The organism is Pseudomonas promysalinigenes (assembly GCF_014269025.2).
In the GTDB taxonomy this organism is placed as follows: Bacteria; Pseudomonadota; Gammaproteobacteria; order Pseudomonadales; family Pseudomonadaceae; genus Aquipseudomonas; species Aquipseudomonas promysalinigenes.
This window is the reverse complement of sequence record NZ_CP077094.1, coordinates 910,154-1,832,899: the sequence shown is the minus strand read 5'-3', so window position 1 is coordinate 1,832,899 and position 922,746 is coordinate 910,154. Positions and strand designations below refer to the sequence as shown.

Genomic DNA, 922,746 nt, shown 5'->3' with positions numbered 1-922,746 from the left:
GGGCTTGACCTGGTGGCCTGGCAGATCCGCGTGGCCTGTGGCGAACCGCTGCCAATCACCCAGGAGCAGGTGGCGCTGAACGGCCATGCCATAGAAGTGCGCTTATATGCCGAAGACCCGGCCAATGAGTTTCTACCAGCCACCGGTAGGCTGACGCTGTACCGCGAATCGGCACCCGGAGACGGCCGTCGGGTCGATAGCGGGGTCAGCGAAGGGGATGAGGTATCACCGTTCTACGACCCCATGCTCGGCAAGCTGATTGCCTGGGGCCAAGACCGAGAGCAGGCACGCCTGCGGCTGCTAGCGATGCTCGACGAATTCGCTATTGGCGGCGTAAAAACCAACATAGCCTTCCTGCGGCGGATTCTCGCGCACCCGGCCTTCGCCGCCGCCGAGCTTGATACTGGGTTTATTCCTCGCCATCAGCAGGTGTTGCTTCCCGCTGCGCAGGCGTTGCCTGCGGCATTCTGGGAGGCAGCGGCACAGGCATGGTTACAAGGCCACGCGCCACACCAGCGAGCGGACGATAGCGGCTCGCCCTGGGCACGGCGCAACGGGCTGCGGCTCGGTTTGCCTGCGAGCAGCAGCCTGCATTTGGTGAGTGGGGGCGATGACCAAGCGGTTGCGCTTGAGCACAGTGCCGCTCCTACATGGCAACTGGACGGCGAACAGCTTTGTCATGACGACAACGGGGTGCGCCGTCGCTACCTGGCGATCCGCCGCGAGGGTACGTTGTTCCTGCGGTGGGATGGCGAAATGCATGCCGTGCAGTCGTTCGACCCGATCGCCGCAGCAGAGGCCAGCCACAGCAACCAAGGCGGCTTGGCTGCGCCCATGAACGGCAGCATCGTGCGAGTATTGGTGGCACTAGGCCAAGCGGTAGAGGCTGGATGCCCATTGGTGGTGCTCGAAGCGATGAAGATGGAACACAGCGTCCGAGCGCCCCATGCCGGGACAGTCAAAACGTTGTTTTGCCAGGAAGGTGAGATGGTCAGCGAAGGCACCGTGCTGGTCGAACTGGCCGAGTGAGATAACCAAAGGGCCGCTGCGCGGCCTTTTGAGTCTAGAATGCCCCGTGTGCCCGCACGACAACGCCGAGGAATTCACAGCCCTCTTCACACACGTGCGTCGGATAGCTGGGGTTGAGCGCTTTCAGATACTGCTGCCCGCCCTCCTCGGCCAGTTCACGTAAAAATGCCTTTCTGCCGGGCTGGCGGGCAATCACCAGCCGACCGGTCTCCGCCTCCAGCCCAGGATCGACCAGAATCCGCATACCCTGGGGCACGCTGCGGCCAGTGGCCGAACTCATGGCATCGTTTTCCACGGTCAGCCAGAAGGCTTTGCCCTGGGCCAGGTAGTCGGTCTGCTCGAACACGCAAGGGGCGGCACCCTCGGCAGCACCCAGCTCATCCCAGGCCACAACGGGGTAGCGGAAGCACACGATGTATTGCATGAGATCGAGATCAGTATCACTATCGTCAACATCGTATAGGCCACGCTCCTCGCCAACCGCGCCGTGGATACGCAGTTGCAGGCTGACGCTGTAGTGGGGCATACCGATCTCGACGAAGGTGCGGTTCATCGACTCGATCTTTGGCTGTCGCCGCTTGTTCACCCAATGCCCTACGCTGCCTTGAGACACGCCAACGCGCTCGGCAAGCTGCTCTTGAGTGAGCCCTAGCTCCTCCATCCGGTGACGGACGAGGGCAATCCATTTATCCATATTCATCGCTGGCACGATACGGACTGCCTCCAAGCGCTCAATACACATTCAGTATTATTTGCGGAAGCCCGTGAAAATACTGTAGGTATTATCATCGACCTGAACCCTTTCCCCATTGGCGCTAGCAGGTATCAGGATGAAACCACCGAAAGACGACGTAACAGATTTGGACAGCGAAGCGGCACGCCGCGCCCTGGATTACTACCTCAACCCGAACCCCACGCGTCCGAGTGCGCAGAACCGCATATGGACCTTGCACGAGGGCGTCACTGCCGAGCAGGCGCAGGACCACGCCATAGAGCTGCTGCGCTGCGCTGCGGCCACTGCCCATGAAACCGCCACCCACCAGGATGGCAGCACCCGCGAACTCACTTTCGCGCTGATGCACATGATTGATATGGCCAGGGCCCTGCTGGAACATCAGCGCGCCCTGCAGAATGGGCTCTAGCAAGGCAACAAGGTGTGAGTGTGATGGCCGCGGCCCGGCGAAAGGCCCCATTCGCCAGGCCAAGGAAGGGCACCGGAAAAATTTTCACCGGATAAACGAAAATTCATTTGACTGGCAAATGATAACGATTATTATTGCACTCAGCTGATCGCGAGATCTGCTGGATAACCCGGAGCTTAGGTCGCTCCAGATTATCTCCTCATCAGGCTAATCACGGTTTTTGACCCGGCTTTTTGCCGGGTCTTTTTTTTGGCTCTTCAGGCTAATGAAGATCTTTGATGCCGGGGATGATAGCAAAAGTGTTTCAGGGCGTGAACGTCCATTACAAATCTTTGCGAAATAAGCACTTGAGAATCAATATCATCTAGCCTACGCTATTTCCGCATCACGGAGGATGCACCCGCCCGCCTGCACGGAGCTGCCCATGAATCGTTTGCCATTACCGATCGAGCCCCAGGCCTGCGCCCATGACCAGGCTGGCGAATATCAGCGGCTTTACGCCCTCAAACGTCTGCCCAGGCGCGTGCAGCAAGTGTTTCTGCTCAACCGACTTGATCAGTTGGATTACGCCACGATCGCCAAGCGCCTTGACCTGCCTGTGCTCAGTATCGAACGCAACATGCACCTAGCCCTGCAGGCCGTGCAGCCAGGCGCAGATGCCAACGCCCGGGTAGCCGGGCAATGGTACGTGCGGCTGCAGAGCCCTGATGTGACTGCCTGCGAGCGCATCGATTTTCGCCGCTGGCTGGATGCGGCACCCGAGCACCTGCAAGCCTTTCATGAAACCGAATTGCGCTGGCGCAGCCTGCTGGCACCGGCGCGAGCGTTGGGGCTCGATGGCTGGTATCGCCATGGGCGGACGGCGATTTCTTTAGGTGGGTGTTCGTTGGCGATGGGCATCGGTGTGGCGGCGCTGATGCTATTAGGGTTTTGGGCCTGAGCCAGTGTGTCGCCCCGCACAAGCTCTATTCCTCGCGTTCCACAGCCAATAGTGATCACAGTCAACCCCGCAGCACACACCTCGGACCTTCAGGCGGTGTACAGTACCCTCACAACAAGTCTTGAGGAGCCGCACATGACCGTGACGCTGTCCCCCCTGCAAATCGACTGCGATTTCGATTCCGGCAACATCCAGGTAATTGATGCCAGCAATCCGGCCCAAGTACACCTGGCCATCCGCCCTGACACCAACAGCGGGCATTTCCAATGGTTCCACTTCAAGGTCAGCGGCCTGACGCCGGGGCAGGCCCATCGCTTCAGCCTGGACAACGCCGGCCAGTCGTCCTACCAGAACGCCTGGAGCGGCTACAACGCTGTGGCCTCCTACGACCAGCAGCGCTGGTTCCGGGTGCCAAGCCAGTTCGATGGCAAGGCGCTGGCGTTCGAGATCAAGGCTGAGCAGGAGCAGATCTGGTTCGCGTATTTCGAGCCCTACCCCCGCGCCCGCCACAACCAGTTGATCGAACGTGCCCAGCAGATTGCAGGCGTGGAGCTGCTTGCCCATGGGCGCAGCGTGCAAGGCAGGGATATTCCCCTGTTGCGCGCCGGCGATGGCGCACCTGGCAAACGCAAGCTCTGGCTGATCGCTCAACAACATCCGGGCGAACATATGGCCGAGTGGTTCATGGAAGGCGTTATCGACCAGTTGCAGGCCAATGACTCGACGGTTCAGAAGCTACTGGAAAAGGCCGACTTGTACCTGATCCCGAACATGAACCCCGATGGCGCTTTCCTCGGCCACCTGCGCACGAACTTCAAGGGCAAGGACTTGAACCGGGCTTGGCAGGATGCCAGTGTCGAGCTCAGCCCAGAGGTATTCTTCGCTCAGGCGCAAATGAAGCAGTATGGAGTGGATGCGTTCATCGATGTGCATGGCGACGAGGAAATCCCCCATGTGTTCGTGGCGGCATGCGAAGGCAACCCGGGCTACTCGCCGCGACTGGCCAAGCTCGAAGAGCAGTTCCGCACGACATTGTGCAGCGTGACCCAGGACTTCCAGACCGCACATGGCTACAGCCGTGACGAGCCCGGCCAGGCGAATACCTCGCTGGCATGCAATGCCGTAGGCATGGCCCATGACTGTCTGTCACTGACCCTGGAGATGCCTTTCAAGGATCACGATGACGCACCGGACCCGGTGGCCGGTTGGTCGGGAGCAAGGTCCAAGCGATTGGCGGGTGCGGTGCTTGAGACATTGGCGAGCATGGTGGACGGACTACGCTGATACGCTCAGAGCCACGCTCAGGTTACGAGGACACCGGGCGTGGCGTAATCGAGAATGCTCACCGCAACTGTAGGATCCGCTGCATGGGTACTTGCAACTCACGCCCTCAAAGGTTGTAGCTGATTTCTTTTTTTAAGCCGCGAGCAAATTCGCCCCTGTTTCAGAAGCAGGTTTTCCCCTATCGGTAAGCAAACCTTCTTTTCGAATAGGAATGTTTGCATGCCGCCTAAGTTGAAATTTCATCAGCCCGCACTTCAATCCCTCAGCGAGCAGGATCGACAACTGTTCGAGCAATATGGCAGCGGCGTTGTAGCCGAAATCCCTTACCAGAACGTTCATCACGGCTTCGCCGACATGGCCAGGTCACAGCCCCACATTTGTGCCGCCCGGCATGGCGGGCAAATGATCACCTACGGAGAGCTCGACGCCAAAGCGAATGCGTTTGCCAGCCACCTGATTGGCCTTGGGGTCCAGCAAGGGGATGCGGTAGGCCTGTTTCTGAGGCGGTCGATCGACATGCTGGTGGGGCTGCTCGGCATCCTCAAATGCGGCGCGGCCTACGTGCCAGTGGACATAGGCACCACGCCGCCGCGGCTTGTCGAACAGGTGATCGAGGCAGCCCAGGTTCGCCTTGTTCTGACCCAGGCTTGCCACCTCGCGCTGATACCCGAGAGGGTTGAGTGTCAAGTCATCGAGACGGCGTGCCAAACCTCAGCTCCAGCGATACGCGCGCCAATGGTGTCGGGCCAGGCAACCTGCTTCATCCTATTCACCTCCGGCACCACAGGCATCCCAAATGGTGTCAAAGTCAGCCACGCGAATGTCTGCAACTTGCTATTCAGCGCCCCAGGAAACCTCGGGATAGCACCCGGCGACCGCGTTGGCCAGATCCTGCATATCGGCTTTGATATGGCGGCTTGGGAAATCCTCGGCTGCCTCTGTCACGGTGGCACGTTGCTGATTCGCGAAGCGGACATTGCTGCGACGGCGCAGCACTGCAGCATCCTGATCGCCACCCCCTCCATTCTGGCGCGTCTGGATCCGGCCCGTTGCCCCCATATCAAGACCGTCGCCGTAGCGGGCGAGCCTTGCCCGCCTTCACTGGCGGAGCGCTGGGCGGCCTACTGCAGCTTCCACAACAGCTGCGGCCCCACCGAAACCACGATCGTCAACACCATGGTCCGCTACCGCGCTGCAAGCATGTTGACTATTGGCAAGCCAACGCCGAACAACTCGGTCTACATTCTGGACGAGCACGGGGTTCCTTGTGCGATCGGCGACGTCGGCGAGATGTGGGCAGGCGGAGCTGGCGTCAGCCAGGGATACGTCAACAATGCCCTGCTGACGGAACAACGCTATCGTCCTGACCCTTTTTTGGGCGGCACCATGTTCCGCACCCGCGATCTGGGACGCTGGACTGCCACGGGTGAACTCGAACACTTGGGCCGCTGCGATGACCAAGTCAAAGTGCGCGGGTTTCGCGTTGAGCTAGATGCCGTTGCTGCGGCGCTCGAGAGCCTGCCTGGCTGCAATCGCGCAGCGGCCTTGAAACTCGATGACCGTCAACTGGTGGCGTTCGCTAGCCCCATGTCTTTGGACATTGAGCAAGCATTGCTGCGTTGCCGCGAGCGCCTGCCCTACTACGCCGTGCCCACGCGCCTGACCTTGCTCGAAGAGCTTCCGCTCACGGGTCGCGGCAAGATCGACCGCGCCGTACTGCGTGAGCTGCTGGCTGCGGCGCAGGTGACACCATGAATGCGCCCGTATCGAACGATTCATTCTCCAGAGCACCGAGCCGCTGGCGCCAACTGGTTAGTCACCCCGATCTTGCTCACTACCAACGCTTGTTCGCACTGGTGCTTGCCTGCAACTTCGCCGTGTTTTGCGCGCTGCACTGGGCTTGGCCGGTGCCCTCGGCAACGTTGCAGCATCTGCTGGACCTGAGCTTGGCGAATCTGGCGTTGGCGATCGTGATTCGTCAACAGCGGGTCATCAACCTGCTTTTTGGGTTGGTGCTGCGTGCACCATTGCATTGGCCGTTGTGGCTGCGCCGCAACCTGGCAAAGGTCTACCATTTTGGCGGTTTGCATAGCGCTGCGGCAGTGGCAGCCACAGCCTGGTTCACCCTTTATGCCTGGGGGCTGAGCAGCCAAGCCTGGTATGGCGAGCCAGTGTCTCTGGTACTGCTGAGCAGCAGCGCTGCCCTGGTGGTGCTGACCGCGTCATTATGCGTCATGGCCCTGCCGCAAATTCGCAGCCGCTGGCATGATCGCTTCGAACAGGTTCACCGGCTTGGTGGTTGGAGCGCATTGCTTCTGCTGTGGGTTCAAAGCCTGGTCAGTTACCGACAAGGGGTGCCCGACGCGCATTGGAGCCTGTGGCTGCAAACACCGACAGCTTGGTTACTCTGCCTGCTGACTGCTTGCATCATCGCGCCCTGGTTGCAATTGCGCAAAGTACCGGTGAGGTTCGACAAACCGAGTAGCCACGCGCTCGTGGCTCATTTCGATCATGGTGTAACGCCGTTTGCCGGATCCTCTACCAGCATCAGCCATCACCCACTCGGGCAGTGGCATGCCTTCGCCAATATACCCACGCCCGGACGCAGTGGCTTTCGCCTGGTCATTTCACGCGCGGGCGACTGGACAGGGCGGTTGATCGACAGCCCTCCCTCGCACGTGTGGGTAAAAGGGGTGCCCACAGCTGGAGTCGCGCGAGTCGAAAGGCTGTTCAGCTCGGTGCTATATGTGGCAACGGGTAGCGGTATTGGGCCGGTCTTGCCACATTTGCTCGCAGGCCAAGTACCCTGCCGCCTGCTGTGGGTCACGCGCAACCCTGTGGCCACGTATGGACAGGAGCTGGTCGATGAAGTGCTCTGGGCACAACCCCATGCGCAGATCTGGGACAGCGACCAGCACGGCAAACCCGACTTACTGGCCCTGACCCTCGCAACCTTGCGCAACCACCCTGCGCAAGCCGTGATATGCATTGCCAACCAGGCCATAACCCGCAATCTGGTACAGCAGTTGGAGCTCAAGGGTATACCTGCCTACGGCGCCATCTGGGACTCATGAGCCTAGAACGCAACGTCCAGGATCACGTTGTCCAGGTAGCTGCCCGCAGGCGGTGTGGCCTGGTCGGTGTAGACCCTGGCGTTGTAGTTGAAAACCTGGCTGCCCGTGCCGGTACCGTTTCCAGGGTTGACATCGGCATCGCTGCTTGAACGCCGGGCGGTGCCCAGCGAGCCCCAGCGCACCGCCCCGGCACTTTTGAAGATGTCGTAGGCCAGGAAGTTGCCCGCCGCGGACTTCATCCGCCGTCGCCCGCCCGAGGCATTTTCACCATCGTTCAAACCGACCGTGTAAGCACTGCCCTTGGTGCAGGACAGGCTCAGGCTCTGGCTTACGTTTGCGAACCCGGCGACCACTGGGGCACTGGCGAAGTTGATGGCAGGGGTAGTGATCTGGCAGTCATTGGTAACGGTCAGACTGATGGTCATCGTTTGGGTACCATTGCCGATATCGCGGCCTAGGCAAGCCCCCAAGGCACCGATGCCGGAGCAGTAGTTCCAGCTCCAAGCGACGGTCAGGGTTTCCTGATAGACCCCGGCCGCTACGTTACTGCCGATCTGTGTCTTCATGTACAGCGGCACCGCCTTGGGGGTGGTCCCGCTCAACAACCCCAGCGCGTCGAGGATGCCGTTACGGGCGAAGTCGAACGCCACCCCGCGGGTGATCGGGTAGCTGGTGCTGTTGTCAGCGTACAGCGTGTAGGGAATGACATCGCCGGTCGGGCCGACCAGCCCATTGGTGGCCGAGGTGATGGTGGCATAGAAGTGGTCCCCGGAACTGAGCAAGGTGAGCAAGGAGCCGGTGCACTGCAACCCGGAGTTTGTACTCGAGGCATTCTGTACCGTAGTGCGTACCAGGGTCGAGTTGACGGAGCCGAACGCCGCAGGCGTGGCGGCCACCGAGGCACACAGCGCCCACGCCGAACCCATGGGAAGCAGCACGAGCAAACTGCACAACAGGCGCTTCATCTGCACACCAGCGGACCAATCAGCGGTATCGACCCGGCCGATTCCGGTAGGTCGAATTCCACCTGGCACGGCCCGCCGCCCTGCACTGTCACCTGCAGGCGGTTATGTGGCGACAAGTTTTCCAGGTACACCAGGCCATCCCAGCCGACTACCGCCTGACTGCCACTTTCCTGATGGCTGACCTTGCTGCCCAGTTTGAGCGGTTGCTGATTGCCGTCGACCAGTTCGATGCTCGCTGCAAGCACTTGCCTGAGCGGGAACTCAAGCAGGTAGCCGCTGCCCCGGCGCACCGCTACCCGCTGCTCGACCTCTGGGGCAAGTACATCGGGAGGCAAGCCCATCGGGTCGATTTCATATTTGCCGCGGTAGTAGCCACTGCTGTAAGGCACCAGTAGATGACCGTTGCGATCCGTGCGGCCTATATCCTGATTTTCGTACCTCACTGGCACATCGGCGTAACCGTTGGTGCTGACCACCACGAAGGCGTCATCGATTCGATTGGCTGCGAAAACCCCAGCGTCCATCCACACCAGCGAGCCGCTGGCATCGGCCCAGCGGGTCATCTCCCCGCTGCTGCCATACACCCCGGCCTGCAGCTGCACCGACTGCAGGCGCCAAGTAACATCGGCCTGGCGATAGGCATCGCGATCACCGCCTGCATAGCCAAGGTTGTAGCCAACGCCCCCACCGACGGGTACTGCGCGGCTATAGTTGACCCTTTGCGTGCGCTGCCCTTGCTTGCTGCGCTCCATGCTAACGGCCAGTGTGCTGCCAAAGTCGAACGGGATCACCAGTTGCGCCTGCACCGCCCACTGGCTGTCAGTCACTTCGCGGTTGGCCGACAGGTAAAGGCTGCTGTTGCCCCACAGTGGCTTGCTCCAACTCAGGTTGATGAGCCGGGTGCGAGTGCCGTCACCGGCACGCACGTCGAAATACCCGGCACCGACGCTGCCAAAGCGATCCAGGTTCACACTCAGGGTTGCTTGCTCGCTGCTCTGGCTCAGCAGCATATAGGGCGTGTCTACCCGGGTCAGGTCGGCATAGTCGCCATGGCGTTGCAAACGCTGGTAGTTGAAGCCCAAGCGCTGGCTGTTGTATTGGTATCCAACGGCGACCTGATGGCCTTTCTCGCCTTCGAACTGGCTTTGCGCCAAAGCCCCGTTAAGCACGCCGAACGTGCCCAGGCGCATGTTGCCGCCCACGCCCCCAAGCACCAGCGAATCGGCGGCCTCTGTATGGGTTTCCAAGGTGAACGTGTCGCTCAGGCCATGGCGCAGGCTGGCCGAAGCCACCCCGCCGCCATAGCCGAAATCCTTCACGCCATAGTCACGCCGCAAGCTACCGGCAGCCAGCGAAAAATCAGAAAGCCCCTTTTGCAGGAGGCTGCTGGTGACGTAAAAAGGCAAGGTGGTGGACACCTGCCGACCCAGGGCATCGGTGGTCACCACCACCGCCTCGCCTGCGCCGTTGATGAATGGCACGTTGGTCAGGGTATAAGGGCCAGGCTGCAATTCGGTGGTGCTGGACTTGTAGCCGTTGATGAACAGATCCAGCGAAGTCGGCACTGCCGCTTCACCGGCAAATGCCGGTAATGGGTAGGTAACCAGGTCGGGACGCGCGCCAAAGTCTCGAGACACTTGCAGGCCACCGACCCGCACCGAGCTGCTCCACGGCAATGCCCCGGTGACCAAGTCGCCCGCGTCCACGGTGAGCAGGCGCTGCTCGTCGGTGAAGCGCCAGGTGGTGTCGTAACGCAGGTAGCCTTGGCGGCTGTTGGCCCGCTGCGCGCCATCGAACGACTGGCGCCATCGGCCGGTAGTCGACAAAGTGCCCCAGCTATCGAAAAGGCGAAGCTCATTCCACGCCGCCAGGTCGGTGCCACCGTCGTCGGTGTCGTTCAGGTACAGGTCATAGTTGAACAAAGCCCCAAAGCTGCTGCGCGCTTCGCTGGCTGGATACAGCCCGCGCTCGCCCACTTGCTGGTCAGGAAGCCAGGCGGGCGGCACCTGTAAAAGCAGCCGTTGGTTCTGGCTATCGTAATCGGTATGCAGCCCCGGCACAGCGTCAAGCGCCACCTCGCCCTGGGGATCACCCGGCAGCGCGACGCCTGCGCTGCGCAGCACTTCGCTTTGCAGGTAAAGGCGCCCGGCACGTTGCTCCACCGCAACCAGCTCAGCCCTGGGCATCTGGTTCACCAACAGGTCCAGGTACAGCGTCGCATCGCTGACCACCGCCGTTTCGCTGGGCGGGGGCGGCAGGTCCTCGGCCGCCGCCAGCCAGGGGCCGAACAAGGCCAACCCCATGCACCAACGGCGCGAAGCCCGCAACAGGCTGCTCACACATGGACTCCGCCCATTGCCAGGTCCTCCATGGCCCTTGCCTTTCATACAGCAGTCGACTCATTGCCCTTGCCGAATCGCTTCGGCCGCTGCCTGGCCGTTCACCCTCCCCTTGATCGCGCCGCCAGGCGTCGCCGCCAACGGCGCAGGCCAACGCATACTGGCGCCTGGCAACACATAGCCGAGCAGGCCTTCGGCTATGGGCTTGGCTTGGCTGCCTTGCTGCAACACCACATCGGTCAAACGCGCATGCACGGGGCCGGTGTTGCGCAATTCAACGTAAGGCTTGCCTTGAACCGTGACCGGGCGCCAGCTCAGCTGTGGCTTGCCGACGCCGTCAGCGTTGCGCTTGCCGTCTGGGTCGGCCTTGCCCCATAGCCCTTCGCCGTATACGAACAGCGGCACTGAGTACCGCATCTGCAGGCGAATAGCTGCCGTGGTACCTTGGCCGGTAGTGTCAGCCGGCAAGGGCGTGGGGATTTCGTCAATGATGATGCGATAGGACTGCTCTTGGCCCACCGGGGACGTACCCGTGCGGGTTAGGCGAATCAGTTGCTTCTGCCCTGGCGCAATGGTGGCCACTGGTGGGCTGCCGATAATCTCGCGCTGGGCCTGATACTGATCCTGATACTCACCCTGGCGCCAGGCGAACACCCGCACCTGCAAGCTGGCAGGCGCCGAACCACGGTTTTCCAGCCACAATGCCCCGGCTTTCTGGTCAGCTTCCAGCACCGGGTCGATCGGCCAGATCAACACCGATGTAGCGGCCCTGATCGGCAGGCTCGCCAAGAGTGTCAGGCCCAACACACCTTGCGCCCACTTTGCCCACACCCCCATACAGCTCTCCTTGGCTTGTTGTTCCAGGCCCCTGCAGCTTCACCAGGTGACCGTGACTTGCACGACATCGGTGTAGGTCCCAGCCGGTAAATTGCCCGGCAACTGGGTGCGGCCATACACCGGCAACTTGATGGCAGCCGCGTCGGCGTAATTCACCGTCACGCTCTGGCCGATACCCAAAGCCTGGCTGTAGGCCGCGTCCCGATACAACTGATAGGCAAGCACCTGTGTGCCGCCGCTGCGCTTTAGGTTGCGCGTGCCGCTGGCAGTGTTCAGGCCGCCATCGAGGCTCATGCTCATAGCCACCCCCGGCGTGCATTGGAACGTTACGGTGGTCCCGCCCATCGAGGTACTGAGGATGCCGGTGGACAACGCCGATTGCGTGCCATAGTCGAGCACCCCGTAGCTGGTCACTGCGCCCACCACCAAGCAGCCAGCCACGATTTGCGCACTCACCTGAAAGCTGCTGGTAGTAGCTGCATCCAGCGGCGCGGCCGACAACAGGCCAGCGCCGATCAGGCACCCGCCGAGCCACCTGCCCATGGTTCAGAACGACAACTCGACAGCAACTGTGTCGGTATAGGTACCGGCCGGCAAACCGGCTTTGCCCCGGGCCTGGCCGTACAGGTTGACGGTTTGCGCAACGCCGGTACTGGTTGGCAGGGCAATGGTGCCGTCAATGGCCAACAGCGTGGTGCGCCCAGCGTCGGTATAGAAGTCATAAGGCACGTAGTTGCCGGCACCGTCGGCCAACGCACGGGTGCCCCCAGTGGACTGACCATCATGTGCTCCGGCGCGGACTTTGATCACCGGCACTGTGCCAGCTGAGCAGAGAATGCTCATCGCTGCGCCGCCGCCACCCAATACCTGGCCGTTGACCGTCGAAAACAGGGCATCGGCAGTGCCGAAATTCAGGGTGCCGAAGTTCAACCCCGTGGTGCCTGTACTGCCGTTGACCTGGCACGCCGCGGTCAGCGTCAGCGTGGAACTGATGGTGCCAGTCACGGTGGCGGCTTGGGCGTGAACTGTCGCAACCAGGCCGAAGCAGGCGAGCATGCAGCGGGTGAAAGTCGTTCGCATCGGAGTCTCCTTGCGTCGTCTACCAGTCCAGGGTCACTCTCAGGGTGTCGCGGTACAGCCCGGCCGGGAGTGCGCGGGGTTGTGCCACCACTACGCCGAAAATCGGTATGGGAATCTGCTCGGTACTGCTGATGGTGAAGGCGCGGGCCTCGCCGATGCCGTAGCGACTATTGCCACCTGGGTCTGTGGCCAGCTGATAGGGAATGGTTTCGCGACCGTTGCTGAGCCGGCGCACGCCATCGTCGCCATTGAGGCCGCCATTGATCCGCACGTTGAATGCCCGCACCTCGGGCGTGCAGCTGATCTGCAGGCTGCCTTCGGCACCCGCTTCGTCAACCCGGCTGCGCAGTGGCGTATCCCAATTCGGGCCGCGTTCACCAAAATCCATCAGGCCAGGGTTGCTCAATGTGGCTGGCGGCTGATCGCCGCTATTGACCTGGCAGGCGGCGCTGATCACCAAGCGCGCTTGGATGAACCCAGTGGCGGTGCCATGCGCCACACCGCTAGGTAGCAACAGCGGGCCAAGACCCAAAAGCAGAAGCGAAGTGCGGTTCATGACATGACATCCCTGTACATGTTGGCCTCGCTACCAAGTGACGGTAACTTTGAGTAGGTCGGTGTACTGCCCGGCGCGGGGTACCCATGCCAGGTTGTCGATCCGCGCGTATAGCGGCAACTCGACGGTACCCGTATCTGGCACCCGTGCTGCATTGGGCTCATCGACGCTCACAGGCTCACGCCAGGCGGCATCGCGAAACAACCGGTAAGGGATCGGCTTGGCCTGCGCGTCTTCGCTGGCGAGAAAGCGCAACTCACCAGCACCACCATGCTGGCCACCGTCGACACGCACCTGATAGAGCGTGTCGGGGTTGCACTCCAGCCGTGGCGGGCGCTGGGTAAGCAATGCACCGCTGAGCGGGGCGTTCTTGCCGTCCAGGCGCGATGCGACCCCCAAGTCGATCAACCCCAGGGCCTGAGCGCCCGCATCGCGCTGCTGGGCAACCAGCATGCAGCCACGCTGCACCAGTACCCGCACCTCTACTTGGAAATCCGCCGCCATGGCACTACTGCTCAACAGCAGGCCAAACAGCGCGGCTATCAAGCGTTCCGTCACTGGATTGTTCCTGTTTCCATATCGTGTAATTGAGCGTAGCAGCAGGAGACTAAACAGTGGTGGCTAGACGCCACTCTTTGCGACTAAGCCCAAAGCGCTATCCCGCCACCAAGAAATTTTGTGCCCCGCCGAACCCCTGATCTTTCAGTCCATCCAATAAGCATGAAGCGGTAAAGCGCCGCATATTCTGTTACCGTGCTCTGTGGCCAATACTTGGCTGATACCGCATGCGTCATGCATGGAAGAAACATCACAGGAGCGTCCATTGATGACTGCAGACACTGCCCTCGCCGCTGCTGTCGAGCGCTGCGCACAAGAACCGATCCAGGTGCCCGGCAGCATCCAGCCCCACGGCTTTCTTCTGGTGCTGGACGAGCAAGACCTGCGAGTGCTCCAAGCCAGCGAGAACGCCGAACAATGGCTAGGCGTTCCGGCGCAGGAGTTGATCGGTCATCGCTTCGCCGACGTCATCAGTGACAGTTTCGATCTACGCTCCCATCTTCAGCGCTTATCCATAGATGAGCCCTTTCCGTTTCATATCGGTGATGTGTCCCTGCGCCATGGGGCTCCTTGCAACGAAGCGCTACGCCTGCTCGCCCACCGCCATGACCAAGTACTGATCGCCGAGTTCGAACCTTTTCGCCAGCCTGCCGGCCTGGCCGACCAGAGCGACTACTACCCTCTGGTCCGTGGATTCGTCAGCAGCCTGCACAATGCAGACAGCCTCGAGCAATTGCTGCATGAGTGTGTCGTACAGGTCAAACGCATAACCGGCTTTGGTCGGGTCAAAGCCTACCGTTTCGACACCGAGGGCAATGGCCAGGTACTGGCGGAACTGGCTGACGAGGGTTATCCGCAGTACCTGGGCCTGCACTTCCCTGCTGCCGACATCCCCCGCCAGGCCCGGGAGCTGTATCGGGTAAGCCGCATCCGCGTGATCGAGGATGCCAATTACCAAGCTTCAGCACTGCTACCAGCCCTCAACCCGCGCACTGGCAAGGCCCTGGACATGAGCTTTGCCGCGCTGCGTAGCGTTTCGCCCGTGCACCTGCAGTACATGCGCAACATGGGCACGCTTGCATCAATGTCGCTTTCGATCGTGGTGGATGGCCAGCTCTGGGGACTCATTTCCTGCCATCACGCGCAGCCACGGGCAGTGGAATTTCGCACTCGCACCGCCTGCGAACTGTTGGCCAGCGTGTTATCGCTGCAGATCGAAACACGCGAATCTCACGCCAATACCAGCCGGTTACTGGAGCTGCGTCAGCACATCGTAAGCATGATCTCATCGATGGCCGATCACGACAGTGTCAGTGATGGCTTGCGTGAACTACCCGAGGTACTGCTGGAGTTCGCCGGAGCCAACGGCGCCGCAGTTATCAGTGCTGAACGTTGCGACCTGATCGGCCAAACGCCGCCGGCAGCGCAAGTCAACGCCCTGGTGCACTGGCTGGGCCAACGCGCCGGCCTGACCGTTTTTCATACCAACAACGTGCGCCGCGACATCGATGAGCTCCCCGAGCTTGCAGCCCACGCCGGGGGCGTACTGGCGGTGGCCATCTCGCAGATCCATTCGCATTACCTTGTCTGGTTCCGCCCCGAGCAGGTGCGCACAGTCCAATGGGCCGGGCGTCCGGACAAGCAAATTGGCCCACAGGGCGCACTGAATCCGCGGCATAGTTTTGAGCGCTGGCAGGAGCAGATCAGTGGTTATTCCCAGCCGTGGTCCCCACAGATACTGGAAGGCGTGCTCGAACTGCGCACCTCGGTTCTGGGCATTGTTTTGCGCAAAGCCGAGGAGATGGCGCAAATGGCCAATGAGCTACGCCGCTCGAACAAGGAACTTGAAGCCTTTTCCTACAGCGTGTCCCACGACCTACGCGCGCCATTACGGCATATCGCCGGCTATACCGAATTGCTTGGCGAAATCGAAGGCCAGCATTTGAGTGAACGTGGCACCCGTTTTCTCAAGCACATCGAAGAGGCTGCGCATTTTGCTGGCAGCCTGGTCGACAACCTGCTCAACTTTTCCCAGATGGGTCGCTCGGCCCTGCGCCTGGCGGATGTCGACCTCAATGCCCTGGTCGACACCATTCGCCAGGAGCTTGCGCCTGATTACGAAGGCCGCGAGATCATCTGGGACATTGCACCGCTGCCCAAGGTGATCGCCGACCCGGCCTTCATCAACCTGGCGTTGCATAACCTGATCGCCAACGCGATCAAATATACCCGCGGCCGTGAGCCTGCACACATCGAGATGCGTGCCTACCAGCACGCTAGCGAAACCGAGATCAGCATCCGAGACAATGGTGTAGGATTCGATATGGCCTACGCCAACAAACTGTTCGGGGTGTTCCAACGTTTGCACCGTATGGAAGACTTCGAAGGCACCGGAATCGGCCTGGCCAGTGTGCGGCGGATCATCGAGCGTCATGATGGGCGAGTCTGGGCCGTAGGCCAGGTCGACCAGGGCGCTAGCTTCCACTTCACACTGCCCCGTCACCCGGCAACTACCTGAGGCACTTTATTAACATGCTCAAGCCCATCCTGCTGGTCGAAGACAACCCCCGGGACCTGGAGCTGACGCTCCTGGCCCTGGAGCGCAGCCAGTTGGCCAACGAGGTCATCGTCCTGCGTGACGGTGCCGATGCCCTCGATTACCTGTTACGCCGCAATGCCTACGTCGATCGCGACGACGGCAACCCCGCAGTGCTGCTGCTGGACCTGAAACTGCCGAAAATCGATGGCCTGGAAGTACTCAAAGCCGTACGCAACACGCCTGAACTTCGCAGTATTCCGACGGTAATGCTGACTTCTTCGAGAGAAGAGCCGGACCTGCTGCGTGCCTACGAGCTCGGCGTCAACGCCTACGTGGTCAAACCAGTAGAGTTCAAAGAGTTCGTCGCGGCGATTTCCGACCTGGGCATATTCTGGGCGGTGCTCAATGAGCCGCCACCCGGCTCGCTGCGCCTTAACCGCCGTGGCAGCCACTGAGGCGCGCTTACAGATGTTGTCCAAACCGCTGAAATTGTTGATGGTCGAAGACAGCTCGATGGATGCCGAGCTGACCCTGATGCGCCTGGAACGCAGCGGGCTGCAGGTGCAGTCACAACTGGTGTTCGACCACATTGGCGTCGAGCAAGCCCTGCATCAGGCCAGCTTCGACCTGATCCTGTGCGACTGCGTGCTGCCCGGCTCCTCCGGCACCGATGTGTTGGCCATCGCCCAACGCTTGGCCCCTGACACCCCGTTCATCTTTCTTTCGGGCATCTACGGGGAAGAACATGCGGTGGAGATGATCCGCCTGGGCGCTACCGATTATGTCTTGAAGAAAAACTTGCCGCTGCTGCCAAAGGCCGTGCGTCGGGCCCTCACCGAAGTGCATGAACGCCAGCGCCGGCGTTACGCCGAAGAAGCCTTGGCCGATGTCGAAGCTCGGGCGCGCATCGCCATCGATGCTGCTGGCATGGGCACGTGGGATTTGCGCCCACAGCAAGGGCTGCTGGTCTGGGATAATCGCTGCAAGGCTCTGTTCGGTTTGCCGCCCGAAACGGAAATGGACCTGGATGTCTTCTATGCCGGTATTTACCACGAGGACCTGGCTAAAGTGCGCGAAGCCGTGGAGCAGGCCATGCGCCCGGACAGCGACGGGATATACCGGGTCGAGTTCCGTACCGCCGAACCCAACGGTATGGAGCCGCGCTGGCTGCTCAGCAGCGGCCAGGCCCAGTTTTACGACGGGCAGTGCACGCGGTTTTCTGGGGTGCTGCAGGACATTCACACTCAGCGCCAGGCAACCCAGGCGCTCAAGCAGCTCAACGAAATGCTGGGCGAACGCGTCGAGCGCCGTACCCGAGAACGGGACCGCGCCTGGGAGTTGTCCCAGGACCTGCTTGCCGTGCTCAACAAAGACCTGACGCCTGTAGCGCTCAACCCAGCCTGGGAAGCCAGCCTGGGCTTTTCTCGCGAGCGCCTGAGCCAGGCCTCGCTGCTGCACCTGCTGCCAGACGCAGACCAGCAAGCATTGCTCAGCGAGCTGGGTGCTCTTGCGCACGGGCGCACCAGTGCGCGGTTCGTTGGTCGCATTCAGCACGCCGGAGGCCAGTTGCGTTGGCTGTCCTGGGTGGTGGTGCCGGAAGACACCTTGCTCTACGTGGTGGCTCGCGATATTACCAGCGAGCGAGAAAGCGCTTTGGGCCTTGCGCAAGCCAACACACGCCTGCGCGAGCAGATCACCGAGCGTGAACGCATCGAGGCGGCGCTGCAGCAGATGCAACGGCTTGAGGCTGTCGGTCAGCTGACCGCAGGTGTGGCCCACGACTTCAACAATCTGCTCACGGTCATTCTCACTGGAGCCAGCTTCCTTGAACGCGATCTGGCCAAGGCGGATGTCGACAAGGCTCGCAGCCGCCTGACGCATATCCGCGAAGCCGGCGAGCGCGGCGCCAAGCTGACGTCGCAACTGCTCGCCTTTTCCCGTCGCCAGCGCCTGGAACCGGTGCCGTTGAACCTCAATCGTACTTTGACCGGCCTGGAAGAACTGTTGAGCCGCACCTTGGGTGGCAACATCCTAGTACGCCTGGACCTTGATCACAGCCTATGGCACGCGCTGACCGACCCCACCCAGACCGAGATGATCATTCTCAACCTGGCGATCAACGCACGTGACGCCATGCCCGAAGGTGGCCAGTTGACCCTGTCGACTCGCAACACGCGAGTCAAGGCTCGTCCTCACCGTCCCGAAGACCCGGAACCGGGCGAGTATGTGATGCTGAGCATTCGCGATACAGGCTGTGGCATGAGCGAGGAGGTGTTGGCCAAGGTGTTCGAGCCGTTCTTCACCACCAAGGATATCGGCAAAGGCTCTGGGCTTGGGTTAGCTCAGGTATTTGGCTTTGCCAAGCAATCCGGGGGCGGAGTGCGCATTGATACCGAGCCAGGCCATGGTACCCAAGTTGCTGTTTATCTACCGGCAGTGAAGCACGAAGTCGATGCAGACCCTGCCCCGCAAGCCATCAGCCAACCGATCGATGACAGCGGACGGGACCGCACGGTGTTGCTGGTAGACGACGATCACTTGGTGCGCGACATGCTCGGTGACGTGTTACGCCAGTATGGCTACGAGGTCCGCCAGGCGCACAGTGGGGAACAGGCGTTGGCCCTGTTGGACGACGATATCGACCTGCTGCTGACCGACTTTGCCATGCCCGAATTCAACGGCGGACAATTGGCTCTGGCGGCGCGCCAACGACACCCGCAGTTGCCCGTGGTATTTCTGACTGGGTATGCAGAGCTCGAAGGACTTGAGCTGCCTGGCAGTCTGGTGCTGCAGAAGCCGGTGCAGGCGGATGAGCTTGCCAGGGTACTCAGCGACGTGCTGCGCCTGAACCCGTAGCGTTGCGATAAAAACTGGCTGGCTTGCTGGGGGGCGACTGCGCCCCAGCTGCCAACGGTGCCGAACAGCGCAAACGCAGAAACTCAGCGCCGATAGTCACCTGCACTGAATTGAATAGGATACTGGATTAGAGAAAATGGCAGGGGCGGCTGGATTCGAACCAACGCATGGCAGGATCAAAACCTGCTGCCTTACCGCTTGGCGACGCCCCTGTATCGGATGCAGCTGATGCTGCTCTGACCATTCCAACTTAATGACAACTGGCTTGTTGCCGTGGAATGCGCGCACTTTAACAACAAAGCGCATGCCTGTGAAGCCCCCGGTTGAAAAAAAATGCTTTAAAACAGCAAGTTAGTGCTTTTACCGATTCCAATGCACATTCAGGCTACCATCCGTCGCTTTTTTTAATGCCCTGCTTCAACACATTCGTTTTGCCTCCTTCCAATCCATTAAGCGAACTGCATTGACCAAGGAGGCCCTCATGCCTGTTTCACACGATCTCTATCAAGACCTGCACTACCCACGAGAAATCGTCCAGCAAAGGCGCCAGGCCGACAAAGACCTGGACCGCTTGCTCGACGAGTATGTGGACATCGATAACCAAGTATTGGCAGCCGAAGCGATCTCCGCTGGCAATTTCGTCGATGAAGATCTACGTCGGTTGAAGGAGCGCCGCCTGGCCTTGAAATACATGATCGAGCGCCAGCTAGAGCGCAAGGCCTGAGCGACTTCTGCGGTAGCGCCAGCGCCGGCCCACGGCGCTGGCCTGTGTTTGCTGCGCCGATTGATCTCCCCCGTCGATCACTGCACGCCATTTTATCTATTGGTCAAAAATGCTGCCCTGGGGCAAGCTGCACGCTGCCCGGTCTTTGCCCAAGGAGCTTCGCTTTTGTCTGCCTGGATCCCTTCCCCGCTGCGCCAGCTCGGCCAGCGTTTGCGCGGTGCGTCGTCCAACCCCGGTGAACTGCTCAGCTGGTTCGAGCAGAAGGCGCGCAGCCGTGGCTACCAGCTCAGTGACGGTCAGCGCATGGTCATCGACAGCATGGCCAGGCAGCTTGCGCAGCTGCAAAACGGCAAGCCGCGCAGCCTTTATCTGTACGGCGCGGTGGGCCGCGGCAAGAGCTGGCTGCTCGATGGTTTTTTCGAGGCAGTGCCGGTGACAAACAAGCGTCGTCTGCATTTCCACGACTTCTTCGCTCGCCTGCACCAAGGCATGCACCAGCACCGCCAACTGGGCGATGCGCTGGGCGCAACCTTGGACCAATTGCTGGGCGACTGCCAGGTGCTGTGCTTCGACGAATTCCATGTGCATGACATCGGCGATGCAATGCTGCTGACCCGGCTGTTCAACGCGCTGTTCGCCCGCGGCATTTTCGTCTTGTTAACGTCCAACTACGCCCCTGAAGGTCTGCTACCCAATCCGCTGTACCACGAGCGGTTCCTGCCGGTGATCCGCCTGATCAACAGTTCGATGCAAGTGCTTGAGGTCGGTGGCGACATCGATTTGCGCAGCCTGCCGGCCAACCGCGAACAGCAACGTTTCACCCAAGGGCATTTTGTGTGGCCGGGCGATGGGATGCAGCGCAAAGCGTTGAACCTACCAGAGGCTCAACCATTGCTGCTGGAAGTGAATAAGCGCCCTTTGCGCGCTCTGGCCGTCGAGGGCCGCAGGGTGATGCTGGCTTTTGATGATGTATGCGAAAAAGCCACGGCGGTCATCGATTATCTGGTAATGGCCGCGCAGTACGATGAGTGGATCATCGATGGGCTGGATGACCTGGCGCAATGCTCACTGGCGGCGCAGCAGCGCTTCGTCAACCTGGTGGATGTGCTGTATGACCAAGATCGGCAGCTTACGGTCATTGGTAAGCGGCCCCTGACGCAGAGCCTGGAGGGTCCATTAGCCGATCTCATGCGCACGCGCAGCCGGTTGGGGCAGTTGAAACAGCTGGGCCCTGCGTGATTGTCGGCGACCCTAGCGGATAACTGGGTAACTGTCTGTTCTACCAGCAGACACCACTACTGCTCCCTTCCATCAGAAGACGCGCAGCGTAAGCCGACCATGGTGTTGACGAAACTCACCGCTGATGGTCATGTGGTCATTTGAATGGTAGACCTGATCAGAGCTTCAATGACGCAAATGCCGTGGTTTTCCACCGAGGCGCGCTCGATCGACCACTCGGTTTAGCTGAATTTGCTCATGGTGGTGTTAGTGGCTTTCGTTCAAGCCTTTTTCTTAACGGGTGAAGTGCCTGTAGCCATTTTGCGGCTCTAGCACAATGGCCAGGTCGATACTGACTTTGGCGACCGAGAGTGGCTGCTGACACCGAGTTACCCGCGCAGTCAGAGCATGCTGGTCACCGAACATGCATATCAGCAGGTTATCGAGATCAGGGGCTCGACATTCATCGCTCGCTATCCGCTCTAGGGCCAGCCCTGGATACTCGGCCCGCTCACCGAGCGAGCCGAGTATCCAGGGACGACGAGGCCCAGGCTTCATCCGGCCCTGGGCAGGTCTGCCAGCACGGTCTCGATCTCCATCAACACGGCCGGGTCATCGAGTGTGGAAGGAGGCACATACGCCTGCCCATCGGCGATCTTGCGCAACACCGCCCGCAGGATCTTGCCCGAGCGCGTCTTGGGCAAGCGTTTGACCAGCCGTACTCGATTGAAGCACGCCAGCGCGCCAATCTGCTCTCGTACACTGCCCACCAACTCGGCCAACAGCTGCGCCTGGGTGATGCGCTCACCATCCTTGAGCACCACCAGCGCAAGCGGCACTTGGCCCTTGATCTCATCATGCACCCCGATGACCGCGCACTCGGCCACTGCCGGGTGGCGAGCGACCAAGTCCTCCATCTCCCCCGTTGACAGCCGGTGGCCAGACACGTTGATCACGTCATCGGTGCGCCCCATGATGTAGACAAAGCCGTCCTCGTCCAGGTAACCGCCGTCACCGGTATGGTAATAACCTGGGTAGGTCTGCAGATAAGCCTGCAGGTAACGCTCGTGGTCGCCCCACAGTGTTTGGCTGCAACCAGGCGGCAGTGGCAGGGTTATGACGATGGCCCCGTGTTGATCAGCGCCAAGTGTATGCCCTTCGTCATCCAGCACCCGCACATGGTAGCCAGGCACCGCTCGATTGCTCGAACCTGGCCGCGCTGCACTGCCCTCGAGCCCCACGCAAGGTGCAGTCACCGGCCAGCCGGTTTCAGTCTGCCACCAATGATCATGCACCGCCTTGCCGGTGACCTGCTCCAGCCACTGGTGGGTGCTGGAGTCGAGCTTCTCACCCGCCAGGAACAGCTGGCGCAGCGAGCCCAGATCATGCTTGCGGATCAGTTCGCCCTCCGGGTCTTCTTTGCGGATTGCCCGCATGGCGGTCGGTGCGCAGAACAAGGCATTGACCTTGTACTGTTCAACCACCCGCCAGTACGCCGAAGCATCCGGCGTGCGAATCGGCTTGCCCTCGTAGAACACCGTGGTACAGCCGCTCATCAACGGCCCATAGACGATCAACGAATGCCCGACCACCCAGCCGACATCGGAAATGCCCCACCACACATCACCCGCTTGCATGCCGTAGATATGACGCATCGCGTAGCAGAGCGCCACTGCGTTGCCACCGTTTTCCCGGACGATACCCTTGGGTTTGCCAGTGGTGCCTGAGGTATACATGATGTAGAGCGGATCGCCGGCATCCAGAGCTACCGGGGCTACGGGTTCGGCAGTGGCCAATGCCTGTTGCCAGTCCAGATCACGTTCCGATTGCAGTTGCGCCAAAGCCTGTGGCCTCTGCAGCACCAGCACCTTGCGAGGTTGATGGCGTGCCAACTGCAACGCGCGGTCCACCAGCGGTTTGTATTCCACCACCCGATCGAACTCCAGCCCGCAGGAGGCAGTGAGCAACAGCGCTGGGCGCGCATCGTCGATGCGCAGGGCCAGTTCATTGGCGGCAAAGCCGCCGAATACCACCGAATGTACCGCGCCGATCCGCGCGCAGGCCAGCATGGCCATGGCCGCTTGGGGCACCATCGGCATGTAGATGATCACGCCATCGCCCTTGCCAACGCCCAACTGCTGTAACAGCCCAGCCAGGCGCGCCACTTCATCGCGCAGGTGGTTATAGGTATAGGTCTGCTGTACGCCCGTGACGGGCGAATCGTAGATCAGCGCCAGTTGCTCGCCGCGGCCCAGTTCAATTTGCCGGTCCAGGGCCAGGTAGCAGCTGTTCAAGCGGCCGTCGGCAAACCAGCGATGGGTGCCATCTGGGTTGCCTTGCAAAATCAGCGAGGGGGCGCGGTACCAGGCCAATGATTGGGCCTGTTCGGCCCAGAAGGCGGCTGGGTCGTTAATGGACTGGGCATAGCTGTGCTGGTAGGTCATCGTGGTGGAACCCGGTACTTGTTGTTATTGAGGGGCGAACAACGAGTATGGCCCGCTACACCAAGGCTGCCATGGGACTAAAGTCACAACCGACCTGCAAATTTGCAGACAGGCCTAAATTGCCCTGAATCAGTGCAAAGCTTCTAGAATAGCCCCCCCACCAACGCAGAGCCGATCATGGACATCGACCAGGCCCGTACGTTTCTTGAAGTGGTGCGTTGCGGCAGCCTGGTCGCCGCCGCCGAACGCCTGTGCGTATCACAGACCGCTATCACCGCCCGCGTGCAACGCCTGGAGCAGCAACTGGGCTGTCAGCTGTTCGTGCGCAGTCGAAATGGCGCTAGCTTGACCCACGATGGTGAAGCCTTCGTCAGCTACGCCAACCAGCTGGTACAGACCTGGGAAGCGGCGCGGCGCGACCTACCGCTGCCTGAAGGCCGCCAGCAAGTACTGCATATTGGCGCGCAGGTGAGCCTGGGCAACCCGATGCTGCTCGACTGGGTCGGCGCCCTGTTCCGCGAAATGCCAAGCCATGCCATCCGCAGCGAAATCAGTGACGAGGACGCTTTGCTACGCAAGGTCGACATGGGCCTGCTGGACGCAGCCCTGGTGTACCAGCCGATCTACGGTCCAGGGCTGCAGGTTGAGCAGTTGATGGAAGAAAAGCTGATTCGCGTGCGCAGGGTCCAGCGACCTGAGCCATACATCTACATCGACTGGGGTGAAGCCTTCCGCCGCCAGCACGATGCCGCATTGCCGGACTGCGCGCGCCCGGCGCTGAGCTTCAACCTCGGGCCTCTGGCTTTGCAGTTCATCCTCGACCACGGGGGTAGCGGGTATTTCCGTACGCGTGTAGTACAGGCCTATTTGGATAAAGGCGTATTCGAGCGTGTGCCGCAAGCGCCGGAATTCACTTACCCAACCTACCTGGTCTACCCGCGCAAGCGCGACAGCGAAGCGCTGCAACAGGCCATCGCGGTGCTGCGCGGGCTGATAGCGGCTGACTCCAGCGACTGGTCACAACGCTGGGACCCGCTGGTGTGAACCGCTGCCAGCGGCGCTTAGCAACTGGCGGGCAAGGCCGGCGACCAGATCGGTCTGGGTGACGACCCCTACCAACCGGCCATCATCGAGCACCGGCAGGCAGTGCAGGCCTTGCTCGCACAACAGCGGTAGCAGGCGCTCCAGCGGGTGCTGGGGGCTGACACTGACCACATGCCGACTCATCACCTGCTCCAGGCGCACCGCTTTGCGGCCGAACAGGCCGCGCCAACTGAGCTGGCCGCGCTGCATGGCTGGGCCGATAAGGTCGCTGAGGCTGACGATACCCACCAGCTTGCCCTGGTCGAGTACCGGCAGAGTGTTCAGATGGTGGCTACACAGCAGCTTCCAGGCCTGTTCCAGAGTGGTCTGCGGCGAAGCGAACTGCACATCGCGCGACATTACGGCACTGGCAGTGATACCGCCGAGAGTGCGCTGCAGCGCGCTGTGCTCGGTGGCGATGATGATGCGCTGTAGCTCATCACGAGTGACGTCGACGAACTCCCCTAGCTCCATCAGCGCCTGATCCAGGTCAGCGCTGCTGACGCCAACGCGCTCGCGCGGCAGGGGGTCGTGGGTATGGTGCAGATCGATGCGCGGCAGTGCTGCTTTGGGGTAGCGCACCCCGGTCAGGCGGTTGTAGATCACCGCGACGCACACCAGCATCAGTGCATTGAGCAAGACCGGCTCTAGCAGATGGTCACCCATGGCCGTCAAGCCCGGATCAGCCAGCACCGCGCTTACCGCCACCGCACCACCCGGCGGGTGCAGGCAGCGCAATAAGCACATCACGAGCATCGAAATGCCCAGCGCCGTGGCGGCCACCCACAGCTCCCCGCCCCAGCCCTGACGCATGGCAAGGCCGACAGCCCCAGCCAGGGCATAACTGCCAAGCACCGGCCAGGGTTGGGCCAGCGGCCCGGAATGCACGGCAAACACCAGCACCGCAGAGGCCGCCAACGGGCCCAGTAGGTGCAGGGCAGTGCCTGGCCCGTAGGCCAGGCTGGTCAACCCGCCAGCAACGAACAAGCCAAGCAATGCGCCGACACCGGCGCGCAAGGCTTGCTTAGGTGAGATGTTCAGGGGCGCAGGCAGCAGCCGCTGCAGAAGACTGTCGTATCGCATGGCAGGCATTCGAAGGCTCAAAATCTTTGAGTGTCGTAGTGAAAAGAAAGCCCAGTCGAGGGCAACTGGGCTGGCAGCGCCTAGGCAGCTGCGTAAGGGCTCCGTCCTTGGAGAGATGGAAACCGCAGGTTTCGTCAGGTGATTGTGCCGCGCGGCACACCGTTGAGCTAATTCAAAAAAATGCGGGGTAACTGCAATTTTTCTGAATCTTCACTGCAGACACTTCAATAATTACGCGGCAGTTCGATCTGTATGCGCAGCCCACCCAATGGGCTTTGCAACAGCTCCAGCCGGCCATTCCAGGCCTCGACAATGTCGCGCACGATGCCCAGCCCCAAGCCATGCCCATCGACCTGCTCATCCAACCGCGATCCCCGCTCCAATACCTGCAGGCGTTGGCCCTCAGGGATGCCAGGGCCATCATCATCGACCCACAGTTGATACCCAACAGGCGTTGCAGCAATTGCCAGACGCACTTCGCTGTCGGCCCACTTGCAGGCGTTGTCGAGTAAGTTGCCCAGCAGCTCGAGAACGTCTTCGCGGTCCCATGGCAATTGCAGAGCTGGGGGAACCTCGCGGTGTAACTGCAAGACCTCGCCATGAATCATGCACAAGGTCGCGAACAGGCCGGGTAACTCGGCATCGCAGTCAAACTGAGACCCTGGTAATGCATCCCCTGCCAAGCGCGCACGGTTGAGCTCGCGGGCCAGCCGCTGCTGGATCTGCTGCAACTGTTCACGCAATTGCGCTTGCACCTGCGGCAGGTCCTTCAGGCGTTCGCTGGAGGCGAGGCTGAGCAGCACTGCCAAGGGGGTCTTCAGGGCATGCCCCAGGTTGCCCAAAGCATTGCGCGAGCGGCGTAGGCTGTTTTCGGTGTGACTGAGCAAGTGGTTGATCTGGCCGACCAGGGGCGCCAGTTCGCTGGGCACCTGAGCGTCGAGCTGAGACCGCTGGCCCTGCTGCAACTGGGCAATCTGCTGGCGCGCTCGCTCCAGTGGGCGCAGCGAACGGGTCACGGTGATGCGCTGCAACACCAGTACGATGAGCAACGCGATCAGGCCCATGCCCAGGCCGATTTGCTGCAAACGGCGAAAGCCTTGGCGCACGGGTGAATAGTCTTGCGCGACGCTGATCGAAATATCCTGGCCCAGGCGCCGGTAATCCGCGCGCAGGGCCAGCAATTGCTGGCCTTCCGGCCCTAGCTCGTGGGTATCGGAAAGCCCCGGCTCAGCGGGTTTGGGCATATCCAGGTCCCATAAAGAACGCGAGCGCCAAGTGCCCTTGTCAAAATCGATACGGAAGTAGTAGCCGGAAAAAGGCCGTTGATAGGCCGCTGAGATACGCCGCTCATCCAACTGCAGGCCCGTGGGCCCACGCACCAGCGCCACCAGCAGGTTTTCGCTTTCCTTGCGCAGGCCGTTTTCCAGGTAACGCTGCAAACCTGCCTCGAACAACCAAAGCGTCAGTTGCGCGAGCACCAGGCCAACAATCACCAGTACGGCAATAAGCCCCAGGCTAAGACGTGCCTGGATGGACTTCACTCGCCGCTCCCGGCATAGATATAACCCTGGCCGCGCCGAGTCTCGATTACGCTTCGCCCCAGCTTGCGCCGCAGGTGATTGACATGCACCTCCAGCACATTGGAATCGCGCTCCGTCTCGCCATCATAAAGATGCTCGGCAAGATGGCTTTTGGACAGGATTTGCTGCGGGTGCAGCATGAAGTAGCGCAATAAGCGAAACTCGGCAGCCGTGAGCTGAATATCGACCCCGTCGCGGCTCACGCACTGGCGGCCCTCATCCAGATGCAGACCTGCCGCTTCCAGGGTTGGCCGGTTGGCCAGGCCGCGGGCGCGACGCAGCAGCGCCTGAATGCGCAGTTGCAGCTCTTCGGGATGAAAGGGCTTGCTCAGATAGTCATCGGCCCCAGCCTTGAGGCCTTCGATCCGTTCAGCCCACGATCCGCGCGCCGTGAGAATCAGCACCGGTGTTGCCAACCCGCCGGCACGCCATTGTTCCAGTACGTCCAGACCCGGCAAACCAGGCAAGCCCAGATCCAGAATGATCAAGTCATAGGGTTCGCTCTGGCCTTGATACACCGCATCCCGCCCATCGGCCAACCAGTCCACGGCATAGCCTTGGCGCTGCAAGCTGGTAGTCAGCTCGTCGGCCAGGGGTACATTGTCTTCGACAAGCAGCAGGCGCATGTCAGTCGTCTTCCTCGTCTTTGAGCAGAGCACCAGTGCTGGCGTCCAGCTTGATTTCGCGCACCACGCCTTCCTGGGTGAGCAATTCGACCTCATATTCGTAGCGGCCGTGCTCCTCTTCCAGTTCGGCCTCCAGCAGACGCGCCCCGGGGTAACGCCCCAGGGCGGTCGTAAGCAATTGCTCAAGTGGCAGAATGACGCCCTTCTGACGCAGTTTCAGGGCCTGGTCCTGGTCCAGATCGTGGGCAACGGCCAGCGAGCAAACGGCCAGCAACGAAAACAGCACGTATCGCGCCGGCCGAGTGATGCAGGGCATTAGCTGTCTCGCTGATCCTTCAGCACCTCACCGGTTTTGGCGTCCAGGTCAACGTCCCACTCCACGTTCTGCGCATCGCGCAGTTCGACCTTGTAGATGTAGCGGCCATATTCGTTTTCCAGCTCCGAATCGGTGACGGTGGCACCTGGATGCTTGGCCACGGCAGCAGCCTTGAGTTCGTCCAGCGACTTGATGGTCTTGGCGTTGACCAGTTTCACCACTTCGTCAGGCTGCACGTCCTGAGCAAAAGCGGCGTTGGCACCCAGTGCAAGGGCGGCGGCAGTGAACAAGGCAGTCAAAGTTTTCATGATGGCTCTCCTGAGCGAGGTTCAAGTTGTCTACGGGGTTAAGATTAACCAGCGGTCCTTAATTCAACCTGAAAACAGCTGGCGCCATGATAGCGCAGCTACGGCTGCATCAAGGCCCTATAATGACCGGCTCGCTAGCTGTGGAGTTCGACATGAGCGCCATTCACATCAAATACCCAGCCCTGACTTTCAAGGCTGGCCAGCGCGCCTTGCGGCAGATTCGCGAGCGCGGTTTGCAGCCTGGCGATGTCGGGGTATTGCCTGGCGCGGCGGGTGGCCCCAAGCCGTTAGGCATTCAGGGGCTGGACCTGGCCCTGTTCGGCGAGTGGCTACCTTCGGCGCCGCGCCAACGCGCTCTGATCGGCGCCTCGATCGGCTCCTGGCGCTTCGCCAGCGCCTGCCTCGACGACCCCGTGGCCGGCATCCGCCGTTTGGGCGAGCTGTACACCGAACAGGACTTTGCCAAAGGCGTGACCCCGGCGCAGATCAGCCGCAGTTGCCAGCGCATGCTCGATGACTTGCTGCAAGGCCGCGACGGGCAGATCCTCGCCAACCCGCTGTACCGCTTGAACATCCTGGTGGTCAAGAGCCATGGCCAACTCGCCCACGACCACCGCGCCCGCCTAGGCATGGGCCTGGGCTCGGTAATTGCCAGCAACCTACTGGGCCGTGCGCGGCTGGCCCGACACTTCGAACGCGTGATCCTGCACGATGCTCGCAGCGCCCCGCCGCTCGAGGCCCTCACCGATTTTCCCTCGCGCTGTCTGCCACTGGACCTAGCCAATCTGCGCCACGCACTACTGGCCTCAGGTTCCATCCCGATGGTGATGGAAGGTGTGCGCGATATCCCCGGTGCAGGGGCAGGCACATACCGTGACGGTGGCTTGCTCGATTATCACCTCGACTTGCCCTACCGCGGTGACGATCTGGTGCTGTATCCGCACTTCACCGACAAAGTGGTGCCTGGCTGGTTCGACAAGGCGCTGCCTTGGCGCAAGGGCGACGCCACACGTTTGCAGAACGTACTGTTGCTGACCCCATCGCCGCAGTATTTGGCTGCCTTGCCTTTCGGCAAGCTGCCCGACCGTAATGACTTCAAGCGCTTCATGGGCGATGCGCCGAGCCGCAAGCGCTACTGGTACAAGGCCATCGCCGAAAGCCAGCGGCTGGGCGACGAATTGCTGGAATTGATCGCCACCGGGCGGTTGCCCGAACGCCTGCAAGCCTTGTAGCGGCCATGCTGGTAGACTGCGCGCATTATTGATTCACACAGAGTTATGACAGCGTGGAAATCTTCAAGGAATTTACGTTCGAATCGGCCCACCGCCTGCCCCACGTTCCAGCAGGGCACAAGTGCGGCCGCCTGCACGGCCACTCGTTCAAGGTCGGCCTGCACCTGACCGGCCCGCTCGACCCGCATACCGGGTGGATCCGTGACTTTGCCGAGGTGAAGGCGATCTTCAAGCCGATCTACGACCAGCTTGACCATAACTACCTGAACGATATTCCGGGCCTTGAGAACCCCACCAGCGAAGTGATCGCCAAGTGGATCTGGGACCAGGTCAAACCCCTGATGCCAGAGCTCTCCAAGGTGCGCATCCACGAAACCTGCACCAGTGGCTGCGAGTACACCGGCGACTGATACGCTGCTGCGGGCAGGGGCTCAGCCCTGCCCGTCGCCCACCCCGTCGCGCAGGAACCTCGGCGCAATGTAGCGCTGGTAATGGGCCTCGGAGAGCAGGAAGAATTCGCGGTCGATGGCATCGCGCAGTTGTGGCAGCTCCCAGTCGCGGAACTCCGGCAGCAGCGCCATGCCGTAAGCCTCCAGGTCGCGAATCATCCGTGCCCCGCGCGCGATCAACTGATACGCCCAGCAGTACTCCGACTGCTGCTCGACGAAGCGGATCGAACGCTGCTGCAATTGCTGGCGCAGCAGGCCCTTGTCGAACACCTCCAGCTTGGCCATCATCACCTGCACCAGCAGTTGCTCCAGGCGCAGCCAGACAGCGCGCTTTTGCGTGTCGTCGTAGCCGTTCCAGTGGATCACTTCATGGTGAAACCGCTTGCAGCCACGGCATACCGTGTCCCCGTACACGGTGGAACAGAGGCCGACGCAAGGGGTCTTGATGGACTGGTTGGACATTTGAAACAACGGCTTGGCGGTGGAACACCGAGGCATGTTAGCCCTTTGTCTAACCACGGTCACCCGTTAAAGTCACGTTCGCCGCCTTACCTTCTGCGACAATTTGCCGTAGAATCACCCCGCCTTTTCAAGGCAACAATGTCCGTTGGAAGCTGTTTTCAAAGCGTCACGAGCACAGTCCATCCGGTAGAACGGCGTTGGCCCGGGCCATGCATCCCTCGCATGCCCGCGCCAGCCCTCATCAGCTCCCGTTCTGCAGGCGTAAAACTTTGAAAGCAGCTTCTGTAAGGATTCTTTGCGACCCTGGTTGGGCGGCCCAAAAGGCCGTGGCAGCGCATGGGTGCATCGAATGCTGGATGAGCGTCCCGGACTCCCTTTAGGGACCACTGATGAGGGTAATAACTGTGCTTGAAGCCTACCGCAAACACATCGAAGAGCGTGCCGCCCTGGGTATCGTGCCCCAGCCGCTGAACGCCGAACAAACTGCAGGCCTGGTCGAGCTGCTGAAGAACCCGCCGGCCGGCGAAGAAGCCTTCCTCGTAGACCTGATCACCAACCGCGTTCCACCAGGGGTGGACGAAGCTGCCTACGTCAAGGCTGCATTCCTCTCTGCCGTCGCCAAGGGTGAAGCCAAGTCGCCGCTGATCGACCGCAAGCACGCCACTGAACTGCTGGGTACCATGCAGGGCGGCTACAACATCGAAACGCTGGTCGCGCTGCTGGACGACGCCGAACTGGGCGCCGTCGCGGCCGAACAGCTCAAGCACACCCTGCTGATGTTCGACGCCTTCCACGATGTGGCCGAAAAGGCCAAGGCCGGCAACACTCACGCCAAGGCCGTGCTGGAATCCTGGGCTGCCGGCGAGTGGTTCACCTCGCGCCCGGCCATCGCCGACAAATACACCCTGACCGTGTTCAAGGTACCTGGCGAAACCAATACCGACGACCTGTCCCCTGCCCCGGACGCCTGGTCGCGCCCTGACATCCCACTGCACGCTCTGGCCATGCTGAAAATGGCCCGTGACGGCATCGAGCCTTCCCAGCCAGGCTCCGTGGGCCCGCTGGCCCAGATCGAAGCCGTGAAAGCCAAAGGCTTCCCGGTTGCCTATGTGGGTGACGTGGTCGGTACCGGCTCTTCGCGTAAGTCCGCCACCAACTCGGTGCTGTGGTTCTTCGGCGACGACATCCCGTACGTGCCGAACAAGCGCGCCGGTGGCTTCTGCTTCGGCACCAAGATCGCCCCGATCTTCTACAACACCATGGAAGACGCAGGCGCCCTGCCGATCGAGTTCGACTGCACCAACCTGGCCATGGGCGACGTCATCGACGTTTACCCTTACAAAGGCGAAGTGCGCCGCCACGGCAGCGATGAGCTGGTCACCGAGTTCACGCTCAAAACCGAAGTGCTGCTGGATGAAGTCCGCGCTGGTGGCCGTATTCCGCTGATCGTCGGCCGTGGCCTCACCGAGAAAGCCCGTGCAGAACTGGGCCAAGGCCCGTCGGACCTGTTCAAGAAGCCAGAACAGCCTGCCGACACCGGCAAGGGCTTCACCCTGGCACAGAAGATGGTCGGTCGTGCCTGCGGCCTGCCAGAAGGCCAGGGCGTGCGCCCAGGTGCCTATTGCGAACCGAAGATGACCACTGTCGGCTCCCAGGACACCACTGGCCCGATGACCCGCGACGAGCTCAAAGACCTGGCGTGCCTGGGCTTCTCCGCTGACCTGGTGATGCAGTCGTTCTGCCACACCGCGGCGTATCCGAAGCCGATCGACGTCACCACCCACCACACCCTGCCAGACTTCATCCGCACCCGTGGCGGCGTGTCGCTGCGCCCAGGTGACGGCATCATTCACAGCTGGCTGAACCGCATGCTGATGCCTGACACCGTGGGTACCGGTGGCGACTCGCACACCCGCTTCCCGATCGGCATCTCGTTCCCGGCAGGTTCCGGCCTGGTGGCGTTCGCCGCCGCCACCGGGGTCATGCCACTGGACATGCCAGAGTCGATCCTGGTGCGCTTCAAGGGCAAACTGCAGCCAGGCATCACCCTGCGTGACCTGGTTCACGCCATCCCTTACTACGCCATCCAGCAGGGCCTGCTGACCGTCGAGAAGAAAGGCAAGAAAAACGCCTTCTCCGGCCGCATCCTGGAAATCGAAGGCCTGGACGAACTGACCGTCGAACAAGCCTTCGAGCTGTCCGACGCTTCGGCTGAGCGCTCCGCTGCCGGCTGCACCATCAAACTGCCAGAGAAGGCCATCGCCGAGTACCTGCAGTCGAACATCACCCTGCTGCGCTGGATGATCGGCGAAGGCTACGGCGATGCCCGCACCCTTGAGCGTCGCGCTCAGGCCATGGAAGCCTGGCTGGCCAAGCCAGAGCTGCTGTCGGCAGATGCCGATGCCGAATACGCCGAGATCATCGAAATCGACCTGGCCGACGTCAAGGAGCCTGTGCTCTGCGCGCCGAACGACCCGGACGATGCCCGTCTGCTGTCTTCGGTACAGGGCGAGAAGATCGACGAAGTGTTCATCGGCTCGTGCATGACCAACATCGGCCACTTCCGCGCTGCCGGCAAGCTGCTGGAGAAGGTCAAGGGCGGTATCCCCACTCGTCTGTGGCTGGCCCCGCCAACCAAGATGGACGCTCACCAGCTGACCGAAGAAGGCTACTACGGTATCTACGGCAAGGCCGGTGCGCGCATGGAAATGCCAGGCTGCTCGCTGTGCATGGGTAACCAGGCACGTGTGCAGACCGGTTCGACCGTGGTATCCACCTCGACCCGTAACTTCCCGAACCGTCTGGGTGACGCTACCAACGTGTACCTGGCCTCGGCCGAGCTGGCGGCGGTCGCCTCGATCATCGGCAAACTGCCTACCGTCGAAGAGTACATGCAGTACGCCAAAGACATCGACAGCATGGCTGCCGACGTGTACCGCTACCTGAGCTTCGACCAGATCGCCGAGTTCCGCGAAGCAGCAGCCAACGCCAAGATCCCGGTGGTCCAGGCATAAGCTGAGCAATACGCTGTAAAAGAAAACCCCGGCGCAATGCCGGGGTTTTTTCGTTTAGCCTGCCCGTTTCGCGGGTCACCCGCGTAAGCACCAGCATTGCTGACGCTTGGCAAGGGCAGGTCGCGGCTTACCCGCGATCCCTTAGAAGCTATCGCCAGGCACGCGAACCCAGCCCTCCATCAACACCCGAGCACTGCGGCTCATGATCGCCTTGGTCACCGTCCACTGGCCATCTACCTGGCGCGCTTGGGCCCCCACCCGCAAGGTGCCGGACGGGTGGCCGAAACGCACGGCGCTGCGCTCGCCGCCGCCTGCAGCGAGGTTGACCAGCGTACCTGGAATGGCGGCGGCAGTACCGATGGCAACCGCTGCGGTGCCCATCATCGCGTGGTGCAGCTTACCCATGGACAACGCCCGCACTAGCAAGTCGATGTCACCGGCCTCAACCGCCTTGCCACTGGAGGCTATGTAGGCGGCAGGGGGCGCGACGAAGGCCACCTTCGGGGTGTGCTGCCGCCCCGCTGCCTGGTCAATGTGCTCGATCAGGCCCATGCGCACTGCGCCATAAGCGCGGATGGTCTCGAAACGCTGCAGCGCTTGAGGGTCGCCGTTGATCGCATCCTGCAATTCCGTACCGGTGTAACCGATGTCGGCGGCATTGACGAACACGGTTGGGATACCGGCATTGATCAGGGTTGCCTTGAAGGTACCGACGCCGGGCACCTCCAGATCGTCCACAAGGTTGCCGGTAGGAAACATCGCACCAGCGTCACCCTCCTCGTCGGCGGCCGGGTCAAGAAACTCGAGCTGCACTTCGGCCGCCGGAAAGGTCACCCCGTCGAGCTCGAAATCACCGGTTTCCTGCACTTGGCCTTCGGTGATCGGCACATGGGCGATGATGGTCTTGCCGATGTTAGCCTGCCAGATACGCACAGTGGCCAGACCATTGCGCGGAACACACGCAGGGTCGACCAGCCCATTGCTGATGGCGAACGAGCCCACCGCCGCCGAGAGGTTGCCACAGTTGCCGCTCCAGTCGACGAAGGCCTTGTCGATAGCGACCTGGCCGAACAGATAGTCGACGTCATGGCCAGGCTTGATGCTCTTGGACAGGATCACCGTCTTGCTGGTACTGGAGGTGGCGCCGCCCATGCCATCGATCTGCTTGGCATAAGGGTCGGGGCTGCCGATCACCCGCAACAGCAGCGCGTCGCGGGCCGGGCCTGGGACCTGAGCCACCTCAGGAAGGTCTTGCAGACGGAAGAATACGCCCTTGCTGGTACCGCCACGAATGTAAGTAGCAGGAATCTTCACTTGCGCTGGATGTGCCATATTCATGTCCTGTTCAAGCGGTCGCTTCGAGGAAGTCCTGGGCAAAGCGCTGAAGCACCCCGCCGGCTTCGTAGATCGACACTTCCTCAGCGGTGTCCAGGCGGCAGGTCACCGGCACCTCGACCCGCTCACCATCACGCCGCGTCACCACCAGGGTCAGCGTCGCCCGCGGCGTGCGCTGGCCGAGCACGTCGTAGGTTTCACTACCATCTAATCCAAGGGTCTTACGGTCGGTGCCCGGTTGGAATTCCAGCGGCAATACGCCCATGCCCACCAGGTTGGTACGGTGAATGCGTTCGAAGCCCTCGGCGACGATGGCTTCGACACCGGCCAGGCGCACGCCCTTGGCCGCCCAGTCACGGGACGAACCTTGGCCATAATCGCCGCCGGCGACGATGATCAACGGCTGCTTGCGCTGCATGTAGGTTTCGATGGCCTCCCACATACGCGTCACCTTGCCTTCCGGCTCGATGCGCGCCAGTGAACCTTGCCTGACGCTGCCGTCGTCGTTGCGCACCATCTCATTGAACAGCTTGGGGTTGGCGAAGGTTGCCCGCTGGGCGGTCAGATGGTCGCCACGATGCGTGGCGTAGGAGTTGAAGTCTTCCTCTGGCAAGCCCATCTTCGCCAGGTATTCACCCGCGGCGCTGTCGAGCAGAATGGCGTTGGATGGCGACAGGTGATCGGTGGTGATGTTGTCCGGCAGTACCGCCAGGGGGCGCATGCCGCGCAGGGTGCGCTCACCGGCCAGCGCACCTTCCCAATAGGGCGGGCGACGGATGTAGGTGCTCATAGGGCGCCACTGGTAAAGCGGGGCCACTTTCGGCCCGCGGTCCTCCTCGATGGCGAACATCGGAATGTAGACCTTGCGAAATTGCTCAGGCTTGACCGCCGCGCGCACAACGGCGTCGATTTCTTCGTCGCTGGGCCATATATCCTTGAGGCGGATTGGCTTGCCGTCGACCACCCCCAACACATCCTTTTCGATGTCGAAGCGAATGGTGCCGGCAATCGCGTAGGCCACTACCAGAGGGGGCGAAGCCAGGAACGCCTGCTTGGCATACGGGTGGATACGCCCATCGAAGTTGCGGTTACCCGACAGCACAGCAGTGGCGTACAGGTCGCGGTCGATGATCTCCTGCTGGATCAGCGGGTCCAGCGCCCCGGACATCCCGTTGCACGTGGTGCAGGCAAAGGCGACGATCCCAAACCCTAGCTGCTCCAGTTCGCGCTCCAACCCCGCCTCCTCCAGATACAGCTGCACGGCCTTGGAGCCCGGGGCCAGGGACGATTTGACCCAAGGCTTGCGAGTGAGCCCGAGCCTGTTGGCGTTTCGCGCCAGCAGGCCTGCGGCGATCACGTTGCGCGGGTTGCTGGTGTTGGTGCAACTGGTAATGGCGGCGATGATCACTGCGCCGTCTGGCATTTGCCCAGGCACTTGCTCCCAGGCACCCGCGATGCCCTTGGCCGCCAGGTCACTGGTAGCAACACGAGCATGGGGGTTGGACGGGCCGGCCATGTTGCGGACCACGCTCGACAGGTCGAAGCTCAGCGTGCGTTCGTACTGCGCGCAGGTCAGGCTGTCAGCCCATAGGCCGGCGACCTTGGCGTAGGTTTCCACCAACTGTACCTGCTGGTCATCGCGACCGGTCAGCTTGAGGTAGTCGATGGTTTGCTGATCGATGGCGAACATCGCGGCCGTAGCGCCGTACTCAGGTGCCATGTTGGAGATGGTGGCGCGGTCGCCCAAGGTCAGGGCTCGCGCACCCTCGCCATGGAATTCTAGGTAAGCACCGACGACTTTCTGTTTACGCAGGAATTCGGTCAAAGCCAGCACCAGGTCAGTGGCCGTGATGCTAGGCGCCAGCCTGCCGGTCAGCTCGACGCCAACGATTTCCGGCAGGCGCATCCACGAGGCACGGCCGAGCATGACGTTTTCCGCTTCCAGGCCGCCCACACCGATGGCGATTACCCCCAAGGCATCGACATGCGGAGTGTGGCTGTCGGTGCCGACACAGGTATCGGGGTAGGCAACGCCCCCTTCACTGTGGATCACCGGCGACATATTCTCCAGGTTGATCTGGTGCATGATGCCGTTACCGGGCTGGATCACGTCGACGTTCTTGAAGGCTTTCTTGGTCCAGTTGATGAAATGGAAGCGGTCTTCGTTGCGCCGGTCTTCAATGGCGCGGTTCTTTTCGAACGCTTCTGGAACATACCCGCCGCACTCGACCGCCAAGGAGTGGTCGACGATCAATTGCACCGGTACCACCGGGTTGACCTTGGCCGGGTCACCGCCTCTATCGGCGATGGCATCGCGCAGGCCCGCGAGGTCGACCAAGGCAGTCTGGCCAAGGATGTCATGGCACACCACCCGGGCTGGGAACCAAGGGAAGTCCAGATCGCGCTTGCGCTCGATCAGTTGGCCCAAGGAGGCATCGAGGGTGGCCGGGTCGCAGCGACGCACCAGGTTTTCGGCAAGTACGCGGGAGGTGTAGGGCAGGCTGTCGTAAGCACCGGGCTTGATGGCCTCGACGGCAGCGCGGGCATCGAAGTAGTCCAGGGCTGTGCCTGGCAGGTTCTTGCGGTATGCAGTGTTCATCATTCGGGCTCGGTCACAGGGTTCGCAAGGCTCGCCCGCCTCCACTGGGGAAACGGGTCGGCTCTCTTTGTCTATTTCAGCGCTGTTCGATCGGCACGAACTGGCGCTGCTCGACGCCGACGTACTCGGCGCTTGGGCGAATGATGCGGTTGTTGGCGCGCTGCTCGAACACATGAGCGGCCCAACCCGTCAAACGCGAGCAGACGAAGATCGGGGTGAACAGCTTCGTTGGAATGCCCATGAAGTGGTACGCCGAAGCATGGTAGAAGTCGGCATTGGGGAACAGGCGCTTCTGCTCCCACATGGTCTTGTCGATGGCCTCGGATACCGGGTAGAGCACCTTGTCACCCACTTCGTCGGCCAGCTGTTTCGCCCAGCCCTTGATCACCTCATTACGCGGGTCGGATTCTTTGTAGATCGCATGACCGAAGCCCATGATCTTGTCCTTGCGCTCCAGCATGCGCAGCAGTTCAGCCGTTGCCTCTTGCGGGCTCTGGAAGCGCTCGATCAGCTCCATTGCCGCTTCGTTGGCGCCCCCGTGCAGCGGGCCGCGCAAAGCGCCGATGGCGGCGGTGATGCAGGAGTAGAGATCGGACAAGGTCGAGGCACATACACGGGCGGTGAAGGTGGAGGCGTTGAACTCGTGCTCGGCGTACAGAATCAGCGAAACGTTCATGACCTTGACGTGCAGCTCGCTCGGTTGCTTGCCGTGCAGCAGGTGCAGGAAATGGCCACCCAGCGTGTCTTCATCGCTGTTGCAATCGATACGCACGCCGTGATGGCTGAAGCGATACCAGTAGCACATCACCGCAGGGAACACAGCCAGCAGGCGGTCGGTCTTCTCGCGCTGAGCTTCGAAGGTCAGTTCGGGCTCCAAGGTGCCCAGCATCGAGCAACCGGTGCGCATCACATCCATCGGGTGTGCATCACGCGGGATGCGCTCCAGCACTTCCTTGAGCGCTTGCGGCAGGTCACGCAGGCCCTTGAGCTTGTGCTTGTAGTCGGCAAGTTCCGCCTGGCTCGGCAGTTCGCCGTACAGCAGCAGGTAGGCGACTTCCTCGAACTCGGCAGTGGCGGCCAGGTCACGCACGTCATAGCCACGGTAGGTCAGGCCGGCACCGGCCTGACCCACGGTCGACAAGGCGGTCTGACCGGCCACCTGACCACGCAGGCCAGCACCACTGAGTACTTTTGCTTCGGCCATGGTGTTTCTCCTTTCTTGAATTTGTTATGGAAATCTTGGCTGATTGGGCAGGTGCTGCTCAGCCCTTTTTCTGGGCGAACAACGCATCGAGGCTCTGTTCGAAGGCGTGATAACCGATGGCATCGTAGAGCTCCATGCGGGTTTGCATGGTGTCGATCACGTTCTTCTGGGTGCCATCGCGGCGCAGCGCGGTGTAAACGTTTTCGGCGGCCTTGTTCATGGCGCGGAATGCCGACAGCGGGTAGAGCACCAGCGATACATCGACCGAAGCCAGTTCCTCGGTGGTGTAAAGCGGTGTAGCGCCAAATTCGGTGATGTTGGCCAGAATCGGCGCCTTCACTCGGTCGGCGAACGTCTTGTACATCGAAAGCTCAGTGATGGCCTCTGGGAAGATCATATCGGCCCCGGCTTCGACGCAAGCAGCGGCGCGGTCCAACGCAGCGTTCAGGCCTTCCACTGCCAAGGCATCGGTTCGCGCCATGATCACAAAGCTGTCGTCGCTTCGCGCATCCACCGCCGCCTTGATACGGTCGACCATCTCCTGCTGTGAGACGATTTCCTTGTTCGGCCGGTGACCGCAACGCTTGGCGCCAACCTGGTCTTCGATATGAATGGCCGCCGCGCCGAACTTGCACATCGACCGAACGGTGCGGGCAACGTTGAAGGCCGAAGCGCCGAAACCGGTGTCGACATCCACCAGCAAGGGCAGATCGCACACGTCGGTGATACGGCGTACATCGGTCAGCACGTCATCCAGCCCACTGATACCCAAGTCTGGTAGGCCGAGCGAGCCTGCGGCAACCCCGCCTCCGGACAGATAGATGGCCTTGAAACCGGCACGTTTGGCCAGCAACGCATGGTTGGCATTGATTGCACCGACCACCTGCAAGGGGTGCTCGGCGGCAACGGCGTCGCGAAAACGCTGACCGGGGGTGCTCTTCACAGTCATTTCTCACCTCGTGGGCTATTGTCGTTGGCGTCCAGGTAGTGACGCTCGATATTGCGCTTGGACGCACCGATGTGGCGGCGCATCAGGAGTTCGGCCAGCTCGCCGTCGCGGCCTTCGATGGCATCGAGGATGCGGTGATGTTCGGCAAAAGCCTGGTGGGGGCGGTTGGGCGTGGCGGAAAACTGGATGCGGTACATGCGCACCAGTTGGTACAACTCACCGCAGAGCATCTTTACCAACGTCTGGTTGCCACTGCCGTGAATGATCCGGTAGTGGAAGTCGTAGTCGCCTTCTTGCTGGTAATAGCCTAGCCCAGCCTGAAAGGCAGCATCGCGCTCGTGGGTATCGAGCACCCGGCGTAGCTCGTCGATGTCAGCCTGGCTCATGCGCTCGGCCGCCAGGCGGCAAGCCATGCCCTCGAGGGACTCGCGGATTTCGTACAGCTCGATCAGCTCGACGTGGCTCAGCGACACTACCCGCGCGCCCACATGGGGTACACGCACCAGCAGGCGCTGGCCCTCCAGACGGTGTATCGCTTCACGCAGCGGGCCGCGGCTGATGCCATAGGTACGGGCCAGCTCAGGTTCGGAAATTTTACTGCCAGGGGCGATGTCGCCTTTGACGATAGCCGCCTGGATGCGCCGAAAGACGTTCTCCGACAAGGTTTCCGTTTCGTCCGAGTCAGCCGGAATCGGGGTGGATAGGTCCAGCATATTGTCGACACCTTTCGAATAGCCTGAGCAGAAACTAGCGAATTAGTGGCGAAGAGTCAAAGCACAAAAGAATATTGTCGACAATCGTCTAATGCAGAACTTACCCATCCATAGCGTTGTCAGATCGCGGCACGCTGGCGTCAAGACGCCGGCATGGTAGAATGCCGCGCCTTCAATGGAGCATGGATAGTGCGCTTGTCATCAATTCATGTTGTTGACAGATGAACGAGGAAGCTTGCGCAGCCGTCGCCAGTCCCCTCTGCCCCGAACTCTGCACAGCTCAACACCGCGCCAGGATTATGAGACTCACACCCGTATTATTGTTGTTATGCCTCACCTTGCTGCCGGCCTATGGCCAGGCCGCGGGCAAGACCGTTTATGGTTTGAACGAATATGCACGGCTCGGCGATCTGGACTTGGAAGTAGCCGCCAAGCTCGACACCGGAGCCAAGACCGCGTCGCTCAGCGCCCGCGACATCAAGCGCTTCAAGCGCAATGGTGAGAGCTGGGTACGCTTCTATCTGGCCATCGATGCCGCCCACTCGCATCCCATCGAGCGCCCCTTGGCGCGTGTCAGCAAGATCAAACGCCGCGCCGGCGACTATGATGCAGAATCCGGCAAGGCGTACACGGCTCGCCCAGTGATCGAACTTGAAATTTGCATGGGCCAGGCCCGGCGCACCATCGAAGTCAACCTCACCGACCGTAGCGCTTTCCAGTTCCCGCTGCTGATCGGCTCCGAGGCGCTCAAGCACTTCGACGCCCTGGTCGACCCTAGCCTTAAATACGCGGCCGGCAAACCTGCCTGTGCCAAAGACGCTCCCAAAGCAGAGTAATTCCGATGCGCTCTCTTACCCTCCATCTGAAAGTCCTGATCACCGTACTGGTGTTGCTCGGCGTTGCGGTCACGGCCTATCAGATATTCGTGCTCGGCATTCCAGTGACCGAAGACGAAACTGACGACTTGTGGAACATCGACGCCAAGGTTGAGTTCGTCGCCAGCGCCAAAGACCCGGTCAAGATCCAGATGTTCGTACCGCCTTTGAACCGTGACTACGTCAGCCTCAATGAGAGCTTCATCTCCAACAACTACGGCGTGAGCATCAATCGCGTCGACGGCAACCGCAAGGTGACTTGGTCGGCGCGGCGCGTCAGTGGCAATCAGACGCTGTACTACCGCTTGGTGCTGACCAAGCGCTACAGCAGCGAAAAAGCCACGATCAAAGGGCCTACTTTCCGCGACAGCCTGGCCATCGATGGCCCGGAAAAGATCGCCGCCGAAGCCTTGATGGCCCCGATCCGCCAGCATTCGGCCGACGTCGAAACCTTCGTCAGCGAAACCATCAAGCGTGTCAACAACCTCAACGACGACAACGTCAAGCTGCTACTTGGCGGCGACACCTCGCCAATGAAAAAGGCCCAGGTCATCGACTTGCTGCTGTCGATCGCCCATGTGCCGATGGAAAAAGTCCACACCATCCGCCTGATCGCCGATACACCGCAAACGCCTGAGCTGTGGCTGCGCAGCTTCAATGGTAACGACTGGCTGTACTTCAACCCGGATACCGGCGAGCAGGGCCTGCCGTCCGACCGCCTGCTGTGGTGGACCGGTGACGACAACCTGATCACCGTCGATGGCGGCAAGAAAGCCAACGTCACCTTCACCATGAACAACAGCGAGATGAATGCCATCCGCCTGGCCAAGCTGACCGACGAGAACACCGACGCGGACTTCCTGGAATACTCTCTGTACGGCCTACCGCTGCAAACTCAGCAAACCTTCATGATCATGGTGATGATCCCGATTGGCGTACTGGTCATTCTGATCTTGCGCAACCTGATCGGCATCCAGACCCTGGGAACCTTCACGCCGGTGCTGATCGCGCTGGCCTTCCGCGAAACCCAGCTGGGCTTCGGCATCGTGCTGTTCACGGTCATCACGGCGCTGGGCTTGTCGCTGCGCTCTTACCTGGAACACCTGAAGCTGCAGATGCTACCGCGCCTTTCGGTGGTACTGACGTTCGTGGTGGTACTGATCGCTGCCATCAGCCTGTTCAGCCATAAGCTGGGCCTTGAGCGCGGCCTGTCGGTGGCGCTGTTCCCGATGGTGATTTTGACCATGACCATCGAACGCCTGTCGATCACCTGGGAAGAACGCGGCGCTGGCCATGCCATGAAAGTGGCGATCGGCACGCTGTTTGCAGCGTCCCTGGCACACCTGCTGATGATGGTGCCGGAGCTGGTGTACTTCGTCTTCACCTTCCCCGCTGTGCTGCTGATTCTGGTGGGCTTCATGCTGGCGATGGGTCGCTACCGCGGCTACCGCCTGACCGAGCTCGTGCGTTTCAAGGCATTCCTGAACAAGGCTGACCACTGATGTTTGGCTTGATCAAGACATGGAAAGCCCTGGAGGCCCGGGGCATCATGGGTATCAACCGGCGTAACGCGGACTATGTACTGAAGTACAACAAGCGCAGCCTCTACCCGATTGTCGACGACAAGATCATCACCAAGGAGCGGGCCCTGGCTGCCGGCATCCACGTGCCGGAAATGTACGGCATCATCGAAACCGAGAAGCAGATCGACAAGCTTCACGAGATCATTGGTGGGCGCAGCGATTTCGTCATCAAGCCGGCGCAAGGTGCTGGCGGCGACGGCATTCTGGTGATTGCCGACCGCTTCGAGGACCGCTACCGCACCGTCTCGGGCAGGATCATCAGCCATGAAGAAATCGAACACCAGGTATCGAGCATCCTCACCGGCCTTTACTCGCTGGGCGGCCATCGTGACCGCGCGCTGATCGAGTACCGGGTAACGCCCGACCAGATCTTCAAGAGCATCAGCTACGAAGGCGTGCCGGACATCCGCATTATCGTGCTGATGGGTTACCCGGTCATGGCCATGCTGCGGCTACCCACGCGCCAGTCCGGCGGTAAGGCCAACCTGCATCAGGGCGCCATCGGCGTCGGCGTGGACCTGGCCACTGGCGTGACCCTGCGAGGCACCTGGCTGAACAACATCATCAGCAAGCACCCGGACACCACCAACGCGGTGGACGGCGTACAACTGCCGAACTGGGATGGGTTCATGAAACTGGCCGCTGGCTGCTATGAACTGTGCGGGTTGGGCTATATCGGTGTGGACATGGTTTTGGACCAAGACAAAGGGCCGCTGATTCTCGAGCTCAACGCACGCCCTGGCCTGAACATACAAATCGCCAACGACACTGGCCTGACTCAACGCACCCATGCGATCGAAGCGCACATCGAAGCACTGGCCAAAGACGGTATCGTCGAGACGCCCGATGAGCGGGTGCGGGTGGCGCAGAACCTGTTCGGGCACGTGCATCCGCGGTAAGTCGGGGCCGCAAAGCGGCCCTTGCTCAAACAGGCTGTTTTATGTCGCCCCAAAGCTAGGCGCGTTCCCTACACAGGTCTACAATCGCCGCCTCGCTTTTGTCATCGCCGCCCACACTGATGCCGACCTGTACGCTTCACCCCCTACCCTACCAGCCCGACCCGGCCGCCTACTTCGCCCCCTTGCGCGAGGCCCCCGGCGCGGTACTGCTTGACAGTGCGCGCCCCGGTGCCGAGCGTGGCCGTTTCGACCTGCTAAGCGCCTGGCCCGTACAGCAGCTGCAAGCTCAACCCAGCGAGCATGGCCGCGAGTTTCTCGAGCGTTTGCGCAACAGCCTTGCCCAGCTAGGCGATGCCACGTTGCCCGAAGGCCTCCAGCTACCCTTCGCAGGCGGCTTGATCGGCTACCTGAGCTACGACTTCGGTCGCCGGCTGGAGCACCTGCCCAGCCTCGCGGCCGACGACCTTGAGCTGCCCGACGCGCAACTGGGCCTGTACGCCTGGGCCATGGTCAGCGATCACCAGATGGGCACCAGTCAACTGGTGTTCCACCCAAGCCTGGCCAAAGCTGAACGGGAACGGCTGATCTGCCTGTTCGAAGCTGCAGCTCCGGCGCCTGGCGGTGACTTCCGCTTGCTCGCCGCCATGCAAGGCGACCTGCAACCTGCCCAATACAAAGCGGCCTTCGACCAGGTGCAACGCTACATACAGGCCGGCGACTGTTACCAGATCAACCTCACCCAACGTTTTCGCGCCCCCTGCCAAGGCGACCCCTGGCGCGCTTATCAGGCGCTGCGCAAGGCTTGCCCGACACCATTTTCCGGCTATCAGCAACTGGCTGACGGCAGCGCCCTGCTGAGTTTTTCACCCGAGCGTTTCATCCGCGTCAGCCAACGCCAGGTGGAAACCCGCCCCATCAAGGGCACACGGCCCCGCTCGGCCGACCCCGCCGAGGACGCACGCAATGCCCAGGAGCTGCGCCAAAGCCCAAAAGACCGCTCAGAGAACCTGATGATCGTCGACCTGTTGCGCAACGATTTGGGGCGTACCTGCGAGATCGGCTCAGTAAAGGTGCCAGAGCTGTTCAGCCTGGAAAGCTACCCCAACGTGCACCACTTGGTCAGCAGCATCACTGGCCAGCTGGCCTGCGACAAAGACGCCCTGGACCTGATTGGCGACAGCTTCCCCGGCGGCTCGATAACCGGCGCACCGAAGATCCGCGCCATGCAGATCATCGACGAGCTGGAGCCCACCCGCCGTGCGCTGTACTGTGGCTCGTTGCTGTATGTAGACGTACGGGGTGAGATGGACAGCTCCATCGCCATCCGTAGCCTGCTGATCAAGGATGGCCAGGCCAGTTGCTGGGGCGGCGGCGCGGTGGTGGCCGATTCCGACTGGCAGGCCGAATACGAAGAGTCTATCGCTAAGGTGCGGGTACTGATGCAGACGCTACAAAGCCTCTGAGGCCAAGGGCCAGGCGTCTGGCACGTCATTTTTTGTTACCATCACCCCACTACGAGCGCACAGCGCCACAGCCAAGATGGAAACCGCCTGATGAGCCAACCTTTCGACGTCGCCGCCCTGGCCGCGACCTATGCCAACAAGTCCCCGCAAGACATCCTCAAGCTCGCTTTCGAGCACTTTGGTGATGACCTGTGGATTTCCTTCAGCGGCGCCGAGGACGTGGTGCTGGTCGACATGGCCTGGAAGCTGAACAAACAAGTCAAGGTCTTCAGCCTGGACACGGGCCGCCTGCACCCTGAAACCTACCGCTTCATCGACCAAGTGCGCGAGCATTACAACCTACCGATCGAAATCCTGAGCCCGGATCGCGCCAAGCTCGATCCGTTCGTGAAAGAAAAAGGTCTGTTCAGCTTCTACAAGGACGGCCACGGCGAGTGCTGTGGTATCCGCAAGATCGAACCCTTGCGGCGCAAGCTCGCGACCGTCAGCGCCTGGGCCACCGGCCAGCGCCGCGATCAGAGCCCAGGCACCCGTAGCCAGGTGGCTGCTCTGGAAGTCGACAGCGCCTTCTCCACGCCCGAGCGCACCCTGTACAAATTCAACCCTCTGGCGCAGATGACCAGTGAAGAGGTATGGGGCTACATCCGCATGCTGGAGCTGCCCTACAACAGCCTGCACGAACGTGGGTTCATCAGCATCGGCTGCGAGCCTTGCACGCGTCCGGTTCTGCCAAACCAGCACGAACGCGAAGGCCGCTGGTGGTGGGAAGAGTCAACTCAAAAAGAGTGCGGGCTGCACGCAGGCAATTTGATCAGCAAGGCATAGACGGCAAAGGCCAGCGGGCTCGTCTGAAGCCTGAGAAGCCACCGCGGGAGCAACTGCCTCATGGCCTTGCGCTGGCTTCTTCGCGCCTAAAACCGCCCACACGCAATCAAGATCAGCTGCGCTGAGAGCCTCCAATCAGTGCACGGGCAACTCGACGCCATCGAATAGCTCTTCGAGCTCCTGCTTGTTGTGGCACTGAATGGCCTTGGCCATCACTTCGCGGGTCAGGTGCGGAGCGAACTTCTCGATGAAGTCGCACATGAAGCCGCGCAGGAAGGTGCCACGACGGAAGCCGATCTTAGTGATGCTGGCCTCGAACAGCTCGCTGGCGTCCAGCGCAACCAGATCGTTGTCCAGCTTGGTATCCACTGCCATTTTCGCAACGATGCCCACACCCAGCCCCAAGCGCACATAGGTCTTGATCACGTCGGCGTCGGCGGCGGTGAACACCACTTTGGGCGTCAGGCCGCGATGATTGAAGGCTTCATCGAGCTTCGAGCGGCCGGTAAAGCCGAACACGTAAGTCACGATCGGGTACTCTGCGACCGCTTCCAGCGTCAACTTGGGCAGCTTGGTGAGCGGATGGCCCTGGGGTACCACCACGCAACGGTTCCACTTGTAACATGGCATCATGATCAAGTCGCCGAACAGCTCCAGCGCTTCGGTCGCGATGGCGAAATCGACAGTGCCGTCAGCTGCCATTTCCGCAATTTGCATGGGGGAGCCCTGATGCATGTGCAGGGCCACCTCCGGGTACTGCTTGATGAAGTTGCTAATGACAGGCGGCAGCGCGTAGCGGGCCTGAGTATGGGTGGTAGCGATGGACAGCGTGCCCTTCTTCTCGTTGGAGAATTCCTGGGCGATTTGCTTGATGCTCTCGACCTTGCGCAGGATCTCGCCAGCGGTATTGATGATGCGCTCACCAGCCGGAGTAACGCGGGTCAGGTGCTTGCCGCTGCGCGCGAAGACTTCTACGCCCAGCTCATCCTCGAGTAGGCGAATTTGCTTGCTGATGCCCGGCTGCGAAGTGTAGAGGCTTTGCGCCGTCGCGGAGACGTTGAGGTCGTGATGCGCCACTTCCCAGATGTAGCGCAGTTGTTGAAGCTTCATAGGTTTCCCTCGAATCGGCGGTAGGTCAGCAGCAGCGAGCAGTGACGAGATATAACTATATTAGTGGTTATCGAAATAAAACTAGAACTATTTTGTTACACGCGCCACGGAATCATCCGACCGTTTGCTTCACAATTTCCTACGCCCAAGGTGTTGGGATAACGGCACCATGTAGGCCGGTACTGGTGATAACTGGAGCAGGCGCACCGCCGTGCGACCGATCGGCACATCCACACCGGCCCCGGCACTGTGGCTGCCGAAGATCAGCAAATCGACGCTCAGTCGCTGCGCCTGCTCAAGAATGACCTGCGCCGGGTCACCCTGACGCACGCGCACTGCCTTGATCAACGCCAAATCTGCGTCCTCGCCCAATTCGTCACGAAAGTTTTCAAGGACCCGCTGTTCGATGTTAGCCATCACCGTGTTGACACCCTCGCTGTGCAATGCATCGAGCGTCTGTTCATCAAGGTAGCTTTGCAGCAAGGATTCGGCGAACTGGCCCATGGGCTCCACCGCGTGAATCACATAAAGCTCTGCACCGAAGGCGCGAGCCAAGGTCAGGGCGTGCTGCATGACAAAAGGGGCGTAGACACCGAGGTCAGTGGCGTACAGCATGGAGCGGATCATTCGACCTCCTCGACTGCCGTTGCGGCAGAGCAAGATTCAGCTTAGCAGCGCCCCGGCCCTGCGCTCTGCCATCCTGCGTGGTGGCGCTGCGGCCTGCTGCGCATCAGCACGAACGATTGGCCCGATCGATGAAGGTCAGGGCCCGGTGAAGCATCTGAATGCGCGCAAGGCTGCACCCAGCCGCCTGCGCGCGAGCCAAAGGCTCGGCATAGATTGCATCCAGCTCCAGCGGGCGGCGCTGAACATGATCGTGGTACATGCTCGGCCAGTAATCGGGCATCCGCTCGGTCATCAGCAGCAATTGCTCGGCATAACCTTCTGGAAGCTCATACCCGCACGCCGCCGCCCCCTGCACCACTTCAGCCATCAATGACTTGATCAACTCGCGACTGTCGGCATCGGCCATCAGCTGCTGAGTGCTGGCGCCGAGCAACACCGAAAGGCCGTTATAGGGCACGTTCCATACCAGCTTTTGCCAACGTGCTTGGCCCAGGTCAGCCATGGCCTGAGAATCGATGCCCGCCGCCCGGAACAGCCCGGCGCCGGCTTCGACTATCGCCGCGCCGCCATCATTGGCCGGCCCGCTGTGATAACCAAGGTTGACAGCACCCAACGCCTGGTGACGAATAATCCCCGGGGCTTGGCGATTGACGCAGATGAAACATAGGCCACCCAATAAGTGCAAATTGCCAGGCAGGCTGGCCCTCAATAGGTCTTCAACACCCAAGCCATTCTGCAGCACCACCACCCTGGCATCGGCAGCGGCTGCCTGTTCGATCAGCGCCGCGAGCCCGGCACCACTGGTAGCCTTGGCACCGACCAACAGCCAATCACAGGGTGGCATGTCGGCAGCGCGAGCATAGGCCTTGACTGGCATGTGCAAGCTGCCAAGCTCGGCGTGTTCGAGCTTGAGGCCCTGCTCGCGCACCACCTCATATTCGCTGCGCAACAAGAAATGCACATCGAACCCGGCGCGGGCAAGCATCAGACCATAGAAGCCACCAATGGCACCGCTGCCAATGATACCGATACGAAGGTTGCGAGCAGCCATGTGATTCTCCAGGACGGGTTGATGCGCTTTTTTACACCTTCTCAGGTCGCCTGGCACACACAAGCACGGCTTGCCCTGCCAAATCCCATTGTCGCGCCCTCTGTAACGCGCTAAGGTTCGGCTCCCCGCTGCGAACATTATTGCTGCTGGGCCGCACGGGGATTGCTGGCGGCCGGCACCCGTGACCTGACGAGTAACACGATGGCTGATTTACCGATCGACGACCTTAACGTTGCCTCCAACGAGACCTTGATCACCCCCGATCAGCTCAAGAAGGAAATCCCCCTCAGCGCCAAGGCTTTGCAGACCGTGACTGCGGGCCGCGAAGTGGTGCGCAACATACTCGACGGCAAGGACCATCGCCTGTTCGTGGTGGTCGGCCCCTGCTCCATCCATGACATCAAGGCCGCCCATGAATACGCCGAGCGCCTGAAGGTGTTGGCCGAGGAGCTGTCCGATACGCTGTACCTGGTCATGCGGGTGTATTTTGAAAAGCCGCGCACCACTGTGGGCTGGAAGGGCCTGATCAACGACCCTTACCTGGATGACTCGTTCAAGATCCAGGACGGGTTGCATATCGGCCGCCAGCTGCTGCTGGACCTAGCCGAAATGGGCCTGCCGACCGCAACGGAAGCGCTCGACCCCATCTCCCCGCAGTATCTGCAGGACCTAATCAGCTGGTCGGCTATCGGCGCTCGCACCACAGAATCGCAGACTCACCGCGAAATGGCCTCCGGGCTGTCCTCGGCCGTCGGTTTCAAAAACGGTACCGATGGTGGCCTGACAGTCGCCATCAACGCCCTGCAGTCGGTGTCCAAGCCGCACCGTTTCCTTGGCATCAACCAGGAAGGTGGCGTCTCTATCGTCACCACCAAGGGCAATCCGTATGGCCATGTGGTACTGCGCGGCGGTAATGGCAAACCAAACTACGACTCGGTCAGCGTCGCCCTCTGCGAACAGGATTTGGCCAAGGCCAAGATCAAGGCCAACATCATGGTCGACTGCAGCCACGCCAACTCCAACAAGGACCCGGCTCTGCAGCCGCTGGTGATGGAAAACGTCGCCAATCAGATTCTCGAAGGCAACCAGTCGATCATCGGCCTGATGGTCGAGAGCCATCTGAACTGGGGCTGCCAGTCGATCCCGAAAAACCTCGACGAACTGCAGTACGGTGTGTCGGTAACCGATGCGTGCATCGATTGGGCAGCCACTGAAAAGACCCTGCGCAGCATGCGCGCCAAGCTCAAGGATGTGCTTCCTCAGCGCAACCGCGGCTAAAAAAAGCGGGGCCAGACATGGCCCCGCTTTTTCGTTGTGTCATGCCTTGCTCGAATGGCGCTGCTGACGTTCCATGTAACGCTCAACGTATGAGCAGGAAGGGATCACCGTGTAACCCATCTGGTCGGCGTACTCGAGAGCCTTCTCGGTCAGCGCAGCTGCAATACCCCGACCGCGCAAGGCATTGGGCACGAATGTGCGGTAGATATCCAGCGTCTGCTTGCCTAGGTCCATGTACGTCAGGTAGGCACGATGACCGTCCACATTGGTTTCGAACTGATGACCGGCCTGGTCATGGTGGATGGTCAACGTTTCACTCATCACTACTCCTCGCAGGCCTTTCTGGCAGACCTTAACCTTAACCGCGTTGGCTTGTCCGGCGGAGGAACCTCAGCGCCACCCTCTAGGGCCTTTGACCCGACGCATTTACTAATGGTTCGTCCGAGCTGGCCACTCCAAATAGTAGGCACCATAAGCGCAAATGCTCAAGGTGGTTCGCTTTAAAAGTAGCAGAGGTTTGCTCTGAACCTCCGCGTAACAGAACCCGCAATAGCTGCCGGATGATGTTCTGCTTAAGACGCCTGGTGACACTGTAAGTCACCACTAGTTCAACAAAAAAGTTGCATCTCTACAGCCGGTTGCAGCCCCGATAGGTTTTTTTCACAATCAGCTCGAAAACCTTGACGGCGTCACCCTAGGCAACATTTTTTTTGCTGTTCTTGCGTTCGGTCAGTTTACTTACTACAAGTAATGGGTACTATGTACGCCGGCCAGTTTCTCTTTTCCGAGAGATGGCTATTTAATAGAAAGTCCTTGAAGGGGAACACGATGAACAACGTTCTGAAATTCTCTGCTCTGGCTCTGGCCGCAGTTCTGGCTACCGGTTGCAGCAGCGTATCCAAAGAAACCGAAGCTCGTCTGACTGCGACTGAAGACGCAGCAGCTCGCGCCCAAGCCCGTGCTGACGAAGCCTACCGTAAGGCTGACGACGCTATGGCTGCCGCTCAGAAGGCTCAGCAGACCGCTGACGAAGCCAACGAGCGCGCTCTGCGTATGCTGGACAAAGCCAGCCGCAAGTAATAATCCTTACGGATTGTTCAGAAGCCGACCCACTTGTGGGTCGGCTTTTTTGTTGCCTGATCGCCAGCAAGAAACCTAAAGACCCGACCAGGCCTTACACCTGAACGGGTCGCGAACGTAGAGCGTATCACTGCAACTCAGGAGGGATGCTCGAGACCATAGGCGCCCCACCCTGATTGTTGACCGGAACGGCAATTTCCACTGGCATGCCATCTTCTGCGGCAACCACGTCACGCACCATGTCCCAATTCATACGCAGGTTGTTGGCCAAGTCTTCACGCTTGAGCAAGGCATTGATAACGGCCGTGTGCTTGTCGACCACAGATGGGTTGCCCTTATCATCCAATGGCGTGTGCGCTTCGAGATAAACCTTGCCGGCACTGATGCCGAACTTGTAGGGCTCGTTGATAATGCGCACTGGCGTACCCACCGGCACCATTTTCGACAGTTCCAGTACGTTATTGTTGAACATGCGGAAGCAGCCATGGCTGGTACGCATGCCGATACCAAACTTCTTGTTCGAACCATGGATCAGGTAGCCCGGTACACCTAGGGTGAACTTGAAGGGCCCTAGCGGGTTGTCAGGGCCGGCAGGCACCACGGTGGGCAGAATGTCGCCATCAGCGGCATGCTCGGCACGAATCGAGGCCGGTGGCGTCCAGGTCGGGTTCGGAGTCTTGGCGATGATCTTGGTCAACGCGATTGGCGAGCCCCAGCCTTCGCGACCGATACCCAGCGGATAGGTATGCACCACGTTCTGCCCTTTCGGGAAGTAGTACATACGATACTCGGCCAGATTGATGACGATGCCTTCACGCGGCCCAGGCGGCAGGATGAAGCGGGTAGGCAGAATGATCTCGGTGCCTGCGCCAGGCAGCCATGGGTCGACACCCGGATTGGCGGCGATCATCTCGAGGTAGCCAAGGTCGTTGGCGGTCCCGATGTCCGCAAATGTATCCTCGTACTTGGCCTTGATGGTCTGGACTTGGCCAACGACGTCTTCACCCGGTGGTGGCAGTGGCAGTTCCAGCGCAACAGCGGGGCCCGCTACCAGCAGGGCGGCCAGGGACAGGCAACGGGTGACGGCGGGAAAGCGCGGCAACATCCGGTAAATCCTTCGAAAGGTAATCAAGAGGCACGATTGTACACCCGCCTCGCTGCAAGCGGGAGGCGCTGGAGCCTTGCAAGCGTTTCGAATGATGAAAGGTGTGGCCAGTGACGCCTAGCCGTTCAACTCACAACTCTGGCCACACCGGCCGCATGCCACGGCGCTGGGCATCGAGGATGGCCCGGCAAAGATCGCAAAGACGCCCGTCACGGTAAATGCTGCGAGGCACCCCAGACCACCGTGGTTGGGCAGGAAGCAAGCCACCGCACAAGGTGCGGTCGACCGGCACTCCAAGCTCGAGCTGACGAGCCACGAGGTGAACACGAACTTCCTGGCAAGCGAACAGGTCAAGCTGCTCATCTGGCTCGATCAGTTGATAGGCGAACAGGGACCAGGCAGGACGCGGCATCGGGGGCTCTCGAAACAGGGGGCGCAACATTAGCCGAAAGCCGCCCCCGTTTAAAGCGTCACAGCAAGGGTTTTATCACCGGCCAGGCATTTTCCAGCAAGCGCTGCTGGGCCACTTGCGCCGGATGGATGCCGTCTGCCTGCATCATGCCCGGCACACCGCCCACCCCTTCGAGGAAGAATGGCACCAGGGCCACCTGCTCTTGCGTTGCCAGTTGCTGATACACGTTGGCAAACGCGGTGTTGTAACGCACGCCGTAGTTTGGGGGCAGGCGCATACCCAGCAACACCACCTTGGCACCCGCCTGACGGGCACTTTCGATCATTGAGGCAAGATTTTGTTGCAATTGCTCTGGAGGCTGCCCACGCAAGCCATCGTTGCCACCCAGCTCTAGCACCACGAGGTTAGGCTTGTGGGCTGCAAGCAGCGCCGGCAGCCGCGCCTGACCACCTGCGCTGGTGTCGCCACTGATCGAGGCATTGATCACCTGATCGTCGAAACCTTCAGCCTTGAGCCGGGTCTGCAACAAAGAGACCCAACCCTGGCGGATATCCAGGCCAGCGCCGGCGCTTATACTGTCGCCGACGACCAGCAATGTTCCCGCCGCCGCGCTTTGGCCCAGGCAATACAGAGCCAAGCCGGCACTCAACCACCACATTCGCATTGGATTCTCCATGGGCCCCAGTATTCTCGTTGCTCAGAACCTTAGCAAAGTGGTACCCAGCGCGGAAGGTGATCTGACCATTCTGCATGCCTTGTCCCTGAACCTTGCCAAGGGTGACAGCCTGGCCATTGTCGGCGCCTCGGGTTCGGGCAAATCGACTTTGCTCGGCCTGCTGGCCGGCCTGGACCGGCCCAGTGCCGGGCAGGTGATCCTGGCTGGGCAAGACCTCGGCCCCCTGGACGAGGACCAGCGCGCCAGGGTGCGGGCCGAGCATGTAGGCTTCGTTTTCCAGTCGTTCCAATTGCTAGACAGCCTCAACGCTTTGGAGAATGTGATGCTGCCCTTGGAGCTTGACGGCCGGCGCGATGCCCGCGACCACGCGCGCACCTTGCTGGAGCGGGTGGGCCTTGGTCAGCGCCTGACCCACACTCCACGGCAACTTTCCGGCGGCGAACAGCAACGGGTCGCCATCGCCCGTGCGTTTGCAGCACAACCGGCCGTGCTGTTCGCCGACGAGCCCACGGGCAACCTCGACAGCCATACGGGAGAGCGCATCAGCGATCTATTGTTCGAATTGAACAAGGAACGCGGCACCACACTGGTACTGGTCACCCATGACGAGCGCTTGGCCAGGCGTTGCCGACGCAAGATACGCCTGGAGGCGGGCCACTTGGTAACGCCGGTGGAGGCCTGATGAAGCATATGCCCTTACCCCGTCTGTGTGGCCTGGCCTTTCGCCAGCTGTTGCGCGACGTCCGCGCCAGCGAGGTCCGGGTGCTGTTTTTCGCCCTGGTGGTAGCAGTCGCCGCCAGTACCGCCATCGGCTATTTCGGCGCTCGCCTCAATGGCGCGATGCAATTGCGCGCCAGCGAGTTTCTTGGCGCCGACCTGGTACTGCAAGGCAGTGCTCCTGCCAATGACGAGCAGCTCAGCGCTGGGCAGGCATTGGGCTTGCGCCACGCCCAGGTCGTGGAATTCACCAGTGTGGTAGGTGGCGATGCCGGTATTCAGCTTTCGAGTATCAAGGCAGCCGACGGCGCCTATCCACTGCGCGGCCAGCTGCGCAGCGCTGGCGCCCCATACGCCGAGGAGTCAGCGGGCGGCGGCCCAGCACCCGGTGAAGCCTGGGTCGAGCCACGTCTGCTGGCGGCGCTGGGGCTCAAGATCGGCGACAGCATTGACGTCGGTATGAAAACTTTAAGCATCAGCCGGGTCCTGACCTACGAACCGGATCGTGCCAACAACTTCTACAGCCTCACGCCGCGGCTGATGATGAACCTGGCAGACTTGCAGGCCACTGGGGTTATTCAGCCTGGCAGCCGGGTTACCTATCGCGAACTCTGGCGCGGTGATGCACAAGCGCTTGCGCAATACCGCCAGGCGGTAGAGCCAAACCTGGCGGCCAGCCAGCGCTTGCTCGACACACGCGACGGCAACCGGCAAATCGGCGGAGCTTTGGGCAAGGCCGAGCGGTACCTGAACATGGCCAGCCTGGTTGCCGTGCTGCTGGCGGGCGTTGCAGTGGCGCTTTCAGCCAGCCGATATGCAGCGCGCCGCCTGGACGCCAGCGCCTTGTTGCGCTGCTTGGGGCTGTCGCGGCATCAGGCACTGGGGCTGTATTGCCTGCAGTTGGCGATTCTTGGCCTGATAGCCGCATTAGCCGGTGCTGTCCTGGGCTGGCTTGCGCAACTGGGCTTATTCCGCCTGTTGCACGGCCTGCTGCCCAGCGTAGTGCCAGCAGGGGGCGCACTTCCGGCCGTGGCGGGCATCGCCACCGGCCTTGTAGCCCTGGCCGGTTTTGCCTTACCGCCACTGGCGGCGCTCGGGCAGGTGCCACCTCTGCGGGTACTGCGCCGTGACCTGCTCCCGGTCCCACCCAGCAGTTGGTTAGTGTATGGTGCAGCGCTGCTCGCCTTGGGGTTGATCATGTGGCGTCTTAGCCTTGATCTGCTGCTAACCTTCGCCCTGCTAGGGGGCGGTCTGATCGCGGCGTTGCTGCTTGGGGGCCTGCTCTTGCTTGGCTTGCGAAGCCTGCGCAGGGCGCTTGGCGGAGCACCGCTGACCTGGCGTCTGGGATTAGGCCAGTTGCTACGCCACCCCACCGCAGCCGCCGGGCAAGCTCTGGCCTTTGGCCTGATCCTGCTGGCCATGGCGCTCGTTGCGCTGCTGCGGGCAGAACTGCTCGACACCTGGCAGGCGCAGTTACCCAAAGACGCGCCCAATTACTTTGCCCTGAATATCCTGCCCGCCGACCGTGAACCCTTCGCCCAACACCTGCGTGGGGTCAACGCCAGTTCGGCGCCGCTGTATCCGGTGACGCCAGGCAGGCTCATTCTGATCAACGATCAACCCGTGCAACAGATCGTCAGCAAGGAGTCCGCGGGCGAGCGGGCGGTACAACGCGATCTCAGCCTGACTTGGGCGGCCGACCTGCCCGCAGGCAATAGCTTGAGCGCGGGCAACTGGTGGGGAGCACTGCCGGTGGGCGATGAAATCCCTGGGGTATCGGTCGAGGCCGAGCTGGCCAACAGCCTCAAGCTGAAACTGGACGACCTGCTGACCTTCGATATAGGCGGCGAACAACGCCTGGCACGGGTCACTAGCCTTCGTAGCGTCCATTGGGACAGCTTTCAGCCAAACTTCTACATGATTTTCCAGCCTGGCACCCTGCAGGGCCTGCCCACTACTTACCTGACCAGCTTCTACCTGGCCGCCGGCCATGATCTGGACGTTGTCGCACTGTCCCGGGCCTTCCCGGCCGTGACCATACTGCAAGTCGACGCCCTTCTGGAGCAGCTGCGCAGCATCCTGGCCCAGGTGACCCTGGCCGTCGAATATGTATTGCTGTTCGTGCTCGCAGCAGGGCTTGCAGTCCTGTTCGCCGGTTTGCAGGCAACCCTGGATGAGCGGATTCGCCAGGGCGCCCTCCTCCGCGCCTTGGGGGCTTCGCGGCCGTTACTGGTCAGGGCTCGGCGCATTGAGTTCGGTGTGCTGGGTGCCGCCAGTGGCACGTTAGCGGCGCTCGGCTGCGAACTGATCACGCTGGTGCTGTACCGTTATGCGTTCGACCTGCAATGGAGCCCGCACCTGTGGCTGCTGGCGCTGCCATTGCTTGGGGCGATATTGGTGGGCGGAGCAGGCACGCTTGGAACACGCAGGGCGCTCAATGCCAGCCCCCTGGCAGTGCTGCGTGAAACTTGAAAACTCTAGACTGCTGCAAACCTGAGGCGCACGCCCTGGCCTCAGGCGCGCTCATGAGGACTGAACTCATTGCCCATAGCGGATGTTATTGACATACCACGTGGCTGGGCCGGTCGGCGTATTGACTACCACCTCATCGCCCTCCTCCTTCTTGAGCAACGCGCGGGCCATGGGCGAGTCGATCGAAATATAGTCGTTGCGACCATAGATCTCGTCGTACCCCACGATACGAAAACTCATGGCCTCGCCATCATCATTCTCGATCTCGACCCAGGCGCCGAAAAATACCTTGCCCTCCTGCTCAGGCGAGTAAGCGACAACCTTGACATCTTCCAGCCGCTTGCGCAGATAACGGACCCGACGATCGATCTCGCGCAGCAGCTTCTTGTTGTACTGGTATTATCACCCCACCCCACGACCTACTATTTCTAGCAACCCGCCCCTCAGCCACCCCAAGCCTCGGCACCACAACGGCTACACTGGGCCGAGCACCTTCGACTGGATCAATCGCCGGCGCGGTAAGCGCCCACCCAAAGCCCTCCCCCAAATAGCAGCAGCGGACTCATCGGGGAAACCTTAGAGAGGCGCACGCCCTTGAAGATGTGCTGAGACCCGGACGCGATTGACACCAGTTTGGTGCAGCCCAAATCAAACTCAATGCTCAGCCAACCCCGAAAAGCCGACTGAGTCGAAGGTGCGGGTAATGACCAGCCGGGTTGTCAAACACATACGTGCGACTGAGCTCCCCCTCGGAAACAAGCCCCTGCTCCTGACCTTCAAGCACTGCCGCTTCCCCTGCCCGCCTCCAACCATCATCCGCAGCCTCAACTCGCTCCAAGATCGGCGCACTGACATACACGACTGAAGCAAGGTGCGGGCTCTCACGGAGCAGCTTGGCGGCCCTTTGCGCCAATTCATCAGACTCTTGGCGTGACACCTCTTCGAGCGAAGCCCCGGAGTGACGCTCAACCCCGACAACCAAACAGCCCGGGCGCGCACCAGTCATCTGCTTGCGAACAGCCCGCTTTGCAACATTGCCGAGCCCGGCCTCGAAATTGCTTGGGAGCGCGGCCTGAAAATCAATCGAAAGGTAGCACTCATCTCCAAATCCCTTGATGACGCGAAAACCGTTCCCCGCTCCGATCAGATGGTCGGCGAGCGCGTAAGCCTCCTCCCTCGCAAGCCCCTCACCCTTGACTACCACCTCCCTGAGATCAGAGAGAACTACTCGCACCAGGCAAACGCCTGGCACCTCAAATGCCTCCTCTCCGGATCTCGCTCTGCCAACTGCACTCGCTACCGCCTCGACGACCGACCCTTGCGCCGCCCCTTTGGGCAGCTTGCCTGTAAAGACAACCGAGATGCCAAAAAAATGGCGCTCGACTTGGAGCAAACGCGGCTCAATGAGCTGAAGGATGGGGCCGACCAGAAGGTTGAATTCTTCCTCTGTCAGCGGCTCTCCCCGATCAGCGGAAATACTCTTGCACTCGACCTCCACCCAAACATCACCCGGCTCCTCCGAAGCACCACCAGGAAGCTTGGCGAGCAAGTCGAAGGTACCAACCCCCACGTCTTCTTCCATCCACTGAATTTCGCAACCCTGCCGACTCAGGTGCGTTGCCACCATGAGCTCCAAGCGAAGCCCACGCATACCATCTGGATCCTTGATGGCATGCCGCACTCGCCCCAAAAGCTTTCCCCGACTTTCCTCGTCACCACCAGATGAGTGTTGTCGACAGAGCAACAAGACCTGCGACGCAAAAATCAGCGCACTCTTGATGGCACCCCACGACTCTGAGGTTGGCGGCTGCAGCCCGTGACAATCAAACTCCCTCAGCCCGTAGGCAATGATGTTCCGGCTCCAGAGAAAAGAACGCATCAGGGGCGCCTCGCCAACCTGATGCTCCAAGCTCAACACCCTTTTGACCCACGGCCTATCGGGGAGCAAGGCAACCAGGGACTCGTAGATCGCTGGGAAATCATCATCCTTCAACTCAGAAATCACTCGCACCACACTCCTTGCGATCACCATCCCGACCACACGGTCGCCAAACCTTGAGTCTGCGTCCTTCTATATAAAGGCGCCAGGGGCGGAATCCGTGCGCCCCCTCACAACGGATACCGACACCCGGCCGCCCCCCCCAGATCTGCTAGCCAAGCAGCGACAGATGGAAAAGCTCAAGGAGTCGATCAAGCAGAGAGACAGAGAGACAGAGGGACAGAGGGACAGAGGGACAGAGGCAGGCAGGCAGGCAGGCAGGCAGGCACAAAATAGTAGGAGAAACGCAAAAGCGCTTCCTAAAGAAAAAGCAACAGTGATAACATGGATTTATAGATATCAACAATATATACCGAGTATACCTAACGCGTCAAGCCCTCACTTCCAAAATCTAGGATCTATTTTGCATGCGCCTCGACAATCAGACCTCCACCCACATCGGCACCGTCGCCCCGCCTTCGAATGAGCCCCACATCAACAAGCGCTCTCAGCTCCTTCGTCACCACCTCATCCGAGATCGCGATCGATGAGCGCCGTCATCAAGGTCAAGGTCGACTACCGGGGGCCGACCAATGTCAAGACGACTCGCTTGCCGGCTGTGCTGACCGACAAGGGCATCCTGACCTCCCTGCTGCAGTATCAGAGTGAGCAGCATCGCAGCCAATCATGGCACCAGAAAGTGAACCTGGTCGTCCGACTGTTGCTGACCTTCGTCGACCACGGCGGGATCCCTTTCACCTCCCCCACAGATCTACTCAAAGGTTTTCGGCATGCGCTCTATTACGGAACAGTCGACGAGCGCCTGGAAGACCCGACAGGCCTGTACTGGGCGCCCCGCACGACGGAGACTGCCGACGACCTGATCAACCTATTGACGGGATACACCGACTGGCTCACTCGTCAACCAGGCCACAGTGGAGTTGTCATGAATCCGATCAGGGACGCCACTGGCTACGAGGAACGACTGAATTGGTGCGCCTACCATCATCACCAAGACAACAAGCTCTTGAATCACTTGACGAGCAACGCGCAAGCGGAGGCGAACTTCTTTACCCGCGAGGTGGGACGGCAACAATCAAGCGTGATTGTCGATGAAGTAAAGCGCTTTCCTGAAAAGCACTTCCATACGCTTCTTGATGAAGGTTTCGTGATTGCAGGCAAGCAAGACGAGGAAAAAAACCTGCGTACCGATTGGAAAAGTCAGTGCATAACAATCCTGATGAACAGTGGCGGCATTCGTAAAAGCGAGGCATTTCATATTTACCTTGACGACATAGATATTGATGAAGATCTAATGGAAGCAGTCGTGACCATCCACCACCCAGCGGAGGGGAAAGTAAAGGACGACAATTATGCAAACCGCAGAGAGTATCTACTTAAGAAATTTCGCTTAAAGCCACGCACGGAATATTTGAAATCCGAATCACAGCATGCGGGCTGGAAGGCGCCCGCCATTAACAATCAACGTTACTTTGAAGTCCAGTTCTTCCCGCCATCGAAAGCTCAAGAGTTTCTCTTGGCTTTCCGTAATTACGTACTTTATCAGCGCGTCGAACCGAAAGGCCTAGGGCACCCGTATGCATTTACCAACAGCCAAGGCCAGCCTGAAACCATCAAGAACTTCCAGCGCCTGCATCGTGCAGCCGTAGAGAGAATTGATCTGAGATCTTCCAAGTACCATGGCACTACCGAGCATGGACATCGACATGCCTATGGCTATCGACTTGCAGAGGCTGGATTCAGTGCTGTCGAGATCAAAAAAGCCATGCACCATAAATGCGTGACTTCTTGCCAAGTGTATATCCAACCGACCAACTCGGATCTTCGCAATAAAATGCGCCAAGTTGAGGCCGCGCATATAGCCAGGCTCCCAAATTCGGACGCAGGGCAATCACCATAGATTTATCTAGGCCCATAAGGACTCGCACGCTTATCAGCTAAGTGCAATCGGCCTACTGAGGACGCCTCTAAACCTACGACTCTAAAGTCTCGATGGGCGAATGCCTTCGTCCTATAAAGCGCAATCTAGACACTCGCCAGTCAACTTAGTTATTAGGAAGCAGGAAGTAGAAAATGAATAGCAACCAAGCACTATACAAGCACCCCACCGATATCCGGGATCATTGTATCGGACACAGCCTGAACATCTTCCTGGCCGGCCTGTACAACATCAGCAAAAAACCACCAAGGAAGCCAATGAGACATCTGTCAGACGCTTACTCCGCCTAACATTCAGAGAAAGAAGATTTCAACTTGAAAAATTTAAATAGGAAAGCAGAAACTTGGTGAATGAATTCAACTTACAAAGCACTACCTGATTAAAAACTGACTGTATAGCAATTTACCGGAGCACCTCAAATGGCCAAGAAAAAGAATTTTTACCCAACATTCGAAGAAGCACGCGAAGCCTGCATTCGCTTGAAAATCACAACTGTTGCAGACTATAAAAAGCGCCGCACGGAGGATCCTCGCCTGCCGAGCGCCCCTCATGAATACTATCCAGAAGAATGGCGTGGCCATTTGCATTTCATCGGGCAAGCCGAACCCGAAACCCACACCTTTGAAGATGCCAAGTGCGCAGTCTTGAAACTTGGTATTACCTCGTCTGCTGAATATTCAAAACTTTACAAAAGAGACTTCAAACTCCCTTCTCGACCAGACCAAACATACATTTCTGACTGGAAGGGCTGGATTGATTTTCTCGACAAAGAGCAAAAATATTCAGATTATTATGAGGCACGCGCAATCGCACGCTCTTACCATTTCCGTACTGCGTCGGACTATCGAGACACCTGCATCGATATTGACCCACGCTTCTATGCTGCTCCTCAGCTTGCCTATAAGGAATGGAATGGATGGAACGACTACCTGGGACTGGGCAAGGAAGCTCTCCTCAAATACGAAGATGCGCGAGACCTGGTACGAAACGCAGGCATAACAACTCGGGCGGCCTACATTAAATTGAGAGCAGAGAATCCTCGGCTCCCTGCGGGCCCTGAGTCTACCTACAAGAAAATGTGGCACGGGTGGTTGCATTTTCTGGGGCTGGCTCGAAAACCCTACGAACACTATCATGAAGCCCAGGCTGCCGTGCGGGCGCTCGGTATTGCCACTAAAGGCGAATATCATGCATGTTTCTCTGAAGATACTCGCCTCCCCCCATCGCCAGATAGAACGTATTCCAACTGGAAAGACTGGGAAGACTTCCTGGCCGGGCAACCAAAGTATCCCACTATCGAAGAAGCCACTGCTGCCGTTCGCAAGCTCGGGATCGATGTCAAAAATGATTATCTGACCCGCTTCAGCGAAGACCCCATGCTCCCCAAAAGGCCAGACATCTTTTATCAGCGAGCATGGCCTAAGACCGGCTGGCGCGCTTTCCTTTTTGGCGCATTCTACCCAACGATGCGCGCGGCAGCGGCCGCCGCACGTGGCCTGGGCGTTGTTTTAATTACCGATTATGCGCGGCTTCGGCACGGAGACCCAAAACTTCCCGGCGCTCCACATGACGTGTATAAGGATTACACCACTTGGGCCGATTTTATCTTGCCCGAGAAATGCTCCACCCTTGAGGAAACCAAATTTGCTGTAAAGTATCTTGGCATCAAAGACAGCAAAGAGTATCGAGAAAAACAACCGAAACACCCGTGCCTTCCTGCGAACCCGGATCGGAGTTTCCCTCACGACTGGATAGACTGGTTTGATCTATGCGACATGATCAAGCCATACTCTTACGAGGAAGTCGTTGTAAAACTTCAGCCGCTCGGCCTTAACTCTGCACTAGAGTACAAGGCCCACATTATTGAAACTGGCGACAATCGTTTTCCACTCGCACCTGACAAGGTATATGATGATGCGTGGATCAACTGGACTTCTTTCCTTGGAAAAACAGAGCCTTATACTATTTCGACCTTGCGTGCGCCTTATGAGCAGTGGCAACCGGCAATCGTAAAGTTCTTACGCAGTGTCAGGGGCGCTTCGACCAAAGAGAACTACATTGTCCGCTACGTTCGCGACTTTCTCGCCCCCAGGAAAATCGGTCGCCATCCAACGGACATTTTCACATCAGACCGCTTCAACACCGATGAATTTAAATTCTATATCACCACCCTAAAGGAAACGCTGCAGCGCAAGGTGGTTAACGCGCTCAAGGAATTTTCTGAACACTATATTAGTAGCAATTTGAGCATTGAGTGCGAAGATACCCGCGAACGTATCATGATTGAGGGAGCCCGGGATCCATTCATGGTAATCAACCCGGCAATCGCACCTAGTTTCCAGCCAAGTGAAACCGTCAAACCTTGCCTGGCGTTCCACCACGTAGCAGGGTTGCGAGACTGGATTATTCCCCCTACTGCTCAGAGTTTCTCAGACCTCACCCACCTGCATGAGTTTGAGGCTGACTGGTATGAAATCGAGGAGAACCTGATTGATCCTGACGACCCTAACTGCGTCTACAAGTTCGTCAACGGAAAGTGCCGTATCTGGTTCCCGGGCGCCTGGATGCATACTTACGCCCTTGCCTCAGTCCCGTTGCGCGGTTTTCAGATTGCCTACGTTGACTCCGGGGAGGGTGACCAAGAAATCCCTGTCATTCGTGATGGTAAAATTGAATGGATTAACAACACCAACCGGATCAAGGGTAAGCCCAAGCCACAGGGATTCATCAAGAGATATGAAGACGATGAAATTGGCATGTATATCACAACTAACAAAACTTCACGCAAGCGCCCAACCTATAACGTCCCCTGGATGCCAGCAGCACTCGGCTTGTGGTGTATCCGGTTAAGGGAATGGCAAACAAAGTACAATCCAATACACAGGGCTATGCCTTGGATTGAGTGCCGTCATACAAACTACTCAGAAAATGATCTTCTAGCCAAGGGGAGCAATTGCTTCCTATTCCGGGAGCTTGGAGCAGAAGAATGCAGCGGGAGCTTCTCCCCTAGGCTTCACAATCGTATCGCCATCGCTCTTTATAACTCACAGCCTCAAAGTGTCGAACTGGCAACACTAAACGGCAACCCGAACGGAGTCACTTCCTACACATCTATTTATACTCCTCACACCATGAGGGTCAGCCTGATTACCGCCTATGTTATGGACGAGCGTATTCCTATGGAAATGATCGTTAAGATCGTAGGCCACAGCTCTGTTGTCATGACTATGTACTACGTGAAAATCAATGAAAAAATGATGCGGCTGAAATTTACGGAGGCAGAGAAGCGGGCTCTGTCCTCCCAAGCTAAAGAGGACTGGCAGAAAATCCAACAGGGTCGCACCGAGCAGGTGCGCCATGCATTGATCACAAACAATTCTGAAGCCATTACTCGATTTGTAGGAAGTTTAGCGCCAGGCAGTACATTGTTCAGAGATTACGGACTATGTCCCTATGCTGCTGATCGTTGCCATGACGGCTTCTTGGCAGAAGTCGGAAAGTGGACATACGTGCCTGCGGGCTACCTTGGAAGTGAGAACTGCATTCGCTGTAGACATTTCATTACTGGGCCAGTTTTCTTGGGCGGCCTGCTATCTCTGAGCAATGAGATCTCGCTTGCGGCAAAGTTCCAGTTTGACCACATCCATGATATGGAAGAGCTCAACTACGATTTGGAGCAGCGCGCCAAAAAATGCAGGGAAGAGCAGAGTGACATTGAAAATGCGGGTGGGACTTACGATACCACAGAGCTAGATGAACTTGAATCTCAGATCAATGGCAACTATGGACAAATTTCCACTGCTTCCCGGACGGCGGACATGTATCTGTCGGACATGAATGGAATCAAGCGACTAGTGGAACAGTGCCAAGCCGCCCTCAACGAACAGGTTGACAACGACCATGCTTCGAACGCCACTCAACTTATCATTCAAGAAGAACATGAGGTAATTTTTGCCTTTGAGGAAACATCCTTTTTCCAACAGTTGAGCGAGGTCTGCGAAAATGCTCAGATCTACGTCTCAGCCAAAGCCGACCTGGCGCTCACGACACGCTCTCAGCACTTGGATCGACTTCTGCAACTGAACGAGCTTCAGCCGACATTCTTCCGGCTGGACAAGCGGCAGCAATTGGTCATCGGCAATCAGGCTACCCAGTTCCTGCTTTCACGCCTGGGATCATGGGACAACCTGGACGCAGTTGTAGATGGACGATTGCTGATGCGCGATCTTCCAGAAAACCAAAGGCTCACCACGCAATCCTTCGAAATGCTACTGAAGGGGGAGAAAGCCAGCGCGGTGCTCACCTACGCTCTCGAAAATGATAGCGCTCAACGAGCACGCAATACCCAAGACGCGGGTGTGATCGAATATACGTTCGAGCAGGTGGACAAATCGGTAGTTCTGCAATCGCATGAGGAGTATGCCTGATGACTCCCGAAGAGCTCTTGGCAGAGCTTAAAGCCACCAGCAAACCCCGCACGCACAAAACGCTCGATGCTGTTTACATGGCATGCAAGGAGCAACGCGAGCGCGGCAGCACCGATTTCAGCTACGCGATGATTTCTCGCGTTGGCAAGGCATACGGCGTCCCGGCAACACAGAGCTTGCATAATGCCAGCGGAGCCAACTACCGCGCATTGATCGACTCGTTTGCACCCAAAGTAGGGCCTAAAGAGCCCAAAGCTACCGGCCCGTACGGCTGGATTGAAGCGCTACCAGCGGGGGAAACGAAGCTCTTGGCCAAGATGCTGCTGGCGGAGCTCAAGGCAGCACAACGGATAATCAAAGAGGTGCTGCCAAGTGATCGTGTGTTTGAAATCGACCTAAGGCAACAGCCGGCAGCACAGTTCAAGCTACTACCTGGAGAGCGACGAGCGTTGGAATACATCAGTTCTGAAGCCTTTTTCACCAAGCGCTCACTCACGCGGGGGCCACGAGGCGAGGTCTGCGGGCCAAACAACGAGGAGCTCTTCCGACCAGGTACGATGAATGCGATTGATAAGGCCTTGAAGCATCTCTAGCCTTCCGCCCCGCCGCGCTTGCGAGTTTCCCAGCTTGCCCCCCAAGACTGCGCCATTGACTGTGGTGCAGTTGACCTCCCCCCTCGCCACCGAGTTAGAGATCGATCATGAGCACTGCGTGAAGAGCCACCTTTGCTCATCGCACTCTGTCCTCTTCAGCATGATAGGCTCGTACGGAGGATAAATGGTGGCTCAATGCTCTCAGCTGAATGAGTACAGAGGTCACCATCATCATGCAGTTGTCGAGCGTCCGATAGAGGAGCGCTCGGCGCCCCGATTAACCATAGGAGCCGAGATTGGCCACCAACATCATCACCCGCGCAGGCCATAACGCCCTGAAGGCAGAGCTTGACCATCTCTGGCACACCTATCGCCCCGAGATCACTCAAAAGGTGACTTGGGCCGCCTCTCTTGGCGATCGGAGCGAGAACGCTGATTATCAGTACAATAAAAAATTGCTGCGCGAAATTGATCGACGCATTCGCTATCTGAGAAAGCGGCTTGAGGATATTCGCGTCGTTGACTACTCCCCGGAGCAAGAAGGAAAAGTATTTTTTGGCGCCTGGGTCGAAATCGAAAATGAGGGCGGTGAGAGCAAACGATTCAGGGTTGTCGGCTACGATGAGATCTATGGGCGAAATGACTACATCTCAATTGACTCCCCCATGGCTCGTGCGCTTTTGAAAAAAGAAGAAGGCGATGAGGTGGTGGTGCAGACGCCTACAGGCGAAGCAACCTGGTATATCGCAAGCATATCGTATGAACAGCGCACGTCCTAACAACCGTAACGACCATTACTCATCCGCTCTCCTGACTTCACTCAGCCAGGTAATCGGGAATGCATCGACTTGAGTTGCAACGAACCTAGGCGCCACTGGAAGCTTGAGTGAGTCCAGGCCTCTCGTGCCTGGACAGCCTTCCAACAGGAGTTGCTATGACCCGTCTCCGCTTTATCCCCACTGAACTGACACGCTTCCCATGCACGAACGAAGCTCTATTCGCCATTGCCCTCTGGCCCGTGCTGTTCGCGCTCGGCTGCTGGCGAACACCACAGATCGCGCAGTTTCTGAACGCCCAAGGCGTTGGAATTAGCATGTTGCAGGTCTTTCTGGCAGGCCTTGGCGCTTACCTGTTCCTTCTCGGGAAACACCGTATGCTCAACAACCGCTTCTTCGAGCGCCATACGATCGATATTGGCTGGTACCGCCGGCTTCAACAGGTTAACCAGGATATGGTTGCGGCAGGCCTGGCTGGCACCGATGCGCAAACGGTCGTGGCGATGGAGATGGCCCAGCTGCGTAAGAAACTGGGTTTCTTGGTCGATGCGGATAGTTTCTATCGCAGGCTTACCGTTTTGATTCGAGTACTGGGCTGGATACGCGGCAAGTTCAAGTAACTCAGTCAATTTACCCCTGAAAGCACAGTTCGGGCTCGCAGCACGGAGCCCGACATCTTCGATACACCAATAGGATGTTGGAGTACACGCCATGACCGTCGAGTTACCCACCCTCCCCCAGACTCTTTACATCATCGGGAACGGCTTCGATTTGAACCACCGCATGCCTACCGGATACAGGCATTTCAAAGCCTATGTGAAGTCACATGACCGTGACGTCTACGACTGGATGGAGGACTACGTGCCAGCGGGGGGAGCATTGGGCCGACCTGGAGGCGGCCCTGGCTGACCTAGACACCGACCACATCATCAACAGCCTCGAACATTTCATGGGATCGTACGCTGACGAGAACTGGAGCGACGCGGGTAATCACGACTTTCAATACGAAGTCGACCGAGTGGCCCAGGGATTGTCGGGAACGCTCCAAACACTCTTCGCCCAATGGGTCAGGACTATCGAGATTCCAGATGCACTCAGTGCGCAGAATCGCCTAGCAGAGCTGGACATCCATGCAACCTACCTGACCTTCAATTACACAGGTACATTGAGTAGCGTCTATCGCGTGCCTGGCTCCAACATTTTACACATCCATGGCGAATCGGCAGATGATGACTCTGACCTCATCCTGGGTCATGGCTGGGGCCCAGACGATCGGACTTCTCTATTCAAGGCAGTTGATCATGAAGACTCAGATCACCGCATTATTGAAGCCATGCAGTCCTTGGACGACTATTTTTCTGCGACCTTTAAGCCTTCGAGAGAAATCATCGAACGCAATGCCAATTTTTTCGCAAGCTTGAGCGATATCCAGCAGGTCGTGGTACTCGGCCATTCTCTTGATCCTGTGGATGGCCCTTACTTTGCTGCCGTGGTGGGTGCGCTGAAAGGCAGGTCAGTACCCTGGACAATTGCAGTGTTGCCTGATGATGACATAGAGGAAAAAATAGCCCGCCTTGAGGTGTTTGGCGTGTCCTCTGCGCAGATCCGCTATCGTTTCTGGAGCGATCTTCATGCTACTGCATGACGGGCAAGACTAGCGTCAGGCAGGTCTGGAGCAAGGTTGCCAACAGTGAGAATTGCGCTTTACAGTGACCGCTTCGCTCACCAAGGCTTGGATCATGGAACAGCCAAAACGGACTTTACACGAGCTCAAGATTGCACTTGCCATCCTTCGAATAAACGCAATTGCTGGGTCTTCCCGCTATCGGGTGATCAGCTCAAGTGCGCTGTTTCTCTGCTGGAGGAACAGCCCATCTGACACCCTGGTTGAGGTGCTCCGGGCCCGTATCACTGGACGATACGCACAGAACACCTTTGAAGGCCTCCTGAAAAGGGTTGATGACATCAGCATTGGACGAAGTGCCGCTGATGTAGAGGCATTTCTGAGCGCCCGGCTGCCCAGCGCAGCCAGTATTTCGTCAGCAGTCAGAAATACTGAGTACAAGAGGGCTCTGGAGGAAGCTGTCAATATTCCACAGGAGCTTCACCCGCCCCAGGAACGTGGGATGACCTCCAGAGGGGTAAAAGACGACTCGTTGTACGACTACAGCGCCTCAATTTCCTACCGCCGGGAACCTGCGCAACAGATTTACACGACCTATCCAATCTATTACGGGACGGATCGTCTGCAGGAGCCTGGCCGTACCGTGAAATTTGGTGGCTTCAGAGGCGATGGCACAATCGCCTACGGCGTCGCTGAGGTCTCTGTCCCTCATATCCACCGTGAGGGCAAGCTTGAACGACCATGGTTGTGGCCTACCCAGACCAAGGGCAATCCCAACAAACACATCGTCATCCACAGCAATGAGCTCCTGGCGTTGGACGCATGGTTCACAAGCGCCAAGGATTACCTGAGCCAACAGGGTATAGGTCAAGATCCCTCCAAGAAAGAAGGCCTCCTTTTCATCCACGGGTATAACGTCGGCTTCGATGCCGCGCTCTGGCGTGCGGCGCAACTCTGTCACGACCTAAAATTCCCAGGCCTGATGCTGTGCTTCTCGTGGGCATCACTGGGAACGCCGGGCGGCTACCCCACTGATGAAGCGACGGTAGATTGGTCAGCAGGCAATCTCAGGCAGTATTTGACGCATGTGACAGAGCAGCTTGGGTTGTCAGCTCTGCATATCGTCGCACACAGCATGGGTAACCGAGCGCTCCTGTCGGTTCTAGAAAGCTGGAAGCACGAGCCTGGCACTACACCCATCCACCAGGTCATTCTAGCGGCGCCAGACGTGGATACCAGCCGGTTCAAACAATTTGGACAGGCCTTTGAGACCTTTGAGCAAGTAACGCTCTACGCCTCCCGGCATGATAGAGCGATTGCGGCATCTAGATTCGTTCACAGCTACTCCCGGGCTGGGGACGCCCGCCCCCCACTGGTCATGAATTCCTTGGCCACTGTAGACGTGTCTGCTGCGGGCAGGGACATGTTTGGCTTAGGCCACAGCTACATCGCCACGGTATCAAAGGTGTTCCGAGACTTGTTCTACGTCGTCAGGCACCGGCACAAGCCTGATCAGCGGGCGGGCATCATTAAGCGAGACGAAGGTTACTGGGAGCTCACATAGCCCGAACACCGTGGCCCGATGGCCATCACCCTGGATCAGCAATAAATGATCCAGGGATACCGAGCTCCTTCTGATTCCCACAGTTCAAAGCGCCCTGCAGAGCTGATCGAGTGTCGGAATGGGGTGAATCGCTGGCATTGCTTGCAAAGCTTCTATTCCGGGCCTTTCGTCCACTTCTTTGCTCAAAAAAACGTTGATTCGGTTTGCCGAGCCATCATAATGACACCCTCAAAGCCGATCCTGGCAGCTGAGCTTGCCTGCTGCTCAGTACTGAGTCCTTGCCATGCTCTATACGAAAAGCCTTGAGACTCGGTGATGCTGCGCTGAAAGCAGCCTCGGAATGCTCATTTCAATCCGTGAAGTCGAGCGCCACTCCGACCGTGCCTCGGCTGTTTGTGCCTTGCCTGATCTTCGCCTCAAGATTTTTGAGTCAGACCCTAGGGCGAGTGAACATTTGAAGGATAACCTCATGAGTCAAGATGACGATCTCTCCCACTCGTTAAGAATGCTGTTCGGGCTTCCACCTGCGGAGCCTACTCCGTCGCAGCTGGCCAGCATAAAACTTGCGATTGCGCGCATCCAAGAAAGTGGCCGCAACCCAACCAAAGAGGACTGGGAGCGAGCGGTGCAGGCTAATTGCCGGCACGTTGGTGAAGCCAGCTACTCAGGTATAGACAATTCATCCCTAAGGACACTGCTCGCTATGGCGATAGCGAACGCAAAGGAAAATAGAAAATGACTACAGACCCGCTAACTTCCCTCAAAGGATACATCCAGAGCACCCTCATGCCGATTGGCTGGAATCCTACTCAAGCTCAACTGGAGGATCTGGCAAGGGAGCTCGCCGCTCACGACGACTTGAGCGCGCCAGATGTGTCCGAGATCTTTTCCCGCCATTTTCCAGGCCTCTCGTTTGTCGGCCTAGAAGGCCTTGACAACTCCAACTACCGGATGCTGCTGAGCCTTGCCCTGGCCAATGCAAAGCCTAAAGCTAAATGAATGCGGAGCAAGAGGTAGTCAAAATACGCGGTGAGCTAATGGAGCTCTACAACACCGCGCAGATGGCGCTCAAGGACTACACTTTGACCCCTCCAGCCGAGCCAACAGCCAAGTTGGCGGCCTTGGTCAACTACCAAAGTAAAGCGACAAATTGCTTCAACAGTGCTGAAAATTTTGTGGGAAACAGCGAGCTGCTTGGCGCAAGAAAAAGCCCCCATTGGGCGCAAGGATACGCTGAAGATTGCTATGCGCTGTTAGAGGCAATGCCCGAGCATTTTGAGTTGCTAAGAGAAGAATTCAAAAATCTTGAGTTGCCCCCCACGGCAAGCTGCGAACCTGGCTCGACAGCATTTGCCAATATGCAAAGAATTGTCGGCCTCTACCTTCCCGACAAGAAAGACCAGCTCTACACGATCTTCAAAGATAACAAGCTTCCGGTGTACGGATTTGAGAATGAGGCAAAGGATTTCATGAATTCAGATAAATTATGGGCGTTCATATTTGGCGTTATCTTTGTCAGCATCATGTTGCTGATCGCCCTCTTTGTTAGCAATCCCACTGCTTTCCAGTACAAGGTTTTTCAGACTGTTCTGGCCTTGGCGGGCGCCGGTGTTGGCGCAAGGTTGCCGGGTTTCATTGAGGTCAAGGCAAAAGGATTCTTGCGTGCTGGTGGCGCTCTCGCTGTTTTTGCACTGGTCTATTTCTGGAACCCAGCAGCATTGGTGGTGTAAAGATAAACTAGGCGCCTGCCCCCCGCGTTGCCGCAATCACAGCTCTCGCCTGGAGCGGCAACAACGCAACGAGATCTTCATATTCTGGAAGCAGAATTTGAGAAAGCATCTGATAGTACTCGCGACGCGCTGAGAAAAAATGCACGAGCAGATCGTGCTGAGCAATCCCAGTAGCATCGAAAAGTATATCCATCTGCACCTTCTCATCAGTCCGAACTGTAACCCTCCACAAAAACCGAGGCAGATCCACGAAGAAGCATGCCGAGTACTCTGTTGCCGAACCGAAGTATTCATCTCGGACAGAGGTTTTGTAATCTCCGGCGGTGGTGAGAAAAATATCCCATTCCGCTTCGCCACATTCGACTTTGGAGTCTGATATCTCACGCATAAACTCAAGCACGCTGCTTAGCGCAGCCATCGAGTCATGGATGAGAGAAAAGGGAATTCGTATCTTTTCATACAGTGGAAACAGTATGAAATCCGGAGTCGCAAACGCGCGTTCTGACCAGCTACTCGTCAACCCCTTAAGGGCGAACTCTCCCCCCATTTGTGAAGGAGTAGGAAGAGTTGCCCAGCCCATCCGGGAGAATGGGCCTGTTTGATCATCATGGACGTACAGCTTGTCGATTCGGCTGGATCGCAGATTGAAATCGATTGGACTTTCAATCCTGGCATCGGCTGCACTCAATGAAAAGCCAGTGACCGCAACCGCATGATTACCGATGATGCGATCTTCATGATCCTCATAGCTAGTCATCTTAAACGCGAGGATAGAGGGTATTTTCCCCTTCAGGTACGCGTACACAATACTATTTAAATGATACGGGGTACCTGCGCTGACGACAAAAGGCTCCAATCCAACGCCTTTAATGGCATGCGCCATTTGTCTTGCTGTCAGCCCGCTGTTAGGGAATGCCCGAGCCCCGGCGGATAACAAGTTCTCAGGAAGCTGATCACCTGCCCAGCGAGTGATTTCTACCGGTGCAGGTATGTGATGCTGAAAAAGTTTACCTGTGCCCTGTAAGCATGTCCATAACGCACTTGTAGCGCACGCAGCAACAACGGTGTCCTGCTCTTGATAGGCAAGACTTACAACCTCAAGCTGAATGCCAAACAGGTTAACAGCGTAGGCGCGCAGACTGGGGAATGAGCGCCGCCCATTATCACTGTCGTAGGTCTTCAGGCATGTCCTACCAATAATAGTGACCGGTAAAGGCTTTACTACTATAAATCCGAGGTAGCTTTCTTGCAGGTCAATTTCCGATTCATCACCTGGGCGCGAGAGTATCTTCGCTTTTAAATCACACGCGCCAAATGTCGATTTAAAAAAATGCAGACGTGTGGTGCGCCGGGCATAATTATGGAAGCATCTGTCGTAGTAAGCTGCATAGTCCTGCAGGTAGTCCCGGTCTACGTAGTCTTTTTCCACGATGATGGTTTGCGCACCCAGCGTGTCAAAATACCCTCTGAAGTACTGGACATGCCTTTTGGCGGCGACATCCTCAGCAGATGCCAACCCACCCCCACCAACAAGGCACTTGAGTAGGTTGTCAGCAGAATAAGGAAGAAGAGTAAATCCCAAAGGGTTGACGCCGACTGAATCAGATGGTGCTCAAAGGTTTATCGAGCGATTCGCGGGAGACCATGCGGCTCTTATCCATTTCAGCTAGCTTTCGGAGCGTGCTCTGAAGCGCTTCCCGCATACCAGATTTAGCCTCGGGCGTACTCACCCACGCGATCATCGAAGCAGGGAGCTCGCAGGAACTCGGAGCAGCGCTGATCACGACACTTGGCTTGTAGGTGCTAGGCATAATTAATGCTCACAGAAGGTGCAGTCCTTCGGTAATGCTAACGGAGATGACGAATGTACGTCAACGTAGATCATCCCGAAGCGCGCCTTCCAGGCCCTCTCATCGCAGGCCCCTTCCCCAGACAAGCGCTCCTCGGCCTCCTGCACTTCACCATTCCGTCTCCAAAACCTTCGCTTTAGGCCGATCATCCTCCAGCTCCAAGTCGCTTGTGCCATAGCAAACCTTCTCAATGCGGTGATGCATGAGGCTACCTTCGACGTACTCGATGCGCGGTGCGTTGGATGACCTAGGCCCCAGGATCCCCATGGTGCCCTTCAGCTTCCAAATCGTCGGGCCTGGCGAGCATGCCGCATGCGAAAACAGGACAATATTGCTGCCACCCTTGTCCTGCACCGACTTGAAGATCACGCCATCCAGTTGCGGTTTGCAGTAAGTCGCGAGGTACTCGGCGATGACTTGGGGGATGAGGTAATTGCGCTCCATACCTGGCAATACAGGAACCGTCATCTCATCATGGAGATACCTCAGAAATTCCTGCCGCCCGCTCTTCTGGAAGTATTTTGGATCGAAGAAGCTGGGTACCGGCCCGAGATCGGCGGTCTCAAAACGCCCAAAGTCCAACACCCTGACAGACTGATTCAACCGGAACTCCCCACTCACCACCGCTCCGCCAACCGGAGGCCGCAACTCGGCCACGCAGGTTTTGCGAGCGAACGCTCCATAGAACGCAGGGACGCCCGCTGGATTCATCCTGCCCTCACCTGCTTTGTCCTTGGGAGGCGCAGCGAGTTTGCTCGCCGGGTCTGCGGTGACTTCAGCAACACTCTCGGGCGTCATGCAGGTGCGTGCGCGATAAATGGGCGGGACGTTTTCGGGACTGAGAACCCGAACTACCGCATGCTCCTCTGACGACGCTGAATAGCTGCCGAGGTCTTTGAAAATCCAGTCAAGGAAGGCCTTCGCGCTGTCATTGAAGAAGCGCTTACCATGCTTGAGACCGTCTTGAAACGCGCCCCACTCATGCCCGAAATGGTCTGGTCGGAACGGTGACCGCTCATACTTGATGTCATCGTGGAAGTCTTTGAGATTGGTGCAGACGGCTTGGACTATCCGCTCAATGTTGTCACACCCAAAAAGCTCACTAACCCAGTACTCGACGTAATCTCCCCCTTGAGAGTCAACAACGCCGTCCGGGCCCCAGCGACGGACAAATTCGCCTTCATGGATGTAGCGTTTGAGAATGGACTCGACGCGATCAACAATCTGCGCAAGCGGTACGCATCTACGCTTTGACTGGCAGAGGCTGCATTGTGTGGAGGTGCCGTTGCGTCTGATCTGCCCACCGAGAAACGGGTCAATCACGCACTTATAACAAACCGTCAAATCACCCATGGTGCCCCTATCGTCCTCTCGCACAGTGATGGCAAAGTACATCCTCCAAGGGCCCGCATGATCGCTGATGTTTCCCGCCCATCCAACTACTGCTTCTTCGCGGGCCGGAACGCCCCGAGCCCACAGGGGGTATAGGACAACGAATGAGCTCCACTAAAGAATACGCATTCGAGGTTGAACAGGAACGATGCCTGGCCTGGATCAAGCGTCAACACGGCATGGACATCGATCCCTCCGAGGATCCTGAGACCTGGGAGCGCTTGAGCGCTGAATACTCGTCAGCGATGGAGGCTGACGCTGAAGAGGCTGAGTACCGATGGCTCGGGCGACACTCGCATAACGAACTCTTCAGCGAATTCTCCAGGGAGCTGGCTACCGCGAGTGATCTCCTCGAACTCAATCAGGACGCCCCTAAAGCACAGACCGTTTACAAACTCGTCTACGCCCATGCGGTGACGCTACTCGAATCGCTGATTAGCTCGGTCGTTCGCAGGCTGATCGTGCACTATGAACCGCTCATGATAAATGTGGCGACACGCTACGAAGAGCTGAGCAAGAAGAAATTCACGCTCAAGGAGATTGTGCTACAGCCTAAAGGGGTGGAAAGCATCGTGCTGAAGACGCTGACAGAGCTTTCCTTCCACAATCCAGCAACCATCAAAACCGTGATGGACGCAATGTTTGGCAAGCACATGTCTGGGCTAAAGCTGGATGACATCAGCCCTATCTGCATCAAGCGCCACGACATCGTGCACCGCAACGGTCGAACAGTAGACGATGAGCCGATTGTAATTGGTGCTGCCGAAGTGCGCCACGCCATCGTGGCTATCCGGGACTTTTCGACGGATTTGAAGCGGCGAATCTACAGTGCAGTTCATGAACTGGAGCAGCAGGATTCACCTTTTTAGTAGCTTACTCAAGCAACCTCCGCGCTTAGGGGCGGCAACCCCAAAGTACCTGCTTAGCCTACTGAGAAGCAGCCGTTTCCGTTGATGCCGCCCTCAAAGGCCTCCCGAGTGATGCCCAAAATAAACTTCCTACTCCGTATGTATTCGTCATGCTCACCGCCTCATCAAAATTCAATACAGAAATCCGGTAAGAACCCCGTACGCTCACCCGGGTATCCACGTGGGTTCGAAACCAATCGGCATCCAGATACGACGGTATCGACTGCATGATGCGTGTGGCCAAATACCCAAGCGTCAGCCTGAGCCACCAGGTCATGCCATTGGTTAAAGTAAGCCGCACCAAGGTGCCCCTCATGATCGGTGCCTGCCACTTCCTGGATGGGGCAGTGATGAGTCACTACCAACGTCTTGCCGTCGAACTCCTTCGCTAACTCATTCGCCAAGAATTCACGAGTGGTGATATTCCGTGCAATTAGATCAACAGGGCGAAGCTTGCTGTAGCTCTCACCGATGCGAATGCGCTTGAAGTCGTTCATCCACTCCGCACACACCCTCATCGCAGCCCTGTAGTCCCCAGTCGCGGTGAAATCTGTCCAAGCAGTTGCTACCAAAAATCTGGTGTCGCCGATGATCAACGTTTGGTTGTCCAGGATGTGCACATGTTCTGCAGCCGCATCGCGCATCTTGGCCAACGTTCGATCAATGTGGCCTTTGTAGAACTCATGGTTGCCACTGACGTAGATCACTGGGCACTTGAACGCCTCATTCGCCCAAGCGACTCCGCGACTACGTACCGAGATGTCGCCTGCCAGCACCACCAGATCGCATTGCGTCATAGGAGGCTGGAAGTCCGCGAACTCCAGGTGCAGATCTGAGTAAATCAAAATTTTCATCGGGTCAGCAGGTTCCTGTTCGACGCTGATCGCCTCTCCGCTGCACCCCAATAGCGAACATTCTCAATGCGGTGATGCATGCTGGTCAGCAGCAGTAGCCGTGAGCAATCCGCTCCAGGGTCTGCATGACCAGACGATAGCCAGCCTCCTCACGCGCAAGCTCCAGCGCCGAGCGGCCATCAAATGCTGCCCGGGGTAGCGACAACCAAACGGCAGCTTTGGCTCTGTCACCAAACACCTGCTCAGCCCGCAGCCAGAGGCGCTCAATCCAATCCATAGGTGATCTCCCAGCCCAGGGGGTGTCGGTCGTTCAGGATCGCCTAACACGAGTTAGCGAAGCGTGCCATGCGATGCCTGGCTGAAGTGAAATTCCTCATTTCCCGCTCACCCTGAAGCTCACTCTTTTAAGTTCCAGCTCCGGCGGGAAGCCTCAATGAACAAAGCCTAGATTTTCCTTCCCATTGCTTGCCGCCCAGTCGCATATGACGTAACAGCTATTCATGGTATGGACGACCAAGTAACCCCGCCGCTCTTCAGTCTTCATAATTATTGATGTGCAAACTGTCGACCCATCAGCAAACCGCTTACGGTCGTCGCCAAAAATCACGCCGATCATGTACGCCTCCCCCTCCCCGTACTGCACAGAAGATAGGTATGCCGTTACGGTCACGTCGAACTGCGTGTCCATGGCTTTCGCGACACTGCTCGGTATCGCGGCGCAGTCACTCCAAGCCGGCTTATTAGTAAACGGCGGAACTCTAACCTTACTCACCCTGAAAATTTCCTTTAATAGTTACTGCCCCGACGCCAAAAACCGGTCTCCCGACTGAGCACTGATTCTCAGCGCAGAGAAACGACTATTGGAGCTAGCTGCCCCGTTGAATGACCAGGGAGGAAAACGTCACCTGCAGGTGTTACAGATCGTGCACCAGCAATCCTGCGGCACTTCGAATGTCGGGATTTTTCAACGCGGCCACCGCGGGCTGACTCACATATTTGCGTCCTCCAGGGCCGGCAAGCACCACCAAGACATCCCCGGTTTCAAACAGGCAGCCGTAGAATTCCCGCTCGTAATCGGTCACCAGACCGTCCCCCGCGGGAATGCATTCTCGGTTATCAAAGACCACGTTGTGGGCGTAGAGAATGGTGGGCTGACGCCCCTCTCCTTCGATCTCAGCGCGCATGCCCTCGGCCAGCAAAACATCCAGCAACAACCACTGCCTCACCACACAAACTGCACGGTCGGAAAAGTCCTCTTGAACGATCCTAATGAGGTCGCCATCGCTGAGGCTCGACCCATTAAGATTCCGTGCCTCCCCGTACAGGATGTCTGCAATTAGAACTGATTCCACCGCCTTCCTCGCTTACTCCAACGCACAGCCAAACCGCCTCGACATGATGATTCGGACAAGAAATGATCAATTTTCATCGTTGATGGATAGCTAACAGGCCAGGCAGAGAGCGGGCCGAAGCTTGCTACTCCATGACGCTACTCATTTACGATTTAGAGATATATTGGAGAGCCCCCTCCGGGTAGGGCCTGCGGTCAGGGGGCTACCCCCAAATACACCCGAGGCCGACAGAGCCACCTGCCTCCCACAATAATGAATATATACATTTGAGTGAGCGCACGCAAACGCGGCATACCCTCCGCTTTTATCAGGGCGGATGAAATGAGTCTTCGAGATGCCTTTGCGGCCGTGCTCCAGCTTCTGCGAGAGCAGCAGCAGCTTTCGCAATACGATGTCGCTGGGGGTGTGACCCAGTCACACATCAGTCGACTGGAAGGCTTGAAATCTAATGCCACTCTGGAAACCAGCCAAGAGCTCGCCAAAGCGCTGAACTTGCATCCGATCGCTTTCCTGGCGCTCGTGCACGCTGCTGATGAGCAGAAAACAGCGAGGCAAATGCTGGAGCAAGCGCTCGACCAGTTGGAGCGCATGGAGCTGATCGATGCGCCACTCCCCGCCGAGCCAATCAAGCAAGCACATCCTCGCACCAGGAGCGCTGAGGCGGTTTTGTTGAAGGTTCAGGCACTGAAGGCTGAGGGCAAGACTCAATCGGAGGCCATGGCGTTGCTGGACTTACCTAGATCCACTCTGAGCCGTTACTGGAGAAAATGCTAACCCTCTCACGGCCTGCCCGCTTCACGCACGACCTGCCAAACGTAGTAGCGGTATCGATGCCACTCTGAGGTGTGAGCCTGCGATCCTCAAAGCTTTGATGCCGAAAAGAGCCAGACTCCGCCTGCCGGCGAGCTCCTCTGCAGCAGCAGATGCCAAAGATCAGGCCCGTGCCTCTGCGGCCAGCACACCCCGCAACCTGGCTAAATTTGGCATCCCTACCCCAAAGCAGTTGAGCAGGTAGGGGCGCTGATAGAGCGCTTGCACCCAAATTCGAAGCCTTGCTATGCTGCCGATCAGGGCCAAGTGCCCAGGTTGCCGTATACCGCCCCGCTGCGTTGGGAGAGTACGGTGTTGTACGTGCTTACCACATTACTCCCCGTGGCCAGCCCGGCTAGCAGCAAGCTCAGCAAAGCGCGTCTGATCTGCAAAGATCTCGTCTAACGAGTGCTTTTTCGGCCATGACACCGGAGTCAATGTCATGCGTTTCAACGCCGAAACCATCCTGGAAACCTTTAAAACCACCAAGGTTGCGGATGCCCCAAAGCTCAAACACACCCAGTACCTTCGTTACCTGGCTCAGCGCCTGGGCTACCAAGATTATGAGCACTTCAAGCGCTGCCTGAAGACGGCGCCGTCCGACCGCCTCGGTGACTTTTACACAACCCTCATGAAGAAAATCTGCGCCTTACGTGTGCCCGAAGAGGGTATCGCACATGTGCGGCTCAGTCATTTTGACGGCAAGTCGATCGGCTACGACTCCTACTTCATTGGATGGGATAGGAACGGGAAGGAGGTTCGTATGCCCAATCCTGGTTACGAGCAGCTGGCGATCATGGACTTCCGCGCGTTTTATGAAGAGCCGCTCTATGTGATCGAGACCGACGCTGAGCTGTCAGCCTGGCAGTGGAACTGGGGGTCGTTTGCAGCCGTCCCAGTGGCGCTAGCAAAAGCCAATTTCCCCTCACTGTTCCTGAAGGAGCACTTGGTCGTCACCGATCCTCCCCTTCAAAAAATCAAACGCAGAATTCGTCGCGCGCAGAAGAAGAGCGGCCTGATTTAACCCTCCAGCGGGCGATCAGTCGGTCGCCCGCCTCTATCCTTTCGCAGCCCATACCTTATCCATCCGGACAGCATCATAACCCTGCCGCGGGCTCTCATTTCGCTCCTGACAAACAGGGCCACTTCATTCCCAGCTTCTGACCAGCCGCGATCAGACAACTCCTTCCAGGCCTGCGGAACAGCAAGATCCGCCAGGCTCAGTGCCGATTGCTGAGTTTCGCGTAACCATGCTCAGAGGTAGGTCGTAGCGATCAAAATGCACTTCTCCCCGATCAGGGTTACGATGGCACCAACGACCCATTTGCGGCAGACATGAGGGATGCATGAGCGATATTGGATCAGCGGGCGAACATTTCTTCATGGGGTTCTGCTTCGCCGATGGGGTAAACGCTAACAAATGCGGTGCAGACAAGAATGGTTGGGACGTCATCGTGGAGGTTGACCAGGATCCGCGCCAACTCAGCCAGCATACGCTGCATGAGCCGATCATCACTGCGAAGGTTCAGGTCAAGTCCACTCGCAAGAAGTCACTGAAGGTCGACGTCACCCTGTCCAACCTGCGGAAGATGGCCACGAGCCCCTTACCAACATTCTACGTGCTTCTGGACTTTTCTGAGGGCGCCCCTCCTCGACGAGCGTTTCTGCGCCACATGGATGAAGCGTTGATCAAAGAGACCCTTGAGAGAATCAATGCGCTGCTCGTAGAGGGGAACGCGCACAAGCTGCATAAGAGCACCATGCGCGTCGATTTCGAGCAGGGTCGGGAAATTGCACTTAATGATTCCGACACCTTTAAGCGCGCAGTGCTTGCCGCTGTTGGTAGGTCTGCATCTGGATATGCTGATCGGAAATCGGCTTTCTTGAGGGACGTTGGTAACAGCGACGGCTCTCACCTGCTGCGCTTCGAAATCCAAGGCATAAAAAGTCTAACGGCCCTGGTCAACGCGACATTAGGCATGGGGGGACGATCCCTCTGCACAGCATGCAAATGTCCACAAAGCGCTTTGGTATGGAGGATCCTGGCAGTCGCAGCATGAATGAAGGAGGGCTGATGGAACTCGGCCCAATAGCACCTACCGCCCAGGGAACACTGACCTTTCGTGACCCGGCTACCGGGGCAAGTACGCAGGTGGCGGCTTCGGCATACATGAGTCCATTACATCATGCGCTGCCTAAACACCTCAGAAAGATCCGCTTTGACTGTGGAATGTTTGACTGGCTAATCAACGAGGATGGATCCGACGCGCGATTTCAAACGACGCTCGATCCAAATCGACCTGTCCTGCTCGATGATCTCTGTAATTTCCTCCAAGTCATGAGCCTGATCCACGAGCCAGAGAACCTCATCGTGGAGCTCGACATTCCGGGCTTCCATCATTCAGCCACCATCAGAAATGGCACAGGGGTGATGAACTTCTCTTCCCTGCTTGAGGCAGCTGACCTTCTGGCGAAGACCAAGGGCTTTTTCCAGGATCGAGGAGCACTTGAGGTATCGGTAACCGAACTAATGCAACTGCACACCGAGGTGCGAGGGTTGACAGCGTATCTGCATAAAGAGGCGACCCTCGACCTTAAATTTCTGATTGATGAACAGCCCGACCTGAACGAAGCCACGTGCCTGGTTCCACTCTCCCTGAAGGTAGGTACTCGCTATTACATCGCAGTGGTTGCTGTATCGGGCGAATTGGGCCGTGCAGAAGATGGCCGATATCACGTGTTTTCGAGCCACTATGAAATTCTTTACAAAACCGTGCTGCGTGCGCAGGAACTGAGCAGGGAAAAGGTCTTGCAGCAAATAGGGGTGATCACTGAACGCTACGCGGCTCCGCTACCCGTCGTGAATCTCATTCCTGCGATGCTTAATCTCGACCTACCTGCATAGCGGCCTCCTCCACCTGCAACCTCCGCTCAGGTGCAGGGGGCGCGTGAGCGCCGCTACCCAGCAGGCTTGCTGAGCACAGAAGAAATCCTGGCGCTCATTGAGCCCTTCACGAACATGAAAACAGGAAGGAGTACACATGTACTCCACCCCGTGTCAGCTTCCCTCGCCCGTCAATTCAGAGCTCACTGATCCGCCGTTCTCCCGCCGCGATCATCTTGGTGATGAAGTCCGGATCGTCAGATGTCTTGGGCACGTGTGATGAGCTGTTGATACGCATCAAGTGAGCCTTGATCTCATGAGCAATACGCGCCGCGTCTTTTGCTGACCACCACTGAGTGAGCTGCTCAGCAATTTGATCGGCCCCATAGCCAACCTTGGCGATCTCCAGCAAAAGCCTCGTCGTCAGCCTGAGGTGGCTGTCAAAGCTTGCGAACAAATACTGCGACTGCAACTGATCAGGATCCTGGTTGACCAGCCGAATGAATTCACTCAGGTGGGTGATGTCCCAGGCCGCATTCCTGACGCCTGCAATTGCAGCCGCACGATCCTTTGAGTTCTTGTCTTTGAACACATTCTTGCGTGAGGGTGAATGCGTCCCCAGATAGACGCAGGCCAGCATGACCGCAGGCCCCGCGAAGACAAAGTCATCACGCATCCAATCCAGAAGGTGAAGCATCTTGTCCAATGCTTTGCCCTTGGCATAATCGAGTTCCAGGATCTTCAGCGCAGCGATGTAATTCCTGTTCCACCGCTTTATCGGCCTGGCCATGTCAGGCAGGTGCACCGGGTGAGGCGCGTAGGTGCGCGATACCCCATCGCACCGTCCTAGCGCTACATTCAGCATGTCTTGGGGCGGCGCATTATCAGCGGCCCTGAACCAACCCAGCTCCTGCTCCGCCTCCTCATTACCGGCACGATGGGCCAGTTCGTGGAACGCAATGCCTGGCTCGAACTGGATTTCCAAGAGGTGAGCGAATGACAGCAATGCAGCACAGTGTCGAAGCTGCTTGTCGTTTACTGTTTTTCTACCCTGGGCCAACTGGGCCATACGAGAGGCGATGTTGCGATCCGGCAGGATGAACGTGTTCACGCCCTCCTGTTGGGCGTAAACATAGCCGACGGGGTGGTACAAGCCGACCTCAGGTGGAATGAAACTGGGCAACAGGAAATCAGCATCCCGCAGCAGTGGAATCACCCGCTCCAAGTCATCGATCGGATAATCGTGCGGTACCACCCATTGGAAGGGCTGCTGCTGACGCGACTTCATAGACTCACTACCAACTTTCAACTCCCCATATAACCTTAAGGCGACTGATAACGAATTATCGCCCATGCGCTCACTCTTTTGGATACTCGTAGGCTTCAAACGCCTGTGGCCGCATTGAGTGCCCCTGGAGAATACCAAGCTCGTCGCACTGCTCACGAAGGAAATCCAGCTCTTCCTGGGTCGCAGGCTCCGGGAACGCCATGTAGAGCAAATCCTGTGAGGAAGCACGGGAGGAGAAAGGTTCAGACGTAAGCCCTACCACTTCAACGATGTCGGGATACCTCAGCCGTAGACCGTGACAATAGGTGGCGAGAAAATCGGCACGATCCTCCCTGAAAACCTGATAGTCCACTGCTTGGTCACGAGGCACGATCGTGAACACGTAGAACCGCCCTTTCACCGTTGGACTTGGCATGATCCGAGTCGACTGACTTCCCAGGGGCACAGGTTGCCGGAGCAGATCATGAAGCGCGTCACCCAAGACCCGACGTGCAAAGCGATTCTCCATCGCAAGCGCCCTGACGAGCTGTTCCTTCTCATCATTTGTGTAGTTTTCACCGTCCACTGCAACGGCTTCATCAGAGCGGATGTATTTGGATTGAACCTCGATGATCTCGTCCCAGAAGTAACTGAGACGGTTGGCTTCATTTCGGGCTAGCCGCTCGGCGCTTGAATTGAAAGTTTCCCAATCGCCCTCGGCGAGCACAATCATGCTTGAGGCGGGAAAATCACGAGGTAGTGTGTGCTTCCCCTCGTGCATGCTGGTTTGGTAGAGCGTGATGAGCTCTTCTTCGCCCGCAACGCTCATGCACTGTGTGAATCGCCCCGGGTTCCCTAGACACTCTCCAAGCTCAGAAAATAGCGTTTCTCATACTCTACTGGCGACAGCTGCATAGCACTGCTGTGTCGACGCTTGGGGTTATAGAACATCTCGATGTAATCGAAAATATCACTTCGGGCTTCGTCACGCGTTGCGTAGATCTTTCGTCGGATTCGCTCCCGCTTCAAAAGCTGGAAAAAGCTCTCGGCTACGGCATTGTCGTGGCAGTTTCCCCTTCGGCTCATGCTACTGATCACATTGTTGGCTTTCAGGAAGCTTTGCCAATCTGAGCTACTGAACTGACTGCCTTGGTCTGAGTGAATCATCACTTGCTGCTGTGGCTTGCGTCGCCACACGGCCATCAGCATGGCGTCGATGGCTAGGTCGCTGCTCATCCTGGGCTTCATTGACCAACCAATGACTTGGCGAGAGAACAGATCCAGCACTACCGCCAGATACAGCCACCCTTCGTAGGTGCGGATGTAGGTGATATCGGTCACCCAGACCTTATTCGGCTCACTGACCTTGAACTGCCTGGCCAGATGGTTGGGCGATGCCGCTTTTGGTTTTCCGCCATAAAACCCAGTACGACGGCGATAGCCCGTTTGAGAACGCAGCCCCTCTGCCTGCATCAAGCGACCGACTCGATTTCGCCCACAGATCTCTCCTAGCTCTCGCAGGTCATCGTGAATCTTGCGATAGCCATACACGCCGCCGCTTTCTAACCAGGCCTGCTTGATCAAACCAAGCAGGCGCTGATCTTCTTTGGCTCGGGCAGATTGAGGCTCGGCCAGCCAAGCGTAGTAGCCGCTGGGATGCACCTTGAGGGTTTGGCAAAGGCGACGCACTGGGTAATCCGTCGAGTGCTTGTTGATGAAGGCGTACTTCAGCCGCACTCCTTGGCAAAGTACGCGGCGGCCTTCTTTAATATGTCTCGCTCTTCTGTCACCCGCTTGAGTTCAGCGCGCGGCTTGCGCAGTTCAGCCTGCTGATCATTGTCTTGCTGACGCTGCTCTTGGGGCTTGCTGTAGACCTTGATCCAGGCGTAAAGGCTGTGCACGGACATGCCCAGGCGCTGGGCGACCTCGGCGACAGGTTTGCCTTTTTCGGTCACTTGCTTGACCGCTTCGATCTTGAATTCTTCGGGGTAACGCTGACGACTCATGGCACCTCCTATTTGGGCCTCATTATGAGGCTTGGGGGTGTCTACGAAACCAGGGGCGATTCAGTTTTCCAGCCCGGCCCTTTCATAAATGCCGGGACGTCCAGCTTCACCTTCACCAACACAAGCAGTACAAAAGCCACCCCGAATGCGACCAGCAATGCCTTGTCCCGATATTTGTCCCACCAATCCAGCATTGCCGTTTCTTCCTTCACCCAAAGAAAAGGGCCCCGCAGGGTAAGCGTCCGAGTAAGTCACCGTAAGCTCCTGACATCATCCGGTTCTAGCGTCCGGCGTGAGATCCCTACCGGCCCGGCCACCATCTGTCAGGTATGCTTCCACCATTCCCTTCCGTAATTTTTTTTGACACCCCCAAAGCCTCTCAGTATCGTCCTTCCTCCCTCCTTTCCGGCTACCTCTGCCGTGAACCGCCCAGGCGTTAACTCGCGAAGCGGTCATACACGTTGCCGACACTTATACGGTCGCTATCTACTAGCGCGCCTCATTTCCGATATCAAGTGTAAAGGATGATTCTATGATCATTCGTCAGGCTACTAACGCCGACCATCCGCAACTGCTCAACATTTGGCTGCGCTCCGTTCGCGCCACACATCACTTCCTGCAAGAATCCGATATCGAGGCATTGCTTCCTCAGCTCCGCGATATTTACCTACCCGCTGTTGAATTATGGGTTTCGGTAGATGCCGAGGACTGCCCGCTAGGGTTCATCGGGCTCAATGAAAACCACGTAGAGATGCTCTTCATCGAACCAGATCTGCGAGGGAAAGGGATTGGCCGCGCACTGCTGGATCATGCCCGCAGTTCGCGCAGTCAGATGAGTGTTGATGTGAATGAACAGAACCCTGAAGCGGTAGGGTTCTATTTACATTACGGGTTTGTTCAAACAGGTCGTTCTCCGCTAGATGGCGAGGGCCGCCCCTTCCCCTTGTTGCACCTGAGTCTGCCCGGCTAGGGCTGTAATCGTGAATCGCTCCTAAGCTTCTGCTTCGGGGCGATTCATTATTCATCAGGCCGGCATCCATTGATTGGGTAGCAATTGCCCGATATCACTGGCTCGCTGCGTCGGCAGCCGGGTCAGCACATCTCTGAGATAGGCATACGGATCATGCCCATTCATACGCGCCGATTGGATCAGGCTCATGATTGCAGCCGCCCGTTTACCACTGCGCAGCGACCCGGCAAACAGCCAGTTCGAGCGCCCGAGTGCCCATGGCCGTATCTGGTTCTCGACCTGATTGTTGTCGATGGGTACAGCTCCATCGTCCAGGTAGCGCGTCAGCGCTACCCAGCGTTTCAGGCTGTAATCGAGGGCTTTGGCCGTGGCTGATCCGTTGGGCACCATGTCGCGCTGGGCCAGCATCCAGTCATGCAGTTTTTTGCTGATCGGTACCGCCAACTTCTGACGTGTTCGCCACCGATCTTCATCACTCATGTCCCGCGCCTGGCGTTCGACCTCGTACAAGCCGCTGATCGAGTGCAGCGCTTGTTCGGCCAACTGGCTTTTGTTCGCGACATGCAGATCGAAAAACTTGCGCCGGGCGTGGGCCATGCAGCCGATTTCAGTGATGCCTTGCTCAAAACCAGCTTTGTAGCCTGCGAAGTCGTCGCAGACCAACTTGCCGCTCCAGTCGCCCATGAAGTTACGCGCATGTTCGCCGGCACGACTGGGGCTGAAGTCATACACAACGGCTTTCAGTGCTGAAAACGGGGTGGTGCTGTACGCCCAGACGTAGGCCCGGTGGGTTTTCTTCTCGCCTGGCGCAAGCATTTGCACCGGTGTTTCGTCGGCGTGAATCACACCTTGGTTCAGCACCGCTTCACGCAGTGCATCGACCAGCGGCTGGAGCCGCACGCCGGTTTGTCCGACCCACTGGGCCAAGGTCGAGCGAGCGATTGCCAACCCGGCGCGGCCAAAGATTTTCTCCTGCCGGTACAGCGGCAAGTGATCGGCGAACTTGGCTACCATGACGTGGGCCAGCAAGCCTGCGGTCGGGATGCCTTTGTCGATTACTTGGGCCGGTACCGGCGCCTGGATCAGTATTTCGCACTGACGGCAGGCCCATTTGCCACGCACATGTTGCTCGACCGTGAACACGCCGGGCGTGTAATCCAGCTTTTCGCTGACATCTTCGCCGATGCGCTGAAGTAAGCAGCCACAGGCGCACTGGGTGTTTTCGGGGTCGTGACGAATCACGGTACGCGGAAACTGCGGCGGCAATGGCGCACGTTTCGGCGATTGTCGTTGCTCGGCCTGTGATGAGGCTGGGAGGAGTTGTTTCAGCTCGGCCTCGATAGCTTCAAGGTCTGTATCGAGCAGGTCATCCAACAAGCTGCCTTGCGCCGGGCTGATTTGCTCGCTGCGCTTGGCAAACTTGTGGCGTTTGAGCAGGGCGATTTCGTAAGTGAGCTGCTCGATGATGGTTTCATCGTTCTGGATCTTTCTGCTCATCGCCTCGACTTGGGACTGCAACTGCAACGCCTGTGCCGCCAAAGCACGAAGCTGTTCCGGGGTCATTTGGTCGAGGTTGTGCGAGAAACTCATGCCGCCGATTGTGCCAGAGCAAGCTTGATACGACGACAAGCAGACCGGCCAAATGGCCGGCGGTTACAGCATGCTGATCACGCCGCCTGAGCCGACCCGCTGCCACGGCAGGCCCAGCACCAACGCCTGGAGTTGCTCGCTGTCGAGTTCGACCTCACAGCCATGGCGAATGCCGGGCCAGTGAAACTTGCCTTGATTCAGTCGTCGCGCGGCAAGCCAGACACCCACGCCATCGTGTACCAGCACTTTCATCCGGTTAGCCCGGCGATTGGCGAACAGATAAGCGCAGTGCGGCTTCGCCGCACCGAACACCGCGATCACCCGGGCCAATGCCGTTTCGGTACCGGCGCGCATGTCCATCGGCTCGGTGGCCAGCCAGATTGCATCAATGCGGATCATTGAGCGACAGCCCGGATAAATTGCGCGCAGCCCTCGGGATCTGAGGTTGGCCATTTCACTGTGATCACTTGGTCGGCCATGGGCAACTCGATGATCACTGACGCTTCGGCTGGCCGTTTAGGTGCGGCTTTTACCGGGACGAACTCCGGTAGTGAAGTCGCTGCGGGCTGATCTCGGTAGAGCGGCAGCCATTTGCGGATGACGTTGGCATTGATACCGTGGCTGATGGCGACTCTGGAAATGGATGCGCCAGGTTGCAGGCATTCCTGAACGACCTGGGCTTTGAATGGTTTCGGATAAGAGCTTCGTTGGCGCATGGAAATCCTGGCGATAAGGGTGATCGCGTCCGCTTAAAAATACGCGGACACCATCGCCCTTAAAGCTGGCGTTCGGAAGGTGAGTTCACCGGACGCTTACCCCGCAGGGCCCATTTGCACTCAAACTGACATGATACTGCCAGCCCAACCGGATCAGCCAGCTCGCAGGATCTCACCTACCAGCACGCCCAGTGCTGGCACCTATGACCAGGTTCGGCAATCGCTGGAGGACTACCTCGCGCCGTTCAAAGGTGAAGCCCTAATGTGGTGCTCCTGGGGTGATTACGATGCCAAGCAATTAGCCATGGATGCCGACCGGAACAGCTGCGAACCCATGCTTGCCGGCCTGGCACACACGAACGCCAAAAAGTGGCACTGGAAAGTGCCGAACTGCCGTGCAATGGCCCTCCGGCCTGCAGTTGAAGACTGGGGCATCGAGTGGTCAGGCCAGTATCACAGAGGTACCGATGCCGCTCGAAACCTGCCCGGATGTTGGGGTTGAGGCATAGACCTTGAGAAGCGCTTGTAGGAATTGAAAGCCCCGGATCTGTCTCAGGCGGAATTTTCAGGCAGCTAGCCGTTTCACGGCAACGATCAACCAATACCTGCGTAGGTTGGGATGGCGCTGCGCGGTTTTCCGATCGTTTCCCATGATCAGTTAGAATGAGTAATCCAAGGGATAACGTACTCTAGGAATTCAGCTTGGGCTGTGCGGGATACCTTCCAGTGGTTGACCTGCCCGAGATTGTCCCGATGCCCCGCCGTTGTCACCACGAGTCTTCGCTCTGCACGTGATACGCCAACAAAAAATGTGCATCGGCTCTCATGGAGGTCACCGAAGTAGGCCTGACTTTCTACGCCAAGCAATACGACTGTGTCGAACTCCAAGCCCTTGCTCTTGTGCACGGTGAGTATACGTATCGACTGGTCATTTGAGAGCTGGGCCAGCGCTTGAAGAAGGTCGGGTTCTCTGACCATGGCTTCGTCAATGTAGGTTTTGACGCTCTCGATGAGCTCGCGTAGATGCTCTCGGGACTGGTAATCATGAGACAGGCCGGCCAGTAACGTCTGCCCCACCATGCTCAGAAACTCTTCCAGGAGCTCCCACCGCTGAGCATACGTCTTGCCAACCATATCAGCCGCGGCCGACTTGCGCGCCTCTTTGACATAACGACTCCAATTGCTCTTGAGCTTACCGTCGGCGTCGTCCTCCGAAGGAATGATCCGGCGAGTTAGACGCGTCCAAGCCTTGGGCTCTCGCAGGCCATAGATACAAAGCAGGTAATCCACGATGACCTGGGCAATAGGCTCAGTGGAGATGTCCTGTGCCTTGTTTTCGTTCCGATAGCTGATACCCCAGCTCTCCAGCTCGGAAGTCAAACGCACGCAGTAGGCCTCGGGCTGAGCACGCGTGAGTATCGCGATCTTTGCGGGTGCGATTCCCTCAACGTTGACCCAATGCGAAATTCGCTCGGCGAGGTCACGGGCCTCATCTTCGCAATCGGCATAGCGCAGCAAATGAATCTCACCCCCTTGGCCACTGAGCAAATTCCCAGGCATTTCCGATGCAGGATCGAGCACTTTGATGATGTCGTTCTGAAGCCTAAGCAGGTGAGGCAGTGACCGAAAGTTGCGGTAGATATTGAGGTGTCGCGCATCGAAGTCTTCGACGAACCTAGCGAACACACCATCCAAGGCACCCGCCCATCCCATGATCTTCTGCTTCACATCCCCTACCGCAGTCACGCGGCGACCAGCCCCTACGAAGAGCCTAGTCACGAGCTTGTATTGTTCATCCGTGCAGTCCTGGAATTCGTCCAGGAAGACATCGCTGTACGTTTGGCGTATCGCGTTGATCGCCGGCGGATAGGCGTCAAGAATCTTGATGGCGAGTGGGATGAGTTCTTTGAACTCGGTCTGCACGGGATGAGCCTTGCCCTTGGCAACAACCTTGAAGTTCGGGTTCAGCGCATCGGTGCCTGTCAACACGGGTCGGAACCGCTCGACAATTCTCTTGGCCAAACCATGGAAGGTATAGCTGTCGAAGCGACCCGCATAAGCGGCGCCGCACCGACGCCAAACACGTTCCTTCAGGTTATTGCTGGCATCAACTTTGAAGGCGATTGCCAAGATACGCTTTGGATAACGGCATACACCGGTTGTGAGCAGGAAGTCGGCCCGCTGAGCGAGAAGTTCGGACTTCCCTGAGCCTGGGCCTGCCGTCAACGCTACACAGCGTATCTGCTCCCTTGCTGCGGTATCTGCATTAGGCTCAAGCACGATTCCGTCCGATGGCGTCCACTCCTCGACCCTGATCATTCGTGGAGCTCCCCAGCCATTTTGATCACATGCTTGACGAGCCGTTTGAGAGATGACGGCATGCCTTGCCGCAGGTCTTCATCCGTGAGCCTTGAGAGCGCCTCAATGTGCGATTTAGGCTTGCTATCTACCTTGAAGAGCTTGTGGTAGGCAGCGAAGTACTCTCGCTCAGAAACGCTGTACTGCTTCTCATCGTAGAAGCTTTCGCCTAATACAGACCTGAGTTGACCGACCTTCGGTGTCACAAGGTGCTTGGCCTCGATACCGAACGCTTCTGGAAAAGCGCAGAGCATGGCGAAATCCAAGTCCATAGGACTGGAGAAGAACACGTTAAAAGGTTCCAGCCCTGCGATGTATGACCTGTAGTCACGGCTCTTCTCAACCTTGAGAATCTTGTAGTCCTTGCTGTTCCACGCGGGAATTTTATCCAGCTTTTCCGCCGGGATGTAGCTCTGGTTGGGCTGATGGAGATTGAGCTGTGTTGCCACATATTTGATCCTCCCCCACCCTCCGCCATGCCGCGCCACGTCGAGATCCAGCAATGTCACGTAAGGAATTTTCAGCTCGCTCAGGAGACGCCAGAAGTGGTTCACGTGGCGGCCACCTAGCGGTGCAATGCACACCGCGGCCTCATCCACCATAAGTCCCTCTGCAGCGAGTAAACGAGGCAATACAATCTCCTCGCTATCACCCTCTCCTAGCACCACTAACCTTGAGAAATAAATTTCGGGAAATGCCTGAACGGCTTCTCTGACGAATTTGTAGGCTTCGCCATGCTTGTCTGGTGGCATCTTGATCTTGGTCACGACCGTGCAGCGTGACTCATCAAGTCTGAGGTAACGGATCTGCTCAGGCTCGACGCGTCGCAGCATGGATGGAGCGTGCGTAGCGATCATTGCCTGAGCGTCTGAATTTCCTCTACCGAGCACCAGTTCCTTCAGTGAAGATACGATCCGGCCCAGATAATGTGGGGACAGGCTGTTCTCGGGCTCTTCCAGAGCGATGAGGGTGAACACGGCAGGCTTAAGCTTATCCATGTCGAATGAGTCATCATCGCCTTTAAGCACTGCCCTTCCGATGGCCTGGGAGGTGAGCACCAAGGTCAGATAGAGCATCGATTTTTGCCCATCGCTCAGACGAGAGAAGTCGACTTGCTGCTCGCCGTGACCGGGGGTAAAGGATACGGAGAGATGCCTAAGCAATGCCTCGATTTCATGAGTGACGAACGTCAGGCTTGGGTCTTTAAAAAACTTACCTTTGTGTAGCCTGCCCCAGGCATTGGCGATCCCATCACCGAGGTTGATCACTGATGGGTTGGTGCTGAGGCTCTCGGAAATATCGGCAGACAGCTGGCTGATCTTTTCGCGCTGCTCCGCCCAGTTCACAGCCCGGAGTAAGCGACCAAGAAGCGCATTTGTCCCGTAGGTGATGTGTTCAGCCGGATCACGTCGCGCGGGCAGGTAGTGCACCTGGATCTGATTACGTTCATCGCGCGGTACCGGGGAAGTAGCTACTGGATTGCCGTCTTCGTCGACTTCCGACACGTAGCGCAGGCTCTGCTCGATCTCATCGTCGAGCCCGAGCGAGGCATCCAGGCGGTAACGCACACGGGGCACACCGTTGATGTTATCCAACCGCATGTGCCCAAAGTTGCACGGGATGGTCGGGTGTTCCTGGGTCTCATCGGCGATCTCTGGGAAGTAGAAATCCGCCTCGATCCACAGCGTGCGCTCATCCGGCCTATGTTCTTCGTCATGCGCAACGAAGAAGTCAGACTTGCGCAGGCGTCGCTGATTAGGATCAATCGAGAACAGTCGGCAGAGCGCCTGCAGCGTTGCTGTTTTACCGGAACCGTTGGGGCCAATCAGGAACGTCAGTTTTCTGAAATCGACAGTGACCGGTTTCGCACCAAACGATTGAAAACCACACACGCGCATCTGCTTGAGTATCAACGCTCGAATCCCTTCTGGCTAACCATGACCGGCGGCCCACGCACTCAGGCACGCTCTGATTGAATAACGCTGCAGCTGGCCAATCCTAGCCCAGCCCATCGTTACGTGGTAGCCAAATAGTGGCTCAGAAAATTTCAGCCATCACACTCACCAATCGTTGGCAGCCGGGGCAGTTCAGCGAACAAAATCAGATCGCCAACTTACCCCACCGATAGGTGTGGAGACCGACCATGCCGATCGCAGCAGGGCCGTCCCCATCAAACCTACTAAACACCAAAAAAAGCCTGCGCTCTGCCACCTGGCAAGCCCAGTCGGCGTCAAGCGCTTTCTCTCCAACAATGACTCTCGGTCATGGGCCAGTGCTTCCCGTGACCGTAGTATGGATTTAGCGGCAGACATGAACCTTAGGCCCGATAATTTTTCCTGCTGTAACGCTTGCCATAGTAACGAGTTTTTTTGACAGGCTTCTTCGCAGGCGGCTTGTAGTCGCACTCTGGGAAGTTATTGCACTTTACGAATTTACCATTCGTACCGTCTTTCACCACCAGGTCACCGATGGTACAGCTCGGACACGGATTCAGCCTGACCGTCGTGCCATGGATGTCCTCCACTTGCAGTGCACCATCCTGCACCAGCTCCTTGAGAAACACCGACACCTGCTTCTGAACGGTGTACATCAACACGGTGCGCCGCGCTCGGGTGAGCGCCACGTAGAACAGCCTGCGCTCTTCTGCGAATTCATACGCATCGCCTTTTGGCATGACCAAGCTCAGCACGGGATCATCAGTCATGGTACTTGGGAAGCTACGCCCTCGTTTCTTGCTGACCATCGCAGGCAAGATCACATAGTCAGCTTCCGTTCCTTTCGAGCGGTGGACGCTCAAGAACGACACTTGAATGTACCTCCCAAACCTCGCCCGCCAACCCGTTGGCACAAAGCTTTCTTCGTCGTTGTAACGCCCAAGGATGCAGACTTTGATTAAACGATCCTTGGCTTTTGGGATCGAGCCATCTATCAAACCTGCTACGAGGCTTTCCAGGAACTTCACGATTGCAGGCCCAACACTGTCCATACGCGGCAGCATCACTGCTTGCGCAGCCGGCCCAACCGCGGGCGTTTTCGAGTACACCGTTTTGGACAGCTGCACCGGATTCTTGCTCACAAATCGACTGGATACATCACAGAGGGCTTGAGGGCATCTGAATGTCTGCTCCAATTTCAGCAACTGCCCGGAGCCGAAGAATGTTGTGAAATCCGTCATCACCGAGACGTCGGCCCCGGCAAACCTGTTGATCGACTGCCAGTCATCGCCTACCGCAAAGAAGTGACGCCCTGGTGCGCTCACCAGCGCTCTGCACAGGCGCGCCCTGGCCCTGGAAGCATCCTGGAATTCATCCGCCATGACCAAGCGGAATTTAGGCAAGCATCGGCCTTGTTCCACATGCTCAGCGGCTTGAACGAGCATGTCTTCAAAATCGAGACCACCCACGCGCTTAAGTTCTGCATCCCAGGCCTTCATCACAGGCCAGAGGATGTCGAGAAACATCCGGTAGCGATGCTTGAACACGCTCGCAGGTAACTCATCAACGCGGGCCAGCAGGTCTTGTTCCGTCAGGCAGTTGCTCTTCACATGAGCGATGAAGGTGCGGATTAGTCCAATGAGCTTCATCGCCGACAAAGGCGGTTGACGACCCGGTGGCACTGGACGATCAGGATTGGGATCCAGCTTGATCCCTCGACTGGTCAGCTCACGCGTAAGGTGCTCAACCCAGGTGTTTTCACGGATTTGATGCGAGGTCGTTTCGATCAACCGGGTACCGTGCTCGCGATGGAGCGCGCGCTTCCAAAGCGTTTCCTTCAGATACCCTTCGAAGTGCTCAGGTGGCTGCCCATGCTCGTTCAGCGCGAAGTGCTCGTGATACAGACCAATTGCGGGGTAGTAGAAATCAGGATGGTACTGACTGTGAGTCTCGGTGGCGGTGTCATGCTCGTAGGGTCGCTCGTAGACGTACTCCACTCCATTGTAGTGAAGCCAGTTGGCGATCATGCACTCTTCCAGGCTTTTGACCGGATCGCCCTGAATCGGAATGAGGCGACCTGCTTTGGAGTTTTGCTTGGGGGGCACCTTCATCGATTTGAACGCGGGCAGATCGCGACCAAAGACAAGGCGGAACAGATCCCAGCGACTGCGAAAGCCGACCTCGTTCGACTTCAGCTGATCGATCAATTCCTCCAACTTCTCGAAGGCCAGTTTCTCCTTGACTACCCAGTCCGGTACCCTGGGCTTCTTCTTGGTGGCATAGCCGATGATGGCAAGGCCAAGCCGGTGAAATGTCTTCGCCCTAACCTTGACGTTGCCCATCTTCAGTCGCGCAAAAGACTGCTCTGCTCGCTGCGCGAGTTCCTCAGCAGCGTCCTTGTTGAACGCGAGCATCACGATTTCTTTGGGCTGGAAGAACCCACGGTCGATCGCGTAAGCAGCCTTGGCTACCATGGTGGAGGTCTTGCCAGAACCTGCTGAAGCTGCGACTTGCACGCGGTTGTCGAAACAGATAACCGCCCTCGCCTGCTCGTCATTCAGCGGCAACTTTTCCACATTAGAGAGCAGCCATTTCGAGGCCACCAGCTCGCTTTCAGTGTGCTCTTTGTTGATCTTTTTCCAGAGCGCGATCCAATCGCCACGCCAGATGGCCAGCGCACGTTGCACGTCGATGAGGGAAACACCCAGAGCATCCCTAAGCGCTTCGTCTTGCAGCAAGACATCCAGCTCATTATCAGCAATCGGCAAGCTCGGCCTAGCTGCTTGCAACGCGACCTGTTGCTCGTGTGTGACCCATCGGCGCTGGCTTCTTGAATCATTCAAAAGCCGGTTAGCGTCGGACAACCACGAACGTAGAAGAGCGTGCGATGTTCTAAAGCGCGCAATTCGCTCGTCTTTCTGACTCTGGGCCTGCAGGAGATTTTCTGCCTCCTGTCGCTCCTGTGCCTTGATAACGTCTGCAATGACGTCATTGACCCCAGCTACAGATGAGTTTGGCAGCCCGCCGAGGATACCTCCCGCGTATCTCAGGCTACCCCACAGCATACCTCTCGTCGCTACTATCCGATCACGACCACTCAAGCTGATCGCTACGCTTTCATAACCTACAGTCAGGTGAAAACACCCATTCGTGAGTCGCAGCAACCAAGGTGAAGACCCGGTCAGAACCCTGCCAAAGAAAGACGGGCCCCAAACGTATTCCTTACTCAAAAACTACCTCCATCACGGTGGTCATACGCGAGCGGGAAACTGCTCGTGATCTGTGAGGTAGGCATAGATACCGCAAAATGAGATCAAATCCCAATGGCTCATAAAGCGCTGCGACCTAAAAGAGCCTTACAGCCAATAAAAAACATCCATTTGGATAGAAAATTGGCACAAACATATTCAAGCACATGTGTAGATGCCGGCTATTGACTTTATTAACCGTCAAGCTTCCGCCAAATAAAATAAATTAAAGATCTGCCTTGAACTACCAACTTCCGCCCCGATATATGTAACATGCCCTCACCCACGCTGGAGCCGCCATGACAGACGTTTACTACATCAACGGGATCAAACTCGACGAAGATGACGAGCATATCGAATACGTGCGTGTTCGAAAGTCGACTTCAAAAGTGCAGTTCATTATCCCAAGGCAGTTTGTGGTACAACTTATCCAATCCGGCGTGGCCTTCAAGTCCCGTTACCATGACGGCAAGGAGTGGCAGACCGGAGCGGATGTGGATGTATTTGAAAATATTTACCTCCGGGCAAACCCGAACCATAACGCTAAGGACAATCTTAGAAACCTACGAAAGTTCTAGGTTTTCCGTTCAGGAGGCTTGAGGGAAATACGCTGTACTCTCGCCTCCTGCAGTGCGAAGGCTGCCTAGACGGCGCTAGCCCCGCCAGCGCGGCCAAATCATGAGACTTACTGCAGGTAGATTCATGGATCATCAGGTAGCGCTGAAGCTGATCGCCGAAAAGGCTTACGACATTGGTTACACCGCCAAGCTTCATTTCTCCACCTACGACATTGTGGAGAAAGCCCCAGGATGGATCGGCCTGATCTCATTGGTGATTGGCGTGCTAGCACTCTACATCGATTTCTTGGCTGCTAAACACGTCTCGGCGCTCATCACGGTGATCGGTATCTGCAGCCTTTACATCACCTATTACGCCGACTCCAAAGAACGGTACTTTCAGTCTGGTGAAAAACTGACGGGTTTGCTTAATCAACTGAAGGACATGTCGGCACGCTGCAAATCCGACCAGCAATTCACTCCCGCAGATCAAGCTGAACTGGATCGGATCACCGCGGACTTCGGGCCAGCCTGCCAGAGAAAGCACATTCTGTTCTCGGGCTGGCTTGCCCACAAAAAATTCTTCTGGGATCACCAGATCGGCTGGATCGCTGAGCATCGTGAGTTCTCGTTCTTTAGAGACAAGATCCCCTTTTCTGTCTACGCCCTGCTGGTAGTGATCCTGATCGCTGTAGCCGGCGGTTCATGGCTTGCCACGCACCCCGAACTTCTACTCTCCCTGAAGGAAGTCTGCACTCATGAGTAAAGAGCTATTTGAGCAGTTTCGCAGGAACCTGGCGGTCAAGAATGCCGACGAGATTTCCAAGAGCTACCGGCAGATCACCGAAAAGCTGAACGAAAAGTACTACGACAGTACCTCTGACACCTTGCACTGCCGGCAAGTCGGCTCATACGGGCGCCACACTGCCGTAGATGGCGTGAGCGATCTGGACATGGCGTTCGTGTTACCGTGGTCGGTGTACGATCGCTTTCAGCGCTACGAAAACAACAAGCAATCGTCTCTGCTGGGGGAGATCCGGCTGGCTCTCAAAGAACGGTTTCCTACCCACGACGTCAAAGCGCAGCAGCAGGTTGTATCGATATATTTCTCGGACTACGTGGTAGAAGTGCTCCCGGTTTTCGAGCACGACGACGGCAGCTACACCTACCCGGATGCCAATGACGGAGGCAGCTGGAAAAAGTGCAATCCCGTCGCCGAGATTGATGAGATCAACAGCCTGAACCAGGACAAGAACCATAACCTCAAGCGCTTGTGCAAAATGGTTCGCGCCTGGAAAAACGACCATGGCGTGCCGATGAAAGGCATGCTGATCGATACGCTGTGCTATCAGTTTCTCAACAGCACTGCGGACTATGACACCAAGTCCTATGCCGCCTACGGCGAAATGACCCGCGACTTCTTCGCCTACCTGGTCGATATCGACGAGGACAAGGAACAATGGCGGGCGCCTGGCAGTGGCTCCATCGTCACCAAATCAGGCAACTTCCACCCCAAGGCCAAGAAAGCTTTGAGACGCTTGCAAGAGGCCCTTGACGACGCTGAGGTGGCCCATGAGCGGTGGAGCACAGTCTTTGGCGAGCACTTCCCCGAGTACGTCGAGCAGGAGAAGAAGCAGGCGATCGCAGAAAATCGGGTCAAGAACGACGAGCAGTTCATCGGTCAGAAATTCAGACTCGACATCCAGTACAACCTGCGGATCGATTGCTCGGTCAAAAACGAGGGCGACCGGCTACGCAACCTGATGTCACGCGTCATCGCGTATCGTATTCCCAGACAGCGCGAACTGACGTTCTGGGTCTCCGAGATCGATGTTCCACCCCCATACAAAATTTACTGGAAGGTGAAGAACGTCGGGCCTCAGGCTATTGAGCGCGACATGATCCGCGGTCAGATTCGCATCGACAGCGGTTACCGACAGATCACTGAACACTCAACCTTCCAGGGCGACCACTACGTCGAGTGCTACGCGGTCAAAGAGAACATATGTGTTGCTCGTAGCCGGATCGTCGTCCCGATCTGACTGGATCCAGGAGGTGTGCCAGGTGCAGGCAACATGTAGATCGCGCCTGGTAAACCTCCCGCCCCCCCTACAGATGCGCGCTGCTATTCACGATACGAAGCGAAAATGCCCCGCAGGGATCATGGTTGATTCACCGGGGTCGTAAATCAGATCGTGCCGTCGTCACAGGCCATCGCTTGATCTATTGGACGAAGGGGGTGAAGCTCCAAAACCTGAACTGGCCCACATTCGTTGCCACCGTCACAAGGACAAATGCATGCCTGCTGTAAAAAGGATCCTGCTGCCTGACACCAACCAGAGCCCTGAACATATTCTCAAGGGGGTCGGTGTTGCTGATCATCTCAGCGCCTCGTTGAATGTCCCAGACGTCATATTTCTGGTACCAGTCAAAGCCTCCCTTACCTCCGGCTCCCTGCAAAATGCGCTCGGTGACGCAGTCCACGGCGCCCTCGTTAAAGGGAAACCCATCAAGCTTCCTAGTGGTGCCGAGATGCGGTGCGAGACGATGCAGACTCTGCAATGGCTATCGCGGCCGTCCATAGTGATCGCTGTATATGCCAGCCAGAAGATGATGGACAAGGTCGATGCACTGCAGAATGTGACAGCGGTCGTCGCGATCCCTTGGACGGCGGGGGAGATCGATGATTGGGTGCAGACATGGTCACCACAAGTGTTGGGCCAGTCGAGCAAGCCAGCCAAACCAGCTGCCAAACTCATAGCAGACCCAGTCGTTGAGCAAGCGATGTTGTCGCTGACCAAGGTGATCAACAAAGCACACAACATCCTCCATCCGTCTGATGAGGAACACGCAAAGCGAATCCTCCGTATCCTTCGCTCGCGCGACCATCATGAACCTGCGGAAAACATTCGCCGCTGGGCAATCAAGCACGGCTGGCTGCCCAAGGCGGCTGAGCGGCTGGAGACATTGGCTGAGAAAGCGTTCGCCTTGCGTGCAAAGCCGAAGCTCGATAATCCAGAGCATGCTGAACAGAGCTATCAGCGTTGGGCTGCCGCGACTACGCCATGACTACCTGACGCCAATGACGCGAGATGAGTTGGTCTAGGTTGTACCGCCACACGCCGCGCCCAACAGCCAGGGCAACTATCCCCTAACGAAGCCCCTGATACGGGGCTTACTGGTGGTGTGAGCGCAAAAATTGCCGTACCGGTGAGGCCCGACATACAGCAGAAAAACGTAGTTGCCGCTGGACTGTGCAAGTCGCTGTCAGGTGATCTGCACGACCTACAAAATCGTTTGCATCAACCTTGAGGAGACTGCACAGGTGCAGGCGAAGGTGCTGGATTTGGAGCTACATGTGGCTGACTGAGTTGGTGGGAAGCTTCCCTGGCCATGCCCTCAAGCCCACCGCTCTCCTGGAATTTGCTGTACAGCGAGAAACTGCCGAAGATCAGCAGCGCCACGATCACTGACGCCAAGCCGCTGAGCATGTGATTGCCAAAGGCAGGCCAAAAACCCCACTTCAGGCTTTCTACGCCTGTTGAAACGGCCGTCTTGATCGATCCCATTTCTGAATGGACGCGCTTATCCATGTCGCTGATAAGCGCCAAGACCCCCTCTTCCTCGATCGACTTGCGCATACCTGCTTCGAGTTGATCGAGCGAAACGTCGATGAAGCTCTTGGCCATCTGCTCCGCTTGATAGCGGTACATTCCCAGCTGTTGGGGGGTACAAGCGACTTTCTTGAAAGCCTTGTGGTCGTCCTCAGGGTGGTTTTCAATCCACTCAATCTTATGACGCTTGTAGAGTGAATAGGCGAGAAGCCCTAGAAAATCATCCGCCTCGGGCACCAGCTTACGAAAAACGTCGAACTGGATCTCAGAATGCGAAGACGCCGGATTCGAATCAGGCGCCTGGCTGGGCGCTCCTTCGAATCCGGCGATTGCGACGCTAGGCTGATCAGTGATGTCACCTACACCATTGTCTTCGTATGAACTCAAGAGGCGACAAATCCTTGGTCAGCGTGCAAGACGATCAAACGCCTTCTTCATGAGGTTGTTGATGTTGTCCGAAGACAGCTTCGAGGAGCGAGCAGCCACGGCTTTCTTTGCAGTCGAGGAAAGCATTTTGTTGCTCTCCTTGATCAGTGCAATCGACACGTTAGACATTCATACCCCCTGGTTCAGCGTTGAAGCTCACATCTGCTACGAATAGAGCTATAGCAATTCTCTAGACATTTTTCATCAAGCGGCGAATTTTTGTCAAGGATCGCTTAGGCGGTCAGGCCTTAGAGCGGCTCGCCGTTAGTACGAAATCGTAGCTGGTCGAACGGGTGCTGCGCCTGCTGGGGTCACCGGATTTTCCGTGCCACTGCGGACGTTGATTCGTGGCTACACGGGATCGAAGGCTACTGCGCATCGCGCAACGCGGTGGCGGATTTCGGCTTCTCTATTCGAGCGAACCGACCACAAAAAGCGCGGCGTCAGCAATCGCTTTCTTGGCCATGCAAGCAGTGGACGGCAGAGTGAGGTCAATTGCGCACGCGCCCCCGGCGTCACTGCCCACCTAGCCGTTCGTAAACAGGTATCGCGCTGCTTATGGGCCCGCCTCTCTATTCCAGCCTGAAAAGGTATCCCCACATCTCAGCAGAATGAAGTGCTACTGCCTTGGTCAGCAGGTGTTCCCGAGCAAAGCAGTCGGCTACCCTTGCCGCCCTTTTTAACCCCTACAAGATGACTCTTATGTCTTCATCTCGGAAACAGCCTAGCCGCGTCGTATTCCCTCGAAAAACGGTTCGCAAAGACGACCCCATCGCGCCCGACCTATCGTCCTGCCTGACCTACGCGCTTCTTGTCCTCTACATCCTGGCCAGCGTGTCGTCGACCAAGGATGTGATGCTACTGGTGCCCAGCAAGGGCATCCAGTTGCCACTTGTGAGCGTCACTGTCTCGGTTGTCGGCTTTTACACCCTAAGCCCTCTGCTAGTCCTGATCGGTCACCTGGTGACCTTGCGGCGACTGCCGAAAATGTTCGCCGGACTCAAGGCCGACCGTGCATCGACACCTCATGAGGCTCTCAACCATCATACTGACCGGTTCATGCTGGCTTGCCTGCTATGCGCCGGGCCGGCAACCCTGCTTTTCATTCTCACCAAATTCAGCGCGTATCAAAGCCCTTATCTGTTCGCGATCCAGGTAGCGTCACTCTACTGGGCTTGCTCCGCCGCTTTGGTACGCGCCCGGGAGCTTCTGGCTGCGGGCTCAAGCAAAGTGGCACTAACCATCGTGGGATGGGGGCGCAGAGCAGGAGTGACGGTACTGATTGCATGGCTCGCCATCTGCGTTGAGGTGATCTATGTGCCCAGCCACCTGTCCCCTCTGCTCTGGATTAAGTCACACACGAAACTGCTCAATAACACAGATGGCGGTACGGTCTCGTGGATACCCCACATCGAGATCGATCGTGAAGAACACCTCTGGGCTGGCCCGGCAATGACCAATGTCCAGCTGGCCACGCTAGCTGGCCATCCAGACCTCAAGGACTACTTCATGGCACGCGAGGTCGGAATGGATCTTCGCTCACGCAACCTGCGCTACCTTGATGTCAGCCAGCAGATTCTCCCTCGCATCTGGGCTCACCAGGCTGACTTGGCGGGAGCCAACTTTGCGATCGCTCGCCTGTACGGTTCAGTCTTCGAAGGCACAATTCTGGATGGAGCCCGCTTCGACTTGGCCTCCTTGGACGGTGCGACGTTCATGAACGTCAATCTGAATTCCATGACCTTCGTGCAGACCAGCTTGAAGGGGACATTTTGGGATAACGTGACAGTCGAAAATTCGCTGTTCTACGAGGTAAATCTTTCGCTCGCGTCGTTCTTCGGCGTCACCCTGAACCATGTCGACTTCGAGAAAACCTCGTTTCAGGCGACCACGTTCTTCGCAACGACGGGCAATGTCCTCTCCTTCTCCACCCCCTCTCCCTTCAAAATTCTGAGGGCTGACGATTCGGGCGAATGGCTGAAACCCGGCGTCACTGCTTTTGAAACAGATCCTAAAGCCGCGCTCGCGAGCCTCCAAAACCAACTGTGTACGCCAACGCTCAACCCTGGCTGGGCCTACGCGTGGAACATGTTCATCCAGCTCAGATCCTTGCTCAGCGAACGAGAGCCCGAGGTCTTCTCCGCACTGCAGGAGCTCTTGGCGAACAAGGAATGCAAAGAGCTGCAGGATCGCGGGGTATTGGAATCTGACCCAGCAATGTCACTCATGGTGGATCTATCAAATAGGCTGCCAAATGCAACGGCATCGTCCACTCACGCTACTGACGACGTGCCCACGTCTGCACAGCCTGAGCCTGAGCCGGGAACGGAACTGGAATCGGGGGCAGGAGGATTGATCGGAACGCCCACGACCTCGCCAACTGAATAAACGGGAAAAGACTCCAGAGGATACCCGGGAGAAACCAGCCACCAATTCGAAAAACTCTAATGCGGGGTAGCCGGGCTCGGTGCTTTTTCGCGGGACAGCTCACGACTTTTCCTGAAGCGAATTGCGTGGGTTTGGTTAGCGGGGAGATTTGGCCGATGGACTCCTGACTGTACCTAGGCCCCTCACGCAGAGGATTTTCCTAAAATAGCGATGGGTCTGTTCAACGAAAAAAGCCCGCGCCGCTGTAAAGCGACGCTGCTTCGGGGCCGAATACCTACTCGAAAAAGTAGGTCTCAACTAGTAGCACTACTATCTGTGCAGGCCAGGTGCGTTAAGGGCTGCAGTGGAAATAGTAGTGTCGCTGGGGTGATTGAGCGAGGTCGGCGTTCTCGCTGCGATCCCCCAACGATGCAGCCCATGCGACCTTCTGGGTGATTTCAGGCCGATACACCCGCCACAGATGATCCAGCTCCTGCTTCAGGGCCGCGTGGCCTTCTGTAGTGATGATATTGGTGCTCAACGGCGCGCTCCTCAGCGTCGGGTGATCAATCCTTGGCGGGCAATGCGAGTCAGTTGGCCAATAATAGAGGCGGCCTCTTCGCGGGCGGGCGCTTGGATTACAGCGAGATCGAAGCGGTCACTGCCGAACTGCTCGAGCCGGCACGCATCATCGGTGAACTGAATCAGAAACGCCCGGGCTTGCCCTTTACGACGAGACAAGCCTTCCAGATGGCGCAGCAGGGTGGGCTGATGCTGGCCACCGAGCAGAATGCGCGGTGTACGAGTAGCCTGATGGGCAGGCAACGGGCTCAGACAGACACTGGTACGTGGGCAACTCATGGAGATTCTCTCCGCCTCGCAAATCCCGCTGGGCAGCGGTGGGAGGCGTCACCGAACCAGCGCTTTAGCGGTATTTCGGATGAGCCGGGGGCCGATCCTGCGCCCCGCAAGTAGCTGTTTAAATCGGCGCAGGCGGTATGCTAGAGCGACTAGCCGCCGGCTGCAAGCCCCATGGTGAAACAGAACAGACCTGTCAGCGGCTGACCACGCGCTCAAGCGCTCTACGTTCGCGGTTAAACGCCAGGAAATACTTGTTGACACTATTGACGAAGTTGACCGGTCCCATGCCCACCTGCTCCATGGCGATGCGCTCGGTCTGGAAAAACCACTGGTTGCCATTGAGGCCGCGTTTGCGAGCTTCGGCACGCATGGCCTGAACCCGCTCCGGGCCAAGATTGTAGGCTGCCAGTACGAACGCCATGCGCTCGCGTTCGTTGATGTGCGGGCTGGAGAAGAACTTTCTGCGGATCAACGCCAGGTAGCGCGCACTGGCCTGGACATTGCCATCCACCGTGCCTGTGTTGCTGACTCCCACCCGTTGCGCCGCCGACGGGGTAATCTGCATCAACCCATGCGCCCCACCGCTGCCACGCGCTGCTGGGTTGAGCGTGGATTCCTTGAAGGCGAGCGCGGCCAAGTTCAGCCAGTCGATTTGCTGGGCCTGGCCGTGCTTCTGCAGCACCGGACGCAGTGCACTGAGCCGTTGACGGTCTTTGTGCGCCAAGGGGTTATGAACGCGGTATTGGCGCCGGTAGATCCGCTCGAAGGCGGCATCCTGGTTTTCCGGAGCACGATAGCCCTGAAGAAAACGGTCCACTGTAGCCAGCAGCATCGTCGCATCACGCCGCACATACCAGCGCATGGCTTGCGCCTGGCCCAACTGCACCCGGTTATCCAGGCGCAGCTTTGGCATGACTCTGGCCCACCGCCGGGCGATCGGGCCCTCCACTACGGTCAGGGGATAGATACCGGCCTGGACCATTTCCAGAACATCTTCCACCGCCAATGTGGAATCGACCCACTCAATCCTGATCGGCGCCCGTTTCCGCAGCGCCAGTTGTTGATTGAGCTGCTGAATCACCGCACCTGCAGCGCTGGCACTGGTCAACGCCACAGTACGCCCGGACAACTGCTCGGCGCGAGTGTAGCTGCGCTGGCCCTTGCGCCCGACCAGCAGCAGCGGCACTTGATCGACCACGGGCGCACTGCGGTTCACCCCGCCTGTCACTGCAGGGTCGAGCAATTCGCCAGGTGCAGCCAGGTCGCCCTCGCCGCGCTGCAGGGCTCCTAGCAGTTGTTCCTTGGCTCGCGGGATGATTTTCAAGCGGATCTGCTGGCCATCACCGGCCCGAGCATTGAGAAAATGCTCCAACCCGCGTAGACGGTAATACTCGATACCCACCGGCTCGCCCTTGACCTCCCCAGAACTGTTGCGGCTCTGGTTGACGAGCACCCGCAACACCTTAGTGGCACGAATCTGCTGCAGGTCACGGGCCGGGTTAACCGGCACGCTCTGCTGCGGCCCTGGGAGCCGCGCGTAGACCGGGCCTGCAGTGGTCAACCCAAGCCCTAGCATCAGCAGCAGGATCAGCAGCGAGCGCAACATGCAGATCTTGTCCGAGGTCGATGGGCGATAGCCATGGTGGGATACGTAATCATAAGAAATGACCGTAAAAGACCCTCGCAAATGCCTGAAGTTCTGAGTTTTTTACCGAATATCATGCTTTTTGCTATGCTGGCCGCCCCGCGGCACGAGGTAGCACCATGCAATTGATCGATATCGGCGTCAACCTGACCAACAGTAGTTTCCACGACCAGCAGGCGGCCGTCGTCGAGCGCGCCATCGAAGCCGGCGTGATGCAGATGGTGCTCACTGGCACCAGCCTGCAGGTCAGCGAGCAGGCGCTGCAGCTTTGCCAGGAGCTTGACGGCGACGCCCAGCACTTGTTCGTCACCGCCGGGGTACATCCGCACGACGCCCAGTCCTGGGACGGCAACAGCGAGCGCCGATTACGCCAGCTTTTAGGGGAGGCACGCGTTCGTGCCGTCGGCGAATGCGGGCTGGATTTCAATCGTGATTTCTCTCCCCGCCCTCTGCAGGAAAAGGCTCTAGAAGCCCAGTTGGCGCTAGCGGCCGAACTGCGCTTGCCAGTATTTCTGCACGAGCGTGATGCCAGCGACCGCCTGCTGGCCATTCTCAAGGATTATCGGGACCATCTGCCCGCTGCAGTGGTGCACTGCTTTACTGGCGAACGTGAGGCGTTGTTCGCTTACTTGGACATGGACCTGCACATCGGCATCACCGGTTGGATCTGTGACGAGCGCCGCGGCACTCACCTGCATGCATTGGTGGGCAACATTGCCCAAGGGCGCCTGATGCTGGAAAGCGATGCACCTTACCTGCTGCCACGCAGCCTGCGGCCTAAACCGAAAAACGGTCGCAACGAGCCGGCGTTCCTGCCAGAGGTGTTACGAGAGGTGGCGTTGCATCGCAACGAGAGCCTGGAACACTGCGCCAGCCACACCAGCGCGACGGCCAAAGCTTTCTTCAAGCTTCCTTGATGCAGGTCATGACCTGATCCGATGTTGACGGGCACAATACTGGCACCTTGCCAATATTGTTCCCGCTCAACTCAGAGAAGACCTACCCATGGGTGCCTGGCTTAGCAATATTTCCCTGAAATACAAATTCTGGGCCGTCAACGCAGTGGCCTTCGTTACCACCTTGTTGCTGGTACTGTATGCCGTGCACCTGGAGCAGCGCTCACGCGCCGACGCTGCCCAGGCTCAGGCGCAAGCGCAAGCGCAATTGCTGGCCGCCTGGCCTGCCGGTCAATCCCTGCCCCCCCTGGCCAACCTGATCTCCTGGCAACCAGGCCAAACGCCTACCTATGGCGGCGAACCCCTCCAACCACTGGCCAATGGTCAAGGCTGGGTAACATTGCCGGCAGCTTGGGTGCTCGGCGACAACCCAGTGCGCGGCGCTCAGGTGCTGCGCCGTGGCGACCAGCAACTGGCCGTGCTGGCCGCAGCACCCAGCCTGCGCCAAGTGTTTCTCGAGCGTTTCAGCAACTACGCGATCTGCGTGCTCATTTTGATGCTGGCGATGCTTGCCGCCTCGCAGTTGTTGATCCGTTTCCTGCTCAGTCAGCTCAACACGCTCAAGGACGTGATGCTACACGTTGAAAAAACCGGAGATCTGTTAGCCCGTGTGCCACTGGCCAGCGGCGATGAGGTGGGCCAGATGGCAGGCGCGTTCAACGCCATGCAATGCACTTACCACCGCGTGGTCAGCACCGTCGCCCACACCGCCGCCCAGTTGGACTCCGGCGCTGCTCGCCTGGCCGCGAGCATGAGTGAGGTGCGCCACGGCATGCTGGGCCAGCAGAGCGAAACCGACCAGGCCGCCACGGCGATCAACGAAATGTCGGCCACCGTACACCATATTGCCCAGCATGCAGGCGCTACGCGCGATTTGTCGCAGACAGCCGACACCCTAGCCGGTGGCGGCAAGGAAGTGGTGAGCCGGGTACAGGATTCGATCTCCGGGCTCTCCAGCGGAGTCCAGCAAACCGCCGAAATGATCCGCCAGCTTGCCGACGACAGCCAGAAGATCAACAGCGTGGTCGGCGTCATTCACAGTATCGCCGAACAGACCAACCTACTGGCCCTCAATGCTGCTATCGAAGCCGCCCGGGCAGGTGACCTGGGCCGGGGCTTTGCCGTGGTTGCCGACGAGGTGCGCAACCTGGCCAAGCGTGTGCAAACGTCCACGGATGAAATCACCCTTATGGTCACCGACCTTCAAGCTGGCACCCGCGACGCGGTGGAGTTCATGCAGGAGAGCTCATACAAGGCCGACGACTGTGTTCGCCAGGCGCAGGAGGCCGGTGCTGCGCTGGCCGAGATCACCAGCGCGGTGGCACAGATGCGCGAAAGCAACACGCAGATTGCCGTCGCCGCCGAGCAGCAAAGCCAAGTGGCCGAGGAAATGAACCGCGCGGTGGTGAGCATCCGTGACGTGACCGAAGACACCGTGCAGCAGACGGTGGACTCGGCAACCACCAGCACCGAGTTGGCGACCCTGGCCAGTGAACTGAACAGGGCCATCGGCCAGCTGAAGCTATAGTCGCCATAGCCAGCTTCGATTGGCCCCGCTTGCTGGGCCGCACTAAGCTTTGGGCATGACCGTGAGGAACTGCCCATGAGCAAACGACTCCCCAATCTGCACGCCTGGCAATGGCGTGGCTACCATCACAATCACCGGCACCCGGCCAACCTGGTCTTGCACTTGATTGCCGTGCCGCTGTTCATACTGGGTGCGCTGCTGGTGCTGTCCGGCCTGTTCGCTCTCGACCTGGGGCAAATCGCCGTCGGCGTCATCGCTCTCATCGCGGGCTTGGGGCTGCAGCGCCACGGGCACCGCCTGGAGACGGAACAACCCGAGCCGTTCGCCAACCGTAAAGATGCGGTGCAGCGATTACTCACCGAGCAGTTCATTACATTCCCACGTTTCGTGCTTAGCGGCGCTTGGTGGAAGGCTTGGCGTGAGCGCCACAAGCACAGGCGTTGAAGGTCAGGCAAACACTGTTACTGTCTGGCGGCTCAAGGCCAGCAATTGGCCTTGGGCTGTCCACAGGGACGCCGCAGCATGCCCATAGCCATCGCGCGCATGCTCGGTTTCGACGTGGTAACGACACCAGTCAAGTGTGGAAAGCTCAGGTGTCGGTTGGATGAACTCTATGGTCCACGTCAAAGTGCTGCCCGCAGCCGGTTGCTTCAACAGTGGCAAAACACTCGGTGGCCAAGCATCGACCAAAGCCAGCAAATGCGCCTCGTTGATCTGTTCTGGGGGCACATCGCGCAAGCGTACCCAACCGCCCATTTGCCGTGAGGCGTTGCCACTGAACGGCAAGCCGCCAATCGCCCAGCGCAAGGCTAGATGGCGCATGAATTCTGGGGTTACACCCTTGATATAAGGCAGCTCTGGAGCCGACTCTTCCAGTGGCTTCATTGCAATGGCAGGTGCAGCAGGTACGTCGACTACCGAAGCCCGGCCAGCACCGAAATTGCCCTGCACCAGCGTCACAACCTGGCCGTTCTGCACGGCACGGCCCAGCAGCGTACTAACCGCCTTACCCTCGCGCAGCACCTCGACCTCGAAACGAATGGGCACGTCGGGGGCCGCTGGGCCGACGAAACTGATGGCCAACGAGCGCACTGGGCGCCCATCGGTGATCATCACGCGCATGCGCTCGTACACCAACGCTGCCATCAGACCACCGAACACGGCACGCCCCTGGGCCCATTCAGGCGCAATACTGAGCGCATCGGAGGTGTCCCGCACCGCATCGAGCAGTTGATTGAAGTTCATCGGCCGGCTCCTGGCTATTGCGTATGGTCCGCCAATACTAGCCAGCAAACTTCGACCAATCAGCCCGTATATCGGTCATTTGCCGGGCTTAAAGCGCTTGAGCGCCGATTGCAGGGCGCCCAGCGTCACATCGGCCCTGCGCTCAGCCTCGTGCAACTCTTGCTCCCAGTCACTGGCGCACGGCGCCAAATCAGCGTGCTCATTGGCCTGCAACAGCCATTGCAAGCGGTCATGCCAGTCGCCAAGGTCGCCCTGGGCCTTCTTCAACAGGCGCCGAAGTGGCTTACCGGCGTGATTGAGCTGCGGATAAGCCTCATCGCCATAGCGCGCGCGCTTGATCAGCAGCCGTACCCGATGGCGATCGTGCTCTGGGTCGCGCAGCGCCTTGAGCAGCTTGCGCCATTGCCTGACCAAGCGCTTGTCGATACGTTTCTCCAGCGACTTGGCCAACCCTTCGCGATCTGCCGCACGCAGAAACAACGGAAACGCATCGATGATCGCCAGCACCCGAGTCAACTGCGCGCTGGCAGCCACGTTGGCAAACGTTACAGAGCGGCCTTCCAGGCGACGTTGCCCTGCCCGGGCAAAGCCGCGCTGGCCAAGCTCGGCAGCCAACACTTCGCGATCGCGCAGCGGTGTGGTCAATTCACCCAGCGATTTGGCCGCCGCCTCCAGCTGCTCTACGCCTGGCAGCCCCCGCAGGGGCCGCAACAGACTGCGCAGGCGTCGCAGCGTGGTGCGCAGGTCATGCAGCGCCTCGCTGTCGGTATCGGCAGCCAGACGCTCACGACAGGCCAGCAAACGCACCTGCAAGGCCAGCACCTGAGCAATGACATGATCGAGCATGGCGGACATAGAGCGCTCCCTGATCAGCGCCCGGCGCGCGACTCACGAATATAGAACCGCGCCTTTTCGGCTTTGTTGGTGCAGTTTTCATAGCCCTCGAATTGTTGCTGGGTCTTGGCCCCAGTCAGCAATGACAGCGCCTTGGAATAGCTCACCGCACCGGCAAAGCCCTCTGCCTTGGCCAGGTCCAGTTCCTTCCATGCGGCATCGAGTTGGGTCGCGCAGCTGTCACGGTAGGCCGTCTTACCTGCGCAGCCCGCCAGGGCCAGGGCGATCAGAGGAAGGCAGATCCAGGCTTTCATCGGTATTACCTCGAAGATCAAAAGAGTGGCTTTTCGACGCCTGTGCAACTGAAAAGTGCCCGGCTCGCTATGCTCTGTGTAGCGTAGTTCAGCGCACAGTGGATTGATGCATAGACGGCGATCAGTGCATTGTAGGACCATGCTTGCACAAGCTGGGGAAAGCTCATGAGCAAACGCGTGGCGTTGGTACTGGGATCGGGGGGCGCTCGTGGTTATGCCCACATTGGCGTTATCGAAGAAATCGAACGGCGTGGCTACGACATCGCCTGCATCGCCGGCTGCTCGATGGGCGCAGTCATTGGTGGGATCTACGCCGCTGGCAAACTCGACGAATACCGTAACTGGATCGAAAGCCTGGACTACCTGGACGTGCTGCGCCTTGTCGATGTCAGCTTCCGCCTTGGGGCCATCCGCGGGGACAAGGTATTCGGGCAAATCCGCAAAATCGTCGGCGACATCAACATCGAGCAGCTGCGCATTCCCTACACGGCCGTAGCAGCCGACCTGACCAACCAACAGGAAATCTGGTTCCAGGAAGGTTGCCTGCATCAGGCCATGCGGGCTTCGGCGGCGATTCCCAGCCTGTTTACCCCAGTGATGCAGGGTAACCGCATGCTGGTCGACGGCGGCATCCTCAACCCCCTGCCAATCGTGCCGGTGGTCTCCAGCCACTGCGACCTGATCATTGCGGTCAACCTCAACGCCACTAACCAGAAGCAGTACCAATTGCCGGTGATCGAGCGGCCGCCAGCGTTCAAGATGCGCTTCGATGCGCTGCTCAGTTCATTAGGGTCACGCCTGCCGTTTCGCCGCAAACCTGCCGAAGAACTGATCCGCATCGAGAAGGAAATCGTCGCCGAAGGGCTGGCACCGCCCAACCCGTGGCTTGCCGATAGCGGCGCCCCGCAAGCACAGCAGCCTGCTGCGGCGCCGGAGCGCGAAGGTGCACCCAAGTCGGCGACCGGATCGTTCATCATCGACAACGTCGGGCCTGCGTCGTTGCTTGACCTGATCAACCAGAGTTTCGAAGTGATGCAGACGTCACTGGCGCAGTACAAGATCGCCGGTTACCCGCCAGACGTGCTGATCAACGTGCCGAAACGGGTATGCCGTTTCTTCGAGTTCTACAAAGCGCCGGAATTGATCGCTCTGGGGCGGGAGATCGCGCGGGACACGCTGGATAACTACGAAGGCCAGAAACGCTAGCGGCTAGGCGGCGTTGGTCTATGCGTGACTGAACCTCTTCTTGCACCAATGAAACAGGCCGCTCGATGCGGCCTGTTTCATGATGCAAACACCACTCAGTAGCGGGTGATGTCGGCAGCGCCTTCGAGCTGCTTGCGGTAGGCCGCGAAGTCCTGCTGGCCAGCACGCGATGCCAGGTAACGGCGGATCTGCTGCTTCTCGTCATCGCTGGCGGCAGCGCCCTCGTTCACGCCTTTGAGCTGCAGCACCACCAGGCTACCGTCGCCCAGGACTACACTGCCGTACACCGGCTTATCCTTGGCCTGCGGCTTGGCCAGGCGGAACAGTGCCTGCAGTTCGGCCGGATCGATACCGTCCTGGCTGCGGGTGACTGCCTCGTAGGCTTTCCACTGCTCGCCATCGTGGGCACCGGCGGCGGTGATCGAACCGTCGCGCAGACCTGCAATCAGCTTGTCGGCCTTGGCCTTGAGTTCGGCAGTTGCCTTCTCCTTGGCCAGATGCTCGCGAATGTTCTTGGCCACAGCTTCCAGCGGTAGCTGCTCTGGCTTGCGGTGCTCTTTGACTCGCAGCACCACGGTGGTTTCCGGGTCGAGCTCAATGGCGGTGCTGTTGGCACCTTCATCCATGACCTCCTCGGAGAACGCTGCCTGGATCACGCCACGGTTGGCAGTGATGCCTTCGCCGCCTTCACGACCGAACGGGGCCGAGGTGTGTACCTTCAGATTGAGGTCCTGGGCAGGCTGGGCCAGGTCGGACGCCTCGTACGCAGCATCCTGCAGCTGCTTGCTGGCATCGACGTAGCGCTGCTCGACCAGCGGTGTCTTCAGGTCGCGAGTCAGTTTGTCCTTGAGGCTGGCGAAGCTCGGCACCTCTGGCGCCTGCTTGCCAAGGAGCTTGATCAGGTGATACCCGAACTCGGTTCGCACCGGAGCCGATACCTGGCCGTCTTTGAGCTTGTACAGCGCGTCCTCGAACGCCGGGTCGTACACCCCTGGGCCGGCAAAGCCCAGGTCGCCACCATTGCTGGCGGAGCCAGGGTCCTGAGAGAACTCCTTGGCCAGCTTGGCGAAGTCTTCGCCCTTGGCCAGGCGTTGCTCGATTTCATCGGCGCGGGCTTTGGCCTGGGCATCGCTGACCTTGTCGTTGACCTCGATGAGGATATGCGCGGCACGGCGCTGCTCCGCGAGGTTGGCGATTTCCTTCTCGTACTGCGCCTTGAGCTCTTCGTCGGTGACTTTGACCTGGTCGAAGAACGCCGACTTCTTCAGCTCGACGTAGTCGATCACGACCTGATCTGGCGTCATGAACTCTTTGGCGTGCTGGTCGTAGTGCGCCTTGACTTCTTCGTCGCTGACCTTGACCGCGGCCGGGTTGGCCTTGAAGGTCAGTGAGGCGAAGTCACGGGTCTGGTTCTCCAGGCGGGCGAAGGCATCGACCTGCTGATCAGTGACGAAGCTGCTACCGGCAATACCGGTGCGCAGCTGGCCGATCAACATCTCTTCACCGAGCATTTCGCGGAACTGCATACGGCCATAGCCCATCTGGCGGATGACCTGGTCGAAGCGATCGGCACTGAACTTGCCATCAACTTGGAATTCCGGTGTCTGCAGGATGACTTGATCAAGCGCGGCATCCGAGAAGGCGAACTTGGCGTCTTCGGCACCCTGCAGCAGCAGTTTGCGATCGATGAGGCCCTTGAGGGCCGAGTCGCGCAGCAGCTTATCGTCCAGCAGTGCTGGGTCAAAGTCTTTGCCCAGCTGTTGCATCAGCTGGCGGCGCTGCATGTCGGTGGCCTGGCTCAGCTCGTTCTGGCTGATGGTTGAGCCGTTCACCTTGGCCGCATCCTGGCTGTGGGTGGCGGCTTTGAAAATGGCTTCGAAGCCGGTCAACGCCATCAATACGACGATCAGGCCGATGATGGTTTTGGCAATCCAACCTTGTGAATTGTCCCTGATATTTTGCAGCATGCGTCCCCCAGAAACGGCTGTACCACTGCGACGACAACCGCGGAGCGTGGGTAGAATCCTGATAAAAGAAAGGCGCATCCGAGGATGCGCCTTTTCTTAGCAAACGTGTCAGGCGGGAACGTTTGCGACCCGCCATCAGCGTGATCGGACCTGGCCAAGCCGGGCCCGGCTGAAAGAGACGACTTAGTTGACGGCGTCTTTCAGGCCCTTGCCTGCCTTGAAGCCTGGAACCTTGGCAGCGGCGATCTCGATAGCCTTACCGGTTTGCGGGTTACGGCCGGTGCGCGCAGCACGCTCTTTGACCGAGAAGGTACCGAAGCCAACCAGAACGACGTCGTCGCCGTCTTTCAGGGCGCCAGTCACGGAGTCGATCACAGCGTCCAGCGCTTTGCCGGCGGCGGCTTTGGAAATGTCTGCCGATGCAGCGATAGCGTCAATCAGTTCCGACTTGTTCACTCGAAGTCCCCTTATGTCTCTATTGAGTATGTTTCTAAGTATGTATTGAAAAGCTTATGAAACGTGCGCTGGGTGGCCTGTTGACAATAGCGTGCCGCTTTATAGCAAGGCCCCGAAAATACTGTCAAGGAAAGCCCCCCCGTTAAAAACTACTAATGCGTGCTGATTCTTTCCTTCGCATCGCCGTCGCGCTTGTCATCTTTGGCGACAATCTCCGGAGCCACATCTGGCAAGGGCTCCGGGGCGTATTGCAGCGCAATTTGCAGGACTTCGTCAATCCATTTGACCGGTTTGATCTGAAGATCCTGTTTGATATTTTCCGGAATTTCCTTCAGATCGCGAACGTTCTCCTCGGGAATGATCACCGTCTTGATCCCGCCGCGGTGAGCAGCCAGCAGTTTTTCCTTCAACCCGCCAATGGCCAGTACCTGACCACGCAGGGTGATCTCACCGGTCATGGCCACGTCGGCACGCACAGGAATTTGCGTCAGTGCAGAAACCAGAGCGGTGCACATCCCGATGCCTGCGCTCGGGCCATCCTTGGGCGTAGCACCTTCAGGCATGTGAATGTGCACGTCATGCTTCTCGTGAAAGTCCGCAGCAATCCCCAGGCTGCGGGCACGGCTACGCACGACGGTCTGCGCGGCGGTGATCGATTCGACCATCACATCGCCCAGTGAGCCAGTTTTGATCAACTGGCCCTTGCCTGGAATCACTACCGACTCGATGGTCAGCAGTTCGCCACCCACCTGCGTCCAGGCAAGGCCGGTAACCTGGCCAATCTGGTCCTGCTGCTCAGCCAGGCCATAGCGGAACTTGCGCACGCCGAGCAAGTGCTCGAGCTGATCGCTGGTCACCTTGACCTTGACCTGCTTCTGCCCGGTATGTTCCTTGACCACTTTGCGGCAGACCTTGGCGATCTGACGTTCAAGGCCCCGCACACCGGCTTCGCGGGTGTAGTAACGGATGATGTCGCGAATTGCCGAGACGTCGATGCTCAGCTCTTCGGCCTTCAGACCATTGGCCTTGACTTGCTTGGGCGTCAGGTACTTGACCGCGATGTTGATCTTCTCATCCTCCGTGTAGCCCGGCAGGCGGATGATTTCCATACGGTCGAGCAGCGCCGGCGGGATGTTCATCGAGTTGGAGGTGCACAGGAACATCACGTCCGAGAGGTCGTAATCGACTTCCAGATAGTGGTCGTTGAAGTTGTGGTTCTGCTCGGGGTCAAGCACTTCCAGCAGCGCCGATGCCGGGTCGCCACGCATGTCGCTGCCCATTTTGTCGATCTCGTCGAGCAGGAACAGCGGGTTGCGTACGCCCACTTTGGTCATCTTCTGAATCAGACGGCCAGGCATGGAGCCGATGTAAGTTCGCCGGTGGCCACGAATTTCGGCCTCGTCCCGCACGCCACCCAAGGCCATGCGCACGAACTTGCGATTGGTTGCGGCAGCGATCGACTCGGCCAGCGATGTCTTACCGACACCGGGCGGGCCGACCAGGCACAACACAGGACCGCGAATCTTCTTCACTCGCTTTTGCACGGCGAGGTATTCGAGGATACGTTCCTTGACCTCTTCCAGGCCGTAGTGGTCGGCGTCGAGGATCTCTTCGGCCTTGCTCAAGTCAAGGCGCACCTTGCTTTGGGCCTTCCAAGGCACCTGAACGAGCCAGTCCAGGTACGACCGGACGACGGTCGCCTCGGCCGACATCGGCGACATCTGCTTGAGCTTGTTGAGCTCGGCCTGAGCCTTGGCCAAGGCATCCTTGGGCAAGCCTGCGGATTCGATGCGCTTTTTCAGCTCTTCGACTTCGTTGTGGCCTTCATCGCCATCGCCAAGCTCCTTCTGAATGGCCTTCATCTGCTCATTCAGATAGTACTCGCGCTGGCTGCGCTCCATTTGTTTCTTGACCCGGCCACGAATGCGTTTTTCGACCTGCAACAGATCAATTTCGGCATCCAGCAGAGCCAACACATGCTCGACACGGGTCGGCAGGTCGACAATCTCGAGAATTTCCTGCTTCTGCTCGATCTTGAGCGCCATGTGCGCAGCCATGGTGTCGACCAGACGACCAGGCTCTTCGATGCTATTGAGCGACGACAGTACTTCTGCTGGGACTTTCTTGCCCAGTTGCACGTATTGCTCGAACTGCGACAGCAACGTGCGCACGAAGACTTCCGACTCGCGCTCGGCGGCATCGGCTTCATCGATCAGGGAAACTTCGGCACGAATGTGCCCTTCTACCTCGTTGAACCGCTCAACTGTACCGCGCTGCTCGCCTTCGACCAGCACCTTGACGGTACCATCGGGCAGTTTGAGCAGTTGCAATACGGTCGCGACGGTACCGACTCGATACAGAGCGTCTTCGCCTGGATCGTCATCAGCCGGGTTCTTCTGGGCCAACAGCAGTATCTGTTTTTCGCCCGTCATCGCGGCTTCGAGGGCTTCGATAGACTTCTCACGCCCCACGAACAGTGGGATAACCATGTGCGGATAGACGACAACATCGCGCAATGGCAAAAGAGGCAAGTCGAGGGTGGTCTTCATGATTTCGCCTCTACAGCGGCCTTATGGCCGGAAACCGGTGGAAATGATGCTTGGACCTAATGTGGGGGCAGGCTTGGGAAATTACAAGCGCTAGGGCAGGAAAAGCAGAAAGGGGCCCGTAGGCCCCTTTCACGTTTGCTGCCAGCACACGGCGTTGACCTGGACTCAGGCGTCCGGTGCGGCCTTGGCTTGCGGCTCGCTGCTCTCGTAGATCATCAGCGGTTGGGAGGTGCCTTCGATGACGCTCTCGTCGATCACTACCTTGCTGACATCCTTCTGCGAAGGAATTTCGTACATGGTGTCGAGCAACACGCCTTCGAGGATCGAACGCAGGCCACGAGCGCCAGTTTTACGCTCCAGAGCCCTGCGCGCGACGGCCTTAAGCGCGTCGGTGCGGAACTCGAGGTCCACGCTCTCCATCTCGAACAGCTTGGCATACTGCTTGGTCAGTGCGTTCTTCGGCTCGGTCAGGATCTGCATCAGTGCCGCCTCATCCAACTCGTCGAGGGTCGCCAGCACCGGCAGGCGGCCGACGAACTCGGGGATAAGGCCAAACTTGACTAGGTCGTCCGGCTCGACTTCGCGCAGCGATTCACCGACTTTCTTGCCCTCTTCCTTGCTGCGTACTTCGGCGCCAAAACCGATACCACCTTTGGTGGAGCGATTCTGAATAACCTTTTCCAGGCCAGAGAAGGCGCCACCGCAGATGAACAGGATGTTGCGAGTATCAACTTGCAAAAATTCCTGTTGCGGATGCTTGCGGCCGCCCTGAGGCGGAACCGAAGCGACAGTGCCTTCGATCAGCTTCAGCAGCGCCTGCTGCACGCCCTCACCCGAGACGTCACGGGTGATGGACGGGTTGTCCGACTTGCGCGAGATCTTGTCGATCTCGTCGATGTAGACGATGCCCATTTGGGCTTTTTCCACGTCGTAATCGCACTTTTGCAGCAGTTTCTGAATAATGTTCTCAACGTCCTCACCCACATAACCGGCTTCGGTCAGGGTGGTGGCGTCGGCAATGGTGAACGGTACGTTCAACAGGCGTGCAAGGGTTTCGGCGAGCAGGGTCTTGCCCGAGCCGGTAGGCCCGATCAGCAGGATGTTGCTCTTGCCAAGTTCGACTTCGTCGCCCTTTTTGTCACGCTGGTTCAGGCGCTTGTAGTGGTTGTACACCGCTACCGACAGCACCTTCTTAGCGCGTTCCTGACCAATCACATACTGGTCGAGGATACCGCTGATTTCTTTCGGCGAAGGCAATTTGTGCGCGCTGCTCTCGGCCTGGGCTTCCTGCACCTCCTCACGGATGATGTCGTTGCACAGGTCGACGCACTCGTCGCAGATAAATACCGAGGGCCCGGCAATCAGTTTGCGCACTTCGTGCTGGCTTTTGCCGCAGAAGGAGCAATAAAGCAATTTGCCGCTGTCCTCGCCGTTACGGGTGTCAGTCATTCGATCGATCCAATCCGGTAGGCTTGCAACACAAGATGAAGGCAATTGCGGGCTTTTTCAAGTCCGCAGGTGGGCGCTCTATGCACCCACCTGCTCTGGCGCCTGGGATCAGGACGCCAGCTGCCGCTTGTCGTAAACCGAGTCGATCAAGCCGTACTCGGCCGCGCGCGAGGCGCTCATGAAATTGTCACGCTCGGTATCACGCTTGATGGTCTCCAGATCCTGGCCAGTGTGATAGGCCAGCAGCTCGTTCAGGCGTGCCTTGATATTGAGGATTTCCTGGGCGTGAATCTCGATATCGGTGGCCTGGCCCTGGAACCCGCCCAGCGGCTGGTGAATCATCACGCGCGAGTTGGGCAGGCAGTGACGCTTGCCTTTGGCACCTGCGGCCAAGAGGAATGCACCCATGCTGCAGGCCTGGCCGATGCAGATGGTCGAGACGTCTGGCTTGATGAATTGCATGGTGTCGTAGATTGACATGCCTGCAGTCACCGAACCACCCGGCGAGTTGATGTAAAGATGGATATCCTTGTCAGGGTTTTCCGCTTCGAGGAACAGCATCTGCGCCACCACCAGGTTGGCCATGTAATCCTCTACCGGGCCAACCAGGAAGATCACTCGCTCCTTCAACAGGCGCGAGTAGATGTCATAGGCACGTTCGCCACGGGCGGACTGCTCGATAACCATCGGGACCAGGCCGCCTGCGGCCTGGATGTCAGAGCTCTGCTGAATATAAGAATTGCGGGACATGTCCTGCGCTCACTCCCAAATAGTCATGGCTTGATAACGCACAAGCCAGCTCGAAGGCTGGCTTGTGGGGGTTTCCTACGAGAGAAGCCTGTTACTCAGCGGCGGCAGGAGCCTGTGCTGGCTTAACGGCATCTTCGTACGAGACCGACTTGTCGGTCACAGTCGCTTTCTGCAGAACAGTATCTACAACTTGTTCTTCCAGCACAACCGAACGAACTTCGTTCATTTGCTGGTCGTTCTTGTAGTACCAGGAGATGACCTGCTCAGGCTCTTGGTAAGCCGAAGCCATTTCTTCGATCATTTCGCGAACCTTGCCTTCGTCAGGCTTGAGCTCGAACTGCTTGACCACTTCAGCGACGATCAGGCCCAGCACCACACGGCGCTTGGCTTGCTCTTCGAACAGTTCGGCTGGCAGTTGCTCAGGTTTGATGTTGCCACCAAACTGCTGAACAGCCTGCACGCGCAGACGGTTGACTTCGTTTTCCAGCAGCGCCTTCGGCACTTCGATCGGGTTGGCGGCCAGCAGACCGTCCATGACCTGGTTCTTGACCTTGGTCTTGATGGCCTGGCGCAGTTCACGCTCCATGTTCTTGCGAACTTCGGTGCGGAAGCCTTCCAGGGTCGACTCTTTGATACCGAACTGGGCGAAGAATTCTTCGTTCAGCTCTGGCAGCACAGGGGCCGACACGCTGTTCACGGTGATGGTGAACTCGGCAGCCTTACCTGCCAGATCAAGGTTCTGGTAGTCCTCAGGGAAGGTCACGTTGACAACGCGCTCTTCGCCCGCCTTGGCGCCTACCAGACCATCTTCGAAGCCAGGGATCATGCGGCCGGAACCCAGCACCAGCTGAGTACCCTTGGCCGAACCACCGGCGAACTCTTCACCGTCGATCTTGCCAACGAAGTCGATGTTGACCTGGTCGTCATTTTGCGCAGCGCGCTCAACGGCCTCGAAGCGGGTATTCTGCTTGCGCAGCACTTCCAGCATGTTGTCGAGGTCGGCATCGGCCACTTCAGCGCTCAAGCGCTCGACGTTGATCGAGTCGAAGCCGGCAACGGTGAACTCTGGGAACACTTCGAAGATGGCAACGAATTCCAGATCCTTGCCCTTCTCGAACGATTTAGGCTCAACAGCTGGAGCGCCAGCCGGGTTCAGCTTTTGTTCAACGATGGCCTCGTAGAAGGAAGCCTGGACCAGGTCACCGAAAGCCTCTTGACGGGCATCGGCTTCAAAACGCTGACGGATCACGCTCATCGGCACCTTGCCAGGGCGGAAGCCCGCGACTTTGGCGCGCTTGGCAGTCTGTTGCAGACGCTTGTTGACTTCGTTCTCGACGCGCTCGGCCGGAACGGCGATGGTCATGCGGCGCTCGAGAGCGGAAGTGTTTTCAACAGAAACTTGCATGGATATTCCTCGTTGCACAGACGTTAGCCGGCGATAGCCCGACTCCAGAATCAAGGGCAAACATTCTAGTGAGTCACGCACCAGAAGTCACCCCACCCGGGACGACGGGAAACCTCGCCGGTCGATTGACTTACATGGCCCACACAATGAAGTGCCAAGCCTCTTTATATAGAGGGCGGCGCAACGCCCGCTGGCGTCACGCAGCCGAAATATCTTGTGATACAACAGCCGGTATATTAACGACGACGCCCTATTCGGGGTCGATCTCGTTGAACTGACAATACGCTTCCCATTCCATGCCCAAGGCTTCAGCCACCTCCCGATGAGTCTCCAGGCGCATGGCCTGCAACTGCTCGGGGCTTTCGGCGATCAACTGCAACGCCAGCTCCCAAGGCTGAACCCCTTGCTCATCAGCGGCATCCTCGAATGCCCACTCAATCTGCTGGGCCTGCTCACGTGCATCCAGCTCGCGAATTTCCTCGAGCAGTTGCGGATTAGCCTCAGCGAAGCGCTGCAGTGCCAGGGCCTGGCGGGCTTCTTTTGCAATCATTGGTCATTCCTCTGCCAGCCAAATCCGGGCCGGTGTTTCAACCGGCTGAAATCTAACAGCTTTTATTGGGGTGCCACCAGAGGATTGCAAGGGGCAGTTCTTCATGATGGCCGCGCAGCTCACCATTGAAGCCTTGGCGTCAGCGGGAACCAGCACCGCACGGCATCCGCTCGACCTTGCAGGCACTACCTTGCTCGATGCATGTACACGACAGAAACAACAAAGGCGCCCGATCTCACGATCAAGGCGCCTTCGAAAAAATATGGGGTGGACGATGGGAATCGAACCCACGACAACTGGAATCACAATCCAGCGCTCTACCAACTGAGCTACGCCCACCATGTTGCGGTGCTGCAATGTTGCGGTGCTGCGGTGCTGCTTTAAAGAAGCATGGTGCGGACGAAGAGACTCGAACTCTTACAGCTTGCGCCGCTGGAACCTAAATCCAGTGTGTCTACCAATTTCACCACGTCCGCGTAACGCTTAAAACAAAGGCGCCAGATCGTTCAATCAAAGCGCCCTCGTCGAATATGGGGTGGACGATGGGAATCGAACCCACGACAACTGGAATCACAATCCAGCGCTCTACCAACTGAGCTACGCCCACCATATTGCCTTACTTGCTTGCCTAAGCTGCCTAAATGGCGCACCCGGCAGGACTCGAACCTGCGACCATCCGCTTAGAAGGCGGATGCTCTATCCAGCTGAGCTACGGGCGCTTAAGCTTAAAGCCTAACCGAACGAGGCCTTAACAGGTAACTGCTAAATCGCTCATTCTGCCCGACTTCGCCAACCAGTGCTAGGCTGTGCCCGACAAGTGCGGCGAATCTTATAGGCGAGCCTCAGGGCCGTCAACACCTTTATCGAAAAAATTTAAATTATTTAAGGGCTTAGGGCATTTGGCCGACCACTCGCCTTTGCCCTTTAGCGATGACGTGCGAGAATGCGCCCTCTTTATTGTTCCTTTCTCGATGGTTAATCACGCGTCTATGACTGCACACCTAATCGATGGCAAGGCGATCGCCGCCAACCTGCGCAAGCAGATCGCTCAACGTGTCGAGGAGCGTCGCCAGCAAGGCCTTCGCACGCCGGGCCTGGCTGTGATCCTGGTCGGCACCGACCCCGCCTCCCAAGTCTATGTCTCGCACAAACGCAAGGACTGCGAAGAGGTCGGTTTCATCTCCCAGGCATTCGACCTGCCCAGCGAGACCACGCAGCAAGCGCTGACCGAGCTGATCGACCGCCTCAACGACGACCCGGCCGTCGATGGTATCCTGCTGCAACTGCCGCTGCCGGCGCATCTGGATGCTTCGCTGCTGCTCGAGCGCATCCGCCCCGACAAAGACGTCGACGGCTTCCACCCCTACAACATCGGTCGCCTGGCTCAGCGCATTCCGCTGCTGCGCCCCTGCACGCCCAAAGGCATCATGACCCTGCTCGAAAGCACCGGGCAAGACTTGTACGGCATGAACGCGGTCATCGTCGGTGCTTCCAACATCGTGGGCCGTCCGATGGCCATGGAGCTTTTGCTCGGTGGCTGCACCGTAACCGTCTGCCACCGTTTCACCAAGGACCTGGCCGGCCACGTTGGCCGTGCCGACCTGGTGGTGGTGGCTGCAGGCAAACCTGGCCTGGTGAAGGGTGAGTGGATCAAGGAAGGCGCCATCGTCATCGACGTCGGCATCAACCGCCAGGAAGATGGCAAGCTGGTCGGCGACGTGGTCTACGAAACAGCGCTGCCACGCGCTGGCTGGATCACACCGGTTCCAGGTGGCGTTGGCCCCATGACCCGCGCGTGCCTGCTGGAAAACACGCTGTACGCAGCCGAAGTGCTGCACAAGTAACACCGCGCAAAATGATAACGGCACCTCAGGCAGGTGCCGTTTTTTTGCTTGTGATTCAGCGCATGGCGCTACAAAGGTGTGGTAGCCCTGCACCCCATGCCCATCGTTGCCTTCAATAGGCTCGCCGTTTTCCCGAACTGGAGAACGGCGCCATGTCCCAAGCCCCCTCGCCCCACTTGGCATTCATCCAGCGACGCATGCCTGGATGGCTGCAGTCGTGCACCGCGCAGCAGCGCCAGCAGCTCGAGCGACGCCTGCGCGACAGCCATCGCGCCAGCCACCGCCTGCGCAAGCAGCTAGCCCGCCTGCAGGCACCCGAGACGTTCTGTAGAGCGCAGCTTGATCAGGCATTGGCTCACTGGTTTGCCGACCGCGAACTCCCTGACGTCGATCAGGGTTGGCTGTGGCATGTGGCACAACGGCGCGGTATGTCATGGCTGGAAGCGGCCATGCTGAACTTCGATGAGGCCGATCAGATTCGCTTGTACCTGCGCAAAGGAACAACTGCCGCTACCGCTATCGATACCGACCGTTTCGTGAAAACCGTACGCAATCTCGACCTCGGCGGCCGTTATCAGGCGCATGTGGCCGAACTCCTTGATTCACGCCTGACCCACCAACTGCAACAAGACCAAGATCGCGCAGCCTTCGCTGCAGAGCTGACCCTTGCCCTGCTGCGCGGGCGTATCGACAGCCGTGGCGCGACCTTGGGTGAGGCGGCCCTGGCATGGGCCGAGCAGATCACCCTCCCCGATGGCAGCCAGCGCCGATTGCAATGCTGTTACCTGGCGCTGTTCGACTGCGCGCTGAATGGCCCTTTGCTCATCAGCCTGCAAGCACACGATGAAACCCAGCCATGCCTGCTTTACCTGCCTGGGCACCCAAGCGAACCGATGCGCCAGTATCCCTCGCTTGCAGCAATGGGCCAGGCGCTCACGCACATGCTTTGGGACGACCACGAACGGCAGTTTTTCGTGCGCTACGTAAGCCACGGGCAGCAATTGCAGTTCGCGTTGCGGCTACGTGAAACCCTATTTCCGCGCTACCCCTACCCCACATTGCACTCCGGCACACCGGTGCTCGAGAAAGGCCAACAGGTCAGCTTGATAACCCGGCTGTTCCCCAACCCTCGCCACATTTGGCAAGAGACGCTGGACAAGAATGCACGGCTGGCCTGGAGCGCTTCACCCTGGCAGCAGGACTGCTTCGCTGCACGCACCCGTGCCCAGCTCGAACGCAAGCTGCAAGACGCAGCCGACATCGTGGTGCCCACCGCAAAACGTGATGCGCAAGCCCTCTGGGAGCGTATCGAAGGCTGGCTGCAAACGGGCCTGAATGTGCTGAATATTGCCAGCTTGTTCATCCCCGGCCTGGCGCAGGTCATGCTGGTGGTCGGCGGCGCGCAGTTGGTCGATGAATTCCTTGAGGGGGTGCATGCCGCCAACGAAGAGCAGGCCGACGCTGCATTGGTGCATCTGTTCGCCGTGTTCGAAAACCTCGCGCAATTCACGGCACTGGGTGCTGCCGGGCGGTTTGCCGAACCCATTGGGCCGTTGCACGAATGGCAGCGTATTGGCAGCGGCGATAGCGAGCGGCTGTGGCATGGCGACCTGTCAGCGTTCGCTCAGGCCCGGCCATGGCCTGCGCAAACTGTGCCAAACGCCGAGGGTCTGCATACCTGGCAAGGCCAGCAGTGGTGGCTGCACGATGGCCAAGCGTACCCCCTGCAGCGCGAAGCGAAAGGCGGCTGGCGCCTGGCGCTCGGCAAAGGCCACCGCCATCAACCAAGGCTGCTTGGCAATGGCCATGGCAGCTGGCTGCTGGAGCATGAGCAGCCCCTGGCCTGGCGCAGCCCGGCGCTGGAGCGGCGGCTTGGCCCGGCGTGTGAAGGCCTGGAAGATACCGCAATGGCAAATGCCTTGCGCAGCAGTGGCTACGGTGACGACGCTTTACGCCGCCTGCTGCTCGATCACCGCCCATTGCCCGCTTTGTTGCTCGACACCCTTCAAGCCTTCGGCGCCACTCCCCTGCCGGTGATCGAGGCCGCCGACAGCACCCTGCTGGCCAGGGATTTCCCCTCGCTCAGCCCTCGTGCATGTCATGAAATCCTGGCAACAGCATCAGCGGCCGAGCTTGCGCAGATGAAGCGAACAGGCCGCTTGCCGTTGCCCATGGCCGAACAGGCCCGCCTGTACCTGCGTGAAGCCAGGCTCAACCGGGCACTGGCGCATCTGCGCCAAGCCACGGCCAGGAGCAGCGACCGCGACACCTTGGTGTTTGCCAATCTGCCAAGGCTACCAGGCTGGTCCGGTACGGTGCGCGTGGAGCTGGTCGAGCATGGCAGCCTGATCGCGGCGGCCGGTGAGCAAGGCGCTATAGTCAAACGCGTACAGCGCAGCGCCCAAAGCTATCAACCGCTCGATGCGGCCGGGCAAACCCTGGGGGGACAGGACGAGTTGCTCAACGCCATCTTGCGCGCCCTGCCTGACAGCGAGCGCGATGCGCTGGGGCTGGCCATTCACGATGCGCCCGCCCTGCGAGACGCGCTATTCGACCGGGCCTGCGCTAACCGTGAAGCGAGTGCTCGTGATCTGGGCATGGTGCCGGTGCGCCCGCTGTTCAATCCACCCAGTCGAATCCCCGGCAGCCAGCGCCTTGGCTATCGACTCAGTGGCCATGGCAACCCTGCGCAGACTGCCGACAGCCTGTTCGATCAGCTCTACCCAGCAGGCGACCGGCAGGAGCGCCAGTTGCTGCGTCAACGCCTGCAGCATGAAGCAGGCCCTGGGCCAGGTGCTTTTCTACGCCTGCTCGAGCGCCTGCGCGGTGAATATCGACGCCTGGACGACGAACTGCAGAATTGGGTCGAACAGGGCTCGGGATCACAACGCACCGCACGCGATCGCCAAGCCCAGCGCATACGCCACGCATGGCGCCGGCAAAACCCCGAAGACTTTGGCGCAGGGCACGATTCCGTCACCCTGGACATAGACGGCGCGCAACTGGAGACATTGCCCGTCTTACCCGTGCCCCTTTCTCACGTGCACCAGCTTCGCATCATAGGGCTCGCTGATCATTCCAACACCGGGCTGAACGGGTTTATCAGGGCCTTCCCCGAACTGCGCCACCTGGACCTTGAAGATAATGCTCTGCGCAGCCTCCCACCAGCATTGGCCGACCTCAGCGAGCTCGAGTCTCTGGACCTTTCGCACAATGTACTCGACCTCTCCCAGGAAGCCGACCTCTCGACACTGACAGGCTTGCGCAACCTAGAGCGCCTGAACCTTTCACAGTGCCTGCAGACACTTTCCGCCAGCACCCTACAACGGCTTGCCGACCTCCCAGCGCTGGCCTATCTGCAGGCAGACTTCAATACCCTACAGTTTGAGGCTGCACATTTTCAGGCGCTGCAACGCTGGCCGAGCCTGACCCACCTAGAACTGGGCCACAACCAAATCGTGCTTACCCAAGCAAGCCTTACGGCTTTGAACGGCCTAAACCGACTGCGCTTGTTATCGCTGCGTTACAACCCTCTGGTACTGGCACCAGACTTCAGCGGCTGGACTGCGCTGGAGCAGCTGGACCTGGAGCGTACAGGCATCTTCGAGTGGCCAGCCGGGTTGACCACGTTGATGAACCAGCAGCCGCTAAACCTTCGTGAGATTGACCTGAGCCTCAATGAACTGAGCGATGCCCCCGCCCTGCGCGATACCCTATTCGCGCAGGGGTTGCGCCAAGGTGACCAGCAACTCCATTACGCATTCGACGACAATCCATTCAATGACCTGGCGCTGCAACGCCTGGAAGAAGCTGGGATGCCCGTCATTCAGGACGATGCTGACGCCCAGGAGTGGTCTGCCGGCTGGCCTGCCAGCTTGCGCGAGCATTTGGCCGAATTCTGGGCCGACCCTAACTGGCAGCCGTTGTTCGACCTTTACCAACGCCTGCCCGATACCCAAGCCTATCGCGCCAGCCCGGCTGCCATGGATGCCCGCATGCGCCAAGTGCTGCAGACGCTGGTGGACGCCACCAGGCACGATGAGGCCGGCCCGGGTATCGCCCAACTGCAGCAACAGGTCCGTGAGTTCTTGGTCGATGCCGGCCAAGCCTGTGTCGATCAGGCCAGCCTGCTGTTTCAACAGGTCGAAACCGACGTTACGCTCTGGCAATCGGTGGCCAACGCAGCGCCCGGTGACGGCCACGAGCAAGTTGCCATCGACAGCGCAGCTAGCCTGATGCGCCAAAGGTTGCTCGACGAGCAGATCGGCCAGATGTTCAATGCCCGGCGCGCACGGCGCCGGGCATTGGGTGAAGCCGGCAATGAAGCTGAGCGGCAAGCCGCGCCAGGGCTGTCCAACCTCGACGACCTCAGCGATGAGCAACTGACCGGGGCGAATTTCCTGCTCGATGAACTGGAAATGGCGCTTTACGCACGCATTCGCCTGCAGCAGCGGCTGCGGCTGCCGCCACAACCGGACGGCATGCGCTTCGAGTATCTGGCGCGCCTGAGCGACATCACTTTGCAGCGCCTTGAGCAGACTGTGTGGTCGCAAGCCACTGCCGATCGCCTCAAGGCCTGGGCGGGCGACCAGCCCTTCTGGCAACGCTGGTTGCAGCGTCTACGCCCCCAGGCGTTTCAACTGTTCGACCTACAGTGGGAAGGTGCCTCGCAATACTTCGACTCGCTCAATGACAGTGCAGCGCCTAGCGGCGCTTACACCGGCCCTGAGGTGCCACAGGTGTACATCGACAATTTGGAACAGCACATTGATCAGATTGCCTGGCGCCACGCAGGTGCGTTGCAACATGTCGATCTGACCGGCGACAGCGCTCTCTACCTGAGGGCCTCGCAGCTGTTACTGCAAAGCCGCGAACAGGCGCGCGAGGCTCTGCTGCGTACATTGACTGTGGCCTTGAGCGAGGCCAACCCGCACGCCTTCTCCCCCGGCGTGTGACCGCTCACCCCGTGTCAAAAGTCGGCACGGGGTGCCCCCATCCTGAAAACTTGGCAAGGCCATTGCTAAAACCCGGGCAGGCCTTGGTCAAGCTGTCGGCGGCAGGCGCCCGCGAATGTCTGCGTGCACCGAAGTAGAGCTGCTGCCTGACGAATGCCCCACAACTGGTCAGACCGGTAAGGCCAAAATGTCTTGCAATGTCGGATTTTTCGCGGTTTTATGATCTGGCGCTGAACAAACCGGTAAGACCACAATAATTAAGTCCTGCGCTCTTTCGCCCCGTGCGGCACCGAAGCAAGGACACCGATCTGAGATCCCTCCCATGCTCAAATGGTGCTCGCGTTCGATCTTCCTGCAAGTTGTGCTCGGCCTTGTCCTCGGCATCGCCTGCGGCCTCAGCTTCCCCGAAATGTCCCTACAGCTAAAACCACTCGGCGACGGCTTCATCAAGCTGATCAAGATGCTCATCGGCTTGATTGTGTTCTGCGTGGTGGTCAGCGGTATATCCGGTGCTGGTGACTTGAAGAAGGTCGGGCGCATCGGCCTGAAATCAGTGATCTATTTCGAAGTGCTGACGACCATCGCCCTGGTCATTGGCCTGGTGTTCGCCTTCAGCAGCGGCATCGGCAGCGGGGCCAACATCCATCTCGACCAGCTTTCCAGTGCCGATGCCAGCAGCCTGGCCGAGCGCGGGCAGCACATACACGGCGCGACTGCGTTCTTCATGGACCTGATTCCGACCTCGGTGGTCGGTGCCTTCGCCGACAACAACATTCTCCAGGTACTGCTGTTCTCGGTGCTGTTCGGCAGCGCCCTGAACCTGGTCGGCGAAGCGGCGGCCGGTATCTCACGGCTGATCAACGAACTTAGCCATGTGATCTTCCGCATCATGGGCATGATCGTGCGCCTGGCGCCGATTGGGGTGTTTGGCGCCATCGCCTTCACTACCAGCAAATACGGCCTGGAATCGCTGCAACACCTTGGTGGCCTGGTGGCGCTGTTCTACCTGACCTGCGCCGGCTTTGTACTGATCGTGCTGGGCACCGTGATGCGTGTGTCGGGCCTGAAACTGCTGCCGCTGATCAAGTACCTGCGTGAAGAGCTGACCATCGTTCTGGGTACCGCCTCGTCCGACGCGGTGCTGCCGCAGATCATGCGCAAACTGGAGCACCTGGGTATCGGTAGTTCCACTGTTGGCCTGGTGATCCCCACCGGCTATTCGTTCAACCTCGACGGCTTCTCCATCTACCTGACCCTGGCGATCGTGTTCATCGCCAACGCCACCGGCACTCCACTGGAAATGACCGACCTGCTGACCATCCTGCTGGTGTCATTGGTGACCTCCAAGGGCGCGCATGGCATCCCAGGCTCGGCACTGGTGATCCTCGCCGCGACCCTGACCGCTGTGCCGGCCATTCCGGTAGTGGGCCTGGTGTTGGTGCTTGCGGTGGACTGGTTCATGGGCATCGGCCGTGCACTGACCAACCTGATTGGCAACTGCGTGGCAACCGTGGCCATTGCCCGCTGGGAGAAAGACATCGACCTTGAGCGTGCGCAGAATGTGCTCGATGGCAAACCTGGTTTCGCCGTGCCGCGCAAGCATAACCCCCATCAACAGGAATTCTGAGCCCATGTGGCCGGCGCTGGCGCCGGCCCTTCAAGGAGCGAACCGTGATCAGTTCATCGACCGTCGTCAACTCTGTGGTTGAGAAGCTACGCACTGCCCTGGCCCGCGGCCAGTGGCGCCGCGGCGAAATGCTGCCCGGCCAGCGCGAACTGGCCGAACAACTGGGCATCAGCCGCCCTAGTCTGCGCGAAGCCGTGACTGTGCTGGAAACACTGGGTCTGGTGCGCTCGCTGCCCGGCAAAGGTGTGTTGGTGCTCGATGCCGAAACAGCCGTACCCGACCTGCCTGTCGAAAGCGCGGCGCAGGCCAGCCTGGCCGATGTATTGGAGCTGCGCTACACCCTTGAGCCGTTCATCGTCGGCTTGGTCGCGCAGTCGGCCAATAACCAGGAGATAGGCCAACTGCGCCTGACCCTGATGGACATGCGCGAGGCACTGGATGCCGAGGACAGCGAGGCAGGGGCCAAGGCCTACATCGCGCTTCACGAAGCGTTGTTCGCCCTGACCACCAACCCGATCTTCCAAAGCGTGGTGCAGCAAACGGGTGATGCCCTCAAGCAAAGCGCAAGCATGCTGCGCAACTCGCCTGAACACTTGGCCGCCCGGCTCAAGGAAAACGAAGCCGTGGTGCGGGCCATTCGCGAGCGCAACAGCGCCCTGGCCAGCGCCCAGATGCGCCAACACATCCTCGCCGAGGGCCAGCGCATGGGCATAGAACTCAATATCCCGGACGACCAGCCCGGCCAATGACCCCAGGAGAGCGACCATGACCGCCTGTGCCCAAGCCGCCCCCCAACTGCCTGCCCTGCTCGCCGTCGGCGAAACGCGCCTTTCGGCCGAGCAGATCTACCCGCGCCTGTTCGATGCCATCCTTGAACAGCGCCTGCCGCCGGGTAGCCTGCTTCCAGAGCAGGCACTGGGTAATGCTTTCGGGGTCAGCCGCACCGTAATCCGCCGGGTGCTAGGGCGCCTTTGCGATCAGCAGGTGGTGGTGCAGCGCCCAAGCCACACTGCACACCTGGCCGCCCCCGACCCCGAGCAGGCCCGCCAGGTGCTCAGCGCCCGGCGCCTGGCCGAAACCACCCTGATCAGCCTGGCGGCGCAGCGCGCCAAGCCCACGCAGATCCGCCAGTTGCGTCAACTGGTGGAGCGCGAGCGCCAGCACCATGAACATGGTGAGCGCTGCGCCGCCATCCGCCTGGGTGGCGAGTTTCACCTCAAACTGGCCCAGGTTGCAGCCAACGCACCGTTGGCACGTTTTCTCAACGGTTTGGTGCCGATGACCTCATTGATCATCGCCCGCTATGAATCGCCGTGTTGCGAGCACTGTGCCTGGGAGGAACACGCGGCGATCATCGATGCCGTGGAGGCCGGTGACGCCGAGGCCGCCCTTGCCTTGATGCATGAACACCTCGACCGCCTGGAACACAAGCTGGACTTCGACTGACCAATCCCAGGGGCTGCAATGCAGCCCCTCCCGCGCCCCTAGCCCCCGACTTTCCCGAGACCCGCCCGAACACCGTCTGTCGACCTGCACGGAATAAAATAGGTAGTTGTTTCAACCTTTTACCGGCCACGCCGATAGTTCTGAGGTAAGGTTTTGCCATCGCGCCACAAGCGCGCGGCGCTCATCCCTCCCTGGCTCAAGGTCTCGAAACATGAACCTGAAATTTCGCCACAAAATTCTGCTCAGCGCCTGCGGTGTCGTGGTGCTGGCCTTTGCGTTGTTCACCCTCTACAACGACTACCTGCAACGCAATAGCCTGCGCCAGAACATCGAGTCTTCCGTGCAACAGGCCGGTGCCTTGACCGCCAGCAGCGTTCAGAACTGGATGAGCGGGCGCATTCTGGTGCTGGAAAACCTGGCTCAGGACATTGCCGAACAAGGGGCAGGCGCTACCCTGGGTGGGTTGATCGAGCAGCCCTCCTACACGCGGAACTTCCTTTTCACCTATTTGGGCCAGGCCAACGGCGTTTTCACCCAGCGCCCTGACACCCAGATGCCAGCCGGTTACGACCCACGCCAGCGGCCGTGGTACACCAGCGCGGCCAGCGCCGGTCAAACGCTGCTTACCCCGCCCTACCAGGGCGCAGTCGGTGGCCTGATGGTGACCATCGCAGTGCCAGTGAAAAGCAGGCAGAACGGCGATTTGATCGGCGTGGTCGGCGGCGACCTGACCCTCGACACCCTGGTACAGATCATCAACTCGGTCGACTTCGGGGGCATTGGTCATGCCTTCTTGGCCGACAGCAGTGGCCAGGTCATCGTCAGCCCAGACAAAGACCAGGTGATGAAGAACCTCAAGGACATATACCCCGGCAGCGGCTTGCGCGTAGCGCCGGGCATGCAGGACGTCACCCTCAACGGTGAGCAGCGGCTGATTTCGTTCGCCCCGGTCGCCGGCCTGCCCTCTGCACAGTGGTACATCGGCCTGTCGATCGACAAGGACAAGGCCTATGCGGCACTGACCCAGTTCCGCACCTCGGCGATCATCGCCATGCTCATCGCCGTGGTGGCGATCGCCGTGCTGCTGGGCCTGCTGATTCCAGTGCTGATGCGCCCACTGACTACCATGGGCCGCGCCATGCGAGACATCGCCGAAGGTGAAGGCGACCTGACCCGCCGCCTGGACGTACAGCACCAGGACGAATTCGGTGAACTGGCCAGCTCGTTCAACCGCTTCGTCGAACGCATTCACGCGTCGATCAGCGAGGTGTCGTCAGCCACTAGGCTGGTCCACGACCTGTCGGAAAAAGTGGTCAATGCCTCCAATGCCTCGATCATCGGTTCCGAAGAGCAAAGCATGCGCACCAACAGCGTGGCCGCGGCAATCAATCAATTGGGGGCCGCCACTCAGGAGATCGCGCGCAATGCGGCCGATGCCTCGCAACACGCCAGCGGTGCCAGCGAGCAGGCCCACGGTGGCCGCGAAGTGGTCGAGCAGGCGATCGGCGCCATGACTGCGCTGTCGCAACGTATCAGCGAGTCGTGTGAACAAATAGAAACCCTCAACGCCAGCACCGACGAGATTGGCAAGATTCTCGACGTGATCAAGGGCATCTCCCAACAGACCAACCTGCTGGCGCTCAACGCGGCCATCGAGGCGGCTCGTGCAGGTGAAGCGGGGCGTGGTTTTGCCGTGGTCGCGGATGAGGTGCGCAACCTGGCACACCGCACCCAGGAGTCAGCCGAAGAGATCCACCGCATGATCACCAGCCTGCAAGTGGGCTCGCGCGAAGCGGTGCATACCATGAACACTAGCCAGGTCTCCAGCGAGCAAACCGTGCAGGTGGCCAACCAAGCCGGCGAGCGCCTGGCCAGCGTCACCCAGCGTATCGGCGAAATCGACGGCATGAACCAGTCGGTCGCAACCGCTACCGAGGAGCAGACAGCAGTGGTCGAGAGCCTCAACCTGGACATCACACAAATCAACGCGCTGAATCAACAGGGGGTGGAAAACCTCAACCAGACCCTGCAGCATTGCGACGCGCTGGCTCAGCAGGCCGGGCGCTTGAAGCATTTGGTGGGCAGCTTCCGCATCTGAGGCCTGCAAACGGTCATTCAAAGAACCCTATCGAGCGCTATGGTTGCGGCGCTCGGTAGAAGGTGCACGCATGGCCGTTAAACCTGCAACCAACCTTTCGAATACCGCCCATGGTTATAACCTAATAACGAACAAGTCTATTTGGCTATAAAAAACTCCCTATATGCTGGCACCCATCCGATAACGGGCAAAGCTGGGCAGTCGAGTAGCGTATGGATGTAGGATCTTTTGGTTTCACCATTGCCGGACTGGTTGTGGGTTTCATCGTAGGCATGACTGGGGTTGGCGGCGGATCGTTGATGACCCCGATCCTGCTGTGGTTCGGCATCAACCCGGCCACTGCCGTAGGCACCGACCTGCTATACGCCGCCATCACCAAGGGTGGTGGTATCTGGGTTCACGCCCGTAACAAGAACATCGACTGGAAGATCACCGGCCTGCTCAGCTTGGGCAGCGTACCGGCAGCGGCCCTGACGCTGTGGTTTCTCAGCACCCTGCATACCGATACCACGGCGCTGAATGCGATCATCAAGCAGGGCCTGGCGATTGTGTTGATCCTCACCGCCCTGGCCATCCTGTTCAAGTCGCGCCTGCAGGCTTTCGCCAGCCGGCACGCCGGCGATCACTATCACCTCAGCGACCGCAGCCTGAACACCCTTACCGTAATCACCGGTGTGGTGCTGGGCATCATGGTCACACTCACCTCGATCGGCGCTGGCGCTTTGGGCACCGTGGCGCTGTTCCTGCTGTACCCGTTTCTTGCCACGCGTCGGCTGGTAGGCACCGAAATCGCCCACGCCGTGCCCCTGACCCTGGTTGCCGGTATTGGCCACGCCGGCATGGGCAACATGGACTGGTCGCTACTGGGTTACCTGCTGCTGGGCTCGCTGCCGGGCATCTACCTGGGTAGCCACCTCACCGGGCGTATTTCTGACCGTGTGCTGCGCCCTTGCCTGGCGACCATGTTGCTGCTGATTGGCTACAAATTGGCCTTCTGACCCGCAGCCGGCGCTTGCTTAGCCCAGCCGCAAGCGCCATCGCCCAGCGCGGCTGAGCGCAAGCTGCGACAGAGGCATTACATCGATATGCTGCGCGCTGACCATGGGGCACTCTAGTACGCTGACCAATGCTGCGCGAATAACCCAAGGGTGAGTCACCGCCCACCAATCACCGGGCCTGTCGAAGGCGCTCAACCAGGCCCCCACTCGTTCGCACACCTGGACGAACGGCTCCCCGTGAGGGGGAGCACATAATGGGTCCGCAAGCCACTGCGCCAGTGCCTCCGGCTGCTCGGCCTGCACTTGCTTGAGCGGCAAACCCTGCCAGTGGCCCAGTGCACCATCAGCCAACGCGGGCTCGATGTGCACGCTTTCACCCAGCCAGGTCGCGGTCTGCACCGTGCGCCGCTCCGGTGCGGCAAGCAGTTGTGTACCCTGTGGCAACGCCAGCGGATCGCCCGACACAGGCACAATGCAGTCGTTGGGCTGCGCCAAGTACCCCTGCTTCTGGGCCTGGGTCAGGGCATGGCAAACCAAGGTCAAACGTACGGCTCTCACCAGGGCATTCTTCTTTGTAAGTCGGGCCGACTGATTTAACACGCCGGGGACATTTTTACCGCTACAACGTCGCGCCCACGCGGAACATCAGGTTAGCATCGTCACTCCTATTTCGGCTGAATGCCACCAGAGCGAGATCGATGCCCGCCAATCCCCCAAGCCCCATGCTCCTCGCTTTGCGCGAAAGCACCCGCGATTGTCACAAGGCGCTGGAGGCGCGCCTACCGTTTTTCAGCCCCCGGTTCGATGAGGCCGCCTACCGTCGCCTACTGCAGGCCTACTACGGTTTTCATGCCCCACTGGAACATCTACTGGGTGTTTATCAGGAGCCGGAACGGCGCAAAGCACACATCCTGGCTCGCGATTTGAGGGCATTGGGCCTGAGCGACGCCGATATCGACGCCCTGCCCCTGTGCCAAGCCCTGCCCTCAGCCGCGGACGAGGCCTGCGTGCTGGGTGTGATGTACGTGGTGGAAGGCTCGACCCTGGGCGGGCAAGTGCTCAAGCGAGCGATGGCCGAGCGCCTGGGCATCGGCCAAGAGGGGGGCGGGGCCTTTCTCGACGTGTACGGCGAGCTCACCGGTAGCTATTGGCGAAGCTTCCTCGACCGGCTTGGCAAGGCATCAGGTGCTCAAGCCACCACCGTACAGGCCGCTATCGACACGTTCAGCTGTTTCCAGGCCTGGCTGGAACAGCGCAACGTTCTCAATGAATGCTCGGGCGGCCAGCCTGAGGGCCAAGCTTAAATGAACACGCTCGCGTAGGTTAAAGAGGCCTGCGCAGAGTCAGGCCAAAACCTCTTGCTGGCGCAACGACCAACCGTCCTGCCCGTCCACTTCCAGCCGGTGGGTATGGAAATCGGCCAGCGTGCTGCGATGTCCGACACTCACCAGCAAGGTTTCGGGCATCTGCTGGCGCAACAGCGTATACATCGCATGTTCCAGCCCCTCATCCATCGCCGAAGTGGATTCGTCGAGGAACACCACCTGCGGCCGGTTGAACAACACTCGTGCAAATGCCAGACGCTGCTGCTCACCGACCGACAGAATGTTCGACCAGTCCGCACTCACCGCCAGGCGCTCGGCAAGGTGTGCCAAATTGACCTTGTGCAAGGCCTCCTGCATCCGCACCTCATCACCGGGCTGAATGTCGGCCGGGTAAGCGATTGCGGCACGCAGGTCGCCCAAGGGCAGATAAGGCCGCTGCGACAGGAACAGCGCTTGAGTGCCCAACGGGCGCCGCACTTGGCCTTCGGCATAGGGCCAAAGGCCTGCCAAAGCGCGCAGCAAGGTAGTCTTGCCGCTGCCCGACGGCCCTTTGATCAGCAGCGCCTGACCACTGTGCAGGCGCAGGTTGAGGTCGGCGATCAGCGCATGGCCGTCCGGACGCATTACTTGCAGGCCAGTGATGTCCAGCGCCCGCGCCTGGTCTTGGGTCGTCACGCTTGGCAGCGCGGCAGCCTGGTCGTTGGCATCAAGGAAACCGGTCAAACGATCAAGGGTGGCACGGTATTGGGCGAATGTGTCGTATGACTCACGGAAGAACGATAACGCATCCTGCACTTCGCCAAATGCCTTGGAGGTTTGCATCACATCGCCCAGCTTGATCGCCCCACTGAAGAAACGCGGCGCTTGCAGGATGAAGGGGAACACCACCGCCATCTGGCTGACCCCAAGGTTGAAGCCGCTGAACTTCAGGTTCCGGAATACCAGCGCCCAGACGTTGGCGATCAATGCACCAAAGCGGCCCAGCAACGTCGCCCGCTCAACCGACGCGCCTTGGTAAAAAGCGATGTTCTCGGCATTCTCGCGCAAGCGCATCAACGCGTAGCGAAAGTTGGCGGTGAGCTTTTCGTTGAGGAAATTCAGGCGAATCAGCGGCTTGCCGAGGCGAAAGGCAATCCACGTGGCGATCAGCACGTACACATAGACGGCAAACACCATCGCCCGAGGGATCTCGTACCCAGCAATCGTCAACGGCGCCGACAGCCCCCAAAGAATGCCGGTGAAAGCCACCAGCGACACCAATGCACTGACAGCCCCCAAAGCCAGGGATACCGAATTGCCGACGAACGCGTTGACGTCCAGTTCGATACGCTGGTCAGGGTTGTCCACCGGCTCAGGCAGGAAGCGGCCCCGGTAGTAGGCATCGCCTTTCATCCAGTCACCGGTCAAGCGCTCTGTCAGCCAGATTCGCCACTGAATACTGAAGGCCTGGGTGACGTAGAACGTGAACAGCGAGCGCAGCACGTGGATGGTGGCCAATACCGCAAACACCCCCAGCAGGTACCAGAATGCCTTCTTGTCCAGTGCCTGCAAGGCGCTGTAGAAGCCGTTGTACCAGAACGAGAACAGCACGTTCAGGCGAACCGAGAACAGCGTCAACACCAGCAGCAGGCCGAACACCAGCAGCGGGCGCCAACTGCGCCGGAACGTGAAATATGGCCCTGACAACTGCCAGAACTGGCTGCCCCAGCGCGTGTAGCGCACCGCCAGGGTGGCGGCGGCAAGAAAACCGATGAGGGTGATGAACGAGGCGATTGCAAGCCAGCTCAGGCTCGCTTGCAGGGCCTGGTGCCAGTTCATGTCCATAGCCATTATCCATGACGAGTGATGCCGCGAGGTTAGCATCGCGGCGGGTTTCGCCCTGCATACATGACGGACATTTCATGTTGCTACATCGGCGCCCTCGCGGGTGAACCCGCGCCAACCAGGGCGTGCCCCCGCCGGAGCGGCTTCACCCGTGAAAGCCATCAATCAGGCAGGTGCTAGCCCAACGCCTCCACCACCTTGGCATCCAAACCGTCATGGCCGTGGTCAGTGATCCATTGGGTGAGCTGCCGGCGCATCGCTGGTGTCCAGAAGTTCTGGATATGCTGCCTCACACCTTGCACCGCCAGAGCCCGGTTCGGCTCGCTGTCGAAGTAGTGGGCGATCTGGTTGGCCATCTTGACCAGGTTTTCACTGCTCATCGGCGTACCTCGGCTTTTTCCGCACTACGGCGTTCCTTGAGCAGGCGCCGCTGCTCGTCGCTGAAGTCCTGGTACCGCTTCTGCCACTCTGAGGGGTGGAACACTTTGCTCACTTGCACCGCCGTGACCTTGTATTCCGGGCAGTTGGTGGCCCAGTCGGAATTGTCGGTGGTGATCACATTGGCGCCAGACTCAGGGAAGTGGAAGGTGGTGTACACCACCCCAGGTGCCACTCTTGCGCTGACCCTGGCACGCAGTACGGTCTGCCCCGCACGGCTGCCGATACCGACCCAGTCGCCCTCCTGGATACCCCGGCTTTCGGCGTCGCTGGGGTGTATTTCCAGCCGGTCGGCGTCATGCCAGGCGGTGTTAGCGGTACGTCTCGTCTGCGCGCCGACATTGTATTGGCTGAGGATCCGCCCGGTTGTCAGCAACAGCGGGAAGCGGTTGTTGACCTTCTCGTCGGTGGGCACATAACCGGTCAACATGAAGCGCCCCTTGCCGCGCACGAACTGGTCGATGTGCATGGTCGGAGTACCATCGGGGGCGGTTTCGTTGCACGGCCATTGCAGGCTGCCGTGTCGATCGAGCTCGGCATAGCTCACGCGGTGGAAGCTTGGAGTCAGGCGGGCGATCTCGTCCATGATCTCGGCCGGGTGGCGGTAGTTCATCGGGTAGCCCAAGGCATTGGCCAGCGCCACCGTGGCCTGCCAGTCAGCCTTGCCTGCCAGCGGCTCCATCACCTTGCGTACGCGCGAGATGCGGCGCTCGGCGTTAGTGAACGTACCGTCCTTCTCCAGAAATGAGCTGCCCGGCAGGAACACGTGGGCGAACTTGGCCGTCTCGTTGAGGAAGATGTCCTGCACCACTACGCATTCCATCGCCATCAAGGCAGCGGTCACATGTTGGGTGTTGGGGTCGCTTTGGGCGATGTCTTCGCCTTGGCAGTACAACGCCTTGAAACTGCCGTCCAGCGCCGCTTCGAACATATTGGGGATACGCAAGCCCGGGTCAGGTTGCAGGGTCACGCCCCAAGCCTGCTCGAACTGGGCGCGCACACCTTCGTTGGAGATATGCCGATAACCGGGCAGCTCGTGGGGGAATGACCCCATGTCGCAGGAGCCCTGCACGTTGTTCTGCCCGCGCAGAGGGTTTACACCTACGCCTTCCCGGCCAATGTTGCCGGTGGCCATGGCCAGGTTGGCGATGCCCATCACCGCCGTACTGCCTTGGCTGTGCTCGGTCACACCCAAACCGTAGTAGATCGCGGCATTGCCGCCAGTGGCATACAACCGTGCAGCGGTGCGGATCTGCTCGGCAGGCACGCCGCACACAGCCGCAAGGGCCTCTGGAGCATTTTCTGGGAGGCTGACGAAATCGCGCCAGCGGGCGAAGTCCTCGGTCTCACAGCGCGAATCGATGAACTGCTGCGCCAACAAGCCCTCGGTGACTATCACATGAGCCAGGGCGTTGAGCATGGCCACGTTAGTGCCCGGGCGCAGTTGCAGGTGCAGCTCGGCACGGGCGTGGGGCGAGTCGACCAGGTCGATACGCCGCGGGTCGATGACGATCAGCCGCGCCCCCTGGCGCAGGCGACGCTTGAGCTGCGACCCGAATACCGGGTGGGCATCGGTGGGGTTTGCGCCAATCACCAGGATGACGTCGGCTTTCATCACCGAGTCGAAGCTTTGGGTACCCGCCGACTCGCCTAGGGTCTGCTTCAGGCCGTAGCCGGTTGGCGAATGGCAAACCCGGGCGCAGGTGTCGACGTTGTTGTTGCCGAAGGCGGTACGTACCAGCTTCTGCACTAGGTAGGCTTCTTCATTGGTGCAGCGGCTGGAGGTGATGCCACCGATGGAATCGCGCCCATACTTGAGCTGGATGCGGCGCAACTCGCTGGCGGCGTATGCCACCGCTTCTTCCCAGCTCACCTCCTGCCACGGGTCTTGCAAGCGCTTGCGGATCATCGGTTTGGTGATGCGGTCTGGGTGGGTAGCGTAGCCCCAGGCGAAACGGCCCTTGACACAAGCGTGGCCATGGTTGGCGCCGCCGTTCTTGTCTGGGACCATGCGCACCAGTTGGTCGCCCTTCATTTCGGCTCGCAACGAGCAGCCAACGCCGCAATACGCGCAGGTAGTGACCACTGCACGCTCCGGCTGGCCAAGCTGCACCAAGGTCTTCTCAGTAAGCGTTGCCGTTGGGCAGGCCTGCACGCAGGCTCCGCACGATACGCATTCAGAGTTCAGGAAGTTGTCGCCACCGGCTGCCGCCACGCGCGATTGGAAACCACGCCCAGTGATGGTCAGGGCGAAGGTACCCTGGATGTCTTCGCAGGCACGCACGCAGCGGCTGCAGACGATGCACTTGCTCGGCTCGTAGTCGAAATACGGGTTGGAAGTGTCTTTTTTGTCCGCCAGGTGGTTTTCACCGTCATAGCCATAGCGCACCTCGCGCAGGCCAACCTGCCCGGCGACGCTCTGCAGTTCACAGTTGCCGTTGGCTGAGCAGGTCAGGCAGTCCAACGGGTGGTCGGAGATGTACAGTTCCATCACGTTGCGCCGCAGGTCGGCCAGGCGTGAAGTTTGCGTGCGCACCACCATGCCTTCGGTAACCGGAGTGGTGCACGAGGCCGGGTAGCCACGCATGCCTTCGATTTCCACCATGCACATACGGCACGAGCCGAAGGCCTCGAGGCTGTCGGTGGCGCACAGTTTGGGAATGCTGGTGCCAAGCATGGCGGCGGCGCGCATCACTGAGGTGCCGGCCGGTACGCAGATGTTGCGCCCGTCGATGTTCAGGCTTACCTGCACGTCGCTGTCGCGAGCCGGGGTACCCAGATCGGTTTGCGGGTCGAAATGATTGATCATTGCGCGGCCTCCGTGGTGGTCAGCCCGAAATCGGCGGGGAAATACTTCAGCGCGCTGGCCACTGGGTAGGCGGTCATGCCGCCCATGGCGCACAGCGAGCCGTACTGCAGGGTGTCGCACAAGTCCCGCAGCAGCAGGGCATGGTCATGGCGCTCGGTCAGATCGTCGCTGGCGATCAGCCGGTCGACGACTTCCATGCCCCGGGTGGAGCCGATTCGGCATGGCGTGCACTTGCCACATGATTCCTCGGCGCAGAACTGCAAAGCAAAGCGTGCCATGCTGGCCATGTTCAGGGTGTCGTCGGCCACCACTACGCCGCCGTGGCCAAGCATCGCCCCCATGGCGGCAAACGCCTCGTAATCGAGCGGAGTATCGAAATGCCCAGGCGGCACCCAAGCGCCAAGCGGCCCGCCGACCTGGGCGGCCTTGAGCGGCCGACCGCTGGCGGTACCGCCACCATAGCCTTCGACCAACTCGCGCAGGGTCAGGCCAAAGGCCCGTTCCACCAGCCCACCGTGACGGATATTGCCGGCCAACTGGAAGGGCATGGTCCCCAGGGAGCGGCCCATGCCGAAATCTCGGTAGAATGCTGCGCCCTCGGCCAGGATGGTCGGCACCGAGGCCAGGGTAAGCACGTTGTGGACCAGGGTCGGCAAGCCAAACAACCCTTCCAGAGCAGGCAGCGGCGGTTTGGCACGCACGATGCCACGCTTGCCTTCGATCGATTCGAGCAGCGCCGTTTCTTCGCCGCAGATATAGGCACCAGCACCGACCCGTACCTGCAGGTCGAAGGCCTGGCCGCTGCCAGCCACATCGCTGCCCAGGTAACCGGCGTCACGGGCAATGGCCAGGGCCTGATTGAGCACCCGGATGGCGTCTGGGTATTCCGAGCGCACATAGATGTAGCCTTGGTCGGCCCCAACAGCGAGGCCTGCGATGATCATGCCTTCGATGAGTAGGAAGGGGTCCCCCTCCATCAGCATCCGGTCGGCAAAGGTGCCAGAATCGCCTTCATCGGCGTTGCACACCACGTACTTCTGCCCTGCCCTAGCGTCGCGCACGGTGCGCCATTTGATGCCAGCCGGGAACGCCGCCCCCCCGCGCCCGCGCAGCCCAGAATCGAGCACAGCTGCCACCACGGCGGCGCCATCGAGCGCCACCGCGTTTTCCAGGCCTTTGAAACCACCATGGGCACGGTAGTCGTCCAGCGACAGCGGGCGGGTGATGCCCGCACGCGCGAACAACAAGCGCTGTTGGGTTTTCAGGTAAGCGATGTCTTCGACCAGGCCCAGCGCTAACGGGTGGCCCTCAGCCTCCCCGACCAGCGCTTCGAGCAACGACGGCACGTCGGCCAGGCTGACCGGGCCGAAGCCTAGGCGCCCTTGTGGGCTTTCACACTCTACCAGCGGCTCCAGCCAGTACAGGCCGCGTGAACTGGTGCGCAGGATCTGGACCGGCAACTGGCGGCGCGCGGCTTCTGCCTCGATGGCCGCAGCAACCTGATCGGCACCGACCGCGCGCGCCACCGAATCACAGGGGATACACAACTTCAGCATGTTTCGCCCTCCAGGCAACCATCGACCAGCGCCCGCAGGCGATCGGGAGTGAGCCGCGCATGCACCTGGCCGTCGAGCTCCAGTGCCGGCGAACAAGCGCAGGCACCCAGGCAATACACCGGGCGCAGGCTTATCGCCCCATCGGCACTGGTACCATGGTCATCCAGCCCCAACTGATCTCGCAGTTGCGCAGCCAGCGCTTCGCTACCACGGCTTTGGCATGACTCGGCGCGGCATAGGCGCAAGGTGTGACGTGCAGGCGGCGTGGTGCGAAAGTCGTGATAGAACGAGATCACCCCGCGCACCTCGGCCAGGCTCAGGTTCAGGGCATGGGCAATTTCATCGATGGCGGCCTCTGGGATGAACCCCAAGGCTTGTTGGATGGCGTGCAGGATCGGCAACAGTGCACCGGGGGTGTCCTTGTCGCGGTCGAGGATGTTCTGGATTACCGGCAGGGGAAGCAATTGATCAGGCATACAGCGGACCTCGGCATCACGGACCCCGCCTGAATTGTTGTGGAGGGCAGGTGTCCAGCGTGTTCTGCTGCGGCACACCGGCCACGACACGGTGGCGTGGGCACGGGAGCCTCCTTGCCGATGGCCGTGCGTCTGCGCGCACTGGGCTCATGGGCATCCCTAAGCATGGCACTTATGGCGCCAGGGGTTTGCGCACGAACGACCAAGCGTATTCTGAAACCGACCTAGCCCTTGCTGGCCGGTAAAGGGCTGGGGCAATCAACGCGGCAAGGCTGATAAATCGGTTTTTTAGCGACCGCAGCCGCTTGGCCAAACCTAGCGCAATGATTTGTTAAGATTTTTTCGATTATTCGTTAACGCAATTTTCACGGCCCGCCCTCTAGCGTCTCAGCCTTCCCGGCAGCCCCTCTCAAGCTGCCGCCATGGTTCTACGAGGCACACGTGGCAAACACCGCATCTCCATCCGCGTCCAAACGCGTGGACTGGGCCGGCCTGGGCTGGCTCCTGCTGTTCTTCTGGTACTTCTCCGGCGTCACACAGGCACTGTTGCTCTTCAGTGGCACGACCGGTTTCGCCGGTTTCCGCGATGCCTTGTTCCTCAGCACCTTATGGTTTGTGCCTGTGCTGTTGTTGCCGCGCCTGACCCGAACCCTCGCCGCGATCATCGGCATAGTGCTGTGGGCGGCTTCGCTGGTGGGCTTGAGCTATTTCGGCATCTACCACCAGGAGTTTTCGCAGAGCGTGATCTTCGTGATGTTCGAATCGAACACCGCCGAAGCGGGCGAGTACTTCAGTCAGTATTTCAGCATTGCGCTGATGTTAGGCCTGCTGGCCTACACCGCAGGGGCCGTGCTGCTGTGGACACGCATACGCCCTGTCACCTTACCCCTGCACAGCCGTGTTCCAGCGGTGGTACTGGTGCTGGTGGTCAACCTGGTGCTGCCGTTCTACAAGCAACTGGTGACCCAGCAGCGCACCTTCGCCGACGCGGCCGAGAAGGTCCAGCAACGCATGGAGCCTGCCGTGCCCTGGCAATTGGTGGTGGGCTACCGCCAATACCTGCAGCAACTGAACAACATGCAAAACCTGCTGGCCCAGAACGCCGCCCTGCCCCCGCTGCAAAACCTCAAAGACGCCAGCGGCGACGCCCCACGCACATTGGTACTGGTGCTGGGTGAGTCGACCACCCGCGAGCACATGCACCTGTACGGCTACAACCGCGACACCACCCCCAACCTGGACGCCCTGGCTGCCTCCGACAAGAGCCTGACGGTGTTCCAGAACGTAGTTACCCCGCGGCCCTATACCATCGAAGTTATGCAGCAGATTCTCACCTTCGGCGACGAACAGCATCCTGACCGCTTCCTTACCGAGCCGTCGCTGATGAACCTGATGAAACAGGCAGGCTATAAAACCTTCTGGATCACCAACCAGCAGACCATGACCAAGCGCAACACCATGCTCACGACCTTCTCACAGCAAACGGACGAGCAGGCGTACTTGAACAATCAGCGCAACCAGAACGCCAGTCAGTATGACGAAGTAGTGTTGCCGCCCTTCGAAAAGGCCCTGCAGGACCCTGCCCCGAAGAAGTTCATCATCGTGCACCTACTGGGCACCCACATGGACTACCGCTATCGCTACCCGGACGCCTACAAGCACTTCACCGACCGCAAGGGCGCCCCGGCAGCGCTGACGGATGATCAGGTGCAAACCTACAACTTCTACGACAATGCAGTGCGCTACAACGACTTCGTGGTATCGAGCCTGATCAAGCAGTACTCGGCCAGCACACCTAATGGTTTCTTGATGTACCTGTCCGACCATGGTGAGGAGGTATACAGTTCCGGGGACCACGACCGCCTTGGGCGTAACGAAGGCGCGCCGACCCGGCCGATGTACACGGTGCCATTCCTGCTGTGGACTTCACCCAGTTGGCAAGCCGCGCACCCAAGAGATTTGAAGGCGATGGCCAATCGGTCGTACAGCAGCGCGCACTTGATCCATACCTTGTCGGACTTGGCGGGGCTGAGCTATGACAACTACGAGCCGGCCAAGAGCCTGGTCAATGCACAGTTTGCCGTGGCAACTCGCTGGATTGGCGACCCGTACCGCAAGGGCGGGCTGCATGAGTTCGACCTGTTGCCTCTGGACAAGCCAGACCATGCCCAGGAGACTGCCGCCACCACGCAGCAGTAGCGCTGCCCCCAGGGCGACGACAAGGCCGATGGCGAGATCACCTACCCCGCCATCGGCCTTTTTCATGCCAGTCACCATCGCGCGCGGATGACACAATCTTCATCCCTGGGTGATCACTCGAACCAAGCCAGCCGCTTTACTTGAAGCAATCAGCGCTTGCACCAACAGCCGGGAAATAAATCATGGGCGAACTCGAAACTCTCAATCGCAGCCTTTTCATGCTGATAAACGCTGGCGGCGACACGCCGCACTGGCTGATTCAGTGTGCCATTGGCATAGCCGCTGGCCTGATCTACCTACTTCCGTTGTTGCTGGTGGGTTTCTGGTTATGGGGCAATCCAGCAGAACGCAGGCTGATGCTCAAAGCAGCGCTGGTGACCGTAATCGCATTGCTCGCCAACCAGCTGATCTGGGCAGTCTGGCCCCATCCCAGGCCGTTCGTGATTGGGCTGGGGCACACTTGGATGATGCATGCCCCGGACTCATCGTTCCCAAGCGACCATATGACCGTGTTCGCCTGCATCGGATTGACCCTGCTGCTCGATGGCCTATCAGGCTGGGGGGTGATCATCCTGTTGACTGGGCTGAGCGTAGCCTGGGCACGGGTGTTCCTGGGCGTGCACTTTCCGCTCGACATGCTGGGCGCGATGCTGGTTTCGCTTCTGGCCTATGCTGGGCTTTCGCCAGTTTGGCGACGGGTCGGCTTGCTCACTACTGACTGGGTAGTGCGGCTTTATCGCGGCTTGTTGGCCAAGCCGATACGTGCGGGCTGGCTGCGCAATTGAAGCTGAACATCAGCGCTCATTCGAACAGGTTGACGCTCTGGGCAATGGCCACCCTTACGTCGGCAGTTCTAAGAGCATTACAAACCGCAAAGGCGGTGACGTAACGCGTCTGAACGAAAAACCTGATCCTTGAAGGCAAAAGGATCAGGTTAACGATGACTTACAGGCCAAGCTCCGTCAGGCCTGGGTGATCATCCGGACGGCGACCCAGTGGCCAGTGGAATTTACGCTCGCTTTCTTTGATCGGCATGTCATTGATGCAGGCGAAGCGACGATGCATCAGACCGTCCGCTTCAAATTCCCAGTTCTCGTTACCGTAAGAACGGAACCAGTTACCGGAATCATCATGCCACTCGTACGCGTAACGGACTGCAATCCGATTGTCTGTAAAAGCCCAGAGCTCTTTGATCAAGCGATAATCCAGCTCTTTTTTCCACTTACGGGTGAGGAAACTTTTGGCCTCTTCACGGTTGGTAGCGAACTCAGCGCGGTTACGCCACTGGGTATTCAGCGTGTAGGCGAGCGAGACTTTTTCCGCGTCGCGGCTGTTCCAGCCATCTTCAGCAAGTCGAACTTTTTCAATCGCTTTTTCGCGAGTGAAAGGAGGAAGTGGCGGGCGAGTTTGGGCATTGGACATCGTGGCGACTCCAGTCTAGTTGGATGAATTAATGTGGGTAGTGCCTCTGAAGCTCAAGCTTTAGGAACAAGCTCTTTCAGCAACATCTGTGCAACTTCCTTTGCATTATCAGCCGCGTGATAATCACCCATGACGCGCGCCGTGGTGATTGCGCCTTCCATCAAGATAAACAACTGCCTGGCCAACACGAGTGGTTGAGCGGCGTTCAATTGCTCAGTAAGTTCAAGGGTATAGTCCAAGAGCTTCTGCTTGTGCAGCTTTGCGATCTGCCGAATGGGGCTATCGGGGTCGCCTACTTCACCTGCCGTATTAATGAACGCACAGCCGCGAAAACCCTCCGTCTCGAACCAACCCTTCAAGACAGTGAACATGCTCAGGATGCGATCGTACGGCGTTGCTGCTTTGTCGCATTCAGTCCGGAACCAGCTCATCCAGCGTACGTCGCGGGCGTTAAGAGCCGCTGCTGCGACATCATCTTTGGTCGCGAAGTGGTTATAGATACCCTTCCTGGATACGCCTGAAGTCTTCACCAGGAGGTCCATGCCCGTGGCATGAATCCCATTTTCGTAAATGAGTTTCTCGGCGGTGGCTAGGATCTGGGCTCTGTGATCTATCGTTGGTCTGCTCATGGATTCAATGTAGAACGATCGTTCTCTCACGTCAATGGCCATAGGGGAATTATTCAATTCAAGGTGGGCGCCTTTCGATAGACAGCGTTGGGGCAGTCGCCACGACAGCGCTGCTGGCTAGGGCGAGGCCGGCAATAAGGATGGCCATTTCATTCTCTTGTCGCTTGGCCAACGCTGGCGCTAGCTGCTTGCGGGCGAACACCTGCCTTGAGTACCGGCGCGGAGCCCGAACGCTTGTATAGCTCATGAGAGGTATTCACTGCGATCGACACATCGACTTACGCCCCATCCCCCCGCATGCCCTAGGGCAATCACAACCAATGCTCCAATGCCCGCCAAGCAACTGGCTTCATCATCATGCGAGGGCGTAAGCCATCGACACTGCACTAATGAAGAAGCGCAATACAACGGACTCGACCAGGTGTACAACGACTACCTCACCCACCTTCCCCGTGACATGTTTCAGCGCAAGGATCAACCCGAAGCGGCATTTGGCGAGCGCAGCTAACGACTCATTGCGGATATTCACCAGAGGCTACAATACAGTGCCAACCCACCAGCTACTGCCTGCCCTAAGCAAACGCAGGCTCGTGAAAAGGAAGGCAAGCAAATGGATGTACTTTGCACCTCTCTGGACGAAGTCCGTCAAGAGATCGATGAAATCGACCGCAACCTCGTTTCGCTTCTCGCCAAACGGGGTCGGCTTGTGACACAAGCGGCTGCTTTCAAGAAAACTACCGATGATGTGCGTGCGCCTGCTCGAGTCGAGCAAGTGATAAGGAAGGTTCGAGAAATGGCTGACGAAACTGGTGCCTCGGCTGAGGTCGTGGAGCATGTCTACCGTGCAATGATTTCGGCCTTCATCACTGAAGAACTCGCCACCCATGGGAAACTGGTTGGCAGAGCGTCAGCATCTTGATGACAACGCGGGGCTCATCCGAAGCCCCCTGTGAATCACCCTATGCACACTGACCGATCCGCGAGCTGGATCGACGGATTGGGGAATGAATGCCAACACGAACGAGCCTGGTTTCAGGTTGAGCGCAGCCGAAAGCAGACCCGTTAGAAAAATGCTGGGAAACGATTGCCGGAACGGCGGCTGAAGACTGATCAAACCGCGCCCAAGTAGCTGTTCTTGATGGCATTCAGCGTTTGCCGCTTCGTCTCACCCTGCGGCCGGGCTTTCTCGGCTTCGCCCAAGTGGCGCTCGATCATTTCCTTGAGCGTGTGCCCCTTGCGACTGGCCCGCTCGATCCCGCCAGGAACAGCCAGCTCGGTCTCTCGTCGCTTCGCCCAGGCCCGAGCGGCCTGCTTGCGGGCGAATGTCTGAGCTTCTTGGTAAACTATGACACCCTTTTTCTTGAGGCGGATCTGGACGGTGTAACTGAGCGTCCCATCGGCCTTTTTCCTTGCTCTAATCGTTGCCATGATTCGGTGGTACAAGCGTGGCTGGCGGTGATACATCCCCCAATGCCAGGCCAAAACGCTCAAAACCACCAATAACGGCACTATAATGCGTAGACCAGAATGTCCCTAGAATCAGCTTCAACGCCACAAACCATGCCGCCTGAACCGTCACGCCGCTTCAGCGTTGCACCCATGATGGACTGGACCGACCGCCACTGTCGTTTCTTTCTGCGCCTACTTTCCAAGCACACCCTGCTGTACACCGAAATGGTCACCACCGGCGCCCTGTTGCACAACGACGCCGAGCGCTTTCTGCGTCACGACGCTTCCGAACACCCCTTGGCGCTACAACTAGGTGGGAGCGTGCCGGCCGACCTGGCCGCCTGCGCCAAACTGGCGGAGCAAGCTGGCTATGACGAGGTTAACCTCAATGTCGGCTGCCCAAGCGACCGGGTACAGAACAACATGATCGGCGCCTGCCTGATGGCACACCCGGCGCTGGTGGCCGACTGCGTGAAGGCCATGCGGGACGCTGTTACCACGCCCGTGACAGTCAAACATCGTATCGGTATCAACGGCCGTGACAGCTACGCCGAGTTGTGCGACTTCGTTGGCCAGGTACGTGAGGCGGGTTGCAGAAGTTTTACCGTGCATGCGCGAATCGCGATTCTGGAGGGGCTGTCGCCGAAGGAAAACCGCGAGATTCCACCCCTGCGCTATGACGTGGCGGCGCAGTTGAAAACAGACTTCCCCGACCTTGAGATCGTGCTCAATGGCGGTATCAAAACCCTGGCAGAGTGCCAAGCGCACCTTGAGACCTTCGATGGCGTGATGCTGGGGCGTGAGGCGTACCACAACCCATACCTGTTGGCCGACGTCGACCAGCAACTGTTTGGTAGCCAGGCGGCGGTAGTGACGCGCAGTGAGGCCCTCGAGCAGCTGCGGCCTTACATCGTGGCGCACATGGAAAGCGGCGGCGCGATGCATCACATTACCCGGCATATTCTGGGGCTCGGCCAGGGGTTCCCAGGAGCCCGGCGGTTCCGGCAGTTGTTGTCGGCGGACATTCACAAGGCGGCGCAGCCGCTGGAGGTGTACGATCAAGCAGCGCAGTTGATGCAAGGGCGGTAAGAGGCAAGGTTAGCGTCGGCGGATTAGGGGCCTCGGCCCGCGGTCTTCAGCGTAGTTGCTATCGAACGTCGCCGGCGCGGCACATCGCGAGCCGCGCTCGCCTACGCGTTAATTTAGGGCCGCCAGCCCTGGGGTTTTGGAGCACAGCCTGTGCAAGATCAAGCCCCAGGGAACCTCACGCCAGCGCCCGACTCGAATCATCACCGTCGCCAATCACGCCCTACCCCGCTGGCCCCTTGAGCGCCCGTCGGGGCTCGGGTAATGTCGAGTAAATGCACAGGACAGAGCACGCCAATGACCTCCAAGCTGGAACAACTCAAGCAGTTCACCACCGTGGTTGCCGATACCGGGGACCTGGATGCCATCAGCCGCCTCAAGCCGGTCGACGCCACCACCAACCCGTCGCTGTTGCTTAAAGCCGCTGCCATCCCAGGCTATGCCGAGCTGCTCAAGCAGGTGAAAGCCGATGCCAAGGGCAATGTCGACCTGGCCTGCGATAAATTCGCCGTGGCGGTGGGCTCTGGCATTCTCAAGGTCATCCCGGGCCGTATTTCCACCGAGGTGGACGCACGTCTATCGTTCGATGAGCCTGCCTTGCTGAACAAAGCGCGGCAACTGATCGACCTATACCAGGCTGCTGGCGTTTCGAAAGACCGCGTGCTGATCAAGCTGGCCTCCACCTGGGAAGGCATCCGCGCCGCCGAAAAGCTGGAAAAGGAAGGCATCCAGACCAATCTGACCCTGCTGTTCTCCTTCGCCCAGGCCCAGGCCTGCGCCGATGCCGGCGTGTTTCTGATTTCACCGTTCGTAGGTCGCATCTACGACTGGTACAAGAAAAGCACCGGCGAGGAGTACGTTGGTGCCGATGATCCTGGCGTGCAGTCGGTCACTCGCATCTACAACTACTACAAGGCCAATGGTTATAACACCGTGGTCATGGGCGCCAGCTTCCGCAATATCGGCCAGATCGAACAGCTGGCTGGCTGCGACCGCCTGACCATCAGCCCGGAGCTGCTGGACAAGCTCAGCAGCGATGAGGGTGAGCTGCCGCAAATGCTCAAGCCGGGCAATGCCGGCGAGCCCAAGCAGGTGCTGACGGAAAGCCAATTCCGCTGGGCGATGAACGAAGACGCCATGGCCACCGAGAAGCTGGCCGAAGGCATCCGGCAGTTTGCGCGGGATCAGGAAAAACTCGAGAAGTTGATGGCCGAATAAGCCTCAAACTTCTCTAGCTTTCTGGCCGGGCGGGAAATGCTGAGCATTCCCGCCCGTTTTATTTGCGCCCTAGGGCTGGGGACTTGTGCAGGCCTCGACGGCGTTATCGCGGGTAGACCCACTGTTGGTGGCTGGTAGTGGCCCGTGGTAGCGGTTCGCACAGATGCCTTGTGGCAGTGGCGTAGCCGCGAACAGGGCCTGGCAGGCCCTATCTCAAGTGCGCTCGAGGGCGTTCACCAAATCATGAAAAGCTTCGCGATTGGAGTCGTTGAGCCCCATCAGAATCTTGTGCGCCTCAAGGACTTTGGAACGCACCACGTCTTCGTTCTGATCCTGTGATGGCAGATCGGTCAGGCACTCAGGGCGGGGCATGGGGCGGTCGACGATATTGAACACTTGATCGAAGCCCATAGACTGCAGCAGGCGTGAAATATCCGGGTTGGTGGTAACCACCGTCGGCAACAGGCCAACCTTCTGCCGCGACAGGATCGACAACTTGGCCAGCAGGCCCAAAGTGGTGCTGTCGATACTTTCGGTTTCAGTCAGGTCGATGACAATGGTCGAGAAATTCAGTGCAGTGAAAATTTTCTCGATCGTTGCATCCAGCGCCGAACACAGGGTCAGGCGCACTTCTCCGACGAATTTCAGTACAAAGGTACCGCTCTGCTCGGCGAACTGGATTCTACCGGTACTCATTGAAGGTTCCTGCTCAACACCAATAGGGCGATATCATCCGGCATCTCCCCAAGCGTAGCCAATCCAAATCGTTGTCGCAGCCCATCCAGGCTACCACCCGCTGCCTTGACGATCTCCGGCAAGGCCGCCTCTTTATCTTTGAGCGTATGCCCTGGCAAAAGGTCCAGGATGCCATCGGACGTAAGGCTCAGGCTGAACTGCGACGGCAGTTCGATCACCTGGTCCTGGTAGCTCGCTTCATCGAATAACCCCACCGGCAACCCGCGGCCTTCCAGATAGCGCGCTTGGCCTGGGGTATACAACACCGGCAACGGCAGGTGGCCTCCCACGGCGTAGGTCAGTAGGCCGGTTTCTTCATCGATCACGCCACCGACCATGGTTACGTGCTTGCCCAGCTTGCTGTTGATCAGGCCACGGTTGATGTGGCTGAGCACCTCGGACGGCTTGAACTCACGCAGCTTGCTGCTGCGTTTGAATTCGAACAACAGCCGAGTGGTCATGAACTTCAGCAGCACCGTCACGAACGCCGACGATGCTCCGTGCCCGGATACATCGGCCAAATAGAAGACGATCCGCCGCTCGTCCACCCGAAAATAGTCGACGAAGTCACCAGACAGGTACAACGATGGGATGATCTGGTGCTCGAAGGTGAACTCACCGAGCTTCCAGGGGCTCTCCGGGAGCATGTTCATCTGCACCTGGCGACCAGCGGTCTGGTCTTCCTGCAGCAGGTGCAGGCTGGCCTCCAGTTCGCGATTGGCCGCCTCGAGCTTGTCACGGTAACGCTGGTTCTCCAGCACCAACCGCGAACGGTCAAGTGCACGGCGTACCGAGTGCTCGAGCACTGCCAGGTCTTCAAGCGGTTTGATCAGGTAATCGGCAGCGCCAAGGCGCAAGGCCTCGACCGCGTCACTCATCACGCCGGCACCGGACACCACGATCACCGGCAATTGCGGGGCGCGCTCGCTGATCTGGCGGATCAGTTCGAGCCCGCCCATCTGCGGCATGCGCAGATCGCAGATCACGAGGTCGGGCTGGTGTTCTTCGAAGACCTGGAGCCCCTGCTGGCCATTCCCGGCCTGGAGGACGCTGAAGCCGCTGTCTTCCAGATAGGCGGCGAGGCTTGCACGGACCACGTCGTCATCATCGATGATCAGCAGCGTTGCACTGATTTTCTGCATGTGGGCGAACGGCGCCGATTGGGGTTGGTGCAGCGGTGTCGGCAAAGCGGACACCCAACTGCTGGAATACTCTGTGGTAACGCTCTACTTGAGTTGTAGGCCAATAACCGGGCCCAGGCAACCAATCGAGATACCGTGTCAGGCGCAGACGGTACTCCCATCCGTCAGGCGTTTCAAGCGTACGTCGGTCGAGTTGGCCGCTCTTTACAGGGCAAATCACCGAGAGTTATAAGAAAGCTCATTCGTACAACCTGTTGGGAAGGATGCAGCATGCCCCAGACGCCCTCCAGCCATAGCGAGAAACGCGATTTCATCCGCATGCGGATCGATACCGAGGTGAGCCTTCTGCACGAAGGACAGGTCATTGCCGCACTGTGCCTGGACCTTTCCAGCAGCGGCATGCAGGTGCAGGCGGCGCAGCACTTCAGGGTTGGCGACCAACTGGAGGTGCGTATCGACTCCGAGCACGCGGCACTCAAGGGCCTGCACGCCAGCACCGAAGTGGTCTGGATCGCCGATCAGGCCGATGGTCAACAAAAACTGGGCCTGCGCATCCTGGCGATGCATTGAACTGTTACAAAAACGGCGACCCGCAGGCCGCCGTTTATCATCGCTCACCAATCAGAAGTCATCTTCGACTTCACCGTCCTTGACCTTGAACTCGCGGTTCTGCAGGTAGGCATTGCGAATGAAGATGTACTTGTCACCCTGCATCAGCTTCTCGGCCGACAGCAGGCTGGCACGGGTGTCGACCACATTGAGGGCGAAGACCGAATTGCGCACCGGCACATCGTTGATGTAACGGTAGGGCTCGGTATAGCTGTCTGGGTACTTGGCCAGCCCGTCACGCACGGTGCTCGGCCCCAGTAACGGGATCACCACGTACGGGCCGCTGGGCACACCCCAGCGCCCCAGGGTCTGGCCGAAGTCTTCGTCGTTGCGCTGCAGGCCCATCTTGGTGCCCACATCGAAGAAGCCGCCAATGCCAAATACGGTATTGACGATCAACCGCGCCGTGTCCACGCCCGCTGCATGGGGCTTGAACTGCAGCACATCGTTGGCCAGGTTGCTGACGTCGCCTACGTTGTTGAACATATTGTGGATGCCATCCTGCAGAAACTGCGGGGTGACCCACTGATAACCCTTGGCCAATGGCTTGAGGCCATAGGTGTCGATGGTATCGTTGAAACGGAAGATGGGGCGGTTCACCGCTTCCCAAGGGTCTTCCTCGGTAGCAGCGTGAGTGGCTGCAACGGGCGCCAGCAGCAAGCTGGCGCAGACACAGGCCTGGGTGACACGCTCGATCACACCGGCACCGATCCTACGCATAGATGTTCTCCATCGATTTTCTCGGCCGCATGCGCAACGGGTGCGCTGCTGTAAGGCGGCAGTATAGAGCCTTGCTCGCTGATAAACAGCTTTACACATTTTTGCTCAATATTTTGTGAACATCTGTTGCCGTCACGGCCCGGTAACAATAGCGCAATAGCCTGCAGGTTATTTCAGGAGCGTTACCATGCTCGCTGCACCTGCCATCACCGCTGTACTATTCGGCCTGCGCGGCTGCCTGGTTCAGGCCAGCGCCAGCGGCCCCCTGCCCGCCCCTGGCGCCCTGCAGATGCTGGCTGGCCTGCGTGATGCGCAGGTGCCATGCATCTGGCTAGACGACCTGAGCAGCCTGCAGAGCGAGCGGTTGGCCAGTGTGTTGCCGCGTTGGCTGACGGGCCACGCTGCCAACGCGGCGCCATGGCCTGCACCGAACGCTTGCTGGCAGGCACTGATGAGCATCAACAGCGAACGCCTCGAAGGCTGCGTGCTGGTCAGCGGTGAGCCAAAACTGCTGCAGTCAGGCTTGAACGCAGGCCTGTGGACAGTGGGGCTTGCGGGCTGCAGCCCTGCGTGCAGCGTTGGCGCTGTGCAGTGGCAAGCTATGACTCAGCACGAGCAGGATCTGGCGCGTGGCAGAGCCACCTTGGCGCTGTATAGCCTGGGGGTGCACTCAGTGATCGACCACCTGGAAGAACTGGACACCTGCCTTGCGGACATCGCCATGCGCTGCAGCAAAGGCGAAAAACCCTGATACAGCACCCTTGATGCGGATCATGCAAAGCGTCAGCGAGTGGATTACGCTAGGAAACAGGCGAGAACCTTTGCCGCTTCGCCGAGGTCCATGCCTTGCCAAGCCATTGATGGAGAAAAGCCAATGCCTGCCCGCGAATTGCAAGAGCGCCTGAACAGCCTGCGCGAGCAACTGGATCGCAACATACCGCTTTCTGAAGAAGAACTGGCTGCCCTGCACGAAGAAGCCAGGCAGATAGAAGCGCAGCTGAAACTCGAAGAGGCTACACCGGACAACAACGTGGTCGATGGGGTGAACCTGGCCATCGAACGCTTCGAGGCCGAGCACCCTGACCTGACCGCCACGCTGCGCAGCATCGCCAACTCGTTGCACAGCATGGGCATCTGAAATGATCGGGGGCTGCCTGGCAGCCCCCTCTGTGTCACTGCCTTACCAACCGTACATTCGCCGGGCTGATCGGGCGTGTGCTGCGGTAGGGGTTGATGTCCAGCCCGCCCCTGCGCACATAACGCGCGTAAACGGTCAGATGCTCGGGCTGCAGCAGGTTTTTAAGGTCAAGGTAGATACGCTCTACGCATTGTTCATGAAAATCGGCATGCTGGCGGAAGCTGATGAGGTAGGTCAGCAGGCTGGCATGGTCCAAAGCGCTGCCCTTGTACTCCACCACCACGCTCCCCCAATCCGGCTGGCCGGTCACCGGGCAGTTTGATTTGAGCAGATGGCTGTGCACCGTCTGCTCGACGATGAGCTGTGGGTCACAACGCAGCAGCTGTGGTTGTGGATGCTCGTAATTGTCGATAGTCACATCCAGCTCATCGATGCACTGCCCAGGCAGTGCAACCACACCCTGAGCCTGCACCTCATCCAAGGTCCGCACCTGCACCGCCACCGGCTTGCCAGCTGCGCCCGACAGGTCTTTTACCAGGCACGCCTGCAGCTCGGCCAGCGAAGCGAACACGGTCTGGTTCAAGGAGTTGAGGTAAAGCTTGAACGATTTGGACTCGATGATATTCGGCGAATCGGCAGGAATGGCAAACTCACCGATAGCCACTACAGGCTTGCCAGAAGGCAGCAGCCAGGACAACTCGAAGCAGTTCCAATAGTCCACGCCGTGCCACGGCAGGGTCTGGGCGGTAACACCCAGCTCTGCCCACTTGGCTGTGCGCGGGATCGGGAACAGCAACGAAGGCGTGTAGGTGGCGATGTATTCGCTGGATTTACCCAGCGGAGAATGTTCGGCAGCGGGATGCATGGAAACTGACCTGAAGGTTCGAAATTGCCCTAGTCTACCGGTTTTACCCGCTACCTTGCAGGCCGGCTTACTCGATGTTCAGCACACCGACCATCCCCGCCTGATAATGCCCCGGCACGTTGCAGGCGAACTCGATGGGTGCAGCCTTGCGGAAGGTCCAAGTCAGTTCTGCACGCTGCCCTGGCGCTACCAGCACGGTGTTGCCGCCTGCGTGACCATGGGCGCCGTGGTCCATAGCCGTGCCAGCGCCGTGCGCCATCTGCGAATGGTCCCTACCCTGCTGCACGCCGCCATTGAACAGCTGGCCCTGCATCGCGAGCATTTCTTTCTGGTGCGCGGCGTGCATTGCCTTATCTCCCAGATTGAACTCGTGGGGCAGCCTGCCTTCGTTGATCAGTACAAAACGCACGGTTTCGCCCGCCTTCACATCCAGGCTTTTTGGCTCGAAGGCGATGTCCTTGAGCACCACTTCGACGGTGCGCGTTGCACTGGCAGCTGGTGCCGGCTCGCCGAAGGCGAACGTAGTGGTCTCCCCCGCAAGGCTCGGCAGGCTGACCGAAGCCAGGGCAGCGGCGATGAACAGCTGTTTCATGATGACTCCAATGATCACGACAAGATGCGGCCACTCTAGAGTGGTGCAACTGGCGCTCGGCTGACGGGAAGATTACAACTTTGTCAGTTTGGGCGAAGCTCGAGTGAGTAACGTATCATTCCACCCACCCCATCATCGTGCGCAGGTTTATCCGCTTACGCTGTCATAAGCGCACCGAAGCATCCGCGGGCAAGCCGCTCCAAAGGGGCTCGGCGTCAACTTCCTGATTGTGGATTGAGCATGAAACTGCTGATCGTCGAAGACCAGGCCCGCACCGGCCAGTATCTGAGCCAGGGCCTGAACGAAGCCGGCTTTGCCACCGAGCTTGCCACCGACGGCGAAACTGGCCAATACCTGGCGCTGACCGGCGACCACGACCTGCTGATTCTGGACGTGATGCTGCCTGGGCGTAATGGCTGGCAGATTCTACAAGCCGTGCGCACAGCCGGGCTGGCTACCCCGGTACTGTTTTTGACCGCCCGCGATGCAGTCGAGGACCGGGTGCACGGCCTTGAACTAGGGGCCGATGATTACTTGGTCAAGCCATTCGCCTTCTCCGAGTTGCTGGCTCGGGTGCGCAGCCTGCTGCGCCGTGGCAACAGCCCAAGCCTGGACACCACCCTAACCCTGGCCGACCTGCGCCTGGACCTCATCCGCCGCCGCGCCGACCGAGCCGGCATGCGCATCGACCTGACCGCCAAGGAGTTCGCCCTACTTGAACTGCTGCTGCGCCGCCAAGGCGAGGTGCTCCCCAAATCACTGATTGCCTCGCAGGTATGGGACATGAACTTCGACAGCGATACCAACGTCATCGAAGTGGCAATGCGTCGCCTGCGCTTGAAGATCGACGACCCGCATCAGAACAAGTTGATCCACACCGTAAGGGGCATGGGCTACGTGCTCGAAGAGCGTCCTGAATAATGCGTAGGCTTGCCCTGAGCACGCGCACGGCACTGTTATTTGCCGCCTGCACCGCTTGCGTTTCACTGGGGGCGGGCCTGCTGTTCAGCCATGCCAGTGCCCAGCATTTCGTTGAGCTGGATAAACAACTGCTCGAGTCGCGTTTGTCTTTATTCCGTAGCCAGCTCACCGGGGTCAGCAGCGCTGCACAACTGCAAAACCGTTTGCCCGCCCTGCGCAACGAACTCAGCCATCAGGCTGATCTGGCACTACGCATCGACGGCGCCGATGGTAGCAACTGGTTCAGCAGCCGCAGCGGCTTACCAGCCACGACGGCCGTGCCCGCACTGTCGACCCTGCATGCTGACGGCGTGTCTTACCGACGCCTGGCCGTGCCGGCCGACCAGCAAGTGCCAGCGCAGCTGACCCTGTTTCTTGATATCACCCACCACCAGCACTTCCTGCAAGGTATGCAACGCCTGATCTGGCTCACCGTTGGGCTGTCCGCGCTGCTCACGGCGCTGCTCGGCGCCTGGGCTGCGCGCAGCGGCCTGCGCCCCTTGCGCCAGATGGGCCAGGTGGCTGCCGGTGTATCAGCGCGCTCGCTCACCACGCGCCTGCCGGTGGCGCAGATGCCTGAGGAACTGGCAGAACTGGCCACGACGGTGAACGCCATGCTGCAACGCCTGGACGACGCGTTCCAGCGCCTGTCGGCGTTCTCTGCCGACATCGCCCATGAGCTGCGCACGCCGCTGTCCAATCTGCTGACCCACACCCAGGTCACACTCACCCGTCCGCGCACCCTTGAGCAATACCGCGAGGCGCTGCATGGCAACCTGGAGGAACTGCAGTGGATGGCGCAGATGATCAACGACATGTTGTTTCTTGCCAAAGCCGATCACGGCCTGCTGATGCCTGGGCGGATGGCGCTGGCCTTGCATCAGGAGGTGGATGCTTTGCTGGAGTACTACGCACCGCTGGCTGAAGACCACGCCGTGCAACTACTTAGGGAGGGCGAAGCGATGTTGCAGGGCGACCGCTACATGCTGCGTCGCGCCCTCTCCAACTTGCTGGACAATGCATTGCGCTTCACCCCACCGGGTGGCCAGATACGGGTGACCTTGGCAGCGGGGGTGCAAATATGCGTGGCCAATACCGGTGGCGCCATTGCCCCTGCCGAACTACCGCGCCTTTTTGATCGGTTCTACAGGGCAGACCCGGCGCGACGCGAAGGCAACAGCGAACATGCAGGGCTAGGCTTGGCAATTACTCGGTCCATCGTGCAGGCACACGGAGGCAGCATTCGTGCGCACTGCGAGGATGGCTGGACGCGCTTTGATATCGAACTGCCCGAAGCCTTTTGAATCAGGGGCTGCAGCACAGCCCCTGGGCGAGCATCAAACCGCCAGGCCAATCGCCGGCTGAACCTGCGACGCCCGATACGCCGGGTAGATTGTCGCCAGGAAGCTCATCACCAGCCCCGCAGCGCAGATCATCAGAACATCGCCACCTTGCAGTTCGGACGGCAGGCTACTGATGAAATACACATCCGAGGTGAAAATGTGCTGCCCACTCACCCGTTCCAGCCAGCCAACGATCTGGCTGACATTAAGCGCGGCGATCACACCTAGCACGCCACCGATCAAGGTGCCGACGATCCCGATCAGGCTGCCCTGGACCATGAACGTGCCCATGATCTGCGCCGGTGTGGCGCCAAGGGTACGCAGGATAGCGATATCCGGCCCCTTGTCGTTCACCACCATTACCAAAGTGGCGATGATGTTGAACGCCGCCACCGCGATGATCATCAGCAGCAACAGACCAATCATGGTTTTTTCCATCTTCATGGCGCTGAACAGGCTGCCTTGGGTATGCGACCAGTCGTCGGCGCGGTAGCCATCGCCCAAACCGGCAGCGATGGCCTTGGACACCTGGGGCGCGGCGTACAGGTCATGCAGTTTCAGGCGCACACCCTGGACCTGGCCAGGCGCCCAGCGCTGCATTTGGCCAGCATCGGCCACGTGCATGTAGGCCTGTGAGCCGTCCAGCTCGGCACCGACCTTGAAGATCCCTACCACCGTCAGGCGCTGCATACGCGGCGTGATACCACCCGGTTCATTGCTGATTTCCGGAACGATCAGGGTGAGCTTATCACCCGTGTTCAGGCGAAAGCGCCGGGCGGTCAGTTCGCCGATCACCACGCCGTACTCACCCGGCTGCAGATCCTGCAGGCGGCCCTGAACGATGTGCTGGCCGACGATGGAGACCTTGCCCTCCTCGGCCGGGTCGATGCCGCTGACCTGGATCGGCTGCATCGCACCTTTGTACGAGAGCATGCCCTCCATCTCGGTGATTGGCGCTGCGGCCATCACTGCAGGGTTACGCAACGCAGCGTCGGCCACCGTGCGCCAGTCATCCAGCGGCTTGACGCCAAGGATCGCCGCGTGGGGCACAAGGCCGAGAATGCGCGAGCTCATTTCACGCTGGAAGCCGTTCATCACCGACAGCACCACGATCATGGCCAGCACGCCCAGCGACAGGCCGATCATCGAGGTCATGGAAATGAACGAGATGAAATGATTGCGGCGCTTGGCCCGTGTGTAGCGCGCGCCGATGAAGATGGGCAAGGGTCTGAACATGTAGGAAACACCCAATCAAAACGGGGAAACGGGGCAGCCAAGCCACCCCGAGCACTGCATCAGATCGCCACCAGGTGGCCGTCGGCCAGTTTCAATACGCGATCCATCTGGCGCGCCAGATTGAGGTCGTGGGTAACCACCAGGAACGCGGTACGCGACGCACTGGACAACTCCTGCATCAACTCCTGAATACCCTGGGCCGTGTGATGGTCGAGGTTGCCGGTCGGCTCGTCGAGCATCACCAGGCCCGGACGATTGACCAGCGCCCGAGCAATCGCAACGCGCTGGCGCTCGCCACCGGACAGCTCGGCCGGCTTGTGATGAAGGCGATGGCCCAAACCGACTCGTTTGAGCAGCGCCTCGGCACGTTCGCGTGCCTCTGGGATAGCGGTACGGCCAATCAGCAGCGGCATGCACACGTTCTCCATGGCGGTGAACTCCGGCAGCAGGTGATGGAACTGGTAAACGAAGCCCAGTTCGCGGTTACGCAGCAGACCGCGGGCACGTTCGCCGAGCGCCGACAACTCCTCACCCGCCAACCAGACACTGCCCTGGGTCGGCCGGTCAAGGCCGCCGAGCAGGTTGAGCAAGGTACTCTTGCCGGAGCCAGAACTACCGACGATGGCCACGCGCTCACCGGCATGCAGCTCAAGATTGAGCCCAGCCAGCACCTGCACCGACTCCGGCCCCTCGTCGTAAGACTTGCCCAGGTTGCGGCAACTCAGAACGGCTTTATCACTCATGCGCGACTCACTCATAACGTAGCGCCTCTGCAGGCTGGGTGCGGGCCGCACGCCAGGCCGGGTACAGTGTGGCGAAGAAACTCAGGACCAGCGCCGCACCACAGACCATGTACACGTCCTGGGCCTGGATCTGCGACGGCAGGTAATCGATGAAATACACATCGGCGTTGAGGAACTTGTGCCCGATCAGCTTCTCGATGCCAGCGATCGCCGCACTCACGTTCAACGCCGCGACAATCCCGACCACCGCGCCGATCAGCGTACCGATCACCCCGATCACCGTGCCCTGGACCATGAAGATCAGCATGATCTGCCCAGGCGTGGCGCCCAGCGTACGGAGGATGGCGATATCACCGCGCTTATCGTTGACCACCATCACCAGGGTGGAAATGATGTTGAACGCAGCCACCGCGACGATCAGCAGCAACAGCAGGCCGATCATGGCCTTTTCCATGCGGATGGCCTGATACAGATTGCCGTGGGTACGCGTCCAGTCGCGGCTGTAGTATTGCTCTTCGCCCAGCTGCTGGGCGATGCTCCAGGCCACACGCGGCGCCTGGAACAGGTCGTCGAACTTCAGGCGCAGGCCCTGGACCTGGTCAGGCTTCCAGCGGTGCAGCCGTGACAGGTCGGTGATGTTGGTCAGGCCCAAATAACCGTCGATTTCGCCGGCACCCACATGAAAGGTACCCACCACGGTAAACCGCTTCATGCGGGGGAACATGCCGGCTGGGGTCACGCTGACCTCGGGGGCGACGAAGGTGAGCTTGTCACCGATGGCCACGCCCAGTTTGGCCGCGGCCTTGTCACCGATCATGATGCCCCATTCCCCCGGTGCCAGCTTGTCGAGGCCACCTTGCAGAACGAAGTTGTCGATGATCGACACCTGGCGCTCGCGCGCCGGGTCGATGCCGTTGAGTAATACCTTCTGGACCTTGCCGGCATGGGTCAGCAGGCCCTGCATCTGCGTATACGGCGCAACCGCCAGCACCTGCGGATTCTGCTTTACTTGTTGAGCAAGAGCGGGCCAGTCGTTGATCGGCTGGCCACTCTCTAGCGTCGCATGGGGAATCATGCCCAGCACGCGGGTACGCATCTCGTGGTCGAAGCCATTCATGACCGAGAGCACCACGATCATCACCACCACGCCCAGGGCGAGGCCGATCATCGAGGTCAGGGATATGAACGAGACGAAATGGTTACGGCGCTTGGCACGGGTATAACGCGTACCGATGAATGCGAAAAGAGGTCTGAACATGTCGGGGCTTGTTCGGATGAAAGGGAACGTCCTTGTGGCGAGGCGCCTACGGCGGCTTTACACTCGGACCACCGCCGCAACCATGGGTTCGCCATGACGACATTAGACGAAGAAGATCGCCGCGAATACTACCGCATCGAAGATCGGATCGCACTGGAAATCAGCCCCCTGAGCGCGGCCGAAGCCCTTGAGGCAGAACTGTTGCAGGATGATTCGCCACTGTTCAACCTGCTCAGCGAATTGCACCTGTCCGACTTCGAGTCCCAGCACCTGTTGCGCCAGCTGAGCGACAAGGACCGCACCCTGGCTGCTTTCCTGCGGGCTCAGAACAAGCGCTTGGACCTGCTAAGCGCAGTAGTAGCGCAAACCCTGCTCGGCGAAATCGGCCAGCCACAGAAAGTGATTATTTCCGAGGGCGGCATCGAGTTCGCGCAAGCTAGGCAGATCGCCCCCGGCACCCGCGTGAAGGTGAAGATGGTACTGATGCCGCGCGCCCACGGCTTGCTGCTGCGCGGCAAAGTCACCCACTGCGACCTGCGCCCTGACGGCAATTTTGAAGTCGGCACCGAATTCATCGACATGACCGATGCCCAACGGCAACTGCTGGCACGCTACATCCTGCAGCGCCAACAGCAGCAACGGCGCCAGCAACTGGAACAAGATGGCCCCGCCTCCTGAGCCCTATTTACCCCTGATTTGAAGGAACGAACGTGACCCTGATCTACGGCCATCGCGGCGCCAAGGGCGAAGCCCCTGAAAATACCCTCAAAAGCTTTCAGCAGTGCCTGTCCCACGGCGTGAACCGCTGCGAACTGGATTTGCACCTGTCGGCCGACAACGAGCTGATGGTCATCCACGACCCTACCCTGAAACGTACCACGGGGCGGCGCGGCAAAGTGGTCGAGCACCCGGCCGCCGAACTGATCAAGATAGATGCGCGCAAGGGCGGGCCCGGGCACGTTCAGCCCTGCCCTATCCCGACACTCGAAGAGCTGTTCCACAAGTGCCCATTCGAGCACTGGCAACTGGAGGTCAAGAGTGCCTCGCGTACTCGCGCCGCCACCACCGTGCTGGCGATTCGCGAGCTGGCGGTCAAGCATGGTCTGCTGGACAAAGTGACCATCACTTCGAGTTCGAGGGAAGTGCTGGGCGCGGCCCAGGAACTGGTACCGGATGTGAAGCGCGGGCTGGTAGCCGAATATGCCTGGCTAGACCCGCTGAAGGTTGCGCAGAACTACGGCTGTGAGCTGCTGGCGCTGAACTGGACGCTGTGCACCCCTGAGCGGCTGCTCAAGGCCCAGAACCAGGGCTTGCATGTATCGGTGTGGACGGTCAACGAACCGGCACTGATGCGCCGGCTCGCTGATTTTGGCGTGGACAGCCTGATTACAGACTTTCCCGGTTTGGCCAAGACCACCCTCGGGTAGGGCTGAAATCGGTCTCCCCGACCGGCTCAGGCCACCGGCCGGAGCCGCTCAAAAAAGCCGGTTCAGGCCGTCGTAGGCAGCTACCCGATAGGCTTCGGCCATGGTCGGGTAGTTGAACGTGGTGTTGACGAAGTACTTCAGGTTGTTCTGCTCGCCCGGCTGGCTCATGACCGCCTGGCCGATGTGAACGATTTCCGAAGCCTGGTAACCGAAGCAGTGCACGCCGAGGATCTCCAGGGTTTCGCGGTGGAACAGGATCTTCAGCATGCCCTGTGGCTCACCGGCAATCTGCGCGCGCGCCATGCTCTTGAAGAAGGCCTTGCCCACTTCGTACGGCACCTTGGCCTGGGTCAGCTCCTGCTCGTTCTTGCCGATCGAGCTGATCTCCGGGATGGTGTAGATCCCGGTTGGCACGTCATTGACGAAGCGCCAGCTGCCGTTGTCGACGATACTGCCGGCAGCCGAGCGGCCCTGGTCATGGGCGGCACTGGCCAGGCTCGGCCAGCCGATCACGTCACCGGCGCCGTAAACGTTCGGCACGCTGGTGCGGTAAGCCTCGTCAACCTCGATCTGGCCACGACTGTTGACCTTGATACCGATGTTTTCCAGGCCCAGCTTGTCGGTGTTGCCGGTGCGGCCGTTGCACCACAGCAAGGCGTCGGCCTTGATCTTCTTGCCCGACTTCAGGTGCAGGATCACACCGTTGTCCAAGCCTTCGACTCGCTCGTAGTCCTCGTTGTGGCGCACCGTGATGTTGTTGTTGCTGAAGTGGTAACTCAGCGCCTGGGAGATTTCCGAGTCCAGGAAGCTCAGCAACTGCCCACGGTTGTCGACAAGCTCCACCAGCACGCCCAGGCCACTGAAGATCGAGGCATATTCGCACCCGATCACACCGGCGCCGTATACGATCAGCTTGCGCGGGGTGTGGCTGAGGCTGAGGATGGTATCGCTGTCATAGACACGCGGGTGGTGGAAATCGATGTCGGCCGGGCGATAGGGCCGCGAGCCGGTGGCGATGATGATGTGCTTGGCGTTGAGCTTCTCGACCACGCCATTGGGGCAGACCACTTCCACGGTCTGCTCGTCAGCGAAGCTGCCGGTGCCTACGAACACATCGACGCGGTTTCGGGCGTAATAGCCGGTGCGCGAGGCGACCTGCTTGGCGATGACCTTTTCGGCACTTTTAAGCACGTCAGGGAAGGAGAACCAGCGCGGCTCGCCGATGGCACGGAACATCGGGTTGGTGTTGAACTGCATGATCTGCCGCACCGAGTGACGCAGTGCTTTGGACGGGATGGTGCCCAGGTGGGTGCAGTTGCCGCCGACCTGACGGCGGCTATCGACCATTGCCACCTTGCGCCCCGCTTTGGCGGCGTTCATTGCCGCGCCTTCACCGGCCGGGCCGGAACCCAGCACCACTACGTCGTAGTTGTAGACAGCCATGCGTACTCCTTCAGAACTGGCCCGGGGCTATGGTTACCCGCGGGACTCGATCATGCCGCCGGGGCGTCATGAGAAAATTCGGGTGCAGTCTAATCAAGCGTGAACGCCGCGCACATTAACCCTTGGTCGCGTCGTAGGCCAATTTTGCCTGCACTACATGTCATTCACCGATCCGTGGCGCCGATCATCCCTGCCAACGCTTTCAATCGCCTTTCACCGCCCGCTCGAATGCAGGCGTCGCACGGGAGACGAAACCACCCTCGGCCCGAGTCACCAAAACCGCAGCCAGATCCTGGGCCAAGGCAAAACGCCAACCACGCTCGGGCCCCAGGACCAACAGCAAGGTCGAATAACCATCGGCCACGAGCGCCGAGGCAGCGAGCACCGTGACCGACGCAAGGTCATGCTCGACCGGGCGCCCCAGCCTGGCGTCGAAGGTATGCGAATAGCGCCGGCCATTCTGCTGGAAATAGTGGCGATAGTCACCCGAGGTCGAGACTCCCAGGCCATCGACCGATATGATCTGGCGGTCTTCGCCGGGCGGTTCCAGTACGACGCGCCAGCGCTTACCGTCGGGCTTGCGACCTACCGCTTTCAGCTCGCCGGTGACCTGGGCGACGAAACTGTTTATCCCCATTGCCCCCAGGCGTTCGGCGATCAGATCAACCGCTAGGCCTGCGGCAATAGCGTTGAAGTCCAGCTGCACAGGGGCGTCCTTGCACAATGCCCGGCCTTCTTCGCGCAGGTGGCGGTAGCCAATGCGCTGCTGGACCTGGGCGCTGGCTTGTGGGTCAGGCACCTGCTCATGGTGAGCGCGAGGGCCGAACCCCCATAGCTCGAGCAGTGGCGCGACAGTGAGGTCGAACGCTCCGTCACTGATTTTGGCCAAGTGCTGGCCGAAGCCGACCAGTTCGAGCATGTCGGCCGGCAAGGCCATGCATTGGCGGCCAGGCAACTGGTTGAAACGGCTGACCGTGGAGTCGCTGCGATAGGTCGAATAGTGCTGATCGACCTGCTCAAGAAGGGTTTCGACGGCACTCTGAACCTGGATCGACGCCGGGCCACCAGGCTCACGCACGTACTGGATGCTATAGCTACTGCCCATGGTCGGGCCGCTCAGGCGCTCCACGGTCGGCCCCTGATTGCAGGCGGTCAGAAGCATCAAGATCAACAGTGAAAGGGTGCGCAACATTCGGGCTCTCTATTGCCTGTACTGGCCTAACCGTGGGCAAGCCTGCTTGCACACACCTCACTGACAGCCCTGGCTTGATGGAGATCCTGGGGAACCGGCCGGAACAGGGAATAAAATGCCGAGCAAAAAAAAACGGGAACCCAAAGGTTCCCGTTTTTTCACGCCCTTACAAGCGGATCAGCGTGGAAACGCTGGCGGGTTCACACCCGACATGTCTTCCATCACACGCACGACCTGGCAGCTGTAACCAAACTCGTTGTCGTACCACACGTACAGAACAACGCGATTGTCATTGGCAATGGTCGCCTCGGCATCGACGACGCCCGCGTGGCGGGAACCGACGAAGTCGGTCGAAACCACTTCCTGGGAGCTGACGTAGTCGATCTGCTTGTGCAGCTCAGAGTGCATGGCGGTCTGGCGCAGGTACTCGTTGATCTCGTCGCGGGTGGTCGGCTTCTCAAGGTTCAGGTTGAGAATGGCCATCGAAACGTTCGGCGTCGGCACACGAATGGCGTTGCCGGTCAGCTTGCCCTTGAGCACAGGCAGCGCCTTGGCGGCGGCAGTGGCGGCGCCGGTTTCGGTGATGACCATGTTCAGCGGCGCGGCGCGGCCACGACGGCTACCTTTGTGGAAGTTGTCGATCAGGTTCTGGTCGTTGGTGAACGAGTGAACGGTTTCGACATGGCCGTTGACGATGCCGTACTGATCGTTGATGGCCTTGAGCACCGGAACGATGGCGTTCGTGGTGCAGGACGCAGCCGAGATGATCTTGTCATCGGCCGTGATATCGCCATGGTTGATGCCGTGCACGATGTTCTTCAGCGCGCCCTTGCCAGGTGCGGTGAGGATCACGCGGGCAGCACCCGGGCAGGCCAAGTGTTGGCCGAGGCCGTCTGCATCACGCCACACGCCGGTGTTGTCGACGATCAGCGCGTTTTCGATGCCGTACTGGGTGTAGTCGACTTCGCTCGGGCTCTTGGCGTAGATGATCTGGATCAGGTTGCCGTTGGCAGTGATGGTGTTGTTGGCTTCGTCGATGGTGATGGTGCCATCGAACGGGCCATGTACCGAGTCACGGCGCAGCAGGCTGGCCCGCTTGACCAGGTCGTTCTCGGCGCCTTTGCGCACCACGATTGCGCGCAGACGCAGACCGTCGCCACCACCGGTCTTCTCGATCAGGATGCGCGCCAGCAGGCGGCCGATGCGGCCAAAACCGTACAGCACGACGTCGGTACCTTTGCGGGCCGAAGCGTTCTGCTGGCCCACCACCTCGGCCAGTTCTTCACGGACGAACTGCTCGGCAGTGCGGCCGTTGCCTTCCTGCTTGAACTTGTTGGCCAGCTTGCCCAGGTCGACCGAAGCGGCGCCCAGTTTCAGCTCGCTCATGGCCTTGAGCAGGGGGAATGTCTCGTGTACGGACAGTTCGGTCTCGTCGGTTTGACGGTGACGCGCAAAGCGGTGGGCTTTGAGGATCGAGATAACCGAACGGTTGATCAGGCTGCGGCCATAGATCGAGCTCACCACGTTGTTGTTGCGGTAGAGCTGACCGATAAGCGGGATCATCGCTTCAGCGAGCGCTTCACGATCGATCCACTCACCAAGACACTGGTCGGGCTTCTGAGTCACGGGAACCTTCCACATGTAGGGACAGAAAAAAGGGGCTACATTATGACGCCCCAGCGCGTAACCGGCAATGAGCGCCTGTCGCCGATGGCAAAGCCTGCTGTTGATGGCCTACGGAGCCTGACAGCCGCCACCGCCACCGGTACAATCGACCTCTTTGCCGCAACGCTTGGAGTGCGATCTCCCGTGTCAGTTCTGCGCCTACCGCAAATGTCGGCCACGGCCGGCAAACAAACCTGGGGCAACCTGCCCGGGGCCGCCCTTAGCCTGGCCATCGCCGAAGCCGCCAGCAGCGCTGGCCGTTTCACCCTGCTACTGACCGCCGACAGCCAGGCGGCCGACAGGCTGGAGCAGGAGCTACGCTTCTTCGCCCCGGACCTGCCGGTTTTGCCGTTCCCCGACTGGGAAACCCTGCCTTACGACCTTTTCTCGCCGCACCAGGACATCATTTCCCAGCGCATCGCCAGCCTGTACCGGCTGCCGGAACTGAGCCACGGCATCCTGGTAGTGCCGATCACCACTGCCCTGCACCGCTTGGCGCCGACCCGCTTCCTGCTGGGCAGCAGCCTGGTGCTGGATGTTGGCCAGACCATCGACGTCGAGCAGATGCGCACGCGGCTGGAGGCCACAGGCTACCGCTGCGTGGATACGGTCTACGAGCACGGTGAGTTCGCCGTGCGCGGGGCGCTGATCGATCTGTTCCCGATGGGCAGCAAGCTGCCTTATCGCATCGACCTGTTCGATGACGAGATCGAAACCCTGCGCACCTTCGATCCGGAGACCCAACGTTCGATCGACAAGGTCGACTCGATCCGCCTGCTGCCGGCGCGCGAGTTCCCGATGCAGAAAGAAGAGGTCACCCGCTTCAAGGCGCGTTTTCGCGAGCGCTTCGATGTGGACTTTCGCCGCAGCGCGATTTTCCAGGACCTGGCCAGCGGCATCATCCCGGCCGGCATCGAGTACTACCTTCCGCTGTTCTTCGAAGAAACCTCGACCCTTTTCGACTATCTGCCCACCGACACTCAAGTGTTCTCGCTGCCGGGTGTGGAACAGGCCGCCGAGCACTTCTGGAACGATGTGCGCGGGCGCTATGAAGAGCGTCGAGGTGACCTGACTCGCCCATTGCTGCCACCGGCCGAGCTGTTCCTGCCCGTGGAAGACTGTTTCGCCCAACTCAAGCAGTGGCCGCGGGTGGTGGTCAGTGGCGACGACATCGAACCGGGTGCCGGGCGCGAACGCTTCCCGGCGCGGGCCTTGCCCAACCTGGCCATTGAGGCCAAGGCCAACCAGCCGCTGGCGGCGCTGGCAGCGTTTCTCGACCAGTTCAGCGGCCGCGTGCTGTTTACCGCTGAGTCGGCAGGCCGGCGCGAAGTGCTGCTGGAACTGCTCGAACGCCTCAAGGTGCGCCCGCAGTCGGTCGACAGCTGGACCGACTTCATCACCGGCAGCGAGCGCCTGGCGATCACCATTGCGCCACTGGACGATGGGCTGGTGCTGGACGACCCGGCCATTGCCCTGGTAGCCGAAAGCCCACTGTTCGGCCAACGCGTCATGCAGCGCCGGCGCCGTGAAAAACGCGGCGAGGCGGCCAACGACGCGGTCATCAAGAACCTCACAGAACTGCGTGAAGGCGCGCCGGTGGTGCACATCGACCACGGTGTGGGCCGCTACCTGGGCCTGGCTACGCTGGAAATCGACGGCCAGGCCGCCGAGTTCCTCACTCTGGAGTATGCCGAGGGCGCCAAGCTGTATGTGCCAGTGGCCAACTTGCATCTTATCGCCCGCTACACCGGCAGCGATGATGCCCTGGCGCCGCTGCACCGATTGGGTTCCGAGGCCTGGCAGAAAGCCAAGCGCAAGGCCGCCGAACAGGTGCGCGACGTGGCCGCCGAGTTGCTCGACATCTACGCCCGCCGCGCCGCGCGCAAGGGTTACGCCTTTGCCGACCCAGCCGCCGACTACGCCACCTTCAGCGCAGGTTTCCCGTTTGAGGAGACCCCCGACCAGCAAGCGGCCATCGAGGCGGTGCGGGCCGATATGCTGGCGCCCAAGCCGATGGATCGGCTGGTGTGCGGCGACGTCGGTTTCGGCAAGACCGAAGTGGCCATGCGCGCTGCTTTCATCGCAGTACACAGTGATCGCCAAGTGGCGGTACTGGTGCCAACCACCCTGCTCGCCCAACAGCACTACAACAGCTTCCGTGACCGCTTCGCCGAATGGCCGGTTAAGGTCGAAGTGATGAGCCGCTTCAAGTCGGCCAAAGAAGTGGCTGCAGCCGCCGCGGACCTTGCCGAAGGCAAGATCGACATCCTGATCGGCACCCACAAGCTGCTGCAGGATGATGTGCGCTTCAAGGACCTGGGCCTTGCGATCATCGATGAGGAACACCGCTTTGGTGTGCGCCAGAAAGAACAGCTCAAGGCCCTGCGCAGCGAAGTGGACATTCTTACCCTGACCGCCACGCCCATTCCGCGCACGCTGAACATGGCAGTGGCGGGCATGCGCGACCTGTCGATCATCGCCACGCCACCAGCACGGCGCCTGTCGGTGCGCACCTTCGTCATGGAACAGAACAAGAGCACGGTCAAGGAAGCCCTGCTGCGTGAGTTGCTGCGCGGTGGCCAGGTGTATTACCTGCACAACGATGTGAAAACCATCGAAAAATGCGCCGCCGACCTGGCCGAACTGGTGCCAGAGGCGCGAATCGGCGTCGGCCACGGGCAGATGCGCGAGCGCGAACTGGAACAGGTGATGAGCGATTTCTACCACAAGCGCTTCAACGTGCTGATCGCCTCGACCATCATCGAAACCGGCATCGACGTGCCCAGCGCCAACACGATCGTCATTGAGCGCGCCGACAAGTTCGGCCTGGCCCAGTTGCACCAGTTGCGCGGCCGGGTCGGTCGCAGCCACCACCAGGCCTACGCCTACCTGCTCACCCCACAGCGGCAGAAGATCAGCGCCGACGCCGAAAAGCGCCTGGAGGCCATCGCCAACACCCAGGACCTGGGCGCAGGCTTCGTGCTGGCGACCAACGACCTGGAGATTCGTGGTGCTGGCGAGCTGCTCGGCGAAGGTCAGAGTGGGCAGATCCAGGCCGTCGGTTTCACCCTCTACATGGAAATGCTCGAGCGCGCGGTCAAGGCCATCCGCAAGGGCACCCAGCCCAACCTCGAACAACCCCTGGGCGGTGGGCCGGAGATCAATCTGCGCCTGCCGGCGCTGATTCCCGAAGACTACCTGCCTGATGTGCACGCGCGGCTGATCCTCTACAAGCGCATCGCTTCGGCGGCCGACGAAGAAGGCCTGAAGGATCTGCAGGTAGAAATGATCGACCGCTTCGGCCTGCTGCCTGAGCCGACCAAGAACCTGATGCGCCTGACTCAGCTGAAGCTGCAGGCAGAAGCGCTGGGCATCAAGAAGGTCGACGCAGGCCCCAACGGCGGCAAGATCGAGTTCGAGGCCGAGACCCCGGTCGACCCACTGACCCTGATCAAGCTGATCCAGAGCCAGCCCAAACGTTACAAATTCGAAGGCGCCACGCAGTTCCGCTTCCTGGTCCCGATGGAACGCCCAGACGAACGCTTCAACACCCTGGAGGCGCTGTTCGAGCGCCTGACTCCACAGCCTGCATAAGGAAGATCCATGCGTGCCATCCGTTGCCTGACCCTGCTGCTGGCGCTGTTCGCGCCAGGGGCCTTCGCCGAAGGGATGTATCAGGTAGAAATGATGCTGGTGCGGCAGAACAACGTGCCTGCCTTCACCAGCCCCTTCGCCCCGGAGGATTGGAGCGCAGGCGCCCCACGCCTGGCCAAGGACGCCGAACGCCCACCTGCGCTCAAGGACGAAGCCACTCGCCTGCAAGCCACTGCCGACTATACCGTGCTGCTGCACAAGGCTTGGCAGCAAGCAGTGGGCAGCGAACCAAGCCGCGTTGCCTTGGGCGACGGTGCAGAGCAGTTCGGGCACTTCCCCATCGAAGGCAACCTGACCATCACCCAAGGGCGCTTCATTGCCGTGGCTGCTAACCTCTGGGTCAACCAGCTCGACAGTAACGGCAATGTGCTGCAGAGCGAGCAATTCAAGCAGAGCAACAGCACCATCAAAGGCGGTCAGCTGACCTTCCTTGATGGCGGCCACCTGGCGCTGCTGCTGAAAATCACGCCGCCGGGTACGCCGAAAATGCCCGCGATGGATCCGGAGATGATGGAGCAGTGACCTCATGAGCCGCGCCGCTCTGCAATTGCTGCACGAGTATCCGAATTGGGTCCAGTCGTTCTCCGAAGCGGTACTGCAACGCGGCGCGCGCTACGCCCAAGAGGGCCGTGTCAAAATCGAACAATGCAGTGGCCCGCTCATCGAGGCCAGTTGCAGCGGCAGCGGGAATAGCCAGTACCGCCAGAAAATCACCCTCACCGCTATTGCTGGGCGTTGTCATGTACGTGGCCAATGCAGCTGCCCGGTGGGGCAAAACTGCAAGCATTGCGCGGCGGCCCTGTTGGTTCTAGGCGAGTCTGACGCCATAGCCCGGCATGACGATAACGCACTGCCTGCCAATTTGCAGCACTGGCTCAACAGCCTCGAGCCCCCCAACCAGGCGTCTGGCGATGCACCCGACAAGCGCGGGCGCATGGTCTGCTACCAGATTGTCTTGAGCGATGAGCCGGGTTGCGCCGTGCGGGTGCGTAAAGGCATACGCGAAGAACAAGGCCTGCGCTTTAGCCGTGTGCAGTCACTTTACGAATTGCTTTACAACCCTCCAAGTTTCGTGAAGGGAGAAGACCTGCGCATTCTGCGCTTGCTTTCGGCGCTCAACCAGAATGGCAACCAAGAGCGGGGTTACTCGCTCAAGGGCCAGGAAGGCGGCGAGCTGTTCCAGCGCATGCTGGATACCGAACGGCTGCTCTGCCTCGATAACATGCCGCTGCTGCGCGAAGGCACCACGCTGACGGCGGAATTTCGCTGGGTGCGCTTGGAAAATGGCTACTATCGAGGGGTCTGGTATCACGGCCAAACCCCGCTCAACTGCGTGATTGCGCTTGTGCCGCTGTACTACCTGGACATCATCAACGGCGAAGTTGGCAAGCTCGAACACAATCTCGATCCGCACATCGCTCTGCAACTGACCATCGCTCCTGATATCCCGGAACACCTCGTCGTGCCACTCAGCCACAAGCTCAATGCCTTGAACCACCAACTGCCCACCCCGACCACACTGAGCGAACAATGGGTCGACGACCTGCAACCCCGGCCCCACCTGACGCTGGGCAGCCTGGAATTCAGCGCCTACATGCCCAAGACCGGCCGCATGCAACGGCAGATGCAACACCGCGCCGCGCTGGCATTCGACTACGATGGGTTGCGCGCCACGGGCAACGATGACAAGCCACTGACTCGACTGGTCGCGGCCACCAGCCAGCGCATCCGCCGCCAGCCCCAGGCCGAGCAGGCCATACGCAAGGTGCTGCGTGACCTGGGCTTCAAACCTGCCACCCGCCAGAGCAAGGCCTTACCCGACAGCGCGGGTGAAATGTTGCAACTGCCCGACGACGAAGCCTGGCTGCGCTTCGCCCGCGACGGTTTGCCACGCCTACGCGAGGCGGGCTGGGAGATCGATATACACCGCGACTTCGCCTTCAACCTGCAGGAGGTGGACGACTGGTACGCCAGTATCGACGAAGCGCCTGGCCACGAATGGTTCGACCTGGAGCTGGGGATCGTGGTCGAAGGCCAGCGCCACAGCCTATTGCCGATCGTGCTGCAGTTGCTGCGAAACAATCCTGAGCTGTTGCGCCCTAGCGAGCTGGCGCGGCGCAGCGACGACGAACACCTGCTGATCGACCTCAATCGCGGGCGCCTGGACAGCCCAGCGTTACGCGTCGCGCTGCCCTACGGCCGCATCAAGGCTGTCATGGGCACCTTGGGTGAGCTTTATCTACACGAGGACGCGGTCGGCCCAACCCTACGCCTGGACCGCGCCGATGCCGCACGCCTGAACGACATCGATCACCTGCCCCTGCACTGGGAGGGCGGCGCCCACGTACGCGATCTCGGTCGGCGCCTTCGTGATGCCCGCGACCTGCAGGTCGAAGTGCCGAGCGGGCTCAAGGCCAGCCTGCGCCCTTACCAGCAGCAAGGTCTGAACTGGCTTCAGGCGCTACGTGAAATGGGCACCGGCGGCATCCTTGGCGATGACATGGGGCTCGGCAAGACGCTGCAGACTCTGGCCCACCTGCTGCTGGAAAAACAGTCAGGGCGCTTGAACGCCCCGGCACTGGCGGTGATGCCTACCAGCCTGGTGCCTAACTGGCTGGACGAAGCCAAGCGCTTTGCTCCAAACCTTCGCGTGCTAGCCCTGCACGGCCCCGGCCGCAGTAAGCATTTCGCCAAGCTGCATGAGTACGACCTGATATTGACGACCTACGCCTTGGTTCCTCGGGACCTTGAGCAACTGCGCGCGCAAGCCTGGCATGTGCTGGTGCTGGACGAGGCGCAGAACATCAAGAGCAGTACCAGCAAGGCCGCCCAGGCCGTGTGTGAACTGCAGGCCAACCAGCGCTTGTGCCTGACTGGCACACCAATGGAAAACAACCTGGGCGAACTGTGGTCGATCTTCAACTTCCTGATGCCTGGTTGGCTGGGCGACGTGAAGCGCTTCAACCAGGATTACCGTAACCCAATCGAACGCCACGCCGACACCGAACGCCTGGCGCACTTGGCCAACCGAGTGCGGCCTTTCCTGCTGCGCCGTACCAAGGAGCAAGTGGCCACCGAGCTGCCAGCCAAGACCGAGATGGTGCACTGGGTCGATCTCAGTGATGCCCAGCGCGACACTTACGAAGCGGTGCGCGTTGCCATGGACAAAAAAGTCCGCGACGAAATCGCGCGCAATGGCGCATCGCGCAGCCAGATCGTGATCCTCGATGCTCTGCTCAAACTGCGCCAGGTATGCTGCGACCTGCGGCTGGTCAAAGGTGTCGAGACAAAGGGCAACCAAGCCGACAAAGGTAAACTTGGTGCGTTACTGGAGATGCTTGATGAGCTTCTGAGTGAGGGCCGTCGGGTGCTGCTGTTCTCACAGTTCACCTCCATGCTGGCGCTTATCGAGCAAGAACTCGATAAGCGCAAAATCCGCTATAGCTTGCTTACCGGCGAAACCCGCGACCGGCGTACTCCAGTGCAGCAATTCCAGCAAGGTGAAAGCGAGGTGTTCCTGATCAGCCTCAAGGCCGGTGGAGTGGGGCTGAACCTTACCAGGGCCGACACCGTGATCCACTTCGACCCGTGGTGGAACCCAGCCAGCGAGAACCAGGCGACTGACCGCGCCTACCGTATCGGTCAGGACAAGCCGGTGTTCGTCTTCAAGCTGATTACCCGAGGCACGGTGGAAGAAAAGATCCAGGCGCTGCAGCAAGAAAAGGCCTCACTGGCGGCGAGCCTGCTCGATGGTGGCCAGGCGGGGCATTGGCGTCTGGGCGATGAAGAAATCGAGGCACTGTTTGCCCCGCTGCCCGGCAAGCGGGGCCGCTAGGCCCGCTACAACGCCTGCCGACCTAGGCAGATGACCCCGCTAGGGCAGGCCCGCTTTGAGCATCGATCAATCAACCAGCTGCGCATCTCTCAAGACACCCAACGCCTCAAGCCAACGCGGCTGCTGGCGATAATCGGTGCGGGCAAAACCACGCCCGCGCATCTGCGCGATGCGCGGCGACGGCTTGACCTTCAAACGCTGCGCCGCGGTCAGTGCCAACTCGGCCGCCGCCCGATCATTGCACACCAGGCCCATGTCGCAACCGGCGCTCAGAGCCGCCTCGATACGGCTGGCAGCATCACCCACCACGTGCGCGCCAGCCATGGACAGATCGTCACTGAAAATGACCCCCTCAAAGCCCAGCTCGCCGCGCAGGATGCCCTGCAGCCAGCGCCGCGAGAACCCTGCCGGCTGGTTGTCTACCTGCGGATAGATGACATGCGCAGGCATCACAGCAGCCAACTGTCCGCTTAGCCGAGAGAATGGCACCAGATCGGCTTGGCGCAACTGATCCAGGCTGCGCTCGTCGACCGGGATCGCCACGTGCGAATCGGCCTCAGCCCAACCATGCCCAGGGAAATGCTTGCCACAGGCTGCCATGCCCGCAGCGTTCATGCCGCGGATGAATGCGCCAGCCAACTGCGTAGCACGCAGCGGATCGCCCTCGAATGCACGGCTGCCAACCACCGCGCTGCGCTGATGATCCAGGTCCAGCACTGGGGCGAAGCTTAAATCCAGACCAACAGCCAACACCTCGGTCGCCATCAACCAACCGCACTGCTCGGCCAAATACTCGGCATTGGCATTATCAGCAATGGCGCGCATCGCAGGCAGGCGCACGAAGCCCTGGCGCAGACGCTGTACACGCCCGCCCTCCTGATCGACCGCAAGTATCAGGTCAGGGCGGATGGCGCGGATCGAAGCGCAAAGCTCGCGCACTTGGCGAGGGCTGTCGATGTTGCGGGCGAAGATGATCAGGCCGGCCACTTGCGGCTGGCGCAGGAGCATGCGGTCCTCGGCAGTCAGCCACTTACCGGCGATATCTACCATTAGAGAGCCTTGCAGGCTGGCAGTCATGGGCAATCCTTAATTACGAGAACAAAGACACTGGACGCGCCTTGCAAAGGATGCAAGGCCGGACCAGTCAGGCGCACGCATACAGCCCTTGGGCAAAGCCGCAAAAGCACTGTCAGACGATGGGGTACGTGCAGCGAAGGGGTCAGGCATGGGCGCTAGCTTAGCTCAAGCGCCCTGCCTCGCGCACCCTTAGGCCTTGACCGTCGAGCTACCGGTTTTGCTACGGGGGCGCAGTTGAGCGCTGGCCATGGCGCTATCGGTGACTCCGCTGTCGGCGCGCATGCCAGCAGCCAGGAACGGCACCATGAGGCGCATGACCTGCTCTATGGAGGTGTTGATACCGAAATCGGTCTCGGCAATGGCGCGCAGTGCCTTGATCCCGGACATGCTGAAGGCCGCGGCGCCCAGCATGAAGTGCACACGCCAGAACAACTCGAGCGGAGGAATGCGCGGCGCGGCTTCGTTGACCAACAGCATGTAGCGGCGGAACACCTTGCCGTACATATCTTCAAGATAGCGGCGCAAGTGGCCTTGGCTCTGACTGAAAGCCAGGCCCAGCAAACGCATGAAAATCGACAGATCGTTGTTGCTGCGAGGCTGCACGACCAGCGCCTGCTCCACGAGCATTTCAAGTAGTTCTTCAAGGCTGGGCTTTTGTTCAGGCTTTGCCTGACGGCGTTCCAGTTCACGCTCCAGGCTTGCGCAGAACGGCCCGAGAAAACGCGAGAAGACCGCCTGGATCAGCGCCTTCTTCGAGCCGAAGTGGTAGTTCACCGCTGCCAGATTGACCCCCGCCTTGCTGGTGATCAGCCGCAATGAGGTTTCCGCAAAGCCTCTTTCCGCGAACAACTGCTCGGCAGCATCGAGAATGCGTTCCACGGTTTCAGATTGGGCCATCACAACTCCGCCAGACAGAGACAAACAGGTGTTTGAAACATACGTTTCAGCCCTCCTCCTGTCAAGGCTCGGTGACTGGGCGGTCGCCATTTAAAAGCGCTTGACCAAGAGCTGCAAGCGCATTGCTGCACCATTTAGGGTTCATTGTGCTTGCAGCGCATCCAGTACTGTATATAATCCCAGTCACTGTATAAAAAGACAGAGCGCCCGCCATGTTGAAACTGACGCCACGCCAAGCCGAGATCCTGGCCTTCATCAAACGCTGCCTCGAAGAAAACGGCTTTCCCCCCACCCGCGCGGAAATCGCTCAGGAGCTGGGTTTCAAATCGCCCAATGCCGCCGAGGAGCATCTTAAAGCTCTCGCCCGTAAAGGCGCTATCGAGATGACCCCAGGGGCTTCCCGCGGCATCCGGATCCCGGGCGTCGAGGCTAAAGCCGAAGAGAACGGCTTGCCGATCATTGGCCGGGTGGCTGCCGGCGCACCGATCCTTGCCGAGCAGCATATCGAGCAATCCTGCAACATCAACCCGGCCTTCTTCCACCCCCGAGCCGACTATTTATTGCGTGTGCACGGCATGAGCATGAAGGACGTCGGCATTTTCGACGGCGACCTGCTGGCAGTACACACATGTCGCGAGGCCCGCAACGGCCAGATCGTCGTTGCTCGTATCGGCGATGAGGTGACCGTCAAGCGCTTCAAGCGTGAAGGCAGCAAGGTCTGGCTGATCGCTGAAAACCCCGAGTTCGCCCCCATCGAAGTCGACCTGAAAGAACAGGAACTGGTGATCGAGGGTTTGAGTGTCGGTGTCATTCGTCGCTGATCTAGGAGGCGTCATGCAGCAGTCCATTCAAGCACATCAGCAAGTCCAGCTTCCGCTGTTCGAAGCGTTCCTGGCCCAGCCAGTCCTCCCAGGGCTAAAGGCGAGTCAGCAGGTACGCAAGCACAGCCATCCTGAGCTTTTCAGTGAACTGACCCTGCGTGGCGCGCCCGAACATTGCCAGAACCTGCTGGCACCGGTGTTACGCGAACTGAGCGAAGAGGCCGAAGCCCGCTGGTTGACGCTAATCGCTCCTCCCGCCAGTCTCACCCAGGCCTGGCTACGGGATGCCGGGTTGAACCGCGAACGCATTCTGCTGCTGCAACCGAACGGCAATCAAAGCGCGCTTCAATTGGCCTGCCAAGCCCTGCGTCTGGGCCATAGCCACACGGTGGTCAGCTGGCTTGGCTGCGTCAATGCGACTGCTCGCCAACAACTGCTGCGTGCCGCCAGCATTGGAAACGCAAAAAGCCTGAACGTCCGCCTCGGCTGACATTCAGGCTTTTGTCTGTAGCGCTGTACGAGTAGAGGCGTCAGTGCAGTACACGCGGCCCTTCGTCGCGTTCCAGCTCGCCATCCACTAGCCGACCTGCCATCTGTACCCCAACGCTCAACATGGCTTTGGCGACTTCGACGTGTTGGCCCTGCAAAAACGCCTTGGCGTCTTCCGAAAAATCCAGGGTTACCAGGGAGCCTTCATCCTCGGCGCGACGCAGCTCGATACGGCCATCAGGCAACTCGACAATTTCCAGAAACGACGTAGACATATAGGGCAGTTCTCCACGAAAGGCTGCTAGTGTAACAGCCACTGAGGTGATCAGCACTCACTCAACGCGTCGCGAAAACGCCTCACCAAGCCTTTAAGATCGTTGCGCCAGCTTTCCAGCACCTTCCTGGAAAGCACCGCAGGCTCAGCCTTGTCGAGATTCACGGCCTGTATCAGCGGCTGGGTGACATCGGTTTTCGGTGCTTTGATGGCGACCGGTGGTCGGAACAAATCACTATAAGCACTCAACAATTGCGCCAACCAGGTTTCTCGCTGGCGAACCAGCTCCAGCATCTCGGCCACTTCCGGGATGGCGATAGAGTTCAATGCGTCGTCATCCAGCGCCTGCTCGACCGACGCCACCACCGGCAGGCGATAGAACCCACCGATTTCATGACACAGGCCCAGCAGTGCGCCATAAAGATGGAACAAAGCTGACTCTCGTTCGGCCTGAACCATGCCTTGAGCGTTCATGGCCTGGCTTTGTTCAGCCTTGGCCATTGATTCAAGGGCGAGCCCTGCGAAGAACAGTTTCTGATTGGTACGGGTGTAGAGTTCCTGGGCCATTTCGAATGACCTCCCTAAGGCTAAAAGGCCGGTCAATGCATCATAAATGATCAGGGCCGCAAAGCGGCCCTGATTCACGCACTGAAATTTCAGCGCTTGTCTTCAACCTTCCAAGCTCCACCGTCGTAGAACGCTTTCCAGCCTGTCGGCTTGCCATCGACTTCGGATTGCACGTATTGCTCTTTCGTCTTGCGGCTGTAGCGAATCACCGCAGGACGGCCATCTGGGTCCTTCTGTGGCGCGTCGCACAGGAAGTGGTACTTAGGATCGATCTCGTGCTTGTGCGGCACGATCTCCATCACCAGCGGCGCACGGGTTTCACGGTTTTTCGGAAACTGGCTAGCGGCCAGGAACAGCCCTGAAGCACCATCACGCAGCACGTAGGTATCGTCGACCTTCTCGCACTTGAGCTCTGGCATGTCCACCTTGTCCATCTTCGGCGGCGCAGCCTCACCGTTCTTCAGAAGTTTGCGGGTGTTCTTGCAGGCAGGGTTGGTGCACCCGAAGAACTTGCCAAAGCGGCCAGTTTTCAATTGCATTTCGCTGCCGCACTTGTCGCATTCCAGGCTCGGCCCCTCGTAGCCCTTGATGCGGTAGCTGCCCTCTTCGATCTCGTAGCCTGGGCAATCTGGGTTATTACCGCAGATGTGCAGCTTGTGCTTCTCATCCAGCAGGTAGGCATCCATGGCCGTGGAGCAGATCGGGCAACGGTGCTTGCCCAATAGCACGCGCGATTCCGACTCGCCCTCATCGTCCGCGGCAATTTCATCACCGGGCACCAGGTTAACGGTGGCTTTGCAGCGCTCCTTGGGCGGCAGGCTATAACCAGAACAGCCAAGGAAAACGCCGGTAGAGGCGGTGCGTATCATCATCGGCCGACCGCATTCCTTGCACGGAATGTTGGTCATGGTCGGCTGATTGGCACGCATACCATGCTCAGCAGACTCGGCATTGAGCAGCTTCTTACTGAAGTCACCGTAGAACTCATCCAGTACGTTCTTCCAGTCGCGCTCGCCCTGGGCCACATCGTCGAGGTTCTCTTCCATGTCGGCCGTGAAGCCGTAGTCCATCAGGTTGGAGAAGCTTTCCGACAGGCGCTCGGTCACGATGTCGCCCATCTTCTCGGAATAGAAGCGCCGATTGTGCAGAGTGACGTAACCACGGTCCTGAATAGTGGAGATGATCGCGGCATAGGTAGACGGGCGGCCAATCCCACGTTTTTCCATTTCCTTGACCAGGCTAGCTTCGGTGAAGCGCGCTGGCGGCTTGGTGAAGTGCTGGCTCGGATCGAGTTGCAAGAGTTTGAGCACTTCGCCCTGGGCCATCTCTGGGAGCACATCGTCCTCGCCAGGCTTGCTTTGCTGTGGCAGCACACGGGTATAACCGTCGAACTTGAGGATACGGCCTTTGGCGCGCAGCTCGAAGTCGCCTGCAGCCACTGTGACGCTGGTGGACAGGTACTGCGCAGGCGGCATCTGGCAGGCAAGGAACTGGCGCCAGATCAACTCATACAGCCGCTCGGCGTCCCGCTCCATGCCGCTGAGCTTGGACGGGTGAGTATTCACGTCGGAAGGGCGAATCGCCTCGTGCGCTTCCTGAGCGCCTTCTTTGCTGCCATACACCAGGGGTGCGTCTGGCAGATACTGCTTGCCGAACTCGCGCTCGATGTAACTGCGCGCCATGTCCAAGGCATCGGAGGACAGGTTTGTCGAGTCGGTACGCATGTAAGTGATGTAGCCCGCTTCGTAAAGACGCTGGGCCATCATCATGGTCTTCTTCACCCCAAAGCCCAGGCGGTTGCTCGCGGCCTGCTGCAAGGTGGAGGTGATGAACGGAGCCGACGGCTTACTGCTGGTGGGGCGGTCTTCACGCTTGACCACGCTGTAGCTGGAAGCCTTGAGTTTTTCCAGCGCGGCCATCGCTTGCGCTTCGTTCAGCGGCTTGAAGGCCTCGCCATTCTCACGGGCCACTTCGAAACGCACCTTGGCGCTCTTGGCGGTACCCAGATCAGCATGCACTTCCCAGTACTCTTCGGGGACGAACGCGCGAATCTCGCGCTCACGCTCCACCACCAGTTTCACCGCCACCGATTGCACACGGCCGGCTGACAGGCCGCGGGCAATCTTCGCCCACAGCAGGGGCGAAACCATGTAGCCCACCACGCGGTCGAGGAAGCGCCGCGCCTGCTGGGCGTTGACACGATCGATGTCCAGCTCGCCAGGCTGCGAGAACGCATCCTGAATCGCCTTCTTGGTAATTTCGTTGAACACCACGCGCTTGTAACGGGTGTCGTCACCACCGATGGCTTCGCGCAGGTGCCAGGCAATGGCTTCCCCTTCGCGGTCCAAGTCGGTTGCGAGATAGATGGTGTCGGCATCCTTGGCCAAGCGGCGGAGCTCTTCGATCACCTTCTCCTTGCCGGGAAGGATCTCGTATTTGGCCTTCCAGCCGTGATCAGGGTCGACACCCATGCGCGCTACCAACTGGCGACGCGCCTTTTCTTTCGGCGACAGCGCCGGAGCCTCACCCGCAGCAGCCTTGCCACGCTTGGCGGCCGGCTCTTTGCTTGCGCTGGCCGAACCGCTGGTGGGGAGGTCTCGGATATGGCCGATACTCGACTTCACCACGTACTGGTTGCCCAAGTACTTGTTGATGGTCTTGGCCTTGGCCGGGGATTCCACAATGACCAGCGATTTGCCCATGGATCGGAGTATTCCTGAATCTGAAGATGAAAAACGCGTCAGGTGCCGGACGCGGCACCGCTATATATAGTGGCAACAGGGAGAGGTCAAGCGCGGTCGTTCACGCTTGCGACTTGCCAGACAGCTCTGGCAGCCCGACTTCGGCCTTGACCAAAGCAAAGCGCGGCACCTGCTCGCCGTCAACCTCGACGGACTCCTGAAACATCGCAAGCGGCCTTACCCAGAAGCTGTAATCACCATACAGGCATTGGTAGAAGACCATCCACTCTTCGTTTTCGGAGTGCCGTGCAACACTGAAGACACGGTACTCAGGCCCTTTGTAATGCCGGTATACGCCTGGCTGGATCTGCATGCCGCCCTTCCTCTTGAAACCAATTCTGTGAAAAACAAAAAACCGGGGCACAAGGCCCCGGCTGCTGTCCAGCTACGCGATCAGACGCGTTCGAAGACAGTGGTGATACCTTGGCCAAGGCCTACGCACATGGTGGCGACCCCCAGTGTGCCGCCGTTCTGCTTCATCACATTGAGCAGGGTGCCGGAAATACGTGCACCGGAGCAACCGAACGGGTGGCCCAAAGCGATGGCGCCGCCGTGCAGGTTAACCTTCTCATCCATCTTGTCGAGCACTTTCAAGTCTTTGAGTACTGGCAAGGCCTGTGCTGCAAAGGCTTCGTTGAGCTCGATGAAGTCGATATCGGCCATGGTCAGGCCAGCGCGCTTGAGCGCTTTTTGGGTTGAAGGAACCGGGCCGTAGCCCATGATTGCCGGGTCAACGCCGGCGACCGCCATCGAGCGGATCACCGCCAATGGCTGAATCCCCAGATCCATGGCGCGCTGGCCAGACATGACGATCATGCACGAAGCGCCGTCGGTAATCTGCGACGAAGTACCGGCAGTCACGGTGCCGCCTTTGGGGTTGAACGCCGGTTTCAACGACGCCAAGCCTTCTAGAGTGGTTTCCGGGCGAATGGTTTCATCGTAATCGAAAACCTTCAGGAAGCCGTTCTCATCGTAGCCCTGCATCGGGATGATTTCGTCCTTGAACTTGCCCTCGACCGTGGCCTTGTGGGCCAGTTGGTGCGAACGCAAGCCGAACAGGTCCTGCTGCTCACGGCTGATGCCGTGCATCTTGCCCAGCATCTCGGCGGTCAGGCCCATCATCCCGGAGGCCTTGGCAGCATACAGGGACAGGTGTGGATTAGGGTCAACGCCATGCATCATGCTGACGTGCCCCATGTGCTCGACGCCGCCGACGACGAAAACGTCGCCATTGCCGGTCATGATCGCCTGGGCAGCGGTGTGCAGCGCACTCATCGACGAGCCGCACAGGCGGCTGACGGTCTGGGCGGCGGAGGTGTGGGGAATCTGGGTCATCAGCGACGCCATGCGGGCGATGTTCCAGCCTTGCTCCAGGGTCTGGTTGACACAGCCCCAGATCACATCTTCGACCTCTTTCGGGTCGACCTTGTCGTTGCGTTCCAGCAGCTTGCTGATCAGATGCGCTGACATGTCTTCGGCGCGGGTGTTGCGGTGCATGCCACCCTTGGAGCGGCCCATAGGGGTGCGACCGAAGTCGACAATCACCACGTCTCTTGGATTCAGGCTCATTTCAAATCTCTCGCTCTAGCTCGTTAACCACTCAGTTGAAGAAGCGCTGGCCGGTCTTGGCCATTTCACGCAGCTTCGCGGTCGGGTGGTACAGCGGCCCCAGGTCGGCGTACTGGTCGGCCAGGGCAACGAATTCAGCCACACCGATCGAGTCGATGTAGCGCAGCGCACCACCCCGGAACGGAGGGAAGCCAATCCCGTAGACCAAGCCCATGTCGGCTTCGGCTGCGGTTTCGACAATACCGTCTTCCAGGCAGCGCACGGTTTCCAGGCACAGCGGCACCATCATCCAGTTGATGATGTCTTCGTCGCTCACTTCACGCTGTTCGAAGACGATTGGTGCGAGTACCTCCTGCACGCTGGCATCGACGACTTTTTTAGGCTTGCCACGCTTGTCAGTTTCGTAGGCGTAGAAGCCTTTGCCGTTCTTCTGGCCAAGACGGTTGGCTTCGTAGAGGGCATCGACAGCCGAGCGGCGCTCGTCCTTCATGCGGTCTGGGAAACCTTCGGCCATGACGTCACGGCCGTGGTGGCCGGTGTCGATACCGACTACGTCCATCAGATAGGCCGGGCCCATCGGCCAGCCGAACTTTTCCATGACCTTATCGATGCGCACGAAGTCGACGCCCGCGCTGACCAGTTTGGCGAAGCCGCCGAAGTACGGGAACAGCACTCGGTTGACCAAAAAGCCCGGGCAGTCGTTGACCACGATCGGGTTCTTGCCCATCTTCTTGGCATAGGCCACAGTGGTGGCAACCGCCACTTCACTGGACTTCTCGCCACGAATCACTTCGACCAGCGGCATCATGTGCACGGGGTTGAAGAAGTGCATGCCAACGAAGTTTTCTGGACGTTTGAGCGCCTTGGCCAGCAGGTTGATGGAAATGGTCGAAGTATTGGAGGCGAGGATCGCATCTTCCTTGACCTGGCCTTCCACTTCGGCCAGCACGGCCTGTTTGACTTTAGGGTTCTCGACCACGGCCTCGACGACGATGTCGACGTTGGCGAAATCACCGTACGACAGGGTCGGGCGAATGGCATTGAGCGCCTCGGCCATCTTGGCCGGCGTCAGGCGGCCTTTCTCGACGCGATTGCCGAGCAGCTTGGATGCCTCGTTAAGGCCCAGCTGGATGGCCTCCTCGCGGATGTCCTTCATCAAGATCGGCGTGCCTTTGACCGCCGACTGGTAGGCGATGCCACCGCCCATGATGCCAGCGCCCAGTACCGCCGCCTGCTTCACATCACGGGCGATTTCGTCGTGGGCTTTAGCCTTGCGCTTGAGCTCTTGATCGTTGAGGAACAGACCGATGAGGCTTTCGGCGACCGAAGTCTTGGCCAGCTTGGCGAAGCCCGCGGCTTCGACTTCCAGCGCCTTGTCGCGGCCGTAGTTGGCAGCTTTTTGAATGCTCTTGATCGCCTCGACCGGTGCCGGGTAGTTCGGGCCTGCCTGGCCGGCGACGAAGCCCTTGGCGGTTTCGAAGGCCATCATCTGCTCGATGGCGTTGAGCTTGAGTTTTTCCAGCTTGGGTTGGCGCTTGGCTTTGTAGTCCAGCTCGCCACTGATGGCGCGCTTGATCAGGTCCAGGGCGCCGGCCTGCAACAGTTCAGGTGCGACGACTGCATCTACCGCGCCAACTTTCAGGGCGTCTTCGGCACGGTTTTCCTTACCAGCGGCGATCCACTCGATGGCATTGTCGGAACCGATCAGGCGCGGCAGGCGCACGGTGCCGCCAAAGCCTGGGTAAATGCCCAACTTGACTTCAGGCAGGCCAATCTTGGCAGTGGTGGACATCACTCGGTAGTCGGCCGCCAGGCACATCTCCAGGCCGCCGCCCAGGGCGATACCGTTGATGGCCGCCACAGTGGGCACCTCGAGGTCTTCGAAGGCGTTGAAGATGCGATTGGCTTCCAGGTTGCCGGCAACCAGTTCGGCCTCGGGCAGCTTGAAGTTGTCGACGAATTCGGTGATATCGGCGCCGACGATGAACACGTCCTTACCGCTGCTGACGATCACACCTGTCACCGAGGCGTCGGCCTTGATGGCATCGACAGCCTGGCGCAATTCGTCCAGGGTCAGGCGATTGAACTTGTTGACGGACTCACCCTTGAGGTCGAATTTCAATTCGACGATGCCGCTTTCAAGAGCCTTAACCGTGATGGCTTTACCTTCGTAAATCATCAACTGATCTCCACGATATGGAAGCTGAACTGTACACACCGATCGCTGAGAGAAGCCGGCGTTGCCGCCCTCGCCCAGGCACACACCCGTCGGCGCGATAGTCGGGATTCGTATGAGCGGCGTGACATACAAACGCTCATTTCATACGCCCGTTTGATTTGGGTGCGCCTACATTCTCCGAAATGTCGAGCGTTGTCAAATGCTCACGAAAAGCCGATCAACCCGACTTTCCAGCCATTGTGCAGCGCCAGGGCATAAGCATGATGACAGTGATCGCAGACCATTCATGGCGACGATTGACCCAAACGCGGTGCCGAGTGCTGCAACTTTCCCGTGCACGCCGGCAGGAAATGACTACACTGCCTATGCATCGTTGAAATTCCCGGCCTGCCTGGCCTTTTCTGCACTGCAGAAACGACAAAGCGGCAACCTGGTAGCTACCGGGTTGCCGCTTTGTCGTTATGGGTGTCAGGCCAGGGCGTCGAAGGCGTGGGCAATATCCTGCAATACAGATTCATCACCACGCTCGCTCCAGTACAGGGCGATCATGCGTTTATCGGCCTCCACTTTGTAGACCGTTGCCGGCAAGCGCGCGAAAACCGCGGCCAGCCGTGGGTCTTCACAGACTTCTTTCCATTGATTCCACCAGATACCGGGGCTGACCTGCCAGTAACTCCAGCAGTCTTCGTGCCCCCTACGGCGGGCACGGTGGTACTGCGGACAAGGGCTGGGGGGCTCTTTCTCAAGCCAATGGGGCCACTGTGTCGGTGCCAGCTGCATGGCCAGGCCCATGCGCCGCGCGGCCAGGCGCAGGGTCATCTGCTGCCCTTGTTTGCGCGACAACCGCAACCAGGAAAGCGGACTCAGAATCAGCGCAAGGATTGACACCACCAGCCATACCGTCATATCAGTAGTTTCCATAAAGCGTTGCAAATGAGCGGGTTACTCAGTTTCACGGATGACCTGCAGGAAAGCGACCATACTTCCTACTATCGCGATTGTCAGGAGTGCAGCTCATGTCCTACGAACATCTTCTGGTCGCCGTCGACCTTACCGAAGAGTGCGACCCGGTGATCAAACGTGCCATGGCGTTGGCGGCACCCTCCAATGCCAAGGTCTCGCTGGTACATATCGTCGAACCGATGGCCATGGCTTTTGGTGGTGATGTGCCCATGGACCTGTCGCAACTGCAGCAGCAGCAATTCGACCAGGCCAAGGAGCGTATGGACCGCTTGTTCAACAAATACCCCGATATCCACCGCGGCGACTCTCACTTGACGTATGGCCAGCCGCGCCAAGAGATCCATCAATTGGCCAAGGAGCAGAATTGCGACCTGATCGTGGTGGGCAGCCATGGGCGGCATGGTTTGGCACTGCTGCTGGGCTCCACAGCCAATGACGTGCTCCACGGCGCACCGTGCGATGTGCTGGCGGTGCGTTTGCTGAAAAAAGAATGATGTAGCGCGCATCGACCTCTTCGCGGGTAAACCCGCCCCTACAGTAGCTGCACCAGTCCCAGGACCTGCGCAGCTACTGTAGAAGCGGATCTACCTACCAACGGCTATACCAGTCTCAGCCTTCCAGCTCGGCCCACCGCTCCACCAGCGTATCCAGCTCAGCTTGCAGCTCCTCGATCTTGGCCAGCACCGCCGATGTCTCGGCAATCGGCCGCTGATAGAAGCCTGGGGCATTCACTTCTGCCTGGGCCTGGGCCATGCGCTGCTCGACTTCATCGATCTGCCCCGGCAGCATTTCCAGCTCCCGTTGCAGCTTGTAGCTGAGCTTCTTCTTCGAGGCATCCGCCACTGGCGCTGCAGGTGCAGGCGTCGCGGCTGCCGCGGGCTTCTCCACCACCGCACTGTTGAGCTCTGACTTGCCACCCTTGCTCTCGGTCACGCCGAGTAGCTTCGCCGAGCCACCCTGACGGATCCAGTCCTCATAGCCACCGACGTACTCGCGTACCTTGCCCTCACCTTCGAATACCAAAGTGCTGGTGACCACGTTATCGAGGAAGGCCCGGTCGTGGCTGACCATCAGCACGGTGCCCTTGTAATTGCACAGCACCTCTTCGAGCAACTCGAGGGTTTCCACATCAAGGTCGTTGGTCGGTTCGTCGAGCACCAGCAGGTTGGCCGGTTTGCTGAACAGCTTTGCCAGCAGCAACCGCGCACGTTCGCCGCCAGACAGCGCCTTGACCGGCGTGCGCGCACGCTGCGGGCTGAACAGGAAATCGCCCAGGTAGCTCAGCACATGGCGGTTCTGACCATCGATCTCGATGAAGTCGCGGCCTTCGGCGAGGTTGTCGATCACGGTCTTTTCCAGATCGAGCTGGTGACGCATCTGATCGAAGTACGCGACCTCAAGCTTGGTACCACGCTCGACTTTGCCCGCCGTTGGCTCCAGGTCGCCGAGCATCATCTTCAGCAACGTGGTCTTGCCCGTACCGTTGGCGCCCAGCAAGCCGATGCGGTCCTGACGCTGCAAGACCATGGAGAAGTCCTTGACCAGCAGCGGTCCCTCGGGGTGATGGAAGCTGACATTCTCCAGCACCATGACCTGCTTGCCGGATTTGTCCGCCGCCTCTATCTGGATATTCGCCCGGCCTTGACGCTCGCGGCGCTCACTACGCTCCACGCGCAGTGCCTTGAGTGCACGCACACGGCCCTCGTTACGGGTGCGGCGGGCCTTGATGCCCTGGCGAATCCATACCTCTTCCTGGGCCAGGCGCTTGTCGAACAGCGCGTTGGCAGTCTCCTCGGCGGCCAGGGCAGCTTCCTTGTGCACCAGGAAGCTGGCGTAGTCGCCGTTCCAGTCGATCAGCCCGCCACGGTCCAGTTCGAGGATGCGAGTGGCCAGGTTCTGCAGGAAGGAGCGGTCGTGGGTGATGAACAGCACAGCTCCGTTGAAGCCGCGCAGAGCCTCTTCAAGCCAAGCAATGGCACCGATGTCCAGGTGGTTGGTGGGCTCGTCGAGCAGCAGCAGGTCAGGTTCGGAGACCAAAGCCTGGGCCAGCAGCACACGGCGACGCCAGCCACCTGAGAGTTCGGCCAAAGTCTTGTCGGCAGGCAGCTGAAGACGGCTGAGGGTGCTTTCCACCACTTGCTGAAGGCGCCAGCCATCGCGGGCCTCGAGCTCGTGCTGGACGTGCATGAGTTTTTCCAGATCCTCATCGCCCTGGATGTTCTGGCTCAGATGATGGAACTGCGCGAGCAACTCGCCAACGCCATCCAGGCCAGCGGCGACCACGTCGAACACCGTGCGCTCATCGGCCACCGGCAGTTCCTGGGGAAGCTCACCAATCTTCAAGCCAGGGGCACGCCAGATTTCGCCGTCGTCGCCCTTCTGCTCGCCCTTGACCAGGCGCAGCATGCTCGACTTGCCAGTACCGTTACGGCCGATGATGCACACCCGCTCGCCACGGGCGATCTGCCAGGACACTTTGTCCAGCAGCGGCATCGCGCCGAATGCGAGGGACACATCGCTGAATTTGAGCAGGGTCATGTTTGTCTCCAGAAAGCGGGCGCGCATTCTACCTGAATTGCCCCCTTCAAGCATAAAGTTGACCGGTGCAGCGGCCTGGGCGACGCCCGGTCGGCGTTAATGCCCGGTTACAAGCACAGCGCTATCACCCGGCGCCGGCAAACGGCTAAGCTAAGGCAATTGACTTCATCAGTGCTGGCATCGCCGTCACTTCCCCATGGTTCAACTGCCCGGACGTATCATGCGCAGCCGCCTGTTTCAGATTGCTTCCTGCCTGCTACTCACCGCCGCCACTGCCAGCGCGGCACAGGCCACCGACCTTTCCCTGCAACGTCAGTACTACGACGAAGCCAAGCGTGCGCTGGCCAAGGGCGACAAGGGCCCTTACCTGCGCTACAGCCAGGCATTGAGCGACTATCCACTGACGCCTTACCTTGCCTATGACGAACTGACCGCACGCCTGAAGACCGCCAGCAACGAGGAAATCGAGGGTTTCCTGGCCCAGCACGGTGACCTGCCCCAGGCAAACTGGATGAAACTGCGCTGGTTGCGGTGGCTCGCCGAACGTGGCGAGTGGAATACCTTTGCCAAGTATTATGACCCCAAGCTCAACTTCACCGAACTCGACTGCCTCAACGGGCAATATCAGTTGAGCCACGGGCAGCGTGCCGAGGGTTTTGCCAGCGCCGAAAAACTGTGGAATGTGGGCAAGTCGCAACCAGCGGCCTGCGATACTTTGTTCGGCATGTGGGCAGCAGAAGGTCAGCTCACCGAAGCCAAACGCTGGAACCGCGCGAAGCTTGCAGCACAGGCACGTAACTATGCGCTGGCCAACAGCCTGGTACAGGGCCTGACCACACTGGCAGCGCAAGGCCGTTTGCTGATCGATGTGGCGCAAAAACCTGAACTGCTGAACCAACCCTCGCGTTTCACCCCGGCCAACGAAGCCATGGCGGATGTGGTCAGCCTTGGCCTGCGTCGCTTGGCCCGGCAAGACCCGGATCGTGCCATGAGCATGCTCGACGACTATGCCCAGCGCATGCATTTCTCCCGTGACGAGAAGGTCGCCATCGCCCGCGAAATAGGCCTGACCCTTGCCCGCCGTTACGACCCTCGCGCTTTGGACCTGATGACCCGCTACGACCCCGAGCTGCGCGACAACACGGTCAGTGAATGGCGTTTACGCCTGCTGCTGCGCCTGGGCCGCTGGGAAGACGCCTACGAACTCACCAAGCGTCTGCCGCAGGACCTGGCCGCCAGCAGCCGCTGGAAGTACTGGCAAGCTCGCAGTTTGGAGCTAGCCCAGCCGAGCAACCCACAGATCCCACTGCTGTATAAGAACGTTGCCCGTGAGCGCGACTTCTACGGGTTCCTGGCGGCGGATCGGGCAAAAACTCCGTATCAGTTGAACAACCGGCCCTTGGTGCTGAGCCCGCAGCTGATGAACAAAGTACGCAATGCGCCAGGCATTCGCCGTGCCATGGAGTTTCACGCCCGTGGCCAGATCGTCGAAGGCCGCCGCGAGTGGTACCATGCCAGCCGCCACTTCAGCCGCGATGAAATGGTCGCTCAGGCACGCCTGGCCTACGACATGCGCTGGTACTTCCCCGCCATTCGTACCATCAGCCAGGCGCAGTATTGGGACGATCTGGATATTCGCTTCCCGATGGCCTATCGCGACACCTTGGTCCGCGAAGCCAAGGTCCGTGGCCTGCACTCCAGCTGGGTGTTCGCCATCACCCGCCAGGAGAGCGCGTTCATGGAGGACGCCCGCTCAAGCGTCGGTGCCAGCGGCTTGATGCAGGTAATGCCGGCCACCGCCAAAGAAACGGCACGCAAGTTCAGCATCCCGCTGGCTTCACCGCAGCAGATGTTCAACCCGGAGAAGAACATTCAGGTCGGCGCTGCCTACCTGAGCCAAGTGCACGGGCAGTTCAATGGCAACCGAGTGCTGGCCTCCGCCGCCTACAACGCCGGCCCCGGCCGTGTCAGGCAATGGCTCAAAGGCGCCAAGCATCTGAGCTTCGACGTATGGGTCGAGTCGATCCCGTTCGACGAAACACGCCAGTACGTACAAAACGTGCTGTCCTATTCGGTGATCTATGGGCAGAAGCTGAATGTGCCCCAGCCCCTGGTGGACTGGCATGAGCGCTACTTTGATGACATGTGACATGCGCTGAACAAGCGCCGAAGGCTTCGCAGGTAAGCTCGCTGTTACAGCAACCACGGGCCATACGGCCCGTGTGGCACCTGTGGCATAGCCGCGAGGAGGCCTGCCTGGATTACTACTCCAGCACTTCGACCTGCATGCCCACCTCAAGCCAACCTGCGCCATCGGCGGCCAGGTTTTGCCCGAACAGAATATCCCCATCGCGCTCGCGGAATGTCTTGAGGGTGGTCAATGGCTCGCGGTCCAGGCTGCGCTCGCCGGTGGCGGGGTCCAGGGTGGTGAAGATGCAGCGCACACTTGGCTTGAGTACGCGAAACACCAAGGCGCCGATGCGAATCCGCTTCCAGCCGTCTTCGGCGAACGGCTGCGCGCCCTTCACCACCAGATTCGGCCGAAACCGCAGCATCTCCATGGGGCGACCGATTCGGTGGTTCAGCTCATCCAGCGAACTCTGGCCGATCAGCAGTAAGGGGAAGCCATCAGGGAACGCCGCGCGGTCGCTGTTCAGGCCATAGCCGCTGGGCAGGTAGCGTGCTCGCTGCTCAGGGCAATGAACCAGGCGCACCGCTTTACCAAGCCATTGCGACAACCAGCCGGCCACCTCATCCCCGGCGTCGGGAACGCGCAGGGTGTCACGCCATACGGTCACACCACGTAACGCCTCATCCGCGTCAGGCACCGCCACCCGTATAGAACCCTGCCCCGGCACTTCCAGCAGCAACTCGCCGCTGTCGCTTTCGCGAGCTTTCAATTGCCCCAACTGCGGCCAGGCGCGCTGGGTGAGAAAGCGTCCATTCTCCTGCTCGACCACCATCCAGCGTCGATCGCCTTGCAACCCGAGCAGCCCTACCGGCGAGCCCTGCAAGCATTGCGCCTGCCCAGACTTCACCGGGTACCTGTACAACTCACTGAGAAACATCCTTGCCGGCCTCATTCCAGGTCAAACACCAAGCTTATACCTGGCAGGCCGCAGGATCACCCGTTGCTGGCATCGAGCAGCAGGCGCTGCTTCACCACATCCACAAGACGATCGGGCTGGAATTTGGAGAGGAAGTTGTCGCAACCCACCTTCTTCACCATCGACTCGTTGAAACTGCCCGACAACGAGGTATGCAGCACCACATAAAGCCCACGCAAGCGTGCATCGTTACGGATTTCCGTGGTCAACCGGTAACCATCCATCTCGGGCATTTCCGCATCGGTGAAGACCATCAGCAGCTTCTCACAGATGTTTTCTCCCGCATCGGCCCAACCTTTGAGCATGCGCAAGGCTTTCAATCCGTCACTGGCCACATGCAGCTTCATCCCCAGTTGTGACAAGGTATCGCGCAACTGCGCCAAGGCCACACTGGAGTCATCCACCAGCAGCACTTCACGGCCCCGCGCGCGGGCCAATATCGGATCGGCGAGTTTGTCGCCCGAAACCCTGGCATTGTACGGCACGATTTCCGCCAGCACCTTCTCAACGTCGATGACTTCCACCAGCTTGTCGTCCACTTTGGTAATGGCGGTCAAATAGTGCTGGCGACCAGCGCTGGAAGGTGGAGGCATGATGGCTTCCCAGTTCATGTTGACGATCCGATCGACTCCGCCCACCAGAAACGCCTGTACCGAGCGGTTGTACTCGGTGACGATGATGGTGCTATCCGGCCCCGGTTCTATCGGGCGCATGCCGATGGCCTGGGACAGGTCGATCACCGGCAGGGTCTGCCCACGCAAGTTGACTACGCCGCAGACGAACGCATGGCGCTGCGGCATCAGAGTCAATTTGGGCAGTTGCAGCACCTCCTGAACCTTGAAGACGTTGATTGCGAACAACTGGCGGCCGGCCAGGCGGAACATCAGGATTTCCAGCCGGTTCTCACCCACCAGTTGTGTGCGTTGATCGACCGTGTCGAGAATACCAGCCATCGGAAACCCCCCAGGGTTGTAGCGGAAAAATATGAAATGATCCGCTTTGTATCGGCACACTACCGGGCTTCTTTACCCCTTCGAAAAAGCCCACTGGACTCATTGATATCACATTAACATCATGCTTTACTGCGATACACCTTCTTAGTTCGCACCCTATGGATCCTCAGGGAAACCCCTAGGGACAATCAGGTGCAACCTGATGTTCGCGATATCCTTTAGCCATTAATGTGACGCCATTCTCACTGCATGAATGGAGTCAGGCTATTGCCCGCGTTCGACAAGGTGTCGCCATCCCCTGCTCCAGCCCACCGCGCCGGAGTGCAATGATGGACAGCAGCTCTCATATCGACACCCTGCAGGACTTCCTGCTGGATGCTCAAGTCCTGCTGACCCAGTCACAGGAATGCCTGCAGCATCTGGAACTGATCGCCAATGATCCAGATGCCTGCCTGTGCCTGAACCGTGCCCTCCAGACCCTGGCCCGACGCGCCGGCACTCTGGGGTTGCTTGAAGTCGCCCATTACGCGAGCGCTCTCCATCAATTACTGGCGCCGGCCTGTGAACAACAGTGCCTGAGCCCCCTCGCCTTGCGCACACTCAATGCCTGCCTGACCTTGCTGGCCTGGCAACTGGAATTGATCGATCTGCAAACAGGGAGCCTGTCTCTGGACACCTGCGAACAGGTGGCGCTGCTGAACAAACTGGCGGTAGTACTTGATCAGCCATTCTCGCAAACGTGTGCGCCTGGCACCGAGAAGGGTCCCGACTGCGTGCATAAATACGGCACGGTGCCAGCCGGGCCAACAGGCAAAAAAGACGGTAACCGCCACTGAGCGGCGCGGCAGAGCAACTAGGTATCGATCCGAAGTGTTAAGATGCGCGCAAACAATTAACGGCCATCCAATCACCGTTTCGAGCCGCGTTCGCGAGTTGTAGCAAGCTCAATGCCAACGTTCGTACAACGACCTGTGCTCGGTTCCCATCCGCAAGACTAAGTGGCTTCTCGACTCTATGTTCCCACGCTTGAAGATGTTGTTGCGCCGACGCTCACCGGCCACTTTGCTGCACTGGGCGACGGCCTCACTGTGCGTGGTGTCTCTGCTTGCAAATCTGGCAATCTTCGCTGCAGGGCAAGATCTGCCGCCCAGCCTATTGCTACTGCAACTGCTGGCCACGCTTGGCGTATGCTGGCACTTGGGCCATGGGGCGAAATCGATCAGCCTGCGCCCGGCCGAGCTGGCAGAGCGCATGCTCAAGGTGCAGGAAGACGAGCGCCAGCACCTGAGCCGCGAACTGCATGACGACATAGGCCAACTGTTGACGGCCGCCAAGATGCAACTGCAATGGCTGCAACGCCGCGTTCCGAGCGACTTGCAAGTCCACTGCATCAGCCTGCACGCCACCCTTAAGGACACCCTGGGCAAAGTGCGCGACGTATCCGCGCTGCTCAACCCACGTCAATTGGCCAGCCTTGGCCTGGAAGCCTGCCTGCGAGCTCACTTGCTTCGCACGCTGGAAAGCACCGATTTGAAATGGAGCCTTGAGTGCCACCAACGCTTGGGTGGCATTGCCGAAGACGTTGCCATGGCAGCGTTTCGCATCACCCAGGAGGCGGTCACCAACGTGCTGCGTCATGCGCGGGCGCGTAACCTGATCATCCGCCTGCAACGAAGCCCCCTAGGGCTTGCACTGACGATTCAGGATGACGGCAAGGGCTTTTTGCCGGCTGATGACCCTGCCCAAGCCGGCCAACGTGGCATGGCTGGCATGCAGGAACGGGCAACCGCACTCAACGGAAGCCTGGCGATCACCAGCCAGCTAGGCCAGGGGACGACCATCGACGTGCTGTTCCCATGGCCCCCCCGTAGCCATGAACGCGCCAGGAATAACCTTGCATCATGACCTGTAGACTGCTGCTGGTGGATGACCATGCGCTGATCCGTGCCGGGGTCCGTGCCCTGGTTTCCGATATTCCCGGTTACACGGTGGTCGGCGAGGCCGATGACGGTAGCCAGCTGCTCGAAATGGTACGCCAGCATGCCCCCGATGTTGTGCTGCTGGACATTTCCATGCGCTCGACCAGTGGCCTTGATGCCCTCACCCAACTGCGCGCAGCAGGCAACACCTGTACCGTGCTGATCCTGTCGATGCATACCGATCCTGACTTGATCATGCGAGCACTGCAAAGCGGCGCCCATGGCTATCTACTCAAAGATGCGACGGCAACCGAGCTCGAACAGGCGCTGACGGCCCTGAGCAGTGGCGAGCGCTATCTAAGCCCAGCCATTGCCCATACCGTGATCGATCAAGCGCTGATGCGTGCCCAGCACGGTAAGCCGGCAGCGGTGGATCGACATAACCTCACAGCGCGGCAGCTGGAGATCCTGCGCCTGATCGTGCGAGGTAAGTCGACCCGCGAGATCGCCGCGGGGCTGGCGCTGTCGATCAAAACCGTGGAAACCCACCGCTCGCAGATCATGAAGCGCCTGCACATCTATGACGTGGCGGGGCTTGTGCTGTTTGCCGTACGCGAAAAGATCATCAGTCTGGACGACTGAGCAGCGGCGAATTGGGCGGCAGATGCACGTTCAATGCTGACGGTACTGCGGTAAATCGAAGGCTGTCGGCTTTGAGGGGTTCACCATCGAGGTTGATATCCAGCCCTTGGGAGCAGGTAATTTCTACCCAAGGCAAACGTGCCCGCACGAACAGCCCGTCACCGGCCAGTAGATCGCGGAGCGCACCGACCATTTCCTGGGGCGCCGGCAGAATGGCAATATCGAGCAGGCCGTCATTCACTTGCGCCTCAGGGCACAGCACCTGCCCGCCACCGGCCTGGCGACCATTACCGATTCCCAGCGCCAGCAGATCACCCTGCCAATCGAAACCTGGGCCCGATACTTGGACCGATGCAGCCTGCAGTTCGCTGAAGCGCGATAGCCCAGTGAACAGGTAGGCGGCGGCGCCGAGCATTTTCTTCAGGTCTTCGGAGGTGCTTGCGGTGACTTGGCTGCCAAAACCGCCTGTGGCCATGTTGAGGAATAGCTGGTCGCCCACCTGGCCCAGGTCGATGGGACGCGGCGGCAGGTCCAGCAGCGCCAGCGCATGGGCAGGTTCCATGGAAATGCCAGCGGCCTTGGCGAAGTCGTTGGCCGTTCCCAGCGGCAGCAAGGCCAGGCTGGCCTGAGTGCGCGCCTGGCCCATGGCCTCGGCCACATCGCGCAGCGTGCCATCACCGCCTCCGGCGATCACCTGGCAGTAGCCTGCCGCCAGGGCTTCGCCCACCAGCCTCTTGGCATCGCCGCCCTCCCAGGTGACGCGTACATCCAGCGTCCAGCCTCGCTCTCGCATAGCGATGACCGCCTCGCGCACTGCTTCATTCATGGCTTGCTTGCCATGCAGGATCAACATCGCTTTGCGCTGTGTCATCACGCTTCTCCATTGGCGCCATTGCGTGCAGATCTCGACCACAAACGACAGCGAAATACTGCACTGCCATGCCAAATCAGGCATTCGAGTGCGCTGCTGCCCTCAAGGCCGATCAAAAAATCGCCAGATTCACACAAATACCGTTGAAACGTTTTGTTAAGGAGAGCATGATCGACAAAAATTTGGCCATCATGGAAGAAGCTACAGCGAAAAGTCGTTTTTTTGACTTTTCCGCCAAAACCGTGACAGGTCGCGAAGTTCCCCTTCACCGCGCTATACCCAGCGCCAAGCGTCGAGGCTGTGAAATGAGCGTTCTGATCCCCTGCATCATTGCCGGCGGTGCCGGCACCCGCTTGTGGCCGGTTTCTCGCGAAGCCATGCCTAAACCCTTCATGCGATTGCCCGACGGCCAGAGCCTGCTGCAAAAAACCTTTGCCCGCGCAGCCGCGCTACCCGGCGTGGAACGGGTGCTGACGGTGACCAACCGCGAAGTGTTTTTCCGCACCCAGGACGAGTATCGCCAGGTGAACCCCGACAAGCTCGGCCTGGACTACCTGCTGGAAACCAACGGTCGCAACACCGCCCCGGCCATAGCTGCCGCCGCGCTGCACTGCGCAAGCCATTACGGAAACGACAGCGTGTTGCTGGTGATGCCTGCCGACCACGTCATTGAGCACGCCGAGGCCTTCGCCACTGCCGTGGATCAGGCGCGGCAACTGGCTGAAAAGGGCTGGCTGGCGACTTTCGGCCTAGTACCCAGCCGCGCTGAAACTGGCTTTGGCTACATCGAGCGGGGCCAAGCCGTCGGCGACCATGGGTATCAGGTGAACTGCTTCGTGGAGAAACCTGACGCTACAACTGCTCTTGGCTACCTCGAAGGCGGCCGCCATCTGTGGAACGCCGGTATGTTCTGCCTGCAGGTGGGCACCCTTCTGGCCGAGTTGCAGGCGCACGCACCGCAGCTGCTTGCCTGTGTGACCGACTGCCTGGGGCAGAGCGCGACCAAGCAAGGCGAAAAGGTGCTGCAGGTTGAGCTGGACCCGGCAAGCTTTGCCCTGGCAGAAGACATCTCCATCGACTACGCGCTGATGGAGCGCTCCGCCAAGGTTGCGGTAGTGCCGTGCGAGATGGGTTGGAGCGACATCGGCAGTTGGGAAGCTGTGCGCGGACTGCGTCACACCGATGACGATGGCAACCATTGCAACGGTGAAACCGTGCTGCACGAAGTCACCAACTGCTACATCGATTCGCCCAAGCGCCTGGTCGGCGCGGTGGGGCTGGATAACCTTATCGTGATCGATACGCCCGACGCATTGCTGATCGCCGACGCTGCCCGCAGTCAAGAGGTCAAGGTCATTGCGCAGCAGCTCAAGCACCAGGGCCATGAAGCCTACCGCCTGCACCGCACCGTCACGCGCCCTTGGGGCATGTACACCGTGCTAGAAGAGGGCCCGCGCTTCAAGATCAAGCGGATCATGGTACGCCCTGGCGAATCGCTGTCGCTGCAGATGCACCATCATCGCAGCGAGCACTGGATCATCGTCAGCGGCATGGCCTGCGTGACCAATGGTGAAGAGGAGTTTTTGCTCGACACCAATGAGTCGACTTTCATCAAACCTGGCCGCACTCACCGCCTGACCAACCCCGGCGTCATCGACCTGGTGATGATCGAGGTACAAAGCGGCGAGTACCTGGGCGAAGACGACATCGTGCGCTTTACTGATATCTATGGACGCGTCCCGGCGGCAGCCCTCGGCTGAAGGCTGGCGGGCGCGTTTTTCGTCCGCAGCCTGCAGCGAGGTTTCCGGGTCATGCGCGTTCTCTGGACACTGCCCTACCTCCCCTGGCCCACCACCAGTGGCAGCAAGACCCGGCAATACCACCTGCTGCGCGCACTCGCGCAGCAGGGCCACCGGATCACTTTGCTGGTGCAATCGAAAATCCCCTTGTGCGATGCTGCCCGCCAAGCCCTCGAGCCCTTGCTCGAACGCCTGATCGTGCTACCCAGACGCCCGCTGCACAGCCCGCTCAACCTGTTTGCATCACCCATCATCGACTACCCGATGCGCGCCATCATCAATGGCCTGGCGCCCAGCTTGCGGCACCAGTTCGAACAGTTGTTAGAAGAGCCATGGGATGTCATCCAGATCGAACACAGCTACGGTTTCCAGCCTTTTGAAAAAGCACTGCAGGCCCGCGGGCTGCCCTACATGCTCAGTGAACACAACCTCGAATCGGTGACCGGTGCTGCTAGTCATGATCGCCTGCCCGTGTGGCTTCGCCCGCTCAACGCCTTCGACCGATGGCGCTACCGGCGCTGGGAGCAGCGCGTGCTACGCCAACCCACCGAAGTGGTCGCTGTAAGCCCGCATGATGCCGAACTGATCAGCCAGATCAGCGGCCGCCCGGTCAATGTCGTGGTCAATGGCGTCGATTGCGATTACTACCAGAGCGTTCAGCCTGCCCTGCACAGCCAGCGCCTGCTGTTCGTTGGCAATTTCGAGTGCGCTGCCAATTTCGAGGCCATCGAGTGGGCCTTGGAAGAAATCATGCCCCAAGTCTGGCAGGGCAACCCAGCGGTACGGTTGGCCGTCGCCGGGCATGCCTTGCCGGCCAGCTGGAAGTTGCGCTGGAATGACCCACGTATCGAGTGGGTGGGCTACCGCCCCGACCTTCGCGATCTGCAAAGCCGCTGCGCAATGTTCTTGGCACCGCTGTGCTATGCCGGTGGCGCCAAGGTGAAGATCCTCGAAGCCATGGCCGCCGGGCTGCCGGTTATCAGCACCGAGAAAGGGGTATCGGGCCTGGCCGCCAACAACGGTGAGCACTACCTGGGCAGTGATGACGGCGACCAATTGGCGCTGATGATCACGCAGCTACTCAACCAACCTTGGCGCATGCGTCAGATGAGTGAAGCGGGCCGCCAGTTCGCGCGTACTCGGCATGACTGGGGCGTGGTCGCCCAGCAGCTTGCAACCGTGCACATGCGCCTTACCCAAGCCGCAACGGCCAACGCTCCACAGGGCCGGTGCGGCTTGCTCGAAGGCTCAGCCGAGTAGCTCACTCAGGGGTATGAACGACACGCTGTCACCGGGCTTGGGGGTCGTGCCCTCGCGCACCTCCACCAATCCATCGGCCCAGGCAGCACTGCGCAGCACGCCGGAGCTCTGGTTCTTGTAGATATGCACCTGACCACCTTCGATGCGCCCGCGTAAGTACTCGCGGCGAGTGCCGGCCTTGGTCCATTGGAACCCAGCAGCTACATCGAAACGCAGCGGCGTAACGTCGCAAACGCCTTGGCGGCGCAGCAGATAGGGCCGTGTCAGCAGACCGAAGGTAACCAGGGTCGAGGCAGGATTGCCGGGTAGGCCGATAACCGGCACACCGCGGTAATGCCCGAAGGTCAGTGGCTTGCCGGGCTTGATCGCCAATTTCCACAACGCCAGCTCGCCCGCTTCGCGCAGAGCGGCGCCCAGGTAATCGGCCTCACCTACCGATACCCCGCCGGTGGAGAGGATGAGATCGACATCACCCAAGCCCGCCAGGCATGCACGAGTACGCGCCAGGTCATCGGGCAGGATGCCCATGTCCTTCACTTCGCAACCCAGGCGTTGCAACCAACTGACCAGAAGGCGCCGGTTACTGTTGTAGATCTGGCCAGGCCCCAGCGGCAAGCCAGGCTCGACCAGTTCATCGCCAGTGGACAGTACCGCCACTCGCGCCCGCCGCACTACCTGCAACTGCTCGTGGCCCAGGCTCGCCGCCAGCCCTAACTCGATGGGCCCAAGCCGGGTTCCTTTGGCCAGCACCTGCTCGCCCTTGCAGGTTTCCTGGCCCTGGGGCCGGACGTTCTGCGCAGGCGCCAGGGCCTGAAGAAAGCGGACCCGGCCGTCTTCCAACGTTTGTGTGTTCTCTTGCATCTCGACACAGTCGGCGCCAGCCGGCATAGGTGCACCGGTGAAAATGCGTGCACAGGTACCTGCCTGCAGCGGCGCTGGAGCATGCCCGGCAAAGATGCGCTGGCTTACAGGAAGAGGCTCACCCTGAAGATCGGCCAGGCGTAGGGCATACCCGTCCATGGCGCTGTTCGGCCACGGCGGCAGGTCAAGGCTGGCCACCAGGTCGCAGGCCAGCACGCGGCCTTCGGCGTGCGCCAATGCTACGCATTCGGTGTCGCTGATCGGCGCAGCTTCGGCCAGCGTCAACAGACGTTCCAGGGCTTGTTCCACCGGCATCAGTGGCTGGGCGGCAGGCACCTCAGCCACGAGGGGCACAGGCCGCTGCCTGTTTCAGGTGGGCGACGAAGTTGCAAGGCCGGTGGCGGGCATCCAGCTGCTCGGCGAGAATCCCGTCCCAACCAGTACGCACGGCATTGGTCGAGCCGGGCAGGCAGCACACCAAGGTGCCATTGGCCAGGCCAGCCAACGCGCGCGACTGCACGGTGGAAGTGCCGATATCGGCCACCGAAATCTGCCGGAACAACTCACCGAACCCTTCGACCTGCTTATCCAGCAAACAAGCGACAGCCTCTGGAGTACTATCACGGCCTGTGAAGCCGGTACCCCCGGTTATCAGTACCACCTGCACGTTTTCGTCAGCGATCCAGGTCGCGACCTGGGCGCGGATCTTGTACAGGTCATCCTTGAGCAGCGCCCGCGCGGCCAGGGTGTGGCCAGCGGCACTGAGGCGGTCGACGAAGGTTTGCCCGGACGTGTCGGTTTCGAAGGTACGGGTGTCGCTGACCGTCAGCACGGCAATGTTCAGCGCTACGAAGGGGGTATCTGCCTTGGCTTTCATGGGGGTCCGTCGCAGGTTAAAGATGATAGGTGGCAGTTATATCACAGCCTGCTGTGGCGACAGCGCAGGCAGGCACAGGTCAATGTTGCGCACTTGCGGCTATGCTGGAATGTGAAAGGAACTTGCCCGGACGCTTTGCGTCATACAGACATCTTGCACCATCGCACTGGAGAAACACGATGATTCAACGGACCCTTCCCGCCTTCCTGCTTGCCTTGGGCCTCGGCGCCCTCGCTGGCTGTGCATCGCCAACCGTGATCACCCTGAACGACGGTCGCGAAATCCAGGCAGTGGATACCCCCTCCTATGACGAGGACTCCGGTTTCTACGAATTCGAACAGCTTGACGGCAAACGTACGCGCCTGAACAAAGACCAGGTTCGCACCGTCAAGGAGCTTTGATACAGGCCGATTTTTCGGTATTGCCCCCTCGAACGACAAGGGCTTGCACCGGAAAAATCGCTGCAGTAGGATTTTGTTCATCGGAGTGTAGCGCAGCCAGGTAGCGCGTCTCGTTCGGGACGAGAAGGCCGCAGGTTCGAATCCTGTCTCTCCGACCAAAATCATGTCGAAAAGCCCGCTTATGCGGGCTTTTTGTTGTGCATCAGGTCGGGGATTCTATCCCGTACTGAACTGCAGCTGCGCCAGGCGAGCGTACAAAGCATTGTGTTCGATCAACTGCCGGTGCGTACCGACCGCGACCAGCCGCCCTTGGTCGATCACCGCGATCCGATCCGCGTGTTGCACAGTGGCCAAGCGATGGGCGATTACCAGCGTGGTGCGCCCAGCCATCAGCCGTGGCAGCGCTTGCTGGATCAAGTGCTCGCTTTGCGCATCGAGGGCGCTGGTGGCCTCGTCGAGGAGCAGGATCGGCGCATCTACCAACAGAGCGCGGGCGATGGCAAGGCGCTGTTTTTGCCCGCCGGAAAGGCCAATTCCCCCCTCCCCCAGCAACGTCTGGTACCCCTGCGGCAGCTGGCGGATGAACGTGTCGGCATGGGCGCCACGGGCCGCGGCCTCGACCTCGGCCAAGCTCGCCTCGGGCCGGCCATAGCGGATGTTGGCTTCGACCGTACCGCGAAACAGCGCAGGGTTCTGCGCCACAAGGGCATACTGACCGCGCAGGTGTTCCGGCACCAGCGTGATGATGGGTTGGCCATCGAGCAGGATGCGCCCCTGTTGCGGGTCGTAAAAGCGCAACAGCAGGTCGAACAAGGTTGACTTTCCCGCACCCGAGGGGCCCACCAGCGCTAGGGTCTGGCCCGGTTCGATGGTGAGGGTGAGGTCATCGATGGCGGCCACTGCAGGCCGCGAGGGGTACGCAAAGGTCAGTTGCTGCAACTCGATGCGGCCGCTGGCACGCGTATTAATCGAGGCCCTAGGCGTTTCTGGGGCGAGGATCGTACTGGTAGCCGCAAGCAGTTCAGCGATGCGCTCGGCTGCACCTGCGGCGCGCTGCAACTCGCCGATCACTTCGCTCAAGGTGCCGAAGGCGCTGCCGACGATCAGACTGTAGAACACGAACGCGGCCAACTCACCGGCCGAAATACGTCCTGCGATCACGTCCATGCCACCTACCCACAGCATCACGCCGACCGCACCCAAGACCAGCACGATCACCAGGGTGATCAGCCAGGCACGCTGGGCTATACGTTGGCGGGCTACGGCAAACGCGGCCTCTACGGTTTCAGCGAACAGTTCACGATCCCGTGCCTGGTGATTGTAGGCCTGCACAGTCTTGATCTGCCCCAAGGTTTCGGCAACGTAACTACCCACATCGGCCACCCGATCCTGGCTCTGGCGCGACAGCCGCCGTACGCGACGGCCGAACAGCAGGATTGGGGCCAGCACCAACGGCAGGGCTACCACGACGATGCTGGTGAGCTTGGGGTTGGTGATGAACAGCAGCACCACACCACCCACAACCATCAGTGCATTACGAAGGAACATCGATAACGACGAGCCAATCACCGATTGCAGCAAGATGGTGTCGGCAGTCAGCCTGGACTGAATCTCGGAACTGCGGTTCTCTTCGAAAAAACCCGGGTGCAGGCCCACCAGGTGATCGAACACTGCTCTGCGAATGTCGGCCACGCAGCGTTCACCGATCCAAGACACCAGGTAGAAACGGCTGAACGTACCGACCGCGAGCGCCAGTATCAGCAACAGAAACAGCCCTATGGTCTGGTTGAGTTGGTGTGCCGAGCCGGTCATGAAACCTTGGTCGACCAACAGGCGGATGCCCTGCCCGATGGACAAGGTGATGGCCGCAGTAACCACCAGCGCCAGCAACGCCAATAGCGCCCGGCCCCGATAGGGACGCAGGAAACGCCAGGTCAACAGCAAAGCGCGGCGTTGTGATAAGTGAGCCGGATCGGGCATGGCAGGAACCACAGATGACAAGGACATCTGAAGACTACCACTGCATCCACTCTGTAGCGCCTATAGCTCTTCGTTCTAAAACGCCTCTGGAGCTTTGCTGCGGTTTCTGGTGGACTGGACAGCATTAGTGCTCGTTGAATTCTTGCAACGGTCCAGTTTTAGCAAAACGTTAACTTGAGCCTGAAGCTGATGAGGAGATATGCAATGAGTTTGCAACATGGCAGCCGAACGCCGAAAACCCAGAGCAACCACCAGCCTACACCCTGTGGTTCGATCATCGACGGCCAGGGGCGCGAGGTCGAGATTACCGAGCAGATGATCCAACAAGCTTGCAAGGAGCTTGAACAAAGCCGGGTGAAGAAAGCCCGCCAAGGCTGAAGGATCAGCCCTTTAGTACCCGGTGTTGTCACCTGAAGCTTTTCACTCAGAAACTTTGGGGCTGCGCGACAGCCCCAGCCAGACGAAGTCGGTCTTAAGCGAAGAGCATCAGGGGTTGATGCCGGGTCTTTGATTTGCCAAGCGGGTTGCGCCAGTCAGGATAGAACAGCCCCGAGCGCGTGGACCAGCTGTACCAACTGCGGCGCCTCGCCCCGCACGCGCACTGCCAGCCCTTCGATTTCGCGCCGCGCGGGGTATTGCTTGCGTAACTGATCGAACCCTGCGCGTTGTTTGGCCGCATCGTCGCTTAAGCTGCGGCGCAAATCGGCGTCATCACGACGAGGGTCGTACACGGCCCGACAGAGCGTCGCCAAGGCCCAATCGGGGTCTGCGCTGCCATCGATTTCAATGTGCGCCAATGGCGATGGTGGCAGCAGGTCGGCCAGGCGTACTTTCTGGGCCTCACCCAGGAAGTTGCACAGGGCTTGATAGATCTGCGCCGTACCGCGTTGACGGCCATCCAGGCTGTAGCCGGCGATGTGGGGCGTGGCCAAGGTGCATAAGTCTGCCAACTCCAGGTCTACCTGCGGCTCGCCCTCCCAAACGTCCAGCACGGCATGCACGTCCGGGCGATCGAGCAGCAGTTCCCGCAGCGCCGCGTTATCCACCACGGCCCCGCGGCTGGCATTGATCAGCCAGGCGCCGGAGCGTAGTTGAGCAAGCTGTGGTTGACCCAGCAAGTGCCAGGTCGGATGCTCACCGCCACGTTGCAGCGGAGTATGCAGGCTGATCACATCGGATTGTTCGAGAAGGGTCGCCAAACTGACGAAATCGCCGCCCTCGGTGGCTTGGCGCAATGGGTCGCAGACCAGCACCTTCCACCCCAGGCCGCGCAGCACACGTACCAATCGCCCACCCACCTCGCCGGCGCCGACCACGCCGTAGGTGCGTTGGGACAATGCCACGCCGTCCAGCTCGGCCAGAGTGAGCAGGCTACCCAGCACGTAATCGACCACCCCGCGGGCGTTGCAACCCGGGGCACTGCTCCAGTGGATGCCCGCGTGGGCGAAATAGTCCAAGTCCAGGTGGTCGGTGCCGATGGTGCAGGTACCGACGAAGCGCACCTTGCTACCTTCGAGCAGTTGACGGTCGACCTTGGTCACCGAACGCACCAGCAGCACATCGGCGTCCTTAACGCTGGCAGCGTCGAGGCTGCGGCCGGGATAACGGCGAATCTCGCCGAAGCCTTCGAAAAAGGCATCGAGTAGCGGGATATTCTCGTCGGCAACTATCAGCATGGCGCTCTCCTGTCTGGGGAGCGCAGTGTAGGCGCTACGCGAGGCGTGTTCCAGCGCGGCTCAGTCGGCCTTCTTGCGGATCCAGTACAGGTACGTACCTGCCTCTTCATGCTGCTGAAGTAATTCGTGGCCCAGGAAGTTGCAGAACTTGGGTATGTCACGACGGGTCGACGGATCGGTAGCGATGACCTTGAGCAGGCCGCCAGCGGCCAGGTTACGCACGTGCTGGTGCAGCATCATTACTGGCTCCGGGCAGTTCAGGCCGGTGGCGTCGAGGATGGCATCGGGGGTGAAATCGGTCATGGAGGGCTCCGCAAATGATCGCTATTGTGGCGCATAGGGCCGCCAGGACCAATAGCCAGTCATGCAACCGCTCTTGGAACTGCTGGTGTTTTGCTTAAGCTCAAGTACGCGGTAATTCAGCAAACGCCAAATGCGACTTCAGCAGGCCAAGCGCAGGCCTCTTGAAGTCGCAATCTGAGTCGCCAGGGCAATCGCGCGCTTGCTAGCACAAGCAAAAAATGGAGCAGTTGAATCAACGTTGCTTGATGTCCAACCTGCGCAGGTGGCACGTGACTTCTTCGCGGTCGTGATACAGCTGCTTGCAGGCAATCGATACCTTGACCTTGCGCGCTTTGAAGGTTGCTTGCATGCGGTCAAGCAAGCGCCGTACCTCAGCATAGCGCTGCTTCATCGGCAACTTCAGGTTGACCACTGCCTCCCGGCAGAGCCCATCACCTAGCCAGGTCTCGATCAACGAAGCGGTGCGGGCCGGCTTTTCGACGATGTCGCAGACCATCCAGTCCACCGGCCGCTTCGGCTGCCAGGTGAAACCATCGGCCATCAAGTGCTGTACCAGCCCAGTGTCCATCAGGCTTTCGGCCATCGGTCCATTGTCGATGGCCGTCACCAGCATGCCACGGCGCACCAACTGGTAAGTCCAGCCACCCGGCGAAGCGCCAAGGTCGACCCCGGTCATGTCGTCATTCAGGCGCTGTTCCCACTGATCACGTGGGATGAATTGGTGCCAGGCCTCTTCCAGCTTCAGCGTCGAGCGGCTAGGTGCCTCGCGCGGGAACTTCAGGCGCGGGATACCCATTGGCCAGAGTGCGCAGTTGTTCGCCTCGGCTACGCCAACGAACACGCGGCGGCCGCTGATGAACGTCAGCAACAGGCGCGGCAGGCTTGGGTTATCGACCAGGCGGCCTGCCTTTTCCAAGGCCTTGCGCAGCGGTGCCTCGAACTTGCGGCAGAAGGTAGACAGTTCCTTGCCATCATTGCTGTCCAGCACCTCCAGCCACAGGCTGCCGAAGACTGCGGGCCCGGCCAGATGCTCCAGCAGCACGCTGATGCGATCGGTTTCTGGTAGCTCGATGAAACTGCCACGCGCCCACTGGCGCGGGAAGATCAGTTGGGCAAAGCGCAGGTGGGCCATCAGGCGTTCAGCCCCATCGGCCTCGGCACAGACGAACTCGGCACAAGCGCTCTGCGGCTTGCCCTTTGCATAGCCGGCCACACCCAGCAAGGCGGCATGTTCGCTAATCTCGGCGCAGACCTCACCCTCGAAACCGGGCCGGCAATGCATGAACAGGGTATTCATCTCTCACTCCACAACGGCGGGCGCACCACAGGCGCCGGCAGGGCGGCGATGATAAAGGAAGATCGGAACCAGCGACATGCCCCGCCGGTCCAGAAAAGAGTCAGGGGCACCAAACGGGGCTAACCTGACCTTTCAGCCAGGCCCGTGCCGTGCGGGCCGAAACAGCGCGGTAGCACCGGCAAATACCCCGTGATGCCGGGCACCGCCGCACAAGGAGTTGGCAATGCCCTCGCTAGATAGCCTGAACACCCTCAAGACCCTCCAGGTGGCTGACCGCACCTATCACTACTACAGCCTCGCCCAAGCCAGCCAGCAGCTTGGCGACCTGCAGCGCCTGCCCATGTCGCTCAAGGTCCTGCTGGAGAACCTGCTGCGCTGGGAGGACGGCAAAACCGTCAGCACCGACGACTTGCACGCCCTTGCAGGCTGGTTGCAGGAGCGTCGCTCAGACCGCGAGATTCAGTACCGCCCGGCGCGGGTACTGATGCAAGACTTCACAGGTGTGCCGGCCGTGGTCGACCTGGCCGCGATGCGTGCCGCCATGGCCAAAGCCGGCGGCGACCCGCAGCGGATCAACCCATTGTCGCCAGTGGACTTGGTGATCGACCACTCGGTGATGGTCGACCGCTACGCCACACCACAAGCCTTTACCGAAAACGTTGACATCGAAATGCAGCGTAATGGCGAGCGTTATGCGTTCCTGCGCTGGGGCCAGAGCGCATTCGACAACTTCCGGGTAGTGCCGCCAGGTACTGGCATCTGCCATCAGGTCAACCTTGAATATCTTGGGCGCACGGTGTGGACCGCTGAAACCGATGGTCGCACCTACGCCTTCCCGGACACCTTGGTCGGCACCGATTCGCACACCACCATGATCAACGGCCTCGGCGTGCTCGGCTGGGGCGTGGGGGGCATCGAGGCGGAGGCGGCCATGCTTGGCCAGCCAGTGTCGATGCTCATCCCTGAAGTGATCGGCTTCAAACTGACCGGTAAGCTGCGCGAAGGGATCACCGCCACCGACCTGGTGCTGACCGTGACGCAAATGCTGCGCAAGAAAGGCGTAGTGGGCAAGTTCGTCGAGTTTTACGGTGATGGGCTGGCCGATCTGCCGTTGGCCGACCGCGCGACCCTTGCCAATATGGCCCCGGAGTATGGGGCGACTTGTGGCTTTTTCCCGGTCGACGAAGTAACCCTACAATACCTGCGCCTGTCCGGCCGCCCGCACGAAGCGGTGCAACTGGTCGAACAGTACTGCAAAGCCCAGGGGCTATGGCGCGAGCCAGGCCAGGAGCCGCTGTTCAGCGACACCCTCGCCTTGGACATGCATGACGTGGAGGCCAGCCTGGCCGGGCCTAAGCGGCCACAGGACCGTGTGGCCCTCGGCCAGGTGGGTCAGGCCTTCGACCACTTCATCGAGCTGCAGCCCAAGCCGCTGGCCAAGGAAGTGGGCCGCCTGGAGAGTGAGGGCGGCGGCGGCGTGGCCGTCGGCAACGCCGACCAGGCGGGCGAAATCGAATATAGCCATGCAGGTCAAACCTATACCCTGCGCGATGGCGCCGTGGTCATTGCCGCAATCACCTCCTGCACCAACACTTCCAACCCCAGCGTAATGATGGCGGCGGGGCTGGTAGCAAAAAAAGCACTGGAAAAAGGCCTGCAACGCAAACCCTGGGTCAAAAGCTCGCTAGCACCCGGCTCGAAGGTTGTGACCGACTACTATGAAGCCGCTGGGCTGACCCCCTACCTCGACCAATTGGGCTTTGACCTGGTCGGCTACGGTTGCACCACTTGCATCGGCAACTCCGGGCCGCTGGACGAGGCGATCGAGAAAGCTGTCGCCGGTGCCGACCTCACCGTGGCCTCGGTGCTCTCGGGCAACCGCAACTTCGAAGGGCGCGTACACCCGCTGGTCAAGACCAACTGGCTGGCATCGCCACCGCTGGTGGTCGCCTACGCGCTGGCGGGCACCGTGCGCACTGACCTGACCAAAGACCCACTGGGCACCGGCAAGGATGGCCAGCCGGTATACCTGCGCGATATCTGGCCCAGCCAGCAGGAAATCGCTGACGCCGTGGCCAAAGTCGACACCGCAATGTTCCACAAGGAATACGCAGAGGTCTTCGCCGGCGATGCCCAATGGCAGGCCATCGAGGTGCCCGAGGCGGCAACCTACGTGTGGCAGGACGACTCTACCTACATCCAGCACCCACCGTTTTTCGATGACATCGGCGGGCCTTTACCCGACATCAAGGATATTCAGGGTGCCAGGATTCTTGCCGTGCTCGGCGACTCGGTCACCACTGACCATATCTCCCCGGCAGGCAACATCAAGGCTGACAGCCCTGCCGGCCATTACCTGCGCAGCAAAGGTGTGGAGCCCCGGGATTTCAATTCCTACGGCTCGCGGCGCGGTAACCATGAAGTGATGATGCGCGGCACCTTCGCCAATATCCGCATCCGCAATGAGATGCTCGGTGGCGAAGAAGGCGGTAACACTGTGCACGTTCCCAGTGGCGAGAAGCTTTCGATCTTCGACGCCGCCATGCGCTATCAAGCCGAAGGTACACCCCTGGTGGTGATCGCAGGCCAGGAATACGGCACCGGCTCCAGCCGCGACTGGGCAGCCAAAGGCACCAATTTACTGGGGGTCAAGGCGGTGTTGGCGGAGAGTTTCGAACGTATCCACCGCTCCAACCTAGTGGGCATGGGCGTGCTCCCGCTGCAGTTCAAGGCCGGGCAAGATCGCAAGCAACTGGGGCTGACAGGCAAAGAGCAAGTTGACCTGCTGGGGCTGACCGGGGCGCAACTCAAGCCCGGCATGAGCCTGCCGCTGCGCATTACCCGAGAGGATGGCCAGCAAGTGCAGATTGAGGTGCTGTGCCGTATCGATACCCTCAATGAAGTGGAATACTTCAAAGCCGGAGGAATTCTGCACTACGTGTTGCGGCAAATGATCAGCAGCTGATTGTCTGCCAATCTGCCAGCCAGTGAAGATCGAACGCCGCCCCAGCGGCGCTCGATCCTTCAGCATCGTGGCGATGTATTCTGCTGTCCATGCTCCGCACTCACTATCGCACCTGCCATAGTGGCTAACTGCTATAAATCAAGTAAATCAAATATTCATTCAATAAAACCGGTGGCTTGCCGATATCTGTCCAAAGCCTCACGGACTATTCAGCTCATGCGCAACAACCAGCCGGTTACCCAAAGGGAACGGACTTTCCCTGCCCAACAGCGGTTGATCTCCACCACCAATGCCAAAGGTGTGATCACTTACTGCAACGATGCCTTCGTCGAGATCAGCGGCTTCACTCGCGATGAGCTGCTGGGTGCTCCCCACAACCTGGTACGCCATCCCGACGTGCCTACGGCTGTGTTCGCCCATATGTGGCAAACGCTCAAGCAAGGCTTGCCATGGATGGGTATCGTCAAGAATCGCTGCAAATCCGGCGACCATTATTGGGTCAATGCCTACGTCACCCCGATTTTCGAAAACAACCAAGTCGTTGGCTTCGAGTCGGTGCGGGTCAAGCCCAGCGCCGAACAGATCCGCCGCGCTGAAGCTCTGTACCAGCGCCTGAACGATGGCAAAACTGCCATCCCCCGTCGTGACCGCTGGTTGCCGGTGCTGCAGGACTGGCTGCCGTTCATTCTGATCAGCCAGGTCGGTTTCCTGATCGGCAACTGGCTTGGCCATTCCTGGGGCTTTGCCTTGGCTGCCGGGCTTTCTGTACCGCTGGGCCTGCTTGGCCTTGGCTGGCAGCAACGTGGCCTCAAACGCCTGCTGCGTCTGGCCGAACAGACCACCTCAGACCCACTGATCGCGCAGATGTACACCGATAGCCGTGGGGTACAGGCACGCCTGGAGATGGCCATGCTCAGCCAGGACGCGCGCATGAAAACCTGCCTGACTCGCCTGCAGGATAGCGCCGAGCATCTCAGTGACCAGGCACGCCAGTCCGATGTTCTGGCGCACAAGAGCTCATCGGGCCTGGAGCGCCAGCGCGTGGAGACCGAACAGGTCGCCACCGCCGTCAACCAAATGGCCGCCACCACTCAGGAGGTGGCGAACCACGTGCAGCGCGCCGCTGACGCGACCCAGCAAGCCAACCGCCTTACCAGCCAGGGCCGGCAGATCGCCGGTGAAACTCGCGAAGCCATCGAGCGTCTGTCCACGTCTGTGGGCGAAACCGGCCAGACCGTGACCCAACTGGCAAAGGACAGCGACGAAATCGGCGGCGTGGTCGATGTGATCAAAGGCATCGCCGACCAAACCAACCTGCTGGCACTCAACGCAGCCATCGAAGCGGCCCGCGCCGGCGAGATGGGCCGTGGGTTTGCCGTGGTTGCCGACGAAGTCCGTCAGCTGGCCCAGCGCACTGCCGAATCGACCGGGCAGATCCACGGCCTTATCGCCAAACTGCAGCAGACGGCCAACAATGCCGTGCTCACCATGGAAGCCGGCCACCGCCAGGCCCAGGAAGGCGTGGACCGGGTCATGCAAGCGGACCAGGCATTGGTAGGCATCAGCGAGGCGGTGGCCAATATCACTGACATGGCTACCCAGATTGCCGCCGCGACCGAAGAGCAGACTGCAGTAGCTGACGAGATCAGCCGCAACATCAGCACCATCGCAGAACTGGCCGACCAGACCGCCGAGCAGGCGCAGCATTCGGCGCAGCTTAGCGAGGAACTGACGAGCACAGCCGGAACCCAGTATTCGCTGGTGGAGCGTTTCAACCGCTGACCGATTGCCAGCGCAGCACCCTCAAGAGCGGCCTCGCCTAGCCGACCGCCGCTTTTGGTGGGTACACCAGATGCCTCACCAATCCAGCGATAGCTGGCTCTGGAAGTCACGCTGCTCGCCGGTCAATGGGTCTGCAAAGCACAAGCGCTGAGCCAGCAGCTTCAATGGCCGCTGGTAATCATCGTCTTCCTTAAGCAATTGCGGATAAAACGGATCATTGCAGATGCCCGCCCCCAAGGCGGCCATGTGCACGCGCAACTGGTGGGTCTTGCCGGTCACTGGCGACAAACCGTAGCGCCAAAGCTCGCCATTTTTTTCCAGCACCTTGGCTAGGGTTTCGCTGTTCGCCTGCCCTGGCACTTCATGCATGCGGAAGAAGGGTTCGCCATGCTCCAGACGGCTTTTGTGTATCAAGGGGAAGGTATGCTGCGGCAAGGCAGCAGCGATGGCCTGATAATGCTTGTCGATACGACGCTCCGGGAACAAGCGCTGATAAGCACTGCGTGTCTGCGGGTTGGCGGAGAACAGCACAAGGCCGGCCGTATGCCGATCGATGCGATGCAACGGCACAAGGTGCGGGTTACCTAGCCGACGGATCAGGCGGCGCAGCAGGGTTTGCTCAACGTACTCACCGGTTGGTGTCACCGGTAGAAAGTGCGGTTTATCGGCCACTACCAGGTGCTCATCGACATGCAGGATGGTTTCCTGCACCGGGATCGGCCGCTCGTTCGGCACTTCGCGAAAATAGTGAATGCGCATCCCACGACGGTATGGCAACTCGGCCGCAATCGGCCTGCCCTGGGCATCTAATACGCGGCCACGGGTAAAACGGTCGAGCCACTGAGCGCGCTCGATAGCCTTGAAATGGTCGCACAGGCAGTCGAGCACCGTGGCCCAATTCCCAGGCGGAAGGCAGACGGTACTGGCTTGCTGTTGAGCGGGGTCGAAAGGCGGGGTCATGGCGAGGCTCAAGCGTCAAAGCTGGCCATTATCCCCCAAGGTCGGGGCCTCAACCAGTCACAACTGCCGCTTCGCTGTGCGCCTTCAACCAGCGCAGTACCTGTACGGCTTCCCAACGGCCAGGGTCATAGAGTGCGTAGACCAAGCCTTGATACCCCACGACATCCAAGCCTCGGTGGTATCCAGCCCGCTGGAACAGCGCCTCGATTTCGGCGAAGCAGGTATTGAAATGCACCTTGCCGAATGGCGTGCGGTCACCTGTGACCAAGCCTTCGAGGCGCAATTCCAGCATGGCGTCATACACCCGCTCCACTGGCATGCGGTTAACGCTGTACTTGAGTTGCTCGACGTTGAGCATGAGATCGCCTTAATACTGTATTTATATACAGCATACGGAGGGTGAGGCAGCGCCGTCAATCGACCTAGGATCTAATGCAGGCCCTGCAGGTAACCGGTTCCTTTGCGGATGGTCAGCACTTGGCGACGAGGCGCGGCCTGACTGACAGACAGATGCACCCAACTATCGAACTCCAGGATCAGTTGGTCGAATGCCACGCCACTTTCGCTCACCCGGCGTACCACCTCGCGATTGTCGACATCGAAGACGGTGAAGTCGGCAGCCAGGCCAGTGATGTGCTGACTGTTGCGCACCCCGCCCACCCGCCCATTGACCTCCGGGCTTCGATAGCCACTACTGATGATGACAGGGCGGCCGAACAGCGCTCGCACTTGCTCGAGGGCTTGGCAAAGAAGGCGCAGATTACTCATCGCCTCGGGCGTGGGGGTGTTGTCCAGCCCCCCTCTTGCGGCAGTTTGCGAAACGGTCATTTCCCTGAGTGTGAAGTGCGGTGTGATGAACATGGCGAGCCTCTTTTGACAATGCACCGAACCGATACGCGTCATCGGTGGGTCATCATTGCCTGCACCGCCCCCCCCCTCCAGCCGGTGAGGTTTCCCTCGGCTGTTATGAGGTCAGAAACGCTACCACCTGCTCAGCATCGAAAGGCCAATGCAGTTCGGCAGCAGTATCAGCGCGGCGCAGCACTGGAATGATCAGCCCATACCGCTCGAACAGCGCTTGGTCATCGGCGATGTCAACCAGTTCGATAAGCAGGCCGTGGTCGACGAATGGCATGAGCACGGCTTCGGCCACTTCACACAAGTGGCACCCAACGGTGCCGAAGAGTTGGCATTCAGGCAGCATGGGGCAAGGCTCGATTCAGCAATTGGACAACCCTATTTTAGGTCTCTCTTGCCCACGGCGCACCTGAAGCTGTTCAATCCTGGCTGGTGGCGCCTATCCGGTGCAGTGACAGGTCAGCACCCTGAAATTCCTGCTCATGGCTTAAACGCAGGCCATGCAGTCGCCGTATCAACCCATACACGGCAAAACCACCGACCACCGCCACCCCTACTCCTGCCAGGCTACCCAGCAACTGGCTGATCAAGCTTACCCCGCCCATGCCGCCCAGCGCCTCCTGCCCGAACACGCCACAGGCGATGCCACCCCATAGGCCACACAAGCCATGCAGCGGCCAGACACCGAGGACATCATCGATCTTCCAGCGGTTCTGCGCAGCGGTAAAACTCCATACGAACAGCACACCCGCGACCAGGCCGGTGGCCAGCGCACCAATAGGGTGCATCAGATCAGAACCGGCACAGACCGCCACCAGGCCCGCCAGTGGGCCGTTGTGCAGAAAACCTGGGTCGTTACGCCCAGCCAGCAAGGCCGCAAGAGTGCCGCCCACCATGGCCATCAGCGAATTGATGGCCACCAGGCCGCTGACCCCTTGCAGGGTCTGAGCGCTCATCACGTTAAAGCCAAACCAGCCAATGATCAGGATCCACGACCCCAGCGCCAGAAAAGGGATGCTCGAAGGTGCGAAGGCCACCAGCCGGCCATCGCGATAACGTCCACGCCGCGCGCCCAACAGCAGCACCGCTGCCAGCGCCAGCCAGCCACCCATGGCATGCACCACTACAGAGCCTGCAAAGTCATGGAACGGCGCCCCAAAGCGCGCCTGCAACCACGCCTGCACACCAAGATTGCCATTCCACACCACCCCTTCGAAGAAGGGATAGATGAACGCTACGATCAGCGCAGTGGCGCACAACTGGGGCGCAAACCGTGCACGTTCGGCGATGCCACCGGAAATGATCGCAGGAATCGCCGCAGCGAAGGTCAGCAGAAAGAAGCATTTAACCAACGCGTAGCCATGGTCCACAGCCAGTTCAGAAGCAGGCTGCAAGAAACTCACGCCATAAGCGACCCAGTAACCGATGAAAAAGTACACCAATGCAGAAACGGCAAAATCGCTGAGGATCTTGGACAGTGCATTGACTTGGTTCTTGTGCCGCACCGTGCCGACTTCCAGGAATGCGAAGCCGGCATGCATGGCGAGCACCAGGATGGCGCCCATGAGGATGAACAAGGTATTCGAGCTATGGACCAGGGAGCCCATTGCGCTGTGCATGTTTTCCATGAAAAGGCAGACCTGCTGAAATTGAGCACCAGGACAGTTCAAGACCTTGCATCCCTGCACCGATTCGGTGCCAGCTTTCGCCCGGTTGTGGCGATACGAGCGCAGCCTGCGTGGTTTTTTCTTGGGTTTGTCGTGGATTGGGTTAAGGTTTATCGGTGCCTGTCAGGGTCGACGCCCTGCTTCGGCGCATCGATCCAGATGACGCCCTGCGTTGTGGCAATTTCCGTTAGCAAGTGCCATACCAGTACAGCGACTGAACCTTCCAAGCGCCGCGTCACTCGAACTACCTACATACTTTCAATACCTACCAGGGAGAGCCCCATGGCCAGCAAATCGGCAAAGACTGCACAAGAGATATTGATGGCTGACTTCCAGACCTTGGTCCGTGACACGGAGAAACTGCTGGCAGACACCGCCAATCTGGCGGGCGATCAGGCTGAAGAGCTGCGCAGTCAGCTTCATGAGCGCCTTTCCCAGGCACGTGAAACCCTGCAACTGACGCAAGAAACGGTGCGTGAGCGCGGCCAGGAAGCCCTTGGTAGCGCCGAGCAGTACGTGCAGGAAAACCCATGGCAGGCCATCGGTATCGCTGCCGGCGTCGGATTGTTGATCGGCCTGCTCGCCAACCGGCGCTGAGGAGCTTCCATGGAGAACGACAGCATTGCCACCGGCGCCTCAGGCAAACGCCTGGGTGCTGCGGTACTGGGGCTTTTGCACAGCCACATCGAACTATTGGGAATCGAACTGCAGGAGCAAAAAGGCCGTACCCTGAGGCTGCTGTTGTTCGCGGGACTTGCGCTGGTCTTCGCCCTGCTGCTGCTCACGGCATTGTCTGGCCTGTTGCTGGTCCTTCTGTGGGACAGCTATCGCTTGGCGGGTATCATCGGTCTATGCGTTTTTTATGGCTTGGCAGCTGTGTTCTGCGGCCTGCGCCTCAAAGCCGCTGTGTTTGACGAGTCATCGCCCTTCAATGCCACCCTCGAAGAACTGGCCAAGGATAGGGAGCGTCTGTTGCCATGAGCCTGCCTGAACTTCCCCATACGCGTAACCCACGCGAACTGCGCAAAGCGCTTCTGCGCCTGCGCCTTGAAATGCATCGCCAGGAAATTCGTCAGGAGTCCGGCCAACTGCTGCAACCCTTGGTGCGCCTGCGCGGCATTGGCAGCTCGCTGCATGACGGTTTGGGCATCAAACATGCACCGCTTTGGGGAATAGGCGCAGTGGTCGCGCTAGGCTTTCTGACCGGCAAAGGCGTGCGCAGCGGCAACCTCAGCCGCCTGGTACGCTTGGGTACAAGCCTGGTTCCTCTGGTGCGCCTGTTCCTGCAAGGCAATCGCCGCCACTGAGCATGGCCTGCGGCCCTAATCCCACAGGGGCGGTTTTAATCTGCCCCTTGCACCCCTGCCCGCCGCACCTGAAGCTATACCCTTCGATCGACAGGAGAGAGCGCCTTGGACTGGCACACCCTGCTCACCCGCGAACGGCTCGGCAAAGCGCTGTACAGCGCCGATGAGCTTGGCCGCAGCCCCTTTCACAAAGACCATGACCGGATCATCTTCTCGGGCGCCTTCCGCCGCCTGGGGCGCAAGACGCAAGTCCATCCGGTATCGAGCAATGATCATATCCACACACGCCTGACGCATTCCCTGGAGGTGAGCTGTGTGGGCCGTTCGCTTGGCATGCGCGTGGGCGAGACCCTGCGCTCAAGCCTGCCCGACTGGTGCGATCCGAGCGACCTGGGGATGATCGTGCAGTCGGCTTGCCTGGCCCACGACATTGGCAACCCGCCGTTCGGCCACTCCGGTGAAGATGCCATTCGCCACTGGTTCCAACAGGCGGCAGGCAGGGGCTGGCTGGACGACATGAGCGATGATGAGCGCGCTGACTTTCTCAACTTCGAGGGTAACGCCCAGGGTTTTCGCGTACTGACTCAACTTGAGTACCACCAGTTCGACGGCGGCACGCGGCTTACCTACGCGACCCTGGGCACCTACCTGAAGTACCCGTGGACCGCTCGCCACGCAGATGCACTTGGCTATAAGAAACACAAATTCGGCTGCTACCAGAGCGAGCTGCCGCTGCTCGAACAGATCGCCCGCAAGCTTGGCCTGCCGTTGCTCGAGGACCAGCGTTGGGCCCGCCATCCGCTGGTCTACCTCATGGAAGCGGCTGATGACATCTGTTATGCGCTGATCGACCTGGAAGACGGCCTGGAGATGGAGCTGCTGCACTACGCCGAAGTCGAGGCGCTGTTGCTGGACCTTGTCGGCGACGACCTGCCGGAAACCTATCGCCAGCTTGGGCCTGCCGACTCACGTCGACGCAAGCTTGCGATCTTGCGGGGCAAGGCAATCGAACATCTAACCAATGCGGCCGCCGCGGCTTTCGTCGAGCAGCAGCAAACACTGCTGAGCGGGCGCCTGACTGGCGATCTGGTCGAGCACATGCACGGCCCAGCCAAGCGCTGCGTGCTGCAGGCAAAGGCGATGGCGCGAAACAAGATTTTCCAGGACAAGCGCAAGACGTTGCATGAGATTGGCGCCTACACCACCCTAGAAATACTCCTCAACACGTTCTGCGCTGCGGCCCTAGAGCAACACGGCGGGCGTACCCCCTCATTCAAGAGCCGCCGCGTGCTTGACCTAATCGGTAACAACGCCCCCAGCCCCAATGATTCGTTGCACAAGGCGTTCCTGCGCATGATCGACTTCATCGCCGGCATGACTGACAGCTATGCCAGCGAAATGGCGCGGGAAATGACCGGCCGTTCGAGCCCGACCTGAACAAGCCCCTGCGCCCGGTTGAATAGCCGGGCCAAGGCCTAACTATCAGAAACTTCCTACACGCGGCATCCATTACTAAACACATGCTACACGGGCTGCTGAAAAGTTACCGAATCATCCTTGGTAGCGAAGTAATTCCTTACACTTCGTAGCTCAATGTGTACTTAGTTGTAAGCCATTTCCCATATCTAACGAATCTCTATACTGCACCCCCCTGCTGACGTCCAACTGGGGTAAGGTGCCACCTGCCTCCGTCATACGCAGCAGGGAGTTTTGATATGAACACTGTATTCATTGTCGATGACCATCCCGTCATCCGTCTTGCAGTTCGCATGCTGCTGGAAAACCAGAATTACAAAGTCGTGGGCGAATCCGACAATGGTGTGGATGCCATGCAACTGATTCGCGAAACCCAGCCGGAGTTGGTGATTCTCGACATCAGTATCCCTAGGTTGGACGGCCTGGAGGTGCTTTCACGCTTTCAGGCGATGGCCATGCCTTTGAAGGTGCTGATACTTACCGCACAGGCCCCGGCACTGTTCGCCGTACGTTGTATGCACTCTGGTGCAGCTGGTTATGTATGCAAGCAAGAAGACCTTAGTGAGCTACTCAGCGCAATCAAGGCCGTCATTGCCGGATACAATTATTTTCCCAGTCAGGCCATTCATCACAGCCATGAAACAGCAGACTCAGACCTAAGACTTTTCCGACTCGTTAACGATCGAGAACTCATGGTGTTACAACTTTTTGCACAAGGTCGTAGCAATCAAGAGATTGCAAAAGGCATGTTTCTAAGCAACAAAACAGTCAGCACCTATAAAAAGCGCCTCATGCAGAAGCTGCAGGCCGATTCTTTGGTCGAGCTGATCGAAATGGCAAAACGCAACGCGCTGGTCTGAGGTCTTGATTGTGCGAATCATTACCTGCCTAGGTCTTTTCCTGGTGCTGGCCTGCAACCTGGCTCAGGCTTCAACCCCTGACGCCGAGCCCTATACACTGTTGGCGCGATCTTCGAGCAACCCAATCAGCCCGCGCCTGACCGAACAACAGCGGCAGTGGCTGGAGGGCCGATCGGTACTGGTTCTGGGCATATCGGCGCCTGACTATCCTCCTTTCGACATCACCGGGGGTGGGCAAGTCTATCAAGGCCTTACCGCCGAATACGCCAACCTGATCGGCAAAGCATTGAACTTGCCGGTCCAGGTCATGCGCTACGCCACCCGCAGCGCAGCAATCGAGGCGCTCAAGCAAGGCAAAATCGATTTACTGGCCAGTGCCAACGGCTATGAAGCGGCAATCGAGGGCCTGACCCTTTCCCATCCCTATGCAATCGACCAACCGGTCTTGGTCACGCGGGAAGATGAAGGGCTTCCCCTGAACTCAGGCCTTGCTGGGTTGCGACTGGGCATGCTGTACCACTACTTGCCCAAGGACAGAGTCCGCGCTGAGTATGCCCAGGCCCAGGTGCTGGCATTCGACTCAACCACACAAGCCCTGAATGCCGTGGCGTTCGGCCAGGCGGACGTATTTATCGGCGATACCATCTCGACACATTACCAACTCAACCGCGGGCACTTGCCGCGTTTGCGCATGGCAAGTTTTGGCCAGCACGAAAGCATCGGTTTCAGTTTTGCCCTGCGCACGCAGGACGTTCAGCTCAAGGCACTGGTCAATGCAGCGCTCGACCGGCAGCCCAGCGCCGTACGCGCAAGCATCTTCAAACGATGGAGCGCAGGCGGTGATCTGCTGCTGAGTGACCGCAAGCTCCAGTTGACGCCTGAAGAAGAGCAATGGCTGGTGAGCCACCCGGTCATGCGGGTCGCCATCGACGAAACTGCAGCACCACTTTCCTACTTCGATGCCAATGGCCATTTTCGTGGAATCACCGCCGACCTGCTGGACTTGATTCGTCTGCGTACCGGCCTGCGCTTCGAGGTACAACGGGCCAACGGCATCGCTGATATGCTCGCGCAGCTGCGCGACGGGCGCGTGAACATGATCGCCGCGCTGGCTAACGATGGAAGCACCGACAAACATCTGCACCTGAGCCGCGCCTACCTGGAAAGCCCCCATGTGCTGGTGACCCGCGCCCGTGACGAACAATACGCTTCACTGGAACAACTGAGCGGTCAGCGCGTTGCGATGTCCCGCTACAGTAACCTGGACGATCTGCTGGCAAGCCGCTTTCCACAGATTGGCCGAATCGAAACGCAAAGCCCCTACTACTCCGTGGCCCTGCTCAACAGTGGCGCAGTCGATGCCATGATCACGCCGTTGATCAATGCCAACCACGCGTTGGCCGGCAACCCCAACCTGGTCATTCGCAACACGGTGGGCAACGAACCGGCTGTCTTCGCCATGGCCACCCGCGAACATGACATGCCGCTTGCCAGCATCCTCGACAAAGCGCTGCTGAGTATTTCGCCGGAAGAATTGGGCGCCATCAACAATCGGTGGCGCGGCTATGATGTGCATGAAGATGCCCGTTGGCCTGCCTTGCGGCGTCAGATTCTTCAGGTGCTGCTGGGCACCGGTGTGCTGCTGTTGCTGGCTCTGATCTGGAACGCGCGTCTGCGCGGGCAGATCAAACAACGCCAGCGCGCCGAACGGGCGCTGAGCGATCAACTGGAATTCATGGGCGCCTTGCTCAACGGAACCCCTCACCCGATGTACGTGCGCGATCGCGAGGGCCGGTTGAAAAGCTGTAATGCCAGCTACCTGGAGGCCGTCCAGTCCCGTCAGCAAGACGTGATCGGCAAGCGCCTGGATGAGAGCCAATTTACCGCTGCCGAGAACACTCGCCAGATCCAGGCTGACTACCAGCAGGTGATGGCCGCCGGCGTGCCGCTGATCATCGACCGGCCACTGCGCTTTCACGAGCGGGAGATGACGATCTATCACTGGATCCTGCCCTACCGCGACTCTTTGGGTGAAGTGCAGGGGATTATCGGCGGCTGGATCGATATCAGTGAGCGTCGCAAGCTGGTGCAGGAACTGCGCGACGCCAAACGCCTGGCCGACGATGCCAACCGCGCCAAAAGCACCTTCCTGGCCACCATCAGCCACGAGATACGTACTCCGATGAACGCGGTCATCGGTATGCTCGAACTGGCGCTCAGGCGAGCGCTGCAAGGGCAGGTCGACCCAGCCTCACTGGAGGTGGCGCACCACTCAGCCAGGGATCTGCTGGGCCTGATTGGCGATATCCTCGACATCGTGAGGATCGAATCCGGTCACTTGTCGCTCAGCCCGGAAGCAGTGGATCCCGCAGCGCTGGTGGAGTCGGTAGGCCGGGTGTTCGATGGCCAGGCCCGCCAGAAAGGCCTGGCACTCCAGGTATGGATCAACCCCAACGCCCGCTGCCATGCTTTGCTCGACCCGCTGCGCTTCAAGCAGATACTTTCCAACCTGGTCAGCAATGCCATCAAGTTCACCGAGCAAGGGCAGATCCACGTCACGCTCAGTTTGCGCGACCAAGGCCCTGACGCGCCGCCGACCCTGGAGCTCGAAGTGCGTGACAGCGGCATCGGCATTGAGGAAGGTGATTTGCAGCACTTGTTCAACCCATTCGTGCAAGCCAACCCACACAGCCAGGGCGCCCGTGCGGGCACTGGGCTGGGTTTGGCGATCTGCCGTAGCCTAAGCGAGATGATGGGTGGCAATTTAAGTATCAACAGCACTCCCGGGACAGGTACTCAGGTGCGCCTGATGATGCCCTTGGAGCCTGTCGAAGCGCCGGTGCCTGTGGTATCGGAGGTGGAAGAGGTCGAGGTCCCCGCTGCCGACCTGAAGGTCTTGGTCATCGATGACCACCCAGCCAACCTGATGCTGATGGCGCAACAACTGAGCTACCTGGGGCTTAGCCATACCAGTGCAAGCGATGGCCGCCAAGGCCTGCAGAAATGGCGCACGATGCCGTTCGACGTGCTGGTACTAGACTGCAACATGCCTCACATGAATGGTTACCAAGTGGCTACCGCGGTTCGCTGCGAAGAGCGCAAGCTAGGTCGCCCGCGCTGCATCATTCTGGGTTACACCGCCAACGCTCAGCCGGAAGTCCGACAGAAATGCCTGAGTGCAGGCATGGACGACTGCCTGCTCAAGCCTATCAGCCTGCGTACCCTGAGCCAGTGCCTGGCCAAAATCACGCCCCGTCCAAGCCCGGCAGTAGCGCCACCTTTCAACCTCGCAGGCCTGACTGGCATCGTAGGCGACAGTGCCCAAAGCCGCAGCCTGTTTCTCACCGCCGTGCATAAAAGCCTGAAAGACGATCTGAAATTGCTCATGGCCCTGGACCCTGTCGAACAGGCAGAAGGTATCCGCGAGCAGGCGCACAAGATCCTGAGCGCGGCGCGGCTTTTGGAAGCAAAGGCCATGATGGAGGCCTGCGCGGCCCTGGAAAAGCAAGATGGCCCTGCGCCATGCATCAAATTACAACGGCAGGTACTGGCACGGCATATGCGCCGAGTAGAGAAAGCGCTGGCCAGAGAACTGGCCAGCGCTTTATCGAGCGAACCCCCGGGCGGGGCCGCTCAAGCAGGCATCAGGAAGCCGGGTTGATCGGCTTTTCTGGATACCAGGCATCCAGCAGCGGGCTGACTTCAATATTGGTCAGCTCGCTGCGGCCTTTGAGCCAGGCTTCTACGGCAGCACGCTGCTCTTCGCTGACCGAGCCGCGCTTGGCCGAGCAAACCAGGCCAAAATCATCGCCACCGACATAGTCCAGGCCGTTGGCATCCATGGCTTCAGTCAGAAATGCGTCGAGGAAGGCATCGATGGCTTCGTCGGACAGGTCTTCCTTGAAACCCAGGTTCAGTTCGAAACCCAGCTCCTGGAATTCATCCACGCACAGCTTCTTGCGTAGACGACGGGAACGGTTGGTAGCCATGAAACAATCCTCTTAAGTAATTACGCGCGGCACTTTAACAGTTTCCGCGCTACAAAGGCGCTTTTCCGTCGAACGTGGCACATCAACGCTGCGCTTGGGGCATAATGCGCTCTATATTTCATCCTGGGGCGATCATCTCTTACAGCCCCTGTGTCTTTTTCCCTCGTCTGCAGGGTGTTTACTTCTTATGATCAAACAGCTCCGCCCTCTCGTTCTTGCCAGCCTGCTGCTGCCCCTCGCGCTAACCAGCCAGGCTGCCGCCGTCAATACCAACCTGCCGCCTAAGGTTCAGCAGGCGCTCAAGGCCAACAAGTTACAGGACAGCGCCCTCTCGCTGGTGATGCTGCCGTTGAATGGCCCGGGCACTGCGACCGTGTTCAATGCCGATGTATCGGTGAACCCGGCCTCGACCATGAAGCTGGTCACCACTTACGCCGCCCTTGAATTACTCGGCCCGACCTTTCAATGGAAAACCGAGTTCTACACCGATGGCACCCTTAGCAATGGGGTGCTTAACGGCAACCTGTACCTCAAGGGCGGCGGCGACCCCAAACTGAACATGGAAAAGCTCTGGCTGCTGATGCGTGACCTGCGCGCCAATGGCGTGCGCACCGTCACCGGCGACTTGGTACTGGACCGCAGCCATTTCGTGCAACCCAACCTGCCCCAGTTCGATGATGACGGCGGCGACGTCAACAAGCCGTTTCTAGTCAAGCCCGATTCACTGATGATCAACCTCAAGGCTCTGCGCTTCGTCGCTCGCAACGATGGAGGCAAAGTTACCGTTGCCGTGGAACCACCGATCGCAAGCATTCGCATCGACAACCAGGTCAAGGCCGTGGCAGGCAAGCAATGCAGCGGCGACGTACGCTACAACCCTGTGCAGCAGGCTGACGGCGTCAGTGTGACCGTCACAGGTCAGCTGGCCGATGGCTGCAACTCGCAGACCTATTTGTCCTTGCTGGACCACCCGACCTACGCTGCCGGGGCCGTGCGGGCAATCTGGAACGAGCTTGGTGGCAGCATCCAGGGCCGCGATCGCGTGGAAAACGTGCCCAAGAGCGCACGCCTGCTGGCACGTGCTTTCTCACCGGACCTGGTGGAAGTGATCCGCGACATCAACAAATACAGCAACAACACCATGGCCAGGCAGCTGTTCCTCAGCCTGGGCGCGCAGTTCCGCACCGACGCCGATGGCGACGACGCACGGGCCGCGCAGCGTGTGATACGCCAGTGGCTGGCGAAAAAAGGTATCACCGCTCCACATCTGGTGATGGAGAACGGCTCAGGCCTGTCCCGCGCCGAGCGGGTCAGCACCCGCGAGATGGCCGCGCTACTGCAAGCGGCATGGAACAGCCCCTATTCGGCCGAGTTCATCAGCTCGATGCCGCTGGTAGGCATGGATGGCACCATGCGCAAGCGCCTCAAGCGCACTGCCATGGCAGGTGAGGGCCATATCAAGACCGGTACCCTGAACACCGTGCGAGCCATCGCCGGCTTCAGCCGCGACAGCAACGGTAAGACCTGGGCAGTAGCAGCGATCCTCAACGACCCGAAACCCTGGGGCGCCTCGCAGGTGCTCGACCAGGTTCTGCTGGACCTGTATCGCCAACCGAAATTGAACAACAACACCACTGCAGCAGCGCCTTGATACGCCTGCTTGGGCCGGGCTCTTCGCGGCCAAACCCGTTCCGGCACTAACAGCAGCGCATTACAGCGCAGTTGTTCACGTGAAGGGGCGGGTTTACCCGCGAAACTACCGGTGCAAGCACATGCGTCTGTCAGGTCAGCTCGGGTTCAACTCTGTCCCGGCCAGCCTGCTTGGCCGCATACACCCCAGCGTCGGCACGCAACAGCAAGGCATCAGCGCCCTCTCCTTCGCGCCAGCCAGCAACACCGAAGCTCGCGGTGACCTTGCCCACTCCTTCAATGGGCACGCTACGCACCGCTTGCCACAGCTCCATGGCCAGCACCCGCGCCTGTTCTGCATTGCTGCCCGGGCACAGCACCATGAACTCCTCGCCCCCCAAGCGGCAGAACACATCGGTACGGCGTAACCGCTGAGCAATGCGCTGGCACAAACGTCGCAGCACCAAGTCACCCACGGCATGGCCATGGTGATCATTGATCCGCTTGAAATGATCGATGTCGAGCATGATGACGGCTAAGTCCAGCCCGCCACGCTGGGCGCGTTCAAGTTCGGCCCTCAAGCGCTCCTGGAAATAACGGCGGTTATGTATCCCAGTCAATGCGTCGGTAATCGACAACGCGCGCAACTCTTCCTCGACCCCTTTGAGATCAGAAATATCGGTCTGGTAGCCATGCCACAGCGTGCAACCATCTTCACCAGGCTCTGGGGTCGCCTCGCCACGCACCCAGCGCAGCCCAGCGCGCGGCAGGCACACCCGGTACTCTTCGCGCCACGCGCACAGGTGTTCGGCAGAGTAACGCACCGAGCGGCGCACACGCTCCAGATCGTCAGGATGAATGCGCTCGAATACCGCCGTAGCATCCTTGCGCAGCAGCTGCAGGTCGATTTCGTAGATATCGAACAGCCCTTGGCTCGCATAGGGGAAGCAGGAGTGCCCGTCGGCATCCAGCCGATACTGATAGATCCCCCCCGGTACTTGCGCGCTGAGTTTCTCCAGTAGACGATCACGCATGGCCAACGCTTCCAGCACACGTCGTCGCTCGGTGACGTCGATGCAGATGGCCAGGTAGCCTACCCAGAGCCCCTGCTCATCGAGCACGGCGGTGACCAGCATGTTGGCTTGTAAATGGCTGCCATCCTTACGCACCAAGGTCCACTCGACCGGCTCACCGCTGCTGTCGTGGATGGTTTCGGCAAACATCGCCTGCCCACCGGTGATTTGGCGCCCGTAACGGGTGCTCAATGCTTGGGCCCGCTGGTTCAGCTCCTCAGGCAACACCAGATCCTCAAGTTGCAGATGACCGATGGCTTGATTGGCCGAATAACCAAGCATGCGCTCGGCACCTGTGTTGAAGGTGCTGATAACGCCCTTGAGGCTGGTGGCGATGATCGCTACCTGCGTTGCCGCATCCAGCACGCTGCGCAGCCGGTTGTGGGTTTCGCGCAACGACTGCTCGCTGATCTGCAACTGCGCCGTGCGCTGTTCGACCAGCGCCAAGGCGCGCTGGCGTTGACTGAACAGACTGTAAAGAAGCGTGCTCAGCAACAGGCTCAACAAACCACCCAGTAACGTAACGGCAAAAGCTGCCGAAGACTGGTTGGCCTTCTGAAAGGCCTGGCTAGGGCGAATATCCAGCTGGAAAGCGTGATCGGCCAGGTGCAGCAACTGAGTGCTGACCATGCTAAGTGCCGCCACCGGGTTCTGCGAGTCGAACAGCACTTCATGACCCCCGCGCCCAGTCGGGTCGGTGATGCGCACTACCAGGTTGTCATCGGCGGCGGCCGGAAGGCCCTCAGTGAGCAATTGGCGCATGTTCATCAGCGCCACGACATAGCCTTGCGGGGGGCCATCGGGCTGAGCATCGGCAAACACCGGAGCCACGATCATCACCCCACGGCTGAACTGCGGCGCAACACTAAGCATGTCCAGCGGTGCAGAGACCGCCATACTGCCTGGGTGCAGCGCCCGCGCCAAGGTTTGTTCACGTGCCGGCTGGCTGCGCAGGTCGAGCCCGTAAGGTTGCCCTTGCAAGGCATCGGCCTGGGTGTAGAGCACCGGGTAGTAATGATCCCGCGCAGGTGCCGACTGCCAATTACCCGAGGCATCAAGCTGGCGTATCTGGTAATCGTGGCCAAGCCAGTCACTGGCCTGGCGCTCGAACTCACGTCGTTGCGACGCCTCTACTCGCGGTGCCCAGGAATAAGCCTGGGTTCGTTGCAGCAAGGCTCGGGCATAGCCCTCGAACTCGCTTGGCGTAATATCCCTGGAGTAGGTGAAAAAACGCCGCAACCCGTCCAGGCGCTGCTCCTGATCGTCGAAGCGCTCAGCAATCCGGCTTTGACGTTCAGTGGCCAGCAGCTCGAAGCGCTGACGCAGCTGTTGCTTGTAAAGTGCCTGGGCAGCCAAGGCCAGGCCCGCCGTCAGCAGAGCACCGGCCACCAACGCCACCAACGCCACCGCCCAGCCAGCCAATGCCTCGCTGCACAGGCCCAACACCTTCGCACGTACGCCCCACTTCGACATAGATCAATCTCATCACGTCAGCGTCCTGCGAAATCTCGGCCCTCAGCTGAGTTATAGCTATTGGCCACTAAGCGCGCAACGCGCCTTTTCGACTTAGCGCAATTGCAGGCGCCAGGCGCGGTGAATGCGGTTGTTGCGCGCGAAGTCCGGGTCCAGCGTCTGAGCGCTGATTTCCTCGACCACATAGCGCGTGCTCAAGTGCTCATCAAGCTGGAACTTGCGGAAGTTGTTGGAGAAATATAGGACCCCCCCAGGCGCCAGACGAGCCATTGCCAGATCAAGCAGTTGCACATGGTCGCGCTGAACGTCGAACACACCTTCCATGCGCTTGGAGTTCGAGAAAGTTGGCGGGTCGATGAAGATCAGATCGTAGCTGTCGCGGTTGGCTTCAAGCCAGGCCATTACATCGCCCTGCTCCAGCCGGTTACGCTCGGAAAAGCCGTTCAGCGACAAATTACGCCGCGCCCAGTCCAGGTAGGTTTTCGACAGGTCGACACTGGTGGTACTGCGCGCACCGCCCTTGGCTGCATGCACGGTGGCCGTGGCCGTGTAACAGAACAGGTTGAGGAAACGCTTGCCGTCGGCCTCACGCTGGATACGCATGCGCATGGGGCGGTGATCGAGGAAAAGCCCGGTATCGAGGTAGTCAGTGAGGTTGACCAGCAGTTTCACACCACCTTCATTGACCTCCTGGAAACGCCCTTCAGTGGCCTGACGCTCGTACTGACGGGTGCCGCTCTGGCGCTCACGGCGCTTGAGCACCACACGTTGAGGATCAATGCCAAGGGCCTGGGGGATTGCAGCCAGGGCATCGAGCAAGCGTCCCTGTGCCTTGTCCGGGTCGATCGAGCGAGGCGCTGCGTATTCCTGCACATGCACCCAGTCGTGATACAGGTCGACCGCCAGGGCGTATTCAGGCATATCGGCATCGTAAAGACGGTAGCAGTCGACCTGCTCCCGACGCGCCCACTTACCGAGCTGCTTGAGGTTTTTCTGCAATCGGTTGGCGAACATCTGCGCGCCTTCAGATAGGCGTGCCGGCACGCTGGCGACTGCCGCAGGGCGGCGGTCCTGGCCATGTTCGGGCTGAGCTTCGCGGCGTTCACCAGTGACGAACTGGTCAGGCTGCACCTTGAACAGCAACAGCTTGCACGGCAAGGCGCCGTTCCAGAAGGCATATTGTTTGTGGCTGCGGATACCCATGCGCTTGCCCAGTTCGGGTGCGCCGGTGAACACCGCTGCTTCCCAACCCATGCAAGCCTGGCGCAGGCGTTCACCGAGGTTCTGATAAAGGTACAACAGGCTGGCTTCGTCACCCAGGCGCTCACCATACGGTGGGTTGCTGATGACCAGGCCTTTCTGGTTCTGGTCCGGGCGCGGCTCGAAGGTGCTGACTTCACCTTGGTAAATCTTGACCCAATCGCCAAGGCCTGCGCGCTCGACGTTATTACGCCCCGGCTGGATCAGCCGCGGGTCAGCCTCATAGCCGCGAATCCACAGCGGTGGCTTGGCAAGGCCGGCCTGCGCTCGGGCCTGCGCTTGTTCGTGCACTTTACGCCAGGTCGCCGGCACATGGCCGAGCCAGGCGCTGAAACCCCAGCGCTCACGCTTGAGGTTGGGCGCAATATCGGCAGCGATCATCGCAGCCTCCACCAGGAAGGTACCTACACCGCACATTGGGTCGGCCAAGGCGCCGCCTTGGGCAGCGATACGTGGCCAGCCAGCGCGAATCAGCACGGCAGCCGCGAGGTTTTCCTTCAGCGGCGCGGCGCCTTGCTGCAGGCGATACCCACGCTGGTGCAGGCTGTGCCCAGACAGATCGAGAGAGAGAATGGCCTCGCCTCGGTCGAGGCGCAGATGAACACGTACATCCGGGTCGAGCTTCTCAATCGATGGGCGCAGGCCCTCACGGTTGCGCAACTTGTCGACGATGGCGTCCTTGACCTTCAGCGCCCCGAAATGGGTATTGTCGATACCTGAGCCGTGGCCACTGAACTCCACGGCCAGCGTGCCGTCGGCAGCCAGGTGGTCGGCCCAGTCGACAGCGTGCACGCCATCGTAAAGGTCATCGGCATTCTTCATCGTGAAGCGTTTGAGCACCAGCAACACTCGGTTGGCCAAGCGCGACCATAGGCACAGGCGGTAGGCAGTTTCCATGTCGGCCTCGCCACGGATGGCCGAGGTGTGCTCGCGTACATCATCGAGGCCAAGGCCGCGGGCCTCTTCGGCAAGCAGGCCTTCGAGGCCTTTGGGGCAGGTGAGATAGAGTTCGAAACGATCCGACATGAGTTTTCCAGCGCCTTGGGCTATGTAAGTGGCAAGGCGACGCATCGCCTTGCCGATGTTTGCCCGAATACCCTTTGAGCAGGCATCCGAGTGGCCATACCTTGCTGCTTAATTGCAGCCGGGTGGCCAGGCCGCCTGTTTTGATGCGCCGCTCGCCAGGTAGCAAGAACAGCTTAGATCATCAGGCAGTACAGATAATTTCCACGAACTACGGAGCCAGCGTGACCCTTCGTCGCATTACCAGATATTTCTTCGCCCCCGTCGCAACGCTGGCGAAATGACGTCAAGGTTCCGCAAAACCCCGATGTGTGCGGGCCAAACCGCAAATAGGGTTGAGTCGCATTTATTTACTTATCCCTTCACCCTAGGAAAGGTTACGTCCTTATGACAAATCGATCATTCACACCGTGACGTGCATTCGTTAGAACTGGTCTCAGGCCGCTTCGCAACGAGGCGGCACATTCAGCTCGCCACGCCGGCAGCGAGCGCAAACCGGCAGAAAGACTCTGCCCGGCCTCGGAGAGGCCGACGGGACATTACAGTCAACAAGTGAGGGCAACACCCTATGAGAAGACTTAAGCGTGATCCGTTGGAAAGAGCATATTCACGTGGCTACCAATATGGGGTCACCGGCAAATCCCGCGAACTTTGCCCGTTTACACTTCCTTCGGTACGTCAAGCCTGGATCAATGGCTGGCGCGAAGGTCGCGGCGATAACTGGGACGGCATGACTGGCACCGCTGGCATCCATAGACTCAACGAAAATCACGCCGTTGGCTGAACGAGGACACTGAATTCGAGTCACCATGCGCGCCCCATCCGGGCGGCGGGCTTCGGCCCAGGGGCCCCTTGATGGGGCCCTTTTTTGCCTCAGGCCTTGGGCATCGCCGCGATCGCATCTACCGCTTCGCGTATCAGCTGCGGCCCCCTGTAAATGAAGCCCGAGTAGATTTGCACCAGGCTCGCGCCTGCTGCGATTTTCTCGGCTGCATGACGGCCTTCGGTAATACCGCCAGCGGCGATGATCGGCAGCTTGCCACCGAGCTCACCAGCCAGCACTTTCACGATGTGCGTGCTCTTGTGCAGTACCGGAGCACCAGACAGCCCACCGGCCTCAGCACCGAACTCTAAGCCTTCGACCCCTTCGCGGCTCAACGTGGTGTTTGTGGCGATTACCGCGTCCATGCCCGAGGCCATCAGCGCCGAGGCCACCAATGCAGTTTCCTCATCGCTCATGTCCGGGGCAATCTTGATTGCCAGAGGTACCCGCTTGCCATGTTGTGCAGCCAACTGCTCACGTCGTTCGGCCAAGGCATCGAGCAGTTGCTTGAGCGAATCGCCGAACTGCAGACTACGCAGGCCCGGGGTATTTGGCGAGCTGACATTCACGGTGATGTAGCTGGCTTGGGTGTAAACCTTGTCCAGACAGATCAGGTAGTCGTCGACTGCGCGCTCGACTGGAGTATCGAAGTTCTTGCCGATGTTGATACCCAGTACGCCGGTGTAACGCGATGCACGCACGCGCTCGAGCAGGTGGTCGACACCCAGGTTGTTGAAGCCCATGCGATTGATGATCGCGGTCGCCTGCGGCAGGCGGAACAGCCGCGGCTTGGGATTACCTGGCTGCGGGCGCGGAGTTACGGTGCCGATTTCGACGAAACCAAAGCCCAACTGGGCAAAACCGTCGATGGCCGCGCCATTCTTGTCCAGGCCTGCTGCCAGCCCCACCGGGTTGGCGAAGTTCAACCCCATCACGGTCACCGGCAACGCAGCCGGCTGCTTGCAGAGCATGCCATTGAGCCCAAGCCGGCCACCGGCGCCGATCAGGTCCAGGGACAAGTCATGGGAGGTTTCCGGGGAAAGCTTGAACAGCAGCTGGCGGGCCAGGTTATACATGGGTGAGAAAGGCTCGGGGTGAGTGAGGCAGCGATTATAGCCAGCACTGGCCTTGCATGACAGGGGCTTGGCACATGGGGTGCGACTTCACTTGCCTACTGCTTAGTCAGAACGGACAGGTGAATGCTTGAGTACACCGCCTCTGGCCTGGGTACAGGGCAGCGATGCGCCGGAAAAAACAGCCCCAACGTCGGCTCCATGGCGCTGTGCGATTGTGCTTCGGCGGTGGTCGCCGCTATTAAGAGCCGCTGAACGAGCGTGGTGAAGGCCAGCATTGGCTTGGTCGCTCATACCAGTTGCTTGAGGATGAGCCACTCAGAGCCTGACGAACCTTGGCCATGTTATCGCTGCTGCTTAATCTGGTGCTGCTCTGCGCGCTGCTAAGGGATAAGCGCGAAAGGCAGGCCACGGCGCCAGCCACACGAATTACAGGCAAAGAAAAACCCGGCCTCGGCCGGGTTTTTCGTTGAAGCATCAAACCAATTACTTGGCCTGGGCTTCTACCTGAGCTTCAACGCGACGGTTGATAGCGCGGCCTTCTTCGGTGGCGTTATCAGCAACCGGACGGGTTTCGCCGTAGCCTACCGATTGAACGCGGCTCGACTCAACGCCGTACTGCTGGGTCAGCACTTGCTTGACAGCGTTGGCACGACGCTCGGACAGCTTCTGGTTGTAAGCGTCTGGACCTACGGAGTCAGTGTGACCCTCAACCACGGTGGTGGTTTGTGGGTACTGCTTCATGAAGTCAGCCAGGTTCTTGATGTCGCCGTAGCTGTTTGGCTTGACGACCGACTTGTCGAAGTCGAACTTGACGTCCAGCTCAACGCGAACGACTTCGGCAACAGCCGGGCAGCCATCAGCGTCAACGGTAACGTTGGCTGGGGTGTCTGGGCACTTGTCGACGTTGTCGCAAACGCCGTCGTTGTCCGAGTCGGAGCAAACTTCAGCAACTGGAGCTGGTGCTGGAGCTGGAGCTTTGCCACCGCTGCCACCGAAGTTCAGACCAACACCAACCGACGGACCCCACTCGGTGTAGCCGCTGTCGATGTTGTAGTTGGCTTCAACGCCAGCACGGGCGAAGAACATGTCGGTGATGTACCACTTGGCGCCAGCGCCAACGTTGGCGAAGGTGGAGTGGTCACGGCCGTTACGAGTGGCTTGGCCCAGGCTCTCGTGAGCGAAGCCAGCCGATACGTATGGACGCAGAGCGTCGCCAACGGTACCGAAGTGGTAGGTAGCGTCCAGCTTGGCCTTCGAACCTTTGATGTTCTTGTTGAAGACTTCGCCACGGGCGTTGTGAGTTTCGTTGTAGCCCAGGTCCAGGGATACGTCGTCAGTCAGGAAGTAACCCAGACGAACACCAGGGTTGGTGCCGTCGTTCTTGAAGTTACGCTCGCTGTCGTAGTACTGCTTGGTCACGTTGCCTTCGATTTCGACCGCGCCTTGGCCTTGAGCCATAACGCCGAACGAAGTAGCAGCGACGAGCGAGCCAATGGCCAAGCCCAAGGTGTTTTTCAGTTTCATCCGTTAAATCCCCATCTGGTGATAGTTAAGCAGTCCCACCAATCCGGGGGGACAACTCGACGGCAAGTCTAGCAGAACTCACCGATTCGTTAGAGATATTTGCTGCGGACTAAGTTTCATCCAATCCGGCAAATTTCTCACGAAGCTTGTCTAGGGCGCGCTTGTAGCGCATTTTCGTTGCGCTCAAGCCCATGTGCATGATGTCGGCGATCTCCTGGAACTCCAGCTCTGCGACAAAACGCAGCACCAGGATTTCCCGATCGATCGGGTTCACATGCACCAGCCACCTGTCCAGCCCGCCTTTTTCTTCCGGTTTCGGAGCCTTTTCCTCGGACGCCTCTTCTATAGGGTCCAGGCTCAAGGCATCCATCAACCGGCGTTTTCGACGCTCCTTGCGGTACTGGGTAATGCATTCGTTGTAGGTAATGCTGTAGAGCCAGGTCTTGAACTTGGACTTACCCTCGAAGTTCTTCAGGCCATACAGCACCTTCAGCATCACCTCCTGACAGACATCATCAGCATCGCGGTCGTTCCCTAGGTAACGCGCACAGACGTTGAAAAGGGTCCGCTGGTAGCGCCGCATGAGCTCCTCATAGGCGCGGGTAACGTGATACAGCTCCTCATGCGAACGCGCCACCAACTCCTCGTCGGTGAGTTCGCGGGGGTCATAACGCATGGGCGGCGAATGAACTTTATTCAAAACAGGTCTGGCCGACAGTCAGGTCAATGTCGCCGCTCAGCCCCCTTGGGCTGATTTCGCGGCGGCATACATTAACAGCTTTTGTGCGGTTAGCGGCTGTTGACTCGCTGCTCAAGGAGCACGCGATTGGACAGCGATACCAACTCACCCTCATCGGTCAGCAGGGTCGTCTTGACCGTGCCGATCTCCTCGATCATGCCTTCGACCTCTCCAACGCGCACTTGCTGGCCGACCTGGAACAGTTCACGCACATAAATGCCCGCCAAAATTTGCCCGGCGATTTCGCGGCTGCCGAGGCCCATGGCCAGCGCAACGGCCAGACCAACGGTAATCAGCCCGATGACGATCACATGGTTGAGCAGGTCGGTCTTGACCTCGAGCTGGCTGATCGCCACCGAGATGCTGATGATGATCACCAGGCCCTGGGTGATGCGCCCAAGGCCGGCGGAGTATTCCAAGCCGATACCCTCGGCAGCGCCACGCACTAAGCCATTGGCCACCTGCGCCAACAGCACGCCGGCCAGCAGCACCAACGCTGCGCCAAATACCTTGGGCAGGTATAAAGCAAGCATGTCCAGAGTGGCCGAAACCCGCTCAAGGCCGAGGGATTCAGCGGCCGAAACCAGGAAGATCAGAAGCACGAACCAGTAGACGATCTTGCCGATCAGCGTCGAGATCGGTACCTGGATGCCAACCCGGCCAAGCATCTTGGTCAACCCGGTGCCCGCCATCAGGCGGTCCAGGCCGAACTTGGCCAGCAGTTTGGAAAGCAGCGTGTCGAGCAGCTTGGCCACGACAAAACCGAGCAGCACCACGACCAGCGCGCCGAACAGGTTGGGGATGAAGTTCGCTACCTTGGTCCATAGGGCGGTCATCGCAGTGACCAGGCTCTGGGTCCAGAGATCGAGTTCCATATTCAATCGGCCTTATCTGCTTTGCTGCCAGCGGCAGCGTTGCGGGTAGAGTGTCGACGCACCGGCGCGACGTGCGCCGAGCCATTGTTCACGGCGATCAGCAATGCCTGGCTCCAGCGGCCAAGCAGGCTGAACAGATCGCCGGCACCGACCTGGCGGTTGGCGGTTTTCAGCACGCGACCCAGGCACGCGGCATCGTCTCGCTCCTCACCGGAGGGCGATGCGTTGAGCAGGTCACGCAAAGATTGTTCAAACGGATCGTGCATGGGCACCTCGCGCATTGTCAGTCAGAGACGAGATGGCCGGGCGATGGGTCACACATCGCACTGCAACGAATGTTTCAAGATCGCTCGGCACCTTCATACCCAACGCAACCGCCGGAACAACCACCACTGCCCCACGGCCAGCGCCAACACCACGATGCACGCCAACAAAAAGCCGTAAGGGTTGCTCGCCCCTGGTATGCCACCGACATTGATGCCCAGCAACCCGGTGATGAAACTCATGGGCAGGAAGATGCAAGTGATGATGCCGAAACGGTACATGGTGCGGTTCATCCGCTCGTTGAGGCGGCGATCCTCGCTCTCCAGCACCAACGCTGCCCGTTCGCGGGTCAGTTCGAGCTCTTCGAGGTAGCGGATAAGGCTGTTGTTGAGCTCGTTCCAGTAATCGGCGTCGGCATCGCAGAACCAGCTCCATTTGCTGCGCGACAACTGCGCATAGATCTCCCTCTGCGGCGCCAGAAACCGCCGCAAGCCCGCCGCACGGCGACGGATTTGCTGCAGGCTGCCATGCTCCGGGGTGTACCTCTCGTCGGACTCGACTTTTTCCTCTTCAAGGTCGACCAGTTCTGAGAGGTCGCTGACCAGGCTCTGGACTTTCTCGGTCAGCAGTTCGCCCATCAGCAGCAACAGTTCGGACGCCGATTTCGGCCCTCTACCCTCCTCCAGTTGCTGCAACACTTCATCGCTGGCACGCAGCGGCCGCAAGCGCAGCGAGATTACCCGCTGCGCCTGCGCATGGATGCGCACCGAGACCATGTCCTCAGGCTCTGCGCCCGGATTGAGGTTGACCCCACGCAAAAACAACAGCAGCTGTTCACCGGGCTGAGGCAGCAAGCGCGGCCGGGTGTTTTCCTCGAGCAGCAAGTCGCAAGCGAACTCGCTCAAGCCACTATCGTGCAACAGCCAACTGCGCGTTTGCGGATGACTGCGATCCCAGTGCAACCACAAGCTTTCCTGAGGCTGCAATTGCAGGCCATCCAGCTCGGTGCGGGCAATAGCACGTGCGCCGCCTTCACCATCGAGCACCAGGGCATGCACCAGCCCCCACTGCGCGTTGTCTTCCTCGAACATCAAAGCTCCATCAGCGCCAGCAGCGCGTTACTCCGGCATTTTCAGTGGGCTTGGCGAGATAATCACGCCATTGTTGTCGGCGTAGAGGTATTCACCAGGGCGGAAAGTGACACCTGCAAAAGTGACCGCCACGTTGAGGTCGCCTATGCCGCGCTTGTCGGTTTTCATCGGATGGCTGGCCAAGGCTTGCACCCCGACGTCGGTCTGAATCAGCACGTCCACATCGCGGACGCAACCATAGATCACCAGGCCTTCCCAACCATTTTTCGCTGCCTTTTCAGCGAGCATGTCACCGAGCAGCGCACGACGCAGCGAGCCTCCCCCATCGACCACCAGGACTTTGCCAGTGCCATCGAGCTCGACCTGCTCTTTGACCAGGGAGTTGTCTTCGAAGCATTTGATGGTGACGATCTGGCCACCGAATGAATCACGGCCACCGAAGTTGCTGAACATAGGTTCGAGCACCTGGACCAAGTCCGGGTAGGCGTCACACAGGTCGGGCGTTACGTAATGCTGCATGGGAAGCTCCTGTCAGTCACAACGAAAGCGGGTGTTGGCCAAGGCTACACCGTAGACGCGGGTGTAGTCATCCGAGACCGGCAGGTCATGTTTCACCCGCATTGGGTTCTTCGCGGTTGAGCCGGCCACCACAGATGCTGCGCATGCATGCAAATGAGCCCAATACGTGGATTTACCCGCTAAGCGGCCGGTACAGGTCGGCAAGCCAGTTGCTACCAAAACGAGCCCTTACAACCCCAAAACCCGCGTAGCCGCCATGCATCGAGTATCAGTGAAACGTATTCAGCTGACAGGCACCGCCTCGCGCACCACCGTCGATTCATGTACCGGCACCAGCGGGTCGCGCAACCAGCGCTGCACCAACGGCCAGACCTGCGCCTGTGCCGCCTTGCTTACCAGCATGTCGACGTGACCGAAGGCCTCGAAGCCCTGTTCGACGCCCAGGCGCAGGAACTGCTTGCGCTCGCCACCGAACTGGTCGAACAGCTTACGGCAGGCCCACACCGGGTCCTGGAAGTCGCCGGCCCCGGCCACGGCCAATAGCGGCACATCAACCTCGGCCAAGCCCGCCCACCAGTCGCCCTGTTTGTCACCAAAACGTCCAAACAGGCCGTGCCATCGCATGCTCTCCAGGGCCACGCCAATCGGCTCGTCCTCCGGCCCACGCTTGAAGCGCGGCCCCGAAATCTGCCCCCAACGCTTGAGCAACAGCTTCGCACCCCAGGTTAGCGGCGGCACCTTCAAAGGCCAGTACACCCGGCTGACCTGGGTACCGAACAACGCAAGGCTGGCCACTTGGTCAGCCCTGAGGTAGCCACCACCCAGGGCCGCGACCAACGTCGTACCGCCCAGCGAGTGGCCGACCCAGTGCGGCACCTGCCCGGTTTGTTCAGCCACGAATGCTGCGATCAACGGCAAGTCATAGCGTGCGTAGTCGCTCACGCTGTTGTGCTTCCAGGCATTGTTGCGCGGCGATAAACCATGCCCGCGCATCTCAGGTACCCATACATCGAACCCGGCCCGCGCCAGTTCTGCGCCCAGGCCAATACCCTTGGGCGAATACCAGAAACGCCGGTTCGAGAAGCTACCGTGCAGCAGAATTACCGGCACCCCCTCGGCCCGGCCATGATCGGCCAGCCCCAGACGGGTCACAGCCAATTCGACGCTGGCGTCGGGGCTGTTGCCGGCTTTGATGCGATATACGTCTTCACTGAGGTCACCGCGGCGCTCGGCACTGAGCAAGGCCACGGGAAAAAGATTGCTGCTGCTTTGCATAAGGTTGCTTGATGCACAAAAAAGGGCGTGATCCATCGCTGGAACCCGCCCTGGAAAAAACCAGGCGTGGGCGCGCCAGATGCGCCCACGCAATTTACCGTATCAGGCCGCGCCTTGGCCTTCGGCCAGGAAGAACCAGGTTTCCAGAACCGAATCCGGGTTCAGCGACACGCTTTCGATGCCCTGCTCCATCAGCCATTTGGCCAGGTCCGGGTGGTCCGAGGGGCCCTGACCGCAGATGCCGATGTACTTGCCAGCCTTGTTGCACGCGGCAATGGCGTTGGCCAGCAGTTTCTTCACCGCAGGGTTTCGCTCATCGAACAGGTGGGCAATGATGCCAGAGTCGCGGTCCAGGCCCAGGGTCAGCTGAGTCAGGTCGTTGGAGCCGATGGAGAAACCGTCGAAATATTCGAGGAACTCTTCGGCAAGGATCGCGTTGGACGGCAGTTCGCACATCATGATTACGCGCAGACCGTTATCGCCACGGGCCAACCCGTTTTCAGCCAGCAGATCGACCACCTGGCTGGCCTCGCCCAGGGTCCGCACGAACGGCACCATGATCTCGACGTTGGTCAGGCCCATCTCGTTGCGCACGCGCTTGAGGGCTCGGCACTCGAGCTCGAAGCAGTCACGGAACGACTCGCTGATGTATCGCGAAGCCCCGCGGAAGCCCAGCATCGGGTTTTCTTCTTCCGGTTCGTAAAGCTTTCCGCCAATCAGGTTGGCGTACTCGTTGGACTTGAAGTCCGACAGGCGCACGATGACCTTTTTCGGGTAGAAGGCCGCAGCCAAGGTGCTGATACCCTCCACCAGTTTTTCGACATAGAAGCCGACCGGGTCGTGATAACCGGCGATACGCTTGTCGACGCTCTCTTTAAGCTCCGGTGGCAGCCCGGCGTAGTTCAGCAGTGCCTTGGGGTGCACGCCGATCATACGGTTGATGATGAACTCCAGGCGCGCCAAACCAACGCCGGCATTGGGCAACTGGGCGAAGTCGAAGGCACGGTCGGGGTTGCCGACGTTCATCATGATTTTGAACGGCAGCTCTGGCATGGCATCCACCGAGTTCTGCTTGACGTCAAAGCCCAGCTCACCTTCGAAGATGAAACCGGTGTCGCCCTCGGCGCAGGACACCGTCACGCCCTGACCGTCCTTGAGCACCTGAGTGGCGTTGCCGCAACCAACTACGGCTGGAATGCCCAGCTCACGCGCGATGATAGCGGCGTGGCAGGTACGCCCGCCGCGGTTGGTGACGATGGCGCTGGCGCGCTTCATCACAGGCTCCCAGTCCGGGTCGGTCATATCGGAAACCAGCACGTCGCCCGGCTGCACTTTGTCCATCTCGGACACGTCGTTGATCACACGCACCTTGCCTGCACCAATGCGTTGGCCGATGGCGCGACCTTCCACCAGAACGGTGCCCTTTTCTTTGAGCAGGTAACGCTCCATGACGTTGGCGCTGGCGCGGCTCTTCACGGTCTCGGGGCGGGCCTGGACGATGTACAGCTGGCCGTCGTCACCATCCTTGGCCCACTCGATGTCCATCGGGCGCTGGTAGTGCTCTTCGATGATCATCGCCTGCTTGGCCAGCTCGTTGACTTCTTCGTCGCTCAGGCAGAAACGCGCGCGCTCGGCACGCTCGACTTCCACGGTCTTGACCGAGCGGCCGGCCTTGGCTTCATCGCCATAGACCATCTTGATGGCCTTGCTACCCAGGTTGCGGCGCAGGATGGCCGGGCGGCCAGCCTTGAGGGTTTGCTTGTGAACGTAGAATTCGTCCGGGTTGACCGCACCCTGCACCACGGTTTCACCCAGGCCATAGGCGCCGGTGATGAACACCACGTCACGGAAACCCGACTCGGTGTCGAGGGTGAACATCACCCCAGCGGTACCGGTTTCGGAGCGGACCATGCGCTGCACGCCTGCGGACAGAGCCACCAGCTTGTGGTCGAAGCCCTGGTGGACGCGATAGGCAATGGCACGGTCGTTGAACAGCGAGGCGAACACTTCCTTGGCCGCACGGATCACGTTGTCGACGCCGCGGATATTCAGGAAGGTTTCCTGTTGACCGGCGAACGAGGCGTCCGGCAGGTCTTCGGCGGTGGCCGAGGAACGCACGGCCACAGCGATATTGTCATTGCCCTTGGACATTTCGGCGAACGCGGTTCGGATTTCCGAATCAAGGCGTGCCGGGAATTCAGCCTCCATCACCCATTGGCGGATTTGCGCGCCAGTCTTGGCCAGGGCGTTGACGTCGTCTACATCCAAGGCATCGAGGGCCGCGTGGATCTTGTCGTTCAGGCCACTTTGCTCGAGGAAGTCGCGGTATGCCTGAGCCGTAGTGGCAAAGCCGCCCGGTACCGACACGCCTTTACCGACGAGGTTACTGATCATCTCGCCCAGGGATGCGTTCTTGCCCCCCACGTGCTCTACATCATGGACGCCGAGCTTATCGAGGGAAACTACGTACTCTACCAAGGTGATCTCTCCACTAACTGTTGGGAAAAGCGCTGGGGCGCCCGCCTGCCGCTGTGACTTGGCCGGACGCTGGTGGCCTGTACCTGGAAAATAGATTCGCAAAATATGGCAGAATGCCGACAGCCGCATTCGGCAAACCGAACTTATCATATCCAAGAAACGACATCAGCTTAAGGCCCAGATCGCAAATGAAACGAACCGCGTTCTTCATCTCCGATGGCACCGGCATCACAGCCGAAACCCTGGGCCAGAGCCTACTCGCTCAATTCGAGAGCATTCCTTTCAATAAATTTACCCGCCCGTACATCGATAGCCCCGACAAAGCCCGTGCGATGGTGCAGCAAATCAACACGGCGGCAGAGCGTGACGGCATGCGCCCGATCATCTTCGACACCATCGTCAATCAGGACATCCGCGAGATCCTGGCGACGTCGAACGGGTTCATGATCGACATCTTTTCGACGTTTTTATCCCCGCTCGAGCAGGAATTGACTGCCCATTCGTCGTATTCGGTGGGCAAATCTCACTCAATCGGCGGCAACTCCAATTACATGGAGCGCATCGAAGCGGTGAATTTCGCCCTGGATAACGACGACGGCGCACGCACTCACTATTACGACAAAGCCGACCTCATCCTGGTGGGCGTGTCACGCTGTGGCAAGACCCCGACCTGCCTGTACATGGCTATGCAGTTCGGTATCCGCGCAGCGAACTATCCGCTGACCGAAGACGACATGGAACGCCTGCAACTGCCGGCGGTATTGAAGAAGTACCATCACAAGCTGTTCGGGCTGACCATCGACCCCGACCGCCTGACCGCCATCCGCCACGAGCGCAAGCCCAACAGCCGCTATTCAAGCTTTGCCCAGTGCGAATTCGAGGTACGCGAGGTGGAGAGCCTGTTCCGCCGTGAGAACATCCCCAACATCAATTCCACGCATTTTTCGGTGGAAGAGATTTCGGCGAAAATTCTGGTGGAAAAAGGTGTGGAGCGCAGGTTCAAGTAAGCCTGCCAAAGAGGCGCTACAGCAATAAAAAAGCCCCGGCATCACTGCCGGGGCTTTGTTTTAGGACGGCACCGCCGCCGCCTGCCCACTCATTGCCAGGTCGACCAGCTCGCGGTTGGCCACCGCATACATCGCATAGTCGTTACCCGTGGCATTGCGCAGGTCGTCGAGCATGGCACGCCAGCGCTCTACCATCACCCGATGCTGCTCGGCCCACAGCGCCACCCGTGCGTCCATGTCTTGCGGGGCATCGGCCATTTGCAGCACGGAAATGGTGATCGCTCGCTGCTGCAGGTCGATGTCGTCGCGGAATGCCTCGCGGGCAAGGGCCTGCCAGTTGTTTTCCACCGGCAGGTTGCTGATTTCCTGCAAGTACCAGGTCAGGTCCAGTGCACTACCCACGGCGAAGAACGCCTTGGCCACCTGAGCCGGGTCATGGCCGGTCACATCCGAGGCTTCGATGATCGGCAGCAGGGTGTACAGGTGGGTGGTGCCTGCAACCATGCGCGCCAGCAACTCGGGTACACCGGCGTCGACAAAGCTCTGGTAGCGCACCATCCAGCGCTCACGGGTCGGCCCTTCGAGCAGCTCGTCGAGCTTGAGCCCCAGCTGAGCGATCTTTGGCCCGAAGTGCGCAGTGTCGCGCCCTGCATCCTGCTCGTTGCGCCGGCTACGCAGGAACCAGCGGGTGGCACGGCGGCCCAGGCGCATCAGCTCGTCCATCAAGGTCAGCTGGATATCTGCCGGCACCTGATAGTCCAGCGCCTCGATCTGGCGGAACCAGTGCGGCAGGTGGAAGATGTCGCGCACGATCACATAGGCCCCGGCAACGTTGGCCGGGCTCATGCCGGTGGACTCCTTCAAACGCTGGACGAAGGTGATGCCCATGTTGTTGACCAGGTCGTTGGCGATCTGGGTGCTGACGATTTCACGCTTGAGGCGGTGACGACGCATGGCGTCGGCGAACTTGCTGACCAGCGACGGCGGGAAAGCGGTTTCCATGTCACGGGTGAGGTAGTCGTCGTCCGGCACCAGCGACTTGAGCAACTGCTCCTTGAGGTCGATCTTGCTGTACGAAATCAATACCGACAGCTCGGCCCGGGTCAGGCCATGGCCTGCGGCCAGGCGCTCGGCCAATTGCTCTTCGGAAGGCAGAAACTCGATGGCCCGGTCCAGTTTGCCACGGCTTTCCAGGTCAGCCATCAGGCGCTTGTATTCGGCGATCCGCTCGCGGGCGCGGCGCGCTGCCAGGGACAGGGCTTGGGTCTGTTTGTAGTTGTTGCCCAGCACCAGGCTGCCCACTTCCTCGGTCATGCTGCCCAGCAGCTGGTTACGCTGCTTCTCGGTCATGTCGCCACCCTGCACCACTTCATTGAGCAGGATCTTGATGTTGACCTCGTGGTCGGAGCAGTCCACGCCACCGGCGTTATCGATGAAGTCGGTATTGGTAGCCCCGCCATTGAGGCCGAATTCAACACGCCCAAGCTGGGTCATGCCGAGGTTGCCGCCCTCGCCTACCACCTTGCAACGCAGTTCGTTGCCATTGACCCGCAACGCGTCGTTGGCCTTGTCGCCAACATCGGCATGGCTTTCGCTGCTGGCCTTGACGTAGGTGCCGATACCACCGTTCCACAGCAGGTCCACCGGTGCCTTGAGCAGCGCATGCAGCAACTCGGTTGGAGTCAGCCGATCCGCCTCGATGGCGAAGCGCTCCTTCATCTGCGGGCTGATGGCGATACTCTTGGCGCTGCGTGGGAAGATCCCCCCGCCTTCGGACATGATGCTGGTGTCGTAGTCGGTCCAGGCCGAACGCGGCAGGTCGAACAAGCGTTTGCGCTCGGCAAAGCTGGTAGCCGGGTCCGGGTTGGGGTCGATGAAGATATGCAGATGGTTGAACGCTGCCACCAACTGCAGCTTGTCAGACATCAACAAACCGTTGCCGAACACGTCACCGGCCATGTCGCCGACGCCAATCACGGTAATCGGGTCCTGCTGCACGTTGATACCGCGTTCACGGAAGTGACGCTGCACACCCACCCAGGCACCGCGCGCGGTGATGCCCATCTTTTTGTGATCATACCCGGCCGAACCGCCGGAGGCGAAAGCATCACCCAGCCAGAAGCCGTAATCGATGGCAATACCGTTGGCGATGTCGGAGAAGGTCGCAGTGCCCTTGTCGGCGGCCACCACCAGGTACGGATCGTCATCATCGTGGCGTACCACGTTGGCCGGCGGCACCACGCCTCCATCCTTGAGGTTGTCGGTGATATCCAGCAGGCCGCTGATGAAAATGCGATAGCAGGCCACGCCCTCGGCGGCGATCTCGTCGCGGGTGCCACCCAACGGCAGCCTGCGCGGCAGGAACCCACCCTTGGCACCCACCGGGACGATGACAGAGTTCTTCACTTGCTGGGCTTTGACCAGGCCCAGGACTTCAGTGCGGAAGTCTTCCTCACGATCCGACCAGCGCAGGCCGCCACGGGCGACGTTGCCAAAGCGTAGGTGCACGCCCTCGACCCGTGGTGAATAAACGAATATCTCGAACTTCGGCACCGGTTTGGGCAGTTCAGGGATCAGCCGCGGGTTGAACTTGAAGCTGAAGTACGACTTGCTCTGGCCGTTGGCATCGGGCTGATAGAAGTTGGTACGCAGCGTTGCTTTGATCAGGTCGAGGTAGCGGCGCAGGATGCGGTCTTCGTTGAGTACCTGCACCTCGTCCAGGGCCGCGAGAATCGCCTGCTCCAGGCGCTGTTGCTTATCGTCCAGGTCATCGACGGTCAGCTTGCGCGCCAGATAGAAGCGGGTCTTGAACAACCGCGTCAGCTCACGAGCGATGTCGGTATGGTTGTTCAGGGTGCTGGCGATGTAGCCGAGGTCGAAGCCCAGGCGGATCTGCTTGAGATAGCGGGCATAGGCGCGCAGCAGAGCCACGTCACGCCATGGCAGGCCGGCGGTGAGCACCAGGCGGTTGAACGCATCGTTCTCGGCATCGCCGTTGACGATGTGGACGAAAGCATCCTGCAGAACGTCGTTGAGCTGCTGGATATCCAGGCTCAGGCCTTCGCTGTAGGTGAACGCGAAGTCGTGGATCCAGTACTCACGCCCGTTGGCGTGGCGCAGGCGGTAGGGAAACTCGCCGAGCACCCGCAGGCCGAGGTTTTCCAGAATCGGCAGAACATCCGAGAGCGCCAGCGGTGTATCGGCGTGATACAGCTTGCAGTGCAGCAGGCGTTCACCCAGGCGCGTAAGCGGCTGATAGAAGCTCATCGCCAGTGGCTTGCTCTGCGACAACGCGAGCACATGCTGCAGGTCGACTACGGCCGAATGGGCCGGGAAGCGCTCGCGGTAGCCTGCGGGGAAGCCTTTGGGGAAGTCCGCGAGGATGTTGGTGCCCTGAGCTTCGCCAAAGTTTTCCACCACCAGCGCCGAGTAATCGTCCTGCCACGAGCGGCAGGCCTGAATCACTTCGTTTTCCAGCTGTTGCGGGTCGATATCGATGCGGTTCTTTGGGTCCACCCGAAGAATCAACTGCACGCGGGCCAGCACCGATTCGGAGAAGAACGTCCAGAACTCGCAGTCGCTGGCCTTCAGGCGCTCCATCAGCACTTGCTGGATTTTCTGCCGCACCTCGGTGGAGTAGATCTCTCGGGGCACGTAAGCCAGGCAGTAGCAGAAGCGGCCATAAGGGTCTTTGCGCAAGAACACGCGGATCTTGTTGCGCTCCTGGATCTGCACGATCGACATCACGGTGTTGAACAGCTCGTCGATCGGGGTCTGGAACAGATCGTCGCGCGGCAGCACCTCCAGCACCTGGGCCAGCTCTTTGCCAAGGTGCGCCTTGGGATCGAAACCTGAGCGGCGCTCCACCTCGGCGACCTTGACGCGAATGTACGGGATGGCATGCACACTCTCGCCGTACACCGACGAGGTATACAGGCCCATGAAGCGGTGTTCCTTGATGACCTTGCCGTCCTCGCCCAATTGGCGAATCGACACATAATCCGGGTAAGCAGGGCGATGTACACGGCTGGGCAGCGCGGCCTTGGCGAAAGACAGCAGCAACGGCTCGTTGAGATAGGCCACCGCATAGTCTTCGATGCGCAGCTCTTCAGCCGTAAGGCCCACGCGCAAGCGACGCGGCAGACCCAGGAACGATTGCTCGTCGTAGACCATCTGGCCGCCGGAGCTGTCGGCCTGGACGGTGAATTCTTCATAGCCGAGGAAGGTGAAATGGTTGTCCAGCAGCCATTCGAGGAATGCCTTGACCTCGCCCTTCTCGTGCTGGGCGGGGCCATAGGCGGTGTTTTCCACCTGGGCAACGACGTCACGCAGCTTGGCTTTCATCGGTTCGAAATCAGCGACCGCCACGCGCACTTCGGCCAGCACCTGCTCGATCTCGCGGGTCAGCACGCTGAGCTCGGCAGCGTTGGCACAGCGGTCGATCTCCAAGTACATCAGCGATTCGTGGCCTACGCCCTCGCCCTGGGTGCCCTTGGGCAGCAGCTCGAGCAACTCGCCATTGGCGCCCCGGCGCACGCTCAGCACCGTAGTCTGCAGGGTATGAATGCTGTAGCCGCGGCGATTGAGCTCAGTACGCACCGAGTCCACCAGGAACGGCAAGTCGTGGTGCAGTACCTCCACAACAGTGTGGGTGGACTGCCAGCCATTGCGTTCGTAGTCGGGGTTGTACACCCGCACCTGCGGCTGTTGTGGGTCGAAGCGCTCGATGATGCGCCATGCCGACAGGGTGCAACCGGCCAGGTCCGAGAGCCGGCGCTGGGTAAGCTCGTCCATGGAGATGATGCCGAAGAACTGGTCGGCGAACAGCGCCACTTGTGGCAGGGACTGTTCGCTGATGTGCTGCGCCAGGGCCGCTTTCAGTTGATGCTGGAAGTCGGCTTTGCTGGCTGCGGTGAAAAACGCCATCTGTGGTACTCCGCTTGGGCTTTGTATTGGTTGTAGCGTCGTGCACGTCCGCCTTGTACCGATCAACCATAGCCAACCCGTGGCAAGCCGGACGCAAAAAACCAGACATCGAACGTGCCATCCACGTTCGGGCTTGGCGAAGCTTAACGACTGAGCGGTCATTACCGCTTGCGAGGCTGCGACAATTTCGGTCAAGGGCTGGCAATTTACGTTTATGGATGCGTGCAAGGCTGTCAGAATTCCCGCTCAATCCCCTTGACCCGAGTCGTCCTAATGCAAATCCACACCGCCTTGCTGTTCGCCACCCCTTGCGATGACGAGGAAGACAACATGGCGACCTTGTGCTGCCACAGCGACAAGGGGCAGATGTTTCTGCTGACTCGCTACCCTGACGAAGACACCGTCGACCTGACTTTGGATGACGAGCCGTCGACCCTCGACGGGCTGAAGGTGACCTTGAGCGCGCAACGCCTGCTGATCGAGGTGGCCGCCGGGGACCGTGATGCGCTCAAAGGGGATGACACGCTGGAGATCGTGCTGACCTCCACAGGGACTGACCTGGAAGAAGTGGCGCTGACCCTGCGCAACATTCTCGATGGCACCGGCAGCTTGGTCAGCGAACTCTGAGCACCTGCCCACGCCTGCCGGGTGCCCAGCCCACTTGGCAGCGATAAAATTCCCGGCCGCCATTGGTCGGCGCCCCCCTGGATAGATTAAAGTATCACCCCCTGCCAGGTCGTGCGCGACCTGGCGCGAACCCAGGAACCGCCGCCGATGGAACACCGTGAAGCGCTGATCGCGCTACGCACCTTTCTTTCCTCACAGATCCTAGGCCAGGAGAAACTGGTCGAGCGGCTGTTGATCGTGCTGTTGGCCGACGGCCACATGTTGGTCGAGGGTGCCCCTGGCCTGGCCAAGACCAAAGCCATCAAAGAGCTGGCCGAAGGCATCGAGGCACAGTTCCACCGCATACAGTTCACCCCGGACCTGCTGCCAGCCGACATCACCGGCACCGAAATCTACCGCCCGGAAACCGGCAGCTTCGTATTTCAGCAAGGCCCCATATTCCACAACCTGGTGCTGGCCGACGAAATCAACCGCGCCCCGGCCAAGGTCCAGTCGGCACTGCTCGAAGCCATGGCAGAGCGCCAGGTCAGCGTGGGCCGCAGCACCTATGATCTTTCCCCGCTGTTCTTGGTCATGGCCACCCAGAACCCGATCGAGCAGGAAGGCACCTACCCGCTGCCTGAAGCCCAACTCGACCGTTTCCTGATGCATGTGAAAATCGGCTTCCCCGACGCTGCCGTGGAGCGTCGCATTCTCGCCCAGGCCCGTGGTGAAGCACTGGGCGGGGAAGTGAAACCTGAGCGCCGGGTCAGTCAGCAGGCAATCTTCGCCGCGCGCAAGGAAATCCTCGGCCTTTACATGGCAGACGCGGTGGAGGAGTACCTGGTCCAGCTGGTCATGGCTACCCGTACCCCGGCCAAGTTCGACACCGAGCTGGCCGACTGGATCGCCTATGGCGCAAGCCCCCGCGGCTCGATCGCCCTTGACCGCTGCGCCCGCGCCCACGCCTGGCTGGCCGGGCGCGACTTCGTCAGCCCAGAGGATATTCAGGCGGTGCTGTTCGATGTGCTACGCCACCGCATCATCCTCTCGTTCGAAGCTGAGGCGGCAGGGGTGGACCAGGACCGTGTGGTCCAGCGCATCCTCGACGTCGTGGCCGTCGCCTGACCCATGCCCACCACGCTGCAGGCCGAACCCGGCATACGCATCGGCCTTGCCGAACTGATCGACATGCGCCACCGGGTGCGTGAGATTCAGTTGTTTTCCCGCCCTGGCCAGCGCAGCCCGCTGGTGGGGTTGCACCACTCCAAGCTACGCGGGCGCGGCGTCGACTTCGACCAGGTGCGCGTCTACCAGGCCGGTGACGATGTGCGCAACATCGACTGGCGCGTCACTGCACGCACTCAGGAACCGCACACCAAGCTGTTTCACGAAGAACGCGAGCGGCCGATCTTCATCCTCGTGGAACAGAGCCAGCGCCTGTTCTTTGGCTCGGGGCTGATGTTCAAGTCTGTGCTTGCCGCCGAAGCGGCAGCGTTGTTCGGCTGGGCTGCGCTGGGTCACAACGACCGCATCGGCGGCCTGGTGTTCGGCGATAGCGACCATCACGAGATCAAGCCTCGGCGCAGCAAGCAGAGCCTGCTGCAGCTGCTTAACCGCCTGGCCAAGGTCAACCAGGCACTGCATACCGAAGCTGCGCCCCAGGCCGACAGCCTTGGCCTGGCCTTGCGCCGGGCCCGCGAAGTGCTGCGCCCCGGCAGCCTGGCCATCGTCATCTGCGACGAACGCTCGCTCAGTGCCCAGGCCGAACAGCACCTTGCCATGCTTTCGCGCCACTGCGACCTGCTGTTGATGCCAGTGTCCGACCCTCTGGACCATGCCCTGCCCGCTGCCGGCCTGCTGCGCTTTGCCCAGCGTGGCGCACAGCTTGAGCTCGACACCCTGGACCCAAACCTGCGCCAGGCTTACCGTCAACAGGCTGAAGCGCGGATCGAGCGGTGGGAGCTGATGGCGCAGAAACTTCGCGTGGTGTTGATGCCGCTGAGTACCCAGAGTGAGATGATCGAGCAATTGCGCGCGTACCTGAACGCTCAGCGCCCCGGAAGTGACCAATGAACCCGCTGGACCAGTTGCAACCACTGATCGCGCCGCCAGCGATCAGCCTTTGGCCGCCCGCGCCGGGTTGGTGGTTGTTGCTTGCGCTACTGCCGCTGCTGGGCTGGGGACTGTGGCGATTGCGCCGCTGGCGGCCGGGCAAACGTCCGGTGGTGCGCGCCGAATTGCCGCTCGATCCGGTGCGGGTGGAGGCCTTGGCCGAACTCGCGCGCCTGCCGCGCCCCTACGACGGCGCACCGGCCGGCGCCTGGCTGCAACAGATCAACGCCTTGCTCAAGCGCCTGTGCCGCAACCACTACCCTGGCGCCAACAGCCATACCTTGAACGGCCGGCAGTGGCTGGCCTTTCTCGACAACCGCTGCCCGGCTGCCGGCCTGACCCGCTGGATGGTGCTGGTCGAAGGCGCCTACAAGCCTGAGTGCAAGCTCGATGACAAAGCCATCGCCGGGCTCAGCCAGGCGGTGGAAACCTGGATCCGCAAACATGTTTGAACTGGCCTGGCCGTGGATCTTCCTGTTGCTGCCGCTACCCTGGCTGTTACGCCTGTTGCTGCCTGCCGCTGACAGTGGCGAGCCGGTGCTCAAGGTTGGCTTCCTTGACGAGCTGGAAGGGCTGGCCGGGCGCCGTGCCCGCCTGAACTTGCCAACCCTGCGCCAACAGGCGCCGTACATGGTGATCTGGCTGTTGCTATTGTTGGCCGCGGCCCGCCCGCAGTGGCTCGGCGAGCCCGTGCCGGTGGCGGCCAGTGGCCGTGATCTGCTGGTTGCGGTGGATGTCTCCGGTTCGATGGACTTCCCCGACATGCAGTTCAAAGGCGAAGACGTAAGCCGGCTCGACTTGGTCAAGGCACTGTTAGGCGATTTTCTGCAAGATCGCGAAGGCGATCGGGTGGGGCTGATCCTGTTCGGCAGCCAGGCCTACCTGCAAGCGCCACTGACCTTCGACCGCCGCACGGTGCGGACCTTCCTGGACCAGGCGCAAATCGGCATCGCCGGGAAGAACACCGCCATCGGCGACGCTATCGGCTTGGCGGTCAAACGCCTGCGCCAACGCCCGGCACAAAGCCGGGTGCTGGTACTGGTGACCGATGGTGCCAACAACGGCGGGCAGATCCACCCATTGACCGCCGCCCGCCTGGCAGCCCAGGAAGGAGTAAGAATCTATACCATCGGCATCGGCGCCAACCCGCAAGCCAGCGGCACCCCTGGCCTGCTTGGCCTGAACCCGAGCCTGGACCTGGACGAAGCCTCGCTCAAGGAAATTGCCGACATCACCCATGGCGCCTACTTCCGTGCCCATGATGGCGCTGAGCTGAACGCCATCGGTGACACCCTCGACCAGCTCGAGCCTGTGGCCCAGCAACCGACCCAGGCGCGCACGGCCAAAGCGCTGTATGCCTGGCCCCTGGCCTTGGCTTTGCTGCTCAGCGTGTTGTTGGTGATGGCAGTGCAGTGGCCCGATAACTGGTTGCACAAGGTGCTGCGCAGACCGCGCTTCCTGCAGCCCCATCCAGAATGGCGGCAACGCTTGAAACGCTTGCGCCTGAGGAAACGGCGATGATCGATCTATGGCCACAATGGCTGCGCCCCCTCTGGCTGCTGGTAGTCCCTCTGCTCGGCTGGCTGTTGTTCAAGCTATGGCACCGGCGCAAACGCGCCGGGCGCTGGCAGATGATTCTGCCAGTGGCGTTCCAACCGGTACTGCTCGGCGGCGGCAGCGGCAGTAACAGCAAGCTACCTTGGGTGGCCCTGGGCTTGGCCTGGCTGCTGGTGGTGCTAGCCCTGCTGGGCCCGAGTTGGCAGCGCCTGGAAGAAACCCGTCAGCGCCCGGCCGATCCGCTGGTGATTCTGCTCGAACTGACCCCGCAGATGCTTGCCGAGGATGTGACTCCCAACCGTCTGGAACAGGCCCGGCGCAAGATCCTCGATCTGCTCGAACATCGCAACGATAGCCAGACCGCGCTGGTGGTCTATGCCGGCAGCGCACACACCCTGGTGCCGCTGTCGGATGACCTGAGCACCACGCGCAACCTGCTGGAGGCCATCGACCCATCGATCATGCCCAAACCCGGGCAGCGCGCCGATCTGGCCGTACAGAAAGGCCTGGCGCTGCTGGCCCAGAGCGGCCTGGGTCAGGGTCGCCTGTTGCTGGTGGGCTCGGCGCTCAGTGCAGCCGAGCGCCAAGGCATCACCCAGGCTCTCGGCCGTCAGGGCCCAAGCTTGCTGATGCTGGGCATCGGCACACGCGACGGCGCACCCGTGCGTCAGCCCAACGGAGAATTCCTCAAGGATGACCAGGGTGGCATCCTCGTGCCGCGCCTCGACAGCGCCAGCCTCAAAGGTTTCATCAATGGCACCGGCGGGCGCTACCGGCACGCCCGTATTGACGACCTCGACCTGCGCGGCCTGGGGCTGTTCGACAATCCGCGGCAATTGCGCGATGCTGACCAGACCCTGCAACTGGACAGTTGGGCCGACCAGGGCCACTGGCTGTTGCTGCCCTTGCTGCTACTGGCCGCCTGCGCCGGACGGCGCGGCTGGCTGTTCTGTCTGCCGCTGCTGCTGGCCCTGCCACAGCCCAGCCAAGCTTTGGAGTTCAACGATTTGTGGCTGCGCCCCGACCAGCAGGGCCAACAGCTGCTGAACAAGCAACGCCCTGCCCAGGCCGCACAGCACTTCCGGGACCCGCAATGGCGTGGCATGGCGCTCTACCAGGCCGGCGACTTCGCCGGCGCCGCCGAGGCTTTCGCTCAGGGCGATAGCGCTGCCGACCACTACAATCGAGGCAATGCCCTGGCCCGCAGCGGCGAGTTGGAGGCTGCTTTGGACGCCTACGAACAGGCCCTGGAGCGGCAGCCCGACCTGCAGCCGGCGCTGGCCAATCAGGCACTGGTGCAACAGTTGCTGCAGCAACGCGAGGGCCAGGCGCAAGATCAACCTGCCAACAGCGATGCGCAGAGCCCCCCTGGCAGTGAAACCGAAGGCAACAGCAGCTCGGCCAGTAACCCCGCACAAGGCACGCCAGGCAACGAAGAACAAGCCGCAACCGAGCATGCCGGTGACGGCAACAACGACAGCCAGGCAGCCCCTGGCAACCAGGGCGGCGATGACGACAGTGTCACCCAGCCCCCCCAGCGCCCGGACTCGAGCAACCTCGACGCCGAACAGCGCCAGGCCCTGGAACAATGGCTGCGCGAGATCCCCGACAATCCGGCGGAGTTGCTGCGGCGCAAGTTCTGGTATGAACAGCAATTGCATCAGGAAAAAACACGATGAGTCGCTTCGGCGTCTTTGTTCTGAGTCTGTTTTGGGCCGTCATGGCCCATGCCCTTCCTACGCTGCAGGCCAGTGTTGACCGCACGCGCCTGGAGGCTGGCGAAACCCTTGAGCTGACCCTGGAAAGCCAAGATGTGACCCAATTCGGCAAGCCCGACCTGCACGCGCTGGAAGACGACTTCGAAGTGCGTGGCACACGCCAGTTGAACAGCCTGCATACGCTGGATGGTGAAACCCGGGCCAGCACCCGCTGGATCATCACCTTGCTGCCAAAGCGCAGCGGCAGCCTGCGAATTCCTGAGCTGCAACTGGGCCAGTCGCAGAGCCAGCCCATCGATGTGCAGGTGTTGCAAGCCGATTCCAGCCGCCCCGAAACCGCCTCGCAAGTCTTCATCGAAGCCACCTTGGACAGCGATGAGGTCTACGTCCAGGCCCAGGCCGTGCTGACGTTGCGCATTTACCATTCGGTGTCGCTGTACGATGACAGCACCTTGAGCCCGCTGCAGCTGGACAACGCCAAGGTGGAACCGTTGGGGGAGTCGCGCACCTACGAGAAAGAAATCAACGGCATACGCCACGGGGTGATCGAAACCCGCTACGCCGTGTATCCCCAGCAAAGCGGTAGCCTGGATATCCCCCCGCTGACCTTCACCGCCACCGCCGCCGACAACGGCGAGCAGCCGGCTGGCACTACCCGCGCTGGCCGCCAAGTGCAGGTCAGCTCACTGCCACTGCACCTGAGTGTTCGCCCGATCCCCAGCGCCTGGCCTGCCAGTGCACCATGGCTCCCGGCACGCGAGCTGACCTTGGAAGAACACTGGAATCCCGACCCAGCCAACCAACCACCGCAGATTGGCGACTCGCTGACTCGTAGTATCACCTTGCGCGCGCAGGGCTTGTCCAGCACCCAGCTGCCACAGTTGCCGGCCACCGAAATCGTCGGCTTGCGCCGCTATCCGGACCAACCGCTGCTACGCAACGAGATCAGCGAACGGGGCATGACTGCCAACCGCGAAGAACGTGAAGCGCTGGTGCCGACCCACAGCGGCAAACTGCCCCTGCCAGCCCTGGAAATCACCTGGTGGAACACGCGTGAAGACCACCTTGAGCACAGCAGCCTGCCAGCGCGTACTCTGGATGTGCAGGATAACCCGGCACTGAGCGCTGACACCCCGGTCGGGGATAACAACGCAGCCAGCCACCTGCTCTGGCCGTGGCAGCTGGCGACTTTGGTGTTCGCCCTGACCACGCTCATGGGGTTCGCTCTTTGGTGGCGCGCCCGCTCGCAACCGGCAGTACTGCGTGCTGCGCAGAACGGCCCGAGCCCCCGTACCTTGCTGGACGACCTGAAACGCGCATCCCAGGCCAACGACCCCCAGGCTACCCGCCAGGCCCTGGATGCCTGGGCGCGGCAGCAGCCTGAAACCTTGGCCGAGATGGCTGCGCGCTTCGTGCCGCTGTCCGATGCGCTGGATGGGTTGAACGGGGCGTTGTACAGCGAAAGTGGCCAGTACTGGCAGGGTGAGGATCTGTGGCGCGCGATCAGGACGATTCCGCCGGCTGAGCAGGTATTTTTGCCGGCGGGTGACGGTGGGAGCTTACCGCCGCTTTATCCGAAGTGAGGTGTTGAGGTAGGCCTGGCAAGCACTACGTGCTTTATCGCCGGCGAGACCTGAAACCATTCGCTGCACCCATGGCGAACCAGGCCTGCCCTCGATCTCTAGGACGCAGCTTCAAATCATCCGCTGCCCCTCAAACGGATTCCAGCCATTCACGCCTTTGGCCTGTTTGAGGTAATAAGCCCGATTGGTCAAGAACATGTACAAAAAGGCGAAAGCCATATTGATACCGTTGTCCACCGGGCGCGGGATCTCGGTGCCGGTCGACATTTCATAGAGGCCAAGCAGTACACTGACGACAACCATGCCGCCCAGCATCACCAGGTTCTTCTTCCACATCCCCAGCACGAACCAATAAATCGGGCCGAAGAAGAAGCCAATGAAGTTGCTGTTGATCAAGATTCTCTTGCGAAAAGGCAAGGCGCGGAACGCGGCTTTGTAAGAAGCGGAAGTCGGTGCGCCGTGCTGCTCGAAGAAGGCAAAGCGTTCCTGCCATTTAGGCTTGAGGTTGCCAGTTGCCGACTGGGATTGCGGGATACCTTCCATAGAAACTCCTTGTAGAAACGTCCGTACTTGTCGAATGGCCATGAACCTGGCGCGGCGCAGGGTAGACCAGCACCCTGAACAAGGCAAGGACCCAGGGGTTCGAAGCATATCAATCCAGTCATCCAGGTGCTGCCCATCCGAACAGGCTCAGCCAAGGCGCGACTGCCCTGTGCACCCGCCTTGGGTTACCATACCCGGCTGCGCAAAGCCCACCATTCACGCCAAGCCCCGGCTTGCTGACTCGACATCGACAGGTCATCCATGCGTCTGTTTCACACCTCCGACTGGCACCTTGGCCAAAGCCTGCACGGCCAGGAACGCGACTTCGAACACGCCTGCTTCCTTGACTGGCTGCTCGGCCAGCTACACCTTCGCCAGCCGGACGCGCTGCTGATCGCCGGGGACATCTTCGACACGGTCAACCCTCCGGTCAAAGCCCAGGAACGGCTCTATGACTTCATCGTCCAGGCCCACGAGCAGCAGCCCAAGCTGCAGATCGTCATGATCGCCGGCAACCACGATTCGGGCTCGCGCATCGAGCTGCCCGCCGCCCTCATGCGCCGCCTACGCACCCACGCGCTGGGCCGGGTGCAATGGCTCGACGAAGGCCAGCTCGATGCCGACCGCCTGCTGATCCCGCTCACCAACAGCCGCGGCAAGGTCGCTGCCTGGTGCCTGGCCCTGCCCTTTCTGCGCCCGGCTGAAGTCACTGGCCCGCAGTTAGGCGACGACTACCTGCAAGGCATTACCCAGGTGCATCAACAGCTGATCGGGGCGGCGCAGAAGAAACGCAAGAAAGACCAAGCCCTGATCGCCATCAGCCATGCGCACATGGCAGGTGGAGCCGTGTCGGAGGACTCCGAGCGCAGCCTGATCATCGGCAACGCCGAGGCCCTGCCGGCCAAGTTGTTCGATAAATCGATCAGCTACGTCGCACTCGGCCATCTGCACAAGCCGCAGAAGGTCAACCGCGAAGACCGTATCCGTTACAGTGGCTCGCCGATCCCATTGTCGTTCGCCGAAATCAGCTACCCGCACCAAGTGCTTGAAGTCGAGTTCCAAGGCAGCGAACTGGTCAGCGTCGAAGCTCGCCCGGTACCCCGCGCCGTGGCCCTGCAGCGGGTCGGCCCGGCGCCGCTGGGCGAACTGCTGGAACAACTGGCCGAGTTGCCTGTGATCGACCTGCTCGATGACCCCAACCGCCAGCCGTGGCTGGAAGTGCGGGTAAGGCTGGATGAACCGCAGCCCGACCTGCGCCAGCAAATTGAGGGCGCCCTGCATGGCAAGGCCGTCAGGCTGGTCCGCATCAGTACCGAATATGCAGGCAAAGGCCCTGCAGAAGACGATGACCAGGTGTTCGTCGAGCTGGCGCAGATGACCCCACAGGACCTGTTCAGCCGCGCCTGGGAGCAGGCCTATGGCAACCCCGCCGACGAGCAGGCCCTGGCCGACTTCGCTCTGCTGTTGCAGGACGTTCAGTTGCAAGAGGAACAGCCATGAAGATTCTCGCCATCCGCCTGAAGAACCTGGCCTCCCTGGCCGGCCCAGTCGACATCGATTTCACCACCGAGCCCTTGGCCAGTGCCGGCCTGTTCGCCATCACCGGGCCGACCGGCGCCGGCAAGAGCACCCTGCTCGATGCCTTGTGCCTGGCCTTGTTCGGCACCGTGCCGCGCCTGAACGATATCGCCCGTGAAGCGAAGGTACCGGACGGCGAAGGCGAGATCCCTACATCGGACCCGCGCAACCTCCTGCGTCGCGGGACCGGTAGCGGCTTTGCCGAAGTTGATTTCATCGGCATCGATGGCCATCGCTACCGTGCGCGCTGGGAAGCCAACCGCGCCCGCGACAAGGCCAACGGCAAGCTCCAGCTCAGCCGCCAGAGCCTGTATGACCTCGACAGCGAACAGGTGCTGGGCAGCGGCAAGAGCGAATACAAGCAATTGATCGAAGCCCGCCTGGGCCTGAATTTCGAGCAGTTCACCCGTGCGGTGATGCTGGCCCAGAGCGAGTTCAGCGCGTTCCTCAAGGCCGATGACAAAGAGCGCAGCGAGCTTTTGGAAAAGCTCACCAACACCTCCATCTATACCCGTTTGGGCCAGCGTGCGTTCAGCAAGGCCCGGGAAACCGCCGAAACCCACAATGCCCTCAAAGAGCGCGCCAGCCATCTGCTGCCGATGGCCGCTCAAGTGCGCGCTGAGCTCGACCAGCGCCTGGAGCAGGCGTTGCAGCAGTTAAAGGCCGACCAGGCCGGCGAGCGTCAGCTGGAGCAGCAGCGCAACTGGCTCGCTGAACAACGTCAGCTGAACACTCAGCACGCCCAAGCCCAGGCCAGCCTGCAAGCTGCCGAGCAAAGCTGGCAGCAACTGGTCGACCAGCGCACGGACTTGCAGCGCCTCGAGCGCCTGGCGCCGCAGCGGCATCAATTCCACCGCCAGCAGATCCTGCGCCTGCAACTGGCCCCGCTGGCCGAGCAGCTCGCCGAACAACAACGCCAGCAATTGGAGCTGCAGACACACACCGCGGCGTTGGAGCAGGCGCAAATCGCCGCCCGCGAAGCCTTGGCCCACAGCCAGGCCCTGCACAGCGAAAGTGCGCCGCGCCTACGCCAGGCGTTCGCAGGCGAAGACACCTTGGCCCGCCTCGGCCAGCAGCAGCTCGAGCAGCAAACTGCCTGTCAGCTTGCCGAACAGCAGGTGGCCGACGGGCAGCAGCACCTGCTGCAAACCGAGCAACAGCAGCAGCGTTGCGAACAACAGTTGGCGATGATCGACGCCGCCCTGGTCGACAGCCAGCATCTGGCTGGCCTGGCCAATGCCTGGCAGGCCTACCTGCCACAACTCAAGCAAGTGATGTTGATTGGCGGCCGCCTGGCCAAGGGCCGCGAGGAGCTACCGACCCTGCAGGCTCAAGCCAGTCAGGCCAACGCACACCTGCAAGCTGAGCGTGAGCAGCTCGAGCTGTTGTTCCGCGAAGCCAAGGCTGAACCCCAAGCGTTGGCTGAACAGATCGACCTGCTCGGCAACATGCTGCAGGACAACCGCAAGCAACAACGCGCCGTCGAGGAGCTATCACGCCTACATGGCCGTGAACAGGAACTGCGCCAACAGCTGGATGCCGTGCGTGAACGTCAGCTGCAAGCCATGCAACAGCGCCAGCAGCTCATCGGCGAAGGGACCGCGGCCAAGGCTGAGCTCGAAGCGGCCGAACAGGCGCTCAATCTTACCCGTCAGCTGCTGCAACGCCAGCGCCTGGCACGTAACACCAGCGTCGAAGAACTGCGCGGCCAACTGCGCGATGGCGAGCCCTGCCCAGTGTGCGGCAGTGCCGATCATCCGTTTCACCAGCCCGACGCACTGCTGCAAAGCCTCGGTCGCCATGATCAGGCTGAAGAGGACGCTGCGCAAAAGCAGGTCGAAACCCTCAACGGCAAACTGGTTGAGCTGCGCACTCAACTCGGTGTAGTGAACGCCCAGCTCAAGGACCATCAGCAACAGCAGCAGACCATGAGCGAGCAGTTGCAGCCACTGCTGGCACAATTGCAAGCCCATAGCCTCTGGCCCGCGCTCGCGCCGCAAGCCGACAAGGCCCGCAGCGCCTGGCTCGACAGCCAGTTACAACGCCTGGAGGAGGAAATCGGCAAGGACGAGAAACGTCAAAGCACCCTGCTCGCCCTGCAAAAAGATGCCGCCCGCCTGAACCAACAATTGCAGGTCGCCGAGCAGGCCCAACAGCAGGCCCAGCGTCATCTGGACCAACAGCACCAGGCAATGGCCAGCGATGAACGGCTGCTGCAACAAGGGCTCGATGACTTGGCAGGTGTGCTGCCGGGCGATGTGCTCAAGGCCTTGGGCGATGACCCAGCCAACGCTTTCATGGCCCTCGACCAGCAGATCTCCCAACGCCTGCAGCAACTGGAGCAGCGCAAGGACGAACAAGACGAGCTGCAGGCGCGCCAGCAACAGTTGGACAAACTGCGCGACCAGCAACAGCTGCGCATTCAGGGGCTGGCGCAGGCGCAGCAGCAGCTCGCCGAACTCGACACGCAACACCAGCAGGCCCAGGCCGCCTTGACCGAGTTGCTGGCCGAACACGCCAGCGCCGAAGCCTGGCAACAGCATCTGGACAGCCAGCTCGAACAAGCCCGCGCCGCCGATGCAGAAACCACCCAGCGCCTTCAGGACCTGCGCACACAGGGCGTGCAACTGGCAAGTGAGCTCAAGGCCACCGCCCAGCAACAGCAGGCGCTGAACGATGAATGCCAGCAGCTGCAAGGCGATATCGCCCAGTGGCGCGCAGCGCACCCAGAGCTCGACGACGCTGGGCTCGATCGCCTGCTAGCCATCGACGAAGGCCAGTTGAGCGAGCTACGCCAGCGCCTGCAACTGGCCGAGAAAACTCTCGAACAGAGCCACGTATTGCTCCAGGAGCGGGCGCAACGGCTAGAGCAGCACGCGGCGCAGATGAGTGTGCAGGCGACCGTCGAAGAGCTTGAGCTCGCCCTGGGCTCGATACGCCAACGCCTGGCCGAGCATGAACAGCTCTGCGCCGAATTGCGCGCGCAGCAAGCCGATGACCAACGCCGCCAGCAGGCGAGCCAGGCGCTGGCGGCAGAAATCGAGCAGGCTTACACCCAGTGGCAGCGTTGGGCCCGGCTCAACGCGCTGATCGGCTCGGCCTCAGGCGATGTGTTCCGCAAAATCGCCCAAGGCTACAACCTCGACTTGCTGTTGCACCACGCCAATGCCCAATTGCGCCAATTGGCGCGTCGTTATCGGCTCAAGCGTGGTGGCAGCGCCCTGGGTCTGCTGGTACTGGATACCGAAATGGGCGATGAACTGCGCTCGGTGCACTCACTGTCTGGCGGTGAAACATTCCTGGTTTCGCTGGCATTGGCCCTGGGCCTGGCCTCGATGGCCTCGAGCACCTTGCGCATTGAATCGCTGTTCATCGATGAAGGGTTTGGTAGCCTGGACCCCGAGTCGCTGCAACTGGCCATGGATGCCCTTGACGGTTTGCAGGCACAGGGGCGCAAGGTCGCGGTCATCTCCCACGTACAGGAAATGCACGAACGGATCCCAGTGCAGATCCAGGTGCGCCGCCAGGGCAATGGGTTGAGCGATGTGCAGGTGTGCGGATGATCCTCTATTCATTCCGCCGCTGCCCCTGGGCGATGCGTGCACGCCTGGCGCTACGCTACGCAGGCTGTACGGTGCAGGTAGTCGAGGTGGCGATGAAAAACAAGCCTGCAGCACTGCTGGCTCTGTCGCCCAAGGGCACGGTGCCGGTGCTCGATACTGGGGCAGGTGTACTGGATGAGAGCCTGGACATCATGCGCTGGGCGCTCGAGCAGCACGATCCACAGGACTGGCGCCTGTTGGCCGACCCCGCTGCTGCACAGCATGCCCAAGCCCTGATAGCCCGTAACGACAGCACGTTCAAGGCGCAGGTGAACCTGTACAAATATGCCGAGCGTTACCCTGAGCATACCCGCGAGCACTACCGCCAGCAGGGGGAGTATTGGCTGGCGGAGCTTGAACAGTTGCTCGAGGGCCGGCCGTATTTGCTGGCCGATCATCCAAGCCTGGCCGACGCCGCCCTGCTACCGCTGGTGCGCCAGTTTGCCGGGGTCGAACCGCAGTGGTTCGCCGAGGCGGCTTATCCGCGTGTGCGCAGCTGGCTGGCGGGGTGGTTGGCTTCGCAGCTGTTCACGTCAGTGATGGCTCGCTAGAACCTGCTTTGCTGCAGCTTGGTTCCTGCTGATGCTGGTTTACCCGCAGGCCAGGTCAGTGGCTGTGCTTGCCACTCAACGCCGCATGGAAGGTGGCGCTTTGGCGCAGGTACTGCTGGGTGTAACTGTGGGTTGCCGTTGCCTTGATGCCGTCAGCATGGGCATGGGCTGGCAACACCACAGAAGCAGAAATGGCCGATGCGGCGATAACGGGGAACAGATTGAAGTTCATGGTGGCGGACCTCGACTTGTAGAGTTTGACGTTGAGCCACTTGGGCCTTAGGTCAAACGTACGCCGCCCAGATCCGCTGCAGAAATTCATTGCACTGCTAAGGCTTATCACCGCTATCGATGGTTACTCGACGAACTTGAGATCCGATGGCGCATCCTGCGTGAAGGTCTGCACCGTCTCGCCGAGCTTGCCGCTGCGCAGGTCACGGCGCATGACCACGATCTGGTTACTTTTCTGGTTGGCCACCAGCAGGTAGTTGCCGCTGGGGTCCAGTGCAAACTCCCGCGGGTGATCGCCTTGCACCGAATGGCGCTGCAGCAACGTCAGCTGACCGTCATCCTTGTTCACGCTGAACACCACGATCTCATTCGCTGTGCCGCGGTTGCTCACGTAGAGAAAACGCCCATCGGCCGACAAGTGCAGCCCGCCGGAAGCCTTGGCGGCGGCATCCTGCTGATCGGTAAGCGGCAGGCGCTGACGCGCCTGCAGCACGGCGTCCTTGACGTCGAACATTACCACCTCGCCACTCATCTCCAGCGTCAGGTAGGCATGCCGGCCCTTGGCATCGAACAGCAGGTGCCGCGGCCCACTGCCAGGCGGCAAGTCCACCGACGCCGGCACCGCCGCACTCAGCGGCTGGTCGGGGCTGGCGCCGTCATAGCGGTAAATGAACACCTTGTCGGCCCCAAGGTCGCAGGCATACACATGTTGGCCGTCCGGCGACAGTACCAGCGAGTGAACGTGCCCGCCTGCCTGGCGCTCAGGGTTGACGCCGCTGGGTGCATGGCGCAATTGCTGTATACCGTCCTGGAGCTTGCCGTCCTTGGCCACCGGGATAACCACCAAACTGCCACCGGGGTCGGGGGCGACGGCGTAGTTGGCGACGAACAGATAGCGCTGGTCGCGGCTGAGGCTGGCGTGGGTTGGCTCATCGCCCCGGCTGCTCACCTGGTTCAGCAACTTGATCTGCCCGTCGGCAGCGATACTGAAGCTGGAAACCTTGCCATCAGGCGTTTCGTTGACGGCAAACAGCTGGCGATGGTCCGCTGAGAGCACCAGCCAGGACGGGCTTACGCTGTCAACGACCTGTAGCGGCGGCGAGGCAATCTGGCCGGTCTTGGGATCGAAGGCATAGCGATAGATGCCTTGGCTGTGGCCGTCTGTGTAGCTGCCCACGAGCAAGGTGGCAGCATTGGCGGTGATTGTCAGGCTCATCAGGCTAGCGGTCAGCAGGCTGGTCCAGGTCCGGTTCATCATCGTCTTCATCCGGGGCGCGAAAGGCACTCATACAGACTAGACGATGCTCGCCCTGGGCATCGCTTAGTTGCCATTGATCACCTTCGCCTACAGCGGCCGCGACCTGCTCCGGGGTGAACGACCAGCGGCGGTGCTGGCGGCCGTCCATGCATTCGATGGAAAGGCCGGCTTCGTCGCAGGTGAACTCGAAGGCATGCAGGCCATCGATCAGGAGCATGTCGCAGCAAGTGAGGGCGGTAGCGAGGGGGGACATGGGAATACCGTAGAGAAATGAGCCCGCAGTATAACCTGAGGGCCGCATTGCGGCCCCCCGGTGATGCATCAATGGGCGAAGATCGAACCGCCCTGCTTACCTGCCATTTTCTCAGGCTTGATCAGGAACCGCGCCAGTGCTGGCAGCAGCCATAGCGCACCGAACATGTTCCACAGCAGCATGAAGGTCAGCATCAGGCCCATGTCGGCCTGGAACTTGATGGCCGAGAAGATCCAGGTGCACACGCCGATCGCCAGGCACAGGCCGGTGAACAACACGGCCTTACCCGTCGAGCGCAGGGTCTGATAGTAGGCTTCCTGCAACGGCAGCCCGGCACGCAGGAAGCTTTCCAGCCGGCTGTAGATGTAGATGCCGTAGTCCACGCCGATGCCCACGCCCAGGGCCACCACCGGCAAGGTAGCGACCTTCACGCCAATGCCCATGAATGCCATCAAGGCGTTCCCCAGCACCGACGTCAGTACCAGCGGTAGCACGATGCAGAGTGTTGCAGCAAACGAGCGGAAGGTGATCATGCACATCGCCGCCACGCACAGATAAACCAGGATCAGGATGGTCAGCTCGGCCGACTTGATGACCTCGTTGGTGGCCGCCTCGATACCGGCATTACCTGCCGCCAGGAGGAACTGCAGGCCCTCTTTGTCATGGCTGTCGGCGAACGCCTTGGCCACGGCTGTCACCCGCTCCAGGGTTTCGGCTTTGTGGTCGTTGAGGAACACCAGCACCGGTGCCAACGAACAGTCGGCGTTGTACAGGCCGTCAGCGCGGGCGATGGAGTTGTTGAGGATGTCCGGGTTGCGCGACAGGGTTTCCCATTTCAGGCTGCCCTCGTTCATGCCCTTGATCACCTGTTTGGAAACGGTTACCAAGGAGATCGCCGACTGCACGCCTGGGGTGTTCTGCATGGTCCACATCAACTCGTCGATCGGCGCCATGGTCGAGTAGACCGAGCAGCTTTCAGCCGGGGTCTTGACCATGATCACCAGCACATCGGAGCTGGTTGAATAGTTGCTGATGATAAAGTTGTTGTCCTGGTTGTAGCGCGAGTCCGGGCGCAGTTCTGGCGCGCCCTGGTCGAGGTCGCCGATCTTCAGGTTCTGGCTGTACCACAGGCCACCTGCGAACGCGATCAAGGCCAGAACGATCGACACTGGAGCCACCTTGGCGCTGGCGAAGTTCGCCAACAGGCGCCAGAACGGGTGCTCGCGGGTAGCGTCCTTCTTGCTGCGCTCGATGGCCTTCTTGCTGATGCCAACATAGGAAATCGCTACCGGGAGCAAGATCAGGTTGGTGAACACGATCACCGCCACCCCGATGGACGCGCCGATGGCCAACTCGCGGATCACCCCGATGTCGATGATCAGCAGGGTGATGAACCCGACGGCGTCGGCAAGAATGGCAATCATCCCAGGCAGGAACAACTGGCGGAAGGTGCGCCGGGCGGCGGTCAAGGCATTGTCCGCATCACTGGACTGCAAGGCGATGCCATTGATCTTCTGCACACCGTGGGAAATACCGATCGCGAAGATCAGGAACGGCACCAGCATCGAGTAAGGGTCCAGGCCGAAGCCGACCGCATGCATCAGGCCCAGTTGCCAGACCACTGCCACCAGGGTGGTGATGAGGACGGCGATGGTGCTGCGGATGCACCAGGTAAACCAGTAGAGCAGCACCCAGGTAATCACCAGCGCGATGCCGAAGAACATCGCCACCATCACCAGGCCGTCGATCAGGTCACCGACCTTCTTGGCAAAGCCAATGATGTGGATCTTGACGTTGGGATTCTGCGCCTGGAACTTGTCGCGGATCTTTTCTTCAAGTTGGTGCGAGAACTGCTGGTAGTCGAGTTTGACCTGCTTGCCGGGGTCATTGGGGTCAGGGAAGCTTTCGAGCAGCGGCACGTCGACGATGCTGGACTTGAAGTTGTTACCCACCAGGCGCCCAACCTGGCCAGATTTGAGCACGTTGTCGCGCAGGGTATCCAGGCTCTGCTGGGACCCATCATAGGTATTGGGGATCACCTCACCGCCTGAAAACCCTTCTTCTGTCACCTCGCTCCAGCGCACGCTCGGGCTCCAAAGCGACTTGAGCCCGGCGCGATCGACGCCTGGAATGTAGAACACCTCGTCATGGATCTGGCGAAGGGTTTCCATGTAGTCCTTGTCGAAGATGTCGCCGTTGACCGCCTCGACCGAGATACGCACGGTGTTGCCCAAGTTGGCCAGGTCGCTGCGGTGGGCCATCATCTGTTCGATGAATGGATGCTGCAGCGGGATCATTTTCTCGAAACTGGTCGAGGGGCGGATCTGCGTGGCTTGCCAGAACAGGAAAATGCTCACCAGCAGGCACAGGGCGATGACCACCGGGCGGTTGTTGAAGATCAGGCGTTCTAGCAGTGTCGCCTTGTCCTGATGATGCGGGTGCATGGTGATACTCTCCCTGCTGGTCATGGGCGCACCTGCTTAGCCGCACGCTGCGCGCCGTCGGCACTGGCCAGATGTACGCCACCCTGCCCCACCAGCAACAGGCCGCCGTCGGCCAGGCCAGTGACACCGGCCAGCGCGATGCGGTCGCTGCGGTTGTAGACACTGAACGTCTGCCCGTCATCGATGCTGCGCAGCACGCTGCCGCCGTTGCCGACCAGCACCAGGCTGCCATCCTCGACAAGCGTAGCGCCTGCCAGGCCGAATTCGAGCTCGCCACGGGCGACCTTGAGGGCGATCGGCTGCCAACTGTCACCGAAGTCGCTTGAGCGGAACAGATTGCCGCGTAGCCCGTAAGCCAGCAGCGTCTGCGCCTTGGCGGTGCCTATCACGCCGAACAGCGAGCCTTCATAAGGGCCCTGCACCTTGGTCCAGCTCTGCCCTTCGTCGCTGGAGCGATACATACCGCCCTGCTCACCGACGATGAACAGGCCAGCATCGCGCACGCGGGCGATGCCATTGAGGTGCAATTGGTCGGGGTTGTCCAGGCGCTCGGCGATGTCCTGCCAGTGCTGGCCGCCGTCGCGGGTTTCCAGCAGCGCGCCATAGGCGCCCACGGCAAAACCATGCTGTGCATCGAGGAAGGTGACATCGAGCAGAGGCGCTTCGCGGGCCAGGTCTTCGAATTGCTTGGTCCAAGTGGCGCCGCCGTCGCTGCTGGCAAGAATCTGCGCATCGTGACCCACCGCCCAGCCGCGCTTGTCGTCGAGGAAGAACACGGCGGTGAGCAATTGCCGGGTGGGCACCCGGGCCTGGGTCCAGGTGATGCCTTGGTCATCGGAAAACAGAATGTGGCCACGATCACCGACCACCACAAGGCGTTTGCCGGCATGGGTCGCGCCAATCAGCAGGCTCTGGCTGGCCTTGGCGGATTCGGTGGAGTATTCATCGGCAGCAGCGGCCTGCGCGCTGTCGGCCCATATTCCCAGTACCAGCGCCAGCATTGCGCCGGCCGCCGACGGCCAGGCACCACGCCTGGCCTGCGTCATCACCCGCTGCTTCATGACCATCCCCTGTTGTTTTGTTTTTGATGGGTCCGTGCTGTGAAAGGCCTGCATTAGAGGCTTGTGGGGATCGTATCGGGGAAGTTTGAAGGATTACAACGTGCGGGACGTTATGTTTTGTTAACCGCTAAACAGCTTCGCGGATAAACCTGCCCCAGCAGGTCTGGCCCAGGCCGCAAGGCCTGGGCGGTCTCTGTTGGAGCGGGTTTACCCGCGAAGCGGTCAGTTGCGGTTACAAAACCTCAAGCCAGGCTCTTGCTCACCACCTCATAGACATCACTGGACAGCTCCCCGGAGGCGAGAATCCGCTCCAACTCACCCTTCATCAGCACCTGCCGGGCAGCGTCATACTTACGCCAGCGGGTCAGCGGTGCCAGTTGACGCGAAGCAATCTGCGGGTTCAGCGCATTGAGCTCGATCACCAGGTCCGCCAAGAAGCGATATCCGGAACCATCGGCGGCGTGGAAGTTGACCAGGTTCTGCCCGGCAAAGGCACCGATCAGCGCCCGCACCTTGTTCGGGTTTTTCAGGGTGAATGCCGGGTGCTGCATCAACGCTTTGACCCGCGCCAACCCGCCTGGCAGCGTGCTGGCTGCCTGCACGCTGAACCACTGGTCCATGACCAATGGGTTGTCCTTGAAGTGCTCGGCGAAGCTTGCCAGGGCCTCAGCGCGCTCAGCTTCGAACGGCGAGTTGACCAGCACCGCCAGCGCCGTCAAGCGTTCGGTCATGTTATCGCACTGTTCGAACTGCTCCAGGGTCGCCTTGAGCACCTGAGGTTTGCCGGTCAGCATCAGATAAGACAGGGCGATGTTCTGCAGGCTGCGGCGGGCAAAGTGCTCGGCGGCGGCCACGTAAGCGGTGCTGCGTGACACTTCGCGGTTGGCCTGGTAGCGCGCCCATAGCGCATCGAACAACTGCTCGGCGATCTGCTGGCGAGCGAATTCGCGGGCGGCGTGGATGGCATCGACGTCGGCCACTTGGCTGATCTCGGTCAGATACGCTTCGCCAGGCAGCGAGAGCATTTCGGCAACCATGGCCGGGTCCAGCGATTCGTTGCCCAGTACCGTGCCCAAGGCCGTGATCAGGCGCTGGTCGAGCGCCAGTGCTTGGCCGCGCTGATGCTGGCCGATCAACTCCTGCAGCACCTGCACCGACAGCTGCTGGCCCGCCTCCCAGCGGTTGAAGCCGTCGCTGTCGTGCTGCATCAGGAACATCAGCTGGTCGCGGTCATAGGGGAAGCTCAGCTTGACCGGTGCGCTGAAACCACGCAGCAGCGAAGGCAGTGGCTTGCTCGCGATACCCTGGAAGGTGAAGGTCTGCTCGGCTTCGGTCACCGACAGCACCCGCGAATGACCAACGGCCGTTGTTTCCCCGACCAGTTGCAGCGCCAGATCGTTGCCTTGGGTATCGAGCAAGCCCAATTCCACCGGTATCACGAACGGAAGTTTCTCGGCCTTGTCAGGCGTCGGCGGGCAGCTCTGACGGAAGGTCAGGCTGTAAGTCTGGGCGCCAGCGTCATAGGCCTCGCTGACTTCCAGGCGCGGAGTACCGGCCTGGCTGTACCAGCGCTTGAACTGAGCCAGATCGACGCCATTGGCGTCTTCCATGGCCTTGATGAAATCGTCGGTGGTCACCGCCTGGCCGTCGTGGCGTTCGAAGTACAGGTCGCTGCCTTTGCGGAACCCCTCGGCGCCCAGCAGAGTGCGGACCATGCGCACCACTTCTGCGCCCTTTTCATACACCGTCAGGGTGTAGAAGTTGGAAATTTCGATGAAGCTTTCCGGGCGTACGGGATGGGCCATGGGGCCGGCGTCTTCGGCGAACTGGTGCGTGCGCAGGTAAGCCACGTCCTCGATGCGCTTGACGGTACGCGAGTTCATGTCGGCACTGAACTCGGCATCGCGGAACACCGTGAAGCCTTCTTTGAGCGACAGTTGGAACCAGTCGCGGCAGGTCACACGGTTGCCCGACCAGTTGTGGAAGTACTCGTGAGCGACAACCCCCTCGACTCGCTGGTGGGCAGCGTCCGTAGCCGTTTCGGCACGGGCCAGCACGCAGCTGGAGTTGAAGATGTTCAGACCCTTGTTTTCCATGGCGCCCATGTTGAAATCGTTGACCGCCACGATCATGAAGATATCCAGATCGTACTCGCGGCCGTAGACCTCTTCGTCCCAGCGCATGGACTTCTTCAGGCTGACCATGGCGTGGTCACACTTGTCGATGTTCTCGGGCTCGACATAAATGCGCAGGGTGACATCCCGGCCAGACTGGCGCGTGAAACTGTCTTCGACGCACCAAAGATCGCCAGCCACCAACGCGAAAAGGTAGGCCGGCTTCATGAACGGGTCTTCCCAGGTGGCCCAGTGACGGCCATCTTCGGCCGGCCCACTGCCAATCGGGTTGCCGTTGCTGAGCAGCACCGGGTAGCGATGCTGTTCGGCGATCACGGTGGTGGTGAAGGTACTCATCACGTCCGGACGATCGAGGTAATACGTGATCTTGCGAAAACCCTCGGCCTCGCATTGGGTGCAGAACATCTTGCCGGACTTGTACAGGCCTTCCAGCGCGGTATTGCTCTCGGGGTGAATTTTCACGCTGGTGTCGAGGGTGAAACGCTCGGCCTTGGGCTGCACGGTCAGGCTGTCGGCGTCGAGCTGGAACTCGCCCGCGTCGAGTTCATGATCGTCCAGCGAGGCGTGCAACAGCTCCAGTTGCTGGCCGTCCAGTACCAATGGCGGCAGGCCAGCCCCAAGCGCCGGATTGCGGCGCATGACCAATTGCGCGTGGACCAGGGTGTGGTCCTCGAACAGCTCGAAGGTTAGGTGCGTCTCGTCGATCAGGTACTCGGGCGCCTGGTAATCCTTGAGGTAGATCACTTGCGGTTGTTCGGTACGCATGTGCAGGTCCTTTTTACTGGAGCACGGCCAACTGGTAGGCCGTGTACTTGCGAATATTGATCACGCCGGTATCGAAGATCAGGTACTGACCCTTGATGCCGAGCAGCGTGCCTTCGGCGACCGGGTCCTTGTCGAGGTTGAAGCTGACGACCTTTGTCGGGTAGGCCTGAACCGGGTAGCGCATGTGCACCACTTCGGCATCGGCCAGCGGCTGGATCGCCTGCAAGCCAAAGCGCCCTTGCAGCTCGCGCAAGCCATCGGCGCAGGCGTGGAAAATCTGCTCGCGAATCGCGGGCAGGTCGAGCACTTCGGCATCGCCCTTGAGCAGCGTGCGCCAGTTGGTGCGGTCAGGCACCTGGCTGCGCAGAATGTCTTCGACCAGGCCCGATTGCTGGCGGGTAGCGACGCGCATGATCGGCAGCGCCTGGCTGGCGCCTTGATCGAGCCATCGGGTGGGCAACTGAGTGGCGCGGGTAATGCCGACCTTGATACCCGACGAGTTGGCCAGGTAAACCACATGGTCGGTCATACAGAACTGCTCGCCCCATGACGGCTCACGGCAGGTGCCCGAATCGTAGTGGCACTTCTCCGGCGCCATGATGCATACATCGCACTGGGCCAGCTTGGTCATGCAGGGGTAGCAATAACCCTGGCTGAAGCTGGTCTTGGTGCGTTTACCGCAATGGCTGCAGTGGATGGCGCCAAGGTATTGCAGACGCAGACGCTGGCCTATCAAGCGATTGACCGGCACCAGGGTGTCATCGAGCCGAAAGCTGTACTGCACCACAGGCGCCTGCAGGCTGACGGACATCTTGCTCAAAGAGCCACGAGCGATTTCGATCAATGTACCGAGTCCGACTTGAACAGAATGTTGGCGATGGGCGCGGACTTCGAGGCGCACTCCTGCGGGCCCATGTAACCAGTGCGCTGCTCTTCTGGCAGGTTTTTCATTTCCCAGGCGATCACCGCCTGCAGCGACAGCTCTTTCTGCTCGGCGGTGAGCTTGCGGCCGTCCGACCATTTGCCGATTTCCACCGCCAGCTTCAGGCTCTGGTAGATCTCCGGGGTGATGTTTTCAATCATTTGCGCGAAAGTGGACATACAGTCTCCTGATTCAAGCCGACAGTTTACGCCGGGCCAGCGCCCCACCCAAGAGGCCGGTCAGGCATCCGATGAGCAACCCGCCCACATGGGCGGCGTTGGCGATCTGGCCAAAACCCAGCTGGCCGACCACACCGCTCAGGCAGATCACCAGCCAGATCAGCATCATCACCAATACGCCTTTGGGCAGCCTGAAGTAAGGGTTGGGCGCCAGCCACTGGTACAACCAGACATGGCCAAGCAAGCCATACAGTACCCCGGACAGGCCACCAAACAAGCTCGGGCCGCTGGTGTAGTGCTGGGCAAGGTTCGACACCAGGCTGAACAGCAAGGTGAGGCCCAACAGCTTCCAGGGGCCCTGGTGCAATTCGATGCGTTTACCCAGCTCCCAGTACCACAGGCCGTTCATCGCCAGGTGCAGCACACCGAAATGCAGCAACATGGGCGACACCAGGCGCCACCACTGGCCGTCGGCCAAGCTTTGGGCCAGCGGCGTGAAATGCAGGTAGTCACCCTGCACGCGAAAGTCGAGGAAGGTGAACCAGCTGATGGCATTGAGGTTGTCGCCCAGGCCCGTGAGGCCGGCGACCACAAGGCACATCACCAGCACAGTGGCAGTCACCTTGCAGGCCTTGGCCTGCTCGGCCAGCGACGGCTGGGTGGTAACCTGCGCCGAGGCGTCTTGCACCACATCGGCATTGCCATCGGGGTAGCGCTGATACAGCTCGCGCACCTGCGTAGCCATGCTGTCGGGGGCCCAGAGCACCTGGTCCTCGCCCTCCTCGCTGACCCGGTGCGGCACCTGCAGGCGCTGCAGCAGGTTAACGAAGCCGCTGAGGTCAACTGCCAGCGGCAAGCGCATCACTTCGATGATATTCATGGGTTGGCCTGCGGGCGTTCGACGTCGACCCAGACGAACTTGTGCGGGTCGATGCGGGTTTCATCATCCAGCCGATAGGCCACAAGCTTGCCGTACAGCACCGCACTGTAGTCCAGGCAGGCCAGGTTGGCGCGGATCGGCCCAGGGCGACCGCTGCGCCAGTAATGCCCGACGAATAGCATCGGTTCGTCCTCGGCATAGCGCAACAGTGCGTTCTTTTCGGTGTGGCTCAGAGGGGTGCGGGCAACATTTTCGGGCAACGCATCGGGCTGGAAGACGATGTCGCCATAGGTTTGTGGGTCTTCTTCCCAGAACTTGGTGCGGAAGAAGGCTCGGGTCAGGCCGTCGCCACCGGTCAACGTCAGGCCATCAGGCAGGCGCATGTCGGTACCGCGCAGCAAGCGGTTGCACACCGTGGCAGCAAAACTGCCGGCCACCGCCGATGACTGAATGAAGTGCTCATCGATAACCCCGCCGGGGTACTGCTGGCGCAGTGGCTCGATCAGCCGCGCATCCCAACAGGCGTGCACCAGCCGGAAACGCCCGGCGTCGACGAACAATGGCATTTGATAGAACCACTGAAGAAAGTCGTGCCAGTCGCCAGGGTGGTGGGCGAACTGGGTCAGGGTTTCGTCGATCAGCCGTGCGTGGCGGGGGGTATGCTCGCGCACGAACGACTTGCCGCTACCAGGCAAGGCCGGTGTCACCCAGCCCAGGGCGTTGTACTCGTGGTTGCCCATGATGCACAAGGCCTGACCAGCCTCGACCATGTCATGAACGATATGCAGGGCCTCGCGGATACGTGGGCCGCGGTCGACGATGTCACCCAGGAACAACGCTTGGCGCCATGGATGGCGCCATACACCGCCGACGCGCTTGTAGCCAAGGGCATCGAGCAAGCGTTCGAGGGTCTGTGCACAACCATGCACGTCACCGATGATGTCGAAACTGCGCGCCGGATCGAGCATCAGTCGTCCCTGCCCCCCAGGCGGCTGCCCCAGCCGAGCTTGGTACGGCACACCTCATAGTAATTGTGGTCCAGCGGGTGAATCAGGCGCAGTTTCTGAGGTTTCTTGCTGACCGTGATGGTGTCGCCGGGAGCGCAGGTGAAGTGGTTCTGGCCGTCGCAGGACACTTGCGGGTAGATCTGCAGGTCCTTGGCTACGACGATCTTCAGCTCGCTGTTGCCGTCGACCACGATCGGCCGGCCCGACAAGGTGTGCGGGTACATGGGCACGATCACGATGGCGTCGAGCTTGGGGTGCATGATCGGGCCACCGGCCGACAGGGCGTAGGCGGTCGAGCCGGTGGGAGTAGCGACAATTAGGCCGTCGGCCTTCTGGCTGCAGACGAACTGGCCATCGATGTAGATTTCGAATTCGATCATCCGCGTCGACTTGCCAGGGTGCAGTACCACATCGTTGAGCGCATCGCCCTGGCCGATAGCCTCATGATGGCGACGTACCTCGGCCTGAAGCAGGAAGCGGTTTTCTACCAGGTAGTGGCCGTCGAGCACTTCGGCGACTTTCTGCTCAAGCTCATCGGGGCGGATGTCGGTCAGAAACCCCAGATTGCCGCGGTTGATGCCCAGTACCGGTACATTGTGCCGGGCCAGCGCGCGGGCAGCGCCAAGCAGGCTGCCGTCGCCACCGACCACGATCACCAGGTCACAGACCTCACCGAGTAGCTTGCGCGTCGAGGTTTGCAGGCCATGGCCGGGTAACACTTCGGCGATGGTGTCCTCGAGAATCACATGCAGGTGGCGCTCGATAAGGAATTTTTTCAGTCGGCGAATGGTGTCGAGCACCTGCGAGCTGCCAAGGCGGCCAATGATACCGATATTGCGAAATTGCTCCATGGGGCTCCTGGGAGGCTCTGCGGCGGGGTGACTATGTGGCGATTATGGGCGAAACGACCGGGCAGCGGCAAACCGGCTATGCTCGCAGCATGATGCCATTTGCCGAACTCAACGAACTGCCCCGCTGCCTGCACCGCCCTGCCGTGCGTGACTTGGCCTGGACGCTGCTGTCGCCGCCACTGCTGAGCGCACCGCCCTGCCCCCAGCGCCACCCGCTGGCGGGCAGTGCCTGGGCGGGCGACCCACAACGCCTGTGCGACTGGTTACGCGCCTTGGATGCCGATGACCTGCCATTGCGCAACTGGTTGGCAACCATTACCAGCAAGCGCCTTGGGCTGTATTACGAAGGGCTTTGGCAATTTGCCCTGACCCACGCGCCCGGCGTGCAGCTGCTGGCATCCAACCTTGCCATTCGGGCTGGGGGCCGCACCCTGGGCGAGCTGGACATCCTGCTGCGTGATGGCCAAGGCACCCATCATCTGGAGTTGGCGATCAAGCTCTATCTCGGGCCGACCGTGGGCGACGCAGGTGATGCTACGAATTGGCTGGGGCCAGGCTGTCATGATCGCCTGGGGAGCAAGCTGGCGCACTTGGCCACACATCAGTTGCCCATGTCACGCGATGCCCACAGCCGCCAAGCCTTGGCAGCCATCGGGGTCACCCAGGTGCAGGCGCATCTGTGGCTGGGCGGCTACCTGTTTTATCCAAGCCCCGGGCATGCCGAGCCACCGGCTGGTGCCCACCCCGCTCACTTACGCGGGCGCTGGATGCGCCGGCGGGATTGGGCAGCGATGCCGGGCGAGGTCTGGCAACCGCTGCAACGCCACGCCTGGCTTGCGCCAGCACGGGTGCGGGCTGATGTGCGATGGTCCTCGACGCAGTTCCAAGCCTGGCTGGCCGCGCTGGCTCCACAGGCGCCAGCGCAGTTGCTGGCCAGGCTGGAGCCGGACGGTGATGGCGCCTGGCAGGAAGCCGAGCGGCTATTTCTGGTGCCCGATGATTGGCCGCATTCACCAGACAACACAATTTTCACCGGCCTAGCGCAAATATCTGCTGCAAAAAGCATCTAGAGTGCTACCCAGAGCGCCATCAAGAGCGCCACTTAAACCTGATGACGAGGACCGATCATGGTTTCATCCACCCCTTCACCCCGTTACGCACGCCTGTCCATCGCCCTTCATTGGCTGATGTTGGTGCTGCTGGCCGCTGTTTACGCCTGTATGGAGTTTCGCGGCATATTTCCCAAGGACAGCGCCGAACGAAACTTGATGAAAGACCTGCACTTCATGCTCGGGTTGAGTGTATTTGTGTTGGTCTGGCTGCGCCTGGCCGTACGCTTGATCAACCCGACTCCCCCTATCGTGCCCAAGCCGCCAGCCTGGCAGACAGGCCTTGCGCACCTGATGCACTTGGCGCTGTACCTGCTGATGATCGGGTTGCCGCTTGCCGGCTGGCTGATTCTCAGCGCTGCCGACAAGCCTGTGCCGTTCTATGGGCTGGAACTGCCCCACCTGATCGGGCCGGACCCGGACCAGGCCAAGTTCATCAAAGGCTGGCATGAGCGAGTGGCGAGTTGGGGTTACTGGCTGATCGGCCTGCACGCGTTGGCTGGGCTGTACCACCACTACGTGCAACGCGACAACACACTGCAGCGCATGCTGCCCTACAAGTAACCGCGCCGTCCCTGCAGGCCACCAGTGTGCAGGAAGATCAGGCGAGTCCCGGCCGCAAACAGCCCGGCCTCGACCTGATCGTGCAGGGCCAGCAAAGCCTTGCCGGTATAAAGCGCCTCCAGCGGCACACCACTGTGCTGCTCGCTCTGGGCGATGAAAGCCAACAGCTGCTCATCGAACCTGGCAAAACCTCCACGGCAGGCATCGTGCAACCGGTAGCCCTGGTTGCCAGCCAACTCGGCGACATAGTCCGGCACGCCGTGGTCCATGGGCACCGCTAGGGCGCCATGGACGGTACGCGCGCCTGCCTCGGCCAGTACCAGCCCTGCCAGGGTGGTCCCCGTGCCTGCCGCCAGCCACCAGGCGTCATAACCTGACCACCCCAGGGCCGACAACTGAGCACGGGCTTGCTCGACGATCAGCGAGCACCCCTGGGCACCCTCGACGCCACTGCCCCCTTCCGGGATACAGTGCCAGCCAGGATAGCGGGCCTGCCAGGGCTGCCAGAACCCTTCCTGATGGCGTGCCCGATAGCCACCGTAGCCCAACCAATGCAGCGTCATGCCCAGTGCCTGGAGGTCACGTACCGTAGGCGTCTCCTGGGGGTGGCCACGCAACAGACCAACGGTGGCGAAACCAAAGCGTTTGCCGGCGGCAGCCAAGGCATGCAGGTGGTTGGAGTGATTACCGCCCAGACTGATCAGGCCAGGGGCACCGGCTTGATCAGCTTGCTGCAGATGGTAGCGGAGCTTGAACCACTTGTTACCGCTGATCAGCGGGTCAATCAGATCCAGGCGCAGGACCGCAGCCTGAACGCCGGCGCTTGCCAGCCACGGCAGGTGCAGTGGCTGAAGAGGGGCTTTGGGTAGATGCTCAAACATGCTACCCAGTCTACAGGGAAAGCCACGGGGGCGCTGTGCACCCCAGCGAATTCAAAGTTCGGCAGCCAGACGCGAACCCTGGTTGATAGCCCGCTTGGCATCCAACTCAGCCGCCACATCGGCGCCACCGATCAGATGCACCGACTGCCCCGCGGCCAGCAGCCCGTCCTGCAGCTCTCGCAACGGTTCCTGCCCGGCACAGATCACCACATTGTCCACCGGTAGAACCTGCGGCTGGCCTTCACCGATACGAATGTGCAGGCCGTCGTCATCGATCTTCAGGTACTCCACGCTGTTGAGCATCTGCACGTGTTTGTTTTTCAACCCGGTACGGTGAATCCAACCAGTGGTCTTGCCCAGGCCATCGCCAACTTTGGATTTCTTGCGCTGCAGCAGGTACACCTGGCGCGCAGGCGCATGGGGTTCTGGCTTGATCCCGGCCACGCCACCACGTGCCTGCAGATGGGTGTCGATCCCCCACTCTTTCCAGAACGCTTCGCGGTCCAGGCTGCTGGCCGCGCCCTGTTGCACCAGGTACTCGGAAACGTCGAAACCGATACCACCGGCACCGATCACAGCGACCGACTTGCCCACCGGTTTGCGCTCGAGCAGTACATCCAGGTAGCTCAGGACTTTTGCATGCTCAACGCCGGGAATGGCCGGTGTACGCGGTGCGATACCGGTAGCCAGGATGATCTCGTCGAACTTTGCGTTTATTAGCGTCTGTACATCCACTCGAGTATTCAAACGCAGGTCAACACCGGTGCTTTTCAACTTGTTACGGAAATAGCGCAAGGTTTCGTAGAACTCTTCCTTGCCCGGCACCCGCTTGGCCACATTGAACTGCCCGCCGATCTCGCTGGCGGCATCGAACAAGGTCACGTCATGGCCGCGTTCGGCGGCCACGGTGGCGGCTGCCAGGCCGGCCGGGCCAGCGCCCACCACGGCGATGCGCTTCACGGTGCGCACCGGCAGGTAGTTGAGCTCGGTTTCATGGCAGGCCCGCGGGTTGACCAGGCAGCTGGTGAGCTTGCCGCCGAAGGTGTGGTCCAGGCACGCCTGATTGCAGCCGATGCAGGTGTTGATCTGGTCAGCACGGCCCTCGGCCGCTTTGTTGACGAACTCGGGGTCGGCAAGGAACGGCCGGGCCATCGACACCATGTCGGCGTCACCCTCGGCAAGCACTGCTTCGGCAACCTCCGGGGTGTTGATGCGGTTGGTGGTGATCAGTGGAATGCTGACAGCCCCGCGCAGCTTGGCGGTGACCTTGGTGAATGCCGCGCGCGGTACTTTGGTGGCGATGGTCGGGATGCGTGCCTCGTGCCAGCCGATGCCAGTATTGATCAAGGTCGCGCCAGCCTGCTCGATCGCCTTGCCCAGCAGTTCGATTTCATCCCAGGTGCTGCCACCCTCGATCAGGTCGAGCATCGACAGGCGGAAGATGATGATGAAGTTCGGCCCGACTGCCTCACGCACCCGGGTGACGATCTCTACCGCCAGGCGCATACGGTTTTCGTAGCTGCCGCCCCAACGGTCGCTGCGCTGGTTGGTGTGGGCAGCGAGAAACTGGTTGATGAAGTAACCTTCCGAACCCATGATTTCAACGCCATCGTACCCGGCCCGCTGGGCCAGCACGGCGCAATTGACGAAGTCGGCGATCTGCTTCTCGATACCTGCCTCGTCAAGCTCCTTGGGCTTGAACGGGTTGATCGGTGCCTGAATGGCGCTTGGCGCCACCTGACGTGGACTGTAGGCATAGCGCCCGGCATGCAGGATCTGCAGGCAGATCTTGCCGCCTGCAGCATGCACCGCTTCGGTGACGATGCGGTGTTTTTCTGCCTCTTCATCGGTGCTGAGCTTGGCAGCACCGGCGTACACCCCGCCCTCATCGTTCGGCGCAATGCCACCAGTGACCATCAGGCCTACACCGCCGCGCGCGCGCTCGGCGAAATAAGCAGCCATGCGCTCGAAGCCACCCGGACGCTCCTCGAGGCCGGTGTGCATCGAGCCCATCAGGGTACGGTTGCGCAAAGTGGTGAAGCCCAGATCCAAAGGGGCCAGCAGATGTGGGTAGCGGTCGGCAGCCATGGTTCGGTTCCCAAGGTGGCATGATCACGGAGTGCGGGCACCTCGGCGGGGCCCGTCGTTGTCTAGCTGCGACATTAAACAGCCGTTTGAAACGGCTCAATGATCGAAACTGACAACTTATTGATCCAATCGCACAGCAGGACTACCCTAGGTCACCGCCATTTTCAAGGTGCTGTACCGCTCGATGCGTAAACTCCTGGCAGGCGCCCTGGCGCTGGTGATGATTGCCGCCATCGGCGGCTATGGCTTGTGGACTCAACAGCGGCCTGAAGGTCACTACCTTTCCGATCTGCGCATCGCGGTGGCGCTCAACCATGGGGTGCCCGGCGAGCGGGGCAACCTGCTCGGTATCGAGCCATTACTGTTCCCCAGCGACTACCAGAATTTGCAACGCCTGCACCGCAAGCTTGCCGCCTACCTGGAACAGGCCCGCGACCAAGGCCTGGTAAACCCGCGCACCGTGGTGGTGCTGCCAGAGCACATCGGCACCTGGCTTTGGGCGCGCGGCGAAAAGAACGAGCTGTATCAGGCCACCCGCAACCGCGACGCCGAGCAATGGCTTGAGCTTAGCAACCCGCTTCGCTATGGCCTGGCGATGCTCGCTGCCAGGGGCGATGACCGGCGTGCCGACGCCCATTTGCGTATGAAGGCGCAGCAGATGGCTAGCGACTACCAACAGCTGTTCGGCGGCCTTGCCAAAGAGTTCGGCGTTACGTTGGTGGCAGGCTCTATCGTGCTGCCAGCACCCTATGTCGAGCAGGGGGTTTTGCACATCGGCCGGGGGCCGCTGTTCAACAGCAGCATGGTATTCGCCGCCGACGGCTCGCTCATGGGTCAGCCCCAGCACCAGCAATACCCGGATAGCGAAACACGGCGGTTTATCCACTCTGGTCACCCGTATCCATTACAGGTTTTGCAGACCCCTGCCGGACGCCTCGGGGTGCTTGTGGGCAGTGACAGCTGGTACCCTGAAAACCTGCGTCAGCTGCAGCAACAGCAGGTGCAACTGATCGCCAACCCGGTGTTTCTCAGCGGCAAAGGTAGCTGGCAGGCACCTTGGCGCGGCAATCGTCATCAGGATGCCGCTACCGCACTGGCTTTCAAACGTGGCGAAGTCAGTGAACAGAGCGCCTGGCAGCGCCTGACCCAAGTTGGCGGCGACGGCGTGAGCAGTATGAGCGTGTTCATGCGCGGGCAATTCTGGGAGGTGGGCAGCGATGGCCAGGGCTTCGCCCACCAGGCAGGCGAGCTGTTGACGGGTTCCACCAGTCACGGCGCGCGCCTGCTGAACCTGTGGCTATAAGCTCATGAGCCGCCCACGGGTACGTCTGGGCGATCTGTCGGTGGGCTTTGTGCAACCACTGGCTGAAGCCCTGCTCGAGCTGGGCCATGACCCGGTTCCCCTGCTTGAGCAATACGGGCTGGATGCCGCGCGGCTGGCCGAGCCTGGGGCACGTCTGTCGATCCCACGCTATATGCACCTTGGGCATGCCGCCATCGCACTGAGTGGCGAACCGGCACTTGGGCTGCGAATGGGGCGTTTGAGTCGCATTGCACAGGCCGGGCTGGCCGGCGTGACCGCGGCACAGGCCCCGACGGTAGGCGACGCTGCACGTACGTTGCTGCGGTTCGAACCTCTTTACGCAGCCAACTACCGTGGGCACTCCAGTTACCAGGAAGACCCCCAGGGCGCCTGGCTGCACTTCTATTCGATCAGCCCCTATAACGACTACAACCGCTTTGTGGTCGATTCGCTATTAGCCGGCTGGTTGGCTCAACTGGGGGCACTGACAAACGCACCCTTGCAAGCCGAGCGACTGGAGCTCGAATTCAACGCCCCCGGCTATGCCGCCGCTTACCAAAGCCTGTGCAGCACCCCTGTGCAGTTTGCCGCCAGCGGGAATCGCTTGCGCCTTGCACGCAGCACGCTCGAGCAGGCGAACCCTCAGCATTGCCCCAGCACCTTCGCGCACTTGATGCAGTTGTGTGAAGCACAAATGCTGCAGCGCACACGCGTTCGCAGCCTGGGCGAACGTATCACCCACTTGCTAGGCCCTTTACTCAATGGAGGCCGAGAACCTGACCTGGAAGAAGTGGCGTTACAACTGCAGCTGCCCACCTGGACACTCAGGCGAAAGTTGGCTGAAGAAGGCACGCGCTTTCGCGACCTGCTCAATGACACGCGGCGCGACCTCGCCGAGGCCTACATACGCGATACGGAGCTGGCGTTCGGGGAGATCGCCTATCTGTTGGGGTTTGCATCGGCAGAGGCTTTCCAGCGCGCATTCAAGCGCTGGACAAGCCTTACGCCGGGAGAGTTTCGCCGCAGCCAGCGGCGAGCAGGCTAGAGCTCTGTAGCGTCGTCAGCCGGTTCGGGCGGATCCAGTTCGTAAGCGTGAAACTCGAGCAGCTCTTCCTGATAGTCGTCCATGGTCCTGCGTCCTCTTCTCATCTGTCTTCGTTTGTCATGTCATCAACCTAAGCGGGCACGGTGACGAAATGATGACAAGCTTATGAGTACTAAACGTAGCAGGCGTTCCAAGCGTTAGCGACAGTCCTGTAACAACGCGTTAAAACGATGGCGAGGTTGCCGCTTCGGGTGATGCGCCCTGCTCCACCTGAATCGGTGCGGGCTGCGCCGGCGGCGCAATCGGCTGCGAACCTTGGCTGTCATCGACCACCGGTGTGGCAGCGGCTTCACTGGCGGGCGCAGGCGTGGTTACAGGGGCGGAGGCCGCCGCTTCACTGGCTGGCACAACCGCAGGTGCAGCGTCACTCACCGGGCTGGCAGCAGCGGCCGCTGCAGCCTGCTCAGGCAGACCCAAATCGGGTGCCAGCTTTTCGGGCTTGGCCACAGGTGTTTCGACTTTGGCTTTGACGGCCTTCTTGGGTTTGGGCAGGTAACTTTCGACCAGGGCGAAATAGCGATCATAGAACTGGGCGGCCGTGACCGTCTCACTGGCGACTTTCACCATCGAGTCGTCACTGGAGCCAATAGGCATGGAAACCGAGCCAAGCACCCCTACACCCAGGCTTGCCGAGCTGTTGGATTTTTTCAGGCTGTAGCGGTCCTGCAGGGCGTTGGCGAACATGGTCGAACGCTTTTCGTCATTCACGTCTGGCGCGCACGTGACATTGAAGCTGATCTGCAGATGGTTTTCGCTGTTCTGTTGAAAGCTCTTGTTGCCCATCACCTGATTGGCGCCACTATTGGTGATGATGTAACCCTGGCTGAGCAAAGCGCGACGAGCCGCTTCGCAAGACCCTGCGTCACTTACCGCAAAGCTGCGCGAGTAGGTCCCCGAGTCATCGAAATGCTCATGCTCGTAGATGGCAGGTTTCTTCGCAGAGCAGCCAGCCACGCCCGCCAGCACCAGGGCCAGCCCGAGCGCATTGAAGACGGATGATCGAGTCATTGCAAAGTCCGGGTGAGTCTAAAAGAGGCCTATTGTGCATCACAGCAGGCAGCCACAGGAACCGTTGATCGGTGAAGAGTCTGTTAGGTTCGTGTAAATATCGTTACCGCAAGCAAGTCCAGAAACGAAAAAAGCGACCCTAAGGTCGCTTTCTCGTTGCTGCAAGGCGTTCAAGGGGCCTTGTAGCGAATATGGCGCAGCGGACGGGACTCGAACCCGCGACCCCCGGCGTGACAGGCCGGTATTCTAACCGACTGAACTACCGCTGCGTATCACTCAGGCTTACGCCCGATTGAAACCTGGGTCTACCCTGGAAGCACGATGGCCTTAGGGCAGGCACAAAAAAAGCGATGTTCGATCGCTTCATTTGCGTTTGCTTCAAGGTGTTCTAGGGCCCTTGAAACGAAGATGGCGCAGCGGACGGGACTCGAACCCGCGACCCCCGGCGTGACAGGCCGGTATTCTAACCGACTGAACTACCGCTGCGTATCGTACAGGCTTGCGCCTGATTGAAACTGGGATCAGCCTCAGGCTTTTGCCTTTGGCTACAGACCGGTGTTTGGCACCCATCTGTTACTGAAAAATGGCGCAGCGGACGGGACTCGAACCCGCGACCCCCGGCGTGACAGGCCGGTATTCTAACCGACTGAACTACCGCTGCGCAGTGCGTTTCTCTCCGGCTTATCGGCTTCTTTGAAGCTTCAAGCACTAGAAACAATCTCAGGAAGTGGTGGGTGATGACGGGATCGAACCGCCGACCCTCTGCTTGTAAGGCAGATGCTCTCCCGGCTGAGCTAATCACCCTCGCGATGTTGCTTGTTGCGTTTGCTTCGCTGAGGCCGCGAAATTTACGCAGGTACCGAAGCTAAGTCAATAGCCCCATTGAATTTTTTTCAAAAAAGCGGAAAACGAAAAAGGGACCTTTCGGTCCCTTCGGGTGATCGCTGCCTGCTCAGGTATAGATCATCTTGCGGGTCATACCACCGTCGACCACGAACTCCTGCCCGGTGACGAACCCTGACTGGCGCGACAGTAGCCAGGCAACCATGGCCGCGACATCTTCCACGGTGCCTACCCGGCCCGCTGGATGCTGGGCGTGGTCGGTATCGCTCAAAGGCTCGGCACGTCGCTGGGAGGGATCACGGGCATCGATCCAGCCTGGGCTCACGGCATTGACCCTAATCTCAGGGCCAAGGCTGATCGCCAGGGCGTGGGTCAAGGCTACCAGGCCACCCTTGCTTGCCGCGTAAGCCTCGGTGTCGGGCTCCGATTGGCGGGCACGGGTAGAGGTCAGGTTGACGATCGCGCCATTGTGCGCGCGCAGGTACGGCGCACAATGCTTGGCCAGCAGCATAGGGCCATTGAGGTTCACCGCTAGCACCCGGTTCCACTGCGCAAGGCTGAGGCTTTCCAGGCTGTGGTTATGCGGATTGGCGACTGCCGCGTTACACACCAGCGCATCCAGCCGCCCGAACTGGCCAAGCACCTGCGAAACGCCGGCACTGACCTGGGCCTCATCGGCCACATCCATGGTGATGAACCAGGCGTTGTCGCCCAAGGCCTTGGCCACTTTAGCTCCGCGCTGGCGGTCCAGATCACTGAGCACCACTTGCCAACCTTCGCAGATCAACCAGGCGGCAATACCCAAGCCGATGCCGCGCGCAGCACCCGTGACCAGAGCAACCCGACCATTATGGCCAGGTACACCGCCTGTGATTTCCATCAAAGCACCGCCAATCCACGAGCCAGGTCAGCCTGCAGATCGGCCACGTCTTCAAGACCAACGGCAACGCGGATCAAGCTGTCGCGAATACCCGCGGCTTCACGCTCTTGCGGCGTCAGCCTGCCGTGGGAGGTAGTGGCCGGGTGAGCGATGGTGGTTTTGCTGTCGCCTAGGTTGGTGGTGATCGAAATCACTCGGGTCGCATCGATGAAGCGCCAGGCGCCCTCTTTGCCACCTTTGACCTCGAAGCTGACCACCGCGCCGAAGCCGCTCATCTGGCGCTTGGCCAACGCGTGCTGCGGGTGGCTCGGCAGGCCGGCGTAATGCACCTTTTCCACGCCATCCTGTTGTTCCAGCCACTCTGCCAGGCGCTGGGCGCTCTCGCAGTGCGCGCGCATGCGCAGCTTGAGGGTTTCCAGGCCCTTGGTGAAGATCCATGCGTTGAACGGGCTAAGCGTCGGCCCGGCGGTGCGCAAAAAGCCCACCACTTCTTTCATCTGCTCGGCACGGCCAGCTACCGCCCCGCCCATGCAACGGCCCTGGCCATCGATGAACTTGGTGGCCGAGTGGAACACGATGTCGGCACCGAGCTTGAGCGGCTGCTGCAACGCCGGCGTGCTGAAGCAGTTGTCCACCACCAGCATGGCGCCGTGGGCATGGGCAATTTCGGCCAAGGCGCTGATGTCGACCAGTTCAGCCAAGGGGTTGGAAGGCGACTCGACGATCAGCAGCTTGGTATTGCCCTTGATGGCCTTTTCCCAACCAGCCAGGTCGACCAGCGGCACGTAATCAACCTGCAAGCCGAAGCGCTTGAAGTACTTCTCGAACAGGCTAATGGTCGAGCCGAACACGCTCTGGGAAACCAGCACATGATCGCCAGCACTGCAGAGCGACATGACTACGGCAAGCAGTGCAGCCATGCCGGTGGAAGTCGCCACCGCCTGCTCGGCACCTTCCATCGCAGCCAAGCGCTCCTCGAAAGCGCGCACCGACGGGTTTGTGTAGCGCGAGTAGACATTGCCCGGCGTTTCGCCGGCAAAACGCGCAGCAGCATCGGCGGCCGTGCGAAATACATAGCTGGAAGTCAGGAACAGCGCTTCGCTGTGCTCGGCTTCCGGTGTACGGTTCTGACCGGCGCGCACCGCCAGGGTGTCGAAGCCGACACCCTCGAGGTCACTGTCCAGTCGCCCGGCATCCCATTGATCTGTCATGCCGTCGCTCCCCAATCAGTTGTTGTAGAGGTCGATGATCGCGCTGACGGCCTGGTTCTTGACCTTGGCCATGTCGTTACGGGCCTGCTCGATGCGGTCGAGATAGGCTTCGTCGATGTCGCCGGTGACGTATTCACCGTTGAACACCGCGCAATCGAATTGATCGATCTTGATCTTGCCGCCGCCAACCGAATCTATCAGGTCCGGCAGGTCCTGATAGATCAGCCAGTCGGCGCCGATCAGTTCGCCCACCTGCTCGGTGGTCCGGTTGTGGGCGATCAGCTCATGAACACTCGGCATATCGATGCCGTAGACGTTGGGGTAACGCACCGCAGGCGCTGCGGAGCAGAAGTAGACGTTCTTGGCACCGGCTTCGCGGGCCATCTGGATGATCTGCTTGCAGGTGGTGCCACGCACGATCGAATCGTCCACCAGCATCACATTCTTGCCGCGGAACTCCAGCTCGATGGCATTGAGCTTCTGACGCACGGATTTCTTGCGCGCGGCCTGGCCAGGCATGATGAAGGTACGGCCGATGTAACGGTTCTTGACGAAGCCTTCGCGGAACTTCACGCCCAGACGGTTGGCCAGTTCCAGCGCAGCTGTACGGCTGGTGTCCGGAATGGGGATGACCACGTCGATATCATGGTCAGGGCGCTCGCGCATGATCTTGTCAGCGAGCTTTTCACCCATGCGCAGACGCGCCTTGTATACCGAAATACCGTCGATGATCGAGTCTGGCCGGGCCAGGTAGACGTGCTCGAAGATGCACGGCTGCAGTTTCGGCGCTTCGGCGCACTGCTTGGTGTAAAGCTGGCCTTCCTCGGTGATGTACACCGCTTCTCCGGGCGCCAGGTCGCGGATCAGGGTGAAGCCGAGCACGTCCAGGGCAACGCTTTCGGAGGCGATCATGTATTCCACACCTTCGTCGGTGTGGCGCTGGCCGAACACCACCGGGCGGATGCCGTTCGGGTCACGGAAGCCGACGATGCCGTAGCCGGTGATCATCGCCACCACCGCGTAACCGCCCACGCAGCGGCTGTGAACGTGGGAAACGGCGGCGAACACGTCTTCTTCGGTCGGTTGCAGCTTGCCACGCACGGCCAGCTCATGGGCGAACACGTTCAGCAGCACTTCCGAATCGGAATTGGTATTGACGTGGCGCAGATCCGATTCGTAGATCTCTTTGGCCAACTGCTCGACATTGGTCAAGTTGCCGTTGTGCGCCAGGGTGATGCCGTATGGCGAGTTGACGTAGAACGGCTGAGCCTCGGCCGAGGTCGAGCTGCCCGCAGTCGGGTAGCGCACGTGGCCGATCCCGATGTTACCGACCAGGCGCTGCATGTGGCGCTGCTGGAAAACATCGCGCACCAGGCCATTATCCTTGCGCAGGAACAACCGGCCGTCGTGGCTGGTCACGATACCGGCAGCGTCCTGGCCGCGGTGCTGAAGGACCGTAAGCGCGTCATACAGCGCCTGATTGACGTTCGACTTACCGACGATACCGACGATGCCACACATGCGACGCAACCCCTACTTTGATGAAACTTGAACGAACAGCGCTCAGGGCTTTGCCGGCCCGAGCAACTGCTCCTTGAATGGAAGATCAGCCGGAGCGCTGATCACCCCACTGGAAGACCACTGACTGGTGAAACCCAGAATCAGGTTTTTCGACCAGTCGGCGATTAATAGAAACTGTGGTATCAGGCGTGATTCCTGCCACCACGCGTCCTGCTGCACCGGCCCCAGGCTGAGCAGGCCGACTGCCACCACCACCAGCAAGGCGCCGCGGGCGGCGCCAAAGGCCATACCCAGAAACCGATCGGTCCCGGACAGCCCAGTCACTCGGATCAACTCGCCAATCAGGAAGTTGAGCATGGCCCCCACCAGCAGGGTGGCGACGAAAAGAATGGCGCAGCCGGCAATGGTGCGCATGGACGGCGTCTGAATGTAGCTCTCAAGGTACACCGAAAGGGACCCGCCGAACATCCACGCCACCGCACCTGCAACGATCCAGATGAGCAGGGACAGGGCCTCCTTGACGAAGCCACGCTTGAGACTGATCAGTGTGGAGACGGCGATGATCGCGATGATCGCCCAATCAACCAGGGTAAAGGCCACGGTGCTGCCTAAAGACGTTTGAGGCGGCGCATTTTACCAGAGCCAAAGGCCGGTAGTAAGCGGAATGTCAGGTGGATCCCTGGGTCAGGTTTTTCGCTTTTGGCCTGCCCTGCACAAGGCCTTGGGTGTTACTCGAACCCTGGCGAAAACGCCCGAGCGAACGGGCGTCTGTAGCGCCCATTGACGGGTGGGTCCGCCGCCGCCAAGGCCGCCGTCTTGTCAGCCTTTTTCGGGCTGGAAACGCACTACGAAACCGTTGAGCTTATGCTGGCGATTGATCGCCTCACGCAGCTTGTCCGCTTCGGCACGTTCGATCAATGGCCCGACATATACCCGGTTCATGCCACCTGCCGAGCGGATGTAGGCGTTGTAACCCTGGCTGCGCAAGGTTTTCTGCAGGTTTTCCGCGCCGGCCCGGTTGGACAGGCTGGCTAACTGAATCGACCAGCTCACCGGCAAGCCATTGACGTCGATTTTCGACGCTGCAGGCGCCGTCGCGACCGGCGCAGTTGACTTGGCAGCGGTCGCAGGGGTCGGCGCAGCGACCTGTGGCTTGGCCTGGGCCTGGGCCTGGGCCTGGGCCTGGGCTTGAGGCTGAGTCTGCGGCGATGGCGTGATGGGCTGGCTTGGCGTCTTGACTGGTGCGCTGGACTCATTGACCACCACGGGCGGCTGCTCGGGCTCCTCTGCCAACGGCTGCGGCTCGGGCACGGTCACCGGGTCGACCTTGACCTCAGGCAGAGCCGGCATCGCAGGGGCTTGGGGGGCCTCGACATGCACCTGGCGCATCTCGTCCTGGCGAGTGAACAACATCGGCAGAAAGATCACTGCCAGGGCCACCAGCACCAAAGCACCCACCATGCGCTGCTTCATCCCTTTGTCCAGCACTGCCATCTAATCACCCCTCCAGGGCCTGCCGCTCCAGCCACTCCAGAGCCTCGGCGACACAGAAAAACGAACCGAACAGCAGAATCTGGTCATCTGCTGTTGCCTGCGCGCATTGCCCTTCGAGGGCAGCGTCGACACTGGCGTAAGACTTCACCACTGCGCCGTGGTTCGCCAGTGCCGTGGCCAATTCGGCTGCGGGGCGGCTGCGGGGCGAGTGCAATGGCGCAACCGCCCAGTCGTCGACGAGCCCGTGCAGCGCAGCGACCACACCCTCCAGATCCTTGTCGGCTAGCAGGCCGAACACCGCCAGCCGTCGACCTGCCAGAGGGCGCAACGCCAAGCGCCGAGCCAAATACTGTGCCGCGTGGGGATTGTGACCCACATCGAGCAGCAACTCGACCGACTTGCCCTGCCAGGTCAGCTGACGACGATCGAGGCGACCGGTGATGCGAGTATCGAGCAATGCCTGGCGAATTTGCCCTGCATCCCAAGGCAACCCCATCAACACAAACGCCTGCAGCGCCAGGGCTGCGTTTTCCATGGGCAGGTCGAGCAGCGGCATGCCCTGCAGCTCTACCGCTTGGCCGTCCGCGGCCACGCCGCGCCAGCTCCAAGCATCGTTGGTGCTGACCAGATCAAAATCACGGCCACGCAGGAAAAGCGGCGCGGCCAGTTCGGCGGCTTTGTCCAGCAGTGGCTGTGGTGGGTCCAGATCGCCGCACAGTGCAGGCTTGCCAGCACGGAAGATGCCGGCCTTCTCGAAGGCCACCAGTTCGCGGGTATCGCCCAGGTAATCGACATGGTCAACGCCGATGCTGGTCACCAACGCCAGGTCTGCATCCACCACGTTCACGGTGTCCAGACGACCGCCAAGGCCTACCTCCAGTACCACAGCATCGAGCTGCGACTGGTAGAACAACCAGAACGCAGCCAGCGTGCCCATCTCGAAGTAGGTCAAGGAAATTTCGCCTCGCGCCGCTTCGACAGCGGCAAAGGCCTGGCACAGGCGCTCATCACTGGCTTGATGGCCATCGATCAGCACCCGTTCGTTGTAGCGCAGAAGATGGGGCGAGCTATACACGCCCACTTTCAGGCCCTGGGCGCGCAACAACGAGGCCACGAAGGCACAGGTCGAGCCCTTGCCGTTGGTGCCCGTGACGGTGATGACTCGAGGCGCCAGTTTGCCCAGCGCCAGCCGGGCAAGCACCTTCTGCGACCGCTCAAGGCCCATGTCGATGGCCGAAGGGTGCAACTGCTCGAGGTAGGCGAGCCACTCGCCCAGGGATCGTTGTGTCATCACGCGACCGCAGCCACCTCACGGGCCTGCTCTGGGGTTTGCTGGCCGGTCATCTGCGCCAGCAGGCGAGCCAGCCGCGGGCGCAGCTCGCCACGCGAAATGATCAGGTCGATGGCGCCGTGCTCAAGCAGGAACTCGCTGCGCTGGAAGCCCTCAGGCAGTTTTTCGCGCACGGTCTGCTCGATGACCCGCGGGCCGGCGAAGCCGATCAGCGCCTTTGGCTCGCCAACGATGACGTCACCGAGCATGGCCAGGCTGGCCGATACGCCGCCGTAGACCGGGTCGGTGAGCACCGAGATGAACGGAATGCCTTCTTCACGCAGGCGTGCCAGTACCGCCGAAGTCTTGGCCATCTGCATCAGCGAGATCAGCGCTTCCTGCATCCGCGCACCGCCTGAGGCAGAGAAGCAGATCATTGGGCAGCGGTTTTCCAGGGCGTAGTTGGCGGCACGCACGAAACGCTCACCGACGATGGCGCCCATGGAACCACCCATGAACGAGAACTCGAACGCACTGACCACGATCGGCATGCCCATCAGGGTGCCGCTCATGGAGATCAACGCGTCTTTTTCGCCAGTCTGCTTCTGCGCAGCGGTCAGGCGGTCCTTGTACTTCTTGCCGTCACGGAATTTCAGGCGATCGACCGGCTCAAGCTCGGCACCCAGCTCGGTGCGGTTTTCCGGGTCGAGGAAGATGTCGATACGGGCACGCGCGCCGATGCGCATGTGATGGTTGCACTTGGGGCAGACATCCAGGGTTTTTTCCAGCTCCGGACGATACAGCACGGCCTCGCAGGCCGGGCACTTGTGCCACAGGCCTTCGGGCACCGAGCTCTTCTTCACCTCGGAACGCATGATCGAAGGGATCAGTTTGTCGACTAACCAGTTGCTCATGCTTTCTTTCTCCAGTATTGGCGGACGGGGACCGGACTGGCCGGCCTGCCCTGCCCTTGAGCTCAAATTCTTCTATGAAACGATGACGGCCCGGCCGCAGGGGCTGCCCGCGTAGCGCACCGTCTTCAATCTGTCATTTTGCCAGGCGGCATGCCGCTGGCCGCCCCGCAGGGCTGCGAAAGCTATGGACGATGGCGCGCCGCCAGCCGTCACATCTGCCTTCACGCCTGCTTCACCGCACGCATGAAGGCTTCGATCTTCGCTGCATCTTTGATGCCTTTGGCATATTCCACACCGCCGCTGACATCCACCGCATACGGCCGCACCTGGGCAATGGCCTGAGCCACGTTTTCAGCCGACAATCCACCGGCGAGGATGACCGGCTTGCTCAGGCGTGCCGGCACCAGCGACCAGTCGAAGGCCTCGCCGGTACCACCAGGTACACCGGCCACGTAGGTGTCCAGAAGAATGCCACGGGCGCCGGCATAGTGCTGGCAGGCCGCTTCCAGGTCATCACCAGGGCGCACCCGCAGCGCTTTGATCCAAGGGCGGTGATAGCCCTCGCAGTCGGCCGGTGTTTCGTCGCCGTGGAACTGTAGCAGGTCCAGCGGCACCACCTCGAGAATCTCATTCAGCTCACAGCGCGAGGCGTTGACGAACAAGCCCACGGTAGTTACGAAAGCAGGCAGCTGAGCGATGATCGCGCGAGCCTGGCGGACGTCCACCGCACGCGGGCTTTTGGCATAGAAGACGAAACCGATGGCATCGGCCCCCGCCTCGGCGGCGGCCAGCGCGTCTTCGATACGGGTGATCCCGCAGATCTTGCTGCGAACGTTGCTCATGAACAGCAAACCCTAGGTGATTGGTCAAAAGTCCGATGGTAGCAAATGACTACCGATGCGTCAGTCAGTCAGCCAGCGTTTGGTAACCGGTTAAAAAGTGTGGGCCGATGTAGCGCTGCGGCAATTGGTAGGCCTGCGGGTACTCCACCTGCACCAGGTATAGGCCGTATGGGTGTGCGGTCACCCCGCCCTCGCGGCGGTTGCGCCCCTCAAGCACCTGCCGTGCCCATTCAACCGGGCGCTCGCCCGCACCGATGGTCATCAGCACGCCGGCAATGTTGCGCACCATGTGGTGCAGAAAAGCAGTGGCACGCACATCCAGGACGATCATCTGACCGTGGCGAGTGACCCGCAGATGATGGATGTGCTTGATCGGTGATTTGGCCTGGCACTGGCTGGCACGGAACGCACTGAAATCGTGGGTTCCGAGCAGGTATTGAGCAGCCTGGGCCATGCGTTCGACATCCAGCGGGCGGTGGTTCCAGGTGACTTCTTCGGCCAGGTGCGCGGGGCGAATCGGATCGTTGTAGATCACGTAGCGGTAACGCCGGGCGCAGGCCTTGAAGCGCGCATGAAAATCTGCCGGCATTGGCCGCGACCATACCACGCTGATGTCGTGGGGCAGGTTGAAATTGGTGCCAAGGGTCCAGGCGCGCTCGTCACGCACGGCGCGGGTGTCGAAGTGCACGACCTGCCCACAGCCATGTACACCGGCGTCGGTGCGCCCGGCGCAAATCACGCTGATCGGCTCGTCGGCCACCTTCGACAGCGCCTGCTCCAGGGCCTGCTGGACGCTGGGCACGCCGCTGGCCTGGCGCTGCCAGCCACGGTAGCGCGAACCTTTGTATTCCACACCCAGCGCAATGCGGGTGAAGCCTTCGGCGGCCGATTCGGCGGCGGCGGTGTCGATGATGTCCAAGAGCATGAAACCTGTGGGTGATACGAAATGGCGGGGATTATAACGACAATGGCAGCCATAGGGCTGCCATTGAATGTGTATGGGCATGAGGGCTGCTTCGCAGGTGAACCCAGAGCATTGCAACGGCTAAAGACCGGTGCAGCGCTCGCGGGGGCGGTTCACCGGCGAAGAAGCCGGGACTGTATGCTCAAACCAAGCGCGATAGCATGTCTTCGGCTTCTTGACGCTGGCCGTCATCACCATCCTTGACCACCTCATCGAGGATGTCACGGGCGCCCTGATGGTCACCCATGTCGATGTAGGCACGCGCCAGGTCGAGTTTGGTCGCCACCTCATCGGCACCGGAGAAGAAGTCGAAGTCCAGATCGTCCAGCGGCTCAGGCTCAGCGGCAGCGTCTTCAGCGGTGAAGTGCGGCTCCAGTGAAGGTGATTCCAGGCTCTGGGACAGCTTGTCGAGCTCGGCGTTGACGTCGTTCAGCTCCGAAGCGAAATTCTTGGCAGCGGGCGAGTCGTCATCCAGCGACAGTGAAAGGTCGAAGTCGTCCGGCAATTCCAGCTCGGAAATCGGGTCGAATTCTGGAATGGCGTCGAAAGCTGCAAGTTCCGCTGCGACATCCACTGGCTCTTCGTCCTGCACGACCGAAGCAGCCGGGGTCGTTGCTTGCCCCGCATCAAGATCGAAATCGGCCAAGTCGAAATCAGCCAGGTCGTCGACGTTCTGAGGCTCGGCTTGGGCTTGAGCCTGGGCCAGCATGGCTTCGAAATCGTCATCGGCATCGGTCGGCGCCTGGTCGACTGGCGGTTCGACTGCCGCTTGCGGCTCGGCCAAAGACATTTCATCGAGCATCGGCGGTTCGGCCGGCTCACCCGCTGGCAACTCGTCCTCCAGGCTCAAGTCGAAGGCGCTGTCCAGGTCGTGATCATCAAGGACCGACGTCTCGGTGAAAGCTTCGGCAGCGGCGTCGAGATCCACCTCAGGTTCTGCTGCAGGCTGCGGTGCTTGCTCGGGCGCCGCTGGCGCTTGTGGCTCTTCCTTGAGCAGCTCATGGACATACTGCTCGTCCATTTCAGCGGCCAGCGCGGCGGCACCCACGGCGCCGGCAGCCAGTCCCAGCATCGCCGGGTAGCGCTCTTTGAGGCTGTTGACCTGCGCAGCGTTCACCTCGCTGCCAGCCAGCTTACGCTCCTGGTCGACGAATGCGCTGTGGTCACCCTGACGGGCATAGACGTCCATCAGTTTAAGGCGCAAGGCGTCATTTTCGGGCTGCGCCGCCACGGCTGCTTCCAGCAGATCGGCCGCGTGGTTGAGGCGACCACGCGAGAGGCTCAAATCGACTTCGGCCAGTAATGCGGCGTTCGGGTCCAGCTGCGGCTCAGGTTCAGCCGCTGGCGTTGCTGGGGCTGCGGGCTTTTCGGCGGCAACGGCGGCAGCAGCCGAAGCGGCTACCACGGCAGGCGAAAGGGTCACGCTAGGTGCGGACACTTCCAACTCATCGAAACTGCTCGGCGGCAGGTCAAGATCTGGGCTGCGCTCGCCTTCCTCAGCCAGCGCACGGGCCATGCGCAAATGTTTTTCCGCTTCCTGCTGGGCCTTGCGCTTGCGCGCCAGCAACAGCAGAAGCAGCAGCAGAACCAGGAAGGCGGAACCGGCAATCAGCCCCAGCAAGAGTGGGTTGCCCAGCAGGTCATCGAGTGCGCTTGGCGGCTCTGACGCAGCTGGCGCCTCATCGACAGGAGCCTGAGCAGGTGCGGTGTCTGCAGCAGCTGGCGCAGGCGCCACCACTGGCTCGGCAGGGGCAACATCGGCCGCCGCTGGCTGTACCGGCGCTGATTCACCCGGCAACGGAGCTGCCGGCGCTTCGGTTGCAGCCCCCTGCGCTTCCAGACGGGCCAGTTGATCGTTCTTGAGCTGGATCAGCTTTTGCAACTTGTCCATCTGGCTTTGCAAATCGCTGACGCGGCTTCTCAGCTCTTCGTTGTCACGGCGGCTGGTGTCCAGGCTTTCTTGAGCCACCGCAAGCTTGTCGCTGACAGCCTTGGCGCTGTCAGCACCAGCCTGGTTGCCCGGGGTCACCAGGCGCAGGTTGTCACCCTGGGCGATACGCTCAGGCGCTGCATCGGCGGCACCCCGCCGGGTAGCGTCGAGTTGGCGCGCCCGCGGCCCCAGACGCCGGCCCTCACGCCAGGCTGCGTACTGTTCAGCCACTTCGCGGTTGGCCTCCCCTTGGGGAATGCTCTGGATCTGCTGTTGGTCAGGCAGGCGCAATACCTGGCCAACTTTCAGCTGGTTGATGTTGTTGCCGATGAATGCATCGGGGTTGAGCGCCTGAATGGCGATCATGGTCTGCTGTACCGAACCGCCGCCCTGGGTGTTGCGAGCTGCGATCTGCCACAGGGTGTCGCGCCGCTTGGTGGTATAGCTGGCGGCACTGCTGGTAGCCGGCGTGATGTTGCCCGCCGCTGACTGCTGGCCCTGAGCCTGCGCCTGGTCGAGCAGCACGCTGTAGTCACGCAGCAGGCGGCCCTGGGGCCACATCACCTGAACCAGAAACTTGACCACCGTTCCCGGCAGTGGCTGGGTCGAAGTGACCCGCAGTACGCTCTTGCCGTTAGGGTTGATCACCGGTGTGAAGGTGAGGTCTTGCAGGTAAGCCGCAAGCGGCACCCCGGCTTTGCTGAACTCTTCGGGCGGTGCCAGGCTTGGGGCCACTTCGGCTGCGGTGAGGTCGCGCACATCAAGCAGTTCGATCTCGGCATCCAGCGGTTGGTTCTGCGCCGACTTCAATGTCAGCTCACCCAACCCCAGGGCATTCGCCATGCCCGACGTCAGCGCAGACGCTGCCGCCATGGCCAGAACCAATTTGCGAATTCGAAGCATGACCTCTTCCCTTGTATGAATCGTCCCAAAAACCCGTACGTGGCGCGGGACAAAAGTGCTCGCCAGTATCTTTTACACCATGTGTTTAATCAACAATTGCGCCACCTGGACGGCGTTCAGCGCTGCGCCCTTGCGCAGGTTGTCGGTGGTCAGCCACAGGTTCAGTTGCTGGCTGTCGTCAATTCCACGGCGTACACGACCAACATAGACCACGTCTTGGCCGACTGCGTCACCGACTGGGGTGGGATAGTCATCGTTTTCCACCAGCTCGACGCTGTCGGCCTGCTCTAAGGCCTGGTTCACCTGCGCCAGATCCACGGGTTCGCGGCACTGCAATGCCACACTGAAGCTATCGCCGAAAAACACCGGGACTTGAATGCAGCTCACGGAAATATTCAGCTTCGCCAGCCCCAGCAGTACGCGCAACTCCTCCACCAGGCGGCGCTCCACGCCGGTATGGCCGTGCTCATCGACCGGGCCGACCTGAGCCAATAGGTTGAAAGCCATCTGCCGATCGAAGAAACGTGGCTCCAACGGGCGGGCGTTCAGCAGTTCTGCCGTTTGCCGGGCCAGCTCGCTGACCGCCTCGCGGCCCTGAGCGGACACCGCCAGCGCGGCCATTACCTGCACCCGTTCAATGCCCAGTTGTTCCTTCAGTGGAGCCAGGGCGACCGCCAAGGCAACGGCTGCGCAGCTAGGGCTGGTGATGAGCGCCGGCAGCTTGAGCGTGGCAATACTGTCACCATTGGCCTCGGGGACCACGGCCAGGGCATTTTCAAGAGCGCCGGAAAGGTCAATGACGGTACAGCCGGCCTGCTGAGCCTTGCTTGCAAAGCTGCGGCTGACCGCCGGGCTGGCGGCGAAGAAGGCCAGCTTGACCTGGGCGAAGTCGAAGCTATCGACTTCCCGCACCTTGATCTTCTTGCCAGCGAACATCACGCTGCTGCCCGCCGATTCCATGCTGGCCAGCAGGTGCAGGGTTGCGACCGGGAAAGCCAGCTCTTCGAGGATCTGCACGAGGGTTTCACCCACGCTGCCGGTAGCACCGACAATGGCGATATCCAGGGGAGTGGTCATGGTAGAGGTCCTTTTACTGAAACGGCGGGGGCGGCACTTTACTTGGATTGTAGTGGTTTGTCTGTGCTAGCCCTTTCGCGGGTGAACCTGCTCTTGCAGGGATCCTATTATGGCGTGGTGCGGGTTCACCCGCGAAGAGGCCCGCACAGGCATAAAAAAACCCGCGCTGTCACCAGCACGGGTTTTCGGCACCGCAAAAGCGATCAACGCTCCAGCAAGATCCGCAGCATGCGGCGCAGCGGCTCAGCGGCGCCCCACAGCAATTGGTCACCTACGGTGAACGCGCCCAGGTACTGCGAGCCCATGTTCAGCTTGCGCAGGCGGCCAACCGGAACGTTCAGGGTACCGGTGACGTTGGTCGGGGTCAGCTCTTGCATGCTGATTTCACGGTGGTTGGGCACCAGTTTGACCCATGGATTGTGCTGGCTGATCATGCCTTCGATGTCGGCCAGCGGCACGTCCTTGTTCAGCTTGATGGTCAGCGCCTGGCTGTGGCAGCGCATGGCGCCGATGCGCACGCAGATGCCGTCCACTGGGATCGGGCTCTTGAAGCGGCCAAGGATCTTGTTGGTCTCGGCCTGGGCTTTCCACTCTTCACGGCTCTGCCCGTTCGGCAGTTCCTTGTCGATCCATGGAATCAGGCTGCCTGCCAGCGGCACGCCGAAGTTCTCGGTGGGGAACGCTTCGCCACGCATGGCTTCGGCCACCTTACGGTCGATATCGAGGATGGCGCTGGCTGGGTTGGCCAAGTCATCGGTAACTGCCCCATGGGTAGCTCCCATTTGCTTGATCAGCTCGCGCATGTTCTGTGCGCCAGCACCCGAGGCTGCCTGGTAGGTCATGGCGCTCATCCACTCCACCAGGCCGGCTTCGAACAAGCCACCCAGGCCCATCAGCATCAGGCTGACGGTGCAGTTGCCGCCGATGTAGTTCTTGGTACCGGCATCGAGCTGGTGATCGATGACCTTGCGGTTGACCGGGTCCAGAACGATCACTGCATCGTCCTGCATACGCAGCGACGAAGCGGCATCGATCCAGTAGCCCTGCCAGCCGGCTTCACGCAGCTTGGGGAACACCTCGTTGGTGTAGTCGCCGCCCTGGCAAGTCAGGATCACGTCGAGGGTCTTGAGTTCTTCGATCGAATAAGCGTCCTTGAGCGGAGCAATGTCCTTGCCCACGTTCGGGCCCTGGCCACCTACGTTGGAGGTAGTGAAGAACACCGGCTCAATGAGGTCGAAATCCTGCTCCTCCAGCATCCGCTGCATGAGCACGGAACCGACCATACCGCGCCAACCGATCAGACCTACACGTTTCATCGCAACTACACCTTTGCTAAAAGTGGGCCGCCACCTCGGGTTCGTGGTGGCGGGCCAGAGAGATTACAGATTCCGCAGCGCTGCGACTACTGCGTCGCCCATTTCCTGCGTGCCTACTTTGTCGCAGCCAGCCGACCAGATGTCGCCGGTGCGCAGACCTTGATCGAGCACCACACTGACCGCCTTCTCGATCGCCTCGGCCGCAGCCTGCTGGTTGAAGCTGTAACGCAGCATCATCGACACCGAGAGGATGGTCGCCAGCGGGTTGGCGATACCCTGCCCGGCAATGTCCGGAGCCGAGCCATGGCAAGGCTCGTACATGCCTTTGTTGTTGGCGTCCAGGGAGGCCGAAGGCAGCATGCCTATGGAACCTGTGAGCATGGAAGCTTCATCCGACAGGATGTCGCCGAACATGTTGTCGGTCACCACCACGTCGAACTGTTTCGGTGCGCGCACCAGCTGCATGGCGGCGTTATCGACGTACATGTGGCTCAGTTCGACGTCCGGATAGTCCTTGGCCACATCCTCGACCACTTCGCGCCACAGCTGGCTGGAGGCAAGAACGTTGGCCTTGTCCACCGAGCACAGCTTCTTGCCGCGCACGCGCGCCATGTCGAAACCAACGCGGGCGATGCGACGGACTTCGCTTTCGCTGTACGGCAGGGTGTCGTAGGCCTGACGCTCGCCGCCTTCAAGCTCGCGCTGGCCGCGCGGTGCGCCGAAGTAGATACCGCCGGTGAGTTCACGGACGATGAGGATATCCAGGCCCGCAACGATTTCCGGCTTGAGCGACGAAGCATCGGCCAACTGCGGGTAGAGAATCGCCGGGCGCAGGTTGGCGAACAGGCCCAGTTGCGAACGGATTTTCAGCAGCCCGCGCTCAGGGCGGATGTCACGCTCGATCTTGTCCCACTTCGGGCCGCCAACGGCGCCCAGCAGTACGGCGTCGGCTTTGCGTGCGCGCTCAAGGGTTTCATCGGCCAGCGGCACACCGTGCTTGTCGATGGCGGCGCCGCCGATCACGTCATGCTCGAGGCTCAAGTCAAGCTGGAACTTGTCGTTGGCCAGCTCCAGCACCTTGACCGCCTCGGCCATGATTTCCGGGCCAATGCCATCACCTGGGAGAATCAGAATCTGCTTGCTCATGCTTTCCTCTATCCATTCACGCGGCGTGCCCGATGGGGCCCCACCGAAAAATTCTCAACGCTCGGCCCACAGCACCAGCACATCGGTGCTGAACGAACCATCGGCCTCGATTTGGTAATACTGCCGTACTTCTTCGCCCATGGCTTGCTGCAATTGGCGGATGGCAACACGCATCGGCTCAGGGGTGCGCATGCGCTCGACCCAGCTGGTGAACTCCAGGCGCAACGCCTGGCGGCTGTGACTGCGCACGTGCAGGCCCGCCTCGCTGACCTGCCGCTGCCACTGGGCCGCCGAGTAATCACGCACGTGGCTGGTATCGCGCAGCACCTCGACCGTTTGCAAGTAAGTATCGAGCAGCGGGCTACCCGGCGACATAACGTCGATGAACGCTGCTACGCCACCAGGCTTGAGTACCCGTCGTACTTCCCGCAGCGCCAGCCCCAGGTCGCTCCAGTGGTGCGCCGAGTACCGGCTGAAAACGAAGTCGAAGGAGGCATCGGCGAACGGCAGGCGCTCGGCCGCACCGCGTTCGGTAGCGATATTGCTCAGGCCCCGCTCTGCGGCGGCGCGGGCCACCACGTCGAGCATGGACTGCGACAGGTCGTAGGCGACCACTTCAGCGACCAGCGGGGCGACATGGAAGCTGACATGCCCGGCACCGCAACCCAGATCCAGCACACGGGCAGCGCCCTGGCCAGCCAGCTCGGCCTGTAGCAACGCGAATTCGCTGCCTTGAGCGTGTACGGCGCTGCTCAGGTATGCACTGGCCTGTTCGCCGAACTGGCGCTGGACGACGTCGGTGTGTTGGGTGCTGGTCATGGGTCAGTCCTTTATATTTTATTGCCAGTGCTGGCCATCTCGCGTCTCAAGCCGCTGCTACTGAGTACACGACCCTTGTGCGTCAAAGCCAGCGACGCCGACTACGGCATTCAGGCATCACGGAACAGCCAAGGCTGGCTGGCGCGGTGTTTGCCTTCGAATGCCTTGATCGCGTCGCTGTCTTGCAAGGTCAGGCCAATGTCGTCAAGACCATTGAGCAGGCAATGCTTGCGGAAAGCATCGATTTCGAAGTGCAGTACCTTGCCGTCCGGGCGCGTCACCGCCTGCGCTTGCAGGTCGATGGTCAGTTGGTAACCTGGGTTGGCTTCCACCTGCTTGAACAGTTCGTCCACTTCCTCATCGCTGAGAATGATCGGCAGCAAACCGTTCTTGAAGCTGTTGTTGAAGAAGATGTCAGCAAAACTCGGCGCAATCACGCTACGGAAGCCGTACTCGTCCAATGCCCACGGCGCGTGCTCCCGGCTCGACCCGCAACCGAAGTTCTCGCGCGCCAAGAGCACGCTGGCACCCTGGTAACGCGCATGGTTGAGTACGAATTCCTGATTCAGCGGGCGCTTGCTGTTGTCCTGGTACGGCTGGCCGACATCCAGGTAACGCCATTCGTCGAACAGGTTGGGGCCAAAGCCGGTTCGCTTGATCGACTTGAGGAACTGCTTGGGGATGATCTGATCGGTGTCGACGTTGGCACGATCCAACGGCGCGACGAGACCGGTATGCTGGGTAAAGGCTTTCATGCTGCGCTCCCTTGGATCAACTCGCGGACATCGATGAAGTGGCCGGTCACTGCGGCGGCGGCGGCCATGGCCGGGCTCACCAGGTGGGTACGGCCACCGGCGCCTTGGCGGCCTTCGAAGTTACGGTTGGAGGTCGAGGCGCAGTGCTCGCCGCTCTCCAGGCGGTCTGGGTTCATCGCCAGGCACATCGAGCAGCCCGGTTCACGCCATTCGAACCCAGCTTCGATGAAAATCTTGTCTAGGCCTTCACGCTCGGCCTGGGCTTTGACCAGGCCCGAACCTGGCACTACCAGCGCCTGCTTGACGGTGGCAGCAACCTTGCGGCCCTTGGCGATTTCGGCAGCTGCGCGCAGGTCTTCGATGCGCGAGTTGGTGCAGGAGCCGATGAATACGCGGTCAAGCTTGATGTCGGTGATCGCCTGGTTGGCGGCCAGGCCCATGTACTTGAGGGCGCGCTCGATAGAACCGCGCTTGATCAGGTCTGGCTCGGCGGCCGGGTCCGGCACACGTTGATCCACGGCCAACACCATCTCTGGCGAAGTACCCCAGCTGACTTGCGGCTTGATCTGCGCAGCGTCGAGCTCGACCACAGTGTCGAACACGGCATCGTCGTCAGAAACCAAGTCTTTCCACGCTTCAACAGCGCGCTTCCAGTCCTCGCCCTTGGGCGCATACGGGCGGCCTTCAACGTAGGCCACGGTGGTGGCATCGGTCGCCACCAGCCCCACACGCGCACCGGCTTCGATGGACATGTTGCAGATGGTCATGCGGCCTTCCATCGACAGATCGCGGATGGCGCTGCCCGCGAATTCCATCGCGTGGCCGTTACCACCGGCGGTGCCGATCTTGCCGATCACCGCCAGCACGATGTCCTTGGCGGTAACGCCGGCCGGCAACTGGCCTTCGACACGCACCAACATGTTTTTCATCTTCTTGGCGACCAGGCACTGGGTGGCGAGCACGTGCTCCACCTCGGAAGTACCGATGCCATGGGCCAGGGCACCGAATGCGCCATGGGTGGAAGTATGCGAATCGCCGCAGACCACGGTCATGCCTGGCAAGGTCGCGCCCTGCTCCGGGCTGATGACGTGGACGATGCCCTGGCGTTCGTCGTTCATCTTGAATTCGACGATGCCATATTCGTCACAGTTTTCATCGAGGGTCTGCACCTGCAGCCGCGAAACCTGGTCGACGATGGCCTCGATACCGCCCTTGCGCTCTGGCGTAGTCGGCACGTTGTGATCGGGGGTTGCGATGTTGGCATCGATGCGCCAAGGCTTGCGATTGGCCAAGCGCAGGCCTTCGAAAGCCTGGGGCGACGTCACCTCGTGGATGATATGGCGGTCGATGTAGATCAAGGACGAGCCGTCATCACGGCGCTTGACCTCATGGGCTTCCCAGAGTTTGTCGTAAAGCGTTTTGCCAGCCATCGGACTGTTCCTCATCAGCGTGTTTCTATGCCAAAAACCCCTTGGCTTGTACGGACGATGCTAGGGGTTTAGATTGAATAACTCAAATTCATAATTTTTATGCTTTGGATAACCAAAAGGAATTCGACCACGTGGACTTGGCCAACCTCACCGCGTTCATTGCCGTTGCTGAAACCGGCAGCTTCTCCGGTGCCGGGGAGCGGCTGTTTTTGACTCAGCCAGCCATCAGCAAACGCATTGCCGGCCTTGAGCAACAACTGGATGTGCGCTTGTTCGATCGCTTGGGCCGTGAAGTGACTCTGACCGAAGCCGGTCGCGCCTTATTGCCGCGTGCCTACCAGATCCTCAACGTGCTCGATGATACCCGCAGAGCCTTGACCAACCTCAACGGCGAAGTGAGCGGCCGCCTGACCCTGGCTACCAGCCATCACATCGGCCTGCACCGCCTACCGCCGCTGCTGCGAGCCTTCACCCGCCAGCATCCGGCGGTGGCCCTGGACATCCAATTCATGGATTCGGAACAGGCCTACGACGAAATCCTCCATGGCCGGGCCGAGATTGCCGTCATCACGCTAGCACCCGAGCCGCACCCTGTGGTCAAGGCAATACCGGTGTGGAACGACGCACTGGACTTCGTGGCCGCGCCCGAACATCCGCTGGCCAGCAACCACTCGGTCACCCTGGCCGATGTCGCCCGCCACCCGGCGGTCTTCCCCGGCGGCAACACCTTCACCCACCATATTGTCCAGCGGCTGTTCGAAAGCCAGGGCCTTACCCCAAACATCGCCATGAGCACCAACTACCTGGAAACCATCAAGATGATGGTGTCGATCGGCCTGGCTTGGAGCGTGCTGCCCAGGACCATGCTGGACGATCAGGTTGCACCCATCGCATTGCCCGGCATACAGCTGTCGCGCGAGCTAGGCTACATTCTGCACACGGAGCGCACGCTATCGAACGCTGCTAGGGCCTTCATGGCCCTGCTCGACAGCCACGCAGGGTCCGCCTGACCGGTCGTCAGCTCGGCATTTCCAATTCATGGACGCGTCCCACGCCAAAGGTCTGGTACCAATGCCCAAATCAGCAAATCGCTTTCCGCGCCTGCCGCGCATCCCTGCGGCCGATCCCCAGGAATCAGAGCAGGCGTGGCAGAACGCACCGCAACTGCTGGCCGCGCTCAACGGCGCCAGGCTGGGCGCCTGGCTGTGGGACATCGATAGCGGCCGAATCAGCTGGTCACGGGGTACGCAGGCGCTGTTCGGCTTCGACCCACATCGGCCGCTACCCGCCGACATCGACTACCTCGACCTGCTGGCAGAGCAAGACCGTGCCCGCACCCGCCAACTGTTCCACGCTGTCGTCAACGGCGAACCGGTGGAGCAGGCTATGCGCCATCGCATCCTGTGGCCGGACGGCAGCGTTCATTGGCTGGAAATCAACGGCAGCCTGACTCAGGACCAGAACGGCCGACGCCAGATGATCGGAGTGATCCGGGAAATTACCCGCCAGCGCGAACGCGAAGCTGCGCTGATCAACTCGGAAAAGCGCTTCGCTACGCTGTTTCACCTGAGCCCCAACGCCATTTTGCTCAGCCGCCGGCATGACGGCATGATCATCGAGGTCAACCAGCATTTCGAGGACATGTTCGGCTGGCCGGGCGACCAGGTGATCGGCAAGACCAGCATCGAGCTAGGTCTGTGGGTGAACCCTGACCAGCGCCATCAGGTCATCGAGGCCACCCGTAACAGCCAGGGCCCAGCGATCATGGAAGTGCAGTTTCGTGCCAGCACGGGCAAGCTCCACGATGGCATCCTCTGCGCCCAGAGCATCGATATGGAGGGGGTTCCCTACCTGATCAGCACCTTCGTTGACACCACCGAGCGCAAGCGCGCCGAACAGGCGCTCAAGGACAGCCAGGAGCGGCTTGACCTGGCGCTGGACTCGGCGCAGCTAGGGACTTGGGACTGGCACATACCCAGCGGGATGCTGTACGGCTCGGCTCGCGCCGCGCAGCTGCATGGATTGCCCCCGGTACCCTTCCATGAATCGTTCGAGGCTTTCTTCGAAGGCGTTCCGGAGCATGAGCGGGCCAACATGCGCCAGGCCTATCGCAGCCTGCGTGAAGGGCCTGCCGGCAATTACCAGATCACGTACCACGTACAGCTGGAAAACGGCACCTCACGCTACATCGAAAGCCGTGCACGGCTCTATCGCGATGACCAAGGCAACCCATTGCGCATGGCTGGCACGCTACTGGATATCACCGAACAGGTAGAACGGGAACAGCGCTTGAGCGCCTCGGAAGAGAAATTTGCCAGCCTGTTCCAGGCAAGCCCAGACCCCATCTGCGTCACCCGTCAGGACACCGGTCAGTTCATCGAAATCAACCCCGCCTTCACCCAGACCTTCGGTTGGACTGCCGAACAGGTGATAGGCCACACGGCCGAAGAAATCGGCCTGTGGGCCGAGTCGGTCGAACGCGCGCAGCGCATCGAGCGGGTGATCCGCGAGCAGGCACTGAGCAACGTGGCAGTGGTGGTCAACCACCGCAATGGCTCACCGCTGACCTGCGTGATCGCCAGCCGCTTGATCAGCGTCGACGACCAACCGTGCAGCGTCACTACTCTACGCGACATCACTCAACAGCAACGGGCCGAGGCGGCGCTGAAGTCCAGCGAAGAGAAATTCGCCAAGGCCTTCCACTCCAGCCCCGACGCTATCACCATCACCGAGCGCCACACCGGCCGCTACCTGGAAGTCAACGACGGTTTCAGTCGCCTGACCGGATATGGCACCAGCGAGGTCGTCGGCCGCAGCGTCTATGAAATCGGCATCTGGGCAGACGAAAAGCAGCGCAGTGCGCTGCTCAACGAGCTCAAGGAGAGCGGCCGCGTGCATCACCGCGAGATGCTCGGGCGCAACAAGCGAGGCGACATCCTGACCGTTGAAGTATCAGTGGAGCCGATCAGCCTCAACGAGGCCGATTGCCTGCTGATGACTGCCCGCGATGTGAGCCAGTTGAAGAACGCCCAAGCGCAAATACGCCACCTGGCCTATCACGACCCGCTGACCAACCTGCCCAACCGCGCCATGTTGATGGACCGCCTGAGCCAGCAGATCGCGCTGTTGCGCCGGCATAACCTGCGCGGCGCGCTGCTGTTCCTCGACCTGGACCACTTCAAGCACATCAACGATTCTCTCGGGCACCCGGTGGGCGATACCGTGCTGAAAATCATCACCGCGCGCCTGGAGGCCAGCGTGCGCTTGGAAGACACGGTGGCGCGCCTGGGCGGCGATGAGTTCGTGGTGCTGCTCAGCGGCCTGGAAGGCAGCCGCGAAGCAGTGGAAGCCAAGGTGCGTGAACTGGCCGACACGCTGCGCGAGCTGCTGGCCGAGCCGATGTCACTGGACGGCCAACGCTTGCAAGTGACCCCAAGCATCGGTGTGGCACTGATTCCTGACCACGGCACTACCCCTGCCGACCTGCTCAAACGTGCCGATATCGCGCTTTACCGGGCCAAGGATTCAGGGCGCAACACTACCGAGCTGTTCCACACCACGATGCAAAAGGCCGCCAGCGAACGTCTGCGCATGGAGAGCGATCTGCGCCTGGCCTTGGCCCGTGGCGAGCTCGCGTTGAATTTCCAGCCGCAGGTGGACGCCAGGGACAACCGCATTGTCGGGGCCGAGGTACTGCTGCGCTGGCACCACCCGCAATTGGGGCAGCAACCGCCGAGCCAGTTCATTCAGGTGCTGGAAGAAAGCGGGCTGATCCTCGAAGTGGGCAGCTGGATCCTCGATGAAGCCTGCAACGCCTGCGCCGGCATGCTGCAAGACCGGCTGATCGATGCCGATGATTTCAGCCTGTGCGTAAACATCAGCCCCCGGCAATTTCGCCAGAACGATTTTGTCGAGCGCGTACTACGCAGCCTCGATGAATACTGCTTGCCGCGGCACATTCTGAAACTGGAGATCACCGAGGGTATCGTCATCCAAAACCTTGAAGACACGATCAGCAAGATGCGCGAGCTCAAGCGCTACGGCGTAAGTTTCGCCATGGATGACTTTGGTACTGGCTACTCATCACTGACCTACCTCAAGCGCCTGCCGGTGGACGCGCTGAAAATCGACCAGACTTTTGTGCGTGACGCGCCCCAAGACCCTAATGACGCCGAAATTGTCCGCGCTATTGTGGCGATGGCGCACAGCCTTGACCTGGCGGTGATTGCCGAAGGGGTGGAGCTGAGCGAGCAGTTGGCCTTCCTTGAAGGCCTAGGCTGCCACCTGTACCAGGGCTATCTGCATAGCCGCCCTCTGCCACTGGCGCAATTTCGGCAAATGCTCATCGAGGCACCCGCCGACTATTGAAAACGCAGAAAGGGCACCCGAAGGTGCCCTTTCTCATTGGGTTCCGGGCGTAGCCCGTGAACATCAGTTCAGCGCAGGCTGATCACCGTTGATCGGGATCCGCTTGGCCTTGGCTTCTTCCGGCACGATGCGCAGCAAATCGATGCTGAGCAGGCCGTTGGCCAGGCCCGCGGCCTTGACTTCGATATGATCGGCCAGGCGGAACGACAGCTTGAATGCGCGCTGGGCAATGCCCTGATGCAGATAGGTCACTTCAGCCGCTGCGTTTTCGCGTTTGCCACCGGTCACGGTCAGGACACCTTTTTCGACCTGCAGATCGAGGTCCTGCTCCTGGAAACCAGCTGCGGCAACCACGATGCGGTAGTGATCATCGCCATGCTTTTCCACGTTGTAGGGCGGGTAGCTGCTACCGGCCTCGTTACGTGCCGCAGATTCGAACAGGTCGTTGAACCGGTCGAAACCAACGGAGTGGCGGAACAATGGAGCGAGAGAGAAAGCGGTAGTCATGGTCATAAACTCCTGAGATTCAGCAAGTAAAGTCACTGCGCGACCCGAATTCGGCATCGCGTACTCAAGAGATATGGCCTGCGCAAAAGCTTTCAAGGGGACGGATAAAAAAATCTGAAAGCAGCGTCTGCATAGATGACCCCTTCGCGGCTAAAGCCGCCCCCTACAGGTCCAAGGCGGCTGAACCTCTGTAGGAGCGGCTTTAGCCGCGAAGGGGCCGGATCAGGCGACGCATACTTCCAAAGATGTAGCTTCGACCCCAAGCAACCGGCTGATGCGTGCGCAATCATCCTCACGACGCAACTCGGCAAAAAGCACCACTGCCTCGGGATAACTGCGGGTCAGCATCGCCAGCCATTGCTTCATTCGCCCCGGCGCGTATCGCGGCGAGAGTTTGGCCTGGGCCTGGCGCCAGAACTCGCGCAACAACGGCATCAGCTCATCCCAACTCATGGGCTGGTATTGGACTCCATCCCGCGCAGCGGCGATCTGCAAGGCCAGGTCCGGCCGCGACACCAGGCCGCGCCCTAGCATGATGTCCTTGGCACCGCTGACCTCTCGGCAGCGCCGCCAGTCGTCGACAGTCCAGATTTCACCATTGGCGAACACCGGCACCTGAACCACATCCTGCACCCGCGCCACCCATTCCCAGTGGGCCGGTGGCTTGTAGCCTTGGGCTTTGGTGCGCGCGTGCACAACCAGGTGTGCCGAACCGCCCTCGGCCAAGGCCGTGGCACAATCCAGGGCACCGTCCGGGCTATCGAAACCCAAACGCATTTTCGAGGTGACCGGGATATGCGCCGGTACGGCGCGGCGCACCTCACGCACGATGGCATGCAGCAGCTCCGGCTCCTTGAGCAGCACTGCACCGCCACGGGACTTGTTCACCGTCTTGGCCGGGCAACCGAAGTTCAAATCGATGACCGGCGCGCCCAGCTCACACGCCAGGGCTGCGTTATCCGCCAGGCACACTGGGTCCGAGCCGAGCAATTGCACGCGCATCGGCACGCCCGACGCCGTGCGTGCGCCGTGGCGCAATTCGGGCGCGAGCTTGTCGAACGAAGAAGCCGGCAGCAAGCGATCACAGACGCGAATGAACTCAGTGACGCACCAATCGATGCCACCTACTCGGGTCAGAACGTCGCGCAGGATGTTGTCGACCAGCCCCTCCATGGGGGCCAGGGCAATTTGCATGGCTGGGTCTCGGCGCAAAAAGGCGCCAGTCTAGCAAAAAAACCGCTTGCCTCAGCTGCCGATCAGCGCCGGGCCGTAACCCTCGAGGAATTCGCCAGGCATGCGCTTGGGCTTGCCGCTGGACAGCTCGATACAGGCGAAGGTGGTTTGTGCGCGCAACAAGGTAACCCCGTCACGTGGACGCTTGAGCTGGAAGCGCCGAGTCATACGCAGGCGCAGGTCCCAGTCGACAATCCAGGTAGCCAGCTGCAGCTCGTCATCCTCGTAAGCGGCGGCAAGGTAGTCGATTTCGTGGCGCACCACTGCCATGGCCCGGTCCAGCCGCCGGTACTCGGCCAAGTCAAGGCCCAGCCGCTGGGAGTGGCGCCAGGCGCAGCGCTCCAACCAGGTAACGTAGACCGCGTTGTTGGCATGGCCGAGGCCGTCGATGTCCTCGCTGCCCACACGCAGGTCGATGATGAATGGCGTTGCCAGGTCCCAACTCATGCCCGCTCCTGCTGATCGATGGCGAAAAAGCTCGAGAAGCTGATACTCAGCCCCCTCTAGTAATCTGGCCGAGTGTAACGGATGTTCGGGCACGCTGCCGCGCAGGTTCTCGGGCGAGCAGCTCCAGGACTGCCGCACTCAGCCGCGGATCAGCCAAGAGGCGTTGATGGCCGCCCTGGTCTAAAAGCATGAGCCGGCTGTCGAACCAGGCTTTGTGAATTAGCTGCGCCTGGTCAGCAGGCACGAGCGCATCATCGACGGCATGTACCACTAGGCCCGGCAGGTCCAACTGATAGCCCTCGACATCGAGGCGGGCTATCTGGATGCCGATATCTTGTTCGACCTGACTAATAAACGCCGCCCTGGCACGCGCCGGCAATCCCAAGTGGCGAGCGAAACGCCGCAGCACGCCCAGTAACTGTGCTGGCGCTGCAATACTTACGGCAGCTTCGGCACGCAGCCCCATCTGTAGCGCCAGCAGCACGCTGGCGCCCCCCATGGAATGACCGATCACCGCTCGCAACGGCGGCAGCTGCGCTGCAGCCTCAAGCAATGCGCGAGCGAACAACGCGACATGCGCCTTGCGCCCTGGAGAGTGGCCATGAGCAGGGCCTTCCAGCGACACCACGGTATACCCGGCCTGCACCAGGGTCTGGATCAATGACGCGAACTGCGTCGGGCGCCCTTCCCAACCGTGCATCAGCAGTACCGTCGGCCCTTTGCCCCAGCGCAGAGCCGACAGCCCGAAGCGCAAGGTCATGCGCTCGGCACTGGCCAGTAACGGCAGCTCCCAATCCCGAGGCGCGAAGTTGCGCGGCGTCATGAAGGCCCGGCGCATCTTGCCGGCGATATGCGTCGGCATCAGCCGGCCTAGGGTGCCATTTACGCTTCGAATCCAGCTCAGGGTAGTCATTGCCTTGCTCCAGAACCTTCGGTATCAGAGAACAGCCGATTTGGCGGCACGTAACAGTCGGTCGGACAACTCACCCGGCCCCAGCGCGCGCGCCAGGGCCAAGCCACCAATCATCAGGGCCAGGTCAGCCAACGCTTTGTCGGCATCCTCGGGGCGGTCGACCATGGCCGCCGTCATCAACTCGATGTGCTCGGCCAGCACTTCGCGAAAAACATCGGGCAGCCGCTGCATTTCGCTGAGCGAATTGGGCAAGGGGCACGCGTGAACTTCGGCGTCCCGGTGCTTGCGAGAAAGATAGAAAGCGCTTACGAGCGCGCGTCGCCCCTCCCCATCCAGATGCGGATCGACCTGAGCCAACAGGGCACGACGCTCGCAGAGCAACTGGCGAAACGCTTCGAGCATGAGTTCATCTTTGCTCTGAAAGTGCGCGTAAAACCCACCCACCGTCAGCCCTGCCGCCCCCATCACCTGGCTGACACTGGGCTCGGCTGGGCCGTGCAGAATCAAAGCACTGCGGGCGGCCTCCAGAATGCGTTCGCGGGTTCTGCTTTTCTTGTCGCTCATGGCTCGCCCCTGAAAATATGATGTAGGTAATATTATTCACATCATATTTTTTGGCAAACAAAACTGCATGCCGTTCGTCAGCCGATTATCAGGGAGAGAAAAAACAAAAGGCCCATTCAATATGCGAATGAGCCTTTAAAGTCCCGCAAAACGCGGGTAAAAATTGGCGTCCCCTAGGGGACTCGAACCCCTGTTACCGCCGTGAAAGGGCGGTGTCCTAGGCCACTAGACGAAGGGGACGTAACCTTCGTGCCGATCCGCTTATGCGAACCGCGGCAAAATTGGTGGAGCTAAGCGGGATCGAACCGCTGACCTCCTGCATGCCATGCAGGCGCTCTCCCAGCTGAGCTATAGCCCCGAAACAAAAGACTCATTCAATATGCGAACGAGCCTTTTTAAGCCCCGCAAAACGCGGGAAAAAGTGGCGTCCCCTAGGGGACTCGAACCCCTGTTACCGCCGTGAAAGGGCGGTGTCCTAGGCCACTAGACGAAGGGGACGTAACCTTCGTGCCGATCCGCTTACGCGAACCGCGGCAATAATTGGTGGAGCTAAGCGGGATCGAACCGCTGACCTCCTGCATGCCATGCAGGCGCTCTCCCAGCTGAGCTATAGCCCCAGATTTCTAGCCTCTCGGCCCAGCGACATGCAAAATATCGCTTGTGCAAAACTGGCGTCCCCTAGGGGACTCGAACCCCTGTTACCGCCGTGAAAGGGCGGTGTCCTAGGCCACTAGACGAAGGGGACGAACCTTCTTACCGCCAAGAGCTGATTGCTGGATCAGCTCTTGCTTGCCAGCCTTGGCTGACAAACGGAATTTGGTGGAGCTAAGCGGGATCGAACCGCTGACCTCCTGCATGCCATGCAGGCGCTCTCCCAGCTGAGCTATAGCCCCACAATGCCGCTTTGAACAGAAGCGCTGGCTGGGTGCCGTGCGTTTCGTTTACGTTCATCGCTGTGGACGGGGCGCATATTAAGATCGGATTGCAGGGCTGTCAAACTAAATTTTGAAATTAATCAAAATTTTTTTCACAGATAACAATCACTTACCGCCCTGCCCCACCCAAAACCCCAACACTGTGCGCAGGCTTGCAGATAAGCCACAACCTGTGGGAGCGACTTAAGCCACTAATCGGCCTTCGACAGTTGCTCCCACCCGTTGAGCTATCGCTTCGAACGTGCCGTCAAGCGATGCTGGCCAGCAGCTTTTCCCATTCCTTGTTCTCTTTCTTGGACACACCACCGAGCAGGTCAAGGGCCTGACGCAAGCGATAGCGGGTCAGATCAGGGCCGAGGATTTCCATGGCATCGAGCACCGACACCGAGCTTGCCTGGCCGGTAATGGCCGCAAACATCAGCGGCATGGCGTCGCGCAGCTTCAGATCCAGCGCTTGGACCACGGCCTGGATGCAATCGGTGATACGCTCTTTCTCCCACTGCCGCAGGCTCTCGAGCTTCCACAGGATCAACTGCATCACCTGGCGCACTTGGTCAGCGGACAGCTTCTTGCTTTCGAACAGCTTGGCATCGAGCTTGAGGCCGCCTTCGAAGAAGAAACCACCCAGCGGCGCGATCTGGCTGAAGGTTTCGACACGACCCTGCACATGGGGGGCGATCTTCATCATGTAATCGCTGTTGAACGCCCACTTTTGCACGCGCGCGGCAAACTCCTGCACTGGCAGCTCGCGCAGCCATTGGCCGTTTAGCCAGGACAGCTTCTCGATGTCGAAGATCGGCCCCCCCAGAGAGATGCGCGACAAGTCAAAATGCTCGACCATTTCAGCCAAGGAAAACTTCTCACGCTCGTCGGGCATCGACCAGCCCATGCGGCCGAGGTAATTGAGCATTGCCTCGGGCATGAAACCCATGCGCTCGTAGAAAGTCACCGAGGTCGGGTTCTTGCGCTTGGACAACTTGGACTTGTCGGGGTTACGCAGCAGTGGCATGTAGCAGAGCTTGGGTTGCTCCCAACCAAAGTACTCGTAAAGCTTGATCAGCTTCGGTGCCGACGGCAGCCACTCTTCGCCGCGCAGCACATGGGTGATACCCATCAGGTGGTCATCGACCACGTTGGCCAAGAAGTAGGTCGGCAGGCCGTCGTTCTTCATCAGCACCTGCATGTCCATGCGGTCCCATGGAATCTCGACATCGCCACGCAGCATATCCGGGACTACGCAGATACCTTCGCTCGGTACCTTCATACGGATCACGTGGGGCTCGCCTGCGGCAAGACGGCGCTGGACTTCCTCGTCGCTGAGCAACAGCGCACGGCCGTCATAGCGAGGGGTTTCACCACGGGCCATCTGCTCGGCGCGCATCTGTTCCAGCTCTTGGGCCGTACAGAAGCAATAGAAGGCATGGCCGGCATCGACCAATTCCTTGGCGTACTTGGCGTAGATCTCGCCACGCTCGCTCTGCCGGTATGGGCCGTGCGGGCCACCGACATCCGGGCCTTCGTTCCATTCGATGCCAAGCCAGCGCAAGGCATCGAAGATCTGCTGCTCCGACTCGCGTGTGGAGCGTAGCTGGTCGGTGTCTTCGATACGCAGGATGAACTCACCGCCATGCTGCTTGGCGAAGCAGTAGTTGAACAGGGCGATGTAGGCGGTGCCGACATGGGGGTCGCCCGTGGGCGATGGCGCGATACGCGTGCGAACGGTGGTCATGGAGGGTCTCGAACGAAAGATGAAACAAAGGCGGGATGTTAGCAGGGAGCAGGCACTGGGCTCCAGCAATGGCGCGAACGCCACTTGTCTAATGGCTATATGCCGCTGTTAAATTTACTTACATTTCTGGAACGATAGTCCTCATGCCTGCCCAACTCAAACGCCGCCTGGCGATCTTTTTCGCCCTGGTAGCCCTCATCGCCTTGGCCTTCCTGGCAGAGTGGTATCTACGCGGCCGCTTCTACGAAAGCACTGACAATGCCTATGTTCAGGGCGAAATCACCCGTATTTCCAGCCAGCTCGGTGCACGCATCGACTGGGTACTGGTCGACGACAATCAGCATGTCAACAAGGGCGACCTGCTGCTGCGGCTGGAGGCGGCCGACTTCGAACTGGCCGTGGCACGTGCCCGAGCAGCCCTAGCCACACGCGAGGCCGAATACGCCCAGGCGCAAAGCCGGTTGACCCAACAGAGCAGCTTGATTGCCGCCGGGCAGGCTCAAGTGGCAGCCAATCAGGCCACGCTCGAGCGCTCGCGGCTGGACCTGGGCCGCGCCGAAAAACTGCGCAAGCCTGGGTTCATCTCCGAAGAACGGGTGACCACCCTATCGGCCGAGAATCATGTGGCCGGCGCCCAAGTGGATAAAGCCCGCGCTGACCTGCAGAGCCAACGCCAGCAGATCAACGCTCTGAGTGCCGACCTCAAACGCCTTGATGCGCAGATCGCCAATGCCCGAGCCGACGTGGCTCAGGCAGAGCTGAACCTTGCCCGTTGCGAGATACGCGCACCTTTGAGCGGCACCATCGGCCAGCGCAACGCCCGCAGCGGCCAGGTGGTGCAGGCAGGCGCCTACCTGCTGTCGATCGTGCCCGATGAAAATATCTGGGTGCAGGCCAACTTCAAGGAAACCCAGATTGGCAAGATGCACCCCGGGCAGCGTGCCACCCTGTTGTTCGACAGTTATCCCGACACCCCGATCGAAGGCCGCGTCGATAGCCTGTTCGCGGCGTCCGGCGCACAGTTCAGCCTGTTGCCGCCTGATAACGCCACCGGCAACTTCACCAAAGTGGTACAGCGCATTCCGGTGAAATTGACCTTCGCCGCCGACAACCCCCTGCACGGGCGCATTCGCCCGGGTATGTCGGTGACTGCCACCGTCGATTTGCGCCACGAGGATGATGGCCGCGATGGCCGGTGACCAACTGCAGCGCCCCACTGCCGAGCCAACACGGCGCGACTGGATAGCGGTGATGAGCGTGATGCTCGGTGCGTTCATGGCCGTGCTGGACATCCAGATCACCAACTCCTCGCTCAAGGACATCCAGGGAGCGTTGTCGGCCACTTTGGAAGAAGGCTCGTGGATTTCCACCTCGTACCTGGTAGCGGAGATCATCATGATTCCGCTGACCGCATGGCTGGTGCAGTTGCTGTCGGCGCGACGTTTGGCGGTCTGGGTGTCAGGTGGCTTCCTGTTGTCCTCATTGCTGTGCTCGATGGCCTGGAATCTGGAGAGCATGATCCTGTTCCGCGCCCTGCAGGGCTTCACAGGTGGTGCCTTGATTCCGCTGGCCTTCACGCTGACCCTGATCAAGTTACCCGAACATCACCGCGCCAAAGGCATGGCCATGTTCGCCATGACGGCGACGTTCGCCCCTTCGATTGGCCCCACCTTGGGAGGGTGGCTAACTGAAAACTGGGGCTGGGAATATATTTTCTACATCAACATCCCACCCGGGCTGGTGATGATCGCCGGCTTGCTCTACGGCCTCGAGAAAAAGCCGGCGCATTGGGAACTGCTCAAAAGCACCGACTATGCCGGCATCGTCACGCTGGGCCTTGGCCTGGGCTGCCTGCAAGTCTTTCTCGAGGAGGGTCACCGCAAGGATTGGCTGGAGTCGAATCTGATCGTCGGCCTTGGCACCGTAGCTTTGGTCAGCTTGATCACGTTCGTAATCGTGCAGTTTTCCAAGGCACAACCGCTTATCAACCTGCGCATTCTGGGCAATCGTAACTTCGGGCTGTCGAGCATCGCCAGCCTGGGCATGGGCGTGGGCCTGTATGGCTCGATTTATCTGCTGCCGCTATACCTGGCACAAATCCAAGGCTATAACGCGCTACAGATCGGCGAAGTGATCATGTGGATGGGTATTCCGCAGTTATTTCTGATCCCGCTGGTGCCGCAGCTGATGAAGATCGTGCCACCCAAGCTACTGTGCGCTCTGGGCTTCTGCTTGTTCGGGGTGGCCAGCTTCGGTTCGGGGGTGCTGAACCCAGACTTCGCCGGACCTCAGTTCAACCACATCCAGATCATCCGCGCCCTCGGCCAACCAATGATCATGGTGACCATTTCGCTGATTGCCACGGCCTACATCCAGCAGCAAGACGCCGGCTCGGCGTCGAGCCTATTCAATATTCTGCGAAATCTAGGCGGTGCGATCGGCATCGCTTTGTTGGCCACCCTGCTGGATGCCAGAACCAAAGTGTACTTCGACTATTTGCGCGAATCGGTGGTACCGAGCAACCCGCAAGTGGCGGAGCGCCTTGCCCAATTGGCAGAGCGGCTGGGCAGTGACAGTGCGGCGCTTGGCAAGCTCAGCGAGATCACCCATCAGCAGGCGCTGATCATGGCTTATAACGACGCCTTTCACCTTGTCGGAATAGGTTTGGCGTTGAGCATGGTCGCCGTGTTGCTGACCCGCAAGCTGCCCCAGGGGCTGAAAGCGGGTGAGGCTCACTAGGCCCTGTATGACATGGCTCGCTGCTGGGTGAAGCTGCATTGAAAGCAGGCGTTCGATGCTGATTTACAAACCGCAAACGCCGCTTTCTTCGGCTGTTACGCCCTAGCCCGACCTACAATTCACACAGTGAGGGTTCAAGTTGCGCGTACCACCCTGTTCGCGCACGACCCAGCAACTGCAGGTAGCGCACCTCTGGGGGGCGGCTCAACCCGCGAAAAGCTGGGTGATGATCAACTGGTGATCAGGCGCTCGCGCAGCTTGGTAATCTCGTCGCGTAACTGCGCGGCGGCCTCGAACTCCAGGTCGCGTGCAAACTGCATCATCTTCTCTTCCAGTTGTTTGATGCGTTTGGTGATTTCGCCTGGCGTGCGCAGCTCGGCCTCGTAGCGGGCGCTCTCCTCGGCTGCCTTTGCCATGCCCTTGCGCTTCTTGCTGCGCGCACCGGGCACGGTGGCACCCTCCATGATATCGGCGATGTCCTTGACCACACCCTTTGGCACGATGCCGTTGGCCTGGTTGAAGGCAATTTGTTTCTCGCGACGCCGCTCGGTTTCGTCGATGGCACGCTGCATGGAGCCAGTGATGCTGTCGGCGTATAGAATCGCCCGGCCATTGAGGTTGCGCGCAGCACGGCCGATCGTCTGAATCAGCGAACGCTCGGAACGCAGGAAACCTTCCTTGTCAGCATCGAGGATGGCCACCAGCGACACCTCGGGCATATCCAGACCCTCGCGCAGCAGGTTGATACCCACGAGCACATCGAAGGTGCCCAAACGCAGATCCCGGATGATTTCGACACGCTCGACGGTATCGATGTCGGAGTGCAGGTAACGCACCCTGACGTCATGGTCGGCCAGGTAATCGGTAAGGTCTTCGGCCATGCGCTTGGTAAGCGTGGTTGCCAGAACCCGATCGCCCTCAGCCACACGCTTGCGGATCTCCGACAGCAGGTCGTCGACCTGGGTGAGCGCCGGGCGCACCTCCACTTGCGGGTCGACCAGACCGGTCGGGCGCACCACCTGCTCGACCACCCGGCCGGCATGTTCGGCTTCGTAAGGGCCCGGGGTGGCCGAAACGAAAATAGTCTGTGGACTGACAGCCTCCCACTCATCGAAACGCATCGGGCGGTTGTCAAGCGCTGACGGCAGCCGGAAGCCGTATTCGACCAGGGTTTCCTTGCGCGAGCGGTCGCCTTTGTACATGGCGCCGACCTGGGGCACGCTGACGTGGGACTCGTCGATCACCAGCAGCGCATCGGCCGGCAAATAGTCGTACAGGGTGGGCGGCGGCGCCCCGGCCGGGCGGCCGGACAGGTAGCGCGAGTAGTTTTCGATACCGTTGCAATAGCCAAGCTCAAGGATCATTTCCAGATCGAAGCGGGTACGCTGCTCCAGGCGCTGAGCCTCGACCAGCTTGTTGGCCTTGTGCAGGTACTCCAGACGATCCGCCAGCTCTTCTTTGATGCCCTCCACCGCCTGCAGCAAGGTTTCTCGTGGCGTCACGTAGTGGCTCTTGGGGTAGAAGGTGAAGCGTGGCAGCTTGCGAAACACCTCGCCGGTCAGCGGATCGAAAGCTGCGATGTTATCCACTTCATCATCGAACAGCTCGATGCGGATAGCCTCAAGGTCCGATTCAGCCGGGAAGATGTCGATGACGTCGCCGCGCACCCGGAAAGTGGCACGGGCAAAGTCCATTTCGTTGCGGGTGTACTGCAGGTCGGCCAGACGGCGCAGCAAGGCGCGCTGGTCGAGTTTGTCGCCGCGGTCCACGTGCAGCACCATCTTCAGGTACGTCTCGGGGCTGCCCAGGCCGTAAATACATGACACCGTAGTGACGATGATCGCATCGCGGCGTTCCAACAACGCCTTGGTAGCCGACAGACGCATCTGCTCGATGTGGTCGTTGATCGAGGCATCCTTCTCGATGAAGGTATCCGACGACGGCACATAGGCTTCTGGCTGGTAATAATCGTAGTAGGAGACGAAGTATTCGACGGCGTTGTTGGGGAAGAACGCCTTGAACTCGCCATACAACTGCGCCGCCAGCGTCTTGTTTGGCGCCAGTACCAGGGTTGGCCGCTGTACCTGCGCAATGACGTTGGCGATGCTGAAGGTCTTGCCCGAACCAGTCACCCCAAGCAGCGTCTGGTGTGAGAGGCCGGCCTCGATGCCTTCGACCATCTGACGGATGGCCTCGGGCTGGTCGCCTGCCGGCTGGAAACGGGTGACGAGCTGAAACTCGGACATGACGGACCTCGCGGCAACGCAGTAACTGTAAATTTAGCCAGTAGTCTATACCCAAAAACGCCCGAAGTGGGCCGGATTAAAGGCCAGGCTGTCAGCGCACATTACGGTTGACCGGGCAATTGGACCAACGGTCGAAAAATATTTGCGCAAATCGCCGGAAAACCTGCGCCAGGCTGTCGCAGTGACCGGTCGGTATCACTATACTGACTCCCCGTTTGTGCACCGCTTCAGTGCATTCGGCTGGAGCGTGTACGCCCTATCACTCTCCAATCAGAGCCGAAGTAACAATGAGCCTGTTTTCCGCTGTCGAGCTGGCACCCCGCGACCCTATTCTGGGCCTCAACGAAGCTTTCAACGCCGACCCACGTACCGACAAGGTCAACCTGGGCGTAGGCGTTTATTGCAATGAGGAAGGCCGCATTCCGCTGCTGCGCGCCGTGATCGAAGCCGAAACTCAGCGTGCCGCCCAGCACGCCTCGCGCGGCTACCTGCCTATCGATGGGATCGCCACCTACGACCAGGCTGTGCAGAAGCTGCTGTTCGGTGCCGAGTCGCCGTTGCTGGCCGCTGGTCGTGTGGTCACCGTGCAAGCCGTTGGCGGCACTGGCGCCCTGAAGATCGGTGCCGACTTCCTCAAGCGCATCTCGCCGAATGCGGTGGTGGCCATCAGCGACCCGAGCTGGGAAAACCACCGTGCGCTGTTCGAAAGCGCAGGTTTCCCGGTGCAGAACTATCGGTACTACGATGCGCCGAGCAACGACGTCAACCGTGCCGGCATGCTCGAAGACCTCAATGCCTTGCCGTCCGGCTCGATCGTGGTGCTGCACGCCTGCTGCCACAACCCAACCGGCGTCGACCTGAGCCTGGAAGACTGGAAGAACGTGCTGGAAGTGGTCAAGGCCAAAGGTCACGTGCCGTTCCTCGACATGGCCTACCAGGGGTTCGGTGACGGCATCGCCGAAGACGCCTTCGCCGTGCGCCTGTTCGCCGAATCGGGCATGGAGTTCTTCGTCTCCAGCTCGTTCTCCAAGTCGTTCTCGCTGTATGGCGAACGCGTCGGGGCGCTGTCGATCGTCACTGCCTCCAAGGACGAAAGCACCCGCGTGCTGTCGCAGGTCAAGCGCGTGATCCGCACCACCTACTCCAACCCGCCGACCCACGGCGCCACGATCGTCGCTACAGTGCTCAACAGCGCCGAACTGCGCCAGATGTGGGAGACCGAACTGGGCGAAATGCGTGAGCGTATTCACGGTATGCGCAAGCAGATGGTCGCGCTGCTGGCCGAATACGGCGCCAACCGCGACTTCAGCTTCGTTGGCCGCCAGGTGGGTATGTTCTCCTACTCGGGCCTGACCGTTGAGCAGGTTGCGCGACTGAAGAACGACTTCGGCATCTACGCACTGGACACCGGCCGTATCGCCGTCGCCGCGCTGAACCAGAGCAACATCCATGTGGTCACCAAGGCCATCGTTGAAGTGCTGTAACTGATTGATTTGTCAGGAGGAGGCTTGACTTCCTCCTGGCAGACGGTAAGATACGCGCACATTCCGCGATAGCTCAGTCGGTAGAGCAAATGACTGTTAATCATTGGGTCCCTGGTTCGAGTCCAGGTCGCGGAGCCAAACACTAAAAAGCCCCCGATTGCGCAAGCATCGGGGGCTTTTTCGTTGCCTGGCTGAACGGCTATTGTGCCGATGAGATCCAGCGCCGGCACGTTGTGGCAAAGATTTCTCAGCAAGGGCGCCCGATTGGGTAGAACTCGCCGTTGCTCCAAACCCCGAGCCACTCCTGGTCGTCGATCATGCGCGGCACGGCCAGATCGACCAGTTGGTAAAACACATTGCGATGAATCAGCGCCTCCAGATTCGTGCGCATCAAGATATAAGGCGACGGCTCTTGAGTGACCGGATCGGTTTCGACCCGCAGCGGGTTTTGCGGCCCAGCTTCGACCTGATCCTCAACATTGCTGGTAAAGCGCAGCACCTGCGCCTGGCCACTGCCCAGCACTTGCAGCGCTACCGCCACGAATGGCGCGTCGTCCACCCGGATACCGACCTTCTCTACCGGCGTCACCAGGAAATAATCATCGCCGTCGCGGCGCATGATTGTAGAAAACAGGCGAACCATCGCCTTGCGCCCGATCGGTGTACCCAGGTAGAACCAGGTGCCGTCCCGGGCGATCCGCATGTCGATGTTGCCGCAGAAATCCGGGTGCCACAGATGCACCGGCGGCAGGCCTTTATGCTTGGGGATCTGCGCCAGTAGGTCGTTGGCCTTGCCGGAATCGCTCATACGCTGCCCTTACTCGCTCATGCCCAGAAGGCTACGAGCGTACTCGCGCATGGGCCTTGCGAGCAAATCCTGGGGCGATTGGTCATGGAACGTCAACAAACCGCCACGGCTCTTGATCCGCGCGGTGTCGATCAGGTAACGCGTATTGGTTTCGATAAGCATCATCTGAACTACACCAGTGTCCCAACCGAGGCGGTCGACAGCCTGCTCGTCGTACCATTCGTCGCCGTTGCCAATACGGTCATCGCTGCGGGCGAAGCGGGTATAGAGCACATAATCGGCGCCGAACGACCTGGCTTGGGCGATCGCCTCCTCAAGCCCCAGCGGCCCTTGTGCGCGCCGCACCAGCGGGAAATACTCGACAAATCCTTTGAAGGCCTCCTCGGCTACCACATTTTGCTTTGGCACCGGGCCTTTACCGGGCGGCATGAACGCGCCTTGGCCGATGAATATGAACGAGTCAGGCTGCAGGCGAATCGAAAGCGTTCGGCGGGTATCGCTATGGTCCAGCAAACCGGCATCGCTCATATGGTAACGGACGCCCTCGCCCATATCGCTGACATTCATGCAGCCGCCCAGCGCCATCAGCGCCAGCAGCAAAACCAGGCTACGCATTTTTCCTCCAGTGGCCGGTGACGAAAAACCGGCGAATAGCCGGCGGATGCAGCTTTTGCGCCAGCTTCAGCCGCCTATCACCTTCATCACCATCACGTCACCGGAAAACGCCAGCTCCTGCTTGTCTGCCAGCGCCTTGACCAACAACCGTTGCAGCGCGGGCAGTGCCAGATGGCGGGGTTTTTCCAGCAGGTCGGCAACATAGTGGCGGTTGCTCGAAGACAGGCAGCCGTGTAACCAGCCAGTGGAGGATAGCCGCAGGCGCGAGCAGGTACGGCAGAACGGCACGCTTTCATTGGCGATGACGCCGAAATGGCCGTGCCCGGGGATCTGATAGCGCAGTGCGGTAGCATCGACCGCAGCATCGACTTGCTCAAAGCCGTACCGGCTACCGATCACATCGAGCAAAGCTTCGAGCCCAACGAACTGTTGCACGAAGGCCTTGTTATCCCGAGCCAGATGCCCCATACGCATCAGCTCGATGAAGCGCAGCTCAAAGCCTCGGGCCATGCAGTACTCGAGCATGGGTAATACCTGCTCAAGATTCTGACCACGCATTGGCACCATGTTGACCTTGATTCGCATGCCTGCGGCGCTGGCTTGGTCCATGCCCGCCAACACACTGCCCAGATCCCCGCCGCGAGCAATGCGGCGGAACGCCATGGGGTCCAGGGTATCAAGGGACACATTCAGGCGCCGAATGCCGGCTGCCTGTAACTGGGGCAGCTTGCGTGCCAGCAATTGCCCGTTGGTGGTAAGGGCAATGTCGTCGAGCCCGAGCTTGGCCACCGCCGTGAGAAACTCATCCAACCGCGGACTGACCAAGGGTTCGCCGCCGGTAATGCGCAAACGCTCGATGCCAGCCGCCTCAACCAGGTAGGCGACACCCCGGGCCAGAGCTTGAGCGGACAATTCATCCTGGGCCGCGACCAGACGCTTGCCATCCGGCACACAATAGCCGCAAGCGTAGTTGCAGGCAGCCGTCAGGCTGACGCGCAGATTGCGAAAACGCCTGCCTTGACGATCGACGATCATGGGTAACTCCAGCATGGATGAATCGGGCCGGCAAAACTTGACTCAAGAATCAGGTTTTTGCAAGCCCCATTTCATGCCAGACTCACCCGCTCATGCACCGCTTGATCAGTGACTAGGTTCCGGATCACGTTTGCGCTTGTTGCCCATGCGTACGCCGATGTCCATGAGGAACTGGAAGAAGCCCTCCTGATCCTCCAGCACATTGCTCCAGAACGGCGAGTGATACAGCGCCACAGCACCGTGCACCAATGCCCAGGCAGCGCAGTAGTGAAAGTACGGCGGGACGTCTTCGAGCTTGCCTTCGCTGATGCGGCCCTTTATCAGTTGAGTCAGGCGGTCGAAGTTGGACGCACGGATGCTGTGCAGTTGCTCGACCATTTCCGGCACCTGATTACCCTTGACCACCTTTTCTTCGAGGCGATCGAACAGCCGATAACGCTGTGGGTCGCGCATACGGAACTCGAAATAGGCGCGCGACAGTGCTTCTTTGTCGCGGTCGACATCGGCCGAATGCAGCAGCGCATTCAGGTCACGCTCATAATCGAGCATCAACCGCAGGTAAATCTCGGCCTTGGACTTGAAATGCTTGTAGATCGTGCCTTTGCCGATACCTACAGCATCGGCGATCATCTCGACGGTGACGCTGTCTTCACCCTGTTCGAGGAACAGCTTCAGGGCTGTGTCGAGGATTTCCTGTTCGCGGCGGCGAAATTCACGGACCTTACGAGGTTCTTTCTGCATAGGAAGGACTGGATGACATTGAAGCGGTTTATTATGCCTAACTTGCAGCAAATTGCACGGATCATCCACGCATGTCTATGTTTCATGATGAGATCGGGCTGGCTAGCAAGGCAACTGCTCAGACAAGCGACCATGATCAGCAGCCCATACCCGCTGCGCTCAGGACCGCCGCCCCACGTCAGAATGGCCGTGCCATGCGTTCAGAGAGGAAGGAACGGCACGCGTATTCCAAATCTGTTTAAAAAACGTACAGAAAGCACTGGCACGGCGGAAATCATGGCCAATACTTAAAGTGTTGGCGCGGCGCATCCCCCCAAGTGGCGCGCCGATAAAGGTGCTCAGGGACCGCGTACCTTTGTTTTACTCCTAATGGTCTTAACCCGGATTCCCCCCCCAGAACCCGGGTTTTTTTTGCCCAGGCAGCGGGGAGAGGGTCACCGTACTCGAGCTTGGGGGAACAGGCGCTTGAAGTTGCTCGTCGTTTGTTCAGCCAACTGCTCGTAGCTGACGCCGCGCAACGATGCTACATACTCGGCCACTTCGCGGACATACTGGGGCAAGTTCGGCTTGCCGCGATGCGGGATGGGTGCGAGGTAGGGCGAGTCGGTTTCGACCAGCAGGCGATCGACCGGTACCTGCCGAGCCACTTCACGCAGGGCCTCGGCATTGCGGAATGTGACGATTCCCGATAGCGAAATGTAGTAACCCAGCTCCAGCGCTGCCTTGGCCATCTGCCAGTCTTCGGTGAAGCAGTGCAACACACCTGCCTGGGGCAAGTTGGCTTCACGCAGTAGGGCCAAAGTATCGGCCTGCGCAGCACGGGTATGCACGATCACCGGCTTGCCGGTCTGGCGCGAGGCCTCCAGATGCAGTCGGAACGACGCCTGCTGCAACTCGGCGGCTTCGGGTTCGTAGTGATAGTCAAGGCCCGTCTCACCGATCGCTACCACGTGCGGGTGGGCAAGCTCGCTCAGCAGCCATTGCAGCGCTGGAGTTTCCCCGGGCGCGAGGTCCAGCGGATGCACGCCCACGGAGCAATCGACATCGGGGTACTGTTCACTCAGCGCCTTCACCGCACCGGCGTTTTCAGCACTGACACCGATGCACAGAAAATGCCCTACCCCACGCTCCCGCGCTGCCTGCAATGCAGCGTCGAGGGAGCCCTGGTGGGCGCTCAGGTCAAGACGGTCGAGATGGCAATGGGAATCTACGAGCATGGCAAACGGCACACATGAAAGAATGGAAAATCAACGAGAACCCGGCAGTTGCACCCAGTGGGCCAGTAGCGCCTCTAGCAGCAATACGCGATTGAGGTTGGCTTTGCCCAGCACCTTCTGTCGCTGTTCGAGGACCCAGGCCTGGGTTTGCAGCACTTTATCTTGGCGGGCCTTCTGCGCCAGGTACTGCACGACCTTGCGCATATCGGCCAAGCCCAGCCCCTCTTCATCCTGGGTCAATTGGTAGCGCAGAATCAACTGCGACCATTCGAAGAACCAGTCGAACAATAGCAACAACGGTACACTGCCCCAGGCCTCGGCCAATTGGCTTGGCGACTGCTGTTGTTTGAGCAGCTTTTTGACCCCATCGGTCACCAGCGCGCGCTGCTCCACAATACCTTGAGCCTGCAGGGTCGCAGCCCTTAGCGGCGACCCTGCAGCCAGAGTCAGCAGTTCCTGACGCTCGGATTCATCACAATCGGGTAGCGCCGAGGCCAGCCACGCCTGGCTCTGCTCAACGCTCGGCTGGGGGCACGCCACTTGCTGGCAGCGGCTTTTGATGGTTGGCAGCAGGCGACTGGGCTGGTGACTGACCAGAAGCAGCACAGTATCGCCAGACGGCTCTTCAAGGCTTTTGAGCAAGGCATTGGAGGCATTGACGTTCATCGCCTCGACCGGCTCGATCAAGACCACTTTACGCCCGCCCAGTTGCGCGGTCTGCACGACGAACGACACCAGTTCGCGTACCTGGTCTACCTTGATCGGCTTTTCAGCCTCTTCAGGTTCCAGTACGAAGTTGTCCGGATGGCTACCAGCCTTGAGCAGCAGGCAAGACTTGCACTGGCCGCAGGCATCCAGCCCATGTGGCTGCTGGCACAGCAACCGCGCCATCAGCCGCTCGGCCAGCGCACGCTTACCAATACCCTGCGGCCCGTGTAGCAGGTAAGCATGGGCATGGCGTTCACGGCCGGCCAGTTGCTGCCAAAGCGCCTGCTGCCAGGGATAGGCCTCAGCCACGGCAGCGCTCCACGATAGCGGGCAGCAGAATATCGATAGCGCGCTGTACCGCTTCGAGCGGCTGCGCCGCATCGAGCAGGGTATAGCGTCGCGGCTCGGCCTGGGCGCGCTGCAAATAGGCTTGGCGCACGGCCTCGAAGAACGCTTGCCCCTCCTGCTCGAAACGATCCAGGCGACCACGCGCAGCGGCACGGGCCAGGCCGACTTCAACTGGCAAATCGAAGACCAGGGTCAGGTCCGGGCGCAGATCACCCTGCACGAAGCGCTCAAGCTCAGCGATACGCGCCACGGACAACCCACGGCCACCACCTTGGTAGGCATAGGTAGCGTCGGTAAATCGATCGCACAAGACAACGGCACCACGGGCCAAGGCCGGGCGAATCACCTGGGCCAGGTGCTGGGCACGGGCAGCGAACACCAACAGTAGTTCAGTATCTGCCGCCATCAGCTCATCACTGGGCGCCAACAACAGCTCACGGACCTTCTCGGCCAGCGGGGTCCCGCCAGGCTCGCGCGTCAGGACCACGTCCAGGCCCTGCTCCCCCAGGCGCGCGGCCAGGTAATCACGGTTGGTGCTCTTGCCCGCGCCTTCGGGGCCTTCCAAAGTAATAAACAAGCCGCTCACAGGCAGTCCTTAGTGTTGGTCGTGGGGCGTTGGCGCATCTGCCGGTGCAGCTTCGCCGGCGGCATCCTGCTCTGCAGGTTCGGCAGTGCCAGCAGGCGCACTTTGCGGTGCCGGGCTGGAGCGGTAATCCGCGCGACGTTTGAGCTGGAACTCGCGCACCGCCGAGTTGTGATCGTCCAGGTCATCGGAAAAAACATGGCTGCCGTCGCCACGAGCAACAAAATACAAGCTAGTGCCATCGGCTGGGTTGAGCGCGGCATGAATTGCCTCACGCCCGACCATGGCAATGGGTGTAGGCGGCAACCCGGTCATGGTGTAGGTGTTATAGGGTGTCGGTTCACGCAGGTCGGCGCGGGTGATCTTGCCGTTGTAGCGCTCACCCATGCCGTAGATGACCGTCGGGTCGGTCTGCAGCATCATGCCCAGGCGCAGGCGGCGTACGAATACTCCGGCAATTTGCCCACGCTCCTGGGGGATGCCGGTTTCCTTTTCCACCAGCGAGGCCATGATCAGTGCCTGATACGGGTCGCGGTAGGGCAAGTCCGTCGTACGCTCTGCCCACTCCTTGGCCAGCACTTCGTCCAGGCGCATATAGGCCTGCTGCAGCAGTTCCACATCGCTCATGCCGCGCACGAAGCGGTAGGTGTCAGGGAAGAAACGGCCTTCAGGGAAAACACCCGTGTGGCCGAGCTTATCCATCACCTCGGCATCGGACAATCCATCGAGCGTGTGTTTGATCTTTTCATGCCTGGCCACTGCGGCGCGCACCTGGCGGAAGGTCCAACCTTCGACCAGCGTCAGGTTGTACTGCACCACGTCGCCACGGCGCCAGGCATCGAACAGCTGTGCCACGGTCATACCCGGCGTGAGCCGGTACTCACCGGTATGCAGCGGCGTACCCGCCATATTGAAGCGCCAGTAAAGGCGCAGCCACACAGCATCGTCCAACAGGCCCTCGGCCTGCATGCGATAGAACATGCGATTGGGGTTGGTGCCATTGGGCACATCGAGCAGGCGCTCTTGCGCCACATGCAGGGGCTGCTCCAGGACAGAGTGGAGCTTCCACGCCGACCAGCCCAGGGCGAGGCCGGCGAGAATCAAGCCCATTTCCAGCAGCAGCAGGAATTTGCGTCTCACGAATTCAGGTATCCAGTAACGTACGAGCAACGGCCTGCAGTTTACGGGTGAGTGGCCCCGGCGACCAGTTGAGCGCGCCAACTGCACGCACCGGCCAGACACCGTAGACACTATTGCAGACGAACACTTCATCAGCCTGCTGCAGTTCTTCGAAGGCGATGTCACGAACCTGGGTTGGCATGCCCATGCGCGGCGCATGCTCCAGCAGGGCACCACGCATCACACCGGCAACACCGCAACGGCTGAGATCGGCCGTTACCAGCACGCCAGCACTTACCATGAACAGGTTGCTGTACACCCCCTCGACCACCCTGCCCTGCCCATCCCGCATCAAGCCTTCGGCATGTTCGCCGTCCTGCCATTCGGCACGGGCCAGCACTTGCTCAAGGCGATTGAGATGTTTGAGCCCAGCCAGCAACGGTTGTTCCCCAAGCCGGGTTTGGCAGGGGAACAACCTAACGCCATGCTCGGCGTGCTCGGCAGGATAGCTGGGCAGTGGCGCGCCCTGCAGGATACGCCGCGGCGCAACACCGGCAGCGGGCGCATACCCGCGCTGGCTGTCACCGCGGGTGAGAACCAGCTTGGCAACACCGTCACCCAGCTGGCGAGCGAAGCGTTGGATTTCGTCACCTACCAGCGCCAGGTCTGCATCGATTGCCAGGCGCTTGCACCCCAGGGCCAAGCGGGCCAGATGCCCGTCCAGCAGGCTGGCACGCCCACCACGCACGGCGATGGTCTCGAACAGCCCATCACCGTAGGCCAGGCCGCGGTTCTGCAGATTGATTGCAGTAGCGTCCTGGCCGTCGACCCAGCAGTGCATCAGTCAGCGAACCGGCGGAATACCAGCGAACCGTTGGTGCCACCAAAACCGAACGAGTTGGACAACACTACATCGATTGGCATGCTGCGCGCCTGATGTGGCACGAAGTCGAGGTCGCAGCCTTCATCCGGCTCATCGAGATTGATGGTCGGCGGCGCCATCTGGCTGTTGATCGCCAGCACGCTGAAGATCGCCTCCACCGCACCGGCGGCGCCAAGCAGGTGCCCGGTCATCGATTTGGTCGAGCTGACAGCCAGCTTGTAGGCATGATCACCGAACACACGCTTGATCGCCGCTACTTCGGCGATGTCACCGGCTGGCGTCGAAGTACCGTGGGCATTGATGTAGCTGACCGCCTCCGGCGCGATACCAGCATCACGCAAGGCATTGGCCATGCAACGGGCTGCGCCCTCACCGCTGTCGGGTGGCGAGGTCATATGGTAAGCGTCGCCGCTCATGCCAAAACCAACCAACTCGGCATAGATGGTCGCACCGCGTGCCTTGGCGTGTTCGAGCTCCTCGAGTACCAGGGCGCCGGCACCGTCAGACAGCACGAAGCCGTCACGGCCCTTGTCCCAGGGACGACTGGCACGGGCTGGTTCATCGTTGCGGGTCGACAGCGCACGGGATGCGCCGAAGCCTCCCATCCCCAGACCACAGGCGGCCATTTCGGCGCCACCGGCAATCATCACATCAGCTTCGCCGTAAGCGATGTTGCGCGCAGCCATGCCGATGCAGTGGGTGCCAGTGGTACACGCCGTGGCGATGGCGTAGTTCGGCCCCTGCAGCCCCAGATGGATCGATAGGAAGCCAGAGATCATGTTAATGATCGAGCCCGGCACGAAGAACGGAGAAATACGGCGCGGGCCCTGCTCGTGCAGGGTACGGCTGGTTTCTTCGATGTTGGTCAGGCCGCCGATACCCGAGCCCATGGCCACGCCGATGCGCTCACGGTTGGCATCGGTGACTTCAAGGCCGGCGTTGCGCACCGCCTGAAAACCGGCTGCCAAGCCGTACTGGATGAACAGGTCGAGTTTGCGGGCTTCTTTTGCCGACAGGTATTGCTCAACCTCGAAGCCTTTCACCGAGCCGCCAAAACGGGTGGAGTAGGCAGACAGGTCCGTGTGCTCGATCGGACCAATGCCACTGCGGCCAGCCAGAATGCCCTGCCAGGTGCTCGGTACATCGGTACCCAGTGGCGACAGCATACCCATACCGGTGACCACGACGCGTCTACGCGACACAGTACTCTCCTTTTCTAATCACAGAGTTTCTTGCCATTGCATTCAAGCAATGGAATGAAATGGCAACAAGCTCTCGCAGCGAGCGAAATGACGCCATGGGCTTGCAAAGAAAAAACCGCACGCCAGCAAAGGCAGTGCGGTTCTTCTCGACAAGAAGCGTCGACTACAACGTCTTAAGCCTGGTGGTTCTTGACGTAGTCGATTGCAGCTTGAACGGTAGTGATCTTCTCGGCTTCTTCGTCAGGGATTTCGGTCTCGAATTCCTCTTCCAGAGCCATCACCAGCTCAACGGTGTCAAGCGAATCGGCACCCAGGTCATCGACGAAGGACTTCTCAGCAGTCACTTCCTCTTCCTTGACGCCCAGTTGCTCGGCGACGATTTTCTTGACGCGTTCTTCGATGGTGCTCATACCTAGTTTTCACTCCTAATGGACATATGTCAGGCAGCTGGCCGGTGACCAAGTTTATAGAAAGACGTTCGCTTTTCAAGCGGAACGATCCTTCCCTTGAGCAACCTCACCGGCTGCCTGGAATCTGGTTGCAGCTTTATAACGGATTTTAGGCTCGCAGTATGACTCTTTTTTGAAGCAATCCGTCACATCGCATTGCAGTTTTACATGTACATCCCGCCGTTGACCGGCACGGTTGCGCCGGTAACGTAGCCAGCGCCGTCCGATGCCAGGAACGAAACCACCTTAGCGATTTCCTCAGCCTGGCCCAGGCGGCCCAGCGGAATTTGCGTCTGCAGGGCTTCGCGCTGCGCTTCTGGCAGCTCGCGGGTCATGTCTGTGTCGATGAAGCCTGGGGTAACCGAATTGACGGTGATGCCCCGCGAGCCCACTTCACGCGCCAGCGCACGGCTGAAGCCTTCGAGGCCGGCCTTGGCCGCCGCGTAGTTGGCCTGGCCGGCGTTGCCCATGGCACCGACGACCGAGCCGATGCTGATGATACGACCCCAACGCGCCTTGGTCATGCCGCGCAGTACGCCCTTGGACAGACGGTAAAGGCTGTTCAGGTTGGTATCGATCACGTCGAACCACTCGTCGTCCTTCATGCGCAGCATGAGGTTGTCACGGGTGATGCCGGCATTGTTGACCAGAATGGCGGGGGCGCCGAACTGCTCGCAGATAGCGCTCAGCACAGCTTCCACGGACTCGGCGCTGGTGACGTTCAGCTCCATGCCAGTGCCAGCGATCCCATGCTCTTTGAGGGTGGCAGCGATGCGCTCGGCACCGGAAGCCGAAGTGGCGGTACCGATCACGGTCGCGCCCTGGCGGCCCAGCTCGAGGGCGATAGCCTGGCCAATACCACGGCTAGCGCCGGTGACCAGTGCAACTTTACCTTGCAGGCTCATGCAAGCTTCTCCAAATCAGGCCAGCGCCGCACGGGTGGCGGCGACAGCATCAGGGGTATTGAGGTTGTAAGTGGTCACGCCCTCGGCGCAACGCTTGTTCAAGCCGGCCAGCACCTTGCCCGGGCCGCACTCCACCAGGTTCACCGCGCCATTGGCGGCCAAGGTCTGCACGCACTCAACCCAGCGCACGGGCTGATACAGTTGCGCCAACAGGTCTTGCTTGAGCGCATCGAGGTCGGCGGCGATGGCCGCGGTGACGTTCTGCACCACTGGAATCTGCGGGGCCTTCCACTCGATGGCGTTGACCGCCTCGGCGAAACGCTCGGCGGCAGGCTTCATCAGCGCACAGTGCGACGGCACACTGACCGCCAGCGGCAGAGCACGCTTGGCGCCCGCCTCTTTGCACAGTTCGATGGCACGGTCCACTGCAGCCTTGTTGCCGGCGATCACCACCTGGCCAGGGGAGTTGAAGTTCACCGCACTGACCACTTGATCTTCGGCGGCCTTGGCGCAGATCTCGACTACCACCGCGTCATCCAGGCCAAGGATGGCCGCCATGGCGCCGTGACCTGCAGGTACGGCTTCCTGCATCAGCTGGCCACGGCGCTCGACCAGACGCACCGCGTCCTTGAGGGTCAGGCTGCCAGCGGCGACCAGTGCACTGTACTCACCCAGGCTATGCCCGGAAACGAAAGCTGGCTGCGCGCCGCCTTCTTCGAGCCACAGGCGCCACAGGGCGATCGAGGCGGTAAGAATAGCCGGCTGGGTCTTGTCGGTTTGATTGAGCTTTTCTTCCGGTCCATTCTGGACCAGGTCCCAAAGGTCGTAGCCCAGAGCTTCGGAGGCCTCCTTGAAGGTCTCGATGATCACCGGCTTTTCGGCGCCCAGCTCTTTGAGCATGCCCAGGGATTGGGAACCTTGACCGGGGAAGACGAATGCGAGGGATGCAGACATTGAACAAGCCCTTATGATCTTGTCATCGGATAGAGTGCGCCAGCCAAAGGCCAGGCGCGGAATCTGGAAACTTGGATGGAAACGCAGACCAAGCGGTCACATTTAAGCACTTCATCGTTTAAATGCCTAAGGTAACAGGTCTTCAAGCCGGCCATGCAGCCGCCGTGGGAGGTTTTCCTGGATCTCGATCAGCGCCCGCTGGATCGCGCTTTGAAACCCTTGGACGCCCGCCGAACCATGGCTTTTGATAACGATGCCCTGCAGGCCGAGAAAGCTTGCGCCATTGTGCCGCGCTGGCGCGAGGTCAGCCTGCAGGCGCTTGAGCAGCGGCATCGCCAATACCCCAGCTATCCGCGACAACGCGCCGCCCTTGAACAATTGTTCGATACGCTGACCAATCATGGTAGCAAGGCCTTCGCTGGACTTGAGCAGGATGTTGCCAACGAAGCCGTCGCACACCACCACATCCGCTTCGCCACGATACAGGCCGTCACCCTCGACGAAACCAACATAATTGAGGCCACGGGCATCCTGCAGCAAGCCGGCTGCCAGCTTGACCTGCTGATTCCCCTTGATGTCCTCGGTACCGATGTTCAGCAAAGCGACCCGCGGCCTGTGGATACCCAAGGCCTGGGCCGCCACCGAGCCCATCACCGCAAACTGGTACAGATTATCGGCACTGCAATCCACGTTGGCACCCAGGTCGAGCAACTGGCAATAGCCTGACTGCGTAGGGATTGCCGCGACCATGGCCGGCCGGTCGATACCTGGCAGGGTCTTGAGCACGAAACGCGACAACGCCATCAGCGCGCCGGTATTGCCGGCACTGACGCAGGCCTGAGCCTTGCCGTCACGCACCAGTTCGAGGGCAATGCGCATCGACGAATCCGGTTTACCACGCAACGCTTGGGATGGCCGCTCGTCCATGTCAATCACCTCACTGGCGGCGACAATCTGCAGGCGCGCGCGATCCGCAGCTGATAGGCCGCTGACCAGTTCTTCAAGGAGGGAGGGTTGACCGACGAGGGTCAGGTGCAGCGAAGGGGTAGCCGAAAGGCAAGCAATGCTAGCCTGGACAATGCTGCGGGGACCGAAGTCCCCGCCCATTGCGTCGATCGCGATGATCTGAGCGGACAAGGATTACTCGTCAGCGCCCTTGTCGATCACTTTGCGACCACGGTATACGCCTTCTGGCGAAACGTGGTGACGCAGGTGTACTTCACCGGTGGTTTTTTCTACCGACAGCGCGTTTTCCGACAGAGCGTCGTGCGAACGGCGCATGTCACGGGCAGAGCGGGATTTTTTGTTCTGCTGAACAGCCATAATTGATTAACTCCTAAACGTTTGGGTCACGCTTTAACTGCGCCAAAACACTGAACGGGTTGGACCGCGATACCTCGTCCTTGCTCGAGTCGGGCTCGTCTGCGCCCGCCGGCTGCTGGCATTCTTCCGGATGATGAGCAGGCACGATAGGCAAGGCGAGCAGCAGCTCCTCCTCGACCAAAGCCTGCAGATCCAAAGGATCTTCGCCCAGTTCCAGCACGTCATAGCCTTTCGGCAACGACTGGGTATTCGCACCCTCCTTCACCACAGCGTAAGTACACTCGCTATGGATCGGCAGGGTGACCAGCTCAAGACAACGCTGGCAAACCATTTTGACTTCGACGTCCAGCTCGCTGTGGATAACCACCACGTGCTGTTCATCTCGTTCAAAATCGAACTTCGCCTGCACCGTACCGACATCGTCGGAAAGCGGGTCGCAGAGTCTTTCCAAATCAGCGAGTTGCAGCGTACCAGTGATGGATACGCCTCGATCGGCTAATTTGCGCGGGTCAACGTGAGGTGGAATCGGGTCATTCAACATAGGCGCAGCATTCTAGGGATGCCCCCCGCCCCTGTCAAAGGAAATTAGGCGGCATCTCGCATGTTAGAATCAGGTTCAACTGACCAGGAGTCTATCATGCTGCCTTTGTTGCTGGCTTCCAGCTCTGCTTACCGGCGCGAACTGCTCGCGCGCCTGCGCCTGCCCTTCACCTGGGCCAGCCCCGATATAGATGAACGACGCCTGGCTGACGAGCCCGCCACGCAGCTGGTTCAGCGCCTAGCGAGGCAGAAAGCCGAAGCGCTTGCCGAGGATCACCGCCAGCATCTGATCATTGGCTCAGACCAGGTGGCAGTGCTGGGTGAGCAGATCATCGGCAAGCCACACACCTTCGAGCGCGCCTGCGAGCAACTGCTCGAGTCCAGCGGCCAGCAAGTGACCTTCCTGACCGGGCTGGCACTGCTCAATACAGCGAGCGGGCAATGCCAGGTCGACTGCGTGCCGTTCACGGTAACGATGCGCGAATTGAGTAGGGAGCGTGTCGAGCGGTACGTGAGGGCAGAGCAGCCATTGGATTGCGCCGGCAGCTTCAAGGCCGAGGGCCTGGGAGTGAGTTTATTTCAGAGCACCCATGGGTGCGATTCGACGAGCTTGATCGGGCTGCCGCTGATTCGGCTGGTGGATATGCTGACCCGTGAAGGCGTGGCTGTTCCCTAGCCTGGCTTGGGGGCTATGGTGCCGTCGAGATCAAGCGCCGCAGGGGCGGCACTTGATCTGACCAGCACCACGAAACTCAAGGCACACTCAACGCAACTGCGGGCCCTGGAACCCCATCCACATCGCCAGGTGCTCAGCCACACTGGCACCGATGCGCTTGGAGAACCGGTCGAACGGCGACTCCTGCACGGTGTAATCGACCAGATCCTTCTCACCGACCACTTCACGCGCTACGTAACTGGCACTGCCCAAGCCATCCACCAACCCCAGCGACTTGGCCTGCTCACCCGACCAGATCAGCCCACTGAACAGTTCCGGATGCTCTTTGTCCTTCAGGCGGTCACCGCGGCCCTGCTTGACCATGGCGATGAACTGCTGGTGCGTGGTGTTGAGCACACCCTGCCAGAACGCACGCTCATCAGGCTTTTCCGGCGAGAACGGATCAAGGAAGGCCTTGTGCTCCCCTGCGGTATAACTACGGCGCTCGACACCCAACTTCTCCATCGCGCCGACAAAGCCATAGCCGGCCGCCGTCACGCCAATGGAGCCCACCAGGCTCGCCTTGTCGGCATAGATCTCATCCGCAGCACTGGCGATGTAATAGGCGCCGGAGGCCCCTAGATCAGTGATGACCGCATAGAGCTTGGTGTCCGGGTGCTCGGCGCGCAGCCGACGGATCTCGTCATACACGTACCCTGCCTGCACCGGGCTGCCACCTGGGCTATTAATGCGCATGACCACCGCCTTGGTCTTTGGATCCTTGAACGCTTCGCGCAGGCTCTTGATCAGATTATCGGCACTGGCAGCTTCCTGATCGGCGATCACACCCCGCACCTCAACCAGCGCTGTATGATTGCCGCTTCGGCTAGCCGCTGCATCCATATCCATCAAAGGCGTGAACAGCACAAGAATGCCGAACAGGTAGACGAAGGTCAGCAGCTTGAAGAATATCCCCCAGCGCCGCGCCCGACGCTGCTCCTGAACGCCTGCCAGCAGCGTCTTTTCCAAGAGTTTCCAGCTCTTTTGCTCGACACGAACCTCTTCGTTACGTGCTTCGCGCGCTTCGCGAGCGAGGCGCTCCTCTTCGGTTTCGTTAACCGGCGCTTTCCACTCGTCAGCCATGCTCACCTACCCTGGAATTGAATTTGCCTGGAACCGGCCAGCCACTCGCGCAGCTGGGAAAAATGATCGATGCACACTTGCGGCCCGAACTCGGCCAGCGCCTCTAGCGACATGGCACCGTAGCCCACCGCCACCGAATGCATGCCCGCGTTGCTGGCCATTTGCAGGTCGAATGCAGAATCTCCGACCATCAGTGCCCGCCCCGGTTCTACAGCGCAATGCTTGAGGATTTCCTCGAGCATCAGCGGGTGGGGCTTACCGCGGGTTTCATCGGCGGCCCGCGTGATATCGAAAAAGTGCTCCCAGCCATTAACCCTCAGTACCCGATCAAGTCCGCGGCGGGCCTTGCCGGTAGCTACCGCCAGGCGATAACCCTCGGCCCGGAAGGCATCCAGCGACTCGACCACACCCTCAAACAGCGGCGAGGGCTGCTGATCCAGGGCCATATAGATGTCGGCGTAGTGCTGACGGAAGGTTTCGACCTGCCGAGGATCGAGGTGCGGATACAGCGTCGAGATCGCCTCCCCCAGCGCCAGACCGATGATGCCCTTGACCGCATCTTCGGCACTGGGCGCCTCGCCCGCTCGCTCGGCGGCGGCGTTCATCGCCTCGACGATGCGGCCGATCGAATCGGCCAGGGTGCCATCCCAATCGAAAATCAGCAGTTGGTAATCACGGCGCACTGAGTCGCTCCACGGTTTTGGCCCAGACCTCATCCACAGGCGCCTCGAGCTTGAGCTCGCCACCGTCGGGCAGTGGCACGGTCAAGGCGTAGGCATGCAGGAACAGGCGCTTGCCCCCCAACTCGCGAATCTCGCGACTGAAGTCTTCGTCGCCGTACTTGCTGTCGCCAGCAATCATGTGCCCGGCATGCAGGGTGTGCACGCGGATCTGGTGGGTGCGGCCGGTGATCGGGCGGGCTTCGACGATGGTGGCGAACTCGCCGAACCGGCGCAGCACTCGGAACAGGGTCAGCGCTTCTTTGCCCTCGTCATTGACTTCGACCATGCGCTCACCAGAGCGCAGGTTACTTTTTAGCAGCGGTGCATTGACTTGCTTCTTCGAGGTAGGCCAGTGGCCGCGCACCAGGGCCATGTAGCGTTTGTCCACCCCATCGCCGCGCAGGGCAGCATGCAGATGGCGCAGCATGCTGCGCTTCTTGGCGATCATCAACAGGCCAGAGGTGTCACGGTCCAGGCGGTGCACCAGCTCCAACTCCTTGGCGTCCGGGCGCAACTGGCGCAGTGCTTCGATCACCCCGAAACTCAGGCCGCTACCACCATGTACGGCGATACCGGCTGGCTTGTTCATCACGATCAACGCCTTGTCTTCATAGACGATGGCCGCCTCCAGGCGCTGCAGCAGCCCCTGGGCCACTGGCGCCGGCTCATCGCGCTCTGGCAAACGCACCGGCGGCACGCGCACGATATCGCCAGCTTGAATTTTATACTCAGGTTTGACCCGCCCCTTGTTGACGCGCACCTCACCCTTGCGCAGGATGCGATAAACCAGCGTCTTGGGCACGCCCTTGAGTGCGGTGATAAGGAAATTGTCGATACGTTGGCCGGCAAGTTCCGGCGCGACTTCTATCAGCTGTACGCCGGAAGTCGGAGGGGTATTGGTCGTCATGGAGGGGATCATAACAATTATTTATGGAATTGAAGCACTTAATCATTACTGCTATAGTCGCGAACGCCGCCAAAAGCGGCAGGCCAGCGAAACCGGGCCCTTGGCCGGTTCCTGACCTAAGCAGCTCTCCAGGACGCGAGGCCGTCCTACGGGGTTTTCGCCAGTTTACCGAATTGCCTGGAATCGCCACCAGCGCCGTGTAGAGAAGACCGAAAAAAAACGACAAGTGTGGTTGTTCACCTGCTTCCCGATTCTTTTCGCAGCACCTCTGCCCGCCCCGTCGCTTCCACGCAACGCAAGGCGAATGCTTCGGAAATACCTGCCTTGGATATGTAATGGCGTCAGCTTCGCGTTCGAAGCTGGCGAAAAATGCAACCCGTTGCGGATTCAGCGCGCGGCAGCACCCGAATTATCAGGGATACGTGCAGGGTGGAGATGCACAGCCCTCGGACCGTGTAGCACCGCGTCCGGCCACCGGCCCACTGACTTGGCCGGCGAGCGGATAAGGTCCTGAACAGATGCCCTAGGGCGTCCACGGCTGACGGTTGATTCCTCCTCCTGACTGAGTGCACGAGGCCCGCTTGGTTGATTCGGATACCCATTCGAAGCCACCGGGGCCTGGTAGGCACCGCAGCAAACAGGACGCGTCGTCGCGACAACGGCAGGCTGGGTAACGGCTGGTGCCGAACGTTGCTCGACACGGGGGTGGCCCGGCCACCCTTTGCGCACCTTGGCACCGACCATGAGAAGTCGTGTGTGCCGAACGCCGTTTCCGGCAGCCCGGAAACCGACGGTACAACATGAAAAGAATGCTGATTAACGCAACTCAACCCGAAGAGTTGCGTGTAGCTCTGGTGGACGGCCAACGTCTGTACGACCTGGACATCGAGTCCGGGGCGCGTGAGCAGAAAAAGGCCAACATCTACAAAGGCAAGATCACCCGGATCGAGCCAAGCCTGGAAGCCGCGTTCGTCGACTTCGGCTCCGAACGTCACGGCTTCCTGCCGCTGAAGGAAATCTCCCGCGAATACTTCAAGAAAGCCCCTGAAGGCCGGGTCAACATCAAGGAAGTCCTGAGCGAGGGCCAGGAAGTCATCGTTCAGGTCGAGAAGGAAGAGCGCGGCAACAAAGGCGCCGCCCTGACCACCTTCATCAGCCTGGCTGGCCGCTACCTGGTGCTGATGCCCAACAACCCGCGTGCCGGGGGCATTTCCCGCCGCATCGAAGGCGAAGAGCGTAACGAACTGCGCGAAGCCCTCAACGGCCTGACCGTACCGGGCGACATGGGCCTGATCGTGCGCACCGCAGGCCTTGGCCGCAGCAGCGAAGAAATGCAGTGGGACCTGGACTACCTGCTGCAGCTGTGGACCGCCATCAAGGAAGCCTCCCTTGACCGCGCCGCGCCATTCCTGATCTATCAGGAAAGCAACGTCATCATCCGCGCCATCCGCGACTACCTGCGCCAGGACATCGGCGAAGTCCTTATCGACAGCATCGATGCCCAGGAAGAAGCCCTGACCTTCATCCGCCAGGTCATGCCGCAGTACGCCAGCAAGGTCAAGCTCTACGAAGACAGCGTCCCGCTGTTCAACCGTTTCCAGATCGAAAGCCAGATCGAGACCGCTTTCCAGCGCGTCGTCGACCTGCCGTCCGGTGGCTCGATCGTGATCGACCCGACCGAGGCCCTGGTCTCCATCGACATCAACTCGGCGCGCGCCACCAAGGGCAGCGACATCGAGGAAACCGCCCTGCAGACCAACCTGGAAGCGGCCGAAGAAATCGCCCGCCAGTTGCGCCTGCGTGATATCGGCGGCCTGATCGTCATCGACTTCATCGACATGACCCCGGCCAAGAACCAGCGCGCGGTTGAAGAGCGCGTGCGTGAATGCCTGGAAGCCGACCGTGCTCGCGTGCAGGTTGGCCGTATTTCGCGCTTCGGCCTGCTTGAGATGTCCCGTCAGCGCCTGCGCCCGTCACTCGGCGAAAGCAGCGGCATCGTCTGCCCACGCTGCTCCGGCACCGGCATCATCCGTGACGTGGAGTCGCTGTCGCTGGCGATTCTGCGCCTGATCGAAGAAGAAGCCCTGAAGGACCGCACCGCCGAAGTCCGCGCCCAGGTACCGATCCCGGTAGCGGCCTTCCTGCTCAACGAGAAACGCAATTCGATCACCAAGATCGAACTGCGAACCCGTGCGCGCATCATCATCCTGCCGAACGATCACCTGGAAACGCCGCACTTCGAAGTCCAGCGCCTGCGCGACGACAACCCGGAAGTGCTGAACAACCAGTCCAGCTACGAAATCGCCGCCGCCGAAGCCGAAGAGGCTCCGCAGCCGACCGCTACCCGCACCCTGGTGCGCCAGGAAGCCGCCGTGAAAACCGCGCCGGCCCGTGCCAATGCACCGGTACCGAGCGCTGGCGAAGAGCAACCGCAGTCGGCTGCACCTGCAGCGCCTGTAGTGAGTGCACCTGAGCCAAGCCTGTTCAAAGGCCTGGTGAAATCGCTGGTCAGCCTGTTCGCCGGTAAGGAGGCACCTGCTGCCGCGCCAGTGGTAGCCGCCCCAGAGAAGCCCGCTGCCGAGCGCAATGGCCGCAACGAAGAGCGTCGCAACGGCCGCCAGCAGAGCCGTAACCGCAACGGCCGCCGTGATGAAGAACGCAAACCACGCGAAGAACGTGCCGAGCGCTCCCCACGTGAAGAGCGCGCACCTCGTGAAGAGCGCGCCCCGCGTGAAGAACGTGCACCACGTCAGCCTCGCGAAGACCGTCGCGGCAACCGTGGCGAGGAGCGTGTGCGTGAATTGCGCGAGCCCCTGGACGCCCCAGCCGTAGAACGCGAAGAGCGTACGCCGCGTGACGAGCGCACACCTCGTGAAGAACGTGCTCCGCGTGAAGAACGTGCTTCGCGTGAAGAACGCGCGCCTCGTGAAGAGCGTGCTCCGCGTGAAGAACGTGCACCTCGTGAAGAGCGTGCTCCGCGTGAAGAACGTGCACCTCGTGAAGAGCGTGCTCCGCGTGAAGAGCGTGCCCCTCGTGAGGAGCGTGCTCCACGTGAAGAACGCGCCCCTCGTGAAGAGCGCGCTCCGCGTGAAGACCGCCAGCCTCGCCCTGCCCGCGAAGAACGTCAGCCACGCCCTGCGGAGCAGGCGGCTGAGCAGGCTGCTGCACTGGCCGAAGAGCAACTGCCGAATGAGGAACTGCTGCAGGACGAGCAGGAAGGCACCGACGACGAGCGTCCTCGCCGCCGTTCTCGCGGCCAGCGTCGTCGCAGCAACCGCCGTGAGCGCCAGCGCAATGCCAATGGCGAGCTGATCGAAGGTAGCGATGAAGAAGGCAGCGAGGAGCAGCCACAGCAGCATCAGGCCACTGAGCTTGGCGCTGATCTGGCTGCAGGCCTCGCCGTAACTGCCGCTGTAGCCAGCAGCAAGATCAGCGCCAGTGCTGAGGCTCAAGCCAACCAGCAGGCCGAACGCGCCAGCGCTGAAGCCGCCACCAGCGAAAGCAGCCAAGCAGACGTGCCGACCGCACCGGCTGCCCAAGCCGAAGAAGCTGTCATCGCTCCAGCCGTTGAGCAACCCGTCAGCGAGCCAGTCACCGTGGTCGAAGCCGGCGTCGAACCAGTGGTCGAAGTCGCGGCGCAGCCAGCGGTCGAACCGGTAGTTGCTGCCGAGCCCGTTGAAGCACCTAGCGAAGCACCGGTGCAAGCCCCCGTGGTAAAAGCCGAGGTGGCCGGCGCGGCGCCAGTGGTCGAAGGCGGTGAAGCCGAGAAAGCTCCGCTGGAGGCAAAAGAGGCACCCGTTGCCGAGCAACCCGCTGCTATCAGCCCAGCCGAGCCGCAAGTGGCGGTAGCAGAGCCGGCCACTACGCAAGCTGCGCCAGCGCCTACAGAGCCCGCACCGGTGCAAACCCCGGCAGCCGTCGAGCCTGCAACCGTCATGCTGCCCAACGGCCGTGCTCCGAATGACCCACGTGAAGTGCGTCGTCGCAAGCGTGAAGCCGAGGCTGCTGCCAAGGCGGCTCAGCAAGCGGCCGAGCCTGTACTGGAAACTGCCGATGAGCAAAAACCACATCACGGTTGATCGCTCAAGCTGAATGAAAAAGCCCCGCCAGTGCGAACTGGCGGGGCTTTTTCTTGGCTAGTGGGTGACTCAATATCGTAAGCGTCCGGGTGAGTGTCCGGCGAACTGAGTGGATGTTGAATCAGTGCGAGCGGCGAACAAGTCTACACCGGCCAACGAGCCGATTGCGCCCAACTGAGCTCAGGAACTGCACCTCGCGTTCAAGCGCTGACTTAAAAAGACCGCTGAAGTAAGACCTCAGTAGAGGTTAGGCTCCATCTCCAACGCCACCCCGAACCGCGCCAGGATATCGGCCTGAATACGCTGCGCCAGGGCATACACCTGGGCCCCGCTCGCCTGGCCGTAATTGACCAGCACCAGCGATTGCAGCCGGTGCACACCAGCATCGCCCTCACGGTAGCCTTTCCAACCCGCCTGCTCGATCAGCCAACCGGCTGCAAGCTTCACCTGGCCGTCTGCTTGCGGGTAGGCCACCACGGCGGGATGTTGTTGCCGAATACGCTCGACCAGCTCGGCCGCCACTACCGGGTTCTTGAAGAAGCTCCCGGCATTGCCAAGCTCGGCCGGGTCCGGCAGCTTCTCGCGGCGAATACTGCAGATGGCATCACTGATCGCCTGGGCAGTCAGTTGCTCAACGCCCTGCTCTGCCAGGCGCTGACGCACAGGGCCGTAGTCCAAGTGCGCTTGCAAGGCATGACTCAGGACAAAACGCACCCGCAGGATCAGCCAGCGCCCTGGGTTGCGCTTGAAGACGCTGTCGCGGTAAGCAAAGGCGCAGTCGTGCAGCGTGAAGTCGCGTAGCTCACCGGTTTCGCGGTCCAGCGCAGTCAACCCGGCGAAGACATCCTTGATTTCCACACCGTAGGCACCGACGTTCTGCATCGGCGCAGCACCTACCGTGCCAGGGATCAGGCTGAGGTTTTCCAAGCCACAGTAGCCTTGCGCCAACGACCACTGTACGAATGGGTGCCAAGGTTCACCCGCTTCGGCCTCCACCACCACTCGCTCGCCGTCGTCACTCAGCAGCCGTCGCCCACGGCTGGCAATATGCAGCACCAGCGCATCGACATCGCGGGTAAGCAGCAGGTTGCTGCCACCGCCAATCACCTGCACTGGCACTTGGCGCTGGCGCGCCTGCGTCAATGCCTCGCGCACCTCGTCATCGCTATGGGCCTGGGCAAAATACCGCGCGGCAACGTCGATGCCGAACGTGTTGTAGGGCTTTAGTGAAATATGCTCCTGCCAAACCACCGTCATAGCCGCCCCTTGATTTCCACCACCAGGTCGCGACACGCCGCTTCGATCAAATCCAGCACCTGCTCGAAGCCCTCGGCACCGCCGTAGTAAGGGTCTGGCACTTCATCCAGGGCTGCGCCATAGCGGCGCAGGAACAGGTCAAGCTCGCCATTGGCGTTGTGCGGGCGCATGGCGCGCAGGTGGCTCAAGTTGCTTTCATCCATGGCCAGGATCAAATCGTACTCGGCGAAATGCGTCGCTTTGACTTGTTGGGCGCGCTGGCGCGACAAATCATAACCACGTGCCAGCGCCGCCTTGCAGGTGCGGCTGTCCGGGGCCTTGCCCACGTGCCAGTCACCCGTGCCGGCAGATGCCACATGCACCTGTTCAGCCAGGCCCGCCTGCTGCAATTGATGGCGCAGCACGCCTTCTGCGGTGGGCGAACGACAGATATTGCCAAGGCACACGAACAGGACACGCATCACGCCTCCAGCAAGCGCCTTACGCGCTCCAGGTCTTCGGGGGTATCGACACCCACGGCGGGTGCCTCGATGGCATCTTCGACGTGGATACGCACGCCGTGCCACAGGGCGCGCAGTTGCTCGAGGGCCTCGGTCTGCTCGAGCCAGCATGGGCCCCAACTGACGAAATCCTGAAGGAAGCCGACACGGTAGGCATACATGCCGATATGACGGCGGTAAGGCACACCCTCGGGCAACAGATTGCGCTGGGTTGCAAAGGCATCGCGGGCCCAGGGCAGCGGCGCGCGGCTGAAGCTCAGCGCCAGGCCATTCTTGTCGCTGACAACCTTGACCGCATTGGGGTTGAACACGGTCTGCGGGTCATGGATCGGCTCGGCTAGGGTCGCAATGCCCGCTTGCGGGTGGGCTGCCAGGTTAGCGGCCACCTGGTCGATGATCACCGGAGGAATCAACGGCTCATCACCCTGCACGTTGACCACGATGGCATCGGCGGGCAGCCCCAGATGAGTGGCCACCTCGGCCAGGCGGTCAGTGCCCGATTCGTGGTCGGTACGGGTCATCAGCACTTCGGCGCCGAATGCATTACAAGCATCGAAGATGCTGGCGTCGTCGGTAGCGATGACCACCCGGCTGGCGCCACTCTTGCGCGCCTGCTCCCATACATGCTGGACCATCGGCTTGCCAGCGATCGCCAGCAGCGGCTTGCCCGGCAGGCGCGTGGAACGCAGCCGCGCCGGAATGACTACAGTGAACTCCACACTCATTTGTCCAGACGCTCGTCGTCGGTCAGGGTACGGGCCTCGCTTTCCAGCATGACCGGGATGCCGTCACGGATGGGGTAGGCCAGACCCGCGCCCTTGCTGATCAGCTCGGTCTTGTCGGCGCTGAGCTTGAGCGGGCCTTTGGTAATCGGGCAGGCCAGAATATCGAGCAGTTTGGTGTCCATGAAAGGGTTCCTTTGGGCCAGGTGGCCGAAACGGTTGAGTCGCAGAAGTGAGCTCAGGGCTTGGGTAGCAGTCGCTGTAACTGGCTGTCGAACCAGGCGGTGAAGGCCGGCGTGGGCTGGGCTTCGACTGCCAGGTACCACCAGTCGTCAGCAGCGAAGGCCCGGCATTTCACCGCATCTTTTTCGGTCATCACCAGCGGCAGAGCCGGGCTGAAGGCCAGGCTTTGAGCACTGAACTGTGCATGATCGGCAAAAGGATGCGGCACCGGCTGCCAGTTTAGCCTCAGCAGGGTATTGAAGAAACGTTGCGGGTTGCCGATACCGGCCACCGCATGCAGGCGCTGCCCTGGCGGGAAATGGTCAAGCCCACGGCGTTCGCCGCTGCGCAGGTTGACCAATGCTGTAGGTTGCAACTGAAAGGCAAAACCATCGGCGCGGTCGCCATCGGCGCCGTTGTAAAGCACGGCATCGGCCTCTTGCAGGCGCTCTCTAGGTTCGCGCAAGGGGCCAGCAGGCAGGCAGCGGCCATTGCCCAGCCCGCGCGCGGCATCGATCAGCACCAGTTCAAGGTCACGGGCCAGGCGATAGTGCTGCATACCGTCATCGCACAGGATCAGGTCCAGCCGCTCGCTGGCCAACAGCGCCTGCACCGCGCCGGCGCGGTCAGGGTCAATCACCAGCGGCACGCCCGTGCGCTGAACGATCAGCAAGGGCTCGTCACCGGCTTGCTCAGCCGGCTGGTTTGCGCTCACGCGCCAAGGATAATGCGGCGGTTTGGCACCATAGCCACGGCTGACCACGCCTACCTTGATATCCTGGCGCCGGCAATGCTCGATCAACCAGAGGATCATGGGGGTCTTGCCGGTGCCTCCGACGGTGATATTGCCCACCACCACCACTGGCACAGGGGCCCGATAGCTTGGGCTTTCACCATTGAGGAATCGCGCGCGCTTGCGCATCACCACGCGGCGGTACAGCACTTCGAGCGGGCGCAGCAAAGCCAGGGCAGGATGCCCGGCGTACCAGGCGGCGAGCAAGCGATCGGCGAGCGCCATCAAGGTGTCCCCTGAGCGGCCTCGACGGTGGTCATGCGCAGGTGGCTGAAACCGAGCTTGCCGGCAGCATCCATCGCAGTGATCACGGCCTGGTGAGGGGTTTTACCATCGGCGCTGATAGCCAGCGGCAGTGTGTTGTCGCCACCGGACTCACGCTCGATTGCCTCGGTGAGAGCCGCCAGGTCACTCTTGGGCAGTAGGTGGTTGTTCACCGAATAAACACCGTCGGCACTAATGGTCACCTCCACCAGCTTGCCCTGATCGGCCGGAGGCTGCTCGGCCGTGGTGGCCTCAGGCAACTCGACGCGTAATTGGGTTTCGCGGGTGAAGGTAGTGGTGACCACGAAAAACAGCAGCAGCACGAACACCACATCGATCAGCGATGCGAGGTTGATGTCGACGTTCTCGCGCTGGCGGTTGCGCCGAAACTTCACGCCTTGCCTCCGGCCACTTCCACTTCCCGGTCGCCCTGGACCACCTCCACCAGTTTGATCGCTTCTTGCTCCATGCCCACTACCAGCTCATCGATGCGGCGCAGCAGGAAACGGTGGAAGAATACCGCCGGGATCCCCACCATCAGGCCGGCTGCGGTAGTAACCAGAGCCTTGGAGATGCCCCCGGCCAGCACAGCGGCGTTTGCGGTCATTTGCGAGCCCATGAAAGCGCTGAAGATGTCGATCATGCCCAACACGGTGCCCAGCAGGCCAAGCAGTGGCGCCATGGCGGCAATGGTGCCGAGGGTACTGATGTAGCGCTCGAGTTCGTGAATGACTCGCGAGGCGGCCTCCTCGATGCACTCTTTCATGATTTCGCGGCCATGGCGCGAGTTGGCAAGGCCTGCCGCGAGGATCTCGCCCAGTGGCGAGTCGGCGCGCAAGGCCTTGAGCTTGTCACTGGTGAGTTGCTTGTCCTTGATCCACATCCACACCTGGCCCAGCAGGTGCGGCGGGGTGACGCGGCTGGCGCGCAGAGTCCACAGACGTTCGACGACGATCGCCATGGCGGCAACGGAGCTCAGAATGATCGGCAGCATCATCCAACCACCGGACTTGACCAATTCCCACACAGTAAACGCCCCTCTGGAAAAAGGCCGCCACTCTAACATACACGCGCCGGGTGCTCATCTGCCGGAGGTCAGGGAAGTGGTACTGGGCTCAGGATGCTTGGCGCCTGGGGCGCCGAGTACCATCTGCGCGGTGCATCATGAAATGCGCCCGATTTAAAGGCGCTGGTAGTGAACGCATAAGATCTGCCAACCGCACTTCACTGCACTCGCCAAAACCTTCGCTGGCGCCCCACACTTTCGACCTCACCCTGCGCACCGAGCACCAGCCGCAACGCACCCTCCACAGCAGTGTCATGCATCACCATCCCATAGCGCCGATACCGCTCGACCACTTGTGCGTGGGGGTGCCCGAAGCTGTTGTTGCGCCCGCGCGAAATCAACACCCCATGCGGCGTAGTGGCACGGATGAACGCCTCGGTGGATGAACTGCGGCTGCCATGGTGCGGGGCCTGAAGCCAGTCGATGCGTGGCGCTTCATGGGCCTTGAGCCAGGCGCGTTCGGCGCCTGCCTCGATATCGCCGGCCAACAGCAAACGCTCACCTTGCGCCTCGACCAGTAGCACGCAGGAACGATCATTGCTGCTTTGCCCGCTTTCCCAGCGCCACAGCGAAAAATCCACGCCGTCCCAAGTCCACCGTTCACTGGACGCACAGGGCTGCACGTGTACCTCTTCCAGCGCTTCGCCACCTATCACGCGAGCCACCGGCAAGCCTTTGATGATGGCCACGGCGCCACCGGCGTGGTCCGCATGCGCGTGACTGATCAGCATCAGGTCCAGGCCCGCCACACCCAATTTACGCAGGGTGGGCAGCACTACTCGTTCCCCCAGGTCGAAATCGCCTTTGGCAGGCCCTGCGTCGTATAGCAACGTGTGATGTCGAGTACGCAGCAAAACCGCAAGGCCTTGGCCGACATCGAGCTGCCACACCTCGACCTGCCCATGGGGCACAGGCGGCTTCGGTGCCCACAAGGCCAGTAACATGACCGCGCCCAGGCTGCGCAGCGGCACGCCGCCAGGCAGCAATAGCAGCAGCGCCCCTAGGCACACCAGCAACCAGGGCCCTATCGGTAGCGCTGGCGGCACCCATGCCGGTTGCCATGCGGCCACCCACGCAAGCAGGGCGAACAGCAGGTGCAGCGCCGCGCCCGCAAGCCATAGCAAACCCTCCCCTACCCCCGGCACTGGCAACAACAAGGTCCCGAGCAAAGCCGGGGGCAACACCGCCACGCTCACCCATGGCACCGCCAGCAGGTTCGCCATCGGCGCAGTCAGACTCACCGGCAACCCTGTGGCCAACAATACCGGCAATAAACCGACGGCAATCACCCACTGCGCCCGCGTCCAGGCCTGCCAGGGGCGCCAGTTGCCAAGCCGGCCAGCGAAGCTGTAGATGAGTATCGCCACCGCCGCGAATGACAGCCAGAACCCTGGCAATAACGCAGCCAAGGGGTCGACCAGCAATACCAAGGTCAATGCCAGCAGCAAAGGCAACAGTGCCCCCAGCTGCCGAAACCGCAATCGCCATAACAGCACAACTGCCAACATCAGACAGGCGCGCTGCACCGGCACGCCGGCGCCGGCCAGCCAGCCGTAGGCCAGCGCTGCCACCAGCGCCAAGCCGCATGCCCAGGGTAACCATGGCCAACTACGCGGCCACAGGCCCCAGCGTGCCAGGCTTGCCACCAAGGCATAGAGCATGCCGGCGACCAAGCCAATGTGTTGCCCAGAAATCACCAGCAGATGCACCGTGCCAGTTGCCTGCAGCGCCTGCCACTGTTCCCGGGCAAGGCCCGCGCCGTCACCGAGCACCAAGGCTGCCAAGCCCGCTTGCTGCCCATGGGCGTCGACCCTCAGTAGCCGCTCACGTAGCGCGTCGCGCCAGTCGGGGGCCACCGCGCGGGTAAGGTCACCGGCTTTGACCGTGCCTGTGGCACCGATACGCCGGGCCAGCAACTGCGCCGCTCGATCAGGGCCATGGGGGTTGAGCAGACCTGCCGGGCGCTGCAAGGTCGCCGCCACCCGCCAAGACTCGCCAGCACGAATGGGTGGGCCATCGAACCAGCTCAATTGCAGGCGCTGCGGTAGTTCAGCGCGGCGCGAATGCGCCTGTTGCAGCTCAAAACGCACGCCCTGCGCAGTGCGCGTGGGCAAGCCAACCACCCGCCCCTCCAACCACAGCGTACGGCCGTCCAAACCAGCCTCTAGCCGGTCATTCAATGCCAGCTGTGCCGACCAGCAGGCCCAGGCTAATCCCAGCGCGAAGCAGCCCAGCGGCCAGAGCCGCGTGGGCAGGCAACAAGCCCCTGCCAGCACTAGCAACAACAGCCAACCGACCGATGGCAATACCGGGAGAAAGCCCAGGCACAACAGCCCGAGGGCGAGCGCAAACATCCCTGTGCGCATGAGTTAGAGCTCCAGAAGCGCAATAGCTCACTCATGCATAGACGAAAAGCCGGCGTGGCCCGCTAAACAATTGTCACAAACTCTAAACGAGGCGCCACGTGAATCGAGGCATACTTCCCGAATCAACGCTCCGGGAGCCTACATGCCGCGCCGACTTTTCAAACGCTACATGCCGGACCCGAGCAGCATTCGGGAACACAAGTCTTTACGTTTTTTCGGCAAGCTGCTGCACGATCCAAACCTTTGGCACCTCAACCGTCACTCGGTTGCACGGGCCATGGGCGTAGGCCTGTTCGCGGCCTTGATCCCCATTCCCATGCAAATGCTGCTGGCTGCCGCAATGGCCATCCCGGTGCGCGGCAATCTGCCAATCGCGGTCAGCTTGGTCTGGCTGACCAACCCGCTGACCATGCCACCGGTGTTTTTCGTCACTTACATGACCGGCGCCTGGCTGATGCAGGTGCCACCGCGCAGCCTGCCTGAAGAACTGACATTCGAATGGATTACTGACCAGCTGGCAACGGTGTGGCAACCGTTCTTGCTGGGTTCGGTGGTGTGCGCGGTGGTGCTTGGCGTGGTCGCCTGGCTCACCACCCTGCTGTACTGGCGCTGGTGGATCGGCCGGCAGTGGCGCCGGCGCAAGCAACGGGTATCAGGCGCGCATGCCGCGGCCGCTGACCAGCAGGCGAACACACAGCCCGTAAAGCACCGCAGTGGCCACCAGCATGAAGGTGATCGCCGTGCCGATACTGATATCCGACACCCCTAGGATGCCGTAGCGGAACGAGTTGACCATGTGCAACACCGGGTTGGCCAACGACACGGTCTGCCAGAACGGCGGCAACAGGTTGATCGAGTAGAACACCCCGCCCAGGTAGGTCAGTGGCGTCAGCACGAAGGTCGGGATGATCGAAATGTCGTCGAAATTACGTGCGAACACGGCGTTGACGAAGCCCAGCAACGAGAAGATGGTCGCCGTCAGGAAGACCACGACAATGGTCACGCCCAAGTGGTGCACCTGCAGGTCGGTGAAGAACATCGACAGGATGGTTACGATCACCCCCACTGCCAGCCCGCGCAGCACACCGCCCAGCACATAGCCCACCAAAATGGTGTGCGGCGATACCGGCGACACCATCAGTTCTTCGATGGAGCGCTGGAACTTACTGCCGAAGAAGCTCGACACCACATTGCCATAAGAGTTGGTGATCACCGACATCATGATCAGCCCCGGTACGATGTACTGCATGTAGGTGAAGCCACCCATGTCGCCGATCTGCCGGCCGATCAAGTTACCGAAGATCACGAAATACAGCACCATGGTGATGGCCGGTGGCAGCAGGGTCTGCGGCCAGATGCGCAAAAAGCGCCGCACTTCGCGATAGACGATGGTGTTCAGGGCGACCCAGTTGGTGCGCAGTTCCACACTCATACGGCCACCTTCGACAGGTTCTTTTCCACCAGAGACACGAACAGCTCCTCAAGTCGGTTGGTCTTGTTGCGCAGGCTTTGCACTTCGATGTTCTGCAATGCCAGTTGGCCGAACAGCGCGGTGATACCGATGTCCTTGTCCACTTGCACTTCCAGGGTATGCGGTGTCAGCAGCCGGCACGGGTAGCCCTGCAGTACTGGCGCCGAGGCCAGGTCCTGCTTGAGATCGAGGACGAAGGTTTCGACATGCAGCTTGCCCAGCAGTTGGCGCATGCTGGTATTCTCGACGATGGTGCCATGGTCGATGATGCCGATGTTACGGCACAGCTGCTCGGCCTCCTCCAGATAATGCGTGGTGAGGATGATGGTGATGCCCTTCTGGTTGAGCTCGGTAAGGAAGCTCCACATTGATCGACGCAGCTCGATATCCACCCCGGCTGTCGGCTCGTCGAGGATCAGCAGACGTGGTTCGTGGATCAATGCGCGGGCAATCATCAAGCGGCGCTTCATGCCGCCCGACAGCGAGCGCGACTGCACATCGCGTTTGTCCCACAGGCCCAGTTGGGTCAGGTACTGCTCGGCGCGCTCCTTGGCCAGCTTGGGCGGGATGCCATAGTAGCCGGCCTGGGTCACGACAATGTCGAAGGTCTTCTCGAATTGGTTGAAGTTGAATTCCTGGGGCACCACACCCAGGCAGCGCTTGAGCGCGGAGGGCTCGCGGTCCAGGTCGTGGCCGAACACGTTTACCGTGCCAGTGGTCTTGTTCACCAAGGTGGACAGGATGCCGATGGTGGTGGACTTGCCGGCGCCGTTCGGGCCAAGCAGAGCGAAGAAATCGCCTTCGGCAACATCGAGGTCAATGCCTTTCAAGGCCTGGAAGCCGTTGCCGTAGGTCTTGGTCAGCTGCCGGATGGACAGGGCGGAACTCATAGCGGGCCACTTACCGAAGAAAAGGTGAAGGGTACGCCAGGTAAAGTCACTGGCGCAGTGAGTGCAGCCATGGTGCAAGCCCATGCCGCGCAAGTACAGTCACATCTATTGATAATGACTATCGAAGGAGGTTCAGGTGAGCGCGGTCATCACCGCAGCCTGGTAGGCCGGCCGTTGCTTGAGGCGTTCATACCACGCTTCCAGGTGATACATGGCCGGGCGCTCGATGGGCATTTCGAACCAGGCGTAAATGAAGCTGCCCAGTGGGATGTCGCCCATGCCGATCTGGTCACCGGACAGGTACGGTTGTTTGGCCAAGGTCTGGTCAGCGATTGCCAATAATTGAGCACACTGCTTGTGCGCCGCGTTGATCGCCACCCAGTCGCGCTGGTCTTGCGCAGTGCGCAGCAGGCCCCAAAACAGCGGGCGGAACGGCGTGGCGAAGGACGAGGTGGTCCAGTCCATCCATTTGTCGGCCAGGGCGCGCTGGCGTGGGTCTTCCAGGTACCAGCCTTGGTCACCGCCGTATTCGGCACATAGGTAGCGCACAATGGTATTGGACTCCCACAAGGTCAGGTCGCCATCTTCGAGCATAGGCACCAGACCGTTGGGGTTGAGCGCCCGGTAGTGCGGTTCGTCCACCACGCCGAAGGCGCCGCCGGCATCGATCGACTCGAAGGCCAGACCCAGCTCGTGGGCGATCCACAACGCCTTGCGTACATTGCTTGAGTTCTTGCGGCCCCAGATTTTAAGCATGATGACATCCCTGAATGTACAAGAAGCAAGAGTCTAACCCTGCTACTTGCATGTTGCAGCCAAAAACACCCCCCGCGTGCGGCTCGGGCACCTGATAAAATTGCCAGTACCCACCGTGGGCAGCTGCTGATTAAATCCCTTACAGCGCCAACTCACGGGGTCAATCATGAAACAACCACGAGTAAGCACTGATGCGTCGATTCTGCATAATCACGATATGCGGGGTTGGCGTATACACGTCGTCTTCGACGCTCACAAGATCAATAATATTCGCGAGGAATTCAGCAGCGCCAGACCGCCACCCCCTGGTCAGAGAACTTTTCATATTGAACAGCCCCACAGCAGCACGCGGGAAGTGCTCGATTGCAAACTCGCCGCGCCCTCTGTGAAGTACCTGGACGACTGTATCCAGGTGAAATCACCCGTCCTGTCCTGTGTCAATGCTATCTGGACACATCCGGTGTTCGGTGGCAAGCCCAGGGCTAATCTGGACAGTGTCGTTGCATTTTGGCCTAACGAACCGCAATTCCTCTATCACGAGATTCCACTGGATGACTGCGTAGGTTACTGCGCAGGCCCCGGTAGGCCGCTAGTCCTTAAAATAGGCACACAATCAACTTTCTATTCGCAGGCCGACGGCGCAGAAACACGCGACACACAACTGGGATGGTTTTTTCGAAGCTACTTCGATGCCCTGCCGGACGCGCAACGCACTGTTGAACTTTACGAGGTCGATGCGCGCAATGAGGCAGATTGGCTACTGAAAGAAATGAATTTCCAGATTCGCAAGCACCCGCTGACGGGCTCTCACGTTCTGCAAGTATGCAGGGGTGATACCTCAGGCTCGCCACTTCCCCTGCGCGACCCCACGCCCAAGGACGAGCTAGCGGCCTACATTCATGCTAACGACGTGCCTGGCTCGACTGATGTAAACACCTTCACAGACCTCGCCGGCCTGCTATTGCCCTTGGGGTATGCGTGGTGCGACACGTTCTCCCAGGACCACGCCACTGGGGTGTACAAGGCAACCTATAAATTCTACTCCGACACCAGGGAGCCCGCTGCCGCCCCCGAGCCGTTGATCCTTCACGCCGACCCCCTGGTCGCCGCGATCAGAGCTGGCGACACTGCAAAACAGATCACTGTTAGCCCGCAAGTATCTACCGCTCTTGTCTGGGCATTGGCGGACGGAGGCCAAGGTAAGATCGCCCCCGGCCACTTCGTATGTGATTACACCCCTCCCAGCCAACCGCCAATTCACCTATCAGACAACAGCGTTTGCCAGGAACCGACTGCGACAAAAACGTCCTTTGATGAACCTGCACGGATCGAAGCGGTTCTCACGGGCAATACCTTGCTATCCCCTATTTCAACTTTCGTAGTATTGAACATGGAGCCCAATTTCTTCTTCAAGACCGAGCTGAGTCAAGGTCGTGTGAAACTGCGCTTCTGTTACATCGACAAGAAAACTAAACAAGACGTTGAAGTGCCAGCCGACCGGATCAAATGGACAGTCCTGGCGGGCCAAGGCAAGGTCAGCCAGGAAGGGATATTCTCCCCAAGCCTGTTAAGTCGGTACACCGTTATCCAAGCCGAGAAGATTGACCCAGATGACTGGTACTGGGCCTATATCATCTTACCGATCCCTTTGATGACGGCCGAAGCCTTCGTAGACCAGTGGAACAAGGCCTGACTACTCACCCTGTTGGCTTTCAAACGAACTCCTCCAGCCACACCTTGTCACTGTTCAGGTAGGCTTTGGCCGGGTAGCCGTCTAAGCTCCTGGCAAAGGTTTCGAATACCTGGTTCCATGGAGGAAAGACTATGTGGCTGTTGTGGTTGCTAGGGTTGGTGGGCGGCGCGGCGTACCTGCTGCATCGGCGCCTCGCCCCGTTGCAGATACTCGGCGTCATGGCGATCTATGTACTGATCATGGGCATTTTCAGCACCGTGCCAGGCTGGCTTTTGGCCTTGATCTGGGTGGTCCTGGCACTGAAATTCGCCCTGCTGGTGCTGCCTGACTGGCGCCGCAAAGTATTCACCGGCCCAGTGTTCGGCTGGTTCCAACGCACCCTGCCGCCCATGTCGCAAACCGAGCGCGAAGCAATCGAAGCCGGCACCGTGTGGTGGGACGGCGAACTCTTCAGCGGCCGCCCCGACTGGCGCACCTTGCTGGCCTACCCGGCACCGAAGCTGACAGAAGAAGAGCAGGCCTTCATCGACGGCCCCACGCAAGAGCTGTGCGCCATGGTCAGCGACTGGCAGATTGGCCAGGACCTGGATCTGCCTCCCCAAGCCTGGGATCACATCAAGCAGCATGGTTTTTTCGCCCTGATCATCCCCAAAGAATACGGCGGCAAAGGCTTTTCGGCCTATGCGCACTCGCAGGTGGCGATGAAACTGGCCACCCGCAGCGGGGACCTGGCTTCGACTGTGATGGTCCCAAACTCCTTGGGACCCGCCGAACTGCTGCTGCATTACGGCACCGAAGAGCAGCGCAACTACTACCTGCCACGCTTGGCCCGAGGCGACGAGATTCCCTGTTTTGCCCTGACCGGCCCACTGGCCGGCTCCGATGCAGGCGCGATGCCTGACACCGGCATCATCTGCAAAGGCCTGTGGGAAGGCGAAGAAGTGCTGGGCCTGCGCCTGAATTGGGAAAAACGCTACATCACCTTGGGCCCGGTCGCTACACTGTTGGGGCTGGCCTTCAAGGCCTACGACCCGCAACACCTGCTGGGTGACCAGGAAGAACTGGGCATCAGCCTGGCCCTGATCCCGACCGACACGCCCGGCGTCGAGATTGGCAAACGCCACTTGCCACTGGGTGCTGCGTTCATGAACGGGCCCAATAGCGGAAGAGACGTGTTTGTGCCGCTGAGTTTTCTTATTGGCGGCCAGGCCATGCTCGGCAAGGGCTGGATGATGCTGATGAACTGCCTGTCGGTAGGCCGCTCTATTTCATTGCCCGCAGTGGGCACCGGCGCTGCCAAGTACACCAGCCTGGTAACCGGCCAGTATGCCAACATCCGCGAGCAGTTTAATGTGCCGCTGGCCGCGTTCGAAGGCATTCAGGAGTCGCTGGCACGCATCGGCGGCAACGCCTGGCTGATGGACAGCGCCCGTCTGCTGACCGCCAAGGCTGTAGACTTGGGCGAGAAGCCTTCGGTGCTATCGGCAATCCTCAAATACCACCTGACCGAACGCGGTCGGGAATGCATCCAGCATGCCATGGACGTGCACGGCGGCAAGGCTATTATCATGGGGCCGAACAACTACCTGGGCCGAAACTGGCAAGGGGCGCCAATCTTTATCACGGTCGAAGGCGCGAACATCCTTTCGCGTAACCTGATGATCTTCGGCCAGGGTGCTATCCGCTGCCACCCGTTCGTGCTGAAGGAAATGGCCCTGGCCGGGCGTGAGGATCAGGGGCAGGCACTGAAAGCATTCGACGAACTGCTGATCGAACATATCATGTTCGCAGCTGGCAATGCGGCCAGCACGCTAGTATTCAACCTCGGACTCGGCCGTTTGGAAGCCGTTCCTGGCGATGCCTTGAGCCAAGGTTACTTCCGTGCCCTCAATCGCCAGGCTGCTGCCTTTGCCCTGCTGGCCGACCTGTCGATGCTGCTGCTGGGTGGCACGCTCAAGCGCCGCGAACGCCTGAGTGCACGCCTGGGCGATGTGCTGAGCTACCTATACCTATCCAGTGCCGCGCTCAAACGCTACCACGATCTGGGCTCGCCCAAGCACATGCAACCTCTGCTACGTTGGGCCCTGGAAGAAAGCCTGGGGCAGGCGGAGAAGGCTTTGGATAGGCTGCTAGATAACTTCCCCAAACGCCTGGTCGGCTGTGCACTTCGCGTGCTTGTATTCCCCTTCGGCCGCCGTCATACCGGGCCGAGCGACGAACTGGATGCCGAAGTAGCGGCGCTGATTGGCCGCAGCAAGGGCGATCCGGCTCTGGAAGAACTACTTGCAGGCTGCTTCCGCCCGCAGGCCGATGGCGATCCAGTGGCTGCACTGCAACGGGCCACCGAGTTGCTGAATGAGGCAGCTCCGCTGCATAAAACGCTATACCAGGCTGTCAAAGAAGGCAGGGTGCAGCCTGCACCTGGGGAGTCGCTGATCGATGCGGCGGTGCAAAGCGGTGCGCTGCAGCCTGATGACGGGCAGCGGTTACACGAGGCAGAGCACGCCCGCCGCGCAGTGATCGATGTGGACGCCTTCGACAAGGCGCAGTTGCTGCCCGAACCTGGCAAGGTGCGCTGAGCAAGGGGGGCGTTTTGCGGCCCCCTGCGTAACCCGCGTATACTCCGCCCCCGTTTCGATCACCCCCGAGGACTGCCCATGGCCAACCCACACCTGGAGTATCACCTACAACTGCTGAACCATCTGCGCACTATCCTGGTTGCGCTAGGCGATGCTGAGCAGGTCCCGGAGGAAAGCCACGCCCTGTTCCTCGAGCGCTTCGACGAATTGCTGACCTTGCTGCCGCAAAACCCATTGGAAAGCCAATACCTGGGCCAGGACCTGATCTGCCAGGTCATCCAGCGTTATCCGCAAATCGCTCACCTGGTACCGCGCGACCTGCTGTGGTTCTTTGGTGGAGACTGCTTGCACTACATGCCTGACGAGGAGCTCGACCTCTATCAACGCCTCGAAGAACGCCGCTACGAGGCAGAGCAGAACGATGAGCCTTTCGACTGGCATCAGGAGAAGCAACTGCTCTCCCTGCCGGATGACTCTGCCAACCACTGACCGCCTTGACAGTCGCGCCTGATTCCAGGCGCGATTCGACGCCGCGAGCCATCGCAAAGCCCCGCCTTCAAGTTGATTCGCCTTACAGACGCTCAGGGCCACCGCGCCTAATCTGCACGCGTCCCTGTGACTGCTGAGCAGCTGTCCAGGGCTGAAAATGAGCCCATCATCAATAACGATGATCGCGCCCTTCAACTGACCAACGGGTATCACCAATGAAGAAAACCTTGATCGCCCTCGGCCTGGCCGCGGCCGCGAGCACCGCCCATGCCTTGCCGGACACCGGCACCATCCTGTTCACCGGCAAAGTCACCGGTAACACCTGCTCCATCGAGATTGTAGACCCTAGCAACGGTGCGATACTGAACCCGATCACGCTGCCGGATGGAGATGCCTCTAAGCTCACAGGGGCTGTTGGCAACGAGTCGGGGGCTCTGCGCTTTGGCATCAGCATCACCGCCGGCGCCAGTTGCGACCCAACAGGCATGAAAGGTGTCGTGTCCTTTTCCGGCATCGATGGCCCTGCGGGCACCGGCGATACTCTGCACGCACTGCACGCTGGCAGCGCCGCTGGGGTAGCGTTGGCAATCAAAGACGAGAACCGCACAATCATCCCTTGGGGGGCTGAATCCAAGGAGTATGACCTGGCGGACACTGGCAAAAGCACGATGGTGTTCTACGCCAACCTGCGCGCGACCGCAGCCACTGTCAGCGCAGGGCCAGTTAACGCGACGGTTCCTTTCGTGTTCGATCTGAAATAGCACCCAGGCCGCGCCGTGCACTGCGCGGCCCCTTCTCCACACCACCTGTACAGATCATGTCTAACTCCGGATACCAACGCCTTCGACGCGCCCTACTCCCTTTGTGCCTGGCCCTTTCACTGCCAGCTGCCGAAGCCGCTCTCACCATCAACGCCACCCGGATCATTCACCCCAGCGACGCTCGCAGTTCATCAGTGGTGGTCGCCAACCCGACCAAAAGGCTTTTTGCCGTGCAGACATGGGTCAACACCCAGTCAGATGATACGCTCACGGCCGTACCCCTGGTCCCCACTCCCGTACTGTTCCGCCTGCCCCCTGGCAAAGAACAGCTTGTGCAGATCAACCGACTTCCCAACGACCTGCCGCAAGACCGTGAGTCACTGTTCTTCTTCAATGTCCAGGAAATCCCTCAGCAGGGAACGTCCGGACAGAACCAACTGAATATCGCCATGCGCACTCGCATCAAGCTGTTCTACCGGCCTAGCCAACTCAAGGGTCTGCCGCAGGATAGCGTCGAGCAACTGAGCTGGTTCCTGCAGCAACGTGATGGCAACCTGTATCTGGTGGTCGATAACCCGACGCCCTTTCACTTCACGTTCGACCGACTGGAAGTCAGTGGCGCAGGGGAATCTGAAAAGCCCAGCACCATGGCCATGGCACTGCCGTTCGCCCAACAGTCCTATCGCCTGACACAAGTACGCAGGGTGCATGGGCTTCAAGTGACCTTCAATACCCTGAACGACTATGGCGTCTCTACCGCCATCATGCAGCAGCCTTTGACGCTCAAGCCCGCAGAGTGATCGCGAGAATCACGAAATTCGGCAACGCCGGCCAGGTGCGGCCGGCGTCGTAACTGACCTTCACCTCGACATAGAAGTCTTGATTCAGCTGCAAGCCACGCAGGAACGCAAGCGGCAGCGTTACATCACCGGCTGCACCGAGCCCGGACGCCAATTCACTCTGGGTAACCGCATGATTGTGCATGACCTGCAGCCTACTACTCGAGCCGTCGCTAGACACCCCGTTCACTTCGATACGGACCCACTGATCCTCGGTGATCAACTTCCAGGGCGCCAGAGTGATTGTCAGATCTCGCACCTGATCCTTCAAACTCAACGTTCTACCGTCCACACCCGAAAGCTGTGGAATACTCAAGCGCGAGGGCGGTATCGGCTCTACCTTGACCCGCCTCACAGCCGACCACCATCGGCCGTCGCTTCCTTCTACCGCATAACGCAGCGGGACTGTCTTGCCACTTAGTGCAACCACATTACGCTCGGCAACGCGATAGCTGCTCACCCCCTCTACACCTGGCAACGACTGCTCACCGAACAGCCCGGGAGCCCACTCCACCGTGAACGGCTCGCCCGGATAGATGACCGCAGTTTCAGGTACACGTATTTCCAGAGGCTCATCAATGTCCTCAAGCATCAAAGTCACCGTCTCCTGACTACCAGGCGCCAGCACCACCACGGGCATGGGAAGTGCCCGCGGCACCGGTTTGGCATCGACAGTAACGGCCTTGGGTACGGCCGTCTGACTTTCGTTTCCGGCACGATCACGCACCAGATATTGCGCGTAGCGGCCACCATCACCGCGCCCCCGGATCACCCGGCCGTCATACTCGATGATCACGGGCTTGCCGGCATCCACACTGGTCAAAGTAAGTTCGCCTACCTGGGTGTTGTCCAGAGGCTCATCGTCCCAGTAGTACACGATGGTATCGCCCGGCATGAACACACGGTAGTCCGGTAGCTGCGCGCGCAATACTTCGTCATGATCCTTGAGAAATTTGTCTGTCACCGGCTGCGAGCCCAGGTCTGGAAACTCCAGGCGCCCTCTGTCTCCTCCCAGAACAGGCGCGGTGCGGTCAATAGTCAAGGTCAGGGGCTTTGAATCGGTTGTCGTGCCGTTGTAGCTTGCCACACAGTAGCTAACCTTGAATTCACCCTCTTTGAGCAATGAGTCGGCCGGCACATCGATGAATCGCTCATCGGGATCAATGGCCGCATACCAAGTCTTTTCACCGACCAATTCGCCATCCCAGTACAGGGAGAGGGTTTCTGGATGTGTCGGCCCCGGCCGGGATATCGGCCACTGCGGCACTTCTATGCGCAAGGGCTTGTTGATGTGTGCAACGGGCAATAACCCCGGCTCGCCATCGGGAATGTCGGGCAGCGCAACCGGTGCCGACGGAGCGTCAAGGACTTCGTCATTACGTGTTGAACCCACTGGCATGATGCTTTCCTCCAGGACCGAAAACACCAAGGGCGAGCTTTCGCTCGCCCTTGGCCCCCATCACCAGCGATAACTCACGCCGATATTCGCACCCCACGGCTGCTCTATTTGCTGACCATTGCTGTAGTCGAAATCAGCATGCATCTGCAGGCGTTCGCCCAGCGCCACCGCAATCCCAACTCCCAGTTCACCTCGCGAACCGGCCAGGTCATTGTCGAAGCGGTGATCATTGACTTTCACCTGGTTATTGCTCACGAACTCATGGGCATACGCGGCGCGTACGTAGGGCTGGGCAAAACGCCCCTGTCCCAGATCGAAGGTACGCCCCAGCGTGGCACCAGCCTTGCCAAGCAACGACCTGGTGTCGTCACCCTGCGCCTTGAGGCCATTGTCCAGGTGGTAATCCTTGCCCGCGATGCTCACTGCCGACCACTGGGTATAAGGCTCGACGAAGTAACCATCACCCAAGGCGATATGGCGGCCAAACTCTACAGTCCCGCCGACGCCCAAGTTGTCATAGCTGCCCTTGGCACGTTCGCCGTCGCTCAACGTGACTTTCGAGTCGTTGTCGAAGCGGTTGAGTTTGACCACGCTATCGAAGTAGTAGCCACTATTTGCATCCAGCCAAGTGGCATACAGGCCGAGGTAGGCGCTTTTGACTTCAGCAGAACCGCCCCGGGTCAGGTTGAGGTCAGAAGAACTGTGCCCGGCCATGACACCGGCCAGCCACTGCCCATCACCCCAAGGCAGAGGCGTGTCGGCCCCAAGGGAAAAGCCTTGTTGCGTCTGCTTGTAACCTGATTGGCCGTTGACGTTGTACTGGTTGCCGTAGGCTCTGGCCCAGGCGCCAGCCTTGCGCTGGTCCAGGCGCAATTCGCCCATGCGCCCACGCAAGGTGGTCAACTCACCGTACCAGATCGTCGGCGCAGTATTGAACAGCGCCAGTACCGATGCAGTGCCTGGGCTGATGACTTTGCTGGAGCCATCCAGGAACCAATCGTTGCCGCGCTGCGCCAAGGCATAGGAAAACGCGCCAAGGTCGACTGACCCGTTGACCAATGAGAACGAAGCATCGCCACTGTCAACGTGAACCAGGTGCAACGAATTCGGTGCGGTCGGCTCGGCACCGCTGCTACCGACCAGCAAGCTATGGTTACCAGTGGCATTGCCGGTCACTTCAAGGAAATCGGTCTGCCCGGTAGCGAAGTCGGCGTCCATGATGAATGTGCCGTTGCCCGACAATTCCCCCAGGGTCAAACGTTGATACTGATTGGCTTCGCCAAAGCGTACCTCACCGCCGTTCATCTGCAGCTTGCCAACCTGACTGTCCTCGACCATGGTCCAACGGCCCTGATTGGCAAGCGTCAGGGTGGCAACGTTTTCCAGGCGACCGGTAAGACTGGCATGGTTGTCCAGGCTCACCTTCGCAGTCGAGCCCGCTTCGGCACGTATGTCACCCACCAGCTGGGCGCTGTCGACGCTAAAGTTTGCCGTGGAATCGCCCAATACCTCCAAGAGGATGCCATTACTGCCCTTGAGGGTTGACCCCGCACCCACAAGGATATTGGCGCTCGCTGGCCCCAGGAACGTATCACCCACAACGATGGCCGAGCCGTCCAGGCCTTCGACTTCAGTTCCGACCAGGCTAACCTTGGCCGCACTGGCAACATCTGGGTCGGCAAGAATCTCCAGACCGGTACGGGCCCCTCGAATGGTGCTACCGCTAGCACTCAGGCTAGCGTCGCCGAACATTTGTACCGCCCCTGAGCTGCCATTGCTGACCAGCGTGCTGTTTTCCAGCACCAGTTTAGAGCCAGCGCTCAACGAAGCGCCGCCACGTCCCCCCTCGATACGGCTGTCACTGACCGTCACCGTCGAGCCCACACTGCCTTGGCGAGCAAGGCGCAAACCGAACAGGTCAGCGCGTATGGAGCTATTACCGCTGATGGTCCCGTTCGCCGAAATGAGTGTCACGCCCTCCGATGATCCGCCATCGACAGTAGTGCCCTGCAGGTTCAACCCACTGCCTGTGTTTGCCCTGATGCGCTGGGTGGTGGCGCCCGTGGCATTCAGTTGCCCGCCTGGATTGACCAAGTAACTGTCAGAGGCGGTCGAGGCATCGATGTTCAGTTCGCCATCAACTGTGGTTTGCGCCCAAGCCGGTGCGGTGCAAAGTAGCAACAAGGGTGCTCTGAGGCTGCGTGTTACAACATTAAGAGTGAAACTAGGAATCGACTTCATAAGTAAGGCTTGCCTGTAAGAAATGCGAAAAACGGCGCATGGGACGAAGGCTCGCAAAACTACAAAGAAACGGCATCGGGATATGTAGGAAAAGTCGACAAGCGCCAAGCGGCCGACCCTTCCTCTAATCCTCAGGGCCTCAACGGACAAGAGCCTGAAGCATCGTGCATTGACACCACTTGCTCCTCGACTTCCGATTTATACGTGCGACCATCTTTCACGAACTCATACCAGACCCTCCCTCGCCCATCGTGGTCAGGCGGTGCGGCGTGAAAAATCGGCAGGATATGATCTGCATAAGGCTGAACACGCCAAATGAAACCTTTGCTATTGCTCGCTGTAAGGGTGATTTCTTCTTCCAGATCCACTCCATCTACCGGGACATCGCCCACAAAGCCTTGAACGGCAGTCCAGCATAGCTTCACCGTGTCACCCACTTTAAGCCCATATTCCGTCAGGTCTGGTACTTGAACACGGATTGCGGGGTCAAGCGGGCTAGGATTAGCATCATCGTAAAGTGCACTGCAGGTTAGCCAGCCAATAGGGGCACTGGTGTTGCCGCCCAGGAATTCTGGTTGTACCGGGTGAATGTCAATGGCCGTCACTTCTACATCGGCGCTCTGGGACGATACAACGTTCGGGTTGCGCGGTCGGGTTACCGTGTAGTGGACCGCAACGGTACCGTTGCCCCTGGCTGCGATGGCCGCCCATGGCACCTCTAACTCCAATTCATCATCGATATCACCGCTCTCCAATTCATAGTCCAACGTGTCGAGATGGGCGTCGTCCCAATAGAACGTGAGCTGATCATCCTCCTGCAATGAATCATGGATATGCACAAGCAAGCGCGCATCTTCAAATTCATCCTCAGGAAGCAATGTGTTCTCGGTGTCAGAAACTTTGCCGTAAACAGCAGCAAGCGGCAGTCGTGGATTCACCGGGTCCGGCCATTCCGGATCAGGGCCGGGGCCAGGGTCGACAGGGCCAACTCGCTCGAGATTGACCATGACCTCGATGTCCATTCCCCCTTGAGGCACGGTGCCCCTGCGCACTTCATAGCCAACTGTGACGGCGACCTCACCCGTGCTGCTGGCACCGTAGCTGTCCCAGACATCTTTCGCTGTCATCCGAAAGTCCATCGGAAATGTCTTGAGGTTACCCACTTCGCGCCATTCGGACGCAACGCCGTCCCAAATCACCCGCACCTCGTCGGTGGGCTTGGCGTTATCGAAGGCCTGCACTTGCACGACGACACCCTCGAATACATCCTGCTGATCGATCACGCCATCATCAGCGGCCGCCACCAGCGGGGGCTGCAAATTTGCAGGTAACGGGCCTATGGCAACCCCCACCTCCTGCGGGAGCGAAATTCGGCTGACATTGCCCGCCTTGTCGCTTAATACGTAGAGCGCCCATACACCGCCGTCACCTACCCCCTCAATGACGCTGGCAGGCACAGATATCTCCTGCGGCAATACCCCCACTGCAACGGAGCCGGTAGGGGTGATGTCGTCACCCGGTTCCGGTTTTTCTTTGAGCCAGAGCCAGTGCACTTCGTCGCCGTCGGCCCGATCCGCATAAACGGGTAACGTAAGCTTTACCGAAGCTTTATTGGCATCAGTGATATCGGGAATAGGCGGGAATAGCAAAGGCGTGGCTTTATCGTACGGGGGTTTTCGGTCAAATCTAAGTGTCAAATCATCTGACACATCATGAGCACCGTTGTATGTCAGTACCTCGTACCGAAAGGTGTTGTCGCCATCTGTCCACCCGTCCAGCTGCGCGCGATCAAATGTGATCAGCAGTGGAAAATCAGCGGCATCATCACGGTTATACTGCTCCTCGAGAACAGTCTTGCCGGTCTGCACATGTGTGACAGTCAGCGTGTCAAACATGGTAGGTGGCGCCATGGAAGCCCAGGCAGGAATGGTAATCTGAAATACCTTACTATCATCTTCCAGGTATTCGACCTTGACTGTATTATCGGCAGGGTCAGCAATCAAAGCTGCGTCTACGCCCGGAGCGGCTAACTCTTGTGGCTGAGCATATTGAACTCGAATCGAGCGCAGCTTGGGCTGGCCCTTTTTCACTGCAGGTCGTTTACCCGATGAATCACTCATTGCGAGATCTCCTGTTAGTCGGCGAAAGCACTGTGCTGCGACTCAGGCACCTGCCCGAAACAACAACCCGGATGCCTTGGTCTTGGTGAAAGACTGTGCTCAATCAGGCCGTCTCACAACTGACATTTTTACTAGGTACTGGACACTAATCCGGGCTTGGCAGCCAATAAAAAGGCCCGTGCAAGCACGGGCCTTTCATTTAGGTTCGCATCCGCTTTGTACTATTTTTCTTGACTGGCCAATCGGTCCACAGGGTCATACCCATAGCGGCTCGTTTGTTCGGGCAGATCGTCACTTGCAGGTACGGTCACATTGATCAGGCGGTTCAAACCGTCGTACTTCAATGCACGCCCTGCCTCGTCCTTGATCAGGCACCCGTTGGCGTCATACACCAGCGCCACATTACCCTCCAGATAATCAGGGTGATCATTTTCGATGCCGGTTAATTGCGCCGGATCCTGAGCATTGTCGAATGCGTATCTCGCTGTATTGCTGCCACCGGGAAACACCGTTAAAACCCGGGTGATATTGTCGATATCATCGAAACGGAAATACTGCTCACGGATCACTTTGCCAAATGGATCAACCGGTGAAAGCTCGCCGTCGCTGGTATAGGCTTCCAACCGCCCTCGATCATCATAATCATAGGTCTCCTTACGCAGTAAATGCTCACCCTCGTGCAACGTTCGCGACGTCAACGCATCCCGTACATCATATTCCTGCGTCAAGCTTTGCCCCGTATCACTCATCGTGAACGTGCGCGATACCTCCCTGTCAAACGCGTCATAGCGCAGCTCGGTTGTCAGAAACTGCTCCGCGTCACGCGTATCAATCTTGAATTGTCGGCCTAGGGTGTCATAGGTGAAATGGGCCGTTAATTCCCCTAACGTCGTCAGCTCCAGTTGGCCCGCTGCGTTGTAGACATAGCGCTGAACCTGGCCAAGCACATCGGTGTAGGTCAGTGCACGTTCACGCAGGCTGGTCTGGTAATGCATGACATGATCGTTACGCACTTCGGTTCTGATCGTTCCAGTACTGAAGTACGTGCGCTCGAGCAGCTCCCCACCCTCTACCGCAGTGCTCAGGCGCGCATTCTTTGGGTCGTATTCGTAGCTGGCCTCGAAACTTTGCGCAGCCCCCTGAGGCCCCGTGTCGACAACCTTGCGCGTCACAGGCTCCGCGTTCAATTTAGGGTTGTACTGGTAGTGAATGGTCTGCCCGGCTGGCGTAATCACTGTTTCTGGCTGACGCTGACCTGGCTGGTAGAACATCTGCCGCTTGCGCCCACCGGTAATCGACACGACCATGCGGTCCAGGCCATCGAACACTTGTTCACCGAGCACTTTGTCGCCAACTTGGATGAGCACTGGCAAGTCTTCACCGCTGTGCGAGGCATAATCGCGGTGCACCACGCTCCCGTCTGCGAGGGTTTCGTCTACCTTTCTGTCAAACAGGTCGTAGGCGAAGTGTGTGCTGGCCTTGCGAGGGTCTATCTCTTGCGTCAGCCGCCCCAAGCCATCGTAACGGTTTTGCTGCACGCTGTAGGATGAAGCGGACTGGCCAGGCTGATCGAGCGTGAACCGCTCCACCTGCACGGGCTTTTCGAACAAGTTAAGCCAGCTGACAGTTTTGCCGGTTCGGCCCATTGCACCAGGTTCCAGCAGTTCTCCCGTGCTCGCGTCCCGCAGTTCGCCATCTTCCGATTCGCGCCAGCTGGTTTGCACTGGGCCGTCCCTCCACTGCTCATTGCCCTGTGGGTCGGTCTGCTCGAAATGCCTGACCTTGTCCGGGCCGATCTGGCAGTACTGCTGGCCCCAATCATCGAACAGGTAGCGTGTGGTGTAGGCGGTCTCTGCCGCCGTGGCCGACACCGGCTTGCCAGCCTGCTGGATGGCCCGGGCATCGACCTTGTCCGGTTCATAATCCAGCCAGTCGTATTCGGTTTCCTCGACGAGGTTGCCAAAGCCGTCATGGGTCATCTTGTAACTGGCGCGCATTGCTTCGGCACGCAATAGGTCGGAGTTGTCGGCATCCTGGCGTTCCTGCGCCACGGCGCGGTTGAGGCCGTCTACCCAAGTTCGAGTGACCACACCCTTGACATCCTCGCTGGTTTGCTCAGCCTGTTGACCGGCCAGGGTAACCAGGCTGTAGGTATAAAGGCGCGAAGCTCTGAACTCAGTGTCGTTAGGCGAAACAATTTCCTCGACCACCCGGCGTAGCGCATCGTAGCGGTATGCAATTTCTACTTCATTGTCGTCACGGTTGAGCAGCGGTTGGTTTATCAACACATCCTGAAGCAGGGTAATCACCTTTAGAGCATGATGCGGGTTACCGTATTCCTGTGCCGTGCCGTGGTCAAAGCCAGTATGTGTCTGCACCGTTTGCAATACATTGGCACCGATCCCGTCCGACATTTCATAGACGTAGGAAACCTGGGTCGATTTATTGTCCAGTGTGGTGACCTGAGATTGCAGGCGGCCATATTCCATGACGTCTTGTTGCGCCCTGTAGTAAGTGTATTGCGTTGCACTGTAGGGCTGACCGACCGGGTCGCTTTCACTGGCAAGTTTCAGCAAGGTCTCATTCTTGACCACCAGCGCACCCGCTGTGTCATGGGCGCCTGCCTTGGCCGGCAGGTGCTGGTAAGTCAGGCGAGTGCAGCGCATTGGGGCCACCGGCTGACCCTGATCGCCAGCACCCGGTATCACCGTCGTGTCGCGCAGGCTGCGCACAATGCTCTGCGGGTCCGGCGGGCAGTCGGTTCCCGCGCCCTCCTTTGGGTAAAACGAGTATCGGGTGCGCACACCGTTGGCCAGCGTCTCGTCGAGCAGGTTGCCGTAGTCGTCGTAAAGTGTCTTGTCGGTTTCTTCCCGTGGCCATGTTTCGCCGCTGCCTACCCGCCAGCGCCGCGTCACGGTGTCGGGCATCTGGAAAAACTTCACCTGCTGGCTGAAGGGCAAGCCGGGTGTCTCATGATACTTCGTGGCCACTTCGTGCACGTGCTTGTTCTGCGCGTTGACCTGACGAGTCATGAGGTGAAAACGGTTGTAGTACTGGGTAACGGTCTTCACCACCTGCTCTGGAGCATTCTCCGGCAAGTCGGCATGCAAATAGTGCGTCGCCTGCGTGTAATACTCGAACTCCGAACCCGTGAACTTGTAGAGATTGTCAAGGCCATTATCGACCCAGCTAACGCCAGCAGCCCCTCGACCCAGGAAGTTGTTGTCCGAGTAGGCGTACGTGGTCAACATGGCAGGTTGGCCAGCACCAGGCTCGAAGAGATGGCGCTTAACCCTTGGCAACGCCGGATGCACATCCCCTGGGAAGCGATGGCCAAACTTTTCACCGTGCTCGTATTCGATGGTTTCGCTGCCACCTGCTGGGTTGTCCACCTTACGCAACACTGCAAGGTTGCGATCGCGTTCGTAGGCGATGTGTTGATATTGCAGGCGCCAACTGCCCTTGTTAGCGGACGGATCATCCTGGTCGAAGGGCAACACCACCGATACCGGCAAGCGCAATGCCGGTGTGCCCTGACTGCTCAGGCCCAGGGTGTAACGTGCCAGCGGCTCACCCAGGCGACCTGCTTCTGGATGCAGGTCAAGGTGTATATCTGAACTGCTGTACAACAAAGCAAGCAGCTTGAGCCCTGCGTCGTCTTCGACGCTGGTCAGGCAAGGTACGCCATTGAAGCTATGGTTGTACGCCAAGGTAATCCCGTGCCCCAGCGGGCCCTCGATGCGCACCGGCAATGCAACGGTATTGTCACTGCTGCCCTTGAGCTGCAGAAACTCCACCAGGCCGGAACTGTGCACCACCCGCCAATGGGTGCCCGGCGTGTCTTCATGGATGTGGAAGCTTTCCAGCTTGCGCTCATCGATGCCTAGCCCTGTGCCATCGCCGGTGTCCGACCCAGTGATTTTGTAACGCTCCCCAGTATGCAGTTCGAGCATGTTGGTGGCCGGCGTATATTGCGTCAGGTTCAAACCCCAGCCATGACCAAAGCCTGCGTCCTGGCTGCTCAACGGGTTGAACACCAGGCGCAGAGATAACGAGGGGCCCATGAGCTGGTTGCCCACCAATTCGGGCAAGGCGATACCCAAGGTGTACTGGCCAGTACGAGGATCGACGCTGTTCTGCACGAAACTCATGAAATTGAACGCGTTGGAATGCAACCACTTTTGAGTGCTCATGGTTTAGTCCCCATCTCAGCACCTATGTTGAGTTGCAGGAGGTTGCGGCTATCGAGCACGGTGCGTTCCAGGAAGTCAATCCGCAGCTCATGAATGTTGCCCTCCTCATCGTACAAACGGGCTACGAGCCCTTGATCCAGCCCGGCACGATACAATTTCTGGACGCTGCCCTTGGCCATCTTGTCGTGCCAGTACGGCATGTCGGGTACGCGATGCAGGGAGATCATCAGCTCGCCTTTGCCAGGTACATGATTCTCGACGAAATCGGCTTTGAGCCCTTCGTATCCCAGCTCCTCAGCCATCGCCAACAGGCGGCCGTCAATCGTGAGTTGCGTGGGTGCAGGTTTGCCCGGGGGATTGAATGCATACGACAGGTAGCTGAAGTAGGTTTCCTTGACTTGCTCGCTTTCCCAGCGAACAGCAGATGCCGTTTTCAGATTGCAGATCAGGAACTGCACCGGAAGCGACAGGTGAATGCACGATAGGATCCAGTAATCGATGGTTTCTTCGCTGAAGCTGAATTCATCCGTGCTGCCGGCCGGAGGGGGTGGATTTTGGAACTTCCGCTTACGCTCGAAGCGGTAGTCCGATACAGGAAAGTAGGGTCTGGGGAGGCTCTTCAACTTCAGTGTGCTTTGCTTTTCCCAGGAATTGACGTCACCTCCCCCGTCCTTGGTGAACCTGGCGTAGAATTCCTCGGTGCCATCCTTGAGGCTCTGGAAGTAGAACAGCTTGCGCCTGGTGGCACCTTCCCCTTGCACCTCACCTTGCAGGGTCGGTACCTCCCGGCGCTTGAACGGGTTGCGGGCCAGGTTGACATACCAATCCCCAACACCTTCCCCAGGCACTACCCCATCGGCCCCCGCCTCCACGAAAGGCACTTCCGCGTTGCTGATGTAGTTGTAGAATCTCAACGTCGACATTTCGGTCGGGCTCAACGGGATCTCCAGGTCGCCCACCTTGTCGGTCTCGATGGTGACCAGCACCTCCACCTGTTGCATGCCATTGGCCAAGCATTCAGCGACGCCACGCACCTCCAGCTCGAACCGCAGCAAACTTCGCCAGACCGGCGGAATCGTCGATTTTTCGGCCAGCTCGATCACTGCATACCCGCTGGCGTCTTCGTTGACTTCTGCCATGACCACAGCGGCTATCGATGAGCGCATGGCCGGCGGTGTGTACACCCCATTCTGGTCAATGCTGCCTTCACCGAACACTGCCCAACGGGTAGCCACAGCCGGGTCTGGCAGGCTCAGAAGCTGCCTGTCGGCCAACGTCACCTGCTGCGCAGGTAGCTTGAACTCGATAGGTTTTGAAGCATCGATCTCGGGTACATAATCGGGCTCAAGGGTAAGCGTGCCGGGGTAGGCAAAGATGATTACCACAGCTTCAGACATATCCCCACCACTGCCAGTGGCCACGATGCGCTGCATCAGTACTTCGGGGATATAGGCGTCAGGGGTGTACGGCTCGAATATCGCAATTCCCCCTCCCTGATCCGTCAGCTTACCGAGCTCGGGTTCACCCGCTGCCAGGGCAAAGGTGACCGAGCTTTCAGAACTCGAAAGCGTGATAGCGCGGTCACCCTCCGACCAGGTGGCGACCCGCGGTGATACCTCCAAAGCCTTGACCGACTCGACGATCAGGGCGTTGCGTACTTGCTCGCCCTGCGATGACTGGAAGTGGTTGGAAACCACCACCACCTGCTGCGACATGCGGAAGTCATCGGGCTGCGAGGTATAGCTTCCGCCCTGGGTGATGTCCTTGGAGCCGGTGGAAAACTGCATCAATTCGGCCTCCCACCTCTGCGCAGTAGCGTCGGCGGCAGAGGCGCTCCCCTCCAATTTCAACTGACGCTGCTGGCCGGCCTGCATCTGCGAGCGCAGCGGCTCGACATCGTAGGTGTCTGGGGTTGGATCGATGCTGCCGAACAGCACTCGGTCCAGAGGATCGTGCTGCTCCAGCACGCCCACTGCCTGGGCGTTGGGCATCAGCAATTGGCCCAACATGCCTGACTGGTGCTGGGTGAACAGACCTTTGAGGTCCTGGTTCAATAACACCGTGGTATTGAACTTGGCCATCCCGTTAACGTGGGTATCATCCGGAATCAGGTAAGGGAAGGTAGCCGGGTTGGCCGGCAAAGTGCCATCCCGGCCGCCGACCTTGAGCCTGCAAAACAGCACCACTGCGCCCTTTCCAGCATGGGGCGAATTCGTCAACAGGGCTTCGGGGTGTGGCTGGGTGCGCACGGTGAAATTCACAGGGCACAATGGCCCGAAATCATTGAAGTCCAGGGTGACGGCTACAGTATTCTGTCTATAGGAAGGGTGTTCCAGAATTTTTCGGTTGATGCGCTGGCCTATGAGCAAGGCCGCTTTTTCGGTCAACCCAAGGTTACAGCTTGGCACCTCGCCCTTGGCCAGGTCGAGCGTCAAACGGCCTTGGTTGCTAACGTCGGTCGCCTGAACGTGCAACGCGCTGGTCATGCTCAACTGATAACCCATGCGCTCATGCAGGTTCATGCTGTAATTGAGCCGCGGCGGCCGGCCGGCGAAATGCAGCCTGGAAACGACACTGCCGGTGAGGATGGGCAGCGTTACATTGACCTTGGCATTGGCCATGGAGGCGCCTTCGAAGGAAAGGCGCGGTGGCCCGAGCACCACATTGGAAAGGGTGAGGAATTCGGTCTGGCTTTCATCCAGGGCAAACTCATCATCGAAGGGCAGAATGAACCGCTGGTCGTCAAATGCGGCTAGGAACTGTTGTTCGAGCATGCGATTGATTTGTGCAGCCTCGATCGCCACGATCGCACCCCAGTCATGCATCACACCACCTTTGCTCAGGCGTTCGAGCAAGGCATCTTTGGAATAGAGGTTCATTTCAGGTCCTCTTGCAACATTCCCAGGTAGGTTTCAACGCCAACGAACGGGACCGGCACAATTGCGGGCACCCATTTATAAACGTCGTCGTTCTCCTCGATGGCCACGATGACGGCGTAGGTTTCATCGGACGAAGGATCGGGCGTGTATACGCCGTCAACCAATGTTCCGGAGCCCTTGACCTTGAACCAGTACGTCTTGTCTTCAGGTACGATGTGATCACCGCTCTTTTTGTTGGTGCTCCAGTGCTCCAGCTGAATGCCTTGGCCAGACGGCTTGAACACGAACCAGTTGGTGATGTGTTGCAACAGCAGCAGCACTTCGACTTCCTGCTTGCTTCCTTTAGAACCCTCAGCGATTACTTGCTCGATATGCAAGTACTCGGATAGCTCTTCTTCGAGGGTCCATGCCGAGGTCTTGCGGTATGCCAACCATTGCGCCGGAATGGCTCGCGGCCCTGGAGCACTGCCCGCTTTGCTGGCAGGGGGAACATACAGTTTCGAGTAGGGGACGTCTGGGTCGGCCTCCGGGTCGTCAATCAACTTGCCCCGCGCTCCCGACGACATGCGGAGGGTGAGCATCTCGCTGGTGTCCAGTGGAGTGGCGCGGACCTTGTAACCATCGGCACCTTCGTTGGCCATCATGACGATCGGGTCCATGCCGATGTCCCGGCTGACAATACCGACCAAAGCCCGGCTCACTGCATTACCCGTTTTTGCTCTGGCGGTGACGATTACCCGCTTGTGGTTGTCGGGCAGACTTGCCCGGGCGGGGGCTGTATACACCCCTGTATCGCTGTCGATAACGCCTGCTTCCCCGCTACCATCGGGGAGGTTGGCGACCGACCAGGTGACCGGTAAGTCGACAGTGGTTTTGAATGCAACCGTACGTCCTGCGCCAACCACGGTTTCTACCGGGTCGATCTGGAAAGTTGTCAAACCTGGGGCCAGTTGGCCGAGGGAAACAATCGGGCCGGTTGTATGCACGCTTTCTGTATGAAAAGTCTGCTGTCCTCTGAACAGCAGGTTGTGCAGATGAAAGGTGTGGATTTCGGTATTCAGGTCATCGAATCCGCCTGCGATATCGTCCATGAGCTCATTATCGAGATAATCTTTATCACCCGATTCATTCAATGCTCTTAATGCCATCGTTTGATTGTTAAAACCCTTCACACTCATCGAGGATGTGTAGGTACGCTCTTTGACCCTGAAGCTGATAACACCTTGCGCATCAGGTGCTAACTCGTACCCATACTCAAGTAGGTGCTGCGCCGTAAAGAACCCATCATCACGCGCTTTTTGTGAACTGATGTATAACCGCACGGGATACTCGGCATTGCCCTCCCAGCGCATCCGAAGCTCCCCACCTTGCAACCACAACTTCAAATCTCCATAATGCCCGTATTCCTCCCGCTGATCCGAAAAAACCGCACCAAAATAGCGATCGTAAATCGTGTACCCATCCCTTTCCCAATAGAACCGTAACCTGACTCGACCGCCAGTCGTCGCCCTAATTACACCATTTTCAAATTTCGCATCAAACTCAATTCCATGATAATCCATATTTTCTATGATGACGGGCGCAACCCTTTCAAAGATCTTATCTTTCGAGAAAATTGTAACAGCCGAGGTTTTACCCTGCTCACCAGGCAGAAAGTAACTAAACGATTTGGTCGGAAGTGTCTGGTTTGATTCATTGCCCTCCATTGCAACGAACACCAATACGGCTCCATCGCCCTCGCTGGCGGTACCCAACAGGTTACTGTCTGCGGAAGCCTGTGTCCGTATAGCTATGGCCTTAGGTGTCATCAAACCTGGTGTGCGTGCCATTTGGCTGAGCTCAAAAATTTTCTTGCTGCCCAACCAGCTTTCAAACACCCTCTTCACGCTCTCGCCACCGATTGTATCTTCCCTACGAGTATCAGCAAATGACAGTTCGTAGGCCGACCCCTTACTCAAATCGATGCCAACCTTCCCTTCACTCACCTCGATGTTGACTTCCTCCAAACTCACACGCGCACGTAGGACTGGACCATTCAAAGCATCCGCCATCTTAATACGCGTCACCTGCCTGAGTTTTATATTCTGCGGGTTTTCAATTGTAAGCTGTTTGCCGCCGATGACCCTCATGATCAAGTCGAGCTTCGAACTTTCAAGGTCGGCATTGGCGAAGGACAAGCGGGGCTTGTCGAACCGGTAGTCGATGACACGCTCAATCACGCCAGGCGTCGTAGCAGCATCGAAAGTGGCAGGCGGGAACCAGGAATGTCCAGTAAAACGTTGGATGTACTCCTGCAGCAGAATCGCGTTTGTCTTGGATCTGTCATAAGCGAGAATTGCATCCCACCCAAGTTTTTCAACCTCACTCGCCACCATTGCCAGGTACTCTTCCAATGGCAAGCGCTGACCCGGAGCAAACACTTCGGTATTCTTGTTCATAACCAACCCTCAATCAGTGTATTGGACAATCACGCATTCAGCGTCAGACTCAACGTTGGGAATTCAACCCAGGTATCGTCGTCAGTCTCATTCTCAAAATTAACGTTCACCCTCAGATCAAACTGATCACCCAGTTTCTGCTCATTCAAGATTCGCTTATCGAGCCTGACCACGACTTCGCCATTGCCCACCTCCTCACCACTCACAAGTTCACTGCGTAACAACTCGACAAGCGCACTGCCATTTTTTTTCACGCCGCGGTACAGAACGTTGAGCCGCTGCCCCGGCGCCATGAATGCCCAGTCGCCCAGCCGCAGCGTGGCACCTGCCCCTGGCACTGCAGCCAGCGATAACGTCGTGCCGCCCGGCGCTTCATCGCATTGAATGATCGGGTATCTATTGGTCAGCAACGGCAAGATCCGCAGTTGCACAGGCGGCGATTCCAGCGGGGGCAGGTGGTCTCGCAGCACGCGGAACAACACCGGAAACCGCTTGGCCGCTGCACTGGGCGTCGCCTCCATATTGGCGGCCACTGCAGTGGCAGGAACAGCGAAGCGGAACGGTGGGACACTCCCCTGCGGCAGTGTGTGTTCGTATTGCCCTGCCTTAGAGCGCCCTTGCCAGGCCAGCTGCAGTCGCTCACCCGGACGCAATCCAGGGTCGGGCGCGGTGACAATGGCACCGGTAGTGGCAAGCTCAGCATCAAGCCACATGTTCGGTTCGGGGTTTTCCAGGTTCCCATCCTGCACGACAACAGGCCGCAGATGGCGTGGCTGCAGCACTTCGATGTCCAGCAACTGACCGCTCAGGCCCAACCCTTCGCGCCCAACCTGATAGCCCATCGCCAAGCGCGTAGCACCCTGGAGCACCGAGGCATCCAGTTGAACACCCTGCACTCCAACGGCCAGCGTAGTCAGGTCGGCACGTAGCACCGCAGCGCCCGGCTCATCGTTGACATGCAGCAATGTCCAGTCAGCGGTATGCAAGCCTGGGTATGCAGGCACACGCACCATCAAACCATCAGGGAACATTTCAGGATCAAGCGATCCACCGGTGTAGCCTTCGATCTCAAGGGCAGGCAGAAGCGCTGGTTCAGTGGGAATCGAGTCAATCCAATAGGTTTGGACTGGCCCCTCGAGCGGTGTTGCACTACCGACAAAATCAATCTGGTAATGAACTTGCGCACTGCCCTTCTTGATGAAGTTGAACTGCCCTTTGGGCACCTTCCAATTCAGGCTGTAACCGATAAGGTCCTTCTCTACCTTCAGCGCATAGCGCTTCTCCTCATCGAAATCACCACTGGCTTCGTAACCGCGAAATACCAATGTCACCGTGTCCCCTTCTTGCATCGCCGCATAGGGCGGCGCTACGAAGGTGGCACCGCTGCTGCCCAACGCATCGGGGTCGATATGCAGGGCATGGGATTCGACGGCTTGGGTGACGGGCATGTGCTCCATGCGGTGCGGCCGTACGCCAACGAAACTGAATGTGCGCAGCGATTCGGCAGGGCTGCCGCTAATGCGCTCATAGTAATAAAAGGCATAGCCTTGATCGCCCTGGCTGACATAACGATTGCCAATCAATACGCGCAGGCGTTTTTTGAGCGGGTCAAAATCTGGTTGCTCAACTTCAACTACGGTACCTACCGAATCCAGGGCTTCTCCCGTGGCCGTGGCGCCCCGCCAATGAATCCTGAGTTGATCGCCTTCGGCAATACCATCGTACTGGATGTACGTTTCTAAATCGTCATCGCCCAACTCCTCCAGGTCGATTTCGTCATACGCATTACGGATTTCAATGAAAGGTGCAGACAGCAACTCTAGGCGGTTTGCTATAGGGGGGGCTCGCATGAAAAATCGCCTTACTCAGATTGACTTTCCCTGAGTTATAAGCCCAATCAACTGCCGCACCAACTGGTAAAAGTAATAGGTAGGCTTTGGCCTATCACACTATTGAAATAAACGCACCTGACAGTTTTACCAGGTCCTTCCTGTCATTTTTACCAGGTGCTCGCGGCCACACAACCTTTTAGGCTGATAGCGCGTTTTCCCGATAATGGAAAAAACCACTCACAAATTCCGCCATAGGGCATTACGATGGAATTATCAAGACGCAACATCCTGATACCCGCAACGCTTGCCATCCTCAGTGCCACTCTGAACATGCAGGCATTAGCCAGTGACCCGGTCGACCCGATCGGCGGTGTCACACTGATGAGCAAAAACAACGAGCCTTGCAAAATGATTCCACCCGCAGAGGGCTCGGGGCTAACGTACAATTACGCGACAAACAGCCCAGCTTATAGTTGTTATCCCGCCACTGCGCGCAGCGTTCAATTTGACCGTCTGCCTTCAGCCATGGAAATCATCTTCTCCTCGCGCCCTGACTGTAATACTCAAGCCGCTGAAGATAATGAATACTGGATAAAATTCAAAACCACGGCCACCAATACAGGGTCCCCTCACATTTATTCATTTGAAGAACTTCAAAACTACGCCAAGAACCAAATCATCTTTCGCGGCCTGAAGATTGTGGACAAAAAACAAGCGCCCGGAGACCGAATGCGCGATGCGACGAGCTGTGTAAAATTCACTGCATCCGGCAACATTGACACGCCTGAAGCCCTGGACTCGCTGACACTTGCAGACACCACCGGAATACCTGCCGGACCAGAGCACAGGGGCGACGAACGGGTCTGCTTAGGGTCGTCGATGATCTATGAGCGAAAGCACTCAGGTGACGAAACTAAAGATACCTCTTATGGCTGCCGTCTGGCTGAACACTACGAAATCCGCGATCGAAAATGGTCTGTAAGTTTTCGCGAGTCGGGGCTCGACCCCGAGGAGGCTAGCGCAACCCCGTCAGCCAAAGACAAGCGTTACATCTATTTTACTTGCCCCATCAATACCGTGATGACTGGCCGCCAGCACACTGGGGATGAAAATGGTAACACGAGGTATCAATGCGCTTCTCTGGTCGACGCGAATAATGGCCGAATTGTGCTAGTCGAACCCACACAGTGGTCGCCCGAGTTCGAGGAGAGCAGCAAAATTTACGAAACATGCCCCACTAACCAAATCATGATAGGTCGTGCGCACAAGAATGATGAGAAAGGTGAAACCCGGTACCTCTGCGCAACACTTCGTCCTGCCGCACAATAAAGGAGGGCACTGATATGTCCACGACCTCAACTGCACAATCCAACGCCTACAACTTCAGCACTTTCGTGCAAAACAGTGTGGATCCGCGCACCGGGCAGTACACCTTGGCCATCGTGCTGCCAGAATTGGTAGGTAACGATCAGATGGGCCCTATGTTGCCACTGCGCCTTAGCTTCAACCCAATGAACCATCTGGACGCGGGATTCGGCCACGGCTGGAGCCTGAACCTCAGCCAGTATATGCCTGCCAGCAACCTGCTCAGCCTGCAGACCGGCGAGACCCTGAAAGTCACCGGCAGCGACATAGGCGACGGTACTGGGCTTGCAATGGACGAGCGCAAGCTGGAAAGCTTCCACCTGCACCAGGAAGATGACGAGAACTGGCGTGTGGAGTACAAGAATGGCCTGGTGGAATTTCTCCAACTCAAAGGCCCCAGCAACCGGCGCGTTGCCTTGCCGGTTCGTATCGAAGCAGCGTCAGGGCACGGCATCACCCTGAACTACGATGACGATTTCAACCAGATACCCTGCCTGACCAGCATCGTTGACGGAAATAACGAAACGCTGCTGAAGATTACATACGACAGTGGCAGCGTAATGTTCGACCTGTACCCGAACGTCGACAGCAAGACACTGGCCGCGGCGCGTTACGAGGTCAAACTCGAGAAGCGCGGCACCCCGGCGCTCAGGCTTGCGCGCCAGGTGCTGCTACCGGCCGAGCAAGGCGCCGGCTGGGCATTTGATTACCAACACATCGAGTATGATAAGGAGCTGGGTCAGAACCTGGCGCTAATGCAAAAAGTCACCACCCCCTTTGGTGCAGTGGAAACCGTCGAATACTGGGTCGCAAACAATGGTCACCGGTTCCCCAACGACGCCCGCCCGCCCTTGCCCCGGGTCAAGCGCCTTGCCGTCGACCCGCGCTTCGATCAGCCGGTAATGGTCACCACCTACCAATACACCGACAATAACTATCTCGGCCGAGGGGCCAGTGGCATCACATGGCGCGATGATGGCCTGGACAATCTGTACCAGTTCACCGGCCGCGATTTTGAATATGGCTCAACCGTCAGCCATTGGCTCAAGGCCGCCGGTGACACTTCACCAGGCGATGGCAAGGTGCTGCGCACCGTTACCCGTCGCTATAATCGCTTTCACCTGATGACCCACGAAACCGAAGCGCAGAACGGCTGCGTGCAGGAAATCTACACCCAGTACCACGAGCAGGAGGGGCTGGAATTCGCCCGTCAGCCGGCTTATTTCCAGCTGCCGCACAAGGTGACCCAGCGCTGGATGTTCGAGGACGGGGCGACGTGGCCCCGCGAAGAAACCAAAACGACCATCTTCGACGAGCATTGCAACTTGCTCGAAGAGATCGAGCCCGACGGTACCCGCACGGCATACACCTACTACCCCATCGAAGGCGAAAATGAAACCATCGACGGCAAAGAGCAAGTCGCCTGCCCAGCCGACCCACAGCACTTCGTGCGCCGAATCAAGTGCAAAACCACCTACCCTGCTAGCCAAGCAAATGGTCAAGCGGCAATCCTGCGCAGCCATTATCGCTACAAAGAAATAGCCCCTCTCGCTAACGCGCGCAAAACCTTCGGCGAAGCGGTGGTCAAGGATCAACGTACCTTGCAACTGGCCAGTGCGGACGAAAACGCCGCCACTACCTTATTGCAGCACTCCGAACTTACCTACCTTGAAAAGCCGGATAACCACCTGCTGCACATGCGCCAGGACAGCGTGCGCCAGACCATGAAATACGGCGACGACCCGCTGAAGGACAGGACCACAACCAGCACATCGTTCTATAGCCTGATCAACGACGATGACGGCCAGCAGAGCCTGCTCCAACTTCGCTCCACCATCAAGGGCCACGACCTGATCGAACGCGTCTTGTACAGTGCCACCTCCCGATACACCGGCCAGTTGTTGCGCCATCAAGACAGCAACGGTGTGTACAAGCATCTCTACTACGATGCCTTGCGCCGCCTGGTCCGCGAAACCGTGGCCCCCAATACCGAGTTCGAGGCATCGCGCACCTACGATTATCATTTGAGTGTAAATGGCTCCCAGCCAGCACAGGCTGCGACCGACGTGCAGATGGTTGTTAGTACACTATTGCTCGATGGCCTCAACCGCAATGTGGGCGAAACGCGCAACATTGATACCGCCAACGACCCGCAAAACCCCGTGCGCAAGACATTCCAGGTATCGAGCAAGCAATACGATAGCCTAGGGCGCCAAAGCGCTGAAACGGTCCATGACGAATTCGATGACAATCAACGCCTCGAACTGACCACCCGCTTCGAGTACGACGACTGGGGCAACCTGAGCAAGACCATTGGGCCTGATGGCGTCATTTATCGTCAGCAACGCACACCCTTCGGCGAAGACGGTGACATCATCGAAACCTGGCAAGAGCGCGCTGATGAAGGTACGCCAGAACAACCAGTGAAACGCCAGCGGCTGGTAACGGAACTGAACCGCTTTGGCAAACCCGTTTATGAACAGCGCATTGATCTGGACGGGCAAGAGGTGGGCAGGCGCGATTACCTGTACGACGGCCTTGGCCGTAGCGTGCAGGAAACACGTACCCAGCGCGACCCGCTGAGTACGCCAGCCGCGCTCAAAGCGCCTCTGCGCCATACCTGGAAGTTCAGCTACGATGTCTGGGGCCGCATGGAGCGCAACGAACGCCCCGACCAGAGCGCCTTGCTGCGCAAGTTTGCCGACTTCACCAGTGACGAACTTACTACGCGGCTGGAACTCGAAGGCGATACGATACCTATCTGCACACGCACCTTCGATGGCCTGGGCCGCATGAGCACACTCGCAGTAGGCCAGCGCGTAGAGCGCTATGACTACCAGGAGGGGCGTACACTGGTGCACCAGCATCACCGCAGTAGCAAACGCACCCATACCTACAGCTATCAACCTGAAGTCACGATCCAGCCCACCCAGATCAGCACCACCCTCACCGAGGAAAATGGGCAACTAACGACAAGCATCGACAACCCGATCTTTGCGTTCGAGCGCCCGGACGCTGCCATTACCTCGGCCACCAACCTTGAGGGCACACGCACCTACCACTACACCGACCAGGGCTTTCTGCTGCAGGAAAGCTGGCAGGATGACCCGGCCAACAGCTTCACCAACGATGACCACACCATCAATTACCGCTACTCACTGCAAGGCCGCCTCTTGGAGCGCAGCAGTGGCGAAGAAAGCACCGTTCACCACTATGACCCACTCGGCCGCCTGCAAAAAACCCTGCGCGGCAAACTCGAGGCCAGCTTTGAATACGACGATGATGGCCGGCTGAAAAAAACCGAGACCGTGGACCATCACAGCGAACGCAAGGTCACGTGCGAACAGCAGTACGACAGCTTCGGTCGCGAGGTGCAACGCACCTTGACCCTGGACGACGGTACGGTTCAGGTGCTGGAGCAGATCTGGCGTGACGACGATCAACTGCACACCCGTACCCGCCACCAGAACGGCGTGTTACTGCTTGAAGAGCTTTTCGCATACGACGGCCTGGATCGCCTGGAAAGTGTTGAATACAAAGGCTCGCAATTGCCCTGCAACACCGCCGGGCGCGCCATGACCAGCCAGATCATGCGTTTCGATGAAAGGGATCAACTGACCCGCTGCAACACCACCTTTGAAGACGGCGAAACCAACAGCGCCCGCTTTACCTACAAGCCCGATGGCAGCTGCCAGCTCGAGCGCGTGACCAACAGCCTGCAGCCGGACTACCCGGCCGACCAATCCTTCAGCTACGACGCCGATGGCAACATGCGCAACGATGAATGGGGCCGCATGCTGCACTACGATGACCGCAGCCGCCTGATCGAAGTTCGCGCCAGCGATGATAAAGAGGTCCTTGCCAAGTACCGCTATGATGGCCATGACCACTTACTTGGGGCTAAGCACGGCAATGCCGCCGAGGTGAAGCGCCGCTACCAGGGCAATCGCCTCGACGCTACTCTCGACAATGGCGTGCTCACCCACTATCAGTATTACGGGGACACCGCATCGGCCATGCAGGTAGACGGGCAACCGGGCGACACACGCCTGCTGCTGACCAATGCCAATGGCAGCGTGGTTGGCGAGTATGCCGACAGTGGCCTGCACAATACCCGCTACAGTGCCTACGGTGAGCGCACCTTGGACAATGAGGATGATGAAGAGAAGCACCTGTTCAGCTTACTGGCGTTCAATGGCGAGGTGCGCGAAGCCGCCTTTGGCTGGTATTTGCTGGGATGCGGCTACCGTGCCTACAACCCAGGCCTGATGCGATTCCACAGCCCAGACTCGCTCACCCCTGAGCAATCGGGCGTCAATCCGTATCTGTACGTATTGGGTAACCCGGTCAACTGGCGCGATCCCACCGGGCACTACGCCGAGAGCTACAACGACCCGCTCCCCCCCGTCATCGATCCAATCGCTAAACAGGCCAAGCCATCCTTCTTGGATAAGTGGCAAAACGTGCTGTTCGCCGCAATAGGCATAGCCGTCGGCCTGGCTTTCGTAATTGCCTTTCCACCTGCTGGTCTAGGCATTGGAGTAGCCATCGTTGGTGGTGCTCTTGCATTTGCTGGGCTAGGTGTGACGGTTTACGGCACATTGACCAATAACGATCGCGCTAAACAAATAGGCATGATCATGTCCAATATTGGTGCTGTGTTAATGTCGCTCGCCCAAGTAGTCACCAGGTTTTCCAAAGGGGTCAAAGTTAACTTTAACTTTAACTTTGCCAGCAAGGGTGGAGCTAAAACTTCTACAGCACCTCAGCAGAATGGCCCAACCACTGGCGACGCTGCCAATAGTCCTGTGGAAACAAGTGCTCAGCCAAGCGAGGCGGCTTCTTCATCTAGTGGGAGCGTGCGCTCATCAGTCTCATCAGCCCCACCAGACTCACCAGCCCCTCAATTCTCAAAAGCCACACAATACCCAGAGGTTCCACCTGTCAATCATGACGTTGATGTTATCAAAAAGGTGGCACCAACCCCTCCGCCGAAACCGAAACCGAAACCGGCACCTGCCAACACCAACCAGGAGAGTGTGCCTGCGACATTCTTCCGACGCGGTCCCTTCAAAAGGCATATCCGTATGGTACCAGCCATAAATCATCCAGATTCTAAAACTGCAGGACTTGACTGGTCAGGGGCTGCTCTTTTCGGAAGTGAAAAAGGCGTAGTTGTGGCGGAGCTTTAACTTGTCGCAATAACTTCATACTGGTACCTACAGAGCAACACACCTCTGTTCTTCAGGGCCCTACGGGGCCCTGATTTTTGACGCCCTGCCACTGCAAACTTTTCCCTACCTCAAAAAGAAACCACCTACATCCCGTATCGCCATTAATTCCTATCGTGCAGCCCTTCGTTCCCGCTGCCACGGCCGACCTGCGCAAAGGCCAGGCCCGTCGCCCCCGATAGGTAAACGTCCATGCCCCCCTTCCCCCAACGCTCACGCATGCCATCCCGCTTGCGCCTTGCGCCGTTGCTGGCGCTGGGTGGCACCAGCCTGCTGCTGTGTGCCCACCGGCCAGTGCTGGCGAGCTCGCCAGCACCGCTGTTCAACGCCAGCTTCATGCGCCAGGCCCCCGGCGAGTCGGTCGACGCCGCGCAGCTGGCGCTGCAGTCACTGGCCGATGGGGAAGCCCTAGCACCCGGCCGTTACCGCGTCGGCATCACGCTGAACCTGGACTACCTTGGCGAGCGCGAACTGGACTTCATGCCCGGCCTCGGCCAGCAAGGCCTGCAAGCGTGCCTGTCGGCTGAGCTGCTGCGCGAATTCGGCCTGCGCGAGGAGGCTTTGGAGCAGCCGCTGGATGAAAGCATGCCCTGCCAGGACCTGGCCAGCCTGCTGCCTGATGCCAGTACCGAACTGGACCCTGGCAAGCTGCAACTGGCCGTTTCGCTCCCACAGTTCGCCCTGCGCCGCAGCAATGCCAACGCGGTACCGGCCGAGCGCTGGGACGCCGGTATCAACGCCGCCTTTCTCAACTACCAGGTTGCTACCCAGGCCCTCAACCGCCGTGAAGGGAGCCAGGCCAGCCATGACTTGCTGCTCAACAGCGGCGTCAACCTCGGCGCCTGGCGCCTGCGCACCAGCCAGGCATTTCGCGACGACGGCCAAGGCGAACGCAACTGGACCCGCAGCAACACGTATTTGCAACATGACCTGCCTGACAACCACGGCAATTTCACCCTGGGTGAAACATTCAGCCAAGGCGAGGTCTTCCGCAGCCTGCCATTCAAGGGCGTGCAGGTGGCCTCTGACATGGGCATGCTGCCTGACGTGATGCAAAGCTACGCCCCGGTCATCCGTGGTGTCGCACAGACCCGGGCAAAACTGGAGGTGCTGCTCAACGGTTACCCCATCTACACCACCTTCGTCGCCCCTGGGCCCTATGAGATAGACGACCTGGGTATTGGTGGCGGCAGCGGTGAACTGGAAGTGGTGCTGACCGAAGCCGACGGCCAGGTACGCCGCTTCATCCAGCCGTATTCGAGCCTGGCCAACCTGCTGCGTCCTGGCGTGTGGCGCTATAGCGCCACCTTGGGTCGCTACAATGGCGCCGAACACCTCGACACCCCACTGCTGTGGCAGGCGACCCTGGCCCGCGGCGGCAGCTGGGGTACTTTGTATGGCGGCGTGCAGGGCGGCGATTACTACCGCGCCGCACTGCTCGGCATGGCCCGCGACCTGGGGAATCTGGGCGCGGTGTCGCTGGATATCACCCAGGCCAGCGCCGACCTTGGCGAGCGGCTCGGCCAGGTGCAAGGCCAAAGCTACTCTGCCCGCTACGGCAAGACCTTCAGCACCGGGACCAACCTGCGGTTCGCCGGCTACCGCTACTCGAGTGAGGGCTACCGCGACTACGACGAGGCTGTACGTGAACGCCACGCCTACAGCGGTTACCTGGGCAACCGCCGCAGCCGCCTCGAAGCTTCGGTATACCAGAGCCTGGGAAACCATGGCTCGCTAAGCCTGACCCTGTCCCAGGACGACTACTGGGGCAGCAACCTGCAGCGCAGGCAGTACCAGCTGCAGTACACCACTCAGTACCGCAACATCAATTTCAACCTGTTTGCCTCGCAATCGCTGGCCAGCAACAGTCGCCAGGACCGCCTGTTCGGCTTGAGCATGACCTTGCCGCTGGACTGGTTCAACGGCGCCAGTGCCACGTTCGCCACCCAGGCCAGTAATGGGCGTCAGAGCCAACGCGCCAGCCTCAGCGGCGGCGCCCTGGACAACCGCTTCAGATACACAGCGTCGGCCACCCGCGACGCCCAACAACAGACCTCCGGAGCACTCTCGGTTGGTTACCAGGGTGCCAGGGCCAACATTGGTGCCGGCTACACTCAAGGCAACGACTATCAGTCACTCTCGGTCAACGCCAGCGGCGCCCTGTTACTGCACGCAGACGGCCTGACCCTGGCCAGCCAGCTTGGTGAAACCAATGCCTTGGTCGAGGTCCCTGGGACGCCTGGCCTGGGGGTGCAAAACGCCCCAGGCGCCAGCACCGACAGCGCAGGCTTTCTGATCGCACCCCACCTGCGCCCCTATCGCAACAACCCATTGCACCTGGAAACCGCCAACCTCGGCCCACAGGTGCAGATCGACAACGGCAGCACCCAGGTAGTGCCCCGCCGCGGCGCAGTGGTCAAGGCAAGCTTTTCTGCCCGCAAGGTCAGCCGCCTGATCCTGACCTTGTTACAGGCCAACGGCAAGCCGCTACCCTTCGGCGCCCGAGTCAGTGATGAGCAGGGTCAGGTGCTGGCCGTCGTTGGCCAAGCCGGCCAAACGCTGGTGGCCACCGATGACAAACCTCAACTGTTGCGCGCGCAGTGGGGTGAGAAGACCTGCTTGGTGGCCATTGACCCTCACAGCATGCGCGAAGAGCAAGGCTACCACCTGAACACCCTGCAATGCCCGCAACCCACCACAGACAGCCCCCGGGACCTTAACCCATGAAACTATCCACCTGCGCCTCGTTGCCCCCCCTGTGCCTGGCATTGCTGGCCAGCGGTGAAGCATTTGCACTAGCGGCCTGCGACTGGTCGGGCGGCGTTAGTGGCGAATTAGTGCACAACCTCGATCTCAGCTCCAGATATGTAGCCCGCGATGCGCCTATCGGCTCCGTGATCGGCCAGGCCAACGTGCGCTATAACCTACCTAACGAAACTGGCACTCGGGTAATTTGTACCAACTTCGCAGCCCTGGGCCCGACCCTTACAGCCCGTGTGGACAATACCCAGCCACTGTTCACCGGTTCGCTGCCGCCGGTTAACGGCGAAGACTTGACCGGTCGAGTGATCGAGACCGGCGTCGCCGGTGTCGGGATTCATGTGCGCCTGGACGCCCCCTATCACGGCGCAGGTGGCTCGCCCGACAATGCGTGGACCTACATCAAATGGACGTCGGTCCCTTGGCAAGGCTATGCTGACCACGATCCCGGGCCTACCGGCATCCAGTTGAGCAACCTGCGTGCATTCATTACCCTGATCAAAACCGGCCCCATAGCGCCCGGGCCCCAGTCATTCAATGGCGTGCAGCTGTTCAGTGGCACCTACAGCGACGTGGGTACAGTCATGCGCTATCACCTGCACGGCACGGTGACCGCCGCACAGTGCACGCTAAGGGCTGATGCGGTCAACCCGGATCCGGTCGACCTTGGCGCACATGAGTTGAAGGCATTCGGCAAACCCGGTGACGTCACCAAAGCGATCCCCTTCCAGATCAGGCTGAACGACTGTGAGAGCGATGCGTCTGGCGGCACCCAGGCTTACGTTCGGCTCGACGGAGCCAATGGTTCGACTCCGATCGACGTCGACAAGGGCGTATTCAGCCTGTCCAGCGGTTCGGGGGCTACCGGCCTTGGCATCCAGGTATTGCAAGCGGACGGCATCACCCCGTTTCGGCTGGAAGAAGACATTGCCGTAAAACCGCTCAGCCCCGGCGACATCGCCCTGGATTTTCAGGCCCGCTATTACCAGACCGCCCCCACCGTCACTGCTGGCGACGCCAATGGCGCGCTCAATTTCACCATCACTTATCGCTAAGACCCGGCCAGCCTTAAGCCCTGCTTTGAGGTTGGCGGTTTTATTGGAACAGCGGGCGTTCCCACGCAACAACATCTGCTCGTAAAGTCGAGCAGGTGTATATCGATACCCAAGGGCCAGCTCAGCCATCGATCCGCTACGCCAACTGCGCGCAATCGCTGTACTTAGAGATGCACTCAAGGTTCGTGGCTGCCGTTGGGTTGAGGCAGACTGCGCTGAAACGAAAAAAAGACGCCGAAGCGTCTTTTTCAAGGACTTACAGAATTCCAAGGAACTCTGAAGATCGATAATTGGAGCGGGAAACGAGACTCGAACTCGCGACCCCGACCTTGGCAAGGTCGTGCTCTACCAACTGAGCTATTCCCGCATTGTGAAACCTTTACCGCTTTTGGCGTGAAGCGCCATGAAGACCTTCACCACCACTGCACCGCATAGACGCCACAGTATTTAAACTGGAGCGGGAAACGAGACTCGAACTCGCGACCCCGACCTTGGCAAGGTCGTGCTCTACCAACTGAGCTATTCCCGCATTTGGCGTCCCCTAGGGGACTCGAACCCCTGTTACCGCCGTGAAAGGGCGGTGTCCTAGGCCACTAGACGAAGGGGACACACGACACTTTTCAGTGCACCAGGCTTGAACCTCACGATTCACCCTGGATTTTCTTTTCCTGCCTCGCAATTAAGCGTTGCCGGAGAAACTGGAGCGGGAAACGAGACTCGAACTCGCGACCCCGACCTTGGCAAGGTCGTGCTCTACCAACTGAGCTATTCCCGCATTGGCGTCCCCTAGGGGACTCGAACCCCTGTTACCGCCGTGAAAGGGCGGTGTCCTAGGCCACTAGACGAAGGGGACACGCTGCTGGCATTACTGCCTGCTTTCACTCCCTGCTGCGTTTCGCTGTGTGCTTTACGCTGCAAGTGGCGCGCATTCTATGGAGCCTTCGAACAGGCGTCAACCCTTTTATAGAAATTTATTTAAATCAATGACTTCGGCTATTCCACAGGGCGCCGAGAGTGCCCGGCGATGGATTGGCGTTGATTTTCTGACACGTCCGTCGCAAAGTGCCATCACTCGAGGAAAGCAGCAGCCGGCCGACACACTGCATCAAGGGCCGAGTGCGGCATCCTTCGCGGCACCGGCCGCTACAACTACACTCTTATTAAGCAACTTCTTGATGAGGCGCTAACGGTGACACCACTTCTGATCACTCTGCTCATCGTGGCGGGTATCGCGTTGCTGATCGTGATCGGCTACCTCAATAACGTGGTCGAAAACAGCAAGCTCGAACGTGCGCGGCTCAAGCTCGACCTTGCCGACCGGGTCCGGCGCTGTGGCGAAATCACCGAGACCTTCCCCGGGCAGTTCATGACTGCGCCTTTGAAACTGCTGTTGGCACGCCTGGAGCTGAACCTCACTCAACGGCAACTGGCGCTGGACAAGCACAACGCAGTGTTCAAGGCACGCATCGCCGAGCTCGAAGATCTGATAGCCCAAGGCGAGCGGATCCCGGTGAACAACCCGCCCTGCCCGATTCAGACCGAAGCCAAGGCCAAAGATGTGCGCTTTCTGCTCGAAGCGCTGCACACCCAGATCGTCAAGGCCACCCAGGACAACGTCCTGCCCAGCGCCGAAGGCAAACAGTGGGTACGGGAGATCCGCCACATCCTGGTGTTGTTGCACATCGAGTTTTTCAACAACCTCGGCCAACAGGCGTTGCAACAGGAACAACCTGGCCAGGCGCGGCTGGCCTTCGAGCGTGGGGTGCAGTATCTGCGCAAGCAGCCTGAGCCTAAACAGTACGAAGAACAGCTGACATACCTGGAAAAGCTGCTGGCACGCGCCAACGCTCAGGTGATGGACCAGATGGAGCCCGCCGAGAACGAGCAGAACGAACTGACCGAAGGGCTCAAGACCGACGAAGACGAAACCTGGAAAAAGCGCGTGATCTACGACTGACCTGGTCCGTCCTCTTTGCGGCTCAAGCCGCTCCCGCTGATCTTCGTGGGAGCGGCGAAAAGGCCGCCACTACCAGCACAGCCTTCAGCAGTCGGTCAGTTCCAGAAAGATCGCCGCCAGCTTTTCCAACCCAGCCTGATCGGCCTCACTGAATCGCGCAAGCTTCGGGCTGTCCAGGTCCAGCACGCCAATCAACCGCCCTTGTTTGATCAGCGGAATCACCAGCTCGCTGTTGGACGCGCTGTCGCAGGCGATATGCCCTGCAAACGCATGCACATCCTCCACCCGCTGGGTTTGCCGGGTGGCCGCAGCCGCGCCGCACACACCTTTGCCGAATGGGATGCGCACGCAAGCCACCTGGCCCTGGAAAGGCCCCAGCACCAGCTCTTCGCTGCGGTTGAGGTAAAACCCGGCCCAGTTCAGGTCATCCACCTGGTTATAGAGAAACGCCGAAAACTGTGCGGCATTGGCGATGAAGTCGCGCTCGTCGGCGAACAGCGCCTGCACTTGCGCCGCCAGCAAGTCGTAGCCGTCGAGGCCGGCGCCACTGGCATTGAGATCGATCATTTTTACTTTTGCTCCAGCAATTGCAGCCCCACCCAGTAGCGGGCGAACTGATAGGCACAGCGGCCATTACGGTTGCCGCGCCCGGTTGCCCAGCGCACGGCGAGAATTTCCAGGGCTTCGTCACGCTGCCAGGCAAGGCCTGCAGGACGGGCCAGTTGGCCGATCCAGTGCTCGACAACGTCGAGGAAGTGCTCCTGGGTGAAGGGGTAGAACGACAACCAGAGGCCAAAGCGATCGGACAGGGCAATCTTGTCTTCCACCGCTTCATTGGGGTGAAGCTCACCGTCGACCATCTTCCAGTTTTCGTTATCGCTCTGTTTTTCCGGCACTAGGTGCCGGCGGTTGGACGTTGCATACAGCAGCACGTTATCCGGTGCCTGCTCCAGCGACCCATCGAGCACGCTCTTGAGCACCCGGTAATCGCCCTCCCCGGCTTCGAACGACAAGTCGTCACAGAACAGGATAAAGCGTTGCGCCAGCTTGTGCAGTTGCTCTACCACACGTGGAAGATCGGCCAGGTGGTCGCGCTCGATCTCGATCAGGCGCAGCCCGGCACTTGCATGCTCAGCCAGCAAGGCGCGCACCAGCGACGACTTGCCGGTGCCACGCGAGCCCCACAGCAGAGCGTGGTTGGCAGGCAGGCCATTGATGAATTGGTGGGTGTTGCGCCCCAATTGATCGCGTTGCTTGTCGACGCCGATCAGGTCGCTCAGGCGGATGTCCAGGCTGACGTCCAGTGGCAACAGGTAGCCACTGCGCCCATCGCGCTGCCAGCGTGCGGCCAGCGTGGTGTTCCAGTCGATGTGCGGGCGCGGCGCTGGCAGCAAGGGTTCAAGACGCGCCAGCACCGATTCGGCACGTTCCAGGAAAGCATTCAAGCGAGCGTCCATGAGGACTCCTTGCAAGACAGGTGAGATTTAACGCTGAATGTGTGACAGACACGCCAGCAGCCGAGGTTGATCGGCTATGCTTGCGCAGCGCAAGGAACGGGAAACCGGCTCGGGACTCATGGATATCAAGTTCACCAATCGCCTGTCATACAAGCAAGCCCGGTTGACAGTCCTGGTCGGCTTCATCCTGGGTACATTGCTCAGTCTCATCCAGATCGGCATCGATTATGCCAGCGAAGACGCATCCATCAACCGCGAAGTTGGGGCGTTGTTGCAAATCAGCCACAATACAGCCTCACGCATTGCCTACAACATCGACTCGGAGCTTGCGCTGGAGCTGACCCGGGGCCTTTTGCAGTCACCGGCGGTGATCCGCGCGCGGCTGGTAGACAATAACGAAACGGTCCTGGCCGATGTCGAACGCCCCCGCCTGGAGGACCGCTACCGGCCGCTGAGCGACTTTCTGTTCGGCGAAAAGCGCCAGCTCAAGGCGCGCCTGTTCCTGACCCACATGCCCGATGAAACCCTCGGCACGCTGTACCTGGACGTTGACACCTATGCGTTCGGCAGCCGCTTCCTGGACCGCGCAGGGGTTACCCTACTCAACGGCTTCGCCCGCAGCCTGGTGCTGACCGGCATCCTTTTGGCGCTGTTCTACATGATGCTGACCAAGCCGTTGGTGACGCTAATCGGCGCCCTCAGCGGCCGCGACCCGCGCCAGCCTGGGCAAACCCGAGTGGATTGCCCACCAGGCCATGAATATGACGAAATCGGCGTGCTGGTCAAAGTAGCCAACCAGCAGTTCGTCAGCATGAGTACCGAAATCCAGCAGCGGCGCACAGCAGAAAACCGCCTGACCCAGTACCTCAACGAGCTTGAAGATATCGTGTCGGCACGCACCGAGGAACTGAAGGCCAGCAACGGCCGCCTCAGCCAGTCCAACCAGGAGCTGGAAGCGGCCCGCCAACGCGCCCTGGACATGGCGCAGGCGCGGGCCGCCTTCCTGGCCAACATGAGCCATGAGATCCGTACCCCGCTCAACGGCATGCTCGGCATGATCGCCCTGGCCCTGGACAGCCCGCTGGCCGGCGAGCAGCGCCAGCAACTGTCGATCGCCCACGATTCGGGCAAAGTGCTGGTGGAGTTGCTCAACGATATTCTCGACCTTTCCAAGTTCGATGCCGGGCAACTGGAACTGGAACGTATCCCCTTCGACATGGGTGCCATGGTCGAGGACACCGCTAACCTGCTGTCGCAAAATGCTGCACAGAGCGTCGAGCTGACATGCCTGATCGCAGGGGATTTCCCAAGCTCGGTACTGGGCGACCCCACGCGGGTGCGTCAGGTGGTCAGCAACCTGCTGTCCAACGCACTGAAGTTCACCCGCTTCGGCCGCGTGGACGTGCGCCTGACGCCGATTGTCGGCGGCGTTCGCTTGGAGGTAAGCGACACTGGTATCGGCATCCCTGAGGCCGCTCAGGCACGCATCTTCCAGCCTTTCACCCAGGCTGGCGCCGGCATCACCCGACAATATGGCGGCACCGGCCTGGGCCTGGCGCTGACCCGCAACCTGTGCCAAGCCATGCAGGGCCATCTGCACATTCACTCCGAGCCTGGCTTTGGCAGCCGCTTCAGTGCCGACCTGCCACTGCCTGCCCATACCGAGGCCATTGAGCCGCCGGCACTGAGCGGCAAGGTAGCTGCCCTCAGCGATGCCGGCAGTGGCCTGAGCGAGTTGCTGCAGAGCCTGCTGCCTGGCTGGGGCCTGGACTACCAACGGCACGACAGCAGCGCTGCGCTAGACAATGGCATCGACCTGTTGATCACTGACGACCTGCAGCAGTTGTTGCAACTGCGCCCGGCACTCAAGGCGCCGATCCTGCTGGTAACCGCCTACGGCAACTTCTTGCCCGGCGAGCAGTCGGCTCAACTGGCGCCCCTGCACCAACTGGCCCGCCCTCTGTCGCGCAACGCGCTGTACCAGACCTTGAGCCGAACCTTGCAGGGCCATGCCCCTGAGCATCCGCTGGCCACTCCACTACTGACCGCCGCTGAGGGTCGCGCACGCATCCTGTTGGTGGAAGACAACCCGGTCAATCAGCTGGTAGCCAAGGGCATGCTGGCCAAGCTCGGCTGCCAGGTGCAGCTCGCCACCCAAGGCGCCGAGGCACTGGAGTGGCTGGACCGGGAAGACTTCGACCTGGTGCTGATGGACTGCAACATGCCGGTTATGGACGGCTACGAGGCCAGCCGGCGCATCCGCCAGAGCGGGCGCTGGCCGCAGTTACCGATCGTCGCCCTGACGGCCAATGCCATGCCCGAGGAGCGCGAACGCTGCCGGGCGGCCGGCATGAACGATTACCTGGCCAAGCCGTTTCGCCGCGAGGAACTGCTGGCGCTGATCGACCACTGGGTACCGCTCAACGGCTGAGCAGGCGCTCGATGTCGGCTTCCAACGCCTGCGGCTTGGTGGTGGGTGCGTAGCGGGTAACCTTGCCGGTGGCTGGATCGAGGAGGAACTTGGTGAAGTTCCACTTGATCTTCTCAGTGCCCAACAGCCCTGGCGCACGCTGCTTGAGCGCAACGAACAGCGGATGGGCGCCTGGGCCATTGACCTCGACCTTGCGGAACAAAGGAAAACTCACGCCGAAGTTGGCTTCACAAAATTGCGCGATGTCCCGTGCATCGCCCGGCTCCTGCTTGCCGAACTGGTTGCAGGGAAAGCCCAGCACTACCAGCCCGCGCTCGCGATAATGCTGCCACAGCTGCTCCAGGCCTTTGTACTGCGGGGTGAAACCGCACTGGCTGGCGGTGTTGACCACCAGCAGCGCCTTGCCGGCGAAATCGCCGAGCTTTTTCTGCTCGCCGCCTAGGGTAACGCAGGGTATGTCCAGCATCGATGCGGCCATTCTCAGGCTCCTTTACAGGGTTCGAAGGTCAGGCACACCGAGTTGATGCAATAACGCAGGCCCGTTGGCGGAGGGCCATCGGGAAATACATGGCCCAGGTGAGCATCGCACTGGGCACAGGTGACCTCGGTGCGAATCATGCCGTGGGAGGTGTCACGGATCTCGATCATCGCGCTTTGCTCGATGGGCGCGTAAAAGCTCGGCCAGCCGCAGCCGGCATCGAATTTGGTCTGCGCATCGAACAGTGGCAGGTCACAGCACACGCAACGGTAGATACCCGCGCGGTGCTCACTGTTGTATTTGCCACTGAACGGCCGCTCGGTACCTTTGAGCCGGCAGACCTGATACTGCTCGGGGTCGAGCATTTCGCGCCATTGTTCAAGTGTCTTGTCGATCTTTTGCATGTGTGAACCTCGGCAGGCTGAATTTCACCTCGCGCCGTCTTTTCCGTAACGCGGGTGGCACGTATATTAGTTGGCTTCGTGCGCAAGGCCTCAAGTCTGGCACCCGCCCGCCGCCCTTTCAAACCTTTCGATGAGCGGGCGGTGGCGGCGCGTCTTCTCAATCGGGATCACATCATGCAGTTCAGCAAATCGAACAAGCTCGCCAATGTCTGCTACGACATTCGCGGCCCAGTGCTCAAGCACGCCAAACGCCTGGAGGAGGAAGGCCACCGCATCCTCAAGCTGAACATCGGTAACCCGGCACCGTTTGGCTTCGAAGCGCCGGACGAAATCCTTCAGGATGTGATCCGCAACCTGCCCACCGCCCAGGGCTACAGCGACTCCAAAGGCCTGTTCAGCGCGCGCAAAGCGGTGATGCAGTATTGCCAACAGAAGGAGATCGAGGGCGTCACCATCGAGGACATCTACCTGGGCAACGGTGTTTCCGAACTGATCGTGATGTCGATGCAGGCCCTGCTCAACAATGGCGACGAAGTTCTGATCCCGGCACCCGACTACCCGCTGTGGACCGCTGCGGTGAGCCTGGCCGGTGGTAAGCCGGTGCACTACCTGTGCGACGAGCAGGCCGACTGGTTCCCGGACCTTGAAGATATCAAAGCCAAAATCACACCGAACACCAAGGCCTTGGTGATCATCAACCCGAACAACCCGACCGGTGCTGTGTATTCCAAAGAGCTGCTGCTGGGCATGCTGGAGCTGGCCCGTCAGCACAACCTGGTGGTGTTCTCCGACGAGATCTACGACAAGATCCTCTACGACGAAGCGGTGCACATCAGCACCGCGTCGCTGGCTCCGGATCTGCTGTGCCTGACCTTCAACGGCCTGTCCAAGTCGTATCGGGTGGCCGGCTTCCGGTCTGGCTGGCTGATCATTTCCGGGCCCAAGCATCACGCCCAGAGCTATATCGAAGGCATCGACATGCTGGCCAACATGCGCCTATGCGCCAACGTACCGGCCCAGCACGCCATTCAGACAGCGCTTGGGGGTTATCAGAGCATCAACGACCTGGTACTGCCGCCGGGCCGCCTGCTGGAACAGCGCAACCGTACCTATGAGCTGCTCAACGATATTCCAGGTGTCAGCTGTGTGAAGCCCATGGGCGCGCTTTACGCCTTCCCGCGTATCGACCCGAAGGTGTGCCCGATCCTCAATGACGAGAAATTCGCCCTCGATTTGCTTCTGTCGGAAAAGCTGCTGATCGTTCAGGGCACTGCATTCAACTGGCCGTGGCCGGACCATTTCCGCGTGGTGACCTTGCCGCGGGTGGATGACCTGGAAGCCGCGATCGGCCGCATTGGCAATTTCCTGCGCACTTATTCCCAGTAGGCACCAACCTCTTCGCGGGTAAACCGGCTCCCACTTACAGCGCAGCCCTCAAGCACTGCGACAGCCGCTTGGGAGCCGGCTCTGCCGCGAATGGGCCGCACTGCCGCCCTGCCATGCTCAAAGGAAATTTCTTACATCCTGCAACGCTCTATCCCAGAGCCCGCGATGAATCCTCTGCCATACTGCGCCGTACACAGTTTGAAATAGTCGCCCGATTGAATCCAGGCGGCAGGCACCTTATATACCCCGCAGTAAGCAATGACTCATCCGTCAGGAGAACGTAACAACCATGATGCGCATTCTGTTGTTTGTAGCCACCAACCTTGCGGTGGTGCTGGTTGCAAGCATTACCCTGAGCCTGTTCGGCTTCAACGGGTTCATGGCCGCCAACGGGGTTGACCTCAACCTCAGCAGCCTGCTGGTATTCTGCGCCGTGTTCGGCTTCGCCGGCTCGCTGATTTCGCTGTTCATCTCCAAGTGGATGGCGAAAATGACCACCGGCACGCAGATCATCAGCCAGCCGCGCACCCGCCATGAACAATGGCTGCTGCAGACCGTCGAGGAGCTGTCACGCGAGGCCGGCATCAAAATGCCCGAGGTGGGTATTTTCCCGGCCTACGAGGCCAATGCCTTCGCCACCGGCTGGAACCGTAACGACGCCTTGGTGGCGGTGTCCCAGGGCCTGCTCGAGCGCTTCTCGCCCGATGAAGTGCGTGCCGTACTGGCCCATGAGATCGGCCACGTAGCCAACGGCGATATGGTCACCCTGGCGCTAGTGCAGGGCGTGGTGAACACCTTCGTGATGTTCTTCGCCCGTATCATCGGCAACTTCGTCGATAAAGTGATCTTCAAGAACGAAGAGGGCCAGGGTATCGCCTATTACGTGGCGACCATCGTTGCCGAGCTGGTTCTGGGCATCCTCGCCAGCATGATCGTCATGTGGTTCTCGCGCCGCCGCGAGTACCGTGCCGACGAAGCCGGCGCCCAGCTGGCCGGCACCGCCGCAATGATCGGTGCGTTGCAGCGCCTGCGTGTCGAGCAAGGGCTGCCGGTGCACATGCCTGACACTTTGAAGGCGTTCGGCATCAACGGTGGCCTCAAGCATGGCCTCGCGGGCCTGCTGATGAGCCACCCGCCGCTGGAAGAGCGTATCGAGGCTCTGCGTCGCCGCGGTTGACTCTTCACGGGCAGACAAGGGCGACTTCGGTCGCCCTTTTTTTCATCGCTACCTGCTGATCTGATAAACCCGCTCCACCAGGCTGCAAACCCCCGCCTGTGAAAACTTAGGGCTTTGCTCAATAAGCTCCACGGCCTTGAGCTCATCGACTTGCCACCCGGCCAAGCCCATTCGAACTTCTTCGTCACCTACCGAGAATGGCGGCCCGGCCAGCAGCGCCTGGTCGTAATCCAAAGTCACCAACAGCCCGCTGCAGCGGGCGGGCAGCGAACGCGACAACGCCTGCACGTACGCCAGACGCATGTGCACCGGCAGGGCAATCAGCGCCGCTCGGTCATAGAGCGCCACGCAATCAGCAAGGTCCTCTGGCTGAAGGGCAAAAAAATCGCCACACCACACCTCGACGTCGCCGTGGCGCCAGATCTCGAAGTCTCCCTTTTGCACAATTTTGGGCTCAAGCCCGTGCTCATGAAAAAACGCTGCCACCGCGCGCTGCGACAACTCCACACCCAGCACGCGATACCCCTGCCCCGCCAGCCAGGCCAGGTCCAGACTTTTACCGCACAGCGGCACCAGCACACGGCTGCCGTGGGCTAACTGCAGGTGTGGCCAGTACTGTTGCAAGTACGGGTTGACCTGCGCCTGGTGAAAGCCGATCTGGTTGTCGGCCCATCGCTGCTGCCAGAACGCTGGCTCCATGATCACTCCCAATATTTAGATGATTTACCGGTAAAACTTGATTTGGATTTCGATCGATAGCTGAACGAAGATGGTTGCATCTTAAACCTCAGGACCCTCACCATGCTGCCCAGCCTGTTCATTTCCCACGGTTCGCCCATGCTCGCCCTGCAACCTGGCGCCAGCGGGCCGGCCTTGGCTGCGCTGGCCAACGCCCTGCCAAAACCCAAGGCGATCGTGGTTGTCTCGGCGCACTGGGAGAGCCGTGAATTGCTGGTGACCAGCGCTGCACAGCCAGAAACCTGGCATGACTTCTACGGTTTTCCACCCGCACTTTACGCTGTGCAATACCCGGCACCTGGCGAGCCCGCCCTGGCCAGCCGCGTGGCCGAACGCCTACAGGCACGCCAGGACCTGCAACGACCATTCGATCACGGCACATGGGTGCCGCTGTCACTGATGTACCCAGATGCGAGCATCCCGGTGATTCAGGTATCGCTACCCAGCCAGTCGGGGCCGGACCTTCAGCTCAAGGTCGGCAAGGCGCTGGCTGAGTTGCGCCAGGAAGGTATTCTGCTGATTGGCTCTGGCAGCATCACGCACAACCTCGGTGAACTCGACTGGCACGCCGGGCCCGACGTGATCGAACCCTGGGCGCTGGCATTCCGGGACTGGGTTGTAGAGCGACTTAAGGCTAACGACCAGGCAGCGCTACTGGATTACCGCAAACAGGCGCCTTTTGCCGCTCGCAACCACCCCAGCGAGGAGCATCTGCTACCGCTGTTTTTCGCGCTAGGCGCTGGAGGCAAGTTCGGCATCGTGCACCAAGGCTTCACCCTGGGGGCGCTGGGCATGGACATCTATCGGTTCGACTGAGCCATGCCAGCGGCAATGCCATTGCGCTGAAAACACCAGAGGCAAAAAAAATCCCCGACCAATGTCGGGGATTTTTTTCGTGACAGGATCAGTCTTCGCGATAACGGCGCAGCTTCAGCTGCTTACCGGCAACACGAGTGTCCTTGAGCTTGGTCAGCAGACGCTCCAGACCATCTTCCGGCAGCTCGATCAGGCTGAAGCTGTCGCGTACCTGGATCCGGCCGATGGCATCACGAGCCAGGCCACCTTCGTTGAGGATCGCACCCAACAGGTTCTTGGCAGCGATACCGTCACGGGCACCCAAAGCGGTACGGCAGCGCACGCGGCCTTCGGCCAGCGGCATTGGCGCACGACGCTCGCGGTCACCACGCTCGCCACGCTCAGTGCGCTCGCCACGTTCGGTACGCTCGCCGCGCGGTGCGAAGCTTGGCACCAGCGGTTGCTCGCGCTCTACCGCAGCCAGGTCCAGCGCCTGACCATTGGTGGCCTTGCGCAGCAGGGCCGAAGCCAGGGCACGGGCACTGCAACCGAGGTCGGTAGTCAAGCGGTCGAACAGCTCGCCATGGGTGGCCTCGGCTTCGGCAACCAGCGGCGCCAGGCTCGAGGTGAGCTTCTTGATGCGGGCATCGAGCACAGCCTGGGCGTTCGGCAGGCGCGCCTCGGCCACCTTCTGCCCGGTCACACGCTCGATCACCTGCAGCATGCGACGCTCGCGCGGGGTGACCAGCAGCAGCGCACGGCCATCACGACCAGCACGACCGGTACGGCCGATACGGTGCACGTAGGACTCTGGGTCGTACGGCATGTCGACGTTGAACACGTGAGTGATACGCGGTACGTCCAGGCCACGGGCAGCGACGTCGGTGGCGACGACGATGTCCAGACGGCCGTCCTTGAGCGAGTCGATCACGCGCTCACGCTGGTTCTGGGCGATGTCGCCGTTCAGCGCGGCAGCCTTGTAGCCTTTGGCTTCCAGGGCGGCAGCCAGGTCCAGGGTGGCTTGCTTGGTACGCACGAAGGCGATCAGCGCGTCGAATTCCTCGACCTCCAGCAGACGCAGTACAGCCGGGATCTTCTGGTCAGCGTGGACCATCAGGTGGGCCTGGTCGATCGCGGTAACGGTCTGGGTCTTGCTCTGGATCTTGACGTGCTTGGGCTCACGCAGGTGGCGTTCGGCGATCGAGCGGATCGACGATGGCAGGGTCGCGGAGAACAATACGGTCTGACGGCTGGCCGGGATGGCGTCGAAGATCACTTCGAGGTCGTCCATGAAGCCCAGCTTGAGCATTTCGTCCGCCTCGTCCAGCACCAGGTACTGAACGGTGGAGAGGACTTTTTCGTCGCGGCGCAGGTGGTCGCACAGGCGGCCTGGGGTAGCGACGACGATTTGCGCACCGTTGCGAATGGCACGCAGCTGTGGGCCCATTGGGGCACCACCGTATACCGCCACTACATTAACGCCCGGCATCTGCTTGGCGTAGGTTTCGAAAGCGGTGGCTACTTGCAGCGCCAACTCACGGGTTGGCGCCAGGATCAGGGCTTGCGGCTCGCGCTTGCTCACATCGATCTTGTTGAGGATCGGCAGGGCGAAGGCAGCGGTCTTGCCGGTGCCAGTCTGCGCCTGGCCGATCATGTCGTGACCGGCGAGGATGATCGGGATCGATTGTTGCTGAATAGCGGACGGCTCTTCATAGCCGGTAGCCAGAACGGCAGCAACAATGTTCGGATTAAGATCGAGAGCGGCGAAGCCGCCGGTTTCCTGGGTCATGGGTCTGCCTCTAAGTGCATCCGCAAAGACCCATGCTGCAAAGCTGCACGTGCCTTGAAAGACCGGAACGGTCACCCAGGCAGCTTTGTCGGCGGGGATTTGCGAAAACGATTGAAAAAGAAAACTTTAGGAAGGTCCGCCTAGCGGACGTGCAGCCGAAGCTGGACTCGGGGGATTTGCACCACCTGATTTTGAGGCCCGCTAAAAGACCGGCGCGTACTATACCTGAAATACACCAGGGAGTGAGGAAATTTTTCTGGCCCTTCGGCCAGTATCTCGCCATCAATGCTTATTGACTGAATCGTTTTTGCATAAAGGCACCGCCTTGGCTTTTTCGCGGGTGAACCCGTTCTATTGGGTCCGCCCAGCCAGCTAGAAGCGGGTTGACCCGCGAAGAGGCCAGCACGGCCTTCAAGTGGCAGGCCGGATCTCGCGGATCAGGCCTTCCAGGCTATATCCCAACCGCGGCGCCAAGGCCTCGGCCCGCGCCCGCAGGCCGTCGATGTCCAGTGCTTGGTCCAGGTCTGCCGGCACCAGCAAGATCACATTGCCCTCCTTGACCGGCAGTTCCCAGTAGTGCCGATGGTACAATCCTCGCAGCAACGCGGCACCCAGCGGCTTGCCATCGTCAGTAGCCCACTGGTTGATCACCAGCCAGCCGCCCGGGTTGAGCTGCTTCTGGCAGTTTTCGAGAAAATTCCACGCCAGGTGCCCGACACCCGGCCCATGGTCGGTATACAGGTCGACGAAAAGCAGGTCGGCCTGCTCTGCGGTGGTCAGTAACTGCACGGCATCGCCAATGCGCACATAAAGGCGCGGGTCATCGTCCAGCCCCAGGTATTGCATGGCCAGGCGCGGCACGTCTGCACGCAACTCGATGGCCTCGATGTCCTCCAGCGGCAGAAATTTCATACACGCTTGAGTCAAGGTGCCAGCGCCCAGACCAAGAAACAGCGCGCTTTCCGGCTGCTCATGACATAGCGCGCCCACCAGCATGGCACGGGTGTAGTCGTATTCGAGCCAGCTTGGGTCTGCGGTGAACACACAGCTTTGCTCGATGGCGTCACCAAACTCGAGGAAGCGGTAATCGTCCACCTCGTACACGCTGATCACACCGAACGCATCCTCCACCCGGGCCAGCAGCTTTTCTTCCCGCTCCGTCGCCATTTACCTGCCACTCACCCGCGCAAAAACGCGCATTGTCCGCCAACACCCCGGATGCAACAAGCGCGGTGCCAACTGTTACCATGGCAGTCAGCCCAAACAGCCAATAATCGAGCCTGTGATGAACCGACCGTGGAGCCCTGACAGCTGGCGTGCCCTGCCGATCCAGCAGCAACCGACCTACCCCGATGCCGCGCACCTGCAGCGGGTCGAGCAGACCCTGGCCAGCTACCCACCGCTGGTATTCGCTGGCGAGGCCCGCGAGTTGCGCCGGCAGTTCACCGAGGTCACCGAGGGCCGCGCCTTCCTGTTGCAGGGCGGCGACTGCGCCGAAAGCTTTGCCGAGTTCTCGGCGGCCAAGATCCGCGACACCTTCAAGGTGCTGCTGCAGATGGCCATCGTGATGACATTCGCTGCTGGCTGCCCGGTGGTCAAGGTCGGCCGCATGGCCGGGCAGTTCGCCAAGCCGCGCTCAGCCGGTGATGAAACCATTGGCAACGTCACCCTGCCCGCCTACCGTGGCGATATCGTCAACGGCATCGGCTTTGACGAAAAAAGCCGCGTGCCGGACCCGGAGCGCCTGCTGCAGGCTTACCACCAGGCCACCGCCAGCCTGAACTTGCTGCGCGCCTTCGCCCAGGGTGGTTTTGCCGACCTGCATCAGGTGCATAAATGGAACCTGGACTTCATCGCCAACTCGGCGCTGGCCGACAAGTACCACCAGTTGGCCAACCGTATCGATGAAACCCTGGCTTTCATGCGCGCCTGCGGCCTGGACAGCGCGCCGCAGCTTCGCGAAACCAGTTTCTTCACAGCCCACGAAGCCTTGCTGCTCAATTATGAGGAAGCTTTCGTACGCCAGGACAGCCTGACCGGCGACTACTACGACTGCTCCGCGCACATGCTCTGGATTGGCGACCGCACCCGCCAGCTGGACGGGGCCCACGTCGAGTTTCTGCGTGGCGTGCACAACCCGATCGGGGTCAAGGTTGGCCCCAGCATGAACCCCGACGAGCTCATCCGCCTGATCGACACCCTCAACCCGGCCAACGACCCTGGTCGTCTCAACCTGATCGTGCGCATGGGCGCGGGCAAGGTAGGCGCGCACTTGCCTGGGCTGATCCGCACCGTCGAGCGCGAGGGGCGCAAGGTGCTGTGGAGCTGCGACCCGATGCACGGCAATACCATCAAAGCCAGCAGCGGCTACAAGACTCGGGACTTTGCGCAGATCCTCGATGAGGTGAAGCAGTTCTTCCAAGTGCACCATGCCGAAGGCAGCCATGCCGGCGGCATCCACATCGAAATGACTGGGCAGAACGTCACTGAGTGCATCGGTGGTGCTCGTCCGATCACCGAGGACGCTTTGTCCGACCGCTATCACACCCACTGCGACCCGCGTATGAACGCCGATCAGTCGTTGGAGCTGGCCTTCCTAATCGCAGAGACCCTCAAGCAGGTGCGGCGCTAAGCGCAAGCTGTGCAGTTGCCTCGCCGCTCAAGCCGCTCCTACCGATTAGCGCTCGCCGCAAAGCGTGCGCAGCGCTAGTAGGAGCGGGCTCACCGGCGAATCGCCCATTGCAGCCTTGGCCTATTTGCGCAGCGGGTCATCCCAGAAATGCCGCTCGGACTCTTGCTGGATGTCCGCTCGGCTCAAGCCCAGGTCATGCAGTGTCGCGTCACTCAGGCTGGCAAGCTCCTGGCGCTGGCGATAAAGCTGCACCCACCTGGCCGGGCGCTCAATGGCTACATGCCATAGGTGGGTCAGGGAAAAGGCAGGTTGCTGAATATTGCTGACATGACCTTTCATCGTGAAGCCCTCCGTGTTGATGGCTTCAGTCTCGGCTCAGGCTTAAGATCAATCCAACGAATGTTTCTGATGCAATGCATCTCGGAGATTGATGCAATGTCCCAATACCAGAGCCTCGACGCTGATGTACTGCGCACCTTCGTTGCGATTGCCGAGCAAGGTGGGTTCACCCGCGCCGGTGAGGTGGTCAACCGTACCCAATCGGCGGTCAGCATGCAGATGAAACGCCTGGAGGAGGACATTCTTCAGCGCCAGTTGTTCGAGCGCGATGGCCGCCAGGTGCGCCTGACTGCCGAGGGGCAGGTATTGCTGGGCTATGCCCGGCGCATTCTGAAACTGCACGGGGAGGTGTTCAACACGTTACGCATGCCGCACATGGTCGGCCTGGTGCGCATCGGCACGCCCGATGACTACGCCATGCGCTTTCTGCCAACCATTCTCTCCAGCTTCGCCCAGGCATACCCACTGGTTCAGGTAGAGGTGCATTGCGACTCGTCCCGGCAACTGCTGCTGCGCCAGGACCTGGATTTGACCATCGTCACCCGCGAGCCAGGCAACGAGGTTGGCCAATTGCTGCGTCAGGAGCGGCTGGTGTGGGCCGCTGCCGAGGGGTTTTACCCCCAGGAGCAGCGGCCGATCCCCTTGGCACTGTTCAACACCGACTGTTTCTGCCGCGCCTGGACCTGCAATGCTCTGGAAGCCCAAGGCATCGACTACCGCATCGCCTACACCAGCCCCAGCCTTGCCGCGATTTTTGCCATCGTCACCGCCGGCCTGGCGGTGACGGCGCAACTGCAGAGCCTGATTGGCGGCAACATTCGCATTCTGGGCGAAAGCGAGGGGCTACCCCAACTGCCGATGGCCAACGTGATGTTGCTGCGCAACAGCCAGAGCCAATCGCCAATCACCGATTGCATGGCCGACTACATCATCGAAGGGTTCATGTAAGCCCTACAGCTCGAAGCCCAGCATCACCGCACAAACCACCAGGAAGACACAGAACATCCCCCGCAGCACCTTCTCGGGCAATGCATGGGCCAGCTTGACCCCCCAGCTGATGCTCAGCAGGCCACCAATCGCCAAAGGGATGCCCACGTGCCAGTCCACACTGTGGTGCACCCCATAGGTCACCAGGGTAACCAACGTGCTCGGCGCCGCCAACGCCAGCGACAAGCCTTGAGCCACCACTTGGGTAGTACCGAACACGCTGGTCAGGATGGGCGTGGCCACCACCGCGCCGCCTACGCCGAACAGCCCGCCCATGGTGCCGGCGAAGCTGCCCAGTACTGCCAGCCACGGCCATGGGTAGCGCAACTCAGTGCTGGGCGGTGCGACCTTGAGGAACATTCGCAGCACGTTCCACACCGCCAGCGCGACCAGAAAACCGACAAAACCCAAGCGCATGGAATGGGCATCGATACCCACCGCCCAGATCGAGCCCAGCCAGGCGAACAAAAAGCTGCATAGAGAAAGCGGCAACGCGTGGCGCAATTCGATGCGGTTGCGCTGATGATAGCGCCACAGTGCCAGCAGCACGTTTGGCACCACCATCACCAACGCCGTGCCTTGAGCCAGTTGCTGATCAAGGCCAAACAGAACGCCCAGCGCCGGAATGGCGATCAGGCCACCACCAATGCCGAACAATCCCCCCATGGTGCCAAGGGCTGCGCCCAGCACGATATACATCAACCACTCGATCATCAGGGCCTCATCCGCCGGTTATCAATATGAGCATGCTAACGACTGCGTGCTGGCAGGGAAACGCACAGCAACGCACAATGGCTGTGCGTTCTTCGCAAAAGCACCGAGATCATGAGCCCCGATATTCTGACCGACCAATTGAGCCTGTTCCTCGACGTGTTGGAAACCGGCAGTTTTTCAGCAGCCGCACGCCGCCACCCGTTGACTCCCTCCGCCGTTGCCCGGCGCATCGACAGCCTGGAAAACGCTGTCGGCAGCCGCCTGTTCACCCGCAGCACCCATGCCGTACGCCCGACCCCTGCCGGCAATGCGTTCGCCGAGCGTGCCCGGCGCATCATCGAGGAGTTACGCCTGGCACGCGCCGAGGCAGTGTCGCTGAGCAGCGCCCCCGAAGGGTTGATCCGCATCGACGCCCCAGCCGCCTTCGGGCGCCGCCACCTGGCACCGGCGATCGCCGACTTTCTGGTGGCCTATCCGGGTTTGGACGTACAACTGCGGCTGATAGACAGCTTCGTCGACCTGCATGGCAGCCATCTGGGCGAAGTCGACCTGGTGCTGCGCGCCGGCCCACTGGCGGATACCCGGCTGGTCGCAACAACCCTGGCACCGATGGTGCGCATAGCTTGTGCCAGCCCGGGCTATCTGGCCAGCCGTGGCTTGCCCGCTTGCCCCAGCGAGCTGCCCGGCCACGACGGCCTCGACTGGGATGGCCTAGCACCACCGTTCGCCTGGCGCTTCGCAGTAGACGGCCAAGTGCGCCTCTACCGCCCGGCGCGCATGCGCATGGCGGCCAACAATGCCGAGACATTGTTATTCGGCGCGCTGGCAGGCTTGGGCATCGCCCACCTACCTACTTGGCTGATCAGCGAGTACCTGCTGCGTGGCGAACTGTTGCCTCTGTTCTGCGAAGCGGGGCTGCCAGCAGCCGAGAGCAGCGGCATTTATGCACTGCGCCTTGAACATGAAACGAACTCTCGCAGCCGTTTGCTGCTCGAATTTCTCAAGAGCCGCTTCAGCCCCATTCCACCCTGGGACCTGGCGCTGCGCAGCGAGCTGCGCTGGCAATGAGCGCCCCTACCTTGAGCGTGGTAGATTCCCCAATTGATGACATTCAAGGACCTGCATGAACGCCAACAACCAAGCCTCTTGTGACGAGCTGCTGCTGGACAACCAGGTCTGTTTCGCCCTGCACTCCACCTCGTTGCTGATGACCAAGGTGTACAAACCTCTGCTACAAGCGTTGGGTCTGACCTACCCGCAATATCTGGCCATGCTCGTTCTGTGGGAACAGGATGGCCTGACCGTCGGAGAGATCAGCCAGCGGCTTTTGACCGACCCAGGGTCACTCACCCCGTTGCTCAAACGCCTGGAAAGCGAAGGCCTGCTGCAGCGCAACCGCAGCCGCGAGGATGAACGGGTAGTGCTGGTGCAACTGACGGATAAAGGCCGGGCGTTGCAACAACAGGCACGGGAAGTACCACAGTGCATCCTCAAGGCCAGCGGCCGCAGCCTGGAGCGCCTCCAACAACTGCAAACCGAGCTGCTCGAGCTGCGCGAAAGCCTGCAGAAAAACCTCTGACGGCTAGGCTGTGTGTCGGGCATTCCGATGAATGGCAGGTTTTTATCTTGCACGCTAAATAATTGCGCGCTAATTTAAACCCTGTGTTCACCCGATGCCCCAGGATGCCCAGGGGCGCAAGCTCACTTAGCGAGGCTCAAAATGCAAAAGGTCACTGCGCTGTACATCGCACAAGCTACTTCCACCGGCGGTCGCGACGGCAAATCCCAGTCCAGCGACGGTAAGTTGCAGGTCAAGCTGAGCACCCCCAAAGAGCTCGGCGGCGCTGGCGGTGACGGCACCAACCCCGAGCAGTTGTTTGCCGCTGGTTATTCGGCCTGCTTCATCGGCGCACTGAAGTTCGTCGCCAGCCAGGATAAGAAGGCCCTGCCCGGCGAAACCTCCATCACTGCCAAGGTCGGTATCGGCCAGATCCCTGGAGGCTTCGGCCTGGACATCGACCTGCATATTGATCTGCCGGGCCTGGCACCGGCTGACGCCCAGGCACTGGTGGAAAAGGCGCACCAGGTTTGCCCGTACTCCAACGCTACCCGCGGCAACGTCGATGTACGGCTGCATGTGACCGTATAAATCGCAGGCAAAAAAAAACCCGGCCAAGGCCGGGTTTTTTTGCGTTACTCAAGAAATTACTTCTTGGAGCGACCTTTGAAGCTGTTGTCGCGAGTGTCGATGTCGATCCACTCGTCGATCTGGATGAAGTCAGCGACCGAGATCTCGGTACCGTTCTTCAGTTTGGCAGGCTTCATCACCTTGCCCGAGGTATCGCCACGTGCAGCGTTCTCGGTGTAGACAACCTGACGGCTGATGGTGGTCGGCAGTTCAACCGATACCAGGCGGCCTTCGAAGAACACCGCTTCACAGACGTCATCCATGCCTTCTTCGATGTACGGCAGAACGGCTTCGATGTCCTCGGCGTTCAGCTCGTACATGGTGTAGTCGGTGGTGTCCATGAAGGTGTATTCGTCACCGTTGATGAACGACAGGGTCGCTTCTTTGCGATCCAGGATCACGTCGTCCAGCTTGTCGTCTGCACCGTATACGGTTTCGGTCTTGTAGCCGGTCAGCAGGTTTTTCAGCTTGGTCTTCATGATCGCGCTGTTGCGACCCGACTTGGTGAACTCGGCTTTTTGAACCAGCCACGGGTCATTGTCGATCCGCAGTACGGTGCCGGGTTTCAGTTCTTTACCAGTTTTCATTACGAAGTATCCGAATCTGGATGGATTTATAAAAATCGAGGCCGCATATCATAGCCAATTTCGGTAAAACTGTACCAGCGCCTTGGCAAGGTCCGGCCGAGCGGCCTGGGCCGTGATCCAATCACGGGCGTGCTGCTGCAGTTCTGCCCAGTATTTACGGGCAGTCTGCCAGGCCGCGTGCATGTCGCGATCCATGTTCCAAGCGCGCCATAACGCCATCAGTGCGTCGGCCGCGGGGGCTGACAAGCCCTGTCGGTACAAGGCGAGGAAGGCTTCGAGCTTGTCCCAGTGGGCATTTTCATCCTGGACATAGATGTGCCATAGCATCGGCCGGCCAGCCCATTGGGCACGTACAAACGAATCTTCCCCGCGAACGGCGTTGAAATCACAGCTCCACAGCAGGCGATCATAATCGTCCTGGCTGACGAATGGCAAAATCTGTACCGTCAGGCTGGCGCACTGATACACCTGCCCAACTTGCAAGTGCGGCTCACCCAGCCAGGCACCCAGCTGACCGAGAATGCGCCCTTGCGGGACCAGTAGGTGAACCGGCTGAGTGTCTGCGCGCAGCGCATCGAGCCAACCGCCCAGCCGCTCATTTTCGTAGGCGAACAGCGACACCAGCAAAGCATCCGGCTGCGGCTGTACACCCAGCCCCTTGAGAAAGCCCGCACGTGCCTCGGCCGATCCCTCGAAAGCCTGCCTGCGCTGCAGCAAGTTAGCTTCACGCAACAGGCCACCTGTCTTGGCCGTGAACCCTGGGAAGAAAAATAGCTTGCGCAGGCCATTGGGCTGGGGCGAAGGCAAGCCATGGCAGCCCTCTACCCAATCCTCGGCGCTCAGGTATTCAAGGTTCAACCATAACACCGGCTGAGGGCGTGAGTGCATCGCATCGACGTAGGCTGCGGGCAACTGGCAGGCAAAGGCGCCGATCACCACGTCGGCAGGCACCACTGGCTGCCATTGCGCAGGCCAGGCGCGTACCTCGACCCCCTGCTGCCATTGCTGCAGCGCATCGGCATCGGCTTGCGGGCACAGCGGCACGAAGGCCCGCAGGTCATCTACCCACAGGCGCACCGCGACACCATGTTCGGCGACCAATTGCCGAGCCAGGCGCCAGGTCACCCCGATGTCGCCATAGTTGTCGACGACGGAGCAGAAAATATCCCAGGTGGTTTTCATGTGCCTGCCTTGCGCCGCGCAAAAAACGCGCATTTTGCGGATAAATGGCCACTTACAAAAGCACAGCGCGGAAAAAAGCCCAACCCATGCGACAATGCCCCACCACCCCGCTCCGCCAGGAGGCCCCATGCCGCGCCACCGTGAACTGACAATCACCCTCAAACCGCTGCAACTGGTTTTGTGTATAGCCTTGGGCTTATGGCTTGGCGCCGTGGCGATCGGCCTAAGCGTGGCGCTGGCCTTGCATCTGTGGCCCGAGCAGCTCGACCCGGAGCTACCGCCATCTGCCTATCGCGAGCCGGCTCCAGCGGCGGCGCCCAAGCAACCGGCCGATGCACAAACCGAGATGTTCGAGCGCTACAAGGACATCCTGCACAAACAGGAAGCTCAGCAGGCTGCTGAAGCCGCCCAGGGCAACCCGCGCAATCTCAACAGCCCCAAGTGTCAGTTCTGGCTTGCGCAGAATCGCACCGCGCCAACCGACAAAAGCCAGGCCAACGTGCTTGAGTTCTGCTACTGACCATGAACAAGGCCACCCTGCTCACATGCATTGTGCAAACCCTGGAAAACGACATGCAGGTGCTACGCCGCGCAGCGCAGGCCGCCTATGAGGCGGCAACCGCCGAAGAAAACATCGCCGAGAACAAGTACGACACTTTGGGGCTTGAGGCGTCGTATCTGGCCACAGGCCAAGCGCGACGTACAGCCGAAATCCGCCAGGCGCTGCTGACTTACCAACAGCTGTTATTGCGTGATTACGACGACTCTCTCGGGGTGCAGGTGAGCAATCTGGTGACCCTTGAGGATGAACAGGGTGAGCAGCGGTTGTTGTTCCTCGGGCCAGAGGCAGCGGGGCTGAAGATTGGCGAAGGTGATGAGCAGGTGACCGTGATCACCCCGCGCTCCCCCTTGGGCCAGCAACTGCTGGGCAAGAAGGTCGAGGATGAAGTGAATCTCGGGGCTCAGGTGTTCTTCATCATCGGTGCTGCCTGACCCGTGAAATGACAAGAACAACTTTCTGAGTTACCGGAACTAGCCTCTTCGCGGCAAACGCCGCGCCCGCTGCTTGAGGCTCACGCCTACCCGTGCTTGCAGGCGCTGCGAAACGGCCAGCGCTAGCGATAGCCTTCTAGGCCAAGGCATCGAAGCGCTCTGCCAACCGCCTTTCGGCAAACTGCTCCACCACAAAGTCGATGAACGCTCGGGTCTTGCCGGGCAACAGTTTGTGCTCGGCGTAGTACAGGCTTATCGCCCCGTCATCTACATACCAGTCCGGCAGCACCCTTTGAAGCTGCCCCGCCTGCAGATAGGGCACGGCGAACGGCAAGCTTACCAAGGCGATGCCCAGGCCCTGCTGCGCAACCGCACAAGCGGCATCCGAGTCGCTCATGGTCATCGCTTGACGTAGCATCAACGGCTGCTGTTCTCCCCAGCGGCTGGTCAATGGCCAGGAGCGAACGCGCCCGGTCTGTGGCGAGCGGATCAGAACCCCGTCGTGGCCCTGCAATGCCTCAGGGCCATCGATATCGGCATGCTGGCGCAGGTAACCGGGCGCTGCCACCAACACCCGATGTGCCGGGGTCAACCTGCGCGCCACTACTCCCAATGGCAGCTCGAAACCGCCACCAATAGCGGCATCGAAGCCCTGGCCGATAAGGTCGACCTGGCGGTTGTCAAAATGCCAGTCCGGGGTGATTGCCGGGTAGCGACGCAAAAAATCACCCAGCAACGGCAGCACGTACAGGCGCCCGAACACAGTGCCCATACTGACCCTCAACAACCCGGCAGGCTGGCCCTCGGCGCTGGCGAGGTTGGCCACCGCGTACTGGATGGTACGAAAACTGTCGCTGACCTCACCCAGAAAACGTTGCCCAGCCTCGGTCAATGTCAGCCTGCGCGTACTACGCTGAAACAGCCGCACGCCAAGACGCGCCTCCAGTTGAGCCACATGCTTGCCGACCGCCGCAGGCGTGATGCTCAGGCGTCGCGCCGCCTCGGCGAAACTGCCCACCTCGGCGCTGCGGATGAAGCACTCGAGGGCGTTGAAAGATTCCATGGCCATGATTGCCAACCAAAGGTTTACTCTGATGATAGTGATTGCCATCTTATCAGCAGGTAATCATCGGTCGATACTGCGTGCATCCAAGGCATTCGGCCTTGCTATTCGAGCAGGAGATCAGCATGTCCCAGCAACTTACCCTGGAAGGCAAAGTCGCCTTCGTTCAAGGCGGCTCGCGCGGTATAGGCGCGGCCATCGTACGGCGACTGGCCCGCGACGGTGCGCAGGTTGCCTTCACCTACGTCAGCTCCGCTGGCCCTGCGCAAGCACTGGTCGAAGAGATCCAGGCCAGCGGCGGAAAAGCCCTGGCTTTGCGTGCCGACAGCGCCGAAGCCGCTGCACTGCAGCTGGCGGTCGACGATACCGTGAAGGCCTTCGGCCGCCTCGATATCCTGGTGAACAACGCAGGCGTGCTGGCAGTGGCACCGGTGGCCGAGTTCGACCTGGCGGAATTCGACCGCATGCTCGCTGTCAATGTGCGCAGTGTGTTCGTCGCCAGCCAGGCAGCCGCGCGCTACATGGGCCCCGGCGGGCGCATCATCAACATCGGCAGCACCAATGCCGAACGCATGCCCTTTGCCGGGGGTGCTCCATATGCCATGAGCAAATCGGCGCTGGTTGGCCTGACCAAAGGCATGGCGCGAGACTTGGGGCCCCAGGGGATCACCGTAAACAATGTGCAGCCTGGGCCGGTGGATACCGACATGAACCCCGCCAGTGGCGAGTTCGCCGATAGCCTGATCCCGCTGATGGCGATCGGGCGCTATGGGCAGGCCGATGAAATCGCCAGCTTCGTCGCCTACCTGGCCGGACCTGAGGCCGGCTACATCACCGGCGCCAGCCTGACCGCCGATGGTGGGTTCGCCGCCTGATGAACCGGGGGCCTTACGCCCCCGGATTCACCTTTGAATATGAGAGACGCATGAAATCGCCAACCCTCAGCCGCGCGCTGATCCTGCTGATGGCGACCGCCACCGGCCTGGCCGTGGCCAGCAACTACTACGCGCAACCGCTTCTACACAGCATTGCCGAGCAATTGGGGCTGAGCACTGCCAGTGCAGGGAGCATCGTCATCGCTGCCCAGCTCAGCTATGGCGCCGGCCTGCTGCTGCTGGCGCCGCTGGGGGATCTGTTCGAGCAACGGCGGTTGATCGTGTTCATGACAGCTCTGTCCGCTTTGGGCCTGGTCATCAGTGCCTGCTCGCCCAGCCTGCCCTGGCTGCTGCTAGGCACCGCCCTGACCGGCCTATTCTCGGTGGTAGCGCAGATACTCGTGCCGATGGCCGCCGCGTTGAGCGAGCCGGACCTGCGCGGGCGCGTGGTAGGTACGCTGATGAGCGGGCTGTTGCTGGGCATCTTGCTGGCACGTACCGCGGCGGGGTTCATGGCAAAACTGGGGGGCTGGCGCAGCATTTATGTGCTGGCTGCAGTACTGATGGCGCTGACTGCACTGGCTCTGTACCGCAGCCTGCCAGAGCACAACAGCCATGCAGGGCTCAAATACCCAGCGCTGATTGGCTCGGTGTTCCGCCTATTCATCGAAGAGCCGGTGCTACGTCTGCGCTCGTTACTGGGGTTGTTGGCATTCAGCCTGTTTGCCTTGTTCTGGACGCCGCTGGCCTTTCTGCTGGCGCGCGAGCCTTATCACTATTCAGACGCCGCCATCGGCCTGTTCGGCCTGGCCGGGGCGGCGGGGGCATTGGCTGCCAACTGGGCTGGGCGCCTGGCCGACCGTGGCAAGGGTTCGCTGGGGACCACCGTTGGCCTGGTGACGCTGCTGGTATCGTGGGTGCCGCTGGGCTTTGCCGAACACTCGCTGCTGGCGTTGCTGGTCGGCGTGCTGCTGCTGGACCTGGCCGTGCAACTGGTGCATGTGAGCAACCAGAACGCGGTGATCGCTTTGCGACCTGAAGCACGAACTCGGCTCAATGCCGGCTACATCACCTGCTACTTCATCGGTGGTGCGCTAGGCTCGTTGCTGGGCACCCAGCTGTTCCAGCGGCAAGGGTGGATGGGCATCGTGGTAGCAGGACTGGTGATAGGCACCCTGGCCTTGGCGGCATGGGGCATGGCGCAGCGCAAGGCAGCTGCGCAGTTGGCTTGAGCCAGCGTAGGTCGCGACATCGCGCCGCATTACCCTCTGTCGCTTGCTCGTTGACTTGCCTGCCCCGGTGGCGCTGAGTAGACGCAGGCCAAGGACCTTTCACTGACAGGATGAAGCAATGACAAGACTCACGGTGCAATCCGGCGATTTCTTGCAAGGTGAAGGCGAGTTTCGCAATGGATCGCTCACACTCAAGACTTCGCGCAGCCCGTCACCCGGCGAGCGAATTTCATTGGCGCGTATCGCTGACCTGCGCCTGGCGAGCCTTGAATCCAACCGCAGCCTGGGCAGCGCCTTGGGCTGGGGCGTGGCCGGTGCGCTGGTGGCCGGCCCGGTGGGCCTGCTGGCCGGGCTTTGGCTGGGCGGCAAAGAGGAAGAAGCCACCTTCCTGGCCACCTTCAAAGATGGCCGCAAACTGATGGCCATCACCGACGGCAAGACCTGGTCGAAGATCGACGACACTTGGCGCCAGCACCGCCCTGTCAAAGCGCCTGATTGAGCCCCCACGCGGCTCGCGCAGGCCGTGGGATAAGTCCCAACCGGTAGGAGCGGCTTTGGCCGCAATGCAAAAAGCCCCCGGCTTTTCAGCTCGGGGGCTTTTCGGAATGTGGCGGTGAAGAAGGGATTTGAACCCTTGATACGATTTCTCGTATACACACTTTCCAGGCGTGCTCCTTCGACCACTCGGACACTTCACCGTTTTCTCTCCAAGGCTTTCACCCCGTCGAGGCGCGCTAATTTAGTAGAAGAGCTTTTCTTTGGCAAGCATTTTTTTCAATTTTTTCATGTATTTAAGCCAACCCACGGAAAAACCTTGGCAGCCAGGGCATAGCTGCCAATCTGGCCAGCGCTTTTCCAAGGCTGGGGCACGCATTCCTGGCCCGGCAAGGGCTTGCGCCCTGACGCTGACTGCCCAGTCAGCCTTTGCGCTTTACCTGGCTCACCGCGCTGGGTAACGTCATCGCCACGCCAATTCAAGGACTGCGCCATGAGCGAGCTGATCAACTACCACGCCGAAGACGGCGTCGCTACATTGACCCTGAACAACGGCAAGGTCAATGCCATCTCCCCCGACGTCATTGCGGCCTTCAACGCTGCCCTTGACCGTGCCACCCAAGAGCGCGCCGTGGTGATCATCACCGGTCAGCCGGGCATCCTTTCCGGCGGTTACGACCTCAAAGTGATGACCTGCGGCCCAAAGGAAGCTGTGGCCTTGGTCACCGCAGGCTCCACTTTGGCGCGGCGCCTGCTATCGCACCCGTTCCCGGTGATCGTCGCCTGCTCCGGCCATGCCGTGGCCAAAGGTGCCTTCCTGCTGTTGTCGGGGGATTACCGCATCGGCGTCGAAGGCCCGTACAAGATTGGCCTGAACGAAGTACAGATCGGCATGACCATGCACCACGCCGGCATTGAGCTGGCTCGCGACCGCCTGCGCCGTTCAGCCTTCCACCGCGCGGTGATCAATGCCGAGATGTTCGAGCCCAAAGACGCGGTGGACGCCGGCTTCCTCGACCGCCTGGTGCCAGCTGAGCAACTGCTGGAAACCGCACAAGGCGTAGCCCATGAGCTGAAAAAGCTGAACATGTTGGCGCACAAGAACACCAAGCTGAAAGTGCGCAAGGCGCTGCTGGACGCCCTGGACGAGGCGATTCTGCTGGACCAGGGCCATATGGGCTGACTGCCTGCGGCTCACACCGGTTTGCCCCGGCCAGTGCACGGTCGTACACTGCGCCACGACTGTCTGGTGTGAGTCGTACCATGCTCTACTCCCTTCGCATGCTCCTGCTGGGGCTGCATTTTCTGCTGGTGGGCGCCGTTGGCTTGCTGATCGGCTTGCTGCGCCCCTTCAACCGTGACAACAGCCGTATCTTCGCTCGCCTCTACAGCCTGCCGGCCACCTGGCTGCTGCGCATCAGGGTCAAGGCCGAAGTTGGCCCACTATGGGACCAGCCGCCCGGCTGTGTGATCGTCGCCAATCACCAGTCCAACTTCGACCTGTTCATCCTCGGCCATGTGGTGCCGCAGCGCACCGTTGCCATCGGCAAGAAAAGCCTAGGCTGGATTCCACTGTTCGGCCAGCTGTTCTGGCTGGGCGGCAATGTGCTGGTCGACCGCAAGAACGCCTACCAGGCGCGCAAGGCGATGCAGACCACCACCCGCATCCTGCGTGAAGACACCTCGATCTGGATCTTTCCTGAAGGCACCCGCAACCCTACGGATCAGTTGCTGGCATTCAAGAAAGGGGCATTTCATATGGCTGTCGAAGCCGGGGTGCCGATCGTGCCAGTGTGCGTCAGCCGCTATGCCCGGCGCCTTGGCTTGAACAGCTGGCGGCGGCGTAGCGTGATCGTGCGATCACTGCCGCCGATCGCTACCAGCGGCCTCAGCCAGCAGGACCTGCCAGCATTGATCGAACAGTGCCGCACCCAGATGCAGCAATGCATCGATCACATGGAAAATGAACTGGCCGGCCTTTAGGTTGCTCTACGCTCAACTACAGCCCAAGCTGTAAATTGTGTGCAACCGGATAAGTGGACAACCATGGGTCGAGTCGTGGCATCGGCGGTGTATGCCGCAGGCAGAAAGGTCACCAATATCAGTATCGACGAAGGCAGCGAGTGGGCTCGCAAGCCTGGGCACTTCGTGTGGATCGGCCTCGAAGAGCCCAACGCCGAGGAACTGGCCAACCTGCAGTGCCAGTTCAATCTGCACGAACTGGCTATCGAGGATGCGCTGGAAAAACACAGCCGGCCCAAACTGGAAACCTTCGGTGACGCGCTGTTCATCGTCACTTACTCGCCGGTACGCCACGAGGGCAAGCTGGAGTTCATCGAAACTCATATCTTCGCCGGCAACGGCTACATCATCACCTGCCGCAACGGCCACTCCAAATCCTACGCCCTGGTGCGCCAGCGCTGTGAGGCACGCCCGCTGCTGCTCGAGCACGGCGAGGACTTCGTGCTCTACGCCCTGCTCGACTTCGTCACGGAAAACTACCAGCCGGTCAGCGAGGCCATCCATGGCGAGATCGAAGCCCTGGAGCAGAGCGTGTTGAGCAACTCGCTGCGCGAATCGGACATTCAGCGCCTGCACAGCTTGCGCCGCGACATTCTGCGCCTGCGCCGCTACGTGGCGCCGATGGTGGAGATCGGTGAAGAACTGCAGCGCTTGAGCTTCCCGTTCATCGACAAGAACATGCGCCCGTACTTCCGTGATGTGCAGATCCACGTCACACGTCAACTGGAGGACCTGGCAGGAATCCGCGACATCGCCAGCCAGACCATCGAAATCGGCATGCTGCTGGAGGCCTCACGGCAAAGCATCGTGCAGCGCAAATTCGCCGCCTGGGCGGCGATTCTTGCCTTCCCCACGGCGATTGCGGGGATCTACGGGATGAACTTCCAGAACATGCCAGAGCTAAGCTGGCACTACGGCTACTACGGGGTATTAGGCGTGATAGTACTGGGCTGTACCGGCCTGTTCGCCAGCTTCAAGAAGTCTGGCTGGTTGTAGGGCCCTAGGCGGGCCCCTTCCCTACGCTGCGCTGCTACCCAGGGTCGATCATGCAGCGCTGTCGCGGGCTTTGGTCGGCTGCTGGATGAACCGCATCATCCACTCACCCACCAAGTCACCCTGGTGCTCGGCGGCCAAGCTGGCGACAGCTTTGTGATAGACCTCATCGCCCAAGTACTGCTGACGCGCATCGAGCAGCGCCCGTGAGTAGTCATGGACGAACTCTGGATGCCCCTGGAAGCACAGCACCTGGTCACCGATGTGGTAAGCGGCGTTCGGGCAGAAGTCGCTTGAGGCAATGACCGTAGCGCCTTCAGGCAGCTCTGTGACCTGGTCCTGATGGCTGATCAGCAGGGACAGTTCGCAAACCTCTGGATCCATCCACGGCGCGTGGGCCGCCAGCGAATAGCGGTGGATCCCTACGCCCCAGCCCTGATCGGCACGTTCGGCCTTGCCGCCCAGAGTCAGCGCCAGTAACTGGTGGCCAAAGCACACGCCCAGCAGCTTCTCGCCGCGCTGGTATAGCTTGAGCAGGTACGCCTTGAGAGTTTGAATCCACGGATCGCTACCGAACGAATCGGCCTTGCTGCCGGTCACTAGATAAGCATCGAAGCGCTCGCCCTCGGGCGGGTAATCGCCGTTCATTACGTTGTACACGCAAAACTCGGCTGCGATGGGCTGACGCGAAAAGAGCTGCTCGAACATCCTTCCGTAGCCCTCGTACTGCGCGGTCAACTCCGGTCGCAGGACATCGGTTTCAAGGATGCAGATGCGTAACGACATAGGGATAGTCCTGAACGACATGGGTGGAAATCAGCTGTAGAGACTGCCGCGAAAGCCACGTACAAGCAAGTAGGCTGCACTGACGAACGGTCACATTCTGTCGGACGAGGGTGAAGGTATTTGCGGGTGTCTACGCAGCAGCTGTCAGCGGTATGGCCCAATGCTTCATAGCCACCAGCGCTAAAGATGCAGTCTTTTAGCACAAAGGGTTCTCAAGTGAGGGTAACGCTAGTTCTGTGGGTGGTTTATATCCACCTATACGACACAAGCAGACCCGACAAGGAAGCCACCGGGTAATCAGGAATAACAACAAAAAGGCGGTCCGCCATGTTCAGACATTCGAAGCTTCGCCAAGCTGGGCTGATATTGTTCGCTACGACATTGCTGTTGATTCTCCCCAACCTTACACGCTTGTTCGGCTGAGAGCGCCAAGTGCCTTGCTTGGGTTAATCTCCCGTGTTTAAGACTGGAGAGCACCCATGCGCCAATGTCTCGCCGCGCTTGCCCTATCGTTGAGCCTGCCGTTATCGGCGGCGCAGTTGCACCTTGAATGGGGCGACCACAGCGTGCAGTGGTCCAGTGAGCAATTGCTGCAGCACCCACAGGCGCGCGACATCGATATCGACCAGGATGTGGCCTACAAACACCCCATGCGTTATCGCGCCGTACCCGTGGCGTCACTGCTGCAAGGGGTCAAGCCAGAGGACCATCTGCAGGCCGTTGCACTGGACGGGTTCGCCGCGGAAATGCCCGCCGCCCCGCTGCTCCAAAAAGGCCCCGCACAGGCGTGGCTCGCGGTGCAAGACCCAGCCAAACCCTGGCCACCCCTTGGCAAGGGCAAACCCAGCGCAGGGCCGTTCTACTTGGTGTGGACCAATCCGCAGGCAAGCGGTATCCGCCCCGAACAGTGGCCCTTTCAGATCGCCACCATCCGCAGCCTTGCTCCGGTAGAGCAACGTTTTCCCGCGCTGCTGCCTGACCCGCGGTTGCCGGCCAATGACCCGGTACGCCAAGGGTTCGCGCTATTTCAGCAGAACTGCCTGGCCTGCCACCGGCTCAATGGTGCGGGCGATGCGCAGTTCGGGCCAGACCTCAATCTGCCGCACAATCCCACTGAATATTTCCAGCCGCAATACCTACGTATGTACATTCGCGACCCACAGCGCCTTAGGCAATGGCCTCAGGCGCGCATGCCGGGCTTCGCCGAGAATGTATTGAATGAACAGGAGCTCGATGCTGTGCTGGCGTATCTTGCGCACATGGCTGAGCGCAAGAAGCATTGAATGTGCAGGGCTGCAAAGCAGCCCCATAACCTTAGGCAGTCTGCCTTTCGTGCTTGACGCCCCACCCTTCGACTTCGCCGCCGTAGGGTGAAACCAATTGCTCGAAGGCCTCCTCGAAGTCACCAATCCCGCAGTATGTGGCATACATGACCTTGCTCAGCTCCAAGTGCCACGCACCATCGTCGCGCTCATGCACCTGGGCGTTAAGCGACTCGCCCCGAAACTGCCTGGCCGCGCGGCGGGCCCCTGCTTCATCTGGAAATACCGCGTAGAACTCGATGGGGTGAATGCGAGTGAAATCGAAACCGCCAGCTTTCATCTGGCGCAAAACGTTGCTGCTGATATCGTCGTTCAGGCTGCTCATGAATCGTCCTCCCGAGTAAAGCGATGGATAGACTTTCCGTGCACTACGCACCTGCAGGCACTGCCGGCAGATCGAGCTGATGAGAGACGCGAATTGACGCAGGTGCAGGCCTGCAGAAAAGACCGGCACCTTCAAACAGCGTAGTGCCTGCACAGGCACCACGCCAACCGTTGATTCAAGGGGCTTCTTGGATGCTGGTGATGATCACGCCGTTCTGCTCCTTGAGCCAGCGTGCGGTTGGTGATGTAGCGCGGTCCTGGAAGTCGTTGAGGTCCAATTCATCCATGATCGGAAACAGATGCGAACGGATGGCGCGTGCGGCCTCTTCCTCGCTAGGGCGTTGCTCACCGTGCATCAGCAAGGTGGTTGGCTCGCCCTTCTGATCGGCAAAGATGACTTCCCACTCTTTCATTGAATAGCCCTCTGGATCGTACAGCGCCTGGTGTGTAGCGCCTGTAGAAGCAGACCCTGGGCCAGGGCATTCGTTCAGGCAAAAAAAAGGGCCGCTATGCGGCCCTTTGGGTTCAGCGCCAGGGTTGCGGCTTATTTCTTTGGAGTGCCGTGGACCACACCGGCAGTGTTGTCCAGCAAGCTCTTGGTAGCGGTCTGGATGAAGGCTTCAAGCTGCTGCAGCATTTGCGTCTGCTCCGGGCTTTCGATCAGCTCGGCCTTGAACTCCTTGCCCAGCTGGTAGCGGTACATGCGAGGGCTCATGTCCTTGGATTCGATCAGCAGGTGGTCGCCCTTGACCAGGCCTACGATCTGTTCACTGCCCGACGGCTTGATCATGCCAATGCCCGGGTCGCCCTCAGGCAGGTTGAGCAGATCGCGCCCCCAGCACTGGTGGCGGGTCTGGCCACCCAGGCGGCCCATGATGGTCGGCACGATGTCGACCTGGGTACCGACGGTGTGGTTCACCGCACCGAACTTCTCCTGGATGCCCGGCGCAATCAGCAGCAGCGGCACGTTGAAGCGCCCCAGGTCCAGCTCGGTGACCTGCTGCTGGTTGCCGAACCCGTGGTCGCCGACGATGACGAACAGGGTGTCCTTGAAGTAAGGCTCTTTACGCGCTTTCTCGAAGAACTGGCCCAGTGCCCAGTCGGAGTAGCGCATGGCGGTCAGGTGCTCGTCCAGGCGGCCCTGGCCTGTGACTTTCTCCACCGGCAGGTTGGCAGGCAGCGCGTACGGCGTGTGGTTGGACAGGGTTTGCAGCAGCGCATAGATTGGCTTCTTGCCATCGTGCTTGGCCAGCTCCTCGTTACCACGGTCGAACATGTCCTGGTCGGACACGCCCCAGGTGGGGTCGGAGAACACTGGGTTGACGAAGTCGTTACGGCCAATGAAGGTGGTCATGCCCTGATTGCCGAAGAACCCGGACTGGTTATCCCAGGCGAAATCACCGTTGTAGACATACACGTCGTCGTAGTCACGGGCACCGAGCAGCGCCGGCAGGCCCGACAGCTTGTGGCCACCCTCCGGGGTCTGCATCAGGTATTCGAAGCCTGGCAAGTTGGGGAAGCAGGCCATGGTGGCGAACATGCCCTGGTGGGTGTGGGTGCCGTTGGAGAAGAAGCGGTCGAACAGCAGGCCCTCTTTGGCCAACTTGTCGAAATACGGGGTGATGTTGTTCGGGCTGCCCAGGGCGCCGACAGAATGGCCGGCGAAGCTTTCCATGAGGATCACTACGACGTTCTTGATCGGCAGGGTGCGGTCGGCCGGTGGCAGGAAGTCACGGCGCACGGCAGCCTCGTCGGCATCGACCAGGGTGTCATGGGCGGTCAGCAGTTGCTTGCGCACGGTTTCGGTAGCCAGCTCTTGCTTCAACACGGGCTTCCAGATATTGGCGCGGTCTTCGCCGAAGCGGCTCTTGGCAGCGTCGATCAGGGTAAGGGTGCCATTGAGGCCCAACTGGTTGACGAAGTTGGAGTCGGTAGTGAAGGCGTCACCCCAACGCATCGGCGGGCCCTGGCGCAGGGTGCCACGGGCAGCGACCACCGCTACCAGCAAGACCACCATGAATACCGCCAGGCGGTTGTACCAAGGCGCCACGCGCTGGCGCCCGGTACCCCGGGTCAAGCGATCGATGCCCTTGAACAGCAGGCTCAGCAGCCAGGTGCCGAAGGCCCAGGCCAGCAGATAGCGCACGACCGGGAAGCCATACCAGAGCATGCTGAGCACGGTCTTGGGGTCTTCCTTGATGTACTGGAACACCAGGCCATTGAGGCGCTGGTGGAACTCACGGTAGAAGTCCATCTCCATCAAGCCGAGGAACATCACCACGCTGGAGGTGAGGGTCAGCCAGAAACGGAACAGCCCACGCCGGGCCATCAGCCAGGGGCTGAGCATCGCCAGCAGCAGCGGGATGCTCAGGTAGACCACCACGCGCAGATCGAAGCGCAAACCATTGAGGAAGCCTTCGGCGACGGTCGAGTAAGGGGTGTCGCCGATCATGTCGCTGTTGTAGACCAGCAGCGCGAGGCGTACCAGGCTGAGCATCAACATGATCACCAGGGCGCTGAGCAGCGTGTAGGCCAGGTGCGATTTCAAGGTCGGCGTATAGGCTCGCGCGCCCTGTTGCTTCAAGGCATCCGTGTTAGCCATGAATGGGAATGTCCTAGGATTGCGGTTTGCGAAGGTGGCGTTGGGGGGTGCCCAACGCTGCGTTGTGCGGGTGCGGATTCTGTTTAAACCAGTGTGAAAATTTTGTCACGCCACTATTGCAGATTTTGTCTGCCAAGCAGGTTTCATAAACGCACGTTGCCCCGCGGCCCGGCGATCGCCCAGATCACCAGGCCCACCACCGGGAGCAAGGCGATCAGCAGAATCCACAGGACCTTGGCGCCCACTTCACTGCTGCTTTTGATGACGTTGAGGATCGCCCAGATGTCCAGAGCGAGGATGATCAGGCCGACCAGGCCATTGAAAGTAGAGCCCATGTTACGTTCTCCTTGAAAGGCTGTTGCTGAGCATAGCCTTCTATCGCAACGATAGAAGGGAATCCTTGGCCAGCTGCACAGGTCACTGCTTAGACTGCCAGTACTGATGGATTTCGAGGTTTCTATGCCACCCGCTCACAGCCACAGCGCCACCCCGCTCTCTATGATCAACGCCTGGCGCCAGCAAGCCCACGACGCTCCGTGGCTAAGCGCAGGCTTGGCGTTAAGCTTGCTGGCAGTCATCGTGTTGCTGGCGGCCAGCTTCTGGAACGCCTTCACCGGTGACCATGCCGAAAACCTGCACCTGGCAGCTATCGGCGGGCTGTCCGGCTTCGCGGCCACGGCACTGGGGGCAGTGCTGGCGGTGGTACTGCGCGATGTAAGCACCCGCACCCAGGATGTAATGCTGGGTTTTGCGGCCGGCATGATGCTCGCCGCCAGTTCGTTTTCGCTGATTTTGCCGGGCCTGGACGCAGCTCGTGAAATCACCGGCAATGGCCCTGCTGCGGCTTTCACCGTTGTGCTGGGCATGGGGTTGGGTGTGCTGCTGATGCTGGGCCTGGACCGCTTCACCCCACATGAGCACGAGAGCACCGGCCCCTGTGGCCCGCAGGCTGAACGCATCAACCGGGTATGGCTGTTCGTGTTGGCGATCACCCTGCATAACCTGCCAGAGGGTATGGCGATCGGGGTGAGCTTTGCCAATGGCGATTTGAACATTGGCCTGCCACTGACCAGTGCCATCGCTATTCAGGACATCCCTGAGGGCCTAGCCGTGGCCCTGGCTTTGCGGGCGACGGGCCTGTCGAACATGAAGGCTGCGCTGGTGGCGATAGGCTCCGGGTTGATGGAGCCATTGGGCGCGGTGATTGGCCTGGGGATTTCCACCGGCTTCGCCCTGGCCTACCCGATCAGCATGGGGCTGGCGGCGGGAGCGATGATTTTCGTGGTGTCTCATGAGGTGATACCGGAAACCCATCGTAATGGGCATCAGACGTCAGCCACCCTTGGGCTGATGGGTGGGTTCGCGGTGATGATGTTCCTCGATACCGCATTGGGCTGAGTTACCGTTGGCCTGTACTGCCCTGTTCGCGGGCTCCCGCGAACAGGCAGAACGTGAAATCAGACGTGAACGGCGACCTTCAACGCCTCCAGCGCCGGCTCCACCTTGATGTTGAGCGCTGCGCCCAGCTCCAGGACCCGCGCCAGGTCCTGTTGGCCAACCATCACCATTTGCAGCTCGTCATCAAGCAACTGGCTGAAGTTCAGCAACACATACCCCCCGGCCTCTTTGTTCAATGCGCCCATCTGCACCTGGATACGATTCAGGGCTGTCAGCGGTTCGGTGCGCGCCAGTTGCTTGGGCTTGAGGGTGAACGGCACGCTCTGGTCGAACGAATCACTGATTTGCTGGAACAGCGCTTGATAGCTATCGGCCTGGAACACCACCGTATCCGGCAGGCTGCCAAGCACTACCCATTCGCCGAGCGGAATCGGGAAGCTGTCGTCGTAGTTGATGTCCGGGTTGGCGGCCAGGAAGGCGGCCGGGTCGGCGTAGGCGTGGGCGGCCTCATCGGCGATGCGCTCGATTTCCTCAGCGCGCATGCAGCCGGCGCCAATCAGGCTGATGAATTCGAGCAACTGGTTTTTCATGAGGGGGGCCTGCGGCAGGTCAAAGGCGCCAAGGATAGCCGCAAATGCCCCCGAACCGTTAGCTGGCCAGTGCTTGCAGGCGCGCGGCAGCGTCCTGTGCGCCCATGGTCTGCGCAGCCATCAGTGCCGTAGCGCCTCTAGCATCGCGCCGTGCAGGATCAGCGCCTTGCGCTAGCAGGTGGTCGAGGATCTCGATTCGATTGAACATGGCCGCCAGCATCAGCGCCGTGCGCCCGTCCTGGGCAGCAGCATCCACCGGCACACCGCTGTCGAGCAGCAGGCGGATCATTGCCAGATCACCCTTGAACGCCGCCCCGGCGATGGGCAACTGGCCGTTATCATTGGCGATCAGCGGGTCGGCACCGTTGGCCAGAAGCACCCTGACTGCGTCGTGCTGACCGTGGTAGCTGGCCAGCATCAGCAAGGTGTCACCTTTATGATTGCGCAGGTTCGCAGGCAAGCCACTGGCTAGCAGGCGCTCGAGCATTTGCGCATCGCCCTGGCGGGCGCAGTCGAACACCTGCTCGGCGAAAGCGGCGGCTTCATCATTGGTCATCGCAGATGCGGCGGGTTGAGCGGACATCGGGAACCTCCTGGCATAATTCGTTGCCCTAGTCTTAGTCAGGCATGCCATGTGGTCAAAGGTTCAGATTCTATTGCGGCGATAGGCAAATCCCGATCCGTGCAAAATGCACTGTGCAAAATGCATGACCATGCAGGCTGCACGATATCACTTCTCGAATTCCGCTCTAACCTACTGAATTTACTGGCTTTTTCATTAAGCCAAAACCTGGCACGGTCACTGCAATATTCAACTCACGTCTGCCAACACATCAGTCAGGAGTTGATATGGACCTCATCCAGGAAAAATTCGTTTCGGTCTTCCCGGCCTATCAGGTTGCCACCCAGTCCCGTCCTGATGGTGGCGTATTGCTGACCCTGCGCGCTGCTGATGGCAAGGTCACTCGCCGAGTGCTGACCTACGGCCAACTGCACAGTGCCGAACAGCTGTCCTGGGCGATCAGTGCCATTCGCCGCGACTTGGCCGAGCAGGCCAGCGAGCTGCCAGTAATTTCGATGTTGCAAAGCCAGCAGCGTTTCGCGCTGCCGACTTACCGCTGAGATTTGTCTGTACTGGCCCTTTCGCGGCCAAGTTGCCACCGCTAGTACTGCATTGCCCTTAGGGATGGCGGGGTGCTTGTGGTAGCGGCTCTAACCGCGAAAAGGCCAGGGCAGGCATTACAACTCGTCGATACCCAGAAACGCCCGCGCACTCACATCGCCGGTGAAGTCTGGCTCGACATCCCGTTCGCTACCGAACAGGCGCAACGCCAAGCAGAACGGGTTATCACCCAACTCCACCCACCGCCGCGTACCTTCTGGTACGACCAATTCATCACCTTTTTCACACAATACGGCATAAACGTATTCGCCCAGGCGCAGGCCGAGCTGCGCACGCCCTGTAACTACGGCAAACACCTCTTCGCTGTTGTGCACATGTTCATCGCGCACATCGACCTGCGTTGGCGCGGGGCCGTCACGGTTGAGCAGGGTGAACGCCGCACTACCGTGGGCTGTCATCAGGTGGTCCAAGTGTTCCCGGCAAACCTCCAGCACCTCAGCCTGGCTGCTGCCAGGGCGCACCCGCAGCGCCAGCGGGTTATGGGTCAAGCGCACACCCTGCTCAGCGAGGGTAGTGACGATATCGTCGTGGTGGGTCAGCACCTTGTGCGGCAAGCCAGGGTTGGACGGGTGGAAAACACAGAGGATGCTCATCGGCGGCTGGTCCTGGTCGATTGCGAACGAGTGGCAATGATAACGGCTGCAGCCAGCGCTGCGGCGCTGGCCATACCAAAGGTGAAGCTCGGCCCCAGCAATTTCCAGCTGTAGCCCGAATACAAGGCGCCCAAGGCCCCACCCGTACCCGACAGCGCGGCGTACAACGCCTGGCCCTGGCCCTGCTGCCGGGCGCCGAAGCTGGCCTGCACGAAGGCGATGCTCGCGGCATGGAAGCAGCCGAAGGTGGCAGCATGCAGCAGCTGAGCGAAAATCAACACCCCTGGTTCACCTGCCAGATTACCCAGCAGCAGCCACCGCAGCGCGGCCAACAGGAAGCTGGCCAGCAACACTCGCTGCACGCTGAAGCGGGCGAACAGGCGGCTCATGCCCATGAACATCAAAACTTCGGCCACCACGCCCAGTGCCCACAGCAAGCCAATGGCGCCACGGCTGTAGCCAAGGTGCTCAAGGTGCAGGGTGAGAAATGTGTAGTAAGGGCCGTGGCTGAGTTGCATCAACGCTACGCACAGGTAGAAGGCGATCACCCCCGGAGCACTCAGCTGGCGCAGGAAACCACCCGCACCAGCGTGCTCGCCCTGCTCTACCGGCTGTGCATTAGGCACCCACAGGCTGGCGGCAACGATACCGGCCATGATGGTCACCAGGGCTATGGGGTAGATGTCCAGGCTCAACCATTCGAACAGCCGGCCCAGCCCAACCACAGTGAGAATGAAGCCGATCGAGCCCCACAGGCGTACCTGGCTGTAGCGCGCGGTCTGGCCATGCAGGTGAGCCAGGGTGATGACTTCGAACTGCGGGAGCACCGCATGCCAGAAGAACGCATGCAGCGCCATCACCAATGCCAGCCAGGCATAGCTCTTGCCGAAGAAGATCAGCGAGAAGGTCGCCAGGGTGCACAAGGCCCCCAGGCGCACGATGAGCAGGCGCTGCCCGCTGCGGTCACCCAGCCAGCCCCACAGGTTAGGCGCGACGCAGCGCATCAGCATGGGGATGGCCACCAACTCGCCGATGCGCGCCGGGGGGAAACCCAGGTGGTCGAAATACAGCGCCAGAAACGGCGCAGTGGAGCCCAGCAGGGCGAAGTAGAACAGGTAGAAGCTGGACAGGCGCCAATAAGGAATCGGGTGCATGGAGTGGCCCTCTAGGGACCTGTATCGGCCCTTTCAAGGCCAACCCCCTCCCACAGATTCAGTGCTATCGCTGTAGGAGCGGGTTCACCGGCGAAGCGGCCGACACAGGCTGGATCAGAGCTGGCCTAATACCGGTGTGTTCACCTTCACCTCGGCATTCTGCGCACGATGGCGCAACAAATGGTCCATCAGCACGATCGCCATCATCGCTTCGGCGATCGGTGTGGCACGGATACCCACGCACGGGTCATGGCGGCCTTTGGTGATGACGTCGACGGGGTTGCCATCTACATCGATCGAACGGCCTGGCGTGGTGATGCTGGAGGTCGGCTTGAGCGCCAGGTGGGCGACGATCGGCTGACCGGAGCTGATGCCACCGAGGATGCCGCCTGCGTTATTGCTGAGAAAACCTGCAGGGGTCAGCTCGTCACGGTGTTCGGTGCCGCGCTGGGCAACGCTGGCGAAACCCGCACCGATTTCAACGCCTTTGACCGCGTTGATGCTCATCAGCGCGTGGGCCAGTTCCGCATCGAGACGATCGAAAATCGGCTCGCCCAGCCCTGGCATGACGCCCTCGGCCACTACGGTGATCTTCGCCCCAACCGAATCCTGGTCGCGGCGCAGTTGGTCCATGTAGGCCTCAAGCTCCGGCACCTTGCTGGGGTCGGGGCTGAAGAAGGCGTTTTCTTCAACCGATTCCCAGCCCTTGAAGGGGATTTCGATCGGGCCCAATTGGCTCATGTAGCCACGCACCTGAATGCCCTGGGTAGCCAGGTACTTCTTGGCGATGGCGCCAGCAGCCACACGCATGGCCGTTTCGCGCGCCGAGCTGCGCCCGCCACCACGGTAGTCGCGAGTACCGTATTTGTGGTGGTAGGTGTAGTCGGCGTGGGCGGGGCGGAACAGGTCCTTGATCGCCGAGTAGTCCTTGGACTTCTGGTCGGTATTACGGATCAGCAGGCCAATCGAGCAGCCGGTGGTGCGGCCTTCGAAGACGCCAGAGAGGATTTCAACCTCGTCGGCTTCCTGGCGCTGGGTAGTATGCCGGCTGGTGCCAGGCTTGCGCCGGTCAAGGTCGTGCTGCAGGTCGGCGAGGGAGATCTCCAGGCCAGGTGGGCATCCATCGACAATGGCGACCAACGCCGGGCCATGGCTTTCGCCAGCGGTGGTGACAGTGAACAGCTTGCCGTAGGTATTGCCGGACATGGACGCTCCGCGAAATCTGCCTGAGGTGAACGAAAGCCGGCAGTATACAGATGGATGAAGGGGCTGTGCTGGCCTGTTGGTGGTTAACCAGCCCCCCGCCCGCCTGCACGGTGCTTATCGAGGCTGCGAACCTTCCCTCCAGCATCGAGTCATACGTTCATCTCCCTATGTAGTAACCCAAGATGTCGCGCCTGGTCGCTCTGTTCCTTTTGCTGTGTACCGGCCTGGCCCAGGCCGCCGCCCCTACCGTACTGCAACGCCCTATCGACCTCGATACCGGCCAAGGTGTGCTCCACGGCAGCCTGCTGTTGCCGCAACAAGCCACCCCGCCGCCAGTGGTGTTGATCATTGCCGGCTCCGGCCCCACTGATCGAGACGGTAACAACCCAGCCTCAGGCCGTGTCGACAACCTCAAACGCCTGGCCCTGGTGCTGGCCAACGAACACATAGCCAGCGTGCGCTACGACAAACGCGGCGTGGCCGCCAGCCAGCCAGCCACGCCTGACGAGCGCAACCTGAGCGTGCAGCGTTACGTCGACGATGTCGTGGCGTGGAGCCAAAAGCTCAAGGCCGACCCAAGGTTTGGCCCGCTGATCCTTGTGGGCCACAGTGAAGGGGCGCTGATCGCCACCCTTGCCGCCGAACGCGCCGGTGCCAGTGCAGTGGTCACCCTGGCCGGCATGGGCCGCCCCTTGGCGGACGTGTTGCGTGAGCAATTGGCTCAACGCCTGCCACCTGCGCAGGTGGCTCAGGGCAGCGCCCTGCTCGACCGCCTGCAAGCTGGGCAGACCAGCCTGGACATACCTGCCCCGCTACGCCAGGTGTTTCGCCCAAGCGTGCAGCCTTACCTGATCACCCTGCTGCAGCAGAACCCAGCCCAGGCTTTCGCGCGCTTGCCGATGCCTGCTCTGATCGTACAAGGACGCAACGATGTGCAGGTCGATGTAGCCGACGCTGAACGCCTCAAAGCAGCCAAGCCGGATGCTCAGCTGGTGTTGATCGACGGCATGAACCACATGCTGCGCATCAGCCCGAAAGACATGCACCTGCAGCGTGACAGCTACCTCAATCCAGAGCTGCCCCTGGCGCGGGAGCTTGGCGAACGACTGGTCAGCTTCATTCACCAGTTGCCATCGGCCTGACCCTCAAACATCGGCAATCCCTGCCGATAAAGCGGTATCGGCAGTGATCTGGGCGGCATGCAGCCCAGTTCGCTACCTGCCCGTCCCCGAGGAAATGCCCCAATGACCGATGCCCCCGCTGCCGTAGAGCCCGGCCAAGAGCCGCCCGCCCCGGAGCCAGCCGCCCTGCCTTGGGCAGACCTTGCTGTTGAACACTTCCAACTGCTGCGCCTGGCGCCCCTGCCCATCGACCGCAACAGCGGCGCACGGCCCTTGCGCTTCGTCGAGTTCGCTTACGCCGAACGCCATGACAAGGCCCACAGCCTGCTGCGCATGGAAATCCGCCTGCCAGGGCAGAAAGTTCGCAAGGAGCAGAACCAACTGGATGTGCGGGTGGACCACGGCGAGCGGCGGGTGACCCTGGGCAGTGACAGCGGGTTGCAACTGGAGCCGCTGAACCGCGGGGTCGGCCGCTTCATGCTGGCCCAGGCGGTGCAGTGGCTGCAGCGGCGCTGGTCGAACTACCGGGTCGAAGGCATGGCGCTGCCGAACAAGGATGCGCTGAACGAAGACACCCGCCTGCGCCGCGACCGGTTCATCACCGCCACGGGCCTGGAAGTGGAATACGCCGACCCGCAGCACCTCAAAGGCCGCACCCTGGATACCACCGTGAACCAGCTCAAAGGCGGCTGGAACACCGAAAAAGTGCAGCAGGTGAGCATGCTCGATGCAGCCGGCATGCTGCAGCAGGCCGAGCAGCAACTGCAGGAGAAAGAGGGGCAGCTGCGCGAACGCGACGAGCGGGTGGCCAAATATCGACGCGAAGACAGCGGGCTGCGCTTTACCATCACTTGCCTGGTGGCGTTCGCGGTGTTCCAGGCCGGGCTGCTGATCTGGATCGCTACCCGGTGAGCTGCGGGGCCGTCGTGCGGCCCACCCTGCCCGGCCTCAGACGCGCGACTTGAACAGCGCCTGGTGCTGACGGCATTGCTCGGCGGTGAGCATGAACACGCCGTGCCCGCCACGTTCGAATTCCAGCCAAGCGAAGTCCACTTCAGGGTAAAGGGCTTCGACATGCACCTGGCTGTTGCCGACCTCGACGATCAACAACCCCTTTTCAGTCAGGTGATCAGCCGCATCGGCGAGCATCCGCCGGACCAAGTCCAGGCCATCGTTGCCGCAGGCCAGGCCCATTTCCGGCTCGTGGTGGTATTCGGCCGGCATGTCGCCAAAGTCTTCGGCATCGACATACGGCGGGTTGGACAGGATCAGGTCGAAGCGCTGCCCAGGCAGGCCAGCGAAGCCGTCACCCTGCACGGTAAACACTCGCTCGTCCAAACCGTGGCGTTCGATGTTCTGATTCGCCACTTCCAGTGCATCGAACGACAAGTCGGCCAGCACCACTTCAGCCTCGGGGAATACCTCGGCGGCCACTATGCCAATGCAGCCCGAGCCCGTGCACAGGTCCAGAATGCAAGCGGGCTCGGCCGCCAGCCATGGCTCGAAGCGTTTTTCGATCAGCTCGCCAATGGGCGAGCGAGGTACCAGCACGCGCTCGTCGACGATGAACGACATGCCGCAGAACCACGCCTCGCCCAGCAGGTAAGCCGTCGGCACGCGGTCTTCGATACGGCGCTTGAGCAGATGCTGCAGGCGCACCCGCTCGTCGTCCTCGAGCTGGCAGTCCAGGTAACTGTCGGCAATCTCCCAGGGCAGGTGCACGGCGCCCAGCACCAGCAGACGGGCCTCGTCCCAGGCATTGTCGGCACCATGGCCAAAGAACAACTCATGCTCGTGGAAGCGGCTGACCGCCCAGCGGATGTAGTCGCGCAGCGTGCGCAGACGAGATGTGATCACGGGAAACTCCTATTCAGACCGTACAAAAGTCTAACAGCCCTACCGGCACAATTGTTCGTCACCATGCCCTGATGGCAAGCCACAGGCCAGTATCCATGCCGCTTGCGATGTCAACCATTCCCATTGGCGCCAAGGCAAGGGAGAATAGGTATACAAAAGCCCTACCCGAGGAGCCCTTGATGTCAGTTCCACCCACGATGTTCCGCCTCACGGGCCGCGACTATCCGCCGGCCAAGCTGAGCCAAGCCAGCTTGATCATCATCGATGCGCAGAAAGAGTACCTGAGCGGGCCTCTGCAGCTGTCGGGCATGGACGAGGCCGTGGCCAACATCGCCCGGTTGCTCGACGCTGCCCGCAAGGCAGGCCGTCCGATCATCCACGTTCGCCACCTCGGCACCGTTGGCGGGCGCTTCGACCCGCAAGGCCCGGCCGGCCAGTTCATTCCGGGCTTGGAGCCGCACGAAGGTGAAATCGTCATCGAAAAACGCATGCCCAACGCGTTCAAAAACACCCAACTGCATGACACCTTGCAGGCTCTTGGGCATCTGGACCTGATCGTGTGCGGTTTCATGAGCCACTCCAGCGTCAGCACCACCGTGCGCCGTGCCAAGGACTATGGTTATCGTTGCACCCTGGTAGAAGATGCTTCAGCCACCCGCGACCTGGCGCTGAAGGATCAGGTGATCCCCGCCGCGCAGATCCACGCGTGCGAAATGGCCGTGATGGCCGATAACTTCGCCTGTGTCGCACCCACCGCCAGCCTGATCTGAGCCGGTGTTGCGATGACCGCCCGGCAGCCGCGCGGAACCCTTGTACCAGGGCCAGGTCGAATTCCGGATGTCCACAGAGGTGACTGGAATGAAGCTTAAAGGCAGTTTCGACGCCAAGCGTCTGCGCCCGCGAGAACCGCGCAACTGGGGCGCGCGCATTGCCGCCGGCCTGTCGGCCCTGATCGCTACCTTGGGTGTGTTGCTAGCCATGGCAGGCGTGTCCGGGCTACTTGGCAACTACGCGGCCCTGGCCGACCTCAACACAAACCGCCCGCTGGCCAGCATCGTGGCGCTGGTTGGGCTGTTGCTGCTGTATCTGGGCGTGCGCCTCTGGCGTCGTAGCCGCATCCGCCTGCGCCGCGGGCGCGAACTGAACATGTCACCGCACTTGATGAAGAAGCACGATTAGCGGTTTGTGCTGCGGGCCTATTCGCGGGTGAACCTGCGAAGGGGCAGTACTGACGCCACAAGGCTGATGGCGTAAACTACGCCTCCCACGTGGAGGCACCATGCAAGACGACGATTTTTCCCTGTTCAGCGCAGAGGTGCGCGGCGTCAAGCCGATCAAGCACGACCGCGCCGATGTGGGCAAACCGAAAACCGACCGCAAGCAACTGGCCGGCCTGCGCCAGGCCGCGACCGTGCGCAGCGACCAGACCTTGGTAATCGATGGCCTGTCGGACCAGTTCGTCATCGACGTGGGCGCCGAAGACGAGCTCATGTGGCGCCGCGACGGGGTGCAGGAAAGCCAGATCCGCAAGCTCAAGCTTGGCCAGATCGCCTTCGAGGGCAGCCTCGACCTGCATGGCATGAGCGTTGAAAAAGCCCGCGAAACCTTGTGGGCATTCATCGCCGAAGCTACCCAGCTCGAAGTGCGCTGTGTACGGGTGACCCACGGCAAGGCTGCGCGCCTGGACGGCAAGCGCCCGATGATCAAGAGTCACGTCAACACCTGGCTGCGCCAGCACCCGCAAGTGCTCGGTTTCACCTCATGCCAGGCCCGCCATGGCGGCACCGGCGCTGTGTATGTGATGCTCAAGCGAACCATGATGGAAGGGCGCGACGAGTAACGCCGTGCTTGCAGCGCCGCCCGCGCCGCCGTAACCTTCCTTTTTGCGATTTTTTACCCACAGGTAGATACATGTCCCTGGAACAGAACTACACCGAGATCCTCAGCCAACTCGGCGAGGACGTCTCCCGTGAGGGCCTGCTCGACACGCCCAAACGGGCTGCAAAGGCCATGAAGTACCTTTGCCGCGGTTATGAGCAGACGCTGGAAGAAGTCACCAACGGCGCGCTGTTCACCTCCGACAACAGTGAGATGGTGCTGGTCCGGGACATCGAGCTGTATTCGATGTGCGAACACCACATGTTGCCTTTCATCGGCAAGGCCCACGTGGCTTACCTGCCCAAGGGCAAAGTCCTGGGCTTGTCGAAGGTCGCCCGCATCGTCGACATGTTCGCCCGCCGCCTGCAAATCCAGGAAAACCTCAGCCGCCAGATCGCCGAGGCCGTGCAGCAGGTTACCGGGGCTGCCGGCGTGGCCGTGGTGATCGAAGCCAAGCACATGTGCATGATGATGCGCGGTGTGGAAAAGCAGAATTCGACCATGCTCACCTCGGTGATGCTGGGTGAATTCCGTGAAAACGCCGCCACCCGCAGCGAGTTCCTCAGCCTGATCAAGTGATCGGTGCCTATCCCGAGCCGGCCCCCAGGGGTCGGCTTTTTACTTTCAGGAGTAGCCCATGATCGTCAAAGCCCTGCGGGTTGGCCTTGGCCAGCTTATCGTGTTCGGCGACTGGATCAGCCGCCCGGCCAAGCAGAAGCGTGACGCGGCGGCCCAGTCGCGTGTCGAGCAGCAGGCCAAGAGCCTCGCGCTCTATCAGTTCCATGCCTGCCCGTTCTGCGTGAAAACCCGCCGTACCCTGCATCGTTTGAACGTGCCAGTTGCGCTGCGTGATGCCAAGAACGACCACGAGCACCGCCAGGCGCTGCTCGAAGGGGGTGGCCGGGTCAAAGTGCCGTGCCTGCGCATCGAAGAACAGGGCAACGTGACCTGGATGTATGAGTCCAAGGCCATCATTGATTACCTGGACAAGCGTTTCGCGTCAGCCTGAAGCATAAGCGTCGGCTTTATCGCCAGTGAACGCCCACAGGGATCACGCAGTGCGCGAGCCCTGTGGCTAGCGGGTGAGAGCAGGTTCACCCGCGAATAGGCCGAACTCGCCTTACTCAACCATCGGCACATGCTTTGGGTGGCTCGCCACCCGTTCAAGCCAGGCCCGCACTGCCGGATAGTCGGCCAGATCGAAACCGCCCTGATGCGCCACGTGGGTGTAGGCGTATAACGCGACGTCGGCGATCGAGTACTGGTCCCCAACCAGGTACGGCGTCATCTGCAACTGCCGCTCCATCACCTTCAGCGCCTTGTACCCGCCTTTGTGCAGCTTGCGGTATTCGTCCACACGCTCATCCGGCAAGCCCAGGTAGAACTGAATGAACCTGGCCACGGCAATGTACGGCTCATGGCTGTATTGCTCGAAAAACTGCCACTGCAGAACCTGCGTGCGCAGGCGCGGTTCGCTGGGCAGAAACGCGCTGCCATCGGCCAGGTAGTTGAGGATGGCGTTCGACTCCCAAAGGCAGGTACCGTCCTCGAGCTGCAGAACCGGCACCTTGCCATTGGGGTTCATGGCCAGGAACTCTGGGGTTTCGGTTTCGCCCTTGAGGATGTCCACCGCTTGCCATTGATACGGGCGGTCCAGCAGGCTGAGCATCAGCTTGACCTTGTAGCAGTTGCCCGACTGGTAGTCACCATACACCTTGTACATCGCCCCTCCCCTCCCATGCAGTTACGCAGATTTGCTCAATAGTTGGCGACTGTACGGCCAAAAGCAATGCCTGCTGTATGGCAAGGATCAATCACCGCCGCGTTAGGCTGCAAAAACAGCTTACACATGGACAAGGACCCCTCCAATGACCGATGCCACCTCCGCGCGCCTGAGGCCCCTGGCAGACAGCTCCCCGTCGGCCGTGGTCGCCGGCTTCATCGCCATGCTCACCGGTTACACCAGCTCCCTGGTATTGATGTTCCAGGCAGGGCAAGCTGCCGGGCTGACCAGTGCACAGATTTCTTCGTGGATCTGGGCCTTGTCGATCGGCATGGCGGTGTGCAGCATCGGCCTGTCACTGCGCTACCGCACGCCTATCACCGTGGCCTGGTCTACCCCCGGTGCAGCGCTGTTGATTACCAGCCTGGGCGGTGTCAGCTACGGCGAAGCCATCGGCGCTTACATTACCTGTGCACTGCTGGTGGTGATCTGCGGCGTGACCGGCAGCTTCGAACGCCTGGTCAAGCGTATTCCCGCGTCATTGGCCTCGGCGCTGCTGGCGGGGATCCTGTTCAAGATCGGCAGCGAAATCTTCGTGGCCGCCCAGCACCGTACCTTGTTGGTATTGGGCATGTTCTTCAGTTATCTGTTGGTCAAGCGGCTATCGCCGCGGTATTGCGTGCTGGCTGCCTTGCTGGTGGGCACCGCGCTGTCCGGCGCCCTTGGCCTGCTGGACTTCAGCGGCTTCAAGCTCGAGGTAGCGGCACCGGTCTGGACCACGCCGAGCTTCTCTCTGGCCGCGACCATCAGCATCGGCATACCGCTGTTCGTGGTGGCCATGACCTCCCAGAACATGCCGGGCGTGGCTGTGCTAAGGGCCGACGGCTACCAAGTACCTGCATCGCCGCTGATTTCTGCCACTGGCTTTGCCTCGCTGCTGCTGGCCCCTTTCGGCTCCCACGGGGTGAATCTGGCGGCGATCAGTGCGGCGATCTGCACCGGGCCGCATGCCCATGAAGACCCGCAAAAACGCTACACGGCGGCGGTTTGGTGCGGGATTTTCTATGGCATAGCCGGTACGTTCGGCGCAACCCTGGCGGCGTTGTTCGCCGCGCTGCCCAAGGAGCTGGTGCTGTCGATTGCCGCCCTGGCACTGTTTGGTTCGATCATGAATGGGCTGACCGTGGCCATGGCCGAGGCACGCGAGCGGGAAGCGGCCTTGATCACCTTCATGGTCACGGCATCGGGGTTGACGCTGTTCTCGATTGGTTCGGCGTTCTGGGGGATTGTGGCGGGGGTTTTGACCTTGTTGATTCTGAATGCTCAGGGGGCTCGGCGGTAGTTCAGTGTTGCGGTTGAGATCGAGCGCCGCGCGGGCGGCGCTCGGTCTCGAACCCCACGAAAATCCACCGCCAGCCACTCACAGCCTAAAATGCCCGACCATGCCTTTGAGGTCACTGCCCAGTTGCGCCAATTCGACACTGGAGCGGGCATTGTCCTGCATCGCCAGCGCCGCCTGGTCGGCACTGCCGCGGATCTGCGTCACGCTGCGGCTGATCTCTTCGGCTACCGAACTCTGCTGCTCGGCTGCCGCAGCAATCTGCTGGTTCATCTGCTGAATCAAGGACACCGCCGCGGCAATGCTGCCCAGCGCGCTTTCGGTCTGTAGCGCGTCGGCTACGGCCAGGCGTACCAGCTCGGTACTGCCACGGATCTGCGTCACCGACTGCTGGGCGTTGCCCCGCAGGCTGGCCACCAGCCGTTCGATTTCCTCGGTCGACTGCCGGGTACGCCGGGCCAGGGCGCGCACCTCATCAGCCACCACGGCGAAACCACGCCCCTGCTCACCGGCCCGGGCCGCCTCGATAGCCGCGTTCAGCGCCAGCAGGTTGGTCTGCTCGGCCACGCTTTTGATCACCTCCAGCACATCGCCAATGGTGTGGATCTCGGCGCTCAAGCTATCGATACCCGCGCTGGCAGTGTCTGCGGCACTGGCCAATTGCTCGATGCGCTGCATGCTTTCGCGCACCACACGCTGGCCAGCGTCGACCTTCTCGTCGGCCGCCTGTGCCGCCTGCGCGGCTTGCTCGGCGTTACGCGCCACATCGTGCACGGTGGCAGTCATCTGCTGCATGGCAGTCGCTACCTGCTCGGTCTCTTCCTTCTGGCTGCCAACTTCACGGTTGGTCTGCTCGGTCACAGCCGACAGTGCCTGGGCGCTACCTGCCAACTGCTCGATGCCCTGCTGCAGACCACTGACCACGCCCGACAGCCCGGCAGCCATCTGCTGCATGGCCTGCATCAACTGGCCCACTTCGTCGCTGCGCGGCGCTTCGTGCTCCAGGCTCAATTCCCCGGCAGCGATGCGCTGGGCACGGCTGATTACGCGTTTGAGTGGGCCGATCACCGCGCGGGGAATCAGCCAGGCAGCGAGAATGCCCACCAGCAGCGCAAGGCCAGTGGCCAAGGCGATCGCCAGGCTATTACGCGCAAGTTCCGACTGCATGGCTTGCTGGTCGGCCACATAGGCCTGGTCGACCCGGCTGGTGACCTGCTCGGCACTGGCTTGCAACTGTGCCTTGATGCCCTGTTCTTTACCCAGCAGATCGGTGTATTCGTTAAGTTTGTCGGAGAAACTGGCAATGTGCCCAGCCACTTCACCCAGCACACTTTGGTAGCCGGGGTCACTGACACTGGCCTTGAGCTGCTCGACCAACTGCGCTGCGTCGACAGTCTGCGCGATGCGCCCTTGCTCGACTTCTTCACCCTTGCGGCTCTTGTCCAAGCGCACCCGCGCCTCTTCCATGGCTTGCAGCATCAACCGCGAAACTTGCGCCACCTGCCCGGCCTGTTCGAGGAACTCGCCACCTTGTTGGCCTTGGGATTGCTTAAGGGTGTAAGTGGCATCATCGGCCAAGCCCGATTGCAGCACATCGAGGTTATTGGCCACGCTGGACACCGACCAACTGGCCATGTCCAGCGCCAGCTCCTTGGCCTGCACCGCTTCGACGAAGGCTTCAAAGGCCTGGCCGTACGCCGCCAGGTCAGCCTCGGCCGCGCTCATTGCCGGCAGGGTGCGGGCGCGCTCGGCGAGGTTCTGCAACCCGCTGCGCAGAGCCTCGGCTTCCTTGATATCCGAACGCAAAGCAAACGCCTGCTCGCGCTGACGCAACCGCAGCAGGTCGGTATTGAACTGGCCTAGCTCACGCAGCCCGTCGAAACGCTGGCCGACGCCATGCAGCGCGGCTACACCGATGGCCGCCACCGCCACGGTCAGCAGCAACACCAGGGCAAAGCCAAGGCCCAGTTTGCGGGCCATGCCCAGGTTAGCCAGAACACCGCGCCTGCTCGCCGCCATCGCCGATCCTCTTCACCGTGCAAGGTTTGCCGAAAGCTAAGCGTTGCAACGTTCTTGGCCTGCAAACAAGGGGGCGACAGAAAAATGGTGTCAAATAGCTATGTACTGTCGTTATCAGCTAACTAAGGGTCGCCCTGCAGGGGAAATTGCAGGGCTGATCGGGGCCGGCTCAAATGGCCGTGGCTCCGCCGTCCACAGCAAGGCTGTGCCCCGTGGTGAAGGCCGCCCCATCGCTGCACAGGTACAAGACGGCACTGGCCACTTCGTCGACCTTGCCGATACGCCCCACCGGATGCATGGCAGCGGCAAATTCAGCCTTGCGCGGGTCAGCTTCATAGGCACGGCGGAACATATCGGTATCGATCACCGCCGGGCACACCGCGTTGACCCGGATACGCTTCTTGGCATATTCGATGGCCGCCGACTTGGTCAGGCCGATCACCGCATGCTTGGAGGCGGCATAAATGCTCATCTTCGGTGCTGCGCCCAGGCCCGCCACCGAGGCGGTATTGACGATCGCCCCGCCGCCTTGAGCCACTAGCAGCGGCAACTGGTACTTCATGCACAGCCATACGCCTTTGACATTGACGCCCATGATGGCGTCGAACTCGGCCTCACTGCCCTCGGCCAAACGCCCTTTTTCAATTTCGATGCCTGCGTTGTTGAAGGCGTAGTCCAAGCGCCCATACACCTCGATGACCCGCTCGTGCAGTTGCCGTACCTCGGCGTCCTTGGTCACGTCACAGGCCACGAACAACGCCTCGCCCCCCGCTTGATGCAGCAGGTCGACGGTAGACTGGCCTGCGACCGGGTCAAGATCGGCTACCACCACCTTCAGGCCTTGGCGGGCAAAGGCCAGCGCCGTAGCCCGGCCGATCCCCGCGCCAGCGCCAGTGACCAGGGCTACCTGGCCGGAAAAGGTCATGCTCATCGTCTGCTCCAGAAGGGGAATGGATGGGCTGAGAGTCTAGTCAGCCTACCACCGGGCTGGGCAGCATCATCAGGGCAGCGGTTGAGCTACCATGCTTACCAGTGATTTTGCGGACCAACCAGCATCAGCAGGTTAAATTGACCGCTGAGCCTCATTCCATCACAAGGACCTGCCATGACCCAGACCAACCGCCGCTTCCTGCTTGCCAAACGCCCGGCCGGCGCCGTGCGCCGTGACGACTTCACCTTCGAGACCGTGCCCGCCCAGGCGCCTGCCGAAGGGCAGATCCAGGTGCGCAACCTGTACCTGTCCCTGGACCCAGCCATGCGCGGCTGGATGAACGAAGGCAAGTCTTACATCCCACCCGTTGCCCTGGGCCAGGTGATGCGTGCCCTGGGCGTTGGCGAGGTGGTGGCTTCCAACCATCCCGACTACAAGCCCGGCGACCATGTCAGCGGCGCCCTTGGTGTGCAGGACTACTTCACCGGCGAGCCCCAGGGCCTGCACAAGATCGACCCCAATCTCGCCCCGCTGCCCCGCTACCTGTCGGCCCTGGGCATGACCGGCATGACCGCCTACTTCGCCCTGCTCGAAGTCGGCCAGCCCAGGGCCGGTGACACCGTGGTCATCTCGGGCGCAGCCGGTGCGGTGGGCAGCATCGTCGGGCAGATCGCCAAGCTCAAAGGCTGCCATGTGGTCGGCATTGCCGGTGGTGCGCAGAAATGCCAATACCTGAAAGACGAACTGGGCTTCGACGGCGTGATCGACTACAAAGCCGAGGACGTGCTGGCCGGCCTGAAGCGCGAATGCCCGAAAGGGGTCGATGTGTACTTCGACAACGTCGGCGGCGAAATCCTCGACGCGGTCCTCACCCGCATCAACTTCAAAGCACGCATCGTGATTTGCGGCGCCATCAGCCAGTACAACAACAAAGAAGCGGTCAAAGGCCCGGCCAACTACCTGGCGCTGCTGGTGAACCGCGCACGCATGGAAGGCTTCGTGGTGATGGACCACGTCAAGGACTATGGCAAGGCCGCGCAGGAGATGGCCGGTTGGCTGGCCAGCGGCAAGGTCAAGAGCAAGGAGGATGTGGTCGAAGGGCTGGAGACGTTCCCAGAAACATTGCTCAAGCTGTTCAACGGGGAAAACTTCGGCAAGTTGGTGTTGAAGGTGTGACGCGGGTGTAGCCCTGGACTGTGCCGCGCCCCCTTAAAGGGCCGGCACAGGCAGCACAGATCTTGTAAGATTGCCCCTCGCCACTGAAACCAGTGACAAGGGATTTGTAGAGATGACCATGATCAAGATCACCCCCACCATCGAGTGCTCCAACACCGCCCCGTTCGTCCTCTTCGGCGGCGTCAACGTACTCGAGTCCGAGGACCTGGCCCTGACCGCCTGTGCCGAGTACGTTCGGGTTACCGAGAAACTGGGCATCCCTTACGTGTTCAAGGCCAGCTTCGATAAGGCTAACCGCTCCTCGATCCACTCCTACCGCGGCCCCGGTATGGAAGAAGGCCTGCGTATCTTTGAAAAAGTTAAGGCCGAATTCGGCGTACCGATCATCACCGACGTGCATGAAATTCATCAGTGCGCCCCGGTTGCCGAAGTGGTCGACGTGCTGCAGCTGCCCGCCTTCCTGGCCCGCCAGACCGACCTGGTGGTAGCCCTGGCCAAGACCGGCAAGCCAGTCAACATCAAGAAGCCGCAGTTCCTCAGCCCTTCGCAGATGCAGAACATCGTGCACAAGTTCAAGGAAGCCGGTAACGACCAACTGATCCTATGCGACCGTGGCACCTGCATGGGTTACGACAACTTGGTCGTCGACATGCTGGGCTTCGGGGTAATGAAACGTACCTGCGACGACCTGCCGGTAATCTTCGATGTCACCCACGCGCTGCAGAATCGCGACCCATCTGGCGCGGCTTCCGGTGGCCGTCGCGAGCAGGTCGTGGACCTGGCCCGCGCTGGTATGGCGGTGGGCCTGGCTGGGCTGTTCCTGGAGGCCCACCCTAACCCAGACCAAGCCAAGTGCGACGGCCCGAGCGCTCTGCCGCTGGACAAGCTGGAGCCGTTCCTGGCGCAAATCAAAGCCCTGGATGACCTGGTCAAAGGCTTCGCCCCGTTGGTCATCGCCTGATTCGAAAGCAATGAAAAAAGGGCCGACCTGCACATTGCAGGTCGGCCCTTTTTCATTTCGCCTGTGAATATGGGCAATGCCCGTGGCGCTCACGCTCAAACTCAGGTATTGATGTGCGCGCTTTCATGAGGAGAACATTGTGGAGTGGTACGAATCGTTGTTTCTGCAGGCCTGCGCCCATGTGATGACCCAGGCGAAGATAGCCCAGCGCCATACACCGCAAGGGGGCCTGAACCTGAATGTGACCGCCACCCACGAGCTGGTCGAAGCCTATCAGCGTGGGGTAGCGTTGGCGTTCAATGCCAAAGCCTTACAACAGGCTTTCGCCCAAGGCGCAGATTGCGCTCTGCTGATAATGACGCATGAACATCAGTTCGCCAGCACCTTGCAGGACATCAAGCGCCAACACGATGTGGTCTTGAGCGCCACCTTGGGCACCACCCTGCGTTCCAGCGACTTCGCCACCTACCATGTGGACGTCGCCCTCATACGTGCAACCCAAGCCAGCACCATGGATATTGCCCATTGAAGCTATGGGCTACCCGACGGTAGCCCGGTTGCCAGTTCAGCCGCGAATCTCGGCCACCACCGCGGCCAGTGCCTGCGCGGGGTCGGCTGCTTTGCTGATAGGGCGGCCGATTACCAGGTAATCGGAGCCTGCATCCAATGCCTCGCGCGGAGTTAGGATACGGCGCTGGTCGTCCAGGGCGCTGCCAGCAGGACGAATGCCTGGAGTGACCAGTTGCAGTGCCGGGTGCGCGGCTTTGAGCGCGGGTGCTTCCAGCGCCGAGCACACCAGGCCGTCCATACCCGCCTTCTCTGCCAGCGCGGCCAAACGCAGCACTTGCTGCTGCGGGTCCACATCCAGGCCGATGCCCGCCAAGTCCTCACGCTCCATGCTGGTCAACACGGTCACCCCGATCAGCAGTGGTTGCGGACCCGTGCGCTTGGCCAGCGCTTCGCGGCAGGCGGCCATCATCCGCAGGCCACCGGAGCAGTGCACGTTGACCATCCATACCCCCATCTCGGCAGCAGCCTTCACAGCCATGGCCGTAGTATTGGGGATGTCATGGAACTTCAAATCCAGGAATACTTCGAAGCCTTTCGCGCAGAGCGTTTCCACAATTCCCGAGGCGCTGCTGGTGAACAGTTCTTTGCCAACTTTGACCCGGCACAGGGAGGGGTCGAGCTGGTCAGCCAGCTTCAGGGCAGCGTCACGGGTGGGAAAATCCAGGGCGACGATCAGGGGCGTCTGGCAGGCGGACATGGTCGGGGTCTCTTGGCAAGTCGTAAACGGCGCGCATTGTAAACGAAGTGGCGCAGGCTTTGGGGGCCGCAGGTCATCGGATTGGCCCAGAGGTGGGCGCTGCCTATAATTGAACCAACCCAACCGGGTGATGCTCGATATGAGTACAAGCATTGCCCCATGGTGCTGACAGGAGAATACAAATGCCCTGGTACGCCTGGCTGATACTCATCGTAGCCTTGGGTTCTATCGTCGGCGGGTTGATGATGCTGCGCGATACAGCCAAAAAACTCCCATTGACTGATGAACAACTGCGCAAAGTGCATGAACGCAATGCACAAGCCGATGCCAAGGACGCGCAGGACAGATAATGCGGGCTTCAGCGTGACGGCGGCAGGCAATCATGCTGAGAGCCGTTAGGCTGATGCCTGAAACTAAGGTTTCATGCTTATCAATTGGGCCGCTTTGCGGCCCAATTGATTTAACTGACTGCGATGAGCCCGATGAGCGTAGTCATTCAACGCTTAACTTATCGCGGTTACGCTCCAGCAATGCATTGCCGATGCCTTTTATTTCCAGTAACTCGTCAACCGTCGCAAACGGCCCGTTAGCCTCGCGGTACGCAACGATGGCCTCAGCCTTGGCCTTGCCAATGCCAGTGAGTTCTTTCTGCAAAGTAGCAGCGTCGGCCTGGTTCAAGTTTACAAGTGCGGGCCCGGTGCTCTTCTGGCTCATCGCCGCTACCGGCTGAGTCATTGGCCCCTCGGCAGGTGCGGCGTTAACCGAAAACGCAAGGCCCGCGAACAGGGGCAGCAACAGATACGAAAGCACGGTATTACGCATAGAAGCACTCCTTGGAGTAATTGGCGAGGCAGCGTTTCCTTGGCTGCCAGGCCAGATTATCGATCCCCAAAGTGCCCGCGAAGGGGGCTAATCCCCTTGTTTTGTAGGAAGCCGCTTTATCGGTCTTGATGCTGCTGCAAGTACAGCCAATCGACGATATCGCCCTCCGGCGAATAGCCGCTGACCAACTCGCGCAGCAGGTGCCTGATGCGGCTGAAATCATCTTCTGCAACCGCTTTGAGCAGCGCTGCCAAGCGCTCGCGCAATACATCCCACGCCAGGAAGTCTTCCTTGGCCGTCATGATCATGGGGTGCACGGTGGGCGATACGTCATCACCGATCAGAAGCTCTTCATACAGCTTTTCACCCGGCCGCAAGCCTGAGAATTCAATGGCGATATCGCCAGTGGGGTTGCCTGGGCTACGCACGCTCAGGCCCGACAGGTGAATCATTTTTTCGGCCAGCTCGACGATTTTGACGGGTTCGCCCATATCCAGGACGAAGACGTCGCCCCCCTGCCCCATGGCCCCGGCCTGCAACACCAGTTGGGCAGCCTCGGGGATGGTCATGAAGTACCGCGTGATCTTCGGGTGGGTAACGGTGAGCGGCCCACCAGCCTTGATCTGCTGGTGGAACAACGGTATCACCGAGCCCGAAGAGCCCAGCACGTTACCGAAGCGCACCATGGTGAAACGGGTTTTGTTCACCCGTGAAATTTTGCCGCTGTCGCCATACATCACTGGCGCAGCTTCCCGACTCAGAGCCTGCAGGATCAGTTCGGACAGGCGCTTGGTACTGCCCATCACATTGGTAGGCCGCACCGCTTTGTCGGTGGAGATCAACACGAAGTTGGCCACTCCCGACTGCAAGGCAGCTTGCGCGGTGCATAGAGTACCGAACACATTGTTAAGCACGCCTTCGCCCATATTGTGCTCGACCATCGGCACGTGCTTGTATGCAGCTGCATGGTAGACAGTGTCCACCCGCCAGGTGCTCATGATATCGGCAAGGTGCTGCTGATTGCGCACCGAGCCCAGAATCGGCAGCAAGCGAACCGAGAGCGACTCACGGGCGGCGTGTCGTTCCAGCTCACTGAGGATGCTGTAAAGGTTGAACTCGCTGTGGTCGAACAGCAGCAAGGTCTTGGGGCCCAGGCCGATGATTTGTCGGCACAGCTCCGAGCCGATCGAGCCCCCTGCGCCAGTGACCAGCACTGTCTGCTTCTTGATGCACCGCTCGAGCAGTTCATCCTGAGCTGGCACTGGGTCACGCCCGAGCAAGTCGGCGATGTCGACGTCCTGAATGTCATCGACCTTGACCCGACCACTGGCCAAGTCGGCAAACGCAGGCACGCTTCGCACGTGCAGCGGGTACGGCTCGAGGAAAGCCAGGATTTCCTTGCGCCGCGCACGGGAAGCGCGGGGCAAAGCCAGGAGGATTTCCTGGGCACCGGTTTCCTTGATCATCTGCTGTAAGTGCTTGGGCTTGTAGACCTGAAGCCCGGAAATGACTCGGTTGGCGAGGTCACCATCGTCATCGATGAAGGCCACCGGCCGCATCACCCGGCCCATGCGCAGCGCAGCCAGCAATTGGTTGCCGGCCGTACCAGCGCCGTAGATGGCGACCTTGATCTGGCCATCGTCGCGGTTGGTGAAAGGAATCTGGTGGTTGCCAGTGAACCAATCGCCGAGGAAGAACTGACGCATCACCAGGCGCAAGCCACCGATGATGACCAGGCTCAGCCACCAGTAGTTGAAGATGATCGAGCGGGGAACCACCACTTTGTGGTTGCTGTACCAGTACACCACTACGGCAAGAATCAACGACGAGAGGGTGACAGCCTTGATGATGGTCACCAGGGCATCGTTGCCAAAATAGCGCATGACCGCCCGGTACATGCCAAACCGAATGAACAACGGCACTGCCACGACCGGAGCGGCCAGGAACAGCCAGGTATGCTCCAGAATCGGGTTGTACATTTCATCGATGCCTAGCCGCACGATGAACGACAACCACAAGGCCAGCCAGATGAGCAGCATGTCGGTGCAGACTTGAATCAGGCGCTTCTGCCGCCGTGAGAGGTTCACGAGGAACTGGCGCAGCCTGTCTTTGTTTGCATCGCTCATCCAGCTCTCCTCAACGTGCCAAGTGCGGTTAGCTCGATCATGTTATTCCCGCTTCCCGGCATGGTATTTGATCGCCAGCATTATAAGAGGGAAATATGCGACCAAGGTTCCCGTCGCACCATCCAGGCCAAACGCCACCACCGCCAACGCCACCGGCAATAACCAGCCCAGGTTGATGGCCGCTACGGCAAGGCTCACTGGCCGGTGACTGCCATGCTGGCGGACAGCATACTGATAGGCATGGCTGCGATGCGCCTCGTAGATGCGTTCGCCGCGCAAGAGCCGACGCAGCAACGTAAAGGTGGCATCGACTACAAATACCCCCAAAAGTATTAACCAGCCCCAGAAGAGTAGCGGGTTTATCCAGGTTGCCTGCAACGCCATCAGGCCCAGCATGATGCCGAGGAAGCCACTGCCGGCATCGCCCATGAAAATCCGTGCTGGAGGAAAGTTCCAGAATAAAAAGCCCGCCACCGTGGCGGCCAGCAGCAGCGGCAGCCACGTGGCTTGCGGATACCCGCCCAGCCAGTAAAGCAAGCAGCCGCCTAAACAGACGCAGATGGCTTCAAGGCTGGCGATACCATCGATACCATCCATGAAATTGTACAGATTGAGCAGCCATACCAAGTACAAGGCACCAAACAGCCCACCCAGCCAAGCGCCATCCAGTGACCAGCCCAATACCATGACAGGCGGCATGCCCCCTAGCCAGTAGAGCCCCCAGGCGGCGGCAAGAAAGTGGCCAAGCAGACGCCAGCGTGCGGCAATATGGCCGTGGTCATCCATGAAGCCGATGACCGCTACCAGGCTACCGGCCCCCAGCAGGCCGACCAGTACCGGCGGCGCGACGGCCCCAGCCCAGCCCAAGCCCAGGGCTCCCAGCAGGAAGCAGACAACGAACGCCAGCCCCCCTCCCCGCGGGGTTGGCAGGGTATGCGAACTGCGGGCATTGGGGATGTCTAGCAGGCTGCGCGCCAGAGCGTAGCGGCGCAAGCCTGCGGTCATGGCCAGCGCAGCCACGCCAGCGACAAGTATCAGCCAGGTCATCGGTGGGGGTTATCCAGAAAATCGCGAGCGGTGAGCTTCAGCCCTTGCTCCAGCGTATGAGGTGGGGTCCAGCCGAGCAGTCGGTGGTTTTTTTCGATATCGACCTGCAACCAGCCCAATAGGCGCTGGGCCATATCACCGCGCCCAAGCAGGCGAGCCAGCGCGCGCAGCAGTGCAGGAGGCACGGGCAGCAAGCGAGCCGGCCGGCCCAGCGCGCGGCCCAAGGCGCGAAGCAAATCGCTCAAGGTCACGTCTTGCCCATCGCTGCCGAGAAACACCTGGTTGGCAGCCAGCGGGTGATCGATGCAAGTCAACACTAGGTCAACCAGATTATCGACAAAAATCAGGCTGCGACGATTGCCAAGCGCGCCCAGTGGCAGCGGTATGCCGCGCTGAACCCAGCCCAGCATGCTGCGGAAGTTCGCCTTGACCCCCGGCCCGTACACCAGCACCGGGCGGATCACCACCAGCTCCAGGCCAGTGGCCGCTGCCAGCTGCTGCAACCCCTGCTCGGCCTCCAGTTTGGACCGCCCGTAGGCATCTTGCGGGGCGGGCGCATCATCAGCGCGCAAAGGCTGGCCGGGCGAGCTGAGTTCGCCGTTGACCTTGATCGAGCTGATGAAAATGAAACGACGAACACCCGCCTCGGCAGCCTGCCTGGCGAGGTTGAGGGTACCCTCGACATTGACCTTACGAAACTCGCCCAAGCTGTCGCTGGCTGTTTCCTGCATCACGTGCACGCGGGCTGCCGAGTGTATGACCGTATCGACGCCGGCAAGCGCAGCGGACCAATCGGTAGCGGCGGCCAGCGGGGCCTCCTGACGAGACGGGGCGCGCACGATGAAAACGCCAAGGTCGTGCAACTGACGGCTTAGGGCGCTGCCAACGAAGCCGCTAGCGCCGGTGACAAGAATCGTTCGGCTATCCATGAAAGTCGTTCTTATGCGAAAGCTTGGGCAGGCAAAATCCGAGGGTTACAACAGGCTACGGTACAGGTCGGCGTAGGCGGCCGCCATAGCCGGTGCGGTAAACACCGCTTCGTAGCGTTCCAAGGCCTTAGCGCCCATAGCCCTGGCCATGCCAGGGTCATCCCAGAGACGCTGCATGGCCAAAGCCAGTGCCGAGGCGTCACGCGGCGGTATCACCAGGCCCGTCTGGTCCGCCAGGTTGATGAAGGTCGTACCGGAACCCATCTCACAGGAGATCAAAGGTTTGCCATACATCGCCGCTTCCAGCAGCGAGATGCCAAACGACTCGGAGCGCAGGTGCGATGGGAACACGAAGCCATAGCACAGCTCGAGCAAGGCAGCTTTGTCTTCATCGGGCAAGCCGCCTAGAAAATGCACATTGCTCAAGCCCAATTCTGCAGCCTGCTGCTTGAGCTCAGCCTCAAGAAAACCGCCGCCCATGATGACCACTGGCAAACCGTTGAGCTTGGCGGCCTGCAGCAGGTAGTCCAAGCCTTTGTAGTAGCGCAGAGCACCAACGAAAAGGAAGAAGCGCTCCCCCAGCCGCCCGCGCCAGTAAGCCAGTTTGCTCTGCGAAGGCTGCGCATAGGTGGCGCGGTCAAGCCCGTAGGGAATGATCGAAACCTTGCTCTGGAAACGCGTCAACACCGGGCTGTGCGCTGCGTAGTTGGGCGAGGAGGCAACCACACGGTCGACACTGGTGAAAAAACGGTGCATGAGCGGCTGATAAAGCTTGAGCAGCCATTTTTGCTTGACGATATCGGAGTGGTAGCTGACGACGGTCGGTTTATTCAGGCCCGCCAGAAAATGCACCAGGTCCATGTAAGGCCATGGGAAGTGGTAATGCACGATGTCGGCCTGCGCAGCCAGCTCGCGGAAGTCCTTCAGCGCCGACACTGAAAACCCGGTAGACGCCACATGCAGGTCGAGTTTGGAACGGTGAGTCAAATGGTTGGCAACCGGCTCGTTGCGCGCAGCGCCCCGCTCGCTGAGGTAAAGCACTTCAGAGTCGATACCCTGGGCGCGAGCGCCTTCGGCGATCTGAAAGATCACCTGCTCGATACCGCCCATGGAGTCGGGGTAATAGGTTTTGAAAAAGTGCAGTACCTTGATCATCGTTTGTCGCTGACCTTGCGATAGACCTCGATGGTTGCCTGGGCACAACGCTCCCAGGAAAAACCAGCGGCATGGGTAAGGCCCTGCTGCACGGCTGCCAGGCGCCAATTTTCGTCTTCCAGGCCCTGACGCAGCAAAGCGCTGAGGCCATCCACGTCACCCGGCGCGCACATCAGCGCGGCTTGGCCTGCAACTTCTGGCAATGACGAGCTGTTGGAGCAGACTACCGGCACGCCCGAGCTCATCGCTTCGAGTACGGGCAAGCCAAAGCCTTCGTAGTGCGACGGGAAAGTGAACAGCCGCGCACCGGCATACAGTAGCGGCAAGTCTTCGCTGGCCGCGAAGCCCAAATAGCGAGCCCAACCTTGCTGTTGCGCCTGGGCGATGCGCTGGTGAATGGCTTCGCTGCGCCAGCCATGATACCCGGTGAGGATCAGCGGCCAGCGTTGGCGAAGCGCCACCGGCAATTTGCCATAGGCGTCCAGCAGCGTCTCAAGGTTCTTGCGCGGCTCTATGGTGCCGACGAACAAGCTGTAACCGCCCGCTTGCAGTCCGTAACGGGCAAGTGCTTCACGCAGGCTATCGGCGCTTCGCGGGTGGAACTCCGGGGAGCTGGCCAACGGCACCGCATGGATACGTTCGATGGGCCAGCCGAAATAGTCAGCCAACTCCTGACGGGTGTAGTGCGAGTCGGTGATCAGCGCGTCGGCCCGCTGCAGTGTGAGCGTGAGCTCTTTTTGCAGAAAGCGCGCGATCTGTGGCGCATGGCAATGCGCCCAGGTAAATGGCGACAGGTCGTGGAAGGTCGCCACACTGGGCCCGGCGAACGGTGGCAGGTAATAGTTGGGGCTGTGATACAGGTGATCCTCATGCCCCTTCAGCGCCCGCTTACGCAGGTAGGGCATCAGCCGCCGGTAGGCTTCCACGGCCACCGCGTTCTTCTGAACCAAACGCTTGAGGCCATGCACCGCGTCGGACTGATCGGCCGCGGTGGGCAACGACGGCAAAAAGCGGCGCCCAGCGAAAAGCTGCAAATCGTTGATTTCGCTACTGCGCTGTAACCGAGTGGCCAGTTCGTAGGTGTAGCGCCCAATGCCGGTCAGCGGGAAGCGAACCGGCTCGACGGAGAGGATGAGCTTCATTTACCCGCAAGCATCCAACCCAGCGTTTCATCCAGAGAGGGGGTTTGCCAGCCCGGCACCAGAGCCCGCAGGCGGCTGTTGTCGCCGCAGAGGGTTTTGACCTCGTTGGCGCGCACGAACGCCGGGTTCACCTGGACGTCGATGGCGTGGCCGGTAATGGCCGAGCACTTGGCGATGACTTCGCGCAGCGAATGGGTTTGCCCGGAGCTGACGTTGACCGTCTGCCCCACAGGGCGGGCCTCGATGAGGCCACGATAAGCCTGCACCACTGCACGTACGTCACTGAAGTCGCGCCACACATCGAGGTTACCGAGCTCGATGGTGCCGGCCTGACGTTGGAAGTGCGAGACGATCTTGGGCAGCAGGAAGTTCTCTGCCTGCCCAACCCCTGTGTAGTTGAACGGGCGGGTGATGACGATCGGCAAACGATCGAACCACAAGCGTGCCATGTACTCCATGGCCAGCTTGCTGACTGCATAATCGTTGGCCGGCGCCGGCAAGGTCTGCTCGTCGAGCAGCCCTTCGGAAACGTTGCCATAAACGTTGGCGCTGCTGGCAATCAACACGCAATCAGGTGTTTTGCCGCAGGCCGCAATGGCTTCGAGCAGATTGCGTGTACCCACCAGATTGACCTGGTAGAACGCGTCGGCTGCACCATGCCCGACGAAAGCGATGGCAGCCAGATGCACGATGACATCCGGCTGCAATTCGGCCAGCAATGCACGCAGGCCCGGGCCGTCGGTAAGATCGACCTGGTGGTAGTCAGGCGCCTGCAACGGCTGGCTGCCGGTCCCTATGACTTCATAGCCACGGGCTCGCAGCTCGGCCGCCATGTAGCGACCGGTGAAGCCCTGAATCCCTGTGATGAGCGCGCGCTTGCTGGCCATTTGCATCAGAACGAGAACCCTTTTTCGTTACGACGCAGGTCGGCTTCGACCATCATGCGGCACAGTTCTTCGAGGCTGGTTTTCGGCTCCCAACCCAGAACTTCCTTGGCCTTGGCAGGGTTGCCGATCAGCAGCTCTACCTCAGCTGGGCGGTAGAATTTCGGGTTGATCACGACCAGCACTTTGCCAGTGGCAGCGCAGGTGCCCTGCTCCGCTTCGTCCTTGCCACTCCACTTGATTTCGATGTCGACGGCCTTGAACGCCATCGAGACGAAGTCACGCACGGTTTCGGTACGGTTGGTGGCGAGTACGAAAGTGTCTGGTACATCAGCTTGCAGCATGCGCCACATGCCTTCGACGTACTCTTTGGCAAAGCCCCAGTCGCGCTTGGCGTCGAGGTTGCCCAGCTCGAGCTTGTCGAGCAGGCCGAGCTTGATCTTGGCTACCGAGTCGGTGATTTTGCGGGTCACGAACTCACGGCCACGCAGTGGCGACTCGTGGTTGAACAGGATGCCGCTGGTGGCAAAGATGTTGTACGACTCACGGTAGTTGATGGTCATCCAGTGGGCGTACAGCTTGGCCACGCCATAGGGGCTGCGTGGGTAGAACGGGGTGCTTTCGACCTGTGGAATGGCTTGAACCTTGCCGAACATCTCCGAAGTCGACGCCTGGTAGAAGCGGACCTTCGGGTTGACGATGCGAATGGCTTCGAGCAGGTTCACCGCACCCAGGCCAGTGATTTCGGCGGTGGTCACAGGTTGTTCGAAGGACACACCCACGAAGCTCTGTGCGGCGAGGTTGTACACCTCGGTAGCTTCGGTGGTTTGCAGCAAGCGGATGCTGGCGGACAGGTCGGTGAGGTCGTATTCGACCAAGTGCAGATTAGGATTGGTGTGGATGCCCAACTCTTCGATGCGCCAGAAATTGACCGAGCTGGTGCGACGGTAGGTGCCGTAGACGGTATAACCTTTTTCGAGCAGCAGTTCTGCCAAATAGGCGCCGTCTTGACCAGTGATCCCAGTAACGATTGCTTTCATGCGACTTAACCAACTCCGATAGTGCCGTGCGGGCATGTGTGATTATTGGGCTTGACGCGGCAGCTCCAAGCCGCGCGTACTTGCTTGCATACGGCAGTATACATAGGTCGGAGGGAGTACTCGACTCACAAAATACTGGCGCGCCGCCAGGTGCCGGTCAGGCCTTATTGAACGGATTAGTAACCGGCGCGGGAGAATAAGTTCCAGGGTGGGAGATGGCCAGTGATTGGCTTGTAGGAAAAGTCTGAAGTTTGCGAATTCTGGGGACGGGCGACTGCGTTGCGGCGTAGCTGAGGGCTAGCGATTATTCGTGTATCGGCGGCCTTGCCGGGGCCGTGAACAAGCGGCGGTGGACAGCGCAGCAGACCCGGCGCCATCAGCTAAGACGCTGAAACCCCAGGGCCGCTGCGCATCACCAAGCCCGATCAGCGGCGCGCATCCAGCCGCGCCACATCACCCCCCGGCAAGGTAGGCTCAGGCACAGGGCTCAGCCACACGTTCACATTGTCCACACTGTCCTGGTTGAGCTGGCCCGCCCAACGGTTAAGCAAAAACAGGTTAGTGATGAAGTCGTACTGGGTCTTGAGCAAGTCTCGACGAGCCTTGAACTCGTTCTGCACGCTGGTCAGTACATCGACCGCATTGACCACACCGTAACTGAACGCCTTCTGCGCAGCCAAGCTGGACTGCTGAGCCGAGGACAGCGCGTTGCGGTTGGCGCGAATCTTTTCGACCGCCGCCTGGGCTGTGAGGAAGGCCGTGGTGGTTTCCTTCACTACCTGCCGGCGGATGCCTTCAAGCTGTTCCTCGGCAGCGACCTGCTCGTCATACAACCCGCGTACCCGCGCCGACGTCGAGCCCCCGCTGTAGATCGGGATCTTCACCCCAAGGCTTGCCACATAGCTGTCGCTGCGCGGGGCCTGGGTGTTGTCGTACCCCTGGTCACTCTGCTGGGCACTCAGGCTCAGGGACAGTTGCGGATAGTGCTCGCCCTTCCCTTCACGCACGGCGGCCATGGCAGCCTCGGCACCACTACGGGAGGCCTTGAGCTGCGGGTTGGCTTCAACGGCTTGAGCCAACCACTCCTGCAAAGGCCGAGCAGGTGCCTGCAATGCCACATCGTTACGCACCCGGCTCAAAGGCTCGGTGATCGGCCGACCTACGATCTCGGCCAATGCCTCACGGCTGACCAGCACCTGATTGCGGGCTTCCACCTCTTGGGCGGCGAGAAAGTCCACACGCGCCTGCATGTCCAGCTTGTCGGTGATCTTGGCCATCTGCCGGTCGAACATGCTAGTGACCCGGTCCAGGTTCTTTTGCGTAGCACGGCGCTCGGCCTGCACCAGCGCCAGCTCATCGTCGGCCGCCAGGGCCACGAAGTAGCGCTTGGCCAGGTCTACCGTGGCTTCGGCCAGAGTGTCCTCGGCCTGCTGGCCCTTCTGGTCCTTGACGCTCTTGGACTTCTGGTAGCGCTCCCAGGCCGGCTTGTTGTACAGGTATTGGGTCAGGCTCAACGAATAGGTTTCGTTGTTGTAGATGTCGCGGTCGATTTCGTTCTTGCGCAGTACGCGGCTGGTGTTGGCGTTGGCCGACACCTGCGGCAGCAGCCCGCCCAAGGCTTCACGCTGTTGGGCCTCGGCAGTTCGCGCACGAGCATAAGCTGCCAGCACCCGCGGGTCTTCCAGACGCGCCTCACGATACAGGCCAGCCAGGTCCAGCGTGTAGGTAGAGGCCGATACCGCCTTGGGCATGTCCGCCGGCTCGCCCTTCCCTTCCACGGCCACCGCCTGGCAGGCGACCATGCACATCAGCATTCCAGGTAGCAAACGCAGCACAGTCATTCCTCGATCAGCGATTCGGCGAACATGTTGCGGGCCGGTTTGAGCAGGTACTGCAGCATGGTGCGGTCGCCGGCGTTGATTAGCACTTCGGCAGGCATGCCGGGGTGCAGCTTGCGGTCGCCAAGTTTCTTCATGCCATCCTCGGTCACCTTCACACGCACCAGGTAATAGCTGTCGCCGCTGCGCTCGTCGGTCAGGCTGTCTGCGGAAATGCGCACCAGTTTGCCCTCGATGACCGGCGTGGTGGCCTGGTTGAAGGCGCTGAAACGAATATCTGCAGTTTTACCCAACTCCAGACGGTCGATGTCGCGGGTGGCCACCTTGGCCTCTACCACCAACTCCGACTGTGCAGGCACGATATCCAGAATCGGCGTGGCTGCACTGATCACACCGCCAATGGTGTGCACCTTCATGTCCAACACCATGCCGCTTTCGGGTGCGCGGATCACCACACGCGAAAGGCGGTCACGCAGCGCTGCTTCTTTTTCCTGAAGGTCGAAGACCTGGGCCTGAACGTCTGAAAGCTCGTTTGCCACGTCGGCGTCGAATTTCTTCTTCAACTGCACAATCTGCAATTCGGTCTCGCCTATCTGCAGGTTGGTCTTGGTGATGCTCGACCGGTGGTCGGCGACTTCGGTCTTGAGCATGTCCAACTTGCGCTCCTGCTCGAGCAAGCGCTGGTTATCCACGAAGCCCTCGGCCAGCAACTCCTTGAGCTGCTTGATTTCGCCGGAGTAAGACTTTTCCAGGCCGCTCTTGGTGCCGATCATGTCGTTCAGGCCGGCAATCTGCTGCTTCATCTGCTGGATGCGCTCACGGTTCACCGAGATTTCACCCTGCAACGAATTGCGCCGCGCATTGAACACCTGCAACTCACCCGCCATGGCCTCCTGAGCCCGGGCCGAATCGGTGCCGTCCATCTTCACAGGCGGGATTTGGTCCAGCCCGTCGCGCTCAGCGCGCAAGCGTGCTTCTTTATAGCGCGCCACGATCAGTTGGTTACGGGTGGACTCGTACTCGGCGCTGAGCTGAGACTCGTCCAGCACGATCAGCGGGTCACCCTTCTTGACCAGGTCACCGTCACGGGCCAGCAGCTCCTTGACGATGCCGCCCTCCAGGTGTTGCACGGTCTTACGGTAGTTCTGCACGGTGACCACGCCGGAGCCGTGCACAGCGTTGCTGAGCGGTGCAAACGCCGCCCAGCTGCCGAAAATGCCGAAGGTGACGAAGACGATGGTCAGGCCGATGCGACGGATGCCGCGATCGGACGTAGGCATGTCGTCGAAGTTGTGATCGAAAGTGGTGATCGCTTTACTGCTCATCTAGAAATCCTTTCAAACGCCGGTGCTGGTGGTGGCGGCAGGCGCCGCCGCGGGGGCGGCAGGCGGCGCGGCGTTGGGTGCCGCGGGCGGCGAGGCAGGAGGCTGGCCAGGCGCAGGCTGAGCGACCCGCTGCTGAGTCTTGGCCTGTTGCGCTGCCAGCTCGGCGATGACGCGGTCGCGCTCGCCGTACAGCGAAATGGTGCCGCCGGACATGACCAGGATGCGGTCCAGGCGGGTCAGGATATTGGGGCGGTGCGAAACGATGAATACCGTGGCACCGGTCGCCTTGAGCTTTTGCAGAGCAACGCCCAAGGCCCGCTCACCGACGTCGTCGAGGTTGGAGTTGGGCTCGTCGAGCACAACCAGACGCGGGTTGCCATAAATAGCACGGGCCAGACCAATACGCTGACGCTGGCCGCCGGACAGGTTGACGCCATCGCTGCCGATCACCGTGTCGTAGCCATCGGGCAGCATGAGGATCATCTCGTGTACGCCGGCCATCTGGGCCGCTTCCACTACCTTTTCCGGGTCTATCTTGTCGAAGCGGGCGATGTTCTCGCTGATACTGCCTTCGAACAGTTCGATGTCTTGCGGCAGGTAGCCCACGTAAGGGCCTAGGGCCTGCTTGTCCCAACTGGCGATGTCGGCCCCATCGAGGCGGACCACGCCGTGCTGCGGGGGCCAAATGCCCATCAAGGCCCGTACCAGCGTGGATTTACCAGCGGCGCTTGGGCCGACGATGCCGACGATGGAACCAGCCGGGGCCACGAAGCTGATACTGCGAATGACCGGTGCCTTCGCACCCGGTGGGGCGACGATCAGGTTTTCGACCTGAATGTGCCCTTCTGGCGCAGGGAGCGGCATGCGCTCGGGTTCGTTTTTCAGGTCGTCCATGACCTTGCTGAGGCGGTCGTATTGGACTTTGGCGGCGACGAAGCCCTTCCAGCTCCCGATCATTTGGTCGATGGGGGACAGCGCCCGGCCCAGTAGCAGCGAACCTGCCATCAGAAGGCCAGGGTTGATTTCGTGCGTCACCACAAGGTATGCGCCCATCGCCAGCATGATGGACTGTGACCAGATCCGGAACGTTTTGGAGGTGGAGCTGATCACGCCGCCTTTATCGCTCGCATTGGACTGCAGCAGCATGATGTTGCGCTGCCGCTTGGCCCATCGGTTCATCAAGGTCTCGAGCATGCCCATCGACTCGATGACCTCGGCATTGCGCAAGGTCCTGTTCGTCACCACGTTGGACGCCACATTCTGCTTGTTGGCTTCTGCCAGTGCACCGCCTGTAGAGCGGTGATTGACGACTGCCAGCACGGTCAAGACTGCGCCGCAGAACAATGTCATCCAGCCGAACCATGGATGGAATAGGAACATCACGATGGTGTAGATGGGAAACCACGGCGCATCGAAAAACGCAAAAAGCCCGGGCCCTGTGAAAAACTGGCGCAGCGAGGTGAGGTCATTGAGGGACTGCGCCGTAGCATCGGAGCCACCGCTGGTCAGGGCACGCTTGAAGCTAGCCCTGTACACATCGCGGCTGAGCATCACGTCCAAGCGGTTACTGATGCGCACCATGATGCGCGAGCGCACCCACTCCAGGGCGCCCATTGTCGCGACCAATACGGTCATGATCAGCGTAAGCATGAGCAAAGTGGAGGTGCTGCTGGAGGGTACCACGCGGCCCGATACCTGGATCATGAAGAACGTGGGCACCAGCATGAGTGCGTTGACGAAGAAACTGAAGAAGCCTACCGAAAGGAAGCTGCTCTTGCAGGCTCTGAGGGCGGCTTGCAGATTGTTTTCGGATTGATAACTCATGGTGTCCGTACTGAAGAGTGGCGAAAGCGGCGGGCAGTGTAACACCCACCAAAGAGGGCAGCGTGTCAGATTGCTCCTCGAACGCCTTCGTTCAGCGACGAACAGCAGAATTTCATGAAATGTTTGAGCAGAATTGGCAACGGCCACGTGCACTGGAGGTCAGAGCGACCAACGGCAGAGACTCGCAACTGTGCCGAAAAACGGGCGCCATAAAACCACCGCCTCAAGACTAAAAAGCGCAAAAAAAATACAAGCATATGAATTTACTGATTTTTTTTGACTACTAGAGAATCCTAGCATGGCACTCAGTTAAGAAAAAAAAACGTTCAAAGATCCCGTTCCTTATAGCTAAGTTCCCTACAGACATGAATTTTTTTTTAGATTTCTTGGTTGACATCCTCCCCCTCCGGCGGCATCTTCGCCACTCGCAAGGAGCCATCGATGGCCGTTCAGTGTATGCACGGGTTTGAGCACGTTAGCTGCCAGTGTTTTTGCTTAAAAGGAGCTTAACAACGCCATGTCTATCCCTTCGCAGACCCTTGACGGCCTGAAAATCAGCTCACGGGTCACGCTGCTCGAACCGGGCATGTATATCTTCAGGTACGCCTCTCAGCCCCCGGCTGACAAGCCTGTATGCATCGCGTTACAGCAAGCGCCCCTAGGCAAAGGCTCGATTGATTTCTTCCCCGCAGAGGGTGTCAGCAAAAACATGCTGACCAAGCTTGGCGACACTATCGTCGCTAGGGTCAAAGCCGGGGTAGCAACCGTACTGATCACCGAGTATCACATGTTCGATGAAGTGATCGAACCTGTGGACCTGCGCATCGATCGCATCGACACCTCCCCCGCCATCATGCGTACTTTCGCAGTAGTGGCCAGCAGCGACCCTTCGCAAGCCATTGCCGCCAGCAGCAAGCCACTGCCCATCACCCTCACCGCTCACCTGAGCCAGAGCGGTGAAGTCGCGTCCAGCGAAGGCTGGGTAGGCGAACCCGGTGCTGATGAATTCATCGACTCCTTCGCCATCGACTGGGCAGAAAAGCCGGTGGGTGTCGATCTTCTTTACACCTGCATGGTGGCCGGCTCCGGGCCATGCCGCAATGTATCGACAGGCACCGTGGTAGGTGCCCGTGGCCAGGGGCTACCGCTGATCTGTGTTGGTTTCAGCCTGGTAGGCCCGCTGCGCAAGCATTACGAATTGACTGGCCTTGTTGTTTTCAAAAATACGGAACCACAACGCCTGGTCGCAAATCAGATGATGCACGGCCCCACCGGCAACGAGCCGCTGGTGGCCTTGCACCTCGCCCTAACACCCGTAACGAAGATGAACGCTGCCCGCCTTAAGTCTCCGTGGGAAAACTCTGCGTCTCAGCAGAATACTATTGCAGCGGGCCAATTGGCCTGAAGTAACAGGAATACATCATGCAATACGATAGCCCTCAGTCGAGCAGCGATCTGCAAGACACCCTGACCGCCGAAAGCGCCAACCTGTCCGAAAACACCATCGCTGCCATCAGCAGCCTACTGAACCTGGACACCGTTGAAACCGTAAACATCGCTGGTATCGAAGGTAACGTTGTTCAGCTGCCGACTTCCGGCCAAGCTGACGTCGTTATCGGCGAAGTCGAAGGCGCTAAAGGTGACCAAGTCGTCGTTGACCTGGCTGCTGCCGAAGCCGCTGGCGTTAGCGCCTACGTGCTGCAGAGCGATGCCAACCTGGTTGTTGACCTGCAAGGTCAAGCAGCTGCTGGCGACGTTCAAACCTTCGCTGCTGCCATCGCTCCAGCTGCCGTTGATACTTCGGCGATCGAGCTGGTAGTTGCAACTGGCAACGGTGACGACGTCATCACTGTCAAAGGCGACCAGAACACCCTGATCGACGCTGGCGACGGCAACGACACCATCGTGACCGGCAACGGCAACAATACCGTTATCGCTGGCCTGGGCAACAACAACGTGACCACCGGTTCGGGCGATGACACCATCATCCTGAGCGGTAGCAACCACGCTGACATCGTCAACGCCGGTGCTGGCTACGACGTCGTCCAGCTGGACGGTTCGCGCGACGACTACACCTTCACCGTCGGCAACAACTTCAACGTCAACCTGACCGGCAACCAAACTGCCGCCATCACTGACGCTGAGTTCCTGACCTTCGTTAACGGTGACACCACCGAAACTGTAGCCCTGGCTCACAGCGACGAAGAAGCAGCCGCCCTGCGCCTGTACCAAGGCATCCTGGGTCGTGACGCTGACCTGGCTGGCGCGAAGAACTTCGTTGAAGCTGTCAACGCTGGCGTTTCGCTGACTGACATCGCTAACACCTTCCTGAACTCCTCCGAGTTCGCCGGCGCCAACAACGCTACCGACATCAACGAGCTGTACAACGCTCTGCTGGGTCGTAACGCTGAAGAAGGCGGCACTCAGGTATGGCAAGAAGTGCTGGCTGCTGGCGGCTCGCTGGCTGACGTCGCTGCTGCTATCGCAGTATCGGCTGAAGCTCAGGAGCTGGACGCTTCCAACGCTACCTTCGTGAACGACCTGTACTCCAACGTACTGGGCCGTGACGCCGAAGAAGCTGGCCTGAACGCTTGGGTAGAAGCTCTGTTCAACGGTGCAAGCCGCGCAGAAGTTGCCAAGGCCATCGTTGGTTCGGCTGAAGCTACCGACAAGTCCAACAGCGACTTCGTCGACTCCCTGTACCAGTCCGCTCTGGGTCGCGAAGCCGACACAGCTGGCAAGGCCGCATGGACCGAAGCTCTGGCTGCAGGCGTTTCCCACGCCGACGTCGCCCTGGGCATCGTTGGTTCCGCCGAAGCTGCAGACCACATCGACAACGTCGTTGTACTGCACGGCCAGGTGTAACTAGCCCTGCCGTAGCGCAACGTACACCCGGCCGCAAGGCCGGGCGTATGGCAAAGGGGGCGGCTCTCGAGTCGCCCTTCTTTTTATTTTTTGTAGCCAAGCCAAGCTTATGTCCAGACAACTCGACCATGGGCGAGAAACGCTCATGGACATCTTCCACCGCCACCGTCAGGCCAATGAGCACGACGCGGCGGCAACTGCACTCGAACGTGCGTTGCAGATTCCCGAGTACCGGGCCGAAGCACTCGTATGGAAAGGCATCGCGGCCATGCCGCAGAAGCCCCAGCTGGCTTTTTTATTTTTTGCCAATGCCGCCAAGGCTTTGCCCGACCGGGCAGATATCCACGCGTTGGTGGGGCGTAGCCTGTTGGCGCAAGGCCAGCCTGCATTGGCCACGCGCTACCTGACCGATGCCTGGAAACTTCAACCCAACGACCTTGGCCTGCGCCTGACCCTCTGGGAGGCCCGCAGCTTTTCGGAAACACCTGCGGTGCTGCGCCGGATGATTCTGGCTCACCTGCCCGATATCCATACAGGCAAAGAGCTGGCGGTCGTGCTGAAGCTGCTTGCCGCACAAAGTGATGCTCCCGGTACTGTCGGGGTTGTGCGTTATCTGCCTGATCATAAGGAAATCCAGGGCTGGGCAGTCGATTTGCAGAACCTTCAAGTACCCGCCTCTATTCAAATCGAAGCCAATGGCAGGCGCATCAACGCGACCGCAACTGTCAGCCATCCGCTGCTCAGCGCTGCAGGTCTGCCAGCAAGCCATGGCGGGTTACGGGTGAGCGTGCCCAACCCAACGCCTGCGGTTACTCTACAGTTCGCCAATGGCACTCCCCTGCTCGGCAGCCCGGTTTACGCCATGCCAGTCTTCGTCCCCCCCGCCAGTACGGGTGATGGGGAAAACAACCCGGTGGATGTGCTGATACCGGTCTATAACGGCCTCGAGCAAACACTGGAGTGCATCAATAGCGCGCTGGACGCGCGCAAATTGAACCGTACAGCGCATCGTTTGGTGGTGATTGAAGACAAGACGCCCCTCCCAGCGCTGGCCAAGGCGCTCAAAGTGCTAGCTGCCAAAGGGAAAATCACGCTGATACAAAACGCAGTGAACCTTGGGTTCATCCGCACGATGAACCGCGCCATGGCCCTGAGCCCGGACAAGGACGTGGTGTGGCTAAATGCCGATACCCGCGTGCACGGTGCCTGGCTGGATCGCTTGCGTAAAGTGGCCTATAGCGACGAACGCATCGCATCGGTCACGCCGTTCACCAACAACGGCGAGTTGATGAGCTTCCCTCGCAGCCAGATTTGCCATGACATGCCCAGTGCCAAGGCGCAGGCCGAACTGGATGAATTGGCCCACCAAGTCGACAGCCCGCCGGTGGAAATCGAGACGGGCTGCGGCTTTTGCCTGTACATCAAGCGGGCGGCAATCGACGAGGTGGGCTACCTCGATGAGGTCCACTTGGCCCGCGGTTATGGTGAAGAAACCGATTGGTGCCTGCGCGCCCGCAGCCACGGTTGGCGCCATATGGGCGCGCCAAATGTGTTTGTGGCGCATCAGGGCGGGATTTCGTTCGGGGCCGAGAAGGCACTGCGTGTCGCGATGAACAACGCCACACTGCGCAAACGCTACCCCGACGCATCGGCGCGCTATAAAGCATTTTGCCTTCGCGATCCCATCAAGGCTGCACGCCAAGCCTTGCAGCAGGCGCGCATGGAGTGCCTGGCTAACAAGCCTGCGTGGAAGCGAGTTGCAATTTGGCACGCATCGGTAGAGGAAACGCTTTACATCCACAGACACAATAACGAGGATGCTGCCTTTAGTCTTACATATCACCACAGCAGCCATCGTACCTGGGTGATACTAACGGCTCCGCTGGCCCCTTTGCCTTTGCATCTAGAATTCGACCTACCTGAGGATTTCAATCGTCTCGTCGAAAGCATGCACCTTCTCCCGATTAAAGCAATCGCGTTCCAGAATCTTGCCCGCTGCCCCTTGGAGTTATGTGATCTACCAACAATGCTGAAAGTCCCATACAGAATCCATTGCAACGACGATTGTCTTATCGATCCGCATAGCGATTATGACTGGCGCTCTTTTGTAAGCGGGGCTGATAGCGTGCAACTGCCACGTGCAGCGCTGAAACACAGCTACACTGATCTACTGCCGGACGCTAAGCTGACGGCAGCAGTAACTCCGTTGTGCAGCCGAGAAGCTACACACCAGCCTCAGTGCCTGATAATTGGAGACAACCTGCGTGAACCCGCCATTGTTCAGAGCTGGCTGGCTTTTGCGCGGTACATAAACCACGCGAGGCTGCCCATTCGTCTGATTGCGCCGAACGATGGACCTGTAGTGGATCATTTGCAATCGACAGCAATCATTCATGTACTACCCGAACTAGATGACTTCACTTTAGCCGAACGAGCCCAGGCTGCTGGAGGTGAAGCCGTTCTGAGCTTGGTAGAGAACCCCAACAAAGATTGGGCTGCACCCAGATTAGCGGCTCTACTAGACTTGCCGTTATTCCACTGCACCAACCTGCCGCCAAGCGAAACAGTGGCTACTGCCATTGCCTCTTTGCCATTTACCCTGAGTCTGGCCCAATGATCGAACACCTGCTGGATCAACAAATGACCGCGCCCGTCACTCTTCCCGCTTATGATGGCGCCATTCTTGGCCTTCAGGGCGACGTGCTACACGGCTGGGCCATGGACAAGACGCAGCCACAACTTCGTCCGGTTGTTGAGATTGTCATTGATGGCGTAAGCGTTGCACTGGTACGTGCCGACCAGTATGAGCCGAAGGCACCTATGGGAGATAAATACCACGGCTTCGCAGTACAACTGCGTCAGCGCTGGCTTGATGAAGCTCTGTTGATAACTGCTCACATAGCCAACCAATCATTTGCATTGCAGGGGAGATTAAATATACCAACTGCGATCAGGAAAGATAGCGCTGGAGTCTCGTCCCAGGTATGGCATACGGGCGGCCTGAGTGTCGGCGGTTGGTGCTGGGATCCTAGCGAGCCAAGCCGGCATGTCCAAGTCACCGTCCGGGAGGGCGGCCAACAGATCGTCCATACTGTGTGTAATAAGCACAATCAGGCTCTGGCATATAGAGCGACAAGTGACCATGGGTTTTCCATCGACTTACCTTGGGATTTAGCCGATGGCGAAGTACATCAGCTTGAAATAATTAACGATATGGGTCAACCACTAGCCGGAAGTCCCATTCGCTTGTGCTGCTGGCCAGAGGGGATCCAAGGAATGATTGGAAGGCTGCGCTCAGCGCAGGATGCCCCTGTACTTGATCTGCTGATGAGGGTTGCAAAGGAACATGACTTGCGGCAACCCAAGAGCGCAGGCTGGAATTGTTACCCAGAATGGTTTAATGCTTTTCAAGTCCTCGACGAAGATCTCACGCCCTCCATGCAAGGTAAGCTTGGATTATTATTGATTAGCGGGGGCGATCGTGAATTAGAGGAGCGCACGGAAGCGAGCATCTCCGCTTATGGTCGGGATATACATAAATTGGCTAAAGCTGAATTCGGCGATCTAAGATTCGCGGTTGAGAAGCTAATCGCCTCTGGGTGTGATCGGATATTGCCTGTGCATGCAGGTGATCGCTTAGCCAACTTTGCGCTTGGGCACTTGAGCGCTTTGCTGGACGACGGCGCAGCTTGGGCCTATGCGGATTGCGATCAAGATGGCGGTGAAGGCGAAAGAACTTTGCCTTGGTTAAAACCGGTTTGGGATATCGACCTTTTCATAGGAGCTGACGTCTTCACGCCTGGAGCGATCTTTAGCGAGCGAGTCGTCAGTGAGGCCATGGGCCTGCTGCCAGATTATGTTGATAAACACGTTGGATGGCATGACCTGATCGCCGCGATTGCCTTAGTTACCCACCGCAACGAAGCGAAAGTTGTGAGGTTGCCTCGCGTCCTTTATCACCGCTCTAACCACCTGCCGGGAAGTCCCGAGCAAGCGGCGCTCTCGCTGGAGCGACTAAAGGCGGTGAAATGGTTATGCGAATCGCTAGCGCCGGGAACTAGTGTTAACCCTATCCCGGAATATCCTGCCTTATTCAGAGCTCAATGGCCACTACCCAGAGTGGTACCCCGCGTAAGTCTGATCGTGCCCACCCGCGACCAATACAAGCTGCTGCACGCTTGCGTAGAGGGTTTGCTGGGCGAAACTGATTATTCAAACCTCGAAATAATAGTCGTAAACAATCAGTCAACAGACCCTGAAACTTTAGATTACTTGGACGAAATAAAAGCTAGGGGCGTTATAGTCATCGACCATGACGATTCATTCAATTACTCAACCATTAACAATCGTGCATCGCAGATTGCCACAGGCACTGTTATTGGTTTAGTCAACAATGACATAGAGGTAATCGAACCTTCTTGGCTGAAGGAAATGATAGCTCAATTACTGCAGCCCAACGTTGGCGCAGTAGGTGCAAAGCTCTTATGGCCTAACAACATGGTGCAACACGGAGGGGTTGTTGTAGGAATTAATGGCTTGGCAGCGCATACTGGTAACAACTTACACCGGGATGATGCCGGCTACCTTGGAATGAACCAATTAACACGTCGCCAAAGTGCTGTAACCGCTGCTTGCCTGTTAATGCATAAAGAGTTATTCGATGAATTAGGAGGACTAGATGAAACGGCGTTCCCAGTTGCGTTCAACGATGTAGATTTATGTATGCGCATTCTTCAACAAGGCAAACATATTATCTGGAGCGCATCGAGTCAACTGATTCATGCTGAATCGGCAAGTAGGGGAAAGGATGTTTCAGCAGAGAAATTGGCGCGAGCACAGAGAGAGCAACAACAGTTTATTGCAAGATGGAACGACTGGAGTGATCCGCACTACCATCCTGGCTTAAGCACTGATTATCTGAGCGGCCCATACGGAGGCCTTTCTCTACCGCCTCTACTTGATAGAAATGCAAAAAATTGATAAGTTTTGAAGCGACTACAGTTAGGCAATACCACTCACTCTGAGGGTTGTAGTCCGCGCTTTCTAACAAGAAAAATCGACCGTAATTATTTACCGTCTGAGCCAATTGGTCATAGCAACTATGGCACAAAGCAAAGACGTTGATAAAGGAAGACAGCGACTTGAAATTAGCCATTTGCTCCATTTTTAAAAATGAAGGGCCTTACATACTCGAATGGCTCGCCTATCATCGCACTATTGGAGTCGACAGATTTTTTATTGCTGACAATGGCAGTACAGATAACGGTAAAACTTTGCTTGAAGCCTTGAGCACATTAGGCTTGATACATTTATTGAAATTCCCAACACCTCCCGATCGAGCACCACAGCTTCCCGCCTATGAAAAGCTAATGAAAGAAAATTATGCATCAGCTGATTGGTTTGCTTTTATTGACGCTGACGAGTTCCTTCTTCCAGACGAGGGTGACCTCAAGCTTGTTATTCAAAGAATAGTAGGAAAGAGAATCACAGCTGGAGCGATCGCAGTAAACTGGGCCAGTTATGGGTCGTCTGGAGTCAAAGAATTTGATCCGCGACCAGTCATACAAAGATTTCAAGGAAGAGGCGAGAAAAATTTTGGAGTTAACAGGCACTACAAGTCCATAGTCAAAGCTGCTGCCTATGATGGCACTGAAGAAAATCCACATCTATTCAAACTCAAGCCTGGATTTACGTATATTGACACCGCCGGCGGTGACTTGAAACAAGACCTGAGCGGAATCAAGGGATTGAGTGAAGTGGTGTGTTGGGAGAACCTCAGACTCAATCATTACATCATAAAATCATATGGCGAATTTCTTTATAAAAAAAGCAGGGGTCGAGCAACAGTTAAAAATAATTCCAAACTTGACAGAGACATCAATTTCTTTAATGCTCATGATGTAAACGAGATTAATGAGTCTTTCGACCAAACGCTGCTTGACAAAACATGCATGGAACTTGATCGGCTCAAAGAACTGTTGTCAGCAAATGGCGTGCCGGACAGCGTAGTGAATGTGGTTCCACCAAGAATCCCGGATATTCGAGTAGCTATCGATAAAACAGAGCACAACAGAAACTTAACAATTGTCGGCTGGGCATTCTCTGACGACGGCTCTGAGTTAGGTTTTTCTCTAGGTATCAATGGCAAGGACTACCCCTTCGATACCGTGGAATCAATCACGCGCGAAGACGTGGCGCTGCATATCCAGGGTGCACCAACTAACTGCGGATTTGCATGTAAGATCAATCTCGATACAATTGAGCAAGAGCCCGACGCAGCAGACCTCTTCTTAAGGATGCATGCTAATGGATATATGCAAGCAATCTCGGTTGGTTCTTTATCGTCGCTACGCAGGTAATTGAAAAAGTTATGGAAATTCGTATTGGGTCTATTTTTAAGAATGAATACGACTACGTGCTCGAATGGTTGGCTTGGCATCGATTAGCTGGATTCAAGAATTTTATAGTTGCTGACAATGGCTCAAATGACAAAACACTGCAATTGCTTGAAGCATTAAGCAGTAAAGGAATTACCGAGGTAATGTATCAGCCTAAGTTGCAAGGAAATTCTCAGCTCACTGCTTATCGTAGAATTTCCGAGCGTTTCGTGAGTGACCAAAATGCCATTCTATTCTTAGATGCTGATGAATTTTTAGTACATGATTCATTTGAAGATGGCTCTGAGTACTTAGAGTTAGAGAGATTGATTAGCAAACCCGACGTTGGGATGGTCGGTATCAACTGGAGATGTTTTGGGTCATCCGGTCTTGAGAAAAAAGATGGCCGCCCTGTTCTTGAGCGTTTCAAACATTGCTCAAATGATGAAATGCACGGGAAAAACTGCCATCTGAAATCTGCGACCAAACTTGCATTTGCTTACCAAATAGGCCCACACATTTCTTATCTTTACCCACCTTACAAACGTGTGGACACCACTGGAGATCCCTTGACCGACTTTATAGAAATTGAAGCAGGCGTGGTTGAACCAGCAACTAATATGCCAAAGGGTATAGCGAAGCATGTTGTTAAGGGACCGCTAAGAGTCAACCATTACGTCATAAAATCCAAAGAAGAGTTTATTCTCAAGAAGCTGAACCGTGGTGATGCGATGGGTGGCGAGCTTACCCTAAAAGACTCGAGCTATTTTGAAATTCATGACTTTAAGGACAGCTTTTATCAACTACCTGAAACAAAAATAACTTCCTTGAAGAAAGAAATAAAGCTCCTCGAAGAAATAGTTGGATCGTCAATATTCAATGAAAAGCTAATTGGCGCAGTCGACAAGTCTAATGAAAAATTCATATCCGGGTGGGTATCCCGCCAGGACGGCGAAAGTTGCGAGATACAGTTGAGCGTATTTGTTAATGGTAGTTTTCGGGGCCGCTCCAACGCTAAGTACTTTAGGCCCGACCTTAAAGATAAAAAAATTTCGAAAGATGGAATGTGCGGTTTTTACTTTCATCATGAGTCCACTCTCAAAAAGGGCGATGAAGTCGAGGTGAAGGTCTTTGGGAACACCTGTGGCCTAATGGGCTGTCGCACGAGCGTAATAGATAAATGAGAATTTACAAGCTAGTATTTTCACGCCAAAAACCTTTGACTTCCGTTTGTACTAGATTGGTGACAGCGTGAACGAACCATCTGATTTTGAATATGCTAAAGGTCTCAGTGAGATAGCAGTGATCTTCGATAAAATCGAGACTGCTTGCTCTACGCGCTTAAAAACTCTCACTGACCATCACCTAGAAGAGCGGAATATGCTCATACGTGAACTATTCAAAGTGCAAGCCGCTTTAGAGGAAGCTCAGGCAAACGCAAAAGATTTGCAATACCAAATTGACAATTCGCTGCGCTATATAGACCGTCTAAATTCTGCACTACCGCATCGTTGGTTAGGGTCAGCTGTAGCCATAAAAGATGTGAGCGCAAGCAAAAAGGTTAGAGTTTTACATTGGCATATATCTGACGTTTTTGTAGGTGGCCGGTTTTTTGATTCCATTCAGTTCTATACAAGTTTTGTAAATGGCATTTTACATTTAGAATTCCCCAGAGCAGCTTACAAAAATTCAAATACTCCTTTCATGCGCTGGCCAGCATGTACTCATGAAGCCAATAAGCTATTGATCACCGCATCCGAACATTCCGGTGTGGAAAAGATATTATCGAGCTTTGGCCCAAGTGATTGGGTACTCGTCCAAGAAATAGTTGAAGACCTTTTGAGATTCATCTCGAATTCTACAGAAAGGCTTGGTGAGCAGTATAGTACCGAACTGAACTTTGGACTTCGATATCTTGCTAAAGCGATCGCAACACACCCCCCGGTATTGAGATTCGATCATATTTCGTTAGTGGAACTTTCCCATAACGGGGGATATCACGGATTGAGGTTAAAGCTGGAAAATGTAGTTCAGGGCGAGACACATTGGGATGCAGTAGAATACACTTTATCAACAGTAGACGCCGCCGGGGAGCCATTTGGCGGACATCCTCGAATTGAGTTTTCGAGAGTCCCTGATCCGTTTCTTTCATGTTGGTATCCCGAGCAAGTAGATGATCAGGGGGAACGATTTGAACTCCGGTTTGAAACACCTGCTCTGATGGATATCAAAGTTTGGAGGAGTTTACCTGAACAAGACAAAATCCGTCTTGTAAGTTTGCTGAGTGCGCTTGATGCACAATTTTCCGAACTCGAAGTTCAACATCCTCATATTGAGTGGAGAAAATGGCGTGAGCTAGGGGAGTGCATGAAGAACATCATCGCTAAAACAATGTTTAGCTATCGTCAGTCAGCCACGGTATAGAAATGAAGCCCAACTCGATTAGCAAATCTACCCTGGTAAACGCCAATGAATTCTTCCAACGTCAAGAATACTCTAAAGCCCTAGGCCTCTATGCACAAATTATCGAAGATAAACCTGAACTAGCCGAATATATCAAATTCAATGTTGGCCTAGCAATATCTTTGCTAAGCGATTCAAAGGACCCACAACTTAAATGCAGCTCAATCGACAAACTTTTGCCTGCCCATGACATTGAACCCAATTTAGACTCCGGACCAGAGTGGACTTCAACGGGTAATGATCCGTACTTTTTCTTAGATCGTAGTCACCTCCCTCTTATAAAAGGCTGGTACGTAGTACATGTATTGATCAGTTGTAAAAAGAGAAAATCCATATCAAGAATATATGCTGACTATGGCACTGGATTTTCAGAGCATGGCTCATATAGTCTGAAGATCACAAACAACCAACTCTGCTCACGGATTATTTATTTTAGCGAAAACGTCACATCCTTTCGATTTGACCCTCTTGAGTACCCGGGTCGTTTTAGCGTTCATGCGTTTCAAATTCGGAAGTTGAGCGAAGTTGATGCGAGAAAGGAACTCACGCTGCTGAGCAAGCAGCGTGAGAACATTTCAGAGGTTACAATTCCGAAACCTAGTTCATTGCCTACCTTGGAAAGTACCCATGATCTCTATAAACGGTACTCGGAAAGTCTGGCAGTAGACAACGTTGACTCAACTTATGCTGATTGGATTGAGAACGTTGAGCTTTCCACCGCGATAAGCAGAGAAGATGCTAAAATATCAATAGCTAAACTTAAAACAAATCCGAAAATCTCTATTTTGCTTCCCACCTACAACAGCAATGGCCCGTTGCTTGAAGAATGTATTGAGTCAGTTTTATCGCAAAGCTATGAAAACTGGGAGTTGTGCATCGCTGATGATGCATCCACTGATCCTTCGGTTGCCAAAATCTTGAGCTCGTACGCAAATAAGGATGGCCGAATTAAATACACTGTCCGTCGAAAAAATGGACATATCTCAAGATGCTCGAACTCAGCGTTGGCACTCGCCACAGGCGATTATTGCGCTCTACTAGATCATGATGATCTGCTGGCGACTAATGCTCTATTTCATGTTGCAGTTGCAATCAATGAAAATAACGGCTGCAAAGTAATTTATAGCGATGAGGACAAGATCGACATCTTGGGTAGGCGGTTCGACCCCCACTTCAAAAGCGACTGGAACCCCGAACTATTTTACTCTCAAAACTACGTATCTCATCTCGGGGTGTACCAAACGTCTCTATTAAAAAAAGTGAAGGGCTTCAGAACAGGTGTGGAAGGCAGCCAAGACTACGACCTGATTTTGCGTTGCCTTGAGCATGTGGAAGCTGAAGAAATTGTACATATTCCCCACATCCTCTATCACTGGAGGGTCCTCGAAGGTTCCACCGCGATGGACGCTGGCGAAAAATCGTATACGTCAGATGCTGGAGTCAAAGCGCTTAGGCATCATTTTGCAAAAATAAATCGCAGCATACGTGTCGAGCTCGGTCCCGCCCCAAATACTTTTAGGGTTCGTTGGCCTATCCCTAAGAACCCTCCGCTCGTAAGCTTGCTCATCCCTACACGAGATCGCAGGTCATTAACTGAGGTAGCCGTCCGTAGTATTCTTGAGAAGACAAGCTATAAGAACTTTGAAATCATCATCCTCGATAATGGAAGCGTGGAACTTGAGACCCTAGAATTTTTTGCGGAAATACAACTCGAATATGAAAATGTGAAGGTTATCAAATATGATTTTCCTTTCAACTACTCAGCCATTAACAACTATGGCGCTAAATTTGCCAAAGGCAAATTAATCGGTTTAGTCAATAATGACGTAGAGGTTATCAATGAAGAATGGCTCACCGAAATGGTGTCGTATGCCATACGCAAAGAAATCGGTTGCGTTGGTGCAAAACTTTACTACAGCAACGACACTATTCAGCATGCGGGAGTCATTTGTTCATTAGGTGGTGTTGCAGGGCACAGTCATAAGCATTTCGATAGGCATCATCCGGGTTACTTCTACAGGTTAAAGCTTCCACAAACCCTGTCGGCCGTTACCGCGGCATGTCTACTAATACGGAAAGAAGTTTTCGACGAAGTTAGAGGCTTAGACGAGGAAAACCTTAAGGTTGCATTCAATGATGTTGACTTCTGTCTTAGAGTCCGTGCAGCAGGATATAGAAACATGTGGACTCCTTATGCCGAACTCTATCACTACGAGTCAATTAGCAGGGGAGCAGAAGACTCTCCAGAAAAAATCAGACGTTTTCAGAGTGAAATCGATTTTATGAAGTCACGCTGGTCAGAAATCCTTAATAGAGATCCCTACTACAGCCCTAACTTGACTAAAGATCGCGAAGATTTTTCACTTAGTCAAGTGTAAATCCTAATCCGATACTAAACTATAACGAAGATACATTTATGAAGATTACTGTGGTTGGAACCGGATATGTCGGAATGTCAAACGCCGTGCTACTCGCGCAGCACAACGAAGTCACTTGCCTCGACATTGACCCTGAGCGCATAAACCAGATCAATTCTGGTCTATCCCCAATAATTGATCCCGACATTAAGACCTACTTAGAAACTTCTAAATTAGCGCTCGATGCCACACTTGACAAACATAGAGCCTACGTCGGCGCGACATATGTGTTTATTGCTACTCCAACAGACTATGACCCCGTCACTAATTATTTTGACACTAGTTCAGTCGAACATGTCATTGAGGATATTAGAGAAATCAACCCCGATGCGTTGATTGTCGTCAAGTCCACGGTACCGGTAGGCTTTACAGCACGCATGCAACTGCGCTATGAAACAAAAAATATTCTATTTTCTCCCGAATTCTTAAGAGAGGGTCGAGCACTCCATGATAATTTGTACCCGTCGCGAATCATTGTAGGTGATGTTACTAATGTAGGCAGGGCTTTAATTGACCTTTTACTTACAGGAACTGCGAATAAAGATTGTCCAGTACTGCAAGTAGAACCTAGCGAAGCCGAAGCAATAAAGCTTTTCGCCAATACATATTTAGCTATGCGAATAGCTTTTATCAACGAACTTGACACGTACGCTGAGGTTCACGATTTAAATCCTCGACAGTTAATCGAAGGAATTGGCTTGGATCCCCGGATTGGAAGCCACTACAACAACCCATCTTTTGGATATGGTGGTTATTGCTTACCCAAGGACACTAAGCAGCTACTCGCCAACTACAAAGACGTTCCGCAAAAGCTAATAAATGCCATTGTCGACTCGAATACAACACGTAAAGACTTTATTGCTGAAAGCATAATCAAACGTAAGCCTAGAATCGTAGGGATTTACAGGCTAGTGATGAAGACCGGATCCGACAACTTTAGATCTTCATCCATTCAAGGGATAATGAAAAGAATTAAGGCCAAGGGCATTGAGGTACGCGTATACGAGCCGACCCTTAAAGCTAGAGACTTTTTCAACTCTCCAGTTCTCAACGACCTGTCTGAATTTAAAAGAGCTTGCGACATAATAATAACAAACAGGCATTCAAGTGAGCTGACAGATGTCATTCATAAAGTCTATACAAGAGATCTTTTCGGCGGAGATTAATTTCACATCAGTCATGGATGCCACTTAGACTGACTACAGTTAATCAGCAAATTAAAGGCAGCGCTTCCAAAACATGAGGAACTCCAACTCAGCTCTAGAGACACCAACCGGTCGGATGAGTTACGGCCTAAAGCGTAACTCCCGGCTTAAATATTTTATGGATTTATGCGAACCGCACGGAGAATTCGATGTCTGAATACCATAAATCAGTATCTCCTTGATGGAAAATCAGTCCAGCTATAATTTTTTAAGCCAAATGGACTTGCTTTATCCTTTAAGCATAGTTATGACTCTTATCTTATAATGTAAGGAGGCGCTAGTCGTGAAAATTTTAGTAACAGGTGGTGCGGGGTTCATCGGCTCGGCAGTGATACGTCACATTATTGATAATACTGCCGACTCCGTAGTCAACGTCGACAAGCTTACTTACGCAGGCAATCTCGAGTCTTTACATTCTGTCGATAGTAATAACCGCTACGCATTTGAACGTATTGACATTTGCGACCGGATCAAAATAGATAAAGTTTTTCGAGAGCATCAACCTGATGCAGTAATGCATCTAGCTGCAGAATCTCACGTTGACCGCTCTATCTCCGGACCCTCTGAATTCATTCACACCAATATCATCGGAACATACACCCTACTTGAAGCCGCCAGAGCTTACTGGATGTCGCTGGATCCGACTCGGAAAGCGTCCTTCCGTTTCCACCATATTTCCACTGACGAAGTCTACGGTGACTTGGAAGGCCCTGAGGAGCTGTTTACAGAGATCACCCCCTACCAACCAAGCTCTCCCTACTCGGCCAGCAAAGCCAGTTCCGACCACTTAGTACGGGCTTGGGCAAGAACTTACGGTTTGCCGACCTTAGTGACGAACTGTTCGAACAACTATGGACCTTTCCATTTCCCCGAAAAGCTGATTCCACTGGTGATTCTGAACGCGCTGGAGGGCAAGCCCCTACCTATCTACGGCAGAGGCGACCAGATCCGTGACTGGCTGTATGTTGAAGATCACGCTCGGGCGCTCTATAAAGTTGTAACCGAGGGCGAAGTAGGCCAAACCTATAACATCGGCGGCCATAACGAAAAGCAGAACATAGAGGTTGTGCAGACCGTCTGCTCCCTGCTCGATGAACTGCGTCCTGATTCGAAATTCCGCCCCCATGTTGAACTCCTCACTTACGTTCAAGACCGCCCTGGTCACGATTTGCGTTACGCGATAGACGCCAGCAAGATCCAACGCGAACTAGGATGGGTGCCAGAAGAAACCTTCGAGTCGGGTATTCGCAAGACTGTGCAATGGTATCTGGACAACTCTGAATGGGTTGCGCACGTTAAAAGCGGCAGCTACCAGCAGTGGATCGACAATAACTACGGTACACGTACAGGCCAAGCATGAAGATCCTGCTACTCGGAAAGAATGGCCAGGTCGGCTGGGAGCTTCAACGTGCGCTAAGCGTTGTCGGAGAGGTGGTAGCGCTTGATAGACACCTTGCAAGCACGCCTTACGGCGACTTGGCAGGGGATTTATCAGACCTAGACGGATTGCGTGATGCCATTCAAGCAGTTGCCCCTGACGTGATTTTCAATGCAGCCGCCTACACAGCGGTGGACAAGGCTGAGATCGAACGTGATGCAGCGCATGTCGTCAACGCACTCGCTAGCAAGGTGATCGCCGACGAAGCGAAACGCCTTGATGCCTGGCTGGTTCATTACTCTACCGATTACGTGTTTGACGGTACAGGTTCCATTCCTTGGAAAGAAACCGACAGCGTCGCCCCTGTGAACTATTACGGAGCCAGCAAGCTTGAGGGTGAACAGCTAATCCAGGCATCGGGCTGCAAGCACCTAATATTCCGCACTAGCTGGGTGTACGCCGCTCGAGGCAACAATTTCGCGAAGACCATGATCAGGCTCGCAAAGGACCGCCCTGTGCTCAACGTCATCGCTGATCAGGTAGGCGTCCCCACTGGGGCTGATCTACTTGCAGATGTCGCTGTCGCTGCGCTCCAACAAGCATGGGCTAAACCTGAGTTGAGCGGTATCTACCACCTGGCACCTATGGGTGAAACGACATGGCACGCATACGCATGCTGTGTTATTCAGTTCGCTAGGGATCACGGTGAGAATCTTGAGGTCCAAGCGGTGAATTCAATAGCTACTACCGATTATCCTACCCCGGCCAGTCGCCCATTGAATTCCCGCTTGGATACAACGAAGCTTCGCAAATCCTTTAAGCTGCACCTGCCTGAGTGGCAAAGTGGCGTTACTCGTATGCTCATGGAAGCTCTTAACAAATGAACGCAACCAATCGCAAAGGGATCATTCTGGCTGGTGGTTCCGGAACGCGTCTGCACCCTGCCACACTTTCCGTTTCGAAGCAGCTCTTGCCGGTTTATGACAAACCGATGATCTACTACCCTCTGGGCACGCTGCTGCTGGCTGGCATTCGCGACATCCTGATCATTTCCACACCTCAGGACACTCCGCGCTTCGAGCAACTTCTTGGCGATGGTAGCCAGTGGGGCATCAATCTGACTTACGCAGTGCAACCGAGCCCAGACGGCTTAGCGCAGGCATTTACCATTGGCGCTGACTTCATCGGTGATAATCCATCTGCGCTGGTGTTAGGTGACAACATCTTCTACGGTCATGATTTCCAGTCGCTGTTGCTCAACGCAGACAAGCGCGGTTCTGGCGCGTCCGTCTTCGCATACCATGTGCATGATCCTGAGCGTTACGGTGTGGCTGAATTTGATTCCAACGGCCGTGTACTGTCCCTTGAAGAAAAGCCGACCTCACCGAAATCCAGCTATGCCGTAACCGGGCTTTACTTCTATGACAACCAAGTAGTGGACTTGGCGCGCAACCTCAAGCCTTCTGCCCGCGGTGAGTTAGAAATTACCGATCTCAACAACCTGTACCTGCAGCAAGAACAGCTGCATGTGGAAATCATGGGCCGCGGTTACGCATGGCTTGACACAGGCACCCACGACAGCCTGCTCGATGCCAGTCAGTACATCGCGACCATGGAACGCCGTCAGGGCCTCAAAGTTGCTTGCCCGGAAGAGATCTGTTTCCGCGCTGGCTGGATCAACGCCGAGCAACTCGAGCGACTGGCTCAGCCTCTGCTCAAAAACGGTTACGGCCAATACTTGCGCAACCTGCTTAACGAAAAGGTGTTCTGATGCACGCTACATCCTTGGCAATTCCGGAAGTCTGCCTGTTTACACCGAAGGTGTTCGGCGACGAGCGTGGCTTCTTCTATGAGAGCTACAACGCCAACGTCTTCAAGGAAGTCACCGGACTACAGCCTGACTTCGTTCAAGATAACCACTCGAAATCGGTCAAGGGAGTGCTTCGTGGCTTGCATTACCAGCTCGCGCCCCATGCCCAGGGCAAACTGGTACGTGTGCTACAAGGCGAGGTCTTTGACGTAGCCGTTGATATCCGTCGCTCTTCCCCTACTTTTGGCAAATGGGTAGGTGCAGTGCTTTCTGCGGAAAACAAGAATCAGCTGTGGGTCCCCCCAGGGTTCGCACACGGCTTTGTCACCCTGAGTGAAACCGCTGAGTTCCTGTACAAGACCACAGATTTCTACTCGCCCGCCAGTGAGCGTTGCATCGCGTGGGATGACCCGGAAATCGCCATCGAGTGGCCGATTTATTTCAGCCCTAGCTTGTCTGGTAAGGATCAGCTCGGCGTGGCGTTGGCTAACGCTGAAGTGTTCGAGTAATCCTTCAACGGGGCCAAGCCGCGTAAGGCTTGGCCTTGTCAGCAATTGCAGCCTAAGCAGTTCTGATTGCCCGGCACCTGGACTCGCCTTAGTAAGAAACGCTTGTGAGCGATTCACCCGCTTCGATGATTGCAGCGGCGCCGCTTTCACGGTAAACCACTGTAAGCGCTCCACAAACCCCACCGAACTCAATATGGATGGCGCTCAGCTGAGCGATGCGGGTGAGCAGTTCCACGGCAGCAAGGCTTCGTAATCTTCGACCGATGTCGCCGTTGGCAGACGTTCGAGTGCGTGGCGCAGCCACGCATAAAGCTCTTTGCTGTTGGCTTTGACGGTCTCAACCAGGCTGTAAAGTTGCGCCCTGGGGCGTGTCGCTTTCTTCCGATGAGGAAGGAGCGGATCGCGCGTTCAGCGGCGTTGGTGTCGAGCGGCAGGTAGCATTCCTCGACATATCGCTCCAGCTTGCTCCAGTTACTTGCGAGATAACTGATGGCTTTGCCCAGGACATTCTGAGCGGTGACTTGTGGTTGTGCCTTTTTCGATCCAGCTTTTCAACTGAGCTAGTATCGGTACGCTGTGTTCGTGACGACCGATTTTACACTCGGTGTCACGGCAGGTCTTCGAGTCGCGCCATGCAGTAAAGCTTATTGATCAGATTCAGCGCGATATCCGCACGCCCGGTTCTGCATTTAGGCTGTACTTTCTGTGCTTCAACGAACTTGCGACGAGCATGAGCCCAGCATCCTAAGCGCTCGACTCCAGCGTAAGCGCTCCATAAACCCCACCTAACCAAAGATGGGCAGCGCACCTAGCTGTGTATTTGAGGTGTACAATTCCACGGCAGCAGCGCTTCGTAGTCTTCCACTGAGGCCGCATGCGGCAAGCGTTCCAGTGCGTGGCGCAGCCACGCATAGGGTTCTTGGCCGTTGGCTTTGGCCGTTTCTACCAAGCTGTAAAGTTGTGCGCTGGCAGTGGCACCTTTGGGCGTGTCACTGAACAACCATTTCTTTCTGCCGATGACAAACGGGCGGATCGCTCGCTCGGCTGCGTTGTTGTCGATCGGTAAGCAGCCGTGCTCGACGTAGCGTTCCAACTTGCTCCAGTTGCTGGCCAAGTAGCCGATGGCCTTGCCCAAGGCATTCTGCGTCGTGACCTGAGGTTGCGTTTTCTCTACCCAGCTTTTCAGTTGAGCCAGCAATGGCAGGCTGCGCTCCATGCGGGCAGCCTTACGATCTTCATCGCTGCCGTCCTTAAGGTCGCGCTCAATGCCATACAGCTTGTTGATCAAATTCAGGGCGATGTCTGCGCGCCCGGTTTTACCCTTGGGCTGCACTTTCTGCGCTTCGACGAACTTGCGGCGTGCGTGCGCCCAACAGCCCAATCGCTCCACGCCGTCCTGCGCGGCCAGCGCGTTGTAACCGGCGTAGTCGTCGGTCATGACATAGCCGCGATAGCCATCCAACAGGCGCGTCGGCACCTCCTGCGCTCGGCTGGTGGCTTAGTCGAAAAGGATCACCGGGCGATCAGGTGGGCCGCCGGTTTGTACCCACATCCAGGATTGGCTGCTGGGCTCACGACCCGGCTCTTTCAACACCTGCACACGTGTTTCGTCACAGTGGATGATCCGACTGCTCAACAGGCTTTCGCGCATCAGATTCAGCAGCGGTTGGAAGTGCTCGCTGCATTGAATCACCCAGCGCGCCGAGGTTTGGCGCGAGATATCGATACCGTGGCGCCCCAACACTTTTTCGAAGCGATGAAGCGGCAAGCCGTCTACGTATTTGGTGGTGAGCAGCATGGCCAGCACACTCGGGCTAGCCGTGCTCTTGTCGATCACCTGGGCAGGCTTGTCCGCCGTTACGGGCGCTGACTCGCAGTTGCGGCAGCCGTACACCTTGCGAACAAGTTTGATGACGGGAATCTGCATCGGGACGGTTTCAAGCTGTTCGCTGACCTATTCACCAATGGCATGTTTGCGGCAGCCACAAGCGCACGTCAGCTCATGCTCGGGCAGTTCGTGGACAACCTCGATACGCGGCAAATCAGCCGGCAGTGGTTTGCGTTTACCACGGCGCTTGGTCGGCGCAACGACTTCTTCATCGCCAGCCTCATCCAAGGGTTCTGCCAGGCTTTCCGCTTCGTCGAAGAGCGGCAACTATGGCGTCGCCGCATCGCCTGTCTACTCGGTCTTGCGCCCGAACAGGCGCTGGCGCAACAGCGCAACTTCCTCTTCGAGATGAACGATCTTGCCCTTGTCGGACGCGCGCTCGTTGATCATCTGCTCAAGCAGTTGCTTGAGCAGAACAGGATCGTCAGAGAGGTCTTCGGGCATGGAAATCATGCCGCGGATTATACCGAATCAGGCGACGTATCGAGGCGTCAAAACCTGATGCGGACGGTTGCGCCAGAGGTCGAAGCCGTCGAGTAGCCAGTTCAGTTCCTGAACGGTCAGTACGATGGCCACGTCAGTCGGATCGGGTGAGGTTTTAAACCGTTCGGAGTCCAGGCGTTTGAGCCAGAGGCAGAAGCCGTTGCGTTCCCAGTACAAGATCTTCACGCGGTTGCGTGGCTTGTTGAGAAAAACGAAAAGCACCGGGTCGAACACCGCCATTTTGATATCGAGTTCGACCAGCGCAGCGAGGCCATCGATGGACTTTCGGAAGTCGACGGGCTTGGGGTAGAGGTACACTTTTTCGACTTTGGCGTCGGGTCGCATCATGGTCGGCGAACTCCAGAAAGAAATCGGGAGCACAGCATCGGGGATTAGTAAGCGCTTTGAATGTGGGGTTCATGGAGCGCTTACGCTAGTGCCAGCTCGGCGTCCATTCCCTTGGCTGATGCCCAGGCCATTGCACAATGGCCAGGCTGTTGGCCTGAAAACTAATCGCCCAGCGTGGCGCTATGGATCGGTTCCGATCCTTGACGATCGACATCGCACTCATGGGTTGCAGTACTCCAACCTGCTCCCAAAGGCTGCTAGCAATTGGCTTCTCCTAAATGGGACTGATAACTACAATGCCCTCACTTAAAGGAGAACCCGCATGCAACCAGCTTCAGACAGAGCGCTTTTCGCCAATCAGCTAAGGGGTGTGGCAGTCATTGCCGTGCTCATCGTGCATTGGTGCGGGGTGTATTGGTTTTCACGGGATGTAGTGGCTTCCTACATCCACGCCCCGATCGTGGAGGGGCCATCGTCCAGCATGATCTACTGGCTAACGATCCCGACCTTCAACTATGGCCCTTTCGGCGTGTCGGTCTTCTTCCTGATCAGCGGCTTCGTTATCCCATTCTCCTTGAACCGTCTGGCACCGCTCAAATTTCTGGTAGCCCGTTTTCTGAGAATCTACCCCACTTATATCGTTGCTTCGCTGATCATGTTGGTGCTGGTCTATCTGTCCAGCCGATACTGGGGCCAGCCATTTTCCATGGCACTGGACAGGCTGTTCGCTAATCTGTTCCTGTTACAGGGCAATCTGCACTACCCCTCGATCGACATGGTCAACTGGACGTTGGCCATCGAAATCAAGTTCTACATCATTGCTGCCTTGCTCTATCGGTGCATCAAGGGCGGCAATGCGATGCCCTTGATCCTGTTCTCCGTTGCGGTACTCGCAGCGTGCGAAGCGCTCCCTGCGTTGGTGACCGGGTGGGAGTTGCGCCCAGGCTTGGTGGAGTCCTTGGAGACTGAGCTGATGTGCGTGATCTTTATGTTCATTGGCACAGGCTTCTACCACCACTACACCGGCACGTACACCACACGTCAGCTGCTGGCCTATGTAGCCATTCTGATGCTGGTGTTCCTGGTGTGCTGGCCGCACACAGACTGGGTCGTACAAATGCCGTCAGTACCCCAGAACTACGTCTACGGCCTGGTGCTCTTCAGCCTTAGCTATATGATGCGCCGGTATTTCCGACCATTTGCGCCACTGGATTTCATTGCCAACATCAGCTACTCGATCTACGTGACGCATTCGATCATTGGTTACCTGTCGATACGGATTTTGATGGACCAGGGCCTGTCGTTTCCGGTGTCAGGGCTGTTGACACTAATTTTCGTGCTCACGTTGGCCTATGCGCTTTACCGCCTGGTCGAAGTGCCCACTATGCATCTGGGCAAGCGGATTTTCGGAAAGCGCGCCGGCCCAGCCCCTGCAGCAAGCTTGAATATGGCACAAGCAAATAACTGACTGGCGTGGGCATGAGCATGTTCAACGCTCATGCCCGCTCCGCCCTGAGCGCACCTGCGGCCCATCGCATACGAGACGTAACTGAACAAGCCGATCAGGAAGCTGGCTTGAAAGCCCAAAGCTTCATGACGAGGTAGTTCAACACTGGTACCACAAAGATCACCATCACCAGGCCCACCGCGTAATGCAGCCCAAGGTACTCAACCACGGAGGTGATCAGCAATGTCAGGCCCAGCGACAACAACGACACCGCCAAGAAGCGCCGGTAGCCCAAGAAGCTCGCCGGCGTTTGGAATGTGAATCGACTGTTGAGCAAGTAGGACATTACGTTGGCAAAGCCGAATGCGATGCCATTGGCGATGAAAGCCGGTGGCGCCAACGTTTCCATAAGCGCAACTACGATGCCGGCATGCACCACGGTATTGGCAACGCCCACCAGGCCAAAACGGATGAATTCGTGGTAACGCGATGGGATAAGTTTTATCACTTGATCACATCACGCACGATATACACGGGCCGGTTTTTTGACTCCGTGAAGATCCTTCCCACATACTCCCCCAGCACGCCGATGCCGATCAACTGCACGCCACTGGCGAACAGTACCGTGATCATGATCGAAGCGTAGCCCGGCAGGTCCACCCCAAAAAACATGGTCTTGATCAACAGGTAGGCCGCGTAAACGAACGAAAGCGCCGATACCACACAGCCCAGATACGTCCAGATACGCAGCGGCACCGAACTGAAGCTGGTAATCCCTTCGATGGCGAAGTTCCAGAGCTTCCACGTGTTGAAACTTGAACTGCCGTGTTCGCGGGCGGCCACTTTATACTCCACCGTGGTGGTGCGGAAACCCACCCATGCGAACAACCCCTTCATGAAGCGGCGGCTCTCTGGCAAGGTCTTGAGTGCCTCTACCACCTTACGATCCATCAACCGGAAATCGCCGACGTCGGCAGGAATATCGATATCAGAAATTCGGTTGTGCACCCGATAGAAATAGTTGGCAGTCAGTTTTTGAATCGGTCGATCAGTTTCGCGATCAACTCGCTTGGCCAGCACGACTTCTGCGCCCTGCTCCCATTTCTCGACCAGCTCAAGGACGACTTCCGGAGGATGCTGCAGATCGGAGTCAATTGGTACCACAGCATCGCCAGTCGCAAAATCCAGCCCGGCCGAGATAGCTGCTTCCTTACCAAAGTTGCGCGACAGATCGACCACGGTCAAGTAAGGATTGTCGGCCTTAGCCTTCAGCAACTGGTCGTAGGTGTTATCGCGGCTGCCGTCATTCACAGCGATTACTTCCAGCTCATATCTATCCGCTAAGCCGGCGAAGACTTCATTGATGCGCTGGAAAAAGGCATGCACGCCTTTTTCTTCGTTGTAGAAAGGCGACACCAGTGAAATCACGCGCTTTTTCATTTCGGTCATGGGTTCACCTGCCCTGCTTGGACGACGCGGCAGACCTGAGCGAAGTCGAGTACTTTGCATTCAGGCTGGCGGTTGGATGGGAAAAGCTGTTTCAACTGCTCCACCTGCGGGAAGTCCCCGGTGTTGAATACGTAGACAGAGCTACTGAAATCTGAAGCAGCGATATCCGCCTGGGTGCTTTCGGTGCTGCAGTCGGAACTAACGCGCGATACATAACCCGTATTGATTTTGATGTTATGCACGGCAGCGTAACGCATGGTTGGCATGAGGGTCTGCAGCACTTGATCGCCACGGCCACATTTGAATTTCGGGAAGAAATACAGGTACTGAGTATTGTCTGCGACCTGCTCATTCCATGCGGCCTGGTTCAACACAACCTCTGCCGGGCGGTTGGCGACAGCAACGAGCAGCCGACGGAATGCCGACAGGTCGATTATCTGAACGATGAGCATCGCTAGCATGCAAGCGGCGAACAGCTTGGTGCCCAAGCGGCGATACAGGTAGGCGATGGAGAAAATCACGATGCAGAAGCCCACCGGCCAGAAGAATCGCCCAGAGGCACGGAACTGGGAGGTGATGGGCTTTAGAATCGAGGGGTAGTCGATCGACACCAAATGACTGGTACCCAGATAGATTTCATTAGAAAGCGCATAGACTGTGAACAGCACCATCAGCCAGGTGAGCGCTTTGTGACGGCTGAACGTATCATCTACGTCGTTGCGCTTGAGCACCAGGCACAGTGCAAACGCAAGCAGCACACCCATGCCCAAGTAGTTGAAGCCCTCACCCTGCCCAGGCATTTCAGGGTTGGGGAAATGCAGGTATTTGCCGCCATGCAATGGCGACAGCAGGTTCATGGAAAAGACGCCGAAACCGCCTTCCTTGGCCACTGCTCCCCCGCCCATGGGGAAAATGGTCAAGAACAGGCTTACGCCAATCACCACGAAAGGCACCAATGCTCGGGCCATGGACGCCAGCGCAAAGCGATCAGTGCGCCCCAGATAGCTGGCCACGTAGATGGCACTGGCCATCGCGAACAGGTAAATATTCACGTAGAACCCAGCTACCAGCAGCACACCCCACGCCCAGCCGTGCAGCAGCCCCGTGCGGCGGCAGCTAACGTACATCGCCAATGCGCAAAGTACAATCCATTGCGACATCAACGAGACGTGAGCAATGCGCGAGGTGAACTCCGGCATGCTCACCAGGCACACCACTGCAGCCGCCAGCGCCAACCACGAACGGACCTTCAGCTCACGCAGAATCCACCAGGCACAAACGGCCTGGGCGATAAAACAGCCGGCGATCCATACGCCAAACGGGTTGAACGGCGCAAAGCTTTTGGGCACGAATACCTTCAGCAAAAACGCATACAAAGGTATGGCGTCCACGAAGGTGGCTCGAGTGCCCTGGGGATAGTTGATACTGTCGAACGCCAGCAGCGGATAGCTGAACGGGGCATTGAAGAATGCGTTGAAGCCTGCGAAATACTGGGTGACGTCTTCTACCTCGGTCTGCCAGTAGGCGTTGGTACCGAGAATGAAGTCCAGCGGAAAATGCCGAAGCACAAAGAACAACCCGAAAGCCACAGCAAATGCCAAGCCGGCTCGGCCTGTTGAGTCAAGCTTGAAACTCATTATCCTGTTTTCCCATCCATGTATTTTTCCAGCGCTACGATCAAAACGCGTGCCTGCTGAGTTCACCAATCAATTGCTGCGCGCTGCCTTTCCAGGTAAGCCATGGCATATCGACCGAGGTTGGGTGCTCACCTGTCGCGTGCAGCGCCAGCCAGTCTACGATGCTGTCGGCGACATTGCGCGCATCGGTGCCTGCAAAGAACCACGCATGCTCACCGGCTACCTCACGGAAGACAGGCAGATCGCGCGCAATGATCGCAAGCCCATGCTGTGCAGCCTCGATCAGCGGTAGACCGAAGCCTTCGCCGTAGGAGGCAGCTATCAGGCAGTCGCACTGTTGGTAGAGGTGTTCCAGGTACTCGTCACTTGCACTTTCGAGCCAGAGCAGGCGCTTGCCACGCTCAACGTGGTTCAGCAGCCTGTCGGCCAGCTCTTCCACCAGCCAGCCGTGCTTGCCAACGATCACCAAGTTGGCCTCTACACCTTGTTGCCAGAGCAACTCGAAAGCATCCAGCGTCTGCAAATGCCCTTTACGCGGCTCCAAGGTCCCAACCATCAAAAATGTCGGGTTGGCCTGTAACGCTTCAACTCGCATGGCAGGATCTTCAGGAACTCCTTTGGTAGGTACCGACTGATCAATATCGGCGCCGAGGTGGAAAACACCAATACGGAACGGCCGTGCGCGCTGAGGTGCATTTTCATCCATCCAGGCCTGCAGCTCATCACCAACTGCTCTGGAGATGCACATTGCGCCGTCATATCGAGCAATGGTGTTGATCCAGTCGACATAGAATGGGTGCAGGTGATCTGAGAAGAAATGACGCATCTGCAAGATCAACAGGTCGTACACCACAAAGAACAGGCTGACGCCATGGGCACGCATGGTGTCGAGGTAGGGCTGGCGTTGCGGCAACATATCCAGCAGCAGGTCCAAACAGATGTAAACATCCCCAGCCTTGTAACTGATAGCTTCGTCGAGATCGTCTTCCCCCGGTGTGTTGCCGAGGAAAGTAGCCGTGAACTGCCTGGCGTACCGATAGAACGACTCTTCGACTTTGCTGTAGATCGGCGTAACGGTGTAGCCCTCGGGCGGGGTCGTCAGCCACTCCAGCAGAATGCTGCGCACAACCCGCTGGATGCCGCTTTTGGCGTCGTGTCGGCAAAGCTGCGATATGTCCACCAGCAGGTTCGGCTTGCCGCTTGGGCCTTGAAGCGAGTAATCAATTGCTTTGGCCAGGCGCTTTACATCGATTTCACCTTTTTCCAACTCGCCTGTGGTAGCCAGCGCGGTGGCCAGATGCTCGATGCGTTGTTCCGTGGGCAGGTCTTCGTCCACTTCTTGATCGGTCGCTGGCAGGTTTTGCAGCATTTGCTCGAACGCAGCGATTGCCGCCTTGCCTGTCAGGTCCCAAGAAAACAGCTTGGCGCGCTCCAGGCCATGCTTGATCATCGCTTCGCGGAAGCTCTCGTCGACAAGCGCCTGGTTCATTTTCTGGGCGATTGAGGCCGTGTCCAGAGGGTCGAACGTCGCTTCATCCCAGCCAATCACTTCGGGCACGCTCGAGGTATTGGCACCAATCACAGGTGCGCCGCACTTCATCGCTTCCAACGGCGGAAGGCCAAAGCCTTCATGCCACGACGGGAAAACGTACAGGCGGCAGGTGTTGTACAACGCCACGAGCTCATCGTCGGTGATGAAGCCAGTGAATACCAGGTCCTCTGCTGCGAGGCCCTGAGCAAGCGCTTCGCCACGGTAGCGTTCAACGATGTGCTGGGACATCTTGCCAGCAAACACCAGTTGCACGTCGTTCACCTCGCGCTTGACGTCTGCAAACGCAACGATCAAGCGCGAAAGATTTTTTCGCTCGTCTGCACCGCCTGAGTACAGCACGAATGCGTCACGCAGCCCGAACTTGGACTTGAGCGCGATACGGGCCTGCTCGGTCAGCGTGACAGGTTTGAATATCGCATCTGCGGCACCTGATACGTTGAACACCTGATCCTGATCCAACGGTAGCAGCGACAAAGCTTCCTGACGTGCGCACTCAGAGATAGCCAGCAGTACGCCGTGGTCCTTGAACGACCCGACGATGTCCATGTAGTACTGCTTGTACTGGGCATGATCCAGATACTGCTGCGGGTTGGTGAGCGGAATCAGGTCGTAGAGCGTCACGCTGAGGATTGCGCGTTTGTGCTCGAGTGGCTGGCCGATTACCGCATCATCGATAAAGCCCTCAACTGCACTGGTGATGTGCACCACATCCGGCTTCAACTCATCGATAGCAGCTTGACGAATAAGCTTGGCAACGTGGTGCCGACCGTTGTTGGCCGGGTCGATCCCTGCCACAGGGCCTTGGGCATACCACACACGGATATGGCTTTGGGGTAGCAGCCCCACGAAGGCGGCGCGTATAGCCTCTATGCTTTCACTGAGCATGCCGTTCAACAGCAAATAAACTTCATGCTCGCCGCGATTTCGCGCGATGCCTTGAGCCAGCGATACGCTATAGCGACCAATACCACGGAAGCGGCTTTCGGTTTGTGCGCCTTGCATGTCAATTACGATACGCATTCAGTGTCAGCCCTTTCTCATTACTGCTCGGAGGGCGTTCTCAATAGCGCGGCCTCGCGGTGTCAAAGGGGCGTGATCGATCACGCCATGTTGCGGGTCAACCACTACGCTAACCGGATCGGGTGCCAACAGATTGCGCAGTTTTGCACTTAGCCAAGGGCTACGATTCAATACTGCCAGTGCCAAACGCCGCGCGGCCGGGCGGCGCGCGACCCACAGCTTGGCGTGGGGTGCGGCATGGCGCAGCTTCAGGCGCAACCACGGCTTGCCATGGCGTGCCGGCCACAGCGCAGCCCGCGTCGCTGTTCGTAGAGGGCCGGTAATTCGCCACGATGTGCTAGTTCGCATGGCCTCGACTTGTTGTTCTGCACCCTGGGCGCGCATGTGCTGCCAATGACAGTTTTCCAGCGCCGCGTTACGCTCCTGGGTCATGGCATCGGCTTGTGCCTGGGCCTGGGCCAGCGCTTCCTGCATAGCACCACATTGACGCTGCAAGGCCTCGGTGGTGGCCTCGTAATGCTCCTTCATCGCCAACAGCTGCTGAGTTTGCTGCTGGTTGATTTCAGCCATGAGCCGCTGGAACTCATTAGGCTCGAAAAAGGTAGCCCGAACTTCGTCAACGCTGTTTTGCAGCTCATTGAGACGGCGGTCCATCCCTTGGTCATAGCGCACTGCCAGATCGTCGAGCGACAACCCATAAGGTTTGTCGAATGCTGCCTCGAACTTGTCAAGCACACTGGCATCGGCTGCTTTCTGGGCCACTACGGCATAGTCGGGGCTTGCACCTGTGAGCACCTCGCGCACACCTACCTGGCCCTGCTCATTGTGAAGTTCAAGTGACTCCTGCAGACGTACTACTTTGGAACGGGCGAAGCCTATGTGTTCGGTGAGGAACGACATCAGCAAATTGGGAATGGGCTGAGTGTGGGTTGGGTCTAGGTAAAAGTTATTGGTACCCACCATGACGTTTTCAGCATTGGGGGTTTCTAGGATCAGGATCCCACCCGGTCGCAATACACGCAACGCCTCGCCAACCAGATCGCCCAGCACCGGAAACGGCACATGTTCAGCGATATGGAAGCCACTGACTACCACTTGGCTGGCATCGGGCAGCGACTGGAGCGCCTCTAGGGCATCGCCTTTCTGCGCGGGTAAGCCCAACGCGTGACAGGCCTCCAGCATTCCATCGTCCAAGTCCACGCCCATCGGTTCGAAGCCTTCGCGCTTCATCAACTCCAGCCATTCACCTCGGCCACAGCCGATGTCGAACACCGCGGCGCCGGCGTAAATTTCCTTCAGGGGTTGCAGAAACGGCAAGTAAGCTTCGAGCCGCTGGGTGATGAGCGCCCTCGAGCCGCGATAGCGGTCCTCGAAAGCGCGATAGAAACCAGCATTCATCAATTACACTCCACGGTCGGCGGGATCCACGCCAGGCCTACGAAGGTTCGTTCGGACATGTTCACTACGTTGAAAACCAACGCCAGGTCACGCCATTCATAGTTGTCGGCAATGTGGGTGTCGCTCGCATGCAGCGCGATGGCTACGGAATAGGAGCCAACCCCGAGATTCGCAGGAAAGCGGAAACTGTATTTCAGCAACTCACCTTCGATCAAATCGGTACGGATGCACTGCAGATGGTGGGTATTGGTACCGAACACATCCTGCCCGAGACGGTCTTTGATCACGTAGCCGACCACCAGCTCGGGCAAAGCCGCATTGACTCTAACCTGAATGTTCAGGCAGACGTCTTCGCCCACGGACACGTACTCGACCGGGGCGCCCTCGGCATTATGCAGCGAGACTGTCTCGATGCTCGCCTTGCCGCTGCCTGAGCGCGTCTGCTTGGTGCCATCGGACAATGTCTGAACTTCGACCGTGGCATTTTCCTTTTGAGCAATGATGGCATTGTAGTAATCCATCACCTCTTCAGGAGGCCCATCCTTGATGACAGTCCCCCCGTCCAGGAGGATTGCGCGGTTGCAAAGCGCCTGGATCGATCCACGGTCGTGGGACACTATCAGCAACGTGGTCCCGGCTTTCTGAAATTCCTTGATACGACCGAAGCTCTTGTGCTGGAAGTAGCTGTCGCCAACCGACAGGGCTTCGTCGATGATCAGGATCTCTGGGCGAAACGCGGTGGCTACGGCAAACGCCACCCGCATCTGCATACCACTCGAATAGGTACGCACAGCCTGGTCGAAGTACTCGCCAATCTCGGCGAACGCCTCGATGTCATCAATGACTGTATCTATCTGTTGGGTGGTGAAGCCCATCAATCCAGCCGCGTGGTAAGCATTCTGCCGGCCGGTAAGCTCACCATTGAAGCCCATGCCCAATTCGAGAATGGCGGCGATGCGCCCGTTGACATGAACCTTGCCTTCCGTGGACTGCAAGGTACCGGTGATCATCTTCAGCAAGGTCGACTTACCGGCACCGTTTTGTCCAACCAGGCCAATCGCTTCGCCAGCTTGAATGTTGAAGCTAATGTGCCTGAGCACCCAGTGTTCACTACTGGCTTTGACCGGTAGGTAGAACCAGCGAGCGATGCGCTGCCATTCGGAACGATAGCTCCGGTAGGCCTTGCCTACATTGTTGACGGCCAATAGGGTCATAGGGAGTCCACCATTTCAGCAGAAGCGCGGCGGAACAGGAACAGGCCTACTGCCATCAATCCAAGGGCGATAGCAAGCACTAACCCGAGCTCGGTCACTTCGGGCGCCTGTTTGTAGACCAGCACGTTGTGATAAGCGGTAACGATGGGGAACATCGGGTTTACGTCCAACGTCCCTTTTAGGTATTCCGGCACTATGTTCACCGAGTAAACGATCGGCGTGAACCAGAACCAGACCTGCATAACGATTGGCACCACCTGGCCGATGTCGCGCAGGAACACGTTCAGCACGCCCAAAACCAGGCCGATCCCTACCGCAAGCGCCACCACTAGCAACGTGAGCGGCAGCAGCCAGATCATCTGCATGTTCGGCGCATGACCCAACACAGCGAACACAACCATGACCGCTGCGAACAACAACAGGTTGTTGAGCAGGCACGAGCCCACCACGATCACCGGCAGTGCAATGCGCGGAAAGCGCATCTTCTTCATCAGGTTGCCCTGGTCGATGAACACCGTCAGGCATCGCCCGACGATCTCCGCGAAAAGGTTCCAGGCCAGGATGCCGGCGATCAGGTAGAGCGCATAGGCGTATTTGTTGTCGATACCGGGCAGGCGTGCGCCCAGCACGTTGGACAGGATCAATGCGTAGATCGCCACTTGCGCCAGAGGGTGGATGATCATCCACAGGCCGCCTAGCTTGCTGCGGGCGAAGCGCGAGATGAACTCGTTCTTGATGGACGTGAGGATGAAGCCCCGGTAATCCCAGACGCCCCGAAACATGCCTAACATAGTTATCCTTGAATCAAGCGCGCGATTTGCGCGACGTGCTGCGCCACCAGCGCTTCATCGCCGCGGCTCTCCACGTTCAGCCGCAGCAGCGGCTCGGTGTTGGAGCCGCGCAGGCTGAAACGCCAGTCGGCGAAAGCCACGCTGATGCCGTCGGTACGGTCGACGCTGGGGTTTTGCGGCAGGTAATGGTTCAGGATCTTGTCGATCGTGCCTTTCACATCGGCCACTTCGTAGTTGATCTCGCCGCTGCATGGGAACTTGGCGATACGCTCGTCCACCAGCTGGGCCAGGGTCTTGCCGGTCACGCTCATCAGCTCGGCCACCAACAGCCACGGGATATTGCCGCTGTCGCAATAGGCGAAGTCGCGGAAGTAGTGGTGGGCGCTCATTTCGCCGCCATATACGGCGTCTTCGGCGCGCATGCGCTCCTTGATGAAGGCATGGCCGGTCTTGCTCTGGATGGCTACGCCGCCGGCTGCCTCGACCTGTTCGATGGTATTCCAGGTCAGGCGCGGGTCGTGGATGATCTTGCTGCCAGGGTGCTTGGCCAGCAGCATTTCGGCCAACAGGCCGACCACGTAGTAGCCTTCGATGAAGCGGCCTTGGTTATCGAAGAAGAAGCAGCGGTCGAAGTCGCCGTCGAAAGCGATGCCCATATCGGCATTCGTATCGAGCACGGCCTGACGGGTCAGGTCGCGGTTCTCTGGCAGCAACGGGTTGGGAATGCCATTAGGGAAATTGCCGTCCGGCTCACCATTGATGATGGTGATATCCAATGGCAGGCGAGCTTTCAGCAATTCCAGCACGGGGCCAACTGCACCGTTACCCGGGTCGGCCAGTACTTTCAGGGGCTTGAGCGCAGCGAGGTCGATGTAGGTCAGCAAGTGGTCGATGTATGCGGTTTTGTCGAACGCTTCGCGGATGTTGCCTGGCTGAGCGGCCTGGTTGCCCAGGTCGCCGGCTTCGACACGCTGGCGAATGTCGTTCAGGCCGGTATCGCCGCTGATTGGGCGCGACTGCTCACGCACCAGCTTCATGCCGTTGTAACCCTTGGGGTTATGGCTGGCGGTGACCATGATACCGCCATCGGCCTGATAATGGCTGGTAGCGAAATACACTTCTTCGGTGCCGCACAAGCCGATATCGATAACATCGGCGCCGCCTTCGGTCAGGCCTTTCATCAGGGCGCGGGACAGACCTGGGCTTTCCAGGCGCATGTCACGCCCTACCACATAACTGCGCCCACCCAGTTGGGCCACCAGGGCACGGCCAATGCGGTAGGCGATATCGTCGTTCAGGTCGGTCGGCACTTGGCCGCGAATGTCATAGGCTTTGAAGCAGCGGGTCTGAATAGGAGCGTACATACATCTCTCTCGGTGCGGCGCCGCATAGGCGTGCGCCGACTGGAAGGGGATGACCGGCGAATGGTTTGCCGCATTAAGATCGGCCCGGTGCTTTGCACAAGCACGCAGGGCCGACGAGAAAGGCTTGATCTAGCCGTCGCAACGACCGTATTTGTCCTCGAAGCGGACGATATCATCCTCGCCGAGATAGTCGCCGCTCTGCACTTCGATCAAGACCAGGTCTATGACACCTGGATTTTGCAAACGATGCTTGTGGCCCGCACGAATGAATGTCGATTCGTTGGTGTTGAGCATCAGCTCCTGATCATCGTTGACCACGACGGCCATACCGCTGACCACGATCCAGTGCTCACTGCGGTGATGGTGCATTTGCAGCGAAAGCGAGGCCTTCGGCTTGACCACGATGCGCTTGATCTTGAAGCGCTCACCGTCTTCCAGGGTGGTGTAGGTACCCCAAGGGCGGTGCACGGTCTGATGCAGCAGGTGGGCCGAGTGGCCATCGCTTTTCAGGCGTTTGACGATATGCTTGACGTCTTGCGCGTGGTCCTTGTGGGCAATCAGCAGCGCATCTGGGGTATCGACCACCAGCAGGTCCTGTACGCCAACCAGCGCTGCCAAGCGGTCCTCGGTGCTGACGTAGTTGTTGCTGGCGTTATAGGCCATTACCTCGCCTTCGAAGCGGTTGCCTTGCTCGTCCGCGCAGGTCAGCTCGCTGACTGCATTCCACGAACCAATATCGCTCCAGCCGATGTCGCAAGGCACGGTGGCAACCTTGCGTGAACGCTCCATGAGGGCGTAGTCGATGGAAATGTCCGGTACCTTGGCAAAGCTATCAGCGTCCAGCGCCAGGCAGCTGTAGCCTTTGGAGGTGGAGCAGCGCGAGGCATCAAGGGTTTGAGTGACGGCTTCGAGCACATCTGGCGCATGTGCCTCGAACTCTGCGATCACTGCACCAACCTGGAAGCAGAACATGCCGGCGTTCCAGAAATAGTTACCCGCTGCCACGTAGGACTCGGCAGTTTTCAGGTCAGGCTTTTCGACGAAGCGTTCGACTTTCAAGCCGCCGGCCAGTACACCGCCGGTGGCAGCCTCGATGTAACCGAAGCCTGTTTCAGGGTATTGAGGCTTGATGCCGAAAGTGACCAACCAGCCTTGCTCGGCCAGGTGCACAGCCTTAGCGACTGCATCGGCGAAGGCGGTTTCGTTCTGGATCAAGTGGTCCGCTGCCAGTACCAGCATGTAGGCTTGCGGGCCGTGGGTCTGGCGCAGTTGCAGCGCAGCCGCAGCCACTGCAGCTGCAGTGTTGCGACCGAAGGGCTCGAGAATGAAGCCCTGGGCGTGGCCACGGGTATTGATGCTGCGGTATTCATCCTCGGTCTTGAACAGCAGATCGCGGTTGGTGACGGTCAGCACTTCGACCACGCCCTCGAGGCGCGCAGCGCGCTGGAAGGTCTTCTGGATCAGATTCTGCCCGTCTGGCAGGGTCATGAATGGCTTGGGGTGAGCCTCACGAGATACTGGCCACAATCGGCTGCCAACGCCGCCGGATAGAATTACCGGGATCAATTCCATAATCGAGTCCTTAACGGCCACTTGAAGTCATCAACCTCAGGGAACCTGCATGTGTCTGTGTTTGACCGCCGCCGCGATGATCGCGCCGGCGCTAAATGTACGCGCCCAGCGTATTTATTCCCTGGCCATTCCATAGGCTCAAGACGCAAGCTTCGGCCAGTAGAATACCAGAGTTTTTTCGCTGTAGCTTGCCCAGCCAGCGCAAGAACCGGGGCTTGCAGCGGGGTTGTGGGCATGTCGCCAGCAATGTGTAATTGCACTGCGACACGCCCCGGCGGGAATAAGACAACAGTGTTCGTCAATGTTCAGTCAAAGGACGCGTTAAAGTGCAATAAAAACACTCGTCGATGCATTACTTTGCACCAGTACTTGCTCCAAGGCGCGCTGTAACGCACGTTTCGCACGCGGCTCGCCATGCACCAATACAACCTGCCGAGGCGGGCTCGGCATAGCCTGAACGAATTCTACCAACCCCGCCTGATCGGCATGCCCGGAATAACCGCTCACACTCATCACTTTTGACCGTATCTCAAACAGCTCACCATCGAGCACAATCTGCACAAACCCTTCCGCCCCTTCGCTAGCCTGGATCACTGCCCCCGGCGTGCCCTTGGCCTGATACCCGACGAACACCACTTCGTGCCGAGGGTCCCCCAGCATCGCTTTCAGGTAATTGACGATGCGCCCACCGGAGCACATGCCGTTACCGGCAATCACGATCGCCGGCCGCCCGGTACTCTTGAGGTGGTTGACTACAGCCTGATGCTTGCCATGGGTATCCACACACACCAACTGGTCGAAGGCCAGCGGCCCCCTGCCCTCGCCCAGCCGCTGCCGAGCTTCGTCATTCCAGAACTCGTGCAGTTCGCGGTAGGCCTTGGTAATGCGTTGCGCCAATGGCGAGTCGAGGATGACCGGCAAGCGCGACCAGTCGATCGCCTGTAATGGGTCGTCGCCAGGCAACTGGCGCCCATCGTTGAGCAATGCCTTGCGGTGAAGGATGTCTTCGATTTCGTACAGCAGCTCCTGGGTGCGCCCTAGGCTGAATGCCGGTATCAATATGGTGCCGTTATCAGCCAGCGCCCGATCGATCACCGCCTCGAGCCGTTGCTGACGGTCGCTGCGCCCCGAGTGCAGCCGGTCGCCGTAGGTGCTTTCCAGCACGAGAATATCGGCGCGTTCTGGTGACTGAACTGGGCGTAACAAGGGATTGCCCGGGGCCCCCAAGTCACCCGAGAAAACGATACGCGAAGCAGATTGCGCCCCATCGATGCGTACATCGCATTCTACGTACGCAGAGCCAAGCAGGTGGCCGGCGCGCTGAAGGCGAATGTTACAGGCAAGCCCACCCTGCTCGACCACGCAATGCCACTGCTCATACGCGAGCGGCACGACAAGACGCTGCAACAGCGCCAGGTAACGCTCGACCTGAACGGGGTCTGAGCTTACGCCGAGCTTGTACGCATCCTCCAGCACCAGGGGCAAAAGCTTGGCCGACGGCACGCTGCAGATGATGGGCCCACGGAAGCCGGCAGCCAGCAGTGCCGGGATGCGCCCCACATGATCCATGTGCACATGGGTGATGATCAGAGCCTCAATGCCGGCGATGTCAAAGCCGATAGGCGCAAATTCAGCGCCAGGCGCCGCCTCGCCACCCTGTTCAAGGCCACAGTCGATAAGCAGGCTAGTGGTTGGGCTTAAGTGAAGCTGATGGCACGAGCCGGTGACACTTCGAGTACCACCATGATGGGATAGGGCGGGAAATTGCATGCTGTCGCGCGCTCGCCTAGGGCAAAAATGAAGCGCCTATTACTTCATTTCAGAGCGCGGACGCCTAGGAGGAGATTTCCTACATGGTTGTAGGACTAATCATCAATTCTGGCTCAGTGCTGCCTGGCGAGCGGAGGCGCGAATTTTGCGCTTGCTGCGCTGTACACCGTAGGCACCGAGCAGCGGGCCGACCGCTAGGCCAACCACCAGCGCGGCCAGAACCGGCACTGCTACTGGCATTTCTGGTGCAGCCCAGCCAAACAACACCAGCGCCACCGGTTGCTGGTTCTCCAACACGAAGAACAGCACCACAGCCGCCAACAGCAGCACGAACAACGCCGCCAGGGCGCGCTTGAGGTTACGCATCAGAATTGCTCCTTTTTATAACTCAAGGGTGCTCGTGCTCTTCTTCATTGACCCGGTCACGCAGCTCTTTACCTGGCTTGAAGTGGGGCACGAACTTGCCCTCGAGCTCCACCGACTGGCCGGTCTTGGGGTTGCGACCAACGCGCGGTGCGCGATAGTGCAGGGAAAAACTGCCAAAGCCACGGATCTCGATGCGATCGCCAGTGGCCAGGCATTGGGACATCTGTTCAAGCATGGTCTTGATGGCCAGCTCCACGTCCTTGGACGAAAGCAGCCCTTGATGGGTGACAATACGTTCGATCAGCTCCGACTTCGTCATATTTTTCCCTTCGTTATCAAGCAGCTAGATCATTGCTTAATCAGGTTGTAGCACGCTCGGAGGGATTTGAACAGGGTGGTTCTTGACTTAATAAAAAAATTCAAGAATGAAAAGAAAAGAAATATGTCGGGACATGGCTGAGAAGTGCATGGCCTAAGGGGCGGTAGAGGTGAGTGGCGCAAGGGGGATGGCGGTAGAGGTGCAGCGCCTTTGAGATCGAGCGCCGCCCGCGCGGCGCATCGTGAGCTGCGCTCGCTCCTACGTTTGTTTCGGGCCAGTTATTCCTGGGGGATTTGCGCGCGTGCGCCTGGGCGTGTGGCGTGATATCGCGTCGTATTGACCAGGCGGTCGCGCGCACCTGTCACTGGCGTTACTGGCCAGAAACAAACGTAGGAGCGAGCGCAGCTCGCGATGCGCCGCGCGGGCGGCGCTCGATCTCCAAACCACCACACATCTCACGCCATCCACTCACATCCTGAAAACCTCATTCCCATCGCCACGCCAACACCATAACTACGCTGTTCCAAAACACACTCATCTAGGATGATTTGCAATGACCAGACACCATGGCTGTAGGCTTCGCCATGCCCGATGCTCGGTTCCCGGCAGGCTTTATATGCTGACAACCGTTACTCACCAGCGTCGCCCACTGTTTCGCGATCTGCGCTGTGCGCGACTAGTCGTTCATAACCTTCGCCATGCCGAGCAGAAACACCATTGTCGTTCGCTGGCCTGGGTCGTCATGCCGGACCACGTGCACTGGCTGCTCGAATTGAAAGATACGACACTTGGCATGCTGATGCAGCGCTTCAAGTGCCAGTCCAGCAATGCATTGCACAAGGCCGGAATCAAAGCGTCGCCGATATGGCAGGCCGCCTACTATGACCGGGCCTTGCGTCGAGACGAAGATATTCTAAAAGCTGCCAGGTATATCGTTGCTAATCCGATCAGGGCAGGACTGGTCGCCAAGGCCGGCGATTATCCTCATTGGGACGCGGTGTGGGTGTGAAGGGAGGGCGGTAGAGAGACTGCGCCTGGTAGATCGAGCGCCGCCCGCGCGGCGCTCGACCTCAAAACCGCAACCCCCTTCACGCCGAAACCCGCCGCCCAAACACATTTCCAACACGCATAAAAAAAGGGTGGCCCGAAGGCCACCCCTTTTCACCGATCAAACAGAACTCAGTTCTGCTTGGCCATTGCTTCGCGCAGCAGCGCAGCCATGGTGGTATCGGCAGCCGCTTCCGGAGCGTTTTTCAGGCTCTGGATGGCTTCACGCTCTTCAGCGTCGTCTTTCGACTTGATCGACAGGCTGATGACGCGCGATTTGCGGTCAACGCTGATGATCTTGGCTTCGATCTCTTCGCCTTCCTTCAGGACGTTACGCGCGTCTTCAACGCGGTCACGGCTGATTTCGGAAGCTTTCAGAGTGGCTTCGATGTCGTCGGCCAGAGTGATGATGGCGCCTTTGGCGTCAACTTCTTTCACGGTGCCCTTGACGATAGCGCCCTTGTCGTTGACAGCAACGAAGTTGGAGAACGGATCGTCTTCCAGCTGCTTGATGCCCAGGGAGATGCGCTCGCGCTCTGGGTCAACCGACAGGATGACGGTTTCCAGCTCGTCGCCCTTCTTGAAACGACGCACGGCTTCTTCGCCGGTTTCGTTCCAGGAAATGTCGGACAGGTGAACCAGACCGTCGATGCCGCCGTCCAGACCGATGAAGATACCGAAGTCGGTGATCGACTTGATGGTACCGGTGATCTTGTCACCCTTGTTGAACTGGCCGGAGAAATCTTCCCATGGGTTGGACTTGCACTGCTTGATGCCCAGGGAGATACGACGACGCTCTTCGTCGATGTCCAGAACCATGACTTCCACTTCGTCGCCAACCTGAACGACTTTCGACGGGTGGATGTTCTTGTTGGTCCAGTCCATTTCGGAAACGTGTACCAGACCTTCAACGCCTTCTTCCAGCTCAGCGAAGCAGCCGTAGTCGGTCAGGTTGGTAACGCGAGCCTGTACACGAGTACCTTCTGGGTAACGTGCAGTGATAGCTACCCACGGATCTTCGCCCATCTGCTTCAGACCCAGCGAAACGCGGTTGCGCTCACGGTCGAACTTCAGAACGCGTACGTCGACTTCGTCGCCAACGTTAACGATTTCCGATGGGTGCTTGATGCGCTTCCAAGCCATGTCGGTGATGTGCAGCAGGCCGTCGATACCGCCCAGGTCCACGAATGCGCCGTAGTCGGTGAGGTTCTTGACGATACCTTTGACTTGCTGGCCTTCCTGCAGGGTTTCCAGCAGGGCTTCGCGCTCGGCGGAGTTCTCGGCTTCCAGCACGCTGCGACGGGAAACGACAACGTTGTTGCGCTTCTGGTCCAGCTTGATGACCTTGAATTCCAGCTCTTTGCCTTCCAGGTGGGTGGTGTCGCGCACAGGGCGGACATCAACCAGGGAGCCCGGCAGGAACGCACGGATGCCGTTAACGTCGACAGTGAAGCCGCCCTTAACCTTACCGTTGATAACGCCCTTGACCACTTCTTCGGCGGCGAAAGCTGCTTCCAGAACAATCCAGCACTCGGCGCGCTTGGCTTTTTCACGGGACAGCTTGGTTTCGCCAAAGCCGTCTTCGACCGCGTCCAGCGCAACGTGAACTTCGTCACCGACCTTGATGGTCAGCTCGCCAGCTTCGTTGTAGAACTGCTCGAGCGGGATGACGCCCTCGGACTTCAGGCCAGCGTGTACGGTAACCCAGTCGCCGTCGATGTCGACAACGATACCGGAGATGATGGCACCCGGCTGAAGATTGAGGGTTTTCAGGCTTTCTTCAAAGAGTTCTGCAAAGCTTTCGCTCATTTTAATTCCTGTAGATTCGGGCGAAACAGACGCCCATCGCCACATTCCAGACAATGTGGGTTTGTTTTAAGTAAAGGAAAGCGGGCAGGACGTTGACTGGTGCCCCTGCCTGCTTTCCTGGCTATCAGACCAAGCCGCGCTGGGCGAGCTCGTTCCTGATACGTTGCAGCACCTGCTCGATGGACAACTCAGTGGAGTCCAGCTCAATGGCATCGGCCGCTGGCTTGAGCGGGGCCACTGCGCGCTGGGTGTCGCGCTCATCGCGCGCACGAATCTCATCTAGCAGACTCGACAGACTAACATCTTCACCCTTGCCCTTCAACTGCAGGTAGCGGCGGTTCGCACGCTCCTCGGCACTGGCGGTGAGGAATACCTTGAGCGGCGCATCTGGAAACACCACGGTCCCCATGTCGCGGCCATCGGCGATCAGGCCCGGCGCTTCACGGAAGGCGCGCTGACGCTGCAAAAGCGCTGCGCGCACCGCCGGTAGCGAAGCGACCATCGAGGCGCCGGCACCGACGGTTTCGGTGCGGATGACATTGCTGACGTCCTCACCCTCCAGGATGATCTGCTGAAGCTTACCTGGCTCGGCCGCGATGAACTGCACATCCAGATGGGCGGCCAGGGCCTTGAGCAGCTCTTCGTTGGTCAAATCGACGCCGTGGTTGCTGGCGTTGAACGCCAGCAAGCGGTACAGCGCGCCAGAGTCCAGCAGCCTCCAGCCCAATTCACGCGCGAGGATGCCAGCGACGGTCCCCTTGCCCGAACCGCTCGGGCCATCGATGGTGATGACCGGCGCTTGCGAATTCACAGCTTGCCCTCTTCGGCGACGCGGATACCCACATCGGCACACAGTTTCAGGAAGTTCGGGAACGACGTGGCAACGTTGGCGCAATCATGGATGCGGATTGGCGCACTGGCACGCAGCGACGCGACGCTGAAAGCCATGGCGATACGGTGGTCACCGTGGCCATGGACTTCGCCACCACCCAGCTGGCCGCCCTCGATGATGATGCCATCCGGGGTGGGCTCGCACTTGATGCCCAGGGTGACCAGGCCGTCGGCCATCACCTGGATACGGTCGGACTCCTTCACCCGCAGCTCCTCAGCGCCACGTAGCACGGTGCGCCCTTCGGCACAGGCGGCAGCCACGAACAGCACAGGGAACTCGTCGATGGCCAAGGGGACCAGCTCTTCAGGGATGTCGATCCCTTTGAGCTTGGCGCCACGCACGCGCAGGTCGGCCACAGGCTCACCGCCGACTTCACGCTGGTTTTCCAGGGTGATGTCGCCGCCCATCAGGCGCAGGATGTCGATCACGCCGGTACGGGTAGGGTTGATGCCAACATGCTCGAGCACCAGCTCCGAGCCTTCGGCGATGGATGCCGCCACCAGGAAGAAAGCAGCCGAAGAGATATCCGCCGGCACTTCGATACGGGTTGCGGTGAGCTTGCCACCAGACTGCAGCGACGCGACCGGGCCGTTGCTCTGCACCTCGTAGCCAAAGCCGCGCAGCATACGCTCGGTGTGGTCGCGGGTCGGTGCAGGCTCGGTAACGGTGGTGGCGCCCTCGGCATACAGGCCTGCCAGCAACAGGCAGGATTTGACCTGGGCACTGGCCATCGGCAGCGTGTAGGTCAGGCCCTTGAGCTTGCTGCCACCGCGAATGGTCAGCGGCGGGCGGCCATCGGGGCCGGTCTCGACCACGGCACCCATCTCGCGCAGCGGGTTGGCCACACGGTTCATCGGGCGCTTGGACAGCGAAGCGTCACCGATCATGGTCACATCGAACGGCTGGCCGGCCAGAAGCCCCGAAAGCAGGCGCATCGAGGTGCCAGAGTTGCCGACGTACAACGGGCCAGGTGGCGGCTTCAGGCCGTGCAGGCCAACGCCATGGATGGTTACGCGACCATGGTTGGGCCCTTCGATGACCACACCCATGTCACGAAATGCCTGCAGGGTCGCCAGGGCATCTTCGCCCTCGAGGAACCCTTCGACTTCGGTCGTGCCTTCGGCCAGCGAGCCGAGCATGATCGAGCGGTGAGAAATCGACTTGTCGCCCGGTACGCGGATTCGCCCGGTCAGGCGGCCACCGGGTTGGGCCAGGAAAATCAGATCGTTGGCGTTCATAGCGTCCACATAGGCCCGGCGGGCCAGGATTTTACTGAAATGCTCGCGGGCAACCCGTGCACGGGTGAATACACCCAGCAGTTGGTGCCCGTCCCCAGCATCGACCGCGTCGCGCAAGGCGTCGAGGTCGCTGCGAAAAGTGTCCAGGGTGCGCAGGACGGCCTCGCGGTTGGCGAGGAAGATGTCATGCCACATGGTCGGATCGCTGCCGGCGATTCTCGTGAAATCGCGGAAACCTCCCGCAGCGTACCGGAAGATGTCGAGGTTTTCATTGCGTTTGGCCAACGAATCGACCAAGCCGAATGCCAGCAGGTGCGGCAGGTGGCTGGTGGCTGCAAGCACTTCGTCATGGCGCTGCACCGGCATGTGTTCCACATCGGCATCCAGCGCACGCCACAGGCGGTCGACCATGGCCAGCGCGGCCGGGTCGGTTTCTTCCAACGGCGTCAGGATGACCTTGTGGCGGCGGAACAGGCTGGCATTGGCCGCCTCTACCCCGCTCTGCTCGGAGCCGGCGATAGGATGACCAGGAACGAAGCGCGGCAGGCGCTCGCCAAATACGGCGCGCGCCTCGCGCACGACGTTACCTTTGGCACTGCCCACATCGGTGATGATCGCATCGCCAAGCTCCAGCTGGGCCAGGCGCGCCAGCACCTTCTCCATGGCCAGGATCGGCACGGCAAGCTGAATGACGTCGGCGCCGACACAGGCTGCGGCGAGGTCCGCTTCGCAGCGGTCAACCACGCCCAATTCTACCGCCAGCTTGCGCGACGGCGCATCGAGATCGACACCGATCACCTCGCGGCACAGGCCGCTTTCACGCAGGCCCTTGGCGAAAGAGCCGCCGATCAGGCCGAGGCCGACCACAACCAGGCGGTCGATGATTGGCGCGGCTTTGGTTTTTGCTGCATTTACCACTGGTGCGAACCCTGTTCAGAAATCTAGGCAGCCTGTGGGCCCCACGGGGCTGCATTGCAGCCCGTCGCGACTCAAAGCCGCTGCTACAGGGCCCAACTCTGTCGAATCAAAGCACTGCTTTGGGATAGGAACCCAGCACCTTGAGCGCCACGGCCTCCTGGCTGATCTTCTCGAGCACCGCCTTGATCAGCGGGTCACGGTGGTGGCCAACGAAGTCGATGAAGAACACGTAGGTCCACTTGCCGCTGCGCGAGGGGCGAGTTTCGATACGGGTCAGGTCGATACCGTTCTCGTGGAACGGCACCAGAAGCTCATGCAGCGCACCTGGTTTGTTGCTCATCGAGACGATGATCGAGGTCTTGTCGTCGCCGGTAGGCGGCACTTCCTGCTGGCCGATCATCAAAAAGCGCGTGGAGTTGTCCGGGCGGTCTTCGATTTTTTCGGCCAGACGGGTCAGGCCATACAGGTTGGCCGCCATGTCACCGGCGATCGCGGCTGAATTCCACTCGCCCTTGACCCGCTTGGCCGCCTCGGCGTTGCTGGAAACCGCCACACGCTCGACGTTCGGGTAATGCGCATCCAGCCATTTACGGCACTGGGCCAAGGACTGGGCGTGGGAGTAGATGCGGGTGATGCTATTGGTCTTGGTGCTCTCGCCGACCAGCAGGTGATGGTGGATACGAAGCTCGACCTCGCCACAGATCACCATGTCGTGCTCGAGGAAGCTGTCCAGAGTGTGGCTTACCGCGCCTTCGGTGGAGTTTTCCACCGGCACCACGCCGAAGTTGACGGCCCCGGCCGCCACCTCACGGAACACTTCGTCGATAGCCGCCATCGGGCGGCTGACCACGGCGTGGCCGAAGTGCTTCATGGCCGCCGCCTGGGTAAAGGTGCCCTCAGGGCCGAGGTAGGCGACCTTGAGCGGCTCCTCCAGGGCCAGGCAGGACGACATGATTTCGCGGAACAGCCGCGCCATCTCCTCGTTGCCCAGCGGGCCTTTGTTGCGCTCCATCACCCGTTTGAGCACGGCAGCTTCGCGCTCAGGGCGGTAGAACACCGGCTTTTCGCCCTCGGCCAGTGACGCCGTCTTGACCCGAGCCACTTCTTCGGCGCAGCGGGCACGGTCGCTGATCAGCTCGAGGATCTTCTCGTCGAGGCTGTCGATGCGTACCCGCAGGGCCTTGAGTTCCTGTTCGGACATCAACCGTGCTCCTTCTCGAATTCGGCCATGTAGGCCACCAGGCACTCAACGGCCTCCAGGCCCAGGGCGTTGTAGATCGAGGCGCGCATGCCACCCACCGAGCGGTGGCCCTTGAGGTTGAGCAGGCCCCGGGCGTCAGCGCCGGCCAAGAAGGCTTTGTCCAGGCGCTCGTCAGCCAGGCGGAACGGCACGTTCATCCACGAACGGGCGTTGTGGCTGATCGGGTTGGTATAGAACTCGCTGGCGTCGATGAAGCCGTACAGACGGTCCTTCTTGGCGCGGTTGCGTTGCTCCATGGCCTCGACGCCGCCCTGCTGCTTGAGCCACTCGAACACCAGGCCCGAGAGGTACCAGGAATACGTAGCCGGGGTGTTGTACATCGAGCCGTTGTCGGCAGCGACCTTATAGTCGAGCATGGTCGGGCAGCTGCTGCGAGCGCGGCCAATGAGGTCCTCGCGAACGATCACCACCACCAGGCCGCTTGGGCCGATGTTCTTCTGCGCGCCAGCATAGATCATGCCGTACTGAGAGACATCGATCGGGCGCGAAAGAATGTCGGAGGACATGTCCACCACCAGCGGAACGTCGCCGGTTTCAGGTACCCAGTCAAACTGCAGGCCGCCAATGGTCTCGTTGGACGCATAGTGGACGTAGGCTGCGTTCTTGGTCAGTTTCCACTCGTTCTGGCCCGGGATCGCCAAGTAGTCGTAGGGCTTGGCACTGGCAGCGATGTTGACAGTACCGAAACGGCGCGCTTCTTCGATGGCCTTTTTCGACCAGATACCGGTCTCGACATAGTCGGCAGTGGCGTTTTCCGGCAGCAGGTTCAGTGGAATTTCAGCGAACTGCTGGCTGGCGCCACCCTGCAGGAACAGGACTTTGTAGTTGGAGGGGATGGACAGCAGGTCACGCAGGTCCTGCTCGGCCTTCTCGGCGATGGCCACGTAATCGTCGCTGCGATGGCTCATCTCCATCACCGACAAGCCCTTGCCGTTCCAGTCCAGCATTTCGGCCTGGGCGCGCTGCAACACAGCGTCAGGAAGCGCAGCAGGGCCTGCGCAGAAGTTAAAGGCTCGTTTGCTCACATCCACTCTCGCTCTGCCAAATAGTACAAATCTTGATTCGGTTGCTACATACCCTGCAGGAACAGTGGCGCCTGCATCGCGAGCTGCGCTCGCTCCTACACAGTCAAACGGGGCGACCTTGGTCGCCCCGCTCGGGTTTTACACCTGTTTATTCCTGTGGAGCCTCTTCGGCGCCCGCAGCTTCATCATCGGGTGCATTGGCCTCGATACCGTCCTCGCCCGCCTCGATCATGTCGTCGAGCTCGTCCTCGGATGGCTCCTGGATACGCTCAAGGCCCACCAGGGTTTCGTCGCTGGCCAGCTTGATCAGCGTCACGCCCTGGGTGTTACGGCCCAGGCTGGACACTTCACCCACCCGCGTGCGCACCAGCGTGCCTTGGTCGGAAATCAGCATGATTTCCTCACCTTCCTGCACCTGGATAGCACCGATCAGCAGGCCGTTGCGCCCTTTGGTCCCCATGGCGATCACACCCTGGCCACCACGGCCGCGACGCGGGAACTTGGAAAGCGGCGTGCGCTTGCCGAAGCCACGCTCCGAAGCAGTGAGGATCTGCGCGCCGGATTCGGGGATCAGCATCGAAATGATCTGCTGCCCTTTGCCCAGCTTCATGCCCCGCACACCACGGGCGGTACGGCCCATTTGGCGAACCACGCTTTCGGCGAAGCGGATCACCTTGCCGGCGTCGGAGAACATCATCACTTCCTTGGCACCATCGGTGATCGCAGCAGCGATCAAGGTGTCGCCTTCCTTGAGCTTCAGGGCGATCAGGCCACTGGTGCGCGGACGGGCGAATTGCGCCAGCGGCGTTTTCTTGACCGTACCGGAGGCGGTAGCCATGAAGATATAAGCGCCGGTCGGTTCGGCCACCCACTCAGGCGTGTCGCCGTCCTCTTCGTCGATTTCTTCCGGCTCGACGATTTCACCTTCGATGACACCGTCGTCGCCGTCTTCCAGCTCTTCTTCAGGGTCGGCGTTCTGCTGCAGAGCCTCGAGGTCGATCTGCAGCATGGCGGTGATGCGCTCACCCTCCTCCAGCGGCAGCAGGTTGACCAGCGGGCGGCCACGGGCGGCGCGGGAGGCTTCAGGAATGTCGTAGGTCTTGAGCCAGTACACTTTGCCCTTGCTGGAGAACAGCAGCAGCGTGGCATGGCTGTTGGCGACCAGCAGGTGTTCGATGTAGTCCTCGTCCTTGACGCCAGTGGCCGACTTGCCCTTGCCGCCACGGCGCTGGGCCTGGTACGCGGACAACGGCTGAGTCTTGGCATAGCCGCCGTGAGAGATGGTCACCACACGCTCTTCTTCGGGGATCATGTCGCCGTAGTTGAGGTCGTGGCGGGCATCGAGGATTTCGGTGCGACGGGCATCGCCGTATTCGGCACGGATCGCTTCGAGCTCTTCGCGGATCACTTCCATCAGGCGCTGGGCGCTGTTGAGAATGCGGATCAGCTCGCCGATCTGCTCCAGGATTTCCTGGTACTCGGCCAACAGCTTCTCGTGCTCCAGACCAGTCAGGCGGTGCAGGCGCAGGTCGAGGATGGCCTGGGCCTGCTCCGGCGACAGGTAGTACTTACCATCACGCAGGCCGTACTGCTCTGGGAGGTCCTGCGGGCGGCAGGAGTCGGCACCGGCACGTTCGACCATGACCTGCACGGCACTGGATTCCCAGGCCTTGGCGATCAGCGCCTCCTTGGCTTCGGACGGCGTCGGCGAGGCTTTGATCAGGGCGATGACCGGGTCGATGTTGGACAAGGCAACGGCCTGGCCTTCAAGGATGTGGCCACGCTCGCGAGCCTTGCGCAGCTCGAATACGGTACGGCGGGTCACCACTTCACGGCGGTGACGCACGAAGGCTTCGAGCAGGTCCTTGAGGTTGAGCAGGCGCGGGCGCCCGTCGACCAGCGCGACCACGTTGATCCCGAACACGCTCTGCAGCTGAGTTTGCTGGTAGAGGTTGTTCAGCACCACCTCGGGCACCTCGCCACGGCGCAGCTCGATGACGATGCGCATACCGTCCTTGTCGGACTCGTCGCGCAGCTCGGTGATGCCTTCGATTTTCTTTTCTTTGACCAGCTCGGCGATCTTTTCGATCAGGCGAGCCTTGTTCAGCTGGTACGGCAGCTCGGTGACGACGATCTGCTGACGGCCGCCGACCTTGTCGATGTCTTCGATGTGGGAGCGGGCGCGCATGTAGATGCGGCCACGGCCGGTGCGGTAGGCCTCGATGATGCCTTGGCGGCCATTGATCAAACCTGCGGTCGGGAAGTCCGGGCCGGGGATGTACTGCATCAGCTCGTCGACGGTGACCTCAGGGTTGTCGATCAGCGCCAGGCAGCCATCGATGACCTCGCCGAGGTTGTGCGGCGGGATGTTGGTCGCCATGCCCACGGCGATACCACTGGAGCCGTTGACCAGCAGGTTGGGGATGCGCGTTGGCATGACCGCCGGGATTTGCTCGGTGCCGTCGTAGTTGGGCACCCAGTCGACGGTTTCTTTGTGCAGGTCGGCCAGCAGTTCGTGGGCCAGCTTGGCCATGCGCACTTCGGTGTATCGCATGGCCGCGGCGTTGTCGCCGTCGACCGAACCGAAGTTGCCCTGGCCATCGACCAGCAGGTAACGCAGCGAGAACGGCTGGGCCATACGTACGATGGTGTCGTAGACCGCAGTGTCGCCGTGGGGGTGGTACTTACCGATCACGTCACCGACCACACGGGCGGATTTCTTGTACGGCTTGTTCCAGTCGTTGCCCAGTTCGCTCATTGCATAGAGGACGCGACGATGCACGGGCTTCAAGCCGTCACGCGCATCGGGCAGCGCTCGCCCGACAATCACGCTCATCGCGTAGTCGAGGTAAGACTGTCTCAGTTCGTCTTCGATATTGACCGGGAGGATTTCTTTGGCCAGTTCGCCCATGAGAAGCCTGATTCCTTTTTCTGGTGAAACTTCGCAGCTCCATCAAGGGCCGAACGAAGCTCGCCGCCGCAACGCAAAGGGGTGCGACGACTTACGACAAATCAATGAGTTGTAGCATGGATCTGCGCAATGAAGGCCGCCTTCGTGGGCGGTCTTGGAAACTGCCGGATGTTACCACAAAGGCGGGGCGGTGGGGAGATGGGGCGCTGGGGGATGGCGTGCGTTTTGTGGTGCCTGTGGGATCGAGCGCCGCCACCACAACCCTCCCGCCCTACCCTGATCAATGCAACCGCTTACGGCACACCAACTGAGCCAGCTTGGCAGTGTCTGGCCGCTCGACGATGCCGCGCTCGGTAACAATCACATCGATCAAATCAGCCGGCGTCACGTCAAAAACCGGGTTGAACGCCTCGACCTGCGGCGCCACACGGGTGCCGGCGTAATCCAGCAACTCGTCCGCCTCGCGCTCTTCCAGTGGAATGTCTTCGCCGGTGGCCAGATTGAGATCGATACTGGTGCTCGGTGCCACCACCATGAAGCGTACGCCGTGGTGCATGGCGCTGACGGCCAGCTGGTAAGTACCGATCTTGCTGGCCACATCGCCGTTGGCAGCAACGCAATCGGCCCCTACCACCACCCAGGTGATGCCCTTGGTCTTCATCAGATGTGCCAGCGCCGAATCGGCGCACAGGGTGACCGGGATGCCTTCATGGGCCAACTCCCAGGCGGTCAGGCGCGAGCCTTGCAGCCACGGGCGGGTTTCGCCGGCATACACCCGCTCCACCATGCCTTCGAGATACCCGGCGCGGATCACCCCCAGGGCCGTGCCGATACCGCCGCTGGCCAGGGCCCCAGCGTTGCCGTAGGTCAGCAGGGTCTGGGCGTTGCCTTGGTGGCGACGGATCAGCTCGGTGCCGAGTTGGGCCATGGTCAGGTTGGCTTCGCGGTCGCTTTCATGGATTGCGATCGCCTCGGCTTCCAGAGCGGCCAGCACGCTCTGCTCGCCACGCACGCGCTGCAAACGCTCGCGCATGCGGTTCAGCGCCCAGAACAGGTTGGCCGCGGTAGGGCGGGCTTCGGCCAGGGTGAGGAAGTCTTCTTCCAGGTCCATCTCCCAATCCCCACCCTGGGCCAGGCGCTCCTCCAGGGCCAGCACCAGGCCGTAAGCCGCGGCAATGCCTATGGCTGCGGCGCCGCGCACCGCCATGTCGCGGATCGCCTGGGCCACCTGTGTAACCGTGTCGCAGGTCAGCCAACGCTCTTGCGACGGCAGCGCACGCTGGTCGAGCAGGTGCAGGGCGCCGCCTTGCCAGCGCATCCCGGTCACCTTCTCTGCTCCCAAAAGTCGCTCGCGCATCGCCTCTCCCCGTCGTTCGGATATCAAAAGCCGGCGATTATAGCGACCCTGGCCCGCAGACGCTCGGTTATACTGCGTCCCATTTGAAGTGCAAGTTCCAGAGGATTGTTCAATGAGCAACGTCGACCACGCCGAAATCGCTAAATTCGAAGCCCTGGCCCACCGCTGGTGGGACCGCGAGAGCGAGTTCAAGCCGCTGCACGACATCAACCCGCTGCGCGTCAACTGGATTGACGAGCGCGTGGGCCTTGCTGGCAAGAAAGTGCTGGACGTCGGCTGCGGCGGCGGCATCCTCAGCGAGGCCATGGCCTTGCGTGGTGCTCGCGTTACCGGTATCGACATGGGCGAGGCGCCGCTGGCTGTGGCCCAGCTGCACCAGCTGGAGTCGGGCGTCGAGGTCGAGTACCGGCAGATCACCGCTGAGGCGCTGGCCGAAGAAATGCCCGAGCAGTTCGATGTGGTCACCTGCCTTGAAATGCTCGAGCACGTACCCGACCCCTCTTCGGTCATCCGCGCGTGCTGTCGCATGGTCAAACCTGGTGGCCAGGTGTTCTTCTCGACCATCAACCGCAACCCCAAGGCCTACCTGCTGGCCATCGTCGGTGCCGAATACATCCTCAAGATGCTGCCGCGCGGTACCCACGACTTCAAGAAATTCATTCGCCCGTCCGAGCTTGGCGCCTGGAGCCGCAGCGCAGGCCTTGAGGTCAAGGACATCATCGGCCTGACCTACAACCCGCTGACCAAGCACTACAAGCTGAGCAGCGATGTAGACGTCAACTACATGATTCAGACCCTGCGCGAGGAATGAGCATGCGTTTGCGAGCAGTACTCTTCGACATGGACGGCACCCTGCTGGACACGGCGCCGGACTTCATCGCCATCTGCCAGGCCATGCTCGCCGAACGGGGGCTGCCGGCCATCGATGATCAGGCGATTCGCGACGTGATCTCCGGCGGCGCACGCGCCATGGTCGCAGCGACTTTTGCAATGAACCCGGAAGATGAAGGCTTCGAAGCCCTGCGCCTGGAATTCCTCGAGCGGTACCAGCGTGATTGCGCAGTGCACAGCAAGCTGTTCGACGGGATGGGCGAGCTGCTGGCCGACCTCGAGAAGGGCAAGCTGCTATGGGGCGTGGTCACCAACAAACCGGTGCGCTTCGCTGAGCCGATCATGCAGCAGTTGGGCCTGGCCGAGCGTTCGGCGCTGTTGATCTGCCCGGACCACGTGAAGAACAGCAAGCCCGACCCAGAGCCTCTGATTCTGGCCTGCAAAACCCTGAACCTGGACCCTGCCAGCGTGTTGTTCGTCGGCGACGACCTGCGCGACATCGAATCTGGCCGCGACGCTGGCACCCGCACGGCTGCGGTGCGCTACGGCTATATTCATCCAGACGACAACCCTAACCACTGGGGCGCCGATGTGGTGGTGGACCACCCATTGGAGTTGCGCAAGGTCATCGACAGCGCCCTGTGCGGCTGCTGAACTCCGGTCGATGCCCCGGCCCTGAACCCTGCGTGAGCGGGTTCACCCGCGAAAGCGTGAGGCCGGGCAATACCGCCGCCTGATCATGCACAGTCGCGGGTACACCTGCCCCCACAAGGGGCCAGGGACGCCCCGACGAATTCAAAGGACAGAACCATGTTCGATTACACCGCCCGCCCCGGCATGCTCGCCGGCCGCGTCATCCTAGTTACCGGTGCCGGCCGTGGCATTGGCGCCGCCGCCGCCAAGGCTTATGCCGCGCTGGGGGCCACTGTGCTGCTGCTAGGCAAGACCGAAGCCAACCTCAACGAGGTTTACGACCAGATCGAGGCTGCTGGCTACGCGCAGCCTGTGGTCATCCCGTTCAACTTGGAAACCGCCCTGCCCCATCAATACGATGAGCTGGCGGTGATGATCGAGGAGCAGTTCGGCCGGCTGGACGGGTTGCTCAACAACGCCTCGATCATCGGCCCACGTACGCCGCTGGAGCAACTTTCAGGCGAGAATTTCATGCGGGTGATGCATATCAATGTGGATGCCACCTTCATGCTCACCAGCACCCTGCTGCCACTGCTCAAACTGTCCGAAGACGCTTCTGTGGTGTTCACCTCCAGCAGTGTCGGGCGCAAGGGCCGGGCTTACTGGGGCGCCTACGGCGTCTCGAAATTCGCCACCGAGGGGCTGATGCAGACCCTGGCTGACGAACTGGAAGGTGTCGCCCCAGTGCGCGCCAACAGCATCAACCCAGGCGCCACACGCACCGCGATGCGGGCGCAGGCTTACCCTAGCGAAAATCCGCAGAACAACCCGTCGCCCGAAGAAATCATGCCGGTTTACCTGTACCTGATGGGGCCAGACAGCAAGGGCGTGAACGGGCAGGCTTTCAACGCGCAGTAAGTATTGCGTCGCCTGCACCGGGCGCTTGGCGGGTAGCTCCGCTCCCAAGGCCTATACCGCCGTAAAGGCTTTTGTATTTGCTGTAGGAGCGGGTTAACCCGCGAACAACGCAGGGTTTCAGCCAGCTGCCAGAGCCGGGCGCAGGCGCCCTTGCTGGCGCCCTTCGAGCTGCATGCAGCGTTCCAGGAACAGGTACATGCAGTCGTAGCTTTTGCAGATTGCCTTGCGCAACTCGTTGCGCAACCCCTGGGTCGGGTTCTCGCCGGCCAGCGTGCAGATGATTTCCAGCGCCTCCCAGGGGTGTGCATCATCATACTGGGCATGCATCTTCAACCACTTCATCGCCCGCTTACGCTGATCCTCCGGGAACCCCATGGCGTAGGTATCTTCGGCGCACACTACCGCCGACCATTCGCCGGTCGCCCCCTCGATTGCATAGTTGGTCGCCGCCATGGCAATGGCCAGCGACTCGGTGGTGCACACGCGCCAGCACCAGTCGTTCAGGCCATTGAGTTCAGGCGGTACGTCCTGGGCCTGCAGATCGTGCAAGTGAACACCATGGGCCTGGCACCAATGTACCCAGTAATCGGCATGGTTGAGCTCTACGCGAATGTTACGCATCAGCCAACGCCGCGCCATGTCCTCGCCGGGGTGGCGAGCGTAGCGGGTCTTGGTGAGGTTGTAGGCCATGTACAGGGAAAACTGCTCGACCACCGGCCAACCACCGATCAGGTACTGGCGGATCGTCGACTGACGCAGCTGGCCATCACGCAGGCGCTGATAGAACTCGTGCTCGACCACCCGACGCTTGCTTTCGCGGCAGTCCTCGATCAACTGCTGGGCCCACTGGGGATAACTGGCCGGGTCCATCAAGGGCCCGATACGTACGAATGCGTCAATCACTTTCAGCTCCTTGATCCTTGTGATTTAGCGGACGTGTTTTCAGCGAAATGTTCCTGGCGCCCGATGCAGCAAGGGCCGCGCAGCAATCCGTTGGCGCTGCAGACTGTCACAGGTGAACACCTGTGGTCGTTCAATCAAATAGCCCTGGGCGTAATCCACGCCGATCTCCTGCAAGGCCTGCTCGATCAACGGTGTTTCGACGAACTCGGCGATGGTCCGCTTGCCCATGACATGACCGATGTGATTGATCACCTCGACCATGGCACGATTGACCGGGTCGTCGAGCATATCTTTGACAAAACTTCCGTCGATCTTCAAGAAGTCGACGGGTAAATGTTTCAAATAAGCGAATGACGACATCCCGGCACAGAAGTCGTCCAGCGAGAACTTGCAACCTAGGCCTTTCAATTCGTTGATAAAGCGGATGGCACTACCCAGGTTGGCGATGGCACTGGTTTCGGTGATCTCGAAACAGATCATTCGGGGCGGAATGGCGTATTCGACGAACAACCGCTGCAGGTACTCAAGGAATTTGTCATCGCCGATGCTGGTACCCGACAGATTGATCGCGCACATCGCCAGAGGCCCGTCCCGGCCCTCGTCCAGGCACTGGCGAATGACCTGGAACACGCTGCGGACCACCCAACGGTCCAGCGCCGTCATCAACCCGTACCGCTCGGCCGCCGGGATGAAACTGTCCGGGAGGATGGTTCGGCCACTTTCGTCGTGCAGGCGTATCAATATCTCGATATGGCCGGGCCCTTCGCCGGGGTTGAGTGCGGCGATCTCCTGGCAATAGAGGCAGAAGCGGTTTTCTTCCAGAGCCACATGCAGGCGCTGTATCCAGGCCATTTCGCCAAAGCGCATGGACAGCTCGCTGTCGTCGGCATGGTACACCTGCACCCGGTTGCGGCCCTTTTCCTTGGCCATGTAGCAGGCCATGTCGGCAGCGCGCAGCGATGCCTCCAATGTGCACGGCGCCTGGGCCATGTGCACCAGCCCGATACTGACAGTGGTTACGAAGGGCCTGCCTTTCCACACGAAATGCAGGCTCTGCACGGCTTGGCGCAGGCTTTCGGCCAAGCGCTCGGCTTGCTCGGCCGGGCAGTTCTCCAGCAACACCCCAAATTCATCGCCCCCCAGACGGGCCAAGGTATCGCCTTCACGCAGCCCCGACTGCAACACTGCGCAGATGTGCCTGAGCAGTTCGTCGCCAGCGGCATGGCCGCAGGTGTCGTTGACCAATTTGAACTGGTCAAGATCGAGGAACATCAACGAGTGCCTGCCGGTCTGGCGCGCCAGGCCATTGAGGGCCTGTTCGAGGCGATATTCGAACTCGCGGCGGTTGGCCAGCCCCGTCAGGGCGTCATGGGTCGCCTGCCATGACAGGTTGGCGATGTACTGACGCTCCTGGGTCATGTCGTGCAGCACCAGCACGATGCCGGCGACCTGATCGTTATTGATGATCGGCGAGCCGACCAGGTTGACCGACACGGTACTGCCATCCAAGCGCTGGATCAGCCGGGCATGCTCGGCGCCACCTTTGAGGCTGCCGCTGAGCACCTGCTCGACCAACGAGCCGCTCTCGCATTGCTCCTGCTCGTCAAGCAGGCTGAACAGCGCTCCGAGCGGCAGGCCATGGGCCTGGTCAGATTGCCAGTTGGTCAACTGTTCCGCGGCCGGGTTCATGTAGCCGATGTTGCCATCGACATCGGCCGTGATCACCGCATCGCCAATCGACTCCAGGGTGATCTGCGCCCGCTCCTTTTCCTCGCGTAAGGCACTGGCGAACGCCTGCCGCTGGGCCAACAACTTGCTGGAACGGCGCCAGGCAATGGCAATCAGAAACAGCGCGGTCAGCAGATTGGTCACCAACAGTACCCGCAACAGCATGCGCGAGCCTTCGCCCAAGGCATCACTGAATGCTTTGGCAGCCGGCGTGACGCCTTCATTGATTGCCACGATGCGGGCTTTCCATTCGTCGAGCCGAGCTTGGCCAACGTTCCCGGCGGCGAAACCGCTGTGCATCTCGTCAGCCAGAACGTCGAGCTTGTTCAGGTACGCATCGCCAATGTTCCAGTAGTCGATCGCCGTCTGCATGTAGCTGACATGCCGGAAGTTGCGATAGAACCAGATGATGCTGTCGGCATCGTCAGGGTGATTGCCACCTTTGAGCACGGCCTGCCGAGCGCCTGCCAGGTCCGGGCTTGCCTGGTCGAGCAGCTCGCGCAACTCGTGGTCGCCCTGGGGAATGGTCATGACCTGGCGGTAACGCTGGTAGGTACCCTCGTCACGGTCATCGGCATACAGGTTGAGGTAGTAGATCGCGTCTTTCTGGGCCTTGGACCACAGGCTTTCCCCGGCCACATAGGCACGCACAGCCGAAAGCGCATAGAGGCTGAGGCTTCCCAAAAGCACCTGGAAGACGACGACGGCGATGAAGGGCCAAATGATACCCACCAGTCTTGGCGCTTCTAGAGTGCGATTTCCCTTCATTGAGTCCCTGTCACAGAGCAGATAAGACTTGAATCAACCCAGACCAGTTCAGCGTAGGCCATTTGCCATCGACAAGGAGAGGAATATTTAGACCTAAAAGCTGCGGTGCCGCGCAGCCGCAACACCGGGAGCGGGTCCACCCACCAACTGGCCCGCACCGGCCACGCTGTCAGGTCTGCTGCAAGTGCCCATACAACTTGGCATAAAGGCCGCCCTCGGCAATCAGCTGCTGATGGTCGCCATCTTCGGCCACACGCCCACCGTCGAACACCAGCACCCGATCGGCCTGCTTAACCGCCGACAAGCGGTGGGCAATGATCAGTGTGGTCCTGCCACTGAGAAAACGCGCCAGAGCCTGGTGCAAGTTGTACTCGGTAGCGGCATCCAGCGCAGAAGTGGCTTCATCGAGAATCACCACCTTTGGCTCGGCCAGCACCATCCGGGCAATCGCCAAGCGCTGGCGCTGGCCACCGGACAGACGCACCCCGGAACGCCCGACCACGCTGTCCAACCCCTGGGGCAAGGCGGCGATGGTGGCGTCCAGCTGGGCAATACGCAGCGCCTGCCAGCAGGCTTCATCGGTGCACTCGCGCCCCATGGTCAGGTTGGCACGCACGCTGTCGTTGAACAACGAGGGGTGTTGCAGCACCACGGCGACGTTTTCGCGCAGGGTTTCAAGGCCGATTTCCTGCAGGCTGGCCCCGCCAAAGCGGATGGTTCCCGCCTGGGCGCTGTAAAGGCCAAGCAGTAGTTGCACCAAGGTACTCTTGCCACCGCCACTGGCCCCGACGATGGCCACCTTCTCGCCGGGGGCAATGGTGAGATCCAGCTGGTCGAGCACCGGCTCATCGGCATAGGCAAAGCGCAGGTCGCGCACTTCGATGCCCACCGTTTCGCGACCGACGAACGGGTCGCAAGCGGCCGGGTACTGCGGCTCGTCAGCGCGCGACAGCAGCTCGTTGAGCCGGCTCAGGGCGCCGCCTGCGGCGTAGTAGGCGTATTGCAGGTTGAGCAGCTGCTCCACCGGGCCGATCATGAACCAGAGGTAGCTGAACACCGCCAGCATCTGGCCGATCGACAGGTCGGAGAACAACACGGTCAGCATCGCCGCCGCCCGGAAGATATCGATACCGAACTGGAACAGCAGGCCACTGGCGCGGCCGCTGGCATCGCTTTTCCATTGCGATTCCACGGCATAATCGCGCACTTCACGGGCGCGCAAGCCAAGACGGCCTAGGAAGTAGCCCTGGCGGTTGCCCGCGCGGATCTCCTGGATGGCATCCAGGGTTTCCGACAACGCCTGGGTAAAGCGCGAGGTGCTGTCGTTTTCGAGCTTTTTCAAGTGCTTCACACGCTTGCCCAACTGCACGGTGAAGTAGATCACCAGCGGGTTGAACAACAGGATCAGCAGCGCCAGTTTCCAATGCATCCAGATCAGGATCGCGGCGGTGCCGGTCAGCGTCAGCATGGCCACCAGAAAGCGGCTCAGGGTTTCCCCGACGAACTTGTCGAGGGTATCCAGGTCGGTGACCAGGTGCGTGGTCACGGTACCGCTGCCCAGGCTTTCGTACTCTTTCAGCGAAATGCGCTTGAGGCGCTCGATCAGGCGGATGCGCAGACGGTAGACGATATCCTTGGCAAGGCCCGCGAACAGCTTGGCCTGCACCACGTTGAACGCCAGCGCCGCAAGGCGCAGGCTCAAGGTGGCCGCGAGCATCAGGCCGATGTAGCCGGCCGCGACCTGCCACCCGCTGGGCAACAGATGGTTCATCCATTTCAGTGCGGCATCACCATGGCCCAGCAGCACTTCGTCGACCAGCAGTGGCAACAGAAGCGGAATTGGCACACTGCAGCAGGCGGCCAGCACGGCCACCAAATTGGCAGCCCAGAGGTTTTTCTTGTGGTGCAGGGCCAGGCGGCGTATTTCTGCCCAGCTCAGACGATCAGCCGCAGCCGCAGGCTTCCCTGGCACAGGGTCTGGCGACCCTGGAAGTTCAAGCACAAGCAGCCTGCTGCAGCCAACGGCCCAGCAGCGGTTGCAGGGTGGCCTGTGACTGGTAGCCGTTGGTCAGCAGTGCCAATTGACCATTGCGCTCAGCCAGCAAGGTTGGGAACCCAGCGATGCCCAAATCTTGCACCCAGGTGAAATCGGCGGCGGTGGCGGCGCGGATGTCGTGGCTGGCGAACTGCACAGCGAAGCGCTCGCGATCGAACCCCACCTGCTGGGCCAGCTCCACCAGTTGCGGCGCGCGGGTCACATCAACACCCTGCTGGTAAAAAGAACGCTGGATCAGCGTCAGCAGCGGCCACACCCGTTCGGCATCCAGCTCACGCGCGGCCACCAGGGCACGGCAGGCAGGCTCGGTATCGTAGACGAAGCCGTCAGGCATGGCGCCGTCGTAACGAAACGGCTGCCCCGTGGCCTCAGCCACGGCCTGCCAATGTTCCAGAATGTACTTGCGGGTCGAGCCATCCAGTGCGTTGCCGCCCCTGCGCAGCCCACCTGGCACCACGCGCGTGGCGACGCCCGCCGCGGCGGCCTGGGCGATCAGGGCCTGGGCAACCGGCGCGAAACCCCAGCACCAGGAGCACATCGGGTCCATCACGTAGAGCAGGCGGGCAGTCATAGGTCAGGCCTCGGCTTTGTAGTTGTAACCGATCGGGTGTGGCAGGTTGCGGGCCTTGGCCAGTTCGATCTGCTTTTGCCGATCGATGGCGCTACGCCGGGTCTTTTCGCTCAGGGTGTCCCAGCAGTGTGGGCAGCTCACGCCTGGTGAATAGTGCTCGGACTCGCGATCCTTGGCATCGACCGGGTGGCGGCAGGCATGGCACTGGTCGTACTCGCCTTCGCTCAGGTCATGACGCACCGTGACGCGGTTGTCGAAGACGAAGCAGTCGCCGTCCCAGAGGCTTTCTTCCTGAGGCACTTCCTCGAAGTATTTCAGGATGCCACCCTTGAGATGATAGACCGCCTCGAAGCCTTCACCGAGCATATAGCTGGAAGCTTTTTCGCAGCGGATACCGCCGGTGCAGAACATCGCCACCTTCTTGTGCTTGCTCGGGTCGAAGTTGGCTTTGATGTAGTCGGGAAATTCGCGGAAGGTTTCGGTCTTGGGGTCGATCGCACCTTTGAAGGTGCCGATGGCCACTTCATAGTCGTTACGGGTATCGATCAGCAGCACTTCAGGGTCGCTGATCAGCGCATTCCAGTCTTTGGGCTCGACGTACGTGCCGACCGTCTGGTTAGGGTCGACGCCTGGCACGCCAAGGGTGACGATCTCTTTCTTGAGCTTGACCTTGGTACGGTAGAACGGCTGCTCGTCGCAGTAGGATTCCTTGTGGTCGACATCCACCAGGCGCGGGTCGTTGCGCAGCCACGCGAGCAGGCCGTCGATGCCTTCGCGGGTGGCCGAAACGGTACCATTGATGCCTTCGTGGGCCAGTAGCAAGGTGCCTTTGACGCCGTTGTCGAGCATGGCCTTGAGCAACGGCTCACGCAGCTCGACGTAATCTTGCAGGGTGACGAACTTGTACAGCGCCGCCACGACGATAGCTTGGGACATTCAGGTGGATCTCCAGGTGGTTGCCCTCGTAAGGGGCAGACCGGGTTTGACGAAAAACGCGAGGGCCGCATAGCGGCCCCCGGATGTTGCAGAATTGTACCAGAACGAAAAAGCGGTTTCAGTGGCCACCACCGGCACACACCGGCGAGGCCGGTGCTACGCCCACCTTGGCCCACTCCTCGGCCGTATAGGTGTGAATCGCCAGGGCATGGATCTGGCCCATCAGCTCACCCATGGTGGCGTACACCTTCTGGTGCCGCTTGACGCTGTTGAGCCCGGCGAACTGCTCGCTGACGATCACGGCCTTGTAGTGGGTCTGCTGGCCACGGCTGTGCATGTGGCTCTCGTCGATCACTTCAAGGTGCTGTGGGGCCAGCGCGGCCAGTTGCTGCTCGATGCGTTGCTGCATGCTCATTGGCTGAAACTCACTTTTTCGCAGGGGCCGCGGCCTTGCCAGCGTTCGGGTCCAGCTCCTTGGTCATGTCGTCGAGCAGCTTGTTGACCACAGGGACCGCTGGTTCCAGGCTGGTCTGGGTCAACTGCGCCGATTGCTGGGTGACCTTGGGCATTTCACGCAGCACTTTCTTGCCCAGTGGCGACTCGTAGAACTTGACCAGGTCCTTGAGCTCCTGCTCGGTGAAGGTCTGAGTGTACAGGTCGACCATCTTCGGTTTGAGCTTGTTCCAGCCGATGGCGTTGTCCAGCGCGGCGTTGGCCTTGGCCTGGTAGCTCTCGAGCACCGCCTGCTTGGAGGCAGGAGCTTTGGTCTGGGCGAAGCGCTGGGCAAACATCTGCTGCACCTGCATGTACACCGGGGTGCCCAGTTTGTCGGCATTGGCCAGGGCCAGGAATTTCTCGGCGGCAGCGTTGTGGCTGGCGGTGGCAGCGAACACCTGGCCGCTGGCACAAGCCAGGGCAACGGCAGCGCAGAGGACACGGAGACGGGTCATTGCATTTCCTTCAGGGAGGGAGGCGGTACCTCAGAGTGGAGCATTCTGCTCCCGCAGAGGCATAGCGCTCAAGTGGCACGACGAGCGAATGAACCGCTCGCCCATATGAGGGCCTAAACTGCTGATTCTGACTGACAATGGAGTGAATGCAGCATGAGCCGTATCGAGACAGACAGCCTGGGCCCGGTCGAAGTTCCTGAGGACGCCTATTGGGGCGCCCAGACCCAGCGCTCGCTGATCAACTTTGCCATTGGCAAGGAACGCATGCCGCTCGCGGTGCTGCACGCCCTGGCGCTGATCAAAAAAGCCGCCGCGCGGGTCAACGACCGTAACGGCGACCTGCCCGCCGACATCGCCCGGCTGATCGAACAGGCCGCCAACGAAGTGCTCAACGGCGAACATGACGACCAGTTTCCCCTGGTGGTGTGGCAGACCGGCAGCGGCACCCAGAGCAACATGAATGTCAACGAGGTGATCGCCGGGCGTGCCAACGAGCTGGCCGGCCAAGGCCGCGGCGGCAAGGCGCCCGTGCACCCCAACGACCACGTCAACCGCTCGCAGAGCTCCAACGATTGCTTCCCCACCGCCATGCACATCGCCGCTGCCCAGGCGGTGCATGAAAAGCTGTTGCCGGCGGTCGCCGAGTTGTCTGCGGGGCTGGCCGAGCTTTCGGCGCGCCACAGCAAGCTGGTCAAGACCGGCCGTACGCACATGATGGACGCCACCCCGATCACCTTCGGCCAAGAAGTCTCAGCTTTCGTCGCCCAACTCGAGTACGCCCAGCGCGCCATCCGCGCCACCTTGCCGGCAGTGTATGAACTGGCGCAAGGTGGCACTGCTGTGGGCACGGGGCTGAACGCCCCGCATGGCTTTGCCGAAGCGGTTGCCGCTGAACTGGCCGCTCTGTCAGGCCTGCCCTTCGTCACCGCCCCCAACAAGTTCGCGGCTCTGGCTGGGCACGAGCCGCTCACCAGCCTGGCCGGTGCGCTCAAAACCTTGGCGGTGGCGTTGATGAAAATCGCCAACGACCTGCGCCTGCTCGGCTCCGGCCCACGCGCAGGGGTGGCCGAAGTACGTCTGCCGGCCAATGAGCCGGGCAGCTCGATCATGCCAGGCAAGGTCAACCCGACTCAGTGCGAAGCGCTGTCGATGCTGGCCTGCCAAGTGCTGGGCAACGATACGACGATCGGTTTTGCTGCAAGCCAAGGGCATCTGCAGCTGAACGTGTTCAAGCCGGTGATCATCCACAATCTGTTGCAGTCGATCGAACTGCTGGCCGATGGCTGTCGCAACTTCCAGCAGCACTGCGTGGCGGGGATCGAACCGGACGCCGAGCAGATGGCGGCGCACCTGGAACGGGGCCTGATGCTGGTGACGGCGTTGAACCCGCATATTGGCTACGACAAAGCAGCCGAGATTGCCAAGAAGGCCTATGCCGAGGGCAAGACGCTGCGCGAAGCGGCCCTGGAGCTGCAGTACCTGACCAACGAGCAGTTCGACCAATGGGTGCGGCCGGAGAACATGCTGGCGCCAGGCAGCAAGGGCTGAATGATAGTGCGCTTGTGCCGTAGAGCTGCTCACTCAAGCCTAGAGGCTCGGCGTGAGCTCTTCGGTGGAGCGCAGATCGAGCGCCGCCCGCGCGGCGCGTTGCGAGCTGCGCTCGCTCCTACGTTTGTTTCGGGCCAATTATGCCTGCGGGATTTGCGCGCGGACGCCTTGGCGCATGGCGCGGTATCGCGTCGTATGAACCAGGCGGTCGCGCGCGTCTGCCACAGGCGTTACTGGCCCGAAACAAACGTAGGAGCGAGCGCAGCTCGCGATGCGCCGCGCGGGCGGCGCTCGATCTCACAGGCGCTAAAAATCTCAGATTGCCCCCCAAAAAAATCCGATCCCAGATCACGTGTATCGGATTTTACAACCCCAAGCCTGGACTCAAATGCTCATGTGAACAGCATTACGCCTGTGCCGGCCCCTCCGCAGGTATACCCGCGCCTACCGGCTGTGTGAGCTTTCGGGAGCAGCGGATTCACCCGCGAAGTCCTAGTCTACCCACTCAGGCCAGGCGCGCCCGCCTGGCCTTCCACCCCGCCACCAGCGATGGCCCAAGCGCCACCAGGCTCGATCCCGCCACCACCGTCACCGCCCCCACATACCCCAATGCGTTGATATCTTCGGCGTGGACGTACTCAGGCCATGCCAAGGCCGCCAGCGCTACCGCAACGAAGGTCACCAGCGGTGTCAGCGCCAGGGTGGCACTGACCCGCGATGCCTCCCAGTGCGCTAGCGCCTCAGCGAATGCGCCATAGGCCACCAGGGTGTTCAAGCAACAGGCTAGCAGCAGCCAACCCTGCACCCCAGTCAGTTGCAACACCTGCAACGGGTGTACCCAGGGCGTCAGCAGCACCGCGCAGCTCAGGTAAATGACCATCATCACCTGCTGCGAATGCCACACCGTCAGCAACTGCTTCTGGCTCAAGGCGTAGAACACCCAGATACTGGTCGCCAGCAGAATGGTCAGCACGCCGGTGGTGTAGGTGCCCAAGGAGGTCAGGAGCTCCTCGAGCCGCTGGTTGAAGAACAAGCCGAACCCGCACAGCAATACGACCAAACCAATGCCCTGCCCCAGAGTGAACCGTTCCTTGAACACGAACACGCTGGTCACCAGCAACAGTACAGGGCCCATCTGCACCACCAGTTGGGCGGTGCCTGGGCTGAGCAACTTCAAGCCGATCAGGTACAGCACATAGTTGCCCATCAGGCCGAGCACAGCCAACGCTACCAGGCCTTTGCCCTTGCGCCCCAGCTTGCGGGCCGATGGCAAGCGGCGCTGGGCCGCCAGCCAGGCGAACAGCAACCCGCCAGAAACCAGCAACCGATACCAGGTGACGGTCAGTGGGTCGACCACCTGCAACACCTGCTTGAGCTTGATCGGCAGGATGCCCCAGAGCAGTGCTGTCAGCAGCGCCAGGAATAGGCCATAGCCCCAGCGGCCGGAAGTTGTGTGCATACAGTCCTCGAACCAGAGCCCTTGATGGGTTTAGGCCGATTCTAAGGGCTCAGCGCTAGGCCCCGGTGGAAAATGCGGGGAAATAAATTCATAGGGTCATTCCGTGGCGGCATGCTGGGTCATTTCTTGCCTTTGGCGAAAGCGCCCTCCAGCGCCTCGTTGATCGTGCGCAGCACCTTCACCCGCGCCCAGCGCTTGTCATTGGCCTCAACCAGGGTCCAAGGGGCAATTTCGCTGCTGGTGCGGTCGACCATGTCACCCACCGCCTGGGTATAGTCGTCCCACTTCTGGCGGTTGCGCCAGTCGTCCTCGGTGATCTTGTAGCGCTTGAACGGAATCTGCTCGCGTTCTTCGAAGCGTTCGAGCTGGGTCTGCTGATCGATTGCCAGCCAGAACTTGACCACCACCACACCGGCATTGACCAGTTGCTCTTCGAAATCGTTGATTTCGCTATAAGCGCGCATCCAGTCGGCCGGGCTACAAAAGCCCTCCACCCGCTCCACCAACACGCGGCCATACCAGGAGCGGTCGAAGATGGTGAATTTGCCGCGCGCCGGGATATGCCGCCAGAACCGCCACAGGTAGGGCTGGGCGCGCTCCTCTTCGGTGGGCGCGGCAATTGGCACGATCCGGTACTGGCGCGGGTCCAGCGCGGCGGCGACCCGGCGGATGGCACCGCCCTTGCCGGCGGCGTCATTGCCTTCGAACACCGCCACCAAGGCGTGCCGGCGCATGCGTTTGTCGCGCAGCAGGCCAGCCAGACGCGCTTGTTCGGTGACCAGCTGTTCCTGGTAGTCGTGTTTGTCCAGGCGCAAGGTCATGTCCAGCGCGCCGAGCAGGCTGCGATCGTCGATGCTGTGACTGAGCGGGGCGACGTTGCCCTGGTGCTTGCCCTTCGGGTTGTTGGCCAGTGCCGCCTGCAGGCTCTCGAGCAGGATGCGCCCCACCGCCAGGCTGCGATAGTTCGGGTCGACGCCTTCGATGATGTGCCATGGCGCGTAGTCACGGCTGGTGCGGCGCAGCACGCGCTCGCCAAAACGCACGAAACGGTCGTAGGTTTGCGACTGCTGCCAGTCCAAGGGGCTGATCTTCCAGCTGTGCAGGGGGTCGTCCTTGAGCGACTTGAGCCGCGCCTTCATCTGCTTCTTCGACAAGTGGAACCAGAACTTGATGATCAGCGCCCCTTCGTCGCAGAGCATCTGTTCCAGCCGCTCGGCACCGGTGATGGCCTGGTCGAGCACGGCATCCTTGATCACACCATGTACCCGCCCCTGCAGCATCTGGCTGTACCAGTTGCCGAAAAACACGCCCATCCGCCCCTTGGGCGGCAAGGCCCGCCAGTAGCGCCAGGCCGGTGGCCGAGCCAGCTCCTCGTCGGTCTGCTGGTCGAAGGTGAGCACGTCGATCATGCGCGGGTCCATCCACTCGTTGAGCAGCTTGACCGTTTCGCCCTTGCCGGCACCTTCGACGCCGTTGATCAGCACGATCACTGGGAAACGTGCCTGCTGCTTGAGTTCGTACTGTGCATCGAGCAGTGCCTCGCGTAACGCGGGGACCTCTGCGTCGTAGGTGTCCTTGTCGATGCTGTGGCCGATTTGCGCGGATTCGAACATGCACTGGCTCCTTGATTGGATAAGCAAGACTAGCGGATTTGCGTTGTGCCTGTGCAAACCCTGCAGATGACATAAAATCCGCACATCCGCTGCAACCGAGCCAACCATGTCCACCCTTCTTCAGCATGCCCAGATCGACTGGGACGACCAGGGCCGCCCTCACTCGCGGCAGTACGACGACGTCTACTTCTCGAAAAACGAAGGCACCGACGAAACCCGCTACGTATTTCTCGAGCAGACCCGCCTGGCGCAACGCTTCGCCGAGCTTGAGCCACAGGCGTGCCTGGTGATCGGGGAAACCGGCTTCGGCACCGGCATGAATTTCTTCTGCGCCTGGCAGCTATTCGCCGAAACGGCAGACCCTGATGCACGGCTGCATTTCATCAGCGTCGAAAAGTACCCCCTGGCCCATGACGACATGGCCCGCGCTGCACGCCTATGGCCGCAGATGGCCGGTTTCACCGAACCTTTCCTGGCTCAGTACGTGGCGGTTCACCCAGGCTTCCAGCAGTTCAGCTTTGATAACGGCCGGGTAACCCTGACCTTGCTGATCGGCGACGTACTGGAACAACTGCCGCAACTGGATGCGCGCATCGATGTGTGGTTCCTCGACGGTTTCGCGCCCGCGAAAAACCCCGACATGTGGACCCCCGAGCTGTTCTCGCAGTTGGCGCGGCTGGCCCATGCAGGCACGGCGCTGGCGACCTTCACCACCACCGGGTGGGTGCGCCGGGGGCTGATCGAGGCCGGTTTCGCCATGAAGAAAATTCCTGGCATCGGCAAGAAATGGGAAGTGATGAGTGGCCTGTACACCGGGCAACCTTCAGCCACCGACAGCGCCCCTTGGTATGCCCGCCCGGCACCGCTAGCCGGGCCGCGCCAGGCACTGGTGATCGGGGCAGGCCTGGCGGGCAGTGCCACTGCCGCCAGCCTGGCCAGGCGAGGTTGGCAGGTGACGGTGCTGGAGCGCCACTGGGCTGCGGCCCAGGAAGCCTCCGGTAACCCTCAAGGGGTGCTGTACCTGAAACTGTCTGCCCATGGCACCGCCCTGTCGCAACTGATCCTGTCCGGTTTCGGTTATACCCGGCGCCAGCTCGAGCGCTTGCAGCGCGGCGAACAGTGGGACGCCTGCGGGGTTCTGCAATTGGCCTTCGACGGTAAGGAAGCCGAACGTCAGGCCAAGCTTGCCCAGGCCTTCGACAGCGGGTTGCTACAGGCACTGGAGCAGGCTGAGGCCGAGGCAGTTGCGGGGGTGGCGCTGCCAGCGGGCGGGCTGTACTACCCGGAAGGTGGCTGGGTGCACCCGCCGTCTTTGTGCCAGGCACAGTTGCAACACCCCAACATCCGCGTACAGCCTCACCAGCATGTGCTGCAGCTGCGCAAAGTCCAAGGCCTCTGGCAAGCGTGGGACGGCGAGCGCCAGCTGGCCAGCGCGCCGCTGGTGGTGCTGGCCGCGGCTGCCGATGTACGCAGGTTCCCCGCCTGCTCGCAGTTGCCGCTCAAGCGCATTCGCGGGCAGATCACCCGCCTGCCGGCAACCTGCGCCAGCCGAGCACTGCGCACCGTGGTCTGTGCCGATGGCTACGTTGCGCCGCCCCGACAGGATGAACACACCTTGGGCGCCAGCTTTGACTTCAGCAGCGACGACCTGACGCCCACGGTAGCCGAGCACCAAGGTAACCTGCGGTTATTGAATGGGATTTCCGTTGACCTAGCATCTCGCCTGGGCGCAGACACACTGGACCCGACGCAGTTGCAGGGGCGTGCGGCGTTTCGCTGTACCAGCCCGGATTACCTGCCGATCGTCGGGCCCCTGGCTGACCCTGCCCTGTTCACAGAGGCCTATGCCGTGCTTGCCAAGGATGCCCGGCAGGTGCCCGATGTAGCTTGCCCTTGGTTGGACGGGCTGTATGTGAATAGCGGGCACGGCTCACGTGGGTTGATCACTGCGCCGCTCAGTGGCGAGCTGATTGCGGCCTGGGCCAGCGGGGAGCCACTGCCTTTGCCTAAAGCGGTGGCCGAGGCGTGCCATCCGAATCGATTCATGCTGCGACAGCTGATTCGAGGAAAGTGATCGGCAGAACTCAGAGCCGCTGCCAACCGGCGGATGCTCATGAACATCGATCGGTGAACATGACCTGCCACTTCGTCATTTATAACCAATCGATCTAAAACTCACACAAAGCGCATAGGTCAGTTCCTTACAGGGTGCCCTAATCCGGGGCACTCATTCCCCAACGGAAAAACCGGTAAGGACCTATGTGCGGATTAGCAGGAGAGTTGCGTTTCACCCCCATCGATCAAGCCCCTCGCCCAGCCGACTTGGCTGCGGTAGAGCGCATGACCCATCATCTGGCGCCGCGCGGCCCCGACGCCTGGGGCTTCCATAGCCTAGGCCCGATTGCCCTAGGCCACCGCCGGCTGAAGATCATGGACCTGTCCGACGGCTCGGCGCAGCCGATGGTCGATAACACCCTTGGCCTGTCGTTGGCGTTCAACGGCGCCATCTACAACTTCCCCGAACTGCGCCAGGAGCTGCTGGACCTGGGCTACAGCTTCTGGTCGGACGGCGACACCGAAGTGTTGCTCAAGGGCTACCACGCCTGGGGTGCAGCCTTGCTACCCAAGCTCAATGGCATGTTCGCCCTGGCCATCTGGGAACGTGACAACCAGCGCCTGTTCCTGGCCCGCGACCGCCTTGGCGTCAAGCCGCTGTATCTGTCGCGCAACGGCGAGCGACTGCGCTTCGCCTCAACCCTGCCAGCGTTGCTCAAAGGCGGCGACATCGACCCAATGATCGACCCGGTAGGGCTCAATCACTACCTGAACTTCCATGCTGTGGTACCCGCGCCACGCACGCTGCTGGCCAATGTCCAGAAGCTCGAACCCGGCACCTGGATGCGTGTGGACCGGCATGGCGAGGTCGAGCGCCAGACGTGGTGGCAACTGCAATATGGCCCGAACCCCGACGAACGCGACCTCGACCTGGAAGGCTGGACCACCCGCGTACTCGACGCCACCCGCGACGCCGTGGCAATCCGCCAACGTGCCGCCGTGGATGTGGGTGTACTGCTGTCTGGCGGAGTTGACTCAAGCCTGCTGGTCGGCCTGCTGCGTGAGGTGGGTGTGGATGACCTCTCCACCTTCTCCATCGGCTTCGAGGACGCAGGCGGCGAGCGTGGCGATGAGTTCCAGTACTCTGACCTGATTGCCAAGCATTACGGCACGCGCCATCACCAGCTGCGCATCGCTGAGCATGAAATCATCGAGCAACTGCCGGCCGCGTTCCGCGCCATGAGCGAACCGATGGTCAGCCATGACTGCATCGCCTTCTACCTGCTATCGCGAGAGGTGGCCAAGCATTGCAAGGGCGTGCAAAGCGGCCAGGGCGCTGACGAGCTGTTCGCCGGCTACCACTGGTACCCGAAAGTGGACGGCGCTCAGGATGCTTTCGCAGCCTACCGTGATGCCTTCTTCGACCGCAGCCACGCTGAGTATCGCGACACGGTCCAAGCGCCATGGCTGCTGGAAACCGACGTGGCCGGCGACTTCGTGCGCGAGCACTTCGCCCGGCCGGGTGCACCGGAGGCCGTAGACAAGGCCCTGCGCCTTGACAGTACGGTGATGCTGGTGGACGACCCGGTCAAGCGGGTGGACAACATGACCATGGCCTGGGGGCTGGAAGCGCGCACGCCGTTCCTCGATTACCGCCTGGTAGAGCTGTCGGCGCGTATTCCGGCACGTTTCAAGCTGCCTGACGGCGGCAAGCAGGTGCTCAAGCAAGCGGCGCGGCGGGTGATCCCACATGAAGTCATCGACCGCAAGAAGGGCTATTTCCCGGTGCCCGGCCTCAAGCACTTGGAAGGTGCGACATTAGGCTGGGTGCGCGAGCTGCTGACTGACCCCAGCCAGGATCGCGGCCTGTTCAACCCGACCATGCTCGACCGCTTGCTGAGCAACCCACACGGTCAGCTCACCCCATTGCGCGGCTCCAAGCTGTGGCAGTTGGCGGCACTGAACCTGTGGCTCAGCGAACAAGGAATCTGACCGATGAAAGCCCATGAAATCGCTTACGGTCAGCGTTTGCTGCGCGGCCAGGCACCGTCCTACGAGCGCCTGCAGGCGCGCCTGGCCGGTGATGGCAGCGAACCCCACGACCAGCCGCGAGCCTTGCACTGCGGTTGGGGGCGCCTGTTGATCGGCCACACCTACCCGGACCCTGCCAGCCTGGCAGCGGAGCTGCTGGACGAGCGCCCCGGCGAGCGCGACATCGCGCTGTATGTGGCCGCCCCCCAGCAGTTGTTGGCCCAAGCCCCACAGCAGCTGTTTCTCGACCCCTCCGACACCCTGCGCCTGTGGTTCACCGACTATCGCCCAGCGCAGCGGGTGTTTCGCGGGTTCAGGGTGCGCCGGGCGCAAAATGCGGGCGACTGGCAGGCCATCAATACGTTGTATCAGGCGCGTGGCATGCTGCCAGTTGACCCAGACCTGCTCACCCCTCGTCACCTCGGCGGCCCGGTGTACTGGCTGGCAGAAGACGAAGACAGCGGTGCGGTGATCGGCAGCGTGATGGGCCTGAACCACAGCAAGGCCTTCGACGACCCCGAGCATGGCAGCAGCCTATGGTGCCTGGCAGTAGACCCACAATGCACCCGCCCAGGCGTCGGTGAGGTGCTGGTACGGCACTTGATCGAACATTTCATGAGCCGTGGCCTTGCCTATCTGGACTTGTCGGTACTGCACGACAATCGCCAGGCCAAGCGCTTGTACGACAAACTCGGCTTTCGCAATTTGCCAACGTTCGCCGTCAAACGCCGCAACGGTATCAATCAGCAACTGTTCCTTGGCCCGGGGCCTGCGGCCGGGCTCAACCCCTATGCCCGGATCATCGTCGACGAGGCGCTGCGCCGGGGGATCGAAGTGCAGGTCGACGATGCTGCAGGCGGCTTGTTCACCCTCAGCCTGGGCGGGCGACGCATTCGCTGCCGCGAATCGCTGAGCGACCTGACCAGTGCCGTGACCATGACCCTGTGCCAGGACAAACGCTTGACTCAACATGCCCTGCACAACGCCGGGTTGCAGGTTCCGGCGCAACAGTTGGCAGGCAACGCCGACGACAACCTGGCGTTCCTGGATGAGCATGGCGCAGTGGTGGTCAAGCCGGTCGATGGCGAACAGGGCCAGGGTGTCGCGGTGAATCTTACCTGCATCGAGGAAGTGACCCAGGCCGTAGAGACCGCCCGCCGCTTCGACAGCCGCGTGCTGTTGGAGAGCTACCATGCCGGTAGCGACTTGCGCATTGTGGTGATCGGTTATGAAGTCGTGGCTGCAGCCATCCGCCATCCTGCCCACGTGGTGGGTGATGGCAAGCACAGCATCCGCCAGCTGATCGAAGCGCAAAGCCGTCGCCGCCAAGCGGCCACCGGAGGCGAGAGCCGTATTCCGCTGGATGATGAAACCGAGCGCACACTGCAGGCCGCAGGCCTGGGCTATGAAGACATTTTGCCTGCGGGTAACCGCCTGGCGGTAAGGCGCACAGCCAACCTGCACACCGGCGGCACCCTGGAAGATGTGACCGACCGCCTGCACCCGGTGCTCGCCGATGCGGCTGTGCGAGCAGCGCGGGCGCTGGAGATTCCGGTGGTAGGCCTGGATTTCATGGTGCGCGATGCTGAGTGCCCAGAGTACGTGATCATCGAGGCCAACGAACGAGCTGGCTTGGCCAATCACGAGCCGCAGCCTACTGCAGAGCGGTTCGTCGATCTGCTGTTCCCCCAGAGCCGGCCGTTGGCTTAAGACAGTAAAGGCCCGTACACGGGTTAATCCGCTCGCATGGCCTTCGGCTTGCCGTGCGAGCGGGTTCAGCCGTGAACAGACCCGCAGAAGAACCAAGGAGTACCCATGTCTGAACGACTCCCCGAACCCGACCTCGATTACCTAAAGCGCGTGCTTCTGGAGATGCTCGCCATCCCCAGCCCGACTGGTTTCACCGATACCATCGTGCGCTATGTGGCCGAGCGCCTGGATGAACTGGGCATTCCCTATGAGCTGACCCGCCGTGGCACCATCCGCGCTACCCTCAAAGGCCGGCAGAGCTCGCCTGACCGCGCCGTCTCGGCTCACCTCGATACCATTGGCGCCAGCGTGCGTCAGTTGCAGGACAACGGGCGCCTTGCCCTGGCCCCGGTCGGCTGTTGGTCGAGCCGCTTCGCCGAAGGCAGCCGGGTCAGTGTGTTCACCGACACCGGAGTATTTCGCGGTAGCGTACTGCCGCTGATGGCCAGCGGGCATGCGTTCAACACCGCCATCGACCAGATGCCGGTGAGCTGGGAGCACGTGGAGGTCCGCCTGGACGCGTACTGTGCCACCCGTGCCGACTGTGAAGCGCTGGGCATTTCCATCGGCGACTTCGTCGCCTTCGACCCACTTCCGGAGTTTACCGATAGCGGTCACATCAGTGCCCGCCACCTGGATGACAAGGCGGGTGTGGCAGCATTGCTGGCGGCACTGAAGGCAGTGGTTGAAAGTGGCCAACAGCCGCTGATCGATTGCCACCCGCTGTTCACCATCACCGAAGAAACCGGCTCGGGTGCGGCCGGCGCCCTGCCCTGGGATGTCAGTGAGTTCGTCGGCATCGACATCGCCCCGGTAGCGCCGGGCCAGGCCTCCAGCGAACATGCGGTGAGTGTGGCCATGCAGGATTCGTCCGGGCCTTACGATTACCACCTTTCACGCCATCTGCTGAAGCTGGCGGGCGATCAGGATGTACCGGTGCGCCGTGACCTGTTCCGCTATTACTTCAGTGACGCCCACTCGGCTGTGACGGCCGGGCATGACATACGCACCGCACTGGTAGCCTTTGGCTGCGACGCAACCCACGGCTACGAACGCACCCATATCGACAGCTTGACCGCCCTCAGCCGATTGCTGAGTGCTTACCTGCTCAGCCCACCGGTATTTGCCAGCGACTCGCAACCGGCCAATGCATCGCTGGAGCGCTTCAGCCATCAACTGGAGCACGATGCGCAGATGGAGAGCGACACCCGGGTGCCGGCCGTGGACAGCCTGCTAGGAAATAAAAGCTGATGGCACTGCAATCGCGTAGCATGCAGCGCTCATGACTTGGACTGTGCGCTGCCCATGCTGATCCCCTACGACCAACTGCAAGCCGAAACCCTCACCCGCCTGATCGAGGACTTCGTGACCCGCGAAGGCACCGACAATGGCGATGACACGCCACTGGAAACCCGCGTATTGCGGGTTCGTCAGGCGCTGGCCAAAGGCCAGGCGTTCATCCTGTTCGATGTGCAAAGCCAGCAGTGCCAACTGCTAGCCAAGCATGACGTGCCACGGGAATTGCTCGACTGACCTCTGGCCTTGAAGCCACGCGGCCGAGGCAGGTCAATCAGCCTTGCGCTCGGCCTGCTCTTTGATGCGCCGATAGACCTCCGCCCGGTGCACCGGCACTTTGCGCGGCGCATCCACGCCAAAACGCACCAGCCCATTGTGGGTATCCACCACCTTGATTCGAATATCGTCACCTATGGTGATGACTTCGCCGACTTCTCGTGCGATCACCAGCATGCTGCGCTCCTTTTTGGCATCAGGAAAAACCGCAGCGTGCTTGGGGATATTCTGCTAGACAAGGGCTAGCCAGCAATTCAGAGCAAGCCTACGCGCCGTTGTAATTTTTCCTACGGGCTGCGCTGGGCAATCACCGGGGTTGCGCCTTAGCTCGCATTTTTACCGCCATCTCGGCCATCTCATCGTATAACCGCTCTGGCGCCTTACGCTTGAGCTCCCAGGCCAGGCGCCCGGCTTCATGGGGCAGAATCAGAAACTCGCCGGCCGCGACCTGCTGGTGAATGTAGTCGGCAATATCCACCGCGCTGATCGGGGAGCCTTCCAGCAATTTGCCGACCTGCACTTTCATCGCCGGGTTCGGGCCTCGGAAGGAGTCGAGCAGGTTGGTCTGGAAGAACGACGGGCAAACCACGTGCACAGCCACTTCGAGCTGGCGCAGCTCCACCAGCAGGCTCTCCGACAACGCCAGCACCCCCGCCTTGGCAACGTTGTAGTTGCTCATGCCCGGCCCCTGCATCAATGCCGCCATCGAGGCGACGTTGATGATGCGCCCTTTGCTGCGCTCCAGTTGCGGCAGGAACGCCTTGCACCCCTTGACCACGCCCATCAGGTTGACTGCGAGCTGCCAGTCCCAGTCTTCCAGGGACAGCTCGGCGAAAAAACCACCTGAGGCGACGCCGGCATTGTTGACGATCACATCGATGCCTGCGAAACGCTCTTCGCAGGCCTGGGCCAAGGCGGTCAGCTGGCTGTAATCGCGAACATCGCAGCGCTGGACGAAGCCATCGCCGCCTGCCGCCCGTACCCCCTCCAGGGTTTCGCGCAGGCCCGCTTCGTTGACATCAGCCAGCGCCAAGCGCCAGCCCTCCCGGGCCCAACGCAGGGCGATCTCCCGGCCAAGGCCGGAACCTGCGCCAGTGATCATGATGCGGTTTTGCATAGTGGCACGCCTTGTTCTGACGGGTTGTGTCAGGAGTCTAATCAAGGCCTTGGTCCACAGCAGGGTTAATCAGGATAGTGAATGGGCGAACATGACTGCATGGTGCTCAAGCAAATGGAATCTTTCACAAGCGGCAACGGTCGGAATTACAAGAGGCCGGCAGTGTGAGGCCCTTGACCCCTAAACACACAAGGATTTCTTCATGACCACGATTCTGATCATCATCCTGATCCTGTTGTTGATTGGCGGCTTACCGGTCTTCCCCCACTCGCGCAGCTGGGGCTACGGCCCGTCGGGCATCATCGGCGTGGTGCTGGTGGTACTGCTGGTGTTGCTGCTATTGGGCAGAATCTAGCCGGCACGCAAAAAAAACCGCGCCTAGGCGCGGTTTTTTTTTTGCGTTATGAATCAGTGCGAAACGGCGCCGGAAGCCCCAAGGCCAGTCTGCGAGCGAACGAACTGTGGGAAGAACTTGGCACGTTCGTCATCCGCGGCTTTGGAGGTATCGGTGATCGAGAAGAACCAGATACCGACGAAGGCAATCAGCATCGAGAACAGCGCTGGGTACTCGTACGGATAGATGGCTTTTTCATGACCGAGGATCTGCACCCAGATGGTCGGGCCCAGGATCATCAGCGTCACCGCGCTCACCAACCCCAACCAGCCGCCAATCATGGCACCGCGGGTGGTCAGCTTCTTCCAGTACATCGAAAGCAGCAGCACCGGGAAGTTGCAGCTGGCAGCGATGGAGAATGCCAGGCCAACCATGAAGGCGATGTTCTGCTTCTCGAACAGAATGCCCAAGCCAATCGCCAACACGCCAAGGGCCACGGTGGTGATCTTTGACACCCGAATTTCATCCTTGTCGTTGGCCTTGCCTTTACGCCAGACGCTGGCATACAGGTCGTGGGACACTGCCGATGCACCGGCCAGGGTCAGGCCGGCCACCACCGCCAGGATGGTGGCGAAGGCCACGGCCGAGATGAACCCGAGGAACACGCTGCCACCCACGGCATCGGCCAGGTGCACCGCGGCCATGTTGTTGCCGCCGATCAGGGCGCCTGCAGCGTCCTTGAATTCAGGGTTGGTGCTGACCAGCAGAATGGCGCCAAAGCCAATGATGAAGGTCAGGATGTAGAAGTAACCGATGAAGCCGGTGGCATACAGCACACTCTTGCGCGCTTCTTTGGCGTCACTGACGGTGAAAAAGCGCATCAGGATATGCGGCAGGCCGGCAGTACCGAACATCAGGGCAAGGCCCAGCGAGAACGCCGAGATGGGGTCTTTCACCAGCCCGCCAGGGCTCATGATCGCCTCGCCTTTGGCATGGACCTTGATCGCTTCGGAGAACAGCGTGTTGAAGTCGAAGCCCACATGCTTCATCACCATCAACGCCATGAAGCTGGCACCGGACAACAGCAGCACAGCCTTGATGATTTGTACCCAAGTGGTTGCCAGCATGCCGCCGAACAGCACGTACAGGCACATCAGGATACCCACAAGGATCACCGCAACGTGATAGTCCAGGCCGAACAGCAGTTCGATCAGCTTGCCCGCGCCAACCATTTGCGCGATCAGGTAGAACGCGACCACTACCAGCGAACCAGACGCCGACAGGGTACGGATCTGCTTCTGCCCCAGGCGGTATGAGGCGACGTCGGCGAAGGTGTACTTGCCAAGGTTACGCAGGCGTTCGGCGATCAGGAACAGGATGATCGGCCAGCCGACCAAAAAGCCGATCGAGTAGATCAGGCCGTCGTAGCCGGAGGTGAACACCAGGGCCGAAATACCCAGGAACGAGGCGGCCGACATGTAGTCGCCGGCAATCGCCAGGCCGTTCTGGAAACCCGTGATCTTGCCACCAGCTGCATAGTAGTCCGCCGCCGATTTGTTGCGCTTGGAGGCCCAGTAGGTGATGCCGAGGGTGAAAGCAACGAAGGCCACGAACATGGCGATCGCCGGTACGTTCAGCGGTTGTTTCTGCACCTCGCCGGTCAGGGCATCGGCGGCCCACACGGCGGGTGCGAAGGCTCCGCAGGCCAGTACGGCCAGGGCTTTGGCGTGGCGAATCATTGTTGCGCCTCCTTCAGGATGGCCTTGTTCAGCTCATCGAACTCGCCGTTTGCGCGGCGAACGTAGATGGCGGTCAGGACGAATGCCGAAACGATCAGGCCCACGCCAAGGGGAATGCCCCAGGTGATGGATGAATCAGGGCTGAGCTTGGTACCCAGAATCTGGGGGCCGTAGGCAATCAGGAGGATGAAGGCGCAGTAGAGGCCGAGCATGATCGCCGAAAGAATCCAGGCGAACCGCTCACGTTTGCTGACCAGCTCCTTGAAGCGGGGGCTGTTTTGAATCGAAAGGTAAATGCTGTCGTTCATTGTTTTTGTCCTAGCAGCACGAGTAGGGGAAACCCACACCCTTACTTTATGCGGCTAGCGAACACCAACCAGACGACCTTAGTCTTAGATGCAACGGTGTTTTACCGATTGCGTAACAAACTTTTGGGTGGGAGGGTGAGTGCTTGGCTTGGGATGCGCGGTGGCGCGCAAATCGAGCGCCGCGCGGGCGGCGCTCGATCTCACAGGCGCTGAAACACCACCGCCGAGCACCAGGCAATTACTTGCCTGTCCACTCCTCCACACGCTCAGGGTGCTTGGCAACCCAATCCTTGGCGGCAGCATCAGGCTTGGCACCTTCCTGGATGGCCAGCATCACTTCGCCGATCTCATCCTTGGACTGCCAGCTGAATTTCTTCAGAAATTCTGCAACTTCCGGCGCCTTGGTCGCCAGTTCCTTGCTGCCGATGCTGTTGACCGTCTCAGACGCGCCATACACGCCCTTCGGGTCTTCGAGGAACTTCAGCTTCCACTTGGCGAACATCCAGTGCGGCACCCAACCGGTAACTGCAATCGGCTGCTGCTTGGCATAGGCGCGGCCCAGCTCGGCGGTCATCGCCGCACCAGAGCTGGCCTGCAGCTTGTAGCCAGTGAGGTCGTAATCCTTGATAGCCTGCTCGGTCTTGATCATCACCCCGGAGCCTGCATCGATACCGACGATCTTCTGCTTGAAGCCCTTGTCGTTCTTGAGGTCAGCAATGCTGACGTCCTTGACGTACTCAGGGACGATCAGGCCAATCTTGGCATCCTTGAAGTTCGGGCCGTAATCGACCACGTTGTCTTTGTTCTTGGCCCAGTATTCACCATGGGTGACCGGCAGCCAGGCCGAGAGCATGGCGTCGAGCTTGCCAGTGGCTACACCCTGCCACATGATGCCGGTGGCCACGGCCTGCAGCTTCACGTCGTAGCCGAGTTTCTGCTTGATCACTTCTGCGGCCACGTTGGTAGTCGCCACACTGTCAGCCCAACCATCCACGTAACCAATGCTTACTTCTTTGGCCATGGCCTGTGCAGCGCTCATGGCCAATACCAGGGCGCTACCCACACCCAGGAAACGGCGCATTATTGTAAAAGTAGCCATCAAAGCATCCCTCGTCAGGTCTTGGAGATTGCATCATCTTCCTGCAACAAAGCCGGACCTGCTCCCACTGCGACCTGTAACTGCCCCATATGCGACAGCACTGTGCCATTAGCGGCATAGAGTGACACGGCCCTGCGCGATCCTTGCATGCCAAAGCTTTGGCGCCGGGCTATCATCCTACGTTTTGCGCCTGATGATGGACCGCCCGATGCCCGTTGCTTCCCGCCTGCTGTGGCCGCTCTACCTGCTCGCTTGCCTGCTCGCCCTGCTTGGCCTTGGAGGGCTCTGGTATGGGCTGGGCAAGCCTGTGCTGCTGCCTGATGCGGCAAGCCCTACCCACAAACTGCAATGCGCGTCCTACACCCCGTTCGACAAGGACCAGTCGCCCTTCGACCAGCCTTTTCGCCTGCGCCCGGCGCGGATGGATGCCGACCTGGCGCTGCTGGCCGAGCGCTTTCGGTGCATCCGCACCTACTCGATGACCGGTCTTGAGGCAATCCCGGCGCTTGCTCGCAAGCATGGGCTGAAAGTGATGCTCGGGGCCTGGGTCAACGCCAACCCTGGCGACACCGACAAAGAGGTGAACGCGCTGATCAGCGCCGCCAATGCCAACCCGGATGTGGTCAGCGCAGTGATCGTGGGCAACGAGACGCTGCTACGCAAGGAAGTCACTGGCGAGCGTCTGGCCGCATTGATCGAGCGGGTAAAAAGCCAGGTCAAGGTACCAGTCACCTATGCCGATGTCTGGGAGTTCTGGCTGCAGCACCCGCAGGTAGCCCCGGCGGTAGACTTTTTGACCATTCACCTGTTGCCGTACTGGGAAGATGACCCCCGCGGTATCGACGATGCCCTTGCCCATGTTGCCGAGGTGCGGCGGGTATTCGGCCAGCGCTTTGCGCCTAAAGACATTTTCATCGGCGAAACCGGCTGGCCCAGCGAAGGCCGCCAGCGCGAGACTGCCGTGCCGAGCCGGGTCAACGAGGCGCGCTTCATCCGTGGCTTCGTGAACATGGCCGAAGCCAATGGCTGGCACTACAACCTGATCGAAGCATTCGACCAGCCGTGGAAGCGTGCCAGCGAGGGCGCGGTGGGCGGCTATTGGGGGCTGTTCGATGCCGACCGGCAGGACAAGGGAGTGCTCGAGGGGCCGGTCAGCAATCTGCCGAACTGGCCGCAGTGGCTGCTGGCGAGCGGGTTGCTGGCAGCGCTGGCGTTGCTGATCGCAGGGCGCCCCGCTACTGCGCAGGCCGCCTTGCTGCTACCGCTGCTGGCAGGCGTAGGCGCGGGCTGCCTGGGGTTGTGGGGCGAGCTGATGCGCACCCATGCACGGTTCGCCGGGGAATGGGTTTGGGCAGTGCTGCTGGCTGCGTTGAACCTGGTGGTGCTGGCCCATGCAGTGCTGGCGCTGGCACGGCGCAGCGGATGGCGTGAACGGCTGTTCGCCTGGCTACAGGCACGGGCTGGCTGGCTGTTGCTGGCTGCCGGGTTCGCGGCGGCGGTGAGCATGCTGGCAATGGTGTTCGACCCGCGTTACCGCAGCTTCCCCACCGCAGCCTTGACGCTGCCGGCGCTGGTTTACCTATTCAGGCCGGTGCCTGTACGGCGAGCGGAAGTGGCGTTGCTGGCCTTCATCATTGGGGCTGGGGTGCTACCGCAACTGTATCGAGAAGGGCTGCAGAACCAGCAAGCCTGGGGTTGGGCGGTGGTCAGTGTATTGATGACAGCAGCCCTGTGGCGCTGCTTGCGTCTGCGCCAAGCTTGAGAAGGGGCTGGCGTCTTAGGGCGGGGTAGCACCGGCAACATACAGGCGTTTACCTGACCAACCGCAACCCCGCCAGCACCACAGCGAACACTGCAATGCTGGCGGTGTACAGCACCAATGCCGGTATCGCGAACACCAATGCCAGCACGGCCAGCCACCACCCGGCACGCCCGGCTACGAACTGGGCCACCAACGCCAGCCCTATCCCGCTCCACGCCAGCACCTGAAAGTGAATGGTCAAGCCAAGCAAGGCGCGCACCTGGCACTGCCAGTGGTCGCCTGGCCCGGCGCATAGGCCTACCCACTGCCCCGCTTCCATCAACTGGTAGCGCACGCCATAACTGGCGCTGAGCCAAAGGGCCAGAAACATTAGCGTTAGAGCGGCCGGCAGCGCTCGAGGCATGCTGTTCTCCAATACCCGTAATCGAAACCGTGAATGATCGCTTAAGACCTGCCTTAAGGCAAAATCGGCGACGCACCACTACATTTGCAGATAACCAGGGCACCAAAGGCCACCGCACTTGGCAACTTTGCCGAGGCCAGTGTGGTCATAGCCTGCGTACTGCACGAGCTTGAATCTTCTGGGGGAATACATGCTTCGATCTTGGCGCCTTGCCGCCCTTCTGGGTGGCCTATTAATGGCTGCTGCCGCTTCGGCGCGGGATATCGACGCCGCAAGCTACGGCTACCCCTTGACCAACCCATTCGAGGCGACCATCGCCACCACGCCGCCGGAGCAGCGCCCGACCCTGCCCAGCGACGATGACATCGACCAATCGGACTACAGCCTCACCTTGCGCCCGGAACGGGAGTTCACCCTGCCCGACAACTTCTGGGCGGTGAAAAAACTCAAGTATCGACTGGCGCGCCAGGACCACCGAGCGCCGCTGATCTTCCTCATTGCCGGCACCGGTGCGCCGTACTCCAGCACCATCAACGAATACCTCAAGAAGCTGTTCTACCAGGCCGGTTACCATGTGGTGCAACTGTCCTCGCCGACCAGCTACGACTTCATGAGCGCTGCATCGCGCTTTGCCACCCCCGGAATCAGCCAGGAAGATGCCGAGGACCTGTACCGGGTGATGCAGGCCGTGCGTGCCCAGCATCCGCGCCTGCCGGTCAGTGACTTTTACCTGACAGGCTACAGCCTAGGGGCGCTGGACGCGGCCTTCGTCAGCCGCCTCGACGAAACCCGCCGCAGTTTCAACTTCAAGCGCGTACTATTGTTGAACCCGCCCGTGAACCTGTACACCTCGATCAACAACCTCGACAAACTGGTGCAGACCCAAGTCAAGGGCATCAACCGCAGTACCACTTTTTATGAGCTGATGCTGACCAAGCTGACCCGCTACTTCCAGGACAAAGGTTACGTCGACCTCAACGATGCGCTGCTGTATGACTTCCAGCAATCCAAGCAGCATCTGTCCAACGAACAGATGGCCATGCTCATCGGCACCTCGTTCCGCTTCTCGGCAGCTGACATCGCCTTCACCTCCGACTTGATCAACCGCCGCGGTTTGATCATCCCGCCCAAGTACCCGATCACCGAGGGCAGCAGCCTGACGCCCTTCTTCAAGCGGGCCTTGCAATGCGACTTCGATTGCTACATGACCGAACAAGTGATCCCGATGTGGCGCGCCCGCACCGATGGCAACAGCATCCTGCAGCTGGTCAACCAGGTCAGCCTGTACGCGCTCGAAGACTACCTGCACAAGAGCGACAAGATCGCTGTGATGCACAACGCCGACGACCTGATCCTCGGCCCTGGGGACATCGGCTTTTTGCGTAAGGTGTTCGGTGATCGCCTGACCCTATACCCTCATGGCGGCCATTGCGGCAACCTCAATTACCGCGTCAACAGCGACGCCATGCTGGAGTTCTTCCGTGGCTAACAAATTTCTCCTTGCCAGCGCTCTATTGGTAGTCGCGGGTAGTGCCATTGCCGCTGAAACCGCGCCTCGGGCCAGTGTCGTCGAAGCCGATCCGCAAATTGCCGGGCCTGCGCCCCTGGCACCGGAATCCGACGGCTTTCTGGACCCACTGCGCGAGCTGAAATTCAACCCCGGGCTCGACCAGCGCGAGTTCGAACGCTCGACCCTGGAAGCATTGAACGTGTACGACCCACTGGAGTCGGTGAACCGGCGGATCTACCACTTCAACTACCGGCTTGACCAATGGGTGCTGCTGCCGCTGGTCAACGGTTACCAGTACGTCACACCCAGCTTCGTGCGCACCGGGGTAAGCAACTTCTTCAATAATCTGGGCGACGTGCCGAACCTGTTCAACAGCATTTTGCAGCTCAAGGCCAAGCGCTCGGCAGAAATCACCGCGCGGCTGATGTTCAACACCATCATTGGCGTTGGGGGCCTGTGGGACCCGGCAACCAGCATGGGCCTGCCGCGCCAGAGCGAGGACTTTGGTCAGACCCTGGGCTTCTACGGCGTACCGGAGGGGCCCTACCTGATGCTGCCACTGTTCGGCCCATCGAACCTGCGCGACACCGCCGGGCTGGCGGTGGACTACACCGGCGAGCAGGCCATCAACTACTTGAACGTGGCCGATGCCAGCAAGCGCTACCCGGAAATCTTCGCACTGCGCGTGGTGGACAAGCGCTACACCACCAAATTCCGCTACGGGCAGCTCAACTCGCCGTTCGAGTATGAAAAGGTACGCTATGTCTACACCCAGGCGCGCAAGCTGCAGATAGCCGAGTAGCCGACAGGCCGGGCAGGCATGGCGGCGCCAATACCGTCAAAGAGGTCGGCCGGCACAGGCGGCCTCAAAGGCCCAGGAACTGGCGCAACTCACGCTGTTTGGCCTACGCATCGCGCCGCCCCAGTTCGATCAGCTCGCTGCAGTAGCTGGCCTCGAACAGCAAATAACTCAGCACCCCGGCGCCGCTGGTGCGGGTAGCCCCCGGCCCACGCAGAAACAGGCGCAGCGCTGCCGGCAACTCGCTTCGGTGCCGTGCGGCAATCTCATCCAGTGGGTGACTCGGCGCGACCACCAGCACTTCGATCGGTGCCAACCCAAGACGCCGCGCGTCCAGGTGCGCGGGTAAGAGGCGCCCCAGGTGGTTCAGCCGCTGGAGCAGTTCGATATCGTCTTCGAGGCTGTCGATGAAGGTGCTGTTGAGCATGTGCGCGCCGATTTGCGCCAAACTCGGCTGCCGGCCGCTGTACGCGCGCGGGCTGGGTAGCGGGGCGGTCGGGCCCTGCGGGTTGCCACTCACGCCAACCACCAGTACCCGGCTGGCCCCTAAGTGCAGGGCTGGGCTGATAGGCGCGGATTGGCGCACTGCACCGTCGCCATAGAATTCCTCTCCTAGCCGCACCGGGGCGAACAGCAGCGGGATAGCAGCACTGGCTAGCAGGTGGTCGAGAGTCAGTGCCGTAGGCACCCCGATGCGGCGGTGTCGCAGCCAGGGCTCGATGGTGCCCCGGCCTTGATAGAAAGTCACAGCCTGCCCACTTTCATAACCAAACGCCGTCACTGCCACAGCCCGCAGTTGCTCGGCAGCGATGGCGTGGCCAATGCCATCAAGGTCCAGGTGTTCAGCCAACAATCCCCGTAACGGGCTACTGTCGAGCAAGGCCACCGGCACTTGGCTACCAATGCCCAGCAGGTTGTGGCTGACGAAGCGACTGGCCTGGCGTACTACGCCGGGCCAGTCGCTGCGGATCACCAGGTGGCTGCGAAAGTGCTGCCAGAAGCGGGTCAGGCGTTGGACCGCATCGCCAAAGTGAGTGGCGCCGCTGGCCAAGGTGACCGCGTTGATGGCGCCGGCCGAGGTGCCCACGATGACCGGGAACGGGTTACGTGCGCCCGGCGGCAGCAGCTCGGCGATCCCTGCCAGCACACCGACCTGATACGCGGCACGGGCGCCGCCGCCAGAAAGAATCAGGCCAGTGGTTGAGGTCATCGATGCCTCCCTGGATCAGTGGGTTTCAGGCTCCGAACAGGCTCAGCGCTGTTTTTTGTCATACAACCGCGGCTCACCCTCGGGCCGCGATTTGAAGCGCCGATGCGCCCACAGGTACTGCTCTGGGCACTCGCGCAGCACGCTTTCGACCCACTGGTTGATGCGCAGGCAATCGGCCTCTTCGCTTTCACCTGGGAACCCTTCGAGCGGTGGGTGGATAACCAGACGATAGCCGCTACCGTCTTCCAGCCGCCGCTGGGTGAACGGAATCACCTGTGCCTTGCCCAACCGGGCGAACTTGCTGGTGGCGGTGACCGTGGCTGCTGGGATACCGAACAGCGGCACGAAGATACTTTGCTTGGTGCCGTAATCCTGGTCCGGCGCGTACCAGATCGCCCGGCCCGAGCGCAGCAACTTGAGCATGCCACGCACGTCATCACGCTCCACTGCGAGCGAATCCTGATTGTGTCGCTCCCGGCCATTGCGCTGGATGAAGTCGAACAGCGGGTTGCCGTGCTCGCGATACATGCCGTCGATGGTATGGGCCTGGCCAAGCAGCGCGGCGCCGATTTCCAGGGTGGTGAAATGCACCGCCATGAGGATGGCGCCCTGCCCGGCCTGCTGCGCAGCCTGCAGGTGCTCGAGCCCCTCGATGTGGGCAAGACGCGCCAGGCGGGCTTTGGGCCACCACCAGCTCATGGCCATTTCGAAGAAGGCGATACCGGTGGATGCGAAATTGGCCTTGAGCAAACGCCGCCGTTCGTCGTCGGACAACGCCGGGAAGCACAGCTCCAGGTTGCGCGCTGCGATTCGCCGGCGCTCGCCAGCCACACGGTACATCAGCGCGCCCAAGGCACTGCCCAGCCATAGCAGGGCACGATAAGGCAACTGCACCACCAGCCACAGCAGACCCAGGCCAAGCCACAGGCCCCAGAAACGCGGGTGCAGAAAGTAGGGTCGAAAACGCGGGCGGTCCATTGAAGCTTCCGGTAAGACAAAGGCCGAGCATTCTACATCGGATCGCCACCGGTTGCGGCCAACCGGTCTTATCGCTATAAGTCAGGGCACTTTTTTCGCAACAAGCCGTCTATGCAGACCATGAGCCCAAACCAAACACCCGACACCGCCTCCGTGTTCCAGCTCAAGGGCAGCATGCTCGCCATCACCGTGCTGGAACTGGGGCGCAACGACCTCGAAGCCCTCGACCGCCAGTTGGCGGCAAAGGTGGCACTGGCCCCCAATTTCTTCAGCAATACACCGCTGGTGCTGGCGCTGGACAAGTTGCCGGCCGACGAAGGGGCGATCGACTTGCCCGGGCTGATGCGCATCTGCCGCCACCATGGCCTGCGCACCCTGGCCATCCGCGCCAGCCGCATCGAGGACATCGCCGCAGCGATCGCCATCGACCTGCCGGTGCTGCCGCCGTCCGGCGCCCGTGAGCGGCCGCTGGAACCTGAGCCTGAGGTGAAAAAAGCCGAACCTGCCCCGGCGCCGGCACCCGAACCCGAGCCGCAGGTACGCCCGACCCGCATCATCACCTCGCCAGTAAGAGGTGGTCAGCAGATCTACGCCCAGGGTGGCGACTTGATCGTCACCGCCTCGGTCAGCCCAGGTGCGGAACTTCTTGCCGATGGCAACATCCATGTGTACGGCGCGATGCGTGGCCGGGCATTGGCTGGCATCAAAGGCAACACCAGGGCACGTATCTTCTGCCAGCAGATGACCGCTGAAATGGTTTCGATCGCCGGCCAGTACAAAGTGTGCGAAGACCTGCGCCGCGACCCGTTGTGGGGCGCTGGCGTGCAAGTCAGCCTGTCCGGTGACGTGTTGAACATCACCCGTCTTTAACGGATACTTGCCGTCATTTTTAGAGCAACTTTTTTAACGGTTGCCATTATTTGCATTTTGCATGGGACATGCGTCCCAACTTATTTAGGGGTGAAACACCTTGGCCAAGATTCTCGTCGTTACTTCCGGCAAAGGGGGTGTGGGCAAGACCACCACCAGCGCCGCCATCGGCACCGGCCTCGCACTGCGCGGCCACAAGACGGTCATCGTCGACTTCGACGTGGGCCTGCGTAACCTCGACCTGATCATGGGCTGCGAGCGCCGCGTAGTGTACGACTTTGTCAACGTGGTCAACGGCGAGGCCAACCTGCAGCAGGCCCTGATCAAGGACAAGCGCCTCGAGAACCTGTTCGTGCTGGCTGCCAGCCAGACCCGCGACAAAGACGCGCTGACCCAGGAAGGCGTGGAAAAAGTGTTGATGGAACTGAAAGAACAGTTCGATTACGTGATCTGCGACTCCCCCGCCGGTATCGAAAAAGGCGCCCACCTGGCGATGTATTTCGCCGACGAAGCCATCGTCGTGACCAACCCTGAAGTTTCTTCGGTACGTGACTCCGATCGTATGCTGGGTATCCTGTCGAGCAAGTCGCGCCGCTCCGAGAACGGCGAAGAGCCGATCAAGGAACACTTGCTGATCACCCGCTACCACCCAGAGCGCGTCGAGAAAGGCGAAATGCTCAGCATCGCCGACGTCGAAGAAATCCTGGCGATCAAACTCAAGGGCGTGATCCCCGAGTCGCAAGCCGTTCTGAAGGCCTCCAACCAGGGTATCCCGGTGATCCTCGACGACCAGAGCGATGCCGGCCAGGCTTACAGCGACACGGTCGACCGCCTCCTGGGCAAAGAGAAACCCCTGCGTTTCATCGAAGTGCCGAAGCAAGGATTCTTCGCGCGCCTGTTTGGAGGCAAATAAACCATGAACCTTTTTGACTTCTTTCGTGGCAGACAGAAACAGTCCAGCGCGTCGGTAGCGAAAGAGCGTCTACAGATCATCGTGGCGCATGAGCGCGGCCAGCGCAGCGAGCCGGACTACCTGCCGGCGCTGCAGAAAGAACTGCTGGAAGTGATCCGCAAGTATGTGAACATCGGCAATGACGATGTGCATATCGAGCTGGAAAACCAAGGCAGCTGCTCGATTCTGGAGCTGAACATCACCTTGCCTGATCGCTGATTTGGCTTGAAGCTGGGGCCGCATTGCCGCCCTTTCGCGACCCAAGGCCGCTCCCACACAGGTTATGCAATGCCCTGTGGGAGCGGCCTTGTGTCGCCAAGGGCGGCAATGCGGCCCCGCTGTTTTTCCCTGATTTGACCGAGACCCTGCAATGCCGCTGTCGAACATCCAGATCCTCCATGAAGACGCCGCCATTCTGGTGATCAACAAGCCAACCCTGCTGTTGTCGGTGCCAGGCCGCGCCGAGGACAACAAGGACTGCCTGATCACTCGCCTGCAGCAAAACGGCTACCCGGACGCGCTGATCGTGCACCGCCTGGACTGGGAAACTTCCGGCATCATCCTGCTGGCGCGAGATGCCGACAGCCACCGCGAGCTGTCGCGACAGTTCCATGACCGCGAAACCGAAAAGGCCTATACCGCATTGTGCTGGGGCCAACCTGCGCTGGACAGCGGCAGCATCGACCTGCCGCTGCGCTACGACCCGCCTACCAAGCCGCGGCATGTCGTCGACCATGAGCAGGGCAAGCATGCGCTGACCTTCTGGCGTGTCGTGGAACGTTACCAGGATCACTGCCGGGTCGAGCTGACGCCGATCACTGGCCGCTCGCATCAGTTGCGCGTGCACATGCTTTCGATCGGCCACCCGCTGCTGGGCGACCGTCTCTACGCCAACCCGCAGGCGCTTGCAGCACATGAACGGCTGTGCCTGCATGCCTCGATGCTGAGCTTCACCCACCCAGTCAGCGGTGAGCGCTTGAAGTTCGAGTGCCCTGCCCCGTTCTGAAGTCAACTGCGTTAAACTCGCGCCACTGCTGTCTGGAGTGAGTTATGCGCGAAGCACTGAATACCGGCCTGATCGAATTCCTCAAGGCCTCCCCGACGCCTTTCCATGCCACCGCCAGCCTGGCCCAGCGCCTGGAGGCGGCCGGCTATCAGCGCCTGGACGAGCGTGACAGCTGGGCCACGGTGCCGGGCGGGCGCTATTACGTTACCCGCAACGACTCCTCGATCATCGCCATCAAGCTGGGCAAGCAGCCAGCGCTGCTCAATGGTATCCGCATGGTAGGCGCGCATACCGACAGCCCGTGCCTGCGGGTCAAGCCGCAGCCTGAGCTGCAACGCCAAGGCTTCCTGCAACTGGGCGTAGAGGTGTATGGCGGTGCGCTGCTGGCGCCGTGGTTCGACCGCGACCTGTCGCTGGCTGGGCGGGTCACCTTCCGCCGCGATGGCAAGGTCGAAAGCCAACTGATCGACTTCAAACTGCCGATAGCCGTCATCCCCAACCTGGCCATTCACCTGAACCGCACCGCCAACGAAGGCTGGCACATCAACCCACAGAACGAACTGCCGCCGATTCTGGCTCAGGTCGCCGGGGACGAACGCATCGACTTTCGCGCCGTGCTCACCGAACAGCTGGCTCGCGAGCACGAGCTCAATGCAGACGTGGTGCTCGATTACGAGCTGAGCTTCTACGACACCCAGGACGCCGCATTGATCGGCCTGCACGGCGACTTCATCGCCGGCGCCCGCCTGGACAACCTGCTGTCATGCTACGCCGGCCTACAGGCCCTGCTGGCGGCAGACAGCGATGAAACCTGTGTGCTGGTGTGCACCGACCATGAAGAAGTCGGCAGCTGCTCGGCCTGCGGCGCCGACGGCCCGATGCTCGAGCAGACCTTGCAGCGCTTGCTGCCGGACGGCGACGCCTATGTCCGTACGATTCAGCGCTCGCTGATGGTTTCGGCCGACAACGCCCACGGCGTGCACCCCAACTACGCCGACAAGCATGACGGCAACCACGGGCCCAAGCTCAATGCCGGCCCGGTGATCAAGGTCAACAACAACCAGCGCTACGCCACCAACAGCGAAACGGCCGGGTTCTTCCGTCACCTGTGCATGGCCGAGGAAGTGCCGGTGCAAAGCTTCGTGGTGCGCAGCGACATGGGCTGTGGTTCGACCATCGGGCCAATCGCAGCCAGCCACCTTGGCGTACGTACTGTGGATATCGGTTTGCCGACCTTCGCCATGCACTCGATCCGCGAACTGTGCGGTAGCCACGACCTGGCTCACTTGGTGAAGGTGTTGAGCGCGTTCTATCGTAGCCGCGAGTTGCCTTGACCCTGCGCAGGGCCCGCTGCAATCGCACCGGCGGGCCCTGTTGGCGAAGGGTCAGGCAAGGCGTCCAGGTTCAGGCGAACTGTGGGAGCCTGCTTGCGTGCTCGAACAATATTCACCAGCCATTCAGACCCTGCTGACACTCAGCCGGTAGGGCCATCTATCGCTCATGCGTCTGGACTATGCTCTAAGTACAGCCACGCGAACGCAGAAGGATTACTGCCATGTCCCCCTTCGTTTCACTATTCGTACCGGTATTTCTGTTTCTGATGCTGCTGACCATTGGCTTCAGCCTGCGCGAGCGCAATGCAGGGGTGGTGATGATGTGGATCGGCACCTTGGGCATCTTCGGCCTCACGTGTTGGACGATCCTGGAGAAACTGCCGGCATAAACCTCTACACTCGGGCAATCGTTTTACCTGAGGTAGATTTCCCGGTGCCAGCCTTCCTGCGTTGCCTAGCCCTGTTGCTATTCTTCTTCATTGCCCCGGCCCACGCCGCGGGCTTGCCCAGCCTGCTGGGCTCGAGCGCCCCCGCCCAGCCCGAAGCCACCGAGCCACTGGGCAAATCGTTGGACGAGGTGATCAAGAACCTTGAAAACGACCAACAACGCGCCAAGCTGCTGGCGGACCTGAAGAAACTGCGCGACGCCACTAAGCAGTCACAACCTAGCGTGGAACAGGGTGTTCTTGGCCTGATCGGCAGCGCCCTTGGTGACTTCGAAAAACAGTTCAGCGGCGACTCCAGCCCCTTCCATCGCTGGTCACAGGAAATCGAGCAAGCCCAGGCAGAGCTGGTCGAGCTGATCGTGCCGGTGCACCAGTGGCCGGCCATTCTGTTCGGCTTTGCTGCCGTGATCGCGGTCTGGAGCCTGCTGGCCTATGCCTTCAACTGGGTCGGCCACCGCGTGCGGGTGCGGTTCGGCCTCACCGAAGAGCTGCCGCAACACCCACGTACCTGGGACCTGGTGCGCTTCGCTTTGCGCAAGCTGGGACCCTGGCTGGTAGCCCTTATCTTCACGGTATACCTAAGCTTCGCCCTGCCGCCGTCGCTGGGTAAATCGCTGGCCATGGTGCTGGCCTATGCCTTGGTCGTGGGCACCTGCTTCTCGGCCATCTGCGTGATCGCTTTCTCGCTGCTCGACGGGCCCCACCGGCACCGCGCACTGCACATCCTGCGCCACCAGGCGTTTCGCCCGCTGTGGCTGATCGGCAGTTTCGCCGCCTTTGGCGAAGCCATGAGCGACCCACGCATGCTGGTCGCCCTGGGTACCCACCTGGCCCACGCTTTGGCAACCTTGGCCAACGTGATCGCAGCGCTGTCCTCGGGCCTGTTCATCCTGCGCTTTCGCAGGCCGATCGCTCACCTGATCCGCAACCAGCCGCTGAACCGGCGCCTGACCCGGCGCACCCTGAGCGACACCATTGAGATTCTCGGCAGCTTCTGGTTCGTGCCGGCTCTGATCCTGGTAGCCGTATCGCTATTCGCTACCTTCATCTCCGCAGGCGACACCAGCACGGCCTTGCGCCAGTCGCTGATGTGTACCGTACTGGTAGTGGTGTGCATGGTGCTCAACGGCCTGGTGCGTCGCCACGCGGCGAACCCCAAACGTGCCACCAAGCGCCAGGCGGTCTATGCCGAGCGCCTGCGCAATTTCGGCTACCTGCTGGTGCACTTGTTCATCTGGCTGATATTCATCGAGTTGGGGCTGCGCGTGTGGGGCCTGTCGATGATCGGTTTCGCCCAAGGCGACGGGCATGACGTAAGCGTGCGCCTGATGGGCCTGGCCGGCACTCTGATCGTCGCCTGGCTGGTGTGGATTCTCGCCGACACCGCCGTGCACCACGCCTTGGTGCGTTCGCGACGGGGCATGGCCAACGCCCGCGCGCAGACCATGATGCCGCTGATCCGCAACGTGATGTTCGTGGTGATCTTCATCATCGCGCTGATCGTCGCCCTGGCCAACATGGGCATGAACGTCACCCCGCTGCTGGCCGGTGCCGGTGTCATCGGCCTGGCCATCGGTTTTGGCGCGCAGTCGCTGGTGGCCGACCTGATCACCGGGTTGTTCATCATCATCGAAGACTCGCTGGCGATCGACGACTACGTCGATGTGGGTGGCCACTTGGGCACGGTGGAGGGCCTGACCATCCGCACCGTGCGCCTGCGTGACATCGACGGCATCGTGCATACCATTCCGTTCAGCGAGATCAAGAGCATCAAGAACTACTCCCGCGAGTTTGGCTATGCGATCTTCCGCGTGGCCATTCCCCACAGCATGAACATCGACCAGGCGATCACACTGATCCGTGAAGTTGGGCAGAAGCTGCGCAACGATCCACTGATGCGTCGCAATATCTGGTCGCCGCTGGAATTGCAGGGAGTGGAGAGTTTCGAGTCAGGCTCGGCAGTCTTGCGGGCACGTTTCAAGACCGCGCCGATCAAGCAGTGGGAAGTGTCGCGGGCGTTCAACCTGGCGCTCAAGCGCCAGCTCGATGAGGCCGGGCTGGATCTGGCTACCCCACGCCTGTCGGTGCAAGTCGTCACCGCAGGTGGCGGTGGCATGGCCGAAACCGGCGACCGCAGCTAGCGCCTCAACCGGCCTGGGCACGAATGCAGATCGCATCGTGCCGCCAATACTCCAGGTCACAGTCGATCAAGCGCCCATGCTGGTCGCTGTTGACCCGGGTGATGTGCAAGCCTGGGCTCCCCGCCGACACCCTCAATGCTCCGGCTGCGGCCACCGGCAGCGCAGTCGGCAGGATTTCGAAACATACCTGCCCATAGCGGATGCCGTAGACGCGCTCGTAGAGCTCGGTCAGCGAGTGCGCCAGTTCGTGCTCGAGTATGTCAGGGAAATAATTCGGGTTGAGGTAGTGCTCGGCATACAACACCGCCCGCCCATCGATGCGCCGCAAGCGGCAGATGCGCACCACGCTCGATAACGCTGGCAGCTGCAACCTTGCGCAGATCGCCGCAGACGCAGGTTGAAGGCGCGCCGAGAGCAACTCGGTACTCGCTACCCGCCCCTGGCTGCGCACCATCGCGTGAAAATGGCTACGCTCGATCAGGTCGTAGGTCAGCCGTTGCGCAGCGACGAACCAGCCGCGCCGCTCCTCCCGATAGATCAAGCCCAGCGCTTCGAGCTGCACCAACGCCTCGCGCAGGGTAATGCGGGTGGTGGCGAACACCTCACTGAGCTTGCGTTCGGCAGGTAGCTTCCCGCCCGGTGCCAACAGGCCGTGCTCGATCTGCTCCTGCAAGGCATGGCAGATAGCTGTTACCGCCCGTGGTGGCGTCGATTGCATCAAAAGGTTACCTATCTGGACTAGTCCAGCCCCATAACGGGGCCTTTGGAGAATAGTGCAAGCCTAGGCAGGGCTGATGAACATCCCATGACAAAGGCTGTGTCCAGCCATTGCCAGAAACGCGCCAAGCCAGCAAAACCACGGGCGGTGCTTGGTCTACGCTGTAGCTTCAGGGCGGGCGACGGCCCCGCCCTACATCAAACTGTCACGCAAACGGCCTACCTTGGCTCAAGCTTTGCTGACCTAGACCAACGGTCGGCATTAACCGCTTCACTCATAACAACGATCGCTTTAGGCACCCACCCAAGGAGCTTCGGATGAAAAAGTTGTTCATGGCGTCACTGCTTGGCTCGGCCATTACCCTGTGCACCTCGGCGATAGCCGCCGGCCCCGACCTCAAAGCCCTGGAAGATGCAGCCCGCAAGGAAGGCACAATCAACAGCGTGGGCATGCCCGATGCCTGGGCCAACTGGAAAGGCACCTGGGATGATCTGGCCAGCCAATACGGCCTCAAACACAGCGATACCGACATGAGTTCGGCACAGGAAATCGCCAAGTTCGAAGCCGAGAAAGACAACGCCAGTGCCGACATTGGCGATGTGGGTGCCGCCTTCGGCCCGATCGCCGCCGCCAAGGGCGTCACTGCGCCGTACAAGCCCAGTACCTGGGACCAGGTACCGGTGTGGGCCAAGGATCAGGACGGCCACTGGGCGCTGGCCTATACCGGCACCATCGCCTTCATCATCAACAAGGACCTTGTGAAGGAAGGCGATCGCCCGACCAGCTGGCACGACCTGGAAAAAGGCAAATACAAGGTCGCCATCGGTGACGTCAGCACGGCTGCGCAAGCTGCCAATGGCGTGCTGGCGGCGGCCATCGCCTACAAGGGTGACGAGAAGAACATCGAGCCGGGTCTGCAGTTGTTCACCAAGCTGGCCCAACAAAAGCGACTGTCGTTGGCCAACCCGACCATCCAGACCATCGAGAAAGGCGAGGTCGAAGTGGGCGTGGTTTGGGACTTCAACGGCCTGAGCTACCGAGAGCAGATCGACCCCAAGCGCTTCGAGGTGCTGATCCCCTCCGATGGCTCGGTGATCTCCGGCTACACCACCATCATCAACAAGTACGCCAAACACCCCAATGCCGCCAAACTCGCGCGTGAGTACATTTTCAGCGATGCCGGGCAGATCAACCTGGCCAAGGGGCACGCCAGGCCGATCCGTGCCGAGCACCTGAAGCTGCCAGAGGACGTGCAGGCCAAGCTGCTGCCTAACGAGCAATACAAGGCCGCCCAACCGATCAAGGATGCCGCTGCATGGGAAACGACTTCCAAGGCGCTGCCGCAGAAATGGCAGGAGCAAGTGATCATCGAGATGGACTGAGGCGCCGGCTTCTCTAGTGCCTGACCCGCCCCTTTCGCGGTGGTTCATCGAGTGCCGAACCACCGCGCAAAGCCTGATTGGAGTAAGCATGCAACACAACGTCATTCTGGTCCTGCTCGACGGCCTCAACTATCAGGTGGCCCACCATGCCATGGGCCACCTGCACGCCTACGTCGAGGCCGATCGCGCTGCGCTGTACCGCGTGGAATGCGAGCTGCCGTCGCTGTCCCGGCCGCTGTACGAGTGCATCCTCACGGGTGTGGCCCCCATCGACAGCGGCATCGTGCATAACAACGTCAACCGCCTGTCCAACCAGCGCAGCGTGTTCCATTATGCCCGGGAGGCCAACCTGGGCACCGCGGCGGCGGCCTATCACTGGGTGAGCGAGTTGTACAACCGCTCCCCTTTCGATCCACAGCGCGATCGACACACCCATGCGCCAAAGCTGCCGATCCAGCATGGGCTGTTTTACTGGGACGACCGCTACCCGGATTCGCACCTGCTGGCCGATGCCGAGTATTTGCGTCGCCGGCATGCGCCCAATTTTCTCCTGGTGCACCCTATGAGCATCGACGATGTCGGCCACCACCACGGCCTGGACAGCAGCCAGTACCGTAACGCCGCGCGCAGCGCGGACATCCTGCTGGCCGACTATTTGCCCGGCTGGCTGGAGGAGGGTTATCAGGTGATGGTCACCGCCGACCACGGCATGAACAATGACCGTTCGCACAACGGCCTGCTGGCTGAGGAACGTGAAGTACCGCTGTTCGTGTTCGGCGATGGCTTCAGCCTTGACCCGGCCGCCAAACCCCTGCAGACCGAGTTGTGCGGCACCATCTGCGAACTGCTGGGTGCGGCCCATGACAAGACCGTCTGCCGGGAGCTGCTCAAGTGAAGGCCGGCAATCGTAGCCGTTACCTGGCGCTGCTGTGTCTGCTGCCGTTCGCAGTGTTCTTCATCATCTTCCAGATCGCACCGCTCGCCTGGGTGGCCATCAACAGCCTGCAATCGCAAGCAGGCTGGGGCACGGAAAACTTCAGCAAGGTGTTCGCCTCGAAATTTTATTTGCAGGCCCTGCAGCGCAGCCTGGAGATCAGCTTCTGGTCCAGCCTGTTCGGCATCGTCATCGCAACCCTTGGCGCCTACTCGCTGCGCCAGGTCGACTCGAAGCTGCGCGACTTCGTCAGTGCCTTCGCCAACATGACCAGCAATTTCGCCGGGGTGCCGTTGGCATTCGCCTTCATCATCCTGCTCGGTTTCAACGGCGCGCTGACTCTGCTACTGAAACAGGTCGGCCTGCTGGAGGACTTCAGTATCTACTCCAAGAGCGGACTGATCCTGGTGTACACCTACTTCCAGATCCCCCTTGGCGTATTGCTGCTCTACCCCGCCTTCGACGCCTTGCGCGAGGACTGGCGTGAATCGGCGGCGCTGCTGGGGGCCAGCCACTGGCAGTTCTGGCGCCATATCGGCCTGCCGGTGCTGACCCCAGCGCTGCTCGGCACCTTCGTCATCCTGCTGGCCAACGCGCTGGGTGCATACGCCACCGTGTATGCCCTGACCACCGGCAACTTCAATGTGCTGCCAATCCGTATCGCCGGCCTGGTGGCCGGTGACATCAGCCTTGATCCGAACCTGGCCAGTGCCCTGGCGATGGTGCTGGTGGGCCTGATGACAGTGGTGACGGTGGTTCATCAATGGCTGCTCAAGAGGAGCTACCATGCGCGCTGAAAAATCATCTTCCGGGCTCTACCACCGGGTGGTGGTGTACTTGCTGTTCCTGATCTTGCTGCTGCCGCTGGCCGGTACGCTGTTGTATTCGCTGGCTACCAGCTGGTCGGCAAGCCTGTTGCCCAGCGGCCTTACCTTCAAATGGTACGTCGCACTGTGGAGCGAACCGCGCTTTCTGGCTGCATTCGGCCAGTCGCTGCTGGTCTGCGTGGGTGCACTGCTGCTCTCGGTGGTGCTGATCCTGCCGCTGTTGTTCGTGGTGCACTATCACTTCCCGAAACTTGACGCGCTGATGAACATCCTCATCCTGCTGCCCTTTGCCGTACCGCCAGTGGTGTCGTCGGTAGGCCTGCTGCAGCTTTACGGCAGTGGGCCCATGGCAATGGTTGGCACGCCGTGGATCCTGATCGGCTGCTACTTCACCATCGCCCTGCCATTCATGTACCGAGCCATCACCAACAACCTGCAGGCGATAAACCTGCGCGACCTGATGGATGCCGCCCAGCTACTCGGCGCCAGCACCTGGCAGGCCGCCATGCTGGTGGTACTGCCAAACCTGCGCAAAGGCCTGATGGTCGCCCTGCTGCTGTCGTTTTCATTCCTGTTCGGCGAGTTCGTGTTTGCCAACCTGTTGGTCGGCACTCGCTACGAAACCTTGCAGGTGTACCTGAACAACATGCGCAACAGCAGCGGGCACTTCAACAGCGCATTGGTGATCTCGTACTTCGCTTTCGTGCTGGTGCTGACCTGGGTCGCCAACCGCCTGAACAAGGACAAAACCTGACATGAGCTTCGTCAGCGTACAGAAATTGCAAAAAAGCTACGCCGGCAGCCCGGTGTTCGAGAACATCGACTGCCAGATCCAGCGGGGCGAGTTCGTCACCCTGCTGGGCCCCTCCGGTTGCGGCAAGTCCACCCTGCTGCGCTGCATCGCCGGGCTGACCCCGGTGGACGCTGGGCAGATCCTGCTGGACGGTGTCGATATCGTGCCCTTGAGCCCGCAAAAGCGCGGCATTGGCATGGTTTTCCAGAGCTATGCGCTGTTCCCCAACATGACCGTGGAACAGAACGTCGCGTTCGGCCTGCGCATGCAGAAGGTCAAGGCCGATGAAAGCCAGCAACGGGTGCACGAAGCCCTGGAACTGGTAGAGCTGGGCAGCTTCGCCGGGCGCTACCCGCATCAGCTGTCAGGCGGCCAGTGCCAGCGCGTGGCCCTGGCCCGCTCGCTGGTCACTCGCCCACGTCTGCTGCTGCTCGATGAGCCGTTGTCGGCGCTCGATGCACGCATCCGTAAACATCTGCGCGAGCAGATCCGGGCGATCCAGCGCGAGCTTGGCCTGACGACCATTTTCGTCACCCATGATCAGGAAGAAGCGCTGACCATGTCTGACCGGATCTTCCTCATGAACCAGGGCCGCATCGTCCAGAGCGGCGATGCCGAAACACTCTATACAGCGCCAGCGGACCTGTTCGCCGCAGGCTTTATCGGCAACTACAACCTGCTTGAGGCCGACAGCGCCAGCCGCCTGCTGCAGCGCACGGTGACCAGTCGCCTGGCGATCCGCCCGGAGTCGATCACCCTGGGTGCCCACGGTGAACTGGACGCCCAGGTGCGCAGTCACAGCTTGCTGGGCAACGTCATCCGCTATCGCGTAGAGGTGCGTGGGGTGGAACTGGTGGTCGATGTGCTCAACCGTTCGCCTGAAGACCTGCATACCGATGGCCAGCGGGTGTCCCTGTCGATCGACCCCACGGCGCTGCGTGAAGTGGCCTAAGGAGACTCAACACCATGGCACTGGCAATTTTCGATCTGGACGAAACCCTGATCAATGGCGACTGTGCGTCGCTGTGGAGCGAGCAGATGGCACGGCTGGGCTGGGTTGACGGCAAGGCCTTCCTGCGCCGCGACCATGAGCTGATGCAGGCTTACGGCAAAGGTCACCTGCAGATGGAAGACTATATGGCGTTCAGCCTGGAGCCCATCGCCGGGCGCACGCTGGAGGAAGTGGAGCACCTGGTTGAGCCGTGGGTCGAGGAGGTGATCGAACCGATCATCTACAGCGATGCGTGCCGTTGCATCGCCGAGCACCGCCAGCGCGGCGACCGGATTCTGATCATCTCGGCTTCTGGGACACACCTGGTCGGCCCTATCGCGGCGCGGCTAGGGGTGGATGAGTACTTGGCGATCGAGCTGGAGGCGGTGAACGGTGTATTCACCGGCAGGACCCATGGCGTGCTGACCTACCGCGAAGGCAAGATCACCCGGTTGCTGGAGTGGCTGGACCAGGAGCAGGAAAACCTAGAGGGCGCGAGTTTCTATTCCGACTCGCGCAACGACCTGCCGTTGTTACTGAAGGTCGATCATCCATATGCGGTGAACCCGGATGCGGTCTTGCGCGAGCACGCCCAGATAAATGGCTGGCCGATCTTGAACTGGAGCTGAAGCATTCAAAGGGCCGGCCCGGCCTGCTCGCGGGCGAACCCGCTGCCACCGGGCCAAGGCCTGGGATTTGAGTGACGGCGGGTTCACCCCGAAAGCATCAAGCCCGCTTAAGAAAGGCTTGGGTCAATGACCATTACCAGCTTGCCGGAGACCTGATTGCTTTCGAGCTCCGCATACGCCGCCTGGGCAAACTCAACCGGGTAGGTGTCGACCAGTTGCGGCGACAGGCGCCCTTCGCTGAACAGCGGCCATACCTGCTGTTGCAGTTCGCGCAGCAACTCGGCCTTGAAGCCATCGTCGCGGTTGCGCAAGGTAGAGCCGGTGATTTCCAGGCGCTTGCCCAGCACCTGAGCCAGGTCCAGTTCGAACGTGCGCCCGCCCATCAGGCCGATGATCACCCAGCGGCCATCCCGGGCCAACAGCTTCAGGTTCAGTTCGCCGTAGCTCGCACCGACCGGGTCGAGAATCACGTCGAACGGGCCGATGTCCTCGAGCGCGTCGAGGTTTTCGTTACGCACCACGCCACCGGCGGCGCCCAGCGCCTCGCAGTAGTTCAGGCGATCCTTGGAGCCGACGCTGACCCACACCGGGCTACCAAAAGCCTTGCACAGCTGGATCGCTGCAGAGCCCACACCACTGGCACCGGCATGCACCAGCACTTTCTCCCCTGCCTTCACCTTGCCCAGCTGGAAAATGTTCAACCACGCCGTGGCATACACCTCCGGCAGCGCCGCCGCTTCGTGCAGGCTCAGGCCTTCGGGCACCGGCAGCACATGGCGGGCATCGACCACCACCTCTTCGGCCATGGCACCGCTGGCCAGCAGTGCGCAGACGCGGTCGCCCACCCGCCAGTCGGAGCCGGCACCCACCTCCTCGATCACCCCGGCGCACTCCAAGCCCATGTAAGGGCTGGCGCCTGGCGGTGGCGGATAAAGACCCTTCATTTGCAGCAGGTCGGCCCGGTTCAGACCGGCAGCAGCCACGCGAATGCGTACTTGGCCCGCGTCACAGGCTGGGCGCTGCGCTTCGACCCAGTCCACATGTCCTTCAACGCCTTGCAATGCCTTCACAGTGCCTCCATAGTTGAATCACAGACTGAGCCTGAGGAGCCCGCTCCTCAGGCTTTTTTGCAGTATTTGACCGGTTCCCATGGAACCGGCGAACGGAAAAGACGGCCTACTATGCGTGATCAATTGCCTCCACGTCGAATCAGCATGAAGCATTTCCTTCCAAGCACCGCCCTGGCCATGATGATCGGCCTGGGTAGCCTCACGCTCGGCGGCAATGCGGCGGCCGCCAATAAATGGGACAGCCTGCAGCCGGATCGTGACGAAATCGTCGCCAGCTTGAACGTGGTGGAGTTGCTAAAACGCCACCACTACAGCAAACCACCGCTCGATGACGCCCGTTCGGTGATCATCTACGACAGCTACATCAAGCTGCTCGACCCGGCTCGCAGCTACTTCACCGCAGCCGACATTGCCGAATTCGACAAGTGGAAGACGCAATTCGACGATTTCCTCAAAAGCGGCAATCTCGAGCCCGGTTTCACCATCTACAAGCGCTACCTCGACCGGGTCAAGCAACGCCTGGACTTCGCCCTGGCCGAGCTGGCCAAAGGCGTCGACAAGATGGACTTCACCACCCACGAAACCTTGCTGATCGACCGCAAGGATGCACCGTGGGAGAAAGACCAGGCCGCGCTCGACGAGCTGTGGCGCAAACGCGTAAAGGATGAGGTACTGCGCCAGAAAATCGCCGGCAAAGAGCCCAAGCAGATTCAGGAGACCCTCACCAAGCGCTACAAGAACCAGCTCGCACGTCTGGACCAGACACGCGCCGAGGATATCTTCCAGGCCTATATCAATACTTTCGCGCAGTCCTACGACCCGCACACCAATTACCTGTCGCCAGACAATGCCGAGAACTTCGACATCAACATGAGCTTGTCGCTCGAAGGCATCGGCGCAGTGCTGCAAAGCGACAACGACCAGGTCAAGATCGTACGCCTGGTGCCTGCCGGCCCGGCCGCCAAGACCAAGCAGGTAGCGCCAGCCGACAAGATCATCGGTGTGGCCCAAGGCAACAAGGAAATGGTCGACGTGGTCGGCTGGCGCCTGGACGAAGTGGTCAAGCTGATCCGTGGCCCTAAAGGCTCGGTGGTACGCCTGGAGGTCATCCCGGCCAGCAATGCGCCAAGCGACCAGACCAGCAAGATCGTCTCGATCACCCGTGAGGCGGTCAAGCTTGAAGAACAGGCGGCGAAGAAGTCGGTGCTCAAACTCAAGCAGGACGGGCGCGATTACAAGCTGGGCATCATCGAAATCCCGGCCTTCTACCTGGACTTCAAGGCTTACCGCGCCGGCGACCCTGAATACAAGAGCACCACGCGCGACGTGAAGAAACTGCTCACCGAACTGCAGAAGGAAAAGGTCGACGGGGTTGTCATCGATCTGCGCAACAATGGCGGCGGTTCTTTGCAGGAGGCCACCGAACTGACCAGCCTGTTCATCGAGAAAGGCCCGACCGTGCTGGTACGCAACAGCGATGGGCGTGTCGATGTACTGGAAGACGAAAACCCAGGCGCCTTCTACAAAGGCCCGCTGGCGCTGCTGGTCAACCGCTTGTCTGCCTCGGCTTCGGAAATCTTCGCCGGCGCCATGCAGGACTATCACCGTGCGCTGATCATCGGTGGCCAGACCTTCGGCAAAGGCACGGTCCAGACCATTCAGCCGCTCAATCATGGCGAGCTGAAACTGACCCTGGCCAAGTTCTACCGGGTTTCCGGGCAGAGCACCCAGCACCAGGGCGTGCTGCCGGACATCGATTACCCGTCGATCATCGACACCAAGGAAATCGGCGAAAGCGCTCTGCCAGAAGCCATGCCATGGGACACCATCCGCCCGGTGGTCAAGCCGACGTCCGACCCGTTCAAGCCGTTTTTGGCTGACCTGAAGGCCAAGCATGATGCACGCAGCGCCAAGGATGCCGAGTTCACTTACATCCGCGACCGCCTGGCGCTGACCCAGAAGCTGATGGACGAGAAGACCGTAAGCCTCAACGAGCAGGAACGCCGTGCCCGTCACGATGAAGTCGAAGCCAAGCAATTGGCCATGGAAAACATCCGCCGCAAGGCCAAAGGCGAAGAACCACTCAAGGAACTGAAGAAAGTCGACGAAGATGCTCTGCCGGAAGAAGACGACAAAACCAAGCCGGAGGATGACGCCTACCTGGCTGAGACCGGCCGCATTCTGATCGACTACCTCAGCGAGAGCACGAAGATGGCGAAAAAGTGACTCGAACGATGATGGCAGATTAGTACGACCTGTCATCAAACAGTCATGCCACTGTCGTGAAATAGAGGGGCCGGGTATGCAAATGCCCGGCCCTTTCATTTTCAGGATATCGTCATGACCATCGCCGAACAGCTCAGTGCCTTGAGCGCCATTCTGGCTCAGCGCAGCATCCACAGCTTGTTCCAGCCGATCGTTTGCCTGCGTGAGCGGCGCGTCCATGGCCATGAAGCCTTGAGCCGCGGCCCTTCCAACAGCCCACTGCATTCCCCCCTAACCCTGTTCGCGACCGCCCGCCAGGCCGGGCGCTTGACTGAGCTGGAAGCCGTCTGCCGAGAAAGCGCCTGTCGCGGGTTCAGCGCACAACACCTTGAGGGCAAGCTGTTTCTCAACATCTCGCCTGAATCGCTGCTGGAGCCTCACTACCCTTCCGGGCGCACCCTTAAGCTGCTCGAGCAGATGGGTATTGCGCCAAGCCGGGTGGTGATCGAATTGACCGAGCAGACTCCGACCGACGATATCCGGCTACTGTCCAATGCGTTGCACCACTACCGCGACATGGGTTTTTCCATCGCCCTGGACGACCTCGGCGCGGGCTATTCCAGCCTGCGCCTGTGGTCCGAGCTGCGTCCGGAGTATGTGAAGATCGACCGCCACTTCATCGACGGCATCCACCACGACCCACTCAAGCGCGAGTTCGTCGGCTCCATTTTGCAGATAGCTCGGGCAGCGAACACACAGGTAATAGCTGAGGGTATCCAATTACCAGAAGAACTCGCGGTGTTGACCGACATGGGGATCAACCTGGTACAGGGGCATTTGCTGGGGCGGCCGCAAGCACTGGGTGTGCGGGCAGATCAGCGGCTCTTGGCGCAGGTGCTGCCCGCCGCGCTGATGCAACAGCCGACAGTCCGGCTCAATGCTACGCTTGGCCAGATCATGGAGTTGTTTGGTCGCCATGAAGAGCTGACCACTCTGCAGATACAGGCGCCTGACGGCACGCACTGTGGCGTGATTCATCGAGATGCATTGTCAGTGCTGGCCTTGGAGTGCCCACCGCCCATGGCCGGGAATGCTCAGGCATGCGCAGGGTAGCTGTACTCGAATACCCTGACTACCTCCGAAGCATGCCAGGACGCCGCTTCCATCCCATCGACCGGCCCCGAGAAACGCCCCAGGCGCTCGACACATTCGAAAAAACCGGTGCGCGGCAAACGGCTGGCACCTTGGCTGATCACCAGCGAGCTGCGCAGCGGCTGCTCGGCTCTGGCATCGATCACCGCCAGGTATTCCAGTGCGGCAGTCAGCGTCTGCATCGCCGGGCTGGGCAGTTGCAGGCGCTCGATCAATGCGCGATAGGTGAGCAAGTGACGTTGACGGCGGGCCATATCAAGCTCGTCCAGCAGGTTTTGCCAGTGCTCTCGGCTGATCCTGACCTGGCTCATGAGGGCTCGCTCCAGCCGGCCACCCCCAAGTGCCAGGCCAAAGCGCGCCGGATCGCAGCGTCCGGTTGGCGCTCGCCCGATTCGATCATGGCAAGGTAAGCCGGGCTGACCCCGACATTGCGCGCTAGCTGCTCAGGTGCAATCCCCTTCGCCTGACGCAGCTGCGCCACTTCACTGAATGCTGGCAGGTTGGCTGGCTGGGAACTTTGCGGCGGCGATTCGTCGGTTACCTGCGCAGGTGCCTGCCCAGCCGCCTCGAGCAGTGCCTGATACTGCTCCCAGGGAACGACCGCGTACTCGGGCTGACCGTCCCGGCTGATGACCTGAATACCCATGACAACCCCCTTTGTTAGGACTACCGCATGCAATCCGTAGGCATAATGCTTATGCCAATTATATTAGCAAGCGTGGCAGTCTGTGAGGGCTTGCACGTATTCAGTGCGTTTTGCGCTCCAAGCGCAGCGCTTCGGGAGTATCTGGAAGGCGCTCGACCACCCGCAGGCGCTCGGGTGCCTGGCTGTCACGCCAGGCCTTGAAACGCGCCAATTCATCCGCCACGGTCTTGAGCACCCAGCCAAGCACGGCAATGTCATCAAGAAAGCCTACGCCAAGAATCCAGTCAGGGATGGCGTCGATTGGGCTAACGAAGTACAGCAAGCCTGCGACGATGGTTACCAACGCCTTGGGGCTGATAGCGCGGTACTCACCACGCCACCAGGCCAGGCACAACGACTGCAACAGCTTGACGTCGCCGCGCAACTGGCCGATGCGCGGGCCTTTGCGTGCCACGGCGAACAACAAGGCTGGCAGCCGACCGCGGCTGAGCAAGCGCTCGGCCAAAGGCAGAAAACGGGCGAAATTCCAAGGTGCGCTCATAAGGCCTCCAGCACGGGGAGGTTATCCACATTTATTGTGGATAACCTTGTGAACAGGGTGAAGTTTGTGACGGCGCGCGCCCACAAGGCAAGGGCCGCGGTCAGATCGGGCGTTTTTTACACAGTCGTTTCAGACTCGCAAACGATTTGCGTCAGAAGCTTCCGGCTTCTTCACACTGCACTTGCTCGGACAATGCTCACCTCGTGAGGTTCGCAGAATCCTGACTCACAAACGACAACGCCCCGTCAGGACGGGGCGTTGTGCAGGTGAGCGCGGCTTATTGCTTGGCGGGGGCTTCAGCTGGAGCTTCGGCCTCTGGCGCTTCGCCACCCTGCAACTGGGCTGGGTCTTTGATGGCGATCAGTTCCAGATCGAATACCAGCACCGAGTTGGCCGGGATCAGCGGGCTCGGGCTCTGCGCACCGTATGCCAGCTCAGCCGGAATGAACAGCTTGTACTTCTCGCCAACGTGCATGAGCTGCAGGCCTTCGACCCAGCCTGGGATGACGCCGCTGACAGGCAGGTCGATCGGGCTGCCGCGCTCGACGGAGCTGTCGAACACCTTGCCGTCGATCAGCTTGCCTTCGTAGTGAACGGTGACCACGTCGGTGGGCTTGGGCTGAGGGCCGTCGGCCTTTTTCACGACTTCGTACTGCAGGCCCGAAGCGGTCGTGACCACACCTGGCTTCTTGGCGTTTTCTTCGAGGAATTTCTTGCCGGCGCTGGCAGCTTCTTCGCTAGCCTTGGCCAAGCGTTCTTCGGCGCGCTTCTGCAGCGCGGTGAAGGCCTCTACCAGCTCTTCGTCCTTGATACGTTGCTCTTTCTTGCTGACAGCGTCATCGATGCCCAGAGCGACCGCTTTGGAATCAAGATCTTCCATGCCTTCCTGAGCCAGGCTCTTGCCCATGTTCAGGCCGATACCGTAGGAAGCTTTCTGTGCCGGGGTCTTGAGCTCCGGGGTGCTGGCTTGTTTATCACAGCCAGCCAGTACCAGGCCTACCAGGGCAACCGCAGCCGCCAGACGATGCTGTTTCATGCTATTTCCTTGTTCATGCGCCATAAGGGCAATCAGGGTAAAGCCGCGAGCTTAGCAGCGGCCATCACCAATGGCTACCGGCATAGGAGCGGGTTTTCGTAAGGAAGTTCAGTACTTAAAGCCTTATTCATCAAAGCCAATGAGCCATTGGCCAGTATTGATGCTTCAGGAGGCTTTTGCCGGATTTTTGTGGCTGTTTGTTTCTTCAACCAACCGTCACGGATATTGGCCTTGGCGATACTGTTCAGCCAGCTCTCGCAGTACCTCGCAAACCCATTGCCCAGGCAGACTCAATGGCAATGCAGCATTGCGGCAGATCCCCACCGAACCACCCGGCTCACGCACGCCCAGGTCGAGCTCGGCCAACTCACCCCGGCGCAGATCCAGCAGTACCGCATCCCGCGGGGCAACCCACAGTGCATCGCTCCCCAGCAGATAACGCCGGCTCAGCGCCAGCGACAAGGTTTCCAGGCGCTGAGTGGGCATTTGAATACCACACTGCACGAACAGGCTGTCGGCGTGCTTACGGATGGTGGTACCTGGGGGTGGCAGCACCAGTGCGAACTGACCAACGCGCTGGCGCTCCACGGGCGTACTTGCCAGCAATGGATGGCCAGGACGCACCACCAGAGCCATGGACTCGCTGTACAGGTGCTCGAATGACAGCCCTTGAATCTGCGGGCTTTCGGTCATGCGCCCGACCACCAGTTCCAGCTCACCGACGTGCAGTTGGCTGAGCAACTGCGCGCTGACCCCGGTCACTACGCTGATCACCAACGCTTGGTGACGTTGATGCAAACGGCACAGCACCTCTGGCATCAACAGCCCCTCGACGGTCGACAGCACGCCGATGCGCACCTGCGAAGGCGCCAGCGCCTCACCGCGCAGGCTGCTGACACCATCGCGCAGCGCCTGCACGCTGGGGCCGGCGTAACGCATGAAGCGGGTACCGGCCAAGGTCAGTTCGACCCCCTGACGGCTGCGCTCGAACAAGCGCGCCTGGAGCAGATCTTCGAGTTCCTTGAGCGTCTTGGATATCGCGGGTTGGCTGATGGCCAGAATATCGGCTGCCCTGGCCAGGCTGCCTTGTCGAGCAATCTCCAGAAAACACAAGAGGTGGCGATACTTGATGCGGCTGTCGAGGTTCATGCCAGCAAGCTTAACGCATCGCAGCCTGTGGCGTATCCGGGTCACGTTGCTGGCGGCGAAACTGCCCAGGCGGTAGCCCGTGGATCTGGCGAAAGCGCCGGGAGAAGTAGGCTTCGTCGGCGAAGCCACACAGCCGCGCTACCTCGCCCACAGGGCGGCTGCCATTGAGCAGGAAGTTGCGCGCGGTGTGCATGCGCCGCTCCAGCACCAGTTCGCTGAAGCTTTTGCCGATTTCCTTGCGCAGCCAATGGGTCAGGTAGGTTGGCGACAGGTAGGTGGCCGCAGCAACTTTCTGCAGGTTGAGGTCCGGGTCATCGATATGTCGGCGCAGATACTCGCTCATACGGCCTAGAGCGGCGCGACGGCTCAGTTGTGCCGCATTACTGTCGGCCAGTTCTCGCAACGGCTCGGCGTACAGGCTGCAGACCTGGCCGATCAACTGCAGCAGCAGGCCCTTGAGGACTTCGCGGCTACCGAAACGGCGGTTGGCATCGAGCTCGCGCATGCGCTCAAGCATCTGCCGCACTTCGCTGAAGTTGCTGTCATCCAGGCAAAAGTCCAGATGCTCCTGAAAGCGAAACGGTGAAAGCTCCGGCGCCTGCAGGATCGATACTTCTTCAAGGTCCATCGGGTCGCAGGCCAGGTGCGGCAGCAAGAACGTCTGGGAAAAGTTGATCACCACGAAATCGCTGTCGGCCGGGTGCGGAATCACATGCACCCGATGGGGCAGGATGAAGGCCAGGGTGTTGCGCTTGAACGGGCGCTGCACGCTGCCGATGTGCTGCACGGTGTCAGCGCCGAAGTTGATCTGGATCTGAAAGTACTCGTGACGATGCGGCGCAGTTTCGGCAGGCCGGCCGCGCTGGTCGCGGATGTAGAAATCCATCAACTCACTGCGCTGCTGCATGAAGTAGGTCGGAACCTCGCGCTTGGGGGGCATGGGTCATCTCCGGTTAGCAGAGCGATAGTTGTACGATGTCTAAGCTTTGCCATTAAACATCTTCTGCAAAAACCTGTGCAACAGCAAAATCACAGGGCCCTTGTAATACGGGGCTTCTAGCGAAAATCGCAGGCCAAACCCTCACTAGGTTTTTTTTGGACGCCGCAGCCTCACCTCGCTGGATGTGGAAAAAACGGTCTAAAACCCGCATTGCATTCACTTCGTTGTACGATCACCCTGAATAAGGGACTGCAGCCCACCTCTACCAACAACAACAAACGAGGTCGACTCATGTCGAGCACGCCTACCCCCCGCGCCGCGTCTTCGTACACGCTGGACGCGGCCCCTGCCCAGCGCCTGCCTACCCGCCGCCGCTGGTTCATGCTGTCGCTGCTGCTGGTGGCGACCATCATCAACTACGTCGACCGGGTGAACATCTCCATCGCAGCGCCGTTCATGGCCAAGGACCTGGGCCTGGACAAGGTCGAGATGGGCTTGATCTTTTCGGCTTTCGCCTGGACCTACGCCCTGGCCCTGGTGCCGGCCGGCTTCATTGCCGACCGATTCGGCTCGCGCCTGACCTATGGGGTATCACTGATCAGCTGGTCGGCAGTCACCGTGGCCCAGGGGCTGGCCAGTGGCTTTGCCTCGCTGTTCGGCCTGCGCCTGGCGGTCGGTGCCATGGAGGCCCCGGCCTTCCCGGCCAACAGCCGTGCGGTAACGGTGTGGTTTCCCGCCCGCGAACGCGGCATGGCCAGCAGCATCTACGTGTGTGGCCAGTACCTGGGCACCGCCCTGTTCACCGGCGCGCTGCTCTGGCTGGCCACCACTTATGACTGGCGCCATGTGTTCTACAGCACAGGCCTGGTCGGCATTGTGTTTGGCCTTGTGTGGTTGTGGCTGTACCGCGATCCGCTGAACTGCAAGAAGGTCAGCAAGGAAGAGCTCGCCTATATCGAAGGTGGCGGCGGGTTGGTGAAAAGCAGCCAGGAGCGAACCCGCTTCGACTGGCGCCAGGTCGCCGAGCTGTTTCGCTATCGCCAGGTCTGGGCCATTTGCCTTGGCAAGTTCGCCAGCACATCGGCGCTGTACTTTTTCCTCACTTGGTTCCCCACTTACCTGATCGAGGAGCGCCATCTGACCCTGATCAAGGTGGGCATCTTCGCGGTCATGCCGTTCATTGGCGCAACCGCCGGCATTCTGCTGGCAGGCATCGTGTCGGACCTGCTGATCCGCAAGGGCTATTCGTTGTCGTTCGCTCGCAAGTTGCCGCTGGTGATCGGCTCGATGCTGGGTATGTCGATCGTGCTAGTGAACTTCACCGACTCCAACGTGCTGTGTATTGCCATCCTTACCCTCGCGTTCTTCGCTCAGGGTATCGCCTCGTCATCCTGGGCAGCGGTATCAGAAGTGGCGCCCAAGCAGTTGATCGGCCTGACCGGTGGGATCACCAGCCTGGCAGCCAACATTGGCGGGATCGTCACGCCGATCATGATTGGCATGATCGTGCATGCCAGTGGCTCGTTCGCCATGGCGTTCTGGTTCATTGGTGGGGTGGCACTGATGGGCACCCTGTCTTATTCGCTGCTGCTTGGAAAGCTCTACCGCATCGAGCTCAAGTCGGCGGCATGAGCCCCGATTAGTCCAAGCCGCCCCCGCTTTCGTCCAACTTTGCCGGCCAGCCTCTGCCTTACGCTGGCCACTCCATTACGGAGGACTCACCCATGACCTACCTGTTCGACCCGCCGGCCATCGTCAGCCTGCCGATCCGCGGCAGCGCTGCGCACTTCCCGGTCGGCCGGGTGTTCTGCCTGGGGCGCAATTACCCTTGGCCGGACGCCTACGGCCCAGCCCCCTTGGAGCCGGTGTTCTTCATGAAACCGGCAAGCAACGTGGTCCTGGCTCAGGGCGAGCTGCCGTTCCCGCCGCAGACCGAAGAGTTCTGCCACGAGATCGAGCTGGTCGCTGCTATCGCCACAGGGGGTGTCGATATTGACCCGGAGCATGCCCTGCGTCACGTGTTCGGGTTTGCAGTCGGGCTGGACCTGACACGCCGCGACCACCAGCGTAAAGCCAAAGCCCAGGGCCTGCCTTGGGAAAGCGCGAAAGTGTTCGAAGCCTCGGCACCGATGAGCGCCATCGTGCCAGCCAGCGAATGCGCCTGGCCGCTGGATGCCGACCTGTGGTTACAGGTCAACGGGCAGCCGCGCCAACGTGCCCACCTGAGCCAACAGACCTGGGCCCTGGCCGAGGTCATCAGCCGCTTGTCCCGGCAGCTACCCCTGCGCCCAGGCGACCTGATCATGACCGGCAGCCCGCCGGGAGTAGCGACACTCAACCCCGGCGACACCTTGCACGCCGGTATCGACGGCATTGGCGAACTTAAGCTGCGCGTCGGCCCCCGCCCGGCCCGGCAAACGGTCAACGCAGCCTGACACGATGGAAGCCAACATGACACAACACAAGAAAATCGCGCTGGTCACTGGCGCCGGCAGCGGTATCGGCCGCGCGGTCGCCCTCGCCTTGCTACAGGACGGCTTCAGCCTGGTCCTGGCCGGACGCCGCGCAGAACCGTTGCAGGCACTGGCGGAACAAGCGCGGGCAGCGGGGGGCGAAGCCTTGGCGGTGCCCACCGATGTCCGCGATGAACATAGCGTGGCCGAGCTGTTCGCGACCATCGAGCAGGTGCATGGCCGCCTCGATGTCATCTTCAACAATGCGGGCGTCAATGCCCCGGCCGTGCCGATAGACGAACTGGCACTTGAGAACTGGCGCAACGTTATCGCCACCAACGTCGATGGTGTCTTTCTGTGCGCCCGTGCAGCCTTTGGCCTGATGCGCCGGCAGCAGCCACAAGGTGGGCGGATCATCAACAACGGCTCGATTTCGGCGCACACCCCAAGGCCGTTCACCGCCCCCTACACCGCCAGCAAACATGCAGTGCTGGGCTTGACCAAGGCCCTAGCGCTGGATGGCCGGGCCTACAGCATCGCCTGCAGCCAAGTGGACATCGGCAACGCCCTGACCGAGCTGTCCGAACGCATGACCCGTGGCGTACGCCAGGCCAACGGCCAGATCGCCGCCGAGCCAATGCTCGACGTACGCCATGTGGCAGACGCTGTGCGCTATATCGCTGCGCTGCCGCTGGAGGCCAACGTACTGAACATGACGGTGATGGCCAGCAATATGCCATTTGTTGGCCGCGGCTGAACCCCTTTCCCTGATGGAGTGACCGATGAAACCTGAAGTCCTGCAACTGAGCCCGATCCTCATCCCGCACATTCGCGAGCGCCTGGAGCAGCTATTCACCTTGCGCCGTTACTACGAACAGGCCGACAAGGACGCCTTCGTCAGCCAGCATGCCGAGCAGATCCGCGGTGTGATCACCGGTGGGCATACCGGTATCAGCCAGGCCCTGATGGCGCGGCTGCCTAACCTGGAGGTGGTCGCGATCAATGGTGTTGGCACCGATGCCGTTGACCTGGCCTACGCCCGCGACCGCGGTATCCAGGTCACTGCCACCATCGGCGCCCTCACCGAAGATGTCGCCGACCTTGCCATTGGCCTGCTGATCAGCCTGTGCCGTGGTATCTGCACGGGCGACCGCTTCGTCCGCGCAGGCCACTGGGCTACCAGTACCACGCCCTTGGCACCGCTGCCGCTGGCCCGCCAGGTATCGGGCATGCGTGTTGGCATCGTAGGCATGGGGCGGGTCGGGCGCGCGGTGGCTCAACGTGCGGCAGCGTTTGGTTGCCCGATTCGCTACACCGACCTACAGGCACAGCAAGTACCTTATGAATTCGAGGCTGATCTGCAACGGCTTGCGCAAGACAGCGATGCGTTGATCCTGGCGGCGGCGGCCGACAAGGGTGAAGCCCTGATCGATCGCCAAGTGCTCCAAGCGCTGGGTTCGCAGGGCTATCTGATCAACATCGCGCGCGGCAAGCTGGTGGACGAGCCGGCGTTGATCGCCGCGCTGGAGGCTGGCCAGATCGCGGGCGCGGCATTGGATGTGTTCGATGACGAACCACGGGCGCCAGAAGCCTTGTTCGGGCGCGAAGATGTGGTGCTGCAGCCCCATCGCGCCAGCGCAACCCTACAGACTCGCACACGCATGGGCGAAATGGTCGTGTCCAGCTTGGAAGAGGTATTCGCCGGGCGCAAACCTCAAGGGTTGGTCGTCTAGCCAATGTAGCGGCTACCCGCGCAGGCGGGTTAATCGTCGAGCAACCCCGGTAGCGCACTCCAGCCATCGGTGTGGCGAGCGATGAAGGCTTCTTCGCGGTTAAACCCACCCACCGGTAATGCGCAGCCTGCAAACCGGTAGCGAGCCCGAGGCAGCGGGTTCACACGCGAAGAGGCCAGCACAGCCAGCACGCCAGGTGCTGGCAAGCGGGTTGTCCATGGCGCTATGCTGGACTGCACCCCAATACGAGCCTCTGCCTGTGTCTAAGGTAATCCTCAAGACCCCCGCACAACTGGCGCTGATGCGTAACGCAGGGCATCTACTGGCCCAGGTGTTCGTCGAACTCGACCGTTTCGTGCGCCCCGGGGTGACGACCCTGCAGATCAATGACCATGCCGAGGCGTTCATCGTCGACACCCTCAAAGCCCGCCCGGCCAGCAAGGGCCAATATGGCTTCCCCTACTCGCTCAACACTTCGGTGGACCACGTGGTCTGCCACGGCATTCCCAAAGCCCATGAGGTGCTCGAAGAGGGCTCGATCGTCAACGTGGATATCACCCTGGAGCAGGGTGGCTACATTGCCGATTCGTCGAAGATGTACGCCATCGGGGCGATCAGCGATGACGCCAGGCGTTTGGTCGATACCACCTACGAGGCCCTGTGGAAAGGCATCGAGCAAGTACGCCCAGGGGCGACGCTGGGTGATATCGGCCATGCCATTGAAGTGCACGCGCAAACCGCAGGCTACAGCGTGGTGCGCGAATACTGCGGCCATGGCATCGGCCAGCAGATGCACGAAGCTCCTGAAATCCTGCACTTCGGCCAACGCGGCATGGGTATGAAGTTGCAACCGGGGATGGTATTCACCATAGAGCCGATGATCAACCAAGGCGGGCGCGGTACGCGAACGCTCAAGGATGGCTGGACAGTGATCACCCGCGACCACAGCCTTTCGGCGCAGTGGGAGCATACCGTGGCGGTTACCGCAGAGGGCGTGGAGGTATTGACATTGCGCCCCGAAGAGCGTCGCGGCTGAACGCCAGAAACAAAAAAACGACCCTAAGGTCGTTTGTTTGTGGCTTCCGGGTGTTCAGTGGGCCCTGGAAGCGGAATATGGCGCAGCGGACGGGACTCGAACCCGCGACCCCCGGCGTGACAGGCCGGTATTCTAACCGACTGAACTACCGCTGCGCTAATCATCGAAACGAGTGGTGGGTGATGACGGGATCGAACCGCCGACCCTCTGCTTGTAAGGCAGATGCTCTCCCGGCTGAGCTAATCACCCATTCGTCTCGGTGAGGCGCGCATTCTACGGACGAAGCAGACGGCTGACAAGCCATTTATGAGATTTTTCGCAAAAAATATCACTGCCAAATCGCAGGCACAAAAAAAGCGACCCTAGGGTCGCTTTCTTCGTTACTTCCGGGTGTTCAGTGGGCCCTGGAAGTGGAATATGGCGCAGCGGACGGGACTCGAACCCGCGACCCCCGGCGTGACAGGCCGGTATTCTAACCGACTGAACTACCGCTGCGCTATACATCGAGTGGTGGGTGATGACGGGATCGAACCGCCGACCCTCTGCTTGTAAGGCAGATGCTCTCCCGGCTGAGCTAATCACCCTTCGTCTCGGTGTGGCGCGCATTCTACGGACGGGCCGCTACCCTGGCAAGCACTTTCTTGATCTTTTTATAAAAAAAATCTCAAATCTTTCAAAGACCTAGCGCAGCCGAGGGTTTTGCATACCCATGACTTTCTAATGGCCCTCTGACAGGGCTGGCCTCAGAGCACCGCTCGGAGAATAATGCCCGCCTTATGCATTAAGGAGAGATTGCCCCTCATGTGGTTCAAGAACCTGCTGTCCTACCGCCTGACCCAGGAAGTACCGTTCGAGGCACAAGCGCTGGAAGACGCGCTGGCCAGCAAGCCGGCCCGCCCCTGCGCCAGCCAGGAGCTGACCACCTATGGCTTCATCGCGCCGTTCGGCAAAGGTGAAGACGCTCCCCTGGTGCACGTCAGCGGCGAGTTTCTGCTGATTGCCGCGCGCAAGGAAGAACGTATTCTGCCAAGCAGCGTGGTCAACGATGCGGTGAAAGAGAAGGTCGAGGAAATCGAGACCGAGCAGATGCGCAAGGTCTACAAGAAAGAACGCGACCAGATCAAGGACGAGATCATCCAGGCATTCCTGCCACGCGCGTTCATCCGCCGCTCGATGATCTTCGCCGCCATCGCCCCGCGCCTTGGGATGATTCTGGTCAACTCGGCCAGCGCCAAGCGTGCCGAAGACTTGCTGTCGACGCTGCGCGAAGTGATGGGTTCGTTGCCGGTACGTCCGGCCACCGTGAAAATCGCACCCACCGCGACCATGACCGACTGGGTCAAATCGCAACAGGCCGCCGAAGGCTTCTATGTCCTGGATGAATGCGAACTGCGTGATACCGCCGAAGACGGCGGCATCGTACGTTGCAAGCGCCAGGACCTGACCGGCGAGGAAATCCAGCTGCACCTGAGCACCGGCAAGATGGTCACCCAACTGGCGCTGGCCTGGCAGGACAAGCTGTCGTTCGTGCTTGACGACAAGATGGTGATCAAGCGCCTGAAGTTCGAGGAGCTGCTGCAGGAGCAGGCCGAACAGGACGGTGGTGATGAGGCCGCCCAGCAGTTCGATGCCAGCTTCCAGCTGATGATGATGACCTTCGCCGAGTTCCTGCCAGCCTTGTTCGAAGTGCTGGGTGGTGAAGAGATCCCTCAAGGGGTCTGATGTGAGTTGAAGTAGCACCGCTGGCCTCTATCTGAACGGTAGCCAGCAGTGGCCCATAGGCGGTTAAACCCGCTGTCACCCAGTGGCAGCGGGTTTAACCGCAAGTGGCCAATGAAATACTCAAAGCTATAAATAGAAAAGGAATTGCCCCATGCGCGCACTCGCCGCCCTCAGCCGCTTCGTCGGCAATACCTTCGCCCTGTGGGTGCTGGTGTTCGCCGTGCTGGCCTTCCTTGAGCCCCAGTGGTTCATCGCGCTCAAGGTCGCCATCGTGCCACTGCTGGGGCTGGTGATGTTCGGCATGGGCCTGACCCTCAAGCTCGACGACTTTGCCGCCCTCGCCCGCCAGCCCTGGCGCGTGGCGCTCGGCGTGGTGGCACACTTTCTGATCATGCCGGGCGTGGCTTGGTTGTTGTGCCAGCTGTTCCACCTGCCTGCAGAAATTGCCGTTGGCGTGATCCTGGTCGGCTGCTGCCCCAGTGGTACGGCGTCGAACGTGATGGTATGGCTGTCCAGGGGCGACCTGGCGCTGGCAGTTGCGATCGCCGCGGTGACTACCCTGCTCGCTCCCCTGCTGACCCCGGCACTGATCTGGTTGTTGGCATCGGCGTGGCTGCCGGTGTCTTTCATGGATATGTTCTGGTCGATCCTGCAACTGGTGATGCTGCCGATCGTGCTCGGGGTAATGGCCCAGCGCCTGCTGGGCCCGCGGGTGCAGGTAGCGGTGCAGGTGCTGCCGCTGGTTTCGGTGGTGAGCATCGTGATGATCGTTTGTGCCGTGGTTGCCGCCAGCCAAGCCAAGATCGCCGAATCGGGGCTGCTGATCATGGCCGTGGTGGTGCTGCACAACAGCTTCGGGTTTGTGCTGGGCTACCTTACCGGCCGGCTCTGCAAGCTGCCGCTAGCCCAGCGCAAATCCTTGGCGCTGGAAGTGGGCATGCAGAATTCAGGGCTTGGGGCGGCGTTGGCGGCAGCGCATTTCTCGCCGCTGGCAGCGGTTCCGAGCGCGCTGTTCAGCGTATGGCACAACATCTCAGGGGCCTTGCTTTCAACCTGGTTCCGCAAGCTGGAGGAGCCATCGGCTGCCACGCAAGAGGTTGGACCGGCTCGCCATTGATGTGTACCCTGAGGGCAACGGTGAGGACGACCTCACGACGCACCGCGTGACCCTCCCGGGGACGGCCCCATCCTTTGCAACGATGGAGACGCATCATGTCCTGGATCATCCTGTTCTTCGCCGGCCTGTTCGAGGTCGGTTGGGCCGTCGGCTTGAAGTACACCGACGGCTTCAGCAAACCCCTTCCTACCGTGCTCACCGTCGCTGCCATGGCGGTCAGCCTGGGCCTGCTGGGCCTGGCCATGAAAGAGCTGCCGTTAGGCACCGCCTACGCCATCTGGACTGGCGTCGGTGCCGTCGGCACAGTGATTGCCGGGATCATCCTGTTCGGCGAGTCGATGGCACTGGTCAGGCTGGTCAGCGTGGCGCTGATCGTAACCGGCCTGATCGGCCTGAAAGTCAGCGCCAGCTGATACCCCTGCCTTAGCGCAGCCCCCCGCGCAGTCGGCTGACCTGCTCTCGCAAGGCTTCCGGCTGCGCAGCCTGCACCGCAATGGGTGCGCCTGCCACGATGGTCACCCGTGACCACAGGCGCTTGAAAAAGCCTTTGCTCGGGTCACGACTGAAGAAGCTCCCCCATAACCCCTGCAACGCCAACGGGATCACCGGCACCGGAGTCTGTTCGAGGATGCGGCTGACCCCGCCCTTGAACACATCGATCTCGCCGTCACCGGTCAGTTTGCCTTCCGGAAAAATACACACCAATTCACCGTCGGCCAGGTATTGAGCGATGCGTGCGAAGGCGCGCTCGTACGTGGCGAGGTCTTCGTTGCGCCCCGCAATGGGAATGGCGCCAGCGGTACGGAACACGAAGTTGAGCACCGGCAAGTTGTAGATCTTGTAGTACATGACGAAGCGAATCGGCCGGCGAATCGCCCCACCGAGCAGCAGCGCATCGACGAACGATACGTGATTGCATACCAGCAAAGCTGCGCCTTCATCTGGAATGCGCTCAAGGCCCCGGTGTTGTACGCGGTACATCGAGTGGCTAAGCAGCCAGATCAAAAAACGCATGGTGAACTCAGGCACGATCCTGAAGATGTAGGCGTTGACCAGCACATTCAGTAACGACACGACCAAGAACAATTGAGGGATAGTCAGCTTGGCCACACTCAGCAGAACGATGGTCAGTACTGCTGAAACCACCATGAACAGAGCATTGAGGATGTTATTCGCAGCAATCACCCTCGCCCGCTCATGCTCGGCAGTGCGTGCCTGGATCAAGGCATACAACGGCACGATGTAGAAGCCGCCGAAGACCCCTAGGCCGACGATGGACAGCAAGATCCACCAGGCCTGATGCATGCCCAGCAGCGCCAACCAATCGTGAGGCGTGGCAGCGGCCGGAACGTCCCCGGAGTGCCACCACCAAAGCAGCCCGAACAGGGTCAGGCCAAACGAGCCGAAGGGCACCAGACCGATTTCCACCTTGCGTCCACTGAGCCGCTCGCACAGCAAAGACCCCACAGCAATCCCCACCGAGAATAAGGTCAATACCAGGGTGACCACGGTTTCGTCACCGTAAAGCCATTCTTTGGAATAGGTTGGAATCTGGGTGAGGTAGATAGCGCCGACGAACCAGAACCACGAGTTACCGACGATCGAACGGGACACCGCCGGGGTCTGCCCCAGCCCCATGCGCAGGATCACCCACGATTGCTTGAAGATGTTCCAGTCCAGTGCCATCTGTGGCGAAGCAGCCGCGGCCCTGGGGATCCAACGGCTGGCCAGGTAGCCCAGTACCGCGGTGCCGACCACGCCACCGGCCACCACCATGGCGTAGCTGTCAGTGGACATCATCACGCCCGCGCCGATCGTACCGACCAGGATGGCGAGGAAGGTGCCCATCTCCACCAGCCCATTACCGCCGACCAGCTCGTCCTCGCGCAGCGCCTGCGGCAGGATGGAGTATTTGACCGGGCCGAACAGCGCCGAATGGGTGCCCATGCCGAACAAGGCCAGCAACATCAGTGGCAGGTGGTTGCTAACAAAGCCGAGGGCGCCGACCGCCATGATGCCGACTTCGGCCAGTTTGATCGCGCGGATCAGTGCGTCCTTGGCAAATTTTTCGCCGAACTGCCCGCCAAGAGCCGAAAACAGAAAGAACGGCAGAATGAACAGCAGTGCACAGAGGTTGACCCAGATCGAACGGTCGCCGTCGCCCAGGCTGAGCTTGAACAGGATCGCCAGGATCAGTGATTGCTTGAACAGGTTGTCGTTGAAGGCACCCAGCAGCTGGGTGACGAAGAACGGCAAGAAGCGCCGCTTGCCGAGCAAGGTGAATTGCGAGGGGTGACTCATCGTCCTTGTTCCTGAGTGTCTTTTGTCATTGGAGGTACGCACAGCGCCACAAGCCACAAATCTGCACGGGAAAGATCCGCCCTGACAAGCGCTGAGGGCATCCCCTCACGGCATCGATCCTCAGGGTGCCAACAACTTCCGAACCCAAACGGTTCAGATTTGGTTACACATGCCGATAATTCATACAGATGACTATATCTGAAATAAGGAATGGACCTCAGGTCTCCTCCATCGCGCAGGAAAAGGAGCTCGGCAGTATATGTTTACTTGGTTCGGCAACCTCAGAATCGCCCACAAACTCTTGCTCGGTTTCGGTCTGGTACTGGGCCTGACCCTGGTGCAGTCGCTCATCAGTTGGGATGGCATGGGCAGCCTGGTAAGGCGCAGTGAAGTGATCAGCGACGTGTCGCGGCTCAACGATGCGCTGGGCGACCTGCGCGAAGCGCGTCTGCGTCACGCCATGACCAATGGCGCCCCGGAGCAAAGCGAACAGCTGCAAGCCGCACTGCAAGCGTTGAAACCGACCTTGGCAAAATTGCGCCAGGTGATGCAGAGGGCGAAGAACCAGGCTCTGCTCAGCTCTGCCGAACAGAGCTTGCAGAGCTATGCCGATAACCAGGCTGCCAGCATGGGTGCGTATGAGAAAATGCACGCCGCGCAAAAGCAGATGGGCACGCTGGCAAGCCAGTCCTTTGCCAGCATCGAGCAGATTCGCAATCAGCTGCGGGCCATGGCCGACCCTGAACAGCGCCTGGTGCGTAGCGAGGCCATCAACCAAGTCCGCGAGAACCTGATACTGTTGCGTTACCAGGTGCGCGGCTACACGGGCAATACCAACGCTCAGACCGAGAAATCGATGAACGCGCAGATCGCCACCACGGTGAACGAACTGCCTGGGCTCATCGCCCGCTTCAACGGGGCTTTCTCACAGCAATTCCAGCAACTGCAACAGCAGGTAACCGCTTACGCCAGTGCCGTCGAGGTATTCCGTGGCGAGGCTAGCAAGCTGGTCGGCTACCAGGCTGCCATGGGTAAGGATATCGACACCCTCACCGCCGTGATCGGCCAATTGCTCGATGACCAGGCCGAACTGGTTGCCAGCGACAGCCGCTTTGCCCGCATTCTGCAAACCGCCACAACGTTGCTCGCCTTGCTGATCGGTGCCCTGGCCGCAGTCATCATCGCCCGGCAGATCAGCCAGCCGCTGCGCCAAGCTCTGGCCGCCATGGAACAGGTCGCCGCCGGAAACCTCAGCGAACAGCCGTCCAGCCGCCGCCGCGACGAGGTGGGCCAGTTGCAGAATGCCTTGCAGGGCATGACGTGCAACCTGCGTGAGTTGATCGCCCAGGTACGCGACGGCATTTCGCAGATAGCCAGCGCTACCGAGGAGCTGTCGGCGATCACCGAACAAACCAGCGCTGGGGCCAATAACCAGAAAGTGGAAACCGACCAAGTGGCCACAGCCATGCAAGAAATGGCCGCCACCGTGCACGAAGTCGCACGCAATGCTGGTGAGGCCTCGGTGGCCGCCAGCGCCACCGATGAAGAAGCCCGTGAAGGTGACAGCGTGGTCAACCGCGCAGTCGCACAGATCAGCCGCTTGGCAAGCCAGGTGGATGCCACAGGTCAAGCGATGGGGGCGCTACGAAGCGAGAGCCAGCGTATCGGTAAGGTGATGGACGTGATCAAGGCTGTGGCCGAACAGACCAACCTGCTGGCGTTGAATGCGGCCATCGAGGCGGCGCGGGCGGGTGAGGCTGGCCGTGGGTTTGCCGTGGTGGCCGATGAAGTGCGCAGCCTGGCCCAGCGCACCCAGGCATCGACGTTGGAAATCGAGTCGGCCATTGGCAGCCTGGAAGAGGGTACGCGCTCGGTCAGTGAACTGATGGAACAGAGCCAGAGCCTGACCGAAAGCAGTGTGGCCTTGGTGCGTGAGGCAGGCGTGGCGCTGGAGGGGATCACCCGTCGGGTGTCGGCCATCGAGTCGATGAACCAGCAGATTGCCGCAGCCTCCGAGCAACAAAGCGCTGTAGCCGAAGAGATCAGCCGCAGTGTGGTCACCGTGCGGGATATCTCAGAACAGACAGCCCAGGCCAGCCTGCAGACCTCGGCATCGAGCGTCGAACTGGCCCGCCTGGGCGGGCACTTGCAGCAGATGATTAGCCGGTTTCGCCTGTAACTGAGCGCAACGAAAAACGCAGCCAGGCTGTAATGCTGTTCACTTGAGCCTTGAGGCTCGGCGTGAGTTTTTCGGTGAGGCGCAGATCGAGCGCCGCCCGCGCGGCGCATCGCGAGCTTTGCTCGCTCCTACGTTTGTTTCGGGCCAGTAACGCCTGTGGCAGGTGCGCGCGGACGCCTGGTTCATACGACGCTATCTCGCGCCATGCGCCAAGGCGTTCGCGCGCAAATCCCGCAGGCATAATTGGCCCGAAACAAACGTAGGAGCGAGCGGAGCTCGCGATGCGCCGCGCGGGCGGCGCTCGATCTCACAGGCGCTAAAAAGCTCAAATTGAACCCCAAAAAACCCGACACCAGTATCGGATTTTTCGACCCCAAGCCTGGACTCAAATGCGTAAGTGAACAGCATTACAGCCAGGCTGCGGTTTTTTTCGAGTACCCGTATTCAGAGCACGAAGGTCAGCAGCACATTGAACGCCAGTGCGGCCACGAAACCAATCGGCGCAGCCTTCAACAGCAGCTGCGGGAACAGAGAAGCACGGTGCTGCTCATTAGTGCACGAACCCAGGATCAAGCTGCCACCTGACGAGAACGGCGATATCGAGGTGGCTTGCGCGCCAGCGACGATGGCGATGAACAGGATCATCGGCTCGATGCCCAGGTTGTTGGCAATCGGCAACACCATCGGGAATAGCGCCGGGGTCACGACACCCAGAGTACTGGAGAAGATCGACATGAACGCCGCCACCGCACCGAACACCACCGGCACCATGATTGGTGGGATACTGCCCCCGATCCACGAAGCAAGGATGCCGATGGTGCCTGCCTTGATGGCTACCGAAATCAGCATGCCCACACCACAGATCATGATCAGCGTGCCCCAGGGGACTGTCGCCATGGCCTTGCGCTCGTCGCCCAGCTTCAGCAACAGCGCGATCACCGAGAACAGGCTGGCAATCAAACCGATGTCCATCTTCGCGTTGATAAATGCCACCGTGGCATTGCCCGGCAAAGCGATAGCCGCCACCGGTGCGACCAACACGATAAGCATCATCGCCAAGGTCAACCACAAAGTAGTCTTCTGCTGGCTGTTCAGCGGCGCCGGTGCCACGGCGGTGAAGGCCGAAGCTTTCAGGGCCCGCCCCTGCCCGGCAACGAAGACAAACACGGCAATGACCAGCAATGGGATGATCAAGGTGCTGAGGAAAATCCCGGTTGCGTTGATGAACGCTTGGTTGTCACTCACGCCGGCATTGGTCATCAAGCCACGGAAGATGATACCGCTCTGGCTGGACATGAAATTGGCCCCGCTCAGCGCCCCGTAGTTCACCGCCATGCCACCGACGATCAGGCTCATGCCCGTGCGCTCGCACAGCAGCAAGGTGATCGGCGCCATGAAGGCCAGCACGGTGTAGTAGCCCGCGCCCATGGCGGCGATCACGGTGGCTGCGAAGAACACGGCGAAGGGCAGCAAATGGGGCATGCTGCGGCAGCGGTAGATCATGTGTTCGGCGAGCTTCTCCAGCGTGCCGTTGACCGAGGCGAAGCTGTAGAACAGGCAGACCGAGAAAATCACGAAGAAGATCTTCAGCGGCCACATGCCGATGACTTCAGATGGGCTCAGGCCCATGCCGAAACAGCCAATCAAGTACGCAAAGGCGATGGCGAACAGACCGATGTTGATCTTGGTCTTGTAGCCAAGGGCGACGGCGGCGACGATGGCCGCGACGACGAGCATGCTCATCATGGTGAGGTGTCCTGTTGTTGTTATCGGATTATCAGCGGGAACGGTCGAAGCCGAACAGCTTCGCCGGGTTGTCGCGCAGCACCTGGGCACGCTCCGCGGCATCGGGCAGCAGCGCTTGGAAGAAAGCGAACTGTTGGCCATAGTCGGTGTGCTGTTCGAACTGGGTATGCGGCCAATCGCTACCCCAAAGCAGACGCTGTATACCTCCGGCAGCCTCGCGTATCTGCGCCAGCAGCCCTTTGGCCTTGGCCAGGTCCGACTGGCTGCGGTAACCGGCAGACACCTTGAGCCACACCTTGGGCTCGGCAAGCAGGTGCAGGAAGATCCGGTGGCTGTCCAGGCTCGGGTCTATGCCTTCGTTGGGCAGGCCGAAATGATCGACCACCACGTCCACACCGCAGGCAAGAATCGCTGGCACGATCAGCGCCAAATCGTCGAAGCCGCGCTGAATTTCCACCTGCCAACCGCGCTTGGCCAGGCGCTTGAACAGCGAAGTCCACTCGGGGCCTGCGTAGTCGGCAAGCCGCTTGCCGATCAGGTTCAGACGAATGCCGACCACACCGGCGTCGGCCAGCGCGTCCAGTGCCGGGTCGCTGATGGCGGCATCTACCACGGCCACCGCGCGCAGGCGTTGGGGATAACGGCGCAGGGCCTGAAGCATGTAACTGTTGTCGGTCCCCAGGAAGCTGGGCTGGATCAACACACCGTGAGACAGCCCATGATGGTCCAAGTGCGCAAGATACTGCTCCACCAAGGCGTCGTAGGCCGGGCTGTAGCGACGGTTGGGCACCATCGGCAGGTCTTGGCGAAAGATGTGGGCATGGGTATCGATGCCGGTGAGGGCGGGCAGGAGGGGGCTGGTCATGAAGATCACCCTGGTCGATTTGTTATGGCAACGTGGGCACGCCGCGGTTTTTATATAAACATACAGTCATATATATGAATGAATGACCATATATTCAGCCACCCGGATCTGTCAATCCGGGTGCCGACGCATGGCGGGGAAAGCGCAGCGGTGTTTCGGAGGGTGGGAACGCGGTCAGCGAATGTCGACGCGGTAGCGGAAGTGCTGGGCGTGACCTACGGATCGGCGCCACTCCAGAGGCTGGCCTGCATAATTGCAAGCCAGCCGTTCGATCACCACCACCGGGCTGCCATTGGCCAGTTGCAGCAGCCGAGCATTGGCAGCATCGACCGCTTCGGCGGTGAGCACTTCCTGGGCGGATGCAACCACCTGCCCGCAGAGTTCTTCATAAATGGGGTAAAGCAAAGGACCTTTATGATTCAGGTCGACTTCCAGCAGCGGCTGAAACGGCTGACGCGGCAACCAGATTTGCTCGGCCAGCACAGGTTGAGCACCGAGCGAACGGGTACGCAGTATACGAATGGCAGCGCCACCTTCGGGCAAGTCCAAGGCCTGTGCGACCTGCTCGGGGGCTGATACGGGCTCGACGCTGAGGATCTGGCTGTCAGGCATCAGCCGCTCGCCGCTCGCCGCTTCAAAACGGAAAAAGCGAAACAGCGAGGACTGGAACTGTGGGCGGCGAATGAACGTTCCACGGCCTTGCTGGCGCTCCAACACGCCCTCGGCGACCAGCGCATCGACCGCCTTGCGCACCGTACCGACAGACATTTCGAACTCACTGGCCAGCGCAGCTTCGGTAGCGATGGCCTCGCCTGGGCGCCAACGGTTGTTGGCGATCTGGGCAAGCAAGTGATCGCGCAACAGTTGATAGCGAGGCAGTCGAACGTCACCGGACAGTTGGGGCATGTTATGCAGACATCTATATGTGAAATTGTCCGAAAGGATTCCTGCTGAGCGCAGTGCTGTCAATCCTTCGCCATTTTGTCCGGATAGCCACCTACAACTACCGCCGGCCCGGCACCCAAGCCATGGGTTACGTCCTGCGCATGGCATATGCTTGTAGCCGGCAAATTCGAACAACAAGGACGTAGCAATGCTCGCTGCCTTAAAAGGCTACCCCGCCAGCATACGCCTGCTGCTGGCGACCACGTTCGCACTGACGGTCGCCCGAGCGCTCACCCTGCCCTATCTGGTGGTCTACCTGGCTGAAAACTTCCAGCTCTCGATCGCCAGCATCGGCTTGCTGGTCGGTGGCGCGCTGCTCGTCGCGTCCGTGCTGAGCCTGTATGGTGGGCATCTGGTCGACACTGTTCACAACCACACTTTGATCAGCGCCAGTACGCTGATTTTTGCCTGCGCCTTCATGGTTGCCGTTGCCAGCCGAACGGCGTGGCTGTTCTTTCTCTGCCTGGTGCTGATCAACCTGGCCCTGGCAGTAGTCGACATCGCCGCCAAGGCCGGTTTCTGTACGCTGTTGCCCGTGGCGCAACGCGCCGAGGCGTTTGCCATCAAATACACCCTGAGCAACGTTGGGTATGCCGCCGGCCCTTTGCTCGGCGTGGCAATGTTGGAGCTTGACGACCATCTGCCATTTTTTGCCTCTGCGCTGACCGGGCTCGGTACATGCCTGGCCTACTGGCAACTTGGCGACCGTGGGCTGCAAACCACCGCCGTGACCGAGCCAAGCGCGGGCTTCACTCAGGTGGCAGTTAGCCTGGTACGTGACCACCGGCTCGTGTGCTTCACCGTCGGTGGCGTACTGAGTGCGGTCGTGTTCGGCCAGTTCACTGCCTACCTGTCGCAATACCTGGTGGTGACCAGCAGCGCCAGCGAGGCGGCAAGGCTGATTGGATACCTGGTGACCACCAACGCGGTAACGGTGATCGCCTTGCAGTACCTGATTGGCCGGCGTATCGGCCGCCAAAAGCTGATGGCTTGGTTACTGGCTGGCATGGCGCTGTTCATCGTCGGTTTGCTGGGTTTCGCCATGGCGGGCTCAGTGGTGGCCTGGTGCCTGGCGATGCTGGTGTTCACATTGGGCGAAATCATCGTGATACCCGCCGAGTACATGTTCATCGACCTGATTGCTCCGCAGCATCTGCGTGGGGTGTATTACGGGGCTCAGAATTTGTGCAACCTGGGGGCAGCGCTCGGGCCGATGCTGGTGGGCTTCGCCCTGGGGCACTGGTGGCCGGGAAGCATCTTCTACCTACTGATGCTGTCGGTGGTATTGGCGGGGATGTTCTACTGCCTGGGTACACGCAACAGTTGAGCCCACCTGCGACGACGCGCCGCTGCGACCATCGTCTGCGCTGACGAACCGCCGCCAGCGTGCCAGACTGTTCGACCGGGACCGCTATCTTATTGCTTCGGAGTTTTCATGTCGTTGTCCAGCGGGCTGATCGCCATGGTCGCCTTGGCCTATATGGCCGTGATGTTCGCCATCGCCTTTTACGGCGACCGGCGCAGCACTGCGTTGCCACCGCGCCTGCGGGCGTGGGTATACAGCCTGTCGCTTGCGGTGTACTGCACCAGTTGGACCTTCTTCGGCGCGGTCGGCCAGGCCGCCGAACAGCTCTGGGCATTCTTGCCGATCTACCTCGGGCCCATCCTGCTGCTGATCTTCGCGCCTTGGGTGCTGCAGAAGATGGTGCTGATCAGCAAACAGCAGAACATCACCTCGATCGCCGACTTCATCGCCGCCCGTTACGGCAAGTCACAGTCCCTGGCCATCGTGGTGGCGCTGATCTGCCTGGTCGGGGTACTGCCCTACATCGCGTTGCAGCTCAAGGGCATCGTGCTCGGTGTCAATCTGCTGATCGGCGCCAATGCCGACGCCACCGGCACCCGCGTGCAGGACACCGCCCTGGTGGTTTCGCTGGTTCTGGCCCTGTTCGCCATCGTTTTTGGCACGCGCAGCCTGGACGTCACCGAACACCATCGCGGCATGGTCCTGGCCATCGCCTTCGAGTCATTGATCAAGCTACTGGCGTTCCTGGCCGTGGGCGTGTTCGTGGTGTTCAACCTTTACGACGGCTTCGACGACCTGCTCACCCAGGCGCGCCAGTCGGTGCACCTGGACAGCTACTGGCAGGAGACCATCAACTGGCCGTCGATGGTGGTGCAAACCGCCGTAGCAATGATGGCGATCATCTGCTTGCCACGGCAGTTTCATGTCACCGTGGTGGAAAACATCGAACCCCAGGACATGCGCATGGCGCGTTGGGTGTTCCCCCTGTACCTGGCCTTGGCCGCGCTGTTCGTGGTACCGATTGCCCTGGCCGGGCAGATGCTGCTGCCGGGCACGGTGATATCCGATTCATTCGTCATCAGCCTGCCGCTAGCCGAAGCGCACCCAAGCCTGGCCCTGCTGGCCTTCATCGGCGGTGCGTCCGCCGCGACCGGCATGGTCATCGTCGAGGCCGTGGCGCTGTCGACCATGGTTTCCAACGACATGCTGCTGCCCTGGCTGCTGCGTCGCACCAACGCCGAGCGGCCTTTCGAGGCCTTCCGCCACTGGATGCTGACCGTACGCCGGGTGACCATCGTGGTGATCCTACTGTTGGCATACGTCAGCTATCGCCTGCTAGGTTCCACCGCAAGCCTGGCGACCATCGGCCAGATCGCCTTCGCCGCGGTCACCCAGCTGACCCCAGCCATGCTGGGCGCGCTGTACTGGAAGCAGGCCAACCGTCGAGGTGTGTTCGCTGGGCTGACGGCGGGCATCTTTCTGTGGTTCTACACCCTGGTGCTGCCGATCATCGCTCACAGCCTGGGCCTGCCATTAAGCGTGTTCCCCGGTTTGGCGTGGCTTCACGGCAACCCGCTGAATTTGCCGATCAGCCCTTTGACCCAAGGCGTGGTGCTGTCACTGGCGGGCAACTTCACGCTGTTCGTGTGGGTATCGATGCTGTCGCGTACACGGGTCTCGGAGCACTGGCAGGCTGGCCGTTTCATCGGCCAGCAGACCAGCGCCCGCCCCAGCAGCAAACCATTGCTGGCGGTACAGATCGATGACCTGCTCAACCTGGCTTCGCGCTTTGTCGGTGAGGACCGCGCGCGGCAGAGCTTCATCCGTTTTGCCTACCGCCAGGGCAAAGGCTTCAACCCCAACCAGAATGCCGACGGCGACTGGATCGAACACACCGAACGTTTGCTAGCTGGCGTACTGGGCAGCTCCTCGACCCGCGCGGTGGTCAAAGCCGCCATCGAGGGGCGCGACATGCAGCTGGAGGACGTGGTGCGGATCGCCGACGAAGCCAGCGAGGTTCTGCAGTTCAACCGGGCACTGCTGCAGGGCGCCATCGAGAACATCAACCAGGGCATCAGTGTGGTCGACCAGAACCTGCACTTGGTGGCCTGGAACCGCCGTTACCTGGAACTGTTCAACTACCCCGAAGGCCTGATCAGCGTTGGCCGGCCGATCGCCGATATCATTCGCTACAATGCCGAGCGCGGCCTGTGCGGGCCTGGCGAAGCACAGGTGCATGTGGCAAGGCGCCTGCACTGGATGCGCCAAGGCCGGGCACATTCTTCTGAGCGGCTATTTCCCAACGGGCGGGTCATCGAGCTGATCGGCAACCCGATGCCCGGCGGCGGCTTCGTGATGAGCTTCACCGACATTACCCCATTCCGCGAGGCCGAACAGGCGCTGCGCGACGCCAACGAGGGCCTGGAGCAGCGCGTGGCCGAGCGTACCCATGAGCTGTCGCAACTGAACCAGGCGCTGTCGGAAGCCAAGAGCCAGGCCGAGGCGGTGAGCAAGTCCAAGACCCGTTTTCTGGCGGCCGTCAGCCATGACCTGATGCAGCCGCTCAACGCCGCCCGGCTGTTCTCCGCCGCCCTGTCCCAACAAGCTGAGGGGCTTAACGAAGAAGCCCAGCAATTGGTGCAGCACATGGACAGCTCGCTACGCTCGGCCGAAGAACTGATCAGCGACCTATTGGACATTTCGCGTCTGGAAAACGGCAAGATCACGCCCGATGCCCAGCCGTTCGAGCTGAACCAACTGTTCGACACCCTCGGCGCAGAGTTCAAGCTACTAGCAGCCGAAAAGGGCCTGGAGTTTCGCCTGCGCGGCAGCCGCCTGCGGGTCAATAGTGATATGAAACTGCTGCGCCGGGTGTTGCAGAATTTCCTGACCAATGCCCTGCGCTACGGCAAGAGCCCGATCCTGTTGGGCGTGCGGCGCGAGGGCGCAAGCCTGTGGCTGGAGGTCTGGGACCGCGGGCCGGGGATAGCCGATGACAAGCTGCAGGTGATTTTCCAGGAGTTCAAGCGTCTGGACAGCCACCAGACCCGCGCCGAAAAGGGCCTGGGCCTGGGCCTTGCGATCGCCGACGGCCTGTGCCGAGTGCTTGGCCACCGGCTGCAAGTGCGCTCTTGGCCAGGCAAGGGCACGGTCTTTCGGGTCAACGTGCCGATTGCCCGCACCGGTGCGGCGGCTCCCAGTGCCGCCGCAGAAACCGCGAGCCAGCCCCTGGCCGGCTTGCAGGTACTATGCGTGGACAACGAAGACAGCATTTTGATTGGCATGAACAGCCTGCTCAGCCGGTGGGGCTGTCAGGTCTGGACCGCACGTAATCGCGCCGAATGCGAAGCGCTGTTGGCCTCCGGCATGCGCCCGCATCTGGCCTTGGTGGACTACCATCTGGACGACGGTGAAACCGGCTCGGGGCTGATGGGCTGGCTACGTGCGCGCCTTGGCGAACCGGTACCCGGGGTAGTGATCAGCGCCGACGGCAGCAAGGAAACCCTGGCCACCGTTCATGCCGCAGGCCTGGACTACCTGGGCAAACCGGTCAAGCCAGCGGCCTTGCGTGCCCTGCTCAACCGCCATCTGAGCCTGGTTCAGTGACCGCCATCTCTGCCAGCGCTTGATCCGCCAGCGCCCGCTCCAGGAGCTCGGCCGGCAGACTCTTGCTGGCGCGAGCCCCGAGCATTTTGAGCTGCTCGCTGCGGCTGACCAGGTTACCGCGCCCTTCGCAGAGTTTGTTGCGGGCTGCGGCATAGGCCTTGTCGACCTGCTGCAAGCGATTGCCCAGTTCGTCCAGGTCCTGAATGAACAACACGAACTTGTCGTAAAGCCACCCGGCGCGCTCGGCGATTTCACGGGCATTCTGGCCTTGGCGTTCTTGCTTCCACAGGCTGTCGATCACCCGCAAGGTCGCCAGCAGGGTCGTTGGGCTGACAATCACGATCTGCCGGTCAAAGGCCTCCTGGAACAGGTTCGGTTCAGCCTGCAGAGCCGCTGAGAAGGCCGCTTCGATGGGAACGAACAGCAGCACGAAATCCAGGCTGTGCAGGCCTTCGAGGCGGCTGTAGTCCTTGCTGGACAACCCTTTGACATGGCTGCGCAGCGATTGCACGTGCTGTTTGAGCGCGGCCTCATCGTTGTTGCCGACAAACTGCTGATAGGCCGTGAGGCTGACCTTGGCATCGACCACCACCTGCTTGTCACCGGGCAGCATGATCAGTACATCCGGCTGGAACCGCTCGCCATCGGCGCTTTTGAGGCTGACCTGGGTCTGATATTCACGGCCCTTCTCGAGCCCCGCATGCTCCAGTACCCGCTCAAGAATCAGCTCGCCCCAATTGCCCTGGGTCTTCTGGCCTTTGAGTGCCTGAGTCAGGTTGGTGGCCTCGTCCGAGAGGCGAAGGTTCAGCTGCTGCAGTCGCTCCAGCTCCTTGCCCAACGAGAAGCGCTCACGGGCCTCTTGCTGGTAGCTCTCCTCAACGCGCTTTTCGAACGCTTGAATGCGTTCCTTGAGAGGGTCGAGCAACTGACCAAGATGCTGCTGACTGGTCTGTGCGAAACGTTGCTCACGCTCGTCGAAGATTTTCGTGGCCAGGTCGGCGAACTGCGCACGCAGGGTATCACGGGCCTCCTGCAGGTCCTCGAGACGCTGTTGATGGCTGTCCTGCTGCTCGCGCAGCTCTGCTTCCAGGCGCGCGGCCTGGACTTCCAAGCGGCGCAATTCAGCCTCACGCGTGGCCCGCTCAAGGTGCCAGGCGTGGGCAGCATCGCGGGCATTGTCGCGGTCGATCTGCAGCAGTTCCAGTTCTCGGCCCTGAGCGGCCAACTGCGCCTGCTTGAGCGCATTGGCTTCGCTCAGATCGCTGACTTCGTCGCGGCTGGCCTCCAGCTGTGCCTGCAGCCCGGCCTGCGCCAACTGCGCGCCGCTCAGGCGTTCCTCGAGCAGCGCCTGTTCGCCCAGGCGCGCAGCCTGACGGCGCTGCACCAGCAGGACCCAACCCAGGCAAGGCAAGCCGCCTGCCACCAACCCCAGCAGAACGCTGGTCAGATCCACTGCCATGCTTGACCCCGATCACACCGTTGCAAGTTGCACGCAGCTTATCAGTCTGCCGGGGCAGGCGCCTGCTCCGCCTGAGCATCCTCGAACAGCCGCGCATACTCCAGTTGCGCGCGGCGATCGCCGGCGCGCGCGGCCTGGCGCAACAATTCATGGCCAATACGCCGGTCTCGAGCGTTGCCGCAGTCACGGCAGAGCATTTGCCCAAGCCGGCTCTGCGCCACCACCACGCCTTGACGTGCAGGTTGTTTGAGTAGGCGCCCGGCAATGTGCTTGACCTGCTGCTTTTCACCAAGCCGCGGGCTGTCGAGCAACCAAAGAGCAACTTTCAGGGAGAACCGCTTGGGCGTTGATACCGACGAGGCGACAGCGGAGCTGGCGAGGGATTTACCGCGAAACTTCATGACGACAGGGATAGCAGTTCGAAAAGCGCGCCACTGTACTCCTTTTTTTCGTGCATGACGCTGGTGATTTACAGCGCAGCGGAATTATTTTTTGTGATTTTTTCTTGACGTTTTCAGGTGGGTGGCGAGCCGATTGGCAGATGCCGACAGATTGTAGGACAGTTCGCTAAATTGCTGGTACGCCCGTCCTAGAGCAAGCGCTTGGGACAATCCACAGTTCCTGTGGATAACTCGGTGGACAACCCCCTCTAGGCGCCCGCAAACCCCCGTGAAATGGAGCTTACAGTCAAACTGACGATTTTTTCACCAGCTAAAATTAGTGTTTTTTTTCATTGACTTAAGCCATCAGTCAAGTCATTGGCGGGGTCCCTAGGATGTGTTGCCAAGCCGTTACAAGTGCTGCCTCAGATGTGAACATCTGCACCGAAAGCCTGCATTTGCGTGCACGAACATGGGACATCCCGCCAATCGAGCCCGTTGCTACCCCCTTCACATCGCGCTAAAGACGCGCCATACTGCTCGGCTAGCTTCGAGAAGAATTTTAAGCTTGCATTAACCGTTCAACGGCGGTAAGGTGCACCCCGTTAGTACCAAGCTGAAAGTCAATTCTGGCCTAAAGCGTCCTTGCAGCCCAATCGCTCTCCCGACCGATAGCTGCTGAAACCAGGACCGGCCCACTCGATGATTCCCTCGCCAGCACAGCGCTGGTCCAGAACGAATCAACCGGAAGATTGATCAGGATCCCACCCCGACGGCCTAGAACCTTGGCCCCGGTGTGCTGCCTGCCTTCTGAAGTACCTACCAGTCAGCCCAAGCGCCCAAACATTGATTGCGCTCTCTCTGGCTGCCCTGTTCCAGTCAGGTTCGTTCGTCCCTTAATAAAGGCGTCACTGGAACGTTTCTATCATGCACGGATCCTAATCCCCGTGTTTAAAGCAGGAACATCCAAACAATATGCAAACTCATCAGCAAATTCAGGCTGCCATTGGCACCCTTTCCCAGGCCTTCTCACCACTCAAGTGCCTAATCACCGCTCCACGCAAAGGTAACTTCAGCTTCACCCTGGTAGACGAACATGGCGTCGCTTGCCACACCGAACGCCTGTACCCCGACCAGTACAGCCGCTCGGAGCCTTTGCAGGCCGTGATCGCCCGCACTCGTCAATCCCTGACCGCGTGAATGGCGAATATCAGGGTATTCACTCCCTGAATCGCGCCGCTATAGAGCTGTCTGACTGTTACTGGGCTAATTGCTGTAGGGCATATGGCACCGATGGTCAGGCAGCAATCGATTTAAAAACAGCCCTTTACACCACGATTATCACACTACACTTCAACTCGAGCGGTGCTTGCCGCTTCCGGCGGGCCTGACCGAATACCAGCTGCCAAGCTCCAGTGCCCGTCGGCCCTTACCTGCTCGAGGCCATCATGGGTATTGCGGCGAATGAATTGTGTCAGTACGTGATTCGACCAACCCTGGTCTATCTGAACCGCCATTGCGCCAGCGCTGAGGCCCTGCTTCTGGGAATAGCCGCCAGCCAGTCGGCTCTGGGCTCAGCCTTGCAGGACCGCCGCGGCCACGGCCTGTATCGTATTGGCGAAGCCCGTCACCAGGCCGTCTGGGACCATTTTCTGGCCCGTGATCCGGAGTTGGCCAGCCTGGTGCGTGGCCTGGCCAGCCAACACGCCTTCCTGGGCGGGCCGCACCTGGAGCTTACGGTAAACCTGCGCTATTGCACTGCCATTGCCTGGATGCTCATCGAGCAGCAGTCCCTGCCAATGCCAGCAGTGGACGACCTGCTGGGTCAGGCACGTATATGGCGGCAGATATTCAATCCCCATGGGCGCCTGCGTGACTTTGCCAATGCCTGGCATTCCTGCGTGGAACAGAAAGTGCCCCAAGCATCTTAGGAAGCACCCTACATAGTTTTCGAACAAAAGGGATTCTGGTCGGATTGTCCTACAAAACCGCTCTATCTCCTGCGATCTGGGCTATAGCGCGGCGAGTGATTTGTTGGTAGCTTTTCGCCTCGGAGATCACAAGGAGTTTCTAATAATGAAAAAAGCAATGCTCAAAACCTCCCTCGGCGTAGCCGTTGCCCTGGCATCCAGCCAACTCTTCGCTGCCGGCTTTGCACTCAACGAGCAAAGCATCAGCGGTATGGGTACAGGTTTCGCAGGTCGGTCTTCTTCCGCCGATGATGCCAGCACCGTTTATGGCAACCCGGCCGGTATGTCGCGTCTCAAGCGCCAGCAAGTGACGGTGGGGGGCGCTGCCGTTATCGCCAAAACCGACATTTCTGGCCGTGGCAGCAGCCCGCTGCCCGGTGAAACCGACGGTGACATGGTGCCAACGGTAGGTGTTCCGATGGGCTACTACGTCAAGCCTATCGATGAACACTGGAGCGTCGGCTTCGGCATGTACGTCCCGTATGGCCTGGTGACCGATTACGGCAGCGGCGATGCTGCGCGCTACTGGGGCAAAAAGAGCCACGTTGAGGTCATCACCTTCCAGCCAACCGTCAGCTATGCCTTCAACGACAAGGTATCGATCGGTTTCGGCCCTACGATCAACAAGATCAAGGGTGAACTGGGTTCGAACACCATCAACCGCTTCACGCCTGGCACCAATGATGGCGAGGTGAAAATCAAGGGTGACGACACCGCCGTCGGCTACAACGTTGGTATCCTTGTACAGGCTACGGATCGCACCCGTGTCGGCCTGACCTACCACTCGATGGTGGACTACAAGCTCGAGGGCAACACCAAGGTCAACAACGCGCTGATCGGGCCTTACAGCGGCAGTAAGTTCGACGCCACCTTGAAGATCAAGACACCGGAGTCTGTCGACTTCTCGGTCACCCATGAGCTGGACGACCACTGGACTCTGTATGCTGGCAGCACCTGGACCCGCTGGAGCCGCCTGAAAGACATTACTGTCAACAACGAAGTACCGGCACCGCTGGCCGCTCAGTTCGGTACCATCACCGAAGAGCAAAACTGGCATGACACGTGGGCTCACGCCATTGGCGCGTCCTACAAGGTCAACAAGGAGTGGGTACTGCGTACCGGTTTCTCCGTCGACCAGTCGCCAACCAACAACACTGACCGTTCGCCACGCATTCCAACGGGTGATCGCAAGGCGATCAGCATCGGTGCCGGTTACAGCCCAACCGATGACATGACCATCGATGTGGCCTACTCCTACCTGTGGGAAGAAGACACCAAGGTCAACCTGGCAAGCGCCACCAAAGGGCGTTACCAAGCCAAGTACGAAAACAGCGCTCACGGTATCGGTGCATCCCTCACCTACCGTTTCTAAGTTGTAATCGCTGCGAAAGAAACCGCCCTAGTGGCGGTTTTTTCAATTCTGGCTAACCAAACTCCGCTGTTCCTGTTCCTGTTCCTGTTGCTGTTGCTGTTGCTGTTGCTGTTGCTGTTGCTGTTGCTGTTGCTGTTGCTGTTGCTTTTGCTTTTGCTTTTGCTTTTGAGCGCGCGGTAGTTCAGCAAACGCCGAATGCGACTTCAGGAGGCCGAGCGCAGGTCTTGCGGAGGGAGGTGACGGGCATGGATGCCCGTCAAGCGCTGGGCCCCAGGATGGGGCCTGCAGCGCGGTCCTCCCGGGAGCAAGGCCGGAGCGAGGGAACCCCGGAGCGCAGCGTAGGGGCCGGATGATGGGAGCCAGCGTTTTTTGGTTACTTTTTGTCGCGTTTGACAAAAAGTGACCCGCCGTAAGGGCGGAAAGGTGACTGTGCGTCGCCACCGCAAATGAATGTTTTCAGCTGAGTCAAAACCGCTGCGGTTTGGCTTTTGGCTTTTGACTTTTGACTTTTGACTTTTGACTTTTGACTTTTGACTTTTGACTTTTGACTTTTGACTTTTGACTTTTGACTTTTGACTTTTGACTTTTGACTTTTGACTCCGGGGATGGGGCCTTGAAAGCGCACACACATTCAATTGCGATGCTGGCGCACAGTCACCCTTCCGCCCTTACGGCGGGTCACTTTTTGACGGGTCAAAAAGTAACCAAAAACCCCTCGCTCCCATCATCCGGCCCCTACGCTACGCTCCGGGGTTCCCTCACTCCGGCCTTGCTCCCGGGAGGACCGCGCTGCAGGCCCCATCCTGGGGCCCAGCGCTTGACGGGCATCCATGCCCGTCACCTCCCTCCGCAAGCCCTGCGTTCGGCCTCCTGAAGTCGCAATCTGCGTCGCCTGAACTACCGTGCGCTTAGAAGCAAAAGCCAAGAGCAAGAGCAAGAGCAAGAGCAAGAGCAAGAGCAAGGATCCAGCAATTGCTGCCTTCGTTAGGGATGCGAAGCTATCGCTTTCTCGATCGCGGCGCGGAATTCAGGATCATCAGGTTTGGTCAGGCTCGAGAAGTTGCCAATCACCCTACCCTGGCGATCTATAACGTACTTATAGAAATTCCACTTTGGCGCACTGCTCTGATGGGCCAGCTCAGCGAACAGCGGTATCGCATCCTTGCCCCTAACCGCCTGGGCCTTGGTCATGGTGAACGTCACACCGTAGTTGGCATAACACACCTTGGCCGTCTTCTCACTGTCCGCATCTTCCTGCTTAAAGTCATTCGATGGCACCCCCAACATCTCCAGGCCCTTTTCGTGGTACGCCTTGTAGGTCGCCTCCAGCCCCTCGAATTGCGGCGCGAAACCGCAATAACTCGCCGTATTGACTACCACTAACGGCTTGCCGGCAAAACGCTGGCAAAGGTCCACCTGCTCCTTGCCACGCAATTCCGGCAGGCTACCCTGCAACAACGCCGGACATTCGGCAGCCCAAGAAGCACTAGCACCCATCAAAACCAGCAAAGGCATCGTCAACCAATGAGCACGCATCGTTCGTTTCTCCTGCAAGCCAATTCTTCACTTGCAGGGTAGCGCCTAACAAACACTCATGCCCAGTTGCATCAACGCCAGCCCACCTCGCTGCCAGCCCCACCACACCAGCGCCAGCAACAAGGCCAAGGCTGCCAGCAGCAGCCCACGAGCCAGCAAGCGGCTCATGCGGCTTGTGCCTGCAAACGGGCAACGGGGCGCTCGCGCACCGGCCAGTTCAACCCCGCCGCCAACAGGCTGAGCAGAATGGAAATTTGCCAGACCAAGTCATAGTTGCCAGCCTGGTCGTACACCACGCCGCCCAGCCAGCCACCCAGAAATGCCCCCAACTGATGGAACAGGAAAACGATGCCACCGAGCATCGATAGGTTACGCACGCCAAATACCGTGGCTACGGTACCGTTGGTCAACGGCACGGTGGACAGCCAGAGCAGGCCCATGGCAATACCGAACAGGTAGGCACTGACCTGAGTGATCGGCGCCCACAGAAACAATGCAATTACCACGGCGCGCAGCAGATAGAGCGCGGTGAGCAAACGAGGTTTGGACATACGACCGCCCAGCCAGCCGGCAGTGTAGGTCCCGACAATATTGAACAGCCCGACCAATGCAAGCACGGTGGTGCCAGTGGTCGCCGGTAGGTGTTGATCGACTAGGTACGCCGGCAGGTGCACGCCAATGAACACCACCTGAAAACCACACACAAAGAACCCCAGGGCAAGCAGCCAGAACCCGGAATGCGAGCAAGCCTCACGCAAGGCTTGGCCCAGTGTCTGCTCCACACCGTGGCTTGCCAGCGGCCGATCACGCAGCAGCCCGACAAAAGGCACGATCAGTGCCACCAGCAAACCCAGCACCAAAAGCGCCGACGACCACCCCAGCCATTCGATCAGGCCGAGGGTGCCTGGGAGCATGGCGAACTGCCCGAAGGAGCCGGCAGCGCTGGCAATACCCATTGCCATACTGCGCTTTTCCGCGGGCACAGCGCGGCCCACCACGCCGAGAATCACCGAAAAAGAAGTACCCGACAGCCCCATACCGATCAACAGGCCGGCGCTCAGGGACAGCGACCAGGCCGAATCGGCGGTACTCATCAAAAGCAGGCCAGCGGCGTAGAGGATGCCACCGATGATCACCACGCGCGCCGCCCCGAGGCGGTCAGCCAGCGCGCCAGCAAACGGCTGTGCCAGCCCCCAGATCAGGTTCTGCAGGGCAATGGCAAAAGCGAACACGCCACGGCCCCAGCCAAAATCGGCGCTCATCGGCGCCAGGAACAGGCCAAAGCCGTGACGCACGCCTAAAGACAACGCCAGGATCAACGCCGCCCCCACCAGTACCCAGCCGCTGGTTCGCCACACCGAAGCCATTGTCGTTATCTCCAGTCCATCGCAAGGTGTACGGGTGTGAGCCCGCTATTTTTGGTCTTGATTCACGCCAGGCGCTCAAGCAAGCGCACGAGTGTCTCACGCTGGCCCTCGCCCAGCTGGTCCAGCAGCGACGACTGCGCCTGCTCCCACGCCGGAAGAGCGGCTTGCAAGCGTGCCGCGCCAGTGGCTGTCAGCAGCACAACACGGTTGCGCTGGTCGTCACCCTCGACCAACGCAACCAACCCCTCTGCCTGCAGCACCTTCAGGTTACGGCCCAAGGTACTGCGCTCAAGGCCCATGGCCTCGGCCAATACCGTGATGCTCGGGCGATCGAGCCTTTGCAGGTGACGTAGCAAGGAAAACTGGGCGACATTGATCCCGGCGCTGGCAAGCGCCTCGTCGTAATGCCGGCTCACCCCGCGGGCAGCACGGCGCAGATGCGTGCAGATGCAATCACTGGTCAACATGAATACGTGTATATACCCGCATGAGTCGATGTTGCAAGAAGTTTCAAAGGATGGGCCAAGTCACTTCACCAGCGCCAACCCGAGTACAACCGTCAGTTCCAGCAACTCCAGCATCGCGCCCGCTGTGTCACCCGTGGTCCCACCCAACCGCCGGCACATCAGATGTCGCAACCAGCAGAACCCAGCAACCGCACCCAGCAAAGGCCACAGTGCTTGCCAACCGCCGATCAGCGAGCACAGCAGCAAACTGCCCAGCAACATCCAAACCGCTTCACGGCGCGGCAAATGCTCTGCCAACGCCTGCCCCAGGCCGCCCTTGCGCACATAAGGTGTCACAAGAAACAGCCCAAGCATTGCGCTGCGCCCAACGACAGGCGCAAGCACCAGCGAAGCGCCTGCGCCTCGCTCGACCAGCACCCACAGCGCACAGAACTTCAGCAGCAGGACCAACACCAGAGTGACCACGGCAATCGGCCCACTGCGCGGGTCTTTCATGATCTGTAGCGTACGCTCACGGTCACCGAACCCACCTAGCCAGGCATCGGCACTGTCGGCCAGACCGTCCAAGTGCAGCGCCCCACTGAGCAAGACCCACAAGGTCAACAGCAGCGCTGCCTGCAAGGGCGCGGCGACGCTTTGCAGCAGGTAGCTGGCCAACCACAGCAACACCCCGAACAACAGCCCGACCAAGGGGTAGCACAATATTGAGCGGCCCATTTCGCGGGGCGCTGGCATCCCCGGCAAACGCACCGGTAAGCTGCTCAGAAACTGCAAGGCAATCCAGAACGCCAGCATGTCAAAGCACCTCCTGCAGCGTGCCGTCTTCACTCACCCTCAGGTGCAGCAAGGCCCCGTGGCCCACTTCTACTTGCAACAACTGCTCTTTAGGCAACCCACGGGCACGCGCCATCAGCAGGCGCATGACGCCGCCATGGGTAACCAGCAATACGCGTTTGCCTGCGTACCGCTGGCGCAGGCGGGCGATCGCCATTAGCACACGTTCGGCAAAAGCTGCCACAGGCTCCCCAGCTGGTGGCGTGTAACTGTAGGGATCGGCCCAGAAGCGCCCCAGTTCATCAGCCTGGGTTTGCATGATCTGCAAGGCCGTGTGCCCCTCCCACTCGCCAAAATGCAATTCCTGCAGCCCTGCTTCCAGTTGAACCGGCATGCCAAGCTGCTGGGCAAAACGTGCACAACGCTGCAATGGCGAGCTGACCACCGCATCCCAAGGGCCTGCGCCTGCAACGGCCTCGCGCATCTGGCGCCAGCCCTTGTCTGTCAGGGCATCGTCCAGGCTGCCACGCAGGCCACCACCCAGCTCGGTTTCGCCATGACGCAGCAGGTCCAATATCATGCCGGACGATCCGCTACGGCGGCTTCTGCGAAGGTCGCCATCTGCCCGTGCAGGGCACAGGCCAGGCGCATCAAGGGCACGGCCAGGGCAGCACCGCTGCCCTCGCCCAGACGCAGCCCCAGCGCCAGCAACGGCTCGGCCTGCAGCTCTGTCAACACGGCTCGGTGGCCAGGCTCCGCGCCTTGGTGGGCGAACAGCAACCAGTCACGGCTCTGCGGGTTGATGCGTACCGCCAGCAGTGCCGCGACACTGCAGATGAAGCCATCTACCAGCACACCTATACCCTGCTGTGCGCAGGCAAGGTAGGCACCGGTCAGCGCGGCGATTTCAAAGCCGCCGACGCAGGCCAGCGCCTGCAGTGGTTCATCCATCGGCAGGTTGTGCAGCACCAGGGCACGCTCAATCACATCGGCCTTGTGGCTGACTCCCAAGCTGTCCAGGCCAGTGCCCGGCCCGCTCAATTCCCGAGCCGGGCAGCCCAGCAAGGCGCTGGCTACGGCAGCGGCGGCGGTGGTATTGCCGATGCCCATCTCGCCACCGATGAACAGCTGCGCGCCAGTGGCCGCTGCACGCAGGGCACTGTCACGACCGGCCTGCAGCGCAGACTGCAGTTGGGCCTCGGTCATGGCACGCTGGCGGGCGAAGTTAGCGGTGCCAGCACCCAGGCGTAAATGGCGCACCCCAGGCAGTTCCAGTTCGGGGTCGATGGTGCCCAAGTCGACCACTTCCAGGCTCGCCTGCAACTGACGCGCCAGCACGCTGATCGCCGCGCCACCCCCTACGAAGTTGCGTAGCATTTGCCCAGTGACCGCTTGCGGATACGCCGAAACCCCTTCTTCGACCACGCCGTGGTCGCCTGCGAAGAGGGTAATGGCGACCTGCTCCAGGCTTGGCCGCTCCTGGCCTTGCAACCCGGCAAGCCGCACGGCCAGGCCTTCCAGTTGGCCCAGCGAGCCGGTTGGTTTGGTCAGCTGCTGCTGACGGGCACGCGCCTGCTCCATGGCTGCATTGTCGAGGGGGTGGCAGGCGTCACGCCACCAGGCTGGGTTCATAGTGCGGGTCCTTTGAGCATGAGGGGTAAGCCGGCCACGGTCAGCACTACGCGCTGGCAGCGCTCGGCAATGCTTTGGTGCAGCCAACCGGCCAGGTCGACGTAACGACGGGTGAGTTCGCCCATGGGCACCACGCCCAGGCCGGTTTCATTGCTGACCAGAATGATCGTGCCGGGCAGTTGCTCCAGGCAGTCGAGCAGCGCATCGCGCTCTGCCGCCAGCCGTTTCGGATCGTCTAGCATCAGCAAGTTGGTCAGCCACAACGTCAGGCAGTCCACCAGCAAGCAGCGGCCCTGTAACGCCTCTGCACGCAACACTGCCGCCAGCGCCAGGGGTTCTTCGATCAGTTCCCAGTGGGCTGGCCGACGCTGACGATGCAAGCGCACACGGTCGTTCATTTCACCATCGAGCGGTTCGCTGGTGGCGATATAGGTGACTGCCAGGCCGCTGTCGATGGCCAGTTGCTCGGCCAGCCGGCTCTTGCCCGAACGGGCACCACCAAGGATCAAGTTGCGCATGTCAGGCCATTCCACAAAGCTCGCGCAGCCGCGCGGTATCCAGATGTGTGTGCACAAGGTCGGCCAGGCGCTCGATATCACGCTCGCGCAGGGCCTGGTAATCGATGCTCTGGACCTGCTCCAAGCCAGCCCAGCGCAACAGCGCGGCGCACGACTCGCTACCCTCGAACAGGCCGTGTAGATAGGTGGCAAGAACCTGGCCGTCCGCACTGATCGCGCCATCCCAGCGGCCATCGGCGAGCTGCACGGCAGGCTGCTCCAAGGCAGGGCCTGTGGTAACGCCGGCATGAATCTCATAACCGGCCACCGCTGAAGCGTCCAGGCTAAGAGTGCCGGCCACGTTGCGCAGTTGTTTGTCAGCCTCCAGCACGGTCGCATAGTCGAGCAAGCCCAGCCCAAGGCTCGAGCCCGCAGGGCCTTCAAGGCCCAGCGGGTCGTGCACTTCACGGCCAAGCATCTGCAGGCCGCCGCAGATCCCGATCACTTTGCCGCCATAGCGCAAGTGCCGGGCGATGGCCTTGTCCCAGCCGCGCTCGCGTAACTGTGCCAGGTCGCCACGCACGCTCTTGGACCCGGGCAGGATGATCAGATCGGCCGGCGGGATCGGCTGGCCTGGGCCGATGAACTGCAGGTCAACCTGCGGGTGCAGGCGCAACGGGTCGAAATCGGTGTGGTTGCTGATACGCGGCAGCACCGGGACGATCACTTTGAGCACCTGGCTGTGCTTGGCACCCTGGCGGTTATCGATGCCATCCTCGGCCTCAAGGTGCAGGTCTGTCACATAAGGCAGCACGCCCAGCACAGGCTTGCCCGTGCGCTGCTCCAGCCAATCCAGGCCCGGTTGCAGCAGCGCGATATCGCCGCGAAAGCGATTGATCACGAAGCCCTTGACCCGCGCCTGCTCGCTGGGCGATAGCAGCTCCAGGGTGCCGACCAAATGGGCGAAGACCCCGCCGCGATTGATGTCGGCCACCAGGATTACCGGGCAGTCGACCGCCTCGGCAAAGCCCATGTTGGCGATGTCACCGGCGCGCAGGTTGATCTCGGCCGGGGAACCTGCGCCTTCGACCATCACCACTGGGTAGGCCGCACTGAGGCGTTGGTGGGAGGCCAACACGGCCTGCATGGCGATGGCCTTGTAATCGTGATAAGCCACGGCATTCATGCTGGTGACCGCACGACCATGGATGATCACCTGCGCCCCAGTGTCGCTGTTGGGCTTGAGCAGTACCGGGTTCATGTCGGTGTGGGGCGCCAGCCGGCAAGCCTGGGCTTGTACCGCCTGTGCGCGGCCGATCTCACCGCCGTCGGCGGTCACCGCGCTGTTGAGCGCCATGTTCTGAGGCTTGAACGGCACCACCCCGACGCCCTGGCGCAACAGCCAGCGGCAAAGGGCGGTAACCAGCGTGCTTTTGCCAGCATCGGAGGTGGTGCCTTGCACCATAAGCGTGGTCATGCCGTTTCCTTCTGATAATCGGCCAGGGCCTGGGCCAGGCGCTGCTCGTCGGCGGCAGTCGCTGGCAAACCCAATCGCACTGCGCCAGGCTGCTCGAACAGGCGCACCAGGATGCCCCGGCGAGCGAGAAACTCATGTAAAGCCGCCGCCTGCTCGCTGCGCACATACTGAAACAGATCGCAGCCGCCACTGGGTGCAAGGCCATGATTCAGCAGCACTACGGCAAGCCGTTGACTGGCCTGGGCGCAGCGTTCGATCTGCGCCCGATGGGCCTGTTGGTCGGCAAAGCACGCTTGGGCCAACACCCGGGTAGGGCCATTGACCGTCCAGGGCCCGAGCGACTCAGCCAGACTGTGCAACAATGCAGCGGGTGCCACCACGCAGCCCAGACGTACACCGGCCAGGCCAAAGAACTTGCCGAACGAGCGCAGCACGATCAAGCCTGGGCGCTCGGCACAGTCGGCCAAGCTATCGTGCGGCGTGGTGTCCATGAACGCCTCGTCGACCACCAGCCAGCCGCCCCGCTCTGCCAAAAGCCCATGCCACGCCAAGAGCCGCTCTCGCGGCACTCGCTGGCCCGTTGGGTTGTTCGGGTTCACCAGCACCAGTACGTCCAGACCAGCCAGTGCAGCCTCCACCTCGTGTTCAGCCAGCTCGATCAGTTCATGCCCAGCGCGCCGCCAGGCGTAGGGATGCTCTGCATAACATGGCGACAATATCCCTACACGCCCCGTTGGGCGCAATGTCGGTAGCGCCTGAATCGCTGCCTGGGAGCCAGCTACTGGCAATAGTTGCGCCGCGTGGTAATAAGCGCGCGCCGCCTCTTCGAGGCCATCTTCGGTCTCGGGCAAACGCGCCCAGGCGTCCAGTGGTATCGGTGGAATCGGATAGGGCCAAGGTGCGATGCCACTGGAAAGGTCGAGCCACTCTTCGCGCGCGATTGCGTAGCGCTGCACCGCGCGCTGCAGGCGCCCGCCATGTTCAAGCATTGACGTAAGCCCCTATGCAGATCACCAGCACCCACAACCACACACCTCGCTGCACCAAGCTCCAGCCGCGCTCGATGGCATCGGCATCGGCCACAGGCCCCTCGCCCAGGCGCGGGCGCTCGTGCACTTGGCCGTGGTACACCGCTGGGCCGCCCAGCTCTACGCCAAGGGCGCCAGCGCCTGAAGCCATCACCGGCCCAGCATTGGGGCTGTCCCACAGCGGCGCCTGCTTGCGCCAGCAGGTCAATGCCAACCGCGTTTTGCCAAGCAGCGCGTAAGTCAACGCCACCAGGCGGGCAGGAATGTAGTTCAGCACATCATCGATACGCGCCGCGCACCAGCCAAAGCGCTCGAAGCGTTCATTGCGGTAGCCCCACATAGCGTCCAAGGTGTTGCTCAGGCGGTACAGCACCACCCCTGGCGCGCCAGCCACCACGAACCAGAACAACGCGGCGAACACCGCGTCGCTGCCGTTCTCCAGCACCGACTCGGTAGCCGCGCGGGCAACAGCAGGCTGGTCCAGGTCGCGGGTTTCGCGACTGACCAGAAAACCCACACGGCGCCGCGCCTCGTCCAGGTCACCGAGGCGTAAAGCATTGGCCACCGGCAACACATGCTCACCGAGGCTACGCAGGCCCAGGGCGCAATACAGCGCCAGCACGTCTATCAGCCAGCCGACACCCGGCAGCCAGGACAGGATCAGCGCCACAAAGGTCAGGGGCACCACGGCCAGGAACCAGGCCGTCACGCCGTGGCTACGCCAACCGCGCCCGCCCGCGTTCAGACGGCGCTCCAGCCCTGCCGCCAGGTTGCCGAACCCCACCAAGGGGTGCCGGCGTCGGGGTTCGCCCAACAGTGCATCCAGCGCCACGCCGGCCACGGTTAGCAGCGCTACGCTCATTGACGCTCTCCCCATCGATTCTCGAACAGCATCTCAGTCAAAGGCCGTTCCTCGGCCCAGTTTTCCTGCACCAGCATCGGTTGTGCGTAGAACTCCGTGACCGGCCCCAGGCACAGTATCGCCACCGGTTTGGCGCCGGGCGGCATACCGAGCAACGCGGCCAGGGCTTGAGGGTCGAACAGTGATACCCAACCCAGCCCCAGCCCTTCGGCGCGGGCAGCCAGCCATAGGTTCTGGATTGCGCAGGCCAGCGACGCCAGGTCCATCTCCGGCAAGGTACGGCGGCCAAAGATGTGCGATTCTCGGTTATCCATCAGTGCCGCCACCAGCACCTCGGCGCAATCGCTGATGCCCTCCACTTTGAGCTTCATGAAATCATCCGAGCGTTCGCCCAGCGCTTGGGCGGTGCGCACCCTCTCCTGCTCCACCAGCGCCTGGATGCGCCCGCGCAACTCGCACTGACTGATGCGGATGAACCGCCAAGGCTGCATCAGGCCGACACTCGGCGCCTGATGCGCAGCGGCCAGTAGGCGACCCAGCAGCTCGGGCGCAACCGTGCCACCGGCGAAGTGGCGCATGTCGCGCCGCTCACCGATTGCGCGGTAGATCGCGGCGCGCTCGGCGGCGCTGTAGGCGTGATCGCTCATGGCCGCAACAGCGCCGCCGCCGCGTCAGGGTTGGACGGGAAATAGAAGTGCACGTAAGAGGCCGTCAAACGCCCCAAGCGATACACCGCTTCGTTGCCGCGCCCGCCATTGGGGCTCAGGCCGCGGGCGAGCGGCTCAAGGTCGGTGCTGGTCAGCGAGTGATGATAGGTATGCCCACGCAGGGTGCCCTCGGGCAGTTCCACGGCCTGTAGGGCCAAGGCAGCCAGGCGCTTCTGCATGCTCGCCTCGCCCGGCAGCAAGCCCAACAGCTCAGCACGCTCGCCTGCTACGTCTGTCAGCGCCTCGAGCAGGTACAGCATGCCCCCGCACTCGGCCAGCAGCGGTTTACCCTCGGCATGATGGGCACGGATCGCTTGGCACATCGAAATGTTGGCCGCCAATGCGTGGTGATGCAACTCTGGGTAGCCGCCGGGCAGATACAGGCTGTCTACCGCGGGCAGTGCCCGGTCATGCAGAGGCGAGAAGAACACCAGCTCAGCGCCAAGCTGGCGCAACAGGTCAAGGTTGGCGCCGTAGATAAAGGCAAAGGCTTCATCACGTGCCACGCCGATCCGCACCCCATCGAGGGTTGCGGTGCACCCCTGCGGCGCCGGCGCGGCGAACGTAACCGGCGGTGGCAACGCGGCGTCGCAGCTGGCACCCAAGGCTTGCGCAGCCGCATCCAGGCGGGCATCGAGGTCATTCAACTCGCTGGCCTGGACCAACCCCAGGTGCCGGCTGGGCAACTCGATGCCACGCTCGCGCGACAGGCCGCCATACCAGCGCAGGCCCTCGGTCAGGCTACCTTCGAGCAATTGCGCGTGACGTAGGCTGCCGACACGGTTGGCCAGTACGCCAGCGAAGGGCAGGTCGGCCTGGTAACGTGCCAGGCCCAATGCCAGGGCGCCAAAAGTTTGGGCCATGGCCGTGCCATCGATGACCGCCAACACCGGCACTCCAAAGTGTCGTGCCAGATCGGCACTCGATGGGGTGCCGTCGAACAGGCCCATCACGCCTTCGATCAAAATCAGGTCTGCCTCTTGTGCGGCTTGCCACAGCAACCGACGGCTCTCCTGAGCACCGATCATCCACAGATCGAGCTGGTACACCGGGGCACCACTGGCGCGCTCGAGGATCATCGGGTCGAGAAAGTCCGGGCCGCATTTGAATACCCGTACCTTGCGGCCCAGGTTACGGTGCAAGCGGGCCAAGGCCGCGGTCACGGTAGTCTTGCCCTGGCCAGAGGCAGGTGCCGCGATCAGCACCGCTGGACAGCTGCGGGGTTCACTCACAATTCGACGCCCTTCTGTGCGCGGACCCCGGCCTGGAAGGCATGCTTGAGCATGCCCATCTCGGTGACGGTATCGGCCAGCTCGACCATTTCAGGCTTGGCCGCGCGACCGGTGACGATCACATGCTGCATCGGTGGCCGGGCCTGAATGTCAGTGAGCACCTGGTCCAGGTCGAGATAGCCGTGCTTGAGCGCGATATTGAGCTCGTCGAGCACTACGAACTGCACGTTCGGGTCTTGCAGCAGCTGGCGCGAGACCGCCCATGCCGCCTGGGCGGCAGCGATGTCACGCTGACGATCCTGGGTTTCCCAAGTGAAGCCCTCACCCATCACGTGGTAGCGCACCTGCTCGGGGAAGCGACGGAAGAACAGCTCCTCGCCAGTGCTGTTGCGGCCTTTGATGAACTGCACCACCCCGCACTGCATGCCATGGCCCAGGGCACGGGCAAGCATACCGAACGCCGAGCTGCTCTTGCCCTTGCCGTTGCCGGTGAGCACCAGCAGCAAGCCGCACTCGTTGGGGGAATTGGCGATGCGCTCGTCGATGACCGCCTTCTTGCGCTGCATACGCGCCAGGTGGCGCTCGTCGCGTTCGGTGAATTCGCTCATGGAAGGTTCTCCGCAGGCTGCGGCCACGTGGGCAGTGGCGGCAGGTAAAAGGCGGGCAGACGGAGAACGCGCAGCAGCCACGGCCGAGGCCGCGATGCACCGCACATCACCCTCCGTGATGCCGTTGGCAGTATCAGGCCGGTCTCCGGGCTCATGAGCGGGCCGTGGGCCCAGGGCTACGCGCCTTCCCGGGTGTTCACACCCAGTGGCACTGCGCGGCCGTCACTCATTTACCGTTGCGGGGGCAGCGCCGGAATCGCGCCATGCTGGCGACCACCGGCTTCCCAGTTTCACCCTGCCCAGTCGAAGCTGGCAGGGCACCTGAAACACGCCGCGAAGGTTAGAGGGTTGCACCGGGACCGTCAATCGGCGTGGCCATGCAGAGGAACCCGGTGTTCCCTCAGCGATTCTGCGCCAGGTGCTCCTGGGGAATCACACGCTTGGCCTGCAGATAGGCTTTGGCCCAGTAGCTGTTGGACAGGTAATCCAAGCGTACGGTACCGCCAGTGGAAGGCGCGTGCACGAAGCGCCCTTCGCCCACATAAATGCCCGCGTGACTCACTTGCGAACCGCCGGCAGTGGCGAAGAACACCAGGTCGCCCGACTGCAAGGCGTTGATGCTCACCGTGGGCGCGCGCATCACGATCATCTCGCGGGTCGAACGTGGCAGGCTGATACCAGCAGCATCGCGGTACACGTAACCGATAAGGCCACTGCAATCGAACCCGGAATCCGGTGTATTGCCACCCCAACGGTAAGGCGTACCCACCAGGCCGATAGCACGGATCAACACGTCGTCAGCCAGCGGCGAGCCCTCTGGCTGGCTGTAGGTGATGGTGGGCTGAACCACAGGCGCAGGCGCCGGGGCACGGCTAGAACAGGCGGCAAGTAAAGCCACCATGGAAAGGAATGCGAAGCGCGCCATCATCTTCATGGCCAGAACTTCCTGTCAAAGACCGACCGGCCGGAGCCGAAAAGAGTTGAGAATTTAGATTAGACGCTTTCTGTAAATGCGCACGGCGGCGAGCTTTTTTTATCAAGCAACACCGCCGTGGCAGGGTACATCATTTTGATATCAGTTGCGCGCGATATTGGTCGTCGGCGCCATGGCCAAGGCACGCTTGGCTTCGATGAAGGTCTTGCTCCAGTAGCGGTCACCGAGGCTGTCGATGCGCACACCGCCGCTACGACGGCTGCTGGAGTGGATGAACTGGTTGTCACCCAGGTAGATACCGGCGTGGCTCACACGGCCACGGCCATTGGTGCTGAAGAACAGCAGGTCGCCTGGCTTGAGCTTATTGCGCGCCACCTTCGGCGCATCGACGTTGATCATCTCGCGGGTGGAGCGCGGCAGGTTCATGCCAGCTTCCTCGCGGAACAGATAACCGATGAAACCGCTGCAGTCGAAGCCCGACGCTTCAGAGGTGCCGCCAAAGCGATAGCGAGTGCCGATCAGCGACATCCCACGCTCCAGAATGCTGTCTGCCAGCACCGGAAGCTGGTACGGCTTGCTGCTGGAGAAGGCCTCCAGATCGTCTTCAGTGGCCTGCTCTTCTTCACCGAAGACCGACGAAGGCGAGGCTTTGACTTTGTTGACCGACTGCGAGGCAACCGGGGTGTGATCCTGGGGCTGGGAAACTGGGCCTTGGGCCGCACAGCCAAAAAGCAGGGTCACGAGTGCGAGAGGCACGAGGGGTGCGAAGCGCTTTAGCATGGGCACGACCGTGTCAGTAATCCTTTAGAGGGAGGGAACTATGCCCTCTATCATGGCCATTTGCAAATTTTATCGAAAAAAATGTGACTTTTTCGTTTTACCCCTCAAAGCCCTGTGTTTACGGGGCTTACCAGCCGAGGGTTTCCTTCAGGAACGGGATGGTCAACTTGCGTTGTGCCTGCAGTGAGGCCTGGTCGAGGCGCTCGAGCAAGTCGAACAGTGCGCTCATGCTGCGGGTGCCACGGGTGAGGATGAAATGGCCGACTTCGTCGGTCAGGTGCAGGCCGCGGCGCGACGCCCGCAGCTGCAGGGCACGCAGCTTGTCCTCGTCGGACATGCCGCGCATCTGGAACACCAGCGCCAGGGTGAGGCGCGACTTGAGGTCGGGCAGCTTTATCGGCAGTTCACGAGGCGAGGCCGAGGCAGCCAGCAACAGGCGGCGCCCGCTGTCACGCAGGCGGTTGAACAGGTGAAACATCGCCTCTTCCCAGTCCGCCTTGCCGGCAATGACGTGCAGGTCGTCGATACACACCAGTTCGTATTGAGCGAGGTAATCCAGCAGCTCCACACCACGATCGAGCAATTGCGCCAGCGGCAAGTACACCGCAGGTTCGCCACGCTGTTGGAAGCGATGGGTCGCCGCCTGCAGCAAGTGGCTGCGCCCAACGCCCTGTTTGCCCCACAGATAGATGAGGCTCTCTGTCCAGCCAGCGTCGGCCTCGCAAAGCCGCTCGACATAGCCCAGCGCCGCGGCATTGGCGCCCGGATAATAGTTGATGAAGGTGGCGTCATCGCGCAGGCGCACACCCAGGGGCAACTGGATTGGTGGTTTCATGCTCGCGGGCAGTCGACAGGGACCGCAGGGGGCCTTTGGTGAACAATCTGCAAAGTCTATACCTGCAATGCAGGGCGCACAATCACGCAGCCGGATAGCCTTAGTAAAATCAACGGGTTACCCGGCGGCTCGGCGTGGTTACAGATCAGGGTCGATATCCCCGGCGTACATGTCCGATTCCTTGTACAGGTCGTGCACATGACGCACCAGCACCATGATCACGGCAGCCACTGGCAAGGCCAGCAGTACACCCGTAAAGCCGAACAGCTCGCCGCCAGCGAGAATGGCGAAGATCACTGCCACCGGATGCAATCCGATGCGGTCGCCGACCAGCAGCGGCGTCAGCACCATGCCTTCCAGCGCCTGCCCGACCATGAACACTGCGACGATCCCCAGCATCGGGTACAGGTCGCCGCCGAACTGGAATAGCCCCGCGATCAAAGCAGCCCCTATGCCGATGATGAAACCCATGTATGGCACGATAGCCGCCAGGCCCGCGAGCATGCCGATCAGCAGGCCAAGCTCGAGCCCGACCAGCATCAGGCCCGCGGAGTAGATCACGCCCAGTGCGAGCATTACCAACAGTTGCCCGCGCACGAACGCCCCCAGCACTTCGTGGCATTCGCTTGCCAGCGCCACCACCTGAGGTTCACGTTGACGCGGCAGCAGGCTGCGCAGTTTGGCCATCATCAAATCCCAGTCACGCAACAGATAAAAGCCCACGACAGGGATCAGCACCATGTTGGCCAGCCAGGCGATCAGCGCTAGGCTCGAGGCAGTGGCATGGGACAGCACCATGCCGACGATGTCGGTGGTCTTGTCCATGTGGGCGCCGATGGCGGCTTTGATCTTGTCGAACTTCCAGAAGCCGTCGGCCAGCCCCAGATGGCCTTGCAGCCAAGGGAGCGCCACGTGCTCCAGCCAATCGAGCATCTGTGGCGCCAGTTCGTACAGGCGCAGCAACTGCTTGGCCAGCATCGGTACCAGTATCAGCAGCAGGGCCATCAATATCAGGGTGAACAGGCCAAACACCACCACCACACCCCAGGTACGTGACAGGCCGATACGCTCCAGACGATCGACCAGCGGGTCGGCCAGGTAGGCCAGCAAAATGCCCACCAGGAATGGCGTAAGAATGTTATGCAAGCTATAAAGCAGCACCACGATCAGCAGTACTGCACCCCACCCGATCCAACGACGCATGTCAGTCATCAATAGGCCCCTTACCAGCGAAACCGCAGGCCATCGAACGGCTTGGCCGAGACAGGCGCAGGGGTGACCGGCTGGCCTGGTGCAGCACCTGGGCTTAGCGTGGGCGCTGCAGCAGGCGGGGCCTGCTCGGCCGGCACTTCCTGCAACTTGGCCAGGCCCAGCTGCGCCCGTAGCTGCTCACGATTACCGCTCACCGCATAGGTCAACGTGCCGCCATCGGCCAACTGCAGGCGCGGGCCATAGGGCTCAAGTACACGGGAAAGCTCGGCATAGCGTTGCAGGTTCATGCCTTGCACCTGCAATTGCAGCTGGCTGCTGGCACCGGCCTTGATGACGTAACGTGGCGCAAGCCGGTTACCCACCGCAAGCATCACAGCATCGGCAAGTGCAGCCTGGTCACCGGCTTCAGCAGTGCCCTGCTCATGCTGGTCACCCAGCCACAGTTGCCATTTACCTTGCCATTTGCCGTCGGCCTCCTGGGCGTGCACCGCCAACAGGGCATCGGCTCCATAGCGTTGCGCCGCATCGCGCAGCGGTGCAGGGTCATTGCTTTCGAGCTGCTTGGCATTGGCCAGCAGTTGCTCCTGCAGGTCGGCCAGTGGCAGGCGCAGAGGCAAGCCACGGTGCTGGGCGGCGCGGCGCAATGGCTGGGCACTGGCCTGGCCGTCGCCGATCAGGTTGCTGCCATCGACACTATCGGTAAGCCACCAGCCGAGGATGGAGGGCCGGTTACTGCCCCAAAGCGCCAGGCCAGCTTTGCGCAAGGCACGTTCGGTGCTGCCGGGGTCGAACTCGACTTCCACCGATTCGGGCGGCCCGGCATCGGTACCGACTTGGTTGATTAGCGGTTGCGGGTTCTTGCGCAGCTCGGCCAAGCCAGGGTTCTGCGCCGCCTTGGAGTCGCCGGTCAGGCGCAACACCAAGGTTTCGAAGGCTTTGGCAGTGGCTGCGGTACGCGCCTCGGCGCCCTGCCCTTGAATCGGTTCGCGCACCTGATAGAGGCCAGAGACGGATTCGGCCTGCGCACCCATGCTGGCCAGTGCCATGCACCCTGCTGCCAAATAAATGAAAAGTCGCATGAGGATTCCTGTCCGGTTGAGCATCGAGCTTGTGATTTGCAGCTTATACACAAGCATGGTTATCAACCACCCACTTACCTTTTTCAGCAATTAACCGCCCTGCCCGTCGGCCTGAGGATGGCCGCTGCCCGGCAACCCTGATAAAATCGCGCGCCTTCACAGACCACTGACGTTTCAGGCAGCCGCCGCTTTCGAGCCGGCCTTGGCCGTCATGGTCGTTTTTACGAATCCCTCCCTCTTAAAGGCCTGGATCAATGAGCAAGCAACCCTCCCTGAGCTACAAGGACGCCGGTGTAGACATCGACGCCGGCGAAGCACTGGTCGAACGCATCAAGGGCGTGGCAAAACGCACCGCACGCCCTGAAGTCATGGGTGGCCTGGGCGGCTTCGGCGCCCTCTGCGAGATCCCGGCCGGCTACAAGCAGCCGGTGCTGGTCTCTGGCACCGACGGCGTCGGCACCAAACTGCGCCTGGCACTGAACCTGAACAAGCACGACAGCATCGGCCAGGACCTGGTCGCCATGTGCGTCAACGACCTGGTGGTCTGCGGCGCAGAACCGCTGTTCTTCCTCGATTACTATGCCACCGGCAAACTGAACGTCGACGTGGCCGCCACCGTGGTCACCGGCATTGGCGCCGGCTGCGAATTGGCTGGCTGCTCCCTGGTCGGTGGCGAAACCGCCGAAATGCCGGGTATGTATGAAGGCGAAGACTACGACCTGGCCGGCTTCTGCGTGGGCGTGGTGGAAAAGGCCGAAATCATCGACGGCTCCAAAGTGGCCACCGGTGACGCGCTGATCGCCCTGCCATCTTCCGGCCCGCACTCCAACGGCTACTCGCTGATCCGCAAGATCCTCGAAGTGTCGGCAACCGACATCGAAAACACTCAGCTCGACGGCAAGCCGCTGACCGACCTGCTGATGGCGCCGACCCGCATCTATGTCAAGCCACTGCTGCAACTGATCAAGAACACTGGCGCGGTCAAGGCCATGGCCCACATCACCGGTGGCGGCCTGCTGGACAACATCCCACGGGTGCTGCCAGACAACGCCCAGGCCGTGATCGACGTAGCCAGCTGGCAGCGCCCGGCGGTGTTCGACTTCCTGCAGCAGCAAGGCAATGTCGATGAGCACGAAATGCACCGTGTACTGAACTGCGGTGTCGGCATGGTCATCTGCGTCGCTCAGGATCAGGTAGACGCTGCCCTGAACGAACTGCGCGCCGCCGGTGAGCAACCTTGGGTCATCGGCCACATCGCCGAAGCCGCCGAAGGCGCCGCCCAGGTCGAACTGCAGAACCTCAAGGCACACTGATGCCGAGCAAGCCCTGCAATGTTGTGGTACTGCTGTCGGGTTCCGGCAGCAACCTGCAAGCCTTGATCGACAGCTGCCACGTGCAGGACAGCCCGGTTCGCATCGGCGCGGTGGTTTCCAACCGTGCCGACGCCTACGGCCTGCAACGGGCCCAGGCAGCGGGGATCGCCACCGTGGTGCTCGATCACACCCAGTTCGATGGCCGTGAAGCCTTCGATGCCGCCTTGATGGCGCGCATCGACGGCTTTGCCCCCGACCTGGTCGTACTGGCCGGTTTCATGCGCATCCTCAGTGGCGACTTCGTGCGCCACTACCAAGGCCGCCTGCTCAACATCCACCCGTCGCTGCTACCCCGTTACAAGGGGCTGCACACCCACCGCCGGGCACTGGAAGCAGGCGACGCGGAGCATGGCTGCAGCGTACACTTCGTCACCGAGGAACTCGATGGCGGGCCACTGGTCGTACAGGCTGTGGTACCGGTACTGCCTGATGACACGGTGCAAAGCCTGGCCCAACGGGTTCACCATCAGGAACACCAGATCTACCCGCTGGCGGTGCACTGGTTTGCCCAAGGTCGCTTGCACCTGGGCGAACAGGGTGCATTACTGGACGACCAGCCACTGCCGGCCAGTGGTCACTTGATCCGACCCTAGGAGAACTTATGCGTCGCGCCCTGCTATTGGCCCTCACCGTACTCGCCCTGCCTCTGCAGGCAGCCGAGCTGAAGCCGTTCTCGGCAAGCTACACCGCCGACTGGAAGCAACTGCCCATGAGTGGCACCGCCGAGCGCAGCCTGGTCAAGAACAAGGACGGCAGCTGGGACCTTGATTTCAAGGCCTCCATGATGATCGCCAGCCTGACCGAGCAAAGCACTCTGCGCATGGACAACGACACCATGCTGCCGCAGAAATACCACTTCGAGCGGGGCGGCCTGGGCAAAGCCAAGACCGTCGACCTGACCTTCGACTGGAACAGCAAGAAGATCACCGGCACCGACCGCAAGGACCCGATCAGCCTGCCGCTCAACCGCGGCGTGCTGGACAAGTCGTCCTACCAGTTGGCCCTGCAACACGACGTGGCCGCTGGCAAGAAGAGCATGACGTACCAGGTGGTCGATGGTGACGAAATCGATACCTACGACTTCCGCGTGCTGGGTACTGAGAAAATCACCACTAAAACCGGCCAGGTCGAGGCGGTGAAGGTCGAGCGCGTTCGGGCTCCGAGCCAGAACAAACGCATTACCGAACTGTGGTTCGCCAAAGACTGGGACTATTTGCTGGTGCAGTTGCGCCAGGTCGAAACCGACGGCAAGGAGTACGTGATCGTCCTGCAAGAAGGTACGGTCGACGGCAAGTCGGTTAAAGGCAACTGATTCGCTGTAGCCCGCAATAACCGGAGCCCCGCCTTGTGCGGGGCTTCTTTTTGGCTGGCGTTCATGAAAATTGTTTCATGGCCAGTTTATTTACTTAGCCTGCTAACAAACTCTATAAAGGGGGTGTGCGACACAGCGTCGCAGCCAACTAAAGCAGTGGAGTTTACCGATGACAGTCCAAGTAACCGAACGTGACGAATCGAAAATGTCCCACGAAGGCCTGGCCGCTGGTGTGCGGATCTGGGATGTGCACCAGCAGGGCCAATTGGTCGGCATGTTCCACGACGAACAGCAAGCCCACCAGTACCGTGCCGAACTCGAAGACCTGGAAAAACAGCGCACGACGCAATAAACCGCTTCTCGATAGCAAACCCGCTTAAGCGGTGATGCCGGTCAGTGAAGCCGATTGGGGCTGTTTCGCAGCCCGGCGCAGCTGAACCCGCTCTTACAGTTGATGCGCTCGAAAGTTAGCCGACGCATTACCTGCAAGAGCGGGTTTGGCCGCGAAGGGCTGCAATGCAGCCCAAATGGATGAGCAGGACAATCAAACCGACTGGCCTTGGCCAGAGCGGGTTTTCGCGGTCACCACATCAGGTCATCAGGGATCTTGTAGGCCGCATACGGATCATCCTCGTCGGCTTCCTCCACGTGGGTATTGAGCAGCAGGATGCGGTTAGGGTCACGCTCCTGAATCTTCACTGCCGCCTCACGGGGTATTACCTCATAGCTACCGCCGTGCGACACGATGGCCAACGCGCCATTGCTCAGCTTGGTGCGCATCAGGGCATTGACTGCAATGCGCTTGACCTTCTTGTCGTCGACGAAGTTGTAGTAGTCCTCGGTGGTCAACTTGGGCAGGCGCGTAGCTTCGATCAACTGTTTGATCTGCGCCGCACGGGCCTTCTGCTCGGCCTTTTCCTGCTGCTGGCGGTTGAGCTCCTGGTCGCGCTTGGCTTTTTCGGCCATCGCCTCCTTGGCCATGCGCTGCTGGCTGTCATCGACTTCGACCTGGCCCTTGTGCTCCAGGCGCTTCTGTTTCTTCTGGGCTTTGTTGGTCTGCGAGACCTGTTTCTGGTTGACCAGACCGGCTTTGAGCAATTGGTCGCGAAGGGAAAGGCTCATGAATGTTCACTCACTTATGCAACAGCTCAGCCGCAGCTGGGCAGGTTCTTTTCCTGACGTTTGGCCTCGCCCCACAGGGCGTCCAGCTCGTCAAGGTTACAAGTTTCGATGGGGCGGCCACTGTCGCGCAATGCCTGTTCGATGAAGCGGAAACGCCGCTCGAATTTGCGGTTGGCCCGGCGCAGGGCGTTTTCAGGGTCTTGCTTGAGGTGGCGAGCCAGGTTCACGGCGGCGAACAACAAGTCGCCGACTTCATCCTCAAGTGCGTCGGCGTCATTGTCGGCCATGGCCTGCAATACCTCGTCCAGCTCCTCACGGACCTTGTCCAGCACCGGCAACGCCGCTGGCCAGTCGAAGCCTACGGTGGCCGCACGCTTCTGCAGTTTGGCGGCGCGTGACAGGGCAGGCAATGCCGCTGGTACATCGTCGAGCAAAGACAGTTGTTCGGGTGTGCTCTTTTCGGCGCGTTCTTCGGCCTTGATCTGCTCCCAGCGCGACTTGACCTGAGCTTCGTTCAGGCTGGGGGTATCCAGCGGCGCATACAGCTCGCCTGTGGGGAATACGTGAGGATGACGACGGATCAGCTTGCGGGTGATGCTGTCGACTACACCGTCGAACTCGAAGCGCCCTTCTTCTCGTGCCAGTTGGCTGTAGTAGACCACCTGAAACAACAGGTCGCCCAGCTCACCCTGCAGATGCTCGAAATCGCCACGCTCGATGGTGTCGGCGACTTCGTACGCCTCCTCGAGGGTATAGGGGACGATGCTCGCATAGTTCTGCTTGAGGTCCCAAGGGCAGCCATACTGCGGATCGCGCAGACGGGCCATGAGGTGCAGCAGGTCTTGGAGGGTGTAGGTCATTTAAGCAGGTCCTTCGGTGGTGCCTGGTTCGCGGGTCAATCCGGTCCTGCAGGGATTTGTGCAGCGTGAAAATATGCACTGTACCTGAAGGAGCGGGTTTACCCGCGAAAATGGCCACGCGCGCTCAAGGGGTACGGTTACGCCGCGTTTCGATGATATTCGGCAACTGCGATATCCGCCCCAGCAGGCGCCCCAGCGCGTCCAGGCCCGGAATCTCGATGGTCAGCGACATCAGCGCGGTGTTGTCTTCCTTGTTCGAACGGGTGTTGACCGCCAGTACGTTGATTTTCTCGTTCAGCAGCACTTGCGATACGTCGCGCAGCAACCCCGGGCGGTCATAGGCGCGGATCACGATGTCGACCGGGTAGGTCTGAACCGGGATCGGGCCCCAGCTAACCTGGATCATTCGCTCTGGCTCGCGCCCTGCAAGCTGCAGCGCCGAGGCGCAGTCCTGGCGGTGGATGCTGACGCCGCGGCCCTGGGTGATATAGCCGACAATGGCGTCGCCCGGCAGCGGCTGGCAGCAGCCGGCCATCTGCGTGAGCAGGTTGCCGACACCCTGGATCTGGATATCGCCACGCTTGCCGGTGCGCGGCCCCGTAGGCTTGCGCGGCACCAATTCGATCTGCTCGATCCGCTCGGGCTCGAGCAACTGCTGGGCGGCGTTGACCAAATGCGCCAGGCGCAGGTCGCCGGCACCGAGCGAGGCGAACATGTCCTCGGCCGTCTTGACATTGGTCTTCTCGGCGAGCCGTTCGAAGTCCACCTGCGGCAGGCCCAGGCGGCTGAGTTCGCGCTCAAGCAAGGTTTTGCCGGCAGCGACGTTCTGGTCACGGGCCTGCAGTTTGAACCAGTGAACGATCTTGGCCCGGGCCCGTGAAGTGGTGACGTAGCCCAGGTTGGAGTTCAGCCAGTCACGGCTTGGGTTACCGTGCTTGCTGGTGATGATCTCCACCTGCTCGCCGGTCTGCAGGGTGTAGTTGAGCGGCACGATGCGCCCGTTGATCTTGGCGCCCCGGCAGTTATGACCGATCTCGGTGTGCACCCGGTAGGCGAAGTCCAGCGGCGTGGCACCTTTGGGCAGGTCGATGGCATGGCCGTCGGGGGTGAATACATAGACCCGGTCGGGTTCGATATCGACCCGCAGCTGTTCGGCCAGGCCGCCGATATCGCCCAACTCTTCATGCCACTCAAGTACCTGGCGCAGCCAGGAAATCTTCTCTTCGTAATGGTTCGAGCTTGGCTTGACGTCGGTGCCCTTGTAGCGCCAATGGGCGCAAACGCCAAGTTCGGCCTCTTCGTGCATGCCGTGGGTGCGGATCTGCACTTCCAGCACCTTGCCCTCGGGGCCGATCACCGCCGTGTGCAGCGAGCGGTAGCCGTTTTCCTTGGGGTTGGCGATGTAGTCGTCGAACTCTTTGGGGATGTGCCGCCACAGGGTGTGCACGATACCGAGCGCGGTATAGCAGTCACGCACCTCCGGCACCAGTACCCGTACCGCACGCACGTCGTAGATCTGGCTGAACTCCAGGCCTTTGCGCTGCATCTTGCGCCAGATCGAGTAGATGTGTTTTGCCCGGCCGCTGATATCGGCCTTGACCCCGGTGGCCAACAGTTCGTTCTGCAGCTGGTTCATCACATCGCTGATAAACCGCTCACGGTCCAGGCGGCGCTCATGCAGTAGCTTGGCGATCTGCTTGTACTGGTCAGGCTCCAGGTAGCGGAAAGACAGGTCTTCCAGCTCCCATTTGATGTGGCCGATACCCAACCGATGTGCCAGCGGCGCATAGATGTCGAACACCTCGCGCGCCACGCGCAGGCGTTTTTCGTCATCGGCGGATTTCACGGCGCGGATCGCGCACGTGCGTTCGGCCAGCTTGATCAGGGCCACACGCACGTCATCGACCATGGCCACGAGCATCTTGCGTAGGTTCTCGACCTGCGCCTGGGAACCAAGCACCAGCGACTGACGTGGGCTGAGGCTGGCACTGATGGCGGCCATGCGCAGCACGCCGTCGATCAGCTTGGACACTACCGGGCCGAAACGCTGGCCAACCTCGGCCAGGGTCACCTTGCCTTCGCGTACCGAGCGGTAGATCACCGCCGCGACCAACGAGTCCTGATCGAGCTTCAGATCGGCGAGGATTTCGGCAATTTCCAGGCCAGCCTGAAAACTGGACGTACCATCGGCCCACGAATGCTTTGCCGGGTTACCCTTCTTTTCGATTTCCTGGGCGAACTCGCAGGCCTCTTTCAACGCCACGCGATCCAGAGCCGAATCGACGCTCACCACATGGTCCAGCCATGCATCGAGATTGATACTGCCGTCCGTATTGACCGGCTGGTGCACTCTCACCTGTACCATCTTTGTTATACCTTTCCATACAGCGCACCACACGGGTGCGCTGGCTATCACCGTACAGCTTCACTTCCGTGGAAACCGCACCAAGGGGCCAGTTTGCTAGCCCGCTTCGAATAACGCCATGGCTTCGACATGTGCCGTCTGAGGAAACATGTCGAGAATCCCGGCCCTTTTTAACCGGTACCCCTGGCCGACCAGCACCTGGGCGTCTCGCGCCAGTGTGGCCGGGTTGCACGATACGTACACCAAGCGCTTGGCGTTGAGACGGGCGATGCCTTGCACCACCTCGTATGCACCGTCGCGCGGTGGATCCAAGAGTACCGCAGAAAAGCCCTCGGCGGCCCATTCGGCGCCTGCCAAAGGCTGCGATAAATCGGCCTGAAAAAACGCGGCGTTATGCACATCGTTGTTTCGGGCATTGGCTGCGGCTCTATCGACCATGGCCTGTACACCTTCAACCGCCACCACCTCCCGGGCCTGGCGCGCCAGCGGCAGCGCGAAGTTGCCCAGCCCGCAGAACAGGTCCAGCACCCGCTCGTGCGCCTGGGGCGCGAGCCAGGCCAAGGCCTGCTCGATCATCGCGGTGTTGACCTGGGCGTTGACCTGAACGAAGTCCCCGGGGCGCCATGCCAGCTCAAGCTGCCAAGGCGACAAGGCAAAGCCCAGCGTCGCAGCGCCATCGCAAGGTTGCGGCTCCCCTTCACCCTGCAGCCAAAGCTGGGCCTTGGCTTGGTCGCAAAATGCCTGCAGGCGCAGCAGATCGTCTTCCGGCAGCGGTGCCACATGGCGCACCAGCACAGCTTCGGCGGTCCCACTGAACAGCTCCACATGGCCGATGGCCTGCGGCTTGCTCAGCGAGCGCAGCACGGTCGGCAAATGCCGGAGAATAGACTGCAAAGGCTGCACCAGCACGGCGCAGTCATTAATGGAGACAATTTCCTGACTGGCCTCGGCGCGGAACCCAACGTCCAGGTGCTTGGCCTTGGCGTCCCAGCGCACGGCCACACGTGCCCGGCGCCGATAGCCGAATTCCGGCCCACTCAGCGGCGCGGCCCAGGCTTCGGGCTGCACGCCAGCCACACGTTGCAACTGCTCTGCCAAAGTCCGCTGCTTGAGCGCCAGCTGGGCGTCGTGGGGCAGGTGTTGCAGGTTACAGCCGCCACACTGCTGATAATGGCGGCATGGAGCCTGACGGCGCTCGGGGCTGGCCTGCAGCACACGCTCAAGGCGCGCCTCGACCACCTTGCCGCGGGCATTGAGCACGCGCGCTTCGACCGCTTCACCTGCCAGGGCGCCACTGACGAACCAGGTGCGCCCTTCCACGAAGGCGATGCCGCGGCCGTCACCGGCCAGGCGCTCGATATCCAGGCGCTGCTTCTTGCCCACGGGGACCTGAGGCGTGCGGCTGCCGCCAGCTGGTTGAAAGCGCAGGCCGCTATTGCTTTTTTTCTTTGACATTTAACTTGGGTCGAACAGGCCGGTGGACAGGTAACGGTCGCCGCGGTCGCAGATGATCGCGACCATCACGGCGTTTTCCACCTCGCGGGACAGGCGCAGCATGGCGGCTACCGCACCACCTGAGGACACGCCACAGAAAATGCCCTCTTCGCGCGCCAGGCGGCGGGTTGTGTCTTCGGCCTCCTGCTGCGACATGTCCATAACCCGGTCGACACGGGTGGCATCGAAAATCTTCGGCAGGTACTCCTCGGGCCAACGGCGGATACCGGGGATGGCCGAGCCTTCCATCGGCTGCAGGCCGACGATCTGCACGTTGGGGTTCTGCTCTTTGAGGTACTGCGAGCAGCCCATGATGGTGCCAGTGGTGCCCATCGAGCTGATGAAATGGGTGACGCTGCCATGAGTCTGCTGCCAGATCTCCGGGCCGGTGCTGTTGTAGTGGGCGATGGGGTTGTCACCATTGGCGAACTGGTCAAGAACCAAACCGCGGCCCTCGGCCTGCAGCCTTTCGGCCAGATCGCGAGCACCCTCCATGCCCTCTTCCTTGGTCACCAGAATCAGCTCGGCGCCGTAGGCGGTCATCGCTGCCTTGCGTTCAGCGGTGGAGTTGTCAGGCATGATCAGGATCATCTTGTAACCCTTGATCGCCGCGGCCATCGCCAGAGCGATGCCGGTGTTGCCAGAGGTGGCTTCGATCAGGGTGTCGCCTGGTTTGATCTGGCCGCGCAGTTCGGCGCGGGTGATCATCGACAGCGCCGGGCGGTCCTTGACCGAGCCGGCAGGATTGTTACCTTCAAGCTTGAGCAGAAGGGTATTGCTGGTTTGCCCAGCGATGCGCTGCAGGCGAACCAGAGGCGTATTGCCGACGCAATCGGCGATGGTTGGGTACTGCAAGGTCATGGTGTATTTCACAATCCGGACGGCAGGGGCGACTATCATACCGGCAAACCCTTCCCGGCCATATCACGCAATCTGCGGTGACTATAGCCAACCGCTATAAGCGGCCAAATCCCTGTGCGCCCGCAGCGCTGGTACCCTTATCAACCACCCTTGCTCCCCCTCAGGCTGGCGGGTTGACCGGCAGCCGCATGCACAAGCGCAAGCCTTGGATCGCATTCTCTGCCCAAAGCGTGCCGCCCTGACGCTGGATGGCACTGCGGGCAATGCTCAGGCCCAGGCCAAAACCGCCATCCCCGGGTCGTGAGCCTTCGAGCCGGGAGAACGGTGCGAAGATCCGCTCCAGGTCTACATCGGCGACACCTGCGCCCTCGTCCTGCAGCCATAAACGCCAGTAGCCGCCCTCACGCTGGCCGCCCAGGCGCACCACACCGTTGTCAGGCGAATGACGAATGGCGTTGCGCAACAGGTTCTCCAACGCCTGGGCCAAGTAGTTGAGGTTGCCTTGTACCCAACAATCAGCTGGCAAGTCGCAGCGCAGGCGTTCAGGGGCCCAACCGCTTTCGTAGCGAGCATTCTCTGCCAGCAGGTCCCATAGCGCTTGTACCTGGATAGGTTCAAGGTTCATCGGTGTCCGCTCGGCATCCTGCCAGGCCAATTGCAGTGTGTCCTCCACCAACTGCTGCATGCAGCCCACCTCGCGCACCAGGCGTTCACGCAGGCGCACCAGGTCGGTCTCGCCGTCGCAAGCCACTCGCAAGCGGCTTAATGGCGTGCGCATTTCATGGGACAGATCACGCAGCAGCTGTTGCTGCATGGCCACGGTATCCTGCAGTCGCTCGGCCATCTGGTCGAAAGCGCGCGCCAGCTCCCCCAGTTCGTCATGCCGGGCGATCAGACGCGAGTCCAGGCGGGCGTTGAGTTGATCGGCGCGCCAAGCAGAGGCCTGCTCGCGCAACTGGTTGAGGGGCACGATCAACATCCGGTAAAGCCCCACGCACAGCAGCAAGGTAAACACACCGGGGATGATGCCGTTGGTGACGATCTGCCAGGCCAGGCGGTACTGGCCGGGGTTGAGCCGGGTGGGCAGCTCCATCACCAGCATGCCTTGCTGCGGCGCGCCGGGAAACGGTATGCGCAACCACGGCTGCTCAGTGCTGCGCCGGCTCATGGGCCAGTCGACGCCGCGCAAGCGGGTCAGCCGCTGCATCACCTCGGGCCCTGGGGCTGCGCTGTTGAGCGGTTTGAGGTTGAGGTCGAGCACGCCGATCCAGCCGTGCTCACGCTGATGCATTGCACTGACCCATCGGTCCAGGCCTTCGCGCCCACCGCCGCGCCACGCCTGCTCAGCCTCGCTGGCATAGCCGCGCAGCACCTGGCGTGCCGGCTCGTCGAGAAATGCGTTGCGGGTTTCCATATGCCGGCCCCAGCTGTAGCTAAGGCCGATCATCAACAGGCAGAAGCCCACCAGCAAAATGGCCAGCCTCCAGAACAACGAATGGCGATCGAGCATCTTCAGTCCGCCTCGCCGGCGCTCAGTACGTAGCCTTTGCCCCATACCGTGCGGACCTGCCGCTCGTGGTAACCGATGCCCTTAAGCTTGCGGCGTATCTGGCTGACGTGCATGTCCAGGCTGCGGTCATGACGCGAATAGCCGCGCTGGAGCACGTGCTGATAAAGAAAGGGCTTGCTGAGCACTTCATCGCGATTGCGGTAAAGCATATCGAACAGGCGATATTCGCTAGGGGTCAGGCCAGCCGGCTGCCCTGCCAAGCTGACGTCACTCAGGGATTCGTCGAACTGCAACGTGCCATCGTCGGCTTGCAAAGGCGGCTGATGCCGGCGCTCGAGGGCAACCCGGCGCAGGATCGCCTCTATTCGCACCTGCAGTTCGGCCATGCTGAAGGGCTTGGGCAGGTAGTCGTCGGCACCGCGCTGAAACCCGCTGATACGATCCGCCTCGGCACCCAGCGCCGACATGAGGATCACCGGGGTGGCATGGCTATGGCGCAACCGGGCAAGGGCATCCAGGCCGTTGAGGCCTGGCAGCAGGATGTCCATCAACACCACGTCGAAGGACTGCCGCTTTGCCGCTTCCAGCCCTTCAAGCCCATCGCGGCACCAAGTGACCTGAAAGCCACCTCGCTGTAACGCGTCGTGCAGGTACCCCCCCAGCACCGGATCGTCTTCGATGGCGAGGATGCGGGAAACGCAATTAGTTACAGGATTCATTAGCAACTGCCATAAATTCTCAATTGCTGGATTATTGTGTATGCCTACTCGCCAGGCAACTGCCCAGCGACAAGCGCCTCGGCAGGGCAATGAAAAGAAATTGAAAAGGTGCATTAGGGCAGCCAGCGGAGTAACTTTCCGCTTTGTCCCGTCGCAGCGACGACGGCGCAGGCACATCACAGGAGGCGACTGTGCTCGATCGTTTGGGAATCAGAAGCCGGGTGCTGCTGTTGGCGCTGCTGCCGGCCAGCCTGATGGCACTGGTGCTGGGTAGCTATTTCACCTGGCTGCAGCAAGACCAATTGCGCACGCAACTGATGCAGCGCGGCAAGCTGCTTGCCGAGCAATTGGCACCGCTGGCCGCACCGGCCCTGGCACGCCACACACCGGCCCAACTTGAGCGCATTGCCGCGCAGACCCTGGAGCAGGCCGACGTGCGCGCAGTGGCTTTTCTGGCGCCTGATCGCAGCCGCTTGGCCCACGCCGGCCCAAGCATGATCAACCTGCCCCCCAGCGGCGGAACCGGTACACAGCTGCTGCAACGCACCGGCAATGATGCAACCCGCTACCTGATGCCGGTATTCGGCCACCACCGCGACTTGGCGACCGATGCCGTGCCCGACGAGGCCGAGCGGTTGCTGGGTTGGGTGGAAATCGAACTGTCCCACGACGGTATGTTGCTGCGCGGCTACCGCAACCTGTTCACCAGCGTGCTGCTGATCCTTGCCTGCCTGGCCCTCAGTGGCCTGTTGGCGATGCGCATGAGCCGCACCATCAATGACCCGATCGCACGCATCAAGCATGCGGTCAACCAGCTCAAGGACGGCCACCTGGACGAACGCCTGCCGGCCATGGGCAGCCATGAACTGGACGAGCTGGCCCGCGGCATCAACCGCATGGCCGAGACGCTGCACGGGGCACACGAAGAGTTGCAGCACAGCATCGACCAGGCGACCGAGGATGTTCGCCAAAACCTGGAAACCATCGAGATCCAGAACATCGAGCTGGACATGGCACGCAAAGAGGCCCTGGAAGCCAGCCGCATCAAGTCGGAGTTCCTGGCCAACATGAGCCATGAAATCCGCACACCGCTCAATGGCATTCTTGGCTTCACCCACCTGCTGCAGAAAAGCGAAATGACGCCGCGGCAACTGGACTACCTGGGCACCATCGAGAAATCTGCCGACAACCTGCTGGGCATCATCAACGAGATCCTCGACTTCTCCAAGATCGAGGCCGGCAAACTGGTGCTCGACAGCATCCCGTTCAACCTGCGCGACCTGGTCCAGGACACCCTGACCATCCTGGCCCCCGCCGCCCATGCCAAACAGCTGGAACTGCTCAGCCTGATCTACCGCGATACCCCCTCGTCATTGATCGGCGACCCGTTGCGGCTCAAGCAGATACTCACCAACTTGGTTAGCAACGCGATCAAATTCACCCGCGAAGGCACCATCGTGGTCCGGGCCATGCTCGAAGACGAGCATGAAGACAGCGCCCAGTTGCGCATCAGCGTTCAAGACACTGGCATCGGCCTGTCGCCGCAGGATGTGCGCACGTTGTTCCAGGCATTCAGCCAGGCTGACAACTCGCTGGCCCGTCAGCCCGGTGGTACCGGCCTGGGGCTGGTGATCTCCAAGCGCCTGATCGAACAAATGGGCGGTGAAATCGGCGTCGACAGCACGCCTGGGGAAGGCTCGCAGTTCTGGATCAGCCTGAGCCTGCCCAAGGCCCATGACGACATAGAGCAGCAACCGCTGCAACCGTTGCTCGGGCGCAGGGCGGCAATCGTCGACGGCCATGAACTGGCGCGCCAGGCCCTGCAGCACCAACTGGAAGATTGTGGCCTGAGCGTCAGCCTGTTCGCGTCCTACGACCAATTGCTCGAAGCGGTGCAGGCAGGCATGCAGGCGGGCATGCCATTCGAATTCGCGGTGCTCGGCGCTAACCTCGGCAGCCTGTCGCCGGAGCAGCTCGGCCGGTACAACCAGCAACTGGAGCGCTTGCAGTGCCAGTGCGTGGTGTTGTGCCCAACCACCGAGCAGGGGCTTTACCACCCCTACCTGCCCAATGGCCATGGGCAGTTGTTGACCAAGCCGACCTGCACGCGCAAGTTGCGCCGCCTGCTGCTGGAGCTGGTGCAGCCGCGCCGGCCACTGGCCGAGCCGGGGCTGGCCAGCGGCGGCCAGCGCAGGGCGAAGATCCTGTGCGTCGACGACAATGCCGCCAACCTGCTACTGGTGCAGACGCTACTTGAAGACCTGGGCGCGCAAGTGGTCGCGGTGGACAACGGCTATGCCGCAGTGCAAGCGGTACAGGCCGAGCCGTTCGACCTGGTGTTCATGGACGTGCAGATGCCAGGCATGGACGGGCGCGCCTGTACCGAGCAGATCCGCCTCTGGGAAAAGACCCAAAGCGGCAGCCCGCTGCCGATCGTTGCCCTGACCGCCCATGCCATGGCCAACGAAAAGCGCGCTTTGTTGCACAGTGGCATGGACGACTACCTGACCAAACCGATCAGCGAGCGACAACTGGCCCAGGTGGTGATGAAGTGGGCCGGCTTGAGCCTTGGCACCTCGGCACAGGAGCTCACAAACGAACAGCAGGGTGAAAGCCGCGAGCTGCCGGTACTGGACCCGGACGAGGGTCTGCGCCTGGCCGCTGGTAAGTCCGACCTGGCAGCCGACATGTTGGCGATGCTGCTGGCATCGCTGGAAAGTGACCGCCTGGCAATCCGTTCTGCCCGCGAGGCGCGCGATAGCACGACGCTGATCGAGCAGGTGCACAGGCTCAACGGCGCTTCGCGCTATTGCGGCGTACCCCAGTTGCGTGCGGCCTGCCAGCGCAGCGAAACCTTGCTCAAACAGGGCAGCCCCCAGGCACTGCAGGCGCTGGATGAGCTGGATGCGGCGATCGGCCGCCTCGCAGCACAGGCCCTGTAGCCGGGCGGTTGCCATTGCACTAACGGAGGTATGCCATGCGCGTGCTGTTGTTCAGTAGCCAACACTACGACCAGGAAAGCTTTACCCGGGCCGCCAGCGGCAGCGCCCTGGACCTGCACTATCAGCCCGCCCGCCTGACCCTGGACACCGCTACTCTGGCAAGTGGCTTCGAGGTGGTCTGCGCATTCATCAACGATGAACTCGACGCTCAGGTGTTGCAGCGCCTGGCCGCTGGCGGCACGCGGTTGATTGCCCTGCGTTCGGCCGGCTACAACCACGTAGACCTGCCTGCCGCGCAGCGCCTTGGCCTGGGCATCGTACGCGTTCCGGCCTATTCACCCCATGCAGTAGCCGAGCACGCCGTGGCCCTGATTCTGGCGCTTAACCGCAGGCTGCACCGCGCCTACAACCGCACCCGCGAAGGCGACTTCAGCCTGCATGGGCTGACCGGCTTCGACCTGCATGGCAAGACCGTCGGCGTGGTTGGCAGCGGCCAGATCGGCGCTGCGTTCGCGCGCATCATGGCCGGTTTCGGCTGCCAATTGCTGGCATACGACCCCTCCCCCAACCCTGAGTTGTTGGCCCTCGGCGCCCGCTATCTGGAGCTGCCCGAACTGCTGCGCGGAGCTCGGATCATCAGCCTGCACTGCCCGCTGACCGAGCACACCCGGCATTTGATAAACGCCCAGAGCCTAAGCCTGCTGCAACCCGGTGCGATGCTGATCAACACTGGCCGTGGCGCACTGGTCGACACCCCGGCGTTGATCGACGCCCTCAAAAGCGGCCAGCTTGGCTACCTGGGCCTGGACGTCTATGAAGAGGAGGCGCAACTGTTCTTCGAAGACCGCTCCGACATGCCACTGCAGGATGATGTGCTGGCACGGCTGCTGACCTTCCCCAATGTGATCGTGACCGCCCACCAGGCTTTTCTGACCCGCGAGGCACTGGACGGTATCGCCAGTACCACGCTGGACAACATCATCCGCTGGGCGGCTGGCAATCCGCAGAATGTGGTCAGTGGTTGATGCTAGGATACGCGGCATTTCTGGAGGACCCATGGTCGAACACGATTTCCGCTATACCCTTTTCAACCCGCAACACACCTTGATCGAATGCCGCGCCTTGCTGCCCGGCCGTTATCAGGTGACTGGCAATGGCGGCTCGATGCACAAAGGCGATGTCCTGATCGTCACCCTCAAGGGCAGCAAGGACCTGGCCATGCGCCTGACCGTTGAAAGCGTGCGCCACCTGATCAACCCTCGCGGGCAATGGGTTGCTGTAGCCAGCGGCCCGGTGTTCAACGAGTTGGAAATACTCACCTGGAAGGTCGAGTGCGACAGCTGCGACGCTGTACTGGACTTCGAGTTCGCCGTCGATGCAAAACTTGGCAAAGCTGCCCGGCAGCCAGCTGCCAGTGCCCGTGTCGCAGAACTGGGCTGGGCGAGCCGTGGCGACAAGCACCTGTGCCCGCGTTGCCAGGAGAGCGCCGAGTGAAGCATCTGCTGACGGGCGCACTGGTAGCCATCGGCCTGCTCGGCTGCGCCAATGAACCCAACCGGCTACAGCAAGACCGCAGCTATGTACTGGAGTGGATCGGCGAGCGCCCGCTGATCGACTACAGCCACCTCACCCTGACCTTGGCCAGCGATGGCCGCGCCTACGGTAACGCCGGCTGCAACCATTGGTTTGCCCCGTACACACTGGACGGTAAGCACTTGAGCTTCGGCAAGGTAGGCAAGACCCGCAAGCTTTGTGCGCCTGCTTTGATGGAGCAGGAAAAACAGTTCCTGCAGGCCTTGGAGAGCGTCCAGCGTTGGGATGTATCGCCCATCGAACAAATGCGCTTCTGGCCGGCCGAGGGCAAGCCGCTGCGCTTCTGGCCCGAGGAAGGCTGAAAACTCACAGGGCCGCTGTGCGGCCCTCATCGATCACGCGCCTTTGAGGGCTTTGATCTTCGCCTGCAGCCCTTCCAGGGTCTGCTCGCCCAGCAACTGCTCACGCACTTTGCCCTTGTCGTCGATGATGTAGGTGACTGGCAGTGCCTCGCTGCGCGGCAGGTCATAGCGCTCGGCCGGGTCCTGGGCCAGCACCGTGAAATCGATACCCAGGGCCTGCGCTGCCTCCTTGAGCTCAGCACCTTGCAGGCCATCGAAATTCACCCCCACCACCTTGATGCCGTCGGCCGCCCACTGCTTGGCTGCCTGATTCAGCTCCGGCACTTCGGTGCGACAAGGGCCACACCATTCGGCCCAATAATTGAGTACCACCCAGTGCCCGTCGATCTGCTGGGCTTTTACCGTCTTGCCATCTTGGTCCACGCCGTAATCGGCACCGCAACCACCGAGCAACAAGCTTGCGGTGATGGCCAGTACTGCTGCCAGACGCTTTGCCATGGGTCAATCCTTCTCGAAGTTTCAAGCAAATAGGTCAGTCGCTGCGGTTAGAATAGCCGCCACACCCAGCTGGATGCGACCCGACATGACTGACTTGACGCTCTATCATAACCCGCGCTGCTCGAAATCCCGCGGCGCGCTGGAACTGCTCGAACAGCGCGGCCTGACGCCGACCATCGTGCGCTACCTGGAAACCCCGCCCGACGCCGCGACGCTCAAAGCCCTGCTCGGCAAACTGGGCATCGCCCCCCGCCAACTGCTGCGCAGTGGCGAAGACGAATACAAAGCCCTGGACCTTGCCAACCCAGCGTTGACCGATGCGCAACTGATCGACGCTATGGTCCAGCACCCCAAGCTGATCGAACGGCCGATTCTGGTCGCTGGCGGCAAAGCGGTGATCGGCCGCCCGCCTGAGAAGGTGCTGGAGATCCTGCCGTGAGCGCCCCTTATATTCTGGTGCTGTATTACAGCCGCCATGGTTCGACCAGCGAGATGGCCCGGCACATCGCTCGCGGCATCGAGCTGACGGGCATGGAAGCGCGCCTGCGCACAGTACCGGCCATTTCCACTGAGTGCGAGGCCGTGGCGCCGGATATCCCGGCTAGCGGCGCACTGTATGCAACCCTCGATGACCTGCGCCACTGCGCCGGGCTGGTGCTGGGCAGCCCGACGCGCTTTGGCAACATGGCCGCGCCGCTGAAATACTTCCTCGACGGCACCAGCAGCCTGTGGCTCGGTGGCGAGCTGGTCGGCAAACCGGCAGGCGTATTCACCTCCACCGCCAGCCTTCACGGTGGCCAGGAAACCACCCTGCTGTCGATGATGCTGCCGCTGATGCACCACGGCATGCTGCTGATGGGCTTGCCCTACAGTGAATCGGCCCTGCTCGAGACCCGTGGTGGTGGCACTCCGTATGGCGCTAGCCACCATGCTGGTGCGGACGGCAAGCGTGAACTCGACGCCCATGAGATCGCGCTATGTCGTGCCCTTGGCCAACGCCTGGCGAACACGGCCAAGGCCCTGGAGGCGGCACGTGGCTAGAAAGCCCAAGGTGCTCCCATCGCTCGACTGGCTGGCACCTCGCCTGCGGCTGGCGCGGGCCTTGAGCCTGGCGTTCTTCCTGGGCCTGATCGCCCTGCTGGTGGTGAACAACCTGTGGTTCGCCAACCTGCACGGGGCGCGGGTCGAAGTGATTCTGGCGATCGAAGTGGTGCCGCTGCTGTTGCTGTTGCCGGGCATGCTGCTGGGCAGCGCCCGAGCGCATGCCTGGGTCTGCTTCGTGGTGAACATTTATTTCATCAAGGGCGTACTGGCGGCGTTCGACCCGGCGCGGGCGGTGTTCGGTTGGGTCGAAATAGTGGCGAGCCTGGGGTTGTTCATCGCTGGGCTACTGTATGTGCGCTGGAAGTTTCAGTTCGAACGGCGCATGGCGGGCGAAGGGCGTTAGTCGCTTTGTGGGTGGTTTCTAGGCGCGGCTTTGTGTACCTGTGCCCGGCCCTTCGCAGCGCAACATGCCGAAAGTGAGCAAAACTGTTGCTCCAATGGGCTGGCGATCAGCTCACAACATCCTCAGCCCTAGTGGGAACGGGGTTACCCGTGAAGCGGCCAGAGCAGGCCTCAATGGTTGACGGTATGCGCCAGCATCACCGACAACTGGCACAGCGGCCGGCCGCTCTCTTGGTGCCATTGATTGAACGCCTGTTGCACCAGCGCCAGGTCACGCTGGCTGGTCGGCTGTTTGTCGATCACTTTCTGCGCAATCAGCGCGGCCGCCATGTCATCGGTGGGGATGAAGGTATCCTTGCCGACCATACGCAAGAAACGCGGCGCCGAAAGCCCACCCAGCTGGTTACCGTGCTTGGCCAAGTACTTCCACAGGCCGACGATGTCGGTCACTGGCCAGTCGGCGACGAAGGCACCGAAACTACCCTTTTCTTTGGTCACATCGAGGATCATCTGTGCGTTGCGCGGCACGCTCTTGAGCTTGCCCAGATGGCGGATGATGCGCTCGTCCTGCATCAGCCGCTCCAGATGTTCGGCCCCCATCAGCACGACCTTCTCTGGATCGAAGCCAAAAAACACTTGCTCGAACGCAGGCCACTTGGCATCGACCAGGCTGTGCTTGAGCCCAGCCCGGAACACCCGTAGGGCCAGGGTCGACAGATAGCGGTCGTCAGTGATTGCGCGCAGCTGCGCAGGCGTGCGCGGCTGCGGCAAGAACGCTTCCAGGGCCTGAGCCGAGCCGAAACGGTTGAGGCAGTACTCGTGCAGCCACTGATAATCGCGCATGAGGTTAAATGTTCACCACGTCGAGAAAGCGAGGGGTAGCGCTCTCGTCGATCTTCAGGCTGGTGAAGTCGAAGAGGTTGCGGTCGGCCAGTTGCGAGGGCGCCACGTTCTGCATGGCGCGGAAGATACTCTCGGTGCGGCCTGGGTGCTTGCGTTCCCATTCAACCAGCATGTCCTTGACCACCTGACGCTGCAGGTTTTCCTGCGAGCCGCACAGGTTGCACGGGATGATCGGGAATTGCTTCATGTCCGAGTAGGCCTGAATGTCTTTCTCGCTGCAGTAGGCCAGCGGGCGGATCACCACGTTGCGGCCGTCATCGGCGCGCAGCTTTGGCGGCATGCCTTTGAGCGCGCCATTGAAGAACATGTTGAGGAAGAAGGTTTCGACGATGTCATCACGGTGATGACCCAAAGCCATCTTGGTTGCACCAATTTCATCGGCGAAGGTGTACAGGGTGCCACGGCGCAGGCGCGAGCACAGCGAGCACGTGGTCTTGCCCTCAGGTACCAGCTCCTTGACCACTGAATAGGTGTCTTTTTCGACGATGTGGTACTCGACGCCCAGTTCCTTGAGATAGGCCGGCAGCACGTGCTCGGGGAAGCCCGGCTGCTTCTGGTCCATGTTCACCGCCACGATCTGGAAGGTGATCGGCGCCACCTTCTGCAGGTGCAACAGAACATCGAGCATGGTGTAGCTGTCCTTGCCGCCGGACAGGCAGACCATGACCTTGTCGCCATCCTCGATCATGTTGTAGTCGGTAATGGCTTCGCCTGCGAGGCGACGCAGGCGTTTTTGCAGTTTGTTCTGGTTGACCGAGAGGGTGCCCATAGCGCTTGGATCCGCGAGGTGTGACAAAAGCCGGCTATTTTACGCACAAACCGCGAGCACCTGTAGGGATTCCGATAAAGACTTCAAGGTAATCAACAGCAGCCCACACAGCGCGATTTGCTCTAAAAACCGGGCTTTATGCCGGGATTGACTCCCTATACTGCGACATAAGGCCACATTACCGTTGAGCTTCGGTGCCATGGCCTCGGGCCTTTTGCGCTCCATAGGGGGGGCGACTGGCAACTACAAGAGGAGTGATCGGCATGATTCATCACGTAGTGGGGCTGTTTACCCATCCCGACCAGGAATGGCGCGAGATCCGTGGCGAAGAAGAAACCATCAGCCACATGTACCTCACCCATACCCTGATTCTGGCGGCGATACCCGCCATTTCCGCATTTATCGGCACGACCCAGGTGGGCTGGGTGATAGGTAGCCGACCGGCGGTGATGCTGACCATGGAAAGCGCTGTCTGGATGAGCATCATGTCGTATCTGGCCATGCTCGCCGGTGTCGCAGTGATGGGCGCATTCATTCACTGGATGGCCCGCACCTATGACGCCAACCCGTCGATGGCGCAGTGCATCGCCTTCGCCACCTACACTGCTACCCCCTTGTTCATCGGTGGCCTTGCGGCACTGTACCCGCACCTGTGGCTTGGCATGCTGGTGGGGACCGCGGCCATTTGCTACACCGTTTACCTGCTGTATGTCGGGTTGCCGACATTCATGAACATCCCTTCCGATGAGGGCTTTCTGTTTTCAAGCTCCGTACTGGCAGTAGGCTTGGTGGTACTGGTGGCCATCATGGCTCTGACCGTGATCATCTGGGGCCTGGGCGTGGGGCCCGTGTACACCAACTAGCGCTTCATAATTACAAGCCAACATAGGGCATCAAGCAGAGGCCGCCGTAAGGCGGCCTTTGTCTGCCTGCTGACCGGTGGCTCGGCAGGCTGGCCATGCTTGCGGCATAATGCCCGGCCAGGAGAACCGCCCCGCCATGCCCGAGCTGCTCAAACAACGCGTCGAAACCTGTTACCAGCAAGCCGAAGCCTTTTTCAAGCGGCCCTTCCCGCGCCCGGAAGTCAGTTTCAAACTTCGCGGCCAGAAGGCCGGCGTTGCCCACCTGCACGAAAACCGGCTGCGCTTCAATCTGCAACTGTACCGAGAGAACCAGGACGACTTCCTGCGCCAGACGGTGGCCCATGAAGTGGCGCACCTGGTGGCTCATCAGTTGTTCGGCGACCGTATCCAGGCCCACGGTGAGGAATGGCAGCTGATCATGCGCGGCGTGTACGAACTCCCGCCCAATCGCTGCCACAACTATGCCGTCGAGCGCCGAGTGGTGACCCGTTATATCTACCGGTGCCCATGCCCGGAAAGTGATTTCCCCTTCACGGCCCAGCGCCACAAGCTGGTACGCCAGGGGCGGCGCTATCTGTGCCGGCGCTGCCGGGCGGTGTTGGTGTACAGCGGCGAAACCCGCGTCGAATAACCAGGCACGAAAAAGGCGACCCGAGGGTCGCCTTTTCTTTTACCGGCAAGTCTTAGCGAACCGGTACTTCCGCAACGCCCAAGTCGTCGGTCGGCAGGTTCATTTCCAGTGGTGCACCACCAGAAGCGAGCTCCGAGGCCAGCTTGTCGTCGTCCATTTCCTTGACCCACTTGGCAACCACGACAGTGGCTACGGCGTTGCCAACCAGGTTGGTCAGGGCGCGGGCTTCGGACATGAAGCGGTCGATACCCAGGATCAGCGCCAGGCCTGCGACCGGCAGGTGACCAACGGCCGACAGGGTGGCGGCGAGGACGATGAAGCCCGAACCGGTCACACCGGCAGCCCCTTTGGACGCCACCAGCAGCACCAGCAGCAAGGTGATCTGGTGGGTGATGTCCATGTGGGTATCGGTAGCCTGGGCGATGAACACCGCGGCCATGGTCAGGTAGATCGAAGTACCGTCAAGGTTGAACGAGTAGCCAGTCGGGATAACCAGGCCGACGACCGACTTCTTGGCACCCAGGCGCTCCATCTTGGCCAGCATGCGTGGCAGGGCCGATTCCGAAGAAGAAGTACCCAGCACGATCATCAGCTCTTCGCGGATGTAGCGGATCAGCTTGAGGACGCTGAAGCCGTGGGCACGGCAGATACCGCCCAGCACCACCAGCACGAACAGCAGGCAGGTGATGTAGAAGCACGCCATCAGGTAACCCAGCTGCACCAGCGAACCCACACCGTACTGGCCGATGGTGAAGGCCATTGCACCAAAGGCACCGACCGGCGCCAGCTTCATGATCATGTTGATGATGTTGAACATCACATGGGCGAAGCGGTCGATCAGGTCCAGTACTGGCTTGCCGTAGCTGCCCAGACGATGCAGCGCGAAGCCGAAGATCACCGAGAACATCAGCACTTGCAGGATGTCGCCGTTGGCGAAAGCGCCCACCACGGTGCTAGGGATGATGTTGAGCAGGAAGCCAACCGTGGTCTGCTGCGCACCGGCAGCGGCGTAAGCGGCCACGCTGCTAGCGTTCAGGGTGCTGACGTCGATGTGCATGCCAGCGCCTGGCTGCACCACGTTGACCACAACAAGGCCGATGATCAGCGCGACGGTGGAGACGATTTCGAAGTACAACAGCGCGTAGCCGCCAGTCTTGCCGACCGACTTCATGCTCTGCATGCCGGCGATGCCGCTGACCACGGTACAGAAGATGATGGGGGCGATGACCATCTTGATCAGTTTGACGAAACCATCACCCAAAGGTTTGAGGGCGACGCCGGTTTCCGGGTAGAAGTGGCCGAGCAGGATGCCGATGGTGATGGCAACCAACACCTGGACATACAGTGATTTGTACAGCGGCTGACGTGTCGTCATGGCTCATTTTCCTCAAGTGTGCCGGCTCCACCCTCTTCCAGGGTGTGGGGCACCTGAATCGCTAACCCTCCTGCACCTGGAGGGATTTGTCGTTGTGTTCGAGCGGCCTTGGCTGGGCTCTGGCAATGGACATAGCAAGGGCAATGCCAAAATGCCCAGCTTGGGTGCAAAGCATGTGTTTGACTGGCGTACATGCCCAACGACGGGGCGATTTCTCTGAAAATGGATGGCGGATTTCCGCCCGATGGCGGGAAATGTACAGCGGATATGGCGGGAATCCGCCCGAAGGGCCGATCAGTCCACGTGCAGCTTGATGCAGAACGCGGCACCACCCAGCGCGGATTCATCGAGGGTCAGCTCGGCGTCATAACTGTCGACGATGTCCTTGACCACAGCCAACCCGATGCCTTGCCCTGGATGCTGACGGTCCAGGCGCTCACCGCGTTCCAGAATGCGCTCGCGCTGGTCGGGCGGCACCCCAGGGCCATCGTCTTCGATGCACAAGGTCTGCGTGCCTGGCGCCTGCTCAAGGCTCACCCGCACTTGCCCCAGGCTTAACCGATAGGCGTTTTCCAGCAAGTTACCCAGCAGTTCCAGCAACGCGCCCTGCTCCATCGGCACATGGGCCTGGGCAGGCACATCCAGCAGGACCTGCACCTGCTTGTCGCGGTAGACCTTGGCCAGGGTGCTGCAGAGGCTCTCCAGCACCGGCAACAGCGCTACGCTGTGGCGCACCAGGCCGCTTTTGCGCAGGCTTGCGCGTTGCAGCTGGTAATCGATCTGCTGGCTCATGCGCTCGATCTGGCTTTGCAGTACTCGGGCCTGCTCACGTTCACCTGCGCGCTGCTGCATGCTCTCGCCCACGCCCTGCAATACCGCCAGCGGCGTTTTCAGGCTGTGGGCCAGATCCCCCAGCGAATCGCGATAGCGTGCGCGTTGCTCGCGCTCGCTGCTCAGCAGGCGGTTCAGCGAGCGGGTCAGGCGCAGTAGCTCACGAGGGTGCTCGCCGCTCAGGCCATCGCGCGCCCCGGACTCCACCTGGTCCAGTTCGAGGCTCAACTGACGCAACGAGCGCAGGCCCCAGGTCAGGCCGCCCCACAGCAGCATCAGCAAGGCCAGCAGGGCTGCACCAAAGCCCAGATAGAGCTTTTCGCGCAAGCCATTGAGCGTAGCTTTGTACTCGCTGACCGGCTGCAACGCCACGATGCTGTAAGCGGCGCTCTGGCCACCGAGCAGTTTGATCTCGACATCGTAGACGAAGAATTCTTCACCATCGTCCTGATGGATGCGGGCGAACTCGTTACCGCGCCCGTCGTAGCGGGGCTGATAATTGATGTGCCGGTCAGTGGTTGCGCGCGAGCGCCAGACCAGGTTGCCATCACGATCGAAGATGTAGCCCAACAGGCCGGTATAGGGCAGTTTGTAGCGCTCGTCCGGCAGCAGATCGGGCATCTGCAATTGGCCATGCTCGATGCGGGCGGCGGAAATCAGCGTTGTCACATCCGATGCCAGGCGCTGCTCGATCGACTCCTGCAAGGCCAGGCTGAAGGCTTTCTGCAAGGCCGGCAACAGCGCCAGCATGAACAGCAACGCCAGCACCGCCGCCGCGAGCATCAGCCTCACCCGCAGCGAGCGGATCATCGGCAGCGCTCGGTGAACAGATAACCCAGGCCGCGCACCGTGTCGATCGGTTTGAAGCCACAATCACCTTCGAGCTTGCGGCGCAAACGGCCGACCAGCACCTCGATGACATTGGGGTCGCGCTCCTCGTCACCCGGATAGAGCTGTTCCATCAAACGCTCCTTGGCCACGACCTGCTGGTGGTGACGCATGAGGTATTCGAGAATCCGGTACTCGTACGCGGTCAGTGCCAAGGGTTGCTCATCCAAGGTCGCTTGCTTGCGGTTGAGGTCCAGCAGCAGCGGGCCGGCGGCAATGGTCGACTGGGTGAAGCCACTGCTACGGCGCAACAGGGCGTTCAGACGCGCCTCGAGCTCCTCGAACTGGAACGGTTTGACCAGGTAATCGTCGGCACCGGCGGCCAGGCCTTCGACCTTGTCCTGCCAGTTGCCGCGGGCGGTGAGTATGAGGATGGGAAAGACCTTGCCCAGGCTGCGCAGGCGGCCGATCAGCTCAAGCCCGCTGATGCCAGGCAGGCCAAGGTCGATGATGGCCAAGTCGAAATGGAAGTGTTCGGCCTGATACAAGGCCTCCTCGGCGTTGGCCACGGCCTCGACCACATGGCCGCTTTCGCCCAGACGGGTGTGGAGGTGGTGCCGCAGCAGGGCTTCGTCCTCGACCACCAGCAATTTCATGCAAGGCTCCTTTGGTATGTGCCTGTATGGGCCTGTTCGCGGGTAAACCCGCTCCTACAGGGGATCGCTGTAGGAGCGGGTTTACCCGCGAACAGGACAGTACAGGATAACTCGGCTCGCCGGTCAGAACTTGTAAGTTGCGGCCAGGTAGGTTTGTGCACTGCTGGTCAGGCGCAGGGTGCCCTCCTTGGGCCCGCCGCTGGCACCCAACTCGGTGGCGGCATTGGTGCGCAGGTAACGGTAGCCTAGCTCCATCGAGGCATTATCGGTGATCTCCTGAATGACCCCAGCCTGCAGGCCCACGGCATACCCGTAATCGGTATCGCGGCTGGCCCCTGGTGAATCCTGAGTCAGTTTGGTCATGCCCAGGCTGCCACCGCCGAACAGTTTGGTGGTATCGCCCACCGGCAGGAACAGGTCATAGCTGCCGAGCAGGTTCTCTTGGCGCAGCTTGACGCCGCTGTGGTCACCCGAGACGTTGTCATAGGTCATGTAGTAGCGGCCCTGGTCGTTGATCTTACCCAGGCGCACGCCCCAGGTATCGTCCTTGCCAATGATGCCGTCGGCATTGAGGTGGTCGGTGTTGCTCTGCAGCAAGCCAGACTTGCGCACTTTGTCGCTGGTCTGGCCGTAGGTCAGGCTGGCGAAGTTGTCATCGGCAGCCTGGACCGAGGTCATGCCTGCGGCGCAAACGGCCACGGCGGCGAGCAGGGAATGGAATGTTTTCATGGTGTGATACTCCAGATAAAGGCACTGTTGCGGTCTGGAAGCTAGAGTAAGCAGGGAGCCCTGAACCGCGGCTGAACCCTGACTGAACCACAGCTGAACGATCTGCCTGCAAACCAAGGAGTAGTGAACATGCGCGCCCTGCTGGCCCTGACCCTGATGTGCAGCGCCGCCCTCGCCCAAGCGGCAGTGCAAACCCGCGATATCCGCTATCAAGATGCCGACGGCACAGCGCTGATTGGCTATTACGCTTACGACGACGCCATCAAGGGTGAGCGCCCGGGCGTGTTGGTGGTGCACGAATGGTGGGGGCTCAACGATTATGCCAAGCGTCGTGCCCGCGACCTTGCTGCGCTGGGCTACAGCGCGCTGGCGATCGACATGTACGGCGAAGGCAAGCACACCGAGCACCCACAGGACGCCCAGGCATTCATGGCCGAGGCGAGCAAAGACCCGGACGAAGCGGCCAAGCGCTTCGACGCCGGGCTGGACCTATTGAAAAAACAGCCCTACACCGACAGGCACAAGCTTGGCGCCATCGGCTACTGCTTTGGCGGCAAGGTGGTGCTCGATGCGGCGCGCCGTGGCGCGAGGCTGGACGCCGTGGTGAGCTTCCATGGCCCGCTGGCCACCCAGACGCCGGTCACCAAGCCTGGTGTGGTTCGCGCTTATATACTGGTCGAGCACGGTGCTGACGACAGCATGGTCACACAACAGCAGGTAGACGCGTTCAAGGCGGAGATGGATGCGGCCAAGGTGAACTACCAGTTCGTCAGCATTGCCGGTGCCAAACACGGTTTCACCAACCCCGACGCCGATCGGCTGAGCCACGGTGAACACGGTGGGCCGGACATCGGCTATAACGAGGCGGCAGACAAGAGCTCCTGGGCGGACATGCAGGCATTCTTCAAGCAAGTGTTCAAGTAGCGCCCCACAGGCCGCTACAATAACGGCCATGAACAATCACCCCGCCTGCTGTGCCCCGCTCCAGCACCACTGGCCTCTACCGCGACCGCTTCCTGGTGCGGCTCTGGCCAGTTGTGCGTTCGACCCCGCCCGCCTTGCTGTGGACGATTTTCAACGCGCAGGTATCGTGCCCAGCGCCAGCTTGCAGCGCTCGGTTGCCAAGCGCCAGGCCGAATACCTGGCCGGGCGGGTCTGCGCCCGCGCCGCACTGCAGTGCCTGGATGGCCGCGATTACGTACCAGGCAGCCATGAAGACCGCGCGCCGATCTGGCCCGCCGGCATCTGTGGCTCGATCACCCATGGCAAGGGCTGGGCAGCCGCTGTGGTGGCCAGCGAAGGCACCTGTCGCGGCCTGGGCCTGGACCAGGAAGCGCTACTCGATGACGAGCGCGCCGCGCGGCTGATGGGCGAAATCCTGACTCCCGCCGAATGCGAGCGCCTGGACCCTGGGCAGATGGGCCTGACCGTCACCCTGACCTTCTCGCTCAAGGAAAGCCTATTCAAGGCGCTTTACCCCCTGACCCGGCAGCGCTTCTATTTCGAACACGCCGAGGTACTGGCATGGTCCGCCGATGGCTTGGCGCGCCTGCGCCTGCTCACCGACCTGTCAGCCCAATGGCCGCAGGGCACCGAAGTGGACGGCCAGTTTTGCCTGCAAGACGGCCACCTGCTTAGCCTGATCAGCGTCTGAGCCTTACTGCTCCGGCTGTTCGCGGGGCCAGTTGAGGCTGAAGCAGGCGCCACCGAGCGCCTGGCTGCGCCCCACCGTGGCGCGGCCTGCGTGCCAGTAAATGATCCGCCGCACGATCGACAATCCAAGCCCATGCCCGCCAGAGGCGCGGCTGCGGCTGTCGTCGAGCCGGGTGAACGGCGTGAAGATGCGGTCCCAGTAACCTTCCGCAATGCCCGGGCCATCATCCTCCACATCGATCCGGCAACGCTGCTGGCCCAACTGGTAGCTCAGGCGCACCTCGCTGCTGGCATGGCGCAACGCATTGCTCACCAGGTTCTGCAGTGCACGGTGCAGGTAGCGCGGTTCAGCCTCGACCCAGCAGCCTTCATTGGCTTGGCAGGGGCCACGCAGCAATCGGACCTGGCTGTTGAGCGGCGCCAGCTCTTCGATCACCCGGTCGAGCAAGGCATCGAGCTCGACACGCTGAAACTTCAGTGCCGGGGCGCCCTGCTCAAGGCGGGCGTAGGTCAACATCTCGTCGACCAGCTTGTCCAGGTCCTGAATGTCGCCATCCATGCCGGCCAAGTGCTTGGCACGGGCCTGATCGCTGGTGGCACTTTCGATCATTTCCAGGCCAAAGCGCAGGCGCGCTACCGGGGTGCGCAATTCATGGGACACCGCGCGCACCAGTTCGCGCTGCATGTTCAGCGAACGCTGCAGGTGCTCTGCCATGCCATTGAAGGCTGCAGCCAGGTGCCCCACGGAGTCGGCATCGCCGGCCGGCACGCGAGTGTCCAGACTGCCTTGGGCAATCCGCGTGGCGGCGATCGCCATGCCTGAAACCCGCCGCTCCAACTGGCGCACCAGCAAGTACACCACCAGGCCGATCAGGCACAGGCCGAGGAAGGTGATCAGTATCAGCAACTGCGGCGGATAGGGGTTGAGCTGATGAAGCGGGCCGATTTCCAGCACCAGCGGCGAGCCCGGCAGACCGGCGAACACGCGAACCGAATCACCGTCGCGGCCCAGGGCCATCACCGTGTCACCCTCCTCTACCCGGCGCCGCTGATCATCATCTAGCCCAACCCGTTCGATGCGCTGCAGCGCCACACCAAAACCGAAGCCTTTGCTTCGGGCCAGCTCTGCCAAGCGCTGCGGCTGTTCGGTAACCGGGTAGCGCACCAACTCATCGGCCAAAAGGTACAGGGTGGCACGCGCCAACTGCTCGCTGACCTGCTTGACCTGCGCCACCAGCAACAGGTCTTCCTGGCCCACCTTACGCAGCACCTGAGCGGCGTGCGGGCCGGTTTTTTGCACCACCACCAAGCCTCGATACAGCCGCGCACGCTGCCCTCCCTCCAGGGTGCGGGCCGACATGGGCTGCAGAGACAGCGGCACGCCCAGCAGGCGCTCCCACATCAGCAGTGAGCGCTTGCGCTCGGTGGCGTTCTGCTGCGCGAGGTTATCGGCCATCAGGCTGAATGTGCCTTGGGCCAGGCGCTCGCGGTGCTGGGCCGCGCGTACTTCGTTGACCAGATGTAGGCTGAGCACCCCGAGCAGCGCCACTAACACCAGTACGGCCAGCATGCCTCCGTATATACGCAGGAAGATCGAATGCTTCATGGTGCATCGCCGACGAACAGGTAACCCTTGCTGCGCAGCGTCTTGATAAGCCGCGGATGGATCGAGTCGTCACCGATCTTGGGGCGAATCCTGGAAATACGCACGTCGATGGAGCGGTCCTGGCCGTCGTAGCCGACCCCGCGCAGTGCTGTGAAGATCTGCTCGCGCGACAACACCCGCCCAGCATTGCTGGCCAGCAGCCAAAGCAAGTCGAATTCCGCACTCGTCAGCTCGATGGGCAGCGTGCCGAGCCAGGCTTCGCGCAGGCGGTTGTCGATACGCAGCGCACCGAAGGTAAGCGCCTGACGTTTGGGGTCTGGGCTTTCGCTGCGTCGCAGCAAGGCTTGAATCCGTGCCAGCAGCAAGCGCGGGCGAACCGGTTTGCAGACATAATCGTCGGCCCCAAGGTCCAGGCCTTGGACCTGATCGAGCTCGTCGCTGCGGGCGGTGAGCATCAGAATCGGGCCGGTATACTGGCCGCGCACGCGCCGGCATATGCTCAGGCCATCTTCACCGGGCAGCATCAGGTCGAGTATCACCAGGTCAGGCTGACTGTCGACTATGCGCCGGGCGGCGCGGGCGCCGTCGGCCTCCACGGCGACTTCGTAGCCATTGGCCTGAAGGTATTCGGCAGTGAGTTCCGCCAGGCGCTGGTCGTCTTCGACGATAAGGATGCGGTGAGTCGGGTGCTCCATGGCTTTTGCCTTTCTTGTTTTTGGATTGCGTTAGGGCTTGAGGGTAGGGCTGTAGTTGTTTGCCGTCCATGGGATCGAGGGCCGCCCGTGCGGGCGGCCCTCGATCCCATAATCACCACACATCTAATGCCATGCCCCATCGATTGAGCGCAAAAAATACTGCACACCTGTTGCCACAAGGCCTACAGCGATTACCCACTATTCACTCACAAAGTACGCACAAGTTATCCACAAGCGATCGCCTTGCAAAGACCCATGGACCGCATTATCTTGTATCCCCAGCACAGCAAACCACTAGATGTTGGGTTTCACCCATCAACACCAAGCATGAGTCAGCAGAGAAATTCAAGCGATTTTTCTGGCAGAACTCGTTGTGGTTTCTACGATCCAACCGCTCCTAGCGGACACTGAACAGCCTGCTTTGGTGTAGCCCAAAGCAAATGACTTCGGCCAGGGAGCGGCAAGGTTCTTGCCCCAAATTCCTGATCTGTCCCGAAGTCGGTACGCCCGAGCGGGCGGATGCGCGTGCACGGCGCATCCCCTGCAAAGGTCATCGAGCAAGTGGACGGAACGGTGGGCGCTCAGAAGGCGCCTGAACACTATTGAAACTGTGGAGACACCCACCCATGCAAACCGACACAACTCGCGAGAACCCGCAGGCCTTGGCGCCGCAGGCCGCAGATTCCAACCAGGATCTGGCCGCCACTGCCCCCGGCCAATTGCGCGTGATCAAGCGTAACGGCACTGTCGTCCCTTACACCGACGACAAGATCACCGTTGCCATCACCAAGGCGTTTCTCGCAGTTGAAGGCGGCACCGCCGCTGCCTCGTCGCGCATCCACGACACCGTCGCGCGCCTGACCGAGCAGGTCAGCGCTACGTTCAAGCGTCGCATGCCATCGGGTGGCACCATCCACATCGAAGAAATCCAGGACCAGGTCGAACTGGCCCTGATGCGTGCCGGCGAGCAAAAGGTCGCCCGTGACTACGTGATATACCGCGAGCAACGCGCCAAGGAGCGCGCCACCCGTGTGAGCACCGAGTCGATTGTCGAGCCGCACCCGAGCATCCGCATCACCCTGGCTGACGGCACCCTGGCGCCGCTGGACATGGCGCGCCTGAACACCATCATCAGCGAAGCCTGCGAAGGCCTGGCCGAAGTCGACGGCGACCTGATCCAGCGCGAAACCCTGAAAAACCTCTACGATGGCGTGGCCATCAAAGACGTCAACACCGCCCTGGTGATGACCGCCCGCACCTTGGTCGAGCGTGAGCCGAACTACTCGTTCGTCACCGCCCGCCTGCTGATGGACACCCTGCGCGCCGAAGGCCTGGGCTTCCTCAATGTCGCCGACAGCGCCACCCACCACGAGATGGCCGACCTGTACGCCAAGGCTCTGCCGGCCTACGTCGCCAAAGGTGTCGAATTCGAGTTGCTGAACCCGGCGCTGGCCGAATTCGACCTGGAAAAACTGGGCAAGGCGATCAACCACGAGCGCGACCAGCAGTTCACCTACCTGGGCCTGCAGACCCTTTACGACCGTTACTTCATCCACAAGGATGGTGTGCGCTTCGAGCTGCCGCAGGTGTTCTTCATGCGTGTGGCCATGGGCCTGGCGCTGGAAGAGAAAGACAAAGAAGCCCGTGCGATCGAGTTCTACAACCTGCTCTCGTCGTTCGACTACATGGCCTCGACCCCAACCCTGTTCAACGCCGGCACCCTGCGCCCGCAGCTGTCGAGCTGCTACCTGACCACCGTGCCGGACGACCTGTCGGGCATCTACCACGCGATCCACGACAACGCCATGCTGTCGAAATTCGCCGGTGGCCTGGGCAACGACTGGACCCCTGTGCGTGCACTGGGCTCCTACATCAAGGGCACCAATGGCAAGTCCCAGGGTGTGGTGCCGTTCCTGAAAGTGGTCAACGACACCGCCGTGGCCGTGAACCAGGGTGGCAAGCGCAAAGGCGCCGTCTGCGCCTACCTGGAAACCTGGCACCTGGACATCGAAGAGTTCATCGAGCTGCGCAAGAACACCGGTGATGACCGTCGTCGTACCCACGACATGAACACCGCCAACTGGATCCCTGACCTGTTCATGAAGCGTGTCTTCGATGACGGCAAGTGGACCCTGTTCTCGCCATCGGAAGTACCCGATCTGCACGACCTGACCGGTAAGGCCTTCGAAGAGCGCTACGAGTACTACGAAGCCCTGACCGAGTACAACAAGATCAAGGTGTTCAAGACCATCCAGGCCAAAGACCTGTGGCGCAAGATGCTGTCGATGCTGTTCGAGACCGGCCACCCGTGGCTGACCTTCAAGGACCCGTGCAACCTGCGCTCGCCGCAGCAACACGTGGGCGTGGTCCACAGCTCGAACCTGTGCACCGAAATCACCTTGAACACCAACAAGGACGAGATCGCGGTCTGCAACCTGGGCTCGATCAACCTGCCGAACCACATCGTCGATGGCAAGCTGGACACCGCCAAGCTGCAACGCACCGTGAACACCGCCGTGCGTATGCTCGACAACGTGATCGACATCAACTACTACTCGGTGCCGCAAGCGCGTAACTCGAACCTCAAGCACCGCCCGGTCGGCCTGGGCATCATGGGCTTCCAGGACGCGCTGTACCTGCAGCACATCCCGTACGGCTCCGACGCTGCCGTCGAGTTCGCCGACAAGTCGATGGAAGCGGTCAGCTACTACGCGATCCAGGCTTCCTGCGACCTGGCCGACGAGCGCGGTGCCTACGAGACGTTCCAGGGTTCGCTGTGGTCCAAGGGCATTCTGCCGCTGGATTCGCAACAGATCCTGATCGAAGCCCGTGGCGCCAAGTACATCGACGTCAACCTGGAAGAATCGCTGGACTGGGCCCCGATCCGTGCCCGCGTACAGAAAGGCATCCGTAACTCGAACATCATGGCCATCGCGCCAACCGCGACCATCGCCAACATCACCGGCGTATCGCAGTCGATCGAGCCGACCTACCAGAACCTGTACGTGAAATCGAACCTGTCGGGCGAATTCACCGTGATCAACCCGTACCTGGTCCGCGACCTGAAGGCCCGCGACCTGTGGGACTCGGTAATGATCAACGACCTGAAGTACTACGACGGTTCGGTGCAGCAGATCGAGCGCATTCCGCAAGAGCTCAAAGACCTCTATGCCACGGCCTTCGAAGTCGAGACCAAGTGGATCGTCGATGCAGCCTCCCGTCGCCAGAAGTGGATCGACCAGGCGCAATCGCTGAACCTGTACATCGCCGGTGCCTCGGGCAAGAAGCTGGACGTGACCTACCGCATGGCCTGGTACCGTGGTCTGAAGACCACCTACTACCTCCGTGCCCTGGCCGCGACCAGCACCGAGAAGTCGACCATCAACACCGGCAAGCTCAACGCGGTATCCAGCGGCGGCGACAGCGCCCCGGCCCAGGCAGCAGGCCCAGCGCCAGTGCCGAAAGCCTGCGCGATCGACGAGCCGGATTGCGAAGCCTGCCAGTAAGGCGTGGCTGAGGCTTCCTACGGGAAGCCTCTTTTCCATGCAGCCGTGGGGTCGGGTTCACCTGCAAAGAGGCCGGCCCTGCCGCAGCCTGCCACACGGCCAGACACAATAGACCCGGGCGCCCACGCCCAGGTTAGCCCTTCGAAGGGCATTCAGATTTGCGTGCACCGCACTACCCCACCCGGGGCCAAGCAACGCAACCAAGATCCACCGGTCATACTTCATAGATGACCCTCAAGCAGGAGACTCTCACCATGCTGAGCTGGGACGAATTCGATAAAGAAGACGGCGAAGTCGCCGCCAAAGGCAACACCCCCGCGCAGGCCGCTGCCGCCACCACCCTCGACAAGCTCGACAGCGCCGGCGGTGCTGCCGCGTTGGAAGCCCGCGCGGCCACGGCATCGGACTCCGATGCGGTCAAGCGTGCCAAGGCTGCGCTGGACGCCCTGGACATCGCCGAAGGCCTGGCCGAGCTGGAAGGCTCCTCGGCCCGCGTTGCCGTTGACGAGAAGCGCATGATCAACTGCCGCGCCGACCTCAACCAGTTGGTGCCCTTCAAGTACGACTGGGCCTGGCAGAAGTACCTGGACGGCTGCGCCAACCACTGGATGCCGCAAGAGGTCAACATGACCGCCGACATCGCCCTGTGGAAGAGCCAGGATGGCCTGACCGAGGACGAGCGCCGCATCGTCATGCGCAACCTGGGCTTCTTCTCCACCGCCGACTCCCTGGTTGCCAACAACCTGGCCCTGGCCGTGTACCGTTTGATCACCAACCCGGAGTGCCGCCAGTACATCCTGCGCCAGGCGTTCGAAGAGGCGATCCACACCCACGCCTACCAGTACTGCATCGAGTCGCTGGGCATGGATGAAGGCGAGATCTTCAACATGTACCACGAGATCCCATCGGTAGCGAAAAAAGCCGCCTGGGGCCTGAAATACACCCGCGCCATCTCCGACCCGGAATTCAACACCGGTACCGTGGAAACCGACAAAGAGCTGCTGCGCAACCTGATCGCTTACTACTGCGTACTGGAAGGCATCTTCTTCTACTGCGGCTTCACCCAGATTCTGTCCATGGGCCGCCGCAACAAGATGACTGGCGTTGCCGAGCAGTTCCAGTACATCCTGCGTGACGAGTCGATGCACCTGAACTTCGGTATCGACGTGATCAACCAGATCAAGATCGAGAACCCGCACCTGTGGGATGCGGCGATGAAGGAAGAAGCGACCCAGATGATCCTGCAAGGGACCCAGCTGGAGATCGAATACGCCCGTGACACCATGCCACGCGGCGTACTGGGCATGAACGCAGCGATGATGGAGGACTATCTCAAGTTCATCGCCAACCGTCGTCTGACCCAGATTGGTTTGAAGGAAGAGTACCCAGGGACTACCAACCCGTTCCCATGGATGAGCGAAATCATGGACTTGAAGAAAGAGAAGAACTTCTTCGAGACTCGGGTTATCGAGTATCAGACCGGTGGTGCGTTGAGCTGGGATTGATAGTCCGGGCCGAGCCTAAAGAAGGCTGCCGCATGGCCTAAAGCTGTTCATTTAAGCTTTTGAGTCCAAGCCGGGGTTGAAAAATCCGACACCAGTAATCTGGTGTCGGATTTTTTTTGGGCGTTGGCTTGAGCCTTTTAGCGCCTGGGAGATCGAGCGCCGCGCGGGCGGCGCGCGATTTGCGCCCCACAGCAAAGTCCAAGCCAAGCCCCAGGAGGGCTCAGTTCTTCTGAGACCAAAGAACGCCAAGGCTCCCATTCGCCGCCGTCATACTATGACCTTAATTTTATCCAAGGCCCTTAGTTAGAGCTTTCGCCACCACATATTCACTCGACAGCGCGAACTTATTGCACTCCGCAGCGTTGACAGTTCATTCCCAGCTTGTTAAAAATCGCCGAAGTTGTATGACAACACATAACAAAAACAACAAAGCGAATCCTCTCCATGTCGAAAATCTGCCAGAACACCCTCCCCTTTGCACTTGTTGGCGCCAGCCTGCTAGGTAGCATCCCGGGCATCAGCCTCGCCCAAGGCTTCATCGAAGACAGCAAGGCCGTGTTAGGCCTGCGCAACTTCTATATCAACCGTAATTTCACCAACCCCAGCAACCCCCAAAGCAAGGCCGAAGAATGGACTCAGAGCTTCATTCTCGATGCGCGCTCGGGCTTCACCCAGGGCCCGGTGGGCTTGGGCGTGGATGTGCTGGGCTTGTGGTCGGTGAAGCTCGATGGCGGTGGCGGCACCTACGGTACAGCACTGCTGCCACGCCATGACGATGGGCGGCCGGCGGATGACTATGGCCGCCTGGCGGTGGCGGGCAAGGCACGTATCTCCAAGACCGAGCTGAAAATCGGCGAATGGATGCCGGTGCTGCCGATCCTGCGCTCGGACGACGGGCGCTCCCTGCCACAGACCTTTCGCGGCGGCCAAGTCACTTCCAACGAAATTGCCGGGCTGACCCTGTACGGCGGCCAATTCCGGGGCAACAGCCCGCGCAACGACGCAAGCATGGAAGACATGAGTTACGCCGGTGCACTGTCCGATCGGTTCAACTTCGTCGGCGGTGAATACAAGTTCAACCAGGACCGCACTCTGCTCGGCGCATGGAACGCGGTGCTCAAGGATGTGTACGAACAGCAGTATCTGCAATTGAGCCATAGCCAACCGCTGGGTAACTGGACCCTCGGTGCCAACCTGGGCTACTTCCGGGGGGGTGAGGACGGCTCTGAGCGTGCCGGCAAACTGGATAACAAAACCTACTCAGGGATGTTCTCGGCCAAATATGGCGGCAATACCTTCTGGGTCGGGTTGCAGAAGGTCGATGGCGATACCTGGATGCGAGTCAACGGCACCAGCGGCGGCACATTGGCCAACGACAGTTACAACTCCAGTTTCGACAATGCCAACGAGCGCTCCTGGCAGGTGCGCCATGATTTCAACTTCGTCACGCTCGGAGTGCCGGGGCTGACCCTGATGAACCGCTATATCAGTGGCCGTGATGTACACACCAGCGCGGTGAACAACGGCAAGGAATGGGTCCGCGAGTCGGAGCTGGCTTATGTGATCCAGAGCGGGCCGTTCAAGGATTTGAGCGTGAAATGGCGCAACTCGAGCATTCGCCGGGACTACAGCAACAATGAATTCGATGAGAACCGGTTGATCTTCAACTATCCGCTGTCGTTGTTGTGATCCCAGGGCGCGGGCTTGGCCCGTGTTCACGGGCAAACCCGCTGCCACCAGGCCTGCTTTTGCAATTGACCCAAGCCCGTAACAGCGGCTTGCGCCGCAAAGAGAAAAACAAAGCCAGACAAGCAGCATTGACAACCCGCGGAAGCACTGTCGATAATCACCCAAGTCATACGACAACTTACAACAATTACAAGTAGAGCTGCCATGACCATCACCCCCTTCAAGCGCCTGCTGCTCACCGGAGCGGCAGGCGGCCTCGGCCAGGTCCTTCGCCAACGCCTCGCTGGCTGCGCCGAAGTCTTGCGCCTTTCCGACATCGCGCCCATGGCACCCGCCAGCGGGCCTCAAGAAGAAGTCATCACCTGTGACCTTGCCGACAAGGCTGCGGTCCATGCATTGGTCGAAGGCGTCGATGCCATCGTGCACTTCGGCGGCGTGTCTACCGAGCATGCGTTCGAGGACATTCTGGGCCCCAACATCTGCGGTGTGTTTCACATCTACGAAGCGGCCCGCAAGCACGGGGTCAAGCGCATTATCTTCGCCAGCTCCAACCACGTGATCGGCTTCTACCGCCAGGACCAATCGATCGATGCCCACGCCCTGCGCCGGCCTGACAGCTACTACGGGCTGTCGAAGTGCTACGGCGAGGATGTCGCCAGCTTCTATTTCGACCGCTATGGCATAGAAACCGTCAGCATTCGCATCGGCTCTTCGTTCGAGGCGCCACAAAACCCACGCATGCTCTGCACGTGGCTGAGCTACGACGACCTGACCCAACTGATCGAGCGCGGCCTGTTCACCCCTGGGGTTGGCCATACCGTGGTCTACGGCGCATCGGCCAACCGCACCGTCTGGTGGGACAACCGCCACGCTGCGCACTTGGGTTACCAGCCCAAGGACAGCTCCGAAGTGTTTCGCGCAGCGGTAGAGGCCCAACCTGCGCCAGCCGCCGACGACCCGAGCATGGTCTATCAGGGCGGTGCCTTCGTCGCATCCGGCCCCTTCAACTGATTCAGCGCCCGGCCAGGAGGCTTGAGCATGCACTGCGAACTGATAGTCGACGCCCGCAACGGCACCGGCGAAAGCCCCGTTTGGCACCCGATCGAGCAAGCACTGTACTGGGTGGACATCCCGGCCCGCCAGTTGCACCGCTGGAAGGATGGCAACCATCAGCAGTGGCAGGGCGACGAGATGCTGGCCTGTATTGCCCGCACGGCCCAGGGTTGGCTGGCGGGCATGGAAAGCGGCGTTTTCCAGCTGCAAACCAAGGCAGACGGTAGCCTTGAAAGCCACCTGTACAGCGCGGTCGAACACGCCCAAGCGGGCATGCGCTTGAACGACGGGCGTTGCGACCGCCAGGGCCGCTTCTGGGCCGGCAGCATGCTCATGGACATGCCGCAAGGTGCCCATGTCGGTGCACTGTATCGGGTCGATGGCGCAAACCAGGTACACCAGCAACTGACGGGCATGATCGTGCCCAATGGCCTGGCCTTCAGCCCGGACGGCACTCGCATGTACCTGTCCGACTCGCATCCCAACGTGCAGAAGATCTGGACCTTCGATTACGACATCGACAGCGCCACCCCGCACAACCAGCGGCTGTTCGTCGACATGCGGGCCTTCCCAGGCCGCCCTGACGGCGCCGCCATCGATACCGACGGCTGCTACTGGATCTGCGCTAACGACGCCGGGCAGATTCATCGCTTCACCCCGGATGGGCGGCTGGACCGCTCGCTGACGGTGCCCGTGAAAAAACCGGCGATGTGTGCCTTTGGCGGCGCCGATTTGAGCACCTTGTTCGTCACCTCCATTCGCCCGGCAGAGGGCGACCTCAGCGACCAACCCCTGGCCGGAGGCGTATTTGCTTTACGCCCCGGTGTTCAGGGCCTGGAGGAGCCGGCCTGGCGTCCTTGAACGCGGCCGGCCCGATCACCCAACACCCAGCATCACGCGCGAAACCAGATAATAAAAACCACGGAGTTTCACCATGACCTTCAAACGCAAGCTGCTTCTTGCCGTACTTCCCTTCGCTTTCAGCCTGTCCATGCCAGCCTCGGCACTGGACATCAAGTTCGCCGAAATCCACCCGGCCGGTTACCCGACCGTGGTTGCCGAACAGAACATGGGCAAAAAGCTTGAACAGGCCAGCAATGGTCAGATCACGTTCAAGATGTTCCCAGGCGGGGTATTGGGCTCTGAGAAGGAGGTGATCGAGCAAGCACAGATCGGTGCGGTGCAGATGACACGCGTCAGCCTTGGCATCGTCGGCCCGGTAGTGCCTGATGTGAACGTGTTCAACATGCCGTTCGTGTTCCGAGACCACGCACACATGCGCAAGGTCATCGACGGCGAGATCGGCCAGGAAATCCTCGATAAGATCACCAACTCCGAATTCAACCTGGTTGCCCTGGCCTGGATGGATGGCGGTTCGCGCAGCCTGTACACGAAAAAGCCCGTGCGCAAGCTTGAAGACCTCAAAGGCATGAAGATCCGCGTGCAGGGCAACCCGCTGTTCATCGATATGATGAACGCCATGGGCGGTAACGGCATTGCCATGGACACCGGTGAAATCTTCAGCGCCCTGCAGACTGGGGTGATCGACGGCGCCGAAAACAACCCGCCGACCTTGCTCGAACATAACCACTACCAGAGCGCCAAGTACTTCACCCTGACCAACCACCTGATTCTGCCGGAGCCGGTGGTGATGTCGAAAACCACCTGGAACAAGCTCTCACCCGAACAGCAGGCACTGGTGCAGAAAGTCGCCCGCGAAGCGCAAATGGAAGAGCGCGCGCTATGGGATGCCAAATCTGCTGCCAGCGAAGAGAAGCTCAAGGCGGCGGGTGTCGAGTTCATCGCCGTCGACACCAAGCCGTTCTTCGATGCCACCGCCCCGGTGCGCGAGAAGTACGGTGCCCAGTACGCCGACCTGATGAAGCGCATCGACGCCGTTCAGTAACCCTTCCCAAGATGGCCTCGGCAGTGCGACGCCCGTCGCCCTGCCGCTTTGGTGATGCCTATGAAAATGCTTGTGCTGAGCGTCAACGACGGGCTTTATCGAGCCTGCATCTGGGTGGCTGGGCTGTCGATCCTGACCATGTCCCTGATCATTCCCTGGGGCATCTTCGCCCGCTACGTACTGGGTACCGGGTCCAGTTGGCCGGAGCCGGTGGCGATATTGTTGATGGTGCTATTCACCTTCATCGGCGCGGCTGCCAGTTACCGGGCCGGTGCGCACATGGCGGTAGCGATGGTCACCGACCGCCTGCCTGAACCCCTGCGGCGACTGGTAGCGATATTCACCCAGCTGTTGATGCTGGCGGTGTGTGTGTTCATGACCTGGTACGGCTTCAAGCTATGCGCCACCACCTGGAACCAGTACATGGCCTCACTGCCCAGCGTGCGGGTGGGCATGAGCTATGCCCCGATCCCGGTCGGCGGGGTGCTGACGTTGATATTCGTGCTGGAAAAGCTCCTGCTCGGCGACCAAAGCCAGCGCAGGGTGGTGCAGTACGACCTGGTGGAAGAAACCGAGGGGGCGGCGTAAATGGATGCGTTCATTCTGTTGGGCAGTTTCATTGCGCTGATCCTGCTGGGAATGCCGGTCGCCTATGCGTTGGGATTGTCGGCGCTGATCGGGGCGTGGTACATCGATATACCGCTGCAGGCGATGATGATTCAGGTCGCCAGTGGGGTTAACAAGTTCTCGCTGTTGGCCATTCCGTTCTTCGTGCTTGCCGGCGCCATCATGGCCGAGGGTGGCATGTCGCGCCGGCTGGTGGCATTCGCCGGGGTGCTGGTGGGTTTCGTGCGCGGCGGCCTATCGCTGGTGAACATCACCGCATCGACCTTTTTCGGCGCCATCTCGGGTTCGTCGGTGGCAGATACCGCGTCGGTGGGCTCGGTGCTGATTCCAGAAATGGAGCGCAAGGGCTACCCACGTGAGTTTTCCACCGCCGTCACGGTCAGCGGCTCGGTGCAGGCACTGCTGACCCCTCCCAGCCATAACTCGGTGCTCTACTCGCTGGCGGCAGGCGGCACGGTGTCGATCGCTTCGCTGTTCATGGCCGGGGTGATGCCTGGGCTGCTGCTGAGCGCGGTGATGATGGGCCTGTGCCTGATCTTCGCCAAGAAGCGCAACTACCCCAAGGGCGAGGTGATCCCGCTGCGCCAGGCGTTGAAGATCGCCGGTGAAGCCTTGTGGGGCCTCATGGCCATGGTGATCATCCTGGGCGGCATCCTCTCGGGGGTGTTCACCGCCACAGAATCGGCTGCGGTGGCGGTGGTGTGGTCGTTCTTCGTGACCATGTTCATCTACCGCGACTATAAGTGGCGCGACCTGCCCAAGTTGATGCACCGCACAGTGCGCACCATCTCGATCGTGATGATCCTGATTGGCTTTGCCGCAAGCTTTGGCTACGTGATGACCCTGATGCAGATCCCGTCGAAGATCACCACGGCGTTTCTGACCCTGTCGGATAACCGCTATGTGATCCTGATGTGCATCAACTTCATGCTCCTGCTGTTGGGCACGGTGATGGACATGGCGCCGCTGATTCTGATCCTGACACCAATCCTGCTGCCAGTGATCACTGGTATCGGCGTGGACCCTGTGCATTTCGGCATGATCATGCTGGTGAACCTGGGGATCGGACTGATCACACCGCCAGTAGGCGCGGTGCTGTTCGTCGGGTCAGCGATTGGCAAGGTCAGTATCGAGGCCACCGTGAAAGCGCTGTTGCCGTTTTATGTGGCGCTGTTTCTGGTGCTGATGGCGGTGACCTATATCCCAGCTATTTCGCTGTGGTTACCCAGCGTCGTCTTGTAATCGTAACGAGGGGCCGCGCTGCGGCCCTTCGGTCTTACTGCAAACGGACCTGCACATGGCTACTCCCTGCTCTACTGCAATCATCTTCCCGCGTAAACTGGCCATCGCTCTGCTCGCCCTGCTGGCGTGCGCGTTCGCCGGCAACCACATCGCCGCGCGCATCGCATTCGATGACGATACCGGCGTGCTGCTGGCGATTCTCTGCCGCTCGGGGGTGACCTTGCTGGCCTTGGCCTGCCTTGTAATGTGGCAGCGCCAACCACTGGGCCTGCCCGCCGGGACACGGCGCTGGCAATTGCTGCTGGGGCTGCTGATCGCTACGCAAAGCCTGTGCCTGTATTCGGCAGTGGCACGTATTCCAGTGGCCCTGGCGCTGCTGGTAGGCAACACCTTTCCGATGATTCTGGCGCTACTGACCTGGGCCCTGGGAGGCGCACGCCCCACCCGGCGTACGGTGCTATTGATGGGCCTGATCCTGTGCGGCCTGGTATTGGCGCTGGATGTCCCTGCCCGGTTGGCCGATACCGGTGACGCCAACCCGCACTGGGCTTTAGGCGTGAGCCTGGCACTGTGCGCGGCCTGCGTATTCGCCGGTGCCCTGTGGATCACTGACCACAAACTGGCCGCCGTCCGCGGCCCGGTGCGCAGCCTTCTTACCCTGTTAATCGTGTTCAGCAGCATGCTGGTTGCGGGTTTGAGCGGGGTAATGCCTGCAGGCTTATCGTTGCCAGCCAGCACCAGCGGTTGGGTGGCGCTGGCCAGCTTGGTGGTGCTGTATGGCGTGGCCTTTACCTTGCTGTTCGTCTGCGTGCCGAGGCTGAACATGGCGCAGAACGCGCCGGTGATGAATGTCGAACCCATCGCCACCTTGTTGCTGGGCTGGGCGTTACTTGGCCAGCAACTGAGCGGGTTGCAACTGCTGGGCGGGGCCGTGGTGGTGTGCGGCATCGTTCTGCTGACCTACCGGAGGCCCTGATGCTACACCTGCAAGATCGCCTGACACGCCTGAGCCTGGCACCGGAACTGGGCGCCAGCCTGGTCAATTGGCGGGCCAAGGCGAACGGCCAGGCGCTGCTGCGCTACACGGACGAAGCAGCGCTGGCCAGCGGCAACCCGCGGCGAATGGGCTGCTACCCTTTGGCGCCCTGGTCCAACCGTATTGCCGGGGGCGGTTTTCTGCGCCCAGATGGCTGGGTGACGCTGAGCCCGAACACCAGCCATGATCCTTACCCGATCCACGGCAGCGCCTGGCAACAGGCCTGGCAAGTCGAGCAGCACAGCGATGGCCTGGCCCGTCTCAGCCTCGATAGCACTGTGCCGTTCGCCTACCGGGCAACATTGGAAGTGCGCCTGCAGGAGGGCTGTTTGAGCCTTGATCTGCAAGTGACTCATCAAGATAAGGCTGCCACGTGGTATGGACTGGGCTTGCACCCCTATTTTCCGCGCTATCGCGATACGCGAGTGCGTGCGCACGCGCGCACGGTATGGCTGGCGGACGCAGAACAATTGCCATCACGCCAAGCCGATATTCCACAGCCGTGGCGCTTGACCACAGCACAGCTTCTGCCTGCCGAAACGGTCGACCATGCCTTCAGCGGATGGCCAGGCGACTGCGTGATCGAGCATCCAAGCGCAGGGTATCGGCTGGTGTGCAGTGCCAGCGGCGCCGAGCACTTTTTGCTGTTCTGCCCGCATCAGCAGCCATTTTTCTGCTTTGAGCCAGTGAGCCACCCAATCAATGCGCACCACCTGCCAGGGCGGCCTGGGTTGAAGTTATTGCAGGCGCACGATACGACCAGTCTGGGGTTCAAGATGCAGTACCAAGCACTTTAGTTGCCCTGGGTTGGCAGGTGGCCGAGTACAGTTGGCCGGTCAGTCCAACTGTCGAGCGCGTAGGTCCTGCGCCAGCAGGTCGATGAACGACCGCACCTTGGCGGAGCCGTACTTGCTTTCGCGGTGCAGCACGTGGATGGGCCACGGGGCTTCTTCGTAATCGGCGAGAATGACCTGCAACTGGCCGCTGGCCAGTTCATCGACCACCTGATACGACAGCAGCCGGGCGATGCCCAAGCCGCCAACGGCTGCCGCGATCGCACCGTCGTTGCTGGTGACCGTCAAGCGTGGGTTCAAGCGCACCAGGGTCGGTTCGTCGGCCAGGCCAAAGCGCCAGCCGGCGCGCGGTGACAGGTTGGTGGTGGCGATCACCCAATGTTTCGACAAATCCGACGGGTGTCGGGGCTCGCCCATGCGCGCCAGGTAATCGGGCGAGGCACACAGCATGCGCCGCACTCGTCCCACGGGCAGGGCCTTGAGGCCAGAATCGGGCAGCGGCCCGATGCGCACGGCCACATCCATGCCCTCCTCGACCATGTTCACTACCCGGTCGAGCAAGTATGCCGATACATCCACCTCAGGGTACTGTTGCAGGTAGCGCACTATGCAAGGCATGACGAATTTCTTGCCAAACAGGATCGGCGCCGTAATGGCCAATTCGCCTTTTGGCGTTGCGTTGATACCGGCAGCGGCCTCGTTGGCCTCGTGAATGCTGGCCAGGATGTGCCGGGTGTCTTCCAGGTAGCGGCCGCCTGCTTCGGTCAGCCGCACGCTGCGGGTAGTGCGCAGCAGCAACTTGACCCCAATCTGCTCTTCGAGTGCGCTGACAGCGCGGGTAACCGCTGCCGGGGAAATATCCAGGCGCCGGGCGGCAGCGGCAAAGCTTTCCAGCTCGCCGACAGCCACGAACACCTTCATCAGGTGGATCTGGTCCATGCAGGCTCCTGGGCCCTGAGTGTTGCGGCATTATCAGCCATCGGTTCGCTCAGGGGCCAGCTCAAAGCTCAAGAACCAGAGCCTGAGCCGGCACCGCACAACAGATCAGCGCGGTGCCCTCCTCTGGCCGCTCGGCGGGTGGATTGGGGTAATGCACCTGCCCGCTGACCACCTTGGTTTTACAGGTTCCGCAAGAGCCACCGCGGCAGCTGAAATCCGGGGTCAGCCCCCGGGCTTCAGCCAGCTCCAGCAAGGTTCCACTACCCGGCGCCCAACGCGCCTCTTTGGCAGAACTGGCGAAGTACACGGGCACCGGCTCACTGGCAGCTGGAGGCTGCTGCCAAGTTGGCTGAGGGACTTCGCCATGCCGGCGCAAGGTCGATGGCCCAAAGGCTTCGGCATGGATGCGGGCATCCGGCACGTGCACACTGCGCAGCCCCTCGTACAGGTCCTGCGTGAAGCTGGCAGGGCCACACAGGTAGAAGTCATAATCGTCCAATGCCAGCATCGCCTTGACCTGGGCAATGCCAAGGCGCCCTGTGTGCTCATAATCACGCCCTGGCACGGCGTGGGCCTCAGGCTGGCTCAGTGAACGATGCAGGCGCAAGCGTGGCCCAGCGCGGTGCTGCAAGTGCGCCAGCTCCTGTTGAAACGGCAGGTCACTCAGGCTTCGCGCACCGTGGAACAAATAGATGCGGCGCGCCTGCCCGGCCGCCAGCAATGCCCGTAGCATGGCAAGCAGCGGGGTGATGCCCACCCCGGCGCCGAGCAACACCACGGGGCGCTCGCTTGCGCTGTCCAGCGTGAAGCTGCCCATTGGCAAACGCACCTTCAAGGTACTGCCTGGCCCAATCTGCCCATGCAAATGGCGCGACCCCGGGCCTTGCGCCTTGACGCTGATGCGCAAGAACTCGTCGCTAGGGGCGCTGGACAGGCTATAGGTGCGAATCGACGGCGCCGCGCCCTGCAACGCAATCTGCACGGGGATATGCTGCCCAGGTGCGAATGCCACTGGCGCATCGGGCGCAAGGTAAAACGAGCGGATGTCACGACTCTCCTGCTCCACCCGCAGCACTTGCCAGGTCAGCCACTGGCCTTGGCGTTGGCGCTGCTGCAACTGCTGGTCGGCCTGCTCCCAGGTGCCAGTCATCAGGCTGGTCGGCGCATACTCGTTGAATACCCAGCGCAGGCTGACTGCGGCCCGGCGCAGCACAACGCGCTCGATGTCCAGTGTCCAAAGCCGTTCAGCGCCCTCGAAAGCTTTGATCAGCGGGCTGTCCAGCACCAGCTCGGTGCGCCCGCTGAGCTGCAGCACATCGCCAGTGGTGAAGTCGACGAACAGCAAACCGGCATGCGGATTCTCCAGCAGGTTACCAAGGGTATTGAAATGCAAATTGCCGGCAAAGTCGGGGATGGTCAGGCGGTTGCCTTCAACCCTGACGAAGCCGGGGCGCCCGCCACGGTGCGAGACATCCACCGAACGCTGTGCGTTTTCATCCTCGATGTAACTGGCAACGAAGAAGGTGTCTGCAGCGGCGATCATCTGGCTCGTCACGGCATCGAGCCTATGGGCATCGACGCGCTTTTGAGCCGGCTCATCGACCCGGGTGTATTCACGCAGTTGAATATATTGCGGGCAATTGCCGAAGGCCTGTTCGACCTGCACGGTCAGACTGCCATCGGCCGCCTGAGCGATCTGCCCATTGATGCGATTGCGCCGACGCGTGTGCAGCTCGATGCCCAGCAGGCCGATAGCCCCTCCAGCCGCCAGCCCCGGCATGGCAGGGTCGTCATCGGCAGGATGAGCCGTGATCAGCAATTGCCGGGGGTCGGGTGAGTTCACGAAGCCTTCCGGGCCTTCGAGCAGGGTCGCCCAGGGGCGGCCGGCCTGATCCACAGAGCCGGCGATGATGAACGGAAGTTGCTGATAGAACGTGCGGTGCTGGTCGGGCATGTAGTCACGGATGACCTTCTGCCCGAACACTTCCATGCGCTGCGACACTCCCACCTGCTCCTGCAGGCGCTTCTCACCGGCATGCCAGGGCGAGATCCGATGGTTGGGAAGTTGCGTCATGGCGACAGTCCTCAGGTGCGTGAGTGGCTCAGATGTGGCTTTGTAGCCCCACAGCGGTGCGTGGCATGGCGACGAAGCCAGGCAGCGCTTCGATACGGGCCAGCCAGGCGCGTACATTCGGGTAGGGCTCCAGCGATACATTGCCTTCTGGTGCGTGAGCGATGTACGAATAGTTGGCTACATCGGCGATGGTCGGCTGGTCGCCGATGAGGAAGGCCGCCTTGGCCAGTTCGCCCTCCATGACCTTGAGCAAGGTATGCGCACGGCCAATCACTTCGTCGGTGTTGAAGGCTGCGCCAAACACGGTCACCAAGCGGGCAGCGGCAGGGCCGAAGGCCAGTGGGCCGGCAGCCACCGACAGCCAGCGCTGCACCCGGGCGGCGTTCAGCGGATCATGAGGCAGCCACTTGCCAGCCTTGTCGTACGTGGCAGCGAGGTAGACCAAAATGGCGTTGGAGTCGGCGATGACGTTGCCGTCATCCTCGATCACCGGCACTTGGCCGAATGGATTGAGGGCAAGAAACTCAGGTTGCTTATGCGCGCCTTTGGCAAGGTCGACGAATACCTGCTCGTTGGGAAGGTCGAGCAGCGACAGCATCAGCTCGATACGGTGAGCGTGGCCTGATTTGGGGAAGTTGTAGAATTTGATCATGATGCAGGCTCCAAGAGGGCACCACGGTGGTGCCCGGTTGGAGCTCATCTTGCGGTCATTCGCCTGGCAGGTGAATCAGCGCGGGAAGCAAACCATAATTTCGCCTAGCGAAACAATCATGCGGTCAATGCCGGGAATGCTTCTGGTATCGATAGAGACTACGCGCCGCTTGCACAACCTGTGGCACACAGGCCTGCAATTCATCAAAGCTCATGGCATCGAGCAACTCGAAATTGTCTTCTAGCCCATGCAATGAAATCGCCTTGAGCAGTTGGTCCTGTTCTGGCGGCAGTTCGCCCCACGCCGCGACCTGCGTGCCGCGCATGTAGCCAAAGCACCACTCTTCCATGATGATCGCAGGGCCCTCCTCGGCCTCACTGTGCTCGAACAGCGGCTCGAAGCCTTCGAGGTCTTGCGCAAGTTGCTCGGCGACCTGGTCGGCATAACGCAGCATCAATGCGGTATAGGCCTCCTCATGGGCAGGCTTCTTGAATTTAGGGACTTTGCCACCTGCCACAGTGGGCAGCCATTGCTCTGGTAGCACGTCGACCGGGGAGCTGGCCAACGCAGTGAAAAAGCCGTTGAGCTCGGCCAGGTTGAGCACCGAGTAGTCGTTGCCGTAGGTGATCAGCAGGTCTTCGAGGCGGGCGAGTTCTTTTTCGCTCAGTGGTGGCAGCATGGGTTCAGGTCCTGGAAAGCAAAGGTGTGTGCACCCTAGCACAGGACTGCTGCAGGTTCGCCCGCCGCCTTGGCTCGGCGGGCATTTTCCCTAGTGCGCCAGCCAGTCTGGCAATACCACTGGGTCACTCTGGCCAATCAGCAGCCACAGCAACACTCGGCATTTGCGTGGGCAGAGCATCCCGGCCATGTACACGCCTTTGGCTTGCAGGTCGATTTCAGCACCGACAAAGCCATAAGTGGCGCCAGCAGTCGGCCCACAACCGGTACGGCTGGCCACGATCACCGGCATGTCACGAGCGATCCGCGCCAGTGCCTCGGACCAGGCAGCTGATACATGGCCAGCCCCGAACCCGGCGACGACCAGCCCCTCGTAGCCCAGCGCAGGAATGGTCTCTAGCAGTGCAATATCGGCATCCAGGCAGGCCTCGATAAGTGCGACACGCTGATCGCACCGTTGTGGCGGCGCCAGGACCCTGCGCGGCGCGGCAGAGCATCGATAAAGCACTCGCCCTTCCACCACGCACCCTTCCAGCCCACATCCAGGGGATTGGAAGGCAGCCATCGCCATGCTGGCAGTCTTGCGAACATGGGCGGCCTGATGAATCTGATCGTTGATTACAACCAGCACGCCACGCCCGTGACTGTTGATCGACAGTGCCACCTGCACTGCAGCCAACAGGTTGGCCGGCCCATCATTACCCGGCTGACTGGCCGCACGCATGGCCCCCGTCATAACTAGAGGGATGTCGTAAGGCCACAACCTATCAAGGAGATAGGCAGACTCCTCAAGTGTGTCCGTACCTTGGGTCAGCACCACCGCCTGGGCTCCACGCTCCACTTCACAACGCGCCCAGGCCAACACGTCTAGCATGATCTGGAAGGTCAGCGATGCACTGGGCAGCAAGCAAAGCGTAACGCTGGTGATTTCGGCAAGCGCTGCTAGCTGCGGTATTGCAGCCAACAAATCATCGCCTTCCAGGCTCGGCGTTATCCCTTTGCCTGGCGACGCTGGCTGCATGCTGACCGTTCCCCCCAAGCAGCCTAGCGATAATCGAGGCAGACGGGTTTTCTCGCTCATACTCCAGCTCCTCTGATCAGCACGAGTAGCGATACGATGCCAAATGTGCAAATGGCCATTGATACAACGTTGCCGATATAACCGTGCATGTAACCCGGCAAGCGCTGACTGATAGCTGCCGCTAAAGGCGGCGCAAACAGCGCCCCGAGGGCGGCACTGCTCAGCACCACGAGCCAGTCACCACCCAGTGTCAGCACTGAGGCAGGCACCACCGATACGATGGGAATGTAGGTCGGATACCAACCACGCGCTCGCCAATGGCGCCGCCAAAGCAACACACCCAGTAGCGAGGCCAAGGCCTGGCCGACAAGCATGGGCAACAACAACTCAGAGCCATAGGCGGGGCCTAGCGGGGCTAACGCATAGGCGAGTAGCGCCCCAGTCAGCAGACCCAGGCTGGCCAGCTCATTACCGAAAAACGCTGCTTCGCTGAAGTCGGCAAGCACCCGACGCAACACCCAAAACGCACCGTAATCTGGTTTGTCAGTGACGAGCGCCGGCATTCGAGGACGCAAGCCGTCACGCACCAAAGATGGAAAGCGCTTACAAAGCATGAAAGCCAACAGGCTTGCCAGCGCCATGCCGCAAACGTTGCCAATCACCACCGGAACCTGCAGTGGGTAGCACAGGAAGTTGACCAACAGCAGGCTGGCAGGCGTCACCAACACGGCTCCCAGCAGCGCCCCTGAGAGGCAGACGCGCCAGCCGCCGCCGAACAACAGCACCATGGCAGCCGGCAACGAAACGAAGGCCACAAAGGTGGGTTGCCAGAGACCGCTAGCCAGTGTCCAACCCCAGAGCATATGGCTTAGCAGCAGGCCAAGCAGAGAACTCATGAACAACCAGGGCCACAGGCCGCTACCATAGCAGATAGCGAAGCCCTGCCAACGATATCCCTGCACATGTGCAAAATGGGCCAGGCAGGCGCCCACAAGCATGCCCAGCGCTGGCAACTCGTGTTTATAGAAGGCAACTTCACTGATATCGCCGACGATCCAGCGCAGCCGGCTCAATGGCTGATCCAGTGAAGCGGACAGCGTTGCGTAGTCAGAAAATAAGCTAACCACCACACTGGCGAGCAGCAATGCTACGAGGGTCAGCAGGGTGAACAACAGCATGTGATGCCGCGCGCAAGGAGATGTCTGTTCCATAAGACCCCCTCAGCGTGGCATCAGAGGATGCATGCGATAACCCAGCGCGGCATCGTATAAATCGGTACGACGGTCTCGCGGCAGGTCGTTGAGGCTGTTCCAGATGGGGGCCGAGCGCGCTGCACTCAGGTCGACATCGGCGTAGACGATGCATTGCTCCTGCGCATCGGCGACCTCTCCAATCGGCCAGCCATCTGTACCTGCAATCAACGAACAGCCAAGGAAGCGCCCTCCCCGCTCATTACCAATGCGGTTTGCGGCTGCGATGTAGAGATTGTTGACGTGGGCAGCGGTCATGGTGAGGTACGAAGCCATGCAGCGCCCCGCCGCATCGAAGAGTGGCGGCGGTGTCCACACCCAGTTATTCAAGCTGCAAATGATATCGGCTCCTTGACCCGCCATCAGCCGCGAAACTTCAGGGAACCAGATATCCCAGCAAATCAGCAGCCCGATGCGGCCAATCGGCGTTTCGAAAACCGGAAAGCCCAGGTCCCCTGGGGTGAACCAAAGCTTCTCCTGGTTCCACAAGTGCGCCTTGCGATAGTGCCCGAGGCGGCCTTGTGGGCCGAACAGCACGGCACTGTCATAGAGTCTCAGGCCGTCCCGCTCGGCGAAGCCGGCAGCAAGGTAGACCTGATTGCTTTGCGCGAACTCGGCCCAGGCTTGCTGACTTGGACCATGGTCCAGGACTTCGGCATGCGCATAGGCTTCGGCTCGCGAATGGAACGTGTAGCCTGTATTTGCAAGCTCCGGCAGCACAATCAGATTGGCGCCTTCGCTGACTGCACGGCAGGCCAGGGCCAAACTTCGGCTCAAGTTACTTTCAGCGTGCGCCAGACCCACTTGCGGGTCGAATTGAATGACGGCGATACGGACGGGACTTACAGCACTGCTGGATGCAGACATGACGGCTTCCTTCGTTTTTGATTGTTGTGGAAGGACGCCAAGTAGAACGGGAGTTGCCCGTGGCGCGACAGTCAGGGGACTCCCACGGGGCTTGAAGGACAAGGCGAATCAGGATGTAAGATAAAGCCTAGGGATATGCTTCGAATCCCCGCACTTACTGAACCTGGTAATGCGGATAGTGGACAAGATCGAACCCCCCATTGAAACGAGCAGAGGTGTGATTGCACAGATTGATCACGGCATCGATGGCCGTGCGAAGGCAAGGCTCCGTCCAGCCAGCGTCGACGGAGAACGATTCGCCGGCCAGGTAGAGCCCAGAAGCGCAGCTGAAGTCACGGTTATACTTCATCAGGCTGACAGCATCATAATAGGTGCCGGGACGGTACAACTTCGCACAGCCCAATGCGTTTCGGTCTGTCATCCATCGCTGTATGCGAATGTTTCGGGTATCGATGTAGGGCGAAATGGGTTCTGCAATATTGCTGCAGCGCAACAGAATGCGGTCGAGTTCTTTGATGCATTTATCGCCCAGTTCGTCATCAGTAAAAACGGCCAGTTTCGTTGCATCATCCTCCCAGGTGTAACTCAGCAGGATGCAGTCCTCTGGGTAACGGTCGTTGTAGCGGTAGGCGTAGACATCGTGCACGAAGCTGTCGGTTACCAGAATCTGAGGCAGCCGTTTATTAAGGTCTAGAAAGCTTTTGTGCAACGGTGCGTAGATTTTGCAGCTAGTTTCCCAGTGGGCATGTGTCCAGGCATCAATCACCGATCGAGGCAACATCTCTTGGCTGAAACCTTCCAGGCGCATATTTGTTTCAATGAGCCACGAAGGCGTAGTGAGGATGACGCTGTCAAACGCTGCATCGAGTAATTGCACTCGCTCTGGCTGGCTATGCTGCCAGCGATACTCAACTCGGATCTTTCCGTCGGGTTGCTTGTGAAGCCCACATACCGAACTATCGGTCAGTAGGCCATCCTTTCGTGTCAGCAAATGGCGATAGAGCGATGAGTCTGGCCCCTCGATGTCCATGAACAGCAAGCATTCATCAAGGGCAGCCAGGCCAATATATGCAGGCGCCTGAAACTGAAGCCCTCTGCTGTCAGACACGCTGCCTGCTCCAAGGTAAGGGGCGGCTAAAGGGTCGCCATCTTGATCGACTCGGCCATGGACCAACTGCAAGTGGCTACTGAAACCGAAAATGGCTGTGCGCAGCGGATATAGGCAGCAGACGTCATAGAAGGCTCCCCAACTGCCATCACCAATGCCGATTGCATAAAAAACGGCAGACTCCTCCCGCGTCATGCCCAACCCGCCGAAGTCACCTGCCTTTTTTGGGTCCCAAGCCTGCAGAACTGGCATTCGGACCAGTTCACGGAATGACAAGCGATGATAACGTTCGACTATGGCTGACCACATCGCCTGCCACTCTTGCGTACCGTACACAGCTGCCACCCGTTCTGCGAACTGCTCAGCGAAACGCCGCCATTTGTCATGAACCGACGCCAGTATGGTGCTTGGTGGTGGCGTATCACCCTCCGGGTTATGCCACAACAACAGCTCCGGCTCGCCCTTACCCTCGAGCTGACCCTCCCGCAGATAAATACCTGTGGCATTGACCCATCGTGTACCGGGATTTGGAAAATCGGAAATGTGCAGATCGAATAACTGGGCGTAGTGCGCCATCAGCGAGCGCCCGGCTTTGGGTGCCTCAACGCTTCTATTGAAGAACGGCATGCGCATGGCCCCCATCTCGAAGGGTGTCGAGGGCTGTTTGTAATCTTCACCATTGTTCACCACCGTCAGATGACGACCGCCTACACGTCGGGATTGCTCGATCAACGTGATATGGGTGAAGCCGCAGCGCAATAGCTCTCGCGCAGCAGTCAAACCGGTGACGCCGGCACCTACTATACAAATACGATGTTCATGGCGTGTGGCGCTCGCTATTCCGCCAGCCTGCTCAACCAACCGGCGATAGTCAAAACAAAGGTCTGGGGGGTTAGGGAAACGGACAGCCCATGGCTGGATGAGGCCGTCTGGCTCGATGGCCAAATCAGCGGGATGATTGTGCGTCGATCCGATGGTCATGATCTGGTGCTCCGATTAGTGGAGCATGAGCATGATGGATCAATCACACTGCAGTGCGCTGAATAGCTACTGCCAGAAAGAAACGCGGGCAAGCCCGCTCCAGTTTCCGTTGGAGCAGTCTTGCCCGTGAGAAGGGCCGTTACAGCTTAAACCGCCAGCGCGCGCTCACGCAGTTCGCTGTTGAGGATGCGGTCATTCTCGCTGTAGTCGACAGGGCAGTCGATCACATGGACACCTGGGGTCTTGATGCAGTGCTCCAGCAGCGGCAGCAGACCCTCGGCGCTTTCCACGCGGTGGCCATTGGCACCGTAGGCTTCGGCGTACTTGACGAAGTCCGGGTTGCCATAGTCCAGACCGAAATCGGTGAAGCCCATGTTGGCCTGCTTCCAGCGAATCATGCCGTAGCCATCGTCACGCAGGATCACGACGGTGATATGCATGCCCAGACGCACTGCGGTTTCCAGTTCCTGGCTGTTCATCATGAAGCCGCCGTCACCGCATACCGAGATTACCGGGCGATCCGGGTAAACCAGATGCGAGGCCATGGCCGATGGCAAGCCAGCGCCCATGGTCGCCAGGGCGTTGTCCAGCAGCACGGTGTTGGGCTTGTGCGCCTTGTAGTTACGAGCGAACCAGATCTTGTAGATACCGTTATCCAAGGCGACGATGCCTTCGGATGGCAGCACGCGGCGGATATCCGCAACCAGGCGCTGCGGGTAGACCGGGAAGCGATCGTCATCGGCGCCTTCGGCGATTTGAGCTTCGTTGGCCTCACGGATGGCCATCAGGCGGGTGAAGTCCCAGTGAGCGGTGTCGGTCAGGGCTTCGCTGATCTGCCATACAGCGTTGGCGATGTCACCGATCACCTCCACTTGTGGGAAGTAAACCGCGTCGACTTCGGCGGAACGGAAGCTGATGTGGATGACTTCGGTGCCGCCACGGACCATGAAGAATGGTGGCTTCTCGATCACGTCGTGGCCGATGTTGATGATCAGGTCGGCCGCTTCAATGGCGCGGTGGACGAAATCACCGGAGGACAGCGCGGCGTTGCCGAGGAAGCGCGGGTGGCGTTCGTCGACCACACCCTTGCCCATCTGCGTGGTGATGAACGGGATACCGGTCTTGTCGATCAACTGCTTGAGGACCTTGGCGGTCATCTTGCGGTTGGCGCCGGCGCCGATCACTAGAATCGGGCTGCGAGCTTTTTGCAGTTTTTCTACCGCAGCTTCGATGGCCACGTGCTCGGCCAGCGGACGGCGGTGCAGGCTGCGCGGGATCGGCAGCGCGTCGGTTTGCTCGGCGGCGATGTCTTCAGGCAGCTCCAAGTGTACCGCGCCCGGTTTTTCTTCCTCAGCCAGACGGAATGCTTCGCGCATACGTGCCGGGATGTTGTCGGCCGAAGCGAACTGGTGGGTGTACTTGGTGATGGGGTCCATCATGCCGCACACGTCGATGATCTGGAAGCGGCCCTGTTTGGACTTCTTGATCGGCTTTTGGCCGGTGATCATCATCATCGGCATGCCGCCCAGATAGGCATAGGCACTGGCGGTTACCAGGTTGGTCGCGCCAGGGCCCAGGGTCGACAGGCTGACGCCAGTCTTGCCGGTCAGGCGACCATAGGTGGCGGCCATGAAACCTGCGGACTGCTCATGGCGGGTCAGTACCAGCTTGATCTTCGACTTGCGCAGGGATTCCAGCAGGTCGAGGTTTTCCTCACCAGGAATGCCGAACACATACTCGACACCTTCGTTTTCCAGGCATTGCACAACGACATCGGCGGCCTTGGCCATCTTGCTTGTAACCTCAAGTGATCGGACGTTAATCGTCCAGAAATGCGCAGCACGGTACGCTGGCATCGCTCGGTTCGGGGGCCAGGATTGCCCCGAACTTAAGTCTTGACGCAGCCTAAGCGCGAACAAGTCACGTTTAATTGCGAGAAATATTATCTCACCCCACTAACGGGGCGCACAGGAGGATACAGACAAATGACCTTTGCTTGCAGCGTCAAAGCGCCGCATTATCAATACGCAATCAGCAAAAGCCAGAAAAGACAAAACCCCTACCTGCATGCGCAGATAGGGGTTTTGCGAAATGAATCTTGACGATGACCTACTCTCACATGGGGAAACCCCACACTACCATCGGCGATGCATCGTTTCACTACTGAGTTCGGGATGGGATCAGGTGGTTCCAATGCTCTATGGTCGTCAAGAAATTCTGTAGCCAGAATGTCCTGTTGGACAGCCCAGCGAATTCGGATATGCGATTTGTGATGTTACGAATTTTCGGGTCTTTCGTCTTCACCACCACAATCTGCGTTGCAGATTGCTTGGGTGTTATATGGTCAAGCCTCACGGGCAATTAGTATTGGTTAGCTCAACGCCTCACAGCGCTTACACACCCAACCTATCAACGTCGTAGTCTTCGACGGCCCTTTAGGGGATTCAAGATCCCAGTGAGATCTCATCTTGAGGCAAGTTTCCCGCTTAGATGCTTTCAGCGGTTATCTCTTCCGAACATAGCTACCCGGCAATGCCACTGGCGTGACAACCGGAACACCAGAGGTTCGTCCACTCCGGTCCTCTCGTACTAGGAGCAGCCCCTCTCAAATCTCAAACGTCCACGGCAGATAGGGACCGAACTGTCTCACGACGTTCTAAACCCAGCTCGCGTACCACTTTAAATGGCGAACAGCCATACCCTTGGGACCGGCTTCAGCCCCAGGATGTGATGAGCCGACATCGAGGTGCCAAACACCGCCGTCGATATGAACTCTTGGGCGGTATCAGCCTGTTATCCCCGGAGTACCTTTTATCCGTTGAGCGATGGCCCTTCCATACAGAACCACCGGATCACTAAGACCTACTTTCGTACCTGCTCGACGTGTTTGTCTCGCAGTCAAGCGCGCTTTTGCCTTTATACTCTACGACCGATTTCCGACCGGTCTGAGCGCACCTTCGTACTCCTCCGTTACTCTTTGGGAGGAGACCGCCCCAGTCAAACTACCCACCATACACTGTCCTCGATCCGGATAACGGACCTGAGTTAGAACCTCAAAGTTGCCAGGGTGGTATTTCAAGGATGGCTCCATGAGAACTGGCGTCCCCACTTCAAAGCCTCCCACCTATCCTACACAAGCAAATTCAAAGTCCAGTGCAAAGCTATAGTAAAGGTTCACGGGGTCTTTCCGTCTAGCCGCGGATACACTGCATCTTCACAGCGATTTCAATTTCACTGAGTCTCGGGTGGAGACAGCGCCGCCATCGTTACGCCATTCGTGCAGGTCGGAACTTACCCGACAAGGAATTTCGCTACCTTAGGACCGTTATAGTTACGGCCGCCGTTTACCGGGGCTTCGATCAAGAGCTTCGCTTGCGCTAACCCCATCAATTAACCTTCCGGCACCGGGCAGGCGTCACACCCTATACGTCCACTTTCGTGTTTGCAGAGTGCTGTGTTTTTAATAAACAGTCGCAGCGGCCTGGTATCTTCGACCGGCATGGGCTTACGGAGCAAGTCCTTCACCCTCGCCGGCGCACCTTCTCCCGAAGTTACGGTGCCATTTTGCCTAGTTCCTTCACCCGAGTTCTCTCAAGCGCCTTGGTATTCTCTACCTAACCACCTGTGTCGGTTTGGGGTACGGTTCCCAGTTATCTGAAGCTTAGGAGCTTTTCTTGGAAGCATGGCATCAACCACTTCGCGCTCTAAAGAGCACTCGTCATCAGCTCTCGGCCTTAAGATCCCGGATTTGCCTAAGATCTCAGCCTACCACCTTAAACTTGGACAACCAACGCCAAGCTGGCCTAGCCTTCTCCGTCCCTCCATCGCAATAACTGGAAGTACAGGAATATTAACCTGTTTTCCATCGACTACGCTTTTCAGCCTCGCCTTAGGGACCGACTAACCCTGCGTCGATTAACGTTGCGCAGGAAACCTTGGTCTTTCGGCGTGCGAGTTTTTCACTCGCATTGTCGTTACTCATGTCAGCATTCGCACTTCTGATACCTCCAGCAAGCTTCTCAACTCACCTTCACAGGCTTACAGAACGCTCCTCTACCGCATCACCAAAGGTGATACCCGTAGCTTCGGTGCATGGTTTGAGCCCCGTTACATCTTCCGCGCAGGCCGACTCGACTAGTGAGCTATTACGCTTTCTTTAAAGGATGGCTGCTTCTAAGCCAACCTCCTAGCTGTCTAAGCCTTCCCACATCGTTTCCCACTTAACCATGACTTTGGGACCTTAGCTGACGGTCTGGGTTGTTTCCCTTTTCACGACGGACGTTAGCACCCGCCGTGTGTCTCCCATGCTCGGCACTTGTAGGTATTCGGAGTTTGCATCGGTTTGGTAAGTCGGGATGACCCCCTAGCCGAAACAGTGCTCTACCCCCTACAGTGATACATGAGGCGCTACCTAAATAGCTTTCGAGGAGAACCAGCTATCTCCGAGCTTGATTAGCCTTTCACTCCGATCCACAGGTCATCCGCTAACTTTTCAACGGTAGTCGGTTCGGTCCTCCAGTCAGTGTTACCTAACCTTCAACCTGCCCATGGATAGATCGCCCGGTTTCGGGTCTATACCCAGCGACTAAACGCCCTATTAAGACTCGCTTTCGCTACGCCTCCCCTATTCGGTTAAGCTCGCCACTGAATATAAGTCGCTGACCCATTATACAAAAGGTACGCAGTCACCTAACAAAGTAGGCTCCCACTGCTTGTACGCATACGGTTTCAGGTTCTATTTCACTCCCCTCTCCGGGGTTCTTTTCGCCTTTCCCTCACGGTACTGGTTCACTATCGGTCAGTCAGTAGTATTTAGCCTTGGAGGATGGTCCCCCCATGTTCAGACAAAGTTTCTCGTGCTCCGTCCTACTCGATTTCATTGATAAGAGACTTTCGTGTACGGGGCTATCACCCACTATGGCCGCACTTTCCAGAGCGTTCCACTAATCTCAAACCAACTTAAGGGCTGGTCCCCGTTCGCTCGCCACTACTAAGGGAATCTCGGTTGATTTCTTTTCCTCAGGGTACTTAGATGTTTCAGTTCCCCTGGTTCGCCTCTTGCACCTATGTATTCAGTACAAGATACTCAGCTTATGCTGAGTGGGTTCCCCCATTCAGAGATCTCTGGATCACAGTCTGTTTGCCGACTCCCCAAAGCTTATCGCAGGCTACCACGTCTTTCATCGCCTCTGACTGCCAAGGCATCCACCGTATGCGCTTCTTCACTTGACCATATAACCCCAAGCAATCTGGTTATACTGTGAAGACGACATTCGCCGAAAATTCGCATGTTGCGCTTACGCGCAGAACTCACAAATTTTACCTTAGCCTGATACCCAGCAGTGAAACTGGCTATCAGTCTATATCTATCACATATCCGAATTTTTAAAGAACGATCTGACAAAGTCAGAAATCAACATTCGACGCGAATGTTCATTTCTGAATTCGATCAGGTGCAACGTCTTCAACCATGAATCAAGCAATTCGTGTGGGAGCTCATCAGCAGGCTGATGTCGTCGATTAAGGAGGTGATCCAGCCGCAGGTTCCCCTACGGCTACCTTGTTACGACTTCACCCCAGTCATGAATCACACCGTGGTAACCGTCCTCCCGAAGGTTAGACTAGCTACTTCTGGTGCAACCCACTCCCATGGTGTGACGGGCGGTGTGTACAAGGCCCGGGAACGTATTCACCGCGACATTCTGATTCGCGATTACTAGCGATTCCGACTTCACGCAGTCGAGTTGCAGACTGCGATCCGGACTACGATCGGTTTTGTGAGATTAGCTCCACCTCGCGGCTTGGCAACCCTCTGTACCGACCATTGTAGCACGTGTGTAGCCCAGGCCGTAAGGGCCATGATGACTTGACGTCATCCCCACCTTCCTCCGGTTTGTCACCGGCAGTCTCCTTAGAGTGCCCACCATAACGTGCTGGTAACTAAGGACAAGGGTTGCGCTCGTTACGGGACTTAACCCAACATCTCACGACACGAGCTGACGACAGCCATGCAGCACCTGTGTCAGAGTTCCCGAAGGCACCAATCCATCTCTGGAAAGTTCTCTGCATGTCAAGGCCTGGTAAGGTTCTTCGCGTTGCTTCGAATTAAACCACATGCTCCACCGCTTGTGCGGGCCCCCGTCAATTCATTTGAGTTTTAACCTTGCGGCCGTACTCCCCAGGCGGTCAACTTAATGCGTTAGCTGCGCCACTAAAATCTCAAGGATTCCAACGGCTAGTTGACATCGTTTACGGCGTGGACTACCAGGGTATCTAATCCTGTTTGCTCCCCACGCTTTCGCACCTCAGTGTCAGTATCAGTCCAGGTGGTCGCCTTCGCCACTGGTGTTCCTTCCTATATCTACGCATTTCACCGCTACACAGGAAATTCCACCACCCTCTACCGTACTCTAGCTTGCCAGTTTTGGATGCAGTTCCCAGGTTGAGCCCGGGGCTTTCACATCCAACTTAACAAACCACCTACGCGCGCTTTACGCCCAGTAATTCCGATTAACGCTTGCACCCTCTGTATTACCGCGGCTGCTGGCACAGAGTTAGCCGGTGCTTATTCTGTCGGTAACGTCAAAACAGCAAGGTATTAGCTTACTGCCCTTCCTCCCAACTTAAAGTGCTTTACAATCCGAAGACCTTCTTCACACACGCGGCATGGCTGGATCAGGCTTTCGCCCATTGTCCAATATTCCCCACTGCTGCCTCCCGTAGGAGTCTGGACCGTGTCTCAGTTCCAGTGTGACTGATCATCCTCTCAGACCAGTTACGGATCGTCGCCTTGGTGAGCCATTACCTCACCAACTAGCTAATCCGACCTAGGCTCATCTGATAGCGCAAGGCCCGAAGGTCCCCTGCTTTCTCCCGTAGGACGTATGCGGTATTAGCGTTCCTTTCGAAACGTTGTCCCCCACTACCAGGCAGATTCCTAGGCATTACTCACCCGTCCGCCGCTGAATCAAGGAGCAAGCTCCCGTCATCCGCTCGACTTGCATGTGTTAGGCCTGCCGCCAGCGTTCAATCTGAGCCATGATCAAACTCTTCAGTTCAATACTGCTTGGGTTTTTAAGAAACCCTAAACTTGGCTCAGCAATCTCAAATGACTATGTGATTTCTCGCATGGTCACTTGTGATGCTGATAATCTTTGTGACTATCAGTCCGTACTCACAAGCACCCACACGAATTGCTTGATTCGATTTGTTAAAGAGCGTTTGGTTAAGAGCGTTTCGTCTCAACCGAGGCGCGCATTCTACGCTTTCCTCATTTGCTGTCAAGCGTTTATTTTGAAGTTTTTTTGCGAGCCGTTTTTCTCAAAACCGTTCTACTTCAACAACTTACCGCTTGCCTCGCTGCGTTCAACGCTGCGAGGAGGCGAATAATACGCCCTTTGAAATCAGAGTCAACACCTTGCACTGAAAAAACTTCGTTTCTTCATCACAGGGCTCTGGCAACTAAATGCATCAAGTATCGCTCTGTAGAGAAACCCACCCGTGGAGCGAAGCGGCAATGAGCGACGTAGAAAGCGAGAAAACCCCTGGCCTGTCGGCAGATGAAGAAAAGGAGATCAGTGATAATCAGCCACCAAGAGCGGCCGTGCTGCACGAAACCATTCGTTTCCAGGGCGATCATGAACTGGAGCGCACATTGGGGGCACTGTGGTGGTCGGCCTTGGCCGCAGGTTTGACGATGGGCCTGTCATTGATGGCCATGGGCTTGCTTTATTCCCGCCTTCCCGAGGGCGAAAGCGCTCAGGTTATCGCCAGCCTCGGCTACAGCGCAGGTTTTCTGGCAGTGATCCTCGCACGCCAGCAGCTGTTCACCGAAAACACCATTACCGCCGTACTGCCCGTCATGACCACTCCAACCCTGGCCAACTTCGGGCGCCTACTGCGCCTTTGGGGGGTTGTGCTGCTGGGTAATCTGGTAGGCACGCTACTGGTTGCCTGGGTGATGCTCGAGCTGCCGATCTTCGACAGCAAGACCGACGAGGCATTTCTGGAGGTAGGCCGCAAGGTGATGGAAAACGACATCAGCCAGATGTTTGCCAAAGGCATCATCTCGGGCTGGATGATCGCCACCATGGTCTGGATGATACCGTCCATGGAAAGCGCCAAGGTCTGGATCATCATCATGATCACCTACCTGATGGCGTTGGGTGACTTTACTCACATCGTCGTTGGCTCAGCCGAAGTCTCCTATCTGGTGTGGGCTGGCGAGGAAACCTGGCGCAACTTCTTGTTCACCTTCGCCTTGCCGACCCTGGCCGGTAACATCATCGGCGGGAGCTGTATCTTCGCCCTGATCAGCCATGCCCAGGTGCGCAGCGAAAGCGGCACCCCGCCAGAACCGCCAGCCAAGCAGGAGAAACGCCGCGATTGAATTCAGCGTGCCAGCAGCTCCGGCTCCGCGTTCCGGCCGCGCCGAGGCACTGGGTTGGGCTGCCACCAGTTCTGCCCCTCGTGGGGCGAATCGATGCTCAACCGCTCTCCCATTAGCGGTGTGCTCAGGCGTACCTGCGCAGCACCGGCCAGGGCAACGATGCGCTCGAACGGCTCTTGCCACCCATGGATGGCAAGATCGAAGGTGCCGTTATGAATCGGTAGCATCCAGCGCCCGCGCAAATCCAGGTGCGCCTGCAGGCTCTGTTCCGGCTGCATGTGCACGTTTGGCCAGGCCTGGTTGTAGGCGCCGGTCTCTATCAAGGTCAGGTCGAACGGGCCGAATCGCTCGCCGATTTGCGCGAAACCTGGGAAATAACCGGTATCACCACTGAAGAACACGCGAGTCTGTTGGTCTATCAGCACCCAGGACGCCCACAAGGTGCGGTTGCTGTCGAACAGCCCGCGCCCAGAAAAGTGCTGTGCGGGTGTGGCGACAAAGCGTATCCCCTCAATCTCGGTTTCCTGCCACCAGTCCAGTTGCGTGACTTGAACTGCGGGCACACCCCACCCGATCAGGCGATCTCCCACACCCAGCGGCGTCAGAAATTGCCGAGTGCGCGGGGCCAAACACCGGATCGCCTGTTCATCGAGGTGGTCGAAGTGGTCATGGGACAGAATGACCGCTGCCAGGGGCGGTAAATCATCGAGCGCCAGGGGCGGGGCATGGAACCGCTGGGGCCCTGCCCATTGCACAGGCGAGGCGCGCTCGGCGAAGACCGGGTCGGTGATGAAATAGTGCCCGCGCAACTTCAGCAACACTGTGGAATGCCCTAGGCGCCAGAGGCTGCGGTCTGGGGCCTCGAGTACCTCTTGGCGAGTCATGGGTTGCAGGCTGATCGGTCCCGCCGGCCGAGTTTGCGGTGGTTTGCGCAGAAGCAGGTACTTCAAACCGATGCGTAGTTTCTTCAGCACGCCATCCTGGGGCAGGCTGGCCTGATTGTGGAAACGTCCGTCCCGCTGCGGCGCCGACTGGTCGCCAGGGTTAGCCATGGGAGCCATTAGCAGCATCACTCCAAGCAAGAAGAAAGGCTTCATGCTACCCCACTGGAGTCACATCAACCGTGAATTGGCTTGTAAGGTCATTTTTCATCTACCCGACGCTGCACGACAATATTCACCGCATTTATGCGATAAACGGCACCCCGGCAGAAGAGCATGACCATGATGGATAATCGCAGCGGCAAAGGACTTTCATTCGTCAAGCGTATCTACCTGCCACGCATCCTCGGGATGGCCATGGGCCTGTTGTGCGTAGCCGCCGCCGTAGCGCCGCTCTCGCCACCGCCCTGGGTCTGGCTGTTGATGTTGATCAACGGTTTGCTGTGGCCCCATGTCGCTTACCGCTGGGCTTCGCGTTCGGCCTCCCCTTATCAGGCAGAACAACGCAACCTGGTGCTGGACTCGCTGACGGGCGGCTTCTGGGCCGCCGCTATGCACTTCAACCCCCTGCCAAGCGTGACGGTATTGTCGATGATGACCATGAACAACGTGGCCGCAGGCGGCAAGCGCTTGATCGTTCGTGGCTTCATCGCTCAAGTGACGGGTATCCTAGTGGGCAGTGCCCTGCTGGGCACCGGGCTGCAGTTGCATACCACGCCATTACAGATCTATGCCTGCCTGCCGATGCTCACGCTGTATCCGATGGCTCTGGGCGGGGTCTGTTACTACCTGGCGATCAAATTGGCCGAGCACAAACGCCGCCTCAGCGCCCTGAGCTTGACCGACAGCCTCACAGGCCTGCTGAACCACGGGGCCTGGAAAGACCTGCTGCTGATCAGGTTCGAGACATGCCGGCAGCAGCAGTTACCCAGCATGGTAGCGTTGATCGACATCGATCATTTCAAATCCATCAATGACACTTTCGGCCATGTGGTAGGTGATTGCGTACTGCGCCAGATAAGTGAAGCACTCAAGCGCAACCTGCGTGATGCCGACAGGGCTGGCCGTTATGGCGGTGATGAGTTCTGCGTGATACTGACCGCTGCCGGTGAGGCGCAGGCCTGGCAGGCCATGGAGCGGTTGCGCGAAGATGTCGCCAGCTACCGCAACCCAGCGTTGCCGCATCTGCGCATCAGCCTGAGCATCGGCATCGCCCCGTTCAACGCCGGCCTGCAGTCTCCCGAGCACTGGCTGGAACAGGCTGACAAGGCGCTGTACAGTGCCAAGCATCGTGGGCGCGACCGGGTCAATTTTGCCCAGGACGAACCCACCCCGCTGAGGCTGGCCTATCCTGATTGAAATGCCTTGCTGCTGCCTAGGCGGGGGCCTGTAGTCATCAAGGAGTCGCGCGCGCATGGCCAGGACCGCCCCCCCTCCCCCACGCGTTCAGATCCGCCGGCTCATCACGGTTTTCTGCGTGGTCTTCGGCCTGGCATGCCTGGTCACCCTGGGCGCTTTGTTCAATATTGCCGCCACTCTCGATCAGCAAGAGCAGCAGCGCAGTGCATTCCATGTCACCCAAGCGCTGGAACAACGCTTGCAGGCTTCAAGCGATTATCTGTACAGCTATGCAGTGTGGGACGACGCCGCCGCGCACCTGTCGGGCGAAGTTGACCGGCAATGGGCCTATACAGAAAAGAACCTTGGGGAATCGCTGTACAGCGTCAATGGCTATGAGGGCGTCTTCGTGGTCAACGACCAGCGCACCACCTATGGGCTATTCAAAGGCGCAATGATCGAAGCCGCTGCGGGCAGCCTGATCGATGCTCCCCTGCCGCAGATCATCGCCGCTGCGCGAGCAGCCGCCAGCGCCCGCGAACATGTGAGCCATTTCGTTCTCTTGAATCATTGGCCAGCCATACTCAGCGCCGCTGTCATACACCCTGACAGTCAGGTCACCGAAGCGCAGGTGCGCCAGGCCCCTGTGATGCTGTTCGTCGACCAGCTCACCGAAGCTAAGCTGGCCCAGTTGGGGCAGCGCGCTGGCCTTGCAGGTATGCATGTCGAAAAGACCGAAGAACACGACATCGGCCATCAACACGTGCCACTGGGCGACACCGGCTATCGTTTGGCCTGGATCAGCCCGCTACCTGGCAGGCAGCTGCTATGGGCCGTGCTGCCACCGTTGCTGGGTGTGCTGACGGTACTTGGCCTGGTCATGCTCTACCTGTTTCGCCATGCGTTGCGCAGCTCCCGGGCCATCGATCTTAGTGTTGAACGCCTGCAACAGAGCAACCTGGCGCTGGAAGCCAGCGAGCAACGCTTTCGCGAAGTGGCGGAGGCGACGTCTGACTGGATCTGGGAAACTGACCGACAACAAAGGCTCACGTACTTGTCCCAGCGTTTCGTCAGTGTGACCGCTGACCCGATAGAAGTCTGGCTTGGCCAGCCGTTGAATCAACTGCTCAGTTGTGAAACCACGCCCTTGTCAGCCTGGCTCGATGGGCAGGTCGGTAGCGAAGGCGAACAACCGGCAAACTTGCGTTGCGTCTATCGGGATCACAAGGGCATGAGCCGCTATTGTCGTTTATCGGCCAGAGCAATTGAGCTCGGTGGGGAGCTAGTGGGCTTTCGAGGTACTGCCAGCGACATTACCGACGAAGTCGAGGCCCATGCACGCATTCAGCACCTGTCGCTGCACGACCCACTGACCGGCCTTGCCAACCGCAACAAGCTGGCCCGACATCTGGAGCTGGCGCTGACGCGCGGTAGCGACTCGCCGCCACTGACCTTGCTGCTCATCGACCTGGACAACTTCAAAGCCATCAACGACTCACTGGGCCACGCAGCCGGCGATGCAGTGCTGCAGGAGGTGGCCGCACGCCTGCGCGACACCACCCGCGACGTTGACCTGGTGGCACGCCTGGGCGCTGACGAATTCGTCCTGGTGCTGCAAGGCATCGACAACCGAAGCGAGATCGACCGCCTGTGCCGGCGGTTGATCGATCTGCTGCAGCAACCCATCTGGTATGAGAACCAGGCGCTTCATATCGGCGCCAGCCTTGGCATCGCGCAAACACGTAGCGAGGGGTTGGATGCCGGGGAACTGATCCGCTGCGCCGATATAGCCCTGTACCAGGCCAAGGCAGATGGCAAAGGCACCTGGCGCTACTTTGCGGCTCATATGAACCAGCAGATCCAGTACCGACGCAAACTGGAAAACGACCTGCGCCGTGCGCTGAAGAACAATGAGTTCGTCCTGCATTATCAGCCACGCTACTGCCTGAGCGACTTGCGCATCGCCTCATGCGAAGCCTTGCTGCGCTGGCAGCATCCACAAGAGGGTTTGCTGGCTCCTGATACCTTCATTCCCCTTGCCGAGCAGAGCGAACTGATCGTCTCCCTGGGCCGCTGGGTACTGCACGAAGCCTGCCGCACCGCGCTGGGCTGGCCGGCTCACCTGCTGGTTTCGGTCAACCTGTCGCCTGCGCAGTTCTTGCGCAGCGATGTCGTGGCAGATGTGCGGGATATCCTTCTGCAAACCTCCTTCCCTGCGCAGCGGCTGGAACTGGAGATTACCGAAAACGTAATGCTCAACGACATAGAGGGTGCCTTGGGCACCATGCTCGCGCTCAAAGAATTGGGGGTACGGCTGAACATGGATGACTTCGGTACAGGGTATTCCTCATTGGGCTATCTGCGCACCTACCCATTCGACAGCATCAAAATCGACAAGCGCTTCATCGCCGGGCTTACCAACCCCAGCGGTAACGATCGCGCGGTAGTGCAGGCGATCATCAACCTGGGCGAGGCGATGGGGCTGACGGTCACCGCCGAAGGCGTCGAGACCGAGCAACAACTGCGGGCCCTGCAGAGCGATCGCTGCCACGAAGTGCAAGGGTTCTATCTCAGTAGGCCGCTGGAAAAGGCCGGCCTCGAAGATCTGCTGCAAAATACCCAAGCAGTGCCCGCCGGTGACGGCTGAGCCGCAGCCTAAATGCGTTGTACACCATGCTAGCGTTCCTGCGAAACAGCGTCGACTTGCGAGGCCAACAGCTCGCCCAGCCAGCCCATGAATGCCTGAACGCGCCGCGGCACGTGGCGCTGACGAGCATACAACAACGACACTGGCATGGCCTGAGCTCGCCAACACTGCATCACCTCGATCAGCTGCCCGCTCGCCAAATGATGCTCAACGCCAACCCCCGGCACCTGGATCAGACCCAGGCCTGCAAGGCAGGCTGCCGAGTAAGCCTCGGCATTGTTGACCGTGACCACACCAGCCATGGCCTGGTAGCGTACTTGGCCGGCTTGCAGGTATTCAAAGCCTGAACTGCGAGCCCCCAAATTGCGCACATAGTGCACCAGGCGGTGCTCTGCCAGGTCATCCAGGCTCTGCGGAACACCGAAATGGGCGAGATAATCGGGGCTGGCGCAATTGCGCATGCTCAACTGGCCGATCGGGCGCGCCACCACATCCAGGTCACTGAGCGCGCCGATACGCATCACGCAATCGAAACCCTCCCTCAGCAGATCGACCTGGCGGTCGGTACAGCTGATCTCGACCTCAAGCCTGGGAAACCGCGACAGGAATGCTGGCAAAGCAGGGATGATCACACGCCGCGCCATCATCGTCGGCATATCGACTCGAAGGCACCCGGTAAGCTCAGCATCGTCAGCGCGGAACAGGCTTTCGATCTCGTCCATGCCTGACAGCAGGTCTTTGCTGCGCTCATACAGCAAAGCCCCGTCCTGAGTCGTTTGCACACGCCGGGTGGTGCGGTTGAACAAACGCGTGCCGAGCAGCGCTTCCAGGGCTCTGACCTGCTCGGACACCGTCGAGCGCGGCAGGCTGAGGCTCTCAGCGGCCAGGGTAAAACTGCGTAGCTCACTCACGCGGACGAAAACACGCAGCAGTTCCAGCTTGTTCATGCCCTGCCCTCTGTTCGGCTCAGGCGAACAGTATTTCCGAACTTGCAGGATTTAACAGCTGCTGGTCGATCAATAACCTCTCGTTCATTCAACAGCCACGAGGAACAAGTCATGACTCGCAAAATCGCGCTTATCACCGGTGCCAGTCGCGGCCTGGGACGCAATGCTGCCGAACATCTGGCGGCCCGCGGAATAGACATCATCGGCACCTACCACAGCAACGCCGAACAAGCCCGACAGGTCATACAGGCCTTGGAAGCTGCCGGCGTCAAGGCTGCCATGCTGCAACTGGATGTCAGCGACAGCAGCAGCTTCGCCTCTTTCACCGAGCGCCTGAGTGCAACTTTGCAACAGCAGTTTGGCCGCGAACGCTTCGATTTCCTGGTGAACAATGCCGGCATCGGGATGAACGTGCCCTTCAGCGAGACCAGCGAAGCGCAGTTCGATCAGTTGATGAACATCCAGCTCAAGGGCCCGTTCTTCCTGACCCAGCGAATGCTACCCCTGCTGGTCGATGGTGGACGCATCGTCAACATATCGTCCGGTCTTGCGCGTTTCGCGTTACCCGGTTACGCCGCCTATGCAGCCATGAAAGGGGCAATGGAGGTACTGACCCGCTACCAGGCCAAGGAATTGGGTGCACGGGGCATCCGCGTCAACATCCTCGCGCCCGGCGCCATCGAAACAGACTTCGGTGGCGGCGTGGTAAGGGACAATCAGCAGGTCAACGACTTCATCGCCAGCAATACTGCGCTAGGGCGGGTTGGGCTGCCCAACGACATTGGGGCAGCCATTGCACTGCTGCTCGAAGACGGTAACGGCTGGATCACCGGGCAGCGCCTGGAGGTCTCTGGAGGCATGTTCCTCTGAGGTTCAAGCAAACGGCCTGGCCAGCGGCGCACTGCCAGTCACTGGTCAGCCTTGTCCTCATTTACTTGCACGCTGGCGGTCATCCCGGCGCTCAGATGCACCCCTTCAGAAATCTGGTCGAGCCTGATGCGCACCGGGATGCGTTGGGCCAGCCGCACCCAGTTAAAGGTCGGTTCGACCACCGGCAGCAGCTGGCCGTCGGGATTGCTATTGCTGTCGGTAATACCCCGGCTGATGCTTTGCACGTGGCCCTGCATCGGTTCACCCGCCCCCATCAGCCAGACTTTGACCTCATCGCCCACCCGGATGCGCGGCAACTTGGTCTCTTCGAAATAAGCCTGGATATAGAACGTCGAGTCATCCACCAGCGCCATGACCGATTGGCCGGTGTTCACGTAGTTGCCCTGGGCCAGGCGCAGGTTGGTAATGTGCCCACTGCGCGGCGCCCGTACTTCACTACGGGCCAGGTTAATTCTGGCCACTTGCAATTGCGCCTGGGCTTCACGCAGTTCGCCCCGGGCAATGGCGGCGTTGATCTGGGCATTCTCGCGCAGCTCGGCGCTGATCGCTTCAGGGCCCAATGCCGTGCGCCGTGCGGCTTCACGCTCGCGCAGGTGCAACTGCTGAGTACGGGTTTCAGCCACCGCACTGGCCTGATCGAACGCCGCCTGGAAGCGCTCGCGATCGATCGTCATCAACAGGTCGCCTGCCTTGACCTGCTGGTTGTCCTGAACCTTGAGTTCACGCACCCAGCCAGACACGTCCGGGGCGATCACCACCACATCAGCGCGCACCCGTGCATCGCGCGTCCAAGGCGTGAGCATGTAGTATTGCCAGAGTTTGTAGCCAGCCAGAACGGCGATGGCGACCACGCACAGGGTCACCAGGGTACGGACGACGGCACGCATCGAATAGCTCCTTACAAAAGCCCCATCAGGCGAACGACCAGGTACAGCACACACACGAACAGCGCTGCATCGAACAGTGCTTCATGCCAGATCCAGCGCGCCAATGGCGTGGCATGCACCAGCAGGCGCAACCCCGCTGTCAGCGCTAGCGCCACCAATACATAAATTAGAAACGGGCTTAGCAATACCCCGCCAAACTCCCATTCACGCAAGCCCATGGGCATCCTCCTGCGCACGGCACCACCGCCTCCAGCTTTTCTGTAGTTGCAACACAGCGCCCTGGGCAAGGCGCAACGGATCGCTGGCCGGCGCCCGCTGCAAAACCGCCAAGAATCGCTCGCTGGCCTGGTCCAGGCGCTGCTCACGCCCGGCGCCCGGCCCCTGGGCGAGCACGGCCTCGACTTGCTGCAGGTAGTCGCGCTCGGCACCGGCCAACGGCGCCTGTGCCACGGCAAGGCACATACGCAAGTGCACCAGCTCATCGCCCATGTCCAAGCCATGCAGGCCGTCATCCCAGCGCTTGCGCTCGGTGGCCGGTAGCTCGCTGGCATGCCGAGCCAATTGCATCAAGCGGTCGGCCATGCGTCCACCGAACCAGGTATCGGCTCCACGCAGATCACGTCGAGTGAGGCGCACCAAGTCGCTCTGGGTAGCCGCGCGCAAGCGCCGGCCGAGCCAGGCCGGGTTGCGGAACACCAACAAGCGAAACGCCAACACCGCCGCGCCCACCCCCACCAACATGGCCAAGGCATTATTGAGCAGGGTAGCCACACTGAACGCCATGACGTTGAGCGGCGCCACCAGCACGATGAAATGCAGGCAATAGGATGTGGCTGTTGCTCCAGTACGCGGATGCGCCATACCCAGGGCACCGAAAAACAGCGGCACGCCCATGCCCAGGCAGAGCATGGCGAAACTACTCCACTGTGGCAGCAGAATCTCCCCGACCAGAAACGCTGCGGGAATGGCCAGCAGGATCCCACGCAAAAAACTCAGGCCTATCTGCGCACCATTCTCGCGGCTGGCAAACAGGCTACACACCACGCACGTCAACACCAGGCCGCCAGGTGCCGACGGCCAGGCAGTGGCCAGCCAAAAGCCACTCATCGTCAGAAACGCCAGGGCGCTGCGTGAGCCAAACAGCAGAGCCAGCGACCAATCGCGGTGCACCGCCAGGCCCTGGGCGACATTCTTGGGCTCCCTGCCCGCCTCTACATCGTCCAGGGCCTGGGTGGCAGCCATGGTGTAGTCCAGCAACAAGGCCATGCGCGCCAGGCAGTAATGCTCGGCAGAGCTTATCTGTTCATCCTGCGCGGCGTCCCAAATCCGCTGTCGCAGCAACAAAGCGCCGCTCTGCTCGGCGTTGGCCAACTGCGCGCGCAGCTGTTCGAGCCAGGGGGCAAGGCGTTCGGCTTCGTGTTCACTCAATTGCTGCCACTGCCGGCGCACAGAGCGGGAAATACGCAGCAGTACCATGAGTTTCTGGCTCAACCCGCGGATGGCCTTGGCCCGCAGCCGGCCGCGTGGCCCTTCGAACCAGGCATGCTCGCGCTGGGTATCGATGGCTACGATTCGCCCAAGGCTTTCAAGCAAGCCCTTGCGCGCTTCATCCTCGCCGCCCAGCATGGCGCTGGCGGCCTGCAGGCCATTTTGCCAGGCCTGGCGCGCCTGGCCAGCAAGCTGCTGCTCGACCCTCATCGGCCAAATCAAAGCACTGCTGGCGGTCGCACAGCAGATACCCAGGCAGATTTCGGTACACCGCGCCACGGCCTGGTCGAACACCTGCAAAGGATGACTGATGGCGGGCAAGGCAATGATGGCCGCCGTATAGCCTGCCAGCACAAACGAATAAGCCCAGGCGCTGCGCAGTTGCGTGGAAGCCGCAGTGCACAGTGCCAGCCACAGCGCCAGGCTGATCAGAAACAGCCAGGGCGTTTGCGCGAACAAGCCAATGAACACCACTGACATCACAGTTCCGACCAAGGTGCCGGCCAAGCGTGCCAGGCCCTTCTGCACCACCATCCCGGACAGCGGCTGGGCAACGATGAACGCGGTCATCAGCGCCCATGAGGGTTGCTCCAGCCCCCAGCGCATAGCCAGCCACAGTGCCAGGCCAGCCCCGAGCAGGGTTTTGATGGCGAACTTGATAGCGACGCTATTGGGTGCGAACAGGGCCTGGAAGGTGATGGGCACGAATCGGACCTTGCGGAGTGTAGGCAATTAAACGATAGACAACGGAATGGAGAATACTGCGAAGCTATTTAATTAGCTAGCTAATCATCTATGTATGGTGAAAAGCAGGAACAAAAAAAAGGCGACCGAAGTCGCCCTAAATGCCTTGCGTGCTCGTGAACCTGAAAGGTCAGCGCGACTTGCGCTTGTGCGAGTCCTTCCAGATGAAAATGCCCAGACCGGCAAAGAAAACCACCATCAACCCGACCGTTACCACGCCCGCGATAACCACATTGTCGAAGAACATGCTGGCCTCCCGATTCGTTTGCCATTGTCCGATGGATGCAATGTAACGACTAGCGCAGCGGGAAGTTTTGATCAGGGTCAATGTTGCCCAGGGCCGGGCACAGAAGGCAGGTGCAGGGTTGACCTGCGTCATGTTTCAACGCTTTTTGGGCTTGCCCTTGGGCTTCTTTTTCTTCGCCGCACCCAGCGGCATGGCCTGCTCGAACGCCTGACGCACTTCGTTCAGGCGTTTTTCCTTGAGGTCATGAATGCGCTTGGCACGTTCGGCATCGAAATCGATGAGGTTGTCTTGGCTCATGGGAAGGCTCGATGGTCTACAGAGGATTGCATCATGCAACCGGGCGCTGGCCCTGACCAGCCCCGTGTCAGACTTCGATATCGACCAGCAGCCCCTGACGCGGGCTTTCCCCCATCAACGGCGCCACCGGCACGGTGTTGTCGGCATTGACCTCATCACCGGGCACGGCACTGTAGAGCTGCGCATCGTCTTTGTTGCGCCGCCGCTGCTGGCGGCGCTGTTCCTCGCGCAGCAACAGTACTTGCTCTTGCGGGTCACGCTGTTGCTTGAGGTCGATTGCGCTCTCATTGGATGAAGGCTGCACAGGCACCACCGGCTTGACGTCGGGTGTCGGTTTGACCGGGTCCATTTGCGAGGTCACCGGAGCAGCACTGAGCGGGATGAGTGGCGGCAGCATGGGAATTCTCCTGTGCCCACTGTATCGGCCGAGCGTCAGCCAGCTTGAGGGACTAGTGAGCAATGGGCGGCCTCTGAAGACCATGCCTTGCCAGTATAGCTAGCGGCTACTCGCTATCGTCATCGAGGTCGTCGTCGGTCGGTGAGCTGACTTCGCTCCAGGGCCGTTTATAGACCTGCTGCCAAACCGAGTCCATATGCTGGCGCAATAGCTCAGGGGCTTGCTTCAGTGAAGCGCTGTCTTCGCGCTCGCCGCCGACCGGATCTTCACCGGCGGGGGTGATCAGCGACTGGCCAGTGATGGTGTAGACGTTCTGCCCCTCGCGCATTTCGATGGCGATGTCATGGGGGTCGATGCCCCCTCCGCAAAAGGCATGACTGGCCACGGTCACTTCCGCCGTACCATCCTTGTCAAGGTCCGTGACGTCGCTCACGTCGGCATAGAAATCGACATCCAGGTCCAGCCCAGGGCACGTGGTTTCCTGCTCGATCTGCCAGCGCGGCTTGAACGCATCGCGCTCAGCGGCACGGCCATACAAGGTGGCCTTAAGCACCACCTTGTCGACTTCCTGCTCCGATTCGGCGTCTACGGCCTGGCCATCACTGCGGCTGAGCACCAACAGCCCTTCACCATCGTGGTCACGAAAGTGCACGCTCTTGATCGGCGTCTGTACGCCAAGCACTTCGAGCTGCTCGACAGGTATCGCTGGCAGCATTTCAAAATTTTTCTGCTCACAGGCACCCAGCAGCAGCAAGCCGCCCAAGGCCAGCGAAGTGTTCAACCAGCGGTGCTTGAGCGGCATATCGGTGCGTGGCCCTCGTCAGCAAAACGGTGTTCTGCGATGAAACGGCTAGACTGTTGGACTTCTGGTCTATGGTCCGCCCGGCCTATCCGTTAACATAGCCGGCTTTTTCATCGCGGGAGTTCACGCAGTATGGCGCAGCAGTATCAACCGGGGCAACGCTGGATCAGCGACAGCGAAGCGGAGCTTGGCCTTGGGACCATTCTGGCGCAGGATGGCCGCTTGCTGACCGTGCTCTACCCGGCCACTGGCGACACTCGCCAGTATTCCCTGCGCAATGCGCCGCTGACCCGCGTGCGCTTCTCGCCAGGTGACCAGATCACCCATTTCGAGGGCTGGAAGCTGACCGTACGCGAAGTCGAGGACATCGATGGGCTGATGGTCTACCACGGCTTGGACGGGCAGAACCAACCACGCACTCTGCCGGAAACCCAGCTGTCTAACTTCATCCAGTTCCGCCTGGCCAGCGACCGCCTGTTCGCCGGGCAAATCGACCCGCTCTCTTGGTTCAGCCTGCGTTACAACACGCTGCACCACACCAGCAAGCAGATGCAATCGTCGCTGTGGGGGCTGGGGGGTTGCCGTGCGCAACCGATCGCCCACCAGTTGCACATCGCCCGCGAAGTCGCAGACCGCACTGCCCCGCGGGTTTTGCTGGCCGACGAAGTGGGCTTGGGCAAGACCATCGAGGCGGGCCTTGTGATTCACCGCCAGTTGCTGTCGGGCCGTGCCAGCCGCGTGTTGATCCTGGTTCCGGAAAACCTCCAGCACCAGTGGCTGGTGGAAATGCGCCGGCGCTTCAACCTGCAGGTGGCCCTGTTCGATGCCGAGCGTTTCATTGAAAGCGACGCCAGCAACCCCTTCGAGGATGCCCAGCTGGCGCTGGTGGCCCTGGAATGGCTGGTCGATGACGAGAAGGCCCAGGACGCATTGTTCGCCGCTGGCTGGGATCTGATGGTGGTCGACGAGGCGCACCATCTGGTGTGGCATGAAGAACAGGTCAGCGCCGAGTACGGCTTGGTCGAGCAACTGGCTCAGGTGATCCCGGGCGTGCTGCTGCTGACCGCCACCCCAGAACAGCTCGGCCAGGACAGCCACTTTGCACGCCTGCGTCTGCTCGATCCAAATCGCTTCCACGACCTCGCCGCGTTCCGCGCCGAGAGTGAAAACTACCGCCCGGTCGCCGAGGCCGTACAGGAGCTGCTCGAACAGGGCCGACTGTCACCCAAGGCCCATGCCACGATCCATGGTTTCCTGGGCGCAGAGGGCGAAGCCTTGCTGGCAGCAGTCAACGATGGCGATACTCAGGCCAGCGCCCGGCTGATCCGCGAGTTGCTCGACCGTCACGGTACCGGCCGCGTGCTGTTTCGCAACACCCGTGCGGCAGTTCAGGGCTTCCCTGAGCGCCAGCTGCATCCGTATCCGCTGGCCAATCCTGAGCAATATCAGGACCTGCCAGCCGGTGAGCATGCCGAGTTGTACCCAGAGGTGGCCTTCCAGGCCCAGGGAGAGATCAGTGACGACGAACGCTGGTGGCGTTTCGACCCACGCGTAGACTGGCTGATCGACACCCTGAAGATGCTCAAGCGCACCAAGGTGTTGGTGATCTGTGCCCATGCCGAAACCGCCATGGACCTGGAAGACGCCCTGCGCGTGCGTTCCGGCATCCCAGCCACGGTGTTCCACGAAGGCATGAGCATCCTCGAGCGCGACCGCGCCGCCGCCTACTTCGCTGACGAAGAGTTCGGTGCCCAGGTGTTGATCTGCTCGGAGATCGGCAGTGAAGGCCGTAACTTCCAGTTCGCCCACCACCTGGTGATGTTCGACCTTCCTGCACACCCGGACCTGCTCGAACAGCGTATCGGTCGTCTGGACCGTATCGGTCAGAAGCACACCATCGAACTGCACATCCCATACCTGCAGAACAGCCCACAGGAGCGGCTGTTCCAGTGGTACCACGAGGCTCTCAACGCATTTCTCAATACCTGCCCGACCGGCAATGCCCTGCAGCATCAGTTCGGCCCGCGCCTGCTGCCACTGCTCGAAGGTGGCGATTACAAAGCCTGGTCGGGGCTGGTCAGTGAAGCCCGTGCAGAGCGCGAGCGCCTGGAAGCCGAGTTGCACAGCGGCCGTGACCGCCTGCTGGAGCTCAACTCCGGTGGCGCTGGCGAAGGCCAGGCGCTGGTCGAGGCCATCCTTGAACAGGACGACCAGTTCGCCCTGCCGATCTACATGGAAACCTTGTTCGACGCTTTCGGCATCGACAGTGAGGACCACTCGGAAAACGCATTGATCCTCAAACCGAGCGAGAAGATGCTCGACGCCAGCTTCCCGCTGGGTGACGACGAAGGCGTGACCATCACCTACGACCGCGGCCAGGCACTGTCGCGTGAAGACATGCAATTCCTCACCTGGGAGCACCCGATGGTGCAGGGCGGCATGGACCTGGTACTGTCCGGTTCGATGGGCAACACCGCGGTAGCGTTGATCAAGAACAAGGCGCTCAAGCCCGGCACCGTGCTGCTCGAACTGCTGTTCGTCAGTGAAGTGGTGGCACCCCGCAGCCTGCAACTGGGCCGCTACCTGCCGCCGGCGGCCTTGCGTTGCCTGCTCGATGCCAATGGCAACGACCTGGCTGCACGGGTGGCTTTCGAAACCCTCAACGACCAACTCGAAAGCGTGCCACGGGCCAGCGCAAACAAGTTCGTTCAGGCTCAGCGTGACGTGCTGGCCAAGCGCATCAGCGGTGGTGAAGCGAAGGTCATGCCGGTGCATGTCGAGCGCGTGGCTGAAGCCCAGCGCCGCCTGGCTGCCGAAGCCGATGAGGAACTGGCGCGCTTGACTGCCCTGCAGGCCGTCAACCCCAGCGTACGTGACAGCGAGATCGAAGCCCTGCGCAAGCAGCGCGAGCAAGGCCTGGCCATGCTCGATAAGGCAGCACTGCGACTGGAAGCGATCCGCGTACTCGTGGCTGGTTGATCGACCCGCTCTATAACCGGGGCCCAAGCGGCCTCGGTTTGTTATGCCCGACGGCTATTTAACGAATAACCAAATCGTTGAAGCCAAAGTGCCATTATCGGTGATGTTTTAACCCGTACTTTCTATACTGCCAACGACAGTCTCCAAATGGCTTTGAAGGAGACGAGTGAAAACTCGAGCAAAGGGCTAGCAATGGATTGGCTGGGTTTGCAACTGTTCACTGAACTGCCGGACACCGGGCGCACCCTCATCGACTGCCGCCATGAGCCGCTGCTCATCGTCATCGCCTTCGCGGTGGCCACCGCAGGCTGCTTCGCAACCCTGGACATGGCGGAGCGTCAATCTAATAGCGAACACCGCTCCGCCCAGCGGCAATGGCGCATGCTTGGTGCATGCTGCCTGGCAGGCGGTATCTGGGCGATGCATTTCATCAGCATGCTGGCGTTTCAAGCCCCGATCGAAATGCACTACGACGTAACGTTGACCGGCCTGTCGCTGGTCATCGCGCTGCTGGCGGCCTGGCTGGCAATGACCAGCCTGGACCGCACGCAAATGCGCCTGCATCATTACCTGCAAAGCGCGCTGTTGATCGGCCTGGGCATCGTTCTGATGCATTTCGTTGGCATGGCCGCACTACAGACAGGAGCCCAGCAGTACTACAAAACCAGCTTGCTGTTGGCCAGCACTGCGATCGCGCTGTTGACCAGCCTGGCGGCGTTGCTGCTGGCTCGCTATTTTCGCAATGGTAGCGGAACCATGCATCAAGCCATGAAGTATGGTGCCAGCTTGCTGATGGCCAGTGGCATCGTCGCCACCCATTTCACCGCCATGGCCGGCATGACCCTGGTGCTCCCCGACACCACTGCACTGAACCTGCCCTCTACCGACAACAGCCTGCAACTGGGGCTGACGGTAGCCTTGATCACGCTGCTGATCAGTGCCAGCAGCATCAGTGCCGCCCTGTCCGACAAAAAACTGCAAAGCAAGGAAGAGGACCTGCGCCGTTACGGGGTGCTGCTCAACCAGCTGGATCAGGCACGAGCGTCATTGCAGCAAGCGGCCCACTATGATGCCCTGACCAATCTGGTCAACCGCCGCGGTTTCAACCAGCTGTTTGCCGAACGCATGGCGCAACAAAGTTCAGATCAAACGCGCCTGGCATTGATGTTCCTGGACATCGACCACTTCAAACGGATCAACGACAGCTTGGGCCATGACGTGGGCGACGAGCTTCTCAAGGTGATCGCCGATCACATCAAGGCCGCCACCCGCAGCCAAGACTTGGTTGCACGCTTGGGCGGCGACGAATTCTGCGTGGTCACCAGCCTGCATAACCGGGACGAAGCCTGCCACTTGGCTCAGCGGATAATGCAACGGATGAAGGAGCCAATCGAGCTGGGTGGCCGGCGCATGGTCATGACAACCAGCATTGGCATCAGCATTTACCCTGACGACGGTCAGACTGCCGAAGAGCTGCTCAAGAATGCCGACCTGGCCCTCTACCAGTCCAAGGGCAGCGGGCGCAACAGCCTGCACTTCTTCAACAGCAGCTTGAAAAACCGCGCCACTCTGGCACTGCAACTGGAGGAGGAACTACGGCTTGCACTGCTGGAAGAGCGTGGCCTGTGCGTGCACTACCAACCCATCTTCGACCTGCGCACAGGCCAGGTGGCCAAGCTGGAGGCATTGGTGCGTTGGCTGCATCCTCTGCATGGACTGATCGGGCCAGACAAGTTCATCGGCATTGCCGAAGCCAATGGCATGATCATCGATCTCGACCTGTGGGTGTTGCGCCACGCCTGCCAGGATCTGGCTCGCCTGCACCAGCACGGCTACGCCGGCCTGAAGATTACGGCCAATTGCTCGGCTGTAACCTTGGGCCACGAAAACTTGCCCAACGAAGTAGAGATGGCATTGCTTGAGGCGGGCCTGGCGCCTGGCCGTCTGGAACTTGAAGTCACCGAAAACGCCCTGATGGGCGACATCCAGCAGACCGTCAAACTGCTTAAACGCATCCGAAACTATGGGGTGGGGCTGTCGATCGACGACTTCGGTACCGGCTACTCGTCTCTGGCCTATCTAAAACGCTTGCCGCTGGACGTGCTGAAAATCGACCGCTCGTTCCTGCAGGATGTGCCCGCCATCCTCAAGGATCGCCAAATCATTCAAGCCATTATCGCCATGGCTCACACCCTGCACCTGGAAGTGGTTTGCGAAGGTGTAGAGACCGTCGAGCAATACGAGTTTCTGGCCGAAAATGGCTGCGACTACCTGCAGGGCTACTTACTCAGCCGCCCTGTACCCATGAGCGAACTGCGGCCAATGCTCGACCAGCTCGAGCGCCAAGCCCCAGCATTCACTCCCTGTTGCGATATAGCTCTACAAGGGTCGCCGGATCTTTTTGCAGATACCCTTGGCTACCGTGCAGGCGCATCAACTGCGCGGCGAGGCCGCTGAGCGGCGTTGCCGTGCCCTGTTCGCGGGAAAGCTTCACTGCTCCGTCAAGGTCTTTGAGCAAAGTGCGTACGTGCCACTTGATCGGTTCGAAACGGCTTTCGGCCATCTGTGGGGCCAGGATCTGCAGCGGCTTGGAATCGGCAAATCCACCAGCCAGGGCTTGCGCGATCAAAGTCGCGTCAACGCCGGACTGCTCTGCCAGGGCAACCACCTCAGCGATCACCAACGCGTTGCATGCCACGATCATCTGATTGCAGGCCTTGGTCACCTGCCCTGCCCCTACCCCGCCCATGTGCGTCACCCGTTGCCCAAGTACCTGCAGGATCGGCAGCGCACGCTGCAAGTCCGAAGCTTCGCCGCCCACCATGATCGCCAGCGTACCAGCCTCAGCCCCTGGCGTGCCGCCAGATACGGGGGCATCCAACCAAGCCATACCGCACAGGGCAGCCAGTTCGGCAGCCATTTCCCGGGTAGCTGTAGGCTCCAGGCTCGACAAGTCAATCAGCAGTTGCCCGCTGCGCCCGCCCTGGGCGATGCCTTGCTCACCGAACACCACCTCGCGCACCACCGCTGTGTCGGCCAGGCACAGCAGCACAATATCGCTCTCACGGCACAAATCGGCGGGGCTGGCGGCCAAGCGCGCGCCTGCGCCCACCAACGCATCGCACTTTTCCGGGCTACGGTTCCAGACCGTCAGGCCAAAACCGGCGGCCAACAGACGCCGGCACATTGGCAAGCCCATCAAGCCGATACCGGCAAACCCAAGCGAAGGCAGTGCAGCACTCATGAACGACTCCTGGCAGAGGATGGAAAGGTGGCAGCATTACGCATGCCGTAAACTGTTACCGCCCCGCCGAATCACTCGGCCGTTGTTACTTACTTCCACCTTACGTGAGCGTCAATAAGCACCAAACTGGGGCGTTTGTGTATTTTCAAGCACTGAAACGAAGCATCGTTATTCTTATTGTTTCACCTGAATCACGATGAACGGTGAAACGACCACGGCCCAGATCTCTGGATCGCGGCTTTGCAGGTCGAGCGCTTGCTCTGCGGTGACCGGCCCAACAGTGCCAGCACTACGCCACTTGGCGACGATTTCGCTGCGATTCTCGGCCATTGCTGTAGCAACCTCGATGAGGTCGAGCCCGGGGTCGACCCAAATCAGGTCACCTTTGGCCCAGAAACGCTCCAAAGCTTTCCACTCGATTGTCGCCGTCTCACCCAGCAGTTTGGCATAGAGGGTGCTTGTGTCATCAGTCATGGGTTTTACCCGCAAATTCGGCCAATTAAAAAGGCCGGCATTTTTGCAGAAAAACCCGGTTTCAAATATGTAATTTGGTCGATTGGCTTTGAAACTGAGGGGTAGAGCCGTGGATGCAGGCAAAGTGATGGCGCTTTTCTGTATCTTTGTGTCGATCATGCGACAACCCGTGAAACAGGCACTTTTTGCCCGCTTTTCAAGCGCGTAAACAGCGCTCTACACTGTACCGGTACAGTTCCGGGACATGTTCCGGGGGAAGGTGGGCATGCAGTATGGCGTGGCCATATCGCAATGCCCGCCCGGTCTGTAGCCCTGGCCGCCAGGACTATAAGAATTACAACAGAATGAGTGGAGCACTATGATCAAGATTTCCAAGCTGTTCGCCGCAATGGTACTGGCCGGGGTAGCCAGCCATTCGTTTGCCGCCGATACCATCAAAATCGGCATTGCCGGTCCTAAGACCGGGCCTGTGACCCAGTACGGCGACATGCAGTTCATCGGCGCGAAACAAGCTATCAAGGACATCAACGCCAAGGGCGGCGTGGATGGCAAGCAACTCGTAGCCGTGGAATACGACGACGCCTGCGACCCTAAACAGGCCGTGGCCGTCGCCAACAAAGTGGTCAACGACGGCGTCAAGTTCGTGGTCGGTCACCTGTGCTCCAGTTCCACCCAACCTGCGTCCGACGTCTATGAAGACGAAGGCGTCATCATGATCACGCCAGCGGCCACCTCGCCGGACATCACCGCCCGTGGCTACAAGATGATCTTCCGTACCATTGGCCTGGACAGTGCCCAAGGCCCGGCGGCCGGCAACTACATCGCCGACTACGTGAAACCGAAAGTGGTCGCGGTGCTGCACGACAAGCAGCAGTACGGCGAGGGCATCGCCACAGCGGTCAAGCAGACCTTGGAGAAGAAAGGCGTCAAGGTTGCCGTGTTCGAAGGCCTGAACGCTGGCGACAAAGACTTTTCCTCGATCATCCAGAAGCTCAAGCAAAACAACGTCGACTTCGTCTACTACGGCGGCTACCACCCAGAGCTGGGCTTGATCCTGCGCCAGTCCCAGGAAAAAGGCCTGAAGGCCAAGTTCATGGGCCCGGAAGGCGTGGGTAACGATTCCATCTCGCAGATCGCCCAGAATGCCTCCGAAGGCCTGCTGGTCACCCTGCCGAAGTCGTTCGATGCAGACCCGGAAAACAAGGCCATCGTCGACGCCATCAAGGCCGACGGCAAAGATCCAAGCGGCCCATTCGTGTTCCCGGCCTACTCGGCTGTGGAGCTGATCGCCAAAGGTATCGAAGCGGCCAAGTCCGAAGACACCGACAAGGTGGCAGCGGCCATCCACGCAGGTTCGTTCAAGACCCCGACCGGCGAGCTGTCGTTCGACGAAAAGGGCGACCTCAAAGACTTCAAGTTCGTGGTCTACGAATGGCACTTCGGCAAGCCGAAGACCGAAGTCTCCCCTCAGTAACTGCGTGACTAATAGCTGACCGTAAAAGCCCACTGTGCGAGCAGTGGGCTTTGTTTTACGAGGTTCATGGGCTCGATCCCCGCGATCCGGGGGCGGGCTCACCTGAAAATCTTAAAACCGTCACCCGCGGTTTCCTGGCCGTACCCCTGCCAGCGAAATGCAAATCAGGTTTTTAGGAGCGCTGTAATGCCTGAGATCTACCATTTCTTCCAACAACTGGTTAATGGATTGACCATCGGCAGCACCTATGCCTTGATCGCCATCGGTTACACGATGGTGTATGGCATCATCGGCATGATCAACTTCGCCCACGGCGAGGTGTACATGATCGGTTCCTACGTGGCCTTCATCGCCCTGGCAGGGCTGGCCATGATGGGTATCCATTCGCTGCCGATCCTGATGACCGTCGCCTTCGTCGCGACGATCTGCGTCACCAGTGCCTATGGCTACAGCATCGAACGGGTTGCCTACCGCCCCCTGCGCAACAGCAACCGCCTGATTCCGCTGATTTCTGCCATCGGCATGTCGATCTTCCTGCAGAACACGGTATTGCTGTCGCAAGACTCCAAGGACAAATCCATTCCCAACCTGATCCCAGGAAGCTTCTCCTTCGGGCCAGGGGGTGCGGAGGAAGTTCTGGTTTCCTACATGCAGATCCTGGTGTTCGTGGTCACCCTGGTAGCCATGACCTGCCTGACCCTGTTCATCTCACGTTCCCGCCTGGGTCGCGCCTGCCGCGCCTGCGCCGAGGACATCAAGATGGCTAACCTGCTGGGCATCAATACCAACAACATCATTGCCCTGACCTTCGTCATTGGCGCCGCCCTGGCGGCGGTGGCGGCCGTGCTGCTAAGCATGCAGTACGGGGTAATCAACCCCAACGCCGGTTTCCTGGTGGGCCTGAAGGCCTTCACCGCGGCGGTGCTGGGCGGCATCGGCAGTATTCCGGGCGCCATGCTCGGCGGGCTGGTGTTGGGCGTGGCCGAAGCCTTCGGTGCCGATATTTTCGGCGACCAGTACAAGGACGTGGTGGCATTCGGCTTGTTGGTTCTTGTCCTGCTGTTCCGGCCGACCGGCATCCTGGGCCGCCCGGAGGTTGAAAAAGTATGAACAGAAATATCAAACAGGCGTTATTCAGCGCCTTGCTGGTCTGGGCCGTGGCCTTCCCGGTATTGGGCCTTAAACTGAGCATCGACGGTATCAGCCTGGTGGTGCATAGCCAGGGCTCGTTCACCATCAGTATCATCGCCGTATGTTCGGTGTTGATGTTCCTGCGCGTGCTGTTCGACAAGCAGTGGAACGCGGTGATGGGGCGTCGCTCGGAGCGCAAACTGATCCCGCCAGCCGTCAGCAACTACCTGACGCTGCCGAAAACCCAGCGCTATGTGATCATTGGCTTGATCATCGTGGCATTGGTGTGGCCGTTCTTCGGGTCGCGCGGCGCCGTCGACATCGCCACGCTGATCCTGATCTACGTGTTGCTGGGCCTGGGCCTGAACATCGTGGTCGGCCTGGCTGGCCTGCTGGACCTTGGCTATGTGGGTTTCTACGCCGTAGGCGCCTACAGCTACGCGATGCTCTCGCACTACCTGGGCTGGAGCTTCTGGATCTGCCTGCCGATCGCCGGCCTGATGGCGGCCACCTTCGGCTTCCTGCTGGGCTTCCCGGTGCTGCGCCTGCGCGGTGACTATCTGGCGATCGTGACCCTGGGCTTTGGTGAAATCATCCGTTTGTTCCTGCGCAACCTCACCGACTGGACAGGCGGCCCCAACGGCATCAGTAACATCCCGAAACCGGAATTCTTCGGCCTGACCTTCGAGCGCCGGGCTGCCGAGGGGATGCAGACCTTCCACGAGTTCTTCGGGTTGCAATACAACTCGATCAACAAGGTCATCTTCCTCTACCTGGTTGCGTTGTTGCTGGCGCTGTTGGCGCTGTTTGTCATCAACCGCCTGCTGCGCATGCCTATCGGCCGTGCCTGGGAGGCGCTGCGCGAGGACGAGATCGCCTGCCGCGCGCTGGGCCTGAACCCGACCGTGATCAAGCTTTCGGCGTTCACCCTGGGTGCCTGCTTCGCAGGGTTTGCCGGTAGCTTCTTCGCTGCACGCCAAGGCCTGGTGACCCCCGAGTCGTTCACGTTCATCGAGTCGGCGATCATCCTCGCCATCGTCGTGCTCGGCGGCATGGGCTCACAACTGGGCGTGATTCTCGCGGCCATCGTGATGATCCTGCTGCCTGAGCTGATGCGAGAGTTCAGCGAATACCGAATGCTGATGTTCGGTGCGCTGATGGTGTTGATGATGATCTGGCGTCCGCAAGGCCTGCTGCCAATGCAACGCCCCCACATGGAGCTGCGTCGATGAGCCGCGAAATTCTGCAAGTCAGCGGCCTTAGCATGCGCTTCGGCGGCTTGTTGGCGGTCAACGGCGTGGGCCTGACCGTCAAGGAAAAACAGGTCGTGGCGTTGATCGGCCCGAACGGCGCTGGCAAAACCACGGTGTTCAACTGCCTGACCGGCTTCTACAAGCCAAGCGGCGGTACCATTCTGCTCGACGGCCAGCCTATCCAAGGCCTGGCCGGCCATCAGATTGCCCGCAGGGGCGTGGTGCGGACCTTCCAGAACGTACGCCTGTTCAAGGAAATGACCGCACTGGAAAACCTGCTGATCGCCCAGCACCGCCACCTGAACACCAACTTCTTCGCAGGCCTGTTCAAGACCCCGAGCTTCCGCCGCAGCGAGAAGGAGGCCATGGAGCGCGCACAATACTGGTTGGAGAAGGTCAACCTGACCGAATTCGCTAACCGTACCGCAGGCACCCTCGCCTACGGCCAGCAGCGCCGCCTGGAAATCGCCCGCTGCATGATGACCCAGCCACGGATCATCATGCTCGACGAACCGGCTGCGGGCCTGAACCCGAAGGAAACCGAGGACCTCAAGGCGCTCATCGCCTACCTGCGCGAGTCGCACAACGTCACGGTCCTGCTGATCGAGCACGACATGAAGCTGGTGATGAGCATCTCTGACCACATCGTGGTGATCAATCAGGGCACACCCCTGGCCCATGGCACGCCGCAGGAGATCCGCGACAACCCTGAAGTGATCAAAGCCTACCTGGGGGAAGCGTAAATGCTGAAGTTCGAAAACGTCTCCACCTTCTACGGCAAGATCCAGGCACTGCACAGCGTCAACGTGGAAATCAACCAAGGCGAGATCGTCACCCTGATCGGTGCCAACGGTGCGGGTAAATCAACCCTGTTGATGACCTTGTGCGGCTCGCCTCAGGCCCACAGCGGCAGCATCAAATACCTGGGTGAGGAACTGGTCGGCCAGCCGTCCTCGCACATCATGCGCAAAAGCATCGCGGTGGTGCCTGAAGGCCGCCGCGTGTTCGCCCGCCTGACCGTCGAAGAAAACCTGGCCATGGGTGGTTTCTTCACCGACAAGGGCGATTACCAAGAGCAACTGGACAAGGTCCTGCAACTGTTCCCGCGCCTGAAGGAGCGGTACTTGCAACGTGGCGGTACCATGTCCGGCGGCGAGCAGCAAATGCTGGCCATCGGCCGGGCGCTCATGAGCAAGCCCAAGCTACTGCTGCTCGACGAGCCTTCTTTGGGCTTGGCGCCGATCATCATCCAGCAGATCTTCGACATCATCGAACAGCTACGCCGCGACGGCGTGACGGTGTTCCTGGTGGAGCAGAACGCCAACCAGGCACTGAAGGTCGCTGACCGGGCGTATGTGCTGGAAAACGGCCGGGTGGTGATGCAAGGCACCGGCGAGGCACTGCTGACCGACCCGAAGGTGCGCGACGCGTACCTCGGGGGTTGATCCACAAAGGGCCATTTACTGGCCCTTTTTTCTGCCTGGCTCGCACCGAATGTATTGGCCTGATCGCCGATAAACCCGCACCCACAGTTGCTGCGGCCCCTGCAGGAGCGGGTTCACCGGCAAAGAAGCCGGAACAGGCCACCATTAACTTGAGATCCGCCGCAAGCCTGAGTAACGTGGCCAGCTCTTTGGCAAAGATTCTCCGGAGCCCACCCCCATGCGCGTCACCCCAACCCTGCTGCTCAGTGCACTGCTACCGATGTTCGCTGGCTGCCAGATGCTGGCCGACCAGCCCCGTGACCCAAACATCGGCACCACCCGCATGCAGGGCGAACTGAGCGCAGGCGGTGGGCGGCTGTTGTTCAAGCCGTGTGGCGAAAGCCGCCGTTTCGTGATCAACGACGTGGCCGGCACCGGCATCCTCCAAGAGTCCGTCAACTTGGCCAAGGACGCCAACGCCAAATTGTTCGGCGATGTGCGCGGGCGCCTGACCGGCAGCAAGCAGGCCGATAATGATGGCCAGTTACAGGTCAGCCGGCTGTACCGTCTGGAATCGTCCACCCGCGCGTGCGATGACCCCAACTTCAAGCAGTTGACCCTGCGAGCCAGCGGCCACGAACCTGACTGGGACATCAAGGCCAGCGGTAAAGGCATGGTGCTCAACCGCACAGGCAAGGAGCCACTGCCGTTGCCATTCCTCGAAGAAGAAGTGCCCGGCGGCGGCCTGACCCTGAGCAGTGAGGCCAACGGCCAGCGCGTGGAACTGTGGGTCGCCCCGCAGCGATGCGTCGATGGTGGGACGGGCGCCGTGCGTCACCTGCGCGCTGAGCTGCGTATCGACGGCCAGACCCTGCAAGGCTGCGGTTACTACGGTGGCGCACGGGACAACTGATCACCGGGCGCGTTTTATCCTGCCAGTCATGGCGGCTAACAGCTTATACTTGGCGGTTTGTGTAAAGCCGCCGGCCGCCCATGGCCGGGATACTGGACCCTGCCATGCTACGAATCACCGAACTGAAGCTGCCCCTGGACCATCCCGACGAAGCCCTGCGTGAGGCCATCGTCCAGCGCCTGGGCATCAGCGACGAGCAACTGCTGAGCTTCAACCTGTTCAAGCGCAGTTACGATGCGCGCAAGAAGAACAGCGAGCTGCTGTTCATCTACACCATTGACCTTGAAGCCAGCAACGAAGCCGAGCTGCTCAGCAAGTTCGCCGATGATCGCAATATCGGCGTGGCACCGGATGTCACCTACAAGTTCGTTGGCCAAGCCCCAGCCGATTTGCAGGAACGCCCGATCGTGGTCGGTTTTGGCCCCTGCGGCATCTTCGCCGGCCTGCTGCTGGCGCAGATGGGCTTCAAGCCGATCATTCTCGAACGTGGCAAAGAGGTGCGCCAGCGCACCAAGGACACCTGGGGCCTGTGGCGCAAAAGTGTGCTCAACCCTGAGTCCAACGTGCAATTTGGCGAAGGCGGCGCCGGGACCTTCTCCGACGGCAAGCTCTACAGCCAGATCAAAGACCCGCAGCACCACGGTCGCAAGGTGCTGGAAGAGTTCGTCAAGGCCGGCGCGCCGGACGAGATTCTATACATCAACAAGCCGCACATCGGTACCTTCCGCCTGACCGGCATGGTCGAGCAGATGCGCCAGGACATGATAGCCCTCGGCGCCGAAGTGCGTTTCCAGGAAAAGGTCACCGACCTGCTGATCGAAGACGGTCAGGTGACTGGCGTTGTGCTCCAGAGCGGTGAACAACTACATTCGCGCCATGTGGTTTTGGCCTTGGGCCACAGCGCCCGTGACACCTTCCGCATGCTGCACGCCAGAGGTGTGTACATGGAGGCCAAGCCGTTCTCGGTCGGTTTCCGTATCGAGCACCCGCAGACGCTGATCGACAAAGCGCGCCTGGGCAAGTACGCCGGCCACCCTAAGCTGGGCGCCGCTGACTACAAGCTGGTGTACCACGCCAAGAACGGCCGCTCGGTCTACAGCTTCTGCATGTGCCCAGGCGGCACCGTGGTAGCTGCCACCAGCGAACCGGGGCGCGTGGTCACCAACGGCATGAGCCAGTACTCGCGTAACGAGCGCAATGCCAACTCCGGCATCGTCGTCGGGATCGACCCCGAGCGCGACTATCCGGGCGGGCCACTGGCAGGCATCGAGTTGCAGGAACGCCTGGAAGCCCATGCCTACGTCATGGGTGGCAGTAACTATCAAGCGCCGGCTCAGCTGGTAGGTGACTTCGTTGCGGGCAAACCGTCCACGGCCCTGGGCAGCGTCGAGCCGTCTTACAAACCAGGCGTAACCCTGGGTGACCTCGCGCCAAGCCTACCGGACTTCGCCATCGAAGCGATCCGCGAGGCACTGCCCGCATTCGACCGCCAGATCAAAGGCTACAACCTGCACGACGCAGTGTTGACCGGCATCGAAACCCGCACCTCGTCGCCGCTGCGCATCACCCGTGGTGCGGACCTGCAAAGCCTGAACCTCAAGGGGCTGTTCCCGGCAGGCGAAGGCGCAGGTTATGCCGGGGGGATTCTTTCGGCCGGTGTAGATGGTATCCGCATTGCCGAGGCAGTAGCGCGGGATATTCTCGGGCTCTGACCCGTGCGGCCAGGCTAGGCCGGTTGACGGATGAACCCGCAGCCTGCCCAAACCCTGTAGGAGCGGGTTTAGCCGCGTACAGGCCGGCCCAGAAAACCAAAAACCCCGAACAGCTCACGCCGGTTCGGGGTTTTGCGTTTCAAGCGCCAGTCAGTGCGTGACGCGGCTGGTGCCGTCCACGGTCATGATGCGGACGCGGTCGCCGACACGGAAGATTTCATTCTCCTGCACGGCCTGCACGTAGGCACGCATGCTGCCATCATCTTCACGGACGGTGATCTCCACACCCTGGGTACGGGTCAGGCCTTCTTCGGCGGCAGAGCCCGCCAAACCACCAGCTACGGCACCGATCACGGCAGCGACAATGCTGCCACGGCCACCGCCGACTGCGCTGCCGGCAACACCACCTACGATTGCGCCAGCGCCACCGCCGATCGGCGTCTTGGTGCCTTCGATCTTCACCGGGCGCAGGGATTCGATGGTACCCATGCGTACGGTCTGCACGCGACGGGCTTCATCACGGGAGTAGCTGTCACCAGTCAAGCTCGAGGCACAGCCACCGAGAAGCAGCGACATGGCGGTAAAAGTCGCCACCAGCAAAGCGGATTTACGCATGGGTACAATCTCCAGAAAACAGGTGTCCATTAGACGCTGCGCATAGACGGCTGTCACGGCGCGCAGGTAAAAAAAGTATTTCCATTCAGGCCCTGTACAGCCTTCGGTCGGCAGTAATGCCGACGTTACAGCTCAGACCAAGGATAGCCACTGATTACTGCATCGTCGTATGCAGCACGGTGGCCACAGAAAAACCAAGGGCCGCTAATGCGGCCCCTGTCAGTCATGGCGCGAGTCGCTCGCGCAACCATTGGCCATCGACCAGTCGGTAGTTCAAGCGGTCATGCAGGCGGCTGGCACGGCCTTGCCAGAACTCCACCCGCTCGGGTAACAACCGGTAGCCGCCCCAATGTTCCGGGCAATGCGGCTGGGTCTGAGAGAAACGCGCCTCGGTTGCCTTGACCAGCCCCTCGAGTTCCTGACGGTCGGCAATCACCCGGCTCTGTGGCGAAGCCCAAGCACCCAGGCGGCTTCCCAGGGGGCGCACCTGATAGTAGTCATCCGACTCCTTGGCCGTGACCTTTTCTACCCGCCCTTCAACCCGCACCTGGCGTTCCAACGCTGGCCAGAAGAAGGTCATGGCAGCGAATGGATTGGCCAGCAGTTGTTGACCCTTGGCGCTGTCATAGTTGGTGAAAAAGGTAAAGCCACGGTCATCAAGGCCCTTGAGCAGCAGCACCCGGCAATGCGGGCGGCCTTCGGCATCGACGGTGGCGAGGGTCAAGGCGTTGGCCTCCACCGGAGGTTGCTCGGTTTTGACTGCATCGGCAAACCACTGATGGAACAGCGCGAACGGCTCACCCGGGGCCTGGGCTTCTGCCAGGCCATCGCGGGTGTAATCGCGGCGCATATCGGCCAAAGATTGGGTCATGGCTGCGCTTCCTTGGCGATCAGTTGGTCTTCGCAGAGGTATTGGCGGCTACCTTTTTGTCAGCGGTAGCAGCTTTCTTGGCGACAGGCTTGGCCGATGTGGCTTTTTTCTTGGCTGTGGCCTTGGTCGCCGGTTTGGCAGCCGCCTTCTTGGCGACAGGCTTGGCCGCCGCCTTCTTGGTTTCAGCAGGCTTGGCAGCTGGCGCTTTGGCATCCTGTACCGCGACCAAGGTCGCCGGGGTGGCCACTGGCGCTGACTGTTGGTACTTGGCCAGCAAGGCAAGCATGGTGTTCTGCGGGGTGAAGAGCATTTCAACCCGACGGTTCAGGGCACGTCCTTCGGCACTGTCGTTGGCAGCACGCGGCATCACCGAACCCATCCCTTTGAGCGACAGGCGGTCACGCTGCAGGCCGCTCAGGCGGAAGATGGCCGATACCGAAGCGGCACGCTCCAGGCTCAGCTTTTGGTTGGCAGCAGCAGCGCCGCTGCTGTCAGCATGGCCTAGCACCAGCACTGCAGTCTTGGCATCGCCCTCGACAGCCTTGGCCACCCGGGTGATCGGCGACAAGGTCAGCGGCAGCAGCATGTTCGGGCGGTCTGGGTTGTAGGAGCCGTCCACTGGGATGATCACCACCAGCACGTTGTCACGGCGCTCCAACTCCAGCTTGCTGTCCTTGACCGCTTCACGCAGCTTGGGTTCGTACTGATCCAGCCAGGCCTGAGTGGCTTTTTCATCGATTTTTGGCACAACTGGCCCTTTGGCCTGCTTGTCGTCACCACCAAACGGCCACCACCAGCGGCTCGCGCTGTCAGACTTGGCATCAGCCTTGGCGACGTTTTCAGTCACCGCTGCCTTCACTTCCTTGTCGGCAACCTTGTCCGAACCGAACGGCCACCAGCTGCTGCTGCCATCCTTGGCGCCGTCCTGAGAATGGCTGGCACAACCGGTCATTGCGGTCAGGCACAGTGCGAGAGCTAAGGTTTTATGTGAAGACATCAGCGATACACCATGAAATTGAAAGATATTTTGCCCACGCACAGGGGGCGGTGGCATTGAGGATAGTCAAAGGGATGGCTTAACACCCGCGTTACCCGATCAAAGGCAATTGCCGAGCACTCGCACCAGCTGCTGGGCTCTGGGGTCCATCAGCACATAGGGGCCCAAGGTGTTGACCACGAAGCCAAAGGCCACATCATGCTCCGGGTCGGCGAAGCCCACCGAGCCCCCAGCACCTGGATGACCGAAGGCACGGGCACCGAGGCCGAAGGTGGCACTGGCCACCTCCGGCTGATCGAGCATGCAGCCAAGACCGAAACGGGTCTGGGTCAGCAGGGTGCGGTCCTGGCCCAGGCTATGCTCGCGAGTGAGCTCGTTGAGCAGCTCGGATTCGAGCAGGCTGCCGTCGAGTAGGCCCGTATAAAACCCGGCCAGACTGCGCGCATTGCCATGGCCATTGGCCGCTGGCTGCTGCATGCGCCGCCACTCAGGCTTGTTGGTGCTGGTAAGGATTGCCGGCGGATTGGTGAAGGCGCGGGTCGACAACGCCTCTGGCTCACGCAGGGTGACCTGCAGCAGGCGCTGGGCGGCAGCATCGCCTGCATTGCCCTTGCCCCGGGCGATATGCGCCACGCGATGGAACTCCTCGTCGGCAAGGCCAATGTGGAAGTCCAGGCCTAGCGGCCGGGCGGTGCGCGCGACGATCGACGCCCCTGGGCCACGGCCATCGACACGGCGGATCAATTCCCCGACCAGCCAGCCATAGGTGATGGCGGCATAACCGTGTTCCGTACCGGGTGTCCACCAGGGCGTTTCGCCGGCCAGGGCATCAACCATGGCCTGCCAGTCGTACAGGGCCTGCGCCGGTAGCAGCTCGCGTATCGCCGGCAGGCCGGCACGGTGGCTGAGCAACTGACGGAGGGTGATGTGCTGCTTGCCGGCCTGAGCGAACTCTGGCCAATAGCGCGCGACTGGGGCGTCCAGCTCAAGCTTGCCCTCTGCGACCAACTGCAGCGCGGTGACGGCGGTGAACGTCTTGGTGCAGGAGAACAGGTTGGCGATGGTATCGCTGTGCCAAGCCTGCTGGCCATCCTTGTCGGCGCTGCCGGCCCAGAGGTCGACCACAGTCTGGCCACCGACCTGGATGCACAGCGCCGCTCCGCGCTCTTGAGAATCTTCGAACAATGCGGCGAATGCCTCGCGCACGGCTTCGAACTTCAGCTCATAGTGACCCTGGATCTGCACCCACTGTTCTCCGTACATCTTGCCGACAAGGGCGTGCATTGTTTCAGTAGTTGGCCGTTTTGCCTACTGGGCAAGGCCCAGCGGCCTGCCCCCAGATAACCGTTTCATCGGCGCCAGAGGCATTGCATGCCCCCACTTTGAGATTCACGGGGCTTTTTTCTGCGCCTCTGCGCGCAACTGACCAATGGCCTGAAGGTTGCTCTTGCGCACGGCCTCTACGAAACCTGGATATGCAACATCAGTGATCGCAACCAAGCCCAGATGGCCATTTTCCCCATCGAGCAAGCGCCCGCTGGCTGGCTGATCGAGGTATTGAAACCAATGTGCGCCGACGATCATCGGTTGCGCCAGAGCGGCCTTGAGGAAGTTGCCATAGGCTGGCCCCCGGTCTTCTTCCCTTGCCACTTCAACTGGCCCTGGCCAGAACGGCCCGCGATCGCGGGAGCCAAACTGAAACTCCGACACCAGTACCGGCTTGTCGAGTTCGGCAAGCTTTGCGAAGTCATAGCCATCTTCGGGTTTAAGGGTATAGAAATTGAAACTCAGCACATCGCAGAATTCGGCGCAGGCTTTGACGGCTTCGGGCGTGCTCACGGCATAGCGACCGCCCAGCAGTAAGTGGTTGGGCGCATGCCACTTCAGCGCATCGGAAATGGTCTTGAAATAGGTTTCGGCGAATACCTGCTGGAAGTACTGGTAGTCACGCTCGATCTCCGGGTGCTCAGGATCGGGCAATGGCGCCTCGAAGCCTGGGTCTTCCATCAACTCCCAGGCTTGCAACTCGATGCCCCACGCCTTGGACAGCCCTTGTTGATTACGGTACTTGTCGCGCAACTGCTTGAGAAACGCGCGCTTGGCCGGCACGTCGGTGGTCAGGCGCAACGTACCGTAGGCCAGGCCATACCGGGCCCTGGGGTCGTTGCCTGGCGCAGCCCAGGCCAGTTCGTTATCGGCGAAGTAGCCTATCAGCCAAGGATCGTCTCGGTGATCGCGTGTGGCGATCGCCACAGCACGCTCGGTGGCCATGGCAAAGCGCGGGTCGAACGGATCGGGCATGCGGCCCCACCAGTCCATGCCCGTGCTGATGCTTGCATAGTCGCCAACGATCGACAGCGGCAAGGTGTAAGGCATGCGCTTGACCAGGCCGATGCCCGGGTCGCTCCAGTTGCCCAACGTGTTGAAGCCCCAGGCCTGTAAGCGGTCCAGCGTGTGCGCCTGCCAACGCTCGGCATCCAGTTGCGGTGCAGGACATGGCGCGGCGGCTTGCTCGGTGTCTGCAGGCGGGCAGGGTTTGCCGTAGGTGCGCTGCAGGTTGGCGGCGTAGAAGTCGAACCAGCGGCCCTGCTTGAAGCTGCGCCCGATGGACGAAGCGTTGCCATCGTCATTGTTGCCCTCACCATAAAACGCCGCCATCGTGTCGCCATCGGCTGGCAAACCCTTGAACATGGCTTCGCGACCGGCCACGTAGGTGCGCCCACCATCGGCAGCCACGGCATTGACCCCCAGCGAGAAGAACGGATGCCCCTCGGGCGTCACCAGGTACCAGCGGCCATCGCGTTTTTGCGTGCGGAAGAACCCTTGGGCTTCGAATGCAGGCCCACCGAGCACACCGCCGTAGCTATCGAGTTGCTGTTTCTCGCGCTCGGCCAGCCAAACCTTGAGCTGTTGCTGTTCGCGGGCGTCAGCGGCCTTGAGTTGATCGTCTTGAGTGATTTTTTCGGGCCATTGGCCTCGGGTGGATTGCCCATAGGCGTCTATCAGCTCGCGGTAGGCAGCCTGAAAGGCCACGTCATCATCCTGGAGCCCTACCTTTTCGATCAGCAGGTTCTGCGCCACCTTCGGGTTGGGGATGGTCAGGCTGACAGCGGCCACCTGTTTGAGGTCGAGCTCCCCGACGCTGCTGGTCAACAGTAACCGCTGCCCTTCGTAGACCCACGGCATGGGCGGGCCGGCACGCATGCCCTGGCTCAACGGCGAACTGGCCGTAAGCGGCACCAGCACGGTTTGCGCAGGGCCTGCCGGCAGGTCGATACGGCTGGTCAGTTTGCGCCCATCGCTGCCAACGATGGTCACATCCACGGTCAAGGCCCAGTCTTGGGCGCTTTGCATACGCAGGGTCAGAAACCGCCCTGTCGACCAGTCCCACACACCGCTCTGCGGGCTCAAGCGCAAGGTTGGCCGCTCGACCGGGCTGAACACCACCCGCCTGAGTACCTCGCCCTCGGCCGTCTGCTCGGCATTGTACTGCGGCATGCCGGCCCCCTCGGTCGCCACGTTGACCACCGAGGCCGGGCGCACGAAGCTGAACAAAGTTTGTTGCCCGGCCCACGCGGACGTGCTGAACAACAGGGTGAGTACCACGGGCAAGCTTCGGCGGATCATAGGGCTGGGGGTCTCCTTCCAGGCCCTCTTGAGCCCGCGACTGAGTAATGGACAACAGGCCGGTGCATCGTGCTCCGGCCCTTAGGATATCTCCCGCCGGAAGGGCGGTAGCGCATTGAGGATAGCCTTGCCGTAACGCTGCGTGACCAGGCGTCGATCCAGCAGGGTGATGACCCCTCGGTCCTGCTCGGTACGCAGTAGGCGACCGCAAGCCTGGATCAGGCGCAGCGAAGCATCGGGCACGGCGATTTCCATGAACGGGTTGCCACCGCGGGCTTCGATCCATTCGGCCAGCGCTGCCTCGACCGGGTCGTCAGGCACGGCGAAGGGTATCTTGGCGATCACCACATGCTCACAGTAGGCGCCTGGCAGGTCGACACCTTCGGCGAAACTGGCCAGGCCGAACAGCACACTGTGCTGGCCGTCGTCGACCCGAGCCTTGTGTTTGTTCAGGGTTTCCTGCTTGGACAAGTTACCTTGGATCAGCACCAGCTTGCGCCATTCGCGGTCAACACCGTCGAACACTTCCTGCATCTGTTTGCGCGAAGAGAACAGCACCAGTGCGCCACGGGCGTCCTCCACGATGCCGGGCAACTCGCGGATGATCGCCGCGGTGTGCGCGGCAGCGTCACGCGGGTCGGCCTTGAGGTCGGGCACCCGCAGCAAGCCGGCATCGCCGTGCACGAACGGGCTTGGTACCACGCAGGTAACCGCATCTCGGGGCAAGCCTGAACGCATGCGGAAGCGATCGAACTTGCCCAGCGCGGTCAGCGTGGCCGACGTCACCAGTGCGCCATGGGCAACGCTCCACAGGCTACGGCGCAGCATCTCGGCAGCCAGAATCGGGCTGGCATTGACCTCGATGTCGAACAAGGCTCCGCTTTCGGCCAGGGTCAACCACCGGGCCATGGGCGGGCTGTCCTCCGGGTCTTCAGCGGTGAAGGCGGTCCATAGCTCCCAGTTGCCCTGGGCACGGGTGACCAGGCTGCCGAACAGCGGGTACCACTCCTCGGCCTGGTGGCTGGCGATGCCGATGTTGACTTCGCCGTCCATGCCCTCCTTGAGCAGGTCGGCCAGGCGCGTGAACAGGTCATTGAGGCGGGCGAAGCCCTTTTTCAATTCGATGCCCACTTCGCGGATCTGCTCGGGCACCACACCACCTTCGAAGCGGTAGCGCGGGCGCTCGCGGCCTTCGGTGTCCTCGCTGGGACGGAAATCGGCAACCTGCTCGCACAAGGTGAACATGAACTGCTGCTGGGTACGCACCTCCCGCGCCAACTCCGGGACCTGCTCGATGTACTTGCCCAAATCGCCTGGCAGCGGATGCTGGGCCAACAGCTTGGTAAGGTTCTTGGCGGTCTGCTCCAGCCAGTCGGCAGTGGAGCGCAGTCGCGAATAATGGGCGAAATGGCCGATGGCCTTGTCTGGCAGGTGGTGGCCTTCGTCGAATACGTAGAGCGTGTCGCGAGGGTCAGGCAGCACCGCGCCGCCGCCCAGCGCCAGGTCCGCCAGTACCATGTCGTGGTTGGTGACGATCACATCGACCTTGCCCATACCTTCGCGGGCCTTGTAGAACACGCACTGCTGGAAGTTCGGGCAGTGACGGCCAGTGCACTGGCTATGGTCGGTGGTCAGGCGCGCCCAGTCCTGGTCTTCGATGGCCTCCGACCAGCTGTCGCGGTCACCGTCCCAACGGTTGCCAGCGAGCTTCTCGATCATGCTGTTGAACAGCTTCTGGCTGCGCTCGTCGACTTCGATATGGAAGCCTTCTTCTTCGAACAACTGCGCAGTGGCCGATTGCGCATGGCCTTCTTGCAGCAATATGTCGAGTTTGGACAGGCATAGGTAGCGGCCCCGGCCCTTGGCCAGGGCGAAGCTGAAGTTCAGGCCGCTGTTGCGCATCAGGTCTGGCAGGTCCTTGATGACGATCTGCTCCTGCAGCGCCACGGTTGCGGTCGCGATCACCAGGCGTTTGCCGGCGGCCTTGGCAGCCGGGATCGCGGCCAGCGCATAGGCGACAGTCTTGCCGGTACCGGTGCCCGCCTCCACCGCGACCACGGCAGGCTCGCCCGCGCGGCGGCCTTCATCGTCGCAGGCGATGTCGCCGAGCACTTTGGCCACTTCGGCGATCATCAGGCGCTGGCCATAACGCGGCTTGAGGCTCTTGGCTTCGAGAAAACGCGTATAGGCGCCCTGGATGGTGGCTTTGAGTTCGTTGCTGATCATGGTCTGCAGGCGCCCGAAGGGCTGGATATATTTTCAGTGTTTTGCATGGGCCGGCTATCATACCCCGCTCTTGCCCTTTATGCCGCATGGAGATCCAGATGGTTGCCTTTGCCTTGCCCTATGCACTGCATGTACTTGCCGCCCTGGTTTGGGTCGGCGGCATGTTCTTCGCCTGGCTCGTTCTGCGCCCAGCAACGGTCGCAGCCCTTGAGGGGCCTGCCCGGTTGAAGCTGTGGGTGGAAGTTTTCCGACGCTTCTTCGTCTGGGTCTGGCTAGCAATAGCGATTCTGGCGATAAGTGGCATCGGCATGTTGCACATGCGCTTCAGCGGCCTGGAAACCGCGCCCAAGTACGTGCAGGTGATGATCGGTGGCGCGATAGCGATGTTTGCGCTGTTCATGCGCATTCAGGCATTGCTGCTGCCCGAGCTCAAGGCGGCAGTGCACGCCGAGAACTGGCCGGCGGGCGCTGCGGTGCTCGGGCGTATCCGCCGGTTGGTGGGCCTGAATCTGCTGCTCGGCCTGGCGGTGGTCGCGGTCGCCAGCTCGCGGCTGATGACCTAAAGGCTGGCGCGCCCTGAACCGGGCGCACGCAGGCGTTCACAAGCGCTGCAGGATCAACTCACCCTGCGCGCCGGCCAGCCCGGGCTGCCCCTCCTGGCCCGGTCGACCATTGGCCCCCGCATCGGTGCGATACACCAGGCAGCCCTTGCTCGCCCCGCCTTTACCCGGTTTACCTGCGGCACCTGGCTTACCCGGTGCCCCGCCGTCCAATCGAACCAGAACGCGATCCTGGGGAAAATCCTGCGGTAGGCTCAGCCGAACATGCCCGCCGGGGGCACCGTCATGCCCATTGCCACCGTCATCGCCGTTGGCCCCTCTGCTCGCCTGGCCCCACGCGCAACCACCGGCCTGGCCATTGGCACCATCCAGGCCCACGTAACCCGGTGCGCCTGCGCCGCCCCGGGCATCGATGGCCAGGCGCTCGGCATCGACCTCGGTCAGTTTCAACTCAAGGCTTCGCCCAGAGCGAGCGGCCCGTTCATAGGTGCCAGGCGCACCCGGCGCACTGAATTCGCTGCCCTCACCCAGCACAGCGCTAGCGACGTCGATAAGCAGAGGTGCTTCGGCCGGGGCGATGGCAATACGCGCATCGCGCCCCAACTGCAGGTGGTCGACTCGCAGCTCGGTCAACGAGGCCGGTAACAATAAGGTGGCAGAATCTGCCACACGTAACTGCTCAAGGTGCACCGCGGCCGACTTGCTGGGCAGGCGCAATATGGAGTGGGAGGCAACCTCCAGGCTCTGGGCCTGGACCATGGGCGCGGCCAATGCCGCCAGCACTATCAATTTACGCATGGCGAGGCGCCTCCTGCGGACGGGGAATGGACATGACATGAAAGATACCGGTCAGCAGAATCTGCAGCCGATCGAACCAGCGGTGGCTTCGGCCTCGCAAGCTGGCATTGAAAAACAGCACCTCAAGCACGTGCAGGCTCAGCACGACAATGCCCAGCGCATTGATCAGCAGGTTCAACGGCACCGGTTGCGGCGTCATCAGATTGAATAGCACGACGCCCCAAAATGCTACGGTCAGGATCTTGCCCAGGCCCAGAATGAACTTCATACCCCGCCCCTTCGTGTCTGTTTATTGTCAGGCTCAAGCGGCCCTGGCAAGCGAGCCGCGCAACCAACACTAACTGCAATGACGCAGCACGCGCCAGCTTGTCCGTTGAACAGCGCATCACGTCGTTGTGAATGGCGCAGCCTTGGCGCAAGCCGGCACCCTCGGCAATGGCGACACTGCCTGCGATATTGCATTGGGGTGAGTGCTGCTGAGCCATCGGCCGAGGCTCAATAACAGGATTGAAAACGCGCCCGTGCCCCTTTTCGAGGCACGGGCACAGGGCGGTCAACGCTGGATTTTGATCTCGGTACGCCGGTTCATGGCGCGGCCCTCGGCGGTGGCATTGTCTGCCACTGGCTGGGTCTCGCCAGCACCCACCACCGATACGAAGCTTGAGCGCGGTACGCCGCTGTCGATCAGGTAGTCGGTTACCGCATGGGCACGATGCTCGGAGAGTTTCTGGTTGTAGGCGTCCGAGCCCACGCTGTCGGTGTGGCCGGTCACACTGAGGCGCGCACTCGGCGCTTCTTGCTTGAGGCGAGTGGCAACAGTATTCAGACGGTCTTTGTCAGCGGCCGTCAGGCGTGACGAGTTGAACTCGAAGTGCACATCACGTATGACGATCACTTCCTCCTTCACAACAACTACCTCCTCGACCACCGGTGCAGGCGCTGGTGGAGGGCAACCGTTGGCATCGACCTTCACGCCGCGGGGCGTGCCTGGGCACTTGTCGCGGCTGTCCGGCACGCCATCGCCATCCTCGTCACCGTCGCCATGAGCCCAGCAATAACCCGCGGCCAGACCACCACCAAGCAGCGCGCCCCAACCCGCCCAACTGGAGCTTTCGATGGCGCCCAGGCCGGCTCCGGTGATACCCCCGACGGCAGCACACTTCGGCCAGTCGGTTTTTTGCAAACCTGCGCAACCAGTCAACACACTGGTGAGCAACACCAAGGGTAATGCTGTGCGTACTATGCTCATTTCGTAGCTTCTCCTAGGGGAATCGACTCAAGGCCGATCTTTCGGAGTAAAGACGGCACTATCCATCCCTGCCAGCAATAAGCCACTGCGCAGCCACTTTCCTCTATGCCGACGGGCAATGGCCCGCTAGTCTTGGGTGTCTAGAACGAGGATTGGCAATGACCGACGGTTTTTCCCAGCGCACTCCACAACAAGCTTTGGCCGCCCTGCTAGAACGCTTTACGCCACAGCGCCTGCTGCTGGTGGGCACCCGCTTCCCGGCCCTGGACGCCTTTGCCGATGCTCACCCGCAGGTCACGATCGAAACCTGCCCGCCAGGGCCCTTGCCGGCAACGGTGGCGGCTCAGCGCTTTGACCTGGCCGTACTGGTGGACTGCCTGGAGCACCTGCCCAAACGCACGGGGCTGCAATTGTTGGGCGGCATTCGCAACCTCAATGCCAGCCGCGTGGCGGTACTGGCCGACCTACCCGCCTGTGGCTGGCGGGATACCGATTTCTTCTCCCTGGCACTGTCGGCCAGCGAGAAATTCCGCCGTGACCAGCAGGTCTTGAGCTTGTTCACCTATGATCTACATGACTACAAGCAGGTCCCGGACTGGCTCAACGCCAAGTTCTGGGCCAACCCTGAAAATTTCGGCAAGTATTGGTGGTGATGATGAGTGTCTCGGTTTGCCCGTGTGGCAGCGGCAATCTGCTCGAGGCCTGCTGTGGGCATTACCACGCCGGCACCCCGGCTCCCGACGCCCAGGCGTTGATGCGCTCGCGTTACAGCGCCTATGTATTGGGGCTGGTCGACTACCTGGTGGCTACCACCCTGCCTGCCCAACAAGACGAACTGGACCGTGATGCGATTGCAGCCTGGAGCGCCCAGAGCACCTGGTTGGGGCTACAGGTGCAGAGCGCTGAAGTGCTTGGCGGTAAGCCCGAGCACGCCTTCGTGACCTTCATCGCGCGCTGGCATGACCTGCAAGGCGACCATCAACACCGAGAACGCTCCGCTTTCGTGCAGCACGAGGGGCGCTGGTACTTCATCGACCCCACCGTCGCACTCAAGGCCGGTCGCAACGACCCCTGCCCCTGCGCCAGCGGGCAGAAGTTCAAGAAATGCTGCGCCAGTTACGTCGGTAATTGAGCATGATTGCCGCCAGCCGCCTGCTCTTGTTAAGTGTCCTTCTGGTGCTGCTGGGAGGCTGTGCGAGCTGGGGCGATGACGACTGGCGCGAACCTCAGTTACACCTGGACAAGGTCGAAACGGTCAAGGCACGGTTGCTGCAACAGGAGTTCGTCCTGCACCTTCGCGTCGACAACCCCAATGACAGCCGCCTGTTCATCCGCAACCTCAGTTACTCGGTATGGCTGAACGACCTTTTGCTGGTGCAGGATGATGTCAGCCTCTGGCGCAGTGTTGGCGGGCACGCACGGCGCACGTTCAAGATCACCGCGCGGACCAATCTATGGCAGCACCTGAAGCCGTTGGTCAAATTACTCAAAAGCAACCAGGCGCTGCATTATCGCCTGCAAGGCGAGCTCGAAACCGGGCTGATCATCCATCAGGACCTGCACTTGCGCCGCAGTGGTGAGATAATGCCCGGCGATCTCAAACCGGAGTAACCAGCAATGACCCAGCAACCCCATGTTCATGGCCCAGACTGCAACCACGGTCACGATCATCATGATCACGACCACGGCCATGTGCACGGCCCGCACTGCAACCACGGCCACCAGGAGCCGGTGCGCAACGCCCTGAAAGACGTTGGTCGCAACGATCCATGCCCATGCGGCAGCGAGAAGAAGTTCAAGAAGTGCCACGGCGCCTGACACCTTGAATGCCGGTCGCTGCAGTTGCCCGAATGCGCTGCAGCGACCGCTGGTAAATAAAGCTTGCGCACACCTTGCACGGCGCCTGCGCGCTCACTACCTTAGCGCCTTTCCAACCTCGCCACGCCTTGCAGGAGCCCTTGTCATGGCCGCCCTCGTCCGCCCTCCCTTCCGCCTGCGGTTCACCGCCGCCGCCACCTTGCTAGGCATGCTCGGCCTGGCCGGCTGTCAGATGGGGGGCTATCAGGACAGCGTGCCGCCAACCACGGGGGTACAGCCGCTCAAGGGCCTGGCCCAGAACGTATCGGTACGGCGCAACGCCATGGGTGCAGCGCTGATCGAAAGCAGCAGCTTCCATGATGCCCTGTTCACCCTTGGCTATGTGCATGCCGGTGATCGCATCGAGCAGATGCTCGCCATGCGCCTGCTGGCCCAAGGCCGCCTGGCAGAGTTGGCCGGCAGCGAGGCGCTGGATATCGACCGCCTGATGCGCGCCGCCAACCTCAAGCAGCGTGCTGCCCAGCAATACGCCGATGCCTCGCCGCGCTTGAAGCGCTTTTTCGAGGTGTATGCACGAGGCGTCAATGCCTACCTGTTCCGATACCGCGACAAACTACCGGCAAACCTGGCCAGCACCGGGTATCGGGCGGAGTACTGGAAGCCTGAGGATTCGGCATTGATTTTCAGCCTCTACGCCTTCAGCCAGTCGGTGAATTTGCACGAAGAGCTCAGCGCCCTGACCCTGGCGCAAAAGGTGGGCAGCGCCAAATTGCCTTGGCTGCTGCCCGGCGCACCGGACGAACCTCTGCCTGACGCCGAGGTGGAGAAACTCAAAGGCGTGAACCTGGGCAGCCAATTACCAGGCTTGCCCGCATTGGCGGCAGCCAGCCAGAAACTCGCCGACCTCGACCTGCTCGGCAGCCCTGGGTCAGCCAACCTGGCGCTCGGCCCGCAGCGCAGCCGCAGTGGCAAGAGCCTGTTGGCCAGTGACAGCCGCGCCACCTGGGCCTTGAGCCCGGTGCAGATCCACACGGGCAAGTATCAGGTCGCGGGCCTTTCTCTGCCGGGCTTTCCCATCGTGTTGGCCGGTTACAACGGCAAACTGGCCTGGAGCAGCAGCGCAGTAATGGCTGATAACCAAGACCTGTACCTGGAGCAACTGCGGCACGCCGGCAGCCAGGTGAGCTACCTGGCCGACGGCAAATGGCTAGCGGCGCGGGCGCGCAGCGAGACGTTCTTCGTACGCGGCCAGCGCCCACAGCGCGAAGTGATGTACGACACTCGCCACGGCACACTGCTGCCCCAGGCCGGCAACCCGAGCCTAGGCCTGGCCCTGAGCCTGCCACAGCTCAAGGGCGACCGCAGCCTCGACGCACTGTTCGACCTGACCCGGGCACAGAATGTGGAGCGTGCCTTCGACAGTACCCGTGAGGTGGCCAGCGCTGCCCTGAACTTCGTCTTCGCCGAACCTGAGCACATCGGCTGGCAGGTTAGCGGCCGCTACCCCAACCGCCGTGAGGGCCAGGGCCTGCTGCCGTCGCCAGGCTGGGATGGGCGCTATGACTGGGACGGCTATGCCGACCCGATGCTGCACCCCTATGACCAGGACCCTCCGGCCGGCTGGATCGCCCACGCCAACCAGCGCAGCCTGCCCCGTGGCTATGGCATGCAGCTGTCCAGCACCTGGTACTACCCTGAGCGTGCAGAGCGCCTGGCCCAGCTGGCCGGCAACGGCCGACACGACGCGCGCAGCCTGATGGCCATGCAGAATGATCAGGTGACGCTGATGGCCGCCAAGCTCAAGCAGATGTTCGAGGCTCCCGGCATGGCCCAGCCGCTCAAGCAGGCCATCGATGCCCTGCCGCCGGCTCAGCGCGACAAAGCGCGAAACGCGCTTGCTCGTCTGAAGGCATTCGATGGCCGCCTGAGCCCGGTTTCGGCGGATGCAGCGCTTTACGAGCTGTTCCTTCAGGAAGTCACTCGGCAGACCTTCCTCGACGACCTCGGCCCGGAGTCGGGCCCTGCCTGGCAAGCATTCGTCAGTAATGCCCGGTTGTCTTACTCGGCTCAGGCCGACCACCTGCTGGGGCGCGACGACAGCCCATTCTGGGATGATCGCACCACAGCGCAAAAAGAGGACAAACCGGCCATCCTCGCCCGCAGCCTGGCAGCTGCGGTAGATGTTGGCTCCGCGCAACTGGGCAGCGACCTAAGCGCCTGGCAATGGGGCAAGCTGCACCAGTATCGCTGGCCGGCGCCCGCTTATCACGGCCTGGGTGACGCGCTTAGCCACTCACCACTGGCCGCCGGTGGCGACTTCACCACGTTGAGCCTGACCCCATACGCCTGGGGTAGCGATTTCGACACGCGCCTGCCGGCTTCGGCAAGGATGATCGTCGATTTCAGCCAGGCCGAACCCCTACAGGTGCTGACCAGCAGCGGACAGTCCGGCAACCCGGCCAGCGCGCACTACGCCGACGGCCTGGATGCCTGGTTCAAGGGGCGCTTCATGAGCCTGCCGCTGCAGCCGCAGCATTTCGCACGGGCTTATGGCAGCCAGCGCTTGACCTTGGTGCCGGGGCGTTGAGGGTTGCAGCACAATGACGCAAAGCGAGGCGTGTCAGTGGGCACGCCTCAGCATCTTCAGCGCCTGAGGGATCGAGCAGCCGGCTGCACTCCAGCCGCCGCCTTAGCCAAGCCAGGCAGCTGTGAGCCAATTCCATACGAACTTCCCCCCGTGGCCAAAGCTCCTAACTGGTAACCCACAACCAGCACAGGCATGCCATGGACCTCGTCATCGCCCGCCCCGAAGGCCTGTACTGCCCGCCCGGCGACTTTTACATAGACCCCTGGCGCCCGGTCGAGCGCGCAGTGATCACCCACGGGCACGGCGACCATGCCCGCACGGGCAATAGCCATTACCTGACCGCTGCACCCGGTGAGGGCATCCTGCGCAGCCGCTTGGGCCAGGGCATCGACTTGCAGACCCTGGCCTACGGTGAGCGCATCCAGCACCATGGCGTCACCCTCAGCCTGCACCCAGCCGGCCATGTGTTGGGGTCGGCGCAGGTGCGCTTGGAATACCAAGGCGAAGTGTGGGTCGCGTCGGGCGATTACAAAGTCGAACCGGATGGCACCTGTAGCGCCTTCGAGCCGGTGCGCTGCCATACCTTCATCACCGAATCCACGTTCGGCCTGCCGATCTATCGCTGGCCCAGCCAGGCGGAAATCTTCGCCGGCATCAATGCTTGGTGGCGCAGCAATTGTGAGCAAGGCAAGGCCAGCGTTTTATTCTGCTATGCCTTCGGCAAGGCGCAGCGGATTCTGCATGGCCTGGACCCGGACATCGGCCCGATTCTGGTGCATGGCGCTGTCGAGCCACTGAACCGGGTCTACCGCGAAGCTGGGGTGTACCTGCCGCCTACTCGGTATGCCGGCGATATTCCCCGCAAAGACCCACTGATGCAAAGAGCGCTGGTGCTGGCGCCACCTTCGGCCGCTGGCAGCACGTGGATGCGCCGTTTCGGCGATTACAGCGACGCCTTCGCCAGCGGCTGGATGCTGCTGCGCGGAACACGGCGGCGCCGCGGTGTGGACCGCGGCTTCGTGTTGTCCGACCATGCCGACTGGCCAGGGCTGCTCTGGGCCATCGGCCAGACTGGCGCCGAGCGGGTCATGGTGACCCACGGCTCAGTGAACGTGCTGGTGCGCTACCTCAATGAGCAAGGCCTGGATGCTCGGGCTTTCGTCACCGAGTATGGCGAAGAGGATGACACCCCGGCCACGGAGCCCGAGGCATGAAAGCATTCGCCGAACTCTACCTGCGCCTGGATGCCACTACGTCCAGCAATGCCAAGCTCGAGGCGTTGCGCGACTACTTCGCATCGGCGCCTGCCGAAGATGCTGCATGGGCTGTGTATTTTCTTGCTGGGGGCCGCCCTCGGCAATTGGTGCCCACACGAACACTACGTGAACTGGCAACGGCGATGGCCGGTTTGCCTGAGTGGTTGTTCGAAGAGAGCTATCAAGCCGTAGGCGATTTGGCCGAAGCCATTTCGCTGCTGCTGCCTGACGCTAGCCAGGGCAGCGACGAGGGCCTGGCCTACTGGGTCGAAACTCATCTGCTGCCCTTGCGTGGGCTGCCCGCAGAGGTTATCCAGCAGCGACTGCCGCCTTTGTGGGCACAATTGGACCGCCCTAGCCTGATGCTATGCCTGAAGCTGATCACGGGCAGTTTTCGCGTAGGCGTTTCCAAATTGCTGGTCACTCGCGCCCTGGCCCAACTCGCAGGCCTGGACGCCAAGCGCGTCGCTCAACGAATGGTAGGCTACACCGACATCAGCCATCGGCCGACGGCCACCAGTTACCACAAGCTGGTCGCTGAAGAATCCGCCGATGAACACAGCCAGCGCGGCGGCCAGCCTTATCCGTTCTTTCTCGCTCACCCGCTGCAAGCCCCGGCTGAGGAGTTTCAGGCTCAGCTCGGCCCGCCCTCTGAATGGCAGATCGAATGGAAGTGGGATGGCATACGTGCCCAGGTGGTCAAGCGTGAGGGCCAGCTGTGGATCTGGTCACGCGGCGAAGAGCTGGTCACCGACCGCTTTCCCGAGCTGCATGCATTGGCTGAAAGCCTACCTGACGGCACAGTACTGGACGGCGAGATTCTGGTCTGGAAGCCCGCTGGCGACCCTGATGTGCCGGCCGTACAACCCTTCGCGGTGCTGCAGCAACGCATCGGCCGCAAAACCTTGGGCAAGAAACTACTGGCCGACGCTCCGGTAGTGCTGCAAGCCTATGACCTGTTGGAATGGCAAGGCGAAGACTGGCGCAGCCGGCCGCAACACGAGCGGCGTCAACAGCTAGAGCGTCTGGTGCAGGAACAGCCACTGGCACCGTTGCTGCTTTCGCCCTTGCTTGAGGGTAACGATTGGAGCGACCTGGCCCAACAACGGGAGCAGTCCCGTGTTCTGGGTGTCGAGGGCCTGATGCTCAAGCAGCGCGATGCCCTGTACGGCGTAGGCCGCACCAAAGACATGGGCCTGTGGTGGAAGTGGAAGATCGACCCGTTCAGCGTCGATGCGGTTCTGATCTACGCCCAGCGCGGCCACGGCCGCCGCGCCAGTTTGTACAGCGACTACACCTTCGCTGTGTGGAATGCGCCACCCGGCACTCCCGACAGGGCCCTGGTGCCATTCGCCAAGGCGTACTCCGGGCTTAGCGACGAGGAAATGCGCAAGGTCGATGCGATCATTCGCAAAACCACGGTGGAGACGTTCGGGCCAGTGCGAAGCGTCAAGCCCACGCTGGTATTCGAGTTGGGCTTCGAGGGCATTGCACTCTCCAAACGCCACAAGAGCGGCATCGCCGTGCGCTTTCCACGGATGCTGCGCTGGCGCCTGGACAAGCCGGTGGACGAAGCCGACGACCTGGCCAGTCTGCAGGCCTTGCTGGTCTGAACAAGGCACACGGTGAGGCGCTATCGCAGAAAGTATGCTTCTATCTTTCTGCCGACCCGTGTCGCAGACCGTTTTCGCCACGCAGCCAGGACCACCATGCATCACTCGACCCACGAACTGCTTTCGCCCGTGCCGGGCATCACCCGCCAACTGCACAGCTTCCACTTCGGCCCAAAAGGGGGGGCGAAGGTGTATATCCAGGCTTCGCTGCACGCCGACGAACTGCCCGGTATGCTCGTAGCCTGGCACCTCAAACGTCGCCTGAGCGAACTTGAACAGCAAGGCCGCCTGCTCGGCGAGATCATCCTGGTACCGGTGGCCAACCCGGTTGGCCTGGCGCAGGTGATGCTGGACGCCCCCTTGGGCCGTTTCGAGCTGCAAAGCGGGGAGAACTTCAACCGCAACTTCGTCGACCTCTCCGACAGCATCGGTGACCAGATCGAAGGCCATCTGACTCAAGACCCAACCCACAACCGGGCACTGATACGCGAGTATCTGCGTCGCGGCCTGGATGCCCAGACGGCGCAGACGCCACTGCAGTCTCAACGCCTGGCCTTGCAACGTCTGGCGTGCGATGCCGACATGGTGCTGGACCTGCACTGTGATTTCGAGGCAGTCGAGCACCTCTACACCACCCCCGAAGCCTGGCCTCAGGTCGAGCCACTGGCGCGCTACCTGGGGGCGCAGGCGAGCCTGCTGGCCACCGACTCAGGCGGGCAGTCGTTTGATGAGTGTTTCAGCCTGGTGTGGTGGCAACTGCAACAGCGCTTTGCCAAGCGCTTCCCGATCCCACTGGGCAGCCTCGCGGTCACTGTGGAGCTGCGCGGCCAGGCGGATGTGACCCATGAGCTGGCCAATCAAGACAGCCAGGCCATACTCGAGTACCTGACCCACACGAAAGTCATCCAGGGCACCCCTGCCCCATTGCCAGCGCTGCCTCACCCAGCCACCCCGCTGGCAGCTGTGGAGCCGGTGATTGCCCCGCTCGGTGGGCTGCTGGTGTACCACGCGCGCCCTGGCCAGTATCTGCAGGCAGGGCAACTGATCGCCGAAGTCATTGACCCGTTGAGCGACCGTGTGAGCGCAATCCGCAACAGCCAGCCGGGCCTGTTGTATGCGCGCAATGTTCGGCGCATGGCCACGGCAGGCATGGTGATTGCCCATGTCGCAGGCGAGCAGGTGTGCCGCAGCGGTTACCTCTTGGCCAATTGATCGATTAAAACCAATACTGGTGGCCGGTGGTCTGTAGAACACGATCTCTCAGGACCTTCGGCACCATGCCCGCTCATTCCGACCTAGCCAATGCCTGGTTCAAAGCCCGCAACTGGAAGCCATTCGCGTTTCAGCGCCAGGTGTGGGCAGCAGTAGGTCGCGGCGAATCCGGGCTGCTGCATGCCAGCACCGGGGCAGGCAAAACCTACGCGCTATGGCTGGCAGCGCTGCGCGCATTCGCCAAGCCAACCAAGGGGCGCCAGCCTGCACCGCTGCAGGTGTTATGGATCACCCCAATGCGCGCACTGGCCGCAGATACTGCGCGCGCCCTGCAAGCACCATTGGATGAGCTTGGCTTGGACTGGACGGTTGGCGTACGCAGTGGCGACACTGGCAGCGCCGAGCGCGCTCGGCAGGCCCGGCGTTTGCCAAGCACCCTGATCACCACACCAGAAAGCCTGACACTGCTGCTGACCCGAGCTCAGGCGGCTGAAGACTTCGCTAACCTGCGCCTGGTGGTGGTGGATGAGTGGCATGAACTGCTCGGCAACAAGCGTGGCGTGCAGTTGCAGCTGGCATTGGCGCGTTTGCGTCGATGGCACCCGGGGCTGGTAACCTGGGGCTTGTCGGCGACTCTAGGCAACCTGTCCCACGCCCTGGAGGTGCTGCTACCGGGTGGCGGCCAATTGGTCAAAGGCCGCCAGGACAAGCAATTGCTGGTCGACACCTTGCTGCCCACAGCGATTGAGCGCTTTCCCTGGGCCGGGCACATGGGGCTGAAAATGCTTGACCAGGTTGCCCATGAACTCGATGCCAGCACCAGCAGCCTGGTATTCACCAACACCCGCGCCCAGGCCGAACTCTGGTACCAGGCATTGCTTGATGCCCGCCCCGACTGGGCCGGGCAGATTGCCTTGCACCATGCATCGCTGGCCCGGGCAACACGTGACTGGGTCGAGCAAAGCCTCAAGCAGGGCACGCTCAAGGCCGTGATCTGCACCTCCAGCCTCGACCTGGGCGTGGACTTCCTCCCGGTGGAACGTGTGCTGCAGATCGGCTCGACCAAAGGCATTGCCCGCCTCATGCAGCGCGCCGGTCGCTCTGGCCATGCCCCAGGGCGGCGTTCGCGCATCACCTTGGTGCCGACCCACAGCCTGGAGTTGGTTGAGGCCGCCGCAGCCCGGGCAGCACTGGCTGAGGGGCATATCGAAGCGCGTCGCTCGCCACGCCTGTGTATGGACGTGCTGGTCCAGCACCTGGTGAGCATGGCGTTGGGCAGTGGTTTTCGCCCGGACCAATTGCTCGCCGAAGTGCGCAGTACCTGGGCGTTCCGCGAGCTGCGCGACAGCCAGTGGCAATGGGCGCTGGACTTCGTCAACCACGGCGGCCACGCCCTGACCGCATACCCGGATTACCAGCGCGTCGAGGCACACCCCGACGGTGTCTGGCGGGTAGCCAGCGAACGCCTGGCGCGCCGCCAGCGCATGGGTATCGGCACCATCGTCAGCGAGGCCAGCCTGCAGCTCAAATACTGGAGCAAGGGCGGCGGCGGCAAACACCTGGGGAGCGTCGAAGAAGCCTTCATCGCCCGCTTGCGGCCCGGTGACAGCCTGGTATTCGGCGGCCGTATCCTGGAGCTGGTGCGAGTGGAAGGCATGACCGCCTATGTACGGCGCAGCACTTCGCGCAAGGCTGCGCTGGCGCGCTGGAATGGGGGGCGCATGCCACTGTCCAGCGAACTGGCTGACGCACTCGTCGAACAGCTCGATGCTGCCTCACAGGAACAGTTCCGAGGGCCAGAGATGCAAGCGGTACGGCCCCTGCTCACGTTGCAGGCGCAGTGGTCAGCCTTGCCAACCTGCAACACCCTATTGGCAGAAACGCTCAGCACCCGCCAGGGCTCGCACCTCTTTCTCTACCCATTCGCCGGGCGCATGGCGAACCTGGGCTTGGCCAACCTGATCGCCTGGCGGGTGAGCCGCGAGCAGCCGTTATCGGTATCCATCGCTGTGAACGACTACGGTTTCGAACTGCTCAGCCCTAGCGATGTAGATTGGGCAGGTTGCTTGCCGGGTGCGCTTGGCGGCGACAACCTGCTGGAGGATGTGATGGCCAGCCTGAATGCTGGGGAAATGGCGCTGCGGCGTTTTCGTGAGATCGCTCAGATCGCCGGGCTGGTGTTCGGTGGGTACCCTGCCGCGCAAAAAAGCACACGGCAGATCCAGGCGTCCAGCGGCCTGTTCTACGAAGTGTTCCGCAAGCATGATGCTGGCAACTTGCTGCTTGGCCAGGCGCGCGATGAGGTGCTGAACGAAGAGTTGGAAATCGAACGGCTGCACCGTCAGTTAACCAAGATGCAGCAGTTGCAACTGGACCTGCGCCAGCTGCAGCGACCTGGCCCGCTGGCTTTCGCTCTGCTGGTCGAGGGCATGCGGGAAACCTTGAGTACCGAAAAGCTGGCAGACCGTATCGCGCGCATGGTGGCAGACTTGGAAAAAGCGGCCAATCGATGACGAGTAATCACCTGATTATCGAACACTGCGGCGAGACGCTTTGGTTGCTGGCGGACAAGGCCATCTATTGGCCGGCTCATCGCGCTCTGCTGGTGGCCGACGTACATATCGGCAAGGCAGCCAGTTACCGAGCGCTGCATCAACCCGTTCCCCGCGGCACCACATCGGCGACCCTGGCGCGCCTGGACGGCTTGCTGCAGCAGTACCCGTGCGAGCAGTTGATCATCCTTGGCGACTTCCTGCATGCGCGCAAAGCCCATGCCCCGGCCACCCTGGCCAGGCTGCATGAGTGGAGAGCCCGGCATGATCTGTTGAAAGTCGTACTGGTACGTGGCAACCATGACCATCACGCAGGGGACCCACCTGCCACATTAGCCATAGAGGTCCAGGACGAGCCTCTGTTGATGGCTCCTTTTGCCTTGCAGCATGAGCCCCAGCCGCATCCAGAGTACCCGGTGCTGGCCGGACACGTGCATCCGGCATACCTGCTGCGTGGGCGCGCACGGCAAAGGCTCAGGCTGCCGTGCTTCCTCATGGACGCACAGGTCAGCCTGCTACCGGCCTTTGGGGAGTTCACCGGTGGATGGTTGGTTGAGCCCGGCCATGGCGCCCGCGTCTACCTCACTGGAGGCGACCAGATCTGGGCGCTGGCCTAGCAGTCACACTACGGGTGAAGGAGGCGGATCATCGGGACGGGTGGGGTTACCCGGCTCATTAGGCGTATCGCCAGGCTGTGTAGGTTGCGGCGTATCAGGATCGGGCTGGTGCGGCACACCACCGGCCTGAATGGGAAGTGGATGCGCGAGTACTGACCAGGCCAGCAACCCAATCTGGTTGGGCTGCATGACAGCCAGCTTGGCACTGATTGCGGGGTCAAGTTTCATAGGCAACTCCTGACTAGGGCCGACACGTTGCATACGTATCGGCACTGTTCAATCTCTTGGAGTGCCAACGTCGAAACTAATTCCCCGCGCTCGTCGGATCAGGTGCGAGGCAGGGTAACGCCGCGTTGTCCTTGGTACTTACCGCCACGGTCCTTGTACGACACTTCGCACTCTTCATCGGATTCGAGGAACAGCATCTGCGCCACACCTTCATTGGCGTAGATCTTCGCCGGCAAAGTAGTGGTGTTGGAAAACTCCAACGTCACGTGGCCCTCCCACTCAGGCTCCAGCGGCGTCACGTTCACGATGATGCCGCAACGGGCATAGGTGCTTTTGCCCAGGCAGATGGTCAGAACGTTGCGCGGAATACGGAAATACTCGACGGTACGGGCCAGGGCGAAGGAGTTGGGCGGGATGATGCACACATCGCTCTTGACGTCGACGAAGCTGCCGGCATCGAAGTTTTTCGGGTCGACGGTGGCCGAGTTGATGTTGGTGAACACTTTGAATTCATCAGCGCAGCGTACGTCGTAGCCGTAGCTGGAGACGCCGAAGGAGATGACCCGGCTGTCCTGCTCGCCGCGCACTTGGCGCTCGACGAATGGCTCGATCATGCCGTGTTCCTGCGCCATGCGGCGAATCCACTTGTCCGATTTGATGCTCATGGCGGGGTGTCCTGAAGAGTTGCGAGGGGAAAATCCAGACGCGCATATTACCGGTCCCGAGGCCAGGGTTAAAGTTCCAAGCCTCACCCCGCGTCGCACGAGGCTTGCAGCCGCCGCCGATCTGAATTTGCCTAAAGCGTTCACAGACCATTGGCAGCTTGCGGAAAGTGGGGTAAGGTGGCGCCACTGTGCTGCACGTGACACCGAGAATCTCTAGTTTGATGCACGATCCTGATCGGCCCATCGCTGAATTTTCTGCTCTCTTTGCGCTCAGTCCCGGGCAGGGTTTTTCCTGACCGTTATCAAATTGTCCAAGGAGACAGAAAAATGTCCAACCGTCAATCCGGTACCGTTAAGTGGTTCAACGATGAGAAAGGCTACGGCTTCATCACCCCTCAGTCGGGCGATGACCTGTTCGTGCACTTCAAAGCCATCCAAGCTGACGGCTTCAAAACCCTGAAAGAAGGCCAGGCTGTTACTTTCGTCGCTACCCGCGGCCAGAAAGGCATGCAGGCTGAAGAAGTTCAGATCGCCTAAGTCGATCTAAGCTTTCTAGCTTTCAAAAAAACCCGCCTTCTGGCGGGTTTTTTTATGCCTGACTGCTAATCAGCGCCCGTGCCGTACCCCGCGTCGCTTGGTTCGCGGCTGAACTCACGCCGCAATCACGGCACATGGTTTGGGGTGAGCTGCAACCTTCGAGCTCACCCGCAAAATGCATACGCTATCTTCAATCTTCGCTGATGGTGATGCTCGGCATTGCCGGTGCGGCCGCTTCCTGCAGCACGATCCGTGCGCCTACCTGGCGCGCCAGCTCTTGATAGACCATGGCAATCTGGCTTTCCGGCTCGGCGATCGCGGTCGGTTTGCCGCTGTCGGCCTGCTCGCGGATCAGCATCGACAGAGGCAACGAGGCCAGCAGATCGACACCATACTGCGCCGCCAGCTTTTCACCGCCACCCTCGCCGAACAAATGCTCGGCATGGCCGCAGTTCGAACAGATGTGCACGGCCATGTTCTCCACCACGCCCAGGACCGGGATGTTGACCTTGCGGAACATTTCCACACCCTTCTTGGCATCCAGCAGCGCCAGGTCTTGCGGCGTGGTGACGATCACCGAGCCTGCCACCGGCACTTTCTGCGCCAAGGTCAGCTGGATATCGCCAGTGCCCGGCGGCATGTCGATGACCAGATAATCCAGATCGTCCCAAGCAGTCTGAGTCACCAATTGCAGCAGCGCACCCGATACCATCGGCCCACGCCAGACCATTGGGGTGTTGTCATCAGTGAGAAACGCCATGGACATCACTTCCACGCCATGGGCCTTGATCGGCACGAACCATTTCTGCTCGCGGATCTGCGGGCGGGTGCCTTCGGGAATGCCAAACATCACGCCTTGGCTGGGGCCGTAGATGTCGGCATCGAGAATGCCCACGCGGGCCCCCTCACGGGCCAGGGCCAGCGCCAGATTGGCCGCGGTGGTCGACTTGCCGACACCACCCTTGCCCGAGGCCACGGCAATGATGTTCTTGACGTTGGCCATGGCCGGGACTTGCGCCTGAGCCTTGTGCGTGGCGATCTGACAGTCGATCGCCACCTGTGCAGCACTGACCCCATCGAGGTTTTCGATGGCGGTCTGCAGCACCTGGGCCCAGCCATTTTTGAACAGGCCCGCAGCATACCCCAGTTGCAGTTGCACAGTGACCTGTCCGGCCTGGATGTCGATCGCGCGCACGCAACCGGCGCTGACTGGGTCCTGGTTCAGATAAGGGTCGGTGTACTGGCGAAGCACGCCTTCGACGGCGGCACGGGTGACGGCACTCATGGACACTCCCATTGGCAAACTGAGTACGAAACAGGCGCCTATCCTAACCCGTCAATCGTCAGCAGATGCGCGCTTGGGGTGAAATATCTTTGCTGGGCCTTTATAGTGGCCGATCACCCTCATCTTTACCTGAGCCAGATAAGTAGCCGAGCCACCATGTCCGAGCCACGCCAGATTCTCGTCACCAGCGCCCTGCCCTATGCCAATGGATCCATCCACCTTGGCCATATGCTGGAATACATCCAGACGGACATGTGGGTGCGCTTCCAGAAGCTGCGCGGCAACCAGTGCATCTACGTTTGTGCCGACGATGCCCACGGCTCGGCCATCATGCTGCGCGCAGAAAAGGAAGGCATCACCCCGGAACAGCTGATCGCCAACGTCCAGGCCGAACACAGCAGCGACTTCGCCGACTTCCTGGTGGACTTCGACAACTTCCATTCGACCCACAGTGACGAAAACCGCGAACTGTCGGCGCTCATATACACGCGCCTGCGCGACGCCGGGCATATCGCTACCCGTTCGGTAACTCAGTACTTCGACCCAGAGAAGGGCATGTTCCTCGCCGACCGCTTCATCAAGGGCACTTGCCCGAAGTGCGCCGCTGAAGACCAGTACGGCGACAACTGCGAAAAATGCGGCGCCACCTACGCCCCAACCGAACTGAAGAACCCCAAGTCGGCCATTTCCGGTGCCACTCCGGTGCTGCGCGATTCCCAGCACTTCTTCTTCAAGCTGCCGGATTTCCAGGCCATGCTGCAGCAATGGACCCGTAGCGGCACGCTTCAGGACGCAGTCGCCAACAAGCTGGCCGAATGGCTGGATGCCGGCCTGCAAGAGTGGGACATTTCCCGTGATGCGCCTTATTTCGGTTTCGAGATCCCGGGCGAGCCGGGCAAGTACTTCTACGTCTGGCTCGACGCACCGATCGGCTACATGGCCAGCTTCAAGAACCTGTGCGCACGTCGTCCGGAACTGGATTTCGATGCGTTCTGGAACGAAGGCTCGAAGGCCGAGCTGTACCATTTCATCGGCAAGGACATCGTCAACTTCCACGCCCTGTTCTGGCCGGCCATGCTCGAAGGCGCAGGCTTGCGCAAACCGACGGCGGTCAACGTACACGGGTACCTGACCGTCAACGGCGCGAAGATGTCCAAATCCCGCGGTACGTTCATCAAGGCACGCACCTACCTGGACCACCTGCAACCGGAGTACCTGCGTTACTACTACGCCGCCAAGCTCGGCCGTGGCGTCGATGACCTTGACCTGAACCTCGAAGACTTCGTGCAGAAGGTCAATTCCGATCTGGTCGGCAAGGTGGTCAATATCGCCAGCCGCTGCGCAGGCTTCATTCACAAGGGCAATGCCGGCGTGATGGTTGCAGGCGATGCAGCGCCGGAGTTGACCGAGGCCTTCCTCGCCGCTGCTCCATTGATCGCCGAGGCCTACGAGAGCCGCGACTTCGGCCGTGCAATGCGCGAAATCATGGCCCTGGCCGACCGCGCCAATGCCTGGATCGCCGACAAGGCGCCTTGGTCGCTGGCCAAGCAGGAAGGCAAGCAGGAAGAGGTCCAGGCCATTTGCGCTCAGGGCATCAACCTGTTCCGCCAGTTGGTGATCTTCCTCAAGCCGGTGTTGCCGCTGCTCGCCGCTGATGCCGAGGCATTCCTCAACGTGGCGCCACTGACCTGGAATGACCATCAGTCGCGCCTGGAAAACCACCAGCTGAACCCGTTCAAAGCACTGATGAGCCGTATCGAACCGGCCAAGATCGAAGCCATGATCGCCGCCAGCAAGGAAGATCTGCTGGCCGCCGAAACACAGGCGCCAGTCGGCAATGGTGAACTGGCCAAAGACCCACTGTCGGCCGAGATCGAGTTCGACACCTTCGCCGCCGTCGATCTGCGCGTGGCGCTGATCGTCAAGGCGCAAGCCGTACCCGGTGCCGACAAACTGCTGCAGCTGACCCTGGACATCGGTGACGAGCAGCGCAATGTGTTCTCCGGCATCAAGTCGGCCTATCCAGACCCTTCCCAGCTTGAAGGGCGCCTGACCATGATGGTCGCCAACCTCAAACCGCGCAAAATGCGCTTTGGTGTGTCTGAGGGCATGGTCATGGCCGCAGGGCCTGGCGGTGAAGAGATCTACCTGCTCAGCCCTGACAGCGGCGCCAAGCCAGGTCAGCGCATCAAGTAACCTACCCTGCCCCGGCCTGATCGCCGGGGCAACTTTCTCTGCCGCAGCCATGCCAGGCTTCACGGTGACCGGTGCTCAGCGGTGCGCCTGGGCTACCGGGTTTCTGGGATGCCTGGCTCACAGCCCCGAGCAGCTTCAAGCTCGTGCGCTGCGACGTGAGCATGCGCGCCAGCGCATCGAACAACGCAGCGCACGCCTGCAGCGCAATAAAGAGAGCCGTGAAGCCCAGCGCCCCGCGGTCGAAGATGCCGGTGCACAGGGCGCCGCAGACACGATCAAGGCCGCCCTCGAACGGATCAAGGCCAGCCAGACCGGCTTAGCCGCTACTAAACAACGTCATTACCAAGCAAAGTGATGACCACGCCTTGCGAGGTGCCGACAGATGCACCGCTGATGCTAGGTCAGCTGCTGGCCTAGTACACTTGGCAGCCGCCTAACTTCACCTGCCTTCAAGGAAAGCGTTGACCCCATGAATGCCGCCAAACGCCTGGAGATTTTTCGCAGGCTGCACGAAGACAACCCCGACCCCAAAACGGAACTTGCGTACAGCACCCCGTTCGAGCTTCTAGTTGCCGTGACGCTTTCGGCCCAGTCCACCGATGTTGGCGTCAACAAGGCCACTGCGCGCCTGTTTCCAGTTGCCAACACACCGCAAGCCATCCATGCGTTGGGAGTCGAGGGGCTGAGCGAATACATCAAGACCATCGGCCTTTACAACAGCAAAGCCAAGAATGTCATCGAGGCGTGCAGGTTGCTGATCGAGCGCCATGGCGGCGAAGTCCCACAAACCCGTGAAGCCCTGGAAGCGTTGCCGGGTGTGGGCCGCAAGACGGCCAACGTCGTGCTCAATACCGCCTTCCGCCAGCCAACCATGGCCGTGGACACCCATATTTTCCGGGTCAGCAATCGCACTGGCATCGCGCCGGGCAAGACGGTGCTCGAAGTGGAAAAGAAGCTGATCAAGTTCGTCCCCAAGGACTACCTACTCGACGCCCACCATTGGCTTATCCTGCATGGGCGCTATGTCTGCCAGGCACGTAAGCCTCGCTGCGGCAGCTGCCGCATCGAAGACCTGTGCGAATACAAGCACAAGGCATGCGACGATTGAGCCAATAGCAAAAAACCGGTGCAGCGATTGAAAAAATCTTTTTTACCAGGCTGCGCTTTCTCGCTATAAGGACGGCCAATGGCCCTTTGGCGTGGAGCGACTCATGAGTACAGATAAAGAAGAGCTGTCTATCGAAGATGACTTTGTCACTGCTGATGACGACGTAGAGCCTCAGGTGGAACCTGCCAAGACCAACCTGAGCAAGCGCCGTACCATCGACAACCTGCTCGAGGAGCGGCGCCTGCAGCGGCAACTGGCCGATTTCGACTACGACCTGTAATCCACACTAAGCCACTGTGTCGCGGGCGTGGTACATGCTGACTCAGTTCAGATCGTGGCGCCGGGCGAGTTCGATCAGGTCTACCAGCGACTGGGCATTGAGCTTTAGCAGCAAGCGCGTCTTGTAGGTACTGACCGTCTTGTTGCTGAGGAACATGCTGTCGGCTATCTCCTTGTTCGACCGCCCCTTGGCAAGCTGCTGCAGCACCATCATTTCACGCGCCGACAAGCGCTCGACCATCTCCGCTTCGCTAGCCCCGCCCACCCGGCCGCGTGACTTGTGCAGCGCCTGGTTCGGGAAATAGCTATATCCCGAAAGTACAGCCTTGATGGCACTGAGCAGCTCGGTGAGCTCTTGCTGCTTGCACACATAGCCCGAAGCTCCCGCCTGCATGCAGCGCATCGAGAAATGCCCAGGCGCCTGAGACGTCAGCACCAGCACACGGCTGCCAGGGCATGCAGCGGCCAGCCGGGCGATCACCTCCAGTCCATCGAGCTTGGGAATGCCGATATCGAGCACGACGACATCGGGATGGTGTTCGCGAGTGAGCTGCAGGGCCGCTATGCCGTTGTCGGTCTCTGCGACAACATCGTACCCATGCCGCTCCATCAGCATGCGCACTGCCAAGCGTATGACCGGATGATCATCCACGATAAGGACTTTATTCATGCGATATCCATTATTCGTTATTTGCTTTGACGACAGCCTCACCATAACCGAGCAGGACACTCAAAGGCGCGCACAATCTCCGCACAAATAGCCGAATAGATGAACCTTACATCTGTTTCGGAATTTTCCTACAAGAAAAAATTTACAGCCCCCAGGGATAGTACTTACAAGCAAGCAGATCAAACCCTCAGTCAGTCACACAGTGATGAATCGACGGAGATTTTGTTCACACGGAAATACTCCAGAATTTGGCTGAGGCGATGAGTAGGTTATTGATAAGCAGAACCTGCAGGAGTCGAGGACATGACTGATAATCAACCTGTTGCGCCATTAACCTTAATTGCCATCTTCGCCGGCATCATTGAAGCTTCTGCATTGGCAACCCTGCCGTTTCTCAGCGAGAAAAGTCAGACTTATTACACTTGGTTCCTTGTAGGGTTTCCATTCTTTCTGACAGCGCTGTTCTTTTTAACCCTGAACTTCAACGCCAAATCGTTTTACATGCCTGATACAGCTGAACAGAAACATCCAGTCGAACCCGCGATGCATGTGGAAAGCCGCGACACGGTGACCATGATGTTCTCAGGCCCCGAGGCGCAGAAACTGATCCAGCAGCAGATCATGCAAGCCATTGCCCTGCCATCCAGGGATAACAGGCAGTGGCGCTTGTGCAATGTGGACTTGCAACAATGCGTAAATCTGTCGATCACGGCCTTGCCGCAGGAGGTGACCAGTGCCCGGGCGTAAGTGCTGATTCGCACTCAAAAAAAACCCCGGCCGAAGCCAGGGTTCATTTACCAGGTCTGCCCGGTGCTCAGAGCATCCCGCGGCCTTTGTTGGCAGCGATGCGCATGCGCAGCGCATTGAGCTTGATGAAACCGGCAGCATCGGCCTGGTTGTAGGCGCCGCCATCTTCTTCGAAGGTCGCGATGTTGGCATCGAACAGCGAGTCGTCGGACTTGCGGCCAACAACGATCACGTTGCCCTTGTACAGCTTGAGGCGAACGACGCCATTCACGTTGACCTGCGAAGCGTCGATCATCTGCTGCAGCATCAGGCGTTCCGGGCTCCACCAGTAACCGGTGTAGATCAGGCTGGCGTACTTAGGCATCAGCTCGTCTTTCAGGTGAGCGACTTCGCGGTCCAGGGTGATCGACTCGATGGCACGGTGAGCCTTGAGCATGATGGTACCGCCAGGGGTTTCGTAGCAACCGCGGGACTTCATGCCCACGTAGCGGTTTTCCACGATATCCAGACGGCCAACACCGTTGGCGCCGCCAATACGGTTCAGCTCGGCGAGCACGGTGGCCGGGCTCATGTCGACGCCGTCGATGGCGACGATGTCACCGTTGCGGTAGGTCAGCTCCAGGTAGGTGGCCTGGTCGGGTGCGTTCTCTGGCGAGACGCTCCAGCGCCACATGTCCTCTTCGTGCTCGGTCCAGGTGTCTTCCAGAACGCCGCCTTCGTAGGAGATGTGCAGCAGGTTGGCGTCCATCGAGTAAGGCGACTTCTTCTTGCCGTGGCGCTCGATCGGAATGCCGTGCTTTTCGGCGTAGTCCATCAGCTTCTCGCGGGACAGCAGGTCCCACTCACGCCAGGGCGCGATCACCTTGACACCCGGCTTCAGCGCGTAGGCACCCAGCTCGAAGCGAACCTGGTCGTTACCTTTGCCGGTAGCGCCGTGGGAAATGGCATCGGCGCCGGTTTCGTTGGCGATTTCGATCAGGCGCTTGGCGATCAGCGGGCGGGCGATGGAAGTACCCAGCAGGTACTCACCTTCATAGACAGTGTTGGCGCGGAACATCGGGAAGACGAAATCACGCACGAATTCTTCGCGCAGGTCGTCGATGTAGATTTCTTTGACGCCCATCGCCTGAGCTTTGGCGCGGGCCGGTTCGACCTCCTCGCCCTGACCCAGGTCAGCGGTGAAGGTCACCACTTCACAGTCGTAGGTATCCTGCAGCCACTTGAGAATCACCGAAGTATCAAGGCCGCCGGAATACGCCAGTACGACCTTTTTTACGTCCGCCATGCCATCACTCCACGGGGTTGTACGGAAAAGGCCCGATTCTACCGGCCTTGCCGGGAAATTTACAGTGGCGCGACAGCTTGTGACGACAAAGCGACAAGAACTGTCGGCCGCGCGACGTCTGCCGGTAACTCCCTTTTTACCCCTATAGGGCCTTGGCTTGCGGCGCAGGGGCAGTCCCCGGGGGAGCAGCTTGCTGGACAACGGCAGCAGCTGGCTTTTCCACGGGTGCTACTCGATCCAGTTCGATGTTGACCCGTCGATTGCGCGCCCGATTGGCTGGGCTGTTGTTCTTCACCAGTGGGTAGCGCTCCCCGTGAAAGCGCACCACGATCTGCTCTTCTGGTACCCCATGGGCCTTGAGGTAATCAGCCACCGCCAACGCTCGCCGCCGCGAGGTATCGCGGTTGGTCAGGCGATTGCCGCTGTTGTCGGAATGACCATTGAGCTCGATGTGATTCACGCTCGGGTCGGCCTTGAGGTAATCGAGGAGCACATCCAGCCGGGCGCGAGCGTCGGCACTGAGGTCGAACCCGCCTCCTGGGAAGCCGACCTGGGTCTGGCGTATCTGGTCGTAATTCATGGCCAACAACTTGCTGGTACACACTTGGTAGTCGCGGTAGGCCTTGACGAAGCTCACCGGCAACACTCGCACTTCCGTCGGGCGCCCAGCCTCGCCGCTGTAGTTGCGCACCACCGTACTGCGGCCGTCAAGCAGGCCATTGATCAGGCGGCTGGCCTGGCTTTGCGACGAACTAAACAGCACTCCGCTGCGCGCCATGCGTACTGCGCCCAGATTGACGTCGCCACGGCCTGGTTGCCAAGGCGCCGCAGCAGCTAGCAGCGTGGCTGACCCTGCGCCCAGTACGTTGCTGGCCGAGCGCAGTTGGAACACCGGCTGCTCACCTGCCTTGCGCACGAACTCGCCACTGCCGAAGCCTTCGATCGGCTGGATCAGCCGGCATTCGAACTGGTCACCCTCGACCTTCCAGGCGACATTCTCGATGCGGGTCTGGAACGTCATGGCGCCGGCCGGCAGGCTGGCGACAAGGGTCAACAGGGCTAGGTAATGCTGGCGCACGGGCGGCTCCACAAATTCAGACGGCTCACAGGCAGGCTATCGGGCGCGTGCCGGAAAACTTGATAGCCGTGCTCGGGCCGGGGTTTTCCGGTAGCATTGGGGCCTGAGTTCGACCCGCCTGGAATCCCCAATGTCCGATCGCCTGACCCTCCTGCGTCCCGACGACTGGCACATCCATCTGCGCGATGGTGCCGTCCTGCCCCATACCGTTGGCGATGTGGCGCGTACTTTCGCCCGTGCCATCATCATGCCCAACCTGGTCCCGCCGGTGCGCAGTGCCGTAGAAGCCAGTGCCTACCGCGAGCGCATCCTTGCCGCCCGCCCGGCTGGCAGCCGCTTTGAACCGCTGATGGTGCTGTATCTCACCGACCGCACCAGCCCCGAGGACATCCGTGCGGCCAAGGCCAGCGGCATCGTGTACGCAGCCAAGCTGTACCCGGCTGGAGCCACGACCAACTCCGACTCGGGCGTGACCAGCATCGACAACATCTTCCCCGCTATCGAGGCGCTGGCAGAAGTGGGCATGCCGTTGCTGGTTCATGGTGAAGTGACGCGCAGCGAGATCGATGTATTCGACCGCGAGAAGCGCTTCATTGACGAGCACATGCGCCGCCTGGTCGAACGCTTCCCGACCCTCAAAGTAGTGTTCGAACACATCACCACCGGCGACGCCGCACAGTTCGTCAGCGAAGCGCCTGCCAACGTCGGCGCGACCATCACCGCTCAGCACCTGCTGTACAACCGCAACCACATGCTGGTCGGCGGTATCCGCCCGCACTTCTACTGCCTGCCGATCCTCAAGCGCAATACCCACCAGGTAGCGCTGCTGGATGCGGCCACCAGTGGCAACCCCAAGTTCTTCCTCGGCACCGACTCGGCACCGCACGCCCGTCACGCCAAGGAAGCTGCCTGCGGTTGTGCCGGCTGCTACACAGCTTACGCGGCGATCGAGATGTACGCCGAGGCGTTCGAACAGCGCAATGCGCTGGATAAACTGGAAGGCTTCGCCAGCCTGCACGGCCCGGTTTTCTATGGCCTGCCTGCAAACACCGATACCATCACCCTGGTCCGCGAAGAATGGACCGCTCCGGACAGCCTGCCATTTGGCGAGCAGACCGTAATCCCGCTGCGCGCTGGTGAAAAACTGCGCTGGCGCCTGCTGGAGGACAACGCGTGAGCGAAGACCTCTACGAAGACGATCAGGACAGCCAGGGCGGCAGCGGCTCGCGCCACCCCATGGCCGAACGCTTCCGCGGTTACCTACCGGTAGTAGTGGACGTCGAGACCGGCGGTTTCAACAGCGCAACCGACGCACTGCTGGAAATTGCCGCCGTGACCATCGGCATGGACGAAAAAGGCTTTTTGTTCCCTGAGCACACCTATTTCTATCGGGTAGAACCGTTCGAAGGGGCCAACATCGAGGCGGCTGCGCTGGAGTTCACCGGTATCAAGCTGGACCACCCGCTGCGCATGGCAGTGAGCGAGGAAAGCGCGCTCACCGACATCTTCCGCGGCGTGCGCAAAGCGCTGAAGGCCAATGGCTGCAAGCGAGCGATTCTGGTCGGCCACAACAGCAGCTTCGACCTGGGTTTCCTCAATGCAGCGGTAGCGCGCAACGATATCAAGCGCAACCCGTTCCATCCGTTTTCCAGCTTCGACACCGCAACCCTGGCTGGCCTGGCGTACGGCCAGACGGTACTTGCACGCGCTTGCCAGAGCGCCGACATCGACTTCGATGGTCGTGAAGCGCACTCGGCCCGTTACGACACCGAAAAGACTGCCGAACTGTTCTGCGGCATCGTCAACCGCTGGAAAGAACTGGGCGGCTGGCGCGACTTCAACGACTAAGCCCGATTCCTGGAGCACTTTGCGAGGCCTAGCTGAATGCTAGGCACAAAAAAACCGGCCACCAGGGCCTAGTACCAGTCAGTCAAGGTTTGATGCTTATCCACTGGGGCTGCAACGCAGCCCCAATTGGCTTGACAGTCAGGCACTAGCCAACGGGGCCGGTTTTCATACGCAGGGCAATTACAGCTTGCCAGCGTTCTCGCTCAGGTAAGCAGCAACGCCTTCTGGCGAAGCGGTCATACCCTGGTCGCCTTTTTTCCAGTTGGCAGGGCAGACTTCGCCGTGCTCTTCGTGGAACTGCAGGGCATCAACCAGGCGCAGCAGCTCGTCCATGTTGCGGCCCAGTGGCAGGTCGTTGACGATCTGCGAACGCACGACACCGTTGGTGTCGATCAGGAAGGCGCCACGGAACGCTACGCCGCCCTCGGACTCCACGTCGTAAGCCTTGCAGATTTCGTGGGTCATGTCGGCAGCCAGGGTGTACTTGACCGGGCCGATACCGCCGGCGTTCACCGAGGTGTTGCGCCATGCGTTATGGGTGAAGTGCGAGTCGATCGAAACACCGATCACTTCTACGTTGCGCGCCTGGAAATCAGGAATGCGGTTGTCCAGCGCGATCAGCTCGGACGGGCAGACGAAGGTGAAGTCCAGTGGGTAGAAGAACACCAGGCCGTACTTGCCCTTGATGGCCGAGGCCAGGTTGAAGCTGTCGACGATCTCGCCGTTGCCGAGCACGGCTGGGACGGTGAAGTCGGGGGCTTGTTTGCCAACGAGTACGCTCATTGTAATCTCCTGATGAGGGTGAAAAACCGTTTGCCGGGCCAAGGCAGGCCTGCCCGACATCCAACAAAGGCTGACCATCATACACGGCTTCCCGTGACAGGCCGAATGCAACCGTCGGTCGCTCAAGGCAAGCGCCTTCTGAAAGTGCTTTGACAAGCATTCTCATTAACATTAAGCTCCAATCCATCGACTCAACCCCGCGATGGTCAGCCCTATGTATGTGTGTCTTTGTGTCGGCGTCACCGACGGACAGATCCGCGATGCGATCTATGAAGGATGCTGCAGTTACAAGGAAGTCCGAGCGGCGACCAACGTCGCCAGCCAATGTGGCAAATGCGCTTGCTTGGCCAAAGAGGTGGTTCGCGAGACCCTCACCGAGTTACAGGTGAGCCAGCACGCCGCCCTGCCCTACCCAGTGGAATTTTCTGCAGCCTGATATTACAGAATTCGAAGAACCGGACCCTGCGTCCGGTTTTTTTATGCCTGCATATCAATAAGTTAGCGCTCCAACGCGGTTCACAAACATTCTTATTCCTATTAATTTTCATTTATTATTCAATCACTTAGGTTTGACAGCCTTGGGTAACGCGCTCAAACTTCACTGAATTGGCACATTTCCACAGGGCAGGAACCCGGCATGAAAGGCGACGTAAGCGTCATCCAGCATCTCAACAAGATCCTCGGAAACGAGCTGGTCGCGATCAACCAGTACTTCCTGCACGCACGCATGTACGAAGACTGGGGCCTGAACAAACTCGGCAAGCACGAGTACAAGGAATCCATCGATGAGATGAAGCACGCTGACAAACTGATCAAGCGTATTCTCTTCCTCGAAGGCATTCCTAACGTTCAGGATCTGGGCAAGCTGCTGATCGGCGAGCACACCAAAGAGATGCTCGAATGCGATCTGAAAATCGAACAGAAAGGCCTCATCGATCTCAAAGCCGCCATTGCCCACTGCGAAACTGCGGGCGACTTCGGCTCCCGTGACATGCTGGAAGATATTCTCGAGTCCGAAGAAGAGCACATCGACTGGCTGGAAACCCAGCTCGGCCTGATCGACAAGATCGGCATCGAGAATTACCTGCAGTCGCAGATGGGTGAAGAGTCATAAAATTCGCCAGCCATAAAAAAACCCGCATTCAGCGGGTTTTTTTATGGCTGGCGCAAGCTCAGGCTTCAGAAGCCTTGGCTTTAGCGGCTGCGTCTTTGATCAAGGTCTGCAGCTCACCCTTTTCGAACATTTCCAGCATGATGTCGCTACCACCAACCAGCTCACCGGCTACCCACAGCTGCGGGAAGGTCGGCCAGTTGGCGTATTTTGGCAGGTTGGCGCGGATTTCCGGGTTCTGCAGGATGTCGACGTAGGCGAACTTCTCGCCGCAACCCATCACAGCCTGCGAGGCACGCGCAGAAAAGCCACACTGGGGGGCATTCGGCGAGCCTTTCATGTAAAGCAGAATGGTGTTGTTGGCAATCTGCTCTTTGATCGTTTCGATGATATCCATGTAGCACCTCGGCTGAACTTTCCGACGCGATCGTCGGCACGGTGACGCATTGTAACGGAAAGCCGAGCGGCATGCTCGGCCTTACCGTGGCTCAGGCCGCCTCTACATCCACCGGCACGCCATTGAGGGCCGCATTACCGGAAACCTGATCGCGCAGGTGCTCATCTGTGAGGTCGTTGGCACTGACACCTGCTTGAGCCTGGGCGACCTGCAACTGCACGCCCGTTCGCCCATGGCCAAAACCATGGGGCAAGCTGACAACACCGGGCATCATGTCCTCACAAGCCTGAACCTCGACCTCCAGAGAACCGGTACGTGAACGAACCCGCACACGCTGGCCATCGTGCAGTCCACGTTGCAGCAAGTCCTGCGGATGCATCAGCAATTGATGACGCGGCTTGCCTTTGACCAGCCGATGATAGTTATGCATCCATGAGTTGTTGCTGCGTACGTGGCGACGGCCTATCAACAGCAACTGGGCTGGCGCCCCAGGCGCCTGCCCGGCCAAGCGCTGCAAGTCATCCAGCACAACCCGCGGCGCCGCTTCGACGGTTTTGCTGGCAGTTGCCAGGCGCCCCTGCAAGTTAGCGCGCAACGGGCCAAGATCGAGGCCGTGAGGATGCTCATCCAAGGCCTGCAGCGAAAGATTCCAGACACTGCCTTGACCATAACGCCCTCTGCGAAGCGCCACATCGATCATCTGAGCCGGCGCGATGGTGGGCTTGAGCTCCACGTCGGCACGTTTGGCGAACGCCTGGGCAAGGCCGACGAAAATTTCCCAGTCATGCAAAGCACCATCGGGCTTGGGCAGGATGGCGCGGTTGAAGCGGGTCACATTGCGTACGGCCAGCAAGTTGAAGGTGCTGTCGTAGTGATCGTTTTCCAGCGCCGTTGTCGAAGGCAGGATCAGGTCGGCATGGCGGGTGGTTTCGTTGATGTAGAGGTCGATGCTGAGCATGAACTCCAGCCCTTGCAACGCCCCGTCCAATTGCCTGCCGTTGGGCGTGGACAGCACCGGATTACCAGCAACCGTCACCAATGCCCGCACCTGGCCTTCGCCTGCGACCAGCATCTCCTCGGCCAGGGCCGCTACCGGTAATTCTCCCCCGTACTCGGGCAGGCCCGACACTCGGCTCTGCCAGGCGTTGAAATGACCACCTGAGGTCGTCGAAACAAGATCCACCGCAGGTTCGGTACACAGCGCCCCGCCTTCACGATCCAGGTTGCCGGTAACCAGGTTGATCACCTGCACCAGCCAATGGCAAAGCGTGCCGAAAGTTTGGGTTGAAACACCCATGCGCCCATAGCAGACCGCTTTGTCGGCAGATGCGAAGTCCCGAGCCAAGCGGCGGATCGCGGTGGCCTCGATCCCACAGTGGGCACTCATTGCCTCCGGCGTGAATGGCAAGATCGCTTCACGTACCTGATCCAACCCGCTTACTGGCAAATGCGAACCACGCGTCAGTTGCTCGTCGAACAGCGTGTTGAGCAGACCACAGAGCAAGGCAGCATCGCCGCCAGGCCGAATGAATAGATGCTGGTCTGCAATAGCCGCAGTTTCGCTGCGCCGGGGGTCGACCACCACCAGACGACCGCCGCGGCCACGCAAGGCCTTCAGGCGCTTTTCGACATCCGGTACGGTCATGATGCTGCCGTTGGATGCCAGCGGGTTGCCACCGAGGATCAGCATGAAATCGGTATGGTCGATATCCGGTATGGGCAACAGCAGGCCGTGGCCATACATCAGGTGGCTGGTCAGATGCTGCGGCAACTGGTCGACCGACGTGGCGGAAAACCGATTACGGGTCTTGAGCAGGCCGAGGAAGTAGTTGCTGTGAGTCATCAGCCCGTAGTTATGCACACTTGGGTTGCCTTGATACACCGCCACTGCGTTGCGCCCGTATGCCTGCTGGATTTCCCACAGCCTGTCGGCGGCCAGGGCGAATGCCTCGTCCCAGCCGATCGGCAGCCACTGGTTGCCCACCCGCCTGTGGGGCTGGCGCAAGCGATCCGGATCATTCTGAATATCCTGAAGCGCTACCGCCTTGGGGCAGATATGCCCGCGACTGAACGGGTCGGCGGCGTCGCCTTTGATCGAACTGATCAGGGCCTGACCTTCATCACCCTGGCGGATCTCGATATTCAGCCCGCAGATCGCTTCACACAGGTGACAGGCACGATGATGCAAGGTTGTGGTCATGGCCGCCTCTGCCTTGTTGTAGTGAGGAGTCGTCAAACCCTGACTATGCACTGCGGCCCTTGCTCCGACCATCGCACTTCAAGACATGAATCGCACGACATCAGGCGCACGATTCGCGACAGGCATTTGCCAAATCGCCAGCAAGCCGTGTACAAACTGCTGTAGCAAATAAAAAACAGCACAGGCCAAAGGGTTACGACAACCCTTGCAACATCCTTTAGATGGAGCTGCTGTTTCCCCTCTTGGTTTCAGGCGACATTTAATTATAGTATTGCGCCTTTCCCAATTTTGTCCGCCCCGTGCGGCTTACGCCGCAGGTCATCCCCCGTTGTTAAAAAAAACTGCACGGTCGACCTGCATACTGTTGCAAATAAGGTAGTCAATCATGAGCGCTAGGCACTTTCTCTCCCTGCTGGATTTCACCACCGACGAATTGCTCGGTGTGATCCGCCGAGGCATCGAGCTGAAGGACCTGCGCAAACGCGGCGTGCTGTTCGAGCCCCTGAAGAATCGCGTTCTGGGCATGATCTTCGAGAAATCCTCGACCCGTACTCGCGTATCCTTCGAGGCCGGCATGATCCAACTGGGTGGCCAGGCGATCTTCCTTTCGCCCCGTGACACTCAATTGGGCCGTGGCGAGCCGATCGGTGACAGCGCCATCGTGCTATCGAGCATGCTCGATGCCGTGATGATCCGCACCCACGCCCATAGCACCCTGACCGAATTCGCCGCCAAGTCCCGGGTACCTGTGATCAACGCTTTGTCTGATGAGTCTCACCCGTGCCAATTGCTGGCAGATATGCAGACGTTCCTCGAACATCGCGGCTCGATCCAGGGCAAAACCGTGGCGTGGATCGGTGACGGCTTCAATATGTGCAACTCCTACATAGAAGCGGCCAAGCAGTTCGATTTCCAGTTGCGCATCGCCTGCCCCGAAGGTTACGACCCTGACCCGCGCTTCGTGGCCCTGGGCGGTGACCGTGTGCAGGTCGTCCGTGATCCGCGGCAAGCTGTGCAAGGTGCGCATCTGGTGACCACGGATGTCTGGACTTCCATGGGCCAGGAGGAGGAAACTGCACGGCGCCTGGCGCATTTCGCGCCTTACCAGGTCACCCGCGCACTGCTCGACCTGGCGGCACCCGACGCCCTGTTCATGCACTGCCTGCCCGCCCACCGTGGCGAGGAAATCAGCCATGATCTGCTAGACGACCCTCGTTCGGTCGCGTGGGATCAGGCTGAAAACCGCTTGCATGCACAAAAGGCCCTTCTCGAATTCCTTGTAGAACCGGCTTACCACCACGCATGAGTCAACCCCTATTGCTCAACCTGCGCAACCTCGCCTGCGGTTACGGCGAGCAGCGCATCGTCCAGAACCTCAATCTGCACCTGAACGCAGGCGACATCGGTTGCCTGCTGGGTTCCTCCGGTTGCGGCAAGACCACCACCCTACGCGCCATCGCCGGCTTCGAGCCGGTGCATGAAGGCGAGATCCAGCTGGCAGGTGAGGTGATTTCCCGTGCAGGCTTCACGCTGGCACCGGAAAAGCGCCGGATCGGCATGGTGTTTCAGGATTACGCACTGTTCCCGCACCTGACCGTCGCGCAGAACATCGCCTTCGGCATCGCCAAGCACCCGAAGCAGGCGCAGGTGATCGACGAGATGCTCGAACTGGTCAAGCTGGGCGGTCTCGGCGGCCGCTACCCCCACGAGCTGTCGGGCGGTCAACAACAGCGCGTCGCTTTGGCCAGGGCCCTGGCACCCGAACCACAACTGCTGCTGCTCGACGAACCGTTCTCCAACCTTGACGTCGAGCTACGCCGGCGCCTGAGTCACGAGGTGCGCGATATTCTCAAGAGCCGCGGCACCAGCGCGATACTGGTGACCCATGACCAGGAAGAAGCGTTTGCCGTGAGCGACCACGTGGGCGTATTCAAGGAAGGTCGACTGGAGCAGTGGGATACCCCCTACAACCTATACCACGAACCTCAGACGCCGTTCGTGGCCAGCTTCGTCGGCCAGGGCTACTTCATCCGTGGCCAGATGAGCAGCCATGAAGCGGTCAACACCGAACTGGGCGAGCTGCGTGGCAACCGCGCTTACACAATGGCGCCGGGCAGTTCGGTGGATGTATTGCTGCGCCCGGACGACATCGTTCCTGCACCTGGCAGCGCACTTCAGGCGAACATCGTCGGCAAGAGTTTTCTGGGTGCATCGACACTGTACCGCTTGCAGTTGCCAACTGGCAGCCAACTCGAAGCGATCTTTCCAAGCCATATCGACCATCAGGTCGGTGAACAGGTAGGGATCGCGGTCAAGGCGGAGCATCTGGTGTTGTTTGCGGTACCCGGCAGCGTCTCGGCGCAGTTGTCTCGTCAGGAAAATGGCGTACGCCGCTACAGTTCCACGAACTGACACCGGTATGAAGGGCCGCGTTGCGGCCCCGATGCACCTACCCCTTGCCGATTGCAGCGAACGCGCCCTGGGTATGTTGGGCCAGCACAGCCGCTGCCAGTTCGACCTCCAAGCCACGACGCCCGGCGCTGACGTGAATGGTTGTAAAGTTTTGCGCCGATTCATCAATGAACGTGCGCAGGCGCTTCTTCTGCCCGAGCGGGCTTATGCCACCCACTAGATACCCCGTCGCCCGCTGCGCTGCCGCCGGGTCGGCCATTTCGCATTTCTTGACGCCGGCCGCATGGGCTAGGGCCTTCAGATCGAGGGTTCCGATCACCGGCACCACCGCAACCAACAACTCACCTTTTTCGCTGCTCGCCAGCAAGGTCTTGAACACCTGTTGCGCATCCAGACCGAGCTTCTCTGCTGCCTCAAGGCCATATGACGCCGACTTGGGGTCGTGTTCATAGCTGTGCACGCGGTGTTCGGCGCGAACTTTCTTCAGCAAATCGAGTGCAGGGGTCATGCGGTGCTCCAGTCTGGGACAGGTCGCGGCTACTTTAGGGCAATTCCTACACTCCAGCTAGCTAATGGCTGACGCACCTCTCTAAATCAGGGATCAGCCTTTAAATATGCGATCAAAACGTGACTGACCGTTCACTTTCGACCTTTGACATCAGCGTTTCTTGTCTATATTTTTTCGTTTCTGAATAAAGGGTGCCCTTTTAAGGTGCGCTTATGTACATCTGCCTGAAGTCAATGGGGATAGGCATCAGGCTTTGCTGTCGAGCGCTTAGCGCCTCACAACAAAAACAACGAGGTCACACATGACGACTGCTCTACGCGAACCCACACTGTCCAGCCAATGCCTGGCCGAGTTCCTCGGCACCGCCTTGTTGATCTTCTTCGGTACCGGATGCGTCGCCGCACTCAAGGTCGCCGGCGCCAGCTTCGGGCTGTGGGAAATCAGCATCATCTGGGGCGTCGGTGTCAGCATGGCGATCTATTTCACGGCTGGTATTTCCGGTGCGCACCTGAACCCGGCAGTGAGCATTGCGCTCACGCTTTTCGCCGGCTTCGACAAGCGCAAACTCCCGTTTTACGCCCTTGCCCAGGTATGCGGCGCCTTTTGCGGCGCAGCGCTGGTCTATACCCTGTACAGCAACCTGTTCTTCGATTACGAACAAGCCCACAGCATGTTGCGCGGCAGCGCCCAGAGCCTGGAGCTGGCCTCGGTTTTCTCGACCTACCCACACCCAGCACTCTCCACCGGCCAGGCATTTCTAGTCGAAGTGGTTATCACCGCAATCCTCATGGCGGTGATCATGGCTCTGACCGATGACAACAACGGCCTGCCACGGGGGCCGATGGCACCGCTGCTGATCGGGCTGCTGATTGCAGTGATTGGCAGCGCCATGGGCCCTTTGACCGGCTTCGCGATGAACCCAGCCCGGGATTTCGGGCCAAAATTGATGACCTTCCTGGCCGGCTGGGGTGAAATCGCCTTCACTGGCGGCCGGGACATTCCGTACTTTCTGATCCCGGTGTTCGCACCGATCGTCGGGGCTTGCCTGGGTGCCGCGTCCTATCGCGGCCTTATCGCCCGCAACCTGCCAATGGTGCCAAGCCCAAGTGGCGAGACAACCGACAATCGCCAGGGCGATACTCAAGCCAACTGATGCAAGCGCCCTGAACTCCTCTTTATGCAAGGCCTACGACCATGACAGACACCCAGGATAAGAACTACATCATCGCCCTGGACCAGGGCACCACCAGCTCGCGAGCCATCATCTTCGACCGCGATGCCAATGTGGTCGGCACCTCGCAGCGCGAATTCGCCCAGCACTATCCACAGGCCGGCTGGGTCGAACATGACCCGATGGAAATTTTCGCAACCCAGAGCGCGACGATGGTCGAAGCCCTGGCACAGGCCGGTATCAGTCATGCCCAAGTCGCCGCGCTGGGTATCACCAATCAACGCGAAACCACCGTGGTGTGGGACAAAGAAACCGGGCGCCCGGTTTACAACGCCATCGTATGGCAATGCCGGCGCAGCACCGAGATCTGCGCCCAGCTCAAACGCGATGGGCATGAGCAATACATCCGCGAAGCCACCGGGCTGGTGACCGATCCGTACTTTTCCGGCACCAAGCTGAAGTGGATACTCGACAACGTCGAAGGGGTGCGTGAACGCGCCGAGCGCGGCGAACTGCTGTTCGGCACCGTCGATACCTGGCTGATCTGGAAGTTTTCCGGCGGCAAGGTGCATGTCACCGACTACACCAACGCCTCGCGCACCCTGATGTTCAACATCCACACCTTGCAGTGGGATGACAAGCTGCTCGAGATCCTCGGCATTCCCCGTCAGATGCTGCCGCAGGTGCGCCCGTCTTCCGAAGTGTACGGTCATACCAAGAGCGGCATTGCCATTGCCGGTATTGCCGGCGACCAGCAGTCGGCGCTGTTTGGCCAGATGTGCGTAGAGCCCGGCCAGGCCAAGAACACCTATGGCACCGGCTGCTTCCTGCTGATGAATACCGGCGACAAGGCTGTGAAGTCCTCCCACGGCCTGCTCACCACCATCGCCTGCGGCCCACGCGGCGAGGTGGCGTACGCCCTGGAAGGCGCCGTGTTCAACGGTGGCTCCACCGTGCAGTGGCTGCGCGACGAGCTGAAAATCGTCAATGACGCACTGGACACCGAGTACTTCGCCAGTAAGGTCAAGGACAGCAACGGCGTCTATCTGGTACCGGCGTTCACCGGCCTGGGCGCCCCGTATTGGGACCCCTATGCACGCGGCGCGCTATTTGGGCTCACCCGTGGTGTGAAGGTCGACCACATTATCCGCGCGGCCCTCGAGTCGATCGCCTACCAGACCCGCGATGTGCTCGATGCCATGCAGCAGGATTGCGGTGCACGCTTGTCCGAGCTGCGCGTGGATGGTGGCGCTGTGGCCAACAACTTCCTGATGCAGTTCCAGGCCGATATCCTCGGCACCTGCGTGGAGCGCCCGAAAATGCGCGAAACCACCGCACTGGGCGCGGCCTACCTGGCCGGTCTGGCTTGTGGTTTCTGGAGTGGCTTGGATGAATTGCGTGACAAGGCGATCATCGAGCGCGAATTCAGCCCACAGCTGGACGAGGCGCAGAAAGAGAAGCTGTATGCCGGCTGGAGGAAAGCCGTTGATCGCACGCGTGATTGGGAAGATCACGAGGCGTGATGCATCAGGGGCCGCGCTGCGGCCCCGTTGCCTACTGGTCGTAGTCCCCATCCTACGGCATCATTGCAGAATTTGTCCGGCAGCCCCAAAGGACCGCCCATGAATCTGCCCCCACGCCAACAACAAATCCTCGAACTGGTACGCGACCGCGGGTATGTCAGTATCGAAGAAATGGCGCAGTTGTTCGTCGTCACCCCGCAAACCATCAGGCGCGATATCAATCAGCTGGCCGAGCTCAATCTGCTGCGTCGCTACCACGGCGGTGCCGCTTACGATTCCAGCATCGAGAACACCGCCTATGCCATGCGCGCCGATCAGATGCGCGACGAAAAACAGCGCATCGCCGAGGCCGTGGCCAAGCAGATTCCCGACCATGCTTCGCTGTTCATCAATATTGGTACAACGACCGAATCGATTGCCAGGGCGCTGCTCAACCACAACCACTTGAAGGTCATCACCAATAACCTGCACGTTGCTGCCATTCTCGCCGCCAAGGATGACTTCGAAGTGTTGGTAGCTGGCGGCACGGTACGCCGAGATGGCGGCGTGGTCGGCCAGGCCAGCGTGGATTTCATCAACCAGTTCAAGGTGGATTTTGCCTTGGTTGGTATCAGCGGCATCGATGAAGACGGCAGCCTGCTCGATTTCGATTACCAGGAAGTGCGGGTATCGCAGGCCATCATTGCCAATGCTCGCCAGGTGATTCTGGCTGCCGACTCAAGCAAGTTCGGGCGCAACGCCATGGTACGGTTGGGTTCGATCAGCCTGGTCGATTGCCTGGTGACCGACCAGACGCCCGCGCCGGGGCTCGCACAGCTGTTGAACCAGAATAAGATCCGGCTAGAGGTGGTTTGAAGGCTGGCATGTGCTTGCCTTGAATCTGCCTGCCGTCAATGGGATCGGGCGCTGCACGGGTGATGCTCGATCCCACTGATGTGCTCACTCACACCGCCCCCTGAAATTTTCGTAAATGTTCATTTGCTTGTCATCTGATCAGTTTTTTCTATAGAGACTGACTGGCGACGGTCATCCTTTTGCGCTAGCATTTTCGGAAACGAACATATATGTTCATATTCGATATGAACAGCCTCAGGAGGCCTTGCCGTGTCCCAGCCCGTTTCGTCCCAGCCATCACTTGCCGACTGCTACGACCTCGCCGTGATTGGCGGTGGCATCAATGGTGTGGGCATCGCTGCCGACGCCGCAGGTCGCGGCCTGAAAGTCATGCTGTGCGAAAAGGATGACCTGGCCCAACATACATCGTCGGCCAGTAGCAAACTCATCCATGGTGGCCTGCGCTACCTTGAGCATTACGAATTCCGCCTGGTGCGCGAAGCGCTGGCCGAACGTGAAGTGCTGCTGGCCAAAGCCCCGCATATCGTCAAACCGATGCGCTTCGTGCTGCCCCATCGCCCTCATCTGCGCCCTGCATGGATGATCCGTGCCGGCCTGTTTCTGTACGACAACTTGGGCAAGCGCAAGCGTCTTGGTGCCTCGCGCAGCCTGCGCTTCGGCCCTGGCTACCCACTGAAGCCGGCGATCACCCGCGGCTTCGAATACGCCGATTGCGCTGTGGATGATGCCCGCCTGGTAGTCCTCAACGCCATGGCCGCCCGCGAACACGGTGCGCACATTCTTACCCATACCCGCTGCCTGCGTGCAGAGCGCGTGAATGGTTTATGGCAGGTGGAGCTGCAGCACGCCGATGGCAGCCTGCAAACCATACGCGCCCGTGCCCTGGTCAATGCGGCCGGCCCGTGGGTTGCCAGCTTCATCAAGGACGATCTTAAGCTCGATGCGCCATATGGCATCCGTTTGATCCAGGGCAGCCATGTCATCGTGCCGCGGCTTTATGAAGGCGAACATGCCTACATTTTGCAGAACGAGGACCAGCGCATCGTCTTCTGTATCCCCTACCTGGACCGCTTCACCTTGATTGGTACTACCGATCGCGAATACAGCGGGGATCCGGCCAAGGTAGCGATCACCGAGCAAGAGACCGATTACATCCTTAAGGTAGTGAACGCCCATTTCAATCATCAGCTAAGCCGTAGCGACATCCTGCACACCTATTCCGGTGTACGCCCGCTGTGCAACGACGAATCCGATAATCCTTCGGCAGTCACAAGGGACTACACCCTGGCGCTGTCCGCCGGTGACGGCCAGGCGCCTCTGCTTTCGGTGTTCGGCGGCAAGCTGACAACCTATCGCAAGCTCGCCGAGTCGGCCATGGCCGAGCTCAAACCGTTCTTCAGCCAGATGCGCGGCAGCTGGACCGCCACCGCGCCGCTGCCAGGTGGCGAGGGCATGGCCAGCGTGCAGGGGCTGGTGGATGAACTGCAGGCACGCAACGGCTGGGTGCCGGTCGAGATCGCCAAGCGTTGGGCGCAGACCTACGGTAGCCGTGTGTGGCAGTTGCTCGAGGGCGTAAATGGCCCCGACGACCTGGGCCAGGCGATTGGCGCAGGGCTGTTCACGCGGGAAGTCGACTACCTGCGCAGCGAGGAGTGGGCGGTCAGCGCCGACGATATCCTGTGGCGGCGGACCAAGCTTGGTTTGTTCACCAATGAAGACGAACAGCGCGCTTTGGCGGCCTACCTGGCGCAAGGCGCTGCTCGCAGTCACGCAGCCTGAAGCACAATGGGCGACCTCAAGGGTCGCCCATTTCTCAGGCTTCGCGCCCGTAGGCATCGCGTGCCAGCTCCAGGTAAAGCGCACGCTCATCGGCGTTGAGTCGGCGCATCAGCTCATCGGCGCGGGTCAAATAAACCTGCTCACCGGTGGAATCGGCTTCGCTTTCATAGGCCGCCAGCCGCTCATGGTAAGGCGCGGCCAGTGCTTCGAAACGCTCAGGGTAACGGTTACGGACATAGCTTTGCCAAAACTCCCGCTCCGCCAGTGAAGCACTGAGCACCTCGATGTTTTCACCCTCGAGAACTTCTGTTCCTGCCCTGAGGATGTCTGCGCCAGTCAGGCCGCTGTAGTCCGCGTAGTGCATGTTCAGAGGTTGCCCTGGCAAGTCGAGCCTGCCGGCCAAATTGATCCGATAAGCCAGGTAAACCTCTACATCGTCTACCAGGGCATAGGGATTTTGCTCCACAAACTGGATATGCCTGGCGGCGATGCGGTCTATTTGGTCCAGGCGGTATAACGAGCGACCTAAACGCAACAAAGTCGCTTCATCCTGTGCTCGCCCCTCCCCTGCCCCACTCAGCGCGATTATTCCCCGGATCTCAATCTGACTCAGCAGAAATAGCAATTGATCCTCACAGCTGCGGGGGCCAGCGGCTTGCCAGAAAATTGCTTCCCGAACATCAGTGTTTTCGGCGCACAACTCGAGTACCCGCCATACTCTTGCCCGGTAGTAACGCGGGTGGCGCCGAAAATCATCTGAGGCCGCAAAGTCAGCCAGGAAACGAAACAGGTCCGTCGATTGTGGCTCTTGCTGCAAGCGCTCCCAGACATCGGTTCGATGCAGCCGAGCCGATTGGGAGCCCTCTCCTAGCCACTGATTCAGACATTTCGAATCGGCATCAGCATGTTGATATGACCCACGCCGTGACGCTGTCGGGGTTTGCTCGCTCAGGCTCTCGAGCAACGATTCGCTCACCGGCTCCAAAGGGTTGTCATGCAGTGCTAGACGATGTAACCGCGCTTGCAGGCTGGCCACATGACCCGTCACCTGGCGAATCTGGTTTTCCCGAAGATCGGTCAGGCCACGCCAGGGTAATTCGCGTGCACTGGGTATTGTTTGCAGCCCTGTCGCTCGGAGTGAAAGCACCCGCACGTGCTGCAGACGGGAAAGATCGGGCACGTTCCCCAAGGGATTTGCGCTCAGATCCAGTTCGCGTAGCATTGAGAGCATGGCCAGGCGACTGACCCCAGACGCATCCAAGGTCAGTCGATTGCCTGCCAGGTTAAGGGTTCTTAACGAGGTCAGGCGCTCGAGCCCGGCAGGCAGGCTGGTGAGCCGATTATCTTGCAGCCTAAGCTCGCGCAAGCCACTGAAACGGCGCAAAAAATCTTCGTCGATGTGCGCAAGGTCCATGTCCCGCAACGTCAATTGCCTGATGTGTCCAAAATCGATGCCGGCTGGAAGAACAGGTAGGCTGCCTACCCGTTCGCCCTCGATGTGCAGGATGTAATCGTCATCGGAGGCCCCGACAGACTTGCGCCTCCAAGCGCGCCGAATCTGGGTGACGACACGTCGCCGGCGGACCCCGTCGAGAAAACTCTCGCGTTGACGCTGCCAAGCCTCAAGCGCCGCGCGCAGGTTGGCCAGATGTTGCTGAAGCTGGCCAAGGTGCTCCCACAGACCGATATGGTGTACCACGAGGCCTTCGAGGTAGTCGTCCAACAGGGCCTCGCTCAGCGTAGGAAAGACGCCATGGATACCGCGCCGCAGCGCTTGCCGGCTGCTTTCTGCGCGTCCGCTCAAGGGGTAGCCGACCCGCCCATTGGCTAAGCGCCGCGGTGGCCGCCAGCGACCGCCGATGGGCTGCATACCTAACAATTGCGCAGCCTTGCGCCGATCGCTGGCGGCCTGCACAGCCAGTTTTTCAGCAAGGGTTTCGGCACTCAGCGGCTGGTTGTCGCCGATAAGGCCTTTTTGGGCAGCATCCAGCGTCTGCAGCAGGCACGCCCATAGCCGCTGTTCGATCGAGGGCTCGGGCGCCCCTAGCAGCCGGTAACCTTGAGCGGTCTGAATCACGGTCAGCACCTCAGTGGCTTGAGGATGCCCGCGCGACGCGATGAGCCGGCCCGACACCTCGCCTAAGCGAAGCTCGATACGCCTGGCTGCCGGCCATGGGGCCAACTCATCGATCATGCCAATAGCCAGGCGCTGGGTGTCGGCATTGACCCCGGATTCATGCTCGAAACCTATAAAGGCACGGTCTAAGCGGCTGTCATGCAGCATCCAGCGCGCGTGCTCGGCCATCGCTAAAGGCACCCGGCCACTGTCGAGCAGCGCTTTGAGCTGCGTCCCGCTAGCGTTGGCCAGTACTTCTTCTGCCGACCGTACCGACAGCCCCGGGAACGACCTGAGGAGCATGCCAGCGGCGGGCGACGCTTCACCCTGTTGAGTAGTGAGATCCCGATCGAATGCGCTCCCGCGCAGCTGGGGGGATCGCTCGTGAAGCAGCCAGCGATCAAAGGCATCGTTCAATCGCGCCGGAACTGGCGCCGACTCAAGGTGCAGTTGGCGCAACTGTTCAGGTGTCAGCCCGATGACTCGAAGCAACGCATCGGCCATGGCATCAGGCACAGTGGCGAAGTTTCCGCCAAACTGACGCAGCAGCGGGCCGTTACCGTCCAGGTAATGAGCCGTTTCAGGCGCATGGGCCAGCCTCATCCGGCCATCGCCCTCATGCACAGGCGTCAACCCATCAACGAACGGAACGCGCGGCAGCAAGCGCCCGATACCCGCCTGAGCTGCGCCCAGAGCAGCGCCAGTCGCCAGGCCCTGCGCAACATTGAAAAGATGCTGCAGTGCCCCCTGACGGTCGCCCAATTGCCAGTCTTCGTAACCTTTGTATACCTCGCTGGCAACCCCCAGTGCGGCCACTGCAAACATCACCTGGCCCAGCACAGGAATGAACAGGGCCGCCAGGTTAAGCATCTCCAGCCCCGCGCCCAACGCAGCCTGGATGCGCTGGTCACGTTCGAGCTGGGTTTCATCGTCCGTGGGTACTGCTAGGACTCTTGCATCGTCGAGTAGCTTGTCGACTTGCAAGGTGCGCAAGTGGACGAACAGTGCTGAATCCACGGCGAAGTTGCGACCGTCGAGCTCAGCGGGCACCTGAGCACTGCTGGCCTCGATCAACGGCAGTAATGTGGAGATGAATGCCGGGCGGTCACGCTCGCTGATAAAACGCCCAAAGAAGGATCGATAGAACGCTGAACGCAGGCGTTTGGCAAATGCCCTGTACAGCGCCTCCCAGGAGTTATAGCGTGCCAGAGGTAAATACGGATCCTGAGGCACCCAAACAATAATCCCATCCAGCGGCCCTTGCGCGCTGTGGCGCATCTCCAGCGTCACCACGCCGCACAGGCGCTTGCCAAGCAGAAATAACTGGCGGGGTGTAGCAAGGCCCTGGACTGCCGGGCCCCGCGGGGCGCCCGCTACCACCGGCAACAGACGCAGATAATCCTCGTCGAGCAACTCGCCTTTGATCCTGGCCATTCGCACAGCGACCTCCATCTGCGTGCGAAGGTTTTCCTCAAGCACTTGCTGCACGGCTTTATGGGCGTAGTCCGAGGGCGCTGGGGGACGGCTTTTGGGAAACAGGTGCTTGCGCAGCACCGCTTGATATTCCCCGCCCAGGTCCAACTTACGGCAACAGCGCGCGAACGCCTCGAAACTCAGGGGTAATTTGTTACCGTCTAAGTCTCTTAAATGAGCTTTTCGATTCAATGCCGGATGCGTTTCAGACTCATGAAAGTTGTGCAAAGCAGCCGCCAGTAAGGATTGCCTGGAGCGTATCGTCTGCACAGGCGTGAATAGGCGAGGAGACACACTTGGAAGCTCTACATCCTCCTGCACATGTACGTTGCTGCCACGCACGTCCACCGTTGAAAGGCCCTGTGCGTGCAGCGCTTGCTCCAGTCGCGCAGCGGCGAATACTTCCAGGCTCGGGATGCCCTCAAGCCGGTTTTTCACTGCTTGTGCTGCAGCCTGTTGATTGCGCAAAGCTTGATGAAAGCCCTGGAGCAGGTCTTCATCGACACCTTTGAGCCACTTAGGCAATTGCTGGCCAATCAATGCGTCGACAGAGTCAGGAGTCATCAGAGAGTCAGGCATGGGCGCGGTTCCTGGGAAAGTGAATGCGTACTCAACCTGCCTGAGAGCTGCGTCTGGGCCTAATTAATGCTGGCGCAGATGAAGCCGGAACACTTCATACGGATAACCGAACAGCAACAGGCATGTCGTTCGGATTGCCGAACTCGCTATGTTAGGTTGATGCCCTGTTAAAACGGCCAGACGCCGAATATTCAAGGGGTTATGATCGACGCCAGAGCTTGGCACGACTCATGCTCTATACTTGGAGCCGAATGCACACGCTTGATGTTGTATTCGTTGAACGAAAGAGTCCGCCAACGGCTCCATAAAAAAAACAAACACGTCGAGGAAAATTTGATGCGTATCGTTCGTCAATTGCTGGGCGCCGCCATCGCGGCCGCTGTGATCGCTTCGCCGGCCATGGCCGATGAGCTGACCGGCACCCTGAAGAAGATCAAGGATTCGGGCACCATTACACTGGGCCACCGCGACTCCTCCATCCCGTTTTCCTACCTGGCCGGCAAGCCCGAGCCTGTGGGTTATTCCCATGACATCCAACTGGCCGTCGTCGATGCCCTGAAAAAGCAACTGGGCACCGACATCAAGGTCAAGTACAACCTGGTCACCTCCCAGACCCGCATCCCGCTGGTGCAGAACGGCACCGTCGACCTGGAGTGCGGCTCCACCACCAATAACGTCGAACGTCAGCAGCAAGTCGGCTTCTCGGTCGGTATCTTCGAGGTCGGTACCCGCCTGTTGACCAAGGTCAAGGACGGTCAGCCTGCTTACAAAGACTTTGGGGACCTGAAAGAGAAGAACGTGGTGACCACCGCGGGTACTACCTCCGAGCGCATTCTCAAAGCGATGAATGCCGACAAGCAAATGAAGATGAACGTGATCTCCGCCAAGGACCACGGTGAAGCCTTCAACATGCTCGAAAGCGGCCGCGCCGTGGCCTTCATGATGGACGACGCCCTGCTCGCCGGTGAAATGGCCAAGGCTCGCAAGCCGTCGGACTGGGTTATCACCGGTACTCCCCAGTCGTATGAAATCTACGGCTGCATGGTGCGCAAGGATGACCCAGCGTTCAAGAAAGCTGTCGATGACGCCATCATTGCCTACTTCAAGTCGGGCGAAGTCAACAAGAGCTACGACAAGTGGTTCCAGCAGCCAATTCCGCCAAAAGGCCTGAACCTGCAGTTCCCGATGAGCGACGAACTGAAAAAACTGATCGCCGAGCCTACCGATAAAGCTGCGGACGAGAAGAAGTCCTGATCCTCAGCGCGTGGCCTGGTGCGCAAGCACAGGTTTCAACTCTGCAGGCTGCGCAATAGTGACTAACCTTTCATCCGAGGGCGCCCACCGCCCTCGGATGCTCGAAGGTGCCCGTGAAACAATCGTCTGAGGGGAAATCCCGATGAATTACAACTGGGACTGGGGCGTGTTCTTCAAGTCCACCGGCGTGGGCAGCGAAACCTATCTGGACTGGTACATCACCGGCCTAGGCTGGACCATCGCCATCGCCATCTCCGCCTGGATCATCGCATTGCTGCTGGGCTCGGTACTGGGCGTGATGCGCACCGTGCCAAACCGCCTGGTCTCGGGTATTGCCACCGCTTATGTGGAACTGTTCCGCAATGTGCCGCTGCTGGTGCAGCTGTTCATCTGGTACTTCCTGGTACCGGACCTGCTACCGGAAGGCCTGCAGGAGTGGTTCAAGCAAGACCTCAACCCGACCACCTCGGCACTGATCAGTGTGGTCATCTGCCTTGGCTTGTTCACCGCCGCTCGAGTTTGCGAGCAGGTGCGCACCGGCATTCAGGCCCTGCCCCGTGGCCAGGAATCCGCAGCCCGCGCCATGGGCTTCAGCCTGCCACAGATCTACACCAATGTGCTGCTGCCACAGGCGTTCCGGATCATCATCCCGCCGCTCACCTCCGAATTCCTGAACGTGTTCAAGAACTCTTCGGTAGCCTCGCTGATCGGCCTGATGGAGCTGCTGGCGCAGACCAAGCAGACCGCCGAATTTTCGGCCAACCTGTTCGAGGCCTTCACCCTGGCCACCCTTATCTACTTCACCCTGAACATGGGCTTGATGCTGCTGATGCGCCTGGTCGAGAAGAAAGTTGCCGTGCCTGGCCTGATCTCCGTGGGGGGCAAGTAAATGGAAATGGACTTCAGCGAAATCATCCCGGCCCTGCCTGCTTTGTGGGATGGCATGGTCATGACGCTACAACTGATGGTCATGGGCGTCATTGGCGGCATCGTGCTGGGCACCATCCTGGCACTGATGCGCCTGTCATCGAGCAAGCTGCTGTCACGCCTGGCAGGCGCCTACGTCAACTACTTCCGCTCGATCCCACTGCTGCTGGTCATTACCTGGTTCTATCTGGCGGTGCCGTTCGTACTGCGCTGGATCACCGGGCAGGACACCCCGGTAGGTGCCTTCACGTCCTGCGTGGTGGCGTTCATGATGTTCGAGGCCGCTTACTTCTGCGAAATCGTCCGTGCTGGCGTGCAGTCGATCTCCAAAGGGCAGATGGGTGCCGCCCAGGCCCTGGGCATGACCTACGGCCAGACCATGCGCCTGATCATCCTGCCCCAGGCCTTTCGCAAGATGACCCCACTGCTGTTGCAGCAGAGCATCATCCTGTTCCAGGACACCTCTTTGGTCTACACCGTGGGCCTGGTGGACTTCCTCAACTCGGCACGCTCCAACGGCGACATCATCGGGCGCTCCCATGAGTTCCTGATCTTCGCTGGGGTCGTGTACTTCGTCATCAGCTTCTCCGCTTCGTGGCTGGTCAAGCGCCTGCAAAAAAGGATCACCGTATGATTTCCATCAAGAACGTCAACAAGTGGTACGGCGACTTCCAGGTGCTGACCGACTGCAGCACCGAGGTCAAGAAAGGTGAAGTCGTGGTTGTTTGCGGCCCATCGGGCTCGGGCAAGTCGACCCTCATCAAGTGCGTGAACGCCCTGGAACCGTTCCAGAAGGGTGACATCGTGGTCGACGGCACCTCCATCGCCGACTCCAAGACCAACCTGCCCAAGCTGCGCTCGCGGGTCGGCATGGTGTTCCAGCACTTCGAGCTGTTCCCGCATCTGACCATCACCGAAAACCTGACCATCGCCCAGCGCAAGGTGCTCGGCCGCAGTGAAGCAGAAGCGACCAAGAAGGGCCTGGCGCTGCTCGAGCGCGTAGGCCTCAGTGCCCATGCCAAGAAACACCCCGGCCAGTTGTCCGGTGGCCAGCAGCAGCGTGTGGCGATCGCCCGTGCACTGTCGATGGACCCAATCGTCATGCTGTTCGACGAACCGACCTCGGCGCTGGACCCAGAGATGGTCAACGAAGTGCTGGATGTGATGGTGGAACTGGCTAACGAAGGCATGACCATGATGTGCGTGACCCACGAAATGGGCTTCGCTCGCAAGGTGGCCAACCGGGTGATCTTCATGGACAAGGGGCACATCATCGAGGACTGCCAGAAGGAAGACTTCTTCGGCAACCCAACCGCCCGCCACGAACGTACTCAGCACTTCCTCAGCAAGATCCTGCAACACTGATTCGGCAACGACAGCACCGCTGCCCGGGCGCGCCCGGCAGCGGATGCTGGCCGTGACAGGGCCACTGTGATGAAATGCGACCCCTCGCTTCTTTCGCCTGCCAAGCCCGCCGTGAAATCCCGCCTGATTCGCCAACTGCTGCTGCCCCCCCTGATCATTCTGCTGATGGTCGGCCTGGGCATGGCCGGTTTCATGATCAGCGAGAGCAACGGCATACGCACCCTCATCGATAACGGCGAACGCGCCCTGGAACTGCACGCGCGCACGGTCGAGAGTGAAATCAGCAAATACACGTACCTGCCAAGCTTGCTAGAGCTCGAAGACAGCGTCTCGCAACTGCTCACCGACCCCGATGGCGCCAACCGGCAGACCGTCAACGAATACCTCGAGGGCCTCAACCGGCGCAGCCGCAGCCGGGTGATCTTCGTACTCGATACCACCGGCCGGGTCCAGGCCAGCAGCAACTGGCGCGATGCCGACTCGTTCCTGGGTGAAGACTTGTCGTTCCGGGCCTATTTCCAGAATGCGGTGCGCGGCGAGCCAGGCCGCTTCTACGGTATCGGCAGCACCACAGGCGAGGCTGGCTATTACCTTGCCCATGGCCTTGAGGAGCACGGCAAGATCATTGGCGTAGCCGTGATCAAAGTACGCCTGGATACCCTGGAAGAGCGTTGGCAACGCGCGCGCCTGGAGGCCTTCGTCAGCGACGAGAATGGCATCATCATTCTTTCCAGTGACCCGGCGCGGCGCTTGAAGTCGGTGCGCCCGCTCTCCCCTCAGACCAAAGAGCGGCTGGCGCGCAGCCTGCAATACTACTGGTGGCCATTGAACGAGCTGCAGCCCCTGGCGCGCGAAACCCTGGCCGATGGCGTGGAGAAACTGACCTTCCCGGCCAATGCTGAAACCGTCCAAGGCAAACCCCATGAGGTGAGCTACCTGGCCCAGACTCGCCGCCTGGCTGATACGCCCTGGCAGTTCACCCTGCTCACGCCATTGCAGGATCTGCGCCGCGAATCCATGGTGCAAGGGGTGCTGGTCGGCGTCGCCTTTGCCCTGCTGACCATTCTTGCTATCGCTTGGAACGAACGGCGCAAGGTGATTGCCACGCGCCTGGCGGCGCGCGAAGCTCTGCAGGAAGCCAACAGCCAGCTGGAACGACGGATTACCGAACGCACCGCTGATCTGCGCGCCAGCAACGAGCGGCTCAAGGGCCAGATCCGCGAACGCCGGCATGCCGAACAGACCCTGCGCCATGCCCAGGATGAGCTGGTGCAAGCCGGCAAGCTGGCCGCCATCGGGCAAATGTCCACTAGCATCGCCCATGAGCTGAACCAACCATTAGCGGCCCTGCGTACGTTGTCCGGCAACACGGTGCGTTTTCTCGAACGCGGGGCGCTGGATACCGCCAGCACCAATCTGCGCACCATGAACGAACTTATCGACCGCATGGGCCGCATCACCGCCAGCCTGCGCTCGTTCGCCAGGCGCGGCGACGACAGCGGCCAGGCATCGTTGGCCAAGGCCGTAGAAGCATCCCTGCAAGTGCTGCACAACCGTATTGCCGGCTGCCAGTTGCAGCTGCACAACCATTTCGAAGACCATCAACTGGCTATCGATCAGACGCGCCTGGAACAGATCCTGGTCAACCTGATCGGCAACGCTCTCGATGCCATGGCCAGCCAGCCGCAGCCAGAGCTTTGGCTCGAAGGGGAGCTTTTCGGCGAAAAATACCGCCTTCGCGTGCGGGATAATGGCCACGGTATCGATGCCGAAACCCGCAAGCACCTGTTCGAACCTTTCTTCACCACCAAACCGGGCGAGCATGGCCTGGGCCTGGGGTTGACCCTGTCGGCGAGCCTTGCCGCCGCCGCCAAGGGCAGCCTCAACGTCGAGCATCCCGCCACGGGCGGCACCGCTTTCGTCCTCGCCCTCCCCCTGGCCACACCCCCTAGCGAAACGGCAGAACAACCATGAACCCAGCGCCCCTTACCGTTCTGATCGTCGAAGACGACCCGCATGTGCTGCTCGGCTGCCAGCAGGCATTGGCCCTGGAGGACATCGCCTGTGAGGGTGTCGGCAGTGCCGAACAGGCCTTGGAGCGCATCGGCGATGATTTTGCCGGCATCGTCGTCAGCGATATCCGCCTGCCCGGCATCGACGGCCTTGAACTGCTCAACCGCCTCAAGGCCCGCGATCGCAGCCTGCCGGTCGTACTGATCACCGGCCACGGAGACATCGACATGGCGGTCGGCGCCATGCGCAATGGTGCTTACGACTTCATGGAAAAGCCCTTCTCGCCCGAGCGCCTGGTCGATGTGGTGCGTCGGGCGCTGGAGCAGCGCGGGCTGTCCCGCGAAGTGGTGGCGCTGCGTCGACAGCTGGCCGAGCAGAGTAGCCTGGAGGGCCGCATCATCGGTCGCTCGCCAGCCATGGAGCAGCTGCGCGAACTGATCGCCAATGTCGCCGATACCTCGGCCAATGTGTTGATCGAGGGCGAAACGGGCACCGGCAAGGAATTGGTCGCCCGTTGCCTGCATGATTTCAGCCGACGCCAAGGCAAGCCATTCGTGGCACTCAATTGCGGTGGTCTGCCAGAAAACCTGTTCGAGAGCGAGATCTTCGGCCACGAGGCCAACGCATTCACTGGCGCCGGCAAGCGCCGCATCGGCAAGATCGAACACGCCAATGGCGGCACGTTGTTCCTGGACGAAGTGGAAAGCATGCCGATCAACCTGCAGATCAAGTTGTTGCGCGTGCTGCAGGAGCGCACCTTGGAGCGCCTGGGTTCGAACCAAAGCATCGCGGTGGATTGCCGGGTCATTGCAGCCACCAAGTCCGACCTCGACGCGCTGGGACAGGCCGGTCAGTTCCGCAGCGACCTGTATTACCGCCTGAACGTGGTCACCCTGGAGCTGCCGCCGCTACGCGAGCGCCGGGAGGACATTCTGCAACTGTTCGAACACTTCCTGCTGCAATCGGCGCTGCGCTTCGACCGCGAGGCACCGGCGCTGGACAGCCAGACCCTGTCGCGCCTGATGGCCCACGACTGGCCCGGTAACGTACGCGAACTGCGCAATGTGGCAGAGCGCTATGCCTTGGGCCTGCCCGCTTTCAAGAAGGGGCCCGCTGGGGGGGCCAGCCAGGGGCTTGGGTTTGCAGAGGCGGTCGAAGCGTTCGAGCGCAACCTGCTCAGCGATGCCTTGCAGCGCACCGGGGGCAACCTCAGCCAGGCCAGCCAGGAGCTGGGGATGGCCAAGACGACCTTGTTTGACAAGGTCAAGAAGTACGGGCTTGGATGATGCGCCAGCGTCGCCTGATTCGCCGGTTGCCCCGCGAAACGGGCAACACCGATTCAAAGCCCGGCGATATGGGTGAAATCCTGGCGCTGCGCTTGCAGATAAGGTAATACCGCCGCCAGCAAGGGTGCTTTGAACGGCTCCTGAAAGCGGTGCGCAAGCCCAGGAATCAAGCGCAATTGGCTGCCCTGGATATGCGCCGCCAGATGCACCCCATGCATTACCGGCAACAGCGGGTCGGCGGTGCCATGTACCACCAGCGTGGGCACCCGTAGCCCTTCGAGCAACCGCACTCGGCTAGGTTCTGCCAAAATCGCCATGATCTGTCGCTGGGCCCCTTCAGGGTTGAACGCCCGGTCATACGCCACCGCCGCCTGCTGTAACAGCGCCGCTCGATCATCCTGCACCTGTGGGCTGCCCAATGCCGCTAACAGGTCGACCTGCTGCTCGATCGCCACCTGGCGATTCGGTGCGCTGCGCCGCGCCAGCAACTGAACCAATGCCGGGCTGGGTTCGGGCAGCCCAGCGGCACCAGAGCTGGACATCACCAGCGTAAGGCTACGTACCCGCTCAGGTGCCATAGCAGCCATGTGTTGGGCGATCATCCCACCCATGCTCACACCCAGCACATGAAAACGGCCAATGCCCAGTGATTCCATCAGTTGCAGGCCATCGTTGGCCATGTCGGTCAGGCTGTAGGGCGCTGCGACCGCAAGGCCCAGCTTGTAACGCAACAGCTCCCACGTCAGGTTGGCCGAAGGCGGCAGTTGGTTCCAGCGTGACAGGCCAGCATCGCGATTGTCGTAGCGAATGACCCGAAAACCTTGGCGGCACAGCGCTTGGACGACGTCGTCGGGCCAGTGGATTAGTTGCCCTCCCAGGCCCATCACCAGCAGCAAGGCCGGGTCACGCGGGGCCCCGACACTTTGATACACCAGGCTCAGCTCGCCGATTTCGGCACGTTGAACTGGCACATGAGTGTCGCAGCGGCTGTCGGCAATGCTTGACGAGGCGGTGAACAGTAGAAAAACAAAGAGCAGAAAAGCCCGCATGAATGAATTACCAGATTGCAGATCCCCAATAGAGCGCGAGTCTGATGAATTTAAATGCGGTGCGCTGCCACAGTTCTGTGACAATTTGATGAACCCTGCCCAGTGGTGCGGCACGGCGCCCAGTCGACAGGCCAGGGCAACATGAGCGAAACTCAACTTATCGCCCATTTGCTCAAATTATTTTCTTGGAGTCAGCCGTGCTGGAAATCCGCCACCTGAAAACCCTGCATGCCCTGCGCGAAGCTGACAGCCTGGTGGAGGCCGCCGAGCGCCTGCACCTGACACAATCGGCGCTGTCCCACCAGTTCAAGGAGTTGGAAGAACGCCTTGGCCTGCCGCTGTTCGTGCGCAAGACCAAGCCGATCCGCTTCACCAGTGCCGGCCTACGCTTGCTGCAACTGGCCGATGCCACGCTACCGCTCCTGCGCGGCGCCGAGCGTGACATAGCCCGGCTGGCGGGCGGCACGGCGGGGCGCCTGCACATGGCCATCGAATGCCACAGCTGCTTTCAGTGGCTGATGCCAACCATCGATCAGTTCCGCGACGCCTGGCCGGAAGTGGAGCTGGACCTGGCCTCTGGCTTCTCTTTCGCCCCGCTACCAGCACTGGCTCGGGGTGACCTCGACCTGGTGGTGACCTCCGACCCCCTGGACTTGGCCGGTATCACCTACGTGCCGCTGTTCACCTACGAGGCCATGCTTGCAGTGGCCAACCAGCACCCCTTGGCCAACAAGCCATACATCGTGCCTCAGGACCTGCTCGACCAGACCCTGATTACCTACCCGGTGGAGCGTGACCGTCTGGACATCTTCACCCGCTTTCTGGAACCGGCCGACATCGAGCCGGCCGCAGTTCGCACCTCGGAACTGACGGTGATGATGATGCAGTTGGTAGCCAGCGGCCGGGGCGTCTGCGGTATGCCGCATTGGGCGCTGCACGAATACAGCTCGCGGGGCTATGTGAAAGGTAAACGCCTTGGCGAGAAAGGGCTGTTCGCCACGTTGTACGCGGCGGTACGCACCGACATGCTCGATGCGCCTTACATGCGTGACTTTCTGCTCACCGCCAAGGACACCTCGTTCGCCACCCTGGACGGGGTCAGTGCGGTACGCTGACGGCCTGGCGGTACAAGGGCAGTATCAGGTCGCGGGTCAGCGGCGCAAGCGTCAGGTTTGCAGCCTGATCGGCGGCCAGCCATAGCACTTCTTCGATTTCTGCGGCCGGGGCGACGGCCTCGGCACTGTCAACGCGAAACAGTTCGGCCTGCACTTGGTACCCCGGCTCGTTGGCAGCAGGGGCGCTGAACTGCCCCAAGTGGACCGCCTGCTCCGGCTCGATGTGCAGCCCCAGCTCTTCGTGTAGCTCGCGCACCAACGCCTGTACCGCTGACTCACCCGCGTCGATCTTGCCACCCGGTTGCATGAAGGCCTGCGTGCCGCGCTTGCGCACCAGCAGGGTTCGGCCTTGCGAGTCGATGAGCAGGGCAGCGGCGATGCGGATGATGTTGGGCATTCGGGGAGCTCGTTGAAAAACCCACAGTCTACAGAACATCAACGACAAATGGCCCCTTGCCAAGCGGGCATTGAACCGCCATAACCAACCAATGAATCTCCCTGCCCATCAGCATCCAGTGCTCGAGCTGTTCCACCCGGCCGTGAGCAGTTGGTTCGGCCGCCACTTCGCCACGGTCACCGATGCCCAGGCCCGTGCCTGGCCGCTGATCCATGCCGGCCAGTCCCTGTTGCTCGCCGCCCCGACCGGCTCGGGCAAAACCCTTAGCGCGTTTTTGGCGGTGCTCGACGAACTGTTTCGCGAGGGCCTGACGCAGGGCGGAGAACTGCCTGCGCAAACCCGGGTAGTCTATGTGTCACCGCTCAAAGCGCTGTCCAATGATATCCGCCTGAACCTGCAGGCGCCGCTCGAAGGCATCAGCCAGGCCTTGGCAGACCAGGGCCTTGAGGCGCCGGCCATCACCACTGCCGTGCGCACCGGCGACACCCCGCAGAAGGCCCGCGCGGCGATGCGCAAACTGGCACCGCATATTCTGGTCACCACGCCCGAGTCGTTGTACGTGCTGATGGGCTCGGCTTCCGGACGCGCCGGCCTTGCCCATGTAGGCACGGTCATCGTCGACGAGATCCATGCCCTGGCCGGCAACAAACGCGGTGCTCACCTGGCGCTGACCCTGGAGCGTCTACAAGCCCTTTGCGCACGCCCCCTGCGCCGGATAGGGCTGTCTGCCACGCAACGCCCGGTGGAGCGAGTGGCGCAGTTTCTGGTCGGCCAGCACCGCCCTTGCGCCGTGATCGATGTCGGCCATGCCCGTCAGCGTGACCTGGCCATCGAGGTGCCCCCGGTGCCACTCGGCGCGGTCATGGCCACCGACGTCTGGGGCTTGGTGTACGACCGTTTGGCAGACTTGGCCCGGCAACACCGCACCACGCTGGTGTTCGTCAACACTCGCCGACTGGCTGAACGCATTACCCGCCACTTGAGCGACCGGCTAGGTAAGCAGGCTGTAGCTGCACACCATGGCAGCCTGGCCAAGGAAATGCGCCTGGATGCCGAGCAGCGCTTGAAAGGCGGCCAGTTGCAGGTGTTGGTGGCCACAGCCTCGCTGGAGCTGGGCATCGACATCGGCGACGTCGACCTGGTCTGTCAGATCGAGTCGCCCGGCTCCATTGCCGCCTTTCTGCAGCGGGTGGGGCGCTCCGGGCATCAGGTCGATGGCACTCCCAAGGGGCGACTGTTCGCCACTTCGCGGGATGACCTGATCGAATGCACGGCCCTGCTCGACTGCATCCGCCGCGGCGAGCTCGAAGAATTGCATATCCCCCGCGCGCCGTTGGATGTGCTGGCCCAGCAGATCATCGCCGAAGTCAGCAATCAGGCCTGGCATGAACAGGCACTTTTCGACTGCCTGCGCCAGGCCACGCCTTATGCCACGCTGGACGCCGAGCACTACCAGGCACTGCTGCGCATGCTCGCCGAGGGCTACAACGGGCGCCTGGGCGTGCGCAGTGCCTACCTGCACCGCGACGCGGTCAGTGGCACCCTGCGCGGGCGTCGGGGCAGCCAGCTAACCGCGTTGACCAGCGGCGGGACCATCCCCGAGACAGCCGACTATGCCGTGCTGCTCGAGCCACAGGCAATGAACATTGGCAGCGTCAACGAAGATTTCGCCGTGGAAAGCATCGCAGGTGACATCTTCCAGTTGGGCAATGCCTCTTACCGTATTGTGCGAGTCGAGCCCGGACGAGTACGGGTAGAGGACGCTCACGGCCAGGCGCCAACCATTCCGTTCTGGCTGGGTGAAGCCCCAGGCCGTAGCGATGAACTGTCCGCTGCAGTCGCCCGGCTGCAGGCACAACTGGACCAGCGGCTCGAGCTGGACCAGGGCAACCCAGCAGGCGTGCTGGATTGGCTCAGGCAAACCTTCGAATTGAACGAGGCAAGCGCCAGCCAGCTGCTCGATTACCTGGGACGCGCCCGCGAAGTGCTCGGTGCCCTGCCCTCACAGCAGACCTTGCTGATGGAGCGTTTCTTCGATGAGTCCGGCGGTACCCAGCTGATCATCCACTCGCCCTTTGGCAGCCGTATCAACCGTGCCTGGGGCCTGGCGTTGCGCAAGCGTTTTTGCCGCACCTTCAATTTCGAACTGCAGGCAGCGGCCAGTGAAGACGCTATCGTGCTTTCGCTGTCCACCAGCCACAGCTTCGAGCTCGATGAAGTGTGGCGTTTTCTGAACAGCCGCAACGCTGAACAGGTGTTGATCCAGGCGCTGCTGGACGCACCGCTGTTCGGCGTGCGCTGGCGCTGGAACGCTGGCGTGGCCATGGCGCTGCCGCGTTTCGTCGGCGGGCGCAAGGTAGCACCACAGATCCAGCGCATGAAGGGTGAGGACCTGATTGCCGCGGTGTTCCCTGACCAGATTGCCTGCCTTGAAAACATCGCCGGCGACCGGCAGATTCCCGACCACCCGCTGATCGAGCAGACGCTCGACGACTGCCTGCACGAAGCCATGGACAGCGAAGGCTGGCTGGCGCTGCTGCGGCGCATCGAAAGCGCCCAGGTGCGCCTGCTGTGCCGTGATCTGCAAGCGCCGTCGCCGCTGGCCGCAGCCATTCTCAATGCACGGCCGTACGCCTTTCTGGACGACGCGCCGCTGGAGGAACGACGCACTCAGGCAGTGCTCAACCGGCGCTGGAGCGAGGTGCACAACAGCGATGACCTGGGCGCGCTGGACGCCGACGCCATTGTTGCGGTGCAGACTGAAGCTTGGCCCCAGCCGAGCAATGCCGACGAAATGCACGAGGCACTGATGAGCCTGGGCGTTGTCAGCGAGAATGAAGCCCAGGCTAACCCGAGCTGGCCACTGCTGCTGCGGCAACTGGCCAAGGCTGGGCGGGCTTTGCAGCTGGTCGATGAAAACCTGTGGCTCGCGCGCGAGCGTCAGAGCCTGCTGCAAACGCTGTACCCGGCAGCGCACCTTGCGCCCGCCCTGGAGCCCCTGCCCGGCTTCGACCAAAGCATCGACCCTGACAGCGCGTTGAAAGAGCTGCTGCGCGCCCGCTTGAGCGGCCACGGCCCCCTGAGCCTGGCGCAGATCTGCGAGCCCTTGGGCAAGCCTGCGGCGCAGATCGAACAGGCACTGGCCGGCCTGGAAGCCGAAGGCTATGTACTGCGCGGCCACTTCAGCCCAGGGGCAGTCGCGCTGCAATGGTGTGAACGCCACCTGCTGGCAAGCATCCATCGCTACACGGTCAAACGCCTGCGCCGGGAAATCGAACCGGTCAGCCTGCAGGACTTCATGCGTTTTCTGTTCGACTGGCAACACCTGACCGCCGACGAGCGCCTGCGCGGCCCGCAGGCAGTGGCGCAAATACTCGGCCAGCTACAGGGCTTCCCCAGTGCAGCCGGTGCCTGGGAAGCAGAACTGCTGCCTGCGCGAATCAAGGACTACAGCCCACACTGGCTGGACGATGCCTGCCGCAGTGGGCAGTTCGCCTGGAGCCGGATGGCCGGCACGGTGGCCAGCAATACTTTGTCCAGTACACCTGTGGTGCTGCTGCCACGTGAGCACCTGGGCCAGTGGCGCAGCCTTGCCCCTGAGCCTGACCACGAAGCACTCGGCGGGCGGGCGCAACGCGTACTGCAAGCCTTGCAAGCACAGGGCGCGTTGTTCTTCGACGAACTGACACAAGAAGCGCGCCTGCTGCCCAGTGAACTGGAGACGGCCTTGCAGCAGCTGGTCGGCGCAGGCCTGGTCGGCGCTGACAGCTTTGCCGGGCTGCGCAGCTTGATCACCCCCGCGGCCAAACGCTCCTCGCGCGGCAGCCGCCGTGTTCACCCGCCGCTTTCCAGCAGCATGGCCCATGCCGGGCGCTGGGCATTGCTGCGCCGGGGCGGGGCGAGCATCGACCAGAGCCTGCGCACGGAACATATCGCCCGCGCCCTGCTGCAACGTTACGGCGTGATTTGCTGGCGCCTGCTGGAAAGGGAAAGCGATGTGTTGCCGCCCTGGCGTGAGTTGTTGCGCTGCTACCAGCGGCTGGAGGCGCGTGGCGAAATACGCGGGGGACGTTTCATTGCTGGGCTAGCTGGTGAGCAATTCGCATTGCCGGAGGCAGTCGGCTTGCTCAGGCAAGTGCGCCGGCGGCCGTTGGAACAGTCACTGGTGGTGGTCAGTGCAAGCGATCCGCTGAACCTGATCGGGGCGCTGCTGCCAGGCGCGAAAGTGCCGGCGGTCAGCGGTAACCGGCTGCTGTATCGCGATGGCGTGCCTGTAGCCGTGCGCATAGCTGGGCGATACAGCTATCTGGTCGAAGGGTCGGCGCAGGAACAGGCGAGTTGGAAGGAGAAATTGCTGCGGATGCCGGCAGGGTTGCAGCACCTTTGAGATCGAGCCCAGCCGGGTGGCGCTCGGTCTGCCGGGCGCTGAGAACCTTTCGCCAATACCTATCCGGCCATGCCCAGCTCGGCATCATCCATCAATGCCTTGGCCATGGCGCTCAGGTAATGGGATACCCAGATCATCATCGGTTTCACGTCCATCAGGCCGATGATGGTCAGCTCTCGCACATAGCCCATCAATTCCGATGCCTGCTCGCGAGCATCACGGCAGGGAATGCCCGGCTCGATGCGAAATAGTGGGTGTGTTTGATGCTCACCCTGAAAGCATGTGGTTTTGCCGACAGTGAATCGAGTGTTATCTGAGGCCGTTGGGCCGCGTTGCGGCGCAACGGCATTGACGCTCGCCCGCACTATTTAATTGTGCAGCGCGACTGGACTTGGCTATGGTCGAAGTTTGCCCCAGGCCCTGAGCCTGACCGCGCCATAGCAAGGACCCCGTATGAGCCTGTCACTTCTGAGCCGTTATGCCTTCTTCACCGCCTGCGTCCTGTTCACCCTGGCAAGCCTGCCTCTGCTGCATCATCAATGGCTATGGCCATTCACCCTTACCACTGCAGCCCTTAGCCTGATCGGGGTGTTCGACCTTCTGCAGCAACGCCACGCGGTACGTCGCAATTACCCGATCCTGGGCAACATTCGCTACCTGGTCGAAGCCATCCGCCCAGAAATTCGCCAGTACTTGCTCGAAGCCGACAGTGACGCCCTGCCGTTCTCCCGCGCACAGCGCTCGCTGGTATACGCACGGGCCAAGAACGAACCCTCGGACAAACCTTTTGGCACGCTTATCGACGTTTACGAGGCAGGCTTTGAGTTCATCGGCCACTCCATGCGCCCTGCGCCCCTGAGCGACCCGGCCAGCTTTCGAATCACGATCGGCGGCCCGCAATGCAGCCAGCCCTATTCGGCTTCGATCTTCAATATTTCGGCCATGAGTTTCGGCTCACTCAGTGCCAACGCCATCCGCGCCCTGAACAAAGGGGCGAAGCTGGGCAATTTCCACCACGACACCGGCGAGGGCAGCATCAGCCCCTATCACCGCGAAAACGGTGGCGACCTGGTCTGGGAACTGGGCAGCGGTTACTTTGGCTGCCGCACCGCTGATGGCCGTTTCGACCCGCAACGCTTTGCCGCCCAGGCTCGCACCCCGCAGGTGCGGATGATCGAAATCAAGATGAGCCAAGGCGCCAAGCCCGGCCATGGCGGGATTTTGCCCAAGCACAAGGTGACCGAGGAAATCGCCGAAACCCGTGGGGTACTGATGGGTGAGGACTGCATCTCACCGTCACGGCACAGCGCTTTCTCAACACCGATAGAGATGATGCACTTCATTGCTCAGCTGCGAGAACTGTCGGGCGGCAAACCGGTGGGCTTCAAGTTCTGCCTCGGCCACCCATGGGAGTTCATGGGCATCGCCAAAGCCATGCTGGAAACCGGCATTTTGCCAGACTTCATCGTCGTCGACGGCAAGGAAGGTGGCACAGGCGCCGCACCGGTCGAGTTCACCGACCATATCGGCGTGCCGCTGCGCGAAGGGCTGCTGTTCGTGCACAACACCTTGGTGGGCCTGAACCTGCGCGACAAGATCAAGCTCGGTGCCAGCGGCAAGATCGTCAGCGCCTTCGACATCGCAAGCGTGCTGGCCATCGGCGCCGACTGGGCCAACTCGGCACGCGGCTTCATGTTCGCCATCGGCTGCATTCAGTCGCAAAGTTGCCACACCAACAAGTGCCCGACCGGCGTGGCCACTCAAGACCCACTGCGTCAGCGTGCCCTGGTAGTGCCGGACAAAGCCCAGCGGGTGCTGAACTTCCACCACAACACCTTGCGCGCGCTGGCTGAAATGCTGGCGGCCGCGGGCCTGGAGCACCCAGCGCAGCTGGAAGCCAAGCACCTTGTGCGGCGCGTGTCAGCGACCGAGATCAAGCTGTTCTCGCAGATGCATGTGTTCCTCAAGCCGGGCGAACTGCTGACCGGGGAAGTCGATGGGCAGTTCTACTCGCGCATGTGGCAACTAGCCCGGGCAGACAGCTTCGAACCGCACGATGATGTGGCTGCCTGAGAAGGCCAGGCTAGCGCGAGAGGGCCGCCAGGCGGCCCTAGCGGCTGGGCATCAACACGCGCTGCTGGCCTCATTGCGCGCCTGTTTCGGCGCCAGGCGCAATGCGTAATAGAGCACGGTCAGCAATACCAGGAATGCCGGGCCGACGTACAGCGCCACGCGGGTATCCTCGAAGTACGCCATCAGCCCCACCACCAGCACCAGAAATGCCAGGGCCAGGTAGGAACTCAGTGGCCACAGCCACATGCGGTACTTGAGCGCCTTCTGCTCAGCGCTGGACAGGCCTGCACGGAACCTGATCTGGGCCAACAGGATCATCACCCAGGTCCAGATGGCGCCGAAGGTCGCGATCGAAGTCACCCAGACGAACACCTTCTCCGGCACCAGGTAGTTGGCCAGAACCCCCAGCAGTAGCGCGGCGATGGACAGCAGCAAGGCATTGCGCGGCACGCCACTTTTTGAGGTGCGGGCGAAGATGGCGGGCGCCTGGCCATTCTCAGACAGGCTGTAGAGCATGCGGCCAGTGCTGAAGATACCGCCATTGCACGAGGACAGCGCGGCGGTGATCACCACGAAGTTGATGATGCCGGCAGCCGTCTTGATCCCTAAGCGCTCGAAGGTCATGACGAACGGGCTGCCCTGGCTGCCGATGGCGTCCCACGGATACAGGGACAGGATCACGAACAGTGCGCCAACATAGAACAACAGGATGCGCCAGAACACCGAGCCGATGGCCTGAGGGATGGTTTTTTGCGGGTTGCGTGCTTCCCCGGCGGTCAGGCCGATCATTTCGACGCCCAGGTAAGCGAACATCACCATTTGCAACGACATCAGCACGCCGGTCACCCCATTGGGCATGAAACCGCCGTTGCTCCACAGGTTGGAGATACCCACGGCAACGCCCCCGTTGCCCAAGCCGAACGCGATTACACCGATGCCGCCAACGACCATGGCGATGATGGTGACGATCTTGATCAAGGCGAACCAGAATTCGAACTCGCCGAATGCTTTTACCGCGATAAGGTTGACCGCCCCCATGCTGGCCAGCGCCGACAGGGCCCAGATCCAGCGTGGCACGTCAGGGAACCAGATACCCATGTAGATGGCCACGGCGGTGATTTCCGCGACACAGGTCACCAGCCACAGAAACCAGTAATTCCAGCCGGTCAGAAAGCCCGCCAGCGGGCCCAGGTAGTCTTGGGCGTAGCGGCTGAACGAGCCGGCGACCGGGTTATGTACGGCCATCTCGCCTAGGGCGCGCATGATCACCAGAATGGCCAGGCCGCCGATAATGTAGGAAAGCACGATTGCGGGGCCGGCCATTTCGATGGCTTTGGCCGAACCGAGGAAAAGGCCAACGCCGATACAGGCGCCCAGGGCCATCAGACGGATGTGGCGTTCGCCCAACTCTCGCTTGAGCGGGCCGCCCTGTGCGGGCTGGGCCGGGGCAGGATGGTTGCCGACTGGCATAGCAATACAACCTCATTTTGTTATTGGATTTGACCTTCGTGCAGCACCGGCTGTGCCGATAGGCACAGTGTTGGCTTGCCAGGCTGGCCTTGTGGGCCACCCTGCATGCCGGCCCAGAGCGGTCGGCAGGGCGAAGGGTCGGGCAGTATAGGAAGTTCGGTATAGGCGTTTTCGCTATATAAACGTGAAAAATCAGCAAGAGTTTCCGGGAACCTGGGTGCTTACCCGACTGTGCCTCACCCCCATCAGGACCGAAGCCAAACCCTGGGCGCAAAGCGTTCGGTCAGTTTTTCCTTGTCCGACAATTTCTTCACCTGCTGCTGTCAACGTCTAAGCTTCAGACAAGCAAGACGAAAATACCCGGCCGGATTGAAGACTATGGGCGCACTGTGGCAATCGGAACCAAGTACAACGCAAGCAACAGATGCACCATCAGCCAGCGCGCCACAACCACAGCCACCTCGTCAGCGCAGGCTCTGGTGGCGGCTGATCATCCTGATCGTGCTGGTAGCCCTGATTGCCATCGGTTTCGCAGCGTATGACGAGTTCCGCACTTCCAACCTGCAATCCCGTGAGTTCAGCAGGTTGGCCACTACCCTCACCTATTCGCTGCAGCCGGGGCCGAGCGATGCCATTGTGTATCCGGGTGAAGGGCCTTTCGACAAACGCCTGGGCTACAGTGGGCTGGGTGAATTTTTGCCACGCCTACTCAAGCGCGATTATCTGATCAGCGAGCAAGTGCGCTTTTCCCCCGCGCTGATGAGTTACGTCAATCACGGCCTGTTCGCCCCTTACATCGAAAAGATCCAGGCCGGCCTGTCCATTACCGACTGCCGGGGCGACACGCTTTACCAGTACAACTACCCGCAGCATCTGTACCCGGATTTCGCCTCCATCCCTTCGGTGATGGTCAATAGCCTGCTGTTCATCGAGAACCGCGACTTGCTCGATACCAATGATGTGCGCAATAACCCGGCTGTCGATTGGCCGCGCTTTGCCAAAGCTGCCTACAGCCAAGTGGCCAAGTACCTGGCACTGCCGGGCCAATCCGCAGGGGGTAGCACCCTGGCTACTCAACTGGAAAAATACCGACACTCGCCCGATGGCCTGACCGTCAGTGGCGCGGAAAAAATCCGCCAGATGATCTCGGCGAGCGTGCGTGCCTACCAGGGCGGCCCAGATACCAGCCAGGCGCGCCAGCGGATCGTGCGGGACTACCTCAACAGCGTGCCGCTGTCGGCGGTGCCCGGCCATGGCGAAGTGCACGGCATGGCCGAAGGCTTGCGGGTGTGGTACGGCGCCGATTTCGATCAAGTCAACCAGGCGTTGACCTCCACTGCCACTGACCCGCAGAGCATGGCTGCCCGGGGCCTGGCGTTGCGGCAGGTGCTGTCGCTGATGATTGCTCAACGCCGCCCTTCGCATTACCTGTCCAAAGGGCGGGTCGAATTGGCAGAGCTTACCGACTCACATATCCGCGTGCTGGCCGCCAACCACATCATCGATCAGCCGCTGGCCGATGCGGCGCTGGCCAGCAAGGCGGTGTATCGCGATTGGGTGGCGCAGCCGACCATCGTGCCAATCATCACCAACAAAGGTATCAGCCTGGCCCGCAATCGCCTGGCAGCCATGCTCAACCGCCCACTGTACGACCTTGACCGGCTGGACCTTTCGGCCACCAGCACCCTGCAGGCCGACCTGCAAGTGCAAGTCAGCCAGTACCTGAAAAACCTCGCCGACCCACAGTTCGCTGCACAAATGGGCCTGATCGGCGAACGTCTGCTCACCGCCAAGACCACAGACCAAGTCAGTTACAGCTTCACCTTGTTCGAGCGCACCGCCGATGGTTCGCGGGTACGGGTGCAGACCGACAGCACCAACCAACCCTTCGACATCAACGAAGGCAGCAAGCTGGAGCTGGGCTCGACCGCCAAGTTGCGTGTGCTGACCACCTACCTTGAAATCATTGCCGAACTGCATGACAAATACGCCGGCAAATCCCCGGGCGAGCTGAAGAAGGTGGACGTCGCCGAACTGGACCGCATCACTCAATGGTCACTGGAGTGGCTGGCGCAAAACAGCAAGAACCAAAGCCTGGACGCCATGCTCGATGCAGCGCTGGAGCGCAAGTACTCGGCAAACACCGGCGAGGCGTTTTTCACCGGCGGCGGCATGCATGTGTTCAACAACTTCCGCAAGGAAGACAACAACCGTAACCCCACCCTCAAGGATGCCCTGCGCGAGTCGATCAACCTGCCGTTCATTCGGCTGATGCGCGACCTGGTGCGCTATGTCACCTACCAACAGCCCTACAACCGCGTACCACTGCTCAAGGACGACGCTGACCCGCGCCGCCAGGAATACCTGGCTCGCTTCGCCGACAAGGAAGGCACCAGCTACCTGATGCGTTTCTGGAAGAAATACCAGCGCAAGACTTCGCAGCAGCGCCTGGACACCTTCCTCGACAGCATGCGCGCCACGCCGCAGCGCCTTGCGGCGGTGCACCGCTACCTGTTCCCGGAAGCCAGCCAGGAAACCTTCAACGCCTTCGTGCGCGCCCATAGCAAGGACGACAAGCTCGCCCTGGGCAAGCTCACCGACGGCAAACTGGCAGAGATGTACGAAGCCTATGGCCCCGGCAAGTACGACCTACCGGATCAGGGCTACATCGCCAAGGTGCATCCACTGGATCTATGGTTGCTGGGGTACCTGTTGAAGCACCCGAGCTCCACCCTCAGCGAAATGGTCAACGCCAGCCGTTTCGAGCGCCAGGAAGTGTATGGCTGGCTGTTCAAGAGCCGTCATCAGGGGGCGCGTGACAGCCGTATCCGCACCATGGTCGAGATCGAGGCGTTCTTGGATATACACCAGCGCTGGAAGCGCGTCGGCTACCCGTTCGACCACCTGGTGCCCTCACTGGCTACCGCGATCGGCAGTTCCGGCGACCGTCCGGCGGCGCTGTCGGAGCTGGTGGGTATCATCCAGAACGACGGTGTGCGCCTGCCTACGCTGCGCATCGATACCTTGCACTTCGCCGCCAATACGCCCTATGAAACCAAGCTGATCAGCGACCCGGATCGTGGTGTGCGGATTCTGCCAGTGGAAGTGGCTCGCGCACTCAAAGGCGCCATGTCGCAGGTGGTCGACGCAGGTACTGCAAGGCGGATCTCCGGAAGTTTCAAGCTCAATGACGGCACACCGTTGGTGATGGGTGGCAAGACCGGCACCGGCGACAACCGTATCGAAAGCTTTGGCGCCGGCGGCCGCCTGATTGGCTCGCGCTCGCTCAACCGTACGGCCACGTTCGTTTTCTACCTCGGCGACAATCACTTCGGCACATTGACTGCCTTCGTGCCGGGGCGCACTGCGGAGGCTTTCACCTTCACTTCGGCATTGCCGGTGCAAGTGCTCAAGGGCATGGCCCCGATCCTGATGCCTTACTTGCAGCCGGGTAACCCCAACGAATGCAAACCACCGCAGGTTGCCATGCGTGGCAGCGATCCATCTAAAAGTTAGATGATAACTATCCGCATTTAGCGACTTGTGTTTAGATATATCTTGAGTAATATCTTGCGATATATCGAAACACAGGAAACTCATCATGCGTGACCATGGCACCCATGACCTTTTTGAACGTCGCCCTCGCGGTGAGCGTGGCCCGCGGGTCTTCGCACCCGGTGACCTCAAGCTGCTGATGCTGTCGATGCTGGCTGAGCAACCAGGCCACGGCTACGACCTGATCCGGCAGATCGAAAACCTCTTCGACGCCAGCTACTCACCAAGCCCTGGCGTGATCTACCCCACCCTCAACTTTCTCGAAGAAGCCGAGTTGATCAGCGGCCAGGTGCATGGCAGCAAACGTCTTTACGCCATTACTGCGGCGGGCCGTAACGCGCTGGCCGACCAGGCAGTGGCCCTGGACGGCGTACGCATGCGTATCGAGGTCAGCAAGCGCGCCTTGCGTGGCCATGACCGCCCACCTGAAATCCATGAAGCGGTTGGCAACCTGCGCCACGCCCTGCACATGCACAGTGGCCGCTGGACGCCTGAAGAAATCGAGCGGGTGCGCAACCTGCTCAACGACACTGCCAAAGCCATCGCCTGCGGGCCGGCCGAACCGGTCAGGGAGAACCCTCATGAGTGACACCATTCACCGCGTCAACCACGAAATCCGTCAACGTCGCCTGCACGTACTACGCGTCACCGACCTGACTCCGCGCATGCGCCGCATCACCCTCGGGGGTGAGGAGTTGCAAGGTTTCACTAGCCTGGGCAGCGACGACCACATCAAGCTGCTGTTCGCCGAAAACGTCGAACAACAACAGGCTATCGACGCCCGACAACTGGGGGGCGATGGCGCAACCCGGCCAACCATGCGCGAGTACACGCCTCGGCGGATCGACTTGCAGGCCAACGAGCTGGATATCGATTTCGTGCTGCACGGCGACGGCCCCGCTTCCACTTGGGCGGCCCAGGCAACCCCTGGGCAGGTGCTGAACATCGCCGGGCCACGGGCTTCGATGGTGGTGCCGGATATCTTTGACAGCTACCTGCTGGTGGGTGACGAAACAGCAATCCCGGCCATTGGCCGGCGTCTGCAGGAATTGCCAGCCGGGCGCCGTGTGCTGGCCGTGATCCAGATCGAGGATGAGCACGAGCGCCAACCTCTGCCCAGCGCAGCGCAGGTGGAAGTCATGTGGGTCAAGCGGGACCAAGACCTTTTGGCGTTGCTGAGAGATTTAAGCCTGCCCGAAGGCAAGCTGTACAGCTGGGTGGCGCTGGAAAAAGCGCTAACCCGGCAGGCTAAGGCGCTGCTGCTGGAAAAAGGTATCGCTGAAGATGCTCTCAAAGCCGCCGCTTACTGGCGTGCCGATGGGGGTGGCGACCACGCGTAATAGGTTCTCTCGTGCATTGGCCAGTTCGCGGGTAAACCCGCCACCCTAGGTGCTTGGCTGCTCCCTGCGGCGTTGGCCTGCGCACCGCTGCGCCCGGTTTCACCAGTACTGCACGGATTCACCGTCCGAGCATCTGCGGTGTAAGCGGGTTTACCCGAGCACTGGCCAGTGCAGGTCAAGCCAATCTGTCCCTTCCCAGCCACCGATCCAACCCCAGCAATACCAACCCGATCGCCCAGAAACCCGCCAATACCCCAAGGGCGTTGAGTAACACCGGCCCATACCCCAGGCTTGCCACATCGATGAACGGGTACGGATAAGCCCCGATCTCACTTCCCCGCCACAGCGCATAAGCGAAATATACCGCAGGGTACAGTGCCCAGATCCCTAGGTGCTTGAGCCGCAGGCTGCCCTTGGGCACCTCGAACCACCAGTAAAGGGTGAACAGCAACGGCATCACATCGTGCAGCAGCTCATCGGCCAGCCACTGCCAGCCTTCTGGGTGCCATAGGTGACGCAACAGTATGCTGTAAGCGAGCGCCACCAACATGATGCTGGCCGCCACCGCTGAGCTCACAGACGGCGTCAGAAAGAAACGCTTGGCCGCAGATTCGCGGCCGAACGCCGCATAACTCAGGACCGTGGCAACCAAAGTGTTGGTCAGCACCGTGAAATAGCCGAACACATTGATCAGGCCGCCAATCAAGCTGGCTTGCTCCTGCCAGCGCGCCAGCAGCACTAGGTAGACCTGTACCGTAAGGGCAAACCAGCCAAGCAACGCCATCGACGTCAGCCAGGGGCGCCGTGGCATATCAGCCCCGGCGCTGCAGTTGTACGTACAGCTGCTCGACCTTCTCCCGCGCCCAAGGCGTCTTGCGCAGGAAGGTCAGGCTCGACTTGATGCTCGGGTCGCTCTTGAAACAGCGCACATCAACGCGCTCGGCCAGGCCCTTCCATTGGTAGTGCGCCACCAGCTCAGTGAGGATCTGTTCGAGGGTCTTACCATGCAACGCGTTGTGTTGGGCCGTACTCATGCCAGTGCTCCATTACAAAGATGCGCACCTTACACGAGTGTAGAGGCAGGCGGGACCTGTGTGAGGTGTTGAAAAACCGCTGGCAGGGCAAAAAGGGCTGTGCTGAAATAGAGATGTTATATTGTAACAATAAAACATGACTGCCAAGGAACGCCCCATCCCCATGCTGTACATACCGCTTCGCCTCTCCCCCATCGCTGTCGCCCTTTGCCTGGCTGCCTCTCCCACCCAGGCAGTGGAACTTGAACCTCAGATCATCACCGGCAACCCGCTGGGTAACCGTGAATCGGCTGCACCAAGTTCCGTGCTCGAAGGCGACCAATTGCTGCAACAACAGCACGCCAGCCTTGGCGAAACCTTGAACAGGCAACCCGGCGTTGCCTCAACCTGGTTTGGCCCAGGTGCCAGCCGCCCGGTAATTCGGGGCCTCGATGGCGACCGCATCCGTATCCTGCGCAACGGTGTGGGTGCGTTGGATGCTTCGTCGCTTTCTTATGACCACGCTGTGCCGCTGGACCCGGTCACGGTCGAGCGCGTGGAAATCATCCGCGGCCCTGCCGCCTTGCTCTATGGCGGTAACGCCATTGGCGGGGTGATCAATACCTTCGATAACCGCATCCCCGATTCGCCTATAGAGGGCATCCATGGCGCTGGTGAACTGCGCTACGGCGGCGCCGACACCACACGCAGCAGTGCCGGAAAGCTTGAGGCCGGTAACGGCACGTTCGCTCTGCACCTGGACGCCAACAGCCGCCAGTTCAATGACCTGCGCATTCCCGGTTACGCGCAAAGCGCCAAGGTGCGCGACCCCGACGCACCAGGCAGCCGTCACCGCCTAGCGAACAGCGACGGCCGTCAGGACGGCGGCGCCATCGGTGGTTCCTACAATTGGGAGCATGGCTATACCGGCCTGTCCTACAGCCGCTACGACAGCAACTACGGCTCGGTGGCAGAGCCTGGTGTGCGACTGGACATGAAGCAGGACCATTACGCCTTCACCTCACAACTGCGCGACCTGACCGGCCCTTTCACCTCGGTAAAGGTCGATGCCGGCTACACCGACTACGAACATCGCGAAATCGAAGAAGGCGAAGTCCATACCACCTTCCGCAACAAAGGTTACGAGGCACGCGTAGAAGCCCGCCATCAACCCCTTGGCCCGCTTGAAGGCGTGGTCGGTGCCCAGGTCAGCCGCAATGAGTTTTCCGCCCTGGGTGAGGAAGCATTTGTCCCCCACACCGACACCGACAGCCTGGCGCTGTTCATGCTTGAGCAGTGGCAGCCCTCCGAGCACCTGAAACTGAGCCTTGGTGCCCGCATGGAGCACACCCGTGTCGACCCCGACGCAAAGGGCAACGCCACATTCGCCGACGCCGACAGCGCCAGCAGCTTCAACGCCTTTAGCCTGTCATCGGGTGCGGTGTATCAGCTCGACCCAATCTGGTCGCTGGCCGCCAACCTCGGCTATACCGAGCGGGCGCCAACGTTCTACGAGCTCTACGCCAACGGCGCCCATGTGGCTACCGGCGCCTATGAAGTGGGTGATCCCAGCCTGACCAAGGAAAAGGCCATTTCCGCCGACCTGGCGCTGCGCTTCGACAATGGCACGCACAAAGGGAGCGTTGGGGTGTTCTACAGTCACTTTCGCAACTACATAGGCCTGATCGGCACCGGAAATGTGCGTGAAGGCCATGACCACGACCATGACCATGAAGACGATGACCACGATCACAGCGGCTTCCCTGAATACCAGTATCAAGGCGTGCGCGCACGCTTCTACGGCATCGAGGCCCAGGACCGCTGGCAGCTGGCCGAGAACCGCCTGGGCAGTTTCGCGCTGGAGCTGTCCGGCGATTACACCCGGGCCAAGAACCTCGACAATGGCCAGCCGCTGCCACGCATTGCGCCACTGCGCTTGAACAGTGGCCTGGTTTGGGAACTTGAGCGCTGGCAGGCTCGCATTGATGTACAACATGCCGCATCGCAGCACCGCAAGCCTGAGAATGAAACCAGCACTGCCGGCTACACCACCCTTGGGGCCAGCGTCGGCTATCGCTTCGACGTTGGCCAGAGCCAGTGGCTGGCCTTCGTGCGCGGTGAGAACCTGACGGACCAGACCGTGCGCTATGCCAGTTCGATTCTGCGAGATATCGCGCCGGCACCAGGGCGCAGCGTTGAGGTGGGCTTGCGAACCACATTCTGACCTGACGTAGCTTACATAGCAGCGGTTCACTCGCGAGTGCAGAGATCAACACTGCATGGTAGGCGCGGGTGAGCACGCTGATTCACAGCATGGGCGCTGGGCAACGCACGGAGGTTTGTTACCAGATCTGCAACAATGAACTGCGACAATTTGTCTTTTTTTTCTATGGCTTCCCCTATATCCTCCCGCCGCAGCTGAATCGCTTCATCCAACATACCTATAAGCCATCACCATCGAAGAGTTACCTCCTCGATGCGCTTGCCGTTTTCTCAAAAATCAAAAAGACAGCGCTATCTCATGTTCCAACTGCCCAAACCCCGCTACACCAGCCTGGCTTTCATCGCCCTGGCTGCAGGCCTACCCGCCACAGCCAATGCCAGCGACGCATTCACCCAGGACTCACCCTGGATGTTTGGCGACTGGGGCGGCACCCGCAGCGCGCTGCAAGCGCAAGGCTACGACTTCACCCTCGGCTACACCGGCGAGATGGGCAGCAACCTGCATGGCGGGTTTGATCATGACCGCACAGCGCGTTACAGCGACCAATTCACCTTCACCAGCCATCTGGACCTGCAAAAGATCCTCGGCTGGAACGACACCGAGGCCCAGCTGACCGTCACCGAACGCCATGGTGACAACATCAGCAACGACCGTATCAACGACCCTCGTGTCGGCGGTTTTACCTCTGCCCAGGAAGTCTGGGGCCGTGGCCAGACCTGGCGGCTGACGCAGATGTGGATCAAGCAGAAGTATTTCGATGGCGCCCTGGACGTTAAAGTCGGCCGCTTCGGCGAAGGCGAGGACTTCAACAGTTTCCCGTGCGACTTCCAGAACCTGGCCTTCTGTGGCTCGCAGGTAGGCAACTGGGTGGGCGGCATCTGGTACAACTGGCCGGTCAGCCAGTGGGCGATGCGCGTGCGCTATGACCTGACCCCCGCGCTGTATGCCCAGGTTGGCGTCTACGAGCAGAACCCGTCCAACCTTGAATCAGGCAATGGTTTCAAGCTCAGCGGCAGCGGCACGCAAGGTGCTGTAATGCCGATCGAACTGGTGTGGAGCCCACACGTCAAAGGCCTGAAAGGGGAATATCGCGCCGGCTACTACTACAGTAATGCCAAGGCACAGGATGTTCTGAAGGACAGCAACGGCCAGCCGGCCGCCCTCAGTGGCGCCGCCTACCGCAGCAGTTCGAGCAAGCATGGCGTGTGGCTTGGAGCGCAGCAGCAGATCACTTCGCTGGCATCCGACCAGTCACGCGGCCTGAGCCTGTTCGCTAACGCCACGATGCACGACAAGAAAACCAATGTCATCGATAACTATGTTCAAGCAGGACTGGTTTACAAAGGCCCCTTTGACGCCCGCGCCAAGGACGACATTGGCTTTGCTCTTGCCCGCGTGCACGCCAACCCCGCCTACCGCAAAAACGCCCGCCTGGCCAACCAGGTGGCCGGCCTGGACGACTACGACAACCCAGGCTACCTGCCGGTGCAAGACACCGAGTACAGCGCCGAGCTCTATTACGGCATTCACTTGGCCAATTGGCTCACCGTGCGCCCTAACCTTCAGTACATCCGCCATCCGGGCGGGGTATCGCACGTCGACGACGCGCTGGTCGGCGGCCTCAAGATTCAAAGCACATTCTGACCCCATTCAAACTGACCAACTTCACATAACGGAGAACCTAAAATGAGCACTGACGGTGCCAATCCAGGAACCCGCTGGCTCCCGCGCCTGATGGGCGTGCTGCTGCTGCTGATGGGCCTGGCCTTGCTGGCCGGCGGCATCAAGCTGAGCCAACTGGGCGGATCGCTGTACTACCTGATCGCCGGTCTCGGCTTTGCCGTATCGGGCGCCCTGTTGCTGGCCAGCCGCCGCCTTGGCCTGGGCCTTTATGGCCTGGTGTTGCTGGGCAGCACTGCCTGGGCCTTGCACGAAGTGGGCCTGGACTGGTGGCAACTGGTGCCGCGCCTGGCCATCTGGTTCGCCATTGGCGTGGTGCTGCTGCTACCGTGGGCTCGTCGCCCACTGATCGGCCCCGCTGCCAAAGCCAACACCGCATTGCTCAGCGTTGCCGTGCTGGCTTCGGGTGCTTGCGCCTTGGGTAGCCAGTTCACTCACCCAGGTGAAGTGTTCGGCGAGCTGGGCCGCGACAGCAGTGAAATGGGCGCCGCTGCACCGGCCATGCCGGATGGCGACTGGCAGGCTTACGGCCGAACCGAGCATGGTGACCGCTATTCGCCGTTGCGCCAGATCACCCCACAAAATGCCTACCGTCTGGAAGAAGCCTGGCGCATCCGCACTGGCGATCTGCCGACGGATAACGACCCGGTCGAGCTGACCAACGAAAACACCCCGCTCAAGGCCAACGGCATGTTGTATGCCTGCACCGCCCACAGCAAGGTGTTGGCACTGGACCCGGATACCGGAGCCGAGATCTGGCGCTACGACCCGCAGATCAAGACCCCGGTCGGCACCTTCAAGGGCTTCGCCCACATGACCTGCCGCGGCGTTTCGTACTACGACGAGAACAGTTACGTCAGCCGCGACGGCAGCCCGGCGCCGAAGGTATCGGATGCCGGTCAGGCCGTGGCACAAGCCTGCCCACGCCGTCTCTATCTGCCCACCGCCGACGCCCGCCTGATCGCCATCAACGCCGACAACGGCAAGGTCTGCGAAGGCTTCGCCAACCAGGGCGCAATTGACCTGACCACCGGTATCGGCCCATTCACTGCGGGCGGCTACTACTCCACTTCGCCGGTAGCCGTCACCCGCAGCCTGGTGATCATCGGTGGCCACGTCACCGACAACGAGTCGACCAACGAGCCTTCGGGTGTGATCCGTGCCTACGACGTGCATGATGGTCACCTGGTGTGGAACTGGGACAGCAACAACCCGGACGACACCAAGCCATTGGCCCCTGGCAAGATGTACAGCCGCAACTCGGCCAACATGTGGTCGCTGGCCAGCGTCGATGAAGACCTTGGCATGGTCTACCTGCCCCTGGGCAACCAGACCCCTGACCAATGGGGCGCCGACCGTACCCCCGGCGCCGAGAAGTACAGCGCCGGCGTGGTCGCACTTGACCTTGCTACCGGCAAAGCCCGCTGGAACTACCAGTTCACCCATCACGACCTGTGGGATATGGACGTCGGCAGCCAGCCAACGCTGGTCCACTTGAAGACCAAAGAAGGCGTGAAGCCGGCCATCATTGTGCCGACCAAGCAAGGTAGCCTGTACGTGCTCGACCGCCGCGACGGCACGCCGATCGTGCCGATTCGCGAGATCCCGGTGCCGCAAGGCGCGGTCAAAGGTGACCACACCGCTCCAACCCAGGCCCGTTCCGACCTCAACCTGCTTGGCCCAGAGCTGACCGAACAGGCCATGTGGGGTGCCACACCCTTCGACCAGATGCTGTGCCGCATCCAGTTCCGCGAACTGCGCTATGAAGGCCAGTACACGCCGCCATCCGAGCAGGGCACCCTGGTATACCCAGGCAACGTCGGCGTCTTCAACTGGGGCAGCGTATCGGTCGACCCAGTGCGCCAGCTGCTGTTCACCTCGCCCAACTACATGGCCTTCGTATCGAAAATGGTGCCGCGCGAGCAAGTGGCCGCTGGCAGCAAACGCGAAAGTGAAACCAGTGGTGTGCAGCCCAATACCGGCGCTCCGTACGCGGTGACCATGCACCCGTTCATGTCGCCGCTGGGCATCCCATGCCAGGCGCCAGCCTGGGGCTATGTCGCCGCCATCGACCTGTTCACCAACAAGGTCGTGTGGAAACACAAAAATGGCACCACCCGTGATAGCACCCCAGTACCGATCGGTATGCCGGTAGGCGTGCCAAGCATGGGCGGCTCGATCGTCACCGCAGGTGGCGTCGGCTTCCTAAGCGGTACCTTGGACCAGTATCTGCGTGCCTATGACGTGAACAATGGCAAGGAAATCTGGAAGGCTCGCCTGCCAGCGGGTGGCCAAGCCACACCGATGACCTACACAGGCAAGGACGGCAAGCAGTATGTGCTGATCGTCGCCGGCGGCCACGGCTCGCTCGGCACCAAAATGGGCGATTACATCATCGCTTACAAACTTCCCGACTAAGCCATGCAGCCCCTACAGGCACAGCCCTGTAGGGGCCTCTTCCCTTTGCGGGCAGCTCATCTGCTGTCGAGCAACTTCACACCTCGCTAGACCATTGAAACCGATCCCCCTGCGCCCCATCTAAGCACCATAGTCATTCACGCAGGTGCCCCATGAGCGACCAGCAGGATTTCCCCGAACACCCTGACGAACACAGCGCAATCGACCAATCCGACACCCCGGCCAGTACCGGCCACGCCCTGGCCCTGCCCGGCCAGCAGTTGCCGGACAAGGTCTATGTGATCCCCATCCACAATCGCCCGTTCTTCCCGGCGCAAGTGCTGCCGGTGATCGTCAATGAAGAGCCCTGGGCCGAAACCCTCGACCTGGTCGCCAAGACCGAGCACCACTCGCTGGCACTGTTCTTCATGGACACCCCGCCGGAAGACCATCGTCATTTCGACACTTCGGCGTTGCCGGAATACGGCACCCTGGTCAAGGTGCACCACGCTAGCCGGGAAAACGGCAAATTGCAGTTCGTGGCCCAGGGCCTGACCCGGGTGCGCATCCGTACCTGGCTCAAGCATCACCGCCCGCCCTACCTGGTTGAGGTCGAGTACCCGCGCCAGCCTGCCGAGCCCACCGACGAGGTCAAGGCGTACGGCATGGCCCTGATCAACGCGATCAAAGAGCTGCTGCCGCTCAATCCGCTGTACAGCGAAGAGCTGAAGAACTACCTCAACCGCTTCAGCCCCAACGACCCGTCACCGCTCACCGACTTCGCCGCCGCGCTGACCTCTGCCACCGGCAATCAGCTGCAGGAAGTCCTTGACTGCGTCCCCATGCTCAAACGCATGGAGAAGGTCTTGCCGATGCTGCGCAAAGAGGTGGAAGTCGCGCGCTTGCAGAACGAAATCTCAGCCGAGGTGAACCGGCAGATTGGCGAGCATCAGCGCGAGTTTTTCCTCAAGGAGCAGCTCAAGGTCATCCAGCAGGAGCTGGGCCTGACCAAAGATGACCGCAGCGCCGATATCGAGCAATTCGAGCAGCGCCTGGCTGGCAAGAAACTGCCCGAACAGGCCAAGAAGCGTATCGATGAAGAAATGGGCAAGCTGGCGATTCTCGAAACCGGCTCGCCCGAGTACGCCGTGACCCGTAACTACCTGGACTGGGCCACTGCCCTGCCCTGGGGTGTTTATGGCAAGGACAAGCTCGACCTCAAGCACGCACGCAAGGTGCTCGACCAGCACCACGCCGGGCTGGACGACATCAAAGAGCGCATCCTGGAGTTTCTCGCCGTTGGCGCCTGGAAGGGCGAAATCAGCGGCTCCATCGTACTGCTGGTGGGCCCTCCAGGGGTCGGCAAGACCAGCATCGGTAAATCCATTGCCGAATCCCTCGGCCGGCCGTTCTATCGGTTCAGCGTCGGTGGCATGCGTGACGAAGCCGAGATCAAGGGCCACCGTCGCACGTACATCGGCGCGCAACCGGGCAAACTGGTGCAGGCGCTCAAGGATGTGGAGGTGATGAACCCGGTCATCATGCTCGACGAAATCGACAAGATGGGCCAGAGCTACCAAGGGGACCCGGCATCGGCGCTGTTGGAAACCCTCGACCCGGAACAGAACGTCGATTTCCTCGACCATTACCTGGACCTGCGCCTGGACCTGTCCAAGGTGCTGTTCGTGTGCACCGCCAACACCCTCGACTCCATCCCCGGGCCCTTGCTCGACCGCATGGAGGTGATTCGCCTGTCCGGTTATATCACCGAAGAGAAACTGGCCATCGCCAAGCGCCACTTGTGGCCCAAGCAGCTGGAAAAGGCCGGGGTCGCCAAGACCAGCCTGAGCATCAGCGACAGCGCCCTGCGCACGGTTATCGAAGGGTATGCCCGGGAAGCCGGCGTGCGCCAACTGGAAAAACAATTGGGCAAGCTGGTACGCAAATCGGTGGTCAAGCTGCTGGAAGACCCAGATGCCAAGCTCAAGATCGGCAACAAGGACCTGGAGGCGGCCTTGGGCATGCCGGTGTTCCGCAGCGAGCAGGTGCTGGCTGGCAAAGGCGTGATCACTGGCCTTGCCTGGACCAGCATGGGTGGCGCCACCTTGCCGATCGAGGCAACGCGCATCCATACCCTGAACCGCGGCTTCAAGCTGACCGGCAAGCTCGGCGATGTGATGAAGGAATCTGCTGAAATTGCTTACAGTTACGTCAGCTCCAACCTCAAGCAGTTCGGCGGTGACCCAGGGTTCTTCAACGAAGCCTTCATCCACCTGCACGTGCCTGAAGGCGCTACGCCAAAAGATGGCCCCAGTGCCGGCATCACCATGGCCAGTGCGCTGCTATCGCTTGCCCGCGATCAGGCGCCGAAGAAAGGCGTAGCCATGACTGGGGAACTCACCCTCACCGGCCAGGTACTGCCTATCGGAGGCGTACGCGAGAAGGTGATCGCAGCGCGGCGGCAGAAGATTTTCGAGCTAATTCTGCCCGAGCCCAATCGTGGGGACTTCGAGGAACTGCCCGATTACCTGCGCGAGGGCCTGACGGTGCATTTCGCCAAGCGCTTTGCAGACGTGGCCAAAGTGCTGTTCTGAGGTGTCCTGGCCTCCTCGCGGCACAAGCCGCGAAGAGGCCGGCATAAATAGCCAAGGCAGTTGCTCGCATGAGGTCGCCACTGCCTAAGGTGGTCACCCGCGCAGAGCCTGGCATCGGCAGCACAAAATCTTTCATTCTTCGGTTATCCTCAGGCCATCGCCAGCCTCTGGAGCTCCCATGACCGCACCTCGTCTGCTCGTTCCCCTGAGCCTCGCCCTGCTCGCCGCCTGCGCCCAGCAGCCGAAAAATGCCGTCGAACTGGACGCCGAAAGCGAATGTCCCAAGCGCTTGCAGGTCGGCCAGAGCCTTACGCTGACGCTGCCCAGCAACCCCACCACCGGTTACCGCTGGCTGGTGCAGAACCCTGCGTCCAACGTGCTGCAGAGTCTAGGCCCCGAGGTATACAGCGCCCCAGAGGACGCCGGCCTGGTTGGCAGTTCGGGCATCTCCACCTGGCGCTACCAGGCCCGCGCCGCCGGTGAAGGGCACTTGGTGCTGATTTACCAACAACCCTGGGCCCCGGAAGTACGCCCGGTGCAGACCTTCGATTGCGCGATACTGGTGCATTGATCGCCAAGCGCTGGTCAGCCAATCATGCATCGATGCGGCGGTTTGGCTAGAATGCCGGCCCTGCATATCGTCAGCCGCCTGGATTCACCGTGAGTAAACAGCCCGACCGCCTATTCGCCCAACCCCTGGAGCAAGTTCCCGACTTCGTGTTCAACGAGGACGTAGTGCGCGTGTTCCCGGACATGATCAAGCGTTCGGTTCCAGGTTACCCGACCATCGTCGAGAACCTCGGCGTGCTGGCCGCCCGCTTCGCCCAGCCCCACACCGCGCTGTACGACCTCGGGGCTTCCCTGGGTGCCGTGACCCAGTCGCTGCGACGGCATGTGCGCAGCGACGGTTGCCGGGTAATCGCAGTGGACAATTCCGCCGCCATGGTCGAGCGTTGCCGCCAGTACCTCACCGCCCAGGACTCGATGTTCCAGGAATTGCTGCCGGTCGAGGTGCTGGAGGCCGACATCCTCACCCTGCCCCTGCAACCTGCCTCGGTAGTGGCGATGAACTTCACGCTGCAATTCATCGCCCCGGAACGACGCCTGGCACTGCTTGGCCAGATCCGCCAAGCGCTGCTGCCAGGTGGGGCGCTGATCCTCTCTGAAAAGCTGTGCTTCGCCGATGAAGACCAGCACGACCTGCTCAATGACCTGCACTTGGACTTCAAGCGGGCCAATGGCTACAGCGAACTGGAAATCGCCCAGAAGCGCACCGCCATCGAAAACGTGATGAAGCCAGACACCCTCGAAGCCCATAAGGAACGCCTGCACGCGGCGGGCTTCGGCAACGTGGTGCCCTGGTTCCAATGCCTCAATTTCGCCTCGCTGATAGCCCTGCCATGATTGATCTGTCTCCACTTATCCGCCGCCTGGCGGGCACCCCTCTGGCTGCGTGGTCCCAAGGCCTGCAAGCTCAACTTCAAGCCAAGCTGGAAAAAGGACACGGCGACCTTGACCGCTGGCGCGGGGCGCTCGAGGCGCTGCCAGCCCTGCAGCCAAGCGTCATCGACCTGGTCGACGGCTTACGCCTGGACTGCCCGTGCGACGACGCTACCCGTGCACAGATGCGCCAGGCGCTGATGGGCCTGTCGCCTTGGCGCAAGGGCCCATTCGACCTGTTCGGGGTGCACGTCGATACTGAATGGCGCTCGGACTGGAAGTGGTCGCGGGTAGGCCCGCACCTGGATCTCAAAGGCAAGCGGGTGCTCGATGTCGGCTGCGGCAACGGCTACTACCAGTGGCGGATGCTGGGCGCAGGCGCAGACATGGTCATCGGCGTCGACCCCAACTGGCTGTTCTTCTGCCAGTTCCAGGCCGTGCAGCGCTACCTGCCCGAACTGCCCGCCTGGCATCTGCCGTTGGCCTTGGAAGAACTGCCAGCAAACCTTGAAGGTTTCGACACGGTGTTTTCCATGGGCGTGTTCTACCACCGCCGCTCGCCCATCGAACACCTGCTGGCGCTCAAGGATTGCCTGGTCAAGGGCGGCGAGCTGGTGCTGGAAACCTTGGTGATCGAGGGGGACGAAAACCAGGTGCTGGTGCCTGAAGATCGCTACGCGCAGATGCGCAATGTGTGGTTTTTGCCGTCGGTTCCGGCCCTGGAACGCTGGTTGCGCCGCGCAGGCTTCAGCGATGTGCGCTGCGTGGACGTGAGCGTCACCAGCGTCGAGGAACAGCGCAGTACCGAATGGATGCGCTACCAGTCGCTAAGCGATTTCCTCGACCCGAATGATCACGGCAAAACCATCGAAGGCCTGCCGGCCCCACGTCGCGCTACTCTGTTGGCACGCAAGTAACTTCGGGCGGGGGCCGTGAGGGCTGCTGAGGTCGCAGAAGGCTCAGCGCGCTGCTGCGACGATAAGCGCCTTCATCTCGGCCACGGCCGCTTTGAAGCCTACGAACAAGGCATGGGCGACCAGCGCATGACCGATGTTGAGCTCATTGATGCCTTTGATCGCAGCCACGGCTTCGACGTTGTGGTAGTGCAGGCCATGGCCGGCATTGACGATCAGCCCCTGGCCGACGCCAAACGCCACGCCATCGACGATGCGCTGCAGTTCCTCGGCCACCTCGGTGGGGGTATGGGCATCGGCGTAGCGCCCGGTATGCAGCTCGATGGCCGGTGCGCCGACCCGACGCGACGCCTCGATCTGCCGCTCGTCGGCGTCGATGAACAGTGAAACTTCAGCGCCGGTACGCGACAGGCGTTCGACCGCCGCCTTGATCCGAGCTTCCTGGCCGGCCACGTCCAGGCCACCCTCGGTAGTCAGCTCCTGACGGGTCTCGGGTACCAGGCAGATGTGCGCCGGGCGGATCTGTTCGGCGAAGGCCATCATCTCTTCGGTGACGCCCATTTCGAAGTTCATGCGCGTTTGCAGCACGTCCTTGAGCAGCAGGACGTCGCGCTCCTGGATGTGCCGGCGGTCTTCACGCAGGTGTACGGTAATACCATCGGCGCCTGCTTCCTCGGCATCCAGCGCAGCCTTGACCGGGTCCGGGTAGCGGGTGCCGCGGGCCTGGCGCAAAGTCGCCACGTGGTCGATGTTGACGCCGAGGAGCATGCGGTTGCTGTGAGTCACGAAAGGCTCTCCTGAAGTTTGAGCCACACAGCATACGACGTGCTCAGCGCTTGCGAAACAATTCCCGACTGACCAGCGGTTTTGGCCCCAAATGTACCGCCAATGCCTGGCGCATCAAGCGCTTGGCCGCAAGCAAGGCACCCGGTGCTTCCCAGTCGGCCTGGGCCAGAGCCAGCAACTCGGTACCCTTGAACAGCCCAGGCTGGGCGAGGTGCACGCGCTCAAGGCCCGCATCGACTCGCAGGCGGTAAGTACCATCGGCTTGGATCAGGTCGTCGTTGATGTCATGGCTGAGCGAGAAGGTGTAGCCCAGGTCCTCCAGCAGCCGCCACTCGAAGGTGCGCAGCAGCGGCTCCAAGGGACGTCCTTGGGCCAATGCCTGCAAGGTCAAGGCGTAATGCTCGAACAACTCCGGTTGCGGTGCCTCAGCCGGCAGCAGGCGCATCAATAGTTCATTGAGGTACAACCCACTGAACAGCGCATCACCATGCAACCAGGCAGCAATACCAACGGTGTCCAGCCGCCTGACGTTCTTCAGCTCACCCTTACCGTACAGCTCCACTTCCAGAGGTACGAATGGTCTGACCAGGCTCCCGCCTTTACCGCGCGCACGGCGCAGTACTGCACGCATCAAGCCTTGGGGCGTGAGAAAGTCCACCAGCGCACTGGTTTCCTTGTAGGCGCGGCTGTGCAGAACGTAGGCCGGTTGGGGGGTGGGCTGGTCCATGTGGCATCTCTATGCTTCACAAACAACTGTGGGAGCGGGTTCACCGCCGAATGCGGCGGTCGAGCCGCCATCGCATTCACAGGTAAACCCGCCCCCACAGAGTAAGCCGATTATCGGGGTCGGTTACAGGTCGCCGTAGCCCAGCGAACGCAGGGCGCGCTCATCGTCGGACCAGCCGCCTTTGACTTTGACCCAGAGGTTGAGCATGACCTTGGAGTCGAACAGCACTTCCATGTCCTTGCGCGCCTCGGAACCTATGCGCTTGATGCGCTCGCCCTTGTCACCAATGATGATCTTCTTCTGGCCGTCACGCTCGACCAGGATCAATGCATGGATGTGCAGCACATGCCCCTGCTGCTTGAACTCTTCGATTTCCACGGTGATCTGGTACGGAAGCTCCGCACCCAATTGACGCATGATTTTCTCGCGCACCAGTTCAGCGGCGAGGAACCGGCTGCTACGGTCGGTGATCTGGTCTTCCGGGAAGAAGTGGTCATTTTCCGGCAGATGCTTGGCGATCTGAGCTTCCAGCGCGTCGAGATTGTGGCCCTGCTGCGCCGAGATCGGCATCACCTCAGCGTTGGGTAACTGCTCTTGCAGCCACTGCAGGTGCGGGATCAACTCGGCCTTCTCTTCCATGCGGTCAGTCTTGTTGACGGCGATGATCAGGGGGCCGGTGACGTACTGCACACGTTCGAGCACCAGTTGGTCCTCGTCGGTCCAACGGGTGCGATCGACCACGAAAATCACCACATCGACGTCTTTCAGAGCCGCCGACGCGTTGCGGTTCATGTAGCGATTCAGTGCTTTGTCGTTGGCCTTGTGCATGCCGGGGGTGTCGACATAGATCGCCTGTACCTCACCCTCGGTCTTGATACCGAGCATGTTGTGACGAGTGGTCTGCGGCTTGCGCGAGGTGATGGCCAGCTTCTGCCCCAGGATGTGGTTCAGCAGGGTCGACTTGCCCACGTTGGGGCGGCCGACAATGGCCACGTAACCGCAGCGGGTCGGATTGTTTTCAGTCATTGCCATTCTCCACGCCCAGGGCGATCAATGCAGCGGCGGCGGCGACCTGCTCGGCGATACGCCGGCTGACACCCTGACCACGGCTTTTGTTGTTCAGCAGCACTACTTCGCATTCGACGAAGAAGGTTCGGCAGTGCGGTTCACCCTGGATATCGACCACTTCGTAACGCGGCAGCTCACAGCTGCGCGATTGCAGAAACTCTTGCAGGCGGGTTTTCGGGTCCTTGTTGGTGTCGACCAAGGTCAGCCCTTCGAACTCATCGGTCAGCCAGGCCAACACACGCTCGCGTGCGGTCTGCATGTCTGCGTCCAGGTAGATGGCGCCGATCAGCGCCTCGAGGGCGTCAGCGAGGATCGACTCCCGGCGGAAGCCACCGCTCTTGAGCTCACCCGAACCCAGACGCAGATACTCGCCCAGGTCGAAGCCACGGGCCAGACGGGCCAGGGTCTCACCCTTGACCAGGCGAGCGCGCAAGCGCGACAACTGGCCTTCACGGGCCTGCGGGAAACGCTCGAACAGCGCCTCGCCAGCGACGAAGTTGAGAATGGCATCACCGAGAAACTCCAGGCGCTCGTTATTGCGCCCGGCATAGCTGCGGTGGGTCAGGGCCAGCAGCATCTGCTCCTGGTTCTTGAAGGTGTAGCCGAGCTTGCGCTCGAGACGGGCAAGGGAAGCACTCATGCAGCCACCCGCAGGTTGTTCAACGCGTTGTTCAAATCAACATCCTGAAAGACTGTTTGGCTGTGGTCCGTCGCGGCGAGCGGCGAAACTCTCGTTCCCTGAGATCACAGCCTATGTCAGAAATGCATTCGGCGCTGTCTTTAGGACAGCGCCGAAGGGTATCAATGGATCAGCCCGACCCGCGACAGGTTAGGCAAGTGGCTGAGCTTGGGTTCTGGCCAGCTCATCCACACGGCGAAGGCTTTGCCGACGATGTTGCGATCCGGCACCATCCCATGCAGCTCCTTCGGGATTTTCGGGTCATCCCAGTAGCGGCTGTCATTGGAGTTGTCGCGGTTGTCGCCCATCATGAAGTAATGGCCAGCCGGCACGGTCCATTGCTGGTCCGGCGGCATGCGATAACGGGTCATCTCCTTGCGGATCAGATGCTCGGCTTCGCCAAGTTTCTCTTTGTACAGCTCGGCACTGCCCAACGTTCCAGGCTCGGTACCGACCAACTGCTCGGCAATCGGCTGACCGTTGACGAACAGCCGCTTGTCGCTGGTGTAACGGATCGTGTCGCCCGGCAGGCCCACTACCCGCTTGATGTAGTTGACGTTCGGGTCGCTTGGGTAGCGGAACACCATCACATCGCCGCGTTGCGGGTCACCGACCTCGATGACCTTCTTGTCGATCACCGGCAGGCGAATGCCATAGGAGAACTTGTTCACCAGGATGAAGTCGCCCACTTCCAGAGTCGGTTTCATCGACCCCGAAGGGATCTGGAACGGTTCGACCAGGAACGACCGCAGCACCAGCACGATGAACAGCACCGGGAAGAACGACTTACCGTACTCGACCAGCAGCGGCTCCTTGTTGAGGCGCTCGACCACCGCCATTTCTGGCTGAGTGACGCTGCCCTGGTAATTGGCGATCGCTGCCCGCCGGCGCGGGGCCAGGAACAGCAGGTCGATCAAGCCCAGCAGACCGCAGACGAAAACGGCGATGACTAGCAACAGCGGGAAATTTAGCGACATAGGACCTAGCTATCCAACCTGAGCACGGCGAGGAAGGCTTCTTGTGGAATTTCCACGTTACCTACCTGTTTCATGCGTTTCTTACCGGCCTTCTGCTTCTCGAGCAGTTTCTTCTTACGGCTGACGTCACCACCGTAGCACTTGGCCAGTACGTTCTTTCTGAGTGCCTTGACGGTCGTTCGCGCAATGATCTGGCCACCGATGGCAGCCTGAATCGCCACGTCGAACATCTGCCGAGGAATCAGCTCCTTCATCTTCTCAGTCAACGCACGGCCTTTATAAGCCGCATTGTCACGGTGCACGATCAATGCCAGGGCATCGACCTTGTCGCCGTTGATCAGTACGTCCAGCTTGACCAGGTTGGCAGACTGGTAGCGATCAAAATGGTAGTCCAGCGAAGCATAGCCGCGGCTGGTCGACTTCAAGCGGTCGAAGAAGTCCAGCACCACTTCGTTCATCGGCAAGTCGTAGCGCACCTGCACCTGGCTGCCGAGGAACTGCATGTCGCGCTGCACGCCACGCTTCTCGATGCACAGGGTGATGACGTTACCCAGGTGTTCCTGCGGCACCAGGATGGTCGCGGTGACGATCGGTTCGCGGAAATCAGCCACGGCCGATACATCTGGAAGCTTGGACGGGTTGTCGACGGTGATGGTTTCACCGGTTTTCAGTTCAAGCTCGTAGATCACGCTTGGTGCGGTGGTGATCAGGTCCAGGTCGTACTCGCGCTCCAGGCGCTCCTGGATGATTTCCATGTGCAGCATGCCGAGGAAGCCGCAACGGAAACCGAAGCCCAGGGCATCGGAGCTTTCTGGCATGTACTGCAGCGAAGAGTCATTGAGGGTCAGCTTCTGCAGGGCATCGCGGAAGTCCTCGAAGTCGTCGGAGCTGACCGGGAACAGGCCGGCGTAGACCTGCGGCTGGATCCGCTTAAAGCCAGGCAGCACTTCGACTTCAGGGGTCGTGGACAAGGTCAGGGTATCGCCCACCGGCGCACCGTGAATGTCCTTGATGCTGCCGATGATGAAGCCCACCTCACCAGCTTTGAGGTCGGCCGTCTGGGTGTGCTTGGGGGTGAACACACCGACGCTGTCGACCAGATGCACCTTGCCGGTGGATTTGACCAGAATCTTGTCGCCCTTCTTGACGCGCCCGTGGCGCACACGCACCAGCGATACCACGCCAAGGTAGTTGTCGAACCAAGAGTCGATGATCAGCGCCTGCAGCGGCGCATCGATATCGCCTTCTGGCGCGGGGATGGTATGAACCAGGCGCTCGAGCACCTCGTCCACGCCCATGCCGCTTTTGGCACTGCAGGCAACGGCGTCGGTAGCGTCGATGCCGATGATCTTCTCGATCTCGTCCTTGACGCGATCCGGGTCGGCCTGGGGCAGGTCCATCTTGTTCAACACCGGCATGACTTCCAGGCCTTGCTCGATGGCCGTGTAGCAGTTGGCAACCGACTGGGCTTCGACGCCTTGGCCTGCATCGACCACCAAGAGCGCACCCTCGCAAGCGGCCAGCGAACGCGAGACTTCATAGGTGAAGTCGACGTGACCAGGGGTGTCGATGAAATTGAGCTGGTAGACCTTGCCGTCCTGCGCCTTGTAATTGAGCGTGACGCTATGGGCCTTGATGGTGATACCGCGCTCGCGCTCCAGATCCATGGAGTCCAGTACCTGGGCTTCCATTTCGCGCGCCGTCAGGCCACCGCACATTTGAATGAAACGGTCGGCCAGCGTCGACTTGCCATGGTCGATGTGGGCGATGATGGAGAAATTGCGGATATGACTCAAATCACTCACGGGTCAACACTCGGAAAAGGCTGCGAGCCGGACGCCCGCCGAAAAATAGCCGGGAATTGTACCTTAAGCTGTTGGGATATGGGAGTTTCCTCTATCGGACTGTACACAGCATTGCCCCTGGCAATTGTGAACTTTCATGAAAAAGGGCAGCCGAAGCTGCCCCCTGGTCACCCGCAAAGCCCGCTTATTCAGCGAGTTTGAAGGTAATGAAGCTGGCACGGCCCTGACGCAGGACGCGCATCGATACCGAGCGATTCTTCGGCAGATCCTTGGCGATTTCGGTGAACTGTTTGGCCGAAGTGACTGCCTGGTTGTTCAGGTGGCTGATGACGTCACCTGGGCGCAGCCCGATCAAAGCAGCCGGGCCATCCTGTACTTCCTTGATGACCACGCCGCCTTTGAGCTCCAGGGTTTTCTTCTGCTCTGCAGTCAGGTCTGCCACCGAAACGCCCAGGCGGTTGCTGTTACGCTCGGCGCTGCCATCAGCACTGCTGCCAGTGCCGATATCGGCATCGTCGTCAGGCATCGGGCCGACGGCCACGTCCAGGGTCTGGCGCTTGCCGTTGCGGATGATCTCCAGCTTGGCTTTCTCACCATCCTTGAGGCTACCGACCAAGTGTGGCAAATCTGCCGACATGATGATCGGTTGGCCGTTCATGCTCAGAATTACATCACCCACCTGCAGGCCCCCTTTGGCTGCCGGGCTGTTTTCCAGTACCTGGGCGACCAGAGCACCTGCAGGCTTGTCGAGGCCGAAGGATTCAGCCAGGTCCTTGTTGACCTCTTGAATCACCACGCCCAACCAGCCGCGGCTGACCTTGCCATCTTTCTTCAGCTGATTGGACACATCGATGGCAACATCGATTGGAATCGCGAACGACAGGCCCATGAAGCCGCCGGAACGGGTGAAGATTTGCGAGTTGATGCCTACCACTTCGCCCTTCATGTTGAACAGCGGCCCACCGGAGTTCCCTGGGTTGATGGCAACGTCTGTCTGGATGAACGGCACATAGGTATCGTTGGGCAGGGTACGCCCTTTGGCACTGACGATACCTTTGGTCACCGAGTGGTCAAAACCGAACGGCGAACCGATGGCCAGCACCCACTCACCCACCTTCAGCTTTTCCGAGTCACCAAGCTTGACGGTCGGCAGGTTCTTGCCGTCGACCTTCAGCAACGCTACGTCAGTACGTGGGTCAGTGCCGATCAGCTTGGCCTGCAGCTCACTGCGGTCGGACAGACGCACGATGATCTCGTCGGCATCGGCTACCACATGGTTGTTGGTCAGTACGTAGCCATCACTGGAGATGATGAAACCCGAGCCCAGAGACATGGCCTCGCGCTGACGATCGCCGCGCGGCGAGCGAGGCTGCTGCGGCATGTTACGTTCGAAGAACTCGCGGAACATCGGTGGCAGGCCTTCGAGGTCGGGCATCTGCCCGGCAGCAACGCGGTCAGGCAGCTTCTGCTTGGTACTGATGTTCACTACTGCCGGCGAGGCTTGCTCAACCAGGGTGGTGAAGTCCGGCAGGGCTTCATCGGCCTGAGCAGTGAGCACCTGGCCGAGCATGAGCACGGCGGCGAATATCGTTAGGTAGTATTTCAAGCGTGGTATTGACATACGGCTCCCGTCACAACGAGCGGTAGTTGGAAATAGCCCTGCCTAAAGCAGGAAAGGCCAGACTCCTAGAAGCCTGACCTATAGAAAATTTGCCGAAAGATTGCAAATGACAATGCTTTAATTTCATTTCAGCCGCATGCCAATTCGCCCGTCAAAAACCCTGCAACCGCCCCGACAATGCACGCCATCACTGGCGCGCCTGGGCATCCTGAGGGCGCATCGACAGCGCTACACGCTCCGCGGTGCCCAACGGAATTTCGCCGACCACGGTGACCTGCACTTTTCCTTTTGGGGTATTCAAACGACGCGATACAGCGGAGGTCGGCCCGAGCTGGGTCCGCACATCGGCACCGCCATCATCCTTCACCGGTTCCAAAAAAACCGAAAAACGAGCCAGGCCATCGTCGTACATCAGGCTACTGACTGAACTGTTACGCTCGGAATCACGGCGCATCGCACTGTTGATCAGCTCGAAGCCAGGCGGCAGCCAGTCCGACCGCCAACCCGCGACCGCCGTAGTGGTGGTGGTAGCGCCGGGTTGGATCGGTTTGCAGGCGGCACTGGCCTGCAGGTCCTTGTCGCTAGGTGGGTCTTGAGTGTCCAGACGCGTCATCTGGAAACGCTCGAGTAGCTGCCCTTTGTCATTGAGCATCAATGAACGAAGCGGCAAGCCAGTGCGACGGTCCAGATGAAGTTCGAAAGCATAGCGATGCTGGTCTCGCGGGGTCAGCGTGACAATTACCGCGTCACGCCCGGCCACTCGGGACGTGCCAGCCATTGCAAGGTCATACCAGCTCATGAGCTTGAGCGGGTCGAGAAGGTGCGGCGCAGCATCAGGCAGACTGCTGGATCCGCTGGCTGCGCCAGTGAGGGCACCACTGACGCACTGCACGTTGCCGTTCAGGCGCACGATTTCCTCGGCGGGGCCGTCGAGCTGAAGCAACCGCTCGCTGACTTGGCCGTCCTGAACGCGATGCCAGATATCGTGGGAAGAGAAGCTACCATTTCGCTCGTAGACGAAAGAGCCTTGATAACTTTGCTTTTGCTCGGCCCGTGCCAGCTTGTTCAGCCATTCGCTCGCCTGAGGCGAGGAATTGGCCGCCAACGCTGGCACCGCAATGCAGCTGCCAATCAGCAGCGACAGCAGAGGTAGCGCGCGCATGGGCCTCCTTACTTAGCGGTTTTCCAGGCTGGCAGCGCGGGCATAAGGCAGAGCGGTTTCAGTGCCCTTGAGCGCAGATTCCTGAGCGTGCTGGCGCAGATAGCCTGGCAGACGCTGGTCCCAACCGGCCTGGTTCTGCAGCACGCCGTTGGCCATAGGCCCAGTCGGCTGCTCACTGCTTTCACTGTAGCCTGCCAGAACAGCCGGACCTTGAGTTTGTGGCATGGTCAGGCCTTGCTGGGCAGGTTGCTGGGCAGCGAGCTGCGCGCCAGTGATTTCATCCTGGTTGTACATCCGCACGCCTGCCAGCACCGCTACGGTGACCGAAGCAGCAACAGCCAGACGGCCAATCGTGCGCCACGGGCCTTGTTTGACCTTAGCCGGCACGGCTTCGTCGGCCAGGGCTGCAGATACTGCCGAGGCGATATCCAGTTTAGGCAGCAACAGCTCCTTGTGCATTGCTGCACGCGCTACCTGGTAACGCGACCAGGTGGCACGGGTTTCAGCGTCGTCGACGGCGTTCAACACCCGACGCAATTCCAGTTCGTCCGCTTCGTTATCCATCACCGCGGACAGCGATTCCTGCAAAGCTTCACGACTCATGACGGTTCCTCTCTTGGCTGTCGCCGCTGTCTCAGGTTTCCTGCAACAACGGCTGCAGGGCTTTATCTATGGCCTCCCGAGCGCGGAAGATTCGAGAGCGCACGGTACCCACTGGACATTGCATGACGCTGGCAATGTCTTCATAACTCAACCCATCGAATTCACGCAGGGTCAACGCCGTACGCAAATCTTCTGGCAGTTGCTGGATGGTGCGATGGACAGTGCCTTCGATTTCATCCCGCAACAACGAGCGCTCTGGGGACTCGAGATCCTTGAGACCATGATCGCCGTCGTAAAACTCCGCATCCTCGGAGCTCACATCGCTGTCTGGCGGCCGTCTTCCACGGGACACCAGGTAATTCTTCGCCGTGTTAATGGCGATGCGGTACAGCCAGGTATAAAACGCACTGTCTCCGCGGAAATTGCCAAGCGCGCGGTAGGCCTTGATAAAGGCTTCCTGCGCCACATCCTGGGCTTCGTGGGTATCGTGAACGAACCGCACGATCAACCCGAGAATCTTGTGCTGATACTTCAGCACCAACAGATCGAACGCTCGCCTGTCGCCGCGCTGCACGCGCTCGACAAGCTGCTGATCCTCTTCCTGGGTTAGCATGAACACTCCTCAGTGAACTCGAAGGAGCGTTGCAGCAGCCTTTGTTGAGGCTTGCAAACATAGACTCGGGCTTTGCGCAAAAGTTCTCCCCTCCAAGCAAGTTTCCTGCGGCCCTCGGTCGGCTCGCACGGAAGACGCGGCGTAATCACGGCTCGCTACGTCGATAAACAGGTTTCAAATTACGCAGGTGTCAGCCCGGATAGAGCTGCCGCCCCGCGTCGCCTTGGCATAATCTGGCGTGCGGACAGCCTTCTTAGGATTTCCGGCCGCATCGGAAAGTTCCCGCAAAGATTGATGCAACGCCCCAACTGTCATGGATATTCGCCACCCCGGGCTGCTATAAATACAGCCCGGCCAGCATTCACGATAGTTTCACATTGCCATCTGCACGTGGCTATTGTGCCGTGCCCTTTCCAAAGATTACTAGTGTCCCGACATGAGCCAACAATTCCAACATGATGTCCTGGTGATCGGCAGCGGCGCAGCCGGCCTTAGCCTGGCACTGAACCTTCCGGACCACTTGCGTATTGCCGTGCTGAGCAAAGGCGACTTGGCCAATGGTTCGACCTTCTGGGCCCAGGGTGGGGTCGCTGCGGTACTGGACAATACCGACACCGTACAGTCGCATGTCGAAGATACCCTCAACGCCGGTGGCGGGTTGTGCCATGAAAACGCTGTGCGCTTCACCGTCGAGCACAGCCGCGAAGCCATTGAATGGCTGATCGAACAAGGCGTGCCTTTTACCCGCGACGAACATTACAGCGTCGATGATGGCGGCTTCGAGTTCCACTTGACCCGTGAGGGTGGCCACAGCCATCGGCGCATCATCCATGCGGCCGACGCCACTGGCGCAGCGATCTTCACCACGCTGCTGGAACAAGCGCGCAAGCGCCCGAACATCGAGCTGCTCGAACAACGGGTCGCCGTGGACCTGATTACCGAGCGCCGCCTGGGCCTGCCGGGCGATCGGTGCTTGGGTGCCTACGTACTTAACCGCAACAGCGGCGAAGTCGACACTTTCGGCGCGCGCTTCACAGTACTTGCCACCGGCGGCGCCGCCAAAGTCTACCTCTATACCAGCAATCCCGACGGTGCCTGCGGTGACGGCATTGCCATGGCCTGGCGGGCTGGCTGCCGGGTGGCCAACCTGGAATTCAATCAGTTTCATCCCACTTGCCTGTATCACCCGCAAGCCAAGAGCTTCTTGATCACCGAGGCGCTGCGTGGCGAAGGTGCGCTGTTGCGCCTGCCCAATGGCGAGCGTTTCATGCCGCGCTTCGACCCGCGCGAGGAGCTTGCCCCCCGCGACATCGTCGCGCGCGCCATCGACCACGAAATGAAGCGCCTGGGTGTCGATTGTGTGTATCTGGACATTACCCACAAGCCAGCAGAGTTCATCAAAAGTCACTTCCCGACCGTTTACGAGCGCTGCCTGGGGTTTGGCATCGACATCACTCGCCAACCGATCCCGGTGGTGCCTGCTGCGCATTACACCTGCGGCGGCGTCGTGGTCGACCAGCGCGGGCATACCGATGTACCGGGACTGTATGCAATCGGCGAAACCAGCTTCACTGGCTTGCACGGCGCCAACCGCATGGCCAGTAATTCGCTACTGGAATGTTTCGTGTATGGCCGCGCTGCGGCAGCGGACATCCAGGCGCACCTTGGCCGGATCAGCATGCCCAACGCCCTGCCCTGCTGGGACGCCAGCCAAGTGACCGACTCGGACGAAGACGTGATCATCGCGCACAACTGGGACGAGTTGCGGCGCTTCATGTGGGACTACGTGGGCATCGTACGCACCAGCAAGCGCCTGCAGCGCGCCGAACACCGCGTACGCCTGTTACTGGATGAAATCGACGAGTTCTACAGCAATTACAAGGTCAGCCGCGACTTGATCGAATTGCGCAACCTGGCACAGGTGGCGGAACTGATGATCCGCTCGGCGATGCAGCGCAAGGAGAGCCGTGGTTTGCATTACACCCTGGACTACCCAAGCATGCTTACCGAGGCCAAGGACACCGTTCTCACTCCGGCTTGAGGTTGACGTTGAAGCGGCGCCGGCTGAACCTCAGCCGCACCCGTAAACGTCGATGCAGGTCAGGCGCCAGGGAATCGGCAAGTATGCACTGGCTCTGGCCGAACCAGTGCCCAGCTCTGGCAAAGCGCAAGACTACCAACCCCGGCAGTGCCACAGTGTCGCGACACAAACGAACCGGCTGCCAGCCTTGGGCATGGCTGTACACGCACCAGCCCGTGGCGCTGCGGCGCAAGCCGGTAATGGCGCGGGGAGCTGTCAGCAGAATACGATGGGGAATGGCCCAACAGCCGTGGGCGAAGACAGCGGCCAGCAGGCACAGCCCAAGCCACCCGGGTAAGGCACTGAACCACAGCGCCAGTAGGGCCAGCACCTGGCAACCCAGGTAAGCCGCCAGCAGCAGGCGCGAGCCCTGCCAGCGGCAGTCGAAATACTCACTTGGGCTGGACACGATCCAGAATGATACGGACCATGCGCTGCAGCTCCGGGTCTTCAGATTCGGTGCGCTCCATGAACCAGCCGAACATGTCCTGATCTTCACAGCTCAGCAGGCGCACATAGAGTTCGCGGTCAGCTTCGCTCAGGGTCGGATAGACCTCCTGGGTGAATGGCACCAGCAGTACGTCCAGTTCCAGCATGCCGCGACGGCTGTGCCAGAAAAGCCGGTTGAGTTCAGTTTGTTCGACCATGGGGCCCTCCTCGAATGGTCGCGCAGTATACCGCGCGCTGAAGGAAGCGGCACAGGGCGTTGGTCTAGTCACCTACCTATTTTGTTACTGGCGTTCTATGATGGCCGCCAGTCTTTAGCCAATGCGATGTCCCATGGCCGATTCCGCTTTCTTCACCCCCCTGTCCCACGAGGGCATTCTCGCCGTGCGCGGCTCCGACGCCGGCAAGTTCCTGCAGGGCCAGCTGACCTGCAACATCAGTTATCTGAGCCTTGAGTACGCCAGCCTGGGCGCCCGCTGCATGGTCAAAGGGCGCATGCAGTCGAGCTTCCGGATTTTGCCCGAAGGCAATGGCTACCTGCTGGCGATGGCCAGCGAGTTGCTGGAGCCTCAACTGGCCGACCTCAAGAAGTATGCAGTATTTTCCAAGGCAACCCTCACAGACGAGAGCGCCGCCTGGGCGCGTTTCGGCCTGCAAGGTGGCGCTGGCGCATTGCAGGCATTAGGGCTTGACCTACCGCCAGCGCCAGGTAGCACCGTGCGTCATGATGGCCTTATCGCCATTACCGTCTCGGCTGAGCGCAGCGAACTCTGGATACCTGTGGCGCAGGCTGCCGACGTTCGCCAACGGCTGGCTGCAACGCTGCCCGAAGGCTGCCTGAACGACTGGCTGCTGGGCCAGATCCGCGCCGGTATCGGCCAAGTCATGGGCCCGACCCGTGAATTTTTCATCCCACAGATGATAAACCTGCAAGCGGTCGACGGCGTAAGCTTCAAGAAAGGCTGCTACACCGGCCAGGAAATCGTCGCGCGCATGCAGTATCTGGGTAAGCTCAAGCGCCGCCAGTACCGGCTGGCACTGGCTCAGCAGGAGGCTCCAGCCCCCGCTACGCCAATCTTTTCGCCTACCCATGGGTCATCGGTAGGCGAGGTCGTACTGGCTGCCAGCGCTGGCAATGAGTGCGAGCTATTGGCGGTACTGAGCGCGGAGGCGGTAGAGGATGACAACTTGCACCTGGGAAGCCTTGAAGGCCCACGCCTGCAGCTGCTGACCCTGCCGTATGAGTTGGACCGCGACCGGGAAATCCAGCGCTGAACAGTGCACCCCCTTTGCCGTTGAGACGTTCATGAACAAGCTGGCCGAGATGGTTCAAGCACAGTTGCTCGCTGCCATCGAGAACGATGACCTGGTGCTGCCGACCCTGCCCGAGGTTGCCTTGAGCATTCGCGAGGCGGCCGAAGACACCGAAATCAGCGTAGCCGCGCTGAGCAAAGTGATAGGACGCGACGCCGCCTTGGCGGCGCGCCTGATCAAGGTGGTCAACAGCCCCCTGCTGCGTGCTGCGGTAGAGGTCACTGACCTGCACACTGCCATTACCCGTCTGGGCATCAACTATAGCTGCAACTTGTCCATCGGCTTGGTCATCGAGCAGATCTTCCATGCTCGCTCATCCACCGTTGAACAGAAGTTACGAGATATTTGGGCGAATAGCCTCGAGATCGCCGGCGTTAGCTATGAAATCTGCCGAAGATACACCCACTTGAAGCCTGACCAGGCGACACTCGGGGGGCTCGTCAACCAGATTGGCGCTCTGCCCGTGCTGATTTATGCCGAAGAACACAACGAACTGCTGTCCGACCCTGTCTGCCTGCACTATGTGATCGAGCAGATCCAACCCGTGTTGGGTGACAAGATCCTCTCGGCGTGGGAGTTTCCCGAGCAGTTGGTGAACCTACCAAGCCAGGTGCAGGACCTGGACCGTCGCACCGATAAGGTCGACTACATCGACGTGGTGCAGATCGCCAAGTGCCTGAGCCAGCGCGGGCGCAGCCGGCCCCTGGCGGCGCTGCCTGCCTACCAGCACCTTGGCTTGCCGTTCGGCACGGAGCTCGAAGTGGCAGAGCTGCTGGAAGCACGCAGCATGTTGCGCTGATTAGCGGTTGCCCAAGCGGTAAAGGTCAGTCAGCGATGAAGCTCACGCGCACCTTCAGCCCACCCTTCTCGCCATCGTGCAGGCTGATCTGCGCCAAGTGAGCCCGGCAGATCTCACCCACGATAGCCAAGCCCAGGCCGCTGCCCTGCACACCTCTACGGTAGAACCGCTCGAATACTCGTTCCCGCTCATCTTCGGGGATGCCGGGACCGTCATCTTCGACCTCAAGTACCGCCGGGCCCAGTACACGAATGATGACATTGCCATTGGCCGGCGTATGGGCCAGGGCGTTGTCCACCAGGTTGCTGAGCAACTCATTGAGCAAAGTTGGCTCTCCTTTCAGCCACACTGGCGCCGGTGCCTCAAGCGCCAAAGCCACACCCCGGTTATAGGCCAATGGCGCCATGGCCATCCCCAGTTCCCGGGCAAGCTGGCTCAGGTCCAGACGCTGTGCCCCGCCCTCGGCAATGGCACGGGCGCCATTTTCAACCCGCGCCAACGACAGCAACTGATTGGCCAGATGAGTCAACCGGTCGGTACCCTGTGCGGCGGTTTCCAGGGTTTGCCGCCATTCTTCGGGCCGCTGCGAGCGCAGCCCCAGCTCGACCCGCGCCTTGAGGGCCGCCAACGGTGTACGTAGTTCGTGGGCAGCTTCGGCGATGAACTTTGCCTGGCGTTCGAACTGCCCGCGCAAACGCTCGGTGAAGTGGTTCAGGGCACCGACCAGCGGCGTCAGCTCATGCTGCACCTGCACCACTGGCAGCGCCCGCAGGTCATCAGGCTGACGCTCCTCGACCGCCGTGCGCAGGCGCTCCAACGGCCGTAGCGCCGCACTCACGGCAAACCACACCAATACCAGTGCGCCCAGCGCCAGCATGCCCAGACGCAGCAGCGTATCGGCCATCAAGCTGCGCGCCATGCGTACCCTCGCCTCTTCGGTCTCGGCCACGCGAATTTCTGCCATGCCGTTCATGTTCGGCTCGCTCACCGCTTTGAGCAGGCTGACCACGCGCACGTCCTGGCCAAGGTACGTGGCATCGTAGAAGCGCGCCAGTGCGGGGTAGTCGTCAGTACGCGGCGTGCCGGGCGGCGGCGGTGGCAGGTGCTCATAGCCTGAAATCAACTTTTGGTTGATGTCCAGGACCTGATAGTAGATACGCCCGGCGCTGTCATAGGCGAAGGTATCGAGGGCCACATAAGGCACATCGGCGCTGAGGCTGCCGTCGCGCTGCGAAAGCCCGGCGGCAATGGTACGTGCCGATGCCAGCAGGGTCCGGTCATAAGCGGTATCGGCAGCTTCACGTCCATTCCAGTAAGCGCTCAAGCCACTGGCCAGCATCAATACCACTAGAAGCAGCGCAAGGTTGCCCAGCAGCCGCCCGCGCAGGCTGCCATTACTGCGCATCACGATGCTCAAGCAAATAACCCAGGCCCCGGAACGTGACGATGGCGACCGGGTAGCCATCGAGCTTCTTGCGCAGGCGATGAACGTAGATTTCGATGGCGTCTGGGCTGGCCTCTTCATCCAGGCCAAAGACCTGCGCCGCCAACTGCTCCTTGCTCATCACCCGGCCGGGGCGAGCGATCAAGGCCTCGAGCACGCTCTGCTCACGAGAGGTCAGCGTCAGAATGTCGTCCCCGAGGTTGAAGCGTCGGGTGTCCAGATCGTAAACCAATGGCCCGCAACGTTGCTGGCGTTCACCACCCAGCACACTGCGCCGCAGCAATGCCTTGACCCGGGCCTCGAGCTCGGTCAGTTCGAAAGGTTTCGCCAGGTAATCGTCCGCCCCCAGGTTCAGGCCATGCACACGGTCCTTCACATCGCTGCGCGCTGTCAGCATCAGCACCGGTACAGTCTTGCCACGGCCGCGCAGGCGCGCCAGCACTTCGAAACCGTCCATGCGCGGCAGGCCCACATCGAGCACGGCAACGGCGTACTCCTCGCTGGCCAAGGCCAGGTCGGCAGCTACGCCATCATGCAGCACATCCACCGTCAGGCCGTGACTCTTGAGGGCCTGGGCAACGCTTTCGGCCAGTTGCAGGTGGTCTTCGACCAGCAGTACTCGCATCGGATTCTCCCTGCTCGGGTGGGGCGGTGGCGCGGAGTTTACCGCTGTCGGCAACCCTGTGAAGCCCTTCGAACAAACCTTTCACGCTGAAAGGTTAGCGAAAGGTTCGTTGCCTAGCATCGCACTACGGTCGCTCCATGCGCCGAAAAAAGCACCAGTAAGGTGCAACGAATAAGAACAATAAACGGAGTCATCTCGATGCTGTCATTGCAGCCGAAGGCGTTCGCGCCTAGCCGTTCCCTGTCCCCGCGCCCCTCTGCCATCGCCAGCGCTCTTGCACTTGCCGGTGTTGCTCCGCTCAGCCAGGCCGCCTTCTTGGAAGACAGCACGGCGACCTTTGAAACCCGCAACATGTATTTCAATCGCGACTTTCGCGACGGCACCAGTGCGCAGCAATCCAAGCGCGACGAATGGGCCCAGGGTTTCATGCTCAACTTCGAGTCCGGCTACACCGATGGCACGGTGGGCTTCGGCGTGGATGCGCTGGGTATGATGGGCATCAAGCTTGATTCCAGCCCCGACCGCACCGACACCGGCCTGCTGCCGACCCACGATGACGGCAAAGCCGCCAACGAATACTCCAAGCTTGGGCTGACCGGCAAGGTCAAAGTTTCCAAGACCGAGCTTAAGATCGGCACTCTCATCCCTGAACTGCCGACCTTGCAGCCCAATGACGGGCGCATTCTGCCGCAAACCTTCGAAGGCGGCCTGCTGACTTCTCAGGAGATCAAGGGCCTGACCTTCACCGGTGGGCGCCTGGACAAGGCCAAGGACCGCAACGATACCAACTGGGAAGACCTTGCCCTGAACAACAAGAACGGCCGCTTCGGTGGTTCGTTCAGCGCCGACAACCTCGATCTGGCGGGCCTTGACTACAAGTTCTCCGACCGCATCACCGGCAGCTACCACTTCGCGCAGCTCGATGACATCTACCGCCAGCACTTCATCGGCATGCTCGCCACCCAGCCCTGGGGCCCGGGCGCCCTCGCCGCCGACGTACGCCTGGCAATCAGTGACGACGCAGGGGCGGCCAAGGCCGGGCGAATTGACAACACCACCTTCAACACCATGTTCAGCTATAGCCTGGGTGGGCACAAAGTCAGCGCCGCCTGGCAGCAGCTGTCGGGCGACAGCGCCTTCCCCTACATCGACGGCGCCGATCCCTACCTGGTCAACTTTGTACAGATCAACGACTTCGCCAATGCCGACGAGCGCTCCTGGCAAGCCCGCTACGACTACAACTTCGCCGCCCTGGGCATTCCAGGCCTGAGCTTCATGACCCGCTACATCAATGGCGATAACGTCAGCCGCGCCGCTGGTGGCGAGGGCAAGGAGTGGGAACGCGACAGCGAAATCAAGTACGTGGTACAAGCCGGCCCGTTGAAAAACGTCGCCGTGCGCCTGCGCAACGCCACCTTCCGCTCCAATTTCGCCCGTGATGCGGACGAAGTACGGGTACTGGTGAGCTACAGCGTAGCCCTGTGGTAATTCAAAACAACAATGTTCACGGAGACTGACGATGACCTTTTCCCTGCGCCGCCTCGCCCTCGCCACCGGTTGCCTGTTGCTGGCCGGTAACGCTCTGGCCGCCGAGCCCAAACGCCCCGAGTGCATTGCCCCAGCCTCCCCAGGCGGTGGCTTCGACCTGACCTGTAAGCTGGCGCAGAGCGCCCTGGTGCAGGAAAAAATCCTCAGCAAGCCGATGCGTGTGACCTACATGCCTGGCGGTGTCGGCGCGGTGGCGTACAACGCGGTGGTCGCCCAGCGCCCGGCCGACGCCGGCACCCTGGTCGCCTGGTCCAGTGGCTCTTTGTTGAACCTGGCCCAGGGCAAGTTCGGCCGCTTTGACGAGAACGCGGTGAAGTGGCTGGCCGCCGTCGGCACCAGCTACGGCGCTATCGCAGTGAAAAGCGACTCGCCCTATAAAAGCCTCGACGACTTGGTCGCGGCGCTGAAAAAGGACCCGAGCAAGGTCGTGATCGGTTCTGGCGGCACCGTCGGCAGCCAGGACTGGATGCAAACCGCATTGATCGCCAAAGCAGCGGGTATCAACCCGCGAGACCTGCGCTACGTGGCCCTTGAAGGCGGCGGTGAAATCGCCACCGCTTTGCTGGGTGGGCATATCCAGGTTGGCTCCACCGACATCTCCGACTCCATGCCGCACATCCAGAGCGGCAATATGCGCATCCTCGCCGTGTTCTCTGAAAACCGCCTGGACGAGCCAGAAATGAAAGATATCCCCACTGCCAGGGAGCAGGGCTACGACATCGTTTGGCCAGTGGTGCGCGGTTTCTACCTCGGCCCGAAGGTGAGCGACGAGGAATACGCCTGGTGGAAAGAATCGTTCGACAAGATGCTGGCCTCCGAAGACTTCGCCAAGCTGCGTGACCAGCGTGAGCTGTTCCCGTTCGCCATGACCGGCTCGGAGCTGGACGGTTATGTGAAGAACCAAGTGGCTGAGTACAAGAAACTGGCCAAGGAATTCGGCCTGGTTCAGTGATTGGAGCTGTAACTCGACCCTGGTGGCAGCAGGTTGACCCGTAAAGCACTCCCCGCGGCACTGGTTCGCAGGTCAACCCAGCCCCACAGGGTCTATGTCGCGTCGAACATTCCCGAGGATTCCAACATGATCCTGCAACGCCTCTTCGCCGTGGTCTTGCTGGCGCTGTGCGCCATCCTGGCCGTGATGGCCTGGCCCTATCAGGCCGCTTTTTCCTACGAGCCGGTAGGGCCCCGGGCCTACCCGTTGCTGATGCTCGGCTTGATGAGCCTGGGCTTGCTGTACCTGGCCATCCGCCCGACCCCCATCGTGCGCAAGGACGATGAACCAGAGCTGGACCGCCAAACCCTGATCAAGATCACCTGCTGCGTCGGCCTGTTGGTGCTGTTCGCAGCCACCTTCGAAGTACTGGGCTTCATCCTCAGCGCCATTCTGGTCGGCATCCCCATGGCCCGCCTGTACGGTGGCCGCTGGCTGCACAGCACCCTGGTGGTGGTGGGCATGAGCGTCTTCCTCTACTGGCTGTTCGACCGCGTCATGGACGTACCCCTGCCCCTTGGCCTGCTGAGCGTACTGGAGAACTGACACATGGATACCTTGAGCTACCTGGGCCAGGGCTTCGGCGTCGCCCTGTCCCCCTACAACCTGGTCACCGCCCTGTCGGGCACGCTGATCGGCACCGTGGTCGGCTTGCTGCCAGGCCTGGGCCCGATCAACGGCGTGGCGCTGCTGATCCCAATCGCTTTCGCCCTGGGCCTGCCGCCGGAGTCTGCATTGATCCTGCTAGCTGCCGTTTACCTGGGTTGCGAGTACGGCGGCCGGATCAGCTCGATCCTGCTGAATATTCCCGGCGAAGCCTCGACCGTGATGACCACCCTGGACGGTTACCCAATGGCACGCCAGGGCTTGGCCGGCGTGGCTCTGTCGCTGTCGGCCTGGAGCTCGTTCATCGGCGCGCTCATCGCCACTTGCGGCATGGTGCTGTTCGCCCCGCTTCTGGCCAAGTGGGCGATCGCCTTTGGCCCGGCGGAGTACTTCGTGCTGATGGTGTTCGCCATCGTCGCCCTGGGCGGCATGGCCGGTGACAAGCCGCTAAAAACCTTCATCGCCGCACTGATCGGACTGTTCCTGTCGGCCGTCGGTATCGATGCCAACAGCGGCGTCTACCGCTTCACCGGCGACAGTGTGCACCTGGCCGATGGCATCCAGTTCGTGGTGCTGGTACTGGGCCTGTTCTCGGTCAGCGAGATCCTGCTGTTGCTGGAAAAAACCCACCATGGCCACGAAGCGGTCAAGGCCACCGGGCGCATGCTGTTCAATCTAAAGGAAGCGGCGTCGGTGTTCGTGGTCAACATCCGCTGCGGCCTGCTGGGCTTCATCATGGGCGTGCTGCCAGGCGCCGGTGCAACCCTGGCCAGTGCTGTTGCCTACATGACCGAAAAACGGCTGGCCGGTGAATCGGGCAAGTTCGGCAAGGGTGATGCCCGCGGCCTGGCGGCCCCGGAAACCGCTATCGGTGCATCCTGCTGCGGTGCGCTGGTACCGATGCTGACCCTTGGCGTGCCCGGCTCGGGCACTACTGCGGTAATGATCGGCGCGCTCACCCTGTACAACATCACTCCAGGCCCGCTGCTGTTCGAACAACAGCCAGACATCGTCTGGGGCCTGATCGCCTCGTTGTTCATCGCCAACATCATGCTGGTGATTCTGAACATTCCGATGATCCGCATCTTCACTCGCATTCTGGCCGTGCCGAACTGGGCGCTGGTGCCGGTGATCGCAATCATTACCGCAATCGGCGTGTACGCCGTGCATGCCACCACCTTCGACCTGTTCCTGATGGTCGGCATCGGCATCATGGGCTACATCCTGCGCAAGCTGGACTTCCCGCTGTCGCCGATTCTGCTGGGCTTCATCCTCGGTGGCCTGATGGAGCAGAACCTGCGCCGCGCCCTGTCGATCTCCAACGGTGAACTGGGCATCCTCTGGTCGAGCCCGATCAGCATGGGCGTTTGGGTATTGGTGGGCTGCATGCTGGCACTGCCGCTGCTGCGCATCTGGCGCAAACGCAGCCTGCAGCGCCGGGCCATGGCCGATGCCTGATCGGTCTGTACCGCTGTTCGTTGCCACCGGGCTGGTCGGGCTTGCAGGCGGTTATGCCGCCAGCAAGGTCGGCTGGCCTTTGCCTTGGATGGTCGGCTCGTTGCTGGCGATCATCCTGGTGCGCTGCCTGACGCCTTGGCAGCTAGCGGAAATACCCAATGGCCGCAAATGCGGCCAATGCATCATTGGTATCGGTATAGGCCTGCACTTCACCCCGGCAGTGATCGAGCAAGTCGCCAGCCACTTCGCACTGATCTGCTTCGGCGCACTGTTCACCACCTTGTCCAGCGTCATCAGCGTATGGCTGCTGCGGCGCACCGGAGAGGACCGTGCCACCGCGTTCTTCGCCAGCATGCCCGGTGGTTCGGGTGAAATGGTCAACCTTGGCGCGCGCAACGGTGCTGTGCTCAGCCAAGTGGCTGCAGCGCAGAGCCTGCGGGTACTGACGGTGGTGCTGTGCGTGCCGGCACTGTTCAAGTTTCTGCTAGGCGATGGCGTGCCACTGAACCACACCGCCAGTGTCAGCTGGGGCTGGCTGGCGCTGATCGTGCCGCTGGGTGTGGGCATGGGCTTTGTGTGGCAGCGCCTGCGTCAACCCAACCCTTGGCTGTTCGGCCCTCTGCTGGTGGCCGCCTCGATAAGCCTTATAGGTACGTTGCAGATCGCCCTGCCCGATGGCGCCAGCCAGGTAGGCCAGTGGCTGATCGGCAGCGGGCTGGCATGCCACTTCAACCGGGCGTTTTTCCGCCGCGCACCGTACTTTCTTGGCCGTACACTGCTTGCCACTTCGCTGTGCATGGCCATTGCCGGCAGCGCTGCATGGGTGCTCAGTATGATGACCGAACTTGACCTGCGCTCACTGACGCTGGGAATGATGCCAGGCGGCATCGCCGAGATGAGCCTTACGGCTGAGACCTTGCAACTGTCGGTACCGCTGGTAACGGCGCTGCAGGTGGTGCGGCTGGTGCTGGTGCTGTTTCTGGCAGAGCCATTGTTCAGATATTGGGTAAAGGCCCGTCCGTAAGGGCTGCCTGGCAGCCCCGGGCGGTATTCACAGTGGCGGCAATGCCCAGTTGATAGGCGCCATGCCGCGCTGTTCGAGAAAGGCATTGGTACGGCTGAAGTGCCCACAACCAAGAAAACCGCGGTATGCCGACAGTGGCGAGGGATGCACCGACTTGAGCACCAGGTGCTTGGTGCCGTCGATCAGCTTCTGCTTGCTCTGGGCATGTGCCCCCCACAGCAGGAACACCACGTTGGGGCACTGCTCGCTGACTACCTGGATGATTCGGTCGGTAAATAGCTCCCAACCCTTCTTGGCATGCGAGGCTGCATTGGCGCGCTCGACCGTCATGGTGGTATTGAGCAGCAGCACGCCCTGCTCGGCCCAGCTTTGCAGGTAGCCGTGATTAGGGATGGGGATGTTCAGGTCGCGCTGCAACTCTTTGTAGATGTTGACCAGCGACGGCGGTGCCGGTACGCCCGGCTGTACCGAGAAGCACAGGCCATGGGCTTGGCCGGGGCCGTGGTACGGGTCCTGGCCGAGGATCACCACTTTGACTTGGCTCAGCGGGGTGGTATTGAGCGCGTTGAAAATCAACGGCCCCGGCGGGTAGATCTCTTTGCCGGCTGCGTGCTCCTGGCGCAGGAACTCACGCAACTGCTGCATGTAGGGCTGGTCGAACTCGGCGCGTAGGGCAGCCTTCCAGCTGGGTTCGAGTTTGATGCGATCGTCTTCAGTCATGGCGGCCATCCGTAAACAATGGCGCGACACTAGGTAAGCTACCTGGGCTTGTCAATCGATCCGACCGACGACCGGCACGCTCAGCCATCCGGGCCATACTTGCAAGATCACGTGTGCGAGGTAGTCCATGGCCATTCATTGCGAGGTACTAACCGGCGTCGATGGCGCCCGTATCGGCATCGCCACCCTCGATGCGCCCAAGGCGCTGAACGCTCTCGACCTGCCGATGATCGAAGTGCTCGGCGAACAGTTGCACCGTTGGGCCCGCGACCCTGCAGTGGTCTGCGTACTGTTGCGTGGCAACGGCGCGAAGGCGTTCTGCGCCGGCGGCGATGTGCGAGCGCTGGCCCAGGCCTGTCTCGCGCACCCCGGCGGTGTACCGCCGCTGGCCGCCAGCTTCTTCGCGGCCGAATACCGTCTGGACTACCTGCTGCACACCTACCCCAAACCGTTGCTGTGCTGGGGCCACGGCCATGTGCTGGGTGGCGGCATGGGCCTGCTGCAAGGCGCTGGAGTACGTATCGTCACACCCAGCAGCCGCCTGGCGATGCCAGAAATCAGCATCGGCCTGTACCCGGACGTTGGCGCCAGCTGGTTCCTCGCCCGACTGCCCGGCAAGCTCGGCCTGTTCCTAGGGCTGACAGGAGCGCCAATCAACGCCCGAGATGCCCTGGACCTGGGTCTGGCTGACCGTTTCTTCGGCGAACAACAGCAAAAGTCATTGATCGAAGAGTTGCTCCAACTGAACTGGCAAGAGCAGACCGCCCTACAACTCAATAGCCTACTCAAGGCAGAGCAGCATCGCGCCTGGGCCGAGTTGCCGAGTGCGCAATGGTTGCCGCGGCGCCAGGAGCTGGACTCACTGCTTGATGTGGCAGACCCCGCAGCCGCCTGGCGGGCGTTGCAGGGCCTCAAGCACCATAGCGACCCGGTACTGGCCGACGCCGGGCAGCGCCTGGATCAAGGCTGCCCGCTGACGGCGCACCTGGTGTGGGAACAACTGCACCGCGCACGCCACCTGTCATTGGCTCAGGTGTTTCAGATGGAGTACGGCATCAGCCTCAATTGCTGCCGGCATCCGGAATTCAGCGAGGGCGTGCGTGCCCGACTATTGGACAAGGACAACCAGCCGCGCTGGCACTGGCCAGACGTTGCACAAGTGCCCGCAGCGGTGGTCGAGGCGCATTTCGCCAAGGTGTGGGAGGGGCGCCACCCACTGCAAGACCTCGATGCGTGACAGCCTCAGCGCTGCCAGTTGCGATCACCGCCGCGCCACCCAGCTGGCCTGCGGCCGTCGTCGCCGCGGTTGTTGGAGTGCCAGCGGTCGTTTTGGTAGCGCTGACTGCCATCGCGATAATCGTAGCGGTCGCGATCTCGCCCGTAATCATTGCGCTGGCGGTTGCCATAATCGTAGCGCGGGTTGCCATGCCACTGGTTCAGCCCCGGCGGTGGACCGGGCCGATAGTGCGGCGCAGGCACCGGGCGGTAGTAGCGAGGCGCAGGTTGGTAGTAGTAGCGTGGCTGCGGCGCTACATAATAACGGTCGTAACGGTAATAGCCCGGCGCTGCGTAGCGGTCAGTGGTGTAATAATCGGATCGGTAATACTCGCCGCCTTCGTAATAGGGCGCGCAGGCAGTGGTCATCAACCCCAACAGGGCGATCAACAGAATTCGATAGGACATGGCGGCCTCCTGGACCGCTGGGGTGCCCGAACAGCGGCGCTGACGAGCGTCGACACAATGCGTTCATCGACACAGATTCAGACAGCCTCGGAGGCGTGCAGTGCCATTTCGGCAACAAATTGATACAACCGAATATGGCCCTTAAAAACTTGCAGTCATTTGCCATTCATCTCACTAGAATGAGCGCCTCGGCACACATCATGGGAAGATCATGCCTTCACGCTCCGCCCTGTTATCACAGCGCTCGCTGATACTGGCCCTACTGCTGTTGCTGGCCTGTGGCTTTCTCGCCACTTCGCTGATCAGCTACTTCGCTTCGCGCAGCGCGATTCGTGACGGCATCGTCAACACTGAACTGCCACTGACCTCCGACACCGTCTACTCGGAAATCCAGAAAGACCTCATACGCCCGGTGCTGATCGCCTCGATGATGGCCCAGGACACCTTCCTGCGTGACTGGGTGCTGGCCGGTGAACAAGATACCCAGCGCATCACCCGCTACCTCGGCGAGGTCATGGGCAAACAGGATATCTTCACATCATTCTTCGTCTCCGACCGCAGCCTCACCTATTACCAGGCCAAGGGCGTGCTCAAGCAAGTGGTGCCCGGTACCTGGCGCGATGCCTGGTATTTCCGCCTGCGCCAGATGCAAGCGCCTTATGAAATAAACGTCGACGTGGACATGGCGAACCAGGATAGCCTGACCGTGTTCATCAACTACCGCGTCCTGGATTACCAGCAGCGCTTCATCGGCGCTGCCGGGGTTGGCCTGAGCGTGGACGCGGTGATCAAACTCATCGACAACTATCAGCTTCGCTATCAACGCTCGGTATTCTTCACTGACGCCCAAGGGAAGGTCATCCTAACCGGCTCCCACGGTGCGCCCCATGACCTGAAGGTCGGCCAACCTCTGGCCGACAATGCCGACCTAAAAGCGTTGCTTGCACTACGCCCGACGCCTGCCGAAGGCAGCCACGAATACAACGACAGCGAGGGCCACAGCCACTTCCTCAATGTGCGGCAGCTGCCTGAGCTGGGCTGGTATCTGATGGTGGACAAACGTGAAACCGGCACCCTGGATCACATCCGTCACTCGCTGTACCTGAACCTGGTCATCTGCGCGATGATCACCCTGGTGGTACTGTGCCTGCTCAACGGCATGCTCAGGCGGCATCGCGCCAGCACCGAGGCGCTAGCCACCCTCGATAGCCTCACCGGCCTGCCCAACCGGCGCAGTTTCGATGTTCTGGCTGCACAAGCGCTAAAAGATGCTCAGCGCAATTGCGCACCGCTGGTCGCGTTGTTGATCGACCTCGATCATTTCAAGGTGCTCAATGATACCCATGGTCATCTGGCAGGCGACGAAGTGCTGCGTCAGTTCGCCAACGTGCTGCAAGGCAGCCTGCGCCAGTCGGATATACTCTGCCGCTGGGGGGGTGAGGAGTTCATCGTGTTGTTGCGTGAAACCGAATGCAGGCAGGCGCTGGAAGTGGCGCAGAAGATCCGTCGCCGTACCGAGCAACTGACCTTCAACTATGAAGAAAACCCTTTGCGCCTGACCACCAGTATCGGCGTCAGCGCCTTGCAGCCTGGCGACTCCCTGCACGCCCTGCTGACCCGCGCCGACCGTGCCCTCTACCGTGCCAAGCAGTCCGGTCGCAACTGCGTCTGCAGTGAAACACCGGAAAGCGGTCATGACTGAAAGCCAGCTTTGCCCTGCCTGCGGTGCACTCAACCACTGCAGCCTGGCCGACCCACGCAGCGCCACCCAGGCCTGTTGGTGCTACGGCGTGAGTATAGATCCGGCGGTGCTCCAAGCTCTGCCAGCCGAACTGCGAAACAAAGCCTGCCTGTGCCCACGCTGTGCTGCCGTAGAGGATCAGTTGGCCTCAAAGGCTGCCCCGCGCAGCGATGAAAACCGCTAAACTGCCGCCTTTTTCCCGCAGCCACCATGCGCCTCGACCGATTCCTTGCCAACCTGCCCTGCTACAACCGCCAGCAAGTGCGCATGTTGCTGGCGCAGCGCCGTGTCCGCCTGGACGGCGAAGTGGTAACCGACCCGAAGGCGCAGGTCCGTGAATTCAGCCGAGTTGAGGTCGACGAGCAGTTGCTGCAAGGCGGCCACCTCGCCCGCTACCTGATGCTGCACAAGCCTATAGGCTGCGTCAGTGCGACCCAAGATCCGCAACATCGCACCGTGCTCGACTTGCTGCCCGAAGCCTTGCGCGAGGGCCTGCATATCGCCGGGCGTCTGGACTTCAATACCACAGGCTTGATGATTCTGACCAACGATGGCCAATGGTCGCGGCGCCTGACCCAGCCAGCCACCAAGCTGCCCAAGCAGTACTTGGTGCATACCGAAGGCGAGATTGGCGACCACTATGTGGGCAAATTCCAGGAAGGTTTTTATTTCGCTTTTGAAGACTTGACCACCTTGCCCGCGCGATTGGACATCCTGGGTCCACGCCTGGCCCGGCTGGCGATCGTCGAAGGGCGCTACCACCAGGTCAAACGCATGTTCGGCTATTTCGACAACAAGGTCGTCGGCCTGCACCGTGAAACCATGGGGTCGATTCGCCTCGATCCGAGCTTACAGCCCGGCCAATACAGGGCTTTGACTGCAGACGAAATCGCCTCGGTGTGAATGCCATAACATCGGCATACGACCGCTGAGCGGTTGAAGTCACAAATTCGCGCGAAGAGCACTTGCGCGAAGTCTGCCTCACTGCTTGACTCCATCCTTGTCAGTCCGCGAGTGACCAACCAGTCACGCCTGCAGTTCCTGACACCTTTTGCCGGCCACCCTACGCCTCGATGCGTTGGGGCACGGCAATTGCCCACCAGAACAACATCGTCGACACGTGTGCCAAGGATCGACACAGGGCCCCCCGATTTACTCAGGCGAATGCCTACCTGTCATAAAGAACGTGCACCCTAGGTGACGCGATTACCCTTTTTGCGCCAGGAGTCGATGACATGAGGCCAGAAATCGCTGTACTTGATATCCAAGGTCAGTATCGGGTTTACACGGAGTTCTATCGCGCGGACGCGGCCGAAAAGACGATCATTCTGATCAATGGGTCGTTGGCCACCACCGCTTCGTTCGCCCAGACCGTGCGCAATCTGCACCCACAATTCAACGTAGTGCTTTACGACCAGCCATACGCTGGCAAGTCCAAGCCGCACAACCGCCAAGAGCGGCTGATCAGCAAGGAGGACGAGGCGCAGATACTGCTGGAGCTGATAGAGCGGTTCCAGTGCGACCACGTCATGTCCTTTTCCTGGGGCGGTGCCTGCACCCTGCTGGCGCTGGCGCACCAGCCGCGCAGGGTGAAAAAGGCCGTGGTCAGTTCGTTTTCGCCAGTTATCAACGAGCCGATGCGCGACTACCTGGAACGGGGTTGCCAGTATCTGGCCGCCTGCGACCGTTACCAAGTCGGCAACCTGGTCAATGACACCATCGGCAAGTACCTGCCGTCACTGTTCAAGCGCTTCAACTTCCGGCACGTCAGCAGCCTGGACAGCCACGAGTATGCGCAGATGCACTTCCACATCAACCAAGTGTTGCAGCGCGACCTGCAACGGGCACTGCACGGCGCCCGCAATATCGCCATCCCGGTGCTGTTCATCAACGGCGAGCGCGACGAGTACACCACGGTGCAAGATGCCCGAGAATTCGGCAAACACGTCGGCAATAGCCAGTTCAGCGTCATCCGCGACGCTGGGCATTTTTTGGATATGGAAAGCAAGTCAGCCTGCGATGATACCCGCGACGCCTTGCTAGGTTTTCTCAAACCCACGGCGCGCGAAACCCGCCCACGCGCTGGCGCATACATCCAGGGGCAGCATGCATTGGCTATTTGAGCGTATCGGCGCCTTGTGTTCGACACCCGCACAGATGGGGCGCCGATCAGCTTTTTTAGAACGCGGGCTTCTATTTCAAGGAAGGTTCTGGTAAAAAGTGCATCGCGAATGCGGGTATAGTTTAGTGGCAAAACGAAAGCTTCCCAAGCTTTAGTTGAGGGTTCGATTCCCTCTACCCGCTCCAAACATTGCTATCCTCGCATGGCGTTCCAACAACGTCATCGCTGTCAAAAGGAGCCTCGAGCTCCTTTTTTCGTTGTTGCGCCAGCCCCCGACGGCGCCCGCGCTCAGCGCCCATATGTCGTGCTAAAGTCCTGGCCGTTTCCCGCCTCACCGAATGGATTGCCCATGCCAACTCTCGACGCCCACCTCGCCGCTTGGCCTGATCTCAACCAGCGCCACCCCTGCACTGCATTGCTGCTGGGCAACGGTGCCAGTCGTGCGCTGTGGAAGCCGTTCGGCTACTTTTCACTGTACGAACAAGCCCAGCGCGCTGGGCGCAAGAAGGGCCTAGCGATTAGCGATCAGGCGCTGTTCAAGTCGCTGGGCACCGAACTGTTCGAGCCGGTGTTGAGCACTCTCAATCACACCGTACGCGCCAACGCAGCCCTGGCCATCAACTCCACTGCGCCGTTGAACCGCTACTACTCGATCAAGGAAGGGTTGATCCACGCGATCCGCACCGTGCATCTGCCTTGGGCCTTGGTACCCGCCGCCACCCTGACATCGATCAACCAGGCCCTGCGCGAGTATCGCAGCGTCTACACAAGCAACTACGACCTGATCCTGCCTTGGGCGATACAACATGACCCGCAGGGCTTTGCCGCGTTGTTCGACGAGGAAGGTTTTTTCGACGTGCGCCGCACCAGCAGCGAGGGCATTCGAGTCTTGCACCTGCATGGCGGCCTGCACCTGCTAAAGCTGCCCGATGGCAGCACCCGCCAGCGCAGCGCCGACAGTGCAGAATTACTCGAAGGCTTCGCCGTGAACATTCCCGGTGAAGTGCCGCTGTTCGTCAACGAAGAGCGCAGCGACGAGAAGATGCGCGCCATCCGCCACTCCGATTATCTGGCCTGGGGGTTGGGGCAACTGGCTCAGGAGAAACAGGGCCTGTGCCTGTTCGGGCAGCATCTGGACGGCAGCGACAAGCATTTGCTCGAAGCCATCGTTCAGGCGCAGCCCAGTCACTTGTCGATCGCTGTCCGGCCGCTGAGCGAAGCGTCTGTGCTCAACCAGAAGCAGCATTTCGTCGACCGGTTCGGGAACATGCCGGGGACGCGGCTGTACTTCTTCGATGCGACTACGCATCCATTGGGTATGGAAGGGTTGGCGATCGAAGGGCCGTCAGCGGTTCGCTGAACGTTGATTGCGACTGGCTAAGATGTGGTTGTGGCAATCACAGAAGCTTATCGGCCTGCAACAACGTCTCCAGGCAATGCTCCTGCACCCCATAAAACGCTTTGAGCTGCCCGATCTTTTCCAACAATGCCGTGTTATCACCCACTTGCGGACGTTTCACCGCAAGAATCATCTTGTTCTTGTTGGTGTGCTCAAGGGAGATAAACTCGAACACCTTGGTTTCATAACCACACGCCTCCAGATACAACGCGCGCAGGCTGTCGGTGAGCATTTCGGCCTGCTGCCCCAGATGCAGCCCGTATTGCAACATCGGTTGCAGTAGCCCCGGGCTGTGCAGCTGCGGGCGGATTTGCTTGTGGCAGCACGGTGAGCACATGATGATCGCAGCGTTGCAGCGTATGCCTGTGTGAATGGCATAGTCGGTGGCGATGTCGCAAGCATGCAGGGCAATCATCACGTCGATTGCCTCGGGCACAACGCTGCGAACGTCACCGCACTGGAACTCCAGGCCCGAATGCTCCAGGCGCTGAGCGGCGGCGTTACACAGCTCGACCATGTCCTGGCGCAACTCCACACCGGTTACCTGCGCATCGCGGCCCTGGGTATTACGCAGGAAGTCATGCATGGCGAAGGTCAGGTAGCCCTTGCCAGAGCCGAAATCGGCGACGCGCAGCGGCTGCGCCGCCAGCACCGGTGCATTGGCCAGGGCGTGATCGAACACTTCGATGAATTTGTTGATCTGCTTCCACTTGCGCGACATCGACGGAATCAGCGCGCCCTGAGCATCGGTCACCCCCAGGTCGCGCAGGAAAGGCCGCGAGAGCTCTAGATAGCGTTTCTTCTGGCGGTCATGCTCAGCCTTGGCTACCACCTCTCGCGGAGCCTGCGCCGCGTGGCGCTGGAGCATAGGTTTGCCTTTTTTACTGAAGGTCAGCTGCACTTCGCCGTGAGCGTCGAACAAGTGGGCATTGCGAAAGCTCTCTGGCAACAGCTGCGCTATCAGCGCCTGAGCCTGATCGATTGGCAGGTTGCGAGTGATGTCACGCGTCTGGTGTCGATACACCAGCGACAGCTGCTCTTGCCCCTTGACCTGCAGCGGCTTGGCAATGATGCGCTGCAAGGTCGGGTCGGCCCCGACATGGCGCGCCAGCACCAACTTGACCAATGAGTTGGTGCGCAGGGCAGCATCGAGCTGGTCTAGAAACTGGGCGCGTGCATCGGGCGCCGCGGGCGCGCAATTACTGGCAGACATGGAAAACAGGTGCCTCAGGTTACAAAAAGGGGCGCATTGCGCGATGCCGCGCATTCTACACCCCTCTAGCCGCCAGTTCAGTCGAGAATCACCAGGTGGTTGGGTAGTTCATTACGAGGGTGGGTGCGCGGCAGGTGTTTGCCCAGCAGTTCGCCACAAGCCTCGATGCATTCGACAAAACCCTGCAAGGTATGGCCTTGACGCACCTGTTCAGTCAGGCGCGCCACCAACACTGCGCGGACCTTGGCATCCAGGTAAGGGGCTGCCCCTTGATCGACGAGGATTTCTACATGCTGCTCCTGCTCGGCGACAAAGATCAGCACCCCCGTGGCGCCGGCCGTACCCTCAAGGTTCTGCTCCCGAAACTGCTGGTGCGCCAGGCGCGCGGCGCGCCAGCGCAGCAAGGCTGTCGGAGTCAGCCATGCAGCCACCCGTGGCTGGCGCAATAGCACGCACAAGCCGATGAACAGCAGTACGTTGGCCACCAGCAACCCACGCAAGCCTGGCCAGCCCACCAGCCAATTCAACAGCGCCGGGGTGGCAAGGGCCAGCACAGCGGCCCAGAACAACGGCAGATAGGCGTAGTCATCGGCACGGCGCGCCAGCACGGTCACCAGTTGCGCATCGGTGCGCCGCTCTGCCAGGGCGATCGCCTCGGCCACCTGGCGGCGTTGGTATTCGTTGAGCAGGGTCATGCCTTGGGTCTCGTCAGCGTTTTTATAGTTTTTATCCCGGCATTGGGGTGTTCATCCGCGACCGATACTTTCAGGCATAATCCGCCGCTGGATGAATTACCGGCGAATCGTACAACAATAGCCGCCTGAAAACTTCGGCCACGCGCGTACCGCTCCGGATACGGCCAAGGCCTCGATTATGGAATCGATGATGAAACTGTCTTTGCTGGGCCTGGCCATGGCCCTTGCCAGCCAGGCGGCGCTTGCCGCTCCAACCGCCCCTCCCCTGCAGGACAAGCAGGCGTTCATCGACCATCTGATCAGCCAGATGACCGAGGCCGAAAAGATCGGCCAGTTGCGCCTGATCAGCATCGGCCCGGAAATGCCCCGCGACAAGATCCGCGAAGAAATCGCGGCCGGGCGCATCGGTGGCACCTTCAACTCGCGTACCGCCCCCGAGAACCGGCCGATGCAGGACGCTGCCATGCGCAGCCGCCTGAAGATTCCGATGTTCTTCGCCTACGACACCATCCACGGCGAACGCACGATCTTCCCGATCAGCCTGGGCCTGGCGGCTAGCTGGGATATGGACGCGATCGCCAAGGTCGGCCGCACTTCGGCCATCGAAGCTTCGGCCGATGCGCTGGACATGACCTTCGCACCCATGGTCGACATCGCCCGCGACCCGCGCTGGGGGCGCACCAGCGAAGGCTTCGGCGAAGACACTTACCTGACCTCGAAGATTGGCCAGGTCATGGTGCGCTCGTTCCAGGGCAGCAGCCCGGCCAACCCTGACAGCATCATGGCCATCGTCAAGCATTTCGCCTTGTACGGCGCTGTGGAAGGCGGACGTGACTACAACACCGTCGATATGAGCCTGCCCAAGATGTACAACGACTACCTGCCACCCTACCGCGCCGCGCTCGACGCGGGCGCTGGCGGGGTGATGGTGGCGCTCAACTCGATCAACGGTGTCCCGGCCACTTCCAACACTTGGCTGATGAACGATCTGCTGCGCAAGCAGTGGGGCTTCAAAGGTGTGACCATCAGTGACCACGGCGCCATCCAGGAGCTGATCCGCCACGGTGTGGCGCGAGATGGCCGCGAAGCCGCCAAGCTGGCGATCAAGGCCGGCATCGACATGAGCATGAACGACACCCTTTATGGCAAAGAACTGCCCGGGCTGCTGAAGTCTGGCGAAGTGACAGAACACGAACTGAACCAGGCCGTGCGCGAAGTGCTCGGCGCCAAATATGACATGGGCCTGTTCAAAGACCCTTACCTGCGCATTGCCAAAGCCGAAAACGACCTCAAGGACTATTACACCGAAGACCGCCTGCACCGCGCAGCTGCCCGTGACGTGGCCCGGCGCAGCCTGGTATTGCTGGAGAACCGCAACCAGACTCTGCCGCTTAAAAAAGCCGGTACAGTCGCTCTGGTCGGCCCATTGGCAGATGCCCCGAATGACATGCTCGGCAGTTGGTACGCCGATGGCAAGCCGATGCACTCTGTCACCGTGCGCGAGGGCTTGCGGCGTGCTCTGGAGGGCAAGGCCAAGCTGGTATACGCAAAAGGCGCCAACATCATTGGTGACAAGGCAATCGTCGACTACCTGAATTTCCTCAACGCCGATGCCCCGGAGATCGTCGATGACCCACGGCCTGCGGGCGTCATGATCGACGAAGCGATCAAGGCTGCCCAGCAGTCCGATGTAGTAGTGGCTGTGGTTGGCGAGTCGCGTGGGATGTCCCATGAGTCGTCAAGCCGTACGAGCCTGGAAATTCCGGCTAGCCAGCGCGAGCTAATAAAGGCTCTGAAGGCCACAGGCAAGCCGCTGGTATTGGTGCTGATGAATGGCCGCCCCCTGTCGATTGGCTGGGAGCGTGACCAGGCCGATGCCATCCTGGAAACCTGGTACTCCGGCACCGAAGGTGGCAACGCCATTGCCGACGTGCTGTTTGGCGATTACAACCCATCGGGCAAGCTGGCCATCACCTTCCCTCGTTCGGTAGGGCAAATTCCGATGTACTACAACCACATGCGCATCGGTCGGCCATTCACTCCCGGCAAGCCAGGCAACTTCACATCGCAGTACTTCGAAGAGCCCAACGGCCCGCTGTACCCATTCGGCTACGGCTTGAGCTACAGCAGTTTCGAGCTGTCGGGCCTGTCCCTGTCTGGCAACCAGCTCAAGCGAGGCGATACGCTGCAAGCCAAGATCACCGTGAAAAATACCGGCCAGCGTGATGGCGAGACCGTCGTGCAGCTGTACCTGCAGGATGTCTCGGCATCGATGAGCCGCCCGGTCAAGCAACTGAAGAACTTCCAGAAACTGATGCTCAAGGCTGGTGAGTCGCGAACCCTGACCTTCCCCATCAGCGAAGATGATCTGAAGTTCTACAATGGCCAGTTGCAGCGGGTCGCCGAGCCTGGCGAGTTCAATGTCCAGATCGGGCTGGATTCAGAGGCCGTGCAGCAGAAGAGCTTCGAGCTGCTGTAACAGGTTCGTCGTCGGCTCCGGCCTCTATGGCAGCCAGTTCATCCAAGCGATGAACCGCCGTGCAGAGGCCGGGCCTGATATCACCATTACCTGGACCCGCCCATGCCCTTTTCCTTTCGCGCCCTGCGTCTGGGGCTGATTACCCTGCTGATCGTGCTAGGTACGGCCCTGAGTGGCGGCTGGGCGATGCACCAGGCCAAGCGCCAAGCCATGGAAGATGACGCCCGCCGCGCCAGCCAGCAGCTGGTGCTGTACGCCAATGCCCTGCACACCCTGATCGACCGTTACCGCGCTCTGCCCGCCGTGCTGGCGCTCGACCCGCAGCTGATCGACGCCCTGCGCGGCCCGGTCAGCGAGCAGATGCAGCACGCGCTCAACCTGAAACTCGAGCGCATCAACGGCGCAGCCAACTCTTCGACCCTGGAGCTGCTCGACCGCACCGGCCTGGCGGTGGCCGCCAGTAATTGGCGCCTGCCCACCAGCTACGTCGGCTCCAACTACGGCTTTCGGCCCTATTTCAAACAGACCCGCAGCCATGGTAGCGGCCGCTTCTATGCAGTGGGGGTGACCAGCGGTGTGCCTGGCTACTTCCTGGCCAGCGCAGTCAGCGACGAGCAGGGGCGCTTTCTCGGCGCCATGGTGGTCAAGCTGGAGTTCCCGGAACTGGAACGCGAATGGCGCCAAGGTAGCGATATTCTGCTGGTCAGTGACGCCCGTGGCATCACCTTCATCGCCAATCAGGATGGCTGGCGCTATCGAGAGCTCAAGCCGCTCAGCGGCGCCGATCGTGCCGAGCTTGCCCAGACCCGTCAGTACGACAAGCAGCCGCTGGTGCCCCTTGCGCATCAAGAGCTGACCCGGTTCGCCAGCAACAGCCACTTGAGCCGCGTGCAAGGCCCAGGAGGTAGCGTCGAATACCTCTGGGAAAGCTTGCCGCTGGACGGTGAGGGCTGGACCTTGCACTTGCTGCGCAAACCTCAGGTCGAGGCTGCCGGCCGCAATGCCGCACTGAGCGCCGCCGCCGTGTGGCTCAGCCTGGTGTTCGCCGCGCTGTTCGTCAGCCAGCGTTTACGCCTGGCCCGGCTGCGCCAGCGCAGCCGCGAGGCGCTCAAGCGGCAGGTCGAAGAACGCACCCGCGAACTGCGTACTGCCCAGGAAGGCCTGGTGCAGTCGGCCAAACTGGCGGCACTGGGGCAGATGTCGGCGGCCATGGCCCACGAGATCAACCAACCGCTGACCACGCAACGCATGCAGCTGGAAACCCTGCGCCTGCTGCTCGACCATGGCCGCTACGACGATGCACGCAAAGCCCTGGAGCCGTTGGAGCAGATGCTCACGCGCATGGCCGCATTGACCGGCCACCTGAAGACCTTTGCCCGCAATAGCCCGGTTGGCCTGCGCGAACGCCTCGACCTGGCAACCGTGGTCGATCAGGCCCTGCACCTGCTGGACACGCGCATGCGCAGTGAGCAAGTGGACGTAGCGCTGTACCTGGCACGTCCGGCCTGGGTCCGCGGCGATGCGATCCGCCTTGAGCAGGTGCTGATCAACCTGCTGCACAACGCCCTCGACGCCATGGCTGACAAGCGCTACAAACGCCTTGAGGTGCGCATCGAACCACTGCACGATCAATGGCGCCTGAGCGTGCTTGATTCAGGCGGTGGTATTGCCCAAGCGGACCTGGCGAAGGTCTTCGATCCGTTCTTCACCACCAAACCGGTGGGCGAAGGCTTGGGCCTGGGCCTGGCGATCTCCTATGGCATCATCGTCGAGGCCGGAGGCCTGCTGTACGCAGAGAACATGCCCGGCGGCGCCCGGCTGAGCCTGACCCTGCCCCGTGACCTGGAGACTGTATGTTGAACTCGGTGATCGTCGTGGATGATGAAGCCAGCATCCGCACCGCGGTCGAACAGTGGCTGAGCCTGTCTGGCTTCAGCGTGCAGTTGTTCGCTTGCGCCGAGGACTGCCTGGCGCAACTGCCTGCGCACTTTGCCGGCGTGGTCATCAGCGACGTACGCATGCCAGGCATGGGTGGCCTGCAGCTGCTCGAGCGCCTGCAACTGGATGACCCGGACCTGCCGGTGATTCTGCTGACCGGCCACGGCGATGTGCCGATGGCGGTGGAGGCGATGCGCAGTGGTGCGTATGACTTCCTGGAAAAGCCCTTCACCCCACAGCACTTGCTCGGGAGCCTGCGACGGGCACTGGAAAAGCGTCAGTTGGTGCTAGAGAACCGCCGCCTGCATGAACAGGCCGACCTCAAGTCGCGGCTGGAAACCACCTTGCTGGGTATGTCTCAAGGTTTGCAGCAGCTACGCAGGCAGGTCTTGGACCTGGCCAGCTTGCCAGTCAACGTGCTGCTGCGCGGTGAAACCGGCAGCGGCAAGGAGCGGGTAGCGCGTTGCCTGCACGACTTCGGGCCGCGCGCCGACAAACCATTCGTGGCGCTCAACTGCGCAGCCATCCCCGAATCACTGTTCGAAGCCGAATTGTTCGGCCATGAAAGCGGTGCATTCACCGGTGCGCAGGGCAAACGCATCGGCAAACTGGAGTACGCCAACGGCGGCACGGTGTTTCTCGACGAAATCGAAAGCATGCCGTTGGCCCAGCAGGCAAAGCTGCTGCGGGTGATCCAGGAGCAGAAACTGGAGCGGCTAGGGGCCAACCAGAGCATCAGCGTCGACTTGCGCATCATCGCCGCCACCAAACCTGACTTGCTCGAAGAGGCGCGGGCCGGGCGGTTTCGCGAGGACCTGGCCTATCGCCTGAATGTGGCGGAGTTGCGCTTGGCACCGCTGCGCGAACGGCGTGAAGACATACCCCTGCTGTTCGAGCATTTTGCACAGTCGGCCGCTGCCAGGTTAGGACGCGCGGCGCCGCCGTTGAGCGGTCCACAACTCTCGCAGCTGCTGTGCCACGATTGGCCAGGCAATGTACGGGAATTGGCCAACGCAGCGGAGCGCCACGCGCTGGGCCTGGGCTCGCCGAATATCGAAGTCGCCCCTGCCGGCCCATCGCTGGTGGAGCAGATGGAAGCTTTCGAAGCTCAGTGCCTGCGTGCAGCCTTGCGCCAGCACGCAGGGGAAATCAAAGCAGTGATGCAGACGCTGCAACTGCCGCGCCGCACCCTGAACGAAAAGATGCAGCGTCACGGAATTGTTCGTGAGGACTTCGTGCAATGAGCGGTTTTTCGCTCATGTGCGCAGCGCGATAAGCGGAAATCCGCTCACTCACACAGGCTTGCCCCTCCAAGGCCCACGGCACTTCTCACCTAAAGCCCAGCCTGCACCGGCTCCGCGCCCCCATTTGGATCGCCATGCACCCGTTTGGCACAGCTTCTGCAATTGTCTTGGCAAGCTGCGCTTCGGCGCGCTCCACAAAAACAACGAGAAGGTATCCCAGATGGATAACGCCACCTCCCTGCCAGCCGGGGCGGCCGTCGCGCCCGCTGCTGAAAAAACCACCGCCAGCCGCCTTAAATCGATCTTCAGTGGGTCCATCGGCAACATGGTCGAATGGTACGACTGGTACGTTTACGCTGCATTCTCGCTGTACTTCGCCAAGGCCTTCTTCCCGGCTGGCGACTCCACCGCTCAACTGCTCAATACTGCCGCGATCTTCGCCGTGGGCTTTCTGATGCGCCCAATCGGTGGCTGGTTGATGGGCCTGTATGCAGACCGCAAGGGCCGCAAGGCTGCGCTGATGGCTTCGGTGCTGCTGATGTGCGCCGGCTCCCTGGTGATCGCCCTGACCCCAGGCTATGAAACCATCGGCGTCGCCGCGCCGATCCTGCTGGTTATCGCACGCCTGATGCAGGGCCTTTCGGTCGGCGGCGAGTACGGTACCTCTGCCACCTACCTGAGCGAGATGGCCAGCAAGGACCGCCGTGGCTTCTTCTCCAGCTTCCAGTACGTAACGCTGATTTCCGGCCAGCTCATTGCTCTGGCGGTACTGATCATCCTGCAGCAGACCCTGACCACTGAGCAATTGTATGCCTGGGGCTGGCGTGTACCTTTCGTGATCGGTGCGCTGTGCGCGGTGGTCGCCCTGTACCTGCGTCGCGGCATGGAAGAAACCGCCTCCTTCACCAAGAAGGAAAAGGCCAAAGAAAGCCTGATGCGCACCCTCATGCGCCACCCCAAGGAACTGCTGACCGTGGTCGGCCTGACCATGGGCGGCACACTGGCCTTCTACACCTACACCACCTACATGCAGAAGTACCTGGTCAATACCGTGGGTATGAGCATCAGTGACTCGACCACCATCTCGGCAGCCACGCTGTTCCTGTTCATGTGCCTGCAGCCGGTGATCGGCGGCCTTTCCGATAAGATCGGCCGACGCCCGATCCTGATCGCCTTCGGCGTACTTGGCACCCTGTTCACCGTGCCGATTCTCAGCACCCTGCACACCATCCAGACCTGGTGGGGCGCGTTCTTCCTGATCATGGCGGCGCTGATCATCGTCAGTGGCTATACCTCGATCAACGCAGTGGTCAAAGCCGAGCTGTTCCCGACTGAAATCCGCGCCCTGGGCGTTGGCCTGCCGTATGCGCTGACCGTCTCGATCTTCGGCGGTACCGCTGAGTACGTTGCCCTGTGGTTCAAGAGCGTAGGCATGGAGAGCGGCTTCTATTGGTACGTCACAGCGTGCATCGCTTGCTCGCTGTTGGTGTACGCCACCATGAAAGACACCAAGCAGCATTCGCGGATTACCACCGACTGACCTGGTCGTGCGATTGAAAAAGGGGCGCTCCGTGAAACGGACGCCCCTTTTTTATGGTTGCCAAAAGCTGGGCTGCAGATTCGTGCGCCTATGCTATCGAACGACGCGTCGGCGCTGCTTGAGCTGCGACTGATAGCAACGTTCTCAATGCCTGTCGCGGCTGACGTTGGTGAGTGGTCTGCAGCGTTGCCCCCCCTATCCGGTGCCCAACACAATGCAAGTCAGAATTCCCAGCCAGGTAAAGCTTCATTGATGCACTGCTGGATCCTTGTGACGTCGAGGGTTCACCCAAGCGCCAGGCGATGGCAATTTTCAGCAAATGCCGATCAGGGTCGCCGACCAAAGCAGTGATGTATATCTCACGTTCTTAACTCACGATTAATCCCAGAATCTCATCCTGCAAATGCAGGTGAAGCACCTCGCCGCCCTAGCCCTTGACGTCTCTCACGCATATGCACGTGCAAAAGCAGATGAACGCTAGGTGCCGACCAAAACATCTACTAATTCGATTTTTAAACGCCAATTTTTGCGCTTTTTTATCGGATTAATAGGCGTAGCATTGAATCCATAGAAACAAACTTCCCCACATCCAAGGAGCACCACCATGAAAAGCAAACTGATCCTGACCCTGGCCCTCTCGGTTTTCGCTGCTGGCGCATTCGCTGAAGATGGGTTCGACCGTACCAGTGCACACACCTTTGCAGCAGTGAGTCAATCTGCCAGCTACGCCGAAGACGGTTTCGACCACACTGGCGCACAACGCTTCGCCGAAGATGGTTTCGATCACACCAACGCGCAACGCTTCGCCGAAGACGGTTTCGATCACACCAACGCACAACGCTTCGCCGAAGACGGTTTCGATCACACCAACGCACAACGCTTTGCCGAAGACGGTTTCGATCACACCAATGCGCAGCGCTTTGCCGAAGATGGCTTCGACCGCACCAATGGCCACCGCATCAGCTGAGTGCTGCTGCGTGCTACCAGCCCGGCTTCGGCCGGGCTTGATCATTTTCAGGGGAGCAAATGCTTGGCACACTAGGCCACCCTTCCCCAGGATGTCGGCAAGATGTACTACTACGAACCCGCCAAAGGCCACGGCCTGCCACACGACCCCTTCAATGCCATCGTTGGTCCGCGCCCCATCGGCTGGATCTCTTCGCAGAGCCAAGATGGCCAGTTGAACCTTGCGCCCTACAGCTTCTTCAACGCCTTCAACTACATCCCCCCGATCATCGGTTTCTGCAGCGTCGGGCGCAAAGACAGCCTGAACAACATCGAGCAGACTGGCGAATTCGTCTGGAACCTGGCGACCCGCCCATTGGCCGAGCAAATGAATCAAAGCTGCGCGGCTGTGCCTGCCGACGTCAACGAGTTCGAACTGAGCGGCCTTACGGCAGTGCCGTCGAGTATCGTCAAAGTGCCGCGCGTGGGCGAAACGCCGGTGGCTTTCGAGTGCAAGGTGACCCAGATCGTCCAGCTCACACGCGCCGACCAGCAACTGGTGCCGAGCTGGTTGATCCTGGGTGAGGTGGTGGCGGTACACATTGCCGAGCACTTGCTCAAGGACGGTATCTACGACACCGCCGCGGCCGAACCGATCCTGCGTGGCGGTGGCCCAGCGGATTATTTCGAGCTGGGCAACCTGTTCAAGATGGCTCGCCCACAGGCCTGATCACCAGATCAGTTCGCCTTCCTCGCTCACGCCCTGCAGGCGTGCAAGCTCGGCGCAGGCGGCTTCGTCAGCCGCCATAGCGCTTTTGAAGACTTCATCGCCTAGTACCTTGTGAAAGCGCGCAGCGCCGCCCATACCCAGGGCCTTGACCGCGATAGCAGCGTTATAGCCGCCGCCCTCAACCGGAACCATCGCCGAAACTGCTTCGAAATGGGGGAATTCTCTGCGTGCCATGTTGCCCTGCGCCTGTTGATTGAGGGGCAGCATTCTAACCGCCTTTCAATCGAAGGTATGCAAGTCCAGGCTGCTGACTACCTGCGCTTGAACCAGTTCGCCGAACACATTCAAGGTGGGCGAGGCGAAGTAGCCCGTCATTGCCTGTTGGTCCTGCCAGCTACCGCTAAGCAGCCACAGGTCGGCGTCGGCCTGGGAACGCTGCACCGTAAAGCTAAGGCAGCCCGGGGTCTGCAAGGACGGTTCGAGCAGGTCGCGCAGGCGTGCGCCAAGTTCGGCGGAACGGCCGCTGCAGGCACGAATGAAAGCCAGGTGAGTGACCGGTTGGCGCTGGGTCATAGCACGATCTCCTTGAAGCAGGCGGACGGAAAAGCCAGGCTGCCAAGGTTAGGTGCTGGCACGCGCCACGCGTTAGGCCATTACTGCTCAGCGATTGCCTGATCCTGCTGCGCGGCAGGATCAGGCAATCGACGTGCAGCATTCGACTAGCGTCGGCCATTGCCCAAACCTATGCTGCGTCGGTCAGCAGAGGAAAGCCATCATGACCACCGCCCCGTCCATCGATCCAACCCTGGAAGTGCAGCGCCAGGAGTTGGCCCAGCTGATAAGCAAGCACGCCACGGCTCCCCATGGCCCCGCCTCAGCCATCGACGACCTGTACCTGGTGCGCTATACCGAAAACGTGCGCTCGGTGCCGACCCTGGCCCAACCGGCCTTGTGCATTCTGGCCCAGGGCAGCAAAAGCTTGTTCCTGGGCGATGAACAGTATGCCTACGACCCGCTGCATTACATGGTGGTATCGGTAACCCTGCCATTGAGCGGCGTGAAGCTCGACGCCAGCCCGGAAAACCCGAGCCTTGGCATTCGTATGGACTTGGACCCTGCCGAAATCAGCCAGCTGATCGCTGAAAGCGGGCCGATGCTGGTGCCCAATCTGCCCTCCGGCCGTGGCCTGTATGTCGAGCGAACCGACCCGCAACTGCTCGACGCGCTGCTGCGCCTGGTGCGCCTGCTCGACACTCCGCGGGATATCGACATGCTGGCGCCGCTGATTAGGCGCGAGATCCTCTACCGCCTGCTGCGCGGGCCGCAGGGCTACCGCCTGTACGAAATCGCTTTGGCCAATAGCCAGACCCATCGGGTCTGTCAGGCCATCACCTGGCTTAACCAGAACTACCAGCAGCCGCTACGCATCGAGCAACTGGCGCGCGAGGTGCATCTGAGCATCTCGACCTTGCATCACCGCTTCAAGGCCGTCACCTCCATGAGCCCGTTGCAGTACCAGAAGCAACTGCGGTTGCAGGAGGCGCGGCGGCTGATGCTCAACGACGGCCTGGAAGCGGCGGTTGCCGCGTATCGGGTAGGCTATGAAAGCCCGTCGCAGTTCAGCCGCGAATACAGCCGACTCTACGGCGCTCCACCGATCCGCGACGTCGCCAGGCTGCGCGCCAGCGCCAGCTGAGTTCAGCCCGTGACTGCGGCGTGCCAGGCGTTCTGATCGACCTGGATCAGCGTCGGGCCTTGGCGCTGCACTGCCCTGCCCAGTGCAGCCTGCAGGTGCATGACATCGTCAACCTGCTCGGCGTCGGCGCCCAATGCACGTGCCACCCCGATGAAGTCGGGGGTGTGAATATCCACGCCCACCGGTTCGATCGAGCGGTTGACCATGTACTTCTTGATCTCCTCGTAACCTTGGTTATTCCACAGCAATACGATCAGGGGCACCTTGGCCTCTACGGCGCTGGCCAGTTCCGGCAAGGTGAACTGCATGCCGCCGTCGCCGATCAGGCAGACCGCAGGCGCACGCTCGTTGGGCTGTTCGGCACTGCCGAGCCAAGCGCCCATTGCAGCAGGCAACGCATAGCCCAACGTGCCGTAACCGGTCGATGCATTGAACCAACGGCGTGGTGCCTGCATGTCCAGGGTCAGGTTGCCGGTGTACACCGGCTGGGTCGAATCCCCTACCAGGATCGCGTTTGGCAGGCGCTGCAAAATGCTCGTCAGCAAGCGGGTCTGGCTCAAGGTGGGCTGATCCCAGCCGGCCGCCATGGCCTTGCGCAACCGCAGGGCACGGGCAGCGCCCCAACCTTCATCACAGGGTGGCGCTGGCAGCAACCGCAGGGCCTCTAACAACGCCTGGGCAGCCAACTGGGCATCGGCGACCAGGGCCAGTTCCGGTAGGTAGTTGCGCACGGTCTGGTCGGGGTCGATGTCGATTCGCAGCAGGCTGCCTGGAATCTTGAAGCCGCCCTTGAAGGTCACGTCGTAGTCGGTCTCGGCAAGTTCGGTGCCGATCGCCAATACCACATCGGCCTCCTCCACCAGCTCACGGGTAGCAACCAGTGACTGGGTCGAACCAATCTGCAGTGGATGGCCGGCCGGCAGCAACCCTTTGGCATTGATGGTCAGGGCGACAGGCGCCTGCAGGTGCTCCGCCAACTGCGCCAACGGCGCGCCCGCCGCCAGCGCACCGCCACCGGCCAGGATGAGTGGCCGGCGGGCGTTGGCCAGGCGCTGGGCCATGGCCGCCACAGGGCCAGGGGCTGCGCCTGCGCGGGCGCTGCGTATCGCACGGGCGGGCAGCAAATGGTCCGCCGGCTCGACCAGCACATCCAAGGGGATCTCGATATGCACCGGGCGCGGGCGTGCACTGTCGAACACGGCAAAGGCACGCGCCAGCACCTGAGGCAGGTCAGCGGCGCTCATCAGCGTCTGGGAAAACGCCGCAACGCCCGACACCAACGCTGCCTGATTGGGCAGCTCGTGCAGTTTGCCGCGGCCACCGCCCAATTGGTCACGCGATTGCACACTGGAGATCACCAGCATGGGAATGGAGTCGGCATAGGCCTGGCCCATGGCAGTGGTGATGTTGGTCATGCCAGGGCCGGTGATGATGAAGCACACGCCAGGCTTGCCGCGGGTTCGGGCATAGCCGTCAGCCATGAACCCAGCGCCTTGCTCGTGGCGCGGGGTGATGTGGCGGATCGACGAACCTGCCAAACCACGGTACAGCTCCACGGTATGTACACCAGGAATGCCAAAGACATGGTCTACGCCATATCCTTCAAGGAATTTGACCAGTACTTCGCCGCAGGTTGCCATGGGGTCACCCAGAATAGTGTTGGAATATGCGCCATTGGACCTAACCCATGGCTACCGCCACAAGGCAAAAAAACACATACTAGCCATGTCCTGAACACATGGCTCAGCGCGATGAAACGCCTACCTCCCCTGCCAGCGCTTTACACCTTTCTGGTCACGGCGCAGCATTGCAATTTCACCCGCGCTGCACAGCAGCTTCACATCACCCAGGGCGCCGTCAGCCGTCAGATTGCCGGGCTCGAAGAACATCTGGGTTATGCCTTGTTTCAGCGCCAGGCCCGCGGCCTGAGCCTGACCCGCGAGGGCCAGGATTGGTTGCCTCGGGTACAACAGGTCTTTGGCCTGATCGAACAGGGCGTGCGCGAGGTTGGCGGGCGCAATGCCACCTTGCAGCTCAAGGCCCCAACCTGCGTGATGCGCTGGCTGCTGCCACGGCTGATGGAGTGGCAGGCGCTGAGGCCTGATGTGCCAGTGGAGCTGACCACCACAGTGCAGCATGGGGTGGACTTTCGCCGTGAAGGTTTCGATGCGGCTGTGGTCTATGGCGATGCACCCAACCATGGGCTGCGAGTGCGCAAGCTGTTCGACGAACAACTGACGCCTGTCTGCGCGCCATCGCTGCTGCAGGGGCCAGTTGCGCTGCGAGAGGTCCGGGACTTGGCGCAGCATATGTTGCTGCACCCCTCCCGAGATGAACATGACTGGCGGCTATGGCTTCACGCTGCGGGGGTGGACCTGCACAACCCGGGGCGCAAGCAGCATTTTGAAACGCTGGACATGGCGATGGCCATGGCCTCGCAAGGCACAGGTGTGGCGATCGGCGACTGGGCGCTGATCGGCGATGACTTGCGTAGCGGCAGGCTGTGCATGCCGTTCCCGCTCAAGGTGCGTACCGGCAAAGGGTATTACCTGGCGAGCCAGGCCAAGAGCCTGCCGCCGGGGCTGGTAGAACTCATGGACTGGCTGGAGCAGCAGGCCAGCCCATGAGCGGCAGGCGGATTAACAACTTTGGCTGGCCTGGGTCACTGCGCCCCTGCCCATCGGCACGCGCCTGAGCGGCGCGCAATCACCACTTCATTTCACCTTTGGCGACCTTGGCGCTGAGTTCCAGCGAACTTTCATCGGCAAGCTTGGGGTAGCGTTGCTTCATCGCTTGGATGAGGGCGCCACTGTTTGTCGCTTCGCTGGTTTCGGCATCGAAGGCACGAATGTAATCGGCCGTAAAACGCACTGCGTCGAGGGAGTGGTTGCTCTGGCCCAGGTAGTGCCCCGGCACAACCGTACGAGGTGCCAAGGCCTGGATCCTGGCCAGCGTACCAAGCCAATCAGCATGGGACTTGGCTGTCTGGGTGTCAGCCATCCACACATGGATGTTCTGCGAAACCACGACACCGCCAACCACTGCCTTGATCGAGGGAATCCAGACAAAGCTGCGCTCAGGCTGCGGCCCGTCCAGCCCCACGACCTCCAGCGCTCGGCCTTCGAGCATCAGGTGCTGGCCCTTGAGTGCCTGGGGCAACACCAGCTGCGCCGGTTTATCGGCACCCATTAGCGGCCCCCAATACGCAAGCTTGGCATCCATGGTCTGGCGGATGTGAGCCAGCGTTGCTGCCGAGGCCAACACCTTGGCCTTGGGGAAGGCACGGGTCACGGTATCCAGGCCGAAGTAGTAATCCGGGTCGCCATGGCTGATATAGATAGTGGTCAGGCGCTTGCCGCTGGCACGCAGGCGCTGCACCAGTTGTTCGGCCTGAGCCTTGCCGAATTGAGCATCGATGAGGATGGCGTCTTGGTCTCCACTCACGATCACCGAACTGACCGGAAAGATTGCCTGTTCGCCTGGGTTGTAGACCTCCAGGTGCAAAGGCGCTGCGGCAAGCGCGGGGCCGGCCAAGGCAACACATGCCAGTAAAAGGCCACGCAAAGGTGTAAGCAACGACATCGATAAGCCCTGTGATAGGAAAGATGGCTGCCAGCTTAGTTGCCCAAACCATCACAAAAAATGCGATGCTCGAACATAGTTTGTTTCTGAAATCGAGCAAATCATGGACCGTCTCAACGCCATGCGCGTTTTCGTCACCGTCGTCGACTTGGGTAGCCAGTCCGCCGCAGCAGATCACCTGCAGCTGTCGCGACCGGTGGTATCGCGCTACCTGGCCGAGCTTGAGCACTGGGTAGGCGCACGCTTGATGCAGCGCACTACCCGCAAACTCAGCCTCACGGCCGCCGGTGAACAGACCCTGCCCCGCTGCCGTCAGTTGCTGGAGCTGGCCGGCGACCTTCAAGCTGCCGTGCAACAACCCAACGATGCGCCCAGGGGCGCACTGCGCATCAGCGTCAGTACTTCGTTTGGCCAGGCCCAGTTGGCACCGGCAATCGCTGACTACGTGCGGCGCTACCCTGCAGTAAAGGTCGAGCTGCAGATGCTCGATCGCACGGTCAACCTGGTGGATGAGCGCATTGACCTGGCGATCCGCACCAGCAATGACCTGGATCCGAACTTGATCGCCAGGCGCTTGACCCTGTGCCGCTCGGTCATCTGCGCAGCACCAGCCTACCTGCGTGAGCACGGCACGCCGCTGCGGGTCGAGCAACTGAGCCAGCATAATTGCCTGACCCACGCCTATTTCGGCCACAGCCTTTGGCATTTCGAGGTAGACGGACAACAGGTCGCCGTCCCGGTGCAAGGCAATATCAGCGCCAACGAGAGCATGACATTGCAGGGGGCGGCTCTGGCCGGCGCTGGCATTGCCATGCTGCCGACCTACCAGGCAGCCGATGCCCTGCGCAGCGGCGCATTGCTGCGCCTGATCCCCGAGGCTAAGCCACAGGCGTTGAACCTGAATGCGGTCTACACCTCCCGCAAGCACATGCCTGCCACGTTGCGCAGCATGCTGGATTTCCTGGCGCACCGGTTCAAGGACGAACCGCCATGGGACAGCGATCTGTATTGACTATGCTTGAAGGTGTCAGTGTCGCGCCAAACAGGAGGTGCGTTACATGGGCATCAAATCCAAACGAGTCGCCATGACCATGGCCTTGATCGCTGTCGCCGCGTTGTACGGTTCGGCCTGTTGGCGCGCCGAGCTGTTACGCAGCCAGCCCAGTGCAGCGCACCGTTGCGAGCAGGAGCACTGCGTGCCCCATACCGCAACCTTGAGTGCCGTGCGTTAGCTGAGCGACACCACGCCGATCACTCCTCGACGCTCATGTACTCCTTGGCCCAACGGATGTAGTCCTCGGGCTGGGTATAGGTATGCGAAAGCTCGGTAGCGTTGAGGTTTTCGGACTTGTTCTGTTGACCGCGCTGCAGGCGCAGGCAGTCGTAGGTCGCCTTGATCGCTGCGAAGTAGGCGGCATGGCCATCTACCACGATCCGCACCCCCAGTCGCGCCAGGCGTTCATCGTCACGCAGGTTGGGGTTAGCGTAAGTCACCAGCATCAACGGCACGCTAAGGTGCTCGGCAATCTGCTCCAGGTGCTCGAAATCCTTCACCCCGACCATGCAGATGCCATCGGCACCCGCCTTCTGGTAGCTCTGAGTGCGGACAATGATTTCCTCGGTGCTGAGCACGCCTGCGTTGGTGCGGGCGATGATCGACAGCGACGAGTCGACACGCGCCTCCAGTGCCGCGCGAATCTTGCCCACGCCTTCTTCAACCGAAATCAGATCGGTGGACTTACGCCCGAACTGGGCGGGCAAGAGGGTGTCTTCAATGGTCAGCGCAGCCACGCCAGCGCGCTCGAGCTCTACCACCGTGCGCATCACATTGAGCGCATTGCCATAACCGTGGTCGGCATCGGCGAGCACCGGCAATTGTGCCACTCGGCCAATGCGCGTGGCCTGCTCGACGAACTCACTCAAGGTGATTAAGGCAAAGTCAGGTGCGGCCAGCACCTGCAAAGAGGCCACCGAACCACCGAGGATGCCGACTTCGAAACCCAGGTCGGCAGCGATACGTGCCGACATCGGGTCGAACACCGAAGCGGTGTGGTAGCAGGAACCTGAAGCGAGCAGCTCGCGGAAGGCAAAACGCAGATCTTGGTGGGAAGCCTTGGGCATGATCACTCCGCTTATATCTGTAGAAATTGAACGGTTGCTACCGACCCCTGAATCGGGTCTACCTGCCCTGTTCCAACCGTCGCCATCTGGGCGGTTATGCTCGACATGCAGGCAGAGGAATAAAAGGTGTGGAGACAGCGGCTTGCGAACACTGCGGCAAATTGCTGCACCAACCTGGTGCAGGCCGCGGCTTACAGCCTCTGTGGCATACCAACGATATCACGCGGCCATGCAGCGCTGGATGAATGCGCCAATGCCGATCTTGCATAGGCGATGCAGATAGTACATAGGAAGCTACCTAACTCAGGTTACAATCCGGCTATTCGCGCTGCTTCACAACACAAGGTGCCCCCGTGACCGCCGCCCTGCCCCCGACCGTTCTGCGCAACGTGCTGACTGCCTTGATGCTGGCGATTTTCCTCGGCGCCCTGGACCAGACCATCGTCGCGGTCTCGATGCCCGCGATCTCAGCTCAATTCGACGACTTCGGCTTGTTGGCCTGGGTCATCTCCGGCTACATGGTGGCGATGACCATTGCCGTGCCCATCTACGGCAAGCTCGGCGACCTCTATGGTCGTCGGCGCATGATCCTCACCGGTATCAGCCTGTTCACCCTGGCCTCGATAGGCTGCGCCCTGGCCCAGAACATGCCGCAACTGGTCATGGCGCGCGTGCTGCAGGGCATAGGCGCCGGCGGCATGGTGTCGGTGAGCCAGGCGATCATTGGTGATTTCGTGCCGCCGCGTGAGCGTGGGCGCTACCAAGGCTACTTCAGCAGCATGTACGCCGTGGCCAGCGTAGCTGGACCGGTGCTCGGCGGCTGGCTGACCGAATACCTGTCCTGGCGCTGGGTGTTCTGGATCAATCTGCCGCTGGGCCTATTGGCGCTTTGGGCGATCCATCGCGCCCTGGCTGGCATGCCGGTGCAGCATCGCCAAGCTCGGGTCGACTATCTAGGCGCCGTGCTATTGATTATTGGCCTGGGCAGCCTGCTGCTAGGTATCACCCTGGTCGGCCAGGGCCAACCCTGGACCGCGCCCTCGGTGCTGGCCTTGTTCGCTTGCGCAGTATTCGGCCTGGCGTTGTTCATTGGCCACGAGCGCCGCTGCCCGGAACCGTTACTGCCCATGGGCCTATTCGGTAACCGGGTGGCGGTGCTGTGCTGGGCGGTGATCTTCTGCGCCAGTTTTCAGTCGATTTCGTTGACCATGTTGATGCCGCTGCGCTTTCAGGGCATCACCGGCGCCGGTGCCGATAGCGCCGCGTTGCATCTGTTGCCATTGGCAATGGGGCTGCCCATTGGCGCGTTTACCGGTGGTCGCATGACCAGCCGTACCGGCCGCTTCAAACCGCAGATTCTGGCCGGCGCACTGCTGATGCCCGTGGCGATCTGCGCAATGGCCATCACCCCACCACAATCGGCCATGCTCGGCGGTCTGTTCATGCTGCTGACTGGCATCGCCTGTGGCCTGCAGTTCCCGACGTCGCTGGTGGGTACACAGAGCGCCGTGGACAGCAGGGATATCGGGGTTGCCACCAGCACCACCAACCTATTCCGTTCGTTGGGAGGCGCCATGGGCGTGGCGTGCATGTCCAGCCTGCTGCTGGCGCTGCTGCATCATGATGGCTTCGAGTTGCTGGGTAACCCGCTGCTAGGCAGCCTCAAGGCCGGGCAGGCGGACCCTGATACGCAAACGCGGCTGCTGGCAACGTTCCGCCATGTGTTGCTGGGCAGTGCGAGCATCGCGCTGCTGGGGTTGCTGGCGGCACTGGCCCTGCCTGATCGGCAGTTGCGTGGGCGCTGAAGGTGCGTGGGTTAATCCCCCGTTAATACAGTCGGGAAACACTTCCTCACAATCCTTAACAAAGTGTCATTTGCGCAGCGCCGGGCTCAAGCGCAGCATATCCAGCCCGGTGTCGACCCATTTTTCCGCATCGCGCAACAGATCGAAACTGTCCGGCAGCAGCAGCCAGCGCCCGATCAGCCCATCGATATAGGCGAACAAGGCAACGGCCGCGCGCTCGATATCCAGATCGCCAGGCAACTGGCCACGACGCACGGCGTTGGCGAAGGCCAGCTTGATGCCTACGTGGCAATCCAGCACCGCACCTTGGCGCTGCTGGCGAATTTCACACATTTGGTCGGTGAACTCGCACTTGTGATGCAGGATCTCATTGATACGTCGGGTACGGGCGTCCAGCACCAGTTCGGTGAGTACTTGCAGCAACAGCTTGCGCATGCAGCCGAGCGGGTCCAGTTCGTCTTCGCTTTCACTGGCCCGCGCCAGGTGGTCATGGGTTTCGTGCAGGCTGTCGAGCAGCGCCTGCACAAGCTCCGCCTTGTTGTTGAAATGCCAGTAGATCGCCCCTCGGGTCACACCTGCCAGCTCGGCGATGTCGGCCAGGGTGGTTCGCGCGATTCCGCGCTTGTAGAAGGCCTTCTCCGCAGCTTCGATGATCTGGGCGCGGGTTTCCTGGGCTTCTTCTTTGGTTCGACGGACCATGGCAGTGCAACCTCATCTGGGGCCGGCTGCACTGGCAGACGGGTAAACCGCCGAGGGCACCTCTGCAGGGTGCCTCACGGATGAACTAATCAGGGGCTACGGTAGTAGCTAAGTACTACCAGCAGTATTTACAAACAACCGTGAATGTAAGTATATTCGTTAGTAAGCTATTTATCCACCGGATAGTTTTTTTCTGACAAGACTCTTCCATTACTCTTGAGCGTCTCCCTGCTCTAGCGACCCGAGGATCCTCATGCAATTCAAGCCAGCCGTTACCGCTCTGGTTTCCGCCGTCGCCCTGGCAACCCTGCTAAGTGGCTGCAAGAAAGAAGAAGCCGCGCCTGCAGCGCAGGCTCCTCAGGTCGGCGTAGTAACCATTCAACCGCAACCCTTCACCCTGACCTCGGAACTGCCAGGCCGCACCAGCGCCTTCCGCGTCGCCGAAGTGCGCCCACAGGTCAACGGCATCATCCTCAAGCGCCTGTTCAAAGAAGGCAGCGACGTCAAAGAAGGCCAACAGCTTTATCAGATCGACCCTGCCGTGTACGAAGCCACCCTGGCCAACGCTCAGGCCAATCTGCAAGCGACCAAATCGCTGGCCGAACGCTATAAGCAACTGGTGAGCGAGCAGGCGGTGTCGAAACAGGAGTTCGACGATGCCAATGCCAAACGATTGCAGGCCGAAGCGTCGCTGAAAAGTGCCCAGATCGACCTGCGCTACACCAAGGTCCTCGCCCCGATCAGCGGTCGGATCGGCCGGTCCTCGGTCACCGAAGGCGCACTGGTGAACAATGGCCAGACAAACGCCATGGCCACCATCCAGCAGCTGGACCCGATCTACGTCGACGTCACCCAGTCTACCGCCGAGCTGCTCAAGCTGCGCCGCGACCTGGAAAGCGGCCAGCTGCAAAAGGCCGGCAACAACGCTGCCTCGGTGCAGTTGGTGCTTGAAGACGGCAGCCTCTACAAGCAGGAAGGCCGCTTGGAGTTCTCTGAAGTCGCAGTCGATGAGACCACCGGCTCGGTGACCCTGCGTGCGCTGTTCCCCAACCCTGATCACACTCTGCTGCCAGGTATGTTCGTGCATGCACGGCTCAAGGCCGGGGTCAACGCCAATGCCATCCTGGCCCCACAACAGGGCGTAACGCGTGACCTCAAAGGCGCGCCGACCGCACTGGTTGTCAATCAGGAAAACAAGGTGGAACTGCGCCAGCTCAAGGCTAGCCGTACGTTGGGTAGCGACTGGCTGATCGAGGAAGGCTTGAATCCCGGCGACCGCCTGATCACCGAAGGCCTGCAATATGTACGCCCAGGCGTCGAGGTCAAGGTCAGCGATGCCACCAACGTCAAGAAGCCGCAAAGCCCTGATCAGGCCAACGCGGCGAAAGCAGACGCCAAAGCGGAGTAAACCATGTCGAAGTTCTTTATCGATCGCCCGATCTTCGCCTGGGTGATCGCCTTGGTGATCATGCTGGTCGGCGCTCTGTCAATTCTGAAGCTGCCGATCAATCAGTACCCAAGCATCGCACCGCCGGCCATCGCCATCGCCGTGACCTACCCGGGCGCCTCGGCGCAGACGGTGCAGGATACCGTGGTGCAGGTCATCGAACAGCAGCTCAACGGCATCGACAACCTGCGATATGTATCGTCGGAAAGTAACTCCGACGGCAGCATGACCATCACCGCGACCTTCGAGCAGGGCACCAACGCCGATACCGCCCAGGTGCAGGTACAGAACAAGCTGAACCTGGCCACCCCACTGCTGCCGCAGGAAGTGCAGCAGCAGGGCATCCGAGTCACCAAGGCGGTCAAGAACTTCCTGATGGTGATTGGCCTGGTGTCCGAAGACGGCAGCATGACCAAGGACGACCTGGCCAACTACATCGTCTCCAACATGCAGGACCCGATTTCGCGGACTGCCGGCGTGGGCGACTTCCAGGTGTTCGGCGCGCAATACGCCATGCGGATCTGGCTCGATCCGGCCAAGCTGAACAAATTCCAGCTCACCCCGGTGGATGTCAAAACCGCAGTGGCCGCACAGAACGTGCAAGTATCCTCCGGCCAGCTCGGCGGCCTGCCGGCCGTGCCAGGTACCCAGCTTAACGCGACGATCATCGGCAAGACCCGCCTGCAGACTGCCGAGCAGTTCGAGAAGATTCTGCTCAAGGTCAACAGCGATGGTTCCCAGGTACGCCTGGGTGATGTCGCCCAGGTTGGCCTGGGTGGCGAAAACTACGCGGTCAGTGCGCAGTTCAACGGCAAGCCTGCCTCGGGCCTGGCGGTCAAGCTGGCAACCGGTGCCAACGCGCTGGACACCGCCAAAGCCCTGCGCCAGACCATCGCCGATCTGGAGCCGTTCTTCCCGCCTGGGGTGAAGGCCGTATTCCCCTATGACACCACCCCAGTGGTCACCGAATCGATCAGCGGCGTGATTCACACCCTGATCGAAGCTGTGGTCCTGGTGTTTTTGGTGATGTACCTGTTCCTGCAGAATTTCCGCGCCACCATCATCACCACCATGACGGTCCCGGTGGTATTGCTGGGCACCTTCGGCATCCTTGCCGCAGCGGGCTTCAGTATCAACACCCTGACCATGTTCGCCATGGTTCTGGCCATCGGCTTGTTGGTGGACGACGCCATCGTCGTGGTGGAGAACGTCGAGCGGGTGATGTCCGAGGAAGGCTTGCCGCCCAAGGAGGCGACCAAGCGCTCGATGCAGCAGATCCAGGGCGCCCTGGTGGGTATCGCCTTGGTGCTGTCGGCGGTACTGCTGCCCATGGCGTTCTTCGGGGGCTCTACTGGCGTCATCTACCGGCAGTTCTCCATCACCATCGTCTCGGCCATGGGCCTTTCGGTGCTGGTGGCGTTGATCTTCACACCAGCCCTTTGTGCCACCATGCTCAAGCCGCTGAAGAAGGGTGAGCACCACACGGCCAAAGGCGGTTTCTTCGGCTGGTTCAACCGCAACTTCGACCGCAGCGTCAACGGCTACGAACGCAGCGTGGGCGGTATCCTGCGCAACAAGGTGCCGTTCCTGCTGGCCTACGCGTTGATTGTGGTCGGTATGATCTGGCTGTTCTCGCGCATCCCTACCGCGTTCCTGCCAGAGGAAGACCAGGGCGTGCTGTTTGCCCAGGTGCAAACACCGGCAGGCTCCAGTGCCGAACGGACTCAGGCGGTGGTCGATCAGATGCGCGAATACCTGCTCAAGGACGAAGCCGACACCGTGTCCTCGGTATTTACCGTCAACGGTTTCAACTTCGCCGGCCGTGGGCAGAGTTCGGGCATGGCCTTCATCATGCTCAAGCCCTGGGGCGAACGTTCCCAGGAGAACAGCGTGTTCGCCTTGGCCCAACGCGCCCAGCAGCACTTCTTCACCTTCCGTGATGCAATGGTATTCGCCTTCGCCCCGCCTGCCGTTCTGGAGCTGGGTAACGCGACAGGCTTCGACGTTTTCCTTCAGGACCGTGGTGGTGTCGGGCATGCCAAGCTGATGGAAGCGCGCAACGAGTTTCTGGCAAAAGCCTCGCAAAGCAAGGTCCTGAGTGGCGTGCGGCCGAACGGCTTGAACGATGAGCCGCAGTATCAGCTGATCATTGATGACGAACGTGCCAGCGCCTTGGGCGTGACCATTTCCGACATCAACAACACCCTGTCGATTGCCCTGGGTGCCAGTTACGTCAACGACTTCATCGACCGTGGCCGAGTGAAGAAGGTGTACATCCAGGGTGAAGCCAACTCGCGGATGAGCCCGGAAGACCTGCAGAAGTGGTACGTGCGCAACGGCGCAGGCGAGATGGTGCCGTTCTCCTCCTTTGCCAAGGGTGAGTGGACCTACGGTTCGCCGAAACTGTCGCGTTACAACGGCGTCGAGGCGATGGAGATTCTCGGTGCCCCGGCGCCGGGTTACAGCACCGGTGAAGCCATGGCCGAGGTCGAACGCATCGCCGGTGAATTGCCAGCAGGTGTCGGCTACTCCTGGACCGGCATGTCCTACGAGGAAAAACTCTCCGGCTCGCAGATGCCGGCGCTGTTCGCCCTTTCGGTACTGTTCGTGTTCCTCTGCCTGGCAGCGCTGTATGAAAGCTGGTCCATTCCGATCGCCGTCGTGCTGGTGGTCCCACTGGGTATCATCGGTGCGCTGATCGCTACCAGCCTGCGCGGCCTCTCCAACGATGTGTACTTCCTGGTCGGCCTGCTGACCACCATCGGCCTTGCGGCGAAGAACGCGATCCTGATCGTGGAATTCGCCAAAGAACTGCACGAGCAGGGTCGCAGCCTGTACGACGCGGCTATCGAAGCATGCCGCATGCGTCTGCGCCCGATCATCATGACCTCGCTGGCGTTCATCCTTGGCGTGGTACCGTTGACCATCGCCAGCGGCGCAGGCGCCGGCAGCCAGCATGCCATCGGCACCGGTGTGATCGGCGGCATGATCAGTGCGACCCTCCTGGCCATCTTCTGGGTACCGCTATTCTTCGTCACAGTGTCGTCACTGTTCGGCAGCAAAGAGCCGGAAAAAGACGTCACCCCTGAAACTCCACGTTATGAGGCTGGGCAATGACCAAGTCTTTATTGTCCCTGGCGGTAACCGCTTTCATTCTCGGCGGCTGCTCGCTGATCCCTGACTACCAGACCCCTGAGTCCCCGGTGCCTTCGCAGTGGCCGCAAGGCCCGGCGTATTCGCCGGCCGAGTCGGCCGACGTCGCCGCTGCAGAACAAGGCTGGCGTCAATTCTTCAATGACCCGGCCTTGCAGCAGTTGATCCAGACCTCCCTGGAAAACAACCGCGACCTGCGTGTGGCGGCCTTGAACATCGACGCTTACCGAGCCCAGTACCGCATCCAGCGCGCTGATTTGTTCCCGGCGGTGTCGGCCAATGCCAGTGGTACCCGCCAGCGTGTGCCGGCCAACATGTCGACCACTGGCGAGTCGAACATCACCAGCCAGTACTCGGCCACCCTCGGTGTCAGCGCCTACGAGCTTGACCTGTTCGGCCGCGTACGCAGCCTGACCGAGCAAGCCCTGGAAACCTACCTGTCCAGTGAACAGGCACGCCGCTCAACGCAGATCGCCCTGGTGGCCAGCGTTGCCAATGCGTACTACACCTGGCAGGCCGACCAGGCCCTGTTCAAGCTGACCCAGGAGACGCTGAAAACCTACGAGGAAAGCTACAACCTGACTCGCCGCAGCAACGAGGTCGGCGTGGCGTCGGCGCTCGACCTGAGCCAGGCACGTACCGCCGTCGAAGGGGCCCGAGTCAAGTTTTCGCAGTATCAGCGCCTGATCGCTCAGGACACAAACAGCCTTGCGGTACTGCTGGGAACCAGCATTCCGGCCAACCTGCCACAGCCGCTGAAACTCGATGCCGATCAATTGGCAGAAGTCCCGGCGGGCCTGCCGTCCGAACTGCTCCAGCGTCGCCCGGACATCCAGGAAGCCGAGCATTTGCTCAAGGCCGCCAACGCCAACATTGGCGCAGCCCGTGCTGCATTCTTCCCCAGCATCAGCCTGACCGCCAATGCCGGCAGCCTCAGCCCTGACCTGGGCCACCTGTTCTCCGGCGGCCAGGGCACTTGGCTGTTCCAGCCGCAGATCAACCTGCCGATCTTCAACGCAGGCAGTCTCAAAGCGAGCCTGGACTACTCGAAGATCCAGAAGGACATCAACGTCGCCAAGTACGAAAAGACCGTTCAGACTGCCTTCCAGGAAGTGTCCGACGGCCTGGCGGCACGCAAGACCTTCGAAGAGCAGTTACAGGCTCAGCGCGATCTGGTGCAGGCCAACCAGGACTACTACCGCCTGGCCGAGCGCCGTTACCGTATTGGTATCGACAGCAACCTGACCTTCCTCGACGCCCAGCGCAACCTGTTCAGCGCCCAGCAGGCGTTGATCACCGATCGTCTTGCGCAGCTGACCAGCGAGGTCAACCTGTACAAAGCCCTCGGCGGTGGCTGGTACGAGCGAACCGGTCAAGCCAACCAACAGGCTTCGGCGACTACCCCCAAAGGCTGATCTTCTGGCAGCCCACCCCAGCCCAGCCTAGTGCTGGGCTTTTTATTGGGCGAAATTAACCAGCTGGAACATAGCGTTCGATTATCGCCCCAAACCGTTTGCGGCGAATTGCCTCACCCCCACAGTGCCCCGCAACATTCTCCACGCAATGCTGTATCCGTTCATCAAGAAGACCGCAGCTGCAGCTAGCCCTGCACGAGAACGGTTCGACCATAACAACAAGAGATCCACGACAGATGAGCACTTCCCAACCCGCACGCCAGCTGCTGCCCGGCCTGTTGGCCATCTCCTGCGCCCTGCCCGTCTACGCCGCCGACACCGGTGGGTTCATGGAGGACGCCAAGGCCAGCCTCAACCTGCGCAATTTTTACATCAACCGTAATTTCGTCGACCCAGCCCATCCGCAAGGCAAGGCCGAAGAATGGACCCAGAGCTTCATCCTCGATGCACGTTCCGGTTTCACCCAGGGCACCGTCGGTTTTGGGGTCGACGTGCTGGGCCTGTACTCGGTCAAGCTCGATGGTGGCAAAGGCACCACCAACACCCAATTGCTGCCGGTGCACGATGACGGCCGTCCCGCTGACGACTTTGGCCGCCTGGGCGTGGCCCTGAAAGCCAAGCTGTCGCAAACTGAGCTCAAGGTCGGCGAATGGATGCCGGTGCTGCCGATTCTGCGCTCGGACGATGGCCGCTCGCTGCCTCAGACCTTCCGCGGTGGCCAGATCACTTCGAAAGAGATCGACGGGCTGACCCTGTATGGCGGCCAGTTCCGCGCCAACAGCCCGCGTAACGACGCCAGCATGGAAGACATGTCGATGACCGGCCGCGCGGCGGTCACCTCCGATCGTTTCAACTTCGCAGGTGGTGAATACACCTTCAACGACAAGCGCACCATGGTCGGCCTGTGGGACGCTCAACTCAAAGACATCTACCGCCAGCAATACCTGAACCTGGTGCACAGCCAACCGCTTGGCGACTGGACCTTGGGCGCCAACCTCGGCTACTTCTGGGGTAAGGAAGATGGCTCCGAGCGCGCAGGGCAACTGGACAACCGCACGGCGTCGGCGATGCTCTCAGCCCGCTACAAGGGCAACACCTTCTACGTTGGCCTGCAAAAAGTCAGTGGCGACAACGCCTGGATGCGTGTCAACGGCACCAGTGGCGGCACCCTGGCCAACGACAGCTACAACTCAAGCTTCGACAATGCCAAGGAACGTTCCTGGCAGGTGCGCCACGACTTCAACTTCGTCAGCGTAGGTATCCCCGGCCTGACGCTGATGAACCGCTACATCAAGGGTGATAACGTCACCAGCGGCGTGGTGACCGATGGCAAGGAATGGGCGCGCGAGAGCGAGCTGGCCTATGTGATCCAGTCGGGCACCTTCAAGGACCTGTCCGTGAAATGGCGCAACTCCACCATGCGCCGCAACTTCAGCACCAACTCGTTCGACGAGAACCGCTTGATCGTAAGCTACCCGCTGAATCTTCTCTGAACCCCAGGTCTCTACGCGGGTTGCCCGCGCAGAGGCCTGCCGGCCCTGCGTTCGTTGTACTTTTGCTCGGTACCTTGCGCGACGTCGATTGCTCCCAGCACGCTGCTGCCATTCGCTCTGCTGATGATGGTGGCCGCTGCAGGCTATTCTCAGCTATATCGAGATATCGGCCACACAGGGAGGAACAACAATGAAAAACCTCGTCGAACACCTGAGCCAATACGCCAACTACCACCGCGACCCGCGCAACATCGCCACCCACTTCGTTGGCATCCCGCTGATAGTCGTCGCGGTCACGGTCCTGCTGTCGCGACCCGGCTGGGAACTGGCGGGAATGTGGTTGTCCCCTGCCCTGCTTGGCGCGGCGGCTTCGGTGTGGTTCTACCTGCGCCTGGACGTGCGCTTTGGCCTGGTGATGGGCCTGCTGCTGGGGGTGTGCTTATGGATCGGCCAGGCACTGGCCATGCAATCGACCGCCGTGTGGCTCAGTGCCGGGCTGGGGACTTTCGTGGTGGGCTGGATCATTCAGTTCGTCGGGCATTACTACGAAGGCCGCAAACCTGCATTCGTCGACGATATCAGCGGGCTGATCATAGGCCCGCTGTTCGTGGTCGCTGAAGCAGCATTCATGCTGGGTCTGTGCCCGGCGTTGAAGCAAGCGGTAGAAGCCAATGCCGGGCCGGTGGCCATGCGCGGGGTTTAGCCGCGCGATTCCACGCCCAACTCGTCCCACACCGATTCTGCCAGGTGGAACGTGGCGTTGGCCGCCGGGATACCGCAATAGATCGCACTCTGCATCAGCACTTCTTTGATCTCATCGCGGGTCACGCCGTTGTTGGCCGCTGCACGCAAGTGCAGCTTGAGCTCGTCGTTGCGGTTCATGCCGATCAACATGGCGATGGTGATCAGGCTACGGGTATGCCGTGGCAAGCCCGGGCGGGTCCAGATATCACCCCAGGCATGACGGGTGATCATTTCCTGAAACTCGCCGTTGAAGCCGTTGAGTTTCTCGAGGCTGCGGTCGACGTGGGCGTCACCCAGCACTGCACGGCGTACCTGCATGCCGGCGTCGTAGCGTTGTTTCTCATCCATGGCCAATCCCTCAGCGAGCCAGCAGGAAGTCGAGCACCCGGCGGCTGAACGCCTCGCCGATCTCGACATTGGAAAGGTGCGCAGCCGGGAACTCAGCATAGGTGGCACCGATGATGCCGGCCTGCATGAAGCGGCCATGTTCGGGGGTGGTGACCACGTCCTCGGTACCGGCAACGATCAACGTAGCGACCTGGATACGGCCCAATTGCTCACGAAAATCAGCGTCGCGAACCGCCGCGCAGTTGGCCGCATAACCCTCGGGGCTGGTCTGCGCGAGCATTTGGCAGATGCGCTGGGCCTGCTGTGGCTGCTGCTGGGCGAATGCCGGGGTGAACCAGCGGGCGATGGAGGCATCGCGCAGATCGACCATCGCTTGCTGACCGCCCTTGAGTACGGTGTCGATACGTGTGTTCCAGACCTCGTCGTTGCCGATCTTCGCTGCGGTGTTGCAAAGCGTCAGGCTATGCAGGCGGGCGCCGGCATGAATGCCCAGCCACTGGCCGATCAGGCCGCCCATGGACAGCCCTACGAAATGCGCATGCTCGATGCCCAGTGCATCGAGCAGTGCCAGCACATCCTTGCCCAACTGCTCGATGCTGTAAGGCCCTTCGGTGACTTGCGAGCCACCGTGGCCGCGGGTGTCGTAGCGCAGCACCCGGAAATGCTCGCTCCACAGCGGGATCTGGCTGTCCCACATGCCAAGGTCGGTACCCAGCGAGTTGGACAATACCAGCACCGGGGCATCGGCCGGGCCGTCGAGTTGGTAGTTCAGTACGCCATCGGCCAGTTGCACATGCGCCACAGCGATCTCCTTCAGGCAGTCAAACGTTGATGTTCAGCCACGGCGCGCGCCACCCAGACGCGGGCCTGGCCAAGATAATGAGCAGGATCGAGCAGGCGGTCGAGTTCCTCGGCGCTCAGCTCGGCACTGACCTGCGGCTCATCGCCCAGTACCGCGCGCAGGTGACGTTGTTCGGCCACTGCCCGCTGACAGCACTGCTCCAGCAAATGGTGGGCGCGGTCACGACCCAGGCGCTGAGCGAGGACAATGCTGACCGCTTCAGCCAGCACCAGCCCTTGGGTCAGGTCCAGGTTGCGACGCATACGCTCGGCGTCCACCTCCATACCCTCGGCAATTACCTGGGCCTGGCGCAAAGCGCCAGAGACCAGGCAGCAGATGTCCGGCAGGGTTTCCCATTCCGCATGCCACAGGCCAAGGCTGCGTTCGTGCTCCTGGGGCATGGCGGCATACAAAGTCGAGAGCAGGCCAGGAACCCGCGTAGCGGCGCCGATCAGCACCGCCGCGCCCACTGGGTTGCGCTTGTGTGGCATGGTCGACGACCCGCCCTTGCCCGGCGCCGAAGGCTCGAACACCTCACCGGCTTCGGTCTGCATCAGCAGGCTGATATCGCGACCGAACTTGCCCAGGCTACCGGCCACCAGGCCCAATACCGACGCGAACTCCACCAGGCGATCACGCTGGGTGTGCCAAGGCTGTTCAGGCAACGCCAGTTTGAGTTGCGCGGCAAGCCCTTCAGCTACCGGCAGGGCTTTGTTGCCCAGCGCGGCCAGGCTCCCGGAAGCGCCACCGAACTGCAGCACCAGTAAACGCGGGCGCAATTGCTGCAGGCGTTGGCGATGTCGGGTCAGGGCCCCGAGCACCCCGGCCAGCTTCATGCCCAAAGTGACAGGCGTGGCATGCTGCAGCCAGGTACGGCCCACCAGCGGTGTATCGGCATGCAGCAACGCCTGCCGAGCCAGCGTATCGGCCAGCTTGCCAAGATCGGTTTCGATCAGCTCCAGGGCATCGCGCAACTGTAGAACCAGCCCGGTATCCATCGCATCCTGGCTAGTGGCGCCCAAGTGCACGTAACGCTCGGCTTCCGGCACACCACTGGCGATTACCTTGCCCAGTGCCTTGACCAACGGGATTGCCGAGTTGCCAGCGGTAGCAATGGCATCGGCCAGGGCACGCACATCATAGCGTTCAGCGTGACAGGCGGCCTCGATGGCCGCCACGGCGCTGTGCGGGACCAAACCGGCATCGGCTTCGGCACGGGCCAGTGCGGCCTCGAAATCGAGCATGCCCTGCAAGCGCCCGCGATCGGAGAAGACCTCGCGCATGGCCGGGGCGGTGAAATAGGCGTCGAACAGTTGGTTGCTCATGCAACGTCCTTAGTCATCGTGGTGCAGGTATTTCGCCTGTTTCGGCAGGCGCAAGCTGAACAGGAAGGCTATCGCCATCATGGCCGTCACATACCAGTAGAAGGTGTTTTCCATGCCCATGGTCTTCAGGCCCAGGGCGACATACTCGGCCGAGCCACCGAACACTGCGTTGGCCACCGCGTAAGCAAGGCCCACGCCCAGCGCACGCACCTGAGGCGGGAACATCTCGGCCTTCACCAGGCCACTGATCGAGGTGTAGAAGCTGACAATGCACAGCGCCAGGGTGATCAGCACGAAGGCCATGAATGGGCTGCTCACGGTTTTGAGCGCCATCAGCAGCGGGACGGTAAAGAGCGTTCCCAGCGCACCGAAAAGCAACATCGAATTTCGTCGGCCGATGCGGTCGGAGAGCATGCCGAAGAACGGTTGCATCACCATGTACAGGAACAGCGCCCCGGTCATCACGAAACTGGCGGTCTTGGCGTTCATCCCTGCCGTGTTGACCAAGTACTTCTGCATGTAGGTAGTGAAGGTATAGAAGATCAGCGAACCACCTGCGGTGTAGCCCAGTACGGTGATGAAGGCTGCAGTGTGGTTGCGGAACAACCCCTTTATCGAACCTGCGTCCTTGTCCTTGCGGGTTTCGGCGCTGCTGGTTTCATGCAGCGAGCGGCGCAGCATCAGCGAGATAAGCGCAGCGATGGCTCCGACCACGAACGGGATACGCCAGCCCCACGCCCGCAGTTCCTCTTCGCTCAGCAGCTGCTGCATGACCACCACCACCAGCACGGCCAACAACTGGCCGCCAATCAGGGTCACGTACTGGAACGATGCGTAAAAGCCACGCTGACCACGCAAAGCCACCTCACTCATGTAAGTGGCGGTGGTGCCATACTCGCCCCCCACCGACAGCCCTTGGATCAACCGCGCCAGCAACAGCAGCGCCGGGGCCCAAGCACCGATGCTGGCATAGGTTGGTAGGCAGGCGATCATGAGCGAGCCGAAGCACATCATCAGCACTGAGATCATCAGGGAGTTCTTGCGCCCATGACGGTCGGCCAGCCGCCCGAACAACCAGCCGCCGATCGGGCGCATCAGAAAGCCTGCAGCGAATACACCGGCGGTGTTGAGCAGTTGCACGGTCGGGTCGCCGGAAGGGAAGAACGAGGCGGCAAAGTAGATTGCGCTGAAGGCATAGACGTAGAAGTCGAACCATTCCACCAGGTTGCCTGATGAGGCACCGACGATGGCGAAGATGCGCTTGCTGCGCTCTTCACCGGTGTAATGAGTTGAGGTCATGGCGTGTTTACTCCTGATAGGTTGCAGGTAAGTCTAGACACACCTGGTAACACCTCGTTCAGCCTACGGGATGGCCCCGGGCCTGCCTGAAAAGTACCGGCCTCTTCGCGCCGGTTTGAAGTCACGATGATGACGCCCCCACAGCAGGAGGCGTGGTTCCTCTGCGAAGCGTGTTCACCGGGACATCGAAACGTCGCTAAAAGGCCGCTACCGGTCAAACCCGTTCGATGGCCAGCGCCAACCCTTGGCCGACGCCCACGCACATGGTCGCCAGGCCTTTACGGCCGCCGCTCTTCTCCAACTGATGCAGCGCAGTCAACACCAGGCGCGCACCGCTCATGCCCAGTGGGTGGCCCAGGGCGATCGCGCCGCCATTGGGGTTGACCTGCGGCGCGTCGTCGGCCACACCCAGCTCACGAAGCACTGCCAGGCCCTGGCTGGCGAACGCTTCATTGAGCTCGATCACATCAAAGTCGCTGACCGCAACACCCAGGCGCTCAGTCAGTTTACGCACCGCTGGCACCGGGCCAATGCCCATCACCCGCGGGGCGACACCGGCGCTGGCCATGCCCAGTACCCGAGCACGTGGGGTGAGGCCATGCTTTTTCACGGCTTCAGCCGATGCCAGAATCAAAGCGGCGGCACCATCGTTCACGCCCGAGGCGTTGCCTGCGGTGACGGTCTTGTCCGGGCCATTGACCGGTTTGAGCTTGGTCAGTGCTTCCAAGGTGGTCTCAGGGCGCAGGTGCTCGTCGCGTTCGACGACGGTTTCGCCCTTCTTGTGAGCGATACGCACAGGCACGATTTCCTCGTCGAAGAAACCGGCAGCCTGGGCAGCAGCCGCTTTCTGCTGGCTGCGCAAGGCAAACGCATCTTGGTCGGCGCGGGAAACCTGATAGTCGTCAGCCACGTTGTCGGCGGTTTGCGGCATGGAATCGACACCATACTGGCTCTTCATCAACGGGTTGATAAACCGCCAACCGATGGTGGTGTCCTCAAGTTTCATGTTGCGCGAGTAGCCGCTTTCGGCTTTGCCCATGACGAATGGCGCACGCGACATCGATTCGACGCCGCCGGCGATTGCCAGCTCCATCTCGCCACTGGCAATGGCACGGAAGGCAGTGCCGATGGCGTCCATTCCAGAGGCGCATAGACGGTTCAAGGTCACCCCAGGGATGCTCTGCGGCAAGCCGGCCAGCAGCAGGGCCATACGCGCGACGTTGCGGTTGTCTTCACCGGCCTGGTTGGCACAGCCGAAGAACACCTCGTCAAGCTGGTCCCACTGCACCGATGGGTTGCGATCGATCAGCGCCTTGAGCGGGATCGCCGCCAGGTCGTCGGCGCGCACGCCGGCCAAGGCGCCGCCGAAGCGGCCGATCGGGGTGCGGATGGCGTCACAGATAAATACTTCACGCATCAGGCTTCTCCTGCCAGGGGTGCTACGTTGGGTCCAGATTAAGGAGACAGGGGGTGCGCTTACAATTCGATAATCGACTATTGGTGCGATTATCGAACCAAATGTTGCCCTGCTATCGGTATTTCAAAGGGGCTGCATCAGCAGCCCCCGCCGGATCAAGTGGCGTCAGCGTGGCTTACCAAGCCTTTGACGATCACGCCGACCGTCGCCAGTGCCGCGGGCACCAACAAGGCCGTCAGCACCTGCTCGAAGTTCCAGCCCAGCCCCAACAGCGTGGCGCCGCTCCAGGCACCCAGAATGGCCCCGAACCGCCCGATCCCCAACATCCACGATACGCCTGTGGCGCGCGCCTGGGTTGGGTAGAAACGTGCTGCCAGCGACGGCATGGCCGATTGCGCACCGTTAACGCACATGCCAGCAACCAGCACCAGGGTTGCGAGCACCGTGATGTTGCCCAAGCTTTGGCCCACTGCGTAGGCGAACACCCCCGCCAGCAGGTAGAAAATGCCGATGACCTTGTGCGGGTTGAATCGGTCCATGGCCCACCCCACCGCTACTGCGCTGAGTACGCCACCGAACTGGAACAGCGCACCGATGAACGCGGCCTGCTCCATGCTTGCGCCGCTGTCACGCATCAGCGTCGGCAACCAGCTGGTCAACAGGTAGACGATCACCAGCCCCATGAAGTAGGTCAGCCATAGCAACACGGTGCCCAGGCCATAGGTGCCGGAGAAGATCACCGCGAACACGTTGCGGGCAGCTACGGCCTTCTGCTCAGGCACGCTGAAACTGGCGGCCTGCGCAATCACCGACGGGGCAATCGGCGCCAAGGTCTTGCGCACCTTGTCGGTACCGCGATTGCGCACTACCAAAAAGCGTGCCGACTCCGGCAGCCACACCATCAGCACTACCACCAGCAGCAGCGGCAGCACGCCGCCGACCACCAGCAGGCTATGCCAGCCGTAAACTGGGATCATCTTCGCAGAGATGAACCCGCCACCGGCCATGCCAAGGTTGAAGCCGCAGAACATGCTGGTCACCAGCAGCGACTTGAGACGCTCTGGGGTGTATTCGGACAGCAGCGTGGTGGCATTGGGCATGCCGGCGCCCAGGCCCAGGCCCGTCAGAAAGCGCAATACCAGCAGTTGATCGACGTTGCTGGCATAGGCAGAAGCCAGGCTGAAACCACCGAACACCAGCACCGCGCCTACCAGCACGCCCTTGCGTCCGAAGCGGTCGGCCAGCGGCCCCGAGCCCAGGGCGCCGAATACCATGCCGATCAATGCGGCACTCATCACCGGGCCCAGGCTGGCGCGGTCGATGCCCCACTCCTGGGACAAGGCGGGCGCAATGAAGCCCATGGCCGCAGTATCGAGGCCATCGAGGAAAACGATCAGGAAGCAGAGGATCACCACACGCCACTGATAGCGTGAAAGTGGTTGTTCATTGATGAACGACTGGACGTCGAGATTGTTCCCGACAGCATGGGGTTGGTTCATTGTTGTTATCCAGAATTTGGGCACGGTTGGGCCTGTGCACTTGGCAAACAGTACAGGGCTTCAATAGCGATGCAGGGCGGCCTGAGTCAGCCTGGATACAACGGAACTGCAAACGGGTGCGGCCGCAGCAGTTGAGTGACAGTGGTCATGGAATACGCCTCGAATGTTTTTCTTGTATCGGTCGGCTGTGCCGACCGTTGCGAGAGACATTAATCAGCGTTTGGGGGAGGCGCAATTCACCGGGAGCGACACTGTGCGTTTATCGAACAGGAAACCTCGACATCGCTTCGTCAACCGAACAACTGATGGCAAAGGTCACGGCTGGCCGCCAACAGAATGGGCAAGAAACGCTGCTCCAGTTCGCTACGGGTAACTCGCCCGACGTGTGTGCTGACATTCAGCGCCGCCAACACTTGGCCAGAGGCATCATAGATCGGCACTGCGATCGACCGCAGGCCCTGCTCGAGTTCCTGATCCACCACACACCAGCCCTGCTCGCGCACCTGCTGAATGCAGGCGAACAATGAATCAGGGTCGTTCAGGGTGCGGCTGGTACGGGCCTTGAGGTCTGCACGCTCGAGGTATTCGCGCAGGCTGGTGTCGTCCATCGCCGCCAGCAAAATCCGCCCCATGGATGTGCAATAGGCCGGCAACCGCCCGCCCACCGACAGGTCCACCGAAATCAACCGCTCCACCGTGGCCGAACGAGCTATATAAAGAATGTCGTCGCCTTCCAGAGTGGCCATGTTGGCTGCTTCGTGCAACTGATCACTGATGCGGTCCAGATAGGGCTGAGCCGAGACCGCCAGTGGTGTGGACGAGAGGTAGGCGTGGCCCAACGTCAACACTTTGGGCAGAAGCGAATAAGTCCGCCCATTCGTGGTGGCGTAGCCCAATTTGATCAGCGTGTGCAGGCAGCGACGCACGGCCGCCCTGGGGATTTCGGTGCGGTGGCTGATCTGCGCGATGGTCAGGTGGCGCTTGCGCTCCTGAAAAGCCTGGATGACCGCCAGCCCACGGGCCAGTGAGGTCATGAAATCCGGGTCACCAGTAAATGCCTGGATACGCTTGGCAGGTGACGCCACGATAGGCGGCGCCAGCGCCGTAAGGCTCGGCCGCACAGGCTCTGGGTTGGCGTGGTCATAGGCGGTGGTTTCGTCGTTCATCGCGCACCTCAAATAAATCGCTAGCTCGTGCGATTATCGAACGAACGGCCGATAATCGCAATTGACCGCTGACAAATTTACTTATACCTTTCTCCTGCCACATGTGGCTTCTTTGGAGAGACTGGTCAGGTACCCACCGTCGAAGTCCCAGGCAACGGCCTCGCCTAGTGCGGGGCCGTTTTATTTCTGTTGTCGCAAAAAACTTTTACGAACTCTCACAGCCTTGCCTGCTCAAAGTTTGTACGGCCGATAACTGGCCTTGAAAGTTTGCACGCATTTGCGTAAATAGCCTTACTGGCAAAGCAGTAGTTGTCATGTTCGGATCCCGGCTGGGATGCGCCCCTGCGTGACTGAATACTGGCGTCAGCCCTTAGTCTGCCTATACATGCGGCGAACGCCTGGGCAACTTACGCTTGCTTGCAATATCACTCACAATCACTCATTAAGGTACTACTGTGACGAAAGAAGAACTGCGCGCGGAACTCGAGCGCCAGGCTGAACGTTACACGGAAGTTTATGGTGGTGAAGTCACCACTTATGCGGCGCAACCGGAGCCGGATCGCAAACCCTGGCGTAAACGCGCTACCGTTCAGGACCAGGCCTTCAGCCAGGAACTCGAAAAAATGGAAAAGGAGCTGCGTGGCGAACACCCCTGAATGGCTGAGGTGTTAACAGCAGCATTGCACCGGATCACCCTGGCTAAGGTCGATCATTACCCAAAGGCTGAGCATGAAATGGAATTACACAAATTTCATACGCTCGTTTGAATTTTGTTTAAGCATGGTTTTTCCCGGTAGATTGGCGATCTTTCCACCTTTTGATGGGTTTTAAAGGATTTTCCTAAGCTCGATCAAGGAAGCTTCCGGGGTAAAAAAGCGCTCAGACTGCTGTCACCGGTCTTCAGCGGGTGCATCGATTGCCAAGGTTTTCTGGCATAATCCGCCCCCCCTATGACCGCCAGACAACCTTCATGATCGATTTATTCAGCGGACTGGATGCCTGGGTGTTGGTGAGCTTGCTACTCGCCTTGACCTTCGTGCTCGCATTCGAGTTCATCAATGGCTTTCATGACACCGCCAACGCGGTAGCCACTGTCATTTATACCAAAGCCATGCCCCCACACCTTGCCGTGTTCTTCTCCGGCATATTCAACTTCTTCGGCGTTTTGCTCGGAGGGGTCGGGGTGGCCTATGCCATCGTGCACCTGCTGCCGGTCGAGCTGCTGATCAACGTGAATACAGGGCATGGCTTGGCCATGGTCTTCTCGTTGCTGGCCGCCGCCATCACCTGGAACCTCGGCACCTGGTACTTCGGCATTCCTGCCTCCAGCTCGCATACGTTGATCGGCTCGATCCTCGGCGTGGGCCTGGCAAATGCGCTGATCAACGACATCCCGCTGGGCGACGGCGTGAACTGGCAGAAGGCGATCGACATCGCCATGTCGCTGGTGGTGTCGCCGATCGCAGGCTTTGCCGTCGCTGCGCTGGTGCTGATTGGCCTTAAGTGGTGGCGCCCGCAGTCGAAAATGCACAAGACGCCAGAACAACGCCGCAAGCTCGACGACAAGAAGCATCCGCCGTTCTGGAACCGCCTGGTCCTGGTCATCTCGGCTATGGGCGTGAGCTTCGTACACGGCTCCAACGACGGCCAGAAAGGCATCGGCCTGATCATGCTGGTACTGATCGGTATCGTCCCGGCCAAGTTCGTTCTCGATCTGAACAGCACCACCTATCAGATCGAACGGACCCGCGACGCCACGCTGCACATGAGCCAGTTCTACGAGCGCAACGCTGCCACCTTGGGTGAGTTCCTGGCACTGGGCAAGGCCAAGTCGACCGACCTGCCCGAGCAGTTCAGCTGCAACCCGCAGCAGACCGAACCGACCATTGCTGCGCTGCAGACCTCGCTGCAAGGCGTGACCGACTACCACGCCCTGGATGCCGACAAGCGCGTTGAAGTGCGCCGCTACCTGCTGTGCCTGGATGACACCGCGAAAAAAGTCGGCAAGTTGCCTGGCCTGGATGCCCGCGAAAAGGCAGACCTCGAGAAGCTGCGCAAAGACCTTACCGCGACCACCGAATACGCTCCCTTCTGGGTGATCGTGGCCGTCGCCCTGGCCTTGGGCCTGGGCACCATGGTCGGCTGGAAACGTGTGGTGCTCACCGTCGGAGAGAAGATCGGCAAGCAGGGCATGACCTACGCCCAGGGCATGTCGGCGCAGATCACCGCAGCGTGCGCCATCGGCATGGCCAACGTGTTCGCCCTGCCAGTGTCGACCACCCATGTGCTGTCGTCCGGCGTCGCTGGCACCATGGTCGCCAACAAGAGCGGCCTGCAAGGCGGCACGGTGAAGACCATCCTGCTGGCCTGGGTCCTGACCCTACCTGCTTCGATGGGCCTGGCCGCTGGTCTGTTCTGGCTGGCATCGAAGGCGCTGGCCTAAAAAAGGCACTGCGGGAGCGGCCTTAGCCGTAAAGCATGTAAAGCGGTGCATGGCACCGCTTTACCCGCCAATAGGCAGGCGCGGTTAGAAAAGACCGTTGCTTGCACAGTGCCTGCACCGGGCAACCTAACGTTTCTTGCTGCCCAGCAACGAGCCCATAAGCCCGCGCACCAACTGCCGGCCCAGTTGATTGGCCGCCTGGCGCACCGCCGACTTGATCGCCTGCCCCGCCGCACTCTGCAGAAACTCGCCCGCCTTGTCGGCAAAGCTCTCTTCATCGGCCTTAGGCACAGGCACAGGCTCCACCGGCTCACCTTTACGCTGGGTGAGCATTTCGTAGGCCGACTCCCGATCAATGACCTTGTCATACCGCCCAAGCAGGGGTGAAGCCGCAATCAGCGCGCTGCGCTCGGCTGCCGTCAACGGCCCTATCCTCGATTGCGGTGGCGCGATCAGCACCCGCTGAACCACGGCCGGCGTACCTTTGTCTTCCAGCGTGCCGACCAATGCCTCGCCAATCCCCAGCTCTGTCAGCACTGCCAGGCTGTCGAATGCAGGGTTAGGACGAAAGCCATCAGCCACAGCCCTGAGCGATTTCTGCTCTTTGGCGGTAAAAGCGCGCAAGCCGTGCTGGATGCGCAAGCCCAATTGCGCCAATACGCTATCGGGCAGGTCACTGGGCGACTGAGTGACGAAATACACCCCCACGCCCTTCGAGCGAATTAGCCGTACCACCTGCTCAAGGCGGTCCTGCAACGCTTTTGGCGTGCCGTTGAACAACAGGTGCGCCTCATCGAAAAACAGCGCCAGCACCGGCTTTTCGGCATCACCGCGCTCCGGCAGCTGTTCGAAAAGCTCGGCCAGCAGCCACAAGAGGAAGGTGGCATAAACTTTCGGTGCCTCATGCACCAATCGGCTAGCATCGAGTAGATGGATGCGTCCACGGCCGTCGGTGTCAGGCCGAATTAAGTCTTCCAATTGCAGCGCCGGCTCGCCAAACAATGCTTCAGCGCCTTGCTGCTCCAAGGTGGCCAACCGCCGCAGCAGTGCCTGCGTAGAGCCGGTGGTCATCAACGCGCTGTCTTCGCCGAGCAATTGCGGATCGTCTTTGAGGTGCGCCAACAGGGCTTTAAGGTCTTTCAAGTCCAGCAGCAGCAAGCCTTCACGGTCTGCGAATTTGAAAGCAGCATACAGCGCAGCCTGCTGGCTATCGGTCAGCTCCAGCAGGTTACCCAGCAACAATGGCCCCATCTCGCTGAGGGTGGTGCGCAACGGGTGGCCGGACTGCCCGGCAACATCCCACAGCGACACTGGATAGGCTTTTGCCGTGTAGCCCAGCCACGGCATGCCCGCAATTCGCTCGGCCACTTTGCCGTGGGGCGTGCCTGCCACCCCCAAACCGCACAGGTCGCCTTTGATATCTGCCGCAAACACCGCTACACCCGCGTCGCTGAACACTTCCGCCAGGTGCTGCAGGGTCACCGTCTTGCCAGTCCCGGTGGCGCCAGCGATCAGGCCGTGACGATTGGCAAGGCGCATGGGTTGCTGAACCGGTTGACCGCCCGGATCAGAGCCTACAACTATGGAAGAAATTTCCGACATCTCTTTGAATCCTCGCTCAAGCTTTAGCTTAGTTCAGCCGATACCTTCAGTTGATATTCGCCTAGATAGGACCGGAGCTTTCGAAAAAGGAATTTTCGGGGTGTTGCACCGTCAGCGCCTAGCGCGCGACCGCTCGATAAAAGACCTTAGCGGAACCGATTACGCCATGAACAAAAACCTGCGTTTCAGCCACAAGATTCTGTGGGCTGCCTCTTTGATCGTGATACTTGCCTTCAGCCTGTTCACTTTGTACAACGACTATCTTCAGCGTAATGCAATCCGCGCAGACCTCGAGAACTACCTGGCTGAAATGGGCGAGTCCACTTCAACCAACATCCGCAACCTGTTCGATGGCCGGATCAAGCTGGTTGAAAACCTGGCGCAGAACATTGCTCAACAGCCGGCCAATGCCGAAACACTGATGGGTCAGAATGCGTTGACCTCAAGTTTTCTCACGGTCTACCTGGGCAAGGTCGATGGTGGTTTCAGCGTACGCCCCGATGCCAAGATGCCTGATGGCTACGACCCGCGCACCCGGCCCTGGTACAAGGACGGCATGAACGCCCAAGGGGCGATTCTGACCGAGCCCTATATCGACCTGACTACCAACAAGATGGTCATCGGCATTCTGAGCAAGGTCGCTGGCAACGTCGGCGTGGTAGGTGGGGACCTGGCGCTCGATGGCCTGGTGCAGATCATCAACTCGCTCAACTTCGGCGGCATGGGCTATGCCTTCCTGGTCAACGACCAGGGCAAGATCCTGGTTCACCCCGATAAGGATCTGGTGATGAAATCGCTGTCGGACCTGTTCCCGCAGCACACACCGCAACTGTCGGGTGCACTGACAGAAGTGGTCAGCGACGGCCAGGCACGCCTGTTGACCTTCACCCCGATCAAAGGCTTGCCTGCCGCCAACTGGTATATCGGCCTGTCGCTGGACAAGGACAAAGCCTTTGCCATGCTCAGCACCTTCCGCACCTCGGCAGTGATCGCAACCGTGGTGGCCGTGGTGATCATCATTGGCCTGCTCGGCCTGCTGATCCGCGTTCTGATGCAGCCGCTGCATACCATGACCCGCGCCATGGAAGACATCGCCGAAGGCGAAGGTGACCTGACCAAGCGCCTGACCATCCACAACCATGATGAATTCGGCATCTTGGGCAAGGCTTTCAACCGCTTCGTCGAACGTATTCACGGCTCGATCCGCGAAGTGTCCTCTGCTACCGAGCACGTCAACGAAGTCGCCCTGCGGGTGATCAGCGCATCCAACTCGTCGATGGCCAATTCCGACGAACAGTCCAACCGCACCAACAGTGTCGCCGCAGCCATCAATGAGCTGGGCGCGGCTGCTCAGGAAATCGCTGGCAATGCAGCTCAGGCCTCGCAGCATGCAAGCTCTGCACGGTTGTTGGCTGAGGAAGGTCAGCAGGTGGTGGAGCGTAACATCGCGGCGATGAACCGGCTGTCCGACCTGATCGTCACCTCCAGTGCGCACATCGAAACACTCAATAGCAAGACCGTGAACATCGGCCAGATTCTCGAGGTGATCACCAGCATTTCCCAGCAGACCAACCTGCTAGCGCTCAACGCGGCCATCGAAGCTGCACGCGCCGGTGAGGCCGGACGCGGGTTCGCCGTGGTCGCCGACGAGGTGCGCAACCTGGCCCACCGCACCCAGGAGTCGGCGCAGCAGGTGCAGAGCATGATCGAAGAGCTGCAGGTTGGTGCCCGCGAATCGGTCGAAACCATGGGCCAAAGCCAGCGCCACAGCCAGGACAGCATGCAGATCGCCAACCAGGCTGGTGAACGCCTGGACAGCGTGACGGTGCGTATCGGTGAGATCGACGGCATGAACCAGTCGGTAGCCACCGCCACCGAGGAACAGACGGCGGTGGTCGAGTCGATCAACATGGATATCAATGAGATCAACCTGCTCAATCAGGAAGGCGTCGAGAACTTGCAGGCCACCCTGCGCGCCTGCTCTGATCTGGAACAACAAGCCACTCGCCTCAAGCATCTGGTCGGCAGCTTCCGCATCTGACCGTGTCCCACAGTGCCTGCTTTGCGGGCACTGTCACTACCCTCTCGCGTCGCACGCTTCGCGGCTCGCGCCGCTGCCTTGGTTTGTGCTCACCCCAAAGCATGCGCGGCCCACCTAGGTGCGGGATTACCCGCCAACACCGGCAAAGCCGGTGCCCTACTCCGATCGAACAAACTATCCTTCAGTCAGGTCAATCTTTAGGCGCGTCATCACCGGCCTTAATGGCAGATGACAGACCTGAATACGATCCCGGAGGGATGCTGATCGTGCACATCGCCGACATCACCATGTTCTACGCTCCCGCCAGCGGCGGCGTGCGGACATACCTCGATGCCAAACACCACCGTCTCGGCGCCCTTGCCGGCGTGGAGCACAGCCTTCTGATACCCGGCGCCAGTGCTACTCATGCCGATGGCGTTTACCAGGTCCCCGCGCCACCCCTGCCTTTCGGCAAGGGCTACCGGTTTCCCGTGCGCCTGGCACCCTGGTGCAATGTGCTGCGCCAGCTGCAGCCAGACCTGATCGAAGTGGGCGACCCCTACCTGACCGCCTGGGCGGCGCTTGAGGCCCGGCGCAAGCTGGACGTCCCGGTGATCGGTTTCTACCACTCAGACTTACCCCTGCTGGTAAGCAACCGCATGGGTAATTGGTTCACACCCAATGCCGAAGCTTATGTCAGCAAACTCTACGGCAACTTCGACCGGGTACTGGCGCCGAGCCTGGTGATGGCCGAAAAGCTGCGCAGGCTGGGGGTGCGTGATGTGCACGTTCAGCGCCTGGGCGTAGACTTGAACACCTTCCACCCTACCCGTCGCGACCCGCAACTGCGTGCCGAGCTGGGCATCGCCGATACCAGCCGCCTGCTGATCTACGCCGGGCGCGGCTCCCGTGAAAAGAACCTGCCCGTCCTGCTGCAATGCATGCAGCACTTGGGGCACCCGTACCACCTGCTGCTGGTGGGCTCGAACATGCCGGCCAATGTGCCCGACAACGTCAGTGTCATGGACCAGTTCCGCCCCCCAGAAGAGGTAGCCCGGCTGATGGCCAGCGCCGACCTGCTGGTGCATGCCGGCGACCAGGAAACCTTTGGCCTGGTGATACTCGAGGCCATGGCCAGCGCCACCCCGGTGGTCGCGGTACGCGCCGGAGCCTTCGGCGAAATCGTCAATGATCAGTGCGGGCAACTGTGCCGGGCTAACGATGCCCAGGCCATGGCCCAGGCAGTGCGCGAAGTGTTCGAAGCGGGCGTGCGCAAGCTCGGCGCCCAGGCGCGCCAGCATGTGGAGCAGCATTATTCGTGGGACCACGTGGTTGATGGCCTGCTGGAACAATACCAAGCCGTGCTTGGCCACCAGCCGCAGGTGCGCGCCCATGGTTGAGGCCGGCAGCAACTCCACCAGCGTGATGTTGGTGCTGCACGATGTAGCGCCAGAAACCTGGCCCGACTACCAGCCCTTCGTGCAGGCCGTGGACGAGATGGGCAATGTCCCAATGACTTGGCTGGTCGTTCCAGATTTTCATCACCGCAACCTCCTTACCCACTCCCCCGCGTTCTGTCGCCTGCTCGAGCGGCGCCTGGCACGGGGCGACGAACTGGCGCTGCACGGCCTTTATCATGCCGACGAAGGCCCCGCCCCCCGCAGCCTTGGCGAATACTTCATGCGCCGCGTGTATACCCACGAAGGTGAGTTCTATGGCTTGGATGAAGCGCAAGCGTTACAGCGCCTCGAGCAGGGCCTGGAGGTGTTCAACGCCCAGGGCTGGCCGGTTGCCGGCTTCGTCGCCCCCGCCTGGCTGATGAGCCAAGGTACCCGCCAGGCACTTACCCAGTTGCCGCTGCGCTACACCAGCACCCCCCAGCACCTGTATCGCTTGCCAGACTTTACCGCCTACGAGGCGCCGGGGCTGGTATGGAGCGCGCGCAGTGCCTGGCGCAGAGGGCTTTCGAAAATCGTCAGCGATTGGCAATGCCGCCGCTGGCGCAGTGCCGACACCTTGCGTCTGGGGCTGCACCCGGTGGACATGCGCCACCGCTCATCCCGCGACTACTGGTTGCGAACCCTGGACAAGCTACTGCTGCAAGGGCGTGAACCGCTGACCAAGTCGACCTGGCTGGAGCGCCAGGTGGTCGCATGAACCGCTTCGGCTGGCTGGCACTGGCACTGGCCGGCGCCATGCTGGTGCCGATGCTGTTGGGTGGCAGCGAGCTGTGGCCCAGGCTGATGGCTTTCGACCCGAGCTTGCTGCTGACGCTGCTGGGGATGATTCTGCTGTGTTGGGTCATCAATGCCATGCGCCTACGGCTGTTGCTCGGCCAGCAACGCAAGCAGCTAAGCCACGCCCGCAGCCTCGGTGTGATCATGGCAACCGAGTTCGCCATCTGCACCACCCCAGGTGGCAGCGGCGGCCCGGTCACGCTCATGGCTCTGCTGGCCCGCAACCGCATAGGCCCGGCCCGAAGCGGCGCAGTGTTCGCCGCCGACCAACTCAATGACCTGTTGTTCTTCTTCTGCGCGATGCTGGCAATTGCTGGCTATGCCTTGTTTAATCGCCTTGGTCGAAGCCAGCAAAGCATGTTGTTGGGCAGCGCTCTACTGCTATGCGTCGCCCTGGCCATCATCGTGGCGCTGTTGCGCTATCGCCGCGCGCTGATGCGCCTGAACGGGCGCCTGCTCAAGCGCCTGGGCGTGGCAGGCAGACGCAGGCGCCGCTGGGCTCGTAAACTGCTGCATTTCATAGCCGCGCTGGCGCAGACCTGGCAATTGCCAAAGCGCACCCTGGCGCTGGTATTCGCCCTCACCTGCGTTCACTGGAGCCTGCGCTACAGCGTGCTGTACCTGGTGCTTCAGGGGCTGGGGGCTGAACTGTCATGGATACCCAGCTTTCTCGTCCAGATGCTCTCGCTCAGTGCCGGGCAATTCAGCTTGTTACCAGGGGGGGCCGGTGCCGCCGAGCTGACCTCGGCCAGCCTGCTGGCACCCCTGGTTGGCAGTTCGACAGCGGCAGCGGCAATCCTGATCTGGCGAGCGATCACGTATTACTTTTATCTGCTGGCGGGCGGGCCGGTATTCGTCTGCTTGGTGGCACGCCCTCTGCTGGAGCGCTGGAGGCGTCAGGCGGGTTGAGCTGGCGCCATAGTTGCTCGGCACCTGGGAACTCGGTGCCGTCCTCTTCGCTCAGCGCCTGGGGGTCATAACGGGCCAGGCAGCCTTCGCCCAAAGTAGGCGGTGGTGAAGCGGTGGGTGAATTACGCGATCTTGCCACTGCTTTATCGCTCCCAATTGACAGGGGCCGCAGCGCGGCCCCCAATACCAATCAGTCGAATACCACAGTCTTGTTGCCGTGGACCAGCACCCGGTCTTCCAAGTGATAACGCAGGCCGCGGGCCAGCACCATCTTCTCGACGTCGCGGCCGAAGCGGACCATGTCTTCGATGCTATCGGCATGGCTAACCCGCACCACATCCTGCTCGATGATGGGGCCGGCATCCAGCTCTTCGGTCACGTAGTGGCAGGTTGCGCCGATCAGCTTGACACCACGCAGGGCCGCTTGATGGTAGGGTTTGGCACCTACGAACGATGGCAAGAAACTGTGGTGGATATTGATGACCTTCTCGGCATAATCCTGGCACAGCTGCGGTGGCAGAATCTGCATGTAGCGCGCCAGCACCACGACGTCAGCGGCGTGCTCCTGCACCAGGCGAGACACTTCGGCGAAAGCCGGGGCTTTGTCCTTGGGGTCGACCGGCACATGGAAGAACGGGATTCCATGCCACTCGACCATGCTGCGCAGGTCGTTGTGGTTGGAGATCACGCATGGGATATCGCAATCGAGCTCATCGGTGTGCCAGCGGTGCAGCAGATCAGCCAGGCAGTGCGATTCGCGGCTGGCCATCAGCACGACGCGCTTTTTTTGCGCCGAGTCAGTGATACGCCAGGTCATGGAGAACTCTTCGGCAATTGGCGTGAAAGCTTCGCGGAAAGCTTCGATACCGAATGGCAGCGATTCGGCGCGAATTTCATGACGCATGAAGAACCAGCCGCTCTGCTCATCGGAGTGATGGCTGGCTTCGTTGATCCAGCCATTGTAAAGGGCCAGGAAATTACTGACTTTCGCCACGATGCCGACACGGTCGGGGCAAGCGATCACCAGACGATAGGTGCGCATGAATCAAGACTCCAGAACTTCGCAAAGGCGCTCATTCTAACGGCACGCCCGGAAAAACGCAGTAATCATTGCGCAGGCCTTCGGCACAGCCGAGCACAGATGCCGCAAGCCCTCGCTTGAGCTCACACTGCGAACCGCGTTGAGTTACTGCTCAACCTATGTAAATTTTTTTTAATCCTGAGATATTTTGTCACATCGTTAATTGCTGCTGCGCGTTGAATATTATGTTTACTTGAGACTATGGGCTGTCTATTATTGCCTCACTCATTTCTGAACACGCATTAAGGAACACTCCATGTCCCTGATCAACGAGTACCGCGCTACCGAAGAAGCCATCAAGGAACTTCAGGCCCGCCTGGCCAACCTGTCTCAGGATGACAAGCTGAAAAAAGAACTGGAGTTCGAAGGCAAACTGCGCAACCTGATGGGTGAATACTCCAAGTCGCTGCGCGACGTCATTGCCCTGCTCGACCCAGATGCCAAACTGAGCAAAGGCCCACGCGGCTCGGCTAAACCTACTGCCACCAAGCGTGCACGTAAAGTCAAGCAATACAAAAACCCGCACAATGGTGAAGTGATCGAAACCAAAGGCGGCAACCACAAAACCCTGAAAGAATGGAAAGCCAAATGGGGTGGCGACGTGGTTGAAAGCTGGGCTAGCCTGCTGGACTGATAATCCACAGCATCCACTGCTTATACAAACAAGAACGCCGGCATGTTGCCGGCGTTTTTGTTTTGCACTCAGGCATTGATAGCAAACCGCTCCCGCAGAAGTTCGGCGTGCACCTGCCAAGCGCCGAGTACCCGCCGGCCGGCCTCGTCGGCGGTGGCCCAAGCGGCCAGCCTGGCCTTTTCGAAATCGCCCAATGTGTTGGGTGCGCCCCACTGCGGGTTGCTAAGGCGCTGCTGGCAGAAGCCATACCAACGCTGGCGTTCTTCGCTGTTCAAGGTTTCAGGGAAGTTTCTGGCACGGTAACGGAACAATAACTCCGGCAGGCGTTGATCATCGAACATCCAATGCCCGTGGCCTAATTGAGCAGGGTCCAAGGTGCGAACTTGCTCGCACAGACGGCGGTCGCGGTCACCGATGAAACCCTCATACAACTGCTGCTCAGGATCTTCTACCGCAGCAAAATGTTCACTGCCGTAGATAGGCTCAAGCTTACCTTCCCAGTGTGCGCGTTGATTAATCAACTGATCGGCACGCGATTGCAGCAAGGCCAAATCGATGCCCAGTCGTTGCTGATCAGTTGGGCGCAATACCGACAGCGGAGCGACAACCGGGCAGCGGTTGATCTGCACCAACTTGAGCGGAACCGGTAATTGCCCTTCAAGCAATTGATCATGCCGGGTGTACAAACGTTCGCGTAGGACTTCGGCACTTTCCCTTAGTAACGGTAGGGTTTCCTGATGCAGGTCGCACACAATCAGTGCATTGCGATTACGCGGGTGCCATGCCAATGGCAGAACCACACCCAGATAGTGTCGCGCTGCGGAAAAGCGCCCGGATATGTGTACCAGCGGCTGCAATAGTTGGACCTGGTCCATGACTTTTTTCTTACTGCGCAACTGGAACAGCCACTCATATAACTTGGGTTGTTTCTGCCTTATCAAGCGCGCTAGAGCAATCGTCGCCCGTACGTCGGAAAGCGCCTCATGGGCATGGCCGTGGTCGATACCGTTTGCCTGGCTCAACAACTCCAGACGCAGGCTGGTACGCCCATCCTGTTGCGGCCAGACAATCCCCTCCGGGCGCAGGGCATATGCGGTGCGCACCACGTCGATCAGGTCCCAGCGGCTGTTGCCGCCCTGCCATTCGCGGGCATAGGGGTCGAAGAAATTGCGGTAAAGACTGTAGCGGGTCACTTCGTCGTCGAAGCGAAGTGTGTTGTAACCCGCACTGCAGGTGCCGGGACGCATCAGTTGCTGGTGAACCCGAGTCATGAACTCGGCTTCGCACAAGCCCTGGTTGGCAAGTTGCTCGGGGGTGATGCCAGTGACCAGGCAAGCGGCCGGGTGCGGGAGGATATCGTCCGAAGGGCGGCAGTAGAGGTTGATCGGTTGGTCGATCTCGTTGAGCTCAAGATCGGTACGCACGCCGGCCACCTGCAACGGGCGATCGCAGCGCGGGTTGATGCCAGTGGTTTCGTAGTCGTGCCAGAAAATGCTGGTTGTCACGGGGTCGTCCTGTTTCGCGGTCGACCCGATTTTAACGGAGCCAGGCTCAGGCGGAAGCGTTGGCAGGGTGGAAACTGAAATACTCGCGCAGTGAGTGGACGAATTCTTCGTATTCGCGCGGCGCCTGCAGCAGCATGAAACCCGAATCGTAGTGGCCTGGCGTCTGGTCTTCACGGCACCACAGGCAACTGGCAGTCAAGTTGATGAACTGAAACCCACCGTTGGGCAGTGGCAGGCGCAACTGCAGTTCGAAATCCGGGCCGACCAGAACCGGCAGCGAGCTGATCAGCATGATGCCGTCTTCCGAGGCATTGCCCAGCTGGCCGATGGGTTGATCGGTGTGGCGGTTGTAGACCGTCAGCACACCGGTCAACTGATGGCGTTCGATATGGCGCTTGTTGAACATGTTCGCGAGTGCAGTCCCGTAAAGGTGCCAGGGATGCAAGGTACTGGCGGTTGTTGTAACAACTGAGTTACAGATTAGCGCAGTGCGCCAAGCCTAGCCTGTGAAATAAACCACACCTTGGTATTAACGCCAAGTGGGGGTGCCGACGGGATGACTCACCGCAGCCTCTGGCCCACGATAGTGCCCGAGCTTTTCCAGGGTTTGCAGGCGCGCCTTGGCCCGAAACGCATATTCGTTGCCTGGGTATTGCTGAATCAGATACTCATAGGTTTGCGCCGCGTCCAGGTAAAGCTTGTCGCGCTCAAGGCACTGGCCCCGCAACAGCGTGGCTTCCGGGTGGATGAACGGCCGCGCACGGCTGGTGCGGTCGACCTGCGACAGTTCCAGCATGACTCGCTGACAATCGCCGCGGTCATAGGCGCGGTAGGCATTGTTCAGATGGTGGTCCATGGACCAGCGGGTGCAGCCGACGGTGCTGGCAGCCAGGGCAATCAAGATCAGGGCGCGCATGGGGTATCTCCTTTGATGCCAGTTTATCGACCATGGCCGGCAAATCTTCACAGCCTTTTGCAAGCATACGCCTGCCGTTCAAATGCCACCCTGCATCGCTGGCAGGTAGTGCAACGGAACAATGACTACAGCGTAATTGAGGAGTAGCCTTTCGCTGCGCTTCACTATAGGAGTCTGTGCATGAGCATCCGCCGTACCAAAATCGTCGCCACCCTTGGCCCCGCCAGCAACTCGCCGGAAGTGATCGAACAGCTGATCCTCGCCGGCCTGGACGTGGCACGCCTGAACTTCTCCCATGGCACGCCGGACGAGCACAAGGCGCGTGCGCGCCTGATCCGTGACATCGCCGCCAAGAACGGCCGCCATGTCGCGCTGCTGGGTGACCTGCAAGGTCCGAAGATCCGCATCGCTAAATTCGCCAACAAGCGCATCGAATTGAAGATCGGTGACAAATTCACCTTCTCCACCGCCCACCCGCTGACCGAAGGCAACCAGGACATCGTCGGTATCGACTATCCCGACCTGGTCAAAGACTGCGGCGTTGGTGACGAACTGCTGCTCGACGACGGGCGTGTGGTCATGCGCGTCGAAACCGCCACCGCGGACGCCCTGCACTGCGTGGTGATCATCGGCGGCCCGCTGTCGGACCACAAAGGCATCAACCGCAAAGGTGGCGGCCTGACCGCACCGGCTCTGACCGAAAAAGACAAGGCCGACATCAAGCTCGCCGCGGAAATGGACCTGGACTACCTGGCGGTTTCCTTCCCACGTGACGCCAGCGACATGGAGTACGCCCGTAAGCTGCGTGACGAATCCGGTGGCAGCGCCTGGCTGGTCGCCAAGATCGAACGCGCCGAAGCCGTTGCCGACGATGAAACCCTGGACAAGCTGATCGCAGCCTCTGACGCCGTCATGGTTGCCCGTGGCGACCTGGGTGTGGAAATCGGCGACGCCGAGCTGATCGCCATCCAGAAGAAGATCATCCAGCACGCTCGCCGCAACAACAAGGCGGTGATCGTTGCGACCCAGATGATGGAGTCGATGATCCAAAACCCGATGCCGACTCGTGCCGAAGTATCGGACGTGGCCAACGCCGTGCTGGACAACACCGATGCGGTGATGCTGTCGGCCGAGAGCGCCGCCGGTGCCTACCCGATCGAAGCCGTACAGGCCATGGCCCGTATCTGCCTGGGTGCCGAGAAGCATCCGACTAGCCAGAAGTCCAGCCACCGCCTGCACACCACCTTTGAGCGCTGTGACGAAAGCATCGCCCTGGCGGCCATGTACACCGCCAACCACTTCCCGGGTGTAAAGGCGATCATCGCGCTGACCGAAAGCGGCTACACCCCACTGATCATGTCGCGCCTGCGTTCGCACGTGCCGATCTTTGCGCTGTCGCCGCACCGCGCCACTCAGGCTCGGGCCAACATGTTCCGTGGTGTCTACCCGATCGCCTTCGACCCGGCATCGCTGCCGGCCGACAAAGTCAGCCAGGCGGCCGTGGACGAGCTGCTCAAGCGCGGCCTGGTGGCACAAGGTGACTGGGTGATCCTGACCAAAGGTGACAGCTACCACACCATCGGCGGCACCAACGGCATGAAGATCCTGCACGTGGGTGATCCGCTGGTCGGCTGATAGCCTTTGCGGCCTTATCGCGACCTTCGCTCGCTCCTACGGAAAATTGCGTTCCCCCGTAGGAGCGACCGCAGGTCGCGATGAGGCCGGCACTCGCCACACAACTGCCTCAGGCATGCTCAACGAACACATCGGCAAACACCTGCCCGCGCGGCACCCCGGCAATGAACAGCCGCCGGGCGAACCGCTCGACACTCCCCGCCCCTCCACACACCAGCGCTATAGTTTGCCGCGACGACAGGCTCAGGCGTGCCAACGCCTCATCCATCTGCTGTGCCAGCACCAGCTCGACCTTCACACCTTCCAATTGCAACAGCGGCTGCGCCAGATAATGCGCGGCACCATCGCGGGCTATGTGCAGCAGCCGAATCTCACCTTGATGCCCCTGGCGCAATGCCTCGCGCAAGATGCCCCACAGCGGCGCCAGCCCAGTGCCCGCTGCCAATAGCCAGAGCGGCCGCGCCTGCCAGTCCGGGTCATAGTGCAGTGCTCCACCGCGAACCTCGCCAAGGCGCAAGCTATCGCCTAGTTGCAGCCCACGGGCTTTGTCGCAGAAGGCACCTGGCCGCTGACAGTCGATATGAAACTCCAGATAACCGTCCTCACCCGGCAGGCTGGCCAACGAGTAAGGCCTTGCAACAGGGCCGTTCCACACCACCACATGCTGCCCAGCCTGATACCGCAACCCCCGTTCAGGGATCAGGCGCACACGCAGCACATCGCCGAACCAGTCCAGCCCGCACACCCGCGCTGGCACCCCGTCCTGCTGGGGGTCGAACAGCGCAACGTGCAAGTTCTCGACAACCCGGCACTGGCATGCCAGGCGCCAACCCTGGGCATGTTTGTCCGCTGCCAGGGCCTGGGGCGACGCATCCTGCGGTTGCCCGGCCAGGCACTGCACCAGGCACGCATGGCAACTGCCGGCTCGGCAGCTGTAGGGCACGTTCAGCCCCGCGTCGTTGAGGGCATCGAGCAGGTTGCTGCCAGTGGGCACCGCCCAGCTCTTTGCGCCCACGCTAAGTTCAGGCATGGTAAGTCATTCTCCAACGGTCACCGGGTCACTGTAAGCCAAGCGCAAGGTGGCAGCAAAAACGATGCCCGCTAGTAGCCGACCAAGGTCCAGACCACACGCAGGTGTTTCGCGCAGTGAGGCGCGCTATACTGCCGCGCCCTTTTGCGTCGGCCAGCCTGCCGGCGCGCCTTGCAAGGCGCTTCGACACGCTGGTCGGCACCGTCGAACGTCTTTTTGAATGTTCCCGTCTTTAAGAGGAGCGCGCTGCATGACCGTGATCAAGCAAGACGACCTGATTCAGAGCGTCGCCGACGCCCTGCAATTCATCTCGTACTACCACCCCGTCGATTTCATCCAGGCGATGCACGAAGCCTACCTGCGTGAAGAATCCCCCGCCGCACGGGACTCGATCGCCCAGATCCTGATCAACTCGCGCATGTGCGCCACTGGCCACCGCCCGATCTGCCAGGACACCGGTATCGTCACCGTGTTCATCCGTGTGGGCATGGATGTGCGCTGGGACGGCGCCACCATGAGCGTCGACGACATGATCAACGAAGGTGTGCGTCGCGCCTACAATCTGCCTGAAAACGTGCTTCGCGCCTCGATCCTGGCCGACCCGGCCGGTGCGCGCAAGAACACCAAGGACAACACTCCAGCCGTCATCCACTACTCGATCGTTCCAGGCGACAAGGTCGAAGTGGACGTTGCCGCCAAAGGCGGCGGCTCGGAGAACAAGTCGAAGATGGCCATGCTCAACCCGTCCGACTCGATCGTCGACTGGGTGCTCAAGACCGTGCCGACCATGGGCGCTGGCTGGTGCCCGCCAGGCATGCTGGGCATCGGCATCGGCGGTACCGCCGAGAAGGCCGCGGTCATGGCCAAGGAAGTGTTGATGGAGTCCATCGACATCCACGAACTCAAAGCCCGTGGCCCGCAGAACCGCCTTGAAGAGATCCGTCTGGAGCTGTTCGACAAGGTCAACCAGTTGGGTATCGGCGCACAGGGCCTCGGTGGCCTGACCACCGTGCTCGACGTCAAGATCATGGACTATCCGACTCACGCCGCCTCGCTGCCGGTGTGCATGATCCCCAACTGCGCCGCCACTCGTCACGCCCACTTCGTGCTCGACGGCAACGGCCCGGCCGAGCTTGAAGCGCCGTCGCTGGACGCTTACCCGGAAATCGTCTGGGAAGCCGGCCCAAGTGCCCGTCGCGTCAACCTCGACGACATCACCCCCGAAGAAGTCGCCAGCTGGAAACCAGGCGAGACCATCCTGCTCAACGGCAAGATGCTCACTGGCCGCGACGCTGCCCACAAGCGCATGGTCGAGATGCTCAACCGCGGTGAAGAACTGCCAGTCGACCTCAAAGGCCGCTTCATCTACTACGTCGGCCCGGTCGACCCAGTGGGTGACGAAGTGGTGGGCCCTGCCGGCCCGACCACTGCCACGCGCATGGACAAGTTCACCCGCCAGATCCTCGAGCAGACCGGCCTGCTGGGCATGATCGGCAAGTCCGAGCGTGGCCCGACCGCAATCGAGGCGATCAAGGACAACAAGGCCGTATACCTGATGGCCGTGGGTGGCGCTGCTTACCTGGTGGCTCAGGCCATTCGCAAGTCGAAGGTTCTGGCCTTCGCCGAGCTGGGCATGGAAGCGATCTATGAGTTCGAGGTCAAGGACATGCCGGTGACCGTAGCCGTCGACAGCAACGGCGAATCGGTACACATCACTGGCCCTGCCCTGTGGCAGAGCAAGATTGCCCAGAGCCTGGCAGTTGAAGTGAAGTAAGCCCGATATCACGGTGGCGGCCCCAAACCGGGGCCGCTGCTGTTTCAGAGCAGACGTTCGAACTGCTCCGGCCAGTCCCTGCGGGTAAATACCTGCCCTTGCTGCCGCACCCGCCGCACGTGCTCAAGGCTCACTTCACACATCAGCCACTGGCTGCCCACCGGGCTCAACGCCTCACTCAGCGCAATCACCCCGTCCTGCGGCATCCCGTAATCTGGCGGAACGAACAGCCCAGCCCGGCCGATATTCTCATCCAGTGCTGGCGACCACGGTGCCAGGCCCACGGTCGGGCTTTGTAACACCGCTATCTGGTTTTCCAGCGCCCGAGCCTGCGCGCCTATGCGCACTCTGTGATAGCCCGCTTCGGTATCGGTGCAGCTCGGCGCCAGGATCAGGTCAGCGCCGCCCTCAGCCAAGTAGCGCGCCAACATTGGGAACTCATTGTCATAGCAAATCAGGATGCCCAAACGGCCAAGCGCGGTGTCGAACACCTGCAGCCCATCACCGGCAGCAATGCCCCACTGCTCTCGCTCAAAGCGGGTCATGATGAGTTTGTCCTGATAGCCCAGCACTCCCTTGGGGCCGAACAGCCAGGCTCGGTTACGGTACTGCCCATCAAGGTCGAGCACCGGCAGGCTGCCTGGTTGTAGGTAGATGCCCCAACGCCGCGCAATGCCCTCGCACAAAGCCAGCCAGGGCTCGACCAGCGGCTGAATGCCGGCGATCGAGGCCTTCAGGTCGCCCCGCTGCTCAACCGGCAACTGCCCGCTAAGCACCAACCCGGCATATTCAGGCAATAGCAGCAGTTGGGCGCCGGCCTCCACGACCTCGGCGCACAGCCCTTGCAGGTGCTCGGCATACGCATCCCAGGTTTCATGCAGTTCGATGGCGTACTGGCACGCCGCGAGGCGGATCAAGCCGGTAGCTCCTTGGTCCAGAAGGACATGATTTTTTCCGAACTGTGGGTTTCGTCCAGGTCGCGCCAGGCGTAGTGGGTCCGCAGCGCTGGGTCATGGAGGAAGCCGCGATTGCGCCAGAACCCGTTCAGCGGCTTATAGTCCGCCGGCCGGCGCGGGTGCGTTCCTGGACGCTCCACGGCGCAAAACGCGCAAAAGTCGAATTCGGCCAGTTTATGGGCATAGGATTCGCGCTCAATGAAAAAGCGCACTCCCAGGCCACGGCCACGGTACTCCGGCAGCACCAACGACTCACCGAAGTAGTAGACGCTTGCCGGGTCGCGCCCCAACGCCAGAAACGGCTCTTGGAACTCAGGGGCTACATCCACCAGCGGCAGGCCGGTCGAAACACCTACCACCTTGCCTTCGTCCAGGGCCAGCACCATAAGGCTGCGCCCGGAACGGGTGTAGCTGGCCAGGTAGTCGGCCTCGTCCTGGGCAGTGCCGTCATAAAGATAGGGAAACTCGCGAAACACGGTCAGGCGCAGGCGAGCGAGGTCATCGATGTAAGGCGCGATAGCGGCGCCGTGCAACAGGCGTATTTGCATGCTTGGCGGTCGTTTTGTCGATGTGGATGACGCGCTCGGCTAAGCCGGGCTTGAGGGGAAACCCTATCATCCAAGCCAGCACATCGCCTTTTCCCTACACGACAGGAACTGTTCCATGACCGCTACCGAACTGGTCCACGCTTACTATGCCGCCTTCAACGCCGGTGACATGCCAACGTTCTTGGCACTGCTCAGCGAAGATGTGATTCACGACATCAACCAGGGCGAGCGGCAAATGGGCAAAGCGAAGTTCGCCGCGTTCATGGACAAGATGAACCGCTGCTACCGCGAGCGCCTGGCCGACATCGTGGTCATGCAGAACGCCGACGGCAGCCGCGCAGCAGCCGAGTTCACCGTCCACGGCCAATACCTGGCCGACGACGAAGGCTTGCCGGCGGCCACGGGCCAGACTTACGTGCTGCCAGCGGGGGCATTCTTCTACATTCACTGCGGCAAGATTGCCCGGATCACCAATTACTACAACCTCAACGATTGGGTCGAGCAGGTAGAGTGAACCTGCCGAGCGGCCCGATCAGGCGATATGGGTGCCAAGCACTTTGAGGAACGCCGCCAGCCAGGCCGGGTGGGCGGGCCAGGCTGGCGCAGTGACCAGGTTGCCATCCACATGTGCCTGGTCCACCGCGATATCGATGAAGGTGCCGCCGGCCAGCCGCACTTCCGGCGCACACGCCGGATACGCACTGCACTCGCGCCCTTGCAGCACACCTGCGGCTGCCAACAACTGCGCACCATGGCACACCGCTGCAATCGGCTTGCCGGCCTGGTCGAAGGCCCGCACCAGCTCCAGAACCCGCTCATCCAGGCGCAGATACTCCGGGGCGCGGCCGCCAGGAATCAGCAGCGCGTCGTAACCCTCGGCCCGAGCCCGCACGAAGTCGTAGTTCAGTGCAAAATTATGCCCCGGCTTTTCGCTGTAGGTCTGTTCGCCTTCGAAGTCATGAATCGCTGTGCGCACCGTCTGCCCAGCGACCTTCTCCGGGCACACCGCGTGAACGGTGTGGCCGACCATGCTCAGCGCCTGGAAAGGCACCATCGCCTCGTAATCTTCCACATAGTCGCCAACCAGCATGAGAATCTTCTTCGCCGTCATCACACCCACTCCTTCGATTGCCTGGAAACCGTCAGTGCACGATAGCTGCTCTCAGTCCCGTCGGTCGAGCAGGTTGACCACCAGCCTGTCCAGCCAACCCCATATGCGCTGTTTCACCCGGCGCCACAGCGGCCGGGCATGCCAGTGGTCCAGGTCGACAGCCTGGCTCAAGGCGAAGTCACGCTCGAAGCTGGCGTGTACAGCGGCCGTCAAAGGCGGATCGAGCGCCTCGATGTTGGCCTCCAAGTTAAAGCGCAGGTTCCAGTGATCGAAGTTGCATGAGCCAATGCTGACCCAGTCGTCGATCAGCACCATTTTCAAATGCAGGAAACAGGGCTGGTATTCGTAGATACGCACACCCGCTCGCAGCAAGCGCGGGTAATAGCGGTGCCCGGCATAGCGTACCGAAGGGTGGTCGGTGCGCGGGCCAGTCAGCAGCAAGCGCACGTCGACCCCTTTCCCTGCAGCCCGGCGCAGGGACCGGCGCACGCTCCAAGTCGGCAAGAAATACGGCGTGGCCAGCCACACTCGCTGCTTGCCACTGTTGATTGCCCGCACCAGCGAATGCAGGATGTCCTGATGCTGGCGGGCGTCGGCATAGGCCACTCGGCCCATGCCCTGCCCTTGCGCCGGCAACTTGGGCAGGCGAGGCAGGCCAAAGCCTTCGGCCGGGCGCCAGGCGGTACGACGTTCGTTAGCTTGCCACTGGCGGTCGAACAGCTGTTGCCAGTCGCTCACCACAGGGCCATGCATTTGCACCATCACCTCATGCCAGGCGCTGCTTGACTCACCGGGCACCCAGAATTCGTCGGTAACCCCGGTGCCACCCACCACGGCCCAACGCTCATCGACCAGCAACAGTTTGCGATGGTCACGGTAGAGGTTGCGCAAACCACGCTTCCAGCGCAGGCGGTTGTACCAGCGCAGATAGACGCCGGCATCCAGCAGGCGCTGGCGCAACGCTGCAGTGAAGGCCAAAGAGCCATAGTCATCGAACAGGCAGCGCACCCGCACGCCGCGTACTGCCGCCTGTTCCAGCGCCTGGACCACAGCCTCGGCGCAGGCACCGGCCTCGACCAGATACAACTCCAGGTCCACCTGTGCCTGCGCACCGGCAATCGCCTGAAGCATCCTGGGAAAGAACGCAGGGCCGTCGATCAGCAGTTCGAATTGATTGCCATCGCGCCAGGGGAATACGGGCCCTGGCATGTCAGCGGGCGTTGAAAATCAGTACCGCGTTGACCGGTACCAATGGGTTGATGGATTTCAACTTGGCAAACTTGCGCAGGCTCTCCAGCCCGGGCAACAGGCCGAAGTCAGAAGCGCGCAGCACCAACGGTTCGAGGGTCACTACCTGGAAGCGCCGCTCATCCAGGCGGGTGGCCAGCAGCAGCGCGTTGTAGCTGTGGGACTGCCCATGCAGGGTGACGGTCAACGGCAGGCGCAACTCGATTTGCGCGCCATCGGCCAGGTCGTTGATCGGCCGCAGGTCGATCTGCGCCTTCACGCTGGCCTCGGCAAAGCGCTGCACTTCGAAAAGATGGTCGCGCATCTGCTCGTCACGCAGCGGCACCCCGCTGCTGACCGAGTCCATCTCGATGCGCAGCGCAGCCGCGCCCTTTCGGTCGACACTGCCGTGCAACACTAAAAAGCGATGCACCTCGGCGGTATCACCATTTTTGCCGGTGACGAATGACAGGCGCGATGACTCGCCATCAAGGTGCCAATTGGCATGGGCGGGCAAGCACAGGGCCAGCAGCAGAGCAGGCAGAAGGCGACTGAAGTTGAACATGACAGGTCTCGTAGAACTTGACCGCCAACCTTAACCGCCTGCTTTCATGGCAGCAAGCGCCAGCCTGCTTGTGCACCCTGCCAGGCAGCCGGGCTGCGCAGGCCTGGCCCCTGGGCGCTTTCCCGCCGCTGCCGGCGGTCTTCTTCCAGGCCGCTCAAGGGCAGCCATGGTTTCACGTAGTCCGGGCAATACGCTTGAGCCAAGCCCATTACAAAGCGACCGGAGGGGTGCTTTTTTGGCGGAATAAGCCGACGGTATTCTCAGGAGGCTTTCATGGTCGGAAAAGCGCATCAGCGGCCCAGGAGCTGAGAGAACTACAGGATCCCGCTTTTCATGACAGCCCTGCGCCCGACCAGGCTTTGGCCAGGCGCTGTTCCCGCGCCGCCGTGGCCAGTCCCAGCACCCCTTGATCACGCTGCCACAGCTGAGCCCATTGCTGCGGCCCCGCCAGCAGCGCCTCATCGACCGCTGCGCGCAGCGCCTGGAACTGCGAGAACAAGCCCCCCAGCAAGAGGTGGCAAGCAACGCTGTCAGCGCATTGCCGGCTGCCCTCGGCGCACCCAGCCAACAGTCCAAGGAGGCGCAGACGCAAGTCCCGGGGCCAGTCGCACTCATGTCCAACCCCATATAACCAAGCCGTCAAAGCCGTCAGCACGTACAGGTCTTCCAACGAGCGGAACGGTTTGACGTAGGCGTCCCAACCGTCCCCTGCCAATAATTCGCAGGACGCACCCTGCAAGTGCAGGCGTCCATGCCCTACCTCTGGCATCAGCGGCAGGGTGGGCAATGCTTCCAACGTCACCCCGGCCTCACCCGGATACACCACCGCTAACTTCAGCTGCGGCGCGTCGCCCAACGCTTCGCTGCGCGCAGCCACCAACAGCCACTCTGCATCAAGGCCCGCGGTAACAAAGTCCTTGGTGCCGTCCAGGCGCAACCCGACCAGCCGGGTATGCATGTCCGCCGGGCGCACGCTGCGCTGTTCGGTGGCGCACAACGCACCAAGGCTGGCCGGCGCACTGGGCCAAAGCACCCTCAGCGCGGCCTGGTAACCGATCAGAAAGGCCAGGCCCGGGGTGGCCATGGCACGCCCACCCAGCACCGCCAGTTCGAACGGGGCAACCGCGCCAAGGCGCTCGAGTTGCGCGGCATAGGCCTCGCCAAGGGTGCCGGCCAATGGCTGGCGGTAAGGGTCGTTGAGTCGTTGCAACCAGGCCATAGGGCGCTCCTTCAAGAGGCTGACGGGGCTGTCATGCAAGCATCACCAAAGCTTCACCGGGGTGACACCGCGCCTACCTAGGCTGACTGTGCACAACAAAGCCGACCGGCCGCAACCCTTCATGGCTGGCTTATGGAGACTCGCAATGACTCGGATCGCTCACCGTGGTGGCAACAGCACCGAACGCCGTCTGCAAGCCGAACGCCTGGTCGGGCCTGCAGCCCTTCAGGAGGCTCAAGCCCTGCGTTTCAGGGTGTTCAGCGCAGAGTTCAAGGCCAGGCTCAAAGGCGCTGACCAGGGTCTGGACATGGATGACTACGATGAACACTGCCGGCACATCGGCGTACGCGACCTGAGCACCGGCCAGCTGGTGGCCACCACCCGCTTGCTCGATCACCAGGCGGCCAGCAGCCTGGGGCGCTTCTACAGTGAAGAAGAATTCAGCTTGCACGGTCTGCGTCAATTGCAGGGCCCGATCCTCGAACTGGGTCGCACCTGCGTCGCCCCGGACTACCGCAACGGCGGCACCATAGCCGTGCTCTGGGGCGAATTGGCCGAGGTGCTCAACGAAGGCCGCTACAGCTACCTGATGGGCTGCGCCAGCATCCCCATGCAAGACGGGGGTGTCCAAGCCCATGCGGTCATGCAACGGCTGCGCGAGCGTTATCTGTGCAACGAGCACCTGCGCGCCGAGCCAAAAAAACCTCTGCCCAGCCTGGCGTTGCCGAGCAACGTCATTGCCGAAATGCCCCCGTTGCTCAAAGCCTACATGCGCCTGGGGGCCAAGATCTGTGGGGAGCCTTGCTGGGACCAGGACTTCCAGGTGGCGGACGTCTTCATTCTGCTCAAGCGCGACGAGCTGTGCCCGCGCTACGCCAGACACTTCAAGGCAGCCGTCTGATGGGTGGGGTGCGGGTACTGCTCCGCCTGTCCCGCCTGCTGCTGGTATTGTTGCTCGGCCTGCTCATGGCCACTGTCGTCGCGCTGGGGGACCGGTCAGGGCTCAAGGTGTCTCTCGGGCTGCGCCAGCGTTTGTCCTGCTGGTTCATGAAGCGTCTGGTCAGCGCTTTGCCGTTCCAGGTGCGGGTAACCGGTGAGCGGCCAAAACGGCCGATGCTCTGGGTCAGCAATCATGTGTCCTGGACCGACATTCCACTGCTAGGCATGCTGCTACCACTTTCGTTTCTGTCCAAGGCCGAAGTCCGCCAGTGGCCGGTAGCCGGCTGGCTGGCAGAAAAAGCCGGCACGCTGTTCATTCGCCGCGGTGGCGGCGACAGTCAGCGCCTGCGCGAACAGATCAGCGAACAATTGCGCCAGGCCCGGCCACTGCTGATTTTCCCAGAGGGCACTACCACCGATGGGTGCCAGCTGCGCACTTTCCACGGCCGGCTGCTGGCCGGTGCCATCGACCAGGGCGTGGCGGTGCAGCCAGTGGCCATTCAATACCTGCGCGACGGCAAGGCAGACCTGATAGCACCCTTCATTGGTGACGACGACCTGGTTTCGCACCTGATGCGCTTATTCGCCCAGCCTCGGGGGCAAGTGTGCATTCACCTGTTGACGCCGATCGACAGTGCCCAGAAGGAACGGGCGGCGCTGGCGTTTCAGGCGCAACAGGCGATTCACATGGCGTTGTTCGGCGTCGAACACATGCCGGCGGTGCCTCGGCGTCAGGCACGTGCTGCCTGATTCATGCAGTGGTGCCCTCAGATTCCGCACTGGCTTTGTGGGCGCTTGACCTGCGAAAAGGCCGGCGAAGACAACACAAGCTCAACTGCCGGGCTGCCGACCGGTCGCAGCGAACGCCTGCAGCTGAGGGTAGAACGCACGAAAATCCGCCAGCAGCGGCTCGTACAGGCGTTCCAGCTCATGCATCACCCCAGCCATCCCTTCAGGCCGCGACAGGCGCCGGGAAATACCCTTGAACACCTGCTCCAGCGTGGCAAAGTCGCCATAGGCATCCAGCCAATCATCTGCCGCCATGGAGGGCGCGATCCGCGCCAGCCGCCCTGGCAACTCAGGCTCAGCCAGCAACACTCGATAAAACGCTCCAGTGAACTGCGCCAGCGGCTGTTCAGCGTAATCCCCCCAGTGTCGGGCCAGGCAATGGTCGAAGAACACATCCAGCACGATGCCGGCAAAGCGCCGTCGCGATGAAGGAAAACGCGCCAGCGCAGCCAATACCAATGGGTGCTGGTCGGTGAAGCTGTCAATGCGCCGGTGCAGCCTGATCGCTGCCTCTAGCGCAGGCGGAAAACGCCCTTCGAGCGAGCCTTTGACGAAGTCGCCATACAGGCTGCCGAGCATTTGCTGCGGAGCAGAGCCGCCAAGGTGCAGATGTGCCAAGTAATTCATGCCGGCAGTTTAGCACCCTGATCTCGCATATCGTTATAACGCGATATAGCGATTTGCACTCAGCTCAGAACCTCTTCGTATTTGTATATCGCTAAATACCGATGTACGTTTCGTTGTATCGCGATATACCGCTACAGCACGAGCCTCACCCCATGCCACTTGATCTCGACGAAATCATAAAAGCGCTGGCCCATCCGGTCAGGCGAGAAATCCTAAGCTGGCTGAAAGACCCGGCTGCTCAATTTCCCGACCAGTACCACAGCACCGAAAACGGTGTTTGCGCCGGGCAGATCGACCAACGCTGCGGGCTCTCGCAGTCCACCGTGTCAGCCCACTTGGCCACCTTGCAACGGGCGGGTCTGATCACCAGCCAGAAGGTCGGTCAATGGCACTTTTTCAAACGCAACGAAGCCACCATCGAGGCATTTCTCGAACAACTGCGCCAAGCGCTTTGACAAGGCAGGTAACCGTTATGACAACGCTTTTCGATCCGATCCAACTGGGCGATGTGCAGTTGCCCAACCGCATCATCATGGCGCCATTGACTCGATGCCGGGCCGATGACGGCCGCGTTCCCAACGCCCTGATGGCCGAATACTATGTTCAACGCGCCAGCGCTGGGCTGATTCTAAGCGAAGCGACCTCGGTCACACCCATGGGCGTAGGTTATCCAGACACGCCTGGCATCTGGAACGATGAGCAGGTCCGTGGTTGGAACAATGTCACCTCGGCCGTCCATGGCGCAGGGGGGCGGATATTCCTGCAACTGTGGCACGTCGGCCGTATCTCTCACCCCAGCTACCTCAACGGCGAACTGCCAGTAGCACCCAGCGCGATCCCAGCCAAGGGCCACGTAAGCCTGGTGCGCCCACTTAGCGACTACCCCACCCCGCGCGCCCTGGAAACCGAAGAAATCGCCGATATCGTCGAGGCCTACCGCAGCGCGGCCGAGAATGCCAAGGCCGCCGGCTTCGACGGTGTGGAAATCCATGGCGCCAACGGCTACCTGCTTGACCAGTTCCTGCAAACCAGCACCAACCAGCGCACCGACCGTTACGGTGGCTCCTTGGAAAACCGCGCGAGGTTGTTGCTGGAAGTCACCGACGCAGCCATCGGCGTGTGGGGGGCTGGCCGCGTGGGCGTGCACCTGTCGCCACGCGCCGACGCCCATGACATGGGTGATGCCAACCGCGCCGAGACCTTCACCTATGTGGCACGTGAACTGGGCAAACGCGGCATCGCTTTCATCTGCTCGCGGGAGAAGGAAGCCGACGACAGCATTGGCCCGCTGATCAAGGAAGCCTTCGGTGGCCCGTATATCGTCAACGAGCGCTTCGACAAGGCCAGCGCCAATGCCGCCCTGGCGGGGGGCAAAGCCGATGCGGTAGCGTTCGGTGTGCCATTTATCGCCAACCCGGACCTGCCGGCGCGGCTGGCAGCGGATGCGCCGTTGAACGAGGCGCATCCTGAGACTTTCTATGCAAAGGGCCCGGTGGGGTACATCGATTACCCACGCCTGTGACCCGGACATGGGCCGCTTGGCGGCCCATTCCAGGGTAAGCCCGCTGCAATCACCTTCAACGCCGAGCGTTGATCTGCTGCTGCAGGTTTTGAATCTGACTCTGCAGGGTATTGAGGTTGCGCGTGGTCTGCCCGCGGAATGCATCGAACTCCTGCACGGTCGCCCCATTTGAAGACGCTGAGCGGCTTTCCATCTGGGTCTTGAGCACCAGAACATCTTGCTCCAGGCTTTCCACTGCAGCTTTCTGGCTGCCCTGTTTCTTAAGCGCCGCCACTTCGTCGCTCAGACTCTTCAACTGGCCATCAAGCTTGCCGCCGTCCACCTGCCCCGACTTCAACGCCGCCAACTCGGCATTCACCGCCTTCAGTTGAGCTTGCAATTGGTTCTGAAGCTCAGTCACCGCCTTTTGCTGCTCGCGAGTATCGGCCAGAACTTGTTCCAGCCGCTTGCCCAGGTCTCCTGCCTGCCCGGCCACACCTTGCTGCTGCTTGCCCTGCTCGGCCAGGCTGGCCTGCAACTGACGGATCTGCAGCTTCAAGGCCTCACTACCGCTGGTACTTGAAGATTCGCTGGCAGCGACCTTGCCGCTGATTGCCTGCAAGCGCCCGGCGGCCTCTTCGCTGATACGCGCAAAGCTCTCCTGGGTGGCCACCAACTGCTGCTCCATCAGCGAGATTTGCTGAAAGCTCCACCAGCCCAGCCCGGCGAGGGCGATGAACGCTGCGATCAGCAACGCCCACAGCGCTCCGCTGCTGGCTGGCCGGGCTGCCTTCTGACGGCTGCGCGAAACATGCGCAGGCAGCAGTTCGTCGTCATCGGGGGTACCGGCACGCAAAGTGGGTACGTCATCGAAATCGTCGTGGGCATCGTTACGCATAGGTGGCTTCAACCGCGGTAGTAGCAAAGAGACATGAGTATAAACCGCTCAAGCGGCGCTCTGATGACCATCATCTACCGATCCGGTTCATTGCCCCAAGGGTTGATGCTTCCACCAGGCGCAGAATTCATCCAGCGCCGTCCACAGGCTGACGTTGGGTTGATAATCCAGATACTGCCGGGCGCGGCTGATATCCAGGGTGAAATCGCGGCTCATCACCTGCATGCCCAGGCGCGTCAACGTCGGCTGCGGGCGCCCTGGCCAGAGCAGGCAAGCCGCCTCGTTCAAAGCCGCCAGGCTATAGGCCAGCCCGTAGGCGCGATAGCGCGTCACCTGCGGCAACTGCATCTGGCGCATCACATAGTTGACCACGTCCCACAAAGGCAGCGGCTGCCCGTTGCTGATGTTGTACGCCTGGCCCAGGGCACGGTCTTGGGCGAATAGCGCACTGAGCAACGCCTCGTTGAGGTTGTGCACGCTGGTAAAGTCGACTTTGTTCAGGCCATTGCCGATGATTGCCAGCCGGCCCTTGCGCTGCATCTGCATCAACCGCGGGAAAATGCTCGCATCACCTGCGCCGGTGACGAACCGTGGACGCAGCGCCAGCACTTCCAGGCCGAACTCCTGGGCACCGAATACTTTCTGCTCGGCGATGTGCTTGGTCTGCGCATAGTGATCATGGAACCGGCGCGGTACCTGGTCCTCGCGGATACCCTGGCGCGCCTTGCCATTGAAGTAGATCGATGGCGATGACAAGTGCACCAGCCGTCGAACATGTTCCTTGAGGCAGCCTTCGACGATGTTTTCCGTGACTGTCACGTTGCCCTGGTAGAAGTCCTGGTAGCGCCCCCAGTTGCCCACCGCCCCCGCGCAATGCACCACCGCTTCGACGCCCTGGCACAGCCGCCGGGCAAGCTCAGGATCCGCCAGATCGCCAGGTATGAACTGCGCACCGCGCTTGACCAAGTGCTCCACGCCTTCGGCGCGCCGGCCGCTGACCCGCACAGCCAGGCCCTGCTCCAGGGCAAAGCGCGCAAAGCGCCCGCCGATGAAGCCGCTCGCCCCGGTGACCAGAATTTGCATGTATGACTCCGCCTTGATTTCAGATGCAACAGACGTCAGCCGCCGCTACAAGGGCACCAGCCAATGCTGTGCCGTTTGCCGCAGGTGTTCGGTCAGTTGCGCGAGCAATTGCCCGCCGTTGCGCCAATGATGCCAGTACAGCGGCACATCGATGGGGGTATCGCTGCAGATTTCTACCAACAGGCCATTGGACAACTGCTCACGGGCCTGCAATTCAGGCACCAACCCCCAACCCAAGCCAGCCTCGGCCATGCGCAGAAAGCCTTCCGAAGAGGGGCACAGATGGTGCAGAAAACCGTCCTCTATTCCCAGCGATGCCAGGTAGCGATGCTGCAGGAAATCGTCCGGCCCATAGACGATCGCTGGTGTACGAGCCAACCGCTGCGCCTTAAAGCCTTGGGGGAAATAGCGTTGCATGAAGGCAGGGCTAGCCAGCGCCCGGTAACGCATGGCACCCAACGGCAGGCTGCGAGCGCCCGCCACTGGGCGCTCGCTGCCACACAGGCAGGCGGCCACCTCGCCGGCACGCATGCGCTTGAGGCCCACCTCCTGGTCTTCTACCACCAGGTCAGTGAGCAACTGATGCTCGGCGCAGAAAGCGCCAATCGCCCCAGACCACCACGTCGCCAGGCTGTCGGCGTTGAGGGCGATGCGTAAGCGCTCGGGCAACCCCTGCTCGTCCAACGCTGGCACCTGGCGCTGCAGGTCGCGCTCAAGCAAGCGCACCTGCTGAACGTGGTTGAGCAACTGCCGGCCCACTTCAGTCGGGCTAGGCGGGGTGGCGCGCACCAGTACCGGCTGGCCGACCCGCGCCTCGAGCAGTTTGATCCGTTGCGAAATGGCCGATTGCGACAAGCTTAATACCTGTGCGGCGCGCTCGAAACCGCCTTGCTCGATCACCGCCGCCAGGGCGGCAAGCAGCTTATAGTCGAACATCGATTTTCCTAATGAGAGATCAGCTTTATTTGTTTTTCTTATACAGCGCTGCTCGCCACAATGGCCAGCATCTTCAATGGCAGTTCATAACTGGAGCACGCGCCATGTGGCAAAGCTATCTCAACGGCATGCTGGTGGCCTTCGGCCTGATCATGGCCATCGGTGCACAAAACGCCTTCGTGCTCGCTCAAAGCCTGCGCCGCGAGCACCACTTGCCCGTGGCCGCTCTGTGCATCGTCTGCGATGCCATCCTGGTGGCAGCCGGGGTGTTCGGCCTGGCCACGGTCCTGGCCCACAACCCTACCCTGCTGGCCATCGCCCGCTGGGGTGGTGCGGTGTTTCTACTGTGGTATGGGGCCAAGGCATTGCGCAGCGCCTGCGCCAAGCAAAGCCTGCAGCACCAGGAGGGCCAGGGCATGCGCTCGCGCAAGGCGGTTCTGCTCAGTGCCCTGGCCGTTACCCTGCTCAACCCCCACGTCTACCTCGACACGGTACTGCTGATTGGCTCGCTTGGTGCCCAGCAGCCAGTGCCCGGGGCTTATGTGGCAGGTGCCGCCAGCGCCTCGATGGTGTGGTTCTCGAGCCTGGCCATCGGTGCGGCGTGGCTTGCGCCATGGCTGGCACGGCCGGCCACGTGGCGCATGCTCGATTTGATGGTGGCGGTGATGATGTTTGCCGTGGCGGCTCAGTTGATCTTCAACTGAGCTGGCGATGGTCACAGGCGCTACAAACCCCGAGACGAGCACCACCGGTCGGCGGCGGCCAACCGCTCTGGAACCTCTATTCCCTATCTTTGTTGCGTGGTTATGCGCCGGGGCCGGTGCTATGATCCAGCCCTTGCGTCGCAAAGAGTAAAAACTCGCCGACGTATATCGGGCCGCCCGTGATCGGCCTTGCGCAAACCGCAAACAGACCTGAATCAGGAGATCCACCATGGCTTTTGAATTGCCGCCGCTGCCGTACGCCCACGATGCCCTGCAGCCGCACATCTCCAAGGAAACCCTGGAGTATCACCACGACAAGCACCACAACACCTATGTCGTGAACCTGAACAACCTGGTCCCAGGCACCGAATTCGAAGGCAAGTCCCTGGAAGAGATCGTCAAGGCCTCTTCGGGCGGCATCTTCAACAACGCCGCTCAAGTCTGGAACCACACCTTCTACTGGAACTGCCTGTCGCCAAACGGCGGCGGCCAGCCGACTGGCGCCCTGGCTGATGCCATCAACGCCGCATTCGGTTCCTTCGACAAGTTCAAGGAAGAGTTCACCAAGACTTCGGTCGGCACCTTCGGTTCCGGCTGGGGCTGGCTGGTCAAGAAAGCTGACGGTTCCCTGGCCCTGGCCAGCACCATCGGCGCTGGCTGCCCGCTGACCAGCGGTGACACCCCACTGCTGACCTGCGACGTCTGGGAACACGCCTACTACATCGACTATCGCAACCTGCGTCCTAAGTACGTCGAGGCTTTCTGGAACCTGGTCAACTGGGCATTCGTTGCCGAGCAGTTCGAAGGCAAGACCTTCAAGGCCTGAGTCAATCAGCCTTGAACGAGAAGCCCGGCCCAGTGCCGGGCTTTTTTGTGCCTGGCTGATGAACCTGGGGTCTTGCTCAGCGCGCACAGCACGCTAACATCAAACGTCAGGAATTTTGATCGCGCGCACTCAAGTTGCAGGATCGAGCAACCGATACACTAGCCAAGGTCGGCTAATAGTGTATTGCCAATGTTAATGGCAAAATGCCGCCATGCGCATGGATTAAGGAAACCCCATTGAAGCTGGAATTGCGGAACAGCTTGTCGGTCAAGTTGCTCAGGGTCGTGCTCCTTTCAGCGCTGGCCGTTGGCGTGGTCCTCAGTTGCGCGCAAATCGTCTATGACACCTACAAGATACGCCAAGCCGTCAACAACGACGCCCAACGTATCCTCGACATGTTCCGCGACCCTTCCACCCAGGCGGTGTACAGCCTCGACAGGGAAATGGGCATGCAAGTGATGGAAGGCCTGTTCCAGGACAAGTCGGTGCGCATGGCCTCGATCGGCCACCCCAATGAAACCATGCTGGCCGAGAAGTCTCGCCCCCTCCAGGACATGCCGATGCGCTGGCTGACCGACCTGATCCTCGGGCAGGAGCGCGCCTACACAACTCAGCTGGTCGGCCGAGGCCCCTACAGCGAGTACTACGGCGACCTGAGCATCACCCTCGATACCGCGGCTTATGGCGAACAGTTTCTCATCAACGCGGTGATCATCTTCATTTCCGGGGTACTGCGAGCCCTGGCGATGGGCTTGGTGCTTTATTTGGTCTATCACTGGCTGCTGACCAAACCGCTGTCCAAGATCATCGAGCACCTGACCCAGATCAACCCGGATCGCCCGAGCCAGCATCAGATACCACTGCTCAAGGGGCACGAGAAGAATGAGCTGGGCATCTGGGTCAACACCGCCAACCAGCTGCTGGCCTCGATCGAACGCAACACCCATCTGCGCCATGAAGCCGAAAACAGCTTGCAGCGCATGGCCCAGTACGACTTTCTGACCGGGCTGCCCAACCGTCAACAGTTGCAGGCGCAACTGGACAAGATCCTGGCCGATGCCGGCCGCCTGCAGCATCGGGTGGCGGTACTGTGCGTGGGTCTGGACGACTTCAAAGGTATCAACGAGCAGTTCAGCTACCAGGCTGGCGACCAGTTGCTGCTGGCACTGGCCGACCGCCTGCGGGCCCACAGTGGCCGGTTGGGCGCCCTGGCGCGCCTGGGGGGCGACCAGTTCGCCATGGTCCAGGCCAATATCGAACAGCCGTACGAGGCGGCAGAACTGGCCCAGAGTATCCTCGACGACCTGGAACAACCGTTCGGGCTGGACCTGCAGCAGATCCGCCTACGCGCCACCATCGGCATCACCTTGTTCCCTGAAGACGGTGACAGTACCGAAAAGCTGTTGCAGAAGGCCGAGCAGACCATGACCCTGGCCAAGGCCCGCTCGCGCAACCGCTATCAGTTCTATATCGCCAGTGTCGACAGCGAAATGCGCCGCCGCCGCGAACTGGAAAAGGACCTGCGCGAAGCCCTGCCACGCAACCAGCTGTACCTGGTTTACCAACCGCAGATCAGTTACCGCGACCAGCGCGTGGTCGGCGTAGAGGCTTTGCTGCGCTGGCAGCACCCGGAGCTGGGCATGGTCCCACCTGACCAGTTCATCCCGCTGGCCGAACAGAACGGCAGCATCATCGGTATTGGCGAATGGGTGCTCGACCAAGCCTGCCGGCAACTGCGCGAATGGCACGACATGGGCTTCAGCGAGCTGCGCATGGCAGTCAACCTGTCCACCGTGCAGTTGCACCACAATGAACTGCCGCGGGTGGTCAACAACCTACTGCAGGCCTACCGTCTGCCACCTCGCAGCCTGGAGCTTGAGGTTACCGAAACTGGCTTGATGGAAGACATCAGCACCGCCGCCCAGCACCTGCTTAGCCTGCGACGCTCAGGGGCGCTGATCGCCATTGATGACTTCGGCACCGGCTACTCCTCGCTCAGCTATCTCAAATCTCTGCCGCTGGACAAGATCAAGATCGACAAAAGCTTCGTCCAGGACCTGCTCGATGACGATGACGACGCGACCATCGTTCGGGCCATCATCCAGTTGGGCAAAAGCTTAGGCATGCAGGTCATCGCCGAAGGCGTGGAAACCGCCGAGCAGGAAAGCTACATCATCGCCCAAGGCTGCCATGAAGGTCAGGGTTACCACTACAGCAAGCCGTTGACCGCGCGCGAGCTGACCAGTTATCTCAAACAGGCACAGCGCAATCAGGTTTCGGTGCTGTAACGCCTGCTTCGACCAAGGGCACTGACTCGCATTTGCATGAATTGCGAGGCCACCCCTTTACAGCAAATGCAAATCTTTCGCATGATGTTGTCGTTTCGCGTGCCACGGCGCACGGCCCAACCCCATGGTCCAACCACACGACGCAGGAAACCCATAATGATTCGTATGCCTCTGGCCTCCGCCAGTCTGCTGGCCATTGCCATCGCTCTCGCAGGTTGCGGCGAAAGCAAGGATGACAAGGCCGCCGCTCCGCAAGCTCAGGCACCGGCTGCCGCCAGCACCAACGCTGCGGCGCCCGGGGCCGTCGACGAGGCGGCCGGCAAGGCCGTGGTCAAGCATTACACTGAAATGGTCTATGCCGTTTACAGCGACTCGCTGAGTACCGCCAAGACCCTGCAAGGCGCCGTGGATGCATTTCTGGCCAAGCCCAGTGAAGAAACGCTAAAAGCCGCCAAAGAGGCCTGGGCCGCCGCCCGCGTTCCATACCTGCAAAGCGAGGCATTCCGCTTCGGCAACACCATCATCGACGACTGGGAAGGCCAAGTGAACGCCTGGCCTCTGGACGAAGGCCTGATCGACTACGTCGACCAGGGCTACGAACACGCCCTGGGTAACCCAGCCGGTAGTGCCAACATCATCGCCAACACCGAAATTCAAGTGGGCGAAGAGAAGGTCGACGTCAAGGATATCACCCCGCAGAAGCTGGCCAGCCTGAATGAGCTGGCAGGCTCGGAAGCCAACGTCGCCACCGGCTACCACGCCATCGAATTCCTGCTTTGGGGCCAAGACCTCAACGGCACCGGCCCGGGTGCCGGCAACCGTCCTTACACGGACTACCTGGAAGGCAATGGCGCCACTGGTGGGCACAACGACCGCCGTCGTGCCTACCTCAAGGCGGTGACCGACCTGCTGGTCAAGGACCTTGAAGAGATGGTCGGCAACTGGGCGCCGAACGTCGCCGACAACTACCGCGCCACCCTTGAAGCAGAGCCTGTGACCGATGGCTTGCGCAAGATGCTGTTCGGCATGGGCAGCCTGTCGCTGGGCGAACTGGCCGGCGAGCGCATGAAGGTTTCGTTGGAAGCCAACTCGCCTGAAGACGAGCAGGACTGCTTCAGCGACAACACCCACTACTCGCACTTCTACGATGCCAAGGGTATCCGCAACGTCTACCTGGGCGAGTACACCCGGGTCGACGGCACCAAGATGACCGGCCCGAGCCTGTCTTCGCTGGTTGCAAAAGTGGACCCTGCGACCGACGCGACCCTCAAGGCTGACCTTGAGGCCACCGAAGCGAAAATCCAGGTGATGGTCGACCACGCCCTCAAAGGTGAGCACTACGACCAGCTGATCGCCGCCGACAACGCTGCCGGCAACCAGATCGTGCGCGATGCCATCGCTTCGCTGGTCAAGCAAACCGGCTCTATCGAGCAAGCTGCCAGCAAACTGGGCATTGCCAACCTCAACCCGGACACCGCCGATCACGACTTCTGATCAGCTCTGGCGTTGCTAACAGAGGCGGCCTTCGGGCCGCCTTTTTTATGTGCCCGCCTTGTGGCAGCTCAAGCCCAGCGCTGCCGATCACCTCGGAGCATGCGCAGTGTGTGGACTGACGGAAGCATGTTCACCCGCGAGAGGGCCCACAGCGTTTCATGAAACATCGGTGTTTCACACTCTTTTCATCAGCCTAATTGCAAATTGCTCTTATTCAAACATCGCCGTCCTGCTAAGCTTGCACGCCGGTTTTTCGTCCACGTCCAGGATTGTGCATGTCCTCGCCGCTGTCCCGATTCGCCCTTTTGCTGTTGACCCTCGCCCTTGCCGCCTGTGATGACGCTGCGCGTTTTACCCAGGCCGAGCCCGGCGAAGCGCTGTCTGGCGGCCAGGCAACGGTATTGCGCCAGGACCGCAACGCGTTTTCTCTACCTTCGGCCAATCTCTCGGCCGAGCGGCGGCTGGATTTCGCAGTGGGCAACAGCTTCTTCCGCAACCCATGGGTGATCGCACCGTCCACCACCACCGCGCGTGACGGCCTGGGCCCACTGTTCAACACCACGGCGTGCCAGAACTGCCACGTGCGCGATGGCCGTGGCCACCCGCCAGAGCCCGGCGACAGCAATGCCGTAGGCATGCTGGTGCGCCTGTCGATCCCCGACCAGCCTTATCTGGCCAAAGTGATCGAGCGCCTGGGCGTGGTTCCTGAACCGGTCTACGGCACACAGCTGCAGGACATGGCCATCCCAGGTGTGGCCCCAGAAGGCAAGGTCAGAGTGAGCTACAGCACCCAGACCGTGACCTTCAAGGACGGCCATACGGTACAATTGCGCCGCCCGAGCTTGGAGATCACCCAGCTCGGCTACGGCCCGATGCACCCGGATACACGCTTCTCGGCACGCGTGGCGCCGCCGATGATCGGCCTGGGCCTGCTCGAAGCCATCCCGGAAGCGGCGATTCTGGCCAATGAGGACCCGGATGATCGCAACCATGACGGTATCCGCGGCCGCGCCAACCGGGTGTGGGACGACGCCCAAGGCAAGACTGTGGTGGGCCGTTTCGGCTGGAAGGCGGGGCAGCCGAATGTCAATCAGCAGAACGCGCACGCCTTCGTGGGCGACATGGGCCTGACCAGCACATTGCAACCAAAGGACGACTGTACAGCGGCCCAGGTCGACTGCCTGGCCGCACCCAATGGCAATGGTGAGGGCGATGAGAAGGAAGTCAGCGACAATATCCTGCGCCTTGTCACCTTCTATACCCGTAATCTGGGCGTCCCAGCCCGTCGCGACGTTGACGCGCCACACGTACTGGCGGGCAAGAACTTATTCTTCCAGGCCGGTTGCCAGGCCTGCCACGTGCCGCAGTTCACCACCGCCGCCAATACCGCGCAAGCGGAACTGGCAAGCCAGGTGATCCGCCCCTATAGCGACCTGCTGCTGCACGACATGGGCCCAGGCCTGTCTGACGAACGTACCGAATTCAGCGCCAACGGCCAGGACTGGCGTACCCCGCCCTTATGGGGGATCGGCCTGACCGAAGCAGTCAGTGGTCACACCCAGTTTCTGCACGACGGGCGCGCCCGCAATCTGCTCGAAGCCGTGCTCTGGCATGGCGGGGAAGCCCAGCGGGCGCGCGACCATGTGCTGACCTTCAATGCCGAGCAACGCGCCGCGTTGCTGGCCTTTCTGAACTCACTTTAATACGCGTAAGGAGCCGGGCATGTTCCGACCCAAACTGTTGTTCACCAGCCTCGCCGCACTCGCCTTGGGTGCTTGCTCGCCGCAAGACCCACAGGCAGTGACCTCCGCTGCGATTGCCAAGCAGGTGATCCTGCCGACCTACAGCCGCTGGGTCGAAGCCGACCGCCAATTGGCTGCCAGTGCACTGGCTTACTGTGAGGGCAAGGAAAGCTTGGACACGGCCCGTGCCGACTTCCTCAACGCGCAGAAAGCCTGGGCACAGCTGCAGCCTCTGCTGGTCGGGCCGCTGGCCGAGGGCAACCGCGCCTGGCAAGTACAGTTCTGGCCTGACAAGAAAAACCTGGTGGGGCGTCAGGTCGAACAGCTGGTCAATGGCGACAAGCCGGTCGATGCCGATGCCTTGGGCAAAGCCAGCGTGGTCGTGCGCGGCCTGTCGGCCTACGAATACATCCTGTTCGACAGCAAGCCAGACGTCGCCACGGCCGAACAGAAGGCCCGGTACTGCCCACTGCTGGTTGCCATCGGCGAGCATCAGAAGAACCTGGCCGAGGAAATCCTCAAAGGTTGGAACAGCACCGACGGCATGCTTTCGCAGATGACCAAGTTCCCCAACCAGCGCTATGCCGACTCCCACGAGGCGATCGCCGACCTGCTGCGCTCCCAGGTCACAGCCCTGGACACCTTGAAGAAGAAACTGGGTGCGCCAATGGGCCGTCAGAGCAAGGGCATCGCCCAGCCCCTGCAAGCCGAAGCCTGGCGTAGCCACTCCTCGCTCACCAGCCTTGAGGAAACCCTCAAAGCGGCCCAGGCAGTGTGGGTCGGGGTCGATAATCAGGGCCTGCGCGGCCTGCTGCCCGGCGATCAGAAAGCGCTGGCGCAGAAGATCGACGACGCCTACGCTACGGCCCTCAAACTGCTGGCCGACAACCACAAGACCCTCGGCGAACTGCTGGCCGACGACGCCGGCCAGCAAACGCTCAACCAGATCTACGATGCCCTGAACGCTGTTCACCGCCTGCACGAAGGCGAGCTGGCTAAAGCGCTGAACATTCAGCTGGGCTTCAATGCCAACGACGGTGACTGACCATGCTGCGACGCCAGGCCCTCAAACTCGGTAGCGTGTTGCTCAGCGCCCTGACCCTGGGCGGCTGGACCCTGTTGCGCAACAAAGGCAGCGAACTTCTGCTGTTGTCGGCGCGTGACGATGGTGACGGCAAGCACTATGCGGTCGGCTTCCGCCTGGACGGTACCCAGGTGTTCTGCACCCAGGTTGCCCAACGTTGCCATGCCATCATCAATCACCCGCAACTGCCGATCGCCCTGTTCGTAGCCCGTCGCCCGGGCACCGAAAGTTATCTGGTGGATTTACGGGACGGGCGCTTGCTGCAAACCATCACTTCGCAAGCAAACCGGCATTTCTACGGCCATGCGGTGATCCACAAAGGTGGTGAGTGGCTGTACGCCACCGAGAACGACACCACCGACCCAGGCCGTGGTGTGCTGGGCGTGTATCGCTTCGAGGGTGAGCGCCTGGTGCACACCGGCGAAATCCCGACCCACGGCATCGGCCCCCATGAAGTGGCATGGCTGCCTGATGGCGAAACGCTGGTCGTGGCCAATGGCGGCATCCGCACAGAGGCCGAAAGCCGGGTCGAGATGAACCTCGATGCGATGCAGCCAAGCCTGGTACTGATGCAGCGCGACGGCACCCTGCTGAGCAAGGAAACCCTGGCGCAGCAGATGAACAGCATTCGCCACTTGGCGGTGGGCGACGATGGCACCATCGCCGCCTGCCAGCAATTCATGGGGGCTGCCGACGAGACCGCAGAACTGCTGGCGATCAAGCGCCCCGGCGAGCCGTTCAAGGCGTTCCCTGTGCCGGAGCGGCAACTGCAATCGATGGCCCAGTACACCGCCAGCGTTGCCATCCACAGCGAACTGCGCCTGGTGGCACTGACTGCGCCGCGGGCAAATCGCCTGTTCGTCTGGGACTTGGACAGTGGTGCGGTCAAGCTCGACGCACCCATGCCTGATTGCGCCGGGGTCGGTGCGGTCGACAATGGATTCGTCGTCACTTCCGGGCAGGGCCGCTGCCGCTTCTACGATTGCCGCAAGGCCGAGCTGATAGGGCAACCGATGGACCTGCCGTCCGGGTTCTGGGACAACCATCTGCACCTGGTCTGATTCGTGCCTGGCTGCCCTGGCTGTTCGCGGCCAAGGCCGCACCTATGGGGGCTGCACAAACCCGTTGAGCGGGCAGCCCTGTAGATGCGGTTATAGCCGCGTTGGGATCAATACAGGCAATCCCCTTCCCTTCTGCAATACTTCCATGATCCGCACGTGGGCAGGACCGCCCGTTGTCGTGCCATAACCAAAACAAACCCGCATCCAAGGAACCGGACCTATGGTACGTCGCCGCATGCTCATCATGTTGGCCGTCGTGGTGCTGATCGTGCTGGCCCTTGGGGGCTACAAAGGCTTCTCGATCTATCAGCAGATCCAGACGTTCTCTGCGCCTCGCCCGCCAATCACCGTTGCGGCGGCCGTGGCCGAAAAGCGCCAATGGCAGGAACGCCTGCCAGCAGTGGGCAGCCTCAAAGCGCTCCAGGGTGTAGAGCTGAGCCTGGAGGTGGAAGGCATCGTCAAGGCGCTGTACTTCGACTCCGGGCAGAAGGTCAAAGCCGGGCAGCCGCTGCTGCAATTGAACGATGACCAGGAAACCGCCCTGCTCGGCACCGCCCAGGCCGACCTGGGCCTGGCCAAGGTCGATTTCGGTCGCGGTAGCCAATTGGTGGGGGATGCCGCCATCTCCCGCGGCGAGTTCGATCGCTTGTCCTCTCAATATCGACGCAATCAGGCAGTGGTGGAGCAGCTCAAAGCGCAGAAAACCAAGAAGAGCATCAATGCGCCATTCAGTGGCACCATCGGCATCCGCCAGGTGGACATCGGCCAATACCTGGCTGCCGGTACGGTGATTGCCACACTGCAGGATCTTTCCAGCCTGTACGTCGACTTCAACGTACCCGAGCAGGCCCTGCCCCATTTGAGCCTCGGCCAGCAGGCCCTGGTACAGGTTGCGGCGTATCCGGGCCAGACATTCCCAGCACACCTGAGCGCGATCAACCCCAAGGTCGACGAAAACACGCGTAACTTGCTGGTGCGCGCGACCCTGGCCAACCCAGACAACACATTGCTGCCGGGCATGTTCGCCAACCTGCAGGTGCTGCTGCCCGACCCGCAGCCCCAGGTGGTGGTGCCAGAAACCGCCATCACCTACACCCTATACGGCAACTCGGTGTACGTCGTCACACCAAAAAAGGACAAAGACGGCATCGTGCAAAACGACGACAAGGGCCAACCACAGCTAAGCGCCGAGCAGCGTACGGTGCAGACCGGCGAACGCCGCGATGGCCTGGTGGTGGTCAGCAAGGGCCTGGAGGCTGGGGAGCGGATCGTGACTGCCGGGCAACTCAAACTCACCCCAGGGGCGGCCATCCGTATTGCCCAAGACAACGCGCTCACGCCCGAGCAGCGCGCCCCTAACCACGACTGAGCAGGAGGCAGGCATGGCGTTCACCGACCCATTCATCCGCCGCCCGGTACTGGCCAGCGTGGTCAGCCTGCTGATCCTGCTGCTGGGCTTGCAGGCCTGGAACAAACTGCAGATTCGCCAGTACCCGAAACTGGAGAACGCGCTGATCACGGTAACCACTGCCTACCCCGGGGCCAACGCCGAGACCATTCAGGGCTACATTACCCAGCCGCTGCAACAGAGCCTGGCGAGTGCTGAAGGCATCGACTACATGACGTCCGTCAGCCGGCAGAACTTCTCGGTCATATCCATCTACGCGCGCATTGGCGCCGACAGCGATCGCCTGTTCACCGAACTGCTGGCCAAGGCCAACGAGGTGCGCAACCAACTGCCGCAGAACGCTGAAGACCCGGTGCTGAGCAAGGAAGCGGCCGATGCATCGGCGCTGATGTACATCAGCTTCTACAGCAAGCAAATGAGCAACCCGCAGATCACCGACTACCTGTCGCGGGTCATTCAGCCTAAGCTCGCCACTCTGCCGGGCATGGCCGAGGCAGAAATCCTCGGCAACCAGGTGTTCGCCATGCGCATCTGGCTGGACCCGGTGAAGCTTGCAGGGTTCGGCCTTTCGGCCAGCGACGTGACCGATGCCGTGCGCCGCTACAACTTTCTCTCTGCGGCAGGTGAGGTGAAAGGCCAATACGTTGTCACCAGTATCAACGCCAATACCGAGCTGAAATCGGCCGAAGCCTTTGCCGCGCTGCCACTAAAGGTCTCAGGTGACAGTCGGGTGCTGCTGGGCGATGTGGCGCGCGTGGAGATGGGCGCGGAAAACTACGATACGGTCAGCTCGTTCGATGGCACGCCATCGGTGTACATCGGCATCAAGGCCACCCCTGCGGCCAACCCGCTGGAAGTCATCAAGCAAGTGCGGCGCATCATGCCCGAGCTCGAAAGCCAGCTGCCGACCGCACTGAAGGCATCGATCGCCTATGACGCTACGCTGTTCATTCAGGCCTCCATCGACGAAGTCATCAAGACCCTCGGCGAAGCAGTGCTGATCGTCATCGTCGTGGTGTTTCTGTTCCTTGGCGCTCTGCGCTCGGTCCTGATCCCGGTGGTGACCATTCCGCTGTCGATGATCGGCGTGCTGTTCTTCATGCAGATGATGGGCTACTCACTGAACCTGTTGACGCTGCTGGCGATGGTGTTGGCCATCGGCCTGGTCGTCGACGATGCCATCGTGGTGGTGGAGAACATCCACCGGCATATGGAGCAAGGCGAGTCGCCCCTCGATGCCGCATTGCAAGGCGCACGGGAAATTGCCATGCCGGTGGTATCGATGACCATCACCCTGGCGGCGGTCTATGCCCCCATCGGCTTTTTGACCGGGCTCACAGGTGCGCTGTTCAAGGAGTTCGCCCTGACCCTGGCGGGCGCGGTGATTATCTCTGGCATTGTCGCCCTGACTTTGTCACCGATGATGTGCGCCCTGCTGCTGCGCAAAGAGCACAATCCCAGCGGGCTGGCACATCGGCTGGACCTGCTGTTCGATGGCCTCAAGCGCCGTTACCAGCGTGTTCTGCATGCGACGCTGGACAGCCGCCCGGTGGTGCTGGTGTTCGCTGTAATCATCCTGTGCCTGATTCCGGTACTGCTCAAATTCACTCAGAACGAGCTGGCGCCCAATGAAGACCAAGGGGTGATCTTCATGATCAGCAGCTCCCCGCAGCCAGCCAACCTCGACTACCTCAACGCCTATACAGACCAGTTCACGCCTTTGTTCAAAGGCTTTCCAGAGTACTATTCGTCGTTCCAGATCAACGGTTTCAACGGGGTGCAGAGCGGTATAGGTGGCTTTCTGCTCAAACCCTGGAACGAACGCGAGCGCACGCAGATGGAGTTGTTGCAGCAGGTACAGGCCAAGCTCTCAGAGATCGCTGGGTTGCAGATATTCGGTTTCAACCTGCCGTCGCTACCGGGCACCGGCGAGGGCCTGCCGTTCCAGTTCGTGATCAACACCGCCGGGGATTACACAGCCCTGCTGGAAGTCGCCCAGCGCGTCAAGCAACGTGCACAGGCCTCGGGCAAATTCGCCTTCCTGGACATTGATCTGGCGTTTGACAAACCCGAGGTGCTGGTCGACATCGACCGGGCCAAGGCGGCGCAGATGGGCGTGTCCATGGATACCCTGGGCAACACGCTGGGCACCCTGCTGGCCGAGGCGGAAATCAACCGCTTCACCCTGGAGGGCCGCAGCTACAAGGTGATTGCCCAAGTGGAGCGGCCTTACCGTGACAACCCAGGCTGGCTCGACAATTACTACGTGAAGAACCAGCAAGGGCAGTTGCTGCCCTTGTCCACGCTGATTACGGTCACTGACCGAGCTCGCCCACGCCAGCTCAATCAGTTCCAGCAACTGAACTCGGCGATCATCCAGGGCGTGCCGATCGTCAGCATTGGCGATGCGTTGCAGACAGTGCAGCAGATCGCCAAGGAAGAAGCGCCGGAGGGGTTTTCTTTCGACTATGCAGGGACCGCGCGGCAGTACGTGCAGGAAGGCAGTGCCCTGTGGGTAACCTTTGGCCTGGCACTTGCGATCATCTTTTTGGTGCTGGCGGCACAATTCGAGAGCTTCCGCGCCCCCTTGGTGATTCTGGTGACCGTACCGTTATCGATCTGTGGCGCGCTGCTACCCTTGTTCCTGGGCATCTCCAGCATGAACATCTATACCCAGGTGGGGCTGGTGACGCTCATCGGCCTGATCAGCAAGCATGGCATCCTGATCGTCGAATTCGCCAACCAATTGCGCGATGAAAAAGCACTGGATGTACGTGAGGCCATCGAACAAGCGGCTGCCATTCGCCTGCGGCCGGTGCTGATGACCACCGCAGCGATGGTCTTCGGCATGGTCCCGCTGATCCTGGCCAGTGGCGCTGGTGCGGTAAGCCGCTTCGATATCGGCACGGTGATCGCCACCGGGATGTCCATCGGCACCCTGTTCACCCTCTTCGTGCTGCCCTGCATCTACACCTTGCTGGCACACAAATCCCAAGCCACCGAGCCTGTTGTTAGCTGACCTGTTCCCCGACTGCCCGCTACAAGCTTTGCAGGGTGATTAGCCACAATAAAAAAGACCTCGCGAGTGCGAGGCCTTTGTGTGCTCGAGCGCTATCAGCCGAACGGCCGCAGTCCCTGGCGCATGCCGAAAAGAAACAACAGCAGGTCATGGTCCGGTTGGGCCTGGCTTTGCTGTGCCTTGACCGCACGCGGCACCGCGCACTGGTCAGCCTTGCTGAAAACCACTGGCCGCGGCTGCTCCCAGGCAGCTACCGCCATCGTGGTCACCGCCAGCCCACCTGCCAGGAACAAAGCTCGAGCGATTTCTAGTTTCATTACCCTAACCCTTTGACAGCGCTGCCAAACGCCATCTGATAAAAGTAGAGCAGCCTTTGCCATTCCGTGTCGTTTAGCGACGAGTGGCGGCGCAGTTGGCGCAGGTCATTGCCTGCTGCCCGCTGACAGCTGATGCGTCGTCTGCATTTCTCCAGATCCAGCAATGCGACTTCGACGCGAGCCTGCTCACCCTCGCCGATCACCTTGACGAAAACGTGCTTGCCGTACAGGCAGCCATGCTGCCAGTGCCCCAGGTGCATGCGAGCCAAGTTTTCGGCCAGGTCCTTGAGCATGCGCTCATGAACCACCTGCGGGTAGCGTTCACGGGCCCCTTGGGCATGCCAGGTATCCAGTTCGACGAAGCCGTCCAGGGCCTCACTGACCAGCAGCGCCCGCCATTGGTGCTGAGCATCACGCTCGGCGCCGCAGAACACGATGCGCGGCACACGCACACCCAATTGCTCGAAACTGTTCAGGGCATCGAGCTCGCGCAACACGGTAGGCCTACCGAATGGGTGCAGCAGGCTGCGATAGATATGGCCAACTTGACGTTTGGCGTACAGCACCTTGCCATTGCCATCATCGAGCCTTTGCACACCACTTTCACCACCACGCCGCTGGTTGGGTTCCTCTACCCATTCACCCTGCTGGCGCCAGTAATAATCGAACCGTGAATCCCCGTTTTGGGTTACAGCCATCAAACACTACCCCTTACGTAATACATAGACCCGCCACATGGCATAGAACGGCAGGAAGTCGAGGTGCTCCTGGATTCTGAAGCCGGCGGCCTTGAATTCTGCTTCAACCGTTTCTGCCGGTAACACGAACCGGTTCTGATAGCTGCCCTGCTCGGCCCTGGCCAGGCGCTTTTGCTCAAGCTTGCTGCGCCGCCAGGCCTTGAAGTTGCCGTCCACCCACAATGACAGGATTACACTGTCACGGCTAACCCTTTGAAACTCACGAAGAATGGTTTTGCGGTGAGCCGCCTCGCCGATGTGGTGAAACAGCCGCATGCAAAAGATGCTGTCCACGGAATTGTCCGGCAAGTCGATCGCGAACGCAGAGGTTTGCAAAGGCCGTACCCGCGCAACCACCTCTGGCGGCTGTGCGGCACAGGCTGTCTGAATCATCGCCTGGGAATTGTCGGCACCGATGATCACCCGGTTGGGCTTTTCTGCCAGCAATGGCCAGAAACGGCCCGCGCCACACGGCAGATCGAGGACCAGCCCCGGGTCTGCGGCCAACGCCAGAGCGCGGCGGGCCAACTGCTCGTCACGCAGGTGGGAGAGGCGCCGGGCTAATCCATCCTTGTGCTTGAGAAAGTATGCCCTGGCGTGCTGGTGGTCGTACTTCTCGGAAAATTCAAGTTTGATCGGACTGCGCATCGGGTAGCTCCTGTTTCCAATGCGCCCCACGTTAGGCAGCAAGGCGTTGGAAACAGGTCATACCGATGTGAAAATAGCGTCATGCTCCGCTAAGGATGTTTCAGCCTATTACTGCGATGGATCGGTCTTTTCCGCGCTCTGGCTCAGATCCACCTGGAAGCGGCAACCGTGCGGTGCAGTGGAGGTCAATGTCACTCGCCAGCCTTGGTCATCGCAGATCCGCTGCACCAGCGACAGGCCCAGGCCAAGGCCTTCACCGCGCCGCTCCTCGCCACGCACGAAAGGCTTGAACATTGCCTCGCGCTGCTCCTCCGGGATACCTACACCACTGTCTTCGACACTGAAACCATTGGCCTGGAGGGTCAGACGGATGTAACCACTGTCGGTGTAATGGGCAGCATTGCGCAGCAAGTTGCCCATCACCGAATGCAGGAAGGTAGCGTTGTACAGCAATGGCCCTGCGCTGGCCTGGCCGTCGAAGTGCAGCGTCAGCCCTTTTTGCTCGATGGTGTCGCGCCACACCCCGATCAAGTCTTCGGCGACTTCACACAGCGTGGCCTGAGACGCCACGGCCCCCTGATCACGCTGGGCACGCGCGAGCATCAGGAAGGTCTTGACCAGCTCGCGCATCTCTTCGGTGGCACGGGCAATGCGGTCCACCTGATTGCGCGAGCGCGTGTCCAGATTGGGGTTTTCCATCAACAGTTCGCACGAGGTGGCCAGCACCATCAACGGCGTGCGCAGTTCATGGCTGACATCACTGGTGAACAAGCGCTCACGAGTCAACGCATCCCGCAGCCGGCCCAGGGTATCGTCGAAAGCAACCGCCAACTGGCCGACTTCATCGGCGGCGTAGTCGGGTGCCAAGGGCGGGGCCAAGCCCAGCAACTGATCGCGATGACGAACTTGCCGCGCCAAGCGGATAACGGGTGCCATCACCCGGCGCGCAAGCAGCCAGCCGAGCACCACCGCCAGTACCAGGCTCAGTACGAAGCCCACCACCACCACAGCGAACAGTACACGCTCGCGCTCTTCGAAATCACTTTGATCCTGCAGCAGCACGTAGCGCCGACCATCGACGATCTCGACCATTGCATGGTAGGAAAGCTGGTCGCGAAACACCTCATGAAACCCTGCGTCGAGGTGGCGCAGGTCTTTGGGCAACTCGAAATCATCGCGCCCGCCACTGAAGTAAAACAACTGGTCGGGCCTTGGCCGGTGGCTCCAATCGCTGATGCTGTCCATACGCAGCAAACGCTGCAGGTCACCGCCGAGCACCGAAGAAATGAGGCGTTCCTCGACCAGGTGCACGGTGGCGACGATCCCGAAGGCGAAGGCGCCTGCCACCAGTGCGCTCATCAGCGCAAAGGCGATGATGATGCGTTGGGCAAGGCTTTGCTTAAACTCCATCACGGCCCTCGGCGAGGCGATAGCCGACGCCATGGACGGTATGCAACAGCGGTTTGTCGAACGGTTTGTCGATCACTTGGCGCAACTGATGCACATGGCTACGCAGGCTGTCGCTGTCTGGGCAATCATCACCCCAAAGCGCTTCTTCGAGCACCTCGCGGCGCAGCACGTGCGGGCTTTTCTGCATCAGCACTGCCAACAGCTTCAAGCCGACCGGGTTGAGCTTGAGCAGGCGACTTTGGCGGGTGACTTCCAGGGTGTCGAGGTCATAGCTCAAGTCGGCAACCTGCAGGGTCCGCCGCCCACCGCCCTGGGCTCGGCGCAGCACCGCTTCGATGCGTGCAGCCAGCTCGGAGAGTGCAAAAGGCTTGAGCAGGTAATCATCGGCACCGGAGCGGAAACCCTGCAAGCGATCGTCCAGCTGGTCTCGGGCGGTCAGCATGATCACCGGGGTGTCACGGCGGGCGTCCTCACGCAGGCGCTTGCACAGGGTATAACCATCGATCCCCGGTAGCATGATGTCCAGCACAATCAGGTCGTAATGCTCGGTTGCAGCCAGGTGCAGGCCCGACAGGCCGTCCTGGGCGCAGTCGACGGTGTAGCCCTTCATGCCCAGGTAATCGGCAAGGTTGGCCAGAATATCGCGGTTGTCTTCAACCAAAAGAATACGCATCGGGTTCTCCTGTGCGGCGCTTCGCTTGGGTGCGCGGCAGGCGCAGCTTAAGGCCATCGTCGGGACTGTACCAGCCCTTGGTCAAATTCAGCGAACTTGACAGTTTTTTCACTGATCCTTCACGGACAGAGCATAGCGCCCGCCTGACAATGCCCGGTCTTTTTATCCCTGGAGTCGTCATGCAACAACGCACGCGTTCGCGCCCGATCAATCTCTGGCTGTACCTTGGCGTACCAGTAGCGGTCGCCGTGGCTTTGCTCCTGCTGGAGCTGACTTCGATCGACATGGATATCGCCAACCTGTTCTTCGACCCCGCCGCCGGGCAGTTCATAGGCCGTCACAGCTACCTGCTGGAAACCGTCATGCATGACCGGGTCAAGCAGGGCGTCATACTGCTTGGGCTGATTTCGCTGGCCGCGTTCGGCTGCAGCTTCTTCTTCAAACGCCTGTTCGGCTGGCGCCGCGAGCTGGGTTGCCTGGTATTGGCGCTTGGGCTGTCGACCGCCTTCGTTACCCCGCTGAAGAAGGTGACTCAGGTGCAATGCCCTTGGAGCCTGACTCAGTTCGGTGGCACCGAAACGTACAGCAAGCTGCTGGAACACCGCCCGGCCACCGACAAGCCGGGGCTGTGCTGGCCGGGTGGGCATGCGGCCACCGGTTTTTGCCTGTTTGGCCTGTTTTTCATGCTGCGTGATCGCAAGCCAAAACTGGCGCGCGCCGCCTTCTGCCTGGCCCTGGTGGCAGGCTCCACGCTGGGCTTGGGCAGGATGCTGCAGGGCGCGCATTTCCTGTCGCACAACGTGTGGACGGCGGTTTTCTGCTGGTTGATCGGCTTGGGTTCTTATTATCTGGTGCTGTACCGCAGAAACCCGGCTCAAGTACCTGCCAGCGAACAGCGCCTGGCCTGACGCAAAGCCGCCTGGCGGCATATTCCCATCGCACACAAAAAAGCCCCGGTTCTCTCGAACCGGGGCTTTCATGGTGCAGGGGGTAAGGCTGGCTTACATCATGCCGCCCATGCCACCCATACCGCCCATGTCAGGCATGCCAGCAGCTGGCTTGTCTTCCGGCAGGTCGGCAACCATGGCTTCGGTGGTGATCATCAGACCGCCAATCGAAGCTGCAGCTTGCAGAGCCGAACGGGTGACCTTGGCTGGGTCGAGGATACCCATCTCGATCATGTCGCCGTATTCGCCGGTAGCGGCGTTGTAGCCGTAGTTGCCCGAACCTTGCTTGACCTTGTCGGCCACCACGCTTGGCTCGTCGCCGGCGTTGGCAGTGATCTGGCGCAGCGGAGCTTCAACAGCACGACGCAGCAGGGAGATACCGACGTTCTGGTCTTCGTTGTCGCCTTTGAGGTCGACAATGGCAGCCAGGGCGCGAACCAGGGCTACACCACCGCCAGGCACCACGCCTTCTTCGACGGCTGCACGGGTAGCGTGCAGGGCGTCTTCAACGCGGGCTTTCTTCTCTTTCATCTCAACTTCGGTGCCTGCACCGACTTTGATCACGGCAACACCGCCAGCCAGTTTGGCCAGACGCTCTTGCAGCTTCTCACGGTCGTAGTCCGAAGACGTCTCTTCGATCTGGGCGCGGATCTGCTTGACGCGTGCTTCGATGTCGGCGTCAACACCAGCACCGTCGATGATGGTGGTGTTTTCCTTGGACAGGATGACGCGCTTGGCGTTACCCAGGTGCTCCAGGGTGGTGGTTTCCAGGGTCAGGCCGATTTCTTCGGAGATTACCTGGCCACCGGTCAGGACGGCGATGTCTTGCAGCATGGCCTTGCGGCGGTCGCCGAAGCCAGGCGCCTTGACGGCAGCAACCTTGACGATGCCGCGCATGTTGTTGACCACCAGAGTAGCCAGGGCTTCGCCTTCGACGTCTTCTGCAACGATCAGCAGTGGGCGGCCGGCTTTGGCAACAGCTTCCAGAACAGGCAGCAGTTCACGGATGTTGGAGATCTTCTTATCAACCAGCAGCAGCAGCGGGCTTTCCAGCTCGGCAACCATGGTGTCTGGCTTGTTGACGAAGTATGGCGACAGGTAGCCACGGTCGAACTGCATGCCTTCTACGACGGACAGTTCGTTTTCCAGGCCCGAGCCTTCTTCAACAGTGATCACGCCTTCCTTGCCGACTTTTTCCATGGCTTCGGCGATGATTTCACCGATGGAGTTGTCGGAGTTGGCGGAGATGGTGCCTACCTGAGCGATGGCCTTGGAGTCGGCGCATGGCTTGGACAGGTTTTTCAGCTCGGCGACAACGGCAGCAGTGGCCTTGTCGATGCCGCGCTTCAGGTCCATCGGGTTCATGCCGGCAGCAACGGCTTTCAGGCCTTCGTTGACGATGGCTTGAGCCAGAACGGTAGCGGTGGTGGTGCCATCACCGGCTGCATCGTTGGCCTTGGAAGCAACTTCCTTGACCAGCTGAGCGCCCATGTTTTCGAAGGCGTCTTTGAGCTCGATTTCTTTGGCGACGGAAACGCCGTCCTTGGTGATGGTCGGAGCGCCGAAGCTCTTGGCCAGCACTACGTTACGACCTTTCGGGCCGAGGGTCGCTTTTACCGCGTCAGCCAGAACGTTGACACCAACCAGCATTTTCTTACGAGCGGAATCGCCGAATTTTACGTCTTTAGCAGCCATGATCGTTTAATCCTTGAAAATCTTTGGAGTAACGGGAAGTCGGGGGAAATCAGCCTTCGATAACGGCGAGGATTTCGTTCTCAGCCATGACCAGCAGGTCTTCGCCATCGACTTTCACGGTGTTGCTGCCCGAGTAAGGGCCGAATACCACTTTGTCACCGACCTTGACGGCCAGTGCACGTACTTCGCCGTTTTCCAGAACGCGACCGGTGCCAACAGCAACGACTTCGCCGCGGTTTGGTTTTTCAGCGGCCGAACCCGGCAGGACGATACCGCCAGCGGTTTTCGATTCTTCTTCGCTGCGACGGATGACTACGCGGTCATGCAGAGGACGAAGCTTCATTGTCGATCTCTCCCAAATTGTGGTTTTCATCGGCCGGTATCGACACCGGCGGGTTGATGCAGTCCGGCGTTGCCGGTAGGGGCCCGCCAACGGCGAACCACCTGTGTCATGTCTGGTGTTTTCACCAGTAACCTTGCGGTGACCACATACATAAGGCCGCCATATTCAATTACAAGGCTTGGTATGCAAATTTTTTCAGCAGGCTATAAAACAACGGGGCCGCTGATGCGGCCCCGCAGGTGACAGGTCTGATTACTTGTCGCGGCGCTCGTATTCGCCTTCGATCACGTTCGGGCGATGTCCGCCGTCGCGCGGCTGCGCCTGAAACGGGTCGTCCTGAAACGCCCGTTGGCGCATGGCTTGGGCCTGGGCCCGCTCGCGCAGCTTGCGGGCTGCCAAATGGCGAGTGAACGGCAGCAGGCACAGCAGGCCCAGTACGTCACTGATGAAACCTGGCAGCAACAACAGCCCACCACCGACAGCCAGCATCAAGCCCTGGAACATGTCCTCAGCGGGCAATTCGCCGCGCTGCAGGCTTTCCCGGGCACGCAGGGCGGTGGCCAAGCCAGCCACTCGCATCACCAGCACACCCAGGGCGGAGCCGGCGATGATCAACAGCAGCGCCGGAAAGAAGCCGATCGCGGCGCTGACTTTGACGAAGACAAACAGCTCAAGCACCGGGAACAACAGAAACAGCAATAAAAAAGCACGCATCAAAGCATTCCTCGTTGGAAGAAACCCTTCCCCTAAGACCTCCAGATGGATGCGTCAGCTCGCAATTTCAAGCCTCGACCTCAGTCGCAGCCGGCCATTGGTCAGCGCGCGCCAGCAAAACCAAGGCTTCACGCACTTGTGTCGGCGTGTTGCAGATTGTTGGGAAGGCGAGCCAGTAGACCGCCTGGCCGATGCGCAGGTGCATCCCTTCGCTGTCGACGCCCACCAATTGCGCTGGTACACCGCGTGGCAGGCCACTGAGCTCTACATAATGGGCAATGGCATTGGCATGGTCGCTGTTCATGTGCTCGACCATGCTGGCCTCGGCCTTACCCGCAAAGGGGTTGGCAAGGGTGACCTGATCGAGCCAGTGGATAGCGCCGAAGCCACCGATGTAGCGGTGACGTACCGGCTGCAATACCCAGAAGTCGAAATCGTGAGCCTTGTGGTAATCGGCAGCATCGGGGAAATAGCGGTAATAGCGCTGGGCCGCTGCTTCGATTGCCGCTTCGTCGTTCAATTTATGCGCTTGGGCCATCACCGTCAGCCTGCCGACTGCCTGTACATCCTCAGCCTCACGCTCACCCACCAGCAGCGAGCACTTGGCATCGTTTTGCAGGTTGTGCGTATGCTGGGCGATGCGACTGATGAGTATCAGCGGATTGCCCTGAGCATCCAGGCAGTACGGCACCACCGAACCGAACGGATAGCCCGGCATGGACTTGGAATGGGTCGACAGCACGCCGCGGTATTCTTTGAGCAACAGCTCCCGAGCGGGGCGGATGGCGTTGGTACTCACTGAAGGCGGCTCCTGATGGCGGGGTTGATGCAACACGATAAGCATTATCCCCGCCACTGCCAATGGTGCCGCCGCTCGGCCAGGCTTACCAGGTCACGCCGAAACCTGCGGTATAACGAGTCTTGTCCAGGTTGCTCTCGCGGGTGCCGGTAATGATGTCCCGCTCCGCCTTGAGGTTGAGCGACGCCCATTCGGTGACCTTGTAGCGCAGCCCTACTTCGGCATCCAGCGAGTAGTCGGCCACACCGCCCAACGGCTTGGCCAGCTCGCCATTGGTGAACAGCTGGACATTCTTGCCGATCAGGTAGCGGGTATAGTCCCACTTCACCGCTGCCGAGTAGAAGTTGTCCTTGCCACCATCCTGGTATTCGAAGTCGGTTCGGTTGATCAGCGAGCCCAGGGAGAACGCGCCCAGTTCGTCGTCCCAGAACTGATAGCCCGGGCCAGTACCGACCGTACGCTGGCGAGCAAGGTCTTCGACGTGGTCGCGCTTGTATTCAAGACGCCCCTGCCAGAACCACTTCTCGGTCAAGAAGCGGTCAAGTGCGTACTCGGCGCTCCAGTTGTCGGTGGTGGTGACGTCGTCCTTGGTCTCGCGGTTGTACTCACCTTCGGCGTTGTGCCGCCAGCGGCCATGGCGGGCCGTGGTCTTGAAACCGATATCGTAGTCGTCGGTGTCGTTCTCGGCGCGCTTGTAGTCCAAGGCTACGTCGACATTACCCTTCCAGATCAGGTCCTCGACCATAGGCTTGGGCTTCATGATCTGCTCGATACTGGCAAGCTCTACCGTTTTTGGCGCTTCGCCATTGGCCAGGGTGACCTTGCCTGGTTCGGCAGCCTTCAGGGATTTGGCCTTTTCACCGTTATAGGCATCCTGCTTGACCAGCAACTCTTGATCGCTTTCCAGAGTTTTAACTTGCTTCCAATCCAGGGCGATGGAGCCGCCATAGGGCGTTTGCAACAGCAGCTTGCCGCCATCGAATACCTTGATCTTGCCGGAGAGGCGGTCCCCGTTCTTCATCCAAACAGTATCTGCCATCGCCGGGGTAACGCACACGGCAGCGGTCAACAAGCACAGCAGCGATCTAGAGTACATAAGCGCAATATGGGTTCGATTTGTCGAAAAAGCCGGGCATTATCCGGATGCTGGCGGTCAGAGCAAGCACAGACCCAGGAGAATGCCATTGAGTTCAACTCTCATTTGCCCTAACCACTCGTCCGGTTTCATTCCAGGCCAGAGCCGTTGGGATGTCTGACGAATTCGACGTCACTTTGGCGTCCCCTGCAGCCCGACGAACGGCGTTGTATTCCGTCCTTGGCCAAGTGCCGGAGGGCAAAGTCGTGAGCTATGGCCAACTTGCCGAGCTGGCGGGGCTTGGCCGTGCGGCGCGTTGGGTGGGGCGCACACTTGGGCAGTTGCCAGCCGATAGCCGACTGCCCTGGCACCGCGTGCTTGGCGCAGGCGGGCGCCTGAGCCTGGCGCAGGGAACGCCCTCGGGGGATGAACAGCGGGCCAGACTACGCGCGGAGGGCGTCAATGTAGCCAATAATCGTGTGGATATGACGCGCCATGGCTGGCGCCCGATGGAGCACAGCGGTTAGAGTGCGCGCTTTGTTTTCGCAATTTTGAGGCAGATATTGGCCCATGCCCCGTAAAACCTGGCGCGCTGCGCTCGCTGCCTATGCCAGCCCGTCTACCTTGGTACTTTTGCTGCTCGGTTTCGCGGCTGGCCTGCCTTACATGCTGGTGTTCTCCACGCTGTCGGTGTGGCTGCGCGAAGCTGGCGTAGCCCGCGAAACCATTGGCTACGCCAGCCTGATCGGCCTGGCCTATGCCTTCAAATGGGTATGGTCACCCTTGCTCGACCAATGGCGCCTGCCATTGCTCGGCGGCTTGGGGCGGCGACGTTCGTGGCTGTTGCTGTCGCAATCGCTGATCGTGATCGGCCTGATCGGCATGAGCCTGTGCGACCCGCAACAGCACCTGTCCTGGCTCATCGCGCTGGCCGTACTGGTGGCCTTCGCCTCAGCCACCCAGGACATCGCGGTGGACGCCTATCGGCTGGAGATCGCCGACGATCAGCGCCAAGCTGCCCTGGCCGCGAGCTACATGGCCGGCTACCGGGTAGCTGCCCTGCTTGCCACAGCCGGTGCACTGTTCTTTGCAGAATGGTTCGGCTCAACTGGCTTCAGCTACCTGCACAAGGCCTGGGCGGGCACTTACGTGCTGTTCGGGGTGATGATGCTGCCGGCGCTGTTCACCACCCTGGTAATGCGTGAGCCACCGGTGCCACTGCGCACTCAGTTATCGGCCGCGCGCTATGGCTTGATGCATCAGATGGCTTCGGTATTCGTGCTGATCATCCTACTGGTGTCGGTGCCGGCCAGCTTCACACAGATGTTCAACACCGGGTGGTCGAGTGTGATCTCCGGGGACGCGACCCCCCTTGACCTGTTGCTGGAAGACCGTGCGTTCCTGCGCCTGATCCTCTATGTGCTGCTGACCTGGGCCTGCCTCTCGAGCCTCGGCCGCCGCGGCCTGGCTCCGGTGCTGACGCCGGTTCACGACTTCATCACGCGCTACCGTTGGCAGGCCTTGTTGCTGCTGGGGCTGATCGCCACCTATCGCATGTCGGACACGGTGATGGGGGTGATGGCCAACGTGTTCTACATCGACATGGGCTTCACCAAGGATGAAATCGCCAGCGTCAGCAAGGTATTCGGCCTGATCATGACCCTGGTGGGCGCCGGGGTGGGTGGCTTGCTGATCGTGCGCTTCGGCATCCTGCCCATTTTGTTCATCGGCGGTGCCGCATCGGCTGCTACCAACATTCTGTTCCTGATGCTGGCCGACATGGGGCCGAATCTGGAAATGCTGGTAGTGACCATTTCGCTGGACAACTTCAGCTCCGGCTTGGCCACCTCAGCGTTCGTCGCTTACCTTTCGAGCCTCACCAACCTGAAGTTCTCGGCCACCCAATACGCGCTGCTCAGCTCGATCATGCTGCTGCTGCCACGCCTGATCGGCGGTTATTCGGGGGTGATGGTGGAAAAGTATGGTTATCATGACTTCTTCCTGATCACCGCCCTACTCGGGGTGCCCACGCTGATTCTGATCGCGCTGCACTGGTGGCAGGAGGCGGGCCGGGGAAAGCAGGTTGCGGTGAATAACTCGGCCACCGAGCAGCCTTGATCGCTTTTCGCAGGCGGTCACGCCTCTTCGCCGCAAAGCCCACTTCTACCGCCAATGCACAAGCGTTAGACACTGTGCATTGCCTGTAGAAGCGGGTTCAACCGCGAAGAAGCCGGCCTAGGCAGCCAAGACTATTGAGCGACCGCCCCTTCCCCAGGCCGCCCACCCACCACGAACCAAAGCGGCCACAGTGCCAGGGCCCCTGCCAGGCCAGCGGCCAGGGCAAAGTGCAACAGGCTCGCTCCCGCCCCAATCATCGCCAGCAACGCGCCACCAAGCCCCAGCAAGGCGATGGTGATCATGCCCAACATCGCCGATACCAACCCTTTGCTCTGTTCGCTGGCGAACAGCGTCATGCGATACAGAACAGCGTTGGCCACACCCAGCCCCAACGCATACAGCGACATGCCGGCAACCACGCTGGTGACCGTCGGCCACAACCAGGTCGCCAGCACCATTACACACAGGCCGGCCAGATAGGGCGCCAGCGCCCCGCGTACAAGGCTTGCCAACGGGTATTGGTCGGCGATGCGGTTGATGATCAAATTACCCAGGATCAACCCGCCGAAAACCGGCAATTGCCAGAGTGCGTAGGCCATGGTGCTCAGCCCTTCGTCATGGATCAGCAACACCGGTGACAGGCCGATCCAGCCAATCAGCGGCAGCCCCACCAGCCCCAGCGCGGCACTGCCTGCGACGAACTTGCGGTTGCCCAGCAACTGCCCGTAACCGGCAAGCAACGGCAGCAGGTGAATCGGCGTAAAGGCCAGCCGCGAACCGTCGCGGCGCTCTACACCCAGGGTTTCCGGCATCAGCCGGTACAGTAGCAGCCAGCACACAACGGCCCCCATGGCGAAGGCTACGAACAGCCAACGCCAGTCCAGCCACTGCAGCATGAGGGTGCCGACCAGTGGACCGAGCAGTGGCGAAAGCAAAGCGATATTGGCCAGCAGCGCCATCATGCGCACCGCATCCGCTTCACTGAACGACTCGTTGAGCGCCGGGTAGCTGACGGTTACCACAAAGCCCAGGCCGATGCCCTGCAGCAGGCGCAGCAGATTGAACAGGCCGATATCGTCCACCCAGTAGGTGGCCAGGCAAGCAAAACCGAATGATGCGCAGCCAGCCAGCAACAGCGGGCGGCGGCCGTAGCGGTCGGCCAGCGGGCCAATCAGCCATTGCAATACAACGCCACCGAGCAGATACAGGTTGAGCGCATGGGGGATGTATTCGGGGCTGGCATTGAGGTGCTCGACCACCACCGGCATTGCCGGCATCACGGCATCGCTGGCCAGGTAGGTGAGCAATTCGAACAGCGCCAGGGTCAGCCCGAACAGCAAGGCCCGCAGTGGCGTGATGTAGAGCAGTGGTTTCATGATGGTGTATCGGAACAGGCAAGAGGGGTCAGGCTATATGCCAGAAAAGGCCAACACATGCTGTGAACAAGTGTAAGGAGGGGGTGAAAACACCGAGGGCCGCTGCTGCGACCCCCGGCTTAGCGTCACTGTGCGGCAGTCTCCTGCACGACACGAATCACTCGCTGCGGGAACGGGATATCGATGCCTTCGGCCTTCAACCGGTCACGGGCCTGTTCGTTGAGCATGAACATCACGTCCCAGTAGTCGGAGGTTTTGGTCCACAGGCGCAGGGAAACGGTGATCGAACTGTCACCCAAGGTCGAGACGACTGCCTGAGGCGCAGGTTCTGCCAGCACACGAGGGTCCTGCGCCAGCTCCAACAGCACGTTGCGGGCCTTTTGCAGGTCGGCCTCGTAGTCCACGCCCACATCGAACACCACCTTGCGCGTGGGCTGGCGGTTGGTGTTGGTAATGATGCCGTTGGACAGCGAACCGTTGGGCATGATCACCGTCTTGTTGTCACCGGTGCGCAGCACAGTGTGGAAGATCTGGATGCTGTCGACCGTACCCGCCACGCCTTGCGCTTCGATCCAGTCGCCGATGCGGAACGGGCGGAACATCAGGATCAGCACGCCACCTGCGAAGTTCGCGAGGCTGCCCTGCAAGGCCAGGCCGATCGCCAGGCCAGCGGCACCGATGGCGGCAACGAACGAGGTGGTTTCGATGCCGATCATCGACGCCACGCTGACGAACAGCAGTATCTTGAGCACGATGTTCGACAAGGTGCTGATGAAGCCTTGCAAGGCGAGGTCAGCATTACGCAAGCCGACCAATTTGCCCAGGCGTGCGCTGACCTTGTTGATGATCCACCAGCCGACCGCCAGGGTCAGCAGTGCCAGCAGCAGGCGGCTGCCATATTCCATGAGCAAGGGCACCCAGGTCTGAGTCTGGCGTACCAGATGGTCAACTTCGGCGTTCAAATCCATATTCATCTCCTGATGCCAAACGGCACGTACACAGTAAAGCGGGCGGCTGAAGTCGCAGCCGCCGTGAACCCCGATGGACAACGCTGCGCCATCAGGGTTTCAGGTGCCGCGATCAATCGCGGAAGTTGTTGAACTGCAACGGCATGTCGAATTCCTTGGTACGCAGCAGGGCAATGGCTTCCTGCAGGTCATCACGCTTCTTGCCGGTGACGCGCACCTGCTCGCCCTGGATGGCGGCCTGGACCTTGAGCTTGCCGTCCTTGATGGTGGCGACGATCTTCTTGGCCAGGTCCTTGTCGATGCCTTCGCGGAACTTCGCTTCCTGTTTCTTTTCCTTGCCCGAGGCATATGGGTCTTTGGTTTCCAGGCACTTCACGTCGATCTTGCGCTTGACCAGCGCCAGGCGCAGGATTTCCAACATGGCTTCGAGTTGGAACTCTTCCTCGGCGGTCAGTACGACGGTCTGTTCCTTGTCCTTGAACTCGAAGCTGCCCTTGCCTTTGAGGTCATAGCGGCGGTCGAGGTCCTTGATAGCGTTATCGACGGCGTTCTGCACTTCGTGCTTGTCCAGTTCCGATACCACGTCGAACGAAGGCATGGGTTGTCTCCATAAAATGAAAGCGCGCTCAGTCTGAACATGGAGCGCGTCGGTGTAAGGGGGTTAAAATGCCGGCTCATTATAACGGGTTGCGAAACGCAGATGAGCAGCACCTGGCATATTCTCGGCGCCGGTAGCCTCGGTAGCCTCTGGGCCTGCCGGCTGGCCCGCGCAGGCAAAGCAGTCCGCCTGATCCTACGCGATGCACAGCGCCTGCAGGCCTACCAGCAGGCCGGTGGCCTGACCCTGCTCGAACAGGATCGGGCCAGCCTGTACGCCATCCCGGCCGAAACGGCCGAGTCCGGTGGCCCCATTCATCGCCTGCTGGTGGCCTGCAAGGCCTACGACGCCGCCCCCGCCATCGCTGCCCTGGCGCCGCGCCTGGTGGCAGGCGCAGACCTGGTATTGCTGCAAAATGGCCTGGGGAGCCAGGACGAAGTCGCTGAACGAGCGCCACTGGCGCGTTGCGTTTTCGCCTCCAGTACCGAAGGCGCATTTCGCGAAGACGACTGGCGAGTACGCTTTGCCGGCCACGGTTTCAACTGGCTGGGCGACCCGACCAATCCTACCCCGCCGCCATGGTTCACAGACCTTGGCGAGGCCGGCATCCCTGCTCAATGGACGCCCGACATCCTTAGTCGGCTCTGGCGTAAACTGGCGCTCAACTGTGCCATCAACCCATTGACCGTTCTGCACGACTGCCAGAACGGAGGGCTGCTCGGGCATCTGGACGAAGTCGAGGCGCTGAGCACTGAACTGGCCGCGTTGCTGCGCCACTGCGGTCAGCCACTGGCTGCCAGGGATCTTGACGAAGAGGTTCAGCGGGTAATCCTGGCAACGGCTGCCAACTACTCTTCCATGTACCAGGACGTACGCGCTGGTCGACGTACTGAAGTGCATTACTTGCTGGGGCACGTTTGCCGAGCAGCAGCGCGCCACGGTATGCGCGTGCCACAGCTGGAACACCTGCATCAGCGTCTGGTCGATAACCTGCGAGCGCGTGGTTTGCCCAGCGCGTGATCTCAACCCATAGGGACATTGCCTTACCCATGAGCCTGCGCCAACGCCTGGAAAACCTCCCGGTCGGGCAAAAACTGCTGGCGGCCCTACTGGTACTGCTGGTGACTATCCTGCTGGTGGCCAATCTGGCCTTCATCAGCGCCGCGTACTGGATCACCCAGGACAGCATGGCGCCGCAGGCGTTGCAGACCATCGGCAAGCTTGTCGCCAACCCGCAGCTCTCTGCCCGCGCTGCCGACTCGAGCGAAACCGCCACTGCTTTGCTCAAAGAGCTGGACAGCTATACCCCGCTACGCGCCGCCGCGCTTTACGGCGGTGACGGCAAGATGCTGGCGCAGCTGCAGCACGGCGAGCCCATGGTCCTGCCCAAGCGCTACCGCAACATCGACGGTTGGCGCCTGATGGAGTTTCGCAGCACCCAGTTGATCCGCATTCCGCGCGATGCCAGCCCACCGGCACACCTGTTGCTGGTCGCCAGCAGTGAACTGCCCACCGCGTTCTACACCGGCACCCTCAGCGCGAGCCTTGCGATACTGGTGTTCAGCATTTTACTGTGGCTGGTCATTGCCCGGCAGATAAAACGGCTGATCACCCAGCCGATCAACCAACTCGAGGAACTGAGCCGCCAAGTCACCCGCGAGGAAAGCTATGCCCTGCGTGCCAAGCGCGGCAATGACGATGAAATCGGCAGCCTGGCCGATGCGTTCAACACCATGCTCTCACGCATCGAAGCACGCGAGCAGCAGCTCAAGCGCACCCGCGACGAGTTCCAAACCGCCTATGATCAGGCCCAGGGCCTGGCCGAAGAAACCCGCCATACCAACCGCAAGCTGGAGCTGGAAGTTCAGGTACGCAGCAAGATCGAGAAGAAGCTCACGGGGTTTCAGAACTACCTCAACAGCATCATCGACTCCATGCCTTCGGCCCTGATCGCGCTCGACGAACAGCTCTACGTCACCCAATGGAACCACGAAGCCACGGTGCTTTCCGGCACTCCCCTGGACCAGGCGCTGAACCAGCCGATCTTCATCGCGTTCGAGCCGCTCAAGCCGTTCCTGCCCCAGCTCAAGGAAAGCGTCGAGAAGCACCGGGTAGCGAAAATCGAGCGGGTCACTTGGCCCAAGGACGACGACCTGCGCCACTACGCCTTGACCTTCTACCCACTGATGGGCGGCGGCGGCCGTGGCGTGGTTATCCGCATCGACGACATCACCCAGCGCCTGTCGCTGGAAGAGATGATGGTCCAGTCGGAAAAAATGCTCTCGGTCGGCGGCCTGGCCGCCGGTATGGCGCACGAAATCAACAACCCGCTCGGCGCCATCCTGCACAACGTGCAAAACATTCGCCGGCGCCTGTCACCCGAGCTGCCGCGCAACCAAGAGCAGGCCAGCGAGCTGGGCATCGATTTGCCGAGCGTCAACCGCTACCTGGAGCACCGCGAAGTGCCGCAACTGCTAGACGGCATCCAACAGGCCGGGGCGCGCGCGGCGAAGATAGTGACCCACATGCTCAGTTTCAGCCGCCGCAGCAACCGCCAACTGGTGCCATGCGAGCTACCCGCGCTGATCGACCAGGCAGTGGAAATCGCCAGCAACGACTTCGACCTGACCATTGGCTTCGATTTCAAGGGCCAGGCCATCGTCCGCCAGTTCGACCCCAATCTGGGCCCGGTGCCATGCACGGCCAACGAGCTGGAGCAGGTGCTGTTGAACCTGCTCAAGAATGCTGCCCAGGCCATCCATCAGCGCCCTCAGCCATGCGAGCCAGGGCGTATCACCTTGCGTACTCGGCTCAATCCACCCTGGGCCGAGATTCAGGTCGAGGACAACGGCGTCGGCATGCCTGAAACCGTGCGTAAACGCACCTTCGAGCCATTTTTCACCACCAAGGAAATCGGCCAGGGGACCGGGCTTGGCCTATCGGTTTCTTATTTCATCATTACCAACAACCACAAGGGGCAGATGGAAGTGCATTCCTCGCCCGGCCAGGGCACCTGTTTCACCCTGCGCCTGCCCCTCGGCCAGCCCTCATCGGCGGCGCCGAACGACACGGAGGCATGACATGGGCTATCGCCTGTCGAAGATCTATACCCGTACTGGCGACCAAGGCGAAACCGGCCTGGGTGACGGCCGGCGCGTACCCAAGGACCACCCAAGGGTCGAAGCGATTGGTGAGGTGGACAGCCTCAACAGCCAGCTTGGGCTATTACTGGCCGGGCTTGCCGAGCAGGGGCTTGAAGAACTCAGCGCTGTCCTGGCGCCTTGCCAGCACCGCCTGTTCGACCTGGGGGGCGAGTTGGCGATGCCCAGCTATCAGGCCCTCGACCAGGCTGAGGTCGAACGACTGGAGGCGGCGATCGATGTGTGGAACGAAGAGTTGGGGCCCCTGAAGAACTTCATACTCCCCAGCGGTTCGGCGCTGGTGGCACAGGCCCACGTGTGCCGCAGCCTGGCGCGCAGTGCGGAGCGGCGCTGCCAGCAATTGAATGCGCTGGAGCCATTGCAGGGGGTGGGTTTGGCTTACATCAACAGGCTGTCCGATCTGCTGTTCGTGGCAGCACGGATCATCGGGCGGCGCCAAGGCATTGCCGAAGTCCTGTGGCAGCCTGCAGCAAAGCCTCAAGGCTGAGATGACTGGGGCCGCTGCGCGGCCCCGAATACTCAAGCGTCTGGCCAGAAGGCGCGGATTCCCGCCACACCCTGTGCGCCAACCTCCCACGCCTGGTCTCGCTGCGCCGGACCAACGCCGCCCAGCAGGTAAACCGGCAGGTTGAAGCCAGCAATCAACCGCTGTGCTTCATCCCAGCCCAGCGGCACAGCCTGCGGATGAGTCTGGGTCGCCTGAACCGGTGAAAGCGTAACGAAATCCACGCCCATCTGCGCAGCCAAGGCCAACTCCTCGGCGCTGTGGCAAGATGCGGCTAGCCAGCGCTCCTGGGGAAACGGGCGGCCGTTAGCTGCATACTTGCGCAGTTGCGCGGCAGTCAGGTGCCAGCCCGCTGACGGAAAGTCGCCGAGCCACTCCAACGGGCCTTTGAGCATCAGTTGCGCCTTGCCGGCGCAAAGGCCGACCGCGTCCACGGCTACATCACGGTACTTGGGGTCGTACATGTCTGGCGCGCGTAACTGAATCAGGCCAATGCCACTGGCCACGGCCTTCTGGATACCCTTGAGCAGTTGCGGCACCTCCAGGCCATCGGGGGTAATCAGGTACTGGTCCGGTAAGCGCGCAGCGGCGACGATCGGCTTGTTGGCCTCGGGAAACGCGTATTGAGGAAGGTCCCGTGGCGCAACCCAGGCCACAGGTTGGCCTTCAGCGCCGTGGGGCTCACCGGTGAACGCATCGACCTCACGGACATCCAGCAGCACCTGCTTATCCGGGTAATCGTGGCTGACCTTGATCAACGCGCGCGAGCGGCTAACCTCGATGCCCAATTCTTCGCGCAGCTCACGAGCCAACGCCGCTTCGACGCTTTCGCCCTGCTCCACCTTGCCGCCAGGGAACTCCCAAAGGCCTCCCTGGTGCTGAGAATCGGCGCGGCGCGCAATCAGGATGCGGCCGTCACCACCGCGGATCACCGCGGCTACTACATGAATTCGTTTCAACCTTCACACTCCGCCAGCCAGCATGCCGGCTCGATTGCTTGGGGGTTGGGGCCGCCACGCGACCCCAGGTGGATCAGGTGCGGTATTCGGCGTTGATCTTCACGTACTCGTGGGACAGGTCGGTCGTCCAGATGGTTTCGCTGCACTGGCCGCGACCCAACTCGATACGGATGGTGATCTCTTCCTGGGCCATCACAGCAGCGCCCTGCGCTTCGGTGTAGCTCGGGCTACGACCGCCTTGGCTGGCGATGCACACCTCTCCCAGGTAAACGTCGATCAGGCTGACATCCAGCGCTGGCACGCCAGCACGGCCCACCGCCGCCAGAATACGGCCCCAGTTAGGGTCGGAGGCGAACAGCGCGGTCTTGATCAGCGGCGAATGCGCTACCGCGTAACCGACATCCAGGCACTCCTGATGGTTGCCACCACCGTTGACCTGCACGGTGACGAACTTTGTGGCGCCTTCGCCATCACGCACGATGGCCTGGGCCACTTCCATGCACACTTCGAACACGGCCTTTTTCAGCGCTTCGAACAACGCACCACTGGCCTCGGTGACTTCCGGCAGGTTGGCCTTGCCGGTGGCGATCAGCATGCAGCAATCGTTGGTCGAGGTGTCGCCATCGATGGTGATGCGGTTGAACGACTTGTTGGCACCATCGAGCATCAAATCCTTGAGCACCGCCGGAGCGACCTTGGCGTCAGTAGCGATGTAGCCGAGCATGGTGGCCATGTTCGGACGGATCATGCCAGCGCCTTTGCTGATACCGGTGACGGTGACGGTAACGCCCTCGTGCTGGAATTGACGACTGGCCCCTTTGGGCAGGGTATCGGTGGTCATGATGCCGGTAGCGGCTTCTGCCCAGTTGTTCTCCGACAGATCGTTCAGGGCCGCCTGCAGTGCGCCTTCGATCTTCTCGACCGGCAATGGCTCACCGATTACGCCGGTGGAGAATGGCAATACCGATTCGGCCGGCACCCCAGCCAGCTCGGCCAGCTTGGCACAGGTACGCTCGGCAGCTGCCAGGCCCGGTGCGCCGGTACCGGCGTTGGCATTGCCGGTGTTGGTCAGCAGGTAGCGCACAGTGCCTTGTACGCGTTGCTTGGACAAGATCACCGGCGCGGCGCAGAAGGCGTTGAGGGTGAACACGCCAGCCACGCTGGAGCCTTCGGCACAGCGCATGACCACCACATCCTTGCGCCCAGGGCGCTTGATGCCGGCAGAAGCGATGCCGAGTTCAAAACCCGGAACCGGGTGCAGGGTGGGCAAGGGACCAAGACCAACAGCCATTAGAGCGCTCCTAGAAAACGGTGAATATGGAAAAAGGGGGCCGCAATGCGGCCCCCAGGGTTGTCACGATACAGCAATCAGGTCAGGTCACTCGATCTGACCATGGCAATGCTTGAACTTCTTGCCCGAACCACACCAGCACGGCTCGTTGCGGCCCAGCTTGAGGTCATTACGCACCGGGGCAGCAGCGACCGCAACCTCGGCGCCCTCCTCGGCCAACTGATCATTTTCAAGGCCTGGTGCCTCGGCGTGCTGGAACTGCATGCGGCTGGCCAGTTCTTCGGCTTCGCGACGCAGGCGTGCCTCTTCTTCGACAGGGTCTTCGCGGCGCACCTGAACATGTGACAGCACACGGATGGTGTCGCGCTTGATCGACTCGAGCAGTTCCTGGAACAGGGTAAACGACTCGCGCTTGTACTCTTGCTTCGGGTTCTTCTGGGCATAGCCACGCAGGTGAATACCGTGACGCAGGTGGTCCATGGTCGACAGGTGGTCTTTCCACAGATCGTCGAGCACACGCAACAGGATCTGCTTCTCGAAGGTACGCAGGGCATCGAGGCCGGCCTGGTCTTCCTTCTCGGTGTACGCCGTGGTGATTTCGTGCAGCAGCTTATCGCGCAGGGTTTCTTCGTAGAGACGATCGTCCTCGTCCAACCACTGCTGAATCGGCAGTTTGATGGCGAAGTCGCTGGCCAGCGACGCTTCCAGGCCGGCTACATCCCACTGCTCAGGCAGCGACTGCGGCGGGATATGCTGGCTGATGGTGGCGTCCAGGACTTCCTTGCGGAACTCGACGATGGTGTCGCCGATGTTTTCCGCCGCCAAAAGGCTGTTGCGCATGTGGTAGATCACCTTGCGCTGTTCGTTGGCCACGTCATCGTATTCGAGCAGCTGTTTGCGAATGTCGAAGTTGCGGCCCTCGACCTTGCGCTGGGCTTTTTCGATGGCGTTGGTGACCATGCGGTGCTCGATGGCCTCGCCGGACTGCATACCCAACGCCTTCATGAAGTTCTTCACCCGGTCAGAGGCGAAGATGCGCATCAGGCTGTCTTCCAGCGACAGGTAGAAGCGGCTGGAACCCGGGTCGCCCTGACGGCCAGAACGGCCCCGCAGCTGGTTGTCGATACGGCGCGACTCATGGCGCTCGGAGGCGATCACATGCAGGCCACCGGCTTGAATGACCTGCTGGTGACGCTTCTGCCAGTCGGCCTTGATCTGAGCAATCTGCTCGGGGGTCGGGTTATCCAGGGCAGCCACTTCGGCTTCCCAGTTACCGCCCAGCAGAATGTCGGTACCACGGCCAGCCATGTTGGTAGCGATGGTCAGCGCACCCGGAGCACCGGCTTGAGCGATGATCTCGGCTTCCTTCTCGTGGTACTTGGCGTTCAGTACCTTGTGGTCGATCCCTTCCTTCTTCAGCAGGTTCGACATGTGCTCGGACGTTTCGATGGTGGCAGTACCCACCAGGATCGGACGGCCCTGGGTCATGCTCTCTTTGATGTCAGCGATGATCGCGGCGTACTTCTCGTCGGCGGTCAGGTACACCAGGTCGTTGAAGTCCTTACGCGCGAGCGGCTTGTTCGGCGGAATGACCATCACGTTGAGCGAGTAGATCTGGGCGAACTCGAAAGCCTCGGTGTCTGCGGTACCGGTCATACCGGACAGCTTGCTGTACAGGCGGAAGTAGTTCTGGAAGGTGGTCGAAGCCAAGGTCTGGCTTTCGGCCTGAATATTCAGGTTTTCCTTCGCTTCGATGGCTTGGTGCAGGCCCTCGGACAAACGACGGCCCGGCATGGTGCGACCCGTGTGTTCATCGATCAGCAGCACCTGGCCGTCTTGAACGATGTACTCGACGTTGCGGTGGAACAGCTTGTGCGCACGCAGGCCGGCGTAGACATGGGTCAGCAGGCCCAGGTTGTGGGCCGAGTAGAGGCTTTCGCCCTCGGCCAGCAGGCCGGCCTGGGTCAGCATCTCTTCGATGTACTGGTGACCGGCTTCGTTGAGTTCGACCTGGCGGCTCTTCTCATCGATGGTGTAATGGCCTTCCTGGGTGACCTGGCCTTCGACTTCTTCGATGTGCTGGGTCAGGCGCGGGATCAGGCGGTTGATCTCGATATACAGCTTGGAGCTGTCTTCGGCCTGGCCGGAGATGATCAGCGGGGTGCGCGCTTCGTCGATGAGGATCGAATCGACTTCGTCGATGACCGCGAAGTTGAGGTCACGCTGGAACTTCTCTTCCTGGCTGAACGCCATGTTGTCGCGCAGGTAGTCGAAGCCGAATTCGTTGTTGGTGCCGTAGGTGATGTCGGCAGCGTAGGCTGCGCGCTTTTCTTCAGGCGGCTGGAAGGCTGAAACGATGCCCACGGACAGGCCGAGGAATTCGTACAGGGGGCGCATCCAGTTGGCGTCTCGGCGAGCCAGGTAGTCGTTCACAGTGACCACGTGCACGCCCTTGCCAGACAAGGCGTTGAGGTAAACGGCCAAGGTACCGACCAAGGTCTTGCCTTCACCGGTACGCATTTCTGCGATCATGCCCTCGTGCAGGGTCATGCCGCCGATTAGCTGCACGTCGAAGTGGCGCATGCCCATTACACGCTTACCAGCCTCACGGGCGACAGCGAAGGCTTCAGGCAGCAATTGGTCCAGCGTCTCGCCTTTGGCCAGGCGCTCCTTGAACTCTGCGGTCTTGGCGCGCAGCTGCTCGTCGGAGAGGGCCACCATTTTCTCTTCGAAGGCATTGACGATCGTTACCGTCTTGAGCATGCGTTTGACTTCACGCTCGTTCTTGCTTCCAAAAAGTTTTTTTAACAAAGGCGCAAACATATCGGCAGGATCTTCCACACGTAGGGATGGAGGGCGGCCCCATGAGTCGCCCGTGCAGCCCTGAGGCCGCATGCGAACGAGCATTCTACCCGGAAACGATGGTGAGGAAAGTGGTCGATTGCCACGATGCTGGCACAGCGCTTAGGCGGGGGCTTTTCTAAGATAGGGGCATTTTCCCTGAGTTCAACCCGCAGGTTGATGAAACGTGTCATTAAGGCCAGCACCGACCACGGGGATGTTAGACTGGCGATCTTGTAACTTGATGCAAACCACCATGGCTTTCAAACCCACACCCGCCCAGCCGCCTGCCGCACTGCTACGTCAGAACCGCCCGTTACGCCTGTTGCTGAACCAGGCTGAGCGTCTGGAGCACCTACAGCGCTTGCTGGAAAGCCAGTTGCAGCCGGCTGCAAGGGAGCATTGCCATGTGGCCTCATGGCGTGATGGCACGCTGCTGCTAGTGGTGACCGATGGCCATTGGGCGACTCGTCTGCGCTACCAGCAGAAGCGCTTGCAGCGCCAGTTACAAACCTTGGAAGCGTTCGGCAACTTGCAACGCATCCTGTACAAGGTTCAGCCACCGTTGGTGCCTGCCAAGCGCGGCGGCAACACGACCGAGCTGTCGAACAGCGCCGCCCAGAGCATCCGCGATTCCGCTGAAGGCATCGCCGACCCCAAGTTGCGCGCTGCTCTGCAACGGCTGGCGGCACATGCGAAGGGTAAGGGCTAGGGGCGCTTGCCTTGGGTATTATGCTGGCGCTCGATATCCGCACACGCGCACAACCCCAGACAAACACCATAAAAAAGGCCACCCGAAGGTGGCCTTGATGACACTAGAGAGAGTGTTCGAACTTACACTGCCGCAACAGGGCGCATGTAGGAGATCGGTGCCGTACTGGCATCTTCGAATGTAACCACTTCCCAGGCATCGGTTTCTTCGATGAGCTTACGCAGCAGCTGGTTGTTCAGCGCGTGGCCGGACTTGTAGCCCTTGAACTCGCCGATCAGGCTGTTGCCCAGCAGGTAAAGGTCGCCAATGGCGTCGAGGATCTTGTGCTTGACGAATTCGTCATCCGAACGAAGGCCGTCTTCGTTGAGCACACCGGTCTCGTCGACCACGATGGCGTTCTCGACACTGCCACCGAGCGCAAGGTTGTGCTTGCGCAGGTACTCGATGTCACGCATGAAGCCGAAAGTACGGGCGCGGCTGACTTCCTTCACGAACGACGTGCTGGAAAAGTCGACGACCGCACTCTGGGTCTGGCCCTTGAGGACCGGGTGATCGAAGTCGATCTCGAAGCTCACCTTGAACCCGTCAAATGGCAGGAAGGTGGCGCTCTTGTCGCCCTCCACCACTGTCACTTCACGCAGGATACGGATGAACTTCTTGGCTGCGTCCTGTTCTTCCAGGCCGGCAGACTGAATCAGGAATACGAAGGGACCGGCGCTGCCATCCATGATCGGTACTTCCGAGGCGGAGAGCTCGACGTAGGCGTTATCGATGCCCAGGCCCGCCATGGCGGAGAGCAGGTGCTCGACCGTATCGACCTTGACGTCACCGTTGACCAGCGTGGTGGACATGGTGGTCTCACCGACGTTGGCCGCACGCGCCGGGATCTCGACAACTGGGTCGAGGTCGGCGCGACGGAAGACGATGCCGGTGTCGACAGGCGCAGGCTTGAGGGTCAGGTAGACCTTCTCCCCGGAGTGCAGGCCGACGCCCGTGGCACGGATGGTATTCTTCAGGGTGCGTTGTCTAATCATGGCATTGGCCGCTTCAGCGCAAATAATGCGAACAGGTATCAACAAAGGCTGGGGATGATAACAGACCCTGCCTTTGCTGAACACCAATCACCCTTATACCCCTGATAAATTCCATCAATCGGCCTGACGACGCAGGAAGGCTGGGATATCGAGGTAGTCCAGGTCATCCTGAGGGTTGAGTTTAGCCGCCGCCGCAGCGCCTGCGTGGGCCTGGTTACGCATCACGGTCGGGCGCTCCAGGTCACGGTAGTTCACCGCTGGTTGCTCTGGACGCACTGGCGCCGGGTTGGACGCTTCGTACGCTTGCTGAGCGGTTTGCAGGGTGTTGTCGACCACTTTCACCGGTTTCTCGATGCGTGCGCCGAGGCCGGTCGCGACGACGGTGACATGCAGCTCATCGCGCATATCAGGGTCGATCACGGTGCCGACTTTGACCATGGCATGGTCGGAGGCGAAGGCTTCGATGATGCTACCGACGTCGGAGTACTCACCCAGCGAAAGGTCAGGGCCTGCGGTGATGTTCACCAGAATGCCGCGGGCACCCTGCAGGTTGACGTCTTCGAGCAGCGGGTTGCGAATGGCCGCTTCGGTGGCTTCGCGAGCACGGTTCGGGCCGCTGGCGCAACCAGTACCCATCATCGCCATGCCCATTTCACCCATGACGGTGCGTACGTCGGCAAAGTCGACGTTGATCATGCCTGGGCGCTTGATGATGTCGGAGATACCGCGAACGGCCCCGGCCAGTACATCGTCGGCCTTGGCGAAGGCGGACAGCAGGCTGGCGTCCTTGCCCAGGATGGTCAGCAGCTTCTCGTTAGGGATGGTGATGAGCGAGTCGACGCTCTCAGCCAGCATGCGGATGCCTTCATCGGCGATCTGCATACGTTTGCGACCTTCGAACGGGAACGGACGGGTCACCACTGCAACGGTGAGAATGCCCATTTCCTTGGCCACTTCAGCGATGATCGGCGCCGCACCGGTACCGGTACCGCCACCCATGCCGGTGGTGATGAACACCATGTTGGTGCCCTGCAGCACCTCGGCAATGCGCTCACGGTCCTCGAGTGCAGCCTGACGGCCGACCTCAGGATTGGCACCGGCACCCAGACCTTTGGTCACGCCGGTACCCAGTTGCAGAATGGTGCGTGCGCCGATGTTTTTCAGCGCCTGAGCATCGGTGTTGGCGCAGATGAACTCGACGCCTTCGATGCTGCTCTTGACCATGTGGTTAACGGCGTTACCACCACCACCACCTACGCCGATCACCTTGATGACCGGACTTTGCGGGACGTTGTCTACGAGCTCGAACATTTTCCCTCTCCTTACAGTTCTCTAGTTGTCGCGCCTACCACTACTGCTTTGAAACTTAGAAGTTGCCCTGGACCCACCGCTTGAAGCGCTCAAGCACTGGGGCCTTCGGTTCATCGCCATAGCTGTTGCTGCTGCTGTTGCTGTTACCGGTCAGGACCAGGTCCTCGGACTGCTTGAGCAGGCCATAGGTGAGCAAGCCCACGCCGGTGGAATAGATCGGGTTGCGCACCACGTCGCTCAGCCCCCGAACGCTGTGCGGTACGCCCAGGCGCACCGGCATATGGAAAATTTCCTCGGCCAGTTCCACGGCCCCTTCCATCTTCGCGGTGCCACCGGTGAGGACGATGCCGGCCGGCACCAGGTCCTCGTAACCGCTGCGGCGCAGCTCGGCCTGGATCAGCGTGAAGAGTTCGTCGTAACGTGGCTCCACCACCTCGGCCAAGGCCTGGCGCGAAAGCTCGCGTGGCGGACGATCGCCAACGCTAGGCACTTTGATGGTTTCGCCTGCACCGGCCAGTTTGGCCAGGGCACAGGCGTAGCGGATCTTGATTTCCTCTGCGTACTGGGTAGGGGTACGCAGGGCCATGGCGATATCGTTGGTGACCTGGTCGCCAGCGATTGGAATGACTGCCGTATGGCGGATAGCACCCTCGGTGAAGATCGCGATATCGGTGGTGCCGCCGCCGATGTCCACCAAGCACACGCCCAACTCTTTCTCGTCATCGGTCAGCACCGAGTAGGCCGAAGCCAGCTGCTCGAGAATGATGTCGTCGATTTCAAGGCCGCAACGGCGCACGCACTTTTCGATGTTCTGCGCGGCGTTGACTGCGCAGGTGACCACATGAACCTTGGCCTCCAGGCGAACACCAGACATACCCAGTGGTTCGCGGACCCCTTCCTGGTTGTCGATCACGTAGTCCTGCGGCAGGGTGTGCAGCACGCGCTGGTCGGCAGGAATCGCCACGGCCTGGGCGGCGTCGAGCACGCGCTCGAGGTCGGCCACGCTGACCTCGCGGTCGCGGATGGCGACGATGCCGTGGGAGTTCAGGCTACGGATATGGTTGCCCGCCACGCCAACGAAGGCCGAGTGGATACGGCAGCCAGCCATCAGCTGAGCCTCTTCCACTGCGCGCTGGATCGACTGCACGGTCGACTCGATGTTCACCACCACGCCTTTCTTCAGGCCGCGGGACGGGTGGGTGCCGATGCCCACGATTTCCAGGGTCCCGTCTTCGCCCACTTCACCCACCAGCGCCACCACTTTGGATGTGCCGATGTCCAGCCCGACGATCATTTTGCCGCTATGCGCGTTTGCCATGGTCCTGCCTCTCTCTAATTCTTCGCAACGGCGGGTTGGGCCGTCGTCGGTGCGTTCGGTTCCCGCCAGCCAACGGCAAGCCCGTTGGCGTAACGCAGATCAATGCGGGCGATATTGGTGATCTGCTCTTTGAGTGTCTTGTCGTAAATGGCAATGAAACGGCGCATCTTCTCCACCAGATGATCGCGCCCCAGCAGCAGCTCGATGCCTGGCCCGGCGCTGCTTGCACCGGTGGTCAGGAACCAGCTGCCACGCTCGCGCAATTCCAGGCGTGCGATGGAAAAGCCCAAGGGGCGCAGCATCTGGCTCAATACCTGATACTGCTGCATGACTTGTTGTTGAGCGCGCTGCGGCCCGGCCAGCTGCGGCAAGTGCTCGTAATTGGCCAGTTCACGCGGAGTGAAGGCTTGGCCCTGGTTGTTCAGCAGCGCTTCGTCACCCCAGCGCGCCACTGGCAGTTGTTCTTCAAGGCGGATCACCACTTCGTCCGGCCACACCCGACGCACTTCGGCATGGGCGATCCAGGGCATCTGCTCGAGCTCGGCGCGCATCGCCGGGAGGTCGACACTGAAGAAGCTCGCCGCCACGTAAGGTGCAATGCGTTGCTGCACCGACTGCTGGCTGATGTAGGTCAGGTCACCCTGCACATCGATCTTGGTGATCGGCCGATCGGCATAGGGCATCAGGCGAATGGCACCCTCGTAGGCGCCGAACCCAGCCGCCACCAGCACGATCGGCCATAACAAACGCTTCAGACCACCCAGGCTCGGCCGTGGCAGGCGCGCCGATACGGGCTCGTCGGCCACCAGTCGGCTGGCACCACGTGGCACCGGCTTGCTGCGGCCGGTAACGGGTTGCTGCTGACGTATCATTGCGCCTTGCATGGTGCTTAACCTCGCGTCGCCACGCTTTCAGCCAGGATTGCCAGCACCAGTTGCTGGAAATCCAGGCCGGCCGCGCGGGCCGCCATGGGCACCAGGCTATGATCAGTCATGCCTGGTGCGGTGTTGACTTCGAGCAGCCAGAAGCGGCCTTGCTCGTCCTGCATCACGTCCAGCCGGCCCCAGCCTTCGATGCCGATGGCATCGCAGGCGCGCGCGGTCAGGTCGATCAGTTCCTGCTCTTTGGCACTGTCCAGGCCGCACGGGATGCGGTACTGGGTGTCATTGGCGATGTACTTGGCGTCGTAGTCGTAGAACACGTGCGGCGTACCCAGTGCGATCGGCGGCAGCACCTGGCCACGCAGAACAGCGATGGTGAACTCCGGGCCGTGAATCCATTGCTCGACCAGGACCTGTGAATCGTAGCGGGCAGCGTCCTTCCAGGCGGCGACCAGCTCTTGCTCGCTGTTCACCTTGGCCATGCCGATGCTCGAACCTTCATGGGCGGGTTTGACGATCAACGGGAAGCCCAGTTCCGTGCCAGCAGCAATACAATCATTTTCGCTGCCAAGTACTGCATGGCGAGGGGTAGGAATACCCAGGCTCTGCCATACCTGCTTGGTACGAAGTTTGTCCATTGCCAGTGCCGAAGCGAGGATGCCGCTGCCGGTATAGGGGATGCCCAGACACTCGAGCAGCCCCTGCATGCTGCCGTCTTCACCGCCACGGCCGTGAAGGATGATGAAGGCGCGGTCGATCTTCTCGTTCTGCAGGCGCGCCAGCAGATCGTCGCCCACATCGATGCCAACCACGTCGACACCGGCAGTGCTCAAGGCGTCGATAACAGCGGCGCCGGACTTCAGCGACACTTCACGCTCGGCGCTTTTGCCACCGTACAGCACGGCCACGCGCCCGAACGCTTTCACGTCCAGGGTGCTGTGCAGTTGTTGGTAAGCGCTGGTCATTTCGACTTCTCCTGCTTGGCGCCAGCAAACAGCGGGCTTTTCATCAGTTGCGGGGCCAGGCCACCGACATCACCGGCACCCTGGCAAAGCAGGATGTCACCGGCGCGCAGCAGCGGTTTGACCAGCGGCGCCAGTTCCGCGCCACGTTCGATGTAGATTGGGTCCAGCTTGCCGCGCTGGCGGATGCTGTGGCACAGCTGGCGGCTGTCGGCACCGGGGATCGGCTCCTCGCCGGCCGGGTAGACCTCCATCAGCAAAAGCACATTGGCGTCACCCAGCACCTGGACGAAATCGTCGTACAGGTCGCGCGTACGGCTGTAACGGTGCGGCTGGTAGACGATCACCAAGCGACGGCTTGGCCAGCCTCCGCGTACGGCTTTGATCACTGCAGCGACTTCGGTCGGGTGGTGGCCATAGTCGTCGACCAGCATCACGCTGCCGCCTTCTACAGGCAGCTCGCCGTATACCTGGAAGCGTCGCCCTACGCCCTGGAAGCCAGACAGGCCCTGAACGATGGCTTCATCGTTGATCCCTTCGTCAGTGGCGATGGCGATGGTGGCCAAGGCATTGAGCACGTTGTGATTACCGGGCATGTTCACCGACACCTCCAGCGGCTCGCGGTCGCGACGCAGCACGGTGAAGTGGGTTTGCATGCCCTGCTGGCGCACGTTGATGGCGCGGATGTCAGCCTCGTCGCTGAAGCCGTAGGTCACGGTCGGGCGCTTGACCTGCGGCAGGATCTCGCGAACCACCGGGTCATCCAGGCACATCACGGCCAAGCCATAGAACGGCAGGTTGTGCAGGAACTCGACGAAGGTCTTCTTCAACTTGTTGAAGTCGCCTTCATAGGTCGCCATGTGGTCGGCATCGATGTTGGTGACTACCGCAACCATCGGCTGCAGATGCAGGAAACTGGCATCGCTTTCGTCAGCTTCGGCGATCAGATAACGGCTGGTGCCAAGCTGGGCGTTGGTGCCGGCAGCGGTCAAGCGGCCACCGATGACGAAGGTTGGGTCCAGCCCGCCGGCGGCAAACACCGAGGCCAGCAGGCTGGTAGTGGTGGTCTTGCCATGGGTACCGGCCACGGCCACGCCGTGGCGGTAGCGCATCAGTTCGGCCAGCATCTCGGCACGCGGCACCACCGGGATGCGTCGTTCAAGGGCTGTGGCGACTTCCGGGTTGGCCGGGTTGATCGCACTCGACACCACCAGCACATCGGCGGTGGCGGCGTTTTCGGCACGGTGGCCTACAAATATCTGGGCGCCGAACGACTCCAGACGCTCGGTCACCGGCGACGCCTTGAGGTCAGAGCCGGACACCTGATAGCCCAGGTTCAACAGCACTTCAGCGATGCCGCACATGCCCACCCCACCGATACCGACGAAGTGGATGCGATTGATACGGCCCATTTTCGGCTGGGGCATGGCCTTCTGGCTTTCAACCATGGGCCACCTCCAGGCAGACGTCGACTACGGTGCTGGTTGCAGCAGGTTTGGCCAGGCGCCGTGCGGTGCCAGCCATGGTGTTGAGTTTCTCGGGTTGCATCAGCACCTCGTTCAGGCGTTCAGCGAGTTGCGCTGCGCCAGTTGTCGCTTGTGGCATGAGGAAGGCAGCGCCCTCCCGAGCCAGATATTGAGCATTGTGGGTCTGGTGATCGTCGATGGCGTGGGGCAATGGCACCAGCATCGAAGGCAGGCCCGCGGCTGCCAGTTCGCTCACGGTCAGGGCACCGGCCCGGCAGACCACGATATCGGCCCAGCCGTAGGCATGGGCCATGTCTTTGATGAACGGTTCGACCTGAGCCTGAACACCCGCTTCGCGGTAGCGCTCGGCTGTGGCGGGCGCATGGTGCTTGCCGGCCTGGTGGAATACTTCCGGGCGCAGGCTCGCGGGAACTTCGGACAGGGCCTTGGGCAACAGTTTGTTCAAAGGTTCGGCCCCCAGGCTGCCACCCATGACCAGCAGGCGTGCACGGCGCTCGGCCAGCGGCGCGCGCTGGGCATCCATGAAGAGCTCTGGGCGCACCGGATTGCCGGTGGTGCGCAGTTTCTCGCTGGCGCCGAAGGTCGCTGGGAAGGCTTCGCACACCCGTGCAGCCAGCGGCAGCAGCAGGCGGTTGGTGGTGCCGGCACGGGCGTTCTGCTCGTGGATCACCAGCGGCACCCCGCACAGCCGCGCGGCCACACCGCCCGGCCCGGTCACATAACCGCCGAAGCCGACCACGCAGACAGGCTTGAGCTGGCGCACGATGCGCATTGCCTGCAGCACGGCCTTGACCAGGGTGAACGGCGCTTTGAGCAGCGACAGCTTGCCTTTGCCACGCAGGCCACTTACCTGGATCAGATGTAAAGGCAGGCCTGCTTGCGGGACCAGTTCGTTCTCGATACCCCGTGGAGTGCCCAGCCAGTGCACGATGTAACCACGCGCCTGGAACTCGCGGGCGCAGGCCAGGGCCGGGAACACGTGGCCCCCAGTACCGCCAGCCATGATCAGCACGTGCCTGCCGTCAGCGGCCATGACTGGTCTCCTCGGCAAAATCGCTTTCTTTGAACTCGTGCTCCTCGCTGCCCAGGTGCGTGCGGCTCTCCCATTCGATGCGCAACAGCAAGCCCACGCAGGCACAGCAGATCACCAGCGAGGAGCCCCCATAACTGAGGAATGGTAAGGTCAGGCCCTTGGTCGGCAGCAGGCCGACGTTCACGCCAATGTTGATCAGGAACTGACCGATCCACAGAAACGCCAGGCCGAACGCCATGTACGCGGCGAAGAACTGCTTGGCCTTCTCGGCCCAGAGGCCAATGTACAGCGCACGCACCGTCACGAAGACGAACAGCGCGATGGTGACCAGCGAGCCGACCACTCCCAGCTCTTCAGCCAGCACCGAGAACACGAAGTCGGTGTGCGCTTCAGGCAGGTAGAACTGCTTCTGCACGCTATTACCCAGGCCAACGCCCAACCACTCGCCGCGGCCGAAGGCGATCAGCGCCTGGGTCAGCTGGTAGCCGGACCCGAACTGGTCGGACCAAGGGTCGGTGAAGGTAATCAAGCGTGCCATCCGGTAGGGCTGCGCCTGAACCAGCACGAACACCGCGAGCACCGCCAGTACCACCATCAGGCTGAAGCGAAATAGCCCCACTCCCCCTAGGAACAACATGGCAGCGGCGGCCCCCATCATGACTACGGTCGCACCGAAGTCTGGCTCCATCAGCAGCAGCGCGGCCATTGGCAACAGCACGATGAAAGGTTTGAAGAAGCCCATCCAGGTTTCGCGCACTTCGGTCTGCCGGCGCACCAGGTACCCGGCCAGGTAGATAACCACGAAGACCTTGGCGATTTCCGATGGCTGTACGTTGAAGAAGCTGAAACCGATCCAGCGCATCGAGCCGTTGACCTCACGGCCAATCCCAGGCACCAGCACCAGCACCAGCAAGCCGAAGGCACCCAGCAGCATCGTGAAGCCCATGCGCTGCCAGGTGGCGATCGGCACCATCATGGTCGCGCCGCAGGCTACAAGCCCGAGGAACACGTAAACCAAGTGACGGAACATATGGTAGAGCGGGTTCCCCGACTGCACGGCGGCCACCTCGGACGACGCCGAGGTGATCATTACCAAGCCCAGGCCAAGCAGCGCCAGGCAACCGGCCAGCAGCGGGAAGTCCAGGTCGATGCCACGGCCGCTGATCAGCGGCGACGGGTAAGGTTTGAGGATGCCGAAAATCATGCCAGCTCCCCCGCCGCCTGGGCGAACAGGCGCCCACGCTCTTCGAAATTCTTGAACATGTCGAGGCTGGCGCACGCAGGCGACAGCAGCACGGCATCACCTGCCTGTGCCAGTTGGGCGCATTGCTCAACGGCCTCGCCCAGGGTCTGAACACGCACCAGCGGTATGCCTTCACCCAGTGCCTGGGCCAGGCGCTCGGCATCGCGGCCCAGCAGCACCACGGCACGGCAGTAACGCTCGACAGGCTCGCGCAGGGCGGCAAAGTCTGCCCCCTTGCCGTCGCCACCTGCAATCAGCACCAGCTTGCCATCGATATCCGCGCCCAGGCCCTCGATCGCCGCCAATGCAGCACCGACGTTGGTAGCTTTGGAGTCGTCGTACCAGTTCACGCCATTGCGCTCACGGACCCACTGGCAGCGATGGGCCAGCCCCTTGAACTCACGCAGCGCCTCAAGCATCGGTGCGAACGGCAGGCCAGCAGCATGCCCCAGCGCCAAAGCCGCCAGAGCGTTGCTGTGGTTGTGAGCGCCGCGGATCTTCAATTCGCGTACAGGCAGCAGCGCTTGGAATTCATAGGCCAGGTACTTCTCGCCGTCGACTTCACGCAGGCCGAACGCTTTGAAGTCGGGTTGATTAAGGCCGAAGGTGAAGCAGGGACGGCCCTCTACCGGCAGCGGCCGGCTCAGAGCATCCTGGCGGTTTACCACGACCTGACGGGCGCCGCGGAAGATCCTGTGCTTGGCCAGGTGATAGGCAGGCAGCCCACTGTAGCGGTCCATGTGGTCTTCGCTGATGTTCAACACGGTGGCAACTTCGGCGTTGAGCTGGTCGGTGGTTTCCAGTTGGAAGCTCGACAGTTCCAGCACGTAAAGCTCCACGTCATCGCTGAGCAGATCCAATGCCGGGGTACCCAGGTTGCCGCCTACGGCCACCCGCTTTCCGGCTTTGGCGGCCATGTCGCCAACCAGGGTGGTCACGGTGCTTTTGGCATTGGAACCGCTGATCGCCACGATCGGCGCCTTGGCGTGGCGTGCGAATAGCTCGATGTCACCCGACAGCTGCACGCCACGTGCGGCAGCCTGCTGCAGGGCTGGGGTGGCCAAGGCCAGGCCAGGGCTCACGTACAGCTCATTGGCGCGGCACAGGAAGTCCACGTCCAGTTCACCACAACGTACTTCCACCTGCGGGTAATCACGGCGCAGGGTTTCCAGTTCCGGCGGTTGTTCGCGGGTGTCGGCGACCGCAAAGGCGATGCCCCGGCTCGCCAGGAAGCGAACCAGGGACATGCCGCTCTTGCCGAGGCCGACAACGATGCGGAATTGGTCGGAAGCGATCAATGACACGCTTTTCTACCTCAGTTTCAGGGTGGCGAGGCCGATCAGAACCAGAATCACGGTGATGATCCAGAAACGGACGATCACGCGTGGCTCAGGCCAGCCCTTGAGTTCAAAGTGATGGTGAATCGGCGCCATGCGGAACACACGCTTGCCGGTGAGCTTGAACGAGGCAACCTGGATCACCACCGACAAGGTTTCCATCACGAAGATGCCGCCCATGATGAACAACACGATTTCCTGACGCACGATCACCGCGATGGTGCCCAAGGCTGCGCCCAGGGCCAGTGCGCCGACGTCGCCCATGAACACCTGAGCCGGGTAGGTGTTGAACCACAAAAAGCCAAGGCCAGCACCGATCAGCGCACCGCAGAACACGATCAGCTCGCCCGAACCTGGTACGTAAGGGATCAGCAGGTATTCGGCGAACTTCACGTTACCCGAGAGGTAGCAGAAGATGCCCAAGGCACCACCGACCATCACGGTCGGCATGATCGCCAGGCCATCCAGGCCATCGGTCAGGTTGACCGCGTTGCTGGAGCCGACGATGACGAAATAGGTCAGTACCACGAAGCCGACACCCAATGGGATGGTGACGTCTTTGAGAAACGGTACGATCAGCGTGGTTTCTACGCTGGTAGGCGCAGTCATGTACAGGAACAGCGCCGCGCCAAGACCGAACACCGATTGCCAGAAATACTTCCAGCGGCTCGGCAAGCCACGGGAGTTCTTTTCGATCACCTTACGGTAGTCGTCCACCCAGCCAATGGCACCGAACAGCAGGGTGACGATCAGCACGGTCCACACGTAGCGATTGGACAGGTCGGCCCACAACAGGGTGCTGACGCCGATTGCAGACAGAATCAAAGCGCCACCCATGGTCGGGGTGCCGGATTTGGACAGGTGCGATTGCGGGCCGTCGTTACGAACGGCCTGCCCGATCTGACGAATCTGCAGGGTACGAATCATCCACGGCCCTAGCCACAGCGCCAGCGACAACGCAGTCAGCACGCCAAGAATCCCGCGCAGGGACAGGTACTGAAAGACTGCGAAGCCCTTATAGAACTGTTGCAGATACTCGGCCAACAGCAGCAGCATTAATGTTTCTCCCCGCTGGCACCGCACAATGCCGCCACGACGTTTTCCATCGCAGCGCTGCGCGAGCCCTTGATCAAGATTGTGGTGTCGCTGGCAGTCTCTGCGCGAACGGCATCGATCAGTTCAGCTTGAGTAGCGAAATGACGGCCATCGGCGCCGAACGCCTTGACCGCATGAGCCATGTTGGAGCCCGTTGCATAAACGGCATCCACCTTACCGCGTGCATAGTCGCCCACCTGCCGGTGGCCTTCCTCCGCCCACTGACCCAATTCGCCGATATCCCCGAGCACCAGAACGGTGCGCCCGGAAAAGCTGGCGAGTATATCAATGGCCGCGCACATCGAGGTGGGATTTGCGTTGTAGCTGTCATCGATGACCCGCACCCCATTGGGCGCGATCTGCACCACGGTGCGGCCCTTGACCGGTTGCACGGCATTGAGCCCTGCAGCGATACCGCTCAGGCTCAGACCAACGGCGTGGGCAGCGGCGGCGGCGGCCAGCGCATTGCTGACGTTGTGAGTGCCCAGCAGGTTGAGTTGCACCGGCACGCTGCCTTCTGGGCCATGCAGGGTGAAAGACGGGCAACCACGGGCGTCGCAGCCGATTTCGCTGGCGTGGAAGTCGGCCTGTGGGTTATCCAGTGCGAAGGTGAAAATACGGTGATCGCCTGCACGCTTGCGCCAGATTTCGAACGCCTTGTCGGCCAGATTGAGGATGGCGGTGCCGCCCTCGCCCAGGCCTTCTAGAATCTCGCCTTTGGCTTCGACGATCTTTTCAGGGCCACCGAATTCGCCCACGTGGGCAGTGCCAGCATTATTGATGATCACCACATGCGGCTGGGTCAGGCCCACGGTGTAGCGGATTTCGCCGATGCGCGAAGCGCCCAGTTCGATCACCGCAGCGCTGTGTTCAGGCGCGATTTCCAACAGCGTCAAAGGGGCGCCTAGGTCGTTGTTAAGGTTGCCCCGGGTGGCGTGCACCAACCCGCGAGTGCGCAGAATGCTGGCGAGCATTTCCTTGACCGTGGTCTTGCCGCTGGAGCCCGTGATAGCAACGACCGGCTTGTCGAATGCCGCGCGGTTCAGGGCTGCAAGCTGGCCAAGTGCAACGCGGCAGTCGGCGACCAGCAGCTGAGGCAGCGCGACATCGACGATTTCGCGCTCGACCAAAGCCGCCACGGCGCCTTTGGCCGTTACGTCCGCCAGGTAGTCATGGCCATCGAAACGTGGCCCGGTCAGGGCGACGAAGAGCTGGCCAGGAGCAACGCTGCGGCTGTCGATGCTGACACCTGTAAAGGTCGCGTCGGCGCCTATCAAGCGTGCATTCAACGCACCGGTCAACTGGCTGAGGGTCATAGGCTTAAGCATGCGGAGCCTCCCAGGCTGCCAGTGCCTTGTCGGCTTCGATCAGGTCGGAGAACTCGTGGCGCTGGCCATGGATCTCCTGGTAATCCTCATGCCCTTTGCCGGCCAGGACGATCACGTCATCGGCCGCCGCAGTGGCAATCAAGTGAGCGATGGCATCGCCCCGACCCGCAACGAACTCGACGCTAGTTGGGGTGGTGAAACCGGGGCGAATATCGTCGAAGATGCGCAGCGGGTCTTCGGTACGCGGGTTGTCGTCGGTGACCACGACGCGGTCAGCCAGGCGCTCGGCCACCTCGGCCATCAATGGGCGCTTGCCGCGGTCACGGTCACCACCGCAGCCAAACAGGCACAGCAGTTTGCCGTGAGCATGTGGGCGCAAGGCTTCGAGGACCTTTTCCAGGGCGTCCGGGGTGTGCGCGTAATCGACCACCACCAGCGGCTTGTCGCCGCCTCCCAGTCGCTGCATTCGACCAACAGGGCCCTGCAGTTGTGGCGTGACCTTGAGAATCTCGTCCAGCGAGAAATCCAACGCCATCAGCGTGGCCACCGCCGCAAGCATGTTGCTGAGGTTAAAGCGACCCAGCAACTGGCTACGCAGCACCCGTTCCCCCTGTGCAGTGACGAGGACCGCGCGCACGCCATCATCATCGAACTGCGCCTGGCGGCAGAACAGCGAAGCGTCTGGATTTTCAAGGCTGTAGCTGAGCAGCCGGGTTTCGATATGTTCCACACTCGGGCGGCGGGCAAAGTCTTCAGCCAGGCGGCGGCCAAAATCGTCATCCAGATTCACGACCTGGCAACGCAGGCTTGGCCAGGCGAACAGCTTGGCTTTGGCGGCCTCGTAAGCCTGCATGCTGCCGTGGTAGTCCAGGTGGTCGCGGGACAGGTTGGTCATGACCGCGATGTCGAACTCCAACGCAGCGACCCGGCCTTGCTCCAGGGCATGGGAAGAAACCTCCATGGCCACGGCCTTGGCCCCGCCCTTCTTGAGGTCGTACAGCGTCGACTGTACGGCGATCGGGTCAGGCGTGGTCAGCCTGCCGCTTTGCAGCTCGCCATAAAAACCGGTTCCCAGCGTACCGATCAGGCCGCAGCGCTGGCCCAGGGCATCGAGCGCCTGAGCCACCAGCTGCGTGACACTGGTCTTGCCGTTGGTGCCGGTCACGCCTACCAGGTTCAGCTGGCGGCTCGGTTCGCCGTAAAAGCGCCCGGCAATCTGCGATAGCTGGCCGATCAGGCCCTTGACCGGAATCAACGGTACATCGGTGAGCGGCAGCACGTTGGCGCCCTGCTCCTCATAAGCGACAGCCGCGGCCCCACGCGACAGCGCGTCGGCAATGTGCTCACGGCCATCGACCTTGGCCCCTGGCACAGCCAGGAACAGATCACCCTGGCGCACCTGACGGCTGTCCAGGGTCAGCTCACGGATGAGCGGGTCACGGCTGGCGTGGGCGAACAGTTTGCTCAATGGCATCGTCATCATCCACGCCCTCCCTTGGCGGGTACTGCACTGGCCTGCTGCGGGTCGCTTGGCGGCGGCAGGTTATCTGGCGGCACGTTCATCAGGCGCAGGGTGCCCGACATGACCTTGCTGAAGACCGGAGCCGATACCAGACCGCCGAAGTAGCCGCCCTTGCCAGGCTCGTCGATGACCACGACGATGGCATAACGCGGGTCGCTCATCGGGCCGAAGCCTGCGAACAGCGAGCGGTAGGCGTTCTCGGTATAACCCTTGGAGCCAACGGTCGCTTTACGGGCCGTACCAGATTTGCCAGCCACGTGATAGAACGGCACTTGAGCGCGGAACACGCCGCGCGGCGCTTCGATCACCTGCTGCAGCATGCCCTGAATGGTTTTGGCGGTGTCCTTGGGTATGGCTTGCACCGCCTCTGGCGTTTTGTCCACCTTGAGAATCGACAGCGGCACCATCTTGCCGTCGTTGGCCAGCGCCGCGTAAGCGTGCACCAGCTGCAAGGCAGTGACCGAGACACCATAGCCATAGGACAGAGTCGCGGTCTCGGCCTTGCGCCACTCACGGTGGTTAGGCAGGTTACCCACACGCTCGCCTGGGAAGCCGAGGCCGGTGTATTGGCCCAGACCGACCTGGGACATCACTCGATAAATGGCTTCACCGCCGATATCGAATGCGATCTTGCTCATGCCGACGTTGGAGGAGTTGATCAGAATGCCAGTCAGGTCGAGGATCGGGCCCTCGCTTCTGGAAACGTCCTTGATGGTGTAACGGCCAATCTGCAAGCTGCCCGGATAGACCTCGACCTTGTCGGTCGGCTTCCAGCGGCCGCTTTCAAGCGCAGCACTCATCGAGATCGGTTTGACCGTAGAGCCCGGCTCGAACACGTCGATGATCGCGCGATTGCGCATGGCTGCCGGGAACATGCTGCGACGGTTGTTGGGGTTGTAGGTGGGCTGGTTGACCATGGCCAGCACTTCGCCGGTCTTGACGTCCATGATCACCAGGCTGCCGGCCTTGGCGTCCTGTTCGGCGATGGCATTGCGCAGTTCGCGGGTGGCCAGATACTGCAGGCGCAGGTCGATCGACAATGCCAGGGTCTTACCGGCCTTGGCGTTCTTGGTGACCTGGATATCCTTGATCAAACGGCCGCGACGGTCCTTGATCACCTGCCGCTTGCCAGGTACGCCGGCCAGCCATTCGTCATAGGCCAGTTCCACGCCTTCGCGGCCGTGGTCGTCGAGGTCGGTGAAGCCGACCATGTGCGCGGTCACGTCACCGGCAGGATAGAAGCGGCGGAACTCTTCCAGCCCGTAGACACCCGGCACTTTAAGGTCGAGCACGTGCTGGCCCTGCTCAGGGGTCAGGCCCCGGACCAGGTAGATGAATTCCTTGTTGGCCTGCTGGGTCAGGCGCTCGTCCAGTTGCTTGGCGCTCTGCCCCAGCGCTGCAGCCAGCTGCGGCCAGCGGTCCTTGGATGCCTGCATCTCCTTGGGGTTGGCCCATAGGGTTGTCACCGGGGTACTGACAGCCAGCGGCTCGCCGTTGCGGTCGGTGATCAGGCCACGATGCGCAGGGATAGGGATGTGTCGCAGGCTGCGCGCATCGCCCTGCCCCTTGAGGAAGTCACGGTCCACTACCTGCAAGTCGATGATGCGCCAGCAGATCGCGCCAACCATCAGTGCCAGCAAACCCACCACTACCCGGAAGCGCCAAGGGTAGAGAGCGCCTTCGAGCTTCATCATGGCGATACCATCCGCACTTCGTCAGCGGCAGGCACGCGCATCTTCAACTGGTCGGACGCCAGGTTCTCGATACGGCTGGAAGCGGTCCAGGTGCTTTGCTCGAGGATCAACCGGCCCCACTCGGCCTGGGCTTTGTCCCGCTCGTTCAACTCGCCGTACAGGGTGTTGAGCAACTGACGATTCCAGTGGGCGCTGTAGGACACGGCAATCGCCGAAACCAGAACGCCGACAAACAACAGAAGCATCAGGAAGCTTCCGCCTGGCAAAGGCTTGTCATGGAGCCGGCTCACCGAAGTTTCTCCGCCACTCGCATCACGGCGCTGCGCGACCGCGGGTTGGCCTTGAGTTCGGCTTCGCTGGCAAATTGAGCCTTGCCGATCAGCTTGATCTTTGGCTCGAATGCCTTGTGCTGTACGGGCAGGTTGCGCGGCAAATTATCAGCTTCGCCCTTGACCAGCTTGCGCATGAACAGTTTGACGATGCGGTCTTCCAGAGAGTGGAAGCTGATGACCGCCAGGCGGCCGCCCACTTCCAAGGCATCGAGCGCAGCGTCCAGGCCAGCTTCCAGATCACCCAATTCGTTGTTGACGTGGATGCGCAGCCCTTGGAAGGCACGGGTTGCCGGGTTCTTGCCCTTTTCCCAGGCAGGGTTGGCGACCTTTAGCACTTCAGCCAAGTCAGCGGTGCGAGTGAAAGGCTGCTTCTCGCGACGCTCGACCACAGCGCGCGCCATGCGCCCGGCAAAGCGCTCTTCGCCGTATTCTTTGAACACAC

795 protein-coding genes, 28 tRNA genes, 3 rRNA genes, 14 pseudogenes and 1 riboswitch (2 of these 841 only partly in view) are annotated in these 922,746 nt (G+C 60.4%); of the genes and pseudogenes, 367 read left to right on the top strand and 473 right to left on the bottom strand.

Annotation, left to right across the window (positions count from 1 at the left end):
* Window positions 1–1,029, top strand: partial view of an acetyl/propionyl/methylcrotonyl-CoA carboxylase subunit alpha gene (locus HU725_RS08445; protein WP_186476835.1) — the 3' portion only. It extends 924 nt beyond the left edge of the window; 1,029 of the gene's 1,953 nt are visible here — the last part of the coding sequence; its start codon lies beyond the left edge, outside the window; it ends in the stop codon at window positions 1,027–1,029.
* Window positions 1,030–1,063: 34 nt separating this feature from the next.
* Here HU725_RS08445 and HU725_RS08440 read toward each other — a convergent pair whose 3' ends face one another.
* On the bottom strand, window positions 1,064–1,771 hold the full coding sequence (locus HU725_RS08440) for a LexA family transcriptional regulator (RefSeq protein WP_186476834.1): 708 nt from the start codon (window positions 1,769–1,771) through the stop codon (window positions 1,064–1,066).
* Window positions 1,772–1,859: 88 nt separating this feature from the next.
* On the opposite strand from HU725_RS08440, the gene HU725_RS08435 reads away from it, so the two are divergent.
* From HU725_RS08435 to HU725_RS08415, 5 genes are all read left to right on the top strand, one after another.
* Window positions 1,860–2,171 (top strand): DUF6124 family protein, encoded by a 312-nt coding sequence (locus HU725_RS08435; protein WP_186476833.1) that lies wholly within the window; start codon window positions 1,860–1,862, stop codon window positions 2,169–2,171.
* A gap of 424 nt (window positions 2,172–2,595) precedes the next feature.
* Window positions 2,596–3,111 carry a DUF4880 domain-containing protein gene (locus HU725_RS08430; protein ID WP_186476832.1) on the top strand — a complete coding sequence of 172 codons (516 nt, stop codon included), beginning with the start codon at window positions 2,596–2,598 and terminating at the stop codon, window positions 3,109–3,111.
* A gap of 135 nt (window positions 3,112–3,246) precedes the next feature.
* On the top strand, window positions 3,247–4,395 hold the full coding sequence (locus HU725_RS08425; protein ID WP_186476831.1) for a M14 family metallopeptidase: 1,149 nt from the start codon (window positions 3,247–3,249) through the stop codon (window positions 4,393–4,395).
* A 219-nt stretch (window positions 4,396–4,614) separates the two neighbouring features.
* On the top strand, window positions 4,615–6,150 hold the full coding sequence (locus HU725_RS08420; RefSeq protein WP_186476830.1) for an amino acid adenylation domain-containing protein: 1,536 nt from the start codon (window positions 4,615–4,617) through the stop codon (window positions 6,148–6,150).
* A complete protein-coding gene (locus tag HU725_RS08415) occupies window positions 6,147–7,469 on the top strand; it encodes a ferredoxin reductase domain-containing protein (RefSeq protein WP_186476829.1) in 1,323 nt (440 codons plus the stop codon). Before HU725_RS08420 ends, HU725_RS08415 begins: the two co-directional genes overlap by 4 nt.
* A gap of 2 nt (window positions 7,470–7,471) precedes the next feature.
* On the opposite strand, the gene HU725_RS08410 is transcribed toward HU725_RS08415, so the two are convergent.
* From HU725_RS08410 to HU725_RS08380, 7 genes are all read right to left on the bottom strand, one after another.
* On the bottom strand, window positions 7,472–8,434 hold the full coding sequence (locus tag HU725_RS08410; RefSeq protein WP_186476828.1) for a Csu type fimbrial protein: 963 nt from the start codon (window positions 8,432–8,434) through the stop codon (window positions 7,472–7,474).
* A complete protein-coding gene (locus HU725_RS08405) occupies window positions 8,431–10,737 on the bottom strand; it encodes a fimbria/pilus outer membrane usher protein (RefSeq protein WP_225915536.1) in 2,307 nt (768 codons plus the stop codon). The genes HU725_RS08410 and HU725_RS08405 overlap by 4 nt, the downstream gene beginning before the upstream one ends.
* Before the next feature lie 96 nt (window positions 10,738–10,833).
* Window positions 10,834–11,610 carry a fimbrial biogenesis chaperone gene (locus HU725_RS08400; protein ID WP_186476826.1) on the bottom strand — a complete coding sequence of 259 codons (777 nt, stop codon included), beginning with the start codon at window positions 11,608–11,610 and terminating at the stop codon, window positions 10,834–10,836.
* A 39-nt stretch (window positions 11,611–11,649) separates the two neighbouring features.
* Window positions 11,650–12,153 (bottom strand): Csu type fimbrial protein, encoded by a 504-nt coding sequence (locus HU725_RS08395; protein WP_186476825.1) that lies wholly within the window; start codon window positions 12,151–12,153, stop codon window positions 11,650–11,652.
* 3 nt (window positions 12,154–12,156) lie between these two features.
* Complete coding sequence (locus HU725_RS08390) at window positions 12,157–12,690, bottom strand: Csu type fimbrial protein (RefSeq protein WP_186476824.1); 534 nt, start codon at window positions 12,688–12,690, stop codon at window positions 12,157–12,159.
* A 19-nt stretch (window positions 12,691–12,709) separates the two neighbouring features.
* Window positions 12,710–13,246 carry a Csu type fimbrial protein gene (locus HU725_RS08385; RefSeq protein WP_060476809.1) on the bottom strand — a complete coding sequence of 179 codons (537 nt, stop codon included), beginning with the start codon at window positions 13,244–13,246 and terminating at the stop codon, window positions 12,710–12,712.
* 30 nt (window positions 13,247–13,276) lie between these two features.
* Window positions 13,277–13,804 (bottom strand): Csu type fimbrial protein, encoded by a 528-nt coding sequence (locus HU725_RS08380; protein ID WP_186476823.1) that lies wholly within the window; start codon window positions 13,802–13,804, stop codon window positions 13,277–13,279.
* Between the two features lie 268 nt (window positions 13,805–14,072).
* On the opposite strand from HU725_RS08380, the gene HU725_RS08375 reads away from it, so the two are divergent.
* The 3 genes from HU725_RS08375 to HU725_RS08365 are packed head-to-tail and all read left to right on the top strand — an operon-like array spanning window position 14,073 to window position 19,199.
* A complete protein-coding gene (locus tag HU725_RS08375; RefSeq protein ID WP_186476822.1) occupies window positions 14,073–16,322 on the top strand; it encodes an ATP-binding protein in 2,250 nt (749 codons plus the stop codon).
* A 14-nt stretch (window positions 16,323–16,336) separates the two neighbouring features.
* A complete protein-coding gene (locus tag HU725_RS08370) occupies window positions 16,337–16,798 on the top strand; it encodes a response regulator (protein ID WP_186476821.1) in 462 nt (153 codons plus the stop codon).
* 13 nt (window positions 16,799–16,811) lie between these two features.
* On the top strand, window positions 16,812–19,199 hold the full coding sequence (locus HU725_RS08365) for a PAS domain-containing hybrid sensor histidine kinase/response regulator (RefSeq protein WP_186476820.1): 2,388 nt from the start codon (window positions 16,812–16,814) through the stop codon (window positions 19,197–19,199).
* A 137-nt stretch (window positions 19,200–19,336) separates the two neighbouring features.
* Here the strand turns inward: HU725_RS08365 and HU725_RS08360 are convergent.
* Window positions 19,337–19,411 (bottom strand) — tRNA-Gln (locus HU725_RS08360).
* A gap of 269 nt (window positions 19,412–19,680) precedes the next feature.
* On the opposite strand from HU725_RS08360, the gene HU725_RS08355 reads away from it, so the two are divergent.
* Together HU725_RS08355 and zapE are read left to right on the top strand one after the other, a co-directional pair.
* The gene (locus tag HU725_RS08355) at window positions 19,681–19,923 is read left to right on the top strand and encodes a DUF465 domain-containing protein (RefSeq protein ID WP_060476806.1); all 243 of its coding nucleotides are present in this window, start codon (window positions 19,681–19,683) and stop codon (window positions 19,921–19,923) included.
* 165 nt (window positions 19,924–20,088) lie between these two features.
* Complete coding sequence (gene zapE, locus HU725_RS08350) at window positions 20,089–21,162, top strand: cell division protein ZapE (protein WP_186476819.1); 1,074 nt, start codon at window positions 20,089–20,091, stop codon at window positions 21,160–21,162.
* 533 nt (window positions 21,163–21,695) lie between these two features.
* Here the strand turns inward: zapE and HU725_RS08345 are convergent.
* The gene (locus tag HU725_RS08345; protein WP_186476818.1) at window positions 21,696–23,585 is read right to left on the bottom strand and encodes a propionyl-CoA synthetase; all 1,890 of its coding nucleotides are present in this window, start codon (window positions 23,583–23,585) and stop codon (window positions 21,696–21,698) included.
* Window positions 23,586–23,762: 177 nt separating this feature from the next.
* Between HU725_RS08345 and HU725_RS08340 the strand changes: the two genes are divergently transcribed.
* Window positions 23,763–24,629 carry a LysR family transcriptional regulator gene (locus HU725_RS08340; protein WP_186476817.1) on the top strand — a complete coding sequence of 289 codons (867 nt, stop codon included), beginning with the start codon at window positions 23,763–23,765 and terminating at the stop codon, window positions 24,627–24,629.
* Here HU725_RS08340 and HU725_RS08335 read toward each other — a convergent pair.
* The 5 genes from HU725_RS08335 to HU725_RS08315 all read right to left on the bottom strand — a co-directional run bounded on the left by HU725_RS08335 (window position 24,603) and on the right by HU725_RS08315 (window position 28,581).
* Window positions 24,603–25,760, bottom strand: coding sequence for an HPP family protein (locus HU725_RS08335; protein ID WP_186476816.1), 1,158 nt, complete (start codon window positions 25,758–25,760; stop codon window positions 24,603–24,605). The genes HU725_RS08340 and HU725_RS08335 overlap by 27 nt on opposite strands.
* Before the next feature lie 215 nt (window positions 25,761–25,975).
* Complete coding sequence (locus tag HU725_RS08330) at window positions 25,976–27,292, bottom strand: sensor histidine kinase (RefSeq protein ID WP_186476815.1); 1,317 nt, start codon at window positions 27,290–27,292, stop codon at window positions 25,976–25,978.
* The gene (locus tag HU725_RS08325; RefSeq protein WP_060476799.1) at window positions 27,289–27,957 is read right to left on the bottom strand and encodes a response regulator transcription factor; all 669 of its coding nucleotides are present in this window, start codon (window positions 27,955–27,957) and stop codon (window positions 27,289–27,291) included. The genes HU725_RS08330 and HU725_RS08325 overlap by 4 nt, the downstream gene beginning before the upstream one ends.
* A gap of 1 nt (window position 27,958) precedes the next feature.
* Window positions 27,959–28,273 (bottom strand): PepSY domain-containing protein, encoded by a 315-nt coding sequence (locus tag HU725_RS08320; RefSeq protein ID WP_186476814.1) that lies wholly within the window; start codon window positions 28,271–28,273, stop codon window positions 27,959–27,961.
* A complete protein-coding gene (locus HU725_RS08315; RefSeq protein ID WP_186476813.1) occupies window positions 28,273–28,581 on the bottom strand; it encodes a PepSY domain-containing protein in 309 nt (102 codons plus the stop codon). Before HU725_RS08315 ends, HU725_RS08320 begins: the two co-directional genes overlap by 1 nt.
* Window positions 28,582–28,733: 152 nt before the next feature.
* On the opposite strand from HU725_RS08315, the gene HU725_RS08310 reads away from it, so the two are divergent.
* Together HU725_RS08310 and queD are read left to right on the top strand one after the other, a co-directional pair.
* The gene (locus HU725_RS08310) at window positions 28,734–29,813 is read left to right on the top strand and encodes a patatin-like phospholipase domain-containing protein (RefSeq protein WP_060476840.1); all 1,080 of its coding nucleotides are present in this window, start codon (window positions 28,734–28,736) and stop codon (window positions 29,811–29,813) included.
* A gap of 53 nt (window positions 29,814–29,866) precedes the next feature.
* Entirely contained in the window at window positions 29,867–30,223 is a 357-nt protein-coding gene (queD, locus tag HU725_RS08305) for a 6-carboxytetrahydropterin synthase QueD (RefSeq protein ID WP_060476796.1), read from the top strand.
* 21 nt (window positions 30,224–30,244) lie between these two features.
* Here queD and HU725_RS08300 read toward each other — a convergent pair whose 3' ends face one another.
* The gene (locus HU725_RS08300) at window positions 30,245–30,724 is read right to left on the bottom strand and encodes a DUF1289 domain-containing protein (RefSeq protein ID WP_186476909.1); all 480 of its coding nucleotides are present in this window, start codon (window positions 30,722–30,724) and stop codon (window positions 30,245–30,247) included.
* 404 nt (window positions 30,725–31,128) lie between these two features.
* On the opposite strand from HU725_RS08300, the gene acnB reads away from it, so the two are divergent.
* Window positions 31,129–33,738: a bifunctional aconitate hydratase 2/2-methylisocitrate dehydratase gene (gene acnB, locus HU725_RS08295; protein WP_186476908.1), complete on the top strand. Its 2,610-nt coding sequence runs from the start codon at window positions 31,129–31,131 to the stop codon at window positions 33,736–33,738.
* Window positions 33,739–33,879: 141 nt separating this feature from the next.
* Here acnB and prpF read toward each other — a convergent pair whose 3' ends face one another.
* From prpF to HU725_RS08270, 5 genes are all read right to left on the bottom strand, one after another.
* A complete protein-coding gene (gene prpF / locus HU725_RS08290) occupies window positions 33,880–35,070 on the bottom strand; it encodes a 2-methylaconitate cis-trans isomerase PrpF (protein ID WP_186476812.1) in 1,191 nt (396 codons plus the stop codon).
* A 13-nt stretch (window positions 35,071–35,083) separates the two neighbouring features.
* Window positions 35,084–37,672 (bottom strand): Fe/S-dependent 2-methylisocitrate dehydratase AcnD, encoded by a 2,589-nt coding sequence (acnD, locus tag HU725_RS08285; protein ID WP_186476907.1) that lies wholly within the window; start codon window positions 37,670–37,672, stop codon window positions 35,084–35,086.
* A 76-nt stretch (window positions 37,673–37,748) separates the two neighbouring features.
* Window positions 37,749–38,876 (bottom strand): bifunctional 2-methylcitrate synthase/citrate synthase, encoded by a 1,128-nt coding sequence (gene prpC, locus HU725_RS08280; RefSeq protein ID WP_060476792.1) that lies wholly within the window; start codon window positions 38,874–38,876, stop codon window positions 37,749–37,751.
* 58 nt (window positions 38,877–38,934) lie between these two features.
* Complete coding sequence (prpB, locus tag HU725_RS08275) at window positions 38,935–39,825, bottom strand: methylisocitrate lyase (protein WP_060476791.1); 891 nt, start codon at window positions 39,823–39,825, stop codon at window positions 38,935–38,937.
* Complete coding sequence (locus HU725_RS08270; RefSeq protein WP_186476811.1) at window positions 39,822–40,538, bottom strand: GntR family transcriptional regulator; 717 nt, start codon at window positions 40,536–40,538, stop codon at window positions 39,822–39,824. The genes prpB and HU725_RS08270 overlap by 4 nt, the downstream gene beginning before the upstream one ends.
* Window positions 40,539–40,837: 299 nt before the next feature.
* Between HU725_RS08270 and rloA the strand changes: the two genes are divergently transcribed.
* The 5 genes from rloA (at window position 40,838) to HU725_RS08245 (ending at window position 46,183) form a co-directional block, all read left to right on the top strand.
* A complete protein-coding gene (rloA, locus tag HU725_RS08265; protein ID WP_186476810.1) occupies window positions 40,838–41,374 on the top strand; it encodes a retropepsin-like aspartic peptidase RloA in 537 nt (178 codons plus the stop codon).
* A gap of 5 nt (window positions 41,375–41,379) precedes the next feature.
* On the top strand, window positions 41,380–42,915 hold the full coding sequence (gene rloB / locus HU725_RS08260; protein ID WP_060476788.1) for an osmotic stress tolerance membrane protein RloB: 1,536 nt from the start codon (window positions 41,380–41,382) through the stop codon (window positions 42,913–42,915).
* Window positions 42,915–43,895 carry an alpha-L-glutamate ligase-like protein gene (locus HU725_RS08255; RefSeq protein WP_060476787.1) on the top strand — a complete coding sequence of 327 codons (981 nt, stop codon included), beginning with the start codon at window positions 42,915–42,917 and terminating at the stop codon, window positions 43,893–43,895. Before rloB ends, HU725_RS08255 begins: the two co-directional genes overlap by 1 nt.
* A 119-nt stretch (window positions 43,896–44,014) precedes the next feature.
* On the top strand, window positions 44,015–45,358 hold the full coding sequence (gene pabB, locus HU725_RS08250; protein ID WP_186476809.1) for an aminodeoxychorismate synthase component I: 1,344 nt from the start codon (window positions 44,015–44,017) through the stop codon (window positions 45,356–45,358).
* Window positions 45,359–45,448: 90 nt separating this feature from the next.
* The gene (locus tag HU725_RS08245) at window positions 45,449–46,183 is read left to right on the top strand and encodes a phosphoadenylyl-sulfate reductase (RefSeq protein WP_060476785.1); all 735 of its coding nucleotides are present in this window, start codon (window positions 45,449–45,451) and stop codon (window positions 46,181–46,183) included.
* 135 nt (window positions 46,184–46,318) lie between these two features.
* On the opposite strand, the gene cysB is transcribed toward HU725_RS08245, so the two are convergent.
* From cysB to HU725_RS08230, 3 genes are all read right to left on the bottom strand, one after another.
* Window positions 46,319–47,293: an HTH-type transcriptional regulator CysB gene (cysB, locus tag HU725_RS08240; RefSeq protein ID WP_186476808.1), complete on the bottom strand. Its 975-nt coding sequence runs from the start codon at window positions 47,291–47,293 to the stop codon at window positions 46,319–46,321.
* A gap of 129 nt (window positions 47,294–47,422) precedes the next feature.
* On the bottom strand, window positions 47,423–47,920 hold the full coding sequence (locus HU725_RS08235) for a universal stress protein (RefSeq protein WP_060476783.1): 498 nt from the start codon (window positions 47,918–47,920) through the stop codon (window positions 47,423–47,425).
* Window positions 47,921–48,023: 103 nt separating this feature from the next.
* Entirely contained in the window at window positions 48,024–48,971 is a 948-nt protein-coding gene (locus tag HU725_RS08230; RefSeq protein ID WP_186476807.1) for a putative 2-dehydropantoate 2-reductase, read from the bottom strand.
* Window positions 48,972–49,172: 201 nt separating this feature from the next.
* On the opposite strand from HU725_RS08230, the gene HU725_RS08225 reads away from it, so the two are divergent.
* The gene (locus HU725_RS08225; RefSeq protein WP_060476781.1) at window positions 49,173–50,249 is read left to right on the top strand and encodes a 3-deoxy-7-phosphoheptulonate synthase; all 1,077 of its coding nucleotides are present in this window, start codon (window positions 49,173–49,175) and stop codon (window positions 50,247–50,249) included.
* Between the two features lie 39 nt (window positions 50,250–50,288).
* On the opposite strand, the gene HU725_RS08220 is transcribed toward HU725_RS08225, so the two are convergent.
* Window positions 50,289–50,570 carry a GNAT family N-acetyltransferase gene (locus HU725_RS08220; protein ID WP_027919638.1) on the bottom strand — a complete coding sequence of 94 codons (282 nt, stop codon included), beginning with the start codon at window positions 50,568–50,570 and terminating at the stop codon, window positions 50,289–50,291.
* 507 nt (window positions 50,571–51,077) lie between these two features.
* Between HU725_RS08220 and HU725_RS08215 the strand changes: the two genes are divergently transcribed.
* A complete protein-coding gene (locus HU725_RS08215; protein ID WP_003250288.1) occupies window positions 51,078–51,329 on the top strand; it encodes an Lpp/OprI family alanine-zipper lipoprotein in 252 nt (83 codons plus the stop codon).
* 127 nt (window positions 51,330–51,456) lie between these two features.
* On the opposite strand, the gene HU725_RS08210 is transcribed toward HU725_RS08215, so the two are convergent.
* The 3 genes from HU725_RS08210 to HU725_RS08200 all read right to left on the bottom strand — a co-directional run bounded on the left by HU725_RS08210 (window position 51,457) and on the right by HU725_RS08200 (window position 53,510).
* The gene (locus tag HU725_RS08210; RefSeq protein WP_060476780.1) at window positions 51,457–52,434 is read right to left on the bottom strand and encodes a L,D-transpeptidase family protein; all 978 of its coding nucleotides are present in this window, start codon (window positions 52,432–52,434) and stop codon (window positions 51,457–51,459) included.
* A 130-nt stretch (window positions 52,435–52,564) separates the two neighbouring features.
* Window positions 52,565–52,846 (bottom strand): hypothetical protein, encoded by a 282-nt coding sequence (locus tag HU725_RS08205; RefSeq protein ID WP_060476779.1) that lies wholly within the window; start codon window positions 52,844–52,846, stop codon window positions 52,565–52,567.
* Between the two features lie 58 nt (window positions 52,847–52,904).
* Window positions 52,905–53,510 carry an arylesterase gene (locus HU725_RS08200; RefSeq protein ID WP_060476778.1) on the bottom strand — a complete coding sequence of 202 codons (606 nt, stop codon included), beginning with the start codon at window positions 53,508–53,510 and terminating at the stop codon, window positions 52,905–52,907.
* Window positions 53,511–53,520: 10 nt separating this feature from the next.
* Here HU725_RS08200 and HU725_RS08195 point away from each other — a divergent pair, with 10 nt between their 5' ends.
* Window positions 53,521–54,204: an ABC transporter ATP-binding protein gene (locus HU725_RS08195; RefSeq protein WP_186476806.1), complete on the top strand. Its 684-nt coding sequence runs from the start codon at window positions 53,521–53,523 to the stop codon at window positions 54,202–54,204.
* Entirely contained in the window at window positions 54,204–56,711 is a 2,508-nt protein-coding gene (locus HU725_RS08190; protein WP_186476805.1) for an ABC transporter permease, read from the top strand. The genes HU725_RS08195 and HU725_RS08190 overlap by 1 nt, the downstream gene beginning before the upstream one ends.
* Before the next feature lie 66 nt (window positions 56,712–56,777).
* On the opposite strand, the pseudogene greB (HU725_RS08185) reads toward HU725_RS08190, so the two are convergent.
* Both greB (HU725_RS08185) and HU725_RS08180 read right to left on the bottom strand, forming a co-directional pair.
* Window positions 56,778–57,110 (bottom strand): annotated as a pseudogene (greB, locus tag HU725_RS08185) (transcription elongation factor GreB); the annotation flags it as partial.
* Window positions 57,111–57,372: 262 nt separating this feature from the next.
* Window positions 57,373–58,716, bottom strand: coding sequence for a hypothetical protein (locus HU725_RS08180; RefSeq protein ID WP_186476804.1), 1,344 nt, complete (start codon window positions 58,714–58,716; stop codon window positions 57,373–57,375).
* Between the two features lie 520 nt (window positions 58,717–59,236).
* On the opposite strand from HU725_RS08180, the gene gmtY reads away from it, so the two are divergent.
* The 10 genes and pseudogenes from gmtY (at window position 59,237) to HU725_RS08130 (ending at window position 71,363) form a co-directional block, all read left to right on the top strand.
* Complete coding sequence (gene gmtY, locus HU725_RS08175; RefSeq protein ID WP_186476803.1) at window positions 59,237–60,610, top strand: gamma-mobile-trio recombinase GmtY; 1,374 nt, start codon at window positions 59,237–59,239, stop codon at window positions 60,608–60,610.
* Between the two features lie 458 nt (window positions 60,611–61,068).
* Entirely contained in the window at window positions 61,069–65,076 is a 4,008-nt protein-coding gene (gene gmtZ, locus HU725_RS08170) for a gamma-mobile-trio integrase GmtZ (protein ID WP_186476802.1), read from the top strand.
* Entirely contained in the window at window positions 65,076–65,669 is a 594-nt protein-coding gene (gene gmtX / locus HU725_RS08165; RefSeq protein ID WP_186476801.1) for a gamma-mobile-trio protein GmtX, read from the top strand. The genes gmtZ and gmtX overlap by 1 nt, the downstream gene beginning before the upstream one ends.
* Window positions 65,670–65,965: 296 nt before the next feature.
* Window positions 65,966–66,448, top strand: a complete 483-nt coding sequence (greB, locus tag HU725_RS08160) for a transcription elongation factor GreB (RefSeq protein WP_186476800.1) — start codon at window positions 65,966–65,968, stop codon at window positions 66,446–66,448.
* Window positions 66,449–66,603: 155 nt separating this feature from the next.
* Window positions 66,604–67,065 carry a hypothetical protein gene (locus HU725_RS08155; protein ID WP_186476799.1) on the top strand — a complete coding sequence of 154 codons (462 nt, stop codon included), beginning with the start codon at window positions 66,604–66,606 and terminating at the stop codon, window positions 67,063–67,065.
* Between the two features lie 91 nt (window positions 67,066–67,156).
* A pseudogene (locus HU725_RS08150) lies at window positions 67,157–68,090 on the top strand (bacteriophage abortive infection AbiH family protein).
* Between the two features lie 94 nt (window positions 68,091–68,184).
* Entirely contained in the window at window positions 68,185–69,633 is a 1,449-nt protein-coding gene (locus tag HU725_RS08145; RefSeq protein WP_186476798.1) for an alpha/beta hydrolase, read from the top strand.
* A gap of 340 nt (window positions 69,634–69,973) precedes the next feature.
* Window positions 69,974–70,372 (top strand): hypothetical protein, encoded by a 399-nt coding sequence (locus HU725_RS08140; protein ID WP_186476797.1) that lies wholly within the window; start codon window positions 69,974–69,976, stop codon window positions 70,370–70,372.
* Complete coding sequence (locus HU725_RS08135) at window positions 70,369–70,632, top strand: hypothetical protein (RefSeq protein ID WP_186476796.1); 264 nt, start codon at window positions 70,369–70,371, stop codon at window positions 70,630–70,632. The genes HU725_RS08140 and HU725_RS08135 overlap by 4 nt, the downstream gene beginning before the upstream one ends.
* 38 nt (window positions 70,633–70,670) lie before the next feature.
* A complete protein-coding gene (locus HU725_RS08130; RefSeq protein ID WP_186476795.1) occupies window positions 70,671–71,363 on the top strand; it encodes a hypothetical protein in 693 nt (230 codons plus the stop codon).
* Between the two features lie 7 nt (window positions 71,364–71,370).
* On the opposite strand, the gene HU725_RS08125 is transcribed toward HU725_RS08130, so the two are convergent.
* Together HU725_RS08125 and HU725_RS08120 are read right to left on the bottom strand one after the other, a co-directional pair.
* On the bottom strand, window positions 71,371–72,879 hold the full coding sequence (locus HU725_RS08125; protein WP_186476794.1) for a hypothetical protein: 1,509 nt from the start codon (window positions 72,877–72,879) through the stop codon (window positions 71,371–71,373).
* A gap of 442 nt (window positions 72,880–73,321) precedes the next feature.
* Window positions 73,322–74,590 carry an RES family NAD+ phosphorylase gene (locus HU725_RS08120; RefSeq protein WP_437180326.1) on the bottom strand — a complete coding sequence of 423 codons (1,269 nt, stop codon included), beginning with the start codon at window positions 74,588–74,590 and terminating at the stop codon, window positions 73,322–73,324.
* Between the two features lie 119 nt (window positions 74,591–74,709).
* Here HU725_RS08120 and HU725_RS08115 point away from each other — a divergent pair, with 119 nt between their 5' ends.
* Window positions 74,710–75,474 (top strand): hypothetical protein, encoded by a 765-nt coding sequence (locus HU725_RS08115; RefSeq protein ID WP_186476792.1) that lies wholly within the window; start codon window positions 74,710–74,712, stop codon window positions 75,472–75,474.
* Window positions 75,475–75,638: 164 nt separating this feature from the next.
* Here the strand turns inward: HU725_RS08115 and HU725_RS08110 are convergent, their stop codons facing one another.
* The 3 genes from HU725_RS08110 to HU725_RS08100 form a co-directional block, all read right to left on the bottom strand.
* On the bottom strand, window positions 75,639–76,367 hold the full coding sequence (locus HU725_RS08110) for a metallophosphoesterase family protein (RefSeq protein WP_186476791.1): 729 nt from the start codon (window positions 76,365–76,367) through the stop codon (window positions 75,639–75,641).
* 85 nt (window positions 76,368–76,452) lie between these two features.
* Window positions 76,453–76,644, bottom strand: coding sequence for an MbcA/ParS/Xre antitoxin family protein (locus HU725_RS08105; RefSeq protein ID WP_186476790.1), 192 nt, complete (start codon window positions 76,642–76,644; stop codon window positions 76,453–76,455).
* Between the two features lie 637 nt (window positions 76,645–77,281).
* Window positions 77,282–77,719 (bottom strand): DUF6957 family protein, encoded by a 438-nt coding sequence (locus HU725_RS08100; RefSeq protein ID WP_186476789.1) that lies wholly within the window; start codon window positions 77,717–77,719, stop codon window positions 77,282–77,284.
* A 270-nt stretch (window positions 77,720–77,989) separates the two neighbouring features.
* Between HU725_RS08100 and HU725_RS08095 the strand changes: the two genes are divergently transcribed.
* The 4 genes from HU725_RS08095 (at window position 77,990) to HU725_RS08080 (ending at window position 81,434) form a co-directional block, all read left to right on the top strand.
* On the top strand, window positions 77,990–78,493 hold the full coding sequence (locus HU725_RS08095; protein WP_225915520.1) for a helix-turn-helix domain-containing protein: 504 nt from the start codon (window positions 77,990–77,992) through the stop codon (window positions 78,491–78,493).
* A gap of 478 nt (window positions 78,494–78,971) precedes the next feature.
* Complete coding sequence (locus HU725_RS08090) at window positions 78,972–79,553, top strand: hypothetical protein (RefSeq protein WP_186476788.1); 582 nt, start codon at window positions 78,972–78,974, stop codon at window positions 79,551–79,553.
* A 322-nt stretch (window positions 79,554–79,875) separates the two neighbouring features.
* Window positions 79,876–80,589 (top strand): hypothetical protein, encoded by a 714-nt coding sequence (locus HU725_RS08085; RefSeq protein ID WP_186476787.1) that lies wholly within the window; start codon window positions 79,876–79,878, stop codon window positions 80,587–80,589.
* A 14-nt stretch (window positions 80,590–80,603) separates the two neighbouring features.
* Entirely contained in the window at window positions 80,604–81,434 is an 831-nt protein-coding gene (locus HU725_RS08080; protein ID WP_186476786.1) for a hypothetical protein, read from the top strand.
* 175 nt (window positions 81,435–81,609) lie between these two features.
* Here the strand turns inward: HU725_RS08080 and HU725_RS08075 are convergent, their stop codons facing one another.
* From HU725_RS08075 to HU725_RS08060, 4 genes are all read right to left on the bottom strand, one after another.
* Window positions 81,610–82,767, bottom strand: coding sequence for a hypothetical protein (locus HU725_RS08075; protein ID WP_186476785.1), 1,158 nt, complete (start codon window positions 82,765–82,767; stop codon window positions 81,610–81,612).
* Window positions 82,768–82,771: 4 nt separating this feature from the next.
* A complete protein-coding gene (locus HU725_RS08070; RefSeq protein WP_186476784.1) occupies window positions 82,772–83,509 on the bottom strand; it encodes a hypothetical protein in 738 nt (245 codons plus the stop codon).
* Window positions 83,510–83,535: 26 nt separating this feature from the next.
* A protein-coding gene (locus tag HU725_RS08065; RefSeq protein ID WP_186476783.1) for an IS3 family transposase occupies window positions 83,536–84,686 on the bottom strand; the annotation gives its coding sequence in 2 pieces (ribosomal slippage) (window positions 83,536–84,449 and window positions 84,449–84,686; 1,152 coding nt in all).
* Between the two features lie 41 nt (window positions 84,687–84,727).
* Window positions 84,728–84,880: a hypothetical protein gene (locus tag HU725_RS08060; protein ID WP_186476782.1), complete on the bottom strand. Its 153-nt coding sequence runs from the start codon at window positions 84,878–84,880 to the stop codon at window positions 84,728–84,730.
* Between the two features lie 338 nt (window positions 84,881–85,218).
* Here HU725_RS08060 and HU725_RS08055 point away from each other — a divergent pair, with 338 nt between their 5' ends.
* Complete coding sequence (locus HU725_RS08055) at window positions 85,219–85,656, top strand: acetyltransferase (protein WP_021783265.1); 438 nt, start codon at window positions 85,219–85,221, stop codon at window positions 85,654–85,656.
* Between the two features lie 54 nt (window positions 85,657–85,710).
* Here the strand turns inward: HU725_RS08055 and tnpC (HU725_RS08050) are convergent, their stop codons facing one another.
* The 6 genes from tnpC (HU725_RS08050) to HU725_RS08025 all read right to left on the bottom strand — a co-directional run bounded on the left by tnpC (HU725_RS08050) (window position 85,711) and on the right by HU725_RS08025 (window position 95,319).
* Complete coding sequence (tnpC, locus tag HU725_RS08050; RefSeq protein WP_186476781.1) at window positions 85,711–87,246, bottom strand: IS66 family transposase; 1,536 nt, start codon at window positions 87,244–87,246, stop codon at window positions 85,711–85,713.
* A 63-nt stretch (window positions 87,247–87,309) separates the two neighbouring features.
* A complete protein-coding gene (gene tnpB / locus HU725_RS22885; protein WP_003189483.1) occupies window positions 87,310–87,645 on the bottom strand; it encodes an IS66 family insertion sequence element accessory protein TnpB in 336 nt (111 codons plus the stop codon).
* On the bottom strand, window positions 87,642–87,962 hold the full coding sequence (gene tnpA, locus HU725_RS08040) for an IS66-like element accessory protein TnpA (protein WP_021783263.1): 321 nt from the start codon (window positions 87,960–87,962) through the stop codon (window positions 87,642–87,644). Before tnpA ends, tnpB (HU725_RS22885) begins: the two co-directional genes overlap by 4 nt.
* A 654-nt stretch (window positions 87,963–88,616) precedes the next feature.
* Window positions 88,617–90,281 carry a UvrD-helicase domain-containing protein gene (locus HU725_RS08035; protein WP_186476780.1) on the bottom strand — a complete coding sequence of 555 codons (1,665 nt, stop codon included), beginning with the start codon at window positions 90,279–90,281 and terminating at the stop codon, window positions 88,617–88,619.
* Window positions 90,278–92,233 carry an ATP-dependent nuclease gene (locus tag HU725_RS08030; protein ID WP_186476779.1) on the bottom strand — a complete coding sequence of 652 codons (1,956 nt, stop codon included), beginning with the start codon at window positions 92,231–92,233 and terminating at the stop codon, window positions 90,278–90,280. Before HU725_RS08030 ends, HU725_RS08035 begins: the two co-directional genes overlap by 4 nt.
* Before the next feature lie 404 nt (window positions 92,234–92,637).
* The gene (locus HU725_RS08025; RefSeq protein ID WP_186476778.1) at window positions 92,638–95,319 is read right to left on the bottom strand and encodes a UvrD-helicase domain-containing protein; all 2,682 of its coding nucleotides are present in this window, start codon (window positions 95,317–95,319) and stop codon (window positions 92,638–92,640) included.
* Between the two features lie 482 nt (window positions 95,320–95,801).
* Here HU725_RS08025 and HU725_RS08020 point away from each other — a divergent pair, with 482 nt between their 5' ends.
* The 4 genes from HU725_RS08020 to HU725_RS08005 all read left to right on the top strand — a co-directional run bounded on the left by HU725_RS08020 (window position 95,802) and on the right by HU725_RS08005 (window position 99,128).
* Window positions 95,802–96,080 carry a DUF3892 domain-containing protein gene (locus tag HU725_RS08020; RefSeq protein WP_176507740.1) on the top strand — a complete coding sequence of 93 codons (279 nt, stop codon included), beginning with the start codon at window positions 95,802–95,804 and terminating at the stop codon, window positions 96,078–96,080.
* Between the two features lie 124 nt (window positions 96,081–96,204).
* Window positions 96,205–96,825, top strand: coding sequence for an SLATT domain-containing protein (locus tag HU725_RS08015; protein ID WP_186476777.1), 621 nt, complete (start codon window positions 96,205–96,207; stop codon window positions 96,823–96,825).
* Window positions 96,818–98,101, top strand: a complete 1,284-nt coding sequence (locus HU725_RS08010; RefSeq protein WP_186476776.1) for an SMODS domain-containing nucleotidyltransferase — start codon at window positions 96,818–96,820, stop codon at window positions 98,099–98,101. The genes HU725_RS08015 and HU725_RS08010 overlap by 8 nt, the downstream gene beginning before the upstream one ends.
* 256 nt (window positions 98,102–98,357) lie before the next feature.
* Window positions 98,358–99,128 carry a DUF1889 family protein gene (locus HU725_RS08005; RefSeq protein ID WP_186476775.1) on the top strand — a complete coding sequence of 257 codons (771 nt, stop codon included), beginning with the start codon at window positions 98,358–98,360 and terminating at the stop codon, window positions 99,126–99,128.
* Window positions 99,129–99,361: 233 nt separating this feature from the next.
* Here the strand turns inward: HU725_RS08005 and HU725_RS08000 are convergent, their stop codons facing one another.
* Window positions 99,362–100,060, bottom strand: coding sequence for a hypothetical protein (locus tag HU725_RS08000; RefSeq protein ID WP_186476774.1), 699 nt, complete (start codon window positions 100,058–100,060; stop codon window positions 99,362–99,364).
* Between the two features lie 18 nt (window positions 100,061–100,078).
* Window positions 100,079–100,228, bottom strand: coding sequence for a hypothetical protein (locus tag HU725_RS07995; protein WP_186476773.1), 150 nt, complete (start codon window positions 100,226–100,228; stop codon window positions 100,079–100,081).
* A gap of 573 nt (window positions 100,229–100,801) precedes the next feature.
* On the opposite strand from HU725_RS07995, the gene HU725_RS07990 reads away from it, so the two are divergent.
* Complete coding sequence (locus HU725_RS07990) at window positions 100,802–102,487, top strand: pentapeptide repeat-containing protein (protein ID WP_186476772.1); 1,686 nt, start codon at window positions 100,802–100,804, stop codon at window positions 102,485–102,487.
* A 379-nt stretch (window positions 102,488–102,866) separates the two neighbouring features.
* Here HU725_RS07990 and greB (HU725_RS07985) read toward each other — a convergent pair.
* From greB (HU725_RS07985) to HU725_RS07975, 3 genes and pseudogenes are all read right to left on the bottom strand, one after another.
* A pseudogene (greB, locus tag HU725_RS07985) lies at window positions 102,867–103,007 on the bottom strand (transcription elongation factor GreB); the annotation flags it as partial.
* Between the two features lie 11 nt (window positions 103,008–103,018).
* Window positions 103,019–103,327 carry a hypothetical protein gene (locus tag HU725_RS07980; protein ID WP_186476770.1) on the bottom strand — a complete coding sequence of 103 codons (309 nt, stop codon included), beginning with the start codon at window positions 103,325–103,327 and terminating at the stop codon, window positions 103,019–103,021.
* 193 nt (window positions 103,328–103,520) lie between these two features.
* Complete coding sequence (locus HU725_RS07975; protein ID WP_186476769.1) at window positions 103,521–104,933, bottom strand: MltF family protein; 1,413 nt, start codon at window positions 104,931–104,933, stop codon at window positions 103,521–103,523.
* Window positions 104,934–105,091: 158 nt separating this feature from the next.
* On the opposite strand from HU725_RS07975, the gene HU725_RS07970 reads away from it, so the two are divergent.
* The 4 genes and pseudogenes from HU725_RS07970 to HU725_RS07960 all read left to right on the top strand — a co-directional run bounded on the left by HU725_RS07970 (window position 105,092) and on the right by HU725_RS07960 (window position 107,900).
* Window positions 105,092–105,889 carry a TatD family hydrolase gene (locus HU725_RS07970; RefSeq protein WP_186476768.1) on the top strand — a complete coding sequence of 266 codons (798 nt, stop codon included), beginning with the start codon at window positions 105,092–105,094 and terminating at the stop codon, window positions 105,887–105,889.
* An 88-nt stretch (window positions 105,890–105,977) separates the two neighbouring features.
* Window positions 105,978–106,586 (top strand): annotated as a pseudogene (locus HU725_RS23120) (HAMP domain-containing protein); the annotation flags it as partial.
* Window positions 106,572–107,456: a methyl-accepting chemotaxis protein gene (locus tag HU725_RS23115; RefSeq protein WP_418939655.1), complete on the top strand. Its 885-nt coding sequence runs from the start codon at window positions 106,572–106,574 to the stop codon at window positions 107,454–107,456. The pseudogene HU725_RS23120 and the gene HU725_RS23115, both read left to right, overlap by 15 nt.
* 75 nt (window positions 107,457–107,531) lie before the next feature.
* Window positions 107,532–107,900, top strand: coding sequence for an Mpo1-like protein (locus HU725_RS07960; protein ID WP_060476770.1), 369 nt, complete (start codon window positions 107,532–107,534; stop codon window positions 107,898–107,900).
* Between the two features lie 3 nt (window positions 107,901–107,903).
* Here HU725_RS07960 and HU725_RS07955 read toward each other — a convergent pair whose 3' ends face one another.
* From HU725_RS07955 to HU725_RS07945, 3 genes are all read right to left on the bottom strand, one after another.
* Complete coding sequence (locus tag HU725_RS07955) at window positions 107,904–108,701, bottom strand: acyl-CoA thioesterase (RefSeq protein WP_060476769.1); 798 nt, start codon at window positions 108,699–108,701, stop codon at window positions 107,904–107,906.
* Between the two features lie 75 nt (window positions 108,702–108,776).
* Window positions 108,777–109,556: a CHAD domain-containing protein gene (locus HU725_RS07950; RefSeq protein ID WP_186476766.1), complete on the bottom strand. Its 780-nt coding sequence runs from the start codon at window positions 109,554–109,556 to the stop codon at window positions 108,777–108,779.
* Window positions 109,557–109,570: 14 nt separating this feature from the next.
* The gene (locus tag HU725_RS07945; protein WP_060476767.1) at window positions 109,571–109,849 is read right to left on the bottom strand and encodes a hypothetical protein; all 279 of its coding nucleotides are present in this window, start codon (window positions 109,847–109,849) and stop codon (window positions 109,571–109,573) included.
* A gap of 165 nt (window positions 109,850–110,014) precedes the next feature.
* Here HU725_RS07945 and HU725_RS07940 point away from each other — a divergent pair, with 165 nt between their 5' ends.
* On the top strand, window positions 110,015–111,055 hold the full coding sequence (locus tag HU725_RS07940) for a patatin-like phospholipase family protein (RefSeq protein ID WP_060476766.1): 1,041 nt from the start codon (window positions 110,015–110,017) through the stop codon (window positions 111,053–111,055).
* Window positions 111,056–111,150: 95 nt separating this feature from the next.
* Here HU725_RS07940 and HU725_RS07935 read toward each other — a convergent pair whose 3' ends face one another.
* From HU725_RS07935 to HU725_RS07885, 11 genes are all read right to left on the bottom strand, one after another.
* Window positions 111,151–113,022, bottom strand: coding sequence for a SurA N-terminal domain-containing protein (locus HU725_RS07935; RefSeq protein ID WP_186476765.1), 1,872 nt, complete (start codon window positions 113,020–113,022; stop codon window positions 111,151–111,153).
* Between the two features lie 183 nt (window positions 113,023–113,205).
* On the bottom strand, window positions 113,206–113,478 hold the full coding sequence (gene hupB / locus HU725_RS07930) for a nucleoid-associated protein HU-beta (protein WP_060476764.1): 273 nt from the start codon (window positions 113,476–113,478) through the stop codon (window positions 113,206–113,208).
* A gap of 152 nt (window positions 113,479–113,630) precedes the next feature.
* On the bottom strand, window positions 113,631–116,027 hold the full coding sequence (gene lon / locus HU725_RS07925) for an endopeptidase La (protein ID WP_060476763.1): 2,397 nt from the start codon (window positions 116,025–116,027) through the stop codon (window positions 113,631–113,633).
* Between the two features lie 165 nt (window positions 116,028–116,192).
* On the bottom strand, window positions 116,193–117,476 hold the full coding sequence (clpX, locus tag HU725_RS07920; RefSeq protein WP_186476764.1) for an ATP-dependent Clp protease ATP-binding subunit ClpX: 1,284 nt from the start codon (window positions 117,474–117,476) through the stop codon (window positions 116,193–116,195).
* Window positions 117,477–117,584: 108 nt separating this feature from the next.
* Window positions 117,585–118,226: an ATP-dependent Clp endopeptidase proteolytic subunit ClpP gene (gene clpP / locus HU725_RS07915; protein WP_009683825.1), complete on the bottom strand. Its 642-nt coding sequence runs from the start codon at window positions 118,224–118,226 to the stop codon at window positions 117,585–117,587.
* Between the two features lie 91 nt (window positions 118,227–118,317).
* Window positions 118,318–119,631 (bottom strand): trigger factor, encoded by a 1,314-nt coding sequence (tig, locus tag HU725_RS07910; RefSeq protein ID WP_060476761.1) that lies wholly within the window; start codon window positions 119,629–119,631, stop codon window positions 118,318–118,320.
* A 250-nt stretch (window positions 119,632–119,881) separates the two neighbouring features.
* The gene (locus HU725_RS07905) at window positions 119,882–120,181 is read right to left on the bottom strand and encodes a DUF6388 family protein (RefSeq protein WP_186476763.1); all 300 of its coding nucleotides are present in this window, start codon (window positions 120,179–120,181) and stop codon (window positions 119,882–119,884) included.
* A 263-nt stretch (window positions 120,182–120,444) separates the two neighbouring features.
* A tRNA-His gene (locus tag HU725_RS07900) sits at window positions 120,445–120,520 on the bottom strand.
* Between the two features lie 52 nt (window positions 120,521–120,572).
* Window positions 120,573–120,657: transfer RNA gene (locus HU725_RS07895), tRNA-Leu, on the bottom strand.
* Window positions 120,658–120,712: 55 nt separating this feature from the next.
* Window positions 120,713–120,788 (bottom strand) — tRNA-His (locus HU725_RS07890).
* 35 nt (window positions 120,789–120,823) lie between these two features.
* Window positions 120,824–120,900 (bottom strand) — tRNA-Arg (locus HU725_RS07885).
* A gap of 270 nt (window positions 120,901–121,170) precedes the next feature.
* Here HU725_RS07885 and folD point away from each other — a divergent pair.
* The 8 genes and pseudogenes from folD (at window position 121,171) to HU725_RS07850 (ending at window position 133,149) form a co-directional block, all read left to right on the top strand.
* Window positions 121,171–122,025: a bifunctional methylenetetrahydrofolate dehydrogenase/methenyltetrahydrofolate cyclohydrolase FolD gene (folD, locus tag HU725_RS07880; RefSeq protein WP_186476762.1), complete on the top strand. Its 855-nt coding sequence runs from the start codon at window positions 121,171–121,173 to the stop codon at window positions 122,023–122,025.
* 152 nt (window positions 122,026–122,177) lie between these two features.
* Entirely contained in the window at window positions 122,178–126,980 is a 4,803-nt protein-coding gene (locus tag HU725_RS07875; RefSeq protein WP_186476761.1) for a dermonecrotic toxin domain-containing protein, read from the top strand.
* Between the two features lie 322 nt (window positions 126,981–127,302).
* Window positions 127,303–128,689: pseudogene (locus HU725_RS07870) on the top strand (C4-dicarboxylate transporter DctA).
* Window positions 128,652–129,356, top strand: coding sequence for a FadR/GntR family transcriptional regulator (locus HU725_RS07865; RefSeq protein ID WP_186476760.1), 705 nt, complete (start codon window positions 128,652–128,654; stop codon window positions 129,354–129,356). Before HU725_RS07870 ends, HU725_RS07865 begins: the two are co-directional and overlap by 38 nt.
* Window positions 129,357–129,372: 16 nt before the next feature.
* Window positions 129,373–130,053, top strand: coding sequence for a GntR family transcriptional regulator (locus HU725_RS07860; RefSeq protein WP_186476759.1), 681 nt, complete (start codon window positions 129,373–129,375; stop codon window positions 130,051–130,053).
* 211 nt (window positions 130,054–130,264) lie between these two features.
* Window positions 130,265–131,296 (top strand): annotated as a pseudogene (locus HU725_RS23110) (HAMP domain-containing protein); the annotation flags it as partial.
* 114 nt (window positions 131,297–131,410) lie between these two features.
* Window positions 131,411–132,151, top strand: a complete 741-nt coding sequence (locus tag HU725_RS23105) for a methyl-accepting chemotaxis protein (protein WP_371326754.1) — start codon at window positions 131,411–131,413, stop codon at window positions 132,149–132,151.
* Window positions 132,152–132,363: 212 nt separating this feature from the next.
* Complete coding sequence (locus HU725_RS07850) at window positions 132,364–133,149, top strand: sulfite exporter TauE/SafE family protein (protein WP_060476753.1); 786 nt, start codon at window positions 132,364–132,366, stop codon at window positions 133,147–133,149.
* 18 nt (window positions 133,150–133,167) lie between these two features.
* On the opposite strand, the gene HU725_RS07845 is transcribed toward HU725_RS07850, so the two are convergent.
* The gene (locus HU725_RS07845) at window positions 133,168–133,707 is read right to left on the bottom strand and encodes a histidine phosphatase family protein (protein WP_186476757.1); all 540 of its coding nucleotides are present in this window, start codon (window positions 133,705–133,707) and stop codon (window positions 133,168–133,170) included.
* Window positions 133,708–133,847: 140 nt separating this feature from the next.
* Here HU725_RS07845 and HU725_RS07840 point away from each other — a divergent pair, with 140 nt between their 5' ends.
* Window positions 133,848–134,453 (top strand): biliverdin-producing heme oxygenase, encoded by a 606-nt coding sequence (locus HU725_RS07840; protein ID WP_186476756.1) that lies wholly within the window; start codon window positions 133,848–133,850, stop codon window positions 134,451–134,453.
* Window positions 134,454–134,492: 39 nt separating this feature from the next.
* On the opposite strand, the gene HU725_RS07835 is transcribed toward HU725_RS07840, so the two are convergent.
* From HU725_RS07835 to HU725_RS07815, 5 genes are all read right to left on the bottom strand, one after another.
* Window positions 134,493–136,298 (bottom strand): ABC transporter ATP-binding protein/permease, encoded by a 1,806-nt coding sequence (locus tag HU725_RS07835; RefSeq protein WP_186476755.1) that lies wholly within the window; start codon window positions 136,296–136,298, stop codon window positions 134,493–134,495.
* 176 nt (window positions 136,299–136,474) lie between these two features.
* The gene (locus tag HU725_RS07830; protein WP_186476754.1) at window positions 136,475–136,678 is read right to left on the bottom strand and encodes a formate dehydrogenase subunit delta; all 204 of its coding nucleotides are present in this window, start codon (window positions 136,676–136,678) and stop codon (window positions 136,475–136,477) included.
* On the bottom strand, window positions 136,675–139,545 hold the full coding sequence (fdhF, locus tag HU725_RS07825; protein WP_186476753.1) for a formate dehydrogenase subunit alpha: 2,871 nt from the start codon (window positions 139,543–139,545) through the stop codon (window positions 136,675–136,677). Before fdhF ends, HU725_RS07830 begins: the two co-directional genes overlap by 4 nt.
* Entirely contained in the window at window positions 139,542–141,101 is a 1,560-nt protein-coding gene (locus tag HU725_RS07820; protein ID WP_186476752.1) for a formate dehydrogenase beta subunit, read from the bottom strand. Before HU725_RS07820 ends, fdhF begins: the two co-directional genes overlap by 4 nt.
* Entirely contained in the window at window positions 141,095–141,577 is a 483-nt protein-coding gene (locus tag HU725_RS07815) for a formate dehydrogenase subunit gamma (RefSeq protein WP_186476751.1), read from the bottom strand. Before HU725_RS07815 ends, HU725_RS07820 begins: the two co-directional genes overlap by 7 nt.
* 441 nt (window positions 141,578–142,018) lie before the next feature.
* On the opposite strand from HU725_RS07815, the gene HU725_RS07810 reads away from it, so the two are divergent.
* Window positions 142,019–143,776 (top strand): phosphoethanolamine transferase CptA, encoded by a 1,758-nt coding sequence (locus tag HU725_RS07810; RefSeq protein WP_186476750.1) that lies wholly within the window; start codon window positions 142,019–142,021, stop codon window positions 143,774–143,776.
* A 182-nt stretch (window positions 143,777–143,958) separates the two neighbouring features.
* A complete protein-coding gene (locus HU725_RS07805; RefSeq protein ID WP_060476744.1) occupies window positions 143,959–144,561 on the top strand; it encodes a phosphatase PAP2 family protein in 603 nt (200 codons plus the stop codon).
* A 160-nt stretch (window positions 144,562–144,721) separates the two neighbouring features.
* Here the strand turns inward: HU725_RS07805 and HU725_RS07800 are convergent, their stop codons facing one another.
* Both HU725_RS07800 and HU725_RS07795 read right to left on the bottom strand, forming a co-directional pair.
* Window positions 144,722–145,198 (bottom strand): nuclear transport factor 2 family protein, encoded by a 477-nt coding sequence (locus HU725_RS07800; RefSeq protein ID WP_186476749.1) that lies wholly within the window; start codon window positions 145,196–145,198, stop codon window positions 144,722–144,724.
* A 53-nt stretch (window positions 145,199–145,251) separates the two neighbouring features.
* Window positions 145,252–145,827 (bottom strand): TetR/AcrR family transcriptional regulator, encoded by a 576-nt coding sequence (locus tag HU725_RS07795; protein ID WP_186476904.1) that lies wholly within the window; start codon window positions 145,825–145,827, stop codon window positions 145,252–145,254.
* A 610-nt stretch (window positions 145,828–146,437) separates the two neighbouring features.
* On the opposite strand from HU725_RS07795, the gene HU725_RS07790 reads away from it, so the two are divergent.
* Window positions 146,438–146,746, top strand: coding sequence for a chorismate mutase (locus tag HU725_RS07790; protein ID WP_060476742.1), 309 nt, complete (start codon window positions 146,438–146,440; stop codon window positions 146,744–146,746).
* Window positions 146,747–146,776: 30 nt separating this feature from the next.
* Here the strand turns inward: HU725_RS07790 and HU725_RS22880 are convergent.
* Window positions 146,777–146,956: pseudogene (locus HU725_RS22880) on the bottom strand (LysE family translocator); the annotation flags it as partial.
* Window positions 146,947–147,255 (bottom strand): annotated as a pseudogene (locus HU725_RS07785) (site-specific integrase); the annotation flags it as partial. The pseudogenes HU725_RS07785 and HU725_RS22880, both read right to left, overlap by 10 nt.
* A 132-nt stretch (window positions 147,256–147,387) precedes the next feature.
* On the opposite strand from HU725_RS07785, the gene dusA reads away from it, so the two are divergent.
* A complete protein-coding gene (gene dusA / locus HU725_RS07780) occupies window positions 147,388–148,365 on the top strand; it encodes a tRNA dihydrouridine(20/20a) synthase DusA (protein WP_186476748.1) in 978 nt (325 codons plus the stop codon).
* Window positions 148,366–148,659: 294 nt separating this feature from the next.
* Entirely contained in the window at window positions 148,660–149,580 is a 921-nt protein-coding gene (tal, locus tag HU725_RS07775; protein ID WP_060476678.1) for a transaldolase, read from the top strand.
* A gap of 213 nt (window positions 149,581–149,793) precedes the next feature.
* On the opposite strand, the gene rssC is transcribed toward tal, so the two are convergent.
* Together rssC and rssB are read right to left on the bottom strand one after the other, a co-directional pair.
* Window positions 149,794–150,276: an anti-sigma factor antagonist RssC gene (gene rssC / locus HU725_RS07770; protein ID WP_060476677.1), complete on the bottom strand. Its 483-nt coding sequence runs from the start codon at window positions 150,274–150,276 to the stop codon at window positions 149,794–149,796.
* Entirely contained in the window at window positions 150,273–151,457 is a 1,185-nt protein-coding gene (rssB, locus tag HU725_RS07765; protein WP_186476903.1) for a two-component system response regulator RssB, read from the bottom strand. The genes rssC and rssB overlap by 4 nt, the downstream gene beginning before the upstream one ends.
* A gap of 270 nt (window positions 151,458–151,727) precedes the next feature.
* Here rssB and HU725_RS07760 point away from each other — a divergent pair, with 270 nt between their 5' ends.
* On the top strand, window positions 151,728–152,027 hold the full coding sequence (locus HU725_RS07760) for a PilZ domain-containing protein (protein WP_060476676.1): 300 nt from the start codon (window positions 151,728–151,730) through the stop codon (window positions 152,025–152,027).
* Between the two features lie 51 nt (window positions 152,028–152,078).
* Here the strand turns inward: HU725_RS07760 and HU725_RS07755 are convergent, their stop codons facing one another.
* Entirely contained in the window at window positions 152,079–152,786 is a 708-nt protein-coding gene (locus tag HU725_RS07755; protein WP_060476675.1) for an MlaA family lipoprotein, read from the bottom strand.
* A gap of 187 nt (window positions 152,787–152,973) precedes the next feature.
* Between HU725_RS07755 and pcrP the strand changes: the two genes are divergently transcribed.
* Entirely contained in the window at window positions 152,974–153,537 is a 564-nt protein-coding gene (pcrP, locus tag HU725_RS07750) for an HAD superfamily inactivated hydrolase PcrP (RefSeq protein WP_060476674.1), read from the top strand.
* Window positions 153,538–153,660: 123 nt separating this feature from the next.
* Entirely contained in the window at window positions 153,661–153,924 is a 264-nt protein-coding gene (locus tag HU725_RS07745; RefSeq protein WP_186476747.1) for a DUF4404 family protein, read from the top strand.
* Between the two features lie 34 nt (window positions 153,925–153,958).
* Here HU725_RS07745 and queF read toward each other — a convergent pair whose 3' ends face one another.
* Both queF and HU725_RS07735 read right to left on the bottom strand, forming a co-directional pair.
* A complete protein-coding gene (queF, locus tag HU725_RS07740; protein ID WP_186476746.1) occupies window positions 153,959–154,789 on the bottom strand; it encodes an NADPH-dependent 7-cyano-7-deazaguanine reductase QueF in 831 nt (276 codons plus the stop codon).
* Between the two features lie 67 nt (window positions 154,790–154,856).
* Window positions 154,857–155,381 (bottom strand): cupredoxin domain-containing protein, encoded by a 525-nt coding sequence (locus HU725_RS07735; protein WP_186476745.1) that lies wholly within the window; start codon window positions 155,379–155,381, stop codon window positions 154,857–154,859.
* A gap of 240 nt (window positions 155,382–155,621) precedes the next feature.
* On the opposite strand from HU725_RS07735, the gene HU725_RS07730 reads away from it, so the two are divergent.
* Window positions 155,622–156,302 carry a heavy metal response regulator transcription factor gene (locus HU725_RS07730; protein ID WP_186476744.1) on the top strand — a complete coding sequence of 227 codons (681 nt, stop codon included), beginning with the start codon at window positions 155,622–155,624 and terminating at the stop codon, window positions 156,300–156,302.
* Window positions 156,299–157,645, top strand: coding sequence for a heavy metal sensor histidine kinase (locus tag HU725_RS07725; protein WP_217872385.1), 1,347 nt, complete (start codon window positions 156,299–156,301; stop codon window positions 157,643–157,645). The genes HU725_RS07730 and HU725_RS07725 overlap by 4 nt, the downstream gene beginning before the upstream one ends.
* A 33-nt stretch (window positions 157,646–157,678) precedes the next feature.
* Here the strand turns inward: HU725_RS07725 and HU725_RS07720 are convergent, their stop codons facing one another.
* The 3 genes from HU725_RS07720 to HU725_RS07710 are packed head-to-tail and all read right to left on the bottom strand — an operon-like array spanning window position 157,679 to window position 160,921.
* Complete coding sequence (locus HU725_RS07720) at window positions 157,679–158,920, bottom strand: lipoprotein-releasing ABC transporter permease subunit (protein WP_186476742.1); 1,242 nt, start codon at window positions 158,918–158,920, stop codon at window positions 157,679–157,681.
* Window positions 158,921–158,979: 59 nt separating this feature from the next.
* Window positions 158,980–159,663 (bottom strand): lipoprotein-releasing ABC transporter ATP-binding protein LolD, encoded by a 684-nt coding sequence (lolD, locus tag HU725_RS07715; protein WP_186476741.1) that lies wholly within the window; start codon window positions 159,661–159,663, stop codon window positions 158,980–158,982.
* 7 nt (window positions 159,664–159,670) lie between these two features.
* Complete coding sequence (locus tag HU725_RS07710; RefSeq protein ID WP_186476740.1) at window positions 159,671–160,921, bottom strand: lipoprotein-releasing ABC transporter permease subunit; 1,251 nt, start codon at window positions 160,919–160,921, stop codon at window positions 159,671–159,673.
* A gap of 93 nt (window positions 160,922–161,014) precedes the next feature.
* Here HU725_RS07710 and HU725_RS07705 point away from each other — a divergent pair, with 93 nt between their 5' ends.
* Together HU725_RS07705 and HU725_RS07700 are read left to right on the top strand one after the other, a co-directional pair.
* Window positions 161,015–161,599 carry a PilZ domain-containing protein gene (locus tag HU725_RS07705; protein ID WP_060476665.1) on the top strand — a complete coding sequence of 195 codons (585 nt, stop codon included), beginning with the start codon at window positions 161,015–161,017 and terminating at the stop codon, window positions 161,597–161,599.
* 32 nt (window positions 161,600–161,631) lie between these two features.
* Window positions 161,632–162,348 (top strand): glycerophosphodiester phosphodiesterase, encoded by a 717-nt coding sequence (locus HU725_RS07700; RefSeq protein ID WP_060476664.1) that lies wholly within the window; start codon window positions 161,632–161,634, stop codon window positions 162,346–162,348.
* Between the two features lie 48 nt (window positions 162,349–162,396).
* Here the strand turns inward: HU725_RS07700 and sthA are convergent, their stop codons facing one another.
* The 3 genes from sthA to HU725_RS07685 form a co-directional block, all read right to left on the bottom strand.
* Complete coding sequence (sthA, locus tag HU725_RS07695) at window positions 162,397–163,791, bottom strand: Si-specific NAD(P)(+) transhydrogenase (protein WP_060476663.1); 1,395 nt, start codon at window positions 163,789–163,791, stop codon at window positions 162,397–162,399.
* 202 nt (window positions 163,792–163,993) lie between these two features.
* Window positions 163,994–164,980, bottom strand: a complete 987-nt coding sequence (locus HU725_RS07690; RefSeq protein ID WP_186476902.1) for an FAD:protein FMN transferase — start codon at window positions 164,978–164,980, stop codon at window positions 163,994–163,996.
* Window positions 164,981–165,160: 180 nt separating this feature from the next.
* Window positions 165,161–166,624, bottom strand: a complete 1,464-nt coding sequence (locus HU725_RS07685; RefSeq protein WP_060476662.1) for a glyceraldehyde-3-phosphate dehydrogenase — start codon at window positions 166,622–166,624, stop codon at window positions 165,161–165,163.
* 168 nt (window positions 166,625–166,792) lie between these two features.
* On the opposite strand from HU725_RS07685, the gene mfd reads away from it, so the two are divergent.
* From mfd to HU725_RS07670, 3 genes are read left to right on the top strand one after another with little or no spacing between them, the layout of a single operon-like run.
* Complete coding sequence (gene mfd / locus HU725_RS07680; protein ID WP_186476739.1) at window positions 166,793–170,242, top strand: transcription-repair coupling factor; 3,450 nt, start codon at window positions 166,793–166,795, stop codon at window positions 170,240–170,242.
* A 9-nt stretch (window positions 170,243–170,251) separates the two neighbouring features.
* On the top strand, window positions 170,252–170,824 hold the full coding sequence (locus HU725_RS07675; protein WP_060476661.1) for a CsiV family protein: 573 nt from the start codon (window positions 170,252–170,254) through the stop codon (window positions 170,822–170,824).
* A gap of 4 nt (window positions 170,825–170,828) precedes the next feature.
* Complete coding sequence (locus tag HU725_RS07670; protein ID WP_186476738.1) at window positions 170,829–174,137, top strand: DEAD/DEAH box helicase; 3,309 nt, start codon at window positions 170,829–170,831, stop codon at window positions 174,135–174,137.
* 66 nt (window positions 174,138–174,203) lie between these two features.
* Here the strand turns inward: HU725_RS07670 and nagZ are convergent, their stop codons facing one another.
* Window positions 174,204–175,202: a beta-N-acetylhexosaminidase gene (gene nagZ / locus HU725_RS07665; protein WP_186476901.1), complete on the bottom strand. Its 999-nt coding sequence runs from the start codon at window positions 175,200–175,202 to the stop codon at window positions 174,204–174,206.
* Window positions 175,203–175,403: 201 nt separating this feature from the next.
* Window positions 175,404–176,111, bottom strand: coding sequence for a TetR/AcrR family transcriptional regulator (locus HU725_RS07660; RefSeq protein ID WP_060476659.1), 708 nt, complete (start codon window positions 176,109–176,111; stop codon window positions 175,404–175,406).
* 212 nt (window positions 176,112–176,323) lie between these two features.
* On the opposite strand from HU725_RS07660, the gene lexA reads away from it, so the two are divergent.
* Together lexA and sulA are read left to right on the top strand one after the other, a co-directional pair.
* On the top strand, window positions 176,324–176,932 hold the full coding sequence (gene lexA, locus HU725_RS07655) for a transcriptional repressor LexA (RefSeq protein ID WP_060476658.1): 609 nt from the start codon (window positions 176,324–176,326) through the stop codon (window positions 176,930–176,932).
* 13 nt (window positions 176,933–176,945) lie between these two features.
* A complete protein-coding gene (sulA, locus tag HU725_RS07650) occupies window positions 176,946–177,422 on the top strand; it encodes an SOS-induced cell division inhibitor SulA (RefSeq protein ID WP_186476737.1) in 477 nt (158 codons plus the stop codon).
* Window positions 177,423–177,462: 40 nt separating this feature from the next.
* Here sulA and HU725_RS07645 read toward each other — a convergent pair whose 3' ends face one another.
* The 7 genes from HU725_RS07645 to HU725_RS07615 all read right to left on the bottom strand — a co-directional run bounded on the left by HU725_RS07645 (window position 177,463) and on the right by HU725_RS07615 (window position 185,657).
* Window positions 177,463–177,696: a hypothetical protein gene (locus HU725_RS07645; protein ID WP_027919557.1), complete on the bottom strand. Its 234-nt coding sequence runs from the start codon at window positions 177,694–177,696 to the stop codon at window positions 177,463–177,465.
* A 50-nt stretch (window positions 177,697–177,746) separates the two neighbouring features.
* A complete protein-coding gene (locus HU725_RS07640; protein WP_186476736.1) occupies window positions 177,747–178,262 on the bottom strand; it encodes a DUF6586 family protein in 516 nt (171 codons plus the stop codon).
* Between the two features lie 89 nt (window positions 178,263–178,351).
* Window positions 178,352–180,964: a type I DNA topoisomerase gene (topA, locus tag HU725_RS07635; protein ID WP_060476655.1), complete on the bottom strand. Its 2,613-nt coding sequence runs from the start codon at window positions 180,962–180,964 to the stop codon at window positions 178,352–178,354.
* A 100-nt stretch (window positions 180,965–181,064) separates the two neighbouring features.
* Complete coding sequence (locus HU725_RS07630) at window positions 181,065–181,316, bottom strand: DUF1653 domain-containing protein (RefSeq protein ID WP_186476735.1); 252 nt, start codon at window positions 181,314–181,316, stop codon at window positions 181,065–181,067.
* A gap of 80 nt (window positions 181,317–181,396) precedes the next feature.
* Window positions 181,397–182,572, bottom strand: coding sequence for an acetyl-CoA C-acyltransferase FadA (gene fadA, locus HU725_RS07625; protein WP_060476653.1), 1,176 nt, complete (start codon window positions 182,570–182,572; stop codon window positions 181,397–181,399).
* Between the two features lie 31 nt (window positions 182,573–182,603).
* Window positions 182,604–184,751 (bottom strand): fatty acid oxidation complex subunit alpha FadB, encoded by a 2,148-nt coding sequence (fadB, locus tag HU725_RS07620; RefSeq protein ID WP_186476734.1) that lies wholly within the window; start codon window positions 184,749–184,751, stop codon window positions 182,604–182,606.
* A 468-nt stretch (window positions 184,752–185,219) separates the two neighbouring features.
* The gene (locus HU725_RS07615; RefSeq protein WP_186476733.1) at window positions 185,220–185,657 is read right to left on the bottom strand and encodes a hypothetical protein; all 438 of its coding nucleotides are present in this window, start codon (window positions 185,655–185,657) and stop codon (window positions 185,220–185,222) included.
* Between the two features lie 110 nt (window positions 185,658–185,767).
* Between HU725_RS07615 and HU725_RS07610 the strand changes: the two genes are divergently transcribed.
* Window positions 185,768–186,208, top strand: a complete 441-nt coding sequence (locus HU725_RS07610; RefSeq protein WP_060476650.1) for a universal stress protein — start codon at window positions 185,768–185,770, stop codon at window positions 186,206–186,208.
* 115 nt (window positions 186,209–186,323) lie between these two features.
* Here the strand turns inward: HU725_RS07610 and HU725_RS07605 are convergent, their stop codons facing one another.
* On the bottom strand, window positions 186,324–188,252 hold the full coding sequence (locus tag HU725_RS07605) for an ATP-binding cassette domain-containing protein (RefSeq protein ID WP_186476732.1): 1,929 nt from the start codon (window positions 188,250–188,252) through the stop codon (window positions 186,324–186,326).
* Window positions 188,253–188,472: 220 nt separating this feature from the next.
* Between HU725_RS07605 and HU725_RS07600 the strand changes: the two genes are divergently transcribed.
* Window positions 188,473–190,401, top strand: coding sequence for a transglycosylase SLT domain-containing protein (locus HU725_RS07600; protein WP_186476731.1), 1,929 nt, complete (start codon window positions 188,473–188,475; stop codon window positions 190,399–190,401).
* A gap of 115 nt (window positions 190,402–190,516) precedes the next feature.
* On the opposite strand, the gene HU725_RS07595 is transcribed toward HU725_RS07600, so the two are convergent.
* Window positions 190,517–191,320, bottom strand: coding sequence for an MOSC domain-containing protein (locus tag HU725_RS07595; RefSeq protein WP_186476730.1), 804 nt, complete (start codon window positions 191,318–191,320; stop codon window positions 190,517–190,519).
* Between the two features lie 56 nt (window positions 191,321–191,376).
* On the bottom strand, window positions 191,377–192,312 hold the full coding sequence (locus HU725_RS07590) for a chemotaxis protein CheV (protein WP_060476646.1): 936 nt from the start codon (window positions 192,310–192,312) through the stop codon (window positions 191,377–191,379).
* A 329-nt stretch (window positions 192,313–192,641) separates the two neighbouring features.
* On the opposite strand from HU725_RS07590, the gene HU725_RS07585 reads away from it, so the two are divergent.
* The 3 genes from HU725_RS07585 to HU725_RS07575 all read left to right on the top strand — a co-directional run bounded on the left by HU725_RS07585 (window position 192,642) and on the right by HU725_RS07575 (window position 194,873).
* Window positions 192,642–193,148 (top strand): histidine kinase, encoded by a 507-nt coding sequence (locus HU725_RS07585; protein ID WP_186476729.1) that lies wholly within the window; start codon window positions 192,642–192,644, stop codon window positions 193,146–193,148.
* Window positions 193,149–193,326: 178 nt separating this feature from the next.
* The gene (locus HU725_RS07580; RefSeq protein ID WP_186476728.1) at window positions 193,327–194,217 is read left to right on the top strand and encodes a sensor histidine kinase; all 891 of its coding nucleotides are present in this window, start codon (window positions 193,327–193,329) and stop codon (window positions 194,215–194,217) included.
* A complete protein-coding gene (locus tag HU725_RS07575) occupies window positions 194,214–194,873 on the top strand; it encodes a response regulator (protein WP_186476727.1) in 660 nt (219 codons plus the stop codon). The genes HU725_RS07580 and HU725_RS07575 overlap by 4 nt, the downstream gene beginning before the upstream one ends.
* Here the strand turns inward: HU725_RS07575 and yegS are convergent.
* Window positions 194,857–195,744: a lipid kinase YegS gene (gene yegS / locus HU725_RS07570; RefSeq protein ID WP_060476642.1), complete on the bottom strand. Its 888-nt coding sequence runs from the start codon at window positions 195,742–195,744 to the stop codon at window positions 194,857–194,859. The genes HU725_RS07575 and yegS overlap by 17 nt on opposite strands.
* Window positions 195,745–196,049: 305 nt before the next feature.
* On the opposite strand from yegS, the gene HU725_RS07565 reads away from it, so the two are divergent.
* Complete coding sequence (locus HU725_RS07565) at window positions 196,050–197,504, top strand: mannose-1-phosphate guanylyltransferase/mannose-6-phosphate isomerase (protein ID WP_186476726.1); 1,455 nt, start codon at window positions 196,050–196,052, stop codon at window positions 197,502–197,504.
* Window positions 197,505–197,555: 51 nt separating this feature from the next.
* A complete protein-coding gene (locus HU725_RS07560; RefSeq protein WP_186476725.1) occupies window positions 197,556–198,803 on the top strand; it encodes a glycosyltransferase family 4 protein in 1,248 nt (415 codons plus the stop codon).
* Here HU725_RS07560 and HU725_RS07555 read toward each other — a convergent pair.
* Window positions 198,792–200,018, bottom strand: coding sequence for a molybdopterin molybdotransferase MoeA (locus HU725_RS07555; RefSeq protein WP_186476724.1), 1,227 nt, complete (start codon window positions 200,016–200,018; stop codon window positions 198,792–198,794). The genes HU725_RS07560 and HU725_RS07555 overlap by 12 nt on opposite strands.
* Entirely contained in the window at window positions 200,002–200,541 is a 540-nt protein-coding gene (moaB, locus tag HU725_RS07550) for a molybdenum cofactor biosynthesis protein B (RefSeq protein WP_060476640.1), read from the bottom strand. The genes HU725_RS07555 and moaB overlap by 17 nt, the downstream gene beginning before the upstream one ends.
* Window positions 200,542–200,720: 179 nt before the next feature.
* On the opposite strand from moaB, the gene HU725_RS07545 reads away from it, so the two are divergent.
* The gene (locus HU725_RS07545; protein ID WP_054903110.1) at window positions 200,721–200,942 is read left to right on the top strand and encodes a YgdI/YgdR family lipoprotein; all 222 of its coding nucleotides are present in this window, start codon (window positions 200,721–200,723) and stop codon (window positions 200,940–200,942) included.
* 81 nt (window positions 200,943–201,023) lie between these two features.
* Window positions 201,024–201,100, top strand: a tRNA-Pro gene (locus HU725_RS07540).
* A 58-nt stretch (window positions 201,101–201,158) separates the two neighbouring features.
* Here the strand turns inward: HU725_RS07540 and HU725_RS07535 are convergent.
* Window positions 201,159–202,922, bottom strand: a complete 1,764-nt coding sequence (locus tag HU725_RS07535; protein ID WP_186476723.1) for an ABC transporter transmembrane domain-containing protein — start codon at window positions 202,920–202,922, stop codon at window positions 201,159–201,161.
* 204 nt (window positions 202,923–203,126) lie between these two features.
* On the opposite strand from HU725_RS07535, the gene HU725_RS07530 reads away from it, so the two are divergent.
* Entirely contained in the window at window positions 203,127–203,300 is a 174-nt protein-coding gene (locus HU725_RS07530) for a PA1571 family protein (RefSeq protein ID WP_186476722.1), read from the top strand.
* A gap of 155 nt (window positions 203,301–203,455) precedes the next feature.
* Here HU725_RS07530 and pdxB read toward each other — a convergent pair whose 3' ends face one another.
* The 3 genes from pdxB to rlmM form a co-directional block, all read right to left on the bottom strand.
* A complete protein-coding gene (gene pdxB / locus HU725_RS07525; protein ID WP_186476721.1) occupies window positions 203,456–204,598 on the bottom strand; it encodes a 4-phosphoerythronate dehydrogenase PdxB in 1,143 nt (380 codons plus the stop codon).
* Between the two features lie 60 nt (window positions 204,599–204,658).
* Window positions 204,659–204,901, bottom strand: a complete 243-nt coding sequence (tusA, locus tag HU725_RS07520) for a sulfurtransferase TusA (protein WP_060476637.1) — start codon at window positions 204,899–204,901, stop codon at window positions 204,659–204,661.
* 232 nt (window positions 204,902–205,133) lie between these two features.
* Entirely contained in the window at window positions 205,134–206,198 is a 1,065-nt protein-coding gene (rlmM, locus tag HU725_RS07515; protein ID WP_186476720.1) for a 23S rRNA (cytidine(2498)-2'-O)-methyltransferase RlmM, read from the bottom strand.
* A gap of 223 nt (window positions 206,199–206,421) precedes the next feature.
* Between rlmM and acnA the strand changes: the two genes are divergently transcribed.
* Complete coding sequence (acnA, locus tag HU725_RS07510; protein WP_186476719.1) at window positions 206,422–209,163, top strand: aconitate hydratase AcnA; 2,742 nt, start codon at window positions 206,422–206,424, stop codon at window positions 209,161–209,163.
* Window positions 209,164–209,379: 216 nt separating this feature from the next.
* Window positions 209,380–210,945, top strand: coding sequence for a methyl-accepting chemotaxis protein (locus HU725_RS07505; RefSeq protein ID WP_060476634.1), 1,566 nt, complete (start codon window positions 209,380–209,382; stop codon window positions 210,943–210,945).
* Between the two features lie 75 nt (window positions 210,946–211,020).
* Here HU725_RS07505 and HU725_RS07500 read toward each other — a convergent pair whose 3' ends face one another.
* The 5 genes from HU725_RS07500 to HU725_RS07480 all read right to left on the bottom strand — a co-directional run bounded on the left by HU725_RS07500 (window position 211,021) and on the right by HU725_RS07480 (window position 214,391).
* A complete protein-coding gene (locus tag HU725_RS07500) occupies window positions 211,021–211,905 on the bottom strand; it encodes a pseudouridine synthase (protein WP_060476633.1) in 885 nt (294 codons plus the stop codon).
* 49 nt (window positions 211,906–211,954) lie between these two features.
* The gene (locus HU725_RS07495; protein ID WP_186476718.1) at window positions 211,955–212,263 is read right to left on the bottom strand and encodes a transcriptional regulator; all 309 of its coding nucleotides are present in this window, start codon (window positions 212,261–212,263) and stop codon (window positions 211,955–211,957) included.
* 71 nt (window positions 212,264–212,334) lie between these two features.
* The gene (locus tag HU725_RS07490) at window positions 212,335–212,766 is read right to left on the bottom strand and encodes a D-Ala-D-Ala carboxypeptidase family metallohydrolase (RefSeq protein ID WP_186476717.1); all 432 of its coding nucleotides are present in this window, start codon (window positions 212,764–212,766) and stop codon (window positions 212,335–212,337) included.
* A 103-nt stretch (window positions 212,767–212,869) separates the two neighbouring features.
* Window positions 212,870–213,109 (bottom strand): glutaredoxin family protein, encoded by a 240-nt coding sequence (locus HU725_RS07485; protein ID WP_060477668.1) that lies wholly within the window; start codon window positions 213,107–213,109, stop codon window positions 212,870–212,872.
* Window positions 213,110–213,182: 73 nt separating this feature from the next.
* On the bottom strand, window positions 213,183–214,391 hold the full coding sequence (locus HU725_RS07480) for an ammonium transporter (RefSeq protein WP_186476716.1): 1,209 nt from the start codon (window positions 214,389–214,391) through the stop codon (window positions 213,183–213,185).
* Window positions 214,392–214,712: 321 nt separating this feature from the next.
* On the opposite strand from HU725_RS07480, the gene HU725_RS07475 reads away from it, so the two are divergent.
* From HU725_RS07475 to HU725_RS07450, 6 genes are all read left to right on the top strand, one after another.
* Window positions 214,713–215,027 (top strand): ElaB/YgaM/YqjD family protein, encoded by a 315-nt coding sequence (locus HU725_RS07475; RefSeq protein ID WP_060477670.1) that lies wholly within the window; start codon window positions 214,713–214,715, stop codon window positions 215,025–215,027.
* 9 nt (window positions 215,028–215,036) lie between these two features.
* The gene (locus HU725_RS07470) at window positions 215,037–215,411 is read left to right on the top strand and encodes a phage holin family protein (RefSeq protein ID WP_060477671.1); all 375 of its coding nucleotides are present in this window, start codon (window positions 215,037–215,039) and stop codon (window positions 215,409–215,411) included.
* Window positions 215,408–215,737, top strand: coding sequence for a hypothetical protein (locus HU725_RS07465; RefSeq protein WP_186476715.1), 330 nt, complete (start codon window positions 215,408–215,410; stop codon window positions 215,735–215,737). Before HU725_RS07470 ends, HU725_RS07465 begins: the two co-directional genes overlap by 4 nt.
* Before the next feature lie 105 nt (window positions 215,738–215,842).
* Window positions 215,843–217,174 (top strand): deoxyguanosinetriphosphate triphosphohydrolase, encoded by a 1,332-nt coding sequence (locus HU725_RS07460; RefSeq protein ID WP_186476714.1) that lies wholly within the window; start codon window positions 215,843–215,845, stop codon window positions 217,172–217,174.
* A 278-nt stretch (window positions 217,175–217,452) separates the two neighbouring features.
* The gene (locus HU725_RS07455) at window positions 217,453–218,073 is read left to right on the top strand and encodes a response regulator transcription factor (protein WP_060477674.1); all 621 of its coding nucleotides are present in this window, start codon (window positions 217,453–217,455) and stop codon (window positions 218,071–218,073) included.
* A 7-nt stretch (window positions 218,074–218,080) separates the two neighbouring features.
* Entirely contained in the window at window positions 218,081–221,734 is a 3,654-nt protein-coding gene (locus HU725_RS07450; RefSeq protein ID WP_186476900.1) for a transporter substrate-binding domain-containing protein, read from the top strand.
* On the opposite strand, the gene HU725_RS07445 is transcribed toward HU725_RS07450, so the two are convergent.
* Window positions 221,718–222,062: a YggL family protein gene (locus HU725_RS07445; RefSeq protein ID WP_186476713.1), complete on the bottom strand. Its 345-nt coding sequence runs from the start codon at window positions 222,060–222,062 to the stop codon at window positions 221,718–221,720. The two genes, HU725_RS07450 and HU725_RS07445, sit on opposite strands and share 17 nt — an antisense overlap.
* A gap of 187 nt (window positions 222,063–222,249) precedes the next feature.
* Between HU725_RS07445 and dacB the strand changes: the two genes are divergently transcribed.
* Window positions 222,250–223,713 carry a D-alanyl-D-alanine carboxypeptidase/D-alanyl-D-alanine endopeptidase gene (gene dacB / locus HU725_RS07440; protein WP_186476712.1) on the top strand — a complete coding sequence of 488 codons (1,464 nt, stop codon included), beginning with the start codon at window positions 222,250–222,252 and terminating at the stop codon, window positions 223,711–223,713.
* Between the two features lie 130 nt (window positions 223,714–223,843).
* Here the strand turns inward: dacB and HU725_RS07435 are convergent, their stop codons facing one another.
* Complete coding sequence (locus HU725_RS07435) at window positions 223,844–226,237, bottom strand: sensor domain-containing diguanylate cyclase (protein WP_186476711.1); 2,394 nt, start codon at window positions 226,235–226,237, stop codon at window positions 223,844–223,846.
* Between the two features lie 93 nt (window positions 226,238–226,330).
* Window positions 226,331–228,523: a bifunctional 23S rRNA (guanine(2069)-N(7))-methyltransferase RlmK/23S rRNA (guanine(2445)-N(2))-methyltransferase RlmL gene (gene rlmKL / locus HU725_RS07430; protein ID WP_186476710.1), complete on the bottom strand. Its 2,193-nt coding sequence runs from the start codon at window positions 228,521–228,523 to the stop codon at window positions 226,331–226,333.
* A gap of 565 nt (window positions 228,524–229,088) precedes the next feature.
* Between rlmKL and rmf the strand changes: the two genes are divergently transcribed.
* The gene (gene rmf / locus HU725_RS07425) at window positions 229,089–229,304 is read left to right on the top strand and encodes a ribosome modulation factor (protein WP_079227119.1); all 216 of its coding nucleotides are present in this window, start codon (window positions 229,089–229,091) and stop codon (window positions 229,302–229,304) included.
* Window positions 229,305–229,393: 89 nt separating this feature from the next.
* Here the strand turns inward: rmf and HU725_RS07420 are convergent, their stop codons facing one another.
* The 9 genes from HU725_RS07420 to ppsA all read right to left on the bottom strand — a co-directional run bounded on the left by HU725_RS07420 (window position 229,394) and on the right by ppsA (window position 239,184).
* On the bottom strand, window positions 229,394–230,419 hold the full coding sequence (locus tag HU725_RS07420) for a quinone-dependent dihydroorotate dehydrogenase (RefSeq protein WP_060477724.1): 1,026 nt from the start codon (window positions 230,417–230,419) through the stop codon (window positions 229,394–229,396).
* Window positions 230,420–230,902: 483 nt separating this feature from the next.
* A complete protein-coding gene (locus HU725_RS07415; RefSeq protein WP_060477725.1) occupies window positions 230,903–231,943 on the bottom strand; it encodes an OmpA family protein in 1,041 nt (346 codons plus the stop codon).
* A gap of 109 nt (window positions 231,944–232,052) precedes the next feature.
* Window positions 232,053–232,619 carry an RNA polymerase sigma factor SigX gene (gene sigX, locus HU725_RS07410; RefSeq protein ID WP_060477726.1) on the bottom strand — a complete coding sequence of 189 codons (567 nt, stop codon included), beginning with the start codon at window positions 232,617–232,619 and terminating at the stop codon, window positions 232,053–232,055.
* 113 nt (window positions 232,620–232,732) lie between these two features.
* Complete coding sequence (locus tag HU725_RS07405) at window positions 232,733–233,557, bottom strand: mechanosensitive ion channel family protein (RefSeq protein WP_060477727.1); 825 nt, start codon at window positions 233,555–233,557, stop codon at window positions 232,733–232,735.
* A gap of 2 nt (window positions 233,558–233,559) precedes the next feature.
* Entirely contained in the window at window positions 233,560–233,823 is a 264-nt protein-coding gene (locus HU725_RS07400) for a hypothetical protein (RefSeq protein WP_060477728.1), read from the bottom strand.
* A gap of 93 nt (window positions 233,824–233,916) precedes the next feature.
* Window positions 233,917–234,912 (bottom strand): divalent cation transporter CmaX, encoded by a 996-nt coding sequence (gene cmaX / locus HU725_RS07395; protein WP_060477729.1) that lies wholly within the window; start codon window positions 234,910–234,912, stop codon window positions 233,917–233,919.
* 27 nt (window positions 234,913–234,939) lie between these two features.
* The gene (rraA, locus tag HU725_RS07390) at window positions 234,940–235,431 is read right to left on the bottom strand and encodes a ribonuclease E activity regulator RraA (protein WP_060477730.1); all 492 of its coding nucleotides are present in this window, start codon (window positions 235,429–235,431) and stop codon (window positions 234,940–234,942) included.
* A 282-nt stretch (window positions 235,432–235,713) separates the two neighbouring features.
* Entirely contained in the window at window positions 235,714–236,706 is a 993-nt protein-coding gene (locus HU725_RS07385) for an alpha/beta fold hydrolase (protein ID WP_225915519.1), read from the bottom strand.
* Window positions 236,707–236,808: 102 nt separating this feature from the next.
* Window positions 236,809–239,184, bottom strand: a complete 2,376-nt coding sequence (gene ppsA / locus HU725_RS07380; protein ID WP_060477732.1) for a phosphoenolpyruvate synthase — start codon at window positions 239,182–239,184, stop codon at window positions 236,809–236,811.
* A gap of 188 nt (window positions 239,185–239,372) precedes the next feature.
* On the opposite strand from ppsA, the gene ppsR reads away from it, so the two are divergent.
* Complete coding sequence (gene ppsR / locus HU725_RS07375) at window positions 239,373–240,191, top strand: posphoenolpyruvate synthetase regulatory kinase/phosphorylase PpsR (RefSeq protein ID WP_060477733.1); 819 nt, start codon at window positions 239,373–239,375, stop codon at window positions 240,189–240,191.
* Window positions 240,192–240,251: 60 nt separating this feature from the next.
* On the opposite strand, the gene HU725_RS07370 is transcribed toward ppsR, so the two are convergent.
* The gene (locus tag HU725_RS07370) at window positions 240,252–245,117 is read right to left on the bottom strand and encodes an NAD-glutamate dehydrogenase (RefSeq protein WP_186476708.1); all 4,866 of its coding nucleotides are present in this window, start codon (window positions 245,115–245,117) and stop codon (window positions 240,252–240,254) included.
* Between the two features lie 273 nt (window positions 245,118–245,390).
* Between HU725_RS07370 and HU725_RS07365 the strand changes: the two genes are divergently transcribed.
* The 7 genes from HU725_RS07365 (at window position 245,391) to HU725_RS07335 (ending at window position 252,696) form a co-directional block, all read left to right on the top strand.
* Window positions 245,391–245,744 carry a hypothetical protein gene (locus tag HU725_RS07365; RefSeq protein WP_060477735.1) on the top strand — a complete coding sequence of 118 codons (354 nt, stop codon included), beginning with the start codon at window positions 245,391–245,393 and terminating at the stop codon, window positions 245,742–245,744.
* Window positions 245,745–245,891: 147 nt separating this feature from the next.
* On the top strand, window positions 245,892–246,851 hold the full coding sequence (locus tag HU725_RS07360; protein WP_060477736.1) for an AAA family ATPase: 960 nt from the start codon (window positions 245,892–245,894) through the stop codon (window positions 246,849–246,851).
* 3 nt (window positions 246,852–246,854) lie between these two features.
* Entirely contained in the window at window positions 246,855–247,799 is a 945-nt protein-coding gene (locus tag HU725_RS07355) for a DUF58 domain-containing protein (RefSeq protein ID WP_186476707.1), read from the top strand.
* A complete protein-coding gene (locus HU725_RS07350; RefSeq protein WP_060477738.1) occupies window positions 247,796–248,290 on the top strand; it encodes a DUF4381 domain-containing protein in 495 nt (164 codons plus the stop codon). Before HU725_RS07355 ends, HU725_RS07350 begins: the two co-directional genes overlap by 4 nt.
* Window positions 248,283–249,359 (top strand): vWA domain-containing protein, encoded by a 1,077-nt coding sequence (locus HU725_RS07345; RefSeq protein WP_186476706.1) that lies wholly within the window; start codon window positions 248,283–248,285, stop codon window positions 249,357–249,359. Before HU725_RS07350 ends, HU725_RS07345 begins: the two co-directional genes overlap by 8 nt.
* Window positions 249,356–251,074, top strand: a complete 1,719-nt coding sequence (locus tag HU725_RS07340; protein WP_186476705.1) for a tetratricopeptide repeat protein — start codon at window positions 249,356–249,358, stop codon at window positions 251,072–251,074. Before HU725_RS07345 ends, HU725_RS07340 begins: the two co-directional genes overlap by 4 nt.
* Window positions 251,071–252,696, top strand: coding sequence for a BatD family protein (locus tag HU725_RS07335; RefSeq protein WP_186476704.1), 1,626 nt, complete (start codon window positions 251,071–251,073; stop codon window positions 252,694–252,696). Before HU725_RS07340 ends, HU725_RS07335 begins: the two co-directional genes overlap by 4 nt.
* Window positions 252,697–252,807: 111 nt before the next feature.
* Here HU725_RS07335 and HU725_RS07330 read toward each other — a convergent pair whose 3' ends face one another.
* Entirely contained in the window at window positions 252,808–253,239 is a 432-nt protein-coding gene (locus HU725_RS07330; RefSeq protein WP_186476703.1) for a DUF2628 domain-containing protein, read from the bottom strand.
* A gap of 261 nt (window positions 253,240–253,500) precedes the next feature.
* Between HU725_RS07330 and HU725_RS07325 the strand changes: the two genes are divergently transcribed.
* Genes HU725_RS07325 through HU725_RS07315 form a run of 3 tightly spaced genes read left to right on the top strand, consistent with a single transcriptional unit; the run spans window position 253,501 to window position 258,970 of the window.
* The gene (locus HU725_RS07325) at window positions 253,501–254,739 is read left to right on the top strand and encodes an exonuclease SbcCD subunit D C-terminal domain-containing protein (protein ID WP_186476702.1); all 1,239 of its coding nucleotides are present in this window, start codon (window positions 253,501–253,503) and stop codon (window positions 254,737–254,739) included.
* A complete protein-coding gene (locus HU725_RS07320) occupies window positions 254,736–258,380 on the top strand; it encodes an AAA family ATPase (RefSeq protein WP_186476701.1) in 3,645 nt (1,214 codons plus the stop codon). The genes HU725_RS07325 and HU725_RS07320 overlap by 4 nt, the downstream gene beginning before the upstream one ends.
* A complete protein-coding gene (locus HU725_RS07315; RefSeq protein WP_186476700.1) occupies window positions 258,377–258,970 on the top strand; it encodes a glutathione S-transferase in 594 nt (197 codons plus the stop codon). The genes HU725_RS07320 and HU725_RS07315 overlap by 4 nt, the downstream gene beginning before the upstream one ends.
* A 55-nt stretch (window positions 258,971–259,025) precedes the next feature.
* On the opposite strand, the gene HU725_RS07310 is transcribed toward HU725_RS07315, so the two are convergent.
* The 11 genes from HU725_RS07310 to HU725_RS07260 all read right to left on the bottom strand — a co-directional run bounded on the left by HU725_RS07310 (window position 259,026) and on the right by HU725_RS07260 (window position 270,956).
* Entirely contained in the window at window positions 259,026–259,202 is a 177-nt protein-coding gene (locus tag HU725_RS07310) for a hypothetical protein (RefSeq protein WP_186476699.1), read from the bottom strand.
* Window positions 259,203–259,325: 123 nt separating this feature from the next.
* Window positions 259,326–260,456, bottom strand: a complete 1,131-nt coding sequence (locus HU725_RS07305) for a lactonase family protein (RefSeq protein WP_186476899.1) — start codon at window positions 260,454–260,456, stop codon at window positions 259,326–259,328.
* Entirely contained in the window at window positions 260,422–260,712 is a 291-nt protein-coding gene (locus HU725_RS07300) for a DUF5629 family protein (protein WP_186476698.1), read from the bottom strand. Before HU725_RS07300 ends, HU725_RS07305 begins: the two co-directional genes overlap by 35 nt.
* A gap of 68 nt (window positions 260,713–260,780) precedes the next feature.
* On the bottom strand, window positions 260,781–263,156 hold the full coding sequence (locus HU725_RS07295) for an efflux RND transporter permease subunit (RefSeq protein ID WP_186476898.1): 2,376 nt from the start codon (window positions 263,154–263,156) through the stop codon (window positions 260,781–260,783).
* 20 nt (window positions 263,157–263,176) lie between these two features.
* Window positions 263,177–264,202: a WD40/YVTN/BNR-like repeat-containing protein gene (locus tag HU725_RS07290; protein WP_409489170.1), complete on the bottom strand. Its 1,026-nt coding sequence runs from the start codon at window positions 264,200–264,202 to the stop codon at window positions 263,177–263,179.
* Between the two features lie 257 nt (window positions 264,203–264,459).
* Complete coding sequence (pepN, locus tag HU725_RS07285; protein ID WP_186476696.1) at window positions 264,460–267,117, bottom strand: aminopeptidase N; 2,658 nt, start codon at window positions 267,115–267,117, stop codon at window positions 264,460–264,462.
* A gap of 13 nt (window positions 267,118–267,130) precedes the next feature.
* Window positions 267,131–267,961: a DUF2797 domain-containing protein gene (locus HU725_RS07280; RefSeq protein ID WP_186476695.1), complete on the bottom strand. Its 831-nt coding sequence runs from the start codon at window positions 267,959–267,961 to the stop codon at window positions 267,131–267,133.
* Window positions 267,958–268,218, bottom strand: a complete 261-nt coding sequence (locus HU725_RS07275; RefSeq protein WP_054885767.1) for a YeaC family protein — start codon at window positions 268,216–268,218, stop codon at window positions 267,958–267,960. Before HU725_RS07275 ends, HU725_RS07280 begins: the two co-directional genes overlap by 4 nt.
* Window positions 268,219–268,231: 13 nt before the next feature.
* Window positions 268,232–269,098: a rhomboid family intramembrane serine protease gene (locus tag HU725_RS07270; RefSeq protein WP_186476694.1), complete on the bottom strand. Its 867-nt coding sequence runs from the start codon at window positions 269,096–269,098 to the stop codon at window positions 268,232–268,234.
* Window positions 269,095–270,066 (bottom strand): metallophosphoesterase, encoded by a 972-nt coding sequence (locus HU725_RS07265; RefSeq protein ID WP_186476693.1) that lies wholly within the window; start codon window positions 270,064–270,066, stop codon window positions 269,095–269,097. The genes HU725_RS07270 and HU725_RS07265 overlap by 4 nt, the downstream gene beginning before the upstream one ends.
* Entirely contained in the window at window positions 270,066–270,956 is an 891-nt protein-coding gene (locus HU725_RS07260; RefSeq protein ID WP_060477752.1) for an NAD(+) kinase, read from the bottom strand. Before HU725_RS07260 ends, HU725_RS07265 begins: the two co-directional genes overlap by 1 nt.
* Before the next feature lie 44 nt (window positions 270,957–271,000).
* On the opposite strand from HU725_RS07260, the gene HU725_RS07255 reads away from it, so the two are divergent.
* Both HU725_RS07255 and HU725_RS07250 read left to right on the top strand, forming a co-directional pair.
* Window positions 271,001–272,026, top strand: a complete 1,026-nt coding sequence (locus HU725_RS07255; RefSeq protein ID WP_186476692.1) for a DUF1853 family protein — start codon at window positions 271,001–271,003, stop codon at window positions 272,024–272,026.
* A 57-nt stretch (window positions 272,027–272,083) separates the two neighbouring features.
* Complete coding sequence (locus HU725_RS07250) at window positions 272,084–272,629, top strand: cytochrome b (protein ID WP_060477754.1); 546 nt, start codon at window positions 272,084–272,086, stop codon at window positions 272,627–272,629.
* Here the strand turns inward: HU725_RS07250 and HU725_RS07245 are convergent.
* Both HU725_RS07245 and HU725_RS07240 read right to left on the bottom strand, forming a co-directional pair.
* Window positions 272,620–273,510, bottom strand: a complete 891-nt coding sequence (locus HU725_RS07245) for a 1-aminocyclopropane-1-carboxylate deaminase/D-cysteine desulfhydrase (protein ID WP_186476691.1) — start codon at window positions 273,508–273,510, stop codon at window positions 272,620–272,622. The genes HU725_RS07250 and HU725_RS07245 overlap by 10 nt on opposite strands.
* Before the next feature lie 51 nt (window positions 273,511–273,561).
* The gene (locus HU725_RS07240; RefSeq protein WP_186476690.1) at window positions 273,562–275,598 is read right to left on the bottom strand and encodes an NADPH-dependent 2,4-dienoyl-CoA reductase; all 2,037 of its coding nucleotides are present in this window, start codon (window positions 275,596–275,598) and stop codon (window positions 273,562–273,564) included.
* Between the two features lie 184 nt (window positions 275,599–275,782).
* Between HU725_RS07240 and HU725_RS07235 the strand changes: the two genes are divergently transcribed.
* Window positions 275,783–276,901, top strand: a complete 1,119-nt coding sequence (locus HU725_RS07235) for a nitrilase-related carbon-nitrogen hydrolase (protein ID WP_186476689.1) — start codon at window positions 275,783–275,785, stop codon at window positions 276,899–276,901.
* A gap of 4 nt (window positions 276,902–276,905) precedes the next feature.
* Entirely contained in the window at window positions 276,906–277,946 is a 1,041-nt protein-coding gene (locus HU725_RS07230) for an AraC family transcriptional regulator (RefSeq protein WP_186476688.1), read from the top strand.
* A gap of 222 nt (window positions 277,947–278,168) precedes the next feature.
* Here the strand turns inward: HU725_RS07230 and HU725_RS07225 are convergent, their stop codons facing one another.
* The 21 genes from HU725_RS07225 to leuC form a co-directional block, all read right to left on the bottom strand.
* Window positions 278,169–279,014: a DUF2242 domain-containing protein gene (locus HU725_RS07225; protein ID WP_186476687.1), complete on the bottom strand. Its 846-nt coding sequence runs from the start codon at window positions 279,012–279,014 to the stop codon at window positions 278,169–278,171.
* Between the two features lie 192 nt (window positions 279,015–279,206).
* Window positions 279,207–279,283: transfer RNA gene (locus HU725_RS07220), tRNA-Asp, on the bottom strand.
* Between the two features lie 140 nt (window positions 279,284–279,423).
* Window positions 279,424–279,500: transfer RNA gene (locus HU725_RS07215), tRNA-Asp, on the bottom strand.
* A gap of 98 nt (window positions 279,501–279,598) precedes the next feature.
* Window positions 279,599–279,675 (bottom strand) — tRNA-Asp (locus tag HU725_RS07210).
* Between the two features lie 67 nt (window positions 279,676–279,742).
* Window positions 279,743–279,818, bottom strand: a tRNA-Val gene (locus tag HU725_RS07205).
* A 148-nt stretch (window positions 279,819–279,966) separates the two neighbouring features.
* Window positions 279,967–280,737 carry an SDR family oxidoreductase gene (locus tag HU725_RS07200; RefSeq protein ID WP_186476686.1) on the bottom strand — a complete coding sequence of 257 codons (771 nt, stop codon included), beginning with the start codon at window positions 280,735–280,737 and terminating at the stop codon, window positions 279,967–279,969.
* Complete coding sequence (locus tag HU725_RS07195; RefSeq protein ID WP_060478261.1) at window positions 280,737–281,948, bottom strand: O-succinylhomoserine sulfhydrylase; 1,212 nt, start codon at window positions 281,946–281,948, stop codon at window positions 280,737–280,739. The genes HU725_RS07200 and HU725_RS07195 overlap by 1 nt, the downstream gene beginning before the upstream one ends.
* 15 nt (window positions 281,949–281,963) lie before the next feature.
* Entirely contained in the window at window positions 281,964–283,469 is a 1,506-nt protein-coding gene (gene purF, locus HU725_RS07190) for an amidophosphoribosyltransferase (RefSeq protein WP_060478260.1), read from the bottom strand.
* 42 nt (window positions 283,470–283,511) lie between these two features.
* On the bottom strand, window positions 283,512–284,069 hold the full coding sequence (locus HU725_RS07185) for a CvpA family protein (protein ID WP_060478259.1): 558 nt from the start codon (window positions 284,067–284,069) through the stop codon (window positions 283,512–283,514).
* A gap of 219 nt (window positions 284,070–284,288) precedes the next feature.
* Window positions 284,289–284,963 (bottom strand): SPOR domain-containing protein, encoded by a 675-nt coding sequence (locus tag HU725_RS07180; RefSeq protein WP_186476685.1) that lies wholly within the window; start codon window positions 284,961–284,963, stop codon window positions 284,289–284,291.
* Window positions 284,964–284,967: 4 nt separating this feature from the next.
* Window positions 284,968–286,254, bottom strand: coding sequence for a bifunctional tetrahydrofolate synthase/dihydrofolate synthase (folC, locus tag HU725_RS07175; RefSeq protein ID WP_186476684.1), 1,287 nt, complete (start codon window positions 286,252–286,254; stop codon window positions 284,968–284,970).
* Window positions 286,254–287,147 carry an acetyl-CoA carboxylase, carboxyltransferase subunit beta gene (gene accD / locus HU725_RS07170; protein WP_060478256.1) on the bottom strand — a complete coding sequence of 298 codons (894 nt, stop codon included), beginning with the start codon at window positions 287,145–287,147 and terminating at the stop codon, window positions 286,254–286,256. Before accD ends, folC begins: the two co-directional genes overlap by 1 nt.
* Before the next feature lie 221 nt (window positions 287,148–287,368).
* Entirely contained in the window at window positions 287,369–287,989 is a 621-nt protein-coding gene (locus HU725_RS07165) for a phosphoribosylanthranilate isomerase (protein WP_060478255.1), read from the bottom strand.
* A gap of 64 nt (window positions 287,990–288,053) precedes the next feature.
* On the bottom strand, window positions 288,054–288,914 hold the full coding sequence (truA, locus tag HU725_RS07160; RefSeq protein ID WP_060478254.1) for a tRNA pseudouridine(38-40) synthase TruA: 861 nt from the start codon (window positions 288,912–288,914) through the stop codon (window positions 288,054–288,056).
* A gap of 181 nt (window positions 288,915–289,095) precedes the next feature.
* A complete protein-coding gene (locus HU725_RS07155) occupies window positions 289,096–291,786 on the bottom strand; it encodes a FimV/HubP family polar landmark protein (RefSeq protein WP_186476683.1) in 2,691 nt (896 codons plus the stop codon).
* Window positions 291,787–291,858: 72 nt separating this feature from the next.
* Entirely contained in the window at window positions 291,859–292,863 is a 1,005-nt protein-coding gene (locus HU725_RS07150) for an aspartate-semialdehyde dehydrogenase (protein ID WP_186476682.1), read from the bottom strand.
* A gap of 203 nt (window positions 292,864–293,066) precedes the next feature.
* Complete coding sequence (asd, locus tag HU725_RS07145) at window positions 293,067–294,179, bottom strand: aspartate-semialdehyde dehydrogenase (protein WP_060478251.1); 1,113 nt, start codon at window positions 294,177–294,179, stop codon at window positions 293,067–293,069.
* A gap of 63 nt (window positions 294,180–294,242) precedes the next feature.
* Window positions 294,243–295,325, bottom strand: coding sequence for a 3-isopropylmalate dehydrogenase (gene leuB / locus HU725_RS07140; protein ID WP_060478250.1), 1,083 nt, complete (start codon window positions 295,323–295,325; stop codon window positions 294,243–294,245).
* 54 nt (window positions 295,326–295,379) lie between these two features.
* Complete coding sequence (locus HU725_RS07135) at window positions 295,380–296,144, bottom strand: class I SAM-dependent methyltransferase (protein ID WP_186476681.1); 765 nt, start codon at window positions 296,142–296,144, stop codon at window positions 295,380–295,382.
* 110 nt (window positions 296,145–296,254) lie between these two features.
* Window positions 296,255–296,899: a 3-isopropylmalate dehydratase small subunit gene (gene leuD, locus HU725_RS07130; RefSeq protein ID WP_027919154.1), complete on the bottom strand. Its 645-nt coding sequence runs from the start codon at window positions 296,897–296,899 to the stop codon at window positions 296,255–296,257.
* Window positions 296,896–298,329 carry a 3-isopropylmalate dehydratase large subunit gene (gene leuC / locus HU725_RS07125; RefSeq protein ID WP_060478247.1) on the bottom strand — a complete coding sequence of 478 codons (1,434 nt, stop codon included), beginning with the start codon at window positions 298,327–298,329 and terminating at the stop codon, window positions 296,896–296,898. The genes leuD and leuC overlap by 4 nt, the downstream gene beginning before the upstream one ends.
* A gap of 131 nt (window positions 298,330–298,460) precedes the next feature.
* Between leuC and HU725_RS07120 the strand changes: the two genes are divergently transcribed.
* Window positions 298,461–299,339 (top strand): LysR family transcriptional regulator, encoded by an 879-nt coding sequence (locus HU725_RS07120; protein ID WP_060478246.1) that lies wholly within the window; start codon window positions 298,461–298,463, stop codon window positions 299,337–299,339.
* 61 nt (window positions 299,340–299,400) lie between these two features.
* A complete protein-coding gene (locus HU725_RS07115) occupies window positions 299,401–302,697 on the top strand; it encodes a PAS domain S-box protein (RefSeq protein WP_186476680.1) in 3,297 nt (1,098 codons plus the stop codon).
* A gap of 63 nt (window positions 302,698–302,760) precedes the next feature.
* Here the strand turns inward: HU725_RS07115 and HU725_RS07110 are convergent, their stop codons facing one another.
* The 12 genes from HU725_RS07110 to gltX all read right to left on the bottom strand — a co-directional run bounded on the left by HU725_RS07110 (window position 302,761) and on the right by gltX (window position 309,025).
* The gene (locus HU725_RS07110) at window positions 302,761–303,204 is read right to left on the bottom strand and encodes an Hsp20 family protein (protein ID WP_060478244.1); all 444 of its coding nucleotides are present in this window, start codon (window positions 303,202–303,204) and stop codon (window positions 302,761–302,763) included.
* 222 nt (window positions 303,205–303,426) lie between these two features.
* Window positions 303,427–304,398 (bottom strand): tRNA dihydrouridine synthase, encoded by a 972-nt coding sequence (locus tag HU725_RS07105; protein WP_186476679.1) that lies wholly within the window; start codon window positions 304,396–304,398, stop codon window positions 303,427–303,429.
* Window positions 304,399–304,449: 51 nt separating this feature from the next.
* Window positions 304,450–304,884, bottom strand: coding sequence for an acyl-CoA thioesterase (locus tag HU725_RS07100; RefSeq protein WP_060478242.1), 435 nt, complete (start codon window positions 304,882–304,884; stop codon window positions 304,450–304,452).
* 46 nt (window positions 304,885–304,930) lie between these two features.
* Window positions 304,931–305,797 (bottom strand): alpha/beta fold hydrolase, encoded by an 867-nt coding sequence (locus HU725_RS07095; RefSeq protein WP_186476678.1) that lies wholly within the window; start codon window positions 305,795–305,797, stop codon window positions 304,931–304,933.
* A 24-nt stretch (window positions 305,798–305,821) separates the two neighbouring features.
* On the bottom strand, window positions 305,822–306,361 hold the full coding sequence (locus HU725_RS07090) for a TetR/AcrR family transcriptional regulator (protein ID WP_186476677.1): 540 nt from the start codon (window positions 306,359–306,361) through the stop codon (window positions 305,822–305,824).
* A gap of 164 nt (window positions 306,362–306,525) precedes the next feature.
* Window positions 306,526–306,601, bottom strand: a tRNA-Glu gene (locus tag HU725_RS07085).
* A 42-nt stretch (window positions 306,602–306,643) separates the two neighbouring features.
* A tRNA-Ala gene (locus tag HU725_RS07080) sits at window positions 306,644–306,719 on the bottom strand.
* A gap of 64 nt (window positions 306,720–306,783) precedes the next feature.
* Window positions 306,784–306,859 (bottom strand) — tRNA-Glu (locus HU725_RS07075).
* Window positions 306,860–306,902: 43 nt separating this feature from the next.
* Window positions 306,903–306,978: transfer RNA gene (locus HU725_RS07070), tRNA-Ala, on the bottom strand.
* Between the two features lie 52 nt (window positions 306,979–307,030).
* Window positions 307,031–307,106 (bottom strand) — tRNA-Glu (locus HU725_RS07065).
* Window positions 307,107–307,178: 72 nt separating this feature from the next.
* Window positions 307,179–307,254: transfer RNA gene (locus HU725_RS07060), tRNA-Ala, on the bottom strand.
* 289 nt (window positions 307,255–307,543) lie between these two features.
* The gene (gene gltX, locus HU725_RS07055; protein WP_186476676.1) at window positions 307,544–309,025 is read right to left on the bottom strand and encodes a glutamate--tRNA ligase; all 1,482 of its coding nucleotides are present in this window, start codon (window positions 309,023–309,025) and stop codon (window positions 307,544–307,546) included.
* Between the two features lie 143 nt (window positions 309,026–309,168).
* On the opposite strand from gltX, the gene HU725_RS07050 reads away from it, so the two are divergent.
* On the top strand, window positions 309,169–310,224 hold the full coding sequence (locus HU725_RS07050; protein ID WP_186476675.1) for an HlyD family secretion protein: 1,056 nt from the start codon (window positions 309,169–309,171) through the stop codon (window positions 310,222–310,224).
* The gene (locus HU725_RS07045; RefSeq protein ID WP_189657921.1) at window positions 310,214–311,764 is read left to right on the top strand and encodes an MDR family MFS transporter; all 1,551 of its coding nucleotides are present in this window, start codon (window positions 310,214–310,216) and stop codon (window positions 311,762–311,764) included. Before HU725_RS07050 ends, HU725_RS07045 begins: the two co-directional genes overlap by 11 nt.
* Window positions 311,765–311,994: 230 nt before the next feature.
* Here HU725_RS07045 and uvrB read toward each other — a convergent pair whose 3' ends face one another.
* A complete protein-coding gene (gene uvrB / locus HU725_RS07040) occupies window positions 311,995–314,010 on the bottom strand; it encodes an excinuclease ABC subunit UvrB (protein WP_060478237.1) in 2,016 nt (671 codons plus the stop codon).
* 287 nt (window positions 314,011–314,297) lie between these two features.
* Here uvrB and HU725_RS07035 point away from each other — a divergent pair, with 287 nt between their 5' ends.
* Both HU725_RS07035 and HU725_RS07030 read left to right on the top strand, forming a co-directional pair.
* Complete coding sequence (locus tag HU725_RS07035; protein WP_186476674.1) at window positions 314,298–315,494, top strand: amino acid aminotransferase; 1,197 nt, start codon at window positions 314,298–314,300, stop codon at window positions 315,492–315,494.
* Between the two features lie 62 nt (window positions 315,495–315,556).
* A tRNA-Asn gene (locus HU725_RS07030) sits at window positions 315,557–315,632 on the top strand.
* Window positions 315,633–315,741: 109 nt separating this feature from the next.
* On the opposite strand, the gene HU725_RS07025 is transcribed toward HU725_RS07030, so the two are convergent.
* The 16 genes from HU725_RS07025 to HU725_RS06950 form a co-directional block, all read right to left on the bottom strand.
* A complete protein-coding gene (locus HU725_RS07025) occupies window positions 315,742–316,302 on the bottom strand; it encodes a DUF1285 domain-containing protein (RefSeq protein WP_186476673.1) in 561 nt (186 codons plus the stop codon).
* Between the two features lie 9 nt (window positions 316,303–316,311).
* Window positions 316,312–316,917 (bottom strand): DUF4823 domain-containing protein, encoded by a 606-nt coding sequence (locus HU725_RS07020; protein WP_060478234.1) that lies wholly within the window; start codon window positions 316,915–316,917, stop codon window positions 316,312–316,314.
* A gap of 66 nt (window positions 316,918–316,983) precedes the next feature.
* Window positions 316,984–317,952 (bottom strand): GTP 3',8-cyclase MoaA, encoded by a 969-nt coding sequence (locus HU725_RS07015; protein WP_060478233.1) that lies wholly within the window; start codon window positions 317,950–317,952, stop codon window positions 316,984–316,986.
* A 105-nt stretch (window positions 317,953–318,057) separates the two neighbouring features.
* Window positions 318,058–318,693: a TetR/AcrR family transcriptional regulator gene (locus HU725_RS07010; RefSeq protein WP_060478232.1), complete on the bottom strand. Its 636-nt coding sequence runs from the start codon at window positions 318,691–318,693 to the stop codon at window positions 318,058–318,060.
* 434 nt (window positions 318,694–319,127) lie between these two features.
* Window positions 319,128–319,910 carry a TatD family hydrolase gene (locus tag HU725_RS07005; protein WP_186476672.1) on the bottom strand — a complete coding sequence of 261 codons (783 nt, stop codon included), beginning with the start codon at window positions 319,908–319,910 and terminating at the stop codon, window positions 319,128–319,130.
* A 30-nt stretch (window positions 319,911–319,940) separates the two neighbouring features.
* Window positions 319,941–320,927, bottom strand: coding sequence for a DNA polymerase III subunit delta' (locus HU725_RS07000; RefSeq protein ID WP_186476671.1), 987 nt, complete (start codon window positions 320,925–320,927; stop codon window positions 319,941–319,943).
* Window positions 320,920–321,552 (bottom strand): dTMP kinase, encoded by a 633-nt coding sequence (gene tmk, locus HU725_RS06995; RefSeq protein WP_186476670.1) that lies wholly within the window; start codon window positions 321,550–321,552, stop codon window positions 320,920–320,922. The genes HU725_RS07000 and tmk overlap by 8 nt, the downstream gene beginning before the upstream one ends.
* Before the next feature lie 9 nt (window positions 321,553–321,561).
* Window positions 321,562–322,689 carry an endolytic transglycosylase MltG gene (gene mltG / locus HU725_RS06990; RefSeq protein WP_186476669.1) on the bottom strand — a complete coding sequence of 376 codons (1,128 nt, stop codon included), beginning with the start codon at window positions 322,687–322,689 and terminating at the stop codon, window positions 321,562–321,564.
* A gap of 4 nt (window positions 322,690–322,693) precedes the next feature.
* Window positions 322,694–323,509: an aminodeoxychorismate lyase gene (pabC, locus tag HU725_RS06985; RefSeq protein ID WP_186476668.1), complete on the bottom strand. Its 816-nt coding sequence runs from the start codon at window positions 323,507–323,509 to the stop codon at window positions 322,694–322,696.
* Window positions 323,509–324,753, bottom strand: coding sequence for a beta-ketoacyl-ACP synthase II (gene fabF / locus HU725_RS06980; protein WP_060478226.1), 1,245 nt, complete (start codon window positions 324,751–324,753; stop codon window positions 323,509–323,511). The genes pabC and fabF overlap by 1 nt, the downstream gene beginning before the upstream one ends.
* A gap of 173 nt (window positions 324,754–324,926) precedes the next feature.
* Window positions 324,927–325,163 (bottom strand): acyl carrier protein, encoded by a 237-nt coding sequence (gene acpP, locus HU725_RS06975; protein WP_009685065.1) that lies wholly within the window; start codon window positions 325,161–325,163, stop codon window positions 324,927–324,929.
* A 203-nt stretch (window positions 325,164–325,366) separates the two neighbouring features.
* Complete coding sequence (gene fabG / locus HU725_RS06970; protein WP_186476667.1) at window positions 325,367–326,107, bottom strand: 3-oxoacyl-ACP reductase FabG; 741 nt, start codon at window positions 326,105–326,107, stop codon at window positions 325,367–325,369.
* Window positions 326,108–326,122: 15 nt separating this feature from the next.
* On the bottom strand, window positions 326,123–327,061 hold the full coding sequence (gene fabD, locus HU725_RS06965) for an ACP S-malonyltransferase (protein ID WP_186476666.1): 939 nt from the start codon (window positions 327,059–327,061) through the stop codon (window positions 326,123–326,125).
* 126 nt (window positions 327,062–327,187) lie between these two features.
* Window positions 327,188–328,198 carry a phosphate acyltransferase PlsX gene (gene plsX, locus HU725_RS06960; RefSeq protein ID WP_081016640.1) on the bottom strand — a complete coding sequence of 337 codons (1,011 nt, stop codon included), beginning with the start codon at window positions 328,196–328,198 and terminating at the stop codon, window positions 327,188–327,190.
* Window positions 328,199–328,201: 3 nt separating this feature from the next.
* The gene (gene rpmF / locus HU725_RS06955) at window positions 328,202–328,384 is read right to left on the bottom strand and encodes a 50S ribosomal protein L32 (RefSeq protein WP_010223221.1); all 183 of its coding nucleotides are present in this window, start codon (window positions 328,382–328,384) and stop codon (window positions 328,202–328,204) included.
* Window positions 328,385–328,397: 13 nt separating this feature from the next.
* On the bottom strand, window positions 328,398–328,925 hold the full coding sequence (locus HU725_RS06950) for a YceD family protein (RefSeq protein WP_060478222.1): 528 nt from the start codon (window positions 328,923–328,925) through the stop codon (window positions 328,398–328,400).
* 96 nt (window positions 328,926–329,021) lie between these two features.
* Here HU725_RS06950 and HU725_RS06945 point away from each other — a divergent pair, with 96 nt between their 5' ends.
* Entirely contained in the window at window positions 329,022–329,600 is a 579-nt protein-coding gene (locus HU725_RS06945; protein ID WP_186476665.1) for a Maf family protein, read from the top strand.
* 87 nt (window positions 329,601–329,687) lie between these two features.
* Here HU725_RS06945 and HU725_RS06940 read toward each other — a convergent pair whose 3' ends face one another.
* Genes HU725_RS06940 through rluC form a run of 3 tightly spaced genes read right to left on the bottom strand, consistent with a single transcriptional unit; the run spans window position 329,688 to window position 332,351 of the window.
* Entirely contained in the window at window positions 329,688–330,722 is a 1,035-nt protein-coding gene (locus tag HU725_RS06940) for a S49 family peptidase (protein WP_225915518.1), read from the bottom strand.
* 2 nt (window positions 330,723–330,724) lie between these two features.
* The gene (locus HU725_RS06935; RefSeq protein WP_189657918.1) at window positions 330,725–331,438 is read right to left on the bottom strand and encodes an HAD family hydrolase; all 714 of its coding nucleotides are present in this window, start codon (window positions 331,436–331,438) and stop codon (window positions 330,725–330,727) included.
* Window positions 331,395–332,351 (bottom strand): 23S rRNA pseudouridine(955/2504/2580) synthase RluC, encoded by a 957-nt coding sequence (rluC, locus tag HU725_RS06930; RefSeq protein WP_027919450.1) that lies wholly within the window; start codon window positions 332,349–332,351, stop codon window positions 331,395–331,397. The genes HU725_RS06935 and rluC overlap by 44 nt, the downstream gene beginning before the upstream one ends.
* Window positions 332,352–333,151: 800 nt before the next feature.
* On the opposite strand from rluC, the gene rne reads away from it, so the two are divergent.
* Window positions 333,152–336,430, top strand: a complete 3,279-nt coding sequence (gene rne, locus HU725_RS06925) for a ribonuclease E (RefSeq protein ID WP_217872379.1) — start codon at window positions 333,152–333,154, stop codon at window positions 336,428–336,430.
* 237 nt (window positions 336,431–336,667) lie between these two features.
* Here rne and murB read toward each other — a convergent pair whose 3' ends face one another.
* The 8 genes from murB to HU725_RS06885 form a co-directional block, all read right to left on the bottom strand.
* Window positions 336,668–337,687 carry a UDP-N-acetylmuramate dehydrogenase gene (murB, locus tag HU725_RS06920; RefSeq protein WP_186476662.1) on the bottom strand — a complete coding sequence of 340 codons (1,020 nt, stop codon included), beginning with the start codon at window positions 337,685–337,687 and terminating at the stop codon, window positions 336,668–336,670.
* A complete protein-coding gene (locus HU725_RS06915; protein WP_186476661.1) occupies window positions 337,684–338,148 on the bottom strand; it encodes a low molecular weight protein-tyrosine-phosphatase in 465 nt (154 codons plus the stop codon). Before HU725_RS06915 ends, murB begins: the two co-directional genes overlap by 4 nt.
* Entirely contained in the window at window positions 338,148–338,912 is a 765-nt protein-coding gene (kdsB, locus tag HU725_RS06910) for a 3-deoxy-manno-octulosonate cytidylyltransferase (RefSeq protein ID WP_186476660.1), read from the bottom strand. The genes HU725_RS06915 and kdsB overlap by 1 nt, the downstream gene beginning before the upstream one ends.
* On the bottom strand, window positions 338,909–339,094 hold the full coding sequence (locus HU725_RS06905) for a Trm112 family protein (protein ID WP_003247142.1): 186 nt from the start codon (window positions 339,092–339,094) through the stop codon (window positions 338,909–338,911). The genes kdsB and HU725_RS06905 overlap by 4 nt, the downstream gene beginning before the upstream one ends.
* 53 nt (window positions 339,095–339,147) lie before the next feature.
* Window positions 339,148–340,149 (bottom strand): tetraacyldisaccharide 4'-kinase, encoded by a 1,002-nt coding sequence (gene lpxK, locus HU725_RS06900; protein ID WP_186476659.1) that lies wholly within the window; start codon window positions 340,147–340,149, stop codon window positions 339,148–339,150.
* On the bottom strand, window positions 340,149–340,583 hold the full coding sequence (locus HU725_RS06895; RefSeq protein WP_186476658.1) for an ExbD/TolR family protein: 435 nt from the start codon (window positions 340,581–340,583) through the stop codon (window positions 340,149–340,151). The genes lpxK and HU725_RS06895 overlap by 1 nt, the downstream gene beginning before the upstream one ends.
* Window positions 340,580–341,215 carry a MotA/TolQ/ExbB proton channel family protein gene (locus HU725_RS06890; protein ID WP_186476657.1) on the bottom strand — a complete coding sequence of 212 codons (636 nt, stop codon included), beginning with the start codon at window positions 341,213–341,215 and terminating at the stop codon, window positions 340,580–340,582. Before HU725_RS06890 ends, HU725_RS06895 begins: the two co-directional genes overlap by 4 nt.
* A gap of 197 nt (window positions 341,216–341,412) precedes the next feature.
* Entirely contained in the window at window positions 341,413–343,620 is a 2,208-nt protein-coding gene (locus HU725_RS06885) for a DNA internalization-related competence protein ComEC/Rec2 (RefSeq protein WP_186476656.1), read from the bottom strand.
* A 142-nt stretch (window positions 343,621–343,762) separates the two neighbouring features.
* Between HU725_RS06885 and HU725_RS06880 the strand changes: the two genes are divergently transcribed.
* Window positions 343,763–344,389 (top strand): DUF2062 domain-containing protein, encoded by a 627-nt coding sequence (locus HU725_RS06880; RefSeq protein WP_155500265.1) that lies wholly within the window; start codon window positions 343,763–343,765, stop codon window positions 344,387–344,389.
* Here HU725_RS06880 and HU725_RS06875 read toward each other — a convergent pair.
* The 3 genes from HU725_RS06875 to HU725_RS06865 all read right to left on the bottom strand — a co-directional run bounded on the left by HU725_RS06875 (window position 344,273) and on the right by HU725_RS06865 (window position 346,737).
* Window positions 344,273–345,052, bottom strand: a complete 780-nt coding sequence (locus HU725_RS06875; RefSeq protein ID WP_060478209.1) for an ABC transporter permease — start codon at window positions 345,050–345,052, stop codon at window positions 344,273–344,275. The two genes, HU725_RS06880 and HU725_RS06875, sit on opposite strands and share 117 nt — an antisense overlap.
* Entirely contained in the window at window positions 345,049–345,981 is a 933-nt protein-coding gene (locus HU725_RS06870; RefSeq protein ID WP_060478265.1) for an ABC transporter ATP-binding protein, read from the bottom strand. Before HU725_RS06870 ends, HU725_RS06875 begins: the two co-directional genes overlap by 4 nt.
* A 132-nt stretch (window positions 345,982–346,113) precedes the next feature.
* Window positions 346,114–346,737 carry a glutathione S-transferase gene (locus HU725_RS06865; RefSeq protein WP_186476655.1) on the bottom strand — a complete coding sequence of 208 codons (624 nt, stop codon included), beginning with the start codon at window positions 346,735–346,737 and terminating at the stop codon, window positions 346,114–346,116.
* A 166-nt stretch (window positions 346,738–346,903) separates the two neighbouring features.
* Between HU725_RS06865 and HU725_RS06860 the strand changes: the two genes are divergently transcribed.
* From HU725_RS06860 to HU725_RS06840, 5 genes are all read left to right on the top strand, one after another.
* Window positions 346,904–348,430, top strand: a complete 1,527-nt coding sequence (locus tag HU725_RS06860) for a hypothetical protein (RefSeq protein WP_186476654.1) — start codon at window positions 346,904–346,906, stop codon at window positions 348,428–348,430.
* Between the two features lie 131 nt (window positions 348,431–348,561).
* A complete protein-coding gene (locus HU725_RS06855; protein WP_186476653.1) occupies window positions 348,562–351,009 on the top strand; it encodes an acyl-CoA dehydrogenase in 2,448 nt (815 codons plus the stop codon).
* Window positions 351,010–351,087: 78 nt separating this feature from the next.
* Window positions 351,088–351,498: a PA2817 family protein gene (locus HU725_RS06850; RefSeq protein WP_186476652.1), complete on the top strand. Its 411-nt coding sequence runs from the start codon at window positions 351,088–351,090 to the stop codon at window positions 351,496–351,498.
* Between the two features lie 215 nt (window positions 351,499–351,713).
* Complete coding sequence (locus HU725_RS06845) at window positions 351,714–352,259, top strand: fimbrial protein (RefSeq protein WP_186476651.1); 546 nt, start codon at window positions 351,714–351,716, stop codon at window positions 352,257–352,259.
* A 56-nt stretch (window positions 352,260–352,315) separates the two neighbouring features.
* A complete protein-coding gene (locus tag HU725_RS06840; protein ID WP_186476650.1) occupies window positions 352,316–353,059 on the top strand; it encodes a fimbrial biogenesis chaperone in 744 nt (247 codons plus the stop codon).
* Here the strand turns inward: HU725_RS06840 and HU725_RS06835 are convergent.
* From HU725_RS06835 to HU725_RS06805, 7 genes are all read right to left on the bottom strand, one after another.
* Complete coding sequence (locus tag HU725_RS06835; RefSeq protein WP_186476649.1) at window positions 353,043–354,497, bottom strand: hypothetical protein; 1,455 nt, start codon at window positions 354,495–354,497, stop codon at window positions 353,043–353,045. The genes HU725_RS06840 and HU725_RS06835 overlap by 17 nt on opposite strands.
* A 60-nt stretch (window positions 354,498–354,557) precedes the next feature.
* Window positions 354,558–356,738 carry an autotransporter outer membrane beta-barrel domain-containing protein gene (locus tag HU725_RS06830; RefSeq protein ID WP_186476648.1) on the bottom strand — a complete coding sequence of 727 codons (2,181 nt, stop codon included), beginning with the start codon at window positions 356,736–356,738 and terminating at the stop codon, window positions 354,558–354,560.
* 131 nt (window positions 356,739–356,869) lie between these two features.
* A complete protein-coding gene (locus HU725_RS06825; RefSeq protein ID WP_186476647.1) occupies window positions 356,870–358,858 on the bottom strand; it encodes a hypothetical protein in 1,989 nt (662 codons plus the stop codon).
* A gap of 221 nt (window positions 358,859–359,079) precedes the next feature.
* Complete coding sequence (locus HU725_RS06820; RefSeq protein ID WP_186476646.1) at window positions 359,080–363,051, bottom strand: RHS repeat domain-containing protein; 3,972 nt, start codon at window positions 363,049–363,051, stop codon at window positions 359,080–359,082.
* Complete coding sequence (locus HU725_RS06815; protein ID WP_186476645.1) at window positions 363,048–365,930, bottom strand: hypothetical protein; 2,883 nt, start codon at window positions 365,928–365,930, stop codon at window positions 363,048–363,050. Before HU725_RS06815 ends, HU725_RS06820 begins: the two co-directional genes overlap by 4 nt.
* Window positions 365,927–368,368 (bottom strand): hypothetical protein, encoded by a 2,442-nt coding sequence (locus tag HU725_RS06810; RefSeq protein ID WP_186476644.1) that lies wholly within the window; start codon window positions 368,366–368,368, stop codon window positions 365,927–365,929. The genes HU725_RS06815 and HU725_RS06810 overlap by 4 nt, the downstream gene beginning before the upstream one ends.
* Window positions 368,369–368,397: 29 nt before the next feature.
* Window positions 368,398–370,218 carry a hypothetical protein gene (locus tag HU725_RS06805; RefSeq protein ID WP_186476643.1) on the bottom strand — a complete coding sequence of 607 codons (1,821 nt, stop codon included), beginning with the start codon at window positions 370,216–370,218 and terminating at the stop codon, window positions 368,398–368,400.
* 246 nt (window positions 370,219–370,464) lie between these two features.
* Here HU725_RS06805 and HU725_RS06800 point away from each other — a divergent pair, with 246 nt between their 5' ends.
* From HU725_RS06800 to HU725_RS06785, 4 genes are all read left to right on the top strand, one after another.
* The gene (locus tag HU725_RS06800; protein WP_186476642.1) at window positions 370,465–371,529 is read left to right on the top strand and encodes a hypothetical protein; all 1,065 of its coding nucleotides are present in this window, start codon (window positions 370,465–370,467) and stop codon (window positions 371,527–371,529) included.
* Window positions 371,530–371,543: 14 nt separating this feature from the next.
* Window positions 371,544–376,757 carry an RHS repeat-associated core domain-containing protein gene (locus tag HU725_RS06795; protein ID WP_186476641.1) on the top strand — a complete coding sequence of 1,738 codons (5,214 nt, stop codon included), beginning with the start codon at window positions 371,544–371,546 and terminating at the stop codon, window positions 376,755–376,757.
* 231 nt (window positions 376,758–376,988) lie between these two features.
* Window positions 376,989–379,523, top strand: a complete 2,535-nt coding sequence (locus HU725_RS06790) for a fimbria/pilus outer membrane usher protein (protein ID WP_186476640.1) — start codon at window positions 376,989–376,991, stop codon at window positions 379,521–379,523.
* The gene (locus HU725_RS06785) at window positions 379,520–380,611 is read left to right on the top strand and encodes a fimbrial protein (protein ID WP_186476639.1); all 1,092 of its coding nucleotides are present in this window, start codon (window positions 379,520–379,522) and stop codon (window positions 380,609–380,611) included. Before HU725_RS06790 ends, HU725_RS06785 begins: the two co-directional genes overlap by 4 nt.
* A gap of 291 nt (window positions 380,612–380,902) precedes the next feature.
* Here the strand turns inward: HU725_RS06785 and HU725_RS06780 are convergent.
* The 5 genes from HU725_RS06780 to HU725_RS06760 all read right to left on the bottom strand — a co-directional run bounded on the left by HU725_RS06780 (window position 380,903) and on the right by HU725_RS06760 (window position 381,464).
* A tRNA-Gly gene (locus HU725_RS06780) sits at window positions 380,903–380,978 on the bottom strand.
* Between the two features lie 86 nt (window positions 380,979–381,064).
* A tRNA-Gly gene (locus tag HU725_RS06775) sits at window positions 381,065–381,140 on the bottom strand.
* A 3-nt stretch (window positions 381,141–381,143) separates the two neighbouring features.
* Window positions 381,144–381,219: transfer RNA gene (locus HU725_RS06770), tRNA-Glu, on the bottom strand.
* 91 nt (window positions 381,220–381,310) lie between these two features.
* Window positions 381,311–381,386: transfer RNA gene (locus HU725_RS06765), tRNA-Gly, on the bottom strand.
* A gap of 2 nt (window positions 381,387–381,388) precedes the next feature.
* Window positions 381,389–381,464, bottom strand: a tRNA-Glu gene (locus HU725_RS06760).
* Window positions 381,465–381,800: 336 nt separating this feature from the next.
* Between HU725_RS06760 and HU725_RS06755 the strand changes: the two genes are divergently transcribed.
* Window positions 381,801–382,568: a hypothetical protein gene (locus HU725_RS06755; protein ID WP_186476638.1), complete on the top strand. Its 768-nt coding sequence runs from the start codon at window positions 381,801–381,803 to the stop codon at window positions 382,566–382,568.
* 84 nt (window positions 382,569–382,652) lie between these two features.
* Here the strand turns inward: HU725_RS06755 and HU725_RS06750 are convergent, their stop codons facing one another.
* Both HU725_RS06750 and HU725_RS06745 read right to left on the bottom strand, forming a co-directional pair.
* Window positions 382,653–383,135 (bottom strand): GAF domain-containing protein, encoded by a 483-nt coding sequence (locus HU725_RS06750; protein ID WP_186476637.1) that lies wholly within the window; start codon window positions 383,133–383,135, stop codon window positions 382,653–382,655.
* Between the two features lie 2 nt (window positions 383,136–383,137).
* A complete protein-coding gene (locus HU725_RS06745; protein WP_060480271.1) occupies window positions 383,138–384,025 on the bottom strand; it encodes an ATP-binding protein in 888 nt (295 codons plus the stop codon).
* Between the two features lie 76 nt (window positions 384,026–384,101).
* On the opposite strand from HU725_RS06745, the gene HU725_RS06740 reads away from it, so the two are divergent.
* Window positions 384,102–386,456, top strand: a complete 2,355-nt coding sequence (locus HU725_RS06740) for a hybrid sensor histidine kinase/response regulator (protein WP_186476636.1) — start codon at window positions 384,102–384,104, stop codon at window positions 386,454–386,456.
* Here HU725_RS06740 and HU725_RS06735 read toward each other — a convergent pair.
* Window positions 386,446–386,934, bottom strand: coding sequence for a glutathione peroxidase (locus HU725_RS06735; protein ID WP_186476635.1), 489 nt, complete (start codon window positions 386,932–386,934; stop codon window positions 386,446–386,448). The genes HU725_RS06740 and HU725_RS06735 overlap by 11 nt on opposite strands.
* A gap of 2 nt (window positions 386,935–386,936) precedes the next feature.
* Complete coding sequence (gene msrB, locus HU725_RS06730; protein ID WP_186476634.1) at window positions 386,937–387,338, bottom strand: peptide-methionine (R)-S-oxide reductase MsrB; 402 nt, start codon at window positions 387,336–387,338, stop codon at window positions 386,937–386,939.
* Between the two features lie 174 nt (window positions 387,339–387,512).
* On the opposite strand from msrB, the gene HU725_RS06725 reads away from it, so the two are divergent.
* Entirely contained in the window at window positions 387,513–388,724 is a 1,212-nt protein-coding gene (locus HU725_RS06725; protein ID WP_012313392.1) for a pyridoxal phosphate-dependent aminotransferase, read from the top strand.
* A 289-nt stretch (window positions 388,725–389,013) separates the two neighbouring features.
* On the top strand, window positions 389,014–389,901 hold the full coding sequence (gene htpX / locus HU725_RS06720; protein WP_054903704.1) for a protease HtpX: 888 nt from the start codon (window positions 389,014–389,016) through the stop codon (window positions 389,899–389,901).
* 48 nt (window positions 389,902–389,949) lie between these two features.
* On the opposite strand, the gene HU725_RS06715 is transcribed toward htpX, so the two are convergent.
* Window positions 389,950–390,600, bottom strand: coding sequence for a thiopurine S-methyltransferase (locus tag HU725_RS06715; protein WP_186476633.1), 651 nt, complete (start codon window positions 390,598–390,600; stop codon window positions 389,950–389,952).
* Between the two features lie 102 nt (window positions 390,601–390,702).
* On the opposite strand from HU725_RS06715, the gene HU725_RS06710 reads away from it, so the two are divergent.
* Window positions 390,703–391,455 carry a DODA-type extradiol aromatic ring-opening family dioxygenase gene (locus HU725_RS06710; RefSeq protein ID WP_186476632.1) on the top strand — a complete coding sequence of 251 codons (753 nt, stop codon included), beginning with the start codon at window positions 390,703–390,705 and terminating at the stop codon, window positions 391,453–391,455.
* Between the two features lie 88 nt (window positions 391,456–391,543).
* Here the strand turns inward: HU725_RS06710 and HU725_RS06705 are convergent, their stop codons facing one another.
* The gene (locus HU725_RS06705) at window positions 391,544–393,223 is read right to left on the bottom strand and encodes a DEAD/DEAH box helicase (RefSeq protein ID WP_060480611.1); all 1,680 of its coding nucleotides are present in this window, start codon (window positions 393,221–393,223) and stop codon (window positions 391,544–391,546) included.
* Window positions 393,224–393,634: 411 nt separating this feature from the next.
* Complete coding sequence (locus HU725_RS06700) at window positions 393,635–394,390, bottom strand: spermidine synthase (protein WP_186476631.1); 756 nt, start codon at window positions 394,388–394,390, stop codon at window positions 393,635–393,637.
* Between the two features lie 118 nt (window positions 394,391–394,508).
* Between HU725_RS06700 and HU725_RS06695 the strand changes: the two genes are divergently transcribed.
* Window positions 394,509–395,855 (top strand): class II 3-deoxy-7-phosphoheptulonate synthase, encoded by a 1,347-nt coding sequence (locus tag HU725_RS06695; protein ID WP_186476630.1) that lies wholly within the window; start codon window positions 394,509–394,511, stop codon window positions 395,853–395,855.
* 120 nt (window positions 395,856–395,975) lie between these two features.
* On the opposite strand, the gene HU725_RS06690 is transcribed toward HU725_RS06695, so the two are convergent.
* A complete protein-coding gene (locus tag HU725_RS06690; protein ID WP_060480608.1) occupies window positions 395,976–396,194 on the bottom strand; it encodes a DUF1127 domain-containing protein in 219 nt (72 codons plus the stop codon).
* A gap of 96 nt (window positions 396,195–396,290) precedes the next feature.
* Here HU725_RS06690 and HU725_RS06685 point away from each other — a divergent pair, with 96 nt between their 5' ends.
* On the top strand, window positions 396,291–397,142 hold the full coding sequence (locus tag HU725_RS06685; protein ID WP_186476629.1) for a LysR substrate-binding domain-containing protein: 852 nt from the start codon (window positions 396,291–396,293) through the stop codon (window positions 397,140–397,142).
* Window positions 397,143–397,145: 3 nt separating this feature from the next.
* Here HU725_RS06685 and HU725_RS06680 read toward each other — a convergent pair whose 3' ends face one another.
* Complete coding sequence (locus tag HU725_RS06680) at window positions 397,146–397,895, bottom strand: sulfite exporter TauE/SafE family protein (RefSeq protein WP_186476628.1); 750 nt, start codon at window positions 397,893–397,895, stop codon at window positions 397,146–397,148.
* Between the two features lie 111 nt (window positions 397,896–398,006).
* Between HU725_RS06680 and HU725_RS06675 the strand changes: the two genes are divergently transcribed.
* The 3 genes from HU725_RS06675 (at window position 398,007) to HU725_RS06665 (ending at window position 400,044) form a co-directional block, all read left to right on the top strand.
* Complete coding sequence (locus HU725_RS06675) at window positions 398,007–398,963, top strand: LysR family transcriptional regulator (protein ID WP_186476627.1); 957 nt, start codon at window positions 398,007–398,009, stop codon at window positions 398,961–398,963.
* Between the two features lie 55 nt (window positions 398,964–399,018).
* Window positions 399,019–399,474: a MarR family winged helix-turn-helix transcriptional regulator gene (locus tag HU725_RS06670; RefSeq protein WP_186476626.1), complete on the top strand. Its 456-nt coding sequence runs from the start codon at window positions 399,019–399,021 to the stop codon at window positions 399,472–399,474.
* A gap of 141 nt (window positions 399,475–399,615) precedes the next feature.
* Entirely contained in the window at window positions 399,616–400,044 is a 429-nt protein-coding gene (locus HU725_RS06665; RefSeq protein ID WP_186476625.1) for an organic hydroperoxide resistance protein, read from the top strand.
* A 56-nt stretch (window positions 400,045–400,100) separates the two neighbouring features.
* Here HU725_RS06665 and efp read toward each other — a convergent pair whose 3' ends face one another.
* On the bottom strand, window positions 400,101–400,670 hold the full coding sequence (gene efp / locus HU725_RS06660) for an elongation factor P (RefSeq protein WP_186476624.1): 570 nt from the start codon (window positions 400,668–400,670) through the stop codon (window positions 400,101–400,103).
* A 48-nt stretch (window positions 400,671–400,718) separates the two neighbouring features.
* Complete coding sequence (gene earP, locus HU725_RS06655) at window positions 400,719–401,852, bottom strand: elongation factor P maturation arginine rhamnosyltransferase EarP (RefSeq protein WP_186476623.1); 1,134 nt, start codon at window positions 401,850–401,852, stop codon at window positions 400,719–400,721.
* 127 nt (window positions 401,853–401,979) lie between these two features.
* On the opposite strand from earP, the gene HU725_RS06650 reads away from it, so the two are divergent.
* Window positions 401,980–402,372, top strand: coding sequence for a hypothetical protein (locus tag HU725_RS06650; RefSeq protein ID WP_186476622.1), 393 nt, complete (start codon window positions 401,980–401,982; stop codon window positions 402,370–402,372).
* A gap of 2 nt (window positions 402,373–402,374) precedes the next feature.
* Window positions 402,375–402,845 carry a GreA/GreB family elongation factor gene (locus tag HU725_RS06645; RefSeq protein ID WP_186476621.1) on the top strand — a complete coding sequence of 157 codons (471 nt, stop codon included), beginning with the start codon at window positions 402,375–402,377 and terminating at the stop codon, window positions 402,843–402,845.
* Between the two features lie 136 nt (window positions 402,846–402,981).
* Here HU725_RS06645 and HU725_RS06640 read toward each other — a convergent pair whose 3' ends face one another.
* Window positions 402,982–403,914 carry a LysR family transcriptional regulator gene (locus tag HU725_RS06640; protein WP_186476620.1) on the bottom strand — a complete coding sequence of 311 codons (933 nt, stop codon included), beginning with the start codon at window positions 403,912–403,914 and terminating at the stop codon, window positions 402,982–402,984.
* 119 nt (window positions 403,915–404,033) lie between these two features.
* Here HU725_RS06640 and HU725_RS06635 point away from each other — a divergent pair, with 119 nt between their 5' ends.
* From HU725_RS06635 to HU725_RS06625, 3 genes are all read left to right on the top strand, one after another.
* Window positions 404,034–404,783, top strand: coding sequence for a 3-oxoacyl-ACP reductase family protein (locus tag HU725_RS06635; protein ID WP_186476619.1), 750 nt, complete (start codon window positions 404,034–404,036; stop codon window positions 404,781–404,783).
* A 50-nt stretch (window positions 404,784–404,833) separates the two neighbouring features.
* Window positions 404,834–406,015, top strand: a complete 1,182-nt coding sequence (locus tag HU725_RS06630; RefSeq protein WP_186476618.1) for an MFS transporter — start codon at window positions 404,834–404,836, stop codon at window positions 406,013–406,015.
* A 118-nt stretch (window positions 406,016–406,133) separates the two neighbouring features.
* Window positions 406,134–406,514, top strand: coding sequence for a hypothetical protein (locus HU725_RS06625; protein WP_186476617.1), 381 nt, complete (start codon window positions 406,134–406,136; stop codon window positions 406,512–406,514).
* A 109-nt stretch (window positions 406,515–406,623) separates the two neighbouring features.
* Here the strand turns inward: HU725_RS06625 and HU725_RS06620 are convergent.
* Window positions 406,624–406,713 (bottom strand) — tRNA-Ser (locus tag HU725_RS06620).
* 290 nt (window positions 406,714–407,003) lie between these two features.
* Here HU725_RS06620 and HU725_RS06615 point away from each other — a divergent pair.
* The 3 genes from HU725_RS06615 (at window position 407,004) to HU725_RS06605 (ending at window position 409,528) form a co-directional block, all read left to right on the top strand.
* Complete coding sequence (locus tag HU725_RS06615) at window positions 407,004–407,693, top strand: crotonase/enoyl-CoA hydratase family protein (protein ID WP_060480005.1); 690 nt, start codon at window positions 407,004–407,006, stop codon at window positions 407,691–407,693.
* Window positions 407,694–407,773: 80 nt separating this feature from the next.
* Complete coding sequence (locus HU725_RS06610) at window positions 407,774–408,493, top strand: lysophospholipid acyltransferase family protein (RefSeq protein ID WP_186476616.1); 720 nt, start codon at window positions 407,774–407,776, stop codon at window positions 408,491–408,493.
* Window positions 408,494–408,556: 63 nt separating this feature from the next.
* On the top strand, window positions 408,557–409,528 hold the full coding sequence (locus HU725_RS06605) for a magnesium and cobalt transport protein CorA (RefSeq protein WP_186476615.1): 972 nt from the start codon (window positions 408,557–408,559) through the stop codon (window positions 409,526–409,528).
* Window positions 409,529–409,576: 48 nt separating this feature from the next.
* Here HU725_RS06605 and HU725_RS06600 read toward each other — a convergent pair whose 3' ends face one another.
* Window positions 409,577–410,311 carry an amidotransferase gene (locus HU725_RS06600; RefSeq protein WP_060480002.1) on the bottom strand — a complete coding sequence of 245 codons (735 nt, stop codon included), beginning with the start codon at window positions 410,309–410,311 and terminating at the stop codon, window positions 409,577–409,579.
* A 479-nt stretch (window positions 410,312–410,790) separates the two neighbouring features.
* Between HU725_RS06600 and HU725_RS06595 the strand changes: the two genes are divergently transcribed.
* Complete coding sequence (locus HU725_RS06595) at window positions 410,791–411,594, top strand: cytochrome c (protein ID WP_186476614.1); 804 nt, start codon at window positions 410,791–410,793, stop codon at window positions 411,592–411,594.
* A 31-nt stretch (window positions 411,595–411,625) separates the two neighbouring features.
* On the opposite strand, the gene HU725_RS06590 is transcribed toward HU725_RS06595, so the two are convergent.
* The 4 genes from HU725_RS06590 to HU725_RS06575 all read right to left on the bottom strand — a co-directional run bounded on the left by HU725_RS06590 (window position 411,626) and on the right by HU725_RS06575 (window position 414,894).
* Window positions 411,626–411,958: a ribonuclease E inhibitor RraB gene (locus HU725_RS06590; RefSeq protein WP_186476613.1), complete on the bottom strand. Its 333-nt coding sequence runs from the start codon at window positions 411,956–411,958 to the stop codon at window positions 411,626–411,628.
* Between the two features lie 175 nt (window positions 411,959–412,133).
* The gene (locus HU725_RS06585; RefSeq protein WP_060479999.1) at window positions 412,134–412,370 is read right to left on the bottom strand and encodes a hypothetical protein; all 237 of its coding nucleotides are present in this window, start codon (window positions 412,368–412,370) and stop codon (window positions 412,134–412,136) included.
* A 131-nt stretch (window positions 412,371–412,501) separates the two neighbouring features.
* Window positions 412,502–414,559 carry an LTA synthase family protein gene (locus HU725_RS06580; RefSeq protein WP_186476612.1) on the bottom strand — a complete coding sequence of 686 codons (2,058 nt, stop codon included), beginning with the start codon at window positions 414,557–414,559 and terminating at the stop codon, window positions 412,502–412,504.
* A 143-nt stretch (window positions 414,560–414,702) separates the two neighbouring features.
* On the bottom strand, window positions 414,703–414,894 hold the full coding sequence (locus HU725_RS06575) for a PLD nuclease N-terminal domain-containing protein (RefSeq protein WP_186476611.1): 192 nt from the start codon (window positions 414,892–414,894) through the stop codon (window positions 414,703–414,705).
* 124 nt (window positions 414,895–415,018) lie between these two features.
* Here HU725_RS06575 and HU725_RS06570 point away from each other — a divergent pair, with 124 nt between their 5' ends.
* Window positions 415,019–415,957, top strand: a complete 939-nt coding sequence (locus HU725_RS06570; protein WP_060479996.1) for a ZIP family metal transporter — start codon at window positions 415,019–415,021, stop codon at window positions 415,955–415,957.
* 59 nt (window positions 415,958–416,016) lie between these two features.
* On the opposite strand, the gene HU725_RS06565 is transcribed toward HU725_RS06570, so the two are convergent.
* Window positions 416,017–416,547, bottom strand: coding sequence for a hypothetical protein (locus HU725_RS06565; RefSeq protein ID WP_186476610.1), 531 nt, complete (start codon window positions 416,545–416,547; stop codon window positions 416,017–416,019).
* A 58-nt stretch (window positions 416,548–416,605) separates the two neighbouring features.
* Window positions 416,606–417,130, bottom strand: a complete 525-nt coding sequence (locus HU725_RS06560; protein WP_186476609.1) for an ankyrin repeat domain-containing protein — start codon at window positions 417,128–417,130, stop codon at window positions 416,606–416,608.
* A gap of 266 nt (window positions 417,131–417,396) precedes the next feature.
* Between HU725_RS06560 and HU725_RS06555 the strand changes: the two genes are divergently transcribed.
* Window positions 417,397–417,669 (top strand): DUF3509 domain-containing protein, encoded by a 273-nt coding sequence (locus HU725_RS06555; RefSeq protein WP_060479993.1) that lies wholly within the window; start codon window positions 417,397–417,399, stop codon window positions 417,667–417,669.
* A gap of 117 nt (window positions 417,670–417,786) precedes the next feature.
* On the opposite strand, the gene HU725_RS06550 is transcribed toward HU725_RS06555, so the two are convergent.
* From HU725_RS06550 to aroC, 3 genes are all read right to left on the bottom strand, one after another.
* Window positions 417,787–418,323 (bottom strand): cupin domain-containing protein, encoded by a 537-nt coding sequence (locus HU725_RS06550; RefSeq protein ID WP_186476608.1) that lies wholly within the window; start codon window positions 418,321–418,323, stop codon window positions 417,787–417,789.
* A complete protein-coding gene (locus tag HU725_RS06545; RefSeq protein ID WP_186476607.1) occupies window positions 418,320–419,477 on the bottom strand; it encodes an MFS transporter in 1,158 nt (385 codons plus the stop codon). The genes HU725_RS06550 and HU725_RS06545 overlap by 4 nt, the downstream gene beginning before the upstream one ends.
* A gap of 114 nt (window positions 419,478–419,591) precedes the next feature.
* Window positions 419,592–420,683, bottom strand: a complete 1,092-nt coding sequence (gene aroC / locus HU725_RS06540) for a chorismate synthase (protein WP_060479990.1) — start codon at window positions 420,681–420,683, stop codon at window positions 419,592–419,594.
* A gap of 182 nt (window positions 420,684–420,865) precedes the next feature.
* Between aroC and HU725_RS06535 the strand changes: the two genes are divergently transcribed.
* Complete coding sequence (locus tag HU725_RS06535; protein WP_060479989.1) at window positions 420,866–421,825, top strand: alpha/beta hydrolase; 960 nt, start codon at window positions 420,866–420,868, stop codon at window positions 421,823–421,825.
* A gap of 102 nt (window positions 421,826–421,927) precedes the next feature.
* The gene (locus HU725_RS06530; protein ID WP_186476606.1) at window positions 421,928–422,716 is read left to right on the top strand and encodes a hypothetical protein; all 789 of its coding nucleotides are present in this window, start codon (window positions 421,928–421,930) and stop codon (window positions 422,714–422,716) included.
* Window positions 422,717–422,752: 36 nt separating this feature from the next.
* On the opposite strand, the gene prmB is transcribed toward HU725_RS06530, so the two are convergent.
* Complete coding sequence (gene prmB / locus HU725_RS06525; RefSeq protein WP_186476605.1) at window positions 422,753–423,661, bottom strand: 50S ribosomal protein L3 N(5)-glutamine methyltransferase; 909 nt, start codon at window positions 423,659–423,661, stop codon at window positions 422,753–422,755.
* A gap of 179 nt (window positions 423,662–423,840) precedes the next feature.
* Here prmB and HU725_RS06520 point away from each other — a divergent pair, with 179 nt between their 5' ends.
* The 5 genes from HU725_RS06520 (at window position 423,841) to HU725_RS06500 (ending at window position 426,548) form a co-directional block, all read left to right on the top strand.
* Window positions 423,841–424,431 carry a cysteine hydrolase family protein gene (locus HU725_RS06520; RefSeq protein WP_060479986.1) on the top strand — a complete coding sequence of 197 codons (591 nt, stop codon included), beginning with the start codon at window positions 423,841–423,843 and terminating at the stop codon, window positions 424,429–424,431.
* Between the two features lie 88 nt (window positions 424,432–424,519).
* The gene (locus tag HU725_RS06515; protein WP_060479985.1) at window positions 424,520–424,840 is read left to right on the top strand and encodes a hypothetical protein; all 321 of its coding nucleotides are present in this window, start codon (window positions 424,520–424,522) and stop codon (window positions 424,838–424,840) included.
* A 100-nt stretch (window positions 424,841–424,940) separates the two neighbouring features.
* The gene (locus HU725_RS06510) at window positions 424,941–425,501 is read left to right on the top strand and encodes a Smr/MutS family protein (RefSeq protein WP_060479984.1); all 561 of its coding nucleotides are present in this window, start codon (window positions 424,941–424,943) and stop codon (window positions 425,499–425,501) included.
* Between the two features lie 71 nt (window positions 425,502–425,572).
* Window positions 425,573–426,118 (top strand): GTP cyclohydrolase I FolE, encoded by a 546-nt coding sequence (gene folE / locus HU725_RS06505; RefSeq protein WP_054883671.1) that lies wholly within the window; start codon window positions 425,573–425,575, stop codon window positions 426,116–426,118.
* A 58-nt stretch (window positions 426,119–426,176) separates the two neighbouring features.
* Window positions 426,177–426,548 (top strand): glutaredoxin, encoded by a 372-nt coding sequence (locus HU725_RS06500; RefSeq protein ID WP_186476604.1) that lies wholly within the window; start codon window positions 426,177–426,179, stop codon window positions 426,546–426,548.
* 111 nt (window positions 426,549–426,659) lie between these two features.
* On the opposite strand, the gene HU725_RS06495 is transcribed toward HU725_RS06500, so the two are convergent.
* Window positions 426,660–427,262 (bottom strand): glutathione S-transferase family protein, encoded by a 603-nt coding sequence (locus HU725_RS06495; RefSeq protein WP_060479982.1) that lies wholly within the window; start codon window positions 427,260–427,262, stop codon window positions 426,660–426,662.
* 145 nt (window positions 427,263–427,407) lie between these two features.
* On the opposite strand from HU725_RS06495, the gene HU725_RS06490 reads away from it, so the two are divergent.
* Window positions 427,408–428,604, top strand: coding sequence for a benzoate/H(+) symporter BenE family transporter (locus HU725_RS06490; protein WP_186476603.1), 1,197 nt, complete (start codon window positions 427,408–427,410; stop codon window positions 428,602–428,604).
* Between the two features lie 78 nt (window positions 428,605–428,682).
* Here HU725_RS06490 and HU725_RS23100 read toward each other — a convergent pair whose 3' ends face one another.
* The 3 genes and pseudogenes from HU725_RS23100 to HU725_RS06480 all read right to left on the bottom strand — a co-directional run bounded on the left by HU725_RS23100 (window position 428,683) and on the right by HU725_RS06480 (window position 431,551).
* Entirely contained in the window at window positions 428,683–429,396 is a 714-nt protein-coding gene (locus HU725_RS23100; protein WP_397468361.1) for a methyl-accepting chemotaxis protein, read from the bottom strand.
* 147 nt (window positions 429,397–429,543) lie between these two features.
* Window positions 429,544–429,768: pseudogene (locus HU725_RS23095) on the bottom strand (HAMP domain-containing protein); the annotation flags it as partial.
* A gap of 1,021 nt (window positions 429,769–430,789) precedes the next feature.
* Window positions 430,790–431,551: an SDR family oxidoreductase gene (locus tag HU725_RS06480; RefSeq protein ID WP_060479699.1), complete on the bottom strand. Its 762-nt coding sequence runs from the start codon at window positions 431,549–431,551 to the stop codon at window positions 430,790–430,792.
* A gap of 174 nt (window positions 431,552–431,725) precedes the next feature.
* Between HU725_RS06480 and HU725_RS06475 the strand changes: the two genes are divergently transcribed.
* The 3 genes from HU725_RS06475 to HU725_RS06465 all read left to right on the top strand — a co-directional run bounded on the left by HU725_RS06475 (window position 431,726) and on the right by HU725_RS06465 (window position 434,217).
* Window positions 431,726–432,727 carry an NADP-dependent oxidoreductase gene (locus HU725_RS06475; RefSeq protein WP_186476601.1) on the top strand — a complete coding sequence of 334 codons (1,002 nt, stop codon included), beginning with the start codon at window positions 431,726–431,728 and terminating at the stop codon, window positions 432,725–432,727.
* A gap of 118 nt (window positions 432,728–432,845) precedes the next feature.
* Entirely contained in the window at window positions 432,846–433,688 is an 843-nt protein-coding gene (kdsA, locus tag HU725_RS06470) for a 3-deoxy-8-phosphooctulonate synthase (protein ID WP_060479721.1), read from the top strand.
* Window positions 433,689–433,827: 139 nt separating this feature from the next.
* Entirely contained in the window at window positions 433,828–434,217 is a 390-nt protein-coding gene (locus HU725_RS06465; RefSeq protein WP_186476600.1) for a hypothetical protein, read from the top strand.
* A 36-nt stretch (window positions 434,218–434,253) separates the two neighbouring features.
* On the opposite strand, the gene pyrF is transcribed toward HU725_RS06465, so the two are convergent.
* Complete coding sequence (gene pyrF / locus HU725_RS06460; RefSeq protein ID WP_060479702.1) at window positions 434,254–434,955, bottom strand: orotidine-5'-phosphate decarboxylase; 702 nt, start codon at window positions 434,953–434,955, stop codon at window positions 434,254–434,256.
* A 182-nt stretch (window positions 434,956–435,137) separates the two neighbouring features.
* Here pyrF and HU725_RS06455 point away from each other — a divergent pair, with 182 nt between their 5' ends.
* Complete coding sequence (locus tag HU725_RS06455) at window positions 435,138–435,305, top strand: DUF2897 family protein (RefSeq protein ID WP_081016687.1); 168 nt, start codon at window positions 435,138–435,140, stop codon at window positions 435,303–435,305.
* Window positions 435,306–435,447: 142 nt separating this feature from the next.
* On the opposite strand, the gene HU725_RS06450 is transcribed toward HU725_RS06455, so the two are convergent.
* The 11 genes from HU725_RS06450 to HU725_RS06400 form a co-directional block, all read right to left on the bottom strand.
* Window positions 435,448–435,777, bottom strand: a complete 330-nt coding sequence (locus tag HU725_RS06450; protein WP_186476599.1) for a ComEA family DNA-binding protein — start codon at window positions 435,775–435,777, stop codon at window positions 435,448–435,450.
* A 116-nt stretch (window positions 435,778–435,893) separates the two neighbouring features.
* On the bottom strand, window positions 435,894–437,903 hold the full coding sequence (locus HU725_RS06445) for a polysaccharide biosynthesis protein (RefSeq protein WP_060479704.1): 2,010 nt from the start codon (window positions 437,901–437,903) through the stop codon (window positions 435,894–435,896).
* Window positions 437,904–437,945: 42 nt separating this feature from the next.
* Window positions 437,946–438,950 carry an MraY family glycosyltransferase gene (locus HU725_RS06440; RefSeq protein WP_060479705.1) on the bottom strand — a complete coding sequence of 335 codons (1,005 nt, stop codon included), beginning with the start codon at window positions 438,948–438,950 and terminating at the stop codon, window positions 437,946–437,948.
* On the bottom strand, window positions 438,947–439,879 hold the full coding sequence (locus tag HU725_RS06435) for a UDP-glucose 4-epimerase family protein (protein WP_186476598.1): 933 nt from the start codon (window positions 439,877–439,879) through the stop codon (window positions 438,947–438,949). Before HU725_RS06435 ends, HU725_RS06440 begins: the two co-directional genes overlap by 4 nt.
* 45 nt (window positions 439,880–439,924) lie before the next feature.
* A complete protein-coding gene (locus HU725_RS06430; RefSeq protein WP_202884444.1) occupies window positions 439,925–441,034 on the bottom strand; it encodes a glycosyltransferase family 4 protein in 1,110 nt (369 codons plus the stop codon).
* Complete coding sequence (locus HU725_RS06425) at window positions 441,031–442,176, bottom strand: glycosyltransferase family 4 protein (RefSeq protein ID WP_186476597.1); 1,146 nt, start codon at window positions 442,174–442,176, stop codon at window positions 441,031–441,033. Before HU725_RS06425 ends, HU725_RS06430 begins: the two co-directional genes overlap by 4 nt.
* Window positions 442,173–443,069, bottom strand: coding sequence for a GDP-mannose 4,6-dehydratase (locus HU725_RS06420; RefSeq protein ID WP_186476596.1), 897 nt, complete (start codon window positions 443,067–443,069; stop codon window positions 442,173–442,175). Before HU725_RS06420 ends, HU725_RS06425 begins: the two co-directional genes overlap by 4 nt.
* Window positions 443,069–444,100 (bottom strand): GDP-mannose 4,6-dehydratase, encoded by a 1,032-nt coding sequence (gene gmd, locus HU725_RS06415; RefSeq protein ID WP_186476595.1) that lies wholly within the window; start codon window positions 444,098–444,100, stop codon window positions 443,069–443,071. Before gmd ends, HU725_RS06420 begins: the two co-directional genes overlap by 1 nt.
* 425 nt (window positions 444,101–444,525) lie before the next feature.
* Window positions 444,526–445,941 (bottom strand): TolC family outer membrane protein, encoded by a 1,416-nt coding sequence (locus HU725_RS06410; RefSeq protein WP_186476594.1) that lies wholly within the window; start codon window positions 445,939–445,941, stop codon window positions 444,526–444,528.
* Window positions 445,938–447,263 (bottom strand): HlyD family type I secretion periplasmic adaptor subunit, encoded by a 1,326-nt coding sequence (locus HU725_RS06405; protein WP_186476593.1) that lies wholly within the window; start codon window positions 447,261–447,263, stop codon window positions 445,938–445,940. Before HU725_RS06405 ends, HU725_RS06410 begins: the two co-directional genes overlap by 4 nt.
* A gap of 12 nt (window positions 447,264–447,275) precedes the next feature.
* Window positions 447,276–449,087: a type I secretion system permease/ATPase gene (locus HU725_RS06400; protein WP_186476592.1), complete on the bottom strand. Its 1,812-nt coding sequence runs from the start codon at window positions 449,085–449,087 to the stop codon at window positions 447,276–447,278.
* A gap of 523 nt (window positions 449,088–449,610) precedes the next feature.
* Here HU725_RS06400 and HU725_RS06395 point away from each other — a divergent pair.
* From HU725_RS06395 to rfbC, 13 genes are all read left to right on the top strand, one after another.
* A complete protein-coding gene (locus HU725_RS06395; RefSeq protein WP_060479722.1) occupies window positions 449,611–450,492 on the top strand; it encodes a hypothetical protein in 882 nt (293 codons plus the stop codon).
* Window positions 450,493–450,509: 17 nt separating this feature from the next.
* Complete coding sequence (locus HU725_RS06390; protein WP_186476591.1) at window positions 450,510–451,952, top strand: DUF4214 domain-containing protein; 1,443 nt, start codon at window positions 450,510–450,512, stop codon at window positions 451,950–451,952.
* A 145-nt stretch (window positions 451,953–452,097) separates the two neighbouring features.
* Window positions 452,098–454,569, top strand: coding sequence for a glycosyltransferase family 2 protein (locus tag HU725_RS06385; protein WP_186476590.1), 2,472 nt, complete (start codon window positions 452,098–452,100; stop codon window positions 454,567–454,569).
* A complete protein-coding gene (locus HU725_RS06380) occupies window positions 454,566–456,932 on the top strand; it encodes a glycosyltransferase family 2 protein (protein ID WP_186476589.1) in 2,367 nt (788 codons plus the stop codon). The genes HU725_RS06385 and HU725_RS06380 overlap by 4 nt, the downstream gene beginning before the upstream one ends.
* Before the next feature lie 161 nt (window positions 456,933–457,093).
* On the top strand, window positions 457,094–458,311 hold the full coding sequence (locus HU725_RS06375; protein WP_186476588.1) for a glycosyltransferase family 2 protein: 1,218 nt from the start codon (window positions 457,094–457,096) through the stop codon (window positions 458,309–458,311).
* Window positions 458,312–458,322: 11 nt separating this feature from the next.
* Window positions 458,323–459,513: a glycosyltransferase family 2 protein gene (locus HU725_RS06370; RefSeq protein ID WP_186476587.1), complete on the top strand. Its 1,191-nt coding sequence runs from the start codon at window positions 458,323–458,325 to the stop codon at window positions 459,511–459,513.
* A 67-nt stretch (window positions 459,514–459,580) separates the two neighbouring features.
* Entirely contained in the window at window positions 459,581–460,753 is a 1,173-nt protein-coding gene (locus HU725_RS06365) for a hypothetical protein (RefSeq protein WP_186476586.1), read from the top strand.
* A 2-nt stretch (window positions 460,754–460,755) separates the two neighbouring features.
* Complete coding sequence (locus HU725_RS06360; RefSeq protein ID WP_186476585.1) at window positions 460,756–463,170, top strand: glycosyltransferase family 2 protein; 2,415 nt, start codon at window positions 460,756–460,758, stop codon at window positions 463,168–463,170.
* A 38-nt stretch (window positions 463,171–463,208) separates the two neighbouring features.
* Window positions 463,209–464,375: a nucleotide sugar dehydrogenase gene (locus HU725_RS06355; protein ID WP_186476584.1), complete on the top strand. Its 1,167-nt coding sequence runs from the start codon at window positions 463,209–463,211 to the stop codon at window positions 464,373–464,375.
* A gap of 322 nt (window positions 464,376–464,697) precedes the next feature.
* Entirely contained in the window at window positions 464,698–465,774 is a 1,077-nt protein-coding gene (gene rfbB / locus HU725_RS06350; RefSeq protein ID WP_186476583.1) for a dTDP-glucose 4,6-dehydratase, read from the top strand.
* Window positions 465,771–466,676: a dTDP-4-dehydrorhamnose reductase gene (gene rfbD / locus HU725_RS06345; RefSeq protein WP_186476582.1), complete on the top strand. Its 906-nt coding sequence runs from the start codon at window positions 465,771–465,773 to the stop codon at window positions 466,674–466,676. Before rfbB ends, rfbD begins: the two co-directional genes overlap by 4 nt.
* A complete protein-coding gene (gene rfbA, locus HU725_RS06340) occupies window positions 466,673–467,563 on the top strand; it encodes a glucose-1-phosphate thymidylyltransferase RfbA (protein ID WP_186476581.1) in 891 nt (296 codons plus the stop codon). The genes rfbD and rfbA overlap by 4 nt, the downstream gene beginning before the upstream one ends.
* The gene (gene rfbC / locus HU725_RS06335) at window positions 467,563–468,111 is read left to right on the top strand and encodes a dTDP-4-dehydrorhamnose 3,5-epimerase (protein WP_186476580.1); all 549 of its coding nucleotides are present in this window, start codon (window positions 467,563–467,565) and stop codon (window positions 468,109–468,111) included. The genes rfbA and rfbC overlap by 1 nt, the downstream gene beginning before the upstream one ends.
* Window positions 468,112–468,315: 204 nt before the next feature.
* Here rfbC and HU725_RS06330 read toward each other — a convergent pair.
* From HU725_RS06330 to tnpB (HU725_RS06320), 3 genes and pseudogenes are all read right to left on the bottom strand, one after another.
* Window positions 468,316–468,871 (bottom strand): annotated as a pseudogene (locus tag HU725_RS06330) (IS66 family transposase); the annotation flags it as partial.
* A 48-nt stretch (window positions 468,872–468,919) separates the two neighbouring features.
* A pseudogene (tnpC, locus tag HU725_RS06325) lies at window positions 468,920–470,452 on the bottom strand (IS66 family transposase).
* 18 nt (window positions 470,453–470,470) lie between these two features.
* On the bottom strand, window positions 470,471–470,830 hold the full coding sequence (gene tnpB / locus HU725_RS06320; RefSeq protein ID WP_225915517.1) for an IS66 family insertion sequence element accessory protein TnpB: 360 nt from the start codon (window positions 470,828–470,830) through the stop codon (window positions 470,471–470,473).
* Between the two features lie 322 nt (window positions 470,831–471,152).
* Here tnpB (HU725_RS06320) and HU725_RS06315 point away from each other — a divergent pair, with 322 nt between their 5' ends.
* Window positions 471,153–472,298 carry an acyltransferase family protein gene (locus HU725_RS06315; protein WP_186476579.1) on the top strand — a complete coding sequence of 382 codons (1,146 nt, stop codon included), beginning with the start codon at window positions 471,153–471,155 and terminating at the stop codon, window positions 472,296–472,298.
* A gap of 94 nt (window positions 472,299–472,392) precedes the next feature.
* Here HU725_RS06315 and HU725_RS06310 read toward each other — a convergent pair whose 3' ends face one another.
* From HU725_RS06310 to ihfB, 12 genes are all read right to left on the bottom strand, one after another.
* Complete coding sequence (locus tag HU725_RS06310) at window positions 472,393–472,785, bottom strand: GtrA family protein (protein WP_186476578.1); 393 nt, start codon at window positions 472,783–472,785, stop codon at window positions 472,393–472,395.
* Window positions 472,782–473,726: a glycosyltransferase family 2 protein gene (locus tag HU725_RS06305; RefSeq protein WP_186476577.1), complete on the bottom strand. Its 945-nt coding sequence runs from the start codon at window positions 473,724–473,726 to the stop codon at window positions 472,782–472,784. The genes HU725_RS06310 and HU725_RS06305 overlap by 4 nt, the downstream gene beginning before the upstream one ends.
* A complete protein-coding gene (locus tag HU725_RS06300) occupies window positions 473,723–475,363 on the bottom strand; it encodes a DUF6311 domain-containing protein (protein ID WP_186476576.1) in 1,641 nt (546 codons plus the stop codon). Before HU725_RS06300 ends, HU725_RS06305 begins: the two co-directional genes overlap by 4 nt.
* Before the next feature lie 40 nt (window positions 475,364–475,403).
* Window positions 475,404–477,935 (bottom strand): glycosyltransferase family 4 protein, encoded by a 2,532-nt coding sequence (locus tag HU725_RS06295; RefSeq protein WP_186476575.1) that lies wholly within the window; start codon window positions 477,933–477,935, stop codon window positions 475,404–475,406.
* Between the two features lie 6 nt (window positions 477,936–477,941).
* The gene (locus tag HU725_RS06290) at window positions 477,942–479,333 is read right to left on the bottom strand and encodes a class I SAM-dependent methyltransferase (RefSeq protein ID WP_186476574.1); all 1,392 of its coding nucleotides are present in this window, start codon (window positions 479,331–479,333) and stop codon (window positions 477,942–477,944) included.
* Entirely contained in the window at window positions 479,333–480,547 is a 1,215-nt protein-coding gene (locus HU725_RS06285; RefSeq protein ID WP_186476573.1) for an ABC transporter ATP-binding protein, read from the bottom strand. Before HU725_RS06285 ends, HU725_RS06290 begins: the two co-directional genes overlap by 1 nt.
* A complete protein-coding gene (locus tag HU725_RS06280) occupies window positions 480,544–481,338 on the bottom strand; it encodes an ABC transporter permease (protein WP_186476572.1) in 795 nt (264 codons plus the stop codon). Before HU725_RS06280 ends, HU725_RS06285 begins: the two co-directional genes overlap by 4 nt.
* 2 nt (window positions 481,339–481,340) lie before the next feature.
* Window positions 481,341–482,702 (bottom strand): phosphohexomutase domain-containing protein, encoded by a 1,362-nt coding sequence (locus HU725_RS06275; protein ID WP_186476571.1) that lies wholly within the window; start codon window positions 482,700–482,702, stop codon window positions 481,341–481,343.
* A 129-nt stretch (window positions 482,703–482,831) separates the two neighbouring features.
* Window positions 482,832–484,274, bottom strand: coding sequence for a mannose-1-phosphate guanylyltransferase/mannose-6-phosphate isomerase (locus tag HU725_RS06270; RefSeq protein WP_060480351.1), 1,443 nt, complete (start codon window positions 484,272–484,274; stop codon window positions 482,832–482,834).
* A 321-nt stretch (window positions 484,275–484,595) separates the two neighbouring features.
* Window positions 484,596–486,044: an MBL fold metallo-hydrolase RNA specificity domain-containing protein gene (locus HU725_RS06265; protein WP_186476570.1), complete on the bottom strand. Its 1,449-nt coding sequence runs from the start codon at window positions 486,042–486,044 to the stop codon at window positions 484,596–484,598.
* A gap of 102 nt (window positions 486,045–486,146) precedes the next feature.
* On the bottom strand, window positions 486,147–486,410 hold the full coding sequence (locus HU725_RS06260) for a LapA family protein (protein WP_060480353.1): 264 nt from the start codon (window positions 486,408–486,410) through the stop codon (window positions 486,147–486,149).
* Between the two features lie 22 nt (window positions 486,411–486,432).
* Window positions 486,433–486,729, bottom strand: a complete 297-nt coding sequence (gene ihfB, locus HU725_RS06255; RefSeq protein WP_012313292.1) for an integration host factor subunit beta — start codon at window positions 486,727–486,729, stop codon at window positions 486,433–486,435.
* A 553-nt stretch (window positions 486,730–487,282) separates the two neighbouring features.
* Here ihfB and HU725_RS06250 point away from each other — a divergent pair.
* Window positions 487,283–487,738: an REP-associated tyrosine transposase gene (locus tag HU725_RS06250; protein ID WP_186476569.1), complete on the top strand. Its 456-nt coding sequence runs from the start codon at window positions 487,283–487,285 to the stop codon at window positions 487,736–487,738.
* Window positions 487,739–487,908: 170 nt separating this feature from the next.
* Here HU725_RS06250 and rpsA read toward each other — a convergent pair whose 3' ends face one another.
* The 7 genes from rpsA to mtnA all read right to left on the bottom strand — a co-directional run bounded on the left by rpsA (window position 487,909) and on the right by mtnA (window position 499,187).
* Complete coding sequence (rpsA, locus tag HU725_RS06245; protein ID WP_186476568.1) at window positions 487,909–489,585, bottom strand: 30S ribosomal protein S1; 1,677 nt, start codon at window positions 489,583–489,585, stop codon at window positions 487,909–487,911.
* Between the two features lie 124 nt (window positions 489,586–489,709).
* Complete coding sequence (cmk, locus tag HU725_RS06240; protein WP_060480587.1) at window positions 489,710–490,396, bottom strand: (d)CMP kinase; 687 nt, start codon at window positions 490,394–490,396, stop codon at window positions 489,710–489,712.
* A complete protein-coding gene (locus tag HU725_RS06235; protein WP_186476567.1) occupies window positions 490,393–492,633 on the bottom strand; it encodes a bifunctional prephenate dehydrogenase/3-phosphoshikimate 1-carboxyvinyltransferase in 2,241 nt (746 codons plus the stop codon). The genes cmk and HU725_RS06235 overlap by 4 nt, the downstream gene beginning before the upstream one ends.
* A 106-nt stretch (window positions 492,634–492,739) precedes the next feature.
* The gene (pheA, locus tag HU725_RS06230) at window positions 492,740–493,834 is read right to left on the bottom strand and encodes a prephenate dehydratase (RefSeq protein WP_027918183.1); all 1,095 of its coding nucleotides are present in this window, start codon (window positions 493,832–493,834) and stop codon (window positions 492,740–492,742) included.
* On the bottom strand, window positions 493,834–494,919 hold the full coding sequence (gene serC, locus HU725_RS06225; protein ID WP_186476566.1) for a 3-phosphoserine/phosphohydroxythreonine transaminase: 1,086 nt from the start codon (window positions 494,917–494,919) through the stop codon (window positions 493,834–493,836). Before serC ends, pheA begins: the two co-directional genes overlap by 1 nt.
* 148 nt (window positions 494,920–495,067) lie before the next feature.
* Window positions 495,068–497,830, bottom strand: coding sequence for a DNA gyrase subunit A (gyrA, locus tag HU725_RS06220; RefSeq protein ID WP_186476565.1), 2,763 nt, complete (start codon window positions 497,828–497,830; stop codon window positions 495,068–495,070).
* Between the two features lie 280 nt (window positions 497,831–498,110).
* Entirely contained in the window at window positions 498,111–499,187 is a 1,077-nt protein-coding gene (gene mtnA, locus HU725_RS06215) for an S-methyl-5-thioribose-1-phosphate isomerase (RefSeq protein ID WP_186476564.1), read from the bottom strand.
* 112 nt (window positions 499,188–499,299) lie between these two features.
* On the opposite strand from mtnA, the gene ubiG reads away from it, so the two are divergent.
* The 3 genes from ubiG to HU725_RS06200 all read left to right on the top strand — a co-directional run bounded on the left by ubiG (window position 499,300) and on the right by HU725_RS06200 (window position 501,569).
* Window positions 499,300–499,998, top strand: a complete 699-nt coding sequence (ubiG, locus tag HU725_RS06210; protein ID WP_060480518.1) for a bifunctional 2-polyprenyl-6-hydroxyphenol methylase/3-demethylubiquinol 3-O-methyltransferase UbiG — start codon at window positions 499,300–499,302, stop codon at window positions 499,996–499,998.
* A 2-nt stretch (window positions 499,999–500,000) separates the two neighbouring features.
* A complete protein-coding gene (gene mupP, locus HU725_RS06205; protein ID WP_060480519.1) occupies window positions 500,001–500,672 on the top strand; it encodes an N-acetylmuramic acid 6-phosphate phosphatase MupP in 672 nt (223 codons plus the stop codon).
* Window positions 500,673–500,828: 156 nt separating this feature from the next.
* A complete protein-coding gene (locus HU725_RS06200; RefSeq protein WP_186476563.1) occupies window positions 500,829–501,569 on the top strand; it encodes a YciK family oxidoreductase in 741 nt (246 codons plus the stop codon).
* Between the two features lie 117 nt (window positions 501,570–501,686).
* Here HU725_RS06200 and HU725_RS06195 read toward each other — a convergent pair whose 3' ends face one another.
* The 7 genes from HU725_RS06195 to HU725_RS06165 form a co-directional block, all read right to left on the bottom strand.
* Window positions 501,687–502,472 carry an iron-containing redox enzyme family protein gene (locus tag HU725_RS06195; protein WP_060480521.1) on the bottom strand — a complete coding sequence of 262 codons (786 nt, stop codon included), beginning with the start codon at window positions 502,470–502,472 and terminating at the stop codon, window positions 501,687–501,689.
* A 39-nt stretch (window positions 502,473–502,511) separates the two neighbouring features.
* Entirely contained in the window at window positions 502,512–504,968 is a 2,457-nt protein-coding gene (locus tag HU725_RS06190; RefSeq protein WP_186476562.1) for an EAL domain-containing protein, read from the bottom strand.
* A 169-nt stretch (window positions 504,969–505,137) separates the two neighbouring features.
* The gene (locus HU725_RS06185; RefSeq protein ID WP_186476561.1) at window positions 505,138–506,970 is read right to left on the bottom strand and encodes an ABC transporter ATP-binding protein; all 1,833 of its coding nucleotides are present in this window, start codon (window positions 506,968–506,970) and stop codon (window positions 505,138–505,140) included.
* Window positions 506,963–507,595 carry a DsbA family protein gene (locus HU725_RS06180; RefSeq protein ID WP_186476560.1) on the bottom strand — a complete coding sequence of 211 codons (633 nt, stop codon included), beginning with the start codon at window positions 507,593–507,595 and terminating at the stop codon, window positions 506,963–506,965. The genes HU725_RS06185 and HU725_RS06180 overlap by 8 nt, the downstream gene beginning before the upstream one ends.
* Window positions 507,596–507,598: 3 nt before the next feature.
* A complete protein-coding gene (gene trhO / locus HU725_RS06175; RefSeq protein WP_186476559.1) occupies window positions 507,599–508,531 on the bottom strand; it encodes an oxygen-dependent tRNA uridine(34) hydroxylase TrhO in 933 nt (310 codons plus the stop codon).
* A 118-nt stretch (window positions 508,532–508,649) separates the two neighbouring features.
* A complete protein-coding gene (locus HU725_RS06170; protein ID WP_060480526.1) occupies window positions 508,650–508,946 on the bottom strand; it encodes a BolA family protein in 297 nt (98 codons plus the stop codon).
* A gap of 10 nt (window positions 508,947–508,956) precedes the next feature.
* The gene (locus HU725_RS06165; protein ID WP_186476558.1) at window positions 508,957–509,481 is read right to left on the bottom strand and encodes a DUF2059 domain-containing protein; all 525 of its coding nucleotides are present in this window, start codon (window positions 509,479–509,481) and stop codon (window positions 508,957–508,959) included.
* Window positions 509,482–509,634: 153 nt separating this feature from the next.
* Between HU725_RS06165 and HU725_RS06160 the strand changes: the two genes are divergently transcribed.
* Window positions 509,635–511,029, top strand: coding sequence for a class II fumarate hydratase (locus HU725_RS06160; RefSeq protein WP_186476557.1), 1,395 nt, complete (start codon window positions 509,635–509,637; stop codon window positions 511,027–511,029).
* A 505-nt stretch (window positions 511,030–511,534) separates the two neighbouring features.
* Here HU725_RS06160 and HU725_RS06155 read toward each other — a convergent pair.
* Together HU725_RS06155 and pap are read right to left on the bottom strand one after the other, a co-directional pair.
* A complete protein-coding gene (locus tag HU725_RS06155) occupies window positions 511,535–512,488 on the bottom strand; it encodes a DMT family transporter (protein ID WP_186476556.1) in 954 nt (317 codons plus the stop codon).
* A 119-nt stretch (window positions 512,489–512,607) separates the two neighbouring features.
* Window positions 512,608–514,101, bottom strand: coding sequence for a polyphosphate:AMP phosphotransferase (pap, locus tag HU725_RS06150; protein WP_186476555.1), 1,494 nt, complete (start codon window positions 514,099–514,101; stop codon window positions 512,608–512,610).
* 106 nt (window positions 514,102–514,207) lie between these two features.
* Here pap and mnmC point away from each other — a divergent pair, with 106 nt between their 5' ends.
* The 5 genes from mnmC to HU725_RS06125 all read left to right on the top strand — a co-directional run bounded on the left by mnmC (window position 514,208) and on the right by HU725_RS06125 (window position 521,469).
* On the top strand, window positions 514,208–516,175 hold the full coding sequence (mnmC, locus tag HU725_RS06145) for a bifunctional tRNA (5-methylaminomethyl-2-thiouridine)(34)-methyltransferase MnmC2/FAD-dependent 5-carboxymethylaminomethyl-2-thiouridine(34) oxidoreductase MnmC1 (protein WP_186476554.1): 1,968 nt from the start codon (window positions 514,208–514,210) through the stop codon (window positions 516,173–516,175).
* Between the two features lie 185 nt (window positions 516,176–516,360).
* On the top strand, window positions 516,361–518,148 hold the full coding sequence (locus tag HU725_RS06140; RefSeq protein ID WP_060478827.1) for an N-acetylglutaminylglutamine amidotransferase: 1,788 nt from the start codon (window positions 516,361–516,363) through the stop codon (window positions 518,146–518,148).
* A 3-nt stretch (window positions 518,149–518,151) separates the two neighbouring features.
* Window positions 518,152–519,897 carry an N-acetylglutaminylglutamine synthetase gene (gene ngg, locus HU725_RS06135; RefSeq protein ID WP_060478826.1) on the top strand — a complete coding sequence of 582 codons (1,746 nt, stop codon included), beginning with the start codon at window positions 518,152–518,154 and terminating at the stop codon, window positions 519,895–519,897.
* A 105-nt stretch (window positions 519,898–520,002) separates the two neighbouring features.
* Window positions 520,003–521,187 (top strand): osmoprotectant NAGGN system M42 family peptidase, encoded by a 1,185-nt coding sequence (locus HU725_RS06130; RefSeq protein WP_186476553.1) that lies wholly within the window; start codon window positions 520,003–520,005, stop codon window positions 521,185–521,187.
* Between the two features lie 54 nt (window positions 521,188–521,241).
* On the top strand, window positions 521,242–521,469 hold the full coding sequence (locus tag HU725_RS06125) for a YheU family protein (protein WP_186476552.1): 228 nt from the start codon (window positions 521,242–521,244) through the stop codon (window positions 521,467–521,469).
* Between the two features lie 33 nt (window positions 521,470–521,502).
* On the opposite strand, the gene csrA is transcribed toward HU725_RS06125, so the two are convergent.
* Together csrA and HU725_RS06115 are read right to left on the bottom strand one after the other, a co-directional pair.
* On the bottom strand, window positions 521,503–521,685 hold the full coding sequence (gene csrA / locus HU725_RS06120) for a carbon storage regulator CsrA (RefSeq protein WP_060478823.1): 183 nt from the start codon (window positions 521,683–521,685) through the stop codon (window positions 521,503–521,505).
* Between the two features lie 130 nt (window positions 521,686–521,815).
* Complete coding sequence (locus HU725_RS06115; protein WP_060478822.1) at window positions 521,816–522,625, bottom strand: SDR family oxidoreductase; 810 nt, start codon at window positions 522,623–522,625, stop codon at window positions 521,816–521,818.
* Window positions 522,626–522,827: 202 nt separating this feature from the next.
* On the opposite strand from HU725_RS06115, the gene HU725_RS06110 reads away from it, so the two are divergent.
* A complete protein-coding gene (locus tag HU725_RS06110; protein WP_081016659.1) occupies window positions 522,828–522,980 on the top strand; it encodes a DUF3309 family protein in 153 nt (50 codons plus the stop codon).
* A gap of 53 nt (window positions 522,981–523,033) precedes the next feature.
* Here HU725_RS06110 and HU725_RS06105 read toward each other — a convergent pair whose 3' ends face one another.
* The 3 genes from HU725_RS06105 to HU725_RS06095 all read right to left on the bottom strand — a co-directional run bounded on the left by HU725_RS06105 (window position 523,034) and on the right by HU725_RS06095 (window position 526,105).
* Window positions 523,034–524,698 (bottom strand): cation acetate symporter, encoded by a 1,665-nt coding sequence (locus HU725_RS06105; protein ID WP_060478821.1) that lies wholly within the window; start codon window positions 524,696–524,698, stop codon window positions 523,034–523,036.
* Window positions 524,695–525,006 (bottom strand): DUF485 domain-containing protein, encoded by a 312-nt coding sequence (locus HU725_RS06100; protein ID WP_110639578.1) that lies wholly within the window; start codon window positions 525,004–525,006, stop codon window positions 524,695–524,697. The genes HU725_RS06105 and HU725_RS06100 overlap by 4 nt, the downstream gene beginning before the upstream one ends.
* Window positions 525,007–525,244: 238 nt before the next feature.
* Window positions 525,245–526,105 (bottom strand): glycine betaine ABC transporter substrate-binding protein, encoded by an 861-nt coding sequence (locus HU725_RS06095; protein ID WP_186476551.1) that lies wholly within the window; start codon window positions 526,103–526,105, stop codon window positions 525,245–525,247.
* A 196-nt stretch (window positions 526,106–526,301) separates the two neighbouring features.
* On the opposite strand from HU725_RS06095, the gene HU725_RS06090 reads away from it, so the two are divergent.
* Window positions 526,302–527,867, top strand: coding sequence for a glycoside hydrolase family 17 protein (locus tag HU725_RS06090; protein ID WP_186476893.1), 1,566 nt, complete (start codon window positions 526,302–526,304; stop codon window positions 527,865–527,867).
* 49 nt (window positions 527,868–527,916) lie between these two features.
* Here HU725_RS06090 and HU725_RS06085 read toward each other — a convergent pair whose 3' ends face one another.
* Window positions 527,917–528,270 (bottom strand): hypothetical protein, encoded by a 354-nt coding sequence (locus HU725_RS06085; RefSeq protein ID WP_186476550.1) that lies wholly within the window; start codon window positions 528,268–528,270, stop codon window positions 527,917–527,919.
* Window positions 528,271–528,460: 190 nt separating this feature from the next.
* On the opposite strand from HU725_RS06085, the gene HU725_RS06080 reads away from it, so the two are divergent.
* Window positions 528,461–529,759, top strand: a complete 1,299-nt coding sequence (locus HU725_RS06080; protein WP_186476549.1) for an alpha/beta fold hydrolase family protein — start codon at window positions 528,461–528,463, stop codon at window positions 529,757–529,759.
* On the top strand, window positions 529,752–530,582 hold the full coding sequence (locus HU725_RS06075) for an MlaA family lipoprotein (protein ID WP_186476548.1): 831 nt from the start codon (window positions 529,752–529,754) through the stop codon (window positions 530,580–530,582). Before HU725_RS06080 ends, HU725_RS06075 begins: the two co-directional genes overlap by 8 nt.
* A gap of 103 nt (window positions 530,583–530,685) precedes the next feature.
* On the opposite strand, the gene HU725_RS06070 is transcribed toward HU725_RS06075, so the two are convergent.
* Entirely contained in the window at window positions 530,686–531,789 is a 1,104-nt protein-coding gene (locus tag HU725_RS06070) for a patatin-like phospholipase family protein (RefSeq protein WP_186476547.1), read from the bottom strand.
* A 42-nt stretch (window positions 531,790–531,831) separates the two neighbouring features.
* Window positions 531,832–532,767 carry a lipid A biosynthesis lauroyl acyltransferase gene (locus tag HU725_RS06065; RefSeq protein WP_186476546.1) on the bottom strand — a complete coding sequence of 312 codons (936 nt, stop codon included), beginning with the start codon at window positions 532,765–532,767 and terminating at the stop codon, window positions 531,832–531,834.
* 111 nt (window positions 532,768–532,878) lie between these two features.
* Between HU725_RS06065 and minC the strand changes: the two genes are divergently transcribed.
* From minC to HU725_RS06030, 7 genes are all read left to right on the top strand, one after another.
* Window positions 532,879–533,637, top strand: a complete 759-nt coding sequence (minC, locus tag HU725_RS06060) for a septum site-determining protein MinC (protein WP_186476545.1) — start codon at window positions 532,879–532,881, stop codon at window positions 533,635–533,637.
* Between the two features lie 100 nt (window positions 533,638–533,737).
* The gene (gene minD / locus HU725_RS06055) at window positions 533,738–534,550 is read left to right on the top strand and encodes a septum site-determining protein MinD (protein ID WP_054893840.1); all 813 of its coding nucleotides are present in this window, start codon (window positions 533,738–533,740) and stop codon (window positions 534,548–534,550) included.
* Window positions 534,551–534,553: 3 nt separating this feature from the next.
* Complete coding sequence (gene minE, locus HU725_RS06050) at window positions 534,554–534,808, top strand: cell division topological specificity factor MinE (RefSeq protein WP_021782476.1); 255 nt, start codon at window positions 534,554–534,556, stop codon at window positions 534,806–534,808.
* A gap of 151 nt (window positions 534,809–534,959) precedes the next feature.
* Window positions 534,960–535,595 (top strand): RluA family pseudouridine synthase, encoded by a 636-nt coding sequence (locus HU725_RS06045; protein ID WP_186476544.1) that lies wholly within the window; start codon window positions 534,960–534,962, stop codon window positions 535,593–535,595.
* A 44-nt stretch (window positions 535,596–535,639) separates the two neighbouring features.
* Window positions 535,640–536,929: a M18 family aminopeptidase gene (locus HU725_RS06040; protein WP_060478810.1), complete on the top strand. Its 1,290-nt coding sequence runs from the start codon at window positions 535,640–535,642 to the stop codon at window positions 536,927–536,929.
* Between the two features lie 221 nt (window positions 536,930–537,150).
* On the top strand, window positions 537,151–537,318 hold the full coding sequence (locus tag HU725_RS06035; RefSeq protein WP_186476543.1) for a hypothetical protein: 168 nt from the start codon (window positions 537,151–537,153) through the stop codon (window positions 537,316–537,318).
* 44 nt (window positions 537,319–537,362) lie between these two features.
* Window positions 537,363–539,516 (top strand): mechanosensitive ion channel family protein, encoded by a 2,154-nt coding sequence (locus HU725_RS06030; RefSeq protein WP_060478809.1) that lies wholly within the window; start codon window positions 537,363–537,365, stop codon window positions 539,514–539,516.
* Window positions 539,517–539,520: 4 nt separating this feature from the next.
* On the opposite strand, the gene HU725_RS06025 is transcribed toward HU725_RS06030, so the two are convergent.
* Window positions 539,521–540,234: a UTRA domain-containing protein gene (locus HU725_RS06025; protein WP_186476542.1), complete on the bottom strand. Its 714-nt coding sequence runs from the start codon at window positions 540,232–540,234 to the stop codon at window positions 539,521–539,523.
* A 317-nt stretch (window positions 540,235–540,551) separates the two neighbouring features.
* On the opposite strand from HU725_RS06025, the gene HU725_RS06020 reads away from it, so the two are divergent.
* From HU725_RS06020 to HU725_RS05995, 6 genes are all read left to right on the top strand, one after another.
* A complete protein-coding gene (locus tag HU725_RS06020) occupies window positions 540,552–541,616 on the top strand; it encodes an ABC transporter substrate-binding protein (RefSeq protein ID WP_186476541.1) in 1,065 nt (354 codons plus the stop codon).
* A gap of 88 nt (window positions 541,617–541,704) precedes the next feature.
* On the top strand, window positions 541,705–542,511 hold the full coding sequence (locus tag HU725_RS06015; RefSeq protein WP_186476540.1) for an alkaline phosphatase family protein: 807 nt from the start codon (window positions 541,705–541,707) through the stop codon (window positions 542,509–542,511).
* Window positions 542,508–543,347 (top strand): ABC transporter permease, encoded by an 840-nt coding sequence (locus tag HU725_RS06010; RefSeq protein ID WP_186476539.1) that lies wholly within the window; start codon window positions 542,508–542,510, stop codon window positions 543,345–543,347. The genes HU725_RS06015 and HU725_RS06010 overlap by 4 nt, the downstream gene beginning before the upstream one ends.
* Window positions 543,337–544,131 carry an ABC transporter permease gene (locus HU725_RS06005; protein ID WP_186476538.1) on the top strand — a complete coding sequence of 265 codons (795 nt, stop codon included), beginning with the start codon at window positions 543,337–543,339 and terminating at the stop codon, window positions 544,129–544,131. The genes HU725_RS06010 and HU725_RS06005 overlap by 11 nt, the downstream gene beginning before the upstream one ends.
* 1 nt (window position 544,132) lies before the next feature.
* Window positions 544,133–545,122, top strand: a complete 990-nt coding sequence (locus HU725_RS06000; RefSeq protein WP_186476537.1) for an ABC transporter ATP-binding protein — start codon at window positions 544,133–544,135, stop codon at window positions 545,120–545,122.
* 14 nt (window positions 545,123–545,136) lie between these two features.
* Window positions 545,137–545,790 (top strand): HAD family hydrolase, encoded by a 654-nt coding sequence (locus HU725_RS05995; RefSeq protein WP_060478802.1) that lies wholly within the window; start codon window positions 545,137–545,139, stop codon window positions 545,788–545,790.
* Between the two features lie 107 nt (window positions 545,791–545,897).
* On the opposite strand, the gene HU725_RS05990 is transcribed toward HU725_RS05995, so the two are convergent.
* Window positions 545,898–546,860 carry an NAD(P)H-quinone oxidoreductase gene (locus HU725_RS05990; protein ID WP_186476536.1) on the bottom strand — a complete coding sequence of 321 codons (963 nt, stop codon included), beginning with the start codon at window positions 546,858–546,860 and terminating at the stop codon, window positions 545,898–545,900.
* Between the two features lie 144 nt (window positions 546,861–547,004).
* Between HU725_RS05990 and HU725_RS05985 the strand changes: the two genes are divergently transcribed.
* A complete protein-coding gene (locus tag HU725_RS05985; protein ID WP_186476535.1) occupies window positions 547,005–549,086 on the top strand; it encodes a carboxy terminal-processing peptidase in 2,082 nt (693 codons plus the stop codon).
* A gap of 114 nt (window positions 549,087–549,200) precedes the next feature.
* Window positions 549,201–550,178: an EAL domain-containing protein gene (locus HU725_RS05980; RefSeq protein ID WP_186476534.1), complete on the top strand. Its 978-nt coding sequence runs from the start codon at window positions 549,201–549,203 to the stop codon at window positions 550,176–550,178.
* Here HU725_RS05980 and HU725_RS05975 read toward each other — a convergent pair.
* The 6 genes from HU725_RS05975 to HU725_RS05950 all read right to left on the bottom strand — a co-directional run bounded on the left by HU725_RS05975 (window position 550,160) and on the right by HU725_RS05950 (window position 554,529).
* Window positions 550,160–550,528 (bottom strand): hypothetical protein, encoded by a 369-nt coding sequence (locus tag HU725_RS05975; protein ID WP_060478798.1) that lies wholly within the window; start codon window positions 550,526–550,528, stop codon window positions 550,160–550,162. The two genes, HU725_RS05980 and HU725_RS05975, sit on opposite strands and share 19 nt — an antisense overlap.
* Window positions 550,525–550,863 carry a helix-turn-helix domain-containing protein gene (locus HU725_RS05970; RefSeq protein WP_060478797.1) on the bottom strand — a complete coding sequence of 113 codons (339 nt, stop codon included), beginning with the start codon at window positions 550,861–550,863 and terminating at the stop codon, window positions 550,525–550,527. Before HU725_RS05970 ends, HU725_RS05975 begins: the two co-directional genes overlap by 4 nt.
* A 100-nt stretch (window positions 550,864–550,963) precedes the next feature.
* Complete coding sequence (locus tag HU725_RS05965) at window positions 550,964–551,404, bottom strand: YkvA family protein (RefSeq protein WP_060478796.1); 441 nt, start codon at window positions 551,402–551,404, stop codon at window positions 550,964–550,966.
* 277 nt (window positions 551,405–551,681) lie between these two features.
* A complete protein-coding gene (gene bamJ, locus HU725_RS05960; RefSeq protein ID WP_060478795.1) occupies window positions 551,682–552,440 on the bottom strand; it encodes a BamJ family beta-barrel-assembly machinery protein in 759 nt (252 codons plus the stop codon).
* 216 nt (window positions 552,441–552,656) lie between these two features.
* Window positions 552,657–553,589: a pca operon transcription factor PcaQ gene (gene pcaQ, locus HU725_RS05955; RefSeq protein ID WP_186476533.1), complete on the bottom strand. Its 933-nt coding sequence runs from the start codon at window positions 553,587–553,589 to the stop codon at window positions 552,657–552,659.
* A 10-nt stretch (window positions 553,590–553,599) separates the two neighbouring features.
* Window positions 553,600–554,529, bottom strand: coding sequence for a helix-turn-helix transcriptional regulator (locus HU725_RS05950; protein ID WP_060478793.1), 930 nt, complete (start codon window positions 554,527–554,529; stop codon window positions 553,600–553,602).
* A 291-nt stretch (window positions 554,530–554,820) separates the two neighbouring features.
* Between HU725_RS05950 and HU725_RS05945 the strand changes: the two genes are divergently transcribed.
* From HU725_RS05945 to HU725_RS05930, 4 genes are all read left to right on the top strand, one after another.
* Window positions 554,821–556,161, top strand: coding sequence for an MFS transporter (locus tag HU725_RS05945; protein ID WP_186476532.1), 1,341 nt, complete (start codon window positions 554,821–554,823; stop codon window positions 556,159–556,161).
* A 92-nt stretch (window positions 556,162–556,253) separates the two neighbouring features.
* Window positions 556,254–556,964 carry a fumarylacetoacetate hydrolase family protein gene (locus HU725_RS05940; protein ID WP_186476531.1) on the top strand — a complete coding sequence of 237 codons (711 nt, stop codon included), beginning with the start codon at window positions 556,254–556,256 and terminating at the stop codon, window positions 556,962–556,964.
* 16 nt (window positions 556,965–556,980) lie between these two features.
* Window positions 556,981–557,739, top strand: coding sequence for an SDR family oxidoreductase (locus HU725_RS05935; protein ID WP_186476530.1), 759 nt, complete (start codon window positions 556,981–556,983; stop codon window positions 557,737–557,739).
* Window positions 557,740–557,764: 25 nt separating this feature from the next.
* The gene (locus HU725_RS05930; RefSeq protein WP_186476529.1) at window positions 557,765–558,715 is read left to right on the top strand and encodes a 2-hydroxyacid dehydrogenase; all 951 of its coding nucleotides are present in this window, start codon (window positions 557,765–557,767) and stop codon (window positions 558,713–558,715) included.
* 29 nt (window positions 558,716–558,744) lie between these two features.
* On the opposite strand, the gene HU725_RS05925 is transcribed toward HU725_RS05930, so the two are convergent.
* Window positions 558,745–558,921 carry a hypothetical protein gene (locus HU725_RS05925; RefSeq protein ID WP_186476528.1) on the bottom strand — a complete coding sequence of 59 codons (177 nt, stop codon included), beginning with the start codon at window positions 558,919–558,921 and terminating at the stop codon, window positions 558,745–558,747.
* Between the two features lie 53 nt (window positions 558,922–558,974).
* Here HU725_RS05925 and map point away from each other — a divergent pair, with 53 nt between their 5' ends.
* On the top strand, window positions 558,975–559,751 hold the full coding sequence (gene map / locus HU725_RS05920) for a type I methionyl aminopeptidase (RefSeq protein WP_186476527.1): 777 nt from the start codon (window positions 558,975–558,977) through the stop codon (window positions 559,749–559,751).
* A gap of 78 nt (window positions 559,752–559,829) precedes the next feature.
* Here map and HU725_RS05915 read toward each other — a convergent pair.
* The 4 genes from HU725_RS05915 to HU725_RS05900 all read right to left on the bottom strand — a co-directional run bounded on the left by HU725_RS05915 (window position 559,830) and on the right by HU725_RS05900 (window position 560,335).
* Window positions 559,830–559,906, bottom strand: a tRNA-Asp gene (locus HU725_RS05915).
* 18 nt (window positions 559,907–559,924) lie between these two features.
* Window positions 559,925–560,000 (bottom strand) — tRNA-Val (locus tag HU725_RS05910).
* Between the two features lie 169 nt (window positions 560,001–560,169).
* Window positions 560,170–560,246 (bottom strand) — tRNA-Asp (locus HU725_RS05905).
* A 13-nt stretch (window positions 560,247–560,259) separates the two neighbouring features.
* A tRNA-Val gene (locus HU725_RS05900) sits at window positions 560,260–560,335 on the bottom strand.
* A 217-nt stretch (window positions 560,336–560,552) separates the two neighbouring features.
* Here HU725_RS05900 and rdgC point away from each other — a divergent pair.
* From rdgC to sugE, 3 genes are all read left to right on the top strand, one after another.
* Window positions 560,553–561,473, top strand: coding sequence for a recombination-associated protein RdgC (rdgC, locus tag HU725_RS05895; protein WP_060478788.1), 921 nt, complete (start codon window positions 560,553–560,555; stop codon window positions 561,471–561,473).
* 151 nt (window positions 561,474–561,624) lie between these two features.
* Window positions 561,625–562,590, top strand: a complete 966-nt coding sequence (locus HU725_RS05890) for a bile acid:sodium symporter family protein (protein ID WP_186476526.1) — start codon at window positions 561,625–561,627, stop codon at window positions 562,588–562,590.
* Window positions 562,591–562,685: 95 nt separating this feature from the next.
* A complete protein-coding gene (gene sugE, locus HU725_RS05885) occupies window positions 562,686–563,003 on the top strand; it encodes a quaternary ammonium compound efflux SMR transporter SugE (protein WP_060478786.1) in 318 nt (105 codons plus the stop codon).
* A gap of 10 nt (window positions 563,004–563,013) precedes the next feature.
* Here the strand turns inward: sugE and HU725_RS05880 are convergent, their stop codons facing one another.
* On the bottom strand, window positions 563,014–564,891 hold the full coding sequence (locus tag HU725_RS05880; RefSeq protein WP_186476525.1) for an MFS transporter: 1,878 nt from the start codon (window positions 564,889–564,891) through the stop codon (window positions 563,014–563,016).
* Between the two features lie 259 nt (window positions 564,892–565,150).
* Between HU725_RS05880 and HU725_RS23090 the strand changes: the two are divergent.
* Both HU725_RS23090 and HU725_RS23085 read left to right on the top strand, forming a co-directional pair.
* Window positions 565,151–566,206 (top strand): annotated as a pseudogene (locus HU725_RS23090) (methyl-accepting chemotaxis protein); the annotation flags it as partial.
* Window positions 566,207–567,070, top strand: coding sequence for a methyl-accepting chemotaxis protein (locus HU725_RS23085; RefSeq protein ID WP_371326776.1), 864 nt, complete (start codon window positions 566,207–566,209; stop codon window positions 567,068–567,070).
* 444 nt (window positions 567,071–567,514) lie between these two features.
* Here the strand turns inward: HU725_RS23085 and HU725_RS05870 are convergent, their stop codons facing one another.
* From HU725_RS05870 to HU725_RS05860, 3 genes are all read right to left on the bottom strand, one after another.
* A complete protein-coding gene (locus HU725_RS05870; protein WP_186476523.1) occupies window positions 567,515–568,816 on the bottom strand; it encodes an SLC13 family permease in 1,302 nt (433 codons plus the stop codon).
* A 31-nt stretch (window positions 568,817–568,847) separates the two neighbouring features.
* Complete coding sequence (locus HU725_RS05865; RefSeq protein ID WP_186476522.1) at window positions 568,848–569,681, bottom strand: amidohydrolase family protein; 834 nt, start codon at window positions 569,679–569,681, stop codon at window positions 568,848–568,850.
* 174 nt (window positions 569,682–569,855) lie between these two features.
* Complete coding sequence (locus HU725_RS05860; RefSeq protein ID WP_186476521.1) at window positions 569,856–570,587, bottom strand: GntR family transcriptional regulator; 732 nt, start codon at window positions 570,585–570,587, stop codon at window positions 569,856–569,858.
* A 187-nt stretch (window positions 570,588–570,774) separates the two neighbouring features.
* Here HU725_RS05860 and HU725_RS05855 point away from each other — a divergent pair, with 187 nt between their 5' ends.
* Both HU725_RS05855 and HU725_RS05850 read left to right on the top strand, forming a co-directional pair.
* On the top strand, window positions 570,775–571,953 hold the full coding sequence (locus tag HU725_RS05855; RefSeq protein ID WP_186476520.1) for an MFS transporter: 1,179 nt from the start codon (window positions 570,775–570,777) through the stop codon (window positions 571,951–571,953).
* Window positions 571,954–572,061: 108 nt separating this feature from the next.
* Entirely contained in the window at window positions 572,062–575,538 is a 3,477-nt protein-coding gene (locus HU725_RS05850; RefSeq protein WP_186476519.1) for a hybrid sensor histidine kinase/response regulator, read from the top strand.
* On the opposite strand, the gene HU725_RS05845 is transcribed toward HU725_RS05850, so the two are convergent.
* Window positions 575,510–576,883, bottom strand: coding sequence for a DNA recombination protein RmuC (locus tag HU725_RS05845; protein WP_186476892.1), 1,374 nt, complete (start codon window positions 576,881–576,883; stop codon window positions 575,510–575,512). The genes HU725_RS05850 and HU725_RS05845 overlap by 29 nt on opposite strands.
* Before the next feature lie 155 nt (window positions 576,884–577,038).
* The gene (locus HU725_RS05840) at window positions 577,039–577,398 is read right to left on the bottom strand and encodes an SEL1-like repeat protein (RefSeq protein ID WP_186476518.1); all 360 of its coding nucleotides are present in this window, start codon (window positions 577,396–577,398) and stop codon (window positions 577,039–577,041) included.
* 954 nt (window positions 577,399–578,352) lie between these two features.
* Here HU725_RS05840 and HU725_RS05835 point away from each other — a divergent pair.
* The 4 genes from HU725_RS05835 to HU725_RS22875 all read left to right on the top strand — a co-directional run bounded on the left by HU725_RS05835 (window position 578,353) and on the right by HU725_RS22875 (window position 580,899).
* Window positions 578,353–578,577 (top strand): hypothetical protein, encoded by a 225-nt coding sequence (locus HU725_RS05835; protein ID WP_186476517.1) that lies wholly within the window; start codon window positions 578,353–578,355, stop codon window positions 578,575–578,577.
* 248 nt (window positions 578,578–578,825) lie between these two features.
* On the top strand, window positions 578,826–579,308 hold the full coding sequence (locus HU725_RS05830) for a hypothetical protein (RefSeq protein ID WP_186476516.1): 483 nt from the start codon (window positions 578,826–578,828) through the stop codon (window positions 579,306–579,308).
* 145 nt (window positions 579,309–579,453) lie between these two features.
* Window positions 579,454–580,719 carry an OmpP1/FadL family transporter gene (locus HU725_RS05825; RefSeq protein ID WP_186476515.1) on the top strand — a complete coding sequence of 422 codons (1,266 nt, stop codon included), beginning with the start codon at window positions 579,454–579,456 and terminating at the stop codon, window positions 580,717–580,719.
* Window positions 580,720–580,749: 30 nt separating this feature from the next.
* Window positions 580,750–580,899, top strand: a complete 150-nt coding sequence (locus HU725_RS22875; RefSeq protein WP_225915516.1) for a hypothetical protein — start codon at window positions 580,750–580,752, stop codon at window positions 580,897–580,899.
* A gap of 804 nt (window positions 580,900–581,703) precedes the next feature.
* Here the strand turns inward: HU725_RS22875 and HU725_RS05815 are convergent.
* From HU725_RS05815 to HU725_RS05730, 19 genes are all read right to left on the bottom strand, one after another.
* Window positions 581,704–582,255: a glutathione peroxidase gene (locus HU725_RS05815; protein ID WP_060479798.1), complete on the bottom strand. Its 552-nt coding sequence runs from the start codon at window positions 582,253–582,255 to the stop codon at window positions 581,704–581,706.
* 45 nt (window positions 582,256–582,300) lie between these two features.
* A complete protein-coding gene (locus HU725_RS22965; RefSeq protein ID WP_261744987.1) occupies window positions 582,301–582,423 on the bottom strand; it encodes a hypothetical protein in 123 nt (40 codons plus the stop codon).
* Window positions 582,420–583,622, bottom strand: a complete 1,203-nt coding sequence (locus HU725_RS05810) for an MFS transporter (protein ID WP_189657914.1) — start codon at window positions 583,620–583,622, stop codon at window positions 582,420–582,422. The genes HU725_RS22965 and HU725_RS05810 overlap by 4 nt, the downstream gene beginning before the upstream one ends.
* 62 nt (window positions 583,623–583,684) lie before the next feature.
* Window positions 583,685–584,089 (bottom strand): MarR family winged helix-turn-helix transcriptional regulator, encoded by a 405-nt coding sequence (locus HU725_RS05805; protein ID WP_186476514.1) that lies wholly within the window; start codon window positions 584,087–584,089, stop codon window positions 583,685–583,687.
* Window positions 584,090–584,149: 60 nt separating this feature from the next.
* A complete protein-coding gene (locus tag HU725_RS05800) occupies window positions 584,150–584,884 on the bottom strand; it encodes an adenosylcobinamide-GDP ribazoletransferase (protein ID WP_186476513.1) in 735 nt (244 codons plus the stop codon).
* Between the two features lies 1 nt (window position 584,885).
* Window positions 584,886–585,443 (bottom strand): alpha-ribazole phosphatase family protein, encoded by a 558-nt coding sequence (gene cobC / locus HU725_RS05795; protein WP_186476512.1) that lies wholly within the window; start codon window positions 585,441–585,443, stop codon window positions 584,886–584,888.
* Entirely contained in the window at window positions 585,440–586,495 is a 1,056-nt protein-coding gene (cobT, locus tag HU725_RS05790) for a nicotinate-nucleotide--dimethylbenzimidazole phosphoribosyltransferase (protein ID WP_186476511.1), read from the bottom strand. The genes cobC and cobT overlap by 4 nt, the downstream gene beginning before the upstream one ends.
* On the bottom strand, window positions 586,492–587,013 hold the full coding sequence (gene cobU, locus HU725_RS05785) for a bifunctional adenosylcobinamide kinase/adenosylcobinamide-phosphate guanylyltransferase (RefSeq protein ID WP_186476510.1): 522 nt from the start codon (window positions 587,011–587,013) through the stop codon (window positions 586,492–586,494). The genes cobT and cobU overlap by 4 nt, the downstream gene beginning before the upstream one ends.
* Before the next feature lies 1 nt (window position 587,014).
* Complete coding sequence (locus HU725_RS05780; protein ID WP_186476509.1) at window positions 587,015–588,469, bottom strand: cobyric acid synthase; 1,455 nt, start codon at window positions 588,467–588,469, stop codon at window positions 587,015–587,017.
* Entirely contained in the window at window positions 588,466–589,458 is a 993-nt protein-coding gene (cobD, locus tag HU725_RS05775; protein WP_186476508.1) for a threonine-phosphate decarboxylase CobD, read from the bottom strand. The genes HU725_RS05780 and cobD overlap by 4 nt, the downstream gene beginning before the upstream one ends.
* The gene (gene cbiB / locus HU725_RS05770; protein WP_186476507.1) at window positions 589,451–590,359 is read right to left on the bottom strand and encodes an adenosylcobinamide-phosphate synthase CbiB; all 909 of its coding nucleotides are present in this window, start codon (window positions 590,357–590,359) and stop codon (window positions 589,451–589,453) included. Before cbiB ends, cobD begins: the two co-directional genes overlap by 8 nt.
* Window positions 590,356–591,006, bottom strand: coding sequence for a 5,6-dimethylbenzimidazole synthase (gene bluB / locus HU725_RS05765; RefSeq protein ID WP_060479788.1), 651 nt, complete (start codon window positions 591,004–591,006; stop codon window positions 590,356–590,358). The genes cbiB and bluB overlap by 4 nt, the downstream gene beginning before the upstream one ends.
* Window positions 591,003–592,298 (bottom strand): cobyrinic acid a,c-diamide synthase CobB, encoded by a 1,296-nt coding sequence (locus HU725_RS05760; protein ID WP_186476506.1) that lies wholly within the window; start codon window positions 592,296–592,298, stop codon window positions 591,003–591,005. Before HU725_RS05760 ends, bluB begins: the two co-directional genes overlap by 4 nt.
* The gene (cobO, locus tag HU725_RS05755; protein ID WP_186476505.1) at window positions 592,295–592,906 is read right to left on the bottom strand and encodes a cob(I)yrinic acid a,c-diamide adenosyltransferase; all 612 of its coding nucleotides are present in this window, start codon (window positions 592,904–592,906) and stop codon (window positions 592,295–592,297) included. The genes HU725_RS05760 and cobO overlap by 4 nt, the downstream gene beginning before the upstream one ends.
* Before the next feature lie 119 nt (window positions 592,907–593,025).
* Window positions 593,026–593,246, bottom strand: a riboswitch (cobalamin riboswitch).
* A 60-nt stretch (window positions 593,247–593,306) separates the two neighbouring features.
* Window positions 593,307–593,840: a C40 family peptidase gene (locus HU725_RS05750; protein ID WP_186476504.1), complete on the bottom strand. Its 534-nt coding sequence runs from the start codon at window positions 593,838–593,840 to the stop codon at window positions 593,307–593,309.
* Window positions 593,841–593,981: 141 nt separating this feature from the next.
* A complete protein-coding gene (locus tag HU725_RS05745; protein ID WP_060479785.1) occupies window positions 593,982–594,620 on the bottom strand; it encodes a C40 family peptidase in 639 nt (212 codons plus the stop codon).
* A 127-nt stretch (window positions 594,621–594,747) separates the two neighbouring features.
* Entirely contained in the window at window positions 594,748–595,455 is a 708-nt protein-coding gene (gene hda, locus HU725_RS05740; RefSeq protein ID WP_060479784.1) for a DnaA regulatory inactivator Hda, read from the bottom strand.
* 138 nt (window positions 595,456–595,593) lie between these two features.
* A complete protein-coding gene (locus tag HU725_RS05735) occupies window positions 595,594–596,667 on the bottom strand; it encodes an AI-2E family transporter (RefSeq protein ID WP_186476503.1) in 1,074 nt (357 codons plus the stop codon).
* 11 nt (window positions 596,668–596,678) lie between these two features.
* Complete coding sequence (locus HU725_RS05730) at window positions 596,679–597,746, bottom strand: DUF2066 domain-containing protein (RefSeq protein ID WP_186476502.1); 1,068 nt, start codon at window positions 597,744–597,746, stop codon at window positions 596,679–596,681.
* 254 nt (window positions 597,747–598,000) lie between these two features.
* Between HU725_RS05730 and purM the strand changes: the two genes are divergently transcribed.
* The 4 genes from purM to HU725_RS05710 all read left to right on the top strand — a co-directional run bounded on the left by purM (window position 598,001) and on the right by HU725_RS05710 (window position 600,783).
* The gene (gene purM, locus HU725_RS05725; protein ID WP_060479781.1) at window positions 598,001–599,059 is read left to right on the top strand and encodes a phosphoribosylformylglycinamidine cyclo-ligase; all 1,059 of its coding nucleotides are present in this window, start codon (window positions 598,001–598,003) and stop codon (window positions 599,057–599,059) included.
* Window positions 599,059–599,712 carry a phosphoribosylglycinamide formyltransferase gene (purN, locus tag HU725_RS05720; RefSeq protein ID WP_186476501.1) on the top strand — a complete coding sequence of 218 codons (654 nt, stop codon included), beginning with the start codon at window positions 599,059–599,061 and terminating at the stop codon, window positions 599,710–599,712. The genes purM and purN overlap by 1 nt, the downstream gene beginning before the upstream one ends.
* A gap of 8 nt (window positions 599,713–599,720) precedes the next feature.
* On the top strand, window positions 599,721–600,431 hold the full coding sequence (locus HU725_RS05715) for a DUF3108 domain-containing protein (RefSeq protein WP_060479779.1): 711 nt from the start codon (window positions 599,721–599,723) through the stop codon (window positions 600,429–600,431).
* A 169-nt stretch (window positions 600,432–600,600) separates the two neighbouring features.
* Window positions 600,601–600,783, top strand: a complete 183-nt coding sequence (locus HU725_RS05710; RefSeq protein WP_060480299.1) for a hypothetical protein — start codon at window positions 600,601–600,603, stop codon at window positions 600,781–600,783.
* Between the two features lie 230 nt (window positions 600,784–601,013).
* On the opposite strand, the gene HU725_RS05705 is transcribed toward HU725_RS05710, so the two are convergent.
* The 7 genes from HU725_RS05705 to HU725_RS05675 all read right to left on the bottom strand — a co-directional run bounded on the left by HU725_RS05705 (window position 601,014) and on the right by HU725_RS05675 (window position 609,362).
* Entirely contained in the window at window positions 601,014–601,553 is a 540-nt protein-coding gene (locus HU725_RS05705; RefSeq protein WP_060480300.1) for a DUF2058 domain-containing protein, read from the bottom strand.
* A 26-nt stretch (window positions 601,554–601,579) separates the two neighbouring features.
* A complete protein-coding gene (mazG, locus tag HU725_RS05700) occupies window positions 601,580–602,413 on the bottom strand; it encodes a nucleoside triphosphate pyrophosphohydrolase (RefSeq protein WP_060480301.1) in 834 nt (277 codons plus the stop codon).
* A gap of 124 nt (window positions 602,414–602,537) precedes the next feature.
* Window positions 602,538–604,778, bottom strand: a complete 2,241-nt coding sequence (gene relA / locus HU725_RS05695) for a GTP diphosphokinase (RefSeq protein ID WP_186476500.1) — start codon at window positions 604,776–604,778, stop codon at window positions 602,538–602,540.
* 96 nt (window positions 604,779–604,874) lie between these two features.
* Window positions 604,875–606,233: a 23S rRNA (uracil(1939)-C(5))-methyltransferase RlmD gene (rlmD, locus tag HU725_RS05690; protein WP_186476499.1), complete on the bottom strand. Its 1,359-nt coding sequence runs from the start codon at window positions 606,231–606,233 to the stop codon at window positions 604,875–604,877.
* Window positions 606,234–607,133, bottom strand: a complete 900-nt coding sequence (gene cysM, locus HU725_RS05685; protein WP_060480304.1) for a cysteine synthase CysM — start codon at window positions 607,131–607,133, stop codon at window positions 606,234–606,236.
* A gap of 160 nt (window positions 607,134–607,293) precedes the next feature.
* Window positions 607,294–608,643: a sensor histidine kinase gene (locus HU725_RS05680; protein WP_186476498.1), complete on the bottom strand. Its 1,350-nt coding sequence runs from the start codon at window positions 608,641–608,643 to the stop codon at window positions 607,294–607,296.
* A 2-nt stretch (window positions 608,644–608,645) separates the two neighbouring features.
* Window positions 608,646–609,362: a response regulator transcription factor gene (locus tag HU725_RS05675; protein ID WP_186476497.1), complete on the bottom strand. Its 717-nt coding sequence runs from the start codon at window positions 609,360–609,362 to the stop codon at window positions 608,646–608,648.
* Window positions 609,363–609,553: 191 nt separating this feature from the next.
* Here HU725_RS05675 and HU725_RS05670 point away from each other — a divergent pair, with 191 nt between their 5' ends.
* From HU725_RS05670 to HU725_RS05655, 4 genes are read left to right on the top strand one after another with little or no spacing between them, the layout of a single operon-like run.
* Window positions 609,554–612,304: a response regulator gene (locus HU725_RS05670; protein ID WP_186476496.1), complete on the top strand. Its 2,751-nt coding sequence runs from the start codon at window positions 609,554–609,556 to the stop codon at window positions 612,302–612,304.
* Window positions 612,305–612,339: 35 nt separating this feature from the next.
* Complete coding sequence (locus tag HU725_RS05665) at window positions 612,340–613,329, top strand: 2-hydroxyacid dehydrogenase (RefSeq protein WP_186476495.1); 990 nt, start codon at window positions 612,340–612,342, stop codon at window positions 613,327–613,329.
* Window positions 613,330–613,360: 31 nt separating this feature from the next.
* Window positions 613,361–613,798 carry a hypothetical protein gene (locus tag HU725_RS05660; protein WP_060480308.1) on the top strand — a complete coding sequence of 146 codons (438 nt, stop codon included), beginning with the start codon at window positions 613,361–613,363 and terminating at the stop codon, window positions 613,796–613,798.
* Window positions 613,795–614,199 carry an META domain-containing protein gene (locus HU725_RS05655; protein WP_186476494.1) on the top strand — a complete coding sequence of 135 codons (405 nt, stop codon included), beginning with the start codon at window positions 613,795–613,797 and terminating at the stop codon, window positions 614,197–614,199. Before HU725_RS05660 ends, HU725_RS05655 begins: the two co-directional genes overlap by 4 nt.
* 33 nt (window positions 614,200–614,232) lie before the next feature.
* On the opposite strand, the gene HU725_RS05650 is transcribed toward HU725_RS05655, so the two are convergent.
* Window positions 614,233–614,697, bottom strand: a complete 465-nt coding sequence (locus HU725_RS05650; protein ID WP_060480310.1) for a TlpA disulfide reductase family protein — start codon at window positions 614,695–614,697, stop codon at window positions 614,233–614,235.
* Between the two features lie 85 nt (window positions 614,698–614,782).
* On the opposite strand from HU725_RS05650, the gene arsC reads away from it, so the two are divergent.
* From arsC to HU725_RS05635, 3 genes are read left to right on the top strand one after another with little or no spacing between them, the layout of a single operon-like run.
* Window positions 614,783–615,136, top strand: coding sequence for an arsenate reductase (glutaredoxin) (gene arsC / locus HU725_RS05645; RefSeq protein ID WP_060480311.1), 354 nt, complete (start codon window positions 614,783–614,785; stop codon window positions 615,134–615,136).
* Window positions 615,133–615,738 (top strand): NAD(P)H:quinone oxidoreductase, encoded by a 606-nt coding sequence (gene wrbA / locus HU725_RS05640; RefSeq protein ID WP_060480312.1) that lies wholly within the window; start codon window positions 615,133–615,135, stop codon window positions 615,736–615,738. The genes arsC and wrbA overlap by 4 nt, the downstream gene beginning before the upstream one ends.
* Entirely contained in the window at window positions 615,731–616,144 is a 414-nt protein-coding gene (locus HU725_RS05635) for a DUF2069 domain-containing protein (protein WP_060480313.1), read from the top strand. Before wrbA ends, HU725_RS05635 begins: the two co-directional genes overlap by 8 nt.
* 170 nt (window positions 616,145–616,314) lie before the next feature.
* Here HU725_RS05635 and HU725_RS05630 read toward each other — a convergent pair whose 3' ends face one another.
* Both HU725_RS05630 and ttcA read right to left on the bottom strand, forming a co-directional pair.
* Window positions 616,315–616,986, bottom strand: coding sequence for a DNA-3-methyladenine glycosylase I (locus HU725_RS05630; RefSeq protein ID WP_060480314.1), 672 nt, complete (start codon window positions 616,984–616,986; stop codon window positions 616,315–616,317).
* A gap of 4 nt (window positions 616,987–616,990) precedes the next feature.
* A complete protein-coding gene (gene ttcA / locus HU725_RS05625) occupies window positions 616,991–617,815 on the bottom strand; it encodes a tRNA 2-thiocytidine(32) synthetase TtcA (protein WP_186476493.1) in 825 nt (274 codons plus the stop codon).
* A gap of 263 nt (window positions 617,816–618,078) precedes the next feature.
* Here ttcA and HU725_RS05620 point away from each other — a divergent pair, with 263 nt between their 5' ends.
* Complete coding sequence (locus tag HU725_RS05620; RefSeq protein ID WP_186476492.1) at window positions 618,079–618,678, top strand: Yip1 family protein; 600 nt, start codon at window positions 618,079–618,081, stop codon at window positions 618,676–618,678.
* A 136-nt stretch (window positions 618,679–618,814) separates the two neighbouring features.
* Entirely contained in the window at window positions 618,815–619,309 is a 495-nt protein-coding gene (locus HU725_RS05615) for a SprT family zinc-dependent metalloprotease (RefSeq protein WP_060480623.1), read from the top strand.
* A 52-nt stretch (window positions 619,310–619,361) separates the two neighbouring features.
* Here HU725_RS05615 and HU725_RS05610 read toward each other — a convergent pair whose 3' ends face one another.
* The 4 genes from HU725_RS05610 to HU725_RS05595 form a co-directional block, all read right to left on the bottom strand.
* Window positions 619,362–620,684, bottom strand: a complete 1,323-nt coding sequence (locus HU725_RS05610) for a dicarboxylate/amino acid:cation symporter (protein WP_060480622.1) — start codon at window positions 620,682–620,684, stop codon at window positions 619,362–619,364.
* Window positions 620,685–620,978: 294 nt separating this feature from the next.
* Window positions 620,979–622,325 carry an ATP-binding protein gene (locus HU725_RS05605; RefSeq protein WP_186476491.1) on the bottom strand — a complete coding sequence of 449 codons (1,347 nt, stop codon included), beginning with the start codon at window positions 622,323–622,325 and terminating at the stop codon, window positions 620,979–620,981.
* Window positions 622,322–622,999, bottom strand: a complete 678-nt coding sequence (locus HU725_RS05600) for a response regulator (protein ID WP_060480620.1) — start codon at window positions 622,997–622,999, stop codon at window positions 622,322–622,324. Before HU725_RS05600 ends, HU725_RS05605 begins: the two co-directional genes overlap by 4 nt.
* A gap of 123 nt (window positions 623,000–623,122) precedes the next feature.
* On the bottom strand, window positions 623,123–623,728 hold the full coding sequence (locus tag HU725_RS05595) for an outer membrane protein (protein ID WP_060480619.1): 606 nt from the start codon (window positions 623,726–623,728) through the stop codon (window positions 623,123–623,125).
* A gap of 129 nt (window positions 623,729–623,857) precedes the next feature.
* On the opposite strand from HU725_RS05595, the gene HU725_RS05590 reads away from it, so the two are divergent.
* Together HU725_RS05590 and HU725_RS05585 are read left to right on the top strand one after the other, a co-directional pair.
* A complete protein-coding gene (locus HU725_RS05590; RefSeq protein WP_186476490.1) occupies window positions 623,858–624,652 on the top strand; it encodes a dienelactone hydrolase family protein in 795 nt (264 codons plus the stop codon).
* 28 nt (window positions 624,653–624,680) lie between these two features.
* A complete protein-coding gene (locus HU725_RS05585; protein ID WP_186476489.1) occupies window positions 624,681–625,382 on the top strand; it encodes a 4'-phosphopantetheinyl transferase family protein in 702 nt (233 codons plus the stop codon).
* Window positions 625,383–625,385: 3 nt separating this feature from the next.
* On the opposite strand, the gene HU725_RS05580 is transcribed toward HU725_RS05585, so the two are convergent.
* Both HU725_RS05580 and HU725_RS05575 read right to left on the bottom strand, forming a co-directional pair.
* Window positions 625,386–626,987 (bottom strand): ATP-binding protein, encoded by a 1,602-nt coding sequence (locus HU725_RS05580; protein WP_186476488.1) that lies wholly within the window; start codon window positions 626,985–626,987, stop codon window positions 625,386–625,388.
* Complete coding sequence (locus tag HU725_RS05575) at window positions 626,984–627,682, bottom strand: response regulator (RefSeq protein ID WP_186476487.1); 699 nt, start codon at window positions 627,680–627,682, stop codon at window positions 626,984–626,986. The genes HU725_RS05580 and HU725_RS05575 overlap by 4 nt, the downstream gene beginning before the upstream one ends.
* 626 nt (window positions 627,683–628,308) lie before the next feature.
* On the opposite strand from HU725_RS05575, the gene HU725_RS05570 reads away from it, so the two are divergent.
* The 10 genes from HU725_RS05570 (at window position 628,309) to HU725_RS05525 (ending at window position 641,043) form a co-directional block, all read left to right on the top strand.
* Window positions 628,309–631,188 (top strand): ribonucleoside-diphosphate reductase subunit alpha, encoded by a 2,880-nt coding sequence (locus HU725_RS05570; RefSeq protein WP_186476486.1) that lies wholly within the window; start codon window positions 628,309–628,311, stop codon window positions 631,186–631,188.
* 254 nt (window positions 631,189–631,442) lie between these two features.
* Window positions 631,443–632,693, top strand: a complete 1,251-nt coding sequence (locus HU725_RS05565; RefSeq protein WP_060480643.1) for a ribonucleotide-diphosphate reductase subunit beta — start codon at window positions 631,443–631,445, stop codon at window positions 632,691–632,693.
* Between the two features lie 444 nt (window positions 632,694–633,137).
* On the top strand, window positions 633,138–634,382 hold the full coding sequence (locus tag HU725_RS05560; protein WP_186476485.1) for an OprD family porin: 1,245 nt from the start codon (window positions 633,138–633,140) through the stop codon (window positions 634,380–634,382).
* A 204-nt stretch (window positions 634,383–634,586) separates the two neighbouring features.
* Complete coding sequence (locus HU725_RS05555) at window positions 634,587–635,393, top strand: NAD-dependent epimerase/dehydratase family protein (protein ID WP_186476484.1); 807 nt, start codon at window positions 634,587–634,589, stop codon at window positions 635,391–635,393.
* Window positions 635,394–635,420: 27 nt separating this feature from the next.
* Window positions 635,421–636,296: a glucurono-1,5-lactonase gene (locus HU725_RS05550; RefSeq protein ID WP_186476483.1), complete on the top strand. Its 876-nt coding sequence runs from the start codon at window positions 635,421–635,423 to the stop codon at window positions 636,294–636,296.
* A gap of 73 nt (window positions 636,297–636,369) precedes the next feature.
* Window positions 636,370–637,341 carry a TRAP transporter substrate-binding protein gene (locus tag HU725_RS05545; protein ID WP_186476482.1) on the top strand — a complete coding sequence of 324 codons (972 nt, stop codon included), beginning with the start codon at window positions 636,370–636,372 and terminating at the stop codon, window positions 637,339–637,341.
* A gap of 60 nt (window positions 637,342–637,401) precedes the next feature.
* On the top strand, window positions 637,402–637,929 hold the full coding sequence (locus HU725_RS05540; RefSeq protein ID WP_186476481.1) for a TRAP transporter small permease: 528 nt from the start codon (window positions 637,402–637,404) through the stop codon (window positions 637,927–637,929).
* Window positions 637,930–639,210, top strand: coding sequence for a TRAP transporter large permease (locus HU725_RS05535; RefSeq protein WP_085675302.1), 1,281 nt, complete (start codon window positions 637,930–637,932; stop codon window positions 639,208–639,210). It abuts the gene before it with no gap.
* 55 nt (window positions 639,211–639,265) lie between these two features.
* The gene (locus tag HU725_RS05530) at window positions 639,266–640,186 is read left to right on the top strand and encodes an EamA family transporter (protein ID WP_186476480.1); all 921 of its coding nucleotides are present in this window, start codon (window positions 639,266–639,268) and stop codon (window positions 640,184–640,186) included.
* The gene (locus HU725_RS05525; RefSeq protein ID WP_186476479.1) at window positions 640,186–641,043 is read left to right on the top strand and encodes an aldose 1-epimerase; all 858 of its coding nucleotides are present in this window, start codon (window positions 640,186–640,188) and stop codon (window positions 641,041–641,043) included. The genes HU725_RS05530 and HU725_RS05525 overlap by 1 nt, the downstream gene beginning before the upstream one ends.
* A 39-nt stretch (window positions 641,044–641,082) precedes the next feature.
* Here the strand turns inward: HU725_RS05525 and HU725_RS05520 are convergent, their stop codons facing one another.
* The 12 genes from HU725_RS05520 to HU725_RS05465 all read right to left on the bottom strand — a co-directional run bounded on the left by HU725_RS05520 (window position 641,083) and on the right by HU725_RS05465 (window position 657,668).
* Window positions 641,083–641,979 (bottom strand): LysR family transcriptional regulator, encoded by an 897-nt coding sequence (locus HU725_RS05520; protein WP_186476478.1) that lies wholly within the window; start codon window positions 641,977–641,979, stop codon window positions 641,083–641,085.
* Between the two features lie 61 nt (window positions 641,980–642,040).
* A complete protein-coding gene (locus tag HU725_RS05515; protein WP_186476477.1) occupies window positions 642,041–644,053 on the bottom strand; it encodes a pyridoxamine 5'-phosphate oxidase family protein in 2,013 nt (670 codons plus the stop codon).
* Between the two features lie 28 nt (window positions 644,054–644,081).
* A complete protein-coding gene (locus tag HU725_RS05510; protein ID WP_186476476.1) occupies window positions 644,082–644,705 on the bottom strand; it encodes a glutathione S-transferase family protein in 624 nt (207 codons plus the stop codon).
* Window positions 644,706–644,829: 124 nt separating this feature from the next.
* Window positions 644,830–645,384, bottom strand: coding sequence for a UPF0149 family protein (locus tag HU725_RS05505; protein WP_060480232.1), 555 nt, complete (start codon window positions 645,382–645,384; stop codon window positions 644,830–644,832).
* A 90-nt stretch (window positions 645,385–645,474) separates the two neighbouring features.
* Complete coding sequence (locus HU725_RS05500; RefSeq protein WP_186476475.1) at window positions 645,475–646,464, bottom strand: asparaginase; 990 nt, start codon at window positions 646,462–646,464, stop codon at window positions 645,475–645,477.
* The gene (locus HU725_RS05495) at window positions 646,461–647,615 is read right to left on the bottom strand and encodes a hypothetical protein (RefSeq protein ID WP_186476474.1); all 1,155 of its coding nucleotides are present in this window, start codon (window positions 647,613–647,615) and stop codon (window positions 646,461–646,463) included. Before HU725_RS05495 ends, HU725_RS05500 begins: the two co-directional genes overlap by 4 nt.
* Before the next feature lie 9 nt (window positions 647,616–647,624).
* Window positions 647,625–648,521, bottom strand: a complete 897-nt coding sequence (locus HU725_RS05490) for a nitrilase family protein (protein WP_186476890.1) — start codon at window positions 648,519–648,521, stop codon at window positions 647,625–647,627.
* A 154-nt stretch (window positions 648,522–648,675) separates the two neighbouring features.
* A complete protein-coding gene (locus tag HU725_RS05485; protein WP_186476473.1) occupies window positions 648,676–650,610 on the bottom strand; it encodes a flavin monoamine oxidase family protein in 1,935 nt (644 codons plus the stop codon).
* Window positions 650,611–650,756: 146 nt separating this feature from the next.
* Entirely contained in the window at window positions 650,757–652,400 is a 1,644-nt protein-coding gene (locus tag HU725_RS05480) for an acetolactate synthase large subunit (protein WP_060480237.1), read from the bottom strand.
* A 306-nt stretch (window positions 652,401–652,706) separates the two neighbouring features.
* Window positions 652,707–652,822, bottom strand: a 5S ribosomal RNA gene (gene rrf / locus HU725_RS05475).
* Between the two features lie 128 nt (window positions 652,823–652,950).
* A 23S ribosomal RNA gene (locus tag HU725_RS05470) occupies window positions 652,951–655,842 on the bottom strand.
* 289 nt (window positions 655,843–656,131) lie between these two features.
* A 16S ribosomal RNA gene (locus tag HU725_RS05465) occupies window positions 656,132–657,668 on the bottom strand.
* The 16S, 23S and 5S rRNA genes sit together here, the layout of an rRNA operon.
* A gap of 458 nt (window positions 657,669–658,126) precedes the next feature.
* Between HU725_RS05465 and HU725_RS05460 the strand changes: the two genes are divergently transcribed.
* Complete coding sequence (locus HU725_RS05460) at window positions 658,127–658,999, top strand: formate/nitrite transporter family protein (protein WP_186477625.1); 873 nt, start codon at window positions 658,127–658,129, stop codon at window positions 658,997–658,999.
* A gap of 2 nt (window positions 659,000–659,001) precedes the next feature.
* Here the strand turns inward: HU725_RS05460 and HU725_RS05455 are convergent, their stop codons facing one another.
* The gene (locus tag HU725_RS05455; RefSeq protein ID WP_186477624.1) at window positions 659,002–660,096 is read right to left on the bottom strand and encodes an MBL fold metallo-hydrolase; all 1,095 of its coding nucleotides are present in this window, start codon (window positions 660,094–660,096) and stop codon (window positions 659,002–659,004) included.
* Between the two features lie 120 nt (window positions 660,097–660,216).
* On the opposite strand from HU725_RS05455, the gene HU725_RS05450 reads away from it, so the two are divergent.
* A complete protein-coding gene (locus HU725_RS05450) occupies window positions 660,217–661,299 on the top strand; it encodes a diguanylate cyclase (RefSeq protein WP_186477623.1) in 1,083 nt (360 codons plus the stop codon).
* A 55-nt stretch (window positions 661,300–661,354) separates the two neighbouring features.
* Window positions 661,355–663,925: a bifunctional diguanylate cyclase/phosphodiesterase gene (locus HU725_RS05445; protein WP_186477622.1), complete on the top strand. Its 2,571-nt coding sequence runs from the start codon at window positions 661,355–661,357 to the stop codon at window positions 663,923–663,925.
* Between the two features lie 29 nt (window positions 663,926–663,954).
* Here the strand turns inward: HU725_RS05445 and HU725_RS05440 are convergent, their stop codons facing one another.
* The gene (locus HU725_RS05440; RefSeq protein WP_186477621.1) at window positions 663,955–664,872 is read right to left on the bottom strand and encodes a LysR family transcriptional regulator; all 918 of its coding nucleotides are present in this window, start codon (window positions 664,870–664,872) and stop codon (window positions 663,955–663,957) included.
* Between the two features lie 111 nt (window positions 664,873–664,983).
* Between HU725_RS05440 and HU725_RS05435 the strand changes: the two genes are divergently transcribed.
* Window positions 664,984–665,742, top strand: a complete 759-nt coding sequence (locus tag HU725_RS05435) for an SDR family NAD(P)-dependent oxidoreductase (RefSeq protein WP_186477620.1) — start codon at window positions 664,984–664,986, stop codon at window positions 665,740–665,742.
* A 38-nt stretch (window positions 665,743–665,780) separates the two neighbouring features.
* On the opposite strand, the gene HU725_RS05430 is transcribed toward HU725_RS05435, so the two are convergent.
* The 7 genes from HU725_RS05430 to HU725_RS05400 all read right to left on the bottom strand — a co-directional run bounded on the left by HU725_RS05430 (window position 665,781) and on the right by HU725_RS05400 (window position 670,625).
* Window positions 665,781–666,650, bottom strand: a complete 870-nt coding sequence (locus HU725_RS05430; protein ID WP_186477619.1) for an efflux RND transporter periplasmic adaptor subunit — start codon at window positions 666,648–666,650, stop codon at window positions 665,781–665,783.
* Between the two features lie 11 nt (window positions 666,651–666,661).
* Window positions 666,662–666,868 carry a DUF1656 domain-containing protein gene (locus HU725_RS05425; RefSeq protein WP_060477797.1) on the bottom strand — a complete coding sequence of 69 codons (207 nt, stop codon included), beginning with the start codon at window positions 666,866–666,868 and terminating at the stop codon, window positions 666,662–666,664.
* Complete coding sequence (locus tag HU725_RS05420) at window positions 666,855–668,843, bottom strand: FUSC family protein (protein WP_186477618.1); 1,989 nt, start codon at window positions 668,841–668,843, stop codon at window positions 666,855–666,857. The genes HU725_RS05425 and HU725_RS05420 overlap by 14 nt, the downstream gene beginning before the upstream one ends.
* A 169-nt stretch (window positions 668,844–669,012) precedes the next feature.
* Window positions 669,013–669,129 (bottom strand): cytochrome c oxidase subunit CcoM, encoded by a 117-nt coding sequence (ccoM, locus tag HU725_RS23000; protein ID WP_060477799.1) that lies wholly within the window; start codon window positions 669,127–669,129, stop codon window positions 669,013–669,015.
* A gap of 135 nt (window positions 669,130–669,264) precedes the next feature.
* Window positions 669,265–669,426, bottom strand: a complete 162-nt coding sequence (locus HU725_RS05410; RefSeq protein ID WP_186477617.1) for a hypothetical protein — start codon at window positions 669,424–669,426, stop codon at window positions 669,265–669,267.
* A gap of 67 nt (window positions 669,427–669,493) precedes the next feature.
* The gene (locus tag HU725_RS05405; RefSeq protein WP_060477800.1) at window positions 669,494–669,823 is read right to left on the bottom strand and encodes a hypothetical protein; all 330 of its coding nucleotides are present in this window, start codon (window positions 669,821–669,823) and stop codon (window positions 669,494–669,496) included.
* A gap of 106 nt (window positions 669,824–669,929) precedes the next feature.
* The gene (locus tag HU725_RS05400) at window positions 669,930–670,625 is read right to left on the bottom strand and encodes a M949_RS01915 family surface polysaccharide biosynthesis protein (protein ID WP_060477801.1); all 696 of its coding nucleotides are present in this window, start codon (window positions 670,623–670,625) and stop codon (window positions 669,930–669,932) included.
* 132 nt (window positions 670,626–670,757) lie between these two features.
* Between HU725_RS05400 and rapA the strand changes: the two genes are divergently transcribed.
* Window positions 670,758–673,604 carry an RNA polymerase-associated protein RapA gene (gene rapA, locus HU725_RS05395; protein WP_186477616.1) on the top strand — a complete coding sequence of 949 codons (2,847 nt, stop codon included), beginning with the start codon at window positions 670,758–670,760 and terminating at the stop codon, window positions 673,602–673,604.
* Between the two features lie 192 nt (window positions 673,605–673,796).
* Window positions 673,797–676,061, top strand: a complete 2,265-nt coding sequence (locus HU725_RS05390; RefSeq protein WP_186477615.1) for a putative bifunctional diguanylate cyclase/phosphodiesterase — start codon at window positions 673,797–673,799, stop codon at window positions 676,059–676,061.
* Here HU725_RS05390 and HU725_RS05385 read toward each other — a convergent pair.
* Both HU725_RS05385 and HU725_RS05380 read right to left on the bottom strand, forming a co-directional pair.
* Window positions 675,961–676,848: an NAD(P)-dependent oxidoreductase gene (locus HU725_RS05385; RefSeq protein ID WP_186477614.1), complete on the bottom strand. Its 888-nt coding sequence runs from the start codon at window positions 676,846–676,848 to the stop codon at window positions 675,961–675,963. The two genes, HU725_RS05390 and HU725_RS05385, sit on opposite strands and share 101 nt — an antisense overlap.
* A gap of 174 nt (window positions 676,849–677,022) precedes the next feature.
* The gene (locus tag HU725_RS05380; protein WP_060477805.1) at window positions 677,023–677,322 is read right to left on the bottom strand and encodes a DUF2288 domain-containing protein; all 300 of its coding nucleotides are present in this window, start codon (window positions 677,320–677,322) and stop codon (window positions 677,023–677,025) included.
* A 358-nt stretch (window positions 677,323–677,680) separates the two neighbouring features.
* On the opposite strand from HU725_RS05380, the gene HU725_RS05375 reads away from it, so the two are divergent.
* From HU725_RS05375 to HU725_RS05345, 7 genes are all read left to right on the top strand, one after another.
* On the top strand, window positions 677,681–678,796 hold the full coding sequence (locus HU725_RS05375; protein ID WP_060477806.1) for a branched-chain amino acid ABC transporter substrate-binding protein: 1,116 nt from the start codon (window positions 677,681–677,683) through the stop codon (window positions 678,794–678,796).
* 186 nt (window positions 678,797–678,982) lie between these two features.
* On the top strand, window positions 678,983–679,906 hold the full coding sequence (gene livH, locus HU725_RS05370; RefSeq protein ID WP_145187715.1) for a high-affinity branched-chain amino acid ABC transporter permease LivH: 924 nt from the start codon (window positions 678,983–678,985) through the stop codon (window positions 679,904–679,906).
* Entirely contained in the window at window positions 679,903–681,159 is a 1,257-nt protein-coding gene (locus tag HU725_RS05365) for a high-affinity branched-chain amino acid ABC transporter permease LivM (RefSeq protein ID WP_186477613.1), read from the top strand. Before livH ends, HU725_RS05365 begins: the two co-directional genes overlap by 4 nt.
* Window positions 681,156–681,923, top strand: a complete 768-nt coding sequence (gene livG, locus HU725_RS05360) for a high-affinity branched-chain amino acid ABC transporter ATP-binding protein LivG (protein WP_186477612.1) — start codon at window positions 681,156–681,158, stop codon at window positions 681,921–681,923. Before HU725_RS05365 ends, livG begins: the two co-directional genes overlap by 4 nt.
* On the top strand, window positions 681,924–682,625 hold the full coding sequence (locus HU725_RS05355) for an ABC transporter ATP-binding protein (protein ID WP_046787727.1): 702 nt from the start codon (window positions 681,924–681,926) through the stop codon (window positions 682,623–682,625). It begins immediately after the preceding gene.
* A 217-nt stretch (window positions 682,626–682,842) separates the two neighbouring features.
* Window positions 682,843–683,517: a COG3650 family protein gene (locus tag HU725_RS05350; protein ID WP_186477611.1), complete on the top strand. Its 675-nt coding sequence runs from the start codon at window positions 682,843–682,845 to the stop codon at window positions 683,515–683,517.
* 104 nt (window positions 683,518–683,621) lie between these two features.
* Window positions 683,622–685,229 carry an NAD(P)/FAD-dependent oxidoreductase gene (locus HU725_RS05345; protein WP_186477610.1) on the top strand — a complete coding sequence of 536 codons (1,608 nt, stop codon included), beginning with the start codon at window positions 683,622–683,624 and terminating at the stop codon, window positions 685,227–685,229.
* 150 nt (window positions 685,230–685,379) lie between these two features.
* Here HU725_RS05345 and HU725_RS05340 read toward each other — a convergent pair whose 3' ends face one another.
* The 6 genes from HU725_RS05340 to dinG all read right to left on the bottom strand — a co-directional run bounded on the left by HU725_RS05340 (window position 685,380) and on the right by dinG (window position 693,565).
* Window positions 685,380–685,844: an outer membrane lipoprotein gene (locus HU725_RS05340; RefSeq protein ID WP_060477812.1), complete on the bottom strand. Its 465-nt coding sequence runs from the start codon at window positions 685,842–685,844 to the stop codon at window positions 685,380–685,382.
* Window positions 685,845–686,067: 223 nt separating this feature from the next.
* Window positions 686,068–686,715, bottom strand: coding sequence for a pyridoxamine 5'-phosphate oxidase (gene pdxH, locus HU725_RS05335; protein WP_186477609.1), 648 nt, complete (start codon window positions 686,713–686,715; stop codon window positions 686,068–686,070).
* A 19-nt stretch (window positions 686,716–686,734) separates the two neighbouring features.
* Window positions 686,735–687,712 (bottom strand): OmpA family protein, encoded by a 978-nt coding sequence (locus HU725_RS05330; RefSeq protein WP_186477608.1) that lies wholly within the window; start codon window positions 687,710–687,712, stop codon window positions 686,735–686,737.
* Between the two features lie 99 nt (window positions 687,713–687,811).
* Window positions 687,812–688,957: a serine hydrolase domain-containing protein gene (locus HU725_RS05325; protein WP_186477638.1), complete on the bottom strand. Its 1,146-nt coding sequence runs from the start codon at window positions 688,955–688,957 to the stop codon at window positions 687,812–687,814.
* Between the two features lie 144 nt (window positions 688,958–689,101).
* Window positions 689,102–691,339 (bottom strand): beta-galactosidase, encoded by a 2,238-nt coding sequence (locus tag HU725_RS05320; RefSeq protein WP_186477607.1) that lies wholly within the window; start codon window positions 691,337–691,339, stop codon window positions 689,102–689,104.
* 81 nt (window positions 691,340–691,420) lie between these two features.
* The gene (dinG, locus tag HU725_RS05315) at window positions 691,421–693,565 is read right to left on the bottom strand and encodes an ATP-dependent DNA helicase DinG (protein WP_060477816.1); all 2,145 of its coding nucleotides are present in this window, start codon (window positions 693,563–693,565) and stop codon (window positions 691,421–691,423) included.
* Window positions 693,566–693,663: 98 nt separating this feature from the next.
* On the opposite strand from dinG, the gene HU725_RS05310 reads away from it, so the two are divergent.
* Window positions 693,664–694,128 (top strand): CopD family protein, encoded by a 465-nt coding sequence (locus HU725_RS05310; RefSeq protein ID WP_060477817.1) that lies wholly within the window; start codon window positions 693,664–693,666, stop codon window positions 694,126–694,128.
* A gap of 36 nt (window positions 694,129–694,164) precedes the next feature.
* Here the strand turns inward: HU725_RS05310 and HU725_RS05305 are convergent, their stop codons facing one another.
* The 3 genes from HU725_RS05305 to HU725_RS05295 all read right to left on the bottom strand — a co-directional run bounded on the left by HU725_RS05305 (window position 694,165) and on the right by HU725_RS05295 (window position 696,172).
* Window positions 694,165–694,923: a hypothetical protein gene (locus HU725_RS05305; RefSeq protein WP_060477818.1), complete on the bottom strand. Its 759-nt coding sequence runs from the start codon at window positions 694,921–694,923 to the stop codon at window positions 694,165–694,167.
* Window positions 694,916–695,191, bottom strand: a complete 276-nt coding sequence (locus tag HU725_RS05300) for a DUF1145 domain-containing protein (protein WP_060477819.1) — start codon at window positions 695,189–695,191, stop codon at window positions 694,916–694,918. The genes HU725_RS05305 and HU725_RS05300 overlap by 8 nt, the downstream gene beginning before the upstream one ends.
* A gap of 285 nt (window positions 695,192–695,476) precedes the next feature.
* Window positions 695,477–696,172: a PA1041 family peptidoglycan-binding anchor lipoprotein gene (locus HU725_RS05295; RefSeq protein WP_186477606.1), complete on the bottom strand. Its 696-nt coding sequence runs from the start codon at window positions 696,170–696,172 to the stop codon at window positions 695,477–695,479.
* Between the two features lie 158 nt (window positions 696,173–696,330).
* Between HU725_RS05295 and HU725_RS05290 the strand changes: the two genes are divergently transcribed.
* The 10 genes from HU725_RS05290 (at window position 696,331) to pdeM (ending at window position 707,827) form a co-directional block, all read left to right on the top strand.
* A complete protein-coding gene (locus HU725_RS05290; RefSeq protein WP_060477821.1) occupies window positions 696,331–696,825 on the top strand; it encodes a DUF6231 family protein in 495 nt (164 codons plus the stop codon).
* Between the two features lie 2 nt (window positions 696,826–696,827).
* Entirely contained in the window at window positions 696,828–697,304 is a 477-nt protein-coding gene (locus HU725_RS05285) for a YchJ family protein (RefSeq protein ID WP_060477822.1), read from the top strand.
* Between the two features lie 2 nt (window positions 697,305–697,306).
* Window positions 697,307–697,783 carry an LEA/WHy family protein gene (locus tag HU725_RS05280; protein WP_060477823.1) on the top strand — a complete coding sequence of 159 codons (477 nt, stop codon included), beginning with the start codon at window positions 697,307–697,309 and terminating at the stop codon, window positions 697,781–697,783.
* A gap of 6 nt (window positions 697,784–697,789) precedes the next feature.
* Window positions 697,790–697,990: an SEC-C metal-binding domain-containing protein gene (locus HU725_RS05275; RefSeq protein ID WP_060477824.1), complete on the top strand. Its 201-nt coding sequence runs from the start codon at window positions 697,790–697,792 to the stop codon at window positions 697,988–697,990.
* 145 nt (window positions 697,991–698,135) lie between these two features.
* Window positions 698,136–700,577 (top strand): penicillin acylase family protein, encoded by a 2,442-nt coding sequence (locus tag HU725_RS05270; RefSeq protein WP_186477605.1) that lies wholly within the window; start codon window positions 698,136–698,138, stop codon window positions 700,575–700,577.
* Between the two features lie 197 nt (window positions 700,578–700,774).
* Window positions 700,775–701,791 (top strand): ligase-associated DNA damage response exonuclease, encoded by a 1,017-nt coding sequence (locus HU725_RS05265; RefSeq protein WP_186477604.1) that lies wholly within the window; start codon window positions 700,775–700,777, stop codon window positions 701,789–701,791.
* Window positions 701,788–703,446: an ATP-dependent DNA ligase gene (locus HU725_RS05260; RefSeq protein WP_186477603.1), complete on the top strand. Its 1,659-nt coding sequence runs from the start codon at window positions 701,788–701,790 to the stop codon at window positions 703,444–703,446. The genes HU725_RS05265 and HU725_RS05260 overlap by 4 nt, the downstream gene beginning before the upstream one ends.
* A 96-nt stretch (window positions 703,447–703,542) precedes the next feature.
* Entirely contained in the window at window positions 703,543–704,658 is a 1,116-nt protein-coding gene (locus tag HU725_RS05255) for a succinylglutamate desuccinylase/aspartoacylase family protein (protein ID WP_186477602.1), read from the top strand.
* Between the two features lie 65 nt (window positions 704,659–704,723).
* Complete coding sequence (locus tag HU725_RS05250; protein ID WP_186477601.1) at window positions 704,724–707,171, top strand: ligase-associated DNA damage response DEXH box helicase; 2,448 nt, start codon at window positions 704,724–704,726, stop codon at window positions 707,169–707,171.
* Window positions 707,168–707,827 (top strand): ligase-associated DNA damage response endonuclease PdeM, encoded by a 660-nt coding sequence (gene pdeM / locus HU725_RS05245; RefSeq protein WP_186477600.1) that lies wholly within the window; start codon window positions 707,168–707,170, stop codon window positions 707,825–707,827. Before HU725_RS05250 ends, pdeM begins: the two co-directional genes overlap by 4 nt.
* A 3-nt stretch (window positions 707,828–707,830) precedes the next feature.
* On the opposite strand, the gene HU725_RS05240 is transcribed toward pdeM, so the two are convergent.
* Window positions 707,831–708,055 (bottom strand): hypothetical protein, encoded by a 225-nt coding sequence (locus HU725_RS05240; RefSeq protein ID WP_186477599.1) that lies wholly within the window; start codon window positions 708,053–708,055, stop codon window positions 707,831–707,833.
* A 98-nt stretch (window positions 708,056–708,153) separates the two neighbouring features.
* Complete coding sequence (gene dcd / locus HU725_RS05235) at window positions 708,154–708,720, bottom strand: dCTP deaminase (protein ID WP_008096785.1); 567 nt, start codon at window positions 708,718–708,720, stop codon at window positions 708,154–708,156.
* A gap of 327 nt (window positions 708,721–709,047) precedes the next feature.
* Here dcd and HU725_RS05230 point away from each other — a divergent pair, with 327 nt between their 5' ends.
* Window positions 709,048–709,257 (top strand): cold-shock protein, encoded by a 210-nt coding sequence (locus HU725_RS05230; protein WP_016488765.1) that lies wholly within the window; start codon window positions 709,048–709,050, stop codon window positions 709,255–709,257.
* A 190-nt stretch (window positions 709,258–709,447) separates the two neighbouring features.
* Here HU725_RS05230 and apbC read toward each other — a convergent pair whose 3' ends face one another.
* The gene (gene apbC / locus HU725_RS05225) at window positions 709,448–710,542 is read right to left on the bottom strand and encodes an iron-sulfur cluster carrier protein ApbC (RefSeq protein ID WP_186477598.1); all 1,095 of its coding nucleotides are present in this window, start codon (window positions 710,540–710,542) and stop codon (window positions 709,448–709,450) included.
* Window positions 710,543–710,698: 156 nt separating this feature from the next.
* Here apbC and metG point away from each other — a divergent pair, with 156 nt between their 5' ends.
* The 4 genes from metG to HU725_RS05205 all read left to right on the top strand — a co-directional run bounded on the left by metG (window position 710,699) and on the right by HU725_RS05205 (window position 714,126).
* On the top strand, window positions 710,699–712,738 hold the full coding sequence (gene metG / locus HU725_RS05220; RefSeq protein WP_186477597.1) for a methionine--tRNA ligase: 2,040 nt from the start codon (window positions 710,699–710,701) through the stop codon (window positions 712,736–712,738).
* A gap of 49 nt (window positions 712,739–712,787) precedes the next feature.
* On the top strand, window positions 712,788–713,093 hold the full coding sequence (locus tag HU725_RS05215) for a hypothetical protein (RefSeq protein ID WP_186477596.1): 306 nt from the start codon (window positions 712,788–712,790) through the stop codon (window positions 713,091–713,093).
* Window positions 713,094–713,207: 114 nt separating this feature from the next.
* Window positions 713,208–713,846 (top strand): endonuclease III, encoded by a 639-nt coding sequence (gene nth / locus HU725_RS05210; RefSeq protein WP_060477835.1) that lies wholly within the window; start codon window positions 713,208–713,210, stop codon window positions 713,844–713,846.
* A gap of 103 nt (window positions 713,847–713,949) precedes the next feature.
* The gene (locus HU725_RS05205; protein WP_186477595.1) at window positions 713,950–714,126 is read left to right on the top strand and encodes a PA3496 family putative envelope integrity protein; all 177 of its coding nucleotides are present in this window, start codon (window positions 713,950–713,952) and stop codon (window positions 714,124–714,126) included.
* A gap of 42 nt (window positions 714,127–714,168) precedes the next feature.
* Here the strand turns inward: HU725_RS05205 and HU725_RS05200 are convergent, their stop codons facing one another.
* Window positions 714,169–714,795, bottom strand: coding sequence for a response regulator transcription factor (locus HU725_RS05200; protein WP_060477836.1), 627 nt, complete (start codon window positions 714,793–714,795; stop codon window positions 714,169–714,171).
* A 303-nt stretch (window positions 714,796–715,098) separates the two neighbouring features.
* Between HU725_RS05200 and HU725_RS05195 the strand changes: the two genes are divergently transcribed.
* Window positions 715,099–715,542: a hypothetical protein gene (locus tag HU725_RS05195; protein WP_186477594.1), complete on the top strand. Its 444-nt coding sequence runs from the start codon at window positions 715,099–715,101 to the stop codon at window positions 715,540–715,542.
* Window positions 715,543–715,609: 67 nt separating this feature from the next.
* Here the strand turns inward: HU725_RS05195 and HU725_RS05190 are convergent, their stop codons facing one another.
* Window positions 715,610–716,827 (bottom strand): argininosuccinate synthase, encoded by a 1,218-nt coding sequence (locus HU725_RS05190; protein WP_060477838.1) that lies wholly within the window; start codon window positions 716,825–716,827, stop codon window positions 715,610–715,612.
* Window positions 716,828–716,969: 142 nt separating this feature from the next.
* Window positions 716,970–717,905: a flagellar protein MotY gene (locus tag HU725_RS05185; RefSeq protein WP_186477593.1), complete on the bottom strand. Its 936-nt coding sequence runs from the start codon at window positions 717,903–717,905 to the stop codon at window positions 716,970–716,972.
* A gap of 130 nt (window positions 717,906–718,035) precedes the next feature.
* Between HU725_RS05185 and pyrC the strand changes: the two genes are divergently transcribed.
* Both pyrC and rnt read left to right on the top strand, forming a co-directional pair.
* The gene (gene pyrC, locus HU725_RS05180; protein WP_186477592.1) at window positions 718,036–719,082 is read left to right on the top strand and encodes a dihydroorotase; all 1,047 of its coding nucleotides are present in this window, start codon (window positions 718,036–718,038) and stop codon (window positions 719,080–719,082) included.
* 59 nt (window positions 719,083–719,141) lie between these two features.
* Window positions 719,142–719,753 carry a ribonuclease T gene (rnt, locus tag HU725_RS05175; protein WP_437180325.1) on the top strand — a complete coding sequence of 204 codons (612 nt, stop codon included), beginning with the start codon at window positions 719,142–719,144 and terminating at the stop codon, window positions 719,751–719,753.
* Between the two features lie 180 nt (window positions 719,754–719,933).
* Here the strand turns inward: rnt and HU725_RS05170 are convergent, their stop codons facing one another.
* Window positions 719,934–720,536, bottom strand: coding sequence for a peroxiredoxin (locus HU725_RS05170; RefSeq protein ID WP_060477842.1), 603 nt, complete (start codon window positions 720,534–720,536; stop codon window positions 719,934–719,936).
* A 214-nt stretch (window positions 720,537–720,750) separates the two neighbouring features.
* Between HU725_RS05170 and HU725_RS05165 the strand changes: the two genes are divergently transcribed.
* Both HU725_RS05165 and bfr read left to right on the top strand, forming a co-directional pair.
* Window positions 720,751–720,972, top strand: a complete 222-nt coding sequence (locus tag HU725_RS05165) for a bacterioferritin-associated ferredoxin (RefSeq protein ID WP_060477843.1) — start codon at window positions 720,751–720,753, stop codon at window positions 720,970–720,972.
* A gap of 201 nt (window positions 720,973–721,173) precedes the next feature.
* Complete coding sequence (gene bfr, locus HU725_RS05160) at window positions 721,174–721,650, top strand: bacterioferritin (protein WP_060477844.1); 477 nt, start codon at window positions 721,174–721,176, stop codon at window positions 721,648–721,650.
* A 58-nt stretch (window positions 721,651–721,708) separates the two neighbouring features.
* On the opposite strand, the gene grxD is transcribed toward bfr, so the two are convergent.
* On the bottom strand, window positions 721,709–722,044 hold the full coding sequence (gene grxD / locus HU725_RS05155) for a Grx4 family monothiol glutaredoxin (RefSeq protein ID WP_010952251.1): 336 nt from the start codon (window positions 722,042–722,044) through the stop codon (window positions 721,709–721,711).
* A 91-nt stretch (window positions 722,045–722,135) separates the two neighbouring features.
* Window positions 722,136–724,244: a molybdopterin oxidoreductase family protein gene (locus HU725_RS05150; RefSeq protein WP_186477590.1), complete on the bottom strand. Its 2,109-nt coding sequence runs from the start codon at window positions 724,242–724,244 to the stop codon at window positions 722,136–722,138.
* 385 nt (window positions 724,245–724,629) lie between these two features.
* Between HU725_RS05150 and argF the strand changes: the two genes are divergently transcribed.
* Both argF and HU725_RS05140 read left to right on the top strand, forming a co-directional pair.
* Entirely contained in the window at window positions 724,630–725,550 is a 921-nt protein-coding gene (gene argF, locus HU725_RS05145; protein ID WP_060477846.1) for an ornithine carbamoyltransferase, read from the top strand.
* Entirely contained in the window at window positions 725,547–726,656 is a 1,110-nt protein-coding gene (locus HU725_RS05140) for an ABC transporter ATP-binding protein (protein ID WP_060477847.1), read from the top strand. Before argF ends, HU725_RS05140 begins: the two co-directional genes overlap by 4 nt.
* 37 nt (window positions 726,657–726,693) lie before the next feature.
* Here HU725_RS05140 and ybaK read toward each other — a convergent pair whose 3' ends face one another.
* Complete coding sequence (gene ybaK / locus HU725_RS05135) at window positions 726,694–727,164, bottom strand: Cys-tRNA(Pro) deacylase (RefSeq protein ID WP_186477589.1); 471 nt, start codon at window positions 727,162–727,164, stop codon at window positions 726,694–726,696.
* Between the two features lie 301 nt (window positions 727,165–727,465).
* Between ybaK and HU725_RS05130 the strand changes: the two genes are divergently transcribed.
* The 4 genes from HU725_RS05130 (at window position 727,466) to glpD (ending at window position 732,492) form a co-directional block, all read left to right on the top strand.
* Window positions 727,466–728,317 (top strand): MIP/aquaporin family protein, encoded by an 852-nt coding sequence (locus HU725_RS05130; protein ID WP_186477588.1) that lies wholly within the window; start codon window positions 727,466–727,468, stop codon window positions 728,315–728,317.
* 41 nt (window positions 728,318–728,358) lie between these two features.
* Entirely contained in the window at window positions 728,359–729,858 is a 1,500-nt protein-coding gene (glpK, locus tag HU725_RS05125) for a glycerol kinase GlpK (RefSeq protein WP_060477850.1), read from the top strand.
* Between the two features lie 99 nt (window positions 729,859–729,957).
* The gene (glpR, locus tag HU725_RS05120; protein ID WP_060477851.1) at window positions 729,958–730,713 is read left to right on the top strand and encodes a DNA-binding transcriptional repressor GlpR; all 756 of its coding nucleotides are present in this window, start codon (window positions 729,958–729,960) and stop codon (window positions 730,711–730,713) included.
* Between the two features lie 249 nt (window positions 730,714–730,962).
* Window positions 730,963–732,492 (top strand): glycerol-3-phosphate dehydrogenase, encoded by a 1,530-nt coding sequence (glpD, locus tag HU725_RS05115; RefSeq protein ID WP_186477587.1) that lies wholly within the window; start codon window positions 730,963–730,965, stop codon window positions 732,490–732,492.
* A 34-nt stretch (window positions 732,493–732,526) separates the two neighbouring features.
* On the opposite strand, the gene HU725_RS05110 is transcribed toward glpD, so the two are convergent.
* Window positions 732,527–736,660: an NEL-type E3 ubiquitin ligase domain-containing protein gene (locus HU725_RS05110; protein ID WP_186477586.1), complete on the bottom strand. Its 4,134-nt coding sequence runs from the start codon at window positions 736,658–736,660 to the stop codon at window positions 732,527–732,529.
* Window positions 736,661–736,996: 336 nt separating this feature from the next.
* Between HU725_RS05110 and HU725_RS05105 the strand changes: the two genes are divergently transcribed.
* From HU725_RS05105 to aauR, 6 genes are all read left to right on the top strand, one after another.
* A complete protein-coding gene (locus HU725_RS05105; protein ID WP_186477585.1) occupies window positions 736,997–737,914 on the top strand; it encodes a glutamate/aspartate ABC transporter substrate-binding protein in 918 nt (305 codons plus the stop codon).
* Window positions 737,915–738,056: 142 nt separating this feature from the next.
* Complete coding sequence (locus HU725_RS05100; RefSeq protein ID WP_060477855.1) at window positions 738,057–738,803, top strand: amino acid ABC transporter permease; 747 nt, start codon at window positions 738,057–738,059, stop codon at window positions 738,801–738,803.
* Window positions 738,804–739,475 (top strand): amino acid ABC transporter permease, encoded by a 672-nt coding sequence (locus tag HU725_RS05095; protein ID WP_060477856.1) that lies wholly within the window; start codon window positions 738,804–738,806, stop codon window positions 739,473–739,475. It begins immediately after the preceding gene.
* Window positions 739,472–740,206, top strand: a complete 735-nt coding sequence (locus HU725_RS05090) for an amino acid ABC transporter ATP-binding protein (RefSeq protein WP_060477857.1) — start codon at window positions 739,472–739,474, stop codon at window positions 740,204–740,206. The genes HU725_RS05095 and HU725_RS05090 overlap by 4 nt, the downstream gene beginning before the upstream one ends.
* A gap of 69 nt (window positions 740,207–740,275) precedes the next feature.
* Window positions 740,276–742,180, top strand: a complete 1,905-nt coding sequence (gene aauS / locus HU725_RS05085) for a two-component sensor histidine kinase AauS (RefSeq protein WP_186477584.1) — start codon at window positions 740,276–740,278, stop codon at window positions 742,178–742,180.
* The gene (aauR, locus tag HU725_RS05080; protein WP_186477583.1) at window positions 742,177–743,505 is read left to right on the top strand and encodes a two-component response regulator AauR; all 1,329 of its coding nucleotides are present in this window, start codon (window positions 742,177–742,179) and stop codon (window positions 743,503–743,505) included. The genes aauS and aauR overlap by 4 nt, the downstream gene beginning before the upstream one ends.
* Window positions 743,506–743,558: 53 nt before the next feature.
* Here aauR and HU725_RS05075 read toward each other — a convergent pair whose 3' ends face one another.
* Complete coding sequence (locus HU725_RS05075) at window positions 743,559–744,554, bottom strand: alpha/beta fold hydrolase (protein ID WP_186477582.1); 996 nt, start codon at window positions 744,552–744,554, stop codon at window positions 743,559–743,561.
* A 197-nt stretch (window positions 744,555–744,751) separates the two neighbouring features.
* Here HU725_RS05075 and metR point away from each other — a divergent pair, with 197 nt between their 5' ends.
* Window positions 744,752–745,669 carry a transcriptional regulator MetR gene (metR, locus tag HU725_RS05070; RefSeq protein WP_060477861.1) on the top strand — a complete coding sequence of 306 codons (918 nt, stop codon included), beginning with the start codon at window positions 744,752–744,754 and terminating at the stop codon, window positions 745,667–745,669.
* On the opposite strand, the gene HU725_RS05065 is transcribed toward metR, so the two are convergent.
* Window positions 745,653–746,066 carry an NUDIX hydrolase gene (locus tag HU725_RS05065; RefSeq protein WP_186477581.1) on the bottom strand — a complete coding sequence of 138 codons (414 nt, stop codon included), beginning with the start codon at window positions 746,064–746,066 and terminating at the stop codon, window positions 745,653–745,655. The genes metR and HU725_RS05065 overlap by 17 nt on opposite strands.
* 91 nt (window positions 746,067–746,157) lie before the next feature.
* On the opposite strand from HU725_RS05065, the gene HU725_RS05060 reads away from it, so the two are divergent.
* On the top strand, window positions 746,158–750,453 hold the full coding sequence (locus tag HU725_RS05060) for a DEAD/DEAH box helicase (protein WP_186477580.1): 4,296 nt from the start codon (window positions 746,158–746,160) through the stop codon (window positions 750,451–750,453).
* A gap of 59 nt (window positions 750,454–750,512) precedes the next feature.
* Here the strand turns inward: HU725_RS05060 and HU725_RS05055 are convergent, their stop codons facing one another.
* Entirely contained in the window at window positions 750,513–750,818 is a 306-nt protein-coding gene (locus HU725_RS05055) for a DUF3077 domain-containing protein (protein ID WP_186477579.1), read from the bottom strand.
* A gap of 88 nt (window positions 750,819–750,906) precedes the next feature.
* Here HU725_RS05055 and HU725_RS05050 point away from each other — a divergent pair, with 88 nt between their 5' ends.
* Window positions 750,907–752,526 (top strand): FMN-binding glutamate synthase family protein, encoded by a 1,620-nt coding sequence (locus tag HU725_RS05050; RefSeq protein ID WP_186477578.1) that lies wholly within the window; start codon window positions 750,907–750,909, stop codon window positions 752,524–752,526.
* Between the two features lie 51 nt (window positions 752,527–752,577).
* On the opposite strand, the gene HU725_RS05045 is transcribed toward HU725_RS05050, so the two are convergent.
* Entirely contained in the window at window positions 752,578–753,996 is a 1,419-nt protein-coding gene (locus HU725_RS05045) for an amino acid permease (RefSeq protein ID WP_186477577.1), read from the bottom strand.
* A 378-nt stretch (window positions 753,997–754,374) separates the two neighbouring features.
* Here HU725_RS05045 and HU725_RS05040 point away from each other — a divergent pair, with 378 nt between their 5' ends.
* From HU725_RS05040 to HU725_RS05030, 3 genes are all read left to right on the top strand, one after another.
* Window positions 754,375–757,512 (top strand): transglycosylase domain-containing protein, encoded by a 3,138-nt coding sequence (locus HU725_RS05040; RefSeq protein ID WP_186477576.1) that lies wholly within the window; start codon window positions 754,375–754,377, stop codon window positions 757,510–757,512.
* An 85-nt stretch (window positions 757,513–757,597) separates the two neighbouring features.
* Window positions 757,598–758,140, top strand: a complete 543-nt coding sequence (locus tag HU725_RS05035) for a PadR family transcriptional regulator (RefSeq protein WP_186477575.1) — start codon at window positions 757,598–757,600, stop codon at window positions 758,138–758,140.
* Complete coding sequence (locus tag HU725_RS05030; RefSeq protein ID WP_186477574.1) at window positions 758,133–758,891, top strand: siderophore-interacting protein; 759 nt, start codon at window positions 758,133–758,135, stop codon at window positions 758,889–758,891. Before HU725_RS05035 ends, HU725_RS05030 begins: the two co-directional genes overlap by 8 nt.
* A 175-nt stretch (window positions 758,892–759,066) precedes the next feature.
* Here the strand turns inward: HU725_RS05030 and HU725_RS05025 are convergent, their stop codons facing one another.
* Complete coding sequence (locus HU725_RS05025; protein WP_186477573.1) at window positions 759,067–759,702, bottom strand: Pr6Pr family membrane protein; 636 nt, start codon at window positions 759,700–759,702, stop codon at window positions 759,067–759,069.
* 1 nt (window position 759,703) lies between these two features.
* The gene (locus HU725_RS05020) at window positions 759,704–759,925 is read right to left on the bottom strand and encodes a VF530 family protein (protein WP_060477870.1); all 222 of its coding nucleotides are present in this window, start codon (window positions 759,923–759,925) and stop codon (window positions 759,704–759,706) included.
* A 163-nt stretch (window positions 759,926–760,088) separates the two neighbouring features.
* On the opposite strand from HU725_RS05020, the gene HU725_RS05015 reads away from it, so the two are divergent.
* The 7 genes from HU725_RS05015 (at window position 760,089) to cmoB (ending at window position 771,156) form a co-directional block, all read left to right on the top strand.
* Window positions 760,089–762,128, top strand: a complete 2,040-nt coding sequence (locus HU725_RS05015) for a TonB-dependent receptor (RefSeq protein ID WP_186477637.1) — start codon at window positions 760,089–760,091, stop codon at window positions 762,126–762,128.
* A 297-nt stretch (window positions 762,129–762,425) separates the two neighbouring features.
* Window positions 762,426–763,772 carry a carbohydrate porin gene (locus HU725_RS05010; RefSeq protein ID WP_186477572.1) on the top strand — a complete coding sequence of 449 codons (1,347 nt, stop codon included), beginning with the start codon at window positions 762,426–762,428 and terminating at the stop codon, window positions 763,770–763,772.
* A gap of 42 nt (window positions 763,773–763,814) precedes the next feature.
* Window positions 763,815–766,226 (top strand): glucose/quinate/shikimate family membrane-bound PQQ-dependent dehydrogenase, encoded by a 2,412-nt coding sequence (locus HU725_RS05005; RefSeq protein ID WP_186477571.1) that lies wholly within the window; start codon window positions 763,815–763,817, stop codon window positions 766,224–766,226.
* Window positions 766,227–766,378: 152 nt separating this feature from the next.
* Window positions 766,379–768,799, top strand: coding sequence for an endopeptidase La (gene lon / locus HU725_RS05000; RefSeq protein ID WP_060477874.1), 2,421 nt, complete (start codon window positions 766,379–766,381; stop codon window positions 768,797–768,799).
* 178 nt (window positions 768,800–768,977) lie between these two features.
* Window positions 768,978–769,370 (top strand): protease inhibitor I42 family protein, encoded by a 393-nt coding sequence (locus HU725_RS04995; RefSeq protein WP_186477570.1) that lies wholly within the window; start codon window positions 768,978–768,980, stop codon window positions 769,368–769,370.
* An 89-nt stretch (window positions 769,371–769,459) separates the two neighbouring features.
* The gene (gene cmoA, locus HU725_RS04990) at window positions 769,460–770,203 is read left to right on the top strand and encodes a carboxy-S-adenosyl-L-methionine synthase CmoA (RefSeq protein WP_186477569.1); all 744 of its coding nucleotides are present in this window, start codon (window positions 769,460–769,462) and stop codon (window positions 770,201–770,203) included.
* Window positions 770,200–771,156: a tRNA 5-methoxyuridine(34)/uridine 5-oxyacetic acid(34) synthase CmoB gene (gene cmoB, locus HU725_RS04985; RefSeq protein WP_060477877.1), complete on the top strand. Its 957-nt coding sequence runs from the start codon at window positions 770,200–770,202 to the stop codon at window positions 771,154–771,156. Before cmoA ends, cmoB begins: the two co-directional genes overlap by 4 nt.
* Window positions 771,157–771,198: 42 nt before the next feature.
* Here cmoB and pdxJ read toward each other — a convergent pair whose 3' ends face one another.
* The 10 genes from pdxJ to rpoE form a co-directional block, all read right to left on the bottom strand.
* Window positions 771,199–771,921 (bottom strand): pyridoxine 5'-phosphate synthase, encoded by a 723-nt coding sequence (gene pdxJ / locus HU725_RS04980; RefSeq protein WP_189658018.1) that lies wholly within the window; start codon window positions 771,919–771,921, stop codon window positions 771,199–771,201.
* A gap of 61 nt (window positions 771,922–771,982) precedes the next feature.
* Window positions 771,983–772,666 (bottom strand): DNA repair protein RecO, encoded by a 684-nt coding sequence (gene recO / locus HU725_RS04975; protein ID WP_186477568.1) that lies wholly within the window; start codon window positions 772,664–772,666, stop codon window positions 771,983–771,985.
* Between the two features lie 123 nt (window positions 772,667–772,789).
* A complete protein-coding gene (era, locus tag HU725_RS04970) occupies window positions 772,790–773,692 on the bottom strand; it encodes a GTPase Era (protein ID WP_060477880.1) in 903 nt (300 codons plus the stop codon).
* Window positions 773,685–774,374 (bottom strand): ribonuclease III, encoded by a 690-nt coding sequence (gene rnc, locus HU725_RS04965; protein WP_060477881.1) that lies wholly within the window; start codon window positions 774,372–774,374, stop codon window positions 773,685–773,687. The genes era and rnc overlap by 8 nt, the downstream gene beginning before the upstream one ends.
* Before the next feature lie 161 nt (window positions 774,375–774,535).
* Window positions 774,536–775,390 (bottom strand): signal peptidase I, encoded by an 855-nt coding sequence (gene lepB / locus HU725_RS04960; RefSeq protein WP_060477882.1) that lies wholly within the window; start codon window positions 775,388–775,390, stop codon window positions 774,536–774,538.
* A gap of 5 nt (window positions 775,391–775,395) precedes the next feature.
* Window positions 775,396–777,195: a translation elongation factor 4 gene (gene lepA / locus HU725_RS04955; RefSeq protein WP_060477883.1), complete on the bottom strand. Its 1,800-nt coding sequence runs from the start codon at window positions 777,193–777,195 to the stop codon at window positions 775,396–775,398.
* A 184-nt stretch (window positions 777,196–777,379) separates the two neighbouring features.
* On the bottom strand, window positions 777,380–778,765 hold the full coding sequence (locus HU725_RS04950; RefSeq protein WP_397467539.1) for a DegQ family serine endoprotease: 1,386 nt from the start codon (window positions 778,763–778,765) through the stop codon (window positions 777,380–777,382).
* Between the two features lie 238 nt (window positions 778,766–779,003).
* Complete coding sequence (locus HU725_RS04945) at window positions 779,004–779,978, bottom strand: MucB/RseB C-terminal domain-containing protein (protein ID WP_186477566.1); 975 nt, start codon at window positions 779,976–779,978, stop codon at window positions 779,004–779,006.
* A gap of 12 nt (window positions 779,979–779,990) precedes the next feature.
* Complete coding sequence (locus HU725_RS04940) at window positions 779,991–780,581, bottom strand: sigma-E factor negative regulatory protein (RefSeq protein ID WP_186477565.1); 591 nt, start codon at window positions 780,579–780,581, stop codon at window positions 779,991–779,993.
* 31 nt (window positions 780,582–780,612) lie between these two features.
* Window positions 780,613–781,194, bottom strand: coding sequence for an RNA polymerase sigma factor RpoE/AlgU (gene rpoE / locus HU725_RS04935; protein ID WP_003252049.1), 582 nt, complete (start codon window positions 781,192–781,194; stop codon window positions 780,613–780,615).
* A 436-nt stretch (window positions 781,195–781,630) separates the two neighbouring features.
* On the opposite strand from rpoE, the gene nadB reads away from it, so the two are divergent.
* The gene (nadB, locus tag HU725_RS04930; protein ID WP_186477564.1) at window positions 781,631–783,235 is read left to right on the top strand and encodes an L-aspartate oxidase; all 1,605 of its coding nucleotides are present in this window, start codon (window positions 781,631–781,633) and stop codon (window positions 783,233–783,235) included.
* Here nadB and HU725_RS04925 read toward each other — a convergent pair.
* Together HU725_RS04925 and HU725_RS04920 are read right to left on the bottom strand one after the other, a co-directional pair.
* A complete protein-coding gene (locus HU725_RS04925; RefSeq protein WP_186477563.1) occupies window positions 783,222–783,683 on the bottom strand; it encodes a protein YgfX in 462 nt (153 codons plus the stop codon). The genes nadB and HU725_RS04925 overlap by 14 nt on opposite strands.
* Window positions 783,667–783,921, bottom strand: a complete 255-nt coding sequence (locus tag HU725_RS04920; RefSeq protein ID WP_008094993.1) for an FAD assembly factor SdhE — start codon at window positions 783,919–783,921, stop codon at window positions 783,667–783,669. Before HU725_RS04920 ends, HU725_RS04925 begins: the two co-directional genes overlap by 17 nt.
* A 133-nt stretch (window positions 783,922–784,054) precedes the next feature.
* On the opposite strand from HU725_RS04920, the gene ygfZ reads away from it, so the two are divergent.
* Together ygfZ and HU725_RS04910 are read left to right on the top strand one after the other, a co-directional pair.
* Complete coding sequence (ygfZ, locus tag HU725_RS04915) at window positions 784,055–784,996, top strand: CAF17-like 4Fe-4S cluster assembly/insertion protein YgfZ (protein ID WP_186477562.1); 942 nt, start codon at window positions 784,055–784,057, stop codon at window positions 784,994–784,996.
* 31 nt (window positions 784,997–785,027) lie between these two features.
* A complete protein-coding gene (locus tag HU725_RS04910) occupies window positions 785,028–785,834 on the top strand; it encodes an HDOD domain-containing protein (protein ID WP_186477561.1) in 807 nt (268 codons plus the stop codon).
* Window positions 785,835–785,859: 25 nt separating this feature from the next.
* On the opposite strand, the gene HU725_RS04905 is transcribed toward HU725_RS04910, so the two are convergent.
* Both HU725_RS04905 and HU725_RS04900 read right to left on the bottom strand, forming a co-directional pair.
* Window positions 785,860–787,239, bottom strand: a complete 1,380-nt coding sequence (locus tag HU725_RS04905; protein ID WP_060479675.1) for a sensor histidine kinase — start codon at window positions 787,237–787,239, stop codon at window positions 785,860–785,862.
* The gene (locus tag HU725_RS04900) at window positions 787,229–787,903 is read right to left on the bottom strand and encodes a response regulator (RefSeq protein WP_186477560.1); all 675 of its coding nucleotides are present in this window, start codon (window positions 787,901–787,903) and stop codon (window positions 787,229–787,231) included. The genes HU725_RS04905 and HU725_RS04900 overlap by 11 nt, the downstream gene beginning before the upstream one ends.
* Before the next feature lie 198 nt (window positions 787,904–788,101).
* Between HU725_RS04900 and HU725_RS04895 the strand changes: the two genes are divergently transcribed.
* The 5 genes from HU725_RS04895 (at window position 788,102) to HU725_RS04875 (ending at window position 793,530) form a co-directional block, all read left to right on the top strand.
* Entirely contained in the window at window positions 788,102–789,391 is a 1,290-nt protein-coding gene (locus HU725_RS04895) for an OprD family porin (RefSeq protein ID WP_186477559.1), read from the top strand.
* Between the two features lie 31 nt (window positions 789,392–789,422).
* On the top strand, window positions 789,423–790,403 hold the full coding sequence (locus HU725_RS04890) for a Bug family tripartite tricarboxylate transporter substrate binding protein (protein WP_186477558.1): 981 nt from the start codon (window positions 789,423–789,425) through the stop codon (window positions 790,401–790,403).
* 126 nt (window positions 790,404–790,529) lie between these two features.
* A complete protein-coding gene (locus HU725_RS04885) occupies window positions 790,530–790,988 on the top strand; it encodes a tripartite tricarboxylate transporter TctB family protein (RefSeq protein ID WP_060479679.1) in 459 nt (152 codons plus the stop codon).
* 3 nt (window positions 790,989–790,991) lie between these two features.
* On the top strand, window positions 790,992–792,506 hold the full coding sequence (locus HU725_RS04880) for a tripartite tricarboxylate transporter permease (RefSeq protein ID WP_186477557.1): 1,515 nt from the start codon (window positions 790,992–790,994) through the stop codon (window positions 792,504–792,506).
* Window positions 792,499–793,530: an AbrB family transcriptional regulator gene (locus HU725_RS04875; protein WP_186477556.1), complete on the top strand. Its 1,032-nt coding sequence runs from the start codon at window positions 792,499–792,501 to the stop codon at window positions 793,528–793,530. The genes HU725_RS04880 and HU725_RS04875 overlap by 8 nt, the downstream gene beginning before the upstream one ends.
* 27 nt (window positions 793,531–793,557) lie before the next feature.
* Here the strand turns inward: HU725_RS04875 and ung are convergent, their stop codons facing one another.
* Complete coding sequence (ung, locus tag HU725_RS04870) at window positions 793,558–794,250, bottom strand: uracil-DNA glycosylase (protein ID WP_060479682.1); 693 nt, start codon at window positions 794,248–794,250, stop codon at window positions 793,558–793,560.
* A gap of 127 nt (window positions 794,251–794,377) precedes the next feature.
* Here ung and dspII point away from each other — a divergent pair, with 127 nt between their 5' ends.
* The gene (gene dspII, locus HU725_RS04865) at window positions 794,378–795,487 is read left to right on the top strand and encodes an enoyl-CoA hydratase/isomerase DspII (protein WP_186477555.1); all 1,110 of its coding nucleotides are present in this window, start codon (window positions 794,378–794,380) and stop codon (window positions 795,485–795,487) included.
* 5 nt (window positions 795,488–795,492) lie between these two features.
* Here the strand turns inward: dspII and HU725_RS04860 are convergent, their stop codons facing one another.
* On the bottom strand, window positions 795,493–795,933 hold the full coding sequence (locus HU725_RS04860) for a hypothetical protein (protein ID WP_186477554.1): 441 nt from the start codon (window positions 795,931–795,933) through the stop codon (window positions 795,493–795,495).
* Window positions 795,934–796,144: 211 nt separating this feature from the next.
* Between HU725_RS04860 and HU725_RS04855 the strand changes: the two genes are divergently transcribed.
* The 6 genes from HU725_RS04855 to HU725_RS04830 all read left to right on the top strand — a co-directional run bounded on the left by HU725_RS04855 (window position 796,145) and on the right by HU725_RS04830 (window position 801,156).
* A complete protein-coding gene (locus HU725_RS04855) occupies window positions 796,145–797,635 on the top strand; it encodes a sensor domain-containing diguanylate cyclase (RefSeq protein WP_186477553.1) in 1,491 nt (496 codons plus the stop codon).
* The gene (locus tag HU725_RS04850) at window positions 797,628–797,858 is read left to right on the top strand and encodes a cysteine-rich CWC family protein (protein WP_060479686.1); all 231 of its coding nucleotides are present in this window, start codon (window positions 797,628–797,630) and stop codon (window positions 797,856–797,858) included. Before HU725_RS04855 ends, HU725_RS04850 begins: the two co-directional genes overlap by 8 nt.
* 26 nt (window positions 797,859–797,884) lie before the next feature.
* The gene (locus HU725_RS04845; RefSeq protein ID WP_186477552.1) at window positions 797,885–798,577 is read left to right on the top strand and encodes a pseudouridine synthase; all 693 of its coding nucleotides are present in this window, start codon (window positions 797,885–797,887) and stop codon (window positions 798,575–798,577) included.
* Window positions 798,578–798,909: 332 nt separating this feature from the next.
* Window positions 798,910–799,797, top strand: coding sequence for an alpha/beta fold hydrolase (locus HU725_RS04840; RefSeq protein WP_186477551.1), 888 nt, complete (start codon window positions 798,910–798,912; stop codon window positions 799,795–799,797).
* Between the two features lie 110 nt (window positions 799,798–799,907).
* Window positions 799,908–799,981: transfer RNA gene (locus HU725_RS04835), tRNA-Gly, on the top strand.
* Window positions 799,982–800,145: 164 nt separating this feature from the next.
* Window positions 800,146–801,156: a DUF4917 family protein gene (locus tag HU725_RS04830; RefSeq protein ID WP_186477550.1), complete on the top strand. Its 1,011-nt coding sequence runs from the start codon at window positions 800,146–800,148 to the stop codon at window positions 801,154–801,156.
* Window positions 801,157–801,193: 37 nt separating this feature from the next.
* On the opposite strand, the gene HU725_RS04825 is transcribed toward HU725_RS04830, so the two are convergent.
* A complete protein-coding gene (locus HU725_RS04825) occupies window positions 801,194–802,408 on the bottom strand; it encodes a class I SAM-dependent methyltransferase (RefSeq protein WP_186477549.1) in 1,215 nt (404 codons plus the stop codon).
* 77 nt (window positions 802,409–802,485) lie between these two features.
* Window positions 802,486–803,103, bottom strand: a complete 618-nt coding sequence (locus HU725_RS04820; RefSeq protein ID WP_186477548.1) for a TPM domain-containing protein — start codon at window positions 803,101–803,103, stop codon at window positions 802,486–802,488.
* 187 nt (window positions 803,104–803,290) lie between these two features.
* Between HU725_RS04820 and bglX the strand changes: the two genes are divergently transcribed.
* The 6 genes from bglX to HU725_RS04790 all read left to right on the top strand — a co-directional run bounded on the left by bglX (window position 803,291) and on the right by HU725_RS04790 (window position 811,979).
* Entirely contained in the window at window positions 803,291–805,582 is a 2,292-nt protein-coding gene (gene bglX / locus HU725_RS04815) for a beta-glucosidase BglX (protein WP_186477547.1), read from the top strand.
* Between the two features lie 102 nt (window positions 805,583–805,684).
* Window positions 805,685–807,442 (top strand): sensor histidine kinase, encoded by a 1,758-nt coding sequence (locus HU725_RS04810; protein ID WP_186477546.1) that lies wholly within the window; start codon window positions 805,685–805,687, stop codon window positions 807,440–807,442.
* Window positions 807,436–808,764, top strand: coding sequence for a sigma-54-dependent transcriptional regulator (locus HU725_RS04805; RefSeq protein WP_186477545.1), 1,329 nt, complete (start codon window positions 807,436–807,438; stop codon window positions 808,762–808,764). Before HU725_RS04810 ends, HU725_RS04805 begins: the two co-directional genes overlap by 7 nt.
* A gap of 220 nt (window positions 808,765–808,984) precedes the next feature.
* Window positions 808,985–810,304 carry an MFS transporter gene (locus HU725_RS04800; RefSeq protein ID WP_060479694.1) on the top strand — a complete coding sequence of 440 codons (1,320 nt, stop codon included), beginning with the start codon at window positions 808,985–808,987 and terminating at the stop codon, window positions 810,302–810,304.
* 604 nt (window positions 810,305–810,908) lie between these two features.
* Complete coding sequence (locus tag HU725_RS04795) at window positions 810,909–811,271, top strand: heme utilization protein (protein WP_217872376.1); 363 nt, start codon at window positions 810,909–810,911, stop codon at window positions 811,269–811,271.
* A gap of 102 nt (window positions 811,272–811,373) precedes the next feature.
* Window positions 811,374–811,979: a flavin reductase family protein gene (locus HU725_RS04790; protein WP_060478044.1), complete on the top strand. Its 606-nt coding sequence runs from the start codon at window positions 811,374–811,376 to the stop codon at window positions 811,977–811,979.
* On the opposite strand, the gene HU725_RS04785 is transcribed toward HU725_RS04790, so the two are convergent.
* Window positions 811,980–812,246, bottom strand: coding sequence for a hypothetical protein (locus HU725_RS04785; protein ID WP_060478045.1), 267 nt, complete (start codon window positions 812,244–812,246; stop codon window positions 811,980–811,982).
* A gap of 12 nt (window positions 812,247–812,258) precedes the next feature.
* Window positions 812,259–812,552 (bottom strand): antibiotic biosynthesis monooxygenase family protein, encoded by a 294-nt coding sequence (locus HU725_RS04780; RefSeq protein ID WP_060478046.1) that lies wholly within the window; start codon window positions 812,550–812,552, stop codon window positions 812,259–812,261.
* Between the two features lie 202 nt (window positions 812,553–812,754).
* Between HU725_RS04780 and HU725_RS04775 the strand changes: the two genes are divergently transcribed.
* On the top strand, window positions 812,755–813,675 hold the full coding sequence (locus HU725_RS04775) for an AraC family transcriptional regulator (RefSeq protein ID WP_186477543.1): 921 nt from the start codon (window positions 812,755–812,757) through the stop codon (window positions 813,673–813,675).
* Between the two features lie 2 nt (window positions 813,676–813,677).
* Here HU725_RS04775 and HU725_RS04770 read toward each other — a convergent pair whose 3' ends face one another.
* Window positions 813,678–815,315: a 5-guanidino-2-oxopentanoate decarboxylase gene (locus tag HU725_RS04770; protein WP_186477542.1), complete on the bottom strand. Its 1,638-nt coding sequence runs from the start codon at window positions 815,313–815,315 to the stop codon at window positions 813,678–813,680.
* Window positions 815,316–815,426: 111 nt separating this feature from the next.
* Between HU725_RS04770 and HU725_RS04765 the strand changes: the two genes are divergently transcribed.
* Window positions 815,427–816,302, top strand: a complete 876-nt coding sequence (locus tag HU725_RS04765; RefSeq protein WP_186477541.1) for a LysR substrate-binding domain-containing protein — start codon at window positions 815,427–815,429, stop codon at window positions 816,300–816,302.
* A 79-nt stretch (window positions 816,303–816,381) separates the two neighbouring features.
* On the opposite strand, the gene HU725_RS04760 is transcribed toward HU725_RS04765, so the two are convergent.
* Window positions 816,382–817,257, bottom strand: coding sequence for an MBL fold metallo-hydrolase (locus HU725_RS04760; RefSeq protein WP_186477540.1), 876 nt, complete (start codon window positions 817,255–817,257; stop codon window positions 816,382–816,384).
* Window positions 817,258–817,360: 103 nt separating this feature from the next.
* Between HU725_RS04760 and HU725_RS04755 the strand changes: the two genes are divergently transcribed.
* Both HU725_RS04755 and HU725_RS04750 read left to right on the top strand, forming a co-directional pair.
* Complete coding sequence (locus HU725_RS04755) at window positions 817,361–818,269, top strand: LysR family transcriptional regulator (protein WP_186477539.1); 909 nt, start codon at window positions 817,361–817,363, stop codon at window positions 818,267–818,269.
* Window positions 818,270–818,315: 46 nt separating this feature from the next.
* Window positions 818,316–818,489 carry a hypothetical protein gene (locus HU725_RS04750; RefSeq protein WP_186477538.1) on the top strand — a complete coding sequence of 58 codons (174 nt, stop codon included), beginning with the start codon at window positions 818,316–818,318 and terminating at the stop codon, window positions 818,487–818,489.
* A 19-nt stretch (window positions 818,490–818,508) separates the two neighbouring features.
* Here the strand turns inward: HU725_RS04750 and HU725_RS04745 are convergent, their stop codons facing one another.
* The gene (locus tag HU725_RS04745) at window positions 818,509–819,378 is read right to left on the bottom strand and encodes an isocitrate lyase/PEP mutase family protein (protein ID WP_060478052.1); all 870 of its coding nucleotides are present in this window, start codon (window positions 819,376–819,378) and stop codon (window positions 818,509–818,511) included.
* Between the two features lie 353 nt (window positions 819,379–819,731).
* Between HU725_RS04745 and HU725_RS04740 the strand changes: the two genes are divergently transcribed.
* A complete protein-coding gene (locus tag HU725_RS04740) occupies window positions 819,732–821,183 on the top strand; it encodes an MDR family MFS transporter (RefSeq protein ID WP_186477537.1) in 1,452 nt (483 codons plus the stop codon).
* 66 nt (window positions 821,184–821,249) lie between these two features.
* Here HU725_RS04740 and HU725_RS04735 read toward each other — a convergent pair whose 3' ends face one another.
* Entirely contained in the window at window positions 821,250–821,882 is a 633-nt protein-coding gene (locus tag HU725_RS04735; protein WP_186477536.1) for a TetR family transcriptional regulator, read from the bottom strand.
* A 253-nt stretch (window positions 821,883–822,135) separates the two neighbouring features.
* Between HU725_RS04735 and ttgA the strand changes: the two genes are divergently transcribed.
* From ttgA to HU725_RS04710, 5 genes are all read left to right on the top strand, one after another.
* Window positions 822,136–823,290, top strand: a complete 1,155-nt coding sequence (gene ttgA, locus HU725_RS04730; protein ID WP_186477535.1) for a toluene efflux RND transporter periplasmic adaptor subunit TtgA — start codon at window positions 822,136–822,138, stop codon at window positions 823,288–823,290.
* Window positions 823,291–823,293: 3 nt separating this feature from the next.
* Complete coding sequence (gene ttgB, locus HU725_RS04725; protein WP_186477534.1) at window positions 823,294–826,446, top strand: multidrug efflux RND transporter permease subunit TtgB; 3,153 nt, start codon at window positions 823,294–823,296, stop codon at window positions 826,444–826,446.
* Window positions 826,443–827,897, top strand: coding sequence for an AdeC/AdeK/OprM family multidrug efflux complex outer membrane factor (locus HU725_RS04720; RefSeq protein ID WP_186477533.1), 1,455 nt, complete (start codon window positions 826,443–826,445; stop codon window positions 827,895–827,897). The genes ttgB and HU725_RS04720 overlap by 4 nt, the downstream gene beginning before the upstream one ends.
* Window positions 827,898–828,133: 236 nt before the next feature.
* The gene (locus tag HU725_RS04715) at window positions 828,134–829,390 is read left to right on the top strand and encodes an OprD family porin (protein ID WP_186477532.1); all 1,257 of its coding nucleotides are present in this window, start codon (window positions 828,134–828,136) and stop codon (window positions 829,388–829,390) included.
* A 190-nt stretch (window positions 829,391–829,580) separates the two neighbouring features.
* Window positions 829,581–830,093 carry an Mpo1 family 2-hydroxy fatty acid dioxygenase gene (locus tag HU725_RS04710; RefSeq protein WP_186477531.1) on the top strand — a complete coding sequence of 171 codons (513 nt, stop codon included), beginning with the start codon at window positions 829,581–829,583 and terminating at the stop codon, window positions 830,091–830,093.
* Here HU725_RS04710 and pcaC read toward each other — a convergent pair.
* From pcaC to pcaR, 7 genes are all read right to left on the bottom strand, one after another.
* Entirely contained in the window at window positions 830,090–830,482 is a 393-nt protein-coding gene (pcaC, locus tag HU725_RS04705) for a 4-carboxymuconolactone decarboxylase (protein ID WP_060478060.1), read from the bottom strand. The genes HU725_RS04710 and pcaC overlap by 4 nt on opposite strands.
* A 10-nt stretch (window positions 830,483–830,492) precedes the next feature.
* The gene (pcaD, locus tag HU725_RS04700) at window positions 830,493–831,284 is read right to left on the bottom strand and encodes a 3-oxoadipate enol-lactonase (protein ID WP_186477530.1); all 792 of its coding nucleotides are present in this window, start codon (window positions 831,282–831,284) and stop codon (window positions 830,493–830,495) included.
* A gap of 11 nt (window positions 831,285–831,295) precedes the next feature.
* Window positions 831,296–832,648 carry a 3-carboxy-cis,cis-muconate cycloisomerase gene (locus HU725_RS04695; RefSeq protein WP_060478062.1) on the bottom strand — a complete coding sequence of 451 codons (1,353 nt, stop codon included), beginning with the start codon at window positions 832,646–832,648 and terminating at the stop codon, window positions 831,296–831,298.
* A 9-nt stretch (window positions 832,649–832,657) separates the two neighbouring features.
* Window positions 832,658–833,947, bottom strand: coding sequence for an MFS family transporter (locus tag HU725_RS04690; protein ID WP_186477529.1), 1,290 nt, complete (start codon window positions 833,945–833,947; stop codon window positions 832,658–832,660).
* A gap of 214 nt (window positions 833,948–834,161) precedes the next feature.
* Window positions 834,162–835,367, bottom strand: coding sequence for a 3-oxoadipyl-CoA thiolase (gene pcaF, locus HU725_RS04685; protein ID WP_186477635.1), 1,206 nt, complete (start codon window positions 835,365–835,367; stop codon window positions 834,162–834,164).
* Between the two features lie 152 nt (window positions 835,368–835,519).
* Complete coding sequence (gene pcaK, locus HU725_RS04680) at window positions 835,520–836,863, bottom strand: 4-hydroxybenzoate transporter PcaK (protein WP_060478065.1); 1,344 nt, start codon at window positions 836,861–836,863, stop codon at window positions 835,520–835,522.
* A gap of 290 nt (window positions 836,864–837,153) precedes the next feature.
* Window positions 837,154–838,029: a pca regulon transcriptional regulator PcaR gene (gene pcaR, locus HU725_RS04675; RefSeq protein ID WP_060478066.1), complete on the bottom strand. Its 876-nt coding sequence runs from the start codon at window positions 838,027–838,029 to the stop codon at window positions 837,154–837,156.
* 455 nt (window positions 838,030–838,484) lie between these two features.
* Between pcaR and HU725_RS04670 the strand changes: the two genes are divergently transcribed.
* Both HU725_RS04670 and HU725_RS04665 read left to right on the top strand, forming a co-directional pair.
* Window positions 838,485–838,685 (top strand): hypothetical protein, encoded by a 201-nt coding sequence (locus HU725_RS04670; protein WP_060478067.1) that lies wholly within the window; start codon window positions 838,485–838,487, stop codon window positions 838,683–838,685.
* A gap of 314 nt (window positions 838,686–838,999) precedes the next feature.
* The gene (locus HU725_RS04665) at window positions 839,000–840,472 is read left to right on the top strand and encodes an inorganic phosphate transporter (protein WP_060478068.1); all 1,473 of its coding nucleotides are present in this window, start codon (window positions 839,000–839,002) and stop codon (window positions 840,470–840,472) included.
* Window positions 840,473–840,598: 126 nt separating this feature from the next.
* Here the strand turns inward: HU725_RS04665 and HU725_RS04660 are convergent, their stop codons facing one another.
* Window positions 840,599–842,074: a helicase HerA-like domain-containing protein gene (locus HU725_RS04660; RefSeq protein WP_186477528.1), complete on the bottom strand. Its 1,476-nt coding sequence runs from the start codon at window positions 842,072–842,074 to the stop codon at window positions 840,599–840,601.
* Between HU725_RS04660 and HU725_RS23080 the strand changes: the two are divergent.
* The 5 genes and pseudogenes from HU725_RS23080 to gpgF form a co-directional block, all read left to right on the top strand.
* Window positions 842,055–843,257, top strand: a pseudogene (locus tag HU725_RS23080) (cache domain-containing protein); the annotation flags it as partial. The gene HU725_RS04660 and the pseudogene HU725_RS23080 overlap by 20 nt on opposite strands.
* 93 nt (window positions 843,258–843,350) lie before the next feature.
* Window positions 843,351–844,115 (top strand): methyl-accepting chemotaxis protein, encoded by a 765-nt coding sequence (locus HU725_RS23075; protein ID WP_409489165.1) that lies wholly within the window; start codon window positions 843,351–843,353, stop codon window positions 844,113–844,115.
* 257 nt (window positions 844,116–844,372) lie between these two features.
* Entirely contained in the window at window positions 844,373–845,494 is a 1,122-nt protein-coding gene (gene gpgS, locus HU725_RS04650) for an N-acetylglucosaminyl phosphatidylglycerol synthase (protein ID WP_060478070.1), read from the top strand.
* Entirely contained in the window at window positions 845,487–846,251 is a 765-nt protein-coding gene (gpgD, locus tag HU725_RS04645; protein WP_186477526.1) for an N-acetylglucosaminyl phosphatidylglycerol deacetylase, read from the top strand. Before gpgS ends, gpgD begins: the two co-directional genes overlap by 8 nt.
* A complete protein-coding gene (gene gpgF / locus HU725_RS04640) occupies window positions 846,248–847,240 on the top strand; it encodes a glucosaminyl phosphatidylglycerol flippase (RefSeq protein WP_186477525.1) in 993 nt (330 codons plus the stop codon). Before gpgD ends, gpgF begins: the two co-directional genes overlap by 4 nt.
* A 190-nt stretch (window positions 847,241–847,430) precedes the next feature.
* Here gpgF and purU read toward each other — a convergent pair whose 3' ends face one another.
* Window positions 847,431–848,282 (bottom strand): formyltetrahydrofolate deformylase, encoded by an 852-nt coding sequence (gene purU / locus HU725_RS04635; protein WP_060478073.1) that lies wholly within the window; start codon window positions 848,280–848,282, stop codon window positions 847,431–847,433.
* Window positions 848,283–848,577: 295 nt separating this feature from the next.
* Here purU and mvaT point away from each other — a divergent pair, with 295 nt between their 5' ends.
* On the top strand, window positions 848,578–848,955 hold the full coding sequence (gene mvaT / locus HU725_RS04630) for a histone-like nucleoid-structuring protein MvaT (protein ID WP_060478074.1): 378 nt from the start codon (window positions 848,578–848,580) through the stop codon (window positions 848,953–848,955).
* A gap of 68 nt (window positions 848,956–849,023) precedes the next feature.
* Here mvaT and sbcB read toward each other — a convergent pair whose 3' ends face one another.
* From sbcB to HU725_RS04615, 3 genes are all read right to left on the bottom strand, one after another.
* On the bottom strand, window positions 849,024–850,460 hold the full coding sequence (sbcB, locus tag HU725_RS04625; protein WP_186477524.1) for an exodeoxyribonuclease I: 1,437 nt from the start codon (window positions 850,458–850,460) through the stop codon (window positions 849,024–849,026).
* A gap of 46 nt (window positions 850,461–850,506) precedes the next feature.
* Entirely contained in the window at window positions 850,507–850,866 is a 360-nt protein-coding gene (locus tag HU725_RS04620) for a PilZ domain-containing protein (protein ID WP_060478076.1), read from the bottom strand.
* 123 nt (window positions 850,867–850,989) lie between these two features.
* The gene (locus HU725_RS04615; protein WP_060478077.1) at window positions 850,990–851,376 is read right to left on the bottom strand and encodes a tol-pal system YbgF family protein; all 387 of its coding nucleotides are present in this window, start codon (window positions 851,374–851,376) and stop codon (window positions 850,990–850,992) included.
* Between the two features lie 180 nt (window positions 851,377–851,556).
* Here HU725_RS04615 and pyk point away from each other — a divergent pair, with 180 nt between their 5' ends.
* Entirely contained in the window at window positions 851,557–853,011 is a 1,455-nt protein-coding gene (pyk, locus tag HU725_RS04610; protein WP_186477523.1) for a pyruvate kinase, read from the top strand.
* Window positions 853,012–853,120: 109 nt separating this feature from the next.
* Here pyk and HU725_RS04605 read toward each other — a convergent pair whose 3' ends face one another.
* The gene (locus tag HU725_RS04605) at window positions 853,121–854,041 is read right to left on the bottom strand and encodes an iron-sulfur-binding ferredoxin reductase (protein WP_186477522.1); all 921 of its coding nucleotides are present in this window, start codon (window positions 854,039–854,041) and stop codon (window positions 853,121–853,123) included.
* Between the two features lie 250 nt (window positions 854,042–854,291).
* On the opposite strand from HU725_RS04605, the gene HU725_RS04600 reads away from it, so the two are divergent.
* A complete protein-coding gene (locus HU725_RS04600) occupies window positions 854,292–855,815 on the top strand; it encodes a fumarate hydratase (protein WP_060508498.1) in 1,524 nt (507 codons plus the stop codon).
* Between the two features lie 44 nt (window positions 855,816–855,859).
* On the opposite strand, the gene HU725_RS04595 is transcribed toward HU725_RS04600, so the two are convergent.
* Together HU725_RS04595 and HU725_RS04590 are read right to left on the bottom strand one after the other, a co-directional pair.
* A complete protein-coding gene (locus tag HU725_RS04595) occupies window positions 855,860–856,732 on the bottom strand; it encodes a carbon-nitrogen hydrolase family protein (protein ID WP_186477521.1) in 873 nt (290 codons plus the stop codon).
* Window positions 856,729–857,319, bottom strand: a complete 591-nt coding sequence (locus HU725_RS04590; protein WP_186477520.1) for a GNAT family N-acetyltransferase — start codon at window positions 857,317–857,319, stop codon at window positions 856,729–856,731. Before HU725_RS04590 ends, HU725_RS04595 begins: the two co-directional genes overlap by 4 nt.
* Window positions 857,320–857,434: 115 nt before the next feature.
* Between HU725_RS04590 and HU725_RS04585 the strand changes: the two genes are divergently transcribed.
* Window positions 857,435–857,833, top strand: coding sequence for a nuclear transport factor 2 family protein (locus tag HU725_RS04585; RefSeq protein WP_060478083.1), 399 nt, complete (start codon window positions 857,435–857,437; stop codon window positions 857,831–857,833).
* 18 nt (window positions 857,834–857,851) lie between these two features.
* Here HU725_RS04585 and HU725_RS04580 read toward each other — a convergent pair whose 3' ends face one another.
* From HU725_RS04580 to HU725_RS04560, 5 genes and pseudogenes are all read right to left on the bottom strand, one after another.
* Window positions 857,852–858,433 carry a DJ-1/PfpI family protein gene (locus HU725_RS04580; protein ID WP_186477519.1) on the bottom strand — a complete coding sequence of 194 codons (582 nt, stop codon included), beginning with the start codon at window positions 858,431–858,433 and terminating at the stop codon, window positions 857,852–857,854.
* A gap of 48 nt (window positions 858,434–858,481) precedes the next feature.
* A complete protein-coding gene (locus tag HU725_RS04575; RefSeq protein ID WP_060478085.1) occupies window positions 858,482–859,639 on the bottom strand; it encodes a phospholipase D-like domain-containing protein in 1,158 nt (385 codons plus the stop codon).
* 1 nt (window position 859,640) lies between these two features.
* The gene (locus HU725_RS04570) at window positions 859,641–860,222 is read right to left on the bottom strand and encodes a YceI family protein (protein WP_186477518.1); all 582 of its coding nucleotides are present in this window, start codon (window positions 860,220–860,222) and stop codon (window positions 859,641–859,643) included.
* 44 nt (window positions 860,223–860,266) lie between these two features.
* Window positions 860,267–860,513: pseudogene (locus tag HU725_RS04565) on the bottom strand (amidase).
* Between the two features lie 40 nt (window positions 860,514–860,553).
* Window positions 860,554–861,441, bottom strand: coding sequence for an acyl-CoA dehydrogenase middle domain-containing protein (locus tag HU725_RS04560; RefSeq protein WP_186477516.1), 888 nt, complete (start codon window positions 861,439–861,441; stop codon window positions 860,554–860,556).
* A 145-nt stretch (window positions 861,442–861,586) separates the two neighbouring features.
* On the opposite strand from HU725_RS04560, the gene olsB reads away from it, so the two are divergent.
* Together olsB and HU725_RS04550 are read left to right on the top strand one after the other, a co-directional pair.
* Entirely contained in the window at window positions 861,587–862,342 is a 756-nt protein-coding gene (olsB, locus tag HU725_RS04555) for an L-ornithine N(alpha)-acyltransferase (protein ID WP_060478089.1), read from the top strand.
* The gene (locus HU725_RS04550) at window positions 862,342–863,130 is read left to right on the top strand and encodes a lysophospholipid acyltransferase family protein (protein ID WP_186477634.1); all 789 of its coding nucleotides are present in this window, start codon (window positions 862,342–862,344) and stop codon (window positions 863,128–863,130) included. The genes olsB and HU725_RS04550 overlap by 1 nt, the downstream gene beginning before the upstream one ends.
* Window positions 863,131–863,211: 81 nt before the next feature.
* Here the strand turns inward: HU725_RS04550 and HU725_RS04545 are convergent, their stop codons facing one another.
* Complete coding sequence (locus tag HU725_RS04545; protein ID WP_186477515.1) at window positions 863,212–863,796, bottom strand: acyl carrier protein phosphodiesterase; 585 nt, start codon at window positions 863,794–863,796, stop codon at window positions 863,212–863,214.
* Window positions 863,797–863,948: 152 nt separating this feature from the next.
* Here HU725_RS04545 and HU725_RS04540 point away from each other — a divergent pair, with 152 nt between their 5' ends.
* The gene (locus HU725_RS04540; RefSeq protein ID WP_060478092.1) at window positions 863,949–864,251 is read left to right on the top strand and encodes an ArsR/SmtB family transcription factor; all 303 of its coding nucleotides are present in this window, start codon (window positions 863,949–863,951) and stop codon (window positions 864,249–864,251) included.
* Between the two features lie 17 nt (window positions 864,252–864,268).
* Window positions 864,269–865,318 (top strand): alkene reductase, encoded by a 1,050-nt coding sequence (locus HU725_RS04535; RefSeq protein ID WP_186477514.1) that lies wholly within the window; start codon window positions 864,269–864,271, stop codon window positions 865,316–865,318.
* A 55-nt stretch (window positions 865,319–865,373) separates the two neighbouring features.
* Here the strand turns inward: HU725_RS04535 and HU725_RS04530 are convergent, their stop codons facing one another.
* The 3 genes from HU725_RS04530 to HU725_RS04520 form a co-directional block, all read right to left on the bottom strand.
* Window positions 865,374–866,195, bottom strand: coding sequence for a hypothetical protein (locus tag HU725_RS04530; protein ID WP_060478094.1), 822 nt, complete (start codon window positions 866,193–866,195; stop codon window positions 865,374–865,376).
* A gap of 87 nt (window positions 866,196–866,282) precedes the next feature.
* Window positions 866,283–867,278 (bottom strand): NAD-dependent epimerase/dehydratase family protein, encoded by a 996-nt coding sequence (locus tag HU725_RS04525; protein WP_060478095.1) that lies wholly within the window; start codon window positions 867,276–867,278, stop codon window positions 866,283–866,285.
* A gap of 45 nt (window positions 867,279–867,323) precedes the next feature.
* Entirely contained in the window at window positions 867,324–868,214 is an 891-nt protein-coding gene (locus HU725_RS04520; RefSeq protein ID WP_186477513.1) for a LysR family transcriptional regulator ArgP, read from the bottom strand.
* A 104-nt stretch (window positions 868,215–868,318) separates the two neighbouring features.
* Between HU725_RS04520 and HU725_RS04515 the strand changes: the two genes are divergently transcribed.
* From HU725_RS04515 to HU725_RS04475, 9 genes are all read left to right on the top strand, one after another.
* A complete protein-coding gene (locus HU725_RS04515; protein ID WP_186477512.1) occupies window positions 868,319–868,918 on the top strand; it encodes a LysE/ArgO family amino acid transporter in 600 nt (199 codons plus the stop codon).
* A 229-nt stretch (window positions 868,919–869,147) separates the two neighbouring features.
* Entirely contained in the window at window positions 869,148–869,744 is a 597-nt protein-coding gene (locus tag HU725_RS04510; protein WP_009686825.1) for a superoxide dismutase, read from the top strand.
* A gap of 236 nt (window positions 869,745–869,980) precedes the next feature.
* A complete protein-coding gene (locus tag HU725_RS04505; protein ID WP_186477511.1) occupies window positions 869,981–872,032 on the top strand; it encodes a putative bifunctional diguanylate cyclase/phosphodiesterase in 2,052 nt (683 codons plus the stop codon).
* 156 nt (window positions 872,033–872,188) lie between these two features.
* Window positions 872,189–873,526 carry an imelysin family protein gene (locus HU725_RS04500; protein WP_186477510.1) on the top strand — a complete coding sequence of 446 codons (1,338 nt, stop codon included), beginning with the start codon at window positions 872,189–872,191 and terminating at the stop codon, window positions 873,524–873,526.
* A gap of 275 nt (window positions 873,527–873,801) precedes the next feature.
* Window positions 873,802–875,229: a di-heme oxidoreductase family protein gene (locus HU725_RS04495; RefSeq protein ID WP_186477509.1), complete on the top strand. Its 1,428-nt coding sequence runs from the start codon at window positions 873,802–873,804 to the stop codon at window positions 875,227–875,229.
* Between the two features lie 19 nt (window positions 875,230–875,248).
* Window positions 875,249–876,313 carry an imelysin family protein gene (locus HU725_RS04490; RefSeq protein ID WP_186477508.1) on the top strand — a complete coding sequence of 355 codons (1,065 nt, stop codon included), beginning with the start codon at window positions 875,249–875,251 and terminating at the stop codon, window positions 876,311–876,313.
* Window positions 876,314–876,315: 2 nt separating this feature from the next.
* Entirely contained in the window at window positions 876,316–877,413 is a 1,098-nt protein-coding gene (locus tag HU725_RS04485) for a DUF1513 domain-containing protein (RefSeq protein ID WP_186477507.1), read from the top strand.
* A 220-nt stretch (window positions 877,414–877,633) separates the two neighbouring features.
* Entirely contained in the window at window positions 877,634–878,782 is a 1,149-nt protein-coding gene (locus HU725_RS04480; protein ID WP_186477506.1) for an efflux RND transporter periplasmic adaptor subunit, read from the top strand.
* Window positions 878,783–878,795: 13 nt separating this feature from the next.
* Entirely contained in the window at window positions 878,796–881,840 is a 3,045-nt protein-coding gene (locus tag HU725_RS04475) for a multidrug efflux RND transporter permease subunit (RefSeq protein WP_186477505.1), read from the top strand.
* A 95-nt stretch (window positions 881,841–881,935) separates the two neighbouring features.
* On the opposite strand, the gene HU725_RS04470 is transcribed toward HU725_RS04475, so the two are convergent.
* The 5 genes from HU725_RS04470 to colR all read right to left on the bottom strand — a co-directional run bounded on the left by HU725_RS04470 (window position 881,936) and on the right by colR (window position 885,625).
* Window positions 881,936–882,157, bottom strand: coding sequence for a hypothetical protein (locus tag HU725_RS04470; RefSeq protein WP_186477504.1), 222 nt, complete (start codon window positions 882,155–882,157; stop codon window positions 881,936–881,938).
* On the bottom strand, window positions 882,157–882,855 hold the full coding sequence (locus HU725_RS04465) for a lipopolysaccharide kinase InaA family protein (RefSeq protein WP_186477503.1): 699 nt from the start codon (window positions 882,853–882,855) through the stop codon (window positions 882,157–882,159). The genes HU725_RS04470 and HU725_RS04465 overlap by 1 nt, the downstream gene beginning before the upstream one ends.
* A 6-nt stretch (window positions 882,856–882,861) precedes the next feature.
* A complete protein-coding gene (locus HU725_RS04460) occupies window positions 882,862–883,542 on the bottom strand; it encodes a class I SAM-dependent methyltransferase (protein ID WP_186477502.1) in 681 nt (226 codons plus the stop codon).
* 108 nt (window positions 883,543–883,650) lie between these two features.
* Complete coding sequence (locus HU725_RS04455; RefSeq protein WP_060478107.1) at window positions 883,651–884,952, bottom strand: sensor histidine kinase; 1,302 nt, start codon at window positions 884,950–884,952, stop codon at window positions 883,651–883,653.
* The gene (gene colR, locus HU725_RS04450) at window positions 884,942–885,625 is read right to left on the bottom strand and encodes a two-component system response regulator ColR (protein WP_060478108.1); all 684 of its coding nucleotides are present in this window, start codon (window positions 885,623–885,625) and stop codon (window positions 884,942–884,944) included. Before colR ends, HU725_RS04455 begins: the two co-directional genes overlap by 11 nt.
* 179 nt (window positions 885,626–885,804) lie before the next feature.
* On the opposite strand from colR, the gene HU725_RS04445 reads away from it, so the two are divergent.
* Window positions 885,805–886,533, top strand: coding sequence for a phosphatase PAP2 family protein (locus HU725_RS04445; protein ID WP_186477501.1), 729 nt, complete (start codon window positions 885,805–885,807; stop codon window positions 886,531–886,533).
* Between the two features lie 93 nt (window positions 886,534–886,626).
* Here HU725_RS04445 and groL read toward each other — a convergent pair whose 3' ends face one another.
* The 5 genes from groL to HU725_RS04420 form a co-directional block, all read right to left on the bottom strand.
* Complete coding sequence (gene groL / locus HU725_RS04440) at window positions 886,627–888,267, bottom strand: chaperonin GroEL (RefSeq protein WP_060478110.1); 1,641 nt, start codon at window positions 888,265–888,267, stop codon at window positions 886,627–886,629.
* A gap of 49 nt (window positions 888,268–888,316) precedes the next feature.
* Window positions 888,317–888,610: a co-chaperone GroES gene (locus tag HU725_RS04435; protein ID WP_009684394.1), complete on the bottom strand. Its 294-nt coding sequence runs from the start codon at window positions 888,608–888,610 to the stop codon at window positions 888,317–888,319.
* 252 nt (window positions 888,611–888,862) lie between these two features.
* The gene (locus HU725_RS04430) at window positions 888,863–889,324 is read right to left on the bottom strand and encodes an FxsA family protein (protein WP_060478111.1); all 462 of its coding nucleotides are present in this window, start codon (window positions 889,322–889,324) and stop codon (window positions 888,863–888,865) included.
* 67 nt (window positions 889,325–889,391) lie between these two features.
* Window positions 889,392–890,123 (bottom strand): HugZ family pyridoxamine 5'-phosphate oxidase, encoded by a 732-nt coding sequence (locus tag HU725_RS04425; protein WP_060478112.1) that lies wholly within the window; start codon window positions 890,121–890,123, stop codon window positions 889,392–889,394.
* A gap of 85 nt (window positions 890,124–890,208) precedes the next feature.
* Window positions 890,209–891,219 carry a DUF481 domain-containing protein gene (locus HU725_RS04420; protein ID WP_186477500.1) on the bottom strand — a complete coding sequence of 337 codons (1,011 nt, stop codon included), beginning with the start codon at window positions 891,217–891,219 and terminating at the stop codon, window positions 890,209–890,211.
* 152 nt (window positions 891,220–891,371) lie between these two features.
* Between HU725_RS04420 and HU725_RS04415 the strand changes: the two genes are divergently transcribed.
* Entirely contained in the window at window positions 891,372–891,725 is a 354-nt protein-coding gene (locus HU725_RS04415; protein WP_186477499.1) for an MGMT family protein, read from the top strand.
* Between the two features lie 43 nt (window positions 891,726–891,768).
* Window positions 891,769–893,316, top strand: coding sequence for an AmpG family muropeptide MFS transporter (locus tag HU725_RS04410; protein ID WP_186477498.1), 1,548 nt, complete (start codon window positions 891,769–891,771; stop codon window positions 893,314–893,316).
* A gap of 131 nt (window positions 893,317–893,447) precedes the next feature.
* Here the strand turns inward: HU725_RS04410 and HU725_RS04405 are convergent, their stop codons facing one another.
* From HU725_RS04405 to HU725_RS04395, 3 genes are all read right to left on the bottom strand, one after another.
* On the bottom strand, window positions 893,448–894,692 hold the full coding sequence (locus HU725_RS04405) for an MFS transporter (protein ID WP_186477497.1): 1,245 nt from the start codon (window positions 894,690–894,692) through the stop codon (window positions 893,448–893,450).
* 125 nt (window positions 894,693–894,817) lie between these two features.
* Window positions 894,818–895,660 (bottom strand): mechanosensitive ion channel family protein, encoded by an 843-nt coding sequence (locus tag HU725_RS04400; protein WP_186477496.1) that lies wholly within the window; start codon window positions 895,658–895,660, stop codon window positions 894,818–894,820.
* Window positions 895,661–895,772: 112 nt separating this feature from the next.
* Window positions 895,773–896,258, bottom strand: a complete 486-nt coding sequence (locus HU725_RS04395) for a YajQ family cyclic di-GMP-binding protein (protein ID WP_054884610.1) — start codon at window positions 896,256–896,258, stop codon at window positions 895,773–895,775.
* A 102-nt stretch (window positions 896,259–896,360) separates the two neighbouring features.
* Between HU725_RS04395 and HU725_RS04390 the strand changes: the two genes are divergently transcribed.
* From HU725_RS04390 to HU725_RS04380, 3 genes are read left to right on the top strand one after another with little or no spacing between them, the layout of a single operon-like run.
* Window positions 896,361–897,278, top strand: coding sequence for a putative 2-dehydropantoate 2-reductase (locus HU725_RS04390; RefSeq protein WP_186477495.1), 918 nt, complete (start codon window positions 896,361–896,363; stop codon window positions 897,276–897,278).
* A gap of 29 nt (window positions 897,279–897,307) precedes the next feature.
* Window positions 897,308–899,338, top strand: a complete 2,031-nt coding sequence (locus HU725_RS04385) for a sensor histidine kinase (RefSeq protein ID WP_186477494.1) — start codon at window positions 897,308–897,310, stop codon at window positions 899,336–899,338.
* 1 nt (window position 899,339) lies between these two features.
* A complete protein-coding gene (locus tag HU725_RS04380; RefSeq protein WP_186477493.1) occupies window positions 899,340–899,906 on the top strand; it encodes a cob(I)yrinic acid a,c-diamide adenosyltransferase in 567 nt (188 codons plus the stop codon).
* A gap of 32 nt (window positions 899,907–899,938) precedes the next feature.
* Here the strand turns inward: HU725_RS04380 and HU725_RS04375 are convergent, their stop codons facing one another.
* The 3 genes from HU725_RS04375 to secA form a co-directional block, all read right to left on the bottom strand.
* Window positions 899,939–900,883: a Nudix family hydrolase gene (locus HU725_RS04375; protein WP_186477492.1), complete on the bottom strand. Its 945-nt coding sequence runs from the start codon at window positions 900,881–900,883 to the stop codon at window positions 899,939–899,941.
* Window positions 900,884–900,956: 73 nt separating this feature from the next.
* The gene (gene argJ, locus HU725_RS04370) at window positions 900,957–902,174 is read right to left on the bottom strand and encodes a bifunctional glutamate N-acetyltransferase/amino-acid acetyltransferase ArgJ (RefSeq protein WP_186477491.1); all 1,218 of its coding nucleotides are present in this window, start codon (window positions 902,172–902,174) and stop codon (window positions 900,957–900,959) included.
* Between the two features lie 87 nt (window positions 902,175–902,261).
* A complete protein-coding gene (secA, locus tag HU725_RS04365; protein ID WP_186477490.1) occupies window positions 902,262–904,997 on the bottom strand; it encodes a preprotein translocase subunit SecA in 2,736 nt (911 codons plus the stop codon).
* 274 nt (window positions 904,998–905,271) lie between these two features.
* Between secA and HU725_RS04360 the strand changes: the two genes are divergently transcribed.
* A complete protein-coding gene (locus HU725_RS04360) occupies window positions 905,272–905,727 on the top strand; it encodes a DUF721 domain-containing protein (RefSeq protein ID WP_186477489.1) in 456 nt (151 codons plus the stop codon).
* A 122-nt stretch (window positions 905,728–905,849) separates the two neighbouring features.
* Here the strand turns inward: HU725_RS04360 and lpxC are convergent, their stop codons facing one another.
* From lpxC to rsmH, 15 genes are all read right to left on the bottom strand, one after another.
* Complete coding sequence (gene lpxC / locus HU725_RS04355; RefSeq protein WP_027917990.1) at window positions 905,850–906,761, bottom strand: UDP-3-O-acyl-N-acetylglucosamine deacetylase; 912 nt, start codon at window positions 906,759–906,761, stop codon at window positions 905,850–905,852.
* Window positions 906,762–906,875: 114 nt separating this feature from the next.
* Complete coding sequence (ftsZ, locus tag HU725_RS04350; RefSeq protein WP_060479602.1) at window positions 906,876–908,072, bottom strand: cell division protein FtsZ; 1,197 nt, start codon at window positions 908,070–908,072, stop codon at window positions 906,876–906,878.
* A 55-nt stretch (window positions 908,073–908,127) separates the two neighbouring features.
* Entirely contained in the window at window positions 908,128–909,390 is a 1,263-nt protein-coding gene (ftsA, locus tag HU725_RS04345; protein WP_186477488.1) for a cell division protein FtsA, read from the bottom strand.
* 14 nt (window positions 909,391–909,404) lie between these two features.
* Entirely contained in the window at window positions 909,405–910,274 is an 870-nt protein-coding gene (locus HU725_RS04340) for a cell division protein FtsQ/DivIB (protein ID WP_060479600.1), read from the bottom strand.
* A 5-nt stretch (window positions 910,275–910,279) separates the two neighbouring features.
* Complete coding sequence (locus HU725_RS04335) at window positions 910,280–911,236, bottom strand: D-alanine--D-alanine ligase (protein WP_060479599.1); 957 nt, start codon at window positions 911,234–911,236, stop codon at window positions 910,280–910,282.
* Window positions 911,233–912,681 (bottom strand): UDP-N-acetylmuramate--L-alanine ligase, encoded by a 1,449-nt coding sequence (gene murC, locus HU725_RS04330; protein ID WP_060479598.1) that lies wholly within the window; start codon window positions 912,679–912,681, stop codon window positions 911,233–911,235. Before murC ends, HU725_RS04335 begins: the two co-directional genes overlap by 4 nt.
* Entirely contained in the window at window positions 912,674–913,753 is a 1,080-nt protein-coding gene (gene murG / locus HU725_RS04325; protein ID WP_186477487.1) for an undecaprenyldiphospho-muramoylpentapeptide beta-N-acetylglucosaminyltransferase, read from the bottom strand. The genes murC and murG overlap by 8 nt, the downstream gene beginning before the upstream one ends.
* On the bottom strand, window positions 913,743–914,957 hold the full coding sequence (gene ftsW / locus HU725_RS04320; RefSeq protein ID WP_060479596.1) for a putative lipid II flippase FtsW: 1,215 nt from the start codon (window positions 914,955–914,957) through the stop codon (window positions 913,743–913,745). The genes murG and ftsW overlap by 11 nt, the downstream gene beginning before the upstream one ends.
* Window positions 914,954–916,300 carry a UDP-N-acetylmuramoyl-L-alanine--D-glutamate ligase gene (gene murD / locus HU725_RS04315; RefSeq protein ID WP_186477486.1) on the bottom strand — a complete coding sequence of 449 codons (1,347 nt, stop codon included), beginning with the start codon at window positions 916,298–916,300 and terminating at the stop codon, window positions 914,954–914,956. Before murD ends, ftsW begins: the two co-directional genes overlap by 4 nt.
* A 6-nt stretch (window positions 916,301–916,306) precedes the next feature.
* Complete coding sequence (mraY, locus tag HU725_RS04310) at window positions 916,307–917,389, bottom strand: phospho-N-acetylmuramoyl-pentapeptide-transferase (RefSeq protein ID WP_186477485.1); 1,083 nt, start codon at window positions 917,387–917,389, stop codon at window positions 916,307–916,309.
* Window positions 917,389–918,756: a UDP-N-acetylmuramoyl-tripeptide--D-alanyl-D-alanine ligase gene (locus tag HU725_RS04305; RefSeq protein ID WP_186477484.1), complete on the bottom strand. Its 1,368-nt coding sequence runs from the start codon at window positions 918,754–918,756 to the stop codon at window positions 917,389–917,391. Before HU725_RS04305 ends, mraY begins: the two co-directional genes overlap by 1 nt.
* Window positions 918,749–920,239, bottom strand: a complete 1,491-nt coding sequence (locus HU725_RS04300) for a UDP-N-acetylmuramoyl-L-alanyl-D-glutamate--2,6-diaminopimelate ligase (RefSeq protein WP_186477483.1) — start codon at window positions 920,237–920,239, stop codon at window positions 918,749–918,751. The genes HU725_RS04305 and HU725_RS04300 overlap by 8 nt, the downstream gene beginning before the upstream one ends.
* Window positions 920,236–921,969 (bottom strand): peptidoglycan D,D-transpeptidase FtsI family protein, encoded by a 1,734-nt coding sequence (locus tag HU725_RS04295; protein WP_186477632.1) that lies wholly within the window; start codon window positions 921,967–921,969, stop codon window positions 920,236–920,238. Before HU725_RS04295 ends, HU725_RS04300 begins: the two co-directional genes overlap by 4 nt.
* Window positions 921,969–922,262 carry a cell division protein FtsL gene (ftsL, locus tag HU725_RS04290; RefSeq protein WP_060479591.1) on the bottom strand — a complete coding sequence of 98 codons (294 nt, stop codon included), beginning with the start codon at window positions 922,260–922,262 and terminating at the stop codon, window positions 921,969–921,971. The genes HU725_RS04295 and ftsL overlap by 1 nt, the downstream gene beginning before the upstream one ends.
* On the bottom strand, window positions 922,259–922,746 hold the 3' portion of the coding sequence (gene rsmH, locus HU725_RS04285; RefSeq protein WP_437180310.1) for a 16S rRNA (cytosine(1402)-N(4))-methyltransferase RsmH. The gene runs 460 nt beyond the window's last position; only the last 488 of its 948 coding nucleotides appear in the window; its start codon lies off the right edge, out of view; it ends in the stop codon at window positions 922,259–922,261. The genes ftsL and rsmH overlap by 4 nt, the downstream gene beginning before the upstream one ends.

Bases quoted from the DNA above. Each gene is read 5' to 3' on its own strand.
- pepN (WP_186476696.1), bottom strand. From the start codon at position 267,117: ATGCGTACCGAACAACCGCAAGTGATCTACCTCAAGGATTACCAGGCG.
- HU725_RS05675 (WP_186476497.1), bottom strand. From the start codon at position 609,362: ATGAATCCTGTAACTAATTGCGTTTCCCGCATCCTCGCCATCGAAGAC.
- HU725_RS06000 (WP_186476537.1), top strand. From the start codon at position 544,133: ATGAGCTTCGTCAGCGTACAGAAATTGCAAAAAAGCTACGCCGGCAGC.
- HU725_RS05260 (WP_186477603.1), top strand. From the start codon at position 701,788: ATGAAAGCATTCGCCGAACTCTACCTGCGCCTGGATGCCACTACGTCC.
- HU725_RS06515 (WP_060479985.1), top strand. From the start codon at position 424,520: ATGAAGCTTAAAGGCAGTTTCGACGCCAAGCGTCTGCGCCCGCGAGAA.
- rnt (WP_437180325.1), top strand. From the start codon at position 719,142: ATGGCCGAACGCTTCCGCGGTTACCTACCGGTAGTAGTGGACGTCGAG.
- acnA (WP_186476719.1), top strand. From the start codon at position 206,422: ATGCCCTCGCTAGATAGCCTGAACACCCTCAAGACCCTCCAGGTGGCT.
- HU725_RS07860 (WP_186476759.1), top strand. From the start codon at position 129,373: ATGACCGCCTGTGCCCAAGCCGCCCCCCAACTGCCTGCCCTGCTCGCC.
- HU725_RS08215 (WP_003250288.1), top strand. From the start codon at position 51,078: ATGAACAACGTTCTGAAATTCTCTGCTCTGGCTCTGGCCGCAGTTCTG.
- HU725_RS04710 (WP_186477531.1), top strand. From the start codon at position 829,581: ATGAAAAACCTCGTCGAACACCTGAGCCAATACGCCAACTACCACCGC.
- HU725_RS04600 (WP_060508498.1), top strand. From the start codon at position 854,292: ATGACCGTGATCAAGCAAGACGACCTGATTCAGAGCGTCGCCGACGCC.
- HU725_RS07330 (WP_186476703.1), bottom strand. From the start codon at position 253,239: ATGGAAGGTATCCCGCAATCCCAGTCGGCAACTGGCAACCTCAAGCCT.
- HU725_RS04945 (WP_186477566.1), bottom strand. From the start codon at position 779,978: ATGCGCGCGCTACCTCTGCTGTCGCTGCTGATTGGCAGCTGCATTGCG.
- HU725_RS08340 (WP_186476817.1), top strand. From the start codon at position 23,763: ATGGACATCGACCAGGCCCGTACGTTTCTTGAAGTGGTGCGTTGCGGC.
- HU725_RS07645 (WP_027919557.1), bottom strand. From the start codon at position 177,696: ATGTCTACGTCGTTTCTGGAAATTGTCGAGTTGCCTGATGGCCGTATC.
- HU725_RS08195 (WP_186476806.1), top strand. From the start codon at position 53,521: ATGGGCCCCAGTATTCTCGTTGCTCAGAACCTTAGCAAAGTGGTACCC.
- HU725_RS06270 (WP_060480351.1), bottom strand. From the start codon at position 484,274: ATGGAATTGATCCCGGTAATTCTATCCGGCGGCGTTGGCAGCCGATTG.
- HU725_RS04460 (WP_186477502.1), bottom strand. From the start codon at position 883,542: ATGCGCAGTCCGATCAAACTTGAATTTTCCGAGAAGTACGACCACCAG.
- HU725_RS04900 (WP_186477560.1), bottom strand. From the start codon at position 787,903: ATGCGAGTACTGCTGGTCGAAGACCACCTGCAACTGGCCGAAAGCGTT.
- HU725_RS05285 (WP_060477822.1), top strand. From the start codon at position 696,828: ATGAGTGTCTCGGTTTGCCCGTGTGGCAGCGGCAATCTGCTCGAGGCC.
- lpxC (WP_027917990.1), bottom strand. From the start codon at position 906,761: ATGATTAGACAACGCACCCTGAAGAATACCATCCGTGCCACGGGCGTC.
- HU725_RS05065 (WP_186477581.1), bottom strand. From the start codon at position 746,066: ATGCCCAACATCATCCGCATCGCCGCTGCCCTGCTCATCGACTCGCAA.
- HU725_RS05025 (WP_186477573.1), bottom strand. From the start codon at position 759,702: ATGCCACGGCGCCCCTGGCTGACGTCGATGGCGTTGCTTGGCTGGTTT.
- rlmM (WP_186476720.1), bottom strand. From the start codon at position 206,198: ATGAATACCCTGTTCATGCATTGCCGGCCCGGTTTCGAGGGTGAGGTC.
- HU725_RS05095 (WP_060477856.1), top strand. From the start codon at position 738,804: ATGGAAATGGACTTCAGCGAAATCATCCCGGCCCTGCCTGCTTTGTGG.
- HU725_RS07730 (WP_186476744.1), top strand. From the start codon at position 155,622: ATGAAACTGCTGATCGTCGAAGACCAGGCCCGCACCGGCCAGTATCTG.
- HU725_RS06650 (WP_186476622.1), top strand. From the start codon at position 401,980: ATGCCGCGCCACCGTGAACTGACAATCACCCTCAAACCGCTGCAACTG.
- HU725_RS07270 (WP_186476694.1), bottom strand. From the start codon at position 269,098: ATGAATATCATCGAAGTGATGCGCTTGCCGCTGGCAGTTGACCTCAGC.
- HU725_RS04750 (WP_186477538.1), top strand. From the start codon at position 818,316: ATGGGCATCAAATCCAAACGAGTCGCCATGACCATGGCCTTGATCGCT.
- cmoB (WP_060477877.1), top strand. From the start codon at position 770,200: ATGATTGATCTGTCTCCACTTATCCGCCGCCTGGCGGGCACCCCTCTG.
- HU725_RS08310 (WP_060476840.1), top strand. From the start codon at position 28,734: ATGAGCGCCATTCACATCAAATACCCAGCCCTGACTTTCAAGGCTGGC.
- HU725_RS04830 (WP_186477550.1), top strand. From the start codon at position 800,146: ATGCCAACTCTCGACGCCCACCTCGCCGCTTGGCCTGATCTCAACCAG.
- HU725_RS05510 (WP_186476476.1), bottom strand. From the start codon at position 644,705: ATGATCAAATTCTACAACTTCCCCAAATCAGGCCACGCTCACCGTATC.
- murG (WP_186477487.1), bottom strand. From the start codon at position 913,753: ATGGCCGCTGACGGCAGGCACGTGCTGATCATGGCTGGCGGTACTGGG.
- HU725_RS06645 (WP_186476621.1), top strand. From the start codon at position 402,375: ATGAACAAGGCCACCCTGCTCACATGCATTGTGCAAACCCTGGAAAAC.
- HU725_RS06475 (WP_186476601.1), top strand. From the start codon at position 431,726: ATGACCCAGACCAACCGCCGCTTCCTGCTTGCCAAACGCCCGGCCGGC.
- ttcA (WP_186476493.1), bottom strand. From the start codon at position 617,815: ATGGGCACCCTCTCGGTCAACCAGAACAAACTGCAAAAACGCCTGCGT.
- HU725_RS05880 (WP_186476525.1), bottom strand. From the start codon at position 564,891: ATGAGTCACCCCTCGCAATTCACCTTGCTCGGCAAGCGGCGCTTCTTG.
- HU725_RS08435 (WP_186476833.1), top strand. From the start codon at position 1,860: ATGAAACCACCGAAAGACGACGTAACAGATTTGGACAGCGAAGCGGCA.
- HU725_RS06250 (WP_186476569.1), top strand. From the start codon at position 487,283: ATGACCAGACACCATGGCTGTAGGCTTCGCCATGCCCGATGCTCGGTT.
- HU725_RS07360 (WP_060477736.1), top strand. From the start codon at position 245,892: ATGGAACACCGTGAAGCGCTGATCGCGCTACGCACCTTTCTTTCCTCA.
- HU725_RS06035 (WP_186476543.1), top strand. From the start codon at position 537,151: ATGTCCCCCTTCGTTTCACTATTCGTACCGGTATTTCTGTTTCTGATG.
- HU725_RS07345 (WP_186476706.1), top strand. From the start codon at position 248,283: ATGTTTGAACTGGCCTGGCCGTGGATCTTCCTGTTGCTGCCGCTACCC.
- HU725_RS08355 (WP_060476806.1), top strand. From the start codon at position 19,681: ATGCCTGTTTCACACGATCTCTATCAAGACCTGCACTACCCACGAGAA.
- HU725_RS04540 (WP_060478092.1), top strand. From the start codon at position 863,949: ATGCCACTTGATCTCGACGAAATCATAAAAGCGCTGGCCCATCCGGTC.
- HU725_RS06560 (WP_186476609.1), bottom strand. From the start codon at position 417,130: ATGTCCGCTCAACCCGCCGCATCTGCGATGACCAATGATGAAGCCGCC.
- HU725_RS07235 (WP_186476689.1), top strand. From the start codon at position 275,783: ATGCGTAAACTCCTGGCAGGCGCCCTGGCGCTGGTGATGATTGCCGCC.
- HU725_RS06565 (WP_186476610.1), bottom strand. From the start codon at position 416,547: ATGAAAAACCAGTTGCTCGAATTCATCAGCCTGATTGGCGCCGGCTGC.
- cobU (WP_186476510.1), bottom strand. From the start codon at position 587,013: ATGCGCAACTTGATCCTTGGTGGTGCCCGTTCGGGCAAGAGCCGGCTG.
- mtnA (WP_186476564.1), bottom strand. From the start codon at position 499,187: ATGCGCGAGCGACTTTTGGGAGCAGAGAAGGTGACCGGGATGCGCTGG.
- HU725_RS06265 (WP_186476570.1), bottom strand. From the start codon at position 486,044: ATGCAATTTCCCGCCCTATCCCATCATGGTGGTACTCGAAGTGTCACC.
- HU725_RS04855 (WP_186477553.1), top strand. From the start codon at position 796,145: ATGCCTTCACGCTCCGCCCTGTTATCACAGCGCTCGCTGATACTGGCC.
- HU725_RS06870 (WP_060478265.1), bottom strand. From the start codon at position 345,981: ATGAGTTCCGCCCTGTCCATCCGGCAGCTGACCAAGACCTACGGCAAC.
- HU725_RS04430 (WP_060478111.1), bottom strand. From the start codon at position 889,324: ATGCGTGCTTTTTTATTGCTGTTTCTGTTGTTCCCGGTGCTTGAGCTG.
- HU725_RS07435 (WP_186476711.1), bottom strand. From the start codon at position 226,237: ATGTCGAAGTGGGGCGTACGTGCGAAGGTGTTGGGCCTGTGCAGCGAG.
- HU725_RS06425 (WP_186476597.1), bottom strand. From the start codon at position 442,176: ATGAAGCTCATCCTCTCCGTCGAGCCGGTTCGCTTCCCGCTGACCGGC.
- HU725_RS05750 (WP_186476504.1), bottom strand. From the start codon at position 593,840: ATGAAGATGATGGCGCGCTTCGCATTCCTTTCCATGGTGGCTTTACTT.
- HU725_RS05515 (WP_186476477.1), bottom strand. From the start codon at position 644,053: ATGACGCAACTTCCCAACCATCGGATCTCGCCCTGGCATGCCGGTGAG.
- HU725_RS04535 (WP_186477514.1), top strand. From the start codon at position 864,269: ATGACAACGCTTTTCGATCCGATCCAACTGGGCGATGTGCAGTTGCCC.
- asd (WP_060478251.1), bottom strand. From the start codon at position 294,179: ATGAAACGTGTAGGTCTGATCGGTTGGCGCGGTATGGTCGGTTCCGTG.
- metG (WP_186477597.1), top strand. From the start codon at position 710,699: ATGTCCGAGCCACGCCAGATTCTCGTCACCAGCGCCCTGCCCTATGCC.
- HU725_RS05620 (WP_186476492.1), top strand. From the start codon at position 618,079: ATGATTCATCACGTAGTGGGGCTGTTTACCCATCCCGACCAGGAATGG.
- HU725_RS06805 (WP_186476643.1), bottom strand. From the start codon at position 370,218: ATGCGAGCCCCCCCTATAGCAAACCGCCTAGAGTTGCTGTCTGCACCT.
- HU725_RS06825 (WP_186476647.1), bottom strand. From the start codon at position 358,858: ATGAGTGATTCATCGGGTAAACGACCTGCAGTGAAAAAGGGCCAGCCC.
- HU725_RS06105 (WP_060478821.1), bottom strand. From the start codon at position 524,698: ATGATTCGCCACGCCAAAGCCCTGGCCGTACTGGCCTGCGGAGCCTTC.
- HU725_RS06130 (WP_186476553.1), top strand. From the start codon at position 520,003: ATGTCTGAACGACTCCCCGAACCCGACCTCGATTACCTAAAGCGCGTG.
- HU725_RS04490 (WP_186477508.1), top strand. From the start codon at position 875,249: ATGTTCCGACCCAAACTGTTGTTCACCAGCCTCGCCGCACTCGCCTTG.
- HU725_RS05015 (WP_186477637.1), top strand. From the start codon at position 760,089: ATGCTGTACATACCGCTTCGCCTCTCCCCCATCGCTGTCGCCCTTTGC.
- HU725_RS07295 (WP_186476898.1), bottom strand. From the start codon at position 263,156: ATGCACCCGCATCATCAGGACAAGGCGACACTGCTAGAACGCCTGATC.
- HU725_RS06445 (WP_060479704.1), bottom strand. From the start codon at position 437,903: ATGAGCGATGCAAACAAAGACAGGCTGCGCCAGTTCCTCGTGAACCTC.
- HU725_RS08075 (WP_186476785.1), bottom strand. From the start codon at position 82,767: ATGGGCGATAATTCGTTATCAGTCGCCTTAAGGTTATATGGGGAGTTG.
- HU725_RS06940 (WP_225915518.1), bottom strand. From the start codon at position 330,722: ATGGCTGACGAGTGGAAAGCGCCGGTTAACGAAACCGAAGAGGAGCGC.
- gmtZ (WP_186476802.1), top strand. From the start codon at position 61,069: ATGGCCAAGAAAAAGAATTTTTACCCAACATTCGAAGAAGCACGCGAA.
- HU725_RS05435 (WP_186477620.1), top strand. From the start codon at position 664,984: ATGACTCGCAAAATCGCGCTTATCACCGGTGCCAGTCGCGGCCTGGGA.
- HU725_RS07415 (WP_060477725.1), bottom strand. From the start codon at position 231,943: ATGAAACTGAAAAACACCTTGGGCTTGGCCATTGGCTCGCTCGTCGCT.
- aroC (WP_060479990.1), bottom strand. From the start codon at position 420,683: ATGTCCGGCAATACCTACGGCAAGCTGTTCACTGTCACCACCGCTGGC.
- rssC (WP_060476677.1), bottom strand. From the start codon at position 150,276: ATGAGTACCGGTAGAATCCAGTTCGCCGAGCAGAGCGGTACCTTTGTA.
- HU725_RS06615 (WP_060480005.1), top strand. From the start codon at position 407,004: ATGAGCGAGCTGATCAACTACCACGCCGAAGACGGCGTCGCTACATTG.
- HU725_RS05110 (WP_186477586.1), bottom strand. From the start codon at position 736,660: ATGCCTGACTCTCTGATGACTCCTGACTCTGTCGACGCATTGATTGGC.
- HU725_RS05190 (WP_060477838.1), bottom strand. From the start codon at position 716,827: ATGGCGGACGTAAAAAAGGTCGTACTGGCGTATTCCGGCGGCCTTGAT.
- HU725_RS07350 (WP_060477738.1), top strand. From the start codon at position 247,796: ATGAACCCGCTGGACCAGTTGCAACCACTGATCGCGCCGCCAGCGATC.
- HU725_RS07850 (WP_060476753.1), top strand. From the start codon at position 132,364: ATGGATGTAGGATCTTTTGGTTTCACCATTGCCGGACTGGTTGTGGGT.
- HU725_RS06750 (WP_186476637.1), bottom strand. From the start codon at position 383,135: ATGATCGATCTCAATGCCAGTGGCGCCGGCCTCGACGGCTACGACTTG.
- HU725_RS06585 (WP_060479999.1), bottom strand. From the start codon at position 412,370: ATGAAAGAGTGGGAAGTCATCTTTGCCGATCAGAAGGGCGAGCCAACC.
- HU725_RS04560 (WP_186477516.1), bottom strand. From the start codon at position 861,441: ATGGCCTGGTTGCAACGACTCAACGACCCTTACCGCCAGCCATTGGCC.
- HU725_RS07150 (WP_186476682.1), bottom strand. From the start codon at position 292,863: ATGACCACTCCCCTGGATATCGCCATTGTCGGTGCTACCGGCAGCGTG.
- livG (WP_186477612.1), top strand. From the start codon at position 681,156: ATGAGCCGCGAAATTCTGCAAGTCAGCGGCCTTAGCATGCGCTTCGGC.
- HU725_RS06575 (WP_186476611.1), bottom strand. From the start codon at position 414,894: ATGGGCTCTACTTTCAATGGCCTGGTCGGCCTGATCATCCTCGCTCTG.
- HU725_RS04485 (WP_186477507.1), top strand. From the start codon at position 876,316: ATGCTGCGACGCCAGGCCCTCAAACTCGGTAGCGTGTTGCTCAGCGCC.
- HU725_RS05520 (WP_186476478.1), bottom strand. From the start codon at position 641,979: ATGGACCAGATCCACCTGATGAAGGTGTTCGTGGCTGTCGGCGAGCTG.
- HU725_RS04765 (WP_186477541.1), top strand. From the start codon at position 815,427: ATGAAACGCCTACCTCCCCTGCCAGCGCTTTACACCTTTCTGGTCACG.
- HU725_RS06275 (WP_186476571.1), bottom strand. From the start codon at position 482,702: ATGTACGCTCCTATTCAGACCCGCTGCTTCAAAGCCTATGACATTCGC.
- HU725_RS06165 (WP_186476558.1), bottom strand. From the start codon at position 509,481: ATGACCCGTCTCCGTGTCCTCTGCGCTGCCGTTGCCCTGGCTTGTGCC.
- HU725_RS04590 (WP_186477520.1), bottom strand. From the start codon at position 857,319: ATGCAAATACGCCTGTTGCACGGCGCCGCTATCGCGCCTTACATCGAT.
- HU725_RS05945 (WP_186476532.1), top strand. From the start codon at position 554,821: ATGTCGAGCACGCCTACCCCCCGCGCCGCGTCTTCGTACACGCTGGAC.
- HU725_RS06735 (WP_186476635.1), bottom strand. From the start codon at position 386,934: ATGGCCGCATCGATGCTGGACATACCCTGCGTTACCCTAGGCGGCGAG.
- sulA (WP_186476737.1), top strand. From the start codon at position 176,946: ATGCAGCAGTCCATTCAAGCACATCAGCAAGTCCAGCTTCCGCTGTTC.
- HU725_RS04385 (WP_186477494.1), top strand. From the start codon at position 897,308: ATGAGCCTGCGCCAACGCCTGGAAAACCTCCCGGTCGGGCAAAAACTG.
- HU725_RS05890 (WP_186476526.1), top strand. From the start codon at position 561,625: ATGCGCGCACTCGCCGCCCTCAGCCGCTTCGTCGGCAATACCTTCGCC.
- HU725_RS06705 (WP_060480611.1), bottom strand. From the start codon at position 393,223: ATGACCCAGGAAACCGGCGGCTTCGCCGCTCTCGATCTTAATCCGAAC.
- HU725_RS07250 (WP_060477754.1), top strand. From the start codon at position 272,084: ATGGTTTCATCCACCCCTTCACCCCGTTACGCACGCCTGTCCATCGCC.
- HU725_RS05825 (WP_186476515.1), top strand. From the start codon at position 579,454: ATGAAAAAAGCAATGCTCAAAACCTCCCTCGGCGTAGCCGTTGCCCTG.
- HU725_RS07365 (WP_060477735.1), top strand. From the start codon at position 245,391: ATGCAAATCCACACCGCCTTGCTGTTCGCCACCCCTTGCGATGACGAG.
- HU725_RS07090 (WP_186476677.1), bottom strand. From the start codon at position 306,361: ATGAGCGACAAGAAAAGCAGAACCCGCGAACGCATTCTGGAGGCCGCC.
- HU725_RS07290 (WP_409489170.1), bottom strand. From the start codon at position 264,202: ATGACGCAGGCCAGGCGTGGTGCCTGGCCGTCGGCGGCCGGCGCAATG.
- HU725_RS07105 (WP_186476679.1), bottom strand. From the start codon at position 304,398: ATGCAAATTGCCCTGGCCCCCATGGAGGGGCTGGTCGACAACATCCTG.
- lolD (WP_186476741.1), bottom strand. From the start codon at position 159,663: ATGAGTGATAAAGCCGTTCTGAGTTGCCGCAACCTGGGCAAGTCTTAC.
- pabB (WP_186476809.1), top strand. From the start codon at position 44,015: ATGCCGACCTGTACGCTTCACCCCCTACCCTACCAGCCCGACCCGGCC.
- HU725_RS06715 (WP_186476633.1), bottom strand. From the start codon at position 390,600: ATGGAGCCAGCGTTCTGGCAGCAGCGATGGGCCGACAACCAGATCGGC.
- HU725_RS08235 (WP_060476783.1), bottom strand. From the start codon at position 47,920: ATGATCCGCTCCATGCTGTACGCCACTGACCTCGGTGTCTACGCCCCT.
- HU725_RS05005 (WP_186477571.1), top strand. From the start codon at position 763,815: ATGAGCACTGACGGTGCCAATCCAGGAACCCGCTGGCTCCCGCGCCTG.
- HU725_RS08395 (WP_186476825.1), bottom strand. From the start codon at position 12,153: ATGGGCAGGTGGCTCGGCGGGTGCCTGATCGGCGCTGGCCTGTTGTCG.
- HU725_RS04805 (WP_186477545.1), top strand. From the start codon at position 807,436: ATGTTGAACTCGGTGATCGTCGTGGATGATGAAGCCAGCATCCGCACC.
- HU725_RS08115 (WP_186476792.1), top strand. From the start codon at position 74,710: ATGAGCTCCACTAAAGAATACGCATTCGAGGTTGAACAGGAACGATGC.
- HU725_RS07015 (WP_060478233.1), bottom strand. From the start codon at position 317,952: ATGATCGTCGATCGTCAAGGCAGGCGTTTTCGCAATCTGCGCGTCAGC.
- HU725_RS06795 (WP_186476641.1), top strand. From the start codon at position 371,544: ATGTCCACGACCTCAACTGCACAATCCAACGCCTACAACTTCAGCACT.
- HU725_RS05840 (WP_186476518.1), bottom strand. From the start codon at position 577,398: ATGAAGTTTCGCGGTAAATCCCTCGCCAGCTCCGCTGTCGCCTCGTCG.
- HU725_RS08415 (WP_186476829.1), top strand. From the start codon at position 6,147: ATGAATGCGCCCGTATCGAACGATTCATTCTCCAGAGCACCGAGCCGC.
- rpsA (WP_186476568.1), bottom strand. From the start codon at position 489,585: ATGAGCGAAAGCTTTGCAGAACTCTTTGAAGAAAGCCTGAAAACCCTC.
- HU725_RS23115 (WP_418939655.1), top strand. From the start codon at position 106,572: ATGGCAGGCGCGTTCAACGCCATGCAATGCACTTACCACCGCGTGGTC.
- HU725_RS07710 (WP_186476740.1), bottom strand. From the start codon at position 160,921: ATGTTCAGACCTCTTTTCGCATTCATCGGTACGCGTTATACCCGTGCC.
- HU725_RS07685 (WP_060476662.1), bottom strand. From the start codon at position 166,624: ATGTGGAAGGTTCCCGTGACTCAGAAGCCCGACCAGTGTCTTGGTGAG.
- HU725_RS04475 (WP_186477505.1), top strand. From the start codon at position 878,796: ATGGCGTTCACCGACCCATTCATCCGCCGCCCGGTACTGGCCAGCGTG.
- secA (WP_186477490.1), bottom strand. From the start codon at position 904,997: ATGTTTGCGCCTTTGTTAAAAAAACTTTTTGGAAGCAAGAACGAGCGT.
- HU725_RS08135 (WP_186476796.1), top strand. From the start codon at position 70,369: ATGACTACAGACCCGCTAACTTCCCTCAAAGGATACATCCAGAGCACC.
- dacB (WP_186476712.1), top strand. From the start codon at position 222,250: ATGATCAAACAGCTCCGCCCTCTCGTTCTTGCCAGCCTGCTGCTGCCC.
- HU725_RS05555 (WP_186476484.1), top strand. From the start codon at position 634,587: ATGACCATCACCCCCTTCAAGCGCCTGCTGCTCACCGGAGCGGCAGGC.
- HU725_RS06480 (WP_060479699.1), bottom strand. From the start codon at position 431,551: ATGAGCATGACCTTTTCCGGCCAGGTAGCCCTGGTCACTGGCGCTGGC.
- HU725_RS05485 (WP_186476473.1), bottom strand. From the start codon at position 650,610: ATGACCATCGGATCGACGCACAATCATCCCGCTGATTTGGCCATCGAG.
- HU725_RS05500 (WP_186476475.1), bottom strand. From the start codon at position 646,464: ATGAGCGAGAAAACCCGTCTGCCTCGATTATCGCTAGGCTGCTTGGGG.
- HU725_RS07720 (WP_186476742.1), bottom strand. From the start codon at position 158,920: ATGTTCAGACCCTTGCCCATCTTCATCGGCGCGCGCTACACACGGGCC.
- rlmD (WP_186476499.1), bottom strand. From the start codon at position 606,233: ATGTCAAAGAAAAAAAGCAATAGCGGCCTGCGCTTTCAACCAGCTGGC.
- HU725_RS06810 (WP_186476644.1), bottom strand. From the start codon at position 368,368: ATGAACAAGAATACCGAAGTGTTTGCTCCGGGTCAGCGCTTGCCATTG.
- HU725_RS05480 (WP_060480237.1), bottom strand. From the start codon at position 652,400: ATGGCCAAGGCCGCCGATGTCGTTGTGCAATGCCTGGAAAACGAAGGT.
- HU725_RS06610 (WP_186476616.1), top strand. From the start codon at position 407,774: ATGCTCTACTCCCTTCGCATGCTCCTGCTGGGGCTGCATTTTCTGCTG.
- HU725_RS04395 (WP_054884610.1), bottom strand. From the start codon at position 896,258: ATGCCTTCGTTCGACGTGGTATCGGAACTGGACAAGCACGAAGTGCAG.
- HU725_RS07805 (WP_060476744.1), top strand. From the start codon at position 143,959: ATGGGCGAACTCGAAACTCTCAATCGCAGCCTTTTCATGCTGATAAAC.
- HU725_RS06875 (WP_060478209.1), bottom strand. From the start codon at position 345,052: ATGAGTGTGGAACTGCGCACCAACTGGGTCGCCCTGAACACCATCGTC.
- HU725_RS04780 (WP_060478046.1), bottom strand. From the start codon at position 812,552: ATGACCCAGCGCCAACCGGTCACTCACCTGGCTTTCATTCGTGCCTGC.
- HU725_RS07990 (WP_186476772.1), top strand. From the start codon at position 100,802: ATGTCTTCATCTCGGAAACAGCCTAGCCGCGTCGTATTCCCTCGAAAA.
- HU725_RS05940 (WP_186476531.1), top strand. From the start codon at position 556,254: ATGACCTACCTGTTCGACCCGCCGGCCATCGTCAGCCTGCCGATCCGC.
- HU725_RS06410 (WP_186476594.1), bottom strand. From the start codon at position 445,941: ATGACTGTGCTGCGTTTGCTACCTGGAATGCTGATGTGCATGGTCGCC.
- HU725_RS07050 (WP_186476675.1), top strand. From the start codon at position 309,169: ATGCCTGCCCAACTCAAACGCCGCCTGGCGATCTTTTTCGCCCTGGTA.
- HU725_RS05265 (WP_186477604.1), top strand. From the start codon at position 700,775: ATGGACCTCGTCATCGCCCGCCCCGAAGGCCTGTACTGCCCGCCCGGC.
- HU725_RS06190 (WP_186476562.1), bottom strand. From the start codon at position 504,968: ATGAAGGGAAATCGCACTCTAGAAGCGCCAAGACTGGTGGGTATCATT.
- HU725_RS06520 (WP_060479986.1), top strand. From the start codon at position 423,841: ATGTCAGTTCCACCCACGATGTTCCGCCTCACGGGCCGCGACTATCCG.
- HU725_RS08130 (WP_186476795.1), top strand. From the start codon at position 70,671: ATGGAGCTCTACAACACCGCGCAGATGGCGCTCAAGGACTACACTTTG.
- HU725_RS04300 (WP_186477483.1), bottom strand. From the start codon at position 920,239: ATGATGACGATGCCATTGAGCAAACTGTTCGCCCACGCCAGCCGTGAC.
- HU725_RS06495 (WP_060479982.1), bottom strand. From the start codon at position 427,262: ATGTACAAGGTGTATGGTGACTACCAGTCGGGCAACTGCTACAAGGTC.
- pdeM (WP_186477600.1), top strand. From the start codon at position 707,168: ATGACGAGTAATCACCTGATTATCGAACACTGCGGCGAGACGCTTTGG.
- HU725_RS06885 (WP_186476656.1), bottom strand. From the start codon at position 343,620: ATGCGCACAGGGATGTTTGCGCTCGCCCTCGGGCTGTTGTGCCTGGGC.
- HU725_RS05830 (WP_186476516.1), top strand. From the start codon at position 578,826: ATGGGTATTGCGGCGAATGAATTGTGTCAGTACGTGATTCGACCAACC.
- lon (WP_060476763.1), bottom strand. From the start codon at position 116,027: ATGAAGACCACCCTCGACTTGCCTCTTTTGCCATTGCGCGATGTTGTC.
- HU725_RS06355 (WP_186476584.1), top strand. From the start codon at position 463,209: ATGAAGATTACTGTGGTTGGAACCGGATATGTCGGAATGTCAAACGCC.
- HU725_RS04445 (WP_186477501.1), top strand. From the start codon at position 885,805: ATGCAACAACGCACGCGTTCGCGCCCGATCAATCTCTGGCTGTACCTT.
- HU725_RS05660 (WP_060480308.1), top strand. From the start codon at position 613,361: ATGGTCGAACACGATTTCCGCTATACCCTTTTCAACCCGCAACACACC.
- HU725_RS07240 (WP_186476690.1), bottom strand. From the start codon at position 275,598: ATGGCTGCCGACCGCTACCCACATCTGCTGGCCCCTTTGGATCTGGGC.
- HU725_RS06935 (WP_189657918.1), bottom strand. From the start codon at position 331,438: ATGAGGTCTGGGCCAAAACCGTGGAGCGACTCAGTGCGCCGTGATTAC.
- HU725_RS04800 (WP_060479694.1), top strand. From the start codon at position 808,985: ATGGATAACGCCACCTCCCTGCCAGCCGGGGCGGCCGTCGCGCCCGCT.
- HU725_RS05275 (WP_060477824.1), top strand. From the start codon at position 697,790: ATGACCCAGCAACCCCATGTTCATGGCCCAGACTGCAACCACGGTCAC.
- HU725_RS07955 (WP_060476769.1), bottom strand. From the start codon at position 108,701: ATGAACTTCAATCAACTGCTCGATGCGGTGCGGGACACCTCCGATGCG.
- HU725_RS07875 (WP_186476761.1), top strand. From the start codon at position 122,178: ATGTCCCAAGCCCCCTCGCCCCACTTGGCATTCATCCAGCGACGCATG.
- HU725_RS07660 (WP_060476659.1), bottom strand. From the start codon at position 176,111: ATGGCCCAATCTGAAACCGTGGAACGCATTCTCGATGCTGCCGAGCAG.
- HU725_RS06690 (WP_060480608.1), bottom strand. From the start codon at position 396,194: ATGAAAGGTCATGTCAGCAATATTCAGCAACCTGCCTTTTCCCTGACC.
- HU725_RS04950 (WP_397467539.1), bottom strand. From the start codon at position 778,765: ATGCTCGGCCAGGTGCTCACTGCTCAGGCCGATGAAGCCCTGCCGGAC.
- HU725_RS04455 (WP_060478107.1), bottom strand. From the start codon at position 884,952: ATGGAGTTTAAGCAAAGCCTTGCCCAACGCATCATCATCGCCTTTGCG.
- HU725_RS08145 (WP_186476798.1), top strand. From the start codon at position 68,185: ATGGAACAGCCAAAACGGACTTTACACGAGCTCAAGATTGCACTTGCC.
- HU725_RS05410 (WP_186477617.1), bottom strand. From the start codon at position 669,426: ATGAGCCAAGACAACCTCATCGATTTCGATGCCGAACGTGCCAAGCGC.
- pap (WP_186476555.1), bottom strand. From the start codon at position 514,101: ATGTTCGAATCCGCGCAAATCGGCCACAGCATCGACAAGGACACCTAC.
- HU725_RS08270 (WP_186476811.1), bottom strand. From the start codon at position 40,538: ATGCTGGACCTATCCACCCCGATTCCGGCTGACTCGGACGAAACGGAA.
- queF (WP_186476746.1), bottom strand. From the start codon at position 154,789: ATGCATCCCGCTGCCGAACATTCTCCGCTGGGTAAATCCAGCGAATAC.
- glpK (WP_060477850.1), top strand. From the start codon at position 728,359: ATGACAGACACCCAGGATAAGAACTACATCATCGCCCTGGACCAGGGC.
- gpgD (WP_186477526.1), top strand. From the start codon at position 845,487: ATGGTTGAGGCCGGCAGCAACTCCACCAGCGTGATGTTGGTGCTGCAC.
- HU725_RS05590 (WP_186476490.1), top strand. From the start codon at position 623,858: ATGCGCGCCCTGCTGGCCCTGACCCTGATGTGCAGCGCCGCCCTCGCC.
- cysM (WP_060480304.1), bottom strand. From the start codon at position 607,133: ATGACCTTGCAGTACCCAACCATCGCCGATTGCGTCGGCAATACGCCT.
- HU725_RS06045 (WP_186476544.1), top strand. From the start codon at position 534,960: ATGCCGCTGTCGAACATCCAGATCCTCCATGAAGACGCCGCCATTCTG.
- HU725_RS05400 (WP_060477801.1), bottom strand. From the start codon at position 670,625: ATGCCGCTCAAGCACCGCTGGTTGAACACTTCGCTGGCCTTGGGCGGC.
- HU725_RS05375 (WP_060477806.1), top strand. From the start codon at position 677,681: ATGATCAAGATTTCCAAGCTGTTCGCCGCAATGGTACTGGCCGGGGTA.
- folE (WP_054883671.1), top strand. From the start codon at position 425,573: ATGTCCCTGGAACAGAACTACACCGAGATCCTCAGCCAACTCGGCGAG.
- HU725_RS07800 (WP_186476749.1), bottom strand. From the start codon at position 145,198: ATGTCCAATGCCCAAACTCGCCCGCCACTTCCTCCTTTCACTCGCGAA.
- HU725_RS05450 (WP_186477623.1), top strand. From the start codon at position 660,217: ATGACCATGATGGATAATCGCAGCGGCAAAGGACTTTCATTCGTCAAG.
- HU725_RS05835 (WP_186476517.1), top strand. From the start codon at position 578,353: ATGCAAACTCATCAGCAAATTCAGGCTGCCATTGGCACCCTTTCCCAG.
- HU725_RS08345 (WP_186476818.1), bottom strand. From the start codon at position 23,585: ATGACCTACCAGCACAGCTATGCCCAGTCCATTAACGACCCAGCCGCC.
- HU725_RS07500 (WP_060476633.1), bottom strand. From the start codon at position 211,905: ATGACCCCGCCTTTCGACCCCGCTCAACAGCAAGCCAGTACCGTCTGC.
- HU725_RS04620 (WP_060478076.1), bottom strand. From the start codon at position 850,866: ATGTTCAACAAGCGCCATATCGAACGCCATCAGTTGACCGGTGTGCTG.
- HU725_RS07135 (WP_186476681.1), bottom strand. From the start codon at position 296,144: ATGACCAGCACCCAACACACCGACGTCGTCCAGCGCCAGTTCGGCGAA.
- HU725_RS08055 (WP_021783265.1), top strand. From the start codon at position 85,219: ATGATCATTCGTCAGGCTACTAACGCCGACCATCCGCAACTGCTCAAC.
- HU725_RS06550 (WP_186476608.1), bottom strand. From the start codon at position 418,323: ATGAGCATCCTCTGTGTTTTCCACCCGTCCAACCCTGGCTTGCCGCAC.
- HU725_RS08020 (WP_176507740.1), top strand. From the start codon at position 95,802: ATGACAGACGTTTACTACATCAACGGGATCAAACTCGACGAAGATGAC.
- HU725_RS06280 (WP_186476572.1), bottom strand. From the start codon at position 481,338: ATGTTAGGCATGTTTCGGGGCGTCTGGGATTACCGGGGCTTCATCCTC.
- clpP (WP_009683825.1), bottom strand. From the start codon at position 118,226: ATGTCCCGCAATTCTTATATTCAGCAGAGCTCTGACATCCAGGCCGCA.
- efp (WP_186476624.1), bottom strand. From the start codon at position 400,670: ATGAAAACTGGTAAAGAACTGAAACCCGGCACCGTACTGCGGATCGAC.
- HU725_RS05365 (WP_186477613.1), top strand. From the start codon at position 679,903: ATGAACAGAAATATCAAACAGGCGTTATTCAGCGCCTTGCTGGTCTGG.
- HU725_RS08335 (WP_186476816.1), bottom strand. From the start codon at position 25,760: ATGCCTGCCATGCGATACGACAGTCTTCTGCAGCGGCTGCTGCCTGCG.
- clpX (WP_186476764.1), bottom strand. From the start codon at position 117,476: ATGACTGACACCCGTAACGGCGAGGACAGCGGCAAATTGCTTTATTGC.
- HU725_RS07935 (WP_186476765.1), bottom strand. From the start codon at position 113,022: ATGCTGCAAAATATCAGGGACAATTCACAAGGTTGGATTGCCAAAACC.
- HU725_RS06005 (WP_186476538.1), top strand. From the start codon at position 543,337: ATGCGCGCTGAAAAATCATCTTCCGGGCTCTACCACCGGGTGGTGGTG.
- HU725_RS06555 (WP_060479993.1), top strand. From the start codon at position 417,397: ATGGACCTCATCCAGGAAAAATTCGTTTCGGTCTTCCCGGCCTATCAG.
- HU725_RS06070 (WP_186476547.1), bottom strand. From the start codon at position 531,789: ATGACCTCAACCACTGGCCTGATTCTTTCTGGCGGCGGCGCCCGTGCC.
- HU725_RS05035 (WP_186477575.1), top strand. From the start codon at position 757,598: ATGCGTGACCATGGCACCCATGACCTTTTTGAACGTCGCCCTCGCGGT.
- HU725_RS06740 (WP_186476636.1), top strand. From the start codon at position 384,102: ATGCTTGCGCAGCGCAAGGAACGGGAAACCGGCTCGGGACTCATGGAT.
- tnpC (WP_186476781.1), bottom strand. From the start codon at position 87,246: ATGAGTTTCTCGCACAACCTCGACCAAATGACCCCGGAACAGCTTCGT.
- HU725_RS05975 (WP_060478798.1), bottom strand. From the start codon at position 550,528: ATGAGCCAGGTCAGGATCAGCCGAGAGCACTGGCAAAACCTGCTGGAC.
- HU725_RS06455 (WP_081016687.1), top strand. From the start codon at position 435,138: ATGCCCTGGTACGCCTGGCTGATACTCATCGTAGCCTTGGGTTCTATC.
- HU725_RS06140 (WP_060478827.1), top strand. From the start codon at position 516,361: ATGTGCGGATTAGCAGGAGAGTTGCGTTTCACCCCCATCGATCAAGCC.
- groL (WP_060478110.1), bottom strand. From the start codon at position 888,267: ATGGCTGCTAAAGACGTAAAATTCGGCGATTCCGCTCGTAAGAAAATG.
- HU725_RS06790 (WP_186476640.1), top strand. From the start codon at position 376,989: ATGCCCCCCTTCCCCCAACGCTCACGCATGCCATCCCGCTTGCGCCTT.
- HU725_RS04845 (WP_186477552.1), top strand. From the start codon at position 797,885: ATGCGCCTCGACCGATTCCTTGCCAACCTGCCCTGCTACAACCGCCAG.
- HU725_RS07975 (WP_186476769.1), bottom strand. From the start codon at position 104,933: ATGTTGCGCTCGCTGCTGATCCTGCTGCTGATGCTAGGGCTTGGGTTG.
- HU725_RS07820 (WP_186476752.1), bottom strand. From the start codon at position 141,101: ATGCTGAAGTTGTGTATCCCCTGTGATTCGGTGGCGCGCGCGGTCGGT.
- ftsW (WP_060479596.1), bottom strand. From the start codon at position 914,957: ATGATTTTCGGCATCCTCAAACCTTACCCGTCGCCGCTGATCAGCGGC.
- HU725_RS07945 (WP_060476767.1), bottom strand. From the start codon at position 109,849: ATGAAAGCCTGGATCTGCCTTCCTCTGATCGCCCTGGCCCTGGCGGGC.
- rpmF (WP_010223221.1), bottom strand. From the start codon at position 328,384: ATGGCTGTTCAGCAGAACAAAAAATCCCGCTCTGCCCGTGACATGCGC.
- rmf (WP_079227119.1), top strand. From the start codon at position 229,089: ATGAGAAGACTTAAGCGTGATCCGTTGGAAAGAGCATATTCACGTGGC.
- argJ (WP_186477491.1), bottom strand. From the start codon at position 902,174: ATGGCTGTTGGTCTTGGTCCCTTGCCCACCCTGCACCCGGTTCCGGGT.
- HU725_RS04435 (WP_009684394.1), bottom strand. From the start codon at position 888,610: ATGAAGCTTCGTCCTCTGCATGACCGCGTAGTCATCCGTCGCAGCGAA.
- HU725_RS07265 (WP_186476693.1), bottom strand. From the start codon at position 270,066: ATGCTCGATCCGGCGCGCAGTTTCGACATCATCGGTGACGTGCATGGT.
- HU725_RS07335 (WP_186476704.1), top strand. From the start codon at position 251,071: ATGAGTCGCTTCGGCGTCTTTGTTCTGAGTCTGTTTTGGGCCGTCATG.
- HU725_RS05615 (WP_060480623.1), top strand. From the start codon at position 618,815: ATGCCCGAGCTGCTCAAACAACGCGTCGAAACCTGTTACCAGCAAGCC.
- fadB (WP_186476734.1), bottom strand. From the start codon at position 184,751: ATGATTTACGAAGGTAAAGCCATCACGGTTAAGGCTCTTGAAAGCGGC.
- HU725_RS07670 (WP_186476738.1), top strand. From the start codon at position 170,829: ATGAGCCGCGCCGCTCTGCAATTGCTGCACGAGTATCCGAATTGGGTC.
- HU725_RS04335 (WP_060479599.1), bottom strand. From the start codon at position 911,236: ATGACCAGCGCTTACCAACAACTGCACAGCACCCTGGACGTGAAAGCG.
- HU725_RS06600 (WP_060480002.1), bottom strand. From the start codon at position 410,311: ATGTCGTTACGCATCTGCATCCTTGAAACCGATGTCCTGCGACCGGAG.
- pcaQ (WP_186476533.1), bottom strand. From the start codon at position 553,589: ATGAACCTCGACAGCCGCATCAAGTATCGCCACCTCTTGTGTTTTCTG.
- HU725_RS04660 (WP_186477528.1), bottom strand. From the start codon at position 842,074: ATGTCGGAAATTTCTTCCATAGTTGTAGGCTCTGATCCGGGCGGTCAA.
- bfr (WP_060477844.1), top strand. From the start codon at position 721,174: ATGAAAGGCGACGTAAGCGTCATCCAGCATCTCAACAAGATCCTCGGA.
- HU725_RS04570 (WP_186477518.1), bottom strand. From the start codon at position 860,222: ATGTTCAACTTCAGTCGCCTTCTGCCTGCTCTGCTGCTGGCCCTGTGC.
- HU725_RS04745 (WP_060478052.1), bottom strand. From the start codon at position 819,378: ATGCCCAAGGCTTCCCACCAAGATCTGCGTTTTGCCTTCCGCGAGCTG.
- HU725_RS04995 (WP_186477570.1), top strand. From the start codon at position 768,978: ATGACCGCACCTCGTCTGCTCGTTCCCCTGAGCCTCGCCCTGCTCGCC.
- hda (WP_060479784.1), bottom strand. From the start codon at position 595,455: ATGAAACCACCAATCCAGTTGCCCCTGGGTGTGCGCCTGCGCGATGAC.
- HU725_RS08370 (WP_186476821.1), top strand. From the start codon at position 16,337: ATGCTCAAGCCCATCCTGCTGGTCGAAGACAACCCCCGGGACCTGGAG.
- HU725_RS23100 (WP_397468361.1), bottom strand. From the start codon at position 429,396: ATGCAGCAGATGACTGCCACCGTGCACGATGTGGCGCGTAACGCCGAG.
- HU725_RS07325 (WP_186476702.1), top strand. From the start codon at position 253,501: ATGCGTCTGTTTCACACCTCCGACTGGCACCTTGGCCAAAGCCTGCAC.
- HU725_RS05090 (WP_060477857.1), top strand. From the start codon at position 739,472: ATGATTTCCATCAAGAACGTCAACAAGTGGTACGGCGACTTCCAGGTG.
- HU725_RS04860 (WP_186477554.1), bottom strand. From the start codon at position 795,933: ATGTCCTATCGAATTCTGTTGATCGCCCTGTTGGGGTTGATGACCACT.
- HU725_RS06095 (WP_186476551.1), bottom strand. From the start codon at position 526,105: ATGGCTACTTTTACAATAATGCGCCGTTTCCTGGGTGTGGGTAGCGCC.
- topA (WP_060476655.1), bottom strand. From the start codon at position 180,964: ATGGGCAAATCGCTGGTCATTGTGGAATCCCCGGCCAAGGCCAAGACC.
- nadB (WP_186477564.1), top strand. From the start codon at position 781,631: ATGAGCCAACAATTCCAACATGATGTCCTGGTGATCGGCAGCGGCGCA.
- HU725_RS05130 (WP_186477588.1), top strand. From the start codon at position 727,466: ATGACGACTGCTCTACGCGAACCCACACTGTCCAGCCAATGCCTGGCC.
- HU725_RS08190 (WP_186476805.1), top strand. From the start codon at position 54,204: ATGAAGCATATGCCCTTACCCCGTCTGTGTGGCCTGGCCTTTCGCCAG.
- HU725_RS06570 (WP_060479996.1), top strand. From the start codon at position 415,019: ATGCCACCCGCTCACAGCCACAGCGCCACCCCGCTCTCTATGATCAAC.
- HU725_RS04690 (WP_186477529.1), bottom strand. From the start codon at position 833,947: ATGACCTCAACTCATTACACCGGTGAAGAGCGCAGCAAGCGCATCTTC.
- HU725_RS05680 (WP_186476498.1), bottom strand. From the start codon at position 608,643: ATGCTCGATCGCCATTCGTTGTTCTGGAGGCTGGCCATTTTGCTGGTG.
- HU725_RS04380 (WP_186477493.1), top strand. From the start codon at position 899,340: ATGGGCTATCGCCTGTCGAAGATCTATACCCGTACTGGCGACCAAGGC.
- HU725_RS07225 (WP_186476687.1), bottom strand. From the start codon at position 279,014: ATGACTCGATCATCCGTCTTCAATGCGCTCGGGCTGGCCCTGGTGCTG.
- HU725_RS08085 (WP_186476787.1), top strand. From the start codon at position 79,876: ATGAGCGATATTGGATCAGCGGGCGAACATTTCTTCATGGGGTTCTGC.
- HU725_RS07370 (WP_186476708.1), bottom strand. From the start codon at position 245,117: ATGGCGTTTTTCACCGCAGCCAGCAAAGCCGACTTCCAGCATCAACTG.
- HU725_RS06700 (WP_186476631.1), bottom strand. From the start codon at position 394,390: ATGGCGACGGAGCGGGAAGAAAAGCTGCTGGCCCGGGTGGAGGATGCG.
- HU725_RS07905 (WP_186476763.1), bottom strand. From the start codon at position 120,181: ATGATTGCAAAAGAAGCCCGCCAGGCCCTGGCACTGCAGCGCTTCGCT.
- tnpA (WP_021783263.1), bottom strand. From the start codon at position 87,962: ATGCGCCAACGAAGCTCTTATCCGAAACCATTCAAAGCCCAGGTCGTT.
- HU725_RS07815 (WP_186476751.1), bottom strand. From the start codon at position 141,577: ATGCCTGATCAATTGCTTCCCCTGCCGGTAATCCAGAACATCCTCGAC.
- HU725_RS05460 (WP_186477625.1), top strand. From the start codon at position 658,127: ATGAGCGACGTAGAAAGCGAGAAAACCCCTGGCCTGTCGGCAGATGAA.
- gpgS (WP_060478070.1), top strand. From the start codon at position 844,373: ATGCTGATCGTGCACATCGCCGACATCACCATGTTCTACGCTCCCGCC.
- HU725_RS08225 (WP_060476781.1), top strand. From the start codon at position 49,173: ATGGCTGATTTACCGATCGACGACCTTAACGTTGCCTCCAACGAGACC.
- rne (WP_217872379.1), top strand. From the start codon at position 333,152: ATGAAAAGAATGCTGATTAACGCAACTCAACCCGAAGAGTTGCGTGTA.
- cobO (WP_186476505.1), bottom strand. From the start codon at position 592,906: ATGAGCGAATTCACCGAACGCGACGAGCGCCACCTGGCGCGTATGCAG.
- ybaK (WP_186477589.1), bottom strand. From the start codon at position 727,164: ATGACCCCTGCACTCGATTTGCTGAAGAAAGTTCGCGCCGAACACCGC.
- HU725_RS07535 (WP_186476723.1), bottom strand. From the start codon at position 202,922: ATGCCCGATCCGGCTCACTTATCACAACGCCGCGCTTTGCTGTTGACC.
- HU725_RS05200 (WP_060477836.1), bottom strand. From the start codon at position 714,795: ATGAATAAAGTCCTTATCGTGGATGATCATCCGGTCATACGCTTGGCA.
- HU725_RS04760 (WP_186477540.1), bottom strand. From the start codon at position 817,257: ATGTCGTTGCTTACACCTTTGCGTGGCCTTTTACTGGCATGTGTTGCC.
- HU725_RS07405 (WP_060477727.1), bottom strand. From the start codon at position 233,557: ATGGAACTCGATCTCTGGACCCAGAGCCTGGTCACTGCGATGACCGCC.
- HU725_RS05980 (WP_186476534.1), top strand. From the start codon at position 549,201: ATGACCATCGCCGAACAGCTCAGTGCCTTGAGCGCCATTCTGGCTCAG.
- HU725_RS05810 (WP_189657914.1), bottom strand. From the start codon at position 583,622: ATGGCTTCGGTGTGGCGAACCAGCGGCTGGGTACTGGTGGGGGCGGCG.
- HU725_RS05865 (WP_186476522.1), bottom strand. From the start codon at position 569,681: ATGACCAGCCCCCTCCTGCCCGCCCTCACCGGCATCGATACCCATGCC.
- HU725_RS08205 (WP_060476779.1), bottom strand. From the start codon at position 52,846: ATGCCGCGTCCTGCCTGGTCCCTGTTCGCCTATCAACTGATCGAGCCA.
- HU725_RS05290 (WP_060477821.1), top strand. From the start codon at position 696,331: ATGACCGACGGTTTTTCCCAGCGCACTCCACAACAAGCTTTGGCCGCC.
- HU725_RS06670 (WP_186476626.1), top strand. From the start codon at position 399,019: ATGAACGCCAACAACCAAGCCTCTTGTGACGAGCTGCTGCTGGACAAC.
- ihfB (WP_012313292.1), bottom strand. From the start codon at position 486,729: ATGACGAAGTCGGAGCTGATCGAACGTATTGTCACCCATCAAGGGCTG.
- HU725_RS07760 (WP_060476676.1), top strand. From the start codon at position 151,728: ATGCCCCAGACGCCCTCCAGCCATAGCGAGAAACGCGATTTCATCCGC.
- HU725_RS04340 (WP_060479600.1), bottom strand. From the start codon at position 910,274: ATGCAAGGCGCAATGATACGTCAGCAGCAACCCGTTACCGGCCGCAGC.
- HU725_RS04405 (WP_186477497.1), bottom strand. From the start codon at position 894,692: ATGAAACCACTGCTCTACATCACGCCACTGCGGGCCTTGCTGTTCGGG.
- HU725_RS06815 (WP_186476645.1), bottom strand. From the start codon at position 365,930: ATGAACCTCTATTCCAAAGATGCCTTGCTCGAACGCCTGAGCAAAGGT.
- HU725_RS08220 (WP_027919638.1), bottom strand. From the start codon at position 50,570: ATGAGTGAAACGTTGACCATCCACCATGACCAGGCCGGTCATCAGTTC.
- fabG (WP_186476667.1), bottom strand. From the start codon at position 326,107: ATGAGCCTGCAAGGTAAAGTTGCACTGGTCACCGGCGCTAGCCGTGGT.
- HU725_RS05390 (WP_186477615.1), top strand. From the start codon at position 673,797: ATGGATTGGCTGGGTTTGCAACTGTTCACTGAACTGCCGGACACCGGG.
- lpxK (WP_186476659.1), bottom strand. From the start codon at position 340,149: ATGGCGCTCGCCGATCGCTTGCTCGCCGCCTGGTACGCCGGGCATCCT.
- HU725_RS05730 (WP_186476502.1), bottom strand. From the start codon at position 597,746: ATGCGACTTTTCATTTATTTGGCAGCAGGGTGCATGGCACTGGCCAGC.
- leuC (WP_060478247.1), bottom strand. From the start codon at position 298,329: ATGGCTGGCAAAACGCTTTACGACAAACTCTGGGAAGCCCATGAGGTC.
- HU725_RS08015 (WP_186476777.1), top strand. From the start codon at position 96,205: ATGGATCATCAGGTAGCGCTGAAGCTGATCGCCGAAAAGGCTTACGAC.
- HU725_RS06675 (WP_186476627.1), top strand. From the start codon at position 398,007: ATGAGCCCCGATATTCTGACCGACCAATTGAGCCTGTTCCTCGACGTG.
- rloB (WP_060476788.1), top strand. From the start codon at position 41,380: ATGCGCTCTCTTACCCTCCATCTGAAAGTCCTGATCACCGTACTGGTG.
- sigX (WP_060477726.1), bottom strand. From the start codon at position 232,619: ATGCGTTATGACCCCCGCGAACTCACCGACGAGGAGTTGGTGGCGCGT.
- arsC (WP_060480311.1), top strand. From the start codon at position 614,783: ATGACTGACTTGACGCTCTATCATAACCCGCGCTGCTCGAAATCCCGC.
- HU725_RS07260 (WP_060477752.1), bottom strand. From the start codon at position 270,956: ATGGAGCAATTTCGCAATATCGGTATCATTGGCCGCCTTGGCAGCTCG.
- dusA (WP_186476748.1), top strand. From the start codon at position 147,388: ATGCCGCCTGAACCGTCACGCCGCTTCAGCGTTGCACCCATGATGGAC.
- tusA (WP_060476637.1), bottom strand. From the start codon at position 204,901: ATGACCGATTTCACCCCCGATGCCATCCTCGACGCCACCGGCCTGAAC.
- HU725_RS06380 (WP_186476589.1), top strand. From the start codon at position 454,566: ATGATCGAACACCTGCTGGATCAACAAATGACCGCGCCCGTCACTCTT.
- HU725_RS08245 (WP_060476785.1), top strand. From the start codon at position 45,449: ATGAGCCAACCTTTCGACGTCGCCGCCCTGGCCGCGACCTATGCCAAC.
- leuB (WP_060478250.1), bottom strand. From the start codon at position 295,325: ATGAGCAAGCAGATTCTGATTCTCCCAGGTGATGGCATTGGCCCGGAA.
- HU725_RS06435 (WP_186476598.1), bottom strand. From the start codon at position 439,879: ATGGATAGCCGAACGATTCTTGTCACCGGCGCTAGCGGCTTCGTTGGC.
- ftsA (WP_186477488.1), bottom strand. From the start codon at position 909,390: ATGGCAAACGCGCATAGCGGCAAAATGATCGTCGGGCTGGACATCGGC.
- HU725_RS23075 (WP_409489165.1), top strand. From the start codon at position 843,351: ATGGCCAATTCCGACGAACAGTCCAACCGCACCAACAGTGTCGCCGCA.
- ccoM (WP_060477799.1), bottom strand. From the start codon at position 669,129: ATGTTCTTCGACAATGTGGTTATCGCGGGCGTGGTAACGGTCGGGTTG.
- aauS (WP_186477584.1), top strand. From the start codon at position 740,276: ATGAAATGCGACCCCTCGCTTCTTTCGCCTGCCAAGCCCGCCGTGAAA.
- csrA (WP_060478823.1), bottom strand. From the start codon at position 521,685: ATGCTGGTGATCGCACGAGAAGTCGGCGAAGTCATCACCATAGGTGAC.
- pabC (WP_186476668.1), bottom strand. From the start codon at position 323,509: ATGCACTGCTGGGTCGACGGCCAGGACGCTACTGCAATCAATCTGCAG.
- HU725_RS04810 (WP_186477546.1), top strand. From the start codon at position 805,685: ATGCCCTTTTCCTTTCGCGCCCTGCGTCTGGGGCTGATTACCCTGCTG.
- HU725_RS08385 (WP_060476809.1), bottom strand. From the start codon at position 13,246: ATGAACCGCACTTCGCTTCTGCTTTTGGGTCTTGGCCCGCTGTTGCTA.
- olsB (WP_060478089.1), top strand. From the start codon at position 861,587: ATGACTCGGATCGCTCACCGTGGTGGCAACAGCACCGAACGCCGTCTG.
- lepB (WP_060477882.1), bottom strand. From the start codon at position 775,390: ATGTCGCTAAATTTCCCGCTGTTGCTAGTCATCGCCGTTTTCGTCTGC.
- HU725_RS04515 (WP_186477512.1), top strand. From the start codon at position 868,319: ATGTGGCAAAGCTATCTCAACGGCATGCTGGTGGCCTTCGGCCTGATC.
- HU725_RS06905 (WP_003247142.1), bottom strand. From the start codon at position 339,094: ATGGACACCAAACTGCTCGATATTCTGGCCTGCCCGATTACCAAAGGC.
- HU725_RS06680 (WP_186476628.1), bottom strand. From the start codon at position 397,895: ATGATCGAGTGGTTGATGTATATCGTGCTGGGCGCAGCCCTTGGCACC.
- HU725_RS04400 (WP_186477496.1), bottom strand. From the start codon at position 895,660: ATGGATTTGAACGCCGAAGTTGACCATCTGGTACGCCAGACTCAGACC.
- prpC (WP_060476792.1), bottom strand. From the start codon at position 38,876: ATGGCCGAAGCAAAAGTACTCAGTGGTGCTGGCCTGCGTGGTCAGGTG.
- sthA (WP_060476663.1), bottom strand. From the start codon at position 163,791: ATGGCTGTCTACAACTACGACGTAGTGGTGCTGGGTTCCGGCCCGGCC.
- HU725_RS08070 (WP_186476784.1), bottom strand. From the start codon at position 83,509: ATGAGCGTTGCGGGCGAAGAAGAGCTCATCACGCTCTACCAAACCAGC.
- HU725_RS05855 (WP_186476520.1), top strand. From the start codon at position 570,775: ATGCTCGCTGCCTTAAAAGGCTACCCCGCCAGCATACGCCTGCTGCTG.
- HU725_RS06400 (WP_186476592.1), bottom strand. From the start codon at position 449,087: ATGAGTTATCAATCCGAAAACAATCTGCAAGCCGCCCTCAGAGCCTGC.
- HU725_RS08060 (WP_186476782.1), bottom strand. From the start codon at position 84,880: ATGCTGGATTGGTGGGACAAATATCGGGACAAGGCATTGCTGGTCGCA.
- HU725_RS07795 (WP_186476904.1), bottom strand. From the start codon at position 145,827: ATGAGCAGACCAACGATAGATCACAGAGCCCAGATCCTAGCCACCGCC.
- HU725_RS08210 (WP_060476780.1), bottom strand. From the start codon at position 52,434: ATGTTGCCGCGCTTTCCCGCCGTCACCCGTTGCCTGTCCCTGGCCGCC.
- HU725_RS04885 (WP_060479679.1), top strand. From the start codon at position 790,530: ATGATCCTGCAACGCCTCTTCGCCGTGGTCTTGCTGGCGCTGTGCGCC.
- HU725_RS06180 (WP_186476560.1), bottom strand. From the start codon at position 507,595: ATGACTGCCCGCCTGCTCTACGTGATGGACCCGATGTGCTCCTGGTGC.
- pdxH (WP_186477609.1), bottom strand. From the start codon at position 686,715: ATGACCCAATCTTTGGCCGATATGCGCCGCGATTACACCCGCGATGGC.
- HU725_RS04770 (WP_186477542.1), bottom strand. From the start codon at position 815,315: ATGGCAACCTGCGGCGAAGTACTGGTCAAATTCCTTGAAGGATATGGC.
- HU725_RS05630 (WP_060480314.1), bottom strand. From the start codon at position 616,986: ATGCGCGATTATCAGTGGCTGCACGAGTACTGCCTCAACCGTTTCGGC.
- earP (WP_186476623.1), bottom strand. From the start codon at position 401,852: ATGAAAACCACCTGGGATATTTTCTGCTCCGTCGTCGACAACTATGGC.
- pheA (WP_027918183.1), bottom strand. From the start codon at position 493,834: ATGTCCGAACAGGAACTCAAGGCCCTGCGGGTACGCATCGACAGCCTC.
- tal (WP_060476678.1), top strand. From the start codon at position 148,660: ATGACCTCCAAGCTGGAACAACTCAAGCAGTTCACCACCGTGGTTGCC.
- grxD (WP_010952251.1), bottom strand. From the start codon at position 722,044: ATGGATATCATCGAAACGATCAAAGAGCAGATTGCCAACAACACCATT.
- HU725_RS06370 (WP_186476587.1), top strand. From the start codon at position 458,323: ATGGAAATTCGTATTGGGTCTATTTTTAAGAATGAATACGACTACGTG.
- HU725_RS05870 (WP_186476523.1), bottom strand. From the start codon at position 568,816: ATGATGAGCATGCTCGTCGTCGCGGCCATCGTCGCCGCCGTCGCCCTT.
- HU725_RS07320 (WP_186476701.1), top strand. From the start codon at position 254,736: ATGAAGATTCTCGCCATCCGCCTGAAGAACCTGGCCTCCCTGGCCGGC.
- HU725_RS04480 (WP_186477506.1), top strand. From the start codon at position 877,634: ATGGTACGTCGCCGCATGCTCATCATGTTGGCCGTCGTGGTGCTGATC.
- folC (WP_186476684.1), bottom strand. From the start codon at position 286,254: ATGACACAACGATCCCTGGGCGAGTGGCTCGCCTACCTCGAGCAGTTG.
- HU725_RS06840 (WP_186476650.1), top strand. From the start codon at position 352,316: ATGTCTAACTCCGGATACCAACGCCTTCGACGCGCCCTACTCCCTTTG.
- HU725_RS04615 (WP_060478077.1), bottom strand. From the start codon at position 851,376: ATGCGCGCCCTGATCTTGATTGCCCTGGCTGCCAGCACCGTCGGCTGC.
- HU725_RS06155 (WP_186476556.1), bottom strand. From the start codon at position 512,488: ATGCACACAACTTCCGGCCGCTGGGGCTATGGCCTATTCCTGGCGCTG.
- HU725_RS05605 (WP_186476491.1), bottom strand. From the start codon at position 622,325: ATGATCCGCTCGCTGCGGGTGAGGCTGATGCTCGCGGCGGCGGTGCTG.
- HU725_RS04510 (WP_009686825.1), top strand. From the start codon at position 869,148: ATGGCTTTTGAATTGCCGCCGCTGCCGTACGCCCACGATGCCCTGCAG.
- HU725_RS05580 (WP_186476488.1), bottom strand. From the start codon at position 626,987: ATGAAGCATTCGATCTTCCTGCGTATATACGGAGGCATGCTGGCCGTA.
- HU725_RS06590 (WP_186476613.1), bottom strand. From the start codon at position 411,958: ATGAGCAGCCTGAACGACGATATCAGCAGCAACGTTTTGCGCCAGATG.
- HU725_RS07640 (WP_186476736.1), bottom strand. From the start codon at position 178,262: ATGGCCCAGGAACTCTACACCCGTACCAATCAGAAACTGTTCTTCGCA.
- HU725_RS04530 (WP_060478094.1), bottom strand. From the start codon at position 866,195: ATGCGTAACGATGCCCACGACGATTTCGATGACGTACCCACTTTGCGT.
- rssB (WP_186476903.1), bottom strand. From the start codon at position 151,457: ATGCAGAAAATCAGTGCAACGCTGCTGATCATCGATGATGACGACGTG.
- HU725_RS07245 (WP_186476691.1), bottom strand. From the start codon at position 273,510: ATGTTTGAGCATCTACCCAAAGCCCCTCTTCAGCCACTGCACCTGCCG.
- HU725_RS05355 (WP_046787727.1), top strand. From the start codon at position 681,924: ATGCTGAAGTTCGAAAACGTCTCCACCTTCTACGGCAAGATCCAGGCA.
- HU725_RS04500 (WP_186477510.1), top strand. From the start codon at position 872,189: ATGATTCGTATGCCTCTGGCCTCCGCCAGTCTGCTGGCCATTGCCATC.
- acnD (WP_186476907.1), bottom strand. From the start codon at position 37,672: ATGAACACTGCATACCGCAAGAACCTGCCAGGCACAGCCCTGGACTAC.
- dcd (WP_008096785.1), bottom strand. From the start codon at position 708,720: ATGAGCATCAAATCGGACAAGTGGATTCGCCGCATGGCGCAGGAACAC.
- HU725_RS07675 (WP_060476661.1), top strand. From the start codon at position 170,252: ATGCGTGCCATCCGTTGCCTGACCCTGCTGCTGGCGCTGTTCGCGCCA.
- HU725_RS06080 (WP_186476549.1), top strand. From the start codon at position 528,461: ATGCTTCGATCTTGGCGCCTTGCCGCCCTTCTGGGTGGCCTATTAATG.
- ygfZ (WP_186477562.1), top strand. From the start codon at position 784,055: ATGGCCGATTCCGCTTTCTTCACCCCCCTGTCCCACGAGGGCATTCTC.
- rapA (WP_186477616.1), top strand. From the start codon at position 670,758: ATGGCGCAGCAGTATCAACCGGGGCAACGCTGGATCAGCGACAGCGAA.
- HU725_RS05020 (WP_060477870.1), bottom strand. From the start codon at position 759,925: ATGAGTACGGCCCAACACAACGCGTTGCATGGTAAGACCCTCGAACAG.
- HU725_RS07490 (WP_186476717.1), bottom strand. From the start codon at position 212,766: ATGTTCATCACACCGCACTTCACACTCAGGGAAATGACCGTTTCGCAA.
- HU725_RS07300 (WP_186476698.1), bottom strand. From the start codon at position 260,712: ATGTCCCCCCTCGCTACCGCCCTCACTTGCTGCGACATGCTCCTGATC.
- HU725_RS06020 (WP_186476541.1), top strand. From the start codon at position 540,552: ATGAAAAAGTTGTTCATGGCGTCACTGCTTGGCTCGGCCATTACCCTG.
- HU725_RS05950 (WP_060478793.1), bottom strand. From the start codon at position 554,529: ATGCCCCCCAAGCGCGAGGTTCCGACCTACTTCATGCAGCAGCGCAGT.
- gltX (WP_186476676.1), bottom strand. From the start codon at position 309,025: ATGACCACCGTTCGCACGCGTATCGCGCCATCGCCCACGGGCGACCCC.
- HU725_RS07495 (WP_186476718.1), bottom strand. From the start codon at position 212,263: ATGCTCAACGTCGAGCAACTCAAGTACAGCGTTAACCGCATGCCAGTG.
- mazG (WP_060480301.1), bottom strand. From the start codon at position 602,413: ATGACCTACACCCTCCAAGACCTGCTGCACCTCATGGCCCGTCTGCGC.
- HU725_RS05805 (WP_186476514.1), bottom strand. From the start codon at position 584,089: ATGTTGACCAGTGATTGCATCTGCACGCATCTGCGCCGTGCTGCCCGC.
- HU725_RS04895 (WP_186477559.1), top strand. From the start codon at position 788,102: ATGCTGTCATTGCAGCCGAAGGCGTTCGCGCCTAGCCGTTCCCTGTCC.
- HU725_RS05735 (WP_186476503.1), bottom strand. From the start codon at position 596,667: ATGACTGACATGCGTCGTTGGATCGGGTGGGGTGCAGTACTGCTGATC.
- HU725_RS07445 (WP_186476713.1), bottom strand. From the start codon at position 222,062: ATGGCTACCAACCGTTCCCGTCGTCTACGCAAGAAGCTGTGCGTGGAT.
- HU725_RS23105 (WP_371326754.1), top strand. From the start codon at position 131,411: ATGCGCACCAACAGCGTGGCCGCGGCAATCAATCAATTGGGGGCCGCC.
- HU725_RS07505 (WP_060476634.1), top strand. From the start codon at position 209,380: ATGCGCAACAACCAGCCGGTTACCCAAAGGGAACGGACTTTCCCTGCC.
- colR (WP_060478108.1), bottom strand. From the start codon at position 885,625: ATGCGTATTCTTTTGGTTGAAGACAACCGCGATATTCTGGCCAACCTT.
- HU725_RS04470 (WP_186477504.1), bottom strand. From the start codon at position 882,157: ATGAAACTAGAAATCGCTCGAGCTTTGTTCCTGGCAGGTGGGCTGGCG.
- pcaR (WP_060478066.1), bottom strand. From the start codon at position 838,029: ATGAACGACGAAACCACCGCCTATGACCACGCCAACCCAGAGCCTGTG.
- yegS (WP_060476642.1), bottom strand. From the start codon at position 195,744: ATGACACAGCGCAAAGCGATGTTGATCCTGCATGGCAAGCAAGCCATG.
- HU725_RS06285 (WP_186476573.1), bottom strand. From the start codon at position 480,547: ATGACCCTATTGGCCGTCAACAATGTAGGCAAGGCCTACCGGAGCTAT.
- HU725_RS06090 (WP_186476893.1), top strand. From the start codon at position 526,302: ATGGACCGCCCGATGCCCGTTGCTTCCCGCCTGCTGTGGCCGCTCTAC.
- HU725_RS06025 (WP_186476542.1), bottom strand. From the start codon at position 540,234: ATGCAATCGACGCCACCACGGGCGGTAACAGCTATCTGCCATGCCTTG.
- lon (WP_060477874.1), top strand. From the start codon at position 766,379: ATGAGCGACCAGCAGGATTTCCCCGAACACCCTGACGAACACAGCGCA.
- mraY (WP_186477485.1), bottom strand. From the start codon at position 917,389: ATGCTGCTGCTGTTGGCCGAGTATCTGCAACAGTTCTATAAGGGCTTC.
- HU725_RS23085 (WP_371326776.1), top strand. From the start codon at position 566,207: ATGACGTGCAACCTGCGTGAGTTGATCGCCCAGGTACGCGACGGCATT.
- cobD (WP_186476508.1), bottom strand. From the start codon at position 589,458: ATGCTTGAACATGGCGGGCGCCTGCAGCGCGCGGTGCAGCGCTACGCA.
- HU725_RS06820 (WP_186476646.1), bottom strand. From the start codon at position 363,051: ATGAGCACTCAAAAGTGGTTGCATTCCAACGCGTTCAATTTCATGAGT.
- HU725_RS06115 (WP_060478822.1), bottom strand. From the start codon at position 522,625: ATGCAAAACCGCATCATGATCACTGGCGCAGGTTCCGGCCTTGGCCGG.
- HU725_RS04755 (WP_186477539.1), top strand. From the start codon at position 817,361: ATGGACCGTCTCAACGCCATGCGCGTTTTCGTCACCGTCGTCGACTTG.
- HU725_RS05995 (WP_060478802.1), top strand. From the start codon at position 545,137: ATGGCACTGGCAATTTTCGATCTGGACGAAACCCTGATCAATGGCGAC.
- HU725_RS05780 (WP_186476509.1), bottom strand. From the start codon at position 588,469: ATGACCACGCTTATGGTGCAAGGCACCACCTCCGATGCTGGCAAAAGC.
- HU725_RS04795 (WP_217872376.1), top strand. From the start codon at position 810,909: ATGAAAAGCAAACTGATCCTGACCCTGGCCCTCTCGGTTTTCGCTGCT.
- mupP (WP_060480519.1), top strand. From the start codon at position 500,001: ATGCGTTTGCGAGCAGTACTCTTCGACATGGACGGCACCCTGCTGGAC.
- HU725_RS04575 (WP_060478085.1), bottom strand. From the start codon at position 859,639: ATGCCAGGGCCCGTATTCCCCTGGCGCGATGGCAATCAATTCGAACTG.
- ftsZ (WP_060479602.1), bottom strand. From the start codon at position 908,072: ATGTTCGAGCTCGTAGACAACGTCCCGCAAAGTCCGGTCATCAAGGTG.
- HU725_RS07830 (WP_186476754.1), bottom strand. From the start codon at position 136,678: ATGAGCAGTGAAAACCTGGTCAAGATGGCCAACCAGATCGCCCACTAC.
- HU725_RS06640 (WP_186476620.1), bottom strand. From the start codon at position 403,914: ATGGCCATGGAATCTTTCAACGCCCTCGAGTGCTTCATCCGCAGCGCC.
- HU725_RS06665 (WP_186476625.1), top strand. From the start codon at position 399,616: ATGCAAAAGGTCACTGCGCTGTACATCGCACAAGCTACTTCCACCGGC.
- dspII (WP_186477555.1), top strand. From the start codon at position 794,378: ATGGCCATTCATTGCGAGGTACTAACCGGCGTCGATGGCGCCCGTATC.
- HU725_RS07995 (WP_186476773.1), bottom strand. From the start codon at position 100,228: ATGTCTAACGTGTCGATTGCACTGATCAAGGAGAGCAACAAAATGCTT.
- HU725_RS05195 (WP_186477594.1), top strand. From the start codon at position 715,099: ATGACTGATAATCAACCTGTTGCGCCATTAACCTTAATTGCCATCTTC.
- HU725_RS07465 (WP_186476715.1), top strand. From the start codon at position 215,408: ATGAGCCTGCCTGAACTTCCCCATACGCGTAACCCACGCGAACTGCGC.
- HU725_RS07255 (WP_186476692.1), top strand. From the start codon at position 271,001: ATGGGCGAAACGACCGGGCAGCGGCAAACCGGCTATGCTCGCAGCATG.
- HU725_RS04720 (WP_186477533.1), top strand. From the start codon at position 826,443: ATGACCAAGTCTTTATTGTCCCTGGCGGTAACCGCTTTCATTCTCGGC.
- HU725_RS08105 (WP_186476790.1), bottom strand. From the start codon at position 76,644: ATGGATTGGATTGAGCGCCTCTGGCTGCGGGCTGAGCAGGTGTTTGGT.
- bglX (WP_186477547.1), top strand. From the start codon at position 803,291: ATGATGAAACTGTCTTTGCTGGGCCTGGCCATGGCCCTTGCCAGCCAG.
- HU725_RS07275 (WP_054885767.1), bottom strand. From the start codon at position 268,218: ATGTCCACTTTCGCGCAAATGATTGAAAACATCACCCCGGAGATCTAC.
- HU725_RS05380 (WP_060477805.1), bottom strand. From the start codon at position 677,322: ATGACTGATGACACAAGCACCCTCTATGCCAAACTGCTGGGTGAGACG.
- HU725_RS07100 (WP_060478242.1), bottom strand. From the start codon at position 304,884: ATGAGTTGGGACCTGGCAACGCCATTCATCATCGACCTGCGTGTGGGC.
- HU725_RS07590 (WP_060476646.1), bottom strand. From the start codon at position 192,312: ATGGCTGGTATTCTCGACACGGTCGATCAACGCACACAACTGGTGGGT.
- HU725_RS05445 (WP_186477622.1), top strand. From the start codon at position 661,355: ATGGCCAGGACCGCCCCCCCTCCCCCACGCGTTCAGATCCGCCGGCTC.
- HU725_RS06855 (WP_186476653.1), top strand. From the start codon at position 348,562: ATGTGGCTGTTGTGGTTGCTAGGGTTGGTGGGCGGCGCGGCGTACCTG.
- HU725_RS05710 (WP_060480299.1), top strand. From the start codon at position 600,601: ATGACAGTCCAAGTAACCGAACGTGACGAATCGAAAATGTCCCACGAA.
- HU725_RS07585 (WP_186476729.1), top strand. From the start codon at position 192,642: ATGGACAGCAGCTCTCATATCGACACCCTGCAGGACTTCCTGCTGGAT.
- HU725_RS08110 (WP_186476791.1), bottom strand. From the start codon at position 76,367: ATGAAAATTTTGATTTACTCAGATCTGCACCTGGAGTTCGCGGACTTC.
- HU725_RS08430 (WP_186476832.1), top strand. From the start codon at position 2,596: ATGAATCGTTTGCCATTACCGATCGAGCCCCAGGCCTGCGCCCATGAC.
- HU725_RS08365 (WP_186476820.1), top strand. From the start codon at position 16,812: ATGTTGTCCAAACCGCTGAAATTGTTGATGGTCGAAGACAGCTCGATG.
- era (WP_060477880.1), bottom strand. From the start codon at position 773,692: ATGACTGAAAACAATCCGACCCGCTGCGGTTACGTGGCCATTGTCGGC.
- HU725_RS07455 (WP_060477674.1), top strand. From the start codon at position 217,453: ATGAACACTGTATTCATTGTCGATGACCATCCCGTCATCCGTCTTGCA.
- HU725_RS05075 (WP_186477582.1), bottom strand. From the start codon at position 744,554: ATGCGGGCTTTTCTGCTCTTTGTTTTTCTACTGTTCACCGCCTCGTCA.
- HU725_RS05570 (WP_186476486.1), top strand. From the start codon at position 628,309: ATGCAAACCGACACAACTCGCGAGAACCCGCAGGCCTTGGCGCCGCAG.
- HU725_RS05295 (WP_186477606.1), bottom strand. From the start codon at position 696,172: ATGAGCATAGTACGCACAGCATTACCCTTGGTGTTGCTCACCAGTGTG.
- HU725_RS04605 (WP_186477522.1), bottom strand. From the start codon at position 854,041: ATGCCTGAACTTAGCGTGGGCGCAAAGAGCTGGGCGGTGCCCACTGGC.
- HU725_RS07230 (WP_186476688.1), top strand. From the start codon at position 276,906: ATGAGCCGCCCACGGGTACGTCTGGGCGATCTGTCGGTGGGCTTTGTG.
- HU725_RS08300 (WP_186476909.1), bottom strand. From the start codon at position 30,724: ATGTCCAACCAGTCCATCAAGACCCCTTGCGTCGGCCTCTGTTCCACC.
- tig (WP_060476761.1), bottom strand. From the start codon at position 119,631: ATGCAAGTTTCTGTTGAAAACACTTCCGCTCTCGAGCGCCGCATGACC.
- aauR (WP_186477583.1), top strand. From the start codon at position 742,177: ATGAACCCAGCGCCCCTTACCGTTCTGATCGTCGAAGACGACCCGCAT.
- HU725_RS05150 (WP_186477590.1), bottom strand. From the start codon at position 724,244: ATGACCACAACCTTGCATCATCGTGCCTGTCACCTGTGTGAAGCGATC.
- HU725_RS06510 (WP_060479984.1), top strand. From the start codon at position 424,941: ATGCAAGACGACGATTTTTCCCTGTTCAGCGCAGAGGTGCGCGGCGTC.
- HU725_RS08025 (WP_186476778.1), bottom strand. From the start codon at position 95,319: ATGCTGTGGGGTAGCCTGAGATACGCGGGAGGTATCCTCGGCGGGCTG.
- HU725_RS08140 (WP_186476797.1), top strand. From the start codon at position 69,974: ATGCTCATTTCAATCCGTGAAGTCGAGCGCCACTCCGACCGTGCCTCG.
- HU725_RS07840 (WP_186476756.1), top strand. From the start codon at position 133,848: ATGCCCGCCAATCCCCCAAGCCCCATGCTCCTCGCTTTGCGCGAAAGC.
- HU725_RS07045 (WP_189657921.1), top strand. From the start codon at position 310,214: ATGGCCGGTGACCAACTGCAGCGCCCCACTGCCGAGCCAACACGGCGC.
- HU725_RS04410 (WP_186477498.1), top strand. From the start codon at position 891,769: ATGCCCCGTAAAACCTGGCGCGCTGCGCTCGCTGCCTATGCCAGCCCG.
- HU725_RS05525 (WP_186476479.1), top strand. From the start codon at position 640,186: ATGCTACACCTGCAAGATCGCCTGACACGCCTGAGCCTGGCACCGGAA.
- HU725_RS06860 (WP_186476654.1), top strand. From the start codon at position 346,904: ATGAAACAACCACGAGTAAGCACTGATGCGTCGATTCTGCATAATCAC.
- ttgB (WP_186477534.1), top strand. From the start codon at position 823,294: ATGTCGAAGTTCTTTATCGATCGCCCGATCTTCGCCTGGGTGATCGCC.
- HU725_RS04880 (WP_186477557.1), top strand. From the start codon at position 790,992: ATGGATACCTTGAGCTACCTGGGCCAGGGCTTCGGCGTCGCCCTGTCC.
- HU725_RS06625 (WP_186476617.1), top strand. From the start codon at position 406,134: ATGACAAGACTCACGGTGCAATCCGGCGATTTCTTGCAAGGTGAAGGC.
- tnpB (WP_003189483.1), bottom strand. From the start codon at position 87,645: ATGATCCGCATTGATGCAATCTGGCTGGCCACCGAGCCGATGGACATG.
- HU725_RS06530 (WP_186476606.1), top strand. From the start codon at position 421,928: ATGACCGATGCCCCCGCTGCCGTAGAGCCCGGCCAAGAGCCGCCCGCC.
- HU725_RS04360 (WP_186477489.1), top strand. From the start codon at position 905,272: ATGGCTTTCAAACCCACACCCGCCCAGCCGCCTGCCGCACTGCTACGT.
- HU725_RS05550 (WP_186476483.1), top strand. From the start codon at position 635,421: ATGCACTGCGAACTGATAGTCGACGCCCGCAACGGCACCGGCGAAAGC.
- cbiB (WP_186476507.1), bottom strand. From the start codon at position 590,359: ATGAGCGTAGCGCTGCTAACCGTGGCCGGCGTGGCGCTGGATGCACTG.
- HU725_RS05495 (WP_186476474.1), bottom strand. From the start codon at position 647,615: ATGGAACAGACATCTCCTTGCGCGCGGCATCACATGCTGTTGTTCACC.
- HU725_RS06945 (WP_186476665.1), top strand. From the start codon at position 329,022: ATGCTGCCTTTGTTGCTGGCTTCCAGCTCTGCTTACCGGCGCGAACTG.
- HU725_RS06950 (WP_060478222.1), bottom strand. From the start codon at position 328,925: ATGTTGAATGACCCGATTCCACCTCACGTTGACCCGCGCAAATTAGCC.
- HU725_RS08400 (WP_186476826.1), bottom strand. From the start codon at position 11,610: ATGGGGGTGTGGGCAAAGTGGGCGCAAGGTGTGTTGGGCCTGACACTC.
- acpP (WP_009685065.1), bottom strand. From the start codon at position 325,163: ATGAGCACCATCGAAGAACGCGTCAAGAAAATCGTCGCCGAGCAACTG.
- HU725_RS08010 (WP_186476776.1), top strand. From the start codon at position 96,818: ATGAGTAAAGAGCTATTTGAGCAGTTTCGCAGGAACCTGGCGGTCAAG.
- HU725_RS07475 (WP_060477670.1), top strand. From the start codon at position 214,713: ATGGCCAGCAAATCGGCAAAGACTGCACAAGAGATATTGATGGCTGAC.
- HU725_RS05205 (WP_186477595.1), top strand. From the start codon at position 713,950: ATGAGTACAGATAAAGAAGAGCTGTCTATCGAAGATGACTTTGTCACT.
- HU725_RS04785 (WP_060478045.1), bottom strand. From the start codon at position 812,246: ATGCTGCCCCTCAATCAACAGGCGCAGGGCAACATGGCACGCAGAGAA.
- prpF (WP_186476812.1), bottom strand. From the start codon at position 35,070: ATGGCACATCCAGCGCAAGTGAAGATTCCTGCTACTTACATTCGTGGC.
- HU725_RS07940 (WP_060476766.1), top strand. From the start codon at position 110,015: ATGAGCAAACGCGTGGCGTTGGTACTGGGATCGGGGGGCGCTCGTGGT.
- HU725_RS06440 (WP_060479705.1), bottom strand. From the start codon at position 438,950: ATGACCTGGCTGATACTTGTCGCTGGCGTGGCTGCGCTGGCCATGACC.
- mvaT (WP_060478074.1), top strand. From the start codon at position 848,578: ATGTCCCTGATCAACGAGTACCGCGCTACCGAAGAAGCCATCAAGGAA.
- pyrC (WP_186477592.1), top strand. From the start codon at position 718,036: ATGTCCGATCGCCTGACCCTCCTGCGTCCCGACGACTGGCACATCCAT.
- HU725_RS05060 (WP_186477580.1), top strand. From the start codon at position 746,158: ATGAATCTCCCTGCCCATCAGCATCCAGTGCTCGAGCTGTTCCACCCG.
- moaB (WP_060476640.1), bottom strand. From the start codon at position 200,541: ATGAAAGCCAAGGCAGATACCCCCTTCGTAGCGCTGAACATTGCCGTG.
- HU725_RS04775 (WP_186477543.1), top strand. From the start codon at position 812,755: ATGACCACCGCCCCGTCCATCGATCCAACCCTGGAAGTGCAGCGCCAG.
- HU725_RS05505 (WP_060480232.1), bottom strand. From the start codon at position 645,384: ATGCTGCCACCACTGAGCGAAAAAGAACTCGCCCGCCTCGAAGACCTG.
- HU725_RS07595 (WP_186476730.1), bottom strand. From the start codon at position 191,320: ATGTTTCTCAGTGAGTTGTACAGGTACCCGGTGAAGTCTGGGCAGGCG.
- HU725_RS08315 (WP_186476813.1), bottom strand. From the start codon at position 28,581: ATGAAAACTTTGACTGCCTTGTTCACTGCCGCCGCCCTTGCACTGGGT.
- HU725_RS07970 (WP_186476768.1), top strand. From the start codon at position 105,092: ATGCAATTGATCGATATCGGCGTCAACCTGACCAACAGTAGTTTCCAC.
- HU725_RS07565 (WP_186476726.1), top strand. From the start codon at position 196,050: ATGAGCGTTCTGATCCCCTGCATCATTGCCGGCGGTGCCGGCACCCGC.
- HU725_RS05350 (WP_186477611.1), top strand. From the start codon at position 682,843: ATGCGCGTCACCCCAACCCTGCTGCTCAGTGCACTGCTACCGATGTTC.
- HU725_RS04820 (WP_186477548.1), bottom strand. From the start codon at position 803,103: ATGACCCTGCTCAACGAATACCAACGCCGCCAGGTGGCCGAGGCGATC.
- HU725_RS06695 (WP_186476630.1), top strand. From the start codon at position 394,509: ATGAACCGACCGTGGAGCCCTGACAGCTGGCGTGCCCTGCCGATCCAG.
- accD (WP_060478256.1), bottom strand. From the start codon at position 287,147: ATGAGCAACTGGTTAGTCGACAAACTGATCCCTTCGATCATGCGTTCC.
- apbC (WP_186477598.1), bottom strand. From the start codon at position 710,542: ATGAGTGCCGTCACCCGTGCCGCCGTCGAAGGCGTGCTTCGCCAGTAC.
- HU725_RS06430 (WP_202884444.1), bottom strand. From the start codon at position 441,034: ATGATCAAGGTACTGCACTTTTTCAAAACCTATTACCCCGACTCCATG.
- HU725_RS05050 (WP_186477578.1), top strand. From the start codon at position 750,907: ATGAGCCTGTCACTTCTGAGCCGTTATGCCTTCTTCACCGCCTGCGTC.
- HU725_RS06685 (WP_186476629.1), top strand. From the start codon at position 396,291: ATGTCCCAATACCAGAGCCTCGACGCTGATGTACTGCGCACCTTCGTT.
- HU725_RS05440 (WP_186477621.1), bottom strand. From the start codon at position 664,872: ATGAACAAGCTGGAACTGCTGCGTGTTTTCGTCCGCGTGAGTGAGCTA.
- HU725_RS07575 (WP_186476727.1), top strand. From the start codon at position 194,214: ATGACCTGTAGACTGCTGCTGGTGGATGACCATGCGCTGATCCGTGCC.
- HU725_RS07010 (WP_060478232.1), bottom strand. From the start codon at position 318,693: ATGCAGAAAGAACCTCGTAAGGTCCGTGAATTTCGCCGCCGCGAACAG.
- rfbA (WP_186476581.1), top strand. From the start codon at position 466,673: ATGAACGCAACCAATCGCAAAGGGATCATTCTGGCTGGTGGTTCCGGA.
- sugE (WP_060478786.1), top strand. From the start codon at position 562,686: ATGTCCTGGATCATCCTGTTCTTCGCCGGCCTGTTCGAGGTCGGTTGG.
- glpR (WP_060477851.1), top strand. From the start codon at position 729,958: ATGAATCTGCCCCCACGCCAACAACAAATCCTCGAACTGGTACGCGAC.
- HU725_RS07115 (WP_186476680.1), top strand. From the start codon at position 299,401: ATGCCCAAATCAGCAAATCGCTTTCCGCGCCTGCCGCGCATCCCTGCG.
- HU725_RS06835 (WP_186476649.1), bottom strand. From the start codon at position 354,497: ATGCCAGTGGGTTCAACACGTAATGACGAAGTCCTTGACGCTCCGTCG.
- HU725_RS08035 (WP_186476780.1), bottom strand. From the start codon at position 90,281: ATGATCAGGGTCGAGGAGTGGACGCCATCGGACGGAATCGTGCTTGAG.
- HU725_RS05405 (WP_060477800.1), bottom strand. From the start codon at position 669,823: ATGCTGCCGCCACTCATCCCGCTCAGTGCTGCTCCGGTGACCTCGCAA.
- HU725_RS06260 (WP_060480353.1), bottom strand. From the start codon at position 486,410: ATGCGTAACCTCAAGCGCGCCCTGGCGGCGTTGTTCGTGCTGCTGTTG.
- HU725_RS06385 (WP_186476590.1), top strand. From the start codon at position 452,098: ATGGACATCTTCCACCGCCACCGTCAGGCCAATGAGCACGACGCGGCG.
- HU725_RS05530 (WP_186476480.1), top strand. From the start codon at position 639,266: ATGGCTACTCCCTGCTCTACTGCAATCATCTTCCCGCGTAAACTGGCC.
- HU725_RS08375 (WP_186476822.1), top strand. From the start codon at position 14,073: ATGACTGCAGACACTGCCCTCGCCGCTGCTGTCGAGCGCTGCGCACAA.
- fadA (WP_060476653.1), bottom strand. From the start codon at position 182,572: ATGAGCCTGAATCCAAGAGACGTGGTGATTGTCGACTTCGGTCGCACC.
- HU725_RS05170 (WP_060477842.1), bottom strand. From the start codon at position 720,536: ATGAGCGTACTCGTTGGCAAACAAGCCCCCGACTTCACCGTCCCAGCC.
- HU725_RS06305 (WP_186476577.1), bottom strand. From the start codon at position 473,726: ATGACCGAAATGAAAAAGCGCGTGATTTCACTGGTGTCGCCTTTCTAC.
- gmtY (WP_186476803.1), top strand. From the start codon at position 59,237: ATGAGCGCCGTCATCAAGGTCAAGGTCGACTACCGGGGGCCGACCAAT.
- pdxB (WP_186476721.1), bottom strand. From the start codon at position 204,598: ATGCTGATAGTTGCCGACGAGAATATCCCGCTACTCGATGCCTTTTTC.
- HU725_RS06100 (WP_110639578.1), bottom strand. From the start codon at position 525,006: ATGAACGACAGCATTTACCTTTCGATTCAAAACAGCCCCCGCTTCAAG.
- HU725_RS06635 (WP_186476619.1), top strand. From the start codon at position 404,034: ATGTCCCAGCAACTTACCCTGGAAGGCAAAGTCGCCTTCGTTCAAGGC.
- HU725_RS08410 (WP_186476828.1), bottom strand. From the start codon at position 8,434: ATGAAGCGCCTGTTGTGCAGTTTGCTCGTGCTGCTTCCCATGGGTTCG.
- HU725_RS07480 (WP_186476716.1), bottom strand. From the start codon at position 214,391: ATGGAAAACATGCACAGCGCAATGGGCTCCCTGGTCCATAGCTCGAAT.
- HU725_RS08155 (WP_186476799.1), top strand. From the start codon at position 66,604: ATGACCCGTCTCCGCTTTATCCCCACTGAACTGACACGCTTCCCATGC.
- rpoE (WP_003252049.1), bottom strand. From the start codon at position 781,194: ATGCTAACCCAGGAAGAGGATCAGCAGCTTGTCGAGCGCGTGCAGCGC.
- pdxJ (WP_189658018.1), bottom strand. From the start codon at position 771,921: ATGCTCCTCGGCGTCAACATCGACCACGTGGCGACTTTGCGCCAGGCC.
- HU725_RS05345 (WP_186477610.1), top strand. From the start codon at position 683,622: ATGCTACGAATCACCGAACTGAAGCTGCCCCTGGACCATCCCGACGAA.
- HU725_RS06500 (WP_186476604.1), top strand. From the start codon at position 426,177: ATGATCGTCAAAGCCCTGCGGGTTGGCCTTGGCCAGCTTATCGTGTTC.
- HU725_RS06490 (WP_186476603.1), top strand. From the start codon at position 427,408: ATGACCGATGCCACCTCCGCGCGCCTGAGGCCCCTGGCAGACAGCTCC.
- purN (WP_186476501.1), top strand. From the start codon at position 599,059: ATGCCGAGCAAGCCCTGCAATGTTGTGGTACTGCTGTCGGGTTCCGGC.
- minE (WP_021782476.1), top strand. From the start codon at position 534,554: ATGAACCTTTTTGACTTCTTTCGTGGCAGACAGAAACAGTCCAGCGCG.
- HU725_RS04465 (WP_186477503.1), bottom strand. From the start codon at position 882,855: ATGGCTGTAACCCAAAACGGGGATTCACGGTTCGATTATTACTGGCGC.
- fdhF (WP_186476753.1), bottom strand. From the start codon at position 139,545: ATGATCAATCATTTCGACCCGCAAACCGATCTGGGTACCCCGGCTCGC.
- HU725_RS08320 (WP_186476814.1), bottom strand. From the start codon at position 28,273: ATGCCCTGCATCACTCGGCCGGCGCGATACGTGCTGTTTTCGTTGCTG.
- HU725_RS06420 (WP_186476596.1), bottom strand. From the start codon at position 443,069: ATGCAAATGGCCAGCAAGCGCGCGCTCATCACAGGGATTCAGGGCTTC.
- HU725_RS04920 (WP_008094993.1), bottom strand. From the start codon at position 783,921: ATGGTCGAACAAACTGAACTCAACCGGCTTTTCTGGCACAGCCGTCGC.
- gmd (WP_186476595.1), bottom strand. From the start codon at position 444,100: ATGAAAGCAATCGTTACTGGGATCACTGGTCAAGACGGCGCCTATTTG.
- HU725_RS06865 (WP_186476655.1), bottom strand. From the start codon at position 346,737: ATGCTTAAAATCTGGGGCCGCAAGAACTCAAGCAATGTACGCAAGGCG.
- HU725_RS05935 (WP_186476530.1), top strand. From the start codon at position 556,981: ATGACACAACACAAGAAAATCGCGCTGGTCACTGGCGCCGGCAGCGGT.
- HU725_RS05455 (WP_186477624.1), bottom strand. From the start codon at position 660,096: ATGAAGCCTTTCTTCTTGCTTGGAGTGATGCTGCTAATGGCTCCCATG.
- HU725_RS04585 (WP_060478083.1), top strand. From the start codon at position 857,435: ATGACCGCTACCGAACTGGTCCACGCTTACTATGCCGCCTTCAACGCC.
- HU725_RS05215 (WP_186477596.1), top strand. From the start codon at position 712,788: ATGCCAGGCTTCACGGTGACCGGTGCTCAGCGGTGCGCCTGGGCTACC.
- HU725_RS06725 (WP_012313392.1), top strand. From the start codon at position 387,513: ATGCAGTTCAGCAAATCGAACAAGCTCGCCAATGTCTGCTACGACATT.
- argF (WP_060477846.1), top strand. From the start codon at position 724,630: ATGAGCGCTAGGCACTTTCTCTCCCTGCTGGATTTCACCACCGACGAA.
- HU725_RS06065 (WP_186476546.1), bottom strand. From the start codon at position 532,767: ATGGACCGCCCGCGTTTTCGACCCTACTTTCTGCACCCGCGTTTCTGG.
- HU725_RS06290 (WP_186476574.1), bottom strand. From the start codon at position 479,333: ATGAATGCTGGTTTCTATCGCGCTTTCGAGGACCGCTATCGCGGCTCG.
- HU725_RS05585 (WP_186476489.1), top strand. From the start codon at position 624,681: ATGAACAATCACCCCGCCTGCTGTGCCCCGCTCCAGCACCACTGGCCT.
- HU725_RS07560 (WP_186476725.1), top strand. From the start codon at position 197,556: ATGCGCGTTCTCTGGACACTGCCCTACCTCCCCTGGCCCACCACCAGT.
- rfbC (WP_186476580.1), top strand. From the start codon at position 467,563: ATGCACGCTACATCCTTGGCAATTCCGGAAGTCTGCCTGTTTACACCG.
- gmtX (WP_186476801.1), top strand. From the start codon at position 65,076: ATGACTCCCGAAGAGCTCTTGGCAGAGCTTAAAGCCACCAGCAAACCC.
- bluB (WP_060479788.1), bottom strand. From the start codon at position 591,006: ATGAGCGATCACGCCTACAGCGCCGCCGAGCGCGCCGCGATCTACCGC.
- HU725_RS06915 (WP_186476661.1), bottom strand. From the start codon at position 338,148: ATGCGTGTCCTGTTCGTGTGCCTTGGCAATATCTGTCGTTCGCCCACC.
- HU725_RS05105 (WP_186477585.1), top strand. From the start codon at position 736,997: ATGCGTATCGTTCGTCAATTGCTGGGCGCCGCCATCGCGGCCGCTGTG.
- pyrF (WP_060479702.1), bottom strand. From the start codon at position 434,955: ATGTCCGCCTGCCAGACGCCCCTGATCGTCGCCCTGGATTTTCCCACC.
- nth (WP_060477835.1), top strand. From the start codon at position 713,208: ATGAATGCCGCCAAACGCCTGGAGATTTTTCGCAGGCTGCACGAAGAC.
- HU725_RS22965 (WP_261744987.1), bottom strand. From the start codon at position 582,423: ATGAGCCGCTTGCTGGCTCGTGGGCTGCTGCTGGCAGCCTTGGCCTTG.
- HU725_RS04520 (WP_186477513.1), bottom strand. From the start codon at position 868,214: ATGTTCGACTATAAGCTGCTTGCCGCCCTGGCGGCGGTGATCGAGCAA.
- HU725_RS05430 (WP_186477619.1), bottom strand. From the start codon at position 666,650: ATGCGTGCCGTCGTCCGTACCCTGGTGACCCTGTGCGTGGTCGCCATC.
- ttgA (WP_186477535.1), top strand. From the start codon at position 822,136: ATGCAATTCAAGCCAGCCGTTACCGCTCTGGTTTCCGCCGTCGCCCTG.
- HU725_RS08420 (WP_186476830.1), top strand. From the start codon at position 4,615: ATGCCGCCTAAGTTGAAATTTCATCAGCCCGCACTTCAATCCCTCAGC.
- ngg (WP_060478826.1), top strand. From the start codon at position 518,152: ATGAAAGCCCATGAAATCGCTTACGGTCAGCGTTTGCTGCGCGGCCAG.
- HU725_RS04790 (WP_060478044.1), top strand. From the start codon at position 811,374: ATGTACTACTACGAACCCGCCAAAGGCCACGGCCTGCCACACGACCCC.
- HU725_RS05255 (WP_186477602.1), top strand. From the start codon at position 703,543: ATGCATCACTCGACCCACGAACTGCTTTCGCCCGTGCCGGGCATCACC.
- HU725_RS07745 (WP_186476747.1), top strand. From the start codon at position 153,661: ATGCCTGCCCGCGAATTGCAAGAGCGCCTGAACAGCCTGCGCGAGCAA.
- HU725_RS07755 (WP_060476675.1), bottom strand. From the start codon at position 152,786: ATGCGTAGGATCGGTGCCGGTGTGATCGAGCGTGTCACCCAGGCCTGT.
- ubiG (WP_060480518.1), top strand. From the start codon at position 499,300: ATGAGCAACGTCGACCACGCCGAAATCGCTAAATTCGAAGCCCTGGCC.
- HU725_RS05425 (WP_060477797.1), bottom strand. From the start codon at position 666,868: ATGGGCTTGCGTGAATGGGAGTTTGGCGGGGTATTGCTAAGCCCGTTT.
- HU725_RS06110 (WP_081016659.1), top strand. From the start codon at position 522,828: ATGACCACGATTCTGATCATCATCCTGATCCTGTTGTTGATTGGCGGC.
- HU725_RS06015 (WP_186476540.1), top strand. From the start codon at position 541,705: ATGCAACACAACGTCATTCTGGTCCTGCTCGACGGCCTCAACTATCAG.
- HU725_RS07485 (WP_060477668.1), bottom strand. From the start codon at position 213,109: ATGCTGCCTGAATGCCAACTCTTCGGCACCGTTGGGTGCCACTTGTGT.
- dinG (WP_060477816.1), bottom strand. From the start codon at position 693,565: ATGATCAGCAACGAACTCAAAGCCACCATCCAGGGCGCCTATACGCGT.
- rfbD (WP_186476582.1), top strand. From the start codon at position 465,771: ATGAAGATCCTGCTACTCGGAAAGAATGGCCAGGTCGGCTGGGAGCTT.
- HU725_RS07600 (WP_186476731.1), top strand. From the start codon at position 188,473: ATGCGCAGCCGCCTGTTTCAGATTGCTTCCTGCCTGCTACTCACCGCC.
- bamJ (WP_060478795.1), bottom strand. From the start codon at position 552,440: ATGAAACAGCATCGTCTGGCGGCTGCGGTTGCCCTGGTAGGCCTGGTA.
- HU725_RS05715 (WP_060479779.1), top strand. From the start codon at position 599,721: ATGCGTCGCGCCCTGCTATTGGCCCTCACCGTACTCGCCCTGCCTCTG.
- HU725_RS06535 (WP_060479989.1), top strand. From the start codon at position 420,866: ATGTCGCGCCTGGTCGCTCTGTTCCTTTTGCTGTGTACCGGCCTGGCC.
- HU725_RS05705 (WP_060480300.1), bottom strand. From the start codon at position 601,553: ATGAGCCTTTCCCTTCGCGACCAATTGCTCAAAGCCGGTCTGGTCAAC.
- HU725_RS07035 (WP_186476674.1), top strand. From the start codon at position 314,298: ATGAGCCTGTTTTCCGCTGTCGAGCTGGCACCCCGCGACCCTATTCTG.
- HU725_RS07470 (WP_060477671.1), top strand. From the start codon at position 215,037: ATGGAGAACGACAGCATTGCCACCGGCGCCTCAGGCAAACGCCTGGGT.
- rnc (WP_060477881.1), bottom strand. From the start codon at position 774,374: ATGAGTGCTTCCCTTGCCCGTCTCGAGCGCAAGCTCGGCTACACCTTC.
- HU725_RS05330 (WP_186477608.1), bottom strand. From the start codon at position 687,712: ATGTCTTCACATAAAACCTTAGCTCTCGCACTGTGCCTGACCGCAATG.
- tnpB (WP_225915517.1), bottom strand. From the start codon at position 470,830: ATGATGCGACCCGACGCCAAAGTCGAAAAAGTGTACCTCTACCCCAAG.
- HU725_RS05030 (WP_186477574.1), top strand. From the start codon at position 758,133: ATGAGTGACACCATTCACCGCGTCAACCACGAAATCCGTCAACGTCGC.
- HU725_RS06830 (WP_186476648.1), bottom strand. From the start codon at position 356,738: ATGAAGTCGATTCCTAGTTTCACTCTTAATGTTGTAACACGCAGCCTC.
- HU725_RS06880 (WP_155500265.1), top strand. From the start codon at position 343,763: ATGCCGCGCCGACTTTTCAAACGCTACATGCCGGACCCGAGCAGCATT.
- leuD (WP_027919154.1), bottom strand. From the start codon at position 296,899: ATGAAAGCCTTTACCCAGCATACCGGTCTCGTCGCGCCGTTGGATCGT.
- HU725_RS06605 (WP_186476615.1), top strand. From the start codon at position 408,557: ATGGGTCGAGTCGTGGCATCGGCGGTGTATGCCGCAGGCAGAAAGGTC.
- HU725_RS07095 (WP_186476678.1), bottom strand. From the start codon at position 305,797: ATGACTACCCTGAGCTGGATTCGAAGCGTAAATGGCACCCTAGGCCGG.
- HU725_RS07110 (WP_060478244.1), bottom strand. From the start codon at position 303,204: ATGACTACCGCTTTCTCTCTCGCTCCATTGTTCCGCCACTCCGTTGGT.
- trhO (WP_186476559.1), bottom strand. From the start codon at position 508,531: ATGTCCCAAGCTATCGTCGTGGCGGCGCTGTACAAGTTCGTCACCCTG.
- HU725_RS04825 (WP_186477549.1), bottom strand. From the start codon at position 802,408: ATGTCTGCCAGTAATTGCGCGCCCGCGGCGCCCGATGCACGCGCCCAG.
- HU725_RS04910 (WP_186477561.1), top strand. From the start codon at position 785,028: ATGAACAAGCTGGCCGAGATGGTTCAAGCACAGTTGCTCGCTGCCATC.
- HU725_RS06040 (WP_060478810.1), top strand. From the start codon at position 535,640: ATGCGCGAAGCACTGAATACCGGCCTGATCGAATTCCTCAAGGCCTCC.
- relA (WP_186476500.1), bottom strand. From the start codon at position 604,778: ATGGTACAGGTGAGAGTGCACCAGCCGGTCAATACGGACGGCAGTATC.
- HU725_RS06085 (WP_186476550.1), bottom strand. From the start codon at position 528,270: ATGCCTCGAGCGCTGCCGGCCGCTCTAACGCTAATGTTTCTGGCCCTT.
- truA (WP_060478254.1), bottom strand. From the start codon at position 288,914: ATGCTCTTGGACATCATCGACACCGCCGCCGCCGAATCGGCCGCCGAA.
- HU725_RS05815 (WP_060479798.1), bottom strand. From the start codon at position 582,255: ATGCGTGCTCATTGGTTGACGATGCCTTTGCTGGTTTTGATGGGTGCT.
- rdgC (WP_060478788.1), top strand. From the start codon at position 560,553: ATGTGGTTCAAGAACCTGCTGTCCTACCGCCTGACCCAGGAAGTACCG.
- gpgF (WP_186477525.1), top strand. From the start codon at position 846,248: ATGAACCGCTTCGGCTGGCTGGCACTGGCACTGGCCGGCGCCATGCTG.
- HU725_RS07385 (WP_225915519.1), bottom strand. From the start codon at position 236,706: ATGCAAAGCAGCAGCAATCTTTTTCCCGTGGCCTTGCTCAGTGCCGAG.
- HU725_RS04495 (WP_186477509.1), top strand. From the start codon at position 873,802: ATGTCCTCGCCGCTGTCCCGATTCGCCCTTTTGCTGTTGACCCTCGCC.
- HU725_RS08090 (WP_186476788.1), top strand. From the start codon at position 78,972: ATGCGTTTCAACGCCGAAACCATCCTGGAAACCTTTAAAACCACCAAG.
- recO (WP_186477568.1), bottom strand. From the start codon at position 772,666: ATGGACCAGCCCACCCCCCAACCGGCCTACGTTCTGCACAGCCGCGCC.
- HU725_RS04850 (WP_060479686.1), top strand. From the start codon at position 797,628: ATGACTGAAAGCCAGCTTTGCCCTGCCTGCGGTGCACTCAACCACTGC.
- HU725_RS06580 (WP_186476612.1), bottom strand. From the start codon at position 414,559: ATGGCTAACACGGATGCCTTGAAGCAACAGGGCGCGCGAGCCTATACG.
- HU725_RS06845 (WP_186476651.1), top strand. From the start codon at position 351,714: ATGAAGAAAACCTTGATCGCCCTCGGCCTGGCCGCGGCCGCGAGCACC.
- HU725_RS07580 (WP_186476728.1), top strand. From the start codon at position 193,327: ATGTTCCCACGCTTGAAGATGTTGTTGCGCCGACGCTCACCGGCCACT.
- HU725_RS04940 (WP_186477565.1), bottom strand. From the start codon at position 780,581: ATGAGTCGTGAAGCTTTGCAGGAATCGCTGTCCGCGGTGATGGATAAC.
- HU725_RS08230 (WP_186476807.1), bottom strand. From the start codon at position 48,971: ATGGCTGCTCGCAACCTTCGTATCGGTATCATTGGCAGCGGTGCCATT.
- HU725_RS07790 (WP_060476742.1), top strand. From the start codon at position 146,438: ATGGATGTACTTTGCACCTCTCTGGACGAAGTCCGTCAAGAGATCGAT.
- HU725_RS06300 (WP_186476576.1), bottom strand. From the start codon at position 475,363: ATGAGTTTCAAGCTTGACTCAACAGGCCGAGCCGGCTTGGCATTTGCT.
- HU725_RS06125 (WP_186476552.1), top strand. From the start codon at position 521,242: ATGCTGATCCCCTACGACCAACTGCAAGCCGAAACCCTCACCCGCCTG.
- HU725_RS04905 (WP_060479675.1), bottom strand. From the start codon at position 787,239: ATGCGCAGTAATGGCAGCCTGCGCGGGCGGCTGCTGGGCAACCTTGCG.
- HU725_RS07705 (WP_060476665.1), top strand. From the start codon at position 161,015: ATGACGACATTAGACGAAGAAGATCGCCGCGAATACTACCGCATCGAA.
- HU725_RS08325 (WP_060476799.1), bottom strand. From the start codon at position 27,957: ATGCGCCTGCTGCTTGTCGAAGACAATGTACCCCTGGCCGACGAGCTG.
- HU725_RS07310 (WP_186476699.1), bottom strand. From the start codon at position 259,202: ATGAACTTCAATCTGTTCCCCGTTATCGCCGCATCGGCCATTTCTGCT.
- HU725_RS07420 (WP_060477724.1), bottom strand. From the start codon at position 230,419: ATGTATAACCTGGCCCGCCAGCTGCTGTTCAAGCTTTCCCCGGAAACC.
- HU725_RS05540 (WP_186476481.1), top strand. From the start codon at position 637,402: ATGAAAATGCTTGTGCTGAGCGTCAACGACGGGCTTTATCGAGCCTGC.
- HU725_RS07355 (WP_186476707.1), top strand. From the start codon at position 246,855: ATGCCCACCACGCTGCAGGCCGAACCCGGCATACGCATCGGCCTTGCC.
- HU725_RS06405 (WP_186476593.1), bottom strand. From the start codon at position 447,263: ATGAGCAGTAAAGCGATCACCACTTTCGATCACAACTTCGACGACATG.
- HU725_RS05140 (WP_060477847.1), top strand. From the start codon at position 725,547: ATGAGTCAACCCCTATTGCTCAACCTGCGCAACCTCGCCTGCGGTTAC.
- HU725_RS05565 (WP_060480643.1), top strand. From the start codon at position 631,443: ATGCTGAGCTGGGACGAATTCGATAAAGAAGACGGCGAAGTCGCCGCC.
- HU725_RS07400 (WP_060477728.1), bottom strand. From the start codon at position 233,823: ATGCACGATCCGTTTGAACAATCTTTGCGTGACCTGCTCAACGCATCG.
- HU725_RS06710 (WP_186476632.1), top strand. From the start codon at position 390,703: ATGCTGCCCAGCCTGTTCATTTCCCACGGTTCGCCCATGCTCGCCCTG.
- HU725_RS06545 (WP_186476607.1), bottom strand. From the start codon at position 419,477: ATGCACCCGATTCCTTATTGGCGCCTGTCCAGCTTCTACCTGTTCTAC.
- HU725_RS06170 (WP_060480526.1), bottom strand. From the start codon at position 508,946: ATGAGCATGCAGCAACGCATCGAGCAGCAACTGGCCGCGCTGGCCCCA.
- msrB (WP_186476634.1), bottom strand. From the start codon at position 387,338: ATGCAAAAGATCGACAAGACACTTGAACAATGGCGCGAAATGCTCGAC.
- HU725_RS07305 (WP_186476899.1), bottom strand. From the start codon at position 260,456: ATGAACCGGACCTGGACCAGCCTGCTGACCGCTAGCCTGATGAGCCTG.
- HU725_RS05575 (WP_186476487.1), bottom strand. From the start codon at position 627,682: ATGGAGCACCCGACTCACCGCATCCTTATCGTCGAAGACGACCAGCGC.
- HU725_RS07195 (WP_060478261.1), bottom strand. From the start codon at position 281,948: ATGACAGATCAATGGGATGCCGGGCGACTGGACAGTGACCTCGAGGGT.
- HU725_RS06595 (WP_186476614.1), top strand. From the start codon at position 410,791: ATGCGCCAATGTCTCGCCGCGCTTGCCCTATCGTTGAGCCTGCCGTTA.
- HU725_RS05610 (WP_060480622.1), bottom strand. From the start codon at position 620,684: ATGACGACACGTCAGCCGCTGTACAAATCACTGTATGTCCAGGTGTTG.
- HU725_RS07735 (WP_186476745.1), bottom strand. From the start codon at position 155,381: ATGAAACAGCTGTTCATCGCCGCTGCCCTGGCTTCGGTCAGCCTGCCG.
- HU725_RS04305 (WP_186477484.1), bottom strand. From the start codon at position 918,756: ATGCTTAAGCCTATGACCCTCAGCCAGTTGACCGGTGCGTTGAATGCA.
- lexA (WP_060476658.1), top strand. From the start codon at position 176,324: ATGTTGAAACTGACGCCACGCCAAGCCGAGATCCTGGCCTTCATCAAA.
- HU725_RS07615 (WP_186476733.1), bottom strand. From the start codon at position 185,657: ATGACGGTATGGCTGGTGGTGTCAATCCTTGCGCTGATTCTGAGTCCG.
- HU725_RS04390 (WP_186477495.1), top strand. From the start codon at position 896,361: ATGAGCAGCACCTGGCATATTCTCGGCGCCGGTAGCCTCGGTAGCCTC.
- HU725_RS07835 (WP_186476755.1), bottom strand. From the start codon at position 136,298: ATGGACATGAACTGGCACCAGGCCCTGCAAGCGAGCCTGAGCTGGCTT.
- kdsB (WP_186476660.1), bottom strand. From the start codon at position 338,912: ATGAGTGTGGAGTTCACTGTAGTCATTCCGGCGCGGCTGCGTTCCACG.
- HU725_RS05560 (WP_186476485.1), top strand. From the start codon at position 633,138: ATGTCGAAAATCTGCCAGAACACCCTCCCCTTTGCACTTGTTGGCGCC.
- HU725_RS08390 (WP_186476824.1), bottom strand. From the start codon at position 12,690: ATGCGAACGACTTTCACCCGCTGCATGCTCGCCTGCTTCGGCCTGGTT.
- purF (WP_060478260.1), bottom strand. From the start codon at position 283,469: ATGTGTGGCATCGTCGGTATCGTCGGTAAGTCGAACGTCAATCAGGCG.
- HU725_RS07610 (WP_060476650.1), top strand. From the start codon at position 185,768: ATGTCCTACGAACATCTTCTGGTCGCCGTCGACCTTACCGAAGAGTGC.
- HU725_RS05650 (WP_060480310.1), bottom strand. From the start codon at position 614,697: ATGGCAAAGCGTCTGGCAGCAGTACTGGCCATCACCGCAAGCTTGTTG.
- HU725_RS08440 (WP_186476834.1), bottom strand. From the start codon at position 1,771: ATGTGTATTGAGCGCTTGGAGGCAGTCCGTATCGTGCCAGCGATGAAT.
- HU725_RS05490 (WP_186476890.1), bottom strand. From the start codon at position 648,521: ATGTCTGCATCCAGCAGTGCTGTAAGTCCCGTCCGTATCGCCGTCATT.
- HU725_RS05745 (WP_060479785.1), bottom strand. From the start codon at position 594,620: ATGCTAAAGCGCTTCGCACCCCTCGTGCCTCTCGCACTCGTGACCCTG.
- HU725_RS05850 (WP_186476519.1), top strand. From the start codon at position 572,062: ATGTCGTTGTCCAGCGGGCTGATCGCCATGGTCGCCTTGGCCTATATG.
- HU725_RS05010 (WP_186477572.1), top strand. From the start codon at position 762,426: ATGTTCCAACTGCCCAAACCCCGCTACACCAGCCTGGCTTTCATCGCC.
- murB (WP_186476662.1), bottom strand. From the start codon at position 337,687: ATGACGGTGGTTTGGCAGGAGCATATTTCACTAAAGCCCTACAACACG.
- HU725_RS05965 (WP_060478796.1), bottom strand. From the start codon at position 551,404: ATGAGCGCACCTTGGAATTTCGCCCGTTTTCTGCCTTTGGCCGAGCGC.
- HU725_RS08255 (WP_060476787.1), top strand. From the start codon at position 42,915: ATGTTTGGCTTGATCAAGACATGGAAAGCCCTGGAGGCCCGGGGCATC.
- pyk (WP_186477523.1), top strand. From the start codon at position 851,557: ATGAGCATCCGCCGTACCAAAATCGTCGCCACCCTTGGCCCCGCCAGC.
- HU725_RS04295 (WP_186477632.1), bottom strand. From the start codon at position 921,969: ATGAAGCTCGAAGGCGCTCTCTACCCTTGGCGCTTCCGGGTAGTGGTG.
- HU725_RS06630 (WP_186476618.1), top strand. From the start codon at position 404,834: ATGAAATCGCCAACCCTCAGCCGCGCGCTGATCCTGCTGATGGCGACC.
- rlmKL (WP_186476710.1), bottom strand. From the start codon at position 228,523: ATGTCGGATCGTTTCGAACTCTATCTCACCTGCCCCAAAGGCCTCGAA.
- mnmC (WP_186476554.1), top strand. From the start codon at position 514,208: ATGTCCACCCTTCTTCAGCATGCCCAGATCGACTGGGACGACCAGGGC.
- HU725_RS05985 (WP_186476535.1), top strand. From the start codon at position 547,005: ATGAAGCATTTCCTTCCAAGCACCGCCCTGGCCATGATGATCGGCCTG.
- HU725_RS07005 (WP_186476672.1), bottom strand. From the start codon at position 319,910: ATGCTCGTAGATTCCCATTGCCATCTCGACCGTCTTGACCTGAGCGCC.
- rloA (WP_186476810.1), top strand. From the start codon at position 40,838: ATGAGACTCACACCCGTATTATTGTTGTTATGCCTCACCTTGCTGCCG.
- livH (WP_145187715.1), top strand. From the start codon at position 678,983: ATGCCTGAGATCTACCATTTCTTCCAACAACTGGTTAATGGATTGACC.
- HU725_RS05100 (WP_060477855.1), top strand. From the start codon at position 738,057: ATGAATTACAACTGGGACTGGGGCGTGTTCTTCAAGTCCACCGGCGTG.
- HU725_RS07200 (WP_186476686.1), bottom strand. From the start codon at position 280,737: ATGGAAATCACAGGCGGTGTACCTGGCCATAATGGTCGGGTTGCTCTG.
- HU725_RS05270 (WP_186477605.1), top strand. From the start codon at position 698,136: ATGGCCGCCCTCGTCCGCCCTCCCTTCCGCCTGCGGTTCACCGCCGCC.
- murC (WP_060479598.1), bottom strand. From the start codon at position 912,681: ATGGTTGAAAGCCAGAAGGCCATGCCCCAGCCGAAAATGGGCCGTATC.
- HU725_RS06745 (WP_060480271.1), bottom strand. From the start codon at position 384,025: ATGGACGCTCGCTTGAATGCTTTCCTGGAACGTGCCGAATCGGTGCTG.
- HU725_RS07980 (WP_186476770.1), bottom strand. From the start codon at position 103,327: ATGAGTTGCCCACGTACCAGTGTCTGTCTGAGCCCGTTGCCTGCCCAT.
- HU725_RS05280 (WP_060477823.1), top strand. From the start codon at position 697,307: ATGATTGCCGCCAGCCGCCTGCTCTTGTTAAGTGTCCTTCTGGTGCTG.
- folD (WP_186476762.1), top strand. From the start codon at position 121,171: ATGACTGCACACCTAATCGATGGCAAGGCGATCGCCGCCAACCTGCGC.
- HU725_RS06360 (WP_186476585.1), top strand. From the start codon at position 460,756: ATGAAGCCCAACTCGATTAGCAAATCTACCCTGGTAAACGCCAATGAA.
- HU725_RS07605 (WP_186476732.1), bottom strand. From the start codon at position 188,252: ATGACCCTGCTCAAATTCAGCGATGTGTCCCTCGCATTCGGCGCGATG.
- HU725_RS07340 (WP_186476705.1), top strand. From the start codon at position 249,356: ATGATCGATCTATGGCCACAATGGCTGCGCCCCCTCTGGCTGCTGGTA.
- HU725_RS07025 (WP_186476673.1), bottom strand. From the start codon at position 316,302: ATGAGCGATTCCGGCAAGGCCAACGACCTACTGGCGCAGATCCCCAAG.
- purU (WP_060478073.1), bottom strand. From the start codon at position 848,282: ATGCGCACCTATCGTCTGGTGATCGCTTGCCCCGACCGTGTCGGCATC.
- HU725_RS06160 (WP_186476557.1), top strand. From the start codon at position 509,635: ATGAGCCGTATCGAGACAGACAGCCTGGGCCCGGTCGAAGTTCCTGAG.
- cmaX (WP_060477729.1), bottom strand. From the start codon at position 234,912: ATGTTCGAGGAAGACAACGCGCAGTGGGGGCTGGTGCATGCCCTGGTG.
- HU725_RS08005 (WP_186476775.1), top strand. From the start codon at position 98,358: ATGCCTGCTGTAAAAAGGATCCTGCTGCCTGACACCAACCAGAGCCCT.
- HU725_RS07165 (WP_060478255.1), bottom strand. From the start codon at position 287,989: ATGAGCAACGTTCGCAGCAAGATCTGCGGGATCACCCGTATCGAAGAC.
- HU725_RS05305 (WP_060477818.1), bottom strand. From the start codon at position 694,923: ATGCGTAAATTGATAGTGCTGGCGGCATTGGCCGCGCCCATGGTCCAG.
- HU725_RS06390 (WP_186476591.1), top strand. From the start codon at position 450,510: ATGCAATACGATAGCCCTCAGTCGAGCAGCGATCTGCAAGACACCCTG.
- HU725_RS04875 (WP_186477556.1), top strand. From the start codon at position 792,499: ATGCCTGATCGGTCTGTACCGCTGTTCGTTGCCACCGGGCTGGTCGGG.
- cobC (WP_186476512.1), bottom strand. From the start codon at position 585,443: ATGATATTGGACCTGCTGCGTCATGGCGAAACCGAGCTGGGTGGTGGC.
- HU725_RS06315 (WP_186476579.1), top strand. From the start codon at position 471,153: ATGCAACCAGCTTCAGACAGAGCGCTTTTCGCCAATCAGCTAAGGGGT.
- ung (WP_060479682.1), bottom strand. From the start codon at position 794,250: ATGACTGAAGACGATCGCATCAAACTCGAACCCAGCTGGAAGGCTGCC.
- HU725_RS05860 (WP_186476521.1), bottom strand. From the start codon at position 570,587: ATGCCCCAACTGTCCGGTGACGTTCGACTGCCTCGCTATCAACTGTTG.
- HU725_RS05385 (WP_186477614.1), bottom strand. From the start codon at position 676,848: ATGAGTGCTGCACTGCCTTCGCTTGGGTTTGCCGGTATCGGCTTGATG.
- HU725_RS05545 (WP_186476482.1), top strand. From the start codon at position 636,370: ATGACCTTCAAACGCAAGCTGCTTCTTGCCGTACTTCCCTTCGCTTTC.
- HU725_RS07630 (WP_186476735.1), bottom strand. From the start codon at position 181,316: ATGCAGATCCAGCCAGGCGTATACCGGCATTACAAAGGGCCTGAGTAC.
- rraA (WP_060477730.1), bottom strand. From the start codon at position 235,431: ATGCAGCATTACGTAACGCCCGACCTGTGTGACGCCTACCCGGACTTG.
- HU725_RS04525 (WP_060478095.1), bottom strand. From the start codon at position 867,278: ATGCAAATTCTGGTCACCGGGGCGAGCGGCTTCATCGGCGGGCGCTTT.
- HU725_RS04420 (WP_186477500.1), bottom strand. From the start codon at position 891,219: ATGTACTCTAGATCGCTGCTGTGCTTGTTGACCGCTGCCGTGTGCGTT.
- uvrB (WP_060478237.1), bottom strand. From the start codon at position 314,010: ATGTCCGAGTTTCAGCTCGTCACCCGTTTCCAGCCGGCAGGCGACCAG.
- HU725_RS05970 (WP_060478797.1), bottom strand. From the start codon at position 550,863: ATGGGTATTCAGGTCATCAGCCGGGACGGTCAGCCCGAGTACGCGGTC.
- HU725_RS06200 (WP_186476563.1), top strand. From the start codon at position 500,829: ATGTTCGATTACACCGCCCGCCCCGGCATGCTCGCCGGCCGCGTCATC.
- pcaK (WP_060478065.1), bottom strand. From the start codon at position 836,863: ATGAACCAACCCCATGCTGTCGGGAACAATCTCGACGTCCAGTCGTTC.
- HU725_RS05320 (WP_186477607.1), bottom strand. From the start codon at position 691,339: ATGATCCGCCGAAGCTTGCCCGTGGTACTCACCCTGTTGTTCAGCACG.
- pcrP (WP_060476674.1), top strand. From the start codon at position 152,974: ATGCTCGCTGCACCTGCCATCACCGCTGTACTATTCGGCCTGCGCGGC.
- HU725_RS04545 (WP_186477515.1), bottom strand. From the start codon at position 863,796: ATGAATTACTTGGCACATCTGCACCTTGGCGGCTCTGCTCCGCAGCAA.
- cobT (WP_186476511.1), bottom strand. From the start codon at position 586,495: ATGAACCCAGCCTGGTGGCGTGACGCCTGCCACCCCCTCGACAATGCA.
- HU725_RS05595 (WP_060480619.1), bottom strand. From the start codon at position 623,728: ATGAAAACATTCCATTCCCTGCTCGCCGCCGTGGCCGTTTGCGCCGCA.
- minC (WP_186476545.1), top strand. From the start codon at position 532,879: ATGCAGACCATGAGCCCAAACCAAACACCCGACACCGCCTCCGTGTTC.
- HU725_RS06850 (WP_186476652.1), top strand. From the start codon at position 351,088: ATGGCCAACCCACACCTGGAGTATCACCTACAACTGCTGAACCATCTG.
- HU725_RS05535 (WP_085675302.1), top strand. From the start codon at position 637,930: ATGGATGCGTTCATTCTGTTGGGCAGTTTCATTGCGCTGATCCTGCTG.
- HU725_RS07530 (WP_186476722.1), top strand. From the start codon at position 203,127: ATGAGTTTGCAACATGGCAGCCGAACGCCGAAAACCCAGAGCAACCAC.
- HU725_RS04415 (WP_186477499.1), top strand. From the start codon at position 891,372: ATGTCTGACGAATTCGACGTCACTTTGGCGTCCCCTGCAGCCCGACGA.
- pcaC (WP_060478060.1), bottom strand. From the start codon at position 830,482: ATGGATGAGAAACAACGCTACGACGCCGGCATGCAGGTACGCCGTGCA.
- ppsR (WP_060477733.1), top strand. From the start codon at position 239,373: ATGAAACGAACCGCGTTCTTCATCTCCGATGGCACCGGCATCACAGCC.
- HU725_RS07960 (WP_060476770.1), top strand. From the start codon at position 107,532: ATGAGCAAACGACTCCCCAATCTGCACGCCTGGCAATGGCGTGGCTAC.
- HU725_RS08425 (WP_186476831.1), top strand. From the start codon at position 3,247: ATGACCGTGACGCTGTCCCCCCTGCAAATCGACTGCGATTTCGATTCC.
- HU725_RS04550 (WP_186477634.1), top strand. From the start codon at position 862,342: ATGGGTGGGGTGCGGGTACTGCTCCGCCTGTCCCGCCTGCTGCTGGTA.
- HU725_RS04715 (WP_186477532.1), top strand. From the start codon at position 828,134: ATGAGCACTTCCCAACCCGCACGCCAGCTGCTGCCCGGCCTGTTGGCC.
- gyrA (WP_186476565.1), bottom strand. From the start codon at position 497,830: ATGGGCGAACTGGCCAAAGAAATCCTCCCGGTCAATATCGAAGACGAA.
- HU725_RS05930 (WP_186476529.1), top strand. From the start codon at position 557,765: ATGAAACCTGAAGTCCTGCAACTGAGCCCGATCCTCATCCCGCACATT.
- HU725_RS08405 (WP_225915536.1), bottom strand. From the start codon at position 10,737: ATGGGGTTGGCCTTGTTCGGCCCCTGGCTGGCGGCGGCCGAGGACCTG.
- HU725_RS06785 (WP_186476639.1), top strand. From the start codon at position 379,520: ATGAAACTATCCACCTGCGCCTCGTTGCCCCCCCTGTGCCTGGCATTG.
- HU725_RS06800 (WP_186476642.1), top strand. From the start codon at position 370,465: ATGGAATTATCAAGACGCAACATCCTGATACCCGCAACGCTTGCCATC.
- purM (WP_060479781.1), top strand. From the start codon at position 598,001: ATGAGCAAGCAACCCTCCCTGAGCTACAAGGACGCCGGTGTAGACATC.
- HU725_RS05165 (WP_060477843.1), top strand. From the start codon at position 720,751: ATGTATGTGTGTCTTTGTGTCGGCGTCACCGACGGACAGATCCGCGAT.
- HU725_RS05045 (WP_186477577.1), bottom strand. From the start codon at position 753,996: ATGCCAGTCGGCAACCATCCTGCCCCGGCCCAGCCCGCACAGGGCGGC.
- HU725_RS08200 (WP_060476778.1), bottom strand. From the start codon at position 53,510: ATGCGAATGTGGTGGTTGAGTGCCGGCTTGGCTCTGTATTGCCTGGGC.
- HU725_RS07020 (WP_060478234.1), bottom strand. From the start codon at position 316,917: ATGCGTAGCCTGGTTTTGCTGCTGGCGCTGATGGCGCTGGGCGGCTGC.
- HU725_RS04840 (WP_186477551.1), top strand. From the start codon at position 798,910: ATGAGGCCAGAAATCGCTGTACTTGATATCCAAGGTCAGTATCGGGTT.
- HU725_RS07950 (WP_186476766.1), bottom strand. From the start codon at position 109,556: ATGTCCGCCATGCTCGATCATGTCATTGCTCAGGTGCTGGCCTTGCAG.
- HU725_RS04735 (WP_186477536.1), bottom strand. From the start codon at position 821,882: ATGGTCCGTCGAACCAAAGAAGAAGCCCAGGAAACCCGCGCCCAGATC.
- HU725_RS04665 (WP_060478068.1), top strand. From the start codon at position 839,000: ATGATCGATTTATTCAGCGGACTGGATGCCTGGGTGTTGGTGAGCTTG.
- HU725_RS07545 (WP_054903110.1), top strand. From the start codon at position 200,721: ATGATTCAACGGACCCTTCCCGCCTTCCTGCTTGCCTTGGGCCTCGGC.
- HU725_RS05240 (WP_186477599.1), bottom strand. From the start codon at position 708,055: ATGAAACTTGACCCCGCAATCAGTGCCAAGCTGGCTGTCATGCAGCCC.
- HU725_RS05310 (WP_060477817.1), top strand. From the start codon at position 693,664: ATGGTTGCCTTTGCCTTGCCCTATGCACTGCATGTACTTGCCGCCCTG.
- htpX (WP_054903704.1), top strand. From the start codon at position 389,014: ATGATGCGCATTCTGTTGTTTGTAGCCACCAACCTTGCGGTGGTGCTG.
- HU725_RS05340 (WP_060477812.1), bottom strand. From the start codon at position 685,844: ATGCGTAAATCCGCTTTGCTGGTGGCGACTTTTACCGCCATGTCGCTG.
- fabD (WP_186476666.1), bottom strand. From the start codon at position 327,061: ATGTCTGCATCCCTCGCATTCGTCTTCCCCGGTCAAGGTTCCCAATCC.
- HU725_RS07315 (WP_186476700.1), top strand. From the start codon at position 258,377: ATGATCCTCTATTCATTCCGCCGCTGCCCCTGGGCGATGCGTGCACGC.
- HU725_RS05300 (WP_060477819.1), bottom strand. From the start codon at position 695,191: ATGAAGTTCATTCTGGGCCTGGGCAAGATCCTGACCGTAGCATTTTGG.
- prpB (WP_060476791.1), bottom strand. From the start codon at position 39,825: ATGACTGTGAAGAGCACCCCCGGTCAGCGTTTTCGCGACGCCGTTGCC.
- HU725_RS05800 (WP_186476513.1), bottom strand. From the start codon at position 584,884: ATGCTGGCGTTCTGGATTGCCTTGCAGTTTCTGAGCAGCTTACCGGTG.
- HU725_RS05040 (WP_186477576.1), top strand. From the start codon at position 754,375: ATGGGCGCACTGTGGCAATCGGAACCAAGTACAACGCAAGCAACAGAT.
- cysB (WP_186476808.1), bottom strand. From the start codon at position 47,293: ATGAAGCTTCAACAACTGCGCTACATCTGGGAAGTGGCGCATCACGAC.
- rluC (WP_027919450.1), bottom strand. From the start codon at position 332,351: ATGACGACCAATACCCCTCCGACTTCCGGCGTACAGCTGATAGAAGTC.
- HU725_RS06295 (WP_186476575.1), bottom strand. From the start codon at position 477,935: ATGCGTATCGTAATTGACATGCAAGGCGCACAAACCGAAAGCCGCTTC.
- HU725_RS05600 (WP_060480620.1), bottom strand. From the start codon at position 622,999: ATGAAATTGCTGGTGGTCGAGGACGAAGCCCTGCTGCGGCACCACCTC.
- HU725_RS08080 (WP_186476786.1), top strand. From the start codon at position 80,604: ATGGAACTCGGCCCAATAGCACCTACCGCCCAGGGAACACTGACCTTT.
- HU725_RS05250 (WP_186477601.1), top strand. From the start codon at position 704,724: ATGCCCGCTCATTCCGACCTAGCCAATGCCTGGTTCAAAGCCCGCAAC.
- HU725_RS06450 (WP_186476599.1), bottom strand. From the start codon at position 435,777: ATGCGTAATACCGTGCTTTCGTATCTGTTGCTGCCCCTGTTCGCGGGC.
- HU725_RS07155 (WP_186476683.1), bottom strand. From the start codon at position 291,786: ATGCTTCGAATTCGCAAATTGGTTCTGGCCATGGCGGCAGCGTCTGCG.
- HU725_RS04890 (WP_186477558.1), top strand. From the start codon at position 789,423: ATGACCTTTTCCCTGCGCCGCCTCGCCCTCGCCACCGGTTGCCTGTTG.
- kdsA (WP_060479721.1), top strand. From the start codon at position 432,846: ATGATCAAGATCACCCCCACCATCGAGTGCTCCAACACCGCCCCGTTC.
- HU725_RS05665 (WP_186476495.1), top strand. From the start codon at position 612,340: ATGCGCGTGCTGTTGTTCAGTAGCCAACACTACGACCAGGAAAGCTTT.
- HU725_RS04695 (WP_060478062.1), bottom strand. From the start codon at position 832,648: ATGAGCAACCAACTGTTCGACGCCTATTTCACCGCCCCGGCCATGCGC.
- HU725_RS07180 (WP_186476685.1), bottom strand. From the start codon at position 284,963: ATGGCAGTGCTGGACAAAGGGATGAAGCAGCGCATGGTGGGTGCTTTG.
- HU725_RS05230 (WP_016488765.1), top strand. From the start codon at position 709,048: ATGTCCAACCGTCAATCCGGTACCGTTAAGTGGTTCAACGATGAGAAA.